Annotated in this window: 737 protein-coding genes, 4 tRNA genes, 2 other RNA genes, 7 pseudogenes and 2 riboswitches (1 of these 752 running past the window's edge); of the genes and pseudogenes, 425 read left to right on the top strand and 325 right to left on the bottom strand. The window is 63.3% G+C overall.

Annotation, left to right across the window (positions count from 1 at the left end; translation table 11 throughout):
• Positions 1-168: 168 nt before the first annotated feature.
• The 23 genes from MKK04_RS26475 (at position 169) to MKK04_RS26365 (ending at position 22,261) form a co-directional block, all read left to right on the top strand.
• Positions 169-510: a hypothetical protein gene (locus MKK04_RS26475; protein ID WP_241106129.1), complete on the top strand. Its 342-nt coding sequence runs from the start codon at positions 169-171 to the stop codon at positions 508-510.
• Positions 511-595: 85 nt separating this feature from the next.
• Complete coding sequence (gene rpmH, locus MKK04_RS26470; protein WP_003253163.1) at positions 596-730, top strand: 50S ribosomal protein L34; 135 nt, start codon at positions 596-598, stop codon at positions 728-730.
• Between the two features lie 13 nt (positions 731-743).
• Positions 744-1,148 (top strand): ribonuclease P protein component, encoded by a 405-nt coding sequence (rnpA, locus tag MKK04_RS26465; RefSeq protein ID WP_082888282.1) that lies wholly within the window; start codon positions 744-746, stop codon positions 1,146-1,148.
• Complete coding sequence (yidD, locus tag MKK04_RS26460; RefSeq protein WP_015268406.1) at positions 1,141-1,386, top strand: membrane protein insertion efficiency factor YidD; 246 nt, start codon at positions 1,141-1,143, stop codon at positions 1,384-1,386. The genes rnpA and yidD overlap by 8 nt, the downstream gene beginning before the upstream one ends.
• Before the next feature lie 2 nt (positions 1,387-1,388).
• A complete protein-coding gene (gene yidC, locus MKK04_RS26455) occupies positions 1,389-3,071 on the top strand; it encodes a membrane protein insertase YidC (protein WP_207831407.1) in 1,683 nt (560 codons plus the stop codon).
• A gap of 87 nt (positions 3,072-3,158) precedes the next feature.
• On the top strand, positions 3,159-4,529 hold the full coding sequence (gene mnmE, locus MKK04_RS26450) for a tRNA uridine-5-carboxymethylaminomethyl(34) synthesis GTPase MnmE (RefSeq protein WP_207831405.1): 1,371 nt from the start codon (positions 3,159-3,161) through the stop codon (positions 4,527-4,529).
• A 570-nt stretch (positions 4,530-5,099) separates the two neighbouring features.
• Positions 5,100-6,992, top strand: a complete 1,893-nt coding sequence (mnmG, locus tag MKK04_RS26445; protein ID WP_207831403.1) for a tRNA uridine-5-carboxymethylaminomethyl(34) synthesis enzyme MnmG — start codon at positions 5,100-5,102, stop codon at positions 6,990-6,992.
• Positions 6,989-7,639, top strand: a complete 651-nt coding sequence (rsmG, locus tag MKK04_RS26440; RefSeq protein ID WP_003260025.1) for a 16S rRNA (guanine(527)-N(7))-methyltransferase RsmG — start codon at positions 6,989-6,991, stop codon at positions 7,637-7,639. The genes mnmG and rsmG overlap by 4 nt, the downstream gene beginning before the upstream one ends.
• 18 nt (positions 7,640-7,657) lie before the next feature.
• Positions 7,658-8,449 (top strand): ParA family protein, encoded by a 792-nt coding sequence (locus tag MKK04_RS26435; RefSeq protein ID WP_012274913.1) that lies wholly within the window; start codon positions 7,658-7,660, stop codon positions 8,447-8,449.
• A 9-nt stretch (positions 8,450-8,458) separates the two neighbouring features.
• On the top strand, positions 8,459-9,331 hold the full coding sequence (locus tag MKK04_RS26430) for a ParB/RepB/Spo0J family partition protein (RefSeq protein WP_207831401.1): 873 nt from the start codon (positions 8,459-8,461) through the stop codon (positions 9,329-9,331).
• Between the two features lie 148 nt (positions 9,332-9,479).
• Entirely contained in the window at positions 9,480-9,887 is a 408-nt protein-coding gene (locus MKK04_RS26425) for a F0F1 ATP synthase subunit I (RefSeq protein WP_008092225.1), read from the top strand.
• 16 nt (positions 9,888-9,903) lie between these two features.
• Entirely contained in the window at positions 9,904-10,773 is an 870-nt protein-coding gene (atpB, locus tag MKK04_RS26420; RefSeq protein WP_023383137.1) for a F0F1 ATP synthase subunit A, read from the top strand.
• A 144-nt stretch (positions 10,774-10,917) separates the two neighbouring features.
• On the top strand, positions 10,918-11,175 hold the full coding sequence (gene atpE, locus MKK04_RS26415; protein WP_003097235.1) for a F0F1 ATP synthase subunit C: 258 nt from the start codon (positions 10,918-10,920) through the stop codon (positions 11,173-11,175).
• Positions 11,176-11,232: 57 nt separating this feature from the next.
• Positions 11,233-11,703, top strand: coding sequence for a F0F1 ATP synthase subunit B (locus MKK04_RS26410; RefSeq protein ID WP_023383136.1), 471 nt, complete (start codon positions 11,233-11,235; stop codon positions 11,701-11,703).
• Positions 11,704-11,715: 12 nt separating this feature from the next.
• On the top strand, positions 11,716-12,252 hold the full coding sequence (locus MKK04_RS26405) for a F0F1 ATP synthase subunit delta (RefSeq protein WP_043214190.1): 537 nt from the start codon (positions 11,716-11,718) through the stop codon (positions 12,250-12,252).
• 21 nt (positions 12,253-12,273) lie between these two features.
• Entirely contained in the window at positions 12,274-13,818 is a 1,545-nt protein-coding gene (gene atpA / locus MKK04_RS26400) for a F0F1 ATP synthase subunit alpha (protein ID WP_046615332.1), read from the top strand.
• A 48-nt stretch (positions 13,819-13,866) separates the two neighbouring features.
• Positions 13,867-14,727, top strand: a complete 861-nt coding sequence (atpG, locus tag MKK04_RS26395) for a F0F1 ATP synthase subunit gamma (RefSeq protein ID WP_023383133.1) — start codon at positions 13,867-13,869, stop codon at positions 14,725-14,727.
• 27 nt (positions 14,728-14,754) lie between these two features.
• The gene (gene atpD, locus MKK04_RS26390; RefSeq protein WP_023383132.1) at positions 14,755-16,131 is read left to right on the top strand and encodes a F0F1 ATP synthase subunit beta; all 1,377 of its coding nucleotides are present in this window, start codon (positions 14,755-14,757) and stop codon (positions 16,129-16,131) included.
• 44 nt (positions 16,132-16,175) lie between these two features.
• Positions 16,176-16,601, top strand: coding sequence for a F0F1 ATP synthase subunit epsilon (locus MKK04_RS26385; protein ID WP_023383131.1), 426 nt, complete (start codon positions 16,176-16,178; stop codon positions 16,599-16,601).
• Between the two features lie 114 nt (positions 16,602-16,715).
• Complete coding sequence (glmU, locus tag MKK04_RS26380) at positions 16,716-18,083, top strand: bifunctional UDP-N-acetylglucosamine diphosphorylase/glucosamine-1-phosphate N-acetyltransferase GlmU (protein ID WP_233687618.1); 1,368 nt, start codon at positions 16,716-16,718, stop codon at positions 18,081-18,083.
• A 258-nt stretch (positions 18,084-18,341) separates the two neighbouring features.
• Entirely contained in the window at positions 18,342-19,118 is a 777-nt protein-coding gene (locus MKK04_RS26375) for a DeoR/GlpR family DNA-binding transcription regulator (protein ID WP_063912287.1), read from the top strand.
• 3 nt (positions 19,119-19,121) lie between these two features.
• Positions 19,122-20,957, top strand: coding sequence for a glutamine--fructose-6-phosphate transaminase (isomerizing) (gene glmS / locus MKK04_RS26370; RefSeq protein WP_063912286.1), 1,836 nt, complete (start codon positions 19,122-19,124; stop codon positions 20,955-20,957).
• Between the two features lie 158 nt (positions 20,958-21,115).
• A complete protein-coding gene (locus MKK04_RS26365; protein ID WP_241106128.1) occupies positions 21,116-22,261 on the top strand; it encodes a TniQ family protein in 1,146 nt (381 codons plus the stop codon).
• Between the two features lie 50 nt (positions 22,262-22,311).
• Here MKK04_RS26365 and iteS read toward each other — a convergent pair whose 3' ends face one another.
• Both iteS and iteA read right to left on the bottom strand, forming a co-directional pair.
• A complete protein-coding gene (gene iteS, locus MKK04_RS26360; protein ID WP_241106127.1) occupies positions 22,312-24,591 on the bottom strand; it encodes a S8 family anti-phage peptidase IteS in 2,280 nt (759 codons plus the stop codon).
• A complete protein-coding gene (gene iteA, locus MKK04_RS26355) occupies positions 24,542-25,720 on the bottom strand; it encodes an anti-phage ATPase IteA (protein WP_019470297.1) in 1,179 nt (392 codons plus the stop codon). Before iteA ends, iteS begins: the two co-directional genes overlap by 50 nt.
• A 199-nt stretch (positions 25,721-25,919) precedes the next feature.
• Here iteA and MKK04_RS26350 point away from each other — a divergent pair, with 199 nt between their 5' ends.
• A complete protein-coding gene (locus MKK04_RS26350; RefSeq protein WP_019470296.1) occupies positions 25,920-27,179 on the top strand; it encodes an abortive infection family protein in 1,260 nt (419 codons plus the stop codon).
• 36 nt (positions 27,180-27,215) lie between these two features.
• Here MKK04_RS26350 and MKK04_RS26345 read toward each other — a convergent pair whose 3' ends face one another.
• Complete coding sequence (locus MKK04_RS26345; RefSeq protein ID WP_241106126.1) at positions 27,216-27,608, bottom strand: antitoxin Xre-like helix-turn-helix domain-containing protein; 393 nt, start codon at positions 27,606-27,608, stop codon at positions 27,216-27,218.
• A gap of 137 nt (positions 27,609-27,745) precedes the next feature.
• Positions 27,746-29,389: a TnsD family transposase gene (locus MKK04_RS26340; protein ID WP_241106125.1), complete on the bottom strand. Its 1,644-nt coding sequence runs from the start codon at positions 29,387-29,389 to the stop codon at positions 27,746-27,748.
• 620 nt (positions 29,390-30,009) lie between these two features.
• Here MKK04_RS26340 and MKK04_RS26335 point away from each other — a divergent pair.
• The 5 genes from MKK04_RS26335 (at position 30,010) to MKK04_RS26315 (ending at position 36,344) form a co-directional block, all read left to right on the top strand.
• On the top strand, positions 30,010-30,969 hold the full coding sequence (locus tag MKK04_RS26335) for a hypothetical protein (protein ID WP_241106124.1): 960 nt from the start codon (positions 30,010-30,012) through the stop codon (positions 30,967-30,969).
• Positions 30,966-32,966, top strand: a complete 2,001-nt coding sequence (locus MKK04_RS26330; RefSeq protein WP_241106123.1) for a transposase — start codon at positions 30,966-30,968, stop codon at positions 32,964-32,966. The genes MKK04_RS26335 and MKK04_RS26330 overlap by 4 nt, the downstream gene beginning before the upstream one ends.
• A gap of 2 nt (positions 32,967-32,968) precedes the next feature.
• Entirely contained in the window at positions 32,969-34,312 is a 1,344-nt protein-coding gene (locus tag MKK04_RS26325; RefSeq protein ID WP_241106122.1) for a transposase, read from the top strand.
• A 198-nt stretch (positions 34,313-34,510) separates the two neighbouring features.
• Positions 34,511-35,158 carry a hypothetical protein gene (locus tag MKK04_RS26320; RefSeq protein WP_241106121.1) on the top strand — a complete coding sequence of 216 codons (648 nt, stop codon included), beginning with the start codon at positions 34,511-34,513 and terminating at the stop codon, positions 35,156-35,158.
• A gap of 109 nt (positions 35,159-35,267) precedes the next feature.
• Positions 35,268-36,344, top strand: a complete 1,077-nt coding sequence (locus MKK04_RS26315) for an ArsO family NAD(P)H-dependent flavin-containing monooxygenase (RefSeq protein WP_241106120.1) — start codon at positions 35,268-35,270, stop codon at positions 36,342-36,344.
• A gap of 23 nt (positions 36,345-36,367) precedes the next feature.
• Here the strand turns inward: MKK04_RS26315 and arsJ are convergent, their stop codons facing one another.
• Genes arsJ through MKK04_RS26275 form a run of 8 tightly spaced genes read right to left on the bottom strand, consistent with a single transcriptional unit; the run spans position 36,368 to position 42,231 of the window.
• Complete coding sequence (gene arsJ, locus MKK04_RS26310; RefSeq protein WP_241106119.1) at positions 36,368-37,600, bottom strand: organoarsenical effux MFS transporter ArsJ; 1,233 nt, start codon at positions 37,598-37,600, stop codon at positions 36,368-36,370.
• A 9-nt stretch (positions 37,601-37,609) separates the two neighbouring features.
• Positions 37,610-38,614, bottom strand: a complete 1,005-nt coding sequence (locus MKK04_RS26305; protein ID WP_241106118.1) for an ArsJ-associated glyceraldehyde-3-phosphate dehydrogenase — start codon at positions 38,612-38,614, stop codon at positions 37,610-37,612.
• A 32-nt stretch (positions 38,615-38,646) separates the two neighbouring features.
• Positions 38,647-39,150 carry a cyclin-dependent kinase inhibitor 3 family protein gene (locus MKK04_RS26300; RefSeq protein ID WP_241106117.1) on the bottom strand — a complete coding sequence of 168 codons (504 nt, stop codon included), beginning with the start codon at positions 39,148-39,150 and terminating at the stop codon, positions 38,647-38,649.
• A gap of 12 nt (positions 39,151-39,162) precedes the next feature.
• Positions 39,163-39,879 (bottom strand): arsenical resistance protein ArsH, encoded by a 717-nt coding sequence (arsH, locus tag MKK04_RS26295; RefSeq protein WP_241106116.1) that lies wholly within the window; start codon positions 39,877-39,879, stop codon positions 39,163-39,165.
• Positions 39,880-39,882: 3 nt separating this feature from the next.
• Complete coding sequence (arsB, locus tag MKK04_RS26290) at positions 39,883-40,944, bottom strand: ACR3 family arsenite efflux transporter (RefSeq protein ID WP_241106115.1); 1,062 nt, start codon at positions 40,942-40,944, stop codon at positions 39,883-39,885.
• Between the two features lie 18 nt (positions 40,945-40,962).
• Positions 40,963-41,433: an arsenate reductase ArsC gene (locus MKK04_RS26285; protein WP_241106822.1), complete on the bottom strand. Its 471-nt coding sequence runs from the start codon at positions 41,431-41,433 to the stop codon at positions 40,963-40,965.
• Positions 41,434-41,452: 19 nt separating this feature from the next.
• Positions 41,453-41,809 carry a metalloregulator ArsR/SmtB family transcription factor gene (locus MKK04_RS26280; RefSeq protein WP_051096013.1) on the bottom strand — a complete coding sequence of 119 codons (357 nt, stop codon included), beginning with the start codon at positions 41,807-41,809 and terminating at the stop codon, positions 41,453-41,455.
• Positions 41,810-41,817: 8 nt separating this feature from the next.
• Positions 41,818-42,231 (bottom strand): arsenate reductase ArsC, encoded by a 414-nt coding sequence (locus MKK04_RS26275; protein ID WP_241106114.1) that lies wholly within the window; start codon positions 42,229-42,231, stop codon positions 41,818-41,820.
• 115 nt (positions 42,232-42,346) lie between these two features.
• Between MKK04_RS26275 and MKK04_RS26270 the strand changes: the two genes are divergently transcribed.
• Both MKK04_RS26270 and MKK04_RS26265 read left to right on the top strand, forming a co-directional pair.
• Positions 42,347-42,685, top strand: coding sequence for an ArsR/SmtB family transcription factor (locus MKK04_RS26270; protein WP_186661526.1), 339 nt, complete (start codon positions 42,347-42,349; stop codon positions 42,683-42,685).
• 42 nt (positions 42,686-42,727) lie between these two features.
• Positions 42,728-43,819: a flavin-containing monooxygenase gene (locus tag MKK04_RS26265; protein WP_241106113.1), complete on the top strand. Its 1,092-nt coding sequence runs from the start codon at positions 42,728-42,730 to the stop codon at positions 43,817-43,819.
• A 117-nt stretch (positions 43,820-43,936) separates the two neighbouring features.
• On the opposite strand, the gene MKK04_RS26260 is transcribed toward MKK04_RS26265, so the two are convergent.
• The 4 genes from MKK04_RS26260 to MKK04_RS26245 all read right to left on the bottom strand — a co-directional run bounded on the left by MKK04_RS26260 (position 43,937) and on the right by MKK04_RS26245 (position 47,387).
• Entirely contained in the window at positions 43,937-44,764 is an 828-nt protein-coding gene (locus MKK04_RS26260; RefSeq protein ID WP_241106112.1) for a hypothetical protein, read from the bottom strand.
• A gap of 188 nt (positions 44,765-44,952) precedes the next feature.
• Positions 44,953-46,317, bottom strand: coding sequence for an NAD(P)-binding domain-containing protein (locus tag MKK04_RS26255; protein WP_241106111.1), 1,365 nt, complete (start codon positions 46,315-46,317; stop codon positions 44,953-44,955).
• Positions 46,314-46,829 carry an arsinothricin resistance N-acetyltransferase ArsN1 family A gene (locus MKK04_RS26250; RefSeq protein WP_241106110.1) on the bottom strand — a complete coding sequence of 172 codons (516 nt, stop codon included), beginning with the start codon at positions 46,827-46,829 and terminating at the stop codon, positions 46,314-46,316. The genes MKK04_RS26255 and MKK04_RS26250 overlap by 4 nt, the downstream gene beginning before the upstream one ends.
• A 63-nt stretch (positions 46,830-46,892) precedes the next feature.
• Positions 46,893-47,387, bottom strand: a complete 495-nt coding sequence (locus MKK04_RS26245; RefSeq protein ID WP_241106109.1) for a MarR family winged helix-turn-helix transcriptional regulator — start codon at positions 47,385-47,387, stop codon at positions 46,893-46,895.
• 32 nt (positions 47,388-47,419) lie between these two features.
• Here MKK04_RS26245 and MKK04_RS26240 point away from each other — a divergent pair, with 32 nt between their 5' ends.
• The gene (locus MKK04_RS26240) at positions 47,420-48,718 is read left to right on the top strand and encodes an MFS transporter (protein WP_241106108.1); all 1,299 of its coding nucleotides are present in this window, start codon (positions 47,420-47,422) and stop codon (positions 48,716-48,718) included.
• Between the two features lie 210 nt (positions 48,719-48,928).
• On the top strand, positions 48,929-49,963 hold the full coding sequence (locus MKK04_RS26235; RefSeq protein WP_241106107.1) for a restriction endonuclease: 1,035 nt from the start codon (positions 48,929-48,931) through the stop codon (positions 49,961-49,963).
• A 335-nt stretch (positions 49,964-50,298) separates the two neighbouring features.
• Here the strand turns inward: MKK04_RS26235 and lpdA are convergent, their stop codons facing one another.
• Complete coding sequence (gene lpdA / locus MKK04_RS26230; RefSeq protein ID WP_207831393.1) at positions 50,299-51,699, bottom strand: dihydrolipoyl dehydrogenase; 1,401 nt, start codon at positions 51,697-51,699, stop codon at positions 50,299-50,301.
• Positions 51,700-51,906: 207 nt separating this feature from the next.
• Here lpdA and cfaB point away from each other — a divergent pair, with 207 nt between their 5' ends.
• On the top strand, positions 51,907-53,091 hold the full coding sequence (cfaB, locus tag MKK04_RS26225) for a C17 cyclopropane fatty acid synthase CfaB (protein ID WP_207831391.1): 1,185 nt from the start codon (positions 51,907-51,909) through the stop codon (positions 53,089-53,091).
• Positions 53,092-53,232: 141 nt separating this feature from the next.
• Here the strand turns inward: cfaB and cls are convergent, their stop codons facing one another.
• On the bottom strand, positions 53,233-54,672 hold the full coding sequence (gene cls / locus MKK04_RS26220) for a cardiolipin synthase (protein ID WP_233687615.1): 1,440 nt from the start codon (positions 54,670-54,672) through the stop codon (positions 53,233-53,235).
• Positions 54,673-54,804: 132 nt separating this feature from the next.
• On the opposite strand from cls, the gene MKK04_RS26215 reads away from it, so the two are divergent.
• On the top strand, positions 54,805-55,332 hold the full coding sequence (locus MKK04_RS26215) for a DUF3617 domain-containing protein (protein WP_015272374.1): 528 nt from the start codon (positions 54,805-54,807) through the stop codon (positions 55,330-55,332).
• On the opposite strand, the gene folE2 is transcribed toward MKK04_RS26215, so the two are convergent.
• Positions 55,316-56,221, bottom strand: a complete 906-nt coding sequence (gene folE2 / locus MKK04_RS26210; protein WP_241106106.1) for a GTP cyclohydrolase FolE2 — start codon at positions 56,219-56,221, stop codon at positions 55,316-55,318. The genes MKK04_RS26215 and folE2 overlap by 17 nt on opposite strands.
• A gap of 123 nt (positions 56,222-56,344) precedes the next feature.
• On the opposite strand from folE2, the gene zigA reads away from it, so the two are divergent.
• Genes zigA through MKK04_RS26195 form a run of 3 tightly spaced genes read left to right on the top strand, consistent with a single transcriptional unit; the run spans position 56,345 to position 59,187 of the window.
• The gene (zigA, locus tag MKK04_RS26205) at positions 56,345-57,553 is read left to right on the top strand and encodes a zinc metallochaperone GTPase ZigA (protein ID WP_241106105.1); all 1,209 of its coding nucleotides are present in this window, start codon (positions 56,345-56,347) and stop codon (positions 57,551-57,553) included.
• Positions 57,550-58,176 carry a DUF1826 domain-containing protein gene (locus MKK04_RS26200; RefSeq protein ID WP_241106104.1) on the top strand — a complete coding sequence of 209 codons (627 nt, stop codon included), beginning with the start codon at positions 57,550-57,552 and terminating at the stop codon, positions 58,174-58,176. Before zigA ends, MKK04_RS26200 begins: the two co-directional genes overlap by 4 nt.
• Positions 58,177-58,215: 39 nt before the next feature.
• A complete protein-coding gene (locus tag MKK04_RS26195) occupies positions 58,216-59,187 on the top strand; it encodes a CobW family GTP-binding protein (RefSeq protein ID WP_207831381.1) in 972 nt (323 codons plus the stop codon).
• Here the strand turns inward: MKK04_RS26195 and MKK04_RS26190 are convergent, their stop codons facing one another.
• Positions 59,188-59,580, bottom strand: coding sequence for a DUF3301 domain-containing protein (locus MKK04_RS26190; RefSeq protein WP_013974846.1), 393 nt, complete (start codon positions 59,578-59,580; stop codon positions 59,188-59,190).
• A 120-nt stretch (positions 59,581-59,700) separates the two neighbouring features.
• Here MKK04_RS26190 and pdxY point away from each other — a divergent pair, with 120 nt between their 5' ends.
• On the top strand, positions 59,701-60,573 hold the full coding sequence (gene pdxY / locus MKK04_RS26185) for a pyridoxal kinase PdxY (RefSeq protein ID WP_207831378.1): 873 nt from the start codon (positions 59,701-59,703) through the stop codon (positions 60,571-60,573).
• Here the strand turns inward: pdxY and MKK04_RS26180 are convergent.
• Positions 60,570-61,055, bottom strand: coding sequence for an acyl-CoA thioesterase (locus MKK04_RS26180; protein ID WP_009683536.1), 486 nt, complete (start codon positions 61,053-61,055; stop codon positions 60,570-60,572). The two genes, pdxY and MKK04_RS26180, sit on opposite strands and share 4 nt — an antisense overlap.
• Positions 61,056-61,399: 344 nt before the next feature.
• Here MKK04_RS26180 and MKK04_RS26175 point away from each other — a divergent pair, with 344 nt between their 5' ends.
• A complete protein-coding gene (locus MKK04_RS26175) occupies positions 61,400-63,160 on the top strand; it encodes a cation:proton antiporter (protein WP_063912277.1) in 1,761 nt (586 codons plus the stop codon).
• A 261-nt stretch (positions 63,161-63,421) separates the two neighbouring features.
• Here MKK04_RS26175 and MKK04_RS26170 read toward each other — a convergent pair whose 3' ends face one another.
• From MKK04_RS26170 to zwf, 5 genes are all read right to left on the bottom strand, one after another.
• A complete protein-coding gene (locus MKK04_RS26170; protein ID WP_013974843.1) occupies positions 63,422-63,829 on the bottom strand; it encodes an SMI1/KNR4 family protein in 408 nt (135 codons plus the stop codon).
• A 113-nt stretch (positions 63,830-63,942) separates the two neighbouring features.
• Positions 63,943-64,797 carry a Tim44 domain-containing protein gene (locus MKK04_RS26165; protein ID WP_207831376.1) on the bottom strand — a complete coding sequence of 285 codons (855 nt, stop codon included), beginning with the start codon at positions 64,795-64,797 and terminating at the stop codon, positions 63,943-63,945.
• A gap of 282 nt (positions 64,798-65,079) precedes the next feature.
• Positions 65,080-67,266: a DNA helicase II gene (gene uvrD / locus MKK04_RS26160; protein WP_233687611.1), complete on the bottom strand. Its 2,187-nt coding sequence runs from the start codon at positions 67,264-67,266 to the stop codon at positions 65,080-65,082.
• A gap of 130 nt (positions 67,267-67,396) precedes the next feature.
• Positions 67,397-67,711 carry a hypothetical protein gene (locus MKK04_RS26155; protein WP_063912274.1) on the bottom strand — a complete coding sequence of 105 codons (315 nt, stop codon included), beginning with the start codon at positions 67,709-67,711 and terminating at the stop codon, positions 67,397-67,399.
• An 88-nt stretch (positions 67,712-67,799) separates the two neighbouring features.
• Complete coding sequence (gene zwf, locus MKK04_RS26150; protein WP_241106103.1) at positions 67,800-69,242, bottom strand: glucose-6-phosphate dehydrogenase; 1,443 nt, start codon at positions 69,240-69,242, stop codon at positions 67,800-67,802.
• 103 nt (positions 69,243-69,345) lie between these two features.
• On the opposite strand from zwf, the gene hexR reads away from it, so the two are divergent.
• Both hexR and MKK04_RS26140 read left to right on the top strand, forming a co-directional pair.
• The gene (gene hexR, locus MKK04_RS26145; RefSeq protein WP_011536461.1) at positions 69,346-70,212 is read left to right on the top strand and encodes a transcriptional regulator HexR; all 867 of its coding nucleotides are present in this window, start codon (positions 69,346-69,348) and stop codon (positions 70,210-70,212) included.
• 214 nt (positions 70,213-70,426) lie between these two features.
• The gene (locus MKK04_RS26140; RefSeq protein ID WP_082888281.1) at positions 70,427-70,645 is read left to right on the top strand and encodes a PA3496 family putative envelope integrity protein; all 219 of its coding nucleotides are present in this window, start codon (positions 70,427-70,429) and stop codon (positions 70,643-70,645) included.
• Here MKK04_RS26140 and MKK04_RS26135 read toward each other — a convergent pair.
• The gene (locus MKK04_RS26135) at positions 70,587-71,549 is read right to left on the bottom strand and encodes a LysR family transcriptional regulator (RefSeq protein ID WP_272493160.1); all 963 of its coding nucleotides are present in this window, start codon (positions 71,547-71,549) and stop codon (positions 70,587-70,589) included. The genes MKK04_RS26140 and MKK04_RS26135 overlap by 59 nt on opposite strands.
• Positions 71,550-71,738: 189 nt before the next feature.
• Here MKK04_RS26135 and MKK04_RS26130 point away from each other — a divergent pair, with 189 nt between their 5' ends.
• From MKK04_RS26130 to MKK04_RS26115, 4 genes are all read left to right on the top strand, one after another.
• Positions 71,739-73,154, top strand: a complete 1,416-nt coding sequence (locus tag MKK04_RS26130; RefSeq protein WP_016712746.1) for an acetyl-CoA carboxylase biotin carboxylase subunit — start codon at positions 71,739-71,741, stop codon at positions 73,152-73,154.
• 11 nt (positions 73,155-73,165) lie between these two features.
• Positions 73,166-74,974: a sodium-extruding oxaloacetate decarboxylase subunit alpha gene (oadA, locus tag MKK04_RS26125; RefSeq protein ID WP_207831370.1), complete on the top strand. Its 1,809-nt coding sequence runs from the start codon at positions 73,166-73,168 to the stop codon at positions 74,972-74,974.
• A 216-nt stretch (positions 74,975-75,190) separates the two neighbouring features.
• Positions 75,191-76,516 (top strand): type II toxin-antitoxin system HipA family toxin, encoded by a 1,326-nt coding sequence (locus MKK04_RS26120; protein WP_233687609.1) that lies wholly within the window; start codon positions 75,191-75,193, stop codon positions 76,514-76,516.
• Positions 76,513-76,791, top strand: a complete 279-nt coding sequence (locus tag MKK04_RS26115) for a helix-turn-helix transcriptional regulator (RefSeq protein WP_063912269.1) — start codon at positions 76,513-76,515, stop codon at positions 76,789-76,791. The genes MKK04_RS26120 and MKK04_RS26115 overlap by 4 nt, the downstream gene beginning before the upstream one ends.
• Positions 76,792-76,832: 41 nt before the next feature.
• Here the strand turns inward: MKK04_RS26115 and MKK04_RS26110 are convergent, their stop codons facing one another.
• From MKK04_RS26110 to MKK04_RS26100, 3 genes are read right to left on the bottom strand one after another with little or no spacing between them, the layout of a single operon-like run.
• Positions 76,833-77,513 (bottom strand): GNAT family N-acetyltransferase, encoded by a 681-nt coding sequence (locus MKK04_RS26110; RefSeq protein WP_233687608.1) that lies wholly within the window; start codon positions 77,511-77,513, stop codon positions 76,833-76,835.
• 7 nt (positions 77,514-77,520) lie between these two features.
• Positions 77,521-77,967 carry a GNAT family N-acetyltransferase gene (locus MKK04_RS26105; RefSeq protein WP_241106102.1) on the bottom strand — a complete coding sequence of 149 codons (447 nt, stop codon included), beginning with the start codon at positions 77,965-77,967 and terminating at the stop codon, positions 77,521-77,523.
• An 11-nt stretch (positions 77,968-77,978) separates the two neighbouring features.
• The gene (locus tag MKK04_RS26100; protein ID WP_207831363.1) at positions 77,979-78,608 is read right to left on the bottom strand and encodes an FMN-binding negative transcriptional regulator; all 630 of its coding nucleotides are present in this window, start codon (positions 78,606-78,608) and stop codon (positions 77,979-77,981) included.
• A 90-nt stretch (positions 78,609-78,698) separates the two neighbouring features.
• Between MKK04_RS26100 and pdxR the strand changes: the two genes are divergently transcribed.
• Complete coding sequence (pdxR, locus tag MKK04_RS26095; protein ID WP_241106101.1) at positions 78,699-80,252, top strand: MocR-like pyridoxine biosynthesis transcription factor PdxR; 1,554 nt, start codon at positions 78,699-78,701, stop codon at positions 80,250-80,252.
• A gap of 80 nt (positions 80,253-80,332) precedes the next feature.
• On the opposite strand, the gene MKK04_RS26090 is transcribed toward pdxR, so the two are convergent.
• The 4 genes from MKK04_RS26090 to aspA all read right to left on the bottom strand — a co-directional run bounded on the left by MKK04_RS26090 (position 80,333) and on the right by aspA (position 85,300).
• Complete coding sequence (locus tag MKK04_RS26090; protein ID WP_207831359.1) at positions 80,333-81,436, bottom strand: polyamine ABC transporter substrate-binding protein; 1,104 nt, start codon at positions 81,434-81,436, stop codon at positions 80,333-80,335.
• The gene (locus MKK04_RS26085) at positions 81,436-82,479 is read right to left on the bottom strand and encodes a histone deacetylase family protein (RefSeq protein WP_063912263.1); all 1,044 of its coding nucleotides are present in this window, start codon (positions 82,477-82,479) and stop codon (positions 81,436-81,438) included. Before MKK04_RS26085 ends, MKK04_RS26090 begins: the two co-directional genes overlap by 1 nt.
• 225 nt (positions 82,480-82,704) lie before the next feature.
• The gene (locus tag MKK04_RS26080; RefSeq protein ID WP_207831356.1) at positions 82,705-83,697 is read right to left on the bottom strand and encodes an AraC family transcriptional regulator; all 993 of its coding nucleotides are present in this window, start codon (positions 83,695-83,697) and stop codon (positions 82,705-82,707) included.
• A gap of 178 nt (positions 83,698-83,875) precedes the next feature.
• Positions 83,876-85,300, bottom strand: coding sequence for an aspartate ammonia-lyase (aspA, locus tag MKK04_RS26075; RefSeq protein ID WP_003260072.1), 1,425 nt, complete (start codon positions 85,298-85,300; stop codon positions 83,876-83,878).
• A 182-nt stretch (positions 85,301-85,482) separates the two neighbouring features.
• Between aspA and MKK04_RS26070 the strand changes: the two genes are divergently transcribed.
• From MKK04_RS26070 to MKK04_RS26050, 5 genes are all read left to right on the top strand, one after another.
• On the top strand, positions 85,483-86,415 hold the full coding sequence (locus tag MKK04_RS26070) for a LysR substrate-binding domain-containing protein (RefSeq protein WP_161797629.1): 933 nt from the start codon (positions 85,483-85,485) through the stop codon (positions 86,413-86,415).
• 171 nt (positions 86,416-86,586) lie between these two features.
• The gene (purE, locus tag MKK04_RS26065; protein ID WP_003253304.1) at positions 86,587-87,078 is read left to right on the top strand and encodes a 5-(carboxyamino)imidazole ribonucleotide mutase; all 492 of its coding nucleotides are present in this window, start codon (positions 86,587-86,589) and stop codon (positions 87,076-87,078) included.
• 10 nt (positions 87,079-87,088) lie between these two features.
• Entirely contained in the window at positions 87,089-88,171 is a 1,083-nt protein-coding gene (locus tag MKK04_RS26060) for a 5-(carboxyamino)imidazole ribonucleotide synthase (protein ID WP_025341133.1), read from the top strand.
• A 95-nt stretch (positions 88,172-88,266) separates the two neighbouring features.
• Positions 88,267-88,512: a GlsB/YeaQ/YmgE family stress response membrane protein gene (locus MKK04_RS26055; protein WP_207831352.1), complete on the top strand. Its 246-nt coding sequence runs from the start codon at positions 88,267-88,269 to the stop codon at positions 88,510-88,512.
• 48 nt (positions 88,513-88,560) lie between these two features.
• Positions 88,561-89,094, top strand: coding sequence for a DUF3299 domain-containing protein (locus MKK04_RS26050; RefSeq protein WP_442793812.1), 534 nt, complete (start codon positions 88,561-88,563; stop codon positions 89,092-89,094).
• Between the two features lie 124 nt (positions 89,095-89,218).
• Here MKK04_RS26050 and MKK04_RS26045 read toward each other — a convergent pair whose 3' ends face one another.
• Both MKK04_RS26045 and MKK04_RS26040 read right to left on the bottom strand, forming a co-directional pair.
• Positions 89,219-90,115 carry a D-hexose-6-phosphate mutarotase gene (locus MKK04_RS26045; RefSeq protein WP_241106100.1) on the bottom strand — a complete coding sequence of 299 codons (897 nt, stop codon included), beginning with the start codon at positions 90,113-90,115 and terminating at the stop codon, positions 89,219-89,221.
• Positions 90,116-90,186: 71 nt separating this feature from the next.
• The gene (locus MKK04_RS26040) at positions 90,187-90,585 is read right to left on the bottom strand and encodes an acyl-CoA thioesterase (RefSeq protein ID WP_003253317.1); all 399 of its coding nucleotides are present in this window, start codon (positions 90,583-90,585) and stop codon (positions 90,187-90,189) included.
• Positions 90,586-90,946: 361 nt separating this feature from the next.
• Between MKK04_RS26040 and MKK04_RS26035 the strand changes: the two genes are divergently transcribed.
• From MKK04_RS26035 to MKK04_RS26000, 8 genes are all read left to right on the top strand, one after another.
• The gene (locus MKK04_RS26035; RefSeq protein ID WP_207831346.1) at positions 90,947-92,236 is read left to right on the top strand and encodes an MFS transporter; all 1,290 of its coding nucleotides are present in this window, start codon (positions 90,947-90,949) and stop codon (positions 92,234-92,236) included.
• 218 nt (positions 92,237-92,454) lie between these two features.
• Positions 92,455-93,453 (top strand): phosphate ABC transporter substrate-binding protein PstS, encoded by a 999-nt coding sequence (locus tag MKK04_RS26030; RefSeq protein ID WP_056793940.1) that lies wholly within the window; start codon positions 92,455-92,457, stop codon positions 93,451-93,453.
• 139 nt (positions 93,454-93,592) lie between these two features.
• Complete coding sequence (locus MKK04_RS26025) at positions 93,593-95,881, top strand: ABC transporter permease subunit (protein ID WP_241106099.1); 2,289 nt, start codon at positions 93,593-93,595, stop codon at positions 95,879-95,881.
• A gap of 71 nt (positions 95,882-95,952) precedes the next feature.
• On the top strand, positions 95,953-97,569 hold the full coding sequence (pstA, locus tag MKK04_RS26020; protein WP_233687630.1) for a phosphate ABC transporter permease PstA: 1,617 nt from the start codon (positions 95,953-95,955) through the stop codon (positions 97,567-97,569).
• Positions 97,570-97,641: 72 nt separating this feature from the next.
• Positions 97,642-98,475: a phosphate ABC transporter ATP-binding protein PstB gene (gene pstB, locus MKK04_RS26015; RefSeq protein WP_046613712.1), complete on the top strand. Its 834-nt coding sequence runs from the start codon at positions 97,642-97,644 to the stop codon at positions 98,473-98,475.
• A 187-nt stretch (positions 98,476-98,662) separates the two neighbouring features.
• Positions 98,663-99,433, top strand: a complete 771-nt coding sequence (gene phoU / locus MKK04_RS26010) for a phosphate signaling complex protein PhoU (protein ID WP_063912252.1) — start codon at positions 98,663-98,665, stop codon at positions 99,431-99,433.
• A 164-nt stretch (positions 99,434-99,597) separates the two neighbouring features.
• Positions 99,598-100,494 carry a response regulator gene (locus MKK04_RS26005; protein WP_063912251.1) on the top strand — a complete coding sequence of 299 codons (897 nt, stop codon included), beginning with the start codon at positions 99,598-99,600 and terminating at the stop codon, positions 100,492-100,494.
• Positions 100,495-100,692: 198 nt separating this feature from the next.
• A complete protein-coding gene (locus tag MKK04_RS26000) occupies positions 100,693-101,589 on the top strand; it encodes a M23 family metallopeptidase (RefSeq protein ID WP_207831342.1) in 897 nt (298 codons plus the stop codon).
• A 100-nt stretch (positions 101,590-101,689) separates the two neighbouring features.
• Here MKK04_RS26000 and MKK04_RS25995 read toward each other — a convergent pair whose 3' ends face one another.
• The 3 genes from MKK04_RS25995 to phoB form a co-directional block, all read right to left on the bottom strand.
• Positions 101,690-103,030, bottom strand: coding sequence for a hemolysin family protein (locus MKK04_RS25995; RefSeq protein WP_087500932.1), 1,341 nt, complete (start codon positions 103,028-103,030; stop codon positions 101,690-101,692).
• A gap of 173 nt (positions 103,031-103,203) precedes the next feature.
• The gene (phoR, locus tag MKK04_RS25990; protein WP_207831340.1) at positions 103,204-104,511 is read right to left on the bottom strand and encodes a phosphate regulon sensor histidine kinase PhoR; all 1,308 of its coding nucleotides are present in this window, start codon (positions 104,509-104,511) and stop codon (positions 103,204-103,206) included.
• 48 nt (positions 104,512-104,559) lie between these two features.
• Positions 104,560-105,249, bottom strand: coding sequence for a phosphate regulon transcriptional regulator PhoB (gene phoB, locus MKK04_RS25985; RefSeq protein ID WP_207831338.1), 690 nt, complete (start codon positions 105,247-105,249; stop codon positions 104,560-104,562).
• Positions 105,250-105,421: 172 nt separating this feature from the next.
• Between phoB and MKK04_RS25980 the strand changes: the two genes are divergently transcribed.
• Positions 105,422-105,790, top strand: coding sequence for a COG4315 family predicted lipoprotein (locus MKK04_RS25980; protein WP_207831336.1), 369 nt, complete (start codon positions 105,422-105,424; stop codon positions 105,788-105,790).
• A gap of 119 nt (positions 105,791-105,909) precedes the next feature.
• On the opposite strand, the gene ubiA is transcribed toward MKK04_RS25980, so the two are convergent.
• Together ubiA and MKK04_RS25970 are read right to left on the bottom strand one after the other, a co-directional pair.
• Entirely contained in the window at positions 105,910-106,800 is an 891-nt protein-coding gene (gene ubiA / locus MKK04_RS25975; protein ID WP_233687604.1) for a 4-hydroxybenzoate octaprenyltransferase, read from the bottom strand.
• The gene (locus tag MKK04_RS25970; protein ID WP_063912245.1) at positions 106,800-107,357 is read right to left on the bottom strand and encodes a chorismate--pyruvate lyase family protein; all 558 of its coding nucleotides are present in this window, start codon (positions 107,355-107,357) and stop codon (positions 106,800-106,802) included. The genes ubiA and MKK04_RS25970 overlap by 1 nt, the downstream gene beginning before the upstream one ends.
• A gap of 230 nt (positions 107,358-107,587) precedes the next feature.
• On the opposite strand from MKK04_RS25970, the gene MKK04_RS25965 reads away from it, so the two are divergent.
• The 4 genes from MKK04_RS25965 to MKK04_RS25950 all read left to right on the top strand — a co-directional run bounded on the left by MKK04_RS25965 (position 107,588) and on the right by MKK04_RS25950 (position 109,929).
• Positions 107,588-107,755 (top strand): rubredoxin, encoded by a 168-nt coding sequence (locus MKK04_RS25965; protein ID WP_003253349.1) that lies wholly within the window; start codon positions 107,588-107,590, stop codon positions 107,753-107,755.
• A 16-nt stretch (positions 107,756-107,771) separates the two neighbouring features.
• Positions 107,772-108,920 (top strand): NAD(P)/FAD-dependent oxidoreductase, encoded by a 1,149-nt coding sequence (locus MKK04_RS25960; RefSeq protein ID WP_207831332.1) that lies wholly within the window; start codon positions 107,772-107,774, stop codon positions 108,918-108,920.
• A gap of 186 nt (positions 108,921-109,106) precedes the next feature.
• Positions 109,107-109,406: an HU family DNA-binding protein gene (locus MKK04_RS25955; protein ID WP_013974808.1), complete on the top strand. Its 300-nt coding sequence runs from the start codon at positions 109,107-109,109 to the stop codon at positions 109,404-109,406.
• A gap of 148 nt (positions 109,407-109,554) precedes the next feature.
• Positions 109,555-109,929: an SCP2 sterol-binding domain-containing protein gene (locus tag MKK04_RS25950; RefSeq protein WP_063912243.1), complete on the top strand. Its 375-nt coding sequence runs from the start codon at positions 109,555-109,557 to the stop codon at positions 109,927-109,929.
• A 72-nt stretch (positions 109,930-110,001) separates the two neighbouring features.
• Here the strand turns inward: MKK04_RS25950 and MKK04_RS25945 are convergent, their stop codons facing one another.
• The 6 genes from MKK04_RS25945 to exbB form a co-directional block, all read right to left on the bottom strand.
• Positions 110,002-111,405, bottom strand: coding sequence for an aminoacyl-tRNA deacylase and HDOD domain-containing protein (locus tag MKK04_RS25945; RefSeq protein ID WP_207831330.1), 1,404 nt, complete (start codon positions 111,403-111,405; stop codon positions 110,002-110,004).
• Positions 111,406-111,483: 78 nt separating this feature from the next.
• The gene (gene recG / locus MKK04_RS25940; protein ID WP_039612341.1) at positions 111,484-113,562 is read right to left on the bottom strand and encodes an ATP-dependent DNA helicase RecG; all 2,079 of its coding nucleotides are present in this window, start codon (positions 113,560-113,562) and stop codon (positions 111,484-111,486) included.
• A gap of 3 nt (positions 113,563-113,565) precedes the next feature.
• Positions 113,566-114,492 (bottom strand): hydrogen peroxide-inducible genes activator, encoded by a 927-nt coding sequence (locus tag MKK04_RS25935; protein WP_087500924.1) that lies wholly within the window; start codon positions 114,490-114,492, stop codon positions 113,566-113,568.
• Positions 114,493-114,586: 94 nt separating this feature from the next.
• Positions 114,587-115,318 (bottom strand): energy transducer TonB, encoded by a 732-nt coding sequence (locus MKK04_RS25930; protein WP_085588821.1) that lies wholly within the window; start codon positions 115,316-115,318, stop codon positions 114,587-114,589.
• On the bottom strand, positions 115,315-115,743 hold the full coding sequence (gene exbD / locus MKK04_RS25925; protein WP_013974803.1) for a TonB system transport protein ExbD: 429 nt from the start codon (positions 115,741-115,743) through the stop codon (positions 115,315-115,317). Before exbD ends, MKK04_RS25930 begins: the two co-directional genes overlap by 4 nt.
• A gap of 3 nt (positions 115,744-115,746) precedes the next feature.
• A complete protein-coding gene (gene exbB, locus MKK04_RS25920) occupies positions 115,747-116,709 on the bottom strand; it encodes a tonB-system energizer ExbB (RefSeq protein WP_207831328.1) in 963 nt (320 codons plus the stop codon).
• Positions 116,710-116,899: 190 nt separating this feature from the next.
• Between exbB and MKK04_RS25915 the strand changes: the two genes are divergently transcribed.
• A complete protein-coding gene (locus MKK04_RS25915; protein WP_241106098.1) occupies positions 116,900-117,757 on the top strand; it encodes an SDR family oxidoreductase in 858 nt (285 codons plus the stop codon).
• A 129-nt stretch (positions 117,758-117,886) separates the two neighbouring features.
• Here MKK04_RS25915 and MKK04_RS25910 read toward each other — a convergent pair whose 3' ends face one another.
• The 5 genes from MKK04_RS25910 to MKK04_RS25890 form a co-directional block, all read right to left on the bottom strand.
• Positions 117,887-118,618, bottom strand: coding sequence for a hypothetical protein (locus tag MKK04_RS25910; protein ID WP_063912237.1), 732 nt, complete (start codon positions 118,616-118,618; stop codon positions 117,887-117,889).
• Positions 118,619-118,677: 59 nt separating this feature from the next.
• Positions 118,678-119,058 carry a RidA family protein gene (locus MKK04_RS25905; protein ID WP_009684531.1) on the bottom strand — a complete coding sequence of 127 codons (381 nt, stop codon included), beginning with the start codon at positions 119,056-119,058 and terminating at the stop codon, positions 118,678-118,680.
• A 23-nt stretch (positions 119,059-119,081) separates the two neighbouring features.
• Positions 119,082-121,190: a bifunctional GTP diphosphokinase/guanosine-3',5'-bis pyrophosphate 3'-pyrophosphohydrolase gene (gene spoT / locus MKK04_RS25900; protein ID WP_207831324.1), complete on the bottom strand. Its 2,109-nt coding sequence runs from the start codon at positions 121,188-121,190 to the stop codon at positions 119,082-119,084.
• A gap of 59 nt (positions 121,191-121,249) precedes the next feature.
• A complete protein-coding gene (rpoZ, locus tag MKK04_RS25895) occupies positions 121,250-121,513 on the bottom strand; it encodes a DNA-directed RNA polymerase subunit omega (protein ID WP_003253383.1) in 264 nt (87 codons plus the stop codon).
• A gap of 261 nt (positions 121,514-121,774) precedes the next feature.
• Positions 121,775-122,647, bottom strand: coding sequence for a LysR family transcriptional regulator (locus tag MKK04_RS25890; protein ID WP_013974798.1), 873 nt, complete (start codon positions 122,645-122,647; stop codon positions 121,775-121,777).
• A 206-nt stretch (positions 122,648-122,853) separates the two neighbouring features.
• Between MKK04_RS25890 and MKK04_RS25885 the strand changes: the two genes are divergently transcribed.
• The 3 genes from MKK04_RS25885 to MKK04_RS25875 all read left to right on the top strand — a co-directional run bounded on the left by MKK04_RS25885 (position 122,854) and on the right by MKK04_RS25875 (position 126,669).
• On the top strand, positions 122,854-124,236 hold the full coding sequence (locus MKK04_RS25885) for a glutamine synthetase family protein (protein ID WP_015272334.1): 1,383 nt from the start codon (positions 122,854-122,856) through the stop codon (positions 124,234-124,236).
• 4 nt (positions 124,237-124,240) lie between these two features.
• Positions 124,241-125,014 (top strand): gamma-glutamyl-gamma-aminobutyrate hydrolase family protein, encoded by a 774-nt coding sequence (locus MKK04_RS25880; RefSeq protein WP_207831322.1) that lies wholly within the window; start codon positions 124,241-124,243, stop codon positions 125,012-125,014.
• Positions 125,015-125,127: 113 nt separating this feature from the next.
• A complete protein-coding gene (locus MKK04_RS25875; RefSeq protein ID WP_207831321.1) occupies positions 125,128-126,669 on the top strand; it encodes an APC family permease in 1,542 nt (513 codons plus the stop codon).
• Positions 126,670-126,792: 123 nt separating this feature from the next.
• On the opposite strand, the gene gmk is transcribed toward MKK04_RS25875, so the two are convergent.
• Both gmk and MKK04_RS25865 read right to left on the bottom strand, forming a co-directional pair.
• On the bottom strand, positions 126,793-127,413 hold the full coding sequence (gene gmk / locus MKK04_RS25870) for a guanylate kinase (RefSeq protein WP_207831319.1): 621 nt from the start codon (positions 127,411-127,413) through the stop codon (positions 126,793-126,795).
• Positions 127,414-127,426: 13 nt separating this feature from the next.
• Positions 127,427-128,290: a YicC/YloC family endoribonuclease gene (locus MKK04_RS25865; protein WP_063912232.1), complete on the bottom strand. Its 864-nt coding sequence runs from the start codon at positions 128,288-128,290 to the stop codon at positions 127,427-127,429.
• Positions 128,291-128,518: 228 nt separating this feature from the next.
• Between MKK04_RS25865 and rph the strand changes: the two genes are divergently transcribed.
• Both rph and MKK04_RS25855 read left to right on the top strand, forming a co-directional pair.
• Positions 128,519-129,241 carry a ribonuclease PH gene (gene rph, locus MKK04_RS25860; RefSeq protein WP_013974792.1) on the top strand — a complete coding sequence of 241 codons (723 nt, stop codon included), beginning with the start codon at positions 128,519-128,521 and terminating at the stop codon, positions 129,239-129,241.
• Between the two features lie 23 nt (positions 129,242-129,264).
• Positions 129,265-129,633 (top strand): DUF4870 domain-containing protein, encoded by a 369-nt coding sequence (locus MKK04_RS25855; protein ID WP_003258195.1) that lies wholly within the window; start codon positions 129,265-129,267, stop codon positions 129,631-129,633.
• Positions 129,634-129,665: 32 nt separating this feature from the next.
• Here MKK04_RS25855 and MKK04_RS25850 read toward each other — a convergent pair whose 3' ends face one another.
• A complete protein-coding gene (locus MKK04_RS25850) occupies positions 129,666-130,445 on the bottom strand; it encodes an exodeoxyribonuclease III (RefSeq protein ID WP_003253401.1) in 780 nt (259 codons plus the stop codon).
• 80 nt (positions 130,446-130,525) lie between these two features.
• On the opposite strand from MKK04_RS25850, the gene pyrE reads away from it, so the two are divergent.
• The gene (pyrE, locus tag MKK04_RS25845; RefSeq protein ID WP_003253405.1) at positions 130,526-131,167 is read left to right on the top strand and encodes an orotate phosphoribosyltransferase; all 642 of its coding nucleotides are present in this window, start codon (positions 130,526-130,528) and stop codon (positions 131,165-131,167) included.
• Positions 131,168-131,342: 175 nt separating this feature from the next.
• On the opposite strand, the gene argB is transcribed toward pyrE, so the two are convergent.
• The 4 genes and pseudogenes from argB to coaBC form a co-directional block, all read right to left on the bottom strand.
• Positions 131,343-132,248, bottom strand: coding sequence for an acetylglutamate kinase (gene argB / locus MKK04_RS25840; protein WP_003258198.1), 906 nt, complete (start codon positions 132,246-132,248; stop codon positions 131,343-131,345).
• 30 nt (positions 132,249-132,278) lie between these two features.
• Positions 132,279-133,646: pseudogene (locus MKK04_RS25835) on the bottom strand (phosphomannomutase/phosphoglucomutase); the annotation flags it as partial.
• A gap of 144 nt (positions 133,647-133,790) precedes the next feature.
• Positions 133,791-134,246 (bottom strand): dUTP diphosphatase, encoded by a 456-nt coding sequence (gene dut, locus MKK04_RS25830; protein WP_015272329.1) that lies wholly within the window; start codon positions 134,244-134,246, stop codon positions 133,791-133,793.
• A gap of 5 nt (positions 134,247-134,251) precedes the next feature.
• Positions 134,252-135,463 (bottom strand): bifunctional phosphopantothenoylcysteine decarboxylase/phosphopantothenate--cysteine ligase CoaBC, encoded by a 1,212-nt coding sequence (coaBC, locus tag MKK04_RS25825; RefSeq protein ID WP_012274821.1) that lies wholly within the window; start codon positions 135,461-135,463, stop codon positions 134,252-134,254.
• A gap of 128 nt (positions 135,464-135,591) precedes the next feature.
• Here coaBC and radC point away from each other — a divergent pair, with 128 nt between their 5' ends.
• The gene (gene radC / locus MKK04_RS25820) at positions 135,592-136,272 is read left to right on the top strand and encodes a RadC family protein (protein WP_241106097.1); all 681 of its coding nucleotides are present in this window, start codon (positions 135,592-135,594) and stop codon (positions 136,270-136,272) included.
• A 135-nt stretch (positions 136,273-136,407) separates the two neighbouring features.
• On the opposite strand, the gene MKK04_RS25815 is transcribed toward radC, so the two are convergent.
• Positions 136,408-138,015, bottom strand: a complete 1,608-nt coding sequence (locus tag MKK04_RS25815; RefSeq protein WP_207831313.1) for an ABC transporter substrate-binding protein — start codon at positions 138,013-138,015, stop codon at positions 136,408-136,410.
• 361 nt (positions 138,016-138,376) lie between these two features.
• Between MKK04_RS25815 and rpmB the strand changes: the two genes are divergently transcribed.
• Together rpmB and rpmG are read left to right on the top strand one after the other, a co-directional pair.
• Complete coding sequence (gene rpmB, locus MKK04_RS25810) at positions 138,377-138,613, top strand: 50S ribosomal protein L28 (protein ID WP_003258972.1); 237 nt, start codon at positions 138,377-138,379, stop codon at positions 138,611-138,613.
• Between the two features lie 10 nt (positions 138,614-138,623).
• Entirely contained in the window at positions 138,624-138,779 is a 156-nt protein-coding gene (gene rpmG, locus MKK04_RS25805; protein ID WP_003253507.1) for a 50S ribosomal protein L33, read from the top strand.
• Between the two features lie 155 nt (positions 138,780-138,934).
• On the opposite strand, the gene MKK04_RS25800 is transcribed toward rpmG, so the two are convergent.
• Positions 138,935-139,294, bottom strand: coding sequence for a cupin domain-containing protein (locus MKK04_RS25800; RefSeq protein WP_003258971.1), 360 nt, complete (start codon positions 139,292-139,294; stop codon positions 138,935-138,937).
• A 195-nt stretch (positions 139,295-139,489) separates the two neighbouring features.
• On the opposite strand from MKK04_RS25800, the gene MKK04_RS25795 reads away from it, so the two are divergent.
• Positions 139,490-140,983: an aldehyde dehydrogenase gene (locus tag MKK04_RS25795; protein ID WP_063912225.1), complete on the top strand. Its 1,494-nt coding sequence runs from the start codon at positions 139,490-139,492 to the stop codon at positions 140,981-140,983.
• A 130-nt stretch (positions 140,984-141,113) separates the two neighbouring features.
• Positions 141,114-142,252: pseudogene (locus MKK04_RS25790) on the top strand (MFS transporter).
• A 131-nt stretch (positions 142,253-142,383) separates the two neighbouring features.
• Here MKK04_RS25790 and MKK04_RS25785 read toward each other — a convergent pair.
• A complete protein-coding gene (locus MKK04_RS25785; RefSeq protein ID WP_207837562.1) occupies positions 142,384-143,940 on the bottom strand; it encodes a phospholipase D family protein in 1,557 nt (518 codons plus the stop codon).
• Between the two features lie 60 nt (positions 143,941-144,000).
• Positions 144,001-145,431 carry an aminotransferase-like domain-containing protein gene (locus MKK04_RS25780; protein ID WP_207837560.1) on the bottom strand — a complete coding sequence of 477 codons (1,431 nt, stop codon included), beginning with the start codon at positions 145,429-145,431 and terminating at the stop codon, positions 144,001-144,003.
• 178 nt (positions 145,432-145,609) lie between these two features.
• Between MKK04_RS25780 and MKK04_RS25775 the strand changes: the two genes are divergently transcribed.
• Positions 145,610-145,840, top strand: a complete 231-nt coding sequence (locus tag MKK04_RS25775) for a DUF1127 domain-containing protein (protein ID WP_063912221.1) — start codon at positions 145,610-145,612, stop codon at positions 145,838-145,840.
• Positions 145,841-145,984: 144 nt separating this feature from the next.
• Here MKK04_RS25775 and MKK04_RS25770 read toward each other — a convergent pair whose 3' ends face one another.
• Complete coding sequence (locus MKK04_RS25770; protein ID WP_241106096.1) at positions 145,985-147,277, bottom strand: NAD(P)/FAD-dependent oxidoreductase; 1,293 nt, start codon at positions 147,275-147,277, stop codon at positions 145,985-145,987.
• A 210-nt stretch (positions 147,278-147,487) separates the two neighbouring features.
• On the opposite strand from MKK04_RS25770, the gene MKK04_RS25765 reads away from it, so the two are divergent.
• Positions 147,488-147,841, top strand: coding sequence for a YkgJ family cysteine cluster protein (locus MKK04_RS25765; RefSeq protein WP_241106095.1), 354 nt, complete (start codon positions 147,488-147,490; stop codon positions 147,839-147,841).
• Between the two features lie 2 nt (positions 147,842-147,843).
• On the opposite strand, the gene dadR is transcribed toward MKK04_RS25765, so the two are convergent.
• On the bottom strand, positions 147,844-148,332 hold the full coding sequence (dadR, locus tag MKK04_RS25760) for a transcriptional regulator DadR (RefSeq protein ID WP_003258963.1): 489 nt from the start codon (positions 148,330-148,332) through the stop codon (positions 147,844-147,846).
• 156 nt (positions 148,333-148,488) lie between these two features.
• Here dadR and dadA point away from each other — a divergent pair, with 156 nt between their 5' ends.
• The 5 genes from dadA to MKK04_RS25735 all read left to right on the top strand — a co-directional run bounded on the left by dadA (position 148,489) and on the right by MKK04_RS25735 (position 154,274).
• Positions 148,489-149,793: a D-amino acid dehydrogenase gene (gene dadA, locus MKK04_RS25755; RefSeq protein ID WP_063912219.1), complete on the top strand. Its 1,305-nt coding sequence runs from the start codon at positions 148,489-148,491 to the stop codon at positions 149,791-149,793.
• A gap of 147 nt (positions 149,794-149,940) precedes the next feature.
• Positions 149,941-151,014, top strand: a complete 1,074-nt coding sequence (gene alr / locus MKK04_RS25750; RefSeq protein WP_063912218.1) for an alanine racemase — start codon at positions 149,941-149,943, stop codon at positions 151,012-151,014.
• A 109-nt stretch (positions 151,015-151,123) separates the two neighbouring features.
• Positions 151,124-151,672, top strand: coding sequence for a cupin domain-containing protein (locus MKK04_RS25745; RefSeq protein WP_013974777.1), 549 nt, complete (start codon positions 151,124-151,126; stop codon positions 151,670-151,672).
• A 154-nt stretch (positions 151,673-151,826) separates the two neighbouring features.
• Positions 151,827-152,231: a c-type cytochrome gene (locus MKK04_RS25740; protein ID WP_038408395.1), complete on the top strand. Its 405-nt coding sequence runs from the start codon at positions 151,827-151,829 to the stop codon at positions 152,229-152,231.
• Between the two features lie 180 nt (positions 152,232-152,411).
• Positions 152,412-154,274: an acetyl-CoA hydrolase/transferase C-terminal domain-containing protein gene (locus MKK04_RS25735; RefSeq protein WP_241106094.1), complete on the top strand. Its 1,863-nt coding sequence runs from the start codon at positions 152,412-152,414 to the stop codon at positions 154,272-154,274.
• 110 nt (positions 154,275-154,384) lie between these two features.
• Here MKK04_RS25735 and MKK04_RS25730 read toward each other — a convergent pair whose 3' ends face one another.
• Positions 154,385-154,957, bottom strand: a complete 573-nt coding sequence (locus MKK04_RS25730) for a xanthine phosphoribosyltransferase (protein WP_003253535.1) — start codon at positions 154,955-154,957, stop codon at positions 154,385-154,387.
• Positions 154,958-155,022: 65 nt separating this feature from the next.
• A complete protein-coding gene (gene rep, locus MKK04_RS25725) occupies positions 155,023-157,032 on the bottom strand; it encodes a DNA helicase Rep (RefSeq protein WP_063912216.1) in 2,010 nt (669 codons plus the stop codon).
• 254 nt (positions 157,033-157,286) lie between these two features.
• On the opposite strand from rep, the gene MKK04_RS25720 reads away from it, so the two are divergent.
• The gene (locus tag MKK04_RS25720) at positions 157,287-158,954 is read left to right on the top strand and encodes a putative bifunctional diguanylate cyclase/phosphodiesterase (protein WP_063912215.1); all 1,668 of its coding nucleotides are present in this window, start codon (positions 157,287-157,289) and stop codon (positions 158,952-158,954) included.
• 100 nt (positions 158,955-159,054) lie between these two features.
• Here the strand turns inward: MKK04_RS25720 and MKK04_RS25715 are convergent, their stop codons facing one another.
• Entirely contained in the window at positions 159,055-160,443 is a 1,389-nt protein-coding gene (locus tag MKK04_RS25715) for a NorM family multidrug efflux MATE transporter (protein WP_241106093.1), read from the bottom strand.
• A gap of 156 nt (positions 160,444-160,599) precedes the next feature.
• On the opposite strand from MKK04_RS25715, the gene MKK04_RS25710 reads away from it, so the two are divergent.
• Entirely contained in the window at positions 160,600-161,526 is a 927-nt protein-coding gene (locus MKK04_RS25710) for a LysR substrate-binding domain-containing protein (RefSeq protein WP_063912213.1), read from the top strand.
• A gap of 94 nt (positions 161,527-161,620) precedes the next feature.
• Here MKK04_RS25710 and hglS read toward each other — a convergent pair whose 3' ends face one another.
• On the bottom strand, positions 161,621-163,015 hold the full coding sequence (gene hglS, locus MKK04_RS25705; RefSeq protein ID WP_207837552.1) for a 2-oxoadipate dioxygenase/decarboxylase HglS: 1,395 nt from the start codon (positions 163,013-163,015) through the stop codon (positions 161,621-161,623).
• A 184-nt stretch (positions 163,016-163,199) separates the two neighbouring features.
• The gene (locus MKK04_RS25700; protein ID WP_063912211.1) at positions 163,200-164,090 is read right to left on the bottom strand and encodes a LysR family transcriptional regulator; all 891 of its coding nucleotides are present in this window, start codon (positions 164,088-164,090) and stop codon (positions 163,200-163,202) included.
• A gap of 136 nt (positions 164,091-164,226) precedes the next feature.
• Between MKK04_RS25700 and amaB the strand changes: the two genes are divergently transcribed.
• Positions 164,227-165,717, top strand: a complete 1,491-nt coding sequence (amaB, locus tag MKK04_RS25695) for an L-piperidine-6-carboxylate dehydrogenase (RefSeq protein ID WP_003253547.1) — start codon at positions 164,227-164,229, stop codon at positions 165,715-165,717.
• A 167-nt stretch (positions 165,718-165,884) separates the two neighbouring features.
• Positions 165,885-167,171, top strand: a complete 1,287-nt coding sequence (gene amaA, locus MKK04_RS25690; protein WP_207837551.1) for an L-pipecolate oxidase — start codon at positions 165,885-165,887, stop codon at positions 167,169-167,171.
• Positions 167,172-167,279: 108 nt separating this feature from the next.
• On the opposite strand, the gene MKK04_RS25685 is transcribed toward amaA, so the two are convergent.
• Positions 167,280-168,707 (bottom strand): mechanosensitive ion channel family protein, encoded by a 1,428-nt coding sequence (locus tag MKK04_RS25685; RefSeq protein ID WP_241106092.1) that lies wholly within the window; start codon positions 168,705-168,707, stop codon positions 167,280-167,282.
• 320 nt (positions 168,708-169,027) lie between these two features.
• Between MKK04_RS25685 and ycaC (MKK04_RS25680) the strand changes: the two genes are divergently transcribed.
• The 4 genes from ycaC (MKK04_RS25680) (at position 169,028) to MKK04_RS25665 (ending at position 173,406) form a co-directional block, all read left to right on the top strand.
• Positions 169,028-169,657 carry an isochorismate family cysteine hydrolase YcaC gene (gene ycaC, locus MKK04_RS25680; RefSeq protein WP_085691498.1) on the top strand — a complete coding sequence of 210 codons (630 nt, stop codon included), beginning with the start codon at positions 169,028-169,030 and terminating at the stop codon, positions 169,655-169,657.
• A 114-nt stretch (positions 169,658-169,771) separates the two neighbouring features.
• The gene (locus tag MKK04_RS25675) at positions 169,772-170,338 is read left to right on the top strand and encodes an antibiotic biosynthesis monooxygenase (protein ID WP_082888279.1); all 567 of its coding nucleotides are present in this window, start codon (positions 169,772-169,774) and stop codon (positions 170,336-170,338) included.
• A 39-nt stretch (positions 170,339-170,377) separates the two neighbouring features.
• Entirely contained in the window at positions 170,378-171,196 is an 819-nt protein-coding gene (locus MKK04_RS25670) for an alpha/beta fold hydrolase (protein WP_063912206.1), read from the top strand.
• 236 nt (positions 171,197-171,432) lie between these two features.
• Positions 171,433-173,406, top strand: coding sequence for an amidohydrolase (locus MKK04_RS25665; RefSeq protein WP_241106091.1), 1,974 nt, complete (start codon positions 171,433-171,435; stop codon positions 173,404-173,406).
• A gap of 164 nt (positions 173,407-173,570) precedes the next feature.
• Here MKK04_RS25665 and MKK04_RS25660 read toward each other — a convergent pair whose 3' ends face one another.
• The 3 genes from MKK04_RS25660 to MKK04_RS25650 all read right to left on the bottom strand — a co-directional run bounded on the left by MKK04_RS25660 (position 173,571) and on the right by MKK04_RS25650 (position 177,562).
• Positions 173,571-175,169 carry an MFS transporter gene (locus MKK04_RS25660; protein WP_241106090.1) on the bottom strand — a complete coding sequence of 533 codons (1,599 nt, stop codon included), beginning with the start codon at positions 175,167-175,169 and terminating at the stop codon, positions 173,571-173,573.
• A 1-nt stretch (position 175,170) separates the two neighbouring features.
• A complete protein-coding gene (locus MKK04_RS25655; protein WP_241106089.1) occupies positions 175,171-176,433 on the bottom strand; it encodes an OprD family porin in 1,263 nt (420 codons plus the stop codon).
• A 217-nt stretch (positions 176,434-176,650) separates the two neighbouring features.
• The gene (locus MKK04_RS25650) at positions 176,651-177,562 is read right to left on the bottom strand and encodes a LysR substrate-binding domain-containing protein (RefSeq protein ID WP_046613664.1); all 912 of its coding nucleotides are present in this window, start codon (positions 177,560-177,562) and stop codon (positions 176,651-176,653) included.
• 280 nt (positions 177,563-177,842) lie between these two features.
• Between MKK04_RS25650 and ycaC (MKK04_RS25645) the strand changes: the two genes are divergently transcribed.
• Positions 177,843-178,472: an isochorismate family cysteine hydrolase YcaC gene (gene ycaC / locus MKK04_RS25645; RefSeq protein ID WP_013974760.1), complete on the top strand. Its 630-nt coding sequence runs from the start codon at positions 177,843-177,845 to the stop codon at positions 178,470-178,472.
• 351 nt (positions 178,473-178,823) lie between these two features.
• Here the strand turns inward: ycaC (MKK04_RS25645) and MKK04_RS25640 are convergent, their stop codons facing one another.
• The 3 genes from MKK04_RS25640 to MKK04_RS25630 all read right to left on the bottom strand — a co-directional run bounded on the left by MKK04_RS25640 (position 178,824) and on the right by MKK04_RS25630 (position 182,635).
• The gene (locus MKK04_RS25640; RefSeq protein WP_015272306.1) at positions 178,824-179,117 is read right to left on the bottom strand and encodes a hypothetical protein; all 294 of its coding nucleotides are present in this window, start codon (positions 179,115-179,117) and stop codon (positions 178,824-178,826) included.
• Positions 179,118-179,631: 514 nt separating this feature from the next.
• The gene (locus MKK04_RS25635; protein ID WP_233694026.1) at positions 179,632-181,419 is read right to left on the bottom strand and encodes a monovalent cation:proton antiporter-2 (CPA2) family protein; all 1,788 of its coding nucleotides are present in this window, start codon (positions 181,417-181,419) and stop codon (positions 179,632-179,634) included.
• A gap of 241 nt (positions 181,420-181,660) precedes the next feature.
• Entirely contained in the window at positions 181,661-182,635 is a 975-nt protein-coding gene (locus MKK04_RS25630; RefSeq protein WP_241106088.1) for a GlxA family transcriptional regulator, read from the bottom strand.
• A 180-nt stretch (positions 182,636-182,815) separates the two neighbouring features.
• Between MKK04_RS25630 and MKK04_RS25625 the strand changes: the two genes are divergently transcribed.
• Together MKK04_RS25625 and ycaC (MKK04_RS25620) are read left to right on the top strand one after the other, a co-directional pair.
• Positions 182,816-183,178 carry a helix-turn-helix domain-containing protein gene (locus MKK04_RS25625; RefSeq protein ID WP_207837534.1) on the top strand — a complete coding sequence of 121 codons (363 nt, stop codon included), beginning with the start codon at positions 182,816-182,818 and terminating at the stop codon, positions 183,176-183,178.
• A 73-nt stretch (positions 183,179-183,251) separates the two neighbouring features.
• On the top strand, positions 183,252-183,878 hold the full coding sequence (ycaC, locus tag MKK04_RS25620) for an isochorismate family cysteine hydrolase YcaC (RefSeq protein ID WP_004375560.1): 627 nt from the start codon (positions 183,252-183,254) through the stop codon (positions 183,876-183,878).
• 117 nt (positions 183,879-183,995) lie between these two features.
• Here the strand turns inward: ycaC (MKK04_RS25620) and MKK04_RS25615 are convergent, their stop codons facing one another.
• Complete coding sequence (locus MKK04_RS25615) at positions 183,996-189,044, bottom strand: trifunctional serine/threonine-protein kinase/ATP-binding protein/sensor histidine kinase (protein ID WP_241106087.1); 5,049 nt, start codon at positions 189,042-189,044, stop codon at positions 183,996-183,998.
• Between the two features lie 239 nt (positions 189,045-189,283).
• On the opposite strand from MKK04_RS25615, the gene MKK04_RS25610 reads away from it, so the two are divergent.
• Positions 189,284-190,276, top strand: coding sequence for a response regulator (locus tag MKK04_RS25610; protein WP_233687594.1), 993 nt, complete (start codon positions 189,284-189,286; stop codon positions 190,274-190,276).
• Complete coding sequence (locus MKK04_RS25605) at positions 190,273-190,641, top strand: response regulator transcription factor (RefSeq protein ID WP_207837528.1); 369 nt, start codon at positions 190,273-190,275, stop codon at positions 190,639-190,641. The genes MKK04_RS25610 and MKK04_RS25605 overlap by 4 nt, the downstream gene beginning before the upstream one ends.
• 176 nt (positions 190,642-190,817) lie before the next feature.
• On the opposite strand, the gene MKK04_RS25600 is transcribed toward MKK04_RS25605, so the two are convergent.
• The 3 genes from MKK04_RS25600 to MKK04_RS25590 form a co-directional block, all read right to left on the bottom strand.
• Positions 190,818-192,308, bottom strand: a complete 1,491-nt coding sequence (locus MKK04_RS25600; RefSeq protein ID WP_063912194.1) for a YifB family Mg chelatase-like AAA ATPase — start codon at positions 192,306-192,308, stop codon at positions 190,818-190,820.
• 163 nt (positions 192,309-192,471) lie between these two features.
• Positions 192,472-192,825 carry a gamma-glutamylcyclotransferase family protein gene (locus MKK04_RS25595; protein ID WP_241106086.1) on the bottom strand — a complete coding sequence of 118 codons (354 nt, stop codon included), beginning with the start codon at positions 192,823-192,825 and terminating at the stop codon, positions 192,472-192,474.
• The gene (locus tag MKK04_RS25590; RefSeq protein WP_207837577.1) at positions 192,826-193,092 is read right to left on the bottom strand and encodes an accessory factor UbiK family protein; all 267 of its coding nucleotides are present in this window, start codon (positions 193,090-193,092) and stop codon (positions 192,826-192,828) included.
• A 405-nt stretch (positions 193,093-193,497) separates the two neighbouring features.
• On the opposite strand from MKK04_RS25590, the gene glnK reads away from it, so the two are divergent.
• From glnK to sutA, 3 genes are all read left to right on the top strand, one after another.
• Positions 193,498-193,836 carry a P-II family nitrogen regulator gene (gene glnK / locus MKK04_RS25585; protein ID WP_002555808.1) on the top strand — a complete coding sequence of 113 codons (339 nt, stop codon included), beginning with the start codon at positions 193,498-193,500 and terminating at the stop codon, positions 193,834-193,836.
• A 46-nt stretch (positions 193,837-193,882) separates the two neighbouring features.
• On the top strand, positions 193,883-195,214 hold the full coding sequence (locus MKK04_RS25580; RefSeq protein WP_207837580.1) for an ammonium transporter: 1,332 nt from the start codon (positions 193,883-193,885) through the stop codon (positions 195,212-195,214).
• Between the two features lie 430 nt (positions 195,215-195,644).
• Positions 195,645-195,974 carry a transcriptional regulator SutA gene (gene sutA / locus MKK04_RS25575; protein ID WP_063912190.1) on the top strand — a complete coding sequence of 110 codons (330 nt, stop codon included), beginning with the start codon at positions 195,645-195,647 and terminating at the stop codon, positions 195,972-195,974.
• A gap of 180 nt (positions 195,975-196,154) precedes the next feature.
• On the opposite strand, the gene MKK04_RS25570 is transcribed toward sutA, so the two are convergent.
• The 6 genes from MKK04_RS25570 to lptM are packed head-to-tail and all read right to left on the bottom strand — an operon-like array spanning position 196,155 to position 200,771.
• The gene (locus MKK04_RS25570; protein ID WP_207837582.1) at positions 196,155-196,850 is read right to left on the bottom strand and encodes an HAD family hydrolase; all 696 of its coding nucleotides are present in this window, start codon (positions 196,848-196,850) and stop codon (positions 196,155-196,157) included.
• Positions 196,847-197,746 (bottom strand): tyrosine recombinase XerC, encoded by a 900-nt coding sequence (gene xerC / locus MKK04_RS25565; RefSeq protein WP_025341073.1) that lies wholly within the window; start codon positions 197,744-197,746, stop codon positions 196,847-196,849. The genes MKK04_RS25570 and xerC overlap by 4 nt, the downstream gene beginning before the upstream one ends.
• Entirely contained in the window at positions 197,746-198,456 is a 711-nt protein-coding gene (locus tag MKK04_RS25560; RefSeq protein ID WP_207837584.1) for a DUF484 family protein, read from the bottom strand. Before MKK04_RS25560 ends, xerC begins: the two co-directional genes overlap by 1 nt.
• A gap of 13 nt (positions 198,457-198,469) precedes the next feature.
• A complete protein-coding gene (gene dapF / locus MKK04_RS25555; RefSeq protein ID WP_063912186.1) occupies positions 198,470-199,300 on the bottom strand; it encodes a diaminopimelate epimerase in 831 nt (276 codons plus the stop codon).
• A 4-nt stretch (positions 199,301-199,304) separates the two neighbouring features.
• The gene (gene lysA, locus MKK04_RS25550) at positions 199,305-200,552 is read right to left on the bottom strand and encodes a diaminopimelate decarboxylase (RefSeq protein WP_207837586.1); all 1,248 of its coding nucleotides are present in this window, start codon (positions 200,550-200,552) and stop codon (positions 199,305-199,307) included.
• Between the two features lie 9 nt (positions 200,553-200,561).
• On the bottom strand, positions 200,562-200,771 hold the full coding sequence (lptM, locus tag MKK04_RS25545; protein WP_207837588.1) for an LPS translocon maturation chaperone LptM: 210 nt from the start codon (positions 200,769-200,771) through the stop codon (positions 200,562-200,564).
• Positions 200,772-201,068: 297 nt separating this feature from the next.
• Here lptM and cyaY point away from each other — a divergent pair, with 297 nt between their 5' ends.
• From cyaY to rnk, 3 genes are all read left to right on the top strand, one after another.
• A complete protein-coding gene (cyaY, locus tag MKK04_RS25540; protein ID WP_014592812.1) occupies positions 201,069-201,401 on the top strand; it encodes an iron donor protein CyaY in 333 nt (110 codons plus the stop codon).
• A gap of 1 nt (position 201,402) precedes the next feature.
• On the top strand, positions 201,403-201,627 hold the full coding sequence (locus MKK04_RS25535) for a DUF1289 domain-containing protein (protein ID WP_207837590.1): 225 nt from the start codon (positions 201,403-201,405) through the stop codon (positions 201,625-201,627).
• Between the two features lie 146 nt (positions 201,628-201,773).
• Positions 201,774-202,184, top strand: a complete 411-nt coding sequence (gene rnk, locus MKK04_RS25530) for a nucleoside diphosphate kinase regulator (RefSeq protein ID WP_087500868.1) — start codon at positions 201,774-201,776, stop codon at positions 202,182-202,184.
• Between the two features lie 142 nt (positions 202,185-202,326).
• Here the strand turns inward: rnk and MKK04_RS25525 are convergent, their stop codons facing one another.
• Entirely contained in the window at positions 202,327-205,182 is a 2,856-nt protein-coding gene (locus MKK04_RS25525; protein ID WP_241106085.1) for a class I adenylate cyclase, read from the bottom strand.
• Positions 205,183-205,351: 169 nt separating this feature from the next.
• Between MKK04_RS25525 and MKK04_RS25520 the strand changes: the two genes are divergently transcribed.
• Positions 205,352-205,804, top strand: a complete 453-nt coding sequence (locus tag MKK04_RS25520; RefSeq protein ID WP_013974739.1) for a YaiI/YqxD family protein — start codon at positions 205,352-205,354, stop codon at positions 205,802-205,804.
• 179 nt (positions 205,805-205,983) lie between these two features.
• Here MKK04_RS25520 and elbB read toward each other — a convergent pair whose 3' ends face one another.
• A complete protein-coding gene (elbB, locus tag MKK04_RS25515; protein ID WP_233694030.1) occupies positions 205,984-206,643 on the bottom strand; it encodes an isoprenoid biosynthesis glyoxalase ElbB in 660 nt (219 codons plus the stop codon).
• 112 nt (positions 206,644-206,755) lie between these two features.
• Here elbB and MKK04_RS25510 point away from each other — a divergent pair.
• Positions 206,756-207,382: pseudogene (locus tag MKK04_RS25510) on the top strand (sterol desaturase family protein); the annotation flags it as partial.
• A gap of 501 nt (positions 207,383-207,883) precedes the next feature.
• On the opposite strand, the gene MKK04_RS25505 reads toward MKK04_RS25510, so the two are convergent.
• Entirely contained in the window at positions 207,884-208,528 is a 645-nt protein-coding gene (locus MKK04_RS25505; protein ID WP_172827492.1) for a DedA family protein, read from the bottom strand.
• 213 nt (positions 208,529-208,741) lie between these two features.
• Here MKK04_RS25505 and ppk1 point away from each other — a divergent pair, with 213 nt between their 5' ends.
• On the top strand, positions 208,742-210,985 hold the full coding sequence (ppk1, locus tag MKK04_RS25500) for a polyphosphate kinase 1 (protein ID WP_241106084.1): 2,244 nt from the start codon (positions 208,742-208,744) through the stop codon (positions 210,983-210,985).
• On the opposite strand, the gene ppx is transcribed toward ppk1, so the two are convergent.
• Positions 210,972-212,474 (bottom strand): exopolyphosphatase, encoded by a 1,503-nt coding sequence (ppx, locus tag MKK04_RS25495; protein ID WP_063912176.1) that lies wholly within the window; start codon positions 212,472-212,474, stop codon positions 210,972-210,974. The genes ppk1 and ppx overlap by 14 nt on opposite strands.
• Before the next feature lie 256 nt (positions 212,475-212,730).
• On the opposite strand from ppx, the gene trxA reads away from it, so the two are divergent.
• From trxA to MKK04_RS25470, 5 genes are all read left to right on the top strand, one after another.
• Positions 212,731-213,057, top strand: coding sequence for a thioredoxin TrxA (gene trxA, locus MKK04_RS25490; protein WP_012274768.1), 327 nt, complete (start codon positions 212,731-212,733; stop codon positions 213,055-213,057).
• 328 nt (positions 213,058-213,385) lie between these two features.
• On the top strand, positions 213,386-214,645 hold the full coding sequence (gene rho / locus MKK04_RS25485; protein WP_003253661.1) for a transcription termination factor Rho: 1,260 nt from the start codon (positions 213,386-213,388) through the stop codon (positions 214,643-214,645).
• Between the two features lie 205 nt (positions 214,646-214,850).
• Complete coding sequence (gene ubiD, locus MKK04_RS25480; protein ID WP_025341062.1) at positions 214,851-216,317, top strand: 4-hydroxy-3-polyprenylbenzoate decarboxylase; 1,467 nt, start codon at positions 214,851-214,853, stop codon at positions 216,315-216,317.
• A complete protein-coding gene (locus MKK04_RS25475; protein ID WP_063912174.1) occupies positions 216,317-217,285 on the top strand; it encodes a CDP-6-deoxy-delta-3,4-glucoseen reductase in 969 nt (322 codons plus the stop codon). Before ubiD ends, MKK04_RS25475 begins: the two co-directional genes overlap by 1 nt.
• Before the next feature lie 246 nt (positions 217,286-217,531).
• Positions 217,532-218,182 carry a gamma-glutamylcyclotransferase gene (locus MKK04_RS25470; RefSeq protein WP_025341060.1) on the top strand — a complete coding sequence of 217 codons (651 nt, stop codon included), beginning with the start codon at positions 217,532-217,534 and terminating at the stop codon, positions 218,180-218,182.
• A 114-nt stretch (positions 218,183-218,296) separates the two neighbouring features.
• On the opposite strand, the gene MKK04_RS25465 is transcribed toward MKK04_RS25470, so the two are convergent.
• Positions 218,297-219,274, bottom strand: a complete 978-nt coding sequence (locus MKK04_RS25465) for an NADPH:quinone oxidoreductase family protein (RefSeq protein ID WP_207837599.1) — start codon at positions 219,272-219,274, stop codon at positions 218,297-218,299.
• 170 nt (positions 219,275-219,444) lie between these two features.
• Here MKK04_RS25465 and MKK04_RS25460 point away from each other — a divergent pair, with 170 nt between their 5' ends.
• Complete coding sequence (locus MKK04_RS25460; protein ID WP_025341058.1) at positions 219,445-219,849, top strand: flagellar basal body-associated protein FliL; 405 nt, start codon at positions 219,445-219,447, stop codon at positions 219,847-219,849.
• A gap of 181 nt (positions 219,850-220,030) precedes the next feature.
• Here the strand turns inward: MKK04_RS25460 and MKK04_RS25455 are convergent, their stop codons facing one another.
• From MKK04_RS25455 to MKK04_RS25440, 4 genes are all read right to left on the bottom strand, one after another.
• On the bottom strand, positions 220,031-221,143 hold the full coding sequence (locus MKK04_RS25455; protein ID WP_207837602.1) for an ABC transporter permease: 1,113 nt from the start codon (positions 221,141-221,143) through the stop codon (positions 220,031-220,033).
• 1 nt (position 221,144) lies between these two features.
• Positions 221,145-223,865 (bottom strand): ribosome-associated ATPase/putative transporter RbbA, encoded by a 2,721-nt coding sequence (gene rbbA / locus MKK04_RS25450; RefSeq protein WP_241106083.1) that lies wholly within the window; start codon positions 223,863-223,865, stop codon positions 221,145-221,147.
• A complete protein-coding gene (locus MKK04_RS25445) occupies positions 223,862-224,821 on the bottom strand; it encodes an HlyD family secretion protein (RefSeq protein ID WP_207837607.1) in 960 nt (319 codons plus the stop codon). Before MKK04_RS25445 ends, rbbA begins: the two co-directional genes overlap by 4 nt.
• A 134-nt stretch (positions 224,822-224,955) precedes the next feature.
• Positions 224,956-225,405, bottom strand: a complete 450-nt coding sequence (locus MKK04_RS25440; RefSeq protein ID WP_063912169.1) for an EVE domain-containing protein — start codon at positions 225,403-225,405, stop codon at positions 224,956-224,958.
• A gap of 178 nt (positions 225,406-225,583) precedes the next feature.
• Here MKK04_RS25440 and MKK04_RS25435 point away from each other — a divergent pair, with 178 nt between their 5' ends.
• Entirely contained in the window at positions 225,584-225,736 is a 153-nt protein-coding gene (locus MKK04_RS25435) for a hypothetical protein (protein WP_207837609.1), read from the top strand.
• Between the two features lie 18 nt (positions 225,737-225,754).
• On the opposite strand, the gene MKK04_RS25430 is transcribed toward MKK04_RS25435, so the two are convergent.
• The 4 genes from MKK04_RS25430 to MKK04_RS25415 form a co-directional block, all read right to left on the bottom strand.
• The gene (locus MKK04_RS25430; RefSeq protein ID WP_233694033.1) at positions 225,755-226,363 is read right to left on the bottom strand and encodes a 5-formyltetrahydrofolate cyclo-ligase; all 609 of its coding nucleotides are present in this window, start codon (positions 226,361-226,363) and stop codon (positions 225,755-225,757) included.
• Positions 226,364-226,441: 78 nt separating this feature from the next.
• Positions 226,442-226,621, bottom strand: a non-coding RNA gene (ssrS, locus tag MKK04_RS25425) — 6S RNA.
• Between the two features lie 17 nt (positions 226,622-226,638).
• A complete protein-coding gene (locus MKK04_RS25420) occupies positions 226,639-226,959 on the bottom strand; it encodes a cell division protein ZapA (RefSeq protein ID WP_207837612.1) in 321 nt (106 codons plus the stop codon).
• Positions 226,956-227,138 carry a TIGR02449 family protein gene (locus MKK04_RS25415; protein WP_029886233.1) on the bottom strand — a complete coding sequence of 61 codons (183 nt, stop codon included), beginning with the start codon at positions 227,136-227,138 and terminating at the stop codon, positions 226,956-226,958. The genes MKK04_RS25420 and MKK04_RS25415 overlap by 4 nt, the downstream gene beginning before the upstream one ends.
• 181 nt (positions 227,139-227,319) lie before the next feature.
• Between MKK04_RS25415 and MKK04_RS25410 the strand changes: the two genes are divergently transcribed.
• From MKK04_RS25410 to gcvP, 10 genes are all read left to right on the top strand, one after another.
• Positions 227,320-227,874 carry a YecA/YgfB family protein gene (locus MKK04_RS25410; protein WP_063912167.1) on the top strand — a complete coding sequence of 185 codons (555 nt, stop codon included), beginning with the start codon at positions 227,320-227,322 and terminating at the stop codon, positions 227,872-227,874.
• A gap of 21 nt (positions 227,875-227,895) precedes the next feature.
• Positions 227,896-229,230 (top strand): Xaa-Pro aminopeptidase, encoded by a 1,335-nt coding sequence (pepP, locus tag MKK04_RS25405; protein WP_207837614.1) that lies wholly within the window; start codon positions 227,896-227,898, stop codon positions 229,228-229,230.
• A complete protein-coding gene (ubiH, locus tag MKK04_RS25400) occupies positions 229,227-230,426 on the top strand; it encodes a 2-octaprenyl-6-methoxyphenyl hydroxylase (protein ID WP_207837616.1) in 1,200 nt (399 codons plus the stop codon). Before pepP ends, ubiH begins: the two co-directional genes overlap by 4 nt.
• Positions 230,423-230,908, top strand: a complete 486-nt coding sequence (locus MKK04_RS25395) for a DUF4442 domain-containing protein (protein ID WP_207837620.1) — start codon at positions 230,423-230,425, stop codon at positions 230,906-230,908. The genes ubiH and MKK04_RS25395 overlap by 4 nt, the downstream gene beginning before the upstream one ends.
• Positions 230,909-230,917: 9 nt before the next feature.
• Positions 230,918-232,135 (top strand): 2-octaprenyl-3-methyl-6-methoxy-1,4-benzoquinol hydroxylase, encoded by a 1,218-nt coding sequence (locus MKK04_RS25390; RefSeq protein WP_207837622.1) that lies wholly within the window; start codon positions 230,918-230,920, stop codon positions 232,133-232,135.
• Positions 232,136-232,338: 203 nt separating this feature from the next.
• Entirely contained in the window at positions 232,339-233,340 is a 1,002-nt protein-coding gene (locus MKK04_RS25385; protein WP_063912162.1) for an extracellular solute-binding protein, read from the top strand.
• 160 nt (positions 233,341-233,500) lie between these two features.
• Complete coding sequence (locus MKK04_RS25380) at positions 233,501-235,123, top strand: ABC transporter permease (RefSeq protein ID WP_233694035.1); 1,623 nt, start codon at positions 233,501-233,503, stop codon at positions 235,121-235,123.
• Positions 235,124-235,260: 137 nt separating this feature from the next.
• Entirely contained in the window at positions 235,261-236,343 is a 1,083-nt protein-coding gene (gene gcvT / locus MKK04_RS25375) for a glycine cleavage system aminomethyltransferase GcvT (RefSeq protein WP_207837452.1), read from the top strand.
• A gap of 51 nt (positions 236,344-236,394) precedes the next feature.
• Positions 236,395-236,778, top strand: coding sequence for a glycine cleavage system protein GcvH (gcvH, locus tag MKK04_RS25370; RefSeq protein ID WP_207837456.1), 384 nt, complete (start codon positions 236,395-236,397; stop codon positions 236,776-236,778).
• 194 nt (positions 236,779-236,972) lie between these two features.
• Positions 236,973-239,846, top strand: a complete 2,874-nt coding sequence (gene gcvP / locus MKK04_RS25365) for an aminomethyl-transferring glycine dehydrogenase (protein WP_233694036.1) — start codon at positions 236,973-236,975, stop codon at positions 239,844-239,846.
• A 119-nt stretch (positions 239,847-239,965) separates the two neighbouring features.
• Here the strand turns inward: gcvP and MKK04_RS25360 are convergent, their stop codons facing one another.
• The 3 genes from MKK04_RS25360 to MKK04_RS25350 form a co-directional block, all read right to left on the bottom strand.
• Positions 239,966-240,280, bottom strand: coding sequence for a DUF2388 domain-containing protein (locus MKK04_RS25360; RefSeq protein ID WP_063912157.1), 315 nt, complete (start codon positions 240,278-240,280; stop codon positions 239,966-239,968).
• 89 nt (positions 240,281-240,369) lie between these two features.
• Complete coding sequence (locus MKK04_RS25355; protein ID WP_241106082.1) at positions 240,370-242,055, bottom strand: GspE/PulE family protein; 1,686 nt, start codon at positions 242,053-242,055, stop codon at positions 240,370-240,372.
• A gap of 214 nt (positions 242,056-242,269) precedes the next feature.
• Positions 242,270-242,575, bottom strand: a complete 306-nt coding sequence (locus MKK04_RS25350; RefSeq protein WP_003259353.1) for a hypothetical protein — start codon at positions 242,573-242,575, stop codon at positions 242,270-242,272.
• 126 nt (positions 242,576-242,701) lie between these two features.
• Between MKK04_RS25350 and MKK04_RS25345 the strand changes: the two genes are divergently transcribed.
• Positions 242,702-243,172 (top strand): Lrp/AsnC family transcriptional regulator, encoded by a 471-nt coding sequence (locus MKK04_RS25345; protein ID WP_063912155.1) that lies wholly within the window; start codon positions 242,702-242,704, stop codon positions 243,170-243,172.
• Between the two features lie 101 nt (positions 243,173-243,273).
• On the opposite strand, the gene MKK04_RS25340 is transcribed toward MKK04_RS25345, so the two are convergent.
• Complete coding sequence (locus MKK04_RS25340) at positions 243,274-244,641, bottom strand: CYTH domain-containing protein (RefSeq protein WP_207837464.1); 1,368 nt, start codon at positions 244,639-244,641, stop codon at positions 243,274-243,276.
• A gap of 219 nt (positions 244,642-244,860) precedes the next feature.
• Here MKK04_RS25340 and argE point away from each other — a divergent pair, with 219 nt between their 5' ends.
• Both argE and argA read left to right on the top strand, forming a co-directional pair.
• Positions 244,861-246,003, top strand: coding sequence for an acetylornithine deacetylase (argE, locus tag MKK04_RS25335; RefSeq protein ID WP_233694037.1), 1,143 nt, complete (start codon positions 244,861-244,863; stop codon positions 246,001-246,003).
• Positions 246,004-246,127: 124 nt separating this feature from the next.
• Positions 246,128-247,426: an amino-acid N-acetyltransferase gene (gene argA / locus MKK04_RS25330; protein ID WP_063912152.1), complete on the top strand. Its 1,299-nt coding sequence runs from the start codon at positions 246,128-246,130 to the stop codon at positions 247,424-247,426.
• Between the two features lie 151 nt (positions 247,427-247,577).
• Here argA and MKK04_RS25325 read toward each other — a convergent pair whose 3' ends face one another.
• Both MKK04_RS25325 and MKK04_RS25320 read right to left on the bottom strand, forming a co-directional pair.
• Positions 247,578-248,954, bottom strand: coding sequence for a glutamine synthetase family protein (locus tag MKK04_RS25325; RefSeq protein WP_063912151.1), 1,377 nt, complete (start codon positions 248,952-248,954; stop codon positions 247,578-247,580).
• Between the two features lie 272 nt (positions 248,955-249,226).
• Positions 249,227-249,487 (bottom strand): hypothetical protein, encoded by a 261-nt coding sequence (locus tag MKK04_RS25320; protein WP_207837469.1) that lies wholly within the window; start codon positions 249,485-249,487, stop codon positions 249,227-249,229.
• 41 nt (positions 249,488-249,528) lie between these two features.
• On the opposite strand from MKK04_RS25320, the gene MKK04_RS25315 reads away from it, so the two are divergent.
• The 7 genes from MKK04_RS25315 to MKK04_RS25285 all read left to right on the top strand — a co-directional run bounded on the left by MKK04_RS25315 (position 249,529) and on the right by MKK04_RS25285 (position 257,837).
• Complete coding sequence (locus tag MKK04_RS25315) at positions 249,529-250,887, top strand: glutamine synthetase family protein (RefSeq protein ID WP_013974708.1); 1,359 nt, start codon at positions 249,529-249,531, stop codon at positions 250,885-250,887.
• Between the two features lie 47 nt (positions 250,888-250,934).
• A complete protein-coding gene (locus MKK04_RS25310) occupies positions 250,935-252,296 on the top strand; it encodes an aspartate aminotransferase family protein (RefSeq protein ID WP_063912149.1) in 1,362 nt (453 codons plus the stop codon).
• A 170-nt stretch (positions 252,297-252,466) separates the two neighbouring features.
• A complete protein-coding gene (locus MKK04_RS25305) occupies positions 252,467-253,564 on the top strand; it encodes a polyamine ABC transporter substrate-binding protein (RefSeq protein WP_063912148.1) in 1,098 nt (365 codons plus the stop codon).
• A gap of 157 nt (positions 253,565-253,721) precedes the next feature.
• Positions 253,722-254,816, top strand: coding sequence for a polyamine ABC transporter substrate-binding protein (locus MKK04_RS25300; RefSeq protein WP_044047171.1), 1,095 nt, complete (start codon positions 253,722-253,724; stop codon positions 254,814-254,816).
• 71 nt (positions 254,817-254,887) lie between these two features.
• Positions 254,888-256,030 (top strand): polyamine ABC transporter ATP-binding protein, encoded by a 1,143-nt coding sequence (potA, locus tag MKK04_RS25295; protein WP_207837473.1) that lies wholly within the window; start codon positions 254,888-254,890, stop codon positions 256,028-256,030.
• Positions 256,031-256,065: 35 nt separating this feature from the next.
• Positions 256,066-256,947: an ABC transporter permease subunit gene (locus tag MKK04_RS25290; RefSeq protein WP_172827500.1), complete on the top strand. Its 882-nt coding sequence runs from the start codon at positions 256,066-256,068 to the stop codon at positions 256,945-256,947.
• Positions 256,944-257,837 carry an ABC transporter permease subunit gene (locus MKK04_RS25285; RefSeq protein ID WP_003258560.1) on the top strand — a complete coding sequence of 298 codons (894 nt, stop codon included), beginning with the start codon at positions 256,944-256,946 and terminating at the stop codon, positions 257,835-257,837. Before MKK04_RS25290 ends, MKK04_RS25285 begins: the two co-directional genes overlap by 4 nt.
• 106 nt (positions 257,838-257,943) lie before the next feature.
• Here the strand turns inward: MKK04_RS25285 and MKK04_RS25280 are convergent, their stop codons facing one another.
• Positions 257,944-258,399: an REP-associated tyrosine transposase gene (locus MKK04_RS25280; protein WP_207837475.1), complete on the bottom strand. Its 456-nt coding sequence runs from the start codon at positions 258,397-258,399 to the stop codon at positions 257,944-257,946.
• Between the two features lie 527 nt (positions 258,400-258,926).
• Here MKK04_RS25280 and MKK04_RS25275 point away from each other — a divergent pair.
• The gene (locus MKK04_RS25275) at positions 258,927-259,199 is read left to right on the top strand and encodes a DUF3077 domain-containing protein (protein WP_015272215.1); all 273 of its coding nucleotides are present in this window, start codon (positions 258,927-258,929) and stop codon (positions 259,197-259,199) included.
• 154 nt (positions 259,200-259,353) lie between these two features.
• Here the strand turns inward: MKK04_RS25275 and MKK04_RS25270 are convergent, their stop codons facing one another.
• Entirely contained in the window at positions 259,354-260,217 is an 864-nt protein-coding gene (locus tag MKK04_RS25270; RefSeq protein WP_241106081.1) for an RHS repeat-associated core domain-containing protein, read from the bottom strand.
• Positions 260,218-260,490: 273 nt separating this feature from the next.
• On the opposite strand from MKK04_RS25270, the gene MKK04_RS25265 reads away from it, so the two are divergent.
• The 19 genes from MKK04_RS25265 (at position 260,491) to MKK04_RS25175 (ending at position 279,323) form a co-directional block, all read left to right on the top strand.
• On the top strand, positions 260,491-261,579 hold the full coding sequence (locus tag MKK04_RS25265) for an efflux RND transporter periplasmic adaptor subunit (protein WP_207837478.1): 1,089 nt from the start codon (positions 260,491-260,493) through the stop codon (positions 261,577-261,579).
• The gene (locus MKK04_RS25260) at positions 261,576-262,643 is read left to right on the top strand and encodes an efflux RND transporter periplasmic adaptor subunit (protein WP_207837480.1); all 1,068 of its coding nucleotides are present in this window, start codon (positions 261,576-261,578) and stop codon (positions 262,641-262,643) included. The genes MKK04_RS25265 and MKK04_RS25260 overlap by 4 nt, the downstream gene beginning before the upstream one ends.
• Positions 262,640-265,693: an efflux RND transporter permease subunit gene (locus tag MKK04_RS25255; protein WP_207837482.1), complete on the top strand. Its 3,054-nt coding sequence runs from the start codon at positions 262,640-262,642 to the stop codon at positions 265,691-265,693. Before MKK04_RS25260 ends, MKK04_RS25255 begins: the two co-directional genes overlap by 4 nt.
• A 250-nt stretch (positions 265,694-265,943) precedes the next feature.
• Positions 265,944-266,126: a sulfur starvation response protein OscA gene (gene oscA, locus MKK04_RS25250; RefSeq protein ID WP_016712582.1), complete on the top strand. Its 183-nt coding sequence runs from the start codon at positions 265,944-265,946 to the stop codon at positions 266,124-266,126.
• A gap of 48 nt (positions 266,127-266,174) precedes the next feature.
• On the top strand, positions 266,175-267,182 hold the full coding sequence (locus MKK04_RS25245) for a sulfate ABC transporter substrate-binding protein (RefSeq protein ID WP_207837484.1): 1,008 nt from the start codon (positions 266,175-266,177) through the stop codon (positions 267,180-267,182).
• A 185-nt stretch (positions 267,183-267,367) separates the two neighbouring features.
• Positions 267,368-268,186 carry a sulfate ABC transporter permease subunit CysT gene (cysT, locus tag MKK04_RS25240; protein ID WP_063912140.1) on the top strand — a complete coding sequence of 273 codons (819 nt, stop codon included), beginning with the start codon at positions 267,368-267,370 and terminating at the stop codon, positions 268,184-268,186.
• A gap of 11 nt (positions 268,187-268,197) precedes the next feature.
• A complete protein-coding gene (gene cysW / locus MKK04_RS25235; protein WP_063912139.1) occupies positions 268,198-269,070 on the top strand; it encodes a sulfate ABC transporter permease subunit CysW in 873 nt (290 codons plus the stop codon).
• 3 nt (positions 269,071-269,073) lie between these two features.
• Positions 269,074-270,063: a sulfate/molybdate ABC transporter ATP-binding protein gene (locus MKK04_RS25230; protein WP_233694042.1), complete on the top strand. Its 990-nt coding sequence runs from the start codon at positions 269,074-269,076 to the stop codon at positions 270,061-270,063.
• A 390-nt stretch (positions 270,064-270,453) separates the two neighbouring features.
• Positions 270,454-271,233, top strand: coding sequence for an RHS repeat-associated core domain-containing protein (locus MKK04_RS25225; RefSeq protein WP_233694043.1), 780 nt, complete (start codon positions 270,454-270,456; stop codon positions 271,231-271,233).
• A 213-nt stretch (positions 271,234-271,446) separates the two neighbouring features.
• Positions 271,447-272,238 carry an energy transducer TonB gene (locus tag MKK04_RS25220; RefSeq protein WP_233694044.1) on the top strand — a complete coding sequence of 264 codons (792 nt, stop codon included), beginning with the start codon at positions 271,447-271,449 and terminating at the stop codon, positions 272,236-272,238.
• A gap of 30 nt (positions 272,239-272,268) precedes the next feature.
• Positions 272,269-272,988 (top strand): MotA/TolQ/ExbB proton channel family protein, encoded by a 720-nt coding sequence (locus MKK04_RS25215; RefSeq protein WP_063912137.1) that lies wholly within the window; start codon positions 272,269-272,271, stop codon positions 272,986-272,988.
• Position 272,989: 1 nt separating this feature from the next.
• Entirely contained in the window at positions 272,990-273,391 is a 402-nt protein-coding gene (locus MKK04_RS25210; protein WP_241106080.1) for an ExbD/TolR family protein, read from the top strand.
• 273 nt (positions 273,392-273,664) lie between these two features.
• Complete coding sequence (locus MKK04_RS25205; protein WP_207837490.1) at positions 273,665-274,246, top strand: alpha/beta hydrolase; 582 nt, start codon at positions 273,665-273,667, stop codon at positions 274,244-274,246.
• Positions 274,247-274,310: 64 nt separating this feature from the next.
• A complete protein-coding gene (locus tag MKK04_RS25200) occupies positions 274,311-275,141 on the top strand; it encodes a sigma 54-interacting transcriptional regulator (RefSeq protein WP_207837492.1) in 831 nt (276 codons plus the stop codon).
• 175 nt (positions 275,142-275,316) lie between these two features.
• On the top strand, positions 275,317-276,102 hold the full coding sequence (locus MKK04_RS25195) for a MetQ/NlpA family ABC transporter substrate-binding protein (RefSeq protein WP_063912133.1): 786 nt from the start codon (positions 275,317-275,319) through the stop codon (positions 276,100-276,102).
• A 276-nt stretch (positions 276,103-276,378) separates the two neighbouring features.
• Entirely contained in the window at positions 276,379-277,044 is a 666-nt protein-coding gene (locus MKK04_RS25190; RefSeq protein WP_241106079.1) for an amino acid ABC transporter permease, read from the top strand.
• A complete protein-coding gene (locus MKK04_RS25185; protein WP_241106078.1) occupies positions 277,025-277,684 on the top strand; it encodes an amino acid ABC transporter permease in 660 nt (219 codons plus the stop codon). The genes MKK04_RS25190 and MKK04_RS25185 overlap by 20 nt, the downstream gene beginning before the upstream one ends.
• Positions 277,681-278,454: an amino acid ABC transporter ATP-binding protein gene (locus tag MKK04_RS25180; protein ID WP_207837498.1), complete on the top strand. Its 774-nt coding sequence runs from the start codon at positions 277,681-277,683 to the stop codon at positions 278,452-278,454. The genes MKK04_RS25185 and MKK04_RS25180 overlap by 4 nt, the downstream gene beginning before the upstream one ends.
• A complete protein-coding gene (locus MKK04_RS25175; RefSeq protein WP_207837500.1) occupies positions 278,451-279,323 on the top strand; it encodes a transporter substrate-binding domain-containing protein in 873 nt (290 codons plus the stop codon). The genes MKK04_RS25180 and MKK04_RS25175 overlap by 4 nt, the downstream gene beginning before the upstream one ends.
• A 129-nt stretch (positions 279,324-279,452) precedes the next feature.
• Here the strand turns inward: MKK04_RS25175 and MKK04_RS25170 are convergent, their stop codons facing one another.
• The gene (locus MKK04_RS25170) at positions 279,453-280,271 is read right to left on the bottom strand and encodes an alpha/beta fold hydrolase (RefSeq protein WP_207837502.1); all 819 of its coding nucleotides are present in this window, start codon (positions 280,269-280,271) and stop codon (positions 279,453-279,455) included.
• 63 nt (positions 280,272-280,334) lie between these two features.
• The gene (locus MKK04_RS25165) at positions 280,335-282,698 is read right to left on the bottom strand and encodes a penicillin acylase family protein (RefSeq protein ID WP_207837504.1); all 2,364 of its coding nucleotides are present in this window, start codon (positions 282,696-282,698) and stop codon (positions 280,335-280,337) included.
• A gap of 86 nt (positions 282,699-282,784) precedes the next feature.
• Here MKK04_RS25165 and MKK04_RS25160 point away from each other — a divergent pair, with 86 nt between their 5' ends.
• Positions 282,785-283,351, top strand: a complete 567-nt coding sequence (locus MKK04_RS25160; protein ID WP_087499796.1) for a sugar O-acetyltransferase — start codon at positions 282,785-282,787, stop codon at positions 283,349-283,351.
• Here MKK04_RS25160 and MKK04_RS25155 read toward each other — a convergent pair.
• The gene (locus MKK04_RS25155; protein WP_241106077.1) at positions 283,330-283,899 is read right to left on the bottom strand and encodes a DUF6436 domain-containing protein; all 570 of its coding nucleotides are present in this window, start codon (positions 283,897-283,899) and stop codon (positions 283,330-283,332) included. The two genes, MKK04_RS25160 and MKK04_RS25155, sit on opposite strands and share 22 nt — an antisense overlap.
• Before the next feature lie 119 nt (positions 283,900-284,018).
• Here MKK04_RS25155 and MKK04_RS25150 point away from each other — a divergent pair, with 119 nt between their 5' ends.
• Entirely contained in the window at positions 284,019-284,945 is a 927-nt protein-coding gene (locus MKK04_RS25150) for an alpha/beta hydrolase (RefSeq protein ID WP_241106076.1), read from the top strand.
• On the opposite strand, the gene MKK04_RS25145 is transcribed toward MKK04_RS25150, so the two are convergent.
• Positions 284,946-285,698 carry a DUF2059 domain-containing protein gene (locus tag MKK04_RS25145; RefSeq protein WP_063912124.1) on the bottom strand — a complete coding sequence of 251 codons (753 nt, stop codon included), beginning with the start codon at positions 285,696-285,698 and terminating at the stop codon, positions 284,946-284,948.
• 113 nt (positions 285,699-285,811) lie between these two features.
• Here MKK04_RS25145 and MKK04_RS25140 point away from each other — a divergent pair, with 113 nt between their 5' ends.
• Positions 285,812-286,444 (top strand): 2OG-Fe(II) oxygenase, encoded by a 633-nt coding sequence (locus MKK04_RS25140; protein WP_207837517.1) that lies wholly within the window; start codon positions 285,812-285,814, stop codon positions 286,442-286,444.
• Positions 286,431-286,934 carry a DUF523 domain-containing protein gene (locus MKK04_RS25135; protein WP_233694050.1) on the top strand — a complete coding sequence of 168 codons (504 nt, stop codon included), beginning with the start codon at positions 286,431-286,433 and terminating at the stop codon, positions 286,932-286,934. The genes MKK04_RS25140 and MKK04_RS25135 overlap by 14 nt, the downstream gene beginning before the upstream one ends.
• Positions 286,935-287,056: 122 nt before the next feature.
• Here MKK04_RS25135 and MKK04_RS25130 read toward each other — a convergent pair whose 3' ends face one another.
• A complete protein-coding gene (locus tag MKK04_RS25130; RefSeq protein WP_207838171.1) occupies positions 287,057-287,545 on the bottom strand; it encodes a substrate-binding periplasmic protein in 489 nt (162 codons plus the stop codon).
• 224 nt (positions 287,546-287,769) lie between these two features.
• On the opposite strand from MKK04_RS25130, the gene MKK04_RS25125 reads away from it, so the two are divergent.
• Positions 287,770-288,246: a DUF4399 domain-containing protein gene (locus MKK04_RS25125; RefSeq protein ID WP_207838168.1), complete on the top strand. Its 477-nt coding sequence runs from the start codon at positions 287,770-287,772 to the stop codon at positions 288,244-288,246.
• Between the two features lie 165 nt (positions 288,247-288,411).
• Here the strand turns inward: MKK04_RS25125 and serA are convergent, their stop codons facing one another.
• Positions 288,412-289,641, bottom strand: a complete 1,230-nt coding sequence (gene serA, locus MKK04_RS25120; protein WP_207838165.1) for a phosphoglycerate dehydrogenase — start codon at positions 289,639-289,641, stop codon at positions 288,412-288,414.
• A 170-nt stretch (positions 289,642-289,811) separates the two neighbouring features.
• On the opposite strand from serA, the gene MKK04_RS25115 reads away from it, so the two are divergent.
• The 4 genes from MKK04_RS25115 (at position 289,812) to MKK04_RS25100 (ending at position 293,996) form a co-directional block, all read left to right on the top strand.
• The gene (locus tag MKK04_RS25115; protein ID WP_233694052.1) at positions 289,812-291,209 is read left to right on the top strand and encodes an FAD-binding oxidoreductase; all 1,398 of its coding nucleotides are present in this window, start codon (positions 289,812-289,814) and stop codon (positions 291,207-291,209) included.
• A 25-nt stretch (positions 291,210-291,234) separates the two neighbouring features.
• Positions 291,235-291,900 (top strand): fumarylacetoacetate hydrolase family protein, encoded by a 666-nt coding sequence (locus tag MKK04_RS25110; protein ID WP_207838159.1) that lies wholly within the window; start codon positions 291,235-291,237, stop codon positions 291,898-291,900.
• Between the two features lie 182 nt (positions 291,901-292,082).
• On the top strand, positions 292,083-293,003 hold the full coding sequence (locus tag MKK04_RS25105; protein WP_233694053.1) for an SdiA-regulated domain-containing protein: 921 nt from the start codon (positions 292,083-292,085) through the stop codon (positions 293,001-293,003).
• A 90-nt stretch (positions 293,004-293,093) separates the two neighbouring features.
• Positions 293,094-293,996 carry an SdiA-regulated domain-containing protein gene (locus tag MKK04_RS25100; RefSeq protein ID WP_241106075.1) on the top strand — a complete coding sequence of 301 codons (903 nt, stop codon included), beginning with the start codon at positions 293,094-293,096 and terminating at the stop codon, positions 293,994-293,996.
• Positions 293,997-294,098: 102 nt separating this feature from the next.
• Here the strand turns inward: MKK04_RS25100 and rpiA are convergent, their stop codons facing one another.
• Positions 294,099-294,773 (bottom strand): ribose-5-phosphate isomerase RpiA, encoded by a 675-nt coding sequence (rpiA, locus tag MKK04_RS25095; RefSeq protein ID WP_063912115.1) that lies wholly within the window; start codon positions 294,771-294,773, stop codon positions 294,099-294,101.
• A gap of 134 nt (positions 294,774-294,907) precedes the next feature.
• Here rpiA and ilvA point away from each other — a divergent pair, with 134 nt between their 5' ends.
• Together ilvA and MKK04_RS25085 are read left to right on the top strand one after the other, a co-directional pair.
• Positions 294,908-296,422 carry a threonine ammonia-lyase, biosynthetic gene (gene ilvA / locus MKK04_RS25090; protein ID WP_241106074.1) on the top strand — a complete coding sequence of 505 codons (1,515 nt, stop codon included), beginning with the start codon at positions 294,908-294,910 and terminating at the stop codon, positions 296,420-296,422.
• 149 nt (positions 296,423-296,571) lie between these two features.
• A complete protein-coding gene (locus MKK04_RS25085; RefSeq protein WP_225779645.1) occupies positions 296,572-296,997 on the top strand; it encodes a DUF2269 domain-containing protein in 426 nt (141 codons plus the stop codon).
• Between the two features lie 129 nt (positions 296,998-297,126).
• Here the strand turns inward: MKK04_RS25085 and MKK04_RS25080 are convergent.
• Positions 297,127-297,782: pseudogene (locus MKK04_RS25080) on the bottom strand (HAD family hydrolase).
• Positions 297,783-297,923: 141 nt separating this feature from the next.
• Here MKK04_RS25080 and MKK04_RS25075 point away from each other — a divergent pair.
• Positions 297,924-298,403: an RNA pyrophosphohydrolase gene (locus tag MKK04_RS25075; RefSeq protein ID WP_003249017.1), complete on the top strand. Its 480-nt coding sequence runs from the start codon at positions 297,924-297,926 to the stop codon at positions 298,401-298,403.
• A gap of 22 nt (positions 298,404-298,425) precedes the next feature.
• On the top strand, positions 298,426-300,705 hold the full coding sequence (gene ptsP, locus MKK04_RS25070) for a phosphoenolpyruvate--protein phosphotransferase (protein ID WP_087499782.1): 2,280 nt from the start codon (positions 298,426-298,428) through the stop codon (positions 300,703-300,705).
• A gap of 134 nt (positions 300,706-300,839) precedes the next feature.
• Here ptsP and MKK04_RS25065 read toward each other — a convergent pair whose 3' ends face one another.
• Complete coding sequence (locus MKK04_RS25065) at positions 300,840-301,586, bottom strand: NRDE family protein (RefSeq protein ID WP_233688357.1); 747 nt, start codon at positions 301,584-301,586, stop codon at positions 300,840-300,842.
• A 128-nt stretch (positions 301,587-301,714) separates the two neighbouring features.
• On the opposite strand from MKK04_RS25065, the gene MKK04_RS25060 reads away from it, so the two are divergent.
• From MKK04_RS25060 to MKK04_RS25050, 3 genes are read left to right on the top strand one after another with little or no spacing between them, the layout of a single operon-like run.
• Positions 301,715-302,497: a sulfite exporter TauE/SafE family protein gene (locus MKK04_RS25060; protein WP_233688358.1), complete on the top strand. Its 783-nt coding sequence runs from the start codon at positions 301,715-301,717 to the stop codon at positions 302,495-302,497.
• Positions 302,498-302,513: 16 nt separating this feature from the next.
• Positions 302,514-303,320, top strand: coding sequence for a prolipoprotein diacylglyceryl transferase (lgt, locus tag MKK04_RS25055; protein WP_063912108.1), 807 nt, complete (start codon positions 302,514-302,516; stop codon positions 303,318-303,320).
• 51 nt (positions 303,321-303,371) lie between these two features.
• Positions 303,372-304,343: a thymidylate synthase gene (locus tag MKK04_RS25050; protein ID WP_241106073.1), complete on the top strand. Its 972-nt coding sequence runs from the start codon at positions 303,372-303,374 to the stop codon at positions 304,341-304,343.
• A gap of 116 nt (positions 304,344-304,459) precedes the next feature.
• On the opposite strand, the gene cadR is transcribed toward MKK04_RS25050, so the two are convergent.
• Positions 304,460-304,903, bottom strand: coding sequence for a cadmium resistance transcriptional regulator CadR (gene cadR, locus MKK04_RS25045; protein ID WP_016712550.1), 444 nt, complete (start codon positions 304,901-304,903; stop codon positions 304,460-304,462).
• A gap of 84 nt (positions 304,904-304,987) precedes the next feature.
• On the opposite strand from cadR, the gene MKK04_RS25040 reads away from it, so the two are divergent.
• The 6 genes from MKK04_RS25040 (at position 304,988) to MKK04_RS25015 (ending at position 312,810) form a co-directional block, all read left to right on the top strand.
• Positions 304,988-307,201, top strand: coding sequence for a heavy metal translocating P-type ATPase (locus tag MKK04_RS25040; protein WP_241106072.1), 2,214 nt, complete (start codon positions 304,988-304,990; stop codon positions 307,199-307,201).
• A gap of 9 nt (positions 307,202-307,210) precedes the next feature.
• Positions 307,211-308,080 carry a LysR family transcriptional regulator gene (locus MKK04_RS25035; RefSeq protein ID WP_233688127.1) on the top strand — a complete coding sequence of 290 codons (870 nt, stop codon included), beginning with the start codon at positions 307,211-307,213 and terminating at the stop codon, positions 308,078-308,080.
• A gap of 219 nt (positions 308,081-308,299) precedes the next feature.
• The gene (locus MKK04_RS25030; RefSeq protein WP_233688128.1) at positions 308,300-309,358 is read left to right on the top strand and encodes a putative 2-aminoethylphosphonate ABC transporter ATP-binding protein; all 1,059 of its coding nucleotides are present in this window, start codon (positions 308,300-308,302) and stop codon (positions 309,356-309,358) included.
• A gap of 1 nt (position 309,359) precedes the next feature.
• Complete coding sequence (locus MKK04_RS25025; protein WP_241106071.1) at positions 309,360-311,084, top strand: putative 2-aminoethylphosphonate ABC transporter permease subunit; 1,725 nt, start codon at positions 309,360-309,362, stop codon at positions 311,082-311,084.
• 18 nt (positions 311,085-311,102) lie between these two features.
• Entirely contained in the window at positions 311,103-312,128 is a 1,026-nt protein-coding gene (locus MKK04_RS25020) for a putative 2-aminoethylphosphonate ABC transporter substrate-binding protein (protein ID WP_233694057.1), read from the top strand.
• Between the two features lie 133 nt (positions 312,129-312,261).
• Positions 312,262-312,810 (top strand): phosphonate degradation HD-domain oxygenase, encoded by a 549-nt coding sequence (locus tag MKK04_RS25015; protein WP_233688131.1) that lies wholly within the window; start codon positions 312,262-312,264, stop codon positions 312,808-312,810.
• 125 nt (positions 312,811-312,935) lie between these two features.
• On the opposite strand, the gene MKK04_RS25010 is transcribed toward MKK04_RS25015, so the two are convergent.
• Positions 312,936-314,300: a GTPase/DUF3482 domain-containing protein gene (locus MKK04_RS25010; protein WP_241106070.1), complete on the bottom strand. Its 1,365-nt coding sequence runs from the start codon at positions 314,298-314,300 to the stop codon at positions 312,936-312,938.
• Positions 314,293-315,684, bottom strand: coding sequence for a DUF2868 domain-containing protein (locus MKK04_RS25005; protein ID WP_241106069.1), 1,392 nt, complete (start codon positions 315,682-315,684; stop codon positions 314,293-314,295). The genes MKK04_RS25010 and MKK04_RS25005 overlap by 8 nt, the downstream gene beginning before the upstream one ends.
• 54 nt (positions 315,685-315,738) lie before the next feature.
• On the opposite strand from MKK04_RS25005, the gene MKK04_RS25000 reads away from it, so the two are divergent.
• Positions 315,739-316,254, top strand: coding sequence for a dihydrofolate reductase (locus MKK04_RS25000; RefSeq protein WP_087499771.1), 516 nt, complete (start codon positions 315,739-315,741; stop codon positions 316,252-316,254).
• 44 nt (positions 316,255-316,298) lie between these two features.
• On the opposite strand, the gene MKK04_RS24995 is transcribed toward MKK04_RS25000, so the two are convergent.
• Both MKK04_RS24995 and MKK04_RS24990 read right to left on the bottom strand, forming a co-directional pair.
• The gene (locus tag MKK04_RS24995; RefSeq protein ID WP_085621818.1) at positions 316,299-316,505 is read right to left on the bottom strand and encodes a hypothetical protein; all 207 of its coding nucleotides are present in this window, start codon (positions 316,503-316,505) and stop codon (positions 316,299-316,301) included.
• A 144-nt stretch (positions 316,506-316,649) separates the two neighbouring features.
• Entirely contained in the window at positions 316,650-318,041 is a 1,392-nt protein-coding gene (locus MKK04_RS24990; protein WP_063912096.1) for an L-cystine transporter, read from the bottom strand.
• 243 nt (positions 318,042-318,284) lie between these two features.
• On the opposite strand from MKK04_RS24990, the gene MKK04_RS24985 reads away from it, so the two are divergent.
• Positions 318,285-319,340, top strand: a complete 1,056-nt coding sequence (locus tag MKK04_RS24985; protein ID WP_241106068.1) for a haloacid dehalogenase-like hydrolase — start codon at positions 318,285-318,287, stop codon at positions 319,338-319,340.
• Positions 319,341-319,349: 9 nt separating this feature from the next.
• Here MKK04_RS24985 and MKK04_RS24980 read toward each other — a convergent pair whose 3' ends face one another.
• Positions 319,350-320,018, bottom strand: coding sequence for an FMN-dependent NADH-azoreductase (locus MKK04_RS24980; RefSeq protein ID WP_241106067.1), 669 nt, complete (start codon positions 320,016-320,018; stop codon positions 319,350-319,352).
• Between the two features lie 139 nt (positions 320,019-320,157).
• Between MKK04_RS24980 and MKK04_RS24975 the strand changes: the two genes are divergently transcribed.
• Positions 320,158-321,012: a LysR family transcriptional regulator gene (locus MKK04_RS24975; RefSeq protein WP_241106066.1), complete on the top strand. Its 855-nt coding sequence runs from the start codon at positions 320,158-320,160 to the stop codon at positions 321,010-321,012.
• Positions 321,013-321,082: 70 nt separating this feature from the next.
• Here the strand turns inward: MKK04_RS24975 and ilvD are convergent, their stop codons facing one another.
• Positions 321,083-322,924 carry a dihydroxy-acid dehydratase gene (ilvD, locus tag MKK04_RS24970; RefSeq protein ID WP_063912093.1) on the bottom strand — a complete coding sequence of 614 codons (1,842 nt, stop codon included), beginning with the start codon at positions 322,922-322,924 and terminating at the stop codon, positions 321,083-321,085.
• 477 nt (positions 322,925-323,401) lie between these two features.
• On the opposite strand from ilvD, the gene MKK04_RS24965 reads away from it, so the two are divergent.
• Complete coding sequence (locus MKK04_RS24965; protein WP_233688137.1) at positions 323,402-324,058, top strand: magnesium transporter; 657 nt, start codon at positions 323,402-323,404, stop codon at positions 324,056-324,058.
• Positions 324,059-324,198: 140 nt separating this feature from the next.
• Here the strand turns inward: MKK04_RS24965 and MKK04_RS24960 are convergent, their stop codons facing one another.
• On the bottom strand, positions 324,199-325,395 hold the full coding sequence (locus tag MKK04_RS24960; RefSeq protein ID WP_233688138.1) for a class I SAM-dependent rRNA methyltransferase: 1,197 nt from the start codon (positions 325,393-325,395) through the stop codon (positions 324,199-324,201).
• A gap of 341 nt (positions 325,396-325,736) precedes the next feature.
• Between MKK04_RS24960 and MKK04_RS24955 the strand changes: the two genes are divergently transcribed.
• Both MKK04_RS24955 and mutM read left to right on the top strand, forming a co-directional pair.
• A complete protein-coding gene (locus MKK04_RS24955; protein ID WP_233688159.1) occupies positions 325,737-326,555 on the top strand; it encodes an HDOD domain-containing protein in 819 nt (272 codons plus the stop codon).
• Between the two features lie 3 nt (positions 326,556-326,558).
• On the top strand, positions 326,559-327,371 hold the full coding sequence (gene mutM / locus MKK04_RS24950) for a bifunctional DNA-formamidopyrimidine glycosylase/DNA-(apurinic or apyrimidinic site) lyase (RefSeq protein ID WP_233694061.1): 813 nt from the start codon (positions 326,559-326,561) through the stop codon (positions 327,369-327,371).
• Positions 327,372-327,538: 167 nt separating this feature from the next.
• On the opposite strand, the gene MKK04_RS24945 is transcribed toward mutM, so the two are convergent.
• The 5 genes from MKK04_RS24945 to MKK04_RS24925 all read right to left on the bottom strand — a co-directional run bounded on the left by MKK04_RS24945 (position 327,539) and on the right by MKK04_RS24925 (position 332,037).
• The gene (locus tag MKK04_RS24945) at positions 327,539-327,790 is read right to left on the bottom strand and encodes a YfhL family 4Fe-4S dicluster ferredoxin (RefSeq protein ID WP_013974644.1); all 252 of its coding nucleotides are present in this window, start codon (positions 327,788-327,790) and stop codon (positions 327,539-327,541) included.
• A 108-nt stretch (positions 327,791-327,898) separates the two neighbouring features.
• Positions 327,899-328,378 carry a pantetheine-phosphate adenylyltransferase gene (coaD, locus tag MKK04_RS24940; protein WP_003249065.1) on the bottom strand — a complete coding sequence of 160 codons (480 nt, stop codon included), beginning with the start codon at positions 328,376-328,378 and terminating at the stop codon, positions 327,899-327,901.
• Between the two features lie 112 nt (positions 328,379-328,490).
• Positions 328,491-330,089 (bottom strand): GMC family oxidoreductase, encoded by a 1,599-nt coding sequence (locus MKK04_RS24935; protein WP_241106065.1) that lies wholly within the window; start codon positions 330,087-330,089, stop codon positions 328,491-328,493.
• A 21-nt stretch (positions 330,090-330,110) separates the two neighbouring features.
• On the bottom strand, positions 330,111-330,596 hold the full coding sequence (locus MKK04_RS24930; RefSeq protein ID WP_233694063.1) for a twin-arginine translocation pathway signal protein: 486 nt from the start codon (positions 330,594-330,596) through the stop codon (positions 330,111-330,113).
• Positions 330,597-330,606: 10 nt separating this feature from the next.
• Positions 330,607-332,037 (bottom strand): coniferyl aldehyde dehydrogenase, encoded by a 1,431-nt coding sequence (locus MKK04_RS24925; RefSeq protein WP_233688142.1) that lies wholly within the window; start codon positions 332,035-332,037, stop codon positions 330,607-330,609.
• Between the two features lie 151 nt (positions 332,038-332,188).
• On the opposite strand from MKK04_RS24925, the gene MKK04_RS24920 reads away from it, so the two are divergent.
• Both MKK04_RS24920 and MKK04_RS24915 read left to right on the top strand, forming a co-directional pair.
• Positions 332,189-332,854: a TetR/AcrR family transcriptional regulator gene (locus MKK04_RS24920; protein ID WP_233688143.1), complete on the top strand. Its 666-nt coding sequence runs from the start codon at positions 332,189-332,191 to the stop codon at positions 332,852-332,854.
• 47 nt (positions 332,855-332,901) lie between these two features.
• A complete protein-coding gene (locus tag MKK04_RS24915; protein ID WP_233694065.1) occupies positions 332,902-333,756 on the top strand; it encodes a sulfurtransferase in 855 nt (284 codons plus the stop codon).
• A 140-nt stretch (positions 333,757-333,896) separates the two neighbouring features.
• Here MKK04_RS24915 and MKK04_RS24910 read toward each other — a convergent pair whose 3' ends face one another.
• The 4 genes from MKK04_RS24910 to MKK04_RS24895 form a co-directional block, all read right to left on the bottom strand.
• On the bottom strand, positions 333,897-334,889 hold the full coding sequence (locus tag MKK04_RS24910; protein ID WP_233694066.1) for a hydrolase: 993 nt from the start codon (positions 334,887-334,889) through the stop codon (positions 333,897-333,899).
• A gap of 214 nt (positions 334,890-335,103) precedes the next feature.
• Positions 335,104-335,706 carry a 16S rRNA (guanine(966)-N(2))-methyltransferase RsmD gene (rsmD, locus tag MKK04_RS24905; protein ID WP_233688146.1) on the bottom strand — a complete coding sequence of 201 codons (603 nt, stop codon included), beginning with the start codon at positions 335,704-335,706 and terminating at the stop codon, positions 335,104-335,106.
• Entirely contained in the window at positions 335,706-337,196 is a 1,491-nt protein-coding gene (locus MKK04_RS24900) for a M16 family metallopeptidase (RefSeq protein ID WP_233694067.1), read from the bottom strand. The genes rsmD and MKK04_RS24900 overlap by 1 nt, the downstream gene beginning before the upstream one ends.
• On the bottom strand, positions 337,189-338,544 hold the full coding sequence (locus MKK04_RS24895) for a M16 family metallopeptidase (RefSeq protein WP_233694068.1): 1,356 nt from the start codon (positions 338,542-338,544) through the stop codon (positions 337,189-337,191). Before MKK04_RS24895 ends, MKK04_RS24900 begins: the two co-directional genes overlap by 8 nt.
• A 231-nt stretch (positions 338,545-338,775) precedes the next feature.
• On the opposite strand from MKK04_RS24895, the gene ftsY reads away from it, so the two are divergent.
• The 4 genes from ftsY (at position 338,776) to rpoH (ending at position 342,961) form a co-directional block, all read left to right on the top strand.
• Entirely contained in the window at positions 338,776-340,302 is a 1,527-nt protein-coding gene (gene ftsY, locus MKK04_RS24890) for a signal recognition particle-docking protein FtsY (protein ID WP_207828231.1), read from the top strand.
• 2 nt (positions 340,303-340,304) lie between these two features.
• Positions 340,305-340,976 carry a cell division ATP-binding protein FtsE gene (ftsE, locus tag MKK04_RS24885; RefSeq protein ID WP_013974630.1) on the top strand — a complete coding sequence of 224 codons (672 nt, stop codon included), beginning with the start codon at positions 340,305-340,307 and terminating at the stop codon, positions 340,974-340,976.
• The gene (gene ftsX, locus MKK04_RS24880; RefSeq protein ID WP_207828240.1) at positions 340,973-341,995 is read left to right on the top strand and encodes a permease-like cell division protein FtsX; all 1,023 of its coding nucleotides are present in this window, start codon (positions 340,973-340,975) and stop codon (positions 341,993-341,995) included. Before ftsE ends, ftsX begins: the two co-directional genes overlap by 4 nt.
• 111 nt (positions 341,996-342,106) lie before the next feature.
• Entirely contained in the window at positions 342,107-342,961 is an 855-nt protein-coding gene (gene rpoH, locus MKK04_RS24875) for an RNA polymerase sigma factor RpoH (protein WP_015272155.1), read from the top strand.
• Positions 342,962-343,131: 170 nt separating this feature from the next.
• Here the strand turns inward: rpoH and mtgA are convergent, their stop codons facing one another.
• Positions 343,132-343,842, bottom strand: a complete 711-nt coding sequence (gene mtgA / locus MKK04_RS24870) for a monofunctional biosynthetic peptidoglycan transglycosylase (RefSeq protein ID WP_207828242.1) — start codon at positions 343,840-343,842, stop codon at positions 343,132-343,134.
• A gap of 64 nt (positions 343,843-343,906) precedes the next feature.
• Here mtgA and MKK04_RS24865 point away from each other — a divergent pair, with 64 nt between their 5' ends.
• The 4 genes from MKK04_RS24865 to trmB all read left to right on the top strand — a co-directional run bounded on the left by MKK04_RS24865 (position 343,907) and on the right by trmB (position 346,162).
• Positions 343,907-344,278, top strand: a complete 372-nt coding sequence (locus tag MKK04_RS24865) for a DUF423 domain-containing protein (RefSeq protein ID WP_144175501.1) — start codon at positions 343,907-343,909, stop codon at positions 344,276-344,278.
• 103 nt (positions 344,279-344,381) lie between these two features.
• Positions 344,382-344,582 carry a sulfur carrier protein ThiS gene (thiS, locus tag MKK04_RS24860; RefSeq protein ID WP_003257817.1) on the top strand — a complete coding sequence of 67 codons (201 nt, stop codon included), beginning with the start codon at positions 344,382-344,384 and terminating at the stop codon, positions 344,580-344,582.
• Between the two features lie 53 nt (positions 344,583-344,635).
• A complete protein-coding gene (locus MKK04_RS24855) occupies positions 344,636-345,430 on the top strand; it encodes a thiazole synthase (protein ID WP_013974625.1) in 795 nt (264 codons plus the stop codon).
• Positions 345,431-345,439: 9 nt separating this feature from the next.
• The gene (gene trmB, locus MKK04_RS24850; RefSeq protein WP_013974624.1) at positions 345,440-346,162 is read left to right on the top strand and encodes a tRNA (guanosine(46)-N7)-methyltransferase TrmB; all 723 of its coding nucleotides are present in this window, start codon (positions 345,440-345,442) and stop codon (positions 346,160-346,162) included.
• Between the two features lie 428 nt (positions 346,163-346,590).
• On the opposite strand, the gene MKK04_RS24845 is transcribed toward trmB, so the two are convergent.
• From MKK04_RS24845 to MKK04_RS24805, 9 genes are all read right to left on the bottom strand, one after another.
• On the bottom strand, positions 346,591-346,917 hold the full coding sequence (locus MKK04_RS24845; RefSeq protein WP_003257821.1) for a DUF3392 domain-containing protein: 327 nt from the start codon (positions 346,915-346,917) through the stop codon (positions 346,591-346,593).
• Positions 346,918-346,926: 9 nt separating this feature from the next.
• Positions 346,927-348,102: a radical SAM family heme chaperone HemW gene (hemW, locus tag MKK04_RS24840; protein ID WP_233694071.1), complete on the bottom strand. Its 1,176-nt coding sequence runs from the start codon at positions 348,100-348,102 to the stop codon at positions 346,927-346,929.
• Complete coding sequence (rdgB, locus tag MKK04_RS24835; protein ID WP_063912073.1) at positions 348,099-348,695, bottom strand: RdgB/HAM1 family non-canonical purine NTP pyrophosphatase; 597 nt, start codon at positions 348,693-348,695, stop codon at positions 348,099-348,101. Before rdgB ends, hemW begins: the two co-directional genes overlap by 4 nt.
• Positions 348,692-349,126, bottom strand: a complete 435-nt coding sequence (locus MKK04_RS24830) for a DUF4426 domain-containing protein (protein WP_013974622.1) — start codon at positions 349,124-349,126, stop codon at positions 348,692-348,694. The genes rdgB and MKK04_RS24830 overlap by 4 nt, the downstream gene beginning before the upstream one ends.
• A 22-nt stretch (positions 349,127-349,148) precedes the next feature.
• On the bottom strand, positions 349,149-349,769 hold the full coding sequence (gene metW / locus MKK04_RS24825; protein WP_003249106.1) for a methionine biosynthesis protein MetW: 621 nt from the start codon (positions 349,767-349,769) through the stop codon (positions 349,149-349,151).
• Positions 349,770-349,776: 7 nt separating this feature from the next.
• Positions 349,777-350,916, bottom strand: coding sequence for a homoserine O-succinyltransferase MetX (gene metX / locus MKK04_RS24820; RefSeq protein ID WP_207828248.1), 1,140 nt, complete (start codon positions 350,914-350,916; stop codon positions 349,777-349,779).
• 99 nt (positions 350,917-351,015) lie between these two features.
• Positions 351,016-351,606: a YggT family protein gene (locus MKK04_RS24815; protein ID WP_063912070.1), complete on the bottom strand. Its 591-nt coding sequence runs from the start codon at positions 351,604-351,606 to the stop codon at positions 351,016-351,018.
• 10 nt (positions 351,607-351,616) lie between these two features.
• Entirely contained in the window at positions 351,617-352,435 is an 819-nt protein-coding gene (gene proC / locus MKK04_RS24810; protein WP_207828250.1) for a pyrroline-5-carboxylate reductase, read from the bottom strand.
• Between the two features lie 38 nt (positions 352,436-352,473).
• Positions 352,474-353,160, bottom strand: a complete 687-nt coding sequence (locus MKK04_RS24805) for a YggS family pyridoxal phosphate-dependent enzyme (protein ID WP_207828252.1) — start codon at positions 353,158-353,160, stop codon at positions 352,474-352,476.
• Between the two features lie 65 nt (positions 353,161-353,225).
• On the opposite strand from MKK04_RS24805, the gene MKK04_RS24800 reads away from it, so the two are divergent.
• Complete coding sequence (locus MKK04_RS24800; RefSeq protein ID WP_241106064.1) at positions 353,226-354,224, top strand: type IV pilus twitching motility protein PilT; 999 nt, start codon at positions 353,226-353,228, stop codon at positions 354,222-354,224.
• 127 nt (positions 354,225-354,351) lie between these two features.
• Here MKK04_RS24800 and MKK04_RS24795 read toward each other — a convergent pair whose 3' ends face one another.
• Positions 354,352-354,990 (bottom strand): C40 family peptidase, encoded by a 639-nt coding sequence (locus MKK04_RS24795; protein ID WP_207828256.1) that lies wholly within the window; start codon positions 354,988-354,990, stop codon positions 354,352-354,354.
• A 166-nt stretch (positions 354,991-355,156) separates the two neighbouring features.
• Here MKK04_RS24795 and MKK04_RS24790 point away from each other — a divergent pair, with 166 nt between their 5' ends.
• Complete coding sequence (locus tag MKK04_RS24790) at positions 355,157-355,576, top strand: NINE protein (RefSeq protein WP_063912065.1); 420 nt, start codon at positions 355,157-355,159, stop codon at positions 355,574-355,576.
• 144 nt (positions 355,577-355,720) lie between these two features.
• Here the strand turns inward: MKK04_RS24790 and MKK04_RS24785 are convergent, their stop codons facing one another.
• The 3 genes from MKK04_RS24785 to MKK04_RS24775 all read right to left on the bottom strand — a co-directional run bounded on the left by MKK04_RS24785 (position 355,721) and on the right by MKK04_RS24775 (position 360,595).
• Positions 355,721-356,419, bottom strand: coding sequence for an SPOR domain-containing protein (locus MKK04_RS24785; protein WP_063912064.1), 699 nt, complete (start codon positions 356,417-356,419; stop codon positions 355,721-355,723).
• 1 nt (position 356,420) lies between these two features.
• Positions 356,421-358,157: an arginine--tRNA ligase gene (gene argS, locus MKK04_RS24780; RefSeq protein WP_207828261.1), complete on the bottom strand. Its 1,737-nt coding sequence runs from the start codon at positions 358,155-358,157 to the stop codon at positions 356,421-356,423.
• 218 nt (positions 358,158-358,375) lie between these two features.
• Positions 358,376-360,595 carry a primosomal protein N' gene (locus MKK04_RS24775; RefSeq protein WP_233688147.1) on the bottom strand — a complete coding sequence of 740 codons (2,220 nt, stop codon included), beginning with the start codon at positions 360,593-360,595 and terminating at the stop codon, positions 358,376-358,378.
• 167 nt (positions 360,596-360,762) lie between these two features.
• On the opposite strand from MKK04_RS24775, the gene rpmE reads away from it, so the two are divergent.
• From rpmE to MKK04_RS24760, 3 genes are all read left to right on the top strand, one after another.
• Positions 360,763-360,978, top strand: coding sequence for a 50S ribosomal protein L31 (gene rpmE, locus MKK04_RS24770; RefSeq protein WP_008092997.1), 216 nt, complete (start codon positions 360,763-360,765; stop codon positions 360,976-360,978).
• 2 nt (positions 360,979-360,980) lie between these two features.
• Positions 360,981-361,802, top strand: a complete 822-nt coding sequence (locus MKK04_RS24765; protein WP_207828273.1) for a thermonuclease family protein — start codon at positions 360,981-360,983, stop codon at positions 361,800-361,802.
• Between the two features lie 177 nt (positions 361,803-361,979).
• Positions 361,980-363,248, top strand: coding sequence for a malic enzyme-like NAD(P)-binding protein (locus tag MKK04_RS24760; protein WP_063912060.1), 1,269 nt, complete (start codon positions 361,980-361,982; stop codon positions 363,246-363,248).
• A gap of 189 nt (positions 363,249-363,437) precedes the next feature.
• Here the strand turns inward: MKK04_RS24760 and MKK04_RS24755 are convergent, their stop codons facing one another.
• Positions 363,438-365,888: a penicillin-binding protein 1A gene (locus MKK04_RS24755; RefSeq protein ID WP_402800992.1), complete on the bottom strand. Its 2,451-nt coding sequence runs from the start codon at positions 365,886-365,888 to the stop codon at positions 363,438-363,440.
• 194 nt (positions 365,889-366,082) lie between these two features.
• Here MKK04_RS24755 and pilM point away from each other — a divergent pair, with 194 nt between their 5' ends.
• The 11 genes from pilM to MKK04_RS24700 all read left to right on the top strand — a co-directional run bounded on the left by pilM (position 366,083) and on the right by MKK04_RS24700 (position 381,179).
• Entirely contained in the window at positions 366,083-366,964 is an 882-nt protein-coding gene (gene pilM / locus MKK04_RS24750; RefSeq protein ID WP_241106063.1) for a type IV pilus biogenesis protein PilM, read from the top strand.
• Complete coding sequence (locus tag MKK04_RS24745) at positions 366,961-367,497, top strand: PilN domain-containing protein (RefSeq protein ID WP_233688150.1); 537 nt, start codon at positions 366,961-366,963, stop codon at positions 367,495-367,497. Before pilM ends, MKK04_RS24745 begins: the two co-directional genes overlap by 4 nt.
• On the top strand, positions 367,494-368,510 hold the full coding sequence (locus MKK04_RS24740; protein WP_241106062.1) for a pilus assembly protein PilP: 1,017 nt from the start codon (positions 367,494-367,496) through the stop codon (positions 368,508-368,510). Before MKK04_RS24745 ends, MKK04_RS24740 begins: the two co-directional genes overlap by 4 nt.
• A complete protein-coding gene (locus MKK04_RS24735) occupies positions 368,434-369,702 on the top strand; it encodes a type IV pilus secretin PilQ (RefSeq protein ID WP_233688152.1) in 1,269 nt (422 codons plus the stop codon). Before MKK04_RS24740 ends, MKK04_RS24735 begins: the two co-directional genes overlap by 77 nt.
• A gap of 4 nt (positions 369,703-369,706) precedes the next feature.
• Entirely contained in the window at positions 369,707-370,225 is a 519-nt protein-coding gene (gene aroK / locus MKK04_RS24730) for a shikimate kinase AroK (protein WP_028698445.1), read from the top strand.
• Positions 370,226-370,321: 96 nt separating this feature from the next.
• Complete coding sequence (gene aroB / locus MKK04_RS24725; RefSeq protein ID WP_015272135.1) at positions 370,322-371,419, top strand: 3-dehydroquinate synthase; 1,098 nt, start codon at positions 370,322-370,324, stop codon at positions 371,417-371,419.
• A 15-nt stretch (positions 371,420-371,434) separates the two neighbouring features.
• Entirely contained in the window at positions 371,435-373,069 is a 1,635-nt protein-coding gene (locus MKK04_RS24720; protein ID WP_207828293.1) for an SPOR domain-containing protein, read from the top strand.
• A gap of 372 nt (positions 373,070-373,441) precedes the next feature.
• Positions 373,442-377,887, top strand: a complete 4,446-nt coding sequence (gltB, locus tag MKK04_RS24715) for a glutamate synthase large subunit (RefSeq protein WP_207828294.1) — start codon at positions 373,442-373,444, stop codon at positions 377,885-377,887.
• A gap of 106 nt (positions 377,888-377,993) precedes the next feature.
• Complete coding sequence (locus MKK04_RS24710) at positions 377,994-379,412, top strand: FAD-dependent oxidoreductase (protein WP_013974599.1); 1,419 nt, start codon at positions 377,994-377,996, stop codon at positions 379,410-379,412.
• 238 nt (positions 379,413-379,650) lie between these two features.
• On the top strand, positions 379,651-380,715 hold the full coding sequence (gene hemE, locus MKK04_RS24705) for a uroporphyrinogen decarboxylase (protein ID WP_025340953.1): 1,065 nt from the start codon (positions 379,651-379,653) through the stop codon (positions 380,713-380,715).
• A 116-nt stretch (positions 380,716-380,831) separates the two neighbouring features.
• Positions 380,832-381,179 (top strand): YgiW/YdeI family stress tolerance OB fold protein, encoded by a 348-nt coding sequence (locus MKK04_RS24700; RefSeq protein WP_241106061.1) that lies wholly within the window; start codon positions 380,832-380,834, stop codon positions 381,177-381,179.
• 100 nt (positions 381,180-381,279) lie between these two features.
• Here the strand turns inward: MKK04_RS24700 and MKK04_RS24695 are convergent, their stop codons facing one another.
• On the bottom strand, positions 381,280-382,467 hold the full coding sequence (locus tag MKK04_RS24695) for an MFS transporter (RefSeq protein WP_233694089.1): 1,188 nt from the start codon (positions 382,465-382,467) through the stop codon (positions 381,280-381,282).
• 166 nt (positions 382,468-382,633) lie between these two features.
• On the opposite strand from MKK04_RS24695, the gene MKK04_RS24690 reads away from it, so the two are divergent.
• From MKK04_RS24690 to MKK04_RS24675, 4 genes are all read left to right on the top strand, one after another.
• Positions 382,634-383,533 carry a LysR family transcriptional regulator gene (locus MKK04_RS24690; RefSeq protein ID WP_207828305.1) on the top strand — a complete coding sequence of 300 codons (900 nt, stop codon included), beginning with the start codon at positions 382,634-382,636 and terminating at the stop codon, positions 383,531-383,533.
• Between the two features lie 76 nt (positions 383,534-383,609).
• The gene (locus MKK04_RS24685; RefSeq protein WP_207828307.1) at positions 383,610-384,383 is read left to right on the top strand and encodes a ParA family protein; all 774 of its coding nucleotides are present in this window, start codon (positions 383,610-383,612) and stop codon (positions 384,381-384,383) included.
• Positions 384,384-384,454: 71 nt separating this feature from the next.
• On the top strand, positions 384,455-384,763 hold the full coding sequence (locus MKK04_RS24680) for a type II toxin-antitoxin system HigB family toxin (protein WP_241106060.1): 309 nt from the start codon (positions 384,455-384,457) through the stop codon (positions 384,761-384,763).
• Positions 384,753-385,109, top strand: a complete 357-nt coding sequence (locus tag MKK04_RS24675) for a helix-turn-helix domain-containing protein (RefSeq protein ID WP_207828315.1) — start codon at positions 384,753-384,755, stop codon at positions 385,107-385,109. Before MKK04_RS24680 ends, MKK04_RS24675 begins: the two co-directional genes overlap by 11 nt.
• Positions 385,110-385,112: 3 nt before the next feature.
• Here the strand turns inward: MKK04_RS24675 and trxC are convergent, their stop codons facing one another.
• From trxC to betI, 7 genes are all read right to left on the bottom strand, one after another.
• Positions 385,113-385,547: a thioredoxin TrxC gene (trxC, locus tag MKK04_RS24670; RefSeq protein ID WP_013974593.1), complete on the bottom strand. Its 435-nt coding sequence runs from the start codon at positions 385,545-385,547 to the stop codon at positions 385,113-385,115.
• A 69-nt stretch (positions 385,548-385,616) separates the two neighbouring features.
• A complete protein-coding gene (gene selO, locus MKK04_RS24665; RefSeq protein WP_241106059.1) occupies positions 385,617-387,077 on the bottom strand; it encodes a protein adenylyltransferase SelO in 1,461 nt (486 codons plus the stop codon).
• A gap of 180 nt (positions 387,078-387,257) precedes the next feature.
• Complete coding sequence (mscK, locus tag MKK04_RS24660) at positions 387,258-390,566, bottom strand: mechanosensitive channel MscK (protein WP_241106058.1); 3,309 nt, start codon at positions 390,564-390,566, stop codon at positions 387,258-387,260.
• A 35-nt stretch (positions 390,567-390,601) separates the two neighbouring features.
• The gene (locus MKK04_RS24655) at positions 390,602-392,344 is read right to left on the bottom strand and encodes a potassium/proton antiporter (protein WP_207828321.1); all 1,743 of its coding nucleotides are present in this window, start codon (positions 392,342-392,344) and stop codon (positions 390,602-390,604) included.
• Positions 392,345-392,609: 265 nt separating this feature from the next.
• Positions 392,610-394,307, bottom strand: a complete 1,698-nt coding sequence (gene betA, locus MKK04_RS24650) for a choline dehydrogenase (protein WP_075046623.1) — start codon at positions 394,305-394,307, stop codon at positions 392,610-392,612.
• A 78-nt stretch (positions 394,308-394,385) separates the two neighbouring features.
• Entirely contained in the window at positions 394,386-395,858 is a 1,473-nt protein-coding gene (gene betB, locus MKK04_RS24645; RefSeq protein ID WP_025340943.1) for a betaine-aldehyde dehydrogenase, read from the bottom strand.
• Between the two features lie 39 nt (positions 395,859-395,897).
• Positions 395,898-396,554: a transcriptional regulator BetI gene (gene betI / locus MKK04_RS24640; RefSeq protein ID WP_016712476.1), complete on the bottom strand. Its 657-nt coding sequence runs from the start codon at positions 396,552-396,554 to the stop codon at positions 395,898-395,900.
• Positions 396,555-397,086: 532 nt separating this feature from the next.
• Between betI and MKK04_RS24635 the strand changes: the two genes are divergently transcribed.
• Complete coding sequence (locus tag MKK04_RS24635; protein ID WP_233688161.1) at positions 397,087-399,033, top strand: BCCT family transporter; 1,947 nt, start codon at positions 397,087-397,089, stop codon at positions 399,031-399,033.
• Positions 399,034-399,208: 175 nt separating this feature from the next.
• On the opposite strand, the gene MKK04_RS24630 is transcribed toward MKK04_RS24635, so the two are convergent.
• The 4 genes from MKK04_RS24630 to gpmI all read right to left on the bottom strand — a co-directional run bounded on the left by MKK04_RS24630 (position 399,209) and on the right by gpmI (position 404,360).
• A complete protein-coding gene (locus MKK04_RS24630; protein ID WP_207828332.1) occupies positions 399,209-399,976 on the bottom strand; it encodes a divergent polysaccharide deacetylase family protein in 768 nt (255 codons plus the stop codon).
• Between the two features lie 8 nt (positions 399,977-399,984).
• Complete coding sequence (locus MKK04_RS24625; RefSeq protein ID WP_233688153.1) at positions 399,985-401,301, bottom strand: S41 family peptidase; 1,317 nt, start codon at positions 401,299-401,301, stop codon at positions 399,985-399,987.
• A 78-nt stretch (positions 401,302-401,379) separates the two neighbouring features.
• Entirely contained in the window at positions 401,380-402,684 is a 1,305-nt protein-coding gene (locus MKK04_RS24620; RefSeq protein WP_241106057.1) for a murein hydrolase activator EnvC family protein, read from the bottom strand.
• Between the two features lie 140 nt (positions 402,685-402,824).
• Complete coding sequence (gpmI, locus tag MKK04_RS24615) at positions 402,825-404,360, bottom strand: 2,3-bisphosphoglycerate-independent phosphoglycerate mutase (RefSeq protein WP_207828336.1); 1,536 nt, start codon at positions 404,358-404,360, stop codon at positions 402,825-402,827.
• 207 nt (positions 404,361-404,567) lie between these two features.
• Here gpmI and MKK04_RS24610 point away from each other — a divergent pair, with 207 nt between their 5' ends.
• The 3 genes from MKK04_RS24610 to secB are packed head-to-tail and all read left to right on the top strand — an operon-like array spanning position 404,568 to position 405,762.
• Positions 404,568-404,981 carry a rhodanese-like domain-containing protein gene (locus MKK04_RS24610; RefSeq protein WP_063912038.1) on the top strand — a complete coding sequence of 138 codons (414 nt, stop codon included), beginning with the start codon at positions 404,568-404,570 and terminating at the stop codon, positions 404,979-404,981.
• Position 404,982: 1 nt separating this feature from the next.
• On the top strand, positions 404,983-405,237 hold the full coding sequence (grxC, locus tag MKK04_RS24605; RefSeq protein ID WP_063912037.1) for a glutaredoxin 3: 255 nt from the start codon (positions 404,983-404,985) through the stop codon (positions 405,235-405,237).
• A gap of 39 nt (positions 405,238-405,276) precedes the next feature.
• Positions 405,277-405,762: a protein-export chaperone SecB gene (gene secB / locus MKK04_RS24600; RefSeq protein WP_013974581.1), complete on the top strand. Its 486-nt coding sequence runs from the start codon at positions 405,277-405,279 to the stop codon at positions 405,760-405,762.
• 163 nt (positions 405,763-405,925) lie between these two features.
• Here the strand turns inward: secB and trmL are convergent, their stop codons facing one another.
• Positions 405,926-406,387, bottom strand: coding sequence for a tRNA (uridine(34)/cytosine(34)/5-carboxymethylaminomethyluridine(34)-2'-O)-methyltransferase TrmL (trmL, locus tag MKK04_RS24595; RefSeq protein ID WP_025340939.1), 462 nt, complete (start codon positions 406,385-406,387; stop codon positions 405,926-405,928).
• Between trmL and MKK04_RS24590 the strand changes: the two genes are divergently transcribed.
• On the top strand, positions 406,386-406,823 hold the full coding sequence (locus MKK04_RS24590) for a hypothetical protein (RefSeq protein WP_207828353.1): 438 nt from the start codon (positions 406,386-406,388) through the stop codon (positions 406,821-406,823). The two genes, trmL and MKK04_RS24590, sit on opposite strands and share 2 nt — an antisense overlap.
• A gap of 435 nt (positions 406,824-407,258) precedes the next feature.
• Here the strand turns inward: MKK04_RS24590 and ntrC are convergent, their stop codons facing one another.
• The 3 genes from ntrC to glnA all read right to left on the bottom strand — a co-directional run bounded on the left by ntrC (position 407,259) and on the right by glnA (position 411,549).
• The gene (gene ntrC, locus MKK04_RS24585; protein ID WP_003249213.1) at positions 407,259-408,695 is read right to left on the bottom strand and encodes a nitrogen regulation protein NR(I); all 1,437 of its coding nucleotides are present in this window, start codon (positions 408,693-408,695) and stop codon (positions 407,259-407,261) included.
• Positions 408,692-409,777, bottom strand: coding sequence for a nitrogen regulation protein NR(II) (glnL, locus tag MKK04_RS24580; RefSeq protein WP_063912033.1), 1,086 nt, complete (start codon positions 409,775-409,777; stop codon positions 408,692-408,694). The genes ntrC and glnL overlap by 4 nt, the downstream gene beginning before the upstream one ends.
• A 365-nt stretch (positions 409,778-410,142) precedes the next feature.
• Complete coding sequence (glnA, locus tag MKK04_RS24575; RefSeq protein WP_015272115.1) at positions 410,143-411,549, bottom strand: type I glutamate--ammonia ligase; 1,407 nt, start codon at positions 411,547-411,549, stop codon at positions 410,143-410,145.
• A gap of 492 nt (positions 411,550-412,041) precedes the next feature.
• On the opposite strand from glnA, the gene thiI reads away from it, so the two are divergent.
• The 6 genes from thiI to MKK04_RS24545 all read left to right on the top strand — a co-directional run bounded on the left by thiI (position 412,042) and on the right by MKK04_RS24545 (position 419,426).
• Positions 412,042-413,496, top strand: coding sequence for a tRNA uracil 4-sulfurtransferase ThiI (thiI, locus tag MKK04_RS24570; RefSeq protein WP_207828355.1), 1,455 nt, complete (start codon positions 412,042-412,044; stop codon positions 413,494-413,496).
• A gap of 127 nt (positions 413,497-413,623) precedes the next feature.
• The gene (gene typA, locus MKK04_RS24565) at positions 413,624-415,444 is read left to right on the top strand and encodes a translational GTPase TypA (RefSeq protein WP_013974573.1); all 1,821 of its coding nucleotides are present in this window, start codon (positions 413,624-413,626) and stop codon (positions 415,442-415,444) included.
• 352 nt (positions 415,445-415,796) lie between these two features.
• Positions 415,797-416,381 (top strand): 2OG-Fe(II) oxygenase, encoded by a 585-nt coding sequence (locus tag MKK04_RS24560; RefSeq protein ID WP_233694081.1) that lies wholly within the window; start codon positions 415,797-415,799, stop codon positions 416,379-416,381.
• 6 nt (positions 416,382-416,387) lie between these two features.
• Positions 416,388-417,197, top strand: coding sequence for a hypothetical protein (locus tag MKK04_RS24555; protein ID WP_233694082.1), 810 nt, complete (start codon positions 416,388-416,390; stop codon positions 417,195-417,197).
• Positions 417,198-417,241: 44 nt separating this feature from the next.
• Positions 417,242-417,790: a hypothetical protein gene (locus tag MKK04_RS24550; RefSeq protein ID WP_241106056.1), complete on the top strand. Its 549-nt coding sequence runs from the start codon at positions 417,242-417,244 to the stop codon at positions 417,788-417,790.
• Between the two features lie 211 nt (positions 417,791-418,001).
• Positions 418,002-419,426, top strand: coding sequence for a PhoPQ-activated pathogenicity-related family protein (locus MKK04_RS24545; RefSeq protein ID WP_241106055.1), 1,425 nt, complete (start codon positions 418,002-418,004; stop codon positions 419,424-419,426).
• A gap of 9 nt (positions 419,427-419,435) precedes the next feature.
• Here MKK04_RS24545 and MKK04_RS24540 read toward each other — a convergent pair whose 3' ends face one another.
• Positions 419,436-419,840, bottom strand: a complete 405-nt coding sequence (locus MKK04_RS24540; RefSeq protein ID WP_046613485.1) for a YkgJ family cysteine cluster protein — start codon at positions 419,838-419,840, stop codon at positions 419,436-419,438.
• 185 nt (positions 419,841-420,025) lie between these two features.
• On the opposite strand from MKK04_RS24540, the gene MKK04_RS24535 reads away from it, so the two are divergent.
• From MKK04_RS24535 to MKK04_RS24515, 5 genes are all read left to right on the top strand, one after another.
• Positions 420,026-422,476, top strand: a complete 2,451-nt coding sequence (locus MKK04_RS24535; protein WP_207828358.1) for a glycogen/starch/alpha-glucan phosphorylase — start codon at positions 420,026-420,028, stop codon at positions 422,474-422,476.
• Positions 422,477-422,731: 255 nt separating this feature from the next.
• Positions 422,732-423,742 carry a class 1 fructose-bisphosphatase gene (locus MKK04_RS24530; RefSeq protein ID WP_016712457.1) on the top strand — a complete coding sequence of 337 codons (1,011 nt, stop codon included), beginning with the start codon at positions 422,732-422,734 and terminating at the stop codon, positions 423,740-423,742.
• A 3-nt stretch (positions 423,743-423,745) separates the two neighbouring features.
• Complete coding sequence (locus MKK04_RS24525) at positions 423,746-424,342, top strand: DUF924 family protein (protein ID WP_063912031.1); 597 nt, start codon at positions 423,746-423,748, stop codon at positions 424,340-424,342.
• Positions 424,343-424,566: 224 nt separating this feature from the next.
• A complete protein-coding gene (gene bamE, locus MKK04_RS24520) occupies positions 424,567-424,821 on the top strand; it encodes an outer membrane protein assembly factor BamE domain-containing protein (protein ID WP_003249234.1) in 255 nt (84 codons plus the stop codon).
• Entirely contained in the window at positions 424,818-425,390 is a 573-nt protein-coding gene (locus tag MKK04_RS24515; RefSeq protein ID WP_207828367.1) for a lipocalin family protein, read from the top strand. Before bamE ends, MKK04_RS24515 begins: the two co-directional genes overlap by 4 nt.
• A 169-nt stretch (positions 425,391-425,559) precedes the next feature.
• On the opposite strand, the gene MKK04_RS24510 is transcribed toward MKK04_RS24515, so the two are convergent.
• On the bottom strand, positions 425,560-426,924 hold the full coding sequence (locus MKK04_RS24510; protein WP_207828369.1) for a formimidoylglutamate deiminase: 1,365 nt from the start codon (positions 426,922-426,924) through the stop codon (positions 425,560-425,562).
• A gap of 145 nt (positions 426,925-427,069) precedes the next feature.
• Here MKK04_RS24510 and hutC point away from each other — a divergent pair, with 145 nt between their 5' ends.
• The 7 genes from hutC to hutG all read left to right on the top strand — a co-directional run bounded on the left by hutC (position 427,070) and on the right by hutG (position 435,503).
• Entirely contained in the window at positions 427,070-427,780 is a 711-nt protein-coding gene (hutC, locus tag MKK04_RS24505; protein ID WP_177328482.1) for a histidine utilization repressor, read from the top strand.
• Positions 427,777-428,349, top strand: coding sequence for a HutD/Ves family protein (locus tag MKK04_RS24500; protein WP_063912026.1), 573 nt, complete (start codon positions 427,777-427,779; stop codon positions 428,347-428,349). The genes hutC and MKK04_RS24500 overlap by 4 nt, the downstream gene beginning before the upstream one ends.
• A 254-nt stretch (positions 428,350-428,603) precedes the next feature.
• The gene (gene hutU, locus MKK04_RS24495; RefSeq protein WP_207828380.1) at positions 428,604-430,277 is read left to right on the top strand and encodes a urocanate hydratase; all 1,674 of its coding nucleotides are present in this window, start codon (positions 428,604-428,606) and stop codon (positions 430,275-430,277) included.
• 106 nt (positions 430,278-430,383) lie between these two features.
• The gene (gene hutH, locus MKK04_RS24490; protein ID WP_063912025.1) at positions 430,384-431,916 is read left to right on the top strand and encodes a histidine ammonia-lyase; all 1,533 of its coding nucleotides are present in this window, start codon (positions 430,384-430,386) and stop codon (positions 431,914-431,916) included.
• A gap of 148 nt (positions 431,917-432,064) precedes the next feature.
• The gene (locus MKK04_RS24485) at positions 432,065-433,468 is read left to right on the top strand and encodes an amino acid permease (RefSeq protein WP_207828382.1); all 1,404 of its coding nucleotides are present in this window, start codon (positions 432,065-432,067) and stop codon (positions 433,466-433,468) included.
• A gap of 15 nt (positions 433,469-433,483) precedes the next feature.
• A complete protein-coding gene (gene hutI / locus MKK04_RS24480; RefSeq protein ID WP_241106054.1) occupies positions 433,484-434,689 on the top strand; it encodes an imidazolonepropionase in 1,206 nt (401 codons plus the stop codon).
• A 10-nt stretch (positions 434,690-434,699) separates the two neighbouring features.
• Positions 434,700-435,503, top strand: a complete 804-nt coding sequence (gene hutG, locus MKK04_RS24475) for an N-formylglutamate deformylase (protein WP_241106053.1) — start codon at positions 434,700-434,702, stop codon at positions 435,501-435,503.
• A gap of 59 nt (positions 435,504-435,562) precedes the next feature.
• Here the strand turns inward: hutG and MKK04_RS24470 are convergent, their stop codons facing one another.
• Positions 435,563-441,091, bottom strand: a complete 5,529-nt coding sequence (locus tag MKK04_RS24470; protein ID WP_241106052.1) for a dermonecrotic toxin domain-containing protein — start codon at positions 441,089-441,091, stop codon at positions 435,563-435,565.
• 152 nt (positions 441,092-441,243) lie between these two features.
• Here MKK04_RS24470 and pip point away from each other — a divergent pair, with 152 nt between their 5' ends.
• The 7 genes from pip to MKK04_RS24435 all read left to right on the top strand — a co-directional run bounded on the left by pip (position 441,244) and on the right by MKK04_RS24435 (position 450,010).
• Entirely contained in the window at positions 441,244-442,215 is a 972-nt protein-coding gene (gene pip, locus MKK04_RS24465) for a prolyl aminopeptidase (RefSeq protein ID WP_207828389.1), read from the top strand.
• Positions 442,212-442,649, top strand: coding sequence for a D-aminoacyl-tRNA deacylase (gene dtd / locus MKK04_RS24460; RefSeq protein ID WP_207828391.1), 438 nt, complete (start codon positions 442,212-442,214; stop codon positions 442,647-442,649). Before pip ends, dtd begins: the two co-directional genes overlap by 4 nt.
• Before the next feature lie 263 nt (positions 442,650-442,912).
• Positions 442,913-444,625 (top strand): glucan biosynthesis protein G, encoded by a 1,713-nt coding sequence (locus MKK04_RS24455; protein WP_207828394.1) that lies wholly within the window; start codon positions 442,913-442,915, stop codon positions 444,623-444,625.
• Entirely contained in the window at positions 444,618-447,191 is a 2,574-nt protein-coding gene (gene mdoH, locus MKK04_RS24450) for a glucans biosynthesis glucosyltransferase MdoH (RefSeq protein ID WP_207828402.1), read from the top strand. The genes MKK04_RS24455 and mdoH overlap by 8 nt, the downstream gene beginning before the upstream one ends.
• 252 nt (positions 447,192-447,443) lie before the next feature.
• Positions 447,444-448,241: a transporter substrate-binding domain-containing protein gene (locus MKK04_RS24445; protein WP_024087841.1), complete on the top strand. Its 798-nt coding sequence runs from the start codon at positions 447,444-447,446 to the stop codon at positions 448,239-448,241.
• 79 nt (positions 448,242-448,320) lie between these two features.
• Entirely contained in the window at positions 448,321-449,283 is a 963-nt protein-coding gene (locus tag MKK04_RS24440) for an amino acid ABC transporter permease (protein WP_087499690.1), read from the top strand.
• Entirely contained in the window at positions 449,276-450,010 is a 735-nt protein-coding gene (locus MKK04_RS24435; protein WP_063912406.1) for an amino acid ABC transporter ATP-binding protein, read from the top strand. The genes MKK04_RS24440 and MKK04_RS24435 overlap by 8 nt, the downstream gene beginning before the upstream one ends.
• 110 nt (positions 450,011-450,120) lie before the next feature.
• Here MKK04_RS24435 and MKK04_RS26790 read toward each other — a convergent pair whose 3' ends face one another.
• From MKK04_RS26790 to ubiE, 13 genes and pseudogenes are all read right to left on the bottom strand, one after another.
• Entirely contained in the window at positions 450,121-450,834 is a 714-nt protein-coding gene (locus MKK04_RS26790; RefSeq protein WP_442964574.1) for a methyl-accepting chemotaxis protein, read from the bottom strand.
• 141 nt (positions 450,835-450,975) lie between these two features.
• Positions 450,976-452,064: pseudogene (locus tag MKK04_RS26785) on the bottom strand (methyl-accepting chemotaxis protein); the annotation flags it as partial.
• 262 nt (positions 452,065-452,326) lie between these two features.
• Positions 452,327-453,040, bottom strand: coding sequence for a methyl-accepting chemotaxis protein (locus MKK04_RS26780; RefSeq protein WP_428985006.1), 714 nt, complete (start codon positions 453,038-453,040; stop codon positions 452,327-452,329).
• A gap of 141 nt (positions 453,041-453,181) precedes the next feature.
• Positions 453,182-454,126, bottom strand: a pseudogene (locus tag MKK04_RS26775) (methyl-accepting chemotaxis protein); the annotation flags it as partial.
• Between the two features lie 218 nt (positions 454,127-454,344).
• On the bottom strand, positions 454,345-455,052 hold the full coding sequence (locus MKK04_RS24420) for a 16S rRNA (uracil(1498)-N(3))-methyltransferase (protein ID WP_207828445.1): 708 nt from the start codon (positions 455,050-455,052) through the stop codon (positions 454,345-454,347).
• Entirely contained in the window at positions 455,049-455,837 is a 789-nt protein-coding gene (tatC, locus tag MKK04_RS24415; protein ID WP_013974546.1) for a twin-arginine translocase subunit TatC, read from the bottom strand. Before tatC ends, MKK04_RS24420 begins: the two co-directional genes overlap by 4 nt.
• Positions 455,834-456,211, bottom strand: coding sequence for a Sec-independent protein translocase protein TatB (tatB, locus tag MKK04_RS24410; RefSeq protein WP_207828454.1), 378 nt, complete (start codon positions 456,209-456,211; stop codon positions 455,834-455,836). The genes tatC and tatB overlap by 4 nt, the downstream gene beginning before the upstream one ends.
• A 3-nt stretch (positions 456,212-456,214) precedes the next feature.
• Positions 456,215-456,487: a twin-arginine translocase TatA/TatE family subunit gene (locus MKK04_RS24405; protein ID WP_003259853.1), complete on the bottom strand. Its 273-nt coding sequence runs from the start codon at positions 456,485-456,487 to the stop codon at positions 456,215-456,217.
• A 154-nt stretch (positions 456,488-456,641) separates the two neighbouring features.
• Entirely contained in the window at positions 456,642-456,977 is a 336-nt protein-coding gene (locus MKK04_RS24400) for a phosphoribosyl-ATP diphosphatase (protein WP_207828456.1), read from the bottom strand.
• 1 nt (position 456,978) lies between these two features.
• Positions 456,979-457,371, bottom strand: coding sequence for a phosphoribosyl-AMP cyclohydrolase (gene hisI, locus MKK04_RS24395; protein ID WP_013974544.1), 393 nt, complete (start codon positions 457,369-457,371; stop codon positions 456,979-456,981).
• A 72-nt stretch (positions 457,372-457,443) separates the two neighbouring features.
• Positions 457,444-459,063 carry a ubiquinone biosynthesis regulatory protein kinase UbiB gene (ubiB, locus tag MKK04_RS24390; protein WP_233687314.1) on the bottom strand — a complete coding sequence of 540 codons (1,620 nt, stop codon included), beginning with the start codon at positions 459,061-459,063 and terminating at the stop codon, positions 457,444-457,446.
• Entirely contained in the window at positions 459,060-459,683 is a 624-nt protein-coding gene (locus MKK04_RS24385; protein ID WP_233687315.1) for a ubiquinone biosynthesis accessory factor UbiJ, read from the bottom strand. Before MKK04_RS24385 ends, ubiB begins: the two co-directional genes overlap by 4 nt.
• On the bottom strand, positions 459,683-460,453 hold the full coding sequence (ubiE, locus tag MKK04_RS24380; protein ID WP_013974541.1) for a bifunctional demethylmenaquinone methyltransferase/2-methoxy-6-polyprenyl-1,4-benzoquinol methylase UbiE: 771 nt from the start codon (positions 460,451-460,453) through the stop codon (positions 459,683-459,685). The genes MKK04_RS24385 and ubiE overlap by 1 nt, the downstream gene beginning before the upstream one ends.
• Positions 460,454-460,577: 124 nt before the next feature.
• On the opposite strand from ubiE, the gene MKK04_RS24375 reads away from it, so the two are divergent.
• The 3 genes from MKK04_RS24375 to MKK04_RS24365 all read left to right on the top strand — a co-directional run bounded on the left by MKK04_RS24375 (position 460,578) and on the right by MKK04_RS24365 (position 462,195).
• Entirely contained in the window at positions 460,578-460,853 is a 276-nt protein-coding gene (locus MKK04_RS24375; RefSeq protein WP_015272091.1) for a polyhydroxyalkanoic acid system family protein, read from the top strand.
• Positions 460,854-460,976: 123 nt separating this feature from the next.
• The gene (locus MKK04_RS24370) at positions 460,977-461,396 is read left to right on the top strand and encodes a phasin family protein (RefSeq protein ID WP_023663112.1); all 420 of its coding nucleotides are present in this window, start codon (positions 460,977-460,979) and stop codon (positions 461,394-461,396) included.
• Positions 461,397-461,406: 10 nt separating this feature from the next.
• Positions 461,407-462,195: a phasin family protein gene (locus tag MKK04_RS24365; RefSeq protein WP_207828474.1), complete on the top strand. Its 789-nt coding sequence runs from the start codon at positions 461,407-461,409 to the stop codon at positions 462,193-462,195.
• Positions 462,196-462,325: 130 nt separating this feature from the next.
• Here MKK04_RS24365 and MKK04_RS24360 read toward each other — a convergent pair whose 3' ends face one another.
• From MKK04_RS24360 to gshB, 14 genes are all read right to left on the bottom strand, one after another.
• Positions 462,326-462,940 (bottom strand): TetR/AcrR family transcriptional regulator, encoded by a 615-nt coding sequence (locus MKK04_RS24360; protein WP_233694671.1) that lies wholly within the window; start codon positions 462,938-462,940, stop codon positions 462,326-462,328.
• Positions 462,941-462,953: 13 nt separating this feature from the next.
• The gene (phaC, locus tag MKK04_RS24355; protein ID WP_207828477.1) at positions 462,954-464,636 is read right to left on the bottom strand and encodes a class II poly(R)-hydroxyalkanoic acid synthase; all 1,683 of its coding nucleotides are present in this window, start codon (positions 464,634-464,636) and stop codon (positions 462,954-462,956) included.
• Between the two features lie 168 nt (positions 464,637-464,804).
• Positions 464,805-465,656: a poly(3-hydroxyalkanoate) depolymerase gene (phaZ, locus tag MKK04_RS24350; RefSeq protein WP_085587802.1), complete on the bottom strand. Its 852-nt coding sequence runs from the start codon at positions 465,654-465,656 to the stop codon at positions 464,805-464,807.
• 61 nt (positions 465,657-465,717) lie between these two features.
• Entirely contained in the window at positions 465,718-467,397 is a 1,680-nt protein-coding gene (phaC, locus tag MKK04_RS24345; RefSeq protein WP_087499673.1) for a class II poly(R)-hydroxyalkanoic acid synthase, read from the bottom strand.
• A gap of 269 nt (positions 467,398-467,666) precedes the next feature.
• The gene (locus MKK04_RS24340) at positions 467,667-468,044 is read right to left on the bottom strand and encodes a gamma-butyrobetaine hydroxylase-like domain-containing protein (RefSeq protein ID WP_207828480.1); all 378 of its coding nucleotides are present in this window, start codon (positions 468,042-468,044) and stop codon (positions 467,667-467,669) included.
• Positions 468,045-468,207: 163 nt separating this feature from the next.
• The gene (hslU, locus tag MKK04_RS24335) at positions 468,208-469,551 is read right to left on the bottom strand and encodes an ATP-dependent protease ATPase subunit HslU (protein ID WP_015272084.1); all 1,344 of its coding nucleotides are present in this window, start codon (positions 469,549-469,551) and stop codon (positions 468,208-468,210) included.
• 76 nt (positions 469,552-469,627) lie between these two features.
• Complete coding sequence (hslV, locus tag MKK04_RS24330; RefSeq protein ID WP_207828483.1) at positions 469,628-470,158, bottom strand: ATP-dependent protease subunit HslV; 531 nt, start codon at positions 470,156-470,158, stop codon at positions 469,628-469,630.
• 245 nt (positions 470,159-470,403) lie between these two features.
• Positions 470,404-471,675, bottom strand: coding sequence for a dihydroorotase (locus MKK04_RS24325; RefSeq protein ID WP_241106049.1), 1,272 nt, complete (start codon positions 471,673-471,675; stop codon positions 470,404-470,406).
• Entirely contained in the window at positions 471,672-472,676 is a 1,005-nt protein-coding gene (locus MKK04_RS24320) for an aspartate carbamoyltransferase catalytic subunit (protein WP_241106048.1), read from the bottom strand. The genes MKK04_RS24325 and MKK04_RS24320 overlap by 4 nt, the downstream gene beginning before the upstream one ends.
• A 12-nt stretch (positions 472,677-472,688) precedes the next feature.
• Positions 472,689-473,207 (bottom strand): bifunctional pyr operon transcriptional regulator/uracil phosphoribosyltransferase PyrR, encoded by a 519-nt coding sequence (pyrR, locus tag MKK04_RS24315; protein WP_063912001.1) that lies wholly within the window; start codon positions 473,205-473,207, stop codon positions 472,689-472,691.
• A gap of 49 nt (positions 473,208-473,256) precedes the next feature.
• Positions 473,257-473,694 carry a Holliday junction resolvase RuvX gene (gene ruvX / locus MKK04_RS24310; RefSeq protein WP_013974530.1) on the bottom strand — a complete coding sequence of 146 codons (438 nt, stop codon included), beginning with the start codon at positions 473,692-473,694 and terminating at the stop codon, positions 473,257-473,259.
• Positions 473,694-474,263 carry a YqgE/AlgH family protein gene (locus MKK04_RS24305; RefSeq protein ID WP_207828494.1) on the bottom strand — a complete coding sequence of 190 codons (570 nt, stop codon included), beginning with the start codon at positions 474,261-474,263 and terminating at the stop codon, positions 473,694-473,696. The genes ruvX and MKK04_RS24305 overlap by 1 nt, the downstream gene beginning before the upstream one ends.
• A 171-nt stretch (positions 474,264-474,434) precedes the next feature.
• The gene (locus MKK04_RS24300; RefSeq protein ID WP_207828502.1) at positions 474,435-475,340 is read right to left on the bottom strand and encodes an energy transducer TonB; all 906 of its coding nucleotides are present in this window, start codon (positions 475,338-475,340) and stop codon (positions 474,435-474,437) included.
• Between the two features lie 91 nt (positions 475,341-475,431).
• On the bottom strand, positions 475,432-476,385 hold the full coding sequence (gene gshB / locus MKK04_RS24295; protein WP_207828505.1) for a glutathione synthase: 954 nt from the start codon (positions 476,383-476,385) through the stop codon (positions 475,432-475,434).
• A 237-nt stretch (positions 476,386-476,622) separates the two neighbouring features.
• Here gshB and MKK04_RS24290 point away from each other — a divergent pair, with 237 nt between their 5' ends.
• The 7 genes from MKK04_RS24290 to trhA all read left to right on the top strand — a co-directional run bounded on the left by MKK04_RS24290 (position 476,623) and on the right by trhA (position 486,271).
• The gene (locus tag MKK04_RS24290) at positions 476,623-477,024 is read left to right on the top strand and encodes a response regulator (RefSeq protein WP_003257770.1); all 402 of its coding nucleotides are present in this window, start codon (positions 476,623-476,625) and stop codon (positions 477,022-477,024) included.
• A 47-nt stretch (positions 477,025-477,071) separates the two neighbouring features.
• Positions 477,072-477,437 carry a twitching motility response regulator PilH gene (gene pilH / locus MKK04_RS24285; RefSeq protein ID WP_025340906.1) on the top strand — a complete coding sequence of 122 codons (366 nt, stop codon included), beginning with the start codon at positions 477,072-477,074 and terminating at the stop codon, positions 477,435-477,437.
• Positions 477,434-477,988, top strand: a complete 555-nt coding sequence (locus MKK04_RS24280; protein ID WP_003257767.1) for a chemotaxis protein CheW — start codon at positions 477,434-477,436, stop codon at positions 477,986-477,988. The genes pilH and MKK04_RS24280 overlap by 4 nt, the downstream gene beginning before the upstream one ends.
• An 11-nt stretch (positions 477,989-477,999) precedes the next feature.
• A complete protein-coding gene (locus tag MKK04_RS24275; RefSeq protein WP_442794094.1) occupies positions 478,000-480,054 on the top strand; it encodes a methyl-accepting chemotaxis protein in 2,055 nt (684 codons plus the stop codon).
• Between the two features lie 22 nt (positions 480,055-480,076).
• Positions 480,077-485,029 carry a hybrid sensor histidine kinase/response regulator gene (locus tag MKK04_RS24270; protein ID WP_241106047.1) on the top strand — a complete coding sequence of 1,651 codons (4,953 nt, stop codon included), beginning with the start codon at positions 480,077-480,079 and terminating at the stop codon, positions 485,027-485,029.
• Complete coding sequence (locus MKK04_RS24265; RefSeq protein WP_207828523.1) at positions 485,022-485,495, top strand: chemotaxis protein CheW; 474 nt, start codon at positions 485,022-485,024, stop codon at positions 485,493-485,495. The genes MKK04_RS24270 and MKK04_RS24265 overlap by 8 nt, the downstream gene beginning before the upstream one ends.
• 158 nt (positions 485,496-485,653) lie before the next feature.
• Positions 485,654-486,271: a PAQR family membrane homeostasis protein TrhA gene (gene trhA, locus MKK04_RS24260; protein WP_063911994.1), complete on the top strand. Its 618-nt coding sequence runs from the start codon at positions 485,654-485,656 to the stop codon at positions 486,269-486,271.
• Here trhA and MKK04_RS24255 read toward each other — a convergent pair whose 3' ends face one another.
• Complete coding sequence (locus tag MKK04_RS24255; RefSeq protein WP_207828526.1) at positions 486,272-486,991, bottom strand: 16S rRNA (uracil(1498)-N(3))-methyltransferase; 720 nt, start codon at positions 486,989-486,991, stop codon at positions 486,272-486,274. It lies immediately after the preceding gene.
• Between the two features lie 130 nt (positions 486,992-487,121).
• Positions 487,122-488,528, bottom strand: coding sequence for an adenosylmethionine--8-amino-7-oxononanoate transaminase (locus tag MKK04_RS24250; RefSeq protein WP_241106046.1), 1,407 nt, complete (start codon positions 488,526-488,528; stop codon positions 487,122-487,124).
• 264 nt (positions 488,529-488,792) lie between these two features.
• Here MKK04_RS24250 and MKK04_RS24245 point away from each other — a divergent pair, with 264 nt between their 5' ends.
• The 3 genes from MKK04_RS24245 to MKK04_RS24235 all read left to right on the top strand — a co-directional run bounded on the left by MKK04_RS24245 (position 488,793) and on the right by MKK04_RS24235 (position 492,078).
• Positions 488,793-490,658 (top strand): flavin monoamine oxidase family protein, encoded by a 1,866-nt coding sequence (locus MKK04_RS24245; protein ID WP_233694669.1) that lies wholly within the window; start codon positions 488,793-488,795, stop codon positions 490,656-490,658.
• A gap of 255 nt (positions 490,659-490,913) precedes the next feature.
• Positions 490,914-491,465: a cytochrome b gene (locus tag MKK04_RS24240; protein ID WP_207828532.1), complete on the top strand. Its 552-nt coding sequence runs from the start codon at positions 490,914-490,916 to the stop codon at positions 491,463-491,465.
• Positions 491,466-491,499: 34 nt separating this feature from the next.
• Positions 491,500-492,078, top strand: coding sequence for a YceI family protein (locus MKK04_RS24235; RefSeq protein WP_233687320.1), 579 nt, complete (start codon positions 491,500-491,502; stop codon positions 492,076-492,078).
• Positions 492,079-492,236: 158 nt separating this feature from the next.
• Here the strand turns inward: MKK04_RS24235 and MKK04_RS24230 are convergent, their stop codons facing one another.
• The 5 genes from MKK04_RS24230 to ahcY form a co-directional block, all read right to left on the bottom strand.
• Complete coding sequence (locus tag MKK04_RS24230; RefSeq protein ID WP_241106045.1) at positions 492,237-494,120, bottom strand: DEAD/DEAH box helicase; 1,884 nt, start codon at positions 494,118-494,120, stop codon at positions 492,237-492,239.
• 219 nt (positions 494,121-494,339) lie between these two features.
• Entirely contained in the window at positions 494,340-495,128 is a 789-nt protein-coding gene (locus tag MKK04_RS24225; RefSeq protein WP_207828548.1) for a substrate-binding periplasmic protein, read from the bottom strand.
• A 165-nt stretch (positions 495,129-495,293) separates the two neighbouring features.
• Positions 495,294-496,370, bottom strand: coding sequence for a hypothetical protein (locus MKK04_RS24220; protein WP_233687321.1), 1,077 nt, complete (start codon positions 496,368-496,370; stop codon positions 495,294-495,296).
• A gap of 92 nt (positions 496,371-496,462) precedes the next feature.
• Positions 496,463-497,308, bottom strand: coding sequence for a methylenetetrahydrofolate reductase [NAD(P)H] (gene metF / locus MKK04_RS24215; RefSeq protein WP_085621759.1), 846 nt, complete (start codon positions 497,306-497,308; stop codon positions 496,463-496,465).
• Positions 497,309-497,457: 149 nt separating this feature from the next.
• Positions 497,458-498,867, bottom strand: coding sequence for an adenosylhomocysteinase (gene ahcY, locus MKK04_RS24210; RefSeq protein ID WP_207828553.1), 1,410 nt, complete (start codon positions 498,865-498,867; stop codon positions 497,458-497,460).
• A gap of 20 nt (positions 498,868-498,887) precedes the next feature.
• A riboswitch (S-adenosyl-L-homocysteine riboswitch) is annotated at positions 498,888-498,984 on the bottom strand.
• A 178-nt stretch (positions 498,985-499,162) separates the two neighbouring features.
• On the opposite strand from ahcY, the gene MKK04_RS24205 reads away from it, so the two are divergent.
• On the top strand, positions 499,163-499,564 hold the full coding sequence (locus MKK04_RS24205) for an acyl-CoA thioesterase (RefSeq protein ID WP_003257757.1): 402 nt from the start codon (positions 499,163-499,165) through the stop codon (positions 499,562-499,564).
• Positions 499,565-499,616: 52 nt separating this feature from the next.
• Here the strand turns inward: MKK04_RS24205 and MKK04_RS24200 are convergent, their stop codons facing one another.
• Positions 499,617-500,852: a cation:proton antiporter gene (locus MKK04_RS24200; protein ID WP_241106044.1), complete on the bottom strand. Its 1,236-nt coding sequence runs from the start codon at positions 500,850-500,852 to the stop codon at positions 499,617-499,619.
• Between the two features lie 190 nt (positions 500,853-501,042).
• Here MKK04_RS24200 and MKK04_RS24195 point away from each other — a divergent pair, with 190 nt between their 5' ends.
• Both MKK04_RS24195 and MKK04_RS24190 read left to right on the top strand, forming a co-directional pair.
• Positions 501,043-501,876 carry an EamA family transporter gene (locus MKK04_RS24195; RefSeq protein WP_063911985.1) on the top strand — a complete coding sequence of 278 codons (834 nt, stop codon included), beginning with the start codon at positions 501,043-501,045 and terminating at the stop codon, positions 501,874-501,876.
• Positions 501,877-501,906: 30 nt separating this feature from the next.
• The gene (locus tag MKK04_RS24190) at positions 501,907-502,293 is read left to right on the top strand and encodes an MAPEG family protein (RefSeq protein ID WP_207828557.1); all 387 of its coding nucleotides are present in this window, start codon (positions 501,907-501,909) and stop codon (positions 502,291-502,293) included.
• Between the two features lie 111 nt (positions 502,294-502,404).
• Here the strand turns inward: MKK04_RS24190 and mltA are convergent, their stop codons facing one another.
• On the bottom strand, positions 502,405-503,556 hold the full coding sequence (gene mltA / locus MKK04_RS24185; protein ID WP_207828559.1) for a murein transglycosylase A: 1,152 nt from the start codon (positions 503,554-503,556) through the stop codon (positions 502,405-502,407).
• Between the two features lie 119 nt (positions 503,557-503,675).
• Between mltA and MKK04_RS24180 the strand changes: the two genes are divergently transcribed.
• Positions 503,676-504,122: a c-type cytochrome gene (locus MKK04_RS24180; RefSeq protein WP_025340887.1), complete on the top strand. Its 447-nt coding sequence runs from the start codon at positions 503,676-503,678 to the stop codon at positions 504,120-504,122.
• Between the two features lie 183 nt (positions 504,123-504,305).
• On the opposite strand, the gene MKK04_RS24175 is transcribed toward MKK04_RS24180, so the two are convergent.
• The 3 genes from MKK04_RS24175 to MKK04_RS24165 form a co-directional block, all read right to left on the bottom strand.
• Positions 504,306-504,698, bottom strand: a complete 393-nt coding sequence (locus MKK04_RS24175) for a DUF1090 domain-containing protein (protein ID WP_207828561.1) — start codon at positions 504,696-504,698, stop codon at positions 504,306-504,308.
• A gap of 258 nt (positions 504,699-504,956) precedes the next feature.
• Complete coding sequence (metK, locus tag MKK04_RS24170; protein WP_063911980.1) at positions 504,957-506,147, bottom strand: methionine adenosyltransferase; 1,191 nt, start codon at positions 506,145-506,147, stop codon at positions 504,957-504,959.
• A gap of 18 nt (positions 506,148-506,165) precedes the next feature.
• Positions 506,166-507,158 carry an ArsR/SmtB family transcription factor gene (locus MKK04_RS24165; RefSeq protein WP_207828564.1) on the bottom strand — a complete coding sequence of 331 codons (993 nt, stop codon included), beginning with the start codon at positions 507,156-507,158 and terminating at the stop codon, positions 506,166-506,168.
• Between the two features lie 344 nt (positions 507,159-507,502).
• On the opposite strand from MKK04_RS24165, the gene tkt reads away from it, so the two are divergent.
• The 10 genes from tkt to MKK04_RS24115 all read left to right on the top strand — a co-directional run bounded on the left by tkt (position 507,503) and on the right by MKK04_RS24115 (position 517,883).
• Positions 507,503-509,500 carry a transketolase gene (tkt, locus tag MKK04_RS24160; RefSeq protein WP_207828567.1) on the top strand — a complete coding sequence of 666 codons (1,998 nt, stop codon included), beginning with the start codon at positions 507,503-507,505 and terminating at the stop codon, positions 509,498-509,500.
• Between the two features lie 180 nt (positions 509,501-509,680).
• A complete protein-coding gene (gene epd, locus MKK04_RS24155) occupies positions 509,681-510,742 on the top strand; it encodes an erythrose-4-phosphate dehydrogenase (protein ID WP_207828569.1) in 1,062 nt (353 codons plus the stop codon).
• Positions 510,743-510,754: 12 nt separating this feature from the next.
• The gene (locus tag MKK04_RS24150; protein WP_024087831.1) at positions 510,755-511,918 is read left to right on the top strand and encodes a phosphoglycerate kinase; all 1,164 of its coding nucleotides are present in this window, start codon (positions 510,755-510,757) and stop codon (positions 511,916-511,918) included.
• Complete coding sequence (locus MKK04_RS24145; RefSeq protein ID WP_025340881.1) at positions 511,918-512,169, top strand: hypothetical protein; 252 nt, start codon at positions 511,918-511,920, stop codon at positions 512,167-512,169. Before MKK04_RS24150 ends, MKK04_RS24145 begins: the two co-directional genes overlap by 1 nt.
• Before the next feature lie 63 nt (positions 512,170-512,232).
• Positions 512,233-512,562, top strand: coding sequence for an MliC family protein (locus tag MKK04_RS24140; protein WP_063911976.1), 330 nt, complete (start codon positions 512,233-512,235; stop codon positions 512,560-512,562).
• A 100-nt stretch (positions 512,563-512,662) separates the two neighbouring features.
• A complete protein-coding gene (fba, locus tag MKK04_RS24135) occupies positions 512,663-513,727 on the top strand; it encodes a class II fructose-bisphosphate aldolase (RefSeq protein WP_016712383.1) in 1,065 nt (354 codons plus the stop codon).
• Positions 513,728-514,050: 323 nt separating this feature from the next.
• On the top strand, positions 514,051-516,177 hold the full coding sequence (locus MKK04_RS24130) for a putative bifunctional diguanylate cyclase/phosphodiesterase (RefSeq protein ID WP_233694667.1): 2,127 nt from the start codon (positions 514,051-514,053) through the stop codon (positions 516,175-516,177).
• A gap of 39 nt (positions 516,178-516,216) precedes the next feature.
• Entirely contained in the window at positions 516,217-516,717 is a 501-nt protein-coding gene (locus tag MKK04_RS24125; RefSeq protein ID WP_207828575.1) for a M48 metallopeptidase family protein, read from the top strand.
• Positions 516,718-516,729: 12 nt separating this feature from the next.
• On the top strand, positions 516,730-517,026 hold the full coding sequence (locus MKK04_RS24120; protein WP_016395304.1) for a winged helix-turn-helix domain-containing protein: 297 nt from the start codon (positions 516,730-516,732) through the stop codon (positions 517,024-517,026).
• A 119-nt stretch (positions 517,027-517,145) separates the two neighbouring features.
• Positions 517,146-517,883 carry a substrate-binding periplasmic protein gene (locus MKK04_RS24115; RefSeq protein ID WP_207828577.1) on the top strand — a complete coding sequence of 246 codons (738 nt, stop codon included), beginning with the start codon at positions 517,146-517,148 and terminating at the stop codon, positions 517,881-517,883.
• Positions 517,884-518,014: 131 nt separating this feature from the next.
• On the opposite strand, the gene yccS is transcribed toward MKK04_RS24115, so the two are convergent.
• From yccS to MKK04_RS24080, 7 genes are all read right to left on the bottom strand, one after another.
• The gene (gene yccS, locus MKK04_RS24110) at positions 518,015-520,198 is read right to left on the bottom strand and encodes a YccS family putative transporter (RefSeq protein ID WP_207828580.1); all 2,184 of its coding nucleotides are present in this window, start codon (positions 520,196-520,198) and stop codon (positions 518,015-518,017) included.
• Between the two features lie 83 nt (positions 520,199-520,281).
• The gene (locus MKK04_RS24105; RefSeq protein WP_207828583.1) at positions 520,282-521,463 is read right to left on the bottom strand and encodes an NAD(P)/FAD-dependent oxidoreductase; all 1,182 of its coding nucleotides are present in this window, start codon (positions 521,461-521,463) and stop codon (positions 520,282-520,284) included.
• Between the two features lie 122 nt (positions 521,464-521,585).
• On the bottom strand, positions 521,586-522,923 hold the full coding sequence (dbpA, locus tag MKK04_RS24100) for an ATP-dependent RNA helicase DbpA (protein WP_233687397.1): 1,338 nt from the start codon (positions 522,921-522,923) through the stop codon (positions 521,586-521,588).
• A 112-nt stretch (positions 522,924-523,035) separates the two neighbouring features.
• Positions 523,036-524,463, bottom strand: a complete 1,428-nt coding sequence (mdtD, locus tag MKK04_RS24095) for a multidrug transporter subunit MdtD (protein WP_207828585.1) — start codon at positions 524,461-524,463, stop codon at positions 523,036-523,038.
• A 127-nt stretch (positions 524,464-524,590) separates the two neighbouring features.
• Positions 524,591-525,910 carry a TldD/PmbA family protein gene (locus MKK04_RS24090; protein ID WP_241106043.1) on the bottom strand — a complete coding sequence of 440 codons (1,320 nt, stop codon included), beginning with the start codon at positions 525,908-525,910 and terminating at the stop codon, positions 524,591-524,593.
• Entirely contained in the window at positions 525,910-527,352 is a 1,443-nt protein-coding gene (locus MKK04_RS24085) for a TldD/PmbA family protein (RefSeq protein ID WP_233687326.1), read from the bottom strand. Before MKK04_RS24085 ends, MKK04_RS24090 begins: the two co-directional genes overlap by 1 nt.
• A 31-nt stretch (positions 527,353-527,383) precedes the next feature.
• A complete protein-coding gene (locus tag MKK04_RS24080) occupies positions 527,384-529,186 on the bottom strand; it encodes an acyl-CoA dehydrogenase (RefSeq protein WP_241106042.1) in 1,803 nt (600 codons plus the stop codon).
• 237 nt (positions 529,187-529,423) lie between these two features.
• Here MKK04_RS24080 and MKK04_RS24075 point away from each other — a divergent pair, with 237 nt between their 5' ends.
• Positions 529,424-530,107 (top strand): hypothetical protein, encoded by a 684-nt coding sequence (locus MKK04_RS24075; protein ID WP_241106041.1) that lies wholly within the window; start codon positions 529,424-529,426, stop codon positions 530,105-530,107.
• A 1,100-nt stretch (positions 530,108-531,207) separates the two neighbouring features.
• Positions 531,208-531,471 carry a DUF3077 domain-containing protein gene (locus tag MKK04_RS24070; RefSeq protein WP_241106040.1) on the top strand — a complete coding sequence of 88 codons (264 nt, stop codon included), beginning with the start codon at positions 531,208-531,210 and terminating at the stop codon, positions 531,469-531,471.
• A 180-nt stretch (positions 531,472-531,651) separates the two neighbouring features.
• On the opposite strand, the gene putA is transcribed toward MKK04_RS24070, so the two are convergent.
• Both putA and MKK04_RS24060 read right to left on the bottom strand, forming a co-directional pair.
• Complete coding sequence (putA, locus tag MKK04_RS24065; protein WP_233694663.1) at positions 531,652-535,605, bottom strand: trifunctional transcriptional regulator/proline dehydrogenase/L-glutamate gamma-semialdehyde dehydrogenase; 3,954 nt, start codon at positions 535,603-535,605, stop codon at positions 531,652-531,654.
• 12 nt (positions 535,606-535,617) lie between these two features.
• Complete coding sequence (locus MKK04_RS24060) at positions 535,618-535,965, bottom strand: hypothetical protein (protein ID WP_241106039.1); 348 nt, start codon at positions 535,963-535,965, stop codon at positions 535,618-535,620.
• Between MKK04_RS24060 and putP the strand changes: the two genes are divergently transcribed.
• The 9 genes from putP to MKK04_RS24015 all read left to right on the top strand — a co-directional run bounded on the left by putP (position 535,964) and on the right by MKK04_RS24015 (position 546,800).
• On the top strand, positions 535,964-537,442 hold the full coding sequence (gene putP / locus MKK04_RS24055) for a sodium/proline symporter PutP (protein WP_233694662.1): 1,479 nt from the start codon (positions 535,964-535,966) through the stop codon (positions 537,440-537,442). The two genes, MKK04_RS24060 and putP, sit on opposite strands and share 2 nt — an antisense overlap.
• Before the next feature lie 185 nt (positions 537,443-537,627).
• Positions 537,628-538,464, top strand: a complete 837-nt coding sequence (locus MKK04_RS24050) for a 23S rRNA (adenine(2030)-N(6))-methyltransferase RlmJ (RefSeq protein ID WP_207828619.1) — start codon at positions 537,628-537,630, stop codon at positions 538,462-538,464.
• A 194-nt stretch (positions 538,465-538,658) separates the two neighbouring features.
• Complete coding sequence (locus MKK04_RS24045) at positions 538,659-540,416, top strand: carbamoyltransferase family protein (protein ID WP_063911962.1); 1,758 nt, start codon at positions 538,659-538,661, stop codon at positions 540,414-540,416.
• Positions 540,400-541,530: a glycosyltransferase gene (locus tag MKK04_RS24040; RefSeq protein ID WP_233687331.1), complete on the top strand. Its 1,131-nt coding sequence runs from the start codon at positions 540,400-540,402 to the stop codon at positions 541,528-541,530. The genes MKK04_RS24045 and MKK04_RS24040 overlap by 17 nt, the downstream gene beginning before the upstream one ends.
• Complete coding sequence (locus MKK04_RS24035) at positions 541,530-542,426, top strand: antimicrobial resistance protein Mig-14 (protein WP_207828625.1); 897 nt, start codon at positions 541,530-541,532, stop codon at positions 542,424-542,426. Before MKK04_RS24040 ends, MKK04_RS24035 begins: the two co-directional genes overlap by 1 nt.
• A complete protein-coding gene (locus MKK04_RS24030; RefSeq protein WP_241106038.1) occupies positions 542,423-543,826 on the top strand; it encodes a PIG-L deacetylase family protein in 1,404 nt (467 codons plus the stop codon). Before MKK04_RS24035 ends, MKK04_RS24030 begins: the two co-directional genes overlap by 4 nt.
• Before the next feature lie 48 nt (positions 543,827-543,874).
• Positions 543,875-544,831: a glycosyltransferase family protein gene (locus tag MKK04_RS24025; protein WP_207828627.1), complete on the top strand. Its 957-nt coding sequence runs from the start codon at positions 543,875-543,877 to the stop codon at positions 544,829-544,831.
• 66 nt (positions 544,832-544,897) lie between these two features.
• Positions 544,898-545,671 carry a glycosyltransferase family 2 protein gene (locus MKK04_RS24020; protein WP_207828628.1) on the top strand — a complete coding sequence of 258 codons (774 nt, stop codon included), beginning with the start codon at positions 544,898-544,900 and terminating at the stop codon, positions 545,669-545,671.
• 37 nt (positions 545,672-545,708) lie between these two features.
• Positions 545,709-546,800 carry a glycosyltransferase gene (locus MKK04_RS24015; protein ID WP_207828629.1) on the top strand — a complete coding sequence of 364 codons (1,092 nt, stop codon included), beginning with the start codon at positions 545,709-545,711 and terminating at the stop codon, positions 546,798-546,800.
• Between the two features lie 3 nt (positions 546,801-546,803).
• Here MKK04_RS24015 and MKK04_RS24010 read toward each other — a convergent pair whose 3' ends face one another.
• Positions 546,804-547,409, bottom strand: a complete 606-nt coding sequence (locus tag MKK04_RS24010) for a toluene tolerance protein (protein ID WP_207828630.1) — start codon at positions 547,407-547,409, stop codon at positions 546,804-546,806.
• A 100-nt stretch (positions 547,410-547,509) separates the two neighbouring features.
• Here MKK04_RS24010 and MKK04_RS24005 point away from each other — a divergent pair, with 100 nt between their 5' ends.
• The 3 genes from MKK04_RS24005 to hldE all read left to right on the top strand — a co-directional run bounded on the left by MKK04_RS24005 (position 547,510) and on the right by hldE (position 552,061).
• The gene (locus MKK04_RS24005; RefSeq protein ID WP_241106037.1) at positions 547,510-548,685 is read left to right on the top strand and encodes an O-antigen ligase family protein; all 1,176 of its coding nucleotides are present in this window, start codon (positions 547,510-547,512) and stop codon (positions 548,683-548,685) included.
• Positions 548,686-548,700: 15 nt separating this feature from the next.
• A complete protein-coding gene (gene msbA, locus MKK04_RS24000; RefSeq protein ID WP_233687333.1) occupies positions 548,701-550,509 on the top strand; it encodes a lipid A export permease/ATP-binding protein MsbA in 1,809 nt (602 codons plus the stop codon).
• A 130-nt stretch (positions 550,510-550,639) separates the two neighbouring features.
• Positions 550,640-552,061, top strand: a complete 1,422-nt coding sequence (gene hldE / locus MKK04_RS23995) for a bifunctional D-glycero-beta-D-manno-heptose-7-phosphate kinase/D-glycero-beta-D-manno-heptose 1-phosphate adenylyltransferase HldE (RefSeq protein WP_013974472.1) — start codon at positions 550,640-550,642, stop codon at positions 552,059-552,061.
• Positions 552,062-552,192: 131 nt separating this feature from the next.
• On the opposite strand, the gene MKK04_RS23990 is transcribed toward hldE, so the two are convergent.
• The 4 genes from MKK04_RS23990 to MKK04_RS23975 all read right to left on the bottom strand — a co-directional run bounded on the left by MKK04_RS23990 (position 552,193) and on the right by MKK04_RS23975 (position 555,731).
• Positions 552,193-553,161, bottom strand: coding sequence for a metal ABC transporter ATPase (locus MKK04_RS23990; protein WP_207828634.1), 969 nt, complete (start codon positions 553,159-553,161; stop codon positions 552,193-552,195).
• Positions 553,162-553,213: 52 nt separating this feature from the next.
• A complete protein-coding gene (locus tag MKK04_RS23985; RefSeq protein ID WP_025340852.1) occupies positions 553,214-554,026 on the bottom strand; it encodes an aldo/keto reductase in 813 nt (270 codons plus the stop codon).
• Positions 554,023-555,198: an NAD(P)/FAD-dependent oxidoreductase gene (locus MKK04_RS23980; RefSeq protein ID WP_207828636.1), complete on the bottom strand. Its 1,176-nt coding sequence runs from the start codon at positions 555,196-555,198 to the stop codon at positions 554,023-554,025. Before MKK04_RS23980 ends, MKK04_RS23985 begins: the two co-directional genes overlap by 4 nt.
• A gap of 200 nt (positions 555,199-555,398) precedes the next feature.
• Positions 555,399-555,731, bottom strand: coding sequence for a DMT family transporter (locus tag MKK04_RS23975; protein ID WP_063911950.1), 333 nt, complete (start codon positions 555,729-555,731; stop codon positions 555,399-555,401).
• An 87-nt stretch (positions 555,732-555,818) separates the two neighbouring features.
• On the opposite strand from MKK04_RS23975, the gene MKK04_RS23970 reads away from it, so the two are divergent.
• Both MKK04_RS23970 and waaA read left to right on the top strand, forming a co-directional pair.
• On the top strand, positions 555,819-556,709 hold the full coding sequence (locus MKK04_RS23970) for a LysR family transcriptional regulator (protein WP_207828638.1): 891 nt from the start codon (positions 555,819-555,821) through the stop codon (positions 556,707-556,709).
• Positions 556,710-556,720: 11 nt separating this feature from the next.
• Positions 556,721-557,992: a lipid IV(A) 3-deoxy-D-manno-octulosonic acid transferase gene (gene waaA, locus MKK04_RS23965; RefSeq protein WP_207828640.1), complete on the top strand. Its 1,272-nt coding sequence runs from the start codon at positions 556,721-556,723 to the stop codon at positions 557,990-557,992.
• A 114-nt stretch (positions 557,993-558,106) separates the two neighbouring features.
• Here waaA and MKK04_RS23960 read toward each other — a convergent pair whose 3' ends face one another.
• Positions 558,107-559,543: a TolC family outer membrane protein gene (locus tag MKK04_RS23960; protein WP_207828643.1), complete on the bottom strand. Its 1,437-nt coding sequence runs from the start codon at positions 559,541-559,543 to the stop codon at positions 558,107-558,109.
• A gap of 160 nt (positions 559,544-559,703) precedes the next feature.
• Positions 559,704-559,810, top strand: a riboswitch (TPP riboswitch).
• Positions 559,811-559,964: 154 nt separating this feature from the next.
• Between MKK04_RS23960 and thiC the strand changes: the two genes are divergently transcribed.
• Positions 559,965-561,845, top strand: coding sequence for a phosphomethylpyrimidine synthase ThiC (thiC, locus tag MKK04_RS23955; protein ID WP_087499604.1), 1,881 nt, complete (start codon positions 559,965-559,967; stop codon positions 561,843-561,845).
• A gap of 165 nt (positions 561,846-562,010) precedes the next feature.
• Positions 562,011-563,294, top strand: a complete 1,284-nt coding sequence (cytX, locus tag MKK04_RS23950) for a putative hydroxymethylpyrimidine transporter CytX (RefSeq protein ID WP_207828645.1) — start codon at positions 562,011-562,013, stop codon at positions 563,292-563,294.
• On the opposite strand, the gene MKK04_RS23945 is transcribed toward cytX, so the two are convergent.
• The gene (locus MKK04_RS23945; protein ID WP_046613356.1) at positions 563,263-564,009 is read right to left on the bottom strand and encodes an RsiV family protein; all 747 of its coding nucleotides are present in this window, start codon (positions 564,007-564,009) and stop codon (positions 563,263-563,265) included. The genes cytX and MKK04_RS23945 overlap by 32 nt on opposite strands.
• A gap of 185 nt (positions 564,010-564,194) precedes the next feature.
• Between MKK04_RS23945 and MKK04_RS23940 the strand changes: the two genes are divergently transcribed.
• From MKK04_RS23940 to MKK04_RS23900, 9 genes are all read left to right on the top strand, one after another.
• Complete coding sequence (locus MKK04_RS23940) at positions 564,195-564,812, top strand: NUDIX domain-containing protein (protein WP_063911945.1); 618 nt, start codon at positions 564,195-564,197, stop codon at positions 564,810-564,812.
• Positions 564,803-565,255, top strand: coding sequence for a DUF1249 domain-containing protein (locus MKK04_RS23935; protein WP_016501905.1), 453 nt, complete (start codon positions 564,803-564,805; stop codon positions 565,253-565,255). The genes MKK04_RS23940 and MKK04_RS23935 overlap by 10 nt, the downstream gene beginning before the upstream one ends.
• Before the next feature lie 85 nt (positions 565,256-565,340).
• On the top strand, positions 565,341-566,141 hold the full coding sequence (gene cpdA, locus MKK04_RS23930; protein ID WP_241106036.1) for a 3',5'-cyclic-AMP phosphodiesterase: 801 nt from the start codon (positions 565,341-565,343) through the stop codon (positions 566,139-566,141).
• A 184-nt stretch (positions 566,142-566,325) separates the two neighbouring features.
• Positions 566,326-566,934 (top strand): YqiA/YcfP family alpha/beta fold hydrolase, encoded by a 609-nt coding sequence (locus MKK04_RS23925; protein WP_241106035.1) that lies wholly within the window; start codon positions 566,326-566,328, stop codon positions 566,932-566,934.
• A 34-nt stretch (positions 566,935-566,968) separates the two neighbouring features.
• Positions 566,969-568,873 (top strand): DNA topoisomerase IV subunit B, encoded by a 1,905-nt coding sequence (gene parE / locus MKK04_RS23920; RefSeq protein ID WP_015272020.1) that lies wholly within the window; start codon positions 566,969-566,971, stop codon positions 568,871-568,873.
• Entirely contained in the window at positions 568,870-569,856 is a 987-nt protein-coding gene (locus MKK04_RS23915) for an esterase-like activity of phytase family protein (RefSeq protein ID WP_207828656.1), read from the top strand. Before parE ends, MKK04_RS23915 begins: the two co-directional genes overlap by 4 nt.
• Complete coding sequence (locus tag MKK04_RS23910) at positions 569,853-570,371, top strand: retropepsin-like aspartic protease family protein (protein WP_207828658.1); 519 nt, start codon at positions 569,853-569,855, stop codon at positions 570,369-570,371. Before MKK04_RS23915 ends, MKK04_RS23910 begins: the two co-directional genes overlap by 4 nt.
• A 10-nt stretch (positions 570,372-570,381) precedes the next feature.
• Positions 570,382-572,640: a DNA topoisomerase IV subunit A gene (gene parC, locus MKK04_RS23905; RefSeq protein WP_207828660.1), complete on the top strand. Its 2,259-nt coding sequence runs from the start codon at positions 570,382-570,384 to the stop codon at positions 572,638-572,640.
• Positions 572,641-572,812: 172 nt separating this feature from the next.
• Positions 572,813-573,523: a PqiC family protein gene (locus tag MKK04_RS23900; RefSeq protein WP_063911940.1), complete on the top strand. Its 711-nt coding sequence runs from the start codon at positions 572,813-572,815 to the stop codon at positions 573,521-573,523.
• 160 nt (positions 573,524-573,683) lie between these two features.
• Here the strand turns inward: MKK04_RS23900 and MKK04_RS23895 are convergent, their stop codons facing one another.
• The gene (locus MKK04_RS23895; RefSeq protein WP_241106034.1) at positions 573,684-575,141 is read right to left on the bottom strand and encodes an AhpA/YtjB family protein; all 1,458 of its coding nucleotides are present in this window, start codon (positions 575,139-575,141) and stop codon (positions 573,684-573,686) included.
• 135 nt (positions 575,142-575,276) lie between these two features.
• Between MKK04_RS23895 and serB the strand changes: the two genes are divergently transcribed.
• Positions 575,277-576,491, top strand: coding sequence for a phosphoserine phosphatase SerB (gene serB, locus MKK04_RS23890; protein ID WP_063911938.1), 1,215 nt, complete (start codon positions 575,277-575,279; stop codon positions 576,489-576,491).
• A 158-nt stretch (positions 576,492-576,649) separates the two neighbouring features.
• On the opposite strand, the gene asd is transcribed toward serB, so the two are convergent.
• Genes asd through MKK04_RS23875 form a run of 3 tightly spaced genes read right to left on the bottom strand, consistent with a single transcriptional unit; the run spans position 576,650 to position 579,912 of the window.
• A complete protein-coding gene (gene asd / locus MKK04_RS23885; RefSeq protein ID WP_063911937.1) occupies positions 576,650-577,513 on the bottom strand; it encodes an archaetidylserine decarboxylase in 864 nt (287 codons plus the stop codon).
• Between the two features lie 9 nt (positions 577,514-577,522).
• Positions 577,523-578,332 carry a rhodanese-like domain-containing protein gene (locus tag MKK04_RS23880; RefSeq protein ID WP_233687336.1) on the bottom strand — a complete coding sequence of 270 codons (810 nt, stop codon included), beginning with the start codon at positions 578,330-578,332 and terminating at the stop codon, positions 577,523-577,525.
• Positions 578,333-578,376: 44 nt separating this feature from the next.
• Positions 578,377-579,912, bottom strand: a complete 1,536-nt coding sequence (locus tag MKK04_RS23875; protein WP_207828671.1) for an HDOD domain-containing protein — start codon at positions 579,910-579,912, stop codon at positions 578,377-578,379.
• Between the two features lie 130 nt (positions 579,913-580,042).
• Here MKK04_RS23875 and motA point away from each other — a divergent pair, with 130 nt between their 5' ends.
• Positions 580,043-580,894, top strand: coding sequence for a flagellar motor stator protein MotA (motA, locus tag MKK04_RS23870; protein WP_015272014.1), 852 nt, complete (start codon positions 580,043-580,045; stop codon positions 580,892-580,894).
• Between the two features lie 3 nt (positions 580,895-580,897).
• Complete coding sequence (motB, locus tag MKK04_RS23865; protein ID WP_207828673.1) at positions 580,898-581,911, top strand: flagellar motor protein MotB; 1,014 nt, start codon at positions 580,898-580,900, stop codon at positions 581,909-581,911.
• 159 nt (positions 581,912-582,070) lie between these two features.
• Here motB and rsgA read toward each other — a convergent pair whose 3' ends face one another.
• Positions 582,071-583,102: a small ribosomal subunit biogenesis GTPase RsgA gene (rsgA, locus tag MKK04_RS23860; protein ID WP_063911933.1), complete on the bottom strand. Its 1,032-nt coding sequence runs from the start codon at positions 583,100-583,102 to the stop codon at positions 582,071-582,073.
• A gap of 145 nt (positions 583,103-583,247) precedes the next feature.
• On the opposite strand from rsgA, the gene orn reads away from it, so the two are divergent.
• Together orn and MKK04_RS23850 are read left to right on the top strand one after the other, a co-directional pair.
• Positions 583,248-583,790, top strand: coding sequence for an oligoribonuclease (gene orn, locus MKK04_RS23855; protein ID WP_003258152.1), 543 nt, complete (start codon positions 583,248-583,250; stop codon positions 583,788-583,790).
• A gap of 100 nt (positions 583,791-583,890) precedes the next feature.
• Entirely contained in the window at positions 583,891-584,502 is a 612-nt protein-coding gene (locus MKK04_RS23850; protein WP_063911932.1) for a trimeric intracellular cation channel family protein, read from the top strand.
• Between the two features lie 297 nt (positions 584,503-584,799).
• On the opposite strand, the gene queG is transcribed toward MKK04_RS23850, so the two are convergent.
• Positions 584,800-585,864 (bottom strand): tRNA epoxyqueuosine(34) reductase QueG, encoded by a 1,065-nt coding sequence (gene queG / locus MKK04_RS23845; protein WP_233687338.1) that lies wholly within the window; start codon positions 585,862-585,864, stop codon positions 584,800-584,802.
• Positions 585,865-585,929: 65 nt separating this feature from the next.
• Here queG and MKK04_RS23840 point away from each other — a divergent pair, with 65 nt between their 5' ends.
• The 14 genes and pseudogenes from MKK04_RS23840 to MKK04_RS23780 all read left to right on the top strand — a co-directional run bounded on the left by MKK04_RS23840 (position 585,930) and on the right by MKK04_RS23780 (position 600,953).
• Positions 585,930-586,790 carry an NAD(P)H-hydrate dehydratase gene (locus MKK04_RS23840; RefSeq protein WP_207828677.1) on the top strand — a complete coding sequence of 287 codons (861 nt, stop codon included), beginning with the start codon at positions 585,930-585,932 and terminating at the stop codon, positions 586,788-586,790.
• Between the two features lie 2 nt (positions 586,791-586,792).
• Positions 586,793-587,251: a tRNA (adenosine(37)-N6)-threonylcarbamoyltransferase complex ATPase subunit type 1 TsaE gene (tsaE, locus tag MKK04_RS23835; protein WP_243434030.1), complete on the top strand. Its 459-nt coding sequence runs from the start codon at positions 586,793-586,795 to the stop codon at positions 587,249-587,251.
• A gap of 11 nt (positions 587,252-587,262) precedes the next feature.
• A complete protein-coding gene (locus tag MKK04_RS23830; RefSeq protein ID WP_063911928.1) occupies positions 587,263-588,699 on the top strand; it encodes an N-acetylmuramoyl-L-alanine amidase in 1,437 nt (478 codons plus the stop codon).
• Positions 588,696-590,594 (top strand): DNA mismatch repair endonuclease MutL, encoded by a 1,899-nt coding sequence (gene mutL, locus MKK04_RS23825; RefSeq protein WP_207828679.1) that lies wholly within the window; start codon positions 588,696-588,698, stop codon positions 590,592-590,594. The genes MKK04_RS23830 and mutL overlap by 4 nt, the downstream gene beginning before the upstream one ends.
• Before the next feature lies 1 nt (position 590,595).
• Positions 590,596-591,567 carry a tRNA (adenosine(37)-N6)-dimethylallyltransferase MiaA gene (gene miaA, locus MKK04_RS23820; protein WP_063911926.1) on the top strand — a complete coding sequence of 324 codons (972 nt, stop codon included), beginning with the start codon at positions 590,596-590,598 and terminating at the stop codon, positions 591,565-591,567.
• Positions 591,568-591,661: 94 nt separating this feature from the next.
• Complete coding sequence (gene hfq, locus MKK04_RS23815; protein WP_003258160.1) at positions 591,662-591,922, top strand: RNA chaperone Hfq; 261 nt, start codon at positions 591,662-591,664, stop codon at positions 591,920-591,922.
• 12 nt (positions 591,923-591,934) lie between these two features.
• Positions 591,935-593,236 (top strand): ribosome rescue GTPase HflX, encoded by a 1,302-nt coding sequence (gene hflX, locus MKK04_RS23810; RefSeq protein WP_015272005.1) that lies wholly within the window; start codon positions 591,935-591,937, stop codon positions 593,234-593,236.
• Between the two features lie 96 nt (positions 593,237-593,332).
• The gene (hflK, locus tag MKK04_RS23805; protein ID WP_063911925.1) at positions 593,333-594,514 is read left to right on the top strand and encodes an FtsH protease activity modulator HflK; all 1,182 of its coding nucleotides are present in this window, start codon (positions 593,333-593,335) and stop codon (positions 594,512-594,514) included.
• Entirely contained in the window at positions 594,514-595,383 is an 870-nt protein-coding gene (gene hflC, locus MKK04_RS23800; protein WP_063911924.1) for a protease modulator HflC, read from the top strand. The genes hflK and hflC overlap by 1 nt, the downstream gene beginning before the upstream one ends.
• 302 nt (positions 595,384-595,685) lie before the next feature.
• Entirely contained in the window at positions 595,686-596,873 is a 1,188-nt protein-coding gene (locus MKK04_RS23795) for an ATP phosphoribosyltransferase regulatory subunit (protein ID WP_207828681.1), read from the top strand.
• 56 nt (positions 596,874-596,929) lie between these two features.
• Entirely contained in the window at positions 596,930-598,222 is a 1,293-nt protein-coding gene (locus tag MKK04_RS23790) for an adenylosuccinate synthase (RefSeq protein WP_063911922.1), read from the top strand.
• Positions 598,223-598,772: 550 nt separating this feature from the next.
• A pseudogene (locus tag MKK04_RS26770) lies at positions 598,773-599,465 on the top strand (methyl-accepting chemotaxis protein); the annotation flags it as partial.
• A 21-nt stretch (positions 599,466-599,486) separates the two neighbouring features.
• Complete coding sequence (locus MKK04_RS26765; protein ID WP_371034222.1) at positions 599,487-600,371, top strand: methyl-accepting chemotaxis protein; 885 nt, start codon at positions 599,487-599,489, stop codon at positions 600,369-600,371.
• A gap of 114 nt (positions 600,372-600,485) precedes the next feature.
• Complete coding sequence (locus MKK04_RS23780; RefSeq protein WP_241106033.1) at positions 600,486-600,953, top strand: DUF2867 domain-containing protein; 468 nt, start codon at positions 600,486-600,488, stop codon at positions 600,951-600,953.
• A gap of 102 nt (positions 600,954-601,055) precedes the next feature.
• On the opposite strand, the gene MKK04_RS23775 is transcribed toward MKK04_RS23780, so the two are convergent.
• The 4 genes from MKK04_RS23775 to MKK04_RS23760 form a co-directional block, all read right to left on the bottom strand.
• The gene (locus MKK04_RS23775; RefSeq protein WP_207828709.1) at positions 601,056-602,621 is read right to left on the bottom strand and encodes an ABC transporter permease; all 1,566 of its coding nucleotides are present in this window, start codon (positions 602,619-602,621) and stop codon (positions 601,056-601,058) included.
• The gene (locus MKK04_RS23770; RefSeq protein WP_207828719.1) at positions 602,621-603,634 is read right to left on the bottom strand and encodes an extracellular solute-binding protein; all 1,014 of its coding nucleotides are present in this window, start codon (positions 603,632-603,634) and stop codon (positions 602,621-602,623) included. Before MKK04_RS23770 ends, MKK04_RS23775 begins: the two co-directional genes overlap by 1 nt.
• 427 nt (positions 603,635-604,061) lie before the next feature.
• A tRNA-Leu gene (locus MKK04_RS23765) sits at positions 604,062-604,148 on the bottom strand.
• 88 nt (positions 604,149-604,236) lie between these two features.
• Positions 604,237-604,323 (bottom strand) — tRNA-Leu (locus MKK04_RS23760).
• A gap of 271 nt (positions 604,324-604,594) precedes the next feature.
• Between MKK04_RS23760 and rnr the strand changes: the two genes are divergently transcribed.
• From rnr to MKK04_RS23720, 8 genes are all read left to right on the top strand, one after another.
• Complete coding sequence (gene rnr / locus MKK04_RS23755) at positions 604,595-607,171, top strand: ribonuclease R (protein WP_241106032.1); 2,577 nt, start codon at positions 604,595-604,597, stop codon at positions 607,169-607,171.
• Positions 607,168-607,914, top strand: a complete 747-nt coding sequence (gene rlmB / locus MKK04_RS23750; protein ID WP_063911916.1) for a 23S rRNA (guanosine(2251)-2'-O)-methyltransferase RlmB — start codon at positions 607,168-607,170, stop codon at positions 607,912-607,914. Before rnr ends, rlmB begins: the two co-directional genes overlap by 4 nt.
• Positions 607,915-608,208: 294 nt before the next feature.
• On the top strand, positions 608,209-608,634 hold the full coding sequence (gene rpsF / locus MKK04_RS23745; protein WP_013974420.1) for a 30S ribosomal protein S6: 426 nt from the start codon (positions 608,209-608,211) through the stop codon (positions 608,632-608,634).
• Positions 608,635-608,662: 28 nt separating this feature from the next.
• Positions 608,663-608,893, top strand: coding sequence for a 30S ribosomal protein S18 (rpsR, locus tag MKK04_RS23740; RefSeq protein WP_003249563.1), 231 nt, complete (start codon positions 608,663-608,665; stop codon positions 608,891-608,893).
• A gap of 33 nt (positions 608,894-608,926) precedes the next feature.
• Entirely contained in the window at positions 608,927-609,790 is an 864-nt protein-coding gene (locus MKK04_RS23735) for a hypothetical protein (RefSeq protein WP_063911915.1), read from the top strand.
• A gap of 20 nt (positions 609,791-609,810) precedes the next feature.
• Positions 609,811-610,257: a 50S ribosomal protein L9 gene (gene rplI, locus MKK04_RS23730; RefSeq protein WP_003249568.1), complete on the top strand. Its 447-nt coding sequence runs from the start codon at positions 609,811-609,813 to the stop codon at positions 610,255-610,257.
• 112 nt (positions 610,258-610,369) lie between these two features.
• A complete protein-coding gene (gene dnaB, locus MKK04_RS23725; protein ID WP_015271992.1) occupies positions 610,370-611,767 on the top strand; it encodes a replicative DNA helicase in 1,398 nt (465 codons plus the stop codon).
• 202 nt (positions 611,768-611,969) lie between these two features.
• Positions 611,970-614,270 carry a YgiQ family radical SAM protein gene (locus tag MKK04_RS23720; protein WP_207828736.1) on the top strand — a complete coding sequence of 767 codons (2,301 nt, stop codon included), beginning with the start codon at positions 611,970-611,972 and terminating at the stop codon, positions 614,268-614,270.
• A gap of 135 nt (positions 614,271-614,405) precedes the next feature.
• Here MKK04_RS23720 and MKK04_RS23715 read toward each other — a convergent pair whose 3' ends face one another.
• Positions 614,406-614,993, bottom strand: a complete 588-nt coding sequence (locus MKK04_RS23715; protein WP_233694648.1) for a TIGR00730 family Rossman fold protein — start codon at positions 614,991-614,993, stop codon at positions 614,406-614,408.
• A gap of 349 nt (positions 614,994-615,342) precedes the next feature.
• Here MKK04_RS23715 and azu point away from each other — a divergent pair, with 349 nt between their 5' ends.
• On the top strand, positions 615,343-615,792 hold the full coding sequence (gene azu, locus MKK04_RS23710; protein WP_241106031.1) for an azurin: 450 nt from the start codon (positions 615,343-615,345) through the stop codon (positions 615,790-615,792).
• A gap of 111 nt (positions 615,793-615,903) precedes the next feature.
• Here azu and nadE read toward each other — a convergent pair whose 3' ends face one another.
• Both nadE and pncB read right to left on the bottom strand, forming a co-directional pair.
• Positions 615,904-616,731 carry an ammonia-dependent NAD(+) synthetase gene (nadE, locus tag MKK04_RS23705; protein ID WP_063911911.1) on the bottom strand — a complete coding sequence of 276 codons (828 nt, stop codon included), beginning with the start codon at positions 616,729-616,731 and terminating at the stop codon, positions 615,904-615,906.
• A 3-nt stretch (positions 616,732-616,734) separates the two neighbouring features.
• Positions 616,735-617,940, bottom strand: a complete 1,206-nt coding sequence (pncB, locus tag MKK04_RS23700; RefSeq protein WP_207828748.1) for a nicotinate phosphoribosyltransferase — start codon at positions 617,938-617,940, stop codon at positions 616,735-616,737.
• A gap of 467 nt (positions 617,941-618,407) precedes the next feature.
• Here pncB and MKK04_RS23695 point away from each other — a divergent pair, with 467 nt between their 5' ends.
• The 5 genes from MKK04_RS23695 (at position 618,408) to MKK04_RS23675 (ending at position 623,503) form a co-directional block, all read left to right on the top strand.
• The gene (locus MKK04_RS23695) at positions 618,408-619,544 is read left to right on the top strand and encodes a branched-chain amino acid ABC transporter substrate-binding protein (protein WP_063911909.1); all 1,137 of its coding nucleotides are present in this window, start codon (positions 618,408-618,410) and stop codon (positions 619,542-619,544) included.
• Between the two features lie 155 nt (positions 619,545-619,699).
• A complete protein-coding gene (locus MKK04_RS23690) occupies positions 619,700-620,614 on the top strand; it encodes an ABC transporter permease subunit (RefSeq protein ID WP_207828751.1) in 915 nt (304 codons plus the stop codon).
• Between the two features lie 2 nt (positions 620,615-620,616).
• Positions 620,617-621,918, top strand: coding sequence for a high-affinity branched-chain amino acid ABC transporter permease LivM (gene livM / locus MKK04_RS23685; protein ID WP_063911907.1), 1,302 nt, complete (start codon positions 620,617-620,619; stop codon positions 621,916-621,918).
• The gene (locus MKK04_RS23680; protein ID WP_207828759.1) at positions 621,915-622,790 is read left to right on the top strand and encodes an ATP-binding cassette domain-containing protein; all 876 of its coding nucleotides are present in this window, start codon (positions 621,915-621,917) and stop codon (positions 622,788-622,790) included. The genes livM and MKK04_RS23680 overlap by 4 nt, the downstream gene beginning before the upstream one ends.
• The gene (locus tag MKK04_RS23675; protein ID WP_016712243.1) at positions 622,787-623,503 is read left to right on the top strand and encodes an ABC transporter ATP-binding protein; all 717 of its coding nucleotides are present in this window, start codon (positions 622,787-622,789) and stop codon (positions 623,501-623,503) included. The genes MKK04_RS23680 and MKK04_RS23675 overlap by 4 nt, the downstream gene beginning before the upstream one ends.
• Before the next feature lie 201 nt (positions 623,504-623,704).
• Here the strand turns inward: MKK04_RS23675 and MKK04_RS23670 are convergent, their stop codons facing one another.
• Positions 623,705-624,118 carry a hypothetical protein gene (locus tag MKK04_RS23670; protein WP_207828762.1) on the bottom strand — a complete coding sequence of 138 codons (414 nt, stop codon included), beginning with the start codon at positions 624,116-624,118 and terminating at the stop codon, positions 623,705-623,707.
• Between MKK04_RS23670 and MKK04_RS23665 the strand changes: the two genes are divergently transcribed.
• Positions 624,099-624,866: an SDR family oxidoreductase gene (locus MKK04_RS23665; RefSeq protein WP_013974408.1), complete on the top strand. Its 768-nt coding sequence runs from the start codon at positions 624,099-624,101 to the stop codon at positions 624,864-624,866. The genes MKK04_RS23670 and MKK04_RS23665 overlap by 20 nt on opposite strands.
• A gap of 98 nt (positions 624,867-624,964) precedes the next feature.
• On the opposite strand, the gene MKK04_RS23660 is transcribed toward MKK04_RS23665, so the two are convergent.
• The 3 genes from MKK04_RS23660 to MKK04_RS23650 form a co-directional block, all read right to left on the bottom strand.
• Positions 624,965-626,062: an AGE family epimerase/isomerase gene (locus tag MKK04_RS23660; protein WP_207828763.1), complete on the bottom strand. Its 1,098-nt coding sequence runs from the start codon at positions 626,060-626,062 to the stop codon at positions 624,965-624,967.
• A 158-nt stretch (positions 626,063-626,220) separates the two neighbouring features.
• The gene (locus tag MKK04_RS23655) at positions 626,221-626,853 is read right to left on the bottom strand and encodes a TetR family transcriptional regulator (protein WP_063911902.1); all 633 of its coding nucleotides are present in this window, start codon (positions 626,851-626,853) and stop codon (positions 626,221-626,223) included.
• 122 nt (positions 626,854-626,975) lie between these two features.
• Complete coding sequence (locus MKK04_RS23650; RefSeq protein ID WP_217858965.1) at positions 626,976-627,518, bottom strand: phage infection protein; 543 nt, start codon at positions 627,516-627,518, stop codon at positions 626,976-626,978.
• A gap of 341 nt (positions 627,519-627,859) precedes the next feature.
• Between MKK04_RS23650 and MKK04_RS23645 the strand changes: the two genes are divergently transcribed.
• Positions 627,860-629,926, top strand: a complete 2,067-nt coding sequence (locus MKK04_RS23645) for an AsmA family protein (RefSeq protein WP_233694609.1) — start codon at positions 627,860-627,862, stop codon at positions 629,924-629,926.
• A 93-nt stretch (positions 629,927-630,019) separates the two neighbouring features.
• Here MKK04_RS23645 and osmE read toward each other — a convergent pair whose 3' ends face one another.
• On the bottom strand, positions 630,020-630,361 hold the full coding sequence (osmE, locus tag MKK04_RS23640; protein ID WP_207828776.1) for an osmotically-inducible lipoprotein OsmE: 342 nt from the start codon (positions 630,359-630,361) through the stop codon (positions 630,020-630,022).
• 122 nt (positions 630,362-630,483) lie between these two features.
• On the opposite strand from osmE, the gene MKK04_RS23635 reads away from it, so the two are divergent.
• Positions 630,484-631,374 (top strand): esterase/lipase family protein, encoded by an 891-nt coding sequence (locus tag MKK04_RS23635; protein ID WP_241106030.1) that lies wholly within the window; start codon positions 630,484-630,486, stop codon positions 631,372-631,374.
• Here MKK04_RS23635 and MKK04_RS23630 read toward each other — a convergent pair.
• Positions 631,371-632,243: a DMT family transporter gene (locus MKK04_RS23630; RefSeq protein WP_207828780.1), complete on the bottom strand. Its 873-nt coding sequence runs from the start codon at positions 632,241-632,243 to the stop codon at positions 631,371-631,373. The genes MKK04_RS23635 and MKK04_RS23630 overlap by 4 nt on opposite strands.
• 227 nt (positions 632,244-632,470) lie before the next feature.
• Between MKK04_RS23630 and MKK04_RS23625 the strand changes: the two genes are divergently transcribed.
• From MKK04_RS23625 to MKK04_RS23615, 3 genes are all read left to right on the top strand, one after another.
• Complete coding sequence (locus MKK04_RS23625; protein WP_207828783.1) at positions 632,471-633,259, top strand: AraC family transcriptional regulator; 789 nt, start codon at positions 632,471-632,473, stop codon at positions 633,257-633,259.
• 64 nt (positions 633,260-633,323) lie between these two features.
• Entirely contained in the window at positions 633,324-633,611 is a 288-nt protein-coding gene (locus MKK04_RS23620; protein ID WP_241106029.1) for a PsiF family protein, read from the top strand.
• A 71-nt stretch (positions 633,612-633,682) separates the two neighbouring features.
• Positions 633,683-634,690, top strand: coding sequence for an AI-2E family transporter (locus tag MKK04_RS23615; RefSeq protein ID WP_207828786.1), 1,008 nt, complete (start codon positions 633,683-633,685; stop codon positions 634,688-634,690).
• Between the two features lie 134 nt (positions 634,691-634,824).
• Here MKK04_RS23615 and MKK04_RS23610 read toward each other — a convergent pair whose 3' ends face one another.
• Positions 634,825-636,096, bottom strand: coding sequence for an Hsp70 family protein (locus tag MKK04_RS23610; RefSeq protein ID WP_063911892.1), 1,272 nt, complete (start codon positions 636,094-636,096; stop codon positions 634,825-634,827).
• Between the two features lie 163 nt (positions 636,097-636,259).
• Here MKK04_RS23610 and cbpA point away from each other — a divergent pair, with 163 nt between their 5' ends.
• Both cbpA and MKK04_RS23600 read left to right on the top strand, forming a co-directional pair.
• Complete coding sequence (cbpA, locus tag MKK04_RS23605; RefSeq protein ID WP_025340804.1) at positions 636,260-637,213, top strand: curved DNA-binding protein; 954 nt, start codon at positions 636,260-636,262, stop codon at positions 637,211-637,213.
• A gap of 2 nt (positions 637,214-637,215) precedes the next feature.
• Positions 637,216-637,521: a chaperone modulator CbpM gene (locus MKK04_RS23600; RefSeq protein WP_063911891.1), complete on the top strand. Its 306-nt coding sequence runs from the start codon at positions 637,216-637,218 to the stop codon at positions 637,519-637,521.
• 126 nt (positions 637,522-637,647) lie between these two features.
• On the opposite strand, the gene MKK04_RS23595 is transcribed toward MKK04_RS23600, so the two are convergent.
• From MKK04_RS23595 to cbiE, 17 genes are all read right to left on the bottom strand, one after another.
• Complete coding sequence (locus tag MKK04_RS23595; protein ID WP_207828795.1) at positions 637,648-638,163, bottom strand: GNAT family N-acetyltransferase; 516 nt, start codon at positions 638,161-638,163, stop codon at positions 637,648-637,650.
• A 31-nt stretch (positions 638,164-638,194) separates the two neighbouring features.
• Entirely contained in the window at positions 638,195-638,893 is a 699-nt protein-coding gene (gene urtE / locus MKK04_RS23590; RefSeq protein ID WP_207828811.1) for an urea ABC transporter ATP-binding subunit UrtE, read from the bottom strand.
• 145 nt (positions 638,894-639,038) lie between these two features.
• Positions 639,039-639,896 carry an urea ABC transporter ATP-binding protein UrtD gene (urtD, locus tag MKK04_RS23585; protein ID WP_207828813.1) on the bottom strand — a complete coding sequence of 286 codons (858 nt, stop codon included), beginning with the start codon at positions 639,894-639,896 and terminating at the stop codon, positions 639,039-639,041.
• Positions 639,893-640,972 (bottom strand): urea ABC transporter permease subunit UrtC, encoded by a 1,080-nt coding sequence (gene urtC / locus MKK04_RS23580; RefSeq protein WP_207828815.1) that lies wholly within the window; start codon positions 640,970-640,972, stop codon positions 639,893-639,895. The genes urtD and urtC overlap by 4 nt, the downstream gene beginning before the upstream one ends.
• Complete coding sequence (gene urtB / locus MKK04_RS23575; RefSeq protein ID WP_233694611.1) at positions 640,972-642,459, bottom strand: urea ABC transporter permease subunit UrtB; 1,488 nt, start codon at positions 642,457-642,459, stop codon at positions 640,972-640,974. The genes urtC and urtB overlap by 1 nt, the downstream gene beginning before the upstream one ends.
• Positions 642,460-642,599: 140 nt before the next feature.
• Positions 642,600-643,865 (bottom strand): urea ABC transporter substrate-binding protein, encoded by a 1,266-nt coding sequence (urtA, locus tag MKK04_RS23570; RefSeq protein WP_207828820.1) that lies wholly within the window; start codon positions 643,863-643,865, stop codon positions 642,600-642,602.
• A gap of 186 nt (positions 643,866-644,051) precedes the next feature.
• Entirely contained in the window at positions 644,052-645,458 is a 1,407-nt protein-coding gene (gene cycA, locus MKK04_RS23565) for a D-serine/D-alanine/glycine transporter (protein WP_063911884.1), read from the bottom strand.
• 237 nt (positions 645,459-645,695) lie between these two features.
• Positions 645,696-647,063: a PepSY-associated TM helix domain-containing protein gene (locus MKK04_RS23560; protein ID WP_241106028.1), complete on the bottom strand. Its 1,368-nt coding sequence runs from the start codon at positions 647,061-647,063 to the stop codon at positions 645,696-645,698.
• Positions 647,064-647,121: 58 nt separating this feature from the next.
• Entirely contained in the window at positions 647,122-649,170 is a 2,049-nt protein-coding gene (locus MKK04_RS23555) for a TonB-dependent copper receptor (RefSeq protein WP_241106027.1), read from the bottom strand.
• A gap of 66 nt (positions 649,171-649,236) precedes the next feature.
• The gene (locus MKK04_RS23550; protein WP_233687348.1) at positions 649,237-649,668 is read right to left on the bottom strand and encodes a DUF2946 domain-containing protein; all 432 of its coding nucleotides are present in this window, start codon (positions 649,666-649,668) and stop codon (positions 649,237-649,239) included.
• 23 nt (positions 649,669-649,691) lie between these two features.
• Positions 649,692-650,177, bottom strand: a complete 486-nt coding sequence (locus MKK04_RS23545; protein ID WP_207828845.1) for a copper chaperone PCu(A)C — start codon at positions 650,175-650,177, stop codon at positions 649,692-649,694.
• A 47-nt stretch (positions 650,178-650,224) separates the two neighbouring features.
• Positions 650,225-650,614: a DUF2946 domain-containing protein gene (locus MKK04_RS23540; RefSeq protein WP_207828847.1), complete on the bottom strand. Its 390-nt coding sequence runs from the start codon at positions 650,612-650,614 to the stop codon at positions 650,225-650,227.
• A gap of 145 nt (positions 650,615-650,759) precedes the next feature.
• Positions 650,760-651,614 (bottom strand): SPFH domain-containing protein, encoded by an 855-nt coding sequence (locus MKK04_RS23535; RefSeq protein WP_013974384.1) that lies wholly within the window; start codon positions 651,612-651,614, stop codon positions 650,760-650,762.
• 26 nt (positions 651,615-651,640) lie between these two features.
• Entirely contained in the window at positions 651,641-652,078 is a 438-nt protein-coding gene (locus MKK04_RS23530; protein ID WP_207828850.1) for an NfeD family protein, read from the bottom strand.
• Positions 652,079-652,330: 252 nt separating this feature from the next.
• Positions 652,331-653,056, bottom strand: coding sequence for a cobalt-precorrin-6A reductase (locus tag MKK04_RS23525; protein ID WP_233687349.1), 726 nt, complete (start codon positions 653,054-653,056; stop codon positions 652,331-652,333).
• Complete coding sequence (locus MKK04_RS23520; protein WP_207828868.1) at positions 653,053-654,147, bottom strand: cobalt-precorrin-5B (C(1))-methyltransferase; 1,095 nt, start codon at positions 654,145-654,147, stop codon at positions 653,053-653,055. Before MKK04_RS23520 ends, MKK04_RS23525 begins: the two co-directional genes overlap by 4 nt.
• Positions 654,140-655,351: a precorrin-6y C5,15-methyltransferase (decarboxylating) subunit CbiE gene (cbiE, locus tag MKK04_RS23515; protein ID WP_207828870.1), complete on the bottom strand. Its 1,212-nt coding sequence runs from the start codon at positions 655,349-655,351 to the stop codon at positions 654,140-654,142. The genes MKK04_RS23520 and cbiE overlap by 8 nt, the downstream gene beginning before the upstream one ends.
• Before the next feature lie 226 nt (positions 655,352-655,577).
• Between cbiE and cobG the strand changes: the two genes are divergently transcribed.
• The 7 genes from cobG (at position 655,578) to MKK04_RS23480 (ending at position 662,071) form a co-directional block, all read left to right on the top strand.
• Positions 655,578-656,909, top strand: a complete 1,332-nt coding sequence (gene cobG / locus MKK04_RS23510; RefSeq protein ID WP_272493153.1) for a precorrin-3B synthase — start codon at positions 655,578-655,580, stop codon at positions 656,907-656,909.
• Complete coding sequence (locus MKK04_RS23505) at positions 656,902-657,528, top strand: precorrin-8X methylmutase (RefSeq protein WP_207828879.1); 627 nt, start codon at positions 656,902-656,904, stop codon at positions 657,526-657,528. Before cobG ends, MKK04_RS23505 begins: the two co-directional genes overlap by 8 nt.
• Positions 657,525-658,259, top strand: a complete 735-nt coding sequence (locus MKK04_RS23500; protein ID WP_233687351.1) for a precorrin-2 C(20)-methyltransferase — start codon at positions 657,525-657,527, stop codon at positions 658,257-658,259. Before MKK04_RS23505 ends, MKK04_RS23500 begins: the two co-directional genes overlap by 4 nt.
• A gap of 2 nt (positions 658,260-658,261) precedes the next feature.
• On the top strand, positions 658,262-659,944 hold the full coding sequence (gene cobJ / locus MKK04_RS23495; protein WP_241106821.1) for a precorrin-3B C(17)-methyltransferase: 1,683 nt from the start codon (positions 658,262-658,264) through the stop codon (positions 659,942-659,944).
• Positions 659,945-660,037: 93 nt separating this feature from the next.
• Positions 660,038-660,718 carry a hypothetical protein gene (locus tag MKK04_RS23490; RefSeq protein WP_207828883.1) on the top strand — a complete coding sequence of 227 codons (681 nt, stop codon included), beginning with the start codon at positions 660,038-660,040 and terminating at the stop codon, positions 660,716-660,718.
• Between the two features lie 56 nt (positions 660,719-660,774).
• Complete coding sequence (locus MKK04_RS23485) at positions 660,775-661,455, top strand: hypothetical protein (RefSeq protein ID WP_233687353.1); 681 nt, start codon at positions 660,775-660,777, stop codon at positions 661,453-661,455.
• Entirely contained in the window at positions 661,448-662,071 is a 624-nt protein-coding gene (locus tag MKK04_RS23480) for a hypothetical protein (RefSeq protein WP_207828885.1), read from the top strand. The genes MKK04_RS23485 and MKK04_RS23480 overlap by 8 nt, the downstream gene beginning before the upstream one ends.
• On the opposite strand, the gene MKK04_RS23475 is transcribed toward MKK04_RS23480, so the two are convergent.
• The 9 genes from MKK04_RS23475 to MKK04_RS23435 form a co-directional block, all read right to left on the bottom strand.
• Positions 662,068-662,664, bottom strand: a complete 597-nt coding sequence (locus MKK04_RS23475; protein WP_207828887.1) for a MarC family protein — start codon at positions 662,662-662,664, stop codon at positions 662,068-662,070. The two genes, MKK04_RS23480 and MKK04_RS23475, sit on opposite strands and share 4 nt — an antisense overlap.
• Before the next feature lie 176 nt (positions 662,665-662,840).
• Positions 662,841-665,612 (bottom strand): hybrid sensor histidine kinase/response regulator, encoded by a 2,772-nt coding sequence (locus MKK04_RS23470; RefSeq protein WP_207828890.1) that lies wholly within the window; start codon positions 665,610-665,612, stop codon positions 662,841-662,843.
• A 144-nt stretch (positions 665,613-665,756) separates the two neighbouring features.
• Positions 665,757-667,052, bottom strand: coding sequence for a phosphoribosylamine--glycine ligase (purD, locus tag MKK04_RS23465; RefSeq protein ID WP_207828899.1), 1,296 nt, complete (start codon positions 667,050-667,052; stop codon positions 665,757-665,759).
• Positions 667,053-667,187: 135 nt separating this feature from the next.
• The gene (purH, locus tag MKK04_RS23460; protein WP_063911866.1) at positions 667,188-668,795 is read right to left on the bottom strand and encodes a bifunctional phosphoribosylaminoimidazolecarboxamide formyltransferase/IMP cyclohydrolase; all 1,608 of its coding nucleotides are present in this window, start codon (positions 668,793-668,795) and stop codon (positions 667,188-667,190) included.
• 81 nt (positions 668,796-668,876) lie between these two features.
• Complete coding sequence (fis, locus tag MKK04_RS23455) at positions 668,877-669,197, bottom strand: DNA-binding transcriptional regulator Fis (protein ID WP_012274390.1); 321 nt, start codon at positions 669,195-669,197, stop codon at positions 668,877-668,879.
• Entirely contained in the window at positions 669,194-670,207 is a 1,014-nt protein-coding gene (dusB, locus tag MKK04_RS23450) for a tRNA dihydrouridine synthase DusB (RefSeq protein WP_241106025.1), read from the bottom strand. Before dusB ends, fis begins: the two co-directional genes overlap by 4 nt.
• Positions 670,208-670,384: 177 nt before the next feature.
• A complete protein-coding gene (locus MKK04_RS23445) occupies positions 670,385-671,740 on the bottom strand; it encodes a DUF3426 domain-containing protein (protein WP_241106024.1) in 1,356 nt (451 codons plus the stop codon).
• 42 nt (positions 671,741-671,782) lie between these two features.
• Positions 671,783-672,661, bottom strand: coding sequence for a 50S ribosomal protein L11 methyltransferase (prmA, locus tag MKK04_RS23440; RefSeq protein ID WP_207828910.1), 879 nt, complete (start codon positions 672,659-672,661; stop codon positions 671,783-671,785).
• A gap of 183 nt (positions 672,662-672,844) precedes the next feature.
• Positions 672,845-673,300: a MaoC family dehydratase gene (locus tag MKK04_RS23435; RefSeq protein ID WP_233687354.1), complete on the bottom strand. Its 456-nt coding sequence runs from the start codon at positions 673,298-673,300 to the stop codon at positions 672,845-672,847.
• Positions 673,301-673,443: 143 nt separating this feature from the next.
• Here MKK04_RS23435 and MKK04_RS23430 point away from each other — a divergent pair, with 143 nt between their 5' ends.
• The 3 genes from MKK04_RS23430 to MKK04_RS23420 are packed head-to-tail and all read left to right on the top strand — an operon-like array spanning position 673,444 to position 675,119.
• Complete coding sequence (locus MKK04_RS23430) at positions 673,444-673,806, top strand: CidA/LrgA family protein (protein WP_233687355.1); 363 nt, start codon at positions 673,444-673,446, stop codon at positions 673,804-673,806.
• Complete coding sequence (locus tag MKK04_RS23425; protein WP_207828925.1) at positions 673,803-674,519, top strand: LrgB family protein; 717 nt, start codon at positions 673,803-673,805, stop codon at positions 674,517-674,519. Before MKK04_RS23430 ends, MKK04_RS23425 begins: the two co-directional genes overlap by 4 nt.
• Positions 674,520-674,528: 9 nt before the next feature.
• Entirely contained in the window at positions 674,529-675,119 is a 591-nt protein-coding gene (locus MKK04_RS23420; RefSeq protein WP_207828938.1) for an LON peptidase substrate-binding domain-containing protein, read from the top strand.
• A gap of 126 nt (positions 675,120-675,245) precedes the next feature.
• On the opposite strand, the gene MKK04_RS23415 is transcribed toward MKK04_RS23420, so the two are convergent.
• Together MKK04_RS23415 and MKK04_RS23410 are read right to left on the bottom strand one after the other, a co-directional pair.
• Positions 675,246-676,562 carry a bifunctional DedA family/phosphatase PAP2 family protein gene (locus MKK04_RS23415; protein WP_207828941.1) on the bottom strand — a complete coding sequence of 439 codons (1,317 nt, stop codon included), beginning with the start codon at positions 676,560-676,562 and terminating at the stop codon, positions 675,246-675,248.
• A gap of 3 nt (positions 676,563-676,565) precedes the next feature.
• Positions 676,566-677,234 carry a DNA-3-methyladenine glycosylase gene (locus tag MKK04_RS23410; RefSeq protein WP_087499517.1) on the bottom strand — a complete coding sequence of 223 codons (669 nt, stop codon included), beginning with the start codon at positions 677,232-677,234 and terminating at the stop codon, positions 676,566-676,568.
• Positions 677,235-677,565: 331 nt separating this feature from the next.
• On the opposite strand from MKK04_RS23410, the gene MKK04_RS23405 reads away from it, so the two are divergent.
• From MKK04_RS23405 to MKK04_RS23345, 13 genes are all read left to right on the top strand, one after another.
• Positions 677,566-678,837 (top strand): glutamate-5-semialdehyde dehydrogenase, encoded by a 1,272-nt coding sequence (locus MKK04_RS23405; RefSeq protein ID WP_025340770.1) that lies wholly within the window; start codon positions 677,566-677,568, stop codon positions 678,835-678,837.
• A gap of 1 nt (position 678,838) precedes the next feature.
• A complete protein-coding gene (gene nadD / locus MKK04_RS23400; RefSeq protein WP_207828943.1) occupies positions 678,839-679,498 on the top strand; it encodes a nicotinate-nucleotide adenylyltransferase in 660 nt (219 codons plus the stop codon).
• 43 nt (positions 679,499-679,541) lie between these two features.
• Positions 679,542-679,961: a ribosome silencing factor gene (gene rsfS, locus MKK04_RS23395; RefSeq protein ID WP_013974359.1), complete on the top strand. Its 420-nt coding sequence runs from the start codon at positions 679,542-679,544 to the stop codon at positions 679,959-679,961.
• 10 nt (positions 679,962-679,971) lie between these two features.
• Positions 679,972-680,439, top strand: coding sequence for a 23S rRNA (pseudouridine(1915)-N(3))-methyltransferase RlmH (gene rlmH, locus MKK04_RS23390; RefSeq protein WP_003249722.1), 468 nt, complete (start codon positions 679,972-679,974; stop codon positions 680,437-680,439).
• A 16-nt stretch (positions 680,440-680,455) separates the two neighbouring features.
• Positions 680,456-682,345 (top strand): penicillin-binding protein 2, encoded by a 1,890-nt coding sequence (mrdA, locus tag MKK04_RS23385; protein WP_207828953.1) that lies wholly within the window; start codon positions 680,456-680,458, stop codon positions 682,343-682,345.
• A 38-nt stretch (positions 682,346-682,383) separates the two neighbouring features.
• Complete coding sequence (gene rodA / locus MKK04_RS23380; RefSeq protein ID WP_015271941.1) at positions 682,384-683,487, top strand: rod shape-determining protein RodA; 1,104 nt, start codon at positions 682,384-682,386, stop codon at positions 683,485-683,487.
• A gap of 17 nt (positions 683,488-683,504) precedes the next feature.
• Positions 683,505-684,515, top strand: a complete 1,011-nt coding sequence (gene mltB / locus MKK04_RS23375) for a lytic murein transglycosylase B (protein WP_233687357.1) — start codon at positions 683,505-683,507, stop codon at positions 684,513-684,515.
• Positions 684,515-685,516 (top strand): septal ring lytic transglycosylase RlpA family protein, encoded by a 1,002-nt coding sequence (locus tag MKK04_RS23370; protein WP_085625760.1) that lies wholly within the window; start codon positions 684,515-684,517, stop codon positions 685,514-685,516. Before mltB ends, MKK04_RS23370 begins: the two co-directional genes overlap by 1 nt.
• Before the next feature lie 270 nt (positions 685,517-685,786).
• A complete protein-coding gene (locus tag MKK04_RS23365; protein WP_085625759.1) occupies positions 685,787-686,947 on the top strand; it encodes a D-alanyl-D-alanine carboxypeptidase family protein in 1,161 nt (386 codons plus the stop codon).
• A 73-nt stretch (positions 686,948-687,020) separates the two neighbouring features.
• Entirely contained in the window at positions 687,021-687,296 is a 276-nt protein-coding gene (locus MKK04_RS23360; protein ID WP_003249736.1) for a DUF493 domain-containing protein, read from the top strand.
• A complete protein-coding gene (gene lipB / locus MKK04_RS23355; RefSeq protein ID WP_013974352.1) occupies positions 687,296-687,943 on the top strand; it encodes a lipoyl(octanoyl) transferase LipB in 648 nt (215 codons plus the stop codon). Before MKK04_RS23360 ends, lipB begins: the two co-directional genes overlap by 1 nt.
• 2 nt (positions 687,944-687,945) lie before the next feature.
• Complete coding sequence (lipA, locus tag MKK04_RS23350; protein WP_233687358.1) at positions 687,946-688,962, top strand: lipoyl synthase; 1,017 nt, start codon at positions 687,946-687,948, stop codon at positions 688,960-688,962.
• An 87-nt stretch (positions 688,963-689,049) separates the two neighbouring features.
• On the top strand, positions 689,050-689,988 hold the full coding sequence (locus tag MKK04_RS23345; RefSeq protein WP_241106023.1) for a S66 peptidase family protein: 939 nt from the start codon (positions 689,050-689,052) through the stop codon (positions 689,986-689,988).
• 120 nt (positions 689,989-690,108) lie between these two features.
• Here the strand turns inward: MKK04_RS23345 and MKK04_RS23340 are convergent, their stop codons facing one another.
• The 5 genes from MKK04_RS23340 to leuS all read right to left on the bottom strand — a co-directional run bounded on the left by MKK04_RS23340 (position 690,109) and on the right by leuS (position 696,198).
• On the bottom strand, positions 690,109-691,422 hold the full coding sequence (locus MKK04_RS23340) for a lytic murein transglycosylase (protein ID WP_233687360.1): 1,314 nt from the start codon (positions 691,420-691,422) through the stop codon (positions 690,109-690,111).
• Between the two features lie 60 nt (positions 691,423-691,482).
• Positions 691,483-691,647, bottom strand: a complete 165-nt coding sequence (arfA, locus tag MKK04_RS23335; protein ID WP_025340762.1) for an alternative ribosome rescue factor ArfA — start codon at positions 691,645-691,647, stop codon at positions 691,483-691,485.
• A gap of 200 nt (positions 691,648-691,847) precedes the next feature.
• Positions 691,848-692,885: a DNA polymerase III subunit delta gene (holA, locus tag MKK04_RS23330; RefSeq protein ID WP_207834266.1), complete on the bottom strand. Its 1,038-nt coding sequence runs from the start codon at positions 692,883-692,885 to the stop codon at positions 691,848-691,850.
• Between the two features lie 39 nt (positions 692,886-692,924).
• Positions 692,925-693,530 carry an LPS-assembly lipoprotein LptE gene (locus MKK04_RS23325; protein ID WP_241106022.1) on the bottom strand — a complete coding sequence of 202 codons (606 nt, stop codon included), beginning with the start codon at positions 693,528-693,530 and terminating at the stop codon, positions 692,925-692,927.
• Between the two features lie 61 nt (positions 693,531-693,591).
• On the bottom strand, positions 693,592-696,198 hold the full coding sequence (leuS, locus tag MKK04_RS23320; RefSeq protein ID WP_063911847.1) for a leucine--tRNA ligase: 2,607 nt from the start codon (positions 696,196-696,198) through the stop codon (positions 693,592-693,594).
• Positions 696,199-696,425: 227 nt separating this feature from the next.
• On the opposite strand from leuS, the gene MKK04_RS23315 reads away from it, so the two are divergent.
• Complete coding sequence (locus tag MKK04_RS23315) at positions 696,426-696,740, top strand: hypothetical protein (RefSeq protein ID WP_207834270.1); 315 nt, start codon at positions 696,426-696,428, stop codon at positions 696,738-696,740.
• Between the two features lie 136 nt (positions 696,741-696,876).
• A complete protein-coding gene (locus tag MKK04_RS23310; protein ID WP_233687362.1) occupies positions 696,877-697,638 on the top strand; it encodes a YdcF family protein in 762 nt (253 codons plus the stop codon).
• Between the two features lie 129 nt (positions 697,639-697,767).
• Here the strand turns inward: MKK04_RS23310 and lnt are convergent, their stop codons facing one another.
• Genes lnt through MKK04_RS23290 form a run of 4 tightly spaced genes read right to left on the bottom strand, consistent with a single transcriptional unit; the run spans position 697,768 to position 701,623 of the window.
• Positions 697,768-699,285, bottom strand: coding sequence for an apolipoprotein N-acyltransferase (gene lnt, locus MKK04_RS23305; RefSeq protein WP_207834273.1), 1,518 nt, complete (start codon positions 699,283-699,285; stop codon positions 697,768-697,770).
• Positions 699,286-699,293: 8 nt separating this feature from the next.
• Positions 699,294-700,133 carry an HlyC/CorC family transporter gene (locus MKK04_RS23300; RefSeq protein ID WP_003257584.1) on the bottom strand — a complete coding sequence of 280 codons (840 nt, stop codon included), beginning with the start codon at positions 700,131-700,133 and terminating at the stop codon, positions 699,294-699,296.
• 25 nt (positions 700,134-700,158) lie between these two features.
• Complete coding sequence (ybeY, locus tag MKK04_RS23295; RefSeq protein ID WP_133975639.1) at positions 700,159-700,632, bottom strand: rRNA maturation RNase YbeY; 474 nt, start codon at positions 700,630-700,632, stop codon at positions 700,159-700,161.
• Entirely contained in the window at positions 700,625-701,623 is a 999-nt protein-coding gene (locus MKK04_RS23290) for a PhoH family protein (RefSeq protein ID WP_013974342.1), read from the bottom strand. The genes ybeY and MKK04_RS23290 overlap by 8 nt, the downstream gene beginning before the upstream one ends.
• A gap of 251 nt (positions 701,624-701,874) precedes the next feature.
• Here MKK04_RS23290 and MKK04_RS23285 point away from each other — a divergent pair, with 251 nt between their 5' ends.
• A complete protein-coding gene (locus MKK04_RS23285; protein WP_207834274.1) occupies positions 701,875-702,201 on the top strand; it encodes a DUF1820 family protein in 327 nt (108 codons plus the stop codon).
• A 3-nt stretch (positions 702,202-702,204) separates the two neighbouring features.
• Here MKK04_RS23285 and MKK04_RS23280 read toward each other — a convergent pair whose 3' ends face one another.
• From MKK04_RS23280 to MKK04_RS23265, 4 genes are all read right to left on the bottom strand, one after another.
• Entirely contained in the window at positions 702,205-702,750 is a 546-nt protein-coding gene (locus tag MKK04_RS23280) for a tetratricopeptide repeat protein (RefSeq protein WP_063911841.1), read from the bottom strand.
• 257 nt (positions 702,751-703,007) lie between these two features.
• Positions 703,008-704,291 carry a glutamate-1-semialdehyde 2,1-aminomutase gene (gene hemL / locus MKK04_RS23275; RefSeq protein ID WP_063911840.1) on the bottom strand — a complete coding sequence of 428 codons (1,284 nt, stop codon included), beginning with the start codon at positions 704,289-704,291 and terminating at the stop codon, positions 703,008-703,010.
• A gap of 16 nt (positions 704,292-704,307) precedes the next feature.
• Positions 704,308-704,931, bottom strand: a complete 624-nt coding sequence (gene thiE / locus MKK04_RS23270; RefSeq protein WP_207834275.1) for a thiamine phosphate synthase — start codon at positions 704,929-704,931, stop codon at positions 704,308-704,310.
• 13 nt (positions 704,932-704,944) lie between these two features.
• The gene (locus MKK04_RS23265; RefSeq protein WP_207834276.1) at positions 704,945-705,742 is read right to left on the bottom strand and encodes a hydroxymethylpyrimidine/phosphomethylpyrimidine kinase; all 798 of its coding nucleotides are present in this window, start codon (positions 705,740-705,742) and stop codon (positions 704,945-704,947) included.
• A 265-nt stretch (positions 705,743-706,007) separates the two neighbouring features.
• Between MKK04_RS23265 and MKK04_RS23260 the strand changes: the two genes are divergently transcribed.
• The 4 genes from MKK04_RS23260 to MKK04_RS23245 all read left to right on the top strand — a co-directional run bounded on the left by MKK04_RS23260 (position 706,008) and on the right by MKK04_RS23245 (position 712,178).
• Complete coding sequence (locus MKK04_RS23260) at positions 706,008-707,996, top strand: sensor histidine kinase (RefSeq protein WP_241106021.1); 1,989 nt, start codon at positions 706,008-706,010, stop codon at positions 707,994-707,996.
• A gap of 249 nt (positions 707,997-708,245) precedes the next feature.
• Positions 708,246-709,898: an acyl-CoA dehydrogenase family protein gene (locus MKK04_RS23255; RefSeq protein ID WP_241106020.1), complete on the top strand. Its 1,653-nt coding sequence runs from the start codon at positions 708,246-708,248 to the stop codon at positions 709,896-709,898.
• Positions 709,899-710,075: 177 nt separating this feature from the next.
• Positions 710,076-711,539 (top strand): AMP nucleosidase, encoded by a 1,464-nt coding sequence (gene amn, locus MKK04_RS23250; RefSeq protein ID WP_063911834.1) that lies wholly within the window; start codon positions 710,076-710,078, stop codon positions 711,537-711,539.
• A gap of 6 nt (positions 711,540-711,545) precedes the next feature.
• Positions 711,546-712,178, top strand: coding sequence for a pseudouridine synthase (locus tag MKK04_RS23245; RefSeq protein WP_233687365.1), 633 nt, complete (start codon positions 711,546-711,548; stop codon positions 712,176-712,178).
• A 113-nt stretch (positions 712,179-712,291) separates the two neighbouring features.
• Here the strand turns inward: MKK04_RS23245 and MKK04_RS23240 are convergent, their stop codons facing one another.
• The gene (locus MKK04_RS23240; protein ID WP_013974331.1) at positions 712,292-712,495 is read right to left on the bottom strand and encodes a DUF2788 domain-containing protein; all 204 of its coding nucleotides are present in this window, start codon (positions 712,493-712,495) and stop codon (positions 712,292-712,294) included.
• Positions 712,496-712,549: 54 nt separating this feature from the next.
• Complete coding sequence (locus MKK04_RS23235) at positions 712,550-713,026, bottom strand: Lrp/AsnC family transcriptional regulator (RefSeq protein WP_003249795.1); 477 nt, start codon at positions 713,024-713,026, stop codon at positions 712,550-712,552.
• A 395-nt stretch (positions 713,027-713,421) separates the two neighbouring features.
• Between MKK04_RS23235 and MKK04_RS23230 the strand changes: the two genes are divergently transcribed.
• Complete coding sequence (locus MKK04_RS23230; protein WP_241106019.1) at positions 713,422-714,207, top strand: DUF6515 family protein; 786 nt, start codon at positions 713,422-713,424, stop codon at positions 714,205-714,207.
• Between the two features lie 130 nt (positions 714,208-714,337).
• Here the strand turns inward: MKK04_RS23230 and MKK04_RS23225 are convergent, their stop codons facing one another.
• Together MKK04_RS23225 and MKK04_RS23220 are read right to left on the bottom strand one after the other, a co-directional pair.
• On the bottom strand, positions 714,338-715,210 hold the full coding sequence (locus MKK04_RS23225) for a cation diffusion facilitator family transporter (protein ID WP_272493152.1): 873 nt from the start codon (positions 715,208-715,210) through the stop codon (positions 714,338-714,340).
• Positions 715,211-715,232: 22 nt separating this feature from the next.
• Positions 715,233-715,652: a hypothetical protein gene (locus tag MKK04_RS23220; RefSeq protein WP_013974328.1), complete on the bottom strand. Its 420-nt coding sequence runs from the start codon at positions 715,650-715,652 to the stop codon at positions 715,233-715,235.
• A 116-nt stretch (positions 715,653-715,768) separates the two neighbouring features.
• On the opposite strand from MKK04_RS23220, the gene hrpB reads away from it, so the two are divergent.
• Positions 715,769-718,297, top strand: coding sequence for an ATP-dependent helicase HrpB (gene hrpB, locus MKK04_RS23215; RefSeq protein ID WP_207834279.1), 2,529 nt, complete (start codon positions 715,769-715,771; stop codon positions 718,295-718,297).
• A gap of 18 nt (positions 718,298-718,315) precedes the next feature.
• Here the strand turns inward: hrpB and MKK04_RS23210 are convergent, their stop codons facing one another.
• Both MKK04_RS23210 and MKK04_RS23205 read right to left on the bottom strand, forming a co-directional pair.
• Positions 718,316-718,807, bottom strand: coding sequence for a hypothetical protein (locus tag MKK04_RS23210; RefSeq protein ID WP_241106018.1), 492 nt, complete (start codon positions 718,805-718,807; stop codon positions 718,316-718,318).
• Positions 718,808-718,894: 87 nt separating this feature from the next.
• Complete coding sequence (locus tag MKK04_RS23205) at positions 718,895-719,551, bottom strand: YciC family protein (protein WP_241106017.1); 657 nt, start codon at positions 719,549-719,551, stop codon at positions 718,895-718,897.
• 166 nt (positions 719,552-719,717) lie between these two features.
• Between MKK04_RS23205 and MKK04_RS23200 the strand changes: the two genes are divergently transcribed.
• From MKK04_RS23200 to MKK04_RS23190, 3 genes are all read left to right on the top strand, one after another.
• On the top strand, positions 719,718-720,473 hold the full coding sequence (locus tag MKK04_RS23200) for a DUF2076 domain-containing protein (protein ID WP_233687369.1): 756 nt from the start codon (positions 719,718-719,720) through the stop codon (positions 720,471-720,473).
• A gap of 162 nt (positions 720,474-720,635) precedes the next feature.
• Entirely contained in the window at positions 720,636-721,115 is a 480-nt protein-coding gene (locus tag MKK04_RS23195) for a LabA-like NYN domain-containing protein (protein WP_004576858.1), read from the top strand.
• Between the two features lie 8 nt (positions 721,116-721,123).
• The gene (locus MKK04_RS23190; RefSeq protein WP_207834283.1) at positions 721,124-721,729 is read left to right on the top strand and encodes a 3'-5' exonuclease; all 606 of its coding nucleotides are present in this window, start codon (positions 721,124-721,126) and stop codon (positions 721,727-721,729) included.
• On the opposite strand, the gene MKK04_RS23185 is transcribed toward MKK04_RS23190, so the two are convergent.
• Positions 721,726-722,175: an Lrp/AsnC family transcriptional regulator gene (locus MKK04_RS23185; protein WP_015271918.1), complete on the bottom strand. Its 450-nt coding sequence runs from the start codon at positions 722,173-722,175 to the stop codon at positions 721,726-721,728. The two genes, MKK04_RS23190 and MKK04_RS23185, sit on opposite strands and share 4 nt — an antisense overlap.
• Before the next feature lie 154 nt (positions 722,176-722,329).
• On the opposite strand from MKK04_RS23185, the gene yedA reads away from it, so the two are divergent.
• Positions 722,330-723,250, top strand: a complete 921-nt coding sequence (yedA, locus tag MKK04_RS23180) for a drug/metabolite exporter YedA (RefSeq protein WP_241106016.1) — start codon at positions 722,330-722,332, stop codon at positions 723,248-723,250.
• 55 nt (positions 723,251-723,305) lie between these two features.
• The gene (locus MKK04_RS23175; protein ID WP_013974320.1) at positions 723,306-724,637 is read left to right on the top strand and encodes a DEAD/DEAH box helicase; all 1,332 of its coding nucleotides are present in this window, start codon (positions 723,306-723,308) and stop codon (positions 724,635-724,637) included.
• A gap of 117 nt (positions 724,638-724,754) precedes the next feature.
• Here the strand turns inward: MKK04_RS23175 and MKK04_RS23170 are convergent, their stop codons facing one another.
• From MKK04_RS23170 to MKK04_RS23160, 3 genes are all read right to left on the bottom strand, one after another.
• Positions 724,755-725,996, bottom strand: a complete 1,242-nt coding sequence (locus MKK04_RS23170) for a TIGR03862 family flavoprotein (protein WP_241106015.1) — start codon at positions 725,994-725,996, stop codon at positions 724,755-724,757.
• A gap of 148 nt (positions 725,997-726,144) precedes the next feature.
• A complete protein-coding gene (locus MKK04_RS23165; RefSeq protein WP_015271914.1) occupies positions 726,145-727,059 on the bottom strand; it encodes a histone deacetylase family protein in 915 nt (304 codons plus the stop codon).
• Between the two features lie 121 nt (positions 727,060-727,180).
• Positions 727,181-727,873, bottom strand: coding sequence for a histidine phosphatase family protein (locus tag MKK04_RS23160; protein ID WP_241106014.1), 693 nt, complete (start codon positions 727,871-727,873; stop codon positions 727,181-727,183).
• A gap of 180 nt (positions 727,874-728,053) precedes the next feature.
• On the opposite strand from MKK04_RS23160, the gene MKK04_RS23155 reads away from it, so the two are divergent.
• From MKK04_RS23155 to MKK04_RS23135, 5 genes are all read left to right on the top strand, one after another.
• Positions 728,054-728,623 carry a GNAT family N-acetyltransferase gene (locus MKK04_RS23155; RefSeq protein WP_063911820.1) on the top strand — a complete coding sequence of 190 codons (570 nt, stop codon included), beginning with the start codon at positions 728,054-728,056 and terminating at the stop codon, positions 728,621-728,623.
• A gap of 147 nt (positions 728,624-728,770) precedes the next feature.
• Positions 728,771-729,640 (top strand): acyl-CoA thioesterase II, encoded by an 870-nt coding sequence (gene tesB, locus MKK04_RS23150; RefSeq protein WP_063911819.1) that lies wholly within the window; start codon positions 728,771-728,773, stop codon positions 729,638-729,640.
• Positions 729,637-730,227 (top strand): HAD family hydrolase, encoded by a 591-nt coding sequence (locus MKK04_RS23145; protein WP_063911818.1) that lies wholly within the window; start codon positions 729,637-729,639, stop codon positions 730,225-730,227. The genes tesB and MKK04_RS23145 overlap by 4 nt, the downstream gene beginning before the upstream one ends.
• Positions 730,228-730,392: 165 nt before the next feature.
• A complete protein-coding gene (locus MKK04_RS23140) occupies positions 730,393-731,403 on the top strand; it encodes a zinc-dependent alcohol dehydrogenase family protein (protein ID WP_063911817.1) in 1,011 nt (336 codons plus the stop codon).
• Positions 731,404-731,740: 337 nt separating this feature from the next.
• On the top strand, positions 731,741-733,132 hold the full coding sequence (locus MKK04_RS23135) for an amino acid permease (RefSeq protein ID WP_241106013.1): 1,392 nt from the start codon (positions 731,741-731,743) through the stop codon (positions 733,130-733,132).
• A 57-nt stretch (positions 733,133-733,189) separates the two neighbouring features.
• Here MKK04_RS23135 and MKK04_RS23130 read toward each other — a convergent pair whose 3' ends face one another.
• On the bottom strand, positions 733,190-734,053 hold the full coding sequence (locus MKK04_RS23130) for a LysR family transcriptional regulator (RefSeq protein ID WP_207834295.1): 864 nt from the start codon (positions 734,051-734,053) through the stop codon (positions 733,190-733,192).
• A gap of 266 nt (positions 734,054-734,319) precedes the next feature.
• On the opposite strand from MKK04_RS23130, the gene MKK04_RS23125 reads away from it, so the two are divergent.
• Positions 734,320-735,858 (top strand): MFS transporter, encoded by a 1,539-nt coding sequence (locus MKK04_RS23125; protein ID WP_241106012.1) that lies wholly within the window; start codon positions 734,320-734,322, stop codon positions 735,856-735,858.
• A gap of 67 nt (positions 735,859-735,925) precedes the next feature.
• Here the strand turns inward: MKK04_RS23125 and MKK04_RS23120 are convergent, their stop codons facing one another.
• Positions 735,926-736,801 carry a WYL domain-containing protein gene (locus tag MKK04_RS23120; protein ID WP_025340723.1) on the bottom strand — a complete coding sequence of 292 codons (876 nt, stop codon included), beginning with the start codon at positions 736,799-736,801 and terminating at the stop codon, positions 735,926-735,928.
• Between the two features lie 119 nt (positions 736,802-736,920).
• Between MKK04_RS23120 and MKK04_RS23115 the strand changes: the two genes are divergently transcribed.
• From MKK04_RS23115 to MKK04_RS23105, 3 genes are all read left to right on the top strand, one after another.
• The gene (locus MKK04_RS23115) at positions 736,921-737,178 is read left to right on the top strand and encodes a hypothetical protein (protein ID WP_233694633.1); all 258 of its coding nucleotides are present in this window, start codon (positions 736,921-736,923) and stop codon (positions 737,176-737,178) included.
• A gap of 11 nt (positions 737,179-737,189) precedes the next feature.
• A complete protein-coding gene (locus tag MKK04_RS23110; RefSeq protein WP_233694634.1) occupies positions 737,190-738,242 on the top strand; it encodes an ADP-ribosylglycohydrolase family protein in 1,053 nt (350 codons plus the stop codon).
• A gap of 171 nt (positions 738,243-738,413) precedes the next feature.
• Positions 738,414-738,974, top strand: coding sequence for a hypothetical protein (locus MKK04_RS23105; RefSeq protein ID WP_233694635.1), 561 nt, complete (start codon positions 738,414-738,416; stop codon positions 738,972-738,974).
• Positions 738,975-739,142: 168 nt separating this feature from the next.
• Here MKK04_RS23105 and MKK04_RS23100 read toward each other — a convergent pair whose 3' ends face one another.
• The 8 genes from MKK04_RS23100 to MKK04_RS23065 form a co-directional block, all read right to left on the bottom strand.
• On the bottom strand, positions 739,143-739,349 hold the full coding sequence (locus MKK04_RS23100; protein ID WP_233694636.1) for a co-regulatory protein PtrA N-terminal domain-containing protein: 207 nt from the start codon (positions 739,347-739,349) through the stop codon (positions 739,143-739,145).
• Positions 739,350-739,617: 268 nt separating this feature from the next.
• The gene (locus MKK04_RS23095; protein WP_233694637.1) at positions 739,618-739,896 is read right to left on the bottom strand and encodes a DUF2790 domain-containing protein; all 279 of its coding nucleotides are present in this window, start codon (positions 739,894-739,896) and stop codon (positions 739,618-739,620) included.
• A 233-nt stretch (positions 739,897-740,129) separates the two neighbouring features.
• Positions 740,130-740,393 carry a DUF3077 domain-containing protein gene (locus MKK04_RS23090; protein ID WP_063911807.1) on the bottom strand — a complete coding sequence of 88 codons (264 nt, stop codon included), beginning with the start codon at positions 740,391-740,393 and terminating at the stop codon, positions 740,130-740,132.
• 609 nt (positions 740,394-741,002) lie between these two features.
• Positions 741,003-741,394: a transfer-messenger RNA gene (gene ssrA / locus MKK04_RS23085) on the bottom strand.
• Positions 741,395-741,493: 99 nt separating this feature from the next.
• Positions 741,494-741,778 (bottom strand): hypothetical protein, encoded by a 285-nt coding sequence (locus MKK04_RS23080; RefSeq protein WP_207834306.1) that lies wholly within the window; start codon positions 741,776-741,778, stop codon positions 741,494-741,496.
• 270 nt (positions 741,779-742,048) lie between these two features.
• Positions 742,049-744,859 carry an FAD-binding and (Fe-S)-binding domain-containing protein gene (locus MKK04_RS23075; protein WP_207834314.1) on the bottom strand — a complete coding sequence of 937 codons (2,811 nt, stop codon included), beginning with the start codon at positions 744,857-744,859 and terminating at the stop codon, positions 742,049-742,051.
• Between the two features lie 75 nt (positions 744,860-744,934).
• On the bottom strand, positions 744,935-746,080 hold the full coding sequence (lldD, locus tag MKK04_RS23070; RefSeq protein ID WP_013974303.1) for an FMN-dependent L-lactate dehydrogenase LldD: 1,146 nt from the start codon (positions 746,078-746,080) through the stop codon (positions 744,935-744,937).
• Between the two features lie 63 nt (positions 746,081-746,143).
• Positions 746,144-747,814 (bottom strand): lactate permease LctP family transporter, encoded by a 1,671-nt coding sequence (locus MKK04_RS23065; RefSeq protein ID WP_063911803.1) that lies wholly within the window; start codon positions 747,812-747,814, stop codon positions 746,144-746,146.
• Between the two features lie 256 nt (positions 747,815-748,070).
• On the opposite strand from MKK04_RS23065, the gene MKK04_RS23060 reads away from it, so the two are divergent.
• Positions 748,071-748,838, top strand: a complete 768-nt coding sequence (locus tag MKK04_RS23060; RefSeq protein ID WP_063911802.1) for an FCD domain-containing protein — start codon at positions 748,071-748,073, stop codon at positions 748,836-748,838.
• A gap of 135 nt (positions 748,839-748,973) precedes the next feature.
• Here MKK04_RS23060 and smpB read toward each other — a convergent pair whose 3' ends face one another.
• Entirely contained in the window at positions 748,974-749,456 is a 483-nt protein-coding gene (gene smpB, locus MKK04_RS23055; RefSeq protein WP_013974300.1) for an SsrA-binding protein SmpB, read from the bottom strand.
• A 162-nt stretch (positions 749,457-749,618) separates the two neighbouring features.
• Between smpB and MKK04_RS23050 the strand changes: the two genes are divergently transcribed.
• Entirely contained in the window at positions 749,619-750,053 is a 435-nt protein-coding gene (locus tag MKK04_RS23050) for a type II toxin-antitoxin system RatA family toxin (protein ID WP_046613141.1), read from the top strand.
• A gap of 60 nt (positions 750,054-750,113) precedes the next feature.
• On the opposite strand, the gene MKK04_RS23045 is transcribed toward MKK04_RS23050, so the two are convergent.
• Positions 750,114-750,647, bottom strand: coding sequence for an outer membrane protein assembly factor BamE (locus tag MKK04_RS23045; RefSeq protein ID WP_085599585.1), 534 nt, complete (start codon positions 750,645-750,647; stop codon positions 750,114-750,116).
• Positions 750,648-750,744: 97 nt separating this feature from the next.
• Between MKK04_RS23045 and fur the strand changes: the two genes are divergently transcribed.
• The gene (gene fur / locus MKK04_RS23040; protein ID WP_015271870.1) at positions 750,745-751,149 is read left to right on the top strand and encodes a ferric iron uptake transcriptional regulator; all 405 of its coding nucleotides are present in this window, start codon (positions 750,745-750,747) and stop codon (positions 751,147-751,149) included.
• Between the two features lie 191 nt (positions 751,150-751,340).
• Here fur and recN read toward each other — a convergent pair whose 3' ends face one another.
• The gene (gene recN, locus MKK04_RS23035) at positions 751,341-753,014 is read right to left on the bottom strand and encodes a DNA repair protein RecN (RefSeq protein WP_207834321.1); all 1,674 of its coding nucleotides are present in this window, start codon (positions 753,012-753,014) and stop codon (positions 751,341-751,343) included.
• Between the two features lie 191 nt (positions 753,015-753,205).
• Between recN and grpE the strand changes: the two genes are divergently transcribed.
• From grpE to MKK04_RS22995, 8 genes are all read left to right on the top strand, one after another.
• Positions 753,206-753,763, top strand: a complete 558-nt coding sequence (grpE, locus tag MKK04_RS23030) for a nucleotide exchange factor GrpE (RefSeq protein WP_207834322.1) — start codon at positions 753,206-753,208, stop codon at positions 753,761-753,763.
• Positions 753,764-753,864: 101 nt separating this feature from the next.
• Positions 753,865-755,790 carry a molecular chaperone DnaK gene (dnaK, locus tag MKK04_RS23025; RefSeq protein WP_207834334.1) on the top strand — a complete coding sequence of 642 codons (1,926 nt, stop codon included), beginning with the start codon at positions 753,865-753,867 and terminating at the stop codon, positions 755,788-755,790.
• Positions 755,791-755,987: 197 nt separating this feature from the next.
• A complete protein-coding gene (gene dnaJ, locus MKK04_RS23020) occupies positions 755,988-757,112 on the top strand; it encodes a molecular chaperone DnaJ (RefSeq protein ID WP_063911797.1) in 1,125 nt (374 codons plus the stop codon).
• 13 nt (positions 757,113-757,125) lie between these two features.
• The gene (gene dapB, locus MKK04_RS23015) at positions 757,126-757,932 is read left to right on the top strand and encodes a 4-hydroxy-tetrahydrodipicolinate reductase (RefSeq protein WP_063911796.1); all 807 of its coding nucleotides are present in this window, start codon (positions 757,126-757,128) and stop codon (positions 757,930-757,932) included.
• Between the two features lie 327 nt (positions 757,933-758,259).
• Positions 758,260-759,396, top strand: a complete 1,137-nt coding sequence (gene carA, locus MKK04_RS23010) for a glutamine-hydrolyzing carbamoyl-phosphate synthase small subunit (RefSeq protein WP_063911795.1) — start codon at positions 758,260-758,262, stop codon at positions 759,394-759,396.
• A 105-nt stretch (positions 759,397-759,501) separates the two neighbouring features.
• Positions 759,502-762,723 (top strand): carbamoyl-phosphate synthase large subunit, encoded by a 3,222-nt coding sequence (gene carB / locus MKK04_RS23005; RefSeq protein WP_207834346.1) that lies wholly within the window; start codon positions 759,502-759,504, stop codon positions 762,721-762,723.
• Positions 762,720-763,202 (top strand): transcription elongation factor GreA, encoded by a 483-nt coding sequence (gene greA / locus MKK04_RS23000; RefSeq protein ID WP_013974292.1) that lies wholly within the window; start codon positions 762,720-762,722, stop codon positions 763,200-763,202. The genes carB and greA overlap by 4 nt, the downstream gene beginning before the upstream one ends.
• A complete protein-coding gene (locus MKK04_RS22995; protein ID WP_207834348.1) occupies positions 763,180-763,620 on the top strand; it encodes an MFS transporter in 441 nt (146 codons plus the stop codon). Before greA ends, MKK04_RS22995 begins: the two co-directional genes overlap by 23 nt.
• A gap of 144 nt (positions 763,621-763,764) precedes the next feature.
• Here MKK04_RS22995 and yhbY read toward each other — a convergent pair whose 3' ends face one another.
• Complete coding sequence (gene yhbY, locus MKK04_RS22990; RefSeq protein WP_003249945.1) at positions 763,765-764,073, bottom strand: ribosome assembly RNA-binding protein YhbY; 309 nt, start codon at positions 764,071-764,073, stop codon at positions 763,765-763,767.
• Between the two features lie 102 nt (positions 764,074-764,175).
• On the opposite strand from yhbY, the gene rlmE reads away from it, so the two are divergent.
• From rlmE to MKK04_RS22910, 16 genes are all read left to right on the top strand, one after another.
• On the top strand, positions 764,176-764,802 hold the full coding sequence (gene rlmE, locus MKK04_RS22985) for a 23S rRNA (uridine(2552)-2'-O)-methyltransferase RlmE (RefSeq protein WP_025340705.1): 627 nt from the start codon (positions 764,176-764,178) through the stop codon (positions 764,800-764,802).
• Between the two features lie 203 nt (positions 764,803-765,005).
• Complete coding sequence (gene ftsH / locus MKK04_RS22980) at positions 765,006-766,910, top strand: ATP-dependent zinc metalloprotease FtsH (protein WP_015271861.1); 1,905 nt, start codon at positions 765,006-765,008, stop codon at positions 766,908-766,910.
• A gap of 8 nt (positions 766,911-766,918) precedes the next feature.
• Complete coding sequence (gene folP / locus MKK04_RS22975) at positions 766,919-767,770, top strand: dihydropteroate synthase (RefSeq protein ID WP_207834350.1); 852 nt, start codon at positions 766,919-766,921, stop codon at positions 767,768-767,770.
• A 16-nt stretch (positions 767,771-767,786) separates the two neighbouring features.
• The gene (glmM, locus tag MKK04_RS22970; RefSeq protein ID WP_063911792.1) at positions 767,787-769,127 is read left to right on the top strand and encodes a phosphoglucosamine mutase; all 1,341 of its coding nucleotides are present in this window, start codon (positions 767,787-767,789) and stop codon (positions 769,125-769,127) included.
• Between the two features lie 65 nt (positions 769,128-769,192).
• Positions 769,193-769,948 carry a triose-phosphate isomerase gene (gene tpiA, locus MKK04_RS22965; protein ID WP_063911791.1) on the top strand — a complete coding sequence of 252 codons (756 nt, stop codon included), beginning with the start codon at positions 769,193-769,195 and terminating at the stop codon, positions 769,946-769,948.
• 4 nt (positions 769,949-769,952) lie between these two features.
• Entirely contained in the window at positions 769,953-770,351 is a 399-nt protein-coding gene (secG, locus tag MKK04_RS22960) for a preprotein translocase subunit SecG (protein ID WP_015271857.1), read from the top strand.
• 21 nt (positions 770,352-770,372) lie between these two features.
• Positions 770,373-770,458, top strand: a tRNA-Leu gene (locus MKK04_RS22955).
• A 100-nt stretch (positions 770,459-770,558) separates the two neighbouring features.
• A tRNA-Met gene (locus tag MKK04_RS22950) sits at positions 770,559-770,635 on the top strand.
• A 130-nt stretch (positions 770,636-770,765) separates the two neighbouring features.
• On the top strand, positions 770,766-771,224 hold the full coding sequence (gene rimP, locus MKK04_RS22945) for a ribosome maturation factor RimP (protein WP_003249960.1): 459 nt from the start codon (positions 770,766-770,768) through the stop codon (positions 771,222-771,224).
• 59 nt (positions 771,225-771,283) lie between these two features.
• Positions 771,284-772,765, top strand: a complete 1,482-nt coding sequence (gene nusA, locus MKK04_RS22940) for a transcription termination factor NusA (protein WP_063911790.1) — start codon at positions 771,284-771,286, stop codon at positions 772,763-772,765.
• A gap of 27 nt (positions 772,766-772,792) precedes the next feature.
• Positions 772,793-775,333: a translation initiation factor IF-2 gene (infB, locus tag MKK04_RS22935; protein WP_207834352.1), complete on the top strand. Its 2,541-nt coding sequence runs from the start codon at positions 772,793-772,795 to the stop codon at positions 775,331-775,333.
• Between the two features lie 116 nt (positions 775,334-775,449).
• Positions 775,450-775,848, top strand: coding sequence for a 30S ribosome-binding factor RbfA (gene rbfA / locus MKK04_RS22930; RefSeq protein ID WP_063911788.1), 399 nt, complete (start codon positions 775,450-775,452; stop codon positions 775,846-775,848).
• A gap of 3 nt (positions 775,849-775,851) precedes the next feature.
• Complete coding sequence (gene truB / locus MKK04_RS22925) at positions 775,852-776,769, top strand: tRNA pseudouridine(55) synthase TruB (RefSeq protein ID WP_013974284.1); 918 nt, start codon at positions 775,852-775,854, stop codon at positions 776,767-776,769.
• Positions 776,770-776,916: 147 nt separating this feature from the next.
• Positions 776,917-777,186 (top strand): 30S ribosomal protein S15, encoded by a 270-nt coding sequence (rpsO, locus tag MKK04_RS22920; RefSeq protein WP_003249971.1) that lies wholly within the window; start codon positions 776,917-776,919, stop codon positions 777,184-777,186.
• 250 nt (positions 777,187-777,436) lie between these two features.
• Positions 777,437-779,542 carry a polyribonucleotide nucleotidyltransferase gene (gene pnp / locus MKK04_RS22915; protein ID WP_207834354.1) on the top strand — a complete coding sequence of 702 codons (2,106 nt, stop codon included), beginning with the start codon at positions 777,437-777,439 and terminating at the stop codon, positions 779,540-779,542.
• A 263-nt stretch (positions 779,543-779,805) separates the two neighbouring features.
• Entirely contained in the window at positions 779,806-780,156 is a 351-nt protein-coding gene (locus MKK04_RS22910; protein WP_063911786.1) for a BON domain-containing protein, read from the top strand.
• Between the two features lie 70 nt (positions 780,157-780,226).
• Here MKK04_RS22910 and MKK04_RS22905 read toward each other — a convergent pair whose 3' ends face one another.
• Complete coding sequence (locus tag MKK04_RS22905) at positions 780,227-780,529, bottom strand: putative quinol monooxygenase (RefSeq protein ID WP_207834355.1); 303 nt, start codon at positions 780,527-780,529, stop codon at positions 780,227-780,229.
• 60 nt (positions 780,530-780,589) lie between these two features.
• On the opposite strand from MKK04_RS22905, the gene MKK04_RS22900 reads away from it, so the two are divergent.
• Positions 780,590-781,003, top strand: coding sequence for a VOC family protein (locus MKK04_RS22900; RefSeq protein WP_010955354.1), 414 nt, complete (start codon positions 780,590-780,592; stop codon positions 781,001-781,003).
• 136 nt (positions 781,004-781,139) lie between these two features.
• On the opposite strand, the gene MKK04_RS22895 is transcribed toward MKK04_RS22900, so the two are convergent.
• The 13 genes from MKK04_RS22895 to dksA form a co-directional block, all read right to left on the bottom strand.
• Positions 781,140-784,076: a DUF748 domain-containing protein gene (locus MKK04_RS22895; protein WP_233687391.1), complete on the bottom strand. Its 2,937-nt coding sequence runs from the start codon at positions 784,074-784,076 to the stop codon at positions 781,140-781,142.
• A gap of 78 nt (positions 784,077-784,154) precedes the next feature.
• Entirely contained in the window at positions 784,155-785,024 is an 870-nt protein-coding gene (locus MKK04_RS22890; protein ID WP_241106011.1) for an oxygenase MpaB family protein, read from the bottom strand.
• Positions 785,025-785,066: 42 nt separating this feature from the next.
• Complete coding sequence (gene acs / locus MKK04_RS22885) at positions 785,067-787,001, bottom strand: acetate--CoA ligase (protein WP_207834366.1); 1,935 nt, start codon at positions 786,999-787,001, stop codon at positions 785,067-785,069.
• 198 nt (positions 787,002-787,199) lie between these two features.
• On the bottom strand, positions 787,200-788,864 hold the full coding sequence (gene pgi, locus MKK04_RS22880) for a glucose-6-phosphate isomerase (RefSeq protein ID WP_063911780.1): 1,665 nt from the start codon (positions 788,862-788,864) through the stop codon (positions 787,200-787,202).
• Positions 788,865-789,127: 263 nt separating this feature from the next.
• Positions 789,128-789,991 (bottom strand): pantoate--beta-alanine ligase, encoded by an 864-nt coding sequence (gene panC, locus MKK04_RS22875; RefSeq protein WP_241106010.1) that lies wholly within the window; start codon positions 789,989-789,991, stop codon positions 789,128-789,130.
• A complete protein-coding gene (panB, locus tag MKK04_RS22870; RefSeq protein WP_063911778.1) occupies positions 789,988-790,788 on the bottom strand; it encodes a 3-methyl-2-oxobutanoate hydroxymethyltransferase in 801 nt (266 codons plus the stop codon). Before panB ends, panC begins: the two co-directional genes overlap by 4 nt.
• 262 nt (positions 790,789-791,050) lie before the next feature.
• On the bottom strand, positions 791,051-791,530 hold the full coding sequence (gene folK, locus MKK04_RS22865) for a 2-amino-4-hydroxy-6-hydroxymethyldihydropteridine diphosphokinase (protein ID WP_207834378.1): 480 nt from the start codon (positions 791,528-791,530) through the stop codon (positions 791,051-791,053).
• Positions 791,527-792,915, bottom strand: a complete 1,389-nt coding sequence (locus MKK04_RS22860; protein ID WP_241106009.1) for a polynucleotide adenylyltransferase PcnB — start codon at positions 792,913-792,915, stop codon at positions 791,527-791,529. The genes folK and MKK04_RS22860 overlap by 4 nt, the downstream gene beginning before the upstream one ends.
• A 1,006-nt stretch (positions 792,916-793,921) precedes the next feature.
• Positions 793,922-795,364 (bottom strand): sigma-54-dependent transcriptional regulator, encoded by a 1,443-nt coding sequence (locus MKK04_RS22855; protein WP_063911775.1) that lies wholly within the window; start codon positions 795,362-795,364, stop codon positions 793,922-793,924.
• A 4-nt stretch (positions 795,365-795,368) separates the two neighbouring features.
• On the bottom strand, positions 795,369-798,344 hold the full coding sequence (locus MKK04_RS22850) for a sensor histidine kinase (RefSeq protein WP_207834379.1): 2,976 nt from the start codon (positions 798,342-798,344) through the stop codon (positions 795,369-795,371).
• Entirely contained in the window at positions 798,328-798,504 is a 177-nt protein-coding gene (locus tag MKK04_RS22845; protein WP_003250005.1) for a hypothetical protein, read from the bottom strand. The genes MKK04_RS22850 and MKK04_RS22845 overlap by 17 nt, the downstream gene beginning before the upstream one ends.
• Before the next feature lie 245 nt (positions 798,505-798,749).
• A complete protein-coding gene (gene gluQRS, locus MKK04_RS22840) occupies positions 798,750-799,637 on the bottom strand; it encodes a tRNA glutamyl-Q(34) synthetase GluQRS (RefSeq protein ID WP_241106820.1) in 888 nt (295 codons plus the stop codon).
• A 64-nt stretch (positions 799,638-799,701) separates the two neighbouring features.
• The gene (gene dksA / locus MKK04_RS22835) at positions 799,702-800,145 is read right to left on the bottom strand and encodes an RNA polymerase-binding protein DksA (protein ID WP_025340685.1); all 444 of its coding nucleotides are present in this window, start codon (positions 800,143-800,145) and stop codon (positions 799,702-799,704) included.
• Positions 800,146-800,355: 210 nt separating this feature from the next.
• Here dksA and MKK04_RS22830 point away from each other — a divergent pair, with 210 nt between their 5' ends.
• Together MKK04_RS22830 and sfsA are read left to right on the top strand one after the other, a co-directional pair.
• A complete protein-coding gene (locus tag MKK04_RS22830) occupies positions 800,356-801,528 on the top strand; it encodes a pyridoxal phosphate-dependent aminotransferase (RefSeq protein WP_063911773.1) in 1,173 nt (390 codons plus the stop codon).
• Positions 801,528-802,241, top strand: coding sequence for a DNA/RNA nuclease SfsA (gene sfsA, locus MKK04_RS22825; RefSeq protein WP_207834381.1), 714 nt, complete (start codon positions 801,528-801,530; stop codon positions 802,239-802,241). Before MKK04_RS22830 ends, sfsA begins: the two co-directional genes overlap by 1 nt.
• Here sfsA and MKK04_RS22820 read toward each other — a convergent pair.
• The gene (locus MKK04_RS22820) at positions 802,204-802,548 is read right to left on the bottom strand and encodes a Rieske (2Fe-2S) protein (protein ID WP_207834384.1); all 345 of its coding nucleotides are present in this window, start codon (positions 802,546-802,548) and stop codon (positions 802,204-802,206) included. The two genes, sfsA and MKK04_RS22820, sit on opposite strands and share 38 nt — an antisense overlap.
• Positions 802,549-802,696: 148 nt before the next feature.
• Here MKK04_RS22820 and MKK04_RS22815 point away from each other — a divergent pair, with 148 nt between their 5' ends.
• The 4 genes from MKK04_RS22815 to MKK04_RS22800 all read left to right on the top strand — a co-directional run bounded on the left by MKK04_RS22815 (position 802,697) and on the right by MKK04_RS22800 (position 806,351).
• The gene (locus tag MKK04_RS22815; RefSeq protein ID WP_241106008.1) at positions 802,697-803,581 is read left to right on the top strand and encodes a heme/hemin ABC transporter substrate-binding protein; all 885 of its coding nucleotides are present in this window, start codon (positions 802,697-802,699) and stop codon (positions 803,579-803,581) included.
• A gap of 50 nt (positions 803,582-803,631) precedes the next feature.
• Positions 803,632-804,615 (top strand): FecCD family ABC transporter permease, encoded by a 984-nt coding sequence (locus MKK04_RS22810; RefSeq protein ID WP_207834452.1) that lies wholly within the window; start codon positions 803,632-803,634, stop codon positions 804,613-804,615.
• The gene (locus tag MKK04_RS22805; RefSeq protein ID WP_207834396.1) at positions 804,615-805,382 is read left to right on the top strand and encodes a heme ABC transporter ATP-binding protein; all 768 of its coding nucleotides are present in this window, start codon (positions 804,615-804,617) and stop codon (positions 805,380-805,382) included. The genes MKK04_RS22810 and MKK04_RS22805 overlap by 1 nt, the downstream gene beginning before the upstream one ends.
• Positions 805,383-805,469: 87 nt before the next feature.
• Positions 805,470-806,351, top strand: a complete 882-nt coding sequence (locus MKK04_RS22800; protein ID WP_241106007.1) for a ChaN family lipoprotein — start codon at positions 805,470-805,472, stop codon at positions 806,349-806,351.
• 178 nt (positions 806,352-806,529) lie between these two features.
• Here the strand turns inward: MKK04_RS22800 and MKK04_RS22795 are convergent, their stop codons facing one another.
• Positions 806,530-806,808: a TfoX/Sxy family protein gene (locus tag MKK04_RS22795; protein WP_207834408.1), complete on the bottom strand. Its 279-nt coding sequence runs from the start codon at positions 806,806-806,808 to the stop codon at positions 806,530-806,532.
• Positions 806,809-807,048: 240 nt separating this feature from the next.
• Positions 807,049-808,611, bottom strand: a complete 1,563-nt coding sequence (locus tag MKK04_RS22790) for a bifunctional aminoglycoside phosphotransferase/ATP-binding protein (RefSeq protein ID WP_207834410.1) — start codon at positions 808,609-808,611, stop codon at positions 807,049-807,051.
• Between the two features lie 116 nt (positions 808,612-808,727).
• Between MKK04_RS22790 and mrcB the strand changes: the two genes are divergently transcribed.
• From mrcB to msrQ, 9 genes are all read left to right on the top strand, one after another.
• Positions 808,728-811,049, top strand: a complete 2,322-nt coding sequence (gene mrcB, locus MKK04_RS22785; protein ID WP_063911765.1) for a penicillin-binding protein 1B — start codon at positions 808,728-808,730, stop codon at positions 811,047-811,049.
• Between the two features lie 15 nt (positions 811,050-811,064).
• On the top strand, positions 811,065-811,883 hold the full coding sequence (locus tag MKK04_RS22780) for a tetratricopeptide repeat protein (protein ID WP_267955817.1): 819 nt from the start codon (positions 811,065-811,067) through the stop codon (positions 811,881-811,883).
• The gene (locus MKK04_RS22775; protein WP_207834413.1) at positions 811,883-812,215 is read left to right on the top strand and encodes a YqcC family protein; all 333 of its coding nucleotides are present in this window, start codon (positions 811,883-811,885) and stop codon (positions 812,213-812,215) included. The genes MKK04_RS22780 and MKK04_RS22775 overlap by 1 nt, the downstream gene beginning before the upstream one ends.
• Positions 812,216-812,623: 408 nt before the next feature.
• Complete coding sequence (locus MKK04_RS22770; RefSeq protein WP_207834424.1) at positions 812,624-814,348, top strand: acetolactate synthase 3 large subunit; 1,725 nt, start codon at positions 812,624-812,626, stop codon at positions 814,346-814,348.
• A gap of 1 nt (position 814,349) precedes the next feature.
• Positions 814,350-814,841 carry an acetolactate synthase small subunit gene (gene ilvN / locus MKK04_RS22765; RefSeq protein WP_003250040.1) on the top strand — a complete coding sequence of 164 codons (492 nt, stop codon included), beginning with the start codon at positions 814,350-814,352 and terminating at the stop codon, positions 814,839-814,841.
• Positions 814,842-814,896: 55 nt separating this feature from the next.
• The gene (gene ilvC / locus MKK04_RS22760; protein WP_013974255.1) at positions 814,897-815,913 is read left to right on the top strand and encodes a ketol-acid reductoisomerase; all 1,017 of its coding nucleotides are present in this window, start codon (positions 814,897-814,899) and stop codon (positions 815,911-815,913) included.
• Between the two features lie 150 nt (positions 815,914-816,063).
• Complete coding sequence (gene pssA, locus MKK04_RS22755; RefSeq protein ID WP_003250045.1) at positions 816,064-816,915, top strand: CDP-diacylglycerol--serine O-phosphatidyltransferase; 852 nt, start codon at positions 816,064-816,066, stop codon at positions 816,913-816,915.
• A gap of 79 nt (positions 816,916-816,994) precedes the next feature.
• Positions 816,995-818,008, top strand: coding sequence for a protein-methionine-sulfoxide reductase catalytic subunit MsrP (gene msrP, locus MKK04_RS22750; RefSeq protein ID WP_207834433.1), 1,014 nt, complete (start codon positions 816,995-816,997; stop codon positions 818,006-818,008).
• A protein-coding gene (msrQ, locus tag MKK04_RS22745) for a protein-methionine-sulfoxide reductase heme-binding subunit MsrQ (protein WP_207834435.1) crosses the window boundary here: on the top strand, positions 818,008-818,595 show its 5' portion. 24 nt of this gene lie beyond the right edge of the window; only the first 588 of its 612 coding nucleotides appear in the window; it begins with the start codon at positions 818,008-818,010; its stop codon lies off the right edge, out of view. Before msrP ends, msrQ begins: the two co-directional genes overlap by 1 nt.

Raw genomic sequence — 818,595 nt, 5'->3', positions numbered from 1 at the left:
GGATATCCCCTGAGTTTGAAAGCCGGATGAGGCAAAAACAAACCGCCATTGTACCGGTCGAGCGTTCAGTTATCCACATGTGGACACGCTAGGAACCATGACAAAACAGCCATTTATCGACCGAAACGGCTTCGCGGCGCTGTGAATAAGCCCTGTGGATAAGCGACCATGAGCGCTATGCACAACCCTGGGGTCAGCCCTGTTGATAACTCGACTGTGGATAAGCGTCGTTTTCATCCACAGCTTTTGACCATGAAGGAAACAAGCGCAGCACCGGTTGAGAACACAGTTGTAAAACTCTGTACAGCGCGTATTTTATGGTCTCAAGAAGGTTATCCACAGAAGGTTATCCACTTAAGATTTATAGATTCTTCAGAAAAGCTTTTTATATGTCTCTTCTTTTTTTTCATGTTGTCCCCAATTCGTGTGTCCGATCAAGCACCCCGTGGTGATGGACAAGCACGCACCGTCCATCACGTGCTCTATATGGAAAGACTGGTTGGAAATTGACCTACGGGCTTGCTTTCTCTAGAATCGCCGGTCTCTTAAAAAGGGGGCCATCCCGGCCCGTCGTCGACAAACCAGGTAATACGCCATGAAACGTACTTTCCAACCAAGCACCATCAAGCGCGCGCGCACCCACGGCTTCCGTGCCCGTATGGCTACCAAGAACGGCCGCGCTGTTCTGTCGCGTCGTCGTGCCAAAGGCCGTAAGCGTCTGGCCATTTGATTTTTCGGCACAGGTGGTGAGTCAGGACTTCAGTCGGGAAAAGCGACTGCTTACACCCCGACATTTCAAAGCGGTCTTCGACTCCCCAACCGGCAAGGTTCCAGGGAAAAACCTGCTGATCCTTGCTCGCGAGAACGGCCTCGATCACCCACGCCTTGGCCTGGTGATCGGCAAGAAGAGCGTCAAGCTCGCCGTTCAACGCAACCGCCTCAAGCGCTTGATGCGCGATTCCTTTCGTCTGAACCAGCAATTGCTTGCCGGGTTGGACATCGTGATCGTCGCGCGCAAGGGATTGGGTGAGATAGAAAACCCGGAATTGCACCAACACTTTGGCAAACTCTGGAAACGCCTGGCGCGCAGCCGGCCCGCTCCAGCAGCGACTGCCAATTCCGCAGGGGTAGACAGTCAAGATGCGTAAACTGGCGCTCGTTCCGATCCAGTTTTACCGTTATGCCATTAGTCCTCTGATGGCCAATCACTGTCGTTTCTTCCCCAGTTGCTCCTGTTACGCTTATGAAGCCATCGAAAACCACGGCCTCTGGCGTGGTGGGTGGCTAGCCGTTCGTCGCCTGGGGCGTTGTCATCCGTGGAACGACGGCGGTTTCGATCCCGTTCCTCCCGCTCCTTCCTCCCGAACTTCTTCGATAGCCGAGTAATCATGGATATTAAACGCACGATCCTGATCGTCGCCCTGGCAATCGTGTCCTACGTCATGGTCCTCAAGTGGAACCAGGACTACGGCCAGGCTGCCCTGCCGACTCAGAATACTGCTGCCAGCACTGTTGCCCCGGGCTTGCCGGACGGCGTACCGGCCGGTAATGCCGGCGCCAGCGCCGATGTACCAAGTGCCAACGCCGAAACCAGCGCAGCCGAACTGGCGCCGGTCGCGGTCAGCAAGGACCTGATCCGGGTCAAGACCGATGTTCTGGAACTGGCTATCGATCCGGTCGGTGGTGACATCGTCCAGCTGAACCTGCCGCAGTACCCACGTCGCCAGGATCATCCGGACATTCCGTTCCAGCTGTTCGACAACGGTGGCGAACGTGTCTACCTGGCACAAAGCGGCCTGACCGGCACCAACGGTCCGGATGCCCGTCCTGCCGGTCGCCCGCTGTACGCTGCCGACAAGAAGGCTTACCAGTTGGCCGATGGCCAGCAGCAACTGGTGGTCGACCTGAAGTTCAGCGATAACGGCGTCAACTACATCAAGCGCTTCAGCTTCAAGCGCGGCGAGTACGACCTGACCGTCAGCTACCTGATCGACAACCAGAGCGGCCAGGCCTGGAGCGGCAACATGTTTGCCCAGCTCAAGCGTGACGCCAGCTCCGATCCGTCGTCGAGCACCGCCACCGGCACCGCTACCTACCTGGGCGCCGCCCTGTGGACAGCTTCCGAGCCTTACAAAAAGGTCTCGATGAAGGACATCGACAAAGGTAGTTTGAAAGAAAATGTGTCCGGCGGCTGGGTTGCCTGGTTGCAGCACTACTTCGTGACCGCCTGGATTCCGGCCAAGTCGGACAACAATGTTGTTCAGACCCGCAAGGACAGCCAGGGCAACTACATCATCGGCTACACCGGCCCGGCCATCAGCGTGCCTGCTGGCGGCAAGGTCGAAACCAGTGCCATGCTGTACGCCGGCCCGAAAATCCAGTCCAAGCTGAAAGAGTTGTCCCCAGGCCTGGAACTGACCGTCGACTACGGCTTCCTGTGGTTCATCGCCCAGCCGATCTTCTGGCTGCTGCAACATATCCACAGCCTGCTGGGTAACTGGGGCTGGTCGATCATCGTGCTGACCATGCTGATCAAAGGCCTGTTCTTCCCGCTGTCGGCTGCCAGCTACCGTTCGATGGCGCGCATGCGTGCCGTTGCGCCGAAGCTCGCTGCACTGAAGGAACGCTTCGGTGACGATCGCCAGAAGATGTCCCAGGCGATGATGGAGCTGTACAAGAAAGAGAAGATCAACCCGCTGGGCGGCTGCCTGCCGATCCTGGTGCAGATGCCGGTGTTCCTGGCCCTGTACTGGGTACTGCTGGAAAGCGTGGAAATGCGCCAGGCCCCATGGATGCTGTGGATTACCGACCTGTCGATCAAGGATCCGTTCTTCATCCTGCCGATCATCATGGGCGCCACCATGTTCATCCAGCAACGTCTGAACCCGACGCCGCCAGATCCGATGCAGGCCAAGGTGATGAAAATGATGCCGATCATCTTCACCTTCTTCTTCCTGTGGTTCCCGGCTGGTCTGGTGCTGTACTGGGTTGTGAACAACTGCCTGTCGATTGCACAGCAGTGGTACATCACCCGCAGCATCGAAGCAGCCAGCAAAAAAGCTGCTGCTTGACAGGCTGCTACGCTAGCCTGTGAATAAAAACGCCCCCTAGTGGGGCGTTTTTGCTATCTGTCGTTTTTGTCGTAGAGGCTTTCGAGCATGAACACTGTGCGTGAAACCATCGCCGCCATCGCCACCGCCCAGGGCCGCGGCGGTGTGGGTATTGTCAGGTTGTCCGGCCCTCTGGCTGCCCAGGCCGGCCAGTTGATCACCGGCCGTACGCTTACCCCGCGCCACGCCCATTACGGCCCGTTCCGCGACGAGGAAGGGCTGGTGCTGGACGAAGGGATTGCGCTGTTCTTCCCCGGGCCGAACTCGTTCACCGGCGAGGACGTGCTGGAACTGCAGGGCCACGGTGGCCCGGTGGTGCTGGATATGCTGCTGCAGCGCTGTGTACAAGTGGGTTGCCGGCTGGCCCGCCCGGGGGAGTTCAGCGAGCGTGCGTTCCTCAACGACAAACTCGACCTGGCCCAGGCTGAAGCCATTGCCGACCTGATCGAGGCCAGTTCCAGCCAGGCCGCGCGCAATGCCCTGCGTTCGCTACAGGGGGAGTTCTCCAAGCGCGTGCATTTCCTGACCGAGGCGTTGATTGCGCTGCGCATCTACGTCGAGGCGGCGATCGACTTCCCTGAGGAGGAAATCGACTTCCTCGCCGATGGCCACGTGCTGGCGATGCTCGATACAGTGCGGGGAGATTTGTCCAGAGTACAGCGTGAAGCCGGGCAGGGGGCCTTGCTGCGTGATGGCATGACCGTGGTCATCGCCGGCCGGCCGAATGCAGGCAAGTCGAGCCTGCTGAACCAGCTGGCCGGGCGGGAAGCAGCCATCGTCACCGATATTGCCGGTACCACCCGGGACATCCTGCGCGAACATATCCACATCGACGGCATGCCGCTGCACGTGGTCGATACTGCCGGCCTGCGCGATACCGATGACCATGTGGAAAAGATCGGCGTGGAACGCGCGCTGAAGGCCATTGGCGAGGCAGACCGCGTGCTGTTGGTGGTGGACTCCACCGCGCCCGAGGCCAGCGACCCGTTTGCCCTGTGGCCGGAATTTCTCGACCAGCGGCCGGACCCGGGCAAGGTCACGCTGATTCGCAACAAGGCCGACCTGAGTGGTGAGCGGGTCGCGCTGGAACAGTGTGATGACGGCCATGTGACGATCACTCTCAGCGCCAAAGGGGATGACGCAGGGCTGCAGCTGCTGCGCGACCACCTGAAGGCCTGCATGGGTTATGAACAGACCGCTGAGAGTGGTTTCAGCGCCCGCCGGCGCCATCTGGATGCCCTGCGCCAGGCCAGCGAGCACCTGGAGCACGGCCGTGCACAACTGACCCTGGCTGGTGCGGGTGAACTGTTGGCGGAAGACCTGCGCCAGGCGCAGCAGGCCCTGGGGGAGATTACCGGGGCATTCAGCTCGGATGACCTGCTGGGGCGGATTTTCTCCAGCTTCTGCATCGGCAAGTAATCCACAGCCAGGCAAGGCCGAGAGCCGCTCCTTCGGGAGCGGCTTTTTTTTGCCTCAAATTTCACAGCTCCTACGGAAATCGCGCCGCACCTGAAGGCTGTGCAGAACCCTGCGGGAGCGGGTTCACCCGCGAAGAGGCCGGTGCAGGTTCACATTTTTTTCATTCGCCTACACCAATCTGCTCTCAGGAGCCCTGTGGAAAACTCGCATTGAGCTCCGTTGATAAGCAGGCTTTTTTGCTGAGGACAAACCCGCTTGTGGGTAAACAGCCATTTAATCCACAGGCTAAATCATGTTATCCATAGCCCTCATGGCACTCCAGCCACAGGGTTTAATTTTTCTCTATGCAGCATGGATAAAGGGCTGCATAACCTTATCCACAGACAGGCATGTGCATAAGAATAAACATAAAAACAAAGCTTTTTTAAATTTTTCCTCTTTGATTTCTGTTGTCTGCCATTCATCCACAGACTGGTCAAATTTTGCTCAGACGGTTTCTTTAAAGGGGCTGAAGTCCCTATACTTGTCCGCTTACCTTCTCTATTCGCAAAAACAGGCACGAGGTGCGTGGTGGATTTCCCTTCCCGTTTTGAAGTGATCGTCATCGGCGGCGGCCATGCCGGTACCGAGGCTGCGCTTGCGTCTGCACGCATGGGTGTGAAAACCCTGCTGCTGACCCATAACGTGGAAACCCTCGGTCACATGAGCTGCAACCCCGCCATCGGCGGTATTGGCAAAAGCCATCTGGTCAAAGAGATCGATGCCCTCGGCGGCGCCATGGCGCTGGCCACCGACAAGAGCGGCATCCAGTTCCGCGTTCTGAACAACCGCAAGGGCCCGGCCGTACGCGCCACCCGTGCACAGGCCGACCGCGCCATCTACAAGGCCGTGGTCCGTGAAATCCTGGAAAACCAGCCGAACCTGTGGATATTCCAGCAGTCCTGCGACGACCTGATCGTCGAGCAGGACCAGGTCAAAGGCGTGGTAACCCAGATGGGCCTGCGTTTCTTCGCCGAATCGGTGGTTCTGACCACCGGTACCTTCCTCGGCGGGCTTATCCACATTGGTCTGCAAAACCATTCCGGTGGTCGCGCCGGTGATCCACCTTCGATCGCCCTGGCCCACCGCATGCGTGAACTGCCGCTGCGCGTCGGCCGCCTGAAAACCGGTACCCCGCCACGCATCGACGGCCGTTCGGTGGACTTCTCGGTGATGACCGAGCAGCCAGGTGATACGCCTATCCCGGTCATGTCGTTCATGGGCAATGCCCAGATGCACCCGCGCCAGGTAAGCTGCTGGATTACCCACACCAACGCGCGCACCCACGAGATCATTGCCTCGAACCTCGACCGTTCGCCGATGTACTCGGGTGTGATCGAAGGTGTCGGCCCGCGCTACTGCCCGTCGATCGAAGACAAGATCCACCGCTTCGCCGACAAGGAAAGCCACCAGGTGTTCATCGAGCCGGAAGGCCTGACCACCCATGAGCTGTACCCCAACGGTATTTCCACTTCGCTGCCGTTCGACGTGCAGCTGGAACTGGTGCGTTCGATCCGCGGCATGGAAAATGCCCACATCGTGCGCCCGGGCTATGCCATCGAATACGACTATTTCGACCCGCGCGACCTCAAGTACAGCCTCGAAACCAAAGTCATCGGTGGACTGTTCTTCGCCGGCCAGATCAACGGCACCACCGGTTACGAAGAAGCCGGCGCCCAGGGCTTGCTGGCCGGGACCAACGCTGCCCTGCGGGCGCAGGGCCGTGACAGCTGGTGCCCGCGCCGCGACGAGGCGTACATCGGCGTACTGGTCGACGACCTGATTACCCTGGGTACCCAGGAGCCGTACCGCATGTTCACTTCGCGTGCCGAGTACCGCCTGATCCTGCGCGAAGACAACGCCGACCTGCGCCTGACCGAAAAGGGCCGCGAACTCGGCCTGGTCGACGACCAGCGCTGGGCCGCTTTCTGCGCCAAGCGCGACGGCATCGAGCGCGAGGAACAGCGCCTGAAGTCGACCTGGGTACGCCCGAACACCGAGCAAGGCCAGGCCATTGTGGATAAGTTCGGCACCCCGCTCAGCCACGAGTACAGCCTGCTCAACCTGCTGGCACGTCCGGAAATCGACTACGCCGGGCTGATCGAGGCAACCGGCGGCGAAGCGATCGATCCACAGGTCGCCGAGCAGGTCGAGATCCGCACCAAGTACGCCGGTTACATCGACCGCCAGCAGGATGAAATCGCCCGCCTGCGTGCCAGCGAAGACACCCGTCTGCCTGTGGATATCGATTACTCGACGATTTCCGGCCTGTCCAAGGAAATCCAGGGCAAGCTGGGCCAGACCCGTCCGGAAACCCTGGGTCAGGCTTCGCGCATCCCGGGCGTGACCCCGGCGGCGATTTCCCTGTTGCTGATTCACTTGAAAAAACGCGGCGCTGGCCGCGAATTGGAGCAAAGCGCTTGAGTTCCCTGGTCACCCCGCAACACGCTGAAGAGTTGTCCACAGGTGCGCGCCAGCTCGGTGTCGAGCTGAGCGCCGAGCATCACGAAAAGCTGCTCGGCTATCTGGCCCTGTTGATCAAATGGAACAAAGCCTACAACCTCACCGCCGTGCGCGACCCTGACGAGATGGTGTCGCGCCACCTGCTCGACAGCCTCAGTGTCATGCCGTTTATCCACAGCGAGCGTGACAACTGGCTGGATGTCGGCAGTGGCGGTGGCATGCCCGGTATCCCGTTGGCTATCCTGCATCCGCACAAGCGCGTGACAGTGCTGGACGCCAATGGCAAGAAGACCCGCTTCCTGACCCAGGTGAAAATGGAGCTCAAGCTGGACAACCTCACGGTTATCCACAGCCGGGTCGAAGCCTTCCAGCCGGCACAACCGTTCAGCGGAATCATCTCTCGCGCCTTCAGCAGCATGGAGAACTTCACCAACTGGACCCGCCACCTGGGCGACACCGGGACGCAATGGCTTGCAATGAAGGGGCTGCATCCTGCCGATGAACTGGTAGCATTGCCCGCAGACTTCACAGTGGAAAGCGAGCAGGCCCTGACCGTTCCAGGTTGCCAGGGCCAGCGCCATCTGCTGATACTGCGCCGCAAGGCATGACTGGGAACACACGCAACAATGGCTAAGGTATTCGCAATCGCGAACCAGAAAGGTGGTGTGGGCAAGACAACCACCTGTATCAATCTCGCCGCCTCGCTGGCCGCGACCAAGCGTCGTGTGCTGCTGATCGACCTCGATCCGCAGGGCAACGCCACCATGGGCAGCGGTGTGGACAAGCACGAGCTCGAGCACTCGGTCTACGACCTGTTGATCGGGGAATGCGACCTGGCCCAGGCCATGCATTACTCCGAGCACGGTGGTTTCCAGTTGCTGCCGGCCAACCGTGACCTGACCGCCGCCGAAGTGGTGCTGCTGGAAATGCAGGTCAAGGAAAGCCGCCTGCGCAACGCCCTGGCGCCGATCCGCGAGAACTACGACTACATCCTCATCGACTGCCCGCCGTCGCTGTCGATGCTCACGCTAAACGCCCTGGTCGCCTCTGATGGCGTGATCATCCCGATGCAGTGCGAGTACTACGCACTGGAAGGTCTCAGCGACCTTGTGGATAACATCAAGCGCATCGCTGCCCGGTTGAACCCGGAGCTGAAGATCGAAGGCCTGCTGCGGACCATGTACGATCCGCGCCTGAGCCTGAACAACGATGTTTCTGCGCAGCTTAAGGAGCACTTTGGCCCGCAGCTGTACGACACGGTCATTCCGCGCAACATTCGCCTGGCCGAGGCCCCGAGCTTCGGCATGCCGGCCCTGGCCTACGACAAGCAATCGCGCGGCGCACTGGCTTATCTGGCCCTGGCTGGGGAACTGGTACGCCGTCAACGTCGTCAATCCCGCACTGCACAAACAACTTAAGGAATCCGTATGGCCGTCAAGAAACGGGGTCTCGGACGTGGGTTGGATGCACTGCTCAGTGGTCCTTCCGTCAGCGCGCTCGAAGAGCAGGCTGTGAAGATCGACCAGAAAGAACTGCAACACCTGCCGGTCGAGCTGATCCAGCGTGGCAAGTACCAGCCACGCCGGGACATGGACCCGCAGGCGCTGGAAGAGCTCGCGCACTCGATTCGCAACCATGGCGTGATGCAGCCGATCGTGGTGCGCCCGGTCGATGGCAACCGCTACGAGATCATCGCCGGTGAGCGCCGCTGGCGTGCCACCCAGCAGGCTGGCCTGGACAAGATCCCGGCCATGGTCCGCGAAGTGCCCGACGAAGCCGCCATCGCCATGGCGCTGATCGAGAACATCCAGCGTGAAGACCTCAACCCGCTGGAAGAAGCCCTGGCCCTGCAGCGCTTGCAGCAGGAGTTCGAGCTCACCCAGCAACAGGTGGCCGATGCCGTGGGCAAGTCGCGGGTAACCGTGGCCAACCTGCTGCGCCTGATCACCCTGCCCGATGCGATCAAGACCATGCTCGCCCATGGCGACCTGGAGATGGGCCACGCCCGTGCATTGCTTGGCCTGGAAGAACACCGTCAGGAGGAGGGGGCGCGTCATGTTGTCGCACGTGGCCTCACCGTGCGCCAAACCGAGGCACTGGTCCGTCAGTGGCTCAGCGACAAGCCTGATCCGGTCGAACCGAGCAAACCTGATCCGGATATCGCACGCCTTGAACAGCGGCTCGCAGAGCGTCTGGGCTCGGCCGTGCAGATCCGTCATGGCAACAAGGGCAAAGGCCAGTTGGTTATTCGCTACAACTCGCTTGACGAGTTGCAAGGCGTGCTTGCTCACATCCGTTGAAACAATTCCCGTTGTAGCGCGCAGTCGGAAATCACTACGAAGAGTTGAATAGGGGTTAATCCACCCCTATACTCTGCGCGCATTTTGTCGGCACAAATTATGCCAAGTCATAACTGACTTGTTGGTCGACTTCCGAGGAGCAGTTGTGATGGAAATCCGCACGCCAAACCGCCTGCCTTTCCATCGCTGGGCGGTTTTCCCGGTACTGCTGGCTCAATTCGTCGTACTGCTGCTGGCAACGTTGGTGTTGTGGCAGTGGAAAGGGGCGGTCAGTGGATATTCAGGCCTTTGCGGAGGTTTGATTGCCTGGCTACCCAATGTGTATTTCGCCTGGAAGGCTTTTCGCTTCAGCGGGGCCCGGGCGGCACAAGCCATCGTCAAGTCGTTCTACGCTGGCGAGGCAGGCAAGATGATTTTGACGGCAGTGCTTTTTGCACTGACCTTCGCAGGAGTGAAGCCACTGGCGCCGTTAGCAGTATTCGGCGTCTTCGTGTTGACCCTTTTGGTCAGCTGGTTCGCGCCCCTGCTGATGAATAAAAGACTTTCGAGACCTTAGGGCGTTTGAGGCAACCATGGCAGCAGAAACCGCTTCGGGCTATATCCAGCACCACTTGCAGAACCTGACCTACGGTCAACTACCAGACGGCAGCTGGGGCTTCGCCCATTCGGCTGCAGAAGCCAAGGCAATGGGCTTCTGGGCGTTCCACCTGGACACCCTGGGTTGGTCCGTCGCGCTGGGTCTGATCTTCCTGTTCATCTTCCGCATGGCGGCCAAGAAGGCGACTTCCGGCCAACCTGGCGGCCTGCAGAACTTCGTTGAAGTGCTGGTGGACTTCGTCAACGGCAGCGTGAAGGACTCCTTCCACGGCCGTAGCCCGGTAATCGCCCCGCTGGCGCTGACCATTTTCGTCTGGGTGTTCCTGATGAACGCCATCGACCTGGTACCGGTCGACTGGATTCCTCAGCTGGCCATCCTGATCTCCGGTGACCCGCACATTCCGTTCCGCGCCGTGTCGACCACCGACCCGAACGCGACCCTGGCCATGGCCTTCTGTGTGTTCGCCCTGATCATCTTCTACAGCATCAAGGTCAAGGGCCTGGGCGGCTTCATCGGTGAGCTGACCCTGCACCCGTTCGGCAGCAAGAACATCTTCGTGCAGATCCTGCTGATTCCGGTCAACTTCCTGCTGGAATTCGTCACCCTGATCGCCAAGCCGATCTCGCTGGCACTGCGTCTGTTCGGCAACATGTACGCCGGCGAGCTGGTGTTCATCCTGATCGCCGTGATGTTCGGCGCCGGCATCCTCTGGCTCAGCGGCCTGGGTGTGGTGCTGCAGTGGGCGTGGGCTGTGTTCCACATCCTGATCATCACCCTGCAAGCCTTCATCTTCATGATGCTTACCATCGTCTACCTGTCGATGGCTCACGAAGATAACCATTAAGACCGCCTGGCGTGTCTGATAGCCTTCCCCGCTCGTTTGGGGGGAGGGCTTAAAAAGTCCGCAAGGGCATGCTGTACCAAACGATTTGTTTTACCGCTTCAAACTAAAAACCTAACCAATACGACGTAAAAGTCGGGAGGAAAGATGGAAACTGTAGTTGGTCTGACCGCTATCGCTGTTGCTCTGCTGATCGGCCTGGGTGCTCTGGGTACCGCCATTGGTTTCGGCCTGCTGGGCGGCAAGTTCCTGGAAGGCGCTGCTCGTCAACCAGAAATGGTTCCGATGCTGCAGGTGAAAATGTTCATCGTTGCCGGTCTGCTCGACGCCGTAACCATGATCGGTGTTGGTATCGCTCTGTTCTTCACCTTCGCGAACCCCTTCGTTGGTCAGATCGCCGGCTAATCACTCGTTTCTACGAGTTGATTGATGTGATGGACAAAGACCGAGCGAGGTGTTGGCGTGAACATTAATGCAACCCTGATTGGCCAATCCGTTGCTTTTCTGATTTTTGTACTCTTCTGCATGAAGTATGTATGGCCTCCGGTCATCACTGCCCTGCAAGAGCGCCAAAAGAAGATTGCCGACGGCTTGGACGCTGCCAACCGCGCAGCTCGCGACCTGGAGCTGGCCCAAGAGAAAGCGGGTCAGCAACTGCGTGAAGCGAAGGCACAGGCAGCCGAAATCATTGAGCAAAGCAAGAAACGCGCTGCTCAGCTTGTCGAGGAAGCCCGTGAACAGGCTCGCGTCGAAGCTGACCGTGTGAAGGCTCAGGCTCAAGCCGAGATCGAACAGGAACTGAACAGCGTCAAAGACGCCCTGCGTGCCCAAGTGGGTGCCCTGGCTGTTGGCGGTGCTGAAAAGATCCTTGGCGCCACAATCGATCAAAACGCGCATGCGGAGCTGGTTAACAAACTGGCCGCTGAAATTTAAGCGAGGGCGATCATGGCAGAACTGACCACGTTGGCCCGACCTTACGCTAAGGCTGCCTTTGAGCATGCCCAGGCCCATCAGCAACTGGCCAATTGGTCAGCCATGCTCGGCCTGGCTGCTGCGGTGTCGGAAGACGACACCATGCAGCGCCTGCTCAAGGCCCCGCGACTGACAAGCGCAGAAAAGGCCGCCGCATTCATTGAAGTGTGCGGTGACAAGTTCGATGCACAGGCACAGAATTTCATTCATGTTGCCGCGGAAAACGACCGTCTCCTGCTCCTGCCGGAGATTGCCGCCCTGTTCGACCTGTACAAGGCCGAGCAAGAAAAATCCGTGGACGTGGAAGTCACCAGTGCTTTTGCGTTGAACCAAGAACAGCAAGACAAACTCGCCAAGGTTCTCAGTGCACGGCTCAGCCGGGAAGTGCGCCTGCACGCGTCGGAGGATGCCAGCCTGATCGGCGGCGTCGTCATCCGCGCCGGCGACCTGGTAATCGATGGCTCGGTTCGCGGCAAGATCGCGAAACTGGCCGAAGCATTGAAATCTTGAGTTTGAAGGGGCAGCAGAGCAATGCAGCAACTCAATCCTTCCGAAATTAGTGAAATCATCAAGGGTCGCATCGAGAAGCTCGATGTCGGCTCCCAAGCCCGTAACGAAGGTACCGTCGTAAGCGTTTCCGACGGTATCGTACGGATCCACGGTCTGGCCGACGCTATGTATGGCGAAATGATCGAGTTCCCGGGCGGCGTATACGGTATGGCACTGAACCTGGAGCAAGACTCCGTAGGTGCGGTGGTACTGGGTGCGTACACCTCCCTCGCCGAGGGCATGAGCGCCAAGTGCACCGGTCGCATCCTGGAAGTTCCGGTTGGCAAAGGCCTGCTGGGCCGCGTCGTCGACGCTCTGGGTAACCCGATCGATGGCAAAGGTCCTCTGGCCACCACCGAAACCGACGCGGTCGAAAAGGTCGCTCCGGGTGTTATCTGGCGTAAGTCGGTAGACCAGCCTGTACAGACTGGCTACAAGTCGGTTGACGCCATGATCCCGGTTGGCCGTGGCCAGCGCGAGCTGATCATCGGTGACCGTCAGATCGGTAAGACCGCCATGGCGGTCGACGCGATCATCAACCAGAAAAACAGCGGTATCTTCTGCGTATACGTGGCCGTAGGCCAGAAGCAGTCGACCATCGCCAACGTTGTGCGCAAGCTGGAAGAAGCCGGCGCCCTGGCCAACACCATCGTTGTTGCCGCCAGCGCCTCGGAATCGGCCGCGCTGCAGTTCCTGGCTCCTTACGCCGGCTGCACCATGGGCGAATACTTCCGTGACCGCGGTGAAGACGCCCTGATCGTTTACGATGACCTGTCCAAGCAGGCCGTTGCTTACCGTCAGATCTCCCTGCTGCTGCGCCGTCCGCCAGGACGTGAAGCGTACCCAGGTGACGTGTTCTATCTCCACTCCCGTCTGCTGGAGCGTGCATCGCGCGTTTCGGAAGAATACGTCGAGAAGTTCACCAACGGCGCAGTCACTGGCAAGACCGGTTCCCTGACCGCCCTGCCGATCATCGAAACCCAGGCTGGCGACGTTTCCGCGTTCGTTCCGACCAACGTGATTTCCATCACCGACGGTCAGATCTTCCTGGAATCGGCCATGTTCAACTCGGGCATCCGCCCTGCAGTGAACGCCGGTGTTTCGGTATCCCGCGTAGGTGGTGCCGCTCAGACCAAGATCATCAAGAAGCTGTCCGGTGGTATCCGTACCGCTCTGGCTCAGTACCGTGAACTGGCTGCATTCGCCCAGTTCGCTTCCGATCTGGACGAAGCGACCCGCAAGCAGCTGGAGCATGGTCAGCGCGTTACCGAGCTGATGAAGCAGAAGCAGTACGCGCCGATGTCCATCGCGGACATGGCTCTGTCGCTGTACGCCGCTGAGCGTGGTTTCCTGACTGACGTGGAAGTCAACAAGGTCGGTAGCTTCGAGCAAGCACTGATCGCCTACTTCAACCGTGATCACGCCGAACTGATGGCGAAGATCAACGTGAAGGGTGACTTCAACGACGAAATCGACGCTGGCATGAAAGCCGGTATCGAGAAGTTCAAGGCCACCCAGACCTGGTAAGCCGCAGCGGGGGCTGCGGCCCCCGCTTGCTAACCTGATAGGTGATACATGGCAGGCGCAAAAGAGATTCGCAGTAAGATTGCGAGCATCAAAAGCACGCAAAAGATTACCAGCGCCATGGAGAAAGTGGCGGTCAGCAAGATGCGCAAGGCACAACTGCGCATGGCTGCTAGCCGTCCTTACGCGGAGCGTATCCGCCAGGTGATCGGTCATCTGGCCAACGCCAACCCGGAATACCGCCACCCGTTCATGATCGAGCGCCCTGTAAAGCGCGCCGGTTATATCGTGGTGAGCAGTGACCGTGGTCTGTGCGGTGGCTTGAACACCAACCTGTTCAAGGCCCTGGTCAAGGACATGAACGAAAACCGCGAACAGGGCGTGGAAATCGACCTGTGCGTGATCGGCAGCAAGGGTGCGACTTTCTTCCGCATCTTTGGCGGCAACGTCGTAGCCGCGATCAGCCACCTGGGCGAAGAGCCATCGATCAACGATCTGATCGGCTCCGTCAAAGTGATGCTGGACGCCTACCTGGACGGCCGTATCGATCGCCTCTCGGTGGTTTCGAACAAGTTCATCAACACCATGACCCAAAAACCGACGGTCGAGCAATTGGTACCGTTGGTGGCAACCCCGGATCAGGATCTCAAGCACCACTGGGACTACCTGTACGAACCCGACGCAAAAGAGCTGCTGGACGGCTTGATGGTGCGTTACGTGGAGTCGCAGGTGTACCAGGCGGTGGTCGAGAACAACGCTGCTGAACAAGCGGCCCGGATGATCGCCATGAAGAACGCCACAGACAACGCCGGTGATTTGATCAGCGAACTCCAGCTGATCTACAACAAGGCGCGTCAGGCTGCGATCACCCAGGAGATCTCGGAAATCGTCGGCGGCGCTGCCGCGGTTTAACGGTTCAAATATTCAGAGGATCCAGCTATGAGTAGCGGACGTATCGTTCAAATCATCGGCGCCGTCATCGACGTGGAATTCCCACGTGACGTCGTGCCGAGTGTTTACAACGCGCTGAAAGTACAAGGCGCGGAAACCACCCTGGAAGTTCAGCAGCAGCTGGGCGACGGCGTGGTTCGTACCATTGCGATGGGCTCGACCGAAGGCCTGAAGCGCGGTCTGGATGTCGTCGACACCGGCGCTGCCATTTCCGTTCCTGTTGGTAAGGCCACTCTGGGCCGTATCATGGACGTACTGGGCAACCCGATCGACGAAGCCGGCCCGATCGGCGAAGAAGAGCGTCGTGGTATCCACCAGAAGGCTCCTTCCTTCGCTGACCAGGCAGGCGGCAACGACCTGCTGGAAACCGGCATCAAGGTTATCGACCTGGTTTGCCCGTTCGCCAAGGGTGGTAAGGTTGGTCTGTTCGGTGGTGCCGGCGTCGGCAAGACCGTTAACATGATGGAACTGATCCGTAACATCGCCATTGAGCACAGCGGTTACTCCGTGTTCGCCGGTGTGGGTGAGCGTACTCGTGAGGGTAACGACTTCTACCACGAGATGAAGGATTCCAACGTTCTCGACAAGGTAGCACTGGTCTACGGTCAGATGAACGAGCCACCAGGAAACCGTCTGCGCGTAGCGCTGACCGGCCTGACCATGGCCGAGAAGTTCCGTGACGAAGGTAACGACGTTCTGCTGTTCGTCGACAACATCTATCGTTACACCCTGGCCGGTACCGAAGTATCCGCACTGCTGGGCCGTATGCCTTCCGCAGTAGGTTATCAGCCGACCCTGGCCGAAGAGATGGGCGTTCTGCAAGAACGTATTACTTCGACCAAAGAAGGTTCGATCACCTCGATCCAGGCCGTATACGTACCTGCGGACGACCTGACCGACCCGTCGCCAGCCACCACCTTCGCCCACCTGGACGCCACCGTCGTTCTGTCCCGTGACATCGCCTCCCTGGGTATCTACCCGGCGGTCGACCCACTGGACTCGACTTCGCGCCAGCTGGACCCGAACGTGATCGGCAACGAGCACTACGAAACTGCTCGCCAGGTTCAGTATGTTCTGCAGCGCTACAAAGAGCTGAAAGACATCATCGCGATCCTGGGTATGGACGAACTGTCCGAAGCCGACAAGCAACTGGTAGCCCGCGCTCGTAAGATCCAGCGCTTCCTGTCGCAGCCGTTCTTCGTGGCCGAAGTCTTCACCGGTTCGCCAGGCAAGTACGTTTCCCTGAAAGACACCATCGCTGGCTTCAGCGGCATCCTCAAAGGTGACTACGACCACCTGCCAGAACAAGCGTTCTACATGGTCGGCAGCATCGACGAAGCGATCGAGAAAGCCAAGAAACTGTAATCCCGGCGCCCCGAAAGGGGCGCTAATCAGGTTGAGGCAAGCAGATGGCTATGACAGTCCATTGCGATATCGTCAGCGCGGAAGGAGAGATCTTCTCCGGCCTGGTCGAGATGGTAGTTGCGCACGGTAACCTGGGTGATCTTGGTATCGCTCCGGGCCACGCGCCGCTGATCACCAATCTCAAGCCTGGTCCGATCACGCTGACCAAGCAGGGTGGCGAGCGCGAGGTGTTCTACATCTCCGGTGGCTTCCTGGAAGTGCAGCCGAACATGGTCAAGGTACTCGCCGACACCGTGCAGCGTGCAGCCGACCTGGACGAAGCCTCCGCTCAGGATGCCGTCAAGGCAGCTGAGAAGGCCCTGCATGAGAAAGGCGCGGATTTCGACTACAGTGCCGCATCCGCACGTCTGGCCGAGGCCGCAGCCCAGCTGCGTACCGTCCAGCAGATCCGCAAGAAGTTCGGCGGTTAATTCCGCAAGCTTCATGTAGATTGAGAACAAGGGTAGCCATCGGCTACCCTTTTTCTTTTTTTGTAACCTATGAAACCGGTCATTTCACTGACCGCCCAGGATTGGTAGCCAGTAATGTCACTCGATATCGTTATTCTCGCCGCCGGCCAAGGCACCCGCATGCGCTCGGCGCTGCCCAAGGTGCTGCACCCGGTAGCCGGCAATTCCATGCTCGGCCATGTTATCCACAGCGCGCGCCAGTTGCAGCCGCAAGGTATTCACGTGGTCATTGGCCATGGTGCCGAGCTGGTTCGCGAGCGCCTTGCCGCTGACGACCTGAACTTCGTCATGCAGGACAAGCAGCTGGGTACCGGCCATGCGGTTGCCCAGGCATTGCCGGCGCTGACCGCCGACACCGTGCTGGTGCTGTACGGTGACGTGCCGTTGATCGAAGTAGAGACCCTGCAGCGTCTGCTGGCCAAGGCCAACGAGCAGCAGCTGGGCCTGCTCACGGTGACCCTCGACGACCCGACCGGCTATGGCCGCATCGTGCGCGACGAGCAGGGCAAGGTGACTGCCATCGTTGAGCACAAGGACGCCAACGATGCGCAGAAAGCGATCAAGGAAGGCAACACCGGTATTCTGGCCCTGCCAGCCGCGCGCCTGGCCGACTGGATGGGCCGCCTGTCGAATAACAACGCCCAGGGCGAGTATTACCTGACCGACGTCATCGCCATGGCTGTGGCCGATGGCTTGGTGGTGGCTACCGAACAGCCCCACGACCCGATGGAAGTGCAAGGCGCCAACGACCGTCGCCAGCTGTCCGAGCTGGAGCGCCACTACCAGTTGCGCGAAGGCCGTCGCCTGATGGCCCAGGGCGTGACCCTGCGCGACCCGGCGCGCTTCGATGTGCGCGGTGAAGTGACCGTTGGCCGTGACGTGCTGATCGACATCAACGTGATTCTCGAAGGCAAGGTGGTCATCGAGGACGATGTGCAGATCGGCCCTAACTGCGTGATCAAGAATACCACCCTGCGCAAAGGCGCAGTGGTCAAGGCCAACAGCCACCTCGAAGGCGCCGTGATGGGCGAGGGCAGCGATGCCGGCCCGTTCGCCCGCCTGCGCCCGGGCAGCGTGCTGGACGCCAAGGCCCATGTGGGTAACTTCGTCGAACTGAAAAACGCCCACCTGGGTGAGGGCGCCAAGGCCGGTCACCTGACTTACCTGGGCGATGCCGAAATCGGTGCGCGCACCAACATCGGCGCCGGCACCATCACCTGCAACTACGATGGCGCCAACAAGTTCAAGACCGTGATGGGCGAGGACGTGTTCATCGGCTCCAACAACTCGTTGGTAGCGCCTGTGGAAATCAAGGCTGGTGCGACCACTGCTGCCGGCTCGACCATCACCCAGACTGTGGAGGCAGGCGACCTGGCGGTGGCTCGTGCGCGTCAACGCAACATCTCGGGTTGGAAACGGCCGGAAAAGATCAAGAAGAGCTGAGTTATACACAGCTGTTTCGATCGAAAGCCGACTTATGTGAATAAGTCGGCTTTTTTATTGGCAGGTCGCACTCAATTGCAGTCCGGCGCAATCCCTGTGGGAGCGGGTTCACCCGCGAACACCGTGTCTCTTTCTTCGCGGGTAAACCCGCTCCCACAGGGCGCCAATTTGCCGTGAAGATTTATCCACAGCTTGACGAATCGTTCATCTTAGGTTTTGATTGCCATCATTATCTTTCGAAACGAAACTTAAGCGCTCATGTCGAAACGAAACACCCCGCAGCGGCGGCACAACATCCTGGCTTTGCTCAGCGAGCAGGGCGAGGTGAGTGTGGACGCTTTGGCCAAGCGTTTCGCAACCTCGGAAGTCACCATCCGCAAGGACCTTGCTGCCCTCGAAACCAATGGCCTGTTGCTACGGCGCTACGGTGGCGCGGTCCCGGTGCCGCAAGAGCTGCTGGGTGAGCCCGCCCAGCCCGTGTCTTCCTATAAAAAGGCCATCGCCCGCGCCGCCGTCGCGCGTATCCGCGAGCATGCGCGCATCATCATCGACAGCGGCAGCACCACGGCAGCCATGATCCCCGAGCTGGGGCGCCAGCCTGGCCTGGTGGTGATGACCAATTCGATGAACGTGGCCCGCGCCATCTGCGACCTCGAACACGAGCCGGTGCTGCTGATGACCGGTGGCACCTGGGACCCGCATTCCGAGTCGTTCCAGGGCCAGGTGGCCGAGCAGGTGTTGCGCTCCTACGATTTCGACCAGCTGTTCATCGGCGCTGATGGTATCGACCTCGGCCGCGGCACCACCACCTTCAACGAACTTCTCGGGCTGAGCCGGGTCATGGCCGAAGTCGCCCGTGAAGTGATCGTGATGGTCGAATCGGACAAGGTCGGGCGCAAGATCCCCAACCTCGAGCTGCCCTGGGGCAGCGTGCACACCCTTATTACTGACGAACGCCTGCCCGCAGCGGCACGCGAACAAATTCAAGCCCGCGGCATCAACCTGATCTGCGCCGCGATCAGCCAGGAGCAATAAACCATGTGTGGAATCGTTGGTGCCGTCGCCGAGCGCAACATCACAGCCATCTTGATCGAAGGCCTCAAGCGTCTTGAGTACCGTGGGTACGACAGCGCCGGCCTGGCCGTCCTCACCCAGAACGGTGAGCTGCAGCGCCGCCGCCGTATCGGCAAGGTCAGCGAGCTGCAAGCCGCTGTTGCCGCCGAGCCATTGGCCGGCCAGCTGGGCATCGCCCACACCCGCTGGGCCACCCACGGTGCGCCGACCGAAGGTAACGCCCACCCGCACTTCTCGGGCAGTGATGTGGCCGTGGTGCACAACGGCATCATCGAGAACCACGAAGAACTGCGCGAAGAGCTGAAAGACCTTGGCTATGTCTTCACTTCGCAGACCGATACCGAAGTCATCGTTCACCTGATCCACCACACGCTGAAGAGCATCCCGGACCTGACCGATGCCCTGAAGGCTGCGGTGAAGCGCCTGCATGGCGCTTATGGCCTGGCGCTGATCAGCGCCAAGCAGCCCGACCGCCTGGTAGCCGCACGCAGCGGCAGCCCGCTGGTCATCGGCCTGGGTCTGGGCGAGAACTTCCTGGCTTCCGACCAGCTGGCCCTGCGTCAGGTCACCGACCGCTTCATGTACCTGGAAGAAGGCGACATCGCCGAGATCCGCCGCGACCAGGTCTCCATCTGGGATCAGGACGGGCACAAGGTCCAGCGTGAAACCGTGCAGTACCACGAAGGTGCTGAAGCCGCCGACAAGGGCGCCTACCGCCACTTCATGCTCAAGGAAATCCACGAGCAGCCAAGCGTGGTGCAGCGCACCCTGGAAGGCCGTCTGGGCAAGGACAACGTGATGGTCCAGGCTTTCGGCCCGAAGGCTGCCGAACTGTTCGCCAAGGTGCGCAACGTGCAGATCGTTGCCTGCGGCACCAGCTACCACGCCGGCATGGTCGCCCGTTACTGGCTGGAAAGCCTGGCCGGCATCCCGTGCCAGGTGGAAGTGGCCAGTGAGTTCCGTTACCGCAAAGTAGTGGTGCAGCCGGACACCCTGTTCGTCTCCATCTCGCAGTCTGGCGAAACCGCCGATACCCTGGCCGCGCTGCGCAACGCCAAGGAACTGGGCTTCCTCGGCAGCCTGGCGATTTGCAACGTCGGTATCAGCTCGCTGGTACGTGAGTCGGACCTGACCCTGCTGACCCTGGCCGGCCCGGAAATCGGCGTGGCCTCGACCAAGGCCTTTACCACCCAGCTGGTATCGCTGATGCTGCTGACCCTGGCCCTGGGCCAGGTGCGCGGTACCCTGGAAGCTGGCGTCGAAGCCGAGCTGGTTGAAGAACTGCGCCGCCTGCCGGCCCGCCTGGGCGAAGCCCTGGCCATGGACGCCACCGTCGAGAAAATCGCCGAGCTGTTCGCCGACAAGCACCACACCCTGTTCCTCGGCCGTGGTGCGCAGTACCCGGTGGCGATGGAAGGTGCACTCAAGCTCAAGGAAATCTCCTACATCCACGCCGAAGCCTACCCGGCAGGCGAGCTGAAGCACGGCCCGCTGGCGCTGGTGGACAACGACATGCCGGTGGTTACCGTTGCGCCGAACAACGAGCTGCTGGAGAAGCTGAAGTCCAACCTGCAGGAAGTGCGTGCCCGTGGTGGCGAGCTGGTGGTGTTCGCCGACGAGCAGGCCGGGATGACCAATGGCGAAGGTACCCATGTGATCAAGGTGCCACACATTGCCGACGCCCTGGCGCCGATCCTGTACACCATCCCGCTGCAGCTGCTGTCGTACTACGTGGCCGTGCTCAAGGGCACCGACGTGGACCAGCCGCGTAACCTGGCCAAGTCGGTTACGGTCGAGTAAGCCAGAAGCCGGGGCGCTTCGCGTGATTCTGTGGAATTAAAGCAGTCGCCCAACAATTAAAACTGTCGCCGGTAGAGGGGAAGCGCTCGCTCCCCTTCATCGGGCGGTACACCAGCCTCCCCGCGTGATCCCTCCCTACCTTGTACTGGCGTTTTCACATGCCCCTCTCGATTCTGCCTGATGAAACTCTTCCGTCATACGTGAGAAGGAACCTGCTGCTCTATTGGGCCGAGCCCAAGGCAGAGATCTTCGAAGCCCTGCGTACCCGTCATGTGATAAAGACGGCCGAAGTGAGAAGGCTCGCAGAAGCCATCGGCTGGCCTGGGTGCTATGGGTTCAATCGGCTTGTTCACAATCACACGCTGAACGCAGCGTTTCACGTCATCAAAAGTGACTGGGATGTTGCCTACTCAGGCACTCGGTACCTTTCTGAGGGGGAGCACTTCAGTGAGTGGGATGCTTCCTTCTGCCCTGAATGCGTTAGGGAAGACCTCAAAATCCACGGGTTTTCATACTGGAGGCGCTATGGCGCGTCAAAGGTGTCGGTGTGCCCCAAGCACAACGCTGTCTTGATTAGGGATTGTCCTTTTTGCGGTAAGTCGTTCACTCGCATGGATCATGACCTCGATGTGATGTGGCGCACTTGCGGCGGCCGGCATCTCGCCGAAGCTGAGGTGGTTGCTAACCATGACCCATTGGCGCTCAAGCGTGCTGAGGTCTACCAGCGATTGTGTAGGTCGCCCCATATCATCTCTGGTTTGCATGCCGCCAAGGTGCTGCTAGATAAGGCCACCGCTTTGAGCCCGCAGCTCAATGGCGAGGAAAGGTCAAAAATGCAGGCGATAGCCTCAACCATGAGCGATCTTGTACAGAGGTTCGCCGATGTGCCATCACCGAGCCTTGAAAGTCGAGCTGGGACCATCACAGCAGTATTCATTCATGCTGTCGTGGCGCTATATGACAGCTATGACGATTTCGAACGTGAATTAATGTCCCTAGTGGGAAGCACTCGATGCACTGATTCGCTCTGGAGCAGCTATCGGATAGAGGACACAAAGTATGTCCACTTCGTAGAAGAAGACTACGTGCAGGGTTTGGGGGTTTGGTCCAGCCCGCGCATTGTGTTGGGTGACGTGGTGGTCCAGGTAGGTTGGCCTTGGCCTACATCCAAGCACGATCCCTGCTGCAACACCCCGCTGTCTATTCATGAAGGATCATCACAGCGGAATACTACCGTCGCTGCTTCGCCCAGCATTCCCAAGATCGGTTTAGCAAACGCGCGAGCTATCGGGATCATAAAATAGACGCCGCAGGTCCTCACCCGCTGCGACGCCTAGCGTTGGCAGCCAATGTTCTACACCCGAATCGGTACCCGAACAGGTAGAGGGGTATGGACCCAGTTGCGCAAGCTCAGAGCTTTCAGCCCTGCGGCCCTTACCTTTGGGTCTCTATCGAGGGAGCGCAAAGTTACAATTATGTTGACCGGCAAGGCCTCCGTCAGCTCAGGCTCGTATGCACGCAGGCGGGCTTTGGCTTGTAGCCCCCATTGTTTGACCGCTGTACCGTTGGGGAAGGTCGCTCGATGCACCTTCACAGGTGACCATTTACCTCCAGCGCTTATTTGAGCGATCTCATATCCGCTCTGGCCTTCATCGCTGTCCATCGGAACCATGCCTTGGATGGTATCTCCCGTTATCGCACCGAAGCTCAACTCAACGTTTGCGCGCACATATTCGCTGCCCGAGTTGGGGTCCAGTGGGGGCGCATATGCCGCCGTGATGATCACTTCGCCCCGAAATTTGCCGTCCTCAATCAAAACATCGGGGATCGGATAAGGCGTTTTCCGCCAGCGCATGTTGCCTGGTACAAGATTCGCCTGGAAAACGAGGGTGAAACTGTCGTCTGAATCGTAAAGGGCTTTCAGTACGTCTTCAGGCCGGCCTGCACCTAGATATCGGCGGTGGTAAGAATCGTAATCAGGCGAAGAGAGCTGCGCTGCATGGATCATCAATGCCTTGACCAACGAAGGCGACGGATTTAGCGATGGACGCCCAGCCACCGCTTGCCATGCGTGGGCTGCCATGCACGATGCGAGAGGGGCGGCGTAACTCGTACCAAAACCCAAGCGCAGTTGATTGTCGGGCCACAAGACTTTGAGGCTAGCGGAGCCGGCGTTCCACGGAGCATGTACTCCTCCGCCCACATGCGTGATGTCTGGCTTCGGAGTGAAGACTGGGCCAGGACCACAACGCGAGTAAGGTGCCGGGTGGCCAACAGCGCTGAGCGTGCCTGCAGCATCAATGTGGGATATCGAACCCACAGTCAAAGCACGAACCGACTCCCCTGGACTCGAAATACGATCGGCAAGCGGCGAAAACTTTTGCCATTCACGCCTAGGGAGGTCGTTGTAGTTGCCGGCAGCTACTACGAAGAGAACCTGGTACTTATCGCTGAGTTGGTCCAGCGCCATGGCAATGTCACTGAAGTGGTTGTCGTCGCAAGCCTCACCACCAATCGATATGTTCCATACCTTCACATCCGGGCGCTTCTTCACGGCCGACTGAAGTCGCACCTCCAGATCGGACATGTAAGAGCCAGAAACTTCCAAAGCACAGACGTCATGTACGTACGCTGGCGTTGATGGGATCCAAGCGTGCTTATCGTTGAAGAATGCCCCTCCGGCGACCAGAGAGGCTACCGCTGTTCCATGCTCATAATTGGTGTCTGGAGGTAGGACGTAGGGATCCCTCGATTTGACGAAGTGCTCAATCAGCTTCGCATCCGAGCTCACACCGGAGTCGAAGACGGCCACCGTGGGCAGCGTGACGGGTTGTGGAGTTGGCTGAGCTTGGGTGGCTACCGCGCCGCTCATTGGCATTTGGACAGTTGTAACGGGAAGGAAAAGCTTTTCCGCGTAAATAGTTCGAATGCCAGGGAAATCCAGTATCTGCTCAAGAGCATCGTCTTGGATCTTGTCCAGGTCTCGAATGCCAAAGATCGGCAGGCCACGTCCTTGGTCGATTTGGACGAACGGCAGCGATAGGGACTTCAAGATCCGCACTAGGGTCTCGTAATTGAACGCGTTGAAGCTGCCCTGTTGATACTGAAAGAGTCGCAGTACTGCACGACCATTTTCCAGGAGCCGGTGGCTTCCTTCCGGGTTTCGTCGTTGGCGATCCCAAGGCTCAATGGATTCGATCACACTCAGTTGGGATCGAATTTTCTTGGTGTTGCGGTGCAGGATCACACGATCAAACACGTCCAGACTGTTGGCAGAGGCCCCAACGAGCATCTCGTCAATCTGACCATGGCCAGCCGGCTGTAGCTTCGCTTCCTCTGCGACCAAGATGGGGCGGTGGGTTTTTGCGATTCCCTTTTCCCGCAGCTTGAGTACCAGGTGCGTCAAAGCCTGGGGATGAAGCACCTGCTCGCGGGAGAGCGCCGATGAAGCACCTGCGAGTGTTCTTGAGAGTGCCTGACGGTAAGCGGCGTTGACCTCTACGAGCTCTTTGCCCCCACCGCCACCGCCACCCTCAATTGACGAGAGATCCCCAGGCTGAAACGGGACATGTATGAACGGATTCTCAACCCTCGCATTCAACAGCGGTTGCGCGGGCGTGTTCTTGCGGGCCACTACTGGTCTCCTCCTTGAGGATCTTCGTGATTTGCCTAGTCGACAGGTCGTACAGCCTTCCCAATGTTCTCAGGGAAAAGTACTTTGGTGCCCATCCATTAAGCCACCGAACTTCTGACTCGACAGTAGATAGCACTCGGCCACCAGTAAGTGCAAGATTTAAACCTAGGCGTCGGATGAGTTGGTTTTCATCGACGCTGGATGCGTTCGACAAAACAGCCCCGCGCTTGGTATCGAGGCAGACCTGTTCAATGTTTGCCCCGGTGATTCCGTCAGACAGCTGAGCTAGGACATCCAGATCCAACTGCTCGGCGCTGAACGGCTCCAGGTATTGTTTCCACAGCATTCGGCGCAATGCCAGGTCAGGCTCAGCCATAGGAATTCGGAAACTGAAACGGCGCCAGATAGCTGGGTCGAGCAACTGATCGTGATTGGTTGCAGCGACCAGAATGGTGCTCTCTGGGATGGCGTCTATGTTCTGCAGCAGTGCAATCACCACTCGCTGGAGCTCCCCGACATCACGCTCGTTCCCCCGAGCCCCCGCTAAGGCATCGAACTCATCTAGGAACAGGACACAGGGGCGCTGTTGGGAGTATTCGAACACCCTACGGAGGTTCCGGCTGGTCTGTCCCAGCAGACTGCTCACAAGCGTGTCGCACCGGACCGTTAGAAGTGGCAATTCAAGGTGCCCGGCGATATACCGGGCAAGCTTAGTTTTCCCGGTACCGGGCGGGCCGTACGCCAGCAAGCGGCTCGGCATGGCAGCGCCCACGCGTGCAAGGTCGTCGTATCGGCGGATATTTGCCAGAAACTCCTGGATTCGATTCTCGACAGCACTGGGCAGCAGCAACGAGCCTTTATCAAGCGAAGGGGTGCTTACGTCCACCGTATGCAAATGGCTTTCACCATCTGTAGGCAGGTTGGAGAAGCTGAAACCATGGGCAGCATCCTGGGCACTGGCTAGCGCTGCAGGAGCCCGCGCAAGGCGCTCTCTGATCATTCGGGCTTGTCGCTTGTCGCCGTCACTCTCCAGTTTGTCTGCCAGGAGGCCGGCATAATTCGAGGCCATGCTGGCATTCGCCTTGAGAGCTCCGTCCAGGATCTTCAAGATTTCTGAGAGGTATTCCACGGGATGATTCGCTCAAAGGGTTATCTGTTTCGGATTTCGGCGTGAGTGTAGCGTATCTGGTCAAATTCGTTTCGCATTACTGTCCTTCTGATTCACTATAGTGACCTGTGGAAATTTGCATTTCTGTCGTAAGGTGGCGGCGCCCTAGGGCTATGGCCCGGCGAGCGATGCCGATGGGATTGGCTTTTTTGAGGCAGGTATGGAGCAGAACGACCAAATCGAGCCGCTACTGGCGACCGTGCATACTCTCTTGCGAGCAGATGGTGCGGATGATGCTGCCGAGATCGTGCAGAAATACCCCGCCGCAGCGGAGCAGACGGGGTATGACAATTGGAATGGCGGCACCAACTACTGGCACATCCAGTTCAAGATGCCTGCTTCTGACTATGCTCGCCTTGGCGCGAAACGCAGCCAGCTGGAAGAGCAGATTACAGCCAAGCTACGCACCGTTACCGAGCATCAGGAGAATGATTGCTACTCTGCAGTGATCGTCCCAGACAGGGAGTTCCGCGCTGATTGGCGGTCGTCGAGTCAGTCAGAACTGCCTAAAAAGGTGCGACAAAACATCTTGGATGGTCTGCGCCTGGATGATGTCGACTGGAGCGGGCGGCTCAACGATGTGGAATTTTTGAGCCGGTTGTACGATCTGGAAGAAATGCCATCCACGGATAGCCGTTACAAGGATGCTGTTGGCGATATTTGGCAGCATCGCTGTAACAACGACGATTGGGAAAACGACTGGCTCTATAGCGACAGCCGCTTCCGCTTGGCTGAAGGGAGTGCCGATCACTTCCTACGTTTTTTGTGTGAAATGGTCCATCCCTTGGTGCGACCCGATCGAGATGACGCGCTCAAGCTGGCGGAGCAGTTCAATGATCAACTGAAGGGCGCCGGATGGGAGCTGTATCAGGCTGAACTCATTGCTGGCCGACCGAGATTTGCGTTTCGGTCTCTAGAGCATAATGGTGGCCGCTCGGTACTCCGTGCTAAAGCTGTTGCAGATGCACTGAATGCAGGCTGGATGGCCAAGCAAATCGAACGTCTAGAGCTCGCCGTGGATACCGACCCGGAGTTGGCGATCGGCACCGCTAAAGAGCTTGTGGAGACCTGTTGCAAGTCGATTCTCACCAAGCGTGGTATCGCCTTCACCAAGTCAGACGACATGGGTGACTTGACGAAGAAGCTCACCAAAGCTCTTCAACTTGTGCCAGAGGGCGTAAGTGATGCTGCCAAAGGGGCTGAGAACGTTCGACTGATACTGCGTAACCTCACGCAGATCACGAGCAATCTGACACAGCTAAGAGGACTTTACGGGACGGGACACGGAAAGGACGGCCAGTATCGTGGTCTTCAGCCGAGGCACGCTCGGTTAGCTGTTGCAGCGGCCGTCGCGTTTATCGACTTTGTGTCCGAGACGCACCGGCACCGGGAACACACGGAAAACGCCGAGAAAGCATGAACTGAGTAGGCGGTCCAAGGGGCTGACCGGCTAGGTTCAGCTCGACTGTTGCAGATGTTCAATTCGTCTGTAGGTCTCATAAAGCGAGATCATGTCCCCTTGGGCCATCACCTCCAGGGGAGAACGTCCTTCGAAGAAATCATTGGCATTCTCCAGGTTTGGGAACCCTTGAACGTTTTCTTGATTTTCAAAGACCGTTCGCAACGCGGCATGAATGTTGAGCACCAAGCTGATTCGCTGCTGCTGATCCAGATCAAGGCGTACGCTGGCGCTGGAATCCCGTGAGATCTTCTCGCGGGTCGCGGTGGATATGCGAAGAATGCTTCCGACCTGCTCGGTGGTCGCGTTCCATCCGTCAAGAATTCGCAGGGCTGTCCTTAACCCTACGGCCAATTGATTTTCAGTGAGCTCAGCATTGGCGCCCGTCATTTGAAATTTCTCCGTTACTGCGTATCTACAGCCAAAACCGGCGTTTGACTAGTTGATCATGAGGTCCGGTTTCCTCACCACAAGCTTCTTGCCCATCTTCTCACCAGTCCAGGCCATCTGGAAATGGATGCGGAGGATCATGAGGACTGGACGGCTTCAGTGCTGCAACCAGCCGGAGCACTCCCACTGCCTTTTCGAGCTGACGCGGTGATCTCTTGGAGAAAAGATCGGGTCAGCCCGTAGGCTTGTCTTTTTTGCAGAGCGCTGGCCAGCCTTGGAAGCGCCAAATAAATTTGCTGTTTTTTCAATGGAAGCTCATGAGACTTCAACAAGTAGTCAGCAGTCGATTTTAGAGCTTCTAGCAAATGCTGATCACGTTTGCTCCAATCAACGGCAGAGTGATTGCCGATCCTCCCGTTTGGTAGCTCTCCAAGTCTACTGTTCAGCCATTCCCTATCGTTTCGGTAAAGCCAGACATAGACTGTCGGGAGGCGGCATCTAATTTGCTTCGCGCTATCCTTTGAGAATCTCTTTACGGTATTTTCCCAGATCGACCTTCGTTCAAACTTTTCGTTAGACGTAGTTTTTTCTTTCCACGCATTGGCTACCGATGGCTCTGATCGCATCAATTTATTTAGAGTCGAAATCGTTATGCCGAAATCCTCACACAGGCTATGTTTTGATTGACCCTGAGAAAGTCTGAGTAAGATAGCAGCTCTGCTATCTTTTTTTAGAATCTTTGGTCGCCTGGCCGCTTTCAATATTTTATCTGAGGTGGGATTTATCTCTTTGACACGTTTAGCTTGATTAACAATGCCTGACGAAACATTTTTGGATGGCGTGTAAGAGTTGACTACCTGGTCGTGTAACTTGATGAAAGCAGCGAGGGATCCGAACAGCCAAGTGATGAGCGTGAGGTGCTTCAAGGGGTGGACGTGCCCCCTTGGACTGCGCACAAGCCCCCTCAAAAATGTGACGGCCTCCTCGGGGCTTCTGGGCATACAACTGAAGGGCTGGTAGGCCTGAAGCCCTTTGATGTGGAGCCAAAGCGCACTGGCAGCTGCCTCCTGTCCAGAACTGCGTTCACCGTACTGAGCCAACGCTGTCCTATACACAGCGTTGACAGCGCTTGGATCAAAAATCCTCTGACATCCGAAACCTGCTAAGCCGATGATGGCCTCGACAAGATCTTCCAGCACTTTCCGGGTCGCGGCTGTCGTTTCAATTCGAGGGGCAGGCAAGAGATCTTCTTCTTGGGGCAGTAACCACTCGAATTGGCCTGACCACTGTCTATTCTTTGTGCTTTCTCGGAGATACAAACCGTGTACAGGGCAAATTGTTACCCCTGGATACTGATGAGACAGATGCCAGTAGGCCACGCCGCCACATATACGGTCGCATACCATACACGCAGTGCACGCTTTTAATGGATGTTCTGCACCGAAGCGGTTTGTCAGCAAACCCAGGCGGTACTTCAGTGATCCCAATCTCGGGCCTAATAGTGCTTCCTTTGCAGCAAGCACATTTTCCTGAGACTGAAAGGGAAAGAAAAAGGGAGCAATGGTATGCTCGTTTATGATGGATTCAGGCGTACCCCAATTAGTGGTAACTTTATTCAAAGCGCCTAAATTATAATTAAAATCGTGAATATATCTTTTATGAGTGCCGAATAGCCACTCACAAGTAGCGGCTGAGTCAGTGCTACAAAGGTATACATGCTGCCTGCTGCAGATGCTGAAGAAAGTTTCGTCTTCGAGCCAGTTTAATGCAAATCGCACCATGGCTTTCACCATCGCTCAATACATCAGCTTTGCCGATTATCATAGTAGGAGGTCTTGAGTTACGCAAAAAATAACTGGGAATGATAATCGTTTGACACAATATATGATTCTCAGAATTGTATATTAAGGCCTTCTACGAGCTTGCATTTAGGCAACGTAAAAAAGAGGGCGTGCCTGCACTAAGTAACTTAATCCAGTTACCAACTTTTTATTGTCAGTTGGGAAAATGCAGCGGTACTATTGCCAGTTGTACAGACGCGGCACAATGGCCAGCATCAGGGCTGGCGTTCCACGCAACCGCTATTTTTCGAATGATAGGAGAACACATGACATCTAGGAGCTAGCCAAGAGAGCTAATAGAAGTCAGGTAGACAAAGACCCCAGTGCGACCTGGGGTCTCTGTGGATAAGTCAGTTTTCTAACCCTGACCCTTCCATTGTCTATCCCTTGCATGTGGGACGTCAAGTCCCGCACGACTTCGTTCATCCACAAGAAAGTTGGCGTTATCCACAGCGCAAGGTGCTGTCGGATGCCCGACTGGCAAGGGTTTGCTGCAGCTCTGACAAATTATCCCCAGTCAGCGCTGCGGCTGCTTTCCCCACGACAAAGGGAAGAAAGACATGAACAGGCAGCAGCAATTCGATCTCATCATGAGTCGACAAAGAGACTTTCAGTGGGGCGATCCGTACGTTCCTTCAACGTTGGCGGTTCCTCGAGAAGCCCCTAAAAAGTCTCGTATCTCGCGTCTGAACAGCCGAAAGCTCAATCGTGCTATCCATGCGATGTCGAATCCTGAGCGTGTTTTCATTCAGCTCGCTCTGCACTCTCCATGTTTGCTTGATATGCATGAGCAACGAATGCTCTCGCCATACGAAGCTCGCCACCCGCTGAGTGGCCATCCGCTTATGAAGGGTAGGTTCCCGCCGCCTGTTCGTGGCACTGTAGAAATCGCCAAGGAAATCGGGTTTAAGCATTTCGAAGTCACAGTGCGGGTTGGAGGTTTCTGGCGCCGGATGCCGTTCCCATATCAAGGGGACCTACTCCTCTATTTGCTGGGTGCCAATGGCGTCCCTTACGCCGTGAATTGGACGATCAAGGATCAAGGCGCTGCTTTCGGTGAGCGGCGTCTGTCCAGCCTGAAGACCCCGGCCCAGCAGCGGAAAGATCGAGATTACGCGGAAGGACGCGCTGAACTGGAGGCGGCTTACTATGCAAGTGCTGGCATCAGGACGGTGAAAGCGTCTTTGGACAGCATTGCTCCTACCGTACAGGCCAACCTCGGCCTGATTTTTCCGATGCATGGCTTGTCGCTGTCCCACCCCATAGAGCTGCTGTCCGATTTCAGTGCAGAGGTCAAAGAATTCATCGCCAAGGGTGAGCCCGCCTTTTTGGTGATTGCTAAATTTAGTAAACGCTGGGGGGCTCCTGGACAGTTTACGGCGCGTTTTTACCAAGACATTTGGGAAAGAAGGTTGAAGGTCAATTTCTTCCAGCCAATCCTCATTGATCACCCCCTGGAAACAGAGGGAGGTGATCTGCTGCAGGTATACGACTCGCTTTTTACGGAGCAAGTCTCATGATTATCGGCGCTCAGTTGATCGCACCCGAAGGGTTTGGGGAACTCTGCAAAGGTGTTACCTACTATTTTCTTGTCAACGATCCAAGCCATAACCGAGCTCGGCTAATAGAGTTCATCATTGGAAAAAATCCTGTTCCGATTCTAATAACTTTAACCTCAACTCAATTCGAGGAGGCGCTAGAGACCGGAGTACTTCTGGAGACCGGAGTGGTAGAAAAGTATCCGCCCTGGCTGAAACGTATCGAGGGTGTAGCCATATCCCACCTAGAGGAGTGTCGCGTTTCTGCCAAGGAATCCTATGACGAAAAGGTTAACCGTCGTTTCCTTGCGATATCTGACTTGGTGCGCGACACCCAAAAGATACTCATCAGCAAGAATCCAAACGCTGTGATCAATGCTCGCGCCAATGCCTCTATCCCTAGACAGAATGCTGCGCGGCTACGTCTGTGGTTCTACGCCTACATCACGTTTGGACGTAACAAGTGGGCGTTGATGCCACGAACTCACTGTATAGGTGGGTGGGACAGGACGGGACCAAATCGCACGGTAAAACTCGGACGGCCTTCACCTTTGGGTAAAAAGGCAGGATATCCCTGCGATTTGGAAATGCAGAAGAAAATATGCTCGGGCTATGTACGATTTACATCGCCATCCCATACTTGGCATAGAATTCGTCGTGAGATCCTTATCAATGAATTTGGGTGTCGTGCGATTGAAAAATCAGGGGACTATATGTTTAGTCATCCCGAGGGGCTTCCTTTTCCGTCTCTAGCACAGATTCAATATTGGATCAGAAAGAATTTCAGCTTGCGAAAGCGTGAAGTCGCGCAGAGAGGTGCGAACAAGGCGCGCGCTAGGGCAGGTGATAAAGGAAGTTTCTCAGAAAAATTGATTAATGTTAATCAGCTTTCTGAGTTCGATGGATACTATATCAGTGAAAAACTAAGCGGCCTGACTGAGGGAAGTGTAGTTGACTCCTTTTGTGTCGTTCGTGCAGTGTGCGGTGTATCAGGAGCGATCGTCGGAATTGGATTTTCCGAAGGCAGGGAAAATATGGAGTCCTATCGGATGTGTTTATTCTCCATGGCTTTGAATAAGGTCAAATTCTGTGAGCTTTTTGGCGTTGAGATCGCGCCCGAACACTGGCCCTGCGAGGGCTTATCCGGTAGCGTCGTCTTTGATAGAGGCCCCGGTGCAAATTATGATGTCGAGCCACAGATTAACTGGCTCGGTGAGCTTGAGCTAACTCCGGTATTTTCGGGTCAATCTAAATCGACAGTCGAGTCATCGCATCCACGCGATAAAAATGATCTGGAGCAGCCGGTAGTCGTCCAAAGCAAACTGAATTTCGTCACCATGGCCAGGCGGGAGATCAGGCAGGTGCTGGAGGACAACCTAGGGTCTGATGCTACCGGTAGAATGGAGGAGGCTCTAATTCTCGCGGGAGTAAAGGCCACACCTATCGGGGTTTGGAATTATTGGAGTGGACGTGGGCGTGATTCATCTATCGGAATGCAGTTCGAAACTGCCGTTAGATCCTTTCTTGCTCAGCATCCTGCAACCATCAAGCAAGACGCCGTATATTTTTATGGCCGAAAATATCGGTCGCCCGAACTAGAAGCTACAGGCGTTTTCGACCGAGTATCAAAAGACTCAGTGATTCAAACAAGTGTCTACGTGCTTACCATGTGTGTTCGCCATATTTGGCTTGATGTAAACGGTGTTTTGTACGAACTTGATATGGTGCGCACTATTAGGACCCTAGAGGGGGAAAGAGATATCTCTTTGCGTAAGCTACAAGAGATTGACGGTCTCAGGCGCGCTGAGGTAGCTAAAATAATGGATCAGAGAGCGGCGTTGCAGCAGGTCCAGCGGGACGCTTTCAAGCATGAAACGGGAGAGGATTGGCAGGCTGTTAAGCGCATTAAGGGACGGCCGTCCAAAAGCGCAGCTTCAAAGCGTGATAAATCGGATTTCGATAGAAGCCGAGGAAAGTAGAGATGACCGGCTCACTGCAAGAACGCTTCACTTTCGCTATGGATAATGAATTTGTCCGGAAAGCAATTACTGTGAAGCCTGATCCCGTTTCTTCGCTAGCTGACGCGGAGCCATTTATGGCGGCAACAATACTAGCCGATGCATTGAAGCAATCGTTCATACCTAATCAATTTTCCCTAGATTTTATACATGAAATGGTTGGCCGAGCTTTTACGCATCATTGCTATGTTTTTCCAAACGAGGCCGAGCACCAGGCGAAGATTTATAATCCTCCTATGACGGAGGTTGTACCAATATGCCTAACGGGTTTGGCAGGATTGGGTAAGAGTCGAACAATTGATGCTTTGAAAAAAGTAATGCCGGTGCCATCTGAGTATCATTCGCCATACTTTGGCGGAGCTCTCACTCTAGAATCCTACTGGTACGCGAGTGCGGAAGGCAAGGAGAGCGGCAAGAGCTTGCTATTGTGGTTTTTGTTTGGGGGCTCAGATCGCAAAAGTGGTAATTTTGATAGGTTACTGCTTGAGTGTCGGCGCCGTGCATACAGGGATATAGTTTCATTGCTATTACTTGATGAAACTCAGCATATCAGCTTAGGTTTAGGTACAGCGAGGATCGTTACTATCCTGCTGACATTGATGCGAATAGGCCCGCCCGCAGTTTTCGTATCTAACTTCAGCCTTGGGCATAAGCTCTTCAAACGCAACAATGAGGACAAGCAGCGTTTACTCCCCGAACCTCGGATCATGCTGCCCGATGAGGTTGGCAGTAAGGACTGGAAGGCATATGCAGATGAGTGCGTAAGGGTCTGCGGCGGTCATATCCGCACCCGAGGAAGAGATTTTGCCGCAGAGCTCCATCGATACACATTCGGGATTAAGCGGATTGCGGTGCATCTTTTGAAGCAGGCATACATCGAAAGTCGAAAATCTGGTCGGGCCTGGATTGAGATGGATGACCTCGGTAGCGCCTTTCGTTCTGCGGAGTTTTCCGCCAATGCGGGCGATGTCCAAGCTCTCCATAATTTGGCATTAGGTGAACGACGATTGCAGAAGGCTCGCTCCGATTTGTGGTGTCCGTTTGATCTGCCGACGGCTTATACGAGTAGCGTTGCACAGTCGGCCATTGCCGAGCGAGATAGACAGGTGGTCGAAACGATCTTCGATTCTGCCCTCAACGCGGAAGAGCGCGCCGCGAAGGCGCAAATTGTTCAGCCTAGTGACAAAAGGCCTAGCAAGAGCTCTCGGAGGCCGCCTGCAGCAAAGCTGAGTGAGGAGGATCAGAAGAAACTGTTCTTCGAATATGAATGCAGGGGTCAGAAGCCTGCTAAGCAGCAAACGCGCTGAGAAAAATTCCATTAAGTATAGGGTGGCTATCCATTTGCCGTCTTCAGGTGGTCAAGCCCAGAGGTGGTGCTTGATCACCTGGCCCCCCGGTGATGACGTTGAGGCAAAGCACGTTCTATCCCGCTCGAACGATTGTGGAATCTAAGGCTACCGGATAGCTTGTAGATCACTGACGATAGCTCTCACAGAGACGCCGACATGTCCCTTGCAGCTCAAGAGCGTAGTGCTCTCTCAGCGTTACTTGCACGCACAGCTGACAATTCTGCTTTCTACACGCTGCTCACAGCGGCTGACGGGTTGCGCGAGATCAATGAGCTGGCAGGCCTTACGGCTGACCCTCGGTATCGTTTGGTTCGTGTTGATCGTCGGCTGGGACCGGCAAAGAATGAGTTCGAAATCGCCCTGGTCGACGATATCGAGATGTCAGTGGCCTTTTACGACAAGGTCACGCTCGTGTCTGTCCCAGGAGTCAGTAGCCGACTCCTTGCGCGCAACTCAATCTGGCGATCGGCGAGTAGCCGTCATTCCCTAGCTCTCCGCGATATTTCACAGAAGGTGTTTTTCAACTACATCGTTCAGCACTACGACATCTTTCTAGCAGCGGACACGATGACAGATGGCGGCAATTTTAATTGGCACCGCCAGGTCTCTAGGGCGATTGAGAACGGTCTCTACGCCTTCGTCTACGACCCGACGACGCAAGCCCTTCAGTCAATTCCAACGCAGGGCGCGCTCAACGATTTACTGGATCTGGCATGGTCTGATGCCAATCATGAGGCCTTGCGAGCCGTTATCTCGCTTTCTCCTCTGGCCAGTCGTCTGGAAATAAAAGATAAGCCCTTGTAGCGCTCCCTGTAGGTTTTGAAAGCTGGTGACCGTTGCAGAGGACCTACGTCAAGTCACTTACTGCAGCATCTGAGATGATGGGGCTTGACCATGGTCCGGAGGGAGTGAAATGAAAGCCCATGCAGAGCGCTTGTGGGATGTAGTCATCATTGGCGGAGGACAAGCCGCGCTGGCAACGGCGTACTTCCTGCGCCGAACAGATCTCTCGTTCATCATCCTTGATGCCGAGCAGGGCCCCGGCGGTGCTTGGCGACACGGCTGGAATTCCTTGCGGCTGTTCTCACCGGCCACCTGGAGTTCCATTCCCGGTTGGATGATGCCACCTGTCCAGGATGGCTATCCGTCTCGCGAGCATGTCATCGACTACCTCACCCAGTATGAGGCGCGCTATCAGTTTCCAATCGAACGGCCTGTGCGCGTCACCTCGATCGAGCGCGTTGCCAGCGCTCTACGTGTCCATTCAGAGTCTGGCCATTGGGATGCCAAAGCTGTGGTCAGTGCCACAGGTACCTGGAGCAACCCGAACATACCTGGCTACCCCGGCGCTGAGCTGTTCCGTGGCCAACAGCTGCATTCGGCGGACTACGTTGAACCTCAGGCCTTCTCTGGCAAGCGCGTGCTGGTCGTTGGCGGCGGCAACTCCGGCGCGCAGATTCTCGCAGAGGTTTCCAAAGTAGCGGACGCGACCTGGGTAACCCCCACCGATCCACTCTTCCTACCTGACGATGTAGATGGCCGAGTGCTGTTCGAGCGGGCCACGGAGCGCTGGAAAGCGCAGATGGAGGGGCGTGTCATTGAGCAGCCGGTCGGTGGGTTGGGCGACGTGGTCATGGTCCCGCCTGTGGTGGAGGCGCGTGAGCGAGACGTTCTGCACGCGGTTAGACCCTTCGTTCGTTTCACCCCTGACGGTGTGGTCTGGGCAGACGGCTCGGAGACCGCAGTGGATGCGGTGATCTGGTGCACGGGGTTCAAACCCGCCTTGGGACACCTCGCCAGCCTTGGGGTTGTTACTGAGCAAGGACGTGTAGAGGTCGAAGGGACCCGATCTGTGAGTGAGCCCAGGCTGTGGCTGGTCGGCTATGGCGAGTGGACAGGTTCTGCATCAGCAACCTTGATCGGGGTGACCCGCACAGCGCGCAGTACTGCAGCTGAAATCGAGCAGGTTGTGGTGAAAGCGGAGGCCTGATGGCCTCCGCATTTCCTCACTGATCAGTTTGCCTGGTGTGCCATTTCACTGTGCCTGGGCAGTGCGATTGAGATGAGTGCGGCGGCCAACACGAAGATGCTGGAAACCCACAAACAAGCCTCCAACCCATAGGCCTGAAACACCCAACCTGACAGCAGCGTGCCGACCAGGCGACCCAGGGCGTTGGACATGTAGTAGAAGCCCACATCCAGGGAGACGCCGTCTTCCTTGGCGTAGCTGACGATCAGGTAGCTGTGCAGCGATGAGTTCACGGCGAACAGCACGCCGAACAGCATCAACCCACCCAGCAACACTATCTGCGCCGACCAGCCTGCCGACAGACCCACGGCAATGAGCGCAGGCAGCCCGGCCAGGGCGATTGCCCAGACGAAGGCGGCTCGGCCGTCGGGCACATGACCACGCTTCTTGCCGGTGATGTGGGGGGCAAACGACTGGACGATGCCATAGCCGATGACCCACGCGGCCAAGAAGCCACCGACCAGCCAGAAATCCCAGCCAAACGCAGAGCTCAGGTACACCGGCAGAGCCACCACGAACCAGACATCCCGCGCACCGAACAAAAACAGCCGTGCAGCCGAGAGGATGTTGATGGCCCGGCTCTTGGACAGCATGTCGCGGAACTTCGGCTTTGCCTTGGCCTTGCCCAAGTCCTTTTTCAGCAGGATCAGACTGCCGATCCAGATCAGGGCCAGCACCGCCGCCATGGCCAGTACCGCCTGGCTAAAACCGAGCAGCGCAAGCAGTGCTCCCCCGAGGAAGAAACCCACGCCTTTGAGCGCGTTTTTCGAGCCCGTCAGGATGGCCACCCATTTGTAGAGGGTGCCTTGCTGGCTGTCCGGCACCAGGAGCTTGATGGAGCTCTTGGCGCTCATCTTGTTCAGGTCCTTGGCGATGCCGGAGAGCGCCTGGGCGGCCATCACCCACGGCACCGTCAATGAGGCTGCTGGTACCGTGAGCATCAGCAGGGCAACGACCTGCATGCCAAGGCCGATGTTCATGGTGCGGTTGAGCCCCAGGCGGGCGCCGAGGTAGCCGCCCACCAGGTTGGTGATCACGCCGAACACTTCGTAGAACAGGAACAGCGCCGCGATCTGCAGCGGCGTGTAGCCCAGCGAATGGAAGTGCAGTACCACCAACATGCGCAATGCGCCGTCGGTGAGGGTGAAGGCCCAGTAGTTGCCGGTTACCAGCAGGTACTGACGCACTTCCGCAGACAGGGCTGAGAACGCCTTCATGATCGCCGTTTACTCCGCTGCGCCGACCAAGCGTGCCAGTTCCGCTGCACGGTTGGCGTAGCCCCACTCGTTGTCGTACCAGGCGTAGATCTTCACCTGGGTGCCGCTGACTACCATGGTCGACAACGCATCGATGATTGAGGACCGTGGATCGGTGCGGTAGTCGATGGACACCAGAGGGCGTTCTTCGTAGCCCAGGATGTCCTTAAGCGGCCCTTCGGCAGCGGCTTTCAGCAGCGCGTTGACCTCTTCAGCCGTCGTCTCACGTTCCACTTCGAACACGCAGTCGGTCAGCGAGGCGTTGGCCAGCGGTACACGCACGGCGTGACCATTCAGCTTGCCGCGCAGTTCGGGGAAGATCTCGGCGATTGCGGTGGCCGAGCCTGTGGTGGTCGGGATCAGGCTCATGCCTGAGGCACGGGCACGACGCAGGTCCTTGTGCGGTGTATCGAGGATGCTCTGGGTATTGGTGAGGTCGTGAATGGTGGTGATCGAACCGTGGCGGATGCCTAGGTTCTCGTGAATCACCTTGACCACCGGGGCCAGGCAGTTAGTGGTGCAGGAGGCGGCGGTGACGATACGATGCTGCGCCGGCTCGAACAGGTGCTGGTTGACGCCCATCACCACGTTCAGTGCGCCTTTCTCCTTCACTGGAGCGCAGACAACCACACGTTTGACGCCCTGATCCAGGTAGGCCTGGAGCACGGCTACCGACTTCATCTTGCCGCTGGCCTCGATGACCAGGTCGCAGCCCGACCAGTCGGTGTCCGCGATGGTCTTGTTCGCGGTGACCTTGATGTGCTTGCCCTCGATCACTACCGCGTCGCCTTCTGCGCGGGCTTCACGGTGCCAGCGTCCGTGGATCGAATCGAAGTTGATCAGATGGGCATGGGTCTCGGCGTCACCGGCCGGGTCATTGATCTGCACAAACTCGAATTCCGGCCAGTCCCAGGACGCGCGAAGCGCCAAGCGACCAATACGGCCAAACCCATTGATACCTACTTTGATAGCCATGCTCTTGTTCTCGGATCGCGATTAGCAAAAGGTCAGAGGGTGTCGTTGAACTGGTTGATGTACCCAACGTGCGCAGGGTTCTGGATCGCACGTGGGCGCAGGGCCTGGACCTGGGCAACAGCTTCCTGCACAGGAATGCCGCACTCGATCATCAGGCGGGCCGCAAACAGGCCGGTGCGGCCAGAGCCGCCCTTGCAGTGAATAGCGATCGTCTTACCGGTCATCACCAGCTCTTTCAGGCGATCCCGGTGAGTTTCCCAGGCGGCAGCAAACGGCTCACCGGGTGCTTCGTCGTCCTCGACCGGCAGGTGAAACCATTCGAGGCCCAGCAGTTGGCACTCCTCGGGAAGCAGATCGATCTCGTTCTGCAGCAGTTCTTCACTCGGCATCAGGGTTACCAGCGCGCTCGCGCCGGCATCGCGCAGCGTTGCCAGAGCCTGAGATACCGATGTCTCCTTGGTACCGGGGCACGGAGTGAAGATCAGCTGGCCGACCAGTTCGGAATTAGCCAACACGGAATACGGGTGCAATTGCATGCTCACAAAGCCTCAAATGGATCGTTGATTGACACGCTTGGATAGTTCTTCAGCCGACTCTTTACGTTCGGAGTAGCGATCGACCAGGTAGTCGGAGCGATCACGAAGCAGCAGGGTGAACTTCACCAGCTCCTCCATCACGTCGACGACACGGTCGTAGTACGAAGAGGGCTTCATGCGGCCCGACTCGTCGAATTCCAGGTAGGCCTTCGGCACGGACGACTGGTTAGGGATGGTGAACATGCGCATCCAGCGGCCGAGGACGCGCAGCTGGTTGACCACGTTGAACGACTGCGAGCCGCCGCAGACCTGCATCACCGCGAGGGTTTTGCCTTGAGTGGGGCGCACGGCGCCCATGCTCAGTGGAATCCAGTCGATCTGCGACTTGAACACGCCGGTCATTGCACCGTGGCGTTCTGGCGAGCACCAGACCATGCCTTCGGACCACAGCACCAGATCGCGCAGCTCCTTGACCATGGGGTGGTCATCGGGCACGTCATCCGCCAGTGGCAGCCCGGTCGGATTGAAGATCCGCGTCTCGGCACCGAAGTGCTCCAGCAGGCGTGCCGCTTCTTCCGTCAGCAGGCGGCTGAACGAGCGTTCGCGGGTCGATCCGTACAGCAGCAGGATGCGAGGCTTATGAGTGGACTTTTGCTCGACTGCCAGCTTGTCTGCTGTCGGCAGGTCGACCAGATCGTTGTCGATATTGGGGATGTGGTGTTCGGTCATGATTTACTCCTGAGACAAGGCACCGGATGGCTGATCGAACCAGCGGCGCTTGAGCCACAAGGCCACGCCCACCAGTGAGATCAGTACCGGCACTTCCACCAAGGGCCCGATGACGGTGGCAAACGCGACCGGCGAGGCAAGACCGAAGGTGGCGATGGCCACAGCAATGGCCAGTTCAAAGTTGTTGCTTGCTGCGGTGAACGCCAGCGCAGTGGTGCGCGGGTAGTCGGCCTCCAGCAGCTTGCCCATCCAGAAGCTGATGAAGAACATCACCACGAAGTAGATGGTCAGCGGGATAGCGATGCGCAGCACATCCAGCGGCAGTTGCAGCACCATGTCGCCTTTCAGGCTGAACATGGCGACGATGGTCAGCAGCAATGCCACGAGGGTCAGCGGGCTGATCTTCGAGATGAAGCGCTCCTGATACCAGGTCTCGCCCTTGCTGCTGATCAGGATCTTGCGGGTCAAGAAACCAGCCAGGAACGGGATACCCAGATAGATCAGTACCGATTGGGCGATTTCGAGGAAGCTGGTCTCGATGACGCTACCTTCAAGGCCAAACAGTGGCGGCAGCAGGCCCAGGAAGATCCAGGCGTACACGCTGAAGAACAGGATCTGGAAAATGCTGTTGAAGGCGACCAGACCGGCCACGTACTGGTTGTTGCCACCGGCGATCTGGTTCCACACCAGGACCATGGCAATGCAGCGTGCCAAGCCGATGAGGATCAGGCCGGTCATGTACTCAGGCTTATCGGAAAGGAAGACAACGGCCAGCCCGAACATCAGGACCGGGCCGATCACCCAGTTCTGGATCAGCGACAAGGTGAGGATGCGTTTGTCCTTGAAGACCTGCGGCAACTCCTCGTATTTCACCTTCGCCAGAGGTGGGTACATCATGACGATGAGGCCAATGGCGATGGGTATGTTTGTCGAGCCTACCGACAGGCTGTTCAGCCACGCTGGAAAACCCTGGAACAGACTACCCAGACCAATGCCTAGGCCCATGGCCAGAAAGATCCAGACCGTCAGGTAGCGGTCGAGGAATGAAAGTCGGCTTTTGCTCATGGTGGATCTCCCTAAACGTCAGAGCGTTCCGATGCGGGCCAGCTCGACCTTGAGCTGGGCGGCATCCATTTGGTCGAAAGGCAGTGCGATGAATGCCTTGAGGCGTCGCTTGATCTGCTCAAGCGTGTTGTCGAACGCCGCGTCCAGCTCGGCGGCGCTACCGTGCAAATCCGAAGGGTCAGAAAGTCCCCAGTGGGCTTTCACTGCTGGTCCGAAGAACACGGGGCAGGCTTCGCCAGCGGCCTTGTCGCATACGGTGATGACAAAGTCCGGTGCCAGCTCGGCATGCGCGTCACTGGACTTGCTGTTGAGGCCCTCGGTGGAGATACCGGCACGCCGCAGCGCGGTGATGGACAGCGGGTGCACCTCACCCTTTGGCTGGCTGCCGGCGCTGTAGGCCTTCATGCCGGCCGGGGCCAGATGATTGAAAACAGCCTCGGAGAGGATGCTGCGGCAGCTATTGGCGGTGCAGAGGAACAGAACATTCATCGGTTTTTCTCGGCAATGATCAGCAGCAGGAGGCGACGCGTTGAGGGCGGTCACCCATGGTGTCCAGTCGTTTGGTGCTAGTACTTAGCCATTCGCGGTTGGCTTCCAGCGTCGTCGCCAGGACCTCACGTACCCAGGCAGGAAGGGATGGATGCAGCCGGTAATAAACCCACTGGCCCTGACGGCGGTCTTCCAGCAGGTCACAGGTGCGCAGTTGCGCCAGGTGGCGGGAAACCTTGGGCTGGCTTTCTTCCAGCGCGCAGGTCAGTTCACAGACGCAGAGTTCTTCCTCGCGAGCGATCAGCAGCATCATCCGAATGCGGTTCTCGTCGGCGAGGCATTTGAAAACCTTGGTGGGGGTCAGCGAGTCAGTCATAGCAATTCTCAGTGTTTGGTTTTCACCAGGACGAACATCTTGATGCGCTCATGTATCTCGTGAAGCGTGTGTCGGAAGGCATCGTGTTGGTCACTGGTGACAGGGTCTTCGAAGTTCCACGCCAGAAACTCGCCGAAGGCAGGCAACGCATGGCACTCATGGGCCGCCTTGTCGCAGAGCGTAATCACATAGTCGAAGCGCTCACCGGCGAACTCATCGATGGACTTGCTGTGCAAAGCGCTGGTATCGATAGCGAGGTTTTCGAGGGCGGCATAGGTACGCTGGTCGACCTCGCCAGGCTGGGTCCCGGCGCTGAAAGCCTCAAAGCGAACAGGGTCCGTGTGGCGGAGCAATGCTTCGGCGAGCTGGGAGCGTGCGGAGTTTGCGGTGCAAACGAACAAGACGCGGATCTTGCCAGCCATCACTTGTAATCCTGCGTGTATATGGTTTTTCGAATATACGCTTTTTCGAATGTGTCGCAACCCCTCGGTGATGGGTGGCTTTACATGTGCGCGTTCACGCACATATATTGGCCGCATGACGACCAACCAAAACCTCCGTGCTCAAGCCATCGACGCCGCCATCGAGTCGCTGGACGAGGCCTTCTTCAAAGCGCTTTGCGAGCCTTCCAGAGTCGCGGTTTTCAAGCGCGTGCTTTTGCTCGGCCGGGCTGATGTCGGCGAAATCGCCAAAGAGCTGCCACAAGAGCGCTCGGTGATCTCCAGGCACCTGCAGGTATTGCATGACGCCCAGATCGTGAAGGCCACCAAGGTGGGCAGGCAGGTGTTCTATGAAGTGAATGGTGGAGCGATCGTCGAGCGACTGGAGGGCCTGCTCCAGCGAACCAAAGGTCTGGTTTCGCTGTGCTGTCCGTAGCCCGGCCTTTTTTTGTCCCTATATATGCATGAGTGCGCACATATGAATGATTCGAATCGCGTTCTGGATGTGGTCGTCATCGGTGGTGGGCAAGCAGGTTTGGCGACTGGCTGCCAATTGCAGCAGCAAGGATTGGAATACCTCATCTTGGATGAGCAGACATCCCCAGGCGGGAACTGGCGTAACTACTACGAAAGCCTGCAGCTGTTCTCACCAGCTGAGTACTCTGCGCTACCGGGGCGTGCGTTTCCTGGCGATCCCAAGGGCTACCCGTCGCGAGACGAAGTGGTGCAGTACCTGGAGGCATACGCCGCCGAGTTTCAGCTGCATTTTCAGGGCGGTACCCGTGTGGTGGCGGTCGTACAGAAGGACAAGGCATTTGAGGTTCGCACCGCCAACGGAGCGACTTTCACTGCGCGTGCTGTGGTAGTGGCATCAGGGGGTTTCAGCCGTCCTTTCATGCCTGACATTCCTGGGCTGGAGAACTTTTCAGGACACTGCCTGCATAGCTCCGCTTATCGAACACCTGAGGCCTTTGCCGGCCAGCGTGTTGTCGTTGTGGGGGCAGCGAACTCGGCTGTTCAGATTGCCTATGAGCTTGCCGGCGTTGCACAGGTAGTGCTGGCTACCCGCGAGAAGATCCGCTTCTTCCCTCAGCGGATTCTGGGGCTCGATTTTCATGCCTGGCTGAAATTCACCGGGTTGGGGCAAACACGATGGTTGAGTGATCAAAGCACTCCAGTGCTCGACACCGGCAAGTACCGAAAGGCACTTAGCAGCGGCAGAATTCAGCGCAGAGCCATGTTCCAGCAGGTACTGCCCGACGGTGTGATTTGGCCAGACGGAAGCAGCACCCAGATTGACGCGCTGATATTCGCAACAGGATTTCGCCCTAACCAGGAGTTTCTGGCGCAGCTCCCTGTCGTTGACCGGCACGGGCGTACGCTACAGCGAAGCGGCGTGGCAATTCAGGTGCCTGGCTTGTACTTCGTGGGTCTGCCCAAGCAAAGAAATTTCGCCTCGGCAACGCTGAGGGGCGTGGGTGCTGACGCGAGATATCTGATGCCTCTTATGCTTCAACACCTGGGAAAGGTTGCCCAACCAGCCGTCAAAACTCAGTTTGGTACTGGTTGAGTTTATGTTCATAGCCTTGGCCTGAACGTAAGGCTGACGGCACCCCTTGCATTCTGATTTAGATACCTGGCAGACCCTTTTCACCGCAATGGATGGACAGAGCCTGCTACAGGGGAACTAACTGAAAAGCGCCCAGAAACGGCTGAAGTTGACAGTAGCAATGGCAAGGCCGCTGAGCACGATCACGGTTGTGTAGATTGGGTGGTCTTTGACGATCTCAACCAAAACTACAGGGTGCACCCCGTTCCGCTCGTACCATTTGGATTTTGTCTTCAGAGACTTGTCATGCGTCCTTTCGAAGAAATTCGCAAACATATCGAGCTTTCTTAGCGTCGATTGATGCATTTTTATGTATTCAGCATTCACAAAGGCTGCTGCTTCATCAGCACCCGGCAGCGCATCTTGGTCGCTGGCATTGTTGAGCTCAGCTAACGCCATGATCCTGCCTTTCCTTCCTTTACTATCGGCATGCGGAGCGTAGCTTCTTCCGTATAAGGCGACCAGCTCACGCGCAAGGTCTACCTTTTTGTCATCCGGTAACTCTACAGGCTTGCCTCCGAGCACCCGGAATCGATGCTCGAGTGCAAAGAACCCGAAATTCTCGTCCCGCATGTTCCAATGCAGAAACCGGCAATCCTTGTGCTTATCAAGCCACTGGAAAAACCCCTTCAACATCGACTTTTCGAATTTATTGAGCTCGGCTTGCATGCTAGACAGCTGTTTACTGAGCTCTGCTTCCTTATGGATTGACCACGATTTCGTCTGACCTGTTTTTAGGTTTCGTGTGGCAATGGATGTCACACGTTTCGACTCCCCGGTATCGTTCTCGTAGAACGATTCGCAGGAATAGTGGATTACGTAGACACGGTTCGCATCGAGGTAGAGATCCTCGATTAACGCCCTGCTTCTTTTACGATCCTTTACCCGATCCAGCTCTGCTCCCACACCTTCCCCCTCAACCCAGTGCAATGTAGGCAAAGCTGGTGATTCTGCTCTCAAATTTTCGTCCCCGCTAGTTCCACTTCTGGCGTCGGACTTGTTGGTCTGCGGGGGCCGCTCTCAATCTTCAGAGGCTAAAGCGCCCCGCCAGATCTGAGCTCTGGCAGGGCTTGGTCTGCCCCTCAACTGCAGCCTTAGGTGTTGCCCACCGGTGTACAGCAGCTAACTTTTTCAACAGAAGGAACGGCCAAAGGTTTCGGTGAATCGCAGCAACTGGCCTGAGTCGCGGGCTCGGGCGCGCAGCAGTTGGACGCTTCATCTTGCTCCTCGAACTGAAGGCTGCAGACACCGGTTTCGGGCAGTTCGAGCTCGACACGCCGTGCCGCTTCCCAGTCGCCTGCAAGCCCGGCCATGATTGAGCGCACCTGCTCATACCCGGTAATCATCAGGAATGTCGGAGCACGACCGTAGCTCTTCATGCCTACGATAAAAATGCCTTCGTCGGGATGAGAGAGCTCATCGATGCCATGGGGGCGAACGGTACCGCAGCTGTGCTCATTCGGGTCGATCAACGGGGCCAACTGAACAGGGCTTTGTGTAGCCGGGTCGATAGCCAGTCGTAGCTCGCCCAGAAGCTGCAGATTAGGGCGGAAGCCCGTGGCGACGATGATCTCATCCACCTCTGGCAGAGCTTGGCCATTGCTGTGCACGACCAGCCCCTGTTCGGTCGTGTCGACCTGGCTGATGGAGATGTCCTGGTGTAGCGAGATCTTTCCTTGTTCGAGCAATGCACGGATTCGCAGACCCAGGCTGCCGCGTTCGGCCAATTTGTCATTGGCACCACCACCCAGAATTTTATCTAGCGAGTGTCCGCGAATAGCCCACGAAACCTGGGTACCGGGCAGTTGGACCAGATCCTGAAGAGCGTTGAATGCCGAGTGTCCGCCACCTACAACCAGCACTCGGCGCCCGAGATAACGATCGTGCGCATTGCCGCTGACATCGGGAATCCCATAGGCAATATGCGCTTTGGCGTTCAACTCTCCCAATGCCGGAATGCCGGATGCGCCCATCCAGTTCGGGGTCTCGTACGTGCCCGAGGCATCGATGACTGCGCGAGCCTGGATGTCTTGCTCACCCTTTGGCCCTTTAACACGCACTAGGAACGCGGCAGATTCGCGGCCTTTGGTTTTCTGCACATCAGCGCCGACTTTCGTCACAGCAGTAACGCGAGAGTCTAGATGAAGTCGTTCCTTGATGACTGGCAGCCCAGCTAGCGGGAGCAAGTAGTGATCCAGCAGTTCACGACCTGTGGGGTACGTGTCCGAATCAGGCGCTTGCCAGCCCGTTGCCGACAGTAACTTTGCAGCCTCCTTGTCTACGTTGTATTCCCACGGCGAGAACATGCTGACGTGGCCCCATTGGCGGATGCTTTCTCCAGCCTGGCTGCCTGCTTCAAAAATGAGTGGGTTCATACCCCGCGCCAGTGCGTGCGCAGCAGCCGCCAGCCCCACGGGGCCGGCGCCGATGATTACGATGGGAAGATCAGATTGGCTCATGCTCGTTCTCCTGTGTCAGGTTGGTTGGAGGGGAAGACTCGTTCAACGATGGCGCAATCAAGCCAGCGTCCTTCAAGGCATGCGTGTTTTTCATAGACGCCGACCTTTCGGAAACCGCAGGATTGGCAGAGCGCGAGGCTTGCTTCGTTGAAGGTGAAAATGCGGGAAAGGACTTTCCAGAAGCCCCGTGCTTCTGCTTCTCTCAACAGTGCGTTCAGCAGTGCCTTGCCGATGCCACGCCCACGGACATCTCGCCGCAGGTAAATCGAGAAATCAGCGATGCCGGCATAGCAGGAGCGCGCCCGGTAGCTGCTTAGGTTTGCCCACGCCACTACTGCGCCGTCCAGCTCGACGACCAGCACCGGGAAGCGAGACATATCGGCAACCCAGGGCTGTACATCCATAGCGGTCCGAGGCTGGGTCTCAAACGTAGAGCTACGGTCATCGATCCCTTGGTTGTAAATCTCGGCGATGGCCTGAACATCACCGAGCTGAGCGGGGCGAATGTGCATCTGGCTTCCTTTTTAAGTTGGTAGTAACAACAATTTAGATAAAAAAGGGAGATCTCTCCCTCATTATTCTTGCGGCTTCGCTGGGCAACTCTCGTTTGCCAAGCCACAACGTACCTCAGCAGCGCGGGTCAGCTGCCGCAGGAGCGTCAGGGCTCCCAGGCGTACTTCCGGTGCCATGCAACTGATCATCGCCTTTTCTTCATTGATGAGATCATCGCGGATGCGCTCATACAGGTCGGCACCGGCTTCGGTAGCCTGGACCCGCACGGCACGGCGGTCTTCCGGATCTTCCACGCGGGAGACATACCCTTTGCGCTCCAACGTATCGACGACACGGCTAGCCGTACTCTTGTCCAGGAACATTTCCTCGGCCAGCGCCTGCAGACGTAGTGGTCCCTGCTTCACCAAGGTCTCGATGGCGTAGCACTGGGTGACGGATACGTCGTAGCAGCAGATGCGATCGCGATCCCTGAACTGGTAGACGCGCACCAGCTGGTTCAGGGCTTCGTAGAGGTCTTCAGCATCACGGCTAAGGTCGTCGTTGTGCTTGTTCAGCATGTCATTTCCAGTTAGTTGTTACCTGCAACAATATGGGCGATGAGCGCGCTCGTCAACTGACCGGTCATCAGATTGACCTTTCAGAGCTCCGTCGACTACATTGGTTGTTACTAACAACCATAACGAGGACTGTCGTGACTCGACATGAACCGCCCCTGCCAGCTAACGTGGGTCGCACTCGGTTGGTGTTCACCTTGGGTATCACCCAGATCTTGGCTTGGGCGTCGACGTTCTACCTCCCGGCGGTCCTGGCAGGTCCAATTGCTCGCGATATGGGCTGGTCTCTATCGTTTGTCGTGGGCGGACTGTCTTGGGGCATGCTAGTTGCTGGTCTCTGCTCTCCGCTGGCTGGCCGATCGATTGACCGTCGCGGCGGGCGCTCGGTCCTTGTTTTCAGCTCGCTGATGCTGGGTGCAGGGCTCATGGTGATGTCGATCGCCAGCTCTCTGTGGCTCTATTACCTGGCTTGGTCGCTCCTCGGCGTAGCCATGGCCACGGGTTTGTACGACGCGGCCTTTGCCACTCTTGGGACGTTGCTGGGAGAGCGTGCGCGGGGTGCAATAACGGGGCTGACCTTGATTGGCGGCTTTGCCAGTACTGTTGGATGGCCCGCGTTGGCGGCACTGGAGTCATGGATAGGCTGGCGGGACACCTGCTTGGTACTTGCTGCGATACATGTTGTGGTTGGCTTGCCTGTTCATTGGTTGGCGGTGCCGAAACCGCTCGGCTCAGGAAAAGAGTCAACCTCGGAAGAGCTGGCTTCGGTGACGCTCGATGAACGTAGCCGCCGCCTTTTCTGGCTTGTTGCAGGTCTGCTGACGGTAGTCGCCTTCGTCATGGCCAGCCTCTCGGTTCACCTGCTCGCGGCACTCAAGCAACTGGGCCTGCCAACGGTCACGGTATTGGCAGTCGGGATGGTCATTGGACCGGCCCAGGTGGTTGCCAGGGTGCTGGAATTTTCGATTGCCCGGCATCTTCATCCGAGCTGGTCGGCTCGCGTCGGTGTGATGGTAAGCCTCATCGGCATCTGCCTGTTTATCCCAGGTGTGCCTTGGCTGGCATTTCCTGGAGCGGCACTTTACGGCGCGGGTATGGGGATTTTGACCATCGCCCGTGGCACATTGCCGTTGGTGCTTTTTGGCCCCCAGGGATATGGCGCCCGGATGGGAGCACTGGCGCGGCCCATGCTTCTCGCACAGGCCGCAGGGCCATTTGCTGCAGCTTTTGTGTTGAGCGCTCAGGGCGCCCCTGTGATGCTTTTGCTAATGGCGATTATGGTGGCGGTGGCGCTGTGGGGTAGTTGCTACCTGCCTACTAGGTCTGATCCCTAGCAGCAAGCCCGAAATCATCCGCGGGCTGTTGCGGGTCAGCCTCGAACATGTTGACCGTGCGCCGCTCCTGCTTGAGGTAAGTGATGGTCATGAAGAAGAACGTTTCGCAAAGCTGTAGTCAGTTACAACCCTGGTTTGCCCATTGGTAGCGTTGCTCTAGGGGCCGTCGTCATACTGGGGGCTAGCCTACCCGTAATGATGGACGCATTCATGAGCCAGGAGCCAGCCCTCCCCGAGCAGTACGCACAGCTTCGCCAACTAAGTGACAACGCCCCAGGGCCGCTGAAACGTAAGCGGGGGTTCGATTTTGAGCGCGTGTTAAAGCGACTACTGGACGCGGATGGTCTAGAGCCTCGATCTAGCTACAAAGCAAAGGGGGAGCAAATTGATGGCTCGTTCTACCTGGACGGGACCTTCATTCTGCTGGAAGCGAAATGGCACGCAGATCCGATACCTGCTTCCACGCTTTACCAGTTTAAAGGCAAGGTGGACGGTAAGCTCGTTGGTACGCTTGGTGTCTTCATATCAATGTCAGGCTATTCCGAGGATGCCGTCGATGCGCTGACAGCAGGGAAGTCGCTGAACCTGATCCTGTTCAACAAAGAGGATATAGACGCCGCCATCGCTGGAAAACAGGGCTTCAAGACCATTTTGAAAGCCAAACTGCGTAAGGCTGCCGAAGAAGGATTGGTGTACTACCCGACCGCAATCGAGTTGGTGGAAAGCGCTGGCACGGAAGGAGTGGCAGTTGAACGCCTTCACTTCGATCGCATGACAGACAGGGTGATTGGCCGACCAGACTCGTCATCAGCTGACCTCATTATTGTCTGCGAGGGGGACTCAGATAGAGAGGTTCTGGCTCATCTCGCGCAGCGAATTCTGGAGCATTCACCGTCATCAAAGAAAATCGAGGTGATTTCAGCATTGGGCAAGATCGGTGTTCCCAAAATCGTTAACAGCCTCCTGATGAGTCAGCCCGAAGTCAGGGTTTTGGCTGTGGTGGATAGTGACAACGATATCGAAGGCACCAAGTCGATGCTCGATGAAATCATCACCTATACCAATTGGGCGCCCGTCATCATCCATCCCAGACTCGGACATTGGCTAGGGCTTACTAGGGAGCATGGGAGACGCTATCCGAGCTTCGAGGCCTACAGCAAAGCGCTTTTGAAATTGGACATGAGAGAGCTGCGGGCTACCGACCCTGTGTTCCAGCTGTTCTATGACGAGGTCAGCGCGATCTGATCGCGAGCTAGTAGCCTCCGCTTGCTGAATCGTGAATGATCGTTCGGTCCGCGACTGCCTCGATGGTGCTGCAGGTAGCGTGGTAAGTGGCTGCGACAGCTTTAATTCTCTAGCACGACCTGTGGGCTGAGCATTTTCGCCATTTGCGACAGCTTTGCGGTTTCCTCGTAATGGGGGAAGAGCCCCATGATGCGGGCCTCCTCTGCGACAGTTTTAATTCTCTAAATCCACGCGTCCCATCGCGACACAAGGCCGCTCCCACAGGGAATCGCGTTCCCCTGTGGGAGCGGCCTTGTGTCGCGATGGGCTGCAATGCAGCCCACGGCTATCTCGCATCAGATCTGCATCGCCATCCCGTCCACATTCATCGCTGCCTGGCGCAAGGCCTCGGAGCGGGTGGGGTGGGGGTGGCAGGTGAGGGCGATGTCTTCCGCCGAGGCCGAGAACTCCATGGCCACGCAGAACTCACCAATCATCTCGCTGACACTTGGGCCCACCAGGTGCACACCCAGCACTTCATCGGTCTCGGCGTCGGCGATGACCTTGGCGAAGCCTTCGGTCTCGTGGTTGATCTTGGCGCGGCTGTTGGCCGTGAACGGGAACTTGCCGACTTTATAGGCACGCCCTTCGGCCTTGAGCTGCTCTTCGGTCTTGCCCACGGTGGCCAGCTCCGGGCGGGTGTAGATCACACCAGGGATAAGGTTGTAGTTGACCTCATGGGGCTTGCCGGCGATGCGTTCGATGCAGGCCACCGCTTCGTCTTCGGCTTTGTGCGCCAGCATCGGGCCGGAGGTGACGTCGCCAATCACCCAGATACCCGGCACGGCAGTGCGGTGGTGGTCGTTGCCGAGCATGCCGCGCTTGTCGGTCTCCAGGCCCACGCTTTCCAGGTTCAGCCCTTTGGTATAGGGGCGGCGACCGATGGCGACCAGTACGTAGTCAGCCTGCAGCGTTTCTGCGGTACCGCCAGCGGCTGGCTCCAGGGTCAGGCTCACGCCATCGGCGCTGGCGTTGGCCTGGGTCACCTTGCTGCCCAGCTTGAATACCATGCCTTGCTTGGCCAAGGCCTTCTGCAGGGTCCTGGCGGTTTCTTCATCGGTGCCTGGGCAGATGCGGTCGAGGTATTCGATGACCGTGACCTGGCTGCCCAGGCGACGCCATACCGAACCCAGCTCGAGGCCGATCACGCCGGCGCCGATGACGACCAGGTGCTTGGGCACCTGTGGCAGCGACAGCGCGCCGGTCGAGTCGATGATGCGCTGGTTGTCGATGGTCACGCCCGGCAGCGGGGTAGGCTCGGAGCCGGTGGCAATGACGATGTCCTTGGCTTGCAATGCGGTTTCGCTGCCGTCCTCAGCCTTGACCACGACCTTGCCGACACCATCCAGGCGGCCCCAGCCCTTGATCCAGTCGACCTTGTTCTTGCGGAACAGGTACTCGATGCCCTTGGTCAGGCCGGTCACGCTCTCGTCCTTCTGTTTCATCATCTGGGCGAGGTTTAGGGTAGGTTTGACTTCGATACCGAGGTGGGCGAACTCGTCACCGCTGGCGGCTTCGTACAGCTCGGAAGCATGCAGCAACGCCTTGGAGGGCATGCAGCCCACGTTCAGGCAGGTGCCACCCAAGGTCGAGCGGCCCTCCACGCAGGCTACGCTCAGGCCCAGCTGGCCGGCACGGATGGCTGCGTTGTAGCCGCCAGGGCCACCGCCGATGATCACCACGTCATAGGATTTCATGGGTTCAACTCCAGGATGAAGAAGCGCAAGAGGGGCACAAGGTTAAGCTGAGATGCAAAAATTGTATACAATCTGCTGTATGGATAAGATCAGTCGGTTCTAGACCATGGTCTGGTTTAGAGGAAACATCCCACGAATGAACTACTCTGATCCGGCGACGTTCGAAATATAAGGCGTCGTGGCCAAATACGGACAGGAGGGTCGTTCATGCTTGCGCAACTTCCACCGGCACTGCAGAGCCTGCATCTGCCGCTGCGGCTGAAACTGTGGGACGGTAACCAGTTCGATCTGGGGCCTAGCCCGCAGGTCACCATCCTGGTCAAGGAGCCGCAGCTGATCAGCCAGTTGAGCCACCCGAGCATGGACCAGCTGGGCACGGCATTTGTCGAAGGCAAGCTGGAGCTGGAAGGCGACATTGGTGAAGCCATCCGCGTATGTGATGAGCTGAGCGAAGCGCTACTGACCGACGAGGACAACGTCCCACCGCAACGGCGGGCCCATGACAAGAGCACCGACGCTGAAGCCATTTCCTACCATTACGATGTTTCCAACGCGTTCTACCAGCTCTGGCTGGATCAGGACATGGCCTACTCCTGCGCCTACTTCCGCGAGCCGGACAACACGCTGGATCAGGCACAGCAGGACAAATTCGATCACCTGTGCCGCAAGCTGCGGCTGGACGCCGGTGACTACCTGCTCGACGTTGGTTGTGGCTGGGGTGGGCTGGCGCGTTTCGCTGCTCGCGAATATGGCGCCAAGGTGTTTGGTATCACCTTGAGCAAGGAGCAGCTCAAGCTCGGCCGCGAGCGGGTCAAGGCCGAGGGGCTGGCCGACAGGGTCGACCTGCAGATTCTCGACTACCGCGATCTGCCTCAGGATGGCCGCTTCGACAAGGTTGTCAGCGTTGGCATGTTCGAGCATGTCGGGCATGCCAACCTGGCGCTGTATAGCCAGAAACTGTTCGGAGCCGTGAGGGAAGGGGGCCTGGTGATGAACCACGGTATCACCGCCAAGCATGTGGATGGCCGCCCGGTCGGGCGTGGCGCTGGCGAGTTCATCGACCGCTACGTGTTCCCTCATGGCGAGCTGCCGCACCTGTCAATGATCAGCGCCAGCATCTGTGAAGCGGGGCTGGAGGTGGTGGACGTGGAAAGCCTGCGTTTGCACTACGCCAAGACTTTGCACCACTGGAGCGAGAACCTGGAGAACCAGTTGCACAAGGCAGCGGCGCTAGTGCCCGAGAAGACCTTGCGCATCTGGCGCCTGTACCTGGCCGGGTGTGCCTATGCCTTCCAGAAGGGCTGGATCAACCTGCACCAGATACTGGCCGTGAAGCCCTACGCCGATGGGCACCATGATCTACCCTGGACGCGTGAAGACTTGTATCGCTGAATTGCAACCAAGCACGCAAGCGCGACACCATACCCTGTGGGAGCGGGTTTACCCGCGAATGCGTCGGTACAGCCACTGACGTCTTCGCGGGTAAACCCGCTCCCACAAGGGCCGCGATACCTTGCGAGGTGCGCAGACGCATCACAGAATCGGCGAAATCAGCCGCGCAATCCGCATCCCCAGTTGCTGCAGCCGATGGGTATCGCGGCTGTCCTCTGCAGTAATTTCCCGTGCCTGTTCAAAGTCATTGATCAGCATGTTCTCGACCTGGTCGGCGAAGCCGCGGTCGACCGTCAGCAGGGTGATCTCGAAGTTCAGGCGGAACGAGCGGTTGTCCAGGTTGGCACTGCCGATCGCACTGACATCGTCATCCACCAGCACCACCTTCTGGTGCAGGAAGCCCGGTTGATAGCGGAACATGCGTACACCCGCACGTACCGCTTCGAAGGCGAACAGACTGGAGGCGGCATAGACGATGCGATGGTCTGGACGTGACGGGATCAGCACGCGCACATCGACCCCACGCAGTACCGCCAGGCGCAGGGCGGCAAACACCGCCTCGTCGGGGATGAAGTACGGGCTGGTGATCCACACGCGCCGGGTGGCTGAATGAATAGCCTCAAGAAAGAACAGCGAGCAGGTTTCCTGTGGGTCGGCCGGGCCGCTGGCCAAGGCTTGGCACAGCACGCCGTTGTCCGGGTAGGCGTCCGGCAGGATCAGCGGCGGTAGCTGGCGCGCGGCCCAATACCAGTCCTCGGCGAACGACTCCTGCAGGCAGGCCAGCACCGGCCCGCTGATCTGCACATGGGTGTCGCGCCAGGGTGAGAGCTGCGGGTCGCCACCAAGGTACTCATCGCCCACGTTATGCCCGCCGATGAAACCGAGCAGGCCATCCACCACCACGATCTTGCGGTGGTTGCGGAAGTTCACCTGGAAGCGGTTGAACCAGCCACGACGGGTAGCGAAGGCATGGATCTGTACACCACCGTCACGCAGTAGCTGGCTGTAGCTGGCCGGCAAGGCATGGCTGCCGACGCGGTCGTACAGCACGAACACCTGCACCCCCTCGGCGGCTTTGCGCAGCAGCAGTTGCTGCAACGCCTTGCCCAGGCTGTCGTCATGGATGATGAAGAACTGCACCAGCACCACGGCGCGGGCTTTTTCGATGGCGGCGAAGATGGCATCGAATGTCGCCTTGCCATCGATCAGCAGCTTCACCTGGTTGTTGGCAAGGCAGGGCATGCGCCCGAGCTTGGGCATGGCGCGCAGGGCCGCATAGCTTTCCGACTCGCGGGCGGTGAGGGCTTCTTCTACCCAAGGCCGCCAGTTGAGGTTGGCCATGGCCACGTGCATTTCCTGGTTGGCCTGTCGCCGGGCCTTGATATAGGCGTAGAACGAGCGGGCACCGAAGATCAGGTAAGGGATCAGGGTGAGGTAGGGGATGAAGAACAACGGCATCGCCCAGGCGATTGCGCCCTGGGCAGTGCGCACGGTGAACAGTGCGTGCAGTGCGGCGACGATACCCAGCAGATGAACCAGGCCGAGTAGATAACCGAAGAAGTAGGGGCTGTGGTAGTCCATATGCATCCTGCTGGCCGAGTACACTTGAGTAACAGAACACGTTCCCGGTCCGTCTTGCAACCTGCGGGTGGATTTGGCGTCTAAGGCTCAGCCCGGCCCGCTTGGCCGGCTTTTTTCCAGGAGCGTTCGTCCATGAAGATTCGTCTGCCACTGTTGGCGTTGGCCCTAGGTGTGAGCAGCCCGCTGGTGCATGCCCAGATGCTGCAGCCAGGTTTGTGGGAGCTGACCACCAGCAACATGCAGGTCGATGGCAAGCCGTTACCCGACATGGAGTTCATGCTCGGCCAGTTGAAGAACCTGCCGCCGGAGCAGCGTGCGATGATGGAAGGGGTGCTGGCCAAACAGGGGGTGACTGTTGGGGGCAAGGGGGTGCGCTCGTGCCTGACGCCAGAACAGGTGGCAACCAACGATATCCCGCTGCAGGACCCGAAGTCAGGTTGTACCCAGAAGATCACCGACCGCACCGGCAATGTGTGGAAATTCCAGTTCAGTTGCCCCAAGGCACAGGGCAGTGGCCAGGCGACTTTCCTCAGTGACCGGGAGTTCACCACACAGGTCAATGGCACCTTCAACGCCTCGGGTGTTCAGCAGCAAGGCAGCATGAACACCCGTGCCGTGTGGCTGGGTAATGATTGCGGTTCGGTCAAGCCGCGCAGCTGACATCCCATTGCCACTGGCTGGTCGCGACAGCGTCGTGGGCATGCAGGCTTTCTGCATGTTCCACGCGCAGCTTGAAGGCCGTGCTCCACTCTATTTGCCGTAGCGCCTTGTGCAGGCGTCGTGCGGCGTCTTCGCAGAACATCAGGTTCTGGCCGTTGGCCAAGGCAAAGGCTTGCTCGTCTGCGCGCTTTACCGCGGTCTGTACCGCTGTCCCCAGGCTGGCTTCTATGCGGTCGATCAGCTCGGTGATTGGCAGTACCTGCTGATTGCTGCGCAGCCTTACCCGGATTTGTGCGCTACTGCGTTGGCTATGGGGCGTCGCTACGATGCCTTCGGCGCTGCCAAGCCACTGCAGCACTGCAGATTTTTCGACCTGCTCAGCGCCGAAATGCGCCTGGAACTGCTGCTGAATCAGCTGCCGTGCAAGTGCAGCCGAGCATGGGCAGGTCGACGAGTAAGGCACGGAAACGGATAGTTCCACGTGGAACATTTCGTTTTCCATCCTTGCGTCGACTGTTACCGCATAGCTTTTCCAACCATCCAATGGGCTGACCAGGGCTGGCCTTTTCAGCAGATGGTCGAAGTGCAGGCGCAGATAAGCCGCAGAAGAAAGGCCTTCGTGGCTGCTCAGAAAGTGAGCCAGCAGTTGGCGGATGGCGAGCGGCGTCAGGGGCTGATGCTCCAGGGAAGCCAGGGCAAGGTAAAGCCGAGACATATGGATACCCCGTGAGCTGCCGTCTACCAGGCTTACACCGGCATCGACGGTTGCAGCCGCCGTGCGCCCTTCGAACTGCACAGGCAGGGCGATCCCGCACATACCCACCCAGTTCAACGGCAAGGCATATTCCTGGGTTTGGGCGGCAATGTCGGGGAGCTTGAGCTGGTTCATTTGGCATTCCAAACAGAAGGGGAGCACGCGTCCGTCGAGAACGGGCTTGGCGAAATTGTATTGTTACTTTATAACATTGTGCAATGCATCGTTTCGAATGCGCTCGCCTGAAGAGGTTTCGCCATGTCCAACCGTCTCCCTGTCACCGTGCTGTCCGGCTTCCTTGGTGCCGGCAAAAGCACTTTGCTCAACCATGTGCTGCGTAACCGCGACAACCTGCGGGTCGCGGTCATCGTCAACGACATGAGCGAAATCAACATCGACGCCAGCGAGGTGCAGCGCAACGTCAGCCTCAACCGTGCCGAGGAGAAGCTGGTGGAGATGAGCAATGGCTGCATCTGCTGCACGCTGCGGGAAGACCTGCTCGAGGAAGTGGCACGGTTGGCCGAAGAAGGGCGTTTCGATTATTTGCTGATCGAGTCCACCGGGATCTCGGAGCCGCTGCCGGTGGCCGAGACCTTCACCTTCCGTGACGAACAGGGCCGCAGCCTGTCCGACATGGCGCGGCTGGACACCATGGTCACCGTGGTCGATGGCCTGAACTTCCTGCGTGATTACCAGGCAGCAGACAGTCTGGCCAGCCGTGGCGAAACCCTGGGTGAGGAGGACGAGCGCTCGATCAGTGACTTGTTGATCGAGCAGGTCGAGTTCGCCGATGTGCTGTTGCTGAGCAAGATCGACCTGATCAGCCAGCACGAGCGCGAAGAGCTCATGGCCATTCTGCGCAGACTCAATGCCCGGGCGCAGATCGTGCCCATGGTCATGGGCCAGGTGCCGCTGGCGCGCATTCTCGATACCGGCCTGTTCGACTTCGACCAGGCTGCCCAGGCACCGGGCTGGCTGCAGGAGCTACGTGGCGAGCATGTGCCGGAGACCGAAGAGTACGGCATTGCCGCCACCACCTGGCAGGCCCGGCGTCCGCTTCATCCACAGCGCTTCTTCGATTTTATCCACACGCCCTGGAGCAATGGCCGACTGCTGCGTTCGAAAGGTTTTTTCTGGTTGGCCAGCAAGTACCAGGAGGCCGGAAGCTGGTCGCAGGCGGGCGGCATGATGCGCCATGGCCTGGCGGGCCGCTGGTGGCGTTTTGTGCCGCGCGAGCAGTGGCCACAGGATGTGGATAACACCGCGGCGATCATGAAAAACTGGGCTGCCGAGAGTGGTGACTGCCGCCAGGAACTGGTGTTCATCGGGCAGAACATCGACTTCGAAAAATTATCCACAGCACTTGATGCATGCCTGTTGACCGATCAGGAAATGGACTTGGGGCACATGGGCTGGTTGCGTCTGCCCGATCCGTTCGGCCCATGGCATGAGGAGGCGGCAGCATGAACCCCGCACGCAAGCCTGTGGATATCTTCCAGGTATTCGGCGAGACACCGCAGGTGCTGACCGAAGTGCTGCAGGACGGCGTGAACCTGGCGGTATGGCGCCGGCGTTTGCCGCCGCAGCTGGAGGACTTTGCCACGCTGGTAGTCGGCCTTGGCCAGCCCTTGGCAGACCAGCGCGTCATCGATGTGGACGAGCAGCACATGCCGGTACTGACCGAGTTGTTGCGCGAAGCGGCGGACTTGCACGGCTACGAGGCATTCGTGGCCGATGTGACCTGGCTGGTGGCAGCTTATACCTGCCTGGTGGGTGCGCGGCGGGTCGGTTTGCGCCTGCGGGTACTGGCTGGCCCCATGTGCCCGCGCTTTCATGTGGATAACGTGCCGCTGCGTCTGCTCACCACCTATACCGGTCCGGGCAGCGAGTGGTTGCAAGAGCACAGGAGTCAACGTGGTGAGTTACACGCAGCCCTACCTTCTGTGGATAACATCCAGCACCTGCAAGCTGGTGATGTGGCGGTGCTCAAAGGTGAGAAGTGGCAGGGCAACGAAGGTGCGGGCCTGGTGCACCGTTCGCCCGCGGGCCAGCAGGGGCGCCTGTTGCTCAGCCTTGACTGGCTGGCATGACGGCGCATAGTGAGGCATCACTATTGCCCGAAGCCACCCATGCTGCAGAACATTCCCACCCACGTGATTGCCGGCCCGTTGGGGGCCGGCAAGACCACCCTGATCCGTCATCTGCTGGCCCAGCGCCCGGCCAATGAGCGCTGGGCTGTATTGATCAACGAATTCGGCCTGGTAGGCCTGGATGCCGCCTTGCTCAGCCGTGACGAAGACGGCATCGCCATCGGCGAGGTCGCAGGTGGCTGCCTGTGCTGCGTCAATGGCATGCCGTTCCAGGTGGGCCTGGGCCGGCTGCTGCGCAAATCCCGGCCTGACCGGTTGTTTATCGAGCCGTCCGGGCTGGGTCATCCCTTGCAGTTACTTGCCCAGTTACAACAGGCTCCTTGGGCTGGAGTGCTGACAATACAGCCATTGCTGATGGTCGTGGATGCGCAGTCGATGGTCCGCAACGAGCAGCTTCCGGAGGCTCAACAGCAGGCGTTCGATGCTTCTGAAAGCATTGTTTTCAACAAATCAGAGGCTGTGAATGAAGATTATAAGTTGTTGATAAATAACAGATTATATGGAAAGAAAATATTCTGGACCGTCCAAGGGAAGCTGCCCTTTTCGGACCTTCCAACTATACCCAAGGGCATTGTCGACAGCTCGTTTGTGGATAACAGGATTGTCGACAATCCTGTAGATCCACCGGCAGCGCTATGGGCGGACCCCGGCCAGCCGATCTGTCTTGCCCAGCAGGGAGAGGGGGGTTGGAGCATCGGCTGGCGCTGGCACCCCGGGCAGCAGTTTTATCCACAGCGGCTGCAGGCGTTCCTGCGTGCCTGGCCGTGGCGACGCGCCAAAGGGGTTATCCACAGTGTGGAGGGTTGGCAATCATTCAATGGCCTGAATGGAGACATGCCCACCTGGCAGCCCAGCGACTGGCGCAGGGATACTCGCATCGAGCTGATTTTCGATCAGCCGCAATCGCAACCCGCGTTGCAAGCCGGGTTGAGCGAATGCCGCGTCAGCTGATCAGTTGCGCCAGCGGTTGTGCTCCTGGCGCCACTGCTGCATCTCGATGACATTGTCGGCGCGGGGCGGGGTCTTGATCTCGAACGGGTAGGGCGCCAGTTCGATCTGCACGCTGTGGGCGCCGAACTGGGTCACGGTACCGGGGTGGCGCTGCTCGCCGGTGACGGTGAATTCGAAGGCGTAGACGCGCGCCAGGCGCTTGCGGCCGTTGGCGTCACGGACAAAGGCGATACGCTTGAGTGCGACCGCATCGTCGAGCAGTTCGAGGTCGAGCTTGGCGCAATGCTGTTTGACCCGCTCCAGGGCTTTTTCGCGCAACCCGTGGTTGTGCCACAACCAGGCTCCTGCCGTGGCGACCAGCATCAGGACGAAGAGGTTTTCCAGGGTCAACATTTGCATATGCTCCAAACAGGTCGATCCAGCTTAACTGCGTCCCTGGCCTGTCGTACAGGTGGCAATCGAGTTCATACTGCGCTGCGCACAATCCCTGAAACAGCTTTGGAAACCTCCCGCATGAAACGTACCCCGCACCTGCTCGCCATCCAGTCCCATGTGGTGTTCGGCCACGCCGGCAACAGCGCCGCGGTGTTTCCCATGCAGCGTATCGGGGTCAATGTGTGGCCGCTCAATACCGTGCAGTTCTCCAATCACACACAGTATGGCCAGTGGGCGGGTGAAGTGCTTGCCCCGGCGCAAATTCCTGCGTTGGTGGAAGGCATTTCCAACATCGGCGAGCTGGGCCACTGCGACGCGGTGCTGTCCGGCTACCTGGGCAGTGCCGAACAAGGGCGGGCGATTCTGGCCGGCGTCGAGCGGATCAAGGCAGTAAACCCAAAGGCCTTGTACCTGTGCGACCCGGTCATGGGGCACCCGGAGAAGGGCTGCATCGTGCCAGCGGAAGTCAGCGAGTTCCTGCTCGACGAGGCGGCCGCCACGGCTGACATCCTGTGCCCCAACCAGCTGGAGCTGGACAGCTTCTGTGGGCGCCGGGCGCAGTCGCTGGAGGACTGTGTGAACATGGCCCGTAGCCTGCTGCAGCGCGGGCCGCAGGTGGTGCTGGTCAAGCACCTGGCTTACCCCGGGCGTGCCGAGGACCAGTTCGAGATGCTGCTGGTGACTGCCGAGCACAGCTGGCACCTGCGTCGCCCGCTGCTGGCGTTCCCACGGCAGCCGGTGGGGGTGGGTGACCTGACCTCAGGCCTGTTCCTGGCCCGCGTGCTGCTCGGCGACAGCTGGGTGCAGGCGTTCGAGTTCACCGCTGCAGCCGTGCACGAAGTGCTGCTGGAAACCCAGGCCTGCGCCAGCTACGAGCTGCAACTGGTGCGGGCCCAGGACCGCATCGCGCACCCACGGGTGCGCTTCGAGGCACAGCTGCTGGCGCTTTAAATGGCGTCGGTTTTCAGGTCCTGGTAGCGCTTTTCCAGTTCCTGGCGGATCTGTCGGCGCTGCTGGCCCTGCAGGAAGCGGCGCTTTTCTTCGCTGCTTTGCGGCTGGCGTGGCGGCACCGGCACCGGGCGACGGTTGTCGTCGACCGCGACCATGGTGAAGAAGCAGCTGTTGGAATGGCGTACCGAGCGCTCGCGGATGTTCTCGGTCACCACCTTGATGCCTACCTCCATCGAGGTGTTGCCGGTGTAGTTGACCGACGCCAGGAAGGTCACCAGTTCGCCCACGTGCACCGGCTCGCGGAAGATCACCTGGTCGACCGACAAGGTGACCACATAACTGCCGGCATAGCGGCTGGCGCACGCATAGGCCACTTCGTCGAGGTACTTGAGCAGGGTGCCGCCATGTACGTTGCCAGAAAAGTTGGCCATGTCCGGGGTCATCAGGACGGTCATGCTCAGCTGGGCGTTTCCAGGTTCCATAGTGTGCTCACGGTGAGGTTGCGCTGAATCGGGCGAATGGGGGGTATTATCTGCAGACACTTCTGTTCCCCTCTTTTGAATTTGCCTTCCTGATACGGGACGTTGGCTGACGCTCCATCGTCACGCCGATCATGCCATCAGCGGCGCTTTTCCAGCCGATCTGTTTCTGCATATTGCACCGCCTTTTTGCGGCGGGGTGCGATGTTAACCTGACTACGCCCATGCAACATGGGCCTTTCCTGCATTCAAAACAGTATGTACTTGCTGCTCGCTCAGGGTTGCCTTGGCAGAGGAGCGGTCTGCCCAGGCATCCAGCAACGGACGAGAAAAAGGAGTATCACGCCATGCATGCCATCAGCTTCATCCAGGACCTGGCTGTCATCATGCTGGTTGCCGGCGTGGTCACCGTACTCTTTCACCGCCTCAAGCAACCCGTGGTGCTGGGCTACATCGTCGCCGGCTTCATCATCGGCCCGCACACCCCACCGTTCGGCCTGATCCACGACGAAGACACCATCAAGACCCTCGCCGAACTGGGGGTGATCTTCCTGATGTTCTGCCTGGGGCTCGAGTTCAGCCTGCGCAAGCTGTTCAAGGTAGGCGCCACGGCGTTCATCGCGGCGTTCCTGGAAATCGTGCTGATGATCTGGATCGGCTTCGAGATCGGCCGCTGGTTCGGCTGGAACACCATGGATTCGCTGTTCCTCGGTGCCATCCTGGCAATTTCCTCGACCACCATCATCGTCAAGGCGCTCAACGACCTGAAGATGAAGAACGAGCGTTTCGCCCAGCTTATCTTCGGCGTGCTGATCGTCGAGGACATCCTCGGCATCGGCATCATCGCTCTGCTGTCGGGCATCGCCGTCAGTGGCACGGTCAGCTCGGGCGAGGTGTTCTCCACTGTTGGCAAGCTGTCGCTGTTCATGATCGTCGCGCTGGTCATCGGCATCCTGCTGGTGCCGCGGCTGCTGGCCTACGTGGCCAAATTCGAAAGCAACGAGATGTTGCTGATTACCGTACTGGGCCTGTGCTTCGGCTTCTGCCTGCTGGTAGTGAAGCTGGAATACAGCATGGTGCTGGGTGCCTTCCTGATTGGCGCGATCATGGCCGAATCGCGCCAGCTGCTGAAGATCGAGAGCCTGATCGAACCGGTACGCGACCTGTTCAGCGCCATCTTCTTCGTCGCCATCGGCCTGATGATCGACCCCCAGGTGCTGATCGACTACGCCTGGCCGATCGTGGTCATTACCTTGGCAGTGGTGTTGGGCAAGATGCTGTCATGCGGCATGGGCGCGTTCATTGCCGGCAATGACGGGCGCACATCGCTGCGGGTGGGCATGGGGCTTTCGCAGATTGGCGAGTTTTCCTTCATCATCGCCGCGCTGGGCATGACCCTGCAGGTGACCAGCGACTTCCTCTACCCGGTGGCTGTGGCGGTATCGGCAATCACCACGCTGCTGACACCCTACCTGATCCGCGCCGCCGACCCGCTGTCGCTGAAGCTGGGCAAGGTAGTGCCCAGCCGTCTGGCGCGGGTGCTGTCGTTGTATGGCGAATGGTTGCGCAGCATCCAGCCGCAGGGCGAGAGCGCCATGCTGGCGGCGATGATCCGGCGCATCCTGTTGCAGGTGGGGGTGAACCTGGCGCTGGTGATCGCCATCTTCTTCAGTGGTGGCTACTTCGCCGGGCGTATCGGCAACTGGCTCAGTGAGTGGGTCAGCGATGCCAGCCAGCAGAAAGCGCTGATCTGGGGGGCGGCGTTGTTGCTGTCGCTGCCGTTCCTGATTGCTGCCTATCGCAAGCTCAAGGCGCTGTCGATGCTGTTGGCAGAGATGGGCGTCAAGCCCGAAATGGCCGGGCGGCATACCCAGCGTGTGCGCCGAGTGATTGCCGAGGTGATCCCGCTGTTGTCGCTACTGGTGATTTTCCTGCTGCTGTCGGCGCTGTCGGCAAGCATTCTGCCGACCAGCGAGTTGCTGCTGGTGATTGCCGTGGTGGCTGCGGTGGTGGTGGCCTTGCTGTGGCGCTGGTTTATCCGCGTGCATACGCGCATGCAGATTGCCTTGCTGGAGACGCTGGAGAACAGCCGCGAGAATACGCACTGAAGGGGGCATGCTTCCTGCGCAAGATTTCACCGTCGTCCGAGGGGATGGAGCGGTAGCGATGTCGCCAGGCGCAGAAAGCCTGGCGATTTTAACTACATTGATGGCACTGGGCCATAGATTTTCCTATTCCTGTGCCGGCCTCTTCGCGGGTAAACCCGCTCCCACAGGGACTGCACAGGTGTTGAACATTGTGCAGTCCCTGTGGGAGCGGGTTTACCCGCGAGGAGGCCGGCACAGTCAGCATCAAATCAGAGGTTGGAATCAGCTCTCCAGCCAGACATCCCGCGCCCAGTGCCACACCGATTCCCAGCTGTCTTCGCCGACGATTTCCTCTTCGGCATCCCACAGCACCACGGTGCCGTCCTCTTCGACGCAGTAGTAGTTGTCGCCGTCCTGGCACAGCGGAATCAGGTCACGGGGTACGCCGGCATCCCAGGCATTGGCGGCGACGTCGGGCAGGTAGGTATGCGACTGTGGGTCGGTAACTGTCACTGGTTCCAGAGAGCCATACACCACGTCACTGACGGTCAGCAGGAACTCTTTGAACACGAACGGAATGTTGATGAACAGCTCTTCTTCGATCTCGACCAGCAGGTCCTCGTCGGGAAGCTCAAGGGGCACCGGCACTGGCTCGTTGGCTTCACGGAGTTGTTCGATCACTTCTTCCACGGTTCGCTTCCTCTGACCTAGATGACAACGCTGCGCGTTATACCCTAGTAGGCCACTCCGGCAAAAGCAAAACCCCGGGACAGGCCCGGGGTTTTTTGTGCAGCACGCAGCGATTAGCCGTTTTGACGGATACCGGCCACCAGCCAAGGCTGGTTTTCGCCCTGGGCGCGGACCATGTGCCAGCTTTCGCTGAACACTTCGCCCTGGTCGAAGCGCGAGTTCTTCGACACGCCACGGAAGGTCAGGGTGGCGTCGGTACGGTCGGCGCGGTCGTCGACACCGTCCAGCTGCACATCGAGGTTGTCGATGTAGGTGGACTGGAAGCCATCACCCAGTTCAGCGCGCTCGCGCTTGAGGAACTCGAGCATCTGCGGGGTGACGAACTCGGCGATCTTGTCCATCTCGTTGGCGTCCCAGTGCTGCTGCAGCGCCTGGAAGTGGTTGCGGGCGGCAGCCAGGAAGTTCTGCTCGTTGAACCAGGCCGGGGCGTTGATCACCGGGGCGGCTGCGGCAGCAGGTGCGGCCGAACCACCGAAGATCGACGGCTGGGCAGGCTGGGCGTGAGCTTCACGGTGCATTGGTGCATGGCCCGGCATGGCCATTTGCGGCTGCTGCTGGCGACGGCGCGCGGCGATGAAGCGGAACACCAGGAAGGCGATCAGCGCCACGATCAGGAAGTCCATGATCTGGAAGCCTTCGAAACCGTCGCCCATGAACATGGAAGCCAGCAGGCCACCGGCGGCGAGGCCGGCCAGTGGGCCCAACCAGCGCGAAGCACCGCTGGCGGCCGGAGCTGCACGGCCAGGTGCGGTCGGCGCGGCGGCAGGCGTGGTTGGCGTGGCCTGGCGGGTCTGGTGAATAGGCGCGGAGCCCGAGCTCTTGCCGCCGCCAAAGCGCTTGGCGTTGGCGTCCAGGCTCAGCGTCAGGCCGACGCAGAGCGCCAGAGCGATGCTAAGAAAACGTTGCATAAGTGGGATATCCCCTGTTGTGGATTGCACGCGCGTCATGGTGCACAGGTTCCCGGGCACATGACCAGCGACATAATGTTTCGAGCTTTTGCCTGAATGTTACAAACCTGCCACGACCGGCCCTCTGAATGCTGGCGCAATACCTGTAGGAGCGGGCATGCCCGCGAACACCGGCGAAGCCGGTGCCATACACCGAGTTGCCGGCTTCGCGGGCATGCCCGCACAGGTATTGCGCAGGCTTCTAAAACTTTGAGCAAGCCTCCACCAGGGCCGGTGCAGGCTTTAGATGGCCTCGAGCTTGGCGTACCCCAGCATCAACCATTTGCTGCCCTCGGCAAAATTCACCTGCACCCGCGCCTGAGCGCCGGAGCCCTCGAAGTTGAGGATCACACCTTCGCCGAACACCGCATGCTGCACACGCTGGCCCAGGTTGAACGCGGTCTGCGGAATGCTGGCATTGGCGAACAGGTTGCTGTTAGTGGCCGTCTTGGCCCCGCCGAACGGGCGGCTGACACTGTTGGACAGACGCACTTCCTGAATCAGGCCCGCCGGAATTTCGCGTACGAAACGTGACACCTTGTTGTAGGTTTCGCTGCCGTACAGGCGACGCGTTTCGGCGTAGGTCATGACCAGCTGGCGCATGGCGCGGGTGATGCCCACATAAGCCAGGCGGCGTTCCTCTTCCAGGCGGCCGGGCTCTTCCAGGCTCATCTTGTGCGGGAACAGGCCTTCCTCCATGCCCACCAGGAACACATACGGGAACTCCAGGCCCTTGGCGCTGTGCAAGGTCATCAGCTGGACGCTGTCTTCGTGCTCGTCGGCCTGGGCATCACCTGCCTCGAGCGAGGCGTGGCCGAGGAACGCCGAGAGTGGCGAGAGGTCGGCGTCTTCGTCGGTGGACTCGAAGTTGCGCGCTGCGCTGACCAGTTCCTCAAGGTTTTCTACCCGTGCCTGGCCCTTTTCACCCTTTTCTTCCTGGTGATAGATGATCAGCCCGGACTGCTCGATGGTGGTCTGGGTCATGGTATGCAGTGGCATGTCCACGACCTTGGCAGCCAACCCCTCGATAAGCTCGATGAACGCACCCAGGGCACTGGCGGCGCGGCCTTTCAGGGCCTTGGCAGCGAGCAGCTGGCACATGGCCTCCCACATCGACAGCTGGCTGTGGCGGGCGTGCTCGCGGATGGCTTCGACGGTTTTCTCGCCAATGCCACGTGGCGGTACGTTGATCACCCGCTCCAGGGCGGCATCGTTGCCACGGCCTTCGATCAGGCGCAGGTAAGCCATGGCGTTCTTGATTTCGGCGCGTTCGAAGAAGCGCTGGCCACCGTAGATGCGGTAGGGGATGCGCTCGCGCAGCAGGGCTTCTTCCAGCACCCGTGACTGGGCGTTGGAACGGTACAGGATGGCGATCTCGTTGCGCGCATTGCCCTGCTTGACCAGGCTCTCGATGGTTTCCACCACGTAGCGCGCTTCGTCGTGCTCGTTGTAGGCCGCGTACAGGGTCAGCGGCTCTCCTTCGCCCATGTCGGTCCACAGCTCCTTGCCCAGGCGCCCGCTGTTGTTGGCGATCAGCGCGTTGGCTGCCTTGAGGATGCCGCCGGTGGAGCGGTAGTTCTGCTCCAGGCGGATCATTTCGGCGTCGGGGAAGTCGGCAGTGTACTGGTGGATGTTTTCGATCTTGGCGCCGCGCCAGCCGTAGATCGACTGGTCGTCATCGCCCACCGCCATCAGGCTGTCACCGCCGCGCGCCAGCAGGCGCAGCCAGGCGTACTGCACGGCGTTGGTATCCTGGAACTCGTCCACCAGCACGTGGCGGAAGCGCCGCTGGTAGTGCTCCAGCAGGCCCGGGTGGTCGCGCCACAGGTCCAGACCGCGCAGCAGCAACTCGGAGAAGTCGATGACCCCGGCGCGCTCGCAGGCCTGCTCGTACGCGGTATATACGTCGCGCATGGTCGACAGGAACAGGTCGCCCCCGGCCTGGATATGCTGCGGGCGCAGGCCTTCGTCCTTTTGCCCGTTGATGAACCACTGGGCCTGGCGTGCCGGCCATTTCTGCTCGTCCAGGCCCAGCTCGCGCATCACCCGCTTGATCAGGCGCTGCTGGTCGTCGCTGTCGAGGATCTGGAAGTTCTGCACCAGCCGTGCTTCCTGCCAGTGGGCCCGCAGCAGGCGATGGGCCAGGCCGTGGAAGGTGCCGACCCACATGCCCGCCGGGTTGATGCCCAGCAGTTGCTCGATCCGCTGGCGCATTTCTGCCGCGGCCTTGTTGGTGAAGGTCACCGACAGGATCGAGTGTGGCGATGCCTGCTCCACCTGGATCAGCCAGGCAATGCGGTGCACCAGCACGCGGGTTTTACCGGAACCGGCGCCAGCAAGCACCAGTTGACGCCCGAGCGTGGCCGCTACGGCCTGGCGTTGGGCATCGTTGAGGGAATTCAGCAGGAGGGAGAGGTCGTCTGTGTGCATCGGGCCATTCTAGGGCGCGGCAGGAAATGGGGCAAACTTCTACTGTATGAATATTCACCTGCCACATGCCCGTTCATCGAGCCGATGGCAGGTGCCAGGTCGCCGCTCGGGCGACCTGGCCGTCAGCGGCTCAGTCGACCGTCTCTATGTTGCGTATTTCGCAGCGCTGCGAACCGTCGCCATGAATGATTTCCACGGTTTTCCAGGGCGTGCCGCCTGCACGTTCGAACACCACGGTTTTTTCCGTCACCACCTGCGGGGTGATTGCGCCGCTATCCTGCAGTTGAAGCTCCAGCACCTCCCAGCCGCCCTTGTGGCGCACCTTGGGTTCGACCAGCACCGGTTCGATGGCCGGGCAGCCGACCATAACGGTGCCGTGAACCCTGAAAACCTGCTCGCCGTTGGCGATGTCATTGATTGCAACGAGGTTGGCGATAGTAGCCATTGTCTGCTCCTGTCTCGGGTTGAAAGTAGCGCCAGTGCGCGGGGGCTACTTTCTGCCCTTTCACCTGCCACAGGAGCAGGGCAGTGCTTCAGCTATGCCAGTGCCTGCCATGCCTGGCGAGCAGGCTGTTGGCTTGCTCCGGCCCGTTGCTGCCTGCCGGGTACGGTCGCGGCGCCTGGAAGTGCTCTTCACAGCCCTTGATGATCGGGTCGATCCAGGCCCAGGCCGCTTCCACTTCATCGCGGCGCATGAACAGCGTCGAGTCGCCCTCCAGCACATCCAGCAGCAGCCGCTCGTAGGCTTCCCAGCGGCGGGTCTGGCTGAACACCTGGGCCAGGTTCAGGTCCAGGTCCACCGGCTCCAGGCGCATGCCTTTGCCCGGGCTCTTGGTCATCATGCGCAGGCTGATGCGTTCGTCCGGTTGCAGCTGGATCAGCAACTGGTTGACCTGGCCACCCTTGAACAGCTCGTGGGGCACTGGCTTGAACTGGATGACGATCTGCGATGAGCGCCGTGCCATGCGCTTGCCGGTGCGCAGGTAGAAGGGCACGCCCGCCCAGCGCCAATTGTCGATGTGCGCCTCGATGGCGATGAAGGTTTCGGTGTCGCTGTCGTTGTCGACGTCCTTTTCGAAGTAATAGGCCGGCACTTCCTGGCCGCCGATGTACCCGGCGCCATACTGGCCGCGTACGGTCTTGTCCTGAACGTCCTGGCCAGTGATGGGTTTGAGGGCCCGCAGGATCTTCACTTTTTCGTCACGCACCGCTTCGGCCTCGAACTGTGCGGGGGGCTCCATGGCCACCAGGCATAGCAGCTGTAGCAGGTGGTTCTGCAGCATGTCGCGGGTCGCCCCGGCGCGGTCGTAGTAGGCGCCGCGGTTCTCTACTCCCAGGGTCTCGCAAACGCTGATCTGCACGTGGTCGACCTGGTTGTTGCGCCATACCGGCTCCAGCAGCGCGTTGGCAAAGCGCAGGGCCATCAGGTTCTGCACGGTTTCCTTGCCCAGGTAGTGGTCGATGCGGAATACCTGGTTTTCCTCCAGCACTGCGCCAATCGCTTCGTTGATGGCGGTAGCCGATTCCAGCGAGTGGCCGATCGGCTTTTCCAGCACGATGCGCGCTTCGGCGTCGGCCAGGCCGGCGTTATGCAGGTGCTTGGCAATCGGCACGAACAGGTTGGGGGCGGTGGCCAGGTAGAAGATGCGCGTCAAGCCGCCGGGCTCGCCCAGGTAGCGTGCCAGGCGGCCGAAGTCGGCGCTTTGCGAAGCATCCATGGCGAAATAGTCGATCCTCGCGGAAAACCGCTGCCAGACCTCTTCTTCGAAATCGTTGCGGGCGATCTGTGCCCGGCAATGGCGCTCGGCGAGCTTGAGATAATCGTTACGTGGCAGGTTGCGGCGCGCCAGCGCGATGATCCGCACGGCAGGGTCAAGACGGACCTCGCGAAACAGGTGGTAGAGCGCCGGAAGCAATTTGTGCAGGGCCAGATCGCCGGTGCCACCGAAGACCAGAATGTCGCAAGGAATAGTCAAACCACCACTCTCCACGTTCGTTTAACTGGGCGGGTTGGCGTCCATGTAGTATAACTACAAGAAAGCTACAACCCGGCCAGCCGATCATAACCGAGTCCAGCCCGTGAATCTGTTGCAACATATCGCCCAATCGCGCCACCTGCTGCGCAAATCGGAACTGAAAGTGGCCGACCACGTGCTACTCGACCCGGCTGCCGTCATGCACAGTTCCATGGCCGACCTGGCGCACAGCGTGGGTATCAGCGAACCGACCATCGTGCGTTTCTGCCGCGCGATCGGTTGCTCGGGCTTCCAGGACTTGAAGCTGAAGCTGGCGCAGAGCCTGGCCGCGGGGGCCAGTTTCGGTCAGTTCGCCATCCATGAAGACGATTCGGTCGCCGACTACAGCCTGAAGATCTTCGACACCACGCTGCATACCCTGATGGAAGTGCGCGAGCACCTCGACCCGCAAGCGCTGCAGCAGGCGGTGACTGCCATGGCCCAGGCGCAGCGTGTGGAGTTCTATGGCTTTGGTGCTTCCGGTGCGGTGGCGGCCGATGCCCAGCACAAGTTCTTCCGTCTGCTGCTCAGCGCGGCAGCCTATTCCGACCCGCACATGCAGGCGATGTCGGCGGTGACCCTGAAGCCGGGCGATGTGGCAGTGTGCATTTCCCAGTCGGGCCGTTCCAAGGACTTGCTGATCACCGCCAACCTGGTCCGTGAGAGCGGTGCCAACCTGATTACCCTGTGCCCCAGCCAGACACCGCTGGCAGAGCTGTCGACGGTCAACCTGGCGATCGACGTGCATGAAGACACCGAAATCTATACCCCGCTGACCTCGCGTATCGCCCACCTGGTGGTGATCGACGTGCTGGCCATGGGCGTGGCCATGGCGCGCGGGCCGAGCCTGGTCAACCACCTGAAGAGCGTGAAGCGCAGCTTGCGCAGCCTGCGTTTGTCGCCCAAGTCGATCAAGGCTACCGACGACTGATTGTCGTTGCCTGTGCCGGCCCTTTCGCGGGTGAACCCGCTCCCACAGGTACTGCACCGTCCTTGAGGCTGGTGAGCACCTGTGGGAGCGGGTTTACCCGCGAAGAGGCCGGCACAGGTGCTATAAATTTCACTGTTTTGTCACCATTCCACAGCCAAACCGTAAACCATCAAGGCCAGTCTGAAACTCCCGCATCCTATCAGGGAGACAGGCAATGGCTCGTGACTTCGACGGTACGTACCAACCCAGCGCCAAGGCTCGCAAGCAGCAGGAAAAAGATCAGCGCCGCATGGAATACCGCCGCGCGATCGAAAGCTATTGCGACCAACGTCAACTACTCCGCGACCTGGTGGACTACCCCGAGTTGCAAGAGCTCACGGTCTGGCAGGTGTCGGCGGCAACTTCCCCGAAAAACGCTCAACCAGCGCGCTGATCAACGCACGTTCGCTGCGGATGAACGCCAGAAAGGCCAAGGCCACCGGCGACTGCCGTTTGGCCTTGGACTGCACCACGCACCAGCTGCGGTACAGCGGCAGTTCCTCCACCGGCAGCTCCTTCAGCACACCGGTGGCCAGCTCCAGGTTGACCGCATGGCGGGTCAGCAGGGCAATGCCCAGGCCGGCGATCACGCACTCGCGCTGGGCGTCGGCCGAGGCCACTTCCAGGGTCTGGGTGAAGTGCACGCGTTTGTCCTTGAAGTATTCCTCGCAAGCCTTGCGCGTGCCTGAACCTTGTTCGCGGACCAGCAGGGTATGAGGCTCCAGGTCCTGCAGGCGCAGCTGTTCCAGCTTGCACAGCGGGTGCTCGGGCGGCGCCACAGCGATGATCGGGTTGTTGAGGAACGGCAGGAACTCCAGCCCCATGTCCTGCGGCACCATGGACATGATGATGAGGTCGTCGCGATTGTCCGACAGGCGGCGGATGGCCTGGGCCCGGTTGACCACAGTCAGGGTCAGGTTGACCTCCGGGTGACGCTGCTTGAAGGCCGCGAACAGGTGTGGCACGAAGTACTTGGCACTGGACTCGATTGCCAGTTTCAACTGCCCCTGCAGTGAACCCTGCATGTCCGACAGCTGCATGTCCAGGCTCTCCAGGCGCCCGAAGATATCGCGACTGGCGCGTTGCAGGGCCTCGGCAGCTTCGGTCAGGTAGAGCTTCTTGCCCACGTACTCGAACAGAGGCTGGCCGATCAGTTCTTCGAGCTGGCGGATTTGTAGACTAACGGCGGGTTGCGTCAGCGCCATCTCTTCCGCCGCACGGCTGTACGAACGCAAATCGCACACCTCGTTGAAGATCTGCAATTGACGCAAAGTCATACGCATCAAGGACTTACGCATTTTAATCCGCCCTTCGGCAACACCTTGTTACCGCACTATAAGCTTTTACTAATACAGCCTCTAACAAATATTGATTTTTGTTTATCAACCTACAGCGCTAGGGTGAATGTGCGACTGGCCAGCAACGTCTGGTCACGCGCCGACCGGGAGAACCGGCTCGACTGTTCCTACGGCTTTGGGAAGACTCCAGTGATAAAAAAAATCCTGATCGCCAACCGAGGTGAAATTGCAGTTCGGATCGTGCGTGCTTGCGCCGAGATGGGCATTCGCTCGGTAGCGATCTATTCCGACGCCGACCGCCACGCCTTGCACGTCAAGCGCGCCGACGAAGCCCACAGCATTGGTGCCGAGCCGCTGGCCGGTTACCTGAACCCGCGCAAGCTGGTGAACCTGGCTGTGGAAACCGGCTGTGATGCCCTGCACCCGGGTTATGGTTTCCTGTCGGAAAACGCTGAACTGGCGGAGATCTGCGCCGAGCGCGGTATCAAGTTCATCGGCCCGGCCGCCGATGTCATTCGCCGCATGGGCGACAAGACAGAAGCGCGCCGCACCATGATCGCCGCCGGTGTGCCGGTAACCCCGGGCACCGAAGGCAACGTTGCCGATATTCACGAAGCCCTGAGCGAAGGTGACCGCATCGGTTACCCGGTCATGCTCAAGGCCACCTCGGGTGGTGGTGGCCGTGGTATTCGCCGTTGCAACAGCCGCGAAGAACTGGAACAGAACTTCCCCCGCGTCATCTCCGAGGCTACCAAGGCCTTTGGTTCCGCGGAAGTGTTCCTGGAAAAGTGCATCGTCAACCCCAAGCACATCGAGGCGCAGATCCTGGGTGACAGCTTTGGCAACGTCGTACACCTGTTCGAGCGCGACTGCTCGATCCAGCGCCGCAACCAGAAGCTCATCGAAATCGCCCCGAGCCCCCAGCTCACCCCTGAACAGCGCGCCTACATCGGCGACCTGGCGGTGCGTGCGGCCAAGGCGGTGAACTACGAGAACGCCGGTACCGTGGAGTTCCTGCTCGCCGATGGCGAGGTGTACTTCATGGAAATGAACACCCGGGTGCAGGTGGAGCACACCATCACCGAGGAAATCACCGGTATCGACATCGTCCGTGAGCAGATCCGCATTGCCTCGGGCCTGCCGCTGTCGGTCAAGCAGGAAGATATCCAGCACCGCGGTTACGCGCTGCAGTTCCGCATCAACGCCGAAGACCCGAAGAACAACTTCCTGCCCAGCTTCGGCAAGATCACCCGTTACTACGCCCCCGGTGGCCCTGGCGTGCGTACCGACACGGCGATCTACACCGGCTACACCATTCCGCCGTTCTACGACTCCATGTGCCTGAAACTGGTGGTGTGGGCGTTGACCTGGGAAGAAGCCATGGACCGCGGCCTGCGTGCCCTGGACGACATGCGCGTGCAAGGGGTGAAGACCACCGCCGCGTACTACCAGGAAATCCTGCGCAATCCGGAATTCCGTAGCGGCCAGTTCAACACCAGCTTCGTCGAAAGCCACCCGGAACTGACCAACTACTCGATCAAGCGCAAACCCGAAGAGCTGGCCTTGGCCATCGCCGCCGCCATCGCCGCCCACGCAGGCCTGTGAGGAACCCCATAATGTCCAAGAAAATTCACGTAACCGACACGATCCTGCGCGACGCCCACCAGTCCCTGCTGGCCACCCGCATGCGTACCGAAGACATGCTGCCGATCTGCGACAAGCTCGACAAAGTCGGCTACTGGTCGCTGGAAGTCTGGGGTGGCGCCACCTTCGACGCCTGCGTGCGCTTCCTCAAGGAAGACCCGTGGGAGCGCCTGCGCAAGCTGCGCGCGGCGCTGCCCAACACCCGCCTGCAGATGCTGCTGCGCGGCCAGAACCTGCTGGGCTACCGTCACTACAGCGACGACGTGGTCAAGGCCTTCGTCGCCAAGGCCGCGGTCAACGGTATCGATGTGTTCCGCATCTTCGACGCGATGAACGACGTGCGTAACCTGCGCGTGGCCATTGAAGCGGTCAAGGCCGCCGGCAAGCACGCCCAGGGTACCATCGCCTACACCACCAGCCCCGTGCACACCATCGACGCCTTTGTTAACCAGGCCAAGCAGATGGAAGCCATGGGTTGCGACTCGATCGCGATCAAGGACATGGCCGGCCTGCTGACCCCGTTCGCTACTGGCGAACTGGTCAAGGCACTGAAGGCCGAGCAGTCGCTGCCGGTGTTCATCCACTCCCATGACACTGCCGGCCTGGCCGCCATGTGCCAGCTCAAGGCTGTGGAAAACGGTGCCGATCACATCGACACCGCCATCTCCAGCTTCGCCTGGGGCACCAGCCACCCGGGTACCGAGTCGATGGTTGCCGCGCTCAAGGGCAGCGAATTCGACACCGGCCTGGACCTGGAGCTGCTGCAGGAAATCGGCCTGTACTTCTATGCCGTGCGCAAGAAGTACCACCAGTTCGAAAGCGAGTTCACTGCCGTGGACACCCGCGTGCAGGTCAACCAGGTGCCGGGCGGCATGATTTCCAACCTGGCCAACCAGCTCAAGGAGCAGGGCGCCCTCAACCGCATGAATGAAGTGCTGGCAGAGATCCCGCGCGTGCGTGAAGACCTCGGCTTCCCGCCGCTGGTGACCCCGACTTCGCAGATCGTCGGCACCCAGGCGTTCTTCAACGTGCTGGCCGGTGAGCGCTACAAGACCATCACCAACGAGGTGAAGCTGTACCTGCAAGGCGGTTACGGCAAGGCCCCGGGCGTGGTCAACGAGCAGCTGCGCCGTCAGGCGATCGGCAGCGAAGAAGTGATCGACGTACGCCCGGCCGACCTGCTGAAGCCGGAAATGGCCAAGCTGCGTGCCGACATCGGCTCCCTGGCCCGTTGCGAAGAAGACGTGCTGACCTTCGCCATGTTCCCGGACATTGGCCGCAAGTTCCTCGAAGAACGCGAAGCCGGCACCCTGACCCCTGAAGTCCTGCTGCCAATTCCTGAAGCCGGCGCAGTGGCGTCCCATAGCGGCGAAGGCGTACCGACCGAGTTCGTCATCGACGTGCACGGCGAAACCTACCGCGTCGACATCACCGGCGTGGGCGTGAAGGCTGAAGGCAAGCGCCACTTCTACCTGTCCATCGACGGCATGCCGGAAGAAGTGGTGTTCGAGCCGCTCAACGAATTCGTCGGCGGCGGCAGCAGCAAGCGCAAGCAGGCCAGCGCCCCGGGCCATGTCAGCACCACCATGCCAGGCAACATCGTCGATGTGCTGGTCAAGGAAGGCGACATGGTCAAGACCGGCCAGGCCGTGCTGATCACCGAAGCCATGAAGATGGAGACCGAAGTGCAGGCGGGTATCGCCGGCAAGGTCGTGGCCATCCACGTGGCCAAGGGCGACCGTGTGACACCGGGCGAAATCCTGATCGAGATCGAAGGCTGAGATAAGCCTTCATCTACAAGCGGTTAACCTCTGGGGAGCGGAATGCTCCCCTTTTTTTATGGAACGATATGCAATTTAATGCAGATTATAGGCGCAAAAGCCGCCATATCTGCACTAAAATGCATAAACTGGGTGTGGTTCAGAAATACATCTGCACTATACTGCAGGCTGACGGCTGAGGCTGATCGAAGATATGCAGTAAATTGCAGGTGGCCAATGTACCGACTCACGCTCCAATTACATGACCAAGGTAAATGGCATGATGCTATTGCCATCGCCTTCGCCGAACCGGAAAGAAGCCTCTCCAGCCCTTGCGAGTTCGGATACACATCCAACTACGTCAAGGCCAATCTGCATGCTTACGACAGCCTGTTCAGCCTGGCGGCCAGTGCCAAGCTCCCGGTGGACTTTGGCTCTCATCGTCTACCGCATGCTCCTGCATTCCTTTACGACATAGCGCCTGCAGGGGCTGCGAAGCGTTTTCTGCTGAGGCATATCGGTCGTGAAAGACCGGCAGGCATGGGGGAAGACTTGTTTCTGCTAGGGCGCTCCACCCCAGCTCCGATTGGCAATATGCGCATCAGGGAGTCGGCTGAATTACTGGACCTTGCGGACCCCATCGGTTTTGCTCGCCAGGACGTCATCGTTCGCGATCAGCGTTTTCTGGAGTACGCCTACGAGCAGGGCGCGGCCATAGGTGGCGCGACAGGCGCCGGTGGAGAGGCGCCAAAGCTGCTGATGACCGAAGATGAAAACGGCCAGCTTTACCCGGACGCGGTGCTTGCGGATGAGGGGGCCTGTCGCCATTGGTTCATCAAGTTCGCCAGGCACCCGGCCTTGGCCGATGATCAGGAGATCCTGCGGGCCGAGTACCTCTATTACAGGGCGTTGCAGCAGCTTGGCATCGAGACGGTGGCCAGTGAACACATGGCGCTGGAAGAGGGAGCCAAGCCCAGCCTGTGGATGGAACGCTTCGACCGTCAGGTTACCGATCAGGGAGTACAGCGGTTTGCCGTGGAATCGATGTATTCCTTGTGTGGTGTAACCGAACCCGGTAGCCGGATGGGGCATTTGGAGGTGATCGAGACGCTCGTTGGCTTGTGGAAGATGGCCGGGCAGGGTAAAGAGGTGCCTGATCTGATCGCGGATTACCTGCGGCGCGACCTGATCAACAAGATCCTGGGTAACGCCGATAATCATGGACGCAATACAGCGATCATTCGTACCCGCGACACGGTGCGTCTTGCACCCATTTACGACTTGGCACCGATGGTGATGGATCAGGAGGGTGTAACCAGAACGACGAAGTGGCCCGCTTTGATCGAAAGAGCAGGCGAAATCGACTGGCACGCAGCCTGTGTTGCGCTGGCCGAATTCATCGATCCGGATGAGGCTTACCAGCGTCTGCGCCAGGAGGCCCGGCACCTATTGGCATTGCCCGATATCTTGTCCGGCCTTGGGCTCCCGGAGGCAGTGATGAATCACCCGGCGATTGCGCTGGGCAAGCTTGAGCGCCGGATGGCGGAGTGGGGGTTGGCATGACGGTTTCCATCGATGCCCGAGGTCTGATGATCGATGGCGTGCGCGAAGGTATTGCCGACGGCACAATCGAGTTGGGTACTGCTGTTCGCCGCCTGCGCGTAGAAGTAGCAAAGATGCAGCAGACCCAGTTTGCGCTGATGTGCAAGATTTCCGTGCGAACGCTCATTCAGATCGAGCAGGGGGACGGTAACCCCACGCTCAAATCGTTGAACGCAGTATTCAAACCGTTCGGTTTGCAGATGGGCGTCGTCAGGCGTGTGAGCCCGATCAGATAACCGGGCTTGCACCGATCGCGGGCCTGCCGGCCCGTGATCGGTTATGCCGATCCCCCCCTACGGCAGTCCTCAAGTGTCCGCACCTGGCCTTGCGGCCGCTGGTTCTCTTCACTCAACCAGCGCTCGAACGCGGCCGCCAGCGCCGGCCACTCATCATCGGTAATCGAATACCACGCCGTATCCCGATTGTGGTCCTTCACCACCAGGTGCTTGCGGAAAACTCCCTCGAACACAAAGCCAAACCGCTCCGCGGCGCGCCTGGAGCGGGCGTTGGCGTTGTTGCACTTCCACTCCAGCCGGCGGTTGCCCAGTTCGAAGGCCGCCTTGCCCAGCAGGTACACCGCCTCGGTGCTCTTGGGCGTGCGCTGCATGGCGGCGCCGAAGGCGACGTGGCCGATTTCGATGCGGCCGTGGTCGGGCACGATCGACATCAGGCTGAGGATGCCCTGGGCCTGGCCGCTGGGGCGGTCGATCACGGTGTAGAACAGCGGGTCGCGGCCGGCGGCGTTGCCTTCCAGCCAGCGATCGAAGGCGGCACGTTCGGCGAACGGGCCATAGGGCAGGTAGTCCCACAGCAGCGGGTCGGCAGCCGGGCCTTGCAGCGCCTCCCATAGGTCGTCGCCATGGCGCGCCGGGTCGAGCTTTTCCAGGCGGATGAAGCGGCCGTCGATGGGCTCGGCCTTGGGTGCTGCAGCGGGTTTCCAGTTCAATGCGTCGGTCATGTTCGGCTTAGAACTCTTTGCGGAATTGAATGAAGCCCGAGCGCTCGGCAACCTGCTGGTACAGGCTGATGGCGGTGGCGTTGGTCTCGTGGGTCACCCAGTACACCTTGCTGCAGTTGTCGGCCTTGGCTCTGGCGTAGACGTGCTCGATCAGCTGGCGGCCAATTCCCAGGCCGCGCTGCGCGCTGTCCACGTACAGGTCCTGCAGATAGCAGGCGTTGCCGATGCTCCAGTTGGAACGATGGTAGATGAAGTTGACCATGCCCACCGCCTTGCCATCGACCCAGGCCAGGGCTGAATGGGTCGGTTCACTCGGGTCGAGCAGGCGTTGCCAGGTGCTGAGGCTGATCTCTTCGGCCAGTTCGGATTCATAAAAATGCAAGTAGGCCTGCCACAGGGCGTGCCAGGCAGCGTGATCTTCGGGGGTGACAGGACGCAGGGTAACGCTGGACATGGGCTGTTCCTTCAGAGTTGGCGCATATGCGCCGCGAGTTGGTTATCCAGGTAATCGGGGCTGGCGCTCAGGCCTTCACGCACGCCGGCAATGTCTTGCTCAGAGCGGTTCTGGCTGAGCTTGCGCGCGCCTTGCAGGCGAGCGATGGGCAGGCGGATGCCGACGATGGCGCGGAGCATGCCGTCGAGGTAGTCACGCGGGGCGTCGGTGACTTTCCACGGTTCGCTGCGGCCTTGTTCGTGGCGCTCGGTGAGGCGACTGACAATGGCCAGCAGAGGCTCGGCGTCGTGGATCACTTCTGCCGGGCCATAGGCGTGCACGGCCAGGTAGTTCCAGGTTGGCACCACCTTGGGGTTGTCGGCCTTGCTCGGGTAGTAGCCGGGGCTGACATAGGCATCGGCGCCGGGAAACACCAGCAGGGCTTCGCCACCTTGCTCCAGGTCGTGCCACTGGCGGTTGACCCGCGCCAGGTGGGCATAGACGGTGCCGAATTCGCCTTCGGCGATATCGACCAGCACCGGCAGGTGCGTGGCCAGCAGGCCTTGCTCGCCCTGGCTGACCAGGATGGCCAGTCGGGTGTCGAGCATGTGCTGGTGCAGACGCCCGAGGTCGTGTTCCTGATGGGGTTTGCTGTTGTACATGCTCGGTTTCCTTGTGCGATGGCGCCATCCTAGGCAGGCTATTGGTTCATAGTAAGATCCATTCAAAGCTGATTTCATAGGTCCAATGCCATGAGCGAGCGCCCCCTCGTATTGCCTTTCGACCCTGCCGGGATCGCCCTCGATCGCCGCCGCGGGCTCAGCCAGCAGTTGTACCAGGCGCTGCGTGCGCGGGTGCTGGACGGGCGCCTGAGCAGTGGCACGCGGCTGCCGGCCACCCGAGATCTGGCTGCCATGCTGGCGCTGTCACGCAACAGCGTGGTGCGGGCCTATGACCAGCTGTATGCGGAGGGCTACATCGAAAGCCGGGTAGGCGACGGCACCTATGTCAGCCAGCTACCGAAACTTTCCGCCGCAAAACTATCCACACAAGTATCCACAGGGTTATCCTGGCTGTTATCAACAGACTTATCCACATTTCCTTCCGAAAATACTGAGGATTTATCCAGCAGCCGACGTACCAGTGAGCCTTTGCTGCGCCTGAAAAGTAACCATTTGCCGCCGCCAAGAAGCGGTGCTCCGCGTGCTTTTCGCGTCGGTATTCCGGCGTTCGATCTGTTCCCGTTCGACGTCTGGGCCAAGCTGCAGGCGGGTTTCTGGCGCAACCCGGCTCCGGCGCAATTGGGCTATGGCGACCCGGCAGGAGAGCCGCTGCTGCGCGAACTGATCGCGGCCTACCTGCGTCGCTCGCGTGGACTGACTTGTACGGCTGAACAAATTGTGATCACCAGTGGTGCGCAGCAGGCCATCAGCCTTTGTGCACAGTTGCTGTTGCAGCCGGGCGACGGCGTGGCTGTGGAAAACCCGGGTTACCGCGCAGCTGGGCATGCCTTTGCGCTGGCCGGTGGCAGGTTGCATGGCGTGCCAGTGGACGAGGACGGCATGGACTGTCGCCGGCTCGGGCAGCTGGCGGATTGCCGGCTGGTCTATGTCACGCCGGCCCACCAGTACCCGACCGGGGTGACCATGAGCCTGGCGCGACGCCTGGAATTGCTGGCCTGGGCCGAGCGCAGCGATGGCTGGATCATCGAAGACGACTACGACGGCGAATACCGTTACAGCGGTGCGCCCTTGGCCCCGCTTGCTGCGCTCGACCGCCACGGGCGGGTGCTGTACGTCGGTACCTTCGGCAAGATCGCCTTTCCGGCGTTGCGCCTGGGCTACCTGGTATTGCCGGCGCAACTGGCGCAGGCGTTCAGCCAGGCCAGGGCGCTGGCGGTGCGGCATTCGGAGGTCAGTAGCCAGTGCGTGATGGCCGAGTTCATGGCACGGGGGCACTTCCAGCGGCATATCCGGCGCATGCGCAAGGCGGCGTTGAGCCGGCGAAATGTGCTCAAGGCCGGCTGGCCTGTGGATATTCCGGGGTTGGGCGGCATGCCGGAAGTGGCGGCCGGGCTGCATGTGAAAGTCGATGTGGATAACTTTGCGCGGGAGCAGGAACTGGTGGCCAAGGCTGAAGCGGTGGGGGTGGAGGTGACGCCGCTGAGCAATTTCTGGCTGGCGGACAGCGAGGTACCTGTGGATAAAAGGGCAGGGCTGGTGCTGGGGTTTGCGGCGGTGCCGGAGGGGGAGATTGCCGAGGCGTTGATGAAATTGCGCAAGGCTTGGCGGCCTATTCGCGGGTAAACCCGCTCCCACAGGTACAGCGCTGGCCTTGAGTGTGGCGCAGATCCTGTGGGAGCGGGCGTGCCCGCGAAGCAGGCGACTCAGGTACCGGACTTGATCCGCGTCCAGGCCCGGGTCCGCGCCCGCTCTGCATCTCGCGCCAGGGGCTTGAGGGTATACAGCTTGGCCATCGCCTCCGCCGTCGGGTACAGGTTGGGGTTGTTGCGAATCGCCGGGCTCACCTTGTCGGTCGCATCCTTGTTCGGGTTCGGGTAGCCGACAAAGTCGCTGATCGGTGCAATTACCTCGGGCTGCAGCAGGTAGTTGATGAATGCATGGGCATCTTCCGGGTTGGCCGCGTTCTTCGGAATCGCCAGCATGTCGAACCAGATCGGCGCACCTTCCTTGGGCAGGCGCATGTCCACCACCACGCCATTCTTCGCATCGCGGGCGCGGTTGGCGGCCTGCGAGAAGCTGCCGCTGTAGCCCACAGCCACGCAGATATCGCCATTGGCGATGTCGGCCATGTATTTCGAGGAATGGAAGTAGGTGATGTGCGGGCGGATCTTCAGCATCAGCGCTTCGGCTTTCTTGTAATCAGCCGGCTTGTCGCTGTTCGGTGGCAGGCCCAGGTACTGCAATGCCAGTGGCAGAATCTCCGAGGGCGAGTCGAGCAGGGCCACGCCGCACTGCTTGAGCTTGGCGATGTTCTCTTCCTTGAAGATCAGATCCCAGCTGTCCACCGGGGCGTTGTCGCCGAGCGCAGCTTTGACCTTGGCCGGGTTGAAGCCGATCAGTACGGTGCCGTACATGTAGGGCACGGCAAACTTGTTGCCGGGGTCGTTGGCCTCGATCAGCTTCATCAGTGCCGGGTCCAGGTGCTGCCAGTTCGGCAGCTTGCTGCGGTCAAGCGGCTGGAACACCCCCGCTTCGATCTGCTTGGCGAGGAACACGTTGGACGGCACCACCACGTCATACCCGGAGTTGCCGGTCAGCAGCTTGGCTTCCAGCGCCTCGTTGGTGTCGAAGATGTCATACACCAGCTTCACCCCGCTGTCCTTCTTGAACTCGGTGAGGGTTTGCGGGGTGATGTAGTCGAACCAGTTGTACACCCGCAGGGTGCGCTGTTCGGCCTGGGCTTGCAGGGCACCGGTGAACAGGCTCGCGGCGATGAACGGGGCGAGCAGGCGCTTGAGTCGGACCATTATCGGGCTCCTGGCTGGGCGCGCTGGAAGCCTTCCAGCACATTGACTGCGTTGATACCGATTTCTTCCACAGCGTAGCCGCCTTCCATCACGAACAGGGTCGGCTTGCCGAGCCGGGCGATGCGCTTGCCCATTTCCAGGTAGTCCGGGCTGTCCAGCTTGAACTGTGAGATCGGGTCGTCCTTGAAGGTGTCGACGCCCAGGGAGATCACCAGCACGTCGGCGTCATAGGCGGCGATACGCTGGCAAGCGTCCTCCAGGGCGTCGCTCCAGGCGGCCCAGTCGCTGCCGGCCGGCAGTGGGTAGTTGATGTTGCAGCCTTGGCCGGCACCCTCGCCGGTTTCGTCGGCATAGCCGAGGAAGAACGGGAACTCGTCGCGCGGATCGCCGTGGATCGAGGCGAAGAACACATCGTTGCGGTTGTAGAAGATGTCCTGGGTGCCGTTGCCGTGATGGTAATCGACGTCGAGGATGGCGACCTTGCGCCGGCCCTGGTCGAGGAAGGCCTGGGCGGCGATGGCGGCGTTGTTCAGGTAGCAATAGCCGCCCATGACTTCGCCAGCCGCGTGGTGCCCTGGCGGGCGGCACAGGGCAAAGGCGGAATGTGCGCCTTGCTGAATCGCCGCCTGGGCGGTGAGGGCGACCTGGGCGGCACTGTAGGCGGCCTGCCAGGTGCCGGCGGTGATCGGTGCACCGGCATCGAAGCTGTAATAACCCAGTTCACCGTGCAGGCCGGTGGGTTTTACCTGGCGCAGGGTGCGTGCGGGCCAGGTGAACGGCAGCAGGTCGCCTTCCTGGCCCAGTGCGGCCCAGCGCGCCCAGGCGCCTTCGAAGAAGTTCAGGTAATCGGCGCTGTGGATGCGCAGCAAAGGGGCGCGGCCGAAGTCGGTGGGGCCCTGGATGTCGCCGAGGTTGCGCTTTTTGACCTGGTCGAGCACATGGTCGGCGCGTGACGGCATTTCGAAGCAGGGCATCAGCTTGCCGTCGATCAGCTCGCAGCGGCCGTGGTGCAGGCGGTGGTCATCGGAATAGATCGTCAGCATTGTTGTTCTCCGGTGGGTACTGGCGTGGGTCCATTTTCATGGGCGGGCCAGTGGGGGAGAACGACGCAAGTGGCCAAAAGGGGATCGATGTGGCCAAGCTCTTTGGCCAGGTTTTCCTGTACCGGCCTCTTCGCGGGCTTGCCCGCTCCCACAGGTACACCAGAATATTCAAGGGTTGTGGAGATCCTGTGGGAGCGGGCGAGCCCGCGAAGAGGCCGGTGCAGGTCAACCGCGAAAATGGCTGGGCGCGACACCACTCCAACGCTGGAAGGCATGCCGGAAACTGGCGGTCTCGCTGAACCCCAGGGACTCGGCAATCCGGTAGATCGGCATCTGCTCATCGGCCAGCAACTGCTTGGCCCGCTCGAACCTCAGTTCATCCAGCAGCTGTTGATAACTGCTGCCCAGCGCCTGCAAGTGCCGGCGCAGGGTGCGCGATGAGCAGTTCATCTGTCGCGCCAGCCCTTCCAGCCCGGGCGCTGCATCCAGTTGCTGCGCCAGCAGTTGGCGAATCCGCCCCAGCCAGGCCTGGCGGCCGGTGAACTCCAGGTTAAGGCGCCGGCAGCGTTCGCTCATGGCCTTGTGGGTAATCGGGTCGGCCAGTGGCAGTGGCGTGTCCAGCCAGCGCCGTTCGAAGGCAAAGGCATTGTCCTCGGCGTCGAAACGGACCGGGCCCTGGAACGCCCCGGCATAGAGCGCGTGGTAGCCAGGCCGCGGGTGCTCGAAACGGGCGCCCAGCAGGGGCAACGGGCGACCGAGCAGGTCGTCGCAGATGACCTTCAGCGACACCAGGCAGAACTCGGCGTTGAAGGCGGTCAGCGCCGGGCTGTCGTGGTAATCGCTGGCGCTGAACCAGACGCGCTGGCCGTCGTCGAGCAAACGCAGCTTGAAGACTGTTCCCAGCAGTGCCGGATACTGCAGCGCCAGGCGCAAGGCGTCACCCAAAGTGGCACTGGAGAGCAGGGCGTAACCGAGCATGCCGTAGCACGACACATGCATGCGCCGGCCCAGTTCCAGGCCGATATCCTCGCGCCGGGCAACGGCGTTGGCGCACACCTGCAGTTCCTGCTGGGTGGTGATGCGCGCATCGGCATGGCCCAGGTCTGCCGGGCCGATGCCGCTGCCGGCCAGCAGCGCCGACGCCTCGCAACCGTCTGCCTGGAAGACGTTGAGGATCAGCGAAACCGCGTTGAGGGTGGTGAGGTGGCTATGCAGCATGCTGGGTAATCCCGTTGGGCTGGGACGCATTATCGAGCAAGTTGTGTGCCGATAGGGCTGCAAGTCAGCCGCAAAATCCTGCAGGCGAAAAAAAAGGCCCGAAGCATAGGCTCGGGCCTTGGAAAGGTTGAGAGGTGTCTAGTCCCTCGACCTGGTGAGACTGTTTACAGCGGCCTGGTTACGCCTTCAGCGGAACCAGACGGGGAGCGATCATGTTTTCCGGACGCAGGATGTCGTCGAGCATCGCGTCGTCCAGCAGCTTCTCTTCGCGCACCAGTTCCAGCACGCCGCGGCCGGTTTCCAGGGCAACGCGGGCGATACGGGTGGCGTTTTCGTAGCCGATGTACGGGTTCAGGGCGGTGACCAGGCCGATCGAGTGCTCGACCAGTTCACGGCAGCGCTGTTCGTTGGCGGTGATGCCGACGATGCAGTGCTCGCGCAGCATGTCCATGGCGCGTTGCAGCAGGCGGATCGAGTCGAAGATCTTGTAGGCGATCAGCGGCTCCATCACGTTCAACTGCAGCTGGCCACCTTCGGCGGCGACGGTCAGGGCCAGGTCGTTGCCCATGATGGCGAAGGCCACCTGGTTGACGGCTTCCGGGATAACCGGGTTGACCTTGCCTGGCATGATCGAGCTGCCTGGCTGACGCGCTGGCAGGTTGATCTCGTTGATGCCGGTGCGTGGGCCGCTGGACAGCAGGCGCAGGTCGTTGCAGATCTTCGACAGCTTGACGGCGGTACGCTTGAGCATGCCGGAGAACAGCACGAAGGCGCCCATGTCGGAGGTGGCTTCGATCAGGTCGGCAGCCGGTACCAGCGGCTGGCCGCTGATGGCAGCCAGGCGCTGCACGGCCAGGGCCTGGTAGCCAGGGTCGGCGTTGATGCCGGTGCCGATGGCGGTACCGCCCAGGTTGATTTCGGTCAGCAGTTCCGGGGCCAGCGAGCGCAGGCGCTGCAGGTCTTCGGTCATGGTGGTGGCGAAGGCGCGGAATTCCTGGCCCAGGGTCATCGGTACGGCGTCCTGCAGCTGGGTACGGCCCATCTTCAGTACGTGATCGAACTCTTTACCCTTGGCAGCGAAGGCCTGGATCAGGCTGTCGAGGCTGGCCAGCAGGGCGTCGTGGCCCAGCAGCAGGCCCAGGCGGATGGCCGTCGGGTAGGCGTCGTTGGTCGACTGCGCCATGTTCACGTCGTTGTTCGGGTGCAGGTACTGGTACTCACCCTTCTGGTGGCCCATGGCCTCCAGCGCGACGTTGGCGATGACTTCGTTGGCGTTCATGTTGGTAGAAGTACCAGCACCGCCCTGGATCATGTCCACCACGAACTGGTCGTGGTAATCGCCTTTGATCAGGCGGGCGCAGGCTGCGGTGATGGCAGCGTGCTTGGCATCGCTCAGGTGACCCAGCTCACGGTTGGCGTCGGCAGCAGCCTGCTTGACCATGGCCAGGGCCACGACCAGCTTCGGGTAGTGCGACAGCGGAACACCGGAGAGGTGGAAGTTGTTGGCAGCGCGCAGGGTCTGGATGCCGTAGTAGGCATCTGCAGGAACTTCAAGGGTGCCCAACAAGTCTTTTTCGACGCGGAACGATGCAGCGGAGGACATGATGTATATCATCTCGATTTTGACCCGGCACATGCCGGAATGGCGCCAATCCTAGGCCTGAAGGTGATTTTGCGGCCAATGCTGTTGCACGCTAACCTATGCACAAACGGCATAGTGTTTCATGTGACGCCAATTGACATTCGAGCGTGTTCCATTTTGGTGCACGCCAGGAGATGTGCTTCGTGAACCTTGAAAGCAAATGGCTGGAAGACTTCAGCGCGCTGGCCGCCACCCGCAGTTTTTCCCAGGCGGCAGAGCGGCGTTTCGTCACCCAACCGGCCTTCAGCCGACGTATTCGCAGCCTGGAAGCCGCCTTGGGCCTGCAGTTGGTGAACCGTTCCCGCACGCCGATCGAACTGACCGAGGCCGGGCAGCTGTTTCTCGTCACGGCGCGTACTGTTGTCGACCAGTTGAGCGAAATTCTCCGCCATTTGCATCATCTGGAAGGTGGCCAGGGCGAGGTGGTGCAGGTGGCCGCGGCACACTCCCTGGCATCGGGCTTTTTCCCACGTTGGGTGGCCCAGTTGCGCAACGACGGGTTGAACATCGCCACCCGCCTGGTTGCGACCAACGTCGGAGATGCCGTGCATGCATTGCGCGAAGGTGGCTGCGACCTGATGCTGGCCTTCTATGACCCGGATGCCGCCCTGCAGATGGATGCCGAAATCTTCCCGTCGCTGCACATGGGTACCACTGAAATGTTGCCGGTATGCGCCGTGGATGCCGACGGCAAGCCGTTGTTCGACCTGGAAGGCGAGGGTAGCGTGCCGCTGCTGGCCTATACCGCCGGCGCTTTCCTCGGTCGCTCGGTCAATTTGCTGCTGCGCCAGCGCAACCTGCGCTATACCACCGTCTATGAAACCGCCATGGCAGACAGTCTCAAGAGCATGGCGCTGGAAGGCATGGGCATCGCCTGGGTGCCGCGGCTGTCGATGCGCGGCGAACTGGAGCGGGGCGAACTGGCGATCTGTGGCGGTAGCCAGTGGCATGTGCCGCTGGAAATTCGCCTGTACCGCTGCGCACTGGTGCGCAAGGCCAATGTAAGGCTGTTGTGGCGCAAGCTCGAAGGGGCGGCAATGGTTGACCCGAAAGTCAGCCAAAGCCCCGAAAAATAAGGGGCGACAGTTGGTCGCCGGGGTGCCTTAAACGCACCACCTTACGGTATACTGCGCGGCCTTTCGACCGGATGCGTCCGGTCCTGATCAGCAAACAAGCCACGCCGGTCGTCCCGCGTGGCTTGTTGTTTTTTGACGCGCCCAAGGGCGCACAAGCGAAGAGGCTCGACGATGAGTGCACTGGTTGGCGTGATCATGGGCTCCAAGTCCGATTGGTCCACCCTTAGCCACACCGCCGATATGCTGGAAAAACTCGGCATTCCCTACGAAGTGAAGGTGGTTTCCGCCCACCGCACCCCGGATCTGCTGTTCCAGTATGCCGAGGAGGCTGAGGGCCGTGGCATCGAGGTGATCATCGCCGGTGCCGGTGGTGCAGCCCACCTGCCAGGCATGTGCGCCGCCAAGACCCACCTGCCGGTGCTGGGCGTGCCCGTGCAATCGTCGATGCTGTCGGGTGTCGATTCGCTGTTGTCGATCGTGCAGATGCCAGCCGGCGTACCGGTAGCCACCCTGGCCATCGGCCGTGCCGGTGCGGTCAACGCCGCGCTGCTGTCGGCCAGCATCCTTGGCGCCAAGTACCCGCAGTACCACGCGGCGCTCAAGCAGTTCCGCACGGAACAGACCGACACCGTGCTGGACAACCCAGACCCGCGCCAGGCTTGAGGCTCAACCCATGAAGATCGGTGTAATCGGTGGCGGCCAGCTGGGCCGCATGCTGGCTCTGGCGGGTACCCCGCTGGGCATGAACTTCGCCTTCCTTGACCCGGCGCCGGACGCCTGCGCCGCGCCGCTGGGCGAGCACCTGCGTGCCGACTACGGCGACCAGGATCACCTGCGCCAGTTGGCCGACGAAGTCGACCTGGTCACCTTCGAGTTCGAAAGCGTCCCGGCCGAGACCGTGGCCTTCCTCTCGCAGTTCGTGCCGGTGTACCCCAGCGCCGAAGCGCTGCGCATCGCCCGTGACCGCCTGTTCGAGAAGAGCATGTTCCGCGACCTGGGTATCCCCACCCCGGCCTTCGCCGACATCCTCTCGCAGGCCGACCTGGACGCCGCGGTGGCCAGCATCGGCCTGCCGGCCGTGCTGAAAACCCGCACCCTGGGTTACGACGGCAAGGGCCAGAAGGTACTGCGCACGCCTGAGGACGTGGTCGGTACCTTTGCCGAGCTGGGTAGCGTACCGTGCCTGCTGGAAGGCTTCGTGCCGTTCACCGGCGAAGTGTCGCTGGTGGCCGTGCGTGCCCGCGATGGCGAAACCCGCTTCTACCCGCTGGTGCACAACACCCACGAAAGCGGCATCCTGCGCCTGTCGGTCGCCAGCCAGGCGCACCCGCTGCAGGCCCTGGCCGAAGACTACGTGGGCCGCGTGCTCAAGCAACTGGACTATGTGGGCGTGATGGCCTTCGAGTTCTTCGAAGTCGATGGTGGCCTGAAGGCCAACGAAATCGCCCCGCGTGTGCACAACTCCGGGCACTGGACCATCGAGGGCGCCGAGTGCAGCCAGTTCGAGAACCACCTGCGGGCCGTCGCCGGCCTGCCGCTGGGCTCGACCGCCAAGGTCGGCGAGAGCGCGATGCTCAACTTCATCGGTGAAGTGCCGGCAGTGGACAAGGTGGTTGCCATCGGTGATTGCCACCTGCACCACTACGGCAAGGCCTTCAAGGTCGGTCGCAAGGTTGGCCACGCCACCCTGCGCTGCCACGACATGGCCACCCTCGAGCGCAAGATTGCCGAAGTGGAAGCCCTGATCGGCAACTGATCGAACTTCTACAGCGGCTTGCCCTCTGAAATGGCGACAAGCCAAAGCGCTGTCTAGGCTTTGGCTTGTTCCATCTTCACTGCAGAGGGATTGCCATGGGTATCATCGGAACCATCTTCATCGGCCTTATCGTCGGCCTGCTGGCCCGCTTCATCAAGCCGGGCGACGACAGCATGGGCTGGATCATGACCATCCTGCTGGGGATTGCCGGCTCCCTGCTGGCCACCTACGGCGGCCAGGCGCTGGGCATCTACCAGGCCGGGCAGGTTTCGGGTTTCCTTGGCGCGCTGGTCGGTGCCGTGATCCTTCTGGTGGTCTACGGATTCATCAAGAAACGCTGAATAGTGGTTAGAATGCCCGGCAATTCATTCGAGTTGCCGAGCATTTTCATGCGTGCCTTTTTCCTCGCTCCACTGCTGTTGGCCAGCGCCCTGGCCCATGCCGAACTGCCTGAAACCGACTGGCTGGAGCTGATGCCCGAGTCGGACCAGCAGGCGCTCGAGCAAATGCCCGAAATCGACCACAACTCGCCGGAAGCCATGGGCACCTTTACCGACAAGGGCGGCCTGAAGCAGGGCAAGGGCCTGCCGGCGGTGATGTACTCGACCAAGACCGTGGCGGCCATGAACGGCAAGGACATTCGCCTGGGTGGCTACCCGGTGCCGCTGGAGAGCGACGCCAAGGGCAACAGCACACTGTTCTTCCTGGTGCCATACCCGGGCGCGTGCATCCATGTGCCGCCACCACCGCCTAACCAGCTGGTGCTGGTGCGCTACCCGAAAGGCCTGAAGATCGATGACATCTACACACCGCTGTGGGTCAGCGGCAAGCTGAAGGTGGAGAAGGTCAGCAATGACCTGGCCGATGCGGCCTATGCGCTGGATGCGGGGAAGGTCAGGGTGGTGGAAGACGCCGACCTCTGATTGCCTGCGCCGGCCCTTTCGCGGGTAAACCCGCTCCCACAGGGTCTCCACAAACCCTGAATATTGTGGAGACCCTGTGGGAGCGGGTTTACCCGCGAAGGGGCCCGAACAGGCACTGCAAGACTCAGATCATTTCACAGCCAATCCTGACCCCCAGCGAGCTGCTGGCCCCAGGCTTCAATTCCACCAGGTCATCCCACACGTTCGCCGTCTCGATGCACAGCATCCGCTGCCACCCGTCATCGGCCATGTCCGGCAGATCCTTGGCCCGCTCGGTCCAAGGGTTCCAGATCACCGCCGAGCGCGACCCGCTGCTGGTCAAGGTAATTCGCCGGCTCCAATGTGGGTCGACAATGCTCAGCGTCTGCGGGGTTGCCAGGTAGATCCGGTCAGTCTCCCCGGCAAACCCCAGCGGCCCCTGCTGCTGGCGTTGTTCCCAGCCAGCCAGGGTCTCGATATAGCCCAGCCCTTCGACCCCTTCGACCCGCGCCTGGCGCACGTCACTGACCGCGAAGTAGCTGTGCAGGGCCTGGCTGATGGTAACGGGGGTATTGCCCATGTTGCGGCTGGTCAGGTTCAGCAGCAGGTCCTCGCCCAGCTCCACTACCAGCTTCAGCTCGACGTCATGAGGCCAGCCAGGCAGGTCACCCTGCGCTTCTGGCAGTTCGAATTCGATGCGCAGGCCATCACCTGCTTCCTCGATACCCAGCAATTGCCAGTCGCGCGCGCGCGCCAAGCCGTGGGCAGGTGCCTGCTCGCCGCGGTACATGGCCTGCACGGCCTGGGGGTTGCGCTGCAGATTGCCGAACCACGGCCAGCACACCGGCACACCGGCGCGTACCGACTTGCCCTGACGGAAGATGGCCTGGTCGCTCAGCCACAGCAGCGGTGGCTGGCCAACGCGCTGGTAGCTGAGGATCTGCGCGCCCTGCTGGGCGATCAACAGTTCGGCGTGGTCGCTGCTGATACGCCAGCAGTTGAGTTCGCCATGTTGCTCGGTTACGACCTGGAAGGTAGCCATTGCATTTATCTCATTGATTGCCAGTGGGCCTTGGACCCGGGCACATGCAATGAGTTTACCGCCGGCGTGGCTCAGCGACGAGGTACGGAGCGGGTGCGGCCACTGCCGTCGATGGCGACGAAGACGAACACGGCTTCGGTGACCTTGCGCCATTCGCTGGACAGCGGGTCGTCGCTCCACACTTCGACCATCATCTGGATCGAGCTGCGGCCGATTTCCAGGGTCTGGGTATAGAACGACAGCTGCGCGCCGACGGCGACCGGTACCAGAAAGGCCATGCGGTCGATGGCTACGGTGGCCACGCGGCCGCCGGCGACACGGCTGGCCATGGCGGTGCCGGCCAGGTCCATCTGGGCGACCAGCCAGCCGCCGAAGATGTCGCCAAACCCGTTGGTCTCGCGCGGGAGTGCGGTGATCTGCAAGGCCAGGTCGCCTTGCGGGATTGGATCTTCTTGTTCGAGCTCAATCATGCGATGGGGCCTCTGACCCGTGACGCTTTTCGTTGGTGTGGCGCAAAGGCCGGGTAAACGATTCAGCTTGAAACATACTACGCCGATTTCGTTTCACTGGGCGGCCGTAGGGAAACTCTGCGAAACCGTCTGACAATAATGACCGGCGTTTTCGCACAACATCCCACGTTAGGAGCAACCTTTTCCTACGAATCGCCAGTATATAGAGCATAACGGCCAGCGACGACCGCGCATTCATGAATATGTGTAGGGATTTTGTATCGCTTTCGGCGCAGCTCAGCAATTTGCTATCTTCGCCTGTCTCCCAATCCAGAAGCCGCATGCCAAGCGGCCTGCATGCCCACAAAGAGAACAACGAGCGATGACTTCCGTGCCCAGCAGTATCGAGCAGCCTTCGCGGCCGCTGACCCGCAGTGACTACAAGACTCTCTCACTGTCCGCCCTGGGCGGCGCGCTGGAGTTCTACGATTTCATCATTTTCGTGTTCTTCGCCACGGTGGTCGGCAAGCTGTTCTTCCCGGCTGACATGCCCGAATGGCTGCGCCTGATGCAAACCTTCGGCATTTTCGCCGCCGGCTACCTGGCGCGGCCGCTGGGCGGCATCATCATGGCCCACTTCGGTGACCTGCTCGGGCGCAAGAAGATGTTCACCCTGAGTATCTTCATGATGGCCCTGCCAACGCTGATCATGGGCCTGCTGCCTACCTATGCACAGATCGGCATGTGGGCGCCGATCCTGTTGCTGCTGATGCGCGTGATCCAGGGCGCGGCGATCGGTGGCGAGGTACCGGGCGCCTGGGTGTTCGTGTCCGAGCACGTGCCAGAGCGCAACACCGGCTACGCCTGCGGCACCCTCACCGCAGGCCTGACCGCGGGTATCCTGCTGGGCTCGCTGGTGGCAACCCTGATCAACAGCGTCTACAGCGCGCAGGAAGTGGCTGATTACGCCTGGCGCATCCCGTTCCTGCTCGGCGGTGTATTCGGCCTGTTCTCGGTGTACCTGCGCCGCTGGCTGCACGAAACCCCGGTGTTCGCCGAGATGCAGCAGCGCAAGGCGCTGGCCGAGGAGCTGCCGTTGCGCGCGGTGCTGCGTGACCATCGCGGCGCGATCATCCTGTCCATGCTGCTGACCTGGATGCTGTCGGCCGCCATCGTGGTGCTCATCCTGATGACCCCGGCACTGCTGCAGAGCATCTACCACATCAGCCCCACCGACTCGCTCAAGGCCAACAGCCTGGCCATCGTGCTGCTCAGCTTCGGCTGCATCGGTGCCGGCAGCCTGGCCGACCGCTTTGGCGCGGGCCGGGTATTCGTGATCGGCAGCCTGCTGCTGCTGGCCAGTTCCTGGACCTTCTACCACAGCCTGCCGACCCGGCCCGAGCTGTTGTTCCCGCTGTATGCGGTGACCGGTTTGTGCGTGGGTGTGATTGGCGCGGTGCCTTATGTAATGGTCAAGGCCTTTCCGGCGGTGGTGCGCTTCAGCGGGCTGTCGTTCTCGTACAACGTGGCCTACGCGATCTTTGGCGGGCTGACACCGATGGTGGTGACTGCGCTGCTGAAAGTGAGCCCGATGGCGCCTGCCTACTATGTGGCGGGGCTGTGTGCCGTTGGTCTGGTCGTGGGCGTGTACCTGCTCGCCAACAAGCGCTGATCTGCGCCACGGCTGCTGCCCTCTTCGCGGGCAAGCCCGCTCCCACAGGGTTCGCGCAGTCCCTGTGGGAGCGGGCATGCCCGCGAAGAGGCCGGACCTGCTTTTCGGTGATGGCCTTTCATCCAATTGTCATATTCAAGTCATATCGTATTCATGCGGCCTGCAGATACTTGGGCCCGTTCCATCCAACACCCCAATATTCCTGCTAGGAGCAAGGCATGAAACTGAAGCGTTTGATGGCGGCCCTCACCTTTGCCGCCGCTGGCGTTGCAACCGCCAACGCGGTAGCCGCTGTCGATCCTGCGATCCCGACCTACACCAAGACCACCGGTGTTTCGGGCAACCTCTCCAGCGTCGGTTCGGACACCCTCGCCAACCTGATGACTCTGTGGGCCGAGGCCTACAAGAAGGAATATCCGAACGTAAACATCCAGATCCAGGCTGCCGGCTCCTCCACCGCGCCACCCGCGCTGACCGAAGGTACCGCCAACCTCGGCCCGATGAGCCGCAAGATGAAGGACGTCGAGTTGCAGGCCTTCGAGCAGAAGTACGGCTACAAGCCGACCGCCATCCCGGTCGCCGTAGACGCCCTGGCTGTGTTCGTACACAAGGACAACCCGATCAAAGGCCTGACCATGGCCCAGGTCGACGCCATCTTCTCTTCCACCCGCCTGTGCGGTGGCAAAGCCGACGTCAAGACCTGGGGTGACCTGGGCGTGACCGGCGACCTGGCCAACAAGCCAGTACAGCTGTTCGGCCGTAACTCGGTATCGGGCACCTACGGCTACTTCAAGGAAGAAGCCCTGTGCAAAGGCGACTTCAAGCCTAACGTCAACGAACAGCCTGGCTCGGCTTCGGTCGTGCAGTCGATCAGCTCCTCGCTGAACGGCATCGGCTACTCGGGCATCGGCTACAAGACCGCCAGCGTCAAGACCGTGGCCCTGGCCAAGAAGGAAGGCGGCGAGTTCGTTGAAGACAACGAAACCAACGCCCTGAACGGCACCTACCCGCTGTCGCGCTTCCTGTACGTCTACGTCAACAAGGCCCCGAACAAGCCTCTGGCCCCGCTGGAAGCCGAGTTCGTCAAGCTGGTGCTGTCGCAAGCTGGCCAGCAGGTCGTGGTGAAGGACGGCTACATCCCGCTGCCGGCCAAAGTCGTCGACAAGACCTTGGCTGACCTGGGCCTGTCCCACGCAGGTAACGTTGCAAAAAAGTAAGTAACTGAGGGGGAGGCCGGTGCTGATGCCCGGCCTCTTCCACGAATTTCCAGTCCGAAGCCAGGTTTCCTGTGCGGCGGGCTTTCGTGCGTCACCATTTTGTAATGTTTTTGTCACACGGGACCGCTAGGGTGTGCGCATGAATGATCTGGCCAACTCCAACATGACCCAAAACTCCCAGCCCGTGCGGATTGATTTCAATACGCCGGAGTTGCAACGCAAGCGCCGCATGCGCGCGCTCAAGGACCGCCTGACCCGCTGGTATGTACTGGTGGGCGGGCTTGCCGTACTGGCGGCGATCACCCTGATCTTCTTCTATCTGGCCTATGTGGTGCTGCCGCTGTTCCAGGGTGCCGAACTGACCAGCAAGAAGGCCCTGGAGCCAACCTGGCTGCAACAGGATGCCGGCAAGCCGCTGATGATCGCGCTTGAAGAGCAGAACCTGGTGGGCATGCGCGTTTCGGACAAGGGCCAGGCACTGTTCTTCGATACCAAGAGCGGTAACGAGCTCAAGCGTTTCGACCTGCCAGTGCCGGCAGGCACCCAGGTCACTTCGATCAGTGCCGATCAGCCGGGTAGCCCGCTGGTGGTGCTGGGCTTGTCCAATGGCCAGGCGCTGGTGTTCCACCACTCCTACAAGATCACCTACCCGGACAACAAGAAAACCATCGCCCCCGGCATCGACTACCCGTACGGCGAGCAGCCGTTCGTGCTCGACGAGCAGGGCCGTGCGCTGGAGCATGTCAGTGTCAACGTCAACGGCGACACCCTGCTGCTGGCCGGCTCCACCGGCGCGCACCTGCAGGTGGTCGAGCTGACCCGTACCGAAAACATGATGACCGAAGAGGTCACCACCGAGCAGAACCGCATTGAACTGCCGCAGATGACTGAAACGGTGAAGAACATCTTCATCGACCCGCGTCAGCAGTGGCTGTACGTGATCAACGGCCGCGCCACCGCGGACGTGTTCAACCTGCGCGACAAGAGCCTCAACGGCCGCTACAAGCTGTCTGACAGCGCCGACACCGAAATCACCGCCACCGCCCAGCTGGTCGGCGGTATCTCGCTGATCATCGGCGACTCCAAGGGCGGCCTGTCCCAGTGGTTCATGGCCCGTGACCCGGACGGCGAATCGCGCTTCAAGCTGATCCGCACCTTCCAGATGGGCAAGGCCGCGGTCGTGCAGATCGACGCCGAAGAGCGCCGCAAGGGCTTCGTCGCCCTCGACGCCGCAGGTGAGCTGGGCGTGTTCCACAGCACCGCGCACCGCACCCTGCTGGTCGAGCCGGCCGCCGAAGGCCCGGGCATCCTGGCCCTGTCGCCACGCGCCAACCGCATCATCATCGAAGAAGGCGGCAAGCTGCTGCCACTGAGCTTGCGTAACCCGCACCCGGAAATTTCCTTCAGCGCGCTGTGGGGCAAGGTGTGGTACGAGAACTACGACGAGCCGAAGTACGTCTGGCAATCGACCGCTTCGAACACCGACTTCGAGCCCAAACTGAGCCTGTCGCCGTTGACCTTCGGTACCCTGAAGGCCGCGTTCTACGCGATGATCCTGGCGGCCCCGCTGGCGATTGCCGCGGCCATCTACACCGCCTACTTCATGGCCCCAGGCATGCGCCGCAAGGTCAAGCCGGTGATCGAACTGATGGAAGCGATGCCGACGGTGATCCTCGGCTTCTTCGCCGGCCTGTTCCTCGCCCCGTACCTGGAAGGCCACCTGCCGGGCGTGTTCAGCCTGTTCCTGCTGATGCCGCTCGGTATCCTGCTGGCCGGCTTTGCCTGGACCCGCCTGCCCGAGTCGATCCGCCTGCGTATCCCGGATGGCTGGGAAGCGGCGATCCTGATCCCGGTCATCCTGTTCACCGGCTGGTTCGCCCTGACCATGAGCCCGCACCTCGAGAGCTGGCTTTTTGGCGGCGACATGCGCCTGTGGATCACCAACGACCTGGGGATAACCTACGACCAGCGCAACGCCCTGGTCGTGGGTATCGCCATGGGCTTCGCGGTCATCCCGAACATCTACTCCATCGCCGAAGACGCCGTGTTCAGCGTGCCGCGCAGCCTGACCCTGGGCTCCCTGGCCCTGGGTGCAACGCCCTGGCAGACCTTGACCCGCGTGGTCATCCTCACCGCCAGCCCGGGTATCTTCTCGGCGCTGATGATCGGCATGGGCCGTGCGGTGGGCGAGACCATGATCGTGCTGATGGCCACCGGCAACACCCCGGTGATGGAGCTGAACCTGTTCGAGGGCATGCGCACCCTGGCCGCCAACGTGGCCGTGGAAATGCCGGAATCGGAAGTCGGTGGCAGCCACTATCGCGTGCTGTTCCTGGCCGCGCTGGTGCTGCTGATGTTCACCTTCATCATGAACACCTTGGCCGAGCTGATTCGCCAGCGTCTGCGCAAGAAATACTCGTCGCTTTGATAGAAAGGTAGCGATCCGTGAAAAAGGATTCCCTCAAAGGCTGGTTCAAGAGCGGCGCCCCAGGCGTCTGGATGAGCGGCGGCGCGGTGGCCATGGCCGTGATCATGACCGTTGGCCTGCTGGCGGTGATTGCCGTGCGCGGCCTGGGCCACTTCTGGCCGGCCGATCTTGTCCAGGCCACCTACAAGGTGCCGGGCCAGGCCGATCACATCGTCATTGGCGAAGTGGTGCAAAAGGAAGAAGTACCCCGTGCCCGCCTGAAGGGCGCCGGCCTGCCAGTGCCTGACCAGGGCCCGGAGTTCATGACCCGCGAGCTGATCAAGGTGGGCAACCGCGACCTCAACGGCAGCGACTTCACCTGGGTGGTCGGCGACTGGCTGGTGGACGAAAAGCACCCGACCGACCTGATCGCCCTGGAGCGCCGCGAGTGGGGCAACTTCTACGGCTACCTGGTCAGCGTCAAGGAAGAGGGCCGCGTGGTCGCAGAAGGCGCTGCCGCCTGGAACGAGCTGCAGGCCCGTCTCAAGCGCGCCAACCAGCTCAACAGCGAACTGCAAAGGCTCGAGAAGAAAGACATCGGTGCCATCAACCATGGCCTCGAGCGCCTGCGTCTGCAGGCGCGCAAGCTGGAGCTGGAGGGCAAGCTGGACGCCGCCGCCCAGGCCGACATGGACGCCGAGCGTGCCGAGCTGAACAGCCGCTACAAGGCCATCGAAGACCGCCTGACCGGCCTGCACCAGGCCTTCGCCCGCGACAGCCTGGTGGCCCGCGATGGCGACGGCCGTGAAGTGGAAATCAACCTCAGCAAGGTGGTGCACGCCATCCAGCCGAACGCCATGTCGGGCTTCACCAAACTGGGCAGCTACTTCACCAAGGTCTGGGAGTTCCTCAGCGACGATCCGCGTGAAGCCAACACCGAGGGCGGTATCTTCCCGGCCATCTTCGGTACCGTGATGATGACCCTGATCATGGCCGTGATCGTCACCCCGTTCGGTGTGCTGGCTGCCGTGTACCTGCGTGAATATGCCAGACAGGGCCCGGTGACCCGCCTGATCCGCATCGCTGTGAACAACCTGGCCGGTGTACCGGCGATCGTCTACGGCGTGTTCGGCCTGGGCTTCTTCGTCTACGTGCTGGGTGGTTCGATTGACCGCCTGTTCTTCCCTGAAGCACTGCCGGCGCCAACCCTGGGTACCCCGGGCCTGCTGTGGGCATCGCTGACCCTGGCGCTGCTGGCCGTGCCGGTGGTGATCGTGGCCACCGAAGAAGGCCTGGCGCGCATCCCGCGCACCGTGCGCGAAGGCTCGCTGGCCCTGGGGGCGACCAAGGCCGAGACCCTGTGGAAGATCGTCCTGCCGATGGCCAGCCCGGCGATGATGACCGGCATGATCCTCGCCGTGGCCCGCGCCGCCGGTGAAGTGGCGCCGTTGATGCTGGTAGGTGTGGTGAAGCTGGCGCCATCGCTGCCGGTGGACGGTAACTACCCGTACCTGCACCTGGACCAGAAGATCATGCACCTGGGCTTCCATATCTATGACGTCGGTTTCCAGAGCCCTAACGTCGAAGCAGCGCGGCCGCTGGTATACGCCACGGCGTTGCTGCTGGTGCTGGTGATCGCGGCCCTCAACCTCTCGGCCGTGTGGATCCGTAACCACCTGCGCGAGAAGTACAAGGCCCTCGACAGCTGATCCTGATTGCAAGCGTGCCGCCCGTGAGCCGGGCGGCCCTTTGAAACGAATTGTTAGCGTATGGAGTTGACCATGCAGCAAGAATCCCATGCCCACGGCATCGACATGTCTGCCCTGGGCCGCGACAAGCAGAGCCTGCGCCTGGCCGAAGAAACCGTAGCCATCGAAGTGCCGGGTCTGAGCCTGTTCTACGGCGACAAACAAGCGCTGTTCGATGTGCAGATGAATATCCCCAAGCAGCGCGTGACCGCTTTTATCGGCCCGTCCGGCTGCGGCAAGTCGACCCTGCTGCGCACGTTCAACCGCATGAACGACCTGGTTGACGGCTGCCGCGTGGAAGGCGCCATCAACCTGTACGGCAACAATATCTACCGCAAGGGCGAAGACGTGGCCGAGCTGCGCCGCCGTGTGGGCATGGTATTCCAGAAGCCCAATCCGTTCCCCAAGACCATCTACGAAAACGTGGTCTATGGCCTGCGCATCCAGGGCATCAACAAGAAGCGCGTGCTCGACGAAGCGGTCGAGTGGGCGCTGAAGGGCGCGGCCCTGTGGGACGAGGTCAAGGACCGCCTGCACGACTCGGCACTGGGCCTGTCCGGTGGCCAGCAGCAGCGTCTGGTCATTGCCCGCACCATCGCCGTGGAACCGGAAGTGCTGCTGCTCGACGAACCGTGCTCGGCACTGGACCCGATCTCGACCCTGAAAGTCGAGGAACTGATCTACGAATTGAAATCCAAGTACACCATCGTCATCGTGACCCACAACATGCAGCAGGCGGCCCGTGTTTCGGACTACACCGCGTTCATGTACATGGGCAAACTGGTCGAATTCGGGGATACCGACACCCTGTTCACCAACCCGGCGAAGAAGCAGACCGAAGACTACATCACCGGTCGCTACGGCTAGCAGCCGCTCGGGACAGGTGCCTGGCCCCTGTGGGAGCGGGTTTACCCGCGAAGCAGGCGCTGCGGTGTCTGGCACCGGCTTCGCCGGTGTTCGCGGGTGAACCCGCTCCCACAGGATGTGTTTGCCAGGGTGGGCCAGGGTATGACACGAACAAATTGAAGCTTGCAGCTTCTTCGCGGAGCGAACGATGATCAACAAAGAAAGCCTTACGCATCACATTTCCCAGCAGTTCAACGCCGAGCTCGAAGAGGTGCGTAGCCACCTGCTGGCCATGGGCGGCCTGGTCGAAAAGCAGGTCAACGACGCAGTTACCGCGCTGATCGAAGCCGACTCGGGCCTGGCCCAGCAAGTGCGCGAAGTCGATGAGCAGATCAACCAGATGGAGCGCAACATCGACGAGGAGTGCCTGCGCATCCTCGCCCGTCGTCAGCCGGCGGCCTCCGACCTGCGCCTGATCATCAGCATCTCCAAGTCGGTGATCGACCTGGAGCGCATCGGTGACGAGTCGACCAAGATCGCCCGCCGCGCCATCCAGCTGTGCGAGGAAGGCGAGTCGCCGCGCGGTTACGTCGAGGTGCGTCACATCGGTGACCAGGTACGCAACATGGTCCGCGACGCGCTGGACGCCTTTGCCCGCTTCGACGCCGAACTGGCACTGTCGGTGGCCCAGTACGACAAGACCATCGACCGTGAATACAAGACCGCCCTGCGTGAGCTGGTGACCTACATGATGGAAGACCCGCGCTCGATTTCGCGGGTACTGAGCGTGATCTGGGTGCTACGTTCGCTGGAGCGCATCGGCGACCATGCGCGCAACATCTCCGAGCTGGTGATCTACCTGGTGCGCGGCACCGACGTGCGTCACATGGGCCTCAAGCGCATGACGGCAGAAGTGCAGGGCACCGCTGTCGCTGACGGCGAAAACGCTAATGTTCCGGCTGAACCTGACGATAAGTAAGGTTGCTCCCGAGCATCGACGCCCGGCCTTGGCCGGGCGTTTTCGTTTGCGGTCGAGGAGCCGGCAGGCACCCGCGAACGATGTGAAGAAGTCCCGGCGTGACCAGGTTGTAGCAAATGGCCATTATTCGGCAGTAGGCTAGTCGGGATTCAGAAGGAGTATCGATGAGTAAAGTGAATGTGCTGGTCGTGGATGACGCCCCGTTTATCCGTGACCTGGTCCGCAAATGCCTGCGTAATGCCTTCCCGGGCATGACCATCGACGATGCCGTCAACGGTCGCAAGGCCATGGCCATGCTGGGCAAGGAAGCGTTCGACCTGGTCCTGTGCGACTGGGAGATGCCGGAAATGTCCGGCCTGGAACTGCTCACCTGGTGCCGCCAGCAGCCTGCGATGAAGAACCTGCAGTTCATCATGGTGACCAGCCGTGGTGACAAGGAAAACGTCATCCAGGCGATCCAGGCGGGCGTTTCCGATTTTGTCGGCAAGCCGTTCACCAACGAGCAGCTGCTGACCAAGGTGAAAAAGGCCTTGGCCAAGATCGGCAAGCTCGACAGCCTGATGGCCAGTGGCCCGGCGCGGATCAATTCGGCGTTCGCCAATGACTCGCTGAATGCGCTGACAGCCGGCAAGCCTGAAGCGGTGAAGGTCGCGGCGCCAGCGCCGGCACCCGTACCCGCCAGGCCACTGGCCAGCGCCCCCAGGCCCGCAGCCCCCGCGCCGACTGGCCGCGGCCAGGGCCAGTTGCGCCTGGCCAGCGGCATGCAGCCGTGCGTGATCAAGGCGCTGAGCCTGAAGGAGGCCCTGCTGGTGGTGCGCCGTGGCGAAGTGCTGCCGCAGGTGCTGGAGGGCGCGGTGCTGGACCTGGAGCAGGGCGAGAGCGCCGAAGTCGCGCGCCTGAACGGCTACCTGCATGCCATCGCGGCACTGGAGCCCAAGCCCGACAGTGACTGGTTGCAACTGACCTTCAAGTTCGTCGACCAGGATGCCCAGAAGCTCGACTACCTGTCGCGGCTGATTGCCCGCGGGACGGCGCAGAAGCACTTCACCCCGGGCGCCTGAGTCATGGCTACTGGCCTTGTCGCCGGCAAGCCAGCTCCCACAGGTACAGCGCCAACCTCTGGCCTTGTGCAATTCCTGTGGGAGCTGGCTTGCCGGCGATGGGGCCAGTCCTGTTGACGCCATCCGACCAACTGTCATACCCGCCACAAAACCCGCTGCTAGGCTTCGACAGATCATAACTGTCAAAAAGCCACTATCATGCCCGCCCGCCTGCTGCTGTTCTGTGCATTGCTCATGGCCTCGGCGTCGAGCCTGGGTATGACCATCTACGAGATCACCGACGATGGCCGTGTGACCTCCTATTCCGACCGGCCCGGCCCCGGTGCCAAACCCTTGGTGCGGCGCGTACCCATGGTCGAAATGGCCGAAGGCCAGGTGCTGCTGAACGCGATTACCTTCAACGGCGGCGTGAGCTTCTCGGCGCGCAACCAGCTGCATGTGCCGGTGGAGGTGGAGTTGCGCCTGGACAACCTGGTGAACGCACAAGGTGGCAATGCCCCACGTATCGTGCGCCGGGTGCTGCCGCCGCGCACCACGCAAATGCTCAGCGTGCTCAGGGGGCGGCCCGGAATGCTGCTGAACTACCGCTCGACCCTGCTGCAGGCCATGGGCGACCCGGGCAAGCGGCCGCAGGGCTTCCGTTATGCCTTTCCCTGGCTCGGCGGGCCGTTCCGCGTGACCCAAGGGCCCAATGGCCGAGTCAGCCATTTTGGGCCCAAGGGGCGCTATGCCATGGATATCGCCATGCCCGAAGGCACCACCATCATCGCGGCGCGGGAAGGGGTGGTGGTGAAAACGGAGAACAGCCAGAGCGGGCGCGGGCCCAACCCGTCGGGCAATTTCGTCAGGATCCTGCACCCGGATGGCACCATGGGCGTGTACTTGCACCTGATGCGCGGTTCGGTGGTGGTGGCGGAGGGGCAACGGGTGCGGCAGGGGCAGATGCTGGCCAGGTCGGGCAATACCGGCAACAGCACCGGGCCGCACCTGCATTTCGTGGTGCAGCGCAATGTGGGGTTGGCGCTGGAGTCGATACCTTATCGGTTCGACAGGCCGATCAGCGGGTTGCCTGACTTCACTGCGGGTAACCCTTGATCCGTGCCGGCTTCTTCGCGGGCTCGCCCGCTCCCACAGGTAATCTGAAAGGCCCGGCCTTTGGCGATCCTGTGGGAGCGGGCGAGCCCGCGAATGGCCCTCAATCCAGCTTGAGCACCTTGGCCAACACGATCTTCGGCCCTTTCATCTTCTTGATGATGATGCGCAGCCCTTCGACCTCCAGCACTTCCTCTTCTTCAGGTACGCGCTTGAGTGTCTCGTAGACCAGACCGGCCAGGGTTTCTGCCTCGATGTGGTCAAGGTCGACGCCCAGCAGGCGTTCGACCTTGAACAGCGGCGTATCGCCACGCACCAGCAGCTTGCCCGGCTGGTAGGCGAGGATGCCGCGTTCGGTCTTGCGGTGCTCGTCCTGGATGTCGCCCACCAGCACTTCCAGTACGTCTTCCATGGTCAGGTAGCCAATCACCTTGCCATCGGCTTCCTCCACCAGCACGAAGTGTGCGCCGCCCTTACGGAACTGCTCCAGCAACTGTGCCAGCGGCATGTGCCGCGACACGCGCTCCAGCGGCCGGGCCAGGTCGTCCAGGTCGATGGTTTCGGGCAGGTGCTCGAGTTCGGCCAGCTCCAGCAGCAGGTCCTTGATGTGCAGCAGGCCGGTGAACTCCTCGCGCTCGGCGTCGTACACCGGGTAGCGGCTGAACTTGTGGCGGCGTACCAGGGCCAGGATCTGCTTCAGCGGCGCATGGGCGTCGATGCTGACCATGTCCTCGCGCGAATTGGCCCAGTCGACCACCTCCAGCTCACCCATTTCCACGGCCGAGGCCAGTACGCGCATGCCCTGGTCGCTCGGGTCCTGGCCCCGGCTGGAGTGCAGGATCAGCTTGAGCTCTTCACGGCTGTAGTGGTGCTCGTGGTGTGGGCCGGGCTCGCCCTGGCCGGCAATGCGCAGGATGGTGTTGGCACTGGCATTGAGCAGGTAGATGGCCGGATACATCACCCAGTAGAACAGGTACAGCGGCACGGCGGTCCACAGCGACAGCAGTTCGGGCTTGCGGATGGCCCAGGACTTGGGCGCCAGCTCGCCGACCACGATGTGCAGGTACGAGATGACGAAGAAGGCGACGAAGAACGAGATCGCCTTGATCAGCTCGGGCGTGTCCACGCCGACGTATGCCAGCAGCGGTTCGAGCAGGTGGGCGAACGCCGGTTCACCGACCCAGCCCAGGCCCAGCGAGGCGAGGGTGATGCCCAGCTGGCAGGCCGACAGGTAGGCGTCGAGCTGGTTGTGTACCTTGCGCAGGATGCTGCCACGCCAGCCATGCAGCTCGGCGATGGACTCGACGCGGGTGGCGCGCAGCTTGACCATGGCGAACTCGGCGGCAACGAAGAAGCCGTTGAGCAGCACCAGGAGCAAGGCAAAGATGATCATGCCGAAATCGGCGAATAACGAGGTGAGGCTGATACCAGGGGAAGGGTCCATGATGGAGTTTTTACGGGGTCCGTCTTCAAGATAGAGAGAAAAAAAGTGCCAGCTCTTGCTGGCACAGGGGGTCCAATGTAGCGGCTGGGGCCGTAAAAGCAAAGGGTGGCGGACTTATTGCGGCCCCTGTGGGAGCGGGCGTGCCCGCGAAGGGCCGCGCAGCAGCCCCGATCTCAAGCCTTGCCGTTAGCCAATTGTGCCGGTGCAAAGTGACAGGTAAAGGTACTGCCATGCCCCGGCACGCTGCTGATCTCCAGCTTGCCGCGGTGGCGCATCAGCACATGCTTGACGATCGCCAGCCCCAGCCCGGTGCCGCCGGTATTCGACGCACGGCTGGAATCGACCCGGTAGAAGCGCTCGGTCAGGCGCGGCAGGTGCTTGGCATCGATGCCCACCCCCGAGTCCTGCACCGACAGGTGTGCGCCCTGGGCATCGGCCCACCAGCGAATACGGATGCTGCCGTTGTCCTGGGTGTACTTCACCGCGTTGAACACCAGGTTGGAAAAGGCACTGCGCAGCTCCGACTCGCTGCCCTTGAGCTTCACGCCGGGTGTGGCTTCCAGGGTGATGCGCTGGTTGCGTGGCCCGGACAGGGCCTGGGCGTCGTTCCTGATCGCGGTGAGCAAGGCATCGACTGCCACCGGCTGGTTGTCCGACGGGTAGTCGGTGGCCTCCAGCTTGGCCAGCAGCAACAGGTCGTTGAGCAGCGTCTGCATGCGCGAGCCTTGCTGGCTCATCTGCTGCAGGGCTCGGCTCCAGCGCGGGTTCACGTCCTCGACGTTGTCCAGCAGGGTTTCCAGGTAGCCGGTGATCACCGTCAGCGGCGTGCGCAGCTCGTGGGACACGTTGGCGACGAAGTCCTTGCGCATCTGCTCCAGCTGGTGGATGCGGGTAACATCGCGCACCAGCATCAGGTGCTCGTTGTTGCCGTAGCGGGTGATGTGCAGCTGCACGCGCATGCGGTCGTTGATCGGCGAGGGGATTTCCAGCGGTTCTAGGTAGTTCTCCGCCTCGAAGTATTCCTTGAAGCGCGGGTGGCGCACCAGGTTGGTCACCTGCTGGCCGCCGTCCTGTGGGGTCTTGAAGCCCAGCAGGGTCTCGGCGGCGCGGTTCCACCATTCCAGGTTGCCGTCGCTGTCGAGCATGATCACCGCGTCACGCAGCGCAGCGGTGGACTCCTGCACCCGGTCGATCACCGCCTGCAGGCGGCCGCGCACGCGCTGGTCGCGGCGTTGCAGGTGGTAGATGCTGTCGAACACCTCGCCCCACAGGCCGTAGCCATCGGGCGGTGCTTCGTCGGGTTGGTGGTTGCGCAGCCAGTCATGCAGGCGCAGCAGCTGCTTGAGGGTCCAGCCCAGGTACAGCGCCAGGCCGATGGCCAGGCTCCAGCCATAGTAGCCGCTGACCAGCCCGCCGATCAGGCAGACGGTGATCAGCAGCAGCAGGTGGCGAATCAGGGTCGCGTGCCAGTTCTGGTTCAATTGACGGTCCTTGTACAACGACGTGCAGCTTGGCGCTTTTCAGCTCGATCAGCTCTTGGTCGAGAAGCGGTAGCCGGTGCCCCGGACGGTTTGTACCAGATTTTCGTAGGCTTCACCCAGCGCCTTGCGCAGGCGGCGGATGTGCACATCGACGGTGCGTTCCTCGACATAGACGTTACCACCCCACACCTGGTCCAGCAGCTGGCCACGGGTGTAGGCGCGCTCCTGGTGGGTCATGAAGAACTGCAGCAGTCGGTATTCGGTGGGGCCCATTTCGGCGGGCTTGCCGTCGATGGTCACGCGATGGCTGATCGGGTCGAGCAGCAGGCCGCCGACTTCGATCGGTGCCTCGCTGTCGCTCGGGCCGGAGCGGCGCAGCACGGCTTTCAGGCGGGCGACCAGTTCACGCGGCGAGAACGGCTTGGTGATGTAGTCGTCGGCGCCCACTTCCAGGCCCTGGATCTTGTTGTCCTCCTCACCCTTGGCGGTGAGCATGATGATCGGGATGTCGCCGGTCAGCTCGTCGCGCTTGAGGCGGCGGGCCAGCTCGATGCCGGAGGTGCCCGGCAGCATCCAGTCGAGCAGGATCAGGTCCGGTTTGCGGTCGACGATGATCGCGTGGGCCTGTTGGGAGTTTTCCGCTTCCAGGCAGTCATAGCCGGCCATTTCCAGGGCAACGGCGATCATCTCGCGAATCGGCGCTTCGTCGTCGACGATCAGAATGTTCCTGCCAACCATGCTCAAAACCTCTCCTGGATACGGTGTCTTGGCCCGCATTAGATAACGGAATTATTGCAGCTGTGTGACAGGGTGTTGGCCGTTCTGGCGACATTCCGTGACTGAACTAGGCTTGAAAGGGCCGCAATCGTGGCAACCCGAACTCAATCCCCCCGAATCAATGGTGAATCCAATGACACGACAAACGCTGAGCTGGATGGCCCTTTTCACTGCGCTGGCGCTCCCGGGGGTGGCCTTGGCCGACCATGCGATGGAGAAGGGCGGGATGTTGGTCGATCATGCCGGCATGACCCTGTACACCTTCGACAAGGATGCGGGTGGCAAGTCGATGTGCAATGGCGAATGCGCCGCCAACTGGCCGCCGCTGATGGTCAAGGGCGGTGAAATGGCTTCTGGCAAGTGGACCCAGGTCAAGCGTGACGACGGTTCGATGCAGTGGGCCTACGACGGCAAGCCGCTGTATACCTTCGTCAAGGACAAGAAGGCCGGTGATATGACCGGTGACGGCATGAAGGACGTCTGGCACGTCGCCAAGCCTTGAGATCCCGGGACCGCTTAGCGGCCCATCGCCGGCAAGCCCGCTCCCACAGGTTGTATGCAAGCCTTGATGGCAGCGCTGTACCTGTGGGAGCTGGCTTGCCGGCGATAGGGCCATCAGCTTCAGCGCATTGCGTAATCCAGCACCACCCCGATGAACACCAGCATCCCCGCCCAGTGATTGTGCAGAAACGCCTTGAAGCACGACTCCCGGTCCAGCTTGCGCGTCGACCAGTATTCCCAGGCAAAGCACGCCGCCGCGCCCAGCAGCCCCAGATGGAACCAGCCACCCAGCTCGAAGCGGTTGCCGGCCAGCAACAGGCAGCCCAGCGACAGCAGCTGCAAGGTCAGGATGATGGTGCGGTCGGCGTCGCCGAACAGGATTGCGGTCGACTTCACGCCAATTTTCAGGTCGTCATCACGGTCAACCATGGCGTAGTAGGTGTCGTAACCCACAGTCCACAGCAGGTTGGCGATATACAGCAGCCAGGCGCTGGCTGGCAGCTCGCCACCCGCTGCGGTGAAGGCCATGGGAATGCCCCAGGAATATGCCGCCCCCAGCACCACCTGCGGGTAATAGGTGTAGCGCTTCATGAACGGGTAACAGAACGCCAGTGCCACCGCGCCGAACGACAGCCACACCGTGCGGCTGTTGGTGCACAGCACCAGCAGGAAGCTCACTCCGACCAGGATGGCGAACAGCGCCAGTGCTTCGCGTGGCCGGACCCGGCCACTGGCCAGGGGGCGGTCGGCGGTGCGCTTGACGTGACCGTCCACCTTGCGGTCGGCAAAGTCGTTGATGCAGCAGCCTGCGGCGCGCATCAGCACCACGCCGAGGCCGAAGATCAGCACGTTGGCCAGGGTTGGTGAGCCGTTGCCGGCAATCCACACCGCCGACAAGGTCGGCCACAGCAGCAGGTAGATACCAATCGGCCGGTCCATGCGGCTGAGCTGGACGAAGTCCCAGGCCCGTGGGTGCAGGCGGTTGAGCGACTTGAGCAGTTGCAGGTACATCAGCGGTTTTCCTCCTTGGCCGCTTGCCACAATGCTGGCAGAAATACCTCTGCCACCAGCAGGTCCAGGCCGTCACGCTCGAAGCGCGAACGGCGGCCCCACAGCGCCGCATGGGCGGCTTCGCTCGGTAGCCAGGCCTGTGGATAACTGCACACCTCGATGGGGTGGCGGATGAACGCCTGGTCGCAGAACAGCAGCTCGCCCAGCGAGCGGCTGCCCAGGGTTTCCAGGTCCAGCCCGCCGCGCTCCAGGGCGCTGCGGCTGGCGACGCTGCGGGCGAACACCCAGGGTTGGCCATGGCCGCGCAGGTACACCTCACGCACCCAGCCCTCGGCGCCGGCGGCGATGCCCAGTGCCTGGCATTCGTCATCGCGCAGCGGCTGCCAGCCCTCGAACAGCGGGGTGACGGAGAAGTGATCGTTGGACAGGCGGGTCAGGCGGCGGGTCAGCGAGCCCTCGTCGAACAGCCAGTCAAGGGTGGGCTGGTCGATGTCGGTCGCCAGCCGTGAATACGGCAGCCACGCGACAGCGGCTGCTTGCGGGGATTCGTACGACACGTCGGTCTGCTTGTTACAACCAGAGAGGCGGCGAGCTTAGCATGATTGCCCCGACTGCTTGCATACTGCTGGCAGGGCCGCTACAAAGCCCCACGAATTGCGCGCTGGCCTCTTCGCGGCCGCGCCCGCTCCTACAGGTTATGCACAACTCCTGTGGGAGCGGGCGTGCCCGCGAAGAGGCCATCAGCAGCAACACAAAGCCCCAGCCTGAAGCGAGGAAACCCACCCCCATGAAAAAGTGGCAATGTATTGTCTGCGGCCTGATCTACGACGAAGCCGAGGGCTGGCCCGACGACGGCATCGCCCCCGGCACCCGCTGGGAAGACGTGCCTGAAGACTGGCTGTGCCCCGACTGCGGCGTCGGCAAGAGCGACTTTGAAATGATCTCCATCGGCTAATCGAGGAAAGCACGACATGACGTCCCCTGTGGTAATCATCGGCACCGGCCTTGCGGGCTACAACCTGGCCCGTGAATTTCGCAAGCTCGATGCGCAGACGCCGCTGCTGCTGATCACCGCCGATGACGGTCGCTCCTACTCCAAGCCCATGCTGTCCACCGGCTTTGCCAAGCAGAAAGACGCTGATGGCCTGTGCATGGCCGAGCCGGGCGCCATGGCCGAGCAACTGAACGCCGAGATTCGCACCCATACCCGCATCAGCGGCATCGACCCGGGCCACAAGCGCCTGTGGATTGGCGAGGAGGCGGTGGAGTACCGCGACCTGGTGCTGGCCTGGGGCGCGCAGACCGTGCAGGTGCCGATCGAAGGCGATGGCGGCGATCGGGTGTTCCCGATCAACGACCTGGAAGACTACGCGCGCTTCCGTGCTGCCGCCGTCGGCAAACAGCGCGTGCTGATCCTCGGTGCCGGCCTGATCGGCTGCGAATTCGCCAACGACATGAGCCTGGGCGGCTTCCAGGTCGATGTGGTGGCGCCGTGCGAGCAAGTCATGCCGACCCTGCTGCACCCGGCCGCTGCCACTGCCGTGCAGGCCGGGCTGCAAGGCCTGGGCGTGCGCTTTCACCTGGGCCCGGTACTGACCCGCCTGCAGCAGGTGGGCCAGGGCCTGGAGGCACACCTGTCCGATGGCAGCGTAATCGCCTGCGACCTGGTGGTTTCGGCCATCGGCCTGCGCCCGCGCACCGACCTGGCCGCCGCCGCCGGGCTGCAGACCAACCGCGGCGTTTGCGTGGATCGCCAGCTGCGTACGTCCCACGCCAACATCTTTGCCCTTGGCGACTGTGCCGAGGTCGATGGCATCAACCTGCTCTATGTGATGCCGCTGATGAGCTGCGCCCGCGCCCTGGCGCAAACCCTGGCCGGCAAGCCGACAACGGTCGCCTACGGGCCGATGCCTATCACCGTGAAAACCCCCGCCTGCCCGCTGGTGGTTTCGCCGCCGCCCCCGGGCCACGAAGGCACCTGGCAGGTGGACGGGCAGGGCAGTGACCTCAAGGTGCTCTGCCTTGATGCCGACGGCAAGCTGCTGGGCTACGCCCTGACCGGGGCGGCCGTGATGGACAAGCTGGCCCTGAATCGCCAGCTGCCGGCCGTTATGGCGTAAATAGCTGGTGTTCTGTCGGATTTATCCTGTTGTTGCTTGCACAATGGCCGCCCAGATACTGGCGCGGCCCCGGTGCACGTGCCATTCTCACTTCCGTCTGCCGCAGATTAGAGCCTGCGGTGCCTTGAGCGCTGCTCCCAGGGCAGCACGGCATAACAACAAGAATTCCGTCAAAGAGGCTTCACTATGCGCAAACCAGAACTCGCCGCCGTCATCGCCGAAAAGGCCGATCTGACCAAGGAAAAGGCCAATCAGGTTTTGAACGCGATTCTCGACAGCATCACGGGTGCCCTGGACAAGGACACCGTGACTTTGGTCGGTTTCGGCACCTTCGAAAAACGCCATCGCGGTGCGCGTACCGGCAAGAACCCGCAAACCGGTGAGCCGGTCAAGATCAAGGCCAGCAATACCGTGGCCTTCAAGCCAGGCAAGAACCTGCGCGACAGCGTCAACGCCCCCGTCAAGCCGGCCAAGAAAGGCAAGTGATCGCTCCCTGACAACCCCAGTGTCAGCCAAGCGGGCGCCCCAGGGCGCCCGTTGTGCTTTCTGCAGGCAAAATGTTTCGAACTTGCATAAATAGTTCTGTAAAAGGATAAACTGCGCGCCTTAGTCACTTTTAATTCGAGGCGCGTTGATGAAGTTCCGCTTTCTTCTCTGGGCCATGGGGCTGTTGATGGCCAGGGCCAGCCGTAACAACCCGGCTTTCCAGCAGCAACTCAAGGGCAAGGACCTGGTGTTCCAGATGCAGACTCTGGACGGCAAGGTCGCCCGGCACTTCATCGTCAACAACGAACGCATCAGCAGCAAAGGCGGTGCGCACCCGCAGCCGGCGTTCGCCATTGCCTTCAAGGACGCCGCCTATGGCTTCGCTACCCTGCAGGCGGGTAACAAGCAGTTGGCGTTCATGCAGGGGATTCAGGACAAGCACATCCAGATCAAGGGCAACCCGGCCCTGGTGATGTGGTTCCAGGGGTTGATGAAGTACCTGAAGCCGAAGAAGAAGGGCTGAAACCCAACGGGGATGTTGACGCCTTACCTGTGGGAGCGGGCATGCCCGCTCCCACAGGTTACGCGTTAATGCTTAATGCGGTGCGTGGAACTGCGAAGCCAGCTCGCGCAGCAGGTTCTCGGCCTCGAGCACCTTGTTCACCACTTCCTCGGCCTTGTCCCGGGTTATCCCCAGCCGCTCCAGCAGCTCGTCAGGAATCTCCTGCTGCGGCCCCGAGCCAATCCCCCGCGAGCGCAGCAGGCGGGTGGCCAGGCATACCAGGTTGGGGAATGCCGAATACTCGCCTTCATAGGCTGGGTCGTGCTGGAAGCGCAGCGCGGTGGACAGTTCTTCCGGCATGTCCCACAGCTTCATCAGCCAGGCTCCGATCTGTTCGCGGCTGATGCCCAGCAGGTGTTGTTCCACGTAGGTGTGGCACAGGTGCGGGTTGACCTCCAGGTGGCGGCAGATCAGCGAGAAGTGCGGCGGAAACACGTGTGCCAACAGCAAGTAGCCGAAATTGTGCAGCAGCCCGGCCAGGTAGGTCAGGCCAGCTTCCGGGCGTTCGGCTCGCGGCATGGCACGGGTCAGGCCATCGATGACGGCAGCAGTGTAGATCGACTGCTGCCAGTATGGTGTGGCCTGCTGCGGGTGGTCTTTCGGCAGGCTCAGGGTCTTGCCCAGTGCGAGACCCAAGGCCAGGTTGATCACCAGGTCGAAACCCAGCACCCGCACGATGGCATCTTCCACAGAGCGAATCTTGTAGGTCGAGCCGTAGTAGGGCGATGCCGCCCAGCTCACCACCTGTGCCGCCAGTGCCGGGTCGGTTTCGACCACGCCCGTGATGTCATCGATACTGGCGTTGGGGTCTACCCGCAGCTTGATGATCTTTTGCGCGGTGTCGGCCAATGGCGGGATTTCGATGGTTTCTTCCAGGCGCTTCTGAATGCGCCTGGCGGTGAAGGCTTGCACTGCCTGGGTGATTTCCCGGGTGTCGTCATCGGGGCGGTCGAGGTTTGGGCTGATGGCCTCGACCTCCTGGCCGAAGCTGCTGGCGCTGGCCTTGACCAGCATGCGCTTGAAGTGCACGCGGTCGATTTCCAGCAGCAGGCCGGCTTCACCGGACTGGATGAACACGCTATCGGCGTCGAGCAGGCTCTTTTCGTACTGGCACGGCGAGCTGGTCAGCGCCGGGATACCCGGCAGGGCCTTGAGCTGATGCTTGTCCAGCATCTGCTTCAGGCGCGGCACCGACACCGCCGTGAGCTTGCGCCCGGTCAGTTCGGCCAGGCGGTCAAGGTCCAGCAGCTGGCTTTGCGGGAACAGCACCATCAGGGCGCCGACCTCGTCATCGAGCAGCACGGCCTGTACCCGCGACGCTGGCGGCAGGTGCGGATGTTCGACCACCTCGCGGTAGGCTACGCCGAGTTTGTCGAGCAGCAGCCGGATGACCGAGGGAGCGTGTGGGGTTGCGGTTTCCAGGGCAACTTCAGTCATGGTCCGTATCCACTGATTCTTTTAAACGCAAAGTATAACCAGCCTCGGGGCGAAACTGGATCCATTATGGGACGAGCGTCACACTTGGCCATATTGCTGGCCATGGCGCAGCCAGCGGTCGAGTAGTGGGCTGACGTGCTCCGGCCAGCGTGCGATCAGGGCCTGGGCGGCGTCGCGCACGGCCGGCAGCAGGTCGGCATCGCGCATCAGGTCGGCGACCTTGAACTGCAGCAGGCCGGTCTGGCGGGTGCCGAGCATCTCGCCGGGGCCACGCAGCTCCAGGTCTTTCTCGGCGATGATGAAGCCGTCGTTGGTTTCCCGCATGATCCCTAACCGTTCGCGGCCGATCTGCGACAGTGGCGGGTGGTACAGCAGCACGCAATGGCTTACGGCGCTGCCCCGGCCAACCCGGCCGCGCAGCTGGTGCAACTGGGCCAGGCCCAGGCGCTCGGGGTTCTCGATGATCATCAGGCTGGCGTTGGGCACGTCCACGCCCACCTCGATGACCGTGGTGGCGACCAGCAACTGCAGGTTGCCGGCCTTGAACTCGGCCATGATTTCAGCCTTTTCCGCCGGCTTCATGCGACCGTGGATCAGCCCCACCCGCAGTTCGCCCAGGGCGCTGCCCAGCTCCTCGTAGGTGCTTTCGGCGGCCTGGCAGGTCAGTTCTTCGGACTCTTCGATCAGGGTGCACACCCAGTAGGCCTGGCGCCCTTCGGCGCAGGCGGCGCGTACCCGCTCGACCACTTCGAAGCGGCGGCTGTCGGCCACCAGCACGGTGTTCACCGGGGTGCGCCCGGGCGGCAGTTCGTCGAGCACCGAGGTGTCCAGGTCGGCGTAGGCGCTCATGGCCAGGGTGCGCGGAATAGGCGTGGCGGTCATGATCAGCTGGTGCGGGCACAGCTCGCCGGCCACGCCCTTCTTGCGCAGGGCCAGGCGTTGCTGCACGCCAAAACGGTGCTGTTCATCGATGATCGCCAGGGCCAGGTGCTTGAACTTCACCTCTTCCTGGAACAGCGCGTGGGTGCCGACCACCATCGGTGCACCGTTGGCGATCTGCTCCAGGGCGGCTGCCCGGGCCTTGCCCTTGAGCTTGCCGGCCAGCCAGGCCACTTCGATGCCCAGCGGTTCGAGCCAGCGCTTGAAGGTGATGTAGTGCTGTTCGGCGAGGATCTCGGTGGGCGCCATCAAGGCCACCTGGTAGCCGGCCTCCAGGGCCTGCAGGGCAGCCAGGGCGGCGACCACGGTCTTGCCGGCACCCACGTCGCCCTGCACCAGGCGCATCATCGGCTCGTGCTGGCTGAGGTCGTAGGCAATTTCGTTGGCTACCCGCTGCTGCGCGCCGGTCGGCTGGAAGCCCAGGTTGGCCAGGTACTGCGCCTGCAGGCGCTGGGCCTTGGGCAGCACCGGTGCGCGCAGGCTGCGCAGGCTTTCGCGCAGGCGTTGCTGCGACAGCTGGTGGGTCAGTAGCTCTTCGAAGGCCAGGCGGTGCTGGGCCCAGTGCTGGCCTTCGGCAAGCTCGTCGAGGTCGGCATCGGCCGGCGGGTTGTGCAGGTAGCGGATGGCATCGTCCAGCGGTGCCAGCTGGTAGTCCCTGGCCAGTTCGTCGGGCAGCCAGTCCGGCAGGCTGCGCGGGCCGAGCAGGCCCAGGCTCTGCTGGCACAGCAGGCGCAGGCGTTGCTGGGTAAGGCCTTCGGTGGACGGGTAGATCGGCGTCAGGGTCTGCTCGACCGGTGGCGGCGGCTCGTCGCCATTCAGTGCGCGGTATTCCGGGTGGTAGATTTCCAGGCCCGAAGCACCAGGGCGGGCTTCGCCGTAGCAGCGCAGGTGAGTGCCACGCTTGAGGCCTTCCTTCTGCGCGTTGCTGAAGTGGTAGAAGCGCAGGCTCAGCACGCCGCTGCCGTCACCCAGGCGCACTACAAGACTGCGGCGCTTGCCCATGGTCACGTCGGCGCCGCTGACCACGCCTTCGATCACCGCGTCCTGGCCCGGACGCAACTGCCCGATCGGCACTACGCGGGTGCGATCCTGGTAGCGCAGGGGGAGGTGGAACAGCACGTCCTGCAGGTTCTCCAGGCCGACCTTGGCGAGTTTCTCCGCCATGGCCTCACCAACCCCCTTGAGTACCGTGACCGGGACCTTCGACAGCTCACTCATGACTCAGGCCGGCTGTTCCGCAGGGGCTTTGGCGACCGAGCACAGGCGGATCGAGTCGGCGAGGATCTCGATGGCCTTCGGCCGCGGGAAGCTGGCGCGCCAGGCGATGGCCACGGTGCGGAATGGTGCCGGTGCGGTCAGTGGGCGGACCTCGATGACGCCGGGGGCGTAGTGGTGGCTGTGCACCGCCGACAGCGGCAGGATCGACACGCCAAGGCCCGAGGCCACCATGTGACGGATGGTTTCCAGCGAGCTGGACTCGACCGTGGTGTGCCTGGAGCCTTCACCGCCCTTGTTCAGCGTTGGGCAGGCTTCCAGTACCTGGTCGCGGAAGCAGTGGCCTTCACCGAGCAGCAACAGGCTCTTGTCGTTGAGCATGGCGGTGTCGATGGTCTTTTTCGCCGTCCACGGGTGGTCGGCCGGCATCAGGGCGCAGAATGGCTCGTCGTACAGCGGCAGGGTCAGCACGTCGGCTTCGTTGAACGGCAGGGCGATGATCACTGCGTCCAGTTCGCCGTTGCGCAGCTTTTCGCGCAATACGTGGGTGAAGTTTTCTTCGATGTACAGCGGCATCTGCGGCGCCACACGGTGCAGCTGCGGGATCAGGTGCGGGAACAGGTACGGGCCGACGGTATAGATGGCACCGACCTTGAGCGGGGCGGTCAGCTGGTTCTTGCCGGCCTGGGCCAGTTCGCGAATGCCCTGGGCCTGCTCCAGTACCTTCTGCGCCTGGGCGACGATGCTTTCGCCGACCGGGGTCAGGCGTACCGCGCTCTTGCTGCGCTCGAAAATCAACACGCCAAGCTCATCCTCGAGCTTCTTCACACCGACCGACAGGGTCGGCTGGCTCACATGGCAGCGTTCGGCGGCATGGCCGAAGTGCTGTTCCTGGGCGAGTGTGACGATGTAGCGTAATTCTGTGAGGGTCATAACGTGCGTCCATGAAGTTGCGGGCCCAGCATAGCGGCTGCAATCGATAGACGCACGTTATCAGACTTGCCGATTTGTGACAGAAACAAAAGTCTCAGCGGCGGTCCAGCGAGTAGACGAACGGTGCCACGACTTCGATCGTGCCGTTGTTCAGCAACTCGGGTGGCGGTTTGGGTACCGTACCGGCCCGGCGGATCATTTCCAGGGTCGCCCGGTCCAGGGCGGCACTGCCCGAGCCACCGGCCATGGAATACGACACCACCTTGCCTTCGGCGTCGACCACGAAGCGCAGGCGGTTGATGCCCTGCAGGCCGCGACGGCGCGCGTCTTCCGGGTAGCGCTTGTACTTGGCCAGATGACGCAGCAGGTCGCTCTGCCAGGTCGGCAGGGCGTTGCTGTTGGACGCAATGCTCGGCGCCGGTGCAGCGGACTTCTGCGGTGGCGTGTTGCTGGGCGGTGCGTCTACCGTTTGTTCGGTCGGCGGTGCTTCCTTCGGCGGCTCAGGCTTTTTCTCGGGCTTGGGCGGCTGCGGCTTGGCCTTCGGCTTGGGCGGCTTGGGAATGGCGATCTTGGGTTTGGGGGCCTCGGCCAGCTTCGGCAGCGGCGGTTCCTCGACCGGTGCCGGTGGCTGTGGGGCCGCTTTCGGAGGGGGTGGTGGCGCAGGCTCCGGCAACGGTGCCAGCTCGACCATCATGGCTGCCGGGGGCAGTTCGATGGCCTGGGGCACCGACCAGTTGAGCGTCAGCAGCACGGCGACCACGTGCACACCCAGCACGATCGCCAGGCTGCCACCGTAGCGCGCCATGTTCGAGCGCGTTCTTGTCATTTCTTGGCTGCCGTCTCGAGACCTACCAGACCGACTTTCAGGTAGCCGGCCGCGCGCATGTTGTTCATCACTTCCATCAGGTCACCGTAATCCACGCCTTTGTCAGCCTGGAAGAAGATGGTGGTTTCCTTGTCGCCCTTGGTCTTGGCATCGAGCATCGGGCCAAGCTGGTCGGGGGCAGGGACCTGATCGTCGCCGACGTACAGCTTCTGGTCGGCCTTGACGCTGACGAACACCGGTTTCTCGGGCCTCGGCGCCGGCTTGGCGGTCGAGGCTGGCAGGTCGACCTTGATGTCGACCGTGGCCAGGGGGGCTGCGACCATGAAGATGATCAGCAGCACCAGCATCACGTCGATGAACGGCGTAACGTTGATTTCGTGGTTTTCGGCGAGGTCGTCGCCACCTTCGTTGAGATGCAGGCCCATGGCTTACCCCACTTTCACCATGTGCGGGGCAACACGCTCGCTGCCCTGGTGGTCCAGGTCACGGCTGACCAGCAGCAGCACCTGGGCGGAGGCGTCGGACACCTGGGCCTTGTAGCCGGCGATGGAGCGGGCGAAGACGTTGTAGATGACCACGGCCGGGATCGCGGCGACCAGGCCCAGGGCGGTGGCCAGCAGGGCTTCGGCGATACCCGGGGCAACCACGGCCAGGTTGGTGGTCTGGGTCTTGGCGATGCCGATGAAGCTGTTCATGATGCCCCATACGGTACCGAACAGGCCGACGAACGGCGCAGTGGAGCCGATGGTGGCGAGTACGCCGGTGCCGCTGCTCATGGTACGGCCGCTGGCGTGTACCAGGCGCTCCAGGCGGAAGCTGACGCGCTCCTTGATGCCTTCTTTTTCGCGGGCGTTGGCCGACAGGCGCATCTCTTCGAGGGCGTCGTGGACCAGGGTGTGGGCCAGGGTGCCTTCCTTGTTGGAAACGTCGCTGGCTTCCTTGAGGCTGGCGGATTTCTTCAGCAGGGCGATTTCACCACGCAGGCGGCGCTTGGCGCCCATCAGCTCGAAGCCTTTGGCGATCCAGATGGTCCAGGTGATGATGGAGGCGATGGCCAGGCCGATCATGACTGCCTTCACCACCACGTCGGCGTTCTTGTACATGCCCCATGGGGACAGGTCGTGAGCCATGCCCAGCGAGGTGTCTTCAACCAGGGCTTCGACGCTCGGGTCTACTGCGACCGGGGCATCAGCCGGGGTGGCGGCAACTGCGCCGGCAGCCGGCGCTGCGGCTGGAGCAGCTGGAGCAGTAGCGGCAGCCGGGGTGGCGGCATTGGCGGTTGGCTCATCGGCCATGGCCACCGGGGCCAGCACCAGGCTGAGCGTCAGCGCGGCGATGGCGCGCCAGGCGCGCGACGGGGTTGGCGAAGCGGAAGGTTGAGTACGTGTCATGCTGGCCGGACCTGATGAAGAATAGAGTGAACGTTCTCCAAGGCCTCGAGGTAGGCCGAGAACAATTTGGCGGCCATTATTGCAAGTAATTCTTGTTAACAAAAGTAATCTTGTTGCTTTTTTCGCCTATGGTCTAGCTATCCATCGTGTAGCGTGGGCGGGCTGATCAATTGGTCCAGGGAGTTTAGAGATGTCAGGCCTTTCCGTGATGGTGGTGGGTTGTGGTGATGTAGGCGGGCGTCTTGCCCGGCAAATGCTTGCGCGCGGTTGGCAGGTGTGCGGCCTGCGTCGCTCGATCGGGCAGTTGCCTGCGGGTGTCGTGCCGGTGGCTGCAGACCTGTCCGAGCCCTCCATTCCCGCCGCCTGGCCGCAGCGTGCACCGGACTACCTGGTGTACTGCGTGGCGGCCAGCCAGCACGACGAGGCGGGTTACCAGGCGGCGTATGTTGATGGTTTGCGCCATGTGCTGGCCTGGCTGGCCGAGCGCGGCCAACGCCCACGGCGCCTGCTGTTCGTGTCCAGCAGCAGCGTGTATGCACAGAAGGACGGCGAGTGGATCGAGGAGGGCGCGGCCACCGAGCCTGAAGGCTATTCCGGGCGGTTGATGCTGGAGGCTGAGCGGCTGGCACTGGCCAGTGGCATCCCGGCTAGCGTGGTGCGCCTGACCGGAATCTATGGCCCCGGCCGCGAGTGGCTGCTCAGTCAGGTGCGCCAGGGCTACCGCGTGGCCGAGGAGCCTCCGCTGTATGGCAACCGTATTCATGCCGAGGACGCCGCCAGCCTGTTGGCGTTCCTGTTGCAGGCCGATGCCGATGGCAAGGTGCTGGATGACTGCTACATCGGCGTCGACGACGACCCGGCGCCGCTGGCCGACGTGGTGGCCTGGCTGCGGGCGTACATGGGGGTGACCGAGTGGTCGGATGAGCAGCGGGTGCGGCGTACCGGCAGCAAGCGCTGCAGCAATGCCCGGGCAAGGGCGTTGGGCTGGGCGCCGGTGTATCCGAGTTACAAGGAAGGCTATGCCGCAATCCTGGAAGGCGTGCGCTGAGTCTACCGGCCTCTTCGCGGGTAAACCCGCTCCCACAGGTGCACCGCTGGTTTCAAGCCTGGCGGTGTACCTGTGGGAGCGGGTTTACCCGCGAAGAGGCCAGTGTGTTCGGCCGCTATTCAGCAGGTCTCAGCTGCGCTCCAGCACCCATTGGCGCTTGCCTGCTGCCAGTTCCGGCATTTCATCCGGCTGCGCACGGTTCACCGCCTGGAAGATCTCCAGCTTGTCGCCATCGCGCTTGATGATGAATGGCGCACCACGTTGGTTGCGCTCCAGCCACAGGCTGTCATTGCTGCCACCCATGGTCGCGCAATCACCCGCCAGGCACAGGGCGAAACGGTCTGGCCCCGGCAGGCCGGTGACGTTGCCGGTGTCGCTGAAGCGCACGGTGGCACCTTTGCCCTGGCCTTCGACGACCTTCCAGTCGCCGCCCAGATAGGCCTGGTACAGCGCCTTCTCGAAGCTGCTGCCCAGTGGTGCGTTGGCCGCCGCCGGCGCTTTGGCGCGCACGAAGGTCTGCTTGCTGCCGCTTTGGTCGACAGCCTGCAGTTCGTCGCCATCGAGCGACAGTTGCTCGGTCTGGCCGCCCTGGAAGCTGGCCTGCCATTGCTTGTCGGTGGCGCTCAGCTGGCCGTCGGCCGCTTCGAAACCATTGCTGTAGCTGGCCTGCTGGCTGGCGACGTCGAGCTTCCACTCGAACACCGGGCCGTGCTCATTGAGCGCCTGGCGCAGGCTGCCGCCCTTGACGGCCGCAGTGATGGCGTCCTGGTTGATCCAGGTGCCGTTGAAATCTTCGGGTTTGTGGCTGGCGCAGCCGCCCAGAAGCAGGGCTGCCAGCGCGAAGGGCAGTGCTTGACGCATGACGGGGTAACCTTGCAGAGAAGGGAAGGTGACGGGCAGGGCGCCCGTCACCGGGGGCATCATTCGATGACCAGGATGGCGTCCATTTCGACCTGGGCGCCTTTCGGCAGCGCGGCAACGCCGATGGCGGCGCGGGCCGGGTACGGCTGCTCGAAGTAGCGGCCCATCACCTCGTTGACCTTGGCGAAGTGGCTCAGGTCGGTGAGGAAGATGTTCAGCTTGACGATGTCCTTGAACGAACCGCCAGCGGCTTCAGCCACGGCCTTGAGGTTCTCGAACACCTGTACGGTCTGGGCTTCGAAGCCTTCGACCAGCTCCATGGTCTTCGGGTCCAGCGGGATCTGGCCCGACATGTACACGGTGTTGCCGGCCTTGATCGCCTGCGAGTAGGTGCCGATGGCGGCAGGGGCCTTGTCGCTGTTGATGACGGTCTTGCTCATGATGACTCCTTGCAGTTGGCGGACTACGTACGCATGCGGGTGATGCGGACCACACCGGTCAGGGTACGCAGCTTCTTGATCACACGCGCCAGGTGCACGCGGTCGTGCACGCTGACCACCAGTTGGACCACGCTGATACGGCCGTCGCGTTCGTCCATGCTGATCTTCTCGATATTGCCGTCGGCGGCGTTGACACTGCTGGCCAGCAGGGCAATCAGGCCGCGCTGGTGCTCCAGTTCGACACGCAACTCGACATTGAATTCACCGGTGATGTCCTTGGCCCAGGAGAGCTGCACGCACTTCTCCGGGTTGTGGCGGATTTCACTGATGTTGCGGCAGTTTTCCAGGTGCACGACCATGCCCTTGCCGGCTGACAGGTGGCCGACGATCGGGTCACCCGGGATCGGCGTGCAGCACTTGGCGTAGCTCAGCACCAGGCCTTCGGTACCGCGGATCGCCAGCGGGCCTTCCGGTGCCGGCAACTGCTCGCCTTCGGCCGACAGCAGGCGGCGCGCGACCACGTAGGCCATGCGGTTGCCCAGGCCGATGTCTTCGAGCAGGTCTTCGATCAGCTCCAGGCGGTACTCGGCGAGAATCGCCTGGATACGTTCCTGGGGGATTCTCTCCAGGCTGCTGTCGAAGCCGGTGAGTACCTTGTTCAGCAGGCGTTCGCCCAGGCTGATGGATTCGGAGCGACGCTGCTGCTTGAGCGCGTGGCGGATGTGCGTGCGCGCCTTGCCGGTAACCACGAAGTTGAGCCAGGCCGGATTCGGCCGTGCGCCCGGGGCGCTGACGATTTCCACCGTGGAGCCGCTTTGCAGCGGTTCGGACAGCGGCGCCAGGCGGCGGTTGATGCGGCAGGCGATGCAGCTGTTGCCGACGTCGGTGTGCACCGCGTAGGCGAAGTCGACGGCCGTGGAGCCTTTGGGCAGCTCCATGATGCGGCCTTTGGGCGTGAACACGTAGACCTCGTCCGGGAACAGGTCGATCTTCACGCTCTCGATGAATTCCAGCGAGTTGCCGGCACGTTGCTGCAGTTCGAGGATGCCCTTGACCCACTGGCGGGCACGGGCGTGGCTGCCCTTGGGCTGCTCGTCGTCGTTGGACTTGTACAGCCAGTGCGCAGCGATGCCGTTGTTGGCCATCTCTTCCATCTCGCGGGTGCGGATCTGGATTTCGATGGGCACGCCGTGCATGCCGAACAGCGTGGTGTGCAACGACTGATAGCCGTTGGCCTTGGGGATCGCGATGTAATCCTTGAAGCGACCGGGCAGCGGCTTGTACAGGTTGTGCACGGCACCGAGCACGCGGTAGCAGGTGTCGACCTTGTCGACGACGATGCGGAAGGCGTACACGTCCATGATCTCGTTGAAGGCGCGGCGCTTGCCACGCATCTTCTTGTAGATGCCATAGAGGTGCTTCTGCCGGCCGCTGACCTCGCCCTCGATGCCGTCGGCGGCCAGGCAGTTGGCCAGCGAGTGCTCGATCTTGGCGACGATCTCTTTGCGGTTGCCGCGTGCGCTTTTCACTGCCCGGTGGATCAGAGACGAGCGCATCGGGTGCATGGCCTTGAAGCCGAGGTCCTCGAACTCCACGCGCACGGTGTGCATGCCCAGGCGGTTGGCGATGGGGGCGTAGATCTCGAGGGTTTCCTTGGCGATGCGCCGGCGTTTTTCGCCGGACAGCACCTCCAGGGTGCGCATGTTGTGCAGGCGGTCGGCCAGCTTGACCAGGATCACGCGGATATCGCGGGCCATGGCCATGGCCATTTTCTGGAAGTTCTCGGCTTGCGCCTCGGCCTTGGTCTCGAAGTTCATCTGGGTCAGCTTGCTGACCCCATCGACCAGTTCGGCCACGGTCTCGCCAAACTGCTGGCTGAGGGCTTCCTTGGCGATGCCGGTGTCTTCGATCACGTCGTGCAGCATGGCCGCCATCAGGCTCTGATGGTCCATGTGCATGTCGGCGAGGATGCTGGCCACGGCCAGCGGGTGGGTCACGTAGGGCTCGCCACTGCGGCGGCGCTGCCCATCGTGGGCCTGTTCGGCGTAGAAATAGGCGCGCCGGACCAGGTTGACCTGTTCCGGGCCAAGATAGGTCGACAGCCGTTCGGCCAAGGCTTCTATACCCGGCATGGGTTCACCTCCTGCCGAGGAAGGGGGCCTTGCGCCGTGCGACTTCGACCTGGCATCAATCAGACAGCCTCGTTGTTCTCGTCCTCGAACGCGGCGAACACCGGATCCTCGGTGACGATCTCTTCAGCGGCGATGAACTCGTTGGTGACGATGCCTTCGGCGATTTCACGCAGGGCAACAACGGTCGGCTTGTCGTTTTCCCACGCAACGCGTGGCTCTTTGCCGCCGGTCGCCAGCTGGCGAGCGCGCTTGGTCGAGAGCATGACCAGCTCAAAGCGGTTATCCACGTGTTCCAGGCAGTCTTCAACAGTTACGCGGGCCATGGTCTTCCTCAGTAGCAATTGCGGTGGGCGTGCAGCCCAATAGTGGGCAGGCGGACTCGATAGTTTAAAAAATCACCAGCCAATAGGGAAGCGCTGTTTTGTCGGGTGGCTACCTTCAAGCCCTGTATTGCCTTCTTCGCGGCTAAAGCCGCTCCCACAGGGACCGCATTGTTCTCAGGTTCATCACCGCACCCTGTGGGTGCGGCTTCAGCCGTGAAAGGGCCGGAACAGACACCCTATCACTTGAGCCTGACGATAACCTCAGAGCATCGCGTCACGCAACCGCGGGGTCAGCTCCTCGAACAGGGTCTGCACCGAGCGCAACGCCCGGCAATCGGGCCGGGTCAGCAGCCACAGCTGGGTGTCGCAACCCGGCAGCGGCCCGCTCAGCGCATCCACCCCGGGCAGCGCGTGCACCATGTAGTCCGGCAACGCCGCCACGCCGAGCCCGGCCGTGACCAGCTGGGCGATGGTCGACATGCCGCTGCACTGGTAGCGCGGGCTCAACCCCGGGTGCTGCTGGTTGCGCCAGACCACCGTGGGGTGGTCCTGCATCGAGTCGTCGGGGGCGATCCACGGCACGCTGGCAGGTGACTCGGCCAGGCGCTCGCGCCACTGCGGTTGGCCGCAGACCACGTAGGAGGTGGACCCCAGGTTGCGGCCCACCAGGTGCTCCGGCGGCGTGTTGGTCAGGCGCAGGGCAATGTCGGCATCGCGCCGGCTGAGGTTGGCGAAGGTGTTGGAGGTGCCCATTTCCAGCGACAGGGCCGGGTAGTTGGGCATGAACTCGGCCAGCGCCGGCAGCAGCAGGCTGTGCATCACCGCCTCGGTACAGGTCAGCCGCACCGTGCCGCTGACCACCTGCTCGCCACTGGTCATGGCGATGCGCGCCGCCTCCAGCGCCTGCTCGGCGCGTTCGGCCTGCTCGGCCAGGGCCTGGGCGGTGTCGGTCGGCAGGTAGCCCTTGCGGCTCTTGACGAACAAGGCGGTGCCCAGCGCCGACTCCAGCCGGCGGATCGAGCGGAACACCGTCGACACATCGACCTTGAGCAACTCGGCAGCCTTGGCCAGCGAGCGGCCACGTTCCAGGGCCAGGACCAGGGAAAGGTCGGCATGGGTAATCTGATATTGCATTGGTGCACGCTCTGCTTGCCGAATTGCCAATGTCTGTTGCGTTTTGGCCATTTTATAGTGGAACGGCCCCCGGGAATCAATGCGCCCGGTCGGGTAACCAGTCCCCACGATGGGAAAGTGAAAAGAACAACAGCTGCAACCATCGTCGCCCGTGAGGCGCCAGCCGTATCCCCACATCGCCGCAGCAAATCAAAGGATGTACAGCCATGACGTCGGTAACCCCGTGCGCCAGTTCTTCCAGCGAGATGAATGACTTCCTCCAGGCCCATCCGGACACGCAGTACGTCGACCTGCTGATCTCCGACATGAACGGCGTGGTACGTGGCAAGCGCATCGAGCGGGCCAGCCTGCATAAGGTGTACGAGAAGGGCATCAACCTGCCGGCATCGCTGTTCGCCCTGGACATCAACGGTTCCACCGTCGAGAGCACCGGCCTTGGCCTGGACATCGGCGATGCCGACCGCATCTGCTTCCCGATCCCTGGCACGCTGTCGGACGAGCCGTGGCAGAAGCGCCCCACCGCCCAGCTGCTGATGACCATGCACGAGCTGGATGGCCAGCCGTTCTTCGCCGACCCGCGCGAAGTGCTGCGCCAGGTGGTGAGCAAGTTCGACGACCTGGGCCTGGATATCTGCGCCGCGTTCGAGCTGGAGTTCTACCTGATCGACCAGGACAATCTCAACGGTCGCCCGCAGCCGCCGCGCTCGCCGATTTCCGGCAAGCGCCCGCAGTCGACCCAGGTGTATTTGATCGACGACCTCGACGAATATGCCGACTGCCTGCAGGACATGCTCGAAGCGGCCAAGGAGCAGGGCCTTCCCGCCGACGCCATCGTCAAGGAAAGCGCCCCGGCACAGTTCGAGGTCAACCTGCACCATGTGGCCGACCCGCTGAAGGCCTGCGACTACGCGATCCTGCTCAAGCGCCTGATCAAGAACGTCGCCTACGACCATGAAATGGACACCACCTTCATGGCCAAGCCCTACCCGGGCCAGGCAGGCAACGGCCTGCACGTGCACATTTCCTTGCTGGACAAGAAAACCGGCAAGAACATCTTCGCCAGTGACGACCCGCTGCAAAGCGACGCGCTGCGCCACGCCATCGGTGGCGTGCTGGAAACCATGCCGGCGTCGATGGCCTTCCTCTGCCCGAACATCAACTCCTACCGCCGCTTCGGTGCGCAGTTCTACGTGCCCAATGCGCCAAGCTGGGGCCTGGACAACCGCACCGTGGCCGTGCGCGTGCCCACTGACAGCAGCGACAACGTGCGCCTCGAGCACCGCGTGGCCGGTGCCGACGCCAACCCGTACCTGATGCTCGCGGCGATCCTCGCTGGCGTTCACCACGGCCTGACCAACCAGGTCGAGCCCCAGGCGCCGATCGAAGGCAACTCCTACGAACAGTTGGAGCAGAGCCTGCCGAACAACCTGCGCGATGCCCTGCGCGCGCTGGACGACAGCGAAGTCCTCAACCAATACATCAGCCCGGACTACATCGATATCTTCGTGGCCTGCAAGGAAAGCGAACTGGCCGAGTTCGAAGTGTCGATTTCCGACCTCGAGTACAACTGGTACCTGCACACGGTGTAAACCCATGAGCGCAAATGCGGTCCCCTTGATCGGTGTCAGCGCCTGCCGCCAGCAGGTGGGGAAGAACTCGTCGCACACGGTAGGCGACAAGTATGTAGAGGCGGCCGGCTTTGCCGGCTTGCCACTGATCTTGCCGGCCCGTGACGGGGGCAGCGACACGCAGGCGCTGCTGGCCCGCCTGCACGGCATTGTTTTTACCGGCTCACCTTCAAATATCGAACCGCATCATTACAATGGCGCCCCCAGCGCGGCAGGTACCCGGCACGATCTGGCGCGCGATCGCCTGACCCTGCCGCTGCTGCAGGCGGCCATTGCCGCCGGCGTGCCGGTGTTCTGTATCTGCCGTGGCTACCAGGAACTGAACGTGGCCCTGGGCGGCAGCCTGCACCAGCGCGTGCAGGAACTGCCCGGCTACCTTGACCACCGTGAACCTGAGGACGCACCCCTGGAGGTGCAATACGGCCCTCGTCACCCTGTCGGCATCGAGCCTGGCGGGATGTTCGAGCGCCTGGGCCTGGCGGCGCAGTTCGAGGTCAACTCGCTGCACAGCCAGGGCATCGACCGCCTGGCCCCGGGCCTGCGCGTCGAGGCACGGGCCCCGGATGGCCTGATCGAAGCGGTGTCCATGCCTGCGGCGCCGGGCTTTGTGCTCGGCGTGCAGTGGCACCCGGAGTGGCGATTTACCGAAAACCCGGTCTCGCTGCGCCTGTTCCAGGCGTTTCGCGAGGCCTGCATTGCCTACGCAGCACGGGAGGGCGCACGGCAGGAGGCATTCTGACGTCACCCGAAGGTCTCGGATGACTTGTTCCCGGCAGCAAGCTTTCAATGAGTGAAAGCGGGCCTTGTACGCAAGGCCTGTGAAAACAATTCCAAAATCTACGGCAAATACTCATGAGCAATTACACAGAAGCCGGCCGCCCACCCGACGTGGCGGCCGACGCGGGCAATACCCAGCGCAGCAAGGGCCTGGCCACAGGCCGGCTGGGCTTGCTGGCCAGCGTGGTGCTGGGCATTTCCACCATCGCCCCGGTCTACACCCTGACCGGCGCCCTTGGCCCGACCGTGCGTGAAGTGGGTGCGCACCTGCCTGCCGTGTTCATTGTCGGCTTCCTGCCGATGCTGCTGGTGGCCTTGGGCTACCGCGAACTGAACTCGGCGGAGCCGGACAGCGGTACTTCGTTTACCTGGTCGGCGCGTGCCTTCGGCCCGATGATCGGCTGGATCGGCGGCTGGGGCCTGGTTGTCGCCACCACCATCGTGTTGTCGAACCTGGCAGGGGTGGCGGTCGATTTCTTCTATCTGTTCCTTGGCCAGATCACCGGCAAGCATGAGCTGGCGGCATTGGCCGACAACCTGCTCATCAACATAACCACCTGTTGCGTGTTCATTGCCATGGCGGTGTGGATCTGCTGCCGCGGCATGACCACCACCATGACCGTGCAGTACGGCCTGGTGGCCCTGCAGTTGCTGGTGCTGATCGGCTTCGCCTTTGCCGCTTTCGGCGAAACCACCGCGCCGCCACCGCTGGAGTTCGATTTCGCCTGGTTCAACCCGTTCGGCGTCGAGTCGTTCTCGGCTTTTGCCGCCGGGCTGTCGCTGTCGATCTTCATCTTCTGGGGCTGGGACACGTGCCTGACCGTCAGCGAAGAGTCGGTGGGCAGTGAAGAGGTGCCGGGCAAGGCCGCCACCTGGACCGTGATGTTGATTCTCGGCCTGTACCTGTTTACCGCCATCGCCACCCTGCAGTTTGCCGGTATCAGTGAAACTGGCCTGGGCCTGAACAACCCGCGCATCCAGGAAAACGTGTTTGCCCACCTGGCCGGCCCGGTCATGGGGCCGCTGGCGATCCTGATGTCCATCGCCGTGCTGGCCAGCACGGCGGCTTCGCTGCAGTCGACCTTCGTGGCGCCGGCGCGCACCCTGTTGGCCATGGGTTACTACGGCGCGGTACCGCAAAAGTTCGCCAGCGTCTGCCCGCGTTCGCAAACCCCGCGCTACGCCACCATCTGCGCCGGCCTGGCCGCAGGCCTGTTCTACGTGACCATGCGTACCCTGAGCGAGAACGTGCTGGCCGATACCATTACCGCACTGGGCATGATGATCTGCTTCTACTATTCGCTGACCGCGTTCGCCTGCGTCTGGTATTTCCGCCACAGCCTGTTCGACAGCCTGCGCCACTTCATCATGCGCGGCCTGTGCCCGCTGGTGGGTGGGGTGATCTTGTCGGTGATCTTTGCGCGTACCGCCATCGATAGCGCCTCGCCGGACTTCGGCAGTGGCTCGCATGTGGGCGGGCTGGGGCTGGTGTTCGTTATTGCCGCGATCATCTCGGTGCTCGGCATCGCGCTGATGATGCTGTCGCGCATGCGCGCGCCGGCGTACTTCCTGGGGGCTACCCTGCGTCAGCAGGCTACCTTGCCACTGCAGGAATAAAGCTGGGGGCGCTTTGTGCCCCTATCGCGACACAAGGCCGCTCCCACAAAAGCACGGCGTACGCCATCAGATGTGGGAGCGGCCTTGTGTCGCGAAAGGGCCTCGAAGAGGCCCAGGCAATCTTTAGCCGATCATTTGCTTCAGCAACGCCGCATGACGCTGCTGCTGCTTCTTCAACACCAGGCGATTCGAGCGGAACACCGCTTTCAAATCCTCCAGCGCCACGTCGAAATCATCGTTGATGATCACGTAGTCATACTCGTCGTAGTGCACCATCTCGCTGACGGCTTCCTTCATGCGCCCGGCGATGATCTCTTCGCTGTCCTGCCCGCGGCCGTCCAGGCGCTGGCGCAGGGCCTGCTGGCTTGGCGGCAGGATGAACACCGACAACGCCTGCGGCATCAGCTTGCGCACTTGCTGCGCGCCCTGCCAGTCGATTTCCAGGATCAGGTCGTAACCCTGGTCCAGGGTCTGCTGCAGCGCGCTGCGCGAGGTGCCGTAGAAGTTGCCGAACACCTCGGCATGTTCCAGGAAGTCGCCTTGGGCGATCAGCGCCTTGAATTCCTCGTGGACGACGAAGTGGTAGTTCACCCCGTGCTGCTCGCCCGGGCGCATGGCGCGGGTGGTGTGCGAGACCGAGACGCGGATTTGCTGGTCGTCCTTGGTCAGGGCGGTGACCAGGCTGGTCTTGCCGGCGCCCGAAGGAGCCGAAACGATGTAGAGGGTGCCGCTGCTATGGTTCATGGTCGGGGTGGCCTTACTCGATGTTCTGTACTTGTTCACGCATCTGTTCGATCAATACCTTCAGGTTGACCGCCGCTTGCGTGCTGCGTGGGTCGAAGGCCTTGGAGCCGAGGGTGTTGGCCTCGCGGTTGAGTTCCTGCATCAGGAAGTCCAGGCGCCGGCCGGCGGCACCGCCACCCTTGAGCACTCGGCGCACTTCGGTGACGTGGGTGCTGAGACGGTCGAGTTCCTCGGCCACGTCGCTCTTCTGGGCCAGCAGCACCATCTCCTGCTCCAGGCGTTGCGGGTCGAGTTCGGCCTGCATGTCGCCGAAGCGGTCGAGGATCTTCTGCCGCTGCGCCGCCAGCATCTGCGGCACCAGGGCGCGCAGGGTGGTGACTTCGCTGGCCATGTTGTCCAGGCGCTCGTTGATCAGCCGGGCCAGTTCCTGGCCTTCACGCTGGCGCCCGGCCTTGAGCTCGGCCAGCGCTTCATCGAACAGCGCCATGGCTTCGCTATTCAGTGCCTGCGGGTCGCTGGCGTCGGCTACCAGCACGCCAGGCCAGGACAGCACCTCCAGCGGGTTCAGGGGGGCCGGCTGCTTGATCAGGCCGGCCACTTCCTCGGCGGCGGCAACCAGCTGTGCGGCGCGCTCGCGGTCCACCTTCAGTGGTTTGCCGTTGCTGTCTTCGTTGAGGCGCAAGGTGCATTCCACCTTGCCCCGCGACAGGCCCTGGCGCAGGCCTTCACGCACGGCGCCTTCGAGGTCGCGCAGGGCCTCGGGCAGGCGCAGGTGCGGTTCCAGGTAACGGTGGTTGACCGAGCGCAGCTCCCAGACCAGGGTGCCTTGGCTGCCGGCGCGCTCGACACGAGCAAAAGCGGTCATGCTGTGCACCATGGGGAGTACCTCGCGTAGATGAATGAACGGTGGGAGCCTCTCGGCTGCAAGGCGCAGGATTGTAGCGCAGTGGGGCCATGGCGCCCAATCCACCCATGTTACCGACGGGTGGCCTGGCCGGTAGGAAAAGGCGACGGGCAGTGCCGGGCGCGACAATAGGCATGTCTTCCCCGGGCTGCGGGCTCTATAATGCTCGGCAGATTCAAAGTCCCAGTACAGGTATCCCAGATGAAACGTCCAAGTGGTCGCGCCGCCGATCAGCTCCGCTCGATCCGCATCACCCGCAACTACACCAAGCACGCCGAAGGGTCGGTACTGGTCGAGTTCGGTGACACCAAGGTCATCTGCACGGTCAGCGTGGAAAACGGTGTGCCACGCTTCCTCAAAGGCCAGGGCCAAGGCTGGCTGACCGCCGAATACGGCATGCTGCCGCGCTCCACCGGCGAGCGTAACCAACGTGAAGCCAGCCGTGGCAAGCAGGGTGGGCGCACCCTGGAAATCCAGCGCCTGATCGGCCGTTCGCTGCGCGCCGCGCTGGACATGAGCAAGCTCGGTGACATCACTCTGTACGTCGACTGCGACGTGATCCAGGCCGATGGTGGCACCCGCACTGCGTCCATCACCGGTGCCATGGTCGCCCTGTGCGACGCCCTGGCGGTGATCAAGAAGCGCGGTGGCCTGAAGGCCGGCAACCCGCTCAAGCACATGATCGCCGCCGTGTCGGTGGGCATGTACCAGGGCGAAGCGGTGCTCGACCTGGACTACCTGGAAGACTCCGCCGCCGAAACCGACCTGAACGTGGTCATGACCAGCGCCGGTGGTTTCATCGAAGTGCAGGGTACTGCCGAGGGCGCGCCGTTCCAGCCTGAAGACTTCAACGCCATGCTCGCCCTGGCACAGAAGGGCATGAGCGAGATCTTCGAACTGCAGCAGGCGGCACTGGCCGACTGAACCCAGCCAGGGAGGTGCGGGGCATGAGCGAATCGAACCTGTCGATCACCCCGCCCAATGCCGAAATCCGGCAATGGGCGATGTTCTGCCACCTCTCCGCGCTGCTGGGCCTGGTGGTGCCGCTCGGGCACCTGCTGGGCCCGCTGGTGCTGTGGCACCTCAAGCGCGAGCAAGACCCTTTCATCGACGCCCAGGGCAAAGAGGCGCTGAACTTTCAGATCAGCGTGACCATTGCCGGGTTCATCTGCTTCCTGCTGATGTTCGTGTTCATCGGGCTGGTGCTGTTCGCCATGCTGATGGTCGCGGTGATGATCCTGATCATCATTGCGGCGGTGCGGGCGAATGAGGGCAAGCCTTATCGCTACCCGATGATCTGGCGACCGATCAAATAGCAATTGGGGCCGCAGAGCGGCCCCAATTGCGTTTAGATGGTCAACGTCCAGTCATAGTCGACGATCAGCGGCGCATGCTGGGAGAAGCGCGGCTGACGCGGCAGACGGGCGTTACGCACGAAGCGGCGCAGGCCCGGGGTTAGGATCTGGTAGTCGAACCGGTAGCCCAGGTTGAGCATCTCGGCCTGCTCGTTGTCCGGCCACCAGCTGTACTGGTCGCCTTCACGGCTGACTTCGCGCAGGGCATCGACGTAACCCATCTCGCCAGTGATCGCATCCATCCAGGCGCGCTCCGGCGCCAGGAAACCCGGCGACTGCTGGCTGTCACGCCAGTTCTTGATGTCGAGCTTCTGCTGCGCCACGTAGAACGAGCCGCAGTAGATGTATTCGCGACGCTTGCGACGCTGTTTGTCCAGGTATTTGGCGAAGTCGTCCATCAACTTGAACTTCTGGTTCAAGTCTTCGTCGCCGTTCATACCCGAAGGCAGCAGCAGGCTGGCAATACTGACTTTGTCGAAATCTGCTTGCAGGTAACGCCCGTAGCGGTCGGCTGTCTCGAAGCCCAGGCCGGTGATGACTGCCTTGGGCTGCATGCGCGAATACAGGGCCACACCACCTTGGGCAGGCACCTCCGCGTCGCAGGCATAAAGGAAATAGCCATCGAGCTGGAAAGCTGGGTCATCGAGTTCAAAGGCCGAGGCGCGGGTATCCTGAAGGCAGATGACGTCGGCATTCTGGGCTTGCAGCCAGCTGAGCAAACCACGCTCGGCCGCAGCCTGAATGCCATTTACGTTCACACTGATGATCCGCATAAATGGCCCCAAAAATCTCGTGCGTGTATGATACCCGAGCTCAAACCATTTAGCTAAATCCGTGGTGTCCGGGACTATCCATGCAGCCGTATCAGCGCGACTTCATCCGTTTTGCCATCGATCGCGGGGTACTGCGTTTCGGTGAATTCACCCTGAAATCGGGGCGTACCAGCCCGTATTTCTTCAATGCCGGCCTGTTCAACACCGGTTCCGCCCTGGCCGAACTGGGGCGCTGCTATGCCGCAGCCATCGTCGACAGCAAGATCCCGTTCGATGTGCTGTTCGGCCCGGCCTACAAGGGTATCCCGCTGGCAGCGACGACTGCCGTGGCCCTTGCCGATCAGCATCAGCTCGACGTGCCATGGTGCTTCAACCGCAAGGAAGCCAAGGATCACGGCGAAGGCGGCAGCCTGGTCGGTGCACCGCTGGCCGGTGACGTGCTGATCATCGACGACGTGATCACCGCCGGTACCGCCATTCGTGAGGTCATGCAGATCATCAATGCCCAGCAGGCCAAGGCCGCCGGCGTGCTGATCGCGCTGAACCGCGAAGAGCGTGGCAATGGCGAGCTGTCGGCGATCCAGGAAGTGGAGCGCGACTTCGGTATCCCGGTGGTCAGCATCGTTTCGCTGACCCAGGTGCTGGAGTTCCTGGCCGATGACCCGCAGCTGAAGCAGCATCTGCCGGCTGTCGAGGCTTACCGGGCGCAGTACGGTATCTGATTCGAGGCCCGGAAATGAAAAAGGCGACCTTCGCATGAGGGTCGCCTTTTTTGTTTCGCCTGTTCCGGCCTCTTCGCGGGTAAACCCGCTCCCACAGGATCTCCACAGCCCTCAAAGGCGGTGCAGTACCTGTGGGAGCGGGTTTACCCGCGAAGAGGCCGGAACAGGTTGACGATCAGCGCTGCTTGCGGTTGGTAATCAGGGTACCCACACCACTGTCGGTGAAGATCTCCAGCAGTACCGCATTCGGCACACGGCCGTCGATGATGTGCGAGCTGTTCACACCGCCCTGCACCGCATCCAGTGCGCACTTGATCTTCGGCAGCATGCCGCCGTAGATGGTGCCGTCGGCGATCAGTTCGTTGACCTGCTCGGTGGTCAGGCCGGTCAGCACCTCGCCCTGCTTGTCCATCAGGCCGGCGATGTTGGTCAGCAGCATCAGCTTCTCGGCCTTCAGCGCCTCGGCTACCTTGCCCGCCACCAGGTCGGCGTTGATGTTGTACGACTCACCGTTGGCACCCACGCCGATCGGCGCGATCACCGGGATGAAGTCGCCCTTCACCAGCATGTTCAGCAGGTCGGTGTTCACGCTCACCACTTCGCCCACGTGGCCGATGTCGATGATTTCCGGGGTGGTCATCTCGGGTGTCTGGCGGCTGACGGTCAGCTTGCGGGCGCGGATCAGCTCCGCGTCCTTGCCGGTCAGGCCGATGGCGCTGCCGCCGTGGCGGTTGATCAGGTTGACGATGTCCTTGTTGACCTGGCCACCCAGCACCATCTCCACCACGTCCATGGTCGCCGAGTCGGTGACGCGCATGCCGTCGATGAAGTGGCTTTCGATCGACAGGCGCTTGAGCAGGTCGCCGATCTGCGGGCCACCACCGTGGACCACCACCGGGTTGATGCCCACAGCCTTCATCAGCACGATGTCACGGGCGAAGCCGGTCTTGAGCTCCTCGCTCTCCATCGCGTTGCCGCCGTACTTGATCACCAGGGTCTTGCCGACAAAGCGGCGGATGTAAGGCAGTGCTTCGGACAAAACCTCGGCTACATGGGAAGCGGCATCGCGATCGAGGGTCATGCAGGGCTCCTGTAAGGAACAGATAGTCGGTCAGAACGGCAGTTGCAGCTCAGGCTCAACCCGCAGCAACTGAGTACGGAAAACATCCTTGATACGTTGCAATTCGGCGTCGCTGTCGGCCTCGAAGCGCAGCACCAGCACCGGGGTGGTGTTGGAGGCGCGAACCAGGCCCCAGCCGTGGGCATAATCCACCCGCACACCATCGATGGTGGTCAGGTTGGCGTCGCCCCAGTCGGCGTCGCGTTGCAGTGCATCAATGATGCTGAATTTACCCTCGTCGGTCACATCAATATTGATTTCCGGCGTGGAAATATCGTTCGGGAAGGCGGCAAACAGGTTTTCGGCGCTTTGCCCGGTCTTGCTGAGGATCTCCAGCAGGCGCGCGGCGCTGTAGATGCCGTCGTCGAAACCGTACCAGCGTTCCTTGATGAAGATGTGACCGCTCATCTCGCCGGCCAGCAGCGAGCCAGTCTGTTTCATCTTCTTCTTGATCAGCGAGTGGCCGGTCTTCCACATCAGCGCGCGGCCGCCGTGCTGCTCGATCAGCGGGGTCAGGCGGCGGGTGCATTTGACGTCGAAGATGATTTCGGCGCCCGGGTTGCGCGACAGCACGTCCTGGGCAAACAGCATCAGCAGGCGGTCGGGGTAGACGATGCTGCCGGTGTTGGTCACCACGCCGACGCGGTCGCCGTCACCGTCGAAGGCCAGGCCGATGTCGGCGCCGGTTTCCTTGACCTTGGCGATCAGGTCTTCGAGGTTTTCCGGCTTGCCCGGGTCCGGGTGGTGGTTGGGGAAGTTGCCATCGACCTCGCAGAACAGCGGGATCACTTCGCAGCCCAAGGCTTCGATCAGTTGCGGCGCAACCACGCCAGCGGCGCCATTGCCGCAGTCCACCACCACCTTGAGCTTCCTGGCCAGCTTCACGTCGCCGACAATCTGCTGGAAGTAGCGGTCGAGGATCTCGACCTTTTCTACGCGGCCTTCGGCGCGGGTCAGGTTGTTGGTTTTCAGGCGGGTCAGCAGCGCCTGGATCTGTTCGTTGGCCAGGGTATCGCCGGCGATGACGATCTTGAAGCCGTTGTAGTCCGACGGGTTGTGGCTACCGGTCAGCATCACACCCGACTTGCCGGCCAGCACGTTGGCTGCGTAGTACAGCGCCGGGGTAGGCACCAGGCCGACGTCGCTGACCTGGCAGCCGGCATCGACCAGGCCCTTGATCAGCTGTTCGACCAGCATCGGGCCGGACAGGCGGCCATCGCGGCCGACCGAAACCTGCGGTTCGCCCTGGGCCAGGCTTTGCGCGCCGATGGCGCGGCCGATCCAGTAGGCGGTTTCGGCGTGAAGGGTTTTGCCGACCACGCCGCGAATGTCATACGCGCGGAAAATGCTGTCTGGCAGTGCGGCGGGGACCAGGTGGGCCATGTCGTTCATCTCTGGAAGCTCCATTAGTCAAAGGCTTTCTGGGCAGGCGCAAACTGAACGCTTGGACGGTGGTTTCGCCAGAGAGTTCGCCATCCTTGGCCTGAACGGTCATTTCTCGGCTCAGTGGCTGCCGGAATGGCCGAAGCCGCCAGCGCCGCGCTGGCTTTCATCGAACGCTTCGACGATGTCGAAATGGGCCTGTACCACCGGTACCAGCACCAGCTGGGCGATGCGCTCGCCGACAGCGATGGTGAACGGGGTGTTGCCGCGGTTCCAGCACGACACCATCAACTCGCCCTGGTAGTCCGAGTCGATCAGCCCGACCAGGTTGCCCAGCACGATGCCGTGCTTATGGCCCAGGCCCGAGCGCGGCAGGATCACCGCCGCCAGGCCCGGGTCGCCGATGTAGATCGACAGGCCGGTGGGAATCAGCAGGGTCTGGCCTGGCTCGAGGACGGTGTCCTCTTTGAGCAGGGCGCGCAGGTCCAGGCCGGCGGAGCCGGGGGTGGCGTACTGCGGCAGGGGGAATTCGGTGCCCAGGCGTGGGTCGAGGATCTTGGCTTGAAGAGCGTGCATGTAACTTATTGAACCTGATTGAGCCGTTCGGCGATGAAGGCGACCAGTTGCCGGGCGATCTTGCCCTTGCTGGTCTGCGCGAAGAGGGTCTGGTGCTGCTGGCGGTCGATCACGGTCAAGGCGTTTTCTTCGCTGTTGAAGCCGATGCTGGGGTTGGCCACATCATTGGCGACGATCAGGTCGAGGTTCTTGTCCTTGAGCTTGCGCGTGGCGTAATCGAGCAAGTGTTCGGTCTCGGCGGCGAAGCCGACGCTGAACGGGCGGTCGGCACGGCCAGCGAGGGTGGCAAGGATATCGGGATTACGCACCATCTGCAGCAGCATGCCGTCGCCGGTCGTAGGATCTTTCTTCAGTTTTTGCGTGGCAACGACTTCCGGGCGGTAGTCCGCGACCGCCGCCGAGGCGATGAACAGGTCGCACGGCATGGCCGCTTCACAGGCTGCGAGCATGTCCCGCGCGCTGACCACGTCGATACGGCTGACCCGGTCGGGGGTCGGCAGGTGCACAGGGCCGGTGACGAGGGTGACCCTAGCCCCGGCTTCGGCGGCCGCTTCGGCCAGGGCGAAGCCCATCTTGCCGGAGCTATGATTGGTGATGTAGCGCACCGGGTCGATGTTTTCCTGGGTCGGGCCGGCGGTGATCAGCACGTGCTTGCCGGTCAGGGCCTGGCGCTTGAAGCTTTCCGCGGCACACCAGGCCAGGTCGGTGGCTTCGAGCATGCGGCCCAGGCCGACGTCGCCACAGGCCTGGCTGCCGGACGCCGGGCCGAACACCTGGATGCCACGGCTCTTGAGCAGCTCGAGGTTGGCCTGGGTGGCCGGGTCGCGCCACATGGCCTGGTTCATGGCCGGGGCCACGGCGACGGTAGCGTCGGTGGCCAGTACCAGGGTGGTCAGCAGGTCATCGGCCATGCCTTGGGCCATGCGCGCCATGAGGTCGGCGGTGGCCGGGGCGATCAGCACCAGGTCGGCCCACTTGGCCAGTTCGATATGGCCCATGGCCGCTTCGGCGGCAGGGTCGAGCAGGTCCATGTGCACCGGGTGGCCCGACAGCGCCTGCAGGGTCAGCGGGGTGATGAACTCTGCACCACCACGGGTCATGACGACGCGCACCTGCGCGCCGTGCTCCAGGAGTCGGCGAATCAGTTCGGCGCTTTTGTAGGCGGCAATGCCGCCACCCACGCCGAGAACGATGCGCTTGCGATACAGCCGCTGCATAGGCTTGCCTTTTTCCAGTGAGAGCGGGCGGCGACGTTTGGGAATGCCTGCGGCAGAACGTCGCATGTACGAGGCGAAATAGATTAACACAGGGCCGAAATGGGCCGCAGCAAGGGCAGAGGGGCGGGATGAATATCAGGGAGTGGCCGGCTGAAGAGCGGCCGAGGGAGAAGTTGTTGCAGCGTGGGGTCGGAAGCCTGACGGATACGGAATTGCTTGCTGTATTTCTCGGCTCAGGTGTGCGTGGGCGCAATGTCGTGGAACTGGCGCGAGGTCTGCTCGTGAAGTTCGGGGGCTTGCGCCAGTTGCTGGAGGCCGACCGTGAGGCCTTCGTCGGTGAGCTTGGTTTGGGCCCGGTGAGGTACAGCCAGTTGCAGGCGCTGCTGGAGATCGGGCGCAGGCACCTTGCAACTTCGATTGAGCGTGAATCTGCGATGGACAGCCCGGGAACGGTGAGGCGCTATCTGAAAGCGATGCTGCGACATGAAGTCAGCGAGGTGTTCGGATGTCTCTTTCTCGATACCAAGCACAGGCCGTTGGCGTTTGAAATCCTCTTCCGAGGCACGATAGATCGGGCCAGCGTCTACCCACGGGAAGTGGTGCGGCGGGCATTGCTGCATAACGCAGCGGCCTTGATCCTGTGCCACAACCACCCCTCAGGCAACAGTGAGCCCAGCCAGGACGATGTGCATTTGACCCTGTCGCTGAAGCGGGGGCTGGCGTTGATCGATGTGCGGGTGCTGGATCACATCATCATCGGTGACGGGGAGCCGCTGTCGATGGTCGAGCATGGGTGGATTGTGGCCTGAGGAAAAACTGGGAGCCTTGTGCTGCCAGTACCGGCCCTTTCGCGGGTGAACCCGCTCCCACAGGGATAGTGCCATGTTCAAAGTTGGCGCGGTCCCTGTGGGAGCGGGTTTACCCGCGAAGAGGCCGGCGCGGGCTTACTTGGTCACTGACACCTTGCTGAAATCCAGCCGCCCGAACGGGCTCACCTGGTACCCCTCGACCCCTTGGCGCAGCAGGGCCGCCGCCGTCGGGTGCGCCAGCGGCACCCACAGCGCCTGCTGCTGAATCAGGGTTTGCGCCTGCTGGTAAAGCCGGCTGCGCACGCTCTGGTCGTTGGTGGTACGCCCGGCGCTGATCAACTGGTCCAGGCGGCTGTCGCAGAAACGTGCGAAGTTGGTCCCCGACTGCACCGCGGCGCAGGAAAACTGCGGGCTGAGGAAGTTGTCCGGGTCGCCGTTGTCACCCGCCCAGCCCATGAACAGCAGGTCATGCTCGCCCGCCTTGGCGCGGCGGATCAGCTCGCCCCACTCGATCACGCGGATCTCGGCCTTGATGCCAATCTTGGCCAGGTCGGCCTGCAGCATCTGCGCACCGAGGCTGGGGTTGGGGTTGAGCAGGCTGCCCGACGGGCGGGTCCAGATCGTGGTGCTGAAGCCTTGGGCCAGGCCAGCCTTGGTCAGCAGGGCCTTGGCTTTCTTCAGGTCCAGCGGGTAGCCGGGCAAGTCCTTGGCGTAGCTCCAGGTGTTGGGCGGGTAGGGGCCGTTGGCGGCTACCGCGGAGTCTTCGAACACGGCCTTCAGATAAGCCTGCCTGTCGAAGGCCAGGTTGATGGCCTGGCGCACTTCCGGCTTGTCCAGCGGTGGGTGCTGGCTGTTGATGGCGACGAAGGCGGTCATGAAGGCCGGGGTGGTGACCACCTTGAGGTTGCCGTCCTTGCCGGCTTCGGCAATGTCCAGCGGCTTGGGCGACAACGCGACCTGGCACTCGCCGCGCTTGAGTTTCTGCAGGCGCACGTTGGCATCGGTGGTGATGGCGAAGATCAGCGGGTCGACCGCCGGCTTGCCGGCGAAGTAGTCAGGGTTGGCGCGGTAGCGCACCAAGGCGTCCTTCTGGAAGCGCTGGAAGATGAACGGCCCGGTACCGACCGGCTGGCTGTTGAGCTTCTCCGGCGTGCCGGCCTTGAGCAGTTTGTCGGCGTACTCGGCGGAGTAGATCGAGGCAAAGCCCATGCTCAGCGTGGCCAGGAACGTGGCGTCCGGGTGGTTGAGGGTGAAACGCACGGTGTTCGGTGCGGGCGCCTCGATCGCCTTGATCAGGCTGCCCAGTTGCAGCGACTGGGCATGCGGGTAACCGCCCGGTGCGGTCTTGTGCCAGGCATGGGCGGGGTAGAGCATGCGCTGGAAGCTGAACAGCACATCGTCGGCGTTCAGGGCGCGGCTTGGCTTGAAGTAGGCGGTGGTGTGGAATTTCACGTCATCGCGCAGGGTAAAGTCGTAGATCAGGCCATCGGCCGATACCGTCCAGCTGGCCGCCAGGCTCGGCACCACCTTGCCTTGCGCCGCGTCGAACTCCACCAGCCGGTTCATCAGCACATCGGCCGTGGCGTTGGTGGTGGTCAGCGAGTTGTACTGCACCACGTCGAAGCCTTCGGGGCTGGCCTCGCTGCAGACGCTCAGCGGGGCGGCCTGGGCAACGCCGGCGGCGAACAGGGCGCCTGCGGCGAACAAGGAGTTGAACAATAAGGAAAGGGCGGCAGCACGCATAGTGGCTCCTTGGCTGTCAGTGGCCCATCTGCCAGTGCAGTCTGGAAAAGGCCTACCCTAGTGTGCCCGTCGGGAAATGGCCACACCCTTTTTTACAAAATTGGCGACGAGCGGTCGACGGCTGACGGGGCCTGCCGCTATGCTGGCCGGGCGCGTCGAGGCTCGTGTCAATATTCATCTAATGTTGTTGCGGCCGAGTCTTTCTGGTATAAAGCAGCGCTCTTTTCTAGGGGCTCGGCCTGTCGCATCAGCGAATGCGGCCGATAAGACCTCCAGAATCACGGCGCCCAGGCGCCAAAGACTGAGAGATTAAGCGGCCAACCCATGCCGGGTTGGGCATGTGGTTTTAGAGGGCTGAGTCATGTCGAGAGTCTGTCAAGTTACTGGTAAGGGTCCAGTAACCGGGAACAACATTTCCCACGCAAACAACAAAACCCGTCGTCGTTTCCTGCCGAACCTGCAGCACCACCGTTTCTGGGTTGAATCCGAGAAGCGTTTTGTGCGTCTGCGCGTATCTGCCAAAGGCATGCGCGTCATTGACAAGCGTGGTATCGACGTAGTGCTGGCCGAGCTGCGCGCTCGCGGCGAAAAGTTCTAAGGAGAACGTCATGCGTGAATTGATCCGTCTGGTTTCGAGTGCTGGCACTGGCCACTTCTACACCACCGACAAGAACAAGCGCACCACTCCGGACAAAATCGAGATCAAGAAATATGATCCGGTTGTTCGCAAGCACGTGGTGTACAAGGAAGCCAAGATCAAGTAATTGATCGGCGACCTGAAAAAACCCGCATCCGAAAGGACGCGGGTTTTTTTATGCCTGTGCTGGCCTCTTCGCGGGTAAACCCGCTCCCACAGGTGCATCACAAGCCTTTAGGGCGGTGAAATCCTTGTGGGAGCAGAGGCCGGCACAGCCTCAAATCATTTCTGCTCGAACATCACATAGATCTTGCGGCAAGGTTCCAGCACCTCCCAGGTGCCCTTGAACCCCGCCGGAATGACAAACCGGTCACCGGCACGCAAAGTCTTGGCCCCACCGTCCTGGTCGCGCAGCACCGAAACACCCTGGACGATCTCGCAGTACTCATGCTCGGTGTAGTTCACCGTCCATTGCCCCACCTCGCCTTCCCACACGCCCGCGGCAAACTGCCCGCACGGGCTGGAATAATGGTTGTAGACCGCCTGGTCGGGCTCGCCCTTGAGGATTTTTTCCGCCGCCGGGCGGTAGCGTTCGGCCTCGGTAATGACCTGTGCGAAGTCGATGATGCTGTCGATGCTCATGGTGCGGCTCCTGTTGTTGTTTAATAAAATGCACATCAGTAGGCTTTTGAGCCTTCTGTGTCAAATATATTGATAGTTTACCCGGGCTGGTTTAGGGTATCGCTTGCCAGTGTGCGCTCGTCGCCCACCAGAATTCTGACAACGCCTGTGAGTCCTCAGTGCGGCGTTGCACCTAAACAAGAGGAGGAGTTTCGTATGACCACCCTGACTCGTGCGGACTGGGAACAACGTGCCCAGCAACTGAAGATCGAAGGCCGTGCCTTCATCAACGGCGAATACACCGATGCCGCATCCGGTGAAACCTTCGAGTGCCTGAGCCCGGTCGACGGACGCTTCCTGGCCAAGGTTGCCAGCTGTGACCTGGCCGATGCCAACCGCGCTGTGGAAAACGCCCGTGCCACCTTCAACTCCGGCGTGTGGTCGCAGCTGGCACCGGCCAAGCGCAAGGCCAAGCTGATCCGCTTCGCCGACCTGCTGCGCAAGAACGTCGAAGAGCTGGCACTGCTGGAAACCCTGGACATGGGCAAGCCGATCGGTGACTCCTCCAGCATCGACATCCCGGGCGCGGCCAATGCCATCCACTGGACTGCCGAAGCCATCGACAAGGTCTACGACGAAGTCGCCCCGACCCCGCATGACCAGCTCGGCCTGGTCACCCGTGAAGCAGTGGGTGTGGTCGGTGCCATCGTACCGTGGAACTTCCCGCTGCTGATGGCCTGCTGGAAGCTTGGCCCGGCCCTGGCCACCGGTAACTCGGTAGTGCTCAAGCCGTCCGAAAAATCGCCGCTGACTGCCATTCGCATCGCCCAGCTGGCCATCGAAGCCGGTATCCCGGCTGGCGTGCTGAACGTGCTGCCAGGCTACGGCCACACCGTGGGCAAGGCACTGGCCCTGCACATGGACGTCGACACCCTGGTGTTCACCGGTTCGACCAAGATCGCCAAGCAGCTGATGATCTATGCTGGCGAATCGAACATGAAGCGCATCTGGCTGGAAGCCGGTGGCAAGAGCCCGAACATCGTCTTCGCCGACGCCCCGGACCTGCAAGCTGCTGCCGAGGCTGCCGCCAGCGCCATCGCCTTCAACCAGGGCGAAGTGTGCACCGCAGGCTCGCGCCTGCTGGTCGAGCGTTCGATCAAGGACAAGTTCCTGCCAATGGTGGTCGAGGCCCTGAAAGGCTGGAAGCCAGGCAACCCGCTGGACCCACAGACCACTGTCGGTGCCCTGGTCGACACCCAGCAGATGAACACCGTGCTGTCGTACATCGAAGCCGGCCACAAGGACGGCGCCAAGCTGCTGGCCGGTGGCAAGCGCACCCTGGAAGAGACCGGCGGCACCTATGTCGAGCCGACCATCTTCGACGGCGTGACCAACGCCATGCGCATTGCCCAGGAAGAAATCTTCGGCCCAGTGCTGTCGGTGATCGCCTTCGACACCGCTGAAGAGGCCGTCGCCATTGCCAACGACACGCCGTATGGCCTGGCCGCTGGCATCTGGACCTCGGACATTTCCAAGGCCCACAAGACCGCCCGTGCCGTGCGCGCTGGCAGCGTCTGGGTCAACCAGTACGACGGCGGCGACATGACCGCGCCGTTCGGTGGTTTCAAGCAGTCGGGCAACGGCCGTGACAAGTCGCTGCATGCGCTGGAGAAGTACACCGAGCTGAAGGCGACCTGGATCAAGCTGTAATCCCAGGGGGCCGCTTTGCGGCCCATTCGCGGCACAAGGCCGCTCCTACAGGGGCATGCGTTTCCCTGTAGGAGCGGCCTTGTGCCGCGAATGGGCTGCAAAGCAGCCCCAAGAACTCAAGAGGTCAAGGATGCGTTGGGGGACCTACTTCGCCGTACTGGCATCGGTGCTCAGTGTCGGGCTGGCGCTGGGCGTGAGCATGCCGCTGGTGTCCCTGCGTCTGGAAGCCTGGGGCTATGGCAGCTTCGCTATCGGCGTAATGGCCGCGATGCCGGCGCTGGGTGTGCTGGCAGGTGCCAGCCTGGCCAGCCGCCTGGCCGGCTGGGTCGGTGTGCCCTCGGCCATGCGCATATGCCTGTGGGGCGGCGCGCTGTCGATCGGCCTGGTGGCACTGCTGCCCAGCTACCCATTGTGGCTGCTGTTGCGGCTGATGATCGGCATGTCCCTGACCGTGGTGTTCATCCTCGGCGAAAGCTGGATCAACCAACTGGTGGTCGAGCAATGGCGTGGCCGCTTGGTGGCGCTGTATGGCAGCAGCTATGCCCTCAGCCAGCTGGCCGGCCCGCTGGTGCTGGGCTTTCTCGGCTCGGATGACGACTTCGGCTTCTGGGCCGCGACCGGCCTGCTGCTGGTGGCGCCGCTGATTCTCCTTGGGCGTGGTGGTGCGCCCAGTACAGAGGCCTGCAGCGTCACCTTCGGCGACCTGTTCGCCTTCTGCCGGCGTTTGCCGGTGATCGCCTGGGCCATTGCCCTGTTCGCCTCGTTCGAGGCGATGATCCTGACCTTGTTGCCGGTGTACTGCCTGCAGCAGGGCTTCAGCACCGAAATCGCCCTGTTCATGGTCAGTACCGTGGTGGTGGGCGACGCAGTGCTGCAGCTGCCCATTGGTGCGCTGGCCGACCATATGTCGCGGCGCACCCTGTTCACCGGCTGCGCGGTGACCTTGCTGTTGTCCAGCCTGGCGATTCCGCTGTTGTTGCACACGCCGGCGATCTGGCCGTTGTGGGTGTTGTTCGGCGCCAGTGCGGGGGGCTTGTTCACCTTGTCGCTGGTGCTGATCGGCGAGCGCTACCGCGATGATGAACTGGTGCGGGCCAATGCCCATGTGGCGCAACTGTGGGGCATTGGCTGCCTGCTCGGGCCGTTGTTGGCGGGGGCGGGGGCCAGTGGATCAGCGGGCATGCGTTGCCGTTGCTGATGGCTGCGGGGGCTGCGGGGTTGGTGGTATTGACCCGGAGGCGCGGGGCCTTCGAGCCTGCTTCTGCCTGATGGATTTTTGGGGCCGCTTTGCGGCCCATCGCGACGCAAGGCCGCTCCCACATTTGATCGGCGTACGCTGCACCTTTGTGGGAGCGGCCTTGTGTCGCGAAAGGGGTGCAGAGCGCCCCCAGCAATCGCCGCTACAACATCTTCTCCAGGCCAACCGCCTTGCTGATCCAGGCATTGAACCGTCGCCACATCCCACCCGGTTCGGATGTCAGCATGCGCCGCCTGCCGTTTTCCTCGGTCACCCACACTATCTGGTTACCCACCAGCGTCGGCTGGTAGCTCAATGCCGGGGCCATGCCCTGTACCGCCAGCGCGCGGGTGTACTCGGCCAGTTCCGGGCTGTCCACCAGCACCCCGACTTCGGTGTTCCACAACACCGAACGCGGGTCGAAGTTGAACGAGCCGATGAAGGTCTTGCGCCGGTCGAACACGATCGCCTTGCTGTGCAGGCTCGAGTCCGAGCTGCCATGGAAGCTCACCCGGTGCCGGGCGCTAGGGTCGCCGGGCTGGCGGCGCAGCTCGTACAACTGCACGCCGTGCTCCAGCAGCGCCCGCCGATACGGCGCATAGCCGCCATGCACGGCCGGCACGTCGGTGGCTTCCAGCGAGTTGGTCAGCAGCTTGATCGAGATGCCCGCGTCGGCGCTGTGGGTCAGGTACAGCAGGCCGGATTCGCCGGGCACGAAGTACGCCGATACCAGGATCAGCTCGTGTTGCACCTTGCTCAAGTCAGGGGCCAGTTGCTGGGTCAGCAGCAGTTGCGGGTCTGGTTCGTCATCGGCCAGCACTTTACTCGGCGCATCCCACAGCGCCTGGGCATGGGCCCAGATCAGCTCGTTGCGCCACACATCCAGGCGCGGCTGCGACTGGTAGGCCATCAAGCGGTCATACAGGGCTTTGCGCTGGGTCCTGGCCTCGGCCAGCGACACTTCCAGGCGGTGGCGGCTGGCGCGCAGGTCACCGGCATCCGGGTCATGCCAGAGGAAGTCGGTAATCGGCCGGCTCAGGGCGCTGTTCCAGTATTGATCGAAACCGTGGCCGAGCTGTTCGGCCACCGGGCCGACGCCCAGCAAGTCGATGTCGGTGAAGTTGAGGTTGGGCTCGGCATCGAAATACTCATCGCCCAGGTTGCGCCCGCCGACGATGGCCATGCTGTTGTCCACCAGGAACAGCTTGTTGTGCATGCGCCGGTGCTGGCGCGACAGGTTGAACAGGCGGCCCACGGCGCGCGTCACGCCGGTGCTGCGGCCCAGGTGCAGCGGGTTGAATACGCGGATCTGGATGTTCGGGTGGGCATCGAGGGTGCCCATGATGACGTCCAGGCCGTCGCTGGTGGTGTCGTCGAGCAGGATGCGCACACGCACGCCACGGTCGGCGGCGCGCAGCAGTTCATGCACCAGGGCGCGGGTGCTGAGGCCATCGTGGACGATGTAGTACTGCAGGTCGATGCTCGCCTGGGCGTTGCGGATCAGTTCGGCGCGGGCGCGGAATGCCTCGTTGCTGTTGGGCAGCAGGCGAAAGCCCGAGCGGCCGCCGTAGGGCGCGGCCTGGCGCAGTACCGAGCGGCCGAAGGCTGAGTCGTTGGCGGGCAGCGCCTGGCTGGTTTCGCGGGGCGTGCCGACGCTGGCACAGCCGGCAAGGCCGAGCAGCAGCACCAGCAGCAGAGGCAGGGCTCGCTGGAGTCTCAAGGGTGGATCGTCCTGTGCAGCTAAGGCTTAAGGGGTTGGACCGTGGTGGGCGGCGCAAAGTTACGTGCCGGCGCTTTCTTCATCCAGTAGACGAAGGGCGGTTTCACCAACCTTGCGCACGGCGGCTTCGATCTGCGGTGTCGGCCGCGCGGCGAAGTTCATGCGCAGGCAGTGGCGGAACTTGCCCGAGGCCGAGAAGATGCTGCCCACGGCAACCTGCACGTCCTGCTCCAGTAAAGCCCGGTTCAGGCGCAGCGTATCGAAATTTTCCGGTAGTTCTACCCAAAGCATGAAGCCGCCCTGGGGCCGGCTGATCCGGGTGCCCGCCGGGAAATAGCGGGTCACCCAGTCACTCATCAGGTCGCGGCTACGCTGGTACTGGCTGCGCATGCGCCGCACGTGGGGCTGGTAGTGCCCGCCGGCGATGAAGTCGGCAATGGCCAACTGCGGCTGGCTGGCCGTGCTGCCGGTGCTGATGTACTTCATGTGCAGCACCCGCTCCAGATAACGCCCGGGCGCCACCCAGCCTATCCGCAGGCCGGGGGCGAGGGTCTTGGAGAATGAGCTGCAGAGCAGCACGCGGCCATCGTCGTCGAACGACTTGAGGGTGCGCGGGCGCGGGTAGGTGTAGGCCAGGTCGCCGTAGACATCATCTTCCAGGATGGCCACGTCGTAGCGCTGGGCCAGGCTCAGCAGGGCCTTCTTGCGGGCCTCGGGCATGATATAGCCGAGCGGGTTGTTGCAGCTGGGGGTGATCTGGATGAGCTTGATCGGCCACTGCTCCAAGGCCAGTTCCAACGCCTCCAGGCTGATACCGGTGACCGGGTCGGTGGGGATTTCCAGGGCTTTCATGCCCAGGCCTTTGAGAGTCTGCATGGCGCCGTGGAAGCTGGGGGAGTCGACCGCGACGATATCGCCCGGCTCGCACACCGCGCGGATGCTGCATGACAGCGCCTCATGGCAGCCGGTGGTTATCACCAGGTCCGCCGGGCCCAGGCGGCAGCCGGAGTCGAGCATCAGCCGGGCCACCTGTTCGCGCAGGGCCAGGTTGCCGTGGATGTTGTCGTAGTACAGGCCGGGCATGTCCTGCCGCCGGCTCAGCTGGGCGAGGCTGCGCAGCAGTGGCTTGAGGGTGGGGCTGTCGATGTCGGGCATGCCGCGGCCGAGCTGGATCACGCCCTGGCGTGGGGTGCTGCGCACCAGTTCCAGCACCTGCTCCCATTGCGAAATGTCCACTGGGCGCTGGGCCGGGCGGCTGACGGCGGGCAGGGCCGGCAGGTGGCGGTGGTCGTTGACGAAGTAGCCGGATTTGGGCCGGGGCGAGACCATGCCGCTGTCTTCCAGCATGCGGTAGGCCTGCTGCACGGTGCTCAGGCTGACCCCGTGCTCCACGCTCAGAGCGCGTACCGACGGCAGGCGCTGGCCGGGACGGTACAGGCCCTGTTCGATACGGGCGCCAAGCAGTTCGGCGAGGTTCAGGTAAAGGGTCACGGCATACTCCTGCGTTGCTTTGGCATAGCGACCGGTACAGTTGCGGTGAAAATACAGCATTCAGTCGGCCGACGGCCAATTCTGTATGGGAATAATAAGGCTGTATTGGATCTGTATTGCCGGTGCTGCCGACGCGCATGCTTTCTCCACGGTATCGACTGAACGAGAGGATGCGGTGATGGGTGGCATGAGCGATGTGCGCTTGCAACTGTTGGCCAAGGAGCTGGAAGCCGGGCAGCAAGCCAAGGTGTTCAACGCGCCGGAAGGGTTGGGGCGTTGGGGGCTGATGCTGCATCGCTGGCATACCCGCAGGGCGCTGCTGCAGTTGACCGATGACGAGTTGCGCGATGTCGGGCTGAGCTGGGAGCAGGCCCTGACCGAGGGGCGTAAGCCCTTCTGGAAGGACTGATGCGATCTTTGTGGGAGCGGCCTTGTGTCGCGAAAGGGCCGCACAGCGGCCCCAGGATATTTGCATCACTGCATGAATTGCCGGGGCTGCTTCGCAGCCCTTTCGCGACACAAGGCCGCTCCCACAAGGGGCAGTGTGCAGCTTTCAGACCAGCTCTTTCAGGCGATGCCACAGCATCCCCAACGCCAGCAGCGGTGAGCGCAGGTGCTTGCCGCCGGGGAAGGTGATGTGCGGCACCTTGGCAAACAGGTCGAACCGCCCGCTTTCCTGGCCGCTGATGGCCTCGCCCAGCAGGCGTGCGGCCAGGTGGGTGGCGTTGAGCCCATGGCCGGAGTAGGCCTGGGCGTAATACACGTTCGGCTGGCTGGCCAGGCGGCCAACCTGCGGCAGGCGGTTGGCGCCGATGCCGATCATGCCGCCCCACTGGTAGTCGATGCGCACATCGGCCAGTTGCGGGAACACCTTGAGCATTTTCGGCCGCATGTAGGCGGCGATGTCCTTCGGATCGCGGCCTGAATAGTGGCAGGCACCGCCGAACAGCAAGCGGTTGTCGGCGGATAGCCGGTAATAGTCCAGTGCCACCCGCTGGTCACACACTGCCATGTTCTGCGGTAGCAGCGAGCGAGCGCGCTCTTCGCCCAGCGGCTCGGTGGCGATGATGTAGCTGCCCGCCGGCAATACCTTGCCGCCCAGCTCGCGGTTCAGGTTGTTGTGGTAGGCGTTGCAGCACAGCACCAGGGTCTTGGCGCGCACCCGGCCCTGGGCGGTGTGCACCTGCACCTGCGGGCCGTAGTCGATGCGGGTGACCTCGGACTGCTCGAACAGCTTCACGCCCAGGCGGCTGGCCACGGCCGCTTCGCCCAGGGCCAGGTTGAGCGGGTGCAGGTGGCCGGAGCCCATGTCGACCAGCCCGCCCACGTAGCAGTCAGCGCCGACCACGCTGTGGATATCGTCCTTGCCCACCAGGCGCAATTCATGGGCGTAGCCCAGGCTGCGCAGTTCTTCGGCATCTTCGGCAAAGCCCAGCAGCTCGGCGGGCTTGTTGGCCAGGTCGCAGTAACCCCAGGTCAGGTCACAGGCAATGGCATGCTTTTCGACCCGCTCGCGGACGATCTGCACGGCTTCCAGGCCCATCAGCTTCATGCTGCGCACGCCTTCCTCGCCGATCACCGGGAGGAATTGTTCCAGACCGTGGCCGACGCCACGGATCAGCTGCCCACCATTGCGCCCGCTGGCGCCCCAACCGAGCTTGCGGGCTTCCAGCAGGATGACCGAGAAGCCGCGTTCGGCCAGTTCGATGGCCGTGTTCAGGCCCGAGTAGCCGCCGCCGACGATACACACGTCGGCGCAGTGCTCGCCTTGCAGGAAGGAATGGTCAGGGTGTGGCGCGCTGCTGGCGGCGTAATAGGAGGCAGCGTGCTGCGCGCTGTGGATCATTGGGCAGGTCCTGAGGCTGGTGGGCTGAGGGGAGGAGGATAAGCCGGGGTAGGGTGGTGGGCAACAAGACGAGGGCTGCGCACTCGTTCTCGGGTAAACCCGCTCCCACAGGGACAGCGCAATGCCTGGTGCATCCACAATCCTGTGGGAGCGGGTTTACCCGCGAATGGGCCTATAATCGAACTTATCTATTTAGCTTTGTACCCAGCCATGTCCTGCAACAGCCACAAGATCCACTTCCTGCGCGAACTCATCCCTTCATTCGAGTGCGAACCCGGCTGCCACGATTGCTGCGGCCCGGTCACCACGTCGGCGGAAGAAATGGCCCGCCTGCCGCGCAAGTCCCAGGCCGAGCAGGATGCCGCCCTGGAGCGCCTGGACTGTGTGCACCTGGGCCCCAACGGCTGCACCGTGTACGAGGAGCGGCCAATGATCTGCCGCCTGTTCGGCACCACGCCGCGGCTGGCGTGCCCGCGCGGTCGTGGCCCTGAACAGATGATCGACCCCGCCGCCGAGCAGTTGGTCCACCAGTTCATTGCCACCACCCGCCAGGTGCTGGTCTAGCATCAGTCCGGGATCGGCAGGCAAAGGCTCTCCTTCACCTCTTCCATCACGATGTAGCTCTTCGATTCGCGCACATGCGGCAGCTTCAGCAGGATGTCGCCGAGCAGCTTGCGATACGAGGCCATCTCGGAAATACGCGCTTTCACCAGGTAGTCGAAGTCACCTGAAACCAGGTGGCATTCCAGTACGTGGGGCAGCTTCAGCACCGCACGGCGGAACTCTTCGAAGGTGTCGCCGGACTTGTAGTCCAGGCTGATTTCCACGAACACCAGCAGGCTGCCCTTGAGGTGCTGCGGGTTCAGGCGGGCGTTGTAGCCCATGATGATGCCCTCGCGCTCCAGGCGGCGGACGCGCTCGGTGCAAGGGGTAGTGGAAAGCCCGACTTTCTCGCCCAGTTCGGTGAAGGAAATACGCCCGTCGTTCTGCAGGATACGCAGGATGTTACGGTCGATCTTGTCCAGTTCACGCTTGCTCTGGTGCTGGGTTCTCATAGGGGATGCCCCTCCGTGAAAGGCGATTTTGCCGAGAATTCTCGCCAATAATAGGCTTTTATATAGTGAATTGCACTGCCCTCAAATTCCTATACTGCGCGCATTCATGCCATTTCAATAAAAGTCTGCGGCGCGCCGCGTGCGAGGGATAAAACGATGCGAGTTCTGGTACTTGGTAGCGGTGTGATCGGAACCGCCAGTGCCTACTATCTGGCCCGGCAAGGTTTCGAAGTAACGGTGGTCGATCGCCAGCCGGCGGTGGCCATGGAAACCAGCTTTGCCAACGCCGGCCAGATCTCGCCCGGCTATGCCTCGCCCTGGGCCGCCCCTGGCGTGCCGCTGAAGGCCATCAAGTGGCTGCTGGAGCGCCACGCGCCCCTGGCCATCAAGCTCACCGGCGACGTTGACCAGTACCTGTGGATGGCACAGATGCTGCGCAACTGCACCGCCAGCCGTTACGCGGTGAACAAGGAGCGCATGGTGCGCCTGTCCGAGTACAGCCGTGACTGCCTCGACGAGCTGCGCGCCGAAACCGGTATTGCCTACGAAAACCGCAGCCTGGGAACTACCCAGCTGTTCCGCACCCAAGCCCAGGTAGATGCCGCGGCCAAGGACATTGCCGTGCTGGAACAGTCCGGCGTGCCTTACGAGCTGCTCGACCGCGACGGCATTGCCCGCGTCGAACCGGCCCTGGCTGGCGTCAAGGACATCCTGGCCGGCGCCCTGCGCCTGCCCAACGACCAGACTGGCGACTGCCAGCTGTTCACTACCAAGCTTGCCGAAATGGCCGTGAAGCTGGGCGTGGAGTTCCGCTTCGGCCAGGACATCCAGCGCCTGGACTTCGCGGGTGACCGCATCAATGGTGTGTGGATCGACGGCAAGCTGGAAACCGCCGACCGTTACGTGCTGGCACTGGGCAGCTACTCGCCGCAGATGCTCAAGCCGCTGGGAATCAAGGCCCCGGTGTACCCGCTGAAGGGGTACTCGCTGACCGTGCCGATCACCAACGGCGACATGGCCCCGACCTCGACCATTCTCGACGAGACCTACAAGGTAGCGATCACCCGTTTCGACAACCGCATCCGCGTCGGCGGCATGGCTGAAATCGCCGGTTTTGACCTGTCGCTGAACCCGCGTCGGCGCGAAACGCTGGAGATGATCGTCAACGACCTTTATCCTCGCGGCGGTGACCTGAGCCAGGCAAGCTTCTGGACCGGCCTGCGCCCGGCGACCCCGGACGGTACCCCGATCGTCGGTGCCACGGCGTTCCGCAACCTGTTCCTGAACACCGGTCACGGCACTTTGGGCTGGACCATGGCGTGTGGCTCCGGTCGCCTGCTGGCCGACCTGATTGCGCGCAAGAAGCCGCAGATCAGTGCCGAAGGCCTGGACATTTCCCGTTATGGCAACAGCCCGGAAGTGGCCAAGCACGGGCAGACTGCGCCGGCTCACCAGCAGTAAGTCTGCCTGTACCGGCCTCTTCGCGGCTAAAGCCGCTCCCACAGGGATCGTATGTTCCCGGACATTGTGTGGTCCCCTGTGGGAGCGGCTTCAGCCGCGAAAGACCCAAAACCGATTTCAACCCGAACCACCATAAGGCATGCCGCCATGCGTCCCGCCCGCGCCCTGATCGACCTCCAGGCCCTGCGCCACAACTACCGTCTGGCCCGTGAACTGACCGGTGCCAAAGCCCTCGCCGTGATCAAGGCTGACGCCTACGGCCACGGTGCCGTGCGCTGTGCCCTGGCCCTGGAGGCCGAAGCCGACGGCTTTGCCGTGGCCTGCATCGAAGAAGCGCTGGAGCTGCGTGCCGCCGGTATCAAGGCCCCGGTACTGCTACTCGAAGGTTTCTTCGAAGCCAGCGAACTGGCCCTGATTGCCGAGCACGACCTGTGGTGCGTGGTGCACTCGCTGTGGCAGCTGGAAGCAATCGAAAAGACCCAGGTGCACAAGCCGCTCACCGTCTGGCTCAAGCTCGACAGCGGCATGCACCGTGTCGGCCTGCACCCCAAGGACTACCACGAGGCCTACCAGCGCCTGCTGGCCAGCGGCAAGGTCGTGCGCATCGTGCTGATGAGCCACTTCGCCCGCGCCGACGAGCTGGATGCCGACGCCACCGCCCAGCAGATCGCCGTGTTCGAAGCCGCCCGCCAAGGCCTGGCCGCCGAGTGCAGCCTGCGCAACTCGCCAGGCGTGCTGGGCTGGCCGCAGGCCCCCAGCGACTGGGTGCGCCCGGGCCTGATGCTGTACGGTGCCACACCGTTCGAAGTGGCCCAGGCCGAGGCCGAACGCCTGCAGCCGGTGATGACCCTGCAATCGCGGGTGATCAGCGTGCGCGAACTGCCCGCCGGCGAACCGGTGGGTTATGGCGCCAAGTTCGTCAGCCCACGGCCAACTCGCGTTGGCGTGGTCGCCATGGGCTATGCCGATGGCTACCCGCGGCAGGCGCCCAACGGTACTCCGGTGCTGGTCGCCGGCAAGCGCACCCAACTGATCGGCCGGGTGTCGATGGACATGCTCAGCATCGACCTGACCGATGTGCCGGAAGCCACCGTCGGCAGCCCGGTCGAACTGTGGGGCAAGCATGTGCTGGCCAGCGAAGTGGCCGCGCACGCGGGTACCATTCCCTACCAGATTTTCTGCAACCTCAAGCGGGTACCGCGGGACTACATCGGCGAATGACACGCTGAAGCGGACAGGTTGAAGGGCGGTGTGTTGTAAATACTGAACGGCATTGCCATGATATCGTTCACATCCACCCCCTTTTCCACCGTTTCAGGAGGCTCCAGCTTTGGACGTCGGCGAACGACTGCAAGCCATCCGCAAGCTCAAGGGCCTGTCCCAGCGTGAACTCGCCAAGCGTGCCGGCGTGACCAACAGCACCATCTCGATGATCGAGAAGAACAGCGTGAGCCCGTCGATCAGCTCGCTGCGCAAGGTGCTGAGCGGCATTCCCATGTCCATGGTCGAGTTCTTCTCGGTCGAGCTGGAACCTGAAAGCCCCACGCAGATCGTCTACAAAGCCCATGAGCTGATCGACATCTCCGACGGTGCGGTGACCATGAAGCTGGTCGGCAAGTCGCACCCCAATCGTGCCATCGCCTTTCTCACCGAGGTGTATCCACCGGGTGCCGACACGGGGGCCGAAATGCTGACCCACGACGGCGAAGAAACCGGCATCCTGCTTGAAGGCCGCCTGGAGCTGGTGGTCGGCAACGAGATCTTCATCCTTGAAGAGGGCGACAGCTACTACTTCGAAAGCACCCGCCCGCACCGCTTTCGCAACCCGTTCGACCGGCCGGCGCGGTTGATCAGTGCGGCGACGCCTTCAAACTTTTGATCCAGCGCAGTGCATTGATTCGGCAATACCCCTTTCCCGTGTAGGGTCGTTTCACGGCCTCTGGGTTCCCGCTATACTTTTCAACGCTCGCCGATCCGTGGCCGCGAGCGTGATTAGCCACCATGAGGGTGTTCGCGTGAACCAAATCAAGAAGATGCTGGCCGTACCAGCAGCCGTATTCGCCCTCTGGGCAATGAGCGCAACCGCTGCGACCAATGATGACATCGCCAAGCGCCTGGAGCCGGTTGGCCAGGTGTGCGTCCAGGGTCAGGAGTGCAAGGGTATGGAAGTGGCCGCTGCCGCAGGTGGCGGTGGTGCCAAGACGCCGGACGAGATCATCGCCAAGCACTGCAATGCCTGCCATGGCTCCGGCCTGCTCGGCGCGCCGAAGATTGGCGATACCGCAGCGTGGAAGGAACGCGCCGACCACCAGGGCGGCCTGGATGGCATCCTGGCCAAGGCCATTACCGGCATCAACGCCATGCCGCCGAAAGGCACCTGCGCGGATTGCTCGGATGACGACCTGAAAGGGGCGATCAAGAAGATGTCCGGGCTGTGAGAGACAGCTGAATTGCATGAGGCCCGCCATTGATGGCGGGCTTTGTTTTTTGTGGTGCCTGTGCCGGCCCTTTCGCGGCTAAAGCCGCTCCCACAGGTACAGCACAAGACTCGCACAGGCAACCAACCCACCAAAGCCCATGTCCAACCCCTGAACCCATGGATGTCTCAGGAGGCCCCGATGCACCTCTGCTCCATCGACCAGGCCGTCGAGCAAGTCCTGTCGCGCCTGCCAGCCCACATCCACATGGGCCTGCCGCTGGGCCTGGGCAAGCCCAATGCCTTCGTCAACGCCCTCTATGCCCGCGTACGCGAGCTTCCCGAGCGGCAACTGACCATCTACACCGCCCTGTCCCTCGGCCGCCCATCACTGGGCGATGGCCTGCAGCGGCGCTTTCTGGAGCCCTTCGTCGAGCGCGTTTTCGCCGATTACGAAGAGCTCACCTACCTCGCCGACCTGCGCAACGACAGCCTGCCGCCGAACATCCGCGTGGAACAGTTCTTCATGCAGCCCGGCAGCCTGCTGCACAGCGTGTCGGCCCAGCAGGGCTACATCAGCAGCAACTACAGCCACGCCGCGCGCGACATCAACGCCAAGGGCCTGAACCTGATCGCGCAGCTGGTGGCCGCCACCCCCGAGAGGCCCGTGCACCTGAGCCTGGCCTGCAACCCTGACATCACCCTCGACCTGCTGCCGATGATCGCCAAGCGTCGCGCCGCCGGCGAAACCATCCTCATGCTCGGTCAGGTGCATGCCGAACTGCCTTACATGCCGGGTGACGCCGAGCTACCCATCGATGCGTTCGACCTGCTGATCGATACAGCCGAGCAACGCCGCCTGTTCTCCACGCCGAACATGCCGGTCAACACCCAGGACCATTGCATCGGCCTGCACGCCAGCAGCCTGGTACACGATGGCGGCACCCTGCAGATAGGCATTGGCGCCATGGGTGACGCGCTAACTGCTGCACTGCTGGCGCGCCAGGGCGACAACGCCGGCTATCGTGCCGTGCTCGACGCGCTGGATATCGGCCCGTGGCAAGCGCTGATCGAACGGGAAGGGGGCCTGGATACCTTCGCCCAGGGCCTGTACGGCTGCAGCGAAATGTTCGTCAACGGCCTGCTGGCGTTGGCCGATGCCGGCCTGTTGCGGCGCCCGGCGGATGAGCAGGGGGCAGCAGTGCTGCATGGCGGCTTCTTCCTCGGCCCCCAGGCGTTCTACCAGCGCTTGCGCGACATGCCGCTGGAACAGCGCGCACGGTTTGCCATGACGCGTATCAGCTTCATCAACGAGCTGTACGGGCAGGAGGAACTCAAGCGTCGCCAACGCCGCGATGCGCGCTTCATCAACACCGTGTTCGGCATGACCCTGCTTGGCGCCGGGGTGGCCGACCAGCTGGAGGATGGCCGGGTACTCAGTGGCGTGGGCGGGCAATACAATTTCGTCGCCCAGGGCCATGCGCTGGAGGGCGGGCGTTCGATCCTGCTGCTGCGCAGCTGGCGTGAGGCGGGCGGGGAGGTAACTTCGAACCTGTTCTGGAACTATGGCCATTGCACCATCCCCCGGCACCTGCGCGATATCGTGGTGACCGAGTACGGCATCGCCGACCTGCGTGGGCAGACCGACAGTGAGGTGATTGCGCGGTTGTTGGCGGTATGCGATTCGCGGTTCCAGCAGGGGCTGATCGAGCAGGCCAAGGACGCCGGCAAGCTGGCCAGGGATTTTCAACTGGAGGCGCGCTTTACCGACAACACGCCGCAGCGGCTGGAGGCGATCAGGGCGCGGCACTTGCGGTTGTTCCCGGAGTATCCGCTGGGCACGGACTTTACGGCTGAAGAACGGGATTTGCTGCGGGCGCTGAACTGGCTGAAGAGCAAGTTCAAGCTGAGCGAGGTGCTGGAGCTGGGCAAGGCAGCGCTGGATGCGCCGGGGCCGGAGGGCTATGCGAGGCACCTTGCGCGGATGCAGCTGGACCAGCCGCAGGGGCTGAAGGAAGAGCTTTACCAGCGGTTGCTGCTGGCGGGCTTACAGGCTGCAAAATAAGCGCTCGGACATACTGTCCCCTGTGGGAGCGGGTTTACCCGCGAATGCGATGGCGCATCCCAAATCGCCTTCGCGGGTAAACCCGCTCCCACAGAGATCGCGTAGCGGCCTTATTCGATGAAGGACACCACACCACCTTCCAGCGACTTCACCCGGGCCAGCGATTCAACGCGGTAGCCCTGGCTGTCCAGCTCGGCACGGCCGCCCTGGAACGACTTCTCGATCACGATACCCAGGCCGGCCACGGTAGCGCCGGCTTGCTTGATGATCGAGATCAGCGCCTGCGACGCCTTGCCGTTGGCCAGGAAGTCGTCGATCACCAGTACGCGGTCGCTGCTGTTGAGGTGACGTGGCGAGATGGCCACGGTGTTCTCGGTCTGCTTGGTGAAGGAGTATACCGAGGCGGTCAGCAGGTTCTCGGTCAGGGTCAGCGACTGGTGCTTGCGGGCGAAGATCACCGGCACGCCCAGCTTCAGGCCAGTCATCACCGCCGGGGCAATGCCCGAGGCTTCGATGGTGACGATCTTGGTCACGCCCGCGTCCGCGAACAGGCGGGCGAACTCGTCACCGATCAGCTGCATCAGCGCAGGGTCGATCTGGTGATTGAGAAACGCGTCGACTTTGAGAACCTGATCGGAAAGCACGATGCCTTCTTCGCGAATCTTCTGATGCAGTGCTTCCACTGTGGTATTCCTCGATGTAACAAAGGTGGCCGCAAATGGCGGCAAATTTAAAGAGTAATGGTTGATCAGCGTTTGAGCATTGCCCGGATATCGGCCAGGGCGTTGTTGCCCCGTGCGGCCTTTACCTCGACCGGCGCATCGTCCAGGCCTTCCCAGGCCAGGTCTTCCGGTGGCAGTTCATCGAGGAACCGGCTGGGCGTGCAGTCGATGATTTCTCCGTACTGCTTGCGCTTGGCGGCGAAGGTGAAGGCCAGGGTCTGGCGCGCGCGGGTGATGCCCACGTAGGCCAGGCGGCGTTCCTCTTCGATGGTGTCGGCCTCGATGCTGGAGCGGTGCGGGAGAATTTCCTCTTCCATGCCCATGATGAACACGTAGGGGAACTCCAGGCCCTTGGAGGCATGCAGGGTCATCATCTGCACACCTTCGGCGTTCTCTTCCTCTTCCTGCTGGCGCTCGAGCATGTCGCGCAGCACCAGCTTGCCGATGGCGTCCTCGATGGTCATGTCACCCTCTTCGTCCTTTTCGAGGGTGTTCTTCAGCGCTTCGACCAGGAACCAGACGTTGCTGATGCGAAACTCCGCAGCCTTGTCGCTGGCGGTCTGCTGGCGGATCCAGTTCTCGTAGTCGATATCGCGGATCATCTCGTGCAGCGCGGCAATCGGGTCTTCCAGGGCGACCTTGTGGCGCACCCCGTCCAGCCAGTGCTTGAAGCGCTGCAAACGCTCGGTGTAGCGGGCGTCCAGGTGCTCACCGAGGCCCAGTTCCTCGCTGGCGGCGTACATCGAAATCTTGCGCTCGGTGGCGTAGTTGCCGAGCTTTTCCAGGGTGGTGGAGCCGATTTCCCGACGTGGCACGTTGATAACCCGCAGGTAGGCGTTGTCATCGTCCGGGTTTACCAGCAGGCGCAGGTAGGCCATCAGGTCCTTGACCTCCTGGCGGCCGAAGAAGCTGTTGCCGCCCGACAGGCGATACGGCACCTGGTGGTGCTGCAGCTTCAGTTCGATCAGCTTGGCCTGGTAGTTGCCGCGGTAGAGGATGGCAAAGTCGCTGTACGGGCGGTTGGTGCGCAGGTGCAGGGTGAGGATTTCCATGGCCACGCGTTCGGCCTCGGCTTCCTCGTTCTTGCAGCGGATGACGCGGATCTCGTCGCCCACGCCCATCTCGCTCCACAGCTGCTTCTCGAACGCGTGCGGGTTGTTGGCGATCAGCACGTTGGCGCAGCGCAGGATGCGGCTGGTGGAGCGGTAGTTCTGCTCCAGCATCACCACTTTCAGGGAGGGGTAGTCCTCCTTGAGCAGCATCAGGTTTTCCGGCCGGGCGCCACGCCAGGCGTAGATCGACTGGTCGTCGTCACCCACCACGGTGAACTGGTTGCGCATGCCGATCAGCATCTTCACCAGCAGGTACTGGCTGGCGTTGGTGTCCTGGTATTCGTCCACCAGCAGGTAGCGCACGCGGTTCTGCCAGCGTTCCAGCACATCGGGGTGCTCCTGGAACAGCTTGACCGGCAGCAGGATCAGGTCGTCGAAATCCACCGCGTTGAACGCCTTGAGCGTGCGCTGGTAGTGGGTGTAGACGATGGCGGCGGTCTGCTCGCGCGGGTTGCGCGCCTTCTCCAGGGCCTCTGCGGGCAGGATCAGGTCGTTCTTCCAGGCACCGATCATGTTCTTGATCTCGTCGATGCCGTCGTCGCCGGAGTATTCCTTCTGCATGATGTCCGACAGCAACGCCTTGATGTCGGACTCGTCGAAGATCGAGAAGCCCGGCTTGTAGCCCAGGCGCTCGTGCTCCCTGCGGATGATGTTCAGGCCCAGGTTGTGGAAGGTGCACACCGTCAGGCCACGGCCTTCCCCCGGACGCAGCAGGGTGCCGACCCGTTCCTTCATCTCGCGTGCGGCCTTGTTGGTAAAGGTCATCGCCACGATGTACTGGGCACGGATGCCGCAGTTCTGGATGAGGTGGGCAATCTTGCGCGTGATCACGCTGGTCTTGCCCGAGCCTGCACCGGCGAGCACCAAAAGAGGGCCGCCGACATAGTCACGGGCTTCTTGCTGCCGGGGATTGAGTCGGGACATGCTAGAAACCGGGGGTCGCCAGAAAATAGCCGCGCATTCTAACAGGCATGGGGTGGTTGTGGCGCGACCGTCTGACGTCTGAGTCAAATATGTAAACGGGATTTGCCGGCTGGCGCAGTTTCGCGCAGGATGCACGACAAAATACGTCGGGATGCTACGCCCGTAAAAACATGTATTAAAGTGAAAATCATTTCCATTAATGCAGTAGCATACCTGGCAGTTTCCGTTGCACCGTGAAGCCCTAAGGAGCCCGCTTGTCCACGCCTGTCGAACCATTGCGTTTGCTGCTGTTGGCCGATGAGCCGGAATGGGCCGCGCTGCTACGCGCGTGCATGCCTGCCCTGGGTGGCAGCGCCGTGCTGCTGACGGCGCCAAACTGGGAGGCGGTCGACAGCCTGTTCAACCAGGACCGCCAGGCTGTCGTGCTGGCAACCCCGGCCCTGCAACCGGCGCCCGGGCGCTGCGAGTTGCCGACCATCCTGCTGCTCGACCATGAGCCCCAGGTAGCGCCCAGCGCCGTCAGTGACTGGCTGGTGCATGACCAGCTCAATGCCGACACCTTGCGCCGCTCGCTGCGCCATGTGCGCGAGCGCGGTGTGCTGGTGGCCACCTTGCAGCGTCTGGCCGAGCAGGACCCGCTGACCGGTATCGCCAACCGCCAGGGTTTCCAGGCCTTGCTGACCGCGCGCCTGGCCGAGAACGACGGCCGCGGCCTTGCCCTCGGCCATCTGGACCTGGACAACTTCCGCCATGTCAACGATGCCCTCGGCCACCAGAGCGGCGACCGCCTGATCCTGCAGGTGGTGGCACGCCTGAAGCAGCAACTGGAGGCGGGCGACCAGCTGGCGCGGCTGGGCAGCGACGAGTTTGCCCTGCTGATCGACACCCGGCGCGACCCCAACCGTGCCGAATGGATTGCCGAGCGGATTGTCGAGGCGTTGGCCGAGCCCTACTGGATCGACGGCGAAAGCCTGCTGCTGGGCTGCAGCCTGGGCCTGGCCCATGCCCGCGCCCAGGGTGGCGCCGACCCGCTGATGTGGCACGCGCACATCGCCATGCGCCAGGCCAAGGGCAGCCAGGGTTGCACCTTCCATGTGTTCAACGAACGCATCAACCGCAATGCCCGTAGCCTGGCCGACCTGGAAAGCGAACTGCGCCGCGCCCTGCGCCGTGACGAGCTGGAGCTGCATTACCAGCCGCGGTTGAACCTGGCCGACGGGCGTATCGTCGGCCTCGAGGCGCTGGTGCGCTGGCGGCATGCCGAGCGCGGCCTGTTGCCGCCCAGCGAGTTCGTGCCGCTGGCCGAGCAGAGCGGCCTGATCGTGCCGCTGGGCTACTGGGTGATTTCCCGCGCCCTGCATGACATGCAGGCGCTGTGCGAGCGCGGCCTGGAGCCGCTGCACATGGCGGTCAACCTGAGCTTCCGCCAGTTCCAGGACAGCCAGCTGCTGGCGACCTTGAGCCGCCTGATTCTCGAGCATGGCGTGGATGCCCGCTGGCTGGAGTTCGAGCTGACCGAAACGGCGGTGATGCGCCGCAACGAGCTGGTGCGCCAGACCATGGACGCCCTGGGGCGCCTGGGCGTGCGCTTCTCGCTCGATGATTTCGGTACCGGGTTTTCTTCGTTCGTGCACCTGAACAGCCTGCCGATCACCTTGCTCAAGGTGGACCGCAGCTTTGTCGCGGAAATGGAAATGCGCGAGGAGAACCGCAAGCTGGTACACGCCATGATCAACCTGGCGCACAACCTCAACCTCGAAGTGGTGGCCGAAGGGGTGGAGAGTGAAGAGCAAATGGCGTTGTTGCGCGGGTTTGGCTGTGACCAGGTTCAAGGCTTCCTGGTCAGCAAGCCGCTGCCGGTGGGGGAGTTGATGGAGTTCTTGCTGCAGGCGACTGGCTGCCAGTTGGGCGCAGCCCTTTAGGGCCCTTTCGCGGGTGAACCCGCTCCCACAGGCTTTGCACAGGATTCAGACCCTGCGCAGTCCCTGTGGGAGCGGGTTTACCCGCGAAGAGGCCCGCAAGTCAGGCCGAAGCCGTAGCCGCGCCACCCATCCCGGCCTTACCCAAAAGCCGCTTCATGCGCCACTCAAAGCCAAAGGTCAGCGCCACCGCCGCACACGCCAACCCCAACGCCAGCCCCCACCACACTCCGACCGCACCACCGCCCAGGTTGAAGGTGAACAGCCAGGCACTCGGCGCCCCCACCAGCCAGTAGCACACCAGCCCGATCAGGAAGGTGGTCCTGGCATCCTTCAGCCCACGGATCGAGCCCATCGCAATCGTCTGCATGCCATCGAACAGCTCGAACCACGCCGCCACCATCAGCAACTGCACCGCCAGCTGGAAGATCGCCGCAAATGCCGGGTCGTCACGGTCGATGAACAGCCCCACCAGCGTATCGGGCAGCAGCCAGAACAGCGCGGCGAAGGCAAACATGATCATCGCCCCGAAGCCGATGCCCACCCGCCCGGCGCTGCGCGCTGCCAGCAGGTTGCCGGCGCCGTAGTACAGCCCCACGCGCATGGTCACCGCATACGACAACCCGGTCGGCACCATGAACGCCGTGGAGACGATCTGCAGGGCGATCTGGTGCGCCGCCAGCTCGGTACTGCCCAGCACGCCCATGCACAGCGCAGCGAAGGCGAACAGGCCGACTTCCACCATGTAGGTGCCGCCAATCGGCAGGCCCAGCCGCCACAGCTCGCGCAGGGCCGGCAACGACGGGCGCGACAGGCCCTTGCACAGCGGGTAGGCGGCATAGGCCGGGTGCCAGCGGATATACAGCGCCAGGGCAATGGCCATGCCCATCGACACCACCGCGGTGACCAGGCCGATGCCCATCAGGCCCAGCTTGGGCAGGCCGAACATGCCTTCGATCAACGCTACGTTGAACAGGTAGTTAAGCACCGTGCCGACCAGGCTGATGACCATCACCGGGGTCGAGCGGCCCAGCGCGCTGGTGAAACCGCGCAAGGCCATGAAGGTCAGGTAGCCGGGCAGGGCCAGTGGCAGCAGGGTGAGGAATTCGGCGGCCGAAGCAACGTTCTCGGGCTTTTGCCCGAACAGCAGCAATACCGGCTCCAGGTTCCACAGCACCAGCGCAGCGAACAGCGCCAGGCCCCAGGCCAGCCACAGGCCGCCCTGTGCCAGGCGGGTGGCACCGTCGATGTCGTTGGCGCCCTTGCGAATCGCCACCAGGGTGCCGACCGCCGCGATCACGCCCAGGCAGAAGATCGACACGAACGAGTAGCTCGCCGCGCCCAGGCCGCCGCCAGCCAGGGCTTGCGGGCTGATGCGGGCCATCATCAAGGTATCGGTCAGCACCATCAGCATATGCGCCAACTGCGAGGCGATCAGCGGCCCGGCCAGGCGCAGCAAAGCCTTGAGTTCTGTGGTGGGCGCGACATGCATGGGGGCAGTCCTTTTCCTGGGGTGATCAACGAAGGGCGATTCTGAGGCTTTGGTCAACTTTGCACAAAAGGATAAAAGCGATCATTGGCATGAGTCTGACTCATGCATATATGCTTTCCGGTGATTCGCTCCACAGCCCCTTATGGCAGGTACCTCATGTCCCGTCAGCTCCCCCCGCTGTATGCCCTGCGCGCATTCGAAGCCGCCGCGCGGCTAAGCTCCTTCACCCGTGCCGGCGAAGAGCTGTCGATCACCCAGAGCGCGGTCAGCCGGCATATCCGCACGCTGGAGGAGCACTTTGCCTGCCGCCTGTTCGTGCGCAGCGGCCGCAGCCTGCAACTGACCGAAGCGGCGCGGGTGCTGCTGCCCGGTGTGCGCGAAGGCTTTGCCGCGCTGGAGCGGGCTTGCGATACCTTGCGCGGTGAAGATGACATCCTGCGCATGAAGGCCCCCTCGACCCTGACCATGCGCTGGTTGCTGGCGCGTCTGAGCCGCTTTCGCCATTTGCAGCCTGGCAATGAAGTGCAGCTGACCAGCGCCTGGATGGATGTCGACCATGTGGACTTCAACCAGGAACCGTTCGATTGCGCGGTATTGCTCAGCGACGGCGTGTTCCCGCCGGACTGGGAAGTGCGCAAGTTGTTCCCGGAGTTGCTGATCCCCGTGGGTGCGCCAGACCTGCTCGACGAGGAACCCTGGGACGAGCGCCGGCTGGCCTGCATCGAGTTGCTGCACCCCACGGTGGACAAGCGCGACTGGCGGGAGTGGCTGGAGCGCATGGGGCTGAGTGACAAGGTTTCGCTCAAGGGCGGGCAGGTGTTCGACACCCTGGAGCTGGGCATGATTGCCGCGGCGCGTGGCTATGGCATTTCCATGGGCGATTTGCTGATGGTGGCCGAGGATGTGGCACAGGGGCGCTTGAGCCTGCCGTGGCCGACGGCGGTGCCCAGCGGGATGGATTATTACCTGGTGTGGCCGCGCACTCGGCCAGGGGGCGAGCGGTTGCGGCGTTTGAGCGCGTTTCTGGAAGAGGAGGTGGCGGCGATGGATTTGCCGGATGTGCAGATTCTGCCGCCCCTCTGATCGCTTGTACCGGCCTCTTCGCGGGTAAACCCGCTCCCACAGGTCAAGCGTAGGCCTGTGGGAGCGGGTTTACCCGCGAAGAGGCCGCAATGCCTTACATCGAGCCCAGATTCAGAGCCTGTGCACACGCCTGCAGCGACCGGCGCTCACTCTGTGCATACAACGCCAGCTCATCCTGTACCTGCAGCCCCAGCGCCTCTTCGAACGCGTCGCGGTTGGCGTTGCTGCCGTACTCTGCCTGCGCATCGTCACCCAGGTTGGACTGGAAGATCCCCGCCGCGCTCACCGGCAGGAAGTCCTCGTACACCAGCGCCTCGAAGTGCACATGGCCAGCCTCGATCAGCCCCTCCAGTGTGGTCGGGCGGTCATCCTGGTCGCGCGCGGCCAGGCCTTTTTCGGTGGCGAAGTAGCGGAAGTAGGCCAGGCCCTGTTCACGCATCTGCGCCAGGTCATCCGGGAATTCGGCAAAGGTGTCCTTCAACAACGCCATGTAGCGTTCGGCATTGGCCTCGGCCGGGGCGCCACCCAGGGCGGCGCGGGTGGCGTCGAGCAGCTTGTCGTACAGCTGGCGACCTTTCGGCGTCAGTGCCGCGCCGCGTTGCTCGATTTCGCCGAAGCGCGCGGTATGGCTGCCTTCGCTGCCCTGCTGGTCGCTGAACGCAACCTTTTCCTGCAGGGCCTTGAAGCTGGTCTGGCGCAGCAGGATCGGGTGACGGCGGGTGGGCGGACCTTCGACCACGGCCTTCGGCGGGATGCCTTTGGCCGGCATGCCGAGCTGGATTGCATCGATGTCCAGGGTGCGCGGGGTCAGGTGGTTGATGTGCGGGCCCTTGAAGGCCACCACATCGGCGATCAGGCGGTGCTGGTCGTGCAACTGCTGGTACTGCTCGGCAGTGACGGTGGCGTCATGGTGCCAGCGGAAGGTGTGCAGCGCTTCCTGCACGAACGCCTCGGCATCGACGGCGTTCAGGCCGCCATCGCGCTCGCACTGGGCGATCAGTTCGAGGGCGCGGGCGGTGAAGATCTGGCGCTTGGCCAGGATGCTTTCGGCCAGCTGGCGCAGCTGCGGGTTGTCGATCAGCTCCAGGCGCAGCAGCGAGGTGAATACGCGGAACGGGCTGACGTGCAGCGACTGCTCGTGCACCGCGCGGAAGGCGGTGGAATGCACCGGCACGCCGGCGGAGCTGAGGTCGTAGTAGCCGACCGGCTGCATGCCCATGACCGCGAACAGCCGGGCGATGGTGGCCAGCTCTGCGGCGGTGCCGACGCGGATGGCACCATGGCGCTCCTGGTCCAGCCGCTCGATTTCGCCGGTCCAGCGCAGGGCCTCGGCAACCTCGGGTTGCTGGGCCATGACTTGCTGGTTGATTTCGCTCACCAGCTCCAGCAGCGTGCCGTACAGGGGCACTTCCTGTTTGTACATGAGCGACATGGCGGCAGAGAACTGCGCGCGGATGCTGTCGGGGCTGACGAAATCGTTGGCGGGCATCGCTAGCTTCCTGGTTGGGTTCGGACGCTTACATGAAAGCTGGGAATGCACTTGGCTCACAAGCGAAAAAAAGTGAGTGTGTCATTCCTTTTTTGATCGACCTCAAGGGCCCTTTCGCGGGTACCTCACAGGGCTCAGGCCTTGCGCGATACCTGTGGGAGCGGGTTCACCCGCGAAGAGGCCATCAAGCCTGAAGCTGCTCGCGAATCCACTCCACCAATGCCCTTACCTTGGGCACCTCCGCCGCATGCTCGGCATACGCCAGATAATGCGCCCCGGCACTGCGCATCGCATGGTTCCAAGGTACCACCAGACTCCCCTCGGCCAACTCCTTCGCCGCCAGGTAGCGCGGCACCAACGCCACCCCGCACCCGGCCTGCGCCGCGCTCAAGGCCATATAGAACGTATCGAAGCGCGGCCCGTGGTAGGCGCTGACGCTCTGCAAGCCCAATTCCAGGAACCACTCGTGCCAGGCCTCGGGCCGCGAGGTGCTCTGTAGCAGCACCAGTTCGGCCAGCTCCCCGGCATCGTTCAGTTCACGCCCGGCCAGCAGCTCCGGTGCACATACCGGCACCACCTCTTCACGGAACAGTTCCACGCAGGTGGCCCCCGGCCAGGTGCCCTGGCCATAGAAGAACACCACGTCCGCCGAGCCCTGCAGCAGGGCGAACGGCTCCATCTCGTTGCGGATGTCCAGGTGGATGTTGCCGTGGCGCTTGCCAAAGCCCTTGAGGTGCGGGATCAACCAGCGCACGCCAAAACTCGGTTGAGTGGCTACCTTCAGTATCTCGGTCTGCTCGCCGTAGGTGAGCACGTAGCGGCTGGACATGTCGACCTGGGTGAGGATCTTGTTGACCTCGGCCAGGTACAGGCTGCCCGCCGGCGTCAGCTGCAGGCGGCGGCGGATACGCAGGAACAGGTGGTGGCGCAACATGTCTTCAAGCTGCGCCACCTGCTTGCTGACCGCACTCTGGGTCAGGTGCAGCTCTTCGGCGGCTCGGGTAAAGCTCAAATGGCGGGCTGCAGCTTCAAAGCACTGCAGGGCGGTCATGGAGGGCACCAGGCGTTTGGACATAGCGGTCTCTGCGGCTCAAATCATTACCTGACGGAATGATATGCGGAATAAAGGTCGTTTGTTGTACCTATGTGATCGGATTAATACTGATCCACATCATTTTTCCACCCCATCACCCGATGTAGGAGAAGCACAAATGGTTGCTGGATTGCTCGAGCGCCTTGGCGTTGCCGCCGAGGCTTACACCCAGGGCGACTACCCTGTTCACACGCCGATCGACGGCAGCCAGATCGCCTCGGTGAAACTGCTCGGCAAGGCCGAGACCATCGCCCGCATCGATCAGGCCCAGAGCGCCTTCGAAGCCTGGCGCAGCGTGCCGGCCCCGCGCCGTGGCGAGCTGGTGCGCCTGTTCGGCGAAGTGCTGCGTGAGCACAAGGCCGACCTCGGCGAGCTGGTATCGATCGAAGCCGGCAAGATCACCCAGGAAGGCCTGGGCGAAGTGCAGGAAATGATCGACATCTGCGACTTCGCCGTTGGCCTGTCGCGCCAGCTGTACGGCCTGACCATCGCTTCCGAGCGCCCTGGCCACCACATGCGTGAAACCTGGCACCCGCTGGGCGTGGTCGGCGTGATCAGCGCCTTCAACTTCCCGGTCGCCGTCTGGGCCTGGAACACCGCCCTGGCCCTGGTCGCCGGTAACTCCGTGGTGTGGAAGCCGTCCGAGAAGACCCCGCTGACCGCCCTGGCCTGCCAGGCGCTGTTCGAAAAAGCCCTGAAAGCCTTCGGCGATGCCCCGGCTGGCCTGGCACAACTGGTGATTGGCGGCCGTGAAGCTGGCGAAGCGATGGTCGACGACCCGCGCGTGCCACTGGTCAGCGCCACCGGTAGCACCCGCATGGGGCGCGAAGTCGGCCCACGTGTGGCTGCCCGCTTCGGTCGCAGCATCCTCGAGCTGGGCGGCAACAACGCCATGATCCTGGCCCCGAGCGCCGACCTCGACCTGGCCGTGCGCGGCATCCTGTTCTCTGCAGTCGGCACCGCCGGCCAGCGTTGCACCACCCTGCGCCGCCTGATCGTGCACCGCTCGATCAAGGACGAAGTGGTTGCCCGCGTCAAAGCCGCCTACGGCAAGGTGCGCATCGGCGACCCACGCAAGGACAACCTGGTGGGCCCACTGATCGACAAGCAGTCGTTCGACGCCATGCAGGGCGCGCTGGCCAAGGCCCGCGACGAAGGTGGCCAGGTGTTTGGTGGCGAGCGTCAGCTGGCCGACCAGTACCCGAACGCCTACTACGTGTCGCCTGCCATTGCCGAAATGCCGGCGCAGAGCGACGTGGTGCGCCACGAAACCTTCGCCCCGATCCTGTACGTGCTGGCCTACGACGACTTCGAAGAGGCCCTGCGCCTGAACAACGAAGTGCCACAAGGCCTGTCGTCGTGCATCTTCACCACCGACATCCGTGAAGCCGAACGCTTCCAGAGCGCCTCGGGCAGCGACTGCGGCATCGCCAACGTCAACATCGGTACCAGCGGCGCCGAGATCGGCGGTGCGTTCGGTGGCGAGAAGGAGACTGGCGGTGGCCGTGAGTCCGGTTCGGATGCCTGGAAAGGCTACATGCGTCGCCAGACCAACACCGTGAACTACTCGCGCGAGCTGCCGCTGGCGCAGGGTATCGTGTTCGACTGATCGGCTGATGCTGCATGGCCGGGGGCCTGGCCCCCGGTTCGCGGGTAAACCCGCTCCCACAGGTACAACACAGTTTTCGAAACCTGTGATGCACCTGTGGGAGCGGGTTTACCCGCGAATGGGTCGCACAACGGCCCCAAACAAGAACAAATTGCTGGAGCCGGGCCATGTCCGAACTGCGTCAAGAATGCTTGTGGGAATTCGTCAGCAAACCGACCGTCGCCGCCCAGGCCCTGGCCGGTGAGCACAAGGCCGATGTCTGCGTGATCGGTGGCGGCATTACCGGCCTGTCGGCGGCCATCCACCTGCTCGAACAGGGCAAGTCGGTGATCCTGCTGGAGGCCTGGAAGATCGGGCACGGTGGCTCCGGGCGCAACGTCGGCCTGGTCAACGCCGGCACCTGGATCCGCCCCGACGATGTCGAGGCCACTCTCGGCCAGCAGCAGGGCAGCCGCCTGAACAAGGTCCTCGGTGAAGCGCCGGCTGAAGTGTTCGCCATGATCGAACGCCTTGGCATCGATTGCCAGGCCCAGCACAAAGGCACGCTGCACATGGCGCACAACGCCACCGGTATCGCCGACCTCGAGGCTCGCCACGAACAATGGCGTCGCCGTGGTGCCGACGTGGAGCTGTTGACCGGCGCCCAGTGCCAGGAATACTGCGGCACCGACAAGATCTCCGCCGCGCTGCTCGACCGCCGCGCCGGCACCATCAACCCCATGGGCTACACCCAAGGCCTGGCCGCAGCGGTGGCGCGCCTGGGCGGCAAGCTGTTCCAGCAGTCTTCGGTCGAAGGCCTGGAGCGTGACGGCGATGCCTGGCGGGTGAAGACCGCACGCGGTTCGGTGCGCGCCGAGAAGGTGGTGATTTCCACCGGCGCCTACACCGAAGGCGACTGGAGCAACCTGCAGAAGCAGTTCTTCCGTGGCTATTACTACCAGGTGGCGTCCAAGCCGTTGCAGGGCGCTGCAGCCGACAAGGTGCTGCCCCATGGCCAAGGCTCGTGGGACACCCGCACCGTGCTCAGCAGCATCCGTCGCGACGACCAGGGCCGCCTGCTGCTCGGCAGCCTGGGCCGGGTCGACAACAAGCCGGCGTGGTTCGTGCGCAGCTGGGCCGACCGGATCCAGAGCCACTACTACCCCGAGTTGGGCAAGGTCGAGTGGGAAATGCACTGGACCGGCTGCATCGACTTCACCCCCGACCACCTGATGCGGCTGTTCGAGCCGGCGCCGGGGCTGGTGGCGGTGACCGGGTACAACGGGCGGGGTAATACCACCGGGACCGTGATTGGCCGGGCGTTTGCCGAGTTCTTGCTGAAGGGGGAGGCGAGCAGCCTGCCGATTCCGTTTTCGCCGATGAAGGGCGTGAGTGCGCCCTCGCTGCGGACGGCGTTCTATGAGTCCGGGTTCTCGCTGTACCACGCGGGGCAATGTTTGAGAGTTGTGTTGTAAGTACTGGCCTCTTCGCGGGTAAACCCGCTCCTACAGGTACTGCGCAGCGTTCTGAGTGTGCGCGGTCTCTGTGGGAGCGGGTTTACCCGCGAAGGGGCCAGCACAGGCTTACTTGTGCAACCAGCTGAGGAAGCCGCCTTTCTTGATCGAAACCGGTTTTTGCAGCAACAACGACTCCCGGTTCTGACGCCGGAACCGCTGCAACTTGCTCAATGCCGTCTGCACATCGCCGCGTTGCACCAGGCAGCTCTTCACCTGTTCCTTGTCGATCCGATACAGCACGCAACCGGTCAGCGTGCGGAACTCGGCCAGCGAGTCCTCCTCGTCGACGATCCCCTCGATCCCCAGCACCTCGCCTGGGCCCATGCGCCCGGCCTCGACCAGTTTGTCGCCATCGCGGATCGACGCCGAAACCACCCCGCTGCCAATCACCAGCAAATGATCGGAATGCTCGCCCACGCCCAGAATCACCTGGTCCGCCAGGTATTCCACGGTCGTCATGCGCTGGCTCAGCGCATCGCGCTCTTCACTGCTCAGCGAGCGGAACACCCGCACCTCGTCCAGCACCTCGCGCTGGCGGCTGCGGGGAGGCATGGCCAGGTCGGCGTTCCACATCACCCCGCTGGCCTCCAGGTGGCGGTGGGCCAGGTCGAACAACTGGTTGCGCGCGTCGCCTTTGGCGCCCGCATCGGCCACGTAACCGCTGGCTTCGTACTCCACGGACTCCAGCGTCGAGGCTTTCACCGTCACCTTTGGTTTTGGTGTTGCAAGAATGGCACTCACGCCTTGCAAGGCCTTTTCCAGCGCATCGAACACCCGCTTGGGCCGCACCTTGGCCGGCACCACCACGCTGATCGACACCCCGTGCACATCGGCCGGGCGGCTGTGGTTGAGCAGCCGGGCCTTGGCCGCCACCGAGTTGGGGATTACCGCCAGGCTGCCGGTGCTGGTGAGCAGGCGGGTGGCGCGCCAGTCGATTTCCAGCACCTTGCCGTCGGTGCCGTCGATGGAGATCGAGTCGCCAATCTGATACGGCCGCGTGGTGTTCAGGATGATGCCACTGAATACGTCGGCCAGTGTGCTCTGCAGCGCCAGGCCGATGACGATGGCCATTACCCCTGACGTGGCCAGCAGGCCCTTCACCGGCAACTGCAATACATAGCCTGCGGCAGCGACCACGGCAGCCAGGAAGATCAGCGCGCCCAGCACATCCTGCAGCAAACGCCCGCCGTGGCTGCCACGGGCACCCAGCAACAGGCCGAACACCACCGTCACCGTGCGCGCACCGAACAGCCACCAGCCTATCGCCAGTACCGTGGCAATCAGGTTGCGCGAGACATCATCGGGCCAGGGTGGCGGTTGCAGCGGGCTCATGCCGGCGGCCACCAGCAACGAGCTGAACAGCAGGAACAGCACCAGCCGCGCGCCTATGCGCCAGGCCCGCTGCTGTAGAGGTATCAGTTGCCAGAGCACAAGATCGAGCAGGATCAGGGCAGTGCCGAGCAGCAACGGGTATGACTGGATGAACGCCAGCATGGTGGTCTCGGGTAAGGGGAGGGCTGTGGGTAGTAATAGAGCAGGTTGGCCGGGCAGGCAATGGGGCCTGTGCCGGCCTCTTCGCGGCTAAAGCCGCTCCCACAGGTACTGCGCACGATTCAAATCCAGCGCAATCCCTGTGGGAGCGGCTTTAGCCGCGAAAGGGCCGGTACAGCCCACACAAAACCATCGTTCATAAAACAGAACGCTAGAGCCAAAAACTGCTATCTACCGCCAAAAAGGTCATGGTTTTAATCTTCTCCCATCAACGCGAAACACCCCACTTACTGAAAAAATCAAAACCCTTGGGAGCAACGACCATGACCAACTTCAAATACAACCGCCTGAACAAAGACGACGCCGCTGTCCTGCTGGTCGACCACCAGGCTGGCCTGCTGTCCCTGGTCCGTGACATCGAGCCGGACGCGTTCAAGAACAACGTGCTGGCCCTGGCCGACCTGGCCAAGTTCTTCAACCTGCCGACCATCCTCACCACCAGCTTCGAGCAAGGCCCCAACGGCCCGCTGGTACCAGAGCTGAAAGCCCTGTTCCCGGACGCCCCGTACATCGCCCGCCCAGGCCAGATCAACGCCTGGGACAACGAAGACTTCGTCAAGGCGGTGAAGGCCACCGGCAAGAAGCAACTGATCATCGCCGGCGTGGTGACTGAAGTGTGCGTAGCCTTCCCGGCGCTGTCGGCCCTGGAGGAAGAGTTCGAAGTGTTCGTGGTCACTGATGCCTCCGGCACCTTCAACGCGATGACCCGCGACGCCGCCCACGACCGCATGAGCCAGGCCGGCGCACAACTGATGACCTGGTTCGGCGTGGCCTGTGAGCTGCACCGCGACTGGCGCAACGACATCGAAGGGCTGGCCGCGCTGTGCTCCAACCACATCCCGGACTACCGCAACCTGATCACCAGCTACAACGCTTTCAACGCCAACAAGTAAGCCTGATGCGCGGGCACCGCAAACCGGTGCCCGCCAAGGCAGCACACCTGTCCAATCCTGCGCCCGTCCGCCGTTGCACAGTGGATGCGGGCAAGCTCATCCCAAGGAACGCCGATGAACACCGCACCCCAAGACAACCGCAACGTGGTGACCCTGGTCATCCAGCACAAGGTTCGCGCCGCGTCGCTGGCGGCCTACGAAGCATGGCTCAAGCGCACGGTCAGCACCGCGCGCCGCCAGCCGGGGCACCTGGACGTCAACGTCATCCGCCCTGACGACGGCGGGCTGCATTTCACCACCGTGGTGCGCTTCGCCGATGCCAGCCTGCTGCAGGCCTGGGTCAACTCGGCCGAGCGCCAGACACTGGTAAGCGAAGTACTGCCGCTGCTCGAGGGTGGTGACCACACCCAGGTGCACGACGACCCGGAATTCTGGTTCACCCCGCCGAGCACCAACGCAGCGCAACCGCCGCGCTGGAAGCAGGCGCTGCTGACCTATCTGGTGATCTGCCCGATGACCATGATCATTCCACACCTGCTGGCGCCGCTGTTTGCACGCTTCCCGCAGTTGGGGGGCGCGATCACCAGCAACCTGATCGTCAACCTGTTCGTCATCCTGCCCGTGGTGTTCTACATCATGCCTTGGGTAACCCGCCGCTGCGCCAACTGGCTGCGCGGCTGAGCCAGGCCTTTACCTCGACATTTTCAAGGAGATACCGACATGAGCACGTTCGTTACCCGCGATGGCACTTCGATCTACTTCAAGGACTGGGGCAGCGGCAAGCCTGTGCTGTTCAGCCACGGCTGGCCACTGGATGCCGACATGTGGGATTCGCAGATGGAATACCTGGCCAGCCGCGGCTACCGCGCCATTGCTTTCGACCGCCGTGGTTTCGGCCGTTCGAGCCAGCCGTGGAGCGGCTACGACTACGACACCTTCGCCGATGACATCGCCCAGCTGATCGAACACCTCGACCTGCGCGACGTGACCTTGGTGGGCTTCTCGATGGGTGGCGGTGACGTCAGCCGCTACATCGCCCGCCACGGCAGCGAGCGGGTGGCCGGGCTGGTGCTGCTGGGCGCGGTAACGCCGGTGTTCGGCAAGCGTGACGACAACCCTGAAGGTGTCGACCTGTCGGTGTTCGAGGGTATCCGCGCCGGCCTGCGTGCCGACCGCGCGCAGTTCATCGCCGATTTTGCGGCGCCGTTCTATGGCATCAACCATGGGCAGCAGGTGTCCCAAGGGGTGCAGACCCAGACCCTGAACATCGCGCTGATGGCGTCGATCAAGGGCACTTTGGATTGCGTGACCGCCTTCTCCGAAACCGACTTCCGTCCGGATATGGCCAAGGTCGATGTGCCGACTCTGGTGATCCACGGTGATGACGACCAGATCGTGCCGTTGGAGAGCACCGGCAAGCGGGCGGCGGAGCTGATTCGCGGGGCTGAGCTGAAGGTGTATGCGGGGGCGCCGCACGGGTTTGCGGTGACTCATGCACAGCAGCTGAATGAGGACTTGCTGGCATTCCTCCAGAAGTAATGGTGGGAGGCATTCGCGGGTAAACCCGCTCCCACAGGGACCGCGCACACTCAGAACGCTGCGCAGTACCTGTAGGAGCGGGTTTACCCGCGAAGAGGCCAGCACAGGCAGCACAAATGCCGAACGGGGCTAACCTTCAACCACCCACCGCACATCCATCCAAGCCTTGCCCCTACACCAACCGGCATGCTCTGCAGTTGCGCCTGCCGCCGCCGCACCCAGAGACGGAGAACCCCATGTCCCAGGACCGCAACGACAAGACCCGTCGCCAGTTCCTCGCCACCAGCACCGTGCTCGGTGCCGCCGGCGCGCTCTGGTCCGCATTGCCTTTTACCGGTTCCGCTTACGCATCCACCCAAGGAGGTTCCATGACCGCCGATCTGATCCTGTTCAACGGCAAACTGCACACCGTTGATCGTGAAAAGCCCACCGCGACCGCCGTCGCCATCAAGGATGGCCGTTTCATCGCCGTGGGCAACGACGCCGAGGCCATGGCCCACAAGGGCGCCACCACGCAGATCATCGACCTCAAGCAGCGCACGGTCATCCCTGGCCTGAACGACTCGCACCTGCACCTGATCCGGGGTGGCCTGAACTACAACCTGGAACTGCGCTGGGAGGGCGTGCCTTCGGTGGCCGATGCCCTGCGCATGCTCAAGGACCAGGCTGCACGTACGCCCACCCCGCAGTGGGTGCGCGTGGTCGGTGGCTGGAACGAGTTCCAGTTCGCCGAAAAACGCATGCCGACCCTGGAAGAAATCAACCAGGCCGCGCCGGACACCCCGGTATTCCTGCTGCACCTGTATGACCGTGCATTGCTCAACCGCGCCGCACTCAAGGCTGTCGGCTACACCAAGGACACTCCCAACCCGCCGGGCGGCGAGATCCAGCGCGACAAGTTCGGCAACCCGACCGGCATGCTCATCGCCCGCCCCAACGCGATGATCCTCTACGCCACCCTGGCCAAAGGGCCGAAACTGCCGCTGGAATACCAGGTCAACTCCACCCGCCAGTTCATGCGCGAGCTCAACCGCCTGGGCCTGACCAGTGCCATCGATGCCGGCGGCGGCTACCAGAACTTCCCGGACGACTATCAGGTGATCCAGGAGCTGGCCGACAACAACCAGCTGACCGTGCGCATTGCCTACAACCTGTTCACCCAGAAGCCCAAGGAAGAGCTGGACGACTTCCGCAAGTGGACCTCCAGCGTGAAGCTGCACAGTGGTACCGACTTCCTGCGCCACAACGGCGCCGGCGAAATGCTGGTGTTCTCTGCCGCCGACTTCGAGGACTTCCTCGAACCGCGTCCGGACCTGCCGCAGACCATGGAGCAAGAGCTGGAGCCGGTGGTGCGTCATCTGGTCGAGCAGCGCTGGCCGTTCCGCCTGCACGCCACCTACAACGAATCGATCACGCGCATGCTCGACGTGTTCGAGAAGGTCAACCGCGACATCCCGTTCAATGGCCTGCCGTGGTTCTTCGACCACGCCGAAACCATCACCCCGCAGAACATCGAGCGCGTGCGTGCGCTTGGCGGCGGTATCGCCATCCAGGACCGCATGGCCTTCCAGGGTGAGTACTTCGTCGACCGCTACGGCGCCAAGGCGGCCGAGCAGACCCCGCCGATCAAGCGCATGCTGGAGATGGGCGTGCCGGTCGGCGCCGGTACCGACGCCACCCGCGTGTCCAGCTACAACCCGTGGACCTCGCTGTACTGGTTGGTCAGCGGCAAGACCGTCGGTGGCATGGAGCTGTACCCGGAAGGTCTCAGCCGTGACACTGCGCTGCAACTGTTCACCCAGGGCAGCGCCTGGTTCTCCAGCGAGCAGGGCAAGAAGGGCCAGATCAAGGTGGGCCAGCTGGCCGACCTGGCGGCGCTGTCGCTGGACTTCTTCAGTGTCGATGAAGAGGCGATCAAAGGTATCGAGTCGGTACTTACCGTGGTCGATGGCAAGGTAGTGTATGGCGCGGCGGAATTCGACAAGCTCGGCCCGCCCCAGGTGCCGGTGCTGCCGGAGTGGTCGCCGGTGACCAAGGTGCCGGGCCACTGGCGCGTGGGCACGCCGTCGCTGGCAGCCGCCGTGCACCAGTGCAGCGGGCCATGCGGGGTGCATGCGCACAGCCATGAAAAGGCACGGCATTCGAGCGTGCCGGTGAATGACTACCAGGGCTTCTGGGGTGCGCTGGGTTGCTCGTGCTTCGCGTTCTAAGCTGAGCTGATGAAAAGGGGGCCAGTTATTGGCCCCCTTTTTTGTTCCTTCTGTGCTGGCCTCTTCGCGGGCTCGCCCGCTCCCACAGGTACACCGCAGCCCTCAGGCTCTGTGCGATCCCTGTGGGAGCGGGCGAGCCCGCGAAGAGGCCGGAAAAACCAACATCAATGGTGAGCCTTGTACTCCCCACCCGCCAGCAGATGCCGGATCTTCACCTCAACCCCATCGGTCTGCTGCATCCGCACCCGCGCCTCGATCTTCAGTTCACCCCGGGTTACCCGGTGGTGATGCCGCAAATGCTCCAGCCACGACTCCTCGAAGAAAAACTCCAGCCACACCGCCGGGTCCGCACTGTCGCGCATCAACCCCCACGACAACGCGCCATTGCGCTTGCGCATCGCCTCCAGCTCTCGCGCTGCCTGCTGGAACGCCTCGGCCTTGGCCGGGTCAACGTGGTACTCCACGGTGACCATCACCGGCCCGCTTTCCTTGTCCATGTCGTCGCTCAGCAGCGGCACCGGCCAATGCAGTGACGGCGTCAGCTCCTCGGCTGCGGTTTCCGGCAGCGTCACCTTGCAGGTCAGCAGCGTGCCCAGCGCCAGGCCACCTGCAGCCAGCAGCAGGCTCGAGGTGATCGTTGCATGGCTGGCCAGCGTGCCCCACAGCAACCCGCCGCAGGCCATGGCACCAAAGAAGATCAGGATGTACACCGACAACGCCCGCGCCCGCACCCAGGCCGGCACCGAGGTCTGCGCCGCCACCTGCAGGTTGGACAGCACGGCAATCCACGCCGCGCCGCTGAGCAGCATTGCCGGCAGTAGCACGTAGAAGTTGCGCACCAGCGCCAGGGCCAGCAGGAACAGGGCATACAGCAGGCTGGCAAGCAGCACCAGGCGGTCGCGGCTGATGCGTTCGCGCAGGCGTGGCAGCAAGGTGGCGCCGGCCACCGCACCGATGCCGATGGCCGCCAGCAGCACGCCGAAATCGGCGGCGGTGCCGTGCATCTCGCCACGCACGATCAACGGCAGCAGCGAGGTGCCGGCGCTGGCGCAGAAAAAGAACGCCAAGGCGCGCAACATCACCGCCTGCAAGGGTTTGGCACTACGCGCGAAACGCAGCCCGGTGCGCATGGCGCCGACGAAACGCTCGGCTGGCAGCAGCGGCTCCTTCACCTCGCGCTTCCACAGGAACAGCACCAGGATCACCCCGGCGAACGAGATGGCATTCAGAGCGAAGGTCAGCCATGGGCCAACCATGCTCACCACCACGCCCGCCAGGGCCGGGCCAATGGCGCGCGACACGTTGATACCGACACTGGATAGCGCCACCGCATTGGCCAGGTCGTCCTTGCCCACCAGTTCCGGCGTCAGCGCGCTCCAGGCCGGCATCATCAGTGCCGTGCCGATGCCCAGCGCCAGGGTCAGCACCAGCAGCAGGGTGACGTTCATCAGCCCGAGCAGGGTCAGGGCCGCCAGCACCACGGCCACCGCGGACATCCACAGTTGTACCAGCAACAGGTAGCGGCGCTTGTCGACGATATCCGCAGCCGCACCGGCCGGCAGGGCAAGGAAGAACATCGGTAGCGAGCCGGCTACCTGGATCAGGGCCACATGCAACGGGCTGGCCGACAGCGTGGTCATCAGCCAGCCGGCGCCCACCTCGTGCATCCAGGTGCCGATGTTGGAGGCGATGGTGGCAATCCACAGCATGCGGAAGGTGGTGTTGCGCAATGGGCTCCAGGCGCCTGAAGGGGACGTGCTCATGTCAGAAGCTGCCTTTGAGGGGGTATTCGATGATCAGGTAGATCCGGTCGATATCATCGCCGGCCTGGGCCTGGTTGGCGCGGTGGCTGACGTGGGAAAACGCCAGGCTCAGGTCCTTGGCTGCGCCCGACTGCACCACGTATTTCAGGTCGATGTCGCGCTCCCAGTGCTTGCCGCCGTCGCCGTACTGGCCCACATAGGCGCCGCCCGCCGGGGCATGGCTGCCGTCGATGCCACGGCCGCTGACGTAGCGGCCCATCAGGCTCAGGCCGGGGGCGCCGAGGGTGGCGAAGTTGAGGTCGTAGCGCAGTTGCCACGAGCGCTCGCCGGGGCCGTTGAAGTCGGCGTACTTGATCGAGTTGGCCAGGTAGATGGAGTCGCCGCCGACGAAGTCGAACGGGGTGTCGCCCTCGACCTTCTGGTAGGCCAGGCTCAGCGCCTGGGCGCCGAAGCTGTACCTGGCCAGCAGGCTGTAGGCGAGGGTATCGATTGCCCCGGCACTGGCATTGCCGGTGTCGCGCGTCTTGTACAGGTTGCCGTCCAGGCGCCAGTTGCCCTCGGCCAGGTTCAGGTTGAGGTAGGCCTGGCGCCAGGTATCCTCCAGCTGGCCAGCGTACAGCGCGCCACCGAATGGCCCGTCGGGAGCGAACGCGGCACCGGCCAGGCTGATGGCACGCTTGTCGGTGGTGGCGCCGTAGCCGCTGAAATCATCATGGCTGGAGCTGTTGTCCTGGTTGTTGAAGGCAGTGAAGCGCCCGGCCTGCAGGCGCCAGTCGGGCAGGTCGGTGTTGTCCAGGAACCAGCCGGTGGCGTACTCCGGGTGCAGGCGTTTGTCGCTGGTGTCGAACACCGGGGTTTCCACGGTCATTTCGCCGTAGCGTAGTTGGGTGTTGCCCAGGCGCAGCTTGAGTGCGGCGCCGGCGCTTGAGTAGTCGGACTCGGAGCGGCCATCGCTGTCGCGCGGCAGCAGACCAGTGCCGGCATGGCCGCGGCCGCCGTCGAGCTTGAGGCCGAGAAAACCGTGGGCATCGATACCGGCACCGAGCGTGCCCTCGGTGAAGCCGGAGCGGATCTCGCCAATGAAACCCTGGGCCCATTCCTGGCGGTAGTTCTGGCCGCTACCGGACGGTGAGCGGAAGTCGCTGTGCAGGAAATAATTGCGGCTGAGCAGTGACCAGCCGGGTTCGTCAGCCTGGCTGAGCGCCGGGTACAGGGCGAGGGTGGCGAGCAGGGCGCGGCCTGGTCCGTGGGTGGCGCGGATCATGGGGGCTCCAGGGGGGATGATCCGGGATTGTGGATGAAGGATAGGCAAGGGGGCTTGTATGTGTGTGCTCTGGCTGGTTTGCCTGTTCCGGCCTCTTCGCGGGTAAACCCGCTCCCACAGGTACTGCACAAGCCTTGGAGCTAGTGGCCTTGGAGCTAGTGGTGACCCTGTGGGAGCGGGTTTACCCGCGAAGAGGCCGGCACAGGCGGCAACCGGCTCAAGCCATGTCGCTGATCGCAAACTCCTCGGCCAGATGATCGATCAGCGCCCGCACCGACGGCAGCAAGCCCCGCCGCGACGGGAAGATTGCGTGCACGATGCCGCAACGCGGGTGCCAGTCCGGCAACAACTCCACCAGCCGTCCCGCCGCCAGGTCCTCACGCACCGCCACCCGCGGCAGGTGCGCAATACCCACCCCCGCCACCACGAAATGGCGCAGGGCAAACAGGTCGTCCGTCACCATGCGCGGTGTATGCGGGATGACGATGCTGCGGCTGCTGTCCTCACCCTGGAACAGCTCCCACTGGTATTCGCGCTGGGCACTGCCCCAATGCACGCTGGGCAGCGTGCCGAGCAGCTGTGGGTCAAACCCCTTGGGCAGTTGCTCCAGATACTGCGGCTGGCCGACCAGGCACTGGGTACTGTTGCTCAGTACCTTCATCACCATGTCGGTGTTCTCCAGCGGCGGAAAGCGCACCCGCAGGGCGATGTCGAAACCCTCGTGCAGCAGGTCGACGCGGCGGTTGGTGCTCTCGATGAACAGCTCCACCTGCGGGTACTTGAGCATGTAGCGGGTCAGCATCGGCCCGACCCAGGAATTGAGCAGGGTAGTCGGACAACTGATACGCACCAGGCCGCGCGGCTCGCTGCGGTTGCGCTCGATGATCTCTGCCGCACCCTCGGCTTCCACGCGCATGGCCAGGCAGCGGTTGTAGTAGGCCTGGCCGATCTCGGTGAGCGAGCAGTGACGACTGGTGCGATGCAGCAGACGCACGCCCAGGCGGTCTTCGAGGTCGGCGATGCGCCGGCTGAGCTTCGATTTGGGCATGTCCAGCGCCCGGCCAGCCGGGGCGAAGCCACCGTGCTCGACTACCTGGGTGAAGTAGTAGAGGGAGTTGAGGTCTTCCAATGATCGGTCTCCAGGTACTTGGTTGCCTGTGCCGGCCCTTTCGCGGCTAAAGCCGCTCCCACAGGTACTGCACAGGGCTCAAGCCCGGCGCCATCCCTGTGGGAGCGGCTTTAGCCGCGAAGAGGCCGGCACAGCCCCTGCAAATCTATCGTTCATAAATCAGAACGCTAAAGCCAAATTCTGTTATCTACCGCCACAAAGGTGATGATTTTAATCTGTGCCCATCAACGCGAAACACCCCCGAATGCTGAAAAATTCATAACCCTCAGGAGCACAGACCATGAGCAAATTCACCTACAACCGCCTGAACAAAGACGATGCCGCTGTCCTGCTGGTCGACCACCAGGCTGGCCTGCTGTCCCTGGTCCGTGACATCGAGCCGGACAAGTTCAAGAACAACGTGCTGGCCCTGGCCGACCTGGCCAAGTTCTTCAACCTGCCGACCATCCTCACCACCAGCTTCGAACAAGGCCCCAACGGCCCGCTGGTACCAGAGCTGAAGGCCCTGTTCCCGGACGCCCCGTACATCGCCCGCCCAGGCCAGATCAACGCCTGGGACAACGAAGACTTCGTCAAGGCGGTGAAGGCCACTGGCAAGAAGCAGCTGATCATTGCCGGTGTAGTGACTGAGGTCTGTGTAGCGTTCCCGGCACTGTCGGCCCTGGAAGAAGAGTTCGAAGTGTTCGTGGTGACCGATGCTTCCGGCACCTTCAACGAAATGACCCGCGATGCTGCCCATGACCGCATGAGCCGCGCTGGCGCGCAAATGATGACCTGGTTCGGCGTGGCCTGTGAGTTGCACCGCGACTGGCGCAACGACATCGAAGGGCTGGCGGCGCTGTGCTCCAACCACATTCCGGATTATCGCAATCTGATTACCAGCTACAACGCGCTGACTGCGGGTAAGTAACAGCCCGTTAGTTGAATGCAAAAAGGCCGGCTTCCTCTGCAGGAAACCGGCCTTTTTGTTGCACTTTGTTCCAGCCGTTGACCTGTATGGAGGGCGTTGTTAGCGTTTCACCCGAGTGCGAAGCCAGTTGTCATTCAGCGGCAGTAACTGGATCAGGAACCCCACCGATGGCTGAATCATCAGTGTAGGGTGAGACCTCCACACCCCGGCTTGAGGGTGTGTATATGAATATCAAGCATCAGATGGGGCCACTGGAAACAGTGGCCCTTTTCCGTGACTGGTACTGACATTCCCTTCAACACACCCCCTGTGGGAGCGGGTTCACCCGCGAAGAGGCCAGCAAAGACAACATCAATTCATGGGCTGCGACTCAATCCCATCCAGCAATGCCTCAACCAATCCTTCTGCCATTTCGAGCGCATTCAGGTTGCTCCAGAACAGGCTCTTGCCGGTTTCATCCAGGTGTTCCAGGGCTTTGTAGCCACAGTCGTAGGCGCCGCGCAGGTACTGGGCGACATGCACCAGGGCGTCGTGGGCAGAGACGCCCGGGTTTACTGTGAACAAAGGTGGATGGCCGGCATCGCAGCGGCTGAAAGCGCGCTCTTTGGTGTCGGGAAGAGGTGGATTGGGGACAATTTTTTTCATAGCCAAACTCCGATAGAGGTTGGCCGGCACCATCCGTTTCCACGCGAAGGGTGGCGGCTGCACGCGGGGTGGAAAGCCAGGCTATCGGAACCCCGGCAGGCCATTCGGCCTCCCGCGCGCAGCTGCCATGACAACAGCTATTCCGATTTACCTGCCGGGTTTCCACACCCGATCGCTGAACCGACAGCGACCCGGCAAGCCTAGAGAGCAGGCTTTCCCCGGACAATCAGACGGGCTTCGACAAGGTGCGTAGGATAATTCGTCAGATGGTGTGGCTGAGTAGGAAATGGCTCGCAACGAAGTAGGATGCTGCTGATATTTTTGTGCACTGGGTCCGCTGCGCGGCCCTTCGCGGGCACGCCCGCTCCCACAGGAAGAGCGCAAGCCTGGCAAGCGGTGCAGTACGTGTGGGAGCGGGCGTGCCCGCGAAGGGCCGCGCAGCGGACCCAGACAATCTCAAGCCAAAAATACAAAAGAGGGCCTGAGCCCTCTTCCTGAATCGATGCGCCAACCCTCAATCCGCATCCGAATCAAACAACCGCTCCAACTCCGCCCGGGCCTCCTTGGCCGTCTGCATCACCTTGGCCCGGTCATCACGCACCTGCCCCTGGGCCACCAGCACCTCTTCGTCATGCTGGGTAAACCGTGCAATCCGGTCCGCCGCCTGCGCGTCGCTCAACCCCAACCCCACCAATGCCCGGCGGGTCATCTCCAGGCTGGAGTAGAACGTCTCGCGAATCGGCTCGGCGCCGACATCCGCCAACTTGTGCACATGCTGGCGGTTACGTGCGCGGGCCAGCACTTTCAGGTGTGGGTACAGGCGTTTCACCCGTTCCGCGGTGTGAATGGCAGCTTCCGGGTCATCGATGGTAATGATGAAGTATTCCGCCTCGCCCACCTTGGCCGCATGCAGCACTTCCGGGCGCAGCGGGTCGCCGTAGAACACGGGGACCTGTTCGAACATACGGGTCATCTCGATGGTGTCCACCGAGGTTTCCAGGGCAATGAACGGAATCTTCTGTGCCCGCAGGATGCGTGCGACGATCTGGCCCATGCGGCCCATGCCGACGATCACCACCCGAGGCGTGTCAGTCTGGATCTGCTTGTAATGCTCCGGCACTTCACGCACCGGTTGCGGGCGCTTGAGGGCGTGGGCGCAGCCAATCATCAGCAGCGGGGTAATGGCCATCGACAGGGTGATGGTCATCAGCAGCAGGTCGTAGGTCTGGGTGTCGAACAGGCCCTGGTCCTTGCCCAGCTTGAACACCACGAAGGCGAATTCGCCACCGGCAGCCAGCACCATGCCCAGGCGCAGTGCGCTGGCACTGTTCAAGCCACCGGCCAGGCGCCCGACGCCGATCAGCAGTACCAGCTTCACGGCCACCAGCAGCAGGGTCAGGCCCAGCAGCACCAAAGGCATTTCCAGCAGCAGGCGCAGGTTGGCGCCCATGCCGACGCTGATGAAGAACAGCCCCAGCAGCAGGCCCTTGAACGGTTCGATCTGCGATTCCAGCTCGTGGCGGTATTCCGAGTCGGCCAGCAGCAGGCCGGCGAGGAACGCACCCAGGGCCATGGATATACCGGCTTCTTCCATCAACCAGGCGGTGCCAATCACCACCAGCAGGGCGGTGGCGGTGGACACTTCCGGCAAGCCGGTGCGGGCCACGGTGCGGAACACCGGGCGCAGCAGGTAGCGGCCACCGACGATGACCACGGCGATGCTGGCGAACACCTTCAGGCCATGCTCCAGGCTGTCGCCGTGGCTGGTGTCCGGGCCACTGGCGGCCAGCAGCGGCACCAGGGCGATCAGCGGGATGGCGGCGATGTCCTGGAACAGCAGGATGGCGAACGCCAGGCGGCCATGCGGGGCGTTCAGCTGCTTGCTCTCGGCCAAGCTCTGCAGGCCAAGGGCAGTGGACGACAGCGCCAGGCCCAGACCGAGCACGATGGCCGCCGGTAGTGTCTGGCTGAAGCCGAACAGGGCGATGGCGCCGATCAGCGCACCGGTCAGCAGCACCTGGGCGGTGCCGACGCCGAACACGGACTTGCGCATCAGCCACAGCCGCTTGGGCGACAGCTCCAGGCCAATGATGAACAGCAGCAGGACCACGCCCAGCTCGGAAATGTGCGCCACGCTTTCGGTGTCGCGGATCAGGCCCAGCGCCTGCGGGCCGATGATCACACCGGCAAGCAGGTAGCCGAGCACGGCCCCCAGTTGCAGGCGCTTGGCCAGGGGGACGGCGAGGACAGCGGCAAGCAGGAAGATCACCGCGGTTTGCAGAAGGCTGCCTTCGTGTGGCATGGGCTCGTACTCCATGAGCTGCCGGGGCAGCGTCAGATCAGTTTGGCGGACAATTCTGGTGAATGTGGGGGTGCCAGACAATCTGCTGCGAGGAAGACACATTGTCCTGAATCAGGTGACAGTCGTGCTGGCTCTTCGCGGGTGAACCCGCTCCCACAGGTACAGCGGTGTCTTCAAGCCTGCCCAACACCTGTGGGAGCGGGTTCACCCGCGAAGAGGCCGGCACAGGAAATCTGCATACTCAACTGCCACCAAACTGCGCCCGATACTGCGCCGGCGTCATGCCAATCCGCTCGCAGAACACCTTTCTCATGTGCCGGTCACTGCCAAACCCGCACTGCGCCGCCACCACCTTCAACGGAAGGTCGCTGCCTTCCAGCAGCTTGCGCGCCCTGTCGATCCGTGCATTCTGCACGTACTGCAGCGGCGTGATCCCCACCTCGCGCTGAAAGGTACGGGCAAAGTTGCGCCCGCTCATGGCCACCAGGTCGGCCATCTTCTGCACGGTGAAGGCTTGCTCGATATGGTCGACGATGTACGCCTGCACCCGGGCAATCGGCGAATCGTCCCTCGGTATAGCCGCCAGCAGTGGCCCGTAAGGTGTTTGCCCGCCCTGGCGATGGCGGGCGACCAGCAACACCTTGGCCACTTCCAGGGCCAGCGCCTTGCCGTGATCCTCGGCCACCACCGCCAGTGCCAGGTCGATGCCAGCGGTGATGCCGCCCGAGGTAATCAGGCAGCGATCGATCACGTAGATCTGCTCGGTCTCGACCTTGGCCTCGGGGAACGCCTGTGTCAGGCGTTCCAGGTAGTTCCAGTGGGTGGTGCAGCGATAGCCATCCAGCAGCCCGGCCCTGCCCAGCAGGAATACCCCGGTGCAGATGGCGCCGAAGCGTCTGGCCCGGCGCACGGCCTGGGGCAGCCAGCGCTCGATGCCTGGCAGGGTGATGTCATAGGCCCCTGGGCCGCCTGGCACCAGCAACAGGTCGACGGCCTCCGGCAAGTCCTCCAGGCGCAGGTCGGCTACCACTTTCAGTCCGCATGAGCCGCGCACCGCCGTTTGCCCCTCGGCCAAGGTCAGCAACCGGTATTGCCGCTCGGCAGGCAAGAACCGGTTGGCGATGGCGAAGGCATCCATGGGGCCGGTGACATCCAGTAGCAGCACATCATTGAACAGCACCATGGCCACGGTGCGGTGGGCGGATTTTTCCTGCATGGCTCTTTTGCCTTGAATGCCGGCCGCCATTAGCGGCCTGAAGCTGAATACGAAACGCATCTTAAGGTATCGGCAAAACGGCCAGGGCCAGCAGTGCACAATTCACAACTATTCAGGTTTGGCTCAGGACTTTGTCATGTGCCGGGGGCGAGACTTTCTGCATTGAACAGGAGAGTCGCCATGCACCCCGGGAAGCCCCAAGCGCCGCAGCAAACCGTCGGCGCACTGACGCCTGCGCGGTTGCGCCGGGCCAAGGAACTGATGCTGCACAGCTCGTTGTCAATCATCGAAATCGCCGGGGTATGCAACCTCACCCGTAGTCACTTCTCCCGTGCGTTCAAGGTCAACACTGGCCTATCGCCCCAGGCCTGGCGCCTGCTGGCGCGCATGGAAAAGGCCAAGCGCCTGCTTGCCACCGAGGCGCCGATCACCCACGTGAGCCTGGAATGCGGCTTCTGCGATCAGGCCCATTTCACCCGTGCCTTCAGCCGCCTGGTCGGCCAGCCGCCCAAGGCCTGGCGTCAGGCGCAGGTCCACCCTTAAGCCGAACCTATCCGCCGGTATAGCCCCTTGTAGACAGTGCCGGCCCGTTTTCCCAACCCAAGGAGTCACCCCGATGAGCCAACCCGATTACAAGCGCCTGAACAAAGACGACGCAGTGGTGCTGCTGGTCGACCACCAGACCGGCCTGATCTCGCTGGTGCAGGACTTCTCGCCCAACGAGTTCAAGAACAACGTGCTGGCCCTGGGCGATCTGGCCAAGTTCTTCGGCCTGCCGACCATCCTCACCACCAGCTTCGAGCAAGGCCCGAACGGCCCGCTGGTGCCCGAGCTGAAAGAGATGTTCCCGGATGCGCCTTACATTGCCCGCCCTGGCCAGATCAACGCCTGGGACAACGAAGACTTCGTCAAGGCGATCAAGGCCACTGGCCGCAAGCAGCTGATCATCGCCGGCGTGGTGACCGATGTGTGCGTGGCGTTCCCGACCCTGTCGGCGCTGGCAGAAGGTTTTGAAGTGTTCGTGGTGACCGATGCTTCGGGCACCTTCAACGAAACCGTGCAGCAGGCGGCCTGGGTGCGCATGACCCAGGCGGGTGCACAGATGATGAACTGGTTCTCGGTGGCCTGTGAGCTGCACCGCGACTGGCGCAACGACATCGAAGGGCTGGGTAACCTGCTGTCGCAGCGCATTCCCAACTACCGCAACCTGATGAACAGCTATGCGGCCTTGAGCGCCCGTTGATGTGAACCTGTACCGGCCTCTTCGCGGGCACGCCCGCTCCCACAGGAACCGTGCAGTTTTCAGGCTGTGCACTCTCCCTGTGGGAGCGGGTTCACCCGCGAAAGGGCCGGTACAGGCTCAGGAAGGATTCACAGGCAGCGTAAAGCGAATCCGGCACCCGCCCAGCTCCGACACCAGCGCCTGCAACTCCCCTCCATGGGCCTGCACCACCGAGCTGCAGATTGCCAAACCCATCCCCATGCCGCCGATCTTGGTGGTATGAAACGCATCGAACACCCGCTCACGCTCATCCGCAGCTATCCCCGGCCCGTTGTCGTCCACGCAGACCTCCACATCATCCCCGACCACCGCCAACGCAATGCGCAGCACCCCATCGCTGCGATACCCCGCCAGCGCCTCCAGGCCATTGGTAATCAGGTTGAACACCAACTGCTGCAACTGCACCGGGTCGGCCATCACGCTCACCCCTGCCTGCAACCGCGTCTGCACTTCCACCGTGCCCTTGGCGGCATCGGCCGAGGTCAGGCGCACCACTTCGCGGACCAGTTCGTCCAGCTTCACCGCCTTGAGTTGCATTGGTGACTGCTTGGCCAGTGAGCGCAGCGCACGCACGATGTTGGCGGCCCGTTCGCTGTCGTTGCGGATGTCCTCCAGACCGGCAATCGCCTCTTCCAGGTCGGGCTTGGCGCGCTTCAGCCAGCGCAGGCTGGCAGCGGCGTTGGAAGCGATGCCCAGCAGCGGCTGGCTGATCTCGTGTGCGATGGACGCCGACAGCTCGTTCATCACCTGCAGTTGCGCGGCGCGCGCCAACTCCGCACGGGAGCGGCGCAACTCGGCCTCCATCTGGGCGCGGGTCTGGTTGTCTTCGGCCAGGCGCGTGTAGAACTTGGCAGTCTGCAGCGACACTGCCGCCTGCGAGGCGAGAATTTCCAGCATGGCCAGGCGCTGGCCACCGAACAGGTTCGGCACCAGGCGGTTTTCCAGGTACACCAGGCCGATCAGCACGCCCTGGATCACCAGCGGCAGGCATAGCACCGAACGGGCGTTGCGCGCCTGCAGCTGCTCGCGGAAGGCCTCGGGGCAATCGCGCTGGGCATCATTGAGCACCAGCGGCTTCTTGGTGCGCATGGTGGCGTTGACGATCGACAGCGGCGCCTGGGTCATGAACTTCTGGCAGTCGTCCATGCTTACGTGCAGCCCGCCGTCGTCGATGTGGGCGAGGGCAGCCATCTGGAATTCGGCGCCGCTGACGATCAACAGCGCACCATGATCGGCGCCGGAGTGCTGGGTCAGGTGGCCCATCAGGGTTTCGATCAGGCCTTCAAGCAGCACTTCCTCGGACAGTGCCCGTGCTGCTTCGATGCCGACTTCCAGGTCTAGCTTGGCCTGGTGGGTGGCGCGGTAGGTTTCCTGGATCGGCTGGGTGCGCAGGAACGGGTGCAAAGCCTCCAGCTGGTGCACCTTGCCGGTCGCGCCCCAGATATGGAAACAGTCACGGGCAATACGCAGGTGCAGGTTGGCGCCGGAGATCAGGCCGCTGGGGATGCACACCTCGGCCAGCTGTTCGTGGGCCAGCGCCTGCTCGTGGATGAAACCGGCGGCGGTGGCGGCGATCTGTGCCTGGTCGAAGCAGCGGATGGCGGCCAGGCCGTCGCCCTCGAGCTTGGCGATCACGCCTTCGATCAGCAACAGCTTGTTGCGGAAGGTGGCCGGGTTGAAGCTGGCCCAGCGGTCGAAGCGCTCGCGCAGGGCCTGCAGCTCGCGCAGCTTGTCGGCCAGGCTGCCAGCGGCCTCGGGGCTGCCCAGGGCCAGGCCGCGGAACAGGTGATAGTCGGCCAGGTTGATGTGCGCCGGTGCCGCCCAGGTGTTGTCTCCGGCCAGTGCCAGGTTGCGCATGGCCTGCGGGATATTGCCCAGATAGAAGGCGCTCATGCCGGCCAGCAGGTACTGGAAGAACCGCGTGGTGGGCGATTTCGAGACTGCGCCCGCGGCCGGGCAGGGCGTGCCGCTCAAGTTGGCGATGAATGCTTGCTGGGCCTGCAGGATCTGCTCGATATCGCGGTAGCCATGGCGGCGTACGGTGGCCAGGCCTTGCGCCACTTCCTCGACCACGTCCGGCAGGCAGCGGCCCATGAACAGCGAGTCGGAAACCAGGTGGTTGCAGGCATAGCAGCTCATCGCCAGGTCGCCGCTCAGGCGCACCGAGTCGACCGCGTCCAGCGCGGTGCGGCGGGCGAACTCCATGGGCGAGGTCCAGGCGCTGACCTGGTCCAGGGCCAGTAGCGCGCTGGTCAGGTCAGCCTCGAAACCGTGCCGCTCGATCAGCTTGAGCGCGGCCAGGCAACAGGCATGGCCGTCATGGTAGGCGCCGAAATGCTCGGCAATCATCACCCCGTACCAGGCCATGCCGTAGGTGCTGCCCGGGGCAACGCCGTGCAGCAGCGACAGCTCCATGAGCTTGGCCAGGTGCAGGAAGCAGATGTCGTCCTTTACGAAAAACGATGACGACAGGGTGGCCAGCAGGCTGATCGCAACCGTCACTTCCTCCGAATCGGTGCACGGCAGCGACTCCAGGCAGTGCCGGCCTTTCTGTTCGACCAGCGCCTGTACCCGGGCATGACTGGCTTCGATCTGTTGCCAGTCGCCCCCCCGCACCGGGCTTGTACCCAGCAAGTCCAGGCCGGAGAGGGCGCTGTCGATGGCCGCCTGATAGTCGCCGCGCAAGGTGTACAGCAGAGCCTGCAGCCGGCACACCCGCGCCTGGTCCAGCGCCGAGCGTGCGCGCTGGCGGCATTCAGTGATGCGGGCCTCGGCCGCGATCATTCGCGACAGTTGCATGTCGCACTCCGTCGCCATGCAGGCGATGGCAAAGCCATGCGTGGCGCGGCTTTCCAACGTGGCGCCGTGGTGCAGCAACTGCTCGGCCGTATGCAGGTAGCCAGCGGCCTGCTCGAAGGCGCCGTCGTCGCGGGCGCGTGATGCTGCTTCGCGTAAAAGCTGCAGGAACGCTTCGCAGTCGTCCGCTGCAAACCCGTATGGGCTGGCGCGTTGCAGCTGGTTGGCGAGCTCGAACAGCACCTCGTGCAAGTCATCTCGCCAGGCGTGGCGCATGGACAGGGCAATATGTGCATGCAGCGAGGCACGCTCGTGCTCGGGCGTGAGAGCGTACGCGGCCTCCATCACCCGCTCGTGGGCGAAGCCCAGGCCGTTCTGGCCCGTTTGCAGGAAACCCGCGCCAATCAAGGCTTTCAACGGTTCGCCGGGCACTTTGGCGAGGACTTGGTGAAGCAGGCGTTCATCGCAACGGCTGCCCGCAGCGCCAGCCACCCGCAGCAGGTCGCGCTGCGGTGCCGGCAGGCGCGCCAGGCGGTGGATCAGCAGGTCGGCGACATTGTCGGAATAGCGATGGCGGGCCACGGCCTGCAGGCACCATGACCAGCGCATGGCCTGGGTGTCGAAGGTGAACAGCTGGTCCTCCACCATGGCCCGGAGGATCTGATTGATGAAGAACGGGTTGCCCGCCGTCTTGCCGTGCACCAGTTCGGCCACCTGAAATGCGTCCTCGGGGCCGACGTGGTAGCGCTCGCCGATCAGCTCGGTTACCGCCCCAACGCCCAGGGGCTGCAGGTTCAGTGTGGTGCTGCGCACCGTTGCTGGTAGGGCAAGGGGTGTACTGCCGGCTGGCGCATCATTGCGCCGGGCGAAGATCAGCAACAGGTTGCCGGGTGCGTGAGCGAGCAGTTGCGCCAGCAGCTGCTGGCTGGCGTCGTCGGCCCACTGCAGGTCATCGAAGAACAGCACCAGCGGCTGGCCGGGGCGGCTGAACACCTGCAGGAATTCGACGATCGCGCGCTGCTCCTTCTGCAGTGCCAGGCGCGTGGGCTTGGCCGGCAGATCGGGCAGGGGGCCGAGGATCAGGTGCAGGTCTGGCGCCAGCTTGCCGAGCAGTCGGCCATGGCCTTTGATGCGGCGCAGGATCTCGCGGCGCAGGGTGTCGAGGTCCTGGCTGTTCTTGGCCAGCAACTGGGTGGTCAGCGCGCCGAGAATTTCGACCCAGGGCGCGTAGGACACGGACTGGGCAACGCTGTTGCACTTGCCGATGGCCCAGTAGCCTTTGGCGTTGGCCTTGAGAGCTGCCTCGACCAGGCTCGACTTGCCCATGCCGGCGGCGCCGTTGATGAACAGGGCATGTGGATTGCTGTCGCGGCGCAGGGCCTTGAGCAGCATGGCAATGGCTTTCTGTTCGGCGCAGCGGCCATACAGGCGTGCACGGCTGGGCGTGACCGGGTCGGCACAGCCTGGTTCGAAGGCCTCCATGGTCTTGCTGGCATCCCACTGCCGCTGGCAGTGGGCCAGGTCCACCGCCAGGGCGCGGGCACTCTGGTAGCGGGCGTCCGGCTCTTTGGCCAAGGCCTTGGCCAGGATTCGGCTGAGGGGTTGCGGCACATTGCTGTCCACTTCGCAGGCCGCCCGCGGCTGCACGCCGGCGTGCAGCTGGCGCCAGTGTTGGGTGTCGCGCCCGGCCAGCGGCAGTTCGCCCAGCAGTAGCTGGTAGAGGATCGCGCCCAGGGCATAGATGTCGCTGCGTCGGTCGCTGCTGCTGCCGTGCGGGCAGACCTGTTCCGGCGCCAGGTACGCCCAGTTGCCGAGCGGGGTGCCCTGTTCGCTGATCAGCTCCGCCGGGTCGGCGCGAAAGCAGCCCAGCCGCACTCGCTGATTGGCGTGCAGACACACATGCTCGGGCTGCAGCGCGCCGTGCAGTACATTGCGTTCGTGCGCCTGGGCCAAGGCATTGGCCGCGTTCACCGCGATCTCGAGAAACGGCGCCAGGGCCGTCGGGCCTTCAGCGATCAGGTCAGCGAGGGAGCGGTCGGCCGGGTACACCAGCAGCGGGCCTTCGGCCGAACGTACGAACGCCGAGGGGATCACCGCCCACTGCGGGTCCAGTTGCAGGCGGTAGTCACGCTCCAGGCGCTGGCAGGCGGCTGGGGCCTCGCGCGGGGCGCGTACGGCTATCCAGGCCTGGTGGGTGGCAGGGTCTTGAAGACGGAAGTAGCTGAGCTCACCTTCCTGGCCGAGCGCGCTGATATCGCACCGGTTCAGCCAGCCCTCATCCACCGACTGGTCGTAATCGATGGGCCTGTGGGCAAGGCGTTCATCGAGCATAAAGCACCCCCTGCTAGCGACATCATGAAGCGCGAGTATACGCAGCCGGCCCAGTACGGATGCGGGCTGCAGCCGGCCTGGCAGGAACGGGCACGCTGTTGTCCGTTATCGTCCCCTGGGGGCTGGCGGGCTTTTGTATAGTCCTCAAGCCAACCTATCCCTCGGGATAATTGTCTGAATGCGTACGCAGGCCTAGGCTGGCGGGGCTGCGAATACGCCTGTGCCCGCGCGAGGAAGCCATGATCCGAATCGGTAATGCCCAGGTGTCGCTGGAGCGGCGCGAAGCCTTTGTTGACGGCAAACCGGTCCTGTTGGGCGGGCGTGCCTTCGAGGTGCTGGCCACGCTGATCAGGGCCAATGGCCGGGTGGTCGGCAAGGAGGAATTCTTCAGCCAGGTATGGGCCGGCACGGTGGTCGAGGACAACAACTTGCAGGTGCAGGTGTCTTTGCTGCGCAAGGCCTTTGGCGACCGCGGCCTGATCCAGACCGTGCCGCGCCGGGGCTACCGCCTGGCCGCCGAGATCAGCCTCGAAGTACCTGGCAAGGCGCTGGACAAGTCGCCGTTGTGCGCTGTGGCCGACACTGTCGAGCTGTTCGATGAGCGCTTGAACGTGCCGGTGCTGGTGGTGGATGACGACCCGTCGGTGCGCACGGCGTTGGGCCGTCTGCTGCGCTCGCAGGACATCCCGCATCATTTGTTCGCCAGTGCCGAGGCACTGTTCGAGGCCCGCCTGGAAACCCCCTATGCCTGCCTGTTGCTGGACATGCACCTGCCCGATACCAGCGGCCTGGAGGTGCAGGACGCGCTGCGCCGGCTGGCGCTGCCCTGGCCGATCGTGTTCATGACCGGCTTCGGTACCATCCCGATGACCGTCCAGGCCATGCGCGCCGGGGCCGTGGAGTTCCTGACCAAGCCGTTCGACGAAGACCAGCTGCTGACACTGTTGCAGGCGGTGCGCACACGTGCCGTGGCCGAAGGGCGCAAGTGGCGCCATGCGCGGCAGGTCGAGGAAAAATACCAGCGCCTGACCCAGCGCGAGCGCCAGGTGTTCTCGTTGGTGGTCGGCGGCCTGTCGCACAAGCAGATCGCCAGGCAGATCGGCACCAGCGAGGTGACGACCAAGGTGCACAAGAAGAACATCATGAACAAGATGCAGTCCCGTTCACTGCTGGAGCTGGTGGCCATGCACAACGTCATCGGGTTGCAGCCTGAGGGCCTGGGCGGCGCATGAGCAGAGCGGTGTGCATCGTCGACGACGATGCGTCGGTGCGCAAAAGCCTGGCCAACCTGCTGCGTTCGGCAGGGCTCGAGACTTTGTCGTTCGCTGCGGGGGACCTGTTCCTGGCCTCGGCATTGGCACGGCAGGCGGGGTGTGTGCTGCTCGATCTGAAGATGCCTGGGATGAGCGGGCTGGCGGTGCAACGCGAGCTGGCCCGGCTGGGGTGGGGTTTGCCGGTGATCTGCATGTCGGCGCATTGGGATGAAGGGGCGGTGCGGGCGGCGATGGCGCTTGGGGCACTGGTGTGCCTGGGCAAGCCATTTTCCGAAGAGGTGCTGCTGAAGGTGGTTGAGGATGCTTTGGTGGGTAGCCAGTGAAGCCTGTAGCGGCCCTTTCGCGGGTGAACCCGCTCCCACAGGTACTGCGCTGGTCTCAAGAACTGTGCAGTACCTGTGGGAGCGGGCAAGCCCGCGAAGAGGCCGATAGCTTCAACCGCCATCTCAGCACACTTGCGCAATCAATATGCTTGTAGCGAGGTAATGCTCGCCGCAATCTAACTGCTCCCTGGCCGGTACTGCAGCGCCTCGGCAAGATGCGCCCGGCCAATTGCCTGGCTACCCTCCAGATCCGCCAGCGTTCGCGCCACCTTCAGCAACCGGTGTGCCGCGCGCAACGACAGGGACAGCCGCTCACAGGCCCCCTCCAGCCAAGCCTGGTCCGCCGCCGCCAACCCACAATGGCGGCGCAATCCCTCAAGGTCGAGAAACGCATTCGCACACCCCTGCCGCCGCTGTTGCACTTCGCGCGCTTCGGCCACCTTGGCCGCGACATCGGCACTGGTCTCGCCGCAGGGCTGGTTGTTCAGCGTGGTGCTCTCCCGGGCCACGGTCAGGTGCAGGTCGATACGGTCCAGCAGCGGCCCGGACAGCTTGTTGCGATACCGCGCGATCTGCTCGGTGCTGCAGCGGCAGCGGCCGGTAGGGTCGCCCAGGTAGCCACAAGGGCAGGGGTTCATTGCCGCCACCAGTTGGAAACGTGCGGGGAAACGCACCTTGTCGCGGGCCCGGGCAATCACGATCTCGCCCGACTCCAACGGCTCACGCAACACTTCCAGCACCCGCCGCTCGAATTCCGGCAGTTCATCCAGGAACAGCACCCCATGGTGGGCGAGGGTGATTTCGCCCGGTTGCGGCCGGCTGCTGCCGCCGACCAGCGCCGGGCCGGAAGCGGAGTGGTGCGGATGGCGAAAGGGCCGCTGCGGCCAACTGCTCAGTGGCGTATGGCCGCTGACCGACTGGATCGCCGCCACTTCCAGTGCTTCGTGCTCGTCCAGCGGTGGCAGCAGCCCCGGCAGGCGGCTGGCGAGCAAGGTCTTGCCGGTACCGGGAGGCCCGGTGAACAGCAGGTTGTGCGCCCCGGCCGCCGCTAGCAGCAGTGCGCGCTTGGCTGCCAGTTGGCCCTGCACCTCGCTCAGGTCCGGGTACGGGCGTTGCTGCAGGATCAGCCCGTTGGCGGCATACGGCGGCAACGGCACCTGGCCGTTCAGATGGGCGACCAGCTCCAGCAGATGCCCCACCGCATACACCACCAGCCCGCCTGCCAGGCTGGCTTCCTCGGCGTTCTCCCGTGGCACCACCAGCGCCCGGCCGGCTTCGCGTGCCGCCAGTGCCGCGGGCAACACGCCCTGCACCGGGCGCAAGTTGCCAGACAGCGCCAGTTCACCCAGGCATTCGACTTCGGCAAGGGTGGCCGTTGGCACCTGGCCATCGGCGGCGAGAATGCCCAGGGCAATGGCCAGGTCATAGCGCCCGCCATCCTTGGGCAGGTCGGCGGGGGCGAGGTTCTGGGTGATGCGCCGCTGCGGGTAGTTCAGGCCTGAGTTGACGATGGCGCTGCGTACCCGGTCCTTGCTCTCTTTGACCGTGGTTTCCGGCAGGCCGACCAGGGTGAGATGGGGCAGGCCGTTGGCCAGGTGGGTTTCGACGCTGACGGCTGGTGCCTGCACGCCCACCTGGGCGCGGCTGTGGACGAGGGCTAGGGACATGGACGCTCCGTTGTCGCTGAACAGGGCCGCTTCCTGCGGCTTTGCAAGCATAGCGAGGGCGGCCCGGGTCGGCGCAAGAAGTGTGCGTCGTAGTTTTTCAGGCAGGGGTTGCCCCCTGCATTCTCACCCCGTTGGGTTCGTGCCTGCTGCACGCCCGAAGAACTCAGGCGCGGACATAAACCCAGGCGGTCAGGCCCGAAGCGAGGGTGACGGCCACGCGCTTGTAGTCGGCGACTTCATAGCGGTCCGCTGCCGCCAGCTCTTCTTCGCTGATCTGGAAGACCATGCCGGCCACGCTGTCGTCGGTCTGGCTGCTGGGGGTAACGATAGGGTGATGGGACTTGCCGCTGGCTGCCAGCACGGCCGGGTCGGTGATCTCGACCCAGTCCTGGCGGTAGCCCAGCATGCGGTCGGCCTGCCCGCTCAGTTCGCGGCCGAAGTTGGCCAGTTGCACGGCCTTGTCCTGCAGGGTGCCGTAGGAAAACAACAATACCGGGTAAGCGCTGGAGGGCTGCATTCACTCATCCTGTGGGGTCGGGTCAAGCCGGGCTTCCAGCTCGGCTACTTGTTTTTCCAGGGCCTCGAGGCGTGCACGGGTGCGCGCCAGTACGACCATCTGGCTGTCGAATTCTTCGCGGCTCACCAGGTCCAGCTTGCTGAAGGCACCTTGCATCAGCACCTTGAACTGGCTTTCCAGTTCGGCGCGGGGCTGGGCGGTATCACTGCTGAACAGGCGCGAGGCCTGGTCGCTCAGGGCGTCGAGAAGGGCTTTGGGCGCAAGCATGGGGCTGTCCACTGAAACTGAGAAATGGCCGGCAGTGTAGCACGGGCGACACTGGCACCAGATTGCACATTGTTCCCACAAATAGCATGCGCCCTCGCCACGCAGTTGCACATTTTTCGAGCAACGCGTCAGGTGGGTATGCACCGAAATTGTGCATGTTTTCCATGCTGGCGACTGGCCAATCCCGACCAAATCACATAACTCGCTGTTTTCCCGTGCGTTGGCAGAACTGGCAAGGTTTCTGCAATGACCCGTATGAGCCATGCACTGATGCAGTTCCTTGTGACCAGGCAGTGCGCACGCGGAGCCGGATGCCGACGACGCGTTACAAAGCCAAGCGCTGCGCTTAGACTTGAGACGGGTTTGTTTTCCTGGGGCAAGTCCACCAAATCGGGAGAGAGTTTCATGAAGCTAGTCACAGCCATCATCAAGCCGTTCAAGCTGGACGACGTGCGCGAGTCGCTGTCGGAAATCGGCGTGCAGGGCATCACCGTCACCGAAGTCAAAGGCTTCGGTCGGCAGAAGGGCCACACCGAGCTGTATCGCGGTGCTGAATACGTGGTCGATTTCCTGCCCAAGGTGAAGATCGATGTCGCCATCGATGACAAGGACCTTGATCGGGTAATCGAAGCCATCACCAAGGCAGCCAACACCGGCAAGATCGGTGACGGCAAGATTTTCGTGGTGAATCTGGAGCAGGCGATCCGTATCCGTACCGGCGAAACCGATACCGACGCGATCTAAGCAGCAACAAAGCCTCACCAAACCCAACGCCCCAGGAGAAAACAACATGACTCTGCGTAAGATCGCAGGGCTAGGAGCCCTATTGTCCCTCGTAATGCCCGGGCTTGCCCTGGCCGAGGAAGCTGCCCCAGCGCTGAACTCCGGCGACACCGCCTGGATGCTGACCGCAACGGCGCTGGTGCTGTTCATGACCATTCCGGGTCTGGCCCTGTTCTATGGCGGTATGGTGCGTTCCAAGAACGTGCTGTCGGTGATGATGCAGTGCTTTGCGATCACTGGCCTGATGAGCATTCTCTGGGTCATCTACGGCTACAGCATGGCCTTCGATACCACCGGTATGGAAAAGGGCGTGCTCAACTTCAATTCCTTCGTCGGTGGCTTCTCCAAGGCGTTCCTCAGCGGCGTCACGCCCTCGAACCTGACCTCGGCTGCCGCACTGTTCCCTGAAGCGGTATTCATCACCTTCCAGATGACCTTCGCCATCATCACCCCGGCATTGATCGTCGGTGCCTTCGCCGAGCGCATGAAGTTCTCCGCGATGCTGGTGTTCATGGGCATCTGGTTCACCCTGGTCTATGCGCCGATCGCGCACATGGTCTGGAGCGGTGACGGTGCGTTGATGTGGGACTGGGGTGTGCTGGACTTCGCCGGCGGCACTGTAGTGCACATCAACGCCGGTATCGCTGGCCTGGTCTGCTGCCTGGTGCTGGGCAAGCGCAAGGGCTACCCGACCACCCCGATGGCCCCGCACAATCTGGGCTACACCCTGATGGGCGCGGCCATGCTGTGGATCGGCTGGTTCGGCTTCAACGCAGGCTCTGCCGCTGCCGCCAACGGCACCGCCGGCATGGCCATGCTGGTGACCCAGATCGCCACTGCCGCCGCGGCCCTGGGCTGGATGTTCGCCGAGTGGGTCGGCCACGGCAAACCGAGCGCCCTGGGCATCGCCTCGGGTGTGGTCGCCGGCCTGGTCGCCATCACCCCGGCTGCCGGCACCGTGGGCCCGATGGGCGCCCTGGTGATCGGCCTGGTCTCGGGCGTGATCTGCTACTTCTGCGCCACCAGCCTCAAGCGCAAGCTGGGCTATGACGACTCGCTGGACGCCTTCGGCGTGCACGGTGTCGGCGGTATCATCGGTGCCATCCTCACCGGCGTGTTCGCGGCACCGGCCCTGGGTGGCTTTGGCGCGGTCACCGACATCGGTGCCCAGGTCTGGATCCAGGCCAAGGGCGTGATCTTCACCGTGGTCTACACCGCCATCGTCACCTACGTGATCCTCAAGGTGCTGGATCTGGTGATGGGCCTGCGGGTCAGCGAAGAAGAAGAGTCGGTCGGCCTCGACCTGGCTCAGCATAACGAGCGCGGCTACAACCTGTAACTGCGGCGCGGTAAAAACTTGCCCGGCTTGCCGGGCATTTTTTTTGCCAGATTTTTAGCATTTCCCGCACGGCAAACGGTTTATCCGACACGTTCGCGACGTAGGCAGAAAACTTACAAAACGCAGAGCATTCATGGTGCTTTGTTTTTTCCGCTGGCGCGCTAGAATGCGCGCCGAAGGGTGTTTGACGAGTAGTCCACACGCTTCGCCAGCCTTTGCTAGGCTTGCCAATAGCGTGTGGCCAGCAGGGGCTAAAGGATTTGTCAGGTCCTGCCAGGAGCAGGGCCTGCCGGGTGCCGCCTCCCATCAGGAGCGCTGACCCAAGGGCAGTGGCCTAACCCACGGCCAGTTGATTTTTCACTGGTGGCTGCCGGTCTACGGCTGCACTGGTCTATAACTAACCTGCTTTTCGCAAGTCATGAGGTAGAACATGAGCGACGACGATCTGGAAAATGATGACCTCGAAGTAGGCGACGAAGACGAGGGCGATGAAGGCCTCGAAGCGGCAGCCGACGATGGCGCCGAAGACGCTGGCGATGACGACAGCAGCCCGGCACCCGTTGCCAAGGGCAAATCCAAGGCGGCGGTCTCGGTAGACGAGATGCCGAGCATGGAAGCCAAGCAGAAGGAGCGTGACGCCCTGGCCAAGGCCATGGAAGAGTTCCTCGCTCGCGGTGGCAAGGTTCAGGAAGTCGAGGCCAACGTGGTCGCCGACCCGCCCAAGAAGCCGGACAACAAGTACGGCAGCCGCCCTATCTGAGTGGCTGATCCAAAAAAGCCCGCCGTCGCTGCGGGCTTTTTTGTGCCTGTGGGTTTTGTTTTGCCTGTGCCGGCCTCTTCGCGGGTAAACCCGCTCCCACAGGGACGGCGCAGGACCTGAGGGCAGTGGTGAACCTGTGGGAGCGGGTTTACCCGCGAATGGGCCGCGCAGCGGCCCCTGTCAGCGCCAGCGCGCGAGGATGTCGGGCAACTGCGACAGGCGCTGGATCTCGGCATCCGGCGCCTGCTCGCCTACCCAGGGCTTGCCCAGGGGGTTGAACCACACCGCCCGCAGCCCGGCACGCTGGGCACCGGCGATGTCATCGCCGGGGTGGTCGCCAATGTGCACCGCCGCGCTGGCCTCCACGTCACCGCGGCGCAGGGCTTCGAGGAACGGCGCCGGGTCCGGCTTGCCGATGCCGAGATCCTCGGCACACAGGGCAAAGCGGAAATAATCCGCCAGCCCCAGCCGGCTCACGTCGGCATTGCCGTTGGTGACCACGCCCAGGGTGTAGTGATGGCGCAGGATCTCCAGCACCGGCTGCACCTCCGGGAAAATCTCTACCTGGTGGCGGGCATGCAAGAACACTTCAAAGCCTTCATTGGCCAGTTCCTGCGCATGCTTTTCGCTGTAGCCGACTTCTTCCAGTGCATGGAACAGCACCCGTCGGCGCAGGGCGCTGATACGGTGCTTCAGGCCGGGTTCGGCTTGCACCAGGCGCTCGCGGATGGCGAACAGGTGCTCCACCGGCACGCCGCCAAGGATTGGGGCGTTGGCTTCGAGCCAGTCGCGCAGCACGACTTCCGCGCTGGCGATTACCGGCGCGGTATCCCACAGGGTGTCGTCGAGGTCGAAGGTGATCAGCTTGATGCTCATGAGTCTGTGCCTTTGCTGCGTTTGGCCCGAGGGTGGGCGCTGTCGTACACCGCGGCCAGGTGCTGGAAGTCCAGGTGGGTGTAGATCTGCGTGGTGCCGATGTCGGCATGGCCGAGCATCTCCTGCACCGCGCGCAGGTCCTGGGACGATTCCAGCACATGGCTGGCGAAGGAGTGGCGGAGCATGTGCGGGTGCAGGTGCTGGCCCAGCTCGCGCTCACCGGCTGCTTTCACCCGTTGTTGAACGGCCCGTGGGCTGATGCGGTTGCCCTGGCGGGTGATGAACACTGCGCGGTCGCGCGGGTTGCCGATGCCGCGCAGGCGGTACCAGGCCTGCAAGGCCTCGCGGGCCTTGCGGCCAACCGGTAGCACGCGGGCTTTGCCGCCCTTGCCCAGCACCTGCACCAGGCCGGCGGCGAGGTCGAGGTGATCGAGGTCGAGGTTGGTCAGCTCGGACAGGCGCAGGCCCGACGAATAGAACAGTTCGAGGATAGCCTGGTCGCGACGGGCGATGAAGTCATCGTCGACCCCGCCATCAAGCAGTTGCAGGGCGCGGTCGGTATCCAGCACCTTGGGCAGCCGGCGTTCGCCCTTGGGCGCACTCAGGCCGCTGGCCGGGTCGTGCTGGCACAGGCCTTCGCGGTTCAGGTAGCGGTACAGGCCGCGCACTGCCGACAGCAGCCGCGCCAGGCTGCGCGATGACTGGCCATGGTGGTGCTGGCGGGCGATCAGCTGGCGCAGCTGCTGAATCTGCAGCGCCTGCCAGCCGGCAATGCCGTGTTCCTTGCAGTAGGCGACGACCTTGTCCAGATCGCGACGGTAGCCCAGCAGGGTGTGCTCGGACACCTGGCGCTCATTGCGCAGGTGTGCGCAATAAGCCTCCAGCTGGCGTTCCATCAGCGTACCGGGCGCAGGGTCTGGGTAACGCGTGGCACAACGCGGCCAAGTACTTCGGCGATGTAGCCGAGGAACAGGGTGCCGACGCTGCTCTTGTAGTGTTGCGGGTCGCGGCTGCCGATCGCCAGCACCCCGTGCAGGCCCTGGTATTCCAGGGCAGCCACGGCGCTGGAGCCTACTTCCCGGCGCTGTTCTTCACCGAACAGGAAGGCCAGTTCGTGCTCGCGCAGGTTGCCGCTGACCGTCTTGCCGCCGCCCAGCAGGGCTCCGATGGCCTGCTGTGCTTCGGCGTTGCTGACCCAGCGCCCGACCGGCGCGACGTTTTCGCCGAACAGGATCAGGCTGACGAAGGGCACCTGGAATTCCTGGCGCAGGCTGTCTTCGACCGCCATCACCACTTCTTCCAGGTTGCCGGCGTCGAGCAGGTCGAGGATCAGCCGGCGGGTCTTGTCGAACAGCCGGTCGTTGTCGCGGGCTACATCCATCAGTTGCGACAGGCGGTGGCGCATCTCGATGTTGCGGTCGCGCAGCAGCTTGAGCTGGCGCTCCACCAGCGACACGCTGTCGCCACGCTGGTGGGGGATGCGCTGTTCGATCAGCAGCTCGTCGTGTTCGGCGAAGAAGGTGGGGTGGGCGCGCAGGTAGGCGACCACCGCTTCGGCATCGAGCTCAGCGGACTGCTGGGGTACAACCTGGGGCTGATCGGTCATGGCGGTTACTCGCTTAGAGACGAACCTGTCCTTCGTAGACGCGTACGGCCGGGCCAGTCATCACAACGGGCTTGCCGGGGCCGGCCCATTCGATGTGCAGGCGGCCACCGGGCAGGTCGAGGGACACCGGGGAGTCCATCCAGCCCTGGCTGATCGCTGCCACGGCGGCGGCGCAGGCGCCAGTGCCGCAGGCCTGGGTTTCGCCCGCGCCGCGTTCCCACACGCGCAGGTTGGCGCGGTGGCGGTCGATGACCTGGAGGAAGCCGGCATTCACCCGCTGCGGGAAGCGCGGGTGGTTCTCGATCTTCGGGCCCAGTTGGTGCACGGGGGCGGTACGCACGTCGTCGACACGCAGCACGGCATGCGGGTTACCCATGGACACGGCGGCAATCGAATGCACCTGGCCGTCGACTTCCAGTGGGTAGCTCAGCGCCTGCTCGTCGGCGACGAAGGGGATTTCGGCAGGGATGAAGCGCGGTGGCCCCATGTCGACACTGACCTGGCCGTCATTCTGCACGTCCAGTTCGATGATGCCGCTCTTGGTTTCCACGCGGATACGCTTTTTCGCGGTCAGGCGCTTGTCCAGCACGAAGCGGGCGAAGCAGCGCGCACCGTTGCCGCACTGCTCGACCTCGGAGCCGTCGGCGTTGAAGATGCGGTAGCGGAAGTCCACTTCCGGGTTGTTCGGTGCCTCGACGATCAGCAACTGGTCGAAGCCGATGCCGGTGTGGCGGTCACCCCATTGCTTGGCGTGCTTGGGCTGGATGTGCGCGTGCTGGCTGACCAGGTCGAGGACCATGAAGTCGTTGCCCAGCCCATGCATCTTGGTAAAACGCAGCAGCATGGGCTTACTCCGGCAGCAGGCTTTCGCCAGCGTACAATTCGGCGATGGTCTCGCGGCGGCGTACTTCGAAGGCCTGGTCACCGTCGACCAGGATTTCAGCGCAACGGCCACGGGTGTTGTAGTTGGAGCTCATGACAAAACCATAGGCGCCCGCGGACTGTACGGCCAGCAGGTCACCTTCGGCCAGGTTCAGCACGCGGTCCTTGCCGAGGAAGTCGCCAGTCTCGCAGATCGGGCCGACCAGGTCGTAGGCACGGCCTTCGCCTGTGCGTGGCTTGACCGCACTGACGCCCATCCAGGCCTGGTACAGGGCCGGGCGGATCAGGTCGTTCATCGCCGCATCGATGATGGCGAAGTCCTTGTGTTCGGTGTGCTTGAGGTATTCCACGCGGGTCAGCAGGACGCCGGCGTTGGCCACGATATAGCGGCCCGGTTCGAACACCAGTGCCAGGTCGCGGTCGCCAACGCGTTCGCGGATGGCCTTGATGTAGTCGCCCACCAGCGGCGGCTCCTCATCGCGGTAACGTACGCCGACACCGCCACCCAGGTCCAGATGGCGCAGGTGGATGCCGCACTCGGCCAGGCGGTCGACCAGCACCAGCAGGCGGTCGAGGGCATCGAGGAAAGGCTCGACGGTGGTCAGCTGCGAGCCGATGTGGCAGTCGACACCGACCACTTCCAGGTTCGGCAGCTGCGCGGCGCGCACGTAGATGGCCTCGGCATCGGCGATGGCGATGCCGAACTTGTTTTCTTTCAGGCCGGTGGAGATGTACGGGTGGGTGCCGGCGTCGACGTCCGGGTTGACCCGCAGCGAGACCGGGGCAACCTTGCCCATCTCGGCGGCCACCACTTGCAGGCGCTCCAGTTCATCGGTGGATTCGACGTTGAAGCAGTGCACGCCGACTTCCAGGGCACGGCGCATGTCGTCGCGGGTCTTGCCAACGCCGGAGAACACCACGCGGTCGGCACGGCCGCCAGCGGCCAGCACGCGCTCCAGCTCACCGCCAGAGACGATGTCGAAGCCTGCGCCCAGGCGCGCCAGCACGTTCAGTACGCCGAGGTTGGAGTTGGCCTTGACCGCAAAGCACACCAGGTGCTCGGTGCCTTGCAGGGCGTCGGCGTAGCTACGGTACTGGGCCTCGATGTGGGCACGCGAATAGACGTAGGTCGGGGTACCGTAGCGTTCGGCGATGGCCGACAGGCCCACGCCTTCCGCGAACAGCTCGCCGTCGCGGTAGTTGAAAGCGTTCATCTGGTTTCCTTACTGCGCTGGCGACTGCTCGGGCTCGGACTGCAGCTCGGGCTGCTGCGTCGGGGCCGGCTTGGCTTTTGGCTGGTACTGGTGCGACTTGTGGCTGGCCTTGCCGTCCTTGCCGTCTTCAGGCAGGTACAGCGGGCCTTTCTGACCGCAGGCCGAAACGAGGCAGGCAACAGCGACCAGCGCCGCGAGGGAGGAAATCAGGCGCTTCATGGGTGAAATCCTTAGAAATATGCAGTATTGCGACCGAGTATACCGAGCGACCGACGGCTTGCCTATGCAAGGGCCGGCCCGCCGGGCGGGCTATTCTTACCGCCTGCAAAGGCCCTTTCGCGGCTAAAGCCGCTCCCACAGGTACTGCACTGGCCTCGGGCCTTGCGTTACCCCTGTGGGAGCGGCTTTGGCCGCGAAGGGGCCTGTGAAGGTAGCGGCTAAACCTTTGCATTCGGCGGCAAGCGCCCGTATCTTGCCGGGCTTGCCTGTAACGCAGCCAATTTCGAGGTTCCTGCAATGAGTTTGAGTGAAGCGCGTTTCCATGATCTGGTCGACGCGACCCAACAGGCCCTGGAAGACCTGTTCGACGAGAGCGGCCTGGACCTGGACATGGAAAACTCCGGCGGCGTCCTCACCGTCAAGTTCGAGGGCGGCGCCCAACTGATCTTCAGCCGCCAGGAGCCGCTGCGTCAGCTGTGGCTGGCCGACCGCTCCGGCGGTTTCCACTTCGACTACGACGAAGACAGCGGCAAGTGGGTGTGCGAGAAGAGCGAGGAGCTGCTGGGCGAAATGCTCGAGCGCATCGTCTGGGAGCGGGCCGGCGAGAAGCTGGACTTCGACGAGATCTGACATGAGTAGCACCCAGACCCGGCCGCCCAAGCCGCTCTACAGCAATGTCAGCCCCGCCGTGCCGTCGCCCTGCATCAGCGTTTGCCGGCTGGACGAACAGCGGGTCTGCACAGGTTGCCACCGGCATGTCGAGCACATCCGCGAATGGCGCTCGGCCGATGACGAGCGGCGCCGGCAGATTTGCCGCGAGGCCCAGGCCCTGCGCGACCAGGCTAAGGCACACTGATCGCAAGGGCTTGAGTATTTACCCGGCTGTGGTAACGTCGGGTTCTGCGTCGGTGACGCCAAAGCCTTCACAAACCCCGCCCTTGGGCGGGGTTTTGCTTTATCTGCACGATGAAAACCGCCTGTTCAAAGGAGTCTGACTGGATCATGAGCACCAAGCCTTCCCTCATCCTCACCCGATTGGACGTACAACGTCTGGAGCGTCTGATCGACAGCCTCGACGAGAGTACGCCGGGTGTGCTCGCCTTGATGGGCGAGCTGGACCGCGCCGAGCAGGTGGTCGGTCACGAGGAAGTCCCGGCTGGCGTGGTGACCATGAACTCGCGCGTGCACTGCCGTGAGGAAGCCAGCGGCAAGGATTACCACTTGACCCTGGTGTACCCGAAGGATGCCGGACCGGAAGGCAAGGTCTCGATCCTGGCGCCGATTGGTTGCGCCTTGCTGGGGTTGTCGGTGGGCGAGCAGATCGACTGGCCGGCACCGGGGGGCAAGACCCTCAAGCTGAAGTTGCTGGAAGTGGAATACCAGCCAGAAGCCGCGGGCGATTTCGACCTGTAAGGGCCATGGGGGCCGCTTTGCGGCCCTTTCGCGACACAAGGCCGCTCCCACAATGTCCGCGTAGTCCCCATGAGTTGGGTTTGCACGAACGATGCAGGAGCGGCCTTGTGTCGCGAAAGGGGCGCAACGCGCCCCTGGCAATTCAAGCCTCTTGCGCCAAAACCTGCTCCAACCCCTCGTTCAAAGCCTGCTCCAGCTCCCGCTTGTAGCGCAGGTACACCTGCGTCGACCCCAACTGGTCATCCAGCAATTCGGACAAGTCCAGGTCGGTGATGTAGCAGCGGTACTGCCCTGCACCTCGTCGCTGGCCGATGATCTGCCGGGCCACCACCGCATACAGCTGCTCACCATGCTCCAGTTCGGAAAACTCCTGCTGGTCGCAATACAGCGTCACATGGGCCGCGCCGGCCACCCCGGCCTGGATGATCGCCTGCACCTCATAGTAAGGCTGGTCGCTACCTTCGACCGGGGCCAGGCGCGGCTCGATGCTGCGGGCCTTGCCTGGCCCGGACGGCAACAGTTGCGCGTAGAGGATGTCCAGCGAGGCCGGCCGCAGGTTATCCAGCGGAAGCCGGGCATCGCGGCGCATCACCACCGAGCGCAGAAAACGCTGCAGCGGCAACAGCAGGTGGGCTTCGTCGTGCAGGGGCAGGCGTTGTTGCCACAGGGCGTTGTATTCATCCAGCACATACAGTTCGGCCCAGCCACTCTGCAGGCGGTAGAACACCTGGATGCAGGCCGGCCGGCCCTGCTCCAGCACCAGGCGCAGGTCGTGGTCCTGCAAAGCGTTGGCATCCAGGTACAGCGGGCTGTAGGCAATACGCTCTTCGCCCAGGTGCTCCAGCAGCGCCTCATGTTCGGCCAGGGTGGTCAGGCCGACATGCCCGGGCAGCAGCTCCAGCACATGGGTGTGCTGGGCCACCTGCAGCAGGTAGCGGTGGTTCAGGCCCTGGTCCAGCAGCAGCTGCACGGTGTCGAAAATTTCCTCCACGCGTTGGCCGATGGCCTGGGCGCGGCTCTGGCAGAAGCAGCGCACCCGCACCCTCGGCCGGTGGCCGCGCAGCACGGGGCTGTTGAGGAAGTCGCGCAGGCAGCGCACCAGCGCGTGCTCGCCATCAAAGCGCTGGACCAATACCTCGTTCCAGCTGTTGAGGGTGACCTGGTCCAGGGTCAGTACCAGGTTCTCGCGCACGCCTGCATAGCTCAACGAGTCGGTGCGCTCGGTGGTCATCAGGATGTTCAGGTCGCGGTGGTGACGCAGCGGGTCGATGGCGACGTTGACCAGCAGCAGCACTTCGTCGGCAACGCTGGGTTGCAGCAGGCGCACCTCGCTGACGGTCGGCAAGGGCAGGGGGATGCTTTGCTGCAGGCAGCCGACCAGGTTGAACAGCTCGTATTCGCTGAGGTCGCTGACACCCGGGTGCAGCGCCAGGCGCGTGCTGCTGTCGATCACCCCGTTGCGATGGGCCCAGGTCAGCAGTTCGAGCAGCTCGCGGCAGCGCTTGAGCGGGCTGAAGTGGTCCACCTCATGGGGGCTCAGGTTGCCGGTGTACAGCCCCCAGTGGTGGCTGCCGGGCTCCTTGCGGTTGGGCGCCTGGACCAGGGTCAGGGTACCTTCGGCCAGGTCCGGGGCGATACCCGGGTTGATCACTTCGACCTTGCCGGCGCGGCGCTCGAAGGCCGCGTAAAGCCGCCTGCCCAGCACATTGAGATCGCGCTGGTCGGCGCGGCTGCTGGCGTTCTGGGTGCGGGCGAACTGGCTGAGGAAGCGGTAGCTGTGGTTCAGTTCGGCCACCAGTTCACGGCGTTCGACGGCAACTTGCTGCACTTTCCATTGGCTGCGGCTGTCCAGCAGGGCCAGCTGGCGCTCGTCCCAGCCCCACTCGTCAGCCAGGCGTTGCAACAGTCGGCGTTGCCAGCCATTGGCCCGGGCCGGGTCGCTGAGCTTCTTGTTCACCTTCAGGTACAGGCTGCGCCGCACCAGCTCCAGGCGCGCGAATTCGCCACGCTGCAGCAGGTAGCGCTCGATACGCCGGTACACCATCACGTAGGGGTCCAGCTCGTCGAGGTCAAGCTGGTTGGCGAACACAGCCTGCTTGTAGTCCAGGCTCAGGCAGCGTACGGAGGGGTGTTCGCTGGCGTAGGCCTCGGTCAGCAGCAACTTGAGCAGCGACTTGTAGGGTGAGTCGATACCTTTGAACAGTTGCCACAAGCCGGCGCCGACGAACTCGCCGGGCGGGATGTGGGCCAGGTTGCCGAGATCGAGGGCGTCCTGACTGCGGATGAAGCGCTTGGACAGCAGGGTCTGGGTGTAGGCGTGGTAATGGTGTTCCTGGTAGACCGGCACCAGCCACCACAGCGGCGTACGCCCGGCCAGCCAGATAGTGGTGCGATAGAACTCGTCCAGCAGCAGATAGTGCTGGGTGGTGCCGCAGTCGTCGGAGCCGAGCTGGCCTTCGCGTTGGCCCTGGGCGAAACCTTGCGTGTCGATCAGGAAGAAGTGCGCCTCGGCACCCAGGCTTTCCGCCCACGCCTCCAGCAGCTGGCATTTGCGCCGCAGTTCGTCCAGCAGCTCGTCGGCCAGGCCGGGTGCATGGCACACCCACAGGTCCATGTCGCTTTGCTCGGCCTGGGCCAGCGAGCCCAGGCTGCCCATCAGGAACAGGCCGTGGATCGGCCGAGGTGAATTGCCATGGCGGGCCTTGTAGGTGAACGAGCGGGCCAGGCGCTGGGCCTCGACTACCAGGTCGGTACTTGGCTCGTAGCCCGATACGCCAGCGGGGGTGCTGCCGGAGACATAGCCCGGCAGCAGAGGGTGGTTCACATGAAACAGCAGCGGCAGCAGCGTCAGCACCTGTTGCTGGCGCGTCGACAGGCCCTCCAGGGCCCGCTGCAGCCGGCCCTGGTTGAGCCGCAGGAAGCGCGCACGCAATGTCGCCAGGACCTTGCGGTCGATACCTTCGTCCAGGTCGGGGCGGATTTCGTGGGGGTGGTTCATTGCGCACTCGGGCAGGCCAGCGGAGCTGTGGCGAGTTTAGCCTGAGTGGCGCAGGTGGATAAGCGGCAATTGAAATATTGGCGCCATTTTTCCAGCGCGCGTGGGCTGCTCCAGCTTTCGCTGCGCTTGAGGCATGATGGCGGCCTAAAGCTGATTGCGAGGTTTTCCGATGCGTGTTTGGATCGATGCCGACGCCTGCCCCAAGGCGGCCAAGGATCTGATCGTCAAGTTCGCCCTCAAGCGCAAGTTCGAGGTGGTGATGGTGGCGGGCCAGGCTGTGGCCAAACCGGCGTTCGCGATCGTGCGCCTGATCGTGGTGCCCAGCGGCATGGACGCGGCCGACGATTACCTGGTGGAGCACGCCGTGCCCGGCGAGCTGGTGATCTGCAGTGACGTGCCGTTGGCCGACCGCCTGGTGAAAAAGGGCGTGGCGGCGCTGGACCCGCGCGGGCGCGAGTTCGACGAGCGCAACATGGGCGACCGCCTGGCTGCGCGCAACCTGTTCACCGAGCTGCGCGAGCAGGGCCAGGTGGGGGGAGGGCAGGCGCCTTATGGCGAGCGTGAGAAGCAGGCGTTTGCCAATGCGCTGGACCGGATCATTGCCCGGTTATCCAAACCCTGAAGCGACCCTGCTGGCGGGGTGGGTGCGACGTGTGGGAGCGGCCTTGTGTCGCGAAAGGGCCGCGAAGCGGCCCCAGGATTTCAGCATCGCCGCATAAATTGCCGGGGCCGCGCTGCGGCCCTTTCGCGACACAAGGCCGCTCCCACAGGGACCGCGTCAGATTCTGAATCTTGCACCCGTTACTCGTGGGTCAGCTCCAGCACCCGATCCACCAGCTTGTAGATCCCGCCAGCCGCTTCACTGATCGACTTGGCCTCCATGTATGCCGGGGTAGTCACCAGCTTGCGCTGGATGTCCTCGACAATATCGTGCACATCGCACTCTTCATGGGTGCCACCCATCTTCGTCACGGCCGCCGCAGTGCCGGCGTCGCTACCAATGGTGCAGACCACGCCTGGCCCGTAGATCTTCGCCGCCAGCGCCGGCGAGATGCAGATCAGGCCAACCGGCTTGCAGGCGTCGGCAAAGGCTTCGGCCAGGGCCAGCACATCCGGGTGGACGCTGCAGTTGGCGCCTTCCACGGCAAAGTTGGACAGGTTCTTCGCCGCCCCGAAACCGCCCGGCACGATCAGCGCATCGAAGTCTTCGGCCTTGGCTTCGCGGATGTCCTTGACCTCACCGCGGGCAATGCGCGCCGACTCCACCAGCACATTGCGCGACTCGGGCATTTCCTCGCCAGTCAGGTGGTTGATCACATGCATCTGCGCAATGTTCGGCGCGAAGCACTGCACCTGCGCACCACGCTGGTCGAGGCGCAGCAGGGTGATCACGCTTTCGTGGATTTCGGCGCCGTCATAAACGCCACAGCCGGAAAGAATCACCGCTACTTTTTTTGTCATGCTTTTTACTCCAGTGTCGAGGCGCTAAATGTCCTCTAGTTTGGCAGATGTAGCCATAGGGATTCCTGCGAGCGCGGCCTAATCTTGGCGGATAACGTCTGAGGTCGTACCCATGGACCTGATCCTGCTGGCCGTGCCGTTCTTCTTCGTGCTGATCGCCGTCGAGCTGGTGGCTGACCGCGTACGTGGCCAGCGCAACTTCACCCTGGCCGACTCGATCAACAGCCTCAGCACCGGCGCGCTGTCGACCAGTACCGGCTTGCTGACCAAAGGGGTAGGGCTGGTGACCTATGCCCTGGCGTTCGAGCACCTGGCGCTGCTGCGCCTGCCACCGCAGGCCTGGTGGGTGTGGCTGCTGGCCTTTGTCCTGTATGACTTCTGCTACTACTGGCTGCACCGTCTTGGCCACGAGCGCAACGTGCTGTGGGCTGCGCACTCGGTGCATCACCAGAGCGAGGAGTACAACCTCACCACGGCGCTGCGCCAGACCAGCAGCGGGTTCATCTTCTCGTGGCTGTTCTACCTGCCGCTGGCGTTGCTCGGTGTGCCACCGCTGGTGTTCATCACGGTGGCCTCGCTCAACCTGCTGTACCAGTTCTGGGTGCATACCCGGCACATTCCCAAGCTGGGCTGGCTCGAGTGGGTGTTGATCACGCCATCCAACCATCGCGTCCACCATGCGCAAAATCCTGCTTACTTGGATCGCAATTATGGCGGCGTGTTCATTCTCTGGGACCGTCTGTTCGGCACCTTCAAAGAGGAGGACCCCGCCGAACCGGTGGTGTTCGGGGTGACCACGCCGCTGGCCAGCTGGAACCCGTTGTGGGCCAACCTGCAGTTCTATGCCCAGCTCTGGCACGATGCCCGGCGCGCCGGCAGCCTGTGGGACAAGCTGCGTATCTGGTTCATGCCCACCGGCTGGCGCCCGGCCGATGTGGCCGCACGCTACCCACAGGCCAAGCAGGACCTGGCGTTGTTTCGCAAGTTCGAGGTGGCCCTGGGCCGCGCGCAGCAGGCCTATGTGGCGGCGCAATTCGTGGTTTACGTGGCGCTGGGCAGCTACCTGATGGATGTGGCCGAGCGCGTGCCAACCGCCGCACTGGTACTCGGCTGGGCGCTGATGGCGTTTGGTTTGTTCGTGCTGGGCGCGCTGCTGGAGAACCGGCCATGGGCCGTGCGCCTGGAGTGGGTACGGCTGTTGGCGAATGCGCCGGCGCTGTACCTGGCCGGCGCACTGGGCTTAGCGGTGGTCGTGCCGCTGGCCTGGTTCCTGCTCGTGGCTTACAGCCTGCTCAGCCTCTGGGGCCTGGGGCATGCCCGCCGCCTTGCGCTCCGCGCGCAACGTGCGGAAGCGCCGGCGCAGCCACAGCAGGCCGCCCAGCGCCAGCAGGCCGCCGAGCACCCATAGCTCGTAGCGCTTCACATTGCCCAGCAGGCCTTCGAGGATGGCGCCGAAGTGATACGCGGCCGCGCCCAGGGCCACTGCCCAGATGGCCGCGCCGATACCGTTCAGCAGCAGGTAGCGGCGTGGCGGGTAGCCAGACAGACCAATGGCCACCGGCATGACCGTGCGCAGGCCATAGACGAAGCGGAAACTCAGTACCCAGATGTCGGGGTGGCGACGGATGTGGTCCAGCGCCCGGTCACCCATCGCCTGCCAGCGTGGTTTGCGTGCCAGGATCCTGCGCCCGTGGCGACGGCCCATGAAGTACCACAGCTGGTCGCCGGCATAGCTGCCGAAAAACGCCACCAGGCACACCAGATTGATGTCCATGTAACCGCGGAACGCAAGGAACCCCGCAAGCACCAGAATGGTCTCGCCTTCGAAGAAGGTGCCTAGAAAAAGGGCGAAGTAGCCGAAATCCTGCAGGAATTGTTGAAGCATTTTCTGAGGTGCTGGCGAAATGAACGCGAAGCCTACCCCTTCGCGCGCGTTCGTGAAAGTGTCCAAATGTGTCTCGACATGAACAATTCCTGCTCGGAGAATGCCAGAAGCCATGCGCCATGGCTTGCCCTGGTGTGTAACACAGGCGTCATAATGGGCGCTTATCTTGCCGCTCAATTGATGATAGGGCGTTAACGTCCTCAGGAACGCCAGATGAATAATGAAGTGCTAACCCCTGTCGCGATCAAGGATGCTCAGGAAATCCCCGAAGAGATGGTGCAGACCCCGCCAGACCTGCCGCCGACGCCCGTGCCTGCGGCAGAACCGGTGGCAGAGCCTGCGGCTCCGGCGCCCGCACCGGCCCCGGCGATCATCGTCCCAGGCCTGGACGACAGCAGCCTGTACATTCATCGCGAGCTCTCGCAGCTGCAATTCAATATCCGTGTGCTGGAACAGGCGCTGGACGAGAACTATCCGCTGCTCGAACGCCTCAAGTTCCTGTTGATCTTCTCCAGCAACCTCGACGAGTTCTTCGAGATCCGTGTCGCCGGCCTGAAGAAGCAGATCAACTTCGCCCGTGAACAGGCCGGCGCCGATGGCCTGCAGCCGCACCAGGCACTGGCGCGCATCAGCGACCTGGTGCACAGCGAAGTAGAGCGCCAGTACGCAATCCTCAACGACGTGCTGCTGCCCGAGCTGGAAAAACACCATATCCGCTTCATCCGCCGCCGTTACTGGACACCCAAGCTCAAGACCTGGGTGCGCCGTTACTTCCGCGACGAAATCGCCCCGATCATCACCCCGATCGGCCTGGACCCGACCCACCCGTTCCCGCTGCTGGTGAACAAGAGCCTCAACTTTATCGTCGAGCTTGAAGGTGTCGACGCCTTTGGCCGCGATTCGGGCCTGGCGATCATCCCGGCCCCGCGCCTGCTGCCGCGGGTCATCCGCGTGCCGGAAGATGTGGGGGGGCCAGGCGCCAACTACGTGTTCCTGTCGTCGATGATCCACGCGCACGCCGACGACCTGTTCCAGGGCATGAAGGTGAAAGGCTGCTACCAGTTCCGCCTGACCCGTAACGCCGACCTGGCGCTGGACTCCGAAGAAGTCGACGACCTGGCCCGCGCCCTGCGAGGTGAGCTGTTCTCGCGCCGCTATGGTGACGCCGTGCGCCTGGAGGTGGCCGACACCTGCCCGAAACACCTGTCGGACTACCTGCTCAAGCAGTTCAGCCTCAGCGAAAGCGAGCTGTACCAGGTCAACGGCCCGGTCAACCTTACCCGCCTGTTCAGCATCACCGGCCTGGACAGCCATCCCGAGCTGCAGTACACCCCGTTCACCCCGGCGATCCCCAAGCTGCTGCAGAACGCCGACAACATCTTCAGCGTGATCGGCAAGCAGGACATCCTGCTGATGCACCCGTTCGAGTCCTTCACCCCGGTGATCGACCTGCTGCGCCAGGCCGCCAAGGACCCGCACGTGCTTGCCGTGCGCCAGACCCTGTACCGTTCCGGAGCCAACTCGGAAATCGTCGACGCGCTGGTGGACGCGGCGCGTAACGGCAAGGAGGTCACCGCGGTGATCGAGCTGCGGGCGCGCTTCGACGAAGAGTCCAACCTGCAGATGGCCAGCCGCCTGCAGGCTGCCGGTGCGGTGGTGATCTACGGTGTGGTCGGCTTCAAGACCCACGCCAAGATGATGCTGATCCTGCGTCGCGAGCAGGGCGAGATCGTGCGTTATGCGCACCTGGGCACCGGCAACTACCACGCCGGCAACGCCCGCCTGTACACCGACTACAGCCTGCTGACCTCCGACGACGCCCTCACCGAGGACGTCGGCAAGCTGTTCAGCCAGTTGATCGGTATGGGCAAGACCCTGCGCATGAAGAAACTGCTGCACGCGCCGTTCACCCTGAAGAAGGGCATGCTCGACATGATCGCGCGGGAAACCCAGTTCGCCCTCGAAGGCAAGCCGGCGCATATCATTGCCAAGTTCAACTCGCTGACCGACGCCAAGGTCATCAAGGCGCTGTACAAGGCCAGCCAGTCGGGCGTGAAGATCGACCTGGTGGTGCGTGGCATGTGCTGCCTGCGCCCAGGCATTCCGGGGGTTTCCCACAACATCCAGGTGCGCTCGATCATCGGCCGCTTCCTCGAACACACCCGGGTGTTCTACTTCCTCAATGGCGGCGAAGAGCAGATCTACCTGTCCAGTGCCGACTGGATGGAACGCAACCTCGACAAGCGCGTCGAGACCTGCTTCCCGGTGGAAGGCAAGAAGCTGTTGCTGCGGGTGAAGAAGGAACTGGAAGGCTACCTGACCGACAACACCCACGCCTGGACCCTGCAGCCGGACGGGCGCTACGTGCGCAGCACGCCGACCGGCAACCAGAACCCGCGCAGTGCCCAGGCGACCCTGCTGGAGCGCCTGAGCAACCCGGTCCTCAACGTACGCTGAGGACGAAGCCGACCCGGGCCAGCCACTCTGCCTCGTTGGCGAAGTCGGCCTGGGTCAGCTGGTTCTGTTCCAGCCAGCCCTCCGGGAAGGCCACATCGAGGCTGCTGTCGGCAGCCTTGAGCTCGACCTTCGGCATCTGCTGGTTGCCACGGATGTGGTGGAACAGGATGGCGAAGCGCAGCAGCACGCACAGGCGCAGCAGCTTGACCCCTTCCTCACCCAGCTCGGCGATCTTGTCCTTGGGGATGTTGCGGCGGTGGCCGCGCACCAGCAAGGCCATCATCTGCTGGTCCTCGCGGGAGAAGCCCGACAGGTCGGAGTGCTCGATCAGGTAGGCGCCGTGCTTGTGGTAGTGGTAGTGGGCGATATCCAGGCCGATTTCGTGCACTTTCGCTGCCCAGCCGAGTAGATCGCGCCAGTTCCCGTCTTTCAGGTCCCACGCGTCGGCCACCTGGTCGAAGGCGTGCAAGGCCTTGCGCTCGACGCGCGCGGCCTGGCCCTGGTCCACGTGGTAGCGTTCCATCAGCGAGTTCAGGGTGCGTTCGCGCACGTCTTCGTGGTGGTGGCGGCCCAGCAGGTCGAACAGCACGCCTTCGCGCAGGGCACCGTCGCAGTGGTCCATGCGTTGCAGTTCCAGGGCATCGAAGATCGCTTCGAGAATCGCCAGGCCCGCCGGGAAGATGGTGCGGCGGTCCGGCTTGACGCCTTCGAAGTCGATCTTGTCGACCTCGCCCAGCTTGAACAGTTTGCGCTTGACCCAGGCCAGCCCCTCGGCGTTGACCTCGCCATTGCCCAGGCCGCCAGCCTTGATGGCGGCGCCGATGGCGCGAATGGTGCCGGACGAGCCGATGGCCTCGTCCCAGGTCAGACGGTGCAGGGCATTCTCGATGCTCATCAGTTCCAGGCGCGCAGCAGTGTAGGCCTGGGCGTAGCGGGCCGGGGTGATCTTGCCGTCGCGGAAGTAGCGCTGGGTGAAGCTGACGCAGCCCATCTGCAGGCTTTCGCGCAGCAGCGGCTCGAAGCGCTGGCCGATGATGAACTCGGTACTGCCGCCGCCGATGTCGGCCACCAGGCGTTTGCCCGGGGTGTCGGCCAGGGTGTGCGACACGCCCAGGTAGATCAGGCGCGCTTCTTCACGGCCGGAGATCACCTCGATCGGGTGGCCGAGGATGGCTTCGGCGCGCTGGATGAATTCGTTGCGGTTGCGCGCTTCGCGCAAGGCGTTGGTGCCGACGATGCGTACCGAGCCTGCCGGCATGCCGTTGATCAGCTGGGAAAAGCGCTTGAGGCAGTCCAGGCCTCGTTCCATGGCTTCTTCGCTGAGCATGCGCTCTTCGTCGATGCCGGCGGCCAACTGAACCTTCTCGCCGAGCCGCTCGAGAATGCGGATTTCGGTATGGTGGGCCTTGGCCACGACCATGTGAAAGCTGTTGGAGCCAAGGTCGATGGCGGCGATCAGGGACAGGTTCTTCGCGATGGTATGCGGCATGATCTGGTTTTTCTCGGTCGTTAACCCGGCAATCGTGCCACGATAGCAGGCTATCGCCAACGCGTGACACTCAGCCGTTGTGCTGGCCTTGATGCAAGGCAATGTGCCATTCGATGCTATGACACTCGTATGACGGTTTCGATTCGCGGCGTCTTGCACAACTATAGTTACACTCAATCGTCCGCGACTTCCTGTAGGAGACGGGTGCGGCTATGATGGGCAACGTTTTTTATTGCTTACGACCTTGGAGATTTCCATGAGCGACAAAATCAAACACGTCACCGACGCCAGCTTCGAAGCCGACGTACTGCAGGCTCAAGGCCCGGTGCTGGTCGACTACTGGGCTGAATGGTGCGGCCCATGCAAGATGATCGCTCCGGTTCTGGACGACATCGCTGCTACCTACGAGGGCAAACTGACCGTCGCCAAGCTGAACATCGACGAGAACCAGGAAACCCCGGCCAAGCACGGTGTGCGTGGTATCCCGACGCTGATGCTGTTCAAGAACGGCAACGTCGAAGCCACCAAGGTCGGCGCCCTGTCCAAATCGCAGCTGGCCGCGTTCCTCGACGCCCACCTGTGATGTGAAAAAGCCCCGCAGATGCGGGGCTTTTCTTTGTCCGAAGGGCCTGTGGGAGCGGGTTTACCCGCGAATTCGATGCCGAACCCGCTGCCGCCTTCTCGGGTAAACCCGCTCCCACATGGCACGATTTACCCGGTCAAAACCACTAGACGTCGAAAAAAGCAAGTGTTACATTCGGCCTCGCACTGCTTTTCCAGTGCCCTCTACACGCCGTCGCCGAAGCATCCCTAATTCGAATCAGTACGCGATCCTGTCGCCATCTAGCGGCGCGGCCTCATTAAGCCAGAAGCTTAATTCTCCCTTCTTACATGATTACGTCATTCCCCTTATGAACCTGACTGAACTCAAGCAAAAGCCGATTACCGATCTTTTGGAAATGGCCGAACAGATGGGCATCGAAAACATGGCCCGTTCGCGCAAACAGGACGTGATTTTCGCCCTGCTGAAGAAGCACGCGAAAAGCGGCGAAGAGATCTCGGGTGACGGCGTGCTGGAGATTCTCCAGGATGGTTTCGGTTTCCTGCGTTCGGCTGATGCGTCCTACCTGGCCGGCCCTGACGATATCTACGTCTCGCCCAGCCAGATCCGCCGTTTCAACCTGCGTACCGGCGACACCATCGTCGGCAAGATCCGCCCGCCGAAGGAAGGGGAGCGTTACTTCGCCCTGCTGAAGGTCGACACCATCAACTTCGACCGCCCGGAAAACGCGAAGAACAAGATCCTGTTCGAAAACCTGACGCCACTGTTCCCGAACAAGCGCCTGAAGATGGAAGCCGGTAACGGTTCCACCGAAGACCTGACCGGCCGCGTCATCGACCTGTGCGCCCCGATCGGCAAAGGCCAGCGTGGCCTGATCGTTGCCCCGCCGAAAGCGGGCAAGACGATCATGCTGCAGAACATCGCGGCCAACATCACCCGCAACAACCCCGAGTGCCACCTGATCGTCCTGCTGATCGACGAGCGCCCGGAAGAAGTGACCGAAATGCAGCGCACCGTGCGCGGCGAAGTGGTCGCCTCTACCTTCGACGAGCCGCCAACCCGCCACGTGCAGGTTGCCGAGATGGTGATCGAGAAAGCCAAGCGCCTGGTCGAGCACAAGAAGGACGTGGTCATCCTGCTGGACTCCATCACCCGTCTGGCGCGGGCTTACAACACCGTGATCCCGAGCTCCGGCAAGGTACTGACCGGTGGTGTCGATGCCCATGCCCTGGAGAAGCCGAAGCGCTTCTTCGGTGCTGCGCGTAACATCGAGGAAGGCGGTTCGCTGACCATCATCGCCACCGCGCTGGTCGAAACCGGCTCGAAGATGGACGAAGTGATCTACGAAGAGTTCAAGGGCACCGGCAACATGGAGCTGCCGCTGGACCGCCGCATCGCCGAGAAGCGTGTGTTCCCGGCCATCAACATCAACCGTTCCGGTACCCGCCGCGAAGAGCTGCTGACCGCCGACGACGAACTGCAGCGCATGTGGATCCTGCGCAAGCTGCTGCACCCGATGGACGAAATCGCCGCCATCGAGTTCCTGGTCGACAAGCTCAAGCAGACCAAGACCAACGACGAGTTCTTCCTGTCGATGAAGCGCAAGTAAGCGTTTCAGGCCAGGCAGTAATTGGGGCCGCTTTGCGGCCCTTCGCGGGCACGCCCGCTCCCACAGGTTCAGTGAGATCCTTGTGGGAGCGGGCGTGCCCGCGAAGGGGCGCGAAGCGGCCCCAATGCATTTTTGCCCCCAAACAAAGCCCGAACGGCGCTACACTCTGCACCCCCGACCGATACGGCCAACATGAGGCTTCTGCATGCAGTATCGCGACTTGCGCGACTTCATCCGTGGCCTGGAACAGCGCGGCGAACTCAAGCGCATCCAGGTTCCGATCTCCCCCGTCCTGGAAATGACCGAGGTCTGCGACCGCACCCTGCGTGCCAAGGGCCCTGCATTGCTGTTCGAAAAGCCGACCGGCTTCGACATCCCGGTGCTGGGCAACCTGTTCGGCACCCCGGAGCGCGTGGCCATGGGCATGGGCGCCGAGTCGGTCGATGAACTGCGGGAAATCGGCAAGCTGCTGGCCTTCCTCAAGGAACCCGAGCCCCCGAAGGGCTTGAAGGATGCCTGGTCCAAGCTGCCGATCTTCAAGAAAGTCGTGTCGATGGCGCCGAAAGTGGTCAAGGACGCAGTGTGTCAGGAAGTGGTGGTCGAGGGGGACGATGTCGACCTCGGCGCACTGCCGATCCAGCACTGCTGGCCGGGCGACGTGGCGCCGCTGATCACCTGGGGCCTCACCGTCACCCGCGGCCCGAACAAGGACCGCCAGAACCTGGGCATCTACCGCCAGCAGGTGATCGGCCGCAACAAGGTCATCATGCGCTGGCTCAGCCACCGTGGCGGTGCCCTGGACTACCGCGAGTGGTGCGAGAAGAACCCTGGCCAGCCGTTCCCGGTCGCCGTGGCCCTGGGCGCTGACCCGGCCACCATCCTCGGCGCCGTGACCCCGGTGCCGGACACCCTCTCCGAGTACGCCTTCGCCGGCCTGCTGCGCGGCAACCGCACCGAGCTGGTCAAGTGCCGGGGCAGCAACCTGCAGGTACCGGCCACCGCCGAAATCATCCTGGAAGGCGTGATCCACCCGGGCGAAATGGCCCCGGAAGGCCCGTACGGCGACCACACCGGCTACTACAACGAAGTGGACAGCTTCCCGGTGTTCACCGTCGAGCGCATCACCCACCGGCAGAAACCGATCTACCACAGCACCTACACCGGCCGCCCGCCAGATGAGCCGGCAATCCTCGGCGTGGCGCTGAACGAGGTGTTCGTGCCGATCCTGCAGAAGCAGTTCCCGGAAATCGTCGACTTCTACCTGCCGCCGGAAGGCTGCTCCTACCGCATGGCGGTGGTGACCATGAAGAAGCAGTACCCGGGCCACGCCAAGCGCGTGATGTTGGGTGTGTGGTCGTTCCTGCGACAGTTCATGTACACCAAGTTCGTTATTGTCACCGATGACGATATCAATGCCCGCGACTGGAACGATGTGATCTGGGCCATCACCACGCGCATGGACCCCAAGCGTGATACGGTGATGATCGACAACACCCCGATCGACTACCTGGACTTCGCGTCGCCGGTATCCGGGCTGGGGTCGAAGATGGGGCTGGACGCCACGCACAAGTGGCCGGGCGAGACTACACGCGAATGGGGACGGGTCATCGTCAAGGACGAAGCCGTCACCCGCCGTATCGATGAGCTGTGGGATCAGTTGGGAATAGATTGATGCAGGTAACGTTGCAGCCGTCCGGGGCGGTGCTGGCGCTCGAACCCGGGGAACGGATCCTGGATGGAGCGCGGCGGCTGGGCTATGACTGCCCGAACAGCTGCCGCAATGGCAATTGCCATGTCTGCGCCGCGCTGTTGGTCGAAGGCCGGGTACGCCAGGACGGCGAAGTCCGTGACCATGGCGAACTGTTCACCTGCATTGCCGAACCGCTGGAGGACTGCGTGTTGCTCTGGGATGGTGTGCTCGCCCTGGGCGAGCTGCCGGTGCGCAAACTGGCGTGCAGTGTCAGTGAGTGCGTCGAGGTCGGTGGCGACGTCTGGCGTGTGCGTTTGCGCGCGCCAGCCGGCAAACCGCTGCGTTATCACGCCGGGCAATACCTGATGATCGAGCGTGACGGCGGCAAGCAGGCGGCCTTCTCGCTGGCTTCTGCGCCGCATACCGGGCGTGAGCTGGAGCTGCATGTGCTGGCGCGCGAGCCCAGTGCGCTGCAACTGATCGAGCAGCTCAAGCGCGACGGCCTGGCACGCATCGAAATGCCGTTCGGCGACACCCACCTGGCCGAGTTGCCCGACGGGCCGCTGGTGCTGATCGCTGCCGGCACGGGCATGGGCCAGATGCACAGCCTGGTCGAGCATTGCCGGGCCCAGGGCTTCAAGCACCCGGTACACCTGTACTGGGGCGTGCGCCGGCCCGAGGACTTCTACCAGATCGAGCACTGGGAAGAATGGCAGCGCCTGCCCAACCTGTTCCTGCATCAGGTGGTCAGCGACCTGTGCGGCTGGGAAGGCCGATGCGGCATGCTGCATGAGGCGGTCTGCGAGGATATTGCCGACCTCAACAGCGTGCATGTATATGCCAGCGGCTCGCCGAACATGATCTATGCCACTCTCGACGCGTTGGTCGAAGCCGGTATGGATGCGCATCGCATGCGCGCCGATGTGTTTGCCTACGCACCCCGTGGCTAATAACCGAAGTTTGAAAGTATGGGTATAAGGCGGTAATTGTTACCGCCTTGGCTAATAACTTTCACCGTTTTTGAAACAGTACTTTCCGGTCGTCGGCAGCGCGGATGAAACGCTGGCGTGAGGGCTTGAGTATTCCTGCCTTTCTGTCCTATGGTTACTGCAAGCGCCCTTGGTAAATAGGCCTTGGGCCGCATCGTAATCGAATCTCGCTACATCCGTAGTTCACAGGGATAATGGCGGCAGCTTATGTCGGCACTTGAAAGTATGTCCTGGGAAGTTTCATATCCTCCGACACTCGACTTCGGTCAGCAACATACTCGCGAACAGTTGTTCAATTCCATGAAGACAACCATGTCTCGCCATCAGGGTGGGCCGGTGTGGCTGTTCGCCTATGGTTCGTTGATCTGGCGGCCGGAGTGCAACTCCGTGGAGCGCCAACGCGCGCGGGTACATGGTTACCACCGTGGCTTGTACCTGTGGTCGCACGAACACCGCGGCACCCCGGAAACTCCCGGCCTGGTGTTCGGCCTGGACCGTGGTGGCTCCTGCAGTGGTTTTGCCTACCGGCTGGATGAAAGCAGCCTGGACGAGTCGCTGATGGCCCTGTGGCAGCGCGAGATGCCGTACCCGGCGTACCGGCCGCACTGGCTCAGTTGCCGGTTGGGCGATGGCAGCAAGGTGCAGGCCCTGGGCTTCGTGCTGGAGCGGCATTTGCCGTGCTATGCCGGGAACCTGCCGGACACCTTGCTCAGCCAGATCCTGGCCAGTGCCAAGGGGCGCTATGGCACCACGCGCGATTATGTCGAGCAGACCTTGAATGCCCTGCGCAGCCACCAGATGCCCGACCGCAACCTGGAGGCGCGGTTCAGGCGCTGCCATAACCTGCGGGAGGTTTGATTACCTGTGCCGGCCTCTTCGCGGGTGAACCCGCTCCCACAGGTACTGCACATTCCTTGAGGGCGGTGCGGTCCCTGTGGGAGCGGGTTCACCCGCGAAAAGGCCGGAACTGTCTTACCTGGCCAGCACGACCAACTTACCCACAGCCTGCCGCTGCCCCAACTTTTCAATGGCAGCCCCCGCCTCAGCCAGTGGATAAGTCTGCGACACCAGCGGCTTCAACTTGCCTTCGGCATGCCAGGCAAACAGCTGCCGGAAGTTGGCCGCATTGTCCTCCGGCTGACGCTGGGCAAACGCCCCCCAGAATACCCCGAGCACCGCCGCGCCCTTGAGCAACACCAGGTTGGCCGCCAGCTGCGGGATAGTCCCGCTGGCAAAGCCCACCACCAGCAACCGGCCATTCCAGGCCAGCCCGCGCACCGCCTGCTCGAACAGCTCGCCGCCCACCGGGTCGTAGATCACGTCCACCCCCTGGCCACCGGTCAGGCGTTTGATCTCGTCACGCAGGCTGGCCTGGCGGTAGTCGATCAGTTCGTCCGCCCCGGCCGCCTTGGCCACGGCCAGTTTTTCCGCACTGCTGGCGGCCGCGATTACCCGCGCACCCATGGCCTTGCCGATTTCCACCGCTGCCAGGCCGACCCCGCCGGACGCGCCCAGCACCAGCAGGGTCTCGCCCGCCTGCAGCTGGCCGCGCTGGCGCAGGGCGTGCATGGAGGTGCCGTAAGTCATGCCGAACGCCGCAGCAGTGGTGAAGTCCATGCTCGCCGGGATCGGCAGCACGTTGTAGAACGGCACCGCCACTTGCTCGGCAAACGCACCCCAGCCGGTCAGCGCCATGACCCGGTCGCCGACCTTGAACGCGCCGGCCTTTTCCCCGACTGCGGCCACCACACCCGCTGCCTCGCCGCCGGGGGAGAATGGCAATGGTGGCTGGAACTGGTACTTGCCTTCGATGATCAGGGTGTCGGGGAAATTGACCCCGGCGGCCTGGACATCCAGCAGGATCTCGTTTTTCTTTGGCACCGGGCTGGCCACCTCTTCCAGCACCAGGTTTTGCGCCGGGCCCAGGGTTTTGCACAACACAGCTTTCATCGGGGCTATTCCTTTGCGGGTCGTGGCCGATAAGTGTAGGAGGGCCGCCTGCCCGGTCAACGAGCATGGCCTGCCCTGATGTGCAGGCATAAGTGGCGGCACAAGCCCGGGCTTGGGTTTGAGCGGCATGCTGGGTAAGCTGGCGCCAACTGTATTTGAGGAGCGAATTCGTGAAAGCGTGGATCTTGATGGTGCTGGCGCTGCTGCTGCCGGCTGCGGCCATGGCCGAGGAAGCCAAGGAAGGGGCGCCCAAGGTAGCCTACATCAGCCTGAGCCCGCCCTTTGTCGGCAACTATGCCCTCGACGGCAGCCCGCGGCTGCGCGTGTACAAGGCCGACGTGGCCCTGCGCGTGACCGGCGACGAAGCCGCGAAGGCGGTGAAGCACCACGAGCCGCTGATCCGCAACCAGCTGGTGGCGCTGTTCACCCAGCAGTCGGTGGACAGCATGAGCAATGTCGAGGCCAAGGAGCATCTTCGCCAGGAAGCGCTGAAGCAGGTGCAACAGGTGATGGAAGCCGAAGAGGGCAAGCCGATCGTCGAAGACCTGCTGTTCAACAACCTGATCGTGCAGTGACCGGCAAGCCGGCTCTCTCAGGAACAGCGCAATCCGGACTGTGGCGCGATCCCTGTGGGAGCGGCTTTAGCCGCGAAGAATCCAACGCGGTGCATGGCACCGGCTGCGCCGGTGTTCGCGGGTAAACCCGCTCCCACAGGAATCGCGCAATCTTTCAGATTGTGAGCCGGGTATGCGCGGCTCAGGACGCCAGGCTACGGCGAAACCGCGCCAGCGCCACGCTGAAGAACACCAGGCCGATCACGGCCAGCGCCAGGATGTCTGGCCACACCACCGTCCACCCGGCATCACGGAACAGGATTGCGGCGCCAAGGCTGACGAAGTGCGTCGATGGCGATCCCTGCATCACCCATTGCAGCCACTGCGGCATGCTGTCCAGCGGCGTGCTGCCGCCGGACAGCAACAGCATCGGGATGATCACCGGGATCGCCAACAGGCCGAACTGCGGTGTCGAGCGCGCCAGGGTGGCGAGGAAAATGCCCAGCGCGGTACTGGCGAACAGGTACAGTGCGGTCACGGCCAGGAACAGTCCCATCGAACCGGACAGCGGCACGCCCAGCGCGCCCTTGACCACCACCACCAGCGAAATCCAGGTGCAGATCACCACCACCAGCGCGTTACTGGCGATTTTCGCCAGCATGATTTCCAGCGCGGTCAACGGCAGTACCAACAGGTGGTCGAGGGTGCCGTGCTCACGCTCGCGCAGCAGCGCGGTGCCGGTAAGGATGATCGCCAGGATGGTGATGTTGTTGACGATCTGGATCACCGCCAGGAACCAGCCACCCTCCAGGTTGGGGTTGAACAGGGCCTTGGCGTTGATTGCCACCGGGCTCTGCGTGTTGATCCGCTGGCTGTAGTCGAGCAGCTCGCGCTCGAAGATGCGGCCGATGTAGCCGGCACCCATGAATGCCTGGCTCATGGCCGTGGCGTCGACATTGATCTGCAGTTCCGGCGAGCGCCCGGCCAGCAGGTCGCTCTGGAAATTCACCGGCACGTTGATCACGAAGGTGTACTGGCCGCTGTCCATGGCCTGGTCCAGGCGCCCCGGGGCCAGCGGCACGGCGGGCTGGAACTCGGGCGGTTGCAGGGCTTCGCCAAGCTTGCGCGACAGCTGGCTGTGGTCTTCGTCCACTATCGCGACACTGGCGTTGTGCACGCCGATCACCGAGCCGGCTGCGGGCATGTAGATGGCCACGCTGAAGGCATACAGCAGGAACAACAGCAGCACACTGTCATGGCGCAGGCTGGTCAGCTCTTTCAGGCCCAGGCGCAGGGTGTGGTTCAGGCGCGACATCTCAGGCCTCCTGCTTCTTCAGCATGGCCAGGCTCAGGCCGGTGAACACGGCAAAGAAGCTCAGCAGGATCAGGCACTGCGGCCACAGTTCGCGCAGGCCCAGTGCCTTGGTGAAGGTGCCGACCGCGATGTCGAGGAAGTAGCCCGCCGGGAACAGCTGGCCCATCACCGCTGCCGCGCCGTCCAGCGACGAGCGTGGCACGATCAGCCCGGAAAACTGGATGGTCGGCAGGCTGGTGATGATCATGGTGCCCAGGATGGCGGCGATCTGGGTGCGGGTGAAGGCCGAGATCAGCAGGCCCAGGCTGGTGGTCGCCAGCAGGTAGGCGACGCCGCCACAGGCCAGGGCCAGCACGCTGCCCTTGAGCGGCACGGCGAACAGCCAGCGGTTCATCGCCACCAGCAGCGCCAGGTTGACCAGGCTCACGGCCAGGTAGGGCACCTGCTTGCCGAGCAGGAACTCCAGGCGGGTAAGGGGCGTGGCGTAGAAGTTGGTGATGGAACCGAGCTCTTTCTCGCGGACGATGCCGAGCGCGGTGAGCATGGCCGGGATGAAGGCCAGGATCAGTGCCATCACCCCCGGGCCGATGGCGTTCACGCTGACCACATCCTGGTTGTAGCGAAAACGGGTTTCCAGGCGCACCAGGTCCTGGCGCGGCTGCGGCTGCGGGCTGGCCTTGGCCAGTTGCTCGAGGTTGGCCTGGTGCACGGCTTCCACGTAGTTGCGGCTGGTTTCCGCGCGGAACGGCATGCCGCCGTCGAGCCAGGCGGCCACTACCGGTTGGCGCCCGGCGTACAGGTCGCGGCCAAAGCCGGGCGGAATTTCCAGCGCCAGTTTGATTTCCGAGCGCTGCAGGCGCTGATGCATTTCGCGGGTATCGCGGATGGGCGCCTGTTCGGCGAAATAGCGTGAGCCACGGAAGGCTTCGAGGTAGGCCCGGCTTTGCGGGCTCTGGTCCTGGTCGTGCACGGCGAAGGCGAGGTTTTCCACATCCAGGGAAATGCCATAGCCAAAGATCACCATCATGAACATCGCACCCAGCAGGGCGAAGGCCAGGCGCACCTTGTCGCGCAGCAGCTCCTTGCCCTCACGGCTGGCCACGGCCAGCAGGCGACGCAGGCTGAAGCCCTGGCGCAGCGCCGGCGCAGGCGTGGCGGCCTGCTCCAGCACGGCGTTGTCAGTGGCTTGTGGCGCCAGTTCCTGGGCCTGTTCCAGGCAGCGAACGAACGCGTCTTCCAGGGTGTTGCCCTGATACTGGCGCTGCAGGGCATCCGGCGTGTCGCAGGCCAGCACCCGGCCGGCATGCATCAGCGAGATGCGGTCGCAGCGCTGGGCTTCGTTCATGAAGTGAGTGGAGAGGAAAATGGTCACGCCCTGCTCGCGTGACAGCTCCACCAGCAAGCGCCAGAAGTCGTCGCGGGCGGCCGGGTCGACGCCGGAGGTGGGTTCGTCGAGGATCAGCACTTCCGGGCGGTGCAGCACCGCCACCGCCAGTGACAGGCGCTGGCGCAGGCCGAGGGGCAGGGCGCCGGATGGCTGGTCGGCGATGGCGCCCAGGTCGAAGCGCTCGATCAGTTCGTCGATACGCTGGGCGCTCTCGGCCTTGGGCAGGTCGAACAGGCGGGCATGCAGGGTCAGGTTCTGCCGGGTGCTGAGCTCTCCATACAGCGAGAAACTCTGTGACATGAAACCGACCCGCTTGCGCGTGGCCAGGTCGCTGGCATCCACCGGGCGGCCGAGCAGGCTGGCGCTGCCCTCGCTGGCCGGCATCAGGCCGGTGAGCACTTTCATGGTGGTGGTCTTGCCACAGCCGTTGGAGCCGAGGAAGCCGAAGATCTCCCCGCGGCCAATGGCGAAGCTGACCTTGTTCACTGCAGTGAAATCGCCAAAGCGCAGGGTCAGGTCGTGGGCCTCGATGGCGACCGGGCTGTCAGTGGCCGGACGCGGTGGAATGATGAGCGGAGAGTGTTGCGCCTTGCCCGCGCCCTGGTAGTGGGTGAAGGCGTCGTCCAGCTTGCCGCTGGGGGTGACTGCGGCCAGTTCATGGCTGGGGCCTGCGGCCAGCAGGCGGCCGCCATCGAGCATCAGGCAATGCTCGAACTGTTCGGCTTCCTCCATGTAGGCGGTGGCCACCAGCAGGGTCAGTTGCGGGCGCTGCGCGCGCACCTGTTCGACCAGCTCCCAGAAGCGCCGCCGTGACAGCGGGTCGACGCCGGTGGTCGGCTCGTCGAGGATCAGCAGGTCCGGCTCGTGGATCAGTGCGCAGCACAGGCCCAGCTTCTGCTTCATGCCGCCCGACAGCTTGCCCGCCGGGCGTTCTGCAAAGCGCTGCAGGTCGGTGGCCTGCAGCAGGTTGGCCATGCGCTGTTCGCACTCGCGGCGGCCGAGGCCGAACAGGGTGGCGAAAAAGCGGATGTTCTCGCGGATCGACAGCTCCGGATACAGGTTGTTGCCCAGCCCCTGCGGCATGAACGCCACTTTCGGGTACAGTGCCGCGCGATGGCGGCGCTGGCGGATCGAGCCACCCAGCACCTGCAGCTCGCCCTGTTGCAGGCGCTTGACGCCGGCAATCAGCCCTAGCAGGGTCGATTTGCCAGCCCCGTCAGGGCCGATCAGCGCGCAGCGAGTGCCCGCTGGCAGGCTGAAGCCAAGGGGGTGCAGGGCCAGCAGGCCGCCATAGCGATGGCTGATACCTTCGGCCAGCAGTGCCGGGGCGTTCATTGCAGGTTGGCCGGCCAGTCCACCTCAGCCGTGCGGACATAGCCGGCGCCTGGCATGCCCGGCTTGGCCTGCGGCACGGCGCCAGGGTCGGTCAGGCGTAGCTTGACCCGGAATACCAGCTTCTGCCGCTCGTCGCGGGTTTCCACCTGTTTGGGGGTGAACTGGGCCTTGGCCGCGACAAAGGCCACCTTCGCCGGCAGCGCCCGCTCGGGCAGGGCGTCGAGCACGATCCGCGCCTGGTCGCCGACGGTCAGCCGGCCGCTGGTGGAAGCCGGCAGGTAGAGGTTCATGTACTGGTCGCTGGGGTCGATCAGCATCAGTACGCGGCCGCCGGCCCCCAGCACTTCACCGGGTTCGGCCAGGCGCAGCTGGATAATGCCGTCGATCGGTGCGCGCAGGCTGCTGTCGTCTATTTCGCTGGTGAGTTGCGCCACCTGGGCCTCGGCGGCGCCGATGGCGGCCTTGATCGCCGCCAGTTGGGCGCGGGCGGCGACCACGGCGGCGTTGGCCGTGTCGAAGCGCGCCTGCTGTTGGTCGAGCAGCTGCTGGCTGGCGTACTTGCGCTGGAAGATCTCGCGCACGCGCTTGAGCTCCTGGCTGGCCAGCAGCAGTTCGCTCTGGCGCAGCTGCACGCTGGCCTGGGCGGCGGCGTAGTTTTCCCGGGCGCGCAGTACTTCGGCTTCGGCCTGGCTGCGCTGGGCCTGCATGGTGCGGGTGTCGATACGCGCCAGCAGCTGGCCGCGAGTGACCTTGTCACCTTCGTCGACCAGCACCTCGGCCAGGCGCCCGGGGATCTTGCTGGCGATCTGCACTTCGGTGGCTTCGAGGCGGCCGTTGCCCATGCTCAGGCCTTCGGGCAACTGGTCGTGGAGCGACTTCCAGTATCCCAGCCCGCCGGCTGCTGCGAGTAGGGCGATCAGCGCGGTGGCGAAGATCCTGGGGGCGTATCGGTTCATCGGTCTGCATCCTTGCGGTCATGCACACTGCATCATGGCTTGCGGTCATGAGCGACGTGTTGATGCCGGTCAAAGTCCTTATGCGGTGCCTGTGGGAGCGGCCAACTGTGCAAAGACTGACCTTAGCCGCAGTTTCAACGCAAAGCGACAATCACTGCCCATTGCTCTGGCGTCACCGGCATCACCGACAGGCGGCTGCCCTTTTGCACCAGCGGCAATTCGGCCAGGCCGGCCTGCTGCTTCAGCCAGCCCAGCTCCAGCACCCGCGGCAGGGTTTGCACGTGGGCCACATCCACCGCGCTCCACGGGTTCTTGTCGGTCGTGGCCTTGGCATCGTAGTAGTGGCTTTGCGGGTCCAGGGCGGTCGGGTCCGGGTAGGCCGCGCGGGTGATCCTGGCAATGCCGGCGATGCCGGGCTGCGGGCAGCTGGAATGGTAGAAGAAGAACTCGTCGCCAACGCTCATGGCCCGCAGGAAATTGCGCGCCTGGTAGTTGCGCACGCCGTCCCAGCGCGCTTCGCCGAGGCGGCCGAGGGCTTCGATGGAGAGCTCGTCGGGCTCGGATTTCATCAGCCAGTAGGCCATGGGTGCTGCTCCTGAAATGGTTTGAAATAACCTGTTGCACGAAACCGACAGCCGGTTGACGTCAAGGTTTGCGTGCGGACGCAGGTTGTCGGAAAATGCGCCCCGATTAAAGCGCGATGCTCCGGCGATACCCAGAAAATCGCCGAGCCTGAACAGTTTGCCTGGGGGGCAATCTTCGATGAATCAACGTAACAAGCCGGATCTGCTGTGGATCCTGGTGTTCATTTTCGGCCTGGGTGTGGTCACTACCGGTTATGCGCAAGGGTTCTGGGAGCGCAAGCTGGACAACGCCTATCAGATGCCGGTCGACGCCAGCCAGCCGCAACGTTGATGCCCCCGCCGGCGCCGCTCAACGCGGCGCCAGGTACCAGCCCCGGTCCGAGACCGTCCCCTGCAGCGGTACATCCCAACTGGCCTGGGCAAGCCGCTCGACCTTCTGGCATTCATGTGCCAGCCCCAACAGCAACGGCTTTTTCCAGGTCTGCCGACGCGCCTGGTAGGCCAGGCTGCGATCATAGAAACCACCGCCCATTCCCAGGCGCCCGCCCACTTCGTCGAAACCCACCAGCGGTAGCAGGATCAGGTCCAGCGACCAGATCGGGCGCTGGCGCTTGCGCTCGGTGACCGGCTCGGGAATGCGAAAGCGGTTGGGCTTGAGCTTCTCGCCCTGCTCGAAGCGCTGGAACACCATGCGCGTGCGCGGCCAGGCGTGCAGTACCGGCAGGTAGGTGCGCTTGCCGCGGCGCTGGGCTTCGCGCAGCAGCAGGCAAGGGTCGATTTCGCCGTCGTTGGGCAGGTACAGGGCAATGTGCCGGGCGCGGCGGAACAGCGGGTGCTGCGCCAGCTGGCGGTACAGGCCAACGGCGGCCTGGCGTTGCTGGGCAGGGGTGAGGGCGCGGCGGGCATTGCGGAGCAGGCGACGGAGCTGGGGGCGGGTGAGCTGCGCGGTGTCGGTCATGGCACGGGCGATCCCAGGTGCTGGCCAACGTGGTCGGCCAAAACGAATTGCCCGCCACAGGGGCGGGCAAGAGAATTCAGGCTCCCCGACAAGACCGCTATCGGTGTAGCCCTTGAACCCGAAAGTTCAAGGTGGAGATTGCAGGGGGCGTTAAGGCTTTCCGTCGGGCGGACATGCACACCGGCCCCAGCGTGCAACCCCCGTGGTTGTGCGTATCGGCTCAGGGACATAACCGACTGGCGCATCCCCCAGGGAGTGGCGCCAGTATACCAATCTCAGCCGATTTTGGTATCCGTGTCGTCGGACAGTGCCTGGTCGACCCGTTCCAGCAGGTCGCGCACCTGCTCGCGGGTGGTGCCGCCTGCCGGGGCAGCGTTGCGGTCTTCCTGGCGGTGCAGCATTTCGTGGGTGATGTTCAACGCAGCCATGACCGCGATGCGATCGGCGCCGATCACCTTGCCGCTGCTGCGGATCTCGCGCATCTTGCCGTCCAGGTAGCGCGCGGCGCTGACCAGGTTGTTGCGCTCTTCCGGCGGGCAGATGATCGAGTATTCCTTGTCGAGGATCTGCACGGTGACGCTATTGCTTGAACTCATGAGTCTTGCTCCAGGGCCTTGAGGCGTAAAATCATCGACTCGACCTTGCGCTTGGCGATCTCGTTCTTTTCGATGAGGTGGGCGCGCTCTTCGCGCCAGGATTTTTCCTGAGCTACTAGGAGTGCATTTTGCCGTTTTAGTTGCTCGACACGTTCGATCAGCAACTCGAATCGGCTCATCAGTGCCTGCAGGTCGTTCTCTTGCGTGGGTTGCACTCGATTCGCTCCGTCGTTCAGTCACCTGGCGATGATGCCTCTCCCTGGGCGGCGACGGCCAGTGCCGATGGTCTTGGCGCGCCTGCCGGTGCTAGGATACAAGGTCTCCATTCTAGTCATTGCGCCGTCTGGCGCCTAGCTGCCCATGCCCAATACCCAATCGCCCTACATCGCCTTCGCCATGCTGCTGTCCAGCAATGGTCATCCTGTCACCCCGGCCGAACTGCACGGCCTGCTGATCGGCCGCAGCTGCGCCGGTGCCGGCTTCGACGCCGACGGCTGGCTGGCCGATGCCGCCCAGTTGCTGGAAACCGAACCCGGTGACAGCGTGCGCAACGCCCTGGTCGGCCTGCAGGAAATGGTCAAGGGCGAGCTGACCAGCGACGACATGGCGATCGTCCTGCTGCTGCCTTCCGACGACGCCGCCCTGAGCGACCGCGCCACCGCGCTGGGCCAGTGGTGCCAAGGCTTCATTACCGGCTTCGGCCTGAATGCCGGTGGCAAGGACCTGTCCGACGAAGCCAAGGAAGTGCTGCAGGACCTGGTGGCCATTTCCCAGGTTCAGGAAGCCCTCGAAGAGTCCGACGATGGCGAGAGCGACTACATGGAAGTCATGGAATACCTGCGCGTGGCACCCCTGCTGCTGTTCTCCGAGCTGGCCAAGCCGGCCGCCCCCGCGCCCAAGCCATCGCTGCACTGATCAACCGGGGGTAGTCTGCCCATGAGCCACATTCCCAAGGCCGAATATGCCCGTCGGCGCAAGGCGCTGATGGCGCAGATGGTCCCCAACAGCATCGCCATCCTGCCCGCCGCCGCGGTTGCCATCCGCAACCGCGACGTCGAGCACGTGTACCGCCAGGACAGCGACTTCCAGTACCTCAGCGGCTTCCCCGAGCCGGAGGCGGTGATTGCGCTGATCCCGGGGCGCGAGCATGGCGAATACGTGTTGTTCTGCCGTGAGCGCAACCCCGAGCGCGAGCTGTGGGATGGTCTGCGAGCCGGCCAGGAAGGCGCGGTGCGCGATTTTGGCGCTGACGATGCCTTCCCCATCACCGACATCGACGAGATCCTGCCGGGCCTGATTGAAGGCCGCGAGCGGGTCTACAGCGCCATGGGCAGCAACCCCGAGTTCGACCGCCGGCTGATGGACTGGATCAACGTGATCCGCTCCAAGGCGCGCCTGGGGGCCCAGCCGCCGAACGAGTTCGTTGCGCTGGATCATCTGCTGCACGACATGCGCCTGTATAAATCGGCAGCGGAAGTGAAGGTGATGCGCGCTGCCGCAGCTATCTCGGCGCGGGCCCACGTGCGGGCCATGCAGGCCTGCCGGGCCGGGTTGCACGAGTACAGCCTGGAAGCCGAGCTGGACTACGAGTTTCGCAAGGGCGGGGCGAAGATGCCGGCTTACGGCTCGATCGTCGCGGCCGGGCGCAATGGCTGCATCCTGCACTATCAGCAGAACGACGCCCCGCTCAAGGATGGCGACCTGGTGCTGATCGATGCCGGCTGCGAGATCGACTGCTACGCCAGCGACATCACCCGTACCTTCCCGGTCAGCGGGCGGTTTTCCCCCGAGCAGAAGGCCATCTACGAGCTGGTGCTCAAGGCCCAGGCCGCGGCGTTTGCCGAAATCGCCCCCGGCAAGCACTGGAACCACGCCCACGAGGCGACCGTGCGGGTCATCACCGCGGGCCTGGTGGAACTGGGCCTGCTGACCGGCGAGGTGCAGGCGCTGATCGACAGCGAGGCCTATCGAGCCTTCTATATGCACCGCGCCGGGCACTGGCTGGGCATGGATGTGCACGATGTGGGCGAGTACAAGGTGGGCGGCGAGTGGCGGGTGCTTGAACCCGGCATGGCGCTGACCGTCGAGCCAGGCATCTACATAGGCGCCGACAATCAGGCCGTGGCGAAGAAATGGCGCGGCATTGGTGTAAGGATCGAGGACGACGTGGTAGTGACCAGGCAAGGCTGTGAAATCCTGACTTCGGGCGTGCCGCGCACGGTCGCCGAAATTGAGGCGCTGATGCAGGCTGCCCGCAAGGACGCCGCATGAATCGGGTAAACCTGGCGATCATCGGTGGCGGCCTGGTGGGCGCGAGCCTGGCCTTGGCCCTGCAGGCCGGGGCCAAGGCGCGAGGCTGGAAGATTCTGCTGATCGAGCCGTTCGCCCCCGGTGACAGCTTCCAGCCCAGCTACGATGCGCGTTCGTCGGCACTGTCGTTCGGTACCCAGCAGATCTACCAGCAGCTGGGCCTGTGGCAGGCCATCGGCCATCGCGCCGAGCCGATCCGGCAGATTCACGTGTCCGACCGCGGCCGCTTCGGCGCCACCCGCCTGGATGCCCTGGAAGAGGGCGTGCCAGCGCTTGGCTACGTGGTGGAAAACGCCTGGCTGGGCCAATGCCTGTGGCAAGGGCTGGACAGCGAGGTGGTGAGCTGGCGCTGCCCGGCGGAAGTGACCGCGATGCAGGCCATCGAAGGCGGCTACCGCCTGCAACTGAACGACGACACCCAGCTGGAATGCGACCTGGCGGTACTGGCCGACGGTGGCCGCTCCGGCCTGCGCGAACAACTCGGCATCCACGTGCGCCACACGCCTTACCAGCAGAGCGCGTTGATCGCCAATATCACCCCGGGCGAGGCCCACGGCGGCCAGGCCTTCGAGCGGTTCACCGAAGACGGCCCCATGGCCCTGCTACCGCTGCCGGATAACCGCTGCGCGCTGGTCTGGACCCGTCAGGGTATGGACGCGCGGCGTCTGGCCGACATCGACGAGCGCAATTTCCTGCGCGAGCTGCAGGGCGTGTTCGGCTATCGCCTGGGCGCCTTGCGCCAGGTGGGCGCAAGGCACCTTTACCCACTGTCGCTGATCGAGGCCCAGGAGCAGGTGCGGCCGCACCTGGTGGTGCTGGGCAACGCTGCGCACAGCCTGCACCCCATTGCCGGCCAAGGTTTCAACCTGTCGCTGCGTGACGTGCAGGCGCTGGCCGAGGCGTTGCTGGCCGGCCCGCAGCAGCCGGGCGACCTGACCACATTGCAGGCCTACCACCAGCGCCAGCGCCTGGACCAGGCGATGACCATCGGTTTTTCCGACCAGGTCACCCGCCTGTTCGGCAGTAGCCAGCCGTTGCTGGCTGCCGGGCGCAACCTTGGTCTGCTTGGGCTCGACCTGCTGCCACCGGCGAAAAGCTGGTTCGCCCGCCAGGCCATGGGCCTGGGCACCCGCCCCGATCCGCGAGGTCAGTCATGAGTGACGACGCGCGCAGGCTGGCGCGCCGGGCGCGCCTGTTGCGCTGGCGGCTGAACCTGTTCCCGCCGCACCTCGGCGCTGGTATCCACGTGCAGCACATCAGCCCGGACCTGCGCAGCGTCAAGGTGGCGATGAAGCTGACCCGCTGGAACCGCAATTATGTCGGCACCCAGTGCGGCGGCAGCCTGTACGGGATGGTCGACCCGTTCTACATGCTGCTGTTGATCGAGCAGCTGGGGCGTGACTACATCGTCTGGGACAAGGCCGCCAGCATCGATTTCATTTCGCCGGGCAAAGGCCCGGTGTATGCCGAACTCCACGTCGATGACGCGCTGCTGGACGAAATCCGCCAGCAGACCGCCACCGGCAAGAAGTGCCTGCCGCGTTTGCAGGTCGATATCCGCGACGGTGCCGGCGAGCTGGTGGCGCGGGTCGATAAAACCCTATATGTGCGGCTCAAGCCGCAAGCGAGGCTGGCGTAAGGCATGGAAATGCGCGCAGATCTGTTGATTGTCGGTGCCGGTATGGTCGGCAGCGCCCTGGCCCTGGCATTACGCCACAGTGGCTTGCAAATCCTCTTGCTCGACGGTGGCCCGCTGACGGTCAAGCCGTTCGATGCCCAGGCCCCGTTCGAGCCGCGCGTCAGCGCGCTGTCGGCAGCCAGCCAGCGCATCCTCGAGCGCCTTGGCGCCTGGGACGGTATTGCCCAGCGGCGTGCCACGCCCTACTCGGACATGCATGTGTGGGATGGCAGCGGCACCGGGCAGATTCACTTCTCGGCCGCCAGCGTGCATGCCCAGGTGCTCGGCCATATCGTCGAGAACCGGGTGGTGCAGGATGGCCTGCTGGAGCGCCTGCATGACAGCGACATCGGCCTGTTGCCCAACGCGCGGCTCGAACAGCTGCGCCGCTCCGGCGACGAGTGGCTGCTGACCCTCGCCGATGGCCGCCAGCTGCGTGCGCCGCTGGTGATCGCGGCCGACGGTGCCAACTCGGCAGTGCGGCGCCTGGCCGGCTGTGAAACCCGCGAGTGGGATTACCTGCACCACGCCATCGTCACCAGCGTGCGTTGCAGCGCGGGGCACCAGGCCACGGCCTGGCAGCGCTTCACCGATGACGGGCCGTTGGCGTTCCTGCCGTTGACCCGCGATGGCCAGCAAGACTGGTGCTCGATCGTGTGGTCGACCACCCCGGAGCATGCAGAACAGTTGATGGCGCTGGATGAAGCGGCCTTCCTGAAGGCCCTGGAGCGGGCTTTCGAGGGGCGCCTGGGGGATGTGCTGCAGGCCGACCCGCGGGTGTGCGTGCCGCTGCGCCAGCGCCACGCCAAGCGCTATGTGGATGAAGGCCTGGCATTGATTGGCGATGCTGCGCACACCATTCACCCGCTGGCCGGGCAGGGCGTCAACCTGGGCTTCCTCGATGCGGCGGTGCTGGCCGAAGTGCTGGTCAACGCCTGCGAGCGTGGCGAGCGGCTGGCGGATGTGAAGGTGCTGAGCCGTTACGAGCGGCGGCGCATGCCGCACAACCTGGCGCTGATGGCGGCGATGGAAGGGTTCGAGCGGTTGTTCCAGGCCAACCCGTTGCCGTTGCGCTGGTTGCGTAACAGCGGGTTGAAGCTGGTGGAGCAGATGCCGGAGGCCAAGGCGCTGTTCGTGCGGCAGGCGCTGGGTTTGAGCGGTGACCTGCCGGATCTGGCCAAGGCTTGATATTGCTGGGGCTGCTTTGCAGCCCTGTCGCGACACAAGGCCGCTCCCACAGGAGGATGCAATCTCTTGTGGGAGCGGCCTTGTGTCGCGACAGGGCTGCGAAGCAGCCCCCTCTGCAACATCCGGTAACGCCTATGTAGATGAGTCGGAAAATGGGATTCACTACCATTTGCGCCTCTCATACGATCCGAGGAGTGCTTTCCATGTTGCCACGCAAGCCCCTACTGGCCGCCCTGGCCCTGACCCTGTTCGGCGGCACCGCCCAGGCAGCGGACGAAGTGGTGGTGTACTCCTCGCGCATCGACGAGCTGATCAAGCCGGTGTTCGATGCCTATACCGCCAAGACCGGGGTCAAGATCAAGTTCATCACCGACAAGGAAGCCCCGCTGATGCAGCGCATCAAGGCCGAGGGCGACAACGGTGTGGCCGACCTGCTGCTGACCGTCGATGCCGGCAACCTGTGGCAGGCCGAGCAAATGGGCATCCTGCAGCCGATCAAGTCCGACATCATCGACCAGAACATCCCGCCGCAGTACCGTGCCTCGTCCCACGACTGGACCGGTCTGAGCCTGCGCGCCCGCACCATCATCTACTCCACCGAACGGGTCAAGCCGCAAGAGCTGAGCACCTACGAAGCCCTGGCTGACAAGCAGTGGGAAGGCCGCCTGTGCCTGCGCACGGCGAAGAAGGTGTACAACCAGTCGCTGACCGCCACCCTGATCGAGACCCACGGCGAGGCGAAGACCGAGCAGATCGTCAAAGGCTGGGTCAACAACCTGTCCACCGACGTATTCTCCGACGACAACGCGGTGATCCAGGCCATCGAAGCCGGCCAGTGCGACGTGGGCGTGGTCAACACTTACTACTACGGCCGCCTGCACAACCAGAACCCGAAACTGCCGGTGAAGATCTTCTGGCCCAACCAGGGTGACCGCGGCGTGCACGTGAACCTGTCGGGCATCGGCCTGACCAAGCATGCGCCACACCCGGAGGCGGCGAAAAAGCTGGTGGAGTGGATGACAGGCGAGGAAGCACAGAAGCTGTTCGCCGACATCAACCAGGAGTTCCCGGCCAACCCGAAGGTCAAGCCATCGGACGAAGTCGCGGCGTGGGGCAGCTTCAAGGCTGACAGCATTCCGGTGGAAATTGCCGGCAAGCGCCAGGCTGAAGCGATTCGCTTGATGGATCGGGCTGGCTGGAACTAAGCGCCAGGCTTTATCCTTCCGGGGCCTGCAAGGGCCCTTTCGCGGGTAAACCCGCTCCCACAGGACCGGCGCAAGGCTCAAAGCTTGCGCCGGTCCTGTGGGAGCGGGTTTACCCGCGAACGACCGCGCAGCGGTCGCCATCGCAATCGAGAATCAAGCCTTGCCCCACACCCCCCAACGCCGCTGGTACCTCCCGGTCGCCCTGATCGCCGCCCTGGTGCTCCTGCCCCTGAGCGTACTGCTGCTGTCCTGGCAATCGATCGACCTGCAGATCTGGTCGCACCTGCTCGACACCCAGATGAGCCGCCTGCTGGGCAATACCCTGACCCTGGTAGCAGGCGTGGGCATTGGCGTCACCGTGCTGGGCGTCAGCCTGGCCTGGCTCACCAGCCTCTGCGAGTTCCCCGGCCGGCGCTGGCTGGACTGGGCGCTGATGCTGCCGTTCGCCATCCCAGCGTACGTGCTGGCGTTCGTCTTCGTCGGCCTGCTCGATTTTGCCGGCCCGGTACAAAGTGCCCTGCGCGAGGTGTTCGGGCCGATGCGCCTGCCGCGGGTGCGCTCCACCGGCGGGGTGATCGTCGTCCTGGTGCTGGTGTTCTACCCGTATGTCTACCTGCTGGCGCGCACCGCATTCCTGGCCCAGGGCAAGGGCCTGATGGAAGCGGCGCGGGTGCTGGGGCTGTCCCCGCTGCAAGCGTTCTGGCGCGTGGCCCTGCCCATGGCTCGGCCTGCGGTCGGTGCCGGTATTGCCCTGGCCCTGATGGAAACCCTGGCCGACTTCGGCGCGGTGGCGGTGTTCAACTTCGACACCTTCACCACGGCCATCTACAAGACCTGGTACGGCTTCTTCAGCCTGTCCAGCGCGGCCCAGCTGGCCAGCCTGTTGCTGCTGGCGGTGATGCTGGTGCTGTATGGCGAGCGCCGCGCCAGGGGGGCCAGCCGCAGCGGCAACGAGCGGCCGCGCGGGCAGGCGCTGTATCACCTGCGCGGGGTAAAGGCATTGCTGGCCAGTGGCTGGTGCCTGCTGGTGTTTGCCTGTGCCTTTGTCATCCCGTTGCTGCAACTGCTGGCGTGGTTCTGGCAGCGCGGCCGGCATGACCTGGACGAGCGCTATGTCGGCCTGGTGCTGCACACCCTGTACCTGGGCGGCATGGCGGCGCTGGTCACGGTGTGCGTGGCGTTGCTGCTGGCCTTTGCCCGGCGCCAGGCGCCGACGGGCGGGATCCGCGCCGGGGTCGGCCTGGCCAACCTGGGCTATGCCTTGCCCGGCTCGGTGCTGGCGGTGTCGATCATGCTGGCCTTCAGTTACCTCGACAATCATCTGGTCATCCCGCTGTCCAGCTGGCTGGGTGGTGCCGGCAAACCGCTGCTGCTGGGCAGCCTGGCCGCCTTGCTGCTGGCCTACCTGGTGCGTTTCATCGCAGTGGCCTACGGGCCGCTGGAGAGCAGCCTGGAGCGTATCCGCCCGTCATTGCCCGAGGCATCCCGTAGCCTGGGCGTCGGTGGCGCGGGATTGTTTTTCAAGGTGTATCTGCCGCTGCTGGTGCCTGGCGCCCTCAGCGCCGCCTTGCTGGTGTTCGTCGACGTGCTCAAGGAAATGCCGGCCACCTTGCTGATGCGCCCGTTCGGCTGGGACACCCTGGCGGTACGGGTATTCGAGATGACCAGCGAGGGTGAGTGGGCGCGTGCATCGCTGCCGGCCCTGACCCTGGTGCTGGTGGGCTTGCTGCCGGTCATCGGCCTGATCCGCCGTTCGGCACGTCGACCCGGTCACAGTCACTGAGGGTGCCAGCTGGCGCCCTTGCGGCTACAATGCGCGGCACTCGCGCGGCGGGTGTCTGCAACAAAAGCTGATAAGAAAAGCTGACGACCCAATGTCATCGACCGCCGCCGCTTCGCCACGCCCGGAAGGAGAAACCCATGGGACAGCGCACGCTTTTGTATGACCTGCACCTGGCGCTTGGCGCCAAAACGGTCGATTTCGGTGGCTGGGACATGCCCCTGCACTATGGCTCGCAGGTCGAGGAGCACCATCAGGTGCGCAGCGATTGTGGGGTGTTCGATGTTTCCCACATGACCGTGATCGATGTCGATGGCTGCGACGCCACTGTCTGGTTGCAGCGTCTGCTGGCCAACGACGTGGCCCGCCTCGACGACACCGGCAAGGCGCTGTACAGCCTGCTGTTGCAGGCACAGGGCAGGGTGATCGACGACCTGATCGTCTACCGCACGGAACTCGGCTACCGCCTGGTCACCAACGCTGCCACCCGGACCAAAGTGCTCGACTGGCTGCAACTGCAGCGCGAGGGCTTTGCCGTGGACTTCCAGGTCCGCTCCGACCTGGCCATTCTTGCCATCCAGGGCCCGCATGCCCGCGAAAAGGTCGCGGCCCTGCTCAGCCCCGCGCGCGCGGCGCTGATCCGCGAACTGCGCCCGTTCGAAGGTGTTGCCGAAGGTGACTGGTTCATTGCCCGCACCGGCTATACCGGTGAAGATGGCCTGGAAATCATGCTCCCGGGCGAGCAGGCCGTGGCCTTCTTCAACGACCTGGTCGGCGCAGGCATCGCCCCCAGCGGCCTGGGCGCCCGCGACACCTTGCGCCTGGAAGCTGGCATGAACCTGTACGGCCAGGACATCGACGAAACCCACACCCCGCTCACCTCCAACCTGGGCTGGAGCATCGCCTGGGAGCCGGCCGAGCGTGACTTCATCGGTCGCGCCGGTCTGCTGGCGGAAATCGAACAGGGCGTGCAGGAAAAACTGGTCGGCCTGGTGCTGGAGGAGCGCGGCGTGCTGCGTGCCCATCAGGTGGTGCGTGTGGCCGGGATTGGCGAAGGAGAGATCACCAGTGGTAGTTTCTCGCCTACGCTGAGCAAGTCCATTGCCCTTGCCCGCGTGCCCATGGCCACCGGCGACCGGGCCGAGGTGGAAATCCGCGGCAAGTGGTACCCGGTGCGGGTGGTCAAACCGACCTTCGTGCGCCACGGCAAGATCCTGATCTGAACAATTTTTAACCGGCGGGCGTACCGCTGAGCCAATCGAGGAATTCAAGACATGAGCAATATCCCCGCCGACCTGCGTTTTGCCGAAAGCCACGAGTGGGCTCGCCTGGAAGCCGATGGCACCGTGACCGTGGGTATCAGCGACCACGCTCAGGAAGCCCTGGGTGACGTGGTGTTCGTCGAGCTGGCCGAAGTCGGCAAGGTGTTTGGCGCTGGCGATGCTGCCGGTGTGGTCGAGTCGGTCAAAGCCGCTTCGGACATCTATGCCCCGGTCGCCGGCGAAGTGATCGCGGTCAACGAAGAGCTGGCCGACAGCCCTGAACTGCTCAACGAAGAACCTTACGAGTCGTGGATCTTCAAGCTCAAGCCAAGCAACCCGGCCGAGCTGGACAAGCTGCTGGATGCTGCTGGCTACAAGGCTTTGATCGGCGAGTAAGACCGCGTCGCCTTCTTCGCGGCTAAAGCCGCTCCCACAGGTACTGCATAGCATCTGATACCTGTGCGGTCCCTGTGGGAGCGGCTTTAGCCGCGAAGAGGCCGGGCCTGCAAGCAACTTTCCCCGCAAAATCGGCAATCCCTTCCTAGACTTGTAAGTCTCCATGAGAGCTGTTCCAGGAAGAGAGCGTCGTCATGTCCCAGTCGCCATCCCTGCATCAACTGCAAGAGCTCAACCCTTTCCTGCGTCGCCATCTGGGCCCCGATGCCGCGGAGCAGCAGGCCATGCTCAACGCGCTGGGGGTCGCCAGCCGCAGTGAGCTGATCGAGCAGACCGTACCGCCAGACATCCGCCTCAATCGCCCCCTCGACCTGCCGCCGGCGCTGGACGAACAGGCCGCCCTGGCCAAGCTCGCCGGTTACGCCGGGCAGAACCAGGTCTGGACCAGCCTGATCGGCATGGGCTACCACGGCACCATCACCCCCACGGTCATTCTGCGCAACGTGCTGGAAAACCCCGGCTGGTACACCGCCTATACCCCCTATCAGCCCGAAATTGCCCAAGGCCGGCTGGAGGCGCTGCTGAACTTCCAGCAGATGGTCATCGACCTCACCGGGCTGGCCCTGGCCAATGCCTCGCTACTCGACGAAGCCACCGCCGCCGCCGAGGCCATGGCCTTGGCCAAGCGGGTGGCGCGCAACAAGAGCAACGCTTTTTTCGCCGACGAACACTGTCACCCGCAGACCCTGTCAGTACTCAAGACCCGCGCCGAGGGCTTTGGCTTCGAGCTGATCGTCGACTCTGTGGATAACCTTGGCAAACACGCAGTTTTCGGTGCCTTGCTGCAGTACCCGGACACCCACGGCGAGGTACGCGACCTGCGCCCGCTGATCGACCATTTGCACAGCCAGCATGCCCTGGCCTGCGTCGCCGCCGACCTGCTCAGCCTGGTGGTGCTGGCACCGCCCGGGGAGCTGGGCGCCGATGTGGTGCTGGGCTCGACCCAGCGCTTTGGCGTGCCGATGGGCTATGGCGGCCCCCACGCGGCCTATTTCGCCTGCCGCGATGACTACAAGCGGGCCATGCCGGGGCGCATCATCGGCGTGTCGCGCGATGCCCGTGGCAACACCGCGCTGCGCATGGCCCTGCAGACCCGCGAGCAGCATATTCGCCGCGAGAAGGCCAACTCCAACATCTGCACGGCTCAGGTGCTGCTGGCCAACATTGCCGGCTTCTACGCGGTGTACCACGGCCCGGAAGGCCTGCAGCGCATTGCCCAGCGTGTGCACCGGCTGACCTTCATCCTGGCCGCCGGCCTCGAAGCCAAGGGCATCAAGCGCCTCAACCAGCATTTCTTCGACACCCTCACCCTGGACGTCGGCGGCACCCAGGCGGCCATCATCGAAAGTGCCGAAGCCGCGCAGATCAACCTGCGCATCCTCGGCCGCGGGCACCTGGGCGTGAGCCTGGACGAGACCTGCTCGGAGCAGACGGTGCTGCGCCTGTTCGACATCTTCCTGGGGGTGGACCACGGCCTGGATATCGCTGCACTCGACCAGTTGGCCCTGCCCGAAGGCATCCCTGCCAGCCTGGTGCGGCGCACGCCGTTCCTGGCCCACCCGGTGTTCAACCTGCACCACAGCGAAACCGAGATGCTGCGCTACCTCAAGCAGCTGGAGAACAAGGACCTGGCGCTGAACCAGTCGATGATCCCGCTGGGCTCCTGCACCATGAAGCTCAACGCCACCAGCGAGATGATCCCTATCACCTGGCCTGGCTTTGCCCAGCTGCACCCGTTTGCTCCGGCGGCCCAGGCCACCGGCTACAAGGCGATGATCGACGAACTGGAAAGCTGGCTGTGCGCCATTACCGGCTTCGATGCCATCTGCATGCAGCCCAACTCTGGTGCCCAGGGTGAGTACGCCGGCCTGATGGCCATTACCCGCTACCACCGCAGCCGCCACCAGCCGCAACGTACCCTGTGCCTGATCCCGTCGTCGGCCCACGGCACCAACCCGGCGTCGGCGCAAATGGCCGGCATGGAGGTGGTGATTGTCGATTGCGACGATGATGGCAACGTTGACCTGGCAGACCTCAAGGCCAAGGCTCACGCGGCCGGGGACCGTTTGTCGTGCCTGATGATCACTTACCCGTCGACCCATGGCGTGTATGAAGAGGGTATTCGCGAAATCTGCGAAGTGGTCCACCAGCACGGTGGCCAGGTGTACATGGACGGCGCCAACCTCAATGCCCAGGTGGGGCTGGCACGGCCGGCGGATATCGGCGCCGACGTTTCGCACATGAACCTGCACAAGACCTTCTGCATCCCCCACGGCGGTGGTGGCCCGGGCATGGGCCCGATCGGTATCGGCGCGCACCTCAAGCCGTTCGTCGCCAGCCACCCGGTGGTGCCGGTGCCCGGCCTGGACCCGAACAACAGCGCGGTCAGCGCCGCGCCCTGGGGCAGTGCGAGCATCCTGCCGATCAGCTGGATGTACATTGCCATGATGGGCCCGCAGCTGGCCGATGCCAGCGAGGTGGCGATCCTCTCGGCCAACTACCTGGCCAGCCAGCTGGGGGGGGCCTTCCCGGTGCTGTACCGCGGGCGCAACCAGCGGGTGGCGCATGAGTGCATCCTCGACCTGCGGCCGCTGAAGGCGCTGACCGGCATCAGCGAAGAGGACGTGGCCAAGCGCCTGATGGACTATGGCTTCCACGCGCCGACCATGTCGTTCCCGGTACCGGGCACGCTGATGGTCGAGCCGACCGAGAGTGAATCGAAAGCCGAGCTGGACCGTTTCGTCGAGGCAATGCTGGCGATTCGGGCGGAAATTGGCGAAGTGCAGGAGGGCAACTGGCCGGCGGAGAACAATCCGCTCAAGCATGCGCCGCATACCCTGGCCGATGTGCTGGCGGTGTGGGACAGGCCCTACAGCCTGGAGCAGGCGGTGGCGCCCAGTGCTCACGTGCGCCAGCACAAGTACTGGCCAGCGGTGAACCGGGTCGACAACGTGTATGGGGACAGGAATCTCTTCTGTGCTTGTGTGCCGGTGGAGGCTTATCGCTAATTGTAATTTGCCTTTGCCGGCCTCTTCGCGGGTAAACCCGCTCCCACAAGGTTTGTACAAGTTTTGAGTACTGCGCAATACCTGTGGGAGCGGGTTCACCCGCGAAGCAGGCGACGCGGTTACTCGGCTACCGCATTCTTGGCCAGGATGGCATTGGCCAGTTCCATGTCGGAAGCCTGCATCCCCGGGTTCTCCGCGCGGGCCTGGCGAATCGCCGCTTCAAGGAACGGCCCGCGGATTGCGCCTTCGCTGGCCACGAAGCTGCCGGCGTCATCCTGCGCCGCCATCACCAGCTTGTGATCCCCGGAGGTCAGATAGCTCGATGCCGTGGTAGCACCGGTAGTCATCACGTTACGCCAGAAGGTATCGGCCATGGCCGAGCCGATAGGTAGCGAAAGCAAGGCAGCAGCAGCGATGGCGGTTTTGACACGCATGTTGAAACACCTCGAAGGGTGAGGGTTGAAGATGCGCGGTTTGATCCTGCTACAGGGCTGCAAGTTCCTTGAATACAAAGGATTTTTGCTCAGGAACAAGCCCGTAGCACTTCCTCTGCACAGGTCTGCCCGCTGGCCACTTTGGCCTCGCCGCAGCGGCGCAGATCAAGCAATCCATCAGCTACGGCCTGACGCCGCAAACTGGCCAGGTCGCTGCCCGGGCCTATCTGGGCGCGCAGGCTGTCGCTGGGCACCAGCAGCTCGAACAACCCCGTGCGGCCGTGGAACCCGGTGCCGCGACAGGTGCGGCACGGCTGGCCACCGGGCACCGCTGCCTCACCCCGGCAATCCGCGCACAGTGTGCGCACCAACCGCTGGGCCATGACCCCGACCAGCGTCGCCTTTATCAGGTAGTCGGCCACACCCAGTTCCTGAAGGCGGGTGATTGCACCACAGGCGTCGTTGGTATGCAGGGTCGACAGCACCAGGTGCCCGGTCAGGGCCGCCTGCACCGCCACCAGGGCAGTTTCGCGGTCGCGGATTTCGCCAATCATGATGATGTCCGGGTCCTGGCGCAGCATGGCCCGCACCCCGTTGGCAAAACCCAGGTCGAGGGCGGGCTGCACCTGCAACTGGTTGAAGGCGGGTTCCAGGCGCTCGATCGGGTCTTCGATGGTGCACAGGTTGACTTGCGGCGTGGCCAGCAGCTTGAGGCTGGCGTACAGCGTGCTGGTCTTGCCGGAACCGGTGGGGCCGGTGACCAGGATGATGCCCTGGCGCTGGCGCAGCAGGCCTTGCCACTGGTCCAGTTGTGGCCCTTCCAGGCCGAGCCGTTCGAAGCCTTCCTGCAACTGATGAGGGTCGAACAGGCGCAGCACCAGTTTTTCGCCGTACGGGGTCGGCAGGGTCGACAGCCGTAGTTCTACCTCACCGCCGCCAGGCAGGCGGCTTTGCAGCCGGCCATCCTGCGGCCGGCGTTTTTCTGCGACATCCATGCGCCCCAGGTGCTTCAGGCGGCTGACCAGCGCCAGGGTTACCCCGACGGGAAAGGCATAGATGCTGTGCAGCAGGCCGTCGATGCGGTAGCGCAGCTGGCCTTGCTCGCGGCGTGGCTCCAGGTGGATATCACTGGCGCGCTGCTCGATGGCGTACTGCAGCAGCCAGTCGACGATATGCACGATGTGCGCGTCGTCCGCGCTGGCCTCGGCCTGGCGCTTGCCCAGCTCCAGCAGCTGTTGGAGTTCGCCCAGGCTGGCTGACTGCTGGGATTGCGCGCTCTTTACCGATTGGGCCAGGCGGTGGAACGACTGCCCTGCCTGGCGGATCTGCAGCGGGCTGGCCAGCACGCGATGGATCGGCCGGCCCAGGCTGCGGGAGAGATCGGCCTGCCAGTCATCCTGGTAGGGCTGGGCGCTGGCGACGGTGACGCTGGAGGTGTCGGCGGCGACGATGAGGATGCCATGGCGCTGGGCGAAGGCCGGGGCCATCAGGCCGGTGACCTGGGGCAGGTCCAGTTGCAGCGGGTCGATGCGCAGGTAGGGCTGGCCGACCTTGTTGGCCAGCCATTGGCAGAGGCGGTCCAGGTCCAGGGGCTGACCAGGTTGTCTGCGGTCTTCCAGGGCGCAGGCGGCGATCTGCTCCAGCGGGTGGGTGGTTGGGTGGGTGGCGGCGTGTTCGAGTACCTGCAGGGTGTCGTTGGCGTGCAGGTGCTCGTCCATGAGCAGGGCCTGGAGCACGCGTTTGAGGTCGAGTGCCGGGTTGTCGGGGGTGTGCATGGTTGGCGTCCGTGCCTGATAGGGGAGTGCTGATCAAGGGTAGCCGGGCGAGGGAGGGTTACCGAAGGTGAAAGGTTTCGGGATTTTGCTTTGCTTGTCCCGGCCATTTCGCGGGTAAACCCGCTCCCACAGGACCGCACAAACCTGAATGTTGTGCAGTACCTGTGGGAGCGGGTTTACCCGCGAAGAGGCCGGGAAAAGCACCGAGCATGATTCAGACCACCGCCAGCTCCACCCGCTGCAGGTTGCTCAGGCTCACCTCGCCCACACACACCAGGTTACGCAGTTTCTGCGCAATCACTTCGGCCCGGTGCCAGCTAAGGCCACCGATGCCAACTTCGATATCCAGCCAGTCATCCTGCTGGCTGACCTGCACGCTGTGTGGGGTCAGGAACTGCAGGGCAAACAGGTTGAGCACCCGGCACAGGCTGTCAGGCTCGGCCTCGGCCTGCAGGCGATAGTGCACGGTGCTGTGGGCGCTGCTGGCGGCCCAGGCGTCGGTACGAGGCTGTGCGTTCATGTCGGTCTCCGCAAGTGTGGGAGAAATTCTTGCACGTTGGTGGCGGTATTTTTTCGCTATGATTTGATCGTTTCGCTGTATTGGCGAATTGTTCTATTCGTGCGATGCTGCCAAGGAGAATTATCAATGCAAAGCGAGCTGGACGCCTACGACCGCCGTATCCTCGAACTGCTGCAGGAGGACGCTTCGCTGTCCAGCGCGCAGATCGCCGAACGCGTGGGGCTGTCGCAATCGCCGTGCTGGCGGCGTATCCAGCGGTTGAAGGAGGAGGGGGTGATTCGCGGGCAGGTGACCTTGCTGGATCGCAAGAAGGTCGGCCTGAACACGCAGATTTTCGCCGAGGTAAAACTGAACGCCCATGGGCGTTCCAACTTCACCGAGTTCACCGAGGCGATCCGCGGGTTTCCAGAGGTGCTGGAGTGCTATGTGCTGATGGGGTCGGTGGACTTTCTATTGCGCATCGTCACCCCGGATATCGAGGCTTATGAACGGTTCTTCTTCGAAAAACTGTCGAACGTGCCGGGGATTCAGGAGGTGAACTCGATCGTGGCGTTGTCGGAGATCAAGTCCACCACCAGCCTGCCACTGTCGCGTTGAGGCATTCGCGGGTAAACCCGCTCCCACAGGGTTATCAGTGAGCCAGAGAGCAGCGCGAGCCCTGTGGGAGCGGGTTTACCCGCGAAGAAAACGACGCGGTATCAAGCCTTGAGCAGGTGCTTCCAGCCGCGGCTCTGATCCACCGCCCGGGCCTGTTCGATACGTGCTTCCAGCACTTCATCGCTGATTGGCTGCTCGGCCAGCTCATGCAGCTTCTTCAGGTCGCCATACAGGCGGTCCATCTGCGGCGCTTCCAGCACCTGACGGGCATGGTGCAGCCAGGCCAGCAGCTGTTCGATACGCGGCAGCTGCTCGGCCAGGTCTTCCGGACGCTGGGTGTACAGCGGCAGCTTCAATGCCCGGCCTTCCTCGCCCAGCAGGTGCGCCAGCCAGCTGGCCAGCTGCGCCTTGCCCTGACGCTCGCCACGGCCTTTGCGTTCCACGGTCCAGGCACGGGCCAGCAGCCAGCGCGAGGTTTCCAGCGAGAACTGGCCCCAGCGTACGTCTTCCAGCTCTTCGGCGAACTGCTCTGGGGCGGCGCGGCGGATGTCTTCGTCTTCGTTGCCGGCCTGCACCAGCGGGCGCCAGTCTTCGAGCAGGGCGTCGAGGCTGTTGCGCAGGTCTCGGGTGGTGGCGCGCGGCGCGGCCTGGCCCAGGCTGGCGGTAATCGCACGCAGTTCGCTCAGGCACTCGACCCAGTCCTGCAGCAGGCGCCAGTGGCCGTTGTGGCGGTATTGCTCGGCCAGGCGCTGGCTGCTGCCCAGCAGTTGCCAGGCCAGTGCGGCGTAGGCGTCATCCACGGCCATTTCGGCTTCCAGCTCGGTGTGCGGCAGGCCCAGCTCGTAGCTGTCCGGCTCCAGCAGGCGGTAGCCACGCTCGGCCTTGCTGATGTCGCATGGCATCAGCGGCAGGCTGGCGGCCAGCTCGGCGGCCAGTTCCAGCAGGGCCTGCGGTTCACCTTCGCGCAGTTCCAGTTCCAGCTCGCAGATTTCTTCCTTGCGCTTGCCGGCGATCACGAAGCCCTGGTCCAGTGCAGCCTCGATCACCACCTTGCTCTTGCCACGGCCCCAGGCGATTTCGGCGTATTCACGGCTGAAGTCGGTGGTGAACAGCGGCTTGATGGTCTTTTTGTCCAGGTTGGCCAGTTGCGCGGGCCAGCAGCTGTCGTCGAGCTTCTTCAGGTCGAGCTTGACCTTGTCCAGCTGCCATTCGTGCTCGTTGCGCTCGGACAGGCCGGCCACGCTGGTGCCGCGGCACTTGAGGGTCTGGATGATGGCCTCGCCATCGCGGCGCAGGCGCAGGGCGACACGGGCAGCGGAGAGCTCGCGCTCCGGGGTGTCGAAGTACTGGTTGAGCAGTTCGCGGGTCTGCCAGCCGGACTTGTTGCGCTTTTTCAGCAGAGGGTGCTCGCGCAGGGCGGCAAGGGTCTCGCGGCTGGCGCGGAGCTTGAGTTCGGTTTCTTTGTGCATCACAGGCTCGAAGAAGGGGGCGTGGTTGCCCAGCAGTCTACAGGAGTCGGCTCTCGTCTGTTGGATCGTGGTGGCTTCTTCGCGGGTAAACCCGCTCCTACAGGTACTGTGCTGCCCCCAGGTGCGGCGCTTTCCCTGTGGGAGCGGGTTTACCCGCGAAGAAGCCCACACGGTTGGACGGCATTGCTATGATGGGCAACGCTTCCGAGGAGTACGCGCATGCCGTTGCCGACGCTGAAAGACCAGTTCGCCGCCCTGATCGCCGCGCCCTCGGTCAGTTGCACCCAGCCTGCGCTGGACCAGTCAAACCGTCAGGTCATCGACCTGCTGGCCGGTTGGCTGGGTGACCTTGGCTTCAACTGCGACATTCGCCAGGTCAGCCCCGGCAAGTTCAACCTGCTGGCCAGCCGTGGCACTGGCCCGGGTGGCCTGGTGCTGGCGGGGCACAGCGACACCGTACCTTATGACGAACAGCTGTGGGCCAGCGACCCGCTGAAACTGACCGAAACCGACGGCCGCTGGGTCGGCCTGGGCAGTTGCGACATGAAGGGCTTCTTCGCCCTGGTCATCGAGGCGGTCATCCCACTGCTGGAGCACGATTTCAAGCAGCCGCTGCTGATCCTTGCCACCTGTGACGAAGAAAGCTCCATGTCCGGCGCCCGTGCCCTGGCCGAGGCCGGTCAGCCGCTCGGCCGTGCCGCGGTGATCGGCGAGCCCACCGGGCTGCGGCCGATCCGCATGCACAAGGGCATCCTCATGGACCGCATCGACATCCTCGGGCGCAGCGGCCACTCCTCGGACCCAAGCCTGGGCCGCAGTGCCATGGAGGCCATGCACGCAGTGATGGGCGAGCTGATGGGTTTGCGCCAGCAATGGCAGCAGACCTACCGCAACCCGCAATTCACCGTGCCGACCCCGACCATGAACTTCGGCTGCATCCATGGCGGCGACAACCCCAACCGTATCTGCGGCCAGTGCGCCCTGGAATTCGACCTGCGCCCGCTGCCAGGCATGGACGTGGAGCAACTGCGCGCGGCCATCCGCGCCAAGCTGGTGCCCGTGGCAGAGCGCTTTGAGGTGCGCATCGACTATGCACCGTTGTTCCCGGAGGTGCCGCCATTCGAGCAGGCTGCCGACGCCGAGCTGGTGCAAGTGGCGGAGCGCCTTACCGGCCACCGCGCCGAAGCGGTGGCGTTCGGCACCGAAGCGCCTTATCTTCAGCAACTGGGCTGCCAGACCATCGTGCTGGGCCCCGGCGACATCGCCTGTGCCCACCAGCCCGGCGAATACCTTGAAATGTCACGAATCGAGCCTACCGTGCGTCTATTGCGTGACCTGATCCGGCACTATTGCCTGAACTAAACGTCAACCGGACTGATTCGTTCCTGCCTAGAGGAGACCGCGCGTGACCGCAAGCCTGTTCCGACGATGATCCTGAACGCCCCCTGTATCGCCGTTCTCCGTCCACTTATCCACAGGCCCTGTCATGCCCGACTACGTCAACTGGCTGCGTCATGCCTCCCCGTACATCAATGCCCATCGCGACTGCACCTTCGTGGTCATGCTCCCTGGCGATGGGGTGGAACACCCTAATTTCGGCAACATCGTCCACGACCTGGTGCTGCTGCACAGCCTGGGCGTGCGTCTGGTGCTGGTGCATGGCTCGCGTCCGCAGATCGAAAGCCGCCTGGCTGATCGCGGCCTGACCCCGCACTACCACCGTGGCATGCGCATCACTGATGCCGCCACCCTGGACTGCGTGATCGATGCCGTCGGCGCCTTGCGCCTGGCCATCGAGGCACGCCTGTCGATGGACATCGCCGCTTCGCCGATGCAGGGCTCGCGCCTGCGCGTGGCGTCCGGCAACCTGGTAACGGCGCGGCCGATCGGCGTGCTCGAAGGCGTGGACTACCACCACACCGGCGAAGTGCGCCGGGTCGACCGCAAGGGCATCAGCCGCCTGCTTGACGAGCGCTCCATCGTGCTGTTGTCGCCGCTGGGCTACTCGCCCACGGGGGAAATCTTCAACCTGGCCTGCGAAGACGTGGCCACCCGCGCCGCCATCGAACTGGGGGCCGACAAGCTGCTGCTGTTCGGCGCCGAGCCGGGCCTGCTGGACGAGGACGGCAAGCTGGTGCGCGAACTGCGCCCACAGCAGGTTGCCCCGCATTTGCAGCGCCTGGGCAGCGATTACCAGGGCGAGCTGCTGGACGCCGCGGCCGAGGCTTGCAAAGGCGGCGTGGCGCGCAGCCATATCGTCAGCTATGCCGAGGACGGCGCCTTGCTGACCGAACTGTTCACCCGTGGCGGTGGCGGCACGCTGGTGTCGCAGGAGCAGTTCGAAGTGGTGCGCGAGGCGACCATCGAGGACGTGGGCGGTTTGCTGGAGCTGATCAGCCCGCTGGAAGAGCAGGGCATCCTCGTGCGCCGTTCGCGTGAGGTGCTGGAGCGGGAGATCGAGCAGTTCAGCGTGGTCGAGCGCGAGGGCATGATCATCGCCTGTGCGGCGTTGTACCCGATTGCCGATTCCGACGCCGGCGAGCTGGCGTGCCTGGCGGTGAACCCGGAGTACCGCCATGGCGGGCGTGGCGACGAGCTGCTGGAGCGCATCGAAAGCCGGGCGCGGCAGTTGGGCTTGAACACCCTGTTCGTGCTGACGACGCGTACCGCGCACTGGTTCCGCGAGCGCGGGTTTGCGCCGAGCGGGGTCGAGCGGCTGCCGGCGGCGCGGGCTTCGCTGTACAACTACCAGCGCAATTCGAAGATTTTCGAGAAGCCCTTGTAAGCCTGTACCGGCCTCTTCGCGGGTGAACCCGCTCCCACAGGATCTTCACCGGACCTGAGGCCGGCGCGGTCCCTGTGGGAGCGGGTTTACCCGCGAAGCAGGCGACACCGATCTCGAACAAAAACGCCGCCCTTGTGGGCGGCGTTTTCGTTTACACGGTATGCAGGTACCAGTTGTACTCGAGGTCGGAGATCGAATGCTCGAACTCCTCCAGCTCGCTCTCCTTGCACGCGACGAAGATGTCGATGTATTTCGGATCGATGTACTTGTTCAGGATCTCGCTGTCGTCCAGCTCGCGCAGGGCATCGCGCAGGTTGTTCGGCAGGCTCTGCTCCAGTTGCTCGTACGAGTTGCCTTCGATCGGCTCACCCGGCTCGACCTTGTTGGTCAGGCCATGGTGCACGCCGGCCAGTACGGCAGCCATCATCAGGTACGGGTTGGCGTCGGCACCAGCCACGCGGTGCTCGATGCGCACGGCGTCCGGCGAACCGGTCGGCACGCGCAGGGCCACGGTGCGGTTGTCCAGGCCCCAGCTTGGCGCGTTCGGTACATAGAACTGCGCACCGAAGCGGCGGTACGAGTTGACGTTCGGGCAAAGGAACGCCATGGATGCGGGCAGGGTCTCGAGCACACCGCCGACAGCGTGACGTAGCGCGGCGTTCTGCTCGGGATCCTCGCTGGTGAAGATGTTGTTGCCATCTTTGTCCAGCACGGAAATGTGTACATGCAGGCCGTTGCCTGCCTGGCCCGGGTAGGGCTTGGCCATGAAGGTGGTGTCCATTTCATGGTCGTAGGCGATGTTCTTGATCAACCGCTTGAGCAGTACCGCGTAGTCGCAGGCCTTGAGCGGGTCGGCCACGTGGTGCAGGTTGACTTCGAACTGCGCCGGGGCGCTTTCCTTGACGATGGCGTCGGCCGGGATGCCTTGCTCCTTCGCGCCTTCCAGGATGTCCTGCAGGCAGTCGGCATATTCGTCGAGGTCGTCGATCAGGTACACCTGGGTCGACTGCGGGCGCTTGCCCGAAATTGGCGAGCGCGGCGGCTGCGGACGGCCGTTCACGTTCTCCTGGTCGATCAGGTAGAACTCCAGCTCGAACGCGGCGCAGATGGTCAGGCCCATCTCGGTGAACTTGCTCACCACCTGACGCAGCACTTCACGCGGGTCGGCGAAGAACGGCTCGCCTTCGAGTTCGTGCATGGTCATCAGCAACTGGGCGGTAGGGCGCTTTTGCCACGGCTCGTTACAGAGTGTGTCAGGGATTGGATAGCAGATGCGGTCAGCATCGCCGATGTCCAGGCCCAGCCCGGTGCTTTCGACGGTGGAGCCGTTGATATCCAGGGCGAAGAGGGAGGCAGGCAGGTTGATGCCTTTCTCGTAAACCTTGTGGAGGCTGGTGCGCTCTATGCGCTTGCCACGCACCACACCATTCATATCTGCAATCAGAAGGTCAACGTAGAGAACCTCAGGATGTTCCTTAAGGAACGCGTTCGCTTCGTTAAGCTGAACGGCACGCGGGGGTACCGACATGATGCAACACCTTTGTTGTCAAAAATATCAATCAAGGGGGGCTTGCAAGACCAGTCAATCGAAAAGACAAACTGATGTCAAGCCAACCCCATGATGCCCTGAAATGGCACATCGACGGCAGATTTGCTGCATATCGGGGCAAGCCATTATCCGCTATTTCCCGCGGAAAGGGCTATCTCCGACAAGCCGTGTTTTATTTTTTACGGAGGTGTTGTGTAAAAAAATGAACAAGGCTAAGCTCGGTCTCAACCCAGAACACAATAATACGAGGGTCACATGGTCCGCTTGCCGCGACCTGAAAGCACTGCCTGCGCGGTGCCATCAGGTACATCCGTCATTTTTGCAAGCTTCGTCAATGGCGTGGCCGCCCTGGCCGCAATAATTGACGTTTGGCGCTCCCGGACCTGCCCTCGTAGCGGCTTGCCGCCCTTCGTTTCGTCTTTCTGCCTTTCGAACTCATTACGGACGCACCTGTTTTCAGTGTATCCACTGTGGCTCTGCGCGGGGGTTTTTGCTTTAGCAATGTACTCCATCCAGAATCAGTGCGCGGACCACCTTACCTCCTGAGGTATTTATGAGTAACAACCTCGACCAGCTCACCGATTGGTTGAAAGAGCACAAGATCACCGAAGTCGAATGCATGATCAGTGACCTGACCGGCATCACGCGCGGCAAGATTTCGCCTACCAACAAATTCATCGCCGAAAAAGGCATGCGCCTGCCCGAGAGCGTGCTGCTGCAGACCGTGACCGGCGACTACGTCGACGACGACATCTATTACGAACTGCTCGACCCGGCGGACATCGACATGATCTGCCGCCCCGACGAGAACGCCGTGTTCCTGGTGCCATGGGCCATCGAGCCGACCGCCCAGGTGATCCACGACACCTACGACAAGAAGGGCAACCCGGTAGAGCTGTCGCCGCGCAACGTGCTGAAGAAAGTCCTCAAGCTCTATGCCGACAAGGGCTGGCAGCCGATCGTCGCGCCGGAGATGGAGTTCTACCTGACCAAGCGCAGCGAAGACCCGGACTTCCCGCTGCAGCCCCCGGTAGGCCGTTCGGGCCGCCCGGAAACCGGCCGCCAGTCGTTCTCGATCGAAGCCGCCAACGAATTCGATCCACTGTTCGAAGACGTCTACGACTGGTGCGAACTGCAGCAGCTGGACCTCGACACGCTGATCCATGAAGACGGCACGGCGCAGATGGAGATCAACTTCCGGCATGGCAACGCCCTGCACCTGGCCGACCAGATCCTGGTGTTCAAGCGCACCATGCGCGAGGCTGCGCTCAAGCACAACGTGGCCGCCACCTTCATGGCCAAGCCCATGACCGGCGAGCCAGGCAGTGCCATGCACCTGCACCAGAGCGTGGTCGACGTGGCCACCGGCAAGAATATCTTCAGCAACGACGATGGCAGCATGAGCGAACTGTTCCTGCACCACATCGGTGGCCTGCAGAAGTTCATCCCCGAGGCGCTGCCGCTGTTCGCGCCCAACGTCAACTCGTTCCGCCGCTTCCTGCCCGACACCTCGGCGCCGGTGAACGTGGAGTGGGGCGAAGAAAACCGTACTGTCGGCTTGCGCGTGCCAGACGCCGGCCCGCAAAGCCGCCGGGTCGAGAACCGCCTGCCGGGCGCCGACGCCAACCCTTACCTGGCCATTGCCGCCAGCCTGCTGTGTGGCTACATCGGTATGGTCGAAGGCATCGACGCCAGCGCGCCGGTGCAGGGCCGTGGCTACGAACGCCGCAACCTGCGCCTGCCACTGACCATCGAAGATGCCCTGGAACGCATGGAAAACAGCCGTGCGCTGGTGCAGTACCTGGGCAAGAAGTTCATTACCGGCTACGTCGCCACCAAGCGCGCCGAACACGAGAACTTCAAGCGAGTCATCAGCTCCTGGGAGCGTGAGTTCCTGCTGTTTGCTGTCTGATCAACCTTGGTGCCGCAGGACGCGGCTGTCGAACAACGGAGAAGCACATGAGCGTCAACAACCCGCAAACCCGTGAATGGCAAACCCTGAGCGGGGAGCATCACCTCGCGCCCTTCAGCGACTACAAGCAGCTGAAGGAGAAGGGGCCGCGCATCATCACCAAGGCCCAGGGTGTGCATTTGTGGGATAGCGAGGGGCACAAGATCCTCGACGGCATGGCTGGCCTGTGGTGCGTGGCGGTGGGTTATGGCCGTGAAGAACTGGTGCAGGCGGCAGAAAAGCAGATGCGCGAACTGCCGTACTACAACCTGTTCTTCCAGACTGCCCACCCGCCTGCGCTGGAGCTGGCCAAGGCGATTTCCGACGTGGCGCCGCAAGGCATGACCCATGTGTTCTTCACCGGCTCCGGCTCCGAAGGCAACGACACCGTGCTGCGCATGGTCCGCCACTACTGGGCGCTGAAAGGCAAGCCACAGAAGCAGACCATCATCGGCCGCATCAACGGTTATCACGGTTCCACCGTGGCCGGTGCCAGCCTGGGCGGCATGAGCGGCATGCACGAGCAGGGCGGCCTGCCGATTCCGGGCATCGTGCATATCCCGCAGCCGTACTGGTTCGGTGAAGGCGGCGACATGACCCCGGATGAATTCGGGGTGTGGGCGGCCGAGCAATTGGAGAAGAAAATCCTCGAAGTCGGCGAAGACAACGTCGCTGCCTTCATCGCCGAGCCAATCCAGGGTGCCGGTGGCGTGATCATCCCGCCGGAAACCTACTGGCCGAAGGTCAAGGAGATCCTCGCCAAGTACGAGATCCTGTTCGTCGCCGACGAAGTGATCTGCGGTTTCGGCCGCACCGGCGAGTGGTTCGGCTCCGACTACTACGACCTCAAGCCCGACCTGATGACCATCGCCAAGGGCCTGACTTCCGGTTACATCCCCATGGGCGGTGTGATCGTGCGTGACACCGTGGCCCAGGTACTCAGCGAAGGCGGCGACTTCAACCACGGCTTCACCTACTCCGGCCACCCGGTAGCGGCGGCGGTGGGCCTGGAAAACCTGCGCATCCTGCGCGACGAGAAAATCGTCGAGAAGGCGCGCACCGAAGCGGCACCGTATTTGCAAAAGCGTTTGCGTGAACTGCAGGACCACCCGCTGGTGGGCGAGGTACGCGGCCTGGGCCTGCTCGGCGCGATCGAGCTGGTCAAGGACAAGGCCACCCGCAGCCGTTACGAAGGCAAGGGCGTGGGCATGATCTGCCGTACCTTCTGCTTCGACAACGGCCTGATCATGCGCGCGGTGGGGGACACCATGATCATCGCGCCACCGCTGGTGATCAGCCACGCGGAGATCGACGAACTGGTGGAAAAGGCACGTAAATGCCTTGATCTGACGCTCGAAGCGATCCGCTGACAGTTTGCTAGGCTAGCGATGTGACATTAAGTCGTTACAAGGCCCTGCTTTCCTTGAAACAGAGCCTTGTAACTTGCCAGACTAGCGACTGTTTCAGTCGCCGCGCGCTCTGCACCGTAGGTCCTGGCTGCTGAACAGATGGCTAAATAAAAAATTCTGGAGCAATACGCATGAATAAAATGGGCAAGACGTTGCTGGCCGCCGCCCTGATGGGTGCCATGGCTACCGCTGTTCAGGCTGAAGACAAGGTGTTGAACGTCTACAACTGGTCGGACTACATCGCTCCGGACACCATCGCCAAGTTCGAGAAGCAGTCGGGCATCAAGGTCAAGTACGACGTCTTCGACAGCAACGAAACCCTCGAAGCCAAGCTGCTGGCCGGCAAGTCGGGCTACGACATCGTGGTGCCGTCCAACAACTTCCTGGCCAAGCAGATCAAGGCTGGCGTGTACGAGGAACTGGACCGTTCCAAGCTGCCGAACTGGAAGAACCTCGACACCGACCTGCTCAAGGCCGTTGGCGATGCCAGCGACAAGGACAACAAGCACGCCTTCCCGTACATGTGGGGCTCGATCGGCATCGGCTACAACCCGGAGAAGGTCAAGGCCGCGCTGGGCGTGGACAAGATCGACTCGTGGGACGTGGTGTTCAAGCCTGAGAACATCGCCAAGCTCAAGAGCTGCGGCGTGAGCTTCCTGGATGCCCCGACCGAAATGCTGCCGGCTGCGCTGCACTACCTGGGCCTGCCGAGCAACAGCACCAAGAAGGAAGACCTGAAGGCCGCCGAGGACCTGTTCCTCAAGATTCGTCCTTCGATCACCTACTTCCACTCGTCCAAGTACATCGGCGACATGGCCAACGGCAACATCTGCGTAGCCGTCGGTTACTCGGGTGACCTGGAGCAGTCCAAGGCCCGTGCCCACGAAGCCGGCGACAAGGTCAAAGTGGACTACGTCATTCCGAAGGAAGGTGCTGGTACCTTCTACGACATGGTCGCTATCCCTAAAGATGCCGAGCATAAAGACGCTGCCTACCAGTTCATGAACTTCCTGATGCAACCGGAAATCATGGCTGAAATCACCAACGCCGTGCGTTTCCCGAACGGCAACGCTGCCGCCACCCAGTTCGTGGACAAAGAGATTACCAGCGACCCGAGCATCTACCCGCCTGCTGAAGTGAAGAAGCAGCTGTACGCGATCGCTGCGCCTGAGGCGTCTGCCCAGCGTGTGATCACCCGTAGCTGGACCAAGATCAAGTCGGGCAAATAAGCCCGATGCGGCACCTCTGGGCCGGGGTTCCCGGCCCAGAGCCAGTGAAAGGCAATTGATGATTGCGGCATCGAAGCTGCGAAGGTAAGTTGCGCGCCGGTTTTGCGTGTGCGGCAGCATTGTCGCTACCCAGGCACTGATTGTGAGGACCACCCACTTGTCCATTTCTGTATTCCGCAAGGCCTTGATGGCTGGAGCGGGCCTGACGCTGGCATGCAGCGTCCAAGCGGCGCCTACGGTGCACTTCTACAACTGGTCCGACTACGTCGGCCCGACCACACTCGCGGACTTCGAGAAAGCCACGGGCATCAAGCCCGTGCAAGACGTGTTCGACTCCAACGAAACCCTGGAAGGCAAGCTGCTGGCTGGCAATACCGGCTATGACGTGGTGGTGCCGTCCAACCATTTCCTCGGCAAGCAGATCAAGGCGGGCGCGTTCCAGAAGCTCGACAAGAACCTGCTGCCCAATTATTCCAACCTGGACCCGGCGCTGATGAAGCGTCTGGAAAGGAACGACCCGGGCAACCAGTACGCCGTGCCTTACCTGTGGGGCACCAACGGCATCGGTTACAACGTCGACAAGGTGAAGGCCGCGCTGGGCGTGGACACCATCGACTCCTGGGCAGTGCTGTTCGAACCCGAGAACATGAAGAAGCTCGCCAAGTGCGGCGTGGCTTTCCTCGACTCGGCGGACGAAATGCTGCCGGCGGTGCTCAACTACATGGGGCTGGACCCCAACAGCACCAATGCCAAGGACTATCAGGCCGCCGAGAAGAAACTGCTGGCGGTACGCCCGTACGTGACCTACTTCCACTCGTCCAAGTACATCACCGACCTGGCCAACGGCGACATTTGCGTCGCGGCGGGCTTCTCGGGTGATGTGTTCCAGGCCAAGGCCCGCGCTGAAGAGGCGAAGAAGGGCGTGAACCTGGCCTACGCCATTCCCAAGGAAGGCGGCAACCTCTGGTTCGACGTGCTGGCGATCCCCAAGGACGCCAAGAACGTCAAAGAGGCGCATGCCTTCATCAACTATTTGCTGAAGCCTGAGGTTATCGCCCAGGTCAGTGATTACGTCGGTTACGCCAACCCGAACCCCAAGGCTGGCGACCTGATGGACCAGGCCGTGAGGACTGACGCCGCGGTTTACCCACCGCAGGAAGTGCTGAACAAGATGTTCGTGAATTCAGAGTTGCCACCCAAGGTGCAACGGCTGATGACCCGTAGCTGGACCAAGGTCAAGTCGGGCAAGTAAAAATCCAGGCCCGCGGCGGCACCTGTAGAACAGGGCTCCCGGGCACAAAAATCTTGTTGGGAGTTTCACTCATGGCAGTTGCCTCCGGTGCCTATAAAAAAGCCCTCGAGGGTGGCCAGCAACCCAAGCAGGTGCTGGTCAAGATCGACCGGGTTACGAAAAAGTTCGACGAAACGGTAGCCGTGGACGATGTGTCCCTGGAAATCCGCAAGGGCGAGATCTTCGCCCTGCTGGGTGGCTCCGGTTCTGGCAAGTCCACCTTGCTGCGCATGCTGGCCGGCTTCGAGCGCCCGACCGAAGGGCGGATCCTCCTCGATGGCGTCGACATCACCGACATGCCGCCCTACGAGCGGCCGATCAACATGATGTTCCAGTCCTACGCGCTGTTCCCGCACATGACCGTGGCGCAGAACATCGCCTTCGGCCTGCAGCAGGACAAGATGCCCAAGGCCGAGATCGACGCCCGCGTGGCCGAGATGCTCAAGCTGGTGCACATGACCCAGTACGCCAAGCGCAAGCCGCACCAGCTGTCCGGCGGCCAGCGCCAGCGCGTGGCTCTGGCCCGCTCCTTGGCCAAGCGCCCCAAGCTGCTGCTGCTCGACGAGCCGATGGGCGCACTGGACAAGAAACTGCGTTCGCAGATGCAGCTGGAACTGGTGGAGATCATCGAGCGCGTGGGTGTGACCTGCGTGATGGTGACCCACGATCAGGAAGAGGCCATGACCATGGCCCAGCGCATCGCCATCATGCACCTGGGCTGGATCGCCCAGATCGGCTCGCCAGTGGACATCTACGAGACCCCAACCAGCCGCCTGGTGTGCGAGTTCATCGGTAGCGTCAACCTGTTCGAAGGTGAAGTGGTTGACGACGCCGAAGGCCACGCGATCATTGCCAGCCCGGAGCTGGAGCGCAAGATCTATGTCGGCCACGGCATCACCACTTCGGTGGAAGACAAGCACATCACCTACGCCCTGCGCCCGGAGAAGATGCTGGTCACCACCCAGCAACCGACCTGCGAGCACAACTGGTCGCGCGGCAAGATCCACGACATCGCCTACCTGGGCGGCCATTCGGTGTTCTACGTCGAGCTGCCGAGCGGCAAGGTCGTCCAGTCGTTCGTCGCCAACGCCGAGCGCCAGGGCACACGCCCGACCTGGGGCGATGAAGTGTACGTGTGGTGGGAAGACGACAGCGGCGTGGTACTGCGGTCATGAAACCTCGCAAGCTCAAGCGAGCACTCCAGCGCATCATCCCGGAGGGGCGGCATCTGGTGATCGGCGTGCCGTTCATCTGGCTGTTCCTGTTCTTCATGCTGCCGTTCTTCATCGTGCTGAAGATCAGCTTCGCCGAAGCCGACGTGGCGATCCCGCCGTATACCGAGATCTACAGCTACGTCGAAGACAAGCTGCAGCTGGTACTCAACCTGGCCAACTACGGCTTGCTGACCGAGGATGAGCTGTATATCTCGGCCTACCTGGGCTCGCTGAAGATGGCCTTCTTCAGCACCCTGCTGTGCCTGTTGATCGGCTACCCGATGGCCTACGCCATTGCCAACGCCAAGAAGGAGACGCAGACAGTCCTGCTGTTGCTGATCATGATGCCGACCTGGACCGCGATCCTGATCCGCGTCTATGCCTGGATGGGCATCCTCAGCAACAACGGCCTGCTCAACGGCTTCCTGCTGTGGACCGGGTTGATCGACCAGCCGCTGCAGATCCTCAACACCAACCTGGCGGTGTACATCGGCGTGGTCTATTCGTACCTGCCATTCATGATCCTGCCGCTGTTCGCCAACCTGGTGAAGCACGACCCGAGTCTGCTCGAGGCCGCTTCGGACCTGGGTTCGAGCACCTTCAACAGCTTCTGGAAGATCACCGTGCCGCTGTCGAAGAACGGCATCATCGCCGGCTGCATGCTGGTGTTCATCCCGGTGGTGGGCGAGTTCGTGATTCCTGAACTGCTCGGCGGCCCGGAAACCCTGATGATCGGCAAGGTGCTGTGGCAAGAGTTCTTCAACAACCGTGACTGGCCGGTGGCCTCTGCGCTGGCGGTGGTAATGCTGGCGATCCTGATTGTGCCGATCCTGCTGTTCAACCGCAGCCAGGCCAAAGAAATGGAGGGCAGGGCATGAAGCGCTTCAGTTTCTCCAAGCTGATGCTGGTGCTCGGCTTGCTGTTCATCTACCTGCCGATGCTGATCCTGGTGATCTACTCGTTCAACGCCTCCAAGCTGGTGACGGTATGGGGTGGCTGGTCGGTGAAGTGGTATGTCGGCCTGCTCGACAACACCCAGCTGATGGGTTCGGTGATGCGTTCGCTGGAAATCGCCTGTTACACGGCGGTGGCTGCGGTGGCGCTGGGTACCTTGGCGGCGTTCGTGCTGACCCGGGTGACCCGCTTCAAGGGCCGCACGCTGTTCGGTGGCCTGGTCACCGCACCGCTGGTAATGCCCGAGGTGATCACCGGCCTGTCGCTGTTGCTGCTGTTCGTGGCCATGGCGCAGATGATCGGCTGGCCGCAGGAGCGCGGCATCGTCACCATCTGGATCGCCCACACCACGTTCTGTGCGGCGTATGTGGCGGTGGTGGTGTCGGCACGCCTGCGTGAGCTGGACCTGTCGATCGAGGAAGCGGCGATGGACCTGGGTGCCAAGCCGTGGAAGGTGTTCTTCCTGATCACCATCCCGATGATCGCGCCATCGCTGGCGGCGGGCGGCATGATGTCGTTCGCGCTGTCGCTGGATGACCTGGTGCTGGCCAGCTTCGTGTCGGGCCCGGGTTCGACCACCTTGCCGATGGAAGTGTTCTCGGCGGTGCGCCTGGGCGTGAAGCCGGAGATCAACGCCGTGGCCAGCCTGATCCTGCTGTCGGTGTCGTTGGTGACCTTCTTCGTCTGGTACTTCAGCCGCCAGGCTGAAGAGCGCCGTCGCAAGGCGATTCAGCAGGCCATCGAAGAGGGTGCAGCGGCCAACGCGTCGCAGCCGCAGGTCAAGCGCCCGGCGCAGGTTGCTGCGTCGGCCTGACCCGGCCTCTTCGCGGGTAAACCCGCTCCCACAAGGACATCACTGCCTTCAGGTCAGTGGTGATCCCTGTGGGAGCGGGTTTACCCGCGAAGGCCGCAACACCGATTCAAAGCCAGACTGCATCCCAATGTGGATAGTCCCTGACACTCCTGACCAGGCCTGCCCGCAAGGGGTTGGCCACAATGTACCTGGCGACATGCACCATGCTTTCTTCCCTTCTTAATGCCCGGTCCTGATACCCAGGCTGCCATACCGGATCTTGCTCAACCCCCGCCTGATGCAAAACCAGACTGGACCTGGATTTGAACCTGCGCATCAAGGTGGCCAACGTCGTACCGTTCAACTCGATCAGCCAATGCAGATGGTCCGGCATTAGCACCCAAGCCAGTGATCGGCAGGCGTGTTCCTGGTCTGATTGCCGCAGTTGGTGAATGACCAACCGGGCATGGTGGAAGTCATGGAACAGTGGCTTGCGCTGGTGGGTGACGGTGGTCAGCAGATAGAGCCGGCCAAGTTCTGAATAGCGACCACGGCGAAGCAGGTGAGACTGGGCTCGCGACATTGGCTTCTTCCTTGAAAAGCGGGTGACCTCTCAAGGGTAGTGGCTGAGATGCAGGTGCTATGTAGATGATGGTTTCTGGATATGGCAGAGATTTGTGGATGGCAGTACCGGCCCATTCGCGGGTAAACCCGCTCCCACAGGTATTGCACAGGTCCTGAAGGCTGCACATAACCCTGTGGGAGCGGGTTCACCCGCGAAGGGGCCCTCAAGGCGTACGACTTTTCATCAACTCAAACCAAAGGCTTCAGTTGGATCGGCTTGGGAATTATCTTACGAGCCGTGTGGAAGCTGCTCTGTTGCTGGGGAAATGCCCCAGGGATAACGTCGTCGAGTCGCCAACCAAGGTGACCGGGTGTGAGAAACCCGCTCGATGTTGAACAGGCTTCCTGTCATGGCGGCCTTGCGTGGGCAGGCCTCGGCCTGGCCGGGTTCAATGTCCTCGGTTTTCTCACCCCGCGTACGGCTGCCACCCCTTATCCGTGAGAAAGATGAGCTGGCGGTTCCATAAACGACATTGGATTCCGACCATGACAACGCACGTTCCAAATCACCCAAAAAACAGCAGCACCGTCGGCCGCGAAACCTGCATGGACCTGTTCCGCGTCCAGGCCAACATCCCCTTCAACCATGCCTTCTCCGAACTCTCCGTAATGCTCGGGTGCATCAATCACCTGACGACTGAAGCCGAGATGGAAAATGACCGCCTGGCCGGCAGCGCCGCGAGAATTCTCAGTGGCTTTGCCAAAGCATTGATTGATGACATTGAACTGGGACTGAACAAGGCTTCAGTGCAGCTCTGACCTGTACCGGCCCCTTCGCGGGTAAACCCGCTCCCACAGGATCATCTGCAGCCTTCAGGGTTTGCTCAATACCTGTGGGAGCGGGTTCACCCGCGAAAAGGCCCGCGCAGGCGCTGAAAATGCCGAACTGATCTCCGTCATTGAACCCTGAATTTCATTCCGGGTTGCGAACATTACTAGCGGACATAGCCACCTGGTAAGGGGGAGGTGCAGCTCCGGGAATGCTGACTCTCTGACTGTCTCCGATATTAGCGAATGTGGTCATTTCAATATCCGTGGAACGGGTTGCATTCGCGTAAGACGGAGGTGGAACTTCGGGGAAGAGTGTGTCGTAGGGAGGAGGTTCAACTGCTGTTCGCTGCCTGCGCTGCGAGAGCTGTGCAACTAGTGGCCGTATATTGTTTGACCTCAGAGCAATATAAGCACCCACAATAGAAGTAGCAGCCAATGCAGCGCCTGCAATAATTTCGGCTGTTTTGGACTTCGTAGCGGCCGCTGCAACGACTGCTGCTAATGTTGTCCCCAAGGCTGCTGAAGTAGCTAACAAGAGTGCCCGACGGGAAAAGTGCCCCGTAGGATCAGTACTATTTACCGGATCCCCGACACAGTACGCATAAGCGTTCGGGCCACCTTCATCAAACGGGCTTGAATTATCTGGGCTACAGAACCTCTTGTGCGTGGGGCTGAACAGGCGATAGCCATTGCCTAGCAAGTAACCGCCTGTTGCCGTGTCCAGTTGCTCGCCGTTGAATGCCAAGGGGTTGTTCGCTTCGCTCTGGGCCGGGCGTCGGCCATAGGGGGTATAAGCGAACTGCACCTTACCGGCGTGTCCAAATTCGCTCATGACGGTGTTGGTATTGTTCACCGTCATGATTGAGCGCGATACCTCAGCACCTGACGTGCATTGCGCCAGGAGGCTACCCTGATGCCGGAAGATGGAGCGTGATACAGACCCGCCGAGTTCGGTGGAAACACGGCCGTTCTGGTAGAAGCGGCGTAAACTTTTTGCAGCGGCCATGGGGCCTCCGAGGGTTCAAGGGGGAACAGAAAAATGCCTCTCTGTGGTGCCACTGTCGGGGCGACCGGTTGGGGACACTATGTAATGCCCTGGCAAAAATCGGCTACTGGCAGAAATGCCAGGTTTTCAACGAAAACCTTGTGCCGAACCTGCCCTGTGTCGCCAGCATTCGGTATGCCTCCCTTGCGCATATGGCCAGTGCCGTTTGTCCAACCCTGAACTACGCTGACAGTCGCATCCCACGAATCATTTGCGCGCAAGCAAGGAGCCTGCATGACGTTGATACGTCCGCTGTTGGTCGTCTGCCTGGGGCTTGTGTCCCTGCTGTCGGGCTGTAGTAAGGAAGAAACCACCGAAACACTGCCACGCGTAGGCGTGCAACAGGTATCACCCACCGATTTCGCTGCCAGGGTCACCCTGACCGGCGATGTGCAGGCACGGGTGCAGACCGACCTGTCGTTCCGCGTCGGCGGCAAGATCATTTCGCGAAGCGTCGATGTGGGCGATCACGTCAAGGCCAACCAGGTGCTGGCGCGGCTGGACCCGAAAGACCTGCAGAACAATGTCGACTCGGCCAAGGCCGAGGTGTTCGCCGCGCAGGCGCGGGTCACCCAGACCAGCGCCGCCTTCGTGCGCCAGCAAAAACTGCTGCCCAAGGGCTACACCAGTCAGAGCGAATACGATTCCGCCGAAGCCGCGCTGCGCAGCAACCAGAGCGCGCTCAAGGCCGCACAGGCGCAATTGGCCAACGCCAACGAACAATTGAGCTATACCGCGCTGGTCTCCGAGGCTGATGGTGTCATCACCGAGCGCCAGGCCGAGGTCGGCCAGGTGGTGCAGGCGACCATGCCGATCTTCAGCCTGGCCACCGATGGCGACCGCGACGCGGTGTTCAACGTCTACGAATCGCTGCTGGTGGCCCCGCCCAGCGATGCCGGCGTGATCGTCAGCCTGCTGGATGACCCGAAGGTCCAGGCCCGTGGCTTCGTGCGCGAAATCACCCCCACGGTGTCCGCACAAAGCGGCACGGTACAGGTCAAGGTCGGGCTGAGGGATGTACCGCCAGGGATGCAACTGGGTGCACCGGTTACCGCCACCACCAATGCCCAGGGCCGGCCAAGTGTCGAGCTGCCATGGTCGGCACTGACCAAGGCCCTGCATGAGCCTGCCGTCTGGGTAGTGGGCGAGGGCGACAAGGTAGAGCTGCGCAAGGTCGAAGTCAGCCGTTACCTCACCGGCAGGATCGTGGTCGCCAGTGGCCTGAAGGGCGGCGAAACCGTGGTGGTCAATGGCGGGCAGTTGCTGCACCCCGGCATGCAGGTGCAGAAGGTCGACGCCAGGGCCCAAGGGGGTGAGCTATGAAGCGCCTGCTGCTGATGCTGTCGGCTGGCGTGCTGCTGGCCGGTTGCAGTAGCGAGGACGAGGTACCAGAGCCGATTCGGCCGGTGCTGTCGGTCAAGGTCGAACCCCAGGTGCAGTCGCAGTTGGGCCGTTTCGCCGGCAGTATCCAGGCACGTTTCGAAAGCACCTTGGGTTTCCGGGTTTCCGGACGTATTGCCCGGCGCTGGCTGGATGTGGGCGCCCAGGTGAAACCGGGTGACATCCTGGCCACGCTCGACCCGACCGACCAGCAGAACCAGCTGCGCGCCGCCGAAGGCGACCTGGCCAAGGTGCAGGCGCAGTGGATCAACGCCCAGGCCGATGCCCGCCGCCAGCAACAGCTGTACGACCGTGGCGTAGGCGCCCAGGCCCAGCTGGATATCGCCCAGACCAACCTGAAAACCACCAGTGCGGCGTTGGAGCAGGCGCGCTCTGCACTCAGCCAGGCACGTGATCAGCTCGACTACAGCACCCTGCGCACCGACCACGCCGCGGTAATCACCGCCTGGAAGGCCGAAGCCGGGCAAACCGTCACCGCCGGCCAGGCCGTGGTAACCCTGGCCCGGCCGGATGTGAAGGAAGCGGTGATCGACCTGCCGATCGGCCTGGCCGAGCAGTTGAGCAAAGGCCTGACCTTCACCGTTGCTTCGCAGCTGGACCCGACCATCAACACCACCGCCAGCCTGCGCGAGCTGGAGCCCCAGGCCGACGCCACCACCCGCACCCGCCGCGCCCGCCTGACCCTGGCCAGCACACCGGCGGCCTTCCACCTGGGCACTGCCATCAGCGTGACTCTGAGTTCGCAGGTGTCGCCGCGCAGCGAACTGCCCTTGAGTGCCTTGCTCGAGCGTGACGGCAAGACCCAGGTGTGGGTGATCGATACGCAACAGAAGACCGTGGCCACCCGTGACGTGGCCCTGATCGACCGCACCGCCGACAGCATCGTGCTGACCGCTGGCGTACAGCCCGGCGAGCGTGTGGTCACCGCCGGCGTCAACAGCCTCAAGCCTGGCCAGAAGGTCACCTTCGACGAGGATGCGCAATGAAAGGAAGCTTCAACCTGTCCGACTGGGCACTCAAGCATCAATCGTTCGTCTGGTACCTGATGTTCGTTGGCCTGCTGATGGGGATTTTCTCTTACTTCAACCTGGGCCGTGAGGAAGACCCGTCGTTCACCATCAAGACCATGGTCATCCAGACCCGCTGGCCCGGCGCGACCCAGGACGAAACCCTGTACCAGGTCACCGACCGTATCGAGAAGAAGCTCGAGGAACTCGACTCCCTCGATTACACCAAAAGCTACACCCGCCCAGGCGAATCCACGGTTTACGTCTACCTGCGCGATACCACCAAGGCCAAGGACATCCCGGAAATCTGGTACCAGGTGCGCAAGAAGATCCAGGACATTCGTGGTGAATTCCCGGCGGGTATCCAGGGGCCCGGGTTCAACGATGAATTCGGCGATGTGTTCGGTTCGATCTACGCCTTCACTGCCGACGGGCTGACCCTGCGCCAGCTGCGCGACTACGTGGAACAGGCGCGGGCCGAAGTGCGCGATGTACCCAACATCGGCAAGATCGAGCTGATCGGCACCCAGGACGAAGTGCTGTACCTGAACTTCTCCACCCGCAAGCTGGCAGCCCTGGGCATCGACCAGCGCCAGGTCATGCAGGCCCTGCAATCGCAAAACGCCGTGACCCCAGCCGGGGTGATCGAGGCCGGACCGGAGCGTATCTCGGTGCGTACCTCCGGACAGTTCACTTCGGAAAAGGACCTGCAAACCGTCAACCTGAAGATCAACGACCGCTTCTTCCGCCTGGCCGATATCGCCGATATCGAGCGCGGCTACGTCGATCCCCCTTCGCCGATGTTCCGCTACAACGGCCAGACGGCGCTGGGCCTGGCCATCGGCATGAAGGCCGGTGGCAATATCCAGGTGTTTGGTGCGGCGCTGAAAAAGCGCATGGATCAAGTGGTCGAAGACCTGCCGGTGGGCGTCGGGGTACACACCGTTTCCGACCAGGCCGTGGTGGTCAAGCAAGCGGTCGGCGGCTTCACCAGTGCGCTGTTCGAGGCGGTGGTGATCGTGCTGGCGGTGAGCTTCGTCAGCCTCGGCGTGCGTGCCGGGCTGGTAGTGGCCTGCTCGATCCCGTTGGTGCTGGCCATGGTGTTCGTGTTCATGGAATACAGTGGCATCACCATGCAGCGGATTTCGCTGGGGGCGCTGATCATCGCCCTGGGCTTGCTGGTGGACGATGCGATGATCACCGTGGAGGTGATGGTCACGCGGCTGGAAATGGGCGAAAGCAAGGAGCAGGCGGCGACCTTTGCCTATACCTCAACGGCCTTCCCCATGCTAACCGGTACCCTGGTGACGGTGGCCGGTTTCGTGCCGATCGGCCTCAACGCCAGTTCGGCGGGCGAGTACACCTACACGCTGTTCGCGGTGATTGCCGTGGCGCTGATGGTGTCGTGGGTGGTGGCGGTGTTCTTCGCCCCGGTGCTCGGCGTGCACATTCTCAGCAGTGCCAAGCTCAAGCCCCATGAAGCAGAGCCGGGCCGTGTCGGCCGAATCTTCGAGCATGGTTTGTTGTGGTGCATGCGCAACCGCTGGCTGACCATCATCGGCACCGTGGCGCTGTTCGCCCTGGCGATCTTCTGCGAGCGCTTCGTGCAGAACCAGTTCTTCCCGTCCTCGGACCGCCCGGAAATCCTCGTCGACCTCAACCTGCCGCAGAACGCGTCGATCGAGGAGACGCGCAAGGTGGTCGACCGCTTCGAGGCGCGGATCAAGGACGACCCGGACCTGGTGCACTGGAGTACCTACATCGGCCAGGGCGCTATCCGCTTCTACCTGCCCCTCGACCAGCAGTTGCAGAACCCGTACTACGCGCAGCTGGTGATCGTCAGCAAGGGCTTCGAAGAACGCCAGGGCATGATGGACCGGCTGCAGAAGATCCTGCACGAAGAGTTCGTTGGCGTCGGCACCAACGTGCAGTCGCTGGAAATGGGCCCGCCGGTGGGCCGGCCGATCCAGTATCGGGTCAGCGGCGCCAATATCGACGAGGTACGCAAGCACGCCATCGAGCTGGCCACCTTGCTCGACCAGAACGAGCATATTGGCGAGATGATCTACGACTGGAATGAGCCGGGTAAGGTGCTACGCGTGGAAATCGCCCAGGACAAGGCTCGCCAGCTTGGTCTGTCGTCGGAGGACGTGGCCAATGTGATGAACAGCATCGTCAGCGGCGTGCAGATTACCCAGGTCAACGACAACATCTATCTGGTCGACGTGGTCGCCCGTGCCGAGGACAACGAGCGGGGTTCACCCGATACCCTGCAGAACCTGCAGATCCTCACGCCCAACGGCACCTCGATCCCGCTGCTGTCGTTCGCCACCGTGCGCTACGAACTGGAGCAGCCGCTGGTATGGCGCCGTGACCGCAAGCCGACCATCACCATCAAGGCCTCGGTCAACGGCGATATCCAGCCTACCGACCTGGTGGCGCAGTTGAAGCCGAAGATCGACGAATTCGCCAGCAAGCTGCCGGTGGGCTTCGAAGTGGCCACCGGTGGTACGGTGGAGGAGAGCGCCAAGGCCCAGGGGCCGATCCGCAAGGTCATCCCGCTGATGCTGTTCCTGATGGCGACGTTCCTGATGATCCAGCTGCACAGCGTGCAGAAGCTGTTCCTGGTGGTCAGCGTGGCGCCGCTGGGGTTGATTGGCGTGATCATTGCGCTGGTACCCACGGGTACGCCGATGGGCTTCGTGGCGATTCTCGGCATTCTCGCGCTGGCGGGCATCATCATTCGTAACTCGGTGATCCTGGTGACCCAGATCGACGAGTTCGAAGCCCAGGGCTTGTCGCCGTGGGATGCGGTGGTGGAAGCCACCAACCATCGGCGCCGGCCGATCCTGCTGACCGCGGCGGCGGCGAGCCTGGGCATGATCCCGATTGCCCGCGAGGTGTTCTGGGGGCCGATGGCCTACGCCATGATCGGCGGGATCATCGTGGCGACCCTGCTGACGCTGCTGTTCCTGCCGGCCTTGTATGTGGCCTGGTACAAGATCCGCGAGCCACAGAAACATTCCTGAAGCCGTGCAGTGAACCCTGTGGGAGCGGGTTTACCCGCGAATGCGGTGGTGAATCTACCGCCGCATTCGCGGGTAAACCCGCTCCCACGGGGCCTTCTGTTGTCTTCAGGATGAGCGTTTGTTTTTGGTTATATAAACATTCTTAAACAGTATTTTTAAGAATAACTCCGCCTCACTACTATTGCCCTCAAGCCAGGCAACAAATCCCCTTCAAACCCCTGCCCGGCATCTCACTCCAAGGAGAACGAGCATGAGTGCATCTCTGCGTAGCATCGACGGTCAGGACGAAGCCACCATTCTGCGTGAAATCCAGAGCGCTCTGCGCGACCTGCGATTCGGTGCGGTGGAGATCACTGTGCACAACGCTCAGGTCGTACAGATCGAGCGCAAGGAGAAGTTCCGCCTGCAGCAGCCCGGCAACAAGGCCGGCTGATCGCGCCACACATCCAAAACTAGAAAAATGCCAATCGGGAGCTTCACCATGTCCATCCGCCGTTATGCGCTTGCCGCCCTGGCCAGTGCTGTTTTTGCCGGTTCCGCCATCGCCAAGGACTACGAACTGCTGAACGTGTCCTACGACCCGACCCGCGAGCTGTATCAGCAGTACAACGCCGAGTTCATCAAGCACTGGCAGCAGGCCCACCCGGGCGACAAGGTGAAGATCCAGCAATCCCACGGTGGTTCGGGCAAGCAGGCCCGTGCGGTGATCGACGGTCTGCGTGCCGACGTGGTGACCCTGGCCCTGGCCGGTGACATCGACGAAGTCGCCAAGCTCGGCAAGACCCTGCCGGACAACTGGCAGACCCGCCTGCCGGATGCCAGCACCCCGTACACCTCGACCATCGTGTTCCTGGTGCGCAAGGGCAACCCGAAAGGCATCAAGGACTGGGGCGACCTGATCAAGAAAGACGTGTCGGTCATCACCCCCAACCCGAAAACCTCCGGCGGCGCCCGCTGGAACTTCCTGGCTGCCTGGGCCTATGGCCTGAAGACCGGCGGTAGCGAAGAGAAGGCCAAGGCATACGTGCAGGAGCTGTTCAAGCACGTGCCGGTGCTGGACACCGGCGCCCGTGGCTCGACCATCACCTTCGTCAACAACGGCCAGGGCGATGTGCTGCTGGCGTGGGAAAACGAAGCCTTCCTGGCGTTGAAGGAAGACGGTGGTGCCGACAAGTTCGAGATCGTCGTGCCGTCGCTTTCGATCCTGGCCGAACCGCCGGTGGCGGTGGTGGACAAGAACGCCGAGAAGAAGGGCAATACCGAGATTGCCACCGAATACCTCAAGCACCTGTACAGCCCGGCCGGGCAGAAGATTGCCGCCGAGAACTTCTACCGCCCGCGTGACGAGAAGGTCGCAGCCGAATTCGGCAAGCAGTTCCCGAAACTTGACCTGGTAACCATCGACAAGGACTTTGGTGGCTGGAAAACTGCACAACCGAAATTCTTCAACGATGGCGGTGTGTTCGACCAGATCTATCAGGCACAGTAATCGCCAAGGAAAAGCGGGGCCGCTATGCGGCCCATTCGCGACGCAAGGCCGCTCCCACAAGGAACCGCAATCTCCTGTGGGAGCGGCCTTGCGTCGCGATTGGGCTGCAAAGCAGCCCCAAGATTCAGAAGCCTGCACCGGCCCGGGATTGATTCCGGGCTTCGTGCGTTCAACCAGGGATATTTATGTCACGCCGCATTTCCCCCGTCATACCCGGCTTCGGGCTGACGCTGGGCTACACATTGGTGTACCTCAGCCTGATCGTGCTGATACCGCTGGCCGCCATGTTCGTGCATGCCGCGCAGCTTACCTGGGAGCAGTTCTGGAACGTCATCAGTGCGCCGCGGGTGATCGCCGCGCTCAAGCTGAGTTTCGGCACCGCCCTGTTCGCCGCCGTCATCAACGGTGTGATCGGTACCCTGCTGGCCTGGGTGCTGGTGCGCTACACCTTCCCCGGGCGCAAGATCATCGATGCGATGATCGACCTGCCGTTCGCCCTGCCCACGGCCGTAGCCGGTATCGCCCTGACCGCCCTGTATGCGCCCTCGGGCTGGGTCGGCCAGTTCGCCACCGACCTGGGCTTCAAGATCGCCTACACCCCGCTGGGCATCACCCTGGCGCTGACCTTCGTCACCCTGCCGTTCGTGGTGCGGACGGTGCAGCCGGTACTGGCCGACATTCCGCGTGAAGTGGAGGAGGCCGCCGCCTGCCTGGGCGCCAAGCCGCTGCAGGTGTTCCGCCACGTGCTGGCGCCAGCGCTGCTGCCTGCCTGGCTGACAGGCTTTGCCCTGGCCTTCGCCCGCGGCGTGGGCGAGTATGGTTCGGTGATCTTCATTGCCGGCAACATGCCGATGAAGACCGAGATCCTGCCACTGCTGATCATGGTCAAGCTCGACCAGTACGACTACACCGGCGCGACCGCCATCGGCGTGCTGATGCTGGTGGTTTCCTTCATCCTGCTGCTGCTGATCAACCTGCTGCAGCGCCGTATCGAAACCCCTTGAAGGAGGCCGGCATGTCCAGTACATCCCTGAATGCAACCGCCGCCGCCAATGCCGCCCGCCGGGGCAGCGCCACATCGCGGCGCATCCTGATCGGCCTTGGCTGGCTGGTGTTCGCGCTGTTCCTGCTGCTGCCGCTGGTAATCGTGGTGTCGCAGGCGCTGAAGAACGGCTTTGGCACCTTCTTCGAGGCGATCTTCGAGCCTGACGCGTTGTCGGCGCTGAAGCTGACCCTGCTGGCCGTGGTCATTTCGGTGCCGCTGAACCTGGTGTTCGGCGTCAGCGCCGCCTGGTGCGTGAGCAAGTACACTTTCCGTGGCAAGAGCATCCTGGTCACCCTGATCGACCTGCCGTTCTCGGTGTCGCCGGTGATCGCCGGCCTGGTCTACGTGCTGATGTTCGGCGCGCAAGGCCTGTTCGGGCCGTGGTTGCAGGACCACGATATCCAGATCGTGTTCGCCCTGCCGGGCATCGTCCTGGCCACCATCTTCGTCACCGTGCCGTTCGTGGCCCGTGAGCTGATCCCGCTGATGCAGGAGCAGGGCACGCAGGAAGAGGAGGCCGCGCGCCTGCTCGGCGCCAATGGCTGGCAGATGTTCTGGCACGTGACCCTGCCGAACATCAAATGGGGCCTGATCTACGGCGTGGTGCTGTGCACCGCGCGGGCCATGGGCGAGTTTGGCGCGGTGTCGGTGGTGTCGGGCCACATCCGCGGCGTGACCAACACCTTGCCGCTGCACGTGGAGATCCTCTACAACGAGTACAACCACGTCGCGGCCTTCAGCGTGGCCAGCCTGTTGCTGATCCTGGCGCTCTTCATCCTGCTGCTCAAGCAGTGGAGCGAGAACCGTATTAACCGCCTGCGCCACAGCGCCGCGGAGGAATGATTCATGTCGATCGAAGTTCGTAACGTCAGCAAGCGCTTCAACAGCTTCCAGGCCCTGGACAACATCAACCTGGACATCAACAGCGGCGAGCTGGTGGCCCTGCTTGGCCCGTCCGGCTGCGGCAAGACTACCCTGCTGCGCATCATCGCCGGCCTGGAAACCCCGGACCAGGGCAATATCGTGTTCCATGGCGAGGACGTGTCCGGCCATGACGTGCGCGACCGCAACGTCGGTTTCGTGTTCCAGCACTACGCGTTGTTCCGCCACATGAGTGTGTTCGACAACGTTGCCTTCGGCCTGCGCATGAAGCCCAAGGGCGAGCGCCCGAGCGAGAGCAAGATTGCCGAGAAGGTGCATGAACTGCTGAACATGGTGCAACTGGACTGGCTGTCCGACCGCTACCCCGAGCAGTTGTCCGGTGGCCAGCGCCAGCGTATCGCCCTGGCCCGCGCCCTGGCGGTGGAACCCAAGGTGCTGCTGCTGGACGAGCCGTTCGGTGCGCTGGATGCCAAGGTGCGCAAGGAGCTGCGCCGCTGGCTGGCGCGCCTGCACGAGGACATCAACCTGACGTCGGTGTTCGTCACCCACGACCAGGAAGAGGCCATGGAGGTGGCTGACCGCATCGTGGTGATGAACAAGGGCGTGATCGAGCAGATCGGCTCGCCGGGCGAGGTGTACGAGCACCCGGCCAACGATTTCGTCTATCACTTCCTCGGTGACTCCAACCGCCTGGCCCTGAGCGAAGGGCATCATGTGCTGTTCCGCCCGCACGAAGTGTCGCTGTCGCGGCACGAGACCGAAGGGCACCATGCGGCCGAGGTGCGCGATATCCGCCCGTTGGGCGCGACCACGCGGGTAACCTTGAAGGTGGAAGGGCAGAGCGAGCTGATCGAGGCCGAAGTGGTCAAGGACCATGACAGCCTGACCGGGTTGGCGCGAGGGGAGACGTTGTTCTTCCGGCCGAAGGTTTGGCAGAAGGTGACGGATATCTGAGCCGCCTTTGATGATGAAAAGCCCGGGGTTGGTCCTGGGCTTTTTTATGCCTGACAGAATGGCGGCGCAAATGTTAAGCAGAAGCCCTGTTTTTTGGATGGGTAAACGATGCGTGCGCGAGATTGAGCGGTTGGTTCAATAATCGGGTTCTCGCTGTGGGATAACGGCGGAGGTCCCAATATAACGGTAGATATAGAAGCTCTTAATTCTTGGCCTAGTAAATTTGCTAGTTTTCAATTGCCGGGAATCGGCGGAGTATTGGGTTTTGTTAGGTGGGCCTGAATCAAGGAGGTGTTGAGTGCATTTTTTGGGGCTATTCGCATGTGCATTGCTCTTAAGGTGTCCTGAGCATTTAAAATCCATCGCATAGAAAATCATGGGGCTTGTAATATGCTTAATTCATACTCTCCTTATGGGTATTTCTTCTCTGTGAATGCCTTGGTGGGTACATTGAGTTTTAATGGCGAACACCTTGATGCACTAAGTAAACTATATTTTCTAGGTCGCGGATACAGAGCGTTCAGTCCAGTGTTGATGCGTTTCAATAGGCCTGATGAGTTTAGCCCTTTCGATATCGGTGGGTTGAATTGTTACTGTTATTGCTTAGGGGATCCTGTTAATCGTCAAGACCCTAACGGAAAAACTTCATTCGCGACGCTGGCGTTGACAGCAATCGCGGCACGTCGCTTTAAAAGTAGGCTCTTTGCAAAGGTTAAAGGTCCCGTTGAATGGTTTCCATTACGGAACTGGAAGAAAGGATCTATTGTTCCAGAGATTAGATATGCCATAGAAAAAGTCTCATCTGGTAAAGAGAGTGTGGCGCATGTGGTGAGTCAGGAGGACTTATCGGTGTTGGATCTTTCTGAGAAAAAGCATAAATTTATTCTAAGGCAGGATCAGAATTTTTTCATCAGTACCTTTTCCGAGTTTGATGATGCTCCTCTTTCTCACGCCAGTCTTGCGGAGCTTGGTCGTCGGCAGTTAAGGTCGACCTCTCAGGTTGTAGCTGCGGGATATATATATAGGGATAGCGGCCAAACTTATGTTGATAATCATTCGGGTCATTATCTTCCTGGTTACAGAAGCTCGCAGGCGGCGGTGAATTATTTGAGGTCGATAAGTGTGCCAGCGATGAGTGTTCGCATGGTTGGTCAAATGATGCGTCGATGAGTGATGCCTCGCGGGCATTTTTTTTATGCCTGTAAGGTATGCAGGCCATCTTCTGAGAGGTACAAGCGGCGGGGGATGCGGGGTGCAGGAGCGATATGACTTTTTATATCGCGATTGGTTATTTGCTTAATGTCAAATATTACTTTTAGAGATAAGCCTCTGGCCGCGATGATTCAGCCACACACCTGAATCGAGACCCCAGGAGTTTGATCAATGGGTAATGTCCAGTCGGCCGTCAGGGCCTACGACCAGTCATGGCGCCCGGCCCCGGGCGACCTGGTCGACCTTGGACGCACGCTTCGCCTTCCGCTTGGCCAGCTGCGCCTGCAACGTACGCCCGTCAGTGGGCTCAAGCGCCGCGACAAGCTGGTGTTGAGCCTGCTGGTGCTGGCCCTGCATGGCGCTGCAGCGTACTGGGTCAGCCAGGCACCAACGCCCGAGCTGCCGGTGGTGCCACCGCAAGTACCGCCCATGACCATCGAGTTCGCCGCGCCGGCGCCGCCTGTAGTCGAGCCACCGCCACCAGCCCCGGCACCGCCGGTGGTCCAGCCGCCACCGCCGCCTGTGGTCGACGAACTGGCCGCCAAGCCCAAACCCAAGCCAAAACCCGTACCCAAGCCGGTGGTCAAGCAACAGCCCAAGCCACAGCCCAAGCCGGTCGAGGCACCGCCGCCAGCCCCTGTGGCCGCCCCGGCACCGCCAGCGCCACCCGCGCCGGCCCCGGTCACCCCGGCCTCGGCCAACGCGGCGTACCTGAAGAACCCGGCGCCGGAGTACCCGCAGATGGCTCAGCGGCGCGGTTGGGAAGGCACCGTACTGCTGCGCGTCGAGGTGCTGCCCAGCGGCAAGCCCGGGCAGATCCAGATCCAGAAGAGCAGCGGCCGCGATGCCCTCGACGCTGCCGCACTGGCCGCGGTCAAGCGCTGGAGCTTCGTGCCTGCCAAGCAGGGCGACGTGGCCCAGACCGGCTGGGTCAGCGTACCGATCGATTTCAAGCTTCGCTAACTTTCTCGCAGAACACAGGAAGACATCATCATGAGCCTGCTGGCATCCCCCCTCGAATCCGTTGAAAGCGCAGTCATCTGGCTGCTGGTCGGTTTTTCTGTCGTCACCTGGGGCCTGGCCCTGGTCAAGGTCGTGCAGTTCGTGCGGCTGAAGCATCAGGACAAGCGCTTCCACCAGCAATTCTGGGCCGCCTCGAGCCTGGACTCGGCTGCCGAGCCCAGCCACGAACTGCCTGGCCCGGCCGCACGCGTTGCCCAGGCCGGTTACGCTGCCATCGCCGTCGGTGACAGCCAGGCCAACGACCTGAGCCACGCCATCAACCACCAGGACCGCCTGGAGCGTGCCCTGCGCCAGCAGATCGTGCGTGAGCGCCGCTCGCTGGAAACCGGCCTGGCGGTGGTCGCCAGTATCGGCAGCACCTCGCCCTTCATCGGCCTGTTCGGCACCGTGTGGGGCATCATGGAAGCGCTCAAGGGCATCAGCGCGGCCGGCTCCGCCAGCCTGGAAACCGTGGCCGGGCCGATTGGCGCGGCACTGGTGGCCACCGGCGTGGGTATCGCCGTCGCGGTGCCGGCGGTGCTGGTCTACAACTACTTCCTGCGCCGCCTCAAGCTGACTGCCGCCGACCTCGATGACTTCGCCCACGACTTCTACAGCCTGGCGCAGAAGAGTGCCTTCCGCGTGCTGGTGCACCCGGCGGTGCACAGGCCCCAGGCCGGCTTCACCCAGCCGGTGAAGGAGGCGTCCTGACATGGCCTTTTCGACCCAGGATAGCGACGAAGTCCTCAGTGAAATCAACGTCACGCCGTTGGTGGACGTCATGCTGGTGCTGCTGGTGGTATTCATCGTCACTGCGCCGCTGCTGACCAATGCCATCCCCATCAACCTGCCCAAGACCGAGGCCGTGGCCCCGGTGGAGCAGAAGGACCCGCTGGTGGTCAGCATCGATGGTGACGGCAAGTTGTTCATCAACAAGGACGAGATCCAGCCCGACCTGCTGGAAACCAGCCTCAAGGCTGCCAAGGACAAGGACGCGGACGTGCGTGTACAGCTGCAGGCTGATGACGGCGTGAACTACGGCGAAGTGGCGCGGGCCATGGCGGCTATCGAACGTGCGGGGATCAGCAAGCTGGCGGTGATTACCGCGCGCTAAACCTGCCACTTCTCTTCAGGCAAGTGCTTAGGGGCCATATCTCTTGGCAGGGGATGGCCCCTTTTTTTGCCTGGATTTCATTGATATCGATGCCCCCTGTGGGAGCGGGTTTACCCGCGAATGCGACGTAGGCGCCACCGACGCATTCGCGGGTAAACCCGCTCCCACAGGGATTGCATTTTAGTTATTAACAAATAGCTTCTTATTCCTTTACTGATATAACTCCCTCCCTATACTTGTCTCCAAGCACGCAAACTCACTGGAGGCGTCCCCATGCGCAATGAGTCGATTCGCTACCTGATTGTGCCGGGCTGGCAAGGATCGCCAGACAACCATTGGCAGAGTCACTGGCAGCGCACCCTGCCCAACAGTGCCCGGGTCGAGCAGCACGACTGGCTGACCCCGCAACGCCGGGACTGGGTGCAAGCGCTGGAGCAGGCGATTGCCGCCGAGCGCTCGCCGGTGATTCTGATCGCCCACAGCCTGGGTTGCATCACCGTCGCTCATTGGGCCGCGCAAGCCAGCCCGGCCCTGCTGCGGCGTGTACGCGGCGCGCTACTGGTGGCACCCGCTGATGTAGAGCGGCCGACCTGCGCGCCAGCCCTGCGCAACTTCGCGCCGATCCCGACCGAGGCACTGCCGTTCCCAAGCCAGGTGGTCAGCTCCGACAACGACCCGGCCGTGAGCGTGCCAAGGGCGCTGTACCTGGCCCAGGTATGGGGCGCCGAAGCAGGGCTGCTGACCAACGCCGGGCATATCAACGTCAAGTCCGGCCATGAGCGCTGGGAACAAGGCTTCGCCTACCTGTATCGCTTGCAAAGCCGGGTCGAGCAGCGCGCACTACGCCGCGCCTGATCGCCCTTACTGTTTACCGTTTGCCTGACGCCCGGCCACTGCAGGCCTGGGGCGGGAGTTCGTCATGACTTTTCAAAACCCCTTTGGCCAGCCCTTGCTGACCTTCCCCGAGCTGGACAAGAGCCCGTTGAGCATCCGCGCCAAGGCGCTGGTGTTCATCGACCCGCGTTCGCAGCAGTTGCGCGCAGAGCTGGAGCAGCTGGCGCCGCAACCCCTGCCGGTGCTGATCCGTGGCGAAACCGGCACCGGCAAGGAACTGCTGGCCCGGCAGATCCACCGGGCCAGCGACCGCAGCGGGCTGTTCGTGTCGGTCAACTGCGCAGGCATCAGCCCTACCTATGCCGATGCCGAGCTGTTCGGCTACAGCGCCGGCAGCCAGGGCGGTACAGCCAGCAGCCGTGCCGGCTGGTTCGGCTCGGCAAACGGCGGCACGTTGTACCTGGACGAAATCGCCGACTTGCCGCTTGCCATCCAGGGCAAGCTGCTGGCCGCCCTGGAAAACCGCGAGGTAACCCGGGTGGGCGCGCAACAGCCGCAACCAGTGGACGTGCGCCTGGTGGCCGCCACCAGTATCGACCTGGCGCGGGTGGTGCGTGCGGGGCGTTTCAACGAGCGCCTGTACCAGTACCTGCGCGAGGGGGCGCTGGAACTGCCGCCGCTGCGCGAGCGGCCGGGCGATATCCTGCCGTTGGCCGAGTACTTCGTGGGCATCTACAGCGTGCGCCTGCAGCGGCCTGTGCCGCTGGTGAGCGAGGCGGCGCAGCAGGTTCTGGAGGCGCACCCCTGGCCCGGCAACACCCGTGAACTGGAGAACGTCATCCACTTCGCCTTGCTGGTGAATGACGGCGAAGAGATCCTGGCCGAGGACCTCGACCTGCCCGACCCCGCGCGCTAGACATGGCTCATAAGCAACGTGGCTGATGGCAGTCTGTTTTTGGAATAAGCAGCTAAATAAAAGATATTGTTACGGAATAAAAAATCTAGGTATTGTCCGCCTCACGCCCGCTGGTGAACCGGTTGGGCACCCGATTCGCCATCGTCGATGGCCCAGAACCAGAACAAGGACCACCATGAAGAAGACCCTGCTGACCACTGCCCTGGCCGCTGCCCTGTCGTTCGCCGGCCTGGCTGCCGCCGCCGAGAAACTGGTAGTTGCCGCCACCCCGGTACCGCACGCCGAAATCCTCGAGCTGATCAAGCCGACCCTGGCCAAGGAAGGTGTGGACCTGCAGATCAAGGTCTTCACCGACTACGTGCAGCCGAACGTGCAGGTTGACCAGAAGCGCCTGGACGCCAACTACTTCCAGACCCTGCCGTACCTGCAGAACTTCAACGAAGGCAAGGGCACCCACCTGGATACCGTGATCGGCGTGCACGTCGAACCCTTCGGTGGTTACTCGAAGAAGGTCAAGAGCCTGAGCGAACTGAAGGAAGGCGCCACCGTTGCCATCCCTAACGAGGGCAGCAACAGCGGCCGCGCCCTGCTGTTGTTGCAGAAGGCTGGCCTGATCACCCTGAAGGATCCGAAGAACGCCCTGGCCACCCCCAAGGACATCGCCGAGAACCCGAAGAAGCTGAAGTTCCGCGAGCTTGAGTCGGCCATGCTGCCGCGTGTGCTGGACCAGGTCGACCTGGACATGATCAACACCAACTACGCTCTGGAAGCCGGCCTGAACCCGGCCAAGGACGCGCTGGTGATCGAAGGCAGCGACTCGCCATACGTGAACTTCCTGGTCGCCCGCCCGGACAACAAGGATAGCGAAGCCATCCAGAAACTGGCCAAGGCCCTGACCAGCCCGCAAGTGAAGGAATTCATCGCCAAGAAGTATCAGGGTGCGGTGCTGCCGGCGTTCTGATGCGCTTGCATTACCTTGCATGACCCAACGCCGACACCATGTGTCGGCGTTTTTGCTTGTGGGCGCAGTACCCTGTGGGAGCGGGCTCGCCCGCGAAGCAGGCGACGCGGTGGATGGCACCGGCTACGCCGGTGTTCGCGGGCGCGCCCGCTCCCACAGGGTACTGCGTGACGTCTCGGTGATATGAATATTCTATAAAGGTATTTACTAAAAAGTTTTTAGATCATTAGAGTCTATCTATCGTGCCCACGCGCACCCTGCAGACCTGCTTTACCCATGACCCTCGACACCGCATTCATCCTCAGCACGCTGCCCGCCTTCCTCAAGGCAGTGGGCGTGACCCTGCAGGTCGGCCTGATCGCCATCGTCACCTCGCTGCTGGTCGCCCTGGTCAACGCCACACTGCTGGTATTGCGCACCCCGTACCTGTGGCGCCTGGTAAAAGCCTACGTGGAGCTGGCGCGCAACACGCCGCTGCTGATCCAGCTGTTCTTCGTCTACTTCGCCTTGCCCAGCCTGGGCCTGAAGATTTCCGGCTTTGCCGCGGCAATCATCACCATGACTTTCATGGGCGGTGCCTACCTGACCGAAGTGCTGCGCGCCGGCATCGAGGCCGTGCCCCGTGCCCAGCTGGAGTCCGGGCGCTCCATCGGCCTGTCCGAAGGCCAGCTGCTGCGCCACGTGGTGCTGCCGCAGGCCGGCATCCTCAGCCTGCCGGCGCTGTTCGCCAACTTTATCTTCCTGCTCAAGGAAACCACCGTGGTGTCGGCGGTGGCCGTGCCGGAAATCCTCTACACCACCAAGAACTACATCGCGCTGTACTACAAGACCTATGAAATGCTCACCGTGCTGACCCTGCTCTGCGTGCTGCTGTTCCTGCCGCTGTCGTTGCTGCTGCGCCATGTCGAAAGGAGGCTGCAACATGCCCAGTTCGGCGTCTGAACTGCTGTTGCAGGCGTTGCCGCAGCTGGCAGGCGGTGCGGCGCAGACCCTGGCCATCTCCGCGCTGGGCATCCTCTTCGCGACGCTGGGCGGTGTGCTTTATGGTGTGTTGGCAACCTTGGGCAACCGGGCCCTGAATATCGCCTTGCAGGTGTACCTGGAACTGTTCCGTGCCATCCCGGTGCTGGTCTGGCTGTACCTGGTGTTCTTCGGCCTGCCGATCTTCTTTGCCCTGAGCATCCCCAGCTTCTGGTGCGCGGTGCTGGTGCTGGGCCTGTGGGGCGCCAGCGAGGTGGGTGAGGTGGTGCGAGGCGCGCTACGTTCGCTGCCGCGCGGCCAGCGCGAGGCGGGGCTGTCGATCGGCCTGGCCTGCTGGCAGCTGTATGGCTACGTGCTGTTGCCACAGGCGCTCAAGCGCATGACCCCGCCGACCATCAACATCTACACGCGAATCATCAAGACCAGCTCGCTGGCGGTGCTGATCGGCGTGGTCGAGGTGATCAAGGCCGGCCAGCAGATCATCGAACGCACCTACGAGTCGGTGCTGATCTACGGTGCCTTGTTCCTGTTCTTCTTCATCGTCTGTTATCCGCTGTCCGCCGCTTCACGCGTGCTGGAACGCCGCTGGGCCCACTCATGAGCGCATTGATCGAATTCCAGGGTTTCAACAAGTTCTTTGGCGAGCACCAGGTGCTCAAGGACGTCGACCTCCAGGTGGCGGCCGGCGAGGTGGTGGTCATTCTCGGCCCCAGCGGCTGTGGCAAAAGCACGCTGCTGCGCTGCCTCAACGGCCTGGAGCAGGCCCACGGCGGCCACTTGCGCCTGGCCGGGCAGGAGCTGCTCGATCCGCGCACCGATTGGCGCGAAATCCGCCAGCGGGTCGGCATGGTGTTCCAGAGCTATCACCTGTTCGGCCACATGAGCGTGATCGACAACCTGCTGCTTGGCCCGCTCAAGGTGCAAAAGCGCGAGCGCGCCGAAGCGCAGGCCCAGGCCGAGGCGCTGTTGGCGCGGGTCGGCCTGCTGGACAAGCGCGACGCCTTTCCCCGGCAGTTGTCCGGGGGCCAGCAACAGCGCATCGCCATCGTGCGCTCGCTGTGCATGAACCCCGAGGTGATGCTGTTCGACGAGGTTACCGCGGCCCTCGACCCGGAAATGGTCAAGGAGGTGCTGCAGGTGATCCAGGGCCTGGCCCGCGACGGTATGACCTTGCTCATCGTTACCCACGAAATGGCCTTCGCTCGCGCGGTGGCCGACCGCATCGTGTTCATGGAGGCCGGCAGGGTCCTTGAACAGGGTGACCCCGAGAGCTTCTTCACCCGACCGCGGACCGCACGCGCGCAGCAGTTCCTGGAGAAATTCTCCTTCGTAGAAAGCCTGCCGAAGACACTGCACAAGGAACTGTCATGAAAACTGCCAACCTCACCAAACTGCTGGTGCCGCTGTTCGGCCTGGCCCTGCTGGCCGGCTGCAACAAGGCTGAAGAACCACCCAAGCCCGCGGCGGCCTCGCCGTCCACCAGCTACCTGGAAACCATCAAGGCCCGTGACAAGCTGATCGTCGGGGTGTTCACCGACAAGCCACCGTTCGGTTTCGTCGATGAAAAGGGCCGCTACGTGGGCTTTGACACCGACATTGGCCGGCGCCTGGCCAAGGACCTGCTGGGCGATGAAAACAAGGTCGAGTTCGTTGCCGTGGAGCCGGCCAGCCGTATCCCGTTCCTGCAGAGCGACAAGGTCGACCTGATCCTCGCCAACATGACCGTGACCCCGGAGCGCAAGGAAGCGGTGGACTTCACCAACCCCAACCTGCGCGTTGCCGTGCAGGCCATCGTCGCGGATGGCAGCCCGGTGCAGAAGCTCGACGACCTGGCCGACAAGACCATCATCGTCACCACCGGCACTACCGCTGATATCTGGCTGACCAAGAACCATCCGGACTGGAAACTGCTCAAGTTCGAGAAGAACAGCGAGTCGCTGCAAGCGCTGGCCACCGGACGTGGCGATGCCTATGCACAGGACAACCTGATTCTGTTCAGCTGGGCCAAGCAGAACCCGGGCTACCGCGTGCTGCCTGAGCTGCTGGGTGAAGAAGCCCCGATTGCACCGGCGGTGAAGAAGGGCAACACCGAGCTGCGTGACTGGGTGAATGCCGAGCTGGCCAAGCTGGGGGAGGAGAAGTTTCTGCTGAAGCTGTATGACCAGTATGTACGCAAGGAACTGAGCGATGACACCAAGCCGGAAAGCGTGATTGTGGAAGGGGGCAAGTGGCAGGGTTAGTCGGGTAAATGGGGCCGTTGTGGGAGCGGGTTCACCCGCGAACACCGGCAAAGCCGGTGTCATACACCGAGTTGCCTGCTTCGCGGGTGAACCCGCTCCCACAAGGGCTGCAAGGCAGCCCCGGCAATATCACTGGTTGCGCGGCAGCCAGTTCAAAAGGAATTCATTCACCACCCGCGGGTTCTCCAGGCTGGAGATATGCCCCGCAAACGGAATCTGCGCCGCCAGGCAGCCAATGATCCGTGCCATTTCATTGGACTCTTCCGGCGGCCGTGGGATGTCCTGGTCGCCACAGACAACGATGGTCCGCTCACTGGCCAGTTCTCCCAGCCGTGACAACAGGTCTGGCCGGCCAAAGATCACCCGCCCCATCGGATCGAGACTGTGCCGAATCACCTCGGCGCTGTTCGCCTTCAATGCTGCGCGGAAGCCTTCGCGCACTTCCGGCACAGTCTGCCCGCCTGCATGGAAGAAGATCGGCACGACGATATCCAACAATGGCTCCGGGAACAGCCCCGCAGCACTGGCGGCGTCGAGCAGGCCGAAGTACTTGAGCCGGGTCGCCTCCGGCTCGGCGCCGAGGTAAGTGTCCATCAGCACCAGGCGGTCTACCCGCTCGGGGTGTTCCAGGGCCAGTTGCGCGCCCCACATGCCGCCGACCGACAGGCCGACCAAATGGCATTTGCCAATGTCCAGGGCGTCCAGCAGTGCCAGATGCTGGCGGGCCAGGGCGCTCATGTCGATGGTCGTGGCAGGCGGAGCATCGGAGCCGCCGTGGCCCCACAGTTCGGGGACGATGACGCGGAAGTGTGCTGACAAGGCCTCGATTTGTGGCTGCCACATCTCGGCGGACCACAGGTAGCTGTGGCCGAGCAGGACCGGGAAACCCTGGCCCTGGTCGATGTAGCTCATGCGGGCGCCGTCGATTTCGATGAAGTGTCTTTGCATGGAATGGGTCTCGGCCGGGAGTGCTGTAGGGTATTCGAAATTGTCGAGGGCCGCTTTGCAGCCCTACGGTACTGGCACCAGACGCAAGGTACTCTGCGCCGGAATCACCCCCATCTGCGCCTTCTGGTACTGCCCCTGCACATACCCTTCGGCCTGATCCGCAAAATGCCTGTCGAACGGCACACCACTCTGGCCGACCGGGTTGCTGGTCAGCGCCTGCCCGGCATCGGCAAAGTCGACCAGCCGCCGAGTCGACGGCCCATAGGTCACCGGCCATGGCGCCGGGCCGATTTTCGCCGAGAGGTTGTTCGGCACTTCATGGGTGCCCGGTGCAGCGAACGGGCCGACGTTGAACAGCAGGTTCAGCGGCTTTTTGACCCCCAGCGGGTGGTTGTGGGTCAGGGTATGCGCCTTGCCCCACTGCCAGCTGGCCGGGTCACTGCCCACAGTCTCCCGCAGGTGCTTCAAGCTGTTCTGCCACGCCGTGCGTACCACGGCGGTACGGTCGGTGCGCTGGTTGCCTCCGCGAGTGCTCCACCAGGGCGAATCGGCATCCGCCGCCAGGCGCGGCAGGGCGGCGTCGATGGCGCGGGTGCTGATCAGCACCGGGAACCAGGTGTCGCCCAGTTCGTCATGCAGGGCCGCGAATGCCAGTTCGTAGAGGAACTGGTTGAACAGTGTGGCGCTGGTAGAGTCGAGCGGGTAGTCGCCGCCCCAGGCTGCCAGTTGCTCGACCAGCTCTTTCTCTTCGTCACCTTCGGCCACTGCACGTAGCGTTGCCAGCAGTGGTGCAAGGGTGCGCGGGCCATGGTCGCTGGCAGTGTCCAGTTGCAGCGCCTGGCTGTTTTGGGTGTCCCACTTCACCTCGGGGTCGGCCAGGTGGCGGTCGAGCTGGCGGCCACGGTCCGGCAGGTTGTAATAGCCCGGTACCGGCACCACCGCCGGCGGCTGGTAGTTGGCCGAGACAATGTAGCCGCGCGCCGGGTTCTCCTGTTGCGGGTTGACGCTGAATGGATAGAAGCCGAGCTTGTCGGCCTGCGCACTGCCACCGTCGAGGATGAACGCGGGATCGACGCCGTCGGGGCGAATCGGCAACTGCGCCGCCGCCCACCAGCCGATATCGCCACGGGCATTGGCCCAGACCAGGTTCAGCCCCGGCGCATGCACCTTGGCCGCGGCCTCGCGCATCTTGCCCAGGGTATTGGCGCGGTTGAGCTGGTAGAAACCGTCGAGAATCGGGTTTTCGGTTTCCAGGAACGCCCACCACATGGCGATAGGCGTGGGCCCGGCGGTGGCGCCCAGCACGTCGTTGACGATCGGGCCGTGGGGCGAGCGGCGCAGGCTGAGGGTGACCGGTGCTTCGCCTTTGACGGCGATCTGCTGCTCGGTCTTCTCCAACGCCTGCCATTTGCCATCGACCATCACCTGGTTGGCGTCGGCCGGGTTGGTGCGTTCGGCGATCAGGTCGACGTCGTCGTTCTGGAACATGGTCAGGCTCCAGCCAAAGTCGCGGTTGTGGCCGAGCAGGGCGAACGGGTTGAGCGCCTGGAAGTAGCCATACAGGTTGAAACCGGGCGCCGACAGCTCGGCCTCGTACCACACCGCCGGCACCGCGAAACCGATGTGCGGGTCGCCGGCCAGCAGTGGCTTGCCACTGCGGGTACGGCTACCGGCCACGGCCCAGGCGTTACTGCCCTCGAATTGCGGGATGCCCGCGTCACCCAGTGCTTCATGGCTGAGGCGGGCGAGGGCTTCCAGGCTTTGCCAGTCGGCAGCGGCCAGCGGTGTACCCAAGGCGCCCTCGGGCTGCCAGGCGAGATCGAAGATGTTCAGGTACTCGGGGCCCAACTGGTCGCGAATGTAGGTCAGCGCGGGCTCGGTGCGAAACGCGGCGGCAAAGCTGTAGGCCAGGTAGCCGGCGATGCTCAGGGTGTCTTCGGCGCTGAACGGGCGCGCAGTGATGCCCAGCAGGTCGAACTCCATGGGCTTGGGGTGGCTGGCCTGCCAGCTGTTCACCCCCTCAAGGTAGGCCTGCAGGGCTTGCCAGGCGGGCGCTTGCCGGTCCTGACGCTTGGCCATCAGTGCTGCCTGCTCGCGAATGCGCAGGCTGCGGAACAGGGTGTCGGTGGGCAGCAGCTTGTCACCCAGCACCTCGGCCAGCTCGCCCCGGGCAAGGCGGCGCAGGATCTCCATCTGGAACAGCCGGTCCTGGGCATGCACGTAACCGAGGGCACGGTACAGGTCCGGTTCGCTCTGCGCCTGCAGGTGCGGTACGCCGCGGGCGTCGTAGCGCACGCTGACCGGGGCCTGCAGGCCGGCGATGGCCACCTCGCCCTCGCGTTGTGGCAGCTTGCCCTGCACATACCAGTATCCGGCGCCGGCGGCCACGGCAACTACCACGGCCAACAGGGTCAGGCTGCGCTTCATGCAGGCTCCTTGTGCGTTCAAGCGAAAAATGTGGTCCGATGATCGGCGGATTCGCGAACAGAGCATAGCCCCAGGAAGGAGTTTCCATGTCCCTTAGCGAAAAACAGAAAATGCTTACAGGCCAGCTCTATCACGCTGGCTGCCCCGAGCTGCAGGCCGAGCAGATCGCCAACAAGCACTGGATGCACCGCTACAACAGCAGTGTCGAGTTGCTCAACGACGCACGTCACGGGCTGCTGCTAGAGCACTTTGGCCAGGTCGGTGAAGGCGCGGTGATCCGCCCGCCGTTCTATTGCGACTATGGCTACAACATCAGCGTCGGCCGCAATACCTTCATGAATTTCAGCTGCGTGATCCTCGACGTGCTGCCGGTGCGAATCGGTGACGACTGCCAGATCGGCCCCAACGTGCAGATCTATACCGCCGACCACCCGCTCGACCCCGAGGTGCGCCGCACCGGGCTGGAGAGCGGTCGGCCGGTGACCATCGGCAACAATGTGTGGATCGGCGGCGCGGCGATCATCCTGCCGGGGGTGACCATCGGTGACAACGCCGTGGTGGGTGCCGGTAGCGTGGTCACCCGTGACGTGCCGGCGGGCGCGGTAGTCGTGGGCAACCCGGCTCGGGTGCGTCAGCCGGCCCAAGAGCAGTAGCAGCCCACCGCCAGGGTATTGGAGGCGCTCACCTGGCGGCCGTCGAGCAGCGCCTTGAGGACCGGTTCGATGAAGCTGTTGCTGGCGTTGCACACCGCGCCTTCACTGTAGGGGCCGAAGTAGGCGAGGTGGCCTTGCCGGTCCCAGATAGCCACCGCCGGGGAGGCGGGCAGGTGTTCGCTGCCGGGCAGGCCGGCGAGTGGCTTGAGGGCGGTGAGGTTGGCGGGCAGTTGGCCGTGGCTGCCGGGCTTTTGCAGCACGTGGAAGATCACGCCCTGGCTGGCGAACTGGCTGACCAGGTCGCCCAGGTGCTGCTGGTTGCCGACGTTGCACGGGCAGGCCGGGTCCCAGAAATGCACTACCCGGATCGGGCCGGGGCCAGCCAGTTCGGTGGGCAGTCGCAGCTGGCTACCATCGAACAGCGTCGCCTGGTTGTCGAACGGTCGCAGGTAGCGGGCCTGGAAGGTGGTGTAGGCCTGCCAGAGGATGGTCACGCCGACCAGAAGGGTGATTGCCGTGCACAGCGGTTTGATGAGCCGAGTCTTCATGAAGTTTCCGCGGTCCCTGTAGGAGCGGTGCTGGTGGTTCGAAGGTGAGCAAGCTTGCCACGACGCCAGCCAGAGCTGAATATCCCAGATCAATACTTGCTTCACTGTGGATGTACCCGATGCCCGCTGCCTTTCACCCTGACCTCCTGCGCACCAGCCTGGCGCCGCTGACCGCTCGCCAGCCGTTGTCGGCGCAGGCGCAGGACTACCAGCGCTTCTATGGCCTGAACCTGCCGGCACATAGCTGGCTGGGTGGCTTTCAGGCTGCCGGGTTCGACCTGGTCGGGCAGGTCTGGCTACCCGAACAGCCGACCGCGACGCTGTTCCTGCTGCACGGCTATTACGACCATATGGGCCTCTACCGGCATGTGATCGATTGGGCGCTCAAACAGGGTTTCGCCGTGATCAGCTGCGACCTGCCCGGCCACGGTCTGTCCAGCGGCGAGCGGGCCAGCATCAGTGATTTCGCGGTGTACCAGCAGGTGCTGGAGGCATTGTTCGAACAGGCGCGCACGCTGCAACTGCCGCGCCCCTGGCACCTGTGCGGGCAAAGCACCGGTGGCGCCATCGCCGTGGACCACCTGTTGAACCAGGGTGCGCGCAGCCCCATCGATGGCCAGGTCATCCTGTTGGCACCGCTGGTGCGGCCCTGTGCCTGGCGCTGGTCGAAGCTGAGCTATCGCGTGCTGCGTCACTTCGTGAACGGCATCGAACGGCGTTTCAGCGAGAACACCAATGACCCGGCCTTTCTGCCGTTTCTGGAAGCCGACCCGCTGCAACCGCGCCGCCTGCCAACGGCCTGGGTGGGCGCCTTGATTGCCTGGGTCAAGCGCATCGAGGCCGCGCCGCGCAGTACGCGGCGGCCGTTGATCGTGCAAGGAGAGGCGGATGGCACAGTGGACTGGCCGTACAACCTTGAAGTACTCAAGACCAAGTTTGCCGAGCCACAGATATTGATGCTGCCTGAGGCCCGTCACCACCTGGCCAACGAGCTACCGGGCATTCGCCAGCGCTACTTCGACTTCATCGACCAGCGCCTGGGCTGATCACTTCAGGTCGTTGGTGCTCTGGCCAACCGCCAGGCCTGCGCGCACTGCGGCCAGGGCGGCCTGGTAGTAAGCCTTGCCATCTGGCGACTCGGCAAAGGTGGCGAACTCTTCCAGCTCGGCATCGGACAGGTCACGGTAGACATACAGCAAGGTGTTGTTGAGGTCTTCGCCGATCTGGTTCATCAGGCGTTGGCGCTGGCCGTCGAGCAGGCCCTGGGCCTGGCCGCTGCCGAACAGGCCGGGGATCATCGAGCTGAGGCTATCGGCCGCCACGCCAGCGATGGCCAGGCTCACTTCGGCGCCGGCTTCGCGCGCCGGCAGAGCCTGGGCCAGGTGGCCGATGATCAGCAGGCGGTCGTCGCTGGCCTGGATTTTCGGCAGGCCCTTGGCATTCCTGGCCAGTTCATCCTTGCGTGTGGCCTTGAGCTCGGCGGCTACCACCTTGCGGCCCAGCGGCGAGCGGAAAAAGGCCAGCGCCGGTGCCGGGTTGGCCAAGGTTGCGCGCAGCTGCGCCTGGGCACGCCGGTCCACCGCCTGGGCCTGGAAACGCTGGTTGCTGTTGTTGACCAGCGCCTGGTACACGGCGGGTGGCAAACTGTTGCGGTAGCGTTCCTGGGCGGCGGTCAGGGCATCGTTGAAATGGGCGCGCTGGTCGGGCCAGCCGGCGGCCTTGTACAGTTGATCCAGGTTGTCTGCCCAGACAGGCACGGTGCAGATCATCAGCAGAATCAGGGAAAACAGACGGCGCATTCAGGACTCCTGTCGGCAGGTGGCTATTGTCCGTGGCCGGGCGCCGGTTTGTCGAGATATCCGCGTGCTTCTCGGCCAAGTGGCGCTGTGCGCCGGCATGGCTAATGGATATGATGCGCGCCATGCACATCTCCCCTGAACACCCGATGCTTGCGGCCGTCGTCGACGATCTGGCCACCCATGGCTGGTCCCAGCAGGCGCTGTTTCTGCCTGCCGACCTGGTGCGCGCGCTGGCGGCCGAGTGCCGGCGCCGTGATGCCGAAGGCGAACTCAACCCCGCGGGGGTTGGGCGCGGTGCTGCCCAGGAGGTACGCGAGGCCATCCGCGGCGACCAGATCCAGTGGATCGACCCCGGTCAGGCCGAGGCCTGCGACCAGTACCTGGCCGCCATGGACCAACTGCGCCAGGCCATCAACCGGGGCCTGTTCCTCGGCCTGGAGGATTTCGAGTGCCATTTTGCCCTGTACCCACCGGGGGCATTCTATCGCCGGCATCTGGACCGCTTCCGTGACGATGACCGGCGCATGGTGTCGGCGGTGCTGTACCTGAATGAAGACTGGCAGCCGCAGGACGGTGGCCAGTTGCGCATGTTCCTGGCGGACGGTGTCGAGCATGATGTCGAGCCGGTGGCTGGCTGCCTGGTAGTGTTCCTGTCGGGCGAGGTGCCCCATGAGGTGCTGCCGGCCGGGCGTGAGCGGCTTTCGTTGACCGGGTGGTTCCGGCGCCGTGGCAATGACCTGTTCTGACCTGCCCAAGGTGCTGGTCAGCGCCTGCCTGCTGGGGCAGCCAGTGCGCTATGACGGCCGCGCCAGTGGCCACCCCGACCTTTTGCAGCATTGGCAGGCCGAAGGGCGCGTGGTGCCGTTGTGCCCGGAAGTGGCCGGTGGCTTGCCGACACCACGGCCGCCGGCAGAGATACCGGGCGGGCAGGGTGGTGAGGTGCTCGACGGTGGCGCGCAGGTGCTGACGGTGACGGGCGAGGATGTCAGCGCCGAGTTCCTGGCCGGGGCGCAACGGGCGCTGGAGCTGGTGCGCCGGCACGGCATTCGCGTGGCGGTGCTGAAGGCGGGTAGCCCTTCGTGTGGCAACCGGTTGACCTATGACGGCACGTTCAGTGGTGTGAAGGTGGCGGGGGAAGGGGTGACCACGGCATTGCTGCGGCGGGCGGGGGTGCTGGTGTTCAGCGAGCTGGAGCTGGACGAGGCACAGCAGGCGCTGGCTGGGCTTTCAGCTTAAGCCTGTACCGGCCTCTTCGCGGGTGAACCCGCTCCCACAGGTTCTCCACAGCCCTCAAGGCTTGTGATGTCCCTGTGGGAGCGGGTTCACCCGCGAAGAGGCCGGTACAGGCAGTAAAAATCCTATTGCCCGTCCGCAGTCTCTGGCACACCCTTGAACCACTTCTGCTCAAGCTCGGCAGTCCGTCCGCTGTCCTTGAGCCGCTGCAGTGCATTGTTCACCGCGCTCTCGAACGCCGGGTTGTCCTTCTGGAACGGGATCACCAGCTGCTTCTCGCCAAACGGCAGGCTTACATCGAGCTGGCCGTCACCTTTGGGCGATTCGCTCGACGGGGTCAGTGCGATGTCGTACTTGCCACTCTCGACACCGGGCAGTACCTCTGTCGCAGGGGCTTCGATGAACTCGGCGCGCAGGTCCAGCTCCCTGGCCAGGTCCTGGCCGAACTCGATCTCGAAACCGGTCAGGTGGTCATTTTCCTTGAAGGCGTACGGTGAGTTGTCGGCCTGCACGGCGATGCGCAGTTCGCCCCGGTCGGCGATTTCATCTATCAGCTCGGCCTGAGCCAATGGCGTGATCAGTACCGCCAGCAATACCCCTATGGTCGAACGCATGAAAGCCCCTTTCTTCTTTGGCAAATGAATAACCTTCGCCACGGCTTTTTTCCTCGCCGTGGTCGAGCGCAGCCTATGACCTTGAAGCCTCGGCATTGTTTAACCTTGATTGAAATATTTCTGCCTGACGATGTGAACATCTGGGCGCACATATCAACTAAGGTGAACCACCGCCGCCACTGGAATATTGGCGGCGGTCAATAAGTGAATCACAGGAGAAGTGAATGAACAGCCTATTTTCGCGTGCTGCCGTTGCCGGTCTGTTGATGGGAGCGTCGGTGTTCGCCAGTGCCACAGATGCCCTGAAGAGCCAGGAACCGCCAAAGGAGGCCAAGGTCTTCATCGTTTCCCCCGCCGATGGCGCTACGGTCGACCAGACCTTCACCGTCAAGTTCGGCATCGAGGGCATGGCGCTCAAGCCCGCGGGTGACAATACCCCGCACACCGGGCACCACCACCTGCTGGTGGATGTGGACAAGGAACCCATGGCCGACATGGCGCTGCCAGTCAGCCAGATGCCACAGAGCGGCACCGCGCTGCCGGCGGGCCCGCAGGTGCTGCACTTCGGCAAGGCGCAGACCGAAACCAGCATTACCCTGACCCCGGGCAAGCACACCCTGCAGTTGGTGCTGGGTGACCAGTATCACGTGCCGTTCAAGCCGAGCGTTGTGTCGCAGAAGATTACTGTCGACGTGAAATAGGTGTTGGATTCTTCGCGGGTAAACCCGCTCTCACAGGGATCCCACAGGTCTGAAGCTTGTGGTGATCCTGTGGGAGCGGGTTTACCCGCGAAGCAGGCGACACCAATGTCACAGGCAAAAAAAGGGAGGCCACCAGGGCCTCCCTTTTTCATGTCGCCAGCGAACTTAGAACAGGACGCGGGAACGGATGGTGCCCTTGACCTGTTGCAGCTTCTCTTGCGCCAGGTCGGAGTACTCGGCGTCAACGTCGATCACCACGTAACCGACTTTCTCGTTGGTTTGCAGGAACTGACCGGAGATGTTGATGCCGTTCTCGGCGAAGACCTTGTTGATCTCGCTGAGTACGCCCGGGATGTTTTCGTGGATGTGCAGCAGGCGGTGCTTGCCTGGGTGTGCCGGCAGGGCAACTTCCGGGAAGTTGACCGAGGACACCGAGGTACCGTTGTCGCTGTACTTGACCAGCTTCTCGGCCACTTCCAGGCCGATGTTGGCCTGGGCTTCGGCGGTGGAACCACCGATGTGCGGGGTCAGGATCACGTTGTCCAGGCCGCGCAGCGGGCTTTCGAACTCTTCGTCGTTGGAACGTGGCTCGACCGGGAACACGTCGATGGCGGCGCCGATCAGGTGCTTGTCCTTGATGGCGGCGGCCAGGTGGTCCAGTTCGACCACGGTGCCACGGGCGGCGTTGATCAGGATCGAGCCCTTCTTCATGGCACGAATCTCCTTCTCGCCGATCATCCACTGGGTGGATGGCAACTCAGGCACGTGCAGCGAAACGATATCGGCCAGGCCCAGCAGCTCGTGCAGGCTGGTGACTTGTACGGCGTTGCCCAGTGGCAGCTTGGTCAGCGGGTCGAAGAAGTAGACCTGCATGCCCAGGCTTTCGGCCAATACCGACAGCTGGGTACCGATCGAACCATAACCGACGATGCCCAGTTTCTTGCCGCGGATCTCGAACGAGTTGGCCGCGCTCTTGATCCAGCCACCACGGTGGCAGGAAGCGTTCTTCTCAGGGATGCCGCGCAGCAGCAGGATGGCTTCGGCCAGTACCAGTTCGGCTACCGAACGGGTGTTGGAGTAGGGCGCGTTGAACACGGCGATACCGCGCTCGCGGGCAGCTTCCAGGTCGACCTGGTTGGTACCGATGCAGAAGCAGCCGACGGCGACCAGTTTCTTGGCGCAGTCGAAGATCTCTTCGGTCAGCTGGGTGCGCGAACGGATGCCGATGAAGTGGGCGTCGGCGATCTTTTCCTTCAGCTCGGCTTCCGGCAGCGAACCAGTGAGGTATTCGATGTTGGTGTAGCCGGCGGCCTTGAGGGTATCGACCGCGTTCTGGTGCACACCTTCAAGAAGAAGGAACCGGATCTTGCTCTTGTCGAGAGAAGTCTTGCTCATCTGCGTAAACCTGTATCCCGGAGAAAAAATGGCGAGGGTGATGCCAGGCGCGAAGGCAGCCTTAGCATGAACAGCGGGAGGGCTATGCTAGCATACGCGACACAATCTGAGCTTATCCCGACAGGTGAAGTGTGCTCAGGGTGACTATGAATAAGTCGAGAGTTCCAGCGATGACTCACCCCGCTGTTATTGATGAACTGATGACCCTTGTCGACCCTGGCAAGGTCCTGACCGACGCAGCTTCCCTGGAAGCCTATGGCAAGGACTGGACCAAGCATTACCCACCGGCGCCCAGCGCCATCGTGTTTCCCAAAACGGTGGCGCAGGTGCAGGCGATCGTGCGCTGGGCCAATACCCACAAGGTGGCGCTGGTGCCGTCTGGTGGGCGTACCGGGCTTTCTGCAGGCGCCGTGGCGGCCAATGGCGAAGTGGTGGTCGCCTTCGACTACATGAATCAGATTCTCGGCTTCAATGCCTTCGACCGCACCGTGGTCTGCCAGCCCGGGGTGATTACCCGCCAGCTGCAGGCCTGTGCCGAAGAGCAGGGCCTGTATTACCCGGTGGACTTCGCCTCCAGCGGTTCCAGCCAGATTGGCGGCAATATTGGCACCAATGCTGGCGGGATCAAGGTAATTCGCTACGGCATGACCCGCAACTGGGTGGCCGGGCTGAAAGTGGTCACCGGCAAGGGTGAGCTACTGGAGCTGAACAAGGACCTGATCAAGAACGCCACCGGCTATGACCTGCGCCAGCTGTTCATCGGCGCCGAAGGTACCCTGGGCTTCGTGGTCGAGGCCACCATGCGGCTGGACCGTGCACCGCGCAACCTCACCGCGATGGTGCTGGGCACCCCGGACTTCGATTCGATCATGCCGGTGCTGCATGCCTTCCAGGCCAAGCTGGACCTGACCGCCTTCGAGTTCTTCTCCGACAAGGGCCTGGCCAGGATCCTGGCGCGCGGCGACGTGCCGGCACCGTTCGAGACCGCCTGCCCGTTCTATGCGCTGCTGGAGTTCGAGGCCAGCACCGAGGAGGTGGCCAACGAAGCCTTGGCCACCTTCGAGCACTGCGTCGAGCAGGGCTGGGTGCTGGACGGGGTGATGAGCCAGAGCGAGACCCAGCTGAAAAATCTGTGGAAACTGCGCGAGTACCTGTCGGAAACCATCTCGCACTGGACCCCGTACAAGAACGACATTTCCGTCACCGTGTCGAAAGTGCCGGCGTTCCTGCGCGATATCGATGCCATCGTCGCCGAACATTACCCGGATTACGAAGTGGTGTGGTACGGCCACATTGGCGACGGCAACCTGCACCTGAACATCCTCAAGCCCGAGCACATGAACAAGGATGAGTTCTTTGCCTCGTGCACCAAGGTCAACAAGTGGGTGTTCGATATCGTCAAACGCTACAACGGCTCGATCTCGGCCGAGCACGGCGTGGGCATGACCAAGCGCGACTACCTGGGCTACAGCCGCTCGCCCGAAGAAATCGCCTGCATGAAGGCAATAAAGGCCGTGTTCGACCCTAACGGCATCATGAATCCGGGTAAGATCTTCGCACCTGAATAGAAAGCAGTATCCAGAGGAGTCGGCCATGAGTTACCAGCACCAGTACGTAGACGGCACGCGCATTCACTTCCCGCTGGGCAAGGTGGTGTGCATCGGCCGTAACTATGCCGAGCATGCCAAGGAACTGGACAACCCGATCCCCACCGAACCATTGCTGTTCATCAAGCCGGGCAGTTGCGTGGTGCCGGCCGAAGGTGGCTTCAAGATCCCGACCGAGCGCGGCTCTGTGCACTATGAGGCCGAAATTGCCGTGCTGCTGGGCAAGCCGCTGTCGACTCATCCGAGCGAGGAAGAGGTGCTGGACGCCATTTCCGGTTATGCCCCGGCGCTGGACCTGACCCTGCGCGATGTGCAGGCCAGGCTGAAAGAGAAGGGCCTGCCATGGGAGCTGGCCAAGTGCTTTGACGGCGCCTGCGTACTGCCGCCGTTCGTGTCGGCCGCCAGCTTCGAGGACGTGACCGACATCCCGGTGCGCCTGACCGTCAACGGCGAGGTGCGCCAGGACGGTAACAGCGCGATGATGCTCAACCCGATCGTGCCGATGATCCAGTACATGGCTGCGCATTTCTCGCTGCAGGCGGGGGATGTGATCCTCACCGGTACTCCGGCTGGCGTAGGGCCGTTCCATGTCGGTGACGAACTGGTGCTTGAGCTGCCGGGTGTGAGCCGCTTCGAAAGCCGGGTGCTTTGAGCTGGAACCGTATCGCCTTCTTCGCGGGTAAACCCGCTCCCACAGGAACTGCGCAACTCTCAAGGGCGGCGCTATGCCTGTGGGAGCGGGTTCACCCGCGAAGAGGCCGGTCCGGTTTACCGATTTTTCACACCTGATCCGGATAATGCGCGGATCTACGCCCATTTCCCCAGGACCCCTGCATGCCATCTCCCTCCAGCGCCCCGGCAACCCCCAAGCGTCGTTTCTTCCTGCGCTGGCCCTTCGGCCTGGCCGTGGCAGCGGTAATCGGCTATGGCGTGGCCGTGGCCATGCACTGGGATGACCGCGGTGCGCTGTGGGTCAAGGAAAGCTTCGAAAGCACCGCCGAGCGCAGCGAAAGCGTATGGCTGCCGGACTACCAGGTCGACATCGATGCCAAGCCGCTGCCAGGCATGGACGACGATGAAGCCTCGGACGTGGCTTTCAACCCGCGTACCCGCACCCTGTTCGCAGTCATGGGCAAGAACCCGATCCTGGTCGAGCTGAGCCTGGATGGCGATGTACTGCGCAAGATCCCGCTCAACGGCTGGAACAACCCGGAAGGCGTCGCCGTGCTGGAAGACGGCTACCTGGCAATCACCGACGAGCGCCTGCACGACCTGACCGTGGTCAAGGTGGATGCGCAGACCACCGCGTTGAACCATGATGATTTCCAGAGCCACGACCTGGGCCAGTCGGTGAAGAGCAACAAGGGCTTCGAGGCGGTGGCCTGGGACCCGCTGCGCCAGCGCCTGGTCATCGGCGAGGAGCGCCCGCCCAAGCTGTATACCTGGAATACTGATGGCCGCAGCCCGCTCACCGGTGAAAAAAAGCTGCTGCCCAGCGATGAGCTGGACCTGCGCAACCTCTCGGCGCTTAGCGTCGATCCGCGTACCGGCCACCTGTTGGTGCTGTCGTCCGATTCCAACATGCTGCTGGAGCTGGACGAGCAGGGCCAGCAAGTCAGCTTCATGACCTTGCTGGGTGGTTTCAACGGCCTGCAGGGCACCATCCCGCGTGCCGAAGGGGTGGCCATGGACGACAAGGGCAACCTGTACATGGTCAGCGAGCCGGCTCTGTTCTATCGCTTCAGAAAGAACTGACCCCAATATCCGATTTTTCGGATGCTGGCATTAAGCTTTACTTCAGTTGTTCATGGTTAGATTCGCCACCCCTATGTCGAGTCTGCCCTCATGCGCCGTTTTGTTCACCCGTTTCCTGTTCTGGCCGTCATCGGCCTGATCCTGCTCGGCTTGGCCGGGCAGGAGTTCCGCCTGTTCGAGCGTGTCTGGTTTAATCTCAAGGCCTGGTGGCAGCCAGCCGAGCAGAGCATCGGCCTGGACCGTTACCGGGTGGTGGTGGAGGCGCAGCCGATCGAGGGGCTGGATGACGACATTTCGGCGCTGACCTACGACCCGGACCGCAAGACCCTGTTTACCGTCACCAATGCCCGCTCGGAACTGATCGAACTGTCGCTGGACGGCCGCATCCTGCGCCGGGTACCGCTGACCGGCTTCGGCGACCCGGAAGCCGTGGAGTACGTCGGGCCCAATAGCTATGTGATTACCGATGAGCGTCAGCAGCGGCTGATTCGCGTGCGCCTGGAGGACGACACGATGTTCCTCGATGCCGGCGATGCCGAGCAGCTGACCCTTGGCATTGGCCTGAATGGCAACAAGGGCTTCGAGGGGCTGGCCTACGATTCGGCGGGCAAGCGCCTGTTCGTGGCCAAGGAACGTGACCCGATGCTGATCTACGAGGTGCATGGCTTCCCGCACGACAACCCGGAGCAGCCCTATGCGGTGCATGTGGTACAGGACCGCAAGCGCGATTCGCGGCTGTTCGTGCGGGACCTGTCGAGCTTGCAGTTCGATGAGCGCAGCGGGCACCTGCTGGCGCTGTCGGACGAGTCGCGGCTGGTGCTGGAACTGGATGTGGAGGGTCGGCCGCTGAGTACCTTGTCGTTGCGCAAGGGGTTCCAGGGGTTGCAGGCGACGGTGCCGCAGGCGGAGGGGATTGCGATGGATGAGGCGGGGACCATCTATCTGGTCAGTGAGCCGAACCTGTTCTATGTGTTCAAACAGCCGGCGGATTGATTGCCTGGGAGGGCCTATTCGCGGGCATGCCCGCTCCCACATACGCCACAGGTTTCAGACCCCGTGCAGTTCCTGTGGGAGCGGGCGTGCCCGCGAAGAAGATTACTCGGCCTTCAGGCTCTTCACGCCTTCAGCGGTACCCAGCAGCAGCAAATCCGCCGGACGCGCCGCGAACAGGCCGTTGGTCACCACGCCAACGATGGCGTTGATCTGCGCCTCCAGCTCCACCGGGTTGGTGATCTGCAGGTTGTGCACATCGAGGATCACGTTGCCGTTGTCGGTCACCACACCCTCACGGTACACCGGGTCGCCGCCCAGCTTGACCAGCTGGCGAGCCACGTGGCTGCGGGCCATCGGGATCACTTCGACCGGCAGTGGGAAGGCGCCCAGCACAGGTACCAGCTTGCTGGCGTCGGCGATGCAGATGAAGGTCTTGGCCACGGCGGCGACGATCTTCTCGCGGGTCAGGGCTGCGCCGCCGCCCTTGATCAGGTTCAGGTGCGCGTCGCTCTCGTCGGCGCCGTCCACGTAGAACTCCAGTTCACTGACGCTGTTCAGCTCGTAGACCGGGATGCCATGGCCCTTCAGACGCTGGGCGGTGGCTTCGGAGCTGGCGACCGCGCCGTCGAAGGCAGTCTTGTGCTGAGCCAGGGCGTCGATGAAGAAGTTGGCGGTCGAACCGGTACCGACGCCGACGACGCTCTTTTCATCCAGCTTGGGCAGAATGAAGTCGACAGCGGCCTGGGCGACGGCCTGTTTGAGTTGGTCCTGGGTCATGCGGGCTCCGAGAGGGGCAGGGCGGTTTTGAAAAGAGCCTAGTATAACGGCTCGGGCGGCTTTGCTGTGGTCGCCCGACGTAGCGCTGGGGTAGACTCCCAGCCCTTGTCCCGCGGCCCAGTGATGCTTTCCCGATGCTCGAACAGTACGTCAAGAAGATCCTCACCTCGCGCGTCTACGACGTTGCGGTCGAAACCCCGCTGCAGAGCGCCGGGCAACTGAGCAAGCGCCTGGGCAACCAGATTCTGCTCAAGCGCGAAGACTTGCAGCCGGTGTTCTCGTTCAAGATCCGCGGGGCCTACAACAAGCTGGCCCAACTGACCCCGGAAGAACTGGCCCGTGGCGTGGTCACCGCCTCGGCCGGCAACCATGCCCAGGGCCTGGCCCTGGCCGCACGCGAGATGGGCATCAAGGCCACTATCGTGATGCCCAAGACCACCCCGGAGATCAAGGTCGAAGGCGTGCGTTCGCGGGGCGGCAAGGTGGTGCTGCATGGCGACTCGTTCCCCGAGGCGCTGGCCTATTCGCTGAAACTGGTCGATGAAAAGGGCTTCGTCTACGTCCACCCCTATGACGACCCGCACACCATCGCCGGGCAGGGCACGGTGGCCATGGAAATCCTGCGCCAGCACCCTGGCCAGCTGGACGCGATCTTCGTACCGGTGGGCGGCGGCGGCCTGATCGCCGGCATTGCTGCCTACGTGAAGTACCTGCGTCCGGAAATCAAGGTGATTGGCGTCGAGCCGGACGATTCCAACTGCCTGCAGGCGGCCATGGCGGCCGGTGAGCGTGTGGTGCTGCCGCAGGTCGGGCTGTTCGCCGATGGCGTGGCCGTGGCGCAGATCGGCCAGCACACCTTCGATATCTGCCGCCTTCATGTGGATGAAGTGGTCACCGTCAGTACCGACGAGATCTGCGCGGCGATCAAGGATATCTACGATGATACCCGCTCGATCACCGAACCTGCCGGTGCCCTGGGCGTGGCGGGCATCAAGAAGTACGTCGAGTTGTACGGCGTCACCGGGCAGACCCTGGTGGCCATCGATTCCGGTGCCAACGTCAACTTCGACCGCCTGCGCCATGTGGCCGAGCGTGCCGAGCTGGGTGAAAAGCGCGAGGCGATCATCGCCGTGACCATTCCCGAGCGCCCAGGCAGCTTCAAGGCCTTCTGCGAGGCTATCGGCAAGCGCCAGATCACCGAGTTCAACTACCGCAAGCACACCTCCGACGAGGCGCATATCTTCGTCGGCGTGCAGACCCACCCGGAAAACGACCCGCGGGCGGCGCTGGTGCAGCAACTGACCGATCAGGGCTTCCCGGTTACCGACCTGACCGATAACGAGCTGGCCAAGCTGCATATTCGCCACATGGTCGGCGGCCATTCGGCTGGTGCCAGTGACGAAATGGTGCTGCGCTTCGAATTCCCCGAGCGGCCGGGGGCGCTGTTCAACTTCCTCAACAAGCTGGGCGGGCGCTGGAACATCTCGATGTTCCACTACCGCAACCATGGCGCGGCTGACGGCCGCGTGGTGGCCGGGTTGCAGGTACCGGAGGACGAGCGCCACCTGGTGCCGACGGCGCTGGCGAAGATCGGCTACCCGTACTGGGACGAGACTGACAACCCGGCTTACAAGCTGTTCCTGGGCTGAGCGGCTAAGCTTGGGGCTGATGGCCCTTTCGCGGGTAAACCCGCTCCCACAGGTACTGCACAAGTCTCGAGGTCAGTGCAGTACCTGTGGGAGCGGGTTCACCCGCGAAGAAGCCACTGCAAAATGGCCTGCTCAAGGACAATAGAGACATGGAACACCTGACCACCTTCAAGACCCTGCACATCATCGCCACCGCGCTCCTGCTGCTGGGCGCCCTGGGCCTGGCGCTCTGGACCGTGCGTGCCCGCCGCCAGGGCGATGCCGAGGCTTACGCCAAGCTGCTGCGTCGCCCGCTGGTGTTCGTCTGGCTGGTGATGGGCCTGTGCCTGGTGAGCATGCCGTTCACCGGCTGGTGGCTGGTACATCTGGTGGGCTGGCCGCTGGGACAGACCTGGGTGCTGGCGTCCAGTGTCATTTATACGCTGGGCGCGTTTGCCGTGTGGTGGCTGCTGATCCGGCTGAACCGGCTGCGCAAGGCCGAGGTGGTGGGGTTGCGCTTTACCCTGGCACTGGCGGTATTCAGTGGGGTTTGCTTCCTGTCCATTGCCGGGCTTATGGGCGCCAAGCCGGTCTGAAAGCCTTGTGCTGTATGTGCTGGCCTCTTCGCGGGTAAACCCGCTCCTACAGGACCTGTGCAAGGCTTGATGGCTGTGCAGTACCTGTGGGAGCGGGTTTACCCGCGAAGAGGCCGCTACAGGAAAACCTCAATCTCGCAACGAAACCACCGGCCACCCACGTTGCTCGGCCTCCGCCCGCAGGTTCGGGTCGGGATCCACCGCTACCGCATGCGCCACCCGCTGCAACAACGGCAGATCGTTCATAGAGTCGCTATAGAAGTAGCTGTCCGCAAGATCAAAGCCGTTCTCCAGCATCCAGCGCTCCAGTCGCGTCACCTTGCCTTCACGGAAACACGGTATATCGGTACTACGCCCGGTATAGCGGCCATCACGCGTCTCGCATTCGGTCGCCAGCAACACGCGAACCCCAGGCGCCGGGCAATCGGTGCGGTGACGAAGCGGTTGGTGGCGGTGATGATCACCAGCTGGTCGCCGGCCTCGCGGTGCTGCTGCAGCAAGGTCAGCGCCTTGGGCAGGATGATCGGCTCGATGCAGTCGCGCATGAAGTCGCGGTGCAACTCGTCTAGCCGGGCTAACGGTGTTGCTGCAAGGATTTCCATGGAAAAGGCCAGGTAGGCCTGCAGGTCCAGGGTGCCGTTCAGGTAGTCCTGGTAGAAGCCATCGTTGCGTTGCTTGTAGGCAACCGGGTCGAGGATGCCGCGCTGGCAAAGGTAGTCACCCCAGGCATGGTCGCTGTCGCCACCGAGGAGGGTATTGTCCAGGTCGAATAAAGCCAGGCGCATCGAGGTCACTCGCATCAGCCAAAGGGTAGGCCGGCAGAATACGGAGTTTTCACGCGGCTGCACATAAGCTTGGCGGGCGCGTTGCTGCGCTCGCAAGCTTTGTGGAACAATGCGGTGACATGCGTTTGCGAGGTTGCTGCCGTGATCGACCCGGATGGTTTTCGCCCCAATGTCGGGATCATTCTCACGAATGATGCCGGGCAGGTGCTATGGGCTCGCCGGATCAACCAGGATGCCTGGCAGTTTCCACAGGGTGGCATCAACCCTGACGAGACGCCGGAAGATGCCCTGTACCGCGAGCTGAACGAAGAAGTTGGCCTTGAACGCGATGATGTGGAAATTCTTGCCTGCACCCGTGGCTGGTTGCGTTATCGTTTACCCCAGCGACTGGTGCGTACGCATAGCCAGCCGCTGTGCATCGGCCAGAAGCAGAAATGGTTCCTGCTGCGTCTGGTCAGCAACGAACAACGGGTGCGGATGGACCTGACCGGCAAGCCGGAATTCGACGGCTGGCGCTGGGTCAGCTATTGGTACCCGCTGGGCCAGGTTGTGACATTCAAGCGCGAGGTCTACCGACGCGCCCTGAAAGAGCTAGCACCGCGTCTGCTGACGCGCGACTGACGACGGAGTTCGACCCCGAGCCATGCTCAATACGCTGCGCAAGATCGTCCAGGAAGTAAACTCCGCCAAAGATCTCAAGTCGGCGTTGGGGATCATTGTCTTGCGTGTCAAGGAGGCCATGGGCAGTCAGGTCTGCTCGGTCTACCTGCTCGACCCGGAAACCAACCGCTTCGTGCTGATGGCCACCGAAGGCCTGAACAAGCGTTCCATCGGCAAGGTCAGCATGGCCCCCAACGAAGGCCTGGTCGGCCTGGTCGGTACCCGGGAAGAGCCGCTGAACCTGGAAAACGCCGCCGACCACCCGCGTTATCGCTACTTTGCCGAAACCGGCGAAGAAAAATTCGCCTCCTTCCTCGGTGCGCCGATCATCCACCACCGCCGTGTGGTCGGGGTATTGGTCATCCAGCAGAAGGAGCGCCGCCAGTTCGACGAGGGCGAAGAAGCCTTCCTGGTCACCATGAGCGCCCAGCTCGCCGGGGTTATCGCCCACGCCGAGGCCACCGGCTCGATCCGTGGCCTGGGCCGCCAGGGCAAGGGCATCCAGGAAGCGCGCTTCGTCGGCGTACCGGGCTCGCCTGGCGCCGCCGTGGGGCGCGCCGTGGTGATGTTGCCGCCGGCTGACCTGGAAGTGGTACCGGACAAGACCGTCGATGACATCGACGCCGAACTGAAGCTGTTCCAGAACGCCCTCGAAGGTGTGCGCGACGATATGCGCAAGTTGTCGGCCAAGCTGGCCACCCAACTGCGCCCGGAAGAGCGTGCACTGTTCGATGTGTACCTGATGATGCTTGAAGACGCGGCCCTGGGCGGTGAGGTGACCGAAGTCATCAAGACCGGCCAGTGGGCCCAGGGCGCCCTGCGCCAGGTGGTGGGCGAGCACGTCAACCGCTTCGAGCTGATGGACGATGACTACCTGCGCGAGCGCGCCTCCGACGTCAAGGACCTTGGCCGGCGCCTGCTGGCCTACCTGCAGGAAGCCCGCGCACAGTCGCTGGTGTATGCCGACAACACCATTCTGGTCAGTGAAGAGCTGACCCCGGCGATGCTCGGCGAAGTACCGGAAGGCAAGCTGGTCGGCCTGGTCTCGGTCCTGGGCTCGGGCAACTCCCACGTCGCCATCCTGGCGCGCGCCATGGGCATCCCCACGGTGATGGGCCTGGTCGATTTGCCGTATTCCAAGGTCGACGGCATCGAGATGATCGTCGACGGCTACAAGGGCGAGGTGTTCACCAACCCCAGCGAAGTGCTGCGCAAGCAGTACAGCGACGTGGTCGAGGAGGAGCGCCAGCTGGCCCAGGGCCTGGATGCCCTGCGCGAACTGCCGTGCGTTACCCCGGACGGCCACCGCATGCCGCTGTGGGTCAACACCGGCCTGCTCGCTGACGTGGCCCGTGCCCAGCAGCGCGGTGCCGAAGGGGTAGGGCTGTACCGCACCGAAGTGCCGTTCATGATCAACCAGCGCTTCCCCAGCGAGAAGGAGCAGCTGGCCATCTACCGCGAGCAGCTGGCGGCCTTCCACCCGCTGCCAGTGACCATGCGCACCCTCGACATCGGCGGCGACAAGTCGCTGTCGTACTTCCCGATCAAGGAAGAAAACCCGTTCCTCGGCTGGCGCGGCATCCGCGTCACCCTCGACCACCCGGAAATCTTCCTGGTGCAGACCCGCGCCATGCTCAAGGCCAGCGAGGGGCTGAACAACCTGCGCATCCTGCTGCCGATGATTTCCGGCATCCACGAGCTGGAAGAGGCGCTGCACCTGATCCACCGCGCCTGGGGCGAGGTGCGTGACGAAGGCACCGATGTGCCGATGCCGCCGGTTGGCGTGATGGTGGAAATTCCTGCGGCGGTGTACCAGACCAAGGAGCTGGCGCGGCAGGTGGACTTCCTGTCGGTCGGCTCCAACGACCTGACCCAGTACCTGCTGGCGGTGGACCGCAACAACCCGCGGGTCGCCGACCTGTACGACTACCTGCACCCGGCGGTGTTGCAGGCGCTGAACACGGTGGTGCGCGATGCCCATGGTGAAGGCAAGCCGGTGAGTATCTGCGGCGAGATGGCCGGTGACCCGGCGGCGGCGATCCTGTTGATGGCGATGGGCTTCGACAGCCTGTCGATGAACGCCACCAACCTGCCGAAGGTGAAGTGGATGCTGCGCCAGATCAACCTGGGCAAGGCCAAGGAACTGCTGGCCGAGGCCCTGAGCCATGACAACCCGCAGGTTATCCACAGCTCGCTGCAACTGGCCCTGAAGAACCTTGGGCTGGCGCGGATGATCGGGCCCGGGGCCAATAAAACCCTCTGAATATGAGGTGGCCTGTTCCGGCCTCTTCGCGGGTAAACCCGCTCCCACAGGTACAGCGCAGCCTTCAGATGCGGCGAAGTACGTGTGGGAGCGGGTTTACCCGCGAAGAGGCCGGAACCAGCAACATCAAATTATCAGACAAGCAACTCAACTTCCCCCAAATGCCCACCAAAGGGCCCGAAACTGCGCTCAACCAGCCGCCTTCTTCCCTGATCATCCACAATCAGCACCGTACTCGCCCGCGTCCCGTAGTTCTGGCTGGCAATGAACACACTCGACAGCAGCTTCTCGGTCGCCAACCCAACGCCCGTCTCCGGTAACTCGCCCTCCGGCGCCGGTTCGGCATCGGCCAGTAACGCCAGCAAGCGCTGCGGCTCCGGCGTTTCCAGCAATCCTTCCAGCCCACTACGCGCCTTCACCAGCTTCGGCCACGGCGTATCCAGCCCGGCATTGGAAAGCCCGTAAACCCCGGCCTCCAGCAGGCGCGGCGCCGCGTCCCGGGCATGCAGGTAACCCAGCTGCCGCCCGTCGCCCACCAGCAGGTTGAACCCCGAATAGTGCCTGCTGTGGCTGGCCACCTGGTCCAGGTAAGCCTCGACCCCAAGCGCACCCTGCAGATACGCCGCCACCAGTTCACCCCGCGAACGCGGGCCCAACGCCTGCCCCGGGTCGCGGATATTGGTCAGCGCCGCGAACCGCCCCTGCGGGCCCACGCCCAGCCAGGTGCCTCCAGCTTCCAGGTCGCGCCCGGCATAGATCCCGGGCGCATCCTCCCAGGCCGCCAGGGCCTGGGTGGGGCGGGCATAGAACTCATCGCGGTTGGCCGCCACGATCAGCGGCAGGGCATGCCCCGGCCGCCAGGCGAATACGATCAGGCACATCGGTCGGGCCTCTGGGTTTTTTCCACTGTACCCACTCCGGCAGGGCGGATCCAACCTGACACACAGTTCACTAGAGCCCCGAGCCCGGCTTCCGTTACCATGCCGCATTGTTTTCTCGGGGAAGACGAATGGAATTCGTGCTCTATCTGCTGTTGGGCGCCTGCGCCGGTGTGCTGGCCGGGCTGTTCGGTGTGGGCGGCGGTATCATCATCGTGCCGGTGCTGGTGTTCAGCTTCACCTTGCAGGGTTTCGATGCCTCGGTGCTGACCCACCTGGCAGTCGGTACATCGCTGGCAACCATCGTCTTCACCTCGATCAACGCCGTGCTCGAGCACCAGCGCAAGGGCGCGGTGCAGTGGCCGATCTTCGCCTGGATGACCCTCGGTATCCTGCTTGGGGCCGGTGTCGGCGCCAAGACCGCCTCGCTGATCCAGGGGCCGCTGCTGCAAAAGATCATCGGCGTATTCGCCCTGGTCATCGCCGCGCAGATGGCCCTGGACCTCAAGCCCAAGGCCAGTCGTGGCATCCCCGGCAAGCCTGCGCTGATTGGTGCCGGTGGGGTGATCGGCTGGGCCTCGGCCATTTTCGGCATCGGCGGCGGCTCACTGACCGTGCCGTTCCTGACCTGGCGCAGCCTGCCCATGCAGCAGGCAGTGGCCACGTCCTCGGCCTGTGGTCTGCCGATTGCCGTGGCCAGTGCCCTGAGTTTCATGCTGCTGGGCTGGCACGCGGAGCACCTGCCGGCCCACAGCCTGGGTTACGTGTACCTGCCGGCGCTGGTCGGCATTGCCGTGACCAGCATGTTTTTCGCCCGCTTCGGCGCGCGCCTGGCGCACAAGCTGTCGCCACGTTTGTTGAAACGCCTGTTCGCAGCCCTGCTGTTCTGTGTCGGCCTCAGCTTTTTGATTTGAATCGAGAGGAAGTTCCATGCTGCCTTACCCGCAGATAGACCCCGTGGCCGTGGCCATCGGGCCGCTGAAAATCCATTGGTACGGCCTGATGTACCTGGTCGGCATCGGCGGTGCCTGGCTGCTCGCCTCGCGCCGGCTGAACCGCTTCGACCCCACCTGGACGCGCGAAAAGCTCTCCGACCTGGTGTTCTGGCTGTCGATGGGGGTGATCGTCGGTGGTCGCCTGGGCTACGTGCTGTTCTATGACCTGCACCAGTACCTGGCCAATCCGACGCTGATCTTCGAGGTGTGGAAGGGTGGCATGTCGTTCCATGGCGGCTTCATCGGCGTGATGCTGGCGGCCTTGTGGTTCGGCAAGCGCAACAACAAGTCGTTCTTCGAGCTGATGGACTTCGTCGCCCCACTGGTGCCGATCGGCCTGGGGGCCGGGCGCATCGGCAACTTCATCAACGCCGAGCTGTGGGGCAAGGCCACCGACGTGCCATGGGCGATGGTCTTCCCGCCGTTCAGCGACCCGGCGCAGTTGCCGCGTCACCCGTCGCAGCTTTACCAGTTCGCGCTTGAAGGTGTGGCGCTGTTCCTGATCCTCTGGGCGTTCTCGCGCAAGCCGCGGCCGACCATGGCGGTATCCGGCATGTTCGCGCTGTTCTACGGCATCTTCCGCTTCATCGTCGAATTCGTCCGCGTACCTGATGCCCAGCTTGGCTACCTGGCCTGGGGCTGGCTGACCATGGGTCAGATTCTGTGCGTACCGATGATCCTGGCTGGCCTTGGCCTGATCTGGTGGGCTTATAATCGCAAGCCTACGGCGAAACCCGCCTGATTAATCCCACGGCAGGGGCGATCCCCCTGCCGTTTTTGCTACAGGTAAGCCATGAAACAGTATCTGGACCTGGTCCGCGACGTCATCGAAAACGGCACGCTGCAGGGCAACCGCACCGGCATCCGCACCATCAGCCTGCCGGGCGCCATGCTGCGTTTTGACCTGCAGAAGGGCTTCCCGGCCATCACTACTCGTAAACTGGCGTTCAAGTCGGCAATCGGCGAAATGGTCGGTTTCCTGCGTGGCGTGAAGAACGCCGGTGAATTCCGCGAGCTGGGCTGCAAGGTCTGGGACCAGAACGCCAACGAGAACGCCCAGTGGCTGGCCAACCCGTTCCGCCAGGGCCATGACGACCTGGGCGAGATCTACGGCGTGCAATGGCGCCAGTGGCCGGGCTACAAGCGCATCCCGCTGAGCAACCCGGCGGCCATCGAAATGGCCGAGAAGGCGGGCTTCCGCCGCATCGCCCAGGACGAGGAGGACGGCGTCGCGTTCGTCATCCTGTACAAGGCCATCGACCAGGTGCGCCAGTGCCTGGACACCATTGCCAACGACCCGGGCAGCCGCCGTATCCTGTTCCACGGCTGGAACTGCGCGCAGCTGGACGAAATGGCCCTGCCGCCGTGCCACCTGCTGTACCAGTTCCACCCGAATGTGGAGACCAGGGAGATTTCCCTGACCCTCTACATCCGCTCCAACGACCTGGGCCTGGGTACGCCGTTCAACCTCACCGAAGGCGCGGCGCTGCTGTCGCTGTTCGGCCGCCTGACCGGCTACACCCCGCGCTGGTTCACCTACTTCATCGGCGATGCCCATGTGTATGAAAACCACCTGGACATGCTCAACGAGCAGCTCAAGCGTGAGCCGCTGGAAGCACCGAAGCTGGTGATCAGCGACCGCGTGCCGGCGTTTGCCGAGACGGGCAAGTACGAGCCGGAGTGGCTGGAGAAGATCGAGCCGAGCGATTTCTGGCTGGAAGGGTATGAGCACCATGCCCCGATGACGGCGCCGATGGCGGTCTGACAGATCGCTATTGCCTGTACCGGCCTCTTCGCGGGTAAACCCGCTCCCACAGGGACCGCACAAAGCTCAGGCCTGTGCAGTACCTGTGGGAGCGGGTTTACCCGCGAAGCTTTGGGCTAATGCCCGTGGCTCCGCCCCACATGCGAATGCTCGGTATCCGGCACCGATACCGCCCCGTTCGTCTCCAGTTGCTGCAGGATCGCGCACTCAGCCCCCTGTGCATTGCAGCGCCGACGTAGCTCCACAAGCTGTTCCTGTAACGCCACCAACCCATCAATCCGTGCCTGCACATGCTCGATATGCTCGTCGATCAGCGCATTGACGCTGCCGCACGAATCGTCGGGGCTGTCGCGCAGGCGTAGCAGGCTGCGGATTTCATCCAGGGTCATGTCCAGGGTGCGGCAGTTGCGGATGAAGGTCAGCCGCTCGACATGGGCCTGGGTGTACAGCCGGTAGTTACCGTCGCTACGCGCCGGTTCCGGCAGCAGCTGTTCACGCTCGTAGTAGCGGATGGTTTCCACCGCGCAGTCGGTGGCTTTGGCCAGTTCTCCGATCTTCATCACGAAATTCTCCAGCAAGTGGCTTGACCCTATAGTGGCTACAGGGTGTTCACTTGGCAACAGGCTCAAATTAAGGACGACCCCATGAACCAGCCTGTCAGCCACGAACACAAGCACGATCACCACGCCCACAGCTGCTGTGGCGGCGCTGCTGCGCCAGCCCTGGTCCAGCTGAGCGAAAAGGCCAGCAGCCACGCCCAGTTCAGCCGTTTCCGCATCGAGGCCATGGACTGCCCGACCGAGCAGACCCTGATCCAGGACAAGCTGGGCAAGCTGGCTGGCATCGAGCAGCTGGAATTCAACCTGATCAACCGTGTGCTTGGCGTTCGCCACACCCTGGGTGGCACCGCCGAAATCGAGCAGGCCATTGACAGCCTGGGCATGAAAGCCGAGCCGCTTGGCGCCGCAGATGATGGCACCGGGAGCGCACCACAAGTGGTCAAGACCCGTTGGTGGCCGCTGGCGCTGTCCGGTATTGCCGCGATCTCCGCCGAAATCGTGCACTTTGCCGCGCTGGCCCCGGAGTGGGTGGTGGCGGCGCTGGCGTTGGCAGCGATCCTTGGCTGTGGCCTGGGTACCTACAAGAAGGGCTGGATCGCCCTGAAAAACCGCAACCTCAACATCAACGCGCTGATGAGCATTGCCGTGACGGGCGCGGTGCTGATCGGCCAATGGCCGGAAGCGGCCATGGTGATGGTGCTGTTCACCGTTGCCGAACTGATCGAAGCCCGCTCGCTGGACCGCGCGCGCAACGCTATTGGTGGCTTGATGCAGCTCACCCCGGACATGGCCACCGTGCGCCAGGCTGATGGCCAGTGGCGGGCAGTTGAGGTGCGGGAGGTGGCCATCGGTGCCTTGGTGCGGGTACGCCCCGGCGAACGCATTGGCCTGGACGGTGAAGTGACTAGCGGGCAATCGAGCGTCGATCAGGCACCGATCACCGGCGAAAGCCTACCCGTGGAGAAGGGCGTGGGCGACAAGCTGTTCGCCGGCACCATCAACCAGGCAGGGGCGCTGGAATTTCGCGTTACCGCTGCTGCCGGTCAATCGACCCTGGCGCGTATCATCAAGGCCGTCGAGGAGGCGCAAGGCGCGCGCGCACCTACCCAGCGTTTCGTCGACCGTTTCTCGCGCATCTACACCCCCGTGGTGTTCGCCATTGCCTTGGCCGTGGCGGTGATACCGCCGCTGTTCATGGCTGGCGCCTGGTTCGACTGGGTCTATCGCGCCCTGGTGCTGCTGGTGGTGGCCTGCCCATGCGCCCTGGTGATCTCGACCCCGGTGACCATCGTCAGCGGCCTGGCCGCCGCCGCGCGCAAGGGCATCCTGATCAAGGGGGGCGTGTATCTGGAAGGCGGGCGCCAGCTGGACTTCCTGGCCCTGGACAAGACCGGCACCATTACCCACGGCAAGCCGGTGCAGACCGACGCCAAGGTACTGGAGCCGCTGTTCGAAGGCCGCGCGCAAGCCCTGGCCGCCAGCCTGGGCGAGCGTTCGGACCACCCGGTTTCCCGCGCCATTGCCCAGTTCGGCAAGGAGCAAGGCCTGGCCTTGAGCGAGGTCGATGACTTCGCCGCCCTGGCCGGGCGCGGCGTGCGCGGCACCATCGGGGGTGAGGTTTACCACCTGGGTAACCACCGTCTGGTCGAGGAGCTGGGGCTGTGCTCGCCCGAGCTCGAGGCCCAGCTGGATGCGCTGGAGCGCCAGGGCAAGACCGTGGTGCTGCTGCTCGACCGCTCCGGCCCGTTGGCGCTGTTCGCCGTGGCCGACACGGTCAAGGAAAGCAGTCGCCAGGCCATCGCCGAGCTGCACGAGTTGGGCATCAAGACTGTCATGCTGACCGGTGACAATCCACATACCGCCCAGGCTATCGCCACTGTGGTGGGTATCGACCGCGCCGAAGGCAACCTGCTGCCTGCCGACAAGCTCAAGAGCATCGAAGCCCTGTACGCACAGGGCCATCGGGTGGGCATGGTCGGTGACGGCATCAACGACGCCCCGGCGCTGGCCCGCGCCGAGATCGGTTTTGCCATGGCGGCGGCCGGCACCGACACCGCCATCGAGACCGCCGATGTGGCGCTGATGGACGACGACTTGCGGAAAATCCCGGCCTTCGTCAGGCTGTCGCGCCAAAGTGCGGCGATCCTCATGCAGAACATCGTTCTGGCGTTGGGCATCAAGGCGATATTCCTGGCGATCACCTTTGCCGGCATGGCCACCATGTGGATGGCGGTATTCGCCGACATGGGCGTGAGCCTGCTGGTGGTGTTCAACGGCTTGCGCCTGTTGCGCAAATAGAGGACGTGCATGCTGAGTTCGGAGCTGAAAGCCTTCTACATGGTGGCCCGTTTGGGCAGCATCACCCTGGCGGCGAAGAAGCTCGGGCTCAGCCAGCCCACGGTGACCACGCAGATCCGCAACCTGGAAGGCCAGTACGCCGTGGAGCTGTTCTACCGCGGCGGGCGGCGCCTGGTGCTGAGCGAGGAGGGCGTGCGCCTGCTGCCGATGGTCAAGGCACTGTTGCAGCAGGAGGCCGACATCGAGTTCGAACTGCGCAACAGCGGCCAGGCCCAGGGCAGCCTGCGCATTGCGGCAACGGCGCCTTACTACATTCTCGACCTGGTGAAGATCTACCGCGAACGCCTGCCGCAGGTGGAAGTGGCGGTGGAAATCGGTAATTCGCAGCAGGTGCTGGAGATGCTTGAGGACTACCGGGTGGATATCGCCGCTTCTTCGCAACTGGTGGAAGACGCGCGGCTGGTGCGGCGGGTGCTGGGTACTGACCCGTTGGTGGTGGCGGTGCATCGCAACCACCCGTTGGCCCATCGCCAGGCGGTATCGATCGAGGTGGTGGCCGGGCACTGCCTTTTGATGCGCGAGAAGGGCTCGACCACACGCAAGCTGACCGAGCAGATGATGCAGGAGGCCGGGGTAAAGGCCGGGGCGTTGCTGGAGATTGGCAGCCGCGAGTCGATCCGCGAGGCGGTGCTGCGCAATATCGGCATCAGCGTGATTGCCCGCCATGAGGTGCCGCATAACCCCGACTTGCGGGTGCTGGCGCTGGAGAACGCGCCGGTGATGCATGAGTACCTGTATTGCCTGAAGGAGCGGCGCCAGGCGCGGTTGCCGGCGGCCTTCCTTGGGGTTGCGCAGGAAGTGGCCGGTTCACACCTCTAGATTTGTGTTGGCTTCTTCGCGGGTAAACCCGCTCCCACAGGTACTGCACAGCCTTCAGAGGCGACGCGATCCCTGTGGGAGCGGGTTTACCCGCGAAGAGGCCCTCTCAGGGCACTACAAAATCTGCCTATACCACTATCACCCGCTTTTGCCCTAAAGCCACAGAACCTTCGCACAGCCTTCCTAGCATGGCCCCCATCGCTTCGATGAGGCCCAGCCATGAACCACACCACCCCCGGCGCACAGATGACAGTGCGCAATATCCACAAGCGCTTCGGTGCCTTCACGGCGCTCAACGATGTCTCGCTGGACATCGCCGCCGGCGAACTGGTGTGCCTGCTCGGCCCGTCCGGCTGCGGCAAGACCACGTTGCTGCGCTGCATCGCCGGCCTGGAGCGCCAGGACCGGGGTACGTTGTACATCGGCGAGCGCGACATCTCCGAGTTGCCACCCCAGGCCCGTGACTACGGCATCCTGTTCCAGTCCTACGCGCTGTTCCCCAACCTTACCGTCGAAGCCAACATCGCCTACGGCCTGACCGGCAGCGGACGCGAGCAGGCCCGCCAGCGGGTGGCCGACATGCTCGAACTGGTGGGCCTGGCCGGCAGCGAGAAGAAATACCCAGGCCAGCTTTCCGGCGGCCAGCAGCAGCGTGTTGCCCTGGCTCGCGCGCTGGCGCCGTCGCCATCGCTGCTGCTGCTCGACGAGCCCATGTCGGCGCTGGATGCCCGGGTGCGCGAGCACTTGTGCACCGAACTGCGCCAACTGCAGCGCCAGCTGGGAATCACCACGCTGATGGTCACCCACAACCAGGACGAAGCCATGCTGATGGCCGACCGCATTGCGGTGATGAACAACGGCCAGGTCGAGCAGTACGCCACCCCGCAGGAAATCTACGACCAGCCGGCCACGCCGTTCGTTGCCGAGTTCGTCGGCCAGGGCAACTGGCTGCCGTTCCAGCGCAGCAGCGACAGCCATGCCCAGGTTGGCGGCATGAGCATGCGCCTGGCGCCGGGTTCGGCCCGGGCCAGCAGCGGCCGGCTGTTCTGCCGCCCGGAGGCGATCACGGTCAACCCGGTGGTGCACGAAGAAAACCTGTTCCCGGCCAGGGTCCGCGAAATCACCTTCCTCGGTAACCGCTGCCGCATGAGCTTCGAGCTCAAGGCCCTGCCAGGCCATGCACTGCTGGCGGAGCTGGCCCCCGAGGCCATGCCGCGCCTGGGCTCGCAGGACATCTGGGTGGCGCTGCCGCCGCAGCGCCTGCAGGTGTTTGCCTGAGATGGCCGCGCCAATGTCCCTGCCGTTGAGCCAGGCCAAAGCCGCGCCGCGTGCTGGCGTCGCCCTGGGTGACCGGTTGTTCGTCCTCGGCGGCAAGAGCCTGCTGCTGATCCTTCTGGTGCTGGCGGTGCTGCTGCCGCTGCTGGCGATCTTCTGGCGCGGCTTCAGTGCCGAAGCGGGCCAGGGTGGCGGCCTGCTGGCGGCCCGCGAACTGTTCGCCAGTGAAAACTTCCACTGGCTATTGGGCAACAGCCTGTCGGTGGCCTTCACGGTGGCGGCCATCGTGGTACCGCTGGCCTACCTGTTCGCCTATGCCCTGCAACGCACGCTGATTCCGGCCAAGGGCCTGTGGCGGGGGATTTCGCTGCTGCCGCTGCTGGCACCGTCGATGCTGCCGGCCATCGCCCTGGTCTACCTGTTCGGTAACCAGGGGCTGCTGCGCGGGTTGCTCAGCGACAACATCTATGGCTTCTGGGGGATCGTGCTGGGCGAGGCCATCTACACCTTCCCACATGCCCTGATGATCCTGTTGTCGGCGCTGTCGCTGGCCGATGCACGCCTGTTCGACGCGGCGTCCAGCATGGGTGCCGGCCCTTGGCGGGCGTTCTCCAGCATCACCTGGCCGGCCACCCGCCAGGCGGTGTTCGCGGCGTTCTGCCTGGTCTTCACCCTGACCATCACCGATTTTGGTGTACCGGTCGTGGTCGGTGGCGATTATCAGGTGCTGGCGCTGGAAGCCTACAAGGCGGTGGTCGGCCAGCAACAATTCGGCCGTGGCGCGCTGATCGGCATGGTGCTGCTGTTGCCGGCGCTGTTCAGCTTTACCGTCGATGCCTGGCTGCGCCGGCGCCAGGGTGAGGCCATGAGCGGCCGTGCCCAGGTGTTCGAGCCCAAGCCATCACGCGGTCGCGATGCCTGCTTCCTGGCCATCGTGCTGCTGGTGTGCGCGGCGTTGCTGCTGGTGATCGGTATGGCTGTGTACTCGTCGCTGGTCACCTTCTGGCCTTACAACCTGGCGTTGTCGCTGCGTCACTACATGTTCGAGGACACCGCCGGTGGCGGCTGGCTGGCCTACCGCAACAGCGTGACCATGGCCATCGGCACCGCGCTGATCGGCAGCATGGTGATCTTCACCGGCGCCTACCTGATGGAGAAGACCCAGGGCCAACGCCTGCTCAACCAGGCGCTGCGCCTGCTCAGCTTCATCCCCATGGCCGTGCCGGGCCTGGTGCTGGGCCTGGGTTACGTATTCTTCTTCAACCTGAACGGCAACCCGCTGCATGTGTTCTACGGCGGCATGGGGCTGCTGGTGGTGTGCACAATCGCCCACTACCTGACCACCGCGCAGATGACCGCGAGCACCGCCCTGCGCCAGCTCGACGGTGAATTCGAGGCTGCCGCGCTGTCGCTGAAGGCACCGCTGTACAGGCACTTCCTGCGGGTGACCGTGCCGATCTGCCTGCCGGCGCTGCTGGACATCATTCGCTACCTGTTCGTCTCGGCGATGACCACCGTGTCGGCGGCGATCTTCCTGTACAGCCCCGACACCATCCTGGCTGCCGTCGCCGTGCTGAACATGGACGACGCCGGCAACGTCGGTGGTGCCGCCGCCATGTCCACCCTGATCCTGCTGACCAGTGCCGGCGCTTCACTGCTGCTGGCCGCAGCCTCACGCGGCCTGCTGCGCCGCTCCCAAGCCTGGCGCCAACGCGCCGCGACCGTCTGACCTGTAAGGAACCTACCCATGTACAAGCACCTTGCACTTGCCGCTGCCGTTTCCGCCGTGTTCAGCCTGCAGGCTTCGGCCGCTGGTACCCAGCTGACGGTCTACACCGCCCTGGAAGCCGAACAGCTGAAGAGCTACAAGCAGGCCTTCGAGAAGGCCAACCCGGACATCGAGATCAAGTGGGTCCGTGACTCCACCGGCATCATCACCGCCAAGCTGCTGGCCGAGAAAGACCGCCCGCAAGCCGACGCGGTGTGGGGCCTGGCCGCGTCGAGCCTGGCCATCCTCGACCAGAACGGCATGCTCGAAGCCTATGCACCGAAGGACCTGGGCAAGATCGCCGGCAACTACCGCGATGCTGCCAACCCGCCAGCCTGGGTCGGTATGGACGTGTGGGCCGCGACTCTCTGCTTCAATACCATCGAGGCCGAGAAGCAGGGCCTGAGCAAGCCGGTCAGCTGGCAGGACCTGACCAAGCCCGAGTACAAGGGCAAGATCGTCATGCCGAACCCGGCCTCGTCCGGCACCGGCTTCCTGGATGTCAGCGCCTGGCTGCAGACCTTTGGCGAGCCGCAGGGTTGGGCGTACATGGATGCGCTGCACCAGAACATCGGCCAGTACGTTCACTCTGGTTCCAAACCGTGCAAGCTGGCAGCAGCGGGTGAATTCCCGATTGGCATCTCGTTCGAGTACCCGGCCGTGCAGCTCAAGCGCCAGGGTGCGCCGCTGGACATCGTGCTGCCGAAGGAAGGCCTGGGTTGGGAGATCGAAGCGACTGCGGTGATCAAAGGTTCGCCCAAGGCGGACGCGGCCAAGCGCCTGGCTGATTTCTCGGCAAGCCCGGCGGCCATGGAGCTGTACAAGGAGAACTTCGCCGTGCTGGCCGCGCCGGGCATTGCCAAGCCGCAGACCGAACTGCCGGCGGATTATGAACAGCGCCTGATCAAGAACGACTTTGCCTGGGCCTCGAAGAACCGTGACCAGATCCTGGCCGAGTGGCGCAAGCGCTATGACGGCAAGTCGGAGAAGGTGGCTCAACAGTAACCTGCACCGGCCTCTTCGCGGGTGAACCCGCTCCCACAGGTACCGCGCAGTCCTTCAACTGTGCGCAATCCTTGTGGGAGCGGGCATGCCCGCGAAGAAGCCACTGCTGCAATCCAGCCAGGAGAAGACAGTGATGCCCACCCCAGCCCAGATCATCGACAGTACCTTCGCGCTGTACGAACGCCACGGCAGCGGCGATTACATCGGCGAAGCCATCACCCAGCTCGAACACATGTCCCAGGCCGCACAACTGGCCATGGCCGAAGGCTTCGACGATGAAGTGGTGCTGGCGGCGTTTTTCCACGACATTGGCCACCTGTGCGGCGGTGACGCCAGCATGGGCGGCTACGGTGTGGTCAGCCATGAACGCATCGGGGCCGAGTATTTGCGCCGTTGTGGTTTTGGCGAGCGCATGGCGCGGCTGGTGCAGTATCACGTGGAGGCCAAGCGTTACCTGACTTTGCGGCAGGCGGGGTATTACCAACGGCTGAGCGAGGCGAGCCGGAGAACCTTGGAGTATCAGGGGGGTGTGATGAGCGAGGCCGAGGCGGATGCGTTCGAGCGGGACCCGCTGTTCGAGGTGAGCTTGCGGATGCGGGAGTGGGATGAGCAGGCGAAAGTGGTCGGGGTGCCGGTGATTGACCTGGATGGGTTGAAGAAGAAGGCTTTGGCACTGCTTTGAGAGATGGGCTGCCTGTGCCGGCCTCTTCGCGGGTGAACCCGCTCCCACAGGAATAGTGCACATCTCAAGGAATGTGAGATACCTGTGGGAGCGGGTTTACCCGCGAAGAGGCCAGACCTGCTTGATCAAAACTGTGAAACCAGCGCCTCCAGCTGCTCCTGACGCTCAGCCTGGTTCAGCTTCGCCCCAGGGTTCAACGTGGACCACTGCGGATGCGCCCGTGCCTTCACCAGCGCCTCCGGCAACTTGCCCTCCCGCCAGGCCTTCTCGTCCAGTTCCCCCAGCCGAATGCTGTCCTGCGCCGCATGCCCGCGGTTTTCCAGCGCCACCATCAACTGCTGCTGACGCAAGGCCAGCAGGCGCAGCACCGTGTCGTCCACAGTCAGTTCGCGCTTGCCCTTGAGCTTGCCCATCAACCGCGAACCATAGTTGCGCGCCGTCTGCAGCGCGCCGCCGGCAATCGCCCCGGCCAGCGCCGCCGCACCGAGCGTAAGGCCGCCGACCAGCAAGTCGACCCCGGCTCCCGCCGCCGCACCGGCCGCCACACCGCTGCCCAAGCGCACGCCCAGCAGTTTCAGGGTCTCGGGATTGAACAGGTCATCGCCCCAACGGCCATCCAGCAAAGGCAGATCGGTGGCATGGGCGTCCTCGCGGCGGAAGGCATACAGCTTGAGCAATGCCTCGACGCAGCGCTGTTCGCGCTGGCGCACCTCTTGCCGCAAGGCCTCGACGGCCCGGGCTTCGGCAGCCGGTTCGGCCTCGACGCTGCGCCGGCAGGCGGCGCAGTCCAGCAGCAGCTCGGCAATCAGGCGCTTGCCGCTGTGCCGGCGTGCCAGGCGCTGTGCCTGCTGGTCGTCGATCAGCCGCTGCAGGGCCGGGCGGGCGTCTTCCAGCAGCAGCGCCAGGCTTTCGTACAAACGACGCTCGCCGTCCTCTGGCGGCGCCACGCTGTCGAACCGCACCAACGCGTGAAGCCCAAGCCTGGCAAGGGCTTCACGCCATTGCGGTTCGCGGTGCTGGTGGCTGGCGACGAAGTTGAGCACCGGTAGCAGCGGCTTGCCGCAGCTGGCCAGCACTTCCAGTTCGTCGCGGTACTTGGCCAGTACCGGCTCGCGGGCATCGATCACATACAGACCGGCATTGCTGGCCAGCAGCTGGCGCAGCACCTTGGCCTCCTGCTCGAAGCGCTGGCGCGCTTCGCTGCCCTGCAGAAAGCGCTCCAGGCGGGCCGGGCCGTCCAGGCGCTCGCCCGGGCGCTCCAGGCGTTCGAGGTAGTCGAGCAGGGCGATGGCGTCTTCCAGGCCCGGAGTGTCGTACAGCTCCAGCAAGGGTTCGCCGTCCACCGACAGCCGCGCACCTTCCACATGGCGGGTGGTGCTGGGGCGGTGGGAGACTTCGCCAAAGCCGACGTCGCGGGTCAGGGTGCGCAGCAGCGAGGTCTTGCCGACGTTGGTGTGGCCGACCACGGCCAGTTTCAGTGGCTCAGTCATGACCATGCCCCAGCCAGGTCAGCGGCGAGGTATCGGCATGCACCAGGCCAAGGCGGTCGAGGGCTTCGTGCCAGTCGCCCAGGCGTTGGGCGTCCAGGGCCTCGCCTGGTGCGGGCTGCAGTAGCCAGATGCGGGTCGCACCGGCGTTGCGTGCCAGTTCGGCGAGCAGCGCCAGGCTGCCACGGTCGGGCGAGCGGCGCGGGTCGCAGGCGATGGCCAGGCGTGCCGGGGGGAAGCGGCTGAGCTGTTCGAGCAGGCGGTTGCGCGATTCGCGGCTGTCGAGCACGCCGGCACTGGTCACGCTTTTCGGCAGGGCGGGTGGCCAGGGGTGCTGGTCGTCCAGCTCCAGGCCGACCAGCAGGGCACCGCTGCTGCCGCTTTCCAGCTGGCCTGCGGCAAACTGCGGCAAGGTTTCGGGCGCGGCATCCTGCACGCCGATGCGTTCGCTGCGCGGCATCAGCGCTTCACGCAGCTGCGCGTAGCCGGGCAGGCTGAGGTCCAGCGACAGGCGTTGGCGGCCCTGGCGCCAGCGCCACAGGCACAGCGCGGCCAGCAGCAGGCGCGGCAGCAGGCCGTACACCAGCACCACGCCAAGCAGCCAGCTGGCCCAGGCCTGGCGTGCCAGGTCCAGGGCCGGCTGGCTGTCGCCGCTGGCGCGGATCATGGCCTCGTCGGGTACCGTGAAGCCCAGTAACGAGGGCAGGGCGCCCAGGGCCTGGGTCAGGTGGATGAACGGGTCGGCGGCGAGCAGGGTGGTTTCCCAGACAAAGCCATAGCGCCGGGTCGCCAGCAAGGCCAGCAGCATGCCCAGCGCGCTGATCATCGCCAGCAGCCACAGGCCGTGCACCAGCAGGCCGAGCAGCCAGCGGTTGAGGCGCTGGCGTTGCAGCAGCACCAGCAGCGCCGGTGCCAGGTGCGCGGCCTTGGCATCACGGGCAAAGCGCTCGCTCAGCCACAGCCACAGGCGGCCCAGCCCCGCGCCATGCTCGCCGCTCACGGCAAAGCCGATGGCCCAGCCCAGCAGCATCAGCAGGTTCAGCCCCAGCAGGCTGCCCAGCGCCCAGAACACATTCACCGGGCGTTGCCCGTCGCCCAGGGCGGCCAGTGCCAGCCCCGCGCCGCTGAGCACGGCCAGCAGCAGCAAGGCCAGCAGCGCCAGGCGTGCGCCCTGCTTCCAGTGGCGCAGGGCGGTGCTGATACCGTCGCGTTCGGCCAGGAACAGCGCACGGGTTTCGATGCGAGCGGCCAGGTCACCGCCTGCCTGGCGGGCGCGGCGGTTGGCTTCCTGGTCCTCCAGGGGGCCGGCATGTTCCTCGCGCAGGCGTACCGCTTCGGTGAGCCAGCGCTTGTCCAGTGAAGTCGGTGCAGTCACAAGGTCTTCCATTGCACAGGTCAGGGCAGAAGCATAACCCACACGCCCGGTGCTATCCTCGCTGGCATGAATACATCACTCCCCCTCAGCCTGATCGCGGCTCACGCCGAGAACCGCGTGATCGGCATCGACAACTCCATGCCCTGGCATTTGCCGGGGGACTTCAAGTACTTCAAGGCCACTACCCTGGGCAAGCCGATCATCATGGGGCGCAAGACCTGGGACTCGCTGGGCAGGCCCTTGCCCGGGCGGTTGAATATCGTGGTCAGCCGGCAGGCAGGGCTGGAACTGGCGGGGGCCGAGGTGTTTGGTTCGCTGGAAGAGGCGCTGGTGCGGGCCGAGCAGTGGGCGCGTGAGCAGGGCGTCGATGAGCTGATGCTGATTGGCGGGGCGCAGCTGTATGGGCAGGCGCTGGAGAAAGGGCTGGTCAGCCGCATGTACCTGACGCGGGTCGAGTTGTCGCCGGAGGGGGATGCCTGGTTCCCTGAGTTCGATCGGGGGCAGTGGAAGCTGGTGTCGAGCGAGGCGCAGGCTGAGGAAGGCAAGCCTCGGTATCACTTCGAGGTCTGGAACAAGGTTTGAGATTGCCGGGGCTGCCTTGCAGCCCTTTCCGACCGGTCCGGCGCTCAGGTGAGCAGCTTGATGATCAATGCGGTGACAGTAGCCACCGTGGTGACGAAACCGACGGCGATGGCAACCGGGTACCAGAAGGTTTCGCGGGTCATTTTGCCGGCTTCAGCATTCAGCTTGCGTGTCTCGGCCATCAACTTATCCACTTCGACGCGGATCTTGGCAACCTCAACGCGGATTTTTTCGGCTTCTGCCTGGGTCATGTCGTACTGCTGCATGGTGGTTCCTTTCCATCGGCGCATTCGCTAGCCCGGCTGTCAGTATAGCAACGCCAATAGCCAGCTCTTGCTTGCTTCCCATGCCATTGCGTTACTGGATATTGGGGCCGCATAGCGACCCCTTCCTTATCAGGAATGGCTCAGCTCGGCATGTTCATCGCCAGCCAGCACTTCCTTGTCGGTCTCTTTCAACAACTGGCTGGTCACCACCCCTGCGGTCATCGAACCGTTCACGTTCAACGCCGTACGGCCCATGTCGATCAGCGGCTCCACCGAAATCAGCAACGCCACCAGTTCCACCGGCAGGCCCATGGCCGGCAACACGATCAGCGCGGCGAATGTCGCACCACCACCTACGCCGGCAACCCCTGCCGAACTCAGGGTGACGATGGCCACCAGGGTGGCGATCCACAGCGGGTCGAAGGTATCGATGCCCACCGCCGGCGCCACCATCACCGCCAACATGGCGGGATAGAGGCCGGCGCAGCCGTTCTGGCCAATGGTGGTACCGAACGATGCGCTGAAGCTGGCAATCGACTGCGGTACGCCCAGGCGGCGGGTTTGCGCTTCGATGTTCAGCGGAATGCTGGCGGCGCTGGAGCGGCTGGTGAAGGCGAAGGTCAGCACCGGCCACACCTTGCGGAAGAAGCGCAGCGGGCTCACGCCGGTGGCGGCGAGGATAACGCCGTGCACCACGAACATCAGCGCCAGACCCAGGTACGACACCACCACGAAGCTGCCCAGCTTGAGGATGTCTTCCATGTTCGAGCTGGCCACCACCTTGGTCATCAGCGCCAGTACGCCATACGGGGTCAGCTTCATCACCACCCGCACCAGGCGCATCACCCAGGCCTGCAGGGTGTCGATGGCCGACAGCGCGCGCTCGCCCTTCTCGGCATCGTCCTTGATCAGCTGCAGTGCAGCCAGGCCAAGGAACACGGCAAAGATCACCACGCTGATGATCGAGGTCGGCTTGGCCCGCGCCAGGTCACCCACCGGGTTGCTGGGGATGAACGACAGCAGCAGCTGCGGGATGTTGAGGTCGGCGACCTTGCCGGCGTAGTCGCTGTGGATAACCTGCATGCGTGCGCTTTCCTGGGCGCCAGCCACCAGGCCTTCGGCGCTGAGGCCGAACAGGTTGGTCAGGACGATGCCGATCAATGCGGCAATGGCGGTGGTCAGCAGCAGGGTGCCGATGCTCAGCACGCTGATACGGCCCAGCGACGAGGCATTGTGCAGGCGTGCCACGGCACTGAGGATCGAGGCGAAGATCAGCGGCATGACGATCATCTGCAACAGGCCGACATAGCCGTTGCCGACCAGGTCGAGCCAGGCGATGGTGGCCTTGAGTACGGGGTGGCCGGCGCCATAGACGGTATGCAGGATCAGGCCAAACACCACGCCCAGCACCAGGCCCAGCAATACTTTCTTGGCCAGGCTCCAGTCGGTGCGGCGGGTTTGTGCCAGGCCCAGCAACAGGGCCAGGAACGCCAGCAGGTTAAGGGACAGCGGCAGGTTCATTGAAGCTCCAGCGGTAAAGGCAAAAGAGGCATCGCCTCTGTGAGCGAATGCGAACGGAAATGCTAACAGCCTGAAAACAAACGAATTTATACCCAAATGGCATGTGCATAGTCGTTTATGGAATAACGGCGTGTCGCGAATTGCAATGAACACGGCGTTTGCAACTGCATGGAGGTCGTTATCAAGGGCAGTCGGTGGGGGTTGTTGCACTAGCGTTTGTGGGTCATTTCAGGAGATCCGTGCATGAAATTCGCTCCGAAAGCCGTCGCCATCGGCCTGTCCCTGCTGTTCAGTATCGAAACCTTCGCCACCGAGCTCAAACACTGGCCTGCCGAGGCCGCCAGGCAGCTCGACAGCATGATCGCAGCCAATGCCAACAAGGGTAACTATGCGGTGTTCGACATGGACAACACCAGTTACCGCTATGACCTGGAAGAAGCCTTGCTGCCGTTCATGGAAAACAAGGGGTTGCTGAGCCGCGACAAGCTCGACCCGTCGTTGAAGCTGATGCCGTTCAAGGATACCGCCGAGCATAAGGAAAGCCTGTTCAGTTACTACTACCGGCTGTGCGAAGTCGACGACATGGTCTGCTATCCGTGGGTAGCCCAGGTGTTCTCCGGCTTTACCCTGCAGGAGTTGAAGGTGCAGGTGGATGAACTGATGGCTTCCGGCAAGCCGATCCCCAGCACCTACTACGAAGGCGACCAGGTCAAGACCATCGAGGTGCAGCCACCCAAGGTCTTCAAGGGCCAGGCCGAGCTGTACAACAAGCTGATGGAGAACGGTATCGAGGTGTATGTGATTTCGGCGGCCTCCGAAGAGCTGGTGCGCATGGTCGCCTCGGACCCCAAGTACGGTTACAACGTGAAGCCGCAGAATGTGATTGGCGTGAGCCTGCTGCTGAAGGACCGCGCCAGCGGCCAGCTGACCACCGCACGCAAGCAGATCAGTGCCGGGCACTATGATGCCAAGGCCAACCTGGGGCTGGAGCTGACACCGTACCTGTGGACCCCTGCCACCTGGATGGCGGGCAAGCAGGCGGCGATCCTGACCTATATCGATGAGTGGAAGAAGCCGGTGCTGGTGGGCGGCGATACGCCAACCAGCGACGGCTACATGCAGTTCCATGGCGTGGATGTGAGCAAGGGCGGCATCCACCTGTGGATAAACCGCAAGGCCAAGTACATGGACCAGCTGAACGGGATGATTGCCAGGAATGCGGCGGCACAGGCCAAGGAAGGGTTGCCGGTGACAGCGGACAAGAACTGGGTGACCGTGACACCGGAGCAGATCCAGTAATGGGGCCTATCAGCCGTTGCGGCCTACGATGATCGTCCGGGCCGCTTCCTGATCGATGTTCTGTGCCAACAAGGTTACTGCTTCGATGGCACCTGCACGGACGCTGGCCCCCACCGGGCCAAGCGTCTGTTCGACCACGACACTGTGCACCTGGTTAATCCCGACGAAGCGGAACCACGTATCGATGAAGGGTTTTTCCAGGCCAAAAGCCTGGTCGGGTGTCTGTGAGTCAGAGCCGTAACCAAGTCCACGGGAGTAGATTGCAACAGCCCGACGTCCACCCAGCATGCCATTCAACCCTTGCTCATCGAAGGTGAACAGGACGCCTTTGTGCGAAATTGCGTCGATCAGATGCTTGAGCTTGTACGGGATGCCGAAATTCCACAGCGGTACGCTGAACACCAAGGTATCAGCCCGGTGGAACCGTTCAGCGAGTGCCTTGATCTGCCCCCATGCTGCAGCCTGGGCGGTTGACAGTGGGGCATCGGCAAGCCCTGCGTACTTTGCCGCGAGCAAAGCGCCATCCACTTCGGGGAGCTCGCACTCCCAAGGGTCAAGGCAGTCAATCTCCACGGCTTTGCGCTCGGCCAATGCCGTCAGGAACACTTCTGCAATCTGAGTGGAAACGGACCGCTCTCCTCTCGGTGAGGCACAAACATACAAGATACGTTCAACCATGGGGCTTCTCCTTGGCAGCGTTGGTGACACTTCCCCTGGCGTTCGACTGCACAGGTGCTTGGCGCAAAGTCTGATTCAGAATGATTGTTTATAGAAATGACGTATGCTCTGCATATTGAGTGAGATAGGTGATTAATCTGTGTTCGATACTGTGCTTTTGCGTAGCTTGCTTGCCGTTGCCGACAACGGTGGTTTCACGCGCGCGGCGCAGAGGCTGCATCTAACGCAGTCGGCGATCAGCGCTCACATCAGGCGGCTGGAGAGTGAAGCTGGGCACAAATTGCTGGAGCGCACGACCCGTTCGGTCAGCCTGACGCCAGCGGGCGCCCGGCTGGCAGGTTATGCCCGCACTATCCTGGCGTTGCATGATGATGCTCGCGCGAGCCTTGGCGTAGGCCGTCGGGTTTCAGGCATGGTATTTGTGGGCTTGAGCGAGGAGATGGTGAAAGCCCCCATCATCGACTGCCTGCGTCGATTCTCGGTGGCGCATCCCGATGTAGAGGTTTCCCTGAAAGTCGGCCTGACCGGCGAGCTGCTTGCACTTGTTCAATCGGGTGGGCTCGATATCGTGTTGGGGAGCCGCTGCGGCGACGAAGAACGTGGCGAACTGCTTTGGTCCGAGCCGTTGGTCTGGGCGAGAGGGCCGGTTGCGCTGCCCACCGATGATGCAACCACTCCAATACCCTTGGCGGTGTTTTCCGATCAATGCCCCTACCGTGCCGCCGCCATCGAAGCCCTGGCGCGTGCGGGGCGACAATGGCGGATCGTTTGCCAGAGCCCAAGTGCCGGGGGGCTGATAACCGCTGTCAGTGGTGGGCTGGGTGTAACGCCAGTCACCCGGTCGTCCGCACTGGCTGCAGGTTTACAGGAAGTGCCAACGCTGCCATCCCTTCCTCAAGCGCAGTTCATTTTGACCTCGGTGGCGAAGCCGAAGCGCTCAGTTGCCCTGCTGCTGGCGCAATTGCGCCAATGTGCTTCGAGGGGGGAGCTTTGACTCAGCATTTCTCTAGCGCCATAAAAAAGCCGGCGCACAAGGCGCCGGCTTTTTCAAACGCCAGAAAGCCTTACAACCCTTCCAGCATGGCCTTGTTACGCACGGCGCCCTTGTCGGCACTGGTCGCCAGCAGGGCATAGGCCTTCAGCGCGGTGGTCACCTTGCGTGGGCGTACTTCAGCCGGTTTCCAGCCCTTCTTGTCCTGCTCGACACGGCGCTCGGCCAGCTCTGCGTCGCTGACTTGCAGGTTGATCGAACGATTCGGGATGTCGATCAGCACCTTGTCGCCGTCGCGCACCAGGCCGATGGCGCCGCCAGCAGCGGCTTCCGGCGAAGCGTGGCCGATCGACAGGCCCGAGGTACCGCCCGAGAAGCGGCCGTCGGTGAGCAGGGCGCAGGCCTTGCCCAGGCCCTTGGACTTCAGGTACGAGGTCGGGTACAGCATTTCCTGCATGCCCGGGCCACCTTTCGGGCCTTCGTAGCGGATGATCACGATGTCGCCGGCCTTCACTTCGTCGGCGAGGATGCCGCGTACGGCGCTGTCCTGGCTCTCGAAGATCTTCGCGGTGCCTTCGAACACCAGGATCGACTCGTCGACACCGGCGGTTTTCACCACGCAGCCATCCAGCGCGATGTTGCCGTACAGCACGGCCAGGCCGCCTTCTTGCGAGTAGGCATGCTCGACACTGCGGATGCAGCCTTCGGCGCGGTCCAGGTCCAGGCTCGGCCAGCGGGTCGACTGGCTGAACGCGGTCTGGGTCGGGATGCCGGCAGGGCCGGCCTTGAAGAAGGTGTGCACGGCTTCGTCATCGGTCTGGGTGATGTCCCACTTGGCGATGGCTTCTTCCATGCTGCGGCTGTGCACGGTCGGCAGGTCGGTGTGCAACAGGCCGCCACGGGCCAGCGAGCCGAGGATGCTGAAGATGCCGCCGGCACGGTGCACGTCTTCCATGTGATATTTCTGGATGTTCGGCGCAACCTTGCACAGCTGCGGCACCTTGCGCGACAAGCGGTCGATGTCGCGCAGGTCGAACGCCACCTCGGCTTCCTGGGCGGCGGCCAGCAGGTGCAGGATGGTGTTGGTCGAGCCGCCCATGGCGATGTCGAGCATCATGGCGTTCTCGAACGCCTTGAAGTTGGCGATGTTGCGCGGCAGTACCGACTCATCGTTTTCGCCGTAGTAGCGCTTGCAAAGCTCGACGATGGTGCGGCCGGCGGTGAGGAACAGCTGCTCGCGGTCGGCGTGGGTGGCCAGGGTCGAACCGTTGCCCGGCAGGGCCAGGCCCAGGGCTTCGGTCAGGCAGTTCATCGAGTTGGCGGTGAACATGCCGGAGCACGAACCGCAGGTCGGGCAGGCGCTGCGCTCGTATTCGGCGACTTTTTCGTCGGAAGCCGAGGAGTCGGCGGCGATGACCATGGCGTCGACCAGGTCCAGGCCGTGGCTGGCCAGCTTGGTCTTGCCGGCTTCCATCGGACCGCCGGACACGAAGATTACCGGGATGTTCAGGCGCAGGGCGGCCATCAGCATGCCGGGGGTGATCTTGTCGCAGTTGGAGATGCACACGATGGCGTCGGCGCAGTGGGCGTTGACCATGTACTCCACGGCGTCGGCAATGATCTCGCGGCTTGGCAGCGAGTAGAGCATGCCGTCGTGGCCCATGGCGATGCCGTCATCGACCGCGATGGTGTTGAATTCCTTGGCCACGCCACCGGCGCGTTCGATTTCGCGGGCGACCAGCTGGCCCAGGTCCTTCAGGTGCACGTGGCCCGGGACGAACTGGGTGAACGAGTTGGCGATGGCGATGATCGGTTTCTTGAAGTCTTCGTCCTTCATCCCGGTGGCGCGCCACAGGGCACGGGCGCCGGCCATGTTGCGGCCTTGGGTGGAAGTCTTGGAACGATAATCAGGCATGAAACACTCCTGGCGGCTTAATCAGGTCACAAAAAGGGGAGTGAGCTTCACTTGTCCTTTGCGCCGCAGGCCGGTTGCCACTGGCACGGATGGGGCCGAAGACCGCGCGGGATCGCCGCGTGCTTGGGCAGAGCTCATAAACCCGCCGGGGATGACTGGCGATGAATAGGCCGATTCTACACCGCTGGCGCGGCGAGGGAATGGCGATGTGTCCAGGCGGTGGCTTTGGCCTAACGGCTGGTACTTGTAGGACGCTTCCGAAACGGCGGCCAAGGGGCTGACCGGCCCGCCTCGAACAACTATTATGCGGCCGCCGCATGTGCGGTTTCACGAGATACCCCTCAATGGACCTTCCCAGTTACCGGTTCCGCACGAACCTGCAATCTGGCACTGAGCGCGCCGCCGCCAGGGCTGCCGAAGGCTTGAGTCCGCAAGGCTGAAGTCTGTGGGCGCCTGGGTCGGCGCCTGGAGAACTTCATGCAAAATCAAATCGATAAAAACATCCTTCAACCGGAGACCCACGCAGCCCTTGAGGCGCAGCGGCGCGAAGCGACCGAGGATTTTCACAAAGGCGCTTCGATCACCAACCATGTTGGAAACCTGCGGGATGCAACCCTTGGGTTGCTTTACCGCAAGCGTGTGCTATGGCTGGTGGTGCTGGTGTTTGGCAACCTGTTTTCCGGGGCGGGTATTGCCGCATTCGAGGAAACCATAGCCGCACACATCGCCCTGGTGTTCTTCCTGCCGTTGCTGGTGGACAGTGGCGGCAATGCCGGCGCCCAGTCGGCGACGCTGATGGTACGTGGCTTGGCCACAGGGGACGTGGTGATGCGTGACTGGTGGCGCATGCTGGGGCGTGAATTCGGCGTGGCGCTGGCGTTGGGCGTAACCATGGCCATTGCAGTGGCGTCTTTGGGAGTGCTGCGCGGCGGGCCGCAAATCGCGTTGATTGTTGCCAGCAGCATGGTGGTGATCGTGCTGGTAGGCAGCCTGATCGGCATGAGCCTGCCGTTCCTGCTCAGCCGCTTCAAGCTGGACCCGGCCACGGCCAGTGGGCCGCTGATCACATCGATTGCCGATGCGGCGGGGGTGCTGGTGTATTTCGGGATAGCGACGCAGGTGTTGGGGATCTGACACTGTCTCGTGCTGGTTTCACCGGCCTCATCGCCGGCAAGCCAGCTCCCACAGGTACTGCACAGGTCTCGAGGGCTGTGGTGATCCTGTGGGGGCTGGCTTGCCGGCGATGAGGCCGGTGCAGGCCGTTTGCTTCTCGGTCAGCTGTTGGGCAACAACCGGCAGGTGATGCTCTTGATGTAGCGGGTTTCGGCGATGGCCGGGTGCACCGGGTGGTCCGGGCCTTGGCCGCCGCGCTCGAGCAGTTGCATGTTGCGGTCCAGGTGGCGGGCGCTGGTCAGCAGGATGTTGTGCAGGTCGTCCTCGGGCAGGTGCATGGAGCACGAGGCGCTGACCAGGATGCCGTCCTTGGTCAGCATGCGCATGGCCTGCTCGTTCAGGCGGCGGTAGGCCGCTTCGCCGTTTTTCAGGTCTTTCTTGCGTTTGATGAAGGCGGGTGGGTCGGCAATGATCACGTCGAAGCGCTCTTCGGCGGCCTTGAGCTCGCGCAGGGCTTCGAACACGTCGCCTTCGATGCAGGTCAGCTTCTCGCTGATGCCGTTCAGCGCGGCGTTACGCTCCACGCCGTCCAGGGCAAAGCCCGAGGCATCGACGCAGAACACTTCGCTGGCGCCGAAGGCACCGGCCTGCACGCCCCAGCCACCGATGTAGCTGAACAGGTCGAGCACGCGCTTGCCTTTCACGTACGGCGCCAGGCGTGCACGGTTCATGCGGTGGTCGTAGAACCAGCCGGTTTTCTGGCCTTCACGCACCGGGGCTTCGAACTTGACACCGTTCTCTTCCAGCGGCACCCAGTCCGGCACTTCGCCATAGACGGTCTCGACATAGCGCTGCAGGCCTTCGGCGTCACGCGCGGAGGAGTCGTTCTTGAACAGGATGCCGCTTGGCTTGAGTACCTGTACCAGGGCTGCAATCACGTCATCCTTGTGCGCTTCCATGGTGGCCGAGGCCAACTGCACCACGAGGATGTCGAAGAAGCGATCGACCACCAGGCCTGGCAGCAGGTCGGAGTCGCCATAGACCAGGCGGTAGCATGGTTGGTCGAACAGGCGCTGGCGCAGCGACAGGGCAACGTTCAGGCGGTGCACCAGCAGCGACTTGTCCAGCGGCAGCTTGGCGTCGCGCGACAGCAGGCGGGCACAGATCAGGTTGTTCGGGCTCAGTGCGACGATACCCAGTGGCTTGCCGTTGGCCGCCTCGAGAACGGCCTGCTGGCCGGCCTGGAAGCCTTGCAGCGGGGTCGCGGTAACGTCGACTTCGTTGCTGTAGACCCACAGGTGGCCGGCGCGCAGGCGGCGGTCGGCATTGGCTTTGAGGCGAAGGCTGGGCAGGGACATGACGTCGCTCCGGGAAAAAAGAGCGGGATTATAACCTGTTGCCTGGCCGCGCGCCCGTTGTGGGAGCGGCCTTGTGTCGCGAAAGGGCTGCGAAGCGGCCCCAGGGTTTCAGCGGCGCTGCATGGATTGCCGGGGCCGCTTTGCGGCCCAATCGCGACGCAAGGCCGCTCCCACAACATCCGCGCAGGCCTGTGCCGGTGAAGTAAAAAATCGCTGCAACCATTCAGTGGTTGGTCCCATTCCGCGTTAGAGGGTTAGAATCGCGGGTCCCAAAAGAGTGTGTACGTATGTCCCAGGAACTCAGCGCCGAACAGATCCAGCAAGCCTTGCAAGGCATCACCATCCCGCCGCAACCGCAGATCATGGTCGACCTGCAGTTCGAGCAGTACATGCCTGACCCGGACCTGGAAACCATCGCCAAGCTGATTTCCCAGGACCCGGGCCTCTCGGGGGCCTTGCTCAAGCTGGTCAACTCCCCGCATTTCGGCCTTTCCAACAAGATCGGCTCGATCCAGCGGGCGGTGAACCTGCTGGGCAGCCGTTCGATCATCAACCTGATCAACGCCCAGTCGATCAAGGGCGAGATGACTGACGAGACCATCGTCACCCTCAACCGCTTCTGGGACACCGCCCAGGATGTGGCGATGACCTGTCTGACCCTGGCCAAGCGCACCGGCATCCAGGCGGCGGACGAGGCTTACACCCTCGGCCTGTTCCATGACTGTGGCGTGCCGCTGATGCTCAAGCGCTTCCCCGACTACATGGATGTGCTAGAGGAGGCCTATGCCAAGGCCGACGAGGAAACCCGCGTGGTCGACAGCGAAAACCGCGTGTTCAACACCAACCATTCGGTGGTCGGCTATTTCACTGCCAAGTCCTGGCGCCTGCCCGAGCACCTCAGCGCGGCCATCGCCAACCACCACAACGCCTTGGCGGTGTTCCGCGACGAGAGCTCGCGCAATACCCAGAGCCAGCTGAAAAACCTGCTGGCGGTGCTGAAGATGGCCGAGCACATCTGCGCGTCCTACCGGGTGCTGGGTAACCAGGCCGAGGACCACGAATGGAATGTGGTCGGCCCGCTGGTGCTCGATTACATTGGCTTGTCGGAATACGATTTCGAAAACCTCAAGCAGAACATTCGCGAGTTGGGCGGGCACTGACACATGCCGGAATTACCTGAAGTAGAAACCACCCGGCGCGGTATTGCGCCCCATCTGGAAGGCCAGCGTGTCAGCCGGGTAGTGGTGCGTGACCGGCGCCTGCGCTGGCCGGTTCCGGAAGACCTGGATGTACGTCTGTCAGGGCAGCGCATCGTCAGTGTCGAGCGGCGTGCCAAGTACCTGTTGATCAATGCCGAGGTCGGTACCCTGATCAGTCACCTGGGCATGTCGGGCAACCTGCGCCTGGTCGAGCTGGGCTTGCCCGCAGCCAGGCATGAGCACGTGGATATCGAGCTGGAATCGGGGTTGATGCTGCGCTACACCGACCCGCGCCGCTTTGGCGCGATGCTGTGGAGCCTGGACCCGTTCAACCACGAACTGCTGCTGCGCCTGGGGCCGGAGCCGCTGACCGACCTGTTCGACGGCGAGCGGCTGTTCCAGCTGTCCCGTGGGCGGTCGATGGCGGTCAAGCCGTTCATCATGGACAACGCGGTGGTGGTGGGGGTGGGCAACATCTACGCCACCGAGGCGCTGTTTGCCGCCGGCATCGACCCCCGTCGGCAAGCGGGCGGGATTTCCCGGGCGCGCTATCTGAAGCTGGCGATCGAGATCAAGCGCGTGCTGGCGGCGGCGATCGAGCAGGGCGGCACCACGCTACGCGACTTCATCGGTGGCGACGGGCAGCCGGGGTACTTCCAGCAGGAATTGTTCGTGTACGGGCGGGGCGGGCAGCCATGCAAGGTGTGCGGCACGGAGTTGCGCGAGGTGAAGCTGGGGCAGCGGGCGAGTGTGTATTGCCCGCGCTGCCAGCGCTGAGGCAAGTTACGCGGAACCCCTTGTGGGAGCGGCCTTGCGTCGCGAAAGGGCCGCACAGCGGCCCCGGCAGTTTCTGCTGCGAAGCTGAAATCCTGGGGCCGCTTCGCGCCCCATCGCGACGCAAGGCCGCTCCCACAAGGGACCGCGTGGAGGCGGTCAGGCAGCGATCAGGCCTTGCCGGTAATCCGGCGGTACTTGGCCATCAGCTCTTCTTCGGTTTCCGGGTGCGCCTCATCCAGCGGGATGCAGTCGACCGGGCAGACCTGCTGGCATTGCGGCTCGTCGTAATGGCCTACGCACTGGGTGCACAGGTTAGGGTCGATCACGTAGATCTCTTCGCCTTGGGAGATGGCCTCGTTCGGGCACTCGGGTTCGCAGACGTCGCAGTTGATGCAATCGTCGGTGATGATCAGGGACATGGGGACTCCGGCCGGGGCTCAGCGCCCGGGCATGTTCAACGCAGTGGGCACAATTGTGCCGCATTCGCGCCCGCAGTGCACGCGGGCGCGATGATCAGCCGCTAAAGATTACTTCTTGAAGCGTTCGGTCAGCGCATCGGCCACCACCGGGTGGACGAACTTGCTGATATCCCCCCCCAGCGCGGCAATTTCCCGGACCAGGGTCGAGGAAATGAACGAGTAGCGCTCCGAAGGCGTGAGGAACAGGCTCTCGACGTCGGGCGCCAGTTGCCGGTTCATGTTCGCCAGCTGGAACTCGTACTCGAAGTCGGACACCGCACGCAGGCCGCGCAGGAAGACGTTCGCGCCCTGTTCCTTGGCGAAATGCGCCAGCAGCGAGGAGAAGCCGATGACTTCGACATTGGGCAGGTGCTTGGTGACCTCACGGGCGAGCTCCACCCGTTGTTCCAGCGGGAACAGCGGGTTTTTCTTGGGGCTGGCCGCCACCGCGATGATCACGTGGTCGAACAGCCGCGAGGCGCGCTCGACCAGGTCGCCATGGCCTTTGGTAATGGGGTCGAAAGTACCCGGGTACAACACTCGGTTCATCGCGTCATCCTGGCTGGAGTGCGTTGGGGAGTCGGATGGTAGCGCAGCGACGGCGCCCCGGCCAAGTCATGCGGTCGGCTGATGGCACTATAGACAGGGGCCCAGTTGCTTGTCATGCGCTGTGTGCCAGGCGGGCGACCAGTGCTTCGGTGAGCCTGGCGCTGATGGCATACACCGACAGTTGCGGGTTGGCACCAATGCTGGTGGGGAACAGCGAACCGTCGTGAATCGACAGGTTTTCCAACTGGTGATGGCGGCCCAGGCTGTCGCACACCGCCTGGCGCGGGTCGTCGCCGAAGGCGCAGCCACCCATCACGTGGGCGCTGCCCAGGCGTGTGCGGAACGGCTCCAGGCGCAACTTGTCGATCATGGCCAAGGCCTGTTCCAGGCTGGACGCGGCGCTGGCATCGCTGTGCACGGGGGTAACCTGGGTGGCGCCGGCGGCGAACTGGATCTGCGCCATGCTGCGGTAGGCGCGGCGCAGGCCGTCGCGCAGGTAGTTGGTGACCGGGTAATCGAGCACTGGTGAGCCATCGCCGCGCAGCTCCACGGCCCCGCCCTGGCTTTGCGGGTGGAACCCGTCACGCAGCAGTGCCAGCATCACGTGGGTATGCGGCAGTTCGGCCATGCGCAGGGCATTCTCGTGCCCGTGCCCGCCCAGCAGGGTGCTGGCCAAGGCCGGGTGCAAGGGCGGTACTTCCAGCTTGTAGCCGATCGGGCCGTCGCTGCCGCCTTGCCATTGGAAATGGTCGCTATAGATGGACTGCGGGGCGCCGTAGTAGGGGTCGATACGCTCGTTGAAGCGTGCTGCGCTGAAGTTGACCAGGTGCAGGAAGGTACGTTTGCCCAGGCGGCCATTCGGGTCGGGCGCGTCGGAACGCAGCAACAGGGCCGGGCTGTTGATGCCGCCACCGGCGAGGATGTAGTGACGCGCGCGAACACGAACCAGTCGGCCTGTGGGGTGTATGCCCTGGGGATCCAGCGCCTGGCAGGTCAGGCCATGGATGCGCTCGCCGTTGTGTTCGAAGCGCTCGGCCCGAGCCAGGTACAGCAGCTCGCCGCCCTGTTCGAGGGTGGCGGGAATACGGGTTACCAGCATCGATTGCTTGGCATTTACCGGGCAACCCATGCCGCAGTAGCCCAGGTTCCAGCAGCCGCGCACGTTGCGCGGGATCACCGCCCAGCGGTAGCCCAGCTGTTCGCAGCCACGGCGCAGCACGTCGTTGTTGGCATTCGGTGGCAGGGCCCAGGGGGTGATGCCCAGCTCCTGCTCCATGCGTTCGAACCAGGGGCGCATTTGCGCCTCGCCCAGGCCGGTCACGTTGTGGGCCGTGGCCCAGTGCGCCAAGGTCTGTGGCGGGGTGCGAAAGCTCGAGGTCCAGTTGACCAGCGTGGTGCCGCCCACGGCGCGGCCCTGGAGGATGGTGATGGCGCCGTCCTTGCTCATGCGGCCCAGGCCTTCCTGGTACAGATTGGCATAGGCTTCGTTTTCCAGCAGGTGGAAATCGCTGCTGGTCTTCAGCGGGCCTTCTTCGATCAGCAATACCTTGAAGCCGGCAGTACTGAGCATCTGCGCGCTGGTAGCGCCACCGGCACCGCTGCCGATCACGGCAACGTCGGCTTCCAGCGTGAGATCGTGTGTCAGGCGCGAGGCGTCATGGGTGATCCAGCCGCTTTCCAGGCCTTGGCGAAACGGGTCGGGGACAGGCATTGGCGCTGCTCTTGATTGTTTTCAGATTTTCGGTGGCCCCGGGTAGCCGCAGGCGGCCCAGGATTCGGGGCGTTCGTACCAGGCCATCTGCAGCAACTGCAGCAGCGAGGCGTGGCCCATGCGCAGCAGGTTCAGCGAGCTGTCCTGCCAACGTTGCAGGAAGGCCGTGACCTGCGCGGCGCTGGCTTGGTCCCAGGCGCCCCAGACACCGGTCAGGGGACCACGGGTGAGCGGCAGGCTGAGCACGTCGAACAACTGCCGGGTGAGCTTGAGCATTTCCGGCGACAGCGCCGCCAGCTTGTGGTCGAGGCTGTGCAGCACCAGGGTCTCGGCGGCCTGCGTACCGGCCAGTACCACCGGGATCAACGCGCGCAACAGCGGCAGGTCGTCGTTGCGCAATACCTGGTAGCCGGTCGCGGCTGTTTGTGCGCTGCAGCCGACCAGGCTGGTACCGGCCAGAAAGACGCTGGCACCAAGGCTGAAGCGCAGCAGTTCGCGGCGGTGCATGGGCTGGCCCTCAGCGGATGAACAGCTTGAAGACCAGGCGCTGCAAGGCTTTGCCATAAGGCGGGTAGACCAGCCTGGTAGCGTTGAAGCGCTGCTTGGCCAGTACCGCCTTGGCCTTGCTGAAGGTCAGGAACCCGTCATGGCCATGGTAATGGCCCATGCCTGAAGGGCCGATGCCGCCGAATGGCAAGTCGTCCTGGGCGACGTGCAGCAGGGTGTCGTTCAGGCACACTCCACCGGAGTGGGTGTGGCGCAACACCTGCTCCTGGCCGGCGCGGTCATGGCCGAAGTAGTACAGCGCCAGCGGGCGGGGGCGCTGGTTGATGTAGGCCAGTGCCTGCTCAAGGCTGTCGTAGGGCAGCAGCGGCAGCAGCGGGCCGAAGATTTCATCCTGCATCACCTGCATGCCGTCGTTCACGTCCAGCAGCAGGTGCGGCGGCAGGCGCCGGCCCTGGCGGGTTTCGCCGGGGTACAGGTCGAGCACCTGCGCCCCTTTGGCGTGGGCATCGTCCAGCAGGTGCTGCAAACGCTGCAGTTGGCGCGGGTTGATGATGGCGGTGTAGTCGGGGTTGTCGGCGATGCGCGGGTACAGACGGCGGACGGCACGCTGGTAGGCGTCGCTGAAGGCCTCCAGCCGCTCGCGCGGCACCAGCACGTAATCGGGGGCAACGCAGGTCTGGCCCGCGTTGAGGGTCTTGCCGAAGGCGATGCGCTCGGCGGCGCTGTCCAGCGGTACGTCGGCCGAGACTATGGCCGGTGACTTGCCACCCAGTTCCAGGGTGACCGGGGTCAGGTTGTGCGCTGCAGCCAGCATTACCTGGCGACCCACGCTGGTGGCGCCGGTGAACAGCAGGTGGTCGAACGGCAGGCGGGCAAAGGCCTGGCCTACCTCAACCTCGCCGAGCACCACGCTGACCAGGTCACAGGGGAACACCCGCTCCAGCAACTGCTTAAGCGCCAGGCCAGTGGCAGGCGTGGCTTCGCTGAGCTTGAGCATGACCCGGTTGCCGGCGGCCAGGGCACACGTCAGTGGGCCGATGGCAAGGAACAGCGGGTAGTTCCACGGCACGATGATGCCGACCACGCCCAGGGGTTGGTAGCGTACCTGTGCGCTGGCCGGCTGGAAGGCCAGGCCGACCCTGCGCCGACTGGCGCGCATCCAGCGTTGCAGGTGCTTTTCGGCGTGGCGCAGGCCTTGCACCGAGGGCAGCAGTTCGGCCAGCAGGGTCTCGTCGGCGCTGCGCCCTTCAAAGTCCTCGCCGATGGCCTCGATCAGTTCGGCCTGGCTGGCCAGCAAGGCTGCACGCAGGCTTTTCAGCCATTGGCGCCGCTGCGCGGCCGGCGGCAATGGGTTGCCGGCAAAGGCCTGGCGCTGGGCGGCGAACGTCGCCGCAAGGTCGAGGTCGAATTGCACAGGGGGCAAGGCACTGGGCGAGTTCATGGCGGCTTCGAGTCCGGGCAGGGAATCCCTAGAGCCTATACTCTAATTTGTACGATGGTGCGAATTTTTCCGCGCTGTCGAGCGGTGCATTCCACCGCCAATACGCCGTAAGATGACCCTTTGATGAAGGCCCGCAGACTGGGAGCTGAGCATGGCCCCGCGCATGAAGACCCGAGAGCGCATCGTGCAGAACAGCCTGGAGCTGTTCAACCAGCAGGGCGAACGCAGCGTCAGTACCAACCACATTGCCGCGCACATGGAAATTTCGCCCGGCAACCTGTATTACCACTTCCCCAACAAGCAGGCGATCATTGCCCTGTTGTTCAGCCAGTACGAAGAACTGGTGGACAGCTTCCTGCGCCCGCCACAAGGCCGTGCGCCGACTGTGGAGGACAAGCGCTTCTACCTAAAGGCGTTGCTGGCGGCGATGTGGAACTACCGCTTCCTGCACCGCGACCTGGAGCACCTGCTGGACAGCGACCCGGAGCTGGCCGCTCGTTACCGGCGCTTTTCCGAGCGCTGCCTGCGCCAGGGCCAGGCGATCTACCGTGGCTTCGTCGAGGCGGGCATCCTGGCCATGGCGCCGGCGCAGATCGAATCGCTGACCATCAACGCCTGGATCGTGCTGACGTCCTGGGTACGTTTTCTCAGTACCACGCGGGAGCATTCCGCGCACCTGGGTGAAGAAGCCTTCAAGCGTGGCGTCTACCAGGTACTGGTGCTGGAGCTCGGCTTCGTCACCGATAACGCCCGCAATGCCGTGGACGCCCTGTGCCAGGAATTCCATGTACCGTTCAACCAGGCCCTGGAGCACTAGCCCGGGGCCCCAGTGCTATCGATAGTGCCATCGATCAGGAGATTGTCATGCCCCTTGCGCAATTGATCACCCCGCAGCAGTTGGCCGAGCGTCTGGGCTCGCCCAAGTTGGTGATTCTCGACTGCCGCTTTGCCCTCGAGGATGTGGACTATGGCCAACGCAGCTATGCCTTGGGGCATATTGCCGGGGCGCATTTTGCCGACCTGGAGCGTGACCTCAGCGGGCCGGTGAGCAAGGGGCGCACCGGGCGCCACCCGTTGCCGGATCCGCGTCGGCTGGTCGAGCGCCTGCGCGAGTGGGGCCTGGACGACGACAGCGAGGTGGTGCTGTACGATGACGGCCCCGGCGCTTATGCCGCCCGTGCCTGGTGGCTGCTGGCCTGGCTGGGCAAGCGCAGCGGCGTGGCGATCCTCGACGGTGGCCTGAAGGCCTGGCATGCGGCGCACCTGCCGCTGAGCCTGGACCCGCCGCTCAAGCGGGAAGGCACCTTCAACGGTGAGCCGGACGGCAAGCTGCTGATCGATGCCGAGCACCTCGCCAAGCGCCTGGGTGACGCAGACCTGACCTTGATCGATGCGCGTGCCTTGCCGCGCTTCCGTGGCGAAGTGGAACCGATCGACCCGGTGGCGGGGCATATTCCCGGGGCGCAGTGTGCGGCGTTTACCGACAACCTGGGGGATGATGGGCGCTTTTTGCCGGCGGATCAGCTCAAACAGCGCTTTGCCGAGAAACTGGCCGGGCGGGCGCCGGAGCAGTTGGTGGCGTATTGCGGGTCAGGGGTGACGGCGTGTCATAACCTGTTTGCCCTGGCGTTGGCCGGGTATCCGCTGGGCAAGCTGTATGCCGGGTCGTGGAGTGAGTGGATCAACGATCCGCAGCATGGCGTAGCCACTGGCGAATAAGCCGGTCAAATCCTGTAGAAGATCGCCCAGGCCCTGTGGGAGCGGGCGAGCCCGCGAAGCATGCAACGCGGTGGCTGGCACCGGCTGCGCCGGTGTTCGCGGGCGCGCCCGCTTCCACAGAGTTCCTGCAAAACAATCGTTTATGTGCCTTCCAACAGCCACTGTGGAATCCGCCGCTCCAGGTAGTACCCCGGGTTACGCAGGCTGCCATCGACAAAGCCCACATGGCCGCCGCGGCTGTGCAGTTCGAAGCGGGTCTGCGGCGCCAGTTCGCGGGCAGTTGGCAGGCTGTGGCCGGCGACGAAAGGGTCATCGCTGGAATGGATGATCAGCGTCGGCGTGCGGTTCTGGCCGAGGAAGAAATGACTCGATGAACGGCGGTAGTAATCGTGGGCATCGCGAAAGCCATTCAGTGGTGCGGTAACCTTGCCGTCGAAGTCCCAGAAGGTGCGCAGGTTGCCCAGCGGCCCCAGCCGTTGCAGCGTCGCCAGCCGTTCATGCTGGCCCTTGTCGTGGAAGTGCCGCTGCTTGAGCTGCACATACGCCAGCATCTCGCGCATGAAATGCGCCTGGTACACCTTTGAAAAGCCCTGGCCGATGCGGTCGGCGCAGTGGTCCAGGCGAAATGGCACCGACACTGCCACCGCCGCCTGCAACTGGCTGGCGACTCCGCTTTCGCCCAGGTATTTCAGCAGCACATTGCCGCCCAGCGAATAACCCACCGCATACAACGGCGCCAACGGCCGCTGGGCGCGCAGGTGGTTGACTATTTCCGCCAGGTCTTCGCTGGCGCCGGAATGGTAGCTGCGTGGCAGCAGGTTGGGCTCGCCCGAGCAACCGCGCCAGTTCACTGCCACGCTGGCCCAGCCGCGGCCTTGCAGCGCTTGCTGCAAGCCTTTGACGTAGGGCGAGTTGGACGAACCGGTCAACCCGTGCAGCACCAGCACCAGCGGCGCATGCGGCTGGTGCGGGCCGTGCCAGTCCAGGTCGATGAAGTCGCCATCGGCCAGCCACAGCCGCTCGCGGTTGCGCTGCAGTTCGGGCAGCTTGCGCCACAGTGGCCCCCACAGGGTTTGCAGGTGGGGGTTGGACAGGCCGATGGCCGGGCGGAATGTGGCGCTGGGGCTGGGCATGCTGGGCGACTCGTGATGTGCCTGCCTAGAGTGCCATGAAACAGCGGCACTGTACCTGCGCTATTGGTCGGTGGTGGCGTGTACCAAGCCTGCTGGCGCAAGTGGGGAGGGGCGCGCGGTCATGGTTGAAGTGCTCCTGCAGGAAACGAAGGAGCAGCTTCAGCCATGGGGGCAGGTTTGTGGTAACCAAATACGGCAACCCTGGGTTACCGGATCAACCCCGTTGCCAAAGTGCGTAGTGCACCTGGCCGGTCTTCTTCTCACGGTGCAGGCGCCAGTTGCCCGGCAACTGCAAGGTCGATGGCGCTGCCTCGCTTTCGGTGTAGATCCACGCCTGTTCGCGAAGCCACTGGTTCTGTTCCAGCAGGTTGCAGGTGTCAGCCAGCAGGTCCTGGTGGAACGGCGGGTCGAGGAACACCACATCGAACTGCTGCTTGGCCGGGCCTTGCAGATAGCGCAGGGCGTCGGTCTGCAGGATTTGCCCACGCGGGCAGCGCAGGATCTCGAGGTTGTTCTTCAGGTTGGCGATGGCCGCCGGGTTGCTGTCCAGCGCCACGGCGTCCTCGGCCCCGCGGGACAGGGCTTCGAGCACCAGGGCGCCGCTGCCGGTGAAGGCGTCCAGCACGCGGGCACCCTCGATATAGGGTGCCAGCCAGTTGAACAGGGTTTCGCGCACGCGGTCGGGCGTTGGCCGCAGGCCTTCGCCTTCCGGCACCGCCAGACGGCGGCTGCGCCATTCGCCGGCGATGATGCGCAGGTGGCCCTGGCCCTTGCTTTGGCCCGGTTGCGGGCGGGCGGGAGGGGTGGATCTTGGCATTAGTGCTCCGGTACCCCGAGCGGCTGCTCGGAGGGCTTGTCAGTGGGTGCTGGCAGCGGTTTTTGCGGCACTTTCGGGCCAGCGGTGACGATCACCAGTTTATCGGCTGACAGGTGTTTGTTCATGGCCGTTCTTACCTGCTCGACGGTGAGGGCCTGGGACTGCTGCATGAAGTCCTCCAGCCAGGTCAGCGGCAGGTTGTAGAAGCCAATGGCACCCAGTTGGCCGACGATACTGGCGTTGCTGGCATTGGACAGCGGGAAGCTGCCAGCCAGTTCGCGCTTGGCATCGTCCAGCTCCTGCTGGGTGGGGCCGGCCTTGAGGTAGTCGGCGAGAATATCCTGCACCAGCTTGAGCGTGCCCTCGCTGAGTTCGGCACGGGTCTGCAGGTTGATCATGAACGGGCCGCGCACCTGCATCGGGCTGAACACCGAGTACACGCCGTAGGTCAGGCCGCGCTTTTCACGCACCTCGCTCATCAGCCGGGTGCCGAACGCACCGCCGCCGAGGATCTGGTTGCCCAATGACAGGGCCGGCCAGTCCGGGTCCTGGCGGTCGATGCCGAGTTCGGCCAGCATCAGGTGAGTCTGCTTGGACGGGAAGTCGATGTGGGTCAGGCCTGCCTTGGTTTCGCCGGGTTGGGCCGGTGCGGCCAGCGCGGGGCCCTTGGGCAGGCCAGCTGATACCTGGGCGGCGATGGCTTCTGCCTCGGCGCGGCTGAGATCGCCGACCAGGGCGATGACCGCGTTGCCGCTGGTGTAGGCCTTGGCGTGGAAGGCGCGAAGCTGTGCCAGGGTGATGCCGCTGATGGTTTCGGCGGTGCCGTCGCTCGGGTGGGCGTAGGGGTGGTCGCCGTAGAGCTTGGCGAACAGGGCCTTGCCAGCGACCTTGCCGGGGTTCTGCTTTTCATACTCGAAGCCGGCCAGCATCTGGTTCTTGATGCGCTTGAGGGCGTCTTCGGGGAAGGTCGGCTTGCCGGCTACCTCGGTGAACAGCTTGAGCGCCGGTTCGCGCTTGTCCCTGGCGCTGAGGCTGCGCAGCGAAGCCACGGCCATATCGCGGTAGGAACCGTTGCCAAAGTCGGCGCCCAGGCCCTCGAAGCCTTCGGCGATGGCAGTCACGTCCTTGCCGGCCACGCCCTCGTTGAGCATGGCGTTGGTCAGGGCGGCAAGGCCTGGGGTGCCGCCATCCTGGCTGCTGCCGGCGGCGAAGGTGACGCGCAGGTCGAACATCGGCAGTTCGCGGGCTTCGACGAACAGCACCCGGGCGCCTTCGGCGGTGTTCCAGTGCTGGATGTTCAATTGGCGCCGGCTGGGCGCCTTGCCATCCAGCTCGGCCAGCGACTGCAAGGTGTTGGCCGGGCGAGCCGCGTTGCTGTCGGCTTTGGCGGCGTTGTCGGCCATGACCGGAGCGGCCAGCACCGCTGCCAGCGCCAGTGCGCGGATGCCCGTGGCCAGCAGGGTTGGGCGTGGTGCGCGGCGATCACTCATGAGCGGACTCCTCGGGCAGTACATGGGCAACGCTCAGGCGTTCGCGGGTGAAGTAGGTGCGCGCGGCGTTCTGGATGTCCTGCGGGGTAACGCGCCTGAGTTCGTCCAGCTCGCTGTCGATCAGCTTCCAGGACAGGCCGACGGTTTCCAGTTGCCCGATGGTGGTGGCCTGGCTGCTGATGGAGTCGCGGTCGTAGACCAGGCCGGCAATGACCTGGGCGCGTACGCGCTCCAGCTCTTCGGCGCTGGGTGGGGTGGTCTTGAGCTCATCCAGCAGCTGCCAGACGCCTTTCTCGACATCGGTGAGGGTTTTCTGCTTCTGCACGTTCGGGGTGGCCGAGATCAGGAACAGGCTGTCGCCACGGGTGAAGGCGTTGTAGCTGGACGAAGCGCCGGCCACCAGCTCCTGGCCACGCTCCAGGCGTGCCGGCATGCGGGCACTGTAGCCGCCGTCGAGCAGCGCCGAGATCAGGCGCAGGGCATGCACTGTACGCGGGTCCTTGGCAGTGGGCAGGCCAGGTACGTTGAAACCGTAGATCAGGCTCGGCAACTGGGTGCGCACATGCAGGGTCAGCTGGCGCTGGCCTGGTTTGGCCAGTTCGAGCGGCAACTTGGCCGGCGGCACGGCACGTTTGGGGATGCTGCCGAAGTACTTTTGCGCCAGGCCCTTGACCTCATCGGCGGTGACATCGCCGACCACCACCAGGGTGGCGTTATTGGGGGCGTACCAGGCTTCGTACCAGTGGCGCAGTTCCTCGACCTTCATGCGCTCCAGGTCGGCCATCCAGCCGATGGTCGGGGTGTGGTAGCCGCTGGCCGGGTAGGCCATGGCGCGGAACAGCTCGAACGCCTTGGCGTTGGGCTGGTCGTCGGTGCGCAGGCGGCGTTCTTCCTTGATCACCTCGATTTCGCGGCTGAACTCGTCGGCGGGCAGGCGCAGGCTGGCCAGGCGGTCGGCCTCCAGCTCCAGGGCCACCGGCAGGCGGTCGCGGGCCAGTACCTGGTAATAGGCGGTGTAGTCATCACTGGTGAAGGCGTTTTCTTCGGCGCCAATGTCACGCAGGATGCGCGAGGCCTCGCCGGGGCCGACCTTGGCGCTGCCTTTGAACATCATGTGTTCCAGCGCGTGGGACAGGCCGGTCTGGCCCGGGGTTTCGTAGCTGGAGCCAACCTTGTACCAGATCTGCGAGACAACCACCGGGGCGCGATGGTCCTCGCGCACGACCACTTTCAGGCCGTTGTCGAGGATGAATTCGTGGGTGGGTTGCACATCGGCGGCGAAGGCCGTGAGTGGCAGGCAGAGCGTGCCAAGCAACAGGCCAGCGGCGCGGCGGGCTAGAGCATTCATACGGTGTTTAACCTGTTCGACGGCCCGCTGGGTTTAGCGTCGGCGGGCCAGGAGGTGCTAGGATACTGATCCGGTTGCCTGGCGACCATGCCTGTCGCCGTTCTGGCCCGCAGGACACTAAGACAAAACGTTGCGCATGAACCAGCCGGCTTCAAGATAGTCTGTTCTGCGTAGAGAGAATTCCTGATGCGCCATAGCTGGCCCATCGCTACCCTGAGATAGCCGTCTTCCATGTTTGGTTCCAACGACGACAAAAAAGCGCCGGCCGAGGCTGGCGAAAAGAAAGGCCTGTTCAGCTGGTTCCGCAAGAAACCGCAGCAACCTGTGGCAACGGGCGTGCCCGCGAATGAAGCCCCCGCCGTCGAGCAGCCTGCAGCCGCTCCGGTCGAGGGATCTACCGCCGAAGTGGCACAGGCCCCCGAGCCCGTTCAGGCCCCTGCGGCCCCACAGCTGACTGAACCGCAGCAGGTCCCCGCACCAGCCCTGTCCCCGGTAGTCGAGGCCCCCGTTCCCGAACCGGTTGCTTCCCAGCCGTTGCAGGCCCCTGAGCCCGAACCGGTCGCGTCCCGGCCGTTGGTGGCACCTGCACCGCAACCGGTCGCGTCGATGCCCTTGCAGGCAGCCCTGGTCGAACCGGCCCCTGTCGAGGCGGCCCCGGTCGTCGAGCCGGTCGCGCCGGTCAGCAACCTGGTGCTGCCGGTTGCCGAAGAGCCCGTGGCCCTGGTGCCGGACCTGGAGCCGAAAGCGCCGCCCGCCATCCCGGAACGCCCTGCACCAGCGCCTGCTGCCCCTGTGGCTGCGGCCCCGGTCGCCGCGCAGGCCGAACAGGCCAAGCCCGGCTTCTTCGCCCGCCTCAAGCAGGGCCTGTCGAAGACCAGCGCCAGCATCGGCGAGGGCATGGCCAGCCTGTTCCTGGGCAAGAAAGTCATCGATGACGACCTGCTCGACGAAATCGAAACCCGCCTGCTGACCGCCGACGTTGGTGTGGAAGCCACTTCGACCATCGTCCAGAACCTGACCCAGAAGGTTGCACGCAAGCAGCTGGCCGACGCCGATGCCCTGTACAAGTCGCTGCAGGAAGAGCTGGCTGCGCTGCTGCGCCCGGTCGAGCAGCCACTGGTGGTACAGGCGCAGAACAAGCCTTATGTGATCCTGGTGGTCGGTGTGAACGGTGCCGGCAAGACCACCACCATCGGCAAACTGGCCAAGAAGCTGCAGCTTGAAGGCAAGAAAGTGATGCTGGCAGCTGGTGACACCTTCCGTGCCGCTGCGGTCGAGCAGTTGCAGGTGTGGGGCGAGCGTAACCAGATCCCGGTGATCGCCCAGCACACCGGTGCCGACTCCGCTTCGGTGATCTTCGATGCCGTACAGGCCGCCAAGGCCCGTGGTGTCGACGTGCTGATCGCCGACACCGCTGGCCGCCTGCACACCAAAGACAACCTGATGGAAGAGCTGAAGAAGGTCCGCCGGGTCATCGGCAAGCTCGACGCCGAGGCGCCGCACGAGGTGCTGCTGGTGCTCGATGCCGGCACCGGCCAGAACGCCATCAGCCAGGCCAAGTACTTCAACCAGAGCGTCGAACTGACCGGTCTGGCCCTGACCAAGCTGGACGGCACTGCCAAGGGCGGTGTGATCTTCGCCCTGGCCAAGCAGTTCAAGCTGCCGATCCGCTTCATCGGTGTCGGTGAAGGCATCGACGACCTGCGTACCTTCGAAGCCGAGCCGTTCGTCAAGGCTCTGTTCGCCGAGCGAGACTGACCATGATCCGATTCGAACAGGTTGCCAAGCGCTACCCCAATGGTCATGTGGGTTTGCATGAGCTGAGTTTCCGGGCGCGCCGGGGCGAATTCCTGTTCGTCACCGGCCATTCGGGCGCGGGCAAGAGCACCTTGCTGCGCCTGCTGCTGGCCATGGAACGCCCGACCAGCGGCAAGCTGATGCTGGCCGGGCAGGACCTGGGCCAGATCAGCAATTCGCAGATCCCGTTCCTGCGCCGGCAGATCGGCGTGGTGTTCCAGAACCACCAGCTGTTGTTCGATCGCACGGTGTTCAACAACATCGCCTTGCCGCTGCAGATTCTCGGCCTGTCCAAGGCCGAGGTCGCCAAGCGCGTGGACTCGGCGCTGGAGCGTGTGTCGCTGGCCGACAAGGGCGAGCTGTTTCCGGCCGACCTGTCCACCGGGCAGCAGCAGCGGGTGGGTATCGCCCGCGCCATCGTTCACCAGCCAGCCCTGCTGCTGGCCGACGAGCCCACCGGTAACCTCGACCCACGCCTGGCAGCAGAGATCATGGGCGTGTTCGAGGATATCAACCGCCTGGGTACCACGGTATTGATCGCCAGCCACGACCTGGCACTGATTGCGCGCATGCGCCACCGCATGCTGACCTTGCAGCGCGGCCGCTTGATCGGCGATGGGGAGGCCGGGCAATGAGCACTACACGTACGCCGAAGGTTTCCGAGCGGGTTGCGCCGAAACCGGCCGACCCGCAACCGGCGAAGAAAAAGCGCGACGACGATGACGGCCCGGATTTCCGCACGCTGCTGCATGCCTGGCTGGAAAGCCACCGTGCCAGCATGGCCGACAGCCTGCGTCGCCTGGGCAAGCAGCCGATCGGCAGCTTTTTCACCTGCCTGGTGATGGCGGTGGCGCTGAGCATGCCCATGGGCCTGTCGTTGCTGCTGAAGAACGTCGAGCAGCTTGGCGGCTCGTGGCAGCGCGCCGCGCAAATTTCGCTGTACCTCAAGCTCGATGCCGGCAGCCGCGAAGGCGAGGCGCTGCGCGACGAGATCAAGGGCATGCCTGGTGTGGCCGACGCGCAGTATGTCAGCCGCGAGCAGGCGCTGGAGGAGTTCCAGCAGCAGTCCGGCCTGGGCGAAGCCCTGCGTGAACTGCCCGACAACCCGCTGCCTGGCGTGGTGGTGGTGACCCCGACCGAGGTCGACAAACCAGCCCTGGAAGCCTTGCGTCAGCGCTTGTCGGAGCTGCCACGGGTGGAAACGGCGCAGCTCGACCTGGTGTGGGTCGAGCGCCTGGCGGCCATCCTCAAGCTGGGTGACCGCTTCGTCTTCGGCCTGGCCGTGATGCTGATTTCTGCGCTGCTGTTAGTAATCGGTAACACAATTCGTCTACACATTGAAAACCGCCGCACCGAGATCGAAGTGATCAAGCTGGTCGGCGGCACAGACGCCTACGTGCGCCGGCCTTTCCTGTACATGGGCGCGCTGTATGGCCTGGGTGCAGGCGTGATCGCATGGGGCATCCTGGCGTTTGGCCTGAACTGGCTGAACGAGGCGGTGGTAGGGCTTTCCGGGCTGTACGGCAGCGACTTCGCCCTGGGCGGGGTACCGGCGTCCGATGGTCTGTCCCTCTTGATCGGGGCGGTGCTGTTGGGGTATATCGGTGCATGGATCGCAGTGGCCCGCCACCTGAACGAGCTGGCGCCGCGATAGTTTTTACCTGCCAGCATTGACAAATTCTTCACTACGGAACTTGTACCGTCGTTCCAGGTCAATGTTGGCAGCGCCCACAAGGCGCGAGTTTTGTAAGTCGGAGGTTCTTGAATGACCACATCGTTGCAACCTGCCTATGCCCTGGTGCCCGGTGCAAACCTGGAAGCCTACGTGCACACGGTCAACAGCATCCCGCTGCTGACTGTCGAGCAGGAGCGTGATCTGGGCGAGCGTCTCTATTATGAGCAGGATGTCGAGGCCGCTCGTCAAATGGTGATGGCCCACCTGCGTTTCGTCGTACATATCGCCCGTAGCTATGCCGGCTACGGGCTGGCCCAGGCTGACCTGATCCAGGAAGGCAATGTCGGCCTGATGAAAGCCGTCAAGCGCTTCAACCCGGAAATGGGCGTGCGCCTGGTGTCGTTCGCCGTGCACTGGATCAAGGCAGAGATCCACGAGTTCATCCTGCGCAACTGGCGCATCGTCAAGGTGGCTACCACCAAGGCCCAGCGCAAGCTGTTCTTCAACCTGCGCAGCCAGAAGAAGCGTCTGGCCTGGCTGAACAACGACGAAGTGCACCGCGTGGCGGAAAGCCTGGGCGTGGAGCCGCGTGAAGTTCGCGAGATGGAAAGCCGCCTCAGCGGCCAGGACATGGCCTTCGATCCGGCAGCGGAAGCTGACGACGACAGCGCTTTCCAGTCGCCTGCGCATTACCTGGAAGACCACCGTTACGACCCGGCGGTGCAGCTGGAGGATGCCGACTGGAGCGACAACTCCACCAGCAACCTGCACGAAGCGCTGCAAGGTCTGGACGAACGTAGCCGTGACATTCTCTACCAGCGCTGGTTGGCGGAAGAGAAGGCCACGTTGCATGAGCTGGCGGACAAGTACAGCGTTTCGGCTGAGCGGATTCGCCAGCTGGAGAAAAATGCGATGAACAAGGTCAAGGCGCTGATCGCGGTCTGATCGAGCCCTGCCTGCAAAGAAAAGCCGCTGGCCCGGATAGGGCGAGCGGCTTTTTTATTGGTGTTGGCTTTGCCGGCCTCTTCGCGGGCGCGCCCGCTCCCACAGGGCCCCTGCTAATTCAATGAGTCATGTGCAGTTCTATGAGGGCGGGCGTGCCCGCGAAGAGGCCCTCAAAGCTTGCGTGAAGTGTCGAGCTGCATCAGGTAGCTGGGCCCACCCAATTGGCTCATCTGCCGGCGGATCCAGCCGGCCCGGCTGGCCACATAGGCACTCGGCCGACTGGCACTCCACTTGATCGGGCTCGGCAGCACCGCTGCCAGCTGCGCCGCCTGCTGTCGGCTGAGTCGACTGGCATCGACGCCAAAGTGATAGCGCGCTGCAGCCTGGGCGCCAAACACACCTTTGCCCCATTCGGCACTGTTCAGGTAGACCTCGAGAATCCGCTCCTTCGACCAGAACAGCTCGATCAATGCGGTGAACCAGGCTTCCAGCCCTTTGCGGAACCAGCTGCGCCCGGACCACAGAAACAGGTTCTTGGCCACCTGCTGGGTCAGGGTGCTGGCCCCGCGAATGCTGCCGCCGCGCTCGTTGTAGGCCAGTGCCGCCTGGATGGCCGGGATGTCGAAGCCCCAGTGGTTGGCGAACTTCTGGTCCTCGCCAGCGATGACCGCGACCTTGAGATCGTCGGAGATGTTCTCCCACGGCTCCCAGTCGCGCTGCAGGTCGATCGGCTCGCCATTCACCCAGGACTCCACCTTGCGCTCGACCATGAGCGCGGTACCGGGTGGTGGCACCCAGCGGAACACCAGCACCAGCACGATGCTGCCGGCAGCGAACCAGAGCAGGGCGCGGGAGAGGCGGCGGAGAAGGGTTGGCAGCATGACGATGGCTTGGCCGTACGGGTTGAAGGGGCCATTATACAGACCCGATCCAAGGAGTCGTCCCATGCTTCGCAGCTTCCTGATGCTTGCCGCCTTTTTCGGCTTCACCGGTGTCGCCCTGGGGGCTTTCGCCGCCCACGGCCTGAAAAGCCGACTGACGGCCGACTACCTGGCAATCTTCCAGACCGGTGTGTCCTACCAGTTGGTGCATGCCCTGGCGATCTTCGCCGTCGCCGTGCTCTCGGTGCACCTGCCGGGGCGCCTGGTCGGCTGGGCTGGCGGCCTGTTTGCCCTGGGGATAGTGCTGTTCTCCGGTAGCCTGTACCTGCTGACCCTGAGTGGCTTGGGCAAGCTTGGCATCATCACCCCGATTGGTGGCCTGTGCTTCCTCGCCGGCTGGTTGTGCCTGGGCCTTGCAGCCTGGCGGCTCGGTTGACCATGTGGTCCACAATCGCGACTAATGGCGTGCACCGCCCTTGGGTTGCAGGGCGGTTCAGCGCTAGAATGCGGGCCCCCAAAGAACAATGGTGGCCGTGCGCATGCGCATTCAACTGAACGGTGAACCTTACGAATTGCCCGCTGGCGAAAGCGTCGCGGCCCTGCTGGCCCGCCTGGAACTGACCGGGCGCCGCGTCGCGGTGGAGCTGAATCTGGATATCGTGCCGCGTAGCCAGCACGACAGTACGCTGTTGAACGACGGTGACCAGGTCGAAGTGGTCCACGCCATCGGTGGCGGCTGATTCCGGCCGGCGATTCACCTGCAAGCCCAGCAACCTATTCCCGAGGAACAACCATGAGCAACGTTCGTAGCGACAAGCCCTTCACCCTGGCCGGGCGTACTTTCCAGTCGCGCCTGCTGGTCGGTACCGGCAAGTACCGTGACATGGAAGAAACCCGCCTGGCCATCGAGGCTTCGGGTGCCGAGATCGTCACCGTTGCCGTGCGCCGCACCAACATCGGCCAGAACCCGGGCGAGCCGAACCTGCTCGACGTGTTGCCACCGGACCGCTACACCATCCTGCCGAACACCGCTGGTTGCTACGACGCAGTCGAAGCCGTGCGCACCTGCCGCCTGGCCCGTGAACTGCTGGATGGCCACAACCTGGTCAAGCTGGAAGTGCTGGCCGACCAGAAAACCCTGTTCCCCAATGTGATCGAAACCCTCAAGGCCGCCGAAGTGTTGGTCAAGGACGGTTTCGACGTGATGGTCTACACCAGTGACGATCCGATCATCGCCCGCCAGCTGGCCGAAGCCGGCTGCATCGCGGTCATGCCGCTGGCTGGCCTGATCGGTACCGGCCTGGGTATCTGCAACCCCTACAACCTGCAGATCATCCTGGAAGAGTCCAAGGTGCCGGTGCTGGTCGATGCCGGTGTAGGTACCGCGTCCGACGCTACCATCGCCATGGAAATGGGCTGTGAAGCGGTGCTGATGAACTCGGCCATCGCCCACGCCCAGCAGCCGGTGCTGATGGCCGAGGCCATGAAGCACGCCATCGTCGCCGGTCGCATGGCCTACCTGGCCGGCCGTATGCCGAAGAAACTCTATGCCAGCGCCTCTTCGCCGCTGGATGGTCTGATCAAGTAAGAGCCCCTGATGACTGAATCGCACGATACGCCGATCACCCCCGACGGCGAAGCCCGCCCGCACCGCCGCATCAAGAGTTTCGTGATGCGCGCCGGGCGCATGACCGAAGGCCAGCAACGTGGCCTGGAGCAGGGCGGCCCGCTGTACATCCTGCCGCTGGCCGACAGCCCGGTGGACTACGACCAGGTGTTCGGCCGTTCGGCGCCGCGCACCCTGGAGATCGGCTTCGGCATGGGCCATTCCCTGCTGGAAATGGCTGCTGCCGCGCCTGAGCAGGACTTCATCGGTGTGGAAGTACACCGCCCGGGTGTTGGCGCGCTGCTCAACGGTGTGCTGACCCAAGGCCTGAAGAACCTGCGGGTATATGACTGCGATGCCATCGAAGTGCTGAACCGCTGCGTGGCGGACAACAGCCTCGACCGCCTGATGCTGTTCTTCCCTGACCCATGGCACAAGGCGCGTCACCACAAGCGCCGCATCGTCCAGCTGGAGTTCGCCGAGCTGGTACGGCGCAAGCTCAAGCCCGGTGGTGTGTTCCACATGGCTACCGACTGGGAGCCGTATGCCGAGTACATGCTGGAAGTGATGAGCGCTGCCCCGGGCTATCGCAACCGTGCGGCCGACGGTACCTACGTGCCACGCCCGGAAGAGCGCCCGATCACCAAGTTCGAGCGCCGCGGCGAGCGGCTGGGGCATGGGGTTTGGGATTTGAAGTTCGAGAAGGTGGATTGATCGGCTGATACGGCCTTTCGGTGCACTGGTGCCTGCAGGAATGCAGGCGAAAAAAAACCGCCTTGAGAAGGGCGGTTTTTTTATGTGAGCGACAGGACTGAGTATCCTTCGATCTGAGGTTTCACAGAAAACCCTCACACAGTTTTCGAAGTCATCGAAGTGCCGGTTAGATGCTGGAAGATTGGCCCGCCAATACGGAGGCCAGGGCATATGAAGCGTTTGCTTGATGCGCTGAGCCGCGTTTGGAAGCTGGTCCGGATCTTGACTGTGCTCAAGACCGTTCGGGATTTCATGCGCGATCACTTCGATGATGCCCAGTAAGGGCTAGTCAAGTGGTAGGGCTGCCCTGGTTTTCCGGGGCAGCTTTTAGAACCCATCTCTGTACTCGGATTACGCGCTCCTACAAGGGTTCAGTGCCAGGCCGTGGCTCAGCCCCGGCGATCCGCCACTACCCCGATCAGCACCAATACCACCAGCAAAACCGGCGCCAGCGCGTAGTTGTTGAACTGGCTCAGCCCCTTCACCACCCACGGCGTGGCGTAGATCAGTGCCGCACCGCTGCCGATCATCACCAGCAAGGCCATGAACGGTACGCGCAGGGCGCCCGCCAGGCCGCCCAGGCGCTGTTCCACCCAGCCCTTGATATCGGTGCCGAACAGCACCAGCAGGCAGCCTACCAAGGCCAGTGAAATCTCCGACAGGTTGCTGCGGCTCCAGCGAGAAACCGTCGCGAGCAGATCAAGTACCAGATCCATGGGTCATCCTTAGGTCAAGAAATACTGCAGCAGGTCATTGAGGAACAACTGGCCCCTTGGCGTGGCCACCAGTCGATCCGGTTGGACCTGCAAAAGGCCTTTTTGTTCGGCGGCGCGGCGGGCTTCGGCCAGCTGTGCCAGCGGCAAACCGGTACGCTGGGTGAACAGTTCGGCTTCCACGCCATCGGTCAGGCGCAGTGCGTTCATCAGGAACTCGAACGGCAGTTCGTCGACCGGCAGCCGCTTCTCGCCGGCCTTGAACGGCTTGGCCAGGTTCAGGTAGTCCTTGGGCAGGCGGGTTTTCCAGGTGCGCAGGATGCGCCCGTCGGCGAAGGTCAGCTTGCCGTGGGCACCGGCACCGATGCCGATGAAGTCGCCAAAGCGCCAATAGTTGAGGTTGTGCCGTGCGGCGCGGCCCGCCTGGGCGTAGGCCGAGACTTCGTACTGGCGGAAGCCGTGCTCGGCCATCAGCGCCTGGCCGGCTTCCTGGATATCCCAGAGGATGTCGTCCTCGGGCAGCTCGGGTGGCTGGTTCCAGAACACCGTGTTCGGCTCCACGGTCAGCTGGTACCACGACAGGTGCGTCGGCCCCAGGTCGATGGCCTGGCGCAGGTCGCCCAGCGCGTCGTCCAGCGACTGCTCGGGCAGGCCGTGCATCAGGTCCATGTTGAAGTTGTCGAAGCCGGCGGCGCGCGCCATGCCGGCGGCACGGACCGCTTCATCGCCGTTGTGGATGCGCCCGAGCGCCTGCAGTTTGGCTGGCTGGAAGCTCTGCACGCCGATGGACAGGCGGTTGATGCCGGTTTGCCGGTAGGCCTTGAACTTGTCCTGCTCGAACGTACCCGGGTTGGCCTCCAGGGTTATTTCGATGTCCGGCGCAAACGGGATACGTTGCTCCACGCCACGCAGCAGCCGGCCAAGAGCGTCGGCACTGAACAGGCTGGGGGTACCGCCACCGAAGAAGATCGAGCTGATCGGCCGGCCTTGCACGGCGGCCAGCTCCTGGTCGAGGTCGGTCAGCAGGGCGGCGACGTAGGCGTCTTCCGGCAGTTCAGGCCCGGCAGCGTGGGAGTTGAAGTCGCAGTAAGGGCATTTGCGTACGCACCATGGGATGTGGATGTACAGCGCCAGCGGCGGCAGGCTGGTGAAGCCTGCTGCGCCGGGGGTGGACAGCGTTTCGATCATGCCAGGCCCAGACGTTGGCGCAGCAGAGCCATGGCGCGGGCGCGGTGGCTGAGCTGGTTCTTGTCCACAGGGGCCAGGTCGGCGCTGGAGCAGCCGCGCTCCGGAACCCAGAACAGCGGGTCGTAGCCAAAGCCGTGCTCGCCACTGGCCTCGAACATGATGCGCCCGTGCCACAGGCCTTCGCAGAGGATCGGCAGCGGGTCGTCGGCATGGCGCACCAGCGCCAGGACGCAGACGAACTGCGCACCGCGCTCGGCTTCAGGCACGTCTTTCAGCGCTTCGAGCAGCTTGGCGTTGTTCGCCGCATCACCCTTGCCGTCGGCATAGCGCGCCGAGTAGATGCCCGGCGCGCCGCCGAGGAAGTCCACCGCCAGGCCCGAATCGTCGGCCAGGGCCGGCAGGCCGGAAATGCGTGCGGCGTTGCGTGCCTTGAGGATGGCGTTCTCGACGAACGACAGGCCGGTTTCTTCCGGTTCGACCTGGCTGAACTCGCCGATCGAGCGCAGCTGCACGGAGGCGCCGAGCATGGCCTGGAGTTCCTTGAGTTTGCCGGCGTTGTGGCTGGCCAATACGAGTTGCTGGAAATTCATCATTCGCCTGGGAACACTTCCTGGTTGAAGCTGAGGGAGTTGCTGATGCCGCCGGTTTCGATGTTCAGGTCGAAGGTGACGGTTTCTGGCTGGTCGATCTTGAACTGGGCGATGTAGTACACGGCGCCCTGTTCGGTGATCTGCTTGAATGACAGCGGGCTGCTGCGCCCGGTCAGGTCCTTGACCGTGCCGCTGACCACCGCCATGGCGGGCTTGTTGGCCTTGAGCACGGCAATGTTGAGCACACCCTGGTTCTTGCTGCGGACCAGGCCGGTGGCCGCGGCCACCTCCGGTGTCAGCATGCTCGAGGTGAACGCACTGTAGTGCACCGTCACGTCGCCAAACACTTCCTTGCGCTCGGGGCGGGCGGCATCGGCAGCCAGTACCGGCAGGGCCAGGCACAGGCTGATCAGGAACAGGGCTAGGCGACGCATGGGGTGACTCCTCCGGTGGGCGTCAGACCGCGAGCTGATGCTCTTGCAGGCCCGGGCTGCTGACGCGATAGATGCCGATCTCACCTAGAAGATTAGGCCAAAGCCGGCCACCCCACCCATTACGGTGCAAGTGATCGACGGCCAGGCGGTCGAGCACCTTGGCCCGGCGTTCGTGCACCAGCTCTTCGAAGTCGGCGAAGGTGCAGAAGTGGATGTTCGGCGTGTTGTACCAGGTGTACGGCATGAAGTCCGATACCGGCATGCGGCCTTTGGTCGCCAGGTACCAGCGGCAACGCCAGTGGCCGAAGTTGGGGAAGGTGATGATGCACTGGCGGCCCACGCGCAGCATCTCGTCGAGGATGCGGTCGGGGTACTCCACGGCCTGCAGGGCCTGGGTCATGATCACCACGTCGAAACTGTTGCTGGCGAAGTTGCCCAGGCCCTTGTCCAGGTCCTGCTCGATCACGTTGACGCCCTTGGCCACGCAGGCGGCGATGTTGTCGGCGTCGATTTCCAGGCCATAGCCGGTGACCTGCTTGCGGTCGCGCAGCGAGGCCAGCAGTTCGCCGCTGCCGCAGCCCAGGTCGAGTACCCGGCTGCCGGCGGGGATCCAGTCGTGGATGATTTCCAGATCGGCTCTCATGCTGTCCTCAGATGGCAATGCGGTTCATGTAGTTCGAGAAACCCTGCATGTAGCGAGGTGTGGGGATCAGGAAGGCATCGTGCCCGTAAGGCGAGTCGATCTCCAGGTAGCAGACGTTCTTGCGCGCAGCCATCAGGGCGTCGACGATCTCGCGCGAACGGGCCGGGGAGAAGCGCCAGTCGGTAGTGAACGACATGATGCAGTAATCCGCCTTGACGTGGTCCAGGGTGGCCGCCAGGTCGCCGCCTTTGGCTGCAGCCGGGTCGAAATAGTCCAGCGCCTTGGTCATCAGCAGGTAGGTGTTGGCGTCGAAACGGCCGGAGAACTCCTCGCCCTGATAGCGCAGGTAGCTCTCGACCTGGAATTCGACGCTGTGGAAGTCGTAGTTGAGCTTGTCGCTCTTCAGCTCACGGCCGAATTTTTCACCCATCGAGTCGTCCGACAGATAGGTGATGTGGCCGACCATGCGCGCCAGCATCAGGCCGCGTTTGGGGATTACCCCCTGGTCCTGGAACGAACCGCCGTGGAATTCGGGGTCGGTGAGGATGGCCTGGCGTGCCACTTCGTTGAAGGCGATGTTCTGTGCCGACAGCTTGGGCGCCGAGGCGATGTCGACGCAATGGCGCACGCGCTCGGGGTAGCTGATGGTCCACTGCAGCGCCTGCATGCCACCCAGGCTGCCACCGACTACCGCGGCCCACTGATGGATGCCCAGGCGCTCGGCCAGGCGCACCTGGCTGTGTACCCAGTCTTCCACGGTCAGCACCGGGAAGTCGGCGCCATAGGCTTTGCCGGTGGCCGGGTTGATGCTGCTGGGGCCGGTACTGCCGTTGCAGCCGCCCAGGTTGTTCAGGCTGACCACGAAGAAACGGTTGGTGTCGATCGGCTTGCCAGGGCCGATGCAGCTGTCCCACCAGCCCGGCTTGCGGTCGGTGGCGGCATGGTAGCCAGCGGCATGATGGTGGCCGGACAGGGCATGGCAGATCAGCACGGCATTGCTCGCGCTGGCGTTCAGGGTGCCATAGGTCTCGTAGACCAGTTCATAACTGGCCAGGGAGCGGCCACAGGCCAGGGCCAGCGGCTCATCGAACCGGGCTGTTTGCGGTACTACCAGACCGACGGAATCTTCGGGAAAGACAGTGGACATCGACCCTGCTCACGCTTGACGGAGGCGTAAGTCTAAAGAGCGCTACCCCCAGCGGCAAGCAAAGGCTTGCCGCTGGAAGCAACCAAGGTCAGGTGAGGCTCAGATCATCCGCCACAGCTCTTGTGGCATGCCGGCATAGGCGGCCAGCGGCGGCATGACGAACGACTGGATTACCTGGATCGCAAGGAAGGCGAAGATCGGCGAGATATCCATGCCGCCCAGGTTGGGCACGATGCGGCGGAACGGTGCCAGCACCGGCTCGCTGATCTGGTAGGCCAGTTCAGCTGCGGGGTTGTGGCTGTTGGGGGCCACCCAGGACACGATCACCATGACGATCATCGCCACCCAGAAAATCTTCAGGAATAGCGAGGTGATACCGATGATTGCCCACATCAGCAGGTGCAGGATGTCACCGAAGGTGCCGTAGGTGACCATCAGCACGAAGGCCATCAGCAGCGCCTGGATGAGCACCGACAGTAGCAGAGACGAGGTGTCCAGCCCGCCGACGCTGGGGATGACCCGGCGAATCGGCTTGAGCAGCGGCTGTGTGGCACGCACGGCGAACTGGCACAGCGGGTTGTAGAAGTTGGCCTTGACCAGCTGCAGGACGAAGCGCAGCAGGACGATCACCAGGTACAGGCTGACCAGGGTTTGCACCACGAAGATCGCGGCGCCGGACAGTGCATTCATCTATGGCTCCTTATTTGCCCAATTGTTCGGCCAGCTCTGCGGAGCGTGTGGCCGCGGCCTGCAGCGCCTGTTCGACGATGGCTTCGAAGCCGCTGGCCTGGAACGACTTGATCGCAGCTTCCGTGGTGCCGGCAGGCGAGGTGACCCGGCGGCGCAGTTCGGCGGCATCGACATCGCTGGCAACCGCCATGCGCGCGGCGCCCAGGGCTGTCTGCAGGGTCAGCTGGGAGGCGGTTTCACGTGGCAGGCCAAGCTTTTCGCCCGCCGCGGTCATGGCCTCGATCAGCAGGAAGAAGTACGCCGGGCCGCTGCCGGAGACGGCGGTCACGGCGTCCAGTTGCTGCTCCTGTTCCAGCCACAGGGCGGTGCCCACGGCCGACAGCAGTTGCTCGGCCTGCTCGCGCTGTGCGCCGGACACTTCGGCGGTGGCGTACAGGCCGCTGACGCCCTGGCGCAGCAGTGCCGGAGTGTTAGGCATGCAGCGCACCACCGGGCGAGCGCCCACCCAGCTCTGCAGGCTGGCGCAGGTGATGCCGGCGGCGATGGAAACGATCAGCTGGCCATCCTGCAGGTTCGGTTGCAGGGCCTGGCACACGGCTTTCATGACCTGCGGCTTGACCGCCAGCACGATGACGTCGGCGCCATCGATGGCCTGGGCGTTGTTCTCGAAGGTTTCGATGCCGTGCTCGGCCTGGATGCGGCTGCGGGTCTCGGCGCCCGGGTCGCTGGCGCGGATCTGCGAGGCGTCCAGGCCCTGGGCACGCAGACCACCGATCAGGCTGGCGGCCATGTTGCCGGCGCCGATAAAGGCAATACGAGTCTTGCTCATGTCAGGTCCTTGTGGGGAAGAGTGAGTAAAGCATGGAATCAGGGCTGCCCGTAGTCGCGGGCACCGAACAGGGCGGTGCCGATACGCACCCAGGTCGCCCCCTGTGCAATGGCCGCTTCCAGGTCGTGGCTCATGCCCATGGACAGGGTGTCCAGGCCAAGGCCCAGGCCTTCCTGCAGCTGGCGCAGGGTGGCGAAGGCGGCTTCCTGGGCGGCGCGGTCGTCGGTGGGTTCGGGGATGGCCATCAGCCCGCGCAGGCACAGGTTGGGCAGCGCGGCTACCGCCTTGGCCAGGGCCGGCAGGTCGGCAGGGGCGCAGCCAGACTTGCTGTCTTCGCCGCTGACGTTCACCTGCAGGCAGATGTTCAGTGGCGCCAGCCCGGCCGGGCGCTGCTCCGACAGGCGTTGGGCGATTTTCAGGCGGTCCACGGAATGTACCCAGTCGAAATGCTCGGCGATGGCCTTGGTCTTGTTCGACTGAATGGGGCCGATGAAGTGCCAGATCAAGGGCAGGTCGCTGAGTGCCTGCTGCTTTGTCAGCGCTTCCTGTAGGTAATTTTCCCCGACATCGCGTACGCCAGCGGCATGGATCTCACGGATGGCGCTGGCTGGCTTGGTCTTGCTCACGGCCAGCAACTGGACGCTGGCCGGATCGCGCCCGGCAGCCTGGGCAGCGCTGGTGATACGGGCGGAAATAGCGGAAAGGTTGTCTGCTAGGGTGGACATGGACTGATGCCGGCGGCTGTGGGGTTTGCGGCATTCTACCTACTTGAAGGCCTTTGGGGAGTCTCATGGATGTGACCGACCTGTTGGCCCGGGCTGTAGATGCGGGGGCTTGCGACCTGCACCTGGCAGCGGGGCAGATACCGATGTTGCGCCTGGATGGCGAGCTGCAGCGCATGGCCCTGCCGGCCTTGTGCTCGGCCGCCTTGATCGAGGGGCTGGCACCCATGTTGGGTGAAGACCAGCGCCGGCAATGGGCCCAGGGTGATGAGCTGGACCTGGCGCTGGAACTGCCTGCGCTCGGGCGCTTTCGGCTGAACCTGTTTCGCCAGTTGCATGGCCCTGCCGCCACCTTTCGCCTGATCCCGGGGCGCATCGCCACGCTCGATGAACTCGACCTGAGGGATGTGTTTCAAGCTGTTGCGCAGTGCAGTGATGGCTTGATCCTGGTGGGTGGGCCGACCGGCAGCGGCAAGTCCAGCACCCTGGCGACGCTACTGGACCAGCTGAACCGTGATCGGGCACTGCATATCATTACCCTCGAAGACCCTGTCGAAGTTATCCACAGCAGCCAGCGCAGCCTGGTCAACCAGCGTGAGATCGGTCGCCACTGCGGTGGGTTCGCCCAAGGGCTACGCAGTGCCCTGCGCCAGGACCCGGATGTGATCATGATCGGTGAGCTGCGCGACCTGGAAACCATTCGCCTGGCCTTGCGCGCGGCCGAGACCGGGCACCTGGTGCTGGCGACCGTGCATACGCGTTCGGCGGTTAACAGCATTGACCGGTTGGTGGAGGTGTTTGCTGCCGAGGAAAAGCCGCTGGTGCGGGCGATGCTGGCCGAGTCATTGCGCCTGGTGGTGGCGCAGGTACTGGTCAGGCGTGCGGGCGGTGGGCGGGTTGCGGCGCGGGAAGTGCTGGTGGTGACGCCAGCGGTGCGCAACCTGGTTCGGGAGGGGCGGATGGCGCAGTTGTGTTCGGTGATGCAGACGGGCGGTGCGGACGGGATGCGGACGATGGAGGGGGCGATGCGAGGGTTGAAGGAGAGGGGGCTGATCAGCGATCTATAGTGCCTGTGCTGGCCCTTTCGCGGGTAAACCCGCTCCCACATGGATAACACAGCCTTCGAATGCTGTGGTGTACCTGTGGGAGCGGGTTTACCCGCGAAGAGGCCCGGGCAGGAGAGCGCCGATCAGCTCAGCGCTTGGCCAGGTTCAGCTGCTGTTGTTCTTTCGGCAGCACCCGCTTGGCCACTACGTAATGCTTCTGCCAGTAAGGCTTGCTCAGGGTGTCGATGCTTACCCGCTTGCCACGGCGTGGTGCATGGATGAAGCGGTCGTTGCCCAGGTAGATGGCAACGTGGTTCACCCGGCGGCTCTTGATGTTGAAGAAGATCAGGTCACCTGGCTTGAGGTCACCCTTGGCCACCTTCACGCCGTGGCCCTGGGCCATGGCATTGGAGGTGCGCGGCAGGTCGACGTCGGCGACGTCGTTGAAGGCGTATTTGACCAGCCCGCTGCAGTCGAAGCCTTTCTTCGGGCTGCTGCCACCCCAGACATAAGGGGTGCCGAGCACATTCACCGCACGGCTGAGCACATCGCTGCTCTGCTTCGGCGACATGGCAGCGATCGGCATGCCGGGCACGCCGCGGCTGCTGCTGGCAGCATTGCCTGGGCGGGTGCGCAGCGCGGTCTGCTTGACCGGTGCGTGTCTCACCGAGGCGTTGGTGGTATAGCCGGTGAAACCATTGGGAAGACGTTGCTCACGATTGGTGGCGTGGGCGGCCAGGGGCAATAATAGGCAGAGGGTCAGCCATGTCTTGAGTAAAGGCGGCATAGATGAAGCTCTTATGAATAGTTATGTGTTGGGCGCGCAACTTTATAACAGCTTTTTGATCAGTCTTTGATCCGTTGGTCGATTGTTCAGGTGCCGTACGTCGGCCTGCGACAAGAAAGTCACATTTTTTTTTAGAAAATTTTCGGATAACCCAAGGGGGCTATGAATGAACAGTTATCAACAGGGGGCGCCGTTTCACGACACCCACAGCAAGACCATTGGCTATCTGCTATGGATTTTCGGCTTTACCGGGTCGCATCGCTTCTATTACGGCAAGCCCGTCACCGGCACCATCTGGTTCTTCACCCTGGGCCTGCTGGGCATCGGCTGGTTGATCGACCTTTTCCTGATCCCGTCCATGGACCGTGAAGCCGACCTGAGGTTCCAGTCCGGGCGCGTTGACTACAACATCGCCTGGATCCTGCTGACCTTCCTCGGGGTGTTTGGCCTGCACCGGCTGTACCAGGGCAAGTGGGTGACCGCGATCATCTACTTCTTTACCGGCGGGCTGTTCCTGGTGGGGGTGCTGTATGACTTCTGGACGCTGAACAGCCAGGTTTCCGAGGTGAACGCAGGCCGCCGTTGACGCACAGCCCTTGTGGGAGCGGCCTTGTGTCGCGAAAGGGCCGCAAAGCGGCCCTAGGACTTCAGCGGTGCAGCTGAGCATGCTGGGGCTGCTTTGCAGCCCTTTCGCGACACAAGGCCGCTCCCACAGGGCCGCAAATGCAGGTTACTGACGGGTCTGCCGCTGCTGCAGCAACAGGTTGCTGAAACCTGCCCCGGCCAACTGTTTCTGCGCCCCGGTAAGCTGCTCACGGTTGCTGAACGGGCCCACCAGTACGCGGTACCAGGTTTCGTCCTTGACCGTGCCCGACTCTACCTTCACTGCCTGGCCCAGCAGAATGATCTGCGCGCGCACCTTGTCGGCATCGGCCTGCTTGCGGAACGAGCCTGCCTGCAGGAAGAACTGGGTGGTCGCCGCCGGCTTGATCACCGGTGGTGCCGGTGGCGGAGTCTGCCCCATCAGCGCTGCCTGGGCGCGCGCCGTGTCGATCTTCGCCGCTTCGGCCGGTGTCACCGGAGTTACCGGTTGGGCCGGTACTGGAGGCGTTTTCTCTGGCACGGCCTCCGGCGGCACGATCACCTCGGACTCCGGCAGCAGCGTGTAGAAGTCATACTTCGGCTTTACCGGCTGCTGCGGGGTGGCCTGCGCCGGCTTGCCGGCTTCGGCCACTTTCTCCGCCTTCTGCTGCTCAGGCTTGGTGCGCTTGATGTCTTCGCCACCGGGCTCGAGTTTCATCAGGAACACGATGAACGCGCCTACGGTCAGGCCGACCGCCAGCCATACCCAACCGGGAATCGGCTGCTTGGCCGGCGCCGTCTGGCGGCTGGCGCCGCGTTTGGGTGCGGGTTTTTTCTTGGCAGCCAACTTACATGCGCTCCAGGGTTTCCAGGCCGAGCAGTTCCAGACCTTGCTTGAGGGTGCGGCCAGTCAGGGCTGCCAGGCGCAGGCGGCTCTGTTGTTGCTCCGGGGTATCGGCAGCCAGAATCGGGCAGTTCTCGTAGAAGCTGGAGAACAGGCCGGCCAGGTCGTACAGGTAGCTGCACAGCACGTGCGGCGTGCCCTTGTCGGCGACGTTGTTGAGGATTTCGCCAAACTGCGCCAGGCGCGCGGCCAGGTCCTGCTCGTGGGCAGCCTGCAGCACGATGTTGCCTTCGACTTCATCGAAGCCCTTGCCCAGCTTGCGGAACACGCCGGCCACGCGGGTGTAGGCGTACAACAGGTAAGGCGCGGTGTTGCCTTCGAAGTTGAGCATCAGTTCGAAGTTGAAGCTGTAGTCGCTGGTGCGGTGCTTGGACAGGTCGGCGTACTTCACCGCGCCAATGCCCACCACTTCACCGATGTGGCGCAGTTCTTCGTCGGCCAGGCTCGGGTTCTTTTCCTTGACCAGCGCGTAGGCGCGCTCCTTGGCCTCGGTGAGCAGGTCGATCAGCTTCACGGTGCCGCCGTCACGGGTCTTGAACGGGCGGCCGTCGGCGCCGTTCATGGTGCCGAAGCCCATGTGTTCCATTTGCATCGGGTGGCCGACGAAGCCTGCGCGGCGTGCAACTTCGAACACCTGGTTGAAGTGCAGGGCCTGGCGCTGGTCGACGAAGTACAGGGCGCGGTCCGCCTTGAGCACGTTGCTGCGGTAGCGCACGGCGGCCAGGTCGGTGGTGGCGTACAGGTAGCCGCCGTCGGCCTTCTGCACGATTACCGGCAGTGGTTCGCCTTCGCTGTTCTTGAACTCGTCGAGGAACACGCACTGGGCGCCCTGGTCTTCGACCAGCAGGCCCTTGGCCTTGAGGTCGGCAACCACGTTGGCCAGGTCGTCGTTGTAGGCGCTTTCACCCATCACGTCGGCCATGGTCAGCTTGACGTTGAGCAGCTCGTAGGTTTTCTGGCAGTGCGACAGTGAAATGTCCTTGAAGCGCGTCCACAGGGCCATGCAGTCCGCGTCGCCGGCCTGCAGCTTGACCACCAGGCCGCGGGCGCGGGTGGCGAATTCTTCGGATTCGTCGAAGCGCTTCTTGGCGGCACGGTAGAAGTTTTCCAGGTCCGACAGCTCGTCGCTGGTGATCGGGTTTTCTTCCAGGTAAGCCAGCAGCATGCCGAACTGGGTGCCCCAGTCGCCCACGTGGTTCTGGCGGATCACGTCATCACCGAGAAACTCCAGCACGCGCGCCACACTGTCACCGATGATGGTCGAACGCAGGTGGCCGACGTGCATCTCCTTGGCCAGGTTGGGTGCCGACATGTCGATCACCACCTTTTGCGCAGGGCCGGCCTTGCGCGCGCCCAGGTGGGCGTCGGCCAGTGCAGCATCCAGGCGGTTGGCCAGGGCGTCGGTGTTCTGGAAGAAGTTGAGGAAGCCGGGGCCGGCGATCTCGACCTTGCTGATGTCGGCGCTGGCCGGCAGGGCATTGATCAGTTTCTCGGCCAGGTCGCGCGGCTTCATGCCGGCCGGCTTGGCCAGCATCATGGCGATGTTGCTGGCAAAGTCGCCGTGGGTCTTGTCCCGGGCGTTTTCCACCTGGATCGCCGGCGACAGCCCTTCAGGCAGCACACCGTCGGTGACGAGTTGGGTGAGGGCTTGCTGGATCAGCTGGCGAATGGTGTCTTTCATGGGGATCTCTTTTCGACCGCAAGCGCGGTGGAGCGCTTGGATGCGCAGGTGGAAAAACTGGGCATTATCCGTGGCTGGGAGCGGGTTGCCAACCTTTGAGCTGCAACCACCAAGGGTTCCATGTTGTGTTCGAGGGCCTCATCGCCGGCAAGCCAGCTCCCACAAAAGAGCGGGTGCAAGCTGTGGAAGCTGGCTTGCCGGCGATGAGACCGGTCGATTCAGTACAGGTCTACCGGGTCGACATCCAGCGACCAACGCACCTGGCGCCCGCTCGGCATCTGCTCCAACACTAGCAACCAGGCGCTGATCAGTCGATGCAAAGGCGCCCGCGTATTGGCCTGTATCAACAATTGCGCGCGGAAGCGCCCGGCGCGGCGCTCCATGGGGGCCGGTACCGGCCCCAGCAGCTCGATGCCAGGCAGCTGCTGTTCGGCCACCAGGCGCTCGGCGGCGGCACAGGCCTCGTCGAGGAAACCTTCGGCCTGGCCGGGCTTGTGCGCTTCGGCGCGCAGCAGTGCCAGGTGCGAGTAAGGCGGCAGCCCGGCGGCGCGGCGTTCGTCCAGGGCCTGCTCGGCGAAGGCGAAGTAGCCCTGCTCGGTAAGCTGCACCAGCAGCGGATGGTCGGCCAGGTGGGTCTGGATGATGACCTTGCCGGGTTCTTCGGCCCGCCCGGCTCGCCCGGCAACCTGCACGATCAGTTGCGCCATGCGTTCGCTGGCGCGGAAATCGCCGGAGAACAGCCCGCCATCGGCATCGAGGATGGCCACCAGGGTCACCCGCGGGAAGTGGTGGCCCTTGGCGAGCATCTGGGTGCCGACAAGGATGCTCGGCTGGCCGCGCTGGATGGTGCTGAACAGGTTGTGCATGGCGTCCTTGCGTGCCGTGCTGTCGCGGTCCACGCGCAGGATCGGGTAATCCGGGAACAGCACTTTCAGGCGCTCTTCGGCGCGCTCGGTGCCGGCACCGACCGGGCGCAGGTCAACGTGGTTGCACTGCGGGCACTGCTGCGGCAGGCGCTCGTCATAGCCGCAATGGTGGCAGCGCAGCACGCCGGAGCGCTGGTGCACGGTCATGCGTGCATCGCAGCGCGGGCATTCGGACAGCCAGCCGCAATCGTGGCACAGCAAGGTCGGGGCGAAGCCGCGGCGGTTGAGGAACACCAGCACTTGCTGGCCCGCCTCCAGGGTCTGGCGGATGGCCTGCTGCAGCGGACCGCTGATGCCGCTGTCCAGCGGCAGGCTCTTCACATCCAGACGCAGCATGCGCGGCGGGCGGGCGCCGCCGGCGCGCTGGTTCATGCGCAGCAGGCGGTAGCGACCGGTCAGGGCGTTGTGCAGGGTTTCCAGCGATGGCGTGGCAGAACCGAGCAGGATCGGGATGTTTTCCTGGTGGGCGCGCACCAGCGCCAGGTCGCGGGCGTGGTAGCGCAAGCCTTCCTGCTGTTTATAGGAACCGTCGTGCTCCTCGTCGATGATGATCAGGCCGGGGTTCTTCATCGGCGTGAACAGCGCCGAGCGGGTGCCGATGATGATGTCGGCCTCGCCATCCCGGGCGGCCAGCCAGGCATCCAGGCGCTCGCGGTCGTTCACCGCCGAATGCAGCAGGGCGATGCGGGCGTTGAAGCGTTGCTCGAAGCGGGCCAGGGTCTGCGGGCCGAGGTTGATCTCCGGGATCAGTACCAGGGCCTGCTTGCCGGCTTCGAGGGTTTCGCGGATCAGCTGCAGGTACACCTCGGTCTTGCCGCTGCCGGTGACACCGGCCAGCAGGAAGGCACCAAAGCCGCCAAAGCCTTCGCATACGGCGTCGAAGGCGTCGCGTTGCTCTTCGTTGAGCGGTAGTTCCGGCTGGGCCAGCCAGTGTTCATGGCGCAGCGTCGGCAGGTGGCGGCGGACCTCGATCTGCACCAGGTCCTTGGCCAGCAGCAGGTCGAGGCTGTCCTTGTTCAGGTTGAGCTTGGCCAGCAGGCTGTGGGCCACACCGTGCGGGTGCTGGGCCAGGGTCTTGAGGGCATCGCGCTGGCGTGGTGCGCGGGCGATGCGCGGGTCTTCCAGGCGGGCGCCGGGGGCGACGTGCCAGAAGCGCTCCTGGCGCATTTCGGCGGGTTCACCCTGGCGCAACAGGGTTGGCAAGGCCCAGCTCAGCGTGTCGCCCAGGCTGTGCTGGTAGTACTGGGCGGTCCACAGGCACAATTTGAATAGCGACGGCGGGATCGGCGACACCGGGTCGAGCAGGGCGCTGGCCGGCTTTAGCTTGTCGGCGGGCACTTCGCTCTGCTCGCACACCTCCACCAGCACGCCGATCATTTCGCGGCGGCCGAATGGCACGCGAATGCGCATGCCCGGGGTCAGGGTCTGGCGCGCCATGCTTGCCGGCGCCTTGTAGTCGAACAGGCGACGCAGCGGAGAGGGCAGGGCAAGGCGCAGGATGACGTCGGACACGCGGAAAGTCTCGGAGGGCGTTTCAAAGACTGGCGAGCCTAGCAGACGACGGTCGGTGCAAGCGACAACTTGCGTTGGCGTGATGCTCTGGTATTATTCGCCGCCTAATTACGTGCGGTATTCAACAATTGGTGTTGGGTGGCGGCACGCAGCTCGAGGAAGTGACCATGAAAGCAGATATTCATCCGAACTACGAAGTAGTTGCAGTCACCTGCAGCTGCGGCAACAAATTCGAAACGCGTTCGACCCTGGGCAACACCCTGGCGATCGACGTTTGCAACCTGTGCCACCCGTTCTACACCGGTAAGCAGAAAGTCCTGGACACCGGTGGTCGCGTACAGAAGTTCGCCGATCGCTTCGGTATGTTCGGTACCAAGAAGTAATCATGCGCATGGCGAATCCTTCGGGCTTCGCGTTGCTGCTGAAAAAAGCGCCCCTTGTGGGCGCTTTTTTTATGGGCGTCATCTGGCATGTCCCGGCCCTGGCGTTCTGCCCACTGCCAGGGCAAATGCAGCAGGTGGCGGTACGCCAGGTGGTGGATGGCGATACCTTGCGCCTGGTCGATGGCCGCAGTGTGCGCCTGATCGGCATAAATACCCCGGAAATCGGCCGCAACGGCCGCACCAGCGAGCCCTATGCCGAGGCCGCCAGGCAGCGCCTGCAGGCGTTGGTCAAGGCCAGTGACGGGCGTGTCGGGCTGGTGCCGGGCATCGAGGCCAGGGACAAATACGGCCGTACGCTGGCGCACATCTACGGCCGCAATGGCGACAATCTGGAAGCGCAATTGCTCAGCGAGGGCCTGGGTTATCGTGTGGCGGTTGCCCCCAATGTGCGCCTCAGCGCTTGCCAACAGCTTGCCGAGCAGGCAGCGCGCAAGGCTGGCAGCGGACTGTGGCGCCGTTCGCCGGTGGTGCGTGCTGGGGATGTAAGGCAGTCGGGTTTCGCGATCATTGCAGGCCGCATCGAAGGCGTGGAGCGCAACCGGGGCGGGGTCTGGCTGACCCTGGACAGTGCTGTGGTGCTGCAGGTTCCCGCTCGTCTGCAACGCAACTTCCCCGCCAGCTTCTTCGATAACCTCAAGGGACGCCAGGTCGAAGCGCGTGGTTGGGTGCTGGATCGTTCCCGCAAGGGCGGCCTCAAACCTGGGCAGCGACGCTGGGTGTTGCCGTTGACCGATCCGAGCATGTTGGAGCGCATTTCAGGCTAAAAGATGTAGACATTTCGCTATTAGATTGTACACACTGTGAGCCGTATGCCCCGTGGGTTATAGCGTAAAGTCGTAGGCTAAAGGCCTTGACACAAGTGACCGACCAGTCTTGTGACTCCCCGGCTCTTTGCGTATCCTCGGCGGTCCGTCAGAACAGTAAATAGCGGAATGCCCACCATGTCAGACCTGAAAACCGCCGCTCTCGAATACCACGCTCAACCTCGTCCGGGGAAACTGAGCGTCGAGCTCTCCAAGCCCACTGCCACCGCCCGTGACCTCGCCCTGGCCTACAGCCCAGGTGTTGCTGAGCCCGTGCGCGAAATCGGCCGTGATCCAGAGCTGGCTTACAAATACACCGGCAAAGGCAACCTGGTTGCGGTGATTTCCGATGGCACCGCCATCCTCGGTCTGGGCGACCTCGGCCCACTGGCTTCCAAGCCGGTCATGGAAGGCAAGGGTGTTCTGTTCAAGCGTTTCGCCGGTATCGACGTGTTCGACATCGAAGTCGAATCGGAAAGCCCGCAAGCGTTCATCGACACCGTTCGCCGCATCTCGATCACCTTCGGTGGCATCAACCTCGAAGACATCAAGGCACCTGAGTGCTTTGAAATCGAGCGCACCCTGATCGAACAGTGCGACATCCCGGTATTCCACGATGACCAGCACGGTACCGCCATCGTGACCGCGGCCGGCATGATCAACGCCCTGGAAATCGCCGGCAAGAAGCTGGAAGACGCCAAGATCGTCTGCCTGGGTGCCGGCGCTGCGGCCATCTCCTGCATGAAGCTGCTGGTGAGCATGGGTGCCAAGGTCGAGAACATCTACATGATCGACCGCAGCGGCGTGATTCACGCTGGCCGTGACGACCTGAACCAGTACAAGGCTCAGTTCGCTCACGCCACCGACAAGCGCACCCTGGCTGACGCCCTCGACGGTGCCGACGTGTTCGTAGGCCTGTCCGGCCCGAACCTGCTGAGCGCCGAAGGCCTGAAGTCGATGGCTGCCAACCCGATCGTGTTCGCCTGCTCGAACCCGGACCCGGAAATCGCGCCAGAGCTGGCTCACGCCACTCGCAGCGACGTGATCATGGCGACCGGTCGTTCCGACTACCCGAACCAGGTCAACAACGTACTGGGCTTCCCGTTCATCTTCCGTGGTGCCCTGGACGTTCGCGCCAAGCGCATCAACGAAGAAATGAAGATCGCTGCCGCCATCGCCCTGAAAGACCTGGCCAAGCTGCCAGTGCCGAAGGAAGTGTGCGACGCCTACGGCGTACAGGCTCTGGAGTTCGGCCGTGAGTACATCATTCCGAAGCCGCTGGACGCCCGCCTGATCACCGTCGTTTCCGACGCTGTGGCCAAGGCCGCCATCGAATCCGGCGTGGCTACCCTGCCGTATCCGAAGCACTACCCGCTGACCAGCGTGGATGACGTGTTCAAAGGCTGATTGCTGCCTGGCGACACAAAAAAGCCCCGGCTCGCATGAGCCGGGGCTTTTTGTTTGCCGGTGGGGTTGGCGCGGCCTTTGTGGGAGCGGGCGTGCCCGCGAAGAATCCAGCGCGGAGGCTGGCACCGGCTACGCCGGTGTTCGCGGGCATGCCCGCTCCCACAGGGTCGGTGTTGCCTTCGAGGGCTCTTAGAACAGATCCATCGGTGCCGCTTCATCCGCCGGCAGCGGGCTGCCCGGTGCTGCGCCAGTGCCCAGTTCGTCCACCGACGGCGGCGAGTCCTCGGCCTTGAACAGCTCGAAGTAGGCATTCGGCGTGCTCGGCGAAGCGGCACGGCCGCTGACCGGGTCGACGCGCAGACTGAGGATGCCTTCCGGCTCGGCAGGCGCATGCTCAGGCTTGTCCTTGAGTGCCGCACCCATGAAACTCATCCAGATCGGTAGCGCCACGGTGCCGCCATACTCGCGGCGGCCCAGGGTTTCGGGCTGGTCGAAACCAACCCACACGGTAGTCACGTAGTCGGCGTTGTAGCCGGAGAACCAGGCGTCCTTGGACTCGTTGGTGGTACCGGTCTTGCCTGCCAGGTCGGTACGGCCCAGGGCCAGCGCCCGGCGACCGGTACCGCGCTTGATCACGTCCTGCAGCATGCTGGTGAGGATGTAGGTGGTGCGCCCGTCGATGATCTGCTCGGCCACCGCCGGCGCTTGCGGTGCAGACGCCACCTGGCTGAAGGCAGCGGGTGCCTCGCCCGGCATGGCTGCGGTGCTGATCGGCTGTTCGGGCGCTGCCAGGCCCGCCTGGTCCTCGGCTCCTTGCGGTACCCGGGCCGGGTTGGCGGTAAACAGCGTCTCGCCGCTGCGGCTTTCGATGCGCTCGATCAGGTACGGGGTGATCTTGTAGCCGCCGTTGGCAAAGGTGCTCCAGCCGGTAGCGATTTCCATCGGGGTCAGGGTGGCGGTGCCCAGTGCCAGCGACAGGTTGCGTGGCAAGTCCTGCTTGTTGAAGCCGAACTTGGCGATGTAGTCGATGGTGCGGTCCACGCCCATGGCCTGCAGCAGGCGGATCGACACCAGGTTGCGTGACTTGTACAGCGCCTCGCGCATGCGGATCGGGCCAAGGAAGGTATTGGTGTCGTTCTTCGGCCGCCAGACCTTGTCCAGGTACTCGTCGACGAACACGATCGGTGCGTCGTTCACCAGGCTGGATGCGGTATAGCCACTGTCCAGGGCGGCACTGTAGACGAACGGCTTGAAGCTCGAGCCCGGCTGACGCTTGGCCTGCATGGCGCGGTTGTAGTTGCTCTGCTCGAACGAGAAACCGCCGACCAAGGCGCGGATGGCGCCGTTGTAGGGGTCGAGGGTGACCAGTGCACTCTGCGCCCCAGGTACCTGGCTGAACTTGAGCTTGCCATCCTCTAGGCGCTGCACGCGCACCAGGTCGCCGACCTGGGCCACGTCCGCCGGTGACTGCGGCGCACGGCCCTGGGAGTTGCTGTTGATGAACGGGCGCGCCCATTTCATGGTGTCCCAGGCAACCAGCTCTTCCTGGCCAGCGCGGGTCAGCACCTTGAGGCCGTTTTTTTCGACCTGGGTGACGATGGCCGGTTCCAGGCCGCCTAGGCTGCGCTGCTTGCCCAGTTCCTGCAGCCAGACCGCCTGGGTGCGGCCCGGGAAGCGTGCTTCGGGGCCGCGATAGCCGTGGCGCTCGTCGTAGTCGGAGAGGCCGTTGAGGATGGCCTTGTTGGCCATTTCCTGCATGTCGCTGGGCACCGTGGTGGTAACGCGGAAGCCTTCGGTATAGGCGTCGCTGCCGTAGCGGCCGACCATTTCGGCACGGGCCATTTCGGCGATGTAAGGCGCATTCACTTCAGGTGCGGGCACGTGGTAGCTGGCGTTGAGTGGCTCGGCCAGGGCTGCCTGGTAGCTGGCTTCGTCGATCTTGCCCAGCTTGTACATGCGGCCGAGGATCCAGTCGCGGCGTTCTTTGGCGCGCACCGGGTTGGCCAGCGGGTTGAAGCGCGAAGGTGCCTTGGGCAGGCCGGCGATCATCGCCATCTGCGCCAGGCTCACGTCGCGGATCGACTTGCCGTAGTACACCTGTGCAGCGGCGTCGATACCGTAGGCGCGGTTGCCCAGGTAGATCTTGTTCACGTACAGCTCGAGGATCTCGTCCTTGGTCAGCTCACGCTCGATCTGCAGGGCCAGCAGGATCTCGTTGGTCTTGCGCGAGAAACTGCGCTCGCTGGTGAGGAAGAAGTTCTTCGCCACCTGCATGGTGATGGTACTGCCGCCGGTCTGGATATGCCCGGTTTTCACCAGCTGGGTCGCGGCGCGCATCAGGCTGCTGGGGTCGACACCGTAGTGGTTGAGGAAATTGTCGTCCTCGGCCGACAGAAGCGCCTGGATGAACTGTGGGGGAATTTCCGCGAAACGGATTGGTGAGCGACGCATTTCGCCGAACTCGGCAATCAGCTTGCCGTCGCTGCTGTACACCCTGAGGGGGATCTGCAACTGGATGCTTCTGAGCGATTCGACCGAGGGCAGGCTGGGGCTAAGATACAGAAACGCACCGCTCACACCGAGTACGAGCGCGCAGATGACTGCGACGGAAGACCACCAGAAGAACTTCAGCAGGCGTATCAAGGCTTTTCGGTGTCCAGGTTGGGAGTGGATTGCGTGCAGGTCCGGCGGACCAGAAAACGCTGGGCATTATAAGCATTTTTTCGCCTCTCCGGGTTACCGGTCAGGCTGCCCGTCGCCTCGATGGGCCTGCGTGGCCCAGTGTTGGCGCGGGGTTGAGGCAGATAGCTGCGACAGACAACAAGGATGCCACGATGCTAGGACGCTTCGGCAAGGATGCCGGTTCACTCGTGGGGGTGGAAATTGCCCCTGACACCGTTCGGATGGTGCAACTGCAGCGGCATAACCGACGCTGCAGGGTGCTTGTGTCGTTACAAGAGCCGTTCGAATCACCGGCTGGCAGTGATTGGGTAGCAGAGCCTGCCGCCGTTGTGGCTGCCTTGAGGCGTGCCTATCGACGCAGCGGCCTCAGGCAGCGCCGGGTAGCGCTGGCGCTGCCGGCCAACCAGGTGATCTGCAAGCTGTGCCACTTGCCAGTGGAACAGGGCGGAGCAGAGATGGAGGCGCAGCTGCTGGCTGACGCCGAACGGCTATTCCCATTTCCGTTGGAAGACCTGGCCCTGGATTTTCAGGTCATGGGGGGCTCCCGTGACCAGCCAGGTTGCGCCGAGGTGATGGTGGCTGCGTGTCGGCAGAGTGCGCTGGCGCCACTTGAAGCCGTCGTCGAGGAGGCCGGGTTGCAGCTGGAGGCCGTGGAGATTGACAGCATTGCCTTGGGTCGCATGCTGCCGCAGGGCAGTCATCAGGGCGCGGCGTTGCTGCGTATCGAGGCGCACAGCACCACCCTCTATAGCTGGCAGTCGGGCTGGCCGCAGCAACGGCGTGAGCTGAGCCTGGGCATGTCGACGATATCGGGGGCGCTGCCGGAGCGCCTGCAGGACCTGCTCGCCAATGAGCCTTTGCCCGATTGCCTGTTGGTCGCCAGTCGTTCGCCGATAGAGGCGGGCCGGCTGCAGGACCTGGGCTCCCGGTTGAACCCGCCGTGTCGCCTGGTGCCCGACCTGGCAGGCCTGGAGCACCTCGATGGCGCGATGATCCTGGCGAGCGCCCTGGCGCTTGGAGGGTTGCGCCGATGATGCGGCTGAACCTTCTGCCCTGGCGCGAACGACAGCGTCAGGCGGCGTTGCGGTGTTTTCGCAGGCAGCTGGTCGCCGGTGCGCTGCTGGCCCTGTGTGCCGTGATGCTGGTCGACCAGTTGGCCCGCCAGCGCGGGCAGCAGCAGGCGCTGGCCAACACCCAGCGCCAGGCAGCCCTTGAGGTGTTGGGCGAGCAATTGCAGCCGCTGGCCGAGGTGCGTGCGCAGCACCAGGCACTACTGGCTCGCACGGCCACGCTGGAAGGCCTGCGCGCCCATCAGGATGTGCTGGCCGGGCTGTTCGCCGACCTCGAGAGGGCGTTGCCAGTGGGGGTGCAGCTACTCGACCTCAGCCTTGAAAACGGCCGCCTGCAGATGACCGGGCTGGCCACGTCCGGTGCCGTGGTAGCGCAGTTCATGCGTGACCTGAGCCGCTCGAATGTGTTGTTCGGTCTGGAACTCAGGCGCATCAGGAGCCTGCCGGGCGGCGATGAATTCCTGCTGGGCGCGCGTTTTTCGGCGTTCTGGTTGTGAATGCTGCATTGGTACTCGGCTGGCTGGCCGTGGCCGAGCGCTCCCGACGCTTCAGGCAGCTGGCGCCAGTGCTGGTGGCCGTGGCGTTATTCGGCCTGGGCTGCGCGATACGTCTGCCGGCAGTGTTGCAGCAGCAGGCGTACGAGAAGGCCCGGTACATAGAGCTGAACGAACAGCAGGCAGCCAGTGCGGTGCAGCTGGCCGAACTGGAGCAGCTCCAGGCGTCCGTGGCCATTGCCGAGCAACGCTTGCAGGAGGCGCACTGGCACCTGGCCGCCGGAGAGGACATGAGCGACCTGCTCGACCGCCTGGCGGCTTCGGGGCATGCGCATGGTTTGCTCATCGAGCGGTTCGATGTGCACGAAGACGAACAACAGGCCGGTTTGCGCAAGGTACCGCTGGAGCTACAGGTGGTGGGGCGTTATGCGGCCTTGCGCCAGTGGCTGGGCGATTGGTTGGGCCAGGCGCGCGTGTTGCGCAGCGGTGACCTGCAGCTGGCTGCGGTCGCTGGCCAGCCTGGTCTGCTGCGCCTGCAGTTGCGGGTTGATGCCTATCAGGCGCTGGCCCCCACGCCGGCGCCCGCTGCACTTGCGCGCATGCCTGCCAGGGGCATGGCCGCAGCGCCCGCAGTCGACCCGTTTGCGCCCGGTGCGACGCGATTGACGGGCACCGGGCTGGCCAATGTGCCTTTGGCGCAACTGGAGATGGTTGGCAGCCTGTCGCGTGGGGAGGAACACGAAGCACTGCTGGTGGCTGCTGGCAGGCTCTATCGCGTGCGCCCTGGGGACCGGGTCGGGCGTGATCTGGGGGTGGTGGTGAAGGTTGATCAAAGCCAGGTCGAAGTACGCGAACGGCTGTTCATGGCAGGGGTGTGGCACGAGCGCACGGCGTTCATCACCCTCGCAAAGCGCCTGGGCAAGGAGGCCCCGGACCACGATGAAAACATTGAAGAAATGGGCGCTGGCAGCGGTGCTGCCGATCCCGCTGGCGTTGGCGACGCCTCATCAGGGTGAACCGCTGTCGCTGAACTTCCAGGATGTGGAAGTGCGCTCGCTGCTGCAGGTGCTGGCTGACTATGCCGGCGTCAATCTGGTCGCCAGCGATGCCGTGCAGGGTAGCGTCACCTTGCGCTTGCAGGATGTGCCGTGGGACCAGGCGCTGGACCTGGTGCTGCGCAGCAAGGGCCTGGCCCGGCGCCAGGAGGGTAATGTGCTGCTGGTGGCGCCTGCGGCCGAGTTTGCCGCGCAGTCTGTCGATGCCCGCATGGGGCAGGCGCTGGATGCGCAGTTGCAGCCGTTGCGTCGGGAACTGCTGCCCATCCATCACGCCAACGCCGGCGAGCTGGCGGAGTTGCTGCTGGCGAGCCTGGCGGACGACGGTATTCTCACCGGGCGAGGTAGCCTGAGTGTCGATGAGCGCACCAATACCCTGGTGGTATACCAGCCCGCCGACCGCCTTGCCGAGTTGCGGAAACTGGTGGCGCAGCTGGACGTGCCGGTGCGCCAGGTGGCAATAGAGGCACGTATCGTCGAGGCCAACGTCGATTACGAGAAGAACCTGGGGGTGCGTTGGGGTGGGCCGCTGTACGTTGAAAGCCCGCGGCCGGGCAAGGATTTGTTCGTCGACCTTGGAGTGGAGCGCGTGGGCAGCAGCATCGGCCTGGGCCTGCTGCGTGGCGGCGTGCTGCTCGACCTGGAGCTCAGTGCCATGGAAAAGAGCGGCAATGGCGAGATCATCTCGCAGCCCAAGGTCGTCACTGCCGACAAGGAAACGGCCAGGATCCTCAAGGGTACCGAGGTGCCTTACCAGGAAACCAGCAAGAGTGGCGCCACCTCGGTCGCGTTCCGCGAAGCCTCGCTGTCGCTGGAGGTGACCCCGCAGATCACTCCGGACAACAAGGTGATCATGACCGTCAGGGTGACCAAGGACGAGCCGGATTACGTCAATGCCTTGAACAATGTACCGCCGATCCGCAAGAACGAGGTCAATGCCAGGGTTCGCGTGGCGGACGGCGAAACGATCGTGATCGGTGGCGTGTACTCGACCTCGCAAAACAATGTGGTCGACAAGGTGCCATTTTTCGGCGATCTGCCGTATGTTGGGCGGCTGTTTCGACGCGATGCATTACAAGAGAAAAAATCCGAGCTGCTGGTCTTCCTGACTCCGCGTATCATGAATGACCAGGCGATTGCTGTGAGTCGTTGATTCTGTGCGAAATTTGATACTTGTGGGGCCCATGGGCGCTGGTAAAAGCACCATTGGACGCCTATTGGCCAAAGAGCTGCGCCTGCTGTTCAAGGATTCCGACAAGGAAATCGAACTGCGATGCGGCGCCAACATCCCGTGGATTTTCGACAAGGAAGGCGAGCCGGGTTTCCGTGACCGTGAGCAGGCGATGATCGCCGAGCTGTGCGCACTCGACGGCGTGGTCCTGGCGACCGGCGGTGGTGCGGTAATGCGCGAAGCCAACCGCCAGGCGCTGCATCAGGGTGGCCGGGTGATCTACCTGCATGCTTCGGTGGAACAGCAGGTTGGCCGTACCGCACGCGATCGCAATCGCCCCCTGCTGCGCACGGCCAATCCCGAGGCGACCTTGCGCGCCCTGCTGGAAGCCCGCGACCCGCTCTACCGCGAGATCGCCGACTTGGTAGTAGAAACCGACGAGCGGCCACCACGCATGGTGGTGATCGATATTCTCGAGCGCTTGCAGCAGTTGCCGCCCCGTTAGCCCGGGACTATTCTCGGCCCCCAGCGCCGAGGCGAGGTTCAACGTTACCGCGTGGGCGCCTGAACGGCGTCGCGCCCAAGTACATTGTGGGGATACATGCAGACACTAAAAGTCGACCTGGGCGAGCGTAGCTACCCGATCTACATTGGCGAAGGCCTGCTGGACCAGCCCGAGCTGCTGGCGCCGCACATCGCCGGGCGGCAGGTTGCCATCGTTTCCAACGAGACCGTCGCGCCCCTGTATCTCGAACGCCTGAGCAAGACCCTGGGTGCCTATTCGGTGCTGCCGGTGGTATTGCCCGATGGCGAAGCCCACAAGAACTGGGAAACCCTGCAACTGATTTTCGATGGCCTGCTGACTGCGCGGCACGACCGCCGCACCACCGTGGTCGCCCTGGGTGGCGGCGTGATCGGTGACATGGCCGGCTTCGCTGCCGCCTGCTACCAGCGCGGCGTCGACTTCATCCAGGTGCCGACCACCCTGCTGTCCCAGGTCGACTCTTCGGTCGGCGGCAAGACCGGCATCAACCACCCGCTGGGCAAGAACATGGTCGGTGCCTTCTACCAGCCCAATGCGGTGCTGATCGATACCACCAGCCTCAAGACCCTGCCGGCACGCGAGCTGTCCGCAGGCCTTGCCGAAGTGATCAAGTACGGCCTGATCTGCGACAAGCCGTTTCTCGCCTGGCTCGAGGACAATATGCAGGCGCTGCGTGCCCTCGACCCGGTGGCGCTGACCGAAGCCATCCGCCGCTCCTGCGCGGCCAAGGCCGCGGTAGTGGGTGCCGACGAGCGCGAGTCTGGCGTGCGCGCCACGCTGAACCTGGGGCATACCTTCGGGCATGCCATCGAGACCCACATGGGTTATGGCGTGTGGCTGCACGGCGAAGCCGTGGCGGCGGGCACGGTAATGGCCCTGGAGATGTCCATGCGCCTTGGCTGGATCGACCAGGCCGAGCGCGATCGCGGAATCCGCCTGTTGCAGGACGCAGGTTTGCCGGTGGTGCCACCACAGGAAATGACCCCGGCGCATTTCATGGAGCACATGGCGGTCGACAAGAAGGTTCTCGATGGTCGTTTGCGTCTGGTGCTGCTGCGCCAGATGGGCGAGGCCGTGGTGACCGACGACTATCCGAAAGAGATTCTACAGGCCACGTTGTCGGCGGATTACCGCGCGATCGTGGCCCAGCTTTGAGGTTGTGACAGCGCAATGACCAGTTTGCATGCCGATGAGGCCTTTCTCGACCATTACCAGTTGAGCCACGATCCGTTCGCGCCCCGCGTGCCCGGCTTCAAGTTCTTCCCGGCCCAGCGCAAGCCCGTGCTCGGCCAACTGCACCACCTGGCACGCTACAGTCAGCTGATGCTGGTTGTCAGCGGCCCGCTGGGCAGCGGCAAGACCCTGCTGCGCCAGGCCTTGGTGGCCAGCACCAACAAGCAGGCGGTGCAGAGTGTGGTGGTGTCCGCCCGTGGCGCCAGCGATGCCGCCAGCGTACTGGGCCAGGTCGCGCAGAACCTGGATGTGGCCCAGGCCGAAGTGCAGGCGATCCTGGCCAAGGTGGTGCAACTGGCACTGACCGGCCAGGAAGTGTATTTGCTGGTGGACGATGCGGAACAACTCGACGAGTCGGCACTCCAAGCGTTGCTGGAATTGGCAGCGGGGGTACCGGAAGGGCGCCCGCATGTGTTCCTGTTCGGTGAGCCGTCGCTGATTGCCGGGCTTGAAGAGATCCATGTCGAGGAAGAACGCTTCCACATCATCGAGCTCGCCCCCTACAGTGAAGAAGAAACCCGCGAGTACCTGGAGCAGCGCCTGGAAGGTGCTGGCCGGGGCATCGAGGTGTTCAGCCGTGAACAGATCGTCGATATCCATGAAAACTCCGACGGCTGGCCTGGCAACATCAACCAGGTCGCCCGTGACACTTTGATCGAAGCCATGATCGCCAGCCGCTCGACGGCCAAGCGACCATCCATGGGGTTCAAGATGCCTAAAAAACATGTGCTCGCGCTGTCCGCTGTGGTTGTGGTCGCCGTTGCGGCCGCGGTGTTGATGCCGAAGAAAGGTGAGAAGGCGCCCGCCGAAGCGCCGGCCGCCCAGGCCCAGTTGCCGCTTGGCGAGGGTCAGGCCAATGGTGGCAGCCCGGCTATCGAGTTCTCGGGTTCGTCCCAGCCGATGCCGCTGCCGCTGGTTGGCCAGTCGCAGCCGGTGATGCGCGAGCCGCTGGCCCAGGCTGCGGGCATGGGCGAGGGCGAAGAGGGCAGCCCGGCCGGTGATACTGCCCTGCAGCCTGGCAACCCACCGCCAACCGTGACCACCATCGCGCCGCCGCAAGGTGTGCCGGCGGGCCCGGCACCGGTACCTGCCCAGCCTGTAGCCACGGCGCCGGCCCAGCCAGTGCAGCCGCAACCACAACCGGTTGCGCCTGCGCCAAAACCTGTCGCAACCCAGCCTGCCAAACCGGTTGCGCCTGCCAAGCCTGCACCAGCACCGACCCAGGTCGCCGTGGCCAAGCCGGCCGCCAAGCCTGCCGAGAAGCCAGCGGCCGGTGGCAGCGGCAACAGCGGCTGGTACGCCGGACAGAAACCGGGCAATTACGTGGTGCAGATCCTGGGTACCAGCTCCGAGGCTTCGGCCCAGGCGTTCGTCAAGGCCCAGGGTGGCGACTATCGCTACTTCAAGAAAAACCTGCAGGGCAAGCCGCTGTACGTGGTCACTTACGGCAACTTCGCCAACCGCGACGCAGCGGTTGCGGCAATCAAGAACTTGCCAGCGAAGGTCCAGGCTGGTAAACCTTGGCCACGTACCGTCGCCAGCGTCCAACAAGAGCTGGCCTCGGCCCGCTGATACCTTCCGGGCGGCATCACCCTGCCGCCCAGTAGCTAAGCGAATTCTAGCTTTCGACTAGCCTGCTGCGCCTGAGCGCGGCAGGCTTTTCTGTCCCGGACTGCCGGCCACAAGCCTTACTTGCAGTCATGGCTGAAACGCTTCAGACTCGAGCCAAGCCGCTATCACGGCACATGGCGCAAAAACATTCAAAATTGCGACATAAATTTTCAATGGTGAGACATGAAAATTTGTGAGCATCGCTGTCGCTGTGCAACAATGGTTTTCCATGGCCACCGCAAAAAAGCTGGCGTTTGATCGGCGTGGATGGTAAGTGGTTGTTAAAAAAGAGATTTACCTCCGTTGAGAGGTGAACCTGGTGAGAATGTGTCTATGAAAACAGGTCTGTACCATCCCGAAGAATTCAAGGACAACTGTGGTTTTGGCCTGATCGCCCACATGACGGGCGAACCGAGCCACCACCTTCTGCAAACCGCCATGCAGGCCCTGACTTGCATGACCCACCGCGGCGGCATCAACGCCGACGGCAAGACCGGTGATGGTTGCGGTCTGCTCATGCAGAAGCCCGATCAATTCCTGCGTGCCGTGGCCCAGGAGCACTTTGCCGTCGAACTGCCCAGGCAGTACGCCGTCGGCATGGTGTTCTTCAACCAGGACCCGGTCAAAGCCGAAGCCGCTCGCGCCAACATGGACCGCGAAATCATCAACGCTGGCCTGAAGCTGGTCGGCTGGCGCAAGGTGCCGATCGACACCAGCGTGCTCGGCCGCCTGGCCCTGGAGCGCCTGCCGCAGATCGAGCAGGTGTTCATCGGCGGTGAAGGCCTGAGCGACCAGGAATTCGCCATCAAGCTGTTCAGTGCCCGTCGCCGTTCGTCCGTGGCCAACGCCCACGACGCCGACCACTACATCTGCAGCTTCTCGCACAAGACCATCATCTACAAAGGCCTGATGATGCCGCGCGATCTCGCGGCCTTCTACCCGGACCTGGGTGACGAGCGCCTGCAAACCGCGATCTGCGTGTTCCACCAGCGCTTCTCCACCAACACCTTGCCGAAATGGCCGCTGGCGCAGCCGTTCCGCTTCCTCGCCCACAACGGCGAGATCAACACCATCACCGGCAACCGCAACTGGGCCATGGCCCGTCGCACCAAGTTCGCCAACGACCTGATCCCCGACCTCGAAGAGCTCGGCCCGCTGGTCAACCGCGTCGGTTCCGACTCCTCGAGCATGGACAACATGCTGGAGCTGATGGTCACCGGCGGCATCGACCTGTTCCGTGGCGTGCGCATGCTGGTACCGCCAGCCTGGCAGAACGTCGAGACCATGGACGCCGACCTGCGCGCCTTCTACGAATACAACTCCATGCACATGGAGCCGTGGGATGGCCCGGCCGGTATCGTCATGACCGAAGGCCGCCACGCGGTGTGCCTGCTCGACCGTAACGGCCTGCGCCCGGCGCGCTGGGTGACCACCAAGAACGGCTACATCACCCTGGCGTCGGAAATCGGCGTATGGGACTACAAGCCCGAGGACGTCATCGCCAAGGGCCGCGTCGGCCCGGGCCAGATCTTCGCCGTGGACACCGAAACCGGCCAGATCCTCGACACCGACGCCATCGACAACCGCCTGAAGTCGCGCCACCCGTACAAGCGCTGGCTGCGTCAGCACGCCCTGCGCATCCAGGCGACCCTGACCGACGACCAGGGCGTGGCCAGCTACGACGCTGACCAGCTCAAGCAGTACATGAAGATGTTCCAGGTCACCTTCGAAGAGCGTGACCAGGTGCTGCGTCCGCTCGGCGAGCAGGGCCAGGAAGCGGTCGGCTCGATGGGTGACGACACGCCGATGGCCGTGCTGTCGCAACGCGTGCGCTCGCCGTACGACTTCTTCCGCCAGCAGTTCGCCCAGGTGACGAACCCGCCGATCGACCCGCTGCGCGAAGCGATCGTCATGTCCCTGGAAATCTGCCTGGGTGCCGAGCGCAACATCTTCCAGGAATCCCCGGAGCACGCTTCGCGGGTGATCCTCAGCTCGCCGGTCATCTCGCCCGCCAAGTGGCGTTCGCTGATGAACCTGGAGCGCGAAGGCTTCGACCGCCAGCTGATCGACCTCAACTATGAAGAGAGCGTCGGCCTGGAAGCGGCCATCCGCAACATCGCCGACCAGGCTGAAGAGGCCGTGCGCGCTGGCAAGACCCAACTGGTGCTGAGCGACCGCTACATTGCTCCGGGCAAGCTGCCGGTGCACGCCTCGCTGGCCGTGGGTGCGGTGCACCACCGCCTGACCGAACAGGGCCTGCGTTGCGACAGCAATATCCTGGTGGAAACCGCCACCGCTCGCGACCCGCACCACTTCGCCGTGCTGCTGGGCTTCGGTGCCTCGGCCGTTTACCCATATCTGGCCTATGAAGTGCTGGCCGACCTGATCCGCACCGGCGAAGTGCTGGGTGACCTGGACGAAGTCTTCAAGTACTACCGCAAGGGCATCTCCAAGGGCCTGCTGAAGATCCTGTCGAAGATGGGTATCTCCACCATCGCCTCGTACCGTGGCGCGCAGCTGTTCGAAGCGATCGGCTTGTCCGAGGAAGTGGTCGGTCTGAGCTTCAAGGGCGTTTCCAGCCGCATCAAGGGTGCGCGCTTCGCAGACCTGGAAAGCGACCAGAAGCTGCTGGCAGCCGAAGCCTGGAGCGCGCGCAAGCCGATCCAGCAAGGCGGCCTGCTGAAGTTCGTCCACGGTGGCGAATACCATGCCTACAACCCGGATGTGGTCAACACCCTGCAGGCTGCCGTGCAGCAGGGCGACTACGCCAAGTTCAAGGAATACACCACGCTGGTCGACCAGCGCCCGGTGTCGATGATCCGCGACCTGCTGAAGGTGAAAGTGGCCGACCAGCCGCTGCCGCTGGAGCAGATAGAGCCGCTGGAGGCGATCCTCAAGCGCTTCGACTCCGCGGGTATCTCGCTGGGCGCACTGTCGCCTGAGGCCCACGAAGCGCTGGCCGAGGCGATGAACCGCCTGGGCGCGCGTTCCAACTCGGGTGAGGGCGGTGAAGACCCGTCGCGCTACGGCACCATCAAGAGCTCGAAGATCAAGCAGGTGGCCACCGGCCGCTTTGGCGTGACCCCGGAGTACCTGGTCAACGCCGAAGTGCTGCAGATCAAGGTTGCCCAGGGCGCCAAGCCCGGTGAGGGCGGCCAGCTGCCAGGCGGCAAGGTCAACGGCCTGATCGCCAAACTGCGCTATGCGGTACCGGGTGTGACCCTGATCTCGCCACCGCCGCACCACGACATCTACTCGATCGAAGACCTGGCCCAGCTGATCTACGACCTCAAGCAGGTCAACCCGCAGGCCCTGGTTTCGGTCAAGCTGGTGGCTGAAGCCGGCGTCGGCACCATTGCCGCCGGTGTGGCCAAGGCCTATGCCGACCTGATTACCATCTCGGGCTACGACGGTGGTACCGGTGCTTCGCCGCTGACCTCGATCAAGTACGCCGGTGCCCCGTGGGAGCTGGGCCTGGCCGAGACCCACCAGACCCTGCGTGGCAACGACCTGCGCGGCAAGGTACGGGTACAGACCGACGGCGGCCTGAAGACTGGCCTGGACGTGATCAAGGCGGCCATCCTCGGCGCCGAAAGCTTCGGCTTCGGTACCGCGCCAATGATCGCCCTGGGCTGCAAGTACCTGCGCATCTGCCACCTGAACAACTGCGCCACCGGCGTGGCCACCCAGAACGACAAGCTGCGCAAGGACCACTACATCGGCACCGTCGACATGGTGATCAACTTCTTCACCTTCGTCGCCGAAGAAACCCGTGAGTGGCTGGCCAAGCTGGGCGTGCGCAGCCTCGGCGAGCTGATCGGCCGTACCGACCTGCTCGACGTGCTGCCGGGCGACACCGAGCGCCAGCAGTACCTGGACCTGTCGCCACTGCTGGGCAGCTCGCACATCCCGGCGGACAAGCCGCAGTTCTGCGAAGTCGACAAGAACCCGCCGTTCGACCAGGGCGAGCTGGCCGAGAAGATGGTGGAAATGGCCATGCCGGCCATCCGCGACCAGGCCGGTGGCGAGTTCAGCCTCGACATCTGCAACTGCGACCGTTCCATCGGTGCGCGCGTGTCGGGTGAAATCGCCCGCTTGCACGGCAACCAGGGCATGGCCGCGGCGCCGATCACCTTCCGCTTCAAAGGCACTGCGGGCCAGAGCTTCGGCGTGTGGAACGCCGGTGGCCTGAACCTGCACCTGGAAGGCGACGCCAACGACTACGTCGGCAAGGGCATGACCGGTGGCAAGGTCACCATCGTGCCGCCAGCCGGCAGCCCGTTCGAAACCCAGCACAGCGCCATCGTCGGCAATACCTGCCTGTACGGCGCCACCGGCGGCAAGCTGTTCGCCGCCGGTACTGCTGGTGAGCGCTTCGCTGTACGTAACTCCGGCGCCCACGCTGTTGTCGAGGGCACTGGCGATCACTGCTGTGAATACATGACCGGCGGCTTTGTCTGCGTGCTGGGCAAGACCGGTTACAACTTCGGTTCTGGCATGACTGGCGGCTTCGCCTACGTGCTCGACATGGACAATACCTTCGTCGACAAGCTCAACCATGAGCTGGTGGAAATCCAGCGTATCAGTGGTGAAGCGATGGAGGCCTACCGCAGCCACCTGGCGCGGGTCCTTGCCGAGTACGTGGAAGAGACCGGCAGCGAGTGGGGGCGTGAGCTCTCGGAGAACCTGGACGACTACGTGCGGCGCTTCTGGCTGGTCAAGCCGAAGGCAGCCAACCTGAAGCAACTGCTGTCCAGCACCCGTGCCAACCCGCAGTAACAACAGCTGCAAGTGGCGGCCCCGTACGCGGGGCCCGTCGTGCTCAAGTGATCGTCTTGCAGCTTGCAGCCTGAGGCTGGCAACTGCGGTAAAGAGGTTTTGAAAAATGGCTGAACGTCTGAACAACGACTTCCAGTTCATCGAGGTGGGCCGCAAGGACCCGAAGAAAAAGCTGCTGCGCCAGCGCAAGAAGGAGTTCGTGGAAATCTACGAGCCGTTCAAGCCGCAGCAGTCCGTGGAGCAGGCACACCGCTGCCTGGGCTGCGGTAACCCGTATTGCGAATGGAAGTGCCCGGTGCACAACTTCATCCCCAACTGGTTGAAGCTGGTTTCCGAAGGCAACATCCTGGCCGCGGCGGAGCTGTCGCACCAGACCAACACCCTGCCGGAAGTGTGCGGCCGCGTATGCCCGCAGGACCGCCTGTGCGAGGGTGCCTGCACCCTGAACGACGGTTTCGGCGCAGTGACCATCGGCTCGGTGGAGAAGTACATCACCGACACCGCCTTCGCCATGGGCTGGCGACCGGACATGTCCAAGGTCAAGCCAACCGGCAAGCGCGTTGCCATCATCGGCGCGGGCCCGGCCGGCCTGGGCTGTGCCGATGTGCTGGTACGTGCCGGCGTGACCCCGGTGGTGTTCGACCGCAACCCGGAAATCGGCGGCCTGCTGACCTTCGGCATTCCCGAGTTCAAGCTGGAAAAGACCGTGCTCAGCAACCGCCGTGAAGTGTTCACCGGCATGGGCATCGAGTTCCGTCTGAACACCGAGGTGGGCAAGGACGTGACCATGGAGCAACTGCTCGCCGAGTACGACGCGGTGTTCATGGGCATGGGGACCTACACCTACATGAAGGGCGGCTTCCCGGGCGAGGACCTGCCGGGCGTGCATGACGCGCTGGACTTCCTGATCGCCAACGTCAACCGCAACCTGGGCTTCGAGAAGTCGCCGGAAGATTTCGTCGACATGCAGGGCAAGAAGGTGGTGGTGCTGGGCGGTGGTGACACTGCAATGGACTGCAACCGCACCTCGATCCGCCAGGGCGCCAAGTCGGTGACCTGCGCCTATCGCCGTGACGAGGCCAACATGCCGGGTTCGCGTCGTGAGGTGAAGAACGCCAAGGAAGAGGGCGTGAAGTTCCTCTACAACCGCCAGCCTATTGCCATTGTCGGCGAGGACAAGGTCGAAGGCGTGAAAGTGGTCGAGACCCGTCTTGGCGAACCGGATGCCCGTGGCCGTCGCAGCCCCGAACCGATCCCGGGGTCCGAAGAGATCCTGCCGGCCGATGCCGTGGTCATCGCCTTCGGCTTCCGCCCAAGCCCGGCGCCGTGGTTCGAGCAGCATGGCATCCAGCTGGACAGCCAGGGCCGCGTGGTGGCACCGGAGAAGGGCAAGTTCAAGCACCAGACCAGCAACCCGAAAGTGTTTGCCGGTGGCGACATGGTGCGCGGGTCGGACCTGGTGGTGACGGCTATCTTCGAAGGACGTACTGCTGCTGAGGGTATCCTGGACTACCTGGAAGTCTGATCGATTGTCGGGGCTGCTTTGCAGCCCTTTCGCGACACAAGGCCGCTCCCACAGGGGAAATGCATTCCTCATGTGGGAGCGGCCTTGCGTCGCGATGGGCTGCAAAGCAGCCCCAACGGCATTTTTGTATACAAAAATCCTTGATCCATGGCATCCAATAGACAAAACGCATGGCCTTGACCGTGCCTTTTGCGCTGGCGTCTGAGAAAATGCCCGCACTATTTTTCCGGATGCCGACATGACTGCCCTGAAGAACGATCGTTTCCTGCGTGCACTGCTCAAGCAACCCGTAGACGTCACCCCGGTGTGGATGATGCGCCAGGCCGGCCGCTACCTGCCGGAGTACCGCGCCAGCCGCGCCAAGGCCGGTGACTTCATGAGCCTGTGCATGAACCCCCAGTTCGCCTGTGAGGTCACCCTGCAGCCGCTGGACCGCTACCCGCTGGACGCTGCGATCCTGTTCTCGGACATCCTCACCATCCCCGATGCCATGGGCCTGGGCCTGTACTTCGAAAGCGGCGAAGGCCCGCGCTTCAAGAAGGTCATCAGCACCCCGGCCGACATCGAAGCGCTGCCAATCCCCGACCCGCAGAAAGACCTTGGCTACGTGATGGACGCGGTCAGCACCATCCGCCGCGAGCTCAACGGTCGTGTGCCGCTGATCGGCTTCTCCGGCAGCCCGTGGACCCTGGCCACTTACATGGTCGAAGGCGGCTCGTCGAAGGACTTCCGCAAGACCAAGGCCATGGCCTATGACAACCCGCAGGCCCTGCACCTGCTGCTGGACAAGCTGGCCCAGTCGGTCACCAGCTACCTCAACGGCCAGATCCTCGCTGGCGCCCAGGCCGTACAGATTTTCGACACCTGGGGCGGCAACCTGTCGGCGGCGGCCTACCAGGAGTTCTCCCTGGCCTACATGCGCAAGATCGTCAGCGGCCTGATCCGCGAGCACGAAGGGCGCAAGGTGCCGGTGATCCTGTTCACCAAGAATGGTGGCCTGTGGCTGGAAAGCATCGCCGAAGCCGGTGCCGATGCGCTGGGCCTGGACTGGACCTGCGAAATCGGCGACGCCCGCCGCCGCGTGGGTGACAAGGTGGCGTTGCAGGGCAACATGGACCCGACCGTTCTGTACGCCAAGCCCGAGGCCATCCGCAAGGAGGTGGCGCGCATCCTGGCCAGCTATGGCCACGGTACAGGCCATGTGTTCAACCTGGGCCACGGCATCACCCCGGAAGTCGACCCGGAGCACGCTGGCGTGTTCATCAACGCCGTGCATGAACTGTCGGCGCAGTACCATCAGTGAATCGATCGCTGAACACGAAAGCCCGGCCATGTGCCGGGCTTTTTGTTGCATTAAGTTTTAATTCAGCGATCGTCGTTAATCTGGTCCCATCGAAACCGAAACAGGACCTGATCCTCATGAAAGCACGTTATCTTGCATTGATCCTCGCCCCCTTGTTCAGCACTGCGGCCCTGGCTGCCGGGTATACCGGCCCAGGTGCCCAGTCGGTCACCACCGTAGCTGCGGCCAACGATGCTGCCGATGACACCCCGGTTGTGTTGCAAGGCTTCGTGACCAACAAGATCAACAACGACGACAAGTACGAGTTCAAGGACAACACCGGCACCATCACCGTGGAAATCGATGATGAAGACCTGCCGCCGACGCCGTTCAACGACAAGACCAAGGTCAAGCTGACCGGAGAGGTGGAGAAGCACCTGATGAGCCGGGAGGTGGATGTGGATAGGGTCGAGATCATCAACTGAGCCACTGGCCTCTTCGCGGGTGAACCCGCTCCCACAGGTATAGCGTTGCCCTCAGCTGTAGCGCGGTCCCTGTGGGAGCGGGTTTACCCGCGAATGGGCCTCAAGCAGTTTTCGGTGGTAGCCTGCTCAGGTGCAGCGCCACCAGCAACGCCACCACCAGCAAGCCGCCAATGAACAGCCCGATGCCGTTCCAGCCCCACTGGTGCCAGAACACCCCGCCCGCCGTACCGGCCACACTCGACCCGGCGTAATAGCTGAACAGGTACAACGACGACGCCTGCCCTTTGGCCTTCAAGGCCCTGCGGCCAATCCAGCTGCTGGCCACCGAGTGTGCGCCGAAGAAGCCAAAGGTGAACACCAGCATACCGACGATCACCATCGCCAGGGGGCTGGCCAGGGTCATCAGCAAGCCACCCGCCATCACCACGATACTGGCCCAGAACACCTTGCGCCGGCCCAGCTTGTCGGCCAGCGCGCCGACCTGCGCCGAACTGTAGATGCCCGACAGGTACACCACCGACAGCAAGCCGACCAGTGCCTGGTTCATGTGGTAGGGCTCGGCCAGCAGGCGGTAGCCGATGTAGTTGAACAGGGTGACGAAGGCGCCCATCAGCAGGAAGGCTTCGAGGAACAGCCAGGGCAGGCCGGCATCCCTGAAGTGCATGACGAAGCCATCCAGCAGGCTGCGTGGGTTCATCGCCTGTGGGCGGAAGTTGCGCGATTCGGGTAGCACCCTCCAGAACACCAGCGCCGCCAACAGGGCCAGGCCGCCGATGGTCAGCATCGCCGTGTGCCAGCTGACGAAGTCGATCAGCACGCCGGTGATCAGGCGCCCGCTCATGCCGCCAATGGCATTGCCACCGATGTACAAGCCCATGGCCAGGCCGATGTGCTGCGGGTGAATTTCTTCGCTCAGGTAGGTCATGGCCACCGCCGCCAGGCCGCTCAACGACAGGCCGACCAGGGCGCGGGTGGCCAGTACCAGCTCCCAGCTCGGCATTATCGCGCTGGCCAGGGTGGAGAGGGCGGCGCAGACCAGGGCAAACACCATCACCGGCTTGCGCCCGATGCGGTCGGAGACAGGGCCGGTGATCAGCAGGCCGATCGCCAGCATGGCTGTCGAGACCGACAGCACCAGGCTGCTCTGCGCCGCATTGATGGCAAATTCCTTCGACAGCAACGGCATCATCGGCTGCACGCAGTACAGCAGGGCGAAGGTGGCGAAGCCGCCGCTGAATAGCGCCAGCACGGTCTTCATGAAGGCGGGGGTGCCTTTTTCGATCCACATTTCGTTCAGCGGGGCAGGTTCGGGCTCGACGGGAAGGGGCGCTACAGCAGTTTTCACGGGCGGGTACCTCTGGCGCAATGAAAAAAAGCATATAGCTGGCTAATGATTAGATCCAATATATTGTTCGACCTATTTAAGACGTTTTACGACCTGTTCGGAGCCGATCATGGAATTGCGCCATCTGCGTTACTTCATCGCCGTGGCCGAAGAGCTGCACTTTGGCCGCGCTGCCCAGCAACTGGGCATTTCGCAGCCACCTTTGAGCCAACAGATCCAGGCGCTGGAGCAGGAACTGGGAGCCCGGCTGTTCGAGCGTACCAACCGTCGGGTCGAGCTGAGCGAGGCGGGACGGCTGTTCCTCGAGGAAGCCCGCCAGGTGCTGGCGCAAGTGGAGAAGGCCGCCGACGTGGCCCGGCGTGCGCAGTTAGGTGAGCTGGGGGAGATGAAGATCGGCTTTACCTCGTCGGCACCGTTTACCTCGAAGATCCCCAAGGCCATCCATGCCTTCCGCCAGCGCTTCCCGGCGGTGCACCTGAACCTCAAGGAAATGAGCAGCCGCGATGTTGCTGAAGGAGTATTCGACGAGTCCATCGAAGTGGGGCTGATGCGGCCGATGCCGCTGCCGGAAGGGCTGGTGGCCACTGAACTGTTTCGCGAGCCGCTGGTGGCGGTGATCAACGCCTCGCACCCGTTGGCCGAAGGCACGGAACATGGCGTGCACATGGCCGCCCTGGCCCATGAGCCGTTCGTGTTCTTCCCGCGCAGCTATGGCAGCGGGTTGCACGCGCAGTTGCTGAGCCTGGCGCGCCAGGCGGGTTTCAGCCCGCATTTCGCCCAGGAGGCAGGGGAGGCGATGACCATCATCGGCCTGGTGTCGGCGGGGCTTGGGGTGTCGGTGCTACCGGCGTCGTTCCAGCGCATGCGCATCGAGGGGGTGGTTTATCGCACGCTGCTGGATGAAGGGGCGATGTCGGCGGTGTGGCTGGTGCAGCGCGAGCGTGGGGCTTCGGCGATGGCCAAGGCATTCGCCGAGCTATTGACGGGGCAGGTGGTCGGGCAAGGGTAATGCGGGTCAAATGGCGCTGGTCATTGCCGCAGCCGCACCACATACTCGGGCATTCGTTGATACACGGAGGTCAATCATGCGGCGCGTGGTGTTCAATCAGAAAGGTGGCGTGGGCAAGTCGAGTATCGCCTGCAACCTGGCGGCGGTCAGTGCCAATGAAGGCTACCGGACCCTGTTGATCGACCTGGATGCCCAGGCCAACTCGACCCAGTACCTCACCGGCCTCACCGGCGAGGACATCCCCATGGGCATCGCCGACTTCTTCAAGCAAAGCCTGTCCAGCGGGCCGTTCAGCAAGAAGAACCAGGTCGATATCTACGAAACCCCGTTCGACAACCTGCACGTGGTCACCGCCACGGCCGAGCTGGCCGATCTGCAGCCCAAGCTTGAGGCGAAACACAAGATCAACAAGCTGCGCAAGTTGCTCGACGAGCTGGACGAGGACTACGAGCGCATTTACATCGATACCCCGCCAGCGCTGAACTTCTATGCGGTGTCTGCGCTGATCGCCGCCGATCGCGTGCTGATTCCCTTCGACTGCGACAGCTTCTCACGCCAGGCCCTGTATGGCCTGCTGGCCGAGATCGAAGAACTCAAGGAAGACCACAACGAAGACCTGGTGGTCGAAGGCATCGTGGTCAACCAGTTCCAGTCCCGCGCCAGCCTGCCACAGCAGATGCTCGACGAGCTGCTGGCCGAAGGGCTTCCGGTGCTACCGGTGTACCTGGGCAGCTCGGTGAAGATGCGTGAGTCGCACCATGCCAGCCTTCCGCTGATTCACCTGGAGCCCAGGCACAAGCTGACCCAGCAGTTTGTCGAGTTGCACGATTTGCTCGAACGCTGCGAGTGAGCGTTGTTTCTTGTCGCTTGCAGGAAGGGTGACTACCGCTCATAATCTCCCAAAACGGGAGATATGCTTGGATGCGCGTCATTGCCAAAAGCACCTTGGTGAAGTTCTGGGGTTTGCCCGGACATGAGGATGCCAAAGCCCCCTTGGAAAGCTGGCACGACATGGCCATCAAAGCCATCTGGCGAACGCCGCAGGATTTAAAGGACCAGATTGGCAGCGCCAGCATATGTGGCAACAACCGCGTGGTCTTCAACATCGGGGGTAACAAGTACCGGCTTGTAGTCGAGATGCAGTATCGAGCCGGTATTGCCTGGGTGAAGTTCGTCGGTACGCATGAGCGATATGACGAGATTGACGTGGAGACAATCTGTGAATATTAAGCCAATCCGCAACGATGATGATTTGCGAGCAGCATTCCAGCGGCTTGAAACCATTTTTCAGGCTGAAGCGGGAACGCCAGAAGCCGATGAAATGGAAGTGCTTGTGACACTGATCGAGGTGTACGAGAACAAGCACTACCCCATCCACCCGGCTAACCCCATCGAGGCCATCAAGTTCTGCATGGATCAGCAGGGGCTCACACCGCGTGATCTAGAACCCTTCATTGGTCCAAGCGGGAGAGTCTCGGAAGTCTTGAATGGAAAGCGTGGATTGAGCCTTTCCATGATCAAGCGCCTGCATGATGGCCTTCGTATCCCCTATGAGTCGCTGCTGGCGAGTGCTTGAGAACTAAACTCCCTGGCTACGCAACCACTCCAGCAACGACTGGAGTGGAAACGCCCCGGCTTGACGGCTGACTTCACGGCCATTCTTGAACAGCAGCAGGCTGGGGATCGAGCGGATACCCAGTTGCCCGGCCAGGTTGCGGTTGGCTTCGCTGTCGAGCTTGGCCAGGCGGCAGCGGCCGGCCAGTTGGCGGGCGGCCTGTTCGAATGTGGGGGCGAAGGACTTGCATGGGCCGCACCAGTCGGCCCAGATGTCGACCAGCAGTGGCAGGTCGCCTTTGATCTGGCTGGCGTAGCTGGCTTCGGTGAGTTCGAAAGGGGTGCTCAGCAACACGTCCTGTTTGCAGCGGCCGCATTTCGGCGCGTCGCCCAGGCGCTCGGCAGGCAGGCGGTTGAGGCCGTTGCAGTGGGGGCAGGGGATTACCAGTGGTTCGGACATATCAATTCCTTGTGTTGTTTGTTCGGGCCCTATCGCCGGCAAGCCAGCTCCCACAGGGTTCGGAGTTGGTCAGGAGGAGCAGCTGATTTCCAGGTGCTTGCCCCATTCCGGCGGTCGCTCGGCATAGTCCTGCATCCCGGCCTGCTCCTCGAACGGGCGGCTCAGCACTTCATGCAGCCGTCGCACTTCACTGTAATCCCCCGCTTCGGCCGCTTCGATGGCTTTCTGCGCCAGGTAGTTGCGCAGCACGTACAGCGGGTTCACCGCATGCATGCGCTCACGGCGCCCTTCGGCATGATTCGCTTCGCGCTCGCAGCGGGCCAGGTAGTCCGCCCCCCAGGCATCGAAACCGGCCAGGTCGATGAAGTCGTCGCGCACCACCTTCAGCGCCTCGGTGACAGGCTGATCACCCAGCTTGCGGAAGAACAGGTTGTAGTCCACACCACCGCTCTGCATGCGCTGCAGCAGGCGTTCTACAAGCGCCATGTCGTCCTCTTCTGCGGTGGTCAGGCCCAGGCGCCGGCGCATCAGGTCCAGGTAGTGTGCCTGGTACAGCGGCAGGAACAGGCCCAGCGCCTCCTTGAGCGGTTCGACTTCGATCACCGTGGTCAGCGCCTGGGCCAGCGCACTGAGGTTCCAGTGGGCGATCGGTACCTGGTTGGCGTAGCTGTAGCGACCACGGTCGTCGGAGTGGTTGCAGATGAAGTTGGCGTCGAAGTCGTCGAGGAAGGCGTACGGGCCGAAGTCGAAGGTGATGCCGAGGATCGACATGTTGTCGGTGTTCATCACCCCGTGGCAGAAACCATAGGCCTGCCAACGGGCGATCAGCTCGGCATTGCGTTCGACGATGGTGCGGAACATGGCCAGGTACGGCTGCTCGGCATCGCGGCATTCGGGGTAGTGCTGCTCCAGCACGTGGTCGATCAGCACGCGTTGCTGTTCCGGCTGCCTGGTGTAGTAGAAGTATTCGAAATGCCCGAAACGCACATGGCTCTGCGCCAGGCGGGTGAGCATGGCCGCGCTTTCGCGGGTTTCGCGCCACACCGGGGTGCTCGAGCCGATCACGCACAATGCCCGGCTGCTGGGAATGCCCAGGGCGTGCAGGGCCTCGGAGGCGAGGAACTCGCGGATCGACGAGCGCAGCACGGCGCGGCCGTCGCCCATGCGCGAGTAGGGCGTCTGTCCGGCGCCCTTGAGGTGCAGGTCCCAGTGCTCGCCCTGATCATTCAGCACTTCGACCAGCAGCAGCCCGCGGCCATCACCCAGGCGCGGGTTGTAGGAGCCGAACTGATGGCCGGAATAGACCATCGCCCGCGGATCGGCCTCTTCCCATAGCTTGTGGCCGCTGAACAGCTCGGCGAAAACCGGCAGCTCTGCCTGGGCCGGGTCGAGATCGAGCAAGGCCATGGCCGACTCGCTCGCTACCACCAGGCGCGGGTCTGCGATGGGTTCGGGCAGGACCTGGGTGGAGAACGCATCGCCCAGGCGGGCGAAGCGATTGTCGAAGGTGAGTTGGTCGAGGGCTTTCACGGGGCCGGCTCCAGAAATTGATTGGCTGGGGCCGCTTTGCGGCCCTTCGCGGGCTTGCCTGCTCCCGCAGGGATTGCACCGCTCTCAGGGGCAGCGGTGGCCCTGTGGGAGCGGGCGAGCCCGCGAACGAGGGCAAAGCCCTCGCAGGGGTTCTGCACAGAATAAAGTATTCGCGCCCGTTCAGGCCGAAGCAGTGCCATCCGGTTTCGGCTGTTCCACAGGAATCAGCTGCTGTTTGCCGCCCTTCGGATCCATCAGGAACACCTCGACCTGGCGCACCGAGATCTTGATGTTGTGCGCCTTGAACTCGCGGTTGATGTAGCGGTTGATCTCGTCCAGCGTCGGGTTGCGATCGCCCAGGTCCCGCACGTGCATGCGCAGCTCGTGGTCCAGCGAGCTCTCGCCGAAGTTGAGGAAGTACACGATCGGCTCCGGGTCCTTGAGCACGCGTGGGTTTTCGTGGGCGCCCTTGAGCAGCAGGTCGCGCACCAGGTCCAGGTCCGAGCCATAGTCGATGCCCAGCTTCAGCGTCACCCGGGTGACCGTGTCGGTCAGCGACCAGTTGATCAGCTGGCCGGTGATGAAGGTCTTGTTGGGGACGATGATGTCCTTGCGGTCGAAGTCGGTGATGGTGGTGGCGCGGATGCGGATCTTGCTCACGGTGCCGGACAGGTTGCCGATGGTGATGGTGTCGCCAATCCGTACCGGGCGCTCGAACAGGATCATGATGCCGGAGATGAAGTTGGCGAAGATCTCCTGCATGCCGAAGCCCAGGCCCACCGACAGCGCTGCTACCAGCCACTGCAACTTGTCCCAGCTCACCCCGAGGGTGGACAGGGTACTGACGATGCCGACCCCGACGATGACATAGGACAGCAAGGTGGTGGTGGCGTACGCACTGCCCTGGGCCAGGTTGAGCCGCGACAGCACCAGGACTTCGAGCAGGCCGGGCAAGTTGCGTGCGAGCGCGAAGGTGATGCCGATGATGACCAGCGCACCGAGGAAGTCGCCCAGGCTGATCGGCACCATGCTGGCGGTGGCGCCGGTGCCGCTGGTGTATTCGTAGAGGACGAAGTTGTTGAGGTAGGCGAACACCGAGATCAGGTCTGACCACACCCAGTACAGGCCGGCGATGAAACCGCCAAGCAAGGCCAGGCGGATCAGACGCAGCGACTGCTGGTTGACCTGTTCGATGTCCAGCGTGGGTTCTTCGGTGATGACTTCGCCATCCAGCCCTTCCTTGGCCGCCGCCCGCTTGCTCAGCGCACGCTGGTAGGCCAGGCGCCGTGCCGCCACCGACAGGCCACGCACGAACGCGGCTTCGATCACCAGCCAGAACAGCAGCAGGTACAGGGTGTAGATCAGCCGGTCGGTCAGTTTCAGCGCGGTGTAGTAGTAGCCGAAGCACACGGCCACGAACAGGGCGATGGGCAGGGCGGTGAAGGCCACGCCCACGGCCTTGCGGAACAGCGAGGTATCGCGGTGCGCCGGGCTGCTGAGCAGCAGGCGGCTGAGCAGCCAGGCCATCAGCGCGTAGCAGGCCAGCACCACGCCGATGCCCAGCACATCATCGGCCAGCGCCGAAGGCTGATGTTCGGCTACCGCCACCACGCCGACCAGCGCCAGTACCACGGTGCCCAGGCGGCGCACCCAGCCGCGCAGGAACTCGACCTGCGGCTTGTGCCAGCGGAAGTGGATTTCCGCCACGCCGCCGGGAGCAAGGATGCGGTAGGCGGTGTAGAACACCAGCCAGGCCTGGGCCAGTTGCCAGAGGGCGGCGCCGAGGTTGGCGTTCTGCCCGCGCGCGTCTATCTGCAGGGCGTAGCTGCACAGGGCCAGGCCCAGGCTGACCGGCATCGCCAACAGGATGTTGATGAGGATCGCCTGAGGCGTGTGCCACTGGCTGTCGCGGCGGAAGTGGCCGATGTCCTGGTGCACCTTGCCCAGCCTTTGGTACAGGTACGTGCGGCGCCACAGCAGGGCGCCGATCACCAGCAGCAGCGGCAGGAACAGCAACGGGCGTTGGCTCAGGCCGTCGGCCAGCTCCTTCAGGCCCGAGCCCCACGGCAGGTTGGCCACCTGGTCGGCCAGGCGTTCCGGCACATAGCGCAGCCAGTCCCAGTCCAGCGGCTTGTTGCTGGGGATCCAGAACATTTGCTCGTCGAGGGTAGTGCGCAGGCTCTGGGCAGTGCCCAGCAGCTGCTTCTGGTTGAGCTGCAGGGTGATCGATTCGTTGAGCAGTGCCGACAGCTCGCGGTTCAGCCGCTCCAGCAGGTCGCTGCGGGTAATCGCCACTTCCAGCAGGGCTTTGCGCAGCTGAGGCGTCACCTCTTCCTGCGGTTGGGCGGCCAGCAGCTTGTCGACGTAGGTGGCCGGGCTGCTCATCTGCTCGCGTTGCTGGTTGACCTCGAACTGGTACAGGCGGGTGTCGGCGATCTGGTCGGCCAGGTCACGGTCGACCTTCAGGTGCGGCAGGGTCTGCTTTTGCTTGTACAGGATCTTCGACAGCAGCAGGCTGCCCTTGAGCACATTGATCTGCTCGTCCAGTGCCTGGTCGGCCTGGGTCAGGCTATCCAGTTGCTGCTTGGTGCGCAGGTTCTGCTGGGTCAGTTCGTTGAGGCGGTCGGTGCTTTTCAGCAGGTAGTCGGAGAGCTTGAGGTTGACCGCGCTTTCGGTGGCCAGCAGGCTGCTGCCGCCGGCTTTCTGGGCCTCGATCGACTGCTGGGTGACGGCTTCCTGGGATTGGGCCAGGCGCTTGTCGTTGATCAGGGTCTGCAGGTCCTGGATTTCCTGCTCCAGGCGCGCGGCGCGTTCGATCAGCAAGTCGTGGCGGGCGTTGCCCAGGTCTTGCAGCAGGCTGTTGCCGGCCAGCTCCTGGCGGCGCAGCAGGGTCAGCGCGTTGAGCGAGGCCAGTTCGGCATTGAGCTGGTTGCGCTGGTCGGCGTTGATCTGTTTGCCGGCGTCCTTGCCTGTCTTGAGGATGTTGTTGATCTGCTGGGTGCGCGCCTGGCTGTTGCTGATTTCGGCTTGGGCGCGTTCCGGGCGGGTCTGCGAATTGATGATCAGGCTGTTGGCTTCGGACAGTGCCTTCTGCAGCTCTCCCTGCTGGGTGCTGCGTTCGCTGAGCATCTGCTCCAGTTGCGGCACGCTGAGGCTGGCATAGCGCTGGGCCACCGGCTGTGGCTTGCTTTCCTTGAGCCTTGCCAGTTCGCGCTGGCTGTCGCTGGTTTCTTTTGGCGCACCAGCCAGCTGCTGCTTCAGCGCGGCGAGTTTCTTCTCGTTGTCTTCCTTGCTGGCGAGCAGGCTGAGGGTTTGTTCCAGCACCTGCTGCAGGGCTTTCTGCTCGGCCTCGGGTAGCTTGCGCTCGGCGATCTTGTCGAGGCTGTTCTGGATGCTGGCGGTGGTCGGGGCTTCTGCTGCCGTGGCTGCAAAAGAGAGAGACAGGCACAGCCCGAGCAGGGCTGTGCGGAGGTACACGCACAGGGACATAGGCAGACTACTTGTGGATCCGGCAGAAACGAAGTTTAGAGGAACAATCCTGGTCCGGGTCGCGTTCCTTCGGGGAATCTGACGCCTACTTTCTGGATCTTGTTCCCGTCCATGGTGGCCACGGTCCAGATCGTGCCATGCCATTCGACCTGGTCACCTACTACTGGAGCGCCTCCGACCTTCTGTCGGATGAACTGGGCCAGCGGCATTTTCGCGTCCAGGCCGTCGAGTTTCAGGCCGTACAACGCTGCCACCGCACCCAGTTCGGCATCGCCTTCGAGCACGAAGTCGCCAAAGAAGCGCAGGTCAAGGCCGCGTTGTGGCGCCTGGCTGAACAGTTTGCCCAAGGCCGGCAGGTTGTGCTCGTGGCCGATCACGCAGAGCATGTCACCCACTTCCAGCACGGTGCTGCCCGAGGGGTGCAGCAACTGCTCGCCCCGGAACAGCGCGGCGATCCGCGTGCCTTCGGGCATTTTCAATTCGCGCAGGGCAGCGCCGATGCACCATTTTTCGGCGCCCAGGCGGTAGACGAACAGTTCCCACTCGCTGGTGATGTGCACTTCCAGGGCGGAGCGGGAGATTGGCGCCGGGTCTGGCGGTACCGTCACTTTCAGCAGCTTGGCCATCCACGGCAGGCTGGTGCCTTGCACCAGCAGCGACACCAGCACGATGAAAAAGGCCAGGTTGAAGAACAACTGGGCGTCCGGCAGGCCGGCCATCAGCGGGAACACCGCGAGGATGATCGGCACCGCACCGCGCAGGCCGACCCAGGAAATGAAGGCCTTTTCACGGCCGTGGAAGGCCTTGAACGGTAGCAGGCTGGCGACCACCGACAGCGGGCGTGCCACCAGGATCATCCATAGCGCCAGGCCCAGTGCCGGCAGGGCGATGGGCAGCAGGTCGTGGGGCGTGACCAGCAGCCCCAGCACCAGGAACATGCCGATCTGCGCCAGCCAGGCCATGCCGTCGAGCATGTGCAGGATGCCGTGGCGACTGCGGATCGGTTTGTTGCCCAGCACCAGGCCGCACAGGTACACGGCAAGGAAGCCGCTGCCGTGCAGGGCGTTGGTCGCCGAGAACACCACCAGGCCGCCGGCGATCACCAGGATGGGGTACAGGCCGCCAGCGAGCTTGATGCGGTTGACCAGTTGCAGCATCAGCCAGCCGCCGCCCAGGCCCAGCAGCCCGCCGATGCCGAACTCGCGTAGCAGGTGGGTGAGCAGGCTCCAGTGCAGGCCGGTCTGGCCGCTGGCGATCATGTCGATCAGGGTGACGGTGAGGAACACCGCCATCGGATCGTTGCTGCCCGACTCGATCTCCAGGGTGGCGGTGACCCGCTCGTTGAGGCCTTTGCCGCCGAGCAGCGAGAACACCGCCGCGGCGTCGGTGGAGCCGACGATGGCGCCGATCAGCAGGCCCTGGATCAGGCTCAGGTCGAACAGCCAGGCGGCGACCAGGCCGGTGAGGGCGGTGGTGATCATCACGCCGATGGTGGCCAGCGACAGCGCCGGCCACAGCGCCACGCGGAAGCTCGCCACCCGCGTGCGCAGGCCGCCGTCGAGCAGGATCACGGCCAGGGCCAGGTTGCCCACCAGGTAGGCGGTCGGGTAGTTGTTGAAGATGATGCCGCCACCATCGACCCCGGCGACCATGCCGACGGCGAGGATGATGACCAGGATAGGGATGCCCAGGCGCGACGACAGCGAGCTGACCAGGATACTTGCGCCCACCAGCAATGCGCCGATCAGGAACAGGCTGTTGATGGTGCTTGCATCCAAGGGCAGGTACTCCGGGGACAGCGGGGGGAGGGGACTTGATAGCATGTCGCTAGCAGGTCGCGTGCCAAATGATTCTAACCTGATGAATTGGCAGGCTGTAAAGCGTTTCTGCAGATGAAAAAAAGGCACCGCGGTGGGTGCCTTTTATGGTGTTGCCTGGGCGGGCCCTTTCGCGGGTGAACCCGCTCCCACAGGTGCTGCACGGTTTCCAGACCTGTGCAAAGCCTGTGGGAGCGGCTTTAGCCGCGAAGAGGCCGGTACAGGTTTACGCCTGCTTCACTTCACGCATCGGCTTGCCCTTCACCGGTGCATCGCCCGCCACGTAGTACTTGGCAGTGCTGCGCGGCAGCGGCTTGCGGCCACGGATCTTGTCCGAAATCTTCTCGGCAATCATGATCGTGGTGGCGTTGAGGTTGCCGGTGATGATCAGCGGCATGATCGACGCATCGACCACGCGCAGGCCCTTCATGCCATGCACGCGGCCTTCGCCGTCGACCACTGCCATGTCGTCGGTGCCCATCTTGCACGAGCAGGACGGGTGGAAGGCGGTTTCGGCGTGCTCGCGGATGAACTTGTCCAGCTCTTCGTCGGTTTGCACGTGTGCGCCCGGGCTGATTTCACGGCCACGGTACGGGTCCAGTGCCGGCTGGGCCATGATTTCACGGGTCAGGCGGATGCCGTCACGGAATTCCTGCCAGTCCTGTTCGGTGGACATGTAGTTGAACAGGATGCTCGGGTGTTGGCGCGGGTCCTTCGACTTGGCCTGGATGCGGCCGCGAGCAGGCGAGCGCATGGAACCCATGTGCGCCTGGAAGCCGTGTTCCTTCACGCCGTTGGAGCCGTTGTAGTTAATGGCCACCGGCAGGAAGTGGTACTGAATGTTCGGCCACTTGAATTCAGGGCGGGTACGAATGAAACCACCGGCCTCGAACTGGTTGCTGGCGCCGATGCCGGTGCCGTTGAACATCCACTCGGCACCGATGGCCGGCTGGTTCCACCACAGCAGCGACGGGTACAGCGAAACAGGCTGGGTGCAGGCGTACTGCAGGTACAGTTCCAGGTGGTCCTGCAGGTTTTCGCCAACGCCAGGCAGGTCGTGCACCACCGGGATGTCGAGGCTTTCCAGCAGGGCGCGCGGACCGACGCCGGAGCGCTGCAGCAGCTGCGGCGAAGCGATGGCGCCGGAGCTGACGATCACTTCCTTGCGGGCGCGGGCTTCAACGCGTTCTTCGCTGTCACCGACCAGGTAGGTCACGCCAATGGCGCGCTTGCCGTCGAACAGCACGCGGTCAGTCAGGGCGTGGGTGACGATGGTCAGGTTCGGGCGCTTCTTGGCCTGGTCCAGGTAGCCACGGGCGGTGCTGGAACGGCGGCCGTTCTTGGTCACGGTACGGTCCATGGGACCGAAGCCTTCCTGCTGGTAGCCGTTGAGGTCTTCGGTGCGCGGGTAACCGGCCTGCACGCCGGCTTCGACCATGGCGTGGAACAGCGGGTTGTTGCCCGCTTTTGGCGTGGTCACGCTGACCGGGCCTTCGCCGCCGTGATAGTCGTTCGGGCCGATGTCGCGGGTTTCGGCTTTACGGAAGTACGGCAGGCAGTCCAGGTAGGTCCAGTCTTCCAGGCCTGGCAGTTCTGCCCAGCCGTCGAAGTCCATGGCGTTACCGCGGATGTAGCACATGCCGTTGATCAGCGACGAGCCACCCAGGCCCTTGCCGCGGCCACATTCCATGCGGCGGCCGTCCATGTACGGCTCCGGGTCGGTTTCGTAAGCCCAGTTGTAGCGGCGGCCCTGCAGCGGGAAGGCCAGGGCGGCCGGCATCTGGGTACGGAAGTCGAAGCGGTAGTCAGGGCCACCGGCTTCCAGCAGCAGTACGGTGACGCCGGCGTCTTCGGTCAGGCGGGTCGCCAGGGTGTTACCGGCAGAGCCGGCACCGACGATGATGTAATCGAATTCTTGGGACATGAAAGTACCCTCGTGTTGGCGGTGATCAGGGAGCGGGAACGCCCGTGCGCAGTGGCACGGGCGGGGCCGTACAGGGCCTTAGAAGACCGAGTTGTAGCCGCCCAGCTCGACCTGGACCGACTTGATGCGAGTGTATTGCGCCAGCGAGCTGACGCCGTTCTCACGGCCGACACCCGACTGCTTGTAGCCACCGACCGGCATTTCGGCCGGCGATTCGCCCCAGGCGTTGATCCAGCAGATACCGGCTTCCAGCTTGTGGATGATGCGGTGGGCGCGGGTGATGTCGTTGGTGCACACACCGGCGGCCAGGCCGTATTCGGTGTCGTTGGCGCGACGGATGACTTCTTCTTCGGTTTCGTAGGTGAGGATGCTCATCACCGGGCCGAAGATCTCTTCCTTGACGATGGTCATGTCGTCGGTGCAGTCGGTGAACACGGTCGGGGCCACGAACGCGCCCTTGGCGAAATCACCGGCGGTCAGGCGCTCGCCACCGCACAGCACGCGGGCACCTTCTTCCTTGCCCTTGGCGATGTAGCCGAGCACGCTTTCCATGTGCTGGAAGCTGACCAGCGGGCCGAAGTTGGTGTTTTCGTCTTCCGGGTTGCCAGCGCGGATGCGGGCAACGCGCTCGACGATCTTGGCCTCGAAGGCAGCCTTCATTTCAGCCGGGATGAACACGCGGGTGCCGTTGGTGCACACCTGGCCCGAGCTGTAGAAGTTGGCCATCATGGCGATGTCGGCGGCCTTGTCCAGGTCGGCGTCGGCGCAGATGATCAGTGGCGACTTGCCGCCCAGTTCCATGGTGACTTCCTTGAGCGACGAGCTCGAGGCGCTGGCCATGACCTTCTTGCCGGTGGTGGTGCCGCCGGTGAAGGAGACTTTTTCGATGCGTGGGTGTTCGGTCAGCCAGGTGCCGACTTCGCGGCCGCTGCCGGTCAGAACGTTGAACACGCCGTTTGGCAGGCCGGCTTCGGTGTAGATCTCGGCCAGTTTCAGGGTGGTCAGCGAGGTGACTTCCGACGGTTTGAAGATCATCGCGTTGCCGGCGGCCAGGGCCGGGGCGGATTTCCACAGGGCGATCTGGATCGGGTAGTTCCAGGCGCCGATACCGGCGGTCACGCCCAGCGGCTCGCGGCGGGTGTAGACGAAGGACGATTCACGCAGCGGGATCTGCTCGCCTTCGATGGCCGGAACCAGGCCAGCGTAGTACTCCAGCACGTCGGCGCCGGTGACGATGTCGACGTAGCGGGTTTCCGAGTACGACTTGCCGGTGTCCAGGGTTTCCAGCATGGCCAGCTCGTCGTTGCGCTCGCGCAGGATCTCGACGGCGCGGCGCAGGATGCGCGAACGCTGCATGGCGGTCATCGCGGCCCAGACTTTCTGGCCACGCTCGGCGCTTTCGACGGCCTTCTCGACGTCAGCCTCGGTGGCACGTTGCACGTGGGCGAGGACTTCGCCGGTAGCCGGGTTGATGGCTTCGAAGGTGGCATCGCTGCCAGCGTCGACGTAAGCGCCATCAATGTAGAGTTTTTGCGTTCCGAAACGGGCCATAGTGTCCTCGCAAGTGCAGTGTGTGGTTTGGCTTGCGCGTCACGCTCCTGCCGGGTTGGCAAGGGCCGTGCGCGGTTGTTCAGCGGCCTGGTCGTTTGTACCCAGGGTGTGCTGTTTAGCCAGTTGTAGATCCATGTATTCGTAAGCAATCCGTATCGCCTGGTCGGTGTCGAATGCATCACCCGACAGGGCGCCACGCAGCCACAAGCCGTCGATCAACGCCGCCAGGCCGCGGGCTGCCTTGCGCGCATGGTAGAGCGGCAGGGCGCGGCGGAACTGGCAGCACAGGTTGGAATACAAGCGGTGGTCGTTGATCCGCTGCAACCTGTGCAAATCGGGCTGGTGCATGCTGGAAGCCCAGAAGGCCAACCAGGTTTTCATCGCCGGGCCGTTTACCTGGCTGGCATCGAAGTTGCCCTCGATGATCACTTTCAGGTGGGCGCGCGGGCTGTCGTCTTTCAGTGCCTGGCGACGTGCTCTGACACCTTCGTTGAGCATGTTCATGATGTAACCCATCGTCGCTGCGATCAGGCCGTTCTTGTCCCGAAAGTAGTGACTGATGATGCCGTTCGACACACCGGCCAAACGGGCAATCAGCGCAATGCTGGCGTCACCCAGTCCGACCTGATCGACCGCCTGCAACGTGGCTTCGATCAACTGCTGGCGGCGGATGGGTTGCATACCGACCTTGGGCATCTTGCTATCTCCTCAGGCCTGCGAGCAGACGACGGGCGGCTGACTCGGCGAAGGCCAGTCTATTTTGTTTTGATTGAACGTTCAATCAATAAAGAATAAGCTCTGCGACAATTTGTGCCATTGACAGTTTTTCAGGCGGTCGAGAAGGCATGGATTGACACCCCAGGAAATCGCGTAACCCCCGGAATACAAGGCGTTGACGGGCATGAGCGATGCGAAATGCAGATTCTGCCGTGCGGTCATGGACCCTGCGGCGGGCCCTTGGAGCGGGCGGGTGATCTGTGACGAATGCGCGCACCTCGGCTGAGGCGTGGCATTTGCAGCAGGCCACCTGTCTGTTTTTTTGCAACGTATCGATTCGGGATCACGGTTTCCAGGGTGCTTTTATAACACCTGATGCAGTGGGGATATTCCACCAATTGCTCGGGAAAGACTGATTAGCCTCCAAAGCCGCACTGCCCGGAGCATTCGTGCAATGAGTTCTGCCTCACTTACCAACCCTCCGGCCGAGAGGGTACGGGTCAACCGCGTGGTGTTCTTCACCTCCGCGCTGATGATCCTCGTTCTGACTGCCTTGCTTATCGCTGTACCCGAAACCGCCGGCCAAGTGCTGGGCGTGGCCCAGAAATGGCTGACGCGCACCTTCGGCTGGTACTACATGCTGGTAATCGGCGGTTACCTGCTGTTCGTCATCTACCTGGCCTTCTCCGACTACGGCAAGCTCAAGCTTGGCGGCAAGGATGACCAGCCCGACTTCAGCTATGGCGCCTGGGCCGGCATGCTGTTCTCCTCCGGTATCGGCATTTCGCTGCTGTATTTTGGCGCTTCCGAGCCGCTGGACCACTACTTCAACCCGCCAGAAGGCACCTCTGCCAGCCTCGACGCCGCGCGTCAGGGCCTGCAGCTGACCTTCCTGCACTGGGGCCTGCACGGCTGGGCGATCTACGCCCTGGTCGGCCTGGCCGTGGGTTACTTCGCCTACCGTCACAACCAGCCGCTGGCCCTGCGCTCGGCACTGTACCCGCTGGTTGGTGAGCGTTGGGTCAAGGGCGCTGCCGGCAATGCCGTGGACATCTTCGGCATGTTCGTCACGCTGTTGGGCCTGGTGACCAACCTGGGCATCGGCTCGATGCAAGTGGCCTCCGGCCTGGAATACCTGTTCGGCATGGACCACAGCAAGACCAACTTGCTGGTGGTGATCCTGGTCATGGCCGGCGTTGCCACCGTGGCGGCGGTCTCGGGTGTGGAAAACGGCATTCGCCGCTTGTCCAACCTGAACATCGTGCTGTTCAGCGGCCTGTTGATCTTCGTCCTGCTGGGCGGCGAAACCCTGCACCTGCTCAACGGCTTCGTGCAGAACATCGGTGACTACCTAAACGGCATCGTGCTGAAAACCTTCGACCTCTACGTGTATGAAGGCGAAGCCGGCAAGTCCGAGCGCTGGCTGGGCCTGTGGACCGTGTTCTACTGGGCCTGGTGGATCTCCTGGGGCCCGTTCGTCGGCATGTTCATTGCCCGTATCTCCAAGGGCCGCACCGTGCGCCAGCTGGTCAGCGGCGTGCTGCTGATCCCGCTGGGCTTCACCCTGGCCTGGCTGTCGATCTTCGGCAACACTGCGCTGGACCTGGTGATCAACCAGGGCGCCGTGGAACTGGGCAAGACCGCCCTGGAGCAGCCGTCGATGTCGATCTACCAGCTGCTGGAATACTTCCCGGCGGCCAAGATCGTGATCGGTGTAGCGGTGTTCGTCGGCTTCGTGCTGTTCCTCACCCCGGCCGACTCCGGCGCGGTGATGATGGCCAACCTGTCGTGCAAAGGTGGCAAGGTCGACGAAGACGCCCCGCACTGGATGGTGGTGTTCTGGTCGGTGGTCATCACCCTGGTCACCATCGGCCTGCTGTTCGCCGGTAACTTCGAAGCCATGCAGACCATGGTGGTGCTGGCGGGCCTGCCGTTCTCGGTGGTGCTGGTACTGTTCATGTTCGGCCTGTACAAGGCCATGAAGCAGGATGTGGCGGTGGAAAGCGAGCGCGCCGAGCTGGCCGCCCGTGGCCGTCGTGGCTTCAGTGAGCGCCTGACCCAGCTGGAGCTGCAGCCGACCCAGGCCGTGGTGCAGCGTTTCATGGACAAGCATGTCAGCCCGGCGCTGAAAGAAGCCGCCGCGCAGCTGCAGACCTTGGGCTTCGAGGTGGAAACCCGGGTTGGCCAGTCGCGCAACACGATGGGCCTGCGGGTGATGATGGAAGAGGGCAACCCGTTCGTCTATGAAGTGAGCCTGGACGGTTACCTGGCCGCACCGAGCGAAGCGCCGGTGGAAGGCGAGCCGGAAGTGCGCCAGCGCTTCTATCGTGCCGAGGTGTACCTGCACGATGGCAGCCAGGAGTACGACCTGATGGGCTTTGCGCCAGAGCAGATCGTGCGTGATGTGCTGGACCAGTTCGAAAGCCACCGCCAGTTGCTGGGGCGTGTGTATAGCTGATCGCTGTTGAGGCAAAAGAAAACCCCGCTCACCCGAGCGGGGTTTTTTGTTGGGGCCGCTTTGCGGCCCTTCGCGGGCAAGCCCGCTCCCACAGGGTTGTCACTGGCCTCGAAACCTGCGCGATTCCTGTGGGAGCGGGCGTGCCCGCGAAGGGCTGCAAAGCAGCCCAGGTTTCTCAGCGATTGGTGTAGCGGCCATTCTTGCCATGCCCCGGCATCGCCTGATTGCTGCGCACGGCAATCATCTGCTTGAGCCTGATCAACTCGATGCCCTGGCTCCTGAGCCTTGGCAACTCCCGTTCCAGCACTTCCAGAGTCTGTGGATAAGGATGCCCGATCAGCACCGCCGACCCCTGCCTGCGCGCCAGGGCGATGCCCTGCTGCAACTGCCCGGTAATCGCTTCAGTGGTGCGCACATCATCAAGGAACACATCACGCGAAACGTGGGCCAGGCCGATGCGCTGGGCTTCGGCTGCGGCCACGGTGGCGGCGCTGGTACGGCTGTCGACGAAGAACAGGTGACGTTGCTGCAGCTCACCCATCAACCAGGCCATGGGCTCACGCTGCGCCGTCATGCGGCTGCCCATGTGGTTGTTGATGCCGGCGGCGTACGGCACCTTGGCCAGGGCCGCGTCCAGGCGTTTGGCCAGCTCTTCGATCGGCGTGCCAGGGTGCCAGGCATAGGGCCCGGTGGCCGGGTCCATGGGCATGTGCAGGATTACCGTCCTGCCGGCCTTGTGCGCCTGGCGGGCGAAGTCGGTGGCATGCGGGGTATCGGGCATGATCGCCATGGTCACCGGGCCGGGCAGGGCCAGGGTGCGGCTGTCACGCTCGCTGCTCTGGCCCAGGTCGTCGATGATGATGCTCATGTAGGCCTTGCCGGCCGGCGCCGCTTGCGCGACCCCGGCCATCAGGCTGAACAGCAGACACAGCAGATAACGCATGGGGTGGATCAGTCGCCCTTGGTGATGTTCAGGCCTTTGAGCAGGCTCAGGGCCTGGCTCAGCTGGAAGTCGTTATCCTGCGGGCGCTCCTTGCGCTTGCCGCTGCCAGTCGGGCGGTCGGCGCCGCCGTTGCCGTTGCCCAGGTGGCCTTGCAGGTCGGCTTCCTTGAAGTTTTCGGTGTCGGCTTCGGCGGTGAGCTTGGCCGGGCGCACTTCGATGTCGGGGACGATGCCCTGGGCCTGGATCGAGCGGCCGTTGGGGGTGAAGTACAGCGCGGTGGTCAGCTTCAGCGCACGGTCGTTGGCCAGTGGCAGCACGGTCTGCACCGAGCCCTTGCCGAAGCTGTCGGTGCCCATCAGCACGGCGCGTTTCTGGTCTTGCAGGGCGCCGGCGACAATTTCCGAGGCCGAGGCGCTGCCGCCGTTGATCAGCACGACCAGTGGCACGCCGTTGCTGGCGTCGGCCGGGTCGGCCGAGAAACGCAGCTCGGAGTTGGCAATGCGGCCCTTGGTGTAGACGATCAGGCCCTTGGTCAGGAAGTGGTCAGCCACTTCCACCGCCGACTGCAGCACGCCGCCCGGGTTGTTGCGCAGGTCCAGCACCACGCCGCGCAGCTTCTTGCCGTTGTCCTTGCGCAGCTTGGCCAGGGCCTTGCCGACTTCGTCGCCGGTCTTGACCTGGAACTGGGTGATGCGGATGTAGCCGTAGTCGTTCTCCAGCAGCTGGCTCTTCACGCTCTTGACCTGGATGACCGCGCGGGCCAGGGTCACGTCGAAGGGGGTGCCGCCGTCGCGCACCAGGGTCAGGGTGATTTTCTCGCCGACCTTGCCGCGCATCTTGTCGACCGCTTCGGTCATGGTCTGGCCACGGGTCGGGGCGCCGTTGATCTTGACGATCAGGTCGCCGGCCTGCACGCCAGCACGCGAGGCCGGGGTGTCGTCGATAGGCGAGACCACCTTGATGAAGCCGTCTTCCTGGCCCACTTCGATGCCCAGCCCGCCGAACTCGCCGCTGGTGCTTTCCTGCAGCTCCTGGAAGTCTTCGGGGCCGAGGTACGCCGAGTGCGGGTCGAGGTTGCTGAGCATGCCCTTGATGGCATTTTCCAGCAGGGTCTTGTCATCCACCGGCTCTACATAGGCCGCCTTGATGCGGTCCATGACCTCGGCGAAGGTGCGTAGCTCTTCAAGCGGCAGTGGCGCCTTGGCGGTCACCTCGGTGGCCGGTACTGCGGCTGGCTTGGCCGGCTCCGCGGCAGTAACCAGGGGCGCGCCGACCGCCAAGGCGATGGACAGGGCCAGCTGGGTGAGGCGAGGCGAGTGCAGCATGTCGAACGAACTCCTGATCCTGGAAGCGCTCCCTGGGGAGCATCGGCGCAGCCCGCAGGCTACGCCGTAGAAATTTGACTAGCCCCGGCACCACTGCGAAGGGTCGGTAGGCCGGCCCTGCTGGCGGATGGCGAAGTACAAGCCGGCAGCATCCTGGCCGCCGCTGTCGCCAACGGTGGAAATGGCCTCGCCGGCCTTGACGATATCACCGGCGCTCTTGAGCAGGCTCTGGTTATGGCCGTACAGGCTCAGGTAACCGTTGCCGTGGTCGAGAATGACCAGAAGCCCGGCACCGCGCAACCAGTCGGCGAACACCACGCGTCCGCCGTGCACGGCACGTACCTGGGTGCCCGGGTTGGCGCTGATCATCACCCCGTCCCACTTGGCGCGGGCATCGCTGCCGCGGGCATCACCGAAGCGTGCCAGCAATCGACCATTGACTGGCCAGGGAAGTTTTCCCCGTGCGGCAGAAAATGCGCCGCCGTAGCTCGCGCCGTCGCTGGAAACCATCGGGCCCAGGGTGGTGCGGGCCTTTTTCGGCGGCTCCACCGGTTCGCGGGCCTGTTCGCGGGCGGCAGCGGCGGCCAGGGCTTCCTGCTGGCGGCGTTTTTCCGCTTCCTGCTGGGCCAGCAAGGCCTTCTTGCGCGCTTCTTCGGCCTCGCGGGCCTGGCGGGCGAGGGTTTCCTCGATGGTCTTGAGTACTTTGGACAGGTCGGCCTGGTCCTGCTCGCGCGACTGCAGCTTCTGGTCGCGGTCCTTCATGTCGCTGTTGAGCTTGGCCAGCACCTGTTGGCGCTTGCCGCGCTCGGTTTCCAGGGACTGGCGGCGGCTGTCGAGGTCGGCGCGCTGGGCCAGCAGCTGTTGCTGCTGGGTGGCGATTTCCTGTTCGACGTTGGCCAGTTGGCGCAGGGTCTCGTTGAAGGTGCGCAGTTGCTCCAGGCGCGCCTTGCTCAGGTAGTCGTAGTAGGTGAGGGTGCGGGCGAACTTCTCGGGGTTCTGCTGGTTGAGCAGCAGCTTGAGGTATTCCTCGCGGCCATTCTGGTAGGCCGAACGGGCCTGGATGGCGATCAGTCGCTGTTGTTCAACGCGGGCGCTCTGGAGTTTTTTTTTCTCGGTATCAAGGCGCTCCAGCTCGCCCTCGGTCTTTTTTAGTTCTTGCTGCAGGGCCTCCACCTGCTTTTCGAGGTTGCCGATATCGGTCTCGGTGGCTTTGAGGTCCTTTTGCACACCGGCCTTTTCTTCCTGGAGCTTGCCCAGCGTCTTCTTGAGCTCGGCAATGTCCTGGCGAGTGGCGTCCAGTTGCTGCTGGGTCTGCGCACGCTCATCGGCAAAGGCCGGGCTGAGCAGGCAAGACAGGGCTAGGAGGATCAGGGCGCGAAGCATGGGGTTTGGCGTACCAAGGATGGAGACTGGCCTAGTATGCCCGCCCGGGCGGGCAAAAAAAACGCCTCGCTGCAGGTGCAGAGGGGCGTTTGTCTGGAATTCATGAGCAAAGGGGCTGCAAAGCAGCCCCATACTCAGAATCAGGCGTCGACCAGGATGGACGTACCGGTCATTTCCACCGGCTTTTCCAGCCCCAGCAGCTTCAGCATGGTCGGCGCCACATCGGCCAGCACGCCGCCTTCACGCACCTTGACGTTGCGCTTGCCGACATAGATGAACGGCACCGGTTCGGTGGTATGTGCAGTGTGCGCCTGGCCGGTGCACTCGTCTTCCATCTGCTCGACGTTGCCGTGGTCGGCGGTGATCAGCGCTTCGCCGCCGACCTTGTCCAGTGCTTCGACGATGCGCCCGACGCAGCCATCGAGGGCCTCGACGGCCTTCACCGCAGCTTCGAACACGCCGGTATGGCCGACCATGTCGCCGTTGGCGTAGTTGACCACGATCACGTCATAACGCTGCTGCTCGATGGCCTCGACGATGCGGTCGGTCACTTCCGGCGCGCTCATTTCCGGCTGCAGGTCGTAGGTGGCGACCTTCGGCGACGGGATCAGGATGCGCTCTTCGCCTTCGAACGGCTCTTCGCGGCCACCGGAGAAGAAGAAGGTGACGTGGGCGTACTTCTCGGTCTCGGCGATGCGCAGTTGGGTCTTGCCGTTCTTCGCCAGGTACTCGCCCAGCACGTTGTTCAGGCTGGCCGGGGCGAAGGCGGCAGGGGCCGGGATCTTCGCCGAGTACTGGGTCAGGCCGATGTAGGCCGCCAGTTGTGGCAGGCGCGGGCGCGGGAATTCGTTGAAGTCGGCTTCGACGAACACGCGCGACAGTTCGCGGGCACGGTCGGCGCGGAAGTTCATGAAGATCACCGCGTCGCCGTCTTCGACCTTGACTGCATCACCGATACGTGTGGCCTTGACGAACTCGTCGCTCTCGTCGCGGGCGTAGGCCGCTTCCAGGCCAGCCAGGGCGGTGTCGGCGGTGTATTCGGCAGCGCTGTCGACGATCAGGTTGTAGGCGGCGCTGACGCGGTCCCAGCGGTTGTCGCGGTCCATGGCGTAGTAGCGGCCGATCAGGCTGGCGATGCGGCCCTTGCCCAGCCTGGCAAAAGTGGCGTCGAGCAGTTCGATGGACGACTGCGCGCTGCGTGGCGGCGTGTCGCGGCCATCGAGGAAGGCGTGCAGGTAGATCTTCTCTGCGCCGCGCTGCGCGGCCAGTTCAGCCATGGCCACCAGGTGGTCCTGGTGGCTGTGTACGCCGCCATCGGACAGCAGGCCGAGGATGTGCACGGCCTTGCCGGCACTGGCTGCCTTGTCCACGGCGCCGGTCAGTACCGGGTTCTCGAAGAACTCGCCGTCGCGGATGGCCTTGGTCACCCGGGTGAAGTCCTGGTACACCACGCGGCCGGCGCCGAGGTTCATGTGACCGACTTCGGAGTTGCCCATCTGCCCGTCCGGCAGGCCGACATCCATGCCAGAGCCGGAAATGAGGCCATGCGGCTGGCTGGCGCGCAGGCGGTCATAGACCGGTGTGTTGGCGGCATAGATGGCATTGTATTCGGGGCTTTCGCTGTGGCCGAAGCCATCCAGGATGATCAGGACCAGGGGTTTGGGCGTACTCGTCATCAATCAAACTCACGGTTGTTCAAAGATGATAAAGACACGCATTTTAGGGCAAATGCGCCACCGGCGGCGAATATTCGTCCCATTCCCCCGACCGGCGCGCACGTGCCAGCAATGTGCAGGTGGCTTTGCCGCCGGCCCGCCGGGCTTTGGTGGCAATAAGGGGCTGTGTATACTGGCCGGCATTTTCAATCGCGTGGAACACCCCAGATGGTTGCTAACCTGATTCAATTTGCGACAAACCACTACATCCTGGTGGCGATCTTCGTTGTCTTGCTGGTCGCGCTGCTGGTCAACGAAATCCGTCGCGGTGGCCAGAGCCTGAGCAACGGCCAGCTGACTGCCCTGGTCAATGCCGATAAAGCCCTGGTCATCGACATCCGCCCGGCCAAGGAATACTCCGCCGGTCACATTGTCGGTGCGCTGAACATCCCGCAGGACAAGCTGGCCAACCGCATGACCGAGCTGGACAAGCACAAAGAGAAGACCCTGATCGTCGTCGACTCGATGGGCCAGCAGTCCGGCACCATCTGCCGCGAGCTGCTCAAGGCTGGTTACAACGCCGCCAAACTGAGCGGTGGCGTTTCCAGCTGGAAAGCCGATAACCTGCCCCTGGTGAAGTGATATGAAGCCCGTCATCGTCTATTCCAGCGACTACTGCCCCTACTGCATGCGCGCCAAGCACCTGCTCGAGAGCAAGGGCGTGGCCTTCGAGGAAATCAAGGTCGACGGCAAGCCGCAGGTTCGTGCCGAAATGAGCCAGAAGGCCGGCCGTACATCGGTGCCGCAGATCTGGATCGGCAGCACCCATGTCGGTGGATGCGATGACCTCTATGCCCTGGAGCGTGCCGGCAAGCTCGACGCGCTGCTGGCGGCCTGATTTGCACTGCATTCAAAAACATTAGGATAAGGATCTGCCATGACTGACCAACAGACCAACGGCGCTGCTGCAGAAGACAACAGCCCTCAGTTCTCCATGCAGCGCATCTATGTGCGCGACCTGTCGTTCGAGGCCCCGAAAAGCCCGCAGATCTTCCGCCAGACCTGGGAGCCGAGCGTAGCCCTGGACCTGAACACCAAGCAGAAAGCCCTGGAAGGTGACTTCCACGAGGTGGTGCTGACCCTGTCGGTTACCGTCAAGAACGGTGACGAAGTGGCCTTCATCGCTGAAGTGCAGCAGGCCGGTATCTTCCTGATCAAGAACCTGGACGCGGCTTCGATGAGCCACACCCTGGGTGCGTTCTGCCCGAACATCCTGTTCCCGTACGCCCGCGAGACCCTGGATAGCCTGGTGACCCGCGGTTCGTTCCCGGCCCTGATGCTGTCGCCGGTCAACTTCGACGCCCTGTACGCGCAAGAAATGCAGCGCATGCAGGAAGCTGGCGAAGCGCCGACCGTGCAGTAATAGCTGCTGGTATCAAGAAAGCGCCTCTCGGGGCGCTTTTTTGTTGCCTGTGCCGCCCCCTTCGCGGGTAAACCCGCTCCCACAGGTACAGCGCTGCCCTTGAGGTTGGCTTGGTTACTGTGGGAGCGGGTTTACCCGCGAAGAGGCCGGCACAGGCTATAGCTCAGCTCCCGGCAAACCCATTCTGCCGCCACGCCTCATACACCGTCACTGCCACGGTATTGGACAGGTTAAGGCTGCGGCACCCCGGCCGCATCGGCAGGCGCAGGCGTTGTTCGGCCGGCAGGCTGTCCAGTACTTCGGTCGGCAAGCCACGGCTCTCGGGGCCGAACAGGAAGGCATCACCCGGCTGGTAGGCCACTTCGTGGAACGGGTGCGAGCCCTTGGTGGTGAAGGCGAACAGCCGCGGGTTGCCCAGGCTTTCCAGGCATCCGGCCAGGCTCTCGTGGCGCTTGAGCGTGGCATACTCGTGGTAATCCAGCCCCGCACGGCGCAGGCGCTTGTCATCCAGTTCGAAGCTGATGGGTTCGATCAGGTGCAGGTCGCAGCCGCTGTTGGCGCACAGGCGAATGATGTTGCCGGTATTCGGCGGAATTTCTGGTTGAAAAAGGATGACGTGAAACATGCACGGCTCCAAGCGTGAAGATGACGGGCATTCTACCCCCGAACCGGACGTGCGTTCGAAGGCGTTCCCGCGGATGATGCTGTCGCTGGCAATCGTCGGCTTGATGGTAGGGCTGATGATCGGCCGGCTGACCACGCCGGACGAGCGCGAGCTGCAACAGGTGGAGGTGGTGCAGGATGGCCTGGAGCTGTGGTTCAACGAAGAGCCTCAGCTGCATGGCGAGAATGTGGACGGTACGGTTGCGCTATTGTTCCAGGCGCAGGGCAAGGCCCGGCAAGGGCAGTTGAGCCTGCAAGGCAAGCCTGTGAGCTGGCGGGTGCAGAAGAGCAAGGAAGGCTTGTTGCTGACGCTGGTGGCCGCGCGCCCCCTGCACGGCGAGTGGGCTGGTGCAGAGGACGCTGGGCGCTGGCGGGTGCAGGTGAAACTGCACGAATAAAAGAGGGGATATCCCGGCCTGCCTGTACCAGGGTCCCCGAAAGGGGTACTGCGTATAAAGGGGGGATGGCCCGGCCTGCCTGTACCGAGGTCCCCAAAACTGGCGATGTTGCGAATAAAAGAGGGGTTCACCCGGCCTGCCTGTACCAGGGCCCCCGAAACTGGAGATGTACTAGGTATTGCAGGGGGCGTGCCAGTTTTGCAAAGCCCGTGAATATTGGGCTTTAAGGGTGAATTAGCCGTTTTTTGAGGGGATTTGTGCCTTCGTGAGGTGCATCGGGCACAGGAACGGTGCATGGAGCCGATATCTGTTCTGGTTCTACAAACGCATTCGCGGGTAAACCCGCTCCCACAAGTACGGCGCCGACCTTGAGGCTGGCGCTGTACTTGTGGGAGCGGGTTTACCCGCGAATGCGTCGGTGCAGCCAGTCAAGGATTAATGGTCATCACCTTCCTCATCATCCCCACCCGCCACATTCATCCCCAGCTCCTTGATCTTGCGCGTCAGGGTATTGCGCCCCCAACCCAGCAACAGCGCCGCATCGCGCCGACGGCCAGCGGTGTGCTTGAGCGCCGTCTCGATCATGATCCGCTCAAAGCTCGGCACTGCGCTGTCCAGCAGGCTGGTCTGCCCACGCGCCAACGCCTGGTCGGCCCACTGGCGCAGGGCCTGCTCCCAGTTGGTTACCGGCGCGGCGTCCTGTGGCAGGTTCAGCAACTCGGGCGGCAGGTCGCCGATCAGCACTTCGCGGCTGGAGGCCATCACGGTGATCCAGCGGCAGGTGTTCTCCATCTGCCGCACGTTGCCCGGCCACGGCAGATTGCGGATGAACTCTTCGGTTTCCGGCTTGAGGATCTTCGGCTCCACCGCCAGCTCCTGGGCGGCGCGGGCGAGGAAGTGGCGGGCGAGGGCGGGGATATCCTCACGGCGGTCGGCCAGCCGTGGAATGTGGATGCGAATCACGTTCAGGCGGTGGAACAAGTCCTCGCGGAACTTGCCGGCCTGTACCAGCGACTCGAGGTTCTGGTGGGTGGCAGCGATGATGCGCACGTCGACCTTGACCGGCACGTGGCCGCCCACGCGATAGAACTCGCCATCGGCCAGCACCCGCAGCAGGCGGGTCTGGGTGTCGGCGGGCATGTCGCCGATCTCGTCGAGGAACAGGGTCCCGCCGTCGGCCTGCTCGAAGCGCCCCCGGCGCAGGTTGGCCGCACCGGTGAAGGCGCCTTTCTCATGGCCGAACAGCTCGGACTCCATCAGGTCCTTGGGGATCGCGGCCATGTTCAGGGCAATGAACGGCGACGCCGCACGTGGGCTGTGGCGGTGCAGGGCGTGGGCCACCAGTTCCTTGCCGGTACCGGACTCGCCGTTGATCAGCACAGTGATGTTGGAGTGGCTGAGGCGGCCGATGGCGCGGAACACCTCCTGCATCGCCGGTGCTTCACCGATGATTTCCGGGGTGCGTGCCAGGTTTTGCGGCACATCAAGCCCTTGCTGCTCCTGGGCGTGCTGGTTGGCACGCTTGACCAGCGAGACCGCCTCGTCCACATCGAATGGCTTGGGCAGGTACTCGAAGGCACCGCCCTGGTACGACGCCACGGCGCTGTCCAGGTCGGAGTGGGCAGTCATGATGATGACTGGCAGGCGCGGGTGCTGCTCGCGGATTTGCGCCAGCAGGTCGAGGCCACTGGTGCCGGGCATGCGGATGTCGGAAATGATCACGTCCGGTTGCTGGCGTGCCAGGCGGCCCATCACGCCATCGGCGCTGTCGAAGCTCTGGGTGGTCATGCCTTCCTGTTGCAGGGCTTTTTCCAGGACCCAGCGGATGGAGCGATCATCGTCGACGATCCATACGGTTTCACTTCGGCTCATGAGGCGGTGGCTCCTTGTTCCAGGGGCAGGTAGATCGAGAAGGCGGTGTGGCCTGCATGGCTTTCACACTCGATCAGGCCCTGGTGCTGGCTGATGATGTTCTGGGTAATGGCCAGGCCCAGCCCGGTACCGTCCGGGCGGCCGCTGACCATGGGATAGAAGAGGGTGTCCTGCAGTTCCGGCGGGATGCCCGGGCCGTTGTCGATGATCTCCACCCGCGCCACCAGGCGATGGCGCACGTGGCCGATGGTGAACTGGCGCAGGGCACGGCTGCGCAGGGTGATGCGGCCCAGGCGCAGCTCGTTCTGCGAGCTGATCGCCTGCATGGCGTTGCGCACGATGTTGAGCACAGCCTGGATCATCTGTTCGCGGTCGATCAACACATCCGGCAGGCTGGGGTCGTAATCGCGCACCAAAGTGATGCAACCCTGGCTTTCGGCCTCTACCAGGCTGCAGACCCGCTCCAGTACTTCGTGGATGTTGGTCATGGCCAGCGACGGTAGCTTGTTCGAGCCGAGCATGCGGTCGACCAGGTTACGCAGGCGGTCGGCTTCCTCGATGATCACGTTGGTATAGTCGCGCAGGCCTTCGTCAGGCAGCTCGCGGGCCAGCAGCTGGGCTGCGCCGCGGATGCCGCCGAGCGGGTTCTTGATTTCGTGGGCCAGGCCGCGCACCAGCATCTTGGTGGTTTCCTGCTTGCTCAGCTGGGCCTCTTCCTTGGTGATGCGCAGCAGCCGGTCCCGTGGGTGAACCTCCAGCAGCAGCAAGGTCTGGCCCTGGTGCAGGATCGGCGTTACCGCGTAGTCGACGGTGATGGCCTGCCCGGTCAGCGAGGTGAGCTGCGCTTCGCGCTTGGTGAACGGGTGCGCCTGCTCGACCGCCTGGCGCAGCGAGCTGAGCGCTTCGGTCGACTCGGTGAACAGTTCGCTGATGAACTGCCCATGGCTGCGCTGGCCACTGACCGCCAGCAGCATTTCTGCGGCAGGGTTCATGTACTCCAGGCGTAGCTCGGCGTTGAGCAGTAGCGTGGCGGTGGTCAGGTTGTCCAGAAGCAGACGGTGCTGTGCATCGCTGATGGTCATAAGGCGTCGTTGACCTCTTTTGGCGCTTGGCTGGCATGGCGCGGCCATGGCCGGGCGCGCGGTGGATCCGCTGATGCGAGACTCTCTACCTGCAGAAATGCAAGAAACAAACCAAAGCTCCGAAAAGAAGCGGGATTTGCCGAAAAAGGCCTGGATCTGCGCAAAATCGGATCAGAAAGTCTTGGTGAAGCGTTTCATGTGAACCAGATTGGGGAGCAAATGGGGGCACGGCGTTCGATTGTGCACCAAGATAGAGCATAGCGTGACGGGCGGGGTTTCTGTGGGTTCTGTATGGCGCGGAAACGAAAACGGCCTCCCGAGGGAGGCCGTTCTGATCATGTCATCGGCGCCAGGCACCGATCAGATCAGCAGCTGTAGTACAGCTCGTATTCCAGCGGGTGAACGAAGGTACGGACCTTGATTTCTTCTTCGCTCTTCAGCTCGATGAAGGCATCGATGAAGTCGTCGGAGAACACGCCGCCCTTGGTCAGGAACGCACGGCCTTTGTCCAGCTCTTCCAGTGCTTCCTTCAGGCTGCCGCAAACCTGCGGAATGTCCTTGGCCTCTTCAGGCGGCAGGTCGTACAGGTTCTTGTCGGCAGCATCGCCTGGGTGGATCTTGTTCTGGATACCGTCCAGGCCAGCCATCAGCAGGGCCGCGAAGGCCAGGTACGGGTTGGCCGATGGGTCCGGGAAGCGTGCTTCGATACGGCGGGCTTTCGGGCTGCCGACGTAAGGAATACGGATCGATGCGGAACGGTTGCGAGCCGAGTAGGCCAGCATTACCGGGGCTTCGAAGCCTGGGACCAGACGCTTGTAGGAGTTGGTCGACGGGTTGGTGAAGCCGTTCAGGGCCTTACCGTGCTTGATGATACCGCCGATGAAGTACAGGGCGGTGTCGGACAGGCCGGCATAGCCTTCACCCGAGAAGGTGTTCTTGCCGTCTTTCCAGATCGACATGTGCACGTGCATGCCCGAGCCGTTGTCGCCGTACAGTGGCTTCGGCATGAAGGTGGCGGTACGGCCGTAGGCGTCGGCAACGTTGTGCACGACGTATTTCAGCGCCTGTACTTCGTCAGCCTTCTTCACCAGGGTGTTGAACTTGACGCCGATTTCGTTCTGGCCGGCAGTCGCCACTTCGTGGTGGTGAACTTCGACGGTCTGGCCCATCTCTTCCAGTGCGTTGCACATGGCAGTACGGATTTCGTGGTCGTGGTCGAACGGCGGAACCGGGAAGTAGCCGCCTTTCACGCCCGGACGGTGGCCTTTGTTGCCGCCTTCCACGTCAGCGCCAGTCATCCACGAGCCTTGCTCGGAGAAGATCTTGAACATCGAGCCGGAGATGTCCGACTGGAACTTCACTTCGTCGAAGATGAAGAACTCAGGCTCTGGGCCTGCGAATACGGTGTCACCGATGCCGGTGCTCTTCAGGTACTCTTCGGCGCGCTTGGCGATGGCACGTGGGTCGCGATCGTAGCCCTGCATGCTCGACGGGTCGACGATGTCGCAGGTGATGATCAGGGTTGGCTCTTCGGTGAACGGGTCCAGTACGGCAGTTTCGTCGACCGGCATCAGGATCATGTCGGATGCTTCGATGCCTTTCCAGCCAGCGATGGAGGAACCGTCGAACATCTTGCCGACTTCGAAGAAGTCGTCTTCCAGCGCATCACGCGCCGGCATGGTCACGTGGTGCTGAGTGCCTTTGGTGTCCGTGAAACGCAGATCAATCCACTTGACGTCATGATCTTTGATGAGTTGAACCGACTTCGACATGTTGTCCTCCGGATGGTCTAGAGCGCGGTGGGCCGCTGCCCTGGAAAAAGGGTGTTGCCGGGCGCGGATAGTCGGCCAAGCTATACCTGCCTCACAAGGGAGCAAATTGCATGCCAGTGCCCGAAAATGGCGAGGGCGGGATAAAAGGGGGCGTTTGTGGGCATTTGGCGGTGGGGTGGCGGTGGGAAATGCACCCTTAAGATGCGAATTTTGGTAGCAGTGCACCAATAGTGTGCATTGCTTGAGTTGTATGCTTTTCTTGAGGGCCTCTTCGCGGGTGAACCCGCTCCCACAGGGGATAGCACAACCTTGGAATTGTGTGCGGTCCCTGTGGGAGCGGGTTTACCCGCGAAAGGGCCGGAGCTGGCAGCACAAAACCCGCCTCCTGCATTTATCTGAAAGCTTCTGATCAAAAGTTGGTCAAATCCTGAGCAATTTCCGCTATAATTCGCGCCCCTCATTTTCGGCAGGCCCTGCGCGCGCTGTTAACCAATGAAACTTATCGTCAAAGTCTTCCCAGAAATCACCATCAAGAGCCGGCCGGTGCGCAAGCGCTTCATCCGCCAGCTCGGCAAGAACATCCGCAACGTGCTCAAGGACCTCGACCCTGAGCTGGTGGTCGATGGTGTCTGGGATAATCTCGAAGTGGTCACCCGCGTCGAAGACGAAAAAGTCCAGCGCGAGATGATCGAGCGCCTCACCTGCACCCCGGGTATCACCCACTTCCTGCAGGTAGAGGAATACCCGCTCGGCGACTTCGACGACATTGTCGCCAAGTGCAAGCACCACTTCGGCCACCTGCTGGCCGGCAAGCACTTCGCCGTGCGCTGCAAGCGCGGCGGCCACCACGACTTCACCTCGATGGACGTCGACCGTTACGTCGGCAGCCAGCTGCGCCAGCAGTGCGGCGCCGCCGGCATCGAGCTGAAGAACCCGGAAGTGCTGGTGCGCATCGAGATCCGCGACCAGCGCCTGTACGTGATCCACAACCAGCACCAGGGCATCGGCGGTTATCCGCTGGGCGCCCTGGAGCAGACCCTGGTGCTGATGTCCGGTGGCTTCGACTCCACCGTGGCGGCCTACCAGATGATGCGCCGTGGCCTGATGACCCACTTCTGCTTCTTCAACCTCGGTGGCCGTGCCCACGAGCTGGGCGTGATGGAAGTGGCCCACTACCTGTGGAAGAAGTTCGGCAGCAGCCAGCGCGTGCTGTTCATCAGCGTGCCATTCGAGGAAGTGGTCGGCGAGATCCTCAACAAGGTCGACAACAGCTACATGGGCGTGACCCTCAAGCGCATGATGCTGCGCGGTGCCGCACACATGGCCGACCGCCTGGAGATCGACGCGCTGGTCACCGGCGAGGCGATTTCCCAGGTGTCCAGCCAGACCCTGCCGAATCTGTCGATCATCGACTCGGCCACCGACAAGCTGGTGCTGCGCCCGTTGCTGGCCAGCCACAAGCAGGACATCATCGACCAGGCCACCGCAATCGGCACTGCCGATTTTGCCAAGCACATGCCGGAGTACTGTGGCGTGATCTCGGTGAACCCGACTACCCATGCCAAGCGTCATCGCATGGAGCACGAAGAAAAGCAGTTCGACATGGCCGTGCTGGAGCGCGCCCTGGAGCGTGCCAGGTTCATCTCCATCGACCACGTGATCGACGAGCTTGGCAAGGACATCGAAGTCGAGGAAGTGGCCGAGGCGCTGCCGGGCCAGATCGTCATCGACATTCGTCACCCCGATGCCCAGGAAGACGAACCTCTGGCGCTGGAGGGTATCGAAGTCCAGGCCATGCCGTTCTATGCGATCAACAGCAAGTTCAAGCACCTGGACCCTACGCGCCAGTACTTGCTGTATTGCGACAAAGGTGTGATGAGCCGTCTGCACGCACACCACCTGCTCAGTGAGGGACATGCCAATGTGCGTGTTTATCGTCCGACATAAGACGCCAGGGCTGTATGGCGGCAGCATCCGCCATCGCCCTCCCGACCATCGGGCCCGCTGAGCCTCAAACCGTACATATTCGCCGCCTACACTGGCGGCAACCGAATCCTCTGATCGAGATACAGTTGTGATCGAAAATCTGCGTAACATCGCCATCATCGCCCACGTTGACCATGGTAAAACCACCCTGGTCGACAAACTCCTGCGCCAGTCCGGCACCCTGGAGCGTAACGAGCTCAACGACGAGCGCGTGATGGACTCCAACGACCAGGAAAAAGAGCGCGGCATTACCATTCTGGCGAAAAACACCGCCATCAACTGGAACGGCTACCACATCAACATCGTCGACACCCCCGGCCACGCCGACTTCGGTGGCGAGGTTGAGCGTGTAATGTCGATGGTCGACTCCGTGCTGCTGCTGGTCGATGCCCAGGACGGCCCGATGCCGCAAACCCGCTTCGTGACCAAGAAGGCGTTTGAAGCCGGCCTGAAGCCGATCGTCGTGATCAACAAGGTTGACCGCCCGGGCGCGCGTCCTGACTGGGTTCTGGACCAGATCTTCGACCTGTTCGACAACCTCGGTGCCACCGACGACCAGCTGGACTTCCAGGTGGTCTACGCCTCGGCCCTGAACGGCATCGCCGGTCTGGACCACACCGACATGGCCGAAGACATGACCCCGCTGTACCAGTCGATCGTCGACAACGTACCGGCGCCGAACGTTGACGTCGATGGCCCGTTCCAGATGCAGATCTCCGCGCTGGACTACAACAGCTTCCTCGGTGTTATCGGCGTTGGCCGTATCGCCCGTGGTCGCATCAAGCCGAACACCCCGGTTGTTGCCATCGACACCGAAGGCAAGAAGCGTAACGGCCGTATCCTCAAGCTGATGGGCCACCACGGCCTGCACCGCGTCGACGTTGAAGAAGCCCAGGCTGGCGACATCGTCTGCATCAGCGGTTTCGACGAGCTGTTCATCTCCGACACCCTGTGCGACATGAACCACGTCGAAGCGATGAAGCCGCTGACCGTTGACGAGCCGACCGTATCGATGACCTTCCAGGTCAACGACTCGCCGTTCTGCGGCAAGGAAGGCAAGTTCGTCACCAGCCGTAACATCAAGGAACGTCTGGACAAAGAGCTGCTGTACAACGTTGCACTGCGCGTTGAAGAAGGCGACTCGGCTGACAAGTTCAAGGTTTCCGGCCGTGGTGAGCTGCACCTGTCGGTTCTGATCGAAACCATGCGTCGTGAAGGCTTCGAGATGGCTGTAGGCCGCCCTGAAGTGATCATCCGCGAAGTCAACGGCGTGAAGCAGGAGCCGTTCGAGAACGTCACCATCGACATCCCTGAAGAATCCCAGGGCAAGGTCATGGAAGAAATGGGCCTGCGTAAAGGCGACCTGACCAACATGGCGCCGGATGGCAAGGGCCGTGTACGTCTGGAGTACAACGTACCTGCTCGCGGTCTGATCGGTTTCCGTAACCAGTTCCTGACCCTGACCAACGGTGCCGGCATCCTGACCTCGATCTTCGATCGCTACGACACCATGAAAGCTGGCCAGATGTCCGGCCGCCTGAACGGTGTTCTGGTTTCGATCGAGACCGGCAAGGCGCTGACCTACTCGCTGGAAACCCTGCAGGCTCGTGGCAAGCTGTTCATCGAGCACGGCCAGGACATCTACAACGGTCAGATCATCGGTCTGAACAGCCGTGACAACGACCTGGGCGTGAACCCGACCAAAGGCAAGAAGCTCGACAACATGCGTGCTTCGGGCAAAGACGAAGTCATCGCCCTGGTACCGCCGGTTCGCCACACCCTGGAACAGGCCCTGGAATTCATCCAGGACGACGAGCTGTGCGAAGTGACTCCGAAGTCGATCCGCCTGCGCAAGAAGATCCTGGACGAAGGCGAGCGTACCCGCGCTGCCAAGAAAGCCAAGGCTTGATCGTCTAGCTTGAGCTGAAACGAAAACGCCCCCGGTCGAAAGGCCGGGGGCGTTTTTTTATGTCCAATTCTGAGTGAAGCCAAGGGCAGAGGCTGCCTGCGGTCTCTCACGCACACGTGCCTTTGTCATGGTAAATGCTTGGGGTCTGGCAGGACTTCAGGTGGGTGTCAGGCTGAAAAAAGTATGTTTGAGGTGAAGAAAATGGGAGCTCGTTATGGCGACTAAATCTTTTATCACATCAAGGCTATGGTAAAGGTCACCGGCTGAGCGGCTGTTTCCCTGTGTGAGAATATCTAAAGATGTCTTAACTTTCAGTCTCCAATCGCTATGTTGAGATCAGGAGAATGAAGTAATGGTAGGTTTGACTGCTTGTAAAGATATCTGTGTGATTGATGATGGAATAACGGACGAAGAGCACACGAAAATATTGAGGCTTCTTACTGGCTCGCTCTGGCGTTATGGCTGGCCCTATCCTTATGCTCCCCTTGATCGTCCATGTTGGCACAGTTTTATCGCTGGCACTCGTAGAAATGAATTGGAAGACTGTGAACAAGAACTGCGAGAGCGACCGGACTGGGCTTTTCTGGCGAATATCTGGGCGCGTATCAAGGCTGCGCATATGCCTTCGGCGACCCTGTTAGGGGTATACGCCAATGGTCAAACAAGCAGCCAGGATGGTCCTATTCATCGTGACAATACAGCCGAGGCGCCGGGAAAAACTATAATGCTGTTTTGCAGCGAGTACTGGGCCACCTGCTGGGGTGGTGAGCTTGTATTCTACGACGCTGACAAAGAAAGTATTGTGCTGTCTGTACAGCCTAAGCCGAGGCGGATTGTCATCTTCAATGGGGAAGTGCCACATGGTGCTCGGGCGCCAGGTGTGAGTTGTAATCGGCTGCGTATGAGCATCGCCTTCAAGACATTGATCAGGGAGTAGCGAAAGATGACCAAAACACTTGAGATTATCTTGGGCTACGTTGAGAAACCGGTAGCGGTGGGGGCGGCATCTACTTCCCTGACGGATCATTATAACAGCGACAAGTCAGGGTTCGCTCTAGTGAATCAGGGTGCCCAAACCGGAGCTGCAGTCGCCGGGATCACGTCAATAGTAAAACTGACTGCGGGTTTTACACCATTCCTCAATATCAAGGTGAATACGCTTGCTGCGACTACAGTATTTCTAAAAATTACTGCTAAGTACAAGACCGACCAGGAATTTGAAAAAGGTGACGTCCTGAGCCTGGTTGGAAATGTTGCAGGGATTGTCGGCAGTATAAGCTTGCTTGCTGGGGCTGGCACTCCCGCGGTCATTTTCACTGCTGTAGGCGTTGGGGCTAATGCCTTGGGGATACTCAATTCCGATGCGGCATCAAATTTGTATCATTCTTTTATCGCACCTGTAGTGCAAAAACATTTCGTTGCAAATACAAATGCCACCTACCCTGATTACTGGGTGGCGCCGGACTTGGCCCTTGCATCGCTCGCCCAAATCAGCGCAATCTATGCGGGCCGAGTTGCGGTAACCCAGTGGAACCCGGATACGCAAGGCGTGGTGCTTGGAAGCAACCTTTCTCACCTGTACGGAATATCTGGCGGCGGCGACGGCGGCGGGGGTGGCTATATTGAGCCGGACTTCGGTGGCGGGCCTATGGTATTCCCATTGCCGGAACCCCCCAGGTGGAATATTGATATAGGTCCTATAGAGATCATCCCGCCTGGCGGGGGCTTAGGTGGAGTTGATAGGTATCATTAAAGATTTTTAGGTGATTTTTACTTTTAAAATAGCAGGAGGGACGTGTGCAGTCTTTTTCTGGATTCATCAAATTGCTCAGAATGTCCCCTCCTTTGAAGCGTGCTCAATTGCTTGCGATTGTCGTGATTACGATGCTTGCAGGTGTTGCATTTTTTTTCAGTCAGCTGAAAGTATATAAGGCTCCTGATTTTTCTAGGCTGCTAGTTGTCGAGGGGCGAGTATCCGGTTATCCAGATGTTTGGGAGGGTAACCGTTCGCTAGTACATTTTTCCGTAGCATATAAGCTTGATGGAAAGCGGGAGGGCAAACCTGTCTATACTTACCGAGAGTTGTATGAGGCATCGGGGCTTCGTATCAATACGAAGGTTATTCTTACAGTGGAACGTGGGGGTGACGGTAGCACCGTGCGTGAACTCGCCACGTTGGACGGGAAAATACTCTATGACGATCGTCTCAATCAACAGGTCGTGGTTTGGAACAATGAATCGATAATGTCCACGGTCGTGTTGGGTGCCTTGGCATCAATAGTGACCGCCATAGCCGCAATCGTTATGGTTGTACTTCATCTGCGCGACCTTGCTCGGCAGGGTTGATATAGAAATAGAGCTATTCCCATTTTGCTCGTTCGAGTCAAAAACGCCCTCGCACGCATCGCCGGAGGCGTTTTTGTTCGTCTGACGCAGGTTTTTTTGTAGGTGATATCTCAAGATGATGTAGGTTACATCTTTCACGGCCTTTTGCGACTTGTGCGCACTTGTTGTGATGCCTAGCGTGAAGTGCTTTCTCGAAGCAGGAAGCATTCACATGAATTACCGTTTAGCGCTGGCCATCCCCTGCCTGATGGCTGGCTTGCAGGCTTGCACCATGCAGGACTGCGCCAGCCTGCGTCCGCAGGATGTTGTCCAGTGCCATATTGGCAAGGTGCGTCAGGCACCCTTGGAAGCCGTATTGCTCGAGCAAACCTCCGAGCCTGGTTATGTGTTCCGTCGCTTGCAGATGGTTTCCCAGGTTTGGGAGCCAGCGCCGGTGGTTGAGCCGCGCCGCTGGGAGCATGATGTCGAGCTGCATATCCCGCACAATGCCGTGCCCGGCAAAGCCCTGCTGGTGGTGAACAACGGTGTACGGTTCGGGCCGGCGCAAACTCCTGACTATACCCGCGAGGCATTACGCGAAGTCGCCCTCAAGGCACGGATGGCCGTGGTCATGATCAGCGATGTGCCCAATCAGTACGTGACCTTCAACGATAACGAGAAGCCCTTGCGCGAGGATGACGCCGTGGCCCATACCTGGGCTCATGCGCTACGCAGCGCCGCGCCGGAATTGCCACTGCACGTGCCGATGGCCGCGGCAGCGAGCCGGGCGATGGATCTGGCCGAGCAAGAGTTGGCAAGGCAAGGGCTCACGGTGGACCGCTTCATTATCACGGGTGCCTCCAAGCGCGGCTGGGGCGCATGGCTCACGGCATTGGCCGATGAGCGGGTGATGGCCATCGTGCCCAGTGTGATCGACGTCGCGGATACTTCGGACATGCTGGCCGGATTGCGCAAGCGTTATGGTGGTCACTGGCCCTTGGCGCTGGGTTCCTACCAGCAGGCTGGTGTCCTGCAGCAGCTGGGCACCCCGGCATTTGAGCGGCTGATGGCGATGATGGACCCGATGCAGTACCTGAACGAGAAAAGGCAGCGTCTGGCCATTCCCAAGTACCTGGTGTCCGCCAGTGGTGACGATTTCTTCGCCCCTGACCCGGTCACCGATTATCAGCAGCGCCTGCCGGGCCAGACCAGCCTCAGGGTATTGCCGAACTCTGACCATGGCGGGGTGCGTCAAGCGGTAGTCAGTACCTTGGTACCTGCGGTGACGCGCTTGCGCGATGGGGCCCCTCTGCCAAGCGTGCAGGTGTCGCCGAACGGGCAAGGCGGGCAGATGACCGTCGAATTCTCCGAGCCGCCAGTGGCGGTTAAGGTCTGGACGGCGAGCAACAGCCAGGACCGTGACTTCCGCTATGCCTGTGGGGTGCGCTACCAGGCCGAGACACTCGCGCCTGTGCAGCAGTTTACCCTGCAACGCACGGCACCGGCGGCAGGCTGGCAGGCGCAGTTCGTCGAGGCGAAATTCGCTGACGGCTTCATCGCAACCAGCTCGGTCAGTGTGCTGCCGCACACCTATCCTGAACATCCGCCGATGGACCAGGGTGGTTCGTGCAGAAGCTTCCCTGCAGGTGGGAGATGAAAGGTTGACCTAGCGTGAGGCCACCTTTGGCTTGTAAGCACAATAACCTGGCCTCGGCCCGACCTTGGGGTGGTTGCGGCAGGTGTCCGGCCGCTTGTCATAAATGGTGCACAGCCGGCTTTTACGATCCAGGTACAGGCAGTCATCATTGCTCATCCGGGTCAGGGTGAAGATCCCCGACTTCTGGTTGAAGCGTTCGATGATGCCGTCCTTCTGCAGGCGCTTGGCGATGTTCTTCGGCGGTTCGTCTTTCTCGAACTCGTCGACCACGCCGATACGGATCAGATCCTTGATCTTCACCTCCACCGGCAGGGTGCAGCAGGTCGAATGGCAGCCATGGCACATGTTGCTGGTGTAGCGCTGCCAGGTCTCCAGGCGGTCGACTTCGGCCGCGGCGATCAGGGTCGTTTTCATCGTTATAGGGGTGTATCACGGTCTTGGGGCGCGCGATCATACCGGAATTGTTCAATTTATGAACAACCTTTTGCCGGAATCGCAGAGTGGGCATGAAAACTGCGAACGGTAACTGTCACTCCCTGTCGAAGGGGCTAGGCTCAACAGTCTCCCTCCGCTTTCGTCAACTTGCCAGAGGATGCCGCATGTCCCAGGAACCCAAAGCACGTGACGCCGAGGTGGCCGAATTTCGCGCCGCTGTATTGAAGAAGCTGACCTACGCGGTCGGCAAGGACCCGGAGCACGCCTTCGACCACGACTGGTTCGAAGCCATTGCCCTGGCCGCGCGCGATCACATGGTCGATCACTGGATGGACCACACCCGCCAGGCTTATCGCCGAAGCCAGAAGCGGGTCTATTACCTTTCCCTCGAATTCCTCATCGGTCGCCTGCTGTACGACAGCCTGAGCAACCTGGGCCTGCTCGATATTGCCCGCGAAGCGCTGGAAGGGCTGGACGTGGACCTGGAGCGCATCCGCCTGCTCGAACCCGATGCTGCGTTGGGCAACGGTGGCCTGGGCCGCCTGGCGGCGTGCTTCATGGAGAGCATGTCGACCCTGGGCATCGCCGCCCACGGCTATGGCATCCGCTACGAACACGGGCTGTTCCGCCAGGCCATGGTCGATGGCTGGCAGCAGGAGCAGACCGAGAACTGGCTGGATTTCGGCAACCCCTGGGAGTTCGAGCGCGCCGAGGTGATCTACCCGATCAGCTTTGGTGGCAGCGTCGAAACGGTGCACGACACCCATGGCCAGCAGCGCCAGGTGTGGTGGCCGGGCGAGACCGTGCGGGCGGTGGCCTATGACACCCCGGTGGTCGGTTGGCGCGGGGCCAGCGTCAACACCTTGCGCCTGTGGCGTGCGCGGGCGCTGGAGGAGCTGCACCTGGAGCGCTTCAACGCCGGCGACCACCTGGGCGCGGTGGCCGAGGTGGCACGGGCCGAAAGCATTTCGCGGGTGCTGTACCCGGCCGACAGCACCGAGGCTGGCCAGGAGCTGCGCTTGCGCCAGGAATACTTCTTCGTCTCGGCCTCGCTGCAGGACCTGCTGCGCCGCCACCTGAACATGCACGACAACCTGCTCAACCTGCCGGACGCGGCGGCCATCCAGCTCAACGACACCCACCCGTCGATCGCCGTCGCCGAGCTGATGCGCCTGCTGGTCGACCAGCATGAAATCCCCTGGGATACCGCCTGGGAGCTGACCGTCGGCACTTTGGCCTACACCAACCACACCTTGCTGCCCGAAGCCCTTGAAACCTGGCCGGTGGCGTTGATGGAACGCATGCTGCCGCGGCACATGCAGATCATCTACCTGATCAACGCCTACCACATCGACGCGCTGCGGGCGAAAGGCCTGCACGACTTCGACGTGCTGCGGGCGGTATCGCTGATCGAGGAGGACAACGGCCGCCGGGTGCGCATGGGCAACCTGGCGTTCCTCGGCTCGCACAGCGTCAACGGTGTGTCGGCGCTGCACAGCAAACTGATGAAAAGCACGGTGTTCGCCGAGCTGCACAAGCTCTACCCGCAACGGATCAACAACAAGACCAACGGCATTACCTTCCGCCGCTGGCTGTACCAGTCCAACCCGCAGTTGACCGCGATGCTGGTCGAGGCGCTGGGGCCGGAGCTGCTGGACGACCCCGAAGGGCGCCTGGCCGGCCTGGTGCCGTTCGCCGACAAGAGCGGCTTCCGCAAGCAGTTCGCTGCCCAGCGCCTGCACAGCAAGCGTGCCCTGGCCAGCATCATCCAGGACCGCCTGGGTGTCACGGTGAACCCCGAGGCGTTGTTCGATGTGCAGGTCAAGCGCATCCACGAGTACAAGCGCCAGTTACTTAACCTGCTGCATACCGTGGCGCTGTACCAGGCCATGCGCAACGACCCCGGTACCGACTGGGTGCCGCGGGTGAAGATTTTTGCCGGCAAGGCCGCGGCCAGTTACCACCAGGCCAAGCTGATCATCAAGCTGGCCAACGACATCGCCCGGGTGGTGAACAACGACCCGACCGTGCGTGGCCTGTTGAAGGTGGTGTTCCTGCCCAACTACAACGTCAGCCTGGCCGAAAGCATCATCCCGGCGGCGGACCTTTCCGAGCAGATTTCCACCGCCGGTTACGAAGCCTCCGGTACCAGCAACATGAAGTTCGGCCTGAACGGCGCGCTGACCATCGGCACCCTGGATGGCGCCAACGTGGAGATGTGCGAGCAGGTGGGCGCCGACAACATGTTCATCTTCGGCCTTACCGCGCAGCAGGTGGAAGCCCGGCGGCGTGCCGGGGACTTCGGTGCCAGTGCGGCGATTGCCGCGTCCAGCCGCCTGAGCGACGTGCTGCAGGCCATTCGCAGCGGGGTGTTCTCGCCGGACGACCCGTCGCGCTACAGCGCGTTGATCGATGGGCTGGTGGGCCATGACCGCTTCCTGGTGTGTGCCGATTTCGACGCTTACTGGGATGCCCAGCGGCGGGTCGAGGAACTGTGGCACACGCCGCAGGAGTGGTGGCGCATGGCGGTGCTGAACACTGCGCGGATGGGCTGGTTCTCGTCGGACCGGACCATTCGGGAGTATGCCAGCGAGATCTGGAAGGCTTTGGATTGAGGTAAGCCTGCCCTGGCCTCTTCGCGGGTAAACCCGCTCCCACAGGAATTGCACAGCCTCGGAAACCTGTGCAGTCCCTGTGGGAGCGGGTTTACCCGCGAAGAGGCCTACAACCAGACCACCGGCCTGGCGCACGCTGAACTACCGACCTATTGTGCCGTCTGAGAGCCGTGGCGAGTCTCATCACTCGCTAGCCCGCAACTCTCCCTGTAAACTGCGTGGGTTTTTCATCCCCCAATCCTTTCGGAGCCATACATGTCCCGCGTTACCCTGAGTCGCTATCTGATTGAGCAGACCCGCAGCAACAATACCCCTGCCGATCTGCGCTTCCTGATCGAAGTGGTGGCGCGTGCGTGCAAGGAAATCAGCCATCACGTGTCCAAAGGCGCCCTCGGCGGTGTGCTGGGCAGCATGGGCACTGAAAACGTGCAGGGCGAAGTCCAGAAGAAACTGGACGTGATTTCCAACGATATCCTGCTGGAAGCCAACGAATGGGGCGGCCACCTGGCTGGCATGGCCTCCGAAGAAATGGACAACGCCTACCAGATTCCGGGCAAGTACCCGAAAGGCGCCTACCTGCTGGTCTTCGACCCGCTGGACGGCTCGTCCAACATCGACGTCAACGTTTCGGTCGGTACCATCTTCTCGGTACTGCGTTGCCCTAACGAGTATCTGAGCCAGAACGAAACCCTGAACGAAAATGCCTTCCTGCAGCCAGGCACCCAGCAGGTCGCCGCCGGTTACGCCATCTATGGCCCGCAGACCATGCTGATCCTGACCCTGGGCAACGGCGTCAAGGGCTTCACCCTGGACCGCGAACTGGGCAGCTTCGTCCTCACCCACGAAAACATCCGCGTGCCGGAAAGCACCGCCGAGTTCGCCATCAACATGTCCAACCAGCGCCACTGGGAAGCCCCGGTTCAGCGTTACGTGGGCGAGCTGCTGGCAGGCGAGACCGGCCCGCTGAAGAAGAACTACAACATGCGCTGGATCGCCTCGATGGTGGCCGACGTGCACCGCATCCTGACCCGTGGCGGCCTGTTCATGTACCCACGTGACGCCCGCGAGCCGAGCAAGCCGGGCAAGCTGCGCCTGATGTACGAAGCCAACCCGATGTCGTTCATCATCGAACAGGCTGGCGGCGCCTCCACCAACGGTTACGATCGCATCCTCGACATCAAGCCGGAAAGCCTGCACCAGCGTGTGTCGGTAATCCTCGGCTCGAAGGAAGAGGTCGAGCGCGTCACCGCCTACCACAAGGAGTAAGTCATGCTCGCACCTTGGCAGCCGTTGCTGGAGTGGTGGTTCGGTTGGGGCACCAGTCCCCAGGCCGTGGCTGACGAGAAGAGCACGCTGTGGTTCGGCAAGCATCACGATGCCGAGGCCCATGCGCTGTTTGGCGAGCTGGTCGAGCACGCCCTGGCGGGTGGGCTCGACGAGTGGCAGCAAAGCCCGCAGGGCTGGCTGGGCCTGCTGATCCTGCTGGACCAGCTGCCACGCATGATCTACCGCGACACGCCGCGCGCCTTCGAGGGCGACCGGCGTGCCCAGGTGGTGGCGATGCAGGGTTTGCAGAAGAACTGGGATTACCAGTTGCTGCCGATCCAGCGGGTGTTCGTGCTGCTGGTGCTGGAGCATGCCGAAGTGCTTGACTGGCAGAACCTGTGCGTCGAGCGCTACCAGTTGCTGCTGGACGAGCAGCCCGAAGCCAACCGCCGGCTGTTCGAAGGCTTCCTCGACTATGCCGAGCAGCACCAACGGGTGATTGCCCGGTTTGGGCGCTTTCCGCACCGCAACCTGGTGCTGGAGCGGCCGAGCACCAGTGAAGAAATGGACTTTTTGCTGGAGCCAGGCTCCAGATTCTGAGGTTTTGTGGTCTGCTGCGCAGGCCATCGCGACGCAAGGCCGCCCCTGCACGGGGCGGCCTTTTTGTTTGGTCGGGATACTCCTTTGTGATTAATCGCACAGTAGTGGCCATCCGACCAATGGCGTAGGGGTAGAGGAGGGAGGGCAGGGAACCTGGGAGGGTTTTTATCGTCGAAGGTCACTACAGGCCACTCGCCTGTATCCCCTCTTCAGGAGTGTCCTTCATGTCGTTGCGTTCCCTCGCCCTGTTGTCGCTGTGCGTCGTCCTGACTGCCTGCAGCAAGATCAACCAGGAAAACTATTCCAAGATCAAGGCCGGTATGAACAAGGCCGAGGTCGAGCAGTTGCTCGGCACGCCGACCGAGTGCTCTGGCGCACTGGGCATGAGCAGCTGCACCTGGGGGGACGAGAAGAGCTTCATCAGCGTGCAGTACGCTGCAGACAAGGTACTGATGTATTCAGGGCAGGGTCTCAAATGAGGCGTCTGTATCTGCTGATGGGGGTATGCCTGGCGTTGCTGCTTGGTGGTTGTGCCGGCTCCGTGCACGATCCGCTGGCGCCGAAGACCGCTGGCCACATCGACCTCAAGCGCTACCAGGGCAAATGGTACGAGCTGGCGCGCCTGCCCATGCGCTACCAGACCGGCTGCGAACAGTCCGAGGCGCATTACAACCTCAAACTGGATGGTAGCCTCGGCGTGCTCAACCGCTGCCGTACCATGGGTGACGAATGGCTGCGCGCCGAAGGGCATGCGAGCATCCAGGAGCCGGGGCACACTGACAAGTTGTGGGTCGAGTTCGACAACTGGTTCACCAAGCTGGTGCCAGGTGTGGCCAGGGGCGAGTACTGGATTCTGTATGTGGATGAACGCTACCGCACGGCGGTGGTCGGCAGCCCGGATCGCAAGCACTTGTGGATCCTTTCGCGTACGCCGACGCTACCGGCCTGGGAGCGCGAGAACCTGATGTCCAGAGCACGGCAACAGGGGTATGACACCAGCCGCCTGATCTGGCGCGCGTCGGACCAGCAGATCGTCAAGAGGCACTGAGGTTCAGAGTGGTTGTGGGTGTGGGCCTACCCGCAACCGCGATGTATGGCACCGGCTTCGCCGGTGTTCGCGGGTAAACCCGCTCCCACAGGTACTGCACCGCATCTGAGTTCAGCGCCTCACCTGTGGGAGCGGGTTCACACGCGAATGCGAGAGAACTGCCGGTAGATCAGCCCAAAAGCTGCCGCAGTACCTCGGCAAACGCCAACCGGCTTTCCTCTTCCTGCGCATGCCGCCCCTGGCGCACCACCCACTGCCCATTCACCATCACATCCCGCACCTGGCGATCGCCCCCGGCAAACAGCCAGCGGTTGAGAATGGCATCTCCGTCCGCCATGGCGATGTAAGGGTCCTGCCCGTCGAGCACCAGCCAGTCGGCGCGCTTGCCCACAGCCAGCTCCCCGACCGCCTGCCCCAGCGCCTGTGCACCGCCCGCCAGCGCAGCGTCATACAGCGTGCGCCCGACCATCGGCTGGTCGCCGCGATACAGGCGGTTACGCCGCTGGTCGCGCAGCCGCTGGCCATATTCCAGCCAGCGCAGCTCCTCCACCACGCTCAGCGACACATGGCTGTCCGAACCAATGCCCATCCGCCCACCCTGTGCCAGGTAGTCCACTGCCGGGAAAATCCCGTCGCCCAGATTGGCCTCGGTGGTCAGGCACAGCCCGGCTACCGCGCCGCTGCGAGCCATGGCCGTAACTTCATCCGGCTCGGCATGGGTGGCATGCACCAGGCACCAGCGTGGGTCCACGTCCACATGTTCGTATAGCCACTGCAACGGGCGCAGGCCGCTCCAGGCCAGGCAGTCGTCGACTTCCTTCTGCTGCTCGGCGATATGGATATGCACCGGGCATTGCTTGTCGCTGGCTGCCAGCACCTCGGCGATCTGCCCGGGCGTCACCGCCCGCAGCGAATGGAAGCACAATCCCAGTTGCTGTGCGGGTTGTGCGGCCAGCAGCGGGGCCAGTTGCGCTTGCAGTTGCAGGTATTGCTCGGTGGAGTTGATGAAGCGCCGTTGCCCGTCATTCGGGGCCTGGCCGCCGAAGCCTGAATGGCTGTACAGCACCGGCAGCAAGGTCAGGCCAATGCCACTGTCGGCTGCGGCTGCGCTGATGCGGCGGGACAGTTCGGCCGGGTCGGCATAGGTCTTGCCGGCCTGGTCGTGGTGCACGTAGTGGAATTCGGCGACCGAGGTATAGCCGGCCTTGAGCATCTCGATGTACAGCTGGCGGGCGATGACCTGCAGCTGCTCCGGGCTGATCTGGCCGACCAGGCGGTACATCAGGTCGCGCCAGGTCCAGAAACTGTCATTGGGGTTGCCGGCGACCTCCGCCAGCCCTGCCATGGCGCGCTGGAAGGCATGCGAGTGCAGGTTGGGCATGCCGGGCAGCAGCGGGCCGGCCAGCCGCTCGGCGCCCTCGGCCGAGGCGCCCGGCTCGATGCGGGCCACGTGGCCATCGCGGGTGACCTCGATACGGACATGGCTGGCCCAGCCCGTGGGCAGCAGGGCGCGTTCGGCAAAGTAGGCGGACATCGGTGAAAATCCTGTTATTGTTAACTTGTATATACATATACAGGCGTTTGCCTGCCGGGTAAACTGCGGCAAGCTACCGCTCATTCCATTTGCACAAGGATCCAACGCCGTGCCGACACCTCCTGTCTCCGCGCTGGTTGCCCAGATGGGCGAGGGCCCGGCGCCGCTGTACGCCCGGGTCAAACAGATGATCATCCAGCAGATCGACAATGGCAGCTGGCCACCGCATCACCGGGTACCCTCGGAGAGCGAACTGGTCAGCGAGCTGGGCTTCAGCCGCATGACCATCAACCGCGCCCTGCGCGAACTCACCGCCGAAGGCCTGCTGGTGCGCATGCAAGGGGTCGGTACCTTCGTGGCCGAGCCCAAGGGGCGTTCGGCGCTGTTCGAGGTCAACAACATCGCCGACGAAATTGCCGCGCGTGGCCACCAGCATAGCTGCCAGGTGATCACCCTCACCGAGGAAGCGGCCGGTTCCGAGCGGGCCCTGGCCCTGGACATGCGTGAAGGCCAGCGGGTGTTCCACTCGCTGATCGTGCATTTCGAGAATGGCGTGCCGGTGCAGATCGAGGACCGCTACGTCAATGCGGCGATTGCCCCCGAGTACCTCAAGCAGGACTTCACCCGGCAGACGCCTTACGCCTATCTGTCGCAGGTGGCGCCGCTGACCGAGGGTGAGCACGTGGTCGAGGCGATCCTGGCCGAGCCGGAAGAATGCCGCCTGTTGCAGATCGAGCGGGGCGAGCCCTGCCTGCTTATCCGCCGTCGCACCTGGTCCGGCCGCCAGCCGGTGACCGCCGCGCGGCTGATCCACCCCGGTTCCCGTCATCGCCTGGAAGGACGTTTCAGTAAATGAGTCAGCTGCAGTTGTTGCGTGCGCAGGACTACCCGCGCATGCCGTGGAAGAACGGTGGCGGTTTCACCGAAGAAATTACCCGCGACAGTGGCGAGGGCCTGGACGGCTTTGGCTGGCGCCTGTCGATTGCCGATATCGAGGAGTCCGGCGGCTTTTCCACCTTCGCCGGCTACCAGCGGATCATCACCGTGCTGCAGGGCGACGGTATGCGCCTGCTGGTCGACGGCCAGGCCAGCCGGCCGTTGCTGCCGTTCGATGCCTTTGCCTTCAGCGGCGAGAGCCAGGTCAGCTGCAAGCTGCTGGGCGGGGCGATCCGCGATTTCAACCTGATCTATGCACCGCAGCGCTACCGGGCGCGGTTGCAGTGGTTCGATGGCACCAGCCGCTTGTACAGCTCGGCGTCGACGGTGTTGCTGTTCGCAGCCAGCAGCCAGGTCGAGGTTGGCATCGCCGGGCGTGAGACGCAGCGGTTGGGGTTGTATGACTGCTTGCGGCTGGAGGGCAATGACCAGTTGCTGGGGCTGGATGTGCAGGGGCGCTGCTGCCTGATCGAACTCATTCCAAGTTGAGATAGCCGGGGCTGCTGCGCAGCCCTTCGCGGGCTTGCCCGCTCCCACAGGTACAGCGCAAGCCTTGAAGGCTGTGAAGCGCTCTGTGGGAGCGGGCAAGCCCGCGAAGGGCCGCGCAGCGGCCCCGGCTTTTTTGCCGCTCAGCGGAAAGGTCCGATTATTTTGGTTGTCCATGCTTGTACATACAAGTAAAGATGTGTTTGTATATCTACCACGACATACCCGCCCGCGGACGACCGTAGAGGACCTTTCCCGTGACCGACAACAACAAATACCGTGACGTTGAGATCCGTGCCCCACGTGGCAACAAGCTGACTGCCAAAAGCTGGCTGACCGAAGCGCCACTGCGCATGCTGATGAACAACCTCGATCCACAGGTCGCGGAAAACCCGAAAGAACTGGTGGTGTACGGCGGTATCGGCCGTGCCGCGCGCAACTGGGCCTGCTACGACAAGATCGTCGAGACCCTGACCCGCCTGGAAGACGACGAAACCCTGCTGGTACAGTCGGGCAAGCCGGTTGGCGTGTTCAAGACCCACAGCAACGCCCCGCGCGTGCTGATCGCCAACTCCAACCTGGTGCCGCACTGGGCCAACTGGGAACACTTCAACGAACTGGACGCCAAGGGCCTGGCCATGTACGGCCAGATGACCGCCGGCAGCTGGATCTACATCGGCAGCCAGGGCATCGTCCAGGGCACCTACGAAACCTTCGTCGAAGCCGGTCGCCAGCATTACGGCGGCAGCCTGAAAGGCAAGTGGGTACTGACCGCCGGCCTGGGTGGCATGGGCGGCGCGCAGCCTCTGGCCGCCACCCTGGCCGGTGCCTGCTCGCTGAACATCGAATGCCAGCAGAGCCGCATCGACTTCCGCCTGGAAACCCGCTACGTCGACGAGCAGGCCACTGACCTCGACGACGCCCTGGCACGCATCGCCAAGTACACCGCCGAAGGCAAGGCCATCTCCATTGCCCTGCACGGCAACGCTGCCGAAATCCTGCCAGAGCTGGTCAAGCGTGGCGTGCGCCCGGACATGGTCACCGACCAGACCAGCGCCCACGACCCACTGAACGGCTACCTGCCGGCCGGCTGGACCTGGGAACAATACCGCGACCGTGCGCAGACCGAACCGGCTGCCGTGGTCAAGGCCGCCAAGCAGTCGATGGCCGTACATGTTCAAGCCATGCTCGACTTCCAGAAGCAGGGTATCCCGACCTTCGACTACGGCAACAACATCCGCCAGATGGCCAAGGAAGAAGGCGTGACCAATGCCTTCGACTTCCCGGGCTTCGTGCCGGCCTACATCCGCCCGCTGTTCTGCCGTGGCATCGGCCCGTTCCGCTGGGCGGCGCTGTCCGGTGATGCCGAAGACATCTACAAGACCGACGCCAAGGTCAAGGAACTGATCCCCGACGACGCCCACCTGCACCGCTGGCTGGACATGGCCCGCGAGCGCATCAGCTTCCAGGGCCTGCCGGCACGTATCTGCTGGGTTGGCCTGGGCCTGCGCGCCAAGCTGGGCCTGGCGTTCAACGAAATGGTACGCAGCGGCGAGCTGTCGGCACCGATCGTGATCGGCCGTGACCACCTGGACTCCGGTTCGGTGTCCAGCCCCAACCGTGAAACCGAAGCCATGCGTGACGGCTCCGATGCCGTCTCCGACTGGCCGCTGCTCAACGCCCTGCTGAACACCGCCGGCGGTGCTACCTGGGTTTCGCTGCACCACGGTGGTGGCGTGGGCATGGGCTTCTCCCAGCACTCGGGCATGGTCATCGTCTGCGACGGTACCGATGAAGCCGCCGCGCGTATCGCGCGCGTGCTGACCAACGACCCAGGGACCGGTGTAATGCGTCATGCCGATGCCGGTTACGACATCGCCATCGACTGTGCCAAGGAGCAGGGCCTGGACCTGCCGATGATCACTGGCTGATCGCCACGCTTTGGATCGCACCCCACAAGGGTGATACTGAACAACAAGAAGGGGCGCGCAGGCACCAGAAAACGGGCCTGCGGCTCCACGCGATTGGAGTAGTGAAGTGACCGAATTGACCCTCAAGCCCGGCACCCTGACCCTGGCCCAGCTGCGCGCCATCCATGCCGCGCCCGTGCGCCTGCAACTGGACGCCAGCGCCGCGCCGGCCATCGACGCCAGCGTTGCCTGCGTCGAGCAGATCATTGCCGAAGACCGTACCGCCTACGGCATCAACACCGGTTTCGGCCTGCTGGCCTCGACCCGCATCGCCAGCCACGACCTGGAAAACCTGCAGCGCTCGCTGGTGCTGTCCCACGCCGCCGGTGTCGGCGCGCCGCTGGATGACGACCTGGTGCGGCTGATCATGGTGCTGAAGATCAACAGCCTCAGCCGTGGCTTCTCCGGCATCCGCCGCAAAGTCATCGACGCGCTGATCGCCCTGGTCAACGCCGAAGTGTACCCGCACATCCCGCTGAAGGGTTCGGTGGGCGCTTCCGGTGACCTCGCCCCGCTGGCGCACATGTCGCTGGTGCTGCTGGGTGAAGGCAAGGCCCGCTACAAGGGCCAGTGGCTGCCAGCCACCGAAGCCCTGGCTGTGGCCGGCCTCGAGCCGCTGACCCTGGCCGCCAAGGAGGGCCTGGCCCTGCTCAACGGTACCCAGGCGTCCACCGCCTATGCCCTGCGTGGCCTGTTCCAGGGCGAAGACCTGTACGCCGCCGCCATCGCCTGCGGCGGCCTGAGTGTCGAAGCCGCACTGGGCTCGCGCTCGCCGTTCGATGCGCGCATCCACGAAGTGCGCGGCCAGCGTGGCCAGATCGACACTGCTGCCTGCTTCCGTGACCTGCTGGGCGACTCCAGCGAAGTGTCGCTGTCGCACAAGAACTGCGACAAGGTCCAGGACCCGTACTCGCTGCGTTGCCAGCCGCAGGTCATGGGCGCCTGCCTGACCCAGCTGCGCCAGGCCGCCGAGGTACTGGGCATCGAAGCCAACGCCGTATCGGACAACCCACTGGTGTTCGCTGCCGAGGGTGACGTGATTTCCGGCGGCAACTTCCACGCCGAGCCGGTGGCCATGGCCGCCGACAATATCGCCCTGGCCATCGCCGAAATCGGTTCGCTCAGCGAGCGCCGTATCTCGCTGATGATGGACAAGCACATGTCCCAGCTGCCGCCGTTCCTGGTGGAAAACGGCGGGGTCAACTCCGGCTTCATGATCGCCCAGGTCACCGCTGCTGCCCTGGCCAGCGAGAACAAGGCCCTGTCGCACCCGCACAGCGTCGACAGCCTGCCAACTTCGGCCAACCAGGAAGACCACGTGTCGATGGCCCCGGCTGCCGGCAAGCGCCTGTGGGAAATGGCCGAAAACACCCGTGGCGTGCTGGCCATCGAATGGCTGGGCGCCTGCCAGGGCCTGGACCTGCGCAAGGGCCTGAAGACTTCCGCCAAGCTGGAGCAGGCGCGCCAGGCGCTGCGCAGCGAAGTGCCGCACTACGACCGTGACCGTTTCTTCGCGCCCGACATCGAAAAGGCCGTGGAACTGTTGGCCAAGGGTAGCCTGACCGGCCTGCTGCCGGCGGGTGTGCTGCCAAGCCTGTAATGCCCCTAGGGCCGCGTTGCGGCCCATCGCGAGCAAGCTCGCTCCTACAAAGGCAACGCATTCCCTTGTAGGAGCGAGCTTGCTCGCGATTGGGCAGCATGGCGGCCCCCTCGATCTCACGACCACAAAAACAATTCAAGGACGTGACATGCAACAAGCTCAAGGTCTCAAGCGCGGGCTGAGTGCCCGCCACATCCGTTTCATGGCCCTCGGTTCCGCCATCGGCACGGGCCTGTTCTACGGCTCCGCCTCGGCCATCCAGATGGCCGGCCCAGCCGTGCTGCTGGCCTACCTGATCGGTGGCGCCGCCGTGTACATGGTCATGCGCGCGCTCGGTGAAATGGCCGTGCACAACCCGGTTGCCGGCTCGTTCGGCCACTACGCCAGCACCTACCTCGGCCCCATGGCCGGCTTCATCCTCGGCTGGACCTACGCCTTCGAGATGGTCATCGTCGCCATCGCCGACGTTACCGCCTTCGGTATCTACATGGGCTTCTGGTTCCCGGAAGTGGCCCGCTGGATCTGGGTGCTGGGCATCGTCTTCCTGATCGGCGGCCTCAACCTGTGCAACGTCAAGGTCTTTGGCGAAATGGAATTCTGGCTGTCGCTGCTCAAGGTCGGCGCCATCGTGGCGATGATCCTGGCCGGCCTCGGCATCATGGCATTCGGCTTCAGCCAGGTTGGCACCGGGCAAGCCGTGGGTGTCAGCAACCTGTTCGACCACGGTGGCTTCATGCCCAATGGCGTGGGTGGCCTGATCGCCTCCTTTGCCGTGGTGATGTTCGCCTTCGGCGGCATCGAGATCATCGGCGTCACCGCCGGTGAGGCCAAGGACCCGCAGCGGGTCATCCCCAAGGCGATCAACGCCGTGCCGTTGCGCATCCTGCTGTTCTACGTGCTCACCCTGTTCGTGCTGATGTGCCTGTTCCCATGGCCACAAATCGGCAGCCAGGGCAGCCCGTTCGTGCAGATCTTCAGCAACCTGGGCATCGGTTCCGCCGCCGCCGTGCTGAACGTCGTGGTTATTTCCGCCGCGATCTCGGCCATCAACAGCGACATCTTCGGCGCCGGTCGCATGATGTACGGCCTCGCGCAGCAAGGCCATGCCCCGCGCGGCTTCAGCAAGCTGTCGAAGCACGGCGTGCCATGGATGACCGTGGTGGTGATGGGTGCTGCGCTGCTGATCGGTGTGCTGCTCAACTACCTGATCCCGGAGAACGTGTTCCTGCTGATCGCATCGATCGCCACCTTCGCCACCGTGTGGGTGTGGCTGATGATCCTGGTCACCCAGGTGGCCATGCGCCGCAGCATGAGCCGTGAACAGGTGGCCCAGTTGCAGTTCCCGGTACCGTTCTGGCCTTACGGCCCGGCCATGGCCATTGCGTTCATGGTGTTCATCTTTGGCGTGCTCGGTTACTTCCCGGATACCCAGGCGGCATTGCTTGTCGGCGTGGTCTGGGTGGTGTTCCTGGTGGCGTCCTACCTGCTGTGGTGCAAGCCGCGCGCAGGGCAGGGCCAGCCGGCAGCGCAACCGGCCGAGCTGCACCGCTAGTACAGGAGTAAATGTATGAGAACCGTCTGGCAGCACTGCCATGTGGCAACCATGGCCGAGGGCCGTTACTCGGCCATCGAGGACGCGGCCATTGTCACCAACGCCGGGCTGATCGAGTGGATCGGCCCACGCACCGAGCTGGCGTCGGTGGAGGCCGAGCGTACGGTGGACCTGGGCGGCGCCTGGGTCACCCCGGGGCTGATCGACTGCCACACCCATGCGGTGTTCGGTGGCAACCGCAGCGGTGAGTTCGAGCAGCGCCTGCAGGGCGTGAGCTATGCCGAAATCGCCGCACAGGGCGGTGGCATCGCCAGCACCGTGCGGGCCACCCGCGCGGCCAGCGAGGACGAGTTGTTCGCCAGTGCTCGCCAGCGGGTCCAGGCGCTGATGCGTGACGGCGTGACCACCATCGAGGTCAAGTCCGGCTACGGCCTGGACCTGGCCAACGAGCGCAAGATGCTGCGCGTGGCCCGGCGCCTGGCCGACGAGTTGCCGCTGGCGGTGCGCGCCACCTGCCTGGCCGCCCACGCCTTGCCGCCGGAGTACGCCGGCCGGGCTGACGACTACATCGCGCATATCTGCGACGAAATGTTGCCGGCCCTGGCCGCCGAAGGCCTGGTGGACGCCGTGGATGCCTTCTGCGAACACCTGGCATTCTCCCCGGCCCAGGTCGAGCGGCTGTTCATCAAGGCGCGCGAGCTGGGCCTGCCGGTCAAGTTGCACGCCGAGCAGTTGTCCTCGCTGCACGGTTCCAGCCTGGCGGCGCGCTACCAGGCGCTGTCAGCCGACCACCTGGAGTTCATGACCGAGGATGACGCCATTGCCATGGCAAACGCTGGCACGGTCGCCGTGCTGCTGCCGGGCGCGTTCTACTTCCTGCGCGAAACCCAGCTGCCGCCGATGGACGCGTTGCGCCGCCACGGCGTGAAGATCGCCCTGGCCAGCGACCTCAACCCCGGCACCTCGCCAGGGCTGTCGCTGCGTCTGATGCTGAACATGGGCTGCACCTGCTTCCGCATGACCCCAGAAGAAGCCTTGGCCGGTGTCACCGTGCACGCGGCCACGGCGCTGGGCCTGGGCGACAGCCATGGCTCGCTGGAAGTGGGCAAGGTCGCCGACTTCGTCGCCTGGCAGATCGAACGCCCAGCCGACCTGGCCTACTGGCTGGGCGGTGACCTGCCCAAGCGCGTGGTGCGCAAGGGCCACGAGATTTCCAACTGAGAGAGGCACGATGGACAAGGTACTGAGTTTTCACCAGGGCCGCCTGCCGCTGCTGATCAGCATGCCCCATGCCGGCCTGAAACTGTCGCCGGCTGTACGAGATGGCCTGGTCGACCAGGCGCGCAGCCTGCCGGATACCGACTGGCATATTCCACGGCTGTATGACTTTGCCCGCGAGATGGGCGCCAGTGTGGTGGCAGCGGAGTATTCGCGCTTCGTCATCGACCTGAACCGCCCGGATGACGACAAGCCGCTGTACGCCGGCGCCACCACTGGCCTGTACCCAGCCACGCTGTTCGATGGCGAGCCATTGTTCAAGGACGGGCTGGAGCCGACTGGCGAGGAACGCAAGCAGTATCTGGAGCAGATCTGGCGCCCCTACCACGACACGATTCGTCGCGAGCTGGCGCGGCTGCGCGAGCAGTTCGGCTACGCCCTGCTGTGGGACGCCCACTCGATCCGTTCGCTGATCCCGCACCTGTTCGACGGCAAGCTGCCAGACTTCAACCTGGGCACCTTCAACGGCGCCAGCTGCGACCCGGCTCTGGCCGAACAGCTGAATGGGGTCTGCGCCCAGGCCCAGGGCTACAGCCATGTGCTCAATGGCCGCTTCAAGGGCGGGCATATCACCCGGCATTATGGCGACCCGGCCAACCACATCCATGCGGTGCAGCTGGAGCTGGCGCAGAGCACCTACATGGAGGAAACCGAGCCGTTCGATTACCGCGAAGACCTGGCCCGGCCGACACAGGAGGTGTTGAAACAGCTTCTGCAGGCGCTGCTGGACTGGGGCGAGGCGCGTTACGCGCGGTGAAGCTCGCCAACGAGAATGGCGACGCGATGCAGGTCATGCGCGTCGCCAGTCACTGCGGGTCAGTTGGTGTTGATCTGCTTGATGGTGAGTTCGCGCAGTAGCTCCTGCTCTTCCTGATCCTTGTCATCCTGCAGGCCTTGCTGCAAGTTCAACTCGTCCTGAAGCGAGTGGTCCTTGCTGGCCAGCTCGAGCACGCGCAGGCGGAAACGGGCCTCTATTTCGGCGAAGCGGTCGGCATATTCGGTTCGCAGACGCATGCTCCAATCCGGATTCGCCAGCATGTAGTCGACCAGTGCATCGCTCAGTTCACTTTTGCGGACCTTTTCCAGCACGTTGGATAGCTCATCGCGCGCCAGGTTCGCAGCCCCTCGAAAACGCATGCTGTCGGCGATCGGCAGGTCCAGTTCCCTGGCCAGTTCGCGACGGTAGGCCAGGCGCACCGAGACCCGGTCACCCGTGCCAGTCCGTTGGTTGGCCAGTAACTCCAGCCGTTCGATCCGGAAAAGCTGCAACAGGCGATGTCGCAGTGCTTGCAGGGTATCGCCGGCGTCGATCAACAGGCGTTGGCTCATCAGGTACAGTTCAATGTTGTTGAACTCCTGCAGCGCGCCATCATGGCAGGTCTGCGAGCCGGTTTCCGGGTCTGGCAACGCTGCTGCGGCGATGCTCTCCATGATCGGTCGTTCGGATTCGTTGCTTGCAGCCACCACCAGCATCATGCGTACCCGTTCGCAGAAGGTGGTTCGCGTATTCGGGTCAACGTATGGGGCGGCATTGTGCAAACGGCCCACCAGACGCAACAGGTCACTGCCTTCCAGTTGTTCCCAACAGTCCTGCAGCGCCTCGTTCTGCGCCTCGCTGCCCAGCATCCAGTCCTCCAGCCTGGGCGTATCGTCGCCCAGCAGGGGGAAGTGAGGGTGGTCGAGTGACCCTTCGCTCGAAGAATCGACGGCCATCAGGTTGCCCGGAATATCCAGGGCAAAGGAATAGCTGTGCTGGCTGCTGTCCGAGAACGCGCGTACCCGCAGGATGGTTTCAAGCGGCAGCGGGTTGTCGAACAGGGCGATCGACGAGATCGGCATGGGGTTGTTCAGGTTCGAGAGGATGTGCTCGGGCAACTGGGTAATGTTGTTCGAGCTCAGGTCCAGCAGCTCCAGCGGCAGCAAGCTGTCACACCAGCTAGGCCAGGCTTGCAGGTTCATGTTGGTCAGTGCGAGTGACTGCAGGCTGCTGGACAGTGATGCGGGTACCCGCTCGATGCTGCCCACACGGTTGCCTGACAGGTCCAGCGAGGTCAGGTGTTGCAGCCCTGCGAAGATATCCAGCATGGCCTGGTCGACTTCCAGCCCCATGTTGCGAAACTCCAGGTAGGCGAGCTGGGGAAGGCGAGCCAGGGCCGATGCCAGCGCGGGGGTGGCGGCCTGGTGCTCGTCGATGGTCAGTCGGGTGACGTTCGGGAACCGCCTGAGCAGTTCATCGAGCTGCGAGGCGCTGCCCCGTAACCGCGTCAGGCCAAGTGCACGCACGCGCGCACCGAAGAACGCCGGAAGCCGCCTGGGGAAATGCTCGATGGCCACCTCCTCGAGTTGCAAGCGAAGGTATGACTGGCCCTGCTCCTGTTGTTCCCAGAATTGACTGATCGCCGACTCGATGCGCTGCCTGTCTGCCAGCGCGGCCTGGGTCAAGGGGTTGCTCGAGCTGGACGCCTGGGCCCAGCCATCGATCGCTTCGCGCATCTGTTGTCGCTCCTCGCGAATGCGGGCGAGCTGTTCGGAAAGTGCTGCGGGCTGGTCCGTGGTGATACCCGACGTGTCGAAACGCTCATTCAGCAGCAAGCGCTGCAGGTGGGATTCATTGATGCTGTTGCCTTCCAGGGCGATCACCGGTGGAGTGGTCAGCGTGTCTGTTTCGTGAAGCAGGAACGAGGGCAACGACCTGAGGTTGTTGTGGCGCAACGACAGACGGGCAATGCGCGCCAAGGCGTCGCTGCCAATCCCGATTGGCCATTGGGCCAGCTGCATCTGGTCCAGGCCCAGGTAGTCCAGGGTCAGTTCATGGAAACTTGGCCTGTTGCCCTGCGCCAGACGGTTACCACTCAGGTCCAGGTATCTCAACTGGCGAAGCCCTGCCAGCAGGTTCAGGTCACTTTCGGAAAGCGCCATGTTCTGGTTGGTGATCACCAGCCGTTGCAACCCTGGCAAGTGTTCGGTGATGGTGGGAATGCAAAACAGGAAGGACGAGGGCGTTGCCCTGGGGTCGAACGGCCGGCTGATTTCCAGCGACTCGATCTGTGGCATCTGCCTGAGCAGGCGCTGCAGCAGGCGCTCGTTTTGCGCCCAGCCTGCCAGGGTTCCTGAAGGCAGGTCGATCAGGCTCAGGCTGCGCACCCGTGCGTTGAAGAAATCGGGCAAGGTCAGGGGGATGTCGGCCAGGGGCACACGGGCGATACGCAGCTCGGTGCCAGGCCCGGCGCTGTCGTCCAGTGCGGCGTCGTACCAATGTTGCATGATCGAGTCACGCAGGTTGTCGTAGTCGTGTGCTGCCTGGTCGGTTGCCGGCGAAATGGCTTCGCTCCAGTCGTCCAGCCTGCTTTGCAGCTCGTTGCGCTGCTCCAGCAGTGTCTGCAAATGTTCGAATATCTGCAGCGGTGTACGGCCGTGGCCGGCAAGTGCCAGCAGCACCTGGTCCGGGGAGCGGCCGGTACGAGCAGCGAGGCCTGTGGCTTCGACAGCTTCGAGCAGGCGCTGGCGGGTGACGCCTTGCGTGGCCGGGCCGCCGCCACTGAGCGGGTAGCCGAGGCGGCCGTCGGCCAGGCGCATGGGGGAGCGATAGCCAGGGCGTACCGGCTGCATGCCCAGCAGCACCCTCAGGGCCGGGCGAGGCAGCAACGGGCTTTCCTGTACAAGGCGCTGCAGCGCTTGCGGGGCGGCGACATCCATTTGTGCCATGGCCGCTGGCAGTGCCTCGTACAAGGCGGCGTAAAGGCTTGGGTGGGTTGTGACCACCGCACTCGACAGGTTTTCGTCGTGGACGATGTACCCTGCCCGGGCGTGGGTGATGGTCTTGTACGGGTGGTCGTCCAGCGGGCCTATGGCATGGTCCTGGGTCGGCCAGGACACACGCTGGAGCAGCCGGAGCCTGGTTTCTGTGGGCCAGCCTGGCAGGCGTTCGAGGGTGTGCATGATCAACCGGTCGCTGTCCCAGTTTGGCACGCTGGACAGGTACAGCCCTTCACGGGCGCGGGCCAGGCGGATGTGTTGCTGGTAGACGCGGGCCTCCTCGCCAAGGCGCAGTGGTACCTTGCCGTTGTCGAGCATTTGCAGCTCGTCGGTACTGGCGCCGCGCGCCAGCTCGTTGGCGACTGCTACCGGCAGTTTCGGGTACACCCGCTGTATGGCCTCGGCGCCCGGCGCCAGGCTGAGCGGCAGGCTGGCATAGGCCTTGGAAAACTCAGCTGGGCGAGTGCTGGCATCCGGCAGTTGGCGGATCGTTTCGTCCAGCTTGAAGCGTTGCAGGGTGTCTTCCAGCAAGGCCGGCAGCCGTTGGCTGTCGGCCAGGGCCCGGCGCAGCTCGTCTTCGTGTATGCCGCTGACGGCGAAAATCCGTTGCAGTGTCGGCTCGTCGAAGTGCGCGCTCAAGTGGCCGATACGGCGCAATAGCGTCGTGCCCGACCAACTCAGTGGCTTGTCCGTTACCTGCAACCATGCCCCGGCACCGTTGTGCCGCACTGGCGGTTGGTAGCGGCGAGGATTTGCCGGGTGTTGCAGACGATACTCACCGGTCGTTGGCGCTGGTGTGACGTTGTACTGATTGCCCTGCAATACCAGCCAGCGTCTCCCTTGGTGATGCCGTAGGCCCAGTTCGTCCGGTACCAGGTCGTCGGGCAGTGTCTCTGTGCTTTGGTAGGGCGTGAGGTCGGGTTTCCACAGGCGCGTCTGGCCATCGGGTGTTTCCACGTCTTCCAGTTCTTCGATGAAGGAAGGCGTTTCCACAGGAATACGTGCCAGCTCTGGCGCCTCATCCGCTGGCTCTTCGATCTCCGGCCCTTCCAGCGCGTTGCCGGCTTCGCCGCCCCGTGAACCTCCCAATGCCTTGGCTGCCGCGCCGAGGGCGGCCATGATCGCCACGTTTTCGATCACATCGACCAGGTAGCCATAGGCTGTATCACGCTCGTCGTTTTCCCAGGCGTCGATACCGTCATACACCTCATGGGCCAGCTGGGCCAGGCACACGGCAAGCATCGCTTCGCCCAGCCCCGGCACGAAGAAGCCGGCGATGTTCAAGCCCGTCAGTACGCGGCTGGCAATCAGTTCCCGGTGGGCGAGTGCGGTGCGCCGGTCGACGATTTCGGTCGGCGTGGCGTGGAACAGCACATCCTTCTCATGACGCTGGGCCTTCTGGAAGGCCATCACGCCCTGGAATGCGTGGCTGAAAGGCCTTTTGACCGGGTACAGGGTGGCGTGCGGGTCCGGAACACGTTCCTGAAGGCCGCGGACACTCCAGGCGAGTGGGGTGAGCCGGTCCTTGACGCGGGTGATTATGGGCGCCTTGTCGCGGTCGGCGAGGTGCCTGTCCAGGTAGCCGATATCGGCCTGGAGCCTGTCGCGCAATTCGTCGTGCAGGGCTTTCTGGCTGGTGAACTCCTTGAGTGGCGTCGTGCTGTCTTCAGGAATATACAGGGCCACGGCCTGATGCCCTGCGGCTTGCAGGGTGATGAGCACAACCCCGGTCAGTTCGGCTTCCCACAAGTCGAGCAAGCTGAAGGTAATCGGTGAGGAGGGCGACGGCGCCTGGTCAAGTGGCGCGGCTAGAGCGGCGGTATATAGCGTTTCGCTGATGTCGCCCTTGAGGCGGGCGAAATGCAGGGATTGCCGGAATGCCGAGACCTCGGCACGCCCCAGGGTTTCATAAACGGCCAGTGCGGTTTCATCGGCGCTGAGCGGCGGCGTGGCCGCCGGATAGTAGATGGCATGTACCCGCTCATGGTACTTGCCGCCGATATCCAGCGTGCGACACAAGTCGGCGAAGTCTTCGGCGGCGATGTCCAGTGCATTGATGATCGGCACGGTACCCATGAAGCGCCGATGATCGACGATGACCGACTTCTTCAGCAGGCTAGCGGGCGCGTCCATGCCATGTTCAGTGGTGGCGGGCAGGTCGAAGTTGTGCAAGGCGCAATGCAGCAGCGAGCGCGTAGCCCGGTCGATGGCCTGGCGGCTGTCGATGGCACTGGTCGCCTCGATCAGGCGGGCATCGATGAGGTAGGTGTTGCGCACGTCCAGGTCAAGCCCGAATTGCTGCTTGACGGCTTCGGTGAGTGCTTGGGTGGCGTAGGTTTCCAGGGTTGGAAGCTGTTCGAACAGCTTGTGCACCTGCGCCTGGTGTTCGCGGTGGCGTGCATGCTCCTCCTGCCATGCCTTGGCGACTTCCGGTTGTTGCTGGAGTGCCGTTGCCAGCCAGGCAGGGGTTTGAAGCCAGTTGCGCATCGCGCGGTGGGTTTCTGGCGGAGCCTGCTTGAGCCAGGTGGGGACTTTGCGCTCGATGGTGGCGTAGTGAACACTAGGCGCGGCAGTGACTGCAGTTGGCATGGCGAGGCCCTTGCTTGATTTGGGGCAAGGGACTATCGCTGGCCTGTCCGGGCTGTGGGAGGTAGATATATGTGCCCTTCAGGGGCAGTGCTCAAAGCGCAATTCAGGTTTATGATGGCCCACGGCTGAATAATCCTCACACGGAGTGCGCAATGCAGACCCTGTACCCGCAGATCAAACCCTACGCCCGGCACGATCTGGCCGTGGAAGCGCCGCATGTGCTGTATGTCGATGAAAGCGGCTCGCCAGAAGGTCTGCCAGTGGTATTCATCCACGGCGGCCCGGGCGCCGGTTGCGACGCCCAGAGCCGCTGCTACTTCGACCCCACCCTGTACCGCATCATCACCTTCGACCAGCGCGGCTGTGGTCGCTCCACGCCGCACGCGAGCCTGGAGAACAACACCACCTGGCACCTGGTCGAGGACCTGGAGCGCATCCGCGAGCACCTGGGCATTGATAAATGGGTGCTGTTCGGCGGCTCGTGGGGTTCCACCCTGGCCCTGGCCTACGCCCAGACCCACCCCGAGCGGGTACATGGCCTGATCCTGCGCGGTATCTTCCTGTGCCGCCCCCAGGAAATCCAGTGGTTCTACCAGGAAGGCGCCAGCCGCCTGTTCCCCGACTACTGGCAGGACTACATCGCGCCGATCCCGCCGGAAGAGCGCGGTGACCTGGTATCGGCCTTCCACAAGCGCCTGACCGGCAACGACCAGATCGCCCAGATGCACGCGGCCAAGGCCTGGTCCACCTGGGAGGGCCGTACTGCCACCTTGCGCCCCAACCCGCTGGTGGTCGATCGCTTCTCCGAGCCGCAGCGCGCGCTGTCGATCGCCCGTATCGAATGCCACTACTTCATGAACAATGCTTTCCTCGAGCCGGATCAGCTGATTCGCGACCTGCCGAAAATTGCTCATCTGCCGGCGGTGATCGTGCATGGCCGCTATGATGTGATTTGTCCGCTGGACAACGCCTGGGCGCTGCACCAGGCCTGGCCGAACAGCGAACTGAAGGTTATCCGTGACGCTGGCCACGCGGCTTCCGAACCGGGCATCACCGATGCCTTGGTGCGTGCTGCCGACCAGATGGCCCGACGTTTGCTCGATCTGCCCCTGGAAGAAGCATGAGGGGCCTGCTGCAACGTGTGCGCGGCGCACGGGTGGAAGTAGCGGGGGAGGTGGTAGGTGCCATCGACCAAGGTTTGCTGGTGCTGGTGGCCGTCGAGCCTGAAGATACCCGTGAGCAGGCCGACAAGCTGCTGCACAAGCTGTTGAACTACCGGGTGTTCAGTGACGAGCAGGGCAAGATGAACCTGTCGCTCAAGGATGTCGGGGGTGGTTTGTTGCTGGTGTCGCAGTTCACCCTGGCGGCAGACACCCGCAACGGCATGCGCCCGAGCTTCTCGACGGCAGCGCCACCGGCCCTCGGCGCCGAGTTGTTCGACTATCTTTTGCAGCAAGCCAGGGCTCGGCACGCCGACGTGGCAAGCGGGCAATTCGGCGCAGACATGCAGGTGCACCTGGTCAATGATGGCCCCGTAACATTTATGTTACAAATGTGAGGGCAAAAAACCCCTTGTTCACAAGAAAACAAGGGGTTTTGTACGATAAATAGTTGTTCCAGCCTGATGCGTTGTCACGCGACCTGCTGGATAATCGCGCGCTGCATGGACCTGCGTTCGCAGGTTCGTTTCACTCTGACTCGAGCATTGTCTGGATCCGTTTGGGGAATCATTACGCCCTCACGGGGTCCGAACAGTGCTCGCCAACCCGGCATTTGTCGCTGGCCGTTGGTTTCATGATCTGTTTTCGGCGAGGGTTGCTCGTGATTGTTAGTCCCCAAAAAGCATCAAGAATCCCCGGAACCGGGCTACGCAAGGCCCTGATGGCCAGTGTGGCACTGATCGGCCTGATGAGCGCGGGCCAGCTGTGGGCATTCAATCTTGACGATGTTGCAGCCAAGGCAAAGGATCTGGCCGGCCAGAAGTACGACGCACCGAAAAGCAACCTGCCAGCCGTATTCCGCGACATGAAGTTTGCGGACTACCAGAAGATTCATTTCCTGCAGGAAAAGGCCGAGTGGGCCAAGGACAAGACTCCGTTCAAACTGTCGTTCTATCACCAGGGCATGCACTTCGATACCCCGGTGAAGATCAACGAGGTCACCGCCACCAAGGTCGAGGAAATCAAGTACGACCCGAGCCGTTTCGAATTCGGTGACGTGCCCCACGACCCGGAAACCACCAAGAACCTGGGTTACGCCGGTTTCCGCGTGCTGTACCCGATCAACAAGGCCGACAAGCAGGACGAGATCATGACCCTGCTTGGCGCCAGCTATTTCCGCGTGGTCGGCAAGGGTCATGTATATGGCCTGTCGGCCCGTGGCCTGGCCATCGACACCGCACTGCCGTCGGGCGAGGAGTTCCCGCGCTTCACCGAGTTCTGGGTCGAGAAGCCCAAGCCGACCGACAAGCATCTGGTGATCTACGCCCTGCTGGACTCGCCGCGTTCCACCGGCGCCTACAAGCTGACCCTGCGCCCGGGCAACGACACCGTGGTCGACGTGCAGTCCCGCGTGTTCCTGCGTGACCATGTCAGCCGCCTGGGCATCGCCCCGCTGACCAGCATGTACCTGTTCGGCCCCAACCAGCCGTCCAAGGTCCTCAACTACCGCCCGGCCCTGCACGACTCCGAAGGCCTGTCGATCCATGCCGGCAACGGCGAGTGGCTGTGGCGCCCGCTGAACAACCCGAAACACCTGGCCGTGAGCAACTTCAGCGTCGAGAACCCGCGTGGGTTCGGCCTGATGCAGCGCCAGCGCGCCTTCAGCGACTACGAAGACCTCGACGACAACTACCAGAAGCGCCCGAGCGCCTGGATCGAGCCGAAGGGTGACTGGGGCAAGGGTACCGTCGACCTGGTCGAAATCCCGACTGCCGACGAGACCAACGACAACATCGTGGCCTTCTGGAGCCCGGAAAAGCTGCCTGAGCCAGGCAAGCCATTCGAGTACGCCTACCGTCTGCACTGGACTATCGACGAGCCGAAGTTCCAGGCCCCCGAGCTGGGCTGGGTCAAGCAGACCCTGCGTTCCACCGGCGACGTCAAGCAGTCCAACCTGATCCGCCAGCCAGACGGCAGCGTGGCCTTCCTGGTCGACTTCGCCGGCCCGGCACTGGCCGCCCTGCCGGAAGACACCGCCGTGCGCAGCCAGATCAGCGTGGCCGACAACGCCGAGGTGGTCGAGAACAACCTGCGCTATAACCCTGAGACCAAGGGCTGGCGCCTGACCCTGCGTTTGAAGGTCAAGGAAGCCAACAAGTCGACCGAAATGCGTGCCGCGCTGGTGCGTGACGTGCCGGTCGAAGCCGCCAAACCTGCCAAGCAGGACAAGGCTGCAGCCAAGCAAGCCAAGGCCGAGAAAACCGCCAAGGCCGAACAACCTGCCGCCGATGCGGCGCCCACCAACGGGACCCCGGCCACCACCGAGAAGGTGCTGACCGAGACCTGGAGCTATCAGTTGCCTGCCGATGAGTAACTCAAGCGCAAGGCCGGAATCGCTTCGCGAGTACCTGGCCCACCTACCACTGAGCGACGAGCAACGGGCGGAACTCGCCAGCTGCACGTCATTCAGTGAGCTGCACCAACGCCTGGCGGCCAACCCGGCCGCCAGCTCTGCCGAGGCCGTGCAGGCCTCGGTGGGCCCGCGCCTGACCGTAGGCAGCGCCGCCGAGCTGGAAGACGCCGAAATGCTTGGCGTCGACGGCAGCGGCCGCCTGTGCCTGAAGATCGCCCCGCCGATCAAGCGCACCAAGGTCGTGCCCGAGCCATGGCGCACCAACGTGCTGATCCGCATGTGGCGGCGCATGACCGGCCGTACCAACGCGCCGCAGCCGCCCAAGCGCGAGCTGCCGCCGGCCCGCTGGCGCACGGTCGGCTCGATCCGCCGTTACATCCTGCTGGCGCTGATGATCGGCCAGACCATCGTCGCCGGCTGGTACATGAAGGGCATCCTGCCGTATCAGGGCTGGTCGTTCGTGGACTTTGACGAAGTCGTCAACCAGCCGCTTTGGGACACCGTGGTGCAGGTATGGCCGTATGCCTTGCAGACGTCCATCCTGATCCTCTTCGGCATTCTGTTCTGCTGGGTGTCGGCGGGCTTCTGGACCGCGCTGATGGGCTTCCTCGAGCTGCTCACCGGGCGTGACAAGTACAAGATTTCCGGTAGCAGCGCAGGCAACGAGCCGATCGCGCCCGAGGCGCGTACCGCGCTGGTGATGCCGATCTGCAACGAAGACGTGCCACGCGTGTTCGCCGGCCTGCGCGCAACGTTCGAGTCGGTGGCTGCCAGCGGCAACCTTGACCGCTTCGACTTCTTCGTGCTCAGCGACACCAACGACACCGACATCGCCGTGGCCGAGCAACAGGCCTGGCTGGACGTGTGCCGCGAAACCAAAGGCTTTGGCCGCATCTTCTACCGTCGCCGTCGGCGCCGGGTGAAGCGCAAGAGCGGCAACCTCGACGACTTCTGCCGTCGTTGGGGCGGCGAGTACAAGTACATGGTCGTACTCGACGCCGACAGCGTCATGAGCGGCGAGTGCCTGAGCAGCCTGGTGCGCCTGATGGAGGCCAACCCGGACGCCGGCATCATCCAGACCGGGCCTAAAGCCTCGGGCATGGACACCCTGTATGCGCGTCTGCAGCAGTTCGCCACCCGCGTGTACGGCCCGCTGTTCACCGCCGGCCTGCACTTCTGGCAACTGGGCGAGTCGCACTACTGGGGCCACAATGCGATCATCCGCATGAAGCCGTTCATCGAGCACTGCGCCCTGGCGCCGTTGCCGGGCAAGGGCGCGTTCGCCGGTGCAATCCTCTCCCACGACTTCGTCGAAGCCGCGCTGATGCGCCGTGCCGGCTGGGGCGTGTGGATTGCCTACGACCTGCCGGGCAGCTACGAAGAACTGCCGCCGAACCTGCTCGACGAGCTCAAGCGCGACCGCCGCTGGTGCCACGGCAACCTGATGAACTTCCGCCTGTTCCTGGTCAAGGGCATGCACCCGGTGCACCGTGCAGTGTTCCTCACCGGGGTGATGTCGTACCTGTCGGCGCCACTGTGGTTCCTGTTCCTGGTGCTGTCGACCGCGCTCCTGGCGACCAACACGCTGATGGAGCCGCAGTACTTCATCGAGCCGTACCAGCTCTACCCGCTGTGGCCGCAGTGGCACCCGGAGAAGGCCGTAGCGCTGTTCTCCACCACCATCGTGTTGCTGTTCCTGCCCAAGCTGCTCAGCGTCATCCTGATCTGGGCCAAGGGCGCGACCGAGTTTGGCGGGCGCATCAAGGTCACCCTGTCGATGTTGATGGAGATGCTGTTCTCCATGCTGCTGGCACCGGTGCGCATGATCTTCCACACCCGCTTCGTGCTGGCTGCGTTCCTCGGCTGGGCCGCGACCTGGAATTCGCCGCAGCGTGACGATGACTCCACGCCGTGGAGCGAAGCGGTGCGCCGCCATGGCCCGCAGACCCTGCTGGGCATTGCCTGGGCGGCGCTGGTGGCCTGGCTGAACCCGAGCTTCCTGTGGTGGCTGGCGCCAATCGTCGGTTCGCTGGTGCTGTCGATCCCGGTTTCGGTGATCTCCAGCCGCACCCGCCTGGGCCTGGCGGCCAAGGACGAGAAGCTGTTCCTCATCCCCGAGGAATACGCCACCCCGCAAGAGCTGCTGGCCACCGACCGGTACACCCACGAAAACCGCTGGCATGCCCTGCATGACGGCTTCGTGCGGGCCGTGGTCGACCCGCGGCAGAACGCCCTGGCCTGTGCCATGGCCACTGCCCGTCATGGCCAGGCGGCACCGATCGAGGCACTGCGCGTCGAGCGTGTGGCCAAGGCGATGGAAGTCGGGCCGCAAGGCCTGGACCTCAATACCCGCCTGGCCCTGCTCAGCGACCCGGTGGCGCTGACCCGCCTGCACGAGCAGGTCTGGGCCGAGCACAATGCGGCGTGGATCAACGTGTGGCGTGCATCGATCAAGAACGACCCGCATTCGCCGCTGTTGCCGCTGCACCCGGAGAATGAAGGCCAACCGGCACTCGTCGGCGCCTGATCGGGCCTCTTCGCGGGCACGCCCGCTCCTACAGGTACTTCACAGCCTTTGAGGCATGCGCTGTACCTGTGGGAGCGGGCGTGCCCGCGAAGCTTTCAGGGCCCTCCCTCGATTTTGGCCAACAAAGTCCCCCCCGGCTCTAGGTCCCCGAGCCGCCATGCGTTAGCATCCCTCTCCGATATGACGCATCGGCCGCTACGGCCATGCCAACAATAAGATTCGCTACTTTTCTTGCTAGGGGACTTGGTGATGATCAAGAAATACCTTTCGCGACTGCTGGTCGGTGTCACCGCCCTGGTCGCCGTGACGGCGGCCCAGGCGGGTGCCATCGATGACGCGGTCAAGCGCGGCACCCTGCGGGTGGGCATGGACCCGACCTACATGCCATTCCAGATGACCAACAAGCGTGGCGAGATCATCGGCTTCGAAGTCGATATCCTCAAAGCCATGGCCAAGTCCATGGGCGTCAAGTTCGAGCCGGTTTCCACCGCCTATGACGGCATCATCCCGGCCCTGCTGACCGACAAGTTCGACATGATCGGCAGCGGCATGACCCTGACCCAGGAACGCAACCTGCGCCTGAACTTCAGCGAACCTTTCATCGTGGTTGGCCAGACCCTGCTGATCCGCAAGGAGCTGGCGGGCGAGATCAAGTCGTACAAGGACCTGAACAACGAGAAGTACCGCATCACCTCCAAGCTCGGTACCACCGGCGAAATGGTTTCCAAGAAGCTGATCGCCAAGGCCAAGTACCACGGCTACGACAACGAGCAGGAAGCGGTGATGGACGTGGTCAATGGCAAGGCTGATGCCTTCGTCTACGACGCACCGTACAACGTGGTGGCAGTGGACAAGGCCGGTGCCGGCAAGCTGCTGTTCCTCGAAGAACCCTTCACCTACGAGCCGCTGGCCTTCGGCCTGAAGAAAGGCGACTACGACAGCATCAACTTCATCAACAACTTCCTGCACCAGATCAAGCATGACGGGACCTACGATCGTATTCACGACAAGTGGTTCAAGAACAAGGACTGGCTGAAGGAAATGGAATAAGGCCCAGGCCACAAGCCCGGCTTTATGACCCCGACGCGCAGGCAAACCCTGCGCGTTCGCATTTACGGAAGTACCCCACGTGATCAAACACAAGAAAGCCCAGTGGCCCTGGCACGGTTTGACTGCCCTGGTCCTGGTGGGCCTGGCGTTCAGCCTGTATATGGCCACCTCGATGATTTCCTACGAGTGGCGCTGGAACCGCGTACCGCAGTACTTCGCCTACAAGGCCGAGGAAGCACAGCGCGCCGCCGGTTACGGCACCGTGCAGGAGATCGTCATCTCGGGCGACAATGCCCGTGTCACGCTGAAAGATGAGAACGGTGCCGAGCAGGTACTCGACGTGGCCAAGGACAGCCTGCAGCTGGCCCGCGGCGACGATGTGGCCGAAGGCGACCAGATTGGCGTCACCCGCCACTGGGCGGCCGGCCCGCTGGTCTGGGGGCTGTGGACCACCCTTTGGATTTCGGTGGTTTCCGGTGCCCTGGGCCTGCTGATCGGCTTGTTCGCCGGCCTCTGCCGGCTGTCCAGCAACCCCACCCTGCGTGACCTGACGACGGTGTATGTCGAACTGGTGCGCGGTACCCCGCTGCTGGTGCAGATCTTCATCTTCTACTTCTTCATCGGTACCGTGCTCAACCTGTCCCGCGAGTTTGCCGGGGTGGCCGCACTGGCGCTGTTCACCGGCGCCTACGTGGCTGAAATCGTTCGTGCCGGCGTGCAGTCCATCGCCAAGGGCCAGAACGAAGCGGCCCGCTCGCTGGGCCTGAACGCGGGCCAGTCGATGCGCCACGTGATCCTGCCGCAGGCGTTCAAACGCGTGCTGCCGCCTTTGGCCGGCCAGTTCATCAGCCTGGTCAAGGACACCTCGCTGGTCTCGGTGATCGCCATCACCGAACTGACCAAGAGCGGCCGCGAGGCCATCACCACCTCGTTCTCGACCTTCGAGATCTGGTTCTGCGTGGCAGGCCTGTACCTGCTGATCAACCTGCCGCTGTCGCACCTGGCAAGCCGGCTCGAGCGGAGGCTTGCGCAAAGTGATTGAAGTCCGTGACCTGCTGAAAGTCTTCGACACCCGTGGCCACGTGGTACGGGCTGTGGACAACGTCACCACCCAGGTCGCCAAGGGCGAAGTGGTGGTGGTGCTCGGCCCGTCGGGTTCGGGCAAGTCGACCTTCCTGCGCTGCCTCAACGGCCTGGAGCATTTCGACGAAGGCCATGTGGCCATCGACGGCCTGCAACTGGCCGACCCGAAGACCGACATCAACGCCTACCGCCGTGAAGTCGGCATGGTGTTCCAGCACTTCAACCTGTTCCCGCACATGACTGTGCTGGAAAACCTGTGCCTGGCGCAGAAGGTGGTGCGCAAGCGTAACAAGGCCGACCGCGAGGCCAAGGCCAGGGCGCTGCTGGAGAAGGTTGGCATTGCGCAGAAAGCCAACGAATACCCGTCGCGCCTGTCCGGCGGCCAGCAGCAGCGGGTGGCGATCGCCCGCGCCTTGGCCATGGACCCGAAGGTGATGCTGTTCGACGAGCCGACCTCGGCGCTTGACCCGGAAATGGTCGGCGAGGTGCTGGACGTGATGAAGACCCTGGCCCAGGAAGGCATGACCATGGTCTGCGTTACCCACGAGATGGGCTTCGCCCGTGAAGTGGCTGACCGGGTGTTGTTCTTCGACCATGGCAAGCTGCTGGAGGATTCGGCCCCGGCCGCGTTCTTTGCCGCGCCGAAGGACCCGCGCGCGCAGGCGTTCCTGCGTCAGGTGCTTTAACCCGCACCGGCCTCTTCGCGGGTAAACCCGCTCCCACAGGTACTGCACCGACTTTGAGAGCGGCGAGGTACTTGTAGGAGCGGGTTTACCCGCGAAGAGGCGACTCCTGTCTAGATGTTGAACCGCCCCACCATCCCCCGCAACTGTTGCCCCAACTGCTCCAGTTCGCCACTCGACGCCGCCGTCTGCTCACTGGCCGCACTGGTCTGATCCGACACATCGCGCACATTCAGCACGCTGCGGTTGATCTGCTCGGCCACCACGCTCTGCTCTTCGCTGGCCGTGGCAATCTGCTGGTTCATGCCCTGGATGTTCGACACCGTATCGGTGATCTGGCTCAATGCATGCCCTGCCTTGCGGCTCAGCTCCACGCTCTGTTCAGTCAGGCTCTTGCTGCTGTCCAGCAACCGTGTCACTTCATCAGTCCCGTTGTGCAGGCTGTCGATCAGTTGGCCAATTTCCTCGGTCGCCGTCGAGGTGCGCTGCGCCAGCCCACGTACTTCGTCCGCCACCACGGCAAAACCGCGCCCGGCTTCACCGGCCCGTGCCGCTTCGATCGCCGCGTTCAGGGCCAGCAGGTTGGTCTGCTCGGACACCGACTTGATCACATCGAGGATGCCACTGATACGCTGGCTCTCGCCTGCCAGGTGCTGCATGGCCGCCAGGCAATGGTCCATCTGCCTGGCCAGTTGTTCGATACGGCCGATGGCCTCGGCCACTACCTGGTCGCCCATCTGCGCCTGCTGGTCGGCGTTTGTCGCGGCCAGAGAGGCCTGTTCGGCGTTCTGCGCCACTTCCTGTACGGTGGCGCTCATCTGGTTCATGGCAGTTGCCACCTGGTCGGTTTCCTCGCGCTGCTGGTTGATGCGCAGCTTGGTGTCCTCGCTGCTGGTCGCCAGCTCCGAGGCTGCCTGTGACAGTTGCCCGACGCCTTGGTCGATGCCACCGATCAGCTCGCGCAGGCTCAAGGTCATTTCGCGCATGCTCCTCTGTAACTGGCCCATCTCGTCGCACCGCTGCACCGTTTCGACCTGGCTCAGGTCGCCCTTGGCGATGCGTGCGGCCACGGCCAGGGTCTGGCGCAAGGGTTGGGTGATCTGCAGGGTGATCAGCCAGGCGGCCAGCACACCCACCGCCAGCGCCAGTAGCGCCACGCTGGTCAGCAGCGAGCGGGCAGCCAGGGCTTCGCTGTCGCGTTGCTCGACCTTGCGCTTGCCGAGCTCCAGGCTTACCGCGCGCAACTCATTGCCCATCTTTTCCAGGTTGTTCTGCAATTGCTCGACCTGCACCGCGGCGTGGCGGTACTGGTCCAGGCTGGTGCGGTATTTGGCCAGCTCGATTCCGGGCTGCTCGGTGACGGCGCGTGGCAGGCGCAGCGGAGCAAGGCTCTTGAGCAGTTGCCCCAGGCTGGTATCGGCAGCGTCCAGGGCGCTGTCGCCGACCTTGGCGAAGTCCTCGACAGGGGTGAAGGTGTAGGCCGGCACCAAGCTCTGCTGGTTGGCACCGTCGATATGCCGGCTGAGGGTATCCATCAGGCTCAGCACACCGCCTTGCTGATTGTCGGCAGGCATCTCCAGCAAGGCCTGGGTCTGCAGTTCGTCGATCGCCTCGTTGAGCTTCTGTTCCTGCGCCTGCATGGCCTCGCGCAGGGCGATACGGTTGGCGACGGTGCGTTGCAGTTCGCTGAAGTCATCGCGCAGGCGCTGCAGCAGTGCCAGTTTGTCGGTCAGCATCTGCCGTGACTCATCGACGTTGCTGCGTTGTTGCAGCGTGGCAAGCATGCTGTTCAGTTGATCGAGGATAGTGATGATGCGTGACTTGCTGGCGTTGTCGTTCAGCACGCGGTAAGTGATGCGCTCTGCGCGCAGGTCCTTGGTCAGATCGTTTATCTGGCCTATTTCGCTGAGTTGCTGTGAACGGACAATAGCGCCATCCAGTGCACGCCAGCCGCTGATGGTGGTGGCCAGGGTAAGTAGCAGAACCACGGCGAAGCCGAGAGCCAGTTTGGCACCGACACTGATGTTGCCGAGCTTGCGGTTGAGGTAGCCGAGCATGGGAGGTCTCCGTGCGATTGAGAGAGGGAGGCGGGCGTATTGCCGGCATCACACCTCTGCCAATCGGCAGCGGAGTTGTAGGACTTGACCTGATAATCAGGTAGGAAATTTCACCGCAGCATGTGGGAGGATTCTGCCTGTGCCGGCCTCTTCGCGGGTAAACCCGCTCCCACAGGTACTGCACAGCTCTCAACACCTGTGCAGTACCTGTGGGAGCGGGTTTACCCGCGAAGAGGCCGGCACAGGCGACCCACCCATCAGCCTAGAGCCTGAACCGCCCCACCAACCCCTGCAAATGGGTACCCAACCGCGCCAACTCCATGCTGGAGCTGGCCGTCTCTTCACTGGCTGCCGAGGTCTGGTCAGAAATGTCCCGCACATTCATCACACTGCGGTTGATCTCCTCGGCCACGGCTGTCTGTTCTTCCGCGGCAGTGGCAATCTGCTGGTTCATCGCCTGGATCGACGAGACGGTGCGGGTGATGGTTTCCAGCGAGCTGCCGGCACGGCGGGTCAGTTCGACGCTGCTGTCGGTCAACTGGCGGCTGCTGTCCATCACGCTGGCCACGCGCTGGGTGCCGCTTTGCAGGCCGGCAATCAGCTCTTCGATCTCTTCGGTCGATTGCTGGGTGCGCTGCGCCAGGCTGCGCACTTCATCGGCCACCACGGCAAAGCCACGCCCGGCCTCGCCGGCACGGGCCGCTTCAATGGCCGCGTTGAGCGCCAGCAGGTTGGTCTGCTGAGCCACCGACTTGATCACGTCGAGCACGCTGCCGATCTTGTCGCTCTCGGCCTTGAGCTGGTTCATCGCTTCGCTGGAGTTGACCACTTCACCGGCCAGGCGCTCGATCTGCGCCACCGCTTCGCCCACCACACGGTCGCCTTCGCGGGCTTGCTGGTCGGCCATCAACGCGGCTTCCGAGGCCTGCTCGGCATTGCGCGCCACTTCATGCACGGTAGCGGTCATCTGGTTCATGGCGGTCGCTACCTGATCAGTCTCGACCTTCTGGTTGTTGACCCCGGCGCTGGTCTGCTCGGTCACCGCCGACAGCTCCTCGGCAGCGCTGGCGATCTGCGTGACGCCATCACCGATGCCGCCGATCAGTTCGCGCAGGCCCTGGGTCATGCGCTGCATGCTGGCTTGCAACTGGCCCAGTTCGTCACGGCGTTGTACCGGCAGCGCTTGAGTCAGGTCGCCACTGGCCACGCGCTCGGCGGCGCGCAAGGTCTGGCGCAGCGGGATGATGATCTGCCGGGTGATGGCCCAGGCTGCCAGCAGGCTGAGGGCCAGGGCCAGCACGGTGGCCACGGCGAGCAGGGTCTTGGCCTGGGCTGCGCCGGCGTCACGCACAGCGGTTTGTGAGATGGTCATCGCCTGGCTGGTCTGCAGCAGTACCGTGCCTTGCTCGGCCATGTGCTGCAGGGCCTGTTCACTGGCGACCTGGGCATTGCCGAACTGGGTGACCGCATCGCGGTAGCCGGCCAGGGCGGTGGCGGCATCGTCCAGGCTGGCGGCATGTTCAGCCGGTACTTTGGCCGGCAGCGCGCGCAGTTCGGCCAGAGCCTGGTCGATGGCTTTGAGCGCCGTTTGCTGGAAATCGGCATTGCTGCTGTAGGTGTAGCCACGCACCTGGAAGCGTGCCTGCTGGAGCAGGGCGCTGACTTCCACTGCGTACTGGTACTGGTTGATATCGCCACCTTGCAGCAGGCCCCGCTGTACCCGGCCGATCAGCTCCGCGGCCTTGTCGGCACTGTCGCCCAGCACGCCACGGCTGGCTTCGCGGCGTTGGCCGGCTTGCTTCAGTTCGTTGAACGCCTGCTGGTAGGTACGCACGGCCTCGCGTTGTTGCTCCAGGCGCTGGCGGTCAGTGGGTTGCTCGATCTGTCCGAGCATCAGCTGCACCTGGCGGTCGAGGTTGCCCAGGGCTTTTTCAAGCTCAGCCACCGAGGCTTCGTCACGTTGGCGCTGGTAATGCTGGCGGGCGATGCGCAGTTCCTGGGTGTACTGCTGGATGACCGAGATGTTTCCCAGCTTGTCGCCACGTTCGATGATGCTGTCCATACCGTGCCAGCCGACCAGAGTAATGGCCAGGGTCAACAGCAGCACCAGGCCGAAGCCCAGCCCCAGTTTGCGGTTGACGCTCACATTGCCCAACGATTGGGCGAACCATTGATACATATACGACTCCCTGGCGGCGTGGCAGCACAAATAGTTGTTGTGTTGCCAAGGCCATCGGCCAGGGAGAAGGAAACTTGATGGGCGAAAATGCGGCGTTTACGTCAGAAAATGCGCGAAAGCAGCGCCGTTACAGCAGTCTCGACCCGCAGGATACGCTCGCCCAGTTGCACCGGTGCCAGGCCTGCCTTGCCCAGCAGGTCGACCTCATAGGGGATCCAGCCACCCTCGGGACCTATGGCCAGGGTCACGGCTTGCTCCACTGCGCGCGGGCAGGCGGGGTAGGGGCCGGGGTGGCCGACCAGGCCCAGGGTGCCTGCGGCGATGGCGGGCAGGCGGTCTTCGACGAAGGGCTTGAAGCGCTTCTCGATGATCACCTCGGGCAGCACGGTGTCGCGCGCCTGTTCCAGGCCGAGGATGAGATTTTCACGAATGCTGTCCGGGTGCAGGAAGGGGGTTTGCCAGAAGCTTTTCTCGACCTTGTAGCTGTTCACCAGGATCAGCCGCGACACGCCGAGGGTGGCCACGGTCTGGAACAGCCGGCGCAGCATCTTCGGCCGGGGTACGGCGAGCACAAGGGTCAGCGGCAGCTTGGCCGGTGGCTGCTGGTCAAAGGCGACTTCCAGTTCGGCTTCGTGCTTTTCCAGGCGCAGCACCGTGGCCTTGCCCATCAGGCCGTTGATACGGCCCACGCGCAGGTTGTCGCCCACCGCCACGCGGTGGATGTCCTGCATGTGGGTGAAGCGCCGGTCAGCGAGAACGACGCGGTCGGCCGAGACGAAGTCGGCCTCTTCAAGGAGCAACAGGTTCACGGTTGGGTCGCTGGTGGCTGGTCGTTGTGGTCGTTGGCGGTTTCATCGTGGGCGCTGCGCTTGCGAATCAGGCTGCCGCACAGCACACCGATCTCGAACAGCAGCCACATGGGTACGGCCAGCAGGGTCTGGGAGAAGATGTCCGGTGGGGTAAGGACCATGCCGACCACGAAGCAGCCGATGATCACGTAGGGGCGAATCTTCTTCAGGTACTTCACGTCGACCACGCCGATCCATACCAGCAGCACCACCGCCACCGGGATTTCGAAGGCCACGCCAAAGGCGAAGAACAGCGTCATCACGAAGTCGAGGTAGCTGGCGATGTCGGTCATCATCGACACGCCTTCCGGCGTGGCGCTGGCGAAGAAGCCGAAGATCAGCGGGAACACCAGGAAATAGGCGAAGGCCATGCCGGCGTAGAACAGGAATATGCTCGACACCAGCAGTGGAATGGCGATGCGCTTTTCATGGCGGTACAGCCCGGGCGCGATGAAGCCCCAGATCTGCTGGAGGATGAACGGAATCGCCAGGAACAGCGAGACGATCATGGTCAGCTTGAACGGCGTGAGGAACGGCGAGGCCACGTCGGTGGCGATCATCGTCGCATTGGCCGGCAGGTGCTCGCGCAGCGGCGCGGAGACCAGGGTGTAGATCTGCTGGGCAAAGGAGAACAGCCCGGCAAAGATCAGGAAAATGACGGCAACGCAGCGCAACAGGCGAGTGCGCAGTTCGGTGAGGTGCGAAACCAGCGGCATTGGCTGGTCGTGTTCCGGATTCTCGCTCATGGGGCTCGCGGCGGTTGAGGCGGTTCAGAAGGCGTGGCCGGGGTGGCAGCTGTTTCGGCTGGCCTGGCTTCGAGCCCGGCGGGGGGCTGCACGGTGGCGGTGGTGACGGGCGGCTGCGCCGGTGGCGTCATCGGGTTGAGGATGCGCTTGGCTTCCTCTTCCATCTGCAGGATGTGCTCGTTGTGCAGCTGGCGGCGGATTTCGTCGGCGCCGATTTCGCGCTCCACTTCCATCTTGATGCTGTTGAAGCTGCGCTTGAGCCGGCCGATCCACAGGCCTGCCGTGCGCGCGGCACCGGGCAGGCGCTCGGGGCCGAGCACCAGCAGGGCGACCAGGCCGACGAGCAGCAGCTCGCTGAAACTGATGCCGAACATGGGTCAGTCTTTCCGCTGCGGCTCTTGGACCGGCTGGGCCTGGCCTTCGATGGTGTGGCCCTGGTTCTGCTGGGCAGTGTTCTGCACCGGTGGAACGGGTTGGGCTGGCGGCGGGGTCTGCTCGGCCGGCTTGTTCTCTTCATCGCTCATGGCCTTGCGAAAGCCCTTGATCGACTCGCCCAGGTCGCTGCCGAAGTTCTTCAGCTTCTTGGTGCCGAACACCAGGACCACGACTACCAGCAGGACGATCCAGTGTTTCCAGTCAAAGATACCCATTTCGTACTCCTGAAAAATGTGTGTACAGCAAATCGATCCGGCAACACGGCCCCTGTGGGAGCGGGCATGCCCGCGAACACCGGCGTAGCCGGTGCCATGCACCGCGTCGCATTCTTCGCGGGCACGCCCGCTCCCACAGGCGCCCGAAAATACGTCAGGCCGAAGGCTGGCGTGCGGCCTTCTCGTCATGCCCGGAAAGCCCGAAACGGCGTTCCAGCTCGTCAAGCACGGCCTGCGGATGCTGGCCCAGCGCGCTGAGCATTACCAGGCTATGAAACCACAGGTCGGCGGTTTCGTAGATGACATCGCTGTAATCCTTGCTGACTGCAGCATCCTTGGCGGCAATGATCGTCTCGACCGACTCTTCGCCGAGCTTTTCGAGGATCTTGTTCAGGCCCTTGTGGTACAGGCTGGCCACGTAGGAGCTGTCGGGCGCCGCTTGCTTGCGTTCTTCAAGCACTGCGGCCAGGCGGTTGAGGGTGTCGCTCATGTCAGTGTCCTGCGCTGTAGATGGCATCCGGGTCTTTCAGGACCGGGTCGACGGTTTTCCACTGGCCGTCCTCGAAGACGCGGTAGAAGCAGCTTTCACGGCCGGTATGGCAGGCGATATGGCCCAGTTGTTCGACCATCAGGATGATCACGTCGGCATCGCAGTCCAGGCGCATTTCATGCAGCTTCTGCACATGCCCGGATTCCTCGCCCTTGCGCCACAGCTTGCCACGCGAACGCGACCAGTAGATGGCGCGCTGCTCGGCGGCGGTCAGGGCCAGCGATTCGCGGTTCATCCAGGCCATCATCAGCACGCGTCCGGTCTTGTGGTCCTGGGCGATCGCCGGTACCAGGCCTTCGCTGTTCCACTTGATCTCGTCCAGCCAGTCTTTCATCGTCGACTCCAAAGCGGGCCCGCTCCTGTGCCGGGCCCTTTGCGCTAGTGTGCCAGCCATGGGCGCGGCTGGCTATTGGCGCACGATCAGGTAAAGGCCAGCAGCCAGCATCAGCCAGGCCGGCCAGGCGGCAGGGGCAGCCAGGCTGGCGGCTGCGGCGGCGCCAGCGGCCAGGACCGCGCCTCCGCCGAGCAGGCCGGCGCCGAGCAGGCGCAGCGCCCAGCGGTCGCCCTGGCGGCGCCGCTCCGGCAGTTGCGGATCGTGCAGGTGCGGTTGCGACAGGCGTTCGAGCAGGTCGCGGGCCATGTCGGCCAGGTGCGGCAGTTGCTCGACCTGGCTGTGGATGTTGCCGAGCACGGCCTTGGGGCTCATGCGGTCGCGCATCCAGCGCTCGAGGAATGGCTTGGCGGTGCTCCACAGGTCCAGGTCGGGGTACAGCTGGCGGCCCAGGCCTTCGATGTTGAGCAGGGTCTTCTGCAGCAGGACCAGTTGCGGCTGCACTTCCATGTTGAAGCGCCGGGCGGTCTGGAACAGGCGCATCAGCACCTGGCCGAAGGAAATATCCTTTAACGGTTTTTCGAAGATCGGCTCGCACACGGTGCGGATCGCCGCTTCGAACTCGTTGACCTTGGTGTGTGCCGGCACCCAGCCCGAGTCGATGTGCAACTGGGCGACGCGGCGGTAGTCACGCTTGAAGAAAGCGATCAGGTTGCGCGCCAGGTAGTCCTGGTCCTCGGCGGTCAGGCTGCCGACGATGCCGCAGTCGATGGCGATGTACTGCGGGCTCCACGGTTTGACCGTGCTGACGAAGATGTTGCCGGGGTGCATGTCGGCATGGAAGAAACTGTCGCGGAACACCTGGGTGAAGAATACCTCCACGCCCCGTTCGGCCAGCAGCTTCATGTCGGTGCGCTGGTCGGCCAAGGTGGCCATGTCGGTCACCGGCACGCCGTAGATACGCTCCATCACCAGCACCTTGGGGCGGCACAGGTCCCAGTACACCTGGGGCACATACATCAGCTCGGAGCCTTCGAAGTTGCGCCGCAGCTGGCTGGCGTTGGCCGCTTCGCGCAGCAGGTCGAGCTCGTCGTAGATGGTTTTTTCGTAGTCGCCGACGATTTCCACCGGGTGCAGGCGGCGGGCGTCGGCCGAAGCGCGTTCGGCGGCCTTGGCAATCAGGAACAGCCAGGCCAGGTCCTGGGCGATCACCGGCTTCAGGCCCGGGCGTACCACCTTGACCACCACTTCCTCGCCACTTTTCAGGCGCGCAGCGTGCACCTGGGCCACCGAGGCCGAGGCCAGCGGCTCGACGTCGAAGCGGCTGAACAGTTGCGTCACCGGGGCGCCCAGCTGTGCCTCGATCAGCGCCACGGCCTGCTTGGGGTCGAACGGCGGTACGCGGTCCTGCAGCAACATCAGCTCATCGGCAATGTCGTTGGGCAGCAGGTCACGGCGGGTGGACAACAACTGGCCGAACTTGATGAAGATCGGCCCCAGGTCCTGCAGGGCCAGGCGCAGGCGCGCGCCACGGCTGAGCTCGTTCGGCTTGCGCGGCAGCCAGCGCCATGGCATCAGCAGGCGCAGGCTCATCAGCCACCAGGGCAGCGGCAGGTCGAACAGCAGGTCATCGAGACGGTAGCGGATCACCACACGCTGGATGCGAAAAAGACGGCGGACGGCGAGCAGCTTCATGCGTTATCGCTGGTATCAAGGGATCGGGAGAGGCGCTTGAGGCGCGCCTCGAGGCGTTCTGTATCGAGCTTCAGGGCATCGAGCTCGCTGAAGGCGGCTTCGGCTTCGCGCTTGCCAACCAAGGTACGGGACTCTTCGGCCAGGTACTCGGAAAGGTTCTGGCTGAAGCGCGCCAGGCCCTGGCGGGTCCAGCGTGCGCGCAGGCGGATGTGGCCGGCCAGCAGCGCCGTGGCGACCGGGCCGAGCCAGCGTTGCAGCTCGTGTTCCCAGTCAAGCTCCAGGTCCTGCAGCACACCGAACAGGTCGAGCAGCACGGCGCTGTCGCCATGCAGCTCGACCTGCGGGCTGTGCAGCACGGCGGTCTTGTCCTTGGCCAGGGCCAGTTGCGCCAGGCTGCCGGCCGGGGCGCGCAGGCTGCAATCGACCTCGCCTTGCCAATGGCCGGCGAGCATCAAGCCTTGTTCATCGGGCAGGATGAACACCTGCAGGGCCGGCTGGCGGCAGTCGATCTCGATGACCTTGCCGTCCAGCGCGGCCAGCCGCGGCAGGGCCGTGCTGTCCATGCGCAGGACCCGGTTCAGGCCATGTTCGACGCTGGCGAGCAGCCCGGCCAGCAGCATCAGGGCTTGATCCCCCGGTGCACGGCGACGATGCCGCTGGTCATGTTGTGGTAGGTGACACGGTCGAAACCGGCCTCGACCATCATGGCTTTCAGGGTTTCCTGATCGGGGTGCATGCGGATCGATTCGGCGAGGTAACGGTAGCTTTCCGAATCGTTGGTGATCAGCTTGCCGGCCAGTGGCATGAAGGCGAACGAGTAGGCGTCGTAGGCCTTGGACATCAGCTTGTTGGTCGGCTTGGAGAACTCCAGCACCAGCAGGCGACCGCCCGGCTTGAGCACGCGCAGCATCGAGCGGATGGCTTCGTCCTTGTGGGTGACGTTGCGCAGGCCGAAGGCAATGGTCACGCAGTCGAAGTGGTTGTCCGGGAATGGCAGCTTCTCGGCGTCGGCCTGGACGAACTCGATGTTGCCGGCCACGCCACGGTCGAGCAGGCGGTCACGGCCGACCTTGAGCATCGACTCGTTGATGTCGGCCAGCACGACCTGACCGGTCGGGCCGACCAGCCGCGAGAACTTGGCGGCCAGGTCGCCGGTACCGCCGGCAATGTCCAGTACCCGGTTGCCGGCGCGTACGCCCGACAGCTCGATGGTGAAGCGCTTCCACAGGCGGTGCATGCCGCCGGAAAGCACGTCGTTCATCAGGTCGTACTTGGCCGCCACCGAGTGGAACACCTCGGCGACTTTCTTCGCCTTCTGGCTTTCAGGGACGTCCTGGTAACCGAAATGGGTGGTGGGTTCGGCGTGGTCGCCTTTGCGCTGGTCGTTCATATCGCTTCACCGGAAAAAATTACCGCCATTCTAGGGCGAACGGGCGGATTTGTCTTGGCGGGGTGTGCCAGTGGGCAGGGGCGGGCATAATGCCCATTATGTCTTCACCTTCAGGAACACCCGCATGACCCAGATCAGCGTCGAACGCAAACATTCCCTCGGCCGTGATGCCGCCCGTGCCAAGGCCGAAGCGCTGGTCGACAAACTGACTCGCGAATACGACCTCAAGGCCACCTGGAACGGTGACCGGGTCGACGTGGCGCGCAGCGGTGCCAACGGCAGCGTGCACATCTTCGATGACCGCATCCGCGTCGAATTGAAGCTGGGCATGATGCTGTCGATGATGAGCGGCACCATCAAGGGCGAGATCGAGCGGGCGCTGGACAAAGCCCTGGCCTGATCCCTCCCCGGGGCCATGCTCGTTCACCTTAGGGTGAAGATTCTAATTTCCCTCTCTACCTTGTGCTCAAGCCCAACCTCCATGGGCGGTTCCTCCTCCACTCATGAGCATGAGGTACAGAGCATGGCCAAAGTGACAGTGAAGAAAAAGGACGACGCCCCGGGCACGCTGGGCGAGGTGCGCGGCTACGCGCGCAAGATCTGGCTGGCGGGCATCGGCGCCTATGCGCGCGTGGGCCAGGAAGGCTCCGACTACTTCAATGAGCTGGTCAAGGCCGGCGAAGGCGTCGAGAAGCGTGGCAAGAAGCGCATCGACAAAGAGCTCGATGCTGCCAACAATCAGATCGACGAAGCGACCCAGGAGGTCAGCCGCGTACGTGGCAAGGTCGAAGTTCAACTGGACAAGATCGAAAAAGCTTTCGACGCGCGGGTCGGTCGCGCCTTGAATCGCCTGGGCATTCCGTCTAAACATGACGTTGAGGCGTTGTCCATCAAGCTTGAACAGCTGCACGAGCTGCTCGAGCGCGTCGCGCACAAACCATAAGGAGAGCAGGATGGCTGGCAAGAAGAATTCCGAGAAAGAAGGCAGCTCCTGGGTCGGCGGGATCGAGAAGTACTCCCGCAAGATCTGGCTGGCAGGGCTGGGTATCTATTCGAAGATCGACCAGGACGGCCCGAAGCTGTTCGACTCGCTGGTGAAGGATGGCGAGAAGGCCGAGAAGCAGGCGAAGAAGACCGCTGAAGACGTGGCGGAAACCGCCAAGTCGTCGACCACTTCGCGTGTGTCGGGCGTGAAGGACCGTGCGCTGGGCAAGTGGAGCGAACTCGAAGAGGCCTTCGACAAACGCCTGAACAGCGCCATCTCGCGCCTTGGCGTGCCGAGCCGCAACGAGATCAAGGCCCTGCACCAGCAGGTGGACAGCCTGACCAAGCAGATCGAGAAATTGACCGGTGCTTCGGTTACGCCGATTTCGTCGCGCACTGCTGCGGCCAAACCGGCTGCGAGCAAGGCGGCGGCCAAGCCACTGGCCAAGACGGCAGCGGCCAAGCCTGCGGCGAAAACCGCGGCGGCCAAGCCGGCAGCCAAAACTGCTGCGGCAAAACCTGCCACCAAGGCGGCTGCCAAACCTGTAGCAGCCAAACCAGCGGCGAAACCGGCAGCGGCCAAGCCTGCGGCAGCCAAGAAACCTGCGGTGAAGAAAGCACCGGCGAAACCGGCAGCCGCCAAGCCGGCAGCCCCAGCGGCCAGCGCCGCTCCGGTCGCTAGCGCAGCTCCTGCACCAACCGCGGCTCCGGCCAGCAACCCGCCGTCGGCACCGACAGGCACCGGTACCCTGATCTGATACCGCGTCGCCTTCTTCGCGGGTAAACCCGCTCCCACAGGTAGTGCGCCGCTTGTAAGCTCTGCACCGTACCTGTAGGAGCGGGTTCACCCGCGAATGCGTCGGCTGCTGCAATACATTCCTGTCAGGCTTAACCCTCCAGGTAGCGCACCGCCAACTGCTCCGCCGCCCCCCGCGCCTGAGCCTGCAGATGCGGCGCCACCAGCATCATCACCTGGTACACCACAATCCCCACATCCCCATCGCGCCCCAGTACCCGCTGGTAATCCAGTGAGAACATCAGCGTCAGGGTGATCTGCTCCACCAGTTGCCCCAGCGCCTGGGTATCGCTCTCAACCAGCCCCTGGCCCTTGAGGCTGGCCAGCAATGCCGCCAGCGTGCGCTTGAGCGCGTTGATCAGGCTGCGCATGCCGCGGGCCAGTTTGGGCAGGCGCCCGGTCAGGTTCGACAGGTCCTGGAACAGGAAACGGTACTGCGCCATGCGCTCGACGATCAGGTGCAGGAACAGCCAGTAGTCCTCGGCGTCCAGGCGTACCTCCAGCGGCGGGTCGAGCAAGGGCATCAGCGCTTCTTCAAAGCGCTCGAACAGCCCCAGCACCAACGGCTCCTTGCCGTGGAAGTGGTAGTAAAGGTTGCCGGGGCTGATGCCCAGTTCGTTGGCAATCTCCAGGGTGGATACGTTCGGTTCGCCCTGCTGGTTGAACAGTTGCAGGGCGCATTCGAGGATACGGTCGCGAGTCTTCATCCAGTCGGCATGCTCATCGGGTCAGCACGTAAGTGCCCGGCGCTGGGCCCAGCGGTGGGTAGGTGGTATTGCCCAGCTCGCTGCGCGGTGCCTTGAGCGGGCCGGAGCGCGCGGTGATCCACTCCAGCCACAACGGCCACCAGCTGCCTTCGCTGCGCTTGGCGTCGTGGAACCAGGCGCGCGGGTCGCTGGACAGTTTGGGGTTGGCCAGGTAGTAGGCCTTGGGGTTGCCGGGCGGGTTGATGATGCTCTGGATGTGCCCGCTATTGGCCAGCACGAAGCGCCGGTCGCCCCCCAGCAGCAAGGCCGAGCGGTACACCGCGTCCCACGGGGTGATGTGATCGTTGCTGCCGGCCACGGTGAAGCTGTCCAGCTCGACCTTCTGCAGGTCGATGGGGGTGCCGCATACCTCCAGGCCGGCGGGGTGGGTCAGCGGGTTGTGCTTGAAGAAGTCCAGCAGGTCGCCATGCAGCGCGGCGGGCAGGCGCGTGCTGTCGGCGTTCCAGTACAGGATGTCGAAGGCCGGTGGTGTCTTGCCGAGCAGGTAGTTGTTGACCCAGTAGTTCCAGATCAGGTCGTTGGGCCGCATCCAGGCAAAGATCCGCGCCACCTCGGCGCCATCCAGCACGCCGCGCTGGTAGGAGCGGCGCTTGGCGGCCTCGATGGTTTGCTCGTCGGCGAACAGGCTGGCTGGGCTTTCGAACTTGCTGTCCAGCAGGCTGACCAGGTAGGTGGCGCTGCGCACCCGGCGCAGTTGGTGCTTGGCCTGCAGGTGGCCCTGCAACGCGGCCATGGTCAGGCCGCCGGCGCAGGCGCCCATCAGGTTGGGGTCGCGGTTGCCGCTGATGCTGCGGCAGGCGTTGAGCGCTTCTTCCAGGGCCTGCACATAGCTGGACAGGCCCCACTCGCGGTGGCGCGGGTCGGGGTTGCGCCAGCTGACCATGAATACCTGCAGGCCGCTCTTGAGCATGTACTGGACGAAGCTGTTGGTCGAGCTGAGGTCGAAGATGTAGAACTTGTTGATCTGCGGCGGCACCACCAGCAGTGGCCTGGCGTGCTGCTTTTCGCTCATCGGCTTGTACTGGATCAGTTCCAGCAGCTCGTTGCGGAACACCACGGCGCCGGCGGTCGCGGCCAGGTTGCCGCCTACTTCGAAAGCGCGTTCGTCGACCTGGCGTGGCAGGCCGTCATTGTGGCGCAGATCATCGAGCAGGTGGGCCACGCCGCGTACCAGGCTCAGGCCTCCGCTGTTGAACATCTCCTTGACCGCCAGCGGGTTGAGGAGCGAGTTGCTCGGTGCCAACGCATCGTTGATCAGGTTGAACAGGAAGTGCGCACGGGCGCGGTCATCGTCGTCCAGGTGGCTTTCCTCGATCCACAGGCGGGTCTGCTTCTGCCAGGCCAGGTAGGCCTGCAGGCCACGGCGGTAGAATGGGTTCTGGCTCCATGTAGGGTCGTTGAAGCGTGGATCGCGCGGGTTCGGCTGATACGGTGTGTCACCCAGCATCACCCGGCCCAGCTGGCCGCCCAGAGCCAACAGGTGATGCGCGGTGTGCAGCGGGTGGCGCAAGCTCTGGCGGCTGACATTGCGCAGCGTGGAAATCAGGTCCCGGCCGCGCAGGCCGAGGATGGCGTTCTGCACGTTCATGCTGGTGGCGGGAAGCGTTGGCGTTCCTTTGGCCGGTTTGTCTTTCATGGCAACACTCCCTCGTCCTGACCTGGTGCCTCATGACTAAACATACTTATTGATTTGGCAGGGGCTCTGTGGGAGCGGGTTCACCCGCGAACACCGGCGAAGCCGGTGCCATGCACCGAGCTGGATTCTTCGCGGGTGAACCCGCTCCCACAGGGCCCCAAATCGCCCTCACACTCCCGAAGCCGGGCGAGGGTGCATGACGGCGCGCTGTCGTTCTTGTTGAAGGAACTTCATGATGATCGGGGCGACGGCCTCGGCCCGGGTGATCAGGAACAGATGGCCGTCGTCGATAATGTGTAGCTGGGCATTGGGAATTCGCCAGGCCAGCAGGCGCATGTTGATCAGCGGGATCAGCGGGTCGTCGTCGCCGGCCAGCACCAGGGTTGGCTGCTGGATCTTGTGCAGCCAGTGGATGCTGGTCCAGCCAAGCCCGGCGAACAGCTGCCAGTAGTAGCCCATCTTGCCGCCGGAGCGCACCTTGGCGGCATGCTGCATGGCCAGCTCCGGGTCACGCCGGAAGCCGCCGCCATAGATCGTCGGCGCAATGCGGATGACATGCGACGGCTGTACGTAGCGCCGTGGGCTGGCCATCATCCACAGCACCTTGGGCTTGCCCGGCACCATCACCGCACCGGCGGCAGTGGCGGCCAGCACCAGCTTCTTGCAGCGCTCGGGGTAATCGTGGGCGAACTGCTGGGCCAGGGCGCCGCCCCAGGACACGCCGATGACATTGACCTGGCCATAGTCGAGGTAATCGAGCATGCGTGCTGTCAGTTTGGCCAGCCCGGGGAAGCGGTACGGGTGGCGCGGCGTGGACGAGCCGCCGACCCCGGGCACGTCGAAGGCAATGACTTCCAGGTCCGGGTCCAGTGCTTCGATGAACGGAAACACCAGCTCCAGGTTCGCGCCGATGCCGTTGAAGATCAGCAGCGGCGTCAGGTGCGGTTTGCCCGGGCGGACGGCGGTGCGAATGGACTGGTTGTCCAGCTCGACGGTCCTGAAGATATAGGGTTGCGGCATGCACGTGACTCTTGGGTGAAATGAACACCGTGGCACCCCGCAGGGGCCACGGCGCTGCAGCTCAACGCTCGTGAACGTAGGTGCCCGGGGCGGCTTCGCCGGCGGCATAGGCTCGGTTGCCCAGGCGGGTCGGCGCCTTTTTCAGCTCGCCGGCACGCTCGCCCAGCCAGCTTTGCCAGTGCAGCCACCAGGAGTCTGCATGCTTGGTGGCGTTTTCCTGCCAGGCCACCGGGTCACCCGGGCGATCGGCACCGGTCATGAAGCGTGCCTTGGGGTTGCCCGGTGGGTTGAGGATGCTCTGGATATGGCCGCTGTTGGACAGCACGAACTCGATCTTGCCGCCGAACAGGTGTGCCGAGCGATAGCACGACTGCCACGGGGTGATGTGGTCGGCGGTGCCCGCTACGCTGAAGATGTCGCACTGCACTTTTTTCAGGTCGATCGGCGTACCGCACACTTCCAGGGCGTCCGGGCGGGTCAGCGGGTTGCTCTTGAACATTTCGATGAGGTCGCCGTGGAAGGCGGCCGGCAGACGCGTGGTGTCGTTGTTCCAGAACAGGATGTCGAATACCGGCGGCTCGTTGCCGAGCAGGTAGTTGTTGACCCAGTAATTCCAGATCAGGTCGTTGGGGCGCATCCAGGCGAACACCTTGGCCATCTCGCTGCCTTCGAGCACGCCAGCCTGGTACGAGTGACGCTTGGCGGCCTCCAGGGTCTGCTCGTCGACGAACAGCGCGACCTGGTTGTCCATGGTGGTGTCCAGCACGCTGACCAGCAGGGTCAGGGCATGGACCTTGTTCTCGCCAAGGGCGGCATAGTGGCCCACCAACGCCGTGCAGGTGATGCCGCCGGAGCAGGCACCGAGCATGTTCAGGTCTTTGCTGCCGGTAATCGCCAGCACCGCGTCGACTGCTTCCTTGAGTGCATCGATGTAGGTGGACAGGCCCCATTCGCGCTGGGCCTTGGTCGGGTTGCGCCAGCTGATGATGAAGGTCTGCTGCTGCGAGCGCAGGCAGTAGCGCGCCAGGCTCTTTTCCGGGCTCAGGTCGAATACGTAGAACTTGTTGATCTGCGGTGGCACCACCAGCAGCGGGCGGGCATGCACCTGCTCGGTGATGGGGCTGTACTGGATCAGCTCCAGCACATCGTTGCGGTACACCACGGCACCTTCGCTGGTGCCCAGGTTCTTGCCCACCTCGAAGGCGTCCATGTTCACCTGGCTCGGCATGCCGCCGTTGTTGACCAGGTCCTTGGCCAGGTTGGACAGGCCATCGAGCAGGCTCTTGCCGCCGGTTTCGAAGAAGCGTTTGACCGCTGCCGGGTTGGACAGGGTGTTGGTCGGTGCCATGGCCTCGGTCATCAGGTTGATGACGAACTGGCCGCGGCTGATGTCCTGGGGCGACAGGTCGCTGCTGCCGATCCAGTCCTGCAGCTCTTTGCGCCAGGCCAGGTAGGTTTGCAGGTAGCGGCGGTAAAGCGGGTTGTTGCTCCAGGCCGGGTCATTGAAGCGACGGTCGTCGCTTTCCGGGGCAAGGCTGGACTTGCCCAGCAGTACGTTCTTCAGTTCCAGGCCAAAGTGGGCCACATGCTTGGCGCTGTGCAGCGGTTGGCGCACGGCCTGGCGCAGCACGGTGCGTGCCGAGCTCAACAGGTCCTTGCGACGGATACCGATGACCGGGTTCAGCCCCAGGGTGTTTTCCGAGGCCTGCCGCTGCAGCTCATCGTTGTTCTTGTTACTCATCTACGACGCTCCGTTGTCCTGAGACGAGTACCGGTTGCTGTGGCGGGTGCACAGTGCTGAGCCCGGTACTGCTACTCGGGTTACCAGTGATAAGGAACAGCGGTGCTGCGAGGGTTCTGACTACCTGCCATTTGATGCAGGGAACTTGCCACCCCCCATTGGTTACCCGACTTTCATGTAATGCGCAAGACAGCCCGTCATTGGGCTGTCTGTAAGTCATTCAAACAGATGATTTTAGAAAATGCGCTCTAAACCCGGCAGGCCTTGCGCTAGAGCATGAGTTTGACCACCGACTCGGCGGGGTCGCGGGACTTTCCGGCCTTGTGCAGTTCGTCGAGGTACTCGGCCCACAGCTGTTCCTGGCGCAGGCACAGCTGTTCGAGGTATTCCCAGGTGAACAGACCGCTGTCATGGCCGTCGTCGAAGGTCAGTTTCAGTGCATATTGGCCGGCAGGTTCCAGGCCGATGAGGCCGACGTTGATCTTGCCGAACTGCAGGATGGGGTTGCCGTGGCCCTGGACCTCGGCGGAGGGGGAATGCACGCGCAGGAATTCGGCGGGCAGGTGGTAGACCTCGCCGGGGGCGTAGGTGAGGCTGAGGGTTTTCGAGGCTTTGTGCAGGTTGATGGCGGTGGGCAGGCGGGCCATGGGCGGAATCTCTCGGGAGCTGATGAAGCAAGCTTCCAGCTTATGATGGAGGGATTCAAGGGCCTCTTCGCGGGCACGCCCGCTCCCACAGGATCACCACATGCTTTGGGTCTGTGGTGATCCTGTGGGAGCGGGCGTGCCCGCGAAGCAGTCGACGCCGTTTTTACAGGATGTAACGCGACAGGTCTTCGTTCTGCGCCAGCTCACCCAGGTGGCTGTTCACATACGCCGCGTCGATCTGGATCGGCGCTTCGTCATGGGTGCTGGCCAGGTCGCCAGCGCTGAACGACACCTCTTCGAGCAACCGCTCGAGCAGGGTGTGCAGGCGGCGGGCACCGATGTTCTCGGTCTTCTCGTTGACCTGGTAGGCAATTTCGGCCAGGCGCTTGATGCCGTCGGCGAGGAACTCGATGTTCAGGCCTTCGGTTTTCAGCAGGGCCTGGTACTGCTCGGTCAGCGACGCGTGCGGCTCCTGCAGGATGCGCTCGAAGTCTTCCGGGGTCAGGGCCTTGAGCTCCACGCGGATCGGCAGGCGGCCTTGCAGCTCGGGCACCAGGTCGCTCGGCTTGCTCAGGTGGAACGCACCCGAGGCAATGAACAGGATGTGGTCGGTCTTGACCATGCCCAACTTGGTGTTGACCGTGCAGCCTTCGATCAGCGGCAGCAGGTCGCGCTGCACGCCTTCACGGGACACATCGGCACCACCAACGTTGCCACGCTTGGCAACCTTGTCGATTTCGTCGATGAACACGATGCCGTGCTGCTCGACCGCTTCCAGGGCCTTGGCCTTGAGCTCTTCCTCGTTGACCAGGCGGCTCGCTTCTTCATCGCGAACCATCTTCAGCGCTTCTTTCACCTTCAGCTTGCGCGCCTTGCGCTTGCCTTTGCCCATGTTGGCGAACAGGCTCTGCAGCTGGTTGGTCATTTCTTCCATGCCGGGCGGCGCGGCAATTTCCACGCCCACGGCATCGGCCACTTCGATCTCGATTTCCTTGTCGTCCAGCTGGCCTTCGCGCAGGCGCTTGCGGAACAGTTGGCGGGTGTTGGAGTCGGTGCTGGTCTGCGCGGCTTCCTCGGCGAAGCTGCTTACCCGCGCCTGCGGCAGCAGGGCGTCGAGGATGCGGTCTTCGGCGGCATCTTCGGCGCGGTGGCGCACGCGGATGATTTCCTGCTCACGCAGCATCTTCAGCGCGGCATCGGCCAGGTCGCGGATGATCGACTCGACGTCGCGGCCCACGTAGCCCACTTCGGTGAACTTGGTGGCTTCGACCTTGAGGAACGGCGCATTGGCCAGCTTGGCCAGGCGGCGGGCGATTTCGGTCTTGCCGACGCCGGTAGGGCCGATCATCAGGATGTTCTTCGGTGTCACTTCGGCACGCAGCTCGGCAGGGAGCTGCATGCGCCGCCAGCGGTTGCGCAGGGCAATGGCCACGGCGCGCTTGGCGTCGTCCTGGCCGATGATGTGGCGGTTGAGTTCGTGGACGATCTCGCGGGGGGTCATGGACATGATGAAAATGGTCCTCGGGCGGAATGAATCAGCGTGGAAAAGTCCCATCACCGGGATGGGACGCCAGAACCACTGATCAGTCGGCCAGGTCCTGCTCCTCGATGGTCAGGTTGTGGTTGGTGAACACGCAGATGTCGCCGGCGATGTTCAGGGCGGTCTCGGCGATTTCACGGGCCGAGAGGTCGGTCTTGTCCAGCAGGGCGCGGGCTGCAGCCTGGGCGTAGGCGCCGCCGGAACCCATGGCGATCAGGCCGTCCTCGGGCTCGACCACGTCGCCGTTGCCGGTGATGATCAGGGAGGCGTCCTTGTTGGCTACGGCCAGCATGGCTTCCAGGCGGCTCAGGGAACGGTCGGTACGCCATTCCTTGGCCAGCTCGACGGCGGCACGGACCAGGTGGCCCTGGTGTTTTTCAAGCTGGCCTTCAAAGCGCTCGAACAGGGTGAACGCATCGGCGGTGGCGCCGGCGAAGCCCGCGATGACCTGGCCGTGATACAGGCGGCGCACCTTCTTGGCGTTGCCTTTCATCACGGTGTTGCCGAGGGATACCTGGCCGTCGCCGCCCATGACGACTTTGCCGTTACGGCGGACAGAAACGATGGTGGTCAAGGGGAGAGTCTCCACGCAGCGGGGCGAAAGTGCCTGATGCAGACTCATATGGGGGTGGGGGGAAGGATTTCAACCGTGGGGGATGAATGGTCGGTGCAGGCTCAAGGTTGTACGCGGTCAATGTGGGAGCGGCCTTGCGTGGCGAAAGGGCCGCGCAGCGGCCCCAGGTTCTCGGCATCACGCATAGATTGCTGGGGCCGCTTTGCGGCCCTATCGCGACACAAGGCCGCTCCCACAGGGGGTACTCAGGCCTCGTGGCAGACGTGCCCATCGACCAAGGTATAACGCACTGCACCCGGCAGGCAGTGGCCGATGAACGGGCAGTTCTCGCCGCGCGAGAACCATTGCTCGCCGGCCACGGTCGAGGCTTGCGGGTCGAACAGCACCAGGTCGGCCGCGCCACCCACTTTCAGCTCACCGGCCGGCAGGCGCAGGGCCGCCGCCGGGCCGCTGCTCAGGCGGGCCAGCAGGGTTGGCAGGTCGAGCAGGCCGTCCTGCACCAGGGTCATGGCCAGCGGCAGCAGCAGTTCGACGCTACTGATGCCCGGCTCGGTGGCGCCGAACGGGGCCAGCTTGGCGTCGCGCTCGTGCGGCTGGTGGTGGCTGGAAATCGCCTGGATCACCCCCGACTTCACTGCCGCACGCAGGCCGTCACGGTCGGCGGTGGTACGCAGCGGTGGTTGCACGTGGTACAGGCTGGAGAATTCACGCAGCGATTCGTCGGTGAGAATCAGCTGGTACAGCGCCACGTCGGCGGTCACCGGCAGGCCAAGCTGCTGGGCCTGCTCGATCAGCCGCGCGCCACGGGCACTGGTGATCTGGGTGAAGTGCGCGCGCACGCCGGTCTGTTCGACCAGCAGCAGGTTGCGCGCCAGGGCCACGGTCTCGGCGGTTTCCGGGATGCCCGGCAGGCCGAGGAAGCTGGCCATGGCACCTTCGTGGGCCAGGCCGCCGTGGGCCAGGTCGCGGTCCTGGGAGTGGAACACCACGGTCAGGTCGAAGGTGGCGGCGTATTCCAGGGCGCGGGCCAGGGTACGGTTGTTGGGGATTTCCTTCAGGCCATTGCCGAAGGCCACGCAGCCGGTGTCGCGCAGGGCCACCAGCTCGGCCAGCTGCTCGCCTTCCAGGCCCTTGGTCAGGGCGCCGATCGGGTAGACCTTGCTGTTGGCGGCCTCGCGGGCGCGGTCGAGGATCAGCTCGGCCACGGCCGAGGTGTCCAGCACCGGCTTGGTCTGCGGCGGGCAGCACAGGCTGGTGACACCGCCGGCGACGGCGGCGCGGGTTTCACTGGCGATATTGCCTTTGCGGCTGTAGCCCGGCTCGCGCAGGGACACACCGAGGTCGACCAGGCCGGGCGCGGCGACCAGGCCATCAGCCTGGATCGTGCGGCTGGCGCTGAACCCCTCCGGGGCTGCGCCGATGGCGGCAATGCGGCCGCCGTCCAGGTGCAGGTCGGTGACCTGGTCCAGGCCGCTGTTGGGGTCGATGACCCGGGCGCCGAGAATACTGATGGTCACTGGGCGTTCTCCTGGTCGAATTGACGTTGCGCGTTCTGCCCGCTCATGGCCATGGACAGCACGGCCATGCGCACGGCGATGCCGTAGGTGACCTGGTTGAGGATCACCGAGTGCTTGCCGTCGGCCACCGCCGACTCGATTTCCACGCCACGGTTGATCGGGCCTGGGTGCATGACGATGGCGTCGGGCTTGGCCCCGGCCAGGCGCGCGGTGGTCAGGCCGAACAGGCGGTAGAACTCGCCTTCACTGGGCAGCAGGCCGCCGGCCATGCGCTCACGCTGCAGGCGCAACATGATCACCACGTCGACGTCCTTAAGGCCTTCGGCGAGGTCGGTGTACACCTTCACACCGTATTGCTCGATGCCGATCGGGATCAGGGTTTTCGGGCCGACCACGCGAATGTCCGGGCAGCCCAGCGCTTTGAGTGCCAGCATGTCGGAGCGGGCCACGCGCGAGTGCAGGATGTCGCCGACGATGGCCACCGACAGGTTCTCGAAGCTGCCCTTGTGGCGGCGGATGGTGAGCATGTCTAGCATGCCCTGGGTCGGGTGCGCGTGGCGGCCATCACCACCGTTGATCACGGCCACTTCCGGGCACACGTGCTCGGCGATGAAGTGCGCGGCCCCGGAGTCGGAGTGGCGCACCACGAACATGTCGGCGGCCATGGCTTCGAGGTTGCGCAGGGTGTCGAACAGGGTCTCGCCCTTGCTGGTCGAGGAGGTCGACACGTTCAGGCTGATCACGTCGGCCGACAGGCGCTGGGCGGCAAGTTCGAAGGTGGTACGGGTACGGGTGGAGTTCTCGAAGAACACGTTGCACACGGTCTTGCCGCGCAGCAACGGGACTTTTTTCACGGCCCGGGCACCGACTTCGAGGAAGGAGTCGGCGGTGTCGAGGATCTCGGTGAGCAGTTCGCGGGGCAAACCGTCGAGCGAGAGGAAGTGGCGCAGCTGGCCCTGATAATTGAGCTGCAGCGGGCGCTTGGCGTCGATTGGCGTCATCGCGGGGGACTCTTAAAGGGCGGAAGCGGAGGCGAGGTCCTGGCGCTCGAGGGCGAGCGGTGCGGGTCCGGTCAATTTTACCCGTTCATGGGCAGCCAGCGACAGGGTGGCGCCGAGCACATTCGGGCGGATCGGCAGTTCGCCGGCATCCAGGTCCAACAGGCAGACCAGGGTGACGCTGGCCGGGCGGCCATAATCGAACAGTTCGTTGAGCGCGGCGCGCACCGTGCGACCACTCATCAGCACGTCATCCACCAGCACCAGGTGCTGGCCCTCGACCTCGAACGGCAGCTCGGACGGACGCACTTGCGGGTGCAGGCCGTTCTGGCTGAAGTCGTCGCGATAGAACGAGACGTCCAGAGTGCCCATGGGGCTGGTGTCGCCCATGGCTTCCTGCAGGGCCTGGGCAACCCAGACACCGCCGGTGCGGATGCCGATGTAACGCGGCTCGGTAATTGCCCGGCGGGCCAGGTGGGCGCGAAGGTCGTCAGCCATCTGCCGGATCAGCTCGGCGGGATTGGGTAGGCTCATTGCGGGCTCCTCGGAAGGGTGCGCCGGGCGGGCCCGGCGGCAAAGATGATCAGGTATTGGCCTCCAGCCAGCCTTGCAACAACAGGGCGGCGGCGATGGCATCGACCGGGTTGTCGCGGTAGCTGCCGCGCTGGCCGCCACGGGCCATGCGCTCGCCCTTGGCCTCGAAGGTGGTCAGGCGTTCGTCGTGGGTGTGCACGGGCAGGTTGAAGCGGCCGTTCAGGCGGCGGGCGAATTTTTCCGCGCGGGCGCTCATTTCGCTGGGGGTGCCGTCCATGTTCAGCGGCAGGCCGACGACGATGGCATCGGGCTTCCATTCGGCAATCAGCTTTTCCACCTGGGCCCAGTCCGGCACGCCGTTCTGCGCCTTCAGGGTGCACAGCTCGCGGGCCTGGCCGGTGACCACCTGGCCGACGGCCACGCCGATCTGTTTGCTGCCGTAGTCGAAGCCCAGCAGTAGACGTAGTTCAGGGTGCAGTTCAGCCATCAGGCGTGGCCCGCCTGGCTGGTCAGCAGGTTCAGGTTGATCCCCAGGCTGGCGGCGGCGGCTTCCAGGCGCAGGTCGCTGGCCTTGCCGAAGATGATTTCCGGGTCGAACGGGCAGTTGAGCCAGGCGTTGTCGGCCAGTTCCTCTTCCAGTTGGCCCGCTTCCCAGCCGGCATAGCCCAGGGTGATCAGGCTCTGTTTCGGGCCGACTCCGGCGGCGATGGCCAACAGGATATCCTGCGACGTGGTCAGCGACAGCCCTTCCAGTGCGACGGTGGCCTGGAAGCTGCACTCGCTGCTGTGCAGCACGAAGCCTCGGTCGGTCTGTACCGGGCCACCCAGGTAGATCGGCACCTGCAAGGTGCTGGCCGGCGGCATTTCGTCCGGGCGCAGCTGCTCGAGGATGTCGGCCAGGTTCAGCTCCTGCGGCCGGTTGACCACCAGGCCCATGGCGCCATGGGCGTTGTGCTCGACGATGTACGTGAGGGTCTGGGCGAAGTTCGGATCGGCCATGTGCGGCATGGCGATCAGGAACTGATGCTTGAGGTAGCTCGGCGTGTGGGTTTTCATGGGGGATAGTGTGGCGCCAGGTGGCGAGGCTGACAAGGTGCTCAACGAGGCTTGCGCGATCGCTGTGGGAGCGGGTTTACCCGCGAATGCGTCCGACCAGGCGGCATCATTGCCTGATCTGGCGCATTCGCGGGTAAACCCGCTCCCACAGCGATCGCGCAAGGCCGCAAATCAGTTACTGGACAGACGGTCCCCACGGGCAAAGCGCCAGGTGCGGATGATCTCCAACCGGTCAAACTCGGCCAGGTCCCCGGTAAACGGTGCAAACGGCGCCGCCAGCCGCACGATGCGCTGCGCCGCCTGGTCCAGCACCGGTTGCCCGGACGACTCCAGTACCAGCACCTCGTACAGCGAGCCATCGCGGTTGATCGACACCATCATGCGCAAGTTGCCGTAGATCTGTTGCCGGCGCGCTTCGTCGGGGTAGTTCAGGTTACCCACCCGCTCGACCTTCTTGCGCCATTCTTCCTTGTACCAGGCGCCCTTGTCGCGCATGGTCGAGGCGGCATTGAGCCGGTGGATACGCGGGCGCTTGGCATACATCTGCTGCTCGTTGGACAGCTCCGCCTCCAGGCTGGCGATCTGGCTGGACAGCTGCGAGCTGTCGAAGTCCGGTGCCGGCGCTTCCGGCTTGGGCCGCGGCTTGCTTTCCTTGGGCTTGGGCTCGACCTTTTGCGGTTTGGGCGCCGTGGTCACGACCGCCGACTTCTGCGGGGCAGGGGGCGGCACAACCTCGGGCCTGGCTGCAGGTGGCGGGGTGATCTTGTTGATCTTGCTGTCCTGGAACGGCGCCAGTTCGGTGGTCTTGGGCACCGCTTTCTTGTCCAGGGTGCCGCTGCCCTGCTGGTTGTCCTGGGCCTGGAAATCGGCCTTCTGCGGCGGTTTCTCGCTTTTGAAGGTGGCCAGGGTGATGTCCATGGTGTGGCGGATTTCGGCAGGCTTGACCACGCTGAAACCGACGCCGAGGATCAGCGCCAGGTGCACCAGGGCAGCCAGGAACAGGGTAAAGCCGAGCCGGTCCACCGGGCGAACTCGGGGGGGCAGCAGGTCGGCGGGGATGTCAGCGGGCAGCGTCATCAGGTATCCAGCAACCGCAGGGCGGGGCAACAGGCCAGGCAAAAAGGACCCGCATCATACCCCACTCTGGGTTGTTGCCGTGCGTCGGCGGTCAGCGCGCCTTCAGCTGGCGATCAATGGCATCCATCAGCTTGCCGCCGATATCGGTGTTGTAGGCGGCATCGATCTCGCGGATGCAGGTGGGGCTGGTGACGTTGATTTCGGTGAGGTAGTCGCCGATCACGTCCAGGCCCACGAACAGCAGCCCCTTCTCGCGCAGGGTCGGGCCGACCTGGGCGGCGATCCAGCGGTCGCGGTCGGTCAGCGGGCGTGCTTCGCCACGGCCGCCGGCGGCCAGGTTGCCACGGGTCTCGCCGCTGGCCGGGATGCGCGCCAGGCAGTAGTCCACCGGCTCGCCGTCGATCATCAGGATGCGCTTGTCGCCGTCCTTGATCTCGGGCAGGTAGGCCTGTGCCATGATCTGCTGGCCGCCGTGCTGGGTCAGGGTTTCGAGGATCACCGACAGGTTGGGGTCACCCGGGCGGTGGCGGAACACCGAGGTACCGCCCATGCCGTCCAGCGGCTTGAGGATCACGTCGCCGTGGGTGGTGGCGAACTCTCGCAGGATATCGGCACGGCGGCTGACCAGGGTCGGCGCCATGCACTGCGGGAACTGGGTGGCAAACAGTTTTTCGTTGCAATCGCGCAGGCTCTGCGGGCGGTTGACCACCAGCACGCCTTCGCGCTCGGCCTGCTCCAGCAGGTAGGTGCTGTAGACGAACTCCATGTCGAAGGGCGGGTCCTTGCGCATCAGGACCACGTCCAGGTCGGCCAGCGCACTGTCCTGCTCGTCGCCCAGCTCGAACCAGCGGGCCGGGTCGGCAAACACTTTCAGCGGGCGCATCTGCGCACGGGCCTGGCCGGCGCCCAGGTACAAGTCACGCTGCTCCATGTAGAACAGGCTCCAGCCGCGAGCCTGGGCGGCCAGCAGCATGGCCAGCGAGCTGTCCTTCTTGTAGGAGATGGACGCGATGGGGTCCATGACAATGCCGAGGCGAACGCTCATGGGGTGGTTCCTCTTGGCGGCGCGTGGCCGCGATGGATCGAAAGAAAAGTGGCTCAGGGTGGCGCTGTGAACGCTGCCGGTCAAGGGGCGCGGCAGATGGAATGGCCACCCGGAGTGTGCTAAAAATGCCAGTCATAGTGCTGAATGACAGGCCCATGGGGCTGCTGCGCAGCCCTTTCGCGACGCAAGGCCGCTCCCGCAACGGCCCCGGAATTTCGGCAAACGGTAGCCCAACAGATGGAACAACCCCTGAAGGTGATGGTGATCGACGATTCGCGCACGATCCGCCGCACCGCGCAGATGTTGCTCGGTGAAGCGGGCTGCGAGGTGATCACCGCCAGCGATGGCTTCGATGCCCTGGCCAAGATCGTCGACCACCAGCCCAGCATCATTTTCGTCGATGTGCTGATGCCGCGCCTGGACGGTTACCAGACCTGCGCGGTGATCAAGCACAACAGTGCCTTCAAGGACACCCCGGTCATTCTGCTGTCGTCACGCGACGGCCTGTTCGACAAGGCCCGTGGCCGGGTGGTCGGCTCCGACCAGTTCCTGACCAAACCGTTCAGCAAGGAAGAGCTGCTCGATGCGATCCGCGCCCATGTGCCCGGTTTTGCCGCAGCCCAACAACACGCACCCTGACCGCGCCCCGCCATGGCACGGTCTTTCTTTCCTGATGGGGAACCAGCATGGCCCGAGTTCTGATTGTCGACGACTCGCCGACAGAGATGTACCGATTGACCGAGTGGCTGGAAAAGCACGGCTACCAGGTGCTCAAGGCCAACAATGGTGCCGATGGCGTGGCCCTGGCCCGGCAGGACAAGCCAGATGCGGTGCTGATGGACATCGTCATGCCTGGCATGAACGGCTTCCAGGCCACTCGCCAGCTCAGCAAGGACCCGGAAACCAGCGCCATCCCGGTGATCGTGGTCACCACCAAGGACCAGGAAACCGACCGCATCTGGGCCACGCGCCAGGGCGCCCGTGACTTCCTGACCAAGCCGGTGGAAGAGGACGCGCTGATCGCCAAGCTCAAAGAAGTGCTGGGGGCTTGACCACCCGCCCGCAGGGCGCGTCGCTGACCGCCTTCGAGTTGTTGCTGGACATCGACCGGCGCTGCCGCCTGCTGGTCGCCGACCAGCCGCCGCAAGACAACCGCCTGCAACAGTGGAGCGGCATCGGTTTTCGCATTGCCGGGCAATGGTTCGTCGCGCCCATGGGCGAGGTGGCCGAGGTGCTGCGCGAACCGCGCAGCAGCCGCGTCCCTGGCGTGCAGCCGTGGGTGTGCGGGGTGGCCAACCTGCGTGGCCGGCTGCTGCCGGTGATGGACCTGAGCAGTTTCTTCGGCCTGGGCCACGCCGCCCCGGGCAAGCAGCGGCGGGTGCTGGTGCTGGACCACGAGGACCTGTTCGTCGGCTTGCTGGTGGACGAGGTGCTGGGCCTGCAGCACTTTGCCCTGGACAGCCTGCAGCTGTCGCCACCACAGCCCCTGATCCGTGCCGCTGCACCTTTCGTGCAGGGGCACTTCCCGCGTGAACGCAACTGGGCGATCTTCAGCCCCTTCGCCCTGGCCCAGGCGCCGGGCTTTCTCGATGTGGCGTTATAGGACCTGCGAACGTGAACAAGCCTGCCACCCCCGTCACTACCGTGACCCCACGTACCCGCAGCATCGCGCAGATCACCGTGCTGTTCCTGATCCTGATCCTGTCGATCATCCTGCTGTTCGCCAACTTCGCCTACCTGAACACCCAGTCCAACTACGACAAGCAGTACATCGGCCACGCCGGCGAACTGCGGGTGCTGTCGCAGCGCATCGCCAAGAATGCCACCGAAGCCGCCACCGGCAAGGCCCTGGCCTTCAAGCTGCTGTCGGACGCGCGCAACGATTTCGAACGGCGCTGGGGCTACCTGCGCGAGGGTGACAAGTCCACCGGCCTGCCGCCTGCGCCGCCCATGGTGCGTGACGAAATGGAAGCGGTACGCCGCGACTGGGAAAGCCTGCGCAAGAACACCGACACCATCCTCGCCAGCGAGCAGACCGTGCTGTCACTGCACCAGGTGGCGGCAACCCTGGCCGAGACCGTGCCGCAGTTGCAGGTGGAATACGAGAAAGTGGTCGAGATCCTGCTGCAGAGCGGCGCCCCGGCCAACCAGGTGGCAGTGGCCCAGCGCCAACTGCTGTTGGCCGAACGCATCCTCGGCTCGGTCAACACCGTGCTGGCCGGTGACGACACCGCGGCCCAGGCGGCCGACGCCTTTGGCCGCGATGCCGGGCGCTTCGGCCAGGTGCTTGAGGGCATGCTCAGTGGCAACGGGGCGATCCAGGTGACCCGTGTCGAGGATGCCGACGCCCGCGCGCGCCTGGCCGAAATTGCCGAGCTGTTCCAGTTCGTTGCCGGCTCGGTGGATGAAATCCTCGAAACCTCGCCGGAACTGTTCCGCGTGCGCGAGGCCGCGGGCAATATCTTCAGCCTGTCGCAAACCCTGCTCGACGAGGCCTCGTACCTGGCCAACGGCTTCGAGAACCTGGCTGGCGGGCGCACCCTCGACACCGTCGGCGGCTATGCCCTGGGGCTGCTGGCGCTGGCTTCGATCATCCTCATCGGCCTGGTCATGGTGCGCACCACCAACCGCCAACTGCGCGAGACAGCGGAAAAGAACGAACGCAACCAGCAGGCGATCATGCGCCTGCTCGACGAAATCGAAGAGCTGGCTGACGGCGACCTGACCGTGACCGTATCGGTGACCGAAGACTTTACCGGCGCCATTGCCGACTCGATCAACTATTCCGTGGACCAATTGCGCGACCTGGTCGCCACCATCAACCACAGCGCGATGCAGGTCGCTGCCGCCGTGCAGGACACGCAGAACACCGCACGCCAGCTGGCCAAGGCCTCCGAGCACCAGGCCGAGCAGATCAGCGAGGCGTCCGAGGCGGTCGGCGACATGGTCGAGTCGATCGACCGGGTTTCGGCGCACGCCTACGAGTCGGCCAAGGTGGCCGAGCGCTCGGTGGCGATCGCCAACAAGGGCAACGAGGTGGTGCACAACACCATCAACGGCATGGACAACATTCGCGAGCAGATCCAGGACACCGCCAAACGGATCAAGCGCCTCGGTGAGTCCTCCCAGGAAATCGGCGACATCGTCAGCCTGATCGACGACATTGCCGACCAGACCAACATCCTCGCCCTCAATGCGGCGATCCAGGCCTCGCTGGCCGGCGAGGCCGGCCGTGGTTTTGCCGTGGTCGCCGACGAGGTACAGCGCCTGGCCGAACGCTCGTCGTCGGCCACCCGGCAGATCGAGGCGCTGGTGCGCACCATCCAGGCCGACACCAACGAGGCGGTGATCTCCATGGAGCAGACCACCGCCGAAGTGGTACGCGGTGCCCGCCTGGCCCAGGATGCCGGGGTGGCGCTGGCCGAGATCGAGGGTGTTTCGCAGAACCTCGCCGACCTTATCCACAGCATCTCCGATGCCGCCCAGTTGCAGACTTCGTCGGCCGGGCAGATCTCCCACACCATGGCGGTCATCCAGCAGATTACCGCGCAGACCTCCGCCGGCTCCGGCGCCACCGCCGACAGCATCCGCCACCTGGCGCGCATGGCCAGCGAGATGCGCCGTTCGGTGTCCGGGTTTACCCTGCCGCCACCCAAAGAGCCCAACTGAAGAGCAGCGCCGAGGAGTGCCCATGGCTGTAGTTGCTGTAAGCCCCGAGCGCCACGACACGGTGGCGCTGGCCTGGACCAGGGCTGCCATCCTCGACTGCCTGGGCCAGGCGCGCCAGGCGCTGGAGCGCTTTGCCGGCGAGCCGGGCGACCTGTCGATGCTGGCGTTCGTGGTCGATAACCTGCACCAGGTGCACGGCTGCCTGCGCATGCTCGAACTGCGCGGCGCCACGCGCCTGGCCGAAGAACTGGAGCTGTTCGCCAAGGCCCTGGCCGATGGCCAGGTCAGCCCCCGCGGTGATTGCCTGGGGGCGTTGTTCCGCGGCCTGGAGCAATTGCCCTCGTACCTGGAGCGCTTGCGCGGCGCCCGCCACGACCTGCCACTGGTGATGCTGCCGCTGCTCAACCAGCTGCGTGCCTGCCGTGGCGAGGAGCCATTGGCCCAGGCCAGCCTGATCAGCGGTGCCACCCAACGCTTTGCCGGTGCCGACGACCTGGCCAACCTCGACCTGTCGCTGGGCAACTGGCGCGAGCAGTTGCAGGCCGGGCCGGGCCGCGATGCCCTGCGCTCGGTGGTGACCGCGCTGTGCGATGACCTGATGCGCATCAAGGAGCGCCTGGACCAGTTCGTGCGCAGCGATCGCCAGCACAGCGAGCAGCTCGATGCCCTGCTGGCACCGCTGCGCCACGTGGCCGACACCCTGGCGGTGCTGGGCTTCCAGCAGCCACGCCGGGTGATCATCGACCAGGTGCTGGCGCTGCAGGCCCTGGCCCAGGGCGAGCGGGTGGTGGATGACGCGGTGTTGATGGATGTAGCGGGGGCCCTGCTGTATGTGGAGGCCACGCTCAATGGCATGGTCGGCCCGCTGGAGGAAAACGGCCAGGGTGGCCTGCCGGGCTCGGACCTGGCCGAGATCCGCCAACTGGTGTTGAACGAGTCGCTGAACGTGCTGCAGCAGGCCAAGGACCTGATCGGCGATTGCCTGGAGTCCGACTGGCCGCGGCAACGCCTGCAACCCTTGCCAGGGTTGTTGCAGCAGATTCGCGGGGCGCTGGCGATGTTGATGCTACCGGCCGTGGCCGAGCTGTTTGCCGGTTGCGCCAGCTATGTGCAGCGCTGGCTGCAGCACCTGGAGGTAGAGCCGCCGGCCGACGAGCTGAGGCACCTGGCCGAGGCCCTGAGCGCCGCCGAATGCTACCTGCAATGGCGGGTGGCGGACCCATTGGCGGATGGCCAGCCGTTCATCGACATGGCGCGCGCCAGCCTGGCGACGCTGGGCGTGCACTGCGCGCTGGTCGAGGCCACTGCAGGCCAAGATGGCAGCGCTGATGGCATCGATGACGAGTTGCGCGAAGTGTTTCTCGACGAGGCCGGTGAACTGCTGCCGGAAATCGAGCGCCACTGGCTGCGCTGGCGTGCCGACAACCAGCAGCGCGAGGCACTGGGAGAAGTGCGCCGCGCCTTGCATACGCTCAAGGGCAGTGGCCGCATGGTACATGCCGAGGCGGTGGCCGAGCTGGCCTGGGGCGCCGAGCACCTGTTGAACCGGGTACTCGAGGGCCGCAGCGTGCTCAGCCCGGAAGGCGTAGTGGCCCTGCAGCAGGTGTTCGTCCACCTGCCCGACCTGCTGGCCGACTTTGCCGCCGGCCAGTTGCCGCAACTGACGGCAATCGAGCGACTGGCCGGGCACCTGCATGCCCTGGCCGAAAACGATGCCCCCGTAGTGGCCGATATCGATGGCCTCGACCCGCAGCTGCTCGACATTTTCCGCAGCGAGGCGCAGGGTCACCTGGCCAGCCTGGAGGCTTTCCTGCAGGGTGCCGACGGCCACGACACGTCGGTCAGCGATAGCCTGCAGCGCGCCCTGCACACGCTCAAGGGCAGTGCCGCCATGGCCGGAGTGATGCCGGTCGCTGAACTGGCCACCGCCTTCGATCGCCTGGCTCGTGAATACAAGGGCCACCAACTGCCCCTGCAAATGGCCGAGATCGAATGGCTGGAAGCGGCGCATTCGCTGTTCCATCTAGGCCTGGCGCAACTCGACAGCACGCCGCTGGCGGCCATCCCGGGCGCCGCGGAGCTGATCGAGCAGGTCGGCCAGGCGGTGGATGGGCGCCTGGCCAGCTTGCATGACGACCCGCAGCATGCGCGGCGCAACAAGCGTGACCCGCAGTTGATCGCCAGTTTCCTGGCCCAGGCCATGGATATCCTGCTGGATGCCGAGTCGTTGCTGTCGCGCTGGCAGGAACAGCCCGGCCAGCGCGATGCGTTGGATTCCCTGCTCGACGAACTGACCACCCTGGGGCACGCCGCGCACCTGGCCGACCTGTGGCAGATGGATGACGTGTGCGAGGCCTTGCTCGACCTGTACGGTGCCGTGGAGGAGGGCAGCCTGCCCGCCGATGCGCGCTTCTTCGCCCAGGCGCAGCGGGCCCATGAAGCCCTGCTGGACATGCTCGACGAAGTGGCGGCCGGGCAGGATATCCCGCCACGGCCGGAACTGGTCGACAGCCTGCGCAACCTGCTGGGCCAGGCCCTGGCGCCGGAGGCCACCGGCCTGGTGGGCATCGACACGGTCACGCCGCTGCACCCGGACATGGACCTGGCAGATACCCTTGGCCTGGGGCTGGCGCACAACCCTTCGCTGCCGGCAGTAGCTGAGCCGCTGGTCGAAGAGCCGGAAAGCCCTGGCGAAGAGCTGCTGGAAGTTTTCCTCGAAGAAAGCTCGGACATCGTCGAGAGCGCCGCCGCAGCCCTGGCGCGCTGGCAGGCCGACCCGCGCAGCAGCGTCGAGGTGGACAACCTGATGCGCGACCTGCACACCCTCAAGGGTGTGGCGCGCATGGTCGAAATTGCGCCGATCGGCGACCTGGCCCACGAGCTGGAGTTCCTCTACGAGCTGCTGGCCGCTGGCCGCATGCCGCCGAGCGCGCCCCTGTTCGCCTTGCTGCAGAACTGCCATGACCGCCTGGCGCACATGCTCGATGCCGTGCGCCTGGGGCAGCCGTTGCATGCCGCCACGGCGCTGATCGACTACATTCGCAACTTCAGCTTCTCGGCCCTTGCCGACAGCGCCGCCGGCCAGGGGCCGATCGAGGCTGCGACCATTGAGGCGCCGGCGGTGGCACCGGAGCGGGTACCGGGCGACATGGTCAAGGTCGATGCCGAGTTGCTCGACGACCTGGGCAACCTGGCCGGTGAGCACTCGGTCATCCGTGGGCGCATCGAGCAGCAGGTCAACGATGCGCAGTTCACCCTCAACGAGATGGAAACCACCCTCGAGCGCATGCGCGACCAGTTGCTGCGCCTGGACATCGAAACCCAAGGGCGGATCTCCAGCCGGCAGCAGTTCGAAGGCGATACCTATGACGACTTCGACCCGCTGGAAATGGACCGCCACTCGCAGCTGCAGCAGCTGTCGCGGGCCCTGTTCGAGTCCGCCTCGGACTTGCTCGACCTCAAGGAAACCCTGGCACATCGTGCCCAGGAAGCCTACAGCCTGCTGCAGCAGCAGGCGCGAGTGAACAGCCAGTTGCAGGAAGGTCTGACCGCCACCCTGATGGTGCCCTTCGAGCGCCTGGTGCCACGCTTGCAGCGTGTGGTGCGGCAGGTGGCCAGCGAGCTGGGCAAGCAGGTGGAACTGGTGGTCGGCAATGCCGAGGGCGAACTGGACCGCAGCGTGCTCGAACGCATGGTGGCGCCGCTGGAGCACATGCTGCGCAACGCCGTCGACCATGGCCTGGAAAGCCGCGAAATGCGCCTGGCCGCCGGCAAGCCGGAGCAGGGCACCATTCACCTGAATTTACTGCACGAAGGCGCAGACATCGTTATCGAAATGACCGACGACGGTGCCGGCGTGCCACTGGAAGCGGTGCGCCGCAAGGCCATCAAGCGTGGCCTGCTGGACCCACAGGCGCATTTGAGCGATCACGAGATCCTCCAGTTCATCCTGCGCCCGGGCTTTTCCACTGCCGAGAAAATCACCCAGATTTCCGGGCGTGGTCTGGGCATGGACGTGGTACACGAAGAGGTCAAGCAGCTGGGCGGCTCGATGAGTATCGAGTCGGCCCAGGGCAAGGGCGCGCGCTTCCTGATCCGCCTGCCATTCACCGTGTCGGTCAACCGTGCGCTGATGGTGCACCTGGGCGAAGAGCAGTACGCCATTCCGCTGAATACCATCGAGGGCATCGTCCGGGTGCCGGCGGCTGAACTGGCAGCGTGCTACCAGCTGGACGCCCCGCGTTATGTGTACGCCGGCCACGAATACGAGCTGCGCTACCTGGGTGAACTGCTGCAGGGCATGCCGCGCCCGGCATTGCTCGGACAGAGCGTGCCGCTACCGGTACTGCTGGTGCATTCCCAGGAGCAGTCATTCGCCATCCAGGCCGACAGCTTGTCGCCCAGCCGCGAGATCGTGGTGAAGAGCCTGGGGCCGCAGTTTGCTGCCGTTGCCGGGTTGTCGGGGGCGACGCTGCTGGGCGATGGCCGGGTGGTGTTGATTCTCGACCTGCTGGGCCAGTTGCGTGGCCAGCAGCGGCGCCTGGCGCGCCTGCCGGGCGGCGGCGGGGCCCAGCGCCAGGTGTTCGGCCCGGCGCCGCGGCGGGCCTTGCTGGTCATGGTGGTGGACGACTCGGTGACCGTGCGCAAGGTCACCAGCCGCCTGCTGGAGCGCCATGGCATGAGCGTGCTGACGGCCAAGGACGGGGTCGATGCCATGGCCCTGCTGGAAGAACACCGCCCTGATGTATTGCTGCTGGACATCGAGATGCCGCGCATGGACGGCTTCGAGGTGGCCACACGCATTCGCCGTGACGAGCGGCTGAAAGACTTGCCGATCATCATGATCACGTCGCGCACCGGGCAGAAGCACCGCGACCGTGCCATGGCCATCGGCGTCAACGAATACCTGGGCAAGCCGTACCAGGAGTCGGTCCTGTTGCAGAGCATTGCCCACTGGAGCCAGACCCATGCTTGAACTGATCGCCGGCCAGCGCAGCAGCCTGACCGGGCTTTTGCTGCCATTGGGCGACCGTACCCTGGTGTTGCCCAACGTGGCGGTGGCCGAACTGAGTGGCCAGCGCAATCTGGTGTGCCAGCGCGGCGAGCCGGCCTGGCACCTGGGCTGGATCGACTGGCGCCAGCAGCGCCTGCCGCTGATCGGCTTCGAGGCCGCGTGCGGTGGCGAGACACCCTGCGGCGAGCGGGCGCGCGTAGTGGTGCTCAATGCTTTGGGTGATACCGGGCTGCGTTACCTGGCAGTGTTGCTGCAGGACATTCCGCGCTCGTGCAAGCTCGACAGCCAGCTTAATTACGTGGACGTGGCGCTGGGGCGCCTGGAGCTGGCGGCGGTGCAGGTGGGCGAACAGGTGGCGCGGGTGCCGGACCTGGTCGGGCTGGAACGGCTGGTGCGTGACGCGGAACTGCAACCTGACTTTGGTTAGGATGTAAGGCACAGGGCCTCTTCGCGGGTGAACCCGCTCCCACAGGGATCCCAAAAAGCCTGAGGGCGGTGCCGTACCTGTGGGAGCGGGTTTACCCGCGAAGAGGCCGTAGCAGAAGGACGCAGGAACCCAGCCCACCTCAGGAGGTCTGTGTTTGCATGTATCACGGTGAACGCTTCAACGCCTGGACCCACCTGGTCGGTGCCGTCCTGGCCTGTATCGGTGCCATCTGGCTGATCGTGGTCGCGGGCCTGCAGGGCGACCCGTGGAAGATCGTCAGTTTCTCCATCTACGGCGGCACCTTGCTGTTGCTGTACAGCATTTCCACCCTGTACCACAGCACTCGCGGGCGGGCGAAAGTGATCATGCGCAAGCTCGATCACCTGTCGATCTACCTGCTGATTGCCGGCAGCTACACGCCGTTCTGCCTGGTCAGCCTGCGCGGCCCCTGGGGCTGGAGCCTGTTCGGGGTGGTCTGGGGGCTGGCGGTGATCGGCATGCTGCAGGAGATCAAGCCTCGCTCCGAGGCGCGCATCCTGTCGATCATCATCTATGCGGTGATGGGCTGGATCGTGCTGGTGGCGGTCAAGCCGTTGCTGCACTCGCTCGGCAGCGCCGGCTTTGCCTGGCTTGCCGCCGGCGGGGTGTTCTACACCGTCGGCATCATCTTCTTCGCCTTCGACAGCCGCTTCCGCCACTGGCATGGCATCTGGCACCTGTTCGTGATCGCCGGCAGCCTCATGCACTTCGTGGCGGTGTCGCTCTACGTGCGTTAGTTAAAAGTCGCCCCACAGTTGCTGCGCCACCGACAGTGCCACCACCGGTGCGGTTTCGGTGCGCAGTACCCGCGGGCCAAGGCGTGCGGCGTGGAAACCGGCAGCCTTGGCCTGCTCGACCTCCGCTTCGCTCAGGCCGCCTTCGGGGCCGATCAGGAAGGCCAGGGTGGCAGGCTTGGCGTGGCTGGTGAGCGGTTCGGCCACCGGGTGCAGGACCAGTTTCAGGTCGGCCTTGGCACTATTGAGCCATTCGGCCAGAGTCACTGGCGGGTGGATGACCGGCAAGGTCGAGCGGCCGCATTGTTCGCAGGCGCTGATCGCCACCTGGCGCCAGTGGGCCAGGCGCTTGTCGGCGCGTTCGTCCTTCAGCCGCACTTCGCAGCGTTCACTGACGATCGGGGTTATTTCGTTCGCGCCCAGCTCGGTGGCCTTCTGGATCGCCCAGTCCATGCGCTCGCCACGGGACAGGCCTTGGCCGAGGTGGACGTGCAGGGGTGAATCGGCCTGGCCGGCCAGGGCCTGGTCGAGGCTGACGCGGACGGTTTTCTTGCCCACTTCGAGCAACTGGCCGCGGTATTCCTGGCCGCTGCCGTCGAACAGCTGCACGGCGTCGCCGGGGGCCATGCGCAGCACGCGACCGATGTAGTGGGCCTGGGCTTCGGGCAGGTCGTGCTCGCCAAGGCTCAGGGGGGCGTCGATGAAAAAGCGGGACAGTCTCATGGTTCAGCTCGGACGAAAAGGGAACATGTGACCCTGTGGGAGCGGGTTTACCCACGAATGCGGCGGTGAGTCCACTATCGCATTCACGGGTGAACCCGCTCCCACAGGGTTAGGCGGCAGGCTGTAGGACCTAGCCCGGGTCGCGGAAGTCGGGGTGGAAGTTGGCCGGTACGGCCACGCTGACGCTATCGCGGGTGGCAATGTCGATGCCTTCGCCGGCCACTTCTGCCAGGAAGTCGATCTGCTCCGGCGTAATCACATACGGCGGCAGGAAGTACACCACGCTGCCCAGCGGGCGCAGCAGGGCGCCACGCGTCAGGGCATGCTCGAACACCTTCAGGCCACGCCGTTCCTGCCACGGGTAGGCGACCTTGCCGGCCTTGTCCTGGACCATCTCGATCGCCAGGGCCATGCCGGTCTGGCGAATCTCGGCCACATGCGCGTGGTCGGCCAGGTGCGCGGTGGCGCTGGCCATGCGTGTGGCCAGGGCCTTGTTGGCCTCGATCACGTTGTCTTGCTCGAAGATGTCCAGGGTCGCCAGCGCCGCGGCGCAGGCCAGCGGGTTGCCGGTGTAGCTGTGCGAGTGGAGGAACGCGCGCAGGGTCGGGTAGTCGTCGTAGAACGCCTGGTACACCTTGTCGGTGGTCAGGCAGGCGGCCAGCGGCAGATAGCCGCCGGTCAGGGCCTTGGACAGGCACAGGAAGTCCGGGCGGATGCCGGCCTGTTCGCAGGCGAACATCGTGCCGGTGCGGCCAAAGCCCACGGCGATCTCGTCGTGGATCAGGTGCACGTCGTAGCGGTCACAGGCCTCGCGCAGCAGCTTGAGGTACACCGGGTGGTACATGCGCATGCCGCCGGCACCCTGGATCAGCGGCTCGACGATCACCGCGCTGATCGAGGCGTGGTGCTCGGCCAGGGTCTGTTCCATGGCCTGGAACATGTTGCGCGAGTGCTCTTCCCAGCTCATGCCCTCGGGGCGCAGGTAGCAGTCGGGGCTGGGCACCTTCAGGGTGTCGAGCAGCAGCGCCTTGTAGGTTTCGGTGAACAGCGGTACATCGCCGACCGACATGGCCGCGATGGTTTCGCCGTGGTAGCTGTTGGTCAGGGTGACGAAGCGCTTCTTGCCCGGTTTGCCGACGTTCTGCCAGTAGTGGAAGCTCATCTTCAGCGCCACTTCGATGCAGGACGAACCGTTGTCGGCATAGAACACCCGGTCGAGGCCGGCCGGGGTCATGGCCACCAGGCGTTCGGACAGCTCGATCACCGGCTGGTGGCTGAAGCCGGCCAGGATAACGTGCTCCAGCTGGTCGACCTGGTCCTTGATGCGCTGGTTGATACGCGGGTTGGCGTGGCCAAACACGTTGACCCACCAGCTGCTCACCGCATCCAGGTAACGCTTGCCTTCGAAGTCTTCCAGCCACACGCCTTCGCCGCGCCTGATCGGGATCAGCGGCAGCTGCTCGTGGTCTTTCATCTGGGTGCAGGGGTGCCACAGGACCTTGAGGTCGCGTTGCATCCACTGATCATTGAGGCCCATGGGCACTTCTCCTGGCTTCGCGGCTTGGTTCGACCGCGTAAGCCTAAGCAATGCCGCAGGGCAGGACAACCGCTGCTGTTCATCGGCTTGCCAGCTTCGCTTGCCACCGTGTGGCAGGGCTGCAGGCAAAAATGTCAGTTGCCAAAAGGACTTGATGTCACTGCGCTGGCAGGGCCGGCGGACCTGACGTATTCTTAACGCATCTCTCCCGGGGCATTCCTGCCTCTCCCCGTTTCTGTAACCCCTGACTCGGAGTTCGCCGACATGGCTGCTGCTTGGGTGCGCCTGTGCGCGTTGGTATTGATTGGTGTGTCCAGCGGCGCTGCGCTGGCAAAGGACAAGACGCCCTCGGCGATCGTCGTGGGTGGCGGCCTGGCGGGCCTGACGGCCGCCTACGAGCTGCAGAACAAAGGCTGGCAGGTGACGCTGCTGGAAGCCAAACCGGGCATGGGCGGGCGCTCGGGCCTGGCCACCAGCGAGTGGATCGGCAACGCCAAGGCGCAGCCGGTGCTCAACCAGTACCTCGACCGTTTCAAGCTTGAAACACTGCCGGCACCGGAGTTCGTGCGTACCCCCGGTTACCTGATCGACGGCGAGTATTTCAGCGCCACCGACCTGGCCACCAAGCAGCCAGCCACCGCCGAGGCGCTCAAGCGTTACGAAAAAACCCTCGACGACCTGGCCCGTTCGATCGACGACCCGTTGAACCCGCAGGCCAACAGCACGCTGTTCGCCCTCGACCAGATCAACGTCTCCACCTGGCTGGACAAGCTGCAACTGCCGACCACTGCCCGTCAGCTGGTCAACCAGCAGATCCGTACCCGCTACGATGAGCCATCACGCCTGTCGCTGCTGTACTTCGCCCAGCAGAACCGCGTGTATCGCGGTGTCAGCGACCGTGACCTGCGTGCCGCACGCCTGCCCGGCGGCAGCCCGGTGCTGGCCCAGGCCTTCGTCAAGCAACTGAAGACCATCAAGACCAGTTCGCCGGTGACCTCCATCGTCCAGGACAAGGACGGTGTCACGGTCAAGGTCGGCAGCGTCGGTTACCAGGCGGATTACCTGGTCATGGCCGTGCCCCTGCGCGCCCTGGCCAAGATCCAGATGACCCCGGGCCTGGACAGCCAGCACCTGGCGGCGTTGAAGGGCACCAACTATGGCTGGCGCGACCAGCTGATGCTCAAGTTCAAGAAGCCGGTGTGGGAAAGCCGCGCGCGCATGTCGGGCGAAATCTTCAGTAACGCTGGTTTGGGCATGCTGTGGATCGAGCCTGCGCTCAAGGGTGGCGCCAACGTGGTGATCAACCTGTCCGGTGACAACGCCCGTCTGCTGCAGGCCTTTGGCGACAAGCAGATGGTCGACCAGGTGCTGATCCGCCTGCATGCGTTCTACCCACAGGCCCGTGGTTCGTTTACCGGCTACGAGGTCAAGCGCTACAGCACCGACGCCGGTACCGGCGGCGCCTACCTGGCCTATGGCCCGGGGCAGATCAGCAAGTACTGGCGCCTGTGGGAGCGCCCGGTGCAGCGCATCACCTTTGCCGGTGAGCATACCGACGCCCTCTACCCAGGTACCCTGGAAGGCGCCCTGCGCAGTGGCCAGCGCGCGGCCAGCCAGGTGCAGGACCTGCTGGCCGGCAAGTCGTTCGACCCAGCCAAGGCGGCACCGGTGGCGGCGGCGGCAGCGGCAGGCGCCGTAGCGGCCAAGGAGAGCAAGGGCGGGTTCTTCTCCAACCTGTTCGGTGGCTCGTCCGACAAGCGCGACAAGGCAGACAAGGCCCCGGCCAACGCTGAGCCGAAGGCGGTCGATGAGGCCAAGCAGGACAAACCAGGCTTCTTCAAGCGCCTGTTTGGCGGGGCGGACAAGCCTGAGGTGAAGGCCGAGCCGATTGCCAAGGCCGAGGAAGTGGTGCCGGCACCTGTGCCAGCGCCACAAGCCGCGCCGGCCCCGGTTACGCCAGCGCCTGTGGCCAAGGAAGCGGCGGCCAAGCCTGCTGCGACCAAGGCTGCACCTGCCAGGCATGCACCGGCGCACAAACCGGCCCACAAGCCTGCCGAGGCCAAGAAAGCGACTGCCAAGTCCGAACCGGCCAAGAAAGCTGTAGCCAATACCCAAGCCAAGGCCGGTTGATTTATTGGCAGTGCCGGCCCTTTCGCGGGTAAACCCGCTCCCACAGGGTCGGCGCAGTTTCTGATACCTGTGCCGGACCCGCGTAAGGGCCGGCACTGGCAACCGCGAACGCTCCGTCTATCGTTAATGTTTCCTTAATGGGAAGCTTACAGAATAAATATCGGATTTCTCGATAATCCAAAGCAATTTTTTCCGCTTTTATTCGATACGTTACGCGTTAGTCTGTGCACAGCTTTCACGGGGAAACACGTCAACATGCAACTGCGCAATTCACCTTCTCGCTACGGCGTGGTCAGCATCGTCCTACACTGGGGCGTGGCTCTGGCAGTGTTCGGCCTGTTCGGCCTGGGCCTGTGGATGGTCGGTCTCGACTACTACAGCCCTTGGCGCAAGGCCGGCCCGGACCTGCACAAGAGCATCGGCCTGGTGCTGTTGGCAGTGATGCTGCTGCGGGTGGTCTGGCGCTTCATCAGCCCGCCACCACCGGCACCGGCCAACCACGGTGCACTCACCCGCCTGGCGGCCAAGCTGGGCCACCTGGCCCTGTATCTGGGGCTGTTCGCGGTAATGATCGCCGGTTACCTGATTTCCACTGCCGACGGTGTCGGCATTCCGGTGTTCGGCCTGTTCGAAGTGCCGGCACTGGTCAGCGACCTGCCCGACCAGGCAGACCTGGCTGGCGTGATTCATCTCTGGCTGGCCTGGGGCTTGGTGATTTTTGCCGTGCTGCATGCCTTGGCAGCGCTCAAGCACCATTTCATCGACCGTGACGCGACCCTGACCCGCATGCTGGGCCGCAAAGCTTGACTCTCAACCTCAATTGCATAGGAAGGAAGTAAGGATGTTGAAAAAGACTTTTGCCGCTCTGGCGCTCGGTACCGCTCTGCTCTCCGCCGGCCAGGCCATGGCTGCCGAGTACAAGATCGACAAGGAAGGCCAGCACGCGTTCGTTGACTGGAAGATCAGCCACCTGGGCTACAGCTTCATCCACGGTACCTTCAAGGACTTCGACGGCAACTTCACCTGGGATAGCGCCAAGCCTGAAGCCAGCAAGATCAGCGTCGACCTGAAAACCGCCAGCCTGTGGTCGAACCACGCCGAGCGTGACAAGCACATTGCCAGCGCCGACTTCCTCGATGTGAAGAAGTACCCGCAAGCCAAGTTCGTCTCCACCAGCGTCAAGCCGACTGGCGACAAGACCGCTGACGTGACTGGCGACCTGACCATGCATGGTGTGACCAAGCCGGTTACCTTCAAGGCCACCTTCAACGGTGAAGGCAAGGACCCATGGGGTGGCGAGCGCGCTGGCTTCAACGCCACCACTACCCTGAACCTGAACGACTTCGGCATCAAAGGCCCGGGCGCTACTTCGCAGACCCTGGACCTGGATATCAGTGTTGAAGGTGTGAAGCAGAAGTAATTCGGCTTAGCTGAAAGACCGAGGGGGCTGCTTCGCAGCCCTTTCGCGACACAAGGCCGCTCCTACAGGTTTTGCGCAGTTTTCACTTGCAGCGCAATACCTGTAGGAGCGGCCTTGTGTCGCGAAAGGGCTGCGAAGCAGCCCCCTCATGCTTTTTGTCAGCCCTTGCGGGTCAGCAGCGCCGGGCGCTCACCGCGTGGGCGGCTTGGCAGGTCATCCAGCTGCTCCGGCGTCGGGTAACGGTCGAGCTTGGATTCCTTGCGGATGATCACCGGCTGTTTTTCCGGCTGGCGCGGGTTGCGCACGGCCGGCTCTTGCCGGGCAGCATCGTCACGGGCCGGGCGACCACGGCCGCCGCCATCACGGCGGCCACCGCCACCGTTGTTGGCACGGGCCGGGCGTTTCTCGCCACCGCCACTGCGCTGCTGGCCAGCATTGCGACCCTGGCCACCCGCGTTGTTGCGTTGGCCACTACCTTGAGCCTGACCTTGGCCGGCATTGCCACCCGGGCGGCGATTGCGGCCCTGGTTTTTGCCTTGGTACGGGCTGACATAGTCGGCACGGTTACCGAAGTTGTCGATATCGTCGTCGAGGAATTCTTCCGGATCACGGTCGGCAGGCACTTTCGGCACGCTGTTGGTGCTGGCCTGCTGTTGCTGCTGGCGCGGCTTCTTGTCACGCGGCTTGCGTTGCTGCTGTTGCCTGTCGCCGCTCTTTTCCTTGTCGGCCGGCTTGTCCGCAGCCTGTTGCTTGGCCTTGCCTTTATCCTTGCCCTTGTCCTTGCGGCCACCGTTGGCGTCTTTGCCGCCTTCGCCACGGGCCTGCTGGTTGCGGCCGCCACGGCCGTTGTTCTGCGGGCGCTCGCGTACTTCAGGCTTTTCGGCTTCTACCTGGCTGGCGTCGAAGCCCATCAGGTCGCCGTCCGGAATCTTCTGCCTGGTGACCCGCTCGATGCTCTTGAGCAGTTTTTCTTCATCCGGTGCGACCATGGAAATGGCCTCGCCCGAACGCCCGGCACGGCCGGTACGGCCGATACGGTGGACGTAGTCTTCCTCGACGTTCGGCAGCTCGAAGTTGACCACGTGCGGCAACTGGTCGATGTCCAGGCCACGGGCGGCGATGTCGGTGGCGACCAGTACGCGCACGCTGTTGGCCTTGAAGTCGGCCAGGGCCTTGGTGCGGGCATTCTGGCTCTTGTTACCGTGGATCGCGGCGGCGGTCAGGCCGTGCTTTTCCAGGTACTCGGCCAGGCGGTTGGCGCCATGCTTGGTACGGGTGAACACCAGCACCTGTTCCCAGGCACCCAGGGTGATCAGGTGTGCCAGCAGCGCGCGCTTGTGGCTGGCAGGCAGGCGGTAGACGCGCTGCTCGATACGCTCGACGGTGGTGTTCGGCGGGGTGACCTCGATACGCTCCGGGTTGTGCAGGAGCTTGTCGGCGAGGTCGGTGATGTCCTTGGAGAAGGTGGCCGAGAACAACAGGTTCTGGCGCTTGGCCGGCAGGCGGGCGAGGACCTTCTTGACGTCGTGGATGAAGCCCATGTCGAGCATGCGGTCGGCTTCGTCCAGCACCAGGATTTCAACGTGGGCCAGGTCAACCTTGCCTTGGCCGGCCAGGTCGAGCAGGCGGCCCGGGCAGGCGACCAGCACGTCCACACCCTTGGCAATGGCCTGGATCTGCGGGTTCATGCCGACGCCGCCGAAAATGCAGGCGCTGACCAGTGGCAGGTCACGGGCATAGACCTTGAAGCTGTCATGCACCTGGGCTGCCAGTTCGCGGGTCGGGGTCAGGACCAGTACGCGAGGTTGGCGCGGGCCATGGCGCTGCGACTTGTCGGGGTGGCCGGCCGGGAACAGGCGCTCGAGGATCGGCAGGGCGAAACCGCCGGTTTTACCAGTACCTGTCTGTGCGGCGACCATCAGGTCGCGGCCTTGCAACACGGCGGGAATCGCCCGCTGTTGCACGGGGGTCGGCTGGGTATAGCCCGCAGCCTCGATAGCGCGGACAAGAGCCTCGGAGAGACCGAGGGAAGCAAAGGACATGGGCAATCCTGTTCTCGTGTGGGCTGGGCCCGTTTGGGATGTTCTGCCTGGCGCGACGGGCATCGGTGGGATGCGATCGCGTCCGGTCCAGCTGGGCTTTCACTGCACATCCGGGTAACGGAGGGTGGACGCGAAGGCGCGTCGATGCCGATCGGGATGCCTGTTGCGAGGCCGAGCGTCCGGGCGTGAGCCGGGCGGGAAGGCCCGAGTATAACAGAGCTAACGCGCTGTGCTGCTTTCCTGCTGCTCAACGGCGTTGAGAGTGTTTCCGATGTTGCCTATGTAGCGGTTGCTGATCGCCGCGTAGGCGGGTTCCTGCTTGAAGCGCCGCAGTTCCACGGCGAAGGCCTGGGCCAGTGCCTCCCGCCCCGGCTTGCGTGCCAGCCCCAGGTATTGCGCCTGGCGGCTGATCACCAGCGGCAGCTCCTCGACTTGCTGTTGCAGGCCCAGATGCCGCAGCAGGTAATGGCCGACCCTGCGGTCGGTGATTGCCAGGTCGATGCGGCCCAGCATCAGCTTGCCGAAGTTGGCTTCATGGGTAGGCGCGGCTTCGCGCCTGAAATGTGCGGCCTCGTTGAACGTTGCACCATAGGCGTAGCCGGGTGAGGTGCCGACGGTGAGGCCGGCAAGGTCATCCAGGGCCGTGACGGCATGGCGACGTGCGCGGGCCTGGAACAGGACGAACTCGACCTCCGACATGGGCTCGGGGGCATACACCAGGTAGGGCTGGCGCGACTCGGCCTGGAAGATATCCATGATGCCATCGGCCAGGCCCTGCTCGATCATTGCCAGGCAGCGCTTCCAGGGCAGGAACTGCCATTCCACCTCGACGCCAAGGCGTTGGAACACCTGGGTGGTGACTTCGTAGTCGATGCCGCGCGGCTGGCCGTCCTGCTGGTACACATAGGGTGCCCAGTCGTCGGTCACCAGGCGCAGGCGCTCGCCCAGAGCCAGCGGGCTCAGGCAGGCGAGCAACAGGATCCAGAACAGACGGGCGACGTGTGGCATGGCCGGAGATTACGCGCTCGGCCTGTTCAAGGCCAGTGAGGATGATGTTCTCCTGTGCTGGCCTCTTCGCGGGTAAACCCGCTCCCACAAGTACAGCACGAGCCTGCAAGCCAGCAGAGATCCTGTGGGAGCGGGTTTACCCGCGAAGAGGCCGGCACAGGTCACTCAAGTGTGGGAAGACCTCAGCAGATGCGCCTCGATATCCTTGCGCCGCTCGCCCAGTGACAGGCGCAACCCCGGGTGGCGCAGGCACTGGCGCAGTTGCTCGGGCTCCATGTGGCCATGGCGGGCGTTGAGGTTTTCCAGGGCCTTGTCCCACCAGGCCGGCGCGCAGGCGCGGTCGAACTCGTTGGGGTAGGGGTAGCAGCCATACAGCAACTCGCGGGCGAACTGGCGTTCGTGGCTGGGCAGGGTCATGCTCAGTGCCTTGTAACCCAGCCGTTGCAGGGCCGGCGGCCGTGGCAGCTGGTCATTGACCAGGGGCACGTCGGCCAGCGCCGCCTGGCTCAGCGGGTCATGGCCGTGCTTGCGCAGCCAGGCCTGGATCTTGGCGCGGAACTGCGCCTTGCGGCTCCAGTAGTGGTGGATGACATCGGTGCATTCGGCCAGCTCCAGCCTGCGGTAGGCCGCCACCGCCAGGCAGAACTCCTCAAGGGTATAGGCTTCGCGAGCCAGGGGGTGGAACTCGTCCATCATGGCGATGGAGCGGTCCAGCGTGCCGGCGTCTTCGGCGGTAAGGCCGATCACCCCGGAGTTGACCAGTGGCATCTGGCAATCGGCCAGGCCCCGGGATTCGAGGATGGCCAGCAGGTTCTTGTACAGCAGGCACTTCTGGTTGCTGCCGTAGCGCGCGCCGATGGCATTGCACAGCAGCCGGCCTGGGGCTACCCGGGCGAACAGCTCCAGCGGCGACTTGCGGAAGAAGGTGTCGGTGTCGATCAGCACTGCCAGCGGGTGTTGCTGCAGCACCTGGCGCAACAGCACGTGCTTGCTGCGAAAGTGATAACCGTGGGGGGCGTTCCAGGCCTGGCGCGTGGCCTCGTCCAGCAGGTGTACGGTGACCGGCAGGCCGGCATAGGGCTGCGGGTTGTCGGTGTAGACCTGTATGTCCATGGCTTCGCCTGCTGCCGTGCCCAGGTGGGCGAGGGCGCTGACGATGCTGAAGCAGGCTTCCTGATGGTAGGTTGCCGGGCCAAATGCCAGGTAGACGAGCTGTGGACGCGATGGCGGGTGGGACTGCATGGCAGGCAAGACCTGTGTAACCGGAAAATGAATAAGGCTTTAGTCTATGACCAAAGCCTTAATCAGATCTTAAACAGATTTTGCAAAAAATTTCAGCGTGGCAGCTTCAGATTGTTCCAGATCGCCAGACTCGGCTCGGCCTGGTTCAAGGTGTAGAAGTGCAGGCCCGGTGCGCCGCCTTGCAGCAGCTGTTCGCACATGCGGGTGATCACTTCTTCGCCGAATGCCTGGATGCTGGCGGTGTCGTCGGCATAGGCTTCCAGCTGCTTGCGGATCCAGCGCGGGATCTCGGCGCCACAGGCATCGGAGAAGCGCGCCAGCTTGCTGTAGTTGGTGATCGGCATGATGCCAGGCACCACCGGGATGTCCACGCCCAGCTTCTGCGCGCGCTCGACGAAGTAGAAGTAGCTGTCGGCGTTGAAGAAGTACTGGGTGATGGCGCTGTCGGCACCGGCCTTGACCTTGTGCACGAAGTTGGCCAGGTCAGCCTCGAAGTTGCGGGCCTGTGGATGCATCTCCGGGTAGGCGGCCACTTCCAGGTGGAAGTGATCAGCGGTTTCCTGGCGGATGAATTCGACCAGGTCGCTGGCGTAGCGCAGTTCGCCACTGGCCATGCCCATGCCCGATGGCAGGTCGCCACGCAGGGCAACGATGCGCTTGATGCCGGCAGCCTTGTATTCGGCCAGCAGGGTGCGCAGTTCGGCCTTGGTGTCGCCGACGCACGACAGGTGCGGTGCGGCAGGTACCTTCACTTCGCTTTCCAGCTGCAGCACGGTATTCAGCGTGCGGTCGCGGGTCGAGCCACCGGCACCGTAGGTGCAGGAGAAGAAGTCCGGGTTGTAGGCGGCCAGCTGGCGGGCGACGCCCATCAGCTTTTCGTGACCGGCATCGGTCTTGGTCGGGAAGAACTCGAAACTGTAACGGCGTTCCTGGGACATCAGGCGTTCCTCTGGCAGCCAGCTGCAAGCGGCAGGCTGCAAGTAAAAGCCAGATCGGTTATGGCCGGCCTGGCTTGGGCATCGTTCAAGATCCTTTATGCTTGAGCTGCAAGCGGCAAACTTGCCGCTTGAAGCGTCAAGTTTGCCGCTTAGTAGCGGTAGGCGTGCGGTTTGAACGGGCCTTCGACGGTGACGCCGATGTACTCGGCCTGCTGCTTGGTCAGCTGGGTGACCACGCCGCCGAAGCCGCGGACCATTTCCAGGGCCACTTCTTCGTCGAGCTTCTTCGGCAGTACTTCAACGGTCAGGCGTTCGGCTTTCTTCTCGGCCGACAGGTCGGCGAACTTCTGCTCGAACAGGAAGATCTGCGCCAGTACCTGGTTGGCGAACGAACCGTCCATGATGCGGCTTGGGTGGCCAGTGGCGTTACCCAGGTTGACCAGGCGGCCTTCGGCCAGCAGGATCAGGTAGTCGTCGTTCTGCGGGTCGAAGCTGCCAGCGCCGGTGCGGTGGATCTTGTGCACCTGCGGCTTGACCTCTTCCCAGGCCCAGTTCTTGCGCATGAAGGCGGTGTCGATCTCGTTGTCGAAGTGGCCGATGTTGCACACTACGGCACGCTTCTTCAGCGCCTTGAGCATGTTGGCGTCGCACACGTTGACGTTGCCGGTGGTGGTCACGATCAGGTCGATCTTGCCCAGCAGCGCCTTGTCGATGCTGGCTTCGGTGCCGTTGTTGATACCGTCGATGAACGGCGAAACCACTTCGAAACCGTCCATGCAAGCCTGCATGGCGCAGATCGGGTCGACTTCGGTGACCTTGACGATCATGCCTTCCTGGCGCAGGGACTGGGCCGAGCCCTTGCCCACGTCACCGTAGCCGATCACCAGGGCCTGCTTGCCCGACAGCAGGTGGTCGGTACCACGTTTGATGGCGTCGTTCAGGCTGTGACGGCAGCCGTACTTGTTGTCGTTCTTGCTCTTGGTGACCGAGTCGTTGACGTTGATCGCCGGGACTTTCAGCTCGCCCTTGGCCAGCATGTCCAGCAGGCGGTGCACGCCGGTGGTGGTCTCTTCGGTGATGCCGTGCACGCGCTCCAGTACTTGCGGGTACTTCTTGTGCAGCAGTTCGGTCAGGTCGCCACCGTCGTCGAGGACCATGTTGGCGTCCCATGGCTGGCCATCCTTGAGGATGGTCTGTTCCAGGCACCACTCGTACTCTTGCTCGGTTTCACCTTTCCAGGCGAACACCGGGATACCGGCGGCGGCGATGGAGGCGGCGGCCTGGTCCTGGGTGGAGAAGATGTTGCAGGACGACCAGCGCACTTCGGCACCCAGGGCAACCAGGGTTTCGATCAGCACGGCGGTCTGGATGGTCATATGGATGCAGCCCAGGATCTTCGCACCCTTGAGCGGTTGCTCGGCCAGGTACTTGCGACGCAGGCCCATCAGTGCAGGCATTTCCGATTCGGCGATGATGGTTTCGCGACGGCCCCAGGCTGCCAGGGAGATGTCGGCGACTTTGTAATCGGTAAAACCAGCAGGCATGTTTGCAGCGCTCATGAGAGCCTCCATTCGTAGTGTGCGAATGGGCGCCGTTGTGCGTTAAGCGCCCGCGAGAGCGAGCAACGCCCCATCCGAGCCTGACAGGCCTAGCCTGCTGCAGCGCCCCTCGGACGGGTGGCGGGCATGGCGCCGCTGTGGGCGGCCATGTAAAGCGGCAGAGATTATAGCCGCGCCCGTCGGCTTGCCCAAGGTTTTCTGTCGATTAATCGCGACGATAGTCGATGTTCAATGGAGCGACAGCGGCCGCTCTGCCATCATTGCTACACGTTAGTCAGGCAGGTCAGGAGTACAGATGAACTTTCATACCCGCAAGTGGGTTAAACCCGAAGACCTCAACCCCAATGGCACCCTGTTCGGTGGCAGCCTGTTGCGCTGGATCGACGAAGAGGCGGCGATCTACGCCATCGTCCAGCTGGGCAACCAGCGTGTGGTGACCAAGTACATATCGGAAATCAACTTCGTCAGTGCCTCGCGCCAGGGCGACATCATCGAGCTGGGCATCACCGCCACCGAGTTCGGCCGCACCTCGATCACCCTCAAGTGCGAAGTGCGCAACAAGATCACCCGCAAGGCCATCCTCACGGTCGACAAGATGGTCTTCGTCAACCTTGGCGAGGACGGGCTGCCGGCGGCGCATGGGCGGACCGAGATCAAGTACATCCAGGACCAGTTCCCGGATTCCGCGGTGGAATAAGTTCAGCATTTGGCGCTTCGCGGGCAAGCCCGCGAAGAGGCCGGAAACTATCTCAAGGCTGAGCGCTGACCTTGCGCACCACCCGGCCGATACTCAACCCCTGCACCAGGATCGACGACAGCACCACGATGTAGGTGATCGACAGCAGCAGGTCACGTTCCTCGCCCTGTGGCAGTGACAGTGCCAGGGCTACCGACACCCCACCGCGCAGGCCACCCCAGGTCAGCACCCGCACCGTGCCCTTGGGCACCGGGCGCCAGCGCCGCAGCAGCACGATCGCCGGGGCCACGGTCAGCAGCCGCGACAGCAGCACCGCCAGCGCCAGCACGCCACCGGCTGCCAGGTGCATCCAGTTGAATGGCAGCAGCAACAGTTCCAGGCCGATCAACGCGAACAGCAGGGCGTTGAGCATGTCGTCGATCAGCTCCCAGAAACCGTCCATGTAGCGACGGGTCATGTCGTTCATCGCCAGGTTGCGCCCCAGGTTGCCGATGATCAGCCCGGCCACCACCATGGCGATCGGCGCCGAAACGTGCAGCTCGTAGCACATCGCCGAGCCGCCGATGACCAGCGCCAGGGTCAGCATCACTTCCACCTGATATTGCTCGACGCTCTTGATCATGCGGTAGGTGGCGTAGCCGATCAGGCCGCCGAACGCCACGCCGCCGATGGCCTCGCGGGCGAACAGGATCGCGGTGTCGGTCATGCTCGGCGTCTCGCCCAGCTGGATGATGCCCAGCAGCACGGTGAACACCACTACCGCAGTGCCATCGTTGAACAGCGACTCGCCGACGATGGTTGTTTTAAGCGGTTTCGAGGCATTGGCGGTACGTAGTGCACCAAGCACGGCAATCGGGTCGGTGGGCGAGATCAGCGCACCGAACAACAGGCAGTAGATCAGCGGCACCTGCCAGCCGAACAGGGCGAACACCCAATGCGACAGGTAGCCGATGACCACGGTGGCAATCAATACGCCGACGGTGGCCAGCAGGCCGATGGGCCAGCGGTAGCTGCGCAGGTCGGAGAGGTTGACGTGCAAGGCCCCGGCGAACAGCAGGAACGCCAGCATCCAGTGCATCAGCAGGTCGTTGAAGTCGATCTGGTTCATCAGCCCTTCGACGCGTGCTTCCAGGCCAGGGAAGCCGATCAGGCTCAGGCCTTGCAGCATCAGGGAGAACAGCAGGGCCGTGACCATTACGCCGATGGCGGGGGGCAGGCCGATGAAACGGTAATTTACATAGGTGAGGAGGGTAGTGAGGCAGATAAACGCAGCAACGAGTTCAAGCATCCCGAATCCTGTAACAGTGGCTTCCAAGTCGTAACCCGAACGGCTCGGGCAGTTCTTTGATGACCTGGCGCGGGGTTCGGGACACAAGGTTTGACCAGATTCGTTCCAATCGTTCCCGTACAAGGGGCCGCACAGCGGCCCCCGAACGCTATATATTCACAGCCATGAAAAGCCACAAGGATAAGAAGGCGTGCTGGCAACTTCCCTGGTACTGATCGCCGCCCTGCTGCACGCGACCTGGAATACCCTGATCAAATTCAGCGGCGAGCGCCTGCTGGTGATCGCCAGCATGGATACGGTGGCGTTGGCCTTCGCGGTGCTGGCGGTGCCCTTCGTCGAGGTGCCGCCGGCCAACATCTGGCCCTGGCTGCTGGCTTCGGCGCTGGCCGAGCAGCTGTACCGCTTCCTGCTTATCCAGGCCTACCGCGTGGGCGACCTGGGGCTGGTCTATCCTCTGATGCGCGGGCTGTCGCCGCTGGTGGTGCTGGGACTGACCCTGGCCTTTGCCGGCGAGTCGCTGAGCCAGCAGCAGATCATCGGCATCCTGCTGATCCCTTGTGGCATGGCTTGCCTGTTGTGGCAGGGCGGCGGCGGTGACCGGCTGCCTTGGTCGATGCTGCCGGTGGTGGCCCTGATAGGCCTGTGCATTGGTTGCTACACCTGGTTCGACGGCCAGGCCGTGCGCTTGTGGGGCAAGCCCTGGGATTACCTGGTGTGGCTGACCTTGCTCAGTGCCTGGCCCTTCCCGCTGCTGGCCAGCGTGGCACGACGTGCGCCGTTCGTGCTGTTCTGGCGCCTGCAGTGGCGTCTGGGGCTGGCGGTGGGGTTGTGCGTATTGCTCAGCTACGCGCTGGTGCTGTGGGCCATGCACCTGGGGTCGGTGGCCGAGGCGGCGGCACTGCGCGAGTTGAGCGTGATCCTGGTGGTGCTGTTGGGCATGCGCTACCTGAAAGAACCTTTTGGCGGGCCGAGACTCCTAGCTTGCGGGCTGGTGTTGGCCGGCATGCTGGTAATGAAGCTTTGACCCGAAAAGACTGAACAAGGAGTCCTGTCCATGACCGTTGCCCTGTGGTGCATCCTGATTGCGCTGGTCTTGCCGCCACTGTGTGGTTTGATCGCCAAAGTCAGCAGTGGCCGCTTCCGCCTGCGCGACAACCACGACCCGCGTGCGTTCCTGGATACCCTGTCCGGGCTACCGCGGCGCGCGCATGCTGCCCAGCAGAACGGTTTCGAGGCCTTTCCGGCATTTGCCGCGGCGGTGCTGGTGGCGGATATCGTCGGCAATGCCGAGCAGGTGACCCAGGATGTGCTGGGGGTGATGTACATCACCAGTCGGCTGCTTTACATCATCTGTTACCTGGCCGACTGGGCTGCCTTGCGATCGCTGGTGTGGTTTGCCGGGATGGCGATGATCGTGGCGTTCTTCGTGGTTTCGATCTGAGACCGCGTCGCCTTCTTCGCGGGTAAACCCGCTCCCACAGGGTCATCACAGCTCTCGAGAGCGGTGATGTCCCTGTGGGAGCGGGTTTACCCGCGAAGAATCCAGCACCGATCAAGGCACTTTAGGTACTTCAGGCAGTGGCTTGCCCTTGGGCCACAGCATCCAGATCTGCCCTTGCTGCTTCATGTTCCCGGCCAGCTCTCCGGCTTCCGGCCCGGTGCCCCAGAACAGGTCCGCGCGCACCTCGCCTGTAATTGCCCCACCGGTATCCTGAGCCCCCACCGGGCGTACCACCGGGGTTCCGTCCGGGCGAGTGGTGGAAAGCCACAGCAGGCTGCCCAGCGGAATCACCTTGCGGTCGATGGCCACGCTGTATCCAGCGGTCAGCGGTACGTTCAGCGAACCACGAGGCCCTTCGTTGCTGTCCGGGCGGGTGCTGAAGAATACGTAGCTGGGGTTGCTGGCAAGCAGTTCCGGCACCCGCTGCGGGTTGGCCTGGGCCCAGGCGTGAATGGCGCCCATGCTCACTTCTTCCTTCTTCAACTGGCCCTGTTCCACCAGCCAGCGCCCGATTGGGCGGTAGGGGTGGCCGTTCTGGTCGGCGTAACCCAGGCGCAGCTGGCGGCCGTCTTCCAGTTGTACCCGGCCGGAGCCCTGGATCTGCAGGAACTGCAGGTCCATCGGGTCGGTCAGCCAGGCCAGCACCGGTGCCTTGACGCCGTCACGGTTGATCACCTCGGCGGTGTCGTAAGGCTTGAGCACCCGGCCATCAAGGCGACCGCGCAGGCGCTTGCCTTTGAGTTCGGGGTACACGCTGGCCAGGTCGACCACGATCATGTCTTCGGGGATGCCGTAAACTGCCACATGGTTGGTCGCCGACTGGCTCAGGCTGCCAGGGTAGACCGGTTCGTAGTAACCGGTGATCAGGCCGTTGGCATTGTTTTCGGCCGAACGCAGGCCGTATACCTGCAGGTTCTGTTGCAGGAAGGCGCGTACCTGCAGGGCATTGTCGGGTACGCTGGCGGCTGTTTCGCAGGTGCTGGCCCAGACGGTGTCGCGCTTGAGCTTTTCACAGCCGTTGCGCCAGGCCTGGAAGCCGGCTATCAGATCGCTGTCGCTGACGGTGGGCAGGTCCTGCCAGGTGGCATTGGCGTAGGTGGCGATGGCGTGCGGCTCGGGTTTGGCACTTTCGCCACCGTTGCAGCCGGCCAGCAGGGCCAGCGCCGGCAGTGTCCAGGCCAGATGGCGCAGGGCAGATTTCATGAGTACGTTCCTGTCATGGGTGAACATGAATATTCGCCCCTGTTTTTTATGTGGCTATTGGTCTTTGGCCCTTGGGCAGCGATACTGGCCGCCCATTTGCGTAGGCCGAAGTGACCGTGATGTTGAAGCGATTGACCGTTGTTCTGCTGGCAGCACTGGCCCTGGGGGGTTGCGATCGGGTTGACCCGAACTCCCCGCTGGGCAAGCGCAAGGTGATCTTCAAGGACATGCTCAAGACCAGCGAAGACCTGGGTGGCATGCTGCGTGGCCGGTTGCCGTTCGACGGGGTGAAGTTCGCCGACGGTGCACTGAAACTGGACAACCTTTCGCACCAACCCTGGCAGCACTTTCCACAGGCCCGCGATGGTGGCGACAGCAGCGCGCGTGCCGAGGTATGGGAGCGCCAGGCGCGCTTTCATGACCTGGCCCGGCAGCTGGAAGGCGTCACTGGCGAACTGGTCGATGTCACCCGCGGCCAGCCGCTGGACGCTGCGCAGTTGAAGGCGCCGATGGACAAGGTCGAAGCGGCTTGCAAGGCTTGTCATACCGAATTCCGCAATCACTGACTTGACTGCCCGTGCGGGGAGCAGCTGTCTTGCTCGATTTCTGCAAACTGGCGAAATTCCTGTGGGAGCGGGCGCGCCCGCGAACACGGGCGAAGCCCGTGCCATCCACCGCGGCGCTTGCTTCGCGGCGGTTCGACGCCTCGACACGCCCGCTCCCACAGGAATGGCGCATACCAGGGAAAGTCAGCGATCCAGATCCTCCACCGCTTCCTGCAGTTCCTTGCGCGACTCGGCCAGCTTGTCCTTGCGCTTGTTGATCTTCTCCGAATCGCCTTTCTTCTCGGCTTTCTTCAAGTCCTTTTCCCGCTGCGCCACTTCGTGACGGGCTTCGAGCACCTTTTGCTCACGTTCCTTGCGCAGGCTGGCATCGGTGCAGTTATCGACCCCACGCAGCGCCTCCTCCAGCCCTGCGACCTGGTCGTTGTTGCCGTGGTCACGGGCAATCTTCAACTGGTTCTCGATGGCGCTGCGCTTGGCGGCGCAACCGGTCAGGCCGGCATCCGGCTGGGCAGCTTGTACAGCGCCAGCGGCCAGGCCTAGTGTCGCGAGCAGGAAAAGGGTTGAAATACGTTTCATGAAAAGCCTCCTTGACGGGGCGGGGCAGCAAAAGTTGGGGGAAATCCTGCCTTGGTTTTGCCCATTTAGAAACCCTTGTTGGGGCTTTCCGGCTGAATCTCGGGTTTTTCCTGCAGGCAAATTGGTAAAAATTCATTGCTCGATGCTGTGCCTGTCGATCCTGAATCCGTCGAGCCCGGCCTTGCCGCTGAGCCGGCAAACACAAAAAAGCCCCTGCCGATTGCTCGGCAGGGGCTTTCGTCCGGCGCTGCAGGAAACTTACAGACCGGCAGCGTCACGCAGCGACTGGGCGCGGTCGGTGCGCTCCCAGGTGAAGGTGGTGAAGGTGTCGTCGCCGACCGTCTTCTGCTGCGGGGTACGGCCGAAGTGGCCGTAGGCAGCGGTTTCCTGATACATCGGGTGCAGCAGGTCGAGCATGGTGGTGATGGCGTACGGGCGCAGGTCGAAGCACTCGCGCACCAACTGGACGATCTTGTCGTCGGAGACCTTGCCGGTACCGAAGGTGTTGATCGAGATGGAGGTCGGCTGGGCCACGCCGATGGCGTACGACACCTGGATCTCGCAACGCTCGGCCAGGCCGGCGGCGACGATGTTCTTGGCCACGTAGCGGCCGGCGTAGGCGGCGGAGCGGTCGACCTTGGACGGGTCCTTGCCGGAGAACGCGCCACCACCATGGCGGGCCATGCCACCGTAGGAGTCGACGATGATCTTGCGCCCGGTCAGGCCGCAGTCACCCACCGGGCCACCGATGATGAAGTTGCCGGTCGGGTTGATGTGGTACTGGGTGCCCTTGTGCAGCAGTTCGGCAGGCAGGGTGTGCTTGACGATCAACTCCATCACGGCTTCCTGCAGGTCTTTCTGCGAAACCTCTGGGTTGTGCTGGGTCGACAGCACCACGGCGTCGATGCCGACCACCTTGCCATTTTCGTAACGGCAGGTGACCTGCGACTTGGCGTCCGGGCGCAGCCATGGCAGCAGTTTCGATTTGCGCGCTTCGGCCTGGCGCTCGACCAGACGGTGCGAGAAGCAGATCGGTGCCGGCATCAGCACGTCGGTTTCGTTGCTGGCGTAGCCGAACATCAGGCCCTGGTCACCGGCACCCTGGTCTTCCGGGCGGGAGCGGTCGACGCCCTGGGCGATGTCCACCGACTGCTTGCCGATGATGTTCATCACGGCGCAGGTGGCGCCGTCGAAGCCGACGTCGGAGCTGTTGTAGCCGATGTCGATGATGACCTTGCGCACCAACTCTTCCAGGTCGACCCAGGCGGAGGTGGTGACTTCGCCGGCGATGATGGCGACACCGGTCTTGACCAGGGTTTCGCAGGCTACGCGGGCGTATTTGTCCTGGGCGATGATGGCATCAAGGACAGCGTCCGAAATCTGGTCGGCGATCTTGTCCGGATGCCCTTCGGACACGGACTCGGAGGTGAAAAGGGAGTATTCGCTCATCTCGAAGGTTCCTGAAATTTACCGATGGTGTATGTCGCCAGCCGTCCGCTGGAAATGGCGGACCTGGATCTGGAAACCGTTACGCAAGCCCACGTACAGGCTGTCCCCGGGGACCAGCCCGGCAGCGTTGGCCCAACGGGCCAGGTCGTCCTGTTCAAAGCCCAGCCAGAGGTCGCCGCAGGCTTCCCGCGCCCACCCCTGGTCATGGCTGCACAGTTCGGTGACCAGCAGGCTGCCGCCTGCCTTCACCCGTTTGGCCAGCTGGCGCAAGGCCAGGGCCGGGTCGCTGAAATGGTGCAGCACCATGTTCAGCACAACGCAGTCGGCGGCCACATCCGTTGCACCCAGTGCATCGGCCAACTGCAGGTTCACGTTGTCGAGCCCCTCGCGCTGGCACACCTGACGCGCCAGTTCGAGCATGGTCGGGCTGTTGTCCAGGGCGGTGACCTGGGCGAAGCGCCGGGCCAGGTCGGGGAGGAAGCCGCCGTCGCCGGGGCCGACCTCCAGGGCGCTGGCGGCCGGGTCGAAATTCAGTTTGTCGAGCAACGCCAGCAGGCTTTCGCGGTACTGCGGCAGGCCGGCGATCAGGTCTTGCTGGGCACGGAACTTCTCTTCCACGCGCAGGAAGAAGTCCTGGCTGGTGGCCGCGCGGCGTTGCTGCACCTGGGCGATGCGCGCCTGCACGTCAGGCGGCAGGGTCAGGTCATCCACCTCTTCGAGCAGCGCCGCATGCAGCCGGCCGCCCAGGCGCAGGCTGTCGGGCAGGGCGCGGCGGTAGAAGATGGCATTGCCCTCGCGGCGGGTCGCCACCAGCTCGGCCTGGGCCAGCACCTTCAAGTGGTGGCTCATGCCCGACTGGCCCACGTCGAAGATCTGCGCCAGCTCCAGCACGCCGAACGAGTCGTTGGCCAGGGCGCGCAACACGTTCAGGCGCAACTCGTCGCCACTGGCTTTGCACAGGGCAGCCAATGCTTCGCGTTGCTCGGGGATCGATTGCGCACGGAGGTTCATGGTGCGGCAGTCTAGGCAGGTATCATTGCCCTAGCAAGGTCAATATCAAAAAGTTTTGATATTGACTGATGGGCGGAGTGCGGGGTTGCCCTTTCTGGCCTCTTCGCGGGTGAACCCGCTCCCACAGGTTCAGCACTGCCCTCAGGCTTGGTGCGACCCTGTGGGAGCGGGTTCACCCGCGAAGAAGCCGGCACCGATTTCCAGATTTTGCCCCGAAATGAGTGCCAATCAGAGGAAAATCCCCCGACTGCGACCATACGTCATTGCCCCAAGCCCCCCCAGTGGGCGAAAATGGCCGCCTTTTTTCGTGACACCACCTATTCAAGCCCCCCAGGAGATCAGCGATGCCCAGCCGTCGTGAACGTGCCAACGCCATTCGTGCCCTCAGCATGGATGCCGTGCAAAAGGCCAACAGCGGCCACCCAGGTGCCCCCATGGGCATGGCGGATATCGCCGAAGTGCTTTGGCGCGACTATCTGAAGCACAACCCGAGCAACCCGGATTTCGCCGACCGTGACCGCTTCGTGCTGTCCAACGGCCACGGTTCGATGCTGATCTACTCGCTGCTGCACCTGACCGGCTACGACGTCACCATCGATGACCTCAAAGGCTTCCGCCAGCTGCACAGCCGCACCCCGGGCCACCCGGAATACGGCTACACCCCAGGCGTCGAGACCACTACCGGCCCGCTCGGCCAGGGTATCGCCAACGCCGTGGGCTTCGCCCTGGCCGAAAAAGTGCTGGCGGCCCAGTTCAACCGTGACGGCCACACCATCGTCGACCACAACACCTACGTGTTCCTCGGCGATGGCTGCATGATGGAAGGTATCTCCCACGAAGTTGCCTCGCTGGCTGGCACCCTGGGCCTGAACAAGCTGATCGCCTTCTACGACGACAACGGCATTTCCATCGACGGCGAAGTGCACGGCTGGTTCACCGACAACACCCCGGCGCGCTTCGAGGCGTACAACTGGCAGGTGATCCGCAACGTCGACGGCCATGACGCCGACGAGATCAAGACCGCCATCGAGACCGCCCGCAAGAGCGATCGTCCGACCCTGATCTGCTGCAAGACCATCATCGGTTTCGGCTCGCCGAACAAGCAGGGCAAGGAAGACTGCCACGGCGCACCGCTGGGCAACGACGAAATCGCCCTGGCCCGCAAGGAACTGAACTGGAACCATGGCCCGTTCGAGATCCCGGCCGAGATCTACGCCGAGTGGGACGCCAAGGCTGCCGGTGCCAAGGCCGAAGCCGAGTGGAACCAGCGTTTCGACGCCTACGCCAAGGCCTACCCGGAGCTGGCTGCCGAGTTCAAGCGCCGTGCCAGCGGCGAGCTGCCGGCCGACTTCAGCGCCAAGGCCCAGGCCTACATCAACGAAGTGGCCGCCAAGGGCGAAACCATTGCCAGCCGCAAGGCCAGCCAGAACGCCCTGAACGCCTTCGGCCCGCTGCTGCCGGAGTTCCTCGGCGGTTCGGCTGACCTGGCCGGTTCCAACCTGACCCTGTGGAAGGGCTGCAAGGGTGTCGAAGCCAACGACGCCAGCGGCAACTACGTGTTCTACGGCGTGCGCGAGTTCGGCATGACCGCCATCATGAACGGCGTTGCCCTGCACGGTGGCCTGGTACCTTACGGCGCAACCTTCCTGATGTTCATGGAATACGCCCGCAACGCCGTGCGCATGTCGGCGCTGATGAAGCAGCGCGTGATCCACGTCTACACCCACGACTCCATCGGCCTGGGCGAAGACGGCCCGACTCACCAGCCGATCGAGCAGCTGACCAGCCTGCGCAGCACGCCGAACCTGGACACCTGGCGCCCGGCCGACGCGGTGGAATCCGCCGTGTCCTGGAAAAACGCCCTGGAGCGCAAGGACGGCCCTTCGGCGCTGATCTTCTCGCGCCAGAACCTGCAGCACCAGGACCGCGACGCCCAGCAGATCGCTGACATCAGCCGCGGCGGCTACGTGCTCAAGGACTGCGCCGGCGAGCCTGAGCTGATCCTGATCGCTACCGGTTCCGAAGTGGGCCTGGCTGTACAGGCGCACGCCAAGCTGACCGAGCAAGGCCGCAAGGTGCGCGTGGTTTCCATGCCATGCACCAGCGTGTTCGATGCCCAGGACGCGGCCTACAAGCAGTCGGTTCTGCCGCTGGAAGTGGGGGCGCGCATCGCCATCGAAGCCGCCCACGCCGACTTCTGGTACAAGTACGTCGGTCTGGAAGGCCGCGTCATCGGCATGACCACCTATGGTGAGTCGGCGCCGGCTTCGGCCCTGTTCGAAGAGTTCGGTTTCACCGTGGAGAACATCCTCGGTACTGCCGAAGAGCTGCTGGAAGACTGATGTAAATATGGAGGGCAGTGACGCCCTCCAGGTCGTGCAAGGGGGAGGGCTTCGCCCTCCATCGCGACACAAGGCCGCTCCTACAGGGTATTGCGCATGCAGCCCCTTGTAGGAGCGGCCTTGTGCCGCGATGGGCCGCAACGCGGCCCCAACAGCCATCATGCGTTAGCGAGCCAACGAATGTCCCACCTGCGTCCCTACAAAGTTGCACTCAACGGTTATGGCCGTATCGGCCGCTGTGTCCTGCGCGCGCTGTTCGAGCGGGGGGCAAAGGCCGGTTTCGAGATCGTTGCGCTGAACGACCTGGCCGACCAGGCCAGCCTGGAATACCTGACACGCTTCGACTCCACCCACGGGCGCTTCCCCGGTGAGGTGAAGGTCGACGGCGACTGTCTGCATATCAATGGCGACTGCGTGAAGGTGATGCGCAGTGCCACCCCCGAAGGCATCGACTGGGCTGCCCTGGACATCGACCTGGTGCTGGAGTGCTCCGGCGCCTACCACACCCGCGCCGATGGCCAGCGCTTCCTCGATGCCGGCGCGCCGCGGGTGCTGTTCTCGCAGCCGATGGCCAGCGAGGCCGACGTCGATGCCACGGTGGTCTACGGTGTCAACCAGGCCTGCCTGACGGGCAGCGAGCGCCTGGTGTCCAATGCCTCGTGCACCACCAACTGCGGCGTGCCGCTGCTGCGTGTGCTGGACCAGGCGTTCGGCATCGAATACGTGCAGATCACCACCATCCACTCGGCGATGAACGACCAGCCGGTGATCGACGCCTACCACCACGAAGACCTGCGCCGCACGCGTTCGGCCTTCCAGTCGGTGATCCCGGTGTCCACGGGGCTGGCGCGTGGCATCGAGCGCCTGCTTCCGGAACTTGCCGGGCGAATCCAGGCCAAAGCGGTACGCGTACCGACCGTCAACGTCTCGTGCCTGGACATCACCCTGCAGACCGCCCGCGATACCAGCGCGGCCGAAGTCAACCGGGTGCTGCGCGAGGCGGCGCTGGAAGGCCCGCTGAAAGGCTTGCTGGCCTACACCGAGTTGCCGCATGCCAGCTGTGATTTCAACCATGACCCGCATTCGGCGATCGTCGATGCCAGCCAGACCCGTGTTTCCGGCCCCCGCCTGGTGAACCTGCTGGCCTGGTTCGACAACGAATGGGGGTTTGCCAACCGTATGCTCGACGTTGCCGAACACTATCTGCACGTCGTTCACCCAACCCGCAACAAACAGCCCTGAAGGACTGCATTCATGACCGTGTTGAAGATGACCGACCTCGACCTGCAAGGTAAGCGCGTACTGATCCGCGAAGACCTCAACGTGCCTGTGAAGGACGGTGTGGTAGCCAGCGACGCGCGTATCCTGGCAGCGCTGCCGACCATCAAGCTGGCCCTGGAGAAGGGCGCGGCGGTAATGGTCTGCTCGCACCTGGGTCGCCCGACCGAGGGTGAGTTCTCTGCCGAGAACAGCCTCAAGCCGGTCGCTGACTACCTGAGCAAGGCCCTGGGCCGCGACGTGCCGCTGGTTGCCGACTACCTCGACGGTGTCGAGGTCAAGGCTGGTGACCTGGTGCTGTTCGAGAACGTGCGCTTCAACAAGGGCGAGAAGAAGAACGCCGACGAACTGGCGCAGAAATACGCCGCCCTGTGCGACGTGTTCGTCATGGACGCTTTCGGTACTGCACACCGTGCCGAAGGTTCGACCCATGGCGTTGCCAAGTTTGCCAAGGTCGCCGCTGCCGGCCCGCTGCTGGCAGCCGAGCTGGATGCCCTGGGCAAGGCCCTGAAGGCCCCGGCCAAGCCGATGGCGGCCATCGTTGCCGGCTCCAAGGTCTCCACCAAGCTGGACGTGCTGAACAGCCTGAGCTCGGTCTGCGACCAGCTGATCGTCGGTGGCGGCATCGCCAACACCTTCCTGGCTGCAGCCGGCCACCCGGTGGGCAAGTCGCTGTACGAGCCTGACCTGGTCGACACCGCCAAGGCCATCGCCGCCAAGGTCAGCGTACCTCTGCCGGTCGACGTGGTGGTTGCCAAGGAGTTCGCCGAGAGCGCCGAAGCTACCGTCAAGGCCATTGCCGACGTTGCCGCTGACGACATGATCCTGGACATCGGCCCGCAAACCGCAGCCAACTTCGCCGAGCTGCTGAAGTCGTCGAAGACCATCCTGTGGAACGGCCCGGTTGGCGTGTTCGAGTTCGACCAGTTCGGCAACGGCACCAAGGTGCTGGCCAAGGCCATCGCCGACAGTGCTGCGTTCTCCATCGCCGGCGGCGGTGACACCCTGGCAGCCATCGACAAATATGGCGTTGGCGCCGATATCTCCTACATTTCTACCGGTGGTGGCGCTTTCCTCGAGTTTGTCGAGGGCAAGGTCCTGCCAGCCGTGGCAATCCTGGAAGAGCGGGCCAAGGCCTGATGACGTCGGCGCTTGGCAAAGGGAGTGGCCTGATGGTCAAGCAATTGCCTGTGATGATGCTGGCTGGTCTGCTGAGCGCCTGCGCCGGCAGCCCGGCTTCGGATGCCGATCCGGCGCAGCCGCCCAAGGGCGGTTGCTACCAGTCCGAGTGGCAGGCCGAGACCGTGCCGGTCATCAGCAAGCGCGTGGGCCCGGAGGGCCTGGAAAAGTACGACGAAGACCACCAGCGCAAGGCGCCGGGTTGCCCTTGATCTCGACATTTCGTCGGGCCAGGCAACCAAGCGGACGCTGCGTGGTCATCTAGAGGATATGTAATGAAAGCGCTTTTGGCCGTGACGGCCCTGGCGACACTGGCAGGATGCTCACTGCTGCAGCCGGCGCAACCCGCCCCGGCAGACGACTGGACCCGTTGGGTCTGCGACACCCAGGCTGAAGTGCTATGGCGTTTCGCCGATGCGCAGCGCGACCAGGTCGATGTGCGCCTTGGTGGCGGCGACCAGGTCTACCGGCTCAAGGCCGAGCCGGGGGCATCGGGTGCGCTGTACAGCGATGGCATGCTGGCCTTTCACACCAAAGGCGAAGAAGGCCTGGTGTACTGGGTGGCAACCAACGATCTGATTGGGCGGGGCTGCAAGGCACCGTGACTGGCCGGGCCGCGAGGGTGGCCCACACTACTTGAACAGCAACCGCCCCTGCGGCAGGCTTGCACGAAACAAACGACGCTTGTCGGGAGAGAGATACACAATGGCACTCATTAGCATGCGCCAGATGCTGGACCACGCCGCCGAGTTCGGTTACGGCGTACCAGCTTTCAACGTCAACAACCTCGAGCAGATGCGCGCCATCATGGAAGCGGCCGACAAGACCGACTCCCCGGTGATCGTCCAGGCTTCGGCCGGTGCCCGCAAATACGCCGGTGCTCCGTTCCTGCGCCACCTGATCCTGGCTGCCATCGAAGAGTTCCCGCATATCCCGGTGTGCATGCACCAGGACCACGGCACCAGCCCTGACGTTTGCCAGCGCTCGATTCAGCTGGGCTTCAGCTCGGTCATGATGGACGGCTCGCTGGGTGAAGACGGCAAGACTCCAACCGACTACGAGTACAACGTCCGCGTTACCCAGCAGACCGTTGCCATGGCACATGCCTGTGGCGTTTCGGTAGAAGGCGAACTGGGTTGCCTGGGTTCGCTGGAAACCGGCATGGCCGGTGAAGAAGACGGTATCGGCGCCGAAGGCGTGCTGGACCACAGCCAGATGCTGACCGACCCGGAAGAAGCCGCCGACTTCGTCAAGAAGACCCAGGTCGATGCCTTGGCGATCGCCATCGGTACCAGCCACGGTGCCTACAAGTTCACCAAGCCACCAACCGGTGACGTGCTGGCCATCGACCGCATCAAGGAAATCCACAAGCGCATCCCCAACACCCACCTGGTGATGCACGGTTCGTCCTCGGTACCGCAAGAGTGGCTGGCGATCATCAACCAGTACGGCGGCGACATCAAGGAAACCTATGGTGTACCGGTCGAAGAAATCGTCGAAGGTATCAAGTACGGCGTGCGCAAGGTCAACATCGACACCGACCTGCGCCTGGCTTCCACCGGTGCCATGCGCCGCCTGATGGCGCAGAACCCGAGCGAGTTCGACCCGCGCAAGTTCTTCGGTGAAACCGTCAAGGCCATGCGTGACGTGTGCATCGCCCGTTACGAAGCCTTCGGCACTGCTGGCAATGCCTCGAAGATCAAGCCGATCTCCCTGGAAGGCATGTACCAGCGCTACCTGAAAGGTGAGCTGGCCGCCAAGGTCAACTGATCTTCTGGCATGAATGAAAAAGCCCGCAGCGATGCGGGTTTTTTCATTTTCGGGTGATGGAACCTTCCGCCTGTGCCGGCCTCTTCGCGGGTAAACCCGCTCCCACAGGGTACTCACTGGCCTGGAAAACAGTGATGAACCTGTGGGAACGGGTTTACCCGCGAAGAGGGCGGCACATATTCCCGGCAAACCGACCGTTAGTCGGCTACCGTACAGTTGAGGCATTGATAGCGTTCTGATTGCATTGCGTGTTACCCGCTCAGGTCTAGAGTACAAGTGGATCCAAGCGTATCTTGAAGTCGGTCACAAAATAGAGAAGCAGCATGGATGGCGCTCACCCTCACCCTCAGCCACTGGATGGCAACTCGGTTCTTCTGGTGGTAGACGATTACCCCGAAAACCTCATCAGCATGCGGGCATTGCTGGCCCGTCAGGATTGGCAAGTATTGACGGCAAACTCAGGAATGGAAGCCCTGAGCGCGTTGCTCGAACACGATGTCGACCTGGTTTTGCTGGATGTACAGATGCCGGAGATGGACGGCTTCGAAGTCGCCCGGCTGATGCGCGGCAGCCAGCGCACCCGGCTGACCCCGATCATTTTCCTCACCGCCAACGAACAGTCCGAAGCGGCCGTGCTCAAAGGCTACGCCAGCGGCGCGGTGGACTACATGTTCAAACCGTTCGACCCGCAAATCCTCAAGCCCAAGGTCCAGGCCCTGCTCGACCAGCAGCGCAACCGCCGCATGCTGCAGCGCCTGACCCGCGAGCTGGAAGCAGCCAGGGCGTTCAATGCCTCAATCCTGGAGAACGCCGCCGAGGGCATTCTGGTGGTGGATGCCCAAGGCGTCATCAGCTTTGCCAACCCGGCCATTTCCCGTTTGTTGTCAGCGTCGGTGCAGCAGTTGCAGGGCGCCCATCTGCTTGACCTGGTGCAACTGACCAGTACCAGCCTGTGGAATGAGTCGGACTTCTACCAGGCCTATCTGGGGCGGCGCATCTTCCGTGTGCACGATGCCCAGCTGCGCACCCAGGGCGGCGAGCTGGTGCCGGTGGCGTTGTCCTGCGCGCCGCTGCCGGCCGACCAGCAGGCCATGGTGGTCACCGTACTGGACATGTCGGCGGTGCGCAGCCTGCACCAGCAGCTGGAATACCAGGCCGTCACCGACCCGCTCACCGGCCTGCTCAACCGCCGCGGCTTCTACCAGGCCGCCGAAGGTGCGTTGCTGCGCAACGAGCGCTCGGACAAGGCACAGGCACTGATGTACATGGACCTGGATGGCTTCAAGCGCATCAACGACTCGCTCGGCCACGACGCGGGTGACCGGGTGCTGCACTGGGTGGCCGAACAGCTCAAGGATTGCCTGGGCAGTGAAGCGCTGCTGGCGCGCATGGGCGGCGATGAGTTCACCGCGCTGTTCGACGGCCTGCCTTATCCGGAGCAGGCCGGGCGCTATGCCGAGCGGTTGCTGGAACGCATTTCCATCAGCCACCAGGTGGAAGGGCTGGATGTGAGCCTTGGGGTGAGCATCGGCATCGCCACCTATCCGGACTGCGGGGCCAATGTCGAAGGCCTGCTGCGTGCGGCCGATGCGGCGATGTACGCGGCCAAGCAGGCCGGGCGCCAGCAGTATCGCTTCTACGATCAGGAGCTCAACGGCCGGGCACGTTCGCGGCTGATGCTTGAAGACAGCGTACGCACGGCTGTCGAGCAGCAAGACTTCACGTTGGTTTACCAGCCGCAGGTTGGCTTCAACGATGGCCGCCTGCGTGGCTTCGAGGCTTTGTTGCGCTGGCAGCATCCCAGTGTCGGCGACGTACCGCCGGGGCTGTTCATCCCGTTGCTGGAAGAGGCGCGCCTGATCAACCGCCTGGCCAGCTGGATCTACCGCCAGGGCGCGGCCCAGCGCCAGGCCTGGTGCCAGCGTTTTCCGGCGGAACTGGTGCTGGGTATCAGCCTGAGCCGCGCGCAGTTCGTCATGCCCAACCTGGTCGACGAACTGCATCGGGTCATCCAGCTTTACCAGCTGGACCCGGCGCAGCTGGAAGTGGAAGTGGCGGAAACCTCGCTGATGTACAACATCGATGCGGCCGTGAAACAGATTCACCGTTTGCGCGAGCTGGGCGTGCGGGTGGCGCTGGATGATTTTGGTGCCGGTGACTGTTCGCTGCGCATGTTGCGCGACCTGCCGATCGATACCCTCAAGCTCGACCGCCACCTGGTGGCGCGCTTGCCCGACTCGGCGGTGGATGCGGCGTTGGTGCGCAGCGTTATCAGCCTGTGCGCCGACTACCGTATCACGGTGATCGCCGAGGGCGTGGAAACCTCGGCCCAGGCGGCCTGGCTCAAGGCCAATGGCTGTGAGTACGTGCAGGGCTTCCTGGTGGCTCACCCGATGACCGCTACGGATGCCAGTGCCTTCCCGGCGATTTTCTCCTGGCCAGGGCCATGATTGGCTAGAATCGGCGTTCGTTACACCGAATGCAGCGCCATGAACGTATTACGTTACTTGCAAGCCTACCCCCCGCACCTTCAGCAGCAAGTGCGGCAGATGATCGACAGCGGCCGCCTGGGCGAGTACCTGCAGCGCCGCTACCCTGACCGCCATGACGTGCAGAGCGACAAGGCGTTGTACGGCTATGCCCAGGATTTGCGCCAGCAATACCTGCGCAGCGCACCAAACCTGGACAAGGTACTGTTCGACAATCGTCTCGACCTGACCCATCGGGCCCTGGGCCTGAACACGGCGGTATCAAGGGTGCAGGGCGGCAAGCTCAAGGCAAAAAAGGAAATCCGCATTGCCTCGCTGTTCAAGGAGGCCGCGCCGCAGTTCTTGCGCATGATCGTGGTGCACGAACTGGCACACCTGCGCGAGCGCGAGCACAACAAGGCGTTCTACCAGCTCTGCCAGCACATGGAGCCGGACTATCACCAACTGGAATTCGACCTGCGCGTCTACCTGACCTATCGGGAGCTGCCGGGCAACTGTTAAGGACCACGCAGCATGGAAGTGAGCAAGACCAAGAGCAGCTTCTACCGCCGCCTGTACGTAGCCTGGCTGATCGACAGCCAGACCGCGACCAGCGTGCCCGCCCTGATGGAGGCCACCGGTATGCCCCGGCGTACCGCCCAGGACACCATTGCGGCGCTGGCCGACCTGGATATCGTCTGCGAGTTCGAACAGCAGGAAGGCGCGCGTAACCACGCCGGGCATTACCGCATTCATGACTGGGGGGCGATCGACAAGCAGTGGATCATCCAGCACCTGCGGCAGATTCGCGAAGTGCTGGGGTATCCGTGAGCAATCTACGATCGCGGCCAAAATAGAGGCAAAATGACACTATTGGCCGCTGCCCTCGGCAATGGCTTTGTGTAATCTCATCGGCAGTGTGTGCCCCTCCATTGCGAAAGGACGTGAGCATGCGGCCACTGCTTTGTGTTCTGGGATTTCTGGCATTGATGCTGGCAACACCTGTTCTGGCTCAGGACAAGTTGCGCTTGGTGGCGGACAGCTGGCCGCCGTTTACCGATGCCAGCATGCCGGGCGGCGGCCTGGCGACCAGCATCGTCACCACGGCGCTGGCCAGGGCCGGCTACACCAGTGGGTTCGAAGAAGTGCCTTGGGCGCGGGCGTTGCTGGGGGTGAGTGAAGGGCGCTATGACGTGCTGATCAACGCCTGGTACAACGACTCGCGCGCCCGCATCGGGCAGTTTTCCACGGCCTACCTGACTAACCGCATTCGCTTGCTGCAGCGCAAGGGCGAGGCGTTCCGCTACAAGAGCCTGTCGGACTTGTATCCCTATAGCATCGCCGTGGTGCGGGATTACGCCTATTCCCCCGAGTTCGACCGCGACACCCGCCTGCACAAGGTGCCGGTGCGCAACTTTTCCTCTGCGGTACGCATGCTGGCGGCAGGGCGGGTGAACCTGGCAGTGGAGGACGAGTATGTGGCCCGTTACAACTTGCAACGCGAGCTGCCGGAGGTACGCGACGGGGTGATGCTGGTTGAGCCGCCGCTGGGAGAGAACACCTTGCATATCCTGGTCAGCCTGAAGCACCCGGAGCATGAGCGGATCGTCGAGCGGTTCGAGCAGGCGATTGCGGCAATGAAGGCGGATGGCAGTTTTGCGCGGTTGCTGCGCCAGTATGGCTTCTGATTTCTACAGCCTGTGCCGGCCTCTTCGCGGGTGAACCCGCTCCCACAGGAACACCACAAGCCTCAAGTCCTGTGAGATACCTGTGGGAGCGGGTTTACCCGCGAAGAGGCCGGCACAGGCGATAGTACAACTCAGGCCGGCGCACCTTCCTTGATCAGGTGTGCAGCCAAGGTCCGCAACGGCCCCAACTGTCGGCAGATCAACGCCAACTGCGTCTGCACCAACCGCTGATGCTCGTCCAGCTCCTCCGGCATCTGCTCCAGGGCATTGGCCAGCGCCTCTTCGGCATCACTGTGAATCGCCACCGGCAGCCGCGCCGCCAGGCCATTGGCAATCTCGTCCAGGCTGCGGGCCAGGCTTTGCCCGGCGCCTTCGATCAACTGCTCCTGCACCTCCGCCGGCAAAGCCGTGTCGCGGTGTGCGCCCAGCCCCGAGAGGTAGCTGAGCAAGGTGTGCGACAGCACCAGGAAGCGGAAGCCGACGTCGGCCTCCTTCCGGAAATGCCCCGGCTCCATCAGCATGTTGGCCAGGGTGGTGGACAGCGCCGCGTCGGCGTTGTGGGCATTGCGCCGGGCCAGGCGGTAGGCCAGGTCGTCGCGCTTGCCATGGGCATACTGCTGCATGATCTGGCGCAGGTATACGCTGGCGCAGGCCAGGGTATTGGCCAGCGCCTTGTTCAGCCGCCGCCCCTGCCAGTCGGGGAGGAACAGGAACACCGCGAGGATGGCGATCAGGCTGCCGACCAGGGTATCGAACAGGCGCGGCAGGAACAGCCCATAGCCATCGCCGATCTGGTTGAAGCAGAACAGCACCATCAGGGTGATCGCAGCCGTGGCCAAGGTGTAGCGGGTGGTGCGGTTGACGAAGAACACCACCCCGGCGACCACGGCGAACAACGACTGGATGAGCGGGCTGGGGAACAGGTCGAACAACGCCCAGCCCACCGTCAGGCCGACGGCGGTGCCGACTACCCGCTGCACCAGCTTGCGCCGGGTCGCACCGTAGTTGGGCTGGCACACGAACAGTGTGGTGAGGATGATCCAGTAACCCTGGGTCGGGTGGATCAGGTGCACCATGCCATAGCCGATCGACAGCGCCAGCGGCAGGCGCAGGGCATGGCGGAACAGCAGCGAGGTCGGTGTCAGCTGAGTGCGCAGGCGGGTCCACACGTCCTTCAGTGAGCGTGGTGAGCGGTCGAGCAGGCTACTGTCGCTGGCGTCGGCCAGGCTGTCCGGGTTGCTGGCGGCGCTGAGCAGGCGGTCCAGCGTCGCCAGGTTGGCAGCCAGCGCTCGCAGCGAACGCAACAGGCCGCGCCAGGCCGGGTTGCTCTGGATGCGCAGGTGCTCCAGCGAGGCGTTGAGGTCTTCGAGGGCTTCGGGATAGCCGCTGGCCAGCACGAACGGCTGACGCAGGCGGATCGAGCGGGCCAGCTCCTGGCAGGACGAGCCTTGTTTTCGCAGCAGACGCTGGCAGCGGAACATCACGTCGCTGTGGAAAAAAGCCTCGGTCAGGGCGTTGTAGGGATAGTGCGAAGCACTGACCCGTTCATGGATGTCCTGGGCCAGGAAGTACAGCTTGAGGTAGCGGCTGACCTTGGAGTTGGGCTGGCTGTTGCCCACCCGGTGCAGGATGATTTCCTTGGCCGCGTTCAGCGCTGCCACCACCTTGCCGTTCTGCTGGGCCAGCTCCAGACGCCGGGCTTCTACGTCAAGGGTGCGGATGGGTTCGAACAGGCTGGCCTTGAGCTTGAGGTAGCTGCCCAGCTCGAAGAACAGCTTGGCCAGGCTCTGCTGCACCGGCTGGTTGGAAAACAGCGCCTGCCACAGTACCGACAGCAGCCCGTACCAGGCCGCACCCGCCACCAGCAGCAGCGGTTCGTGCCAGAAGTCGGTGACCTGGCCGCCGCGCTGGTCCACGCCGATCATGGTGTACACCGCCGTGATCAAGGTCGCCGAAGCGATGGCGCCATAGCGCTCGCCCAGGGCGCCGAGCATGGTCAGGCCGAAGGCAGCCAAGGCCAGGGCGATGACGAAGATCCAGGGGTAGGGGAACAGCAACTCGACCGCCAGCGCGGCGATGGCAAAACACACCAGGGTAACGGCCAGGGCGCTGAGGCGGCCCTGCCAGCTGTCATCGGTTTCGGCCAGGGCGCTGGCGATGATGCCGAGGAACAGTGGAATCAGCAGGGCCATCTCGTTCTGGTACCAGCACAGGGCCAGGCTGCCGGTGAGGGCGATGGTCACCCGGATGCTGTAGCTGAACTTGTCTTGGCCCCACAGGCGACGCAGTGACTGACGGAACGAGCTCGATGACATGATGGCCTGCTAGGCAGTGAGCGAATGAATGCATTGCAGCACGGCCAGCAAGAAGCGTTCCGTGCTGCTGAATGGATTCTACTCTACACGAACTGCGCTGCGGCGTTGGCCGATGCCCAGGCCCACTGGAAATTGAAACCACCCAGGTGGCCGGTCACATCCAGCACTTCACCGATGAAGTACAAGCCGGGGCTCTTCAGCGATTCCATGGTCTTGGACGACACCTCGCGTGTGTCCACGCCGCCCAGGGTCACTTCGGCGGTACGGTAGCCCTCGGTGCCGGCCGGCACCACTTGCCAGTTCGCCAGCTTCTCGGCGATCTGTGCCAGTTCCGCCGGGGTGTACTGCTTCATGGGCCGGGACTCGAACCACTGCTCGGCCAGCAGGTTGGCCAGCTTGCGGGTAAACACCTCGCCCAGCACGGTCTTCAGCTCGGCGTTGGCGCGTTCGGCCTGCATCTGTTGCAGCCAGGTCAGTGCATCGCGGTCGGGCAGCAGGTTGATCTCGACCGTGTCACCGGCTTCCCAGAACGACGAAATCTGCAAGATCGCCGGGCCGCTCAGGCCGCGGTGGGTGAACAGCAGGTTTTCGCGGAAGCTGGTGCCGTTGCAGCTGGCGGTGCAATCCAGCGAGGTGCCGGACAACTCGGTGCACAGTGCCTTGAGCTGGGGCTCGGTGATGGTGAAGGGTACCAGCCCGGCGCGGGTCGGCAGCAAGGTGTGGCCGAACTGGCGGGCCACCTGGTAGCCGAAGCCGGTGGCGCCCAGGGTCGGGATCGACAGGCCGCCGGTGGCGATCACCAGCGACTGGCAGGCGAACTGGCCGCCGCTGGTCTGCAGCAGGTAGCCGCTTTCGGTCTTTTCGATCTGTTCGATGCTGGTGTGCATGCGGATCTCGGCACCGGCCTCGTCGCATTCGGCCAGCAGCATGTCGAGGATGTCGCTGGCCTTGTTGTCGCAGAACAGCTGGCCGAGCTTCTTCTCGTGGTAGGCCACGCCGTGCTTGCACACCAGCTCGATGAAGTCCCACTGGGTGTAGCGGGCCAGGGCCGACTTGCAGAAGTGTGCGTTCTGCGAGAGGAAGTTGGCTGGCTCGGTATACATGTTGGTGAAGTTGCAGCGGCCGCCGCCGGACATGAGGATCTTCTTGCCCGGTTTGTTGGCGTGGTCGAGCACCAGTACCCGGCGGCCACGGCGGGCGCTGAGCTGGGCGCACATCAGGCCGGCGGCGCCGGCGCCGAGGATGATCACGTCGGTGGAGTGCACGGTGTAAACCTTATGAGAAAGAAACACAGAACCCTGTGGGAGCGGGTTCACCCGCGAAGGCGGCAGTGAGCCCACCATCGCATTCGCGGGTAAACCCGCTCCCCCAGGGACCTTGCCTGGCTTTAGATAATGCGGACTTTCAGGGAACGCCCCTTGATCTTGCCGCTGTTCAAGCGTTGCATGGCCTGTTTGGCCAGCGGCCGCTCCACGGCCACGAAGGCCTGGAAATCGAAGATCGCGATCTTGCCCACCTGCTTGCCCGGGATCCCGGCATCACCGGTCAGCGCCCCGAGGATATCGCCCGGGCGCAGCTTGTCCTTGCGCCCGGCAGCGATGCACAGGGTGCTCATCAGCGGCAGCAGCGGCTCGCCGCCCTTGTGCTTCAGGCTGTCCAGCTGGTCCCAACGCAGCGGGCTCTTCTGCAGGTCTTCGATGGCCTGGGCGCGGTGGCCCTCGGCTGGAGCCACCAGGCTGACCGCAATACCTTTCTCGCCAGCACGGCCAGTACGGCCCACACGGTGCACATGGATCTCCGCATCACGCGCCAGTTCGACGTTGATGACCATGTCCAGGCCATCGATGTCCAGACCGCGCGCGGCCACGTCGGTAGCTACCAGCACCGAGCTGCTGCGGTTGGCGAACATGGTCAGCACCTGGTCACGGTCGCGCTGTTCCAGGTCGCCGTGCAGGGCCTGGGCTACGATGCCCTTGGCGGTCAGGTGGGCGACCACATCCTCGCACTGCTGCTTGGTGAAGCAGAACGCCACGCAGGACTGCGGGCGGTAGTGGCCGAGCACGCGGGTGACGGCCTCGAGGCGTTGTTGCGGGTCGATCTCGATGAAGCGCTGCTCGATCTGGTTGTCGGCGTGCAGGCTCTCGACCTTGACCTGCTGCGGGTTGCGCATGAAATCAGCGGCCAGTTGCTTGATGCCGGCCGGGTAGGTGGCCGAGAACAGCAGGGTCTGGCGCCGCGACGGGGTCTTGCCGATGATGCTGGCGATGGCATCGAAGAAGCCCATGTCGAGCATGCGGTCGGCTTCGTCCAGCACCAGGGTGTTCAGCCCGTCGAGCACCAGGGTGCCCTTGTCCAGGTGCTGCTGGATGCGCCCCGGGGTGCCGACGATGATGTGTGCGCCGTGCTCCAGCGAAGCGATCTGCGGGCCAAGCGAAACGCCGCCGCACAGGGTCAGGATCTTGATGTTGTCCTCGGCGCGGGCCAGGCGGCGCAGCTCCTTGGCCACCTGGTCGGCGAGCTCGCGGGTGGGGCACAGCACCAGCGCCTGGCAGCCGAAGTAGCGCGGGTTGATCGGGTTGAGCAGGCCGATGCCGAAGGCGGCGGTCTTGCCGCTGCCGGTCTTGGCCTGGGCGATCAGGTCCTGGCCCTTGAGGATGACCGGCAGGCTCTGGGCCTGGATCGGCGTCATCGAGGCATAGCCGAGGGCGTCCAGGTTGGCCAGCATGGCGGTGGACAGCGGCAAGGTGGCAAAGGCGGTGGATTCGGTGGTCACGAGGCGGGCCTGCGGTGCGAAGCGAAAAATGCCGCACAGTCTACCAGCCTCGTGGCCATTCGCCCTACGACTCCATGTGTTGTTCCGGACGACGGGCACGCCTTCCGTCCGTCGGCGCCAGTTGCAGGAAGATCGCCGCCGCCAGCATGGCCATCACGCCGATGGTGACGAAGGTCAGCTGGAACGCGCCCAAGGTGGTTTCCACACCCTCGGCGCTGCCCGCCGCGGTGAAGCCGCCGAGCAAGGCACCCGCACATGCCACACCGAGGCTCAGGGCCAACTGCGCGACCACCGACAGCAGGCTGTTGCCGCTGCTGGCACTGGCGTCGTCGAGGTCGATGAGCGTAACGGTGTTCATCGCGGTGAACTGCATGGAGTTCACTGCGCCCAGAAGACCGAGTTGCACCAGCAACAGCCAATAGGGTGTCTGCTCGTCCACCAGCCCCAGGCTGGCCAGCAGTATGCCCAGCAGCAAGGTATTGCCGGTGAGGATGATGCGGTAGCCGAACCTTTCGATCAGCGGCCGGGCAATGGACTTGGCCAGCATCGCCGCCGCCGCCAGCGGGATCATGCTCATGCCGGCCTGGGCCGGCGAGTAGCCCAGCGCCACCTGCAGCAGCAACGGCACCAGGAACGGCAGGGCGCCGCTGCCCAGGCGGGCGAACAGGTTGCCGAGGATACCGATGGCAAAGGTGCGCACGCGAAACAGGCTGGGCGAGAACAGTGGCTCCGGGTCGCGCCCGGCGCGCAGCCAGTAGGCCGCCAGGCAGGCCATGCCGGCGAACAGCAGCAACATCACCCGCAGGTGCGGCAGGTGCAGTTCGCCCAGGCCTTCCATGGCGATGGTGATCAGTACCATTGCTGCGCCGAATAGCAGAAAGCCCGGGCCGTCGAACGTGGTGCGCTCGGCGCCGCGCAGGTCGGGGATGAACTTCCATACGGCGTAGCAGCCGATCAGGCCAACCGGCAGGTTGAGCAGGAAGATCCAGTGCCAACTCAGAATTTCCACCAGCCAGCCGCCAACCGTTGGGCCCAGCAGTGGCCCAAGCAGGCCGGGGATGGTGATGAAGCTCATGATGCGCACCAGTTCGGTGCGCGGGTAGGCACGCAGTACCACCAGCCGCCCGACCGGCAGCATCAGCGCACCGCCCAGCCCCTGCACGACGCGGGCGAAGATCAGGAAGCCGAGGCTGTTGGCGGCGGCGCACAGCAGTGAGCCGAAGCTGAACAGCAGGATGGCGCTGAAGAAGATGCGCTTGGTGCCGAAGCGGTCGGCGATCCAGCCCGAGGCGGGGATCAGCAGGGCCACGGTGAGCATGTAGGCGATGATCACGCCCTGCATGCGCAACGGGTCTTCGGCCAGCGAGCGGGCCATGGCCGGCAGTGCGGTGTTGAGTATGGTGCCGTCCAGAGACTGCATGAAGAAGGCGATGGCCACCACCCAAGGGATCCAGCGGGCGGTGACAGGGTCCAGCGGAGCGCGTTCGGGCATGACTTCCTCGTTTGTCAGTGCCGGCCTCTTCGCGGGTGAACCCGCTCCCACAGGGATATCACTACATTCAAGGGCAGTGGAGTTCCTGTGGGAGCGGCTTTAGCCGCGAAAGGGCCGGCAAGTCCAGTCACAATGTCAGAGTCAGGCCTTTGACCAGTGCACCTGGCAAATGACTCGACCCGGTACTGCGCTGTCCATAAGTACTGGTCGACAGAATCATCTCGCGCTCCTGGGTCAGGTCCTCCAGCTGGCTACCCAACAAGCTGTAAAGGCTGTCATCGAAGCGCATCGTCCTCACCGGCCCCTGGATCTGCCCGTTCTCCACCCAGAATGTGGCGAAGCGGGTCAGCCCGGTCATGCGTGCAGCCGGCAGGTCGGAATAGTTCAGGTACCACAGATTGCTGATATACAGCCCGGTTCCGAGCCGCTCCAGGATCCGCTCGCTCGGCAGGCTACCTGCTGCCAGGCTGAGCGCACAGGGCGATTCGTAGCTGTCGGCGCCATTGGCCAGCAGCTCGAACTCGGCCGCACTGCGCGCACTGATCAGACGCTGCAGGGCCGTGCCATGCTGGATCAACGGCACATCCAGGCGCGGCGAGCCTTCATCGGAAAACGCCGGGCTCAGCGAGCCGCTGACCTGCTCGGTGAAACTCACCAGCGGGCTCAGCCGCGCATCGCCGTTGTACAGGCGCTGCAGGGCGCTGTTGCCGGTGGCCAGGGCCTGTGCGGAAAAGCCGCCCCAGCACAGCATGGCGGCTATTTCGTCCATGGCTGCCGGGGCCAGGTAGGCGCGGTAGCTCCCAGGTTTTAGCGTGACTGCCGGGCGGCCAAGGAAGCCCAGTTGCTCCCGCGCCTGGCGCAGGCGTGCGGTGAAGTCGTCGGCGCTCCACACCTGTCCGGCGTAGTTGGCCTTCACCGCCTCGCCGTTTTCGTGGAACAGGCTCCAGTCGAAGTTGAAGCTGTTGGCCTGGTGCCAGCCGAAGGCCCCGAACGAGCTGGCGAAGCCCCGGCAGATGGGGCCGGCGGCATAGATGCCGACCAAGTCGAGGTCGCCGGCCTCGCGGTCGAGCAGGGCCAGTACTTCGCTCAGTTCGGGCAGCGGCTGCGCCTGCTGGCTTTGGCTGTGCCAGGCACTTTCGTCCAGGCGCAGGTAGGGGTCGACAGCCAGCAGTGGCAAGGTCTGGCGCAGTTGCTCCAGGGCCGCGATCAGGCGCCGGCTATCCAGTTGCGTGTCACCACTCAAGGTCAGCTGTTGCTCTGCCTGACGGCCATCGCGGATCAGCCGTAGCTGCGCACTGGCCTGGCTCACTTCGCCAGCCTGGCGCACCTTGGCGTGGTTGAAACGCACGAATTGCGACTGTTCGGCGCTGTAGCCAAGGGTGAACTGTTCGCTCGCTTGCAGGGCTTTGTGCACATCCCCGACCAAGGCTTCGAAAGTGTGTTTCATCAGGCATCTCCTCCGAATACGTCGATCTGGCGGAACACGCAGGCCGGCGAGGCATGCCCCACCCGCACCACCTGGTTGGGTTCGCCCTTGCCGCAGTTGGGCGTGCCCAGCACCTGGAAGGTACTGCGGTCGCCGACTGCCGCCAGGTTGCGCCAGAACTGCGCGGAGATACCGCGGTAGTTGGGGTTCTTGACGATGCCCTTGAGCTCGCCGTTTTCAATCAGCTGACCCCACTCGCAGCCGAACTGGAACTTGTTGCGTGCATCGTCGATGGACCAGGAGCGGTTGGTGCGCATCAGGATGCCGTGTTCGATGCCCTTTACCAGTTGATCCAGGCTCTGGTCGCCCGGCTCGATGTTGAGGTTGGCCATGCGGTCGATCGGCGCACGGTTCCAGCCGCAGGCGCGGCTGTTGGCCACGCCATCCAGGCCGGAGCGGAACTGCGACAGCGCGCCACCCAGCGGGCGTAGCAGCAGGCCGTTTCGGATCAGGAACTGCTTGCTGGCCGGGGTGCCGTCGTCGTCATGGCTGTAGCTGGCCAGCTCTTCGCCGATGGTCGGGTCGAAGGTCACGTTCAGCAGGCTGGAGCCGTATTGCAGGTGGCCGAAGTCGCTGGCTTTGACGAAGCTGGTGCCAGCGTAGTTGCGCTCGTCGCCGAGGATGCGGTCCATCTCCAACGGGTGGCCGATGGATTCGTGGATCTGCAGCATCATCTGGTCCGGCATCAACAGCAGGTCGCGCGGGCCGCTGGGGGTGTTCGGTGCCAGCAGCAGCTGTAGCGCTTCGTCGGCCACCCGGCGGGCCGCGCCGACCAGGCCGCAGCGCTCGATGATCTCGAAGCCGCCCTGCTGGCCGAAGTTGTCGCGGCCCAGGCTGCGGCTCTGGCTGTCCTGGCCGTCGCTGGCGGTCACGCCCAGGCCCGGGAACAGGAAGCGCTGGGCGTGGCGCAACTCGGCGCCGGCCGAGTTCAGGTAGGTCTGCTCGACCAGGCTCAGGCCCAGGCTGGCCTGCCAGTCCACCAGGCGGCTGTCCTTGGGCACGCTGGCCGATTCGGCCGCAAGCAGGCCGAGGCAATCGGCGAGGGTAGGTACGGGCTGGTCGAAGTTGGGCGAGATGTGGTCATGGCGGGCGCTGGTGACGGGCTGTTCGCGCAGGTCCAGCAGGCTGTGCCGGGCGACCTGCCGGGCCAGCGCCTCGGCTTGCTCCAGGGCGCGCTGCAGGCCGGCCTGGGACAGGTCGGCGGTGGCCGCGTAGGCCTCCACGCCATTGACCCGCACGGTGAGCATGGCGCCTTCGTCCTGGCTGAACAGCGGCGGTTCGGCGACATTGCGGCGCACCGACAGCGCCTGGTGCGACTGTTTCACATGGCGCAGGGAAAACAACTCGGCCGTACTGCGCAGCGCAGCGAAGCGCTGGCGCAGCAGGGCGCTGGAATCGAACATTCGGAAGCCTCCGTGTACACGGTGGCTCCCCCTAGAACCACCCGTCTTGCATGGCGAGGCAGGTATCGTCGCGCGCCTCGAGCAATGCCAGCTCATTATGGCAGCCCGGTACTTCCCAGGTCAGGAAATAACGCGCGGCCTGTAGCTTGCCGAGGTAGAAGTCGCGGTCGGCAGGGTTGCCCTTGAGCAGTCCAAGCTCGGCATGAATCGCCTGCTCCAGCCAGCGCCAGCCGATCACGCAGTGGCCGAAGGCCTTGAGGTACAAGGCGGAGTTGGCCAGGGTACCGGCGACCTTGCCCTGGGCCAGGTCGCCAAGCAGGGCCAGGGTCACACCTTGCAGGCGGTTGACCAGTTGCTCCAGCGGCTGGCGCAGTGGGTCGAGGTTCGGGTGGTGGCTGGCGCGCTCGCCGGTGGCGGCGATCAGGCGGATCAGCTGTTTGAGGCCGGCACCATTGTTCTGCGCCAGTTTGCGGCCGAGCAGGTCGAGCGACTGGATGCCCTCGGTACCCTCGTGGATCGGGTTCAGGCGGTTGTCGCGGTAGTACTGCTCCACCGGGTATTCGCGGGTGTAGCCGTGGCCGCCGAGGATCTGGATCGCCAGTTCGTTGGCCTTGAGGCAGAAGGCCGAGGGCCAGGACTTGACGATCGGGGTCAGCAGGTCGAGCAGCTCCTGCGCCTGCTTGCGGGCGCTGTCGTCGCTGGCAGTCTGGGTGTCGTCGAACAGGCGCGCGGCATACAGGCCCAGGTCGAAGGCGCCTTCCACGTAGGCCTTCTGTGCCAGCAGCATGCGTTTCACATCGGTGTGTTCGATGATCGGCACTGCCGGGCTGTGCGGGTCCTTGTTGTCCGGCAACCGGCCCTGCGGGCGCTGGCGGGCGTATTCCAGCGAATACAGGTAGCCGGCGTAGCCGAGCATCACCGCGCCCATGCCGACACCGATGCGTGCTTCGTTCATCATCTGGAACATGCAGGCCAGGCCCTGGTGCGGCTGGCCGACCAGGTAGCCGACGCACTGGCCGTTGTCGCCGAAGTTCAGCGCGGTGGAGGTGGTGCCGCGCCAGCCCATCTTGTGGAACAAGCCGGCCAGCAGCACATCGTTGCGCGGGCCACGGCTGCCGTCCGGGTTGACCAGGTACTTCGGCACGATGAACAGCGAAATGCCCTTCACCCCGGGCGGTGCGTCCGGCAGCTTGGCTAGGACCATGTGCACGATGTTTTCCGACAGCTCGTGGTCGCCGCCGGAGATGAAGATCTTGTTGCCCTTGAGTCGGTAGCTGCCGTCACTGGCGGGTTCGGCGCGGGTGCGGATATCGGCCAGTGACGAGCCGGCGTGGGGTTCGGTCAGGGCCATGGTGCCGAAGTAGCGGCCCTCGATCATCGGCTGGAGGAACAGGCGCTTCTGTTCTTCGCTGCCGAAACTCTCGATCAGGTTGGCCGCGCCCATGGTCAGGAACGGGTAGGCCGTGGTGCCGGCGTTGGCGGCCTGGAAGTGGGCGAAGCAGGCCTGTGAGACCAGGCTCGGCAGCTGCATGCCACCGACCTCGAAGTCACGGTTGGCGTTGAGGAAGCCGGCTTCGAGAAAGGCGTCGATGGCGGGTTTTACTTCGGGGATCAGCTCTGCGCGGCCGTCGACATAACGCGGCTCGTTTTCGTCGGCCTTGCGGTTGTGCGGGGCGAAGAACTTCTCGGCAATGGTGCGGGCAGTTGATAGCGCTGCATCGAAGGTTTCGCGGTTGTGCTCGGCGAAGCGTGGGCGCTGGGTCAGGGCTTCGGCTTCGAGGACTTCGTAGAGTTCGAAGGCGAGGTTGCGGGGGCTGAGCAGGGTCTCGGGCATGGTCGCGGTCCTGAGGCGGGATGCTGCGAGTGTAGGAGGGTGGTGGGGTGGGCGACAGGTTAATAGGTTTGGGTGATATGGGTTGAGAAAGTGTAATGAGACCTGCGGTCTGGCATCCGTACAGGTGTTGCTTTCCATTAAAGATAGAGAAATTTCCCACAGCGTTATCAGAAGTGGTCCTACAGATTTTTTGATCTAGCGAATGTAAACGTCGGTGTTCTGAATGGAGGATTGGCAATGGAAAAGCTCACTCGCTGGACGAACGTTCGAACGGATGACCTGTGTAGGGTCGAAGACCCATTCTTTTCGGCCGGGATAATTAGAGATTATTTGCAAAGTAGGGGCTACGTACAAGAAATATTCGGCGTAACAGAACTCTTAAAGGAGTGCGGTTTGTATGGCTCGGTTAGACTGGCGAGTGATCAAATTGATAGAGCGCTTAGGCCGGTTGCATCAGGTGAGTGGATGCTGATTAGAGATAGGCCATTCAAGCCGATAAATCTCGAAGAGAATTGGTATGCGAGAAGTTGTCGTGAGAGGGGCGGCGGCGATTTTATTAACACTGTTTCTGCGATGAGTGGGCCGGGCAAGTGGAAGATAACAGCTATGCGTGTTAATAAACTTGCTTCGAGTGCTGCCTTTGTTGCGAATTTCCTTACATCAAGAGGAGATGAGGGGCGAGTCTTCTTGTCGTCAGGGAAAGATTTTGCGAATACGACGAGAACAGTTACGCAGGAATGGGTACCGCTAGATGAAGAGGAGCAGAATTTTTCGCCGTCCTCCGCAATCCACAGATATGGAATGGAACGTAAAGTAGCCCAAATTTATGTGGAGGCTGATGATGCCTGGGATGTGTCGGGCTCCTCATGGCATTGGCGACCAGTAATCGCAAATGAAGAATATGAGTTAAAAGATAAATGAGCTGGAGCATCGGCTTGATAAGGTCAACGCGTTTGGTCGGTTTGTTTTGGGGTGGTATGGATGCTTTTTACATTTCTTTCGTTGTGGTCAGTAGCCTGAATAGAGGTTTGACCCCCTTTGTGAGTGATTTCAATTCCGCCCTTGCAAACATGGAACAGTGGGGGGGAGGGCTTGAGTTCATGGTGTGGATGGGACTGATTGTCCAGGTATCCCTTGTTGCCAGTAGCATATTGCTTTGTATGGGGAGAAGATCAGGGCGTTATCTGGCTTTCGTTCAATTTCCATTTCGTGTCTTGTTTATAGTTCCGTCGTTTTCTTTGTTTCTATTATTGCCAGATACCAGTACGTGGGTTTGGTTGAGCCTTTTCGCAGCTTCTGAAGGGGCTAAAATCCTAAGCCTTTGGTGGTTCTGGCGAAGGCTCGGATGAGCGAGGGCATTAAAGGGGCTTGCTTCGGTTCTTTCTGTATCTGTGCGACCGAGCGGCGCTCGGTCGCACAGGCGCGCTGCAAAGGGCGAGGTGAGACCTGCCAGCCCTACCGCATTTCAGTCAGCACCCCGGCAGTTTTTTAGGTTTTTGCCTATTCCATGTAGTCCATTTCCCAAACATACTCCCAGCCCCCTTTTAGTCATTGCGGTGCTCTGGGCAGGGCCCTAGTCTCGGGTGGTCGCTGCCAAATCAGTGGCCGGCTTTGACAGGCCGCTCAGGTCAAACCGCATGGCTTTGCCTTTATGGCAGCTGTGCATGGGGCACTTCGTGTGCGCCGGTTTTTTGGTTTGCCTACCGGTCTGTCAACCCATGTACAGCTGCCACCCTCTTGTTTGACAGCAGGTGTGTGGTGGCCCCTATTACCAGGTGAACCATAATGCTGAAAATTGTCCCCGATCCACCCCTGAACACCCATTCACTCGAGATGCCCTCATCCAGGCCACGGACTACGCACTGAGGCTTATTGATGTGTCGCCTCGGCCGGCCCTTTCGCGGGCATGCCCGCTCCCACAGGTACGGTGCAAGTCTTGAAGCCTGTGGTGAACCTGTGGGAGCGGGCATGCCCGCGAAAGGGCCGGCCCAGGCAGTCGAGAATTATCAGGGGATTGAACAATGACAACAGAAGACACCCAATTCACCGTCGGCAAGACTACCTTCTACCAGGGCGAGAATGGCACACACCCGCTTTTCCGCATCGAGCCCGGTATCCCGTGCAGGGACGCCCGCGAGCAGTCTTCGGAGTTGATGGGGTATGTCCGTGAATTGACCATTACCGGGCTGATGGATGAGAAGCCGATGATGATCTGGGCTGCCTATTACCTGAGTGCGATGGCCAAGGCACTGATGGATGATGCTGAGTTGGGGATGAAGCAGTGAGGGATTGGCTTCAGGTCGAGTGAAGGCCGCGAGGTGTTCGCCACAACATTATCTGCGCTCGATCTCCCAAGCGCAGAAAATATTGTGGCAAAAACCTGGCAACCCACCCCCAATCTCAAGCCAGGCACCCATAAAAAAAGGAGAGCCAAAGCTCTCCCTTTTCTTCAACAACCTTCAGCCTCAGCCAATGGTCATCAGGCTGGCGTTACCACCCGCCGCAGCAGTGTTCACACTCACTGCCCGCTCGATCACCAGACGCTCCAGCGCAATCTGATGATCCCCGCTGGACAGCCCGTGCACGCCCACGATCGCACCGGCACGCTTGGCCACCTGCTGGCACACGCCGCGCAGCTGGTCCGAGTCGCCATGATGGATCACGGCGTCGAACGCCACTTCATCCTTGTTCCAGTCCGCCACCAGCTTGACCTTGGCCTGCAGCTCACGCGGCAGGCGGGCACGCAGGGCCTTGCCCGGCTCGCCGTCAGCCCATACCGCCGAGCTGCCAACCGCCAGCACTGCGGCGAACTGCGCCAGCAGGTCGGCCTCGTTGTCGGCCAGGCACAGCACGTGCTCACGCGGCAGGATGGTGTAGCTGTTGCGCTCGCCGGTCGGGCCTGGCAGCAGGCGGGCGATGCCGCTTTGCGACTGACTGGCGAACTGGCTGCACAGCGCGGCCAGGTCGGCCAACTGGTTGCTCTCGGCCCAGGCCTTCAAACCGTGCAGCGGCTTGATCAACTGCTCGTGCAGGGCGCGGTCAGGCTTGCCTTCGCCGTCCTGCTGCTGGAAGTGGCGGCCAATCGCGTCGGCCGGGCGAGTCGACAGCAGGCGGTACAGGTACAGCGGGCCGCCGGCTTTCGGGCCAGTGCCGGACAGGCCTTCACCACCGAACGGCTGCACACCCACCACCGCACCGACGATGTTGCGGTTGACGTACATGTTGCCGGCGTTGGCGGTTTCCACCACCTTGGCGATGGTCTCGTCGATGCGGGTGTGCACGCCGAGGGTCAGGCCATAGCCGGAGTTGTTGATCTGCTCGATCAGCTGGTCCAGGTTGCGGCGGTTGTAGCGCACCACGTGCAGCACCGGGCCGAAGATTTCACGCTTCAGCTCGTCGAAGCTTTCCAGCTCGATCAGGGTCGGCATGACGAAGGTGCCACGCTTGATCTCGGCAGCATCGGCAATGGCCACCTGATAGACCGAACGGCCTTTCTCGCGCATGCCCTGGATGTGCTTCTCGATACCGGCCTTGGCTTCGGCGTCGATTACCGGGCCAATGTCCACGGCCAGGCGGTCCGGGCTGCCCAGGCGGCTTTCGGCCATGGCGCCCTTGAGCATTTCGATCACGCGGTCGGCGGAGTCTTCCTGCAGGCACAGCACGCGCAGGGCCGAGCAACGCTGGCCGGCACTGTCGAAGGCCGAGGACACCACGTCGATCACTACCTGCTCGGTCAGTGCCGAGGAGTCGACGATCATCGCGTTCTGGCCGCCGGTTTCGGCGATCAGCGGGATCGGGCGGCCCTGGTTGTCCAGGCGGCCGGCGACGTTGCGCTGCAGCAGGCGGGCCACTTCGGTGGAACCGGTGAACATCACGCCTTTGACGCGCTCGTCACCGACCAGGCCGGCACCGACGGTTTCACCGCGGCCTGGCAGCAGCTGCAGCACGCCTTCCGGAATACCGGCTTCCAGCAGCAGGCGCACGGCCTGGGCGGCGATCAGCGGGGTTTGCTCGGCCGGCTTGGCCAGTACCGGGTTGCCGGCGGCGAGCGCTGCGGCCACCTGGCCGGTGAAGATCGCCAGCGGGAAGTTCCACGGGCTGATGCACACCACCGGGCCCAGCGGGCGGTGGGCGTCGTTGCTGAAGTCGTTGCGTGCCTGCACCGCGTAGTAGCGCAGGAAGTCCACGGCTTCACGCACTTCGGCGATGGCGTTGGCGAAGGTCTTGCCGGCTTCGCGGATCAGCAGGCCCATCAGCGGCTGGATTTCGGCCTCCATCAGGTCGGCGGTGCGCTCCAGGATGGCAGCGCGTTCGGCCGGCGGGGTGGCCTGCCAGATCGGTGCGGCATTCAGTGCGCACTGGATGGCATTGTCGACGTCGGCGACAGTGGCTTCCTGAACATGGCCGACCACGTCGCGGTGGTCCGCCGGGTTCAGCACCGGCGCAGCAGCGCCTTCGCTGGCGGCGCAGGCCAGCAGCGGGGCGGCTTTCCAGTCGTTGTGGGCGGTGGCCAGCATGGCGCAGGACAGCGACGCCAGGCGGTGTTCGTTGGCCATGTCGATGCCGGCCGAGTTGGCCCGCTCGCTGCCATACAGTTCACGCGGCAGCGGGATACGTGGGTGCGGCAGGCCGATGCTGCCTTCCTGGGTGCCCATGCGCTCGATGCTGGCGACCGGGTCGGCGACCAGTTCCTGGATGGAGATCGAGTGGTCGGCGATGCGGTTGACGAACGAGGTGTTGGCGCCGTTTTCCAGCAGGCGACGCACCAGGTAGGCCAGCAGCGTTTCGTGGGTGCCGACCGGTGCATAGACGCGGCACGGGCGGTTCAGCTTGCCTTCGGAAATTTTCCCGACCACCTGCTCGTACAGCGGCTCGCCCATGCCGTGCAGGCACTGGAACTCGTACTGGCCCGGGTAATAGTTCTGCCCGGCAATGTGGTAGATGGCCGACAGGGTGTGGGCGTTGTGGGTGGCGAACTGCGGGTAGATGGCTTCTGGCACGGCCAGCAGCTTGCGGGCGCAGGCGACGTAGGACACGTCGGTGTACACCTTGCGGGTGTAGACCGGGTAGCCTTCCAGGCCTTCGACCTGGGCGCGCTTGATCTCGCTGTCCCAGTAGGCGCCTTTCACCAGGCGGATCATCAGGCGGTGGCGGCTGCGCTTGGCCAGGTCGATGACGTAGTCGATCACGTACGGGCAGCGCTTCTGGTAGGCCTGGATAACGAAGCCGATACCGTTCCAGCCGGCCAGCGAAGGCTCGAAGCACAGGCGCTCGAGCAGGTCGAGCGACAGCTCCAGGCGATCGGCTTCTTCGGCGTCGATGTTCAGGCCGATGTCGTACTGCTTGGCCAGCAGGGTCAGCGACAGCAGGCGCGGGTACAGCTCTTCCATCACGCGCTCGTACTGGGCGCGGCTGTAGCGCGGGTGCAGCGCCGACAGCTTGATCGAGATGCCCGGGCCTTCATAGATGCCACGGCCATGGGAGGCCTTGCCGATCGAATGGATGGCCTGCTCGTAGGACGCCAGGTACTTCTGTGCGTCGTGCTCGGTCAGTGCGGCTTCGCCGAGCATGTCGTAGGAATAGCGGAAGCCCTTGGACTCGAAGCGGCTGGCGTTGGCCAGCGCTTCGGCGATGGTTTCGCCGGTGACGAACTGCTCGCCCATCAGGCGCATGGCCATGTCGACGCCCTTGCGGATCATCGGCTCGCCGCTCTTGCCGATGATGCGGGTGAGCGAGGAGGTGAGGCCGGATTCGTTGTGGGTGGACACCAGCTTGCCGGTCAACAGCAGGCCCCAGGTGGCGGCGTTGACGAACAGCGACGGGCTGTTGCCCAGGTGTGGCTGCCAGTTGCCGGTACTGATCTTGTCGCGAATCAGTGCGTCACGGGTGCCCTTGTCGGGGATGCGCAGCAGGGCTTCGGCCAGGCACATCAGTGCCACGCCTTCCTGGGACGACAGCGAGAACTCCTGCAGCAGGCCCTGGACGATGCCGGCACGGCCACCAGCGCTCTTCTGGTTGCGCAGTTTTTCGGCGAGGCCGGCGGCCATCTTGTTGGTCGCTTCGGCCAGCGGGGCGCTCAGGCGCGCCTGCTCCAGCAGCATCGGTACCACTTCCTGCTCGGGGCGGCGGTAGGCGGCGGTGATCGCCGAGCGCAGTACCGACTGCGGCAGGATGCTCTCGGCGAACTCGAGGAAGCACTGGTGGCTGTGGTCGGCTTGGACTTCACCGGCGTCATCGGCCAGGCTGCTGGCATGGCCGTTGAGTTCGGTCAGGGTGGCACCACCCTCGAGCTTCTCCAGATAGTTGAAGATCGCTTGCTTGATCAACCAGTGCGGCGTGCGGTCAATCGACTGCGCAGCTGCCTTGAGTCGCTCACGGGTCGGGTCATCGAGTTTGACCCCAAGGGTGGTCGTCGCCATTTCTTATCCTCGTTATTGCCACGGTTGTGGCCTAAGCTGGCGCCAAGAGTAGCTGTAGGACAATTCGGGTGCAACCAGGTGCAACCCGAATTTTTCGTGGAAAAGGTGCAACTCGTCCGACAGATATTTCCACACCTTGGAAAGGGTCGTTTTTGGTGCGTTTTCTTCTGAAAAAAGACCTTGTTGCTCCAAAAGTGGAGCAAAAAAGCGGCTTTGACTGAAAATGCACGAGCAGGTGCAACTTGCAAATGAAAAATGGTTGCACCCGCTTTGCGTTGTTGCATAGGATTCGCCGCCTGGGTGCAACCGCAATGGCTGCGGTTGTGCATGACATAAAAACAAACGCCAGGGCACACGCATGGGCAATCCACTAACGATCACTTTCGTGATCTATATCGCGGCAATGGTGCTGATCGGCTTCGCCGCCTATCGCTCCACCAAGAACCTTTCCGACTACATCCTCGGCGGTCGCAGCCTGGGTAGCGTGGTTACCGCGCTTTCCGCCGGCGCTTCCGACATGAGCGGCTGGCTGCTGATGGGCCTGCCGGGCGCGATCTACTTCTCCGGCCTGTCCGAAGCCTGGATTGCCATCGGCCTGACCGTCGGCGCCTACCTGAACTGGCTGTTCGTCGCTGGCCGTCTGCGCGTGCAGACCGAGCACAACGGCGATGCACTGACCCTGCCGGACTACTTCTCCAGCCGCTTCGAAGACAACAGCGGCGTGTTGCGGATCATCTCGGCCATCGTGATCCTGGTGTTCTTCACCATCTACTGCGCTTCCGGCATCGTTGCCGGTGCCCGCCTGTTCGAGAGCACCTTCGGCATGCCGTACGAAACTGCCCTGTGGGCCGGTGCCGCAGCGACCATCGCCTACACCTTCGTCGGTGGTTTCCTGGCAGTGAGCTGGACCGACACCGTGCAGGCTTCGCTGATGATCTTTGCGCTGATCCTCACCCCGGTGATCGTGCTGATCTCCACTGGCGGCTTCGACACCACCTTCGCTGCCATCGAAGCGGCGAACCCGGCCAACTTCGACATGCTCAAGGGCGCCACCTTCATCGGCATCATCTCGCTGATGGGCTGGGGCCTGGGCTACTTCGGCCAGCCGCACATCCTGGCGCGCTTCATGGCTGCCGACTCGGTGAAATCGATCGCCAATGCCCGCCGCATCTCCATGACCTGGATGATCCTGTGTCTGGCCGGTACCTGCGCCGTGGGCTTCTTCGGCATCGCCTACTTCTCGGCACACCCTGAGCTGGCGGGCCCGGTCACCGAGAACCACGAGCGCGTGTTCATCGAGCTGGCCAAGATCCTGTTCAACCCGTGGATTGCCGGTGTGCTGCTGTCGGCCATCCTGGCGGCGGTGATGAGCACCCTGAGCTGCCAGCTGCTGGTGTGCTCCAGCGCCCTGACCGAAGACTTCTACAAGTCCTTCCTGCGCAAGAACGCTTCGCAGGTCGAGCTGGTGTGGGTCGGCCGCCTGATGGTGCTGGCCGTCGCCCTGATCGCCATTGCGATGGCCGCCAACCCGGAAAACCGCGTGCTGGGCCTGGTGGCTTACGCCTGGGCCGGCTTTGGTGCTGCCTTCGGTCCGGTGGTGCTGATTTCGGTACTGTGGAAAGGCATGACACGTAACGGCGCGCTGGCCGGTATCGTGGTGGGTGCGCTGACCGTGATCCTGTGGAAGAACTTCGACACCCTCGGGCTGTACGAAATCATCCCGGGCTTCCTGTTCGCCAGCATCGCCATCATCGTGGTGAGCAAGCTGGGCAGCCCGTCGCAGGCAATGGTCAAGCGCTTCGAGACTGCTGATGCGGCGTATCACGCTGACAAGTAATACCCGTTGAGTCGGCGGCGCCTGCTTCGCGGGTGAACCCGCTCCCACAGGAATTGCGCAGAACTCAAATTCTGTGAGGTGCCTGTGGGAGCGGGTTTAGCCGCGAAGAAGCCGCCGCCGATCAGCAGCCAGGCCTGACTCCGCCTGCAAGGCAAGGTAAACTTGCCACCCCCGCAGGAGTTGCCATGAACTATCGTCACGCCTTCCACGCCGGCAACCACGCCGACGTCCTCAAACACATCGTGCTGACCCGCCTCATCGCCCTGATGTCGCGCAAGGAACAGCCGTTCGCCTACATCGATACCCACGCAGGGCTTGGCCTGTACGATCTGCAAGGCGACCAGGCAACCCGCACCGGCGAGTACCTGGAAGGTGTCGCCCGCCTGTGGAATCGCGATGACCTGCCGGCCATGGCTGACGACTATCTGCGTATCATCAAACGCCTGAATGCCGATGGCGAGCTGCGCTATTACCCCGGTTCGCCCGAGCTGGCCCGCCGCCTGATGCGTCAGCAGGACCGCGCCCTGCTCAACGAGAAGCACCCCGAAGACGGGCCGCTGCTCAAAGAGAACATGAAGAAAGACCCGCGCGTGGTCGTGCACCTGGGTGAAGGCTGGCATGTGCCGCGGGCCTTGCTGCCCGTGCAGGAAAAGCGCGCGATCATGCTGATCGACCCGCCGTTCGAGCAAGCTGATGAGCTGAAACGCTGCACCACGGCGATGAAAGAGGCGATCGGCCGCATGCGCCAGACCGTCGCGGCCATCTGGTATCCGATCAAGGACCAGCGTTCGCTGACCCGCTTCTACCAGGACCTGACCAGCACCGGCGCGCCGAAGCTGCTGCGGGTCGAGTTGTATGTGCATCACCAGGACAGCCCGCAGGGGCTCAATGGCTCCGGCCTGGCCATCGCCAACCCGCCGTGGGGGCTGGAGGACGAGCTCAAGGAGCTGCTGCCATGGCTGGCCAAGGAGCTGGCGCAGACCGCCGGCAGCTTCCGTATGGACTGGCTGATCGCCGAATAAGCAGTTGCCTTGGGGCATCTGTGGGAGCAGGCGCTGCGGTGCATGGCACCGGCTTTGCCGGTGTTCGCGGGCACGCCCGCTCCCACAGGTTAATGCAGTGCCTATCCTGATGTTTGCGTTATAATCCCGCCCTTTAGCCGCCACCCGCCCAAGAGGCCGCTGGCGCATTTCTACCGAATGAAGAGGCTAATCCCTTGGCATTGACGATTCTTGGCCTGTCCGGCGCCCTTAGCCATGACCCTTCCGCGGCCTTGTACATTGACGGCAAGCTGATTGCCGCCGCCGAAGAAGAGCGCTTCGTGCGTGACAAGCATGCGAAGAACCGCATGCCCTACGAGTCGGCGAAGTTCTGCCTGGAACAGGCAGGCATCAAGCCATCCGACGTCGACGTGGTAGCCATCCCGTTCGCCCCGATCAGCCTGTTCGGCAAGGCGCGCTGGCACTATGCCAAGCGCTACTGGTACGCCCCGGACCGCGCCCTCGACGCCATCCTGATGGGCAACCGTCGCTACAAGCGCTACCGCAAGAAGATTGTCTGGTGCCTGGAGCAACTGGGCTTCGACCCGAAAAAGGTCAAGATCGAGCCGGTCGAGCACCACTTGGCCCACGCCTCCAGCGCCTACCACTGCTCGGGCTTCAAGGAAAAAACCGCAATCCTTGGCATCGACGGCAAGGGCGAATACGCCACCACCTTCTTTGGCTATGGCGAAAACGGCAAGATCCACAAGATCAAGGAATTCTTCGACCCGGACTCGCTGGGCGGCCTGTACGGCGCAATCACCGAGTTCCTCGGCTTCGAGATGCTCGACGGCGAGTTCAAGGTCATGGGCATGGCGCCGTATGGCGACGCCAGCAAGTACGACTTCTCGCGCCTGGCCAGCTTCGAAAATGGCGAACTGGTGATCAACACCGAATACGCCAACGTCATCGGCCTGCGCCGCTATAAAGAGAAGGGCAAGGGCTTCTACTTCTCGCCGAAGCTGATCGAATGGCTGGGCCCCAAGCGCGAAGGCGATATCGCCGACGAGCCGTACATCCATTACGCGGCCAGCATGCAGGCGCTGTTCGAGAAAATCGCCCTGCAGATGATCGACTACTATCTGGGCGACACCCTGCGTGAAACCGGCAAGCTGGCCTTTGCCGGCGGTTGCGCGCTGAACGTCAAGCTCAACCAGAAGATCATCGCCCGCCCAGACCTGAAAGAGCTGTTCGTGCAGCCGGCTTCTGGTGACGCGGGTACCGCCGTGGGCGCTGCCGCCTACGTTTCCCACGCCCGTGGCGTGCCGGTCGAGAAGATGGAACACGTCTACCTCGGCCCGTCGTACTCCAACGAAGACGTGATCGCTGCCTGTGCCCGTCACCCGAACGCGCCAAAGTGGCGCAAGCTCGACGATATGCCGCAGCGCATCGCCAAAATCATGGTCGATGGCAACCCGGTGGCCTGGTTCCAGGGCCGCATGGAATTTGGTCCGCGCGCCCTGGGCGGCCGTTCGATCATCGGCTGCCCGAGCGTGCCGGGCGTGGCCGACCGCATCAACGAGCAGATCAAGTTCCGCGAACGCTGGAGACCTTTCTGCCCGTCGATGCTCGACACCGTCGCCCCGCAGATGATCAAGGTCGACCACCCGGCGCCGTTCATGACCTTCACCTTCGAAGTGGCTGAAGAGTGGAAGACCCGCGTGCCGGAAGTGGTCCACGAGGACGGCACTTCGCGTGCCCAGGTGCTCAAGCGCGAGTACAACCCGCGCTACTACGACATGATGAAGGCGCTGGAAGACCTGACCGGCAACGGCGTGTCGCTGAACACCTCGCTGAACCGCCGTGGTGAACCGATGATCTGCTCGCCGACCGACGCCCTGAACATGTTCTTCGGCTCGGACCTGCAGTACCTGATCATGGAAGACATCCTGGTTGTGAAGGACGGCGCGGCCCCGTATGACCAGCCGCTCTGAACCGCGCATCCTGCAGTTCTGCCATGGCTATGACGGGCCGTTCCTGGACTGCGCCCGTCAGTACGCCAGCCTGTTCCAGGGGCGTGGCTACCAGGTCACCACGGTGTTCCTCACCGGCGCAGCCGACCCGCAGGTAGCGGCCGGCTGCGCGTCGGACGAGGTGCTGTTCCTGGAGTTCAGCTCCAAGGCCGTACGCGGCCTGAAGCTCGGCGCCATCCGTGCATTGCGGCGGATCGCGGCCGAGCGCAATTTCGCCTTCTGCATTGCCCATCGCTTCAAGCCGATCTATGTGGCGTTGCTGGGCACCGGCTTGCCGGTGATCGGTGTGCACCATGCCTTCGGTGACTACGAGCGCAAGGGGCGACGCATCTTCGCCAACCTGTTCAGCAAACGCCTGAGCCTGCTGGGCGTGTCGGACGCCGTGCGTGACGACATGCGCCGCTGCCTGCCGCAGTGGCCGGCAGAGCGTATCCAGACCCTGTACAACCGCATCGACATCGACGCCCTGCAAACGGCCCTGGTGCCGCGCGCCGAGGCGCGCCAGGCCTTGGGTCTGGATGCGCAGGCGTGGATTGTCGGTAACGTCGGGCGCCTGCACCCGGACAAGGACCAGGCTACCCTGCTGCGTGGTTTTGCCGAAGCACTACCGGGGCTGCCGGCCGGTGCCCGCCTGGCGATCCTCGGCAAGGGCCGCCTGGAAGCCAGGCTCAAGGACCTGGCCGCCGAGCTGGGCATTGCCGGGCAAGTGGACTTCCTTGGCCAGGTGCCGGATGCGCGTCGTTACTTCCAGGCGTTCGACGTGTTCGCCCTGAGCTCCGACCATGAGCCGTTCGGCATGGTCCTGCTTGAAGCCATGGTTGCCGGTGTACCCGTGCTGGCCACGGCTTGTGGCGGTGCCCGTGAAGTGGTCGAGGGTGTTGGCGTGCTGTTCCCGCTGGGCGATGCCGGGCAACTGGCCCAAGGCCTGAAGCACATGGCCGTGCTCGATGGGCAGCAGCGCCAGGCCTGTGCCGGGCACATGCTGCAGCGCCTGCATGAACGCTTCTCCGACCAGGCGGTGCGCGAGGCCTTCTGGCAGCTGCCGCAGGTCCGTGCGCTGGTGGGGAAGGCCTGATGCTCAACCGTATCCAGGCCTTCCGCGAGCGCGGTTGGCAAGTGATCGATGCCAAGGCCTACGCCGAGGCATGGGCCCGCTTTGGCGGCAGTGTCGCCACCCATCCTCTGGTGGTCGAGCAGCTGGCGGATCTGGCGCAGATCCCGGTGCGTTACCTCGGCTGGCACCAGGCCGGTGAGCTGAAGGCCGCCATCCCCACCTGGGGGCGCCACCTTGCGCTGTCCAAGGACGTGCTCAAGCGTGCCGGCAAAAAGGCGCTGTTCGACCTGGGTAACGCCGAGATCATCCTGCCGGCGGCGGCCGATGCCGCCGCGCCGTTGCGCCATGCCGCGCGCTACCTGTCCGAACTGAACCAGGGCCGCTTCAGTGGCCTCAAGGTGCAGAAGGAACAGCTGGCCATGGCTCGCGCCCACGAAGACCTGTCGAAGAAGTTCCGCTACAACCAGCGCCGCGAGCTTCGCCTGCTGGAAGAGGCGGGCGGTGTGGTGCGCCCGATCAGCGACTTCAGCGCGCAGGAAATCGCCAGCATGTACTGCGACTTGTTCCAGCGCCGCTGGGGCTTCCCGGCCACCGGTGCCGAGCGCATGGCCGAGGTGCTCGAGCGCCTGCGCGCGCTGCTGATCGGTTCGGTCCTGCTGCTGGACGGCAAGCCGATCGCCATCCAGCTGGTATACCGTGTCGAAGCGCCGGAATGGGTCAGCGTCGAGTACATCAATGGCGGTGTCGACCCTGAAACCAAGGCCTTCAGCCCCGGCAGCGTGCTGAGCTTCCTCAATACCCAGGCCGCCTGGGAAGACGCCCGTGCGCGCAACAAGCCGCTGCGGTTCTCGTTCGGCCGTGCCGACCGCGAGTACAAGGACCGCTGGTGCAACCCCGTGCCGGTGTATCAGGCGTGAGCCGCAAGCAGCAGTTGCTCAAGCGCCACCGGCGCAACAAGCGCCTGGGCCTGCTGGCGGGCCTGGTCGCGCTGGTGGCCTTGGGTGTGCTCAGCTGGTGGTGGTTGCCACTGTTGCTGTTGCCGCTGCTGTGGGCGGCCCATGAAGCCTGGTTTGCCGACCACCTGTTCTATGCGCCAGGCGAGGACTACGCCTACGACTTCGGCGAGCAGACCCGGCAAGTCCCTGCCAGCCTGAACGGCGGCCTGCTCAAGGCTGACTGCGCGCTGCAGGGCAACGAGACCCTGATCCTCGAGCTGCGGGTAGAAAGCCGCTGGCTGGGGCGCTTCCTCGACCCGCAGGTCGAGCTGGTGGCTGGTGAACAGACCGACCGGCAAACCTTCGAGCGCGGCGTCGATGGCGTGCGCTTCCTCAACTTGACCGGCCTTGCCGCACCGCTGCAGGCTGGCGCGTTGCGCCTGCGTGGCCGGCATTGTCGGCTGACGGGCCAGCCGCGCTTGTGGATAACTCCGGCGGTCGAGCTGCAAAAGCGCCGGGTGATGGTGATCGCGCCGCATGCCGATGATGCCGAGCTGGCCGCGTATGGCCTCTACAGCCAGGCCGATGAAACCTGGGTAGTGACCCTGACCGCTGGTGAAATCGAGGCCGAGCACTATCAGCAGATGGGCCTGGCAAAGGCCGAGGCCGCGCGCCTGAAGGGGCGCCTGCGGGCCTGGGACAGTATCGCGGTGCCACGCTGGGCCGGTGTGGCGGAGTCGCGCTGCGTGCAGCTGGGCTACTTCTGCCTGCAACTGCCTGCCATGCAGGCCGCGCCAGACCAGCCGGCCGCTTCTCGCGAGGCCGACCTCGCCGACATTCGCGTATTCCGCCGGTTCAACCCGTTCCCGCTGCCGGCCGACGGCGATGGCGCGCCGACCTGGCACAACCTGCTGGCCGACCTGCGTGCCTTGCTGGAAATGGCCAGGCCAGAGGTGCTGGTGATGCCGCACCCGCAACTCGACCCGCACCCCGACCACATCTGTGCCCAGGCAGCGGTGCTGGAAGCCTTGCAAGGCCTGGCCTGGCAGCCGCAAACCCTGCTGTGCTACGCCAACCACCTGCATGACAACGATCGCTGGCCGATGGGCGACAGTGGTGATGGCGTGGCCTTGCCGCCGCAGCTGAGCGCTGCCCAGGCCTGGGCACCCTGCAGCCTTGTGCTGGATCTGGCGACCCAGCGCGACAAGGCCATGGCCCTGGGCATGATGCACGACCTGCAGCCGCCGGCGCCGTTCAAGCGCCGCCTGCGCCGCTTGTTGCAGCGCTGGCTGGCCGGGCGGCGGCCGTCGCCTTACGGCGAGAACGAATTCTTCCGCAAGGCCGTGCGCCGACATGAACTGTTCTGGCGGCGTGAGCTGTAGCCGCGCCCCATGGTTGACCGCGATGGCGCAGAGCGCCCAAGGAATGCAATGAAAGTCCTATTTTTGGTGCAGAAGGAACAGCGGGCGATTCTCGACCGCCTGTACGATGGCGTCGCGGCCAACTGCGAGTGCGACCTGCGCTGGCTGACCAGCGAAGACCAGCGCAATCTGCGCCGTTATTTCAAGCGTGAAGTGCAGGTCGAGCGTTATGACCGCATTGTGTTCTTCCTGCGTTTCAAGCAGGAAATCCGCCAGGCGGCGTTCATCCGCACCGTGCCGAACCTGGTCATCCTCGAGCATGATGCCTATCAGAACTACATCCCGTGCAAGTACACCGGCAAGTTCAGCGCCCATTACCGCAAGCTGCCCTGGGCGCGGGTGATCAGCTCCGGCTACATGGTCAGCGAGCGCCTGCGTCAGGAAGGTTTCGATGCCGTGTTCGTGCCCAAGGGCTACGACGAGCAGTTGCTGGCCGACCAGGGGCGTGAGCGCGACATCGAACTGGCCTTCGTCGGCAGCACCAACAGCGTGGCCTACAGTGGCCGCAAGGCGTTGCTGGACGAGCTGGGTCGGGTCGAGAACCTGGTGGTGACCCGTACCAAATCGGGTGAGGACTACTGCAACACGCTCAACCGGATCCGCTTCTTCGTCAGTGCCGACGTCGGCATGGGCGAATACATGATCAAGAACTTCGAAGCCATGGCCTGTGGCTGTGTGTTGCTGGCGTATGACCAGGGCGAGCAAGAGAACCGCGCGCTGGGCCTGCAGGACATGCACAACGTGGTGTTCTATGACAGTATCCCCACCCTTCAGGAAAAGCTCCGCCGTTTGCGTTCGGACCCTGAGCTGGCGCGGCAGATTGCAGAAAATGGCCGCCACCTGGCGGTTTCCCGTTTCAGTTTCGCGGCAGTTGGACGTAGCATCGTCGACCACATGCGCCCGGCGCTCAGGCCCCACCCACCGTTGTCTGCATGGCAGCGGCTGCGCCTGAAGCTGGGCATCTAACATAAGAACTTTCGCGCCTACGGAAAGGGTGCCGGAAGTCGATAGTCGCAATGCGGAGGGAGTCCGGTGCGCTTTTCAGGTGAGAGTGACATCACGCTTGTCGTGACCAGTTGTGGGCGGTTCGATCTGCTCAAAGATACCCTTGAGAGTTTCGATCGCTACAATACCGCGCCCATTCGCGAAGTGTTCATCACCGAAGATTCCGGTGACGATGCCGTGCATGCCGCTGTGCCTGAGCACTGGAAGCCGCATTGCAAGGTGTTCGTCAACCGGCCCAAGCTGGGCCAACTGCCGTCTATCGACCTGGCCTACAGCCATGTAAAGACGCCCTACATCTTTCACTGCGAGGACGACTGGCACTTCTATCGCCAGAGCTTCGTCGAAGACTCCCGGGCCATCCTGGAGGTCAGCCCCAACCTGTTGCAGGTCTGGCTGCGCAGCCATGCCCATGACCTGGCCATCCACAGCCCGTACATCCACCTGGGCGATCGCCAGGTGATCGCTGGCGTCCCTTGCTACCCGCTGCTGTCCGACAAGGCCGAGTGGCAGGCTTTTTCGCTCAACCCCGGGCTGCGTCGCTTGAGCGATTACCAGCGTTGCGCGCCATTTGCCGCCTATGCTGGAGAGAAGGCACTTTCCCGACGCTACGCTGAGTTGAACCTGACAGCGGTCACCTTGGAGGGTGATGCAGTATTACATACTGGATTCGGTAATCACGTGACCTTGCCCATCGAAGTGGAGCGCAAGGCCAAACGTCGTAAACGTGATCGGATCAAGTTGGCATTGACGCTCGTGGCGGGTGCCGTGATTGGCATGGGAATCACCATTTTTGTTCAATGAAGTCGCTGCCCCACCTGGCATGAGCGGGAGAGGGCCCATGAACATCGTCAATATGATGTGGGCGGGTGGAACGCCGTACATGTCCATCCACAAGGTGCATCGGCAGGTGCTGTCGCACGCGGGGGCCGATGCCCGGATTACCAACTGGCTGCTGCTGGGTAGTGGGCTCTGCTGTGGGCTTGGTGCGACCCGGGAGTGGCACATGCCGTCACGGGCGCTGAAAGGGCGGCACTTCTGGCGCCTGTTGCGCCCATGGTTGCGCATGCGCTTGCGCAAGGCGCTGAACGAGGCCCAGGCTGAAGTCGTGCTGCTCGACGGTGTCGGTGTGGCGCGGCTGGTGTTGCCGTTGTTGGAGCAGGTTCCGCAGGTGCGTGCCAAGGTGCTGTTTCACGGCAAGACGCGCCTGAGTGACAGTGATGTTCGCCTGCTGCGCATGTTCCCGGCCGAGCGGCTGAGCATTGCCGCCGTTTCGCAGACACTTGCCGCGTCCATCGAACACGACCTGGGCAGGCCGGTGCAGACCTTGCGCATGGCCCTTGACCCGCGGGCATTCGCCGAGCCGTTGTTGAGTCGAGGAGCGGCCAGGCAGGCCCTGCAGTTGCCACAGGTAAATGGGGTGATGCTGGGCGCGGTCGGGCGGTTGGTGGAGAGCAAGGGCTTCGAAATGCTGATCGAGGCATTCGCCAAGGCCAGTGCGCGCCAGCCGGACATGCAATTGGCCATCATCGGCGAAGGCCCCCTGCGTGCGGTGCTGCAGGCCCGTATCGACGCGCTTGGCCTGGCCGGGCGTGTTCACCTGAGCGGTCACCGCGATGACCTGCAGCAGCTGTACCGGGCATTCGACTGGCTATTGGTGCCCTCGCGCTCCGAAGGCCTGGGGCTGGTGGTACAGGAGGCGGTCATGGCCGACGTACCGGTGCTGTGCAGCGACCTGCAGGTGTTTCGCGAGCAGTTGCAGGACACCGGTGGCTACCTGCCCGTTGCCAATGAAAATGCCTGGGCCGAGGCGATCGAGCGTTGCACGGCGCTCAGTGCCCCGGCGGTAGCCGCCCGGCAGCGCCAGGCGCTGGCCCCGGAGCAGGCCTGGCAGGCGTTCTGCAACGGCTCGCAGAGCCTGCTGCGCAGCTGACGCTCAGCGCGCCAGCAGGGCCGCCTCGAAGTCGGCAAGGGGGAACCGGTCGCCCAGGTTCTCCCGTTCGATATAACGCACCATGTGCTGCACATTGCGCCGAATCATGCGCGCCGACAGCGGCGGGCGCAGGAAACGCATGTCGGCCACGTCGATCAGGCCCAGTTGCTGGTCGGGGGTGACCACCACATTTCCCAGGTGCAACGAGCGGAAGTACACGCCGCTGCGGTGCAACTGGCGGATCAGCTCGATGAGGCGCGGCAGATAAATACCCCAGTTGAAACCTTCATCGCGCGACATTTGCAACAAGGTGCGCCCTGGCAGCGGGCGGTACAGCACGGCAGTGCGCCCTGGCAGGTCGAGCTTGTGCTGGCTGATCACTTCCAGAGTGGGGATGCCCAGTTGTGCCAAGCGCGCGGCGTTGTCGACGAAGCGCTGCGAGTACGGGCGCAGCAGTGCAGATGAAATCAGCCGCTTCCTACGGAAAACCTTGAGGAAATTACCATCCGCAAGCAGGTAGACTTTGGCGCCATGGCTATCTGCCTCAAGCACCTGTGCGCCTTGTGTCAGCTGATCGAAGTCGACCTGGGTGAGCCGGGAGCATTGCATGAATAGAGCCTTGTCGTCTGGCGAGCAAAATGACCGGCAATAATGCCGAAAATAATGCAGTTGCACCATGGATGGTGTCTTTGATTCATCGGGGGAAAGGATGTTGTATCAAAAAAACTGGGCGCGAGCCTGGTTGGGTTTGGGGTTGGTCTGGTTCCTGGCAGCGATTGCCTTGGCACCGAGCAACAAGATTTATCAGCAAGGCCTGGTGTTGTTCCTGTGGTTGCCAACGCTGGTAATGGCGTGGTCCGCAAGGCAAGTAATCGTGCAGGCCTGGCGGCGTCAGCCGGCCTTGTGGGGGAGTGTGTTGTTGCTGCTGGCTTGGAGCGGGCTCAGCCTGACCTGGTCTGCCGCGCAAGACCCGGGGCGCGAGGCCAAGCGCCTGCTCTACATCCTGCTGTTCCTGCTGGCGTTCCCGCTGCTGGCCCAGCTTGGCCTGGCCCGCATTCGTCAGCTGCTGCTGGCCGGTAGCGCCTTGCTGGCCGTGGCCGCGCTGGTTTCGGTCATCCATTTCTACGGCGTGCTGGGCATGCCGCTGGTGGCCCGCCTGGAGGGCATCGGCGAAATATCGCACCCGATCCTGGGCGCCTACGTCATCGGTTCGGCCGTGCTCTTCCTGCTTTACGAGCCGCCGCGGCAACGTGGCCTGCAGCTGTTGTGGCTGGCAGCACTGGCGTGCCTGGGGTTGTTTGCCATGCTCAGCCAGAGCCGTGGGGCGGTCCTGGCCCTGGTGCTCACCGTGATCATGGCGCCGCTGTGGTTCCGTGACCGCCACAGCCAGGTGTTCGCCATGCTGGCGGCCATTGCCACCGGCCTGGCCTTCTATCTCGTGTACGACCTGATCGCCCAGCGCGGCTCGTCCTACCGGCCGGAAATCTTCCATGCCGTGGTCGACATGATCGCCGCGCATCCCTGGACCGGCCTTGGCCTGGGGGCTGCCTACGACGTGAGTGCAGTGGGCAAGCACTTCGACCACACCCACAACATGTTCACCCACATCGCAGTGGAGATGGGCCTGCCTGGCATGCTGCTGTGGGTCATGGTATGGCTGTACACCCTGGGCGAAATCATCCGCGCACGCGGCACGCTGTTCGGCAAGATCCTGCTTGGCTTCTGGGTCTACTCGACCCTGGCCATGCAGTTCGATGCCGCCAGCCTCACCGGCACGCCACGTGCCGAATGGTTCATCAGCTGGCTGCCCGTGGGCCTGGTGATGTTGCTGCCATGGGGGCGTGCCGAAAATGACGCCTGTGGTAAAATTTCCGGTTCAACCTGAACAGCGAGCTTGATAATGGCCGAAACACCGCGACCGGCGGAACACACCTCCAGCCTGAAGATCTACTTCCGGCTGCTGAGCTATGTGAAACCCTATGTCGGCATTTTCCTGCTGAGCATCATCGGTTTCGTGATCTTTGCCTCGACCCAGCCGATGCTGGCGGGGATCCTGAAGTATTTCGTCGATGGGCTGAGCAACCCCGAAGCGGTGTTGTTCCCCAACGTCCCCTACCTGCGCGACCTGCAACTGCTGCAGGCGGTGCCGCTGCTGATCATCCTGATTGCCGCGTGGCAGGGCCTGGGCTCGTTCCTCGGCAACTACTTCCTGGCCAAGGTTTCCCTGTGCCTGGTGCACGACCTGCGTGTGGAACTGTTCAACAAGCTGCTGGTGCTGCCTAACCGCTACTTCGACAACCACAACTCCGGGCACCTGATTTCGCGCATCACCTTCAACGTGACCATGGTCACCGGTGCCGCCACCGATGCGATCAAGGTGGTGATCCGCGAAGGCCTGACCGTGGTGTTCCTGTTCGGCTACCTGCTGTGGATGAACTGGCACCTGACCTTGGTGATGGTCGCCATCCTGCCGCTGATCGCGGTGATGGTCAGCGTCGCCAGCAAGAAATTCCGCAAGCAGAGCAAGAAGATCCAGGTGGCCATGGGCGACGTCACCCACGTCGCTTCGGAAACCATCCAGGGCTACCGCGTGGTGCGCAGCTTCGGCGGCGAGGCCTACGAGCAGGAGCGTTTCGGCAAGGCCAGCCAGAGCAACACCGACAAGCAGCTGCACATGACCAAGACCGGCTCGCTGTACACGCCGATGCTGCAGCTGGTGATCTACACCGCCATGGCCGCGCTGATGTTCCTGGTGCTGTTCCTGCGTGGTGACTCCACTGCCGGTGATCTGGTGGCCTATATCACCGCCGCCGGCCTGTTGCCCAAGCCGATTCGTCAGCTTTCGGAGGTCAGCTCGACCATCCAGAAAGGTCTGGCCGGTGCCGAGAGCATCTTCGAGCAACTGGACGAAGCACCTGAAGTGGACAGCGGCACCGTCGAGAAGGAACGGGTGGAAGGGCGCCTGGAAGTGCGCAACCTGAGCTTCACCTACCCGGGTACCGAGCGTGAGGTGCTGAGCGATATCAGCTTCGTTGCCGAGCCGGGGCAGATGATTGCCCTGGTCGGTCGCTCCGGCAGCGGCAAGTCGACTCTGGCGGCGCTGATCCCGCGCTTCTATCACCACGACCAGGGGCAGATCCTGCTCGATGGCGTGGAGATCGAGAACTATCGCCTGCGCAACCTGCGTCGCCACGTTTCGCAGGTGACCCAGCACGTCACCCTGTTCAACGACACCGTGGCCAACAACATCGCCTATGGCGACCTGGCCGGCGCCCCGCGCGCCGACATCGAAGCCGCTGCGGCCGATGCCTACGCCAAGGAGTTCGTCGACCGGCTGCCGAAAGGCTTCGATACCGAAGTGGGTGAAAACGGCGTGCTGCTCTCCGGCGGCCAGCGCCAGCGCCTGGCCATCGCCCGGGCACTGCTGAAGAACGCACCGCTGCTGATCCTCGACGAAGCCACCTCGGCGCTGGATACCGAGTCCGAGCGGCATATCCAGGCTGCCCTGGACCATGTGATGCAAGGCCGTACCACGCTGGTGATCGCCCACCGCCTGTCGACCATCGAGAAGGCCGATCAGATCCTGGTCATGGACCAGGGCCGTCTGGTCGAGCGCGGCACTCATGCCGAGCTGCTCGCGGCCAATGGCCATTATGCCCGCCTGCATGCCATGGGCCTGGATGAACCGGCCAAGGCCGATATCACCTGAACCCTCGTTGATCGGGGCCGTCGCGGCCCCGATTGTCACGGGAATTTTCCTGGGGTGATCTGGCCATAAAGCCGTCGTCTACCCTGTGCTAATATCCTGCCCCTGTTCATTATTTCCATATGGGTTGCCCATGAAGTTGTCCATGCCGCGTTTCGATCAAGCCCCGGTACTGGTGGTCGGCGATGTCATGCTCGACCGCTACTGGCATGGCGGTACTTCGCGTATCTCGCCTGAAGCGCCAGTCCCGGTGGTCAAGGTCGATCAGATCGAGGATCGCCCCGGCGGCGCGGCCAACGTTGCCTTGAACATCGCCGCCCTGGGCGCACCGGCTTCGCTGATTGGCGTCACCGGCCAGGACGAGGCCGCCGACAGCCTGGCCAACAGCCTGCAGGCTGCAGGCGTGCGCTCGGTGTTCCAGCGCATCGCGCACCAGCCGACCATCGTCAAGCTGCGGGTCATGAGCCGTCACCAGCAGTTGCTGCGCATCGATTTCGAAGAACCGTTCGCCACCGACCCGCTGTCGCTGGGTGCCGAGGTCGACAGCCTGCTCGAAGGCGTCAAGGTGCTGGTCCTGTCCGACTACGGCAAGGGCGCACTGAAAAACCACCAGAGCCTGATCCAGGCGGCGCGGGCCAAGGGCATTCCGGTGCTGGCCGACCCCAAGGGCAAGGACTTTTCCATCTACCGTGGCGCCAGCCTGATCACCCCCAACCTCAGCGAGTTCGAGACCATTGTCGGCCGCTGCGCCGATGAGGCCGAGCTGGTCGCCAAGGGCCTGCAGCTGCTGCAGGACCTGGACCTGGGCGCCTTGCTGGTGACCCGTGGCGAGCATGGCATGACCTTGCTGCGCAGCGGCCAGCCGGCGCTGCACCTGCCGGCGCGGGCGCGTGAAGTGTTCGACGTGACCGGTGCCGGTGATACCGTCATCTCCACCCTCGCGGCGGCCATTGCTGCCGGTGAGGACCTGCCCCACGCAGTGGCCCTGGCCAACCTGGCGGCGGGCATCGTGGTCGGCAAGCTGGGTACGGCTGCGATCAGCGCCCCCGAGCTGCGCCGGGCGATCCAGCGTGAGGAAGGCTCCGAGCGCGGCGTGCTGGGCCTGGAGCAGCTGCTGCTGGCCATCGATGACGCGCGGGCGCACAAAGAGAAGATCGTCTTCACCAACGGCTGCTTCGACATCCTGCATGCCGGGCATGTCACCTACCTGGAGCAGGCGCGGGCCCAGGGCGATCGCCTGATCGTCGCGGTCAACGATGATGCCTCGGTCAGCCGCCTGAAAGGGCCGGGCCGGCCGATCAACAGCGTCGACCGGCGCATGGCCGTGCTGGCCGGGTTGGGGGCGGTGGACTGGGTGATCAGCTTCCCCGAGGGCACGCCGGAGAACCTGCTGAGCCAGGTCAAGCCGGATGTGCTGGTCAAGGGTGGTGACTATGGCATCGACCAGGTGGTGGGGGCCGATATCGTCAAGGCCTATGGCGGTACCGTGAAGGTGCTGGGGCTGGTCGAGAACAGCTCGACCACGGCGATCGTCGAGAAAATTCGCAAGAACTGATGCTTTGGGGGCTGCTGTGCAGCCCTTCGCGGGCATGCCCGCTCCCACAAGTACGGCGCAGGCTTGAGCATTACACCGCTTCTGTGTGGGAGCGGGCGTGCCCGCGAAGGGCCGCATAGCGGCCCCAATCATCATTTATGCAGTGAAGTACGCGCCCGCTCCAGCAGTTCCCGCGCCTTGTCGCCAAACCGCTGCAGGTGCGATGCCCGCACCGGCTTGCTCTCCACCAGCCCCTGCTGCTTCACCCAATCCCTCCAGCGCACCCGCTCGTCCGTGACCACCCAGCCCTCCTGCCGAGCAAAACTTTCGGCCAGGTACAGCCCGCGCGTGCTCGCCGGCACCAGTTCGTCTTTCTTCACGGTATACAGCTCAGCCAGTGGCTGGCCGTCCTTCAACGGCATCAGGTACAGGTCCGGCCGTTTGCGGTTGAGCCGCGCCACCAGTTGGTCGCCCTCCAGCCGCTCATCAACGTGGAACAGGCTGAGTTTCTTGGCGTCCCGGGGTACCTGCAGGCGCATGTCATAGATCAGCTGCAGCGAGGCGGTGGGCAAGTGCACATACGCCCGTGGCCGTTCCAGCAGCATCAGCTTGCCGCAGTGCACCGGGCGCGCCGCACCGGACTCTGGGGCCAGCACGAAGTGCGGCGTTTCGCGGTAGTGCAGGGCGGCAGCGTAGGGCACCGGCAGCCAGGTGTCGTTGAAGCGCCCGCCCAGCCAGCCCTCCGGGGTTTCCAGCAGGCATTCCTCGGCCACTTCCTGCACGGCGGTGTGCAACGGCAGGTTCAGCTCCTGCGCCGGTACATAGCCGGAAATCAGTTTCAGCACCACATCGCCACGGTCTTGCCGGCGCTGACGTACCAGCACCCAGTAATCGCGGTTCTGCCAATGCAGGGTCAGCCGCACCGACACGCCCAGGTTGGCCAGTTCGACCACGAAACGCTGCACGTCGGGCAGCTGGATGGCCTTGCGCCGCTGTTGGGTCTGGGCAAAGTTCAGCGGCATGCCGATGCTCTGGTAGATCAGCCCTTCGGGCGTGGCCTCGACATGCAGCGGCAGTGTCTTGAAGTTGCTCGGGTTCTTGCGGATCAGCGTTCGCGCCACGAGGCTCCTCCTTGCGTCGGGTCAGTCTCCAGGCCCTTGGGCCTGGGGCAACTCAATGCTGGCCCAGGATACGGGCGACGGTGGCCACGTTGTGGGCCAGGTGCAACGGATTGATGGTGCCGACGATAGCACTGCTGACGCCCGGGTGGGCGAACAGCAGTTCGAAGCTGGCTTGCACCGGGTCGATGCCCGGGGCCAGGCAGATATGCCCGCTGGCCAGGGCCTTCTTCACCAGGATGGCCTTGCCGTGTTCGGCAGCGTAGTCCAGCACCGGGCGTTCTGCCTGTTCGTTGAGGTTGTAGGTAACCATGGCGCAGTCACCTTGCTCCAGCGCCTTCAGGCCGCCGGCGACGGTCTTGCCGGACAGGCCGAAGCCGAGGATCTTGCCCTCCTGCTTGAGCTCGGCCAGGGTCTGGTAGACCTCCTGCTGTTCAAGGATCGCCAGGTCGTTGCCGTCGGAGTGCACCAGCACCAGCTCGATACGGTCGGTTTCCAGTCGCCGCAGGCTGCGCTCCACCGAGCGGCGGGTGTGGGCGGCGCTGAAATCGAAGTGCGACTGGCCGTTGTCGAATTCTTCGCCAACCTTGCTGACGATTACCCATTCATCGCGCTGGCCGCGCAACAGCGGGCCCAGGCGTTCTTCGCTGCGGCCATAGGCCGGGGCGGTGTCGATCAGGTTGATGCCCAGCTCGCGGGCCTGGGCCAACAGCAGGCGGGCTTCGTCATCGCCGGGGATGGTGAAGCCGGTGGGGTACTTCACGCCCTGGTCGCGGCCCAGCTTGACCGTGCCCAGGCCTAGCGGCGAAACCTTGAAGCCGGTGCTGCCCAATGGGCGATGGAAGTCGTGCAGGGTGGGCAGGCTCATGGCAGCAGTCGCTCCCAGGCCGGTACGCCCAGCGGTGGGCGTGGCAGGTCGGCCAGGTCGGCCTGCGCCTGTGGGCGGATGCCGTCGCGCTCCAGGTGGCTGATGACCCGGTCGCTGAAGTCCGGTGCCAGGGCCAGCTTGGTCGGCCAGCCGACCAGCAGGCGTTGCTGGTCGGCGAGGAAGGCGTTGTCCGGGCGTACCAGGCCTGATTGTGCAGGTTCCGCCCGGTCGACCCGCAGGGTGGCCCAGCGCACCTGGCTCTGGTCGACCCATGGCAGCAGGCTGGCGATTTCTTTCTGTGCCGCGGCGATTTGCGCAGCCGGTTCGCGGGCAACGCCATCGGCTTCGGCCAGGTCGCCGCCCAGGTACCAGACCCACTGGCCATCGGCGGCCGGGTGGGTGGTAACCGTCACCCGTGGCTTCGGCCCGCCGCCCAGGCAATGGGCGTAAAGTGGTTTCAGGTTGGCACCCTTGGCCATGACCATGTGCAGTGGGCGTGTCTGCATGGCCGGCTGGCTCAGCCCCAGGCCATGCAGCAGGTCTTCGGTGCCGGCGCCGGCGCTGAGCACGATGCGCTGGGCGCGGATGTCGCGCTCGTCCACGCGCAGGCCGATCAGGTCGTCGCCCTCGCGCAGTGGCTCGATGCGTTCACCGGCCAGCAGGCTGTCGCCTGCCAGTTCGGCCAGGTTGGCCAGCAGGCTGGGCACGTCGATGACCAGCTCGGCCAGGCGATAGACCTTGCCCTTGAAGGCGCGGTCCTGCAGCGCGGGTGGCAGTTGCTCGCCCTTCACCTGGTCGACCCTGCCGCGCACGGCCTTGCTGGCGAAGAAGCTGGTGAGGTTGCCGGCCAGGGTGCCTGGCGACCACAGGTAGTGGGCGTCGGACAGCAGGCGGGTGCTGGTCAGGTCCAGCTCGCCGCTGCCGCTCAGCGCTTCGCGCCAGCGGCGCGGCATGTCGGCGATGGCTTCCGAGGCGCCGGTGAGGGCGCCGTGCAGGGCGTACTTGGTGCCGCCATGGATGATGCCCTGGGACTTGATGGTCTGCTCGCCGCCAAGGCTGGCGCGTTCCACCAATACTGTCGAATAGCCCAGACGGCGCAGGCGGGCATTGAGCCAGAGGCCTGCGACCCCGGCGCCGACGATCAGCACGTCAGTGGAAATGGCGGATGGCATGGCGGTACCTCGAAGACTGGGACAGCTGGCAAGTATACAGGGTCGCGCCTGCGGGGGCTTTGCGATCCTTGGGGCCGCTTTGCGGCCCTTTCGCGACACAAGGCCGCTCCCACATCTGATGGCGTACGCCGTGCTTTTGTGGGAGCGGCCTTGTGTCGCGAAAGGGCCTCAAAGCGGCCCAGGCAATCTTTAGCCGATCATCAATGCCCAGCCGTCTTCGAAAACAGCTGAATCACCACCACCCCTCCCACAATCATCGCCATCCCCAGCATCGCCGGTACATCCAGCTTCTGCCCATAGATCACCAGTGCCGCCACACTGATCAGCACAATCCCCAGCCCAGACCAGACGGCATAGGCGATCCCCACCGGAATGCTGCGCACCACCAGGGTGAGCATCCAGAACGCGATGCCATAGCCAACCACCATCAGCAGCAACGGCAAGGGCGTGCTCAAGCCTTTCACCGCTTTCATGGACGCGGTGGCGATGACTTCGGCGCAGATGGCGATGGCGAGGTAGGTGTAGGCATTCATGGCGAGATCCTCCGGTAACTGGGTGGGCATTCTAGGCGTTACCTGGATGGGGTAAAGTCATTACCTATCAGTATTGGAGATAGGTCGATGGCCGAGCAGTGGAACCTTGAACAGCTACGTACCTTCCTGCGCGTTGCAGAACTGCGCTCCTTCTCTGCCGTGGCCCGCGAGCAGCGCAAGGCCCAGTCGGCGATCAGCAGCGCGATCGCCCTGCTCGAAACCGACCTGGGGGTCACCTTGTTCGAGCGCAGCAGTGGCCGGCAACCCAAACTGACCGAGAACGGCAGCGCCCTGCTGGAGGATGCCCGTGAACTGTTGCGCCAGTGTGAGCGCCTGGATGGCCGTGCGTTGGCGCTGATGCGCGGGCAGGAGGCCCTGCTGCGGGTCGCCCAGGACGAAGCCATGCCCTATCAGCCGGTCATCGACAGCCTCGACGAGCTGGCCAGCCGCTACCCGTTCCTGGAGGTGCAGCTGGCCAGCGGCGCCCAGGGCGACGTGGCGCGCAAGCTGGTTGAGCGGCGCGCCGACCTTGGCCTGTTCTTCCACCACGAGAGCATCCCGGCTTCGCTGGAGCGGCGGGCCCTGGGCAGTGTGGAAATGGTCACGGTGTGCGCGGTCGGCCACCCGCTCGCCGGCGAAGGCCGGGTCACTCGCCAGCAACTGGCGCGCCATCGACAATTGCTGATCGCCCCGCAGCAAAGCGGCTACCCCGGCGGCGAGGCGATCAGCCCGCAGGTGTGGCGCGCCGACAGCTTCTACGCCATGGCCGAACTGCTGATGCGCGGCCTGGGCTGGGCCTGGCTGCCGCGGCACGTGGTGCAGTACCCGACCTACCAGGCGCACATGGTCGAACTGGACAGCGAGTGGCGGCCACCGGCCTTGGTGGTGGAACTGGCCTGGCGCCGTGACGCGCCACTGGGCCCGGCCGCGCAGTGGCTGGCCGAGCGCTTTGCGGTGCACCTGCGCGCGATCGGGTAAACTCCGCGGCCATGAACAGAACTCTCTATACCTTGTTGTTTCACCTGGGCCTGCCGCTGGTTGCGCTGCGCCTGTACCTGCGCGCGCGCAAGGCGCCGGCCTATGGCCAACGCATCGGCGAGCGCTTTGCCTTCAAGCTGCCGGTCATGCGCCAGGGCGGCATCTGGGTGCACGCGGTATCGGTGGGCGAGAGCATTGCAGCGGCACCGATGGTGCGTGCCTTGCTCAAGGCCTACCCGGGATTGCCGATCACACTGACCTGCATGACCCCGACCGGATCCGAGCGTATTCGCGCCATGTTCGCCGACGAACCGCGCGTGCAGCATTGCTACCTGCCCTACGACCTGCCTTGGGCGGCAGGGCGTTTTCTTGATCATGTGCAGCCGAAGCTGGGCATCATCATGGAGACCGAGCTGTGGCCCAACCACATTCACCAGTGTGCGAAGCGCGGCATTCCGGTAGCGCTGGCCAACGCACGCTTGTCTGAGCGCTCGGCCCGTGGCTATGGGCGTTTTGCCAGGCTGACCCGGCCCATGCTGGCCGAGATGAGCCTGATTGCCGTGCAGACCGAAACCGAGGCCCGGCGCTTCCGTGACCTGGGCGCGCGTCCGGAGTGCGTGCAGGTCACCGGTTCGATCAAGTTCGACCTGAAGATCGATGAGCAACTGTTGCCGCGTGCCAGGGCATTGCGTGAACAGTGGGGGGCTGCACAGCGCCCGGTGTGGATCGCCGCCAGCACCCATGAAGGTGAAGACGCATTGATCCTGCAGGCACATCGGCAGTTGTTGCAGGTGCATGGCGATGCCCTGCTGATCCTGGTGCCGCGCCACCCCGAGCGCTTCGCTGCGGTGCATGCGCTGTGCAGCGAACAGTTCACCACCGTGCGCCGCTCTGCCGGCACGCCGGTCGATGCGCAGACGCCGGTACTGCTCGGCGACACCATGGGCGAGTTGCTATTCCTCTATGCCTTGGCCGACATCGCCTTCGTCGGTGGCAGCCTGGTGGCGACTGGCGGGCACAACCCGCTGGAGCCGGCGGCGCTGGCCTTGCCGGTGCTGATGGGGCCGCATGTGTTCAACTTCCTCGAAATCAGCGCGATGCTGCGCGAGGCGGGGGCGTTGCAGCAGGTGGATGATGCCGACGGGCTGGCCGAGGCGGTGCGGCGGCTGGTCGAGTTGCCGCAGGACGCGCAGCGCATGGGCGAGGCGGGCAGGGCGGTGATGCGGGCCAACCAGGGGGCCTTGCAACGGTTGCTCGATGGGCTGGGTGCGTTTATCCGCTGATTTTTGCATTGGCTTCTTCGCGGGCTCGCCCGCTCCCACAGGATTGATGCATGCTTCGAGGGCTGCGCAATCCCTGTGGGAGCGGGCGAGCCCGCGAAGAAGCCAACACCTATCTCAAGGCCTGCGCTCGAAGTTCTTGGCGGCGGCGGCAGCCAGGTCCGGCGGCAGGAAGTCCTTGTCCGGGTTGTAGTCCGGCTTCAGGTACTGCTTGAGGTCCTGCAGGTCCTGCGGGCTCAAGGTGCCGGCTGCCTGCTTCAGGCTCAGGTTGTCGAGGATGTAGTCATAGCGGCTGTTGTTGTAGTCGCGTACCGAGGTGTACAGCTGGCGCTGGGCATCGAGCACGTCGACGATATTGCGGGTACCCACCTGGTAGCCGATCTCGGTGGCTTCCAGCGCGCTCTGGTTGGAGATGATCGACTGCTTGCGCGCCTGCACCTGTTCCACGTCGGTGTTCACCGCACGGTGCAGGTTGCGGGTGTTTTCCACCACCTGGCGGCGCAGGCTTTCGCGCTGCTGCTCGCTCTGGCTCAGGCGCTGGTAGGCCTCGCGCACCTGCGAACTGGTCAGGCCGCCGCTGTAGATCGGGATGTTCAACTGCAGGCCGATGCTGGTCTGCTCGACGTCGCCACTGTAGTGCACGTTTGGCTGGGCAGCCGAGTTGGTGAAGCCAAGATTGTCGTTGTCGCCTTTCTGGTACTTGGCAACCGCATCCAGCGTCGGCGCATGGCCGGCCTTGCGCTGGCGCAGGGTTTCCTCGGCAGCGGTGACCGCGTGGTTGGTAGCCAGCAGGTTGAGGTTCTGGCGCCCGGCGGTTTCAACCCAGGCCTTGGCGTCGTTGGGCGTTGGCACCTGTACCGGTAGGGTATGCACCACGCCCTGGATCGAGGTGTACTCGCGGTTGGTCAGGGTAACCAGTGCCTCGAAGGCATCCTGTACCTGGCGCTCGGCAATGATCCGGTTGGCCCGTGCCGTGTCATAGCTAGCTTGGGATTGCAGTACGTCGGTCTTGTCGGAAAGGCCGACGTCGAACCGTTCGTTGGACTGGTCCAGCTGGCGCTTGAAGGCAGCTTCCTCAGCCTTGGTCGCGGCCAGGTTGTCCTGGGCGCGGAGCACGGCGAAGTAGTTTTGCGCGGTTTGCAGGATCAGGTTCTGCTCGGTCGCCGACAGCTCCAGTGCCGCCTGCTCGTTGACCGCCTCGGCCGCCTGCAACTGGAACCAGCGGTCAGCGCGAAAGATCGGTTGCGCCAGGGTCGCGCTCCAGGTATTGCCGCTGCGGTTGCTGGTGGCCGACGGCTCGTCGAACTTGGTGCGGGTGTTCTGCATCTCGGCACCGGCCGAAAGATTGGGCAGCAACCCGGCACGGGCCTGCGGCACCACTTCGCGGCGGGCGCCGTAATCGGCGCGGGCTGCAGCCAGGTCAGCATTATTGTCGACCGCTTCCTGGTAGACGCTGACCAGGTCGGTCTTCACTGTTTGGGGCACGTCCGCTGCCCAGACCACTCCGTTGGACGCACAAGACACGGCTATTGCCAGTGAGAGTTTGCGCAGCATAGAGGCAATCCTTGTACGAAATTGAATTACTGAACTGTTGAGTATCGAGCGACGGGCCAGTTTAGTGCCATGCGCACCCGGCAACAATCGCTCGGGGTGCCTTTCATCATCCGCGCATTTACCTGCTTGGCTTTGCCGACCACTCCAGTCTAGACTGCGCATGTTCTTGTCGGGGTGCCTTGAAGCAAAGGCTGAGATCGCAAAGTTGCGGATCCCGTTGAACCTGATCAGGTTAGCGCCTGCGTAGGGAACAAGATTGCTCGCCTTCCCGGGGAGCCTCTTGTGCCAGGTCCGGGATTGTCACAGTTGCATGCAGCTTCAGGCACCCCCATATCCGGCACTGCACCCATGAAGGGTGCGTCCGCGCCTTTCAGGTTCACCCCGACATTCCACTGCTAGGAAGCCGTCTGGAGAGCCTGTGATGACCAAACAAGAAAAAGCGATCAACCTCAGCGAATCGGCACAAGTCGATCAGCAGTCCGTGCAACCGTTCCCGCGTTCGCGCAAGGTGTATGTCGAAGGCTCGCGCCCGGACATCCGCGTGCCCATGCGTGAAATCAGCCTGGACGACACCCCGACCGATTTCGGTGGCGAGTCCAATGCCCCGGTACTGGTCTACGATACTTCCGGCCCGTACACCGACCCCAACGTGGTCATCGACGTGCGCAAGGGCCTGGCCGACGTGCGTTCGGCATGGATCGACGCACGTGGTGACACCGAGCGCCTTGCCGGCCTGAGCTCCGATTTCGGCCAGCAGCGCCTGAACGATGCGGAACTGGCCAAGCTGCGTTTCGCCCACGTGCGCAACCCGCGCCGTGCCAAGGCGGGTGCCAACGTCTCGCAGATGCACTATGCCCGCCAGGGCATCATCACTGCCGAGATGGAATACGTGGCCATCCGCGAAAACATGAAGCTGCAAGAGGCCCGCGCCGCCGGCCTGCTCGACGAGCAGCACGCCGGCCACAGCTTCGGGGCCAACATTCCGAAAGAAATCACCCCCGAGTTCGTTCGCCAGGAAATCGCCCGTGGCCGCGCGATCATCCCGGCCAACATCAACCACCCGGAACTGGAGCCGATGATCATCGGCCGCAACTTCCTGGTGAAGATCAACGGCAACATCGGCAACAGTGCCTTGGGTTCCTCGATCGAGGAAGAAGTGGCCAAACTGACCTGGGGCATCCGCTGGGGTTCGGACACGGTCATGGACCTGTCCACCGGCAAGCACATTCACGAAACCCGTGAGTGGATCATCCGCAACTCGCCGGTGCCGATTGGTACCGTGCCGATCTACCAGGCCCTGGAAAAGGTCAACGGCGTAGCCGAAGACCTGACCTGGGAGCTGTTCCGCGACACCCTGATCGAGCAGGCCGAGCAAGGCGTGGACTACTTCACCATCCACGCCGGTGTACTGCTGCGCTATGTGCCGCTGACCGCCAAGCGCGTCACCGGTATCGTCAGCCGCGGTGGCTCGATCATGGCCAAGTGGTGCCTGGCGCACCACAAGGAAAACTTCCTGTACACCCACTTCGAAGAAATCTGCGAAATCATGAAGGCCTACGACGTCAGCTTCTCGCTGGGCGACGGCCTGCGCCCCGGCTCGATTGCCGACGCCAACGATGCTGCACAGTTCGGTGAACTGGAAACCCTCGGCGAGCTGACCAAGATTGCCTGGAAGCACGACGTGCAGTGCATGATCGAAGGCCCTGGCCACGTGCCGATGCAGCTGATCAAGGAGAACATGGACAAGCAGCTGGAGTGCTGCGACGAGGCGCCGTTCTACACCCTCGGCCCGCTGACCACCGACATCGCGCCTGGCTACGACCACATCACCTCGGGCATTGGTGCGGCGATGATCGGCTGGTTCGGTTGCGCCATGCTCTGCTACGTCACGCCCAAGGAGCACCTGGGTCTGCCGAACAAGGATGACGTGAAGACCGGCATCATCACCTACAAGATCGCCGCTCATGCCGCCGACCTTGCCAAGGGCCACCCGGGCGCGCAGATTCGTGACAACGCCTTGTCCAAGGCGCGCTTCGAATTCCGTTGGGAAGACCAGTTCAACCTCGGCCTGGACCCGGACACTGCCCGTGCCTACCACGACGAGACCCTGCCGAAGGAATCGGCCAAGGTCGCGCACTTCTGCTCGATGTGCGGGCCGAAGTTCTGCTCGATGAAGATCACCCAGGAAGTACGCGAGTACGCCGCCAAGATCGAAACCGTGGATGTGACGGTCGAGCAAGGCATGCGCGAGCAGGCCGAGCGGTTCCGCCAGGAAGGCAGCCAGCTGTATCACAAAGTCTAAGACCGCTGGGGCCGCTTTGCGGCCCTTTCGCGACGCAAGGCCGCTCCCACAGGGACCGCGCAAGGCTTGAGGCCAGCGCGGTTTTTGTGGGAGCGGCCTTGCGTCGCGATACGAGGACGCAGTCCTCGCCAGGAACACCAACAACATTGCCGGCGAGCGCCAACCATGACATCACCCAGCCAATTCTCCCCCGACCACCCGGTCCCCATCGCCCAGCGCATCTTCGGCGCCCGCGACCTGTTCTCGCTATGGTTCTCCCTGGGCATCGGCCTGATGGTGCTGCAGGTCGGCGCCATGCTGGCCCCAGGCCTGGGCCTTGCCGGTGCGGTGCTGGCCATCGCCCTGGGCACCGGCGTGGGTGTGCTGTTGCTGGGGGCTGCCGGTGTCATCGGCAGCGACACCGGCCTGTCGGCCATGGGCACCCTGAAACTCAGCCTGGGCGGCCATGGCGCGCGCTTGCCGGCGCTACTCAACCTGCTGCAACTGGTGGGCTGGGGCGCGTTCGAGATCATTGTCATGCGCGATGCCGCCAGCCTGCTGGGCGCGCGGGCGTTCGGTGAAGCCAGTGCCTGGAACAGCCCGATGCTCTGGACCCTGTGCTTCGGCGCCCTGGCCACCTTGCTCGCGGTCGGTGGGCCGCTGGCGTTCGTGCGCAAGGTACTGCGCACCTGGGGCATCTGGCTGCTGCTGGGCGCGTGCCTGTGGCTGACCTGGAACCTGTTCGCCAAGGCTGACCTGGCAGCACTGTGGAACCGCGCCGGTGACGGTTCGATGTCGCTGGCCGTGGGCTTCGACATTGCCATCGCCATGCCGCTTTCCTGGTTGCCGCTGATCGCCGACTACTCGCGTTTTGCCCGCAACGGCAAACAGGTATTCGGCGGTACGGTGCTGGGCTACTTCATCGGCAACACCTGGCTGATGAGCCTGGGCGTGGGCTACACCTTGGCCTTTGCCGGCAGCGGCGAAGCCAACGCCCTGCTGCTTGCCCTGGCGGGCGCCGGCATGGGCATTCCATTGCTGCTGATTCTGCTGGACGAGTCGGAAAAGGCGTTTGCCGACATACACTCGGCGGCCGTTTCCACCGGTGTGCTGGTACGCCTGAAGGTCGAGCACCTGGCGCTGGCCATTGGTGTGTTGTGCACGCTGATCGCCCTGCTGGCGCCACTGGCACAGTACGAAAACTTCCTGCTGCTGATCGGTTCGGTGTTCGCACCGCTGTTCGGTGTGGTACTGATGGACCACTACGTGATCCGTCGCCGCCGCCTGCCGGCACAGGTGAATGGCTTGCACTGGCAGGCACTGCTGGCCTGGGTGGTGGGTGTGGCGGCGTACCATGTGATCGCCGCACAAGCGCCGGACCTGGGGGCGACCCTGCCGGCATTGCTGCTGGCAGGGCTACTGCACGGGCTGCTCAGCTTCAGCCGCGGCCGGGAAACAGTTCAGGCTTGAGCACGCCATTCAGGCGCGGGTAGGGGATCTTCAATTCCACGTGGCCCATGGAGTAGGGCGCGATGCTATAGACCTCGTACTTGACCACCACCGCGCCGTACGTCAGGGCGATGTGCGGCGACTGCTTGAACGGCCAGGTCTTGATGAACTCGGCGTCCTTGTCCATGCCCACGCTGATCAGCCAGGCGCGGTGCGATTCCTCGACGGTTTTCCAGAAGGTGTCTTCCTGGCCGGGCACCAGCATGTCCTGCAGGGTCAGCACCTTGTCCAGCTTGCGCGAATAGTTGATGAAACCACGCCCGGGCATGCCGTGGGCGCCGCCGCTGTCCAGGTAGCTGGACAGTTCGATGATCACCAGTCCGTCATGCTGCTCGCGTACCTTGGCCTGCAGGTAGCTGCTGTTGCGCTTGTCGGCGCTGGCCAGGTACTGCTGCTCGTAGGCTTGCAGGGTGGCCGGTGCGTTGCCGCGCTGGTTGTCTTCGGTCAGTTGCAGCAGGCGTTTCTCGACGATGCCATCGAGCTTGGGCAAGGCCGGGAAATGGATCATGTCGATGTTCACCAGCGGGCAGTCGCTTTCGCTGCAGCCGGGTTTGACATGCTCCCAGGCATCGCGCTTGACCTCGAGCGGCGCCCGGTAGTTGGGCGTGAACAGGCTTTGGCAGGCACCCAGGGCCAGGGCCAGCACAGCCACGGAAGTCAGTTTGACAAGTGTCATGGGGATCCTTGCAGAACAGGGAAAAGTCGGCCTTTGACCGTCTGCGCGGCCTTCAGTTCGCCACTAAGCTAACAGAGAGAAGGCGCGCTGTCCCGAGTGCGCGAACGGTTGCCGGAAAGGGATGAAACCGGCAGGCGTGCAGAGTAGGATGGCGCGATGCGGTATTCGAGGTAATGAGGATTTCCATGTCAGACGCGTTGAACTCAGTGCCCAAGGGCTTCGAAATCATCGAGCGGGCCAATTGCTTCCAGGGCTTTTACAAGCTCGACAAGCTACGCCTGCGCCACGAGTTGTTTGCCGGTGGCATGGGCCGCGAGATCAGCCGCGAACTGTTTGTGCGCCATGATGCGGTGTGCGTGCTGCCCTACGACCCGCAACGCGACGAGGTGGTGCTGATCGAGCAGTTCCGTGTGGGGGCGCTGGACAAGGTGGGCAACCCCTGGCTGATCGAGATGGTGGCCGGGCTGATCGACAAGGACGAGCAACCCGAGGAAGTCGCCCACCGCGAAGCCGAAGAAGAAGCCGGCCTGACCTTCAGCGCCCTGTGGCCGATGACCCGTTACTTCCCGTCGCCCGGCGGCAGTGACGAATACGTTCACCTGTTCCTCGGCCGTTGCAGCAGCGAAGGGGCAGGCGGCCTGCACGGCCTGGAAGAAGAGGGCGAGGACATTCGCGTGCGCGTGTGGTCGTTCGAGGATGCCTTGCAGGCAGTGCGCGACGGGCGCATCTGCAACGCGGCGACCATCATCGGCCTGCAGTGGCTGGCGCTGAACCGTGACGAAGTACGAGGTATGTGGAAGTGAACCTGCTGCGCGAGCGTTATCGGGTCGACCTGGTCGGGCTGCAGGCAGCCTGCGAGGCCAACTACGCCCGGCTGATGCGCCTGTTGCCCGACATGCGTACCACCCAGAGCTCGCGCCGCATCGGCATGACCCAGGGCGACCAGATGCTTGGCGTGCTGGTGCTCGACGTGGTGCTGGCCTGCCCGTACACCACCACCCTGCACGTGCGCCAGGAGCACAGCCTGCCGTGGTTGCCGGTGCCGCACCTGGAAGTGCAGGTGTACCACGATGCGCGCATGGCCGAAGTGGTCAGTGCCGAACATACCCGGCGCCTGCGCAGCATCTACCCCTATCCCAACGAGGCCATGCACCAGCCGGACGAAAAGGCCCAGCTCAACCTGTTCCTCGGTGAATGGCTGAGCCACTGCCTGGCCTGTGGCCACGAGCTGGCAAGCGTTCGCTGAATTGTGACGTGGTTTGGGTGCGGGTGTTTGCTCGCAACCGTTGTACAGCCATAATTCGCGCTGAATCCGTTCGAGGAGACGGCCGTTGCCGCAGCCAGACCAAACGCGCCCCGTGCATGTGGTGCAACTGACCGATGCCCATCTGTTCGCCGACCCGGCCGGCAGCATGCTGGGTCTCAATACCCGTGACAGCCTGCGCCATGTGGTTGCCCAGGTGCGGCGGGAGCAACCGCTTGTCGACCTGCTGCTGTGCACCGGCGACCTTTCGCAGGACGCCAGCGTGGCGTCCTATGAGGCGTTCCGCGAGCTGACCGCACCGTTTGCCGTGCCTGCTCGCTGGTTGCCGGGCAACCATGACGAGGCGCGGGTCATGGCGCAGGTGGCGCCGGAACTGCTGCAGGCGGTAACCGATGTTGGTGCTTGGCGCATCGTCATGCTCAACACCGCAGTGTACGGCGCCACTCACGGTTTTTTGGAGAATGACCAGCTGGCATTGCTGGAGGCCGCCTTGAAAGGGGCGGGCGAGCTGCATTGCCTGGTGTGTTTCCACCATCAGCCGGTGGACATCGGCTGTGCCTGGATTGCGCCGATCGGCTTGCGCAATGCCCAGGCGCTGTTCGATATCGTCGAGGGTTATCCACAGGTGCGAGCCTTGCTCTGGGGGCATGTGCACCAGGAATGGGATGAAGTGCGCGGCGGCCTGCGCCTGCTGGCTACGCCGTCGACCTGTATCCAGTTCGCGGCGCGTAGCGAGGATTTCCAGGTGAGCGAGGAGCAGCCGGGCTACCGCTGGTTGCGCCTGCATGCCGACGGGCGGTTGGAGACCGGGGTGAAGCGGGCGCTGGACTTCGAAGTGAAGCTCGACTTCGATAGCCCGGGGTATTGAGGATTTTGGGGCTGCTGCGCAGCCCTATCGCGACACAAGGCCGCTTCCCACAGGAGATCGCGTACCCCTGTTGAAGAATTTGTTGCTAAAACCCCTGTGCGGCGCCAAAAGCCGGCGAACGCGCTACACTGCGCGTCCCTGCGCCCGCATTATCAGGCGCGAAGCCACAGATTCCGGGGGCAGCATGTCGGGTTCCATCCTCTATATCCATGGCTTCAACAGCTCGCCGCTTTCCACCAAGGCGCGCCAACTCGAGGCCGTGATGCAGCAACTGGGCCTGTCGGCCCAATTGCGGGTGCCCGCCTTGCACCACCACCCACGGCAGGCCATCGCCCAGCTCGAAGCGGCCATCGCCGAGCTGGGTGCGCCATTACTGGTAGGCAGTTCGCTTGGCGGCTACTATGCCACCCATCTGGCCGAGCGCTATGGCCTCAAGGCCCTGCTGGTAAACCCGGCGGTAACGCCGCACAAGCATTTCGACGGCTACCTGGGCACCCAGCACAATCACTACACCGGTGAAGCCTGGGAGCTGACCCACGATCACGTGCAGGCCCTGGCCGAGCTGGAAGTACCAGCCCCGGGGGATGCCAGCCGCTATCAAGTGTGGCTGCAGACCGCCGATGAAACCCTGGACTATCGCCACGCCGAGCGCTATTACCGTTCTTGTGCCCTGCGCATCCAGGCCGGTGGCGACCACAGCTTCCAGGGCTTCGCCGAGCGCCTGCCGGCACTGCTGGCCTTCGCCGGCATTGCCCGTGGGCAGTATGCAGCGCTCGATTTTTCTGTATTTTGACCTATTGCATTCACCAGACTGACGACGAGACCCTATGGCCACTCCCAGCGCTAGCGCCTATAACGCAGACGCCATCGAAGTCCTCTCGGGCCTTGACCCGGTCCGCAAGCGGCCGGGCATGTACACCGATACCAGCCGCCCCAACCACCTGGCCCAGGAAGTCATCGACAACAGCGTCGACGAAGCCCTGGCCGGTCACGCCCGTTCGGTGCAGGTCATCCTCCATGCCGACCACTCGCTGGAAGTCAGCGACGATGGTCGTGGCATGCCGGTGGACATCCACCCGGAAGAGGGCGTGTCCGGGGTCGAGCTGATCCTTACCAAACTGCACGCCGGCGGCAAGTTCTCCAACAAGAACTACCAGTTCTCCGGCGGCCTGCACGGCGTCGGCATCTCGGTGGTCAACGCCCTGTCGACCCAGGTGCGCGTGCGCGTCAAACGTGACGGCAACGAATACCAGATGACCTTCGCCGATGGTTTCAAGGCCAGCGAGCTGGAAGTGGTCGGCTCGGTCGGCAAGCGCAACACCGGCACCAGCGTGTACTTCAGCCCCGACCCCAAGTATTTCGATTCGCCGAAGTTCTCCATCAGCCGCCTCAAGCACGTGCTCAAGGCCAAGGCCGTGCTGTGCCCGGGCCTGCTGGTCAGTTTCGAGGACAAGGCCAGCGGCGAGAAGGTCGAATGGCACTACGAGGATGGCCTGCGCTCCTACCTGGTCGATTCGGTCAACGAGTTCCAGCGCCTGCCTGACGAGCCGTTCTGCGGCAGCCTGGCCGGTAACAAGGAGGCGGTGGACTGGGCCTTGCTGTGGCTGCCCGAAGGTGGCGACAGCATCCAGGAAAGCTACGTCAACCTGATCCCTACCGCCCAGGGCGGCACCCACGTCAACGGCCTGCGCCAGGGCCTGCTGGATGCCATGCGTGAATTCTGCGAATTCCGCAACCTGCTGCCACGCGGCGTGAAGCTGGCGCCGGAAGACGTCTGGGAACGCATCACCTTCGTGCTGTCGATGAAGATGCAGGACCCGCAGTTCTCCGGGCAGACCAAGGAGCGCCTGTCGTCGCGCGAGGCGGCTGCCTTCGTTTCCGGCGTGGTCAAGGACGCCTTCAGCCTGTGGCTCAACGCCCACCCCGAGCTGGGCATGCAGTTGGCGGAGCTGGCCATCAGCAACGCCGGGCGCCGCCTCAAGGCCAGCAAGAAGGTCGAGCGCAAGCGCATCACCCAGGGCCCGGCACTGCCCGGCAAACTGGCCGATTGCGCCGGCCAGGACCCGATGCGTGCCGAGCTGTTCCTGGTCGAGGGTGACTCGGCCGGTGGCTCGGCCAAGCAGGCACGCGACAAGGAGTTCCAGGCGATCCTGCCGCTGCGCGGCAAGATCCTCAACACCTGGGAAGTGGACGGTGGCGAAGTCCTGGCGAGCCAGGAAGTGCACAACATCGCCGTGGCCATTGGCGTCGACCCGGGGGCCACCGACCTTGCGCAGCTGCGCTACGGCAAGATCTGCATCCTTGCCGATGCCGACTCCGACGGCCTGCACATTGCCACGCTGCTGTGCGCGCTGTTCGTCCAGCACTTCCGCGCGCTGGTCGAGGCCGGGCATGTGTACGTGGCCATGCCGCCGCTGTACCGCATCGACCTGGGCAAGGAAATCTACTACGCCCTCGACGAGGCTGAACGCGACGGTATCCTCGACCGCCTGGTGGCCGAGAAGAAGCGCGGCAAGCCACAGGTCACCCGCTTCAAGGGCCTGGGCGAGATGAACCCGCCACAGCTGCGCGAAACCACCATGGACCCGAACACCCGGCGCCTGGTGCAGCTGACCCTGGACGACGTGCAGGCCACCTGCGAGCTGATGGACAAGCTGCTGGCCAAGAAACGCGCGGGCGACCGCAAGAGCTGGCTGGAAACCAAGGGCAACCTGGCCGAGGTCATGGTTTGATTCGGCAGCTTCTGGCTGCCTGCCTGGCGCTGGTTGCCCTGCCGAGCCTGGCGGGCAACTGGCCAGAGCTGAAGCTGAGCGCCGAGCACCCGATCGACGGCATGCGCGGAGGCAACCTGTCTGGCCTGGTGGAATGCCGGGGCGGGCTGTGGGGCGTGTCCGACCGCGACGACGACCGTATTTACCGTTTCGACCGGCAAAACCCGACCTGGCGCGCGCAACCGCTCACCTTCACCCCGCCAGCGGTACCGGAAAGTGGCCTGCCGTGGGGCCTGAAGTCGCGCAACTGGGCGGCGTCGTATATCCGTGGTGGCGAGCTGGATTTCGAAGGCATCAGCTGTGACCAGGCGGGTAACCTGTACCTGGTCAGCGAGGCTCATGCCGCGGTGCTGCAACTGCCGCTGGAAGGCGAGGCGGACTGGTTGAAGATTGACCCTGCCATGGTTCGTCAGGCCCGGGCCAGCGGCATGCTGCTGAACTTCAACGCCTTGTTCGAAGGCCTGGCGATCAACCCGGCGGGCGACCGCCTGTGGCTGGCCGCCGAGCGCGAACGCCGTGGCCTGGTGGCCATCGAACGCCAGCAATCGGTGTGGACCTGCGGACGCAGCTGTGTGCTGCTGAGCGAGGCTGGCGTCGAAATGCAGCCGGCGCAAATGCCCAATGCCCAGGCACTGTCGCGCGACTTCGCCGACCTGGCCTGGTTCGAGGGCAAGTTGTTCACCCTGGAACGCAACGCCTACCGGGTCTGCCGGCGGGATACCGACAGCGGCAAGGTCGAGCGCTGCTGGTCGTTCGCTGCCGATGCCCTGGTCGAGTCGCGCCGCTATCAACAGCCGTTTGGCCTGGCCGAGGCCCTGGTGATCGACGCCAAGGGCGCCTGGATCGGTGTGGACAACAACAACGGCGCCCGCGCCGATGGCGAGACACGCCCGATCGTCTGGCGCTTCGACGCGCCGGAAGGCGGATGGAGCGCCAAGCCATGAGCCAGGCACCGGGCAAGCGGGCTGGCAAGGTATTGATGATCGTCGCCTGGGCGGCGGCGCTGTTTCTTGCCACGCGCTTCTTCGGCCAATGGGAAGACAGCCAGCGCAACCCCAATGCCCAGGTGCAGTCGTCGCATGGTGAAGGCTTTATCGAGGTGCGCCTGCTGGGCAACGGCCAGGGCCACTTCGTGGTGGATGGCGCGATCAACGGCCAGATGGTGCATTTCATGCTCGACACCGGGGCTACCGACGTGGCCATCCCCGAGGCGTTGGGCCGCGAGCTGGGACTGGAGCGCGGCAGCCCGGTGCAGCTCAGTACCGCCAACGGCCGTACCGAAGGCTACCGCACGCGCCTGGCCAGCCTGCAGCTGGGGGATATCCGCCTGCAGGACGTGCGCGCCATCGTGGTGCCGGGCCTGGACGGGCAGACTGTATTGCTGGGCATGAGTGCCCTGAAACAACTTGAATTTACCCAGCGCGGCGGCACCATGCTGCTGCGCCAGAACCTGAAATGACGAGGCCCGCATGAGCGACTCACTGGAACTCAGCCTGGACGGCGTAGAACGCCGCTCGCTGGCTGACTTCACCGAACAGGCCTACCTCAACTACTCCATGTACGTGATCATGGACCGCGCCCTGCCGCACATCGGCGACGGCCTGAAGCCGGTGCAGCGACGCATCGTCTACGCCATGAGCGAGTTGGGGCTCGATGCCGATGCCAAGCACAAGAAGTCGGCGCGTACCGTCGGTGACGTGCTCGGCAAGTTCCACCCCCACGGCGACTCGGCCTGCTACGAGGCCATGGTGCTGATGGCGCAGCCGTTCAGCTACCGCTACACCCTGGTCGACGGCCAGGGCAACTGGGGTGCGCCGGACGATCCGAAATCGTTCGCCGCCATGCGTTATACCGAAGCGCGTCTGTCGCGCTACGCCGAAGTGCTGCTCAGCGAAGTCGGCCAGGGCACCGTGGACTGGGTGCCGAACTTCGACGGCACCTTGCAGGAGCCGGCCGTGCTGCCGGCGCGCCTGCCCAATATCCTGCTCAACGGCACCACGGGTATTGCCGTGGGCATGGCCACCGACGTGCCGCCGCACAACCTGCGTGAAGTGGCCGCGGCCTGTGTGCGCCTGCTCGACGAGCCCAAGGCCAGCATCGAGCAGCTGTGCGAGCACATCCAGGGGCCGGACTACCCGACCGAGGCCGAGATCGTCACGCCGCGGGCAGAAATCCTAAAGATGTACGAAAGCGGCCGTGGCTCTATCCGCATGCGCGCCGTGTACCGCGTCGAGGATGGCGACATCGTCGTCACCGCGCTGCCGCACCAGGTCTCCGGGGCCAAGGTGCTGGAGCAGATTGCCGCGCAGATGCAGGCCAAGAAGCTGCCGATGGTCGCCGACCTGCGTGACGAGTCGGACCACGAGAACCCGTGCCGCATCGTCATCATCCCGCGCTCCAACCGCGTGGACGCCGATGAACTGATGCAGCACCTGTTCGCCACCACCGACCTTGAGAGCAGCTACCGGGTCAACGTCAACATCATCGGCCTGGACGGCCGGCCACAGCTGAAGAACCTGCGTGCGCTGCTGCTGGAGTGGCTGGAGTTCCGTACCACTACCGTTCGTCGCCGCCTGCAGCACCGCCTGGACAAGGTGGAGAAGCGCCTGCACCTGCTGGAAGGTTTGCTGACCGCGTTCCTCAACCTGGATGAGGTTATCCACATCATCCGTACCGAGGACCAGCCCAAGCAGGCCCTGATTGCCCGTTTCGACCTGACCGAGATCCAGGCCGACTACATCCTCGAGACCCGCCTGCGGCAGCTGGCGCGCCTGGAAGAGATGAAGATCCGCGGCGAGCAGGATGAACTGCTGAAAGAGCAGGCCAAACTGCTCGCCCTGCTGGGCAGCGATGCCAAGCTGCGCAAACTGGTACGCAGCGAGCTGATCAAGGATGCCGAAACCTATGGCGACGACCGCCGCTCGCCGATCGTCGAGCGTGCCGAAGCCAAGGCCCTGTCGGAAAACGAGCTGATGCCGACCGAGCCGGTCACCGTGGTGCTGTCGGAGAAAGGCTGGGTGCGCTGCGCCAAGGGCCACGATATCGATGCCACCGGCCTGTCATACAAGGCCGGCGATGGCTTCAAGGCTGCTGCCGCCGGGCGCTCCAACCAGTTTGCCGTGCTCATCGACTCCACCGGTCGCAGCTACTCGCTGGCCGCCCATAGCCTGCCTTCGGCGCGTGGCCAGGGCGAACCGCTGACCGGGCGCCTGACGCCTCCACCGGGGGCCACCTTCGAGTGCGTGCTGTTGCCGGACGACGACGCGCTGTACGTGGTGGCCTCGGACGCCGGCTACGGCTTCGTGGTCAAGGGTGAAGACCTGCAGGCCAAGAACAAGGCCGGCAAGGGCTTGCTCAGCCTGCCCAACGGCGCCAAGGTCATGACCCCGCGCCCGGTGGCCAACCGCGAGCAGGACTGGCTGGCGGCGGTGACCACCGAAGGCCGTCTGCTGGTGTTCAAGGTCAGCGACTTGCCCCAGTTGGGCAAAGGCAAGGGCAACAAGATCATCGGTGTGCCGGGCGACCGGGTGGCCAGCCGTGAAGAATTTGTTACCGATCTGGCCGTGATTGCCGAAGGTGCGACACTTGTATTGCAAGCCGGCAAGCGTACCCTATCTCTGAAAGCTGACGACCTGGAGCATTACAAGGGCGAGCGAGGACGGCGCGGCAGCAAGCTGCCACGTGGGTTCCAGCGGGTCGATGGGTTGCAGGTGGAAGTGCCGGCGTAACCGGTAGAAATGTCTGGAACGGCAATTTCAGCGTCGTTCCGGGCAGAAATGCTGGAGTCGGACGGTTATTTCGCGGATGATATGGCCCTTGCGGTGCCGGCGTGGCCGTGTGCCCGTTTGAATCTACATGTATCACTGCGGTTGGCCTGATGGCGACCGCCTGGATGGGATGATGAAATTTCTGCGCCTTCCATTTGCGCTGTTGATGACTGGCCTGCTGGGCCTTGGCGGGTGCACCATGCACCAGCCGGTTGCCCTGTACCAGCTCGACAGTGGTGATCCTGGCCAGCCTTCGCAGAGTGCAGGCATGGCCGTGGTACTCGGCCCGGTATCGGTGGCCGATTACCTGCAACGCGAGACGTTCCTGCAGCGTCAGGCCGACGGCAGCCTGACTTCGGCGACCGACGGTCGTTGGGCTGGCAGCCTTTCGTCGGATATCGACCAGCTGCTGGTGCGCCAGCTCGCCTGGCGCCTGGACAGCCAGCGCGTGGTGCTGGCCCCGGCGGCTGCCGGTTTCAACCCGGATGTACAAGTGCTGCTGTCGATCACTCGCCTGGACTCGGGCAAGGACCAGCCGGCCATTCTGGATGCCCAGTGGCGCCTTCTGGACCGCCGTGGCCATGTGCGTGACAACCGCATCGTTCACCTTGAGCAGCCGCACGCGGGCAGCGAGGCGTCGCAGGTGCAGGCCCAGGGCCAATTGCTGCAGAAGCTGGCCGAACAGCTGAGCACGGCGGTCAAGCCGCTGGCCAACCAGCCAGCGATTGCCGAAGAGTCGCCTAAGAAGCCAGCTGCGCCGGTACAGGTGAAGAAGACGCCAGAGAAATCCAAGATCCCGATGGCTGCACCAATTCGTACCGATATGGAAGTCTATCGGTTCTGATTGGACTGCCAGATACGAAAAAGCCCGCATTGCTGCGGGCTTTTTCGTATCTGCTGTTTTTGTACTGCCTGTAGCGGCCTCTTCGCGGGTAAACCCGCTCCCACAGGTTCGGCGCAGGTCCTGTGGGAGCGGGTTTACCCGCGAAGAGGCCAGCCCGGTATCAGGCCCGGCGTTCGTGCATCCGCGCCAACTGCCGCTCCAGCATCGACGGGTAGGGCTCCATCAGGCGCTCCACGCAGCAGGCGCCTTCCGGGCTGGCAATCGGGCGAATGCGGGCGCGCTGGCGAATCAGCGTGTCATCGCTGATCTGCCGCTCCACCAGCAACAGGTTGCGGCTGTGCTGCGACAGCGCCAGGGCGTCCTGGGCCTTCTCGGCCATCAGCAGGTCCACCAGCTCCAGCCCTTGCAGGTCGTTGCCCAGGGCCAGGCCCAGTTGCAACTGCAGGGTAATGCCGCTGTCCGCCACCTCGATCTGCAGGGCATGGCCCAGGGCGCGCAACAGTTCGCCGCAGCAGATGGCGTTGGTCAGGTAGTCCTCGCCACAGTCGCGGCTGTGGAACAGCACCAGGGTGCTGCCGTCGTTGAGCGTGTGGGTTTCACCGTCGTAGAGCGAGGCCGCGTGCTCCAGGCAATCGCGGTAGCGCTCGGTCAGTTCGGTCAGGCGCGTGCGTGGCAGGCGGCGCAGCTGCTCCTGCGACCCCAGTTGCACGGCGAGCACGGCGCTGTACTGCGGTTCGTCGGATTCGACCACGGTGGCCTTGGGCGCGCTGTCGTCGTCCAGCAGGCCGGCGAAGGCTTGTTCGTCATCGTCGTCTGCCTGGGCGGCAAACTTGGCGCGCGGTGCGGTCTTGGCTGCCGGAGCGGCGTCGTGCAGGTCGTCGTACTGCTCGTCGTCCTCTTCCTCAGGCTCTGGCTCAGGTGGCGGCGGAGGGGCCAGGCGCGCATGCAGCTGGCGAGCGATGTCGCCGATCTCGTCCTGGCGGTCGGTGGCCGGGGTATAGGGTTGCGGATCGCGCAGCCACACCCGCAGCTGCAGCAGCGGCAGGGTGATGAAGCGGCCTTGGCGCAGGCTCAGGGTCAGCGCCAGTACCAGCAGGATGGCGGCAAGGATGCCCATGCTCTGCAGGCTGATCAGCATCGGCTGCTGGAACTGGCTCATGTCCAGGCTGATGCGCAGTTGCCCGGCAGTCACGTCCTGGAAGGTGATCTTGGTCTGGTACAGGCCTTCGGCCTCGCCCAGCAGGCTGTTGCGCGGGCGCTGGCCGGCCTCGGCGAGGATGCGGTTGTCCACGCTGTAGATCGCCGCATGGGCCACCAGCGGGTTCTTCACCAGATTGCCGAGCAGCACGTTGAGGCTGAGGATGTCGTTGGCCACCAGCAGCTCGGTCGCCGAGGTGGCGGTCTGGGTGGTCAGGCTCTGGCCCAGGGCATCGGCCTGCTCGTGCATGGCCTGCTTGAACTGCAGGCCCATTACACAGGCGTAGATCACCAACGCCAGCGCCACCAGGAATATGTTGGTGCAGGCGATGCGCAGTGCCAGTGGCACGCGACGTTGACTCAGGGCGCGATAGATCATCAGGAAGAAGTTGTCTGCTTTGACGGGCGTGGGCCGGTTCACTGAGCTCGGCTCTTAATGGCATGAAAGTGTGGGGCAGTATAGCGAGCCGGGTTTTGTCGGCAAAGTATCGTTGGCGCCCGATGGTCACGGAAAATCGGTAGAATGCGCATTTTTCATCGAAGTCGGAGCCAGGTTGTGCGCGAAATCGTCCTGATCAACATCACCGGTGAGGACCGTCCCGGTCTCACTGCGGCTATCACCGGCGTCCTGCTGCAGGGCGGTGTGAGCATCCTCGACATTGGCCTGGCAGTCATGCACGGTACCTTGTCGTTCGGCATTCTGGTCGATATCCCGGACAACGAAGTGGCTACCGCCCTGCTGCAAAGCGTGCAGGCCAAGGCCCACGAACTGAACCTGCAGGCCCGCTACACGCCGATTTCCGAGGCGGACTACCAGCACTGGGCCGATGGCCAGGGCGAGGCGCGCCACATCGTCACCCTGCTCAGCCGCAAGATTACCCCCGAGCAGCTGCAGCGGGTGAGTGCAGTGATCAGCCATTATGGCCTGACCATCGAGCGTATCGAGCGCCTGTCGGCCCGTGTGGCGCTGGATGCCGAGACCGACAAGGGCAAGGCGGCCATCGAGATCTCCGTGCGTGGCGTGCCAAGTGACTCCCAGGCTCTGCGTGCCGATTTCTTCGCCTTGGCTGAAGAGCTGAGCGTCGACATTGCCTTTCAGAAAGATGACCTGTTCCGCCGAAACCGCCGCTTGGCGGTGTTCGACATGGACTCGACGCTGATCGAAGCCGAAGTCATCGACGAGCTGGCCAAGGCCGCTGGCGTGGGCGAGCAGGTGGCTGCGATCACCGAGCGCGCCATGCGCGGCGAACTGGACTTCCGCGCCAGCTTCAAGGAGCGCATGGCGCTGCTCAAGGGCCTGGATGTGGGCGTGCTGGACGAGATCGGTGCATCGCTGCGCCTGACCGAGGGGGCCGAGAACCTGTTTGCCGAGCTCAAGCGCCTGGGTTACAAGACTGCGATCCTGTCTGGTGGTTTTACCTACTTTGCTCGCCAGGTGCAGGCGCGGCTGGGTATCGACTATGTGTTCGCCAACGAGCTGGAAGTGGTTGATGGCAAGGTGACCGGCGTGGCCGTGGAGCCGATCGTCGATGCCCAGCGCAAGGCCGAGCTGTTGCAGAAGCTGGCCAGCGAAGAAGGCTTGCAGCTGGAGCAGACCATTGCCGTGGGTGACGGTGCCAACGACCTGCCGATGCTGTCGCTGGCCGGCCTGGGCGTGGCGTTCCGTGCCAAGCCGCTGGTGCGCCAGTCGGCCAAGCAGGCTATTTCCACCCTGGGGCTTGATGGCGTGCTGTACCTGCTGGGCTTGCGCGACCGCGACGCGCGCGGCTGATCGGGACTTTGGGGCTGCTGTGCAGCCCTTCGCGGGCACGCCCGCTCCCACAGAGAGAGCCGCGCTTACCCTGTGGGAGCGGGCGTGCCCGCGAAGGGCCGCACAGCGGACCCAATAAAAAGGCCCTGCAATGCAGGGCCTCTTTCATACTGCTCGAATCAAGCCTGCGCAGGCGCCGCCAACTGCTGCCCCATGCGCACCGCAGAACCAGCACCCAGGTTCTCAGCCCACTTCACCTGCTCCGGCCCGAACAGCACGATAGCGGTCGAACCCAGCTTGAAACGGCCCAGTTCGGCACCTTTCTCCAGATGGATCGGCGCGCGGCTGGCCTCGTCGTAACGGAAGGTCTTCAGCTCACGCTTGGGCGGCGTCACCAGCCCTGCCCACACGGTTTCGATCGAAGCGACGATCATCGCGCCAACCAGCACCACGGCCATCGGTCCGCGTTCGGTATCGAACAGGCAGACCACGCGCTCGTTGCGGGCGAACAGCTCGGGGACGTTCTCCGCGGTGGTCTGGTTGACCGAGAACAGGCGGCCCGGCACGTAGACCATTTCACGCAGGGTACCGGCCAGCGGCATGTGCACGCGGTGGTAGTCCTTGGGCGACAGGTAGATGGTGGCGAACTCGCCGCCCATGAACGGCGCGGCCATGGCCGGGTCACCGCCCAGCAGTTCCTGCGCGCTGAAGCCGTGGCCCTTGGCCTGGAAGATGCGGCCGTGCTCGATCGGGCCAAGCTGGCTGACGGCACCGTCGGCCGGGCACAGGATCGCGCCCGGGGTCTCGTCCAGCGGGCGGGCACCTGGCTTCAGGGCACGGGTGAAGAATGCATTGAAGTGCTCGTAGGCGCTCAGGTCTTCGACCATGGCTTCGGCCATGTTCACCTGGTAGCGCTTGGCGAACCAGGCGGTGAAGGCGTTCTTGAACCAGCGCACGCGGCACTCGGCAATGCAGCCGGCCAGCCGTGACAGCAGGTGGTGCGGCAGCAGGTACTGGCTGATGATGAACAAACGGGATTTCATGCAGGTTCCTTAGACTTCTACAGGCGTGTCCGGGTGGTTGCCCCATTCGCTCCACGAGCCGGCGTAAGCCTTGACGCGTGGGTAGCCGAGGGCCTTGGCCACCAGGTAAGTGAAACCGGAGCGGCGGTGGGTCTGGCAGTGGGTGATCACTTCCTTGTCGGGGGTGATGCCCAGGTTCTGCAGGACTTCGGCGATGTCCTGGCGGATGCGCAGGTGGTCGTTGAGGTCCATGCCGGCGGTCCACTCGAAGTTGATCGCGCCGGGGATGTGGCCGCCTTTGGCTGCCAGCACTTTCTCGCCGCTGAATTCCTGCGGGCCACGGGCGTCCCAGATGACCAGGTCGTCGGCGCCCAGGCGGCTTTGCAGGTACTCGCGAGTAGCGGTGGGCTCACTGTCGATGCGCAGGTGTACAGGCGTGTTGCCGCTGGCGGGTACTTCGGTGGAGAGCTTGTCGGCCGGCCAGGCCTGGATGCCGCCATTGAGGTAGTGGTAACGCTTGTGGCCGATCACGTCGAGCAGCCAGATGAAGCGCCCGGCCCAGCCGCCGCCTTCATCGTCATACACCACATACACGGCATCGTCGCGGTGGCCGAGTTCGCTGAACAGTTTTTCCAGCTCGCCCAGGGCCGGCAGCAGGCCGGGCGCGGGGGGCTGGCCGAGCTGGGTACGCTTGCCTTCGACGAAGCGTGCGCCGGGAATATGCCCGCTGACATAGCGGTTGGTGCTGCTCAGGTCGACCAGGATCAGCTGTGGCGAATCCAGGCGTTGCAGCAGGTCCGCGGCTTCGATTACCAGGGGCAGGCCGGAAAAGTCAGTCATCCACGGTCTCCAGTGTGGAAAGAGGGCCGATTGTAGCGCAAGGCTCAGGCCTTGCGGTTGGCAAACACCGACAGCGCCCGCTCGGTGCATTGTGCGGTCTTGCCGAAGGCTTGCACGCTGATATCGGCCAGTGGCCGGCAGCCCTGGTCAGCCACCATCAGCATCAGCACCTGGTCGTTCACCGCCAGCGAGCGCAGCAGCACGTGCTCGCTGCGGAACAAGGCGCGCAGCGGGGCCGGCAGCAGGGCCGAGAACTGGCTGTGGTTTTCCGGGGTGATGCGCAGTTGTCCAGCCTGGGCCAGCAGCTTTTGCAGCAGTTTGTTCTGCGATACCTGCAGGGCCAGGGCCCCGGCCTCCTTGGGCAGGCCGGCGAGTTGCTGTACTCGCAGGTAGTCGCTGGCCTTGTCCAGGCTCAGCAGCAGGATGCGCTGCATGCCGCAGGCCAGCAGGGCTTCGATGGCCTGGGTGGCCAGGTGCACGGTGTTGGTGAACGGGCTGGGCTGGGCCAGCAGGTGCTGGCACAGCTTGCGCCAGCGCGCCAGGTCGTCGCTGCTGGGCGGTGGCGGTGCCAGCATGTCCGGGTGCGGGCGACGCTGGTGCCAGGGCCAGATCAGCGCTTCGGCCGGGTGGAACAAGGCATGCTGGGCATGGCGGCGGGCGCTGGCCGCAGCCTGCTGGTGCACTTGCTGCTGCACGTCATCCAGCGAGGTCTGCAGGTACAGCGCGGTCAGCAGTTGCCAGCGCAGCAGGTGCGGGTTGTCCCAGCCCACCTGGGCCGCAAGGGCCAGGTTATTGGCCAGCAGCACGGTGTTGGCCGGCTGGTTGAACCAGCGGCGCAGGCCGGGCTCGGCATCCAGGCGGTGTTGCTGGCTGAGCAGGTCCTGGTCACGGGCGATATTGAGCACCTGGGCCAGCTGTTCGCGTTCTTCCAGCAGCAGGCGGTATCCCTGGGTCACCCATTGTGGCAGGCGCCAGTACTCCGCCATGGTCTGGCACAGCGCGATGATGCGCACGCCAAACAGCTCTTCCTCGACATGGGTGGCGTCCTCGCCCTTGTGGATAACCCGCAGCTCCCAGGTGTCGAGCAGCTTGGGGTAGGCCAGCGCCAGCGGCCAGAGTGGCGACAGGAACAGCAGGCTACCCCAGTGGATCTCCTGCCACAGCCGTGCCAGGCGGCTGGCGAACAGGCCGCTGGCCTGCTGCGAAGCGTGCTGGCTGATCAGCTGGAACTGGCACAGTACCGGCGGGATCTCTTCGACGGGTACCGCAGGCAGGCGCTTGAGCAACTGTTCGCTGCGCTCCAGACCCAGGCGGTTGAGGGCGACTTCCAGGCTTTCGGCTGGCTCGGCCAGGCTGGCATTGGTGGGGTGATTGGCTTCGCGCATCACCGACAGCACCAGTGCCGGGCTGTCCTGCATCAGTTCGGCGATATCGCGCAGCGAGCGGCGGCTATCGTGGATGGCGGCCATGACCCGGTCGTAGCTGTGCTTCGGCACGGGGATGCGAACACTCTCGAGCAGCTTTACCCAGGCCTCTAGCGTACGTGGAGCCTGAGCGGGCACCTTGGTTTCAATTGGCATTTTGACATCAGTCCGAACTGGCTTTTCGCATTGAGTGGCTATAGTCTGGCGCAGTTCTGCCGATAAGTAGAAGAAGAGTTTTAAAGCTCCCGCCTCTTCCCCTGACCACGACAGCAAGTGCTTTGAACCTATGGCTAAAATTATCGGCATCATCGTCGTATTCGCGAGCGTGCTCGGCGGATACGTGCTCTCCCACGGCAAGATCGCAGCGCTGATCCAGCCGTTCGAAGTACTGATCATCGGCGGTGCGGCCTTTGGTGCATTCCTGCAGGCCAACCCTGGCCACATGACCATGCACGTCATCAAGAAGTCGATGAAGATGTTCGGCTCGCGCTTTACTCACGCCTTCTACCTGGAAGTGCTGGGCCTGGTGTACGAGATCCTCAACAAGAGCCGTCGTGAAGGCATGATGGCCATCGAGGCCGACATCGAAGACGCCGCCGCCAGCCCGATCTTCGCCAAGTACCCGACGGTGCTCGCCGATGAACGCATGACTGCGTTCGTCTGCGACTACCTGCGCATCATGTCCACCGGCAACATGGCCCCGCACGAGCTCGAGGGCCTGTTCGACATGGAACTGCTGAGCATGAAGGAAGAGCTGGAGCACCCATCCCATGCGGTGACCGGTATCGCCGACGGCATGCCCGGCTTCGGTATCGTTGCGGCGGTACTGGGTATCGTGGTGACCATGGCCTCGCTCGGTGATGGTGACCAGGCCTCCATCGGCCTCCATGTGGGTGCGGCGCTGGTGGGTACCTTCTTCGGTATTCTGGCGGCTTACGGCTTCTTCGGCCCGTTGGCCAAGTGCCTGGAGCACGATGCCAAGGAAGAACTGAACCTCTACGAATCGATCAAGGCTTCGCTGGTGGCCTCGGCCTCGGGCATGCCGCCTTCGCTGGCGGTCGAGTTCGGGCGCAAGGTGCTGTACCCCAAGCACCGCCCAAGCTTCGCCGAACTGGAACAAGCGGTTCGCGGTCGCTGAGTCATGGAGAACAATCAGCCCATCATCGTCAAGCGCGTCAAGCGCTTTGGCGGCGGCCACCACGGCGGCGCCTGGAAAATCGCCTTCGCCGACTTCGCCACGGCGATGATGGCGTTCTTCCTGGTGCTGTGGCTGTTGTCCACGGCCACGCCGGAACAGAAGATCGCCATTGCCGGCTATTTCAAGGACCCGATCGGCTTCTCGGAAAGCGGCACGCCCTACGTCATCGACCTGGGCGGCTCGCCTCAGCTGGCGCCGGAAAAGACCATCAACCCCGAAGCCAAGTCCGAGCCGACGCCCGATACCAGCATCCAGCTGGACAAGGACCAGGTGGAGACCATGGCCGAGCAGGTCGAGCGTGAGCGCCTGGAGTTGCTGCTGCAGGAACTGCAGAACAAGGTGGAAGAGAACCCGCAACTGCAGAAGTTCAAGGACCAGATCCTGTTCGAGATCACCCAGGACGGCCTGCGCATCCAGATCATGGACGCCGAGAACCGGCCGATGTTCGACATTGGCAGCGCGCGCCTGCAGCCGTACTTCGAGGACATCCTGCTGGCCATGGCCGACACCATCAAGGCGGTGCCGAACAAGATCAGCATCAGTGGCCACACCGACGCCAAGCCGTATGCCGGCAGTGGCGAGTTCGGCAACTGGGAACTGTCGGCCAACCGTGCCAACGCCGCGCGCCGTGCGCTGGTGGCCGGTGGCTACCCGGATGGCCAGGTGGCACGGGTGGTGGGTTACGCGTCGTCTTCGCTGTTCGACCGCAAGAACCCGTTCAACCCGGTCAACCGCCGCATCGACATCATCGTGCTGACCAAGAAGGCCCAGCGCAACATCGAGGGTGAGCAGGGGACGCCGGAAGCACCGGCTGCTACGCCCGCAGCGCCGGGCGCTGCTGCACCGGCTGCGCCAGGGGAGACCGAGCAGGCACCCATGCAGCCGCGCGAGCTGCGCCAGAAGCTGAACATCTTCGAAGAGGGGACGCTGAAGATGGATGAGGCCAAGGACCAGTAAACCCTCTTTCGTCCTGCGCGGTCCCTTGTGGGAGCGGGCTTGCCCGCGAACACGGGCGAAGCCCGTGCCAACCACCGAGGTGCCTGCTTCGCGGGCACGCCCGCTCCCACAGGATTGGCGTAGCCCTCGAGCCTTGTGCAGAGCCTGTGGAGCAGGCGGTCAGTAGGCGTCTTCGGGCAAACTGGCAATGATCGAGCGGTAGCTGTTCATCCGTTGCTGCTTGATACGCCCCTCGTCCAGCGCCTTGAGCAGTGCACAGCCCGGTTCGCGATCATGCTTGCAGTCGCGGAAGCGGCACGTGCCGAACAGGTCGCGGAACTCGATGAAGCCATCCTCCACATCACTGCGGCTGACGTGACCCAGGCCGAACTCGCGGATGCCCGGTGAGTCGATCAGGTCGCCACCGTTGGGGAAGTGGTACAGCCGCGCGGTGGTGGTGGTATGGGTACCCTGGCCAGACCATTCCGACAGGTCGCCGACACGGGTGCCGGCGTCCGGCAGCAGGCTGTTGACCAGCGACGACTTGCCCACCCCCGACTGGCCGACGAACACGCTGATGTGGCCGTCAAGCATCTGCTGCAGGCGTTGCATGCCGTCACCGTGGTGCGCTGAAACCTCCAGCAGCGGGTAGCCCAGCTCGCGGTACACCTCTAGCAGCGCATGCAGGCCCGGGCCGTTCTCGTCGTTGATCAGGTCGGCCTTGTTCAGCAGCAGCAGCGGGCGAATGCCGGCATGTTCCGCCGCCACCAGGTAACGGTCGATCAGGTTGGGGTGCGGTTCGGGCGCGGGGGCGAAGACGATCACGATCAGGTCGACGTTGGCCGCCACCGGCTTCAGCTGGCCGTGGTTGTTCGGCCGGCACAGCTCGGTGCTGCGCGGCATCTGCGCGACGATCACGCCAATGCCCTGATTGCCCGCACGCCATACCACGCGGTCGCCGGTAACCAGCGCCGGCAGGTTGGCGCGCAAGTGGCAGCGGAACACCTGGCCGGCGACTTCGCCGTCCTGGGCTTCCACTTCTACCTGCACGCCGAAGTGCGCAATCACCAGGCCCAACTGCTCCGGCCCCAGGTCGCCACCCTCCAGTTCCTGCAGTACGTGCTGTTCGCGTTTGGCCGCACGCGCGGCGCGCTCGTTCTGGATTTTTTCGATGCGCCAGTTCTGGCGACGATTGAGCTGGCGTTTGGCCATGAAGGTTCCGTGCGTGGAGGGGCAGGTTGAAAACGGCAAGCAGTTTAGCACGCCAGGCGCCGGACCATTTCGCTTACCTTCGTGCCGTGAATGGGCGTGCCTTGGCCACTACGCTAATATGACGGCCTATACGAGGAGCCCCCGCATGCAAAACCCACAGAATCTGATCTGGATCGACCTGGAAATGACCGGCCTGGATCCGGACAGCGACGTCATCATCGAGATGGCCACCATCGTCACCGACAGCGAGCTGAATACCTTGGCCGAAGGCCCGGTGATCGCCATCCACCACAGTGATGAAGTGCTGGCGCGCATGGACGAGTGGAACACCCGCACCCATGGCGCTTCGGGGCTGACCCAGCGCGTACGCGAGAGCAAGGTCGGCATGGCCGAAGCCGAGGCGCAGACCATTGCGTTTCTCGAGCAGTGGGTGCCGAAAGGCAAGTCGCCGATCTGCGGCAACAGCATCTGCCAGGACCGCCGCTTCCTCTACCGCCACATGCGCAACCTGGAAAACTACTTCCACTACCGCAACCTGGATGTCTCGACCTTGAAGGAGCTGGCCGCACGCTGGGCGCCTGACGTGCGTGACAGCTTCAAGAAGGGCAACACCCACCTGGCACTGGATGACATCCGCGAATCGATTGCCGAACTGCGCCACTATCGCGAGCACTTCATCAAGGTGTGAGCCGAAAGGGCGCAGATATTGTATCTGCGCCCCCTTTTGGTGCCATGGGCAACTGGTTAGACTGCGCGCCTTTCTCGCTCGCCCGCACGGACCCCGCACCATGTTGTTGATGCTCTACCTTATCGCCATCACCGCCGAAGCCATGACCGGCGCGTTGTCTGCTGGCCGCCGCGGCATGGACTGGTTCGGCGTGGTGCTGATTGCCTGCGTCACCGCCCTGGGTGGCGGCTCGGTGCGTGACGTGCTGCTCGGGCATTACCCGCTGACCTGGGTGAAGCATCCGGAATACCTGGTGCTGACCAGCTGTGCGGCGCTGCTGACCATTTTCATCGCACCGATGATGCGCCGACTGCGCTCGCTGTTCCTGGTGCTCGATGCCCTGGGGCTGGTGGCCTTTACCCTGATTGGCTGCATGACTGCACTGGAGATGGGGCAGGGCATGCTGGTGGCGTCGATCAGCGGGGTGATCACCGGGGTATTTGGCGGGATCCTGCGGGATATCTTCTGTAACGACATTCCCCTGGTGTTCCGCCGCGAGCTGTACGCCAGTGTCTCGTTCGCTGCGGCGTGGTTCTACCTGGGCTGCGTGTACTTCAAGGTGCCGGCAGAGCAGGCGATGCTGCTGACCTTGTTTGGCGGGTTCCTGCTGCGGTTGCTGGCGATTCGGTTCCATTGGGAAATGCCCAAGTTCCACTACAACGACCAGCAGTAGTCTTGACATGCGTTCCCTGTGGGAGCGGGTTCACCCGCGAACACGGGCGCAGCCCGTGCCATCCACCGTGGTGGCTTCTTCGCGGGTAAACCGCTCTCATGCTGCACATTACTCGTTGAATTAGCAGGGACCCTGTGGGAGCGGCTTTAGCCGCGAACACCGGCGTAGCCGGTGCCATGCACCGCGTTGGATTCTTCGCGGCTAAAGCCGCTCCCACAGGGTACGAGGATCGCTTGCGAATTCAGTTGTCTGTGCAACAGCGCAGCCTAAAGCGCTGGGCAATCTCCCACAGGGGGGCTACGAAATGCCGTGCTGCGCCAGCGCCCACTCCACATGCTCGCGCACCAGCTCCGATGCATCCTCGCGTCGCGCCTTCAGCGCTTCGATCACCGGGATCGTCGAAGGCGCATTGCCCAACCCTACCGCCAGGTTGCGCAACCAGCGCTCATAGCCGGCCCGGCGCAACGGCCCGCCTTCGGTCTTGCGCAGGAAGGTCCGTTCATCCCACAGGAACATCTCTGCCAACTCGGCATTCTCCAGCCCGTGCCGTGGCTGGAAGTCCTGTTCCTGGCTGTGCCTGGCAAAGCGGTTCCACGGGCAGACGATCTGGCAGTCATCGCAACCGAACACCCGGTTGCCCATCTTTGAACGCAACTCGACGGGGATCGGCCCCCGCAGTTCGATGGTCAGGTACGAGATGCAGCGCCGTGCATCCAGCACATAGGGCCCGACGAAGGCCTGGGTCGGGCAGATGTCCAGACAGGCCTGGCAACGCCCGCAATGTTCGCTGGTGGTGGCTTCGTCCACCGGCAGTGGCAGGTCGACGAACAGCTCGGCGAGGAAGAAGTAGCTGCCCGCCTTGCGGTTGAGCAGCAGGGTGTTCTTGCCGATCCAGCCCAGCCCGGCCTGCTCGGCCAAGGCCTTTTCCAGCACCGGAGCGCTGTCGACGAAGGCGCGGTAACCGAACGGGCCGATAGCCTCCTGAATGCGATCGGCCAGGAACTGCACGCGCTTGCGCACCAGCTTGTGGTAATCCCGGCCCAGGGCGTAGCGCGACACGTAGGCTTTTTCCGGCTGTGCCAGGCGCTGCGCCATCTGTGTGTCGCCGGGCAGGTAGTCCATGCGCAGCGATACCACGCGCACCGTGCCGGGGATCAGTTGCTCTGGGTGTGCGCGCTTGCTGCCGTGGGCGCCCAGGTATTCCATCTCGCCCTGGTAGCCGGCGTCGAGCCAGCGCTGCAGGTGGTGTTCGTGTTCGCCAAGGTCGACCCCGGCGATGCCGACGTGGGCAAAACCGAGTTCTTGGCCCCAGATCTTGATCGATTGGGCCAGTTGGGCGAGGTCAGGCGTACAGGCGGACATGGATGGGCAAGGCAATACGGGCTCAGGTGCGTATAATTCTGCCAGACATTGGAGCCTTTGACCCCATGCCGCAGACCAAACACCCCAGCCATACCCCACAATTGCTCAGCAGCGTGACTGTCGCGCACCTGCCCGCACGGCATGCGCATGCCCATAAAGGCGACTTCGGCCATGTGCTGGTGGTCGGTGGCGACCTCGGTACCGGTGGCGCCGTGCTGCTCAGTGCCGAAGCCGCCTTGCGCTGTGGTGCCGGACTGGTCAGCGTGGCGACCCGGCCCGAGCACGTGGCCGCCAGCCTGGCGCGCCTGCCCGAGGTCATGTGCCTGGGCGCCAGTTCGGCCAACCAGCTGATGGGCGTGCTGGAGCGCGCTTCGGTGCTGGTGGTCGGTCCCGGTCTGGGCCAGGCAGCCTGGGGTCGCAGCCTGCTTTCGGCGGTGGCCAATGCCGAGCGCCCGCAGGTGTGGGACGCCGATGCCCTGAACTTGCTGGCGCGTACCCCGCTGGCCCTGCCCAGTGGCAGCATCCTTACCCCGCACCCGGGGGAGGCGGCGCGGCTGCTGGGCATTTCCACCGAGGCTGTGCAGGCGGACCGCCCGGGGGCTGCTCGCAAACTGGCGCGCCGTTACAACAGCGTCTGCGTGCTCAAGGGGGCCGGCACTCTGGTCGCCGACCCGGCCGGGCAACTGCTGCTGTGCGAACGCGGCCACCCGGCCATGGCTGGTGCCGGCCTGGGCGATGTGCTGACCGGTGTGCTGGCTGCGCTGCTGGCCCAGGGCCTGGATGCCTGGCATGCCGCGGGGCTGGGGGTATGGCTGCACGCCTGTGCCGGCGAGCGTCTGGGCGTTAAAGGTAGAGGCCTGGCTGCCAGCGATCTGGCGCCGGTCATTCGTGAGTTGTTGGAGGAGCATTCTGCGTGTCTGGCTTAAACCTGTTTCTGGCCGATGAAGCGGCCACGGTCAAATTCGGCGCACACCTGGCCGAGGTGACCGGCGGTCACGGCGTGATTTTTCTGGAGGGTGACCTGGGTGCGGGCAAAACCACGCTGTCGCGTGGCCTGATTCGTGGCCTGGGCCATACTGGTGCAGTGAAAAGCCCGACCTTCACGGTGGTCGAGCCTTACGAAATCGGTGAGGTGCGGGCGTTCCATTTCGACCTGTATCGCCTGGTCGATCCGGAAGAGCTGGAGTTCATGGGCATTCGTGACTATTTCGAGGGCGACCCGCTGTGCCTGTTCGAGTGGCCACAAAAGGGTGCGGGCGTTTTGCCAAAGCCCGACCTGACCATTACCATAAGCCCCCAAGCGGGCGGACGCTCGCTGATCCTTTCGCCGCAGGGGGCTCGCGGCGAGGCCTGGTGCGTTGCACTGGCCGAACACTATAAACAGTAAGTGGGGTAGGTATGCGCATACGCGCACTGGTCGCCATCGTTGGGCTGCTGCTGACAACGGTGACCGTTGACGCTCTGGCCGTCACTCAAGTCAAGAGCATGCGCCTGTGGCGCGCGCCCGACAACACGCGGCTGGTCTTCGACCTGTCTGGCCCTGTGCAGCACAGCGTCTTCACTCTGAGCGCACCTGATCGCCTGGTTATCGACATCAATGGCGCGACCTTGGCCGCGCCGCTGAACGTGGCTACCTCCAATACGCCGATCAGCAGCGTGCGTTCGGCCCAGCGCACCCCGACCGACCTGCGCGTGGTGGTCGACCTGAAAAAGTCGGTCACCCCCAAAAGCTTCACCCTGGCGCCCAATGCCCAGTACGGCAACCGCCTGGTGGTCGACCTGTACGACCAGGAAGCCGACGCCGTCGCGGCCAGCGCGCCGCCTCCGGCACCGGTACCAACGCCTGCAACCACGCCTGCTACCACCCCGGCAGTGCCGGTGACCCCGGCCCAGCCCGCCATCAAGCTGCCGCCGGTACCCAGCGGCAAGCGTGACATCGTGGTTGCCATCGACGCCGGCCACGGCGGCGAAGACCCGGGTGCGTCCGGCTCGCGTGGCCAGCATGAAAAAGACATCGTGCTGCAGATCGCCAAGGAACTGCAGCGCCAGATCAACAGCGAAAAAGGCTTCCGGGCCGAGCTGACCCGTACCGGCGACTACTTCATCCCGCTGCGCAAGCGCACGGAAATCGCCCGCAAGAAGGGGGCCGACCTGTTCATCTCGATCCATGCCGACGCCGCGCCATCCCGCGCTGCCTTTGGTGCCTCGGTGTTCGCCCTGTCCGACCGCGGCGCCACCTCCGAGACCGCGCGCTGGCTGGCCGACACGGAAAACCGTTCCGACCTGATCGGTGGTGCCGGTAACGTCAGCCTCGACGACAAGGACCGCATGCTGGCCGGCGTGCTGCTCGACCTGTCGATGACCGCCACGCTCAGCTCCAGCCTCAATGTCGGGCAGAAGGTGCTGGGCAACATGGGCCGCATTACCTCGCTGCACAAGCAGCGGGTGGAACAGGCCGGCTTCATGGTGCTGAAGTCGCCGGATATCCCGTCGATCCTCGTTGAAACAGGGTTCATCTCGAACAACAACGAAGCCGCCAAGCTGGCCACCGCCAGCCATCAGCAGGCCCTGGCTCGCTCGATCCACACCGGTGTGCGCCAGTACTTCCAGCAGAACCCGCCGCCTGGCACCTATATCGCCTGGTTGCGCGACACCGGCAAGATCGCCGCCGGGCCGCGTGAGCACACGGTGCGCCCTGGCGAAACCCTGGCGATGCTCGCCGTGCGCTATCAGGTCAGCGCGGCCAGCCTGCGTAGCACCAACGGCCTCAAGACCGATGAGCTCAAGGTTGGCCAGCGCCTCGATATCCCTGCCACCACATTGGCCTCGCAATGAGTGGTGGTTCGCGCATCCAGCTGCTCAGCCCGCGGCTGGCCAACCAGATTGCCGCCGGCGAGGTTGTCGAGCGGCCGGCCTCTGTCGCCAAGGAGTTGCTGGAGAACAGCCTGGACTCCGGCGCCCGGCGTATCGACGTGGAGGTGGAGCAGGGCGGCGTCAAGCTGTTGCGGGTGCGGGACGATGGCAGCGGCATTTCCGCCGACGACCTGCCGCTGGCCCTGGCCCGTCACGCCACCAGCAAGATCCGCGAGCTGGAAGACCTCGAAGGGGTATTGAGCCTGGGCTTCCGGGGTGAGGCCCTGGCCTCGATCAGCTCGGTGGCGCGCCTGACCCTGACTTCGCGTACCGCCAGCGCTACCGAGGCCTGGCAGGTGGAAACCGAAGGCCGCGACATGACCCCGCGGGTGCAGCCGGCGGCACACCCGGTGGGGACTTCGGTGGAAGTGCGCGACCTGTTCTTCAACACCCCGGCCCGGCGCAAGTTCCTCAAGGCCGAGAAGACCGAATTCGATCACCTGCAGGAAGTTATCCGGCGCCTGGCGCTGGCGCGCTTCGATGTCGGCTTCCACCTGCGTCACAACGGCAAGAGCATCCTCAGCCTGCACGAGGCCCACGATGAAACTGCCCGTGCGCGGCGAGTGGGCGCCATCTGTGGCCCGGGCTTCATGGAGCAGGCGCTGCCGATCGACGTGGAACGCAACGGTCTGCGCCTGTGGGGCTGGGTCGGCCTGCCAACCTTCTCGCGCAGCCAGGCAGACCTGCAGTACTTCTTCGTCAACGGCCGTGCGGTGCGCGACAAGCTGGTCGCCCATGCCGTGCGCCAGGCCTACCGCGATGTGCTGTTCAATGGCCGCCACCCGACCTTCGTGCTGTTCCTGGAGCTGGAGCCCAACGGCGTCGACGTCAACGTGCACCCGACCAAGCACGAAGTGCGTTTCCGCGAGGGGCGCTCGGTGCACGACTTCCTGTATGGCACCCTGCATCGCGCCTTGGCCGATGTGCGCCCGGAAGACCAGTTGGCTGCGCCTGTCGCCGTGCCCGAGATGGTCCGCCCCACGGGCCAGCAGGCCGGCGAGTTCGGCCCCCAGGGCGAAATGCGCCTGGCCTCGCCGGTGCTTGAACAGCCGCGTGCCCCGCAGCAGTCGTTTTCCAATGGCGGCAGTGGCGCGGGTTACCAATACCAGTACACCCCACGCCCCTCGCAGCCGCTGCCGGCCGCCGAGGCACAGGCGGTGTATCGCGAGTTTTACAAGCCGCTGGATGAAGGCGCGGCGCCGACGACGGCGTTGCCCGAAAGCCAGGGTGACATTCCCCCGCTGGGCTACGCGCTGGCGCAGCTCAAGGGCATCTACATCCTGGCCGAGAACGCCATCGGCCTGGTGCTGGTAGATATGCACGCCGCTCACGAGCGCATCATGTACGAGCGCCTGAAGGTGGCCATGGCCAGCGAAGGCCTGAGCGGGCAGCCGCTGCTGGTGCCGGAGACCCTGGCCTTGAGCCAGCGTGAAGCAGACTGCGCCGAAGAGCACGCGCAGTGGTTCCAGCGGCTGGGCTTCGAACTGCAGCGCCTGGGCCCCGAGACCCTGGCCATCCGCCAGATCCCGGCTTTGCTCAAGCAGGCCGAGGCCAACCGGCTGGTGCAGGATGTACTCGCAGACCTGATGGAATACGGCACCAGCGACCGTATCCAGGCGCACCTCAACGAGCTGCTCGGTACCATGGCCTGTCACGGTGCCGTGCGCGCCAACCGGCGCCTGGCGATCCCCGAGATGAATGCCCTGCTGCGTGACATGGAAAACACCGAGCGCAGCGGCCAGTGCAACCATGGTCGCCCCACCTGGACCCAGATGGGCCTGGACGACCTGGACAAACTCTTCCTGCGCGGTCGATGAAATGAGTGGCAAGCCCCCTGCAATATTCCTGATGGGCCCGACAGCGGCCGGCAAGACCGACCTGGCCATCGAGCTGACCAAAGTACTGCCGTGCGAGCTGATCAGCGTCGATTCGGCGCTGGTTTACCGCGGCATGGATATCGGCTCGGCCAAGCCGTCGAAAGAAATCCTCGCCGCTCACCCGCACCGGTTGATCGATATTCGCGACCCCGCCGAAAGCTATTCGGCTGCGCAGTTCCGTACCGATGCCCTGGAGGCCATGGCCGAAATCACCGCGCGCGGCAAGATCCCGCTGCTGGTGGGCGGCACCATGCTCTATTACAAGGCGTTGATCGATGGCCTTGCCGACATGCCGGCGGCCGATGCCGCGGTGCGTGCCGAGCTGGAGGCACAGGCCGAAGCCCTGGGCCTGGCCGAGTTGCACCGCCAGTTGGCCGAGGTCGACCCCGAGTCGGCGGCGCGTATCCACCCCAACGACCCGCAGCGGTTGATCCGGGCTCTGGAGGTGTACCGGGTGAGTGGCGAGAGCATGACAGCACATCGCCAACGTCAATTCGCGGAAAGTCGCGGCGCAGACGCAGGCGCAGGCGGGCATTTGCCCTATACTGTCGCGAGTTTGGCGATTGCTCCTACAGATCGTCACATTTTGCATCATCGAATTGCGTTACGATTTTCACAGATGCTGGAACAGGGCTTCGTCGACGAGGTCCGATCGCTGCGAGCCAGAAGTGACTTGCACGCCGGGCTGCCGTCTATACGGGCAGTGGGGTATCGGCAGGTCTGGGACTACCTCGACGGCAAGCTGACCGAGAATGAGATGCGTGAGCGCGGTATCATTGCTACCAGGCAGTTGGCCAAGCGGCAGTTCACATGGTTGCGTGGCTGGCCTGAAGTACACTGGCTTGACAGCCTGGCCTGCGACAATCTGTCCCGCACCTTGAAATACCTTGGGGCCATCTCCATATTGGGCTGAGTCCCTGCTGATTGCCGTCTATTCTTGCGAAGGGGCGGCCTAATTTATCGATTTTCTTGATTTTCTATTATTTATCCTTACAGGAGTGCGGCATATGTCAAAAGGGCATTCGCTACAAGACCCTTACTTGAACACCTTGAGAAAAGAAAAGGTCCCGGTATCCATCTACCTGGTCAACGGCATCAAACTGCAGGGTTCGATCGAGTCCTTCGACCAGTTCGTGGTACTGCTGAAGAACACCGTCAGCCAGATGGTCTACAAGCACGCCATCTCGACTGTGGTTCCTGCCCGTCCGGTTCGTCTGCCAAGCCCGTCCGATTCCGAACACGGCGACAGCGAGCCAGGCAACGCCTGATAGGAGCCTGCATTGTTCTTTGAGCGCCACGGTGGTGGTGAGCGGGCGTTGCTCGTTCACTTGGAAGGTCAGAACCCTGAGGCGCGCGAAGACCCGCAGGAGTTCCAGGAGCTTGCATTGTCGGCCGGTGCCGACATCGTCTCGCTGGTCACGGTGGCAAGGCATCAGCCTTCCGCCAAATACCTGATTGGCAGTGGCAAGGTCGAAGAGTTGCACGACCTGGTCCATGCCGAACAGGTAGACCTGGTGATTTTCAATCACACCCTCACGCCCAGTCAGGAGCGCAACCTTGAACGTGTGTTCGAGTGTCGTGTGCTCGACCGTACCGGGCTGATCCTCGATATCTTCGCCCAAAGGGCGCGTACCCATGAAGGCAAGCTGCAGGTCGAACTGGCCCAGCTCGAGCACATGAGCACGCGGCTGGTGCGCGGCTGGACCCACCTTGAGCGTCAGAAGGGTGGTATCGGCCTGCGCGGCCCGGGTGAAACCCAGCTGGAAACCGACCGCCGCCTGTTGCGGGTGCGCATTCGCCAGATCAAGTCACGCCTGGAGAAGGTGCGCAGCCAGCGCGAGCAGGCGCGCCGCGGGCGCAAGCGCGCGGATATCCCGTCGGTGTCGCTGGTGGGTTATACCAACGCCGGCAAGTCCACGCTGTTCAACGCCCTGACCGAATCCGAGGTGTATGCCGCGGACCAGCTGTTCGCCACCCTCGACCCGACCCTGCGCCGGCTCGAGCTGAACGACCTGGGGCCGATCGTGCTGGCCGACACCGTGGGCTTCATTCGCCACCTGCCGCACAAGCTGGTCGAGGCATTTCGGGCTACGCTCGAAGAGTCGAGCAACTCCGACTTGCTGCTGCATGTGATCGACGCCCATGAGCCGGAGCGCATGGAGCAGATCGAGCAGGTGCTGGCGGTGTTGGGCGAGATTGGTGCCGAAGGGTTGCCGATCCTCGAGGTGTATAACAAACTCGACCTGCTCGAAGATGTCGAGCCGCAGATCCAGCGCAATGCCGATGGCAAACCGGAACGGGTCTGGGTATCGGCACGCGATGGGCGTGGCCTGGAGCTGGTCGGCCAGGCGATTGCCGAGTTGCTGGGGGATGATCTGTTTGTCGGTACCTTGTGTCTGGAGCAGCGTTTTGCCCGCTTGCGCGCGCAATTCTTTGCCCTGGGTGCCGTGCAGAGTGAAGAGCATGATGAAGAAGGGCGCAGCCTGCTGAGCGTGCGACTGCCCATGGTCGAACTGAATCGCTTGGTCAGCCGCGAAGGCATGGAGCCGCAAGTGTTTGTCGAGCAACACACTTTGCAATAAATGCTCGTCGAGGTCGCCGGGCAGCAATGACAGGCATTCTGTAGCATTGGACGGCGCGCCGTGGGCGCGTCTTTGCTTTATCAGATGGAGAGCGCTATGGCTTGGAACGAGCCGGGTGGCAACTCGAACAATCAGGATCCCTGGGGCGGCCGCCGGAATGGCGGTGGCGGCGGTGGTGACAAGAAAGGTCCACCGGACCTGGACGAGGCCTTCCGCAAATTGCAGGACAGCCTGAACGGCATGTTCGGCAGTGGCAAGAAACGTGGCGGCGGTGACCGCAATGTCGGCAAGGGCGGTGGCCTGGGCCTGCTGGGCATCGGCCTGGCGGTACTGGCTGCGATCTGGCTGTACAGCGCCGTGTACGTGGTCGACGAGCAGGAGCAGGCCGTGGTGCTGCGCTTCGGCAAGTACTATGAAACGGTCGGCCCCGGCCTGAACATCTACTTCCCGCCGATCGATCGCAAGTACATGGAGAACGTCACGCGCGAGCGTGCCTACACCAAGCAGGGCCAGATGCTGACCGAAGACGAGAACATCGTCGAGGTGCCGCTGACCGTCCAGTACAAGATCAGCAACCTGCAGGACTTCGTGCTCAACGTCGACCAGCCTGAGGTCAGCCTGCAGCACGCGACCGAGAGTGCCCTGCGCCACGTGGTGGGTTCCACCTCGATGGACCAGGTGCTGACCGAAGGCCGCGAGCAGATGGCCGTGGATATCCGCGAACGCCTGCAGCGCTTCCTCGACACCTACCGTACCGGTATCACTGTTACCCAGGTCAACGTCCAGAGCGCGGCAGCCCCGCGTGAAGTGCAGGAAGCCTTCGACGACGTGATCCGTGCCCGCGAAGATGAGCAGCGTGCCCGCAACCAGGCCGAGTCCTACGCCAATGGCGTGGTGCCGGAAGCCCGTGGTCAGGCCCAGCGCATCATCGAGGACGCCAACGGTTACCGCGACGAAGTCATCGCCCGTGCCAAGGGTGAAGCCGACCGCTTCACCAAGCTGGTCGCCGAGTACCGCAAGGCACCTGACGTGACCCGTCAGCGCCTGTACCTGGAAACCATGCAAGAGGTCTACAGCAATTCGAGCAAGGTCATGGTGGCAACCAAGGACGGGCAGAACAACCTGCTCTACCTGCCGCTGGACAAGATGGTCGAAGGCAGCCGCAACCCGTCCGCGCCGACCACTGGCGTGTCGCCATCGGTCAACGATGCGGCCGCCCGTGCGGCGCAGGACCTGCAACAGCAACAGCAGCCGCTGCGCACTAGGGAGAGCCGCTGATGAGCAACAGATCGCTGATCGCCCTGATCGCCGCCGTGGTCCTGGCCATCGTGGCCTGGAACAGCTTCTACATCGTGTCCCAGACCGAGCGTGCGGTATTGCTGCGCTTCGGTAAGGTAGTCCAGGCGGATGTACAGCCGGGCATGCACGTGAAGATTCCGTACGTGAACCAGGTGCGCAAGTTCGACGCCCGCCTGATGACCCTCGACGCCCCGACCCAGCGGTTCCTGACCCTGGAGAAGAAAGCGGTGATGGTCGACGCTTACGCCAAGTGGCGCGTCAAGGACGCCGAACGCTTCTACACCGCCACGTCCGGCATGAAGCAGATTGCCGACGAGCGTCTGTCGCGTCGTCTGGAAAGCGGCCTGCGTGACCAGTTCGGTAAACGTACCCTGCACGAAGTGGTTTCCGGTGAACGTGACGCGCTGATGGCTGACATCACTGCTTCGCTGAACCGCATGGCTGCCAAGGAGCTGGGTATCGAGGTGGTCGATGTGCGCGTCAAGGCCATCGACCTGCCGAAGGAAGTCAACCGCAGCGTGTTCGACCGCATGAGCACCGAGCGTGAGCGTGAAGCCCGCGAGCACCGCGCCAAGGGTAACGAGCTGGCTGAAGGTATCCGTGCCGATGCCGACCGTCAGCGCCGCGTATTGCTGGCTGAGGCCTATCGCGAAGCAGAGGAAACCCGCGGTGACGGCGACGCCCAGGCGGCCGCCATCTACGCCAAGGCCTACACTCAGGACCCTGATTTCTACGCGTTCTACCGTAGCCTGCAGGCGTACCGCGAGAGCTTCTCGAGCAAGAGCGACGTGCTGGTCCTGGACCCGAAGAACGAGTTCTTCCGCTTCCTGGACAAGAGCAGGCCGTGATGCTCAGGCCCTGATTCTCATGCAGCGGCGCCCCGCCTGGCAGCTAAAACACCAGGCGGGGTGCATCCTGAATGAAAAGGGGTGTATGATGAGGCAGCCGGGAAATTTCCCGGCTTTTTTGCGTCTGCAAGGTTGATTGGCAAACCGCCAGTTGACGGTTTGGTCAGGTCGCAAGGCAATTCGAGGGTGTCGGGTACGGTGGCTGCGCTGGGATCAGTGCTGCCCGCTGCTGTGCGCGATACCGGCTTTACTGACGGCTCGCCTGCTTGGCAAGCCGCCCGGACCAGAGGGGAAATGGCGTAATGGCAACGGTAGACCGCTGGCTGCTGCCAGATGGCATCGAGGAAGTACTGCCACCTGAGGCTGCGCGCATCGAGATCGCGCGCCGCCAGGTGTTGGACCTGTTCCAGAGTTGGGGCTACGAACTGGTCGTCACCCCGCATATCGAGTACCTGGAGTCGCTGCTTACCGGCGCCGGCCAGGACCTGGACCAGCGCACCTTCAAGGTAGTGGACCCGCAGTCCGGCCGCCTGATGGGCTTCCGCGCCGACTTCACCCCGCAGGTGGCGCGCATCGACGCCCACACCCTGCGCCGTGAAGGCCCTAGCCGCCTGTGCTATGCCGGCAGCGTGCTGCACGCCCAGCCGCGAGCCCTGTCCACCTCGCGCAGCCCGATCCAGCTGGGCGCCGAGCTGTACGGCGACGCCAGCCCCACCAGCGATGTCGAAGTCATCAGCCTGATGCTCGCCACGCTGCAACTGACCGATGTGCCGGATGTGCACATGGACCTCGGCCATGTCGGCATCTACCGCGGCCTGGCCCGTGCTGCCGGCCTGTCCGGTGCGGTCGAGCAGCAGCTATTCGACGCCCTGCAGCGCAAGGCCGTGGATGAAGTGCAGGTGCTGACCGCCGACCTGCCGAAGGACCTGGGCAACATGCTGCGCGCGCTGGTCGAACTGTGCGGTGGCCGCGAAGTGCTGGCCGAAGCCCGCGTGCGCCTGGGGCGTGCCCCGGCCAGCGTGCTGGCGGCGCTGGACGACCTGCTGGCGATCGCCGATCGTCTGGCGGCGCGCTTCCCGGACCTGCCGCTGTACTTCGACCTCGGCGAGCTGCGCGGTTACCACTACCACACGGGCGTGGTGTTCGCCGTGTTCGTGCCGGGCGAGGGTCAATCGATCGCCCAGGGCGGGCGCTATGACGACATCGGCGCCGATTTCGGCCGGGCCCGCCCGGCCACCGGTTTCTCCACGGATTTGAAGACCCTGGTCACACTGGGGCGAGCGGAGGTCGTATTGCCAACTGGCGGCATCTGGATGCCGGACAGTGGCGACGCGGCCCTCTGGCAGCAAGTCTGCCAGTTGCGCAGCGAGGGCCAGCGTGTGGTCCAGGCCCTGCCTGGCCAGCCGTTGAGTGCTGCTCTCGAGGCGGATTGTGATCGGCAATTGATTCAGCAAGACGGGCGCTGGCAGGTTCTGCCGCTGGCCCAGTGAGTTTCTGCGCCGGCAACAGGCCGGCAACCAAGTTTGCGTGAATGAGGACCAATGTAATGGGTAAGAATGTCGTCGTCCTGGGCACCCAGTGGGGTGATGAGGGCAAAGGCAAGATCGTCGATCTGCTGACCGAACATGCTGCCGCCGTAGTGCGCTACCAAGGTGGCCACAACGCGGGTCACACCCTGGTGATCAACGGTGAGAAGACCGTTCTGCACCTGATTCCGTCCGGTATCCTGCGTGAAGGCGTACAGTGCCTGATCGGCAACGGCGTGGTCGTTGCCCCGGATGCCCTGATGCGTGAAATCACCAAGCTGGAAGAGAAGGGCGTACCGGTGCGCGAGCGCCTGCGCATCAGCCCGGCCGCGCCGCTGATCCTGTCGTACCACGTTGCCCTGGACCAGGCCCGCGAAAAAGCCCGTGGCGAAGCCAAGATCGGCACCACCGGCCGTGGTATCGGCCCAGCCTACGAAGACAAGGTCGCACGCCGCGGCCTGCGCGTGGGCGACCTGTTCCACCGCGAGCGTTTCGCCGCCAAGCTGGGTGAGCTGCTGGACTACCACAACTTCCAGCTGGTGAATTACTACAAAGAGCCGGCCATCGACTTCCAGCAGACCCTGGACGAATGCATGGCCTACGCCGAACAGCTCAAGCCGATGATGCTCGACGTCACCGCCGAGCTGCACAACCTGCGTCGTGCCGGCAAGGACATCATGTTCGAAGGTGCCCAGGGCTCGCTGCTGGACATCGACCACGGTACCTACCCGTACGTCACCAGCTCCAACACCACTGCTGGCGGTATCTCCACCGGTTCCGGCGTTGGCCCGATGTACCTGGACTACATCCTGGGTATCACCAAGGCCTACACCACTCGCGTAGGTTCCGGTCCGTTCCCGACTGAACTGTTCGACGAGACTGGCGCGACCCTGGCCAAGCGTGGCCATGAGTTCGGTTCCACCACCGGCCGTGCGCGCCGTTGCGGCTGGTTCGATGCCGTGATCCTGCGCCGCGCCATCGACGTCAACAGCATCTCGGGCATCTGCCTGACCAAGCTGGACGTACTGGACGGCCTGGAAACCATCAACATCTGCGTTGGCTACAAGAACGAGAACGGTGCCGTCATCGACGCGCCTTCCGATGCCGACAGCTACATCGGCCTGGAGCCGGTGTACGAAGAGATGCCAGGCTGGAGCGAATCGACCCTGGGCGTGAAAACCCTGGAAGAGCTGCCGGCCAACGCTCGCGCCTACATCAAGCGCATCGAAGCGCTGATCGGCGCACCGATCGATATCATCTCCACCGGCCCGGACCGCAACGAGACCATCGTGCTGCGTCATCCGTTCGCCTGATCTGCCTTCCAGGCTGATCTGACGCCGTGGCCCTGAAAGGGGCTGCGGCGTTTTCATTTGTGGGGTATGCCTGTCCCGGCGATAGGGCCAGTACCGGAAAACCCATTGCTAAACCTTGGCACTTATCCCTGCTGCCCCCGGCACAACCCTTGCTGTAAGAAGTTTCTGAAGATGCCATCAAAATAGTGGCGCCAGAAAACACGAGGGTTACACCGTGTCTGCCATTCTCTCACTGTTACGAAGCCGCCTTTTGCGGCCTGTGTTTGTTGCCCTTGGTATCGCTCTTTTGGTGCAGGTGCTGGTTGCCGTTGCGCTTACCCGAAGCACGGTCACCGCCCTGGAGGCCGACCTGGGTGAACGCCTGGGCAATGACAGCCGCCAACTCGCCAGTGAACTGGAGCAAGCCGGGCAAGATGTGCGCTCTGGTCTCGACGGCCTCTCCAGCAGTACCCGCCAGCGCCTGAGCGCAGGCTTGTCGGCGCGCCTGCAAAGTGAGCAGCAGCAACTGCGCAGCACGCTGGAAAAGAACCTCAAGGACTCCGCCAACGACATGGCCGAGCTGCTGGCCTCGGTCGCCCCACGGGCGATCTGGGACAACGACGTGCCGGTGCTCTCCGACTTCGCCCGGCGTGCCCAGCGCAACCCCAACGTGCTGTTCGTGATTTACGACGATGCCCAGGGCCAGCACCTGACCCGCTACCTGAACCGGCAAAACCCGATCAACCAGGCATTGATGGACAAGGGCCAGGGCGAGCGTGCGCTGGACAAGGTGATCGACGCGGCCCGGCGCGACCCGGCGGTGTACTTCGTCGAGGCCTCGATCAACCCCAATGGTGCAGAAATCGGTAAGGTGGTGATGGGCGTTTCCACTGCCGGCATCGATCAGGAGCTCAAGGCCCTCGACCAGCGCTTTGCTGCCCTGATCGCCAGCGGCGAGCAATTGGTCGGCGACAGCCTGGTCGGTGCTGCTGCCGACAGTGGCAAGACCCTGCGCGAGCGCCTGGAGAAGGCGCAGGGCAGTGCTGCCGCGATGCAGGCCAATACCGCACAGACCGTGCGTGATGCTGCCGCCGAACTGCGCTGGCGCATCGGCCTGGGCCTGATGCTGGTCGGCCTGGGTGTGCTGGTGGTGGTGGCTGTGGTGCTTGGCCGCCGGGTGCTGAGCAAGCTGCGCCTGCTGATTGCCGCCCTCGATGACCTGGCGGCTGGCGAAGGCGACCTGACCAAGCGTGTGCCTCTCGACAGCCGCGACGAAATTGGTGACATGGCTTCGGCGGTGAACCGTTTTGTCGACAAGTTGCAGCCGATCGTGCGCGAGGCGGGCGAGGTGGCGCAGCGCACCGGCGTGGAGATTGGCGCGATGGCCCAGCGCAATGCCGGCGCCGATGCTGCCGCTGCGCTGCAACGCGATGAAGTGGCGGCCAGCCTGCGCGACCTGTCGAGCATGGCCGACGAGGCCCAGGCTGAAAGCCACGCGATGCAGGCAGCCCTGCAGCAGGTGGTGGATATCCGCCAGGCAACTGACGAGAACAGCCGCACCTCGACCCAGCTAGCCGGTCTGATCGAGAACCTGGCCGGGCAGGTGGAGGCCGGCTCCCAGGTGATCGAGCGCCTGGCCAAGCAGAGCGAGCAGATCGAAGTGGTGCTGACGGTTATCCACGGCATCGCCGAACAGACCAACCTGCTGGCCTTGAACGCGGCCATCGAAGCCGCCCGTGCTGGCGAAACCGGGCGCGGGTTTGCCGTGGTGGCCGATGAGGTGCGGGCGCTGGCGAGCAAGACGCAAAGCTCCACGGGTGATATCCAGGCGCATATTGCCGCGTTGCAGAAGGGCGCCAAGGAGGCCGTGGCCACCATCAGTCAGGCAGGGCTGAAGGCCAGCGAGGGGCTTCTGGTGTTGCGTGACAACGAGCGCCGCCAGCAGTCGGTGCAGGCGGCAGTGGAGCAAGTACACGCAGCCATCGGCCTGGCCACCCGGGCGGCCGAGCAGCAGGCGAGCGGGGCGCAGGCCGTGCGTGGACGGGTGGAAACCATACACGCCCAGGCCGAACGCTCGGCCGAGGTGGTGATGCAGACCACCGCCAGCAGCAAGGTGCTGGATGACCTGGCTGCACAGCTGCGTGCCAGCCTGGGCCAGTTCAGAGCCTGACCCGATCATTGTGGGAGCGGGCATGCCCGCTCCCACATCGATCGCGATACAGGTCCTTACCTCAGTGGGCAGTATTGCTATGATGGCAACGAAACATGGCAAACGGAGTTGTTCATGTCAGCCCAACTGGTCGCCGCCCCGGCCGCCCTGGATTTCCTTCATTGCGACAGCGTGCATGTCAGTGCGCCAATGACCGCCCTCCAGGCCTACTGCGCCATGACCTCGGATATTCCCGGCTGGCTGGCCCAGGCCTTCCGCCTGCGCGATTTCATCTCGCGCCGCTTCAATGTCACTCCTATTCATGGTTTCTCAGCGCGCAGCCCTGAACGCTCGCCGGCAGTAGGAGAGCATCTGGACTTTTTCCTTGTCGAGGCAATCAGCGACCAGCAATTGGTCCTGACCTCGCGTGACACGCACCTGGCGGTGATGGTGAGCATGGATCTGGATGAGCAGAGGAATGGCCGGCAGCGTTTGAGTGTGACCACCTCGGTGCAGTGCTTCAACCGCTTCGGCCGCCTCTACATGCTGCCGGTCGGCAAAGCCCATGGGCCGATTGTGCGCCGCATGCTGCGTAACATCTGATGGCCTCATCGCCGGTAAGCCAGCTCCCACAGGTACTGCACAAGCCTTAGGGCGGCGCGGTATCTGTGGAGGCTGGCTCGCCGGCGATGAAGGCGAGGCGGATCAAGCCTTGTTCAGATACATCCGCGTAGTCAGCAGATATACCGGCAACCCCGAAACCACAATCAGCAACGCCGCATAAGGCGCCGCCGCCGCGAACTCGACGTTGGCCGTATGCGCCCACACCTCTGTGGCCAGGGTGGTCATGCCGGTCGGGCTGAGCAGCAAGGTGGCAGTCAACTCCTTCATGGCGTCCAGGAACACCAGGGCAAAGGCTGCCGCCATGGCCGGGAAGATGATCGGCAGGGTCACCCGGCAGAACGCGGCAAAGCTGCTCGCGCCCAAGGTCCTTGCCGCTTCCTCCAGGGTAGGTGAAGCCTTGTTCAGTGCGGTGCGCACCGGCGACTGCGCCAGCGGCAGGAACAGCAGCGCATAGGCCAGCAGCAACAGTGCCGTGGTCTGGTACAGCGCCGGCACGTAATGCAGGGCGAAGAACACCAGGGTCAGGGCAATCACCAGGCCTGGCAGGGCGTGCAACAGGTATGGCAGGCGCTCGGCCCAAATTGCCAGGCGGCCCTTGTAGCGCACCACCAGGAAGCTGATTGGCAGGGCTAGCAGCACGCAGAAACCGGCACCCCCCAGCGACACCGACAGCGAGGTGAGCAGCGCCTTGGAAATGGCTGCCACAGGGAATGCCGCCGATGAACCCACGCTCAACCAGTAGCCGAGCATGGCCAGCGGAATACCGCTGCCCAACACCGCCAGGCCCACGCAGAACAGTTGCGCCAGCACTGCCCAGCCACGCAGCCGCACCGGTTGTGCTCGCCGCGCCACACCCTGGCCGATGCGCACATGTCGGGCCTTGCCACGTACCCGCAGTTCAAGCCACAGCATCACCAGGCACATCGCCAACAGTACGGCGGACAGCATGGCCGCGTTGGCATTGCTGAACTCCAGTTCGAACTGCTGGTAAATCGCCGTGGTGAAGGTTTGCAAGCCGAGGATCGACAAGGCGCCGAACTCCACCAGCATGTGCAGGGCGATCAGCAGCGCGCCGCCCAGCATCGATGGCCACAGCAGCGGCAGGGTGACCTTGATGAATACGCCCCAGCGGCTGCAGCCCAGCGTACGTGCCGATTCCTCCAGCGAGGTATCGAGGTTGCGCAGGGTTGCCGCCACTGGCAGGAACACCAGCGGGTACTTGGACAGGGCCATGACCATGATTGCCCCGCCCAGCCCTTCGAAGTCCGAGCTCAGCGACACCCAGGTGAAGCTGCTGACGAACGACGGCACGGCGAACGGCAGGCACAGCACCACGCCCCACAGCCGACGACCGGCCAGGTTGCTGCGCTCCAGCAGCCAGGCCAGGGCCATGCCGACCACCATGCAGGTCAGCGTCACCCCGGCCATCAACATCAGGGTGTTGCGCATCAGCCCCCAGACAAACGGCCGCCACAGCAGGTGCAAGGCTTCGCGCCAGCCGGCTTCCCAGGCTTTCATGGCAACGTACAGCAATGGCAGCAAGCTCATGGCCACCAGGAACAGCACAGGCAGCACCACCCAGATCGAGGGGCGCTTGCGGCGCGGTACGAAGCGTACCGGCACCGGCTCGGACAGGGCGGCAGTCATCAGAGCAGGCCGACCTCGCGCTCAAGCTCGATCGCTTCCTCGGCATTGCCCAGGTCGGCTGGCGAGATCTTCGGCGGGCGCAGGTCTTCGAACGGCTTCAGGCCACGGTCGGAGACCATGCCTTTATGCAGCGGGTACTCGGCGGTGGTCTGGGTGATCACGCGCTGGCCTTCTTCGCTGGCCATCCAGTTGAGCAGGGCCTGGGCTTCTTTCGGGTGCTTGCTGGCCTTGACCACGGCTGCGCCGGAAATGGTGACCAGGTTGCCGGCATCGCCATCGGCCAGGTAGTAGAGCTTGGTGTCCAGCTTGCCGCGCTCGCGCTCAAGCGCATACCAGTAGTAGTTGTTCACCAGTACCGCAGCCACTTCGCCTTTTTCCACGGCTTTCAGGGCGACCATGTTGTTGGTGTAGGGCTTGCCGAATGCCTTCAGGCCGGTCAGCCATTCTTCGGTGGCTTCTCGCCCGTGCATCTTCAGGATGGCCACGGCCTGCTCCTGGAAGGCGCCGCTGGTGGGCACATAGCCGACGCGCCCTTCCCACTCGGGGTTGGCGAAGTCCATCACTGTGGTCGGCAAGTCTTTCTCGTCGACCTTCTTCGGGTTGAACACGACGATGCGCGTACGGGCGGTGATGCCCATCCAGGTGCCGTTGGCGCCAACGTACTCCTTGGGCATCATGTTCGCGGTGGCGTCGTCGATTTTCGCCAGCAGGCCCAGCTCACCCAGGTTGTTCAGGGGAGGGGACTCTTCGGTATAGATGATGTCGGCCGGCGAGCGTTCGCCTTCCTCGATGATCTGGCTGGCCAGCTGGTTGCTGCTGCCCTTGCGGATATCGATATGAATGCCGGTCTTGGCCTCGTAGGCCTGGGCGATGGCTTCGCCGATTTCCTTGTGCTGACCGTTGTACATGGTCAGGGTGACCGGTGCGTCTGCCATGGCGGCCGGAGCGCCGATGGCCAGGCTCAGCACGGCGGCGGCCAAGGTACGCATCAGCGGTTGCGGGCGGATCGTCATGCGGGTACTTCCTCGCTTACGGCTACATATTTGGAAACAATGGTAAACGAAATCGTTTCTCAAGTGGCCGGGTGACGAGAAATTCATGGTCGGATTGCCTTGGGCCTTTTTGCGCCTGTGAGATCGAGCGCCGCCCGCGCGGCGCATCGCGGCTAAAGCCGCTCCTACATTTGTTGCAACGTGGCCGAACCTGTTACGCCATGGTTGCCAGCCCTGGCTCATGACTTGAACCATGCAAACAAGGCTGACAACCATGGCTTCACAGGCATGGCCACGTTGCAACAAATGTAGGAGCGAATTTATTCGCGATGCGCCGCGCGGGCGGCGCTCGATCTCATAGACGCCAGAGCAGTCCGGGCAGGCGAGGAGGGAGAGACAAAAATCGCAGGCAAGAAAAAACCCACTAGCAAGCTAGTGGGTTTTTGTATGGTGCCCAGGAGAAGACTCGAACTTCCACGACCGTTAAGTCACTGATACCTGAAACCAGCGCGTCTACCAATTCCGCCACCTGGGCAAAGCTTTACATCATCTGGAGAAGGCGACTATCGTTCGCTTTCACACAGTAGTAACAGATCCTTGGTCATCTGTTACTTGAAAATATTTGGTGCCCAGGAGAAGACTCGAACTTCCACGGCCGTTAAGCCACTGATACCTGAAACCAGCGCGTCTACCAATTCCGCCACCTGGGCACACATTCGAGATTACTTGATGCTTTACAGCGCCGCTCATCTCTACTACAACTTCGGGGTTGTCCGTCGTTGTGGTGCGCACTATACGGACGGTCCGGGGGGCTGTAAACCCCCCAAGCGAAAAAAATTTCAAAAAATTCAACTTGTTGATTCCGCAGGCCTATTCCGGCTCGCCGGAGACGCCGGTGGGGCTGTCCAAGGCTGACATTTCCGGTTTCAATACGCCTATGCCAGAATTCCTATCTATATACCCCAAGGTGAACCCCTTCTGATGGCCGATTGGCAATCCCTCGATCCCGAGGCCGCTCGCGAAGCGGAAAAATACGACAACCCCATTCCCAGCCGTGAGCTGATCCTGCAGCGCCTTGCCGACCGTGGCGAACCGGCCGCACGCGAGGAGCTGGCGGCCGAGTTCGGTCTGTACGACGAAGACCAGATCGAAGCCCTGCGCCGCCGCCTGCGTGCCATGGAGCGTGATGGCCAGCTTATCTATACCCGGCGCGGCACATATGCCCCGGTAGACAAGCTGGACCTGATCTGCGGCCGCGTCGCCGGTCACCGCGACGGTTTCGGCTTCCTTATTCCGGACGACGGCAGCGAAGACCTGTTCCTCAGCCCGTCGCAGATGCGCCTGGTGTTCGACGGCGACCGCGGCCTGGCCCGCGTCTCTGGTGTCGACCGCCGTGGCCGCCGTGAAGGCGTGCTGGTCGAAATCATCTCCCGTGCCCACGAAAGCGTGGTCGGCCGTTACTTCGAAGAAGGCGGTATCGGCTACGTGACCCCGGACAACCCGAAGATCCAGCAGGAAGTGCTGGTCACCGCCGGGCGCAACGGCGGCGCCAAGATTGGCCAGTTCGTCGAGATCAAGATCACCCACTGGCCGACCCCGCGCTTCCAGCCGCAGGGCGATGTGGTCGAGGTTATCGGCAACTACATGGCGCCGGGCATGGAAATCGACGTTGCCCTGCGCAGCTACGATATCCCGCACGTCTGGCCCAAGGACGTGATCAAGGAAGCGCGCAAGTTCCGCTCCGAAGTCGAAGAGAAGGACAAGGAGAAGCGCGTCGACCTGCGCCACCTGCCGTTCGTCACCATCGACGGCGAGGACGCCCGCGACTTCGACGACGCCGTCTATTGCGAGCCGCTGGGCAAGCTGCGTCTGTTCTCCGGTGGCTGGCGCCTTTATGTGGCCATCGCCGACGTGTCCAGCTACGTGCGCCTGGGCTCGGCCCTGGACGTCGAGGCCCAGCAGCGCGGCAACTCGGTGTACTTCCCCGAGCGCGTGGTGCCGATGCTCCCCGAAGAGCTGTCCAACGGCCTGTGCTCGCTGAACCCGCATGTCGATCGCCTGGCCATGGTCTGCGAAATGACCATGAACAAAGCCGGCCAGATGGTCGACTACCAGTTCTACGAAGGTGTCATCCACTCCCACGCCCGCCTGACCTACAACAAGGTCAGCAGCATGCTCGAGCACTCCCGCACCCGTGAGGGCAAGGCGCTGCGCGAGGAGTACAAGGCAGTCGTGCCGGACCTGAAGAACCTGTACAACCTGTACAAGGTGCTGCTGGATGCCCGTCACGCCCGGGGTGCCATCGACTTCGAAACCCAGGAAACCCGCATCATCTTCGGTGACGAGCGCAAGATCGCGGAAATCCGCCCGACCGTGCGCAACGATGCCCACAAGCTGATCGAGGAGTGCATGCTGGCGGCCAACGTGGCCACCGCCGAGTTCCTGCAGAAGCACGGCGTGCCGGCCCTGTACCGCGTGCACGACGGTCCGCCGCCGGAGCGCCTGGAAAAGCTGCGCGCCTTCCTTGGCGAACTGGGCCTGACCCTGCACAAGGGCAAGGACCCGTCGCCGAAGGATTACCAGGCACTGCTGGCGAGCATTTCCGGGCGCCCGGACTTCCACCTGATCCAGACCGTGATGCTGCGTTCGCTGAGCCAGGCGGTGTACAGCACCGACAACAACGGCCACTTCGGGCTGAACTACGAGGCGTACACCCACTTCACCTCGCCGATCCGCCGTTACCCGGACCTGCTGGTGCACCGCGCCATCCGCAGCATCATCCGTTCCAAGGTGGATACCCCGCACGTCAAGCGTGCCGGCGCCATGAGCATCCCCAAGGCGCGCATCTACCCGTACGACGAGAACACCCTGGAGCAACTCGGCGAGCAATGCTCGATGACCGAGCGCCGGGCCGATGAAGCCACCCGTGACGTGGTCAACTGGCTCAAGTGCGAGTTCATGAAGGACCGCGTGGGCGAGACCTTCCCGGGTGTGATCACTGCGGTGACCGGTTTCGGCCTGTTCGTCGAGCTGACCGACATCTACGTAGAAGGCCTGGTGCACGTCAGTGCGCTGCCGGGTGACTACTACCACTTCGACCCGGTGCATCACCGCCTGTCCGGCGAGCGTACCGGGCGCAGCTTCCGCCTGGGCGACACCATCGAAGTCAAGGTCATGCGTGTTGACCTCGACGAGCGCAAGATCGACTTCGAAGTGTCGGAGAAAACCCTCGCTGCGCCGATTGGCCGCAAACAGCGTGGCGCTGCGCCAGCCGCCGAGCAGCCTGCGCAGGCACCGGTCGAGGCCAAGGCTACGCCGAAACCACGCAGCCGCAAGAGCGAAACCGCCGAGGCATACTTCCCGAAAGATGCCGTGCAGCGTAACGCCGAGGTGCGCAAGAGCCGCGAAATGAAGAAGGCGCTGATGAGCGAGGCACGCAGTGGCGGCCATGCCAGCAGCAAGTCGGACAAGGGCGGCAAGTCGTCCGGCAAGCCGACCAAGCACCGTAAAGGCCCGCCGAAGTCCGGTGCGCCACGCAAGAGCAAGAGCAAGTCATGAGTCAGCTGGAAAAGATCTACGGTGTGCACGCCGTGCAGGCATTGCTGCAGCACCATCCGAAGCGGGTCAAGCAGATCTGGCTGTCGGAAGGGCGCAGCGAGCCACGCCTCGAAACGTTGCTGGCGCTGGCTGCGGAGAACCGCGTGCCGGTTGGCCAGGCCGAGCGTCGTGAGCTGGATGCCTGGGTAGAAGGTGTGCACCAGGGCGTGGTCGCCGAGGTGAGCCCGAGCCAGGTGTGGGGCGAATTGATGCTCGAGGAGTTGCTCGAACGCACCGAAACACCACCGCTGATTCTGGTGCTGGATGGTGTGACCGACCCGCACAACCTTGGCGCCTGCCTGCGTACCGCCGATGCCGCCGGTGCCACGGCAGTGGTGGTGCCCAAGGACAAGTCCGCGACCCTGACGCCGGTTGTGCGCAAGGTGGCCTGCGGCGCGGCGGAGGTAATCCCGCTGGTGGCCGTGACCAACCTGGCGCGCACCCTGGAAAAGCTGCAGCAGCGTGGCCTGTGGGTGGTGGGTACCGCCGGCGAGGCCGAGCAGGAGATCTACCAGCAGGACCTGACCGGGCCACTGGTGATGATCATGGGCGCGGAAGGCAAGGGCATGCGCCGGCTGACCCGCGAGCATTGCGATTTTTTGGTGAAGTTGCCGATGGGCGGTAGCGTCAGCAGCCTGAACGTGTCGGTGGCGACTGGCGTGTGCCTGTTCGAGGCTGTGCGTCAGCGTCAGGCCAAGCGCTGATCTTCAGCCTGTACCGGCCCTTTCGCGGGTAAACCCGCTCCCACAGGGATCGCACAAGGCCTGAGCCCTGTGGGAGCGGGTTTACCCGCGAAAGGGCCGGCAGTCTGTAATGTGTATCAGGCTGTTCAAATATTCACCAATCACCTTGCTTGTGCGCCCCGCCTTCTCTACAATTGCGCCCCTTGCCGAGCTGGCAGGCGCTCATGTGCCTCCCCTCCGTGCAAGACATACAGTGTCATTCACTCCTTGTCTGACCAGATTTACTGGCAGACTACTAACCCGTAAGGAGCATTCATGCGTCATTACGAAATCATCTTCCTGGTTCACCCGGACCAGAGCGAACAAGTCGGCGGCATGGTTGAGCGTTACACCAAGCTGATCGAAGAAGATGGTGGCAAGATCCACCGCCTGGAAGACTGGGGCCGTCGTCAACTGGCCTACGCAATCAACAATGTTCACAAGGCTCACTACGTGATGCTGAACGTTGAGTGCACCGGCAAGGCCCTGGCCGAGCTGGAAGACAACTTCCGCTACAACGATGCCGTTATCCGTAACCTGGTCATCCGTCGCGACGAAGCCGTTACCGGCCAGTCCGAGATGCTGAAGGCTGAAGAAAACCGCAGCGAGCGCCGTGAGCGTCGTGAGCGTCCTGAGCATGCTGAATCCGCCGACGGCGACGACAGCAATGACAGCGACTCCAGCGATAACGCTGACGAGTAATCCACGGACCTTTAGAGGAGCCTATTAAATGGCACGTTTCTTCCGTCGTCGTAAATTCTGCCGCTTCACTGCTGAAGACGTGAAAGAGATCGACTTCAAAGATCTCAACACCCTGAAAGCTTACGTATCCGAAACCGGCAAGATCGTTCCAAGCCGTATCACCGGTACCAAAGCTCGTTATCAGCGTCAGCTGGCTACCGCTATCAAGCGCGCCCGCTTCCTGGCCCTGCTGCCCTACACCGACAGCCACGGCCGCTGAGACCGGGTCGTCGACAAGCAGTAAGGGATTAGCATGCGAGCGTTAGCAAGTTTCATCATGCGCGGTCGTGTGCAGGCCACCCTGGTGGTGGTCATCAGCGCGGTACTGCCGCTGCTGTTCTGGTTGAGTGCCGCTGCCGGCAGCCTTGTGCTGCTGCGGCGTGGGTTCAAGGATGCTACAACGGTCATCGCCGGCGGCCTGCTGGCCGGGCTGGCCGTGTGGGTCATGGGCGATCCCATCACCTTTCTGGTGATTGCGGGTGCCCTGGCCCTGGCCGCCATGTTGCGTGCCGAGCATCCCTGGAGCCGGGTGTTGCTCGCCAGTGCCGTGTTCGCCGTGGCTTTCAGCCTCGTGCTTGATCTGGCGCTGGCGCAAACCTTCGATGTGCTGGCCAAGGCGTTTGCCGAAGCCATGCCGAAAATCGAGGGGCAACCGGTGCTCTCTGGTGAGCTGATCCGCCCCGTGCTGGTCGCTTCCACAGCAGTGACGGTGCAATTGTTCAGTGTGCTGGCGTTGATGCTGGCGCGCTATTGGCAGGCAGCGTTGTACAACCCTGGAGGCTTCGGGCGCGAGTTTCGCGAACTGAAGTTGCCGAAACAGACCATGGCGGTCTTGGTGGCAGTGATGGTGGTGGCGCCGTTTATCGGCCCGCAGTTCATCATTCTGGCATCGGCCTCGAGCCTGGTACTGGTGCTGGCCGGCATCGCCTTGATGCACGGGCTGGTGGCGCAGGGGCGACTGGCCGGTTTCTGGCTGGTGGGCATGTACGTGACGTTGCCGCTGATCATGCAGCTGATTTATCCGTTGCTGGTGGTTCTGGCCATTGTCGACAGCCTGATTGATTTTCGCGGTCGCAAGTCCCCCAAGGGGAATGACTCCGCGAACGGTGAAGGTTAAAAGTTAAGAGGTTTTACCAAATGGAACTGATCCTGCTGGAAAAAGTCGCTAACCTGGGCAACCTGGGCGACAAAGTAAAGGTTAAGGCTGGTTACGGCCGTAACTTCCTGCTGCCATTCGGCAAGGCCACCGTTGCCAACGCCGCCAACCTGGCTGCGTTCGAAGAGCGTCGCGCCGAGCTGGAAAAAGCAGCTGCTGACAAGAAAGCTTCGGCTGAAAGCCGCGCTGCCCAACTGGCCGAGCTGGAAGTGACCATCACTGCCACCGCTGGCGACGAAGGCAAGCTGTTCGGTTCGATCGGCACCCACGACATCGCTGACGCCCTGACCGCCTCCGGCGTTGAAGTGGCCAAGGCTGAAGTTCGTCTGCCGAACGGCACCATCCGTCAGGTTGGCGAATACGACGTAGCCGTGCACCTGCACAGCGACGTTGAAGCCACCGTACGCGTGGTCGTCGTAGCTGCCTAAGCTGCGCTGACTGGCTGGCCCGTCAGGTGTCAGCCGGTTAACATCGGGCACGGTCCTGTTCATACAGGCCGTGCCCTTTGTCTTTTTCGTCCTCCTGAATTCTTTCGTGGCCATGAACGAGATCACCACCTCCGAACAGCTTGACCTGCAAACCGCAGCCCTGAAGGTGCCGCCGCATTCCATCGAGGCCGAACAGGCCGTGCTCGGTGGCCTGATGCTGGACAACAACGCCTGGGAGCGGGTGCTGGACCAGGTGTCGGATGGCGACTTCTACCGGCATGACCACCGCCTGATCTTCCGTGCCGTGCACAAGTTGGCCGACGCCAACCAGCCATTCGATGTGGTGACCCTGCACGAGCAACTGGACAAGGAAGGCCTTTCTTCGCAAGTCGGTGGGTTGGCGTACCTGGCCGAGCTGGCCAAGAACACCCCGTCGGTGGCCAACATCAAGGCCTACGCCGCGATCATTCGCGAGCGCGCCACCCTGCGCCAGCTGATCAGCATCAGTACCGACATCGCCGACAACGCCTTCAACCCGCAAGGGCGTAACGCCGAAGAGATTCTTGACGATGCCGAGCGGCAGATCTTCCAGATCGCCGAGGCGCGGCCGAAGACCGGCGGCCCGGTGGGGGTCAACGAACTGTTGACCATGGCCATCGACCGCATCGACACGCTGTTCAACTCCGACAGCGACATCACCGGCGTATCCACAGGCTTTACCGACCTCGACGAGAAGACTAGCGGCCTGCAGCCAGCCGACCTGATCATTGTCGCCGGCCGACCGTCGATGGGTAAGACCACTTTCGCCATGAACCTGGTGGAAAACGCCGTACTGCGTACCGACAAGGCGGTACTGGTGTTCTCTCTCGAGATGCCAGGTGAATCGCTGATCATGCGTATGCTCTCGTCCCTGGGCCGTATCGACCAGACCAAGGTGCGTTCCGGCCAGCTGGACGACGACGACTGGCCGCGTCTGACCTCGGCGGTGAACCTGCTAAACGACCGCAAGCTGTTCATCGACGATACCGCCGGCATCAGCCCCTCGGAAATGCGCGCGCGTACCCGCCGCCTGGCCCGTGAGCACGGCGAGATCGCCATGATCATGGTCGACTACCTGCAGCTGATGCAGATCCCGGGTTCGGCCGGTGACAACCGGACCAACGAAATTTCCGAGATCTCCCGCTCGCTCAAGGCCCTGGCCAAGGAGTTCAACTGCCCGGTCATCGCCCTGTCGCAGCTGAACCGCTCGCTGGAACAGCGGCCGAACAAGCGCCCGGTGAACTCCGACTTGCGTGAATCCGGTGCGATCGAGCAGGACGCCGACGTGATCATGTTCGTGTACCGCGACGAGGTGTACCACCCTGAGACCGAGCACAAGGGCGTGGCGGAAATCATCATCGGTAAGCAGCGTAACGGCCCCATCGGCTTCGTGCGCCTGGCGTTCATCGGCAAGTACACCCGCTTCGAGAACCTTGCGCCGGGTATGTACAACTTCGACGATGACGAATAAGCCACTGGCCTCATCGCCGGCAAGCCAGCTCCCACAGGACACCACGGCCTCGAGGCCTGTGGAGCTCCTGTGGGAGCTGGCTTGCCGGCGATGAGGCCGGTACAGGCAACCCATGAATCCGACAACCACCGTCGGATTTGGTCAAAATTTGTGCTATATTCCGCGCCCGCGATTTCCCTGCACACCAGAACCGGTCACTGACATGCAAGCAGCCAAACCACTCTACGACTATCCCAAGTACTGGGCCGAATGCTTCGGGCCAGCACCTTTCCTGCCGATGAGCAGGGAGGAGATGGATCTGCTCGGCTGGGATTCCTGCGACATCATCATCGTGACCGGTGATGCCTACGTCGACCACCCGTCGTTCGGCATGGCCATCATCGGCCGCCTGCTGGAGGCCCAGGGCTTCCGCGTGGGCATCATCGCCCAGCCGAACTGGCAGTCGAAAGACGACTTCATGAAGCTCGGCGAACCGAACCTGTTCTTCGGCGTGGCTGCCGGCAACATGGACTCGATGATCAACCGCTACACCGCGGACAAGAAGATCCGTTCCGACGACGCCTATACCCCAGGCGGTCTGGCCGGCAAGCGTCCGGACCGTGCCAGCCTGGTGTACAGCCAGCGCTGCAAGGAAGCCTACAAGCATGTACCGATCGTATTGGGTGGCATCGAGGCCTCGTTGCGCCGCATCGCCCACTACGACTACTGGCAGGACAAGGTTCGCCACTCGATCCTGATCGACGCCAGCGCCGACATCTTGTTGTTCGGCAACGCCGAGCGCGCGGTGGTCGAGGTGGCCCAGCGCCTGTCCAACGGCGAGAAGATCGAGACGATCACTGACGTGCGCGGTACCGCCTTCGTGCGCCGCGATACCCCCCAGGGCTGGTACGAGATCGACTCCACCCGCATCGACCGCCCAGGCCGTGTGGACAAGATCATCAACCCGTACGTGAACACCCAGGACACCCAGGCCTGTGCCATCGAGCAGGCCAAGGGCGAGGTGGACGACCCGAACGAAGCCAAGGTGGTACAGATTCTCGACAGCCCGCGGATGACCCGCGACAAGTCGGTAATCCGCCTGCCATCGTTCGAAAAGGTGCGTAACGACCCGGTGCTGTACGCCCACGCCAACCGTGTGTTGCACCTGGAGACCAACCCCGGCAACGCCCGCGCCCTGGTGCAGAAGCACGGTGAGGTAGATGTGTGGTTCAACCCGCCACCCATCCCCATGACTACCGAAGAAATGGACTACGTGTTCGGCATGCCCTACGCCCGTGTGCCGCACCCGGCCTACGGCAAGGAGCGCATCCCGGCCTACGAGATGATCCGCTTCTCGGTGAACATCATGCGTGGCTGCTTTGGTGGCTGCACCTTCTGCTCGATCACCGAGCACGAAGGCCGCATCATCCAGAACCGCTCGCACGAGTCGATCCTGCACGAAATCGAAGAGATGCGTGACAAGGTGCCGGGCTTCACCGGCGTTGTCTCCGACCTTGGCGGCCCGACTGCCAACATGTACCGCATCGCCTGCAAGAGCCATGACATCGAGAAGCACTGCCGCAAGCCGTCGTGCGTGTTCCCGGGCATCTGCGAAAACCTCAATACCGACCACAGCTCGCTGATCGAATTGTACCGCAAGGCGCGTGCCTTGCCGGGTGTGAAGAAGATCCTGATCGCCTCGGGCCTGCGCTACGACCTGGCGGTGGAGTCGCCGGAATACGTCAAGGAACTGGTCACCCACCACGTCGGCGGTTACCTGAAAATTGCCCCGGAGCACACCGAGCGTGGCCCGCTGGACAAGATGATGAAGCCGGGCATCGGCACCTATGACCGCTTCAAGCGCATGTTCGAGAAATTCTCGAAAGAGGCGGGCAAGGAGCAGTACCTGATCCCGTACTTCATCGCCGCGCACCCGGGCACCACCGACGAAGACATGATGAACCTGGCCCTGTGGCTGAAGGGCAACGGCTTCCGTGCCGACCAGGTGCAGGCGTTCTACCCGTCGCCGATGGCCTCGGCCACGGCCATGTACCACTCGGGCAAGAACCCGCTGCGCAAGGTGACCTACAAGAGCGAAGGGGTGGAGATCGTCAAGAGCGAGGAGCAGCGCCGCCTGCACAAGGCGTTCCTGCGTTACCACGACCCGAAGGGCTGGCCGATGCTGCGTGAAGCGCTGCAGCGCATGGGCCGCGCCGACCTGATCGGGCCGGGCAAGCACCAGCTGATCCCGCTGCACCAGCCGCAGACCGATACCTACCAGAGTGCGCGCCGCAAGAACTCGACCCCGGCGGGTAGCCACAAGGTGGGCAAGGACCAGAAGATCCTTACCCAGCACACCGGCCTGCCGCCGCGTGGCAGCGATGGCAGCAAGCCGTGGGACAAGCGTGAAAAGGCCAAGGCCGAAGCGTTTGCGCGCAACCAGCAGGCGGCCAAGGAGCGCAAGGAAGCGGCCAAGGGTGGCAAGGGCAACAAGAAGCCGCGTCAGCCAGTCATTCCGCGCTAACTGATCCATATTGGGACCGCTTTGCGGTCCTTTCGCGACACAAGGCCGCTCCCACATTGATCGGCGTACGCAGTGCTTTTGTGGGAGCGGCCTTGTGTCGCGAAAGGGCCGCAAAGCGGTCCCAAAATCTGCAAATCAATCGGGCTTCTTGTCGACCCACTTCGGCGCCACTGGCGCTACAAAGCTTTCCATCCCGTCCAGCAGCTCATCCGGCTGCTGCCCCAGCAGCAACATCGCCCGATGCTGCTGCCGCACGAAGCCTTCTTCGACGATATGGTCGAGGAACCCGCCCAGCTTCTCGTAGAAGCCGTTCACATCCAGCAGTCCCAGCGGCTTGGCGTGATAGCCCAATTGCCCCCAGGTCCATACCTCGAACAACTCCTCCAGCGTACCCAGCCCACCGGGCAGGGCGATGAAGGCATCGCTCAGCTCGGCCATGCGTGCCTTGCGCGCATGCATGCCGTCGACCACTTCCAGGCGGCTGAGGCCTTTGTGGCCGATTTCGGCATTCATCAGGCTTTCCGGGATGATCCCGATCACTTCGCCGCCGGCCGCCATGGCCGCGTCGGCGACGGTGCCCATCAGGCCGACCGCGCCACCACCATAGACCAGGGTCAGGCCGCGACGGGCAATCGCCTGGCCCAGCGCGATGGCCGCTTCACGGTAGGCAGGGTTGGCGCCGATACTGGCGCCGCAGAACACACAAACGGAACGTACGGGCATTGCTCATCTCCTGTCACTCAGGCTGACAGGGTAAGGTCCATGCCCTACAGTTCCAAGGCCGGTTTCACTCCGGTCGGGAGAATTCGCAGATGGCGCCAGTCGCTCCATGGGCGTAGGCCGCCAGCAGGCTGTTCATCAGGCTACCAAGGGTCATTTCGTATTGCTCCTAAATGAGAGGTTGTCCCATCCTCCAATAAAAGGGCATGATGTGCTCTTGAATTGGTTGTATACAATCGATTGAACAATTCTACTGGCTGGCCACTTGACACCCCCTTGACCCATATCAGCAGGGGGCTGAACGGTTTCAGGCAGTCTCGCAATTGATAAAACCCTGCCAAGGAGATTCATGATGTTTGCGAAAGCTGTAGCGGTATCCCTGCTGACCCTCGCCAGCGCCTCTGTCTTCGCAGCCGAGTGCTCGGTGACTGTCGACTCCACCGACCAGATGTCCTACAACACCAAGGAAATCACCGTCGACAAGAGCTGCAAGGAATTCACCGTCAAACTGACCCACTCCGGCAACCTGCCGAAGAACGTCATGGGCCACAACCTGGTGATCAGCAAGACTGCCGACATGCAGGGCATTGCCACCGAAGGCATGAGCCAGGGTCTGGAAAAGGACTACATCAAGGCTGACAACGCCGCGATCATCGCCCACACCAAGATGATCGGCGCGCCTGAGAAGGAAACTGAAGTGAAGTTCGACACTACCAAGCTGGAAGCCGGTGGCGACTACAGCTTCTTCTGCACCTTCCCGGGCCACATCTCGATGATGAAGGGCAAGGTCGTCGTCAAGTAATCAAAGGCTGACGGTGAACCCTGTGGGAGCGGGTTCACCCGCGAATGCGTTGGTGGCTTCACCATCGTATTCGCGGGTGAACCCGCTCCCACAGGTCCTTCTATAGCCTTATCAAGGGGCGAACGGCAGTTCGCGCTTGTGCTGGGTCTTGCGGTAGGTGGCGACGATGATGTCGAACGCTGCCTGGTCAACCGGCTGCCCATGCAGGAAGGCATCGATCTGCTGGTAGGTCACGCCATGGGACGCTTCGTCCGGCTTGCCCGGCGCCAGGTCTTCCAGGTCCGCAGTCGGCACCTTCTCCACCAGTGACTCCGGCGCACCAAAGCTGCGCGCAATCGCCCGCACCTGGTTCTTCACCAGCCCGCTCAGCGGCGCTAGGTCGCAGGCGCCATCACCAAACTTGGTAAAGAAGCCCATCACCGCCTCGGCGGCGTGGTCGGTACCGATCACCAGGCCCGCGCGGGCACCGGCGATGGTGTACTGGGCGACCATGCGCGTGCGTGCCTTGACGTTGCCCACGACAAAGTCCACCAGCGTCGGCGAGCCATTCTTCAGTTCCACGACCTCAGCTGCCAGCGCCTTCACCGCCGGGGCGATATCGACGGTGTGCACTTCATCGGCCTTGATCACGTCCAGGCAGGCCTGGGCGTCATGCTCATCGTGCTGCACGTGATAGGGCAGGCGCACCGCGATGAAGGTATAGGCCTTGTCACCGGTTTCTGCGCGCAACTCGTTGATGGCGCGTTGGGCGAGCAGGGCGGCGGTCAGCGAGTCGACGCCGCCGCTGATGCCCAGCACCAGGGTCTTGAGCCGGGCGTTGGCCAGGCAATCCTTGATGAACGCCACGCGCCGGGCGACTTCGGCCTCGAGCGCGGCGGCGTCGGCGAACGGCGGCTGTACCTTCAGCGCCTGGGCAATCTCTTGCTGAACCGCTTGCATGGGTTACTCCTTGCTGGGGACTTTGAATACATGGCGCATGTAGGCGACGAAGTTCTCGTCGCGGCACTGGGTCTTGGCGGCTTCGTCCGAGATCTTCGCCACCGGCGCGCCGTTGCAGTCGGTCATTTTAAGCACGATGCTCATCGGGGCCACGCCCGGGATGTCACAGGTCAGGTTGGTGCCGATGCCAAAGCTGACGTTGATGCGACCGCGCAGGGCACGGAAGATTTCCAGCGAGCGGGTCAGGTTGAGGCCGTCGGAAAACACCAAGGTCTTGGTCATCGGGTCGATACCCAGTTTCTGGTAATGGGCAATGGCCTTTTCCGCCCAGGCCACCGGTTCGCCCGAGTCGTGGCGCAGGCCGTCGAACAGCTTGGCGAAGTACAGGTCGAAATCGCCGAGGAAGGCATCCATGGTGATGCAGTCGGTCAGGGCGATGCCGAGCAGGCCGCGGTACTCGCGCACCCAGCAGTCCAGCGCGGCGATCTGGCTGTCGATCAGTCGCGGGCCGAGTTGCTGGTGGGCCATGATCCATTCATGGGCCATGGTGCCTAGCGGCTTGATATCCAGTTTCCATGCCAGGTCGACGTTGCTGGTGCCGACGAAGCGGCCCGGGAAATCGTCGCGCAGCACGCGCACCACTTCTTCCTGCACGCGGCTGGAAAAGCGCCGGCGGGTGCCGAAGTCGGCCACCTGCAGTTCGGCCAGTTCGTCGTCGCTGGCATGTGCGCGCAGCCAGTCGAACTTGCGGTACAGCTGGTCGCGGGCCTCGGCCAGGCGCATGCGCGGGTGCAGCTGGCGGTTGCGCACTTCACTGATGATCGCCAGTAGCGGCACTTCGAACAGGATCACATGCAGCCATGGGCCTTTCAGGCGCAGGCATAGCTGGTCGTTTTCTATCCCCAGGCGCACGTAGCGCAGGTTGAAGCGGAACAGGCGCAGAAAGCGCAGGAAGTCGGGCTTGAGGAAGGTGATGCGTTCGAGGAAGGCCAGTTGGCCGTCATCCAGGGTGAGGTCGCTGAGCCGCTCGAGCTGGTTGCGGATTTCGCCAAGATAGGGGCGCAGGTCCTCGCCGTTGCGGCAGCGGAATTCCCATTCGACGTCGGCGTCCGGGTAGTTGTGCAGCACGCCCTGCATCATGGTGAGTTTGTAGAAGTCGGTGTCGAGCAGGTTGTGCACGATGCGCTCGGCGAATGCGCTTTCGCTCATCAAGGGGGCTCCGGAAGCGGCGAATGGCGGACATTGTGCCAGCCTTTTCGGCCTTGTTGTGTCTGGGCTGGCCTCTTCGCGGGTGAACCCGCTCCCACAGGGCCGCGTATCGGCCAAAACCGGGTGTTTTTTTGTGCACCAGCTAGCCTTGAAACGGTGCCGCCTGTAGCAGTCGCGCACCAGCGGTGTGCAGTTCGGTGACGTCCGCTGTTACAGGGCGGTTGCACGTAAACACTTGCCAGGGTTGCAATGATGGCACTCGGCGGTTGCTCCTTGTCTGTACGTGTGGTGGCGCCTGCCGCGTGGCAGACGGTTGCACGCTCAATAAAGAAAAGGCCGTCGGTCGCCTGTTGGCGCCTGTCTCAGTGTGTTTTCCCGGAAGACAAACCGTATGGCACGGCCCTTGCTCAGAGCACAGGGCTGAGAAGTTGTAGTGCCAACCAAAAAAACTCTAGGAGCACCACCTCATGTCGCAGACGTTTTACAAGAAAGGTTTCCTGGCTCTGGCCGTAGCTACGGCACTGGGTGTTTCTTCGTATGTTCAGGCCGACGTCAAGATCGGTGTAGCGGGCCCGATGACCGGGGCTAACGCAGCGTTTGGCGAGCAGTACATGAAAGGTGCGCAGGCAGCGGCCGACAAGATCAACGCCGCCGGTGGCGTGAACGGCGAGAAAATCGTCCTGGTCAAGGGCGATGACGCCTGCGAGCCGAAGCAGGCCGTGGCCGTGGCCAACCGCCTGGTCGACCAGGACAAGGTGATCGGCGTGGTCGGCCACTTCTGTTCTTCCAACACCATCCCGGCCTCCGAGGTGTATGACGAGGCTGGCGTCATCGCCATTACCCCGGGCTCCACCAACCCACAGGTCACCGAGCGCGGCCTGGGTGCCATGTTCCGCATGTGCGGCCGTGACGACCAGCAGGGCATCGTCGCCGGCGACTACATCGTCGATGTGCTCAAGGGCAAGAAAGTCGCGGTATTGCATGACAAGGACACCTACGGGCAGGGCCTGGCCGACGCGACCAAGGCACAGCTGGAGAAACGCGGCGTCAAGCCGGTGCTGTACGAAGGCCTGACCCGTGGCGAGAAGGACTTCAGCGCCGTGGTCACCAAGATCCGCTCTACCGGTGCCGACGTCGTCTACTTCGGCGGCCTGCACCCGGAAGCCGGCCCTCTGGTACGCCAGCTGCGCGAGCAGGGCCTGAAGGACGTCAAGTTCATGTCCGATGACGGCATCGTTACCGACGAACTGGTGGCCACCGCCGGCGGTGCGCAGTACGTCGATGGCGTGTACATGACCTTCGGCGCCGACCCGCGCCTGCTGCCAGACAGCAAGGCGGTGGTGGAGGAGTTCCGCAAGGCCGGTACCGAACCTGAGGGCTATACCCTGTACGCCTATGCCTCGCTGCAGGCGCTGGCCGCCGCGTTCAACGGCGCCAAGTCGAACAAGGGCGAAGCGGCTGCCGAGTGGCTCAAGGCCAACCCGGTACAGACCGTCATGGGCGAGAAAAAGTGGGACAAGAAGGGCGACCTGACCGTGTCCGACTACGTGGTCTACCAGTGGGACAAGGACGGCAAGTATCACCAGCTGGAAAAACAAAAATAATAACGGCCCACGGCCCGGGCGCAGCTGCCCCGGGCCCAAGCCCCGCGGTACCTGTCTTTATCCGTAGATCTGCACAGTACTGCGCTGCGAGGGCCGCCTGTCCCGGGCCCGCCGTGGTCGGCGCTCGTGCAATCTCAATCAGGTGAGATTGCGTTATGGATGGTATTTTCCTGCAGCAACTGGTCAACGGCCTGACCCTCGGGTCGGTCTATGGCCTGATCGCCATCGGCTACACAATGGTCTATGGCATCATCGGCATGATCAACTTCGCGCACGGCGAGGTGTACATGATCTCCGCGTACCTCGCGGCGATCAGCCTGGCATTGCTGGCTTATTTCGGTATCGAGTCGTTCCCACTGTTGATGCTGGGCACCCTGTTGTTCACCATTGTCGTCACCGGCGTGTACGGCTTCACCATCGAACGCATCGCCTACAAACCCCTGCGTAACTCCACCCGCCTGGCACCGCTGATCAGTGCCATCGGTATTTCGCTGATCCTGCAGAACTACGCGCAGATCAGCCAGGGCGCCCGCCAGCAAGGCGTGCCGACCCTGCTCGAAGGCGCCATGCGCATCGAAGTCGGCACCGGCTTCGTGCAACTGACCTACACCAAGATCTTCATCCTGGTGGCGGCCTTTGTCGGCATGGGCCTGCTCACCTACGTAATCAAGTACACCAAGCTCGGCCGCATGTGCCGTGCCACCCAGCAAGACCGCAAGATGGCCTCGATCCTGGGCATCAACACCGATCGGGTGATCTCCTACGTGTTCGTCATCGGTGCGGTGATGGCCGCCCTGGCCGGTGTGCTGATCACCATGAACTACGGCACCTTCGACTTCTACGCCGGCTTCATCATCGGCATCAAGGCGTTCACCGCCGCGGTGCTCGGCGGGATCGGCTCCCTGCCTGGCGCCATGCTCGGCGGGATCATCCTGGGCATTTCCGAGTCGCTGTTCTCTGGCCTGATCAACTCCGACTACAAGGACGTGTTCAGCTTCTCGCTGTTGGTGATGATCCTTATCTTCCGCCCACAAGGCCTGCTGGGTCGCCCGCTCGTGGCTAAGGTGTGAACATGTCCATTGCCAAAACTGCCTCTGTTACCGAAACCAAGGGTTTCGACCTTAAACGCAGCCTGCTGGAAACCATCGTCGCCGGCCTGCTGGCACTCATCGTGTTTGGCCCGGTGGTCGGCGTAGTGCTCGACGGCTACAGCTTCAACGCCGAGCCGCGGCGAGTGGCCTGGCTGGTCGGCGGGGTGATGCTGGGGCGCTTCCTGCTCAGCCTGTACCTGCAGACCGCCGCCGGCTCGCGCATGCTCCAGGGCTTCGAAAGCGGTGGCTCGGGCGTGCATGTGCGCGCGCCGGACTACGTATCGCGCCTGCGCTACATCATCCCGGCGCTGGTGGTGATCGCCATCGTCTTCCCGATCTTCGCCAACAAGTACCTGCTGACCGTGGTCATCCTCGGTCTGATCTACGTGCTGCTGGGCCTGGGCCTGAACATCGTGGTCGGCCTGGCCGGCCTGCTCGACCTGGGTTACGTGGCGTTCTATGCCATCGGCGCCTACGGCCTGGCGTTGGGTTACCAGTACCTGGGCCTGGGCTTCTGGAGCGTACTGCCACTGGCGGCTATCGCTGCGGCGCTGGCAGGGTGCATCCTCGGCTTCCCGGTGCTACGGATGCACGGTGACTACCTGGCGATCGTGACCTTGGGCTTCGGCGAGATCATCCGCCTGGTGTTGAACAACTGGCTGTCGTTCACTGGCGGCCCCAACGGCATGCCGGCACCGTCGCCAACCTTCTTCGGCCTGGAGTTCGGCCGCCGGGCCAAGGACGGCGGGGTACCGATCCACGAGTTCTTCGGCTTCGAGTACAACGCCAACCTCAAGTTCGTGTTCATCTACGCGGTGCTGTTCATCGTCGTGCTGGCTGTGTTGTACATCAAGCACCGCTTGACCCGCATGCCGGTCGGCCGCGCCTGGGAAGCGCTGCGCGAGGACGAGATCGCCTGCCGTTCGATGGGCCTGAACCATGTGCTGGTCAAGCTTTCGGCGTTTACCCTGGGTGCCTCCACGGCCGGTCTGGCCGGTGTGTTCTTTGCCACCTACCAGGGCTTCGTCAACCCGTCGTCGTTCACCTTCTTCGAGTCGGCGCTGATTCTCGCCATTGTCGTGCTTGGCGGCATGGGCTCGACCGTGGGTGTGGTGATCGCGGCCTTCGTGCTGACCGTGGCGCCCGAGCTGCTGCGCAGCTTCTCCGAGTACCGCGTGCTGCTGTTCGGTGTGCTGATGGTGCTGATGATGATCTGGCGACCGCGTGGGCTGATCCGCATCAGCCGTACCGGTGTGACCCCGCGTAAAGGAGTGGCGCCATGAGCGACGATATCATTCTCTCGGTCGACAACCTGATGATGCAGTTCGGTGGCATCAAGGCGCTCAGCGATGTCAGCCTGAAGGTCCGGCGCAACCAGATCTTCGCCCTGATCGGCCCCAACGGCGCCGGCAAGACCACTGTGTTCAACTGCCTGACCGGCTTCTACAAGGCCAGTGGCGGGCGTATCGAGCTGAACGTGCGCGGCAGCCACACCAATGTCATCCAGCTGCTCGGCGAGCGCTTCCAGGCGGCGGACTTCGTCTCGCCGACGCGCTTTGCCAACCGCATGTACTACAAGATGTTCGGCGGTACCCACCTGGTCAACCGCGCCGGCCTGGCACGCACCTTCCAGAACATTCGCCTGTTCAAGGAAATGTCGGTGGTGGAAAACCTGCTGGTGGCTCAGCACATGTGGGTCAACCGCAACCTGCTGGCCGGGGTGCTCAACACCAAGGCTTACCGCAAGGCCGAGAGCGATGCGCTGGACCATGCGTTCTACTGGCTGGAAGTGGTCGACCTGGTCGACTGCGCCAACCGCCTGGCTGGCGAGTTGTCGTACGGCCAGCAGCGCCGCCTGGAAATCGCCCGGGCCATGTGCACGCGGCCGAAGATCATCTGCCTGGACGAACCGGCGGCTGGCCTGAACCCGCAGGAAACCGAGGCCCTCAGCCGCATGATCCGCGTGCTGCGCGACGAACACGACATCACCGTGGTGCTGATCGAACACGACATGGGCATGGTCATGAGCATTTCCGACCATATCGTGGTGCTCGACCACGGCAACGTGATTGCCGAAGGCGCGCCACAGGATATCCGCCACAACCCGACGGTGATCGCCGCCTACCTGGGTGCCGATGAAGAGGAACTGGTATGAGTGCACCCATTCTCGAACTGAAGGACCTGGACGTGTTCTACGGCCCGATCCAGGCGCTGAAAAAGGTCTCGATGCACATCAACGAGGGCGAGACGGTCAGCCTGATCGGCGCCAACGGTGCCGGCAAGTCGACCCTGCTGATGTCGATCTTCGGCCAGCCGCGGGCGGCGTCGGGGCATATCGTGTACCGCGGTACCGACATCACCCGCAAATCGTCGCACTACATCGCCTCCAACGGCATCGCCCAGTCGCCGGAAGGGCGCCGGGTGTTCCCTGACATGACTGTCGAGGAGAACCTGATGATGGGCACCATCCCCATCGGCGACAAGCATGCCGACGAAGACATGCAGCGCATGTACGAGCTGTTTCCGCGCTTGAAAGAGCGGCGTAACCAGCGGGCCATGACCATGTCCGGTGGCGAGCAGCAGATGCTGGCCATTGCCCGGGCGCTGATGAGCCGGCCGAAGTTGCTGTTGCTGGACGAGCCATCGCTGGGGCTGGCGCCGATCGTGGTCAAGCAGATCTTCTCGACCCTGCGTGAGCTGGCCAAGAGCGGGATGACCATCTTCCTGGTGGAGCAGAACGCCAACCATGCGCTGAAGCTGTCGGACCGGGCTTATGTGATGGTCAACGGGCAGATTCGCATGACCGGAACCGGGCAGGAGCTGTTGGTAAACGAAGAGGTGCGTAACGCATATCTGGGCGGGCATTGAGTTGCATTCGGGGGCCGCAAAGCGGCCCCCGAAGCCAATGTGGACAACCTTTCGAACACCTCTCCCCAATTACTCCACAGCCCCACCACAAACCCTTGTTTACACAGGACCATTTTTTCCACGGATAATGTGGAACCGCCTGTGGAAAACATGGTGGCATCTCGCTCAAGCCCTTTGATACCAAGCCCTGCGGCTTCATGATCATTTTTTGATCATGGGCCCCTTGTGGATGATTTTCCCAAGTTTTTCAAAGCCCTGCAGCCACTCCAGGCATTGCGCAAAACCTGTGGATAACCCTGTGAAAAAACTTTGCACAGACCGCTGCAGGCGGCATGCTTGAAAGCCTTGCGCCATCACCGAAAAGATATCCACCGACCACAAGGCGCTGAAAGGGTTCCGCGCCGTGGACAAGTTGCCCCCAATCCGTGGGGAAAGCCTTGTGGATAACGTGCGCATAGCTGGCGCCGAGCCCTCTGCTGCAAGGGTTTGCCGAAGGTGAACAAAAAATGAACAGCACCCTGGACGGGTTGCTGCCAGCGCCCGGCGCGGGCATGCTGCAAAACTGCCGATGATAATCCACCGTGAGGAACAGAGCATGACGTCCACCGTATTCATCACTGGCGCGACTTCCGGTTTCGGCGAGGCCACTGCCCGCCGCTTCGCCGAAGCCGGCTGGAAGCTGGTGCTCACAGGCCGCCGCAAGGAGCGCCTGGACGCCCTGTGTGCCGAGCTGTCTGCCAAGACCGAAGTACACGGCCTGGTGCTCGACGTGCGTGACCGCAAGGCCATGGAGCAGGCCATCGCCAACCTGCCGGCCGGCTTCGACAAGCTGCGCGGCCTGGTCAACAACGCCGGCCTGGCGCTGGGTGTGGACGCGGCGCAGAACTGCAGCCTGGACGACTGGGAAACCATGGTCGACACCAACATCAAGGGCCTGATGTACACCACCCGCCTGCTGCTGCCACGGCTGATTGCCCATGGCCGTGGGGCGTCGATCCTCAACGTAGGTTCCGTGGCGGGCAACTACCCATACCCGGGCAGCAACGTGTACGGCGGCACCAAGGCTTTCGTCGGCCAGTTCTCGCTGAGCCTGCGCTGCGACCTGCGGGGAACCGGCGTGCGGGTGAGCAACATCGAGCCGGGCCTGTGCGAAAGCGAGTTCTCGCTGGTGCGCTTCGGCGGTGACCAGGCCAAATACGACGCCACCTACGCTGGCGCAGAGCCGATCCAGCCGCAGGACATTGCCGAGACCATCTTCTGGATTCTCAACCAGCCGGCGCATATCAACATCAACAGCCTGGAACTGATGCCGGTAAGCCAGGACTGGGCAGGGTTTTCGATCGACCGGTCGGTCAAAGGCTGATCCGAGGGCCTCTTCGCGGGTAAACCCGCTCCCACAGGTACTGCACCGGTTTCAGAGCAGGCGCTATCCCTGTGGGAGCGGGTTCACCCGCGAATGCGTCAGCCCAGGCGCTGCAGCCCTTCCAGGCAAGTTGCCAAATGATAGGGCGTAGTCGAAGGCATATCATGCCGGCTGACACTGCCTTCCCCATCCCGGCACTCATACCAGCCCGCCTCACGCAGGAACCGCGCGTCCAGCGCCTGCAACTGCCCAGCCAGCTTTGCCTCGCCCCCCGCCCGCAATACCAGCGCCCGTAGGTATTCCGCCTGCGCCCAGATCCGCTGGGTGGCGTCGAGCACCTTGCCATCCACATCCAGCATCGCCAGCACAGCGGCATCCTTCACCCCGTACTGCTCGGCGTAGTCGAAAGCCCGGTCGATGGACGCATGCAGCGGCGTGTCGCGCAGCAGTGGCGAGGTATGCAGCAGGTAGAACCACTCGAACTGGTGCCCCGGCTCGAACCAGTTATCCACAGCGCCGCGTGGCTTTTCCAGCATCAGGCCGTGGGCCGGTTCGATGAAGTGCGCCTGCAGCGCCTCGCACAGTTGCAGCAGCGACTGCCGGGCATGCTCGTCGTCACGCACCGCCAGTACCTGCAGGAAGGCTTCGGCCAGGTGCATCTGCGGGTTTTGCAGCGGGCCGCTGCCAAGGTCGGCCCAGTCTTCACCGAGGCTGGCTTCGTACAGGCCGTCGTCGCGGGCGAACTGCTGGTCAATGATGTCCAGCGCGGCGTTCAGCGTGGCTTCCACCAGGTTTTCACGCACCTTGCCCCAATAGTGCGCGCAAGCGAAGACGATGAAGGCATGCGTGTACAGGTCCTTGCGCCGGTCCAGCGGTTTGCCCTGGGCGTCGATGCTGTAGAACCAGCCGCCGTGCTCGGCGTCATGGAAGTGCTTCTGCAGCGAGCGGAACAAGGCGGCGGCGCGCTCGGCTGCGCCGGGTTGGCCGATGCGGCTGCTGAACAGGTAGAGCTGGCGTGCGCAGGCCATGGCCCGATAGCGCTGCACCGGCAACGGTTGATGCTGGGCGTCCAGGGCCTCGTAGGGCAGGGCCATGTCGGCGTTCCAGCCCGGGCCTTGCCACAACGGCACGATGCGTTCGGCGAAGTGCTGGTTGAAGCGGGCCAGTTCGGGCAGGGTGGGGCGGGGGTCGGACATTTCGGCGCTCGTCGCTGTCGGGCAGGGCGCCATGGTAGCAGAACTGGGGTTGTGGGTAGCCTGTGCCGGCCTCTTCGCGGGTATTGCGCTGCCCTCAGGTCCGGTGCCGTCCCTGTGGGAGCGGGTTCACCCGCGAAGAGGCCAGTACAGGCTACCCACTAACCCGGGTTGCCCAACCCCTGCCAATGCCGCGCACCGACAAAGATGAAGCGCAGCTGCTGGGTGATCTTTTCCTGCGGCGTCAGCGCCTGTGGATAACCCGCCTCGGGGCTGTCGATAAGCTCGGGCAGGGTGGCGAACACGGTTTTCACCACCAGGTCGGCCATCACCGCTAGCGCGGCGCTGTCCAGGTGCTGCCAGCGCTTCATCCGCGCCAGGTCGGTGGCCAGGTCGTCGCTGATGTCCTGGCGCAGGCGGGCAATGGCCTGGCGTACGGCCTGCGAGCCGCCGTACTGCTCACGGGCGAGGAACAGGAACTGCGCGCGGTGGGCGGCGACCACATCGAGGAAGATGCGCACCGAGGCGTCGGTGATGCCGCCCAGTTCGAACTCGTTGTGGCGCACCAGGCGGATAGTCTGGCGGAAGGTAGTATCGACTTCGGCCACCAGGGCCAGGCCCAGGGCGTCCATGTCGGAAAAATGCCGGTAAAAGCCGGTGGGTACGATGCCGGCCGTCTTTGCCACTTCGCGCAGGCTGATACTGCCGAAACCACGGCCACTCTCCATGAGCTGGCAGGCGGCATCGAGCAGGGCCTGGCGGGTCTGTAGCTTCTGTTCGGCGCGCGGCAGCATGGTGCGGGCTTCTGTGACGGTAAGGCTGGGCACTCTAGTTAAAAAAACAAAGCCCGGTCAATGGACCGGGCATGGAGGGGAGCAGCCGTTGTGACAGAGGTTGTTCTTTTCGGCCATGGTGATCAGCTCACACGGCTGATTTCAACCAGGCGATCGGAGCCACCTTCGGCAACTCGGCCAGTACGTTCGATCAGGCGATCAGAGCCACCTTCGGCAACGCGACCAGTACGTTCGATCAAGCGATCGGAGCCACCTTCGGCAACTCGGCCAGTACGTTCGATCAGGCGATCAGAGCCACCTTCGGCAACGCGGCCAGTACGTTCGATCAGGCGATCGGAGCCACCTTCGGCAACGCGGCCAGTACGTTCGATCAGGCGATCAGAGCCACCTTCGGCAACGCGGCCAGTACGTTCGATCAGGCGATCGGAGCCGCCTTCGGCAACGCGGCCAGTACGTTCGATCAGGCGATCAGAGCCACCTTCGGCAACGCGGCCAGTACGTTCGATCAGACGATCGGAACCACCTTCGGCAACAGTTTTCAGCGGTTGGGCGATTTCCGCAGCGCTGGAACGCGATTCGGCGGTCAGGTGTTGCTCGTCGGCTGGCAGGGCAAAAGCGTTGGCAGCCAGGATGGACAGGGTCAGGGTCAGCAGATGGCGTTTCATGATTTCGGTGCTCCTCTCGGGGGCTGGAAAGTGGGTACGGAGCCAATGCTACGCCGGGTAACGCCAGAGAGAAGTTCATACGGGTAATGGTAACAATCGACCGTATTGATAGAGGTTGGAAGCTGCTCTACACAGCGCTTTACAGGCCGTGTGATGGCGTTTTGATGGTGCTCCTGACAGGTAACGCGCGCAACTTGGCGCAACGAGTTGCTGAGCGAAAGGCCAGGAAAAACTTCGTTATCATGGCGCCATCGATAAAACCCCACGGGCTTTCATCAGTCCGAGATATTGAGTGCCACCGCTGTGCCTGTTCTGTGCCATGCCGCAAGGAGAATCACGCAATGACGCGTCCCGCCAGAATCCTCGTCTGGACCTTCACCAGCCTGCTGACCCTGCTGGCGATCCTGGTGGTGGTGATAGCCACCTTCGACTGGAACCGCGTCAAGCCCCTGCTCAACGAGAAAGTCTCCGAGGCCCTGCAGCGGCCCTTCGCGATCAATGGCAACCTTGCCGTGGACTGGCGCACCGAACCTGAAGAGGGGGGCTGGCGTGCCTGGGTGCCCTGGCCGCACTTCATTGCCGAGGACCTGACCCTGGGCAACCCCGAGTGGCTCAAGGAGCCGAAGATGGTCGGCCTGGAGCGCGTGGCGTTCCGCCTGGCGCCGTTGCCGCTGCTGTTCCAGCAGATCAGCATCCCGCGTATCGAGCTGACCAGGCCTACAGCCAACCTTACCCGCCTGGCCGATGGCCGCGCCAACTGGGCCTTCGACTTCGGCCCCAAGGATGAAAACGCAGAGCCTTCCAAATGGCAGCTGGACATCGGCGCCATCGGCTTCGACCAGGGCAGTGTCAGCTTCGATGACCAAACCCTGAAAACCAGCATGAAGGTGCAGATCGACCCGCTGGGCAAGCCTGTCCCGTTCAGCGACATCGTCGGAAAGGCCCGCGCCGAGAAGGCCGGTGCCGCGCAGGACTATGCCTTCGGGCTCAAGGCCCAGGGCCGCTACAAAGGCCAGCCGGTGTCCGGCACCGGCAAGATCGGTGGCCTGCTGGCCCTGCAGGACGCCAGCCAGCCGTTCCCGCTGCAGGCTGACGTGCGCATCGCCGACACCCATGTGGTGCTCGCCGGTACCCTGACCGACCCGCGCAACCTCGGTGCTCTCGACCTGCGCCTGCGCTTGTCCGGGGCCAGCCTGGGCAACCTCTACCCTTTGACCGGCGTGACCTTGCCCGACACCCCGGCCTATTCCACCGACGGTCACCTCAGCGCCAACCTGCAGGCGGCGCAAGGGGCGACCTTCAACTACCAGGGCTTCAACGGCAAGATCGGTGACAGCGATATCCACGGCGACCTGGCCTTCGTTGCCAGCCAGCCAAGGCCCAAGCTGTCCGGCAACCTGGTGTCCGACCAGTTGCTGTTCAAGGACCTGGCGCCGCTGATCGGCGCCGACTCCAACGCCGAGCAGAAGGCCCGCGGCGGTGCCAGCAAGCAGCCGGCAGGCAAGGTGCTGCCGGTGGAGGAGTTCCGCACCGAACGTTGGCGTGCCATGGACGCCGACGTCACCTTCGCCGGCAAGCGCATCGTGCACAGCGCGCAATTGCCGTTCAACGACCTGTCGGCCCACGTGATCCTGGAGGACGGCCTGCTGCGTCTGGAGCCCCTGCGTTTTGGCGTGGCTGGCGGCAATCTGGCTTCCAGGATCCGCCTGGATGGCCGCAACGTACCGTTGCAGGGGCGCGCCCGCCTGACGGCGCGGGGCTTCAAGCTCAAGCAGTTGTTCCCCTCCTTTGCGCCGATGCAGACCAGCTTCGGTGAGTTGAATGGTGATGCCGATATCACTGGTCGGGGCAACTCGGTGGCCGCCTTGCTGGGCACGGCCAATGGTGACCTGCGCATGCTGATCAACGATGGCGCCATCAGCCGCAGCCTGATGGAGATTGCCGGGTTGAACGTGGGCAACTACGTGGTCGGCAAGCTGTTTGGCGATGAGGATGTGAAGATCAACTGTGCGGCGGCCGATGTGGGCATCAAGGATGGCCTGGCGACCACACGCCTGTTCATCTTCGATACCGAGAACGCGATCATCTACATCAACGGCACGGCCAATTTCGCCACTGAGCAGCTGGACCTGAAAATAAACCCGGAATCGAAAGGCCTGCGGCTGTTCTCGCTGCGCTCGCCGCTGTATGTGCGCGGGCCGTTCGCCAGGCCCAGTGCCGGGGTGCAAGCGGTACCGCTGGCGTTGCGCGGGGCGGGGATGGTGGCACTGGGGGTGGTGGCCGGGCCAGCGGCGGGGTTGCTGGCGCTGATTGCGCCTAGCAGCGGGGATGATCCGAACCAGTGCACGCCACTGTTGCAGCAGATGAAGGCGGGCAAGGCGCCGACGGTGGTGAAAGGCAAGAAATGACGGGGGCCGCCTTGCGGCCCCTTGCGGTTACAGCCCTTGCAACAGGTCGACAGATCGTCCGCGTGATCTTCTTCCTGCGCCAGGATGTCAGGCTTACGCGCCGTGGACGGCGGCGCTGTCTTCTTCGCGCTGTTTGCAAGTCTTGAAGCCCTTGGCATCGACATGGCCGGTGGCGTCGAAGCGCACGTAATAGGGCTGCTGGTGGCCATCGCGGTTGAGGATGTAGTCGTTGCAGGTGCCGCCGTGGGGCAGGTCGCTCACGCTGGACGGGCTGCCGCCGATGGCGATGACCTTCTGCATGGTCATGCCTTTTTCCACTTGCCTGACCAGCGGTTCGTCGCGGTAGGTGACGTAGTCAACCGGGTTTTCCGGGCGGCTGCCGCAGGCGGCGAGGGTGGCGCTTGCCAGAAGGATTGCCAGGGTCTGCTTGTACATGGTTTCGCTCCTTGCAAAGGTCTGTGTGGTTTTGAACCGCAGCGCGCTCTCGGAGTTCGATTGCGATGGTCATCAAGGCCGCTGTAGTGTTGGCTGGTCGTCCACGGAAAGGGGCTGGGGCAATGCAGCAGGAATTGGCCACGCGATACCCGTTGGTGCTGGTGCCGGGCATGCTCGGTTTTGTCCGGGTAGTGCTCTATCCCTACTGGTTCGGCATCGTGCCGGCCCTGCGCAAGGGCGGGGCGCAGGTGTTCCCGGTGCAGGTTTCGCCGCTGCATTCCAGCGAGGTGCGCGGCGAGCAGTTGCTGGCGATCATCGAAGACATCTGCCAGCGCACCGGCGCGGAAAAGGTCAACCTCATCGGCCACAGCCAGGGCGCCCTGAACGCACGCTACGCTGCCGCCAGGCGGCCCGGGCGGGTGGCTTCGGTCACGTCGGTGGCAGGGCCCAACCATGGCTCGGAACTGGCCGATTACCTGGCACGTACGGCACCGGGCGATTCCCCGCAGGGGCGCATCCTCAAGGCTGTGCTGCATGGCTTGGCCGTGCTGCTGGTGTGGCTGGAAACCGGCTGGCGCCGCGACCCGCTGCCGGTGGATGTACACGCCTCGCACCAGTCGTTGACCAGCGCCGGGGTGGCGCTGTTCAACCAGGCTTATCCACAGGGGCTGCCAGGCACCTGGGGCGGGGAAGGGGCGTATGAGGTCGATGGCGTGCGCTATTACTCCTGGTCCGGCACCTTGCAGCCCGGCCTGACCGACCAGAGGCGCAACCGCATCGATGGCAGCAGCCACTTCTGCCGCCTGTTCGCACGCAGTTTCGTCAAGGAAAAGGGCCATTGCGACGGCATGGTCGGGCGCTTCAGTTCGCACCTGGGGCAGGTGATCGGCGACGACTACCCGCTCGACCACCTGGATATCGTCAACCAGTCGCTTGGCGCGGTGGGCAAGGGCGCCGAACCGGTGCGGCTGTTCATCGAACATGCCGCCCGGCTCAAGGCGGCAGGGCTCTAACGGCGGATCGGTGTGGTCCAGCGCTCGGCCAGTATCACGCCGGCCAGGGTCAGCAGGCCGCCGACCAGGTGATAGCGGGCCAGCTGCTCGTCGAGCACCACGGCGGCGATCAGCGCGGTGACCAGTGGCAGCAGGTTGAAGAACAGCGTGGTACGGCTTGGGCCCAGGCGGTGCACGGCCTTCATCCATACCAGAGGGGCGATCATCGAGGCCAGCACGCAGGCGTACAGCACCAGGCCAATGTTGCGGCTGTTCAGGCCAGTCTTGTCCGACAGCAGGAACAGCGGCAGCAGCACGACGATGGCCATCAGCACCTGCAGGTACAGCAACTGCATCGGTGGCAGGCGCAGCTGCCATTTCTTCAGCAGGAAGCTGTACAGCGCGTAGGCCAGGGTGGCCACCAGCATCAGCAGGTCGCCGCTGTTCAGGCCTTGTTGCAACAGGACGGCGGGGTGGCCGGCGCTGACCACTTCCAGTACGCCGAAAAATGACACCAGTGCGCCCAGCAGGGCGCCGTAGCTCAGGCGCTGGCCCAGCCAGGCGATGGACAGCGCCAGTGACATCAGCGGCATCAGCGAGAGGATGATGCCCATGTTGGTGGCGCTGGTGATGCCGGCGGCGAAGTAGGCCAGGCTCTGGTACAGCGCCATGCCCAGCACGCCCAGCACGAACACCTTGCCCAGCTGCGGGCGGATGGCCGCGCGATTGCGCCACACGGCGGGCAGCAGGAACGGGGTGAACAGCAGCGCGGCCAGCAGCCAGCGGTAGAAGCCGATCTCGGCGGGGTGGATGGCACCGGCGGACATCTTGGTGACCACGGTGTTGCCGGCCCAGATGAGGATGGCAGTGAGGGGGAACAGGTAGTTCATGTAGCAGGTTACTCGCTGGGGCCTGGAATGGGGGCTGCTTTGCAGCCCTTCGCGGGCTCGCCCGCTCCCACAGGGATTGCACAGGCTTGAAAACTTGTGCAGATCCTGTGGGAGCGGGCGAGCCCGCGAAGGCCTGCGGCGCAGGCCCTCGATAGGCCTGTATTATCGATTGTCTGTTTACAAGCCTATACTCCTATCCAGACAACTCACCCCGCCAAGCAGACAGCATGCCGCGCAAATACCTCGACATTCCTCGGTTCACCCAGCTCCCGGCCCCGGTGTACTTCCGCCACGACGAGTTCGGTGCCGACACGCACAGCGCCCTGCATCGCCACGCCTGGGGCCAGCTCAACTACACCGCCCACGGCGTGATGCAGCTGGAGGTCGCCGGCCAGCGCTTCCTGTCGCCGCCGCAATACGCCGTGTGGGTGCCGCCCGACACCGAGCATGGCTGCTACAACCCACAGGCCATCGTCTACCACTCGGTCTACCTGGACCGCAGCCTCTGCGCCGCCCTGCCGCAGCAACCGTGCAGCCTGATGATCAGCGACATCCTCAAGGCCATCCTCGCCGACTTCGCCCGGCGTGACCTGCGGGTGGCCGAGGGTGAGCGCGACCAGCGCCTGGTGCAGGTGCTGCTCGACCAGTTGCTGCTGGCACCCGCCCAGGCCTGCTACCTGCCGTTTGCCCACAGCGACGGGTTGCGCCAAGTGCTCGATGCCCTCGGCGCCGAGCCAGGCGACAACCGCCCGCTGGCCGACTGGGCAGCCCGGGTGCATGTCAGCGAACGTACCCTGGCCCGCCAGTTTCTGCGCGAACTGGGCATCAGTTTTGGTGAATGGCGCCTGCGCCTGCGCTTTCTGCGAGCCATCGAAGCGCTGGAAGCCGGCCAGTCGATCCAGGCCATCGCCTTCGACCTGGGCTACAGCAGCGCGTCGGCGTTCATCGCCATGTTTCAGCGCCAGGCCCATTGCACGCCCGAGCAATACCGCCGCCAGGCACGGGCAGGGCGTTGAGCATTTATTGGCTACACTCAGCTCGACCACCGTGCATCGGGCACGGAGCCAAGGAGACCACTCCATGAAAGTGCTGCAAATCCCCTTACTGGTGTTGGCGGTGTTGTTCAGCGCCCAAGGCTTCGCCGCCAATACCGCGCAGCAGGAAAAGATGAAAACCTGCAACACCGACGCCACCGCCAAGGCCCTCAAGGGCGATGAGCGCAAAGCCTTCATGAGTACCTGCCTGAAGAAGGACGTGCCGCAAACCCAGCAAGAGAAGATGAAAACCTGCAACGCCGACGCCACCACCAAGGCCCTGAAGGGTGACGAGCGCAAAGCGTTCATGAGTGACTGTCTGAAGAAGAAATGACCTGCGCCTATGCCTGCAGGCGTAAGGCTGGCAGACTGCGGGTCTTTCCCGTTGTCTGCCGTTGAGGCTGTATGACCTTCACCCCTCGCCAGGTCACCCTGGCCAGCTGGATCATCGTGTTTGCCGGCCTGTTGCTGGCGCTGCCCCTGAAATTGCTGCCGAGCCTGTTGGCCGGCCTGCTGGTGTTCGAGCTGGTCAACATGCTCACGCCGCGGCTGCAGCCACTGCTGGCCGGGCAGCGCGCCCGTTGGCTGGCGGTGGCGCTGCTCGGCACGCTGGTGGTCAGCACCCTGACCCTGCTGTTTGCCGGGGCCTTCAGCTTCCTGCTGCACGAGGCAGAAAACCCCGGTGCCTCGCTGGACAAGTTCATGGCCTTGGTGGAGCGCGCCCGTGGGCAGCTACCGCCATTCATCGAAGGCTACCTGCCGGCCAGTGCGGCGGAGTTCAAGGTGGCCATCGGTGACTGGATCAAGAGCCACCTGAGCGACCTGCAACTGGTGGGCAAGGGCATGGCGCACATGTTCGTCACCCTGTTGATCGGCATGATCCTCGGCGCCATCGTCGCCTTGCAGCGCATCCCCGATATCTCCCGGCGCAAGCCACTGGCGGCGGCGCTGTTCGAGCGCCTGAGCCTGCTGGTGCAGGCGTTTCGCAACATCGTCTTCGCGCAGATCAAGATTTCGCTGCTCAACACTACCTTCACCGGCATTTTCCTGGCCCTGGTGCTGCCGATGTTCGACGTGCACCTGCCGCTGACCAAGACGCTGATCGTGCTGACCTTCCTGCTGGGCCTGCTGCCGGTGATCGGCAACCTGATGTCGAACACCCTGATCACCATCGTCGGCTTGTCGCTGTCGATCTGGGTGGCGGCGGCGGCGCTGGGTTACCTGATCGTCATCCACAAGGTCGAGTACTTCCTCAACGCGCGGATCGTGGGCGGGCAGATCAGTGCCAAGTCGTGGGAATTGCTGCTGGCGATGCTGGTGTTCGAGGCAGCGTTCGGGCTGCCGGGGGTGGTGGCGGGGCCGATCTACTATGCCTACCTGAAGAGTGAGCTGAAGCGGGCCGAACTGGTCTGATTCTTCATTAGCCTGTACCGGCCTCTTCGCGGGTAAACCCGCTCCCACAAGTACGCCACAGCTCTCAAGACTTGCGCGAGCCCTGTGGGAGCGGGTTTACCCGCGAAGAGGCCGGTACAGGTAAAAGGGATGGCTCAGGCAGCGCCGTAACGCTTGCGTGCCTCGATGGCCAGCCCGCTGCCAATGCTGCCAAAGATATTGCCTTCCACATGTCGCGCATTCGGCAGCATCGCCGACACACTGTTGCGCAGCGCCGGGATCCCGCTGGAACCACCGGTGAAGAACACCGTATCGACCTGGGTCTCGCTCACACCAGCCTTGGCCAGCAATTCGCTCACGCTACCACGCACCCGCTCCAGCAACCCTTCGATAGCCCCCTCGAACAGCGCCCGGGACAGGTCCACGCCCAGCTCGCGCTCAATGCGGCCGAGGTCGACGTGGCGGCTCTGCTGCTCGGTCAGCTCGATCTTGCTGGCCTCCACTTCCATCGCCAACCAGTGCCCGGCACGCTCCTCGATCAGCTTGAACAGGCGGTCGATGCCCAGCGTGTCCTCGATGTCATAGCGCATGCTGCCCAGCGCCAGCTGCGACTTCTGCGAGTACAGGGCGTTGATGGTGTGCCAGGTAGCGAGGTTGAGGTGGTAGCTGGTTGGCATCAGCGCGCCGCTCTTCATGCGGCTGCCGTAGCCGAACAGCGGCATCACGCCCTGCAGGCTCAGCTGCTTGTCGAAGTCGGTACCGCCGATGTGCACGCCGCCGGTGGCGAGGATGTCGCTCTGGCGCTCGGCCACCAGGTGGCGCTCGGGCGACAGGCGGATCAGGGTGAAGTCCGAGGTACCACCGCCGATGTCGACGATCAGCACCAGCTCTTCGCGGCTGATGCCCGACTCGTAGTCGAACGCCGCGGCAATCGGCTCGTACTGGAACGACACGTCCTTGAAGCCGATCTTGCGCGCCACTTCGGCCAGGGTGTCTTCGGCCTCCTGGTCGGCAGCCGGGTCTTCGTCGACGAAGAACACCGGGCGACCCAGTACCACCTGGTCGAATTCGCGGCCGGCAGCGGCCTCGGCGCGCTTTTTCAGCTCGCCGATGAACATGCCCAGCAGGTCCTTGAACGGCAGGGCGCTGCCCAGCACGCTGGTGTCGTGCTTGATCAGCTTGGAACCCAGCAGGCTTTTCAGCGAGCGCATCAGGCGGCCTTCGTAGCCTTCCAGGTACTCGTGCAGCGCCAGGCGGCCATATACCGGGCGACGCTCCTCGATGTTGAAGAACACCACCGACGGCAGGGTGATCTTGCCGTCTTCCAGGGCGATCAGCGATTCGACACCCGGGCGGTGCCAGCCGACCGTGGAGTTGGAGGTGCCGAAGTCGATGCCCAGGGCGCGGGCCGGCGATACGTCAGACATGGGAAAAGGCTTCCGGAGGCAAAACGGCCGCGCAGTTTATGCCAGTTGGCTACAGAATCAAGACCAGTCGTCTGCCATGGCGCAAACCCAAGGCGGTCTTGAAAGGCTATGCTTGACCCCTATCTTCTTTTGCAACACGCACATTCACATTGGTGATCCATAGATGGACTTCAAAGACTATTACAAGATACTCGGCGTAGAGCCCACGGCGGATGACAAGGCGATCAAGGCCGCGTACCGCAAGCTGGCGCGCAAGTATCACCCCGACGTCAGCAAGGAGCGCGACGCCGAGGAAAAATTCAAGGAGGCCAACGAGGCCTACGAAGTGCTGGGCGACGCGCAGAAACGTGCCGAGTTCGACGAAATCCGCAAGTACGGTGGCCAGCATGGCCGGCCGTTCCAGGCACCACCGGGGTGGGAAAGCCGTGGCGGTGGCGGTGGCTTCGAGGGCGGTGATTTTTCCGACTTCTTCAGCTCGATCTTTGGTGGCCGAGGAGGCAACCCGTTCGGTGGCGCCCGGCAGCAGCAACGCAGCGCCGGCAGGCGAGGGCAGGACGTGGAGCTAGAACTGGCAGTGTTCCTTGAAGAGACCCTGAGCAAGGAGTCCAAGCAGATCAGCTTCCAGGTGCCGCAGACCAATGCCATGGGCCAGCGCACCGGGTTCACTACCAAGACCCTGAACGTGAAGATTCCGGCCGGGGTGACCGATGGCGAGCGCATCCGCCTCAAGGGCCAGGGCGCGCCGGGCAGCGGTGGCGGGGCCAATGGTGACCTGTTCCTGACCATTCGCATGGCACCGCACCCACTGTTCGATGTCGAAGGTCATGACCTGATCATCACCGTGCCGCTGGCACCGTGGGAGGCAGCACTGGGCGCCAAGGTGGCCGTGCCGACCCTGGACGGCAAGATCAACCTTACCATCCGCCCCGACAGCCAGAGCGGCCAGCGCCTGCGCGTACCGGGCAAGGGCCTGGCCAACAAGAGCGGCGAGCGCGGCAACCTTTACGCGCAATTGAAAGTGGTCATGCCGCCAGCATCCGACGAGTCTGCCCGCGAACTGTGGACCAAGCTTTCCGAGAAGGCTGCGTTCAACCCGAGGACACAATGGAGTAAGTGATCATGAGCAGCACCCTGATCGTTCAACTGGACATGCGTACCCTGTGTCAGGAGGCCGATATCACGGCTGACTGCGTGATCGAAATCGTCGAGCACGGCATTGTCGAACCTTCCGGGCGAACGCCGGAGGACTGGTTGTTCGACGATCAGGCGCCGTTACTGGCCAAACGCGCGGCGAAGCTGCATCAGGAGCTGGAACTGGAGTGGGAAGGGGTGGCGCTGGCGCTGGAACTGCTGCAGGAAGTGCAGCAGTTGCGCAGTGAGAACAGCATGCTGAGGCAGCGGTTGGGCAGGTTTATCCAGATGTGAGTTTTGCAGGCCCGGCCTCTTCGCGGGTGAACCCGCTCCCACAGGAATCGCACGATCCCTGAGATGTGTGCAGTACCAGTGGGAGCGGGTTTACCCGCGAAGAGGCCAGTACAGGCAAAATCAAATTCAGCTTGGTTCAGCCCCCGGGTTCAGCACCAGCTGCATGAAGGTCAAGTCCAGCCACCGGCCAAACTTCACCCCCACCTGCGGCATCTGCCCGGTCACTACGAAGCCCAGGCGCTCGTGCAGGTGCACCGACGCTGCATTGCCGCTCTCGATGGCCGCCACCATCACATGCTTGCCACACTTGCGTGCACGCTCGACCAGCGCTGCCATCAGCAGCGGCCCCAGCCCCTTGCCACGCTGGTCGCCACGGATGTACACCGAGTGTTCAACGGTGTTGCGAAAGCCCTCGAATGGCCGCCAGTCGCCAAACGATGCATAGCCCAGCACACCGCTCCCATCCACCGCCACCAGGATCGGGTAGCCCTGCTGTGCGCGTGCGGCGAACCAGGCCAGGCGGTTGGCCAAATCCACCGGGGTTTCGTTCCAGATCGCCGTGGAGTTGCGCACCGCGTCGTTGTAGATGTCGAGGATGCCCGGCACGTCGGCAGGCAGGGCATCGCGGATTTCATGACTCATGACAGCGTCTCGCAGGGTCGTTGTTTGCAGATTAAATGGTTACCAGCCCACGCACACCCTCGGCTTGCATGTTTTCGCCACGGCCGCGCTGGATGATCTCGCCACGGGCCATCACCAGGTACTGGTCGGCCAGCTCCTCGGCGAAGTCGTAGAACTGCTCCACCAGCAGGATGGCCATGTCGCCACGCTCGGCCAGGCGACGGATGACTGCGCCGATCTCCTTGATCACCGAAGGCTGGATGCCCTCGGTGGGCTCGTCGAGGATCAGCAGGCGCGGTCGGCTGGCCAGGGCGCGGCCGATGGCCAGCTGTTGCTGCTGGCCGCCGGACAGGTCACCGCCACGGCGTTGCTTCATCTGTTCCAGCACGGGGAACAGTTCGTAGATGAAGGGCGGTACCTCCCGAGCTTCACGGGCGGGGAAGCGCGAAAGGCCCATCAGCAGGTTTTCCTCGACAGTGAGACGCGGGAAAATCTCGCGGCCCTGGGGCACGTAGGCGATGCCGGACTGGACCCGTTGCTGGGGCTTGAGGCTGGTGATCGGCTTGCCTTCCCATTCGATGCTGCCATCGCGGGCGGGTACCAGGCCCATCAGGCAGCGCAGCAGGGTGGTCTTGCCCACGCCGTTGCGGCCCAGCAGGCAGGTGACTTCGCCGACCTTGGCTTCGAAGGACAGGCCCCGGAGGATATGGCTACCGCCGTAGTACTGGTGCAGGGTGTCGATTTTCAGCATGTGTGGTTCCTGGGAAATCTGCTTTGCCTGTGCCGGCCCTTTCGCGGGTAAACCCGCTCCCACAAGGACCGCGCAGCTCTTCAGGCCTGTACCGTACCTGTGGGAGCGGGTTTACCCGCGAAGAGGCCGGCACAGGTATCCATGTCTAGCGGCCCAGATACACCTCGACCACCCGCTCATCCGCCTGCACCTGCTCCAGCGACCCTTCCGCCAGCACACTGCCCTGGTGCAGCACGGTCACATGGTCGGCAATGCTGCCGACAAACCCCATGTCATGCTCCACCACCATCAGCGAATGCTTGCCGGCCAGGCCCTTGAACAGTTCGGCGGTGAACTCGGTCTCGGCATCGGTCATGCCCGCCACCGGCTCGTCCAGCAACAGCAGTTGCGGCTCCTGCACCAGCAGCATGCCGATCTCCAGGAATTGCTTCTGTCCATGCGACAACAAGCCTGCCTGGCGCTGGGCCAGCGGCAACAGGCGCAAGGTGCCCAGCACCTCGTCGATGCGTTGGCGCTGCTCACCACCCAGCCGCGCTGCCAGGCTGGCCCATACCGATTTGTCGGTCTTCAGTGCCAGCTCCAGGTTCTCGAACACCGTCAGCGCCTCGAACACCGTGGGCTTCTGGAACTTGCGGCCAATGCCGGCCTGGGCGATCTGGTATTCGCTCATGCGGGTCAGGTCGAGGGTGTCACCGAAATAGGCCGTGCCGCTGTCGGGCCGGGTCTTGCCGGTGATCACATCCATCATGGTGGTCTTGCCGGCCCCGTTTGGGCCGATGATGCAACGCAGCTCGCCCACGCCGATGTACAGGTTCAGCGCGTTCAGCGCCTTGAACCCATCGAAGCTGACGCTGATGTCTTCCAGGCTCAGCAGCGTGCCGTGGCGGGTGTCGAGGCCGGCCTTGCGGCTCTGGCCCAGGCCGATGGCGTCGCGGCCGGCGCCAAGGTTGTCGAACACCGGTTCGAGCATGAATTCAGGGTGTACCGCGGGCACGCCTCTCATGGCTGGCTCCTTTTCTTCAACAGACCGACCACGCCCTTGGGCAGGTACAGGGTGACGAGGATGAACAGCGCACCGAGGAAGAACAGCCAGAACTCCGGGAAGGCTACGGTGAACCAGCTCTTCATGCCATTGACCAGGCCGGCACCGAGCAGCGGGCCGATCAGCGTGCCGCGCCCGCCCAGGGCCACCCATACGGCGGCTTCGATGGAGTTGGTCGGCGACATTTCGCTGGGGTTGATGATGCCCACCTGCGGCACGTACAGCGCGCCGGCCAGGCCACACAGCACGGCGCTCAGCACCCACACCAGCAGCTTGAAACCGCGTGGGTCGTAGCCGCAGAACATCAGGCGGTTCTCGGCGTCGCGCACGGCGGTGAGCAGGCGGCCGAACTTGCTGCGGGTCAGGCGCCAGCACAGGTACAGGCTGGCCAGCAGCAGGGTCACGGTGAGCAGGAACAACACCGCCCGTGTACCCGGCGCGGCAATGTCGAAGCCAAGCAAAGTGCGGAAGCTGGTAAAGCCGTTATTGCCGCCAAAGCCGGTTTCGTTGCGAAAGAACAGCAGCATGCCGGCGAAGGTCAGCGCCTGGGTCATGATCGAGAAGTACACGCCCTTGATCCGCGAGCGGAAGGCGAACCAGCCGAACACCAGCGCCAGCAGCCCGGGCGCCAGCACCACCAGGCACAGGGCCCAGGCGAAATGCTGGGTGCCGGCCCAGTACCACGGCAGCTCGCTCCACGACAGGAAGGTCATGAACCCCGGCAGGCCGTCACCGGCGGCCTGGCGCATCAGGTACATGCCCATGGCGTAGCCACCGAGGGCGAAGAACAGCCCGTGGCCCAGCGACAGCAGCCCGGCGTAGCCCCAGACCAGGTCCAGGGCCAGGGCGACGATGGCGTAACAGAGGATCTTGCCGACCAGGGTCAGGGTGTAGGCCGACACGTGCAGGGCATGATCAGCCGGCAGCAGCGACAGCAGCGGCAGGGCCACCAGCAGCAGGACGACGACGGCGCCGATGGCCAGCGTCAGCCGTGGCCCGGCCTTTTGAGTAGCGGTGACAAGCAGTGGCTGGTTCATCAGTCGATTACCCGTCCCTTGAGGGCGAACAGGCCTTGCGGGCGCTTCTGGATGAACAGAATGATCAACGCAAGGATGAGGATCTTGCCGAGCACGGCGCCGATCTGCGGCTCCAGCAGCTTGTTGGCGATGCCAAGGCCGAAGGCGGCCCAGAGGCTGCCGGCCAACTGGCCGACGCCACCGAGCACCACCACCAGGAACGAGTCGATGATGTAGCTCTGGCCCAGGTCCGGGCCGACGTTGCCGACCTGGCTCAGGGCCACGCCGCCGAGCCCGGCGATGCCCGAGCCGAGGCCGAAGGCGAGCATGTCGACGCGCCCGGTGGATACGCCGCAGCAGGCGGCCATGTTGCGGTTCTGGGTGACCGCGCGCACGTTCAGGCCCAGCCGTGTGCGGTTGAGCAGCAGCCAGGTAAGCAGTACCACGGCCAGGGCGAAGCCGATGATCACCAGGCGGTTGTATGGCAGTACCAGGTTGGGCAGCAGCTGGATGCCACCCGAAAGCCAGGCCGGGTTGCTGACTTCGACGTTCTGCGCGCCGAACAGCAGGCGAATGGCCTGGATCAGGATCAGGCTGATGCCCCAGGTCGCCAGCAAGGTTTCCAGTGGGCGGCCGTAGAGGTGGCGGATCACCGTGCGCTCCAGCGCCATGCCGACCCCGGCACTGACAGTGAAAGCGACTGGCAGGGCGATCAGCGGGTAGAACTCGATGGCGCCGGGGGCGTAGCGCTGCAGCAGTATCTGGACCATGTAGGTGCTGTAGGCGCCGAGCATCAGCATTTCGCCGTGGGCCATGTTGATCACCCCGAGCAGGCCGAAGGTGATGGCCAGGCCAAGGGCTGCCAGCAGCAGGATCGAACCCAGCGACAGGCCGCTGAAGGCCTGACCGAGCAGCTCACCGACCAGCAGCTTGCGCTGGACCTGGGCCAGGCTGGTTGCTGCGGCGGTGCGCACGCCCGGGTCGGTTTCCGCGTTGGGTTGCAGCAGCGCTTCGAGGCGGGTGCGGGCCAGCGGGTCACCGGTTTCGCCGAGCAGGCGTACGGCGGCCAGGCGTACTGCCGGTTCGCTGGCACCCAGTTGCAGGTTGGCCAAGGCCAGGCCGAGGGCGGCGTGCACGGCGGCGTCCGGTTCGCTGGCGAAGCGCCGGTCGAGGAAGGCCATTTGCGCCGGTTGCGCGCTCTTCTGCAGCTGTTGGGCTGCGGCCAGGCGGATGTCGCTGTTGTCGCTGAGCAACTGGTGGCTGGCCAGGGCATTGTCGATCAGGCCGCGCAGGCGGTTGTTCAGGCGTACCTTGCGCGTGTCATCGACGGCGATGCGGCCCTGGCGCAGGTTGTCCAGCAGCGGCAGGCGTGCGGCATCGGGTTGCGCCGCCCAGCTTTCGAGCAGTTGGGCCTGCTCGGCGGGCTTGGCGGTGAGGAAGAATTCGCCCTCGCTGGCCTGGGTGGCCAGGGGGATCAGCAGAAGAAGGGTTAGCAGGAGTCTAAGCATGCGAGCAATCCTGGAATACAGCGGTGGATTCTTCGCGGGTAAACCCGCTCCCACAGGGATCGCACAGGTTTCTAACCTTGCACCGAACCTGTGGGAGCGGGTTTACCCGCGAATGGGCCGCAAGGCGGCCCCAACGGCTCTCAATTACCTTTCACGGCGTAATCAGGGCGCTTGTCGTTGCCCGGAATGAACGGGCTCCAAGGCTGCGCCCGCAGCGGTTGCTCGGTTTCCCAGACCACGCTGAACTGCCCGTCATCCTGGATCTCGCCGATCATCACCGGCTTGTGCAGGTGGTGGTTGGTCTTGTCCATGGTCAGGGTAAAGCCCGACGGTGCCTTGAAGGTCTGCCCGGCCAAGGCTTCGCGGACCTTGTCGACATCGGTGGACTTGGCCTTCTCGGCGGCCTGGGCCCACATGTGGATACCGACGTAGGTGGCTTCCATCGGGTCGTTGGTCACCGCCTTGTCGGCACCCGGCAGGCCTTTGGCCTTGGCGTAGGCCTTCCAGTCGGCGACGAATTTCTGGTTGACCGGGTTATCCACCGACTCGAAGTAGTTCCACGCCGCCAGGTGGCCGACCAGCGGCTTGGTGTCGATGCCGCGCAGTTCTTCTTCGCCCACCGAGAAGGCCACCACCGGCACGTCGGTGGCCTTCAGGCCCTGGTTGGCCAGCTCCTTGTAGAACGGCACGTTGGAGTCACCATTGACTGTGGAGATGACTGCGGTCTTGCCACCGGCGGAGAACTTCTTGATGTTGGCGACGATGGTCTGGTAGTCGCTGTGGCCGAACGGCGTGTACACCTCTTCGATGTCCTTGTCGGCCACGCCCTTGCTGTGCAGGAAGGCGCGCAGGATCTTGTTGGTGGTGCGCGGGTAGACGTAGTCGGTGCCCAGCAGGAAGAAGCGCTTGGCGCTGCCGCCGTCCTCGCTCATCAGGTACTCCACGGCCGGGATGGCCTGCTGGTTGGGCGCGGCGCCGGTGTAGAACACGTTCGGCGACATCTCTTCACCCTCGTACTGCACCGGGTAGAACAGCAGGCCGTTGAGCTCTTCGAACACTGGCAGCACCGACTTGCGCGACACCGAGGTCCAGCAGCCGAACACCACTGCCACTTTGTCCTGGGTCAGCAGCTGGCGGCTCTTTTCGGCGAACAGCGGCCAATTGGAGGCCGGGTCTACCACCACCGGTTCGAGCAGCTTGCCATTGACGCCGCCCTTGGCGTTGATCTGCTCGATGGTCATCAGCGCCATGTCCTTGAGCGAAGTCTCGGAAATGGCCATGGTCCCCGACAGCGAATGCAGGATGCCGACCTTGATGGTCTCTGCGGCCTGGATGCTCCAGCTCAGGCCCATTGCGGCAATTGATGCGCTAAGGGTGAAGGCCTTGATCAGACTGCGTCGCTTCATGTGCTCTCTCCGCTGAGTTTTTATGTGTTGGGCAAGCGGGGAGGGGTGTTGCAAGGGGTGTGCCTAACGGCGGAAGGTGCGCAATAGAGGGGGTGTGCGAGGTGTTGGGGCGTGGGTTGGATCCAGTTTGGTGCCTGATGGATTTGTGTGCACAGGATTGGGGCTGCAAAGCAGCCCCCGAGGCCATCAGCCGTTACGCACAGCCGTGCGCGGATGGCGCTTGCTGCGCACCCCCTGATAGGTCACCGCCAGCAGCACAAACCAGATCGGCGTCACCAGCAATGCCGCGCGGGTATCTTCCTCCAGGCTCAGCAACACCAGGATGAAGGCAAAGAACACCAGGCACACGTAGCACATGAAGCGCCCGCCCGGCATCTTGAATTTCGACGCCTGGTGCAGCGCCGCTCGCTGCTTGCGGTACTGCAGGTACGACAGCAGGATCAGCGTCCAGACAAACATGAACAACACTGCCGAAACGGTGGTGATCAGGGTGAATGCCTCGACCACGTTCGGCACCAGGTAGATCATCACTGCACCCAGCAGCAGGCAGGTGCAGGAGAAGTACAGGCCATTGGCAGGCACCGAGCGGCCCGACAGCTTCTCGAACGCCTTGGGTGCGTCACCTTCCCGCGCCAGGCCGTACAGCATGCGGCTGGTGGAGAACACGCCGCCGTTGGCCGACGAGGCCGCCGAGGTCAGCACCACGAAGTTGATGATACTCGCTGCCGCCGGCAGGCCGGCCAGCACGAACAGCTCGATGAACGGGCTCTTGCCCGGTACCACGTCGCGCCAAGGTGTGACGGCCATGATTGCGATCAGTGCCAGTACGTAGAACATGATGATCCGCAACGGGATCGAGTTGATCGCCCGCGGCAGGGTGCGCTCCGGGTTCTTCGCTTCGGCGGCGGTGGTACCCACCAGCTCGATACCGACGAAGGCGAACACGGCGATCTGGAAACCGGCGAAGAAGCCCATCAGGCCATTGGGGAACATGCCACCGTCGTTCCACAGGTTGGCCAGCTGCGCGGTGCGCCCACTGGGCGAGGTAAAGCCGCTGATGACCATGTATGCGCCGGTAGCGACCAGACCGAGAATGGCGACGATCTTGACCAGGGCGAACCAGAACTCCAGTTCACCGAACATCTTCACGGTTACCAGGTTCAGTGACAGCAGCAGCGCCACGAAGGTCAGCGCCGGTATCCACTGCGGCAGCTCCGGGAACCAGAATTGCGTGTATGCCGCGATCGCGACCACGTCGGCGATGCCGGTGACCACCCAGCAGAACCAGTAGGTCCAGCCGGTGAAGTAGCCCGCCCAGGGGCCGAGCAGGTCGGCGGAGAAATCGATGAACGACTTGTAGTTGAGGTTGGACAGCAGCAGTTCGCCCATGGCGCGCATGACGAAGAACAGCATGAAGCCGATGATCATGTAGACGAAGATGATCGACGGCCCGGCCAGGCTGATGGTCTTGCCCGAGCCCATGAACAGGCCGGTACCGATCGCGCCGCCGATGGCGATCAGCTGGATGTGGCGGTTGGTCAGGTTGCGTTGCAGATGCTGTTCATCTGGCGCTGTGGGTGAGGTTTGCGTCATAGGCTGCATTCCGTTGAACGGTCGGTCGTCTTGTCAGAGGTAGCCGGCTAGGCTAACACGCGCGTTCCAGTTCGGGGCGCGACAGATCGACTCGACTTTTGGGTAGCAGTCTCATGCCTGTGCCGGCCTCTTCGCGGGTGAACCCGCTCCTACAGGGACCGCGCTGCCCTCAGGCCTGGCGCAGAACCTGTGGGAGCGGCTTTACCCGCGAAAGGGCCGGCACAGACAAAGCAAGGCTCAAGCGCTGGCCAGCACCCGGCCGCGCCTGACCACCAGGCTATCCACCAGCCACATCACCACCATGGACACCCCCACCAGCGGGAACATCAACCCCAGCACCAGCATCACCCCCACCGCCGCCTTCCAGCGCGGCAGGTCATGGCGCAGCGGCGGCACGCCCAGCCCGCCGGCCGGCCTGCGCTTCCACCACATCACCAGCCCGCTCACCGAGCCCAGCAGGATCATCAGGCACACCAGCAGGATGATGATCTGGTTGAGCGCCCCGAACATCTTGCCTTCATGCAGCATCACGCCCAGCTCGGTGGCGCGGGCGACCGGGCTGTAGTCCTGCCAGCGCACATCGGCCAGGACCTTGCCGGTGTACTGGTCGACATGCAGGGTGGCGTCGTTGCGCGGGTCGTCGGCGAACACGGCAACGGTGAACACGCTGTCGGCCGTGGTAGGCAGGGTGATGCTGTAGCCCGGTTCGACCTGGCGCGCGGTAGCGATGTCTTCGACCTGCTGCAGGCTTACCTGCGGCGCTGCCGGCGCGCTCGACATCATGTGGTGCCCGGCATGTTCGGCGTGTGCAGCGGACTGCGGCATCGGCGTGTTTTCCAACGCCCAGGGAACGGTCTGGCGGTGTGCGCTGTTGAGTTCACCCGCCTGCCGGTCCGACTTGGGCACGTCGTTCCACATGGCCGCCGGAAAGCGGTTCCACAAGTCGGCGTACTGCTTGCCCCACAGCCCGGTCCAGGTCATGCCGCTGACCAGCATCAGCAGCAACAAGGCCGAGCCCCAGAAACCGGTGACCGCATGCAGGTCGCGCCAGAACGGTCGGCCGCGTGCCGACAGCCGCGGCCACAGCACGCCAGCACCATTGCGCCCGCGTGGCCACCACAAGTAGAGCCCCGACACCACCAGCACGATGCCCCAGCCGGCGGCCAACTCCACCAGGCGGTCGCCGACCGTGCCGACCATCAGCTCGCCATGCAGGGCGCGGGCGATGGCCTGCAGGTTCTGCTTGCCATCCTGTTCGCCGAGGACTTTGCCGCTGTAGGGGTCGACGAAGACGTTCAGTTCGCGCCCAGCGTCATGCACCACGAATTGCGCGCTGCGTTCGGCGTCCAGCGGCGGCAGGTACTGGCCAACGTGGCCCTTGGGGTAGACCTTGCGCACCTCGGCCAGCAGCGCGTCCGCGCCCTGTCGGTGATGGCCGGCTTCGACCACCATCAGCTCGCGATACAGCAGTGGGTCGAGTTGCGGCTTGAACAGGTAGATGATCCCGGTGATCGCCAGCAGGATCATGAACGGGGCCACGAACAGCCCCGCATAGAAGTGCCAACGCCAGGCCAGGTTGTAGAAATTGATGCGTGTTCCTCTCATGGGAACCTCCTGTTTGACCAGCAGATGGGCGCGACCTGCGCCGCGCCCGTTGTTGTTGTCAGAAGCTGAAGTCGACCTTGGTCCAGAAGGTCCTGCCTGGCTCGTTGACCGGCTGTGGATCGGTTGCCGGGTAGCCGAACCCGGCGTTCCCGGCCAGGTTCAAGTGCTCGGCGTAGGTCTTGTCGAACAGGTTGTCGACCCCCGCGCTGAGCTTGAGGTGGTTGCTCACCTTGTAGGCGCCATTGAGCGAGAACACGCCGAAGCCTGCGCTCTTGTCGTAGTCCTTGCCGACCACGTTGCCCTGTTTCTCGGCGATGCGGTTCTGTTCCGCCACCAGCCGCCACAGTGCGCCGACGCTCCACACATCACGGCTGTAGGTCAGGCCCAGGCGGCTTTCCAGGGGCGGCATTTGCGGCAGCGCTGTGCCATCGCTGCTGTTCTTGCCCCAGGCGTAGGCCAGCGTGGCGTCGGCCTTCCAGTTTTCCGTCAACTGGTAGGCCGCGCCCAGTTCGCCGCCCATGATGCGGGCGTCGATGTTACGGGCCCGGGAGCTCGTCCCCAGGTAATCGAACAGGATGTAGTCGCGGATCTGCCCCACGTAGCCGGACGCCCAGGCTTCCATGCGTTCGTCGCGGTACTGGACACCGAAGTCGAGCTGGGTGGTCTTCTCCGGCTTGATGCTGTCGAAGGCATTGACCGAGCCCGAGGGGCCACCTGCGGAGAACAGCTCCCAGTAGTCAGGGAAGCGTTGCACATGACCGAGGCCGATGTAGGTGGTGGCCGGTAGCGCCGCCAGGTCGTGTTCGTAGCGCACGAAGCCGCTGGGCAGGGTATCGGCGCGGGTGTTGCCGTTGGTGGCGCTGGTCGCGCGGAAGTCGCGGGCCGAGGCGCGGTCCAGGCGGGCACCGCTGATCAACCGGTCCTCACCGCTGACGTACCAGGTCAGTTCGCCGAAGGCACCGTAGTTGTGGAAGTCGGCGTCCTTGGTCCAGGCCTTGCCCTTGTGCGCGTCCACGCCCATGCCACTGCGCTTGCGATGTTCGTTGGTCTGCGCGTCAATGCCGCCGATCAGTTGCACGTCGGCCCAGCGCCAGGTGGCCTTGATGCGTGCGCCCATGGTACGGCGGTCGACGTTGCTGACCATCGGCATGCCCATCATGCCGCTGCCCGAAGGCGTGCGCAGGCTGTAGTTGTCCATCACGTGGTCGGCGTAGTTGTAGTAGACCTGCGCCTCGACCTTGTCGAGCACCTCGCCGAGGTTGGACTTTTCAAACCGCAGGCCCAGGCTTTCGCGCTTGAACTGCGAGCCGTCCATGCCGCGCCCGGCATAGCGGGCCTCGCCATCGCCCTTGCCGGCGGTGAGTTCCAGCAAGGTGTCCTGATCGGGCGTCCAGCCGAGGGCGACATCGCCGTTCCATTTGTCCCAACGTGACGGCACGGTGTTGTCGCTGCCGTCATGGTAGTCGTCCGAGCGCGACTGGTTGCCGACGAAACGGGCGTAGCCCAGGTTGTTGCCGGCGGCCGCGTCCAGCACCTTGTCGAAGCGGCCGTTGGAACCGGCCAGCAGGCTGGCGTTGACCCGGCTGCCGAGGGTGCCGAACTTCTCCGGCTCGCGCTCGAAGAGGATGGTGCCTGCCGAACCGCCCGGGCCCCAGATCACGCTTTGCGGGCCTTTGATCACGGTCAGGCGGTCGTAGGTTTCCGGCGAAATATACGACGTGGGGGCATCCATGCGGTTGGGGCAGGCGCCCAGCATCAGGCCGCCATTGGTGAGGATGTTCAGGCGTGAGCCGAACATGCCGCGCAGTACCGGGTCGCCGTTGGTGCCGCCGGCGCGGATGGCCGAGAAGCCGGGGATGGTCTTCAGGTAGTCGGCGCCGTCGCTGGCCGGCACTGGCTGGCGCGGGTCTTTCGGGTTGGTGACCACGGTCAGCGGCGAGCTCGGGGCCACGGCGGTGATCACCGTCGGGCTCAGCTCGGGGGCGTCGTGTGCATGGCCTTCATGGCCAGGGTCGGCGGCCAGGGCCACGGGCGCGAGCAGCGAGCCGCACACGGCGGCAATGGTCCCACGCAGGGACAAGGCAAAAACAGGGGTGCAGCCGGACATAATGATTCCAGTCGATCAGTCATGAGTCAGCGCGAAGCCTCCTGGCTCCGTGCGCAAAATGTGGGTTCAGACGTTGATCGAGGAAGGTGGGGCGCGGCTGCGCGCGCCAGGGAATACAGCCTGCCGGGCATGGCCCTGGCGCGTGGGCGCAAACAGGTGGGTGGTGGGGACGACGCTGCCGGCGCTGAGCGGGCTGAGGGCCTGGGGCAGGGCCGGGCAGTTGAACAACAGGCTGCAGTAACCGCACTTTTCCCACATCACATGCAGCTGGCCATCGCCAGCCTGGCCGTGATGGGTGTCGCCGCCATGCTGATGGGCAGTCGCCATCGGCATGTCCATCGGCATGCTCATGCCGGCGTGGTGGTCCATCGGCATCGACTGGGAAATCAGCGGGCCGATGAAGATCATCCACATGGCGAACAGGCTCAGCCATCCGCCACCGGCGCGCCTGCGGTCAGGGCGGGTGGTATGGCTGATGCTGTTGCGCGGCAGGCTCACGACGAGTGCCTTTCAGCAGGTGATCAGTGCGCGTGTTCGTGGGCTTGCGGCTGGTCCGTCGGCGCCTGCTTCTGCACGGCCACATCGACGGTGATATTGCCGGCCTTTTCGAAGTGCAGGGTCAACGGGAAGCGCTTGCCGTCGCTGAGCAGGCTGCGGTCCTTGGGCTGCAACAGCATCACATGGTAGGCGCTGGGAGCGAAGATCAGGTTCTTGCCGGCGGGCACCACCACGCTGGGCACCTGCTGCATCTTCATGGCGCCGCTGGTGCTCATGGCATGCTCGTGCAGTTGTGCGTCATCGCTGATGGGGCTGTCGACGCTGAGCAGGCGGTCGTCGGCCTGGCCGTTGTTGTGCACCACGAAATACGCCGCGACGTTGGGCGCGTTGGGGGGCAACTGCAGTGACCAGGGGTGGGCGATGTGCAGGTCACCCACGCTGTATTCGTGGGCATTGGCAAAGGCGCCGGGCAGCAGCAGGGCGGCCAGGACGAGGGCGTGCTTGAGCATGGTGAATCTCCGTTTCTGTTCAGGTTCAGGCAGACAGCGGGATGAACTCAGGCCAGCGGAGAGGCACGGGGGTTGAGCGCCGGCCAGAGTTGGCGCGGCGTGGCGTGGTAGTCGGCAGGTGGCGGCAGCAGCCCGGCGAGCAGTAACGGCGGGTTGTGCAGCTGCGGCGGGTAGCCGGGCAGGGCCAGCAGCGGCGCGGCACCGGAGCAGCACCAGCAATTCATCATGCTGGCGCTGTCGTCGCTTTGCGTGCCGAGGTCGATCTTGGCCAGGGCCTGGACGTCGGCCTTGGCCTTGTTGGCCATGCTGGAACAGAAGGCCCCCCACAGCAGCTGCTCGGCCGGGCCCTTGGGCGCGGCAGAGGACAGCGGCATGGCCAGCAGGTTGAACAGCACTGCAAGGCAGGCTATCCAGGCAATGTGCCGACGTGGGGGCATGGAGAGATCCGGTCAGGAATCGTGGTGGGTATTGTAAGGCCGAGTATAGGTAAAAATGGCGGGGTGCGGTGAAGTGACGCAGGCCAGCAGTTGAAGCGGTGTCGCCTGCTTCGCGGGCGTGCCCGCGAAGAGGGCTGAATCAATCTCAAGCCTTGTTGCGGCCCATCAGCCCGCGCACGGTCTCCTGCAGGTCCGCCGGCAACACCACCACCTTGGCATTGCTGCTGCCCGCCAGGTTCTCCATCGCCCCCACATAACGCTCGCCCAGCAGGTACATCGCCGGCACGGTCTCGTTGCCGACCGCGTCCTTGACCAGCGAAATCGCCCGCGCCGAGGCTTCGGCCAGGCTGATCTGCGCCTCGGCATCCAGCCTGGCTGCCTGCAAGCGTGCTTCTGCCTCGAGAATCGCCGCCTGCTTCGCCCCTTCGGCACGGGTCACGTCGGCCTTGCGCTCGCGCTCGGCAGCCGCCTGGCGTTCCATGGCCAGTTGCATGTTCTCCGAGGGCTTGATGTCCTGGATTTCCACCGAGCGTACGGTCACGCCCCAGTCTTCGGTCTGCTCGGACATCGCCTCGCGCAGGCGCGCCTTGATCTGCTCGCGGCTGGACAGCGCTTCGTCCAGGTCCATGGCACCGACGATGGCGCGCAGCGAGGTCATGGTCAGGCTGGTGACGGCGAAGGAGAAGTCCTGTACGCCATAGGAGGCCTTCTGCGGGTCGACCACCTTGGCGAAGCACAGGGCGTTGGCGACGATCACCGCGTTGTCCCGGGTGATGATTTCCTGCTGCTGCACATCGAGGATGATGTCCTTGGTCGGCAGGCGGTAGGCAACCACGTCCATGTACGGGATGACGATGTTCAGGCCGGGCTTGAGCGTGCTCTGGTAGCGGCCCAGGCGTTCGACGACCCATTCCTCGCCCTGGGGCACGATGCGCACCCCCTTGAACACGGTGATCAGGACGAACAGGGCGATGGCGACGACGACGATGAGACTGGTCATGGTGCGAAATTCCTTTTAGTGCGGATTCAGGCCCGGATGACCCGGACGGTGTTCCCTTCGATGGCGGTCAGGCGCACCCGCTCGCCGGCCGCGATCTCGCTGTCGGCGATGCAGGTCCATTCTTCGTTGCCGAGGATCGGCTTCTGGAAGCGCACGCGGCCTTTCTGAAACTCCGAGACGCCAGCGGTCAGCAGCCCCACTTCGCCGATCACGCTCTCGGCGGTCCAGCGCACGTCGGGTTGCTTGCGCCGGAACAGCTTGAACCACAGCGCCGTGGTGACTGACGACAGCAGTACCCACAGCAGTACCTGCATATCCAGTTGCAGGCCGGGGGCGGCCAGCGAAATGAGCGACACCAGCACGGCACCGATGCCGAACCAGAGAATGAAGAACGTCGGCAGGACCAGTTCGAGCAGGGTCAGCGCGATACCGAACACCAGCCAGATCCACCATTGCATTTCCATATGGGTAGCGCCTTCCGGGGGGAGTGCCGAGTTTAAGGCAGCCGTGCGGCACCTGGCCACTTCATGGTCTGAAAGAAAAGTCCGAAATGGCTGTAAGAGCAACTGCCGTAGGCAAATGTATGAAAATTGCCGCGTCCCCTGTGGGAGCGGGTTCACCCGCGAACACCGGCGAAGCCGGTGCCATGCACCGCGTTGATTTCTTCGCGGGTAAACCCGCTCCCACAGGGATCTGCGGTGCGCTTACGGAATTTGTTATCCGCGCAGGCCGAGTGTCGCAGCCAGGTCGGTCAGCGAGTCGAACGCCCGGTCCACATCCGGCAAAGCCGGTCGCTTCAGGATCAGCACGGGTATCCCCAGCTCCCGCGCCACCTCCAGCTTCGGTTCGGTCGCCACGCTGCCGCTGTTCTTGCTGATCAGCACATCGATCCTGCGGCGCTGGAACAACGCGCGTTCATCTTCAATATGGAACGGCCCGCGCGCGCCAATCACTTCACAGCGGTCATTGCCAGGGCACGCCTCCAGCGCACGCAAGGTCCAGAACTGCTCCGGCGGTATCTCCTCCAGATGTTGCAGTGGCTCACGCCCCAGCGTGAACAATGGCCTGCGAAACGGCTTGAGCGCCTCGATCAACCCTGCCCAGTCCTCGACCTCGCGCCAGTCGTCCCCCGCTTGTGCCTGCCAGGCCGGGCGGCGCAAGGCCCAGCATGGAATGCCGGCCATGCGTGCGGCGCTGGCGGCATTGCGGCTGATCTGTGCGGCATAGGGATGGGTGGCATCGATCAGCAACGTGATACCCGCCTCGTGCAGGTAGTGGGCCAGGCCCTCGGCGCCGCCAAAGCCACCGACCCGAACCTGGCATTGCAGGTCCTGCGGTACCCGGCCGATGCCCGCCAGGCTGTAGATGTGCTGTGGGCCCAGGCGGCGAGCGATGGCCAGGGCTTCAGTGACGCCGCCCAGCAGCAGGATGCGCCCGTTCATTGCACACCCGCCCGGCCGACGATGCCACCCTGGCGGTCGATGGCGAACACCTCCACCTGCACCTGCGCCGGCACCACGCTGCGGGCGAAGGCCAGGGCGTGGGCGCACACCGCGTCACCCAGGGGGATGCCGGCTGCATGGGCCAGGGCCAGGGCCTGCTGGCTGGTGTTGGCAGTAATGATCGCGGCCTGCAGCGCCTCGTCGGCGCCGATGTCCGCAGCCCAGCCGGCCAGTTGCGGCAAGTCGATGCTGGAGTGACGGCTGTGCAGGTCCATGTGCCCGGCGGCCAGCTTGCTGATCTTGCCGAAGCCGCCGCACAGGGTCAGGCGTGGCACCGGCACCTTGCGCAGGTGCTTGAGCACCGCACCGACGAAGTCGCCCATTTCGATCAGGGCGATTTCCGGCAGGCCGTAGACCCGGCGCATGGTGTCTTCGCTGGCGTTGCCGGTGCACGCGGCGATATGCGTGTAGCCGTTGGTGTGGGCGACGTCGATGCCCTGGTGGATCGAGGCGATGTAGGCCGCGCAGGAGAACGGCCGCACGATGCCACTGGTACCGAGGATCGACAGCCCGCCCAGGATGCCCAGGCGCGGGTTCATGGTCTTCAAGGCCAACTGCTCGCCGCCCTGTACATTGACCGTGACCTCGAAGCCGCCGAGGTAGCTGCATTCGTCCGCCAGGCGTTGCAGGTGTTCGCGGATCATGCGCCGTGGCACCGGGTTGATGGCCGGCTCACCCACCGCCAGCACCAGCCCCGGGCGGGTCACGGTGCCGACGCCGGCGCCGGCGACAAAGTGGATGCCCGGTTCGGCCAGCAGGCGCACCTGGCTATAGAGCAGGGCGCCGTGGGTCACGTCCGGGTCGTCGCCGGCATCCTTGAGCGTGCCCGCTTCGGCGCCTTCGCTGGTGAGGCGGCAGAACTCCAGGCGCATTTGCACCACCTTGCCCTTGGGCAGGGTGATGCTGACGGCGTCGCTGCTCTCGCCGCCCAGCAGCAAGCGTGCTGCCGCCAGGCTGGTGGCGGTGGCGCAGCTGCCGGTGGTCAGGCCGCTGCGCAGGGGGGCGGGTTGTTCGCGGGTTTCTTCACGCATCGGCGGGTTTCACCACGTCCAGCAAGGTGATTGGCAGCGCCTGGCGCCAAGTGTCGAAGGCGCCCAATGGCTGGGCATGGGCGATGTGGATGCGGGTCAGCTCACCGCCGTGGTGTTCACGGAAATGCGCCAGGGCCAGTTCGCTTTGCAGGGTCACGGCGTTGGCTACCAGCCGGCCGCCGGGGCGCAGGTTTGCCCAGCACAGGTCGAGCACGCCTTCGCGGGTGACGCCGCCACCGATGAAGATCGCATCCGGTTGCTCCAGGCCTTCCAGCGCCGCCGGTGCCTTGCCGCGGACCAGCTGCAGGCCGGGTACACCCAGCGCATCGCGGTTGTGTTCGATGAAACCCTGGCGGCCTTCGTCGGCCTCGATGGCCAGGGCGCGGCAGGCCGGGTGGGCGCGCATCCATTCGATGCCGATCGAGCCGCAGCCGGCGCCCACGTCCCACAGTAGCTCGCCGGGCTGTGGTGCCAGGCGCGCCAGGGTGATGGCGCGGACATCGCGTTTGGTCAGCTGGCCGTCATGCCGGAAAGCGCTGTCCGGCAACCCGGCCAGCCGGTGCAGGCGCGGGGCGTCGGCACCGGCCAGGCACTCGATGGCTACCAGGTTGAGCGCGGCGACGTCGTTGTGCGGCCAGTCCTGGGCAGTGCCGGCCAAATCACGTTCGTCGACGCCACCCAAGTGTTCGAAGACCCGCAGGCGACTTGGCCCGAAGCCCCGCTCGCGCAGCAGCGTGGCAATTGCTGCCGGGCTATCGCCGTCGTTGCTCAGCACCAGCAGGCGCACGCCGCTGTGCAGATGGGCATTGAGCGCTGCCAGGGGCCGAGCGACCAGCGATACCACCTGCACGTCGTGCAGCGGCCAGCCCAGGCGGGCAGCGGCCAGGGCGCAGGAGGAGGGCATCGACAACACGCGCATTTCAGCGGCGGGCAACTGCCGCGCCAGGCTGGCGCCGACGCCGTAGAACATCGGGTCGCCGCTGGCCAGCACGCACACCGGCTCGCCGCGCAGGGCCAGCACCGGGGCCAGCGAGAACGGGCTTGGCCAGCCCAGCCGCTCGCCGGCCACGCAGCGTGGCAGCAAGGCCAGCTGGCGCGGGCTGCCGAAGATCCGCGCAGCGCCCAGCAGCGCGCGCCGGGCCTGTTTGCCCAGGCCGCTGAAGCCGTCTTCGCCGATACCTACTACTGTCAGCCAGGGTGCCATGGATACCTCTTCAGACCCTGGGGCTGCTGTGCAGCCCATCGCGACACAAGGCCGCTCCCACAGGGTGTGGTGATCCCTGTGGGAGCGGCCTTGTGTCGCGATGGGGTGCGCAGCGCCCCCAAAATTTCTGCTCAAACCCGAATGATGCTCGACCACCGGCTTTTCATGCCGCCGGACAAAGCAGGCATAATACCGCGCCTTCTACACTCAAGCGCATTTTCACAGATTGCCGGACGCCCCTTTGACCCAGGCCCATGCCCCCCATGTATCGCCCCGTCCCTCGGCCTGCCCGGGGTTGTGGCGCATCGTCGGTGCCCGTGATGGCGGTATCTGCCGCATCAAGCTGCCGGGTGGCCTGCTGCTGGCCGACCAGGCCGATGCGGTGGCGGCGGCGGCCGAGCGTTTCGCCGGTGGCGTGATCGAGGCCACCAACCGCGGCAACCTGCAGATTCGCGGCATCGGTAGCGAGCATCGCGGCCTGGTCGAGACGCTGCTCGCTGCCGGCCTGGGCCCGCGTGATGCCGCCGGTGACGATGTGCGCAACCTGATGCTCAGCCCGCTGGCCGGGCATGACCCGGCGATGCTGCTGGACGCCCGTCCGCTGGCCGGGCAGATCCTCGATCTGCTGGAAGGCACCCCGCGTTTTCACCAGTTGTCGGCCAAGTTCGCCGTGCAGCTGGATGCCGGCGAAAACCTGGCCATGCTCGAACACCCCCATGACCTGTGGCTGTCGGCCCTGCGCCTGGAGCAGCGGACCTGGCTGGCGTTTGGCCTGGCGGGTTGCCCGGCAGACGGCCAGGTACTCGGTGCGGTGCCGGCGGAACAAGGCCTGGCACTGGTGCGTGCGGTGCTTGAGCGCTTCCTCGACCTGGCCACCCCGGCACAGTCGCGCATGCGCCAGTTGCTCGAGGTGTGCTCGACAAGCGATTTCATCGACGGGCTCGGCCTGGCTATCCGCCGCGATCCCGCCGTGCTCGCATGGCGCCGTGAACCGCGCAGCGTCTCGTGGCTGGGCGTGCTGCCCCAGGCGCAAGGGCTGGCCTTGGGCGTTGCCCCGCCGCAGGGTCGCCTGACCCCGGCCATGCTGCGCGGCGCCGCGCATATTGCCCGTGAACGGGGCGATGGCAGCCTGCGCCTGAGCCCCTGGCAAAGCCTGGTGCTGACCAACCTGCAAGCGCAGCACGTCGACCACGCCCAGGCCGAGTTGTCCACGCTGGGCCTGCTCTGCCACGACCATGAGCCACTGGCGCGCATCAGCGCCTGCACCGGCGCCAGCGGTTGTGCCAAGGCCCTGGGCGAGACCAAGGCCGATGCCGTCACCCTCGCGGCGCTGCTCGGCCCAGGCGTGCCCGGCAGCGTGCACTTGTCCGGTTGCCCCCGATCCTGTGCCGTGGCCCATGTGGCCCCGGCCACCCTGCTGGCCCGCGCGCCGGGCCGTTACGACCTGTACCTGCGTGATGCGCGCCAGCCGGGCTTCGGTGCCCTGCGCGCCACCGACCTTACCTTGAATGAAGCAGGCGCCATGCTCGACCTGCCGACGGAGCACCTTGATGATTGACTACATCCGCGATGGTCAGGAGATCTATCGCAACTCCTTCCGGATCATCCGCGAGGAAGCCCGACTCGAGCGGATCCCCGCAGACCTCGAAAAGCTCGCCGTGCGCGTGATTCACGCCTGTGGCATGGTCGACGCCATCGATGGCCTGCAGTTCTCCGAAGGTGCCGGCCGGGCCGGGCGCCAGGCGCTGCTGAACGGCGCGCCGATCCTGTGCGATGCGCACATGGTCGCCGAAGGCATCACCCGTGCCCGCCTGCCCGCCGACAACAAGGTCATCTGCACCCTGCGCGACCCGAGCGTACCGGGCCTGGCCAAAGACGCAGGCAATACCCGTTCCGCCGTGGCCCTGGAGCTGTGGCGGCCGTATCTGGAAGGCAGTGTGGTGGTGATCGGCAACGCCCCTACCGCGCTGTTCTACCTGCTGGAAATGCTCGACGCCGGCGCCCCGAAACCGGCACTGATCCTCGGCTTCCCGGTCGGTTTCGTCGGTGCCGCCGAGTCCAAGGCGATGCTCGCCGCCGACAGCCGTGGCGTGCCGTTCGTGATCATGCAGGGCCGCCTTGGCGGCAGTGCGATGGCCGCCGCCGCGGTCAACGCCCTGGCCACGGAGGTGGAATGATGGCGCCGCGTGGACGTCTGCTGGGCCTGGGCGTGGGCCCTGGCGACCCTGAACTGATTACCCTCAAGGCCCTGCGCCTGCTACGTGAAGCGCCGGTGGTCGGCTACTTCGTGGCCAAGGGCAAGCGTGGCAATGCCTTCGGCATCATCGAGGCGCACCTGCAGCCCGAGCAGACCTTGCTGCCGCTGGTCTACCCGGTAACCACCGAAGCGCTGCCAGCGCCGCTGTCCTATGAACAGGTGATCAGCGACTTCTACGACGAGGCCAGCGTGCAGGTGGCCGAGCATCTGGATGCCGGCCGCGACGTGGCGGTGATCTGCGAAGGCGACCCGTTCTTCTACGGCTCCTACATGTACCTGCACGATCGCCTGGCGCAGCGCTACGAGGCCGAAGTAATCCCCGGCGTCTGCTCGATGCTCGGTGGCGCCTCGGTACTGGGCGCGCCGCTGGTGTACCGCAACCAGAGCCTGTCGGTGCTGTCTGGCGTGTTGCCGGCCGCAGAGCTCAAGCGTCGCCTGGCCGACGCCGATGCGGCAGTGATCATGAAGCTCGGCCGTAACTTCCCCAAGGTGCGCGAAGTGCTGGCCGAACTGGGCCTGGACGGGCGCGCGCTGTATGTGGAGCGGGCGACCATGGCCAACCAGAAAATCGTGCCGCTGGACCAGGTCGACCCGCAGTCGTCGCCGTACTTCTCGCTGATCATCGTGCCGGGTGAAAAATGGCAGGGCTGAACATGCACCGGGCACCGGCGATCGTCATCCTTGGCCAGGGCAGCCTGACCACGGCGCAGCGTATCCAGCAGTGTTATCCACAGGCATCGATCCATGGCCTGGAAGGCCGGGTCGAGGGTGCCGACCTTTATTACACCGCGTTCGGCGATACCCTGCGTGGGCTGTACCAGCAGGACACGCCGATCATCGCCCTGTGCGCCGCGGGTATCGTCATCCGCAGCCTGGCCAGCCTGCTCAGCGAGAAAGGTGTCGAGCCACCGGTACTGGCCGTGGCCGAAGACGGCAGTGCCGTAGTGCCGCTGCTCGGTGGCCTTGGCGGTGTGAACGTGATGGCGCGCGAAATCGCCGAGGCATTGGGCGTTGCTGCGGCCATCACCACCAGTGGCGAATTGCGTTTCGGCACCTGCCTGCTGAACCCGCCGCAGGGCTATGCCCTGGCGGATATCGAGCAAGGCAAGCGCTTCGTCTCCGACCTGCTGGCTGGCGAGACGGTGCGCATCGAAGGTGACGCGCCGTGGCTGCAGCAGGCGCAATTGCCTGCCAGTGAGGCGGCCCGGCGTACCATCCATGTGGGGCACCAGGCGCGTCCGGCCAGCCGTGACGAGCTGCTGATCCACCCACGTTCGGTGGTAGTGGGTGTTGCGGGTGGTAGTCTGGCCAGTATTCGTGCGGCATTGCAGCAGGCCGGCATCGCCGAGCCGGCAGTGGCCTGCCTGCTGGCCGACGAGCAAGCCATGGCCGATAGCGCCCTGCACGAAGCGGCACAGGCCCTGGGTGTTGCCTTGCGCTTTGCCGCCAAGGCGCATGATGTGGCCGGTATGGTTGCTGCGGCATTGCCCGCTGCGCAACTGATCGAGGTGGCAGACGTGGTCATCGCGGTGGCGCCTGCCCCGGTCGAAGTGGCGCAGGTTGGCCGTCGTCGCGGTCGCCTGGCGGTCATCGGCCTGGGGCCGGGTGCTGCCGAACTGATGGTGCCGGCGGTCAAGGCTGAACTGGCGCGGGCCGAAGATGTGCTCGGTTACGAAACCTACGTGCGCATGGCCGGCCCGTTCCGTGACGACCAGGTGCTGCACTGCACCGACAACCGTGAAGAGATGCAGCGTGCCCGGCATGCCTTCGAACTGGCGGCCCAGGGCCGTTCGGTGGTGGTGGTGTCGTCGGGCGACCCGGGTGTGTTCGCCATGGCGGCTGCGGTACTTGAAGCGCTGCACGAGTCCAATGACCCGGCCTGGCACCGGGTGGATCTCGAGATCCTGCCGGGGGTGTCGGCCTCGCTCGCAACCGCCGCCCAGGCGGGCGCGCCGCTGGGGCATGACTTCTGCGTGATGTCGCTGTCGGACAACCTCAAACCCTGGTCGATCATTGAAAAGCGCCTGGACCTGGCGGCCCAGGCCGATCTGGTGCTGGCGTTCTACAACCCGATTTCCAAATCCAGGCCGCATCAGCTCGGCGTGGCGCTGGAAGTGGTGCGTCGGCACCGTGACGGGAACACGCCTGTAGTCCTTGGCCGCGATATCGGTAGGCCGGGGCAGACGCTGAAGGTCGTCACTTTGGCCGAGCTGCTGCCGGAAATGGTCGACATGCGCACCATGGTCTTGGTGGGCTCCTCTACAACCTGCGTGTTTCCTCGCCTGTCGGGCGGGGTGTGGGCCTACACCCCGCGTTGGTACCCGTCGGCCAACTAGTTGCACCGGAAACCCTTCAGCGCGCTGCATCGTGGGCGCGCTGGCTAAGGTGGTTGCCCCTGACTCGGGGGGCAACCATCTAGGAGTTTCCACATGTCCGAAGAAACACAAGTCACTACCACCGACGCGGCCATCCTGGTCGAAGGCAACCTGCTGGCCTGCGGCGCAGGCATGTCTTCGCAAAGCCGGCATGACGTAAAGAACGCCTTCCACTTCGCCACTTTGGTGGCTGACAAATCCTTCGATGCCGAAAAGCAGAGCAGGGAGTGGTACGAGCGGTTCATCGATGTCATGCGTGATCTTGGCTTTACCATCCCCAAGCGTAGTTTCGAACTGGAAACCTCGGCGGAACTGTCTGTCACCGTGGGCGCTGTCGCTATACGGGCGATCGGTGTGGTGGGGAATGCAATGTTGGGTGGTACCAAGTTGGGTGAGCTGGCCAAGATGGCCTTCGACAAACTGACCACCGTCGAAAACGACGCCAAGGTGCTCGACCACAAACGCAAGAACCAGGCCAGGGGCATGGTCGGGATGGCGGCCTGCATCGAAACCGATAACAACGATGTGGTCATGGTGGTGAGCTGCATCCAGGCGTCTGCCCCGCAGCTGGATGATGACATCCTGGGTATCCAGTGGAAGCTGGACAAGACCCACTACTACGCCGGCACGGCTGTGCTAACCCTCAACACCTTCGTCTACGAAAAAATCCGCGAAACCGTGGAAAACAAACTCGGCGTGCGCAGTGTCGAGAACATTCTCCAGTACGACATCTGATTGCAGGGCGGCGTTGCAACGCCGCCTTGTTCGGCTATTTGTGACGAGGCAACACCATGGACAGAACAGCTGAACAACTGATGTTGATTGGCGGAACGGCACTACTGTATCGCGCAGACACTGGCCAGATTCAGTGTCAGGCCGCCTTCGACTCGATCCTTTACGCCCAGTTGGTGGCCAACAGGCGTGCGGGGTCACGCTTTGAGAACTATGAAGCCTGGTATGACGCCTATCGCGAGGCATACCGACAACTGGGCTGGATCAAGCTGGCCGGTACGCATGACCTGAAACAGTTGGGGCAACCCGTGCGCGGCTCGCAGATACAGCCACTTGAGGCGTGGCTGAGGATGCGTTCGATCCGCCATGAGGCTGTGCTGGCTGCAGTGAAGAGTGGCCTGAGCCGATCAATCGAAGGTTTTCGCCACCAGCTGAAGTTCAGCACGCAGGGTTCGCAGCTGGTGATCGAGCTTGGCTTGCTCAAGCCGGGGCCGACGCTCGACCTTTGCAGTATCACCCTGCAATTCGACGAGCCGATCGCCGGCACCTCGCGGGACATGTTGCTGGTCGAAAAGGCTCTGCAGGGCGAAGCCAGGTTCAATGGCGTTTCCTTGCTGCTGGATAACGTGCGTTTCCAACGTCAGCGAGATGAACTGCAGACATTGATGAAAACCAAGGATGCACAGGGGGAGTATCGGTTCGACCCTCATGCACCAGTAACGGGAGCACAACATGAGTGAAGCCATATCTGCTGTGATCGGCGCAGGGATTGTTTCGTTTCTGCCGGGTATTCCCACTGCGCAGAAAAACAAAGTGCGGCTTGCCCTGGCGATGGCTGAGCGGGCCACCGAGACGGCCTACAAGGAAGGGCTGATCCAGGACTGGTTGGCCTACTACCGCAACCAGCTGAAATTCATGGGCTGGGACGCAGTTTCTGCCGAGCAGGTGCACTGGCCTGAGGAGGGCCGTGCCAGGCAAACCGACAAGGTGCTTGAAACCATTGCCGCAACCGCCGGCGATCATTTTGCCTCGGCAAGCAGCCAGTCCATGCGCAAGCTGTTGACCAAGCCGCCGGTTCTGCAATCGCTTGAGCGCTGTGCCTATGAGCGGCAGCATTTTCAATTGCTGCCCTGCGCGTCTGCTGGGGCGAATCGTGTCGACATGGTGCTGTATCACGAAACGGACAATCGTTCGGCGTTCCGGGCGGGCTTCATCAGCCACAAACGCAGCCTCAAGAATGTGCGAGCGGAGTTGATACGCTTCAACATCCTGGCTTTCGAGCAGAGTTTCTTGCCCAAGGTTCGGGATCGCGTCGTTCAGGTCTCCCTGCAGCGCATACTGGATTTCGACATCTAGGGCGCGAGGTAGCCTTTGATACCGGTGAAGATGATCTGCGCAGCCAGGGCGCAGACGAACAGCCCCATCAGCCGGCTGACGATCTGCAGGCCCTGGTCGCCAAGGATGCGCTCGATGCGGTGCGAGAGGTACAGCACCAGGCCCACGGTGAAGCTGGCCAGGGCGATGCTGATGATGGCCAGCACCTTGTCGTCCCAGTGCGGGTGGCCGACGCCCATTACCAGCAGTGCACCGATGGTGCCCGGGCCGACGGTCAGCGGGATGGTCAGCGGCACGATGGTGACATCCTGTTGCACGTTGTCGGCCTGAACCGCGGACTTGCCTTGGGCCATGCCCAGTGCCGAGATGAACAGCACGCTGCCGGCGCCGATGCGGAACGCGTCGGCGGTGATGCCGAAAATGCCGAATATCGCCCGCCCGAACAGGTACAGCAGGACACTGGCGATGAGCGCGGCGATGGCGACCTTCCAGGCCAGCTGCTTGCGCTCCTTGCTGGAATGACCGCGGGTCAGGCTGATGAAGCACGACAGCACGAAGAACGGGCTGTAGAGCACGAGCATTTTCAGGTAGACGCTGAACAACTCATGGAGCATGGGGGCTAGTCCAGGCAGTTATGGCTGGGCAGAGTTTATCAGCAGATTCTGTTGATAGCCTGTGCCGGCCTTTTCGCGGGTGAACCCGCTCCCACAGGGATAGCATTGCCTTCAGGGCGATGCAGTACCTGTGGGAGCGGGTTCACCCGCGAAGAGGCCGGCACAGGCGCCTCAGATCAGGAACTATGCACCGGATCCACCTTGGCTTCCCGCTGGTTGGCCCAGTACTGGATCAGCTCTCGCAACTGCGACAGTTCCACCGGCTTGGCCATGTGCCCGTCCATGCCCGCAAGGCGGGCGCGTTCCTTGTGTTCGGCAAGTATGTGCGCGGTCAGCGCCACCACCGGGGTGCGCTGGCGCTGGTTGGCAGTTTCCCAGGCACGCAGCTGCCGAGTGGCCGAGAAACCGTCCAGGACCGGCATCTCGCAGTCCATCAGCACCAGGTCATAGTGCTGCGCCTTCATCGCCTGCAAGGCCTCTTCGCCATTGCTGGCGGTGTCGGGCTCGAGGTTGAGCTTGCCGAGCATGCCGCGGATCACCTTGGTCGAGATGCTATTGTCCTCGGCGACCAGCACACGGAAATCGCCGGGCAGGTCCAGTGCCTGGGGGATGCCGGGCAAACTGGCTGGTACGGCTTGCTCGCGGCCACGCTGGGCCATTTCTTCAGCCAAGGTGGTTTTCAACGTGTAGCCAGCCACCGGCTTGGCAAGGATCCGCTTGACCCCGGCGTTGCGCGCAATAATCTTGCTCGGCGCATTGCTGATGCCGGTGAGCATCACCACCAGGATGTCGTGGTTCAGGCTCGGGTCTTCCTTGATCTTGGCGGCCAGCTGCATGCCGGTCATGCCGGGCATGTTCTGGTCCAGCAGCACGGCATCGAAGTAGTCGCGCAGGTGGGCCTTGGTGCGCAGCAGGGCCAGCGCTTCCTTGCCCGATGGCACCGCACTGACGTTCATGCCCCAGGCGCTGCACTGCTGCACCAGTACCTTGCGGCAGGTGTCGTTGTCGTCCACCACCAGGACGCGGGCATCACGCAGCGGGCCGTCGAGGTCGGCCGGTGGCTGTTCCAGGCGTGAAGGGTCCAGCGGCAGGGTCAGCCACAGGGTGTTGCCCATGCCGGTACTGCTCTTGATGCCGAACTCGCCCTGCATCAGGCCGATCAGCTGCTTGGCGATGACCAGGCCCAGGTGGCCGCCCAGCTTGTTGCTGGACAGGAAGTGGTGGCTGTGCAGCTCGGCCTGCAGCAAGGCTTCGCGCTCGGCGGCGGGCAACGGTTCGCCGCTGTCCTGCACGGCGATGCGCAGGCGCGGTAAATCGCCGCGCTGGTCCAGCGCCACCACCAGCAGGATCTCGCCCTGGTCGGTGTTTTTCAGGGCATTTTCCAGCAGGCTCGACAAGGCCTGGCGCAGGCGCGTAGGGTCGCCGCTGATCACCCGGGGTACTTGCGGTTGGGTGAAGCTGATCAGCTCGATGTTCTGCTGCTCGGCCTTGGCACGGAAGATGTTCAGGCAATCCTCGATCAGCGCGTTGAGGTCGAACTGCACGTCATCCAGCTCGATCTGCCGGGATTCCAGCTTGGAAATGTCGAGAATTTCGTTGATCAGCGTGAGCAGTTCGTTGCCGGCGCTGTGAATGGTCTGCACGTAGTCGCGCTGCTTGACCGACAGCGGCGTGCCCAGCAGCAGCTCGGTCATGCCCAGCACACCGTTCATGGGGGTGCGGATTTCGTGGCTGATCTTGGCCAGGAACTCGGCCTTGGCATTGATTTCGGCATCGCTGGCGGCCAGGGCGCGGCTGGCGCTGAAGCGCTCTTCGCTCATGCGCCGCAGGCGTTCGCTGACCGCCAGGTTGAGCAGCAGGCCGCTGGTCACGGTCAGGCCCAGCAGGATGCACAGCAGCCAGGGCGTTGGAGTGCGGGTCAGGCCCAGCAGCGCCGGCAGCAGCACCAGGCCCCCGAGGTTGAACACCACCATGGCCAGGCTGAACAGGCGTGCGGGGGCATAGCCCTTGTACCAGTGGTAGCTGCTGACGAGCAGCATGCTCACGCTGCCCAGGGCCATCAGGGCGTAGGTCATCAGGTTGAGGGGCAGGGTGTCGACGAACAGCAGCACCAGCCCGCTGACCCCGACCACCAGCATTTCGCCCTGCAGCAGGCGGTTAAGCCGAGGCGAATTGCAGGGCGAGAAGAAATGCTGGGTGAAATACAGCCCGGCCAGACCGGCCAGGACCAGCGTCAGGTACGCGGCGGGCGTTTGCGCGCTGTGCCACACGTGCCACCAGGGGCCGCTGAGGTTCAGCAGGATCAGGCCGCTGAGCAGCATCAGGCCGTGGTACAGCGCCAGGATCAGGGTGGTGCTGGAACGGCTGTAGAGGAAGCGGATCAGGTTGTGCATGATCAGCATCACCAGGCCGCCGAACAGCATGCCGAACAGCAGTGGCTGGCGCTGGTCGGAGGCGGCCACGGCCGCGGGTTCCAGGCTGATGGCCGGGCGCAGCTGGTGCTCGGAAACCAGGCGCAGGTAGATATCCAGGGGTTGTTTGCTGTTGGGCAGGGGCAGTACATGGTCGCTGCCACGCAGGGTCGGGCTGGCATTGCCTGCCTGGCGCCCGTGGTGCAGCTGACGCAGAAGTCGGTCGCCCTCGAGGGCGTAGAGGTCCAGGCCTGACAGGTCTGGGGCGAATACCCGCAGCAGTTGTTCCTGCTCGCCGGGTTCCAGGCGGTAGTGCAGCCACAGGGCCTGTTCCGCAGGGGCGGCATCCAGGTCGGCGAGAGCCATCGGGCTGAACTGGTTGCGGTAACGCTCGGAGCGCACGTCGCTCAGTTGCAGATTGGCCTGTTCGTCAAGCAGAACGGCCCAGCCTCCGTCATGTTCGGCCGCAGCCGGAAACATGCAGAGCAAGGTCAGCAAGCTGACGATCAGAGCTGAGGCGATCCGAAGCCGACGCACTACGAAATCCCTTCTTAGCCAAAGTGCCGGGTATTAACTATGCGCGGCGCGCCAAGTCGAAGGCAAGGCCCCTTTGGGCCCTGTCGACGAGCCGGATGCCGCAGGCGCAAGGTGCTGTGGCGCGCTGCGGCAATCCGGTAGAACTTACTGCTGGTGCTCACCGCGCTCGCGGGCGATGGCCCGGTAGCCGATGTCGGTGCGGTAGAAGCTGCCGTTCCAGCTTACTTCCTTGGCCAGGCGATAAGCCTGCTGCTGCGCGTCGGCAACGGTGCTGCCCATGGCGGTGGCACACAGAACGCGGCCGCCGTTGGTGACCACTTGGCCATCCTTGAGCGAAGTACCGGCATGGAACACCTTGCCTTCGATCTTCGCGGCAGCGTCCAGACCGTTGATTACGTCGCCCTTGGCGTAGTCGCCCGGGTAACCGCCGGCAGCCAGCACCACGCCCAGGCTCGGGCGCGGGTCCCACTGCGCTTCGACCTTGTCCAGCGCCTTGGCGAATGCGGCCTCGACCAGCAGTACCAGGCTCGACTCCAGGCGCAGCATGACCGGCTGGGTCTCTGGGTCGCCGAAGCGGCAGTTGAACTCGATGACCTTGGGGTTGCCCGCCTTGTCGATCATCAGGCCGGCGTAAAGGAAGCCGGTGTAGACGTTGCCTTCCTCGGCCATGCCGCGCACGGTCGGCCAGATCACCTGGTCCATCACGCGCTGGTGCACTTCGGCGGTGACCACCGGGGCAGGGGAGTAGGCACCCATGCCGCCGGTGTTCGGGCCGGTGTCCTGGTCGCCGACGCGCTTGTGGTCCTGGCTGGTGGCCATGGGCAGCACGTTCTGGCCGTCGACCATGACGATGAAGCTGGCTTCCTCGCCGTCGAGGAACTCCTCGATGACCACGCGGGAACCTGCATCGCCGAAGGCGTTGCCGGCCAGCATGTCACGCACGGCGGCTTCGGCTTCTTCCAGGGTCATGGCGACGATCACGCCCTTGCCCGCGGCCAGGCCGTCGGCCTTGATCACGATCGGCGCGCCTTTTTCCTGCAGGTAGGCCAGCGCCGGCTCGATTTCGGTGAAGTTCTGGTAGTCGGCGGTCGGGATCTTGTGACGCGCCAGGAAGTCCTTGGTGAAGGCCTTGGAGCCTTCCAGCTGCGCCGCGCCCTTGGTCGGGCCGAAGCAGTCCAGGCCGCGGCTGCGGAACAGGTCGACCACGCCGATGACCAGCGGCGCTTCCGGGCCGACGATGGTCAGGTCGACGTTCTTCTCGGCGAAGTCAGCCAGTTGCTCCAGGGCGCACACGTCGATGGCGACGTTCTCGCACTTGGCTTCAATGGCGGTGCCGGCGTTGCCCGGGGCAACGAAGACTTTCTCGACGCGTGGATCCTGGGCGACTTTCCAGGCCAGGGCGTGCTCACGGCCGCCGCTGCCGATGATCAAAACTTTCATGTCAAAACCTCTGTTTGGCGGCAGTCCTCGTACCTTGTGGGAGCGGGTTCACCCGCGAATGCGGCGGTGAATCCACCATCGCATTCGCGGGTGAACCCGCTCCCACAGGGGCCGAGGATCGGCCGGCCATCTTGATTAGTGGCGGAAGTGGCGCATACCGGTGAAGACCATCGCGATACCTGCCTCGTCGGCAGCGGCGATGACCTCGGCATCACGCATCGAACCACCTGGCTGGATCACGGCGCTGATACCCACTTTAGCCGCATTGTCGATGCCATCACGGAACGGGAAGAACGCATCCGATGCCATGACTGCGCCCTGCACCTGCAGGCCGGCATGCTCGGCCTTGATTGCAGCAATGCGTGCGGAGTTGACGCGGCTCATCTGGCCGGCGCCGACGCCGATGGTCTGGCGCTGCTTGGCGTAGACAATGGCATTGGACTTGACGAACTTGGCCACTTTCCAGGCAAATACCAGGTCGTGGATCTCTTGCTCGGTCGGTGCACGCTTGGTGACGATCTTCAGGTCATCGGCAGTGATCATGCCGATATCGCGGCTCTGCACCAGCAGGCCACCGTTGACGCGCTTGAAGTCCCAACCGGCAGCGCGCTCGGCTGGCCACTCGCCGCATTCCAGCAGGCGTACGTTCTGCTTGGCGGCAACCACGTCGCGGGCAGCCTGGGAGATTTTCGGCGCGATGATCACTTCGACGAACTGGCGGTCGACGATGGCCTTGGCGGTTTCGCCGTCCAGCTCGCGGTTGAAGGCGATGATGCCGCCGAACGCCGACTCGGTGTCGGTGGCGTAGGCCAGGTCGTAGGCCTTGCGGATGCCGCCTTCGTCTTCAGGCACCACGGCCACGCCGCACGGGTTGGCGTGCTTGACGATGACGCAGGCCGGCTTGACGAAGCTCTTCACGCACTCCAGTGCGGCGTCGGTGTCGGCCACGTTGTTGAACGACAGTTCCTTGCCCTGCAGCTGGATGGCGGTGGAAACGCTGGCTTCGCCTTTTTTCGCTTCTACGTAGAACGCCGCGCTCTGGTGCGGGTTCTCGCCGTAGCGCATTTCCTGGGCCTTGACGAACTGGCTGTTGAAGGTGCGCGGGAATTCGCTGCGGCCTTCAGTGCTCAGGGTCTCTTTGGCCTGGTCGATGGTGCCCATGTAGTTGGCGATCATGCCGTCGTAGGCAGCGGTGTGCTCGAACGCCTTGAGCATCAGGTCGAAGCGCTGGGCGTAGGTCAGGCCGCCGGCCTTGAGGCCTTCGACGATGCCGGCGTAGTCGCTGGCGTTGACCACGATGGCCACGTCCTTGTGGTTCTTGGCAGCCGAACGGACCATGGTCGGGCCGCCGATGTCGATGTTCTCGATGGCGGTCGGCAGGTCACAGCCAGGTTTGGAAATGGTCGCTTCGAACGGGTACAGGTTGACCGCTACCAGGTCGATCGGCTTGATGCCGTGCTCGTTCATGATGGCGTCGTCGGTGCCGCGGCGGCCGAGGATGCCACCGTGGATTTTCGGGTGCAGGGTCTTGACCCGGCCATCCATCATTTCGGCGAAGCCGGTGTAGTCGGCCACTTCCACCGCGTTGACGCCGTTGTCCTTGAGCAGCTTGTAGGTGCCGCCGGTGGACAGGATCTCGACACCGAGCTGCTGCAGCTCACGGGCGAATTCGAGGATACCGGTCTTGTCGGAGACGCTGATCAGGGCGCGGCGGACTGGCAGGCGGGTAGTCTGGTCGGTCATTTCGGGTTCCAATAACGCGGTGGAGTCAGCAAAAAAGGCGCCTCTGTTCAGGGAGCCGCCTTTTCTGGTTGGGATTCTGGCTTACAACAAATCGTACTGCTTGAGCTTCTTGCGCAGGGTGCCTCGGTTCAGCCCGAGCATCTCGCTGGCCTTGGTCTGGTTGCCCTTCACGTAGTTCATCACGCTTTCGAGCAGGGGCGCCTCGACTTCGGAGAGCACCAGGTTGTACACGTCCGTCACGGTCGCGCCTTCCAGGTGGGCGAAGTAGTTGTGCAGCGCCTTCTCGACGCTGTCGCGAAGGGTCTGGCCCTCTTCGCTCGGCGTATTGAGGTGCTGTTTCAGGTTGGCGTTGTCGCTCACGGGCGTTGTTCCACTCACAAATGTCTCGGTCATCATCGTCATGCGGCCACCCCTTGTCCGTCCTCTGTCTCAAGGCTCTGTCGACGTTCGCTGAAAAACGCGCGAACGTTGGCGCACTGCGCTTGTGTGTCTTCCAAAGCGTTGAACCGGGAGCGAAACTCCTTGCCGCCGGGTCGTGTTGCCAGATACCAGCCAACGTGCTTGCGGGCGATACGTACGCCCATCACATCGCCATAGAAGGCATGCAGCGCGGCCAGATGTTCCAGCAGGATGCGTTCCACTTCGTCCAGCTGCGGCGCTGGCAGGTGTTCACCAGTGCGCAGGTAATGCTCGATCTCGCGAAAGATCCATGGCCGCCCCTGGGCGGCCCGGCCGATCAACAGGCCATCGACCCCGGTGGCGTCCAGCACCGCCCGGGCTTTTTCTGGCGAGGAGATATCGCCGTTGGCAAAAACCGGGATCGACACCGCCTGCTTGATGGCAGCGATGGTGTCGTATTCGGCTTCGCCGGTGTACAGGTCGGCGCGTGTGCGGCCATGCACCGCCAGCGCCTGGATGCCGGCCTGCTCGGCGATCCTCGCCACGTTCAGGCCGTTCTTGTTCGCCCGGTCCCAACCGGTGCGGATCTTCAGGGTCACCGGGACGTCCACGGCGCCGACCACGGCGTGGAGGATCTCGCTGACCAAGGCTTCATCTCTCAATAAAGCAGAGCCTGCGGCTTTGTTGCAGACTTTTTTTGCCGGGCAGCCCATGTTGATATCAATGATCTGGGCGCCTGCTTCGACGTTGGCCTGTGCCGCCGCTGCCATCATCTGTGCATCACCACCGGCGATCTGCACCGAGCGTGGCTCGGGATCACCATCATGGATGCGGCGCAGGCTCGACTTGCGGCTGTTCCACAGGCTCATGTCGCTGGAGACCATTTCCGACACCACCATGCCGGCGCCCAGGCGCTGGCAAAGCGTACGGAAAGGTTGGTCCGTGACCCCGGCCATGGGCGCGAGGATCAGGTTGTTACGTAGTGTGTATGGGCCGATGCGTACCGCCGACATAGGTGATCCCTGTTGTGGGGCCGAATCTTGGAGTTCGAAAAAGGGTTGGCATGATACCCGCTCTCGATGACCGGATAAAGATGGATTTGGATAAAATCTGAACAGCTGTCGGCTTATGACATTTGGTGTGGGCGAGGATCCAGGGCCTTGCGCGGCCCGCTCCCACAGGGTTGGTGGTTATTCCGGCGAACGGAAGCTCAGGCTGTAATTCACGGCCTTCGGCCCCGGGTCGAGGATGTCCAGGGCGATATGGATCGGGGTCTGGCTGGGCATCTCGCCACGCCCGGCCAGTTCACCCGACAGGTACTCGCTGGGCTTGAAGCGACGGCTGGCGATCAGTTGGCCATTGAGGTCGGCAAAGCGCAGCTCCAGCAGCGGGAACGGCTGGGCGAACGGTGCGCGGTTGTAGATGATCGCATCGACGATCAGCGCGCCCTTGAAGTCCGGATGGCTGCGTACCACCAGGTTGCTGCTCTTGATTCGGGCGATATCGACGCGGGTCGGCACCTCGCAACCGACCAACGGGCAGATTTGCTGGAAGAGCGGCCGGTACTGGTCCTGGCGGGCCATTTCGTCGAAGTGGAACCATACGTACTGGAATGCCAGCAGGCCAGCAGCGAGCAGGGTCAGGAAGCCCCACAGCAGGCGCTTGCCCCAGTTGGGCGCGGGCTTTTCCCAGTCCAGTTGCAGCGGGTCGTCGACCACATCGACCAGCGGCTCCTTGCGCGCCGGGCGCTCGGCTTTGCCGGCAAGGCCCGGCTCCAGGCGTTCGCCGGGCAGCGGCTCGACAGGGTCGTCATCGCGCGCCGACAGGTGCAGTTCCAGCGGCTCGTCATCGCGGGCGCTCAGGCCCTGCTCCGGAACGTTGTCATCACTGGCGCGCAGCGGCTCGTTGAATTCAGGGTGGTCATCGATTTCGGCGGCACGGCGTACCGGTGGCTCGTCATCGATGTCCAGGTCCAGGTTGCCGCCCAAGGTCGGCTCGGTGCGCTCGCCGGGGGTGGGCTCCAGGTCCAGCTCCAGCTCCTGCAGCAGCACGGGCTCGGGCTCGGCTGCCTTCTGTGCCTCGAAAGGCTCGTCGGTGGCCGTGCCGAACAAGTCATCGACATGCTCGTCCGGCTGCAACTCGTCGCGCCGTGCCTGCAGCCCGTCATCCTGGTTGGCCGGGCGTGCCGGGGCCGTTTGGCTGCGACGCTCCAGGCGCTCCAGCTCCTTGTCGAGGTCAAGGGCGTCCAGCGCCTGGGTCGTGAGCGCCCAGTCCTCGTCAGGGTTGAAGCTGCGCTCGCTGCTGGCAGGCTCAGGGGCGGCTGCTGGCTCGACCACCGGTTTGTCAGGTTCCGCAGGTACCGGTGCTGGCACCACAGGTGTGCCGGCCGCCCCGGGACGGCTCTGTTCCAGCAACTGCCTGGCGGCGTTGAACACCTGCAGGCAGTGGCCGCAGCGCACCACACCACGGGCCACGCTCAATTGGTGGTGGGTGACGCGAAAGCTGGTCTGGCAATGCGGGCACTGGGTGACGAAACTGTCGGTCATGCGGCGATCCGGGAGCTGTGCAGAGACATATTCTAGGCCCGCTTAACGGCGGCGACCACTGATGCGTACCCAGCCGTCGCGCACGACGATCGGGTCCAGCTCGAAGTCGGCGGCATAGGCCGCGGCCACTTCCTCACCCTGCTCGGCGAGAATGCCCGACAGTGCCAGCAAGCCCCCTGGGCGGACCAGGCCGGACAGTTGCGGTGCCAGCGACACCAGCGGGCCGGCGAGGATGTTGGCGACCAGCACATCGGCCTGCATGGCCGGCATGTGCTCGGGCAGGTACAGCGCCAGCTTCTCGTCGGCGATGCCGTTGCGCTGGGCGTTGTCGCGCGAAGCCTCGATGGCCTGCACATCGATGTCGGTACCGACCGCCTCACGGGCGCCCAGCAGCAGCGCGGCAATGGCCAGAATGCCCGAGCCGCAGCCGAAGTCCAGCACCTGGGTGCCTTCGAGCTGCTGGCCGTCGAGCCATTCCAGGCACAGGGCGGTGGTGGGGTGGGTGCCAGTGCCGAACGCCAGGCCCGGGTCGAGCAGCAGGTTTACCGCGTCCTGTTCCGGGGCCTCGTGCCAGCTGGGCACGATCCACAGGCGGCGGCCGAAGCGCATCGGCTGGAAGTTGTCCATCCAGCTGCGTTCCCAGTCCTGGTCCTCGATCACCTCGGCCTGGTGTTCGGGCAGCTCGGCGCCGGTCAGCAGGCGCAGGTGGGAGAACACCTGCTCGGGCACGGCATCGGCCTCGAACAGGGCCAGCAGGTGGGTGTGCGACCACAGCGGAGTGGTGTTGAGGTCTGGTTCGAAGATCGGTTGATCCTCGGCGTCCATGAACGTGACCGAGACGGCACCCACTTCCAGCAGGGCATCTTCGTAGGTTTCGGCTTGTTCCGGGCTGATGGCCAGGCGTACTTGCAGCCAGGGCATGGCGGGCACCTTTGGTAAATCGACAGGGGCAGCCCTAGGCTGCGCGAAGGCTGGCAGTTTACGCGAGTGCGGTGGGTTTGTAGAGGACGCCGGAACACCGTACCGGCTTCTTCGCGGGCACGCCCGCTCCCACAGGTATTTGCGCGTACTCTGTGGGAGCGGGCGTGCCCGCGAATGGCTCAATCAGACAAAGCAGAGGGAAAGCGACTCGGCTATGTAGGCAGGCTTCTCTTCACCGTCGATCTCCAGCGTGGCAATCGCCTTGAGCAGCCATTGCCCCGGCCTTTTCTCCGTCACCTCGGCCAGGTCCACCTTCAGCCGCACCTGGCTGTCGACCTTGACCGGCTGGATGAATCGCACGCTGTCCAGCCCGTAGTTCACCACCATCTTCAGCCCCTCCGGCAGGATCAGGATGTCCTCGATCAGCTTGGGGATCAGTGACAACGTCAGGAAACCGTGGGCGATCGTGCTGCCAAACGGGGTTTTCGCCGCCTTTTCCGGGTCGACGTGGATGAACTGGAAATCGCCCGTGGCTTCGGCGAACAGGTTGATGCGCTGCTGGTCGATCTTCAGCCAGGCCGAGCGGCCCAGTTCCTTACCAACGTACTGCGAAAGCTCTGTAACCGGTACATAGGGCATCGCGGACTCTCCAGGTTTTCAGTTGGTACGAAAGTGCAAGATCAGCATGGAGAGCCGTTTCAGTCAAGTTGCCAGCTTTTCGACGAATATCGGTATATCGCGGCACGTGCTTATAATGGCGGCCATGCCCAAGGGAGATGCTTATGCTACTGCGTGGTTTGACTTGGCTGGTGCTGTTCCAGCTGCTGGGGACGGCAATCAATCACCTGTTGGTGCCGTTTCTGCCGGGGCCGATCATTGGCCTGTTGCTGCTGTTGTCCTTCCTCATGGCCCGTGGTGAGGTCGGCAAGCCGCTGAACGAGGCCGCCAGCAGCCTGCTGCGTTACCTGCCGTTATTGCTGGTGCCGCCGGCGGTGGGGGTGATGGTGTATGCCAAGGACATTGCTGCCGACTTCTGGGCCATTGCCGGTGCCTTGCTGATCTCCTGCCTGGTGACCCTGGTGTTCGTCGGCGTGTTGATGCAAAAGCTCATCCACCGCCAAGGCCGGCGCGAGGAGCAGCCATGATGCTTGACTGGCAAGGCGCGCTGGATGCGGTCGTTCATCATCCCTTGTTCGGTATCGGCATCACGCTTGGGGCCTACCAGTTGGTGCTGGCGGCCTACGAGAAGACCCGCTGGATCTTCCTGCAGCCGGTACTGGTATCGATGTTGCTGGTGATCGGCGTGTTGCTGGTGTGTGGCATTGACTACAGCGAGTACCGCAAGAGCACCGGAATCATGAACATCCTGCTAGGGCCTGCCACCGTGGCCCTGGCCGTGCCGCTCTACCTCAACCTGCGGCGTATCCGGCAGCTGTTCTGGCCCACATTTACTACGCTGGTAGTCGGAGGCCTGTTCGCCACGCTGTTCTGCCTGTTGCTGGGCTGGTGGTTCGGTGCCGAGCACATGATCCTGATGACCATGGCGCCGAAGTCGGTGACCTCGCCGATCGCCATGCTGGTGGCCGAGCAGATTGGTGGCGTGGCGGCCCTGGCGGCGGTGTTCGTGCTGATTACCGGGGTGATCGGGGCAATCTTCGGCCCGGCGCTGCTGAGCCGCTTTGGCGTGCATAGCCCCGAGGCGCGCGGCATGTCGCTGGGCGTGACGGCGCACGCGGTGGGCACTTCAGTGGCCCTGCAGGAAAGTGACGAATGCGGCGCCTTTGCCGCGCTGGCGATGAGCCTGATGGGGGTGGCCACGGCGGTGTTCCTGCCGCTGGCGGTCAGCCTGGTGGCTTGAGGACTTGTGATGACGCTACCGCTGTTTCCCCTCAATACCGTGCTGTTTCCTGGTTGTTTCCTCGATTTGCAGATTTTCGAGGCGCGCTACCTGGACATGATCGGGCGCTGCATGAAGCGGGGCGAAGGTTTTGGTGTGGTGTGCATCCTGGAAGGCGAGCAGGTTGGCAAGGCACCGCCGGTGGTCGCCTCGATCGGCTGCGAGGCGGTGATCCGCGATTTCGTGCAGCAGGATAACGGCTTGCTGGGTATCCGCGTGGAAGGTGTGCGGCGCTTCAACCTGGAAAGCACCGAAGTGCAAAAGGACCAGCTGCTGGTGGGGCAGGTGCAATGGTTGCCGGAGCAGGCGGACAGCCCGTTGCTCGAGGCGGACGAAGACCTGCTGGCGTTGCTGGTGGCCCTGGGCGAGCACCCCATGGTCGAAGCGCTGGACATGCCGCGCCCGGTGGATGGGCGCCAGGCGTTGTCCAATCAGTTGGCGTACCTGCTGCCGTTCATGGAAGAGGACAAGCTGGATTTGCTGAGCCTCGACTCGCCGCAGGAGCGGTTGGGGGAAATCCAGAAGCTGCTGGAGCGGATTCAGGGCGAGCTGTTTGCCTGAAGTGCTGCGTTGCCTATACCGGCCTCTTCGCGGGTGAACCCGCTCCCACAGGTACTGCATCGGGCTTGAGAGCGACGCTATCTCTGTGGGGCGGATTTACCCGCGAAGAGGCCGGTACAGGCGACATCAATATTGATACCGCAGCAAAGCCTGCGGCAACGCATGCAGGGCAAAGAAGGTCAGCAACGCGACACACGCCGGCAACACCAGCCACCACACCCGCAGCGGCAAGGCCGGCAGGGTCTGATGACGCTGCACCAGTGTCAGGCTGAGCGCGCACACACAGCACGCCAGCAAAGCCCCGGCGAGGATGTCGGTCGGCCAGTGCGCCCCCAGGTACACCCGTGACAGGGCAATCGCCAGTGCCGGAATGCAGCCCAGCATCACCCAGGTCAGGCGCATCCGCGGCGGCTGCCCGCGTCCGGCCAGCACCGCCATTACCAGGAAGAACGCAAATGACGCCGAACTGTGCCCGCTCGGCATGCTGTAACTGGTCAACGGGTCGCTCAGCACTTCCGGCCGGGCCCGGGCAAACAGCCATTTCAGTGTACCGTTGGCAAGCGCCGTCCCCATCAGTGCGCCCGCAGCGAACATGGCATGTCGCCATTGCCGGGCAAGCAGCAGCAGGCCTGTCAGCAGGCCGCCGAGGAACAGCTGGGTGCGGAAATCGCCCAGCCGGGTCACCAGCACCACAGCACCATCGATGGCCTGGCTGCGGTGCTCCTGCACCAGAGTCATCACGCCCTGGTCGAATTCGTGCAGGTAGGGCCAGCCGAGGAAGACTCCGGCCAGGGCGACGCCAGCCATGCCGGCAATCAGTCGGGTGCCGTGGCGTTGATCGCGGAGGCTGGTGTTCAGGCTCAGCCCGATGATGACCGCCAGGGTGCCGGCGATGATCCCGGCATCCAGCCAGAAGCCTTCCGGCAAGGGCAGGCGCATGGCCGCGCCGGTAGCCCAGCCGGGCAGCAGGTAGGCCACCGCCCAGCCGGCACCGGCCACCAGGCTGACGGCGATGAAGCGTGGCAGCGGCATGTCGAACATGCCGGCGACCATCGGCAGCATCGGCCGCAGCGGCCCGATGAAGCGCCCTACCAGCAGGCTGGCGATGCCATAGCGCTGGAAATAGGCCTCAGCGCTGCCGATCCATTCCGGATGATGACGTAGCAGCGGCAGGCGGCGGATGTTCTGGTGGAAGTACTTGCCCACCGTGTACGACAAGGCATCGCCCACCAGGCCACCGAGAAAGCCCAGCAGCAGTGTTTCGCCCAGGCTGAAGGCGCCGCTGCCGGCCAGTACCGCGACGGCGAACAGCAGCACGGTGCCTGGCACGATAATGCCGGCAATGGCCAGGCATTCGATGCAGGCCACCAGGAAAATCGCCAGGCCAAGCCACTGCGGGTTGGCGCTGAGCCAGCCGGTCAGGCTGTCGAGCCATTGGCCCATGGTTCAGCTTCCTTGTTCGAGAATGAAGAAGTCGCGGCCTTCGACTTGGCCGCGGCGTAACGGGTTCCGCGTGCAGAAGCGGGCGTATTCGGCATCGACGAAACGGTAGGGCAGGTGCTCGTCGCGGCCATGCGGGATGCCCAGGCGGGCGGCCTGAATCACCCGTGGCACGGCGTTGCCGCAATCCTCCACGTACAGGCGCTCGGCATCGAAACGCTGGGCATCCCAGTGCGGCACCTTCAGGCCCAGGGCCCGGCACAGCAAGGTCTGGCCGGCGCACAGGCGCTCGGCCGGGCGGAGGTTGCCGCTGGCATCGGGGTTGTTCAGCTGCATCTGCGCCAGGCTGTCCGGCCCCGAGCGGGCGTCCTGCCAAGGATAGGCGGACTTGATCAGCACCGCGTTGCCCGGCCCGTGGGCGCTGAAGTTCAGCGAGTCGCCGCCGCGTGCGTAGTACATATAGATGTGCCCGCCATCGAGGAACAGCGCCTTGCGTTTTTCGGTGTAGCCGAGCGAGGCGTGGCTGCCTTTGTCGGTGAGGTAGTAGGCCTCGGTCTCGATGATGCGCGCGGCCAGCCACAGGTCGCCGTGGCGATGGCGAATGACCTTGCCCAGCAGGGCCTTGGCCAGGGTCTGGGCGTCGCGGTCGAAAAAGCTGTCGGGCAGGGCTGGCATGCGGGGCGGTTCGTGGCTGGGAAGGCGGGGATGATAGCAATGAATGGCTTAATCGAGGCTGAATCGAGTGTGAGTGTTGCAGTGCCGGCCTCTTCGCGGGTAAACCCGCTCCCACGGGAATTCTGGAGGTCTCAGGCCTTGTGCAATCCCTGTGGGAGCGGGTTTACCCGCGAAAGGGCCATAACAGGAGATAGAAATTTCGATAACCCCGGTTACATCTTTCCTGCGCAATGCCCCCAGCCATTTTCTACCATCCGCCACCCGCCGCTGGGCGTACACCTGCGCGGCAGTTATAATCAGCCGATTTCCCCTTCGCCAAGACACCGAACCCATGACTGAGTCCGTTCTTGACTATATGACCCGCCTGGGTCGCGCTGCCCGTGAAGCTTCCCGGGTGATCGGCCGTGCCAGCACCGCGCAGAAGAACCGCGCCCTGCAAGCCGCTGCCGACGCACTGGACGCCGCTCGTGCCGAGCTGACCGCCGCCAACGAGCTGGACCTGGCCGCCGGCCGTGCCAACGGCCTGGAGCCGGCGCTGCTCGACCGCCTGGCGCTGACCCCGGCGCGTATCGACGGCATGATCACCGGGCTGCGCCAGGTGGCCAGTCTGCCGGACCCGGTCGGTGCCATCCGCGACATGAGCTACCGCCCATCGGGTATCCAGGTCGGCAAGATGCGCACGCCGCTGGGGGTGATCGGGATCATCTACGAGTCGCGCCCGAACGTGACCATCGATGCCGCCAGCCTGTGCCTGAAGTCGGGTAACGCGACCATCCTGCGTGGTGGCTCCGAAGCCATTCACTCCAACCGCGCCATCGCCACCTGCATCCAGCGTGGCCTGGCCGCCGCCGGCCTGCCGGCAGCTGTGGTGCAGGTGGTCGAGACCACCGACCGCGAAGCCGTGGGCGCGCTGATCAGCATGCCGGAATTCGTCGACGTCATCGTGCCGCGCGGTGGCCGTGGCCTGATCGAACGCATCAGCCGCGATGCCCGCGTGCCGGTGATCAAGCACCTGGACGGTATCTGCCACGTCTACGTCAGCCAGCACGCCGACCTGGACAAGGCCTGGCGCGTGGCATTCAACGCCAAGACCTACCGCTATGGCATCTGTGGCGCCATGGAAACGCTGCTGGTCGACCAGCAGGTGGCCGAGCGCTTCCTGCCGGAAATGGCCCGCCGCTTCCAGGAGAAGGGCGTCGAGCTGCGTGGCTGCGAGCGCACCCGGGCCATCATCGACGCCAAGCCCGCCACCGAGGCCGACTGGCACACCGAGTACCTGGACGCGATCCTGTCGATCCGCGTGGTCGACGGGCTGGACCAGGCCATCGAGCACATCAACCACTATGGCTCGCACCATACCGACTCGATCATCAGCGAACACCAGGGTGAAGCCCGCCAGTTCATGGCCGAGGTCGACTCGGCGTCGGTCATGCTCAATACCCCCACCTGCTTCGCCGACGGCTTCGAGTACGGCCTGGGCGCGGAAATCGGCATTTCCACCGACAAGCTGCATGCCCGCGGCCCGGTCGGCCTGGAAGGCCTGACCTGCGAGAAGTACGTCGTGATCGGCGACGGCCAGCTGCGTGGCCAGGAGTCCTGCTGAGTTGAGCAAGGCACAGGCAGTCCGGCGCATCGGCATTCTAGGCGGCACCTTCGACCCCGTGCACATCGGCCACCTGCGCAGCGCGCTGGAAGTGGCCGAGTGCATGGGGCTGGACGAGCTGCGCCTGCTGCCCAATGCCCGGCCGCCGCACCGCGACACCCCGCAGGTGGCCGCGCAGGACCGCCTGGCCATGGTGCAAAATGCCGTGCAGGGTGTGCCGTGCCTGAGCGTGGATGCCCGTGAGCTGGCGCGCGACAAGCCGTCGTACACCATCGATACGCTGGAATCGATCCGCGCCGAACTGGCCGCCAACGACCAGCTGTTCCTGGTGCTGGGCTGGGATGCCTTCTGTGGTCTGCCCAGCTGGCACCGCTGGGACGAATTGCTGCAACACTGTCACATCCTGGTGCTGCAACGCCCGGATGCCGACGTAGAACCCCCTGACGAGCTGCGCAACCTGCTGGCTGCGCGCTCGGAGAGCGATCCCACCGCCATGTCCGGCCCGGCGGGAAACATTTCGTTCGTCTGGCAGACGCCGCTTGCGGTGTCGGCTACACAGATCCGACAGCTGCTGGCCAGCGGCAAATCGGTGAGGTTCCTGGTGCCGGACGCCGTACTGGCCTACATCGAGGCGCACGAACTGTATCGTGCGCCTAACTGACGGTGCCTCTGGCGCCTCATCCAACGAGTTGAACGAGTTTTATATGACCAAGCAGAAAATCCACGGCGAAGAACTGGTCGCCCTGACCAAGGCAGCGCTGGAAGACGTCAAGGCCCAGGACATCCAGGTCATCGACGTGCGCGAAAAGCACAGCCTGACCGACTACATGATCATTGCCACCGGTACCTCCAACCGCCAGATCAACGCGATGCTGGAGAAGGTCCGCGAAGCGGTCAAGGCCAAGGGTGCCCAGCCACTGGGTGAAGAAGGCAAGGGCGACAGCGACTGGGTGCTGCTGGACCTGAACGACGTCATCGTGCACATGATGACCGCCGCTGCCCGCCAGTTCTACGACCTGGAGCGCCTGTGGCAGGGTGCCGAGCAAAGCCGTGCCGCCGATGGCAAGCACCACAGCCCGGACCATGCCCACGAGTACTCCGACAAGCTCAAGGACCGGGAATAAGGAAAGCGCTGTGCGTCTGCGCCTGATCGCGGTCGGCTCGCGCATGCCGAAGTGGGTCGAGGAAGGCTGGCATGAATATGCCAAGCGCCTGCCCGCCGAACTGTCGCTGGAGCTGGTGGAAATCCCGCTGAATACCCGTGGCAAGAATGCCGACGTCGCCCGCCTGATTCGTCAGGAGGGCGAGGCCATGCTGAGCAAGGTTCAGCCAGGGGAACGCATCGTCACCCTCGAGGTCCATGGCAAGCCCTGGAGTACCGAGCAGCTGGCGACCGAGCTGGACCGCTGGCGCCTGGATGCGCGCACGGTGAATTTGATGGTGGGCGGCCCGGAAGGCCTGGCGCCTGAGGTCTGTGCGCGTGCCGAGCAACGCTGGTCGCTGTCGCCGCTGACCCTGCCGCACCCATTGGTAAGGATACTCATCGGCGAGCAGATCTACCGCGCCTGGACCGTGTTGTCCGGGCATCCTTACCATAAATGAGCCTGTAAGCAGTCCGATGTCGCAGCCGATCCGTCTCAAGGACCACGAGAAAGACGCCCGCCTGGTGCGCAACCGCGTCGTGGTCGGCGCAGTGGCGATCATGCTGCTTATTTGCGTGCTGATCGCGCGGCTGTACTACCTGCAGGTCATCCAGCACGAATATCACTCCACGCTGTCGGAGAACAACCGGGTGCATGTGCAGCCGATCCCGCCGACCCGCGGGCTGATCTTCGACCGCAACGGGGTGATCGTTGCCGACAACCGGCCCAGCTTCAGCCTGTCGATGACCCGCGAACGTGCGGGTAACTGGCAGGAAGTGCTGGATACCATCGTCGAAGTGCTGGAGCTGACACCCGACGACCGCGCCCTGTTCGAGAAGCGCATGCGCCAGGGCCGCCGGCCGTTCGAGCCGGTGCCGATCCTGTTCGAACTCAACGAAGAGCAGATCGCCCGCGTGGCGGTGAACCAGTTCCGCCTGCCGGGCGTGGAAGTGGTGGCCCAGCTGGTGCGCCATTACCCGCAGGGCGCGCACTTCGCCCATTCGGTGGGGTATGTAGGGCGGATCAACGAGAAAGAGCTGAAAACCCTCGACCCGGTGAACTACAGCGGCACCCACCACATCGGCAAGACCGGCATCGAACGCTTCTACGAAGCCGACCTGCATGGCCAGGTGGGTTACGAGGAAGTCGAGACCAATGCCCGCGGTCGTGTGCTGCGGGTGCTCAAGCGCACCGACCCGAAACCGGGCAAGGACATCGTGCTGAGCCTGGACATCAAGCTGCAGGAGGCCGCCGAGGCCGCCCTGGGTGGCCGGCGTGGTGCGGTGGTGGCACTCGACCCGCGTACCGGCGAGGTGCTGGCGATGGTCAGCCAGCCCAGCTTCGACCCCAACCTGTTCGTCACCGGCATTGGCTTCAAGGCCTATGCCGAACTGCGCGATTCGATCGACCGGCCGCTGTTCAACCGCGTGTTGCGTGGCCTGTACCCGCCAGGCTCGACCATCAAGCCGGCGGTGGCCATCGCCGGCCTGGACAGCGGCGTGGTAAATGCTGGCAGCCGGGTGTTCGACCCGGGCTACTATCAGTTGCCCAACTACGACCACAAATACCGTAACTGGAACCGCTCGGGCGATGGCTGGGTCGACCTGGACACCGCGATCATGCGCTCCAACGACACCTACTTCTACGACCTTGCGCACAAGATGGGCATCGATCGGCTGTCCAGCTACATGAACAAGTTCGGTATCGGCCAGCGGGTTGCACTCGACATGTTCGAGGAGTCCGCCGGGCTGATGCCGTCGCGCGAATGGAAGCGTGCCACCCGCCGCCAGGCCTGGTTCCCCGGCGAAACCCTGATCCTCGGTATCGGCCAGGGCTACATGCAGGCCACGCCGCTGCAACTGGCCCAGGCCACTGCCTTGATCGCCAACAAGGGCGTGTGGAACCGCCCGCACCTGGCCAAGACCATCGAAGGCCAGCCGCCGGTGGACGACAACCCCATGGAAAACATCGTGCTGCGTGACAAGTCAGACTGGGCCAAGGTCACCCATGGCATGGAGCAGGTGATGCACAACGCCCGCGGTACCGCACGCAAGGCGGCCATTGGCTCGCAGTACCGCATTGCCGGCAAGAGCGGTACCGCCCAGGTGGTGGCGATCAAGCAGGGCGAGAAGTACGACCGCAACAAGCTCCAGGAGCGTCATCGCGACCACGCCCTGTTCGTCGCCTTCGCCCCGGCCGAAGCCCCGAGGATCGTGGTTTCGGTGATGGTCGAGAACGGCGAGTCCGGCTCGGGCGTCGCCGCCCCGGTGGTGCGTCAGGTGATGGACGCCTGGCTGCTCGACGAAAACGGCCGGCTCAAGCCCGAGTTCGCGCCTGCCACCGTTACCCAGGAATCAGCCCTGTGATGAACAATTTCGATCGCATGCTCTCCAGCGAGGATGTGATGCGTCGGCGCGCCAGCTTTCTGCAGCGCATCCATGTCGACGGCCCTTTGCTGATCATTCTGCTGACCCTCGCGGCCGGCAGCCTGTTCGTTCTTTATTCGGCCAGTGGCAAGAACTGGGACCTGCTGCTCAAGCAGGCCACCTCGTTCGGCATCGGCCTGGTGTCGATGTTCATCATCGCCCAGCTGGAGCCACGTTTCATGGCCCGCTGGGTGCCGCTGGCCTACCTGGCCGGTGTGCTGTTGCTGGTGGTGGTGGACGTGATGGGCCACAACGCCATGGGCGCCACGCGCTGGATCAACATCCCCGGGGTGATCCGCTTCCAGCCCTCGGAATTCATGAAGATCATCATGCCGGCGACCATCGCCTGGTACCTGTCCAAGCGCACCTTGCCGCCGCATCTGAAGCACGTGGCGATCAGCCTGGTGCTGATCGGCGTGCCGTTCATCCTGATCGTGCGCCAGCCCGACCTGGGCACGGCGCTGCTGATCCTGGCCTCCGGGGCCTTCGTGCTGTTCATGGGCGGCCTGCGCTGGCGCTGGATCCTCAGCGTGCTGGCGGCTGCGGTGCCCGTGGCGGTGGCGATGTGGTTCTTTGTCATGCACGACTACCAGAAGCAGCGGGTACTGACCTTCCTCGACCCGGAAAGCGACCCGTTGGGCACTGGCTGGAACATCATCCAGTCGAAGGCGGCGATCGGCTCGGGCGGCGTGTTCGGCAAGGGCTGGCTGCTCGGCACCCAGTCGCACCTGGACTTCCTGCCGGAAAGCCACACCGACTTCATCATCGCCGTGCTCGGCGAGGAATTCGGCCTGGTCGGCATCTGCCTGCTGCTGATCGTCTACCTGCTGCTGATCGGCCGTGGCCTGATGATCACCGCCCAGGCGCAGACCCTGTTCGGCAAGCTGCTGGCGGGCAGCCTGACCATGACATTCTTTGTATACGTGTTCGTCAATATCGGTATGGTCAGTGGCCTTCTGCCCGTGGTGGGCGTGCCGCTGCCCTTCATCAGCTATGGCGGAACTTCGTTGGTGACGCTGCTGTCAGCGTTTGGCGTTCTGATGTCGATCCATACGCACCGCAAATGGATCGCGCAGGTTTGAATAAGGTGAAGAATTTCATGCAAGCAGTGCGTAACTGGGCTGCCCGTTGTGCGCCGTGGATCGGCGCGGTGGGCCTGTTCGGCGCTGTACAGCTGGCCCATGCCGGCGATTACCAGGGTTCGCCACAGGTGGCCCAGTTCGTTGGCGAAATGAGCCGCGACTATGGCTTTGCCCCTGAGCAACTGATGGGTGTGTTCGGTGAGGTGCAGCGCAAGCAGTCGATCCTCGACGCCATATCGCGCCCGGCCGAACGGGTGAAACCGTGGAAGGACTACCGGCCGATGTTCATTACCGACGCGCGCATCGCCCGCGGTGTGGACTTCTGGCGCCAGCACGAGGCGGTGCTGGCCCGTGCCGAGCAGGAATACGGCGTGCCGGCGCAATACATCGTCGCGATCATCGGCGTGGAAACCTTCTTTGGCCGCAACACCGGCAACTACCGGGTAATCGATGCGTTGTCGACTCTGGGCTTCGACTACCCGCCACGGGCCGAATTTTTCCGCAAGGAGCTGCGCGAGTTCCTGCTGCTGGCCCGCGAGGAGCAGCTCGACCCGTTGACGCTCAAAGGCTCCTACGCCGGTGCCATGGGCCTGCCGCAGTTCATGCCTAGCAGCTTCCGCAACTTTGCGGTGGACTTCGACGGCGACGGCCATATCAATATCTGGAACAACCCGGACGATGCCATCGGCAGCGTGGCCAGCTACTTCAAGCGCCACGGCTGGGTGGCCGGCGAAGGCGTGGTCAGCCGCGCCTGGGTGGACGGTGGGCGCGTTGACGAAGGCCTGACTACCGGCATCGAGCCGGTAAAAACGGTAGGGGAGTTGCGTGCGCTCGGCTGGTCGGTCCATGATTCGCTGCGCGATGATCTGCCGGTTACCGCCTTCCGTCTCGAGGGCGACAATGGCCCCGAGTACTGGATGGGCCTGAAGAACTTCTACGCGATCACTCGCTACAACCGCAGCGTGATGTATGCCATGGCGGTGCATCAGCTTTCGGAACAGCTGGTTCAAGCACGGGGCGTCAAGTAATGCGCGCAATCATCTCTGGCAACACTTTCAAGCTGCTCACCTGTCTCGCTGTCGGCGTGGTGCTGGCCAGCTGTTCGTCCAGCCGCCCGCCCCAGCAAAGCGGTGGCAATGTGGTGCGCGCCCAGCCGGGCCTGGACATCAACCGGGCGCACAAGGACGGCGCGCCGTGGTGGGACGTGGATGTGAACAAGATCCCTGACGCCACGCCAACCGTGCACACCGGCAACTACAAGGCCAACCCGTACACGGTGCTGGGCAAGACCTACTACCCGATGCAGGACTCGCGCAACTACCGCGCCGAGGGCACCGCGTCGTGGTATGGCACCAAGTTCCACGGCCAGAACACCGCCAATGGCGAGCTGTACGACCTCTACGGCATGAGCGCGGCGCACAAGACTCTGCCGCTGCCGGCCTACGTGCGGGTGACCAACCTGGCCAATGGCCGCAGCGTGATCCTGCGGGTGAACGACCGTGGGCCGTTCTATTCCGACCGTATCATCGACCTGTCCTATGCCGCGGCGAAAAAACTCGGTTATGCCGAGATCGGCACCGCGCACGTTCGCGTCGAGGGTATCGACCCGCAGCAGTGGTGGGCCCAGCGCGGCCAGACACCACCGATGGTGCTGAAAGAGCCGCAGGTGGCCCAAACCCAGGCGATCCCGGCCAGTACCGGGCGCGTCGAGCAATGGACCCCGCCGCCCCAGCAGCATGCGGCGCCAGTGGTGCCGGTACAGGTGGCTGGCAACAACGTGCCGGCCGGCAGTGGCGGCAGCTTCCTGCAGGTGGGCGCCTTTGCCAACCCGGACGCCGCCGAACTGCTGCGGTCCAAGCTCAGCAGCATGGTCAGCGCGCCGGTGTTCATCAGCTCGATCGTGCGTAACCAGCAGACCCTGCACCGCGTGCGCCTGGGGCCGATCAGCAGCCAGGGCGAGATCCAGCAGGCGCAGGACAGCATTCGCCTGGCGAACCTGGGGCAGGCCAAGCTGGTCACAGCTGACTGACCGTGTTGCCTTCTTCGCGGGCGCGCCCGCTGCCATAGGGGTATGCGAAACCCTGTGGCAGCGGGCGTACCCGCGAAGAAGGCAATGCCAAACTGTCGGTTTTGTCATGAATTGCCGGGCGCGGCCATGTACAATATCGGCTTTTGCCCGCAGCGACATAAAGCCGCACGTTGCGAGCCTGGCCTACGGCCACAAAAACTAGACTGACTGGCGCTGGGCACATGATCTTGCCCAGGGAACATCAGACCATTAGCGATTTTCGAGAGACGGATGAACATCACCAACCTTGCCAAACGACTTTGCCTGCCCGTACTGCTGATGATCACGCCTGCCGCCTTCGCGGCTGAGCAGATGACGCCGGCACCACCGCAACTGGCAGCCAAGTCCTACGTACTCATGGACGCGTCCAGCGGCAACGTGCTGGTCGAGAACAACGGTGACGAGCGCCTGCCGCCGGCCAGCCTGACCAAGCTGATGACCGCCTATATCGCCACCCTGGACATCCGCCGCGGCCAGATCGGTGAAAACGACCCGGTTACCGTCAGCGAAAACGCCTGGCGTACCGGCGGTTCGCGGATGTTCATCAAGGTGGGCAGCCAGGTGACCGTCAGCGACCTGCTGCACGGCATCATCATCCAGTCCGGCAACGACGCCTCGGTCGCCCTGGCCGAGCACATCGCCGGCAGCGAAGACGCCTTCGCCGACATGATGAACAAGACCGCTGCCGACCTGGGCATGGCCAACAGCCACTTCATGAACCCGACCGGCCTGCCGCACCCGGATCATTACTCGTCGGCCCACGACATGGCTACCCTGGCCCGTGCGATCATCAACGTCGACCCGGCCCACTACGCCATCTACTCGCAGAAAGAGTTCTTCTGGAACAACATCAAGCAGCCAAACCGCAACCTGCTGCTGTGGCGTGACAAGACCGTCGACGGCCTGAAGACCGGCCACACCGACGAAGCCGGCTACTGCATGGTGGCTTCGGCCGTTCGCGATGGCCAGCGCCTGATCGCCGTGGTGTTCGGCACCAACAGCGAGCAGTCGCGTGCTGCCGAGACCCAGAAGCTGCTGACCTATGGCTTCCGCTTCTTCGAAACCCAGACCTTCTACCAGAAGGGCACCGAGCTGACCAAGTCGCCGGTCTGGAAGGGCGTCACCGGCGAAGTGAAGGCGGGCCTGGCCAACGACCTGACCCTGACTATGCCTAAAGGCCAATTGAAGCGCCTGCAAGCTTCGATGACCATGAACCCGCAGCTCACCGCGCCAATCGCCAAAGGTGACGTGATCGGCAAAGTGGAAGTCAAACTGGACGAGAAAGTGGTTCACAGCGCCGACCTGATCGCCCTCGATGGCGTCGAGGAAGGTGGTTTCTTCCGCCGTATGTGGGATAGCATCCGCCTATTCTTCTACGGGTTGTTCAACTGATACGTGACCTGCATGCCCCCGCGTATGCCGCGGGGGCGTTGTTGTTGCCACGGCTTACGAGGCCGTTTCCGCCATGAGCGAACCAGACGTCAAGTCGCACAAGATCGAATTCCCCTGCGACGATTACCCGATCAAGGTCATCGGTGACACCGTTGTCGGCTTCAAGGACACGGTGATCGAGATCCTCAGCAAGCACGCCAAGGTCGACCTTTCCACGCTGGCCGAGCGCCAGAGCAAGGAAGGCAAGTACACCACCGTGCAATTGCACATCGTTGCCGAAAGCGAGAACCAGTTGCACGATATCAACAGCGCCCTGCGCGCTACCGGCATCGTGAAAATGGTGCTCTGATGTCCGCCTGCCTCGGTTTTCGCGAGCTTGGCCTGCAGCCCTACGAACCGGTGCTGGAGGCCATGCGTCGCTTCACCGAGCAGCGCAGCCCGGACAGCCAGGATGAAGTCTGGCTGGTCGAGCACCCCGCGGTCTTCACCCAGGGCCAGGCCGGCAAGGCCGAGCACCTGCTGGTGCCGGGTGATATCCCGGTGGTGCAGACCGACCGCGGTGGCCAGGTAACCTACCATGGCCCCGGGCAGCTGGTGGCCTACCTGCTGCTGGATGTGCGCCGGCTGGGCTTTGGTGTGCGTGAGCTGGTCAGCCGTATCGAGCAGACCCTCATCGACCTGCTCGCCAGCTACGATGTCCAGGCAGCGGCCAAGCCCGATGCCCCGGGCGTCTATGTCGATGGAGCGAAAATCGCTTCCCTCGGCCTGCGAATCCGCAACGGCCGTTCGTTCCACGGCCTTGCCCTGAACGTGGACATGGACCTTGCGCCATTCCGCCGAATCAACCCCTGCGGCTATGCGGGGCTGGCGATGACCCAGCTGCGCGACCTGGCAGGTCCGATCGAACTCGACGAGGTCAGGACAAGGCTGCGCGGACAGCTGGTCAAGCACCTCGACTACGCTGAGCAGACGACCCTCACGGGCGGAATCGACTGAATATGACAACTGTGCAAGAAGCCGTGCCGAACCTGATACCTACCCAGGAAGCCACCTCGCGCCCAGCGCCGAAGAAGGTGGAAACCGGGGTCAAGCTGCGTGGTGCCGAAAAGGTGGCGCGCATCCCGGTGAAAATCATCCCTACCGACGAGCTGCCGAAAAAGCCCGACTGGATTCGCGTGCGTATCCCGGTTTCGCCCGAGGTAGACCGCATCAAGCAGCTGCTGCGCAAGCACAAGCTGCACAGTGTGTGCGAAGAGGCTTCCTGCCCGAACCTGGGCGAGTGCTTCTCCGGCGGCACAGCCACCTTCATGATCATGGGTGACATCTGCACCCGTCGTTGCCCGTTCTGCGACGTTGGTCATGGCCGGCCGAAACCGCTGGACCTGGACGAGCCGAAGAACCTGGCCATCGCCATCGCCGACCTGCGCCTGAAGTACGTGGTAATCACCTCGGTGGACCGCGACGACCTGCGTGACGGTGGTGCCCAGCACTTCGCCGATTGCATCCGCGAAATTCGCGCGCTGTCGCCGGGCGTGCAGCTGGAAACCCTGGTGCCGGACTACCGTGGGCGCATGGATATTGCCCTGGAGATCACCGCGCAAGAGCCGCCGGATGTGTTCAACCACAACCTCGAGACCGTACCGCGCCTGTACAAGGCCGCGCGCCCGGGTTCGGATTACGACTGGTCGCTGGACCTGCTGCAGAAGTTCAAGCAGCTGGTGCCGCACGTACCGACCAAATCGGGCCTGATGCTGGGCCTGGGCGAGACCGACGAGGAAGTGATCGAGGTGATGCACCGCATGCGCGAGCATGATATCGACATGCTCACCCTCGGCCAGTACCTGCAGCCGTCGCGCAGCCACCTGCCGGTGCAGCGTTTCGTCCACCCGGACACCTTCGCCTGGTTCGCCGAGGAAGGTTACAAGATGGGCTTCAAGAACGTCGCTTCCGGCCCGCTGGTGCGTTCTTCGTACCACGCTGACCAGCAGGCTCACGAAGCCAAGATCAAGCTCTGAGCCAAGCACAGAGCCACGCATGCCGATGCACGCCGAAGGGCGGCATCGGCATTTTTGTTTGTGCCACACGCGCTGCAAGGAGCCGCGATGAATTGCGCCGAAACCTTCCAACCCAGCCTGCCCGCCGCGCTGCCGCGTGAGGCCTGTTTTGCCATTGTCGCTCCGGCGGGCGCGGCGCGGCTGGATACGCACAAGGTCAACCAGTGGTTCGTTGATCGAGGCTACAGTTGCCGCATCTACCCGGGTGCCCTTCAGGCCCAGGGCTATCTGGCGGGGCCGGACCGGCAGCGGTTGCAGGACCTGCATGATGCCTTTGCCGACCCGGCCATCGACGCCATTCTGTGCATGCGTGGGGGGTACGGCAGCATGCGCCTGCTCGACCAGCTCGATTTCGAACTGATCCGGTGCAACCCCAAGCCGCTGATCGGTTACAGCGACATCACTGCGCTGCACACGGCGATCTATCGACATACCGGGCTGCTTACCTTCCATGGCGGGATGCTTAACGCCGACCTGCTGGGGGCCAAGTTGCCGCCAACCGAGACTTCGTTGCTGGCGCAGCTGGGTGGACATGTTCGGGCAGGGGAGCAGATCGTGCACCCTGCTGACTTCGCCTTGAGCAGCCTGCTGCATGGGGCTGCCAGCGGGCCGCTGCTGGGCGGCAACCTGTCGATGCTGGGGGCGACCCTGGGGACGATTGCCGAGCTGGATACGCAGGGCTGCATCCTGTTCATCGAGGACGTCAACGAGCCGCTGTACCGGGTGGACCGCTTGCTCACCCAGTTGCGCCTGGCGGGCAAGCTGGAGGGGGTGAAGGGTGTGCTGGTGGGGGACTTTGCCGGTATTACCACTGCGGCGCTGACGCCCTTGCTGGAGGATATCTTCGCGCCGCTGGGGGTGCCGGTACTGGCCGGGTGGCGCAGTGGGCATTGTGACCCGAATGTGTGCTTGCCCTTGGGGGCTCGGGTCAGGCTGGACAGTGTTCGGCAGACACTGATGCTGGAGCAGGATATTTTCCAGGCTTGAGATTGTCGGGGCTGCCTTGCAGCCCATCGCGACACGAGGCCGCTTCTACAGGAGAAGTGCTATCGCTTGTGGGAGCGGCCTTGTGTCGCGAAAGGGGCGCAACGCGCCCCCAGAATCCCACTATTTGCGCAGGCTCTCGAGCAGCTTGTGGGTCGGATACCCATCCGCCGGCCAGCCCAGCCCCTGCTGGGCATTGCGGATCGCCTTGCGGGTATTGGCACCAATGATGCCATCGGCATTGCCGGCTTCGTGCCCGTTGCTGTTCAGCAGGTTCTGCAGCTCCATGCGCTCGCTGCGGCTGAGCGGCAGGTCGTCTTTCGGCCAGCTGCCGGCAATGAAGCCCCAGCCCGTGAAGCGATCACCCAGCAGGCTTACCGCCAGCGCGTAGGACGACGAGTTGTTGTACTTGAGGATGGCGCGGAAGTTGTCCAGCACCAGGAACGCCGGGCCACGCGCGCCCGCTGGCAGCAGCAGGGCGGCAGACAGCTGGTTGCTACCCACGGGCAACTGGGTACCGGCAGGCAGTTTCACGCCCATTGCCAGCCACTCGCTCACCGGCTTGCGCAGCGCACCATCGGCCTGCCAGTAATCGAAGCCAGGTGGCACCTGTACCTCGAAGCCCCACGGCTGACCACGTTTCCAGCCCGAGCTCTGCAGGTAGTGCGCGGTCGAGGCCAGGGCGTCTGCCGTGCTGTTCCAGATATCGCGGCGGCCATCGCCGTCGAAGTCCACGGCATGGGTGTTGTAGGTGGTCGGGATGAACTGGGTCTGGCCCATGGCGCCGGCCCACGAGCCGCGCATGGCTTCAGGCTGGATGTCGCCATGCTGGATGATCTGCAGCGCGGCGATCAACTGGTCCTGGGCGAACTGCGGGCGGCGGCCTTCGTAGGCCAGGGTAGCCAGCGAGCGGATCACCGACTTGTTGCCCTGGAACTGGCCGAAGTTGCTTTCCATGCCCCATATCGCGACCAGCACCTGGCGATCGACGCCATAGCGTTGCTCGATGCGGGTCAGCAGTTCGGCGTTCTGCTCCAGCAGTTTCTTGCCGTTGCGTACACGCAGGGGCGACAGGGCGCCTTCGAGGTATTCCCATACCGGGCGGGTGAACTCCGGCTGGCTGCGATCGGCCTTGATCACGTCCATGTCAGGGGTGATGCCGAGGAAGGCGCGGTCGAAGGTGTCCTGCGAAATGCCGGCTTGCAGGGCTTGCTGGCGGAAGCCCGCCTGCCATTGCGCGAAGGTTTGCAGAGGCTGGATTTCAGTGCTGCTGTCGGGCGTCGTGCCGGGCAGGGTCACCACCGGGGCGGGCTGGGCGGGGGCCAGCGGCAGGGCATCGGCAGCGGTGGGCTTTTCTGCGCAAGCCACGAGCAGGATGAAACTGGAGGCCGCGATCAGCTGACGGGTTTTCCAGCGGGGGAGAAGACTGAGAAGCATGCACAGATCCAGAATTGCAGGTCAGGTGACGACCATACCATGCCTGCGCTTTCGATGCTTTCATGCTGCCAAAAAGTAGGAAGCCTCCCAATCTCTCGATTGGAAGGCTTCGCGGCGGTAGCTGCCTTTGCCCTTGTTCGGTCGTTCCTGGCGGCAGCGGAACAGCGGTTGGGCGATGATCGACTTGGCCTTGTTGGGGCCGTGCTTTTTCGGCTTCTTGCTCATGGCGGGGTTCCCGGGTTGGGTGGGTTCGGGCGCACTGTAGGGCTTGGGGCAGGGTGGGGCCAATTGATTGTGTTTATGGTCCAGATGTTGGGGGCATTGCAGCCCTGTGGGAGCGGGCGTGCCCGCGAACACCGGCGAAGCCGGTGCCATCCACCGCGTCGCCTGACTCGCGGGCATGCCCGCTCCCACAGCGGCCCCAATTACTCGGGGGGTAGCGCCAGGCGCTGGCCGGCCATCAGCAGCGACAAGCGCGCCAGGCCAGTCCAGGGCGAGCCCTCGGCCTGGCCCTTGATCTGTGCATCGATACGCTGGGCATCTTGCAGCAACTGCGCCCAGCGCTGCGCCGAGAGGCGCTGCAGGGCCTTGCTGACCAGTGGCCTGCGTTTGTCCCAGACCGGCGGGCGGGCCTGGCTGAAGGCCTTGTCCAGCGGTACGCCCTGGCTGAACTGCTGGGCCAGCCCGGCCAGCTGACGCAACTCACGGGCCAGGGCCCAGAGGATCACCGGTGGCTCCACGCCTTCACCGCGCAAGCCATCGAGCATGCGCAGGGCATGCGCGGCCTCGCCATTGAGAATGGCATCTACCAGGCCGAAGACATCGAAGCGGGCGCTATCGGCGACAGCGGCCTGCACGGTTTCCACGGTGATCTGGTTGCCCTCGGCGAGCAGCTTGAGCTTTTCGATTTCCTGCGCGGCAGCCAGCAGGTTGCCTTCCACGCGGGCGGCGATCAGGTCGACGGCGTCTCGCTGTGCCGACAGGCCGGCCTGCTGCAGGCGCTGATTGATCCACTGCGGCAGCTGGTGCACATCCACCGGCCAGATCTGGATGAACTGGCAGTGGGCGCCTTCGATCAGGGCCTTGCCCCACTTGGTCTTCTGCGCACTGCCGTCGAGCTTGGGCAGGCTGATCAGCAGCAGGGTGTCTTCGGCGGGGTTGGCGCAGTATTCCATCAGCGCCGCAGCGCCTTTGTCACCGGGCTTGCCCGAGGGCAGGCGCAATTCCAGCAGGCGGCGCTGGGCGAACAGGGACAGGCTGGCGCCGGCCTGGAGCAGGGTGCCCCAGTCGAAGTTGGCGTCGGCACTGAATACCTGGCGTTCGTCAAAGCCCTGCTGGCGTGCGGCGTTGCGGATGGCGTCGGCGGCTTCCTGGCACAGCAGCGGGTCGTCGCCGCTCACCACGTAGACTGGTGCCAGGGCGCCTTGCAGGTGCTTGTTGAGTTGGGCGGGGGCGAGCTTCATGGGGGACAGGCGGGGTACCCGAAGGTACCCCGCTCGGGCTTAGTTGCCCGGTACTTCCAATGGCGACTGCTGAGGCGTTTCGGCCTGCTGGCGGCGTGCGGCCTCCAGCGCAGCGGCTTCGGCCTTGGCACGCTCGTCGGCTTGACGTTGCAGCTCGTCCAGCTGGGACGGGGTCAGCATCTGCAGGCGAACGACCATGGCGTTGACCAGGTCGCGACGCATTTCTTCACGGGCGCGGTTGGCCTCCTGCTCGGAGCCGGTGATGTTCGAGCCGTCACGCACGTAGATCTTGCGTACTTCCAGCTTGTCGCTCATCAGCTCCAGGTTGTTCAGGCCCTGGATGCTGTAGTTCAGCACGGTGGTCAGCTCGTACTCGGCGGTACGGTTGCCACTGTTGTAGGTCGCCGAGCGCTCGCGCTCCTGCTCGTTGGTCAGCACCAGACGGTACGGTGTGCCAGCGTGCACGTTGACGCCGCTACGCTGCAGTACTTCACGCAGCTGAAGCACGGTCGGGCCGTAGGCGTTGCGGGCGCTGACGTCCATTTCCTTCACGCTAAGCTCGGTAGAACCGGTGCCGCGCAGCTGGAAACCGCAGGCGCTGAGCATGACCGCCAGGCCGATTACCAGCAAATTGCGTTTGATCATGTTGTTGCTCCCTTGTGGGCCTGTTCCGCCCGCCCGCAGTGGCTGCGGGCGGGCGTTGCCATCAGTTGGCGACGATGTTGACCAGCTTGCCCGGTACCACGATGACCTTGCGGATGGTCAGGCCATCGATGAAGCGCAGGACGTTCTCGTTGCTGCGCGCGGCGGCTTCGATTTCTTCGCGGCTGGCGGCGGCCGGCATCTCGACCTGGCCACGCAGCTTGCCGTTGACCTGCACCACCAGGGTGACGGTGTCCTGTACCAGGGCTGCCTCGTCGACGGCTGGCCAGCTGGCGTCGATGACGGCCTGCTGGTGGCCCAGCTGTTGCCACAGCTCGTGGGAGATGTGCGGGGTGATCGGTGCCAGCAGCAGGGTGACGGCCTCGAGGCCTTCCTGCAGCAGGGCGCGGTCCTGTTCAGTGGCCTGCGGGGCCTTTTCCAGCACGTTCATCACGGTCATCACCTGGGCGATGGCGGTGTTGAACTTGTGGAACTGGCCGACGTCGGTGCTGGCCTGCTTGATGGCAGCGTGGATGGCGCGGCGGATGACCTTCTGCGCGTCGTCCAGGGCGGCGACATCCAGCTTGCCCGGCAGGCCCTGGGCCACATGGGCCTGGGCCAGGCGCCAGACGCGGCGCAGGAAGCGGCTGGCACCTTCGACGCCGGAGTCGGACCATTCCAGGCTCATGTCGGGCGGCGAGGCGAACATCATGAACAGGCGGCAGGTGTCGGCGCCGTACTGGTCGATCATCGATTGCGGGTCGACGCCGTTGTTCTTCGACTTCGACATCTTTTCGGTGCCACCGATTTCCACCGGCAGGCCGTCGGTCTTCAGGCGGGCGCCAATGATCTTGGCCTTGGCATCGCGCTCGACCTCGACATCGGCCGGGTTGAACCAGTCCTTGCCGCCGTTGCTGGCCACACGGTAGTAGGTCTCGGCGACCACCATGCCTTGGGTCAGCAGGTTCTTGAACGGTTCGTTCGAGGTAACCAGGCCTTCGTCACGCATCAGCTTGTGGAAGAAGCGCGCGTACAACAGGTGCAGGATGGCGTGTTCGATACCGCCGATGTACTGGTCGACCGGCAGCCAGTGGTTGGCCGCTTTCGGGTCGACCATGCCACCTTCGTAGTTCGGCGAGGCGTAGCGGGCGAAGTACCAGGACGACTCGACGAAAGTGTCCATGGTGTCGGTTTCGCGCTTGGCCGCGGTGCCGCATTTCGGGCAGCTGCACTCGTAGAATTCAGGCATGCGCGCCAGCGGCGAACCGGCACCGTCCGGCACCACGTTCTCAGGCAGGGTGACCGGCAACTGGTCTTCCGGCACCGGTACGTCGCCGCAGGACGGGCAGTGGATGATCGGGATCGGGCAGCCCCAGTAGCGCTGGCGGCTGATACCCCAGTCGCGCAGGCGGAACTGGGTACGCGATTTGCCCAGCTCCTTGCGGATCAGGGCGGCTTCGATGGCGTCGAAGGCACCGGCGAAGTCCAGGCCGTCGAACTCGCCGGAGTTGATCAGTTGGCCGTGCTCGCCATAGGCGGCCAGCCACTCGCTGCCGACTTCATCGCCAGCGCTGGTGCGCACCACGGCCTTGACCGGCAGGTTGTACTTGTGGGCGAACTCGAAGTCGCGCTCGTCGTGGGCGGGCACGGCCATTACGGCGCCATCGCCGTAGTGCATCAGCACGTAGTTGGCGACCCACACCGGCAGCTTCTCGCCGGTCAGCGGGTGCTCGACCAGCAGGGAAGTGGCCATGCCCTTCTTCTCCTGGGTGGCCATGTCGGCTTCGGCAACGCTGCCGCTCTTGCACTCGTCGATGAACGCCTGCAGCGCCGGGTTGCCCTGGGCGGCCTGAGTGGCCAGCGGGTGCTCGGCGGCGACGGCGACGTAGGTGGCGCCCATCAGTGTGTCGGGACGGGTGGTGAAGACCTTGAGGGTGCCTTCGTGGCCGATGCTGGCCAGGTCGTACGGGAACTGCACTTCCATGCCGCGCGACTTGCCGATCCAGTTGCGCTGCATGGTCTTGACCTGCTCAGGCCAGCCCGGCAGCTCGTCGAGGCTTTCCAGCAGCTCGTCGGCGTAGTCGGTAATGCGGAAGTAGTACATCGGGATTTCGCGCTTCTCGATCAGCGCGCCCGAACGCCAGCCACGGCCGTCGATGACCTGCTCGTTGGCCAGTACGGTCTGATCCGCCGGGTCCCAGTTCACGGTACCGTTCTTGCGGTAGATGATGCCTTTCTCGAACAGGCGGGTGAACAGCCACTGCTCCCAACGGTAGTAGTCGGGCTTGCAGGTGGTGACTTCACGTGCCCAGTCGATGGCCAGGCCCAGGCTCTTGAGCTGGGTCTTCATGTAGTCGATGTTTTCGTACGTCCACTTGGCCGGGGCGACGTTGTTCTTCATCGCCGCGTTTTCCGCGGGCATGCCGAAAGCGTCCCAGCCCATCGGCTGCAGGACGTTCTTGCCCAGCATGCGCTGGTAGCGGGCAATCACGTCACCGATGGTGTAGTTGCGCACGTGGCCCATGTGTAGCTTGCCGCTCGGGTACGGGAACATCGACAGGCAGTAGTAGGTGTCCTTGCCTGGCTGCTCGGTAACAGCGAACGATTGTTGCTCGTCCCAGAAGTTCTGGGCGGCGGCTTCGATATCACGGGGCGTGTATTGTTCGTGCATGGCTACTTTTTGCTGAGAGAGAAGAGACCTTGTTCCAGGCAGCGGAACCTCGCTGCGACCGGCACTCCGGTGTCGTTTAGAGTGAACGCCGTAGCATACAGCAGCGCTGCGCATCGTGGGAAACCTTCGTTGCGAATGCCCGCTGGTCGCGGCACACGGCTGCTTTTTGCAACGACGCTAAGCTCAGGTGTGGGGGGAGATGTTCTTATCTTCAATGAGGTGAACGGATGGGAGAGACGCAGCTACCCGTAATCAAACCGGAGCTATACGAACGCCTGATCGACCGGCTTGGCCTGGCGCTGGAAGTGGCCAGGACCTCGGTGCGATTGCGCGACGAAATGCCAGCCGAGCTGGAGTTGCGTGGCCTGAGCCACGCAGAGTTCGAACTGATCAAGGCCTACCTGGATTCCCTTCCGGAGCGCCACCATGCCTGTGTCGGCAGTTACCCACAAGCGGAGCCGACATCGGCCAGGATCATCTGGCTCAAGGACAAGAAACGCCCCGCCAGCACGGCGAGATCCAGGACGCTGCCACACCGCTAGCCGTTCAGGACGCCAGGCGCAGGCTATCGCGCGCCGGTTCTTCAAAATTTGCACAGCTCACGATCGGCGCCGGCCGCACCCTTGTTGACCGGCGTCGATCCTTCTAGGCTGCACGCCTGCCAAGGAGGTGTGGCCAATGCCGATCCGATTCTTCGTCAAACAATGGTTGATGCCGCCAGGTGTCCTGTTCCTGCTGCTGCTTGTGGCGTGGTGGCTGCGCCGCCGCCGGCCCAGGCTGGCAGCGCTGTGCTTTGCCGTGGGCCTTGGTGGCCTGTGGTTGATGAGCCTGCCGCTGGTGGTGCAGGAAACCGCCCGAGTGCTGGAGACGGAAACGCCGCTGGCGGTAAGCGATTGGGCTGGTCTGGCAAGCCGGGCGGATGCCATCGTGGTACTGGGCGCCGGGCGTGAGCGGGGTGACCCGGCCTGGGGTGGCGGTGACCAGCCCACTGCCACGGCACTGGAGCGCATGCGCTTTGCCGCGCGGCTGGCCAAGGCTTCGGGCTTGCCGGTGCTGACCAGCGGCGGCTTGCACTATGGCACGCCGCCGAGCGAGGCACGGTTGATGGGCGATCGCCTGCGTGAAGATTTCGGCGTCGAGGTGAAGTGGCAGGAAGAGGGCAGCCGCACGACCTGGGAGAATGCCCGGCTTACGGCCAAGGTGCTGCAGCCGCTGGGGATTCGCCGGGTGGTCGTGGTGACCCAGGCCTGGCACATGCAGCGCTCACGCTGGAGCTTCGAGCAGGCGGGGTTCGAGGTGGTGCCGGCGCCGGTCGGGTTCCTCGGGCGCGATCATGCACGGCCGTTTGGCGGGTTGCTGCCGGAGAGCCGGGCGATGTGGCAGAGCGGGCAATTGCTCAATGAAGTGGCGGGGTTGGTGGGGTATCGGTTGCTTTATTGAGCCTTGTGTTGCCTGTACCGGCCTCTTCGCGGGTAAACCCGCTCCCACAGGATTCCCGCAGGCGTCGAGAATGGTGGAGGACCTGTGGGAGCGGGTTTACCCGCGAAGAGGCCGGTACAGGCGGCATCATCAGACGGTCTTGGCAATGCGTCCGGCCAGCAATGCCCAACCCAGCAACAGCGCACAGACAATCGCCAGCGGCCACGAACGCCATTGCAGGTAAGGCGTCAGGTTCTGCATCGGCACCACCTCACCATACAGCACCGCCTGCTGGAACTGCGGTACCTGCGTGGTAATGCGGCCAAACGGGTCGATCAGCGCAGTCACGCCATTGTTGGTGGCGCGGATCATCCAGCGACCGGCTTCCAGCGCGCGCATCTGTGCCATCTGCAGGTGCTGCAACGGGCCGATCGATGTGCCGAACCAGGTGTCGTTGCTGATGGTCAGCAGCAGGTCGCTGCGGGCCGCCAGGCCAGCGGCGAACTCGGGGTAGACCACTTCGTAGCAGATGTACGGCGCAATCTGGTAGCCCTTGGCCTGCAGCAGCGGCTGATCTTCCGGCCCGCGAGCGAAGTCCGACATGGGCAGGTTGAAGAACTCGATAGCGCCACGCAGCATGTCCTGTAGCGGCACATACTCGCCAAACGGCACCAGCTTCTGCTTGAGGTAGGTGCCATCGCCTTCACCGGTAACGGTGATACCGTTGTAGTAGCGGCGCTGGTGGTGCACCACTTCACGCACCGGCACGCCGGTGATCAGCGCCGAATGCCGTTCGGCGGCGAACCGGCCCATCACGTCGATATAGCCCTGGGCCTGGTCCTTGAGCACCGGCACCGCGGTTTCCGGCCACACCAGCAGGTCTACCGGCCTGGAGCTGAAGCTCAGGTCACGGTACAGCGCCAGTTGTGCGTCGATGTGCGCCGGGTCCCATTTCAGGTCCTGGGCGACGTTGCCCTGGATGGCCGCCACTTTCAGCGGGTCGCCCGCCGGCTTGGTCCAGGCATGGCCCTTGAGCACCAGGCCCAGCACCCACGGGGCCAGCAACAGCAGGCAGCCCACCGCCAGGAACGAGGGGCGGGCGCGCAGGCGGTGCAGGTTGCACAGCAGGGCGGCGGTCAGGGCCAGGGCGAAGGAAATCAGCCACACGCCGCCCAGCGGCGCCAGGCCGGCCAGCGGGCCGTCCAGCTGGCTGTAGCCGGCGTAGAGCCAGGGGAAACCGGTCAGGAACCAGCCGCGGAAGGCCTCTTGCAGCAGCCACAGGGCGGCGAAGCACAGGGCGTCGGCCAGCGGTGCTTCGCTGCGCCGCAACCAGCGGGCCCACAGCCAGGTGGGCAGGGCGAAGAACCAGGCCAGGGCGGCGAAGAACGCCAGCAGCAGCAGGATCGCCAGCAGCGGCGAGGCGCCGCCGTAGGTGTTCATGCTGACGTAGATCCACCAGGTGCCGGCGCCGTACAGGCCGAAGCCGAACCACCAGCCACGCCACATGGCCTGGCGCGGGCTGAGCTCGCGCAGGCCAAGGTAGAGCAGGGCGATGGACAACACGGCCAATGGCCAGATGTCGAACGGCGCCAGGGCCAGCAGAGTGGAGGCGCCGGCCGCCAGGGCCAGCAGGTTACCGGGCCAGCCGGGGCGGGTGATCCAACGCATGTTTGTCCTTAACGGGTGATCGGTGTCAGGCGCAGCAAGTGTATCCGCCGGCTGTCGGCATTGAGAATACGGAACTTGTAAGGGCCGATCTCGGTGGTTTCGTTGCGCTTGGGCAGGTGACCGAAGGCGCTCATCACCAGGCCGCCGACCGTATCGAACTCGTCATCGGAGAATTCGCTGTCGAAGAACTCGTTGAAGTTCTCGATCGGGGTAAGTGCCTTGACCAGGAAGTCACCGCTGGGCAGCGGCTTGATGTAGCTGTCTTCCTCGACGTCGTGCTCGTCTTCGATGTCACCGACGATCTGCTCCAGCACGTCTTCGATGGTGACCAGGCCGGCCACGCCGCCGTACTCGTCAATGACGATGGCCATGTGGTTATGGTTGGCGCGGAACTCGCGCAGCAGCACGTTCAGGCGCTTGGACTCGGGCACGAACGTGGCCGGGCGCAGCAGGTCCTTGATGTTGAAGCTGTCGCCGTTCTCCTTGAGGATCAGCGGCAGCAGGTCTTTGGCGAGCAGGATCCCGAGCACATCGTCGTGGCTTTCGCCGATCACCGGATAGCGCGAGTGCGCGGCGTCGATCACCGCCGGCAGGAACTCGCGCGGCGACTGGCTGGCCTTGATGCTGATCATCTGCGAACGCGGCACCATGATGTCGCGAACCTGCAGGTCAGCCACCTGGATGGCGCCTTCGACGATGGTCAGCGCTTCGCTGTCCAGCAGTTTGTTCTGATGGGCTTCGCGCAGCAGCTCCAGGAGTTGCTGGCGGTTTTTCGGCTCATGGGCAAAAGCCTGGGTCAGTTTACCCAGCCAGGACTTCTGCCCGTTGCTCGATCGATCTTCGCTCATGGCGGTTCTCGTGATCCTTCGTGTATCAGTGTGTGAGGGTGTCGGTTTCATCGTCGGCGTACGGGTCGGGGTGACCCAGTTCTGCCAGCAATTCCCGTTCCAGGCCTTCCATTTCCTCGGCTTCCTCATCCTCGATGTGGTCGTAGCCGAGCAGGTGCAGGCAGCCGTGGATGACCAGGTGCGCCCAGTGCGCTTCCAGCGACTTGCCTTGTTCGGCGGCTTCGCGCTCGACCACCGGTACGCAGATCACCAGGTCGCCCAGCAGCGGGATATCGAGCAGGTCATCGGGTACGTCGGCCGGGAACGACAGCACATTGGTCGCGTAGTCCTTGTGCCGGTAGGTGTGGTTCAGCTCGCGGCCTTCGGCTTCGTCGACCAGGCGAATGGTCATTTCCGAGTCGGCGCTGCGCTGGCGCAGGGCCAGTTCGCACCAGCGGCGGAAGGCGGTGTCATCCGGGGCGGCAGCATCCGTGGCCCGTTGAATATCGAGTTCAAGCATCTTTGCCGGGCGCCTCGGGCTTGGCCTGGCGGGCATCGAAGCGGTCGTAGGCCTCGACAATGCGCTGCACCAGTGGGTGACGAACCACATCTTTGGGTTGGAAATGGGTGAAACTGATCCCCGGAACGTCCTTCAGCACCTCGATGACGTGCGCCAGGCCCGACTTGGTGCCACGGGGCAGGTCGACCTGGGTGATGTCACCGGTGATGACTGCGGTGGAGCCGAAACCGATGCGGGTGAGGAACATCTTCATCTGTTCCAGCGTGGTGTTCTGGCTTTCGTCGAGGATGATGAAGCTGTTGTTCAGCGTGCGGCCACGCATGTAGGCCAGCGGGGCGATCTCGATCACCTGGCGCTCGATCAGCTTGGCCACGTGTTCGAAGCCGAGCATTTCGTACAGGGCGTCGTACAGCGGGCGCAGGTACGGGTCGATCTTCTGGGCCAGGTCGCCGGGCAGGAAGCCGAGCTTTTCGCCCGCCTCGACCGCCGGGCGCACCAGCAGGATACGGCGCACCTGTTCGCGCTCCAGCGCGTCCACGGCGCAGGCCACGGCCAGGTAGGTCTTGCCGGTACCGGCCGGGCCGATGCCGAAGTTGATGTCGTTGGCCAGGATTTCCTTGACGTAGCGTTGCTGGTTGACCCCGCGCGGGCGGATGTTGCCCTTGCGCGTGCGCAGCGACACGCTGACCTCGTTGACGGCCGGGTTGTCGATGTTCTCGACGGTCGATTCCTGCAGGTACAGGTGCACGGTTTCCGGCGACAGGTCGCTGGCCTTGGTCTCGCGGTAGAGACGGCGCAGCAGCTGTTCGGCAGCGGAGGTGGTCTTGGGTTCGCCGATCAGCTCGAACTGATTGCCGCGGTTGCGGATTTCGATGGCCAGGCGCTGTTCGATCAGGCGCAGGTGCTCGTCGAACTGGCCGCACAAGTTGGCGAAACGGTGGGCCTCGAAAGGTTCGAGGATGAAACGATGGGGTTGTATGGGTGCGTTCAAGGTCGTTTTTAGCCGCTCGACGGCAATGGATGTGAACTCAAGAATAACCCTTGAATGGCAGTGGCGAAAGCACTGAAACGTTCAACGGTATGTACTGCCTGTTTCGGCCTCTTCGCGGGTAAACCCGCTGCCACAGGGATTGCACTGTTCCTGAGGGCTGCGCAGAACCTGTGGAAGCGGGTTTACCCGCGAAGGGGCCGGCACTGCTATGATGCCCGCCTTTTCTTACGCATGTGTTTATCCTGCCGAACATGAGCAAACGCGAACCTGCCATCTATAAAGTGATCTTCCTCAACCAGGGGCAGGTCTTCGAGATATATGCCAAGCAGATCTACCAGAGCGACCTGTGGGGTTTCCTGGAAATCGAGGAGTTCGTGTTCGGCGAGCGCTCGCAGTTGCTGGTGGACCCGAGCGAGGAGAAGCTCAAGAGCCAGTTCGAGGGGGTGATCCGCAGTTTCGTGCCGATGCACTCGATCGTACGCATCGACGAGGTGGAGCGCCTGGGCACGGCCAAGATCAGCGAAGCCAAGGGCGGCGGCAACGTGATGCCGTTCCCCATGCCGATGCCGGAAAAGTAAGCCTCAGGGGAGTGGCGAGAACGGCGTGCGCCCTTCGGCGTTCTGCAGCTCCAGCAGGTACTTGCGGAAGATCTGGCCGAGCACCTGGGTGGCATGCTCCAGCTCGTCGCGGGGCATTTGCTCGGTCACTTCGTCGGCCATGTCCAGCGCATCTTCGGCGCCGTTGACCGCGGCCATCTTCAGCAGGATGTAGGCCTGCACGTTGTTGGCCTTGACCCCTTCGCCACGGAAGAACATGGCGCCCAGGCGGTACTGCGCCTCGGCATGGCCTTGCAGCGAGGCCTTTTCGAACCAGTTCAGGGCTTTGTTCAGGTTTTTCGGTGTTTGCGTGTAGTAGTACTCGCCCAGTTCGAATTGTGCCTGGGCATCCCCCGTCGTTGCCGTCTGCTCGCAAGCCTTGAGGGCGTTTGCCAGGTCTTCAGGCTGGACATTCAAGGTGCAGCGGCCCGTCGCCGGAATCAGCAACGAGTTACCGCCCTCCGCCAGGGCCAGCAGGGGCTGAAGAAGCAACAGGCAGCCCAGGGTCAGGGCGCGGCCGGTGCGGTTCATGGGGATCGACTTACCTCTGCAAAGCTGCGGCCAATGTCTCTGGTGGCACATTATGGGATAAGCAGCGCCAACCTTACAAAGTTTTACTCGATTTTCTGCTTGGTTGGGGAAGTCAGCTGATTGTGCATGGGTATTTATTGCCTGTGCCGGCCTCTTCGCGGGTGAACCCGCTCCCACAGGGACCGCGCCGCTTTCAAGGGTTGCGCAGTCCCTGTGGGAGCGGGTTTACCCGCGAAAGGGCCGGTACAGACACTGCATTACTTCAGGGCTGCAAAAGCCTTTTCAGCCGCATCCAGGGTGATCTGCAGCTCCTTGTCGCCATGGGCGATGGAGGTGAAGCCCGCCTCGAACGCACTCGGTGCCAGGTACACGCCACCGTCGAGCATCAGGTGGAAGAAGCGCTTGAAGCGCTCGGCATCGCTGGCCATCACGTCGTCGAAGGTGACGATGTCGTCGGCGCCGCTGAAGTACAGGCCGAACATGGCACCAGCCTGGGTGGTGACGAACGGCACGCCAGCGGCATCGGCGCGCTGTTGCAGGCCGTCGAGCATGCGGCTGGTGTAGTCGGTCAGCTCGGCGTGGAAGCCCGGGCGGCTGATCAGCTTCAGGGTGGTCAGGCCGGCGGCCATGGCCAGCGGGTTGCCCGACAGGGTGCCAGCCTGGTAGACCGGGCCGAGCGGGGCGATGCAGCCCATGATTTCACGCTTGCCGCCGAAGCAGCCGACCGGCATGCCGCCACCGACGATCTTGCCGAAGGTCGACAGGTCCGGCTTGATGCCATAGTGGCCCTGGGCGCCGCCGAGCGAGACGCGGAAACCGGTCATCACTTCGTCGAAGATCAACACCACGCCGTGCTTGTCGCACTGCTCGCGCAGGCCTTCGAGGAAGCCTGGCGCCGGCGGTACGCAGTTCATGTTGCCGGCCACCGGCTCGACGATGATGCAGGCTACGGTCTGGCCGACTTCGGCGAGGGTTTTCTCGACGGCGGCGATGTCGTTGAACGGCAAGGTCAGGGTGTGCTTGGCGAAGTCCGCCGGTACACCGGCCGAGCTCGGCACGCCCTGGGTCAGCAGGCCGGAGCCGGCTTTTACCAGCAGGCTGTCGGAGTGGCCGTGGTAGCAGCCTTCGAACTTGATGATGGCGTCACGGCCGGTGTAGCCACGGGCCAGGCGGATGGCGCTCATGGTGGCCTCGGTGCCCGAGCTGACCATGCGCACCATCTCCATGGACGGCACCAGCGAGCAGACCAGGTCGGCCATTTCGGTTTCCATGGCGGTCGGTGCGCCATAGGACAGGCCGTGCTCCAGCTGCCTGCGTACCGAGTCCAGTACCTGCGGGTGGCCGTGGCCGAGGATCATCGGGCCCCAGGAGCCTACGTAGTCGACGTAGCGCTTGTCATCCTCGTCAACGACGTAGGCGCCTTCGGCATGCTTGAAGAACAGCGGCGTGCCGCCAACGCTCTTGAAAGCGCGGACCGGCGAGTTGACGCCACCGGGGATGTGCTTCTGGGCTTGGGCGAACAGGGCTTCGGAACGGGACATGGAAGGTTCTCTCGAATCAGGATGCGAACAAGGCATTGAAGGCGCGGGCGCGGCGGGTGACTTCCTGCGCGCTGTCGGCACCGAACAGGCCGTGGATCACCGCCAGCAGGTCGGCGCCATGGGCGACCAGCGGGGCGGCGTTGTCGAGGGTAATGCCGCCGATCACTGCAATCGGCAGCTTCATCCGGGCGCGAGCCTGCTCCAGCAGTTCGATGTTGGCAGCGGGGGCGCCGGGCTTGGTGACGGAGTTGAAGAAGCGGCCGAAGGCCACGTAGCTGGCACCTTCGCTGGCAGCCTGGGCAGCCAGTTCGAGGCTGGCGTGGCAGGTGGAGCCGATGATCGCCTGGCGGCCAAGCAGGGCGCGGGCCGGGGTCAGTGGGCCGTCGGTCTGGCCCAGGTGCACGCCGACGCCCAGGCGCGCGGCCAGTTCGGCATCGTCGTTGATGATCAGCTGGGTGCCGTAGCGCTCGCAGAGCTTCATCAGCCCTTCGGCCTCACGCAGGCGCCGTGCCGCGTCGTCACTTTTATCGCGGTACTGCAGCAGGCACACGCCGCCTTCCAGTGCCGCCTCGACATGGGACAGGAAACGGCCAGCGAGCAGCTGGCTGTCGGTGATGGCGTACAGACCGCGTAGCTTCATTGGAGGCCTCGTGTCAGGAGCAGAAATCCAGTGGCAGGCGGCGCGGCACGTACTGGCCCTTGCCCAGTTGCTCGGCGTCACGCAGGGTGCGCCAGGTGTAGTCCAGAGCGCTGCGCACGGCGCTTTCCAGCTGCTCGCCGAGGGCCAGGCGGCCGGCCAGGGCACTGGCCAGGGTGCAGCCCGAGCCGTGGTAGCTGCCCGGCAGGCGCTGGCAGGTCCAGGTGTGGCGCTGGCCATCGCGGCTGTACAGGCGGTTGTGAATTTCGTCTTCGTCGCCGTGACCGCCGGTAATCAGCAGGTGTCTACAGAACGGCAACAGTTTTTCGGCACACTCGTCGGCGGTGCCTTCGGGCAGTTCGGCCAGGATGCGGGCTTCGGGCAGGTTCGGCGTAGCGATGGTCGCCAGCGGCAGCAGGCGTTCGCGCAGGGCGTAGCCCACTTCGTCCTTGCCCAGGCGGCCACCACCACCTGCACGCAGTACCGGGTCGCAGACCAGCGGCAGGTGCGGGTGGTCGGCCAGCAGTTCGGCGACGGTGTCGACCATCTCGATCGAACCGAGCATGCCGAGCTTGACGGCGGCCACCGTGGCGTCGGCCAGCACGGCGTTGGCCTGGGCCAGCACCCACTCGCGGTCAAGCACGCGGAAGTCGGAAACGTTGACGGTATCCTGCACGGTCAGGGCGGTCACTGCGGGTGCGGCGTGACAGCCTTGGGCGATCAGGGCTTCGATATCTGCCTGCAGGCCGGCGCCGCCACTGGGGTCGTGGCCGGAGAGACAGAGGACAACGGGGCGGGAGCTGTAGGTATTCATGGTCGGCGAGCTTACCACCAATCCTGTTTGGGCGGATCGTCCGACAAACGCGTTTTACTGATCGAACGGTCAGAAATTTTTGTTTATTGCTCGTGAAAGTATTGATTTAGAGCCTTTTTCTTTGGTTTTGATATGGCCGATTGCCAGGTTGCGAAGCTATGCTAGAGTGCTCGGATAACTCTACTAACGGGTTCTGCCGGATCGTGTCGTCTCAAACGGATGGGAGGCAACCGCGACTCGACTGGACAGGCCATGCTGGGGCTGTATGCGCTATTTGCTGATTGTGCTTCTGGGCTTGCTGCCCATGGTGGCCGGAGCCGTCGATTTCGACGACGCTACCCGGCATCTTCCGCTTGGCAAGGCCATGCAGGTCTATGAAGACCTCGATGGCAGTGCCAGCATCACCCAGGTCAGTGCCCCTGGGTTCGCCGAGCACTTTCGCCCCCATCTCGAAGACGTGCTGAACGCCGGTTATTCCACCTCGGTGTTCTGGCTCAAGGTCGAGCTGCGTCCTGTCGCCGCGCCCGGCGCTGCCCCACGGCAATGGCTGCTGGAGCTGGCCTATCCACCGCTGGACCACCTGGAGCTGTACCTGCCCGACCGCAGTGGCAGTTACCGTCTGGCCCAGCGCACCGGTGACGCCTTGCCCTACGACAGCCGGCAGATCCGGCAGAACAACTACCTGTTCGAGTTGCAGCTGCCGCCTGGCCAGGTAACCACCGCCTACCTGCGCCTGCACAGCCAGGGCTCGGTGCAGGCGCCGCTGGCGCTGTGGTCCGCCGAGGCCTACATGGAGCAGCAGCCCACGCGCCTGTATGTGCTGGGGATGATCTACGGCGTGCTGCTGGTGATGCTGGTGTACAACCTGTTCATCTACCTCAGCGTGCGCGACGTCAGCTACCTCTACTACATCCTCTATATCGCTTCGTTCGGCTTTTACCAGGTGTCGGTGAATGGCGCCGGTGTGGCCTACTTCTGGCCGGACAGCCCCTGGTGGGCGAATGCCTCGACGCCGCTGTTCATTGGTGCCGCGGGCCTGTTCGGGTGCCAGTTCGCCCGGCATTTCCTGCAACTGGGCAGCATCAGCCGTGGCTTGGACCGGCTGCTGCAGCTGCTGATGCTGGGTGGCGCGCTGGTCATGGTGCTGGCGGTGAGCATGCCCTACGGCGTCGCCCTGCGCATGGCCACGGTGCTGGCGTTGCTGTTTACCGTGAGCATCTTCGCTGCCGGGCTGTACGCCTGGTGGCGTGGCTTGCGCGTGGCACGCTGGTTCATCATCGCCTGGACGGCGTTCCTGCTCGGTGGCCTGGTCAACACCCTGATGGTGCTGGGCTACCTGCCAAACGTGTTCATCACCATGTATGCCAGCCAGTTGGGGTCGGCGCTGGAGGTGGCCTTGCTGTCGCTGGCGCTGGCCGACCGTATCAACAGCTTGCGCGAGCAGCAGGCGCAGACCTTGCGTGACACCGGGCGCACGCTGGAGCAATTGAACCTGCAACTGGCCAGGAGCAACCGGCTGAAAGACGAATTCCTGGCCTGCGTGACCCATGAGCTGCGCACGCCGATGAATGGCGTGATCGGCTCGCTGGAGCTGATGCACACCCTGCCGATGGAGGCCGAAATGGCCCAGTACCACCGCACGGCGGTGGGGTCGGCCCAGGGCATGATGGACATGGTCGATGCCATTCTTACCCTGTCCGAACTGCAGGCCGGCCGCCTGCGCGCGCAGCCTGCGCCGTTCAGTCTGCGTGCCCTGCTGCAGGGCTTGCGCGCCGGTTATGCCGGGCAGGCTTTGGGCAAAGGCTTGTACCTGAGCCTGGACATCCCCGCCGATTTGCCGGACGAGCTGCTGGGCGACGGCCAGAAACTGGCCCGCTGCCTGGGGTGCCTGGTGGACAACGGGCTGAAGTTCACCCACCAGGGCGGGGTGATGATCCAGGTGCGCGGCCGCCGGGCGGGGCTGGATGACCTGGTGCTGACTTTCATTGTCAGCGACAGCGGTATTGGCTTCGATGACCTGGACCAGTCGACCCTGTATCAGCGCTTTTTCCAGGTCGATGGCTCGATGACCCGGCGTTATGGCGGGCTGGGGATTGGGTTGTCGATTTGCCGGCAGATGGGGGAATTGCTGGGGGCGAAGTTGTCACATGAGTCGACGCGGGGGTTGGGCAGCCGGTTCGAGTTGAGTTTGAACATGGCTATTGCGCAGGTGCAGATGGCCCCGGACATACTGCAGACGCGGCGGTCGCTTTGAAGGCATAGAGTTTGGTCAGGGCTGACAGGTGTTCGCCATCACACATTCAGCGCCTATCAGATCGAGCGCCGCCCGCGCGGCGCTCGATCTCACAGGCGCTGCAACTGTCGTGGCGAACACCTCTCAGCCCCGCAGCATCCCCAACACATGCGCCCCCCACCACATGTTTAGTCATTAATGTCACTTTGACTGACTCGTACAGAGTGCTTCACTGGGTCTCTCAAGCCTACCCGGATCCAGGAGCCCCCGATGAACCTGCACCAGTACGCTGAAACCCACGAAGTCACCAACCAGCCTCCGCCCCTCGACGGTGCCAACCTGTACCGCCTCGACCTGCCGCTACAGGAGTGGTCGCGGCGCTTCGGCGCGGGTTGGGCCGAGTCGCGGATCGATGCCTACGGGGCCCTGGCCGGTGGCCCGCTGATGCAGGCGGGTTTCCTGGCCAATGCGCACAAGCCGGAGTTCAGCAGCCATGACCGCTACGGCCACCGCATCGACCTGGTCGAGTTCCACCCGGCCTACCACGAACTGATGCGCACCGCTGTCGAGCATGGCCTGCCTTCGCTACCGTGGGCCGAACCCCGCCCCGGCGCCCATGTAGCGCGGGCTTCGATGACCTACCTGCACAGCCAGGCCGAGGCCGGTACCGGCTGCCCGCTGACCATGACCTTCGCTGCCGTACCTGCGCTGCGGCTGCAACCCGAACTGGCCGAATACTGGTTGCCGAAAATCCTCGCCTGCGAATACGACCCGCGTAACGTCGGCGACCGGCACAAGGCCGGGGTCACCCTGGGTATGGCCATGACCGAGAAGCAGGGTGGCACCGATGTACGTGCCAACACTACCCGGGCTTATCCGGTCGGCGCCGCAGGCCCGGGCCAGGCCTACGAGCTGGTCGGGCACAAGTGGTTCTGCTCGGCGCCGATGTGCGATGCCTTCCTGACCCTGGCCCAGACCGAAAAAGGCCTGAGCTGCTTCCTGCTGCCGCGTCACCGCCCCGACGACAGCCGCAACCAGTTCTATATCCAGCGCCTGAAGAACAAGCTGGGCAACAGTTCCAACGCCTCCAGCGAGGTGGAATTCCGCGGCGCCCTGGCGTGGATGGTCGGGGAAGAAGGGCGGGGCGTGCCGACCATCATCGAAATGGTGGCCATGACCCGCTTCGACTGCATGGTCGGCTCCAGCGCCCTGATGCGCCAGGCACTGACCCAGGCGGCCCACCACTGCGCACACCGCAAGGTCGGCGGGCGGCTGCTGAGCGAGCAGCCGTTGATGCAAAACGTGCTGGCCGATCTGGCGCTGGAAAGCGAGGCCGCGCTGGCCCTGAGCCTGCGCATGGGGCAGGCGCTGGAACAGCTGGACGACCCGCAGCAGGCGCATTTCGCCCGGCTGGTCACGGCGGTGGGCAAGTACTGGATCTGCAAGCGCGCGCCGGCCATGATCAACGAGGCCGCCGAGTGCCTGGGCGGGGCGGGTTATGTGGAAGACAGCATCCTGCCACGGCTGTACCGCGAAGCGCCGGTCAACTCGACCTGGGAAGGCTCGGGCAATGTGCAGTGCCTGGATGTGCTGCGGGCCTTGTCCAAGGAGCCGGGCGTGCTCGATGCGTTGTTCGCCGAGCTGGGTGATGGGCATGGGGACCCGCGTTTGGCGGCGCATATCGGCAACCTCAAGGGTGCGTTTGCCGATACCGGCGACATGCAGTACCGCGCGCGGCAACTGACCGAGGACATTGCCCTGGCGCTGCAGGCCAAGCTGTTGCTGGAGGCGGGCAATACGGTGGTCAGTGATGCGTTCATCGACAGCCGCTTGGCGGGTGGGGGGCGCGTTTATGGGGCGTTGCCGCGGGGTGTGGATGTGGCGGCATTGGTGGCCAGGGCTACGCCAGCCTGGCCGAACTGAGCTGGCTTTTTCGCGGGCACGCCCGCTCCCACAGGTACTGCGCCGTACTTGAGGGCAGTGAAGATCCTGTGGGAGCGAGCGTGCCCGCGAATGGATGCAACACCGATCAATGGGGGTGTATTTAGCCAAGAAGGCAGGCAAGATGGTTCACATGCATGTCCAGACAGGAAGCACAGTGTGAGCCAAGCTTTTGTAGTCGTTGATACCCCCGAACAGGCCGTCGACCGTCTGGCGGCCCTGCATGAACAGGCCACCGGGGCCCTTAGCCAGGCCCTCAAGCGTTACCTGAAGGACCGTACCGAGCCGGACGCCGAAGAGCGTGACCTGTTCCGCTACCCGGCGCTGCGCCTGACCTACTACAGCCACGGTGAAGTCGCCGCCACCACGCGGGCCTACGCCAAGGTCCAGGTGGCCGGTACCTACAGTGTCACCATCACCCAGCCGGCTGCTTTCCGTGGCTACCTGCTGGAGCAACTGCGCCCGCTGATGCATGACTACACCGTCACGGTGGAGGTTGGCGTCAGCGAACAGAACATCCCATACCCCTACGTGGTCGACCAGGGCGACGAGCTGGCCGGCAGCGGCATCACCGCCGCGCAACTGGCGCGGGTGTTCCCCAGCACCGATCTGTCGGCTGCCACCGACAACATCGCCGACGGCCTGTGTGACTGGGGCAGTGCCGAAACCCTGCCGCTGGCGCTGTTCGATGCCGCGCGGGTCGACTTCTCGCTGCGCCGCCTGGTGCACTACACCGGCAGCGACTGGCGCCATGTGCAGCCATGGATCCTGCTGACCAACTACCACCGCTATGTCGACCAGTTCATCAGCCACGGCCTCGACCAGTTGCGTGACGACCCGCGCTTCGTGCGCATGGTGCTGCCGGGCAACGTGGTGATCGAAAAGGGTATGGACCACGGTGAAACCCAGGCCCTGGTAGCCAGCGTGGTCTGGCACCGCTACCAGATGCCGGCATATCACCTGATCGCCGCCGACGGCGACGGCGTCACGCTGGTCAACATCGGCGTCGGCCCGTCCAATGCCAAGAACATCACCGACCACCTGGCCGTGCTGCGCCCGCACTGCTGGCTGATGATCGGCCACTGCGGCGGCCTGCGGCAGTCGCAGACCATCGGCGACTATGTGCTGGCACACGCCTACATGCGCCGTGACGGCATTCTCGACCGGGTGGTGCCGCCGAACATCCCGATCCCGGCCCTGGCCGAGGTGCAGCTGGCCTTGCAGGAAGCCGCCGCGCAGGTCACCGGCGAGCGTGGCGAACAGCTGAAGAAGCGCCTGCGCACCGGCACCGTGCTGACCTACGACGACCGCAACTGGGAGCTGCGCTGGGCCCAGGAACGGCCGCTGATCAACCTGTCGCGTGCCGTGGCGGTGGACATGGAAAGCGGCACCATTGCCGCCCAGGGTTACCGTTTGCGCGTGCCGTACGGCACCTTGCTGTGTGTGTCCGACAAGCCGCTGCACAGCGAGATCAAGCTGCCGGGCTCGGCCAACGCCTTCTATAACCGGGCGGTCAGCCAGCATTTGAAGATCGGCATTGCCGCCCTCGACCTGCTGCGCACCGAGCTCAACTCGCTGCACTCGCGTAAACTGCGCAGTTTCGATGAGCCGCCGTTCCGCTGAGGATCCATGTCACTGCCCCCCCGTAACAAGCCGCGCCGCCCCCAGGCGCGGCCTGCCACCGGCCCGCGTCGCCAGCCCAAGGCGCCACCGGCCGAGCCGCGCCTGATCCTGTTCAACAAGCCGTTCGACGTGCTGACCCAGTTCAGCGACGGTGACGGGCGCGCGACGCTCAAGGACTACATCGACATCCCGGGTGTGTACCCGGCCGGGCGGCTGGACCGCGACAGTGAAGGCCTGTTGCTGCTGACCAACGATGGCGGCCTGCAGGCACGCATTGCCGACCCGAAGCACAAGCTGGCCAAGACTTACTGGGTTCAGGTGGAGGGGGAGCCGAGCGAGGAGCAGTTGCAGCGTTTGCGCGATGGCGTGGAGCTGAACGACGGGCCGACCTTGCCGGCCGAGGCGCGGCGCCTGGAAGAGCCCGAACTGTGGCCGCGCAACCCGCCGGTGCGTTTTCGCAAGAGTGTGCCGACCAGCTGGCTGGAGCTGGTGATTCGCGAAGGGCGTAACCGCCAGGTGCGGCGAATGACGGCGGCGGTGGGGTTGCCGACCTTGCGCCTGGTGCGGGTGCGGATTGGCGACTGGGCGCTGGACGGGTTGGAACAGGGCTGCTGGCGCGAAGTGGCTGCCAAGCTTTAGCCCAGTTCAAGGGCCTATTCGCGGGCACGCCCGCTCCCACAGGATCTGCACTGCCCTCAAGTGCGGCGCAGTACCTGTGGGAGCGGGCGTGCCCGCGAATGGCCCTGAATTTTCTACACCCCTTCGAGAAACCCCACCACCACGCTCTTGATGATAAAGGCCAGCACCCCCAGCCCCAGCACGAAGAACAGGATCAGCGTCCCGAACCGCCCCGCCTTGGACTTTTTCGCCAGGTCCCAGACGATGAAGCCCATGAAACCGATCAACACGGTGACCAGGATGATCATCATCCACTCTTCGAATACGGCGGGATCCATCAGTGTTCTCCAGGCGGGTTGAGCGGCCGATTATACGCCTGCTGGCGCAGGCAATTAACGCAGGTGGGTCAATGGCAGCTCGGTGCTGGCCAGCACCTGGTTCAGCACGAAGCTCGAACGCACGCTGGTGACGCCTTCAATGCGGGTCAGGCTGCCTAGCAGCAGTTTCTGGTAGTGGTCCATGTCGGGCACCACCACCTTCAGCTGATAGTCGGCATCCATGCCGGTGACCAGGCTGCATTCGAGCACCTGTGGCAGGTTGCGGATGGCCGCCTCGAAGGTTTCGAAACGCTCCGGAGTATGGCGGTCCATGCCGATCAGCACGTAGGCCGTCAGGCTCAGGCCCAGCTTCTTGCGGTCGAGCAAGGCCACCTGGCGCGAGATGTAGCCATCGTCCTCCAGTTGCTTGACCCGACGCGAGCATGGCGAAGGCGACAGGCCGATGCGTTCGGCCAGTTCCTGGTTGGAAATGCGCGCATCGCGCTGCAATTCGGCGAGGATGCTCAGGTCGTAGCGGTCAAGTTTGCTCATGGTTTATGCCTTTTCTGTTCGGATTGCGGTGAATTATCAATCCAGGGTGAAAAATTGCGCAAGTGCTATTTATCTGAGCAATCTTCGCAATCATCTGCCGCAACTGCTTCGGTATCTTTATCCACAGAATCACTGCCCGGACATCAGTCCACGGCGACGCGCCCTAGGCGGGCGGTCGCGGCCAGCCATCCAACAGGATCTGCAGGCCCCCGGGCTACACACCTTCCAGAAGACGGTGTGAGGTGAGCCGGCGCCACAAGTGCCGAGCACGGACGACAATTCCTGAAGGGAGGCCCTGTGGCCTCCCTTTTTTCATGGCTGGAAATTTAATTGGCCGGCGTTACGGGCGCGGTAGACTGGCTGTGGTTGCCGTATTTTCTACCGAGAGGAACAGCATGAAGTCACGCATCTGGCAGTTGGCAGGTGTTGGTGTGTTGGGGTTGAGCATCAGCCTCGGGGCCATGGCCGAAGGGCCGGGCGAGGGGGCGCCAGGGCGCTCGCTCAATTCGCGTGACGAAGTGCAGCAGACCCAGCCGCCGCGTCAGGGCTACTATCAGGATATTCCCCGCCGCCATGGTGATAGCCGCTACTGGGAAGCCGGTGGCCCGGGGCAACGGCCTGGCGGTGACTGGCAGGGGCGCCCGGACGGTCATGGCAATGGCTGGGGGCCGGGGCCGCAGTATCGCCCGGGGCACACCATCGATCATTTCCCGGACCGCTACTGGAAAGTGCCCTACCGTGGCGATGATTACTTCTACTCCGGTGGTTACTGGTACCGCCCCCATGGTGACCGTTATGTCGTGGTGGCCCCGCCCTACGGCGTGCGGGTCAATTACCTGCCGCCCTATGCGCGGGAAGTCTGGCTGGGCGGGGCGCTGTTCTTCCTGGTGGCCGATACCTATTACCAGTACCTGGCCGACAGCCGCGAGTACGTGGTGGTCAACCCGCCGGTTGCCGCACCGGCACCTGTAGGCGGTGGGTATGACGTGGTGGCCTACCCGATGTATGGGCAAGGGCAGGAGCAGCAGGACCAGGACCGTTATCAGTGCCACCGCTGGGCCGTGAACCAGTCAGGCTTCGACCCGGCAACGGCGACTTATGCGCCGCCGGCCAACGTGGCGGACAACTACCGACGGGCGCTGGGCGCGTGCTTCAGTGGCCGGGGCTACAGCATCAACTGAAGCGGGACACGTCCCTGCAACGGAGAGCCCTGTGGGAGCGGGTTTACCCGCGAAGAATGCGACGCGGTGCATGGCACCGGCTGTGCCGGTGTTCGCGGGTAAACCCGCTCCCACAGTTACGCTCACTGATTCACACCGGATCCGCATGCACCATCACATCCGCCTGTGGATAACGCTGGCGGATCACCCGCGAGGCCTCCACGCACAAGGCGTGCGCTTCATGCAGCGGTAACTGCCCCGGCATCTCCAGGTGCAGCTGCACGAACCACTGGTTGCCCGACACCCGTGTACGCAGGTCATGCACACCTTCAACCCCGGGAATGGCCAGCACCAGCGTAGCCATGTCCTCGCCAACATCGCCGGGCAGTTCCTGGTCCATCAGGATGGCCGTACTCTCCCGGGCGATCTGCAGCGCGCTCCAGAGGATGTAGACGGCAATGCCCAGGCCGAACAGCGCATCCAGCTGCGGCCAGCCAAAGCGTGCCAGCAGCAGGGCCAGCAGGATGCTGCCGTTAAGCAGCAGGTCCGAGCGGTAGTGCAGGGAGTCGGCCCGCACCGCCGTGGAGCCGGTCAGGCGGATGACCTTGTGTTGCAGTGCCAGCAGGGCAAGGGTCAGCACCAGCGACAGCAGCATTACCGCGATACCTATGGCGGTATCGCCCAAGGGTTGCGGGGTGTGCAGGCGTTCCACCGCCTGCACCCCGATCAGCACCGCACTGACCCCGATGAACAGCGCCTGCGCCATACCGGCCAGGGCTTCGGCCTTGCCATGACCGAAACGGTGGTCGTCGTCGGCCGGGCGCAGGGCGTAGTGCACGGCGAGCAGGTTGAGGAACGAGGCAACGGCATCCAGTGCCGAGTCGGTCAGCCCTGCCAGCAGGCTGATCGAGCCGCTCAGCCACCAGGCCAGCGCCTTGCTCAGGACCAGGATGCTGGCCACCGCCAGTGATGCGCGGGTGGCCAGGCGCAGCAGGCGCTGGTGTTCAGCCGGGGTGGTCATCATCCGTGGTCAATGTCCTTGTGGTTCAGGCTGCAGGCACCAGGCCCAGGCTGGCCAGTTGTTCAATGCTGCCGCGATGCTGGATCAGCCGTGGGTCGTTCAGCGGCAGGCGCTGGCCCAGCTCGCTTTCGAGAATGGCCTGCAACTTCAGGTTGTCGACCTTGCCATCGGGGCTGACAGCCTCGCGCAGTTTGACCGGGTCGACCTGGGCGGATCGCCCGCCTGAGTAATAGATGGCGCCCGTGGCGAAGTCGATACCGAAGGCGATCAGCCCCGGGATCACGTAGAACAGGATGCCGATGGCATCCATTGCGGCAACCACAGGGTCGATCTTGCCGCCGATCTGGCCACGACGTTCCGGGTAGAGAATGGTGCCGCAGGCTGTCAGTTGGGTCAGCAAGGTGACGATGAGGGCGCCACCGATGACGCGGGTTGGGATGCGCATGTAAATCTCCGAGAAGGTATTCAGCAGGGCAAGCGAAGCGCCTGCACCTGAAGCTAAGACCATGATAGAGCAGGCTGGGTTCGCCGTTATACTCGCGGCACTGTTCGAGGACCACCATGATTTCATTACCGATCGATGCTGTCTTGCCCGCCCTGCGCCAGGCCCTGGAAAACCGTGACGAAGCGGTGCTCGAGGCGCCACCCGGCGCCGGCAAGACCACCCGCGTACCGCTGGCGCTGCTCAATGAGCCATGGCTGGCAGGGCAGAGCATTCTCATGCTCGAGCCCCGGCGCCTGGCAGCGCGCGCGGCTGCCGAACGGCTGGCCAGCGAACTGGGCGAGCAGGTTGGTGAAACGGTGGGCTACCGCATTCGCCTGGACAGCAAGATCGGGCCTAAAACCCGCATCGAGGTGGTGACCGAAGGTATCCTCACCCGCCGCCTGCAGGCCGACCCGGCGCTGGAGGGGGTGGGGCTGGTGATCTTCGACGAATTCCACGAGCGCAGCCTCGATGCCGACCTGGCCCTGGCATTGAGCCTGAATGGGCGCGAATTGTTGCGTGACGACCCGCCACTGAAGGTTCTGCTGATGTCCGCGACCCTGGAGGGCGAGCGGCTGTCGCGGCTGCTGGACGATGCTCCTGTGGTCAGCAGCGAAGGCCGCATGCACCCCGTCGACATCCGTTGGGGGCGGCCTTACCAGCCGGGTGAGTTCATCGAGCCACGGGTGGTGGATAGCGTGCTGCAGGCGCTGGCCGATCAGGCCGGCAGTGTGCTGGTGTTCCTGCCGGGCCAGGCCGAGATCCGCCGGGTGCATCAGAGCCTGCAGGAAGCGTTGGGTGAACGGCCCGAAATCCTGCTGTGTCCGCTGCATGGCGAGCTCGACCTCAATGCACAGCGTGCGGCCATCGACCCGGCGCCCAAGGGCCTGCGCAAGGTGGTGCTGGCCACCAACATTGCCGAGACCAGCCTGACCATCGACGGCGTGCGCGTGGTGATCGACGCAGGCCTGGCCCGGGTACCGCGCTTCGACCCCGGCAGCGGCATGACCCGCCTGGACACCCAGCGCATCTCCCGCGCCAGTGCTACCCAGCGTGCCGGCCGTGCCGGCCGCCTGGAGCCCGGCGTGTGCTACCGCCTGTGGTCCGAAGCCCAGCATGACCAGCTGGCCGCCCACGGCAGCGCCGAGATCCTGCAGGCCGACCTGGCCGGCCTGGCCCTGCAACTGGCACGCTGGGGCGTTACGCCCGAGCAGTTGCGCTGGCTCGACCAGCCTCCCACTGCCGCCTTCGCCCAGGCCCAGGACCTGCTGGCACGGCTCAATGCGTTCAAGCCCGGCAGCCGTGACCACCTCAGCGAACACGGCCAGGCCATGGCCGAGCTGCCGGCGCATCCCCGTATCGCGCATTTGCTGTTGCGCGGCCAGGACCTGGGCCTGGCACAGATGGCCTGTGATGTGGCCGCGCTGCTGGGCGAGCGGGATATCCAGCGCGGCGGTGGCGCCGACTTGCACAGCCGGCTGGCGCTGGTCAGCGGCGAGAGCAAGGCTTCGCGAGGCGGCCAGGGTGGCGTGCAACGTGCCCGGCAACTGTCTCGCCAGTACCGCGGCCTGCTGCGTGGCAAGGCCGGTGCGCCGGTCGCCGACCCGGATCACCCGCGCTGGCTGGGCGCACTGCTGGCGCTGGCCTACCCCGACCGCGTCGCCCAGCAGCGCCGCGAGGGTGGCGCGGAGTATCGGCTGGCCAATGGCCGTGCGGCGCTGTTTGCCGAAGCCGATGCACTGATGAAGTGCCCGTGGTTGGTGATTGCCGACCTGGGCAGCCGCCAGGGCCAGCGCGAAGAACGCATCTACCTGGCCGCCGAGTTCGATTCGGCGCTGTTCGAGGGCGTGCTGGCCGAGCAGGTCGACCGGGTCGATATTCTCGATTGGGACGAGCGCGAGCAGGTGCTGCGCGCCGAACGCCAGGTCAAGGTTGGCGAGCTGGTGCTCAGTCGCGAACCGCTGCCGGGCCTGGATGACGAAGCGCGGGCTCGCGCGTTGCTTGGCCTTGTCCGGCGCAAGGGCCTGAACCTGCTGGCCTGGACCCCGGAGCTACGGCAATGGCAGGCGCGCGTGGCCCTGCTGCGTCAGCTGGACCTGGCCAAGGATGGCCACAGTGAATGGCCCGACCTGGCCGACGAGGCCTTGCTCGCCAGCCTGGAAGACTGGTTGCAGCCCTACCTGGGCAAGGTGTCGCGCCTCAGCCATTTTGCGGCGCTGGACCTGCCATCGCTGCTGCGCAACCTGTTGCCCTGGCCGCTGCCGCAGCGCCTGGAAGAACAGGCCCCCGCGCACCTGACTGTGCCGTCCGGCTCGAACATCCGCCTGGACTACAGCGAAAACCCACCGATCCTCGCCGTGCGCCTGCAAGAGCTGTTCGGCCTGGCCGAAACCCCACGCATCGCCAATGGCCGCCAGCAGGTCAAGCTGCACCTGCTGTCACCTGCACGCCGCCCGGTGCAGGTGACTCAGGACCTGGCCAACTTCTGGCGCACGACCTATGCCGAGGTGAAGAAGGACCTGAAAGGGCGCTATCCGAAGCATTACTGGCCGGATGACCCGTTGGTGGCCGAGGCTACGGCGCGGGCCAAGCCCAGGGGGACCTGACCGTGTTGGAGTACCCGCTCAACCGAGCGGTTTGAGCAGGAAGGTCAGCACGTCACCTTCCTCGACATTGAGCAAGGCCACCCAGTCGCCGCTCTTGTGGGGGGTATCCGTGATGGCACCAACCCGATAACCGCGGTGGTCGCGCAGATGGCAGACCAGCCCTTCATCGCTCAGATGCAGCGGTTCGATCTTCCAGTAATCGGTGACTTCGGCATGCCAGTAGAAACCGAGGTAGCCATTGCGGCTGATGCCCAGTTTCTTGGCCTTAGGGCGCCCGGGAATGCTGATGTGGTAGTGCAGGCGATCGTCGGTGCGCGAGTGGTAATGAAAGTCCATCACCGGCGAGTCTTGCCGCCCACCCGCCTGCAACCAGTCATCCTCAGGGGTGAAGCCCCAATTGAATTTGTCCGTGCTGCGGCTCAGACGCAGGGGAATGTCGTAGTCGATTGCGCGCATGTACAGCCTGCCACGAAAAGACCTGGCGAATACCGCCTGAATGTCTTCGTCCATGGTGCTCTCCTTGAATGGCATTGAAGGTTGTGCACCCTAATGCCAGCGCTCGGCAGCCAGGCAGATCGAAGACTTTCCCCGGTAACCTCAGGCGCTGGCCTCACCTTCCAGCAGCATGAACAGGCGGTACAGCACCACGGTGCTGAACAGTTGCAGGAAACCGCTGAGGCTGTCCATGACCAACTCCATGCCGGGCGACGGTTCGGGGAAGGCCATCAGCAGCAGCCCGTCGATCAGCCAGATCGGTGCCAGTACGCCGACCACGCAAATCATGATGCGCATGAAATGCCCCGTGGTCATGCTGGCACTGTCGCGCATCGACTGCACTACCGGCCGGCCGCGCAGTACCAGCAGGTACTCGGCGAACACCAGGTTGATCATGATCCACACGCCCGGGAAGATGAACAGCGCCAGGCCGGCCATGATCAGCAGCGAGCTGATCAGGATCAGCAGGGCCAGTTGCGGCCACAGTTGCACGGCGCGGGCGAACAGGTTGCGCTTGGCGATGTCCTGGCCGTTGCTGCGGGTGTCCAGGTACAGGATCAGCGCGGCGCTGTACAGCGGGTAGAACAGCAGGCTGACCAGCATGCCGTAGGCTGGCGATGCCTGGTCACCCAGTTGGCGGTACAGCAGTTGGGTGACCAGGGCTTCCAGCACCACCAGCGGCAGGCACAGCTGGAGGATGTTCGGCAGGTGGCGGCGGAAGAAGTACAGGGAGTCGCGCAGAACGCTCAGCGGATTCATCAGTCAACATCGCATGGCAGTAAAAACAGGGGCCTAACTTTAGCCCAAAGCAGGCTTGGGGCTGTCATTTGCTGAAAAAAGTTTCACGCCGCCGGTGATTGAATCCCACGCCTGTACGCCCCATCTTTGACGCTGTCCGTTGTCCCGCTACCCCACGAGGTCGCCCATGAATACTGAAGAACAAACCCTGATCGACGGCCTGTTCGGCCGCCTCAAGCAAGCCGAGGACCCGAGCCAGCCACGTGATGCGCAGGCTCAGGCATGCATCGAGGAACATGTGCGTCAGCAGCCGGCGGCGCCTTATTACATGGCCCAGGCGATCCTGGTGCAGGAGGCGGCGATCAAGCGCCTCGACGAGCAGAACAAGCAACTGGAAGCCGAACTGAAGCAGGCCCGTGCCCAGGCCGAGGCCGCCCGTGCTGGTAGCGCGCCGAGCAATGGCGGTGGTGGTTTCCTGTCCAGCATCTTTGGATCGGCTGGGCGCAATGCTGCCCCGGCCGTGCAACCGCAGCGTCCCGCTGCAGCCCCCGTGGCATCTGCTGGTGGCTGGCGTGAGCCGTCGGCGCCGGGCTTTTCCCAGCCGCAAGCGCAGCAGCCTGGCTTCGGCGCTGCGCCGGCACGCAGTGGTGCCAGCAGCTTCCTCGGTGGCGCGATGCAGACTGCGGCCGGTGTGGCGGGTGGCGTGTTGCTGGCGCAGGGCATCAGCAGCCTGTTCAACCACAACTCGCAGCCGGAGGAGGTGGTCGAGGTGATCAAGGAAGAGCCGGCGCCGGCCAGTGACAGCGGTGGCTGGAACGACTCGGGGGCGCAGCAGCAGGTGGCTGACAATGGTGGTTGGGGCAGTGACCAGGGTGGTTATGCCGACAGCGATTATGGCAGCGATGATGGCGGGTTCTTCTCGGACGACGATTCGTACGTCTGACAGGTCTGGCATACTGCTGGCAGTTTTGGGGGCGCTTTGCGCCCCTTCGCGGGCACGCCCGCTCCCACAAGTACCGCGCGACGCTGAACCTGTGGGAGCGGGCGTGCCCGCGAAGGGCTGCGCAGCAACCCCTGCATTCCAGGCCGACCAAGGGGTTCCCAGGTGAAAAAGATCGCGCTGTTCGCCGATGTGCAGAACCTCTACTACACCGTGCGCCAGGCCCACGGTTGCCATTTCAACTACACCGCCCTGTGGGCCGATGTCAGCCGCGAAGGCCAGATCGTCGAGGCCGTGGCCTATGCCATCGACCGTGGCGACAGCAAGCAGCAACAGTTCCAGCAGATCTTGCGCAACCTCGGTTTCGATGTGCGGCTCAAGCCTTTCATCCAGCGCAGCGATGGCTCGGCCAAGGGTGACTGGGACGTGGGCATTACCCTGGATGTGATTGACGCAGCCAGCCGCGTCGACCAGGTGGTACTGGCCTCTGGCGATGGTGATTTCGACCTGCTGCTGGAGCGGGTGATCCAGCGCCATGGCACCGAGGCAGTGGTATATGGTGTGCCCGGGCTTACCGCACTGTCGCTGATCCGTGCTGCCACCCGCTATGTGCCCATCGAGGGTGCGCTGTTGCTCAAACACTGAGATTTTTCATGGAACGTATCGCTGTCATCGACTTTGAAACCACAGGCATCAGCCCCGGCGCCGGCTGCCGCGCCACCGAGGTGGCGGTGGTGGTGCTGGAGGGCGGGCGCATCGTCGAGCGCTACCAGAGCCTTATGAACGCCGGGGTGCCGGTACCGGCCTTCGTCGCCGGGCTGACTGGCATCACCACCGCCATGCTGCGCAGTGCGCCGCCGGTGGACAAAGTGATGAACGAAGTGGCCGATTTCGTCGGTGGCACCCCGCTACTGGCACACAACGCCGCCTTCGACCAGAAGTTCTGGGACTACGAGCTGAGCCGCATCGGCCGTAGCCGCAGCCAGGCCTTCGCCTGTTCCCTGCTGCTGTCTCGGCGCTTGCTGCCGGCGGCACCGAACCACAAGCTGGGCACCCTGACCCGCTGGGCCGGGCTGCCGGATACCGGTACCGCGCACCGGGCCATGGCCGATGCCGAAATGGCCGCCAACCTGCTGCAACACCTGGCTGGCGTGCTGCGCCAGAGCCACGGAGTCCAGCAACTCTCGCACGACCTGCTCTGCCGTTTGCAGAAAACACCTGCCGCGAAGGTTCGTGAAACCCTGGCCAGATACTGTTAGGGCTTCTTCTCCAGCTGCGCGAGCGGCACCCGCCGCTCCACGGCGCTGGAGAGAATGATCGAGGTCTTGCTGAAGCCGAACTGCGCTACCCGGTTGATCAGCTCTTCCAGCTCGGGCATCGAACCCACCGCTGCCTGCATGATGACGCAGGGGTCACCGGTCACCCGGTGGCATTCGGTCAACTGGGGGATCTGGGTCAACGCTTCGTAGGCCTGCTGATTGCCATGACTGGCCAGGCGCAGTTCGATCACGCACTGGATCGGCAGGCCGATCTTGCTCATGTCGACTTTGGCCTGGTAGCCGGTGATGACCCCGCTGGCCTCGAGTTTGGCCACCCGCTCGGCCACTGCCGGCGCCGACAGGTTCACCTGGCGCGCCAGTTGCGCGAAGGTGGCGCGGCCATTGTCGAGCAGGGCAGCGAGCAGCATGCGGTCGTACTTGTCCATGGATTATTCCTGCCTGGTTTCGATTCGCTTGAAAAACACCCGAATAACCACGCAATGCAAAGTGTAGGGGTGATTTAAAGCTGTTTTGTAACTTAAGTTTAAACGGTGGCCTTTCTAAACTAAGCCACCCGTAAACGGATTTCGAGTGTTTCCCATGCCTGCCTCCCGTCGCTTCCCGTTATTGCTCATTGGCGCTTTCCTGGCCTTGTACCTGGTCTGGGGCTCCACCTACCTGTTCATTCGCATTGGCGTCGAGAGCTGGCCACCGATGCTCATGGCCGGGGTGCGCTTCCTGATTGCCGGTGGCCTGCTGTATGGCTTCTTGCGCTGGCGCGGTGTGCCGGCGCCGACCTGGACGCAGTGGCGGGCGGCGGGGGCGATCGGTTTTCTGCTGCTCAGCTGTGGCAACGGTGGCGTGACCGTGGCCGAGCATGCTGGCGTAGCTTCGGGCGTGGCGGCGCTGGCGGTGGCGACGGTGCCGCTCTTCACCTTGCTGTTCGGCCTGTTGTTCGGGCATCGCAATTCGAAGCTGGAGTGGGCGGGGATCGCCCTCGGGCTGGTGGGCATCGGCCTGCTGAACCTGGGCTCCAACCTGCAGGCAAGCCCGATTGGCGCGGCGCTGATCATTTTTGCGGCGGCGTCATGGGCATTCGGCTCGGTGTGGAGCAAGACCTTGCCGCTGCCCCAGGGGCCCATGGCCAGCGCCGCGGAAATGCTGGTCGGCGGCGCCGTGCTGTTGCTTGGCAGTGTGCTGTCTGGCGAGCGCATGACACAGATGCCGACCGCTGCCGGCTGGGGCGCGCTGGTCTATCTGGTGTTGTTCGGTTCGATCCTGGCGTTCAGTGCCTACATGTACTTGCTCAAGCACGTGCGCCCGGCAGCCGCCACCAGCTATGCCTACGTCAACCCGGCGGTTGCCGTGCTGCTGGGCATCGTCTTTGCCGGTGAGCAGATTGGTGCCGAAGAGTGTGTGGCCATGGCGGTGATCATCGGCGCGGTGGTGCTGATCGGCCTGCCGCAGTGGCGCAAGGCACCTGAGCCGGCGCAGCCGTTGAAAGGCGAAATCTGCAAGTAGGCAGGGGCGATGCGGTAAACTTGCCGCCTTCGCTGAACCCCCTGACGGTATTGCCATGAATTTCGCCAAACTCGGCCTGATCGAACCGCTGCTGCGCACCCTGCAGCAACTGGACTACACCACCCCGACCCCGGTGCAGGCCAAGGCCATCCCCGCCGTGCTGGCCGGCCGCGACCTGATGGCCGCGGCCCAGACCGGCACCGGCAAGACCGCGGGCTTTGCCCTGCCCGTGCTGCAGCGCCTGGCGCTGGAAGGCGAGAAGGTGGCCAGCAACTCGATCCGCGCGCTGGTGCTGGTGCCCACCCGTGAGCTGGCCGAGCAGGTGCACAACAACGTGCGCGAGTATGCCGAGAACCTGCCGCTGAGCACCTACGCGGTGTATGGCGGGGTCAGCATCAACCCGCAGATGATGCGCCTGCGCCGTGGTGTCGACCTGCTGGTGGCCACCCCGGGGCGCTTGCTCGACCTGTTCCGGCAGAACGCCGTGAAGTTCAACCAGGTACAGACCCTGGTGCTGGACGAAGCCGACCGCATGCTTGACCTGGGCTTTGCCGAAGAGCTGCAGTCGGTGTACGCCGCGCTGCCACGCAAGCGCCAGACGTTGCTGTTCTCCGCCACGTTCTCCGACCAGATCCGCATGCTGGCGGGGCTGGCCCTGAATGACCCGCTGAGCATCGAAGTCAGCCCGCGCAATGCCACGGCCACCAGCGTCAAACAGTGGCTGGTGCCTGTGGATAAAAAGCGCAAGGTCGACCTGTTCTGCCACCTGCTGCGCAAGCAACGCTGGAAGCAGGTGCTGGTATTCGCCAAGACTCGCAATGGTGTGGACCAACTGGTGGAGCGCTTGCTGGCCGAGGGTGTGAATGCCGACGGCATCCACGGTGACCGCCCGCAAGCCACCCGTCAGCGTGCGCTGGACAGCTTCAAGGCCCGCGAAATCCAGGTGCTGGTGGCAACCGATGTGGCGGCCCGCGGCCTGGATATCGATGACTTGCCGCTGGTGGTCAACCTTGACCTGCCGATCGTTGCCGAGGATTACGTGCACCGCATCGGGCGTACCGGGCGGGCGGGCAACAAGGGCGAGGCCATTTCGCTGGTGTGTGCGGATGAAGTGCAGTTGCTGGCGGCGATCGAAGTGCTTACCCGGCAAACCTTGCCGCGTCATGAAGAGCCGGATTTCATCCCTGACCACCGCGTGCCGATGACCGACGCCAGTGGCCAGGTGATCAAGAAGCCGAAGAAGCCCAAGAAGCCGAAAGAAAACAGCGCCAAGCGCGGGTTGGGGCGCTGGATGGACAGTGCTGAATCAGGCAGTGCGGAGCCGGCGGTGAAGGCGGTGCGCAAGGTGCCTAGTTTCAATGGTGGGGCGCGCAAGCGTAAGCCGTAGATTTGCGGTCTACGCGGTCTCTGTGGGAGCGGGTTTACCCGCGAAGAATGCGACGCGGTGTCTGGCACGGGCTTCGCCCGTGTTCGCGGGTAAACCCGCTCCCACAGGCGGACGGTGTCAGCCTTGGGATTTGAGCCAATCCGCCGCCGCCCGCCCGGCCCGCAAGCCGCTGGCAAAGCACGCCGTCAGCAGATACCCCCCGGTCGGCGCCTCCCAGTCCAGCATCTCGCCGGCACAGAACACCCCCGGCATGCCCTTGACCATCAAGCCCTCATCCAACGCCTCGAAACGCACCCCACCCGCGCTGCTGATCGCTTCATCCAGCGGCCGTGTGCGCACCAGCGTGATCGGCAATGCCTTGATCGCCCTCGCCAAGGCATCAGGGTCGGCAAAGGTCGCCTGATCGGTCAGCTCACGCAACAGCGCCGCCTTGACCCCATCGATACCCAACTGGCTGTGCAGGTGCTTGGCCATGGAGCGCGAACCCCGTGGCTTGGCCAGCGCCTGGGCAATCTTGTCCACAGGCTTGTCCGGCAACAGGTCGAGCAGCAACACCCCGTGGCCCTCACGGTTGATGGCCTCGCGCACCGGTGCTGACCAGGCATACACCAGGCTGCCTTCCACACCCTGCGCGGTGAGGATGAACTCGCCCTTGCGCGGCGCGCTGCCGGGAACGCTGAGGGCAATGTTCTTCAACGGCGCACCGGCGAACTTGTCCCTGAGCAGCGTGCTCCAGCCTGCCACTTCAAAACCGCAGTTGCTGGGCTGCAAGGGCGAAATATCCACAGTCCGTTCGGCCAGCAACGGCTGCCAGCTCCCGTCCGAACCCAGTCGCGCCCAACTGCCGCCACCCAGCGCCAGCACCACTGCGGCGGCCTTCACCAGCCGCTCGCCCTGTGGATAAGCAATCCGCAATGCCCCCTCGCTGTTCCAGCCCAACCAGCGGTGACGGGTGTGGATAACTACCCCGCCGTCGCGCAGGCGCTTGAGCCAGGCGCGCAGCAGTGGCGCGGCTTTCATGTCGGTGGGGAACACCCTGCCCGAAGTGCCGACGAAGGTTTCGATGCCCAGGCCGTGAATCCACTGGCGCAAGGCGTCGGCATCGAAGTCGCGCAGCAGCGCAGCAATTTCGCCCTGGCGCTCGGCATAGCGGCTGACGAACGCCGGGTAGGGCTCTGAATGGGTGATGTTCATGCCTCCGACACCTGCCAGCAGGAACTTGCGGCCCACCGAAGGCATGGCATCGAACACCTCGACCGCCAGGCCCGCCTGGGCCAGTGCTTCGGCGGCCATCAGGCCGGCTGGGCCGCCGCCGATGACGACAGCGAGGGGAGGGGAGGCGGGGCTCAGATCAGACATGGTGGGCAGCAGGCTGTGGAAAAGAGGCGCATTCTAGCGCAGCGCGGCCTGTGGAAGCACTGCTCAAAAAATGATCAGTGTTCTGCAGGCCTTGCCTGTAAAGGGCTGCAACGCCTTTCCCGCAGGTTATCCACAAGCGGTTCCACAGTCATTGTGAACAACCGATGACGCGTGCCGCGCTGTGATGAAGGATGCCGTGGCGCCTGGCCAGGGCTGCGCGGTCCTTGCTGTAGCCACCGCCGATCACGCCCACCACCGGGATGTCGCGGCCCAGGCAGTGGCGCAGCACCGCCTCGTCACGGGCGGCAACGCCTGCATCGGTCAATTGCAGATAGCCCAGGGCGTCGTCCTTGTGCACATCGACCCCGGCGTCATACAGCACCAGGTCGGGTCGATAGAGCGGCAGCAGGTAGTTAAGGGCGTCGTCCACCACCTTCAGATAGGCCATGTCGCCCATGCCGCGGGGCAGGGGGATGTCCCAATCGCTTTGCGCCTTGCGCGCCGGGAAGTTCTGTTCACAGTGCAGCGACACAGTGATGGCGTCTGGTGTGTCGTGCAGGATGCGCGCGGTGCCGTCACCCTGATGCACATCGCAGTCGAAGATCAGCACCCGGTGGACCCGGCCAGCCTCCAGCAGGTAGCGGCTGATCACGGCCAGGTCGTTGAAGATGCAGAAGCCGGCAGGATGATCGTAATGGGCGTGGTGAGTGCCACCGGCAAGGTGGCAGGCGATGCCGTGCTGCAGCGCCATCTCGGCGCTCAGCAGCGAGCCGCCTACGGCGCGCACGGTACGCCGGGCCAGGGCCTCGCTCCAGGGCAGACCGAGGCGACGCTGGTCCTCGCGCGACAGGTCGCCGTTCATGTAGCGCTCGATGTAGCTGCGGTCGTGGGCCAGGGCGAGGATGTCGTTGGGGCAGATGTCCGGGCGCAGCAGGGCCTGGTCGGTGGTCAGCCCGCTGTCGATCAAGTGGTCGTGCAGCAGGCGGAACTTGTCCATGGGAAAGCGGTGTTCGGCGGGGAACTCCGGGCTGTAGTCTTCGTGGTAGATCAGCGGCAACGGCATGGGTGGGGTCGCAATCAGGGCCAGTGCTGATCTTGCCATGGCCGGGGCAGCTTTGCTGCCCAATCACCGGCAAGCCAGAACAGGTAGTGCAAGGCAGTTGCCCTGGCAGGCAGGAGCGGGGTCAGCGCTGTTTCGTGGTACTGGCCAGCACCCGTTGCCAGTCCGGCTCGTTCAGGCGGCCGAGGATGCGCGCCTTGCCATTACTATCCACCGAAACGAACAGCGCACTGGCATAGCCACTCTCACGTTCGCCACCCGCAACGTTCTGCTGGCGGGCAAAATGATCGATGCAACCGTTGTGGGTCACCAGCACCAGGTTATGCCCCGGCCGCTTGTGCGCCAGCGCTTCGCTGGCGAACTGGCCGTCACAGCTTTCCAGCCATTCCTCACTGGCCACCGCCTGGCCAAGGATGAAATGCGCGGTTTGCCGTGTGCGCAGTTTCGGGCTGCTGAGCATATCGGTGTTGTTCAGGCCCAACTCGTGCAGCCCTTGGCCAACGCGGGTCGCGGCCTGGCTGCCGGCCACGGTGATGCCGGTGGGGTCGTCCAGGCACGGGCCGGGGGCGCTGTCGCAGCGTTCGGCGTGGCGGATCATCACGATCACTGCACCGCCGGCCCAGTCCTGCAGCAGGCCGCTGTCACTCAATTGCTGTTCGTTGCCAAGGTCCACGATGTGCGTCCTCGTCGCCAGCCAGGTGCTCAACGCCGCCACGACCATGCACAGGCCAAGGGCGGCACCGAGGGCTTTGCGGGTCAGGCGTCGCTTGCGCCGGGCTTGGATGGCAGGGTGCCCCTGGGTGTTGCTGATTAGCATGCGTTGCTCCGTTGGCGTGGCCGCAGCTGGCGCGGCGGTGGATGGCAGGCATCCTGCCAAGCGGCCTGTCGGGGGGCGGTGAAGGACATGTGAAAATTGCATTCGGGCGTGCCGGCTGGGTGAAACCAGCGCCCGCGCCTACGCTGTAAACTGCAAGACAGTAAAACCGGAGCATGTCCCATGACCCCAATCTTGCAACTGGAAAGCGCACGCCTGGTGTTGCGCCAATGGCACGACGAAGACCTGCGCGAGTTTGCTGCGATGTGCGCCGACCCGCAGGTGATGCGCTACTTCCCGGCGCCGCTGACACGCCTGGAGGCGGCTGCCCTGATCGGCCGCGTGCGCGGGCATTTCAATGAATACGGCTTTGGCCTGTGGGCCCTGGAGCGCAAGGACAGCGGTGCCTTCATCGGCATGACCGGGTTGCTGCACGTGGGCTTCGATGCCGATTTCACGCCGGCGGTGGAGATCGGCTGGCGCCTGGCACGCCGTCACTGGGGCCTGGGTTTTGCCAGTGAGGCGGCGTGGACTTGCCTGCGTTGTGCTTTTGCCCAATTGCGCCTGGAAGAGGTGGTGTCGTTCACTAGCGAGAGCAACCTGCCCTCGCAGAAGGTCATGCAGGCCATCGGTATGCAGCAGGACCTGAACGGTAGTTTCGAACACCCCCGCCTGCCCGTGGGCCACCCGCTGCGCCCGCATGTGCTGTACCGCATCGACCGCGCACACTGGGAGCGTACCCTGCGCGCCTGAATGCATGGCCATGCCCGGCGCGAATGACAAACCCTGTATCATTTCCCTAATGGAGGGCGCTTGCCGCAAGATGTTCAGCGCCTATGAGATCGAGCGCCGCTTGGGCGGCGCATCGCGAGCAAGACTCGCTCCTACGGAGAACCCCCGATGAGTCATGTGTTGGACGACCTGGTCGACCTGTTGAGCCTCGAGTCCATCGAGGAGAACCTGTTCCGTGGACGCAGCCAGGACCTGGGCTTCCGCCAGTTGTACGGCGGGCAGGTATTGGGCCAATCATTGTCGGCGGCCAGCCAGACGGTCGAGGATGCACGCCATGTGCATTCGTTGCACGGCTACTTCCTGCGCCCTGGCGATGCCAGCCTGCCGGTGGTGTATTCGGTGGACCGCGTGCGCGATGGCGGCAGCTTCAGCACCCGGCGGGTGACGGCGATTCAGAAAGGCCAGACGATCTTTACCTGCAGCGCCTCGTTCCAGTACGACGAGGAAGGTTTCCAGCACCAGGCGCCGATGCCTGAGGTGGTCGGCCCGGAGAACCTGCCCAGTGAAGTCGAGCTGGCCCGGGCCATGGCCGACCAGCTGCCCGAGCGCATTCGCGACAAGGTGCTGTGCGCCAAGCCGATCGAGATCCGCCCGGTCACCGAGCGCGACCCGTTCAACCCCAAGCCTGGCGACCCGGTGAAGTACGCCTGGTTTCGCGCCGACGGCAACCTGCCCGATATCCCCGCCCTGCACAAATACCTGCTGGCCTACGCCTCGGACTTCGGCCTGCTGACCACCTCGTTGCTGCCCCATGGCAAATCGGTGTGGCAGCGCGACATGCAGATCGCCAGCCTCGACCACTCACTGTGGTTCCACGGCAACCTGCGTGCCGACGAGTGGCTGCTGTACGCCACCGACAGCCCCTGGGCGGGTAATGCCCGTGGCTTCTGCCGCGGCAACATCTTCAACCAGGCCGGGCAACTGGTGGCGTCGTCGTGCCAGGAAGGCCTGATTCGCCACCGCAAGGACTGGGCATGAGCCTGGGCGAGGTGCGCAACTGGGTGTTCGACATGGACGGCACCCTGACCGTGGCCGTGCACGATTTTGCCGCCATCCGCGTGGCGCTGGATATCCCGGCCGAGCACGACATCCTCACCCACCTGGCGGCCTTGCCGGCGGACGAAGCGGCAGCCAAGCATGCCTGGCTGCTGGAGCACGAGCGCGACCTGGCAATTGCCTCCACGGCGGCCACCGGGGCGGTGGAACTGGTGCGCGAACTGGCCGAGCGTGGTTGTCGGCTGGGCATTCTGACCCGTAATGCCCGCGAGTTGGCGCATGTGACGCTGGAGGCCATCGGCCTGGCGGACTGTTTCCCGGTGGAGCACATTCTCGGGCGTGACGAAGCGGCGCCCAAGCCTAGCCCGGATGGGCTGCTGAAGATTGCCAATGCCTGGGGTGTGGCACCGGGTGAGCTGGTGATGGTGGGGGATTACCGGTTTGACCTGGACTGTGGGCGGGCTGCTGGGGCGCGCACGGTGCTGGTGAACCTGCCGGACAATCCGTGGCCGGAACTGGTGGATTGGCATGCGGCCGATTGCCGGGCACTGAAGGTGATGCTGGGCTGAGTTTTTGTGTCGCCTGTGCGGGCCTCTTCGCGGGTAAACCCGCTCCTACAGGGACCGCGCCGAGCTCAAGTCCGGCACTCAACCTGTGGGAGCGGGTTCACCCGCGAAGAGGCCGGACCTGTCTATGCTGAACCCCAATCTATTCCCTGAACGGAGACCCTACCCATGACCAGCAAGGCCATTTACGTAAAACCCGGCGGCGGCTACGACAAGGTCGAGGTCGGTAGCAGCGAGGCTCCTGCACCCCAGGCCGGCGAGATCACCGTGCGCCTGCACGCCAGCTCCCTCAATTATCACGATTTCGCCGTGGTCAGCGGCATGTGGGGCCCGAGCGAGCGGCGCATCCCCATGGCCGATGGCGCTGGCGAAGTGGTCGCGGTGGGGAGTGGCGTCACCGAGTTCCAGGTTGGCGACAATGTGGTCAGTACCTTCTTCCCCGACTGGCTCGACGGCCAGGCCAATGTCGAAGGCTTTGCCAGGGTGCCCGGGGACGGTATCGATGGTTACGCCCGTGAACAGGTCACCGCTCGCGCCACCGCGTTCACCCTGGCGCCCAAGGGCTTCAGCCACGCTGAAGCTGCCACGCTGACCACGGCCGGTCTCACGGCCTGGCGTGCGCTGATGAGCGACGACCACCTCAAGCCCGGCGATACGGTGCTGGTGCAGGGCACCGGCGGTGTGTCGATCTTCGCCTTGCAGTTTGCCAAGCTGGCCGGTGCGACGGTGATCGCCACCTCGTCCAGCGACGCCAAGCTGGAGCGTCTGAAGGCCCTGGGTGCCGACCATCTGATCAACTACAAGAGCACCCCGGCCTGGGGTGAGAAAGTGCGCGAGCTGACCGGCAACCGCGGCGTCGACCATGTGATCGAAGTGGGCGGCCCGGCGACGTTGGAGCAATCGATGATTGCCACGCGCATTGGTGGACATGTGTCGTTGATCGGCATCCTCACCGGCGTGGCCGGGCAGTTGCCGCTGGTGCAGGCGCTGGTGCGGCAGATTCGCCTGCAAGGTGTGCTGGTGGGCAGCCGTGCCCAGCAGCAGGCGATGGTGCGGGCGATCGATGCCAACGGCCTGCGGCCGGTGGTGGACAAGCATTTCGAGCTGGAGCAGATCGTCGAGGCGTTCCGTTATCAGGAGAGCAACCGGCATTTCGGCAAGATCTGCCTGACCTGGTAACGGCCTGGGCTGCTTTGCGGCCCAGGCACAATACACTCGAATGAAAAACAAAAGCTCCAGACGGCCCGGTGACGCGATCGGGCATGCCGTCGGTGACAGCTGGCGGCAATGGAAATGCCCTGTCGTGATCAAACAGTTTCGGGGCGTTCTCGTGTAATTACCCACAGCCCTGCAAGGCTTAAATGAAGCCCGACCTGCACTGACACGTTGCTCTGTGACGCGTGCCAAATATCAACAACAGAGCGCGAGTAACGTGTCGACTTTTTGATTTCAAAGGAGATATTTTCGCCTACGCCTGCCCGCCCATCCTTGTGTCAGCAAAAAGAGAACAACATCAATGAACACCGTGGGATCTGATGGCAACCTTGCCCAAGGTTTCAAGCCACGTCATGTAACGATGCTGTCTATCGCCGGCATCATCGGCGCCGGACTTTTCGTCGGCTCTGGCCACGCCATCGCGGCAGCCGGGCCAGCTACAGTAATTTCCTATTTCGTGGCCGGGGCCCTGGTGGTACTGGTCATGCGCATGCTCGGCGAAATGGCCGTGGCACACCCGGACACCGGATCGTTTTCCACCTACGCCGAGCAGGCCATCGGCCGCTGGGCTGGCTACACCATCGGCTGGCTGTACTGGTGGTTCTGGGTACTGGTGATCCCGATCGAGGCGTTGGCCGCCGGGCATGTGCTGAACGCCTGGTTCCCGCAGGTAGACAGCTGGATATTCGCCCTGGCTTCGGTGCTGCTGCTGGCCGGTACCAACCTGTTCAGCGTGGCCAAGTACGGTGAGTTCGAATTCTGGTTCGCCATTCTCAAGGTCACGGCCATTCTCGGTTTCATCGGCCTGGGTTTCGCCGCGCTGATGGGCTGGCTGCCCAACCGTGAGGTCAGTGGCCTGAGCGGCTTGATGGCCGAGCACGGCGGCTTCGCGCCGAAGGGCTGGTCGGCCGTGGTCGGTGCGTTCATCACCGTGATGTTCAGCTTCATCGGCACCGAAGCGGTGACCATCGCCGCGTCCGAATCCAGCGACCCGTCGCGCAACATCGCCAAGGCCACTCGCTCGGTGATCTGGCGCATCAGTACCTTCTACATCCTGTCGATCTTCGTGATCATTTCGGTGGTGCCGTGGAACGACCCTCAGCTGGCGGTGGTGGGTTCCTACCAGCGTGCGCTGGAGATCATGAACATTCCCAACGCGGCCTTCATGGTCGACCTTGTGGTGCTGGTGGCAGTGACCAGCTGCATGAACTCGTCGATCTACATTGCCTCGCGGATGATGTATTCGCTGGCCAAGCGCGGTGACGCACCGGCCATGCTCAACAAGACCTCCAAGGTCGGTGTACCGCGCGCTGCGGTATTCGGCAGCACGCTGATCGGCGCGGCCATTGCCATCCTCAACTACTTCGCGCCGAAGGGCGTGTTCGAGTTCCTGCTGGCCAGCTCCGGGGCCATTGCCTTGCTGGTGTACATGGTCATCGCCATTTCGCAGCTGCGCATGCGCCACCGCCTGGAGCGGGAGAACACCGAGCTGAAGTTCCGCATGTGGCTGTTCCCGTACCTGACCTGGGCGGTGATCCTGTTCATTGGCGGGGCACTGGCGGTCATGATGTTCACGCCTGAACACCGTGCAGAAGTGAGCTCGACATTGGGCCTGGCGATCGTGATTTCCTTCCTGGGGATCGTGACCACGCGGGGCCATGCGCAACCCGTGGCGGTGCGTTCGATGGGGTGATTGAGTTCACCTGGCGGTAGGGCAAAGGGCACCAGTGGATGGGTGCCCTTTGTTTTTTCAGCCTTTCATCATCTTGATGTAGCTGATTGTCGCTGGCGCTTTCTCGAAGCGCCGGTGAATCAGGCTAAGCCACGAGCTGGCCTGGCAGTCGACAATACGCCGGTAGTTCACCTGCGGCAGGCTGATGCGCTGTACCACCGATTCCGGCACCACTGCGATGCCTTGGCCGAGTGACACCAGGGTGATCACCGCCACCAGGCTACCCGGCTGTGGGCCGAGCCTCGGGACGAAGCCACCTTGTGCTGCTACCTCCAGCGTCCCGGAGATCTGCTCGGGCAGGATGAAGGTTTCATTGGCCAGGCGCGAAGCCGGGATCTGCGGAACTTCATTGATCCGCGAGCTGGCGGGCAGGGCCAGGACGAAACCTTCCTGGTGCAAGGCGATGGCTTCGAGCTCTCCGGGCAGCTCCATCGGCGAGCGCACATAGGCAAGGTCGAGCAGGCCATCGCGGACCATGCCGGGCAGTTCGGTCATGGGCAGTTCGCGAATGTTCAAGCGCACACCGGGGCAGGTTTCGCTGTAGCGGCTGACTTGCTGCTGGAGCATGCCCGAGTAAGCGGCCGAGGCCACATAGCCCAGTTCGATGCGCCCGCTTTCGCCTCGGGCGGCCCGTTGCGCGCCCAGTTGCGCGGCGTCGAACTGGCGTACGGCATGTTCGGCCTCGATCAACAGCGCCTGGCCGGCGGCGGTGAGGTTGACCTCGCGCTGGTTGCGCTCGAACAGGCGCACGCCCAGTTCGCGCTCCATGTCCTGGATCTGCCGGCTGAGGGTGGGCGGAGCGATGCCCAGTTGCTCGGCGGCGCGGGTGAAGTGACCGTGGCGGGCGACGCAGAGGAAGTAGCGGAAATGGCGGATTTCCATGGGTGTTACCTACAGGGTAATGACGCGGGCCGCCGGGGCTAACAAGCCTGGGGGCTGGCGGCGTTATGTTGAGGCCAACACTACAAGGCTGGTGGCTTGGCGGCAAAGGCTGCCTGGGGGTTGCTACAGGTATTGCGCAATCCTCGAAGGCGGTGCGGTTTCTGTAGGAGCTGGCTTGCCTGCGATGGGCTGCAAAGCAGCCCCCGGCGATCTTGCAAGCCAACAACACCGCCAAATCCAACCAGCCCTGCATCCGGAGTCTCACCATGCCCTCTGCGCGTTTCACCCTGCTCACCGCCTCCCTGGTCTGCGCCCTGATCATCCTCGACACCAACATCGTCGCGGTCAGCCTGCCCAGCATCGCCCGCGACCTGTCCGGCTCGTTCGCCGATATCGAATGGGTGGTCAGCGCCTACCTGCTGGCCTTCGCCGCCTGCCTGCTGCCCGCCGGCAGCCTGGCCGACCGCTTTGGCCGTCGCCGCATGCTGCTGCTCGGCCTGGCCCTGTTCGGCCTTGCTTCACTGGCCTGCGGCGCGGCGCCCAACCTGCTGTTCCTCGACCTGGCCAGGGCAGCCAAGGGCGTTGGTGCGGCGTTGTTGCTGACCTCGGCCCTGGCTGCGATCGGCAACCGCTTCCACCAGCCCCAGGAGCGCATGCGCGCCTGGGCCTTCTGGGGCGCCTGCATGGGCGCCACCATCACCTTTGCGCCGCTGCTGGGCGGGGTGATCGCCAGTACCCTGGGCTGGCGCTGGATCTTCTACATCAACTTGCCGTTGGTGGCGCTGCTTGCGGTAATGGTGCTGCGCAGTGTCGAGGAGTCCCGCGACAGCGCTGCGGCCCGGCTCGACCCGTGGGGCAGCCTGACCTTCGCCGGCAGCCTGGGTTACCTGATCTGGGCGATGATCGATGCCAACCAGGTGGGCTGGGGCAGCGCGCAAACCCTCGGTCGACTGGTGATCAGTGCCTTCCTGTTCGGCCTGTTCGTCATGGTCGAGCGCAGCCAGGAACGGCCGATGATAGACCTGCGGCTGATGCGTAGCGGGCGCTTCGTTGGCGCCTTGCTGGGCATGTTCGCCTACGCCGCCTGCGCCCAGGTGATGATGACCCTGCTGCCGCTTTACTTGCAGAACGGCCTGCAGTTGTCGGCCCTGGCTGCAGGGGCGGGCATGCTGCCGTTTGCCGTGGCCATGCTGCTGACGCCACGTCTGGGCATGCGCCTGGCTGCGCACTTGAGCCCGGCGCAGGTGTTCGCGCTTGGGCTGGTGCTGGTGGGGGCGGGTAACCTGCTGTGCGCCTGGGCTGCGGGCCATGGCGGCTATAGCGCATTCGCCCTGGCCAGCCTGGTGCTGGGCGCTGGTGCCGGGCTGCTGAATGGCGATACGCAGAAGAACATCATGGCTTGCGTGCCGCGTGAGCGCACGGGCATGGCTTCGGGGTTGAGTACAACCACGCGGTTCGGGGCGATCGTGCTGGCCATCGGGGGGCTGGGTGGTGTGTTGGCTGCACGTAGTGGGCAGTTGCTGCATGAATCCATGGCTGCCGTGGCGCCCGGGCAATCGGGCCAGGTTGCCGCGATGGCCACGCGGGTTGCTGCGGGTGATTTGCACGCGGCGTTGGCATTGCTTGAGCCCAGGTTGCGGGAAACGGTGGCCCCCTTGGCCCGTCAGGCGTTCATCGGAGGCTTCGAAGCCGTGTTGCAGGTCGCGGGTGTGGCGGCGCTGCTGTTTGCGGTGCTGGTCGGCGTGTTGCTGAGCCGGCCGTTGCCAGCCATGCCGGAGGGGTTGCTGGCTGAGGGGCAATCATGAAGCGGGCGGCGGTGCATCTGGACAAAGCGACTCGGGGCATCAAGCCCCTCGTCGCGGGATTCGACATTCAGTCATTCAACAGCCACGGCTTCAGTTCCTTGAGGTTGCTCACCACCAGTTGCTGCGCCTCGGGGAGCACTGCCAGGTTGCGGTGGTCGATCTGGTAGCGTTGCAACACGTACTTCACCAGTGCCCTGCGGCTGGGCACCACCAATTGTCCCTGCGTCATGCCGAAGTCGGTTTCGATGATTGCCTTCTGCGCCGCGTTCAATCGCCCATCAGGTTCGAAGATGACCGGCACCTCGACATTCCAGTCTTCATCCTGCTCGCGCGTGTTCGGTGATTGGTCGAGCAAGTCTGGCTGCCCACGCAGGCGGCTGAGGACGAAGTCGCGGTACTGGCCATTCTTCTCGCAGTAAGCCCTCACGTGCCAGCGCATGCCGGTGTAGACCAGCGTGTGTGGGGCGATGAGGCGAACCTCCACGTTGGGGGTATTGAAGGACACGTATTCGGTTTCCAGGCGCAGGCCTTCACGGCAGGCCTTGAGCAAGGGGCGCAGCACCTCCGGGCGAATAGGCCGGTCAGGCACTTCCAGCACCCGGGTATGCGCATAGGCCAGTGCCAGCCCGTCGATGTGCGGGGCCCGCTCATTGTTCTGATAAAGCAGGTGCAGGTAGGCGCTGGCGCTGTCGTCGATGAACAGCGGCTTGAACTGCTTGCTCGGCACGTAGCCCTTGAGCTGCTTGTCATATGTCAAGTTTTTGGGCGCATGTTCGGTGATGTAGGTATTGATGTCCTTGGACGCCTGCTGGCGGCTGATGCCAAAGCTCTGCATCAGGTGGCCCGTGGTCAGCCGGCCTTCCCACCAGGCAACGGTTTCGATCAAGCGATAGCGAAGTGCCAGGTCCCAGCGTACCTGCTCGATGGATTGCTTGCGTTTCATACCCTCTCCATGTGCGCGATTACTTTACCTGTATAAGTCTACATTCTAGACCTGTCGCAAATCACTACATATCTTGTCGCTGTCTTCGAAATGATTTGAAGCCAGGAAAGGAAGTGGACATGACTATGTCTGAAGTGGTTTCGACAGGGGCGTTGGTGTTGATCGGGGTAATCCTGGTGGTGCTCTTGATGCAGTACCTGAGGTTGCGGGAAATCTGGCACCTGGCTGTCGCCTGTCGCCAGGACGCGCGTTGGGCGCGGATATGGGAGATGGAAAACCGGGAGCTACGCTCGGCGCAGCGTGCTGACAAAGCGCAAATCGCACAGCTGCAAAGCAAGCTGGTGCTTTTGCAGAACCTGGTCTCTGCAGAAGAGTGATAAGGGAAGGCATGAACAGACTTGAACGGATCAAAGGCTGCCTGCTGGGTGGCGCTGTCGGAGACGCGCTTGGCGCCCCCGTGGAGTTTCTTGAGTGGCCTGTGATCAAGGCCAGGTTCGGGCCGCAGGGCATCATTGATCTTGCCCCGGCTTACGGCATCACCGGTGCGATCAGCGACGATACGCAGATGATGCTGTTTACCGCAGAAGGCTTGCTGCGGGCTTATGTGCTGGGGAGTTCACGGCAGCCATGTCATGTCCCCAGCATTATTCACCATGCGTTGCTGCGCTGGCTGGCGACACAGGATTACCCCTCGACGATACCGGTGGCTACGGATGGCTGGCTGATCAAGCACCTGGGGCTCTGGTCGCGCCGTGCCCCCGATGCAACTTGCCTGAGTGCGCTCAAGGGCAGCGGGCGGTTGGGTGCGGTTGCCGAAAACAGCAGCAAGGGCTGCGGCGCCTTGGTACGTGTTGCACCCTGTGCATTCTTTGCCCATGCATTTGACTACGCGGCCCAGTCCGGGCGACTGACACACGGGCATCCGACCGGTTACCTGGCGGCAGGGTTGTTCGCCGACATTCTCCAGCGTGTTGTTGATCGACAGGATAGCCTGGAGCACGCTGTGACTCAGAGCTTGGCCAGGTACGGGCAGGTGCCTGGCATGGAAGAAACGCGCAGCTTGATCGAGCGCGTGCTGTTCTTCTATTACGAGGGCTATACACCCACCCCGCAACGCATTGACGATTTTGGCGCTGCTTGGGTCGCTGACCAAGTGCTGGCGGTTGGGTTGTGGTGTGCGTTGACAGCACGGTCACTCGAAGAAGGGGTGGCCATGGCGGTGAATCACAGCGGCGACAGTAGTAGCACCGGGCTGGTCGTCGGGCACTTGCTGGGGGCGCAATATGGTGCCGCCGCTATTCCTCCACGTTGGCTCGAACGCCTGGAACTGCGCCAGGTGATTACACAGGTGGCCGAAGATATTGAGCGCGTTCCGAGGGAGTATTGCGGAGTTGGCGGGGAGTTCGATGAGCAGATCGAGCTGGTTTATCCGGGGAGCTGAGCACGATGAAGGCCACGCGTTGCGTTTGTGCAGCGACCGAGGAAAACCACCTGTCCAGATACTGGTGCGATGAATTGAAACATTACGTTGCAAGAGATAATAGGTATTATTAAGATTAAATTTCATGACGCAGGGAGCGCATCGTCTATATAAAAACAAGGTCAAAAAATAATGCTGAAAATGCTCCTCGTGTATGTTCATCTGCTCGCCACCTGCATTGCCCTGGGCAGGGTATTGCTTGCCGATCACAAGCTCTGGAGTTGGCGCAAGGAAGCGCTGGATCAGGCAAAGCATGAGTACCTGGAAGAAACCCGGAAAATCGCCACCCTCGCGTTACTGGCCCTTTGGGGCAGTGGTCTGCTGTTGATACTTCAGGGTTATCTCCTGGAGGGCACAGTGTACTTGCTCAACCAGAAGCTCTGGGCCAAGGTTGCGGTTGTCGCGCTGCTGACGCTGAACGGTGGTCTGTTGCATTGCGTCGGCTTCCCGTTGTTGCAAAAAGCCCCTTTCGTCTTGTTACCGGGTTCCGACCGCGGACGCCTTGCACTCTTGGGCGCGTTCTCTATGAGTGGTTGGCTGTTCGCCGCTTTCCTGGGGGTAGCTAGAGCCTGGAATCATGTCATGCCATGCATGCATGTGATGGCGGTATTCACGGCATTCGCTTTGCTGGCTTGTATCGTCGCGCTTGTGGTCGCCAGCACAGCAGGCACGATAGAGACTACGGCTTCATAGTGGGGCACAACTCGAGCGTAGATGGCTTGCCACCGAGTTCGGGGGGAGTTTTCCCTCTAATGGGCGCGATACCCCGACAGTATGCGCGCCTTCATTAACTGAACACTTCAAGCGCTGAACAATGAAAACGCCTGCTATCTGGCCAGGCTGGAGGACGCGCTACACCGATCAGCCTTTGGCGTCATTGGCTGGTTTGGCTTTGCTTTCAGCCACAGCGGCTTCTGCCTTTTGTTTCTGTGCAAGCTGCAACGCCTGCATCGAGGCTTTGCGGGCTGACTCCATGCGTGCGAAGGTCCGATCGCCACCGCCGGAGGCCATCGCCAGAGAAGAAGCGGTCAGGGCGGCGGCAACGAAGAGAACTTTCATGGTTTTCATTTGGGTATCCTCAAGTAAAACTTTGTGAACTGCTCAGCATTACACCCGGCACGAATTGACTAGAGCGTGCTGTTATTGGCTGTAACTGCATTTCAGTGATGACTGTCTATTAATTTGCAGCGTTAGACTGCCAAGGCAATAGTGTTTTTCGCGAATGAACTTTTAATCATTCGGTCATGTCCGGGTTCAGGTAATAAAAACATCCTCTGCACTGAGTGCGTATGAGGTTTGACTTCCGCTTCTGTGGGGAGCTTTAACGTTGGGCGGATCAGGCCATGCCAGTAGGGGCGGCGGGGCTTCCACCCCATTCGAGGAAACGGATTTTATGAATTTCGCCGTTGCTGTCTTCATACACTACGATCACCGGTACCACGCCGGTCTTGTCGGATGTATCGGTGCGTTGCAATACCCGTTTCACATCGATGTTCATACCATAGTGGTATTCAACGGCAGAGACATGCGCGCCGGGTTCTTGCAGGCTGTTATGGTCAAAGACACTGGGTGCGAGACTGGAAATCACGGCACTTACAATTGTGGCCATGCTCATAAGGCTGTACCTCTACTGAAGTTCGCTTGACAAGGACCTGATCTGACACGCCGAAAAAGTGAAGTTCACTTCACTACGACGAACGCGCCTGATGGAAGCGCCTGTAGTGGCAAAAAACTCTCTGCAATTCCCCGTGCCTGACACATTTCGACCATTCGTCCTTTGCCCCCCGTATCTGTTGGTCAAAGTCCGTTTTTGAGGTTGGTCCTGCACGGGGTAGGGTGGTGCGCTGTTCAGCGCATCATGCCGAGTTCGGCGTCATCCAGCAGCGCTTTGCCCAAGGCGCAGAGGTAGTGCGCGGCCCAGATCAGCTTCGGTTTGTCTTCCATCAAGCCGTCGATGGTCAGGTCCCGCGCGTAGCCCATCAGTTCCGAGGCTTGTTCACGGGCGCTCTGGCAGGGGATGCCGGCCTCGATGCGAAAGAGTGGGTGAGTCTGGTTTTCACCTTGGTAGAAGATGGTTTTACCGACTGTGCATTGGGTGTCTTCGGTGGCCATTGATCGATCTCCCTCGTGTAGCAGGTGCTTGTGCTGGCCCTGTGTCCGGCAAGCCGGGTTTTCGTGGAACTGCACATAACTCATTGATTTGGCGGGGCCCTGTGGGAGCGGGTTTACCCGCGAACACCGGCGCAGCCGGTGCCATACACCGCGTTGGATTCTTCGCGGGCATGCCCGCTCCCACAGAGTCCGGGGCCAGCATGATCGTGTCTTCCAGGGAATGGAGATGGTGGGGCGGGGACAATCTTCAGCATATTTTGGTCCTCAGTGGAGCGACCAGCGCTTGCTGTCAAACGGGTGGTGGCAGCCGTGTATGGGTTGACAGACCGGTGAAGACCAAACCGGCGCACACGAGGTGCCCCACACACAGCCGCCATAGGCAAAAAACCGTGTGTTTGGTCGTCATCAGCCTGTCAAAGCTGGTCGTTGATGTGCAACGACCCACCGAGCCTAGAACGCTGAAAAAACGACCGCAACGGAAAACAGGCGCAGGGAGTATCTTTGGGAAACGGCCTACACGGAAGGGGTGAAATCTGATTTTTGGGGCTCGCACACCCTAAAGTCCAGGCACAAAAAAAGACGCCCGAGGGCGTCTTCTTCTTTGGGATTTGGTGGAGCCGGGGGGATTTGAACCCCCGTCCGCCAGTACTCCGCTGTCGGTACTACATGCTTAGCCGTGTCTACTGAGTTAATCCGCAGCCGCCCGACGGGCAGGGTGCTTTGGACGAGTTGGGTAAGTTTTAGTCGCTTTGCCCCCAACGTGCTACACGACGATCCTGTTCTGTATGACAATCATTTCGGGTTTACAGGCATCCCCTGATGATTGCTGGAGCCGAAGCTACCAGGAGAGCGGGCTCAGCTGCTTACGCAGCGAGAGCGTAGCCCTCGTAGTTTTCGTCATTGGCAACTATAGAAAGTTGCAACAGTGGATTTACGAGTTCTGTTACCAACTCGGCATGCACCTAGAGTTTCGCTACCGGCGTCGAATCCTGATCGGCCCCACACTAGCTCTTGGCTAACGCACCTTACGGTACGTGAGGCCGAGTATACGCCATTGTGCGGGCGACGTCGACAGCCGGACCGGTCGCCCGCCGCTGGGCTCACGTGCCGCTACCACCGCTGCCTTTCTCGGTTTTTTCCAGGCGCTCGAGGACTTTGCTGGTGATGGCGATGCATTCCTTGGTATCGCCCGAGGCCTGGGCAGCCTTGGCTTTGTCGACGTGCTCGGTGATGGCCTTGTCCAGGCCTTCGGAGGTGGCGCCGGCGGTGGCCATGCTGTCGTCGATCTTTTGCAGGTTGGCCGTGCACAGGTCTTCGGCGGCGAACACCGGTGAAGCCAGCATGGTGGCGGCCGCGAACAGGGCCGAAAGCGCGGTACCTTTCATGGGAGTCTCCTTCTGGGCCTCTGGAAGGTGGGCCTGTAAGGGTGGACTGCGGGGGATTGGCGCGGGTTCAATCGAGATGGTGGCGGCGTGAGATGATGGTGGGGATGGCACCGGCTATGCCGGTGTTCGCGGGTGAACCCGCTCCCACATGGAATTGGGTTGGCTCGGGCATGTGCAGTACCGGTGGGAGCGGGCGTGCCCGCGAAACAGGCAGCGCGGTGCATGGCACCGGCTGCGCCGGTGTTCGCGGGCATGCCCGCTCCCACAGGGTCAGATACTGCGGGGGCGGGTGACGCGGTCTACCAGGTAGACCAGGCCGTGGTAGTCGATGCCGCTGTGGCTGGACAGGCCGATCTCGCAGGTGCGGCTGGTGGAGATGCCTTCGCTGCAATATTGCACCGCATCCTTCAGGCTGCGCAGCGAGTGGGCGTTGAGCTCAGGGGTGGTGAAGCCTTTGTCACCGGCAAAGCCGCAGCAGTGTATGCCCTCCGGGATTACCACCTGCTTGCTGCAACGCCGCGCCAGGTCGATCAGTGCCTGGCTTTCGCCCAGGTGCTGGGTGCTGCAGGTCACGTGCACGGCCACTGGTTCGTCCTGGGGGGTGAATTCCAGGCGCTCGAGCAGGTGGGTGCGGATGAAGCGCACCGGGTCGTACAGGTCCAGCCGGGTATCGCTCAGGTCCTGCACCAGGCGCAGGGTGCAGGGGCTGGTGTCGCAGTAGATCGGGTCGAGGCCGCCGCGGCTGGCGTGCAGCAGGGCGGCGATCAGTTCCTGGCGTTTGTGTTCGGCCTGCTCGGGGTAGCCCTTCGAGGCGAACGGCTGGCCGCAGCACAGGCTGTCGGCGTTGTCGGGGAACACCACCTGGTAACCAGCCTTTTCCAGCAGGGCGCGGGTCTTGTCCAGTAGCGAGCTCTGCTCGCGGTCGGCATAGGCCGGGCCCATCACCCGCGAGACGCAGGCAGCCAGGTACACCACGCGGGGGCGGGCGTCGTTGCTGGCCGGGCCGAAGTCCAGCGGGCGCAGGGGTTGTGGCATGGCCGGGGTCCACTGCGGCAGGCGGCCTTTGCTGGCTTTGTTCAGCGCGGCGCTCAGGCGGCCCAGGCGTGGGGCGCCGAGCAGCTTGCGCGCGGTGTTGGCGGCGGTCAGGGTCAGGCGCGCGCCGCCCAGGGCGGTGTGGAAGTGTTCGGCCAGCCAGTCGGCGGCTTTTTCGTGTGCGGCGGCCTGGCTGCGCAGTTTCTTCACCAGTTCGCCGGTGTTGATGCCGACCGGGCAGCGCTGGGCGCACAGGCCGGTGGCGGCGCAGGTGTCGATACCCTGGTACTGGTAGGTCTGCATCAGCTCGCGGGTGTCGATGCCGGCGCGCTGTTTGGCCTGGATGTCACGCCACATGACGATGCGCTGGCGCGGGCTGAGGGTCAGGCCCTTGGACGGGCACACCGGTTCGCAGAAGCCGCACTCGATGCACTTGTCGACGATCTCGTCGGCAGCGGGCAGCGGCTTGAGGTTTTTCAGGTGGATGTCCGGGTCTTCGCTCAACACCACGTCGGGGTTGAGAATGCCGTTTGGGTCGAGCAGGCGCTTCAGCTTCCACATCAGCTGGTAGGCATCCTGCCCCCACTCCAGCTCCACGAATGGCGCCATGTTGCGCCCGGTGCCGTGCTCGGCCTTGAGCGAGCCGCCAAACTCCACCGCCACCAGTTGCGCCACGTCGTCCATGAAGGCCTGGTAGCGGGCGACTTCCTCGGCGCTGTTGAAACCCTGGGTAAAGACGAAATGCAGGTTGCCTTCCAGGGCATGGCCGAAAATGATCGCTTCGTCGTAGCGGTGCTTGTCGAACAGCTGGATCAGGCGGTTGACGCCTTCGGCCAGTTGCTCGATGGGGAAAGTCACGTCTTCGATGATGACGGTGGTGCCGGTCTGGCGCACGGCGCCGACGGCGGGGAAGGTGTCCTTGCGGATTTTCCACAGCTGGTTGTAAACAGTCGGGTCTTCGCTGAAGTCCACCTGCTGTTCCAGTGGGAAGTCGGCAATCGAGGCCATCACCTGTTGCAGTTGTTCATGCAGCAGGCTCTGGCTGGCGGCGCGGGACTCGATCAGCAGGGCGCAGGCGTTGTCCGACAGGCCTTTTACCCACAGCGGCATGCCAGGCATGTCCTGCACCGAGCGCAGGCTACGGCGGTCGAGCAGTTCCACGGCCGAAACCGGCTGGCGCTTGAGCACGGTCACCGCACGGCAGCAGCTTTCCACGCTGGGGAACACCAACAGCGCGCTGGCCTTGTGCGGGTGGTCGGGCACGGTGTCGTAGGTGACGGCACTGATGAAGCCCAGGGTACCTTCGGAACCGACCAGCAGGTGCTGCAGGATATCCAGCGGCTGGTCGTAGTCCACCAGCGCGTTCAGCGACAGGCCGGTGGTGTTCTTCAGCCGGTACTTGTGCCGGATACGCTCGGCAAGTGCGGTGTTGGCGCGGGTCTCGCGGCCCAGGCGGGCCAGTGCTTCCAGCAGGTCGGCGTGGCTGGCCTCGAACGCGGCGACGCTGGCCGGGTCTTCGCTGTCCAGGCGCGTGCCGTCGGCCAGCACCAGGCGCAGGCCGGCCAGGGTATGGTAGGTGTTCTGCGCGGTGCCGCAGCACATGCCGCTGGCGTTGTTGGCGACGATGCCGCCAATCTTGCAGGCGTTGATCGAGGCCGGATCGGGGCCGATCTTGCGCCCGAAAGGCGCCAGCCAGGCGTTGGCCTGGGCGCCGATGACCCCGGGTTGCAGGCGGATCTGCTCGCCTTGGCCGCGGATTTCGCGGCCGTTCCAGTTATCGCCGAGCACGATCAGCACCGAGTCGCTGATGGCCTGGCCGGACAGGCTGGTGCCGGCGGCGCGGAAGGTGACCGGCACGCGCTCGCGCTGGGCCAGTTTGATCAGGCCGACCACTTCGTCCTCGGACTCGACGCGCACCACCAGCTTGGGAATCAGGCGGTAGAAGCTGGCGTCGGTGCCGAAGGCCAGGGTGGAGGTGGGGTCGTCGAAACGGCGTTCGGCGGGGATCAGGCGCTCGGCATCACGCAGGAACGCGGCGGGCAGGCTCATGCAGTCTCCTCGCGGGGCCGTGGCGTCTGTGCGCCACATGCCCCGGGTCAATCAGGCGGTCGTTCTTGCGGGCGGTCAGGCGCCCAGTTCGCGTACCAGCGAGTCGCGGGTGATTTCGCTGATCGACTTGGCGCCGGTCAGTACCATGGCCACGCGCATTTCCTTCTCGAACAGCTCCAGCAGGTTTTTCACCCCGGCCTGGCCGTGCACGGCAAGGGCGTAGAGGAAGGCGCGGCCGATCAGTACGGTATCGGCACCCAGGGCGATCATGCGTACCACGTCGAGGCCGCTGCGGATGCCGGAGTCGGCGAGGATCTTCAGGTCACCTTTGACCGCATCGGCAATCGCCGGCAGGGCGCGGGCGCTGGACAGCACGCCATCGAGCTGGCGGCCGCCGTGGTTGGACACGACGATGCCGTCGGCACCGAACCTGACTGCATCGCGGGCGTCATCGGCATCGAGAATGCCCTTGATGATCATCGGGCCATCCCAGAACTCGCGGATCCACTCCAGGTCTTTCCAGGAGATCGACGGGTCGAAGTTGTTGGCCAGCCAGCCGATGTAGTCGGCAAGGCCCGTGGGGTTGCCACGGTAGGTGGAAATGTTGCCCAGGTCGTGTGGGCGGCCCATCACGCCGACATCCCATGCCCACTCGGGGTGGGTCATGGCTTGCAGCACGCGGCGCAGCGGGCCGTTCTTGCCGCTCATGCCAGAGTGGGCGTCGCGGTAGCGGGCGCCTGGGGTTGGCATGTCGACGGTGAACACCAGGGTCTTGACCCCGGCGGCCTTGGCCCGCTCCAGGGCGTTGCGCATGAAACCGCGGTCCTTGAGCACGTACAGCTGGAACCACATCGGCCGGTCGATGGCCGGGGCCACTTCTTCGATCGGGCACACCGACACAGTGGACATGGTGAACGGGATGCCGTGGGCCGCCGCTGCGCGCGCCGCCTGCACTTCGCCACGGCGGGCGTACATGCCGGTGAGGCCGACCGGGGCCAGGGCCACCGGCATGCTCAGGGTTTCGTCGAACAGCTTGGTCTGCAGGCTGAGCTCGGACATGTTCTTCAGCACGCGCTGACGCAGGGCAATGCTGGCCAGGTCCGAGACGTTGTGGCGCAGGGTGTGCTCGGCGTAGGCGCCGCCGTCGGCATAGTGGAACAGGAAGGGAGGCAGCTTGCGTTGGGCCGCGGCGCGATAGTCGGTAGAGGCAGAAATGATCATGGATTCTCGCAGCGTTGCGTGTGGGGATTGCCGGGCGCGCGATGGCGCCCGGCCCCTTTCACTTTAGTGATGAACCAGCATGCCGGTCAGCCAGTAGGCCTGGATCAGGGTGATCAGGCCGACGATGGTGGCGAAGAACAGGCTGTGCTTGACGGTGAAGCGGAACAGGTCGGATTCCTTGCCGACCAGGCCGGTGGCGGCGCAGGCCACGGCGATCGATTGCGGCGAGATCATCTTGCCGGTCACGCCGCCGCTGGTGTTGGCCGCTACCAGCAGGGTGTCGTTGACCCCGATCTGGTGTGCGGTGGTGGCCTGCAGCGAGCTGAACAGGGCGTTGGACGAGGTGTCGGAACCGGTCAGGAACACGCCAAGCCAGCCGAGGAACGGCGAGAAGAACGGGAACGCGGCACCGGTACCGGCCAGCACCAGGGCCATGGTCGAGGACATGCCCGAGTAGTTGGTGACGAAGGCGAAGGCCAGCACCATGCCGATCGACAGGATGGGCCAGCGCAGTTCCCAGAAGGTTTCCTTGAAAGTGGTCAGACCAGTTTTGAAGTTAATCTTCAGCACCGCCATGGAGATCAGCGCCGAGAGGAAGATCGCGGTGCCGGTGGCAGAGATCGGGTCGAGCTTGAACACCGCTGGCATGGCGGTTGGCGCGGCGACGATCGGTGCGCTCTTGATCACCAGCTGGTCAAGGTGCGGGATGGCGAAGTTGAACACGAAGTTGTACATCGCGCCGCCCGGGGCGAAGGCCGCCTTGAATGGCTTCAGGGTCCAGATGGTCACCAGCACGGTGAGGATCAGGAACGGCGACCAGGCCTTGAAGATCTCGCCAAAGCTGTAGGGGCTTGGCTGGCTGCCGCTTGGCTGCACCACGGCGGCGCCGACGCTGCCTTTGGCTTCGGCGAACGAACGCTTGGGCTGCCAGACTTTCAGGAACAGGGTCAGGGCGATCAGGCTGGCCAGGGCCGAGGTGATGTCCGGCAGCTCCGGGCCGATGAAGTTCGAGGTGAAGTACTGGGTGACGGCGAAGCTCAGGCCGGCGACCAGGGCGGCAGGCCAGGTTTCCTTCACGCCACGCAGGCCGTCCATCATGAACACCAGCCAGAACGGCACGAACAGCGACAGCAGCGGCAGCTGGCGACCGGTCATGGCGCCAATGTGGAAGGCGTCGATACCGGTGACCTGGCCGGCCACGATGATCGGGATGCCCAGGGCGCCGAAGGCCACTGGCGCGGTATTGGCGATCAGGCACAGGCCGGCGGCGTACAGCGGGTTGAAGCCCAGGCCCACCAGCAGCGCGGCAGTGATTGCCACCGGTGCACCAAAGCCCGCCGCACCTTCCAGGAAGGCGCCGAAGCAGAAGCCGATCAGCAGCACTTGCAGGCGCTGGTCGTCGGTAATCGACAGCACCGAGCTGCGGATCACTTCGAACTGGCCGCTCTTGACCGTGAGTTTGTACAGGAACACCGCGGCAACGATGATCCAGGCAATCGGCCAGAGGCCGTAGAGGAAGCCATAACCCGCGGCGGCGAATGCCATGTCGACAGGCATCTGGAAGGCAAAGATTGCCACCAGGATCGACAACGCGAGGGTGATGCTGCCGGCCACGTGGCCTTTGAGGCGGAACACGGCGAGGGCAAGGAAGAAGAAGACGATGGGAATGACCGCCGCCAGTGCGGACAGGCCAAGACTACCAAGCGGGCTATAGAGTTGTTGCCAGGTTTGCATATGGGGTGGCCCCTAATTGTTGTTGGTCAGGCACTGGCATTGGATAATTGGTAAGACCAATTTACAATGGCTGGTCGCTAGGTTAAAAGCGTCTCCGTGGGTGTGTCAATTTGTCCTGTGCAAAACTTTGGTCGCGTGCCGATGAGCGGGCCCCTGATGGGCTGGGAAAATCGTTGCCTGATGGGTGTTTGCGCGGCCTGGATCGGCGAGAATAGACGCCCCCTGAAATCTGCCGGGGGTTTGTGGAGAGCATGTGATGGTTTTTGATCAGGTCCGCCAACGGCGCCTGTCCGACGACATCGTCGATCGGTTGGAAGGGATGATTCTGGAAGGCACGCTGACCTCGGGGCAGCGGCTGCCGGCCGAGCGCGTCCTCGCCGAGCAGTTCGGCGTGTCCCGCCCGTCACTGCGTGAGGCGATCCAGAAACTGGTGGCCAAGGGGCTGCTGGTCAGCCGCCAGGGTGGGGGCAATTTTGTCGCCGAGTCCCTGGGGTCCACCTTCAGCGACCCGTTGTTGCAGTTGCTCGAGCACAGTGCCGAGGCGCAGCGTGACCTGCTCGAATTCCGCCATACCCTTGAGGCGTCCTGCGCCTACTACGCGGCTCGGCGCGCCACCGAGCCGGACCGGGCGCGGCTCAAGGCGGCCTTCGATGCGCTGCAGGACTGCTATGCCAGGGCTGACGAAGTGACCCGGGCGGAGGAGGGCGCCGCCGATGCGTGTTTCCACCTGGCGATTGCCGAGGCCAGCCATAACGCCGTGCTGCTGCACACCATTCGGGGCTTGTTCGACCTGCTCAAGCGCAACGTGGTGACCAACATTGGTGGTATGTACCAGCAACGGACCGAGACCCGGGACATGCTGATCAGTCAGCACCGGGAACTGTACCTGGCGATTGTCGAGGGCAGGGCGGAGGATGCGCGGGAGGTGTCCAGCCGGCACATTCTGTATGTGCAGGAGGTGCTGGAGGAGGCGCACGAAGAAGCGCAGCGAGTGGCGCGGGCGGAGCGGCGTAGCGGGCGTTGAGATTTGTATTGGCAATGCTGGCCTCTTCGCGGGTAAACCCGCTCCCACAGGGATGGCACCGAATCTGAACTCAGTGTTAACCCTGTGGGAGCGGGTTTACCCGCGAAGAGGCCGGAGCAGGCTGAAGAAGAGGTATTACTCTTCCTTGCCCTTGTTCCGCACCGCCCGCTGCAGCTCGCGGTTGGAATCGCGCTCGCGCATGGTGTCGCGCTTGTCGAATTCCTTCTTGCCCTTGCCCAGTGCGATTTCGCACTTGATCAGGTGCTTGCTCCAGTACAGCGCCAGGGCCACGCAGGTGTAGCCCTTTTGCGCCACGGCCGCTTCCAGGCGCTCGAGCTCGCGCTTGTTCAGCAGCAGCTTGCGGGTGCGGATGGGGTCGGCGATGACGTGGGTGCTGGCCGTGGTCAGCGGGGTGATGTGGCTGCCGAACAGCCAGGCTTCACCGTCCTTCAGCAGCACGTAGCTGTCAGTCAGGTGCGCCTTGCCGGCTCGCAGGCTTTTTACTTCCCAGCCGGACAGGACCAGCCCGGCCTCGAACTTGTGTTCGATGAAGTAATCGTGTCGCGCCTTCTTGTTCTGCGCGATGGTCCCGGTCGGATGTTTCTTTTGCTTAGCCATAGGGGCGGCATTATAGGCAGTCGCCGCGTTGTCGGCTACGGGATTTCGGTGTGCTTGAGCCACTGCAATGAATACCGGACAATACAGCCCCTGTCTTGGGGACAGTACCTGTTTTCGGCACGCTGTGAAGCGCCGCCACCCAGCCTTGGAAGTGACGCCTGGATGACTACCCATATTCAACGCTCCGCCCTGCTGCCATACCCTGCCCAGGCGCTCTACGATCTGGTCAACGATGTGGCCAGCTACCCGCAGTTCCTGCCTTGGTGCTCGGCCTCGACGGTGATCGAAGCCAGTGACACGCACATGCGCGCCAAGCTCGAAGTGGCCAAGGGCGGCATGAGCCAGCACTTTGTCACGCGCAACGTATTGGTGCCGGGGCAGTCCATTGAGATGAACCTGGAGGAGGGGCCGTTTACCCAGTTGCATGGCCTGTGGGTGTTCAAACCGCTGGGTGACAAGGCCTGCAAGATCAGCCTGGACCTGTCGTTCGACTATGCCGGTCCGCTGGTGCGCGCAACCCTTGGGCCACTGTTCAACCAGGCGGCCAATACGCTGGTGGATGCGTTCTGCCAGCGTGCCAAGCAGCTGAATGCCTGACTGAAAAAGCGGCAACAAAAAGCCCGGACCAGGTCCGGGCTTTTTGTATCTGCTCGCCGCTTACTGAGGCGAGGTTTCCAGCGGAGCCGGCGTCGGGACCGGGGTGGTCTCGATGGTGTCGATCTCGCGCTGGATGGATTCTTCGACCGAGCCTGGCTTGGCCGGTTTTTCTTCAGGCTGCACGGTTGGCTGCTCTGCCTGGTTGGCCGGGCTGACCGTGGTGTCGCTGCTGCCACCGAGGATTTCCTGGTCGCGGCTGACGCCTGGCATGAAGTCACCAGACAGGCTGACCAGTTGGTCGCTTTCGTTGAAGAACACGCTCATGCGTTCTTGCTGGCGTTTGCCGCCGCCTGGCTGCAGGCTGTACAGGTAATCCCAACGGTTGGTGTTGAAGGTGTCCTGGATCAGCGGGTTGCCCATGATAAACCTTACTTGCCGGCGGGTCATTCCGGGGCGCAATTGGTCTATCATGTCTTGCGTAACGACATTGCCCTGCTGGATGTCGATTTTGTAAACCCCGGGAAACGAGCAACCGGCGAGTGCGAGCAGTCCCACTAGGGTGAGGCTGGTTAGCAAGAGCTTGGTGTTTTGCATCGGTGGGCGACTTCCACTATCTTGGCTGGACAACGTAAACCCCGATCATACCCGTATTAAGAGAAGCTGCGAAGCAGCATCGGCGAGAAAGCTGACCATGGTTGAAAATAGCGAATTGCGCAAAGCCGGCCTCAAGGTGACCCTGCCTCGAGTCAAGATCCTTCAGATGCTCGACTCCACCGAGCAGCGTCACATGAGCGCCGAGGATGTCTACAAGGCGCTGATGGAAGCTGGCGAGGACGTGGGCCTGGCCACCGTCTATCGCGTACTGACCCAGTTCGAAGCAGCGGGTCTGGTGGTTCGCCACAACTTCGACGGCGGTCATGCGGTGTTTGAACTGGCCGATGGCGGTCACCACGACCATATGGTCAACGTGGAGACCAGTGAAGTCATCGAGTTCATGGATGCCGAAATCGAGAAACGCCAGCGCGAAATCGTGGCCGAGCATGGCTACGAGCTGGTGGACCACAATCTGGTCCTGTACGTGCGTAAAAAGAAGTAACGATTCTTATCGTTATGGATAGCAAAGGCGACCTTCGGGTCGCCTTTGTGCTTTCTGGGGCTGAGAGGTGTGTCGTTTGTGCAGGCCTCTTCGCGGGTAAACCCGCTCCCACAGGTGCTGCACAGGTTTCGGGGCCGGTGAATATCCTGTGGGAGCGGGTTTACCCGCGAAGAGGCCTGAAAATGGAGGGCTCAGGCCTTGCCGCTTACAACCATCTTGCGCGCATGCGCCAGGGATTCCTTGGTCAGGTCGATGCCACCCAGCATCCGCGCCACCTCTTCGACCCGTTCGCGTTTGCCCAGACTGGCCACGGCGGTGTGAGTGGTGTCGCTGTTGCGCACCTTGTGCACGAACAGATGGTGATGCCCCTGTGCCGCGACCTGCGGCAGGTGAGTTACGGTCAGCACCTGGCCGCGTTCGCCCAGGCGGCGCAGCAGTTGGCCGACGATTTCGGCAGTAGGCCCGCCGATACCGACGTCGACCTCGTCGAACACCAGGGTGGGGATGCGCGAGGTCTGAGCGGTAATCACCTGGATCGCTAGGCTGATGCGCGACAGTTCGCCGCCTGACGCCACCTTGGCCAGGCCCTTGAGTGGTTGGCCGGGGTTGGCGCTGACCAGTAGCTCGATCTGCTCCAGGCCATGAGGCGACAGGTCGGCACCCTCGTTGGGCGTGAGCGCGATACAGAAGCGCCCGCCGGGCATGCCCAGGCGCTGGATCTCCTGCTCGACGGCCACCGCCAGCTGCTGGGCAGCCTGCTGGCGCAGTGCGCTCAGCTCGCGAGCCTTCTCTTTATAGTGCTGGGCAAAGGCCGACAGTTCTTCACCCAGGCGCTCGATTGACTCGTCACTGGCGTTCAGGCCTTCCAGCTCTTCCATCAGTTGCTGCTGCAGATGGGGCAGTTCGGTGGGGTGCACGCGGTGTTTGCGCGCCAGCGTGTAGATAGTGTCGAGGCGTTCTTCCAGTGCCTGCAGGCGCATGGGGTCGGCGTCGAAGTTGTCGAGGAAGCGATTGAGTTCGCCCACGGCTTCCTCGACCTGGATCTGCGCACTGGCGATCAGGTTGGCCGCTTCGCCCAGTGCCTTTGGTGAGTTGGTGGCGGCACCCAGGCGGTTGAGGCTGGCAGTGAGGGCACTGAGCACATTGCCCGAATCGCTTTCGCTGCACTGGTCGATGACCTGGCGGCAAATGCTGAACAGGGCTTCGGCGCTGGTCAGGTTCTTGTGTTCCTGCTCCAGTTGCTCCAGCTCGTGTTCGCCCAGGCCGAGGTTGTCCAGTTCTTCCAGTTGGTAGCTCAGCAACTGATGGCGGGCGCGCTGCTCATCGCCGGAGTTGGACAGGCGCTCCAGCTCCAGGCGGGTCTGGTTCCAGCGCTTGGCCGCCAGCTGCACCTGGCGGGCCAGGTCGACGGCACCGGCGTACTCGTCGAGCAGGCGGCGGTGAGTATCAGTCTTGAGCAGTGACTGGTGCTCGTGCTGGCTGTGGATGTCGATCAGCAGTTCGCCCAGCGCCTTGAGGTCGCCGAGCGGGCAGGGCGTGCCATTGATGTAGCCGCGGCTGCGGCCTTCGGCAGTAATCACCCGGCGCAGGATGCACAGGCCGTCGTTGTCCAGGTCGCGCTCGGCCAGCCAGGCATGCGCCTCGGGGATATCCACCAGGTCGAAGGTGGCGAGGATGTCTGCCTTGTCCGTGCCGGGGCGCACCACGCCGCTGTCGGCCCGGTCACCCAGGGCCAGGCCGAGGGCGTCGAGCATGATCGATTTACCGGCGCCGGTCTCGCCGGTGATGACGGACATGCCGCGGGCGATCTCGAGGTCGAGATGCTCGACGATGGCGTAGTTGTGAATGGACAGGTGCACCAGCATGGGGCGGCTCCCGAAAGTCAGGTCTGGTTATTTATACAGTACTTTTTTCAGGCCTGCCAATGCCCCTCGGCAGATTCTGTTGCGGCCGGGAAATCCACCTTGCCCCTTGAAGCTGGTTTTTCCGGCCCCATATAGCCGACATCCAAGGCGAGCCTGGCTCGCAGTCCACAAAATTGCGCAGGAGAGACCCCATGGCTGACGAACAGCTGAACGAGAAAGACCTTAACGTCGAAGAGACCGGTGCAGGTAACGCTGCCGACGCCCGTGTCCTGGAACTCGAGGAGCAGCTGGCCGCCGCCAAGGACCAGGCGCTGCGCGCCGTTGCCGACGTGCAGAACGCGCGCCGTCGCGCCGAACAGGATGTCGAGAAAGCCCACAAGTTCGCCCTCGAGAAGTTCTCGGGCGACCTGCTGCCGGTGATCGACAGCCTGGAACTGGCCCTGGCGCACTCCAGTGCCGACGATGAACACGTCAAGCAGATCCGCGAAGGCGTCGAGCTGACCCTGAAGATGTTCCAGGACACCCTCAAGCGCTACAACCTCGAAGCAGTCGACCCGCACGGCCAGCCGTTCAACCCGGAGCACCACCAGGCCATGGCCATGCAGGAAAACGCCGAAGTAGAGCCTAACAGCGTGCTGAACGTGTTCCAGAAGGGCTACCTGCTCAACGGCCGTCTGCTGCGCCCCGCCATGGTGGTGGTCAGCAAGGCGCCGAGCGCGCCACAACCCTCGATCAATGAGAAGGCTTGAAATCTTTCGGGGCATCCCCATCTAGGTGTCAAGCCTTCAAGTATTACCGCAGTTGGCCAAAGTAGTCGCTGCTACCAAATTCAAGTTTCGGGAGAGTTAACATGGGTAAAATCATCGGTATCGACCTGGGGACCACCAACTCGTGCGTCTCTGTGCTGGAAAACGGTAACGTCAAAGTCATCGAAAACGCCGAGGGTGCGCGTACCACCCCGTCGATCGTGGCCTACGCCAACGATGGCGAAATCCTGGTTGGCCAGTCGGCCAAGCGTCAGGCGGTCACCAACCCGCACAACACTCTGTTCGCAGTGAAGCGCCTGATCGGCCGCCGCTTCGAAGAAGACGTGGTGCAGAAAGACATCAAGCTGGTGCCTTACAAGATCGTCAAGGCCAGCAACGGCGACGCCTGGGTGCAGGCCAGCGGCAAGGACATGGCGCCACCGCAGATCAGCGCTGAAGTCCTGAAGAAAATGAAGAAGACCGCCGAAGACTACCTCGGCGAGCCAGTTACCGAAGCGGTCATCACCGTTCCGGCCTACTTCAACGACAGCCAGCGTCAGGCCACCAAAGATGCCGGTCGCATCGCTGGCCTGGACGTAAAACGTATCATCAACGAGCCGACTGCCGCTGCACTGGCTTACGGCATGGACAAGGCCAAGGGCGACCACACTGTCATCGTTTATGACCTGGGTGGCGGTACCTTCGACGTTTCGGTCATCGAAATCGCCGAAGTCGACGGTGAGCACCAGTTCGAAGTACTGGCAACCAACGGCGACACCTTCCTGGGTGGCGAAGACTTCGACATGCGCCTGATCGACTACCTCGTCGACGAGTTCAAGAAAGAGTCCGGCATGGACCTGAAGAACGATCCGCTGGCACTGCAGCGTCTGAAAGAAGCCGCTGAAAAGGCCAAGATCGAGCTGTCCTCTGCCCAGTCGACCGACGTCAACCTGCCGTACATCACTGCAGACGCTACCGGTCCGAAGCACCTGAACGTGAAGATCTCCCGCGCCAAGCTGGAGTCGCTGGTCGAAGACCTGGTCAACCGTACCATCGAGCCTTGCCGCATCGCCCTGAAAGACGCTGGCATCGATGCCAGCAAGATCGACGACGTGATCCTGGTCGGCGGTCAGACCCGTATGCCGCTGGTGCAGAAAGCCGTTGCCGACTTCTTCGGTAAAGAAGCGCGCAAGGACGTCAACCCGGACGAAGCCGTGGCCATGGGTGCTGCCATCCAGGGTGCCGTGCTGGCTGGTGACGTGAAGGACGTACTGCTGCTGGACGTCAGCCCGCTGACCCTGGGTATCGAAACCATGGGTGGCGTGATGACTTCGCTGATCGAGAAGAACACCACCATCCCGACCAAGAAGTCGCAGGTATTCTCGACTGCCGACGACAACCAGGGCGCCGTGACCATTCACGTGCTGCAGGGTGAGCGTAAGCAGGCTGCACAGAACAAGTCGCTGGGCAAGTTCGACCTGGCTGACATTCCGCCGGCTCCGCGTGGTGTGCCGCAGATCGAAGTAACCTTCGACATCGACGCCAACGGCATCCTGCACGTCAGCGCCAAAGACAAGGCCACCGGCAAGTCGCAGTCGATCGTGATCAAGGCCAACTCCGGCCTGTCGGACGAAGAAATCGAGCGCATGGTGCGTGACGCCGAGGCCAACGCCGAGGAAGACCGCAAGTTCGAAGAGCTGGCCGCTGCCCGTAACCAGGGTGACGCGCTGGTTCACTCGACCCGCAAGATGGTCGCTGACGCTGGTGACAAGGTTACCGCTGAAGAGAAAACCGCCATCGAGGCTGCCGTTGTCGCCCTGGAAGCCGCTGTCAAGGGCGACGACAAGGCTGCCATCGACGCCAAGGTCGAAGAGCTGTCCAAGGTGTCGGCGCCGGTTGCCCAGAAGATGTACGCCGAGCAGTCGGCTGAACAGCCTCAGGGCGGCGCACAGCAGGCCGAACCGGAAGCCAAGCACGATGACGTGGTTGACGCTGAGTTCGAAGAAGTAAAAGACAACAACAAGCAGTAATCCCTGCATGTTGTCGGCCGGTTCACCGTCGTTTGGCGGTGAGCTGGTAGGATGTCGCCGCGCGGGGGCTTGCTCCCGCGTTGGCGTATCTGGAATTCGAGAATTTTTACAGCATCTGTCAGTGGCCCGGGTGGGCAAGCGGCGGGTGCTGATGGCGCGGCGTAGATGCCAGACGCCCAACAAGGTGCAAATGACCTATGTCCAAGCGTGATTATTATGAGGTACTGGGTGTCGAGCGCGGCGCCAGCGAATCAGACCTCAAGAAGGCTTACCGTCGCCTGGCGATGAAGTACCACCCGGACCGCAACCCGGGCGACAAAGAGTCGGAAGACAAGTTCAAGGAGGCCAACGAGGCCTACGAAGTGCTGTCTGACGCCAGCAAGCGTGCGGCGTTCGACCAGTACGGTCATGCGGGTGTAGACCCGAGCATGGGTGGCGGTGGTGCCGGTTTCGGCGGTGCCAACTTCTCCGACATCTTCGGCGATGTGTTCAGCGACTTCTTCGGTGGTGGCCGTGGTGGTTCGCGTGGCGGCGCCCAGCGTGGCAGCGACCTGCGCTATACCCTGGAGCTGAATCTGGAAGAAGCGGTGCGTGGCACCACGGTCAGCATCCGCGTGCCCACGCTGGTCAACTGCCAGCCATGCGACGGCTCCGGTGCCAAGAAAGGCTCGACCCCGTCCACCTGCCCGACGTGTGGTGGTATCGGCCAGGTGCGCATGCAGCAGGGCTTCTTCTCGGTGCAGCAAACCTGCCCGCGCTGCCACGGCCAGGGCAAGATCATTACCGACCCCTGCACCTCGTGCCACGGCGAAGGTCGTGTCGAGGAATACAAGACGCTGTCGGTCAAGGTGCCGGCGGGTGTCGATACTGGCGACCGCATTCGCTTGTCGGGCGAGGGCGAGGCCGGTACCCACGGTGGCCCGACTGGCGACCTGTATGTGGTGATCAGCGTGCGTGAGCACGAGATCTTCCAGCGTGATGGCAAGCACCTGTACTGCGAAGTGCCGATCAGCTACACCGATGCCGCCCTGGGTGGCGAGCTGGAAGTGCCGACCCTCGATGGCCGGGTGAAGCTGAAGATCCCGGAAGGCACCCAGACTGGCAAGCAGTTCCGCCTGCGCGGCAAGGGTGTTGCCCCGGTGCGCGGTGGTGGTGCGGGTGACCTGCTGTGCCGTGTGGCGGTGGAAACCCCGGTCAACCTCAGCCGCCGCCAGCGCGAGCTGCTCGAAGAGCTGCGTGATTCGCTGGAAGGCGACAGCTCCCACTCGCCCAAGGCCAGTGGCTGGTTCGATGGCGTGAAGCGCTTCTTCGGCGATCTCTGACAAGGAAATGGCTATGCGACGTATTGCAGTGATGGGTGCGGCAGGGCGGATGGGCAAGACCCTCGTCGAAGCCGTGCAGCAACAGGCACCTCAGGCGGGCCTGACGGCGGCGATCGACCGCCCGGACAGCTCGCTGGTGGGGGCTGATGCCGGTGAGCTGGCGGCCCTGGGCCGTATCGGTGTGCCGATTTCCGACGACCTGGCCAAGGTGGTCGACGAGTTCGACGTGCTGATCGACTTCACCCACCCTTCGGTGACCCTGAAGAACCTGGCGTTCTGCCGCAAGGCCGGCAAGGCCATGGTTATCGGCACCACTGGCTTCACTCCGGAAGAGAAGCAGCAACTGGCCGAAGCCGGCAAGGAAATCCCGATCGTCTTCGCCGCCAACTTCAGTGTCGGCGTCAACCTGTGCCTGAAGCTGCTGGATACCGCAGCGCGCGTGCTGGGTGACGATGTGGATATCGAGATCCTCGAGGCGCACCACCGGCACAAAGTCGATGCGCCGTCGGGCACTGCGCTGCGCATGGGTGAAGTGGTTGCCCAGGCGCTGGGCCGTAATCTGCAGGAAGTGGCCGTGTACGGTCGTGAAGGGCAGACCGGTGCGCGTGAGCGTCAGACCATCGGCTTTGCCACCGTGCGTGCCGGTGATGTGGTGGGTGACCATACCGTGCTGTTCGCCGCCGAAGGCGAGCGCGTGGAGATCACCCACAAGGCCTCCAGCCGCATGACCTTTGCCAAGGGGGCCGTGCGAGCGGCGCTGTGGCTGGACGGGCGCGAGCCTGGCCTCTACGACATGCAGGATGTGCTCGAGCTGCGCTGAGCCGTTGGAGCGGTGCTGGCTTCTTCGCGGGTGAACCCGCTCCCACAGGAATTATGCAGGGCTCAGGCTTTGCGCGGTCCCTGTGGGAGCGGGTTTACCCGCGAAGCAGGCGCCGCGGATGTCAGCCTGTCGCATTGATATGTTTTAGAGACACATCTGCGGTAGACCGAAAACGCACTTTTCTGTAAGCTACAGCTTTAGTGTGTCCACTAAAAGCGCGCAGCGAATTGAATTCAGCACATGAAAGCGGGGTGACGTGTCCATACGTCACTCCGCTTTTTTGCAACCTGCGATCGCCCTTTCATGCTTGATTTACGGGAGGTCTTCTTGACAAAGCCAGCCATACTCGCCCTTGCCGACGGCAGTATTTTCCGCGGTGAAGCTATCGGTGCCGACGGTCAGACCGTTGGTGAGGTGGTATTCAACACCGCTATGACCGGCTACCAGGAAATCCTTACAGACCCTTCCTACGCGCAGCAAATCGTTACCCTGACCTATCCGCACATCGGCAACACCGGTACTACCCCGGAAGACGCCGAGTCGAACCGTGTCTGGTCCGCTGGCCTGGTCATCCGTGACCTGCCGCTGCTGGCCAGCAACTGGCGTAACACCCAGTCGCTGCCTGAGTACCTCAAGGCCAACAACGTTGTCGCCATCGCTGGCATCGACACCCGTCGCCTGACCCGAATCCTGCGTGAAAAGGGCGCTCAGAACGGTTGCATCCTCGCCGGTGACAACATCAGCGAAGAAGCCGCCATCGCCGCTGCCCGCGCCTTCCCGGGCCTGAAGGGCATGGACCTGGCCAAGGTCGTTTCCACCAAGGAACGCTACGAGTGGCGCTCCAGCGTGTGGGAGCTGAAGACCGACAGCCACCCGACCATCGAAGCCGCTGACCTGCCGTACCACGTGGTCGCCTTCGACTACGGCGTCAAGCTGAACATCCTGCGCATGCTGGTTGCCCGTGGCTGCCGTGTGACCGTGGTGCCGGCCCAGACCCCGGCCAGCGAAGTGCTGGCACTCAACCCGGACGGCGTGTTCCTGTCCAACGGCCCTGGTGACCCCGAGCCGTGCGACTACGCCATCCAGGCGATCAAGGAAATCCTCGACACCGAGATCCCGGTATTCGGCATCTGCCTCGGCCACCAGCTGCTGGCCCTGGCTTCTGGCGCCAAGACCGTGAAAATGGGCCACGGCCACCACGGTGCCAACCACCCGGTCCAGGACCTGGACACCGGTGTGGTCATGATCACCAGCCAGAACCACGGCTTTGCCGTTGACGAGGCCACCCTGCCGGGCAACGTTCGCGCCATCCACAAGTCGCTGTTCGACGGCACCCTGCAGGGTATCGAGCGTACCGACAAGAGCGCGTTCAGCTTCCAGGGCCACCCTGAAGCGAGCCCAGGCCCGACCGACGTCGCGCCACTGTTCGATCGTTTCATCGATGCCATGGCCAAGCGCCGCTGAGCATCCTGCTTCAAGGCCCCGGGCCGGCTTGCGCCGCGCCCGGAAGCGCCTGACCCAGATTGTTCAAAGCGGCTTGCCGACTGACCCCGGATTTGAGTGACAACCATGCCAAAACGTACAGACATCAAAAGCATCCTGATTCTCGGCGCTGGCCCGATCGTGATCGGCCAGGCCTGCGAATTCGACTACTCCGGCGCCCAGGCCTGCAAGGCCCTGCGCGAGGAAGGTTTCCGCGTCATCCTGGTGAACTCCAACCCGGCCACCATCATGACCGACCCGGCCATGGCCGACGCCACCTACATCGAGCCGATCAAGTGGCAGTCGGTGGCCAAGATCATCGAGAAAGAGCGCCCGGACGCACTGCTGCCGACCATGGGTGGCCAGACCGCACTGAACTGCGCCCTGGACCTGGAGCGCCACGGCGTTCTGGAAAAGTTCGGCGTGGAAATGATCGGCGCCAACGCCGACACCATCGACAAGGCCGAAGACCGCTCGCGCTTCGACAAGGCGATGAAGGACATCGGCCTGGAGTGCCCGCGCTCCGGTATCGCCCACAGCATGGAAGAAGCCAACGCCGTCCTCGAGCGCCTGGGCTTCCCGTGCATCATCCGTCCGTCGTTCACTATGGGCGGCACTGGTGGTGGTATCGCCTACAACCGTGAAGAATTCGAAGAAATCTGCGCCCGCGGCCTGGACCTGTCGCCGACCAAGGAACTGCTGATCGACGAATCGCTGATCGGTTGGAAGGAATACGAGATGGAGGTGGTCCGCGACAAGAAGGACAACTGCATCATCGTCTGCTCGATCGAGAACTTCGACCCGATGGGCGTGCACACCGGTGACTCGATCACCGTTGCCCCGGCACAGACCCTGACCGACAAGGAATACCAGATCATGCGCAACGCCTCGCTGGCGGTGCTGCGTGAAATCGGTGTTGAAACCGGCGGTTCCAACGTGCAGTTCGGTATCTGCCCGAACACTGGCCGCATGGTCGTGATCGAGATGAACCCGCGCGTTTCGCGTTCCTCGGCGCTGGCCTCCAAGGCCACCGGCTTCCCGATCGCCAAGATCGCTGCCAAGCTGGCTGTCGGCTACACCCTCGACGAGCTGCAGAACGACATCACCGGCGGCCGCACCCCGGCGTCCTTCGAGCCGTCGATCGACTACGTCGTCACCAAGTTGCCGCGTTTCGCCTTCGAGAAATTCCCGAAAGCCGACGCCCGCCTGACCACCCAGATGAAATCCGTGGGTGAAGTCATGGCCATCGGCCGTACCTTCCAGGAGTCCCTGCAGAAAGCCCTGCGCGGCCTGGAAGTCGGCGCCTGCGGCCTCGACCCGAAAGTCGACCTGGCCAGCCCGGAAGCCAACAGCATCCTCAAGCGCGAGCTGACCGTACCGGGCGCCGAGCGTATCTGGTACGTGGCTGACGCCATGCGCGCCGGCATGACCTGCGAGCAGATCTTCGACCTGACCGGCATCGACATGTGGTTCCTGGTGCAGATGGAAGACCTGATCAAGGAAGAAGAGAAGGTCAAGACCCTGGCCCTGTCGTCGATCGACAAGGACTACATGCTGCGCCTCAAGCGCAAGGGCTTCTCTGACCAGCGCCTGGCCAAGCTGCTGGGTATCACCGACAAGAACCTGCGCCGTCACCGCCACAAGCTGGAAGTGTTCCCGGTGTACAAGCGCGTCGACACCTGCGCTGCCGAGTTCGCCACCGATACCGCCTACCTGTACTCCACCTACGAGGAAGAGTGCGAGGCCAACCCGTCGACCCGCGACAAGATCATGATCCTGGGTGGCGGCCCTAACCGTATCGGCCAGGGTATCGAGTTCGACTACTGCTGCGTACACGCCGCACTGGCGCTGCGTGAAGACGGTTACGAGACCATCATGGTCAACTGCAACCCGGAAACCGTCTCCACCGACTACGACACCTCCGACCGCCTGTACTTCGAGCCGCTGACCCTGGAAGACGTGCTGGAAGTGTGCCGCGTCGAGAAGCCGAAAGGCGTGATCGTCCACTACGGCGGCCAGACCCCGCTGAAACTGGCCCGCGCCCTGGAAGAAGCCGGCGTACCGATCATCGGTACCAGCCCGGATGCCATCGACCGCGCCGAAGACCGTGAGCGCTTCCAGCAGATGGTTCAGCGCCTGAGCCTGCTGCAGCCGCCAAACGCTACCGTGCGCAGCGAAGAAGAAGCCATCAGCGCTGCTGGCGGCATCGGCTACCCGCTGGTCGTGCGCCCGTCCTACGTACTGGGCGGCCGTGCCATGGAAATCGTCTACGAACTGGACGAGCTCAAGCGCTACCTGCGTGAAGCCGTACAGGTGTCCAACGACAGCCCGGTACTGCTGGACCACTTCCTCAACTGCGCCATCGAGATGGACGTGGATGCGGTGTGCGACGGCACCGACGTGGTGATCGGCGCGATCATGCAGCACATCGAACAGGCCGGCGTTCACTCCGGTGACTCGGCGTGCTCGCTGCCACCTTACTCGCTGAGCAAGGAAGTGCAGGACGAAGTCCGCGTACAGGTCAAGAAAATGGCCCTGGAACTGGGCGTGGTCGGCCTGATGAACGTGCAGCTGGCCCTGCAGGGCGACAAGATCTACGTGATCGAAGTCAACCCGCGCGCCTCGCGTACCGTACCGTTCGTGTCCAAGTGCATCGGCACCTCCCTGGCGATGATCGCGGCTCGCGTCATGGCCGGCAAAACCCTGAAAGAGCTGGGCTTCACCCAGGAAATCATCCCGAACTTCTACAGCGTCAAGGAAGCCGTCTTCCCGTTCGCCAAGTTCCCGGGGGTTGACCCGATCCTCGGCCCTGAGATGAAATCGACTGGTGAAGTCATGGGTGTTGGTGACAGCTTCGGTGAAGCCTTCGCCAAGGCCCAGATGGGTGCCAGCGAAGTGCTGCCAACCGGCGGTACCGCGTTCATCAGCGTGCGTGACGACGACAAGCCGCAAGTGGCTGGCGTTGCCCGCGACCTGATCGCCCTGGGCTTCGAAGTGGTTGCAACTGCCGGCACCGCCAAGGTTATCGAAGCGGCTGGCCTGAAAGTGCGCCGTGTGAACAAGGTGACCGAAGGTCGCCCGCACGTGGTCGACATGATCAAGAACGACGAAGTGTCGCTGATCATCAACACCACCGAAGGCCGCCAGTCGATCGCCGATTCCTACTCGATTCGTCGCAATGCGCTGCAGCACAAGATTTACTGCACTACCACCATTGCGGCCGGTGAAGCCATCTGCGAGGCGTTGAAATTCGGTCCGGAAAAGACCGTTCGTCGCCTGCAGGATCTGCATGCAGGACTGAAAGCATGAGCATTACCAAGTACCCGATGACCGTCCAGGGCGCCCGCGCCCTGGAAGAGGAGCACCTGTTCCTGAGCAAGACCGAGCGCCCGCGCCTGAGCCAGGCCATCGGTGAAGCGCGCGAGCTGGGCGACCTCAAGGAAAACGCCGAATACCATGCTGCCCGTGAGGAGCAGGGCATGGTCGAGGCGCGTATCCGTGATATCGAAGGCCGCCTGCAGAACTCGGTGGTGATCGACGTGACCACTATCCCTCACACCGGCAAGGTGATTTTCGGTACCACCGTGGTACTGGCCAACACCGAAACCGATGAAGAGGTGAGCTACCAGATCGTCGGCGAGGATGAAGCCGACGTGAAACAGGGCAAGCTCTCGAGCGGAGCACCGATTGCCCGTGCCATCATCGGCAAGGAAGAAGGTGATACTGTCGTCGTCAAGACGCCTAGCGGCACGGTCGAGTACGAGATTGTCGAAGTCAAGCACATCTGACCGGCGCCTGCGGGCGCCATCCCTCGAGGGGATCCTCTGGCAGCTGGCTCAGGTTTTCTGGGTCGGTGGCCTGTGGGTGTTTCACGTGGGGCTGGTGCCCGCGCTCAAGGTCAGTGGCCTGGCACCGCTGCTGGTGCAGGACATCGCCGGGCAGATCGACCGCTGGTTGATCGGCGTGGCGTTGCTTGGTTTGTTGACCCAGCTGGCAGTGCTGGCGAGGGTGGACGGCCTGGCGGCCTGGTGGCGGCAGTTCCGTGGCCAGATGCTGTTGCTCGGCTTCGGTGCCTGCGTGGGGTATTACACCTTGCGCTACGGAATATCCGTTGGCGAACGCTGGCAGCTGCTCTGTTTCCTGGTGCTGGGCTTTTCCGGCATCGTGCTGGTGGCCCAGCCGGTGCCGGTCAAGATGCGCCGCTAAACGGCTCGAGATCGCTGGGGCCGCTTTGCGGCCCTTTCGCGACACAAGGCCGCTCCCACAGGGATTGCGTTGTGCCGCAGGTCGGTGCAATCCCTGTGGGAGCGGCCTTGTGTCGCGATGGGCTGCGCAGCAGCCCCTTTGCCGTTACTTGTAACGGTGGATGTTGGACAGCTGCTTGTTCGGCTGTGGGTTCTTGCGGTAGATCAGCGCTTTCTTGCCGATGGTCTGCACCAGCTCGGCACGGCCGGCCTTGCACAGTTCGGCAATGGTCTCGGCCCGCTCTTCGCGGTCTTCCGAGCGAATTTCGACCTTGATCAGCTCATGGTCGACCAGGGCGCGCTCCAGTTCGGCGATGACGCCTTCATTCAAACCGTTGCCAGCAACGATCAGGACCGGCTTCAGGTCATGACCAATGGACTTGTATTGCTTCTTCTGCTCGTTATTGAGCGGCATAATCTGACCCTTTCCGTCTGATTCTGTAAAATTGACCGGCATTTTACCCGAGGGCCACCGGCTCCGCCCAGTCAATCACGACGCATATCATCGAGGTGCCCCGTGGTACAACGTTCCAAAAGCAGCGCAAACTGGCTGCGAGAGCATTTCAACGATCCTTTTGTGAAACAGGCACAAAAGGATGGCTACCGCTCGCGTGCGAGCTACAAATTGCTGGAGATCCAGGAAAAGGACCGGCTGATCCGCCCAGGCATGAGCGTGATCGACCTCGGTGCGGCTCCTGGTGGCTGGTCGCAGGTGACCAGTCGTCTGATTGGTGGCCAGGGCCGCCTGATCGCGTCCGACATCCTGGAAATGGATTCGATCCCGGATGTGACCTTCATCCAGGGCGATTTCACCCATGATGAGGTGCTGCAGCGCATTCTCGAGGCGGTCGGCGATTCGCACGTAGACCTTGTGATTTCCGACATGGCCCCCAATATGAGTGGTACGCCCGCAGTGGACATGCCGCGTGCGATGTTCCTCTGCGAGCTGGCCCTCGATCTGGCAACCCGCGTGCTAAAGCCCGGCGGCGACTTCCTGATCAAGATTTTCCAGGGCGAAGGCTTTGACGTGTACCTCAAGGACGTGCGCAGCAAGTTCGACAAGGTACAGATGCGCAAACCGTCGTCGTCGCGTGACCGTTCCCGCGAGCAGTACCTGCTGGGCAGGGGTTTCAAAGGGGCGTGAAAGGCGTGAAGCGGGGTGGCCGATAGTTATTTCCAATCGGCCGCTGCGTCAGGATCGTCCGAACTTCGTGTAGTCTAGCTTTCACAAAGGGTTACAGACGGTGCCTGCGGCTGCGTAGGTAATGTAGTAAGTTAGGGCGATGAATATCATGCGAGGAACGGCTGCGTCGTGCGCCGACCTCAGAGGGTAGCGAATTGAACGACATGGCAAAGAATCTGATCCTGTGGTTGATCATCGCAGCTGTCCTGGTGACGGTGATGAACAACTTCTCCAGCCCTAACGAGCCGCAGACCCTCAACTATTCCGACTTCATCCAGCAGGTCAAGGATGGCAAGGTCGAGCGTGTGACCGTCGACGGCTACATCATTACCGGCAAGCGCGCCGACGGCGACAACTTCAAGACCGTGCGCCCGGCCATTACCGACAACGGCCTGATCGGCGACCTGGTCGACAACCACGTCATCATCGAAGGCAAGCAGCCTGAGCAGCAGAGCATCTGGACCCAGCTGCTGGTGGCCAGCTTCCCGATCCTGGTGATCATTGCCGTGTTCATGTTCTTCATGCGCCAGATGCAGGGCGGTGCGGGCGGCAAAGGCGGGCCGATGAGCTTCGGCAAGAGCAAGGCGCGTCTGCTGTCCGAAGACCAGGTCAAGACCACCCTGGCCGACGTTGCAGGCTGCGACGAAGCCAAGGAAGAGGTTGGCGAGCTGGTCGAGTTCCTGCGCGATCCGGGCAAGTTCCAGCGCCTGGGTGGCCGTATCCCGCGTGGCGTGCTGATGGTCGGCCCGCCCGGGACCGGTAAGACCCTGCTGGCCAAGGCCATCGCCGGCGAGGCGAAGGTGCCGTTCTTCACCATTTCCGGTTCGGACTTCGTGGAAATGTTCGTCGGTGTCGGTGCCAGCCGTGTGCGCGACATGTTCGAGCAGGCCAAGAAGCACGCCCCGTGCATCATCTTCATCGACGAGATCGACGCCGTTGGTCGCCACCGTGGCGCCGGCATGGGTGGCGGTCACGACGAGCGTGAGCAAACCCTCAACCAGCTGCTGGTGGAGATGGACGGCTTCGAGATGAACGATGGCATCATCGTCATCGCTGCTACCAACCGTCCGGACGTGCTCGACCCGGCGCTGCTGCGCCCCGGCCGCTTCGACCGCCAGGTGGTGGTTGGCCTGCCGGACATTCGTGGTCGCGAACAGATCCTCAAGGTACACATGCGCAAGGTACCGGTCGGCGAGAACGTCAATCCGGCGGTCATCGCCCGCGGTACCCCTGGCTTCTCCGGCGCAGACCTGGCCAACCTGGTCAACGAGGCCTCGCTGTTTGCCGCGCGCGCCAACAAGCGCCTGGTCGAAATGAAAGAGTTCGAGCTGGCCAAGGACAAGATCATGATGGGCGCCGAGCGCAAGACCATGGTCATGTCCGAGAAAGAAAAGCAGAACACCGCCTACCACGAGGCTGGCCACGCCATTGTCGGTCGCCTGGTGCCTGAGCACGATCCGGTCTACAAGGTTTCGATCATTCCGCGTGGTCGTGCCCTGGGCGTGACCATGTTCCTGCCCGAAGAGGACCGCTACAGCCTGTCCAAGCGCGCACTGATCAGCCAGATTTGCTCGCTGTACGGTGGCCGTATTGCCGAGGAAATGACCCTGGGCTTCGACGGTGTCACTACCGGTGCGTCCAACGACATCATGCGTGCCAGCCAGATCGCCCGCAACATGGTGACCAAGTGGGGCCTCTCCGAAAAACTCGGCCCGCTGATGTATGCCGAGGAAGAGGGCGAAGTGTTTCTGGGCCGCAGTGCTGCCAGCCAGCACGCCAGCGTTTCCGGTGAAACCGCCAAGCTGATCGACTCGGAAGTGCGCAGCATCATCGACCAGTGCTACGCCACGGCCAAGCAGCTGCTCACCGACAACCGTGACAAGCTCGATGCCATGGCCGAAGCGCTGATGAAGTACGAGACCATCGATGCCGAGCAGATTGACGATATCATGGCCGGCCGTACCCCGCGCGAACCGCGCGACTGGGATGATGACTCTGCTTCGGGCAAGCCTGCCGCCCAGGGTGATCGCCCAGAATCGCCGATCGGCGGTCCAGCGGCTCAACACTAAGGGCATCTATGAGCTCAGTGCAGTACCCGACCCGGTTGCCTTGCGGCAACCGGGTTCTTGATTTGTCGCGTACCCATGTCATGGGTATTCTCAATATCACCCCTGATTCCTTCTCCGATGGTGGGCGCTTCAACCAGCGCGACGAGGCGTTGCGTCATGCCGAAGCGATGGTTGCTGCAGGCGCCACGCTGATCGATATCGGCGGCGAGTCCACGCGGCCGGGCGCGCGCGCGGTATCGGTGACCGAGGAGCTGGAGCGGGTGGCACCCATGGTCGAGGCGATCAACAGCCGCCTCGATGTGGTCATCTCGGTCGATACCTCCACGCCAGCGGTCATGCGTGAATCGGCGCGCCTCGGTGCCGGGCTGATCAACGACGTGCGAGCCCTGGAGCGCGATGGCGCCCTGGACGCGGCCGCGGATACCGGCCTGCCGGTGTGCCTCATGCACATGCGCGGCGAGCCGGGTAACATGCAGGACGACCCGCATTACGAAGATGTGACCGTCGAGGTTACGCGTTATCTTGAGCAGCGAATGGCCGCCTGTGCAGCGGCGGGCATCGACGCTAACAGAATCATTCTTGATCCGGGCTTCGGTTTCGCCAAGACACTGGCGCACAACCTGAGCCTGTTCAAGCACATGGAAGCGCTCTATCGCCTTGGGCGCCCGCTGCTGGTGGGTGTTTCACGAAAGAGCATGATCGGCCTGACGCTGGAACGTCCGGTCGGCGAGCGCTTGTACGGCAGCCTTGCGCTGGCGGCGTTGGCCATGACCAAGGGGGCGAGCATTCTTCGTGTCCATGACGTGGCCGAAACCGTTGATGTAGTGCGCATGATCGCTGCGGTGCAAAACGCCGAATAAGAACATTGGAGCCCCTATGAGCAGAAAATACTTTGGTACCGACGGCATTCGTGGCCGCGTCGGCGAATACCCGATCACGCCTGACTTCATGCTGAAGCTTGGCTGGGCGGCCGGCATGGCCTTCCGCAAGCAAGGCCACTGCCGGGTGCTGGTGGGCAAGGACACGCGTATCTCCGGTTACATGTTCGAGTCCGCACTCGAAGCCGGCCTGTCCGCGGCGGGTGCCGACGTGATGCTGCTCGGGCCGATGCCGACACCGGCCATCGCCTACCTGACGCGTACCTTCCATGCCGAAGCCGGCATCGTCATCAGTGCCTCGCACAACCCGCACGATGACAACGGCATCAAGTTCTTCTCGGGCCAGGGGACCAAGTTGCCGGATGAAGTCGAGCTGATGATCGAGGAGTTGCTCGACCAGCCGATGACCGTTGTCGAGTCGGGCAAGCTGGGCAAGGTTTCGCGCATCAACGATGCCGCCGGCCGCTATATCGAGTTCTGCAAGAGCAGCGTGCCGACCAGCACCAGCTTCGACGGCCTCAAGCTGGTTGTCGATTGCGCCCACGGTGCCACCTACAAGGTTGCGCCAAGCGTGTTCCGCGAGCTGGGTGCCGAGGTGACCGTGCTGCACGCTCAGCCCGACGGCCTGAACATCAACGAAGGCTGCGGCTCGACCCACATCGAATCGCTGCAGGCTGCCGTGCTGGTGGGCCATGCCGACCTGGGCATCGCTTTCGACGGTGACGGCGATCGCGTGTTGATGGTCGACCATACCGGTGCCATCGTCGATGGTGACGAGCTGCTGTTCATCATCGCCCGCGACCTGCAGGACCGTGGCAAGCTGCAGGGCGGGGTAGTGGGCACGCTGATGAGCAACCTGGGCCTGGAGCTTGCGCTGAAGGACCTGGATATCCCGTTCGTGCGGGCCAAGGTCGGCGACCGCTACGTCATGGCCGAACTGCTGGAGCGTGAGTGGCTGGTCGGTGGTGAAAACTCCGGTCACGTCGTGTGCTGCAACCACACCACCACGGGTGACGCGATCATCGCTGCCCTGCAGGTGCTGATGGCGCTCAAGCGCCGTGGCGAAACCCTGGCCCAGGCCCGTCAGGCCCTGCGCAAGTGCCCGCAGGTGCTGATCAACGTGCGCTATGGCGCCAGCAAGGTCGACCCGCTGGAGCACCCGTCGGTCAAGGAAGCCAGTGCCAAGGTGACCGAGGCCTTGGCCGGCCGCGGCCGCGTGCTGCTGCGTAAATCCGGTACCGAGCCGTTGGTGCGGGTGATGGTCGAGGGCGAGGACGAAAGCCAGGTGCGTGCGCATGCAGAAGCGCTGGCCAAACTGGTCGGCGAAGTTTGTGTCTGAAGGCGCTTGCCAGCGCAGATAGGGTTGGGTACTATCTGCGCCCACTTTGACCGACGAGGTAAAGCATGCGTCGCCCTATGGTAGCTGGTAACTGGAAGATGCACGGTACCCGCGCTAGCGTCGCTGAGCTGACCGAAGGCTTGAGAAATCTGGCCTTGCCGAGCGGAGTGGAAGTCGCAGTGTTTCCACCGGCCTTGTTCATCAATCAAGTGATCGATGGTCTGGCAGGTAAGGGAATTACTGTCGGCGCACAGAATTCTGCAGTACAACCCGAACAGGGTGCGCTGACCGGAGAAGTTGCTCCGGAACAGCTGGTTGAAGCAGGTTGCAAGTTGGTGTTGATTGGTCATTCGGAGCGTCGCCAGATAATTGGTGAAACCGACGAAGTGCTCAATCGCAAGTTTGCAGCGGCCCAGGCCAAAGGTTTGAAGCCAGTGCTTTGCATCGGGGAAACCCTTGAAGAGCGCGAGGCTGGCAAAACGCTCGAAGTTGTCGGGCGTCAACTAAGCAGTATCATCGAAGCATTCGGTGTTAAGGCTTTTGCCAATGCAGTAATTGCCTATGAGCCTGTATGGGCCATCGGCACCGGCCTTACGGCCACGCCACAGCAGGCCCAGGATGTGCACGCAGCCATCCGCGGCCAGCTGGCGGCAGAAGATGCTGAAGTGGCTGCGAAGGTGCAGTTGCTCTACGGCGGCAGCGTGAAGGCGGCCAATGCGGCCGAACTGTTCGGCATGCCGGATATCGATGGGGGGCTCATTGGTGGGGCTTCCCTGAACGCAGACGAATTCGGTGCAATTTGTCGCGCCGCAGGAAACTGAACAAATGCTGGAAACAGTCATCGTTGTTTTTCATCTGTTGGCAGCGCTGTCGCTTGTAGTGCTGGTTCTGTTGCAACAGGGTAAGGGTGCGGAAGCAGGTGCATCTTTCGGCGCGGGTGCTTCAAATACCGTGTTCGGGAGCCAGGGCTCTGCAACGTTCCTGAGTAAATTAACTGCTATACTCGCTGCCACTTTCTTTTTGACAGCACTTGGGTTAGGATACTTCGCGAAGCAACAAGCTCACCAGCTTAGCCAAGCGGGTCTTCCGGATCCAGCAGTGCTAGAAGTGAAAGAGCCGCAGAAACCGGCAGTTAATGATGATGTACCGGTGCTCCAGCAGCAGAAGAGCGAAACCACTCCTAACACGGGTGATGTACCTCCTCCGGCACAAGAGCAGAAGTAACGGGTTTCAAGTAGTAGTATTGCCGAGGTGGTGGAATTGGTAGACACGCAACCTTGAGGTGGTTGTGCCCATAGGGTGTAGGGGTTCGAGTCCCCTTCTCGGTACCAATTAAAGCTTGAGAGCCCGCTTTAGCGGGCTTTCTTGCAGGTGAAGGTTCGGATTTGACCCTCAGCAGGGTTCGGTCTTATACTTTTGCCCCAGCTTTGTCGCGGGGTGGAGCAGCTTGGTAGCTCGTCGGGCTCATAACCCGAAGGTCGTTGGTTCAAATCCAGCCCCCGCAACCAGCTTCAGCGGAGCCCCTTTTCAGGGGCTTTTTGCTAACCGAACAGTTTTCGGCGTCGTTGTCCAACGGCGCTTTCAGGGATGGGCGCTTCGCCCATTTTTTATTTGCACAGCATGCACGAGGGGGTTCAGGTGTCGAGCAAGCTAGAACAGTTGCAGGCCTTGTTGGCCCCGGTTGTCGAGGGTCTGGGCTATCAGTGCTGGGGGATCGAATACGTTTCCCAGGGTAAGCATTCGGTACTGCGCATCTACATCGACAAGGAAGGCGGCATCCTGGTGGACGACTGCGAAGCGGTCAGCCGTCAGGCCAGCGCAATTCTCGATGTGGAAGATCCGATCAGCAGTGAATACACCCTCGAGGTGTCTTCTCCAGGCATGGATCGCCCACTGTTCACTCTGGAACAGTTTGCCTCGCATGCCGGCGAACAAGTGAAGATCAAGCTGCGCTCACCCTTCGAGGGTCGTCGTAACTTCCAGGGCCTTCTCCGCGGTGTGGAGGAGCAGGACGTGGTGGTCCAGGTGGACAATCAAGAGTTCCTGTTGCCGATCGACTCGATCGACAAGGCCAATATTATTCCCAGTTTTGACTGAGACGTGCCGGGCCCGGCGGACGATCCGGGCCCAATGGCTTGCGCAAGGCGAGGCGTACGATGAGCAAAGAAGTACTGCTGGTTGTTGAATCGGTATCCAACGAAAAAGGTGTACCACCCGGCGTCATTTTTGAAGCGCTGGAAGTGGCACTGGCCACTGCAACCAAAAAACGTTTTGAAGACGAAGTCGACCTGCGTGTGGAAATCAACCGCCACACCGGTAGCTACGAGACCTTCCGTCGCTGGACCGTGGTCGACGAAGCCGATCTTGATGATCCGGCGATCGAGACCTGGTTGAGCAAGATTCACGAAACCCACCCTGATGCCAAGGTTGGTGACGTGATCGAAGAGAAGATCGAGTCCATCGAGTTCGGTCGTATCGCCGCCCAGACCGCCAAGCAGGTCATCGTGCAGAAGGTCCGAGAGGCCGAGCGTGCCCAGGTGGTCGATGCCTACCGCGAGCGCGTTGGCGAGATCATCTCCGGTACCGTCAAGAAGGTTACCCGCGACAACGTCATCGTTGACCTGGGCAACAACGCCGAGGCCCTGCTGGCCCGCGAAGACATCATTCCGCGCGAGACCTTCCGTGTTGGCGTGCGCCTGCGTGCGCTGCTCAAGGAAATTCGCACCGAAAACCGTGGTCCTCAGCTGATCCTGTCGCGCACCGCGCCACAGATGCTGATCGAGCTTTTCCGCATCGAAGTGCCGGAAATTGCCGAGGGCCTCATCGAAGTCATGGCTGCCTCCCGTGATCCGGGTTCGCGAGCCAAGATCGCCGTCCGCTCCAAGGACAAGCGCATCGACCCGCAAGGCGCCTGTATCGGCATGCGTGGTTCGCGCGTCCAGGCTGTATCCGGGGAGTTGGGTGGTGAGCGTGTGGATATTGTCCTCTGGGACGATAACCCGGCGCAGTTTGTCATCAACGCCATGTCGCCGGCTGAAGTCGCGGCGATCATCGTTGATGAAGATGCCCATGCCATGGACATCGCCGTTGCCGAGGACAACCTGGCCCAGGCCATTGGTCGTGGCGGTCAGAACGTTCGCCTGGCCAGTCAGCTGACCGGCTGGACCCTGAACGTGATGACCGAGAAGGACATCCAGGCCAAGCAGCAGGCCGAAACCGGTGACATCCTGCGCAATTTCATCGATGAACTGGAAGTCGACGAGGAGCTGGCCCAAGTGCTGGTCGACGAAGGCTTCACCAGCCTCGAAGAAATTGCCTACGTACCGTTGGAAGAAATGCTCAACATCGATGGCTTTGACGAAGATATCGTCAACGAGCTCCGCGCTCGAGCCAAGGACCGTTTGTTGACCAAGGCCATCGCTACCGAAGAAAAACTGGCAGACGCCCATCCGGCTGAAGACCTGCTCTCCCTTGAGGGCATGGACAAGGACTTGGCGGCGGAACTGGCGGTGCGCGGCGTGGTTAACCGCGAAGACCTGGCCGAGCAGTCGATAGACGATCTGCTCGACATCGACGGCATCGACGAAGAGCGTGCCGGCAAGTTGATCATGGCCGCCCGAGCCCACTGGTTCGAGTAATTAGGCGCGGCCTGAGGAGAGAAGTGCATGACGCAAGTCACGGTGAAAGAACTGGCCCAAGAGGTCGAGGCACCGGTAGAGCGCCTGCTGCAGCAGATGCGTGAGGCAGGTCTGCCGCACACCGACGCCGGTCAGGTAGTGACCGACAATGAGAAGCAGACCCTGCTGACTCATTTGAAGAGCAGCCACAAGAGCAAGGCGGAAGAGCCGCGCAAGATTACCTTGCAGCGCAAAACCACCAGCACCCTGCGTGTCGCCGGTAGCAAGAGCATCAGCGTAGAAGTACGCAAGAAGAAAGTATTCGTGCAGCGCAGCCCGGAAGAAATCCAGGCTGAGCAGAAGCGTGAGCTGGAAGAGCGCCGCGCGGCTGAAAATGCCGCTCGCGAGAAGGTCGAGGCCGAAGTTCGCCAGCGTAACGAAGAGCAGGCTCGCCGTCAGGCTGCCGAAACCGCTGCTGTAGCCCCTGCGCCTGCCGCCAAGCCAGCGGCGGCGCCTGCCGCTGCCCCGGCTCCGGTAGTTGCCGACGCCCCGGCCTCCGAAGATGCCGCAGCCCGCGCTGCCGAGCGCAAGAAGGACGAAGCCCGTCGCAACGAAGGCCGCACCCGTGACGAAGACCGTCGTGGTGGCGAGCGTCGTGGCGAGGCCCCGCGCGTGTCGATCAAGGTCAAGGTCAAGGAGAAGGAAAAGGCCCCGACTCCACGTGCCGCGCCGCGCACCACCGATGAAGAGAGCGATGGCGTACGCCGTGGCCGCGGTGGCAAGAGCAAGCTGAAGAAGCGCAACCAGCACGGCTTCCAGAACCCGACCGGTCCAGTCATCCGTGACGTGACCATCGGCGAGACCATTACCGTCTCGGAACTGGCCCAGCAGATGTCGGTCAAGGCCGCTGAAGTGGTCAAGTTCATGTTCAAGCTGGGTACCCCGGTCACCATCAACCAGGTGCTCGACCAGGAAACCGCTCAGCTGGTCGCCGAAGAACTGGGCCACAAGGTGACCCTGGTCAGCGATACCGCCCTGGAAGACTCCCTGGCCGAATCGCTGAAGTTCGAAGGTGAAGTGGAATCGCGTGCGCCGGTCGTTACCGTCATGGGTCACGTTGACCATGGTAAGACCTCGCTGCTCGACTACATCCGTCGTGCCAAGGTTGCCGCTGGCGAAGCCGGTGGTATTACCCAGCACATCGGTGCCTACCACGTGGAAACCGACCGCGGCATGGTCACCTTCCTCGATACCCCAGGCCACGCTGCGTTCACCGCAATGCGTGCCCGTGGTGCCAAGGCTACCGACATCGTCATCCTGGTGGTGGCGGCGGACGACGGCGTGATGCCGCAAACCCGCGAAGCCGTTCAGCATGCCAAGGCAGCTGGCGTTCCGCTGGTGGTCGCGGTGAACAAGATCGACAAGCCGGGTGCAGACATCGACCGCATCCGCAACGAGCTGGCCGTCGAAGGCGTCACCTCCGAGGATTGGGGTGGTGACACTCCGTTCGTCAAGGTTTCGGCGAAGATGGGTACCGGCGTCGACGAACTGCTCGAAGCGGTCCTGCTGCAGGCCGAGATCCTCGAGCTGACCGCTACCCCGACCGCCCCAGGTCGTGGTGTGGTTGTCGAATCGCGTCTGGACAAGGGCCGTGGCCCGGTGGCGACCATCCTGGTTCAGGACGGTACCCTGCGTCAGGGCGACATGGTCCTGTGCGGTTCCAACTATGGCCGCGTGCGCGCCATGCTCGACGAGAACGGCAAGCCTGTGAAGGAAGCCGGCCCGTCGATCCCGGTCGAAATCCTCGGCCTGGACGGTACCCCGGAAGCCGGTGACGAGCTGTCCGTGGTTGCTGACGAGAAGAAGGCCCGTGAAGTTGCCCTGTTCCGTCAAGGCAAGTACCGCGAGGTCAAGCTGGCCCGTGCTCACGCCGGCAAGCTGGAAAACATCTTCGAGACCATGGGTCAGGAAGAGAAGAAGACCCTCAACATCGTCCTCAAGACCGACGTGCGTGGTTCCCTGGAAGCACTGCAGGGTTCGCTGTCGGGTCTGGGCAACGACGAAGTTCAGGTGCGCGTGATCGGTGGCGGCGTCGGTGGTATCACCGAAAGCGACGCCAACCTGGCGCTGGCTTCGAATGCAGTACTGTTCGGCTTCAACGTGCGTGCCGATGCCGGCGCGCGCAAGATCGTCGAGCAGGAAGGTCTGGATATGCGTTACTACAACGTGATCTACGACATCATCGAAGACGTCAAGAAGGCCCTGACCGGCATGCTCGGCAGCGATGTTCGCGAGAACATCCTGGGTGTCGCCGAAGTGCGTGACGTGTTCCGTTCGCCGAAGTTCGGCGCCATCGCTGGCTGTATGGTCATCGAGGGTACCGTGTACCGCAACCGTCCGATCCGCGTACTGCGCGAAGACGTTGTGATCTTCGAAGGCGAGCTGGAGTCGCTGCGTCGCTTCAAGGACGACGCCTCCGAAGTGCGTAACGGCATGGAGTGCGGTATTGGCGTGAAGAGCTACAACGACGTCAAGGTCGGCGACAAGATCGAAGTCTTCGAGAAAGTCCAGGTGGCTCGTACCCTGTAAGGGGCGAGCGTGGTGCAGGCCCCGCCCCAGGGCGGCTGGCAGCGCCTCTGAAGGTAGCGCCCGGTCAGGCTTCAGCTTGACCGGGCGTTTGCCGCTTTAAGTTACAGGTAGCAAGAATGGCAAAAGAATATAGCCGTACCCAACGCATCGGCGACCAGATGCAGCGCGAGCTGTCGGAGCTGATCCGCCGTGAAGTCAAAGACCCGCGCGTCGGCCTGGTGACCATCACTGCCGTCGACGTCAGCCGCGACCTTGGCCACGCCAAGGTATTCATCACCGTGATGGGCCAGGACGGCGCCGACGCCGTACCGCAGACCCTCAAGGCCCTGACCAGCGCCGCGAGCTTCCTGCGCCTGCACCTGGGCCGTGTGATGCAACTGCGCAGCGTGCCGCAACTGCATTTCCACTTCGACGAGAGCGTCAGCCGTGGTGCCCACCTGTCGGCACTGATCGAGCGCGCGGTCGCTGAAGACCGTCAGCACAAGGATGCCGACCAGCCGGACGCCGAGGAGTAAGCGGTGGCCCAGGTCAAACGTATCCGCCGCAACGTCAGCGGCATCATCCTGCTCGACAAGCCACTGGGCTTCACCTCCAACGCCGCCCTGCAAAAGGTGCGCTGGCTGCTCAATGCGGAAAAAGCTGGTCACACCGGCAGCCTCGACCCGTTGGCAACCGGCGTGCTGCCGCTGTGCTTTGGCGAAGCGACCAAGTTTTCGCAGTACCTGCTCGATTCCGACAAGGGCTACGAAACGGTCATGCAGATGGGGCAGACGACCAACACCGGCGATGCCGAAGGTGAGGTGCTGCAGACCCGCGAGGTGACCGTTGGTCGCGCCGACATCGAGGCCCTGCTGCCACGTTTTCGTGGCCAGATCAGCCAGATACCGCCGATGTACTCGGCGCTCAAGCGTGACGGCCAGCCGCTGTACAAGCTGGCACGTGCAGGAGAGGTAGTGGAGCGCGAGGCGCGTTCTGTTACTATTGGCCGCTTGGAGTTGCTCGAGTGCGAAGGCACCCGTGCACGGTTGAGCGTAGGATGCAGCAAAGGCACCTATATCCGTACCCTGGTGGAGGATATTGGCGAGGCCCTTGGCTGCGGCGCCTATGTTGCCGAGCTGCGCAGGACCCAGGCCGGGCCTTTCGCGCTGGCACAGACGGTCACCCTCGAGGAACTTGAACAGGCCCACGCCGAAGGCGGCAATGAAGCGCTCGACCGCTTCCTGATGCCCTCGGACAGCGGCCTGCAGGACTGGCCGCTGGTGTGCCTGTCCGAGCACAGCGCGTTCTACTGGCTGCATGGGCAGGCGGTACGCGCACCGGACGCGCCACAATTTGGCATGGTCCGGGTACAGGATCACAATGCACGCTTCATCGGTATCGGTGAAGTGAGCGAAGACGGGCGCATTGCGCCGCGTCGGCTGATTCGGTCGGAATGACCGAAACCGGGGGGCCAGGCAGTTGCCGAACCCCACGGCACCAAGGGTGGCTGTCAGTAGGCACGGTCACACCTTTTTTATTAATACAGGGATCAGTCCCTGGCCTATTGGACCCCGCATGCGGGATCCGTTATCAGGAGAAGCCACATGGCCCTCAGCGTTGAAGAAAAAGCTCAGATCGTTGCCGAATACCAGCAAGCCGCCGGCGATACCGGTAGCCCGGAAGTGCAGGTTGCTCTGCTGACCGCCAACATCAACAAGCTGCAAGGCCACTTCAAGGCCAACGACAAAGACCACCACTCCCGTCGTGGTCTGATCCGTATGGTCAACCAGCGTCGTAAGCTGCTGGACTACCTGAAGGGCAAAGACACCACTCGTTACAGCGCCCTGATCGGTCGCCTGGGCCTGCGTCGCTAATAGCGGCCTGGTCAGTGGTGTGCATGGCGTGTCGCAGGCTTCGACAGGGCTGTTTTGCAGTGCTGCCGTTGGACACGCCACGCGTATCTTCGAGGTTGGCAGCCTGGCAATGCTGAGCGGTTTTTCCGCTTGGTGCCAGGCTCCCAGCCTCGTGTTGTATCTGGACGGTCAATGGGGCCGATTCCCCGTTCTGCCCAAGAATTCGCAAGAAACCAGTTCCCCCAAGAGCCACTGAAAAAGGTAGGAAACCGTGAACCCGGTAATCAAGACTTTCCAGTTCGGTCAATCGACCGTTACTCTCGAAACGGGCCGCATTGCCCGTCAGGCAACCGGCGCCGTGCTGGTTACCGTCGACAACGACGTCACCGTGCTGGTGACTGTGGTAGGCGCCAAACAGGCTGATCCAGGCAAGGGCTTCTTCCCGCTGTCGGTTCACTACCAGGAAAAGACCTACGCCGCCGGCAAGATCCCGGGTGGCTTCTTCAAGCGTGAAGGCCGTCCTTCCGAGAAAGAGACGCTGACCTCGCGCCTGATCGACCGTCCGATCCGTCCGCTGTTCCCGGAAGGCTTCATGAACGAAGTGCAGGTCGTCTGCACCGTGGTTTCCACCAGCAAGAAGACCGACCCGGACATCGCTGCGATGATCGGTACCTCGGCTGCCCTGGCCATCTCCGGCATTCCGTTCGAAGGCCCGATCGGCGCCGCTCGCGTTGCCTTCCACGAAAGCACCGGCTACCTGCTGAACCCGACCTACGAGCAACTGGCTGCCTCGAGCCTGGACATGGTCGTTGCCGGTACCGAATCGGCTGTACTGATGGTTGAATCGGAAGCCAAAGAGCTGACCGAAGACCAGATGCTGGGCGCCGTATTGTTCGCCCACGACGAATTCCAGGCCGTGATCCAGGCGGTCAAGGAACTGGCCGCCGAAGCCGGCAAGCCGACCTGGGACTGGCAGCCAGCCCCGGCCAACGTCGAGCTGATGAACCTGGTGCGCGCCGAGTTCGGCGAAGCCGTTTCGCAGGCCTACACCATCACCCAGAAGGCTGACCGCTACAACCGCCTGGGCCAGCTGCGTGACGAGGCCGTTGCCCGTCTGAGCAACGAAGAGACCGGCCCGTCCGCCGGTGCCATCAAAGAGATCTTCGGCGAGCTGGAATACCGCACCGTCCGCGAGAACATCGTCAACGGCAAACCGCGTATCGACGGCCGTGACACCCGCACCGTGCGCCCGCTGAACATCGAAGTTGGCGTATTGCCGAAGACCCACGGCTCGGCGCTGTTCACCCGTGGCGAAACCCAGGCCCTGGTCGTCGCGACCCTGGGTACTGCCCGTGACGCCCAGCTGCTGGACACCCTGGAAGGCGAGAAGAAAGACCCGTTCATGCTGCACTACAACTTCCCGCCGTTCTCGGTGGGTGAGTGCGGCCGCATGGGCGGCGCCGGCCGTCGTGAAATCGGCCACGGCCGCCTGGCCCGTCGTGGCGTGCAGGCCATGCTGCCGAGCGACAGCGACTTCCCGTACACCATCCGCGTGGTCTCGGAAATCACCGAGTCCAACGGTTCCAGCTCCATGGCTTCGGTCTGCGGTGCTTCCCTGGCCCTGATGGACGCCGGTGTACCGATGAAGGCACCGGTTGCCGGTATCGCCATGGGCCTGGTCAAGGAAGGTGACAAGTTCGCCGTCCTGACCGACATCCTGGGTGACGAAGACCACCTGGGCGACATGGACTTCAAGGTAGCCGGTACCGCCAAGGGTGTTACCGCGCTGCAGATGGACATCAAGATCAACGGCATCACCGAAGAGATCATGGAAATCGCCCTGGGCCAGGCCCTGGAAGCGCGCCTGAACATCCTCGGCCAGATGAACCAGATCATCGCCCAGTCGCGTAGCGAGCTGTCGGCCAACGCGCCGACCATGATCGCGATGAAGATCGACACCGACAAGATCCGTGACGTCATCGGTAAAGGCGGCGCCACCATTCGCGCCATCTGCGAAGAGACCAAGGCTTCGATCGACATCGAAGACGACGGTTCGATCAAGATCTTCGGCGAAACCAAGGAAGCGGCAGATGCTGCCAAGCAGCGCATCCTGGGTATCACCGCCGAGGCCGAGATCGGCAAGATCTACGTCGGCAAGGTCGAGCGCATCGTCGACTTCGGTGCCTTCGTCAACATCCTGCCTGGCAAGGACGGCCTGGTGCACATCTCCATGCTGAGCGATGCTCGCGTCGAGAAAGTCACCGACATCCTCAAGGAAGGCCAGGAAGTCGAAGTACTGGTACTGGACGTGGACAACCGCGGCCGTATCAAGCTGTCGATCAAGGACGTTGCCGCGGCCAAGGCCTCGGGCGTCTAAGCGACTGCCACGCAACAGGAAAAGGGCCCTTCGGGGCCCTTTTTTCATGGGTGAAAGGGAACCTTTTGCGGACTTGCATCTTGCATGCAGGATTATCGTGCGGATTGCAAAATGCACGACTCCGGGAATGCTGGCTGTTTGCTAAGTAATTGATTTAAAAGGAAAAAGACTAAAGGGAATAGCTGGCATAGCGCATGCAGCTATCCTCATACCTGTCGCCAGGATGTACGGCGCAGACCTTTCGAAAAACAGGAGTGATCCCTATGAAGAAGTTCGCCATTGCTGCCGCTACTGCTACCGCTCTGACCCTGACCATGGCTAACGCGGCATTCGCCCAGCAGTCCACCCAGGCCCCGATGACGCTGGCGGCCGGTGAGGTGACCAAGACCAAGGAAGCAGCCTCCGATACCTGGATCACTACCAAGGTAAAGGCTGACCTGATGACCGAGAAAGGTGTGCCTGGTGGCGATATCAAGGTCGAAACCAACAAGGGTGTCGTGTCGCTGTCTTCTGACACGGCGGTGACCGCAGCACAGAAAGAGGCGGCCATTGCCATCGCCAAGAAGATCAAGGGCGTGCAGGCCGTGTCGGCTGATGGCCTGAAGTCCGAATAAGGAATGTCCCGTCGGCCAAACGGATTTGGCCACCCATTCAAGAAGGGGCTGCACAGCAGCCCCTCTTCACTTAAAACACCGGATTCCGCGCAATCACATCACTCTCGAAGCATTCCTGCTCAAGGATCAAGGGCTCAACCAACGGCCGACTGTCGCGGAAATGCGCGGTCTGGGTATGCGCTTCGTACGCCGCATCATCACGGTAGATCTCGTACAGGTAAATCACCTCCGGGTCGACCCGGTCCTGCGACACATCGAACACCAGGCAGCCAGGTTCGGTGGCGACGGATGCAGCGGCATTGACCTTGATCGCGGTCAGAAAACCCTCGGCGCAACCGGGCTTCACACGGGTCTTGATGAACAGGCTATACACAAGGCTCTCCTTTTGTTTTAAATTCTATTGTGAATTGTATACAAAAATGGAGCCTCGCCAATGTCCGAATTGCCTGCACGCCCTGGTCGCCTGAATGGCCTGCGTCATATTGCCTTGTTGGTGCCCAACCTCGAGGAGTGCGAACGCTTCTATGTCGATGTGCTGGGCATGGAGGTGCTGAACCGCGCCAACGAAGACCTGGTGTATCTCACTTGTGGTAACGACAACCTGTCGCTGGGGCGCGGGGCAGGGGCGGCCAATGGTTTGCAGACCCTGGACCACTATGGGTTCATCGTCGATAGCGTGGAGGAGCTGGAGGCCTGGTACCAGTACTTCAAGGCGCACGGCGTGACCTTGCTGGACCGGCCGTTCAACCATGGTGACGGGGCGCGCAGCTTCCACCTGCTGGACCCGGCGGGGAACAAGGTGCAGCCGTTGTATCACCCGGCGGTGTCGGGGCAGCGGTTGGTGTGAAGCCTGTACCGGCCTATTCGCGGCGGTTCGGCGCCCCGATGAACCCGCTCCCACCGGGATAGCGCACAGCTCAAGGCGGGCGCATTCCCTGTGGGAGCGGGTTTACCCGCGAAGAGGCCAGACCTGCTGGTAGAGATTATTCGGCATCCAGATGCATCGGCGTCACCACCCGCCCATCGCTCTCGGCCTGGCCCAGGTTGGTATCGATGAAGTACACCCGGTCATCTTCCAGCTGGCCCTTGTCCACCAGGTAATCCTTGATGCTGCTGGCCCGCTCCTGGCCCAGTGTGCGCAGCAGCGCGGTACTCTCGGCCCAGGACTTGATCACCGCCTCGCGCAGCTTGGCGGTGCGCTCGTCGCGGCCCAGTTGCTCCCATTCGGCAGGCGGCTGCTGCTTCAGGCGGTTACGGTAGATGCCTTCGAGCATCGCCGGTTTGTCGCTGTCGTCGACCACCAGCATCGAGGCATTGGCCGGCACTTTGTCACCGCGACGTTGCAGGATCTTGTACCAGGTGGCCTGGTACTCACGCTCCAGGCGCTGCTGGGCGATCAGCGGGCCATCGCTGGCCTGGGCGCTGGTGCCTTCGATTTCCAGGCGCAGTTCCGGGCGCTCCTTCAGGGCCGATGCCAGTTTGTCCAGCGATGCCTGGGCGTCGCCACTGAGCTCGCTGGAGCCTGGGGCGAAGGCCACGTTGCCCAGGTCTTCCGAGCCACTGCCGGCAACCAGCCCGCCAATGAACTTGAACGGCGCCTGTGCCGCGCGCAACACCAGGTTGCGCAGGGTTTGCCAGACGATCGGCATCACGCTGAACTGCGGGTTGTTGAGGTCGCCGGACACCGGCAGCTCGATCGAGATCTTGCCTTCGGTATCCTTCAGCAGCGCCACCGCCAGGCGGATCGGCAAGTCCACAGCGTCCGGGCTGTCGACCTTCTCGCCCAACTGCAACTGCTCCACCACCACCTTGTTCTCGGCCTTCAGCTGGCCGTTGGTGATCAGGTAGTGCAGGTCGAGGTTGAGCCGGCCCTTGCGGATACGGAAGCCGGCGAACTTGCCGGAGTAGGGTGTCAGTGTGGTCAGCTCGACCCGCTTGAAGCTGGTGGCGATGTCCAGGCTGGCCAGCGGGTTGAACGGGTTGAGGGCGCCTTTGATGGTGACCGGCGCATAGCGGTCGACCTTGCCCTTGACGTTGACCTTGGCCGGCACCGGCTTGCGGTTGTCGATGGTGCCGATCTGGCCGTTGAGCTGCTGGATGGCCGTGGCGAAGTTGGGGGTAAGGGACAGGTCGGCGAAGTTGGCCGAGCCGTCGTTGATGTCGATCTGGCCGATGTGGATACCCAGCGGCTTGTCGTTGCTGGCTGCGGTCGGCCTGGCCTGGCTGGTCGCCGGGGCGCCGGCCGGCTGCGGGATCAGCAGGTCATTGATGTTGGTGGTGCGGTCTTCATTGATGATGAAGCGCGCATAGGGCTGCAGCAGGGTTACCTTGTCGATCGACAGCGCATCGCCGTGCACGTAGGACAGGCCATCGACGTTCACCTGCTGCCATTTGACGAAGTCGCGGCTCTTGATGGTGTCGAGGGTGTGCAACTGGCTGACCTGCGCCTTGCCGGTGATGCTGAAGGCCAGCGGTGCGGTGTTCTTCAGGTCGACCTTGAGGTCGCTGGCGAGCATGCCGCTGCGCAGCTCCAGCAGGATGAACGGGCTGATATAGGCCTGGGCCACCCGCAGGTCGATGTCGCGGCTGCTCACGTCCAGCTTGGCCCATATGGGTGCCAGGTTGACCTGGCCGGCCGCCTGCAGTTTGCCCTGCTTGCCCACGCCGGTATCGAGCTTGAGGGTGAAGGGCGACTGGTTGAGGCTGTCGAAACCTTGCAGGTCGGCGTTGAGCGGGCCGACGTCGAGGGCCACCGGCTCTTTCTGGGTGCGGTCTGCCAGGTGCACCAGATAGTTACGCAGTTGCACGTCCTTGAGCAGCACCTGCCAGGGCTTGCCCGGCTCCTTGGCGGCTTGCTGTTCCGGTGTGGGCTCGGCGGCGGCCGGCTCGGCCTTTTCCTTCGGTGTGGCCTTGGCCGGCTGGCTGGCGAACAGCTTCTGCCAATCGAGCTGGCCGTCCTTTTCCAGTGCGGCCCAGGTTTCCAGTTTTTCGCTGCGGATCTTGCCCACGGTGACCAGTTGCTTGACCAGGTCGACGGAGGTCTCGCTCACTTCCAGGCTGGCCAGGCGCGCCAGCGGGCGACCATCCGGAGCCTTGATGGCGAACGGGGCAATGCGCACCGACGCGTTGTCCAGCAACAGTTCGGTCTGCTTGGCGAGGTTGAGCTTGTAGTGGGTGTCGAGGCTGACCACGCCGTTTTCCAGCACCAGTGGTACGGCATCGCGTACATAGGGCCAGAACGCCTTCATGTTGCCGTCGGTGACCTTCAGTGTGCCTTCAGAGGCGATCGGCGCCAGGCTCAGGGTGCCTTTCCAGTCGATGCGCCCGCCGTTGGGGCCGATGGCCACCAGGTTCATGTCGGCATTGTCGTTGGGCAAGGTACTGAGGTTATTCAGCTCCAGGTTCATGTTGTCGTAGAGGAACTCGATCGGCTCGCTCGGGCGCAGGTCCTCGAAGTGCAGGTAACCGTCGCTGAGCTTGATGCTGCCGATGCGCAGCGGGAACGGGTCGCTGGGCGGCTCGTCGGGCTTGGCTTCGCTTGGGGGCAACTTGAACAGGCGGGTCAGGTTGAGGGTACCGTCCTTGGCGAACAGCACTTCGTTGCGTGGTTTGACCAGTTCCACTGCGTCCAGGTGCAGGGCACCGCTCCACAGGCTGTCGAGCGAGAGGTTGGCGTACAGCCGGTCGAAGCCGACCTGCTCCTTGCCCGGCTCGCCGATCTGCAGGCCCCACAGCGTCAGCTCGAGGCTGAAGGGGTTGAGCTCGATCCGTTCGAGGTGGGCAGGCACGGTTGCGTACTGGGCCAACTGCTGGTTGGCGATGCGCAGCGCGACACCGGGGAGTATGAGAAAGCCAAGAAGGCTGTAGAGGGCTACGAGGGCCAGAAGTGCGCCAGCGGCGCGAGTCAATCCTTTGTACATGTGTCGCTTCGTCTGTCTAAGCAGGAGAGCTTGGAGTATGGCACGTTAAATCAGTTCCGCTGAGGCGACCATTTGATCTCATTCGATACCCATGCGCCGTTTGGCCCGGTGTGCCGAGCCGTCGCGCATCGCCCAGCGCAGTATCGGTGCGGTGCGTTGCAGGCCCAGGCGGATCATGCGCCGCTGCAAAGGGCCGTGCTGCAGGCCGAGCATGGCCTGGGCCCAGGCCGGCAGCAGGTCGATGCCGGCGTGCAGCATCAGCTTGCCCACAGGCTGTGCCAGGCGGCTGGGAGCCGGGGCGTCGAGCAGGATGTCGACCACTTGGTGACTACGGGCATCGCATTGCAACTGCGGGCGCATGCGCTGCAGGTAGTCCTCGACCTGCTGGCACGAGCGCGGCACGTCGCGGGCACCAAGGCGCTCGGCGATCAGCGCGATCTCGGCGTAGTAGGCATCCTGCTCGGCGCGCGCAAGGTGCGGGTTGCGGTAACGCAGGTGGGCGGCGAGGAAGCTGCTGACTTCCGCCACATGCACCCAGGTCAGCAGGTCCGGGTCGCTGGCCGCATACGGGCGGCCGTCCGGCGCGGTGCCGGTCACCTGCAGGTGGATGGTGCGCACCTTGTCGATCAGCCACTCGGCATCGCGGGTGGCACCGAAGGTGGTGCCGGAGATGAACTGGCTGGTGCGGCGCAGGCGGCCGAGCAGGTCTTCACGGAAGTTGGAATGCTCCCACACCCCGGCCAGTGCCAGCGGGTGCAGCAACTGCAGCATGAGGGCACTGATGCCACCGACCAGCATGCTCGGGAAGTCGCCATGTACCTGCCAGCTGATGCTGTGCGGGCCGAACAGGCCGGGGTCGCCCTTGGGCGATTCCAGGTCGAGCTGGCCGAGGGCCAGCCCGGTGAGGCTCATGACCTGGGTTTCGATGCGACGGCGAAGGGCTTCCATGGCGACCTGTGGTTCAGGGCGGCCATGAACAGCGGCCGCCGGTTACTGGTTGAGGCGTTTGTCAATCAGGCCCTGCACCACGCTGGGGTCGGCCAGGGTCGAGGTATCGCCCAGGTTTTCCAGCTCGTTGCAGGCGATTTTGCGCAGTATACGCCGCATGATCTTGCCAGAGCGTGTCTTGGGCAGCGCCGGGGCCCACTGGATCAGCTCGGGCTTGGCAAAACTGCCGATTTCCTTGCTGACCAGCGCCAGCAGCTCGGCCTTGAGCGCGTCGTCCGGTGTTACGCCATTCATGGGCGTGACGAAGGCATACACGCCCTGGCCCTTGAGGTCGTGGGGGTAACCGACCACGGCCGCTTCGGCGACGCTGTCATGCAGCACCAGCGCGCTTTCCACTTCGGCGGTACCGATGCGGTGGCCGGAAACGTTGATCACGTCATCGATACGCCCGGTGATCCAGTAGTCGCCATCGGCATCGCGGCGGGCACCGTCGCCGGTGAAGTAATAGCCGGGCATCGGCTTGAAGTAGGTGTCGACCATGCGCTGATGGTCGCCATAGACGCTACGGATCTGCCCGGGCCAGCTGGCCTTGATGACCAGCAGGCCGGCACCGGGGCCTTCGATGAGTTTGCCCTTTTCGTCCAGCAGCACCGGTTGCACGCCGAACATGGGCTGGGTGGCACAGCCGGGCTTGAGCACCTGCGCGCCGGGCAGCGGGGTGATCATGATGCCGCCGGTTTCGGTCTGCCACCAGGTATCGACGATGGGGCAGCGCTGCTGCCCGACAGCCTCGAAGTACCACTCCCAGGCTTCGGGGTTGATCGGCTCGCCGACGCTGCCCAGCAGGCGCAGGCTCTGCCGTGAGGTGCCTTGCAGTGGCCCGTCGCCTTCGCGCATCAAGGCACGCAGGGCGGTCGGGGCGGTGTAGAAGATGTTCACCTGATGCTTGTCCACCACCTGCCAGAAGCGCGAGGTATCCGGGTAGTTGGGCACGCCTTCGAACATCAGCGAGATCGCACCATTGGCCAGCGGGCCATAGACGATGTAGCTGTGGCCGGTGACCCAGCCGACATCGGCAGTGCACCAGAACACCTCGCCTTCACGGTAGTCGAACACCACCTTGAAGGTGAGGGTTGCCTGCAGCAGGTAGCCGCCGGTGGTGTGCAGCACGCCCTTGGGTTTGCCGGTGCTGCCGGAGGTGTAGAGGATGAACAGCGGGTCTTCGGCGCCCATTGGCTCGGCAGCGCAGTCGTCGCCGGCCTTTTCCGTTGCCTCGTGGTACCAGAGGTCACGGCCCTCGGCCCAGGCAACATCGCCGCCGGTGCGGCGCACCACGAATACGCTGCTGACCGCAGGGCAACTGGCCAGGGCCTTGTCGACGTTCTGTTTCAGCGGGATGCGCTTGCCGCCGCGCACGCCTTCATCGGCGGTGATTACCGTGCGGCAGTCGGCATCCAGGATGCGGTCGCGCAGGGCGTCGGGCGAGAAGCCGCCGAACACCACCGAGTGGATGGCACCGATACGGGTGCAGGCAAGCATGGCGAAGGCAGCCTCGGGGATCATCGGCATGTAGATGCACACCCGGTCGCCTTTCTTCACCCCGCGTGCTTTCAGCGCATTGGCCAGGCGGCAGACCTGGCGATGCAGTTCGCGGTAGGTGATGGCCTTGGAATCCTTGGGGTCGTCGCCTTCCCACAGCAGGGCGGTCTGTTCGCCGCGTCGGGCCAGGTGGCGGTCGATGCAGTTGTAGCTGACGTTGAGCTGGCCGCCATCGAACCAGCGGGCGTTGCCGGTCTTCAGGTCGCATTGCTGCACGCTCGACCAGGGCTTGATCCAGTCCAGGCGTTTGGCTTGTTCGGCCCAGAAGGTATCGGGGTCGTCCACCGACTGGCGGTAGAGGCGGCGGTACTCGTCGGGAGTGAGGGCGGCGGACTGGCTGACGGCCAGGGCCTGGGGGTAGTTGCGGATATCGAACATGGCGGGTGGTCCTGCTCTTGTAAGGGGCGATGGACTGCAACGGCTATTCGATAGGACAGTGTAGCTGGGAGAGGTGTTCAACCTGTGCCGGCCTCTTCGCGGGCCTGCCCGCTCCCACAGGTACTAAACAGTTCTTGAGGCCTGTGCAGTATCTGTGGGAGCGGGCAAGCCCGCGAAGAAGCGGTCGAAGGTTTCAGATCAACCGCGGTGACGGCCGCGGAAGTAGTTGATCAGGCCTTGGGTGGAACCGTCTTCGGCGCTGTCTTCCAGGCTTCCTACAAGACGCTGGTAAACGCCCTTGCCCAGTTCCTTGCCCAGTTCCACGCCCCACTGGTCGAAGGCGTTGATGCCCCAGATCACGCTCTGTACGAAGACCTTGTGCTCGTACATCGCCACCAGCGCGCCCAGGCGGCGGGGGCTGATGCGTTCCACCACCAGGGTGTTGCTCGGGCGGTTGCCCGGGATCACCTTGTGCGGGGCGAGCTTTTCGATGTCCGCTTCGTTCAGGCCTTTGCCACGCAGCTCGGCTTCGGCTTCCTCGCGGGTTTTGCCCAGCATCAGCGCCTGGCTCTGCGACAGGCAGTTGGCGTACAGCCACTGATGATGGTCGGCCACCGGGTTGAAGCTCACCACCGGCACGATGAAATCGGCCGGAATCAGTTGGGTGCCCTGGTGCAGCAACTGGTGGTAGGCGTGCTGGCCGTTGCAGCCGACGCCGCCCCAGATCACCGGGCCGGTATCGGTCTTCACCGGGGTGCCGTCCTGCAGCACGCTCTTGCCGTTGGACTCCATGTCCAGCTGTTGCAGGTGCTTGGTGATGTTGCGCAGGTAGTGGTCGTACGGCAGGATCGCGTGGCTCTGGGCGCCCCAGAAGTTGCCGTACCACACGCCCAGCAGGGCCAGCAGCACCGGCATGTTCTTGTCGAACGGCGCAGTCTGGAAGTGCTGGTCCATGGTGTAGGCACCGGACAGCAGTTCCTTGAAGTTGGCGGTACCGATGGCCAGGGCGATCGGCAGGCCGATCGCCGACCACAGCGAGTAGCGCCCGCCCACCCAGTCCCACATCGGGAAGATGTTTTCTTCGCGGATGCCGAAGGCCACGGCGGCGGCCTTGTTGCTGGAGACGGCGATGAAGTGGCGGTACAGCTCGGCTTCCGAGCCGCCCTGGGCCAGGTACCAGGTACGCGCGGCCATGGCGTTCTTCAGGGTCTCGAGGGTGTTGAACGACTTCGACGAGACGATGAACAGGGTGGTTTCGGCGCGCAGGTTGGCCGACAGCTCGTGGAACTCACTGCCGTCGATGTTCGCCAGGTAGTGGCAGCGCACGCCACGCTGGGCGTAGGGCAGCAGCGCCTCGGAGACCAGCTCGGGGCCGAGGAACGAGCCACCGATGCCGATGTTGACCACGTCGGTGATCGGTTTTTCGCTGTAGCCGCGCCACAGGCCGTCGTGGATGCGGCCGACCAGTTCAGTGATCTGGTTGAGCACCTTGTGCACTTCCGGCATGACGTTCACGCCGTTGACGCTGAGCTTGTCGCCTACCGGCCGGCGCAGGGCGGTGTGCAGTACCGGGCGACCTTCGGAGGCGTTGATGATTTCGCCGCTGAACATCGACTTGATGGCGTCCTGCAGGCCCACTTCGTTGGCCAGGTTGACCAGCAGGTCGCGGCTTTGTTCGGTGATCAGGTTTTTCGAATAGTCGAGGAACAGGCCGCAGCAGCTCAGGGAGAACTGGTCGAAGCGCTTGGCATCGGCGGCGAAGGCTTCGCGCATGCTGAAACCTTGCATGGCGTCGCGGTGTTGCTGGAGCGCCTGCCAGGCGGGCAGGGCCGTCACATCGTGGGGTGTACGGTAATACGCCATTGCGCGGGGTTCCCTTGGTGCGTGATGAGGCCTTGGACACGGCAGCCATTGCCGGGTTCAGGCTGGCACCATTATAGGCAAAGGCCACTTGCAGGGAATGGGTAGGCGGGGGAATTTGGGGGGCGCAGTGGTCTTTGTGTTACCGGTACTGGCCTCATCGCTGGCAAGCCAGCTCCCACAGGGATAGCGCATGGTTCGAGACCGATGCGCTCGAGGTGGACGCTGGCTTGCCGGCGAATGGGCTGCAAGGCAGCCCCAGGCCGTTACGCGGTCTTCTCTTCCAGATGCAGGTACAGGTTGTCGATCAACCGTGTGTTACCCAGGTAGGCCGCCACCAGGATCACCAGGTCGCGGTCGCCAAAGCTTGCCGGGCGCAGGGTCAACGCATGGCGAATTTCCAGGTAGTCCGGGCGTAGGCCGGCAGCGGTCAGCTGCGCCTTGCCTTGCTCGGTCAGCGCCGGGAAATCAACCTGGCCATGGCTGATAGCCTCGCCGATCTGCTGCAAGGTGCGGTACACCACTGGCGCCGTAGCACGCTGTTCAGGCGTGAGGTAACCATTGCGCGACGACAGCGCGAGGCCGTCCTCGGCCCGCACGGTGGGCTCGCCGATGATCTGGATCGGCATGTTCAGGTCGCGCACCATGGCACGGATCACCGCCAGCTGCTGGAAGTCCTTTTCGCCGAACACGGCAAGGTCGGGCTGGACCATGTTGAACAGCTTGCTGACCACGGTGGCCACGCCCTCGAAATGCCCGGGCCGGCTGGCGCCGCACAGGCCTTCGGAAAGGTGGGGCACGCTGACGCGGGTTTGCACGCTCATGCCGTCGGGGTACATCTCTTCGACGGTAGGCGCGAACAGCAAATTGCAGCCGGCCTGAAGCAGGCGCTCCTGGTCGGCGGCCAGGGTGCGCGGGTACTTGTCGAGGTCTTCGTTGGGGCCGAACTGCAGCGGGTTGACGAAGATGCTGGCGACCACGAAATCGGCGCGCTGCGCGGCCTTGGTCACCAGGGCGGCATGGCCGCTGTGCAGGTTGCCCATGGTCGGTACGAAGCCGATGCGCTTGCCTTCACCGCGGGCGCGGGCGACTGCGGCGCGCAGTTCGCGGACGGTCTTGACTGTATTCATGCACTGAACCCGTGTTCGCTGCCTGGGAAGCTGACCTGCTTGACTGCCTCGACGTAAGCGACGAGGGCGCTGTGGATATCCGGCTGGCCTTGCATGAAGTTCTTCACGAACTTCGGTACCCGGCCGCTCAGCGACAGGCCGAGCATGTCGTGCAGGACCAGTACCTGGCCATCGGTGCCGCTGCCGGCGCCAATGCCGATCACCGGGATGCCCACGGCATTGGTGATTTCCGCCGCCAGTTCGCTGGGTACGCATTCGAGCAGCAGCATGGCCGCGCCGGCTTGTTCCAGGGCGATGGCGTCGGCGCGCATCTGCCGGGCCTGGGCTTCCTGGCGACCCTGGACCTTGTAGCCGCCCAGCACGTTGACAGTTTGCGGGGTCAGGCCCATGTGTGCGCACACCGGCACGCCACGCTCGGCCAGCAGGCGGATGGTCTCGGCCAGCCAGGCAGCGCCTTCGATCTTGATCATGTGGGCGCCAGCCTGCATCAGCGTGGCGCTGTTGGCAAAGGCTTGCTCCGGGGTGGCATGCGCCATGAACGGCAGGTCGGCGAGGATCAGTGCGCCGTCGTTGCCACGTTTGACGCTGGCGGTGTGGTAGGCCATGTCCGCGGTGGTCACCGGCAGTGTGCTGTCGTGGCCTTGCAGGACCATTCCCAGCGAGTCGCCCACCAGCAACACTTCGACACCGGCCTGGCTGGCGGCCCTGGCGAAGGTCGCGTCGTAGCAGGTCAGCATGGTGATTTTTTCACCCTTGGCCTTGAGGCCATTGAGGGTGGTCAGGGTTACTTCAGGCATGTAGGAAATTCCTCGTTCAGGCGCTGTAAAAAACGACTGCATTCAACGCGTGTAGTCATCTTCCGGAGCGGCACATCATCGCGCGTGATGTTGGGGCACAGGTCCGTCCGGGCCTAAATACGGGTATGCGGCACTTTGGTGCCACACGGGACGCCTATAGTCGTGAGCGAGGTGGGGGAAGTCAATCACCCTGTTACCGCATTGTTACGATCAGGGTGTTACTGGCGTTACCGCGCCAGTGTGCAAGGCTGGAACGCCCGGTTTACAGGCGTTCCAGGCCGACGAACGGGCAGTTGTCGAGCAGTTGCGCGAGGGCGCGGCCATCGGCCAGACGGAAATCGCCCGGTACCAGTTCGGCCAGTGGGTACAGCACGAAAGGCCGGGCATGCATGTGGTAATGCGGCACTTTCAGGCGCGGCTCGTCGAGCACCTGGTCGCCGAACAGCAGGATGTCCAGGTCCAGTGTGCGCGGGCCCCAGCGCTCCTTGCGCACGCGGCCCTGACCGTTCTCGATGGCCTGCAGTGCATCGAGCAGGGCCAGCGGCGGCAGGGCAGTGTCCAGCGCAGCGACGGCGTTGGTATAGCGCGGCTGGCCGGGCAGCAGCGAATCGCTGGTGTACAGGGCCGAGGCAGCCACCAGCCGCGTGGCTTCGACCTGGTCGAGGGCCTGCAAGGCGCTGCGCAGCTGCTCGGCAGGTGCGTCCAGGTTGCTGCCCAGGCCGATATAGGCGCGGGTACTCACTCGAACGCCTCGTCGCCACTGCGCTTGCGTTTGCCACCGCTACGCTTGCGTTTGCGCGGGCCGGCGCCGGTGCCTTCGTCGCGGCTGCCCAGCTCGCGGATCATCTCGCGGCGCTCGCTGTCGTTGGCATCCTGGTAGTCGGTCCACCACTGGCCGAGGTCGTCGGTTTCTTCCCCGGCGCTTTCCCGCAGCAGCAGGAAGTCGTAACCGGCACGGAAGCGCGGGTTGTCCAGCAGCACGTCGGCGCGCTTGCCGCTGCGGCGTGGCAGGCGCTCCTGCATGTCCCAGATCTCGCGGATCGGCAGGGTGAAGCGCTTGGGGATGGCGATGCGCGCGCATTGCTCGGCGATCAGGTCGTGGGCCGCACCGTTCATGGCCGGGATCGGCGGCACGCCCTGGTTCTGCAGGTGCAGCACGCGGGCCGGCAGGGCTGGCCACAGCAGCGCGGCGAAGAGGAACGCCGGGGTTACCGGTTTGCCATGCTTCACGCGCAGGTCGGTGTTGTTCAGCGCCTGGCTGATCAGCGTGTGGGTGTAGGTCGGGCGCTCGTCCAGGGCATGCGAACTGGCCGGGAACAGCGGCTCGAACAACTGCAGGTCGACCAGCATTTCGAAGACGATGGCGCCCTGGCCGGAAAGGAACAGCTTGAGGCTCTCTTCGAACAGGCGCGCTGGCGGAATCTCGCGCAGCAGCGGGGCCAGTTCGCGAATCGGCTGGACCGTGTGCTTTTCGATGCCGAAGTCGAGCTTGGCGGCGAAACGCACCGCGCGCAGCATGCGCACCGGGTCTTCCTGGTAGCGGTGGGTAGGGTCACCGATCAGGCGCAGCAGGCGGTTGCGGATATCGTGCACGCCATTGGCGTAGTCGAGGATGCGCTCGCTGACCGGGTCGTAGTACAGGGCATTGATGGTGAAGTCGCGACGTTGCGCGTCTTCTTCCAGGGTGCCGTATACGTTGTCACGCAGGATGCGGCCACTGGCATTGTGCGACGAACGGTGGCTGTCGCCCTGGTCGTCTTCCGAATGGTGGGCGCGGAAGGTGGCGACTTCGATGATCTCACGGCCGAAATGCACGTGGACCAGCTTGAAGCGGCGACCAATGATGCGCGCGTTGCGGAACTCGGCACGGACCTGTTCGGGGGTGGCACTGGTGGCGACGTCGAAGTCTTTCGGCGTGATGCCCAGCATCAGGTCGCGGACACAGCCACCGACCAGGTAAGCCTGGTAGCCGGCGCTCTGCAGGCGCTCCACGATGTTCACCGCGTGGCGGCTGAACTGGTGGCGCTGCAGCGAGTGCTGGCTCTTGTTGATCACCTCAGGCGTGGTGCGCCTGTGGTGCGGGCCCGGTACGGGCGGGCGAAACGACTGGAACAGCTTCTTCAGCATGGGATGCACTGTTTGAAGGAATGTTCGGCCAAGAATAGGAGAATGGCCGCATGATGGGCGGGGATTCTAGCATTTACTCAAGGAATGGTGTAGGCGGGTAGCGGGATGCCTGCCGGAAGGGTAGAAACGACAAGGGGAGCCTAAGCTCCCCAAGAAGTCGTTGCGTGCTCTTATTGTTTTTTTGCTGGGCTTCTTGTTTTTGTTGAGTGCCCTGTCCACAAATCTCGAAGCTTGTGGACGACCCCCAATCCAGGGGTTAAGAGCAAACGGATTGCTTTGGTCGCTGATGTCACGTTGATCTGTCGATCCAACCAGTTCAGGCGCTGCTTTTTAGTGCAGTTTTTGTTGTTCTCTGCCTGGTTGTGGGGCAAGCCCCAAACACGCATCCTCTCCAAAAGAATCAGTTAGCTGCGCCTCCGCCGTCTTGTTTTTATTGTGCGTGAGCCGTTTCGTCTTGTTCTTATTCTGAGTTGCAGTGCTTGTTATTGTTCTTGTACCAGACATATAGCAGGTGCCGTGCCAACTTTTGCAAACCCAGTAAAATCAATGGGTTGGAGGTGGTGAGCAGTTTTTCAGGGGTCGAAAATGTCGAAATTTCGTTACCGTACGCCTCGGGAACTGTTACGGCGGAAAGGGTGGGTAACAGATTTTTGCGGGGACTGAGGTGTTACCTGGGTGTTCGCCGTGACACGTTCAGCGCCTGTGAGATCGAGCGCCGCCCGCGCGGCGCTTCGCGGCACAAGGCCGCTCCCACATCTGTTTCGGGCCAGTCACTCCTGTGAGGTCTCCTCTGCCCGCCTTGTCTGTTCCATTCGATATCAAGGGGGGGGCGCGACAGCTCTTCATCAATCTTCAGCCATGCACCAAGGCTGCAACCCATCTGGCACAGGAATGATTGGCCCGAAACAGATGTGGGAGCGGGCTTGCCCCGCGAAGCGCCGCGCGGGCGGCGCTCGATCTCACAGGCGCCACATAGGCTGCGGCGTACGGTGGCGGGCAGGTTGAGTTACTCGCTGGTAGCGTTGCTCTTGCGCCGCGGGATGCCCAGGCGCTGGCGACGTTCCCACAGGCACTTGCGGCTGACCCCGAGCTTGCGGGCCAGCTCGGTCTCGGTCATGTGGTCCTGGTGCTCGAGCACGAAGTGCTGGAAGTAGTCCTCCAGCGACAAGTCCTCGGTCGGCTCATGGCTGGCATTGGCCGCACTGGCCACGGCCAGGGCGTTGTCGAGGATTTCGTCGTCCTCCAGGTCGCCCAGTTCGATGTCGATGCCCAGCAGGTCGGCGGAAATTTCTGCGCTCTCGCTGAGGATCACCGCACGCTCAACGGCGTTTTCCAGCTCTCGCACGTTACCCGGCCAGCTGTAGTGACGAATGGCCTGCTCGGCTTCGGCCGAGAAGTGCAGGTCGTCGCGGCCGATGCGCGCACTCTGGCGTGCGAGGAAGGCGCTGGCGATCTCGTTTACGTCGCTGCCGCGCTCGCGCAGTGCAGGCAGTTTCAGGGCAATCACGTGCAGGCGGTAATACAGGTCTTCACGGAACTGGCCGGCCTTGGCCAGGTTCTTCAGGTCACGGTGGGTCGCGGCGATCAGGCGCACATCGACCTTTTGCGACTGTACCGAACCTACCCGGCGAATCTCGCCTTCCTGCAGCACGCGCAGCAGGCGGGCCTGGGCTTCCAGCGGCAGTTCGCCGATTTCGTCGAGGAACAGCGTACCGCCATCGGCGGCCTCCACCAGGCCGGCACGCCCGGCGCTGGCGCCGGTGAACGCGCCTTTTTCGTGGCCGAACAGTTCGGACTCGATGAGTGTCTCGGGGATAGCCGCGCAGTTCACCGAAATCATCGGTGCCTTGGCCCGGCGCGACAGGTTGTGCAGGGCGCGTGCGACCAGCTCTTTACCGGTGCCCGACTCGCCCTGGATCAGCACGTTGGAGTCGGTGGGCGCGACTTTGCGGATCTTGCTGTACATGTCCTGCATCGGCGGGCACGAGCCGATGATGCCGATTTCGCCATTGGCGGCTGCCGCGCTGCCTTTGTCGGCCGGGGCGGCCTTGCCATTGGTGGCGCGTGGCTCGGCCGCCGGTGCGGTGGCCGGGGCATTCTGCCGATCGCGCAGGATGCGCGCCACGGCTTGCAACATCTCGTCGTGGTCGAAGGGCTTGGCAATGTAGTCCACCGCGCCCATTTTCATCGAGTCTACCGCCGAGCGCAGGCTGGCGTAGCTGGTCATGATCAGCACCGGGGTGCCTTGGCCGAGCTTGATCAGTTCGGTGCCGGGCGCGCCTGGCAGGCGCAGGTCGCTGACGATCAGGTCGAAGGTGGCAATGCTGAAGCGTTCCTGGGCTTCCTGCACCGAGCCGGCTTCGCTGACCTGGTACTGGTTCCGCTCGAGCAGACGACGCAAGGCCGAGCGGATGATGGTTTCGTCTTCGACGATCAGAATGTGCGGCATTGATTCAATTCTCTCGACGGTCTCGAATTTCAGGGGACGTCGCTACGACATGCCGGGGCAGGGTCACGCGGATCCGGGTGCCACGTTGCCGTTCGATATCGGCCGGGCTGTCGATGGTGATTTGCCCATAATGCTCTTCCACGATGGAATAGACCAGAGCGAGCCCCAGTCCGGTTCCTTCGCCCGGGTCCTTGGTGGTGAAGAAGGGTTCGAACAGGCGGTCCATGATGTTCTTCGGTATCCCGCTGCCCTCATCCTCGACGATCAGGTCGACGGTGTGTTCGCTGACTTCGCTGCGCACGCGCACGGCGCTGCCGGGCGGCGAGGCATCGCGGGCGTTGGAGAGCAGATTGATCAGCACCTGGGCCAGGCGCTGCGGGTCCCCTTCGGCCCAGTGCTCCGGGTCGCAGAGGTTGAAGAACTGTACTTCGAAATTGCGCCGGTTCAACGCCAGCAGACCGATGGCGTCCTGCGCCACTTCGGCCAGGCATACCGGCTCTTCGCTGTTCTGGTGGCTGCCGCCGGCATGGGCGAAGCTCATCAGCGACTGGACGATGCGCGATACCCGCTTGGTCTGTTCGAGAATCTGGCTGGATAGCTCGATGATTTCGCCATCGCCCTCACGCTCCTCGCGCAGGTTCTGCGCCAGGCAGGCGATGCCGGTGATCGGGTTGCCGATCTCGTGGGCCACGCCGGCGGCCAGGCGGCCGATGCTGGCCAGGCGCTCGGAGTGCACCAGCTTGTCCTCCAGCGCCTGGGTTTCGGTAAGGTCCTCCACCAGCAGCACCAGGCCGCTGTTACCCGGGGCCAGCGGCTCGTCGATAGCGGCCTTGTGCAGGTTCAGCCAACGCGGCTGGCCGTCCAGCGCCAGGCGCTGCTTGTGCAGGTGCTCGTCGGGCACGTTGATGAAGCCTTGCAGCAGGCCGCGCCAAGGTTCGTCGATGGTGACCAGGCGCGAGCCGACCACGTGCTTGGCGGCGATGCCGGTGAGCTCTTCCATGGCCTTGTTCCACATCAGGATTTCCTGGTCCTTGGCCAGCGAGCAGACGCCCATGGGCAGTTCCTGCAGGGTCTGGCGGTGGTAGCGGCGCAGGGCGTCGAGCTCGGCGGCCAGGCCGGTCAGGCGCGAGTGGTAGTCTTCCAGGCGGCTTTCGATGAAGTGGATGTCCTCGGTCACGTAGTTTTCGTTACCGGACTTGTACGGCAGGAAGGTCTCGACCATGTCCTGGGCCACGCTTGGCCCCATCAGGCCGGACAGGTTGGCCTCGATGCGGTCGCGCAGGCGGCGCAAGGCATAGGGGCGGCGCTCGTCGAACGGCAGGTAGAGATCGCGCAGGGCCTGCTCCACTTCCTTCTGCGCGGCCTTGGCGCCCAGCGGCTTGGCCAGCTGGGTGGCGAACTCCTGTGGCGAGGCGGCATGCAGCTCGCGGCGTTGCGGGCGGCGCACGTTGTCCACCGCGCAGGCTTCGGCGGCGCTGACCTCTTCGTTGCTGGCGTTGGTGAACAGCGAAATCAGGGTGAACAACAGCACGTTGGCCGCCAGCGAGGCGATGGCCGCCATGTGCCAGCTGGTGTCGTCCAGCACGTAGATCATGTCCAGCAGCGGGATGTAGAAGCCCTGCAGGTTGCCCAGCAGCGGCAGCAGCATGGTCACCATCCACACCAGGGTGCCGGCCAGCAGGCCGGCGATGAAGCCGCGGCGATTGGCAGTCGGCCAGTACAGCACCGACAGCACGCCCGGCAGGAACTGCAACGTGGCGACGAAGGCGACGATGCCCAGGTTGGCCAGGCTCTGGTGGTTGTTCTGGGTCAGGTAGAACATGAACCCGGCGGTGATGATGGCGACGATCAGCGCACGGCGGGTCCACTTCAGCCAGCGGTAGATGTTGCCTTCGGCCGGCGGCTGGTACAGCGGCAGCACCAGGTGGTTGAGGGCCATGCCTGACAGCGCCAGGGTGGTGACGATGATCAACCCGCTGGCGGCCGACAAGCCGCCGATGTAGGCCAGCAGTGCCAGTGCCTGGTTGTTGGCGGCAATGCCCAGGCCCAGGGTGAAGTACTCGGGGTTGGTGCTGGCGCCCAGGCGCAGGCCGGCCCACAGCACCAGCGGCACGGCCAGGCTCATCAGCAGCAGGAACAGCGGCAGGCCCCAGCTGGCGCTGACCAGCGAGCGCGGGTTGAGGTTTTCGGTGAAGGCCATGTGGTACATGTGCGGCATGACGATGGCCGAGGCGAAGAACACCAGCAGCAGGGTGCGCCATGGGCCTTCCTGCAGTGGGGTATGCAGGGCAGCCAGGGCGGTCTGGTTCTGCAACAGCCACACTTCCAGTTCGTGCGGGCCGCCAAACACGCCATACAAGGCGTACAGGCCGATACCGCCCAGGGCCAGCAGCTTGATCACCGACTCGAAGGCAATGGCGAACACCAGCCCTTCGTGCTTTTCGCGTGTGGCGATGTGCCGCGAGCCGAAGAAGATGGTGAACAGGATGATCAGCGTACAGAAGGCGAAGGCCACCCGGGCCTTGACCGGCTCACCGGTGAGGATGCTGATCGAATCGGCCACCGCCTGGATCTGCAGGGCCAGCAAGGGCAGCACGCCGATCAGCATGATGATGGTGGTCAGCGCCCCGGCCCAGGTGCTGCGGAAGCGGAACGCCAGCAGGTCGGCCAGCGAGGAGAGCTGGTAGGTACGGGTGATCTTGAGGATCGGGTAGAGCAGCACTGGCGCCAGCAGGAACGCGCCGGACACCCCCAGGTAACAGGCAAGGAAGCCGTAGCCGTACTGGTAGGCCAGGCCCACCGAACCATAGAAGGCCCAGGCGCTGGCGTACACGCCCAACGACAGGGTGTAGGTCAGCGGGTGGCGAATGATAGAACGCGGGATCAGCCCCCGCTCGCTGATCCAGGCCACGCCGAACAGCACCATGAGGTACGCGGCGCTGATCAGGATCATCTGGGTCAGGCTAAAGCTCATCGGCATCTCGTTGGCTCTGCAGGATGAAGGTGACGACGATCAGGATCAGCCAGAGCAGGTAAGGGCGATACCAGGCTCCGGTCGGTTCGATCCACCAGTCCATGATGGCCGGGGAGAACAGGTAGATCCCCACGACCAGAAGCAGGACCAAACGATAGATGTACATGCTGGCCTCGATGGTTGGGCGCTGCGGGCTTGGACTTATTATTGGCGCAAATGGCTGGGGGGATGCTAGCGGGAATCCATGGGGTTCGCCAAGAGGTTGAATTTATTGGGCTTTTGTTTTTGAGGGGTGGGCTACCTGTGCCGGCCTCTTCGCAGGTGAACCCGCTCCCACAGGTAATGCGCTTTCCTCAGGTTTGGTGAGGACCCTGTGGGAGCGGGTTTACCCGCGAAAGGGCCGCGCCTGCCTCAGCGCAAATCAGCCTCTGGCACCGTGGTCCGCTGCGCAATCGCCTCGGGCCGCCACTGCTTGCGCGCCACCGCCAGCACTTCAGCCGGCGTTGCCAGCAACAACTCGGGGTCTGCTTCCTGCCCCAGCGCCCGCAACGCCCGCAGCAACAGCGGTGTCGCCTGGTCTGCCTGCAGCGGCGGCGAGCGGTACGACTTGCCCAGCTTGTGCCCGTCCGGCTGCACGATCAGCGGAATATGCAGGTAACGCGGCTGCGAGAAGCCCAGCAACTCTTGCAGGTACAGCTGGCGCGGGGTGTTGTCGAGCAGGTCGGCGCCACGCACGATGTCGGTAACACCTTGCCAGGCATCGTCCAGCACCACCGCCAGCTGGTAGGCATACAGCCCGTCGCGGCGCTGGATGACGAAGTCGCCCACCTCACGCCCCAGGTGTTGCTGGTACTCGCCCTGCACCCGGTCGGTAAAGCGGTAGATCAGCTCCGGCACGCGCAAGCGGATTGCCGCACCTTCACGGGCATGCCCGGCGTTGCGGCACAGGCCTGGGTAGATACCGTTGTAACCCTCCAGCTGCTTGCGCGAGCAGGTGCAGGCGTAGGCCAGGCCCATGTTGAACAGGCGGTCGACCACAGCGGCATAGGCATCGTGCCGCTGGCTCTGGAACACCACTTCGCCATCCCACTCCAGGCCGTAGCGCTCCAGGGTCTCCAGGATCGCATCACGGGCACCGGGCATTTCCCGGGGTGGGTCGGTGTCTTCCATGCGCAGCAGCCAGCGGCCGTTGACGGCGCGGGCATCGAGCCAGGAGGCGAGGGCGGCGACCAGCGAGCCGAAGTGCAGGAAGCCGCTGGGGGTGGGGGCAAAACGCCCGATGTAGCTGGAGTCGGTCATGGTCAGGCTGGGCATATAAATGAAACGGGGCGCATGATGCGCCCCGTTCAGGTGGAAAGAAAGATCAGCCTTTGCCGACCGTTTTTTCCTTTTTCTCGGCGATTTCCTTGCAGTCGAAGCACAGGTCGGCGGTAGGGCGTGCCTCCAGGCGACGCAGGCCGATCTCGATGCCGCACGATTCGCACCAGCCGTACTCGTCGGCCTTGATCTTGTCGAGGGTCTTGTCGATTTTCTTGATCAGCTTGCGCTCGCGATCGCGGTTGCGCAGCTCCAGGGCGAATTCTTCTTCCTGGCTGGCGCGGTCGGCCGGGTCGGGGAAGTTGGCTGCCTCGTCCTTCATGTGGTCCACAGTGCGGTCGACACTGTTCATCAGCTCTTGCTTCCAGGCGCCGAGAAGCTTGGTGAAGTGCTTTTTCATGGGCTCGCCCATGTACTCTTCACCCTTGGTTTCTACGTAGGGCTCGACACCGTACATGGTCTGGGCTTTTTGCTTTTCTACGGTGGACATGAATAGACCGCCTCTCACTCATCTGATCCAATGCGCAGGCTGCTCCATCTCCGGCACCCGCCGGCCCTGCGACTGCGAGCCGCCGAACTTACCAGATAGATCAGGGGTGCGCTACCCCGCCCTATCCTGGTAATTGACAGCGGCGTGAGCCGCACGTTCGGTAGCGTGCAGAGGTAGAATCTCCAGTTTAGACCCATTTGAGAGAAGGTCATGGCCCACCCCTACAGTGCGCGCAGCCGCGCCATCGAACCCTTCCACGTCATGGCGTTGCTGGCCCGGGCCAACGAGCTGCAGGCGGCCGGACACGACGTGATTCACCTGGAAATCGGCGAACCGGACTTCACCACGGCCGCGCCCATCGTTGCCGCCGGCCAGGCGGCACTGGCCGCCGGGCACACCCGCTACACCGCCGCACGCGGCCTGCCGGCGCTGCGCGAAGCCATTGCCGGCTTCTATGGTCAGCGTTATGGCCTGAGTATCGACCCTGAACGCATCCTCATCACCCCGGGTGGCTCTGGTGCGCTATTGCTGGCCAGCAGCCTGCTGGTCGACCCGGGCAAGCACTGGCTGCTGGCCGACCCGGGCTACCCGTGCAACCGCCACTTCCTGCGCCTGGTCGAGGGCGGGGCGCAGTTGGTGCCGGTGGGCCCGGATGTGAACTACCAGCTGACCGCCGACCTTGTCGACCGCTACTGGGACAAGGACACGGTCGGTGCCCTGGTCGCCTCGCCGGCCAACCCGACCGGCACCGTGCTGGGGCGTGACGAGCTTGCCAGCCTGTCCCACGCTACCCGCGAACGGCATGGCCACCTGGTAGTGGACGAGATCTACCACGGGCTGACCTATGGCATGGACGCACCCAGCGTGCTGGAAGTGGACGACTCGGCATTCGTCCTGAATAGTTTTTCCAAGTATTTCGGCATGACCGGTTGGCGCCTCGGCTGGCTGGTAGCGCCCCCTGGCGCGGTGGCCGACCTGGAGAAGCTGGCACAAAACCTGTACATCAGTGCGCCAAGCATGGCCCAGCATGCCGCGCTGGCGTGTTTCCAGCCCGAAACCCTGGCCATTTTCGAGGAGCGCCGCGCCGAGTTCGCCCGCCGTCGCGACTACCTGTTGCCCGCCCTGCGCGAACTGGGCTTCCGCATTGCCGTCGAGCCGCAGGGGGCGTTCTACCTGTATGCCGACATCAGTGCCTTTGGCGGTGACGCGTTCGCCTTCTGCCGGCACTTCCTGGAGACCGAGCACCTGGCCTTCACCCCGGGCCTGGACTTCGGCCGCCACCTGGCCGGGCACCATGTGCGTTTTGCCTACACCCAGAGCCTGCCGCGCCTGGAAGAGGCGGTGCAGCGGATTGCCCGCGGCCTGCGGAGCTGGCAAGGCTGATGCAATTCCATCCCCCACTCGAACAGGGCCGCCTGCTGCGCCGCTACAAGCGCTTTCTGGCGGATATCGAACTGCCCGGCGGCGAGCAGCTGACCATTCACTGCCCGAACACCGGCTCCATGCTCAACTGCATGCGTGAAGGCGGGCAGGTGTGGTTCAGCCGCTCCAACGACCCCAGGCGCAAATTGCCGGGCACCTGGGAAATCAGCGAAACCCCGCAGGGGCGGCTGGCCTGTGTGAATACCGGGCGGGCCAATCCGCTGGTCGAAGAGGCCCTGCGTGCCGGCATCATCGCCGAACTGGCCGGTTTCAGCGCGCTCAGGCGTGAGGTGGCTTACGGTGAGGAGGGCAGCCGCATCGACTTTCGTCTGGAGTTCGACGGTGCCCCGGCCTATGTCGAGGTCAAGAGCGTGACCCTGGGTTACCCCGACAGCACGGTCGCGGCCTTCCCTGATGCGGTGACCCAGCGCGGTGCCAAGCACCTGCGCGAGCTGGCGAAGCTGGCCAGGCAGGGCGTACGGGCGGTGCAGCTGTATTGCGTGAACCTGACCGCTGTCGACGCCGTGCGCCCGGCCGAGGAAATCGATGCGGCCTATGCCCAGGCCCTGCGCGCGGCGGTGGCGGAAGGGGTGGAGGTGCTGGCCTACGGTACGCGCCTGGACGCCGAAGGCATCGTCATCGACCGCCGCCTGCCGGTGCTGCTGACCCCTTGAACCAGATGCCCTGGCTGTCCTCGTGGCAGCCCAGGGCCTGCAGTTGCTCGCCCTCGCACGGCCCGGCCACGCATTCGCCGCTTTCGATCAGGAACAGCGCGCCATGATGGGCGCAATGGATCAGGCTGGCGCTGTCATCGAGAAACGCATCCTCTGCCCAGTTCAGCGGGATGCCACGGTGCGGGCAACGGTTGCGGTAGAGATACACCTGGCCCTGGCGGCGCACACCGAACAGTTCGATGCCGTCTACGCTGAAGGCGCGGCCTTGGCCTTCGGCCAGGCCGTGGGAGGTACAAAGGAAGTGCATGGCAACGACGACTCGTGAAACAAGGGGTGGCTTGACGCATCAATGCGAATAATTATCAAATTGCCCGCATTCGCTGCGCCCGGCTGCCTATGGTGCGCAGTTCCGTCGCCCGCCACAAGGCGTGCGGCCCGCCTGCAGAAGGAACCCGATGATGCGCCATCCTGTCGCCTTGCTCGTCCTGTGCGCAAGCCTTGTGCTCTCCAACCAGGCCTTGGCGGCCGAGACGCCGCAGCGTTGGGTCAGCGCTGGTGGCGCACTGAGCGAATGGATCAGCGCGTTGGGCGGTGAGGCGCGGTTGGTGGGGGTGGACACCACCAGCCAGCACCCGTCATCGCTCAAGTCACTGCCCAGCGTTGGCTACCAGCGGCAGCTGTCGGCGGAAGGCATTCTCAGCCTGCGCCCGGATGTGCTGGTAGGCACCGAGGAAATGGGCCCGCCACCAGTATTGGCGCAAATCCGCAAGGCTGGCGTGCGGGTCGAACAGTTCTCCAGCAAGGCCGAACTGGCGGCGGTGGATGAAAACCTCAAGCACCTGGGGCAGTTGCTGGGCGCCGAACAGCAAGCCGCGGTGTTGGCGTCGGGCTACCACCAGAAGCTCGATGCCTTGCAGGCCAAGGTCAGGCAGGCCCAGGCCGGACAGAAGGCGCCAGGGGTGTTGCTACTGGTCGGGCATGCCGGGGCCAGGCCGCTGATCGCCGGGCAGGGCACCGCCGGTGACTGGCTGCTGAGCCAGGCAGGCGGGCGCAACCTGGCAGAACATCAGGGCTACAGGAATTTCTCCAGCGAAGCACTGGCGGCGCTGGACCCGGATGTGATCGTGTTTTCCGACCGGGCGCTGGCCGATGAGCAGGCCTTGCAGGCGTTGCTGAAAGAGAACCCCGCACTGGCGGCCTCGCGCGCCGTGCGCGAAAAGCGCCTGGTGTCGCTTGACCCGACGCTGCTGGTCGGCGGGCTCGGGCCGCGCCTGCCGGCAACCCTGCAGTCGCTGGCGGCCACCTTCTACCCGGCTGCCAAGGCCAGCCTCGCTCAATGAAGCAGCGGGTCCAGCCACGCACGCTGTTAATCTGCCTGAGCCTGTTGTGCCTGTTGGCGGTCTGGTTGTCATTGGCCCTGGGGCCGGTCAGCCTGCCGCTGTTCGATACCCTGCGTGCCGGCCTGCGCCTGCTCGGGCTGCCCATCGCCGCTGATGGCCTGCAGCAGGCCGAGATGATCCTCGGCCAGATCCGCCTGCCGCGCACCTTGCTGGGGTTGGCGGTGGGCGCGGTGCTGGCGTTGTCCGGGGTGGCCATGCAGGGGCTATTCCGTAACCCGTTGGCCGACCCCGGGCTGGTAGGGGTTGCCGCCGGTGCGGCGGTGGGCGCGGCGGTGGCCATCGTTGGCGGCAGCTGGCTGGGCGGCATGCCGGATATGCTTGCCCCTTACCTGTTGTCGCTGTGCGCTTTCATCGGCGGGCTGGGTGTGACTGCGCTGGTCTATCGCCTGGGGCGGCGCGACGGCCAGACCAACGTTGCCACGATGCTGCTGGCCGGTGTGGCCATGACCGCGCTGGGCGGTGCTGCCGTGGGGTTGTTTTCCTACCTGGCCGACGATGCCACCCTGCGTACGCTGACCTTCTGGAACCTGGGCAGCCTCAACGGTGCCAGTTACCAGCGGCTATGGCCGTTGCTGCTGGTGGCAGCGGGTGTGGCGGTATGGCTGCCACGCCGGGCCAAGGCGCTGAATGCCATGCTGCTGGGTGAGTCGGAGGCGCGCCACCTGGGCATCGATGTGGAGCGACTCAAGCGCGAGCTGGTGTTCTGCACGGCGCTGGGTGTGGGTGCGGCGGTGGCCGCTGCCGGGCTGATCGGCTTCATCGGCCTGGTGGTGCCGCACCTAGTACGCCTGCTGGCCGGGCCTGATCATCGTGTGGTGCTGCCAGCTTCCTTGTTGGCCGGCGGCGTGCTGATGCTGTTCGCCGATTTGGCGGCGCGGCTGCTGCTGGCGCCTGCCGAGCTGCCGATTGGCATCGTCACGGCCTTTATCGGTGCGCCGTTCTTCCTTTTCTTGCTGATACGAGGACGCAGCTGATGTTGCAAGCCGAGGGCCTGCACTTGCGGCGGGGCAGCAACGAAGTGCTGCATGACATTCATCTACAGCTGAGCCCGGGGCAGGTGGTAGGCGTGCTCGGCCCCAACGGTGCCGGCAAGAGCAGCCTGCTGGGTGTGCTGTGTGGTGAGCTGGCGCCCGATCGCGGGCGGGTGACGCTACAGGGCAGGCCACTGGCCGACTGGGCCGGGCCGGAACGGGCCAGGCGCCTGGCGGTGTTGCCGCAGGTGTCCAGCCTGGGGTTCTCGTTCCGGGTCGAGGAAGTGGTGGGCATGGGGCGCATGCCCCATGGCACCGGGCAGCGGCGCGACGCGGAAATCGTCGAGGCGGCCTTGCGGGCGGCGGATGCCTGGCACCTGGTAGAGCGCAGTTACCTGGCATTGTCTGGCGGCGAGCGGCAAAGGGTGCACCTGGCCAGGGTGCTGGCGCAGCTGTGGCCGGGCGAAGCAGGCACTACGCTGCTGCTCGACGAGCCGACCTCGATGCTCGACCCGCTGCACCAGCACACCACCCTGGAAGCCGTGCGCCGCTTTGCCGACCGTGGCGCCGCGGTGCTGGTGATCCTGCATGACCTGAACCTGGCGGCGCGCTACTGTGACCGTATCCTGCTGCTGGAGCAGGGGCGCTGCCATGCCTTTGCAGCGCCCGAAGCCGTGCTGACGCCGGCGGCGTTGAAGGCGGTATACGGGATCGATGTACTGGTTCAGGCGCACCCGGAGCGTGGCCATCCGCTGATCATCACCCGTTGATGTGGGTATTCAAGACGCCGAGGCGTGCGCTCCCACAAGAGCTGGTGCAGGCCTATACATTGTTGAATGACATGGAGGTACTGCCCAATGCGACATCCGCTGCTGTCCGCTTTCTCGCTTGGCCTGGTACTGGTACTGGGGGGCTGCCAGGCCAGCCTGCCACCGCTGCCCGCTTGGCAGAGCAGTGAAGGGCGCAGCCATGCCGAGCTGGGACATATCGTCGATCTTGCCAGTGGCCAGCTGATCAGCCCTGAGCAGCTGGTGCAGCACCTGTCTGCCGCCCCCCGGGTGCTGGTCGGCGAGAAACACGACAACCCCGACCATCACGCGCTGCAGCTGTGGCTGCTGCGCGCCTTGCAAGGCCAACGCGCGCAGGGCAGCCTGCTGCTGGAAATGCTGCAGCCCGAGCAGCAACCGCTGCTGGACAAGCTCGCGGGGCAACCTTGGCCGGCAGACCTGCCCAAGGCCCTGGCCTGGCAGGATGGCTGGGATTGGCAGCTGTACGGACCAATCGTGACTGAAGCCTTGCAGCAGCGGGTGCCTTTGCTGGCCGCCAACCTCTCACCCGGCGAGATGCGCCAGGCCTATCGACAGCCGCCTTCGTTACCGGGAGAACGGTCCAATGCGCCGGCGGTCAAGGCCGCCCTGCTGGAGCAGGTGCGCGTGGGGCATTGCGGGATGCTGCCAGAAAGCCAGTTGCCGGCAATGCTGGCCGTGCAGCAGCAGCGCGACCGGCGCATGGCCGAGCGCTTGCTGGCGGCGCCGCAGCCGGCACTGCTGTTGGCCGGGGCTTATCACGTGCGCAAGGACCTGGGGGGGCCGTTGCACCTGGCTGACCTGCAAGCACAAGGGGAGAGCAAGGTACTGCTGCTGGCCGAGGTGGGTGAGCAGGTCGACACGGGCGAGGCTGATTATGTGTGGTACACAGCAGCGATGCCGGAGCAGGACTATTGCGCGCAACTGCGGTGACAGGGCTGCAAAGGGCAAAAAAAGACCCGGCAAATTGCCGGGTCAATAACCGTGATTAGCCTGATGAGGAGATAATCTGAGAGTCCGAACCAGGGGCTCTTAGCTTATCCAACCAGTCTCGCGACCAGTTGTGATAATCATAACGATTCTCATTTCGGTGTCAATCCCTTTCCTGTGATTATTTTTTATTTTTTTGCGCAGGGCTTTTCGCATCCAGTTGTTGGTTGAGCGCTTCTTTGCGTTCGAGCGGCAAATCGTTCCAGTGCATGTCCAGCAGGGCGCCTTCAATGGCATACAACAGCACCTTCGATGCGCGGAACCCTCGTGTCTTCACGGCCTGGTACGCACCCACCGCGCCCAGGCGGCGCAGATCCGATGCGCTGTGGATGCCGGCTGCATGCAGCCACTGCGCAGAGGTCTTGCCAAGGTTCTTCAGATGCTGCAATTCATCGTTCATCGAGCCTCCTTGCGATGGCTGAACGGGGATTGGGGGATAAATCGCGAGCAGGTCAGAGAGGAGTGTAGCGGGGGTTAGGAAATGCGCGGCCTTTTGCCATCGGGGGCGACGAGATGTCCTGTGCCGGCCTCTTCGCGGGCTTGCCCGCTCCCACAGGTACTGCGTCAGTCGTGAGGCTTGCAGATAACCTTGTGGGAGCGGGTTCACTCGCGAAGAGGTCGGCCCAGGAAAACGCTGAGCTTACAGGCCAGGCAGGCGCTGGCGAATCTGCTCGATCACCTGGTCCATGCTACCGGCATTCTGGGTATCGACGCGGGTGCTCTGCACCAGTTCCTGTGCATCCAGCGGCTCACGGCTGGCCTGCTGGGCCTTGACCACTTCCAGGGTGGCATCCGACGGGTCGGTGTTTTCTGCCTGGCGCTGCTCCAGCCAGCTGGCGATGACCGCATCCGGCGCATGGCAGTCGAGGATCAGGAACGGCACCCCGGTCTGGCTGGCGATGTCCGCTGCGGCCTGGCGCTGCTCACGCTTGAGGTAGGTGGCATCCAGCACCACCGGGAAGCCGGCGCGCAGCACGGTCGCCGCCACCTCGTGCAGGCGCTGGTAGGTCGCGACACTGGCGTCCTGGTCATAGATGCCGGTACTCAGCTGACCAGCGTCAGCCTGCTGCTGTTCGCCGAACAGGCGCTTGCGCTCGACGTCCGAACGCACGCGGACGGCACCCAGGGCCTCGACCATGCGCATGGCCACGTGGCTTTTGCCCACTGCCGAAACACCGTGGGTAATGGCCAGCAGGCGCGACGGGATGGCGCTGTAGCTTTCTGCCAGGTTGGCATAGTTGCGGTAGGTGCGCAGGGTGGTGGCGCGCTGCACGCCATCGGCATCGGCCGGCATGCTGAACAGCGCCACCTTGGCCCGCACCAGCGCGCGGTAGGCTTTGTAGAAGTTGAGCAGTTCCAGGCCTTCGTAGTCGCCGGTCAGTTCCAGGTACTGGCTGATGAAGCGCCGGGCCAGGCATTTCAGGCCACGGTCTTCCAGGTCCATGGCCAGGAAGCTGGTGTCGGCATACACGTCGGTCAGGCGGAACGGTTCGTTGAACTCGATGCAGTCGAAGATCACCACCTTGCCATCGATCAGGGTGGCGTTGCCCAAGTGGATGTCACCGTGGCATTCACGGATGAAACCATTGGCCTTGCGCTTTTCCAGCAGGCCATGCAGGCGCTCGAAACTGCTGCGTGCCCAGGCCTGCAGGGCGTCGAGCTGTTGCAGGTCGGCCTTGTCGCTGAGGAACGGGCGAATCTGCTCGAAGTTCTGCTCCACCGGCGCCATCACGCTGTCTGGTGTGCCCAGTGGGTGCTCCACCGGCACACGCGGGGCCTGCAGATGGAATTCGGCGATCTGCCGGGCCATCTGGTCGATGTGCGCAGCATTCAGCTCGCCATTGGCCTGCAGGGTGTTGAGCATCTGCCCCTGGGGGAACTGGCGCATCTTCAGCACGTATTCGATGGCTTCGCCTTCACCACCGATCTGTGGTGCGTCAACGCTGCCGGTGATCGGCAACACTTCCAGGTACAGACCGTCGGTCAGGCGCTGGTTCAGGCGCAATTCCTCGTTACAGAAATGCTGGCGCTGGTCCAGGCTGGTGAAGTCGAGGAAGCCGAAGTTCATCGGTTTCTTGACCTTGTAGGCATACTCGCCGGTGAGCAATACCCAGGAGATATGCGTCTCGATGAGCTGGAACCCATCCACGGGGTGAGGGTAAAGGGCTGGGTTCTGCAACGCAGTGATAAGGGCTTGGCTCACGGGAAATCCTTCCGGGGGCAGGGAATTCGAATGCGCCATTATGGTCAATGGTGCCGTCCCTGCCTACCGCCGGGGGCGTCTGCCCAGCCTTTATAAAGTGCGTATAATCCGCCGTCATGACCCGAACCCGAAATCCCCGTACCCCTCAGAAACGCCCGACCGGCCGCTCCCGCGCCTGGCTGGGCTGGGCTTTGAAGCTCAGCCTGGTCGGCCTGGTGATCGTCGCCGGCTTCGCGGTTTACCTCGATGCCATCGTCCAGGAGAAGTTTTCCGGCAAGCGCTGGACCATCCCGGCCAAGGTGTATGCCCGGCCGCTGGAACTGTTCACCGGCCAGAAACTGAGCAAGAACGACTTCCTCACCGAGCTGGACGCGCTCGGTTACCGGCGTGAAAGCGCGGCCAACGGCCCGGGGGCGGCGGCAGTCAACGGCAATACCGTCGAGCTCAATACCCGCGGCTTCCAGTTCTACGAGGGCATGGAGCCGGCGCAGTTCGTGCGTGTGCGCTTCTCCGGCGATTACGTGGCGGGCCTTTCCGGCGCCAACGGCAAGACGCTCGACGTAGTGCGCCTGGAGCCGCTGATGATCGGCGGCATCTACCCGAAAAACCTCGAAGACCGCATCCTGATCAAGATCGACCAGGTGCCGCCGTACCTGCTCGAAACCCTGGTGGCGACGGAAGACCGCGACTTCTACAGCCACTTCGGGGTGTCGCCCAAGTCCATCGCCCGCGCCATGTGGGTCAACACCTCGGCAGGTTCCATGCGCCAGGGGGGCAGTACCCTGACCCAGCAGTTGGTGAAGAACTTCTACCTCACCAGCGAGCGTAGCCTCAGCCGCAAGCTGACCGAAGCGATGATGGCCGTGCTGCTGGAACTGCACTACGACAAACGCGAGATCCTCGAGGCCTACCTCAACGAGGTGTTCGTCGGCCAGGATGGCCAGCGTGCGGTGCACGGCTTCGGCCTTGCCAGCCAGTTCTTCTTCAGCCAACCGCTGTCGGAGCTGAAACTGCACCAGATCGCCTTGTTGGTGGGCATGGTCAAGGGGCCGTCCTACTACAACCCGCGTCGCTACCCTGACCGCGCCCTGGCCCGCCGCAACCTGGTGCTCGATCTGGTGGCCGAGCAGGGCGTGGCCAGCCAGGCAGAAGTCGATGCCGCGAAGAAGATGCCGCTGGGCGTGACCAAGCGTGGCAGCCTGGCCGACAGCTCGTTCCCGGCCTTCCTCGACCTGGTCAAGCGTCAGCTGCGCCAGGACTACCGCGATGAAGACCTGACCGAAGAAGGCCTGCGCATCTTCACCAGCTTCGACCCGATCCTGCAGATGAAGGCCGAAACCTCGATGAGCGAGACCTTCAAGCGCCTGGCGGGCCGCAAGGGCGCTGACGAGGTGGAGTCGGCGATGGTCGTGACCAACCCGGAAACCGGTGAAGTGCAGGCGCTGATCGGCAGCCGCCAGGCCGGCTTCGCCGGCTTCAACCGCGCCATCGATGCCGTGCGGCCGATCGGCTCGCTGGTCAAGCCGGCGGTGTACCTGACCGCGCTGGAGCAACCGACCAAGTACACCCTGACCAGCTGGGTGCAGGACGAACCGTTCTCGGTCAAAGGTGCCGATGGCCAGGTCTGGCGCCCGCAAAACTATGACCGCCGCCCGCATGGCACCATCTATCTGTATCAGGGTCTGGCCAACTCCTACAACCTGTCGACTGCCAAGATCGGCCTGGAAGTGGGCGTGCCCAACGTGATCAAGACCATTGGCCGGCTGGGCGTGAATGTCGACTGGCCGGCGTTCCCGGCCATGCTGCTGGGTGCCGGCGGCATGTCGCCGATGCAGGTCGCGACCATGTACCAGACCATCGCCAACGGCGGCTTCAACACCCCGATGCGCGGTATCCGCAGCGTGCTCACCGCCGAAGGTGAGCCGCTCAAGCGCTACCCGTTCCAGATCCAGCAAACCTTCGACCCGGGGGCCATCTACCTGGTGCAGAACGCCATGCAGCGGGTGATGCGCGAGGGCACCGGCCGCTCGGTATACAACACGTTGCCGCGCAACCTCACCCTGGCGGGCAAGACCGGTACCAGTAACGATTCGCGCGACAGCTGGTTCTCCGGCTTCAGCCAGGACCTGCTGGCGGTGGTGTGGATGGGCCGTGACGATAACGGCAAAACGCCATTTACCGGCGCCACCGGTGCCCTGCAAGTGTGGACCAGCTTCATGAAAAAGGCCGACCCGCTGCCGCTGGACATGCCGCAACCGGATAACGTGGTGCAGGCCTGGATCGACCCATACAGTGGCCATGGGTCTGATGGCAGCTGTCCGGGAGCGGTGCAGATGCCGTATATTCGCGGCAGTGAACCGCCCGCCGGCGCGACCTGTGGCGGCGAGCAGGATCCAGTTGAATCGGTCATGGACTGGGTCAAGGGCTGGATGAATTAAGCACAGGCTGCATTGATGAGGTGTGACGTGAACAAGTGGCTGTTTCCTGCCGTGACGGCGCTGGCGGTGCTCCAGGGGTGCGCCAGCGTCCCGCGCGGCAATATTCCGGTGGTCGACTCGAGCACCCGCGTGTCCAACAGTGAACGCGTGACGGCCAACCGCTCTGCGGGTGGCTATAACGCGGGCACCGCGCAGGCGCAAACGCTGCCTGAGGATTCCGGCGTCACCGTGATGATCCCCCAGGGCGCTGGCGCTTCGGGCATCCAGACGTTCCCGGCGGCCAATGGCGCGGCGCCGATCAGCACCTCGCCGATTACCCCGGGGCCGATCACCTCCGGACCGATCACTACAGCGCCGGTCGGTTCGGCACCGATGACCACCAACCCCAACCCGATCGCCGACGAACCCTTCGACATCGCGGCGATGAACAGCGCTTCGCAAAGCACCAGTGCGCCAACCGGTATCCCACGTAGCAGCGCTGCTGCGGGTGGCCTGTCGGCCGATGAGCAACTGGACGGCCCGGTGCTGGCGCTGCTGACTACCGCGAAGACGCAGCAGGGCAGTGGTGACTTCAACGGTGCCGCCTCGAGCCTGGAGCGCGCCCAGCGCATTGCCCCGCGCGAGCCACAGGTGCTGTACCGCCTGGCCCAGGTGCGCCTGTCGCAAGGTGATGCGCCGCAGGCCGAGCAGCTGGCGCGTCGCGCCCTGACTTACGCCAACGGCCGCCCGAGCCTGCAGGCCGAGCTGTGGAACACCATCGCCCAGGCCCGCGAAAAGCAGGGTGACAGCGCTGGCGCCGCCCTGGCCCGGCAAAAGGCCCGGGTCAATTCGTGATGATCGAGCAGCGTATTCTGGATATTGCCGACCACCTGATGCTGATCGAGCGTGAACTGCAGGTGCAAGGCTGGTGGGGTGACGAGCCACCCAGCGATGAGGCACTGGCCAGTACGGTGCCTTTCGCTGTCGATACCCTCAGTTTCGAGCAGTGGCTGCAATGGATCTTCCTGCCGCGCATGAAGATCATCATCGAGTTGGGTCAGCCGCTGCCCAACGCCTCCGGCATCCTGGTCATGGCCGAAACCGTGTTTACCGACCGGCCAGAGCAAAGTCGTGAGCTGCGCCGCCTGTTGGCAGCATTTGACCAATTGATTGCTCCTTCCGCCTGATTTCTTCAGTTTTTCCTTCAAGGGCCGCAGATTGTGGCCCTTTTTTATGGAAATCTTATTAATTCTGCTGCTGAAGCGATTTTTAGTGGTGGCAGGAATTCATCTTGGGGAAAAATTGGCAATAATTTTTCTTGACTTGTTGGCGCCGAATCAGAAGAATCCAATCTCCGCTGTAGAGGGACTGCCAGAAGCAGACCCGCTAAGCAGATCATGAGGCGCACACCCGCGCCGACCTGTTACACCCCGCAACGCGTTACCTCGCGCTGGGTGGGAAAACCCCGCAACACTCTGGGGCGCTCCCAATACTTGCTCAGTCAGTGCTGACGTTCGCTCATGCTCTGCTTGGCAGTAAACCTATTAAGACCCGTCCAGTGAGGGCGGTATTCTGGCGTTTTAGAGGTGAACAACGTGGAGCTTTTATCTGGCGCTGAGATGGTCGTCCGCTTCTTGCGTGACGAAGGCGTTAAGCACATCTACGGGTACCCTGGTGGTGCTCTCCTGCATGTTTACGACGCGCTGTTCAAGGAACCGGAAGTCGAGCACATCCTGGTTCGTCATGAGCAGGCAGCTACCCATATGGCGGACGGCTACGCCCGCGCCACCGGCAAGGCCGGCGTGGTGCTGGTAACCTCCGGCCCGGGCGCGACCAATGCCATTACCGGTATTGCCACCGCCTACATGGATTCGATTCCGATGGTCATTCTGTCCGGCCAGGTGCCTAGCACCATGGTGGGGACCGATGCCTTCCAGGAAACCGACATGATCGGTATTTCGCGGCCGATCGTGAAGCACAGCTTCATGATCAAACATGCCAGCGAAATCCCCGAAGTTCTGAAAAAAGCATTCTACCTGGCGCAATCCGGTCGCCCAGGTCCGGTCGTGGTCGACATTCCAAAAGATATGACCAACCCGGCCGAGAAGTTCGAATACGTCTACCCGAAAAAGGTCAAGCTGCGCTCCTACAGCCCGGCGGTACGCGGCCACTCCGGCCAGATCCGCAAGGCGGCCGAGATGCTGCTGGCGGCCAAGCGCCCGATCGTCTACTCCGGTGGCGGCGTGATTCTCGGTGGTGGCTCCGAAGCCCTGACCGATATCGCTAAGTCGCTGAACCTGCCGGTCACCAATACCCTGATGGGTCTGGGTGGCTTCCCGGGTACCGACCGCCAGTTCCTCGGCATGCTCGGCATGCACGGCAGCTTCACTGCCAACATGGCCATGCACCATGCCGACGTCATCTTCGCCGTCGGTGCCCGCTTTGACGACCGCGTGGTCAACGGCCCGGCCAAGTTCTGCCCGAACGCCAAGATCATCCACATCGACATCGACCCGGCGTCGATCTCCAAGATGATCAAGGCCGATGTGCCAATCGTCGGCCCGGTCGACAGCGTGCTCAGCGAAATGCTCGGCATCCTCAAGGAAATCGGCGAGCAGCCTGACAAGGCGGCGCTGGATGCCTGGTGGAAGCAGATCGACGAATGGCGTGGCAATGGCGAGCTGTTCCCCTACGACAAGGGCGACGGTAATGTCATCAAGCCGCAGAAAGTCATCGAGACCCTGTGCGAAGTGACCAATGGCGATGCCTTCGTCACCTCCGACGTGGGCCAGCACCAGATGTTCGCGGCGCAGTACTACCGCTTCAACAAGCCGAACCGCTGGATCAACTCCGGTGGCCTGGGCACCATGGGCTTCGGCTTCCCGGCGGCGATGGGCGTCAAGCTCAACTTCCCGGACCAGGACGTTGCTTGCGTGACCGGCGAAGGCAGCATCCAGATGAACATCCAGGAGCTGTCCACCTGCATGCAGTACGGCCTGCCGGTGAAGATCGTCAACCTGAACAACGGTGTGTTGGGCATGGTCCGCCAGTGGCAGGACATGGCCTACAACGGTCGTCACTCGCACTCGTACGTCGAGTCGCTGCCTGACTTCATCAAGCTGGCCGAGGCCTATGGCCATGTGGGTATCCGCATCACCAGCCTGAAGGACCTCAAGCCGAAGCTGGAAGAAGCGTTTGCGATGAAGGACCGCCTGGTGTTCATCGACATCGCGGTTGACCGCAGTGAGCACGTCTATCCGATGCAGATCAAGGATGGCTCGATGCGTGACATGTGGCTGAGCAAGACGGAGCGTACCTGATATGCGGCACATCATTTCCCTGCTGCTGGAAAACGAACCAGGTGCGTTGTCCCGTGTGGTCGGCCTGTTCTCCCAGCGTAACTACAACATTGAAAGCCTGACCGTGGCGCCGACCGAAGACCCGACCCTGTCGCGTCTGACGCTGACCACCGTTGGCCATGACGAAGTGATCGAACAGATCACCAAGAACCTGAACAAGCTGGTCGAAGTGGTCAAGCTCGTCGACCTGTCGGAAAGCGCTCACATCGAGCGTGAACTGATGTTGGTCAAGGTCAAGGCCACCGGTGCCCAGCGCGCCGAGATCAAGCGCACCACGGATATCTTCCGTGGCCAGATCGTCGATGTGACCGCCAGCGTGTACACCGTACAGCTGAGCGGCACCAGCGACAAACTGGACAGCTTCATCCAGGCGATCGGCACTGCATCGATTCTCGAAACCGTGCGCAGCGGCGTTACCGGCATTGCCCGTGGCGACAAAGTGCTCAGCATCTAAATTCAAAAATTAGCGATGGCTCCGCAGGGGCCGAGATATAACCAGGGGTATTTTCATGAAAGTTTTCTACGATAAAGACTGCGACCTTTCCATCATCCAGGGTAAGAAAGTCGCCATCATCGGTTACGGTTCCCAGGGCCACGCTCAGGCGTGCAACCTGAAGGACTCCGGTGTGGATGTCACCATCGGTCTGCGTAAAGGTTCGGCCACCGTTGCCAAGGCAGAAGCCCACGGCCTGAAAGTGACCGACGTTGCCTCTGCCGTCGCTGCTGCCGACCTGGTCATGATCCTGACCCCGGACGAATTCCAGGGCCAGCTGTACAAGCAGGAAATCGAGCCGAACATCAAGAAGGGCGCTACCCTGGCCTTCTCCCACGGCTTCTCGATCCACTACAACCAGGTCGTTCCGCGTGCCGACCTCGACGTGATCATGATCGCGCCGAAAGCCCCTGGCCACACCGTGCGTTCCGAGTTCGTGAAGGGCGGCGGCATCCCTGACCTGATCGCTATCTACCAGGACGCTTCGGGCAACGCCAAGAACGTCGCCCTGTCCTACGCTTCGGGCGTAGGTGGCGGCCGTACCGGCATCATCGAAACCACCTTCAAGGACGAGACCGAGACCGACCTGTTCGGTGAGCAGGCCGTTCTGTGCGGCGGTACCGTCGAGCTGGTCAAGGCCGGTTTCGAGACCCTGGTCGAAGCTGGCTACGCGCCGGAAATGGCCTACTTCGAGTGCCTGCACGAGCTGAAGCTGATCGTTGACCTCATGTACGAAGGCGGCATCGCCAACATGAACTACTCGATCTCCAACAACGCCGAGTACGGTGAGTACGTAACCGGTCCGGAAGTCATCAACGAAGAATCCCGCAAGGCCATGCGCAACGCCCTGAAGCGCATCCAGGACGGCGAGTACGCGAAGATGTTCATCTCCGAAGGTGCTACCAACTACCCATCGATGACCGCCAAGCGCCGTAACAACGCCGCTCACGGCATCGAAATCATCGGCGAGCAACTGCGTTCGATGATGCCGTGGATCTCGGCTAACAAAATCGTCGACAAGACCAAGAACTAAGTCTTGTCGAAAGATGAAAAACGCGGCTTCGGCCGCGTTTTTTCGTTCTGGCAGTCAGCTTCTGGTATAAAGCAGACCAGTGGCTTGCCGTCAGAACCTGTTTTGCAGGCCCGTGTCGAACATTTTCCATCCTGTTGCAAGGTACCCTCCATGAGCGAACGTCCCGAAGAGCCGAACAAGCCCTCCGACGCCGAAAGCCTGCTACCTGTCGATGAGCACGTTGAAGAAGGGCATGACGCCGAAGGGCGCAAGGTGCGCCATCGCGGCATCTATCTGCTGCCCAACCTGTTTACCACCGCCAACCTGTTTGCCGGTTTCTATTCCATCATCAGCTCGATGAGCGCGCAGAGCGCCCTGAGCGCCGGTGACCCGCGCGAGGCGAGCAAGTACTTTGCCTTTGCTGCCATCGCCATCTTCGTGGCCATGGTGCTCGACGGCCTCGACGGCCGTGTCGCGCGCATGACCAACACCCAGAGCGCCTTTGGTGCCGAGTACGACTCGCTGTCGGACATGGTCGCCTTTGGTGTGGCTCCGGCCTTGCTGGCCTTTGGCTGGGCGCTGGGCGACATGGGCAAGGTCGGCTGGATGGTCGCCTTCATCTATGTGGCCGGTGCAGCACTGCGCCTGGCACGCTTCAATACCCAGGTCGGCACCGCCGACAAGCGCTACTTCATCGGCCTGGCCAGCCCGGCTGCCGCGGGCGTGGTCGCGGGTACCGTGTGGGCGTTCAGTGACTACGGCATCCAGGGCTCCAAGCTGTCGTTCCTGGTGGCACTGCTGGTGGCTGCTGCCGGCATGCTGATGGTCAGCAACATCAAGTACAACAGCTTCAAGGAACTGGACCTCAAGGGCCGTGTGCCGTTCGTGGCGATCCTGGCCGTGGTGCTGGTGTTTGCCGTGGTGTTCAGCGACCCGCCGCGTATCCTGCTGCTGATCTTCCTTGCCTATGCGGCTTCGGGGCCGATCCAGTTCCTGCTGAAGGCACGTCGTCGCAAAGCGTGACAATCATTTAATGCTGGAATAACCCGCCGGCTCCATAGTCTTACTGGTACATCCGTTATCCAGTGCTGTGGAGCCGCTCATGCTCATCAAGCTACCCAGGTCTTCCGAGTGCAAGGCGTCGGAGATCACCCCCGAAGGCATCTACCTCTCCCGTCGTACCCTGCTGGGTGGCTCGTTGGCCGGCCTGGCCCTGGGCGCTTTGCCGGGCATGACGCGCGCGGCCGAGGCCAGCCGTTACGCCGATGTCGAGGCGGGCAAGGCGCCGGGCTGGTTCAATGAAAAGCTCGCGGCCACGCAATGGCAGGCAGTAACGGTCAAGGGGGAGGCAATCACGCCGTTCAAGGATGCCACCCACTACAACAACTTCTATGAGTTCGGGCCCGACAAGGGCGACCCGGCGGCCAATGGCGACAGCCTGAAAACCGAACCGTGGAGCGTTGTGGTCGATGGTGAAGTGGGTAAGCCCGGGCGCTATGCGCTGGAGGACTTCGTCAAACCGTACCAGCTTGAGGAGCGCATCTACCGGCTGCGTTGCGTAGAGGCATGGTCGATGGTCATTCCGTGGCTGGGCTTTCCGTTGGCGCAGGTGCTCAAGCAGGTCGAGCCGACTTCCAGGGCGCGTTATGTGCGCTTCGAAACCCTGAAGGATCCGGAGCACATGCCGGGGCAGCGCTCGGGGTTCGCCTTGATCGACTGGCCATATAGAGAAGGCTTGCGCCTGGACGAGGCGATGCATCCGTTGGCGATCCTGGCGGTCGGGATGTATGGCCGGGAGCTGCCCAGTCAGAATGGTGCGCCGTTGCGGCTGGTGGTGCCGTGGAAGTATGGTTTCAAGAGCATCAAGTCGATCGTGCGTATCAGCCTGGTGGCCGACCAGCCCGGCACCACCTGGGAAGGGTTGGCGCCGGATGAATACGGTTTCTATGCCAATGTGAACCCGACGGTCGACCACCCGCGTTGGAGCCAGGCGCGCGAGCGGCGGCTGCCCAGCGGGCTGTTCAGTCCCAATGTGCGGGAAACCCAGATGTTCAATGGCTATGCCGATGAAGTGGCGTCGCTGTATACCGGGCTCGATCTGCGGAAGAACTATTGATGCGTTACCCCTGGTTTCGTCTGGCCATCTTTGTCGTGGGATGCCTGTTCCCGGTGTGGTGGTTGTATGAGGCAGCGATGAATCTGCTGGGGCCTGATCCCGGGAAGATCATGATGGACCGCCTTGGGCTCGGGGCGCTGACCTTTCTGCTGGTTACCTTGAGCATGACCCCGCTGCAGAAACTGACGGGCTGGTCTGGCTGGATCGTGGTGCGCCGGCAGCTGGGTCTGTGGGTGTTTGCCTATATCGTGCTGCACATCCTGGCTTATCTGTTCTTTATCCTTGGGCTGGATTGGGGGCAGTTGGCGGTGGAGTTGCGCAAGCGGCCTTACATTATTGTGGGTGCGCTTGGGTTTCTCGGGTTGCTGGCCCTGGCGGTTACCTCGAATCGGTATAGCCAGCGGCGGTTGGGGGCGAGGTGGAAGAAGCTGCACCGGTTGGTGTACGTGATACTTGGGTTGGGTTTGCTGCATTTTCTGTGGATCGTGCGCTCGGATCTGCGGGAGTGGGCTGTTTATGCCTTTATTGGTGTTGTGTTAATGGCGTTGCGGGTTCCTGTGGTTTCGCGGGTGCTTCCCAAGCTTGCT

Source organism: Pseudomonas sp. LS.1a, from assembly GCF_022533585.1.
GTDB lineage: Bacteria > Pseudomonadota > Gammaproteobacteria > Pseudomonadales > Pseudomonadaceae > Aquipseudomonas.
This window is presented reverse-complemented; position numbering and strand designations above follow the sequence as displayed.

Excerpts from the sequence above, each read along its gene's own strand:
- MKK04_RS24040 (WP_233687331.1), top strand. The coding sequence starts at position 540,400 with ATGACCAGCCGCTCTGAACCGCGCATCCTGCAGTTCTGCCATGGCTAT.
- ntrC (WP_003249213.1), bottom strand. The coding sequence starts at position 408,695 with ATGAGCCGAAGTGAAACCGTATGGATCGTCGACGATGATCGCTCCATC.
- MKK04_RS25445 (WP_207837607.1), bottom strand. The coding sequence starts at position 224,821 with ATGAACCGATACGCCCCCAGGATCTTCGCCACCGCGCTGATCGCCCTA.
- rbfA (WP_063911788.1), top strand. The coding sequence starts at position 775,450 with ATGGCAAAAGAATATAGCCGTACCCAACGCATCGGCGACCAGATGCAG.
- MKK04_RS25270 (WP_241106081.1), bottom strand. The coding sequence starts at position 260,217 with ATGGCCGCTGCAAAAAGTTTACGCCGCTTCTACCAGAACGGCCGTGTT.
- phaC (WP_207828477.1), bottom strand. The coding sequence starts at position 464,636 with ATGAAAGACAAACCGGCCAAAGGAACGCCAACGCTTCCCGCCACCAGC.
- dut (WP_015272329.1), bottom strand. The coding sequence starts at position 134,246 with ATGCACGCTCTTCAAGCCAAGATCCTCGACCCACGCCTGGGCACCGAA.
- MKK04_RS25800 (WP_003258971.1), bottom strand. The coding sequence starts at position 139,294 with ATGAGCATCGACAGCATCATCGACTTCGCACAGGTCATTACCGAGGCC.
- ycaC (WP_013974760.1), top strand. The coding sequence starts at position 177,843 with ATGAGCAAATTCACCTACAACCGCCTGAACAAAGACGATGCCGCTGTC.
- MKK04_RS26055 (WP_207831352.1), top strand. The coding sequence starts at position 88,267 with ATGGGTATCATCGGAACCATCTTCATCGGCCTTATCGTCGGCCTGCTG.
- MKK04_RS25125 (WP_207838168.1), top strand. The coding sequence starts at position 287,770 with ATGAACAGCCTATTTTCGCGTGCTGCCGTTGCCGGTCTGTTGATGGGA.
- MKK04_RS23600 (WP_063911891.1), top strand. The coding sequence starts at position 637,216 with ATGAGCAGCACCCTGATCGTTCAACTGGACATGCGTACCCTGTGTCAG.
- MKK04_RS23620 (WP_241106029.1), top strand. The coding sequence starts at position 633,324 with ATGAAAGTGCTGCAAATCCCCTTACTGGTGTTGGCGGTGTTGTTCAGC.
- MKK04_RS25275 (WP_015272215.1), top strand. The coding sequence starts at position 258,927 with ATGACAACGCACGTTCCAAATCACCCAAAAAACAGCAGCACCGTCGGC.
- mltB (WP_233687357.1), top strand. The coding sequence starts at position 683,505 with ATGCAAGCAGTGCGTAACTGGGCTGCCCGTTGTGCGCCGTGGATCGGC.
- tpiA (WP_063911791.1), top strand. The coding sequence starts at position 769,193 with ATGCGTCGCCCTATGGTAGCTGGTAACTGGAAGATGCACGGTACCCGC.
- yhbY (WP_003249945.1), bottom strand. The coding sequence starts at position 764,073 with ATGCCGCTCAATAACGAGCAGAAGAAGCAATACAAGTCCATTGGTCAT.
- MKK04_RS26365 (WP_241106128.1), top strand. The coding sequence starts at position 21,116 with ATGCCCCTCTCGATTCTGCCTGATGAAACTCTTCCGTCATACGTGAGA.
- MKK04_RS25950 (WP_063912243.1), top strand. The coding sequence starts at position 109,555 with ATGAAGTTCCGCTTTCTTCTCTGGGCCATGGGGCTGTTGATGGCCAGG.
- MKK04_RS24340 (WP_207828480.1), bottom strand. The coding sequence starts at position 468,044 with ATGGCCCGCCTGCCCACCGCCATCAACCTGCACAAAGCCTCGAAAACC.
- MKK04_RS23200 (WP_233687369.1), top strand. The coding sequence starts at position 719,718 with ATGAATACTGAAGAACAAACCCTGATCGACGGCCTGTTCGGCCGCCTC.
- hfq (WP_003258160.1), top strand. The coding sequence starts at position 591,662 with ATGTCAAAAGGGCATTCGCTACAAGACCCTTACTTGAACACCTTGAGA.
- pstB (WP_046613712.1), top strand. The coding sequence starts at position 97,642 with ATGCAGCAAGAATCCCATGCCCACGGCATCGACATGTCTGCCCTGGGC.
- MKK04_RS25395 (WP_207837620.1), top strand. The coding sequence starts at position 230,423 with ATGAGTGACGACGCGCGCAGGCTGGCGCGCCGGGCGCGCCTGTTGCGC.
- MKK04_RS26780 (WP_428985006.1), bottom strand. The coding sequence starts at position 453,040 with ATGAACCAGATGACCGCTACCGTGCATGAAGTGGCGCGCAATGCCGAG.
- MKK04_RS22800 (WP_241106007.1), top strand. The coding sequence starts at position 805,470 with ATGCGACATCCGCTGCTGTCCGCTTTCTCGCTTGGCCTGGTACTGGTA.
- MKK04_RS24360 (WP_233694671.1), bottom strand. The coding sequence starts at position 462,940 with ATGAAGACTCGCGACCGTATCCTCGAATGCGCCCTGCAACTGTTCAAC.
- MKK04_RS23910 (WP_207828658.1), top strand. The coding sequence starts at position 569,853 with ATGAGCCAGGCACCGGGCAAGCGGGCTGGCAAGGTATTGATGATCGTC.
- gcvP (WP_233694036.1), top strand. The coding sequence starts at position 236,973 with ATGTCCCAGTCGCCATCCCTGCATCAACTGCAAGAGCTCAACCCTTTC.
- cycA (WP_063911884.1), bottom strand. The coding sequence starts at position 645,458 with ATGACGCAAACCTCACCCACAGCGCCAGATGAACAGCATCTGCAACGC.
- MKK04_RS24685 (WP_207828307.1), top strand. The coding sequence starts at position 383,610 with ATGCGGCGCGTGGTGTTCAATCAGAAAGGTGGCGTGGGCAAGTCGAGT.
- MKK04_RS24865 (WP_144175501.1), top strand. The coding sequence starts at position 343,907 with ATGCTTCGCAGCTTCCTGATGCTTGCCGCCTTTTTCGGCTTCACCGGT.
- MKK04_RS24610 (WP_063912038.1), top strand. The coding sequence starts at position 404,568 with ATGGTTGCTAACCTGATTCAATTTGCGACAAACCACTACATCCTGGTG.
- phaZ (WP_085587802.1), bottom strand. The coding sequence starts at position 465,656 with ATGCCGCAACCCTATATCTTCAGGACCGTCGAGCTGGACAACCAGTCC.
- waaA (WP_207828640.1), top strand. The coding sequence starts at position 556,721 with ATGAACAGAACTCTCTATACCTTGTTGTTTCACCTGGGCCTGCCGCTG.
- MKK04_RS25130 (WP_207838171.1), bottom strand. The coding sequence starts at position 287,545 with ATGCGTTCGACCATAGGGGTATTGCTGGCGGTACTGATCACGCCATTG.
- MKK04_RS25220 (WP_233694044.1), top strand. The coding sequence starts at position 271,447 with ATGGGTAATGTCCAGTCGGCCGTCAGGGCCTACGACCAGTCATGGCGC.
- MKK04_RS26435 (WP_012274913.1), top strand. The coding sequence starts at position 7,658 with ATGGCTAAGGTATTCGCAATCGCGAACCAGAAAGGTGGTGTGGGCAAG.
- MKK04_RS24800 (WP_241106064.1), top strand. The coding sequence starts at position 353,226 with ATGGATGTGACCGACCTGTTGGCCCGGGCTGTAGATGCGGGGGCTTGC.
- MKK04_RS25260 (WP_207837480.1), top strand. The coding sequence starts at position 261,576 with ATGAAGCGCCTGCTGCTGATGCTGTCGGCTGGCGTGCTGCTGGCCGGT.
- MKK04_RS24370 (WP_023663112.1), top strand. The coding sequence starts at position 460,977 with ATGGCCAAAGTGACAGTGAAGAAAAAGGACGACGCCCCGGGCACGCTG.
- MKK04_RS24680 (WP_241106060.1), top strand. The coding sequence starts at position 384,455 with ATGCGCGTCATTGCCAAAAGCACCTTGGTGAAGTTCTGGGGTTTGCCC.
- MKK04_RS25615 (WP_241106087.1), bottom strand. The coding sequence starts at position 189,044 with ATGCTCGATGAACGCCTTGCCCACAGGCCCATCGATTACGACCAGTCG.
- MKK04_RS24895 (WP_233694068.1), bottom strand. The coding sequence starts at position 338,544 with ATGAATGCTCTAGCCCGCCGCGCCGCTGGCCTGTTGCTTGGCACGCTC.
- yccS (WP_207828580.1), bottom strand. The coding sequence starts at position 520,198 with ATGTCATCGAGCTCGTTCCGTCAGTCACTGCGTCGCCTGTGGGGCCAA.
- lipB (WP_013974352.1), top strand. The coding sequence starts at position 687,296 with ATGTCCGCCTGCCTCGGTTTTCGCGAGCTTGGCCTGCAGCCCTACGAA.
- fba (WP_016712383.1), top strand. The coding sequence starts at position 512,663 with ATGGCACTCATTAGCATGCGCCAGATGCTGGACCACGCCGCCGAGTTC.
- MKK04_RS26040 (WP_003253317.1), bottom strand. The coding sequence starts at position 90,585 with ATGATTGAGCTCGAACAAGAAGATCCAATCCCGCAAGGCGACCTGGCC.
- glmS (WP_063912286.1), top strand. The coding sequence starts at position 19,122 with ATGTGTGGAATCGTTGGTGCCGTCGCCGAGCGCAACATCACAGCCATC.
- MKK04_RS26240 (WP_241106108.1), top strand. The coding sequence starts at position 47,420 with ATGGGCGATGAGCGCGCTCGTCAACTGACCGGTCATCAGATTGACCTT.
- MKK04_RS26200 (WP_241106104.1), top strand. The coding sequence starts at position 57,550 with ATGAACCCCGCACGCAAGCCTGTGGATATCTTCCAGGTATTCGGCGAG.
- MKK04_RS23405 (WP_025340770.1), top strand. The coding sequence starts at position 677,566 with ATGACTGAGTCCGTTCTTGACTATATGACCCGCCTGGGTCGCGCTGCC.
- argA (WP_063912152.1), top strand. The coding sequence starts at position 246,128 with ATGCCCGACTACGTCAACTGGCTGCGTCATGCCTCCCCGTACATCAAT.
- MKK04_RS25005 (WP_241106069.1), bottom strand. The coding sequence starts at position 315,684 with ATGGAAGACCTTGTGACTGCACCGACTTCACTGGACAAGCGCTGGCTC.
- thiS (WP_003257817.1), top strand. The coding sequence starts at position 344,382 with ATGCGCATTCAACTGAACGGTGAACCTTACGAATTGCCCGCTGGCGAA.
- zigA (WP_241106105.1), top strand. The coding sequence starts at position 56,345 with ATGTCCAACCGTCTCCCTGTCACCGTGCTGTCCGGCTTCCTTGGTGCC.
- MKK04_RS23135 (WP_241106013.1), top strand. The coding sequence starts at position 731,741 with ATGAACACCGTGGGATCTGATGGCAACCTTGCCCAAGGTTTCAAGCCA.
- rlmB (WP_063911916.1), top strand. The coding sequence starts at position 607,168 with ATGAGTCAGCTGGAAAAGATCTACGGTGTGCACGCCGTGCAGGCATTG.
- MKK04_RS23130 (WP_207834295.1), bottom strand. The coding sequence starts at position 734,053 with ATGGAAATCCGCCATTTCCGCTACTTCCTCTGCGTCGCCCGCCACGGT.
- MKK04_RS23830 (WP_063911928.1), top strand. The coding sequence starts at position 587,263 with ATGCGCATACGCGCACTGGTCGCCATCGTTGGGCTGCTGCTGACAACG.
- MKK04_RS22805 (WP_207834396.1), top strand. The coding sequence starts at position 804,615 with ATGTTGCAAGCCGAGGGCCTGCACTTGCGGCGGGGCAGCAACGAAGTG.
- pssA (WP_003250045.1), top strand. The coding sequence starts at position 816,064 with ATGAGCGAACGTCCCGAAGAGCCGAACAAGCCCTCCGACGCCGAAAGC.
- MKK04_RS25230 (WP_233694042.1), top strand. The coding sequence starts at position 269,074 with ATGTCGATCGAAGTTCGTAACGTCAGCAAGCGCTTCAACAGCTTCCAG.
- recN (WP_207834321.1), bottom strand. The coding sequence starts at position 753,014 with ATGCTGGTGCACCTGTCCATTCACAACTACGCCATCGTCGAGCATCTC.
- urtE (WP_207828811.1), bottom strand. The coding sequence starts at position 638,893 with ATGCTGAAAATCGACACCCTGCACCAGTACTACGGCGGTAGCCATATC.
- gcvH (WP_207837456.1), top strand. The coding sequence starts at position 236,395 with ATGAGCAATATCCCCGCCGACCTGCGTTTTGCCGAAAGCCACGAGTGG.
- MKK04_RS24060 (WP_241106039.1), bottom strand. The coding sequence starts at position 535,965 with ATGCGTGTGCCCTGGCGTTTGTTTTTATGTCATGCACAACCGCAGCCA.
- dapB (WP_063911796.1), top strand. The coding sequence starts at position 757,126 with ATGCGACGTATTGCAGTGATGGGTGCGGCAGGGCGGATGGGCAAGACC.
- metX (WP_207828248.1), bottom strand. The coding sequence starts at position 350,916 with ATGTCCACTGTCTTTCCCGAAGATTCCGTCGGTCTGGTAGTACCGCAA.
- urtD (WP_207828813.1), bottom strand. The coding sequence starts at position 639,896 with ATGAGAGGCGTGCCCGCGGTACACCCTGAATTCATGCTCGAACCGGTG.
- MKK04_RS24985 (WP_241106068.1), top strand. The coding sequence starts at position 318,285 with ATGAAATTCGCTCCGAAAGCCGTCGCCATCGGCCTGTCCCTGCTGTTC.
- serA (WP_207838165.1), bottom strand. The coding sequence starts at position 289,641 with ATGAGCAAGACTTCTCTCGACAAGAGCAAGATCCGGTTCCTTCTTCTT.
- hutC (WP_177328482.1), top strand. The coding sequence starts at position 427,070 with ATGGGCGAGGGCCCGGCGCCGCTGTACGCCCGGGTCAAACAGATGATC.
- ftsY (WP_207828231.1), top strand. The coding sequence starts at position 338,776 with ATGTTTGGTTCCAACGACGACAAAAAAGCGCCGGCCGAGGCTGGCGAA.
- motB (WP_207828673.1), top strand. The coding sequence starts at position 580,898 with ATGGAGAACAATCAGCCCATCATCGTCAAGCGCGTCAAGCGCTTTGGC.
- MKK04_RS23410 (WP_087499517.1), bottom strand. The coding sequence starts at position 677,234 with ATGCCAGCCCTGCCCGACAGCTTTTTCGACCGCGACGCCCAGACCCTG.
- rpmB (WP_003258972.1), top strand. The coding sequence starts at position 138,377 with ATGTCGAGAGTCTGTCAAGTTACTGGTAAGGGTCCAGTAACCGGGAAC.
- MKK04_RS23435 (WP_233687354.1), bottom strand. The coding sequence starts at position 673,300 with ATGCCCTATGTACCGGTTACAGAGCTTTCGCAGTACGTTGGTAAGGAA.
- MKK04_RS23155 (WP_063911820.1), top strand. The coding sequence starts at position 728,054 with ATGACCCCAATCTTGCAACTGGAAAGCGCACGCCTGGTGTTGCGCCAA.
- MKK04_RS25180 (WP_207837498.1), top strand. The coding sequence starts at position 277,681 with ATGAGCGCATTGATCGAATTCCAGGGTTTCAACAAGTTCTTTGGCGAG.
- MKK04_RS25210 (WP_241106080.1), top strand. The coding sequence starts at position 272,990 with ATGGCCTTTTCGACCCAGGATAGCGACGAAGTCCTCAGTGAAATCAAC.
- MKK04_RS26305 (WP_241106118.1), bottom strand. The coding sequence starts at position 38,614 with ATGGCTATCAAAGTAGGTATCAATGGGTTTGGCCGTATTGGTCGCTTG.
- pyrE (WP_003253405.1), top strand. The coding sequence starts at position 130,526 with ATGCAGCCGTATCAGCGCGACTTCATCCGTTTTGCCATCGATCGCGGG.
- MKK04_RS25735 (WP_241106094.1), top strand. The coding sequence starts at position 152,412 with ATGCACCTCTGCTCCATCGACCAGGCCGTCGAGCAAGTCCTGTCGCGC.
- MKK04_RS23345 (WP_241106023.1), top strand. The coding sequence starts at position 689,050 with ATGAATTGCGCCGAAACCTTCCAACCCAGCCTGCCCGCCGCGCTGCCG.
- MKK04_RS25215 (WP_063912137.1), top strand. The coding sequence starts at position 272,269 with ATGAGCCTGCTGGCATCCCCCCTCGAATCCGTTGAAAGCGCAGTCATC.
- ubiH (WP_207837616.1), top strand. The coding sequence starts at position 229,227 with ATGAATCGGGTAAACCTGGCGATCATCGGTGGCGGCCTGGTGGGCGCG.
- MKK04_RS24145 (WP_025340881.1), top strand. The coding sequence starts at position 511,918 with ATGACGTCGGCGCTTGGCAAAGGGAGTGGCCTGATGGTCAAGCAATTG.
- MKK04_RS25065 (WP_233688357.1), bottom strand. The coding sequence starts at position 301,586 with ATGTGCCTGATCGTATTCGCCTGGCGGCCGGGGCATGCCCTGCCGCTG.
- MKK04_RS26000 (WP_207831342.1), top strand. The coding sequence starts at position 100,693 with ATGCCCGCCCGCCTGCTGCTGTTCTGTGCATTGCTCATGGCCTCGGCG.
- atpE (WP_003097235.1), top strand. The coding sequence starts at position 10,918 with ATGGAAACTGTAGTTGGTCTGACCGCTATCGCTGTTGCTCTGCTGATC.
- spoT (WP_207831324.1), bottom strand. The coding sequence starts at position 121,190 with ATGCCGGGTATAGAAGCCTTGGCCGAACGGCTGTCGACCTATCTTGGC.
- ycaC (WP_085691498.1), top strand. The coding sequence starts at position 169,028 with ATGACCAACTTCAAATACAACCGCCTGAACAAAGACGACGCCGCTGTC.
- MKK04_RS25030 (WP_233688128.1), top strand. The coding sequence starts at position 308,300 with ATGAACCACACCACCCCCGGCGCACAGATGACAGTGCGCAATATCCAC.
- glmU (WP_233687618.1), top strand. The coding sequence starts at position 16,716 with ATGTCACTCGATATCGTTATTCTCGCCGCCGGCCAAGGCACCCGCATG.
- MKK04_RS24515 (WP_207828367.1), top strand. The coding sequence starts at position 424,818 with ATGAGGCGTCTGTATCTGCTGATGGGGGTATGCCTGGCGTTGCTGCTT.
- MKK04_RS24530 (WP_016712457.1), top strand. The coding sequence starts at position 422,732 with ATGTCCCGCGTTACCCTGAGTCGCTATCTGATTGAGCAGACCCGCAGC.
- MKK04_RS25875 (WP_207831321.1), top strand. The coding sequence starts at position 125,128 with ATGAGCAATTACACAGAAGCCGGCCGCCCACCCGACGTGGCGGCCGAC.
- pyrR (WP_063912001.1), bottom strand. The coding sequence starts at position 473,207 with ATGAGCCTACCCAATCCCGCCGAGCTGATCCGGCAGATGGCTGACGAC.
- MKK04_RS23185 (WP_015271918.1), bottom strand. The coding sequence starts at position 722,175 with ATGGACAAGTACGACCGCATGCTGCTCGCTGCCCTGCTCGACAATGGC.
- argB (WP_003258198.1), bottom strand. The coding sequence starts at position 132,248 with ATGACCCTCGATCGCGATGCCGCTTCCCATGTAGCCGAGGTTTTGTCC.
- MKK04_RS25670 (WP_063912206.1), top strand. The coding sequence starts at position 170,378 with ATGAGCACGTTCGTTACCCGCGATGGCACTTCGATCTACTTCAAGGAC.
- MKK04_RS24150 (WP_024087831.1), top strand. The coding sequence starts at position 510,755 with ATGACCGTGTTGAAGATGACCGACCTCGACCTGCAAGGTAAGCGCGTA.
- MKK04_RS25455 (WP_207837602.1), bottom strand. The coding sequence starts at position 221,143 with ATGTCGCGCCTGAACCACACCCTGCGCCTGGGCCTGAAAGAGCTGACC.
- tatC (WP_013974546.1), bottom strand. The coding sequence starts at position 455,837 with ATGAGCGAGAATCCGGAACACGACCAGCCAATGCCGCTGGTTTCGCAC.
- pip (WP_207828389.1), top strand. The coding sequence starts at position 441,244 with ATGCAGACCCTGTACCCGCAGATCAAACCCTACGCCCGGCACGATCTG.
- MKK04_RS23660 (WP_207828763.1), bottom strand. The coding sequence starts at position 626,062 with ATGTCCGACCCCCGCCCCACCCTGCCCGAACTGGCCCGCTTCAACCAG.
- azu (WP_241106031.1), top strand. The coding sequence starts at position 615,343 with ATGTTTGCGAAAGCTGTAGCGGTATCCCTGCTGACCCTCGCCAGCGCC.
- arsJ (WP_241106119.1), bottom strand. The coding sequence starts at position 37,600 with ATGAAGGCGTTCTCAGCCCTGTCTGCGGAAGTGCGTCAGTACCTGCTG.
- MKK04_RS24290 (WP_003257770.1), top strand. The coding sequence starts at position 476,623 with ATGGAACAACCCCTGAAGGTGATGGTGATCGACGATTCGCGCACGATC.
- MKK04_RS25600 (WP_063912194.1), bottom strand. The coding sequence starts at position 192,308 with ATGTCCCTAGCCCTCGTCCACAGCCGCGCCCAGGTGGGCGTGCAGGCA.
- MKK04_RS24745 (WP_233688150.1), top strand. The coding sequence starts at position 366,961 with ATGATGCGGCTGAACCTTCTGCCCTGGCGCGAACGACAGCGTCAGGCG.
- oadA (WP_207831370.1), top strand. The coding sequence starts at position 73,166 with ATGTCCAAGAAAATTCACGTAACCGACACGATCCTGCGCGACGCCCAC.
- MKK04_RS26235 (WP_241106107.1), top strand. The coding sequence starts at position 48,929 with ATGAGCCAGGAGCCAGCCCTCCCCGAGCAGTACGCACAGCTTCGCCAA.
- MKK04_RS25085 (WP_225779645.1), top strand. The coding sequence starts at position 296,572 with ATGGAACACCTGACCACCTTCAAGACCCTGCACATCATCGCCACCGCG.
- gshB (WP_207828505.1), bottom strand. The coding sequence starts at position 476,385 with ATGAGCGTTCGCCTCGGCATTGTCATGGACCCCATCGCGTCCATCTCC.
- MKK04_RS24405 (WP_003259853.1), bottom strand. The coding sequence starts at position 456,487 with ATGGGTATCTTTGACTGGAAACACTGGATCGTCCTGCTGGTAGTCGTG.
- ubiB (WP_233687314.1), bottom strand. The coding sequence starts at position 459,063 with ATGAAGCTGCTCGCCGTCCGCCGTCTTTTTCGCATCCAGCGTGTGGTG.
- MKK04_RS24695 (WP_233694089.1), bottom strand. The coding sequence starts at position 382,467 with ATGTGGATCGAAAAAGGCACCCCCGCCTTCATGAAGACCGTGCTGGCG.
- ubiA (WP_233687604.1), bottom strand. The coding sequence starts at position 106,800 with ATGTACCTGCAACTGCTCAAGTCGCTCAACCGCCTGCACCCACGGGCC.
- MKK04_RS23980 (WP_207828636.1), bottom strand. The coding sequence starts at position 555,198 with ATGCCATCCGCCATTTCCACTGACGTGCTGATCGTCGGCGCCGGGGTC.
- MKK04_RS24855 (WP_013974625.1), top strand. The coding sequence starts at position 344,636 with ATGAGCAACGTTCGTAGCGACAAGCCCTTCACCCTGGCCGGGCGTACT.
- MKK04_RS26265 (WP_241106113.1), top strand. The coding sequence starts at position 42,728 with ATGAATGATTCGAATCGCGTTCTGGATGTGGTCGTCATCGGTGGTGGG.
- potA (WP_207837473.1), top strand. The coding sequence starts at position 254,888 with ATGGCAGTTGCCTCCGGTGCCTATAAAAAAGCCCTCGAGGGTGGCCAG.
- rpmE (WP_008092997.1), top strand. The coding sequence starts at position 360,763 with ATGAAAGCAGATATTCATCCGAACTACGAAGTAGTTGCAGTCACCTGC.
- MKK04_RS24545 (WP_241106055.1), top strand. The coding sequence starts at position 418,002 with ATGAATTACCGTTTAGCGCTGGCCATCCCCTGCCTGATGGCTGGCTTG.
- MKK04_RS25935 (WP_087500924.1), bottom strand. The coding sequence starts at position 114,492 with ATGACCCTCACAGAATTACGCTACATCGTCACACTCGCCCAGGAACAG.
- MKK04_RS25505 (WP_172827492.1), bottom strand. The coding sequence starts at position 208,528 with ATGCTTCAACAATTCCTGCAGGATTTCGGCTACTTCGCCCTTTTTCTA.
- MKK04_RS24815 (WP_063912070.1), bottom strand. The coding sequence starts at position 351,606 with ATGAATGCACTGTCCGGCGCCGCGATCTTCGTGGTGCAAACCCTGGTC.
- MKK04_RS23940 (WP_063911945.1), top strand. The coding sequence starts at position 564,195 with ATGTCAGACGCGTTGAACTCAGTGCCCAAGGGCTTCGAAATCATCGAG.
- MKK04_RS24375 (WP_015272091.1), top strand. The coding sequence starts at position 460,578 with ATGACCCAGATCAGCGTCGAACGCAAACATTCCCTCGGCCGTGATGCC.
- MKK04_RS25980 (WP_207831336.1), top strand. The coding sequence starts at position 105,422 with ATGACACGACAAACGCTGAGCTGGATGGCCCTTTTCACTGCGCTGGCG.
- MKK04_RS23110 (WP_233694634.1), top strand. The coding sequence starts at position 737,190 with ATGAACAGACTTGAACGGATCAAAGGCTGCCTGCTGGGTGGCGCTGTC.
- fis (WP_012274390.1), bottom strand. The coding sequence starts at position 669,197 with ATGACGATGATGACCGAGACATTTGTGAGTGGAACAACGCCCGTGAGC.
- MKK04_RS24560 (WP_233694081.1), top strand. The coding sequence starts at position 415,797 with ATGGTAGGTTTGACTGCTTGTAAAGATATCTGTGTGATTGATGATGGA.
- MKK04_RS26050 (WP_442793812.1), top strand. The coding sequence starts at position 88,561 with ATGCGTGCCTTTTTCCTCGCTCCACTGCTGTTGGCCAGCGCCCTGGCC.
- MKK04_RS25580 (WP_207837580.1), top strand. The coding sequence starts at position 193,883 with ATGACTCTGCGTAAGATCGCAGGGCTAGGAGCCCTATTGTCCCTCGTA.
- MKK04_RS23615 (WP_207828786.1), top strand. The coding sequence starts at position 633,683 with ATGACCTTCACCCCTCGCCAGGTCACCCTGGCCAGCTGGATCATCGTG.
- MKK04_RS25525 (WP_241106085.1), bottom strand. The coding sequence starts at position 205,182 with ATGAACCACCCCCACGAAATCCGCCCCGACCTGGACGAAGGTATCGAC.
- trmL (WP_025340939.1), bottom strand. The coding sequence starts at position 406,387 with ATGTTTCACGTCATCCTTTTTCAACCAGAAATTCCGCCGAATACCGGC.
- phoB (WP_207831338.1), bottom strand. The coding sequence starts at position 105,249 with ATGGTTGGCAGGAACATTCTGATCGTCGACGACGAAGCGCCGATTCGC.
- MKK04_RS25320 (WP_207837469.1), bottom strand. The coding sequence starts at position 249,487 with ATGGAGTACATTGCTAAAGCAAAAACCCCCGCGCAGAGCCACAGTGGA.
- MKK04_RS25385 (WP_063912162.1), top strand. The coding sequence starts at position 232,339 with ATGTTGCCACGCAAGCCCCTACTGGCCGCCCTGGCCCTGACCCTGTTC.
- MKK04_RS25635 (WP_233694026.1), bottom strand. The coding sequence starts at position 181,419 with ATGCCACACGAAGGCAGCCTTCTGCAAACCGCGGTGATCTTCCTGCTT.
- MKK04_RS25000 (WP_087499771.1), top strand. The coding sequence starts at position 315,739 with ATGAATACATCACTCCCCCTCAGCCTGATCGCGGCTCACGCCGAGAAC.
- MKK04_RS25245 (WP_207837484.1), top strand. The coding sequence starts at position 266,175 with ATGTCCATCCGCCGTTATGCGCTTGCCGCCCTGGCCAGTGCTGTTTTT.
- MKK04_RS23780 (WP_241106033.1), top strand. The coding sequence starts at position 600,486 with ATGTCAGCCCAACTGGTCGCCGCCCCGGCCGCCCTGGATTTCCTTCAT.
- ilvC (WP_013974255.1), top strand. The coding sequence starts at position 814,897 with ATGAAAGTTTTCTACGATAAAGACTGCGACCTTTCCATCATCCAGGGT.
- pgi (WP_063911780.1), bottom strand. The coding sequence starts at position 788,864 with ATGGCGTATTACCGTACACCCCACGATGTGACGGCCCTGCCCGCCTGG.
- MKK04_RS23630 (WP_207828780.1), bottom strand. The coding sequence starts at position 632,243 with ATGAACTACCTGTTCCCCCTCACTGCCATCCTCATCTGGGCCGGCAAC.
- hutG (WP_241106053.1), top strand. The coding sequence starts at position 434,700 with ATGGACAAGGTACTGAGTTTTCACCAGGGCCGCCTGCCGCTGCTGATC.
- MKK04_RS23175 (WP_013974320.1), top strand. The coding sequence starts at position 723,306 with ATGAATTTCGCCAAACTCGGCCTGATCGAACCGCTGCTGCGCACCCTG.
- dadA (WP_063912219.1), top strand. The coding sequence starts at position 148,489 with ATGCGAGTTCTGGTACTTGGTAGCGGTGTGATCGGAACCGCCAGTGCC.
- panB (WP_063911778.1), bottom strand. The coding sequence starts at position 790,788 with ATGCCTGAAGTAACCCTGACCACCCTCAATGGCCTCAAGGCCAAGGGT.
- MKK04_RS25685 (WP_241106092.1), bottom strand. The coding sequence starts at position 168,707 with ATGCTGGCGTTCATCCAGTCATACCCGTTGCTGCTCGGCACTGCCCTG.
- MKK04_RS25010 (WP_241106070.1), bottom strand. The coding sequence starts at position 314,300 with ATGACTGAGCCACTGAAACTGGCCGTGGTCGGCCACACCAACGTCGGC.
- hemE (WP_025340953.1), top strand. The coding sequence starts at position 379,651 with ATGACTGCCCTGAAGAACGATCGTTTCCTGCGTGCACTGCTCAAGCAA.
- MKK04_RS25185 (WP_241106078.1), top strand. The coding sequence starts at position 277,025 with ATGCCCAGTTCGGCGTCTGAACTGCTGTTGCAGGCGTTGCCGCAGCTG.
- MKK04_RS26140 (WP_082888281.1), top strand. The coding sequence starts at position 70,427 with ATGGCTCGTGACTTCGACGGTACGTACCAACCCAGCGCCAAGGCTCGC.
- MKK04_RS24165 (WP_207828564.1), bottom strand. The coding sequence starts at position 507,158 with ATGAACCTCCGTGCGCAATCGATCCCCGAGCAACGCGAAGCATTGGCT.
- rpoZ (WP_003253383.1), bottom strand. The coding sequence starts at position 121,513 with ATGGCCCGCGTAACTGTTGAAGACTGCCTGGAACACGTGGATAACCGC.
- MKK04_RS23475 (WP_207828887.1), bottom strand. The coding sequence starts at position 662,664 with ATGCTCCATGAGTTGTTCAGCGTCTACCTGAAAATGCTCGTGCTCTAC.
- MKK04_RS23490 (WP_207828883.1), top strand. The coding sequence starts at position 660,038 with ATGTCCGAAGAAACACAAGTCACTACCACCGACGCGGCCATCCTGGTC.
- MKK04_RS25165 (WP_207837504.1), bottom strand. The coding sequence starts at position 282,698 with ATGAAGCGCAGCCTGACCCTGTTGGCCGTGGTAGTTGCCGTGGCCGCC.
- MKK04_RS23945 (WP_046613356.1), bottom strand. The coding sequence starts at position 564,009 with ATGACACTTGTCAAACTGACTTCCGTGGCTGTGCTGGCCCTGGCCCTG.
- MKK04_RS22855 (WP_063911775.1), bottom strand. The coding sequence starts at position 795,364 with ATGCCGCACATTCTGATCGTCGAAGACGAAACCATCATCCGCTCGGCC.
- MKK04_RS26320 (WP_241106121.1), top strand. The coding sequence starts at position 34,511 with ATGTCCCTTGCAGCTCAAGAGCGTAGTGCTCTCTCAGCGTTACTTGCA.
- MKK04_RS25700 (WP_063912211.1), bottom strand. The coding sequence starts at position 164,090 with ATGTCCAAACGCCTGGTGCCCTCCATGACCGCCCTGCAGTGCTTTGAA.
- MKK04_RS23415 (WP_207828941.1), bottom strand. The coding sequence starts at position 676,562 with ATGGGCCAATGGCTCGACAGCCTGACCGGCTGGCTCAGCGCCAACCCG.
- lgt (WP_063912108.1), top strand. The coding sequence starts at position 302,514 with ATGCTGCCTTACCCGCAGATAGACCCCGTGGCCGTGGCCATCGGGCCG.
- MKK04_RS23120 (WP_025340723.1), bottom strand. The coding sequence starts at position 736,801 with ATGAAACGCAAGCAATCCATCGAGCAGGTACGCTGGGACCTGGCACTT.
- MKK04_RS25145 (WP_063912124.1), bottom strand. The coding sequence starts at position 285,698 with ATGCGCCGTCTGTTTTCCCTGATTCTGCTGATGATCTGCACCGTGCCT.
- MKK04_RS24140 (WP_063911976.1), top strand. The coding sequence starts at position 512,233 with ATGAAAGCGCTTTTGGCCGTGACGGCCCTGGCGACACTGGCAGGATGC.
- putP (WP_233694662.1), top strand. The coding sequence starts at position 535,964 with ATGGGCAATCCACTAACGATCACTTTCGTGATCTATATCGCGGCAATG.
- motA (WP_015272014.1), top strand. The coding sequence starts at position 580,043 with ATGGCTAAAATTATCGGCATCATCGTCGTATTCGCGAGCGTGCTCGGC.
- MKK04_RS22815 (WP_241106008.1), top strand. The coding sequence starts at position 802,697 with ATGATGCGCCATCCTGTCGCCTTGCTCGTCCTGTGCGCAAGCCTTGTG.
- rsmD (WP_233688146.1), bottom strand. The coding sequence starts at position 335,706 with ATGCCAAGATCCACCCCTCCCGCCCGCCCGCAACCGGGCCAAAGCAAG.
- MKK04_RS23265 (WP_207834276.1), bottom strand. The coding sequence starts at position 705,742 with ATGAATACCTACAGCTCCCGCCCCGTTGTCCTCTGTCTCTCCGGCCAC.
- rsgA (WP_063911933.1), bottom strand. The coding sequence starts at position 583,102 with ATGGCCAAACGCCAGCTCAATCGTCGCCAGAACTGGCGCATCGAAAAA.
- MKK04_RS23160 (WP_241106014.1), bottom strand. The coding sequence starts at position 727,873 with ATGCTAATCAGCAACACCCAGGGGCACCCTGCCATCCAAGCCCGGCGC.
- MKK04_RS23315 (WP_207834270.1), top strand. The coding sequence starts at position 696,426 with ATGGGAGAGACGCAGCTACCCGTAATCAAACCGGAGCTATACGAACGC.
- MKK04_RS23095 (WP_233694637.1), bottom strand. The coding sequence starts at position 739,896 with ATGAGCATGGCCACAATTGTAAGTGCCGTGATTTCCAGTCTCGCACCC.
- MKK04_RS25475 (WP_063912174.1), top strand. The coding sequence starts at position 216,317 with ATGCAGGTAACGTTGCAGCCGTCCGGGGCGGTGCTGGCGCTCGAACCC.
- hrpB (WP_207834279.1), top strand. The coding sequence starts at position 715,769 with ATGATTTCATTACCGATCGATGCTGTCTTGCCCGCCCTGCGCCAGGCC.
- MKK04_RS24120 (WP_016395304.1), top strand. The coding sequence starts at position 516,730 with ATGGAAGTGAGCAAGACCAAGAGCAGCTTCTACCGCCGCCTGTACGTA.
- MKK04_RS25915 (WP_241106098.1), top strand. The coding sequence starts at position 116,900 with ATGTCAGGCCTTTCCGTGATGGTGGTGGGTTGTGGTGATGTAGGCGGG.
- urtC (WP_207828815.1), bottom strand. The coding sequence starts at position 640,972 with ATGAACCAGCCACTGCTTGTCACCGCTACTCAAAAGGCCGGGCCACGG.
- purD (WP_207828899.1), bottom strand. The coding sequence starts at position 667,052 with ATGAAAGTTTTGATCATCGGCAGCGGCGGCCGTGAGCACGCCCTGGCC.
- MKK04_RS24225 (WP_207828548.1), bottom strand. The coding sequence starts at position 495,128 with ATGCCACACGTCGCCCGTCTGTTCTGGATCCTGTTGCTCGCCTGCCTG.
- betI (WP_016712476.1), bottom strand. The coding sequence starts at position 396,554 with ATGCCCAAGGTCGGTATGCAACCCATCCGCCGCCAGCAGTTGATCGAA.
- MKK04_RS26195 (WP_207831381.1), top strand. The coding sequence starts at position 58,216 with ATGCTGCAGAACATTCCCACCCACGTGATTGCCGGCCCGTTGGGGGCC.
- MKK04_RS24735 (WP_233688152.1), top strand. The coding sequence starts at position 368,434 with ATGAAAACATTGAAGAAATGGGCGCTGGCAGCGGTGCTGCCGATCCCG.
- MKK04_RS25470 (WP_025341060.1), top strand. The coding sequence starts at position 217,532 with ATGTCGGCACTTGAAAGTATGTCCTGGGAAGTTTCATATCCTCCGACA.
- MKK04_RS23485 (WP_233687353.1), top strand. The coding sequence starts at position 660,775 with ATGGACAGAACAGCTGAACAACTGATGTTGATTGGCGGAACGGCACTA.
- hemW (WP_233694071.1), bottom strand. The coding sequence starts at position 348,102 with ATGATCGAAACGCTGTCCACCCCCGGCGCAGCAGGCTTCACCAGCCTG.
- cyaY (WP_014592812.1), top strand. The coding sequence starts at position 201,069 with ATGAGTTTGAGTGAAGCGCGTTTCCATGATCTGGTCGACGCGACCCAA.
- MKK04_RS23145 (WP_063911818.1), top strand. The coding sequence starts at position 729,637 with ATGAGCCTGGGCGAGGTGCGCAACTGGGTGTTCGACATGGACGGCACC.
- hemL (WP_063911840.1), bottom strand. The coding sequence starts at position 704,291 with ATGTCCCGTTCCGAAGCCCTGTTCGCCCAAGCCCAGAAGCACATCCCC.
- orn (WP_003258152.1), top strand. The coding sequence starts at position 583,248 with ATGCAAAACCCACAGAATCTGATCTGGATCGACCTGGAAATGACCGGC.
- MKK04_RS26270 (WP_186661526.1), top strand. The coding sequence starts at position 42,347 with ATGACGACCAACCAAAACCTCCGTGCTCAAGCCATCGACGCCGCCATC.
- MKK04_RS25035 (WP_233688127.1), top strand. The coding sequence starts at position 307,211 with ATGCTGAGTTCGGAGCTGAAAGCCTTCTACATGGTGGCCCGTTTGGGC.
- asd (WP_063911937.1), bottom strand. The coding sequence starts at position 577,513 with ATGAAATCCCGTTTGTTCATCATCAGCCAGTACCTGCTGCCGCACCAC.
- MKK04_RS25155 (WP_241106077.1), bottom strand. The coding sequence starts at position 283,899 with ATGAAGACTCGGCTCATCAAACCGCTGTGCACGGCAATCACCCTTCTG.
- MKK04_RS24760 (WP_063912060.1), top strand. The coding sequence starts at position 361,980 with ATGTCAGACCTGAAAACCGCCGCTCTCGAATACCACGCTCAACCTCGT.
- exbD (WP_013974803.1), bottom strand. The coding sequence starts at position 115,743 with ATGGGCCTGCATCTCAACGAAGGTGGCGACGACCTCGCCGAAAACCAC.
- MKK04_RS23140 (WP_063911817.1), top strand. The coding sequence starts at position 730,393 with ATGACCAGCAAGGCCATTTACGTAAAACCCGGCGGCGGCTACGACAAG.
- MKK04_RS24190 (WP_207828557.1), top strand. The coding sequence starts at position 501,907 with ATGACCGTTGCCCTGTGGTGCATCCTGATTGCGCTGGTCTTGCCGCCA.
- urtA (WP_207828820.1), bottom strand. The coding sequence starts at position 643,865 with ATGAAGCGACGCAGTCTGATCAAGGCCTTCACCCTTAGCGCATCAATT.
- ilvN (WP_003250040.1), top strand. The coding sequence starts at position 814,350 with ATGCGGCACATCATTTCCCTGCTGCTGGAAAACGAACCAGGTGCGTTG.
- MKK04_RS25535 (WP_207837590.1), top strand. The coding sequence starts at position 201,403 with ATGAGTAGCACCCAGACCCGGCCGCCCAAGCCGCTCTACAGCAATGTC.
- mrcB (WP_063911765.1), top strand. The coding sequence starts at position 808,728 with ATGACCCGAACCCGAAATCCCCGTACCCCTCAGAAACGCCCGACCGGC.
- MKK04_RS25020 (WP_233694057.1), top strand. The coding sequence starts at position 311,103 with ATGTACAAGCACCTTGCACTTGCCGCTGCCGTTTCCGCCGTGTTCAGC.
- coaD (WP_003249065.1), bottom strand. The coding sequence starts at position 328,378 with ATGAACCGAGTGTTGTACCCGGGTACTTTCGACCCCATTACCAAAGGC.
- MKK04_RS24250 (WP_241106046.1), bottom strand. The coding sequence starts at position 488,528 with ATGGGCCTCAATGATCAGTGGATGCAACGCGACCTCAAGGTCCTGTGG.
- MKK04_RS25325 (WP_063912151.1), bottom strand. The coding sequence starts at position 248,954 with ATGTCGGTACCCCCGCGTGCCGTTCAGCTTAACGAAGCGAACGCGTTC.
- cbpA (WP_025340804.1), top strand. The coding sequence starts at position 636,260 with ATGGACTTCAAAGACTATTACAAGATACTCGGCGTAGAGCCCACGGCG.
- mrdA (WP_207828953.1), top strand. The coding sequence starts at position 680,456 with ATGTCGCAGCCGATCCGTCTCAAGGACCACGAGAAAGACGCCCGCCTG.
- MKK04_RS26385 (WP_023383131.1), top strand. The coding sequence starts at position 16,176 with ATGGCTATGACAGTCCATTGCGATATCGTCAGCGCGGAAGGAGAGATC.
- osmE (WP_207828776.1), bottom strand. The coding sequence starts at position 630,361 with ATGTACAAGCAGACCCTGGCAATCCTTCTGGCAAGCGCCACCCTCGCC.
- lpdA (WP_207831393.1), bottom strand. The coding sequence starts at position 51,699 with ATGAAATCCTATGACGTGGTGATCATCGGCGGTGGCCCTGGCGGCTAC.
- putA (WP_233694663.1), bottom strand. The coding sequence starts at position 535,605 with ATGGCGACGACCACCCTTGGGGTCAAACTCGATGACCCGACCCGTGAG.
- MKK04_RS23900 (WP_063911940.1), top strand. The coding sequence starts at position 572,813 with ATGAAATTTCTGCGCCTTCCATTTGCGCTGTTGATGACTGGCCTGCTG.
- MKK04_RS23235 (WP_003249795.1), bottom strand. The coding sequence starts at position 713,026 with ATGAGCAAACTTGACCGCTACGACCTGAGCATCCTCGCCGAATTGCAG.
- msrP (WP_207834433.1), top strand. The coding sequence starts at position 816,995 with ATGCTCATCAAGCTACCCAGGTCTTCCGAGTGCAAGGCGTCGGAGATC.
- uvrD (WP_233687611.1), bottom strand. The coding sequence starts at position 67,266 with ATGCACACAGACGACCTCTCCCTCCTGCTGAATTCCCTCAACGATGCC.
- MKK04_RS25590 (WP_207837577.1), bottom strand. The coding sequence starts at position 193,092 with ATGCTTGCGCCCAAAGCCCTTCTCGACGCCCTGAGCGACCAGGCCTCG.
- MKK04_RS26025 (WP_241106099.1), top strand. The coding sequence starts at position 93,593 with ATGAATGATCTGGCCAACTCCAACATGACCCAAAACTCCCAGCCCGTG.
- MKK04_RS23665 (WP_013974408.1), top strand. The coding sequence starts at position 624,099 with ATGACGTCCACCGTATTCATCACTGGCGCGACTTCCGGTTTCGGCGAG.
- MKK04_RS24365 (WP_207828474.1), top strand. The coding sequence starts at position 461,407 with ATGGCTGGCAAGAAGAATTCCGAGAAAGAAGGCAGCTCCTGGGTCGGC.
- gpmI (WP_207828336.1), bottom strand. The coding sequence starts at position 404,360 with ATGACGAGTACGCCCAAACCCCTGGTCCTGATCATCCTGGATGGCTTC.
- MKK04_RS26085 (WP_063912263.1), bottom strand. The coding sequence starts at position 82,479 with ATGCTGACGATCTATTCCGATGACCACCGCCTGCACCACGGCCGCTGC.
- MKK04_RS24960 (WP_233688138.1), bottom strand. The coding sequence starts at position 325,395 with ATGTCCCTGCCCAGCCTTCGCCTCAAAGCCAATGCCGACCGCCGCCTG.
- dksA (WP_025340685.1), bottom strand. The coding sequence starts at position 800,145 with ATGTCCACCGTAGAAAAGCAAAAAGCCCAGACCATGTACGGTGTCGAG.
- MKK04_RS24245 (WP_233694669.1), top strand. The coding sequence starts at position 488,793 with ATGGCTGCTGCTTGGGTGCGCCTGTGCGCGTTGGTATTGATTGGTGTG.
- gltB (WP_207828294.1), top strand. The coding sequence starts at position 373,442 with ATGAAAACAGGTCTGTACCATCCCGAAGAATTCAAGGACAACTGTGGT.
- MKK04_RS26105 (WP_241106102.1), bottom strand. The coding sequence starts at position 77,967 with ATGTCCAGCGTTACCCTGCGTCCTGTCACCCCCGAAGATCACGCTGCC.
- grpE (WP_207834322.1), top strand. The coding sequence starts at position 753,206 with ATGGCTGACGAACAGCTGAACGAGAAAGACCTTAACGTCGAAGAGACC.
- MKK04_RS25190 (WP_241106079.1), top strand. The coding sequence starts at position 276,379 with ATGACCCTCGACACCGCATTCATCCTCAGCACGCTGCCCGCCTTCCTC.
- MKK04_RS25340 (WP_207837464.1), bottom strand. The coding sequence starts at position 244,641 with ATGCACAAAGAAACCGAACTCAAGCTCCGCGCCAGCCGCGAGACCCTT.
- MKK04_RS25520 (WP_013974739.1), top strand. The coding sequence starts at position 205,352 with ATGCGTGTTTGGATCGATGCCGACGCCTGCCCCAAGGCGGCCAAGGAT.
- MKK04_RS23170 (WP_241106015.1), bottom strand. The coding sequence starts at position 725,996 with ATGTCTGATCTGAGCCCCGCCTCCCCTCCCCTCGCTGTCGTCATCGGC.
- glnK (WP_002555808.1), top strand. The coding sequence starts at position 193,498 with ATGAAGCTAGTCACAGCCATCATCAAGCCGTTCAAGCTGGACGACGTG.
- rnk (WP_087500868.1), top strand. The coding sequence starts at position 201,774 with ATGAGCACCAAGCCTTCCCTCATCCTCACCCGATTGGACGTACAACGT.
- MKK04_RS25905 (WP_009684531.1), bottom strand. The coding sequence starts at position 119,058 with ATGAGCAAGACCGTCATCAACAGCGACAAGGCCCCTGCCGCCATCGGC.
- sfsA (WP_207834381.1), top strand. The coding sequence starts at position 801,528 with ATGCAATTCCATCCCCCACTCGAACAGGGCCGCCTGCTGCGCCGCTAC.
- greA (WP_013974292.1), top strand. The coding sequence starts at position 762,720 with ATGAGCATTACCAAGTACCCGATGACCGTCCAGGGCGCCCGCGCCCTG.
- MKK04_RS25660 (WP_241106090.1), bottom strand. The coding sequence starts at position 175,169 with ATGAGCACGTCCCCTTCAGGCGCCTGGAGCCCATTGCGCAACACCACC.
- MKK04_RS23500 (WP_233687351.1), top strand. The coding sequence starts at position 657,525 with ATGATGGCGCCGCGTGGACGTCTGCTGGGCCTGGGCGTGGGCCCTGGC.
- MKK04_RS24125 (WP_207828575.1), top strand. The coding sequence starts at position 516,217 with ATGAACGTATTACGTTACTTGCAAGCCTACCCCCCGCACCTTCAGCAG.
- MKK04_RS23105 (WP_233694635.1), top strand. The coding sequence starts at position 738,414 with ATGCTGAAAATGCTCCTCGTGTATGTTCATCTGCTCGCCACCTGCATT.
- MKK04_RS23285 (WP_207834274.1), top strand. The coding sequence starts at position 701,875 with ATGAGCAAACGCGAACCTGCCATCTATAAAGTGATCTTCCTCAACCAG.
- mltA (WP_207828559.1), bottom strand. The coding sequence starts at position 503,556 with ATGAAATCTGCCCTGCGCCATCTGGCCTGGACACTGCCGGCGCTGGCC.
- urtB (WP_233694611.1), bottom strand. The coding sequence starts at position 642,459 with ATGCTTAGACTCCTGCTAACCCTTCTTCTGCTGATCCCCCTGGCCACC.
- thiC (WP_087499604.1), top strand. The coding sequence starts at position 559,965 with ATGACCAAACAAGAAAAAGCGATCAACCTCAGCGAATCGGCACAAGTC.
- rnr (WP_241106032.1), top strand. The coding sequence starts at position 604,595 with ATGGCCGATTGGCAATCCCTCGATCCCGAGGCCGCTCGCGAAGCGGAA.
- MKK04_RS24930 (WP_233694063.1), bottom strand. The coding sequence starts at position 330,596 with ATGCACCGCCGCGAACTGCTGCGCTTCAGCCTTGGTGCCAGCGTCTTT.
- MKK04_RS22850 (WP_207834379.1), bottom strand. The coding sequence starts at position 798,344 with ATGCCGATGAGCTTTAGCCTGACCCAGATGATCCTGATCAGCGCCGCG.
- MKK04_RS26115 (WP_063912269.1), top strand. The coding sequence starts at position 76,513 with ATGACGGTTTCCATCGATGCCCGAGGTCTGATGATCGATGGCGTGCGC.
- MKK04_RS26110 (WP_233687608.1), bottom strand. The coding sequence starts at position 77,513 with ATGACCGACGCATTGAACTGGAAACCCGCTGCAGCACCCAAGGCCGAG.
- MKK04_RS23445 (WP_241106024.1), bottom strand. The coding sequence starts at position 671,740 with ATGACCGACAGTTTCGTCACCCAGTGCCCGCATTGCCAGACCAGCTTT.
- MKK04_RS23240 (WP_013974331.1), bottom strand. The coding sequence starts at position 712,495 with ATGGATCCCGCCGTATTCGAAGAGTGGATGATGATCATCCTGGTCACC.
- cfaB (WP_207831391.1), top strand. The coding sequence starts at position 51,907 with ATGCTTGCGCAACTTCCACCGGCACTGCAGAGCCTGCATCTGCCGCTG.
- MKK04_RS25775 (WP_063912221.1), top strand. The coding sequence starts at position 145,610 with ATGGGTGGCATGAGCGATGTGCGCTTGCAACTGTTGGCCAAGGAGCTG.
- MKK04_RS24240 (WP_207828532.1), top strand. The coding sequence starts at position 490,914 with ATGCAACTGCGCAATTCACCTTCTCGCTACGGCGTGGTCAGCATCGTC.
- miaA (WP_063911926.1), top strand. The coding sequence starts at position 590,596 with ATGAGTGGCAAGCCCCCTGCAATATTCCTGATGGGCCCGACAGCGGCC.
- MKK04_RS25305 (WP_063912148.1), top strand. The coding sequence starts at position 252,467 with ATGAATAAAATGGGCAAGACGTTGCTGGCCGCCGCCCTGATGGGTGCC.
- MKK04_RS24050 (WP_207828619.1), top strand. The coding sequence starts at position 537,628 with ATGAACTATCGTCACGCCTTCCACGCCGGCAACCACGCCGACGTCCTC.
- MKK04_RS25440 (WP_063912169.1), bottom strand. The coding sequence starts at position 225,405 with ATGGCCTACTGGCTGATGAAATCCGAGCCCGACGAGCTCTCCATCGAA.
- MKK04_RS25955 (WP_013974808.1), top strand. The coding sequence starts at position 109,107 with ATGCGCAAACCAGAACTCGCCGCCGTCATCGCCGAAAAGGCCGATCTG.
- ftsX (WP_207828240.1), top strand. The coding sequence starts at position 340,973 with ATGAGCACTACACGTACGCCGAAGGTTTCCGAGCGGGTTGCGCCGAAA.
- msbA (WP_233687333.1), top strand. The coding sequence starts at position 548,701 with ATGGCCGAAACACCGCGACCGGCGGAACACACCTCCAGCCTGAAGATC.
- MKK04_RS25430 (WP_233694033.1), bottom strand. The coding sequence starts at position 226,363 with ATGACCGACACCGCGCAGCTCACCCGCCCCCAGCTCCGTCGCCTGCTC.
- MKK04_RS24035 (WP_207828625.1), top strand. The coding sequence starts at position 541,530 with ATGCTCAACCGTATCCAGGCCTTCCGCGAGCGCGGTTGGCAAGTGATC.
- MKK04_RS24130 (WP_233694667.1), top strand. The coding sequence starts at position 514,051 with ATGGATGGCGCTCACCCTCACCCTCAGCCACTGGATGGCAACTCGGTT.
- MKK04_RS24075 (WP_241106041.1), top strand. The coding sequence starts at position 529,424 with ATGGAAAAGCTCACTCGCTGGACGAACGTTCGAACGGATGACCTGTGT.
- recG (WP_039612341.1), bottom strand. The coding sequence starts at position 113,562 with ATGAGTGAGCTGTCGAAGGTCCCGGTCACGGTACTCAAGGGGGTTGGT.
- MKK04_RS24205 (WP_003257757.1), top strand. The coding sequence starts at position 499,163 with ATGAACTTTCATACCCGCAAGTGGGTTAAACCCGAAGACCTCAACCCC.
- MKK04_RS22910 (WP_063911786.1), top strand. The coding sequence starts at position 779,806 with ATGAAGAAGTTCGCCATTGCTGCCGCTACTGCTACCGCTCTGACCCTG.
- MKK04_RS26375 (WP_063912287.1), top strand. The coding sequence starts at position 18,342 with ATGTCGAAACGAAACACCCCGCAGCGGCGGCACAACATCCTGGCTTTG.
- xerC (WP_025341073.1), bottom strand. The coding sequence starts at position 197,746 with ATGGAACGCCAGCTGGAGGCTTATTGCGCACACCTGCGCAATGAGCGC.
- secG (WP_015271857.1), top strand. The coding sequence starts at position 769,953 with ATGCTGGAAACAGTCATCGTTGTTTTTCATCTGTTGGCAGCGCTGTCG.
- MKK04_RS25110 (WP_207838159.1), top strand. The coding sequence starts at position 291,235 with ATGAGTTACCAGCACCAGTACGTAGACGGCACGCGCATTCACTTCCCG.
- MKK04_RS26035 (WP_207831346.1), top strand. The coding sequence starts at position 90,947 with ATGACTTCCGTGCCCAGCAGTATCGAGCAGCCTTCGCGGCCGCTGACC.
- MKK04_RS23255 (WP_241106020.1), top strand. The coding sequence starts at position 708,246 with ATGAACCTGCACCAGTACGCTGAAACCCACGAAGTCACCAACCAGCCT.
- MKK04_RS23210 (WP_241106018.1), bottom strand. The coding sequence starts at position 718,807 with ATGGACGAAGACATTCAGGCGGTATTCGCCAGGTCTTTTCGTGGCAGG.
- MKK04_RS25410 (WP_063912167.1), top strand. The coding sequence starts at position 227,320 with ATGCCCAATACCCAATCGCCCTACATCGCCTTCGCCATGCTGCTGTCC.
- elbB (WP_233694030.1), bottom strand. The coding sequence starts at position 206,643 with ATGACAAAAAAAGTAGCGGTGATTCTTTCCGGCTGTGGCGTTTATGAC.
- MKK04_RS22830 (WP_063911773.1), top strand. The coding sequence starts at position 800,356 with ATGGCCCACCCCTACAGTGCGCGCAGCCGCGCCATCGAACCCTTCCAC.
- MKK04_RS24270 (WP_241106047.1), top strand. The coding sequence starts at position 480,077 with ATGGCTGTAGTTGCTGTAAGCCCCGAGCGCCACGACACGGTGGCGCTG.
- rpsR (WP_003249563.1), top strand. The coding sequence starts at position 608,663 with ATGGCACGTTTCTTCCGTCGTCGTAAATTCTGCCGCTTCACTGCTGAA.
- MKK04_RS23875 (WP_207828671.1), bottom strand. The coding sequence starts at position 579,912 with ATGCCAATTGAAACCAAGGTGCCCGCTCAGGCTCCACGTACGCTAGAG.
- ftsE (WP_013974630.1), top strand. The coding sequence starts at position 340,305 with ATGATCCGATTCGAACAGGTTGCCAAGCGCTACCCCAATGGTCATGTG.
- folP (WP_207834350.1), top strand. The coding sequence starts at position 766,919 with ATGAGCTCAGTGCAGTACCCGACCCGGTTGCCTTGCGGCAACCGGGTT.
- phoU (WP_063912252.1), top strand. The coding sequence starts at position 98,663 with ATGATCAACAAAGAAAGCCTTACGCATCACATTTCCCAGCAGTTCAAC.
- MKK04_RS23790 (WP_063911922.1), top strand. The coding sequence starts at position 596,930 with ATGGGTAAGAATGTCGTCGTCCTGGGCACCCAGTGGGGTGATGAGGGC.
- MKK04_RS23840 (WP_207828677.1), top strand. The coding sequence starts at position 585,930 with ATGCCGCAGACCAAACACCCCAGCCATACCCCACAATTGCTCAGCAGC.
- MKK04_RS25315 (WP_013974708.1), top strand. The coding sequence starts at position 249,529 with ATGAGTAACAACCTCGACCAGCTCACCGATTGGTTGAAAGAGCACAAG.
- MKK04_RS23975 (WP_063911950.1), bottom strand. The coding sequence starts at position 555,731 with ATGAATGCCTACACCTACCTCGCCATCGCCATCTGCGCCGAAGTCATC.
- MKK04_RS24385 (WP_233687315.1), bottom strand. The coding sequence starts at position 459,683 with ATGCTGCTGGCCGGGCTGCTCGCCAGCGTCGAACATGGCCTGAACCGG.
- pstA (WP_233687630.1), top strand. The coding sequence starts at position 95,953 with ATGAGCGGCGGCGCGGTGGCCATGGCCGTGATCATGACCGTTGGCCTG.
- MKK04_RS25560 (WP_207837584.1), bottom strand. The coding sequence starts at position 198,456 with ATGACCGATCAGCCCCAGGTTGTACCCCAGCAGTCCGCTGAGCTCGAT.
- ybeY (WP_133975639.1), bottom strand. The coding sequence starts at position 700,632 with ATGCTTGAACTCGATATTCAACGGGCCACGGATGCTGCCGCCCCGGAT.
- MKK04_RS26315 (WP_241106120.1), top strand. The coding sequence starts at position 35,268 with ATGAAAGCCCATGCAGAGCGCTTGTGGGATGTAGTCATCATTGGCGGA.
- cadR (WP_016712550.1), bottom strand. The coding sequence starts at position 304,903 with ATGAAGATCGGAGAACTGGCCAAAGCCACCGACTGCGCGGTGGAAACC.
- MKK04_RS25415 (WP_029886233.1), bottom strand. The coding sequence starts at position 227,138 with ATGAGCCGATTCGAGTTGCTGATCGAACGTGTCGAGCAACTAAAACGG.
- MKK04_RS24920 (WP_233688143.1), top strand. The coding sequence starts at position 332,189 with ATGGCCCCGCGCATGAAGACCCGAGAGCGCATCGTGCAGAACAGCCTG.
- coaBC (WP_012274821.1), bottom strand. The coding sequence starts at position 135,463 with ATGCAGCGGCTGTATCGCAAGCGCATCGTTCTCGGCGTGGGTGGCGGC.
- MKK04_RS26765 (WP_371034222.1), top strand. The coding sequence starts at position 599,487 with ATGGCTTCGGCGGTGAACCGTTTTGTCGACAAGTTGCAGCCGATCGTG.
- MKK04_RS25850 (WP_003253401.1), bottom strand. The coding sequence starts at position 130,445 with ATGCGGATCATCAGTGTGAACGTAAATGGCATTCAGGCTGCGGCCGAG.
- MKK04_RS23360 (WP_003249736.1), top strand. The coding sequence starts at position 687,021 with ATGAGCGAACCAGACGTCAAGTCGCACAAGATCGAATTCCCCTGCGAC.
- dnaB (WP_015271992.1), top strand. The coding sequence starts at position 610,370 with ATGAACGAGATCACCACCTCCGAACAGCTTGACCTGCAAACCGCAGCC.
- MKK04_RS22895 (WP_233687391.1), bottom strand. The coding sequence starts at position 784,076 with ATGTACAAAGGATTGACTCGCGCCGCTGGCGCACTTCTGGCCCTCGTA.
- MKK04_RS26100 (WP_207831363.1), bottom strand. The coding sequence starts at position 78,608 with ATGTACAACAGCAAACCCCATCAGGAACACGACCTCGGGCGTCTGCAC.
- purE (WP_003253304.1), top strand. The coding sequence starts at position 86,587 with ATGAGTGCACTGGTTGGCGTGATCATGGGCTCCAAGTCCGATTGGTCC.
- MKK04_RS23540 (WP_207828847.1), bottom strand. The coding sequence starts at position 650,614 with ATGCCCCCACGTCGGCACATTGCCTGGATAGCCTGCCTTGCAGTGCTG.
- MKK04_RS23650 (WP_217858965.1), bottom strand. The coding sequence starts at position 627,518 with ATGAAACGCCATCTGCTGACCCTGACCCTGTCCATCCTGGCTGCCAAC.
- MKK04_RS25715 (WP_241106093.1), bottom strand. The coding sequence starts at position 160,443 with ATGCATGTCGCGCCCACCACAGAACTCAAGGCTTTGCTGCGCCTGGCC.
- rho (WP_003253661.1), top strand. The coding sequence starts at position 213,386 with ATGAACCTGACTGAACTCAAGCAAAAGCCGATTACCGATCTTTTGGAA.
- MKK04_RS23115 (WP_233694633.1), top strand. The coding sequence starts at position 736,921 with ATGACTATGTCTGAAGTGGTTTCGACAGGGGCGTTGGTGTTGATCGGG.
- MKK04_RS25890 (WP_013974798.1), bottom strand. The coding sequence starts at position 122,647 with ATGCAATATCAGATTACCCATGCCGACCTTTCCCTGGTCCTGGCCCTG.
- MKK04_RS24990 (WP_063912096.1), bottom strand. The coding sequence starts at position 318,041 with ATGAACCTGCCGCTGTCCCTTAACCTGCTGGCGTTCCTGGCCCTGTTG.
- oscA (WP_016712582.1), top strand. The coding sequence starts at position 265,944 with ATGAGTGCATCTCTGCGTAGCATCGACGGTCAGGACGAAGCCACCATT.
- MKK04_RS26060 (WP_025341133.1), top strand. The coding sequence starts at position 87,089 with ATGAAGATCGGTGTAATCGGTGGCGGCCAGCTGGGCCGCATGCTGGCT.
- MKK04_RS23365 (WP_085625759.1), top strand. The coding sequence starts at position 685,787 with ATGAACATCACCAACCTTGCCAAACGACTTTGCCTGCCCGTACTGCTG.
- MKK04_RS26345 (WP_241106126.1), bottom strand. The coding sequence starts at position 27,608 with ATGACGGGCGCCAATGCTGAGCTCACTGAAAATCAATTGGCCGTAGGG.
- MKK04_RS24625 (WP_233688153.1), bottom strand. The coding sequence starts at position 401,301 with ATGCTGCACTCGCCTCGCCTCACCCAGCTGGCCCTGTCCATCGCCTTG.
- MKK04_RS23970 (WP_207828638.1), top strand. The coding sequence starts at position 555,819 with ATGGCCGAGCAGTGGAACCTTGAACAGCTACGTACCTTCCTGCGCGTT.
- MKK04_RS26250 (WP_241106110.1), bottom strand. The coding sequence starts at position 46,829 with ATGCACATTCGCCCCGCTCAGCTCGGTGATGTTCAGGCCATCGCCGAG.
- smpB (WP_013974300.1), bottom strand. The coding sequence starts at position 749,456 with ATGGCTAAGCAAAAGAAACATCCGACCGGGACCATCGCGCAGAACAAG.
- MKK04_RS25265 (WP_207837478.1), top strand. The coding sequence starts at position 260,491 with ATGACGTTGATACGTCCGCTGTTGGTCGTCTGCCTGGGGCTTGTGTCC.
- MKK04_RS22795 (WP_207834408.1), bottom strand. The coding sequence starts at position 806,808 with ATGAACGATGAATTGCAGCATCTGAAGAACCTTGGCAAGACCTCTGCG.
- MKK04_RS26245 (WP_241106109.1), bottom strand. The coding sequence starts at position 47,387 with ATGCTGAACAAGCACAACGACGACCTTAGCCGTGATGCTGAAGACCTC.
- MKK04_RS25765 (WP_241106095.1), top strand. The coding sequence starts at position 147,488 with ATGTCCTGCAACAGCCACAAGATCCACTTCCTGCGCGAACTCATCCCT.
- MKK04_RS25465 (WP_207837599.1), bottom strand. The coding sequence starts at position 219,274 with ATGAAAGCTGTGTTGTGCAAAACCCTGGGCCCGGCGCAAAACCTGGTG.
- MKK04_RS23530 (WP_207828850.1), bottom strand. The coding sequence starts at position 652,078 with ATGGAAATGCAATGGTGGATCTGGCTGGTGTTCGGTATCGCGCTGACC.
- MKK04_RS23325 (WP_241106022.1), bottom strand. The coding sequence starts at position 693,530 with ATGATCAAACGCAATTTGCTGGTAATCGGCCTGGCGGTCATGCTCAGC.
- MKK04_RS23340 (WP_233687360.1), bottom strand. The coding sequence starts at position 691,422 with ATGCTTCTCAGTCTTCTCCCCCGCTGGAAAACCCGTCAGCTGATCGCG.
- MKK04_RS26030 (WP_056793940.1), top strand. The coding sequence starts at position 92,455 with ATGAAACTGAAGCGTTTGATGGCGGCCCTCACCTTTGCCGCCGCTGGC.
- MKK04_RS23735 (WP_063911915.1), top strand. The coding sequence starts at position 608,927 with ATGCGAGCGTTAGCAAGTTTCATCATGCGCGGTCGTGTGCAGGCCACC.
- mnmE (WP_207831405.1), top strand. The coding sequence starts at position 3,159 with ATGAACACTGTGCGTGAAACCATCGCCGCCATCGCCACCGCCCAGGGC.
- MKK04_RS25350 (WP_003259353.1), bottom strand. The coding sequence starts at position 242,575 with ATGAACGCACAGCCTCGTACCGACGCCTGGGCCGCCAGCAGCGCCCAC.
- trxC (WP_013974593.1), bottom strand. The coding sequence starts at position 385,547 with ATGTCCGAACCACTGGTAATCCCCTGCCCCCACTGCAACGGCCTCAAC.
- MKK04_RS26080 (WP_207831356.1), bottom strand. The coding sequence starts at position 83,697 with ATGCTGCATAGCCACCTCACCACCCTCAACGCGGTTTCGCTGATCCTC.
- MKK04_RS22890 (WP_241106011.1), bottom strand. The coding sequence starts at position 785,024 with ATGGAAGCCCTTCGCCGTCGCATCGAAACCCAGGTCATGAGCCTCACC.
- MKK04_RS23505 (WP_207828879.1), top strand. The coding sequence starts at position 656,902 with ATGATTGACTACATCCGCGATGGTCAGGAGATCTATCGCAACTCCTTC.
- ycaC (WP_004375560.1), top strand. The coding sequence starts at position 183,252 with ATGAGCCAACCCGATTACAAGCGCCTGAACAAAGACGACGCAGTGGTG.
- ppx (WP_063912176.1), bottom strand. The coding sequence starts at position 212,474 with ATGCCGCATACCATCGCGAAGAACCTGTCCCTGATCGCCGCCATCGAC.
- ahcY (WP_207828553.1), bottom strand. The coding sequence starts at position 498,867 with ATGAGCGCTGCAAACATGCCTGCTGGTTTTACCGATTACAAAGTCGCC.
- MKK04_RS25610 (WP_233687594.1), top strand. The coding sequence starts at position 189,284 with ATGATCCGAATCGGTAATGCCCAGGTGTCGCTGGAGCGGCGCGAAGCC.
- MKK04_RS23635 (WP_241106030.1), top strand. The coding sequence starts at position 630,484 with ATGCAGCAGGAATTGGCCACGCGATACCCGTTGGTGCTGGTGCCGGGC.
- MKK04_RS24845 (WP_003257821.1), bottom strand. The coding sequence starts at position 346,917 with ATGGATCTGGTACTTGATCTGCTCGCGACGGTTTCTCGCTGGAGCCGC.
- yidC (WP_207831407.1), top strand. The coding sequence starts at position 1,389 with ATGGATATTAAACGCACGATCCTGATCGTCGCCCTGGCAATCGTGTCC.
- rodA (WP_015271941.1), top strand. The coding sequence starts at position 682,384 with ATGCGTCGGCGCGCCAGCTTTCTGCAGCGCATCCATGTCGACGGCCCT.
- MKK04_RS24915 (WP_233694065.1), top strand. The coding sequence starts at position 332,902 with ATGCCCCTTGCGCAATTGATCACCCCGCAGCAGTTGGCCGAGCGTCTG.
- gmk (WP_207831319.1), bottom strand. The coding sequence starts at position 127,413 with ATGAACCATAGCAGCGGCACCCTCTACATCGTTTCGGCTCCTTCGGGC.
- pdxR (WP_241106101.1), top strand. The coding sequence starts at position 78,699 with ATGAGCGAGCGCCCCCTCGTATTGCCTTTCGACCCTGCCGGGATCGCC.
- cbiE (WP_207828870.1), bottom strand. The coding sequence starts at position 655,351 with ATGGCACCCTGGCTGACAGTAGTAGGTATCGGCGAAGACGGCTTCAGC.
- MKK04_RS23050 (WP_046613141.1), top strand. The coding sequence starts at position 749,619 with ATGACTACCCATATTCAACGCTCCGCCCTGCTGCCATACCCTGCCCAG.
- MKK04_RS23795 (WP_207828681.1), top strand. The coding sequence starts at position 595,686 with ATGGCAACGGTAGACCGCTGGCTGCTGCCAGATGGCATCGAGGAAGTA.
- ftsH (WP_015271861.1), top strand. The coding sequence starts at position 765,006 with ATGGCAAAGAATCTGATCCTGTGGTTGATCATCGCAGCTGTCCTGGTG.
- MKK04_RS23225 (WP_272493152.1), bottom strand. The coding sequence starts at position 715,210 with ATGATGACCACCCCGGCTGAACACCAGCGCCTGCTGCGCCTGGCCACC.
- rsfS (WP_013974359.1), top strand. The coding sequence starts at position 679,542 with ATGACCAAGCAGAAAATCCACGGCGAAGAACTGGTCGCCCTGACCAAG.
- ilvD (WP_063912093.1), bottom strand. The coding sequence starts at position 322,924 with ATGCCTGATTATCGTTCCAAGACTTCCACCCAAGGCCGCAACATGGCC.
- MKK04_RS22900 (WP_010955354.1), top strand. The coding sequence starts at position 780,590 with ATGTCCGAATTGCCTGCACGCCCTGGTCGCCTGAATGGCCTGCGTCAT.
- dtd (WP_207828391.1), top strand. The coding sequence starts at position 442,212 with ATGAGGGGCCTGCTGCAACGTGTGCGCGGCGCACGGGTGGAAGTAGCG.
- metK (WP_063911980.1), bottom strand. The coding sequence starts at position 506,147 with ATGAGCGAATACTCCCTTTTCACCTCCGAGTCCGTGTCCGAAGGGCAT.
- trmB (WP_013974624.1), top strand. The coding sequence starts at position 345,440 with ATGACTGAATCGCACGATACGCCGATCACCCCCGACGGCGAAGCCCGC.
- MKK04_RS26350 (WP_019470296.1), top strand. The coding sequence starts at position 25,920 with ATGGAGCAGAACGACCAAATCGAGCCGCTACTGGCGACCGTGCATACT.
- MKK04_RS24500 (WP_063912026.1), top strand. The coding sequence starts at position 427,777 with ATGAGTCAGCTGCAGTTGTTGCGTGCGCAGGACTACCCGCGCATGCCG.
- cysT (WP_063912140.1), top strand. The coding sequence starts at position 267,368 with ATGTCACGCCGCATTTCCCCCGTCATACCCGGCTTCGGGCTGACGCTG.
- MKK04_RS25360 (WP_063912157.1), bottom strand. The coding sequence starts at position 240,280 with ATGCGTGTCAAAACCGCCATCGCTGCTGCTGCCTTGCTTTCGCTACCT.
- rep (WP_063912216.1), bottom strand. The coding sequence starts at position 157,032 with ATGTCCCGACTCAATCCCCGGCAGCAAGAAGCCCGTGACTATGTCGGC.
- ruvX (WP_013974530.1), bottom strand. The coding sequence starts at position 473,694 with ATGGCTGAACTGCACCCTGAACTACGTCTACTGCTGGGCTTCGACTAC.
- MKK04_RS24995 (WP_085621818.1), bottom strand. The coding sequence starts at position 316,505 with ATGACCCAGGCAGAAGCCGAAAAAATCCGCGTTGAGGTTGCCAAGATC.
- MKK04_RS23370 (WP_085625760.1), top strand. The coding sequence starts at position 684,515 with ATGCGCGCAATCATCTCTGGCAACACTTTCAAGCTGCTCACCTGTCTC.
- MKK04_RS24470 (WP_241106052.1), bottom strand. The coding sequence starts at position 441,091 with ATGCCAACTGCAGTCACTGCCGCGCCTAGTGTTCACTACGCCACCATC.
- rdgB (WP_063912073.1), bottom strand. The coding sequence starts at position 348,695 with ATGATGAATTTCCAGCAACTCGTATTGGCCAGCCACAACGCCGGCAAA.
- leuS (WP_063911847.1), bottom strand. The coding sequence starts at position 696,198 with ATGCACGAACAATACACGCCCCGTGATATCGAAGCCGCCGCCCAGAAC.
- rpmG (WP_003253507.1), top strand. The coding sequence starts at position 138,624 with ATGCGTGAATTGATCCGTCTGGTTTCGAGTGCTGGCACTGGCCACTTC.
- cysW (WP_063912139.1), top strand. The coding sequence starts at position 268,198 with ATGTCCAGTACATCCCTGAATGCAACCGCCGCCGCCAATGCCGCCCGC.
- lysA (WP_207837586.1), bottom strand. The coding sequence starts at position 200,552 with ATGAACGCTTTCAACTACCGCGACGGCGAGCTGTTCGCGGAAGGCGTG.
- pdxY (WP_207831378.1), top strand. The coding sequence starts at position 59,701 with ATGAAACGTACCCCGCACCTGCTCGCCATCCAGTCCCATGTGGTGTTC.
- MKK04_RS23075 (WP_207834314.1), bottom strand. The coding sequence starts at position 744,859 with ATGAGCCTGCCCGCCGCGTTCCTGCGTGATGCCGAGCGCCTGATCCCC.
- pilH (WP_025340906.1), top strand. The coding sequence starts at position 477,072 with ATGGCCCGAGTTCTGATTGTCGACGACTCGCCGACAGAGATGTACCGA.
- MKK04_RS24620 (WP_241106057.1), bottom strand. The coding sequence starts at position 402,684 with ATGCTTCGCGCCCTGATCCTCCTAGCCCTGTCTTGCCTGCTCAGCCCG.
- panC (WP_241106010.1), bottom strand. The coding sequence starts at position 789,991 with ATGAATACAGTCAAGACCGTCCGCGAACTGCGCGCCGCAGTCGCCCGC.
- MKK04_RS26005 (WP_063912251.1), top strand. The coding sequence starts at position 99,598 with ATGAGTAAAGTGAATGTGCTGGTCGTGGATGACGCCCCGTTTATCCGT.
- yidD (WP_015268406.1), top strand. The coding sequence starts at position 1,141 with ATGCGTAAACTGGCGCTCGTTCCGATCCAGTTTTACCGTTATGCCATT.
- betB (WP_025340943.1), bottom strand. The coding sequence starts at position 395,858 with ATGGCCCGTTTCGGAACGCAAAAACTCTACATTGATGGCGCTTACGTC.
- MKK04_RS23545 (WP_207828845.1), bottom strand. The coding sequence starts at position 650,177 with ATGCTCAAGCACGCCCTCGTCCTGGCCGCCCTGCTGCTGCCCGGCGCC.
- MKK04_RS25995 (WP_087500932.1), bottom strand. The coding sequence starts at position 103,030 with ATGGACCCTTCCCCTGGTATCAGCCTCACCTCGTTATTCGCCGATTTC.
- MKK04_RS26180 (WP_009683536.1), bottom strand. The coding sequence starts at position 61,055 with ATGGAACCTGGAAACGCCCAGCTGAGCATGACCGTCCTGATGACCCCG.
- epd (WP_207828569.1), top strand. The coding sequence starts at position 509,681 with ATGTCCCACCTGCGTCCCTACAAAGTTGCACTCAACGGTTATGGCCGT.
- hglS (WP_207837552.1), bottom strand. The coding sequence starts at position 163,015 with ATGCCCGCCAACGATTTCGTCAGCCCCGACAGCATCCGCGCGCAGTTC.
- MKK04_RS26120 (WP_233687609.1), top strand. The coding sequence starts at position 75,191 with ATGTACCGACTCACGCTCCAATTACATGACCAAGGTAAATGGCATGAT.
- MKK04_RS25570 (WP_207837582.1), bottom strand. The coding sequence starts at position 196,850 with ATGAGCATCAAGCTGATCACCTTCGACCTCGACGACACCCTGTGGGAT.
- glnA (WP_015272115.1), bottom strand. The coding sequence starts at position 411,549 with ATGTCGAAGTCGGTTCAACTCATCAAAGATCATGACGTCAAGTGGATT.
- MKK04_RS25100 (WP_241106075.1), top strand. The coding sequence starts at position 293,094 with ATGCGCCGTTTTGTTCACCCGTTTCCTGTTCTGGCCGTCATCGGCCTG.
- MKK04_RS23045 (WP_085599585.1), bottom strand. The coding sequence starts at position 750,647 with ATGCAAAACACCAAGCTCTTGCTAACCAGCCTCACCCTAGTGGGACTG.
- MKK04_RS26175 (WP_063912277.1), top strand. The coding sequence starts at position 61,400 with ATGCATGCCATCAGCTTCATCCAGGACCTGGCTGTCATCATGCTGGTT.
- MKK04_RS23770 (WP_207828719.1), bottom strand. The coding sequence starts at position 603,634 with ATGACGATCCGCCCGCAACCGCTGATGCGTACCTTGGCCGCCGCCGTG.
- MKK04_RS23560 (WP_241106028.1), bottom strand. The coding sequence starts at position 647,063 with ATGAGAGGAACACGCATCAATTTCTACAACCTGGCCTGGCGTTGGCAC.
- MKK04_RS23655 (WP_063911902.1), bottom strand. The coding sequence starts at position 626,853 with ATGCTGCCGCGCGCCGAACAGAAGCTACAGACCCGCCAGGCCCTGCTC.
- MKK04_RS23520 (WP_207828868.1), bottom strand. The coding sequence starts at position 654,147 with ATGCGTGAAGAAACCCGCGAACAACCCGCCCCCCTGCGCAGCGGCCTG.
- MKK04_RS24795 (WP_207828256.1), bottom strand. The coding sequence starts at position 354,990 with ATGCCGCCTTTACTCAAGACATGGCTGACCCTCTGCCTATTATTGCCC.
- thiE (WP_207834275.1), bottom strand. The coding sequence starts at position 704,931 with ATGAAGCTACGCGGTCTGTACGCCATCACCGACAGCCAGCTGCTCGCT.
- MKK04_RS25855 (WP_003258195.1), top strand. The coding sequence starts at position 129,265 with ATGAGCGAATCGAACCTGTCGATCACCCCGCCCAATGCCGAAATCCGG.
- MKK04_RS24720 (WP_207828293.1), top strand. The coding sequence starts at position 371,435 with ATGACCAGTTTGCATGCCGATGAGGCCTTTCTCGACCATTACCAGTTG.
- MKK04_RS23310 (WP_233687362.1), top strand. The coding sequence starts at position 696,877 with ATGCCGATCCGATTCTTCGTCAAACAATGGTTGATGCCGCCAGGTGTC.
- MKK04_RS25255 (WP_207837482.1), top strand. The coding sequence starts at position 262,640 with ATGAAAGGAAGCTTCAACCTGTCCGACTGGGCACTCAAGCATCAATCG.
- parE (WP_015272020.1), top strand. The coding sequence starts at position 566,969 with ATGGCCACTCCCAGCGCTAGCGCCTATAACGCAGACGCCATCGAAGTC.
- MKK04_RS25740 (WP_038408395.1), top strand. The coding sequence starts at position 151,827 with ATGCTGGCCGTACCAGCAGCCGTATTCGCCCTCTGGGCAATGAGCGCA.
- MKK04_RS24900 (WP_233694067.1), bottom strand. The coding sequence starts at position 337,196 with ATGAGTGATCGCCGCGCACCACGCCCAACCCTGCTGGCCACGGGCATC.
- MKK04_RS23420 (WP_207828938.1), top strand. The coding sequence starts at position 674,529 with ATGACGCTACCGCTGTTTCCCCTCAATACCGTGCTGTTTCCTGGTTGT.
- MKK04_RS25960 (WP_207831332.1), top strand. The coding sequence starts at position 107,772 with ATGACGTCCCCTGTGGTAATCATCGGCACCGGCCTTGCGGGCTACAAC.
- livM (WP_063911907.1), top strand. The coding sequence starts at position 620,617 with ATGTCCATTGCCAAAACTGCCTCTGTTACCGAAACCAAGGGTTTCGAC.
- trhA (WP_063911994.1), top strand. The coding sequence starts at position 485,654 with ATGTATCACGGTGAACGCTTCAACGCCTGGACCCACCTGGTCGGTGCC.
- MKK04_RS23060 (WP_063911802.1), top strand. The coding sequence starts at position 748,071 with ATGGTTTTTGATCAGGTCCGCCAACGGCGCCTGTCCGACGACATCGTC.
- mdoH (WP_207828402.1), top strand. The coding sequence starts at position 444,618 with ATGAGTAACTCAAGCGCAAGGCCGGAATCGCTTCGCGAGTACCTGGCC.
- gcvT (WP_207837452.1), top strand. The coding sequence starts at position 235,261 with ATGGGACAGCGCACGCTTTTGTATGACCTGCACCTGGCGCTTGGCGCC.
- MKK04_RS26275 (WP_241106114.1), bottom strand. The coding sequence starts at position 42,231 with ATGGCTGGCAAGATCCGCGTCTTGTTCGTTTGCACCGCAAACTCCGCA.
- arfA (WP_025340762.1), bottom strand. The coding sequence starts at position 691,647 with ATGAGCAAGAAGCCGAAAAAGCACGGCCCCAACAAGGCCAAGTCGATC.
- MKK04_RS24115 (WP_207828577.1), top strand. The coding sequence starts at position 517,146 with ATGCGGCCACTGCTTTGTGTTCTGGGATTTCTGGCATTGATGCTGGCA.
- MKK04_RS24220 (WP_233687321.1), bottom strand. The coding sequence starts at position 496,370 with ATGCAGTCCCACCCGCCATCGCGTCCACAGCTCGTCTACCTGGCATTT.
- MKK04_RS24790 (WP_063912065.1), top strand. The coding sequence starts at position 355,157 with ATGAACAGTTATCAACAGGGGGCGCCGTTTCACGACACCCACAGCAAG.
- rbbA (WP_241106083.1), bottom strand. The coding sequence starts at position 223,865 with ATGAACGCCCCGGCACTGCTGGCCGAAGGTATCAGCCATCGCTATGGC.
- MKK04_RS23690 (WP_207828751.1), top strand. The coding sequence starts at position 619,700 with ATGGATGGTATTTTCCTGCAGCAACTGGTCAACGGCCTGACCCTCGGG.
- MKK04_RS26280 (WP_051096013.1), bottom strand. The coding sequence starts at position 41,809 with ATGACTGACTCGCTGACCCCCACCAAGGTTTTCAAATGCCTCGCCGAC.
- MKK04_RS24540 (WP_046613485.1), bottom strand. The coding sequence starts at position 419,840 with ATGAAAACGACCCTGATCGCCGCGGCCGAAGTCGACCGCCTGGAGACC.
- MKK04_RS23065 (WP_063911803.1), bottom strand. The coding sequence starts at position 747,814 with ATGCAAACCTGGCAACAACTCTATAGCCCGCTTGGTAGTCTTGGCCTG.
- MKK04_RS26790 (WP_442964574.1), bottom strand. The coding sequence starts at position 450,834 with ATGAACCAGATGAGCGCCACCGTACAGGAAGTGGCGCAGAACGCCGAA.
- MKK04_RS24320 (WP_241106048.1), bottom strand. The coding sequence starts at position 472,676 with ATGACGCCAATCGACGCCAAGCGCCCGCTGCAGCTCAATTATCAGGGC.
- MKK04_RS24180 (WP_025340887.1), top strand. The coding sequence starts at position 503,676 with ATGTTGAAGCGATTGACCGTTGTTCTGCTGGCAGCACTGGCCCTGGGG.
- MKK04_RS24710 (WP_013974599.1), top strand. The coding sequence starts at position 377,994 with ATGGCTGAACGTCTGAACAACGACTTCCAGTTCATCGAGGTGGGCCGC.
- MKK04_RS26430 (WP_207831401.1), top strand. The coding sequence starts at position 8,459 with ATGGCCGTCAAGAAACGGGGTCTCGGACGTGGGTTGGATGCACTGCTC.
- mscK (WP_241106058.1), bottom strand. The coding sequence starts at position 390,566 with ATGTCCCTGTGCGTGTACCTCCGCACAGCCCTGCTCGGGCTGTGCCTG.
- MKK04_RS25040 (WP_241106072.1), top strand. The coding sequence starts at position 304,988 with ATGAACCAGCCTGTCAGCCACGAACACAAGCACGATCACCACGCCCAC.
- MKK04_RS26165 (WP_207831376.1), bottom strand. The coding sequence starts at position 64,797 with ATGCAACGTTTTCTTAGCATCGCTCTGGCGCTCTGCGTCGGCCTGACG.
- MKK04_RS24965 (WP_233688137.1), top strand. The coding sequence starts at position 323,402 with ATGCAAAATCAAATCGATAAAAACATCCTTCAACCGGAGACCCACGCA.
- arsH (WP_241106116.1), bottom strand. The coding sequence starts at position 39,879 with ATGACCGAACACCACATCCCCAATATCGACAACGATCTGGTCGACCTG.
- ptsP (WP_087499782.1), top strand. The coding sequence starts at position 298,426 with ATGCTCAATACGCTGCGCAAGATCGTCCAGGAAGTAAACTCCGCCAAA.
- queG (WP_233687338.1), bottom strand. The coding sequence starts at position 585,864 with ATGTCCGCCTGTACGCCTGACCTCGCCCAACTGGCCCAATCGATCAAG.
- amaA (WP_207837551.1), top strand. The coding sequence starts at position 165,885 with ATGTCCGAACTGCGTCAAGAATGCTTGTGGGAATTCGTCAGCAAACCG.
- hutI (WP_241106054.1), top strand. The coding sequence starts at position 433,484 with ATGAGAACCGTCTGGCAGCACTGCCATGTGGCAACCATGGCCGAGGGC.
- dusB (WP_241106025.1), bottom strand. The coding sequence starts at position 670,207 with ATGTCGGCGGTACGCATCGGCCCATACACACTACGTAACAACCTGATC.
- MKK04_RS25355 (WP_241106082.1), bottom strand. The coding sequence starts at position 242,055 with ATGCACACCCCCGACAACCCGGCACTCGACCTCAAACGCGTGCTCCAG.
- argE (WP_233694037.1), top strand. The coding sequence starts at position 244,861 with ATGCCGTTGCCGACGCTGAAAGACCAGTTCGCCGCCCTGATCGCCGCG.
- MKK04_RS25115 (WP_233694052.1), top strand. The coding sequence starts at position 289,812 with ATGACTCACCCCGCTGTTATTGATGAACTGATGACCCTTGTCGACCCT.
- MKK04_RS26135 (WP_272493160.1), bottom strand. The coding sequence starts at position 71,549 with ATGCGTAAGTCCTTGATGCGTATGACTTTGCGTCAATTGCAGATCTTC.
- cls (WP_233687615.1), bottom strand. The coding sequence starts at position 54,672 with ATGGACTACCACAGCCCCTACTTCTTCGGTTATCTACTCGGCCTGGTT.
- MKK04_RS25175 (WP_207837500.1), top strand. The coding sequence starts at position 278,451 with ATGAAAACTGCCAACCTCACCAAACTGCTGGTGCCGCTGTTCGGCCTG.
- alr (WP_063912218.1), top strand. The coding sequence starts at position 149,941 with ATGCGTCCCGCCCGCGCCCTGATCGACCTCCAGGCCCTGCGCCACAAC.
- tkt (WP_207828567.1), top strand. The coding sequence starts at position 507,503 with ATGCCCAGCCGTCGTGAACGTGCCAACGCCATTCGTGCCCTCAGCATG.
- aspA (WP_003260072.1), bottom strand. The coding sequence starts at position 85,300 with ATGTCCTCCGCTGCATCGTTCCGCGTCGAAAAAGACTTGTTGGGCACC.
- pilM (WP_241106063.1), top strand. The coding sequence starts at position 366,083 with ATGCTAGGACGCTTCGGCAAGGATGCCGGTTCACTCGTGGGGGTGGAA.
- tesB (WP_063911819.1), top strand. The coding sequence starts at position 728,771 with ATGAGTCATGTGTTGGACGACCTGGTCGACCTGTTGAGCCTCGAGTCC.
- proC (WP_207828250.1), bottom strand. The coding sequence starts at position 352,435 with ATGAGCAAGACTCGTATTGCCTTTATCGGCGCCGGCAACATGGCCGCC.
- arsB (WP_241106115.1), bottom strand. The coding sequence starts at position 40,944 with ATGAGCAAAAGCCGACTTTCATTCCTCGACCGCTACCTGACGGTCTGG.
- MKK04_RS23555 (WP_241106027.1), bottom strand. The coding sequence starts at position 649,170 with ATGTCCGGCTGCACCCCTGTTTTTGCCTTGTCCCTGCGTGGGACCATT.
- MKK04_RS24080 (WP_241106042.1), bottom strand. The coding sequence starts at position 529,186 with ATGCCCGAGACCCTGCTCAGCCCCCGCAACCTCGCCTTCGAACTCTAC.
- MKK04_RS24300 (WP_207828502.1), bottom strand. The coding sequence starts at position 475,340 with ATGACGCTGCCCGCTGACATCCCCGCCGACCTGCTGCCCCCCCGAGTT.
- MKK04_RS22775 (WP_207834413.1), top strand. The coding sequence starts at position 811,883 with ATGATCGAGCAGCGTATTCTGGATATTGCCGACCACCTGATGCTGATC.
- bamE (WP_003249234.1), top strand. The coding sequence starts at position 424,567 with ATGTCGTTGCGTTCCCTCGCCCTGTTGTCGCTGTGCGTCGTCCTGACT.
- MKK04_RS23080 (WP_207834306.1), bottom strand. The coding sequence starts at position 741,778 with ATGAAAGGTACCGCGCTTTCGGCCCTGTTCGCGGCCGCCACCATGCTG.
- MKK04_RS24630 (WP_207828332.1), bottom strand. The coding sequence starts at position 399,976 with ATGCGTTATCTGCTGTGTCTGCTGTTCAGCCTGATGGCCGGGGTCGCG.
- MKK04_RS24090 (WP_241106043.1), bottom strand. The coding sequence starts at position 525,910 with ATGAAACACACTTTCGAAGCCTTGGTCGGGGATGTGCACAAAGCCCTG.
- fur (WP_015271870.1), top strand. The coding sequence starts at position 750,745 with ATGGTTGAAAATAGCGAATTGCGCAAAGCCGGCCTCAAGGTGACCCTG.
- MKK04_RS24010 (WP_207828630.1), bottom strand. The coding sequence starts at position 547,409 with ATGCAATGCTCCCGGCTCACCCAGGTCGACTTCGATCAGCTGACACAA.
- dnaJ (WP_063911797.1), top strand. The coding sequence starts at position 755,988 with ATGTCCAAGCGTGATTATTATGAGGTACTGGGTGTCGAGCGCGGCGCC.
- MKK04_RS24690 (WP_207828305.1), top strand. The coding sequence starts at position 382,634 with ATGGAATTGCGCCATCTGCGTTACTTCATCGCCGTGGCCGAAGAGCTG.
- MKK04_RS23300 (WP_003257584.1), bottom strand. The coding sequence starts at position 700,133 with ATGAGCGAAGATCGATCGAGCAACGGGCAGAAGTCCTGGCTGGGTAAA.
- MKK04_RS24235 (WP_233687320.1), top strand. The coding sequence starts at position 491,500 with ATGTTGAAAAAGACTTTTGCCGCTCTGGCGCTCGGTACCGCTCTGCTC.
- MKK04_RS24005 (WP_241106037.1), top strand. The coding sequence starts at position 547,510 with ATGTTGTATCAAAAAAACTGGGCGCGAGCCTGGTTGGGTTTGGGGTTG.
- MKK04_RS23610 (WP_063911892.1), bottom strand. The coding sequence starts at position 636,096 with ATGTCTGACGTATCGCCGGCCCGCGCCCTGGGCATCGACTTCGGCACC.
- MKK04_RS26425 (WP_008092225.1), top strand. The coding sequence starts at position 9,480 with ATGGAAATCCGCACGCCAAACCGCCTGCCTTTCCATCGCTGGGCGGTT.
- acs (WP_207834366.1), bottom strand. The coding sequence starts at position 787,001 with ATGTTCGATATCCGCAACTACCCCCAGGCCCTGGCCGTCAGCCAGTCC.
- MKK04_RS25015 (WP_233688131.1), top strand. The coding sequence starts at position 312,262 with ATGCCCACCCCAGCCCAGATCATCGACAGTACCTTCGCGCTGTACGAA.
- glmM (WP_063911792.1), top strand. The coding sequence starts at position 767,787 with ATGAGCAGAAAATACTTTGGTACCGACGGCATTCGTGGCCGCGTCGGC.
- MKK04_RS23715 (WP_233694648.1), bottom strand. The coding sequence starts at position 614,993 with ATGCCCGTACGTTCCGTTTGTGTGTTCTGCGGCGCCAGTATCGGCGCC.
- MKK04_RS23680 (WP_207828759.1), top strand. The coding sequence starts at position 621,915 with ATGAGCGACGATATCATTCTCTCGGTCGACAACCTGATGATGCAGTTC.
- mdtD (WP_207828585.1), bottom strand. The coding sequence starts at position 524,463 with ATGCCCGAACGCGCTCCGCTGGACCCTGTCACCGCCCGCTGGATCCCT.
- MKK04_RS24070 (WP_241106040.1), top strand. The coding sequence starts at position 531,208 with ATGACAACAGAAGACACCCAATTCACCGTCGGCAAGACTACCTTCTAC.
- MKK04_RS22820 (WP_207834384.1), bottom strand. The coding sequence starts at position 802,548 with ATGCACTTCCTTTGTACCTCCCACGGCCTGGCCGAAGGCCAAGGCCGC.
- MKK04_RS26155 (WP_063912274.1), bottom strand. The coding sequence starts at position 67,711 with ATGGCTACTATCGCCAACCTCGTTGCAATCAATGACATCGCCAACGGC.
- trxA (WP_012274768.1), top strand. The coding sequence starts at position 212,731 with ATGAGCGACAAAATCAAACACGTCACCGACGCCAGCTTCGAAGCCGAC.
- MKK04_RS23670 (WP_207828762.1), bottom strand. The coding sequence starts at position 624,118 with ATGAATACGGTGGACGTCATGCTCTGTTCCTCACGGTGGATTATCATC.
- MKK04_RS23645 (WP_233694609.1), top strand. The coding sequence starts at position 627,860 with ATGACGCGTCCCGCCAGAATCCTCGTCTGGACCTTCACCAGCCTGCTG.
- MKK04_RS23090 (WP_063911807.1), bottom strand. The coding sequence starts at position 740,393 with ATGGCCACCGAAGACACCCAATGCACAGTCGGTAAAACCATCTTCTAC.
- MKK04_RS26255 (WP_241106111.1), bottom strand. The coding sequence starts at position 46,317 with ATGAGCCAATCTGATCTTCCCATCGTAATCATCGGCGCCGGCCCCGTG.
- thiI (WP_207828355.1), top strand. The coding sequence starts at position 412,042 with ATGAAACTTATCGTCAAAGTCTTCCCAGAAATCACCATCAAGAGCCGG.
- MKK04_RS24525 (WP_063912031.1), top strand. The coding sequence starts at position 423,746 with ATGCTCGCACCTTGGCAGCCGTTGCTGGAGTGGTGGTTCGGTTGGGGC.
- MKK04_RS24510 (WP_207828369.1), bottom strand. The coding sequence starts at position 426,924 with ATGTCCGCCTACTTTGCCGAACGCGCCCTGCTGCCCACGGGCTGGGCC.
- parC (WP_207828660.1), top strand. The coding sequence starts at position 570,382 with ATGAGCGACTCACTGGAACTCAGCCTGGACGGCGTAGAACGCCGCTCG.
- MKK04_RS23480 (WP_207828885.1), top strand. The coding sequence starts at position 661,448 with ATGAGTGAAGCCATATCTGCTGTGATCGGCGCAGGGATTGTTTCGTTT.
- rplI (WP_003249568.1), top strand. The coding sequence starts at position 609,811 with ATGGAACTGATCCTGCTGGAAAAAGTCGCTAACCTGGGCAACCTGGGC.
- MKK04_RS24590 (WP_207828353.1), top strand. The coding sequence starts at position 406,386 with ATGCACGGCTCCAAGCGTGAAGATGACGGGCATTCTACCCCCGAACCG.
- MKK04_RS25655 (WP_241106089.1), bottom strand. The coding sequence starts at position 176,433 with ATGATCCGCGCCACCCACGGACCAGGCCGCGCCCTGCTCGCCACCCTC.
- MKK04_RS24230 (WP_241106045.1), bottom strand. The coding sequence starts at position 494,120 with ATGTCCTTTGCTTCCCTCGGTCTCTCCGAGGCTCTTGTCCGCGCTATC.
- MKK04_RS24555 (WP_233694082.1), top strand. The coding sequence starts at position 416,388 with ATGACCAAAACACTTGAGATTATCTTGGGCTACGTTGAGAAACCGGTA.
- MKK04_RS26215 (WP_015272374.1), top strand. The coding sequence starts at position 54,805 with ATGAAGATTCGTCTGCCACTGTTGGCGTTGGCCCTAGGTGTGAGCAGC.
- MKK04_RS23430 (WP_233687355.1), top strand. The coding sequence starts at position 673,444 with ATGCTACTGCGTGGTTTGACTTGGCTGGTGCTGTTCCAGCTGCTGGGG.
- MKK04_RS24805 (WP_207828252.1), bottom strand. The coding sequence starts at position 353,160 with ATGTCCACCCTAGCAGACAACCTTTCCGCTATTTCCGCCCGTATCACC.
- radC (WP_241106097.1), top strand. The coding sequence starts at position 135,592 with ATGAATATCAGGGAGTGGCCGGCTGAAGAGCGGCCGAGGGAGAAGTTG.
- MKK04_RS23985 (WP_025340852.1), bottom strand. The coding sequence starts at position 554,026 with ATGAGCCTGCCCACCCTGCACGACTTCCATCGCCCATTGGGCAGCACC.
- MKK04_RS25815 (WP_207831313.1), bottom strand. The coding sequence starts at position 138,015 with ATGCGTGCTGCCGCCCTTTCCTTATTGTTCAACTCCTTGTTCGCCGCA.
- MKK04_RS23190 (WP_207834283.1), top strand. The coding sequence starts at position 721,124 with ATGGAACGTATCGCTGTCATCGACTTTGAAACCACAGGCATCAGCCCC.
- lldD (WP_013974303.1), bottom strand. The coding sequence starts at position 746,080 with ATGATCATTTCTGCCTCTACCGACTATCGCGCCGCGGCCCAACGCAAG.
- MKK04_RS25345 (WP_063912155.1), top strand. The coding sequence starts at position 242,702 with ATGCAAAGCGAGCTGGACGCCTACGACCGCCGTATCCTCGAACTGCTG.
- sutA (WP_063912190.1), top strand. The coding sequence starts at position 195,645 with ATGAGCGACGACGATCTGGAAAATGATGACCTCGAAGTAGGCGACGAA.
- MKK04_RS25140 (WP_207837517.1), top strand. The coding sequence starts at position 285,812 with ATGCGCGCCATGCACATCTCCCCTGAACACCCGATGCTTGCGGCCGTC.
- MKK04_RS25710 (WP_063912213.1), top strand. The coding sequence starts at position 160,600 with ATGTCCCGTCAGCTCCCCCCGCTGTATGCCCTGCGCGCATTCGAAGCC.
- grxC (WP_063912037.1), top strand. The coding sequence starts at position 404,983 with ATGAAGCCCGTCATCGTCTATTCCAGCGACTACTGCCCCTACTGCATG.
- MKK04_RS23230 (WP_241106019.1), top strand. The coding sequence starts at position 713,422 with ATGAAGTCACGCATCTGGCAGTTGGCAGGTGTTGGTGTGTTGGGGTTG.
- MKK04_RS25865 (WP_063912232.1), bottom strand. The coding sequence starts at position 128,290 with ATGGTGCACAGCATGACCGCTTTTGCTCGTGTCGAGCGCGCCGGCAGC.
- cobJ (WP_241106821.1), top strand. The coding sequence starts at position 658,262 with ATGCACCGGGCACCGGCGATCGTCATCCTTGGCCAGGGCAGCCTGACC.
- MKK04_RS22845 (WP_003250005.1), bottom strand. The coding sequence starts at position 798,504 with ATGTACATCTATCGTTTGGTCCTGCTTCTGGTCGTGGGGATCTACCTG.
- glnL (WP_063912033.1), bottom strand. The coding sequence starts at position 409,777 with ATGACCATCAGCGATGCACAGCACCGTCTGCTTCTGGACAACCTGACC.
- hldE (WP_013974472.1), top strand. The coding sequence starts at position 550,640 with ATGAAGTTGTCCATGCCGCGTTTCGATCAAGCCCCGGTACTGGTGGTC.
- MKK04_RS26325 (WP_241106122.1), top strand. The coding sequence starts at position 32,969 with ATGACCGGCTCACTGCAAGAACGCTTCACTTTCGCTATGGATAATGAA.
- hflK (WP_063911925.1), top strand. The coding sequence starts at position 593,333 with ATGGCTTGGAACGAGCCGGGTGGCAACTCGAACAATCAGGATCCCTGG.
- MKK04_RS25625 (WP_207837534.1), top strand. The coding sequence starts at position 182,816 with ATGCACCCCGGGAAGCCCCAAGCGCCGCAGCAAACCGTCGGCGCACTG.
- MKK04_RS26405 (WP_043214190.1), top strand. The coding sequence starts at position 11,716 with ATGGCAGAACTGACCACGTTGGCCCGACCTTACGCTAAGGCTGCCTTT.
- MKK04_RS24305 (WP_207828494.1), bottom strand. The coding sequence starts at position 474,263 with ATGAAAACCCACACGCCGAGCTACCTCAAGCATCAGTTCCTGATCGCC.
- mtgA (WP_207828242.1), bottom strand. The coding sequence starts at position 343,842 with ATGCTGCCAACCCTTCTCCGCCGCCTCTCCCGCGCCCTGCTCTGGTTC.
- dbpA (WP_233687397.1), bottom strand. The coding sequence starts at position 522,923 with ATGCTGGCCAACCTGGACGCCCTCGGCTATGCCTCGATGACGCCGATC.
- MKK04_RS23525 (WP_233687349.1), bottom strand. The coding sequence starts at position 653,056 with ATGAACGGGCGCATCCTGCTGCTGGGCGGCGTCACTGAAGCCCTGGCC.
- MKK04_RS24400 (WP_207828456.1), bottom strand. The coding sequence starts at position 456,977 with ATGAGCGACACCCTCAACCGCCTGGCCGCAGTGCTTGAAGAACGCAAG.
- rph (WP_013974792.1), top strand. The coding sequence starts at position 128,519 with ATGAAACGTCCAAGTGGTCGCGCCGCCGATCAGCTCCGCTCGATCCGC.
- MKK04_RS23125 (WP_241106012.1), top strand. The coding sequence starts at position 734,320 with ATGCCCTCTGCGCGTTTCACCCTGCTCACCGCCTCCCTGGTCTGCGCC.
- rpoH (WP_015272155.1), top strand. The coding sequence starts at position 342,107 with ATGACCACATCGTTGCAACCTGCCTATGCCCTGGTGCCCGGTGCAAAC.
- rpsF (WP_013974420.1), top strand. The coding sequence starts at position 608,209 with ATGCGTCATTACGAAATCATCTTCCTGGTTCACCCGGACCAGAGCGAA.
- MKK04_RS24175 (WP_207828561.1), bottom strand. The coding sequence starts at position 504,698 with ATGAAACGTATTTCAACCCTTTTCCTGCTCGCGACACTAGGCCTGGCC.
- carB (WP_207834346.1), top strand. The coding sequence starts at position 759,502 with ATGCCAAAACGTACAGACATCAAAAGCATCCTGATTCTCGGCGCTGGC.
- hisI (WP_013974544.1), bottom strand. The coding sequence starts at position 457,371 with ATGAAAGACTGGCTGGACGAGATCAAGTGGAACAGCGAAGGCCTGGTA.
- aroB (WP_015272135.1), top strand. The coding sequence starts at position 370,322 with ATGCAGACACTAAAAGTCGACCTGGGCGAGCGTAGCTACCCGATCTAC.
- MKK04_RS25225 (WP_233694043.1), top strand. The coding sequence starts at position 270,454 with ATGCTTAATTCATACTCTCCTTATGGGTATTTCTTCTCTGTGAATGCC.
- metW (WP_003249106.1), bottom strand. The coding sequence starts at position 349,769 with ATGAGAGCCGATCTGGAAATCATCCACGACTGGATCCCCGCCGGCAGC.
- MKK04_RS24085 (WP_233687326.1), bottom strand. The coding sequence starts at position 527,352 with ATGTTCGATTCCAGCGCCCTGCTGCGCCAGCGCTTCGCTGCGCTGCGC.
- pepP (WP_207837614.1), top strand. The coding sequence starts at position 227,896 with ATGAGCCACATTCCCAAGGCCGAATATGCCCGTCGGCGCAAGGCGCTG.
- MKK04_RS25630 (WP_241106088.1), bottom strand. The coding sequence starts at position 182,635 with ATGCAGGAAAAATCCGCCCACCGCACCGTGGCCATGGTGCTGTTCAAT.
- holA (WP_207834266.1), bottom strand. The coding sequence starts at position 692,885 with ATGAAGCTCGCCCCCGCCCAACTCAACAAGCACCTGCAAGGCGCCCTG.
- MKK04_RS26285 (WP_241106822.1), bottom strand. The coding sequence starts at position 41,433 with ATGAATGTTCTGTTCCTCTGCACCGCCAATAGCTGCCGCAGCATCCTC.
- MKK04_RS23720 (WP_207828736.1), top strand. The coding sequence starts at position 611,970 with ATGCAAGCAGCCAAACCACTCTACGACTATCCCAAGTACTGGGCCGAA.
- MKK04_RS24830 (WP_013974622.1), bottom strand. The coding sequence starts at position 349,126 with ATGCGTCGCCTAGCCCTGTTCCTGATCAGCCTGTGCCTGGCCCTGCCG.
- MKK04_RS23675 (WP_016712243.1), top strand. The coding sequence starts at position 622,787 with ATGAGTGCACCCATTCTCGAACTGAAGGACCTGGACGTGTTCTACGGC.
- MKK04_RS25965 (WP_003253349.1), top strand. The coding sequence starts at position 107,588 with ATGAAAAAGTGGCAATGTATTGTCTGCGGCCTGATCTACGACGAAGCC.
- MKK04_RS25170 (WP_207837502.1), bottom strand. The coding sequence starts at position 280,271 with ATGCAAAGACACTTCATCGAAATCGACGGCGCCCGCATGAGCTACATC.
- MKK04_RS25050 (WP_241106073.1), top strand. The coding sequence starts at position 303,372 with ATGAAACAGTATCTGGACCTGGTCCGCGACGTCATCGAAAACGGCACG.
- MKK04_RS23165 (WP_015271914.1), bottom strand. The coding sequence starts at position 727,059 with ATGCCGTTGCCGCTGATCTACCACGAAGACTACAGCCCGGAGTTCCCC.
- rpsO (WP_003249971.1), top strand. The coding sequence starts at position 776,917 with ATGGCCCTCAGCGTTGAAGAAAAAGCTCAGATCGTTGCCGAATACCAG.
- MKK04_RS24200 (WP_241106044.1), bottom strand. The coding sequence starts at position 500,852 with ATGCTTGAACTCGTTGCTGCGTTTATCTGCCTCACTACCCTCCTCACC.
- MKK04_RS25060 (WP_233688358.1), top strand. The coding sequence starts at position 301,715 with ATGGAATTCGTGCTCTATCTGCTGTTGGGCGCCTGCGCCGGTGTGCTG.
- MKK04_RS24700 (WP_241106061.1), top strand. The coding sequence starts at position 380,832 with ATGAAAGCACGTTATCTTGCATTGATCCTCGCCCCCTTGTTCAGCACT.
- tatB (WP_207828454.1), bottom strand. The coding sequence starts at position 456,211 with ATGTTCGGCATCAGTTTCAGCGAGCTGCTGCTCGTCGGCCTGGTCGCC.
- MKK04_RS23695 (WP_063911909.1), top strand. The coding sequence starts at position 618,408 with ATGTCGCAGACGTTTTACAAGAAAGGTTTCCTGGCTCTGGCCGTAGCT.
- mutM (WP_233694061.1), top strand. The coding sequence starts at position 326,559 with ATGCCGGAATTACCTGAAGTAGAAACCACCCGGCGCGGTATTGCGCCC.
- rpmH (WP_003253163.1), top strand. The coding sequence starts at position 596 with ATGAAACGTACTTTCCAACCAAGCACCATCAAGCGCGCGCGCACCCAC.
- MKK04_RS23245 (WP_233687365.1), top strand. The coding sequence starts at position 711,546 with ATGTCACTGCCCCCCCGTAACAAGCCGCGCCGCCCCCAGGCGCGGCCT.
- ubiE (WP_013974541.1), bottom strand. The coding sequence starts at position 460,453 with ATGAACGACCAGCGCAAAGGCGACCACGCCGAACCCACCACCCATTTC.
- rpiA (WP_063912115.1), bottom strand. The coding sequence starts at position 294,773 with ATGACCCAGGACCAACTCAAACAGGCCGTCGCCCAGGCCGCTGTCGAC.
- ilvA (WP_241106074.1), top strand. The coding sequence starts at position 294,908 with ATGCTCGAACAGTACGTCAAGAAGATCCTCACCTCGCGCGTCTACGAC.
- atpG (WP_023383133.1), top strand. The coding sequence starts at position 13,867 with ATGGCAGGCGCAAAAGAGATTCGCAGTAAGATTGCGAGCATCAAAAGC.
- atpA (WP_046615332.1), top strand. The coding sequence starts at position 12,274 with ATGCAGCAACTCAATCCTTCCGAAATTAGTGAAATCATCAAGGGTCGC.
- MKK04_RS24015 (WP_207828629.1), top strand. The coding sequence starts at position 545,709 with ATGAACATCGTCAATATGATGTGGGCGGGTGGAACGCCGTACATGTCC.
- MKK04_RS25880 (WP_207831322.1), top strand. The coding sequence starts at position 124,241 with ATGAGCGCAAATGCGGTCCCCTTGATCGGTGTCAGCGCCTGCCGCCAG.
- prmA (WP_207828910.1), bottom strand. The coding sequence starts at position 672,661 with ATGCCCTGGCTGCAAGTACGCCTGGCCATCAGCCCGGAACAAGCCGAA.
- MKK04_RS26340 (WP_241106125.1), bottom strand. The coding sequence starts at position 29,389 with ATGGTGCGATTTGCATTAAACTGGCTCGAAGACGAAACTTTCTTCAGC.
- betA (WP_075046623.1), bottom strand. The coding sequence starts at position 394,307 with ATGTCCCAAGAATTCGATTACATCATCGTCGGTGCCGGCTCTGCCGGT.
- MKK04_RS23280 (WP_063911841.1), bottom strand. The coding sequence starts at position 702,750 with ATGAACCGCACCGGCCGCGCCCTGACCCTGGGCTGCCTGTTGCTTCTT.
- dnaK (WP_207834334.1), top strand. The coding sequence starts at position 753,865 with ATGGGTAAAATCATCGGTATCGACCTGGGGACCACCAACTCGTGCGTC.
- MKK04_RS24535 (WP_207828358.1), top strand. The coding sequence starts at position 420,026 with ATGTCCCAGGAACCCAAAGCACGTGACGCCGAGGTGGCCGAATTTCGC.
- mutL (WP_207828679.1), top strand. The coding sequence starts at position 588,696 with ATGAGTGGTGGTTCGCGCATCCAGCTGCTCAGCCCGCGGCTGGCCAAC.
- MKK04_RS24935 (WP_241106065.1), bottom strand. The coding sequence starts at position 330,089 with ATGCCTGTCCCCGACCCGTTTCGCCAAGGCCTGGAAAGCGGCTGGATC.
- MKK04_RS23625 (WP_207828783.1), top strand. The coding sequence starts at position 632,471 with ATGCCGCGCAAATACCTCGACATTCCTCGGTTCACCCAGCTCCCGGCC.
- MKK04_RS25205 (WP_207837490.1), top strand. The coding sequence starts at position 273,665 with ATGCGCAATGAGTCGATTCGCTACCTGATTGTGCCGGGCTGGCAAGGA.
- gluQRS (WP_241106820.1), bottom strand. The coding sequence starts at position 799,637 with ATGACCGACTCCAGCTACATCGGGCGTTTTGCCCCCACCCCCAGCGGC.
- MKK04_RS25310 (WP_063912149.1), top strand. The coding sequence starts at position 250,935 with ATGAGCGTCAACAACCCGCAAACCCGTGAATGGCAAACCCTGAGCGGG.
- MKK04_RS26090 (WP_207831359.1), bottom strand. The coding sequence starts at position 81,436 with ATGGTCCGACTCAAGCGCCTGCTCGCCCCGTTCATCGCCGCGAGCCTG.
- MKK04_RS24265 (WP_207828523.1), top strand. The coding sequence starts at position 485,022 with ATGCTTGAACTGATCGCCGGCCAGCGCAGCAGCCTGACCGGGCTTTTG.
- MKK04_RS22780 (WP_267955817.1), top strand. The coding sequence starts at position 811,065 with ATGAGGTGTGACGTGAACAAGTGGCTGTTTCCTGCCGTGACGGCGCTG.
- atpD (WP_023383132.1), top strand. The coding sequence starts at position 14,755 with ATGAGTAGCGGACGTATCGTTCAAATCATCGGCGCCGTCATCGACGTG.
- MKK04_RS23880 (WP_233687336.1), bottom strand. The coding sequence starts at position 578,332 with ATGACTGACTTTTCCGGCCTGCCCCTGGTAATCGAAGCCGCGGACCTG.
- MKK04_RS26475 (WP_241106129.1), top strand. The coding sequence starts at position 169 with ATGAGCGCTATGCACAACCCTGGGGTCAGCCCTGTTGATAACTCGACT.
- nusA (WP_063911790.1), top strand. The coding sequence starts at position 771,284 with ATGAGCAAAGAAGTACTGCTGGTTGTTGAATCGGTATCCAACGAAAAA.
- lptM (WP_207837588.1), bottom strand. The coding sequence starts at position 200,771 with ATGAAGCGCCTGATTTCCTCCCTCGCGGCGCTGGTCGCTGTTGCCTGC.
- MKK04_RS24765 (WP_207828273.1), top strand. The coding sequence starts at position 360,981 with ATGCGCATGGCGAATCCTTCGGGCTTCGCGTTGCTGCTGAAAAAAGCG.
- atpB (WP_023383137.1), top strand. The coding sequence starts at position 9,904 with ATGGCAGCAGAAACCGCTTCGGGCTATATCCAGCACCACTTGCAGAAC.
- cytX (WP_207828645.1), top strand. The coding sequence starts at position 562,011 with ATGACATCACCCAGCCAATTCTCCCCCGACCACCCGGTCCCCATCGCC.
- argS (WP_207828261.1), bottom strand. The coding sequence starts at position 358,157 with ATGAAAGACACCATTCGCCAGCTGATCCAGCAAGCCCTCACCCAACTC.
- MKK04_RS25910 (WP_063912237.1), bottom strand. The coding sequence starts at position 118,618 with ATGCGTCAAGCACTGCCCTTCGCGCTGGCAGCCCTGCTTCTGGGCGGC.
- MKK04_RS23535 (WP_013974384.1), bottom strand. The coding sequence starts at position 651,614 with ATGACCAGTCTCATCGTCGTCGTCGCCATCGCCCTGTTCGTCCTGATC.
- lnt (WP_207834273.1), bottom strand. The coding sequence starts at position 699,285 with ATGCGTTGGATCACCCGCCCCGGCTGGCCCGGTAACCTGCTGGCCCTG.
- secB (WP_013974581.1), top strand. The coding sequence starts at position 405,277 with ATGACTGACCAACAGACCAACGGCGCTGCTGCAGAAGACAACAGCCCT.
- MKK04_RS25930 (WP_085588821.1), bottom strand. The coding sequence starts at position 115,318 with ATGACAAGAACGCGCTCGAACATGGCGCGCTACGGTGGCAGCCTGGCG.
- MKK04_RS25885 (WP_015272334.1), top strand. The coding sequence starts at position 122,854 with ATGACGTCGGTAACCCCGTGCGCCAGTTCTTCCAGCGAGATGAATGAC.
- MKK04_RS26190 (WP_013974846.1), bottom strand. The coding sequence starts at position 59,580 with ATGTTGACCCTGGAAAACCTCTTCGTCCTGATGCTGGTCGCCACGGCA.
- MKK04_RS25945 (WP_207831330.1), bottom strand. The coding sequence starts at position 111,405 with ATGACTGAAGTTGCCCTGGAAACCGCAACCCCACACGCTCCCTCGGTC.
- ppk1 (WP_241106084.1), top strand. The coding sequence starts at position 208,742 with ATGAATAATGAAGTGCTAACCCCTGTCGCGATCAAGGATGCTCAGGAA.
- MKK04_RS24485 (WP_207828382.1), top strand. The coding sequence starts at position 432,065 with ATGCAACAAGCTCAAGGTCTCAAGCGCGGGCTGAGTGCCCGCCACATC.
- MKK04_RS26330 (WP_241106123.1), top strand. The coding sequence starts at position 30,966 with ATGATTATCGGCGCTCAGTTGATCGCACCCGAAGGGTTTGGGGAACTC.
- MKK04_RS23960 (WP_207828643.1), bottom strand. The coding sequence starts at position 559,543 with ATGCTGCGCAAACTCTCACTGGCAATAGCCGTGTCTTGTGCGTCCAAC.
- MKK04_RS25285 (WP_003258560.1), top strand. The coding sequence starts at position 256,944 with ATGAAGCGCTTCAGTTTCTCCAAGCTGATGCTGGTGCTCGGCTTGCTG.
- exbB (WP_207831328.1), bottom strand. The coding sequence starts at position 116,709 with ATGACACGTACTCAACCTTCCGCTTCGCCAACCCCGTCGCGCGCCTGG.
- infB (WP_207834352.1), top strand. The coding sequence starts at position 772,793 with ATGACGCAAGTCACGGTGAAAGAACTGGCCCAAGAGGTCGAGGCACCG.
- purH (WP_063911866.1), bottom strand. The coding sequence starts at position 668,795 with ATGACCGACCAGACTACCCGCCTGCCAGTCCGCCGCGCCCTGATCAGC.
- MKK04_RS26335 (WP_241106124.1), top strand. The coding sequence starts at position 30,010 with ATGAACAGGCAGCAGCAATTCGATCTCATCATGAGTCGACAAAGAGAC.
- MKK04_RS23425 (WP_207828925.1), top strand. The coding sequence starts at position 673,803 with ATGATGCTTGACTGGCAAGGCGCGCTGGATGCGGTCGTTCATCATCCC.
- MKK04_RS25795 (WP_063912225.1), top strand. The coding sequence starts at position 139,490 with ATGACCACCCTGACTCGTGCGGACTGGGAACAACGTGCCCAGCAACTG.
- MKK04_RS25200 (WP_207837492.1), top strand. The coding sequence starts at position 274,311 with ATGACTTTTCAAAACCCCTTTGGCCAGCCCTTGCTGACCTTCCCCGAG.
- MKK04_RS25195 (WP_063912133.1), top strand. The coding sequence starts at position 275,317 with ATGAAGAAGACCCTGCTGACCACTGCCCTGGCCGCTGCCCTGTCGTTC.
- MKK04_RS25105 (WP_233694053.1), top strand. The coding sequence starts at position 292,083 with ATGCCATCTCCCTCCAGCGCCCCGGCAACCCCCAAGCGTCGTTTCTTC.
- MKK04_RS23595 (WP_207828795.1), bottom strand. The coding sequence starts at position 638,163 with ATGAGTCATGAAATCCGCGATGCCCTGCCTGCCGACGTGCCGGGCATC.
- MKK04_RS26045 (WP_241106100.1), bottom strand. The coding sequence starts at position 90,115 with ATGGCTACCTTCCAGGTCGTAACCGAGCAACATGGCGAACTCAACTGC.
- MKK04_RS23260 (WP_241106021.1), top strand. The coding sequence starts at position 706,008 with ATGCGCTATTTGCTGATTGTGCTTCTGGGCTTGCTGCCCATGGTGGCC.
- MKK04_RS25640 (WP_015272306.1), bottom strand. The coding sequence starts at position 179,117 with ATGAAAAAAATTGTCCCCAATCCACCTCTTCCCGACACCAAAGAGCGC.
- MKK04_RS25150 (WP_241106076.1), top strand. The coding sequence starts at position 284,019 with ATGCCCGCTGCCTTTCACCCTGACCTCCTGCGCACCAGCCTGGCGCCG.
- MKK04_RS25665 (WP_241106091.1), top strand. The coding sequence starts at position 171,433 with ATGTCCCAGGACCGCAACGACAAGACCCGTCGCCAGTTCCTCGCCACC.
- ubiD (WP_025341062.1), top strand. The coding sequence starts at position 214,851 with ATGCAGTATCGCGACTTGCGCGACTTCATCCGTGGCCTGGAACAGCGC.
- lipA (WP_233687358.1), top strand. The coding sequence starts at position 687,946 with ATGACAACTGTGCAAGAAGCCGTGCCGAACCTGATACCTACCCAGGAA.
- MKK04_RS25435 (WP_207837609.1), top strand. The coding sequence starts at position 225,584 with ATGAATCAACGTAACAAGCCGGATCTGCTGTGGATCCTGGTGTTCATT.
- MKK04_RS23925 (WP_241106035.1), top strand. The coding sequence starts at position 566,326 with ATGTCGGGTTCCATCCTCTATATCCATGGCTTCAACAGCTCGCCGCTT.
- MKK04_RS24255 (WP_207828526.1), bottom strand. The coding sequence starts at position 486,991 with ATGAGACTGTCCCGCTTTTTCATCGACGCCCCCCTGAGCCTTGGCGAG.
- yedA (WP_241106016.1), top strand. The coding sequence starts at position 722,330 with ATGCCTGCCTCCCGTCGCTTCCCGTTATTGCTCATTGGCGCTTTCCTG.
- MKK04_RS23205 (WP_241106017.1), bottom strand. The coding sequence starts at position 719,551 with ATGAATCCGCTGAGCGTTCTGCGCGACTCCCTGTACTTCTTCCGCCGC.
- MKK04_RS23775 (WP_207828709.1), bottom strand. The coding sequence starts at position 602,621 with ATGACTGCCGCCCTGTCCGAGCCGGTGCCGGTACGCTTCGTACCGCGC.
- MKK04_RS25420 (WP_207837612.1), bottom strand. The coding sequence starts at position 226,959 with ATGAGTTCAAGCAATAGCGTCACCGTGCAGATCCTCGACAAGGAATAC.
- MKK04_RS25390 (WP_207837622.1), top strand. The coding sequence starts at position 230,918 with ATGCGCGCAGATCTGTTGATTGTCGGTGCCGGTATGGTCGGCAGCGCC.
- MKK04_RS26300 (WP_241106117.1), bottom strand. The coding sequence starts at position 39,150 with ATGCAATTGCACCCGTATTCCGTGTTGGCTAATTCCGAACTGGTCGGC.
- MKK04_RS25025 (WP_241106071.1), top strand. The coding sequence starts at position 309,360 with ATGGCCGCGCCAATGTCCCTGCCGTTGAGCCAGGCCAAAGCCGCGCCG.
- MKK04_RS24025 (WP_207828627.1), top strand. The coding sequence starts at position 543,875 with ATGAAAGTCCTATTTTTGGTGCAGAAGGAACAGCGGGCGATTCTCGAC.
- MKK04_RS23100 (WP_233694636.1), bottom strand. The coding sequence starts at position 739,349 with ATGAAAACCATGAAAGTTCTCTTCGTTGCCGCCGCCCTGACCGCTTCT.
- MKK04_RS25135 (WP_233694050.1), top strand. The coding sequence starts at position 286,431 with ATGACCTGTTCTGACCTGCCCAAGGTGCTGGTCAGCGCCTGCCTGCTG.
- dapF (WP_063912186.1), bottom strand. The coding sequence starts at position 199,300 with ATGCTGCTGCGTTTTACCAAGATGCATGGGCTGGGCAACGACTTCATG.
- nadE (WP_063911911.1), bottom strand. The coding sequence starts at position 616,731 with ATGCAAGCGGTTCAGCAAGAGATTGCCCAGGCGCTGAAGGTACAGCCG.
- MKK04_RS23220 (WP_013974328.1), bottom strand. The coding sequence starts at position 715,652 with ATGCGCATCCCAACCCGCGTCATCGGTGGCGCCCTCATCGTCACCTTG.
- MKK04_RS25280 (WP_207837475.1), bottom strand. The coding sequence starts at position 258,399 with ATGTCGCGAGCCCAGTCTCACCTGCTTCGCCGTGGTCGCTATTCAGAA.
- metF (WP_085621759.1), bottom strand. The coding sequence starts at position 497,308 with ATGTCCCAGGAACGCCGTTACAGTTTCGAGTTCTTCCCGACCAAGACC.
- pncB (WP_207828748.1), bottom strand. The coding sequence starts at position 617,940 with ATGAGCGAAAGCGCATTCGCCGAGCGCATCGTGCACAACCTGCTCGAC.
- MKK04_RS25595 (WP_241106086.1), bottom strand. The coding sequence starts at position 192,825 with ATGCAGCCCTCCAGCGCTTACCCGGTATTGTTGTTTTCCTACGGCACC.
- folE2 (WP_241106106.1), bottom strand. The coding sequence starts at position 56,221 with ATGAACCAGCTCAAGCTCCCCGACATTGCCGCCCAAACCCAGGAATAT.
- MKK04_RS25770 (WP_241106096.1), bottom strand. The coding sequence starts at position 147,277 with ATGATCCACAGCGCGCAGCACGCTGCCTCCTATTACGCCGCCAGCAGC.
- dadR (WP_003258963.1), bottom strand. The coding sequence starts at position 148,332 with ATGAGAACCCAGCACCAGAGCAAGCGTGAACTGGACAAGATCGACCGT.
- MKK04_RS25160 (WP_087499796.1), top strand. The coding sequence starts at position 282,785 with ATGTCCCTTAGCGAAAAACAGAAAATGCTTACAGGCCAGCTCTATCAC.
- MKK04_RS24925 (WP_233688142.1), bottom strand. The coding sequence starts at position 332,037 with ATGAACTCGCCCAGTGCCTTGCCCCCTGTGCAATTCGACCTCGACCTT.
- amaB (WP_003253547.1), top strand. The coding sequence starts at position 164,227 with ATGGTTGCTGGATTGCTCGAGCGCCTTGGCGTTGCCGCCGAGGCTTAC.
- MKK04_RS24980 (WP_241106067.1), bottom strand. The coding sequence starts at position 320,018 with ATGGTTGAACGTATCTTGTATGTTTGTGCCTCACCGAGAGGAGAGCGG.
- phaC (WP_087499673.1), bottom strand. The coding sequence starts at position 467,397 with ATGAGTAACAAGAACAACGATGAGCTGCAGCGGCAGGCCTCGGAAAAC.
- MKK04_RS25675 (WP_082888279.1), top strand. The coding sequence starts at position 169,772 with ATGAACACCGCACCCCAAGACAACCGCAACGTGGTGACCCTGGTCATC.
- MKK04_RS25605 (WP_207837528.1), top strand. The coding sequence starts at position 190,273 with ATGAGCAGAGCGGTGTGCATCGTCGACGACGATGCGTCGGTGCGCAAA.
- MKK04_RS24910 (WP_233694066.1), bottom strand. The coding sequence starts at position 334,889 with ATGCCCAGCCCCAGCGCCACATTCCGCCCGGCCATCGGCCTGTCCAAC.
- MKK04_RS22860 (WP_241106009.1), bottom strand. The coding sequence starts at position 792,915 with ATGCTGAAGAAGCTGTTCCAGTCGTTTCGCCCGCCCGTACCGGGCCCG.
- hflC (WP_063911924.1), top strand. The coding sequence starts at position 594,514 with ATGAGCAACAGATCGCTGATCGCCCTGATCGCCGCCGTGGTCCTGGCC.
- hslU (WP_015272084.1), bottom strand. The coding sequence starts at position 469,551 with ATGTCCATGACCCCCCGCGAGATCGTCCACGAACTCAACCGCCACATC.
- MKK04_RS23850 (WP_063911932.1), top strand. The coding sequence starts at position 583,891 with ATGTTGTTGATGCTCTACCTTATCGCCATCACCGCCGAAGCCATGACC.
- MKK04_RS24945 (WP_013974644.1), bottom strand. The coding sequence starts at position 327,790 with ATGTCCCTGATCATCACCGACGATTGCATCAACTGCGACGTCTGCGAA.